At 61.3% G+C, this 922746-nt stretch carries 788 protein-coding genes, 5 tRNA genes, 1 other RNA gene, 19 pseudogenes and 2 riboswitches (2 of these 815 running past the window's edge); of the genes and pseudogenes, 385 read left to right on the forward strand and 428 right to left on the reverse strand.

Annotated features, from left to right (window positions below; translation table 11 throughout):
- Nucleotides 1–599: the 5' portion of a serine--tRNA ligase gene (gene serS, locus ACUN0E_RS37195; RefSeq protein ID WP_445569737.1), read on the reverse strand. The gene continues 697 nt to the left of window position 1, outside the view; 599 of the gene's 1296 nt are visible here — the first part of the coding sequence; the start codon lies at nucleotides 597–599; its stop codon lies beyond the left edge, outside the window.
- Between the two features lie 136 nt (nucleotides 600–735).
- Nucleotides 736–2049 (reverse strand): replication-associated recombination protein A, encoded by a 1314-nt coding sequence (locus tag ACUN0E_RS37200; protein ID WP_445569738.1) that lies wholly within the window; start codon nucleotides 2047–2049, stop codon nucleotides 736–738.
- Nucleotides 2050–2405: 356 nt separating this feature from the next.
- On the opposite strand from ACUN0E_RS37200, the gene cytX reads away from it, so the two are divergent.
- Nucleotides 2406–3722 (forward strand): putative hydroxymethylpyrimidine transporter CytX, encoded by a 1317-nt coding sequence (gene cytX, locus ACUN0E_RS37205; RefSeq protein ID WP_445569739.1) that lies wholly within the window; start codon nucleotides 2406–2408, stop codon nucleotides 3720–3722.
- 115 nt (nucleotides 3723–3837) lie between these two features.
- On the opposite strand, the gene speB is transcribed toward cytX, so the two are convergent.
- Nucleotides 3838–4827, reverse strand: coding sequence for an agmatinase (speB, locus tag ACUN0E_RS37210; protein WP_445569740.1), 990 nt, complete (start codon nucleotides 4825–4827; stop codon nucleotides 3838–3840).
- A gap of 169 nt (nucleotides 4828–4996) precedes the next feature.
- On the opposite strand from speB, the gene ACUN0E_RS37215 reads away from it, so the two are divergent.
- Nucleotides 4997–5917 (forward strand): LysR family transcriptional regulator, encoded by a 921-nt coding sequence (locus tag ACUN0E_RS37215; protein ID WP_408392879.1) that lies wholly within the window; start codon nucleotides 4997–4999, stop codon nucleotides 5915–5917.
- A 119-nt stretch (nucleotides 5918–6036) separates the two neighbouring features.
- On the opposite strand, the gene lolA is transcribed toward ACUN0E_RS37215, so the two are convergent.
- Together lolA and ACUN0E_RS37225 are read right to left on the reverse strand one after the other, a co-directional pair.
- Nucleotides 6037–6774, reverse strand: a complete 738-nt coding sequence (gene lolA, locus ACUN0E_RS37220; RefSeq protein ID WP_408332925.1) for an outer membrane lipoprotein chaperone LolA — start codon at nucleotides 6772–6774, stop codon at nucleotides 6037–6039.
- A 244-nt stretch (nucleotides 6775–7018) separates the two neighbouring features.
- The gene (locus ACUN0E_RS37225; protein WP_445569741.1) at nucleotides 7019–9334 is read right to left on the reverse strand and encodes a DNA translocase FtsK; all 2316 of its coding nucleotides are present in this window, start codon (nucleotides 9332–9334) and stop codon (nucleotides 7019–7021) included.
- A 334-nt stretch (nucleotides 9335–9668) separates the two neighbouring features.
- Here ACUN0E_RS37225 and trxB point away from each other — a divergent pair, with 334 nt between their 5' ends.
- The 3 genes from trxB to ACUN0E_RS37240 all read left to right on the forward strand — a co-directional run bounded on the left by trxB (nucleotide 9669) and on the right by ACUN0E_RS37240 (nucleotide 12349).
- Nucleotides 9669–10667, forward strand: coding sequence for a thioredoxin-disulfide reductase (gene trxB / locus ACUN0E_RS37230; RefSeq protein ID WP_408510647.1), 999 nt, complete (start codon nucleotides 9669–9671; stop codon nucleotides 10665–10667).
- Nucleotides 10668–10956: 289 nt separating this feature from the next.
- Nucleotides 10957–11715: a Smr/MutS family protein gene (locus ACUN0E_RS37235; protein ID WP_445569742.1), complete on the forward strand. Its 759-nt coding sequence runs from the start codon at nucleotides 10957–10959 to the stop codon at nucleotides 11713–11715.
- A gap of 13 nt (nucleotides 11716–11728) precedes the next feature.
- The gene (locus ACUN0E_RS37240; protein ID WP_408238503.1) at nucleotides 11729–12349 is read left to right on the forward strand and encodes a trimeric intracellular cation channel family protein; all 621 of its coding nucleotides are present in this window, start codon (nucleotides 11729–11731) and stop codon (nucleotides 12347–12349) included.
- Between the two features lie 75 nt (nucleotides 12350–12424).
- Here ACUN0E_RS37240 and fliD read toward each other — a convergent pair whose 3' ends face one another.
- Complete coding sequence (gene fliD, locus ACUN0E_RS37245) at nucleotides 12425–13933, reverse strand: flagellar filament capping protein FliD (RefSeq protein WP_445569743.1); 1509 nt, start codon at nucleotides 13931–13933, stop codon at nucleotides 12425–12427.
- A gap of 343 nt (nucleotides 13934–14276) precedes the next feature.
- Between fliD and ACUN0E_RS37250 the strand changes: the two genes are divergently transcribed.
- A complete protein-coding gene (locus ACUN0E_RS37250; RefSeq protein ID WP_408392877.1) occupies nucleotides 14277–14936 on the forward strand; it encodes a glutathione S-transferase family protein in 660 nt (219 codons plus the stop codon).
- Between the two features lie 159 nt (nucleotides 14937–15095).
- Nucleotides 15096–16013 carry a LysR family transcriptional regulator gene (locus ACUN0E_RS37255; protein ID WP_408238343.1) on the forward strand — a complete coding sequence of 306 codons (918 nt, stop codon included), beginning with the start codon at nucleotides 15096–15098 and terminating at the stop codon, nucleotides 16011–16013.
- A gap of 136 nt (nucleotides 16014–16149) precedes the next feature.
- On the opposite strand, the gene ACUN0E_RS37260 is transcribed toward ACUN0E_RS37255, so the two are convergent.
- The 4 genes from ACUN0E_RS37260 to ACUN0E_RS37275 all read right to left on the reverse strand — a co-directional run bounded on the left by ACUN0E_RS37260 (nucleotide 16150) and on the right by ACUN0E_RS37275 (nucleotide 20603).
- Nucleotides 16150–17265 (reverse strand): ABC transporter ATP-binding protein, encoded by a 1116-nt coding sequence (locus tag ACUN0E_RS37260; RefSeq protein ID WP_408238340.1) that lies wholly within the window; start codon nucleotides 17263–17265, stop codon nucleotides 16150–16152.
- Nucleotides 17266–17369: 104 nt separating this feature from the next.
- Nucleotides 17370–18227, reverse strand: a complete 858-nt coding sequence (locus ACUN0E_RS37265; RefSeq protein ID WP_408238337.1) for a carbohydrate ABC transporter permease — start codon at nucleotides 18225–18227, stop codon at nucleotides 17370–17372.
- The gene (locus ACUN0E_RS37270) at nucleotides 18217–19158 is read right to left on the reverse strand and encodes a carbohydrate ABC transporter permease (RefSeq protein ID WP_408238334.1); all 942 of its coding nucleotides are present in this window, start codon (nucleotides 19156–19158) and stop codon (nucleotides 18217–18219) included. The genes ACUN0E_RS37265 and ACUN0E_RS37270 overlap by 11 nt, the downstream gene beginning before the upstream one ends.
- A 197-nt stretch (nucleotides 19159–19355) precedes the next feature.
- Nucleotides 19356–20603, reverse strand: a complete 1248-nt coding sequence (locus ACUN0E_RS37275) for an ABC transporter substrate-binding protein (protein ID WP_408238331.1) — start codon at nucleotides 20601–20603, stop codon at nucleotides 19356–19358.
- A 531-nt stretch (nucleotides 20604–21134) separates the two neighbouring features.
- Here ACUN0E_RS37275 and zwf point away from each other — a divergent pair.
- From zwf to ACUN0E_RS37290, 3 genes are all read left to right on the forward strand, one after another.
- Entirely contained in the window at nucleotides 21135–22598 is a 1464-nt protein-coding gene (gene zwf, locus ACUN0E_RS37280; protein ID WP_445569744.1) for a glucose-6-phosphate dehydrogenase, read from the forward strand.
- A gap of 196 nt (nucleotides 22599–22794) precedes the next feature.
- Nucleotides 22795–23517, forward strand: coding sequence for a 6-phosphogluconolactonase (gene pgl / locus ACUN0E_RS37285; RefSeq protein WP_445569745.1), 723 nt, complete (start codon nucleotides 22795–22797; stop codon nucleotides 23515–23517).
- On the forward strand, nucleotides 23495–25411 hold the full coding sequence (locus ACUN0E_RS37290; RefSeq protein WP_445569746.1) for a bifunctional transcriptional regulator/glucokinase: 1917 nt from the start codon (nucleotides 23495–23497) through the stop codon (nucleotides 25409–25411). The genes pgl and ACUN0E_RS37290 overlap by 23 nt, the downstream gene beginning before the upstream one ends.
- 889 nt (nucleotides 25412–26300) lie before the next feature.
- Here the strand turns inward: ACUN0E_RS37290 and ACUN0E_RS37295 are convergent.
- Nucleotides 26301–26591: a hypothetical protein gene (locus ACUN0E_RS37295; protein ID WP_445569747.1), complete on the reverse strand. Its 291-nt coding sequence runs from the start codon at nucleotides 26589–26591 to the stop codon at nucleotides 26301–26303.
- Here ACUN0E_RS37295 and ACUN0E_RS37300 point away from each other — a divergent pair.
- Nucleotides 26574–27500: a bestrophin family protein gene (locus tag ACUN0E_RS37300; RefSeq protein WP_445569748.1), complete on the forward strand. Its 927-nt coding sequence runs from the start codon at nucleotides 26574–26576 to the stop codon at nucleotides 27498–27500. The genes ACUN0E_RS37295 and ACUN0E_RS37300 overlap by 18 nt on opposite strands.
- Nucleotides 27501–27608: 108 nt before the next feature.
- Here ACUN0E_RS37300 and ACUN0E_RS37305 read toward each other — a convergent pair whose 3' ends face one another.
- The 5 genes from ACUN0E_RS37305 to apbC form a co-directional block, all read right to left on the reverse strand.
- Complete coding sequence (locus ACUN0E_RS37305; RefSeq protein ID WP_445569749.1) at nucleotides 27609–28343, reverse strand: lysozyme inhibitor LprI family protein; 735 nt, start codon at nucleotides 28341–28343, stop codon at nucleotides 27609–27611.
- Between the two features lie 8 nt (nucleotides 28344–28351).
- Complete coding sequence (locus ACUN0E_RS37310; protein ID WP_408237539.1) at nucleotides 28352–30637, reverse strand: Orn/Lys/Arg family decarboxylase; 2286 nt, start codon at nucleotides 30635–30637, stop codon at nucleotides 28352–28354.
- An 83-nt stretch (nucleotides 30638–30720) separates the two neighbouring features.
- Entirely contained in the window at nucleotides 30721–31290 is a 570-nt protein-coding gene (gene dcd / locus ACUN0E_RS37315) for a dCTP deaminase (protein ID WP_325044312.1), read from the reverse strand.
- Nucleotides 31291–31657: 367 nt separating this feature from the next.
- Nucleotides 31658–32191, reverse strand: coding sequence for a superoxide dismutase family protein (locus ACUN0E_RS37320; RefSeq protein ID WP_408237536.1), 534 nt, complete (start codon nucleotides 32189–32191; stop codon nucleotides 31658–31660).
- Nucleotides 32192–32321: 130 nt separating this feature from the next.
- The gene (gene apbC / locus ACUN0E_RS37325; protein WP_445569750.1) at nucleotides 32322–33410 is read right to left on the reverse strand and encodes an iron-sulfur cluster carrier protein ApbC; all 1089 of its coding nucleotides are present in this window, start codon (nucleotides 33408–33410) and stop codon (nucleotides 32322–32324) included.
- Between the two features lie 331 nt (nucleotides 33411–33741).
- On the opposite strand from apbC, the gene ACUN0E_RS37330 reads away from it, so the two are divergent.
- A complete protein-coding gene (locus ACUN0E_RS37330; protein WP_408237530.1) occupies nucleotides 33742–34395 on the forward strand; it encodes an OmpA family protein in 654 nt (217 codons plus the stop codon).
- Nucleotides 34396–34782: 387 nt separating this feature from the next.
- Nucleotides 34783–36918: a methionine--tRNA ligase gene (gene metG, locus ACUN0E_RS37335; protein WP_445569751.1), complete on the forward strand. Its 2136-nt coding sequence runs from the start codon at nucleotides 34783–34785 to the stop codon at nucleotides 36916–36918.
- 111 nt (nucleotides 36919–37029) lie between these two features.
- Here the strand turns inward: metG and ACUN0E_RS37340 are convergent, their stop codons facing one another.
- The gene (locus ACUN0E_RS37340) at nucleotides 37030–41466 is read right to left on the reverse strand and encodes a translocation/assembly module TamB domain-containing protein (RefSeq protein WP_445569752.1); all 4437 of its coding nucleotides are present in this window, start codon (nucleotides 41464–41466) and stop codon (nucleotides 37030–37032) included.
- A gap of 28 nt (nucleotides 41467–41494) precedes the next feature.
- A complete protein-coding gene (locus tag ACUN0E_RS37345) occupies nucleotides 41495–43333 on the reverse strand; it encodes an autotransporter assembly complex protein TamA (protein ID WP_408237521.1) in 1839 nt (612 codons plus the stop codon).
- Nucleotides 43334–43741: 408 nt separating this feature from the next.
- Here ACUN0E_RS37345 and ACUN0E_RS37350 point away from each other — a divergent pair, with 408 nt between their 5' ends.
- The 4 genes from ACUN0E_RS37350 to panD all read left to right on the forward strand — a co-directional run bounded on the left by ACUN0E_RS37350 (nucleotide 43742) and on the right by panD (nucleotide 46262).
- Entirely contained in the window at nucleotides 43742–43927 is a 186-nt protein-coding gene (locus ACUN0E_RS37350) for a DUF3460 family protein (RefSeq protein ID WP_445569753.1), read from the forward strand.
- Between the two features lie 4 nt (nucleotides 43928–43931).
- Complete coding sequence (locus ACUN0E_RS37355) at nucleotides 43932–44804, forward strand: segregation and condensation protein A (RefSeq protein WP_408237515.1); 873 nt, start codon at nucleotides 43932–43934, stop codon at nucleotides 44802–44804.
- Nucleotides 44805–44992: 188 nt separating this feature from the next.
- Nucleotides 44993–45826, forward strand: coding sequence for a pantoate--beta-alanine ligase (panC, locus tag ACUN0E_RS37360; RefSeq protein WP_445569754.1), 834 nt, complete (start codon nucleotides 44993–44995; stop codon nucleotides 45824–45826).
- A gap of 49 nt (nucleotides 45827–45875) precedes the next feature.
- Complete coding sequence (gene panD / locus ACUN0E_RS37365) at nucleotides 45876–46262, forward strand: aspartate 1-decarboxylase (RefSeq protein ID WP_408394209.1); 387 nt, start codon at nucleotides 45876–45878, stop codon at nucleotides 46260–46262.
- A gap of 59 nt (nucleotides 46263–46321) precedes the next feature.
- On the opposite strand, the gene ACUN0E_RS37370 is transcribed toward panD, so the two are convergent.
- Nucleotides 46322–46960, reverse strand: coding sequence for a ParA family protein (locus ACUN0E_RS37370; protein WP_408237506.1), 639 nt, complete (start codon nucleotides 46958–46960; stop codon nucleotides 46322–46324).
- Nucleotides 46961–47171: 211 nt separating this feature from the next.
- Here ACUN0E_RS37370 and ACUN0E_RS37375 point away from each other — a divergent pair, with 211 nt between their 5' ends.
- Nucleotides 47172–47591 (forward strand): PaaI family thioesterase, encoded by a 420-nt coding sequence (locus ACUN0E_RS37375; RefSeq protein ID WP_445569755.1) that lies wholly within the window; start codon nucleotides 47172–47174, stop codon nucleotides 47589–47591.
- 140 nt (nucleotides 47592–47731) lie between these two features.
- Here the strand turns inward: ACUN0E_RS37375 and ACUN0E_RS37380 are convergent, their stop codons facing one another.
- Nucleotides 47732–48148 (reverse strand): DoxX family protein, encoded by a 417-nt coding sequence (locus tag ACUN0E_RS37380; RefSeq protein WP_445569756.1) that lies wholly within the window; start codon nucleotides 48146–48148, stop codon nucleotides 47732–47734.
- A 141-nt stretch (nucleotides 48149–48289) separates the two neighbouring features.
- Nucleotides 48290–49750 carry a cobyric acid synthase gene (locus ACUN0E_RS37385; RefSeq protein ID WP_445570586.1) on the reverse strand — a complete coding sequence of 487 codons (1461 nt, stop codon included), beginning with the start codon at nucleotides 49748–49750 and terminating at the stop codon, nucleotides 48290–48292.
- Between the two features lie 229 nt (nucleotides 49751–49979).
- Between ACUN0E_RS37385 and cobU the strand changes: the two genes are divergently transcribed.
- From cobU to ACUN0E_RS37405, 4 genes are read left to right on the forward strand one after another with little or no spacing between them, the layout of a single operon-like run.
- Nucleotides 49980–50534 carry a bifunctional adenosylcobinamide kinase/adenosylcobinamide-phosphate guanylyltransferase gene (cobU, locus tag ACUN0E_RS37390; RefSeq protein WP_445569757.1) on the forward strand — a complete coding sequence of 185 codons (555 nt, stop codon included), beginning with the start codon at nucleotides 49980–49982 and terminating at the stop codon, nucleotides 50532–50534.
- A complete protein-coding gene (gene cbiB, locus ACUN0E_RS37395) occupies nucleotides 50534–51469 on the forward strand; it encodes an adenosylcobinamide-phosphate synthase CbiB (RefSeq protein ID WP_408394213.1) in 936 nt (311 codons plus the stop codon). The genes cobU and cbiB overlap by 1 nt, the downstream gene beginning before the upstream one ends.
- Complete coding sequence (gene cobD, locus ACUN0E_RS37400) at nucleotides 51462–52499, forward strand: threonine-phosphate decarboxylase CobD (RefSeq protein ID WP_445569758.1); 1038 nt, start codon at nucleotides 51462–51464, stop codon at nucleotides 52497–52499. Before cbiB ends, cobD begins: the two co-directional genes overlap by 8 nt.
- Nucleotides 52496–53407: a cobalamin-binding protein gene (locus ACUN0E_RS37405; protein WP_445569759.1), complete on the forward strand. Its 912-nt coding sequence runs from the start codon at nucleotides 52496–52498 to the stop codon at nucleotides 53405–53407. Before cobD ends, ACUN0E_RS37405 begins: the two co-directional genes overlap by 4 nt.
- A 12-nt stretch (nucleotides 53408–53419) precedes the next feature.
- Here ACUN0E_RS37405 and cobC read toward each other — a convergent pair whose 3' ends face one another.
- The 6 genes from cobC to ACUN0E_RS37435 are packed head-to-tail and all read right to left on the reverse strand — an operon-like array spanning nucleotide 53420 to nucleotide 59745.
- On the reverse strand, nucleotides 53420–54010 hold the full coding sequence (gene cobC / locus ACUN0E_RS37410; RefSeq protein ID WP_408237486.1) for an alpha-ribazole phosphatase: 591 nt from the start codon (nucleotides 54008–54010) through the stop codon (nucleotides 53420–53422).
- Nucleotides 53995–54771: an adenosylcobinamide-GDP ribazoletransferase gene (locus tag ACUN0E_RS37415; RefSeq protein ID WP_445569760.1), complete on the reverse strand. Its 777-nt coding sequence runs from the start codon at nucleotides 54769–54771 to the stop codon at nucleotides 53995–53997. The genes cobC and ACUN0E_RS37415 overlap by 16 nt, the downstream gene beginning before the upstream one ends.
- Before the next feature lie 60 nt (nucleotides 54772–54831).
- The gene (gene cobT, locus ACUN0E_RS37420) at nucleotides 54832–55893 is read right to left on the reverse strand and encodes a nicotinate-nucleotide--dimethylbenzimidazole phosphoribosyltransferase (protein ID WP_445569761.1); all 1062 of its coding nucleotides are present in this window, start codon (nucleotides 55891–55893) and stop codon (nucleotides 54832–54834) included.
- Between the two features lie 37 nt (nucleotides 55894–55930).
- Complete coding sequence (locus ACUN0E_RS37425) at nucleotides 55931–56770, reverse strand: ABC transporter ATP-binding protein (RefSeq protein WP_445569762.1); 840 nt, start codon at nucleotides 56768–56770, stop codon at nucleotides 55931–55933.
- Nucleotides 56767–57822: a FecCD family ABC transporter permease gene (locus ACUN0E_RS37430; protein WP_445569763.1), complete on the reverse strand. Its 1056-nt coding sequence runs from the start codon at nucleotides 57820–57822 to the stop codon at nucleotides 56767–56769. Before ACUN0E_RS37430 ends, ACUN0E_RS37425 begins: the two co-directional genes overlap by 4 nt.
- Nucleotides 57823–57849: 27 nt before the next feature.
- Nucleotides 57850–59745: a TonB-dependent receptor domain-containing protein gene (locus tag ACUN0E_RS37435; protein WP_445569764.1), complete on the reverse strand. Its 1896-nt coding sequence runs from the start codon at nucleotides 59743–59745 to the stop codon at nucleotides 57850–57852.
- A gap of 91 nt (nucleotides 59746–59836) precedes the next feature.
- Nucleotides 59837–60093, reverse strand: a riboswitch (cobalamin riboswitch).
- 207 nt (nucleotides 60094–60300) lie between these two features.
- Here ACUN0E_RS37435 and ACUN0E_RS37440 point away from each other — a divergent pair.
- From ACUN0E_RS37440 to ACUN0E_RS37460, 5 genes are all read left to right on the forward strand, one after another.
- Nucleotides 60301–60657: an ATPase gene (locus ACUN0E_RS37440; RefSeq protein ID WP_445569765.1), complete on the forward strand. Its 357-nt coding sequence runs from the start codon at nucleotides 60301–60303 to the stop codon at nucleotides 60655–60657.
- On the forward strand, nucleotides 60654–60968 hold the full coding sequence (locus ACUN0E_RS37445; RefSeq protein WP_064269037.1) for a cell division protein ZapA: 315 nt from the start codon (nucleotides 60654–60656) through the stop codon (nucleotides 60966–60968). The genes ACUN0E_RS37440 and ACUN0E_RS37445 overlap by 4 nt, the downstream gene beginning before the upstream one ends.
- Before the next feature lie 110 nt (nucleotides 60969–61078).
- A non-coding RNA gene (ssrS, locus tag ACUN0E_RS37450) (6S RNA) lies at nucleotides 61079–61260 on the forward strand.
- Between the two features lie 96 nt (nucleotides 61261–61356).
- Nucleotides 61357–61815 carry an EVE domain-containing protein gene (locus ACUN0E_RS37455; protein WP_445569766.1) on the forward strand — a complete coding sequence of 153 codons (459 nt, stop codon included), beginning with the start codon at nucleotides 61357–61359 and terminating at the stop codon, nucleotides 61813–61815.
- Nucleotides 61816–62013: 198 nt separating this feature from the next.
- Nucleotides 62014–62745 (forward strand): SIMPL domain-containing protein, encoded by a 732-nt coding sequence (locus ACUN0E_RS37460; protein ID WP_408237462.1) that lies wholly within the window; start codon nucleotides 62014–62016, stop codon nucleotides 62743–62745.
- Nucleotides 62746–62846: 101 nt separating this feature from the next.
- On the opposite strand, the gene lgt is transcribed toward ACUN0E_RS37460, so the two are convergent.
- A complete protein-coding gene (gene lgt / locus ACUN0E_RS37465) occupies nucleotides 62847–63752 on the reverse strand; it encodes a prolipoprotein diacylglyceryl transferase (RefSeq protein WP_408237459.1) in 906 nt (301 codons plus the stop codon).
- Nucleotides 63753–63885: 133 nt separating this feature from the next.
- Entirely contained in the window at nucleotides 63886–64869 is a 984-nt protein-coding gene (locus tag ACUN0E_RS37470; RefSeq protein WP_445569767.1) for a LysR family transcriptional regulator, read from the reverse strand.
- Nucleotides 64870–65084: 215 nt separating this feature from the next.
- On the opposite strand from ACUN0E_RS37470, the gene ilvD reads away from it, so the two are divergent.
- Together ilvD and ACUN0E_RS37480 are read left to right on the forward strand one after the other, a co-directional pair.
- Nucleotides 65085–66758: a dihydroxy-acid dehydratase gene (gene ilvD, locus ACUN0E_RS37475; protein WP_445569768.1), complete on the forward strand. Its 1674-nt coding sequence runs from the start codon at nucleotides 65085–65087 to the stop codon at nucleotides 66756–66758.
- Between the two features lie 171 nt (nucleotides 66759–66929).
- A complete protein-coding gene (locus ACUN0E_RS37480) occupies nucleotides 66930–67271 on the forward strand; it encodes a c-type cytochrome (RefSeq protein WP_445569769.1) in 342 nt (113 codons plus the stop codon).
- Nucleotides 67272–67357: 86 nt separating this feature from the next.
- Here the strand turns inward: ACUN0E_RS37480 and ACUN0E_RS37485 are convergent, their stop codons facing one another.
- The 3 genes from ACUN0E_RS37485 to ACUN0E_RS37495 form a co-directional block, all read right to left on the reverse strand.
- Entirely contained in the window at nucleotides 67358–68041 is a 684-nt protein-coding gene (locus tag ACUN0E_RS37485; RefSeq protein ID WP_445569770.1) for a DUF2486 family protein, read from the reverse strand.
- A gap of 93 nt (nucleotides 68042–68134) precedes the next feature.
- Nucleotides 68135–68551, reverse strand: a complete 417-nt coding sequence (locus tag ACUN0E_RS37490; protein ID WP_408237444.1) for a DNA polymerase III subunit chi — start codon at nucleotides 68549–68551, stop codon at nucleotides 68135–68137.
- A gap of 52 nt (nucleotides 68552–68603) precedes the next feature.
- Complete coding sequence (locus ACUN0E_RS37495) at nucleotides 68604–70130, reverse strand: leucyl aminopeptidase (protein ID WP_445569771.1); 1527 nt, start codon at nucleotides 70128–70130, stop codon at nucleotides 68604–68606.
- Nucleotides 70131–70267: 137 nt separating this feature from the next.
- Here ACUN0E_RS37495 and lptF point away from each other — a divergent pair, with 137 nt between their 5' ends.
- Genes lptF through ACUN0E_RS37510 form a run of 3 tightly spaced genes read left to right on the forward strand, consistent with a single transcriptional unit; the run spans nucleotide 70268 to nucleotide 72909 of the window.
- Nucleotides 70268–71365 carry an LPS export ABC transporter permease LptF gene (lptF, locus tag ACUN0E_RS37500; protein ID WP_445569772.1) on the forward strand — a complete coding sequence of 366 codons (1098 nt, stop codon included), beginning with the start codon at nucleotides 70268–70270 and terminating at the stop codon, nucleotides 71363–71365.
- Between the two features lie 3 nt (nucleotides 71366–71368).
- Nucleotides 71369–72517, forward strand: a complete 1149-nt coding sequence (lptG, locus tag ACUN0E_RS37505; protein ID WP_408237436.1) for an LPS export ABC transporter permease LptG — start codon at nucleotides 71369–71371, stop codon at nucleotides 72515–72517.
- A gap of 11 nt (nucleotides 72518–72528) precedes the next feature.
- Complete coding sequence (locus ACUN0E_RS37510; RefSeq protein ID WP_445569773.1) at nucleotides 72529–72909, forward strand: sirohydrochlorin chelatase; 381 nt, start codon at nucleotides 72529–72531, stop codon at nucleotides 72907–72909.
- A gap of 408 nt (nucleotides 72910–73317) precedes the next feature.
- Here ACUN0E_RS37510 and ACUN0E_RS37515 read toward each other — a convergent pair whose 3' ends face one another.
- From ACUN0E_RS37515 to ACUN0E_RS37545, 7 genes are all read right to left on the reverse strand, one after another.
- The gene (locus ACUN0E_RS37515; protein WP_445568379.1) at nucleotides 73318–74265 is read right to left on the reverse strand and encodes an IS110 family transposase; all 948 of its coding nucleotides are present in this window, start codon (nucleotides 74263–74265) and stop codon (nucleotides 73318–73320) included.
- 1103 nt (nucleotides 74266–75368) lie between these two features.
- Nucleotides 75369–76121, reverse strand: coding sequence for a uroporphyrinogen-III C-methyltransferase (gene cobA / locus ACUN0E_RS37520; RefSeq protein ID WP_445570587.1), 753 nt, complete (start codon nucleotides 76119–76121; stop codon nucleotides 75369–75371).
- A 54-nt stretch (nucleotides 76122–76175) separates the two neighbouring features.
- Nucleotides 76176–77492, reverse strand: a complete 1317-nt coding sequence (locus tag ACUN0E_RS37525) for a sulfate adenylyltransferase subunit 1 (RefSeq protein WP_445570588.1) — start codon at nucleotides 77490–77492, stop codon at nucleotides 76176–76178.
- 111 nt (nucleotides 77493–77603) lie between these two features.
- Complete coding sequence (gene cysD / locus ACUN0E_RS37530) at nucleotides 77604–78566, reverse strand: sulfate adenylyltransferase subunit CysD (RefSeq protein WP_445569774.1); 963 nt, start codon at nucleotides 78564–78566, stop codon at nucleotides 77604–77606.
- A 114-nt stretch (nucleotides 78567–78680) separates the two neighbouring features.
- A complete protein-coding gene (locus ACUN0E_RS37535) occupies nucleotides 78681–79427 on the reverse strand; it encodes a phosphoadenylyl-sulfate reductase (protein WP_445569775.1) in 747 nt (248 codons plus the stop codon).
- On the reverse strand, nucleotides 79424–79963 hold the full coding sequence (locus ACUN0E_RS37540; RefSeq protein WP_445569776.1) for a DUF934 domain-containing protein: 540 nt from the start codon (nucleotides 79961–79963) through the stop codon (nucleotides 79424–79426). The genes ACUN0E_RS37535 and ACUN0E_RS37540 overlap by 4 nt, the downstream gene beginning before the upstream one ends.
- Nucleotides 79964–79985: 22 nt before the next feature.
- The gene (locus ACUN0E_RS37545; RefSeq protein ID WP_445569777.1) at nucleotides 79986–81665 is read right to left on the reverse strand and encodes a nitrite/sulfite reductase; all 1680 of its coding nucleotides are present in this window, start codon (nucleotides 81663–81665) and stop codon (nucleotides 79986–79988) included.
- A gap of 234 nt (nucleotides 81666–81899) precedes the next feature.
- Between ACUN0E_RS37545 and ACUN0E_RS37550 the strand changes: the two genes are divergently transcribed.
- From ACUN0E_RS37550 to ACUN0E_RS37575, 6 genes are all read left to right on the forward strand, one after another.
- The gene (locus tag ACUN0E_RS37550) at nucleotides 81900–82841 is read left to right on the forward strand and encodes a CysB family HTH-type transcriptional regulator (protein WP_408202288.1); all 942 of its coding nucleotides are present in this window, start codon (nucleotides 81900–81902) and stop codon (nucleotides 82839–82841) included.
- 33 nt (nucleotides 82842–82874) lie between these two features.
- On the forward strand, nucleotides 82875–84035 hold the full coding sequence (locus tag ACUN0E_RS37555) for an ABC transporter substrate-binding protein (protein ID WP_445569778.1): 1161 nt from the start codon (nucleotides 82875–82877) through the stop codon (nucleotides 84033–84035).
- A gap of 290 nt (nucleotides 84036–84325) precedes the next feature.
- Nucleotides 84326–85513 carry an efflux RND transporter periplasmic adaptor subunit gene (locus tag ACUN0E_RS37560; protein WP_445569779.1) on the forward strand — a complete coding sequence of 396 codons (1188 nt, stop codon included), beginning with the start codon at nucleotides 84326–84328 and terminating at the stop codon, nucleotides 85511–85513.
- A 15-nt stretch (nucleotides 85514–85528) separates the two neighbouring features.
- Nucleotides 85529–88720, forward strand: a complete 3192-nt coding sequence (locus ACUN0E_RS37565; RefSeq protein ID WP_445569780.1) for an efflux RND transporter permease subunit — start codon at nucleotides 85529–85531, stop codon at nucleotides 88718–88720.
- 88 nt (nucleotides 88721–88808) lie between these two features.
- Entirely contained in the window at nucleotides 88809–89069 is a 261-nt protein-coding gene (locus tag ACUN0E_RS37570; protein WP_154565923.1) for a hypothetical protein, read from the forward strand.
- Entirely contained in the window at nucleotides 89035–90201 is a 1167-nt protein-coding gene (locus tag ACUN0E_RS37575; RefSeq protein WP_445569781.1) for a J domain-containing protein, read from the forward strand. The genes ACUN0E_RS37570 and ACUN0E_RS37575 overlap by 35 nt, the downstream gene beginning before the upstream one ends.
- Before the next feature lie 49 nt (nucleotides 90202–90250).
- On the opposite strand, the gene ACUN0E_RS37580 is transcribed toward ACUN0E_RS37575, so the two are convergent.
- The 6 genes from ACUN0E_RS37580 to ACUN0E_RS37605 form a co-directional block, all read right to left on the reverse strand.
- Nucleotides 90251–91402, reverse strand: a complete 1152-nt coding sequence (locus tag ACUN0E_RS37580) for a Gfo/Idh/MocA family protein (protein ID WP_445569782.1) — start codon at nucleotides 91400–91402, stop codon at nucleotides 90251–90253.
- 62 nt (nucleotides 91403–91464) lie between these two features.
- A complete protein-coding gene (locus ACUN0E_RS37585) occupies nucleotides 91465–92514 on the reverse strand; it encodes a sugar phosphate isomerase/epimerase family protein (RefSeq protein ID WP_445569783.1) in 1050 nt (349 codons plus the stop codon).
- 79 nt (nucleotides 92515–92593) lie between these two features.
- Entirely contained in the window at nucleotides 92594–93556 is a 963-nt protein-coding gene (locus ACUN0E_RS37590; protein ID WP_408237398.1) for a substrate-binding domain-containing protein, read from the reverse strand.
- Nucleotides 93557–93638: 82 nt separating this feature from the next.
- Nucleotides 93639–94652 carry an ABC transporter permease gene (locus ACUN0E_RS37595; protein ID WP_445569784.1) on the reverse strand — a complete coding sequence of 338 codons (1014 nt, stop codon included), beginning with the start codon at nucleotides 94650–94652 and terminating at the stop codon, nucleotides 93639–93641.
- The gene (locus ACUN0E_RS37600) at nucleotides 94633–96120 is read right to left on the reverse strand and encodes a sugar ABC transporter ATP-binding protein (RefSeq protein ID WP_445569785.1); all 1488 of its coding nucleotides are present in this window, start codon (nucleotides 96118–96120) and stop codon (nucleotides 94633–94635) included. Before ACUN0E_RS37600 ends, ACUN0E_RS37595 begins: the two co-directional genes overlap by 20 nt.
- Before the next feature lie 3 nt (nucleotides 96121–96123).
- Nucleotides 96124–97197: a LacI family DNA-binding transcriptional regulator gene (locus ACUN0E_RS37605; protein ID WP_445569786.1), complete on the reverse strand. Its 1074-nt coding sequence runs from the start codon at nucleotides 97195–97197 to the stop codon at nucleotides 96124–96126.
- A 308-nt stretch (nucleotides 97198–97505) separates the two neighbouring features.
- Here ACUN0E_RS37605 and ACUN0E_RS37610 point away from each other — a divergent pair, with 308 nt between their 5' ends.
- The 7 genes from ACUN0E_RS37610 to ACUN0E_RS37640 all read left to right on the forward strand — a co-directional run bounded on the left by ACUN0E_RS37610 (nucleotide 97506) and on the right by ACUN0E_RS37640 (nucleotide 104240).
- Nucleotides 97506–98159 (forward strand): protein-L-isoaspartate O-methyltransferase family protein, encoded by a 654-nt coding sequence (locus ACUN0E_RS37610; RefSeq protein ID WP_445569787.1) that lies wholly within the window; start codon nucleotides 97506–97508, stop codon nucleotides 98157–98159.
- 60 nt (nucleotides 98160–98219) lie between these two features.
- Nucleotides 98220–98543, forward strand: a complete 324-nt coding sequence (locus ACUN0E_RS37615; protein WP_445569788.1) for a rhodanese-like domain-containing protein — start codon at nucleotides 98220–98222, stop codon at nucleotides 98541–98543.
- 13 nt (nucleotides 98544–98556) lie between these two features.
- Complete coding sequence (locus tag ACUN0E_RS37620) at nucleotides 98557–100104, forward strand: TolC family outer membrane protein (RefSeq protein WP_445569789.1); 1548 nt, start codon at nucleotides 98557–98559, stop codon at nucleotides 100102–100104.
- 264 nt (nucleotides 100105–100368) lie between these two features.
- Nucleotides 100369–100833, forward strand: a complete 465-nt coding sequence (locus ACUN0E_RS37625) for a DUF2844 domain-containing protein (RefSeq protein ID WP_408393978.1) — start codon at nucleotides 100369–100371, stop codon at nucleotides 100831–100833.
- Nucleotides 100834–100865: 32 nt separating this feature from the next.
- Nucleotides 100866–102164 carry a DUF3443 domain-containing protein gene (locus tag ACUN0E_RS37630; protein ID WP_408393975.1) on the forward strand — a complete coding sequence of 433 codons (1299 nt, stop codon included), beginning with the start codon at nucleotides 100866–100868 and terminating at the stop codon, nucleotides 102162–102164.
- Between the two features lie 136 nt (nucleotides 102165–102300).
- Nucleotides 102301–102750: a DUF2844 domain-containing protein gene (locus ACUN0E_RS37635; protein WP_445569790.1), complete on the forward strand. Its 450-nt coding sequence runs from the start codon at nucleotides 102301–102303 to the stop codon at nucleotides 102748–102750.
- A 29-nt stretch (nucleotides 102751–102779) separates the two neighbouring features.
- Nucleotides 102780–104240 carry a DUF3443 domain-containing protein gene (locus ACUN0E_RS37640; protein ID WP_445569791.1) on the forward strand — a complete coding sequence of 487 codons (1461 nt, stop codon included), beginning with the start codon at nucleotides 102780–102782 and terminating at the stop codon, nucleotides 104238–104240.
- 97 nt (nucleotides 104241–104337) lie between these two features.
- On the opposite strand, the pseudogene ACUN0E_RS37645 reads toward ACUN0E_RS37640, so the two are convergent.
- Nucleotides 104338–104824: pseudogene (locus ACUN0E_RS37645) on the reverse strand (aminotransferase class III-fold pyridoxal phosphate-dependent enzyme); the annotation flags it as partial.
- On the reverse strand, nucleotides 104805–104951 hold the full coding sequence (locus ACUN0E_RS37650) for a hypothetical protein (protein ID WP_445570620.1): 147 nt from the start codon (nucleotides 104949–104951) through the stop codon (nucleotides 104805–104807). The pseudogene ACUN0E_RS37645 and the gene ACUN0E_RS37650, both read right to left, overlap by 20 nt.
- A gap of 351 nt (nucleotides 104952–105302) precedes the next feature.
- Between ACUN0E_RS37650 and urtA the strand changes: the two genes are divergently transcribed.
- From urtA to ureG, 13 genes are all read left to right on the forward strand, one after another.
- Nucleotides 105303–106601 (forward strand): urea ABC transporter substrate-binding protein, encoded by a 1299-nt coding sequence (gene urtA / locus ACUN0E_RS37655; protein ID WP_445569792.1) that lies wholly within the window; start codon nucleotides 105303–105305, stop codon nucleotides 106599–106601.
- Between the two features lie 145 nt (nucleotides 106602–106746).
- A complete protein-coding gene (gene urtB / locus ACUN0E_RS37660) occupies nucleotides 106747–108372 on the forward strand; it encodes an urea ABC transporter permease subunit UrtB (RefSeq protein WP_445569793.1) in 1626 nt (541 codons plus the stop codon).
- 2 nt (nucleotides 108373–108374) lie between these two features.
- Nucleotides 108375–109559: an urea ABC transporter permease subunit UrtC gene (gene urtC / locus ACUN0E_RS37665; protein WP_445569794.1), complete on the forward strand. Its 1185-nt coding sequence runs from the start codon at nucleotides 108375–108377 to the stop codon at nucleotides 109557–109559.
- On the forward strand, nucleotides 109556–110419 hold the full coding sequence (gene urtD / locus ACUN0E_RS37670; protein ID WP_408216504.1) for an urea ABC transporter ATP-binding protein UrtD: 864 nt from the start codon (nucleotides 109556–109558) through the stop codon (nucleotides 110417–110419). The genes urtC and urtD overlap by 4 nt, the downstream gene beginning before the upstream one ends.
- A gap of 985 nt (nucleotides 110420–111404) precedes the next feature.
- Nucleotides 111405–112097 carry an urea ABC transporter ATP-binding subunit UrtE gene (gene urtE, locus ACUN0E_RS37675; protein WP_408394019.1) on the forward strand — a complete coding sequence of 231 codons (693 nt, stop codon included), beginning with the start codon at nucleotides 111405–111407 and terminating at the stop codon, nucleotides 112095–112097.
- 167 nt (nucleotides 112098–112264) lie between these two features.
- Nucleotides 112265–113146, forward strand: coding sequence for an urease accessory protein UreD (locus ACUN0E_RS37680; protein WP_445569795.1), 882 nt, complete (start codon nucleotides 112265–112267; stop codon nucleotides 113144–113146).
- 767 nt (nucleotides 113147–113913) lie between these two features.
- Nucleotides 113914–114717, forward strand: a complete 804-nt coding sequence (locus ACUN0E_RS37685) for a transporter substrate-binding domain-containing protein (RefSeq protein WP_445569796.1) — start codon at nucleotides 113914–113916, stop codon at nucleotides 114715–114717.
- Nucleotides 114718–114880: 163 nt separating this feature from the next.
- Nucleotides 114881–115183 carry an urease subunit gamma gene (gene ureA / locus ACUN0E_RS37690; RefSeq protein ID WP_408509499.1) on the forward strand — a complete coding sequence of 101 codons (303 nt, stop codon included), beginning with the start codon at nucleotides 114881–114883 and terminating at the stop codon, nucleotides 115181–115183.
- A gap of 8 nt (nucleotides 115184–115191) precedes the next feature.
- Nucleotides 115192–115497, forward strand: coding sequence for an urease subunit beta (locus ACUN0E_RS37695; RefSeq protein WP_093636309.1), 306 nt, complete (start codon nucleotides 115192–115194; stop codon nucleotides 115495–115497).
- Between the two features lie 52 nt (nucleotides 115498–115549).
- On the forward strand, nucleotides 115550–117256 hold the full coding sequence (ureC, locus tag ACUN0E_RS37700) for an urease subunit alpha (protein WP_445569797.1): 1707 nt from the start codon (nucleotides 115550–115552) through the stop codon (nucleotides 117254–117256).
- A 3-nt stretch (nucleotides 117257–117259) separates the two neighbouring features.
- Nucleotides 117260–117973, forward strand: coding sequence for an urease accessory protein UreE (gene ureE / locus ACUN0E_RS37705; RefSeq protein ID WP_445569798.1), 714 nt, complete (start codon nucleotides 117260–117262; stop codon nucleotides 117971–117973).
- On the forward strand, nucleotides 117960–118640 hold the full coding sequence (locus ACUN0E_RS37710; RefSeq protein ID WP_445570589.1) for an urease accessory protein UreF: 681 nt from the start codon (nucleotides 117960–117962) through the stop codon (nucleotides 118638–118640). Before ureE ends, ACUN0E_RS37710 begins: the two co-directional genes overlap by 14 nt.
- Nucleotides 118641–118650: 10 nt before the next feature.
- On the forward strand, nucleotides 118651–119304 hold the full coding sequence (gene ureG / locus ACUN0E_RS37715; protein WP_408237345.1) for an urease accessory protein UreG: 654 nt from the start codon (nucleotides 118651–118653) through the stop codon (nucleotides 119302–119304).
- A gap of 4 nt (nucleotides 119305–119308) precedes the next feature.
- Here the strand turns inward: ureG and ACUN0E_RS37720 are convergent, their stop codons facing one another.
- From ACUN0E_RS37720 to ACUN0E_RS37740, 5 genes and pseudogenes are all read right to left on the reverse strand, one after another.
- The gene (locus ACUN0E_RS37720) at nucleotides 119309–120058 is read right to left on the reverse strand and encodes a Fic family protein (protein ID WP_445569799.1); all 750 of its coding nucleotides are present in this window, start codon (nucleotides 120056–120058) and stop codon (nucleotides 119309–119311) included.
- 127 nt (nucleotides 120059–120185) lie between these two features.
- A pseudogene (gene waaA, locus ACUN0E_RS37725) lies at nucleotides 120186–121501 on the reverse strand (lipid IV(A) 3-deoxy-D-manno-octulosonic acid transferase).
- Between the two features lie 76 nt (nucleotides 121502–121577).
- Nucleotides 121578–122462 (reverse strand): Kdo hydroxylase family protein, encoded by an 885-nt coding sequence (locus ACUN0E_RS37730; protein ID WP_408237336.1) that lies wholly within the window; start codon nucleotides 122460–122462, stop codon nucleotides 121578–121580.
- Between the two features lie 53 nt (nucleotides 122463–122515).
- Nucleotides 122516–123517 carry a lipopolysaccharide heptosyltransferase I gene (waaC, locus tag ACUN0E_RS37735; protein ID WP_408237333.1) on the reverse strand — a complete coding sequence of 334 codons (1002 nt, stop codon included), beginning with the start codon at nucleotides 123515–123517 and terminating at the stop codon, nucleotides 122516–122518.
- 162 nt (nucleotides 123518–123679) lie between these two features.
- The gene (locus tag ACUN0E_RS37740; RefSeq protein ID WP_445569800.1) at nucleotides 123680–125074 is read right to left on the reverse strand and encodes a phosphomannomutase/phosphoglucomutase; all 1395 of its coding nucleotides are present in this window, start codon (nucleotides 125072–125074) and stop codon (nucleotides 123680–123682) included.
- A gap of 294 nt (nucleotides 125075–125368) precedes the next feature.
- Here ACUN0E_RS37740 and ACUN0E_RS37745 point away from each other — a divergent pair, with 294 nt between their 5' ends.
- Genes ACUN0E_RS37745 through galE form a run of 4 tightly spaced genes read left to right on the forward strand, consistent with a single transcriptional unit; the run spans nucleotide 125369 to nucleotide 129689 of the window.
- Nucleotides 125369–126631, forward strand: a complete 1263-nt coding sequence (locus ACUN0E_RS37745; protein WP_445569801.1) for an oligosaccharide flippase family protein — start codon at nucleotides 125369–125371, stop codon at nucleotides 126629–126631.
- Nucleotides 126628–127455 carry a glycosyltransferase gene (locus ACUN0E_RS37750; protein ID WP_445569802.1) on the forward strand — a complete coding sequence of 276 codons (828 nt, stop codon included), beginning with the start codon at nucleotides 126628–126630 and terminating at the stop codon, nucleotides 127453–127455. Before ACUN0E_RS37745 ends, ACUN0E_RS37750 begins: the two co-directional genes overlap by 4 nt.
- A 50-nt stretch (nucleotides 127456–127505) precedes the next feature.
- Nucleotides 127506–128654: a glycosyltransferase family 4 protein gene (locus ACUN0E_RS37755; protein ID WP_445569803.1), complete on the forward strand. Its 1149-nt coding sequence runs from the start codon at nucleotides 127506–127508 to the stop codon at nucleotides 128652–128654.
- Nucleotides 128655–128666: 12 nt separating this feature from the next.
- On the forward strand, nucleotides 128667–129689 hold the full coding sequence (galE, locus tag ACUN0E_RS37760) for a UDP-glucose 4-epimerase GalE (protein WP_445569804.1): 1023 nt from the start codon (nucleotides 128667–128669) through the stop codon (nucleotides 129687–129689).
- A gap of 190 nt (nucleotides 129690–129879) precedes the next feature.
- On the opposite strand, the gene ACUN0E_RS37765 is transcribed toward galE, so the two are convergent.
- Nucleotides 129880–130914: a hypothetical protein gene (locus ACUN0E_RS37765; protein ID WP_445569805.1), complete on the reverse strand. Its 1035-nt coding sequence runs from the start codon at nucleotides 130912–130914 to the stop codon at nucleotides 129880–129882.
- A gap of 292 nt (nucleotides 130915–131206) precedes the next feature.
- Nucleotides 131207–132856 carry a methyl-accepting chemotaxis protein gene (locus tag ACUN0E_RS37770; protein WP_445569806.1) on the reverse strand — a complete coding sequence of 550 codons (1650 nt, stop codon included), beginning with the start codon at nucleotides 132854–132856 and terminating at the stop codon, nucleotides 131207–131209.
- Between the two features lie 268 nt (nucleotides 132857–133124).
- Between ACUN0E_RS37770 and ACUN0E_RS37775 the strand changes: the two genes are divergently transcribed.
- Both ACUN0E_RS37775 and ACUN0E_RS37780 read left to right on the forward strand, forming a co-directional pair.
- Entirely contained in the window at nucleotides 133125–134225 is a 1101-nt protein-coding gene (locus ACUN0E_RS37775) for an MraY family glycosyltransferase (RefSeq protein WP_445569807.1), read from the forward strand.
- 102 nt (nucleotides 134226–134327) lie between these two features.
- The gene (locus tag ACUN0E_RS37780) at nucleotides 134328–134621 is read left to right on the forward strand and encodes a hypothetical protein (RefSeq protein WP_445569808.1); all 294 of its coding nucleotides are present in this window, start codon (nucleotides 134328–134330) and stop codon (nucleotides 134619–134621) included.
- A gap of 117 nt (nucleotides 134622–134738) precedes the next feature.
- On the opposite strand, the gene ACUN0E_RS37785 is transcribed toward ACUN0E_RS37780, so the two are convergent.
- The 3 genes from ACUN0E_RS37785 to ACUN0E_RS37795 are packed head-to-tail and all read right to left on the reverse strand — an operon-like array spanning nucleotide 134739 to nucleotide 138639.
- Entirely contained in the window at nucleotides 134739–136625 is a 1887-nt protein-coding gene (locus tag ACUN0E_RS37785) for a polysaccharide biosynthesis protein (RefSeq protein WP_445569809.1), read from the reverse strand.
- Nucleotides 136626–136636: 11 nt separating this feature from the next.
- A complete protein-coding gene (locus ACUN0E_RS37790) occupies nucleotides 136637–137659 on the reverse strand; it encodes an MraY family glycosyltransferase (protein ID WP_445569810.1) in 1023 nt (340 codons plus the stop codon).
- Nucleotides 137660–137679: 20 nt separating this feature from the next.
- A complete protein-coding gene (locus ACUN0E_RS37795) occupies nucleotides 137680–138639 on the reverse strand; it encodes a UDP-glucose 4-epimerase family protein (RefSeq protein ID WP_445569811.1) in 960 nt (319 codons plus the stop codon).
- 679 nt (nucleotides 138640–139318) lie between these two features.
- Between ACUN0E_RS37795 and ACUN0E_RS37800 the strand changes: the two genes are divergently transcribed.
- The 9 genes from ACUN0E_RS37800 to ACUN0E_RS37840 all read left to right on the forward strand — a co-directional run bounded on the left by ACUN0E_RS37800 (nucleotide 139319) and on the right by ACUN0E_RS37840 (nucleotide 150759).
- Nucleotides 139319–140287: a glycosyltransferase family 4 protein gene (locus tag ACUN0E_RS37800; RefSeq protein WP_445569812.1), complete on the forward strand. Its 969-nt coding sequence runs from the start codon at nucleotides 139319–139321 to the stop codon at nucleotides 140285–140287.
- Between the two features lie 215 nt (nucleotides 140288–140502).
- Nucleotides 140503–142659, forward strand: coding sequence for a glycosyltransferase family 2 protein (locus ACUN0E_RS37805; RefSeq protein ID WP_445569813.1), 2157 nt, complete (start codon nucleotides 140503–140505; stop codon nucleotides 142657–142659).
- Between the two features lie 4 nt (nucleotides 142660–142663).
- A complete protein-coding gene (locus ACUN0E_RS37810) occupies nucleotides 142664–145204 on the forward strand; it encodes a glycosyltransferase family 4 protein (RefSeq protein ID WP_445569814.1) in 2541 nt (846 codons plus the stop codon).
- A complete protein-coding gene (locus tag ACUN0E_RS37815) occupies nucleotides 145201–146256 on the forward strand; it encodes a glycosyltransferase (protein WP_445569815.1) in 1056 nt (351 codons plus the stop codon). Before ACUN0E_RS37810 ends, ACUN0E_RS37815 begins: the two co-directional genes overlap by 4 nt.
- Nucleotides 146253–147230: a glycosyltransferase gene (locus ACUN0E_RS37820; protein WP_445569816.1), complete on the forward strand. Its 978-nt coding sequence runs from the start codon at nucleotides 146253–146255 to the stop codon at nucleotides 147228–147230. Before ACUN0E_RS37815 ends, ACUN0E_RS37820 begins: the two co-directional genes overlap by 4 nt.
- On the forward strand, nucleotides 147227–147856 hold the full coding sequence (locus ACUN0E_RS37825; protein WP_445569817.1) for a histidine phosphatase family protein: 630 nt from the start codon (nucleotides 147227–147229) through the stop codon (nucleotides 147854–147856). The genes ACUN0E_RS37820 and ACUN0E_RS37825 overlap by 4 nt, the downstream gene beginning before the upstream one ends.
- A 5-nt stretch (nucleotides 147857–147861) precedes the next feature.
- Nucleotides 147862–148905 carry a glycosyltransferase family 1 protein gene (locus ACUN0E_RS37830; protein WP_445569818.1) on the forward strand — a complete coding sequence of 348 codons (1044 nt, stop codon included), beginning with the start codon at nucleotides 147862–147864 and terminating at the stop codon, nucleotides 148903–148905.
- Nucleotides 148906–148920: 15 nt separating this feature from the next.
- The gene (locus tag ACUN0E_RS37835; RefSeq protein ID WP_445569819.1) at nucleotides 148921–149799 is read left to right on the forward strand and encodes a hypothetical protein; all 879 of its coding nucleotides are present in this window, start codon (nucleotides 148921–148923) and stop codon (nucleotides 149797–149799) included.
- Nucleotides 149800–149859: 60 nt separating this feature from the next.
- Nucleotides 149860–150759 (forward strand): methyltransferase domain-containing protein, encoded by a 900-nt coding sequence (locus tag ACUN0E_RS37840; protein ID WP_445569820.1) that lies wholly within the window; start codon nucleotides 149860–149862, stop codon nucleotides 150757–150759.
- Nucleotides 150760–150903: 144 nt separating this feature from the next.
- On the opposite strand, the gene ACUN0E_RS37845 is transcribed toward ACUN0E_RS37840, so the two are convergent.
- The 20 genes and pseudogenes from ACUN0E_RS37845 to ACUN0E_RS37940 form a co-directional block, all read right to left on the reverse strand.
- A complete protein-coding gene (locus ACUN0E_RS37845) occupies nucleotides 150904–154089 on the reverse strand; it encodes a hypothetical protein (protein ID WP_445569821.1) in 3186 nt (1061 codons plus the stop codon).
- Between the two features lie 49 nt (nucleotides 154090–154138).
- The gene (locus ACUN0E_RS37850; protein ID WP_445569822.1) at nucleotides 154139–154936 is read right to left on the reverse strand and encodes a glycosyltransferase family 2 protein; all 798 of its coding nucleotides are present in this window, start codon (nucleotides 154934–154936) and stop codon (nucleotides 154139–154141) included.
- A gap of 33 nt (nucleotides 154937–154969) precedes the next feature.
- Nucleotides 154970–155326 carry a multidrug transporter gene (locus ACUN0E_RS37855; RefSeq protein WP_445569823.1) on the reverse strand — a complete coding sequence of 119 codons (357 nt, stop codon included), beginning with the start codon at nucleotides 155324–155326 and terminating at the stop codon, nucleotides 154970–154972.
- Nucleotides 155323–156105 (reverse strand): sugar phosphate isomerase/epimerase family protein, encoded by a 783-nt coding sequence (locus ACUN0E_RS37860; RefSeq protein WP_445569824.1) that lies wholly within the window; start codon nucleotides 156103–156105, stop codon nucleotides 155323–155325. The genes ACUN0E_RS37855 and ACUN0E_RS37860 overlap by 4 nt, the downstream gene beginning before the upstream one ends.
- A gap of 47 nt (nucleotides 156106–156152) precedes the next feature.
- Complete coding sequence (locus tag ACUN0E_RS37865; protein ID WP_445569825.1) at nucleotides 156153–156947, reverse strand: pyridine nucleotide transhydrogenase; 795 nt, start codon at nucleotides 156945–156947, stop codon at nucleotides 156153–156155.
- Nucleotides 156944–158083, reverse strand: coding sequence for an FAD-dependent oxidoreductase (locus tag ACUN0E_RS37870; protein ID WP_445569826.1), 1140 nt, complete (start codon nucleotides 158081–158083; stop codon nucleotides 156944–156946). The genes ACUN0E_RS37865 and ACUN0E_RS37870 overlap by 4 nt, the downstream gene beginning before the upstream one ends.
- Nucleotides 158084–158103: 20 nt before the next feature.
- A complete protein-coding gene (locus ACUN0E_RS37875) occupies nucleotides 158104–159129 on the reverse strand; it encodes a glycosyltransferase (RefSeq protein WP_445569827.1) in 1026 nt (341 codons plus the stop codon).
- A gap of 532 nt (nucleotides 159130–159661) precedes the next feature.
- Nucleotides 159662–160792 carry a glycosyltransferase gene (locus ACUN0E_RS37880; RefSeq protein WP_445569828.1) on the reverse strand — a complete coding sequence of 377 codons (1131 nt, stop codon included), beginning with the start codon at nucleotides 160790–160792 and terminating at the stop codon, nucleotides 159662–159664.
- 67 nt (nucleotides 160793–160859) lie between these two features.
- Nucleotides 160860–162111 (reverse strand): annotated as a pseudogene (locus ACUN0E_RS37885) (glycosyltransferase).
- Nucleotides 162104–163225 (reverse strand): non-hydrolyzing UDP-N-acetylglucosamine 2-epimerase, encoded by a 1122-nt coding sequence (gene wecB / locus ACUN0E_RS37890; protein ID WP_445569829.1) that lies wholly within the window; start codon nucleotides 163223–163225, stop codon nucleotides 162104–162106. Before wecB ends, ACUN0E_RS37885 begins: the two are co-directional and overlap by 8 nt.
- Nucleotides 163222–164799, reverse strand: a complete 1578-nt coding sequence (locus ACUN0E_RS37895; protein ID WP_445569830.1) for a polysaccharide deacetylase — start codon at nucleotides 164797–164799, stop codon at nucleotides 163222–163224. Before ACUN0E_RS37895 ends, wecB begins: the two co-directional genes overlap by 4 nt.
- On the reverse strand, nucleotides 164796–166178 hold the full coding sequence (locus tag ACUN0E_RS37900; protein ID WP_445569831.1) for a phenylacetate--CoA ligase family protein: 1383 nt from the start codon (nucleotides 166176–166178) through the stop codon (nucleotides 164796–164798). The genes ACUN0E_RS37895 and ACUN0E_RS37900 overlap by 4 nt, the downstream gene beginning before the upstream one ends.
- Nucleotides 166179–166378: 200 nt before the next feature.
- Complete coding sequence (locus ACUN0E_RS37905) at nucleotides 166379–167155, reverse strand: ABC transporter ATP-binding protein (protein WP_445569832.1); 777 nt, start codon at nucleotides 167153–167155, stop codon at nucleotides 166379–166381.
- 4 nt (nucleotides 167156–167159) lie between these two features.
- Nucleotides 167160–167978: an ABC transporter permease gene (locus ACUN0E_RS37910; protein ID WP_445569833.1), complete on the reverse strand. Its 819-nt coding sequence runs from the start codon at nucleotides 167976–167978 to the stop codon at nucleotides 167160–167162.
- Between the two features lies 1 nt (nucleotide 167979).
- Nucleotides 167980–169395 carry a mannose-1-phosphate guanylyltransferase/mannose-6-phosphate isomerase gene (locus ACUN0E_RS37915; RefSeq protein ID WP_445569834.1) on the reverse strand — a complete coding sequence of 472 codons (1416 nt, stop codon included), beginning with the start codon at nucleotides 169393–169395 and terminating at the stop codon, nucleotides 167980–167982.
- Nucleotides 169396–169641: 246 nt separating this feature from the next.
- A complete protein-coding gene (gene rfbD, locus ACUN0E_RS37920; RefSeq protein ID WP_445569835.1) occupies nucleotides 169642–170568 on the reverse strand; it encodes a dTDP-4-dehydrorhamnose reductase in 927 nt (308 codons plus the stop codon).
- Between the two features lie 11 nt (nucleotides 170569–170579).
- Complete coding sequence (gene rfbC / locus ACUN0E_RS37925) at nucleotides 170580–171131, reverse strand: dTDP-4-dehydrorhamnose 3,5-epimerase (protein WP_445569836.1); 552 nt, start codon at nucleotides 171129–171131, stop codon at nucleotides 170580–170582.
- Nucleotides 171116–172009: a glucose-1-phosphate thymidylyltransferase RfbA gene (gene rfbA / locus ACUN0E_RS37930; protein ID WP_408216390.1), complete on the reverse strand. Its 894-nt coding sequence runs from the start codon at nucleotides 172007–172009 to the stop codon at nucleotides 171116–171118. The genes rfbC and rfbA overlap by 16 nt, the downstream gene beginning before the upstream one ends.
- A gap of 9 nt (nucleotides 172010–172018) precedes the next feature.
- Nucleotides 172019–173080 (reverse strand): dTDP-glucose 4,6-dehydratase, encoded by a 1062-nt coding sequence (gene rfbB / locus ACUN0E_RS37935; protein ID WP_445569837.1) that lies wholly within the window; start codon nucleotides 173078–173080, stop codon nucleotides 172019–172021.
- Between the two features lie 446 nt (nucleotides 173081–173526).
- Nucleotides 173527–174438, reverse strand: coding sequence for a GDP-mannose 4,6-dehydratase (locus ACUN0E_RS37940; RefSeq protein ID WP_408390529.1), 912 nt, complete (start codon nucleotides 174436–174438; stop codon nucleotides 173527–173529).
- 202 nt (nucleotides 174439–174640) lie between these two features.
- On the opposite strand from ACUN0E_RS37940, the gene ACUN0E_RS37945 reads away from it, so the two are divergent.
- Nucleotides 174641–175519: a symmetrical bis(5'-nucleosyl)-tetraphosphatase gene (locus ACUN0E_RS37945; RefSeq protein WP_408390531.1), complete on the forward strand. Its 879-nt coding sequence runs from the start codon at nucleotides 174641–174643 to the stop codon at nucleotides 175517–175519.
- 9 nt (nucleotides 175520–175528) lie between these two features.
- On the opposite strand, the gene ACUN0E_RS37950 is transcribed toward ACUN0E_RS37945, so the two are convergent.
- From ACUN0E_RS37950 to ACUN0E_RS37985, 8 genes are all read right to left on the reverse strand, one after another.
- Nucleotides 175529–176380 carry a lysophospholipid acyltransferase family protein gene (locus ACUN0E_RS37950; RefSeq protein ID WP_445569838.1) on the reverse strand — a complete coding sequence of 284 codons (852 nt, stop codon included), beginning with the start codon at nucleotides 176378–176380 and terminating at the stop codon, nucleotides 175529–175531.
- A gap of 37 nt (nucleotides 176381–176417) precedes the next feature.
- A complete protein-coding gene (locus ACUN0E_RS37955; protein WP_445569839.1) occupies nucleotides 176418–177698 on the reverse strand; it encodes a dihydroorotase in 1281 nt (426 codons plus the stop codon).
- A gap of 42 nt (nucleotides 177699–177740) precedes the next feature.
- Nucleotides 177741–178766, reverse strand: coding sequence for an aspartate carbamoyltransferase catalytic subunit (locus tag ACUN0E_RS37960; RefSeq protein WP_120346234.1), 1026 nt, complete (start codon nucleotides 178764–178766; stop codon nucleotides 177741–177743).
- 126 nt (nucleotides 178767–178892) lie between these two features.
- Complete coding sequence (gene pyrR, locus ACUN0E_RS37965; protein ID WP_445569840.1) at nucleotides 178893–179435, reverse strand: bifunctional pyr operon transcriptional regulator/uracil phosphoribosyltransferase PyrR; 543 nt, start codon at nucleotides 179433–179435, stop codon at nucleotides 178893–178895.
- A complete protein-coding gene (ruvX, locus tag ACUN0E_RS37970; protein WP_408332982.1) occupies nucleotides 179422–179862 on the reverse strand; it encodes a Holliday junction resolvase RuvX in 441 nt (146 codons plus the stop codon). The genes pyrR and ruvX overlap by 14 nt, the downstream gene beginning before the upstream one ends.
- A complete protein-coding gene (locus ACUN0E_RS37975; RefSeq protein ID WP_054041678.1) occupies nucleotides 179859–180437 on the reverse strand; it encodes a YqgE/AlgH family protein in 579 nt (192 codons plus the stop codon). Before ACUN0E_RS37975 ends, ruvX begins: the two co-directional genes overlap by 4 nt.
- 260 nt (nucleotides 180438–180697) lie before the next feature.
- Entirely contained in the window at nucleotides 180698–182113 is a 1416-nt protein-coding gene (locus ACUN0E_RS37980) for a hypothetical protein (RefSeq protein ID WP_445569841.1), read from the reverse strand.
- Nucleotides 182114–182369: 256 nt separating this feature from the next.
- Entirely contained in the window at nucleotides 182370–182540 is a 171-nt protein-coding gene (locus ACUN0E_RS37985) for a rubredoxin (RefSeq protein ID WP_006047743.1), read from the reverse strand.
- A 300-nt stretch (nucleotides 182541–182840) separates the two neighbouring features.
- Between ACUN0E_RS37985 and ACUN0E_RS37990 the strand changes: the two genes are divergently transcribed.
- Together ACUN0E_RS37990 and ACUN0E_RS37995 are read left to right on the forward strand one after the other, a co-directional pair.
- Nucleotides 182841–183701 (forward strand): hydroxymethylpyrimidine/phosphomethylpyrimidine kinase, encoded by an 861-nt coding sequence (locus tag ACUN0E_RS37990; protein ID WP_408216363.1) that lies wholly within the window; start codon nucleotides 182841–182843, stop codon nucleotides 183699–183701.
- Nucleotides 183702–184088: 387 nt separating this feature from the next.
- Nucleotides 184089–185303 (forward strand): chondroitin 4-O-sulfotransferase, encoded by a 1215-nt coding sequence (locus ACUN0E_RS37995; protein WP_445569842.1) that lies wholly within the window; start codon nucleotides 184089–184091, stop codon nucleotides 185301–185303.
- A 136-nt stretch (nucleotides 185304–185439) separates the two neighbouring features.
- On the opposite strand, the gene groL is transcribed toward ACUN0E_RS37995, so the two are convergent.
- A complete protein-coding gene (groL, locus tag ACUN0E_RS38000) occupies nucleotides 185440–187080 on the reverse strand; it encodes a chaperonin GroEL (protein ID WP_408225805.1) in 1641 nt (546 codons plus the stop codon).
- Between the two features lie 52 nt (nucleotides 187081–187132).
- On the reverse strand, nucleotides 187133–187423 hold the full coding sequence (gene groES, locus ACUN0E_RS38005) for a co-chaperone GroES (protein ID WP_007178996.1): 291 nt from the start codon (nucleotides 187421–187423) through the stop codon (nucleotides 187133–187135).
- Between the two features lie 556 nt (nucleotides 187424–187979).
- Here groES and ACUN0E_RS38010 point away from each other — a divergent pair.
- Both ACUN0E_RS38010 and ACUN0E_RS38015 read left to right on the forward strand, forming a co-directional pair.
- Nucleotides 187980–188438, forward strand: a complete 459-nt coding sequence (locus ACUN0E_RS38010; RefSeq protein WP_445569843.1) for a hypothetical protein — start codon at nucleotides 187980–187982, stop codon at nucleotides 188436–188438.
- On the forward strand, nucleotides 188435–189139 hold the full coding sequence (locus ACUN0E_RS38015; protein WP_445569844.1) for a TniB family NTP-binding protein: 705 nt from the start codon (nucleotides 188435–188437) through the stop codon (nucleotides 189137–189139). The genes ACUN0E_RS38010 and ACUN0E_RS38015 overlap by 4 nt, the downstream gene beginning before the upstream one ends.
- A gap of 102 nt (nucleotides 189140–189241) precedes the next feature.
- On the opposite strand, the gene ACUN0E_RS38020 is transcribed toward ACUN0E_RS38015, so the two are convergent.
- Together ACUN0E_RS38020 and ACUN0E_RS38025 are read right to left on the reverse strand one after the other, a co-directional pair.
- Complete coding sequence (locus ACUN0E_RS38020; RefSeq protein WP_445569845.1) at nucleotides 189242–190210, reverse strand: alpha/beta hydrolase; 969 nt, start codon at nucleotides 190208–190210, stop codon at nucleotides 189242–189244.
- Nucleotides 190211–190272: 62 nt separating this feature from the next.
- Nucleotides 190273–191277 (reverse strand): alpha/beta hydrolase, encoded by a 1005-nt coding sequence (locus ACUN0E_RS38025; protein ID WP_445569846.1) that lies wholly within the window; start codon nucleotides 191275–191277, stop codon nucleotides 190273–190275.
- Nucleotides 191278–191520: 243 nt separating this feature from the next.
- Between ACUN0E_RS38025 and ACUN0E_RS38030 the strand changes: the two genes are divergently transcribed.
- The 3 genes from ACUN0E_RS38030 to ACUN0E_RS38040 all read left to right on the forward strand — a co-directional run bounded on the left by ACUN0E_RS38030 (nucleotide 191521) and on the right by ACUN0E_RS38040 (nucleotide 193805).
- Nucleotides 191521–192402, forward strand: coding sequence for an NmrA family NAD(P)-binding protein (locus ACUN0E_RS38030; RefSeq protein ID WP_445569847.1), 882 nt, complete (start codon nucleotides 191521–191523; stop codon nucleotides 192400–192402).
- Between the two features lie 44 nt (nucleotides 192403–192446).
- The gene (locus tag ACUN0E_RS38035) at nucleotides 192447–193178 is read left to right on the forward strand and encodes a GNAT family N-acetyltransferase (RefSeq protein WP_445569848.1); all 732 of its coding nucleotides are present in this window, start codon (nucleotides 192447–192449) and stop codon (nucleotides 193176–193178) included.
- A 120-nt stretch (nucleotides 193179–193298) separates the two neighbouring features.
- Entirely contained in the window at nucleotides 193299–193805 is a 507-nt protein-coding gene (locus ACUN0E_RS38040) for a TetR/AcrR family transcriptional regulator (RefSeq protein WP_445569849.1), read from the forward strand.
- Nucleotides 193806–194674: 869 nt separating this feature from the next.
- On the opposite strand, the pseudogene ACUN0E_RS38045 reads toward ACUN0E_RS38040, so the two are convergent.
- Nucleotides 194675–195397, reverse strand: a pseudogene (locus tag ACUN0E_RS38045) (MFS transporter); the annotation flags it as partial.
- A gap of 671 nt (nucleotides 195398–196068) precedes the next feature.
- On the opposite strand from ACUN0E_RS38045, the pseudogene ACUN0E_RS38050 reads away from it, so the two are divergent.
- From ACUN0E_RS38050 to ACUN0E_RS38075, 6 genes and pseudogenes are all read left to right on the forward strand, one after another.
- Nucleotides 196069–196245: pseudogene (locus ACUN0E_RS38050) on the forward strand (IS5/IS1182 family transposase); the annotation flags it as partial.
- Between the two features lie 373 nt (nucleotides 196246–196618).
- Nucleotides 196619–197386 (forward strand): DUF4336 domain-containing protein, encoded by a 768-nt coding sequence (locus ACUN0E_RS38055; protein WP_445569850.1) that lies wholly within the window; start codon nucleotides 196619–196621, stop codon nucleotides 197384–197386.
- A gap of 677 nt (nucleotides 197387–198063) precedes the next feature.
- On the forward strand, nucleotides 198064–198429 hold the full coding sequence (locus tag ACUN0E_RS38060) for a MarR family winged helix-turn-helix transcriptional regulator (RefSeq protein ID WP_445569851.1): 366 nt from the start codon (nucleotides 198064–198066) through the stop codon (nucleotides 198427–198429).
- Nucleotides 198430–198536: 107 nt separating this feature from the next.
- Nucleotides 198537–199916, forward strand: a complete 1380-nt coding sequence (locus ACUN0E_RS38065) for a chloride channel protein (RefSeq protein WP_445569852.1) — start codon at nucleotides 198537–198539, stop codon at nucleotides 199914–199916.
- Nucleotides 199917–200096: 180 nt separating this feature from the next.
- Entirely contained in the window at nucleotides 200097–202073 is a 1977-nt protein-coding gene (locus ACUN0E_RS38070) for a chloride channel protein (protein ID WP_445569853.1), read from the forward strand.
- On the forward strand, nucleotides 202057–202311 hold the full coding sequence (locus tag ACUN0E_RS38075) for a hypothetical protein (protein WP_097395137.1): 255 nt from the start codon (nucleotides 202057–202059) through the stop codon (nucleotides 202309–202311). The genes ACUN0E_RS38070 and ACUN0E_RS38075 overlap by 17 nt, the downstream gene beginning before the upstream one ends.
- A gap of 81 nt (nucleotides 202312–202392) precedes the next feature.
- Here the strand turns inward: ACUN0E_RS38075 and pal (ACUN0E_RS38080) are convergent, their stop codons facing one another.
- On the reverse strand, nucleotides 202393–202896 hold the full coding sequence (gene pal, locus ACUN0E_RS38080) for a peptidoglycan-associated lipoprotein Pal (RefSeq protein WP_121111261.1): 504 nt from the start codon (nucleotides 202894–202896) through the stop codon (nucleotides 202393–202395).
- 975 nt (nucleotides 202897–203871) lie between these two features.
- Here pal (ACUN0E_RS38080) and ACUN0E_RS38085 point away from each other — a divergent pair.
- Complete coding sequence (locus ACUN0E_RS38085) at nucleotides 203872–205068, forward strand: MFS transporter (RefSeq protein ID WP_445569854.1); 1197 nt, start codon at nucleotides 203872–203874, stop codon at nucleotides 205066–205068.
- A gap of 134 nt (nucleotides 205069–205202) precedes the next feature.
- On the opposite strand, the gene ACUN0E_RS38090 is transcribed toward ACUN0E_RS38085, so the two are convergent.
- Nucleotides 205203–205484 (reverse strand): hypothetical protein, encoded by a 282-nt coding sequence (locus ACUN0E_RS38090; RefSeq protein ID WP_445569855.1) that lies wholly within the window; start codon nucleotides 205482–205484, stop codon nucleotides 205203–205205.
- Between the two features lie 123 nt (nucleotides 205485–205607).
- Between ACUN0E_RS38090 and ACUN0E_RS38095 the strand changes: the two genes are divergently transcribed.
- Nucleotides 205608–205763: a hypothetical protein gene (locus tag ACUN0E_RS38095; RefSeq protein ID WP_445569856.1), complete on the forward strand. Its 156-nt coding sequence runs from the start codon at nucleotides 205608–205610 to the stop codon at nucleotides 205761–205763.
- 264 nt (nucleotides 205764–206027) lie between these two features.
- On the opposite strand, the gene ACUN0E_RS38100 is transcribed toward ACUN0E_RS38095, so the two are convergent.
- The 3 genes from ACUN0E_RS38100 to ACUN0E_RS38110 form a co-directional block, all read right to left on the reverse strand.
- Nucleotides 206028–206801: an ABC transporter substrate-binding protein gene (locus ACUN0E_RS38100; protein WP_445569857.1), complete on the reverse strand. Its 774-nt coding sequence runs from the start codon at nucleotides 206799–206801 to the stop codon at nucleotides 206028–206030.
- Nucleotides 206802–206888: 87 nt separating this feature from the next.
- Nucleotides 206889–207980: a DUF2817 domain-containing protein gene (locus tag ACUN0E_RS38105; RefSeq protein WP_445569858.1), complete on the reverse strand. Its 1092-nt coding sequence runs from the start codon at nucleotides 207978–207980 to the stop codon at nucleotides 206889–206891.
- A gap of 4 nt (nucleotides 207981–207984) precedes the next feature.
- Entirely contained in the window at nucleotides 207985–209064 is a 1080-nt protein-coding gene (locus ACUN0E_RS38110) for an aromatic ring-hydroxylating dioxygenase subunit alpha (RefSeq protein ID WP_445569859.1), read from the reverse strand.
- Nucleotides 209065–209215: 151 nt separating this feature from the next.
- On the opposite strand from ACUN0E_RS38110, the gene ACUN0E_RS38115 reads away from it, so the two are divergent.
- The 3 genes from ACUN0E_RS38115 (at nucleotide 209216) to ACUN0E_RS38125 (ending at nucleotide 210967) form a co-directional block, all read left to right on the forward strand.
- The gene (locus ACUN0E_RS38115) at nucleotides 209216–210181 is read left to right on the forward strand and encodes a LysR substrate-binding domain-containing protein (RefSeq protein WP_445569860.1); all 966 of its coding nucleotides are present in this window, start codon (nucleotides 209216–209218) and stop codon (nucleotides 210179–210181) included.
- Nucleotides 210182–210242: 61 nt separating this feature from the next.
- Nucleotides 210243–210524 carry a hypothetical protein gene (locus ACUN0E_RS38120; protein WP_408332991.1) on the forward strand — a complete coding sequence of 94 codons (282 nt, stop codon included), beginning with the start codon at nucleotides 210243–210245 and terminating at the stop codon, nucleotides 210522–210524.
- The gene (locus ACUN0E_RS38125; protein WP_445569861.1) at nucleotides 210524–210967 is read left to right on the forward strand and encodes a DUF2471 domain-containing protein; all 444 of its coding nucleotides are present in this window, start codon (nucleotides 210524–210526) and stop codon (nucleotides 210965–210967) included. Before ACUN0E_RS38120 ends, ACUN0E_RS38125 begins: the two co-directional genes overlap by 1 nt.
- A gap of 248 nt (nucleotides 210968–211215) precedes the next feature.
- Here ACUN0E_RS38125 and ACUN0E_RS38130 read toward each other — a convergent pair whose 3' ends face one another.
- Entirely contained in the window at nucleotides 211216–212430 is a 1215-nt protein-coding gene (locus tag ACUN0E_RS38130; protein WP_445569862.1) for a glycosyltransferase, read from the reverse strand.
- An 11-nt stretch (nucleotides 212431–212441) separates the two neighbouring features.
- Nucleotides 212442–212747, reverse strand: coding sequence for a hypothetical protein (locus ACUN0E_RS38135; RefSeq protein WP_445569863.1), 306 nt, complete (start codon nucleotides 212745–212747; stop codon nucleotides 212442–212444).
- Nucleotides 212748–212978: 231 nt separating this feature from the next.
- On the opposite strand from ACUN0E_RS38135, the gene ACUN0E_RS38140 reads away from it, so the two are divergent.
- A complete protein-coding gene (locus ACUN0E_RS38140; protein ID WP_445569864.1) occupies nucleotides 212979–213884 on the forward strand; it encodes a LysR family transcriptional regulator in 906 nt (301 codons plus the stop codon).
- 184 nt (nucleotides 213885–214068) lie between these two features.
- Here the strand turns inward: ACUN0E_RS38140 and ACUN0E_RS38145 are convergent, their stop codons facing one another.
- The 5 genes from ACUN0E_RS38145 to ACUN0E_RS38165 form a co-directional block, all read right to left on the reverse strand.
- The gene (locus tag ACUN0E_RS38145) at nucleotides 214069–214851 is read right to left on the reverse strand and encodes a hypothetical protein (RefSeq protein ID WP_445569865.1); all 783 of its coding nucleotides are present in this window, start codon (nucleotides 214849–214851) and stop codon (nucleotides 214069–214071) included.
- A 178-nt stretch (nucleotides 214852–215029) separates the two neighbouring features.
- Nucleotides 215030–215287: a hypothetical protein gene (locus ACUN0E_RS38150; protein ID WP_445569866.1), complete on the reverse strand. Its 258-nt coding sequence runs from the start codon at nucleotides 215285–215287 to the stop codon at nucleotides 215030–215032.
- Nucleotides 215284–215700 (reverse strand): VOC family protein, encoded by a 417-nt coding sequence (locus tag ACUN0E_RS38155; RefSeq protein WP_445569867.1) that lies wholly within the window; start codon nucleotides 215698–215700, stop codon nucleotides 215284–215286. The genes ACUN0E_RS38150 and ACUN0E_RS38155 overlap by 4 nt, the downstream gene beginning before the upstream one ends.
- Nucleotides 215697–216239, reverse strand: a complete 543-nt coding sequence (locus tag ACUN0E_RS38160) for a helix-turn-helix domain-containing protein (protein WP_445569868.1) — start codon at nucleotides 216237–216239, stop codon at nucleotides 215697–215699. Before ACUN0E_RS38160 ends, ACUN0E_RS38155 begins: the two co-directional genes overlap by 4 nt.
- Nucleotides 216240–216416: 177 nt before the next feature.
- Entirely contained in the window at nucleotides 216417–217148 is a 732-nt protein-coding gene (locus ACUN0E_RS38165) for a hypothetical protein (RefSeq protein ID WP_445569869.1), read from the reverse strand.
- A 420-nt stretch (nucleotides 217149–217568) separates the two neighbouring features.
- Between ACUN0E_RS38165 and ACUN0E_RS38170 the strand changes: the two genes are divergently transcribed.
- Both ACUN0E_RS38170 and ACUN0E_RS38175 read left to right on the forward strand, forming a co-directional pair.
- Complete coding sequence (locus ACUN0E_RS38170; RefSeq protein WP_445569870.1) at nucleotides 217569–218186, forward strand: hypothetical protein; 618 nt, start codon at nucleotides 217569–217571, stop codon at nucleotides 218184–218186.
- An 80-nt stretch (nucleotides 218187–218266) separates the two neighbouring features.
- Complete coding sequence (locus ACUN0E_RS38175; RefSeq protein WP_445569871.1) at nucleotides 218267–219271, forward strand: hypothetical protein; 1005 nt, start codon at nucleotides 218267–218269, stop codon at nucleotides 219269–219271.
- A 39-nt stretch (nucleotides 219272–219310) separates the two neighbouring features.
- On the opposite strand, the gene ACUN0E_RS38180 is transcribed toward ACUN0E_RS38175, so the two are convergent.
- Both ACUN0E_RS38180 and ACUN0E_RS38185 read right to left on the reverse strand, forming a co-directional pair.
- Complete coding sequence (locus tag ACUN0E_RS38180; protein ID WP_445569872.1) at nucleotides 219311–220396, reverse strand: glycosyltransferase family 4 protein; 1086 nt, start codon at nucleotides 220394–220396, stop codon at nucleotides 219311–219313.
- A complete protein-coding gene (locus tag ACUN0E_RS38185) occupies nucleotides 220393–221646 on the reverse strand; it encodes an oligosaccharide flippase family protein (protein ID WP_408390635.1) in 1254 nt (417 codons plus the stop codon). Before ACUN0E_RS38185 ends, ACUN0E_RS38180 begins: the two co-directional genes overlap by 4 nt.
- A gap of 349 nt (nucleotides 221647–221995) precedes the next feature.
- Between ACUN0E_RS38185 and ACUN0E_RS38190 the strand changes: the two genes are divergently transcribed.
- Entirely contained in the window at nucleotides 221996–223186 is a 1191-nt protein-coding gene (locus ACUN0E_RS38190) for a glycosyltransferase (protein ID WP_408225675.1), read from the forward strand.
- Nucleotides 223187–223203: 17 nt separating this feature from the next.
- On the opposite strand, the gene ACUN0E_RS38195 is transcribed toward ACUN0E_RS38190, so the two are convergent.
- Complete coding sequence (locus ACUN0E_RS38195; RefSeq protein ID WP_408225672.1) at nucleotides 223204–224397, reverse strand: acyltransferase family protein; 1194 nt, start codon at nucleotides 224395–224397, stop codon at nucleotides 223204–223206.
- A 281-nt stretch (nucleotides 224398–224678) separates the two neighbouring features.
- Between ACUN0E_RS38195 and ACUN0E_RS38200 the strand changes: the two genes are divergently transcribed.
- A complete protein-coding gene (locus ACUN0E_RS38200; protein WP_445569873.1) occupies nucleotides 224679–226172 on the forward strand; it encodes an O-antigen ligase family protein in 1494 nt (497 codons plus the stop codon).
- Nucleotides 226169–227395, forward strand: coding sequence for a glycosyltransferase (locus ACUN0E_RS38205; protein ID WP_445569874.1), 1227 nt, complete (start codon nucleotides 226169–226171; stop codon nucleotides 227393–227395). Before ACUN0E_RS38200 ends, ACUN0E_RS38205 begins: the two co-directional genes overlap by 4 nt.
- A 98-nt stretch (nucleotides 227396–227493) precedes the next feature.
- Here ACUN0E_RS38205 and ACUN0E_RS38210 read toward each other — a convergent pair whose 3' ends face one another.
- The 3 genes from ACUN0E_RS38210 to ACUN0E_RS38220 all read right to left on the reverse strand — a co-directional run bounded on the left by ACUN0E_RS38210 (nucleotide 227494) and on the right by ACUN0E_RS38220 (nucleotide 232870).
- Complete coding sequence (locus ACUN0E_RS38210) at nucleotides 227494–229908, reverse strand: glycosyl hydrolase family 95 catalytic domain-containing protein (RefSeq protein ID WP_445569875.1); 2415 nt, start codon at nucleotides 229906–229908, stop codon at nucleotides 227494–227496.
- A 370-nt stretch (nucleotides 229909–230278) separates the two neighbouring features.
- Entirely contained in the window at nucleotides 230279–232021 is a 1743-nt protein-coding gene (locus tag ACUN0E_RS38215; protein WP_445569876.1) for an FAD-dependent oxidoreductase, read from the reverse strand.
- Nucleotides 232022–232249: 228 nt separating this feature from the next.
- Nucleotides 232250–232870 carry a putative colanic acid biosynthesis acetyltransferase gene (locus ACUN0E_RS38220; protein WP_445569877.1) on the reverse strand — a complete coding sequence of 207 codons (621 nt, stop codon included), beginning with the start codon at nucleotides 232868–232870 and terminating at the stop codon, nucleotides 232250–232252.
- 176 nt (nucleotides 232871–233046) lie between these two features.
- Here ACUN0E_RS38220 and ACUN0E_RS38225 point away from each other — a divergent pair, with 176 nt between their 5' ends.
- Entirely contained in the window at nucleotides 233047–233553 is a 507-nt protein-coding gene (locus ACUN0E_RS38225; protein WP_445569878.1) for a hypothetical protein, read from the forward strand.
- Nucleotides 233554–233584: 31 nt separating this feature from the next.
- Here ACUN0E_RS38225 and ACUN0E_RS38230 read toward each other — a convergent pair whose 3' ends face one another.
- From ACUN0E_RS38230 to ACUN0E_RS38275, 10 genes are all read right to left on the reverse strand, one after another.
- Nucleotides 233585–234922 (reverse strand): glycosyltransferase WbuB, encoded by a 1338-nt coding sequence (locus ACUN0E_RS38230; RefSeq protein ID WP_445569879.1) that lies wholly within the window; start codon nucleotides 234920–234922, stop codon nucleotides 233585–233587.
- A gap of 54 nt (nucleotides 234923–234976) precedes the next feature.
- Nucleotides 234977–236119 carry a glycosyltransferase family 4 protein gene (locus tag ACUN0E_RS38235; protein ID WP_408225647.1) on the reverse strand — a complete coding sequence of 381 codons (1143 nt, stop codon included), beginning with the start codon at nucleotides 236117–236119 and terminating at the stop codon, nucleotides 234977–234979.
- A gap of 115 nt (nucleotides 236120–236234) precedes the next feature.
- The gene (locus ACUN0E_RS38240) at nucleotides 236235–237194 is read right to left on the reverse strand and encodes a GDP-L-fucose synthase family protein (protein ID WP_445569880.1); all 960 of its coding nucleotides are present in this window, start codon (nucleotides 237192–237194) and stop codon (nucleotides 236235–236237) included.
- 5 nt (nucleotides 237195–237199) lie between these two features.
- Nucleotides 237200–238318 carry a GDP-mannose 4,6-dehydratase gene (gmd, locus tag ACUN0E_RS38245; RefSeq protein ID WP_408225641.1) on the reverse strand — a complete coding sequence of 373 codons (1119 nt, stop codon included), beginning with the start codon at nucleotides 238316–238318 and terminating at the stop codon, nucleotides 237200–237202.
- Between the two features lie 79 nt (nucleotides 238319–238397).
- A complete protein-coding gene (locus ACUN0E_RS38250) occupies nucleotides 238398–240632 on the reverse strand; it encodes a polysaccharide biosynthesis tyrosine autokinase (RefSeq protein ID WP_408333042.1) in 2235 nt (744 codons plus the stop codon).
- A gap of 49 nt (nucleotides 240633–240681) precedes the next feature.
- Nucleotides 240682–241830 (reverse strand): polysaccharide biosynthesis/export family protein, encoded by a 1149-nt coding sequence (locus ACUN0E_RS38255; RefSeq protein WP_408225635.1) that lies wholly within the window; start codon nucleotides 241828–241830, stop codon nucleotides 240682–240684.
- Between the two features lie 67 nt (nucleotides 241831–241897).
- Nucleotides 241898–243283, reverse strand: a complete 1386-nt coding sequence (locus ACUN0E_RS38260) for an undecaprenyl-phosphate glucose phosphotransferase (RefSeq protein ID WP_408390649.1) — start codon at nucleotides 243281–243283, stop codon at nucleotides 241898–241900.
- 58 nt (nucleotides 243284–243341) lie between these two features.
- Nucleotides 243342–244940, reverse strand: a complete 1599-nt coding sequence (locus ACUN0E_RS38265; protein ID WP_445569881.1) for a sugar phosphate nucleotidyltransferase — start codon at nucleotides 244938–244940, stop codon at nucleotides 243342–243344.
- Nucleotides 244941–245041: 101 nt separating this feature from the next.
- Nucleotides 245042–246028: a GlxA family transcriptional regulator gene (locus ACUN0E_RS38270; protein WP_408225950.1), complete on the reverse strand. Its 987-nt coding sequence runs from the start codon at nucleotides 246026–246028 to the stop codon at nucleotides 245042–245044.
- 2 nt (nucleotides 246029–246030) lie between these two features.
- Entirely contained in the window at nucleotides 246031–246159 is a 129-nt protein-coding gene (locus ACUN0E_RS38275) for a hypothetical protein (protein ID WP_445569882.1), read from the reverse strand.
- 670 nt (nucleotides 246160–246829) lie between these two features.
- On the opposite strand from ACUN0E_RS38275, the gene ACUN0E_RS38280 reads away from it, so the two are divergent.
- The 4 genes from ACUN0E_RS38280 (at nucleotide 246830) to ACUN0E_RS38295 (ending at nucleotide 252511) form a co-directional block, all read left to right on the forward strand.
- The gene (locus ACUN0E_RS38280) at nucleotides 246830–249124 is read left to right on the forward strand and encodes a hypothetical protein (protein WP_445569883.1); all 2295 of its coding nucleotides are present in this window, start codon (nucleotides 246830–246832) and stop codon (nucleotides 249122–249124) included.
- A 176-nt stretch (nucleotides 249125–249300) separates the two neighbouring features.
- Nucleotides 249301–249450 carry a hypothetical protein gene (locus tag ACUN0E_RS38285; protein WP_408509442.1) on the forward strand — a complete coding sequence of 50 codons (150 nt, stop codon included), beginning with the start codon at nucleotides 249301–249303 and terminating at the stop codon, nucleotides 249448–249450.
- A 63-nt stretch (nucleotides 249451–249513) separates the two neighbouring features.
- Nucleotides 249514–249966 carry a GDP-mannose mannosyl hydrolase gene (locus ACUN0E_RS38290; RefSeq protein ID WP_408225620.1) on the forward strand — a complete coding sequence of 151 codons (453 nt, stop codon included), beginning with the start codon at nucleotides 249514–249516 and terminating at the stop codon, nucleotides 249964–249966.
- A 163-nt stretch (nucleotides 249967–250129) separates the two neighbouring features.
- Complete coding sequence (locus tag ACUN0E_RS38295) at nucleotides 250130–252511, forward strand: PIG-L family deacetylase (RefSeq protein ID WP_445569884.1); 2382 nt, start codon at nucleotides 250130–250132, stop codon at nucleotides 252509–252511.
- 25 nt (nucleotides 252512–252536) lie between these two features.
- On the opposite strand, the gene ACUN0E_RS38300 is transcribed toward ACUN0E_RS38295, so the two are convergent.
- Complete coding sequence (locus ACUN0E_RS38300; protein WP_445569885.1) at nucleotides 252537–253622, reverse strand: glycosyltransferase family 4 protein; 1086 nt, start codon at nucleotides 253620–253622, stop codon at nucleotides 252537–252539.
- A gap of 846 nt (nucleotides 253623–254468) precedes the next feature.
- Here ACUN0E_RS38300 and ACUN0E_RS38305 point away from each other — a divergent pair.
- Nucleotides 254469–256409, forward strand: a complete 1941-nt coding sequence (locus tag ACUN0E_RS38305; RefSeq protein WP_445569886.1) for a hypothetical protein — start codon at nucleotides 254469–254471, stop codon at nucleotides 256407–256409.
- A 109-nt stretch (nucleotides 256410–256518) separates the two neighbouring features.
- Here ACUN0E_RS38305 and ACUN0E_RS38310 read toward each other — a convergent pair whose 3' ends face one another.
- Together ACUN0E_RS38310 and ACUN0E_RS38315 are read right to left on the reverse strand one after the other, a co-directional pair.
- Nucleotides 256519–258057, reverse strand: coding sequence for an amino acid permease (locus ACUN0E_RS38310; RefSeq protein ID WP_408225608.1), 1539 nt, complete (start codon nucleotides 258055–258057; stop codon nucleotides 256519–256521).
- Nucleotides 258058–258133: 76 nt separating this feature from the next.
- Nucleotides 258134–258910, reverse strand: coding sequence for an SDR family NAD(P)-dependent oxidoreductase (locus tag ACUN0E_RS38315; protein WP_445569887.1), 777 nt, complete (start codon nucleotides 258908–258910; stop codon nucleotides 258134–258136).
- Nucleotides 258911–259232: 322 nt separating this feature from the next.
- Between ACUN0E_RS38315 and ACUN0E_RS38320 the strand changes: the two genes are divergently transcribed.
- The 6 genes from ACUN0E_RS38320 to ACUN0E_RS38345 all read left to right on the forward strand — a co-directional run bounded on the left by ACUN0E_RS38320 (nucleotide 259233) and on the right by ACUN0E_RS38345 (nucleotide 263670).
- On the forward strand, nucleotides 259233–260216 hold the full coding sequence (locus tag ACUN0E_RS38320; RefSeq protein ID WP_445569888.1) for a helix-turn-helix domain-containing protein: 984 nt from the start codon (nucleotides 259233–259235) through the stop codon (nucleotides 260214–260216).
- Nucleotides 260217–261121: 905 nt separating this feature from the next.
- Nucleotides 261122–261841: a PAAR domain-containing protein gene (locus tag ACUN0E_RS38325; protein ID WP_408225599.1), complete on the forward strand. Its 720-nt coding sequence runs from the start codon at nucleotides 261122–261124 to the stop codon at nucleotides 261839–261841.
- 2 nt (nucleotides 261842–261843) lie between these two features.
- A complete protein-coding gene (locus ACUN0E_RS38330) occupies nucleotides 261844–262422 on the forward strand; it encodes a hypothetical protein (protein WP_445569889.1) in 579 nt (192 codons plus the stop codon).
- Nucleotides 262419–262997 carry a lysozyme gene (locus ACUN0E_RS38335; RefSeq protein WP_408225593.1) on the forward strand — a complete coding sequence of 193 codons (579 nt, stop codon included), beginning with the start codon at nucleotides 262419–262421 and terminating at the stop codon, nucleotides 262995–262997. Before ACUN0E_RS38330 ends, ACUN0E_RS38335 begins: the two co-directional genes overlap by 4 nt.
- The gene (locus tag ACUN0E_RS38340) at nucleotides 262981–263391 is read left to right on the forward strand and encodes a hypothetical protein (protein WP_408225590.1); all 411 of its coding nucleotides are present in this window, start codon (nucleotides 262981–262983) and stop codon (nucleotides 263389–263391) included. Before ACUN0E_RS38335 ends, ACUN0E_RS38340 begins: the two co-directional genes overlap by 17 nt.
- A gap of 138 nt (nucleotides 263392–263529) precedes the next feature.
- Nucleotides 263530–263670: a hypothetical protein gene (locus tag ACUN0E_RS38345; RefSeq protein ID WP_166618355.1), complete on the forward strand. Its 141-nt coding sequence runs from the start codon at nucleotides 263530–263532 to the stop codon at nucleotides 263668–263670.
- Nucleotides 263671–263717: 47 nt separating this feature from the next.
- Here the strand turns inward: ACUN0E_RS38345 and ACUN0E_RS38350 are convergent, their stop codons facing one another.
- From ACUN0E_RS38350 to ACUN0E_RS38365, 4 genes are all read right to left on the reverse strand, one after another.
- Nucleotides 263718–265202 (reverse strand): MFS transporter, encoded by a 1485-nt coding sequence (locus tag ACUN0E_RS38350; RefSeq protein WP_445569890.1) that lies wholly within the window; start codon nucleotides 265200–265202, stop codon nucleotides 263718–263720.
- Between the two features lie 245 nt (nucleotides 265203–265447).
- Complete coding sequence (locus ACUN0E_RS38355; protein ID WP_445569891.1) at nucleotides 265448–266725, reverse strand: CaiB/BaiF CoA transferase family protein; 1278 nt, start codon at nucleotides 266723–266725, stop codon at nucleotides 265448–265450.
- Nucleotides 266722–267699 (reverse strand): hydroxymethylglutaryl-CoA lyase, encoded by a 978-nt coding sequence (locus tag ACUN0E_RS38360; protein WP_408390670.1) that lies wholly within the window; start codon nucleotides 267697–267699, stop codon nucleotides 266722–266724. Before ACUN0E_RS38360 ends, ACUN0E_RS38355 begins: the two co-directional genes overlap by 4 nt.
- Nucleotides 267700–268032: 333 nt before the next feature.
- Complete coding sequence (locus ACUN0E_RS38365; protein WP_445569892.1) at nucleotides 268033–268926, reverse strand: LysR substrate-binding domain-containing protein; 894 nt, start codon at nucleotides 268924–268926, stop codon at nucleotides 268033–268035.
- A 319-nt stretch (nucleotides 268927–269245) separates the two neighbouring features.
- Between ACUN0E_RS38365 and ACUN0E_RS38370 the strand changes: the two genes are divergently transcribed.
- Together ACUN0E_RS38370 and ACUN0E_RS38375 are read left to right on the forward strand one after the other, a co-directional pair.
- Complete coding sequence (locus ACUN0E_RS38370) at nucleotides 269246–269887, forward strand: LysE family translocator (protein ID WP_445569893.1); 642 nt, start codon at nucleotides 269246–269248, stop codon at nucleotides 269885–269887.
- Between the two features lie 168 nt (nucleotides 269888–270055).
- Nucleotides 270056–270844, forward strand: coding sequence for a sulfite exporter TauE/SafE family protein (locus ACUN0E_RS38375; RefSeq protein ID WP_408225572.1), 789 nt, complete (start codon nucleotides 270056–270058; stop codon nucleotides 270842–270844).
- Nucleotides 270845–270957: 113 nt separating this feature from the next.
- Here ACUN0E_RS38375 and ACUN0E_RS38380 read toward each other — a convergent pair whose 3' ends face one another.
- Nucleotides 270958–271206 (reverse strand): hypothetical protein, encoded by a 249-nt coding sequence (locus tag ACUN0E_RS38380; protein WP_408225570.1) that lies wholly within the window; start codon nucleotides 271204–271206, stop codon nucleotides 270958–270960.
- A gap of 341 nt (nucleotides 271207–271547) precedes the next feature.
- Nucleotides 271548–271901, reverse strand: coding sequence for a BON domain-containing protein (locus tag ACUN0E_RS38385; RefSeq protein ID WP_408520092.1), 354 nt, complete (start codon nucleotides 271899–271901; stop codon nucleotides 271548–271550).
- Nucleotides 271902–272572: 671 nt separating this feature from the next.
- Here ACUN0E_RS38385 and ACUN0E_RS38390 point away from each other — a divergent pair.
- The 3 genes from ACUN0E_RS38390 (at nucleotide 272573) to ACUN0E_RS38400 (ending at nucleotide 276167) form a co-directional block, all read left to right on the forward strand.
- Nucleotides 272573–274060, forward strand: a complete 1488-nt coding sequence (locus ACUN0E_RS38390) for a TAXI family TRAP transporter solute-binding subunit (protein WP_408225564.1) — start codon at nucleotides 272573–272575, stop codon at nucleotides 274058–274060.
- A 237-nt stretch (nucleotides 274061–274297) separates the two neighbouring features.
- Nucleotides 274298–274942 carry a 2-hydroxychromene-2-carboxylate isomerase gene (locus ACUN0E_RS38395; protein WP_445569894.1) on the forward strand — a complete coding sequence of 215 codons (645 nt, stop codon included), beginning with the start codon at nucleotides 274298–274300 and terminating at the stop codon, nucleotides 274940–274942.
- Between the two features lie 244 nt (nucleotides 274943–275186).
- A complete protein-coding gene (locus ACUN0E_RS38400; RefSeq protein ID WP_445569895.1) occupies nucleotides 275187–276167 on the forward strand; it encodes a LysR substrate-binding domain-containing protein in 981 nt (326 codons plus the stop codon).
- A 116-nt stretch (nucleotides 276168–276283) separates the two neighbouring features.
- Here ACUN0E_RS38400 and xdhC read toward each other — a convergent pair whose 3' ends face one another.
- The 3 genes from xdhC to xdhA all read right to left on the reverse strand — a co-directional run bounded on the left by xdhC (nucleotide 276284) and on the right by xdhA (nucleotide 280898).
- On the reverse strand, nucleotides 276284–276850 hold the full coding sequence (gene xdhC, locus ACUN0E_RS38405) for a xanthine dehydrogenase accessory protein XdhC (RefSeq protein ID WP_408390676.1): 567 nt from the start codon (nucleotides 276848–276850) through the stop codon (nucleotides 276284–276286).
- Nucleotides 276851–276890: 40 nt separating this feature from the next.
- On the reverse strand, nucleotides 276891–279257 hold the full coding sequence (gene xdhB, locus ACUN0E_RS38410; RefSeq protein WP_445569896.1) for a xanthine dehydrogenase molybdopterin binding subunit: 2367 nt from the start codon (nucleotides 279255–279257) through the stop codon (nucleotides 276891–276893).
- Nucleotides 279258–279368: 111 nt separating this feature from the next.
- Complete coding sequence (gene xdhA, locus ACUN0E_RS38415) at nucleotides 279369–280898, reverse strand: xanthine dehydrogenase small subunit (RefSeq protein ID WP_445569897.1); 1530 nt, start codon at nucleotides 280896–280898, stop codon at nucleotides 279369–279371.
- Between the two features lie 389 nt (nucleotides 280899–281287).
- Between xdhA and ACUN0E_RS38420 the strand changes: the two genes are divergently transcribed.
- Entirely contained in the window at nucleotides 281288–282499 is a 1212-nt protein-coding gene (locus ACUN0E_RS38420) for an MFS transporter (protein ID WP_408225546.1), read from the forward strand.
- Between the two features lie 825 nt (nucleotides 282500–283324).
- Entirely contained in the window at nucleotides 283325–284272 is a 948-nt protein-coding gene (locus tag ACUN0E_RS38425; protein ID WP_445569898.1) for an IS110 family transposase, read from the forward strand.
- Nucleotides 284273–284553: 281 nt separating this feature from the next.
- Here ACUN0E_RS38425 and ACUN0E_RS38430 read toward each other — a convergent pair whose 3' ends face one another.
- The 4 genes from ACUN0E_RS38430 to aspT (ACUN0E_RS38445) form a co-directional block, all read right to left on the reverse strand.
- Nucleotides 284554–285765 carry a pyridoxal-phosphate-dependent aminotransferase family protein gene (locus ACUN0E_RS38430; RefSeq protein ID WP_408333284.1) on the reverse strand — a complete coding sequence of 404 codons (1212 nt, stop codon included), beginning with the start codon at nucleotides 285763–285765 and terminating at the stop codon, nucleotides 284554–284556.
- A gap of 337 nt (nucleotides 285766–286102) precedes the next feature.
- Nucleotides 286103–287767 (reverse strand): bifunctional aspartate transaminase/aspartate 4-decarboxylase, encoded by a 1665-nt coding sequence (locus tag ACUN0E_RS38435; RefSeq protein ID WP_408390824.1) that lies wholly within the window; start codon nucleotides 287765–287767, stop codon nucleotides 286103–286105.
- A gap of 102 nt (nucleotides 287768–287869) precedes the next feature.
- Nucleotides 287870–289552, reverse strand: coding sequence for an aspartate-alanine antiporter (gene aspT / locus ACUN0E_RS38440; protein ID WP_408225537.1), 1683 nt, complete (start codon nucleotides 289550–289552; stop codon nucleotides 287870–287872).
- A gap of 118 nt (nucleotides 289553–289670) precedes the next feature.
- Complete coding sequence (aspT, locus tag ACUN0E_RS38445; RefSeq protein WP_445569899.1) at nucleotides 289671–291353, reverse strand: aspartate-alanine antiporter; 1683 nt, start codon at nucleotides 291351–291353, stop codon at nucleotides 289671–289673.
- 544 nt (nucleotides 291354–291897) lie between these two features.
- On the opposite strand from aspT (ACUN0E_RS38445), the gene ACUN0E_RS38450 reads away from it, so the two are divergent.
- Nucleotides 291898–292896 (forward strand): 2-hydroxyacid dehydrogenase, encoded by a 999-nt coding sequence (locus ACUN0E_RS38450; protein WP_408225531.1) that lies wholly within the window; start codon nucleotides 291898–291900, stop codon nucleotides 292894–292896.
- On the opposite strand, the gene ACUN0E_RS38455 is transcribed toward ACUN0E_RS38450, so the two are convergent.
- Complete coding sequence (locus tag ACUN0E_RS38455) at nucleotides 292893–293510, reverse strand: plasmid fertility inhibition factor family protein (RefSeq protein WP_408225528.1); 618 nt, start codon at nucleotides 293508–293510, stop codon at nucleotides 292893–292895. The genes ACUN0E_RS38450 and ACUN0E_RS38455 overlap by 4 nt on opposite strands.
- A 76-nt stretch (nucleotides 293511–293586) precedes the next feature.
- On the opposite strand from ACUN0E_RS38455, the gene ACUN0E_RS38460 reads away from it, so the two are divergent.
- From ACUN0E_RS38460 to ACUN0E_RS38470, 3 genes are all read left to right on the forward strand, one after another.
- The gene (locus ACUN0E_RS38460) at nucleotides 293587–294411 is read left to right on the forward strand and encodes a crotonase/enoyl-CoA hydratase family protein (protein WP_408390815.1); all 825 of its coding nucleotides are present in this window, start codon (nucleotides 293587–293589) and stop codon (nucleotides 294409–294411) included.
- Nucleotides 294412–294662: 251 nt separating this feature from the next.
- Nucleotides 294663–295829, forward strand: a complete 1167-nt coding sequence (locus ACUN0E_RS38465) for an MFS transporter (RefSeq protein WP_408225522.1) — start codon at nucleotides 294663–294665, stop codon at nucleotides 295827–295829.
- Between the two features lie 211 nt (nucleotides 295830–296040).
- The gene (locus ACUN0E_RS38470) at nucleotides 296041–297201 is read left to right on the forward strand and encodes an MFS transporter (protein WP_408225519.1); all 1161 of its coding nucleotides are present in this window, start codon (nucleotides 296041–296043) and stop codon (nucleotides 297199–297201) included.
- A gap of 124 nt (nucleotides 297202–297325) precedes the next feature.
- Here ACUN0E_RS38470 and fahA read toward each other — a convergent pair whose 3' ends face one another.
- Complete coding sequence (gene fahA / locus ACUN0E_RS38475) at nucleotides 297326–298627, reverse strand: fumarylacetoacetase (RefSeq protein ID WP_445569900.1); 1302 nt, start codon at nucleotides 298625–298627, stop codon at nucleotides 297326–297328.
- Nucleotides 298624–299970 carry a homogentisate 1,2-dioxygenase gene (gene hmgA, locus ACUN0E_RS38480; RefSeq protein ID WP_408225513.1) on the reverse strand — a complete coding sequence of 449 codons (1347 nt, stop codon included), beginning with the start codon at nucleotides 299968–299970 and terminating at the stop codon, nucleotides 298624–298626. Before hmgA ends, fahA begins: the two co-directional genes overlap by 4 nt.
- A gap of 326 nt (nucleotides 299971–300296) precedes the next feature.
- Here hmgA and ACUN0E_RS38485 point away from each other — a divergent pair, with 326 nt between their 5' ends.
- Complete coding sequence (locus tag ACUN0E_RS38485) at nucleotides 300297–301130, forward strand: diguanylate phosphodiesterase (RefSeq protein WP_408225947.1); 834 nt, start codon at nucleotides 300297–300299, stop codon at nucleotides 301128–301130.
- A gap of 22 nt (nucleotides 301131–301152) precedes the next feature.
- Here ACUN0E_RS38485 and ACUN0E_RS38490 read toward each other — a convergent pair whose 3' ends face one another.
- Nucleotides 301153–301938, reverse strand: coding sequence for an IclR family transcriptional regulator (locus tag ACUN0E_RS38490; RefSeq protein WP_408520101.1), 786 nt, complete (start codon nucleotides 301936–301938; stop codon nucleotides 301153–301155).
- Between the two features lie 104 nt (nucleotides 301939–302042).
- On the opposite strand from ACUN0E_RS38490, the gene ACUN0E_RS38495 reads away from it, so the two are divergent.
- Entirely contained in the window at nucleotides 302043–303233 is a 1191-nt protein-coding gene (locus ACUN0E_RS38495; protein WP_408390810.1) for an acyl-CoA dehydrogenase, read from the forward strand.
- Between the two features lie 144 nt (nucleotides 303234–303377).
- On the opposite strand, the gene ACUN0E_RS38500 is transcribed toward ACUN0E_RS38495, so the two are convergent.
- Nucleotides 303378–304016, reverse strand: a complete 639-nt coding sequence (locus ACUN0E_RS38500; protein ID WP_408225505.1) for a peroxiredoxin — start codon at nucleotides 304014–304016, stop codon at nucleotides 303378–303380.
- 357 nt (nucleotides 304017–304373) lie between these two features.
- On the opposite strand from ACUN0E_RS38500, the gene ACUN0E_RS38505 reads away from it, so the two are divergent.
- The 3 genes from ACUN0E_RS38505 to ACUN0E_RS38515 all read left to right on the forward strand — a co-directional run bounded on the left by ACUN0E_RS38505 (nucleotide 304374) and on the right by ACUN0E_RS38515 (nucleotide 305810).
- A complete protein-coding gene (locus tag ACUN0E_RS38505) occupies nucleotides 304374–304676 on the forward strand; it encodes a DUF883 family protein (RefSeq protein WP_028198798.1) in 303 nt (100 codons plus the stop codon).
- A 138-nt stretch (nucleotides 304677–304814) separates the two neighbouring features.
- Complete coding sequence (locus ACUN0E_RS38510) at nucleotides 304815–305201, forward strand: phage holin family protein (RefSeq protein ID WP_325047717.1); 387 nt, start codon at nucleotides 304815–304817, stop codon at nucleotides 305199–305201.
- Nucleotides 305202–305333: 132 nt separating this feature from the next.
- Nucleotides 305334–305810: a DUF3318 domain-containing protein gene (locus tag ACUN0E_RS38515; protein WP_445569901.1), complete on the forward strand. Its 477-nt coding sequence runs from the start codon at nucleotides 305334–305336 to the stop codon at nucleotides 305808–305810.
- A gap of 52 nt (nucleotides 305811–305862) precedes the next feature.
- Here the strand turns inward: ACUN0E_RS38515 and ACUN0E_RS38520 are convergent, their stop codons facing one another.
- From ACUN0E_RS38520 to glyA, 7 genes are all read right to left on the reverse strand, one after another.
- Complete coding sequence (locus ACUN0E_RS38520) at nucleotides 305863–306294, reverse strand: type IV pilin protein (RefSeq protein WP_445569902.1); 432 nt, start codon at nucleotides 306292–306294, stop codon at nucleotides 305863–305865.
- 10 nt (nucleotides 306295–306304) lie between these two features.
- Nucleotides 306305–306751 (reverse strand): pilus assembly PilX family protein, encoded by a 447-nt coding sequence (locus ACUN0E_RS38525; protein WP_445570590.1) that lies wholly within the window; start codon nucleotides 306749–306751, stop codon nucleotides 306305–306307.
- A gap of 302 nt (nucleotides 306752–307053) precedes the next feature.
- Nucleotides 307054–307863, reverse strand: a complete 810-nt coding sequence (locus ACUN0E_RS38530; protein WP_445569903.1) for a PilW family protein — start codon at nucleotides 307861–307863, stop codon at nucleotides 307054–307056.
- Entirely contained in the window at nucleotides 307860–308231 is a 372-nt protein-coding gene (locus ACUN0E_RS38535) for a hypothetical protein (RefSeq protein WP_408225493.1), read from the reverse strand. Before ACUN0E_RS38535 ends, ACUN0E_RS38530 begins: the two co-directional genes overlap by 4 nt.
- 83 nt (nucleotides 308232–308314) lie before the next feature.
- On the reverse strand, nucleotides 308315–308881 hold the full coding sequence (locus ACUN0E_RS38540; RefSeq protein WP_445569904.1) for a GspH/FimT family pseudopilin: 567 nt from the start codon (nucleotides 308879–308881) through the stop codon (nucleotides 308315–308317).
- Nucleotides 308882–309080: 199 nt separating this feature from the next.
- Nucleotides 309081–309563: a transcriptional regulator NrdR gene (nrdR, locus tag ACUN0E_RS38545; RefSeq protein ID WP_445569905.1), complete on the reverse strand. Its 483-nt coding sequence runs from the start codon at nucleotides 309561–309563 to the stop codon at nucleotides 309081–309083.
- Between the two features lie 6 nt (nucleotides 309564–309569).
- Nucleotides 309570–310817: a serine hydroxymethyltransferase gene (glyA, locus tag ACUN0E_RS38550; protein ID WP_325047710.1), complete on the reverse strand. Its 1248-nt coding sequence runs from the start codon at nucleotides 310815–310817 to the stop codon at nucleotides 309570–309572.
- A gap of 166 nt (nucleotides 310818–310983) precedes the next feature.
- A riboswitch (ZMP/ZTP riboswitch) is annotated at nucleotides 310984–311092 on the reverse strand.
- A gap of 238 nt (nucleotides 311093–311330) precedes the next feature.
- Here glyA and ydfG point away from each other — a divergent pair.
- The 9 genes from ydfG to ACUN0E_RS38595 all read left to right on the forward strand — a co-directional run bounded on the left by ydfG (nucleotide 311331) and on the right by ACUN0E_RS38595 (nucleotide 317932).
- Nucleotides 311331–312077, forward strand: coding sequence for a bifunctional NADP-dependent 3-hydroxy acid dehydrogenase/3-hydroxypropionate dehydrogenase YdfG (gene ydfG / locus ACUN0E_RS38555; RefSeq protein WP_408225481.1), 747 nt, complete (start codon nucleotides 311331–311333; stop codon nucleotides 312075–312077).
- Between the two features lie 70 nt (nucleotides 312078–312147).
- Nucleotides 312148–312627, forward strand: coding sequence for a tol-pal system-associated acyl-CoA thioesterase (gene ybgC, locus ACUN0E_RS38560; RefSeq protein ID WP_445569906.1), 480 nt, complete (start codon nucleotides 312148–312150; stop codon nucleotides 312625–312627).
- Nucleotides 312628–312782: 155 nt separating this feature from the next.
- Entirely contained in the window at nucleotides 312783–313460 is a 678-nt protein-coding gene (tolQ, locus tag ACUN0E_RS38565; protein ID WP_012431821.1) for a protein TolQ, read from the forward strand.
- Between the two features lie 10 nt (nucleotides 313461–313470).
- Nucleotides 313471–313914: a protein TolR gene (gene tolR, locus ACUN0E_RS38570; RefSeq protein ID WP_445569907.1), complete on the forward strand. Its 444-nt coding sequence runs from the start codon at nucleotides 313471–313473 to the stop codon at nucleotides 313912–313914.
- Nucleotides 313911–314918, forward strand: a complete 1008-nt coding sequence (tolA, locus tag ACUN0E_RS38575) for a cell envelope integrity protein TolA (RefSeq protein WP_445569908.1) — start codon at nucleotides 313911–313913, stop codon at nucleotides 314916–314918. Before tolR ends, tolA begins: the two co-directional genes overlap by 4 nt.
- Before the next feature lie 139 nt (nucleotides 314919–315057).
- Entirely contained in the window at nucleotides 315058–316350 is a 1293-nt protein-coding gene (gene tolB, locus ACUN0E_RS38580) for a Tol-Pal system beta propeller repeat protein TolB (protein WP_408225469.1), read from the forward strand.
- Nucleotides 316351–316382: 32 nt separating this feature from the next.
- On the forward strand, nucleotides 316383–316892 hold the full coding sequence (pal, locus tag ACUN0E_RS38585) for a peptidoglycan-associated lipoprotein Pal (protein ID WP_445569909.1): 510 nt from the start codon (nucleotides 316383–316385) through the stop codon (nucleotides 316890–316892).
- A 19-nt stretch (nucleotides 316893–316911) separates the two neighbouring features.
- A complete protein-coding gene (gene ybgF, locus ACUN0E_RS38590; protein WP_408225463.1) occupies nucleotides 316912–317661 on the forward strand; it encodes a tol-pal system protein YbgF in 750 nt (249 codons plus the stop codon).
- A 195-nt stretch (nucleotides 317662–317856) separates the two neighbouring features.
- A tRNA-Lys gene (locus tag ACUN0E_RS38595) sits at nucleotides 317857–317932 on the forward strand.
- A 100-nt stretch (nucleotides 317933–318032) separates the two neighbouring features.
- On the opposite strand, the gene ACUN0E_RS38600 is transcribed toward ACUN0E_RS38595, so the two are convergent.
- A complete protein-coding gene (locus tag ACUN0E_RS38600) occupies nucleotides 318033–319241 on the reverse strand; it encodes a tyrosine-type recombinase/integrase (RefSeq protein WP_445569910.1) in 1209 nt (402 codons plus the stop codon).
- Between the two features lie 4 nt (nucleotides 319242–319245).
- Nucleotides 319246–319626 carry a hypothetical protein gene (locus ACUN0E_RS38605; RefSeq protein ID WP_445569911.1) on the reverse strand — a complete coding sequence of 127 codons (381 nt, stop codon included), beginning with the start codon at nucleotides 319624–319626 and terminating at the stop codon, nucleotides 319246–319248.
- 202 nt (nucleotides 319627–319828) lie between these two features.
- Between ACUN0E_RS38605 and ACUN0E_RS38610 the strand changes: the two genes are divergently transcribed.
- From ACUN0E_RS38610 to ACUN0E_RS38625, 4 genes are all read left to right on the forward strand, one after another.
- Nucleotides 319829–320245, forward strand: a complete 417-nt coding sequence (locus ACUN0E_RS38610; protein WP_445569912.1) for a helix-turn-helix domain-containing protein — start codon at nucleotides 319829–319831, stop codon at nucleotides 320243–320245.
- 136 nt (nucleotides 320246–320381) lie between these two features.
- Nucleotides 320382–321227: a toprim domain-containing protein gene (locus ACUN0E_RS38615; protein ID WP_445569913.1), complete on the forward strand. Its 846-nt coding sequence runs from the start codon at nucleotides 320382–320384 to the stop codon at nucleotides 321225–321227.
- 199 nt (nucleotides 321228–321426) lie between these two features.
- On the forward strand, nucleotides 321427–322824 hold the full coding sequence (locus ACUN0E_RS38620) for a YfjI family protein (protein ID WP_445570591.1): 1398 nt from the start codon (nucleotides 321427–321429) through the stop codon (nucleotides 322822–322824).
- Nucleotides 322821–323402 carry a hypothetical protein gene (locus ACUN0E_RS38625; RefSeq protein ID WP_445569914.1) on the forward strand — a complete coding sequence of 194 codons (582 nt, stop codon included), beginning with the start codon at nucleotides 322821–322823 and terminating at the stop codon, nucleotides 323400–323402. Before ACUN0E_RS38620 ends, ACUN0E_RS38625 begins: the two co-directional genes overlap by 4 nt.
- 340 nt (nucleotides 323403–323742) lie before the next feature.
- Here the strand turns inward: ACUN0E_RS38625 and ACUN0E_RS38630 are convergent, their stop codons facing one another.
- Together ACUN0E_RS38630 and ACUN0E_RS38635 are read right to left on the reverse strand one after the other, a co-directional pair.
- Nucleotides 323743–324192: a hypothetical protein gene (locus tag ACUN0E_RS38630; protein WP_445569915.1), complete on the reverse strand. Its 450-nt coding sequence runs from the start codon at nucleotides 324190–324192 to the stop codon at nucleotides 323743–323745.
- Nucleotides 324189–324779 carry a recombinase family protein gene (locus ACUN0E_RS38635; RefSeq protein WP_445569916.1) on the reverse strand — a complete coding sequence of 197 codons (591 nt, stop codon included), beginning with the start codon at nucleotides 324777–324779 and terminating at the stop codon, nucleotides 324189–324191. Before ACUN0E_RS38635 ends, ACUN0E_RS38630 begins: the two co-directional genes overlap by 4 nt.
- Before the next feature lie 516 nt (nucleotides 324780–325295).
- On the opposite strand from ACUN0E_RS38635, the gene ACUN0E_RS38640 reads away from it, so the two are divergent.
- Complete coding sequence (locus ACUN0E_RS38640) at nucleotides 325296–325922, forward strand: hypothetical protein (RefSeq protein WP_445569917.1); 627 nt, start codon at nucleotides 325296–325298, stop codon at nucleotides 325920–325922.
- A gap of 73 nt (nucleotides 325923–325995) precedes the next feature.
- Complete coding sequence (locus ACUN0E_RS38645; RefSeq protein ID WP_445569918.1) at nucleotides 325996–326370, forward strand: hypothetical protein; 375 nt, start codon at nucleotides 325996–325998, stop codon at nucleotides 326368–326370.
- Nucleotides 326371–326398: 28 nt separating this feature from the next.
- Here the strand turns inward: ACUN0E_RS38645 and ACUN0E_RS38650 are convergent, their stop codons facing one another.
- Nucleotides 326399–328216, reverse strand: a complete 1818-nt coding sequence (locus ACUN0E_RS38650) for a reverse transcriptase domain-containing protein (RefSeq protein WP_445569919.1) — start codon at nucleotides 328214–328216, stop codon at nucleotides 326399–326401.
- A 519-nt stretch (nucleotides 328217–328735) separates the two neighbouring features.
- Nucleotides 328736–331162, reverse strand: coding sequence for an AAA family ATPase (locus ACUN0E_RS38655; RefSeq protein WP_445569920.1), 2427 nt, complete (start codon nucleotides 331160–331162; stop codon nucleotides 328736–328738).
- A 794-nt stretch (nucleotides 331163–331956) separates the two neighbouring features.
- Here ACUN0E_RS38655 and ACUN0E_RS38660 point away from each other — a divergent pair.
- Nucleotides 331957–332847 carry a hypothetical protein gene (locus tag ACUN0E_RS38660; protein WP_445569921.1) on the forward strand — a complete coding sequence of 297 codons (891 nt, stop codon included), beginning with the start codon at nucleotides 331957–331959 and terminating at the stop codon, nucleotides 332845–332847.
- Nucleotides 332848–333049: 202 nt separating this feature from the next.
- On the opposite strand, the gene ACUN0E_RS38665 is transcribed toward ACUN0E_RS38660, so the two are convergent.
- The 7 genes and pseudogenes from ACUN0E_RS38665 to ACUN0E_RS38695 form a co-directional block, all read right to left on the reverse strand.
- Nucleotides 333050–333577, reverse strand: a complete 528-nt coding sequence (locus ACUN0E_RS38665) for a hypothetical protein (protein WP_445569922.1) — start codon at nucleotides 333575–333577, stop codon at nucleotides 333050–333052.
- Nucleotides 333578–333760: 183 nt separating this feature from the next.
- On the reverse strand, nucleotides 333761–334048 hold the full coding sequence (locus ACUN0E_RS38670; protein ID WP_445569923.1) for a PAAR domain-containing protein: 288 nt from the start codon (nucleotides 334046–334048) through the stop codon (nucleotides 333761–333763).
- A 48-nt stretch (nucleotides 334049–334096) separates the two neighbouring features.
- A complete protein-coding gene (locus tag ACUN0E_RS38675) occupies nucleotides 334097–335056 on the reverse strand; it encodes an SH3 domain-containing protein (RefSeq protein ID WP_445569924.1) in 960 nt (319 codons plus the stop codon).
- 2 nt (nucleotides 335057–335058) lie between these two features.
- On the reverse strand, nucleotides 335059–335292 hold the full coding sequence (locus ACUN0E_RS38680; RefSeq protein WP_445569925.1) for a PAAR domain-containing protein: 234 nt from the start codon (nucleotides 335290–335292) through the stop codon (nucleotides 335059–335061).
- 130 nt (nucleotides 335293–335422) lie between these two features.
- The gene (locus ACUN0E_RS38685; RefSeq protein WP_445569926.1) at nucleotides 335423–336385 is read right to left on the reverse strand and encodes a hypothetical protein; all 963 of its coding nucleotides are present in this window, start codon (nucleotides 336383–336385) and stop codon (nucleotides 335423–335425) included.
- Between the two features lie 86 nt (nucleotides 336386–336471).
- Complete coding sequence (locus ACUN0E_RS38690) at nucleotides 336472–339357, reverse strand: hypothetical protein (protein WP_445569927.1); 2886 nt, start codon at nucleotides 339355–339357, stop codon at nucleotides 336472–336474.
- A 75-nt stretch (nucleotides 339358–339432) separates the two neighbouring features.
- Nucleotides 339433–341931 (reverse strand): annotated as a pseudogene (locus tag ACUN0E_RS38695) (type VI secretion system Vgr family protein); the annotation flags it as partial.
- A 306-nt stretch (nucleotides 341932–342237) separates the two neighbouring features.
- On the opposite strand from ACUN0E_RS38695, the gene ACUN0E_RS38700 reads away from it, so the two are divergent.
- Nucleotides 342238–342621, forward strand: coding sequence for a hypothetical protein (locus ACUN0E_RS38700; protein WP_445569928.1), 384 nt, complete (start codon nucleotides 342238–342240; stop codon nucleotides 342619–342621).
- Between the two features lie 28 nt (nucleotides 342622–342649).
- Here ACUN0E_RS38700 and ACUN0E_RS38705 read toward each other — a convergent pair whose 3' ends face one another.
- From ACUN0E_RS38705 to ACUN0E_RS38720, 4 genes are read right to left on the reverse strand one after another with little or no spacing between them, the layout of a single operon-like run.
- Nucleotides 342650–343225, reverse strand: a complete 576-nt coding sequence (locus ACUN0E_RS38705; protein WP_445569929.1) for a hypothetical protein — start codon at nucleotides 343223–343225, stop codon at nucleotides 342650–342652.
- Between the two features lie 9 nt (nucleotides 343226–343234).
- A complete protein-coding gene (locus ACUN0E_RS38710) occupies nucleotides 343235–343492 on the reverse strand; it encodes an HlyD family efflux transporter periplasmic adaptor subunit (protein ID WP_445569930.1) in 258 nt (85 codons plus the stop codon).
- Entirely contained in the window at nucleotides 343489–343869 is a 381-nt protein-coding gene (locus ACUN0E_RS38715) for a hypothetical protein (RefSeq protein ID WP_445569931.1), read from the reverse strand. The genes ACUN0E_RS38710 and ACUN0E_RS38715 overlap by 4 nt, the downstream gene beginning before the upstream one ends.
- Nucleotides 343866–344081: a helix-turn-helix transcriptional regulator gene (locus tag ACUN0E_RS38720; protein WP_445570592.1), complete on the reverse strand. Its 216-nt coding sequence runs from the start codon at nucleotides 344079–344081 to the stop codon at nucleotides 343866–343868. The genes ACUN0E_RS38715 and ACUN0E_RS38720 overlap by 4 nt, the downstream gene beginning before the upstream one ends.
- A 414-nt stretch (nucleotides 344082–344495) precedes the next feature.
- Between ACUN0E_RS38720 and ACUN0E_RS38725 the strand changes: the two genes are divergently transcribed.
- From ACUN0E_RS38725 to ACUN0E_RS38750, 6 genes and pseudogenes are all read left to right on the forward strand, one after another.
- Nucleotides 344496–344807, forward strand: coding sequence for a hypothetical protein (locus ACUN0E_RS38725; RefSeq protein WP_445569932.1), 312 nt, complete (start codon nucleotides 344496–344498; stop codon nucleotides 344805–344807).
- 531 nt (nucleotides 344808–345338) lie between these two features.
- Nucleotides 345339–345812, forward strand: a pseudogene (locus tag ACUN0E_RS38730) (DUF6932 family protein); the annotation flags it as partial.
- An 8-nt stretch (nucleotides 345813–345820) separates the two neighbouring features.
- A complete protein-coding gene (locus ACUN0E_RS38735; RefSeq protein WP_445569933.1) occupies nucleotides 345821–346801 on the forward strand; it encodes a hypothetical protein in 981 nt (326 codons plus the stop codon).
- A gap of 748 nt (nucleotides 346802–347549) precedes the next feature.
- Nucleotides 347550–348209 carry a hypothetical protein gene (locus ACUN0E_RS38740; RefSeq protein ID WP_408333093.1) on the forward strand — a complete coding sequence of 220 codons (660 nt, stop codon included), beginning with the start codon at nucleotides 347550–347552 and terminating at the stop codon, nucleotides 348207–348209.
- Between the two features lie 272 nt (nucleotides 348210–348481).
- Nucleotides 348482–348856: a hypothetical protein gene (locus tag ACUN0E_RS38745; protein WP_445569934.1), complete on the forward strand. Its 375-nt coding sequence runs from the start codon at nucleotides 348482–348484 to the stop codon at nucleotides 348854–348856.
- 317 nt (nucleotides 348857–349173) lie between these two features.
- Nucleotides 349174–349986, forward strand: coding sequence for a mechanosensitive ion channel family protein (locus ACUN0E_RS38750; RefSeq protein ID WP_408216126.1), 813 nt, complete (start codon nucleotides 349174–349176; stop codon nucleotides 349984–349986).
- Nucleotides 349987–350150: 164 nt separating this feature from the next.
- On the opposite strand, the gene ACUN0E_RS38755 is transcribed toward ACUN0E_RS38750, so the two are convergent.
- A complete protein-coding gene (locus ACUN0E_RS38755; protein ID WP_408333096.1) occupies nucleotides 350151–350822 on the reverse strand; it encodes a DedA family protein in 672 nt (223 codons plus the stop codon).
- 273 nt (nucleotides 350823–351095) lie between these two features.
- On the opposite strand from ACUN0E_RS38755, the gene mutL reads away from it, so the two are divergent.
- Both mutL and miaA read left to right on the forward strand, forming a co-directional pair.
- Nucleotides 351096–353138: a DNA mismatch repair endonuclease MutL gene (gene mutL / locus ACUN0E_RS38760; protein WP_445569935.1), complete on the forward strand. Its 2043-nt coding sequence runs from the start codon at nucleotides 351096–351098 to the stop codon at nucleotides 353136–353138.
- A gap of 43 nt (nucleotides 353139–353181) precedes the next feature.
- A complete protein-coding gene (miaA, locus tag ACUN0E_RS38765; RefSeq protein ID WP_445569936.1) occupies nucleotides 353182–354129 on the forward strand; it encodes a tRNA (adenosine(37)-N6)-dimethylallyltransferase MiaA in 948 nt (315 codons plus the stop codon).
- A gap of 70 nt (nucleotides 354130–354199) precedes the next feature.
- On the opposite strand, the gene purM is transcribed toward miaA, so the two are convergent.
- Nucleotides 354200–355255 (reverse strand): phosphoribosylformylglycinamidine cyclo-ligase, encoded by a 1056-nt coding sequence (gene purM, locus ACUN0E_RS38770; protein ID WP_445569937.1) that lies wholly within the window; start codon nucleotides 355253–355255, stop codon nucleotides 354200–354202.
- A gap of 159 nt (nucleotides 355256–355414) precedes the next feature.
- Here purM and ACUN0E_RS38775 point away from each other — a divergent pair, with 159 nt between their 5' ends.
- The 7 genes from ACUN0E_RS38775 (at nucleotide 355415) to panB (ending at nucleotide 361752) form a co-directional block, all read left to right on the forward strand.
- On the forward strand, nucleotides 355415–356491 hold the full coding sequence (locus ACUN0E_RS38775; RefSeq protein ID WP_408333108.1) for an AI-2E family transporter: 1077 nt from the start codon (nucleotides 355415–355417) through the stop codon (nucleotides 356489–356491).
- A 93-nt stretch (nucleotides 356492–356584) separates the two neighbouring features.
- Complete coding sequence (gene hda / locus ACUN0E_RS38780) at nucleotides 356585–357370, forward strand: DnaA regulatory inactivator Hda (RefSeq protein ID WP_445569938.1); 786 nt, start codon at nucleotides 356585–356587, stop codon at nucleotides 357368–357370.
- A complete protein-coding gene (locus ACUN0E_RS38785) occupies nucleotides 357363–358049 on the forward strand; it encodes a histidinol-phosphatase (protein ID WP_408225436.1) in 687 nt (228 codons plus the stop codon). The genes hda and ACUN0E_RS38785 overlap by 8 nt, the downstream gene beginning before the upstream one ends.
- Nucleotides 358046–359626: a polynucleotide adenylyltransferase PcnB gene (gene pcnB, locus ACUN0E_RS38790; RefSeq protein WP_445569939.1), complete on the forward strand. Its 1581-nt coding sequence runs from the start codon at nucleotides 358046–358048 to the stop codon at nucleotides 359624–359626. The genes ACUN0E_RS38785 and pcnB overlap by 4 nt, the downstream gene beginning before the upstream one ends.
- 48 nt (nucleotides 359627–359674) lie before the next feature.
- Entirely contained in the window at nucleotides 359675–360223 is a 549-nt protein-coding gene (gene folK, locus ACUN0E_RS38795) for a 2-amino-4-hydroxy-6-hydroxymethyldihydropteridine diphosphokinase (protein ID WP_408225430.1), read from the forward strand.
- Nucleotides 360220–360900: a deoxynucleoside kinase gene (locus ACUN0E_RS38800; RefSeq protein WP_408225427.1), complete on the forward strand. Its 681-nt coding sequence runs from the start codon at nucleotides 360220–360222 to the stop codon at nucleotides 360898–360900. The genes folK and ACUN0E_RS38800 overlap by 4 nt, the downstream gene beginning before the upstream one ends.
- 36 nt (nucleotides 360901–360936) lie before the next feature.
- Nucleotides 360937–361752, forward strand: coding sequence for a 3-methyl-2-oxobutanoate hydroxymethyltransferase (panB, locus tag ACUN0E_RS38805; RefSeq protein ID WP_445569940.1), 816 nt, complete (start codon nucleotides 360937–360939; stop codon nucleotides 361750–361752).
- Nucleotides 361753–361916: 164 nt separating this feature from the next.
- On the opposite strand, the gene ACUN0E_RS38810 is transcribed toward panB, so the two are convergent.
- The 5 genes from ACUN0E_RS38810 to grpE form a co-directional block, all read right to left on the reverse strand.
- On the reverse strand, nucleotides 361917–363935 hold the full coding sequence (locus ACUN0E_RS38810; protein ID WP_445569941.1) for a chorismate-binding protein: 2019 nt from the start codon (nucleotides 363933–363935) through the stop codon (nucleotides 361917–361919).
- Between the two features lie 24 nt (nucleotides 363936–363959).
- Nucleotides 363960–365105: a molecular chaperone DnaJ gene (gene dnaJ, locus ACUN0E_RS38815; protein ID WP_445569942.1), complete on the reverse strand. Its 1146-nt coding sequence runs from the start codon at nucleotides 365103–365105 to the stop codon at nucleotides 363960–363962.
- 266 nt (nucleotides 365106–365371) lie between these two features.
- Nucleotides 365372–367324: a molecular chaperone DnaK gene (gene dnaK / locus ACUN0E_RS38820; protein WP_445569943.1), complete on the reverse strand. Its 1953-nt coding sequence runs from the start codon at nucleotides 367322–367324 to the stop codon at nucleotides 365372–365374.
- Nucleotides 367325–367478: 154 nt separating this feature from the next.
- Complete coding sequence (locus tag ACUN0E_RS38825) at nucleotides 367479–367916, reverse strand: thioredoxin family protein (RefSeq protein WP_445569944.1); 438 nt, start codon at nucleotides 367914–367916, stop codon at nucleotides 367479–367481.
- 47 nt (nucleotides 367917–367963) lie between these two features.
- Entirely contained in the window at nucleotides 367964–368548 is a 585-nt protein-coding gene (grpE, locus tag ACUN0E_RS38830; protein WP_445569945.1) for a nucleotide exchange factor GrpE, read from the reverse strand.
- A gap of 383 nt (nucleotides 368549–368931) precedes the next feature.
- Here grpE and ACUN0E_RS38835 point away from each other — a divergent pair, with 383 nt between their 5' ends.
- Nucleotides 368932–369093 carry a hypothetical protein gene (locus ACUN0E_RS38835; RefSeq protein WP_012431795.1) on the forward strand — a complete coding sequence of 54 codons (162 nt, stop codon included), beginning with the start codon at nucleotides 368932–368934 and terminating at the stop codon, nucleotides 369091–369093.
- On the opposite strand, the gene ACUN0E_RS38840 is transcribed toward ACUN0E_RS38835, so the two are convergent.
- From ACUN0E_RS38840 to hrcA, 3 genes are all read right to left on the reverse strand, one after another.
- Nucleotides 369065–369472, reverse strand: coding sequence for an RNA-binding S4 domain-containing protein (locus tag ACUN0E_RS38840; protein ID WP_445569946.1), 408 nt, complete (start codon nucleotides 369470–369472; stop codon nucleotides 369065–369067). The two genes, ACUN0E_RS38835 and ACUN0E_RS38840, sit on opposite strands and share 29 nt — an antisense overlap.
- An 8-nt stretch (nucleotides 369473–369480) precedes the next feature.
- Nucleotides 369481–370551 carry a ferrochelatase gene (gene hemH, locus ACUN0E_RS38845; protein ID WP_408225400.1) on the reverse strand — a complete coding sequence of 357 codons (1071 nt, stop codon included), beginning with the start codon at nucleotides 370549–370551 and terminating at the stop codon, nucleotides 369481–369483.
- Between the two features lie 174 nt (nucleotides 370552–370725).
- Nucleotides 370726–371751: a heat-inducible transcriptional repressor HrcA gene (hrcA, locus tag ACUN0E_RS38850; RefSeq protein WP_408216074.1), complete on the reverse strand. Its 1026-nt coding sequence runs from the start codon at nucleotides 371749–371751 to the stop codon at nucleotides 370726–370728.
- Between the two features lie 354 nt (nucleotides 371752–372105).
- On the opposite strand from hrcA, the gene ACUN0E_RS38855 reads away from it, so the two are divergent.
- Both ACUN0E_RS38855 and recN read left to right on the forward strand, forming a co-directional pair.
- Complete coding sequence (locus ACUN0E_RS38855; RefSeq protein WP_408225394.1) at nucleotides 372106–373008, forward strand: NAD kinase; 903 nt, start codon at nucleotides 372106–372108, stop codon at nucleotides 373006–373008.
- A gap of 124 nt (nucleotides 373009–373132) precedes the next feature.
- Complete coding sequence (gene recN / locus ACUN0E_RS38860; RefSeq protein WP_445569947.1) at nucleotides 373133–374803, forward strand: DNA repair protein RecN; 1671 nt, start codon at nucleotides 373133–373135, stop codon at nucleotides 374801–374803.
- A 173-nt stretch (nucleotides 374804–374976) separates the two neighbouring features.
- On the opposite strand, the gene glnE is transcribed toward recN, so the two are convergent.
- Nucleotides 374977–377781 (reverse strand): bifunctional [glutamate--ammonia ligase]-adenylyl-L-tyrosine phosphorylase/[glutamate--ammonia-ligase] adenylyltransferase, encoded by a 2805-nt coding sequence (gene glnE, locus ACUN0E_RS38865; protein ID WP_445569948.1) that lies wholly within the window; start codon nucleotides 377779–377781, stop codon nucleotides 374977–374979.
- 186 nt (nucleotides 377782–377967) lie between these two features.
- Here glnE and ACUN0E_RS38870 point away from each other — a divergent pair, with 186 nt between their 5' ends.
- The 6 genes from ACUN0E_RS38870 (at nucleotide 377968) to ACUN0E_RS38895 (ending at nucleotide 387086) form a co-directional block, all read left to right on the forward strand.
- Nucleotides 377968–382170, forward strand: coding sequence for a YhdP family protein (locus ACUN0E_RS38870; RefSeq protein WP_445569949.1), 4203 nt, complete (start codon nucleotides 377968–377970; stop codon nucleotides 382168–382170).
- Nucleotides 382171–382298: 128 nt separating this feature from the next.
- On the forward strand, nucleotides 382299–383177 hold the full coding sequence (locus ACUN0E_RS38875) for a carbon-nitrogen hydrolase family protein (RefSeq protein ID WP_445569950.1): 879 nt from the start codon (nucleotides 382299–382301) through the stop codon (nucleotides 383175–383177).
- A gap of 93 nt (nucleotides 383178–383270) precedes the next feature.
- A complete protein-coding gene (gene tldD, locus ACUN0E_RS38880) occupies nucleotides 383271–384737 on the forward strand; it encodes a metalloprotease TldD (RefSeq protein WP_408225379.1) in 1467 nt (488 codons plus the stop codon).
- A 402-nt stretch (nucleotides 384738–385139) separates the two neighbouring features.
- The gene (gene aroG / locus ACUN0E_RS38885; protein ID WP_408216056.1) at nucleotides 385140–386213 is read left to right on the forward strand and encodes a 3-deoxy-7-phosphoheptulonate synthase AroG; all 1074 of its coding nucleotides are present in this window, start codon (nucleotides 385140–385142) and stop codon (nucleotides 386211–386213) included.
- A 198-nt stretch (nucleotides 386214–386411) separates the two neighbouring features.
- Nucleotides 386412–386750 carry a type II toxin-antitoxin system RelE/ParE family toxin gene (locus ACUN0E_RS38890; protein ID WP_445569951.1) on the forward strand — a complete coding sequence of 113 codons (339 nt, stop codon included), beginning with the start codon at nucleotides 386412–386414 and terminating at the stop codon, nucleotides 386748–386750.
- 3 nt (nucleotides 386751–386753) lie between these two features.
- Nucleotides 386754–387086, forward strand: coding sequence for a helix-turn-helix domain-containing protein (locus ACUN0E_RS38895; RefSeq protein ID WP_445569952.1), 333 nt, complete (start codon nucleotides 386754–386756; stop codon nucleotides 387084–387086).
- Nucleotides 387087–387128: 42 nt separating this feature from the next.
- Here the strand turns inward: ACUN0E_RS38895 and ACUN0E_RS38900 are convergent, their stop codons facing one another.
- The 3 genes from ACUN0E_RS38900 to ACUN0E_RS38910 form a co-directional block, all read right to left on the reverse strand.
- Nucleotides 387129–388379, reverse strand: coding sequence for an IS256 family transposase (locus ACUN0E_RS38900; RefSeq protein ID WP_408265345.1), 1251 nt, complete (start codon nucleotides 388377–388379; stop codon nucleotides 387129–387131).
- A 122-nt stretch (nucleotides 388380–388501) separates the two neighbouring features.
- The gene (gene hmpA / locus ACUN0E_RS38905; RefSeq protein ID WP_445569953.1) at nucleotides 388502–389707 is read right to left on the reverse strand and encodes an NO-inducible flavohemoprotein; all 1206 of its coding nucleotides are present in this window, start codon (nucleotides 389705–389707) and stop codon (nucleotides 388502–388504) included.
- A gap of 98 nt (nucleotides 389708–389805) precedes the next feature.
- On the reverse strand, nucleotides 389806–390360 hold the full coding sequence (locus ACUN0E_RS38910) for a cob(I)yrinic acid a,c-diamide adenosyltransferase (RefSeq protein WP_445570593.1): 555 nt from the start codon (nucleotides 390358–390360) through the stop codon (nucleotides 389806–389808).
- 226 nt (nucleotides 390361–390586) lie between these two features.
- Between ACUN0E_RS38910 and ACUN0E_RS38915 the strand changes: the two genes are divergently transcribed.
- From ACUN0E_RS38915 to proC, 6 genes are all read left to right on the forward strand, one after another.
- A complete protein-coding gene (locus tag ACUN0E_RS38915) occupies nucleotides 390587–392002 on the forward strand; it encodes an FAD-linked oxidase C-terminal domain-containing protein (protein WP_408333144.1) in 1416 nt (471 codons plus the stop codon).
- Nucleotides 392003–392101: 99 nt separating this feature from the next.
- Nucleotides 392102–393595 carry an FAD-linked oxidase C-terminal domain-containing protein gene (locus tag ACUN0E_RS38920; RefSeq protein WP_408225365.1) on the forward strand — a complete coding sequence of 498 codons (1494 nt, stop codon included), beginning with the start codon at nucleotides 392102–392104 and terminating at the stop codon, nucleotides 393593–393595.
- Between the two features lie 149 nt (nucleotides 393596–393744).
- Nucleotides 393745–394833: a glycolate oxidase subunit GlcE gene (glcE, locus tag ACUN0E_RS38925; RefSeq protein WP_408225362.1), complete on the forward strand. Its 1089-nt coding sequence runs from the start codon at nucleotides 393745–393747 to the stop codon at nucleotides 394831–394833.
- Nucleotides 394834–394841: 8 nt separating this feature from the next.
- On the forward strand, nucleotides 394842–396068 hold the full coding sequence (gene glcF, locus ACUN0E_RS38930) for a glycolate oxidase subunit GlcF (RefSeq protein ID WP_408484725.1): 1227 nt from the start codon (nucleotides 394842–394844) through the stop codon (nucleotides 396066–396068).
- A 208-nt stretch (nucleotides 396069–396276) separates the two neighbouring features.
- Nucleotides 396277–396975 (forward strand): YggS family pyridoxal phosphate-dependent enzyme, encoded by a 699-nt coding sequence (locus tag ACUN0E_RS38935; RefSeq protein WP_408225356.1) that lies wholly within the window; start codon nucleotides 396277–396279, stop codon nucleotides 396973–396975.
- A gap of 53 nt (nucleotides 396976–397028) precedes the next feature.
- A complete protein-coding gene (proC, locus tag ACUN0E_RS38940; protein WP_408333147.1) occupies nucleotides 397029–397844 on the forward strand; it encodes a pyrroline-5-carboxylate reductase in 816 nt (271 codons plus the stop codon).
- A gap of 239 nt (nucleotides 397845–398083) precedes the next feature.
- Here proC and ubiA read toward each other — a convergent pair whose 3' ends face one another.
- Nucleotides 398084–398947, reverse strand: a complete 864-nt coding sequence (gene ubiA, locus ACUN0E_RS38945) for a 4-hydroxybenzoate octaprenyltransferase (protein WP_445569954.1) — start codon at nucleotides 398945–398947, stop codon at nucleotides 398084–398086.
- On the opposite strand from ubiA, the gene ACUN0E_RS38950 reads away from it, so the two are divergent.
- On the forward strand, nucleotides 398946–399080 hold the full coding sequence (locus ACUN0E_RS38950) for a hypothetical protein (RefSeq protein WP_445569955.1): 135 nt from the start codon (nucleotides 398946–398948) through the stop codon (nucleotides 399078–399080). The two genes, ubiA and ACUN0E_RS38950, sit on opposite strands and share 2 nt — an antisense overlap.
- Before the next feature lie 204 nt (nucleotides 399081–399284).
- Here the strand turns inward: ACUN0E_RS38950 and ACUN0E_RS38955 are convergent, their stop codons facing one another.
- The 6 genes from ACUN0E_RS38955 to recG form a co-directional block, all read right to left on the reverse strand.
- Entirely contained in the window at nucleotides 399285–399773 is a 489-nt protein-coding gene (locus ACUN0E_RS38955) for a Dps family protein (protein ID WP_027777895.1), read from the reverse strand.
- A gap of 154 nt (nucleotides 399774–399927) precedes the next feature.
- A complete protein-coding gene (locus tag ACUN0E_RS38960; protein ID WP_408225344.1) occupies nucleotides 399928–400089 on the reverse strand; it encodes a hypothetical protein in 162 nt (53 codons plus the stop codon).
- A gap of 80 nt (nucleotides 400090–400169) precedes the next feature.
- Nucleotides 400170–401624, reverse strand: coding sequence for a catalase (locus ACUN0E_RS38965; RefSeq protein ID WP_445569956.1), 1455 nt, complete (start codon nucleotides 401622–401624; stop codon nucleotides 400170–400172).
- A 69-nt stretch (nucleotides 401625–401693) separates the two neighbouring features.
- Complete coding sequence (locus ACUN0E_RS38970; protein WP_445569957.1) at nucleotides 401694–401834, reverse strand: hypothetical protein; 141 nt, start codon at nucleotides 401832–401834, stop codon at nucleotides 401694–401696.
- A gap of 182 nt (nucleotides 401835–402016) precedes the next feature.
- A complete protein-coding gene (locus ACUN0E_RS38975; RefSeq protein ID WP_408333156.1) occupies nucleotides 402017–402976 on the reverse strand; it encodes a hydrogen peroxide-inducible genes activator in 960 nt (319 codons plus the stop codon).
- A gap of 102 nt (nucleotides 402977–403078) precedes the next feature.
- Complete coding sequence (gene recG / locus ACUN0E_RS38980; RefSeq protein WP_445569958.1) at nucleotides 403079–405373, reverse strand: ATP-dependent DNA helicase RecG; 2295 nt, start codon at nucleotides 405371–405373, stop codon at nucleotides 403079–403081.
- A 148-nt stretch (nucleotides 405374–405521) separates the two neighbouring features.
- Between recG and queA the strand changes: the two genes are divergently transcribed.
- The 5 genes from queA to secF all read left to right on the forward strand — a co-directional run bounded on the left by queA (nucleotide 405522) and on the right by secF (nucleotide 411678).
- Complete coding sequence (gene queA, locus ACUN0E_RS38985; RefSeq protein ID WP_445569959.1) at nucleotides 405522–406580, forward strand: tRNA preQ1(34) S-adenosylmethionine ribosyltransferase-isomerase QueA; 1059 nt, start codon at nucleotides 405522–405524, stop codon at nucleotides 406578–406580.
- Nucleotides 406581–406809: 229 nt separating this feature from the next.
- Entirely contained in the window at nucleotides 406810–408015 is a 1206-nt protein-coding gene (gene tgt, locus ACUN0E_RS38990; RefSeq protein ID WP_408225327.1) for a tRNA guanosine(34) transglycosylase Tgt, read from the forward strand.
- Nucleotides 408016–408221: 206 nt separating this feature from the next.
- Nucleotides 408222–408551, forward strand: a complete 330-nt coding sequence (gene yajC, locus ACUN0E_RS38995) for a preprotein translocase subunit YajC (RefSeq protein ID WP_169486259.1) — start codon at nucleotides 408222–408224, stop codon at nucleotides 408549–408551.
- Nucleotides 408552–408669: 118 nt separating this feature from the next.
- The gene (gene secD / locus ACUN0E_RS39000; protein WP_408225324.1) at nucleotides 408670–410709 is read left to right on the forward strand and encodes a protein translocase subunit SecD; all 2040 of its coding nucleotides are present in this window, start codon (nucleotides 408670–408672) and stop codon (nucleotides 410707–410709) included.
- An 18-nt stretch (nucleotides 410710–410727) separates the two neighbouring features.
- Nucleotides 410728–411678 carry a protein translocase subunit SecF gene (gene secF / locus ACUN0E_RS39005; RefSeq protein ID WP_408225321.1) on the forward strand — a complete coding sequence of 317 codons (951 nt, stop codon included), beginning with the start codon at nucleotides 410728–410730 and terminating at the stop codon, nucleotides 411676–411678.
- 158 nt (nucleotides 411679–411836) lie between these two features.
- Here secF and ACUN0E_RS39010 read toward each other — a convergent pair whose 3' ends face one another.
- The 4 genes from ACUN0E_RS39010 to ACUN0E_RS39025 form a co-directional block, all read right to left on the reverse strand.
- The gene (locus ACUN0E_RS39010; RefSeq protein WP_408390753.1) at nucleotides 411837–413114 is read right to left on the reverse strand and encodes an MFS transporter; all 1278 of its coding nucleotides are present in this window, start codon (nucleotides 413112–413114) and stop codon (nucleotides 411837–411839) included.
- Between the two features lie 288 nt (nucleotides 413115–413402).
- Complete coding sequence (locus ACUN0E_RS39015) at nucleotides 413403–413972, reverse strand: YceI family protein (RefSeq protein WP_408225938.1); 570 nt, start codon at nucleotides 413970–413972, stop codon at nucleotides 413403–413405.
- Between the two features lie 71 nt (nucleotides 413973–414043).
- Nucleotides 414044–414607, reverse strand: a complete 564-nt coding sequence (locus ACUN0E_RS39020; RefSeq protein ID WP_325043415.1) for a YceI family protein — start codon at nucleotides 414605–414607, stop codon at nucleotides 414044–414046.
- Between the two features lie 8 nt (nucleotides 414608–414615).
- The gene (locus ACUN0E_RS39025) at nucleotides 414616–415176 is read right to left on the reverse strand and encodes a cytochrome b (protein ID WP_408225315.1); all 561 of its coding nucleotides are present in this window, start codon (nucleotides 415174–415176) and stop codon (nucleotides 414616–414618) included.
- 513 nt (nucleotides 415177–415689) lie between these two features.
- Here ACUN0E_RS39025 and ACUN0E_RS39030 point away from each other — a divergent pair.
- From ACUN0E_RS39030 to ACUN0E_RS39075, 10 genes are all read left to right on the forward strand, one after another.
- Nucleotides 415690–416421 carry a paraquat-inducible protein A gene (locus ACUN0E_RS39030; RefSeq protein ID WP_445569960.1) on the forward strand — a complete coding sequence of 244 codons (732 nt, stop codon included), beginning with the start codon at nucleotides 415690–415692 and terminating at the stop codon, nucleotides 416419–416421.
- A gap of 7 nt (nucleotides 416422–416428) precedes the next feature.
- Nucleotides 416429–417079 (forward strand): paraquat-inducible protein A, encoded by a 651-nt coding sequence (locus ACUN0E_RS39035; protein ID WP_408225309.1) that lies wholly within the window; start codon nucleotides 416429–416431, stop codon nucleotides 417077–417079.
- Entirely contained in the window at nucleotides 417072–418730 is a 1659-nt protein-coding gene (locus ACUN0E_RS39040) for a PqiB family protein (RefSeq protein ID WP_445569961.1), read from the forward strand. The genes ACUN0E_RS39035 and ACUN0E_RS39040 overlap by 8 nt, the downstream gene beginning before the upstream one ends.
- Entirely contained in the window at nucleotides 418727–419467 is a 741-nt protein-coding gene (locus ACUN0E_RS39045; protein WP_408390744.1) for a PqiC family protein, read from the forward strand. Before ACUN0E_RS39040 ends, ACUN0E_RS39045 begins: the two co-directional genes overlap by 4 nt.
- A gap of 175 nt (nucleotides 419468–419642) precedes the next feature.
- The gene (gene tnpC / locus ACUN0E_RS39050) at nucleotides 419643–421061 is read left to right on the forward strand and encodes an IS66 family transposase (RefSeq protein ID WP_408341283.1); all 1419 of its coding nucleotides are present in this window, start codon (nucleotides 419643–419645) and stop codon (nucleotides 421059–421061) included.
- Between the two features lie 269 nt (nucleotides 421062–421330).
- The gene (locus tag ACUN0E_RS39055) at nucleotides 421331–421468 is read left to right on the forward strand and encodes a hypothetical protein (protein ID WP_445569962.1); all 138 of its coding nucleotides are present in this window, start codon (nucleotides 421331–421333) and stop codon (nucleotides 421466–421468) included.
- Between the two features lie 501 nt (nucleotides 421469–421969).
- Nucleotides 421970–424102, forward strand: coding sequence for a site-specific recombinase (locus ACUN0E_RS39060; RefSeq protein ID WP_445569963.1), 2133 nt, complete (start codon nucleotides 421970–421972; stop codon nucleotides 424100–424102).
- Between the two features lie 30 nt (nucleotides 424103–424132).
- Entirely contained in the window at nucleotides 424133–425428 is a 1296-nt protein-coding gene (locus tag ACUN0E_RS39065) for a THUMP domain-containing class I SAM-dependent RNA methyltransferase (protein ID WP_445569964.1), read from the forward strand.
- Nucleotides 425429–425653: 225 nt separating this feature from the next.
- Nucleotides 425654–426037 (forward strand): VOC family protein, encoded by a 384-nt coding sequence (locus ACUN0E_RS39070; RefSeq protein ID WP_445569965.1) that lies wholly within the window; start codon nucleotides 425654–425656, stop codon nucleotides 426035–426037.
- 66 nt (nucleotides 426038–426103) lie between these two features.
- Nucleotides 426104–426844 (forward strand): helix-turn-helix transcriptional regulator, encoded by a 741-nt coding sequence (locus ACUN0E_RS39075; protein ID WP_408238905.1) that lies wholly within the window; start codon nucleotides 426104–426106, stop codon nucleotides 426842–426844.
- A gap of 130 nt (nucleotides 426845–426974) precedes the next feature.
- On the opposite strand, the gene ACUN0E_RS39080 is transcribed toward ACUN0E_RS39075, so the two are convergent.
- Genes ACUN0E_RS39080 through ACUN0E_RS39090 form a run of 3 tightly spaced genes read right to left on the reverse strand, consistent with a single transcriptional unit; the run spans nucleotide 426975 to nucleotide 429916 of the window.
- The gene (locus ACUN0E_RS39080) at nucleotides 426975–428429 is read right to left on the reverse strand and encodes an NAD(P)(+) transhydrogenase (Re/Si-specific) subunit beta (RefSeq protein ID WP_408238902.1); all 1455 of its coding nucleotides are present in this window, start codon (nucleotides 428427–428429) and stop codon (nucleotides 426975–426977) included.
- On the reverse strand, nucleotides 428429–428761 hold the full coding sequence (locus ACUN0E_RS39085) for an NAD(P) transhydrogenase subunit alpha (RefSeq protein WP_408333173.1): 333 nt from the start codon (nucleotides 428759–428761) through the stop codon (nucleotides 428429–428431). The genes ACUN0E_RS39080 and ACUN0E_RS39085 overlap by 1 nt, the downstream gene beginning before the upstream one ends.
- A gap of 12 nt (nucleotides 428762–428773) precedes the next feature.
- A complete protein-coding gene (locus ACUN0E_RS39090; RefSeq protein ID WP_408238896.1) occupies nucleotides 428774–429916 on the reverse strand; it encodes a Re/Si-specific NAD(P)(+) transhydrogenase subunit alpha in 1143 nt (380 codons plus the stop codon).
- 324 nt (nucleotides 429917–430240) lie between these two features.
- Here ACUN0E_RS39090 and ACUN0E_RS39095 point away from each other — a divergent pair, with 324 nt between their 5' ends.
- The 3 genes and pseudogenes from ACUN0E_RS39095 to ACUN0E_RS39105 form a co-directional block, all read left to right on the forward strand.
- Nucleotides 430241–430723, forward strand: a complete 483-nt coding sequence (locus tag ACUN0E_RS39095; protein WP_445569966.1) for an NUDIX hydrolase — start codon at nucleotides 430241–430243, stop codon at nucleotides 430721–430723.
- A gap of 116 nt (nucleotides 430724–430839) precedes the next feature.
- Nucleotides 430840–432009 carry a tRNA 2-thiouridine(34) synthase MnmA gene (gene mnmA / locus ACUN0E_RS39100; RefSeq protein WP_445569967.1) on the forward strand — a complete coding sequence of 390 codons (1170 nt, stop codon included), beginning with the start codon at nucleotides 430840–430842 and terminating at the stop codon, nucleotides 432007–432009.
- Nucleotides 432010–432235: 226 nt separating this feature from the next.
- Nucleotides 432236–432478 (forward strand): annotated as a pseudogene (locus tag ACUN0E_RS39105) (FMN-binding glutamate synthase family protein); the annotation flags it as partial.
- Between the two features lie 423 nt (nucleotides 432479–432901).
- Here the strand turns inward: ACUN0E_RS39105 and ACUN0E_RS39110 are convergent.
- The 6 genes from ACUN0E_RS39110 to ACUN0E_RS39135 form a co-directional block, all read right to left on the reverse strand.
- Nucleotides 432902–435127, reverse strand: coding sequence for an AAA family ATPase (locus ACUN0E_RS39110; protein ID WP_445569968.1), 2226 nt, complete (start codon nucleotides 435125–435127; stop codon nucleotides 432902–432904).
- A complete protein-coding gene (locus tag ACUN0E_RS39115; protein ID WP_445569969.1) occupies nucleotides 435124–435456 on the reverse strand; it encodes a hypothetical protein in 333 nt (110 codons plus the stop codon). The genes ACUN0E_RS39110 and ACUN0E_RS39115 overlap by 4 nt, the downstream gene beginning before the upstream one ends.
- 167 nt (nucleotides 435457–435623) lie before the next feature.
- Nucleotides 435624–436121, reverse strand: a complete 498-nt coding sequence (locus ACUN0E_RS39120) for a hypothetical protein (RefSeq protein WP_445569970.1) — start codon at nucleotides 436119–436121, stop codon at nucleotides 435624–435626.
- A gap of 53 nt (nucleotides 436122–436174) precedes the next feature.
- Nucleotides 436175–438556 (reverse strand): hypothetical protein, encoded by a 2382-nt coding sequence (locus tag ACUN0E_RS39125; RefSeq protein WP_445569971.1) that lies wholly within the window; start codon nucleotides 438554–438556, stop codon nucleotides 436175–436177.
- Nucleotides 438553–440589, reverse strand: coding sequence for a hypothetical protein (locus ACUN0E_RS39130; RefSeq protein WP_445569972.1), 2037 nt, complete (start codon nucleotides 440587–440589; stop codon nucleotides 438553–438555). Before ACUN0E_RS39130 ends, ACUN0E_RS39125 begins: the two co-directional genes overlap by 4 nt.
- Nucleotides 440586–441767 (reverse strand): site-specific integrase, encoded by a 1182-nt coding sequence (locus ACUN0E_RS39135; RefSeq protein ID WP_445569973.1) that lies wholly within the window; start codon nucleotides 441765–441767, stop codon nucleotides 440586–440588. The genes ACUN0E_RS39130 and ACUN0E_RS39135 overlap by 4 nt, the downstream gene beginning before the upstream one ends.
- A 252-nt stretch (nucleotides 441768–442019) precedes the next feature.
- On the opposite strand from ACUN0E_RS39135, the pseudogene ACUN0E_RS39140 reads away from it, so the two are divergent.
- The 7 genes and pseudogenes from ACUN0E_RS39140 to ACUN0E_RS39170 all read left to right on the forward strand — a co-directional run.
- Nucleotides 442020–443408: pseudogene (locus tag ACUN0E_RS39140) on the forward strand (FMN-binding glutamate synthase family protein); the annotation flags it as partial.
- Nucleotides 443409–443569: 161 nt separating this feature from the next.
- Nucleotides 443570–444415 carry an FkbM family methyltransferase gene (locus tag ACUN0E_RS39145; protein WP_445569974.1) on the forward strand — a complete coding sequence of 282 codons (846 nt, stop codon included), beginning with the start codon at nucleotides 443570–443572 and terminating at the stop codon, nucleotides 444413–444415.
- Between the two features lie 208 nt (nucleotides 444416–444623).
- The gene (gene glyQ / locus ACUN0E_RS39150; protein WP_408333293.1) at nucleotides 444624–445631 is read left to right on the forward strand and encodes a glycine--tRNA ligase subunit alpha; all 1008 of its coding nucleotides are present in this window, start codon (nucleotides 444624–444626) and stop codon (nucleotides 445629–445631) included.
- 15 nt (nucleotides 445632–445646) lie between these two features.
- Nucleotides 445647–447746 carry a glycine--tRNA ligase subunit beta gene (gene glyS / locus ACUN0E_RS39155; RefSeq protein ID WP_445569975.1) on the forward strand — a complete coding sequence of 700 codons (2100 nt, stop codon included), beginning with the start codon at nucleotides 445647–445649 and terminating at the stop codon, nucleotides 447744–447746.
- A 10-nt stretch (nucleotides 447747–447756) separates the two neighbouring features.
- Nucleotides 447757–448311, forward strand: a complete 555-nt coding sequence (gene gmhB / locus ACUN0E_RS39160) for a D-glycero-beta-D-manno-heptose 1,7-bisphosphate 7-phosphatase (RefSeq protein WP_408390716.1) — start codon at nucleotides 447757–447759, stop codon at nucleotides 448309–448311.
- A gap of 40 nt (nucleotides 448312–448351) precedes the next feature.
- A complete protein-coding gene (locus ACUN0E_RS39165; RefSeq protein ID WP_408238848.1) occupies nucleotides 448352–449110 on the forward strand; it encodes a lysophospholipid acyltransferase family protein in 759 nt (252 codons plus the stop codon).
- Between the two features lie 44 nt (nucleotides 449111–449154).
- Nucleotides 449155–450045 carry a M48 family metallopeptidase gene (locus ACUN0E_RS39170; protein WP_408238845.1) on the forward strand — a complete coding sequence of 297 codons (891 nt, stop codon included), beginning with the start codon at nucleotides 449155–449157 and terminating at the stop codon, nucleotides 450043–450045.
- Between the two features lie 110 nt (nucleotides 450046–450155).
- On the opposite strand, the gene ACUN0E_RS39175 is transcribed toward ACUN0E_RS39170, so the two are convergent.
- The 6 genes from ACUN0E_RS39175 to ACUN0E_RS39200 all read right to left on the reverse strand — a co-directional run bounded on the left by ACUN0E_RS39175 (nucleotide 450156) and on the right by ACUN0E_RS39200 (nucleotide 456544).
- Nucleotides 450156–450554, reverse strand: coding sequence for a hypothetical protein (locus tag ACUN0E_RS39175; protein ID WP_445569976.1), 399 nt, complete (start codon nucleotides 450552–450554; stop codon nucleotides 450156–450158).
- Nucleotides 450555–450580: 26 nt separating this feature from the next.
- A complete protein-coding gene (gene gloA / locus ACUN0E_RS39180) occupies nucleotides 450581–450967 on the reverse strand; it encodes a lactoylglutathione lyase (protein WP_408238840.1) in 387 nt (128 codons plus the stop codon).
- 102 nt (nucleotides 450968–451069) lie between these two features.
- Nucleotides 451070–452722 carry a long-chain-fatty-acid--CoA ligase gene (locus ACUN0E_RS39185; RefSeq protein WP_445569977.1) on the reverse strand — a complete coding sequence of 551 codons (1653 nt, stop codon included), beginning with the start codon at nucleotides 452720–452722 and terminating at the stop codon, nucleotides 451070–451072.
- A gap of 83 nt (nucleotides 452723–452805) precedes the next feature.
- Nucleotides 452806–454626, reverse strand: a complete 1821-nt coding sequence (locus tag ACUN0E_RS39190) for an alkyl sulfatase dimerization domain-containing protein (protein ID WP_445569978.1) — start codon at nucleotides 454624–454626, stop codon at nucleotides 452806–452808.
- Between the two features lie 108 nt (nucleotides 454627–454734).
- A complete protein-coding gene (locus ACUN0E_RS39195; protein WP_445569979.1) occupies nucleotides 454735–455424 on the reverse strand; it encodes a TetR/AcrR family transcriptional regulator in 690 nt (229 codons plus the stop codon).
- Between the two features lie 163 nt (nucleotides 455425–455587).
- A complete protein-coding gene (locus ACUN0E_RS39200; protein ID WP_445569980.1) occupies nucleotides 455588–456544 on the reverse strand; it encodes a LysR family transcriptional regulator in 957 nt (318 codons plus the stop codon).
- 102 nt (nucleotides 456545–456646) lie between these two features.
- Here ACUN0E_RS39200 and ACUN0E_RS39205 point away from each other — a divergent pair, with 102 nt between their 5' ends.
- Entirely contained in the window at nucleotides 456647–457990 is a 1344-nt protein-coding gene (locus ACUN0E_RS39205) for an MFS transporter (RefSeq protein WP_445569981.1), read from the forward strand.
- 153 nt (nucleotides 457991–458143) lie between these two features.
- On the opposite strand, the gene ACUN0E_RS39210 is transcribed toward ACUN0E_RS39205, so the two are convergent.
- Nucleotides 458144–459253, reverse strand: a complete 1110-nt coding sequence (locus tag ACUN0E_RS39210) for a porin (protein WP_445569982.1) — start codon at nucleotides 459251–459253, stop codon at nucleotides 458144–458146.
- A gap of 469 nt (nucleotides 459254–459722) precedes the next feature.
- Here ACUN0E_RS39210 and ACUN0E_RS39215 point away from each other — a divergent pair, with 469 nt between their 5' ends.
- Nucleotides 459723–460658: a DMT family transporter gene (locus ACUN0E_RS39215; protein ID WP_445569983.1), complete on the forward strand. Its 936-nt coding sequence runs from the start codon at nucleotides 459723–459725 to the stop codon at nucleotides 460656–460658.
- A gap of 68 nt (nucleotides 460659–460726) precedes the next feature.
- Here the strand turns inward: ACUN0E_RS39215 and rsmA are convergent, their stop codons facing one another.
- From rsmA to ACUN0E_RS39235, 4 genes are all read right to left on the reverse strand, one after another.
- Nucleotides 460727–461599: a 16S rRNA (adenine(1518)-N(6)/adenine(1519)-N(6))-dimethyltransferase RsmA gene (gene rsmA / locus ACUN0E_RS39220; RefSeq protein ID WP_445569984.1), complete on the reverse strand. Its 873-nt coding sequence runs from the start codon at nucleotides 461597–461599 to the stop codon at nucleotides 460727–460729.
- Between the two features lie 179 nt (nucleotides 461600–461778).
- Entirely contained in the window at nucleotides 461779–462789 is a 1011-nt protein-coding gene (pdxA, locus tag ACUN0E_RS39225; protein WP_445569985.1) for a 4-hydroxythreonine-4-phosphate dehydrogenase PdxA, read from the reverse strand.
- Nucleotides 462790–462794: 5 nt separating this feature from the next.
- A complete protein-coding gene (locus ACUN0E_RS39230; RefSeq protein WP_408333220.1) occupies nucleotides 462795–464156 on the reverse strand; it encodes a peptidylprolyl isomerase in 1362 nt (453 codons plus the stop codon).
- 67 nt (nucleotides 464157–464223) lie between these two features.
- A complete protein-coding gene (locus ACUN0E_RS39235; protein ID WP_445569986.1) occupies nucleotides 464224–466581 on the reverse strand; it encodes an LPS-assembly protein LptD in 2358 nt (785 codons plus the stop codon).
- Between the two features lie 222 nt (nucleotides 466582–466803).
- On the opposite strand from ACUN0E_RS39235, the gene ACUN0E_RS39240 reads away from it, so the two are divergent.
- Nucleotides 466804–467895: an aminoglycoside phosphotransferase family protein gene (locus ACUN0E_RS39240; protein WP_445569987.1), complete on the forward strand. Its 1092-nt coding sequence runs from the start codon at nucleotides 466804–466806 to the stop codon at nucleotides 467893–467895.
- Nucleotides 467896–467898: 3 nt separating this feature from the next.
- Nucleotides 467899–468612: an N-acetylmuramate alpha-1-phosphate uridylyltransferase MurU gene (gene murU / locus ACUN0E_RS39245; RefSeq protein ID WP_445569988.1), complete on the forward strand. Its 714-nt coding sequence runs from the start codon at nucleotides 467899–467901 to the stop codon at nucleotides 468610–468612.
- Nucleotides 468613–468769: 157 nt separating this feature from the next.
- Here the strand turns inward: murU and ACUN0E_RS39250 are convergent, their stop codons facing one another.
- On the reverse strand, nucleotides 468770–470656 hold the full coding sequence (locus tag ACUN0E_RS39250; protein WP_408238798.1) for an ABCB family ABC transporter ATP-binding protein/permease: 1887 nt from the start codon (nucleotides 470654–470656) through the stop codon (nucleotides 468770–468772).
- Nucleotides 470657–470952: 296 nt separating this feature from the next.
- Between ACUN0E_RS39250 and ACUN0E_RS39255 the strand changes: the two genes are divergently transcribed.
- Complete coding sequence (locus ACUN0E_RS39255) at nucleotides 470953–471348, forward strand: acyl-CoA thioesterase (RefSeq protein WP_175052078.1); 396 nt, start codon at nucleotides 470953–470955, stop codon at nucleotides 471346–471348.
- 141 nt (nucleotides 471349–471489) lie between these two features.
- On the opposite strand, the gene ACUN0E_RS39260 is transcribed toward ACUN0E_RS39255, so the two are convergent.
- Both ACUN0E_RS39260 and ACUN0E_RS39265 read right to left on the reverse strand, forming a co-directional pair.
- Nucleotides 471490–471825, reverse strand: coding sequence for a DUF4148 domain-containing protein (locus ACUN0E_RS39260; protein ID WP_408215903.1), 336 nt, complete (start codon nucleotides 471823–471825; stop codon nucleotides 471490–471492).
- A gap of 225 nt (nucleotides 471826–472050) precedes the next feature.
- Nucleotides 472051–472956: a LysR substrate-binding domain-containing protein gene (locus tag ACUN0E_RS39265; protein ID WP_445569989.1), complete on the reverse strand. Its 906-nt coding sequence runs from the start codon at nucleotides 472954–472956 to the stop codon at nucleotides 472051–472053.
- A gap of 160 nt (nucleotides 472957–473116) precedes the next feature.
- On the opposite strand from ACUN0E_RS39265, the gene ACUN0E_RS39270 reads away from it, so the two are divergent.
- Nucleotides 473117–473731: a glutathione S-transferase gene (locus tag ACUN0E_RS39270; protein ID WP_408510150.1), complete on the forward strand. Its 615-nt coding sequence runs from the start codon at nucleotides 473117–473119 to the stop codon at nucleotides 473729–473731.
- Between the two features lie 168 nt (nucleotides 473732–473899).
- On the opposite strand, the gene ACUN0E_RS39275 is transcribed toward ACUN0E_RS39270, so the two are convergent.
- Complete coding sequence (locus tag ACUN0E_RS39275) at nucleotides 473900–475171, reverse strand: MFS transporter (protein WP_445569990.1); 1272 nt, start codon at nucleotides 475169–475171, stop codon at nucleotides 473900–473902.
- A gap of 191 nt (nucleotides 475172–475362) precedes the next feature.
- Between ACUN0E_RS39275 and ACUN0E_RS39280 the strand changes: the two genes are divergently transcribed.
- On the forward strand, nucleotides 475363–476280 hold the full coding sequence (locus tag ACUN0E_RS39280) for a LysR family transcriptional regulator (protein WP_445569991.1): 918 nt from the start codon (nucleotides 475363–475365) through the stop codon (nucleotides 476278–476280).
- Nucleotides 476281–476292: 12 nt separating this feature from the next.
- Here ACUN0E_RS39280 and ACUN0E_RS39285 read toward each other — a convergent pair whose 3' ends face one another.
- Together ACUN0E_RS39285 and ACUN0E_RS39290 are read right to left on the reverse strand one after the other, a co-directional pair.
- Nucleotides 476293–479403, reverse strand: coding sequence for a sensor domain-containing protein (locus ACUN0E_RS39285; protein WP_445569992.1), 3111 nt, complete (start codon nucleotides 479401–479403; stop codon nucleotides 476293–476295).
- Between the two features lie 234 nt (nucleotides 479404–479637).
- Nucleotides 479638–480114: a nitrate reductase associated protein gene (locus ACUN0E_RS39290; protein WP_408333243.1), complete on the reverse strand. Its 477-nt coding sequence runs from the start codon at nucleotides 480112–480114 to the stop codon at nucleotides 479638–479640.
- Nucleotides 480115–480272: 158 nt separating this feature from the next.
- On the opposite strand from ACUN0E_RS39290, the gene fdhD reads away from it, so the two are divergent.
- A complete protein-coding gene (gene fdhD, locus ACUN0E_RS39295; protein ID WP_445569993.1) occupies nucleotides 480273–481112 on the forward strand; it encodes a formate dehydrogenase accessory sulfurtransferase FdhD in 840 nt (279 codons plus the stop codon).
- Nucleotides 481113–481159: 47 nt separating this feature from the next.
- Here the strand turns inward: fdhD and ACUN0E_RS39300 are convergent, their stop codons facing one another.
- The 18 genes from ACUN0E_RS39300 to ACUN0E_RS39385 all read right to left on the reverse strand — a co-directional run bounded on the left by ACUN0E_RS39300 (nucleotide 481160) and on the right by ACUN0E_RS39385 (nucleotide 503701).
- Nucleotides 481160–481930 (reverse strand): enoyl-CoA hydratase, encoded by a 771-nt coding sequence (locus ACUN0E_RS39300; RefSeq protein WP_408333249.1) that lies wholly within the window; start codon nucleotides 481928–481930, stop codon nucleotides 481160–481162.
- A gap of 113 nt (nucleotides 481931–482043) precedes the next feature.
- Complete coding sequence (locus tag ACUN0E_RS39305; RefSeq protein ID WP_445569994.1) at nucleotides 482044–483243, reverse strand: acetyl-CoA C-acyltransferase; 1200 nt, start codon at nucleotides 483241–483243, stop codon at nucleotides 482044–482046.
- 119 nt (nucleotides 483244–483362) lie between these two features.
- On the reverse strand, nucleotides 483363–485798 hold the full coding sequence (locus ACUN0E_RS39310; protein ID WP_408333255.1) for a 3-hydroxyacyl-CoA dehydrogenase/enoyl-CoA hydratase family protein: 2436 nt from the start codon (nucleotides 485796–485798) through the stop codon (nucleotides 483363–483365).
- A 124-nt stretch (nucleotides 485799–485922) separates the two neighbouring features.
- Nucleotides 485923–487710, reverse strand: coding sequence for an acyl-CoA dehydrogenase C-terminal domain-containing protein (locus ACUN0E_RS39315; RefSeq protein ID WP_445569995.1), 1788 nt, complete (start codon nucleotides 487708–487710; stop codon nucleotides 485923–485925).
- A gap of 100 nt (nucleotides 487711–487810) precedes the next feature.
- Entirely contained in the window at nucleotides 487811–488410 is a 600-nt protein-coding gene (locus ACUN0E_RS39320; protein WP_445569996.1) for a TetR/AcrR family transcriptional regulator, read from the reverse strand.
- 227 nt (nucleotides 488411–488637) lie between these two features.
- Nucleotides 488638–489897 carry a cardiolipin synthase ClsB gene (gene clsB, locus ACUN0E_RS39325; RefSeq protein ID WP_445569997.1) on the reverse strand — a complete coding sequence of 420 codons (1260 nt, stop codon included), beginning with the start codon at nucleotides 489895–489897 and terminating at the stop codon, nucleotides 488638–488640.
- Complete coding sequence (gene nudB / locus ACUN0E_RS39330) at nucleotides 489894–490430, reverse strand: dihydroneopterin triphosphate diphosphatase (RefSeq protein WP_445569998.1); 537 nt, start codon at nucleotides 490428–490430, stop codon at nucleotides 489894–489896. Before nudB ends, clsB begins: the two co-directional genes overlap by 4 nt.
- Before the next feature lie 145 nt (nucleotides 490431–490575).
- Nucleotides 490576–492375 carry an aspartate--tRNA ligase gene (gene aspS, locus ACUN0E_RS39335; RefSeq protein WP_408238752.1) on the reverse strand — a complete coding sequence of 600 codons (1800 nt, stop codon included), beginning with the start codon at nucleotides 492373–492375 and terminating at the stop codon, nucleotides 490576–490578.
- A gap of 64 nt (nucleotides 492376–492439) precedes the next feature.
- The gene (locus ACUN0E_RS39340) at nucleotides 492440–493093 is read right to left on the reverse strand and encodes a DUF502 domain-containing protein (protein ID WP_325045030.1); all 654 of its coding nucleotides are present in this window, start codon (nucleotides 493091–493093) and stop codon (nucleotides 492440–492442) included.
- 75 nt (nucleotides 493094–493168) lie between these two features.
- Complete coding sequence (locus ACUN0E_RS39345; protein ID WP_445569999.1) at nucleotides 493169–493555, reverse strand: FmdB family zinc ribbon protein; 387 nt, start codon at nucleotides 493553–493555, stop codon at nucleotides 493169–493171.
- A gap of 178 nt (nucleotides 493556–493733) precedes the next feature.
- Nucleotides 493734–494357 carry a methyltransferase domain-containing protein gene (locus ACUN0E_RS39350; protein WP_445570000.1) on the reverse strand — a complete coding sequence of 208 codons (624 nt, stop codon included), beginning with the start codon at nucleotides 494355–494357 and terminating at the stop codon, nucleotides 493734–493736.
- A gap of 29 nt (nucleotides 494358–494386) precedes the next feature.
- The gene (gene ubiB, locus ACUN0E_RS39355) at nucleotides 494387–495964 is read right to left on the reverse strand and encodes a ubiquinone biosynthesis regulatory protein kinase UbiB (protein ID WP_445570001.1); all 1578 of its coding nucleotides are present in this window, start codon (nucleotides 495962–495964) and stop codon (nucleotides 494387–494389) included.
- Between the two features lie 15 nt (nucleotides 495965–495979).
- A complete protein-coding gene (locus ACUN0E_RS39360; RefSeq protein ID WP_445570002.1) occupies nucleotides 495980–496624 on the reverse strand; it encodes a ubiquinone biosynthesis accessory factor UbiJ in 645 nt (214 codons plus the stop codon).
- Between the two features lie 153 nt (nucleotides 496625–496777).
- Nucleotides 496778–497770, reverse strand: coding sequence for a Tim44 domain-containing protein (locus ACUN0E_RS39365; protein ID WP_445570003.1), 993 nt, complete (start codon nucleotides 497768–497770; stop codon nucleotides 496778–496780).
- Nucleotides 497771–497808: 38 nt separating this feature from the next.
- On the reverse strand, nucleotides 497809–498540 hold the full coding sequence (gene ubiE / locus ACUN0E_RS39370; protein ID WP_153137354.1) for a bifunctional demethylmenaquinone methyltransferase/2-methoxy-6-polyprenyl-1,4-benzoquinol methylase UbiE: 732 nt from the start codon (nucleotides 498538–498540) through the stop codon (nucleotides 497809–497811).
- A 67-nt stretch (nucleotides 498541–498607) separates the two neighbouring features.
- Nucleotides 498608–499021, reverse strand: a complete 414-nt coding sequence (locus tag ACUN0E_RS39375; RefSeq protein WP_408333272.1) for a gamma-butyrobetaine hydroxylase-like domain-containing protein — start codon at nucleotides 499019–499021, stop codon at nucleotides 498608–498610.
- Between the two features lie 122 nt (nucleotides 499022–499143).
- The gene (locus ACUN0E_RS39380) at nucleotides 499144–499572 is read right to left on the reverse strand and encodes an HIT family protein (RefSeq protein WP_408333275.1); all 429 of its coding nucleotides are present in this window, start codon (nucleotides 499570–499572) and stop codon (nucleotides 499144–499146) included.
- A 34-nt stretch (nucleotides 499573–499606) separates the two neighbouring features.
- Nucleotides 499607–503701, reverse strand: a complete 4095-nt coding sequence (locus tag ACUN0E_RS39385) for a DUF3683 domain-containing protein (RefSeq protein WP_445570004.1) — start codon at nucleotides 503699–503701, stop codon at nucleotides 499607–499609.
- A gap of 528 nt (nucleotides 503702–504229) precedes the next feature.
- Between ACUN0E_RS39385 and ilvA the strand changes: the two genes are divergently transcribed.
- The 3 genes from ilvA to queF are packed head-to-tail and all read left to right on the forward strand — an operon-like array spanning nucleotide 504230 to nucleotide 507500.
- Complete coding sequence (ilvA, locus tag ACUN0E_RS39390; protein WP_445570005.1) at nucleotides 504230–505753, forward strand: threonine ammonia-lyase, biosynthetic; 1524 nt, start codon at nucleotides 504230–504232, stop codon at nucleotides 505751–505753.
- A 23-nt stretch (nucleotides 505754–505776) separates the two neighbouring features.
- Entirely contained in the window at nucleotides 505777–506679 is a 903-nt protein-coding gene (locus tag ACUN0E_RS39395; protein WP_408242415.1) for a 5'-nucleotidase, read from the forward strand.
- The gene (gene queF, locus ACUN0E_RS39400) at nucleotides 506676–507500 is read left to right on the forward strand and encodes an NADPH-dependent 7-cyano-7-deazaguanine reductase QueF (RefSeq protein WP_445570006.1); all 825 of its coding nucleotides are present in this window, start codon (nucleotides 506676–506678) and stop codon (nucleotides 507498–507500) included. Before ACUN0E_RS39395 ends, queF begins: the two co-directional genes overlap by 4 nt.
- Before the next feature lie 850 nt (nucleotides 507501–508350).
- On the opposite strand, the gene ACUN0E_RS39405 is transcribed toward queF, so the two are convergent.
- From ACUN0E_RS39405 to ACUN0E_RS39415, 3 genes and pseudogenes are all read right to left on the reverse strand, one after another.
- The gene (locus tag ACUN0E_RS39405; RefSeq protein WP_028200605.1) at nucleotides 508351–508737 is read right to left on the reverse strand and encodes a RidA family protein; all 387 of its coding nucleotides are present in this window, start codon (nucleotides 508735–508737) and stop codon (nucleotides 508351–508353) included.
- A 69-nt stretch (nucleotides 508738–508806) separates the two neighbouring features.
- Nucleotides 508807–510288: an N-acyl-D-amino-acid deacylase family protein gene (locus tag ACUN0E_RS39410; protein ID WP_445570007.1), complete on the reverse strand. Its 1482-nt coding sequence runs from the start codon at nucleotides 510286–510288 to the stop codon at nucleotides 508807–508809.
- A gap of 3 nt (nucleotides 510289–510291) precedes the next feature.
- Nucleotides 510292–511183, reverse strand: a pseudogene (locus tag ACUN0E_RS39415) (MurR/RpiR family transcriptional regulator).
- A 146-nt stretch (nucleotides 511184–511329) separates the two neighbouring features.
- Here ACUN0E_RS39415 and ACUN0E_RS39420 point away from each other — a divergent pair.
- The gene (locus tag ACUN0E_RS39420; RefSeq protein ID WP_445570008.1) at nucleotides 511330–512607 is read left to right on the forward strand and encodes an amino acid deaminase; all 1278 of its coding nucleotides are present in this window, start codon (nucleotides 511330–511332) and stop codon (nucleotides 512605–512607) included.
- Between the two features lie 101 nt (nucleotides 512608–512708).
- Here ACUN0E_RS39420 and ACUN0E_RS39425 read toward each other — a convergent pair whose 3' ends face one another.
- Together ACUN0E_RS39425 and ACUN0E_RS39430 are read right to left on the reverse strand one after the other, a co-directional pair.
- Nucleotides 512709–513215, reverse strand: coding sequence for a MarR family winged helix-turn-helix transcriptional regulator (locus tag ACUN0E_RS39425; RefSeq protein ID WP_445570009.1), 507 nt, complete (start codon nucleotides 513213–513215; stop codon nucleotides 512709–512711).
- 32 nt (nucleotides 513216–513247) lie between these two features.
- Nucleotides 513248–514843, reverse strand: coding sequence for an MDR family MFS transporter (locus ACUN0E_RS39430; RefSeq protein ID WP_445570010.1), 1596 nt, complete (start codon nucleotides 514841–514843; stop codon nucleotides 513248–513250).
- A 140-nt stretch (nucleotides 514844–514983) separates the two neighbouring features.
- On the opposite strand from ACUN0E_RS39430, the gene ACUN0E_RS39435 reads away from it, so the two are divergent.
- Nucleotides 514984–515826, forward strand: coding sequence for an EcsC family protein (locus tag ACUN0E_RS39435; RefSeq protein ID WP_445570011.1), 843 nt, complete (start codon nucleotides 514984–514986; stop codon nucleotides 515824–515826).
- Here the strand turns inward: ACUN0E_RS39435 and ACUN0E_RS39440 are convergent.
- From ACUN0E_RS39440 to ACUN0E_RS39450, 3 genes are all read right to left on the reverse strand, one after another.
- A complete protein-coding gene (locus ACUN0E_RS39440) occupies nucleotides 515796–516761 on the reverse strand; it encodes an alpha/beta hydrolase (protein WP_408340707.1) in 966 nt (321 codons plus the stop codon). The genes ACUN0E_RS39435 and ACUN0E_RS39440 overlap by 31 nt on opposite strands.
- A gap of 119 nt (nucleotides 516762–516880) precedes the next feature.
- Nucleotides 516881–517315 (reverse strand): CHRD domain-containing protein, encoded by a 435-nt coding sequence (locus tag ACUN0E_RS39445; RefSeq protein WP_408239722.1) that lies wholly within the window; start codon nucleotides 517313–517315, stop codon nucleotides 516881–516883.
- A 185-nt stretch (nucleotides 517316–517500) separates the two neighbouring features.
- Entirely contained in the window at nucleotides 517501–518628 is a 1128-nt protein-coding gene (locus ACUN0E_RS39450; RefSeq protein WP_408520042.1) for a porin, read from the reverse strand.
- A gap of 504 nt (nucleotides 518629–519132) precedes the next feature.
- On the opposite strand from ACUN0E_RS39450, the gene ACUN0E_RS39455 reads away from it, so the two are divergent.
- Entirely contained in the window at nucleotides 519133–520068 is a 936-nt protein-coding gene (locus ACUN0E_RS39455) for a LysR family transcriptional regulator (protein WP_445570012.1), read from the forward strand.
- Between the two features lie 220 nt (nucleotides 520069–520288).
- On the opposite strand, the gene ACUN0E_RS39460 is transcribed toward ACUN0E_RS39455, so the two are convergent.
- From ACUN0E_RS39460 to ACUN0E_RS39485, 6 genes are all read right to left on the reverse strand, one after another.
- Entirely contained in the window at nucleotides 520289–524659 is a 4371-nt protein-coding gene (locus ACUN0E_RS39460) for an ATP-binding protein (RefSeq protein ID WP_445570013.1), read from the reverse strand.
- 113 nt (nucleotides 524660–524772) lie between these two features.
- A complete protein-coding gene (gene aqpZ / locus ACUN0E_RS39465) occupies nucleotides 524773–525519 on the reverse strand; it encodes an aquaporin Z (protein ID WP_445570014.1) in 747 nt (248 codons plus the stop codon).
- A gap of 243 nt (nucleotides 525520–525762) precedes the next feature.
- Nucleotides 525763–526407 (reverse strand): response regulator, encoded by a 645-nt coding sequence (locus ACUN0E_RS39470; RefSeq protein WP_408388220.1) that lies wholly within the window; start codon nucleotides 526405–526407, stop codon nucleotides 525763–525765.
- A gap of 110 nt (nucleotides 526408–526517) precedes the next feature.
- Nucleotides 526518–527210, reverse strand: a complete 693-nt coding sequence (locus tag ACUN0E_RS39475) for a response regulator (RefSeq protein ID WP_408239704.1) — start codon at nucleotides 527208–527210, stop codon at nucleotides 526518–526520.
- Nucleotides 527211–527361: 151 nt separating this feature from the next.
- Complete coding sequence (locus ACUN0E_RS39480) at nucleotides 527362–528015, reverse strand: response regulator (RefSeq protein ID WP_445570015.1); 654 nt, start codon at nucleotides 528013–528015, stop codon at nucleotides 527362–527364.
- A 323-nt stretch (nucleotides 528016–528338) separates the two neighbouring features.
- The gene (locus ACUN0E_RS39485) at nucleotides 528339–529649 is read right to left on the reverse strand and encodes an MFS transporter (protein ID WP_445570016.1); all 1311 of its coding nucleotides are present in this window, start codon (nucleotides 529647–529649) and stop codon (nucleotides 528339–528341) included.
- Between the two features lie 98 nt (nucleotides 529650–529747).
- Between ACUN0E_RS39485 and ACUN0E_RS39490 the strand changes: the two genes are divergently transcribed.
- The 8 genes from ACUN0E_RS39490 to tnpC (ACUN0E_RS39525) all read left to right on the forward strand — a co-directional run bounded on the left by ACUN0E_RS39490 (nucleotide 529748) and on the right by tnpC (ACUN0E_RS39525) (nucleotide 538236).
- Complete coding sequence (locus tag ACUN0E_RS39490; RefSeq protein ID WP_445570017.1) at nucleotides 529748–530635, forward strand: LysR family transcriptional regulator; 888 nt, start codon at nucleotides 529748–529750, stop codon at nucleotides 530633–530635.
- Between the two features lie 487 nt (nucleotides 530636–531122).
- Entirely contained in the window at nucleotides 531123–531839 is a 717-nt protein-coding gene (locus ACUN0E_RS39495; RefSeq protein ID WP_445570018.1) for a c-type cytochrome, read from the forward strand.
- Nucleotides 531836–533230: a c-type cytochrome gene (locus ACUN0E_RS39500; protein WP_445570019.1), complete on the forward strand. Its 1395-nt coding sequence runs from the start codon at nucleotides 531836–531838 to the stop codon at nucleotides 533228–533230. Before ACUN0E_RS39495 ends, ACUN0E_RS39500 begins: the two co-directional genes overlap by 4 nt.
- A gap of 30 nt (nucleotides 533231–533260) precedes the next feature.
- Nucleotides 533261–533437, forward strand: a complete 177-nt coding sequence (locus ACUN0E_RS39505; RefSeq protein ID WP_408239687.1) for a hypothetical protein — start codon at nucleotides 533261–533263, stop codon at nucleotides 533435–533437.
- 2 nt (nucleotides 533438–533439) lie between these two features.
- Complete coding sequence (locus ACUN0E_RS39510) at nucleotides 533440–534012, forward strand: cytochrome C oxidase subunit II (protein ID WP_408239684.1); 573 nt, start codon at nucleotides 533440–533442, stop codon at nucleotides 534010–534012.
- Nucleotides 533999–535624 carry a b(o/a)3-type cytochrome-c oxidase subunit 1 gene (locus ACUN0E_RS39515; protein WP_445570020.1) on the forward strand — a complete coding sequence of 542 codons (1626 nt, stop codon included), beginning with the start codon at nucleotides 533999–534001 and terminating at the stop codon, nucleotides 535622–535624. The genes ACUN0E_RS39510 and ACUN0E_RS39515 overlap by 14 nt, the downstream gene beginning before the upstream one ends.
- The gene (locus tag ACUN0E_RS39520; RefSeq protein ID WP_445570021.1) at nucleotides 535621–536430 is read left to right on the forward strand and encodes a c-type cytochrome; all 810 of its coding nucleotides are present in this window, start codon (nucleotides 535621–535623) and stop codon (nucleotides 536428–536430) included. Before ACUN0E_RS39515 ends, ACUN0E_RS39520 begins: the two co-directional genes overlap by 4 nt.
- A gap of 387 nt (nucleotides 536431–536817) precedes the next feature.
- The gene (gene tnpC / locus ACUN0E_RS39525; RefSeq protein ID WP_445565280.1) at nucleotides 536818–538236 is read left to right on the forward strand and encodes an IS66 family transposase; all 1419 of its coding nucleotides are present in this window, start codon (nucleotides 536818–536820) and stop codon (nucleotides 538234–538236) included.
- Nucleotides 538237–538365: 129 nt separating this feature from the next.
- Here the strand turns inward: tnpC (ACUN0E_RS39525) and ACUN0E_RS39530 are convergent, their stop codons facing one another.
- Complete coding sequence (locus ACUN0E_RS39530) at nucleotides 538366–540006, reverse strand: methyl-accepting chemotaxis protein (RefSeq protein ID WP_445570022.1); 1641 nt, start codon at nucleotides 540004–540006, stop codon at nucleotides 538366–538368.
- A gap of 304 nt (nucleotides 540007–540310) precedes the next feature.
- On the opposite strand from ACUN0E_RS39530, the gene ACUN0E_RS39535 reads away from it, so the two are divergent.
- Nucleotides 540311–541111 (forward strand): bestrophin-like domain, encoded by an 801-nt coding sequence (locus tag ACUN0E_RS39535; RefSeq protein WP_445570023.1) that lies wholly within the window; start codon nucleotides 540311–540313, stop codon nucleotides 541109–541111.
- A gap of 84 nt (nucleotides 541112–541195) precedes the next feature.
- Here the strand turns inward: ACUN0E_RS39535 and ACUN0E_RS39540 are convergent, their stop codons facing one another.
- Together ACUN0E_RS39540 and ACUN0E_RS39545 are read right to left on the reverse strand one after the other, a co-directional pair.
- A complete protein-coding gene (locus ACUN0E_RS39540; RefSeq protein WP_408239669.1) occupies nucleotides 541196–541741 on the reverse strand; it encodes a single-stranded DNA-binding protein in 546 nt (181 codons plus the stop codon).
- Between the two features lie 203 nt (nucleotides 541742–541944).
- Nucleotides 541945–543135 carry an MFS transporter gene (locus tag ACUN0E_RS39545; protein WP_445570024.1) on the reverse strand — a complete coding sequence of 397 codons (1191 nt, stop codon included), beginning with the start codon at nucleotides 543133–543135 and terminating at the stop codon, nucleotides 541945–541947.
- A 354-nt stretch (nucleotides 543136–543489) separates the two neighbouring features.
- Here ACUN0E_RS39545 and uvrA point away from each other — a divergent pair, with 354 nt between their 5' ends.
- A complete protein-coding gene (gene uvrA, locus ACUN0E_RS39550) occupies nucleotides 543490–546363 on the forward strand; it encodes an excinuclease ABC subunit UvrA (protein WP_445570025.1) in 2874 nt (957 codons plus the stop codon).
- A 34-nt stretch (nucleotides 546364–546397) separates the two neighbouring features.
- Nucleotides 546398–547483, forward strand: coding sequence for an AI-2E family transporter (locus tag ACUN0E_RS39555; RefSeq protein WP_408239660.1), 1086 nt, complete (start codon nucleotides 546398–546400; stop codon nucleotides 547481–547483).
- 77 nt (nucleotides 547484–547560) lie between these two features.
- Here ACUN0E_RS39555 and ACUN0E_RS39560 read toward each other — a convergent pair whose 3' ends face one another.
- Nucleotides 547561–549729: a TonB-dependent siderophore receptor gene (locus ACUN0E_RS39560; RefSeq protein WP_445570026.1), complete on the reverse strand. Its 2169-nt coding sequence runs from the start codon at nucleotides 549727–549729 to the stop codon at nucleotides 547561–547563.
- A 326-nt stretch (nucleotides 549730–550055) separates the two neighbouring features.
- Here ACUN0E_RS39560 and ACUN0E_RS39565 point away from each other — a divergent pair, with 326 nt between their 5' ends.
- Complete coding sequence (locus ACUN0E_RS39565) at nucleotides 550056–551291, forward strand: PepSY-associated TM helix domain-containing protein (protein WP_445570027.1); 1236 nt, start codon at nucleotides 550056–550058, stop codon at nucleotides 551289–551291.
- A 101-nt stretch (nucleotides 551292–551392) separates the two neighbouring features.
- Here ACUN0E_RS39565 and purU read toward each other — a convergent pair whose 3' ends face one another.
- The 5 genes from purU to ACUN0E_RS39590 form a co-directional block, all read right to left on the reverse strand.
- On the reverse strand, nucleotides 551393–552262 hold the full coding sequence (gene purU, locus ACUN0E_RS39570; RefSeq protein ID WP_408239651.1) for a formyltetrahydrofolate deformylase: 870 nt from the start codon (nucleotides 552260–552262) through the stop codon (nucleotides 551393–551395).
- A gap of 110 nt (nucleotides 552263–552372) precedes the next feature.
- Nucleotides 552373–553221, reverse strand: coding sequence for an NUDIX hydrolase (locus ACUN0E_RS39575; RefSeq protein WP_445570028.1), 849 nt, complete (start codon nucleotides 553219–553221; stop codon nucleotides 552373–552375).
- A gap of 67 nt (nucleotides 553222–553288) precedes the next feature.
- Nucleotides 553289–553903 (reverse strand): LysE family translocator, encoded by a 615-nt coding sequence (locus ACUN0E_RS39580; RefSeq protein WP_445570029.1) that lies wholly within the window; start codon nucleotides 553901–553903, stop codon nucleotides 553289–553291.
- Between the two features lie 45 nt (nucleotides 553904–553948).
- Nucleotides 553949–554515, reverse strand: coding sequence for an adenine phosphoribosyltransferase (locus tag ACUN0E_RS39585; RefSeq protein ID WP_408388206.1), 567 nt, complete (start codon nucleotides 554513–554515; stop codon nucleotides 553949–553951).
- Between the two features lie 125 nt (nucleotides 554516–554640).
- Nucleotides 554641–556644 (reverse strand): cation:proton antiporter domain-containing protein, encoded by a 2004-nt coding sequence (locus ACUN0E_RS39590; RefSeq protein ID WP_408239746.1) that lies wholly within the window; start codon nucleotides 556642–556644, stop codon nucleotides 554641–554643.
- Between the two features lie 149 nt (nucleotides 556645–556793).
- On the opposite strand from ACUN0E_RS39590, the gene kdsD reads away from it, so the two are divergent.
- From kdsD to ACUN0E_RS39645, 11 genes and pseudogenes are all read left to right on the forward strand, one after another.
- Nucleotides 556794–557777, forward strand: a complete 984-nt coding sequence (gene kdsD, locus ACUN0E_RS39595; RefSeq protein ID WP_408239639.1) for an arabinose 5-phosphate isomerase KdsD — start codon at nucleotides 556794–556796, stop codon at nucleotides 557775–557777.
- Complete coding sequence (locus ACUN0E_RS39600) at nucleotides 557777–558337, forward strand: KdsC family phosphatase (RefSeq protein ID WP_445570030.1); 561 nt, start codon at nucleotides 557777–557779, stop codon at nucleotides 558335–558337. The genes kdsD and ACUN0E_RS39600 overlap by 1 nt, the downstream gene beginning before the upstream one ends.
- On the forward strand, nucleotides 558334–558942 hold the full coding sequence (gene lptC, locus ACUN0E_RS39605; RefSeq protein ID WP_325047561.1) for an LPS export ABC transporter periplasmic protein LptC: 609 nt from the start codon (nucleotides 558334–558336) through the stop codon (nucleotides 558940–558942). Before ACUN0E_RS39600 ends, lptC begins: the two co-directional genes overlap by 4 nt.
- 20 nt (nucleotides 558943–558962) lie before the next feature.
- Nucleotides 558963–559631 (forward strand): annotated as a pseudogene (gene lptA / locus ACUN0E_RS39610) (lipopolysaccharide transport periplasmic protein LptA); the annotation flags it as partial.
- 53 nt (nucleotides 559632–559684) lie between these two features.
- On the forward strand, nucleotides 559685–560416 hold the full coding sequence (lptB, locus tag ACUN0E_RS39615; protein WP_206002799.1) for an LPS export ABC transporter ATP-binding protein: 732 nt from the start codon (nucleotides 559685–559687) through the stop codon (nucleotides 560414–560416).
- Nucleotides 560417–560602: 186 nt separating this feature from the next.
- Nucleotides 560603–562120, forward strand: a complete 1518-nt coding sequence (locus ACUN0E_RS39620) for an RNA polymerase factor sigma-54 (RefSeq protein WP_445570031.1) — start codon at nucleotides 560603–560605, stop codon at nucleotides 562118–562120.
- A 170-nt stretch (nucleotides 562121–562290) separates the two neighbouring features.
- A complete protein-coding gene (gene hpf, locus ACUN0E_RS39625; RefSeq protein ID WP_168792503.1) occupies nucleotides 562291–562647 on the forward strand; it encodes a ribosome hibernation-promoting factor, HPF/YfiA family in 357 nt (118 codons plus the stop codon).
- Between the two features lie 288 nt (nucleotides 562648–562935).
- Nucleotides 562936–563451, forward strand: a complete 516-nt coding sequence (locus ACUN0E_RS39630; RefSeq protein WP_408214054.1) for a PTS sugar transporter subunit IIA — start codon at nucleotides 562936–562938, stop codon at nucleotides 563449–563451.
- A 141-nt stretch (nucleotides 563452–563592) separates the two neighbouring features.
- Nucleotides 563593–564561: an HPr(Ser) kinase/phosphatase gene (gene hprK / locus ACUN0E_RS39635; RefSeq protein WP_007179412.1), complete on the forward strand. Its 969-nt coding sequence runs from the start codon at nucleotides 563593–563595 to the stop codon at nucleotides 564559–564561.
- Nucleotides 564562–564673: 112 nt separating this feature from the next.
- Complete coding sequence (gene rapZ, locus ACUN0E_RS39640) at nucleotides 564674–565567, forward strand: RNase adapter RapZ (RefSeq protein WP_445570032.1); 894 nt, start codon at nucleotides 564674–564676, stop codon at nucleotides 565565–565567.
- A 39-nt stretch (nucleotides 565568–565606) separates the two neighbouring features.
- Nucleotides 565607–566236 (forward strand): LON peptidase substrate-binding domain-containing protein, encoded by a 630-nt coding sequence (locus tag ACUN0E_RS39645; RefSeq protein ID WP_408339524.1) that lies wholly within the window; start codon nucleotides 565607–565609, stop codon nucleotides 566234–566236.
- A gap of 28 nt (nucleotides 566237–566264) precedes the next feature.
- On the opposite strand, the gene mutY is transcribed toward ACUN0E_RS39645, so the two are convergent.
- Nucleotides 566265–567380: an A/G-specific adenine glycosylase gene (gene mutY / locus ACUN0E_RS39650; protein WP_445570033.1), complete on the reverse strand. Its 1116-nt coding sequence runs from the start codon at nucleotides 567378–567380 to the stop codon at nucleotides 566265–566267.
- A 7-nt stretch (nucleotides 567381–567387) separates the two neighbouring features.
- A pseudogene (gene mutM / locus ACUN0E_RS39655) lies at nucleotides 567388–568219 on the reverse strand (bifunctional DNA-formamidopyrimidine glycosylase/DNA-(apurinic or apyrimidinic site) lyase).
- An 87-nt stretch (nucleotides 568220–568306) separates the two neighbouring features.
- On the opposite strand from mutM, the gene ACUN0E_RS39660 reads away from it, so the two are divergent.
- From ACUN0E_RS39660 to hisC, 8 genes are all read left to right on the forward strand, one after another.
- Nucleotides 568307–570148, forward strand: a complete 1842-nt coding sequence (locus tag ACUN0E_RS39660) for a tetratricopeptide repeat protein (protein WP_408239619.1) — start codon at nucleotides 568307–568309, stop codon at nucleotides 570146–570148.
- Nucleotides 570148–570780 carry a lipoprotein insertase outer membrane protein LolB gene (gene lolB, locus ACUN0E_RS39665; protein WP_445570034.1) on the forward strand — a complete coding sequence of 211 codons (633 nt, stop codon included), beginning with the start codon at nucleotides 570148–570150 and terminating at the stop codon, nucleotides 570778–570780. The genes ACUN0E_RS39660 and lolB overlap by 1 nt, the downstream gene beginning before the upstream one ends.
- Before the next feature lie 65 nt (nucleotides 570781–570845).
- The gene (gene ispE, locus ACUN0E_RS39670; protein WP_408239613.1) at nucleotides 570846–571727 is read left to right on the forward strand and encodes a 4-(cytidine 5'-diphospho)-2-C-methyl-D-erythritol kinase; all 882 of its coding nucleotides are present in this window, start codon (nucleotides 570846–570848) and stop codon (nucleotides 571725–571727) included.
- Nucleotides 571728–571777: 50 nt separating this feature from the next.
- A tRNA-Gln gene (locus tag ACUN0E_RS39675) sits at nucleotides 571778–571854 on the forward strand.
- Nucleotides 571855–571899: 45 nt separating this feature from the next.
- Entirely contained in the window at nucleotides 571900–572856 is a 957-nt protein-coding gene (locus ACUN0E_RS39680; RefSeq protein ID WP_006048037.1) for a ribose-phosphate pyrophosphokinase, read from the forward strand.
- A gap of 164 nt (nucleotides 572857–573020) precedes the next feature.
- Complete coding sequence (locus tag ACUN0E_RS39685; protein ID WP_408388198.1) at nucleotides 573021–573641, forward strand: 50S ribosomal protein L25/general stress protein Ctc; 621 nt, start codon at nucleotides 573021–573023, stop codon at nucleotides 573639–573641.
- A 142-nt stretch (nucleotides 573642–573783) separates the two neighbouring features.
- Nucleotides 573784–574386, forward strand: a complete 603-nt coding sequence (pth, locus tag ACUN0E_RS39690) for an aminoacyl-tRNA hydrolase (RefSeq protein ID WP_091796808.1) — start codon at nucleotides 573784–573786, stop codon at nucleotides 574384–574386.
- Nucleotides 574387–574508: 122 nt separating this feature from the next.
- Nucleotides 574509–575588, forward strand: a complete 1080-nt coding sequence (gene hisC, locus ACUN0E_RS39695; protein ID WP_445570035.1) for a histidinol-phosphate transaminase — start codon at nucleotides 574509–574511, stop codon at nucleotides 575586–575588.
- A gap of 98 nt (nucleotides 575589–575686) precedes the next feature.
- Here the strand turns inward: hisC and ACUN0E_RS39700 are convergent, their stop codons facing one another.
- The 3 genes from ACUN0E_RS39700 to rsmD all read right to left on the reverse strand — a co-directional run bounded on the left by ACUN0E_RS39700 (nucleotide 575687) and on the right by rsmD (nucleotide 577250).
- Nucleotides 575687–575944 (reverse strand): YfhL family 4Fe-4S dicluster ferredoxin, encoded by a 258-nt coding sequence (locus ACUN0E_RS39700; protein ID WP_445570036.1) that lies wholly within the window; start codon nucleotides 575942–575944, stop codon nucleotides 575687–575689.
- Between the two features lie 63 nt (nucleotides 575945–576007).
- The gene (gene coaD, locus ACUN0E_RS39705; RefSeq protein WP_408231932.1) at nucleotides 576008–576523 is read right to left on the reverse strand and encodes a pantetheine-phosphate adenylyltransferase; all 516 of its coding nucleotides are present in this window, start codon (nucleotides 576521–576523) and stop codon (nucleotides 576008–576010) included.
- 112 nt (nucleotides 576524–576635) lie between these two features.
- The gene (rsmD, locus tag ACUN0E_RS39710; protein WP_408339541.1) at nucleotides 576636–577250 is read right to left on the reverse strand and encodes a 16S rRNA (guanine(966)-N(2))-methyltransferase RsmD; all 615 of its coding nucleotides are present in this window, start codon (nucleotides 577248–577250) and stop codon (nucleotides 576636–576638) included.
- Between the two features lie 241 nt (nucleotides 577251–577491).
- Here rsmD and ftsY point away from each other — a divergent pair, with 241 nt between their 5' ends.
- A complete protein-coding gene (gene ftsY, locus ACUN0E_RS39715; RefSeq protein WP_408508756.1) occupies nucleotides 577492–578658 on the forward strand; it encodes a signal recognition particle-docking protein FtsY in 1167 nt (388 codons plus the stop codon).
- Between the two features lie 80 nt (nucleotides 578659–578738).
- Here ftsY and maiA read toward each other — a convergent pair whose 3' ends face one another.
- Together maiA and ACUN0E_RS39725 are read right to left on the reverse strand one after the other, a co-directional pair.
- Nucleotides 578739–579383: a maleylacetoacetate isomerase gene (gene maiA / locus ACUN0E_RS39720; protein WP_408339546.1), complete on the reverse strand. Its 645-nt coding sequence runs from the start codon at nucleotides 579381–579383 to the stop codon at nucleotides 578739–578741.
- A 25-nt stretch (nucleotides 579384–579408) separates the two neighbouring features.
- Nucleotides 579409–580107: a fumarylacetoacetate hydrolase family protein gene (locus ACUN0E_RS39725; protein WP_445570037.1), complete on the reverse strand. Its 699-nt coding sequence runs from the start codon at nucleotides 580105–580107 to the stop codon at nucleotides 579409–579411.
- A gap of 229 nt (nucleotides 580108–580336) precedes the next feature.
- On the opposite strand from ACUN0E_RS39725, the gene ybiB reads away from it, so the two are divergent.
- On the forward strand, nucleotides 580337–581308 hold the full coding sequence (gene ybiB, locus ACUN0E_RS39730; RefSeq protein ID WP_445570038.1) for a DNA-binding protein YbiB: 972 nt from the start codon (nucleotides 580337–580339) through the stop codon (nucleotides 581306–581308).
- 511 nt (nucleotides 581309–581819) lie between these two features.
- A pseudogene (locus ACUN0E_RS39735) lies at nucleotides 581820–582801 on the forward strand (2-isopropylmalate synthase); the annotation flags it as partial.
- A gap of 102 nt (nucleotides 582802–582903) precedes the next feature.
- Here the strand turns inward: ACUN0E_RS39735 and ACUN0E_RS39740 are convergent.
- Nucleotides 582904–583287 carry a nuclear transport factor 2 family protein gene (locus ACUN0E_RS39740; protein WP_445570039.1) on the reverse strand — a complete coding sequence of 128 codons (384 nt, stop codon included), beginning with the start codon at nucleotides 583285–583287 and terminating at the stop codon, nucleotides 582904–582906.
- Nucleotides 583288–583330: 43 nt separating this feature from the next.
- Nucleotides 583331–583894, reverse strand: a complete 564-nt coding sequence (locus tag ACUN0E_RS39745; RefSeq protein WP_445570040.1) for an acyloxyacyl hydrolase — start codon at nucleotides 583892–583894, stop codon at nucleotides 583331–583333.
- A 362-nt stretch (nucleotides 583895–584256) separates the two neighbouring features.
- Between ACUN0E_RS39745 and rpoH the strand changes: the two genes are divergently transcribed.
- The 5 genes from rpoH (at nucleotide 584257) to cydX (ending at nucleotide 588697) form a co-directional block, all read left to right on the forward strand.
- Nucleotides 584257–585192, forward strand: a complete 936-nt coding sequence (gene rpoH / locus ACUN0E_RS39750; RefSeq protein WP_408231908.1) for an RNA polymerase sigma factor RpoH — start codon at nucleotides 584257–584259, stop codon at nucleotides 585190–585192.
- A gap of 349 nt (nucleotides 585193–585541) precedes the next feature.
- Entirely contained in the window at nucleotides 585542–585802 is a 261-nt protein-coding gene (gene cydP, locus ACUN0E_RS39755; RefSeq protein ID WP_408231905.1) for a cytochrome oxidase putative small subunit CydP, read from the forward strand.
- Nucleotides 585792–587381 carry a cytochrome ubiquinol oxidase subunit I gene (locus tag ACUN0E_RS39760; RefSeq protein ID WP_408231902.1) on the forward strand — a complete coding sequence of 530 codons (1590 nt, stop codon included), beginning with the start codon at nucleotides 585792–585794 and terminating at the stop codon, nucleotides 587379–587381. The genes cydP and ACUN0E_RS39760 overlap by 11 nt, the downstream gene beginning before the upstream one ends.
- A gap of 34 nt (nucleotides 587382–587415) precedes the next feature.
- Nucleotides 587416–588552, forward strand: coding sequence for a cytochrome d ubiquinol oxidase subunit II (gene cydB, locus ACUN0E_RS39765; RefSeq protein WP_445570041.1), 1137 nt, complete (start codon nucleotides 587416–587418; stop codon nucleotides 588550–588552).
- Between the two features lie 28 nt (nucleotides 588553–588580).
- Nucleotides 588581–588697 carry a cytochrome bd-I oxidase subunit CydX gene (cydX, locus tag ACUN0E_RS39770; RefSeq protein ID WP_325046259.1) on the forward strand — a complete coding sequence of 39 codons (117 nt, stop codon included), beginning with the start codon at nucleotides 588581–588583 and terminating at the stop codon, nucleotides 588695–588697.
- A gap of 132 nt (nucleotides 588698–588829) precedes the next feature.
- On the opposite strand, the gene nagE is transcribed toward cydX, so the two are convergent.
- The 5 genes from nagE to ACUN0E_RS39795 all read right to left on the reverse strand — a co-directional run bounded on the left by nagE (nucleotide 588830) and on the right by ACUN0E_RS39795 (nucleotide 596249).
- Nucleotides 588830–590602, reverse strand: coding sequence for an N-acetylglucosamine-specific PTS transporter subunit IIBC (gene nagE / locus ACUN0E_RS39775; protein WP_445570042.1), 1773 nt, complete (start codon nucleotides 590600–590602; stop codon nucleotides 588830–588832).
- 95 nt (nucleotides 590603–590697) lie between these two features.
- Nucleotides 590698–593262, reverse strand: coding sequence for a phosphoenolpyruvate--protein phosphotransferase (ptsP, locus tag ACUN0E_RS39780; protein WP_445570043.1), 2565 nt, complete (start codon nucleotides 593260–593262; stop codon nucleotides 590698–590700).
- A 38-nt stretch (nucleotides 593263–593300) separates the two neighbouring features.
- Complete coding sequence (locus tag ACUN0E_RS39785) at nucleotides 593301–594308, reverse strand: SIS domain-containing protein (protein ID WP_445570594.1); 1008 nt, start codon at nucleotides 594306–594308, stop codon at nucleotides 593301–593303.
- On the reverse strand, nucleotides 594301–595404 hold the full coding sequence (gene nagA, locus ACUN0E_RS39790; protein ID WP_325046262.1) for an N-acetylglucosamine-6-phosphate deacetylase: 1104 nt from the start codon (nucleotides 595402–595404) through the stop codon (nucleotides 594301–594303). The genes ACUN0E_RS39785 and nagA overlap by 8 nt, the downstream gene beginning before the upstream one ends.
- Nucleotides 595405–595514: 110 nt before the next feature.
- Complete coding sequence (locus ACUN0E_RS39795; protein WP_408231890.1) at nucleotides 595515–596249, reverse strand: GntR family transcriptional regulator; 735 nt, start codon at nucleotides 596247–596249, stop codon at nucleotides 595515–595517.
- 370 nt (nucleotides 596250–596619) lie between these two features.
- On the opposite strand from ACUN0E_RS39795, the gene ACUN0E_RS39800 reads away from it, so the two are divergent.
- The gene (locus ACUN0E_RS39800) at nucleotides 596620–597585 is read left to right on the forward strand and encodes a bifunctional helix-turn-helix transcriptional regulator/GNAT family N-acetyltransferase (RefSeq protein WP_445570044.1); all 966 of its coding nucleotides are present in this window, start codon (nucleotides 596620–596622) and stop codon (nucleotides 597583–597585) included.
- Here ACUN0E_RS39800 and ACUN0E_RS39805 read toward each other — a convergent pair.
- Complete coding sequence (locus tag ACUN0E_RS39805; protein WP_445570045.1) at nucleotides 597557–598369, reverse strand: MetQ/NlpA family ABC transporter substrate-binding protein; 813 nt, start codon at nucleotides 598367–598369, stop codon at nucleotides 597557–597559. The genes ACUN0E_RS39800 and ACUN0E_RS39805 overlap by 29 nt on opposite strands.
- Nucleotides 598370–598635: 266 nt before the next feature.
- Here ACUN0E_RS39805 and ACUN0E_RS39810 point away from each other — a divergent pair, with 266 nt between their 5' ends.
- A complete protein-coding gene (locus ACUN0E_RS39810; protein ID WP_408231881.1) occupies nucleotides 598636–598926 on the forward strand; it encodes a YciI family protein in 291 nt (96 codons plus the stop codon).
- A 65-nt stretch (nucleotides 598927–598991) separates the two neighbouring features.
- Here ACUN0E_RS39810 and ACUN0E_RS39815 read toward each other — a convergent pair whose 3' ends face one another.
- The 5 genes from ACUN0E_RS39815 to ACUN0E_RS39835 all read right to left on the reverse strand — a co-directional run bounded on the left by ACUN0E_RS39815 (nucleotide 598992) and on the right by ACUN0E_RS39835 (nucleotide 603120).
- Complete coding sequence (locus ACUN0E_RS39815; protein WP_408339561.1) at nucleotides 598992–599621, reverse strand: SCO family protein; 630 nt, start codon at nucleotides 599619–599621, stop codon at nucleotides 598992–598994.
- 5 nt (nucleotides 599622–599626) lie between these two features.
- Complete coding sequence (cyoE, locus tag ACUN0E_RS39820) at nucleotides 599627–600532, reverse strand: heme o synthase (RefSeq protein ID WP_408231875.1); 906 nt, start codon at nucleotides 600530–600532, stop codon at nucleotides 599627–599629.
- Nucleotides 600533–600538: 6 nt separating this feature from the next.
- Entirely contained in the window at nucleotides 600539–601648 is a 1110-nt protein-coding gene (locus ACUN0E_RS39825; RefSeq protein WP_445570046.1) for a COX15/CtaA family protein, read from the reverse strand.
- Nucleotides 601649–601670: 22 nt separating this feature from the next.
- Entirely contained in the window at nucleotides 601671–602333 is a 663-nt protein-coding gene (locus ACUN0E_RS39830) for an SCO family protein (protein WP_408231869.1), read from the reverse strand.
- Nucleotides 602334–602403: 70 nt separating this feature from the next.
- Nucleotides 602404–603120 carry an SURF1 family protein gene (locus tag ACUN0E_RS39835; RefSeq protein WP_408339566.1) on the reverse strand — a complete coding sequence of 239 codons (717 nt, stop codon included), beginning with the start codon at nucleotides 603118–603120 and terminating at the stop codon, nucleotides 602404–602406.
- 114 nt (nucleotides 603121–603234) lie between these two features.
- On the opposite strand from ACUN0E_RS39835, the gene ACUN0E_RS39840 reads away from it, so the two are divergent.
- The gene (locus tag ACUN0E_RS39840; protein ID WP_007179452.1) at nucleotides 603235–603444 is read left to right on the forward strand and encodes a twin transmembrane helix small protein; all 210 of its coding nucleotides are present in this window, start codon (nucleotides 603235–603237) and stop codon (nucleotides 603442–603444) included.
- Nucleotides 603445–603620: 176 nt separating this feature from the next.
- Here the strand turns inward: ACUN0E_RS39840 and ACUN0E_RS39845 are convergent, their stop codons facing one another.
- The 8 genes and pseudogenes from ACUN0E_RS39845 to ACUN0E_RS39880 all read right to left on the reverse strand — a co-directional run bounded on the left by ACUN0E_RS39845 (nucleotide 603621) and on the right by ACUN0E_RS39880 (nucleotide 610912).
- Entirely contained in the window at nucleotides 603621–604478 is an 858-nt protein-coding gene (locus ACUN0E_RS39845) for a cytochrome c oxidase subunit 3 (RefSeq protein ID WP_408231863.1), read from the reverse strand.
- Between the two features lie 141 nt (nucleotides 604479–604619).
- Nucleotides 604620–604829, reverse strand: a complete 210-nt coding sequence (locus ACUN0E_RS39850) for a DUF2970 domain-containing protein (protein WP_408231860.1) — start codon at nucleotides 604827–604829, stop codon at nucleotides 604620–604622.
- Between the two features lie 33 nt (nucleotides 604830–604862).
- The gene (locus ACUN0E_RS39855) at nucleotides 604863–605477 is read right to left on the reverse strand and encodes a cytochrome c oxidase assembly protein (protein WP_445570047.1); all 615 of its coding nucleotides are present in this window, start codon (nucleotides 605475–605477) and stop codon (nucleotides 604863–604865) included.
- A gap of 42 nt (nucleotides 605478–605519) precedes the next feature.
- Complete coding sequence (locus ACUN0E_RS39860) at nucleotides 605520–605654, reverse strand: cytochrome oxidase small assembly protein (RefSeq protein ID WP_211607278.1); 135 nt, start codon at nucleotides 605652–605654, stop codon at nucleotides 605520–605522.
- 120 nt (nucleotides 605655–605774) lie between these two features.
- Nucleotides 605775–607386: pseudogene (gene ctaD / locus ACUN0E_RS39865) on the reverse strand (cytochrome c oxidase subunit I).
- Nucleotides 607387–607430: 44 nt separating this feature from the next.
- On the reverse strand, nucleotides 607431–609068 hold the full coding sequence (gene coxB, locus ACUN0E_RS39870) for a cytochrome c oxidase subunit II (protein WP_408231854.1): 1638 nt from the start codon (nucleotides 609066–609068) through the stop codon (nucleotides 607431–607433).
- A 79-nt stretch (nucleotides 609069–609147) separates the two neighbouring features.
- Nucleotides 609148–609621: a DUF2244 domain-containing protein gene (locus ACUN0E_RS39875; RefSeq protein WP_445570048.1), complete on the reverse strand. Its 474-nt coding sequence runs from the start codon at nucleotides 609619–609621 to the stop codon at nucleotides 609148–609150.
- 325 nt (nucleotides 609622–609946) lie between these two features.
- A complete protein-coding gene (locus ACUN0E_RS39880) occupies nucleotides 609947–610912 on the reverse strand; it encodes a methyltransferase domain-containing protein (protein WP_445570049.1) in 966 nt (321 codons plus the stop codon).
- A gap of 84 nt (nucleotides 610913–610996) precedes the next feature.
- On the opposite strand from ACUN0E_RS39880, the gene ACUN0E_RS39885 reads away from it, so the two are divergent.
- Both ACUN0E_RS39885 and trmL read left to right on the forward strand, forming a co-directional pair.
- A complete protein-coding gene (locus ACUN0E_RS39885; protein ID WP_445570050.1) occupies nucleotides 610997–611791 on the forward strand; it encodes a ComF family protein in 795 nt (264 codons plus the stop codon).
- Between the two features lie 18 nt (nucleotides 611792–611809).
- Nucleotides 611810–612280 (forward strand): tRNA (uridine(34)/cytosine(34)/5-carboxymethylaminomethyluridine(34)-2'-O)-methyltransferase TrmL, encoded by a 471-nt coding sequence (gene trmL, locus ACUN0E_RS39890; protein ID WP_201072249.1) that lies wholly within the window; start codon nucleotides 611810–611812, stop codon nucleotides 612278–612280.
- Here trmL and ACUN0E_RS39895 read toward each other — a convergent pair.
- From ACUN0E_RS39895 to ACUN0E_RS39915, 5 genes are all read right to left on the reverse strand, one after another.
- A complete protein-coding gene (locus ACUN0E_RS39895; RefSeq protein ID WP_408388177.1) occupies nucleotides 612253–612801 on the reverse strand; it encodes an O-acetyl-ADP-ribose deacetylase in 549 nt (182 codons plus the stop codon). The two genes, trmL and ACUN0E_RS39895, sit on opposite strands and share 28 nt — an antisense overlap.
- A 100-nt stretch (nucleotides 612802–612901) precedes the next feature.
- Nucleotides 612902–613900 (reverse strand): NAD(P)H-dependent glycerol-3-phosphate dehydrogenase, encoded by a 999-nt coding sequence (locus ACUN0E_RS39900; RefSeq protein WP_408231837.1) that lies wholly within the window; start codon nucleotides 613898–613900, stop codon nucleotides 612902–612904.
- Nucleotides 613901–613921: 21 nt separating this feature from the next.
- Nucleotides 613922–614392 (reverse strand): protein-export chaperone SecB, encoded by a 471-nt coding sequence (gene secB / locus ACUN0E_RS39905; RefSeq protein ID WP_445570051.1) that lies wholly within the window; start codon nucleotides 614390–614392, stop codon nucleotides 613922–613924.
- A 163-nt stretch (nucleotides 614393–614555) separates the two neighbouring features.
- The gene (gene grxC / locus ACUN0E_RS39910) at nucleotides 614556–614816 is read right to left on the reverse strand and encodes a glutaredoxin 3 (RefSeq protein WP_028199035.1); all 261 of its coding nucleotides are present in this window, start codon (nucleotides 614814–614816) and stop codon (nucleotides 614556–614558) included.
- Complete coding sequence (locus tag ACUN0E_RS39915; RefSeq protein WP_408231834.1) at nucleotides 614813–615238, reverse strand: rhodanese-like domain-containing protein; 426 nt, start codon at nucleotides 615236–615238, stop codon at nucleotides 614813–614815. The genes grxC and ACUN0E_RS39915 overlap by 4 nt, the downstream gene beginning before the upstream one ends.
- 137 nt (nucleotides 615239–615375) lie before the next feature.
- Here ACUN0E_RS39915 and gpmA point away from each other — a divergent pair, with 137 nt between their 5' ends.
- The 3 genes from gpmA to ACUN0E_RS39930 all read left to right on the forward strand — a co-directional run bounded on the left by gpmA (nucleotide 615376) and on the right by ACUN0E_RS39930 (nucleotide 618945).
- Nucleotides 615376–616122, forward strand: coding sequence for a 2,3-diphosphoglycerate-dependent phosphoglycerate mutase (gene gpmA / locus ACUN0E_RS39920; protein ID WP_445570052.1), 747 nt, complete (start codon nucleotides 615376–615378; stop codon nucleotides 616120–616122).
- Between the two features lie 301 nt (nucleotides 616123–616423).
- Nucleotides 616424–618010: a S41 family peptidase gene (locus ACUN0E_RS39925; RefSeq protein ID WP_408231828.1), complete on the forward strand. Its 1587-nt coding sequence runs from the start codon at nucleotides 616424–616426 to the stop codon at nucleotides 618008–618010.
- A gap of 176 nt (nucleotides 618011–618186) precedes the next feature.
- On the forward strand, nucleotides 618187–618945 hold the full coding sequence (locus ACUN0E_RS39930) for a HesA/MoeB/ThiF family protein (RefSeq protein ID WP_445570053.1): 759 nt from the start codon (nucleotides 618187–618189) through the stop codon (nucleotides 618943–618945).
- Between the two features lie 78 nt (nucleotides 618946–619023).
- On the opposite strand, the gene ptsP (ACUN0E_RS39935) is transcribed toward ACUN0E_RS39930, so the two are convergent.
- The 7 genes from ptsP (ACUN0E_RS39935) to ACUN0E_RS39965 form a co-directional block, all read right to left on the reverse strand.
- Nucleotides 619024–620772, reverse strand: a complete 1749-nt coding sequence (ptsP, locus tag ACUN0E_RS39935) for a phosphoenolpyruvate--protein phosphotransferase (RefSeq protein ID WP_408231822.1) — start codon at nucleotides 620770–620772, stop codon at nucleotides 619024–619026.
- A gap of 289 nt (nucleotides 620773–621061) precedes the next feature.
- Nucleotides 621062–621331, reverse strand: coding sequence for an HPr family phosphocarrier protein (locus ACUN0E_RS39940; RefSeq protein WP_133650007.1), 270 nt, complete (start codon nucleotides 621329–621331; stop codon nucleotides 621062–621064).
- 110 nt (nucleotides 621332–621441) lie between these two features.
- Nucleotides 621442–622008, reverse strand: coding sequence for a PTS sugar transporter subunit IIA (locus ACUN0E_RS39945; RefSeq protein WP_445570054.1), 567 nt, complete (start codon nucleotides 622006–622008; stop codon nucleotides 621442–621444).
- 331 nt (nucleotides 622009–622339) lie between these two features.
- Complete coding sequence (gshB, locus tag ACUN0E_RS39950; RefSeq protein ID WP_445570055.1) at nucleotides 622340–623296, reverse strand: glutathione synthase; 957 nt, start codon at nucleotides 623294–623296, stop codon at nucleotides 622340–622342.
- A gap of 100 nt (nucleotides 623297–623396) precedes the next feature.
- Nucleotides 623397–624686: a glutamate--cysteine ligase gene (gene gshA / locus ACUN0E_RS39955; protein ID WP_445570056.1), complete on the reverse strand. Its 1290-nt coding sequence runs from the start codon at nucleotides 624684–624686 to the stop codon at nucleotides 623397–623399.
- A 239-nt stretch (nucleotides 624687–624925) separates the two neighbouring features.
- Nucleotides 624926–626434 (reverse strand): ammonium transporter, encoded by a 1509-nt coding sequence (locus tag ACUN0E_RS39960; protein ID WP_408231812.1) that lies wholly within the window; start codon nucleotides 626432–626434, stop codon nucleotides 624926–624928.
- Nucleotides 626435–626477: 43 nt separating this feature from the next.
- Nucleotides 626478–626816, reverse strand: a complete 339-nt coding sequence (locus ACUN0E_RS39965; protein ID WP_144111091.1) for a P-II family nitrogen regulator — start codon at nucleotides 626814–626816, stop codon at nucleotides 626478–626480.
- 399 nt (nucleotides 626817–627215) lie between these two features.
- Here ACUN0E_RS39965 and ACUN0E_RS39970 point away from each other — a divergent pair, with 399 nt between their 5' ends.
- Together ACUN0E_RS39970 and ACUN0E_RS39975 are read left to right on the forward strand one after the other, a co-directional pair.
- A complete protein-coding gene (locus ACUN0E_RS39970) occupies nucleotides 627216–627473 on the forward strand; it encodes an accessory factor UbiK family protein (RefSeq protein ID WP_408231809.1) in 258 nt (85 codons plus the stop codon).
- A gap of 121 nt (nucleotides 627474–627594) precedes the next feature.
- On the forward strand, nucleotides 627595–629214 hold the full coding sequence (locus ACUN0E_RS39975; RefSeq protein ID WP_445570057.1) for a YifB family Mg chelatase-like AAA ATPase: 1620 nt from the start codon (nucleotides 627595–627597) through the stop codon (nucleotides 629212–629214).
- A gap of 333 nt (nucleotides 629215–629547) precedes the next feature.
- Here the strand turns inward: ACUN0E_RS39975 and ACUN0E_RS39980 are convergent, their stop codons facing one another.
- A complete protein-coding gene (locus ACUN0E_RS39980; RefSeq protein ID WP_445570595.1) occupies nucleotides 629548–630051 on the reverse strand; it encodes a hypothetical protein in 504 nt (167 codons plus the stop codon).
- Here ACUN0E_RS39980 and ACUN0E_RS39985 point away from each other — a divergent pair.
- The gene (locus ACUN0E_RS39985; protein ID WP_445570621.1) at nucleotides 629984–630151 is read left to right on the forward strand and encodes a hypothetical protein; all 168 of its coding nucleotides are present in this window, start codon (nucleotides 629984–629986) and stop codon (nucleotides 630149–630151) included. The genes ACUN0E_RS39980 and ACUN0E_RS39985 overlap by 68 nt on opposite strands.
- 237 nt (nucleotides 630152–630388) lie before the next feature.
- The gene (locus ACUN0E_RS39990) at nucleotides 630389–630919 is read left to right on the forward strand and encodes a TlpA disulfide reductase family protein (protein WP_408231800.1); all 531 of its coding nucleotides are present in this window, start codon (nucleotides 630389–630391) and stop codon (nucleotides 630917–630919) included.
- Between the two features lie 89 nt (nucleotides 630920–631008).
- Here ACUN0E_RS39990 and ACUN0E_RS39995 read toward each other — a convergent pair whose 3' ends face one another.
- The 8 genes from ACUN0E_RS39995 to ugpQ all read right to left on the reverse strand — a co-directional run bounded on the left by ACUN0E_RS39995 (nucleotide 631009) and on the right by ugpQ (nucleotide 641209).
- Entirely contained in the window at nucleotides 631009–632361 is a 1353-nt protein-coding gene (locus ACUN0E_RS39995; protein WP_408231797.1) for a sigma-54-dependent transcriptional regulator, read from the reverse strand.
- Nucleotides 632362–632377: 16 nt separating this feature from the next.
- Nucleotides 632378–634414: a sensor histidine kinase gene (locus ACUN0E_RS40000; protein ID WP_445570058.1), complete on the reverse strand. Its 2037-nt coding sequence runs from the start codon at nucleotides 634412–634414 to the stop codon at nucleotides 632378–632380.
- A gap of 46 nt (nucleotides 634415–634460) precedes the next feature.
- Nucleotides 634461–635741: a dicarboxylate/amino acid:cation symporter gene (locus ACUN0E_RS40005; RefSeq protein ID WP_408508765.1), complete on the reverse strand. Its 1281-nt coding sequence runs from the start codon at nucleotides 635739–635741 to the stop codon at nucleotides 634461–634463.
- A 483-nt stretch (nucleotides 635742–636224) separates the two neighbouring features.
- Nucleotides 636225–637295, reverse strand: coding sequence for an ABC transporter ATP-binding protein (locus ACUN0E_RS40010; RefSeq protein ID WP_408231788.1), 1071 nt, complete (start codon nucleotides 637293–637295; stop codon nucleotides 636225–636227).
- A 32-nt stretch (nucleotides 637296–637327) separates the two neighbouring features.
- Nucleotides 637328–638119, reverse strand: a complete 792-nt coding sequence (locus ACUN0E_RS40015; RefSeq protein WP_408338752.1) for an ABC transporter permease — start codon at nucleotides 638117–638119, stop codon at nucleotides 637328–637330.
- The gene (locus ACUN0E_RS40020; RefSeq protein WP_408231785.1) at nucleotides 638116–639054 is read right to left on the reverse strand and encodes an ABC transporter permease; all 939 of its coding nucleotides are present in this window, start codon (nucleotides 639052–639054) and stop codon (nucleotides 638116–638118) included. The genes ACUN0E_RS40015 and ACUN0E_RS40020 overlap by 4 nt, the downstream gene beginning before the upstream one ends.
- A gap of 158 nt (nucleotides 639055–639212) precedes the next feature.
- Entirely contained in the window at nucleotides 639213–640325 is a 1113-nt protein-coding gene (locus tag ACUN0E_RS40025; RefSeq protein ID WP_445570059.1) for an ABC transporter substrate-binding protein, read from the reverse strand.
- Nucleotides 640326–640423: 98 nt separating this feature from the next.
- A complete protein-coding gene (ugpQ, locus tag ACUN0E_RS40030) occupies nucleotides 640424–641209 on the reverse strand; it encodes a glycerophosphodiester phosphodiesterase (protein WP_445570060.1) in 786 nt (261 codons plus the stop codon).
- A gap of 564 nt (nucleotides 641210–641773) precedes the next feature.
- Between ugpQ and ACUN0E_RS40035 the strand changes: the two genes are divergently transcribed.
- Nucleotides 641774–642544, forward strand: a complete 771-nt coding sequence (locus ACUN0E_RS40035) for a DeoR/GlpR family DNA-binding transcription regulator (RefSeq protein ID WP_169485360.1) — start codon at nucleotides 641774–641776, stop codon at nucleotides 642542–642544.
- A 34-nt stretch (nucleotides 642545–642578) separates the two neighbouring features.
- Here the strand turns inward: ACUN0E_RS40035 and ACUN0E_RS40040 are convergent, their stop codons facing one another.
- Nucleotides 642579–644246, reverse strand: a complete 1668-nt coding sequence (locus ACUN0E_RS40040) for a Na/Pi cotransporter family protein (protein ID WP_408231776.1) — start codon at nucleotides 644244–644246, stop codon at nucleotides 642579–642581.
- A 241-nt stretch (nucleotides 644247–644487) separates the two neighbouring features.
- Between ACUN0E_RS40040 and ACUN0E_RS40045 the strand changes: the two genes are divergently transcribed.
- Nucleotides 644488–645171: a histidinol-phosphatase gene (locus tag ACUN0E_RS40045; RefSeq protein WP_408508766.1), complete on the forward strand. Its 684-nt coding sequence runs from the start codon at nucleotides 644488–644490 to the stop codon at nucleotides 645169–645171.
- A 109-nt stretch (nucleotides 645172–645280) separates the two neighbouring features.
- Here ACUN0E_RS40045 and ACUN0E_RS40050 read toward each other — a convergent pair whose 3' ends face one another.
- From ACUN0E_RS40050 to ACUN0E_RS40075, 6 genes are all read right to left on the reverse strand, one after another.
- Nucleotides 645281–646150 carry an ABC transporter permease subunit gene (locus ACUN0E_RS40050; RefSeq protein WP_408231770.1) on the reverse strand — a complete coding sequence of 290 codons (870 nt, stop codon included), beginning with the start codon at nucleotides 646148–646150 and terminating at the stop codon, nucleotides 645281–645283.
- Nucleotides 646147–646953, reverse strand: a complete 807-nt coding sequence (locus ACUN0E_RS40055; RefSeq protein WP_445570061.1) for a taurine ABC transporter ATP-binding protein — start codon at nucleotides 646951–646953, stop codon at nucleotides 646147–646149. Before ACUN0E_RS40055 ends, ACUN0E_RS40050 begins: the two co-directional genes overlap by 4 nt.
- Before the next feature lie 41 nt (nucleotides 646954–646994).
- Nucleotides 646995–648017, reverse strand: coding sequence for a taurine ABC transporter substrate-binding protein (gene tauA, locus ACUN0E_RS40060; protein ID WP_445570062.1), 1023 nt, complete (start codon nucleotides 648015–648017; stop codon nucleotides 646995–646997).
- Nucleotides 648018–648398: 381 nt separating this feature from the next.
- Entirely contained in the window at nucleotides 648399–649406 is a 1008-nt protein-coding gene (gene lipA, locus ACUN0E_RS40065; RefSeq protein WP_445570063.1) for a lipoyl synthase, read from the reverse strand.
- A gap of 13 nt (nucleotides 649407–649419) precedes the next feature.
- Nucleotides 649420–650145 carry a lipoyl(octanoyl) transferase LipB gene (lipB, locus tag ACUN0E_RS40070; RefSeq protein ID WP_408231758.1) on the reverse strand — a complete coding sequence of 242 codons (726 nt, stop codon included), beginning with the start codon at nucleotides 650143–650145 and terminating at the stop codon, nucleotides 649420–649422.
- Nucleotides 650146–650219: 74 nt separating this feature from the next.
- Complete coding sequence (locus ACUN0E_RS40075; RefSeq protein WP_408231755.1) at nucleotides 650220–650546, reverse strand: DUF2917 domain-containing protein; 327 nt, start codon at nucleotides 650544–650546, stop codon at nucleotides 650220–650222.
- A 98-nt stretch (nucleotides 650547–650644) separates the two neighbouring features.
- On the opposite strand from ACUN0E_RS40075, the gene ACUN0E_RS40080 reads away from it, so the two are divergent.
- Nucleotides 650645–651613, forward strand: coding sequence for a transcriptional regulator GcvA (locus ACUN0E_RS40080; RefSeq protein ID WP_445570064.1), 969 nt, complete (start codon nucleotides 650645–650647; stop codon nucleotides 651611–651613).
- 22 nt (nucleotides 651614–651635) lie between these two features.
- Here the strand turns inward: ACUN0E_RS40080 and ACUN0E_RS40085 are convergent, their stop codons facing one another.
- The 10 genes from ACUN0E_RS40085 to ACUN0E_RS40130 all read right to left on the reverse strand — a co-directional run bounded on the left by ACUN0E_RS40085 (nucleotide 651636) and on the right by ACUN0E_RS40130 (nucleotide 660397).
- Complete coding sequence (locus ACUN0E_RS40085; protein ID WP_445570065.1) at nucleotides 651636–651905, reverse strand: DUF493 family protein; 270 nt, start codon at nucleotides 651903–651905, stop codon at nucleotides 651636–651638.
- Nucleotides 651877–652833 (reverse strand): D-amino acid aminotransferase, encoded by a 957-nt coding sequence (locus ACUN0E_RS40090; RefSeq protein ID WP_445570066.1) that lies wholly within the window; start codon nucleotides 652831–652833, stop codon nucleotides 651877–651879. Before ACUN0E_RS40090 ends, ACUN0E_RS40085 begins: the two co-directional genes overlap by 29 nt.
- A 13-nt stretch (nucleotides 652834–652846) precedes the next feature.
- A complete protein-coding gene (locus tag ACUN0E_RS40095; protein ID WP_445570067.1) occupies nucleotides 652847–654076 on the reverse strand; it encodes a D-alanyl-D-alanine carboxypeptidase family protein in 1230 nt (409 codons plus the stop codon).
- Between the two features lie 356 nt (nucleotides 654077–654432).
- Nucleotides 654433–655077 (reverse strand): alpha/beta hydrolase, encoded by a 645-nt coding sequence (locus ACUN0E_RS40100; RefSeq protein WP_408508772.1) that lies wholly within the window; start codon nucleotides 655075–655077, stop codon nucleotides 654433–654435.
- 8 nt (nucleotides 655078–655085) lie between these two features.
- On the reverse strand, nucleotides 655086–655409 hold the full coding sequence (locus ACUN0E_RS40105) for a (2Fe-2S) ferredoxin domain-containing protein (protein WP_074285591.1): 324 nt from the start codon (nucleotides 655407–655409) through the stop codon (nucleotides 655086–655088).
- Nucleotides 655410–655552: 143 nt separating this feature from the next.
- Entirely contained in the window at nucleotides 655553–656710 is a 1158-nt protein-coding gene (locus ACUN0E_RS40110) for a VanZ family protein (RefSeq protein ID WP_445570068.1), read from the reverse strand.
- A gap of 31 nt (nucleotides 656711–656741) precedes the next feature.
- On the reverse strand, nucleotides 656742–657368 hold the full coding sequence (locus tag ACUN0E_RS40115; RefSeq protein WP_445570069.1) for an ABC-type transport auxiliary lipoprotein family protein: 627 nt from the start codon (nucleotides 657366–657368) through the stop codon (nucleotides 656742–656744).
- A 29-nt stretch (nucleotides 657369–657397) separates the two neighbouring features.
- Nucleotides 657398–658372 (reverse strand): MlaD family protein, encoded by a 975-nt coding sequence (locus tag ACUN0E_RS40120; protein ID WP_445570070.1) that lies wholly within the window; start codon nucleotides 658370–658372, stop codon nucleotides 657398–657400.
- 16 nt (nucleotides 658373–658388) lie between these two features.
- A complete protein-coding gene (locus ACUN0E_RS40125) occupies nucleotides 658389–659267 on the reverse strand; it encodes an ABC transporter ATP-binding protein (protein ID WP_179735751.1) in 879 nt (292 codons plus the stop codon).
- On the reverse strand, nucleotides 659264–660397 hold the full coding sequence (locus tag ACUN0E_RS40130) for an MlaE family ABC transporter permease (protein WP_408231727.1): 1134 nt from the start codon (nucleotides 660395–660397) through the stop codon (nucleotides 659264–659266). The genes ACUN0E_RS40125 and ACUN0E_RS40130 overlap by 4 nt, the downstream gene beginning before the upstream one ends.
- Nucleotides 660398–660503: 106 nt before the next feature.
- Between ACUN0E_RS40130 and ACUN0E_RS40135 the strand changes: the two genes are divergently transcribed.
- The 3 genes from ACUN0E_RS40135 to ACUN0E_RS40145 are packed head-to-tail and all read left to right on the forward strand — an operon-like array spanning nucleotide 660504 to nucleotide 662513.
- Nucleotides 660504–661409: a biotin--[acetyl-CoA-carboxylase] ligase gene (locus ACUN0E_RS40135; protein ID WP_445570071.1), complete on the forward strand. Its 906-nt coding sequence runs from the start codon at nucleotides 660504–660506 to the stop codon at nucleotides 661407–661409.
- Nucleotides 661406–662221, forward strand: a complete 816-nt coding sequence (locus tag ACUN0E_RS40140; RefSeq protein ID WP_408231721.1) for a type III pantothenate kinase — start codon at nucleotides 661406–661408, stop codon at nucleotides 662219–662221. The genes ACUN0E_RS40135 and ACUN0E_RS40140 overlap by 4 nt, the downstream gene beginning before the upstream one ends.
- 52 nt (nucleotides 662222–662273) lie before the next feature.
- Complete coding sequence (locus tag ACUN0E_RS40145; RefSeq protein WP_408194412.1) at nucleotides 662274–662513, forward strand: hypothetical protein; 240 nt, start codon at nucleotides 662274–662276, stop codon at nucleotides 662511–662513.
- 89 nt (nucleotides 662514–662602) lie between these two features.
- On the opposite strand, the gene rfaE2 is transcribed toward ACUN0E_RS40145, so the two are convergent.
- The 6 genes from rfaE2 to ACUN0E_RS40175 form a co-directional block, all read right to left on the reverse strand.
- Nucleotides 662603–663085 (reverse strand): D-glycero-beta-D-manno-heptose 1-phosphate adenylyltransferase, encoded by a 483-nt coding sequence (gene rfaE2 / locus ACUN0E_RS40150; RefSeq protein ID WP_408231719.1) that lies wholly within the window; start codon nucleotides 663083–663085, stop codon nucleotides 662603–662605.
- A gap of 200 nt (nucleotides 663086–663285) precedes the next feature.
- Nucleotides 663286–664158, reverse strand: a complete 873-nt coding sequence (locus ACUN0E_RS40155; RefSeq protein ID WP_408231716.1) for a ferritin-like domain-containing protein — start codon at nucleotides 664156–664158, stop codon at nucleotides 663286–663288.
- 585 nt (nucleotides 664159–664743) lie between these two features.
- Nucleotides 664744–665514 carry a PhaM family polyhydroxyalkanoate granule multifunctional regulatory protein gene (locus ACUN0E_RS40160; protein ID WP_445570072.1) on the reverse strand — a complete coding sequence of 257 codons (771 nt, stop codon included), beginning with the start codon at nucleotides 665512–665514 and terminating at the stop codon, nucleotides 664744–664746.
- Nucleotides 665515–665692: 178 nt separating this feature from the next.
- On the reverse strand, nucleotides 665693–666589 hold the full coding sequence (locus ACUN0E_RS40165; RefSeq protein ID WP_408338769.1) for an enoyl-CoA hydratase/isomerase family protein: 897 nt from the start codon (nucleotides 666587–666589) through the stop codon (nucleotides 665693–665695).
- Between the two features lie 86 nt (nucleotides 666590–666675).
- On the reverse strand, nucleotides 666676–667896 hold the full coding sequence (locus ACUN0E_RS40170; RefSeq protein WP_408338771.1) for an ABC transporter substrate-binding protein: 1221 nt from the start codon (nucleotides 667894–667896) through the stop codon (nucleotides 666676–666678).
- A 261-nt stretch (nucleotides 667897–668157) separates the two neighbouring features.
- Entirely contained in the window at nucleotides 668158–669141 is a 984-nt protein-coding gene (locus ACUN0E_RS40175) for a fumarylacetoacetate hydrolase family protein (protein WP_445570073.1), read from the reverse strand.
- A 169-nt stretch (nucleotides 669142–669310) separates the two neighbouring features.
- Between ACUN0E_RS40175 and ACUN0E_RS40180 the strand changes: the two genes are divergently transcribed.
- The 6 genes and pseudogenes from ACUN0E_RS40180 (at nucleotide 669311) to ACUN0E_RS40205 (ending at nucleotide 676954) form a co-directional block, all read left to right on the forward strand.
- Entirely contained in the window at nucleotides 669311–670198 is an 888-nt protein-coding gene (locus ACUN0E_RS40180) for an IclR family transcriptional regulator (RefSeq protein WP_408231701.1), read from the forward strand.
- A gap of 170 nt (nucleotides 670199–670368) precedes the next feature.
- Complete coding sequence (locus tag ACUN0E_RS40185; RefSeq protein WP_445570074.1) at nucleotides 670369–671655, forward strand: DUF3108 domain-containing protein; 1287 nt, start codon at nucleotides 670369–670371, stop codon at nucleotides 671653–671655.
- A 533-nt stretch (nucleotides 671656–672188) separates the two neighbouring features.
- Nucleotides 672189–672446: a BTH_I0359 family protein gene (locus ACUN0E_RS40190; RefSeq protein ID WP_120344435.1), complete on the forward strand. Its 258-nt coding sequence runs from the start codon at nucleotides 672189–672191 to the stop codon at nucleotides 672444–672446.
- 262 nt (nucleotides 672447–672708) lie between these two features.
- Entirely contained in the window at nucleotides 672709–673779 is a 1071-nt protein-coding gene (locus tag ACUN0E_RS40195) for a homocysteine S-methyltransferase family protein (RefSeq protein WP_445570075.1), read from the forward strand.
- A gap of 91 nt (nucleotides 673780–673870) precedes the next feature.
- Nucleotides 673871–676587, forward strand: a pseudogene (gene metH, locus ACUN0E_RS40200) (methionine synthase).
- A gap of 157 nt (nucleotides 676588–676744) precedes the next feature.
- Entirely contained in the window at nucleotides 676745–676954 is a 210-nt protein-coding gene (locus ACUN0E_RS40205) for an acid-shock protein (RefSeq protein ID WP_408214292.1), read from the forward strand.
- Nucleotides 676955–677085: 131 nt separating this feature from the next.
- On the opposite strand, the gene ACUN0E_RS40210 is transcribed toward ACUN0E_RS40205, so the two are convergent.
- Nucleotides 677086–677412 (reverse strand): DUF1840 domain-containing protein, encoded by a 327-nt coding sequence (locus ACUN0E_RS40210; RefSeq protein ID WP_408520012.1) that lies wholly within the window; start codon nucleotides 677410–677412, stop codon nucleotides 677086–677088.
- 448 nt (nucleotides 677413–677860) lie between these two features.
- Here ACUN0E_RS40210 and argS point away from each other — a divergent pair, with 448 nt between their 5' ends.
- The 6 genes from argS (at nucleotide 677861) to ACUN0E_RS40240 (ending at nucleotide 684900) form a co-directional block, all read left to right on the forward strand.
- The gene (gene argS, locus ACUN0E_RS40215; protein ID WP_445570076.1) at nucleotides 677861–679651 is read left to right on the forward strand and encodes an arginine--tRNA ligase; all 1791 of its coding nucleotides are present in this window, start codon (nucleotides 677861–677863) and stop codon (nucleotides 679649–679651) included.
- A gap of 61 nt (nucleotides 679652–679712) precedes the next feature.
- Nucleotides 679713–680525 carry an SPOR domain-containing protein gene (locus ACUN0E_RS40220; RefSeq protein ID WP_445570077.1) on the forward strand — a complete coding sequence of 271 codons (813 nt, stop codon included), beginning with the start codon at nucleotides 679713–679715 and terminating at the stop codon, nucleotides 680523–680525.
- A 161-nt stretch (nucleotides 680526–680686) separates the two neighbouring features.
- Nucleotides 680687–681325, forward strand: a complete 639-nt coding sequence (locus ACUN0E_RS40225) for a thiol:disulfide interchange protein DsbA/DsbL (RefSeq protein ID WP_408231683.1) — start codon at nucleotides 680687–680689, stop codon at nucleotides 681323–681325.
- A 15-nt stretch (nucleotides 681326–681340) separates the two neighbouring features.
- Nucleotides 681341–682114 carry an SDR family oxidoreductase gene (locus tag ACUN0E_RS40230; protein WP_445570078.1) on the forward strand — a complete coding sequence of 258 codons (774 nt, stop codon included), beginning with the start codon at nucleotides 681341–681343 and terminating at the stop codon, nucleotides 682112–682114.
- Nucleotides 682115–682117: 3 nt separating this feature from the next.
- The gene (locus ACUN0E_RS40235; protein ID WP_445570079.1) at nucleotides 682118–682966 is read left to right on the forward strand and encodes a cobalamin-binding protein; all 849 of its coding nucleotides are present in this window, start codon (nucleotides 682118–682120) and stop codon (nucleotides 682964–682966) included.
- A gap of 347 nt (nucleotides 682967–683313) precedes the next feature.
- On the forward strand, nucleotides 683314–684900 hold the full coding sequence (locus ACUN0E_RS40240) for an ABC transporter substrate-binding protein (protein ID WP_445570080.1): 1587 nt from the start codon (nucleotides 683314–683316) through the stop codon (nucleotides 684898–684900).
- 82 nt (nucleotides 684901–684982) lie between these two features.
- On the opposite strand, the gene ACUN0E_RS40245 is transcribed toward ACUN0E_RS40240, so the two are convergent.
- Complete coding sequence (locus tag ACUN0E_RS40245) at nucleotides 684983–686053, reverse strand: MBL fold metallo-hydrolase (protein WP_445570596.1); 1071 nt, start codon at nucleotides 686051–686053, stop codon at nucleotides 684983–684985.
- Between the two features lie 188 nt (nucleotides 686054–686241).
- Between ACUN0E_RS40245 and ACUN0E_RS40250 the strand changes: the two genes are divergently transcribed.
- The 13 genes from ACUN0E_RS40250 to bioB all read left to right on the forward strand — a co-directional run bounded on the left by ACUN0E_RS40250 (nucleotide 686242) and on the right by bioB (nucleotide 702430).
- Nucleotides 686242–686646 (forward strand): MerR family transcriptional regulator, encoded by a 405-nt coding sequence (locus ACUN0E_RS40250; RefSeq protein ID WP_408418176.1) that lies wholly within the window; start codon nucleotides 686242–686244, stop codon nucleotides 686644–686646.
- Nucleotides 686647–686857: 211 nt separating this feature from the next.
- The gene (gene aceK, locus ACUN0E_RS40255; protein WP_408388145.1) at nucleotides 686858–688687 is read left to right on the forward strand and encodes a bifunctional isocitrate dehydrogenase kinase/phosphatase; all 1830 of its coding nucleotides are present in this window, start codon (nucleotides 686858–686860) and stop codon (nucleotides 688685–688687) included.
- Nucleotides 688688–688790: 103 nt separating this feature from the next.
- Nucleotides 688791–689567: a carbonate dehydratase gene (gene can / locus ACUN0E_RS40260; protein WP_445570081.1), complete on the forward strand. Its 777-nt coding sequence runs from the start codon at nucleotides 688791–688793 to the stop codon at nucleotides 689565–689567.
- The gene (locus tag ACUN0E_RS40265) at nucleotides 689560–690768 is read left to right on the forward strand and encodes an acetyl-CoA C-acetyltransferase (RefSeq protein WP_445570082.1); all 1209 of its coding nucleotides are present in this window, start codon (nucleotides 689560–689562) and stop codon (nucleotides 690766–690768) included. Before can ends, ACUN0E_RS40265 begins: the two co-directional genes overlap by 8 nt.
- A 39-nt stretch (nucleotides 690769–690807) precedes the next feature.
- A complete protein-coding gene (locus ACUN0E_RS40270; RefSeq protein WP_445570083.1) occupies nucleotides 690808–691485 on the forward strand; it encodes an SDR family oxidoreductase in 678 nt (225 codons plus the stop codon).
- A 36-nt stretch (nucleotides 691486–691521) separates the two neighbouring features.
- Nucleotides 691522–692652: an acyl-CoA dehydrogenase family protein gene (locus ACUN0E_RS40275; protein WP_445570084.1), complete on the forward strand. Its 1131-nt coding sequence runs from the start codon at nucleotides 691522–691524 to the stop codon at nucleotides 692650–692652.
- A 7-nt stretch (nucleotides 692653–692659) separates the two neighbouring features.
- Nucleotides 692660–693109, forward strand: coding sequence for a YchJ family protein (locus ACUN0E_RS40280; RefSeq protein ID WP_408231650.1), 450 nt, complete (start codon nucleotides 692660–692662; stop codon nucleotides 693107–693109).
- Nucleotides 693110–693697: 588 nt separating this feature from the next.
- On the forward strand, nucleotides 693698–694972 hold the full coding sequence (locus tag ACUN0E_RS40285; RefSeq protein ID WP_445570085.1) for a dienelactone hydrolase family protein: 1275 nt from the start codon (nucleotides 693698–693700) through the stop codon (nucleotides 694970–694972).
- Nucleotides 694973–695277: 305 nt separating this feature from the next.
- A protein-coding gene (locus tag ACUN0E_RS40290; protein ID WP_445566636.1) for an IS3 family transposase occupies nucleotides 695278–696827 on the forward strand; the annotation gives its coding sequence in 2 pieces (ribosomal slippage) (nucleotides 695278–695752 and nucleotides 695752–696827; 1551 coding nt in all).
- Nucleotides 696828–698042: 1215 nt separating this feature from the next.
- Nucleotides 698043–699392, forward strand: coding sequence for an adenosylmethionine--8-amino-7-oxononanoate transaminase (gene bioA, locus ACUN0E_RS40295; RefSeq protein WP_445570086.1), 1350 nt, complete (start codon nucleotides 698043–698045; stop codon nucleotides 699390–699392).
- A complete protein-coding gene (gene bioF / locus ACUN0E_RS40300) occupies nucleotides 699392–700576 on the forward strand; it encodes an 8-amino-7-oxononanoate synthase (protein WP_445570087.1) in 1185 nt (394 codons plus the stop codon). The genes bioA and bioF overlap by 1 nt, the downstream gene beginning before the upstream one ends.
- The gene (bioD, locus tag ACUN0E_RS40305) at nucleotides 700573–701304 is read left to right on the forward strand and encodes a dethiobiotin synthase (protein WP_445570088.1); all 732 of its coding nucleotides are present in this window, start codon (nucleotides 700573–700575) and stop codon (nucleotides 701302–701304) included. Before bioF ends, bioD begins: the two co-directional genes overlap by 4 nt.
- A 34-nt stretch (nucleotides 701305–701338) precedes the next feature.
- The gene (gene bioB / locus ACUN0E_RS40310; protein ID WP_445570089.1) at nucleotides 701339–702430 is read left to right on the forward strand and encodes a biotin synthase BioB; all 1092 of its coding nucleotides are present in this window, start codon (nucleotides 701339–701341) and stop codon (nucleotides 702428–702430) included.
- A 147-nt stretch (nucleotides 702431–702577) separates the two neighbouring features.
- Here the strand turns inward: bioB and ACUN0E_RS40315 are convergent, their stop codons facing one another.
- Complete coding sequence (locus tag ACUN0E_RS40315) at nucleotides 702578–703603, reverse strand: sulfate ABC transporter substrate-binding protein (protein ID WP_445570090.1); 1026 nt, start codon at nucleotides 703601–703603, stop codon at nucleotides 702578–702580.
- Between the two features lie 181 nt (nucleotides 703604–703784).
- Nucleotides 703785–704387 carry an RBBP9/YdeN family alpha/beta hydrolase gene (locus ACUN0E_RS40320; protein ID WP_445570091.1) on the reverse strand — a complete coding sequence of 201 codons (603 nt, stop codon included), beginning with the start codon at nucleotides 704385–704387 and terminating at the stop codon, nucleotides 703785–703787.
- Between the two features lie 371 nt (nucleotides 704388–704758).
- Here ACUN0E_RS40320 and ACUN0E_RS40325 point away from each other — a divergent pair, with 371 nt between their 5' ends.
- The 6 genes from ACUN0E_RS40325 to ACUN0E_RS40350 all read left to right on the forward strand — a co-directional run bounded on the left by ACUN0E_RS40325 (nucleotide 704759) and on the right by ACUN0E_RS40350 (nucleotide 709084).
- Nucleotides 704759–705700 carry a 2-hydroxyacid dehydrogenase gene (locus tag ACUN0E_RS40325; protein ID WP_445570092.1) on the forward strand — a complete coding sequence of 314 codons (942 nt, stop codon included), beginning with the start codon at nucleotides 704759–704761 and terminating at the stop codon, nucleotides 705698–705700.
- Between the two features lie 255 nt (nucleotides 705701–705955).
- Nucleotides 705956–706882, forward strand: coding sequence for a hydroxymethylglutaryl-CoA lyase (locus tag ACUN0E_RS40330; protein ID WP_408231623.1), 927 nt, complete (start codon nucleotides 705956–705958; stop codon nucleotides 706880–706882).
- Between the two features lie 43 nt (nucleotides 706883–706925).
- Nucleotides 706926–707447 (forward strand): YbaK/EbsC family protein, encoded by a 522-nt coding sequence (locus ACUN0E_RS40335; protein WP_445570093.1) that lies wholly within the window; start codon nucleotides 706926–706928, stop codon nucleotides 707445–707447.
- A gap of 4 nt (nucleotides 707448–707451) precedes the next feature.
- Nucleotides 707452–707697 (forward strand): DUF1289 domain-containing protein, encoded by a 246-nt coding sequence (locus ACUN0E_RS40340; RefSeq protein WP_445570094.1) that lies wholly within the window; start codon nucleotides 707452–707454, stop codon nucleotides 707695–707697.
- A complete protein-coding gene (locus ACUN0E_RS40345; RefSeq protein WP_445570095.1) occupies nucleotides 707694–708167 on the forward strand; it encodes a MaoC family dehydratase in 474 nt (157 codons plus the stop codon). Before ACUN0E_RS40340 ends, ACUN0E_RS40345 begins: the two co-directional genes overlap by 4 nt.
- On the forward strand, nucleotides 708164–709084 hold the full coding sequence (locus ACUN0E_RS40350; RefSeq protein WP_445570096.1) for an MBL fold metallo-hydrolase: 921 nt from the start codon (nucleotides 708164–708166) through the stop codon (nucleotides 709082–709084). The genes ACUN0E_RS40345 and ACUN0E_RS40350 overlap by 4 nt, the downstream gene beginning before the upstream one ends.
- 337 nt (nucleotides 709085–709421) lie before the next feature.
- Here the strand turns inward: ACUN0E_RS40350 and ACUN0E_RS40355 are convergent, their stop codons facing one another.
- Nucleotides 709422–710321: a DMT family transporter gene (locus ACUN0E_RS40355; protein ID WP_445570097.1), complete on the reverse strand. Its 900-nt coding sequence runs from the start codon at nucleotides 710319–710321 to the stop codon at nucleotides 709422–709424.
- A gap of 114 nt (nucleotides 710322–710435) precedes the next feature.
- Between ACUN0E_RS40355 and ACUN0E_RS40360 the strand changes: the two genes are divergently transcribed.
- Nucleotides 710436–710906, forward strand: coding sequence for an Lrp/AsnC family transcriptional regulator (locus tag ACUN0E_RS40360; RefSeq protein WP_445570098.1), 471 nt, complete (start codon nucleotides 710436–710438; stop codon nucleotides 710904–710906).
- 130 nt (nucleotides 710907–711036) lie between these two features.
- On the opposite strand, the gene ACUN0E_RS40365 is transcribed toward ACUN0E_RS40360, so the two are convergent.
- Complete coding sequence (locus tag ACUN0E_RS40365; RefSeq protein ID WP_445570099.1) at nucleotides 711037–711927, reverse strand: alpha/beta fold hydrolase; 891 nt, start codon at nucleotides 711925–711927, stop codon at nucleotides 711037–711039.
- A 311-nt stretch (nucleotides 711928–712238) separates the two neighbouring features.
- Between ACUN0E_RS40365 and ACUN0E_RS40370 the strand changes: the two genes are divergently transcribed.
- The gene (locus ACUN0E_RS40370; RefSeq protein ID WP_408231599.1) at nucleotides 712239–713198 is read left to right on the forward strand and encodes an NAD(P)H-dependent flavin oxidoreductase; all 960 of its coding nucleotides are present in this window, start codon (nucleotides 712239–712241) and stop codon (nucleotides 713196–713198) included.
- Nucleotides 713199–713272: 74 nt separating this feature from the next.
- Here ACUN0E_RS40370 and ACUN0E_RS40375 read toward each other — a convergent pair whose 3' ends face one another.
- The 4 genes from ACUN0E_RS40375 to ACUN0E_RS40390 form a co-directional block, all read right to left on the reverse strand.
- Nucleotides 713273–716866, reverse strand: coding sequence for a methylmalonyl-CoA mutase family protein (locus ACUN0E_RS40375; protein WP_445570100.1), 3594 nt, complete (start codon nucleotides 716864–716866; stop codon nucleotides 713273–713275).
- A gap of 184 nt (nucleotides 716867–717050) precedes the next feature.
- The gene (locus ACUN0E_RS40380) at nucleotides 717051–717995 is read right to left on the reverse strand and encodes a LysR family transcriptional regulator (protein WP_408231593.1); all 945 of its coding nucleotides are present in this window, start codon (nucleotides 717993–717995) and stop codon (nucleotides 717051–717053) included.
- 202 nt (nucleotides 717996–718197) lie between these two features.
- The gene (locus ACUN0E_RS40385) at nucleotides 718198–719289 is read right to left on the reverse strand and encodes a porin (RefSeq protein WP_408231590.1); all 1092 of its coding nucleotides are present in this window, start codon (nucleotides 719287–719289) and stop codon (nucleotides 718198–718200) included.
- A gap of 510 nt (nucleotides 719290–719799) precedes the next feature.
- Nucleotides 719800–720342 (reverse strand): hypothetical protein, encoded by a 543-nt coding sequence (locus ACUN0E_RS40390; protein WP_445570597.1) that lies wholly within the window; start codon nucleotides 720340–720342, stop codon nucleotides 719800–719802.
- Between the two features lie 556 nt (nucleotides 720343–720898).
- On the opposite strand from ACUN0E_RS40390, the gene ACUN0E_RS40395 reads away from it, so the two are divergent.
- Nucleotides 720899–721927: a bile acid:sodium symporter family protein gene (locus ACUN0E_RS40395; protein ID WP_445570101.1), complete on the forward strand. Its 1029-nt coding sequence runs from the start codon at nucleotides 720899–720901 to the stop codon at nucleotides 721925–721927.
- A gap of 276 nt (nucleotides 721928–722203) precedes the next feature.
- Nucleotides 722204–724057, forward strand: a complete 1854-nt coding sequence (locus ACUN0E_RS40400; protein ID WP_445570102.1) for an EAL domain-containing protein — start codon at nucleotides 722204–722206, stop codon at nucleotides 724055–724057.
- Here ACUN0E_RS40400 and ACUN0E_RS40405 read toward each other — a convergent pair.
- Entirely contained in the window at nucleotides 724054–724263 is a 210-nt protein-coding gene (locus ACUN0E_RS40405; RefSeq protein ID WP_445570103.1) for a hypothetical protein, read from the reverse strand. The genes ACUN0E_RS40400 and ACUN0E_RS40405 overlap by 4 nt on opposite strands.
- A gap of 156 nt (nucleotides 724264–724419) precedes the next feature.
- Here ACUN0E_RS40405 and ACUN0E_RS40410 point away from each other — a divergent pair, with 156 nt between their 5' ends.
- The 7 genes from ACUN0E_RS40410 (at nucleotide 724420) to ACUN0E_RS40440 (ending at nucleotide 733363) form a co-directional block, all read left to right on the forward strand.
- Entirely contained in the window at nucleotides 724420–725406 is a 987-nt protein-coding gene (locus ACUN0E_RS40410) for a LacI family DNA-binding transcriptional regulator (RefSeq protein WP_445570104.1), read from the forward strand.
- The gene (locus ACUN0E_RS40415) at nucleotides 725403–726677 is read left to right on the forward strand and encodes an AGE family epimerase/isomerase (protein ID WP_445570105.1); all 1275 of its coding nucleotides are present in this window, start codon (nucleotides 725403–725405) and stop codon (nucleotides 726675–726677) included. Before ACUN0E_RS40410 ends, ACUN0E_RS40415 begins: the two co-directional genes overlap by 4 nt.
- Before the next feature lie 5 nt (nucleotides 726678–726682).
- Nucleotides 726683–727591, forward strand: coding sequence for a carbohydrate kinase family protein (locus tag ACUN0E_RS40420; protein ID WP_408338813.1), 909 nt, complete (start codon nucleotides 726683–726685; stop codon nucleotides 727589–727591).
- Between the two features lie 134 nt (nucleotides 727592–727725).
- Nucleotides 727726–727956: a hypothetical protein gene (locus ACUN0E_RS40425; protein ID WP_408231572.1), complete on the forward strand. Its 231-nt coding sequence runs from the start codon at nucleotides 727726–727728 to the stop codon at nucleotides 727954–727956.
- A 61-nt stretch (nucleotides 727957–728017) separates the two neighbouring features.
- Nucleotides 728018–728263 (forward strand): hypothetical protein, encoded by a 246-nt coding sequence (locus ACUN0E_RS40430; protein ID WP_408214390.1) that lies wholly within the window; start codon nucleotides 728018–728020, stop codon nucleotides 728261–728263.
- 235 nt (nucleotides 728264–728498) lie between these two features.
- On the forward strand, nucleotides 728499–729467 hold the full coding sequence (locus ACUN0E_RS40435) for an ion channel (protein WP_445570106.1): 969 nt from the start codon (nucleotides 728499–728501) through the stop codon (nucleotides 729465–729467).
- A gap of 308 nt (nucleotides 729468–729775) precedes the next feature.
- A complete protein-coding gene (locus ACUN0E_RS40440; RefSeq protein ID WP_445570107.1) occupies nucleotides 729776–733363 on the forward strand; it encodes an indolepyruvate ferredoxin oxidoreductase family protein in 3588 nt (1195 codons plus the stop codon).
- Nucleotides 733364–733479: 116 nt separating this feature from the next.
- Here the strand turns inward: ACUN0E_RS40440 and ACUN0E_RS40445 are convergent, their stop codons facing one another.
- The gene (locus tag ACUN0E_RS40445; RefSeq protein WP_445570108.1) at nucleotides 733480–734256 is read right to left on the reverse strand and encodes a copper homeostasis protein CutC; all 777 of its coding nucleotides are present in this window, start codon (nucleotides 734254–734256) and stop codon (nucleotides 733480–733482) included.
- Between the two features lie 78 nt (nucleotides 734257–734334).
- The gene (locus tag ACUN0E_RS40450; protein WP_408231558.1) at nucleotides 734335–735603 is read right to left on the reverse strand and encodes a sensor domain-containing phosphodiesterase; all 1269 of its coding nucleotides are present in this window, start codon (nucleotides 735601–735603) and stop codon (nucleotides 734335–734337) included.
- Nucleotides 735604–736008: 405 nt separating this feature from the next.
- On the opposite strand from ACUN0E_RS40450, the gene ACUN0E_RS40455 reads away from it, so the two are divergent.
- A complete protein-coding gene (locus ACUN0E_RS40455) occupies nucleotides 736009–737664 on the forward strand; it encodes a Na+/H+ antiporter (RefSeq protein ID WP_445570109.1) in 1656 nt (551 codons plus the stop codon).
- A 253-nt stretch (nucleotides 737665–737917) separates the two neighbouring features.
- On the opposite strand, the gene tnpC (ACUN0E_RS40460) is transcribed toward ACUN0E_RS40455, so the two are convergent.
- From tnpC (ACUN0E_RS40460) to ACUN0E_RS40495, 8 genes are all read right to left on the reverse strand, one after another.
- On the reverse strand, nucleotides 737918–739336 hold the full coding sequence (tnpC, locus tag ACUN0E_RS40460) for an IS66 family transposase (protein ID WP_445565280.1): 1419 nt from the start codon (nucleotides 739334–739336) through the stop codon (nucleotides 737918–737920).
- 910 nt (nucleotides 739337–740246) lie between these two features.
- On the reverse strand, nucleotides 740247–741554 hold the full coding sequence (locus ACUN0E_RS40465) for a solute carrier family 23 protein (RefSeq protein ID WP_445570110.1): 1308 nt from the start codon (nucleotides 741552–741554) through the stop codon (nucleotides 740247–740249).
- A 317-nt stretch (nucleotides 741555–741871) separates the two neighbouring features.
- On the reverse strand, nucleotides 741872–743437 hold the full coding sequence (locus ACUN0E_RS40470; RefSeq protein WP_445570111.1) for a methyl-accepting chemotaxis protein: 1566 nt from the start codon (nucleotides 743435–743437) through the stop codon (nucleotides 741872–741874).
- Between the two features lie 414 nt (nucleotides 743438–743851).
- The gene (locus ACUN0E_RS40475; protein ID WP_445570112.1) at nucleotides 743852–744466 is read right to left on the reverse strand and encodes a DUF2239 family protein; all 615 of its coding nucleotides are present in this window, start codon (nucleotides 744464–744466) and stop codon (nucleotides 743852–743854) included.
- Between the two features lie 106 nt (nucleotides 744467–744572).
- Nucleotides 744573–746084, reverse strand: a complete 1512-nt coding sequence (locus ACUN0E_RS40480; protein WP_445570113.1) for a sensor domain-containing diguanylate cyclase — start codon at nucleotides 746082–746084, stop codon at nucleotides 744573–744575.
- A 286-nt stretch (nucleotides 746085–746370) separates the two neighbouring features.
- Nucleotides 746371–747072 (reverse strand): NAD(P)H-binding protein, encoded by a 702-nt coding sequence (locus tag ACUN0E_RS40485; RefSeq protein ID WP_408338829.1) that lies wholly within the window; start codon nucleotides 747070–747072, stop codon nucleotides 746371–746373.
- A 109-nt stretch (nucleotides 747073–747181) separates the two neighbouring features.
- Entirely contained in the window at nucleotides 747182–748057 is an 876-nt protein-coding gene (locus ACUN0E_RS40490; protein WP_445570114.1) for an SDR family NAD(P)-dependent oxidoreductase, read from the reverse strand.
- 55 nt (nucleotides 748058–748112) lie between these two features.
- Complete coding sequence (locus ACUN0E_RS40495) at nucleotides 748113–748685, reverse strand: TetR/AcrR family transcriptional regulator (protein ID WP_408240326.1); 573 nt, start codon at nucleotides 748683–748685, stop codon at nucleotides 748113–748115.
- 527 nt (nucleotides 748686–749212) lie between these two features.
- On the opposite strand from ACUN0E_RS40495, the gene ACUN0E_RS40500 reads away from it, so the two are divergent.
- On the forward strand, nucleotides 749213–750892 hold the full coding sequence (locus tag ACUN0E_RS40500) for a methyl-accepting chemotaxis protein (RefSeq protein ID WP_445570598.1): 1680 nt from the start codon (nucleotides 749213–749215) through the stop codon (nucleotides 750890–750892).
- Between the two features lie 77 nt (nucleotides 750893–750969).
- Here ACUN0E_RS40500 and ACUN0E_RS40505 read toward each other — a convergent pair whose 3' ends face one another.
- Both ACUN0E_RS40505 and ACUN0E_RS40510 read right to left on the reverse strand, forming a co-directional pair.
- On the reverse strand, nucleotides 750970–753180 hold the full coding sequence (locus tag ACUN0E_RS40505; RefSeq protein WP_445570115.1) for a molybdopterin cofactor-binding domain-containing protein: 2211 nt from the start codon (nucleotides 753178–753180) through the stop codon (nucleotides 750970–750972).
- Nucleotides 753181–753182: 2 nt separating this feature from the next.
- Nucleotides 753183–753644: a (2Fe-2S)-binding protein gene (locus ACUN0E_RS40510; protein WP_445570116.1), complete on the reverse strand. Its 462-nt coding sequence runs from the start codon at nucleotides 753642–753644 to the stop codon at nucleotides 753183–753185.
- A gap of 185 nt (nucleotides 753645–753829) precedes the next feature.
- Between ACUN0E_RS40510 and ACUN0E_RS40515 the strand changes: the two genes are divergently transcribed.
- Nucleotides 753830–754774 carry an AraC family transcriptional regulator gene (locus ACUN0E_RS40515; protein WP_445570117.1) on the forward strand — a complete coding sequence of 315 codons (945 nt, stop codon included), beginning with the start codon at nucleotides 753830–753832 and terminating at the stop codon, nucleotides 754772–754774.
- 72 nt (nucleotides 754775–754846) lie between these two features.
- On the opposite strand, the gene ACUN0E_RS40520 is transcribed toward ACUN0E_RS40515, so the two are convergent.
- From ACUN0E_RS40520 to ACUN0E_RS40540, 5 genes are all read right to left on the reverse strand, one after another.
- Nucleotides 754847–754922: transfer RNA gene (locus tag ACUN0E_RS40520), tRNA-Ala, on the reverse strand.
- Nucleotides 754923–754999: 77 nt separating this feature from the next.
- On the reverse strand, nucleotides 755000–755350 hold the full coding sequence (locus ACUN0E_RS40525; RefSeq protein ID WP_445570118.1) for a c-type cytochrome: 351 nt from the start codon (nucleotides 755348–755350) through the stop codon (nucleotides 755000–755002).
- Complete coding sequence (locus ACUN0E_RS40530) at nucleotides 755347–756141, reverse strand: BON domain-containing protein (RefSeq protein ID WP_408337377.1); 795 nt, start codon at nucleotides 756139–756141, stop codon at nucleotides 755347–755349. The genes ACUN0E_RS40525 and ACUN0E_RS40530 overlap by 4 nt, the downstream gene beginning before the upstream one ends.
- A gap of 26 nt (nucleotides 756142–756167) precedes the next feature.
- Complete coding sequence (locus ACUN0E_RS40535; RefSeq protein ID WP_408220384.1) at nucleotides 756168–756755, reverse strand: phosphoheptose isomerase; 588 nt, start codon at nucleotides 756753–756755, stop codon at nucleotides 756168–756170.
- Nucleotides 756756–756986: 231 nt separating this feature from the next.
- Nucleotides 756987–757457 carry a YraN family protein gene (locus ACUN0E_RS40540; protein WP_445570599.1) on the reverse strand — a complete coding sequence of 157 codons (471 nt, stop codon included), beginning with the start codon at nucleotides 757455–757457 and terminating at the stop codon, nucleotides 756987–756989.
- A 37-nt stretch (nucleotides 757458–757494) separates the two neighbouring features.
- Between ACUN0E_RS40540 and rsmI the strand changes: the two genes are divergently transcribed.
- Nucleotides 757495–758373 carry a 16S rRNA (cytidine(1402)-2'-O)-methyltransferase gene (gene rsmI / locus ACUN0E_RS40545; RefSeq protein ID WP_408240344.1) on the forward strand — a complete coding sequence of 293 codons (879 nt, stop codon included), beginning with the start codon at nucleotides 757495–757497 and terminating at the stop codon, nucleotides 758371–758373.
- A gap of 127 nt (nucleotides 758374–758500) precedes the next feature.
- Here rsmI and ACUN0E_RS40550 read toward each other — a convergent pair whose 3' ends face one another.
- A complete protein-coding gene (locus ACUN0E_RS40550; protein ID WP_445570119.1) occupies nucleotides 758501–759112 on the reverse strand; it encodes a septal ring lytic transglycosylase RlpA family protein in 612 nt (203 codons plus the stop codon).
- A 638-nt stretch (nucleotides 759113–759750) separates the two neighbouring features.
- Here ACUN0E_RS40550 and ACUN0E_RS40555 point away from each other — a divergent pair.
- The 3 genes from ACUN0E_RS40555 (at nucleotide 759751) to ACUN0E_RS40565 (ending at nucleotide 761570) form a co-directional block, all read left to right on the forward strand.
- Entirely contained in the window at nucleotides 759751–760395 is a 645-nt protein-coding gene (locus tag ACUN0E_RS40555; RefSeq protein ID WP_408240350.1) for an MBL fold metallo-hydrolase, read from the forward strand.
- Nucleotides 760392–761021: an exonuclease gene (locus tag ACUN0E_RS40560; protein WP_445570120.1), complete on the forward strand. Its 630-nt coding sequence runs from the start codon at nucleotides 760392–760394 to the stop codon at nucleotides 761019–761021. The genes ACUN0E_RS40555 and ACUN0E_RS40560 overlap by 4 nt, the downstream gene beginning before the upstream one ends.
- A gap of 90 nt (nucleotides 761022–761111) precedes the next feature.
- The gene (locus ACUN0E_RS40565) at nucleotides 761112–761570 is read left to right on the forward strand and encodes an Lrp/AsnC family transcriptional regulator (RefSeq protein ID WP_012431468.1); all 459 of its coding nucleotides are present in this window, start codon (nucleotides 761112–761114) and stop codon (nucleotides 761568–761570) included.
- 55 nt (nucleotides 761571–761625) lie between these two features.
- On the opposite strand, the gene ACUN0E_RS40570 is transcribed toward ACUN0E_RS40565, so the two are convergent.
- The 3 genes from ACUN0E_RS40570 to ACUN0E_RS40580 all read right to left on the reverse strand — a co-directional run bounded on the left by ACUN0E_RS40570 (nucleotide 761626) and on the right by ACUN0E_RS40580 (nucleotide 764486).
- A complete protein-coding gene (locus ACUN0E_RS40570) occupies nucleotides 761626–762870 on the reverse strand; it encodes a cation diffusion facilitator family transporter (RefSeq protein ID WP_445570121.1) in 1245 nt (414 codons plus the stop codon).
- A 254-nt stretch (nucleotides 762871–763124) separates the two neighbouring features.
- Nucleotides 763125–763427, reverse strand: coding sequence for an H-NS histone family protein (locus tag ACUN0E_RS40575; RefSeq protein ID WP_054037926.1), 303 nt, complete (start codon nucleotides 763425–763427; stop codon nucleotides 763125–763127).
- 396 nt (nucleotides 763428–763823) lie between these two features.
- The gene (locus ACUN0E_RS40580; RefSeq protein WP_408240359.1) at nucleotides 763824–764486 is read right to left on the reverse strand and encodes a HugZ family pyridoxamine 5'-phosphate oxidase; all 663 of its coding nucleotides are present in this window, start codon (nucleotides 764484–764486) and stop codon (nucleotides 763824–763826) included.
- A 117-nt stretch (nucleotides 764487–764603) separates the two neighbouring features.
- Between ACUN0E_RS40580 and ACUN0E_RS40585 the strand changes: the two genes are divergently transcribed.
- Complete coding sequence (locus tag ACUN0E_RS40585) at nucleotides 764604–765815, forward strand: MFS transporter (RefSeq protein ID WP_445570122.1); 1212 nt, start codon at nucleotides 764604–764606, stop codon at nucleotides 765813–765815.
- Nucleotides 765816–766072: 257 nt separating this feature from the next.
- Nucleotides 766073–767563 (forward strand): annotated as a pseudogene (locus ACUN0E_RS40590) (collagen-like triple helix repeat-containing protein); the annotation flags it as partial.
- Between the two features lie 385 nt (nucleotides 767564–767948).
- Here the strand turns inward: ACUN0E_RS40590 and ACUN0E_RS40595 are convergent.
- From ACUN0E_RS40595 to ACUN0E_RS40605, 3 genes are all read right to left on the reverse strand, one after another.
- On the reverse strand, nucleotides 767949–768965 hold the full coding sequence (locus ACUN0E_RS40595) for a cupin-like domain-containing protein (protein WP_445570123.1): 1017 nt from the start codon (nucleotides 768963–768965) through the stop codon (nucleotides 767949–767951).
- Nucleotides 768966–769106: 141 nt separating this feature from the next.
- Complete coding sequence (locus tag ACUN0E_RS40600) at nucleotides 769107–770252, reverse strand: branched-chain amino acid ABC transporter substrate-binding protein (RefSeq protein ID WP_408240370.1); 1146 nt, start codon at nucleotides 770250–770252, stop codon at nucleotides 769107–769109.
- 434 nt (nucleotides 770253–770686) lie between these two features.
- Nucleotides 770687–771790: an NAD(P)H-dependent flavin oxidoreductase gene (locus tag ACUN0E_RS40605; RefSeq protein ID WP_445570124.1), complete on the reverse strand. Its 1104-nt coding sequence runs from the start codon at nucleotides 771788–771790 to the stop codon at nucleotides 770687–770689.
- A 274-nt stretch (nucleotides 771791–772064) separates the two neighbouring features.
- On the opposite strand from ACUN0E_RS40605, the gene ACUN0E_RS40610 reads away from it, so the two are divergent.
- Together ACUN0E_RS40610 and ACUN0E_RS40615 are read left to right on the forward strand one after the other, a co-directional pair.
- A complete protein-coding gene (locus tag ACUN0E_RS40610; RefSeq protein ID WP_445570125.1) occupies nucleotides 772065–772763 on the forward strand; it encodes a dienelactone hydrolase family protein in 699 nt (232 codons plus the stop codon).
- 270 nt (nucleotides 772764–773033) lie between these two features.
- Nucleotides 773034–774554: an amidase gene (locus ACUN0E_RS40615; RefSeq protein WP_408521302.1), complete on the forward strand. Its 1521-nt coding sequence runs from the start codon at nucleotides 773034–773036 to the stop codon at nucleotides 774552–774554.
- 4 nt (nucleotides 774555–774558) lie between these two features.
- Here the strand turns inward: ACUN0E_RS40615 and ACUN0E_RS40620 are convergent, their stop codons facing one another.
- From ACUN0E_RS40620 to ACUN0E_RS40635, 4 genes are all read right to left on the reverse strand, one after another.
- On the reverse strand, nucleotides 774559–775851 hold the full coding sequence (locus tag ACUN0E_RS40620) for an MFS transporter (protein ID WP_445570126.1): 1293 nt from the start codon (nucleotides 775849–775851) through the stop codon (nucleotides 774559–774561).
- A gap of 265 nt (nucleotides 775852–776116) precedes the next feature.
- Nucleotides 776117–776428: a high-potential iron-sulfur protein gene (locus ACUN0E_RS40625; RefSeq protein WP_408220412.1), complete on the reverse strand. Its 312-nt coding sequence runs from the start codon at nucleotides 776426–776428 to the stop codon at nucleotides 776117–776119.
- 201 nt (nucleotides 776429–776629) lie between these two features.
- Nucleotides 776630–777736 carry an NAD(P)/FAD-dependent oxidoreductase gene (locus tag ACUN0E_RS40630; RefSeq protein WP_408240385.1) on the reverse strand — a complete coding sequence of 369 codons (1107 nt, stop codon included), beginning with the start codon at nucleotides 777734–777736 and terminating at the stop codon, nucleotides 776630–776632.
- Nucleotides 777737–778165: 429 nt separating this feature from the next.
- Nucleotides 778166–779143, reverse strand: coding sequence for an AAA family ATPase (locus ACUN0E_RS40635; protein WP_408240388.1), 978 nt, complete (start codon nucleotides 779141–779143; stop codon nucleotides 778166–778168).
- Nucleotides 779144–779436: 293 nt separating this feature from the next.
- On the opposite strand from ACUN0E_RS40635, the gene ACUN0E_RS40640 reads away from it, so the two are divergent.
- A complete protein-coding gene (locus ACUN0E_RS40640) occupies nucleotides 779437–779931 on the forward strand; it encodes a hypothetical protein (RefSeq protein ID WP_408240390.1) in 495 nt (164 codons plus the stop codon).
- A gap of 81 nt (nucleotides 779932–780012) precedes the next feature.
- The gene (locus ACUN0E_RS40645) at nucleotides 780013–780810 is read left to right on the forward strand and encodes an endonuclease/exonuclease/phosphatase family protein (RefSeq protein ID WP_408240393.1); all 798 of its coding nucleotides are present in this window, start codon (nucleotides 780013–780015) and stop codon (nucleotides 780808–780810) included.
- A gap of 1 nt (nucleotide 780811) precedes the next feature.
- Here ACUN0E_RS40645 and ACUN0E_RS40650 read toward each other — a convergent pair whose 3' ends face one another.
- On the reverse strand, nucleotides 780812–781792 hold the full coding sequence (locus ACUN0E_RS40650; RefSeq protein WP_445570127.1) for an aldose 1-epimerase: 981 nt from the start codon (nucleotides 781790–781792) through the stop codon (nucleotides 780812–780814).
- A gap of 337 nt (nucleotides 781793–782129) precedes the next feature.
- On the opposite strand from ACUN0E_RS40650, the gene ACUN0E_RS40655 reads away from it, so the two are divergent.
- The 10 genes from ACUN0E_RS40655 (at nucleotide 782130) to ACUN0E_RS40700 (ending at nucleotide 794501) form a co-directional block, all read left to right on the forward strand.
- The gene (locus ACUN0E_RS40655; protein ID WP_445570600.1) at nucleotides 782130–783182 is read left to right on the forward strand and encodes a LacI family DNA-binding transcriptional regulator; all 1053 of its coding nucleotides are present in this window, start codon (nucleotides 782130–782132) and stop codon (nucleotides 783180–783182) included.
- Between the two features lie 111 nt (nucleotides 783183–783293).
- Nucleotides 783294–784313, forward strand: coding sequence for an ABC transporter substrate-binding protein (locus tag ACUN0E_RS40660; protein WP_445570128.1), 1020 nt, complete (start codon nucleotides 783294–783296; stop codon nucleotides 784311–784313).
- A gap of 390 nt (nucleotides 784314–784703) precedes the next feature.
- Nucleotides 784704–786269: a sugar ABC transporter ATP-binding protein gene (locus ACUN0E_RS40665; protein ID WP_445570601.1), complete on the forward strand. Its 1566-nt coding sequence runs from the start codon at nucleotides 784704–784706 to the stop codon at nucleotides 786267–786269.
- Nucleotides 786270–786309: 40 nt separating this feature from the next.
- Nucleotides 786310–787287, forward strand: a complete 978-nt coding sequence (locus ACUN0E_RS40670; RefSeq protein ID WP_175052177.1) for an ABC transporter permease — start codon at nucleotides 786310–786312, stop codon at nucleotides 787285–787287.
- Between the two features lie 29 nt (nucleotides 787288–787316).
- Nucleotides 787317–788276 carry an ABC transporter permease gene (locus ACUN0E_RS40675; RefSeq protein WP_445570129.1) on the forward strand — a complete coding sequence of 320 codons (960 nt, stop codon included), beginning with the start codon at nucleotides 787317–787319 and terminating at the stop codon, nucleotides 788274–788276.
- Nucleotides 788277–788860: 584 nt separating this feature from the next.
- Nucleotides 788861–789631 carry a ferredoxin--NADP reductase gene (locus tag ACUN0E_RS40680; protein WP_445570130.1) on the forward strand — a complete coding sequence of 257 codons (771 nt, stop codon included), beginning with the start codon at nucleotides 788861–788863 and terminating at the stop codon, nucleotides 789629–789631.
- A 431-nt stretch (nucleotides 789632–790062) separates the two neighbouring features.
- Nucleotides 790063–790899: a sensor histidine kinase gene (locus ACUN0E_RS40685; RefSeq protein WP_445570131.1), complete on the forward strand. Its 837-nt coding sequence runs from the start codon at nucleotides 790063–790065 to the stop codon at nucleotides 790897–790899.
- A gap of 10 nt (nucleotides 790900–790909) precedes the next feature.
- Nucleotides 790910–791566, forward strand: a complete 657-nt coding sequence (gene rqpR, locus ACUN0E_RS40690) for a response regulator transcription factor RqpR (RefSeq protein WP_325044702.1) — start codon at nucleotides 790910–790912, stop codon at nucleotides 791564–791566.
- A 144-nt stretch (nucleotides 791567–791710) separates the two neighbouring features.
- Nucleotides 791711–793102, forward strand: a complete 1392-nt coding sequence (locus tag ACUN0E_RS40695; protein WP_408240408.1) for an amino acid permease — start codon at nucleotides 791711–791713, stop codon at nucleotides 793100–793102.
- 148 nt (nucleotides 793103–793250) lie between these two features.
- Nucleotides 793251–794501 (forward strand): IS256 family transposase, encoded by a 1251-nt coding sequence (locus tag ACUN0E_RS40700; protein WP_408265345.1) that lies wholly within the window; start codon nucleotides 793251–793253, stop codon nucleotides 794499–794501.
- Nucleotides 794502–794648: 147 nt separating this feature from the next.
- Here ACUN0E_RS40700 and ACUN0E_RS40705 read toward each other — a convergent pair whose 3' ends face one another.
- The 7 genes from ACUN0E_RS40705 to ACUN0E_RS40735 all read right to left on the reverse strand — a co-directional run bounded on the left by ACUN0E_RS40705 (nucleotide 794649) and on the right by ACUN0E_RS40735 (nucleotide 802284).
- Nucleotides 794649–795671, reverse strand: a complete 1023-nt coding sequence (locus tag ACUN0E_RS40705; protein WP_408236796.1) for an XdhC family protein — start codon at nucleotides 795669–795671, stop codon at nucleotides 794649–794651.
- Nucleotides 795644–796240: a CoxG family protein gene (locus ACUN0E_RS40710; RefSeq protein ID WP_408394357.1), complete on the reverse strand. Its 597-nt coding sequence runs from the start codon at nucleotides 796238–796240 to the stop codon at nucleotides 795644–795646. The genes ACUN0E_RS40705 and ACUN0E_RS40710 overlap by 28 nt, the downstream gene beginning before the upstream one ends.
- Nucleotides 796231–797484, reverse strand: coding sequence for a vWA domain-containing protein (locus tag ACUN0E_RS40715; RefSeq protein WP_445570132.1), 1254 nt, complete (start codon nucleotides 797482–797484; stop codon nucleotides 796231–796233). Before ACUN0E_RS40715 ends, ACUN0E_RS40710 begins: the two co-directional genes overlap by 10 nt.
- Before the next feature lie 5 nt (nucleotides 797485–797489).
- Nucleotides 797490–798377: an AAA family ATPase gene (locus ACUN0E_RS40720; protein ID WP_408236787.1), complete on the reverse strand. Its 888-nt coding sequence runs from the start codon at nucleotides 798375–798377 to the stop codon at nucleotides 797490–797492.
- A 170-nt stretch (nucleotides 798378–798547) separates the two neighbouring features.
- The gene (locus ACUN0E_RS40725) at nucleotides 798548–799345 is read right to left on the reverse strand and encodes an FAD binding domain-containing protein (protein ID WP_408264139.1); all 798 of its coding nucleotides are present in this window, start codon (nucleotides 799343–799345) and stop codon (nucleotides 798548–798550) included.
- Between the two features lie 22 nt (nucleotides 799346–799367).
- Complete coding sequence (locus tag ACUN0E_RS40730; protein WP_445570133.1) at nucleotides 799368–801749, reverse strand: xanthine dehydrogenase family protein molybdopterin-binding subunit; 2382 nt, start codon at nucleotides 801747–801749, stop codon at nucleotides 799368–799370.
- Nucleotides 801750–801759: 10 nt separating this feature from the next.
- Complete coding sequence (locus tag ACUN0E_RS40735) at nucleotides 801760–802284, reverse strand: (2Fe-2S)-binding protein (RefSeq protein WP_445570134.1); 525 nt, start codon at nucleotides 802282–802284, stop codon at nucleotides 801760–801762.
- Nucleotides 802285–803271: 987 nt separating this feature from the next.
- On the opposite strand from ACUN0E_RS40735, the gene ACUN0E_RS40740 reads away from it, so the two are divergent.
- Nucleotides 803272–804821 (forward strand): IS3 family transposase gene (locus ACUN0E_RS40740; RefSeq protein ID WP_445565976.1). Its coding sequence is split into 2 segments (ribosomal slippage): nucleotides 803272–803746 and nucleotides 803746–804821, totalling 1551 coding nucleotides; the frame shifts between segments, so codons are not numbered across the junction.
- A 241-nt stretch (nucleotides 804822–805062) separates the two neighbouring features.
- Here the strand turns inward: ACUN0E_RS40740 and ACUN0E_RS40745 are convergent.
- On the reverse strand, nucleotides 805063–805803 hold the full coding sequence (locus ACUN0E_RS40745; RefSeq protein WP_445570135.1) for a PepSY-associated TM helix domain-containing protein: 741 nt from the start codon (nucleotides 805801–805803) through the stop codon (nucleotides 805063–805065).
- Between the two features lie 330 nt (nucleotides 805804–806133).
- Between ACUN0E_RS40745 and ACUN0E_RS40750 the strand changes: the two genes are divergently transcribed.
- Nucleotides 806134–808035: a DUF3857 domain-containing transglutaminase family protein gene (locus ACUN0E_RS40750; RefSeq protein WP_408236801.1), complete on the forward strand. Its 1902-nt coding sequence runs from the start codon at nucleotides 806134–806136 to the stop codon at nucleotides 808033–808035.
- A gap of 149 nt (nucleotides 808036–808184) precedes the next feature.
- Here the strand turns inward: ACUN0E_RS40750 and ACUN0E_RS40755 are convergent, their stop codons facing one another.
- Nucleotides 808185–809213 carry a serine/threonine protein kinase gene (locus ACUN0E_RS40755; protein WP_445570136.1) on the reverse strand — a complete coding sequence of 343 codons (1029 nt, stop codon included), beginning with the start codon at nucleotides 809211–809213 and terminating at the stop codon, nucleotides 808185–808187.
- Nucleotides 809214–809313: 100 nt separating this feature from the next.
- On the reverse strand, nucleotides 809314–809526 hold the full coding sequence (locus tag ACUN0E_RS40760) for a hypothetical protein (RefSeq protein WP_035554043.1): 213 nt from the start codon (nucleotides 809524–809526) through the stop codon (nucleotides 809314–809316).
- 415 nt (nucleotides 809527–809941) lie between these two features.
- Here ACUN0E_RS40760 and ACUN0E_RS40765 point away from each other — a divergent pair, with 415 nt between their 5' ends.
- The 5 genes from ACUN0E_RS40765 to ACUN0E_RS40785 all read left to right on the forward strand — a co-directional run bounded on the left by ACUN0E_RS40765 (nucleotide 809942) and on the right by ACUN0E_RS40785 (nucleotide 818007).
- Entirely contained in the window at nucleotides 809942–813124 is a 3183-nt protein-coding gene (locus ACUN0E_RS40765; RefSeq protein WP_445570137.1) for an efflux RND transporter permease subunit, read from the forward strand.
- A 76-nt stretch (nucleotides 813125–813200) separates the two neighbouring features.
- Nucleotides 813201–814499 carry an efflux RND transporter periplasmic adaptor subunit gene (locus ACUN0E_RS40770; protein ID WP_445570138.1) on the forward strand — a complete coding sequence of 433 codons (1299 nt, stop codon included), beginning with the start codon at nucleotides 813201–813203 and terminating at the stop codon, nucleotides 814497–814499.
- Nucleotides 814496–816010: an efflux transporter outer membrane subunit gene (locus ACUN0E_RS40775; RefSeq protein WP_445570139.1), complete on the forward strand. Its 1515-nt coding sequence runs from the start codon at nucleotides 814496–814498 to the stop codon at nucleotides 816008–816010. The genes ACUN0E_RS40770 and ACUN0E_RS40775 overlap by 4 nt, the downstream gene beginning before the upstream one ends.
- Nucleotides 816011–816184: 174 nt before the next feature.
- Nucleotides 816185–817474 carry an MFS transporter gene (locus ACUN0E_RS40780; protein ID WP_445570140.1) on the forward strand — a complete coding sequence of 430 codons (1290 nt, stop codon included), beginning with the start codon at nucleotides 816185–816187 and terminating at the stop codon, nucleotides 817472–817474.
- 347 nt (nucleotides 817475–817821) lie between these two features.
- Complete coding sequence (locus tag ACUN0E_RS40785; protein WP_179707336.1) at nucleotides 817822–818007, forward strand: hypothetical protein; 186 nt, start codon at nucleotides 817822–817824, stop codon at nucleotides 818005–818007.
- 218 nt (nucleotides 818008–818225) lie between these two features.
- On the opposite strand, the gene mgrA is transcribed toward ACUN0E_RS40785, so the two are convergent.
- Nucleotides 818226–819269, reverse strand: a complete 1044-nt coding sequence (gene mgrA, locus ACUN0E_RS40790; RefSeq protein WP_408236818.1) for an L-glyceraldehyde 3-phosphate reductase — start codon at nucleotides 819267–819269, stop codon at nucleotides 818226–818228.
- 221 nt (nucleotides 819270–819490) lie between these two features.
- Here mgrA and ACUN0E_RS40795 point away from each other — a divergent pair, with 221 nt between their 5' ends.
- Complete coding sequence (locus ACUN0E_RS40795) at nucleotides 819491–819697, forward strand: DUF3185 family protein (protein WP_408236821.1); 207 nt, start codon at nucleotides 819491–819493, stop codon at nucleotides 819695–819697.
- A 61-nt stretch (nucleotides 819698–819758) separates the two neighbouring features.
- Here ACUN0E_RS40795 and ACUN0E_RS40800 read toward each other — a convergent pair whose 3' ends face one another.
- The gene (locus ACUN0E_RS40800; RefSeq protein ID WP_408236824.1) at nucleotides 819759–820520 is read right to left on the reverse strand and encodes a phytanoyl-CoA dioxygenase family protein; all 762 of its coding nucleotides are present in this window, start codon (nucleotides 820518–820520) and stop codon (nucleotides 819759–819761) included.
- A 460-nt stretch (nucleotides 820521–820980) separates the two neighbouring features.
- Here ACUN0E_RS40800 and ACUN0E_RS40805 point away from each other — a divergent pair, with 460 nt between their 5' ends.
- Together ACUN0E_RS40805 and ACUN0E_RS40810 are read left to right on the forward strand one after the other, a co-directional pair.
- Nucleotides 820981–821349, forward strand: coding sequence for a hypothetical protein (locus ACUN0E_RS40805; RefSeq protein ID WP_408215345.1), 369 nt, complete (start codon nucleotides 820981–820983; stop codon nucleotides 821347–821349).
- 128 nt (nucleotides 821350–821477) lie between these two features.
- On the forward strand, nucleotides 821478–823310 hold the full coding sequence (locus ACUN0E_RS40810; protein ID WP_445570141.1) for a transposase: 1833 nt from the start codon (nucleotides 821478–821480) through the stop codon (nucleotides 823308–823310).
- 146 nt (nucleotides 823311–823456) lie between these two features.
- Here ACUN0E_RS40810 and metK read toward each other — a convergent pair whose 3' ends face one another.
- Nucleotides 823457–824647 carry a methionine adenosyltransferase gene (gene metK / locus ACUN0E_RS40815; RefSeq protein WP_408236827.1) on the reverse strand — a complete coding sequence of 397 codons (1191 nt, stop codon included), beginning with the start codon at nucleotides 824645–824647 and terminating at the stop codon, nucleotides 823457–823459.
- 277 nt (nucleotides 824648–824924) lie between these two features.
- On the opposite strand from metK, the gene ACUN0E_RS40820 reads away from it, so the two are divergent.
- The 9 genes from ACUN0E_RS40820 (at nucleotide 824925) to hslU (ending at nucleotide 834657) form a co-directional block, all read left to right on the forward strand.
- Nucleotides 824925–825809, forward strand: a complete 885-nt coding sequence (locus tag ACUN0E_RS40820) for a lipid A biosynthesis lauroyl acyltransferase (protein WP_445570142.1) — start codon at nucleotides 824925–824927, stop codon at nucleotides 825807–825809.
- Between the two features lie 81 nt (nucleotides 825810–825890).
- Nucleotides 825891–826754 carry a diaminopimelate epimerase gene (gene dapF, locus ACUN0E_RS40825; RefSeq protein ID WP_445570143.1) on the forward strand — a complete coding sequence of 288 codons (864 nt, stop codon included), beginning with the start codon at nucleotides 825891–825893 and terminating at the stop codon, nucleotides 826752–826754.
- A 207-nt stretch (nucleotides 826755–826961) separates the two neighbouring features.
- Nucleotides 826962–827681, forward strand: coding sequence for a DUF484 family protein (locus ACUN0E_RS40830; RefSeq protein WP_408236836.1), 720 nt, complete (start codon nucleotides 826962–826964; stop codon nucleotides 827679–827681).
- Nucleotides 827682–827706: 25 nt separating this feature from the next.
- The gene (gene xerC, locus ACUN0E_RS40835; RefSeq protein ID WP_408236839.1) at nucleotides 827707–828630 is read left to right on the forward strand and encodes a tyrosine recombinase XerC; all 924 of its coding nucleotides are present in this window, start codon (nucleotides 827707–827709) and stop codon (nucleotides 828628–828630) included.
- A 97-nt stretch (nucleotides 828631–828727) separates the two neighbouring features.
- Nucleotides 828728–829930 (forward strand): class I SAM-dependent rRNA methyltransferase, encoded by a 1203-nt coding sequence (locus tag ACUN0E_RS40840; protein WP_445570144.1) that lies wholly within the window; start codon nucleotides 828728–828730, stop codon nucleotides 829928–829930.
- Between the two features lie 240 nt (nucleotides 829931–830170).
- A complete protein-coding gene (locus tag ACUN0E_RS40845; RefSeq protein WP_445570145.1) occupies nucleotides 830171–831274 on the forward strand; it encodes a CobW family GTP-binding protein in 1104 nt (367 codons plus the stop codon).
- 649 nt (nucleotides 831275–831923) lie between these two features.
- Nucleotides 831924–832343 carry an RNA polymerase-binding protein DksA gene (dksA, locus tag ACUN0E_RS40850; protein WP_408198908.1) on the forward strand — a complete coding sequence of 140 codons (420 nt, stop codon included), beginning with the start codon at nucleotides 831924–831926 and terminating at the stop codon, nucleotides 832341–832343.
- A gap of 421 nt (nucleotides 832344–832764) precedes the next feature.
- A complete protein-coding gene (hslV, locus tag ACUN0E_RS40855; RefSeq protein ID WP_408236848.1) occupies nucleotides 832765–833301 on the forward strand; it encodes an ATP-dependent protease subunit HslV in 537 nt (178 codons plus the stop codon).
- Between the two features lie 9 nt (nucleotides 833302–833310).
- Entirely contained in the window at nucleotides 833311–834657 is a 1347-nt protein-coding gene (gene hslU / locus ACUN0E_RS40860) for an ATP-dependent protease ATPase subunit HslU (RefSeq protein ID WP_408236851.1), read from the forward strand.
- Between the two features lie 135 nt (nucleotides 834658–834792).
- Here hslU and ACUN0E_RS40865 read toward each other — a convergent pair whose 3' ends face one another.
- Nucleotides 834793–835335: a response regulator transcription factor gene (locus ACUN0E_RS40865; protein ID WP_325046232.1), complete on the reverse strand. Its 543-nt coding sequence runs from the start codon at nucleotides 835333–835335 to the stop codon at nucleotides 834793–834795.
- Nucleotides 835332–836642, reverse strand: a complete 1311-nt coding sequence (locus ACUN0E_RS40870; protein WP_408236854.1) for an ATP-binding protein — start codon at nucleotides 836640–836642, stop codon at nucleotides 835332–835334. Before ACUN0E_RS40870 ends, ACUN0E_RS40865 begins: the two co-directional genes overlap by 4 nt.
- 130 nt (nucleotides 836643–836772) lie before the next feature.
- Between ACUN0E_RS40870 and ACUN0E_RS40875 the strand changes: the two genes are divergently transcribed.
- A complete protein-coding gene (locus ACUN0E_RS40875) occupies nucleotides 836773–838410 on the forward strand; it encodes a tetratricopeptide repeat protein (RefSeq protein ID WP_445570146.1) in 1638 nt (545 codons plus the stop codon).
- A 33-nt stretch (nucleotides 838411–838443) separates the two neighbouring features.
- Here the strand turns inward: ACUN0E_RS40875 and ACUN0E_RS40880 are convergent, their stop codons facing one another.
- Complete coding sequence (locus ACUN0E_RS40880) at nucleotides 838444–838668, reverse strand: cysteine-rich CWC family protein (protein WP_445570147.1); 225 nt, start codon at nucleotides 838666–838668, stop codon at nucleotides 838444–838446.
- Nucleotides 838669–838933: 265 nt separating this feature from the next.
- Here ACUN0E_RS40880 and argB point away from each other — a divergent pair, with 265 nt between their 5' ends.
- From argB to ACUN0E_RS40915, 7 genes are all read left to right on the forward strand, one after another.
- Nucleotides 838934–839833, forward strand: coding sequence for an acetylglutamate kinase (gene argB, locus ACUN0E_RS40885; protein ID WP_408215308.1), 900 nt, complete (start codon nucleotides 838934–838936; stop codon nucleotides 839831–839833).
- 233 nt (nucleotides 839834–840066) lie between these two features.
- Nucleotides 840067–840870 carry a pyrimidine 5'-nucleotidase gene (locus ACUN0E_RS40890; RefSeq protein WP_445570148.1) on the forward strand — a complete coding sequence of 268 codons (804 nt, stop codon included), beginning with the start codon at nucleotides 840067–840069 and terminating at the stop codon, nucleotides 840868–840870.
- Complete coding sequence (gene slmA / locus ACUN0E_RS40895; RefSeq protein ID WP_445570149.1) at nucleotides 840837–841535, forward strand: nucleoid occlusion factor SlmA; 699 nt, start codon at nucleotides 840837–840839, stop codon at nucleotides 841533–841535. Before ACUN0E_RS40890 ends, slmA begins: the two co-directional genes overlap by 34 nt.
- A 298-nt stretch (nucleotides 841536–841833) precedes the next feature.
- Nucleotides 841834–842979, forward strand: a complete 1146-nt coding sequence (gene metX / locus ACUN0E_RS40900) for a homoserine O-succinyltransferase MetX (RefSeq protein WP_408236869.1) — start codon at nucleotides 841834–841836, stop codon at nucleotides 842977–842979.
- Nucleotides 842976–843584 carry a methionine biosynthesis protein MetW gene (gene metW / locus ACUN0E_RS40905; protein WP_325044186.1) on the forward strand — a complete coding sequence of 203 codons (609 nt, stop codon included), beginning with the start codon at nucleotides 842976–842978 and terminating at the stop codon, nucleotides 843582–843584. The genes metX and metW overlap by 4 nt, the downstream gene beginning before the upstream one ends.
- Nucleotides 843585–843598: 14 nt before the next feature.
- A complete protein-coding gene (locus tag ACUN0E_RS40910; RefSeq protein ID WP_445570150.1) occupies nucleotides 843599–844993 on the forward strand; it encodes an AmpG family muropeptide MFS transporter in 1395 nt (464 codons plus the stop codon).
- Nucleotides 844994–845067: 74 nt separating this feature from the next.
- The gene (locus ACUN0E_RS40915; RefSeq protein ID WP_445570602.1) at nucleotides 845068–846276 is read left to right on the forward strand and encodes a M48 family metallopeptidase; all 1209 of its coding nucleotides are present in this window, start codon (nucleotides 845068–845070) and stop codon (nucleotides 846274–846276) included.
- A 131-nt stretch (nucleotides 846277–846407) separates the two neighbouring features.
- Here ACUN0E_RS40915 and ACUN0E_RS40920 read toward each other — a convergent pair.
- From ACUN0E_RS40920 to gatC, 5 genes and pseudogenes are all read right to left on the reverse strand, one after another.
- Nucleotides 846408–847186 (reverse strand): annotated as a pseudogene (locus tag ACUN0E_RS40920) (exodeoxyribonuclease III).
- Between the two features lie 54 nt (nucleotides 847187–847240).
- Nucleotides 847241–848080: a PPK2 family polyphosphate kinase gene (locus ACUN0E_RS40925; RefSeq protein WP_408236878.1), complete on the reverse strand. Its 840-nt coding sequence runs from the start codon at nucleotides 848078–848080 to the stop codon at nucleotides 847241–847243.
- A 144-nt stretch (nucleotides 848081–848224) separates the two neighbouring features.
- On the reverse strand, nucleotides 848225–849700 hold the full coding sequence (gene gatB / locus ACUN0E_RS40930) for an Asp-tRNA(Asn)/Glu-tRNA(Gln) amidotransferase subunit GatB (RefSeq protein ID WP_445570151.1): 1476 nt from the start codon (nucleotides 849698–849700) through the stop codon (nucleotides 848225–848227).
- Nucleotides 849701–849705: 5 nt separating this feature from the next.
- Nucleotides 849706–851193, reverse strand: a complete 1488-nt coding sequence (gatA, locus tag ACUN0E_RS40935) for an Asp-tRNA(Asn)/Glu-tRNA(Gln) amidotransferase subunit GatA (RefSeq protein WP_445570152.1) — start codon at nucleotides 851191–851193, stop codon at nucleotides 849706–849708.
- A 31-nt stretch (nucleotides 851194–851224) separates the two neighbouring features.
- Nucleotides 851225–851524, reverse strand: a complete 300-nt coding sequence (gatC, locus tag ACUN0E_RS40940) for an Asp-tRNA(Asn)/Glu-tRNA(Gln) amidotransferase subunit GatC (RefSeq protein ID WP_095417749.1) — start codon at nucleotides 851522–851524, stop codon at nucleotides 851225–851227.
- A 380-nt stretch (nucleotides 851525–851904) separates the two neighbouring features.
- Here gatC and ACUN0E_RS40945 point away from each other — a divergent pair, with 380 nt between their 5' ends.
- From ACUN0E_RS40945 to rodA, 5 genes are all read left to right on the forward strand, one after another.
- Nucleotides 851905–852948 carry a rod shape-determining protein gene (locus ACUN0E_RS40945; RefSeq protein ID WP_004189550.1) on the forward strand — a complete coding sequence of 348 codons (1044 nt, stop codon included), beginning with the start codon at nucleotides 851905–851907 and terminating at the stop codon, nucleotides 852946–852948.
- A 153-nt stretch (nucleotides 852949–853101) separates the two neighbouring features.
- Nucleotides 853102–854193 (forward strand): rod shape-determining protein MreC, encoded by a 1092-nt coding sequence (gene mreC / locus ACUN0E_RS40950; RefSeq protein ID WP_445570153.1) that lies wholly within the window; start codon nucleotides 853102–853104, stop codon nucleotides 854191–854193.
- On the forward strand, nucleotides 854190–854702 hold the full coding sequence (mreD, locus tag ACUN0E_RS40955; protein WP_408236893.1) for a rod shape-determining protein MreD: 513 nt from the start codon (nucleotides 854190–854192) through the stop codon (nucleotides 854700–854702). Before mreC ends, mreD begins: the two co-directional genes overlap by 4 nt.
- Nucleotides 854703–854847: 145 nt before the next feature.
- Nucleotides 854848–857169 carry a penicillin-binding protein 2 gene (gene mrdA / locus ACUN0E_RS40960; RefSeq protein WP_408521033.1) on the forward strand — a complete coding sequence of 774 codons (2322 nt, stop codon included), beginning with the start codon at nucleotides 854848–854850 and terminating at the stop codon, nucleotides 857167–857169.
- A gap of 10 nt (nucleotides 857170–857179) precedes the next feature.
- Nucleotides 857180–858328 (forward strand): rod shape-determining protein RodA, encoded by a 1149-nt coding sequence (gene rodA / locus ACUN0E_RS40965; protein ID WP_408236899.1) that lies wholly within the window; start codon nucleotides 857180–857182, stop codon nucleotides 858326–858328.
- A 207-nt stretch (nucleotides 858329–858535) separates the two neighbouring features.
- Here the strand turns inward: rodA and ACUN0E_RS40970 are convergent, their stop codons facing one another.
- The 14 genes from ACUN0E_RS40970 to def form a co-directional block, all read right to left on the reverse strand.
- Nucleotides 858536–859240, reverse strand: coding sequence for a tetratricopeptide repeat protein (locus tag ACUN0E_RS40970; protein WP_445570154.1), 705 nt, complete (start codon nucleotides 859238–859240; stop codon nucleotides 858536–858538).
- Nucleotides 859237–860019, reverse strand: coding sequence for an HpcH/HpaI aldolase family protein (locus ACUN0E_RS40975; RefSeq protein WP_408337323.1), 783 nt, complete (start codon nucleotides 860017–860019; stop codon nucleotides 859237–859239). The genes ACUN0E_RS40970 and ACUN0E_RS40975 overlap by 4 nt, the downstream gene beginning before the upstream one ends.
- A 206-nt stretch (nucleotides 860020–860225) precedes the next feature.
- Entirely contained in the window at nucleotides 860226–860669 is a 444-nt protein-coding gene (gene queD / locus ACUN0E_RS40980) for a 6-carboxytetrahydropterin synthase QueD (RefSeq protein ID WP_093634683.1), read from the reverse strand.
- A gap of 9 nt (nucleotides 860670–860678) precedes the next feature.
- The gene (gene queE, locus ACUN0E_RS40985) at nucleotides 860679–861311 is read right to left on the reverse strand and encodes a 7-carboxy-7-deazaguanine synthase (protein WP_408509036.1); all 633 of its coding nucleotides are present in this window, start codon (nucleotides 861309–861311) and stop codon (nucleotides 860679–860681) included.
- 86 nt (nucleotides 861312–861397) lie between these two features.
- The gene (queC, locus tag ACUN0E_RS40990) at nucleotides 861398–862129 is read right to left on the reverse strand and encodes a 7-cyano-7-deazaguanine synthase QueC (protein WP_445570155.1); all 732 of its coding nucleotides are present in this window, start codon (nucleotides 862127–862129) and stop codon (nucleotides 861398–861400) included.
- 440 nt (nucleotides 862130–862569) lie between these two features.
- Nucleotides 862570–862645: transfer RNA gene (locus ACUN0E_RS40995), tRNA-Phe, on the reverse strand.
- Between the two features lie 94 nt (nucleotides 862646–862739).
- Nucleotides 862740–863432: a response regulator transcription factor EsaR gene (gene esaR / locus ACUN0E_RS41000; protein WP_408236913.1), complete on the reverse strand. Its 693-nt coding sequence runs from the start codon at nucleotides 863430–863432 to the stop codon at nucleotides 862740–862742.
- Nucleotides 863433–865847, reverse strand: coding sequence for a sensor histidine kinase (locus tag ACUN0E_RS41005; RefSeq protein WP_408236916.1), 2415 nt, complete (start codon nucleotides 865845–865847; stop codon nucleotides 863433–863435).
- Entirely contained in the window at nucleotides 865837–866436 is a 600-nt protein-coding gene (locus tag ACUN0E_RS41010) for a DUF4390 domain-containing protein (protein WP_445570156.1), read from the reverse strand. Before ACUN0E_RS41010 ends, ACUN0E_RS41005 begins: the two co-directional genes overlap by 11 nt.
- A complete protein-coding gene (gene rsmB, locus ACUN0E_RS41015; RefSeq protein WP_408236922.1) occupies nucleotides 866433–867872 on the reverse strand; it encodes a 16S rRNA (cytosine(967)-C(5))-methyltransferase RsmB in 1440 nt (479 codons plus the stop codon). The genes ACUN0E_RS41010 and rsmB overlap by 4 nt, the downstream gene beginning before the upstream one ends.
- Nucleotides 867873–868178: 306 nt before the next feature.
- Nucleotides 868179–869036, reverse strand: a complete 858-nt coding sequence (htpX, locus tag ACUN0E_RS41020) for a zinc metalloprotease HtpX (protein ID WP_408521160.1) — start codon at nucleotides 869034–869036, stop codon at nucleotides 868179–868181.
- Between the two features lie 103 nt (nucleotides 869037–869139).
- Nucleotides 869140–869781 carry a LysE family translocator gene (locus ACUN0E_RS41025; protein ID WP_408236927.1) on the reverse strand — a complete coding sequence of 214 codons (642 nt, stop codon included), beginning with the start codon at nucleotides 869779–869781 and terminating at the stop codon, nucleotides 869140–869142.
- Nucleotides 869782–869895: 114 nt separating this feature from the next.
- On the reverse strand, nucleotides 869896–870885 hold the full coding sequence (gene fmt / locus ACUN0E_RS41030) for a methionyl-tRNA formyltransferase (protein ID WP_408236930.1): 990 nt from the start codon (nucleotides 870883–870885) through the stop codon (nucleotides 869896–869898).
- 31 nt (nucleotides 870886–870916) lie between these two features.
- The gene (def, locus tag ACUN0E_RS41035; RefSeq protein ID WP_445570157.1) at nucleotides 870917–871420 is read right to left on the reverse strand and encodes a peptide deformylase; all 504 of its coding nucleotides are present in this window, start codon (nucleotides 871418–871420) and stop codon (nucleotides 870917–870919) included.
- A gap of 243 nt (nucleotides 871421–871663) precedes the next feature.
- On the opposite strand from def, the gene dprA reads away from it, so the two are divergent.
- The 3 genes and pseudogenes from dprA (at nucleotide 871664) to ACUN0E_RS41050 (ending at nucleotide 876303) form a co-directional block, all read left to right on the forward strand.
- Nucleotides 871664–872908 (forward strand): DNA-processing protein DprA, encoded by a 1245-nt coding sequence (gene dprA, locus ACUN0E_RS41040; protein WP_445570158.1) that lies wholly within the window; start codon nucleotides 871664–871666, stop codon nucleotides 872906–872908.
- Between the two features lie 89 nt (nucleotides 872909–872997).
- Nucleotides 872998–873375: a thioredoxin family protein gene (locus ACUN0E_RS41045; protein ID WP_408236938.1), complete on the forward strand. Its 378-nt coding sequence runs from the start codon at nucleotides 872998–873000 to the stop codon at nucleotides 873373–873375.
- 250 nt (nucleotides 873376–873625) lie between these two features.
- Nucleotides 873626–876303 (forward strand): annotated as a pseudogene (locus tag ACUN0E_RS41050) (DNA topoisomerase III).
- Nucleotides 876304–876449: 146 nt separating this feature from the next.
- On the opposite strand, the gene ACUN0E_RS41055 reads toward ACUN0E_RS41050, so the two are convergent.
- Nucleotides 876450–877550, reverse strand: a complete 1101-nt coding sequence (locus ACUN0E_RS41055; RefSeq protein ID WP_408236944.1) for a LysR family transcriptional regulator — start codon at nucleotides 877548–877550, stop codon at nucleotides 876450–876452.
- Nucleotides 877551–877892: 342 nt separating this feature from the next.
- On the reverse strand, nucleotides 877893–879761 hold the full coding sequence (locus ACUN0E_RS41060; protein ID WP_445570159.1) for a phosphoenolpyruvate carboxykinase (GTP): 1869 nt from the start codon (nucleotides 879759–879761) through the stop codon (nucleotides 877893–877895).
- Between the two features lie 376 nt (nucleotides 879762–880137).
- On the opposite strand from ACUN0E_RS41060, the gene ACUN0E_RS41065 reads away from it, so the two are divergent.
- A complete protein-coding gene (locus tag ACUN0E_RS41065; protein ID WP_408236950.1) occupies nucleotides 880138–881151 on the forward strand; it encodes a D-2-hydroxyacid dehydrogenase family protein in 1014 nt (337 codons plus the stop codon).
- 139 nt (nucleotides 881152–881290) lie between these two features.
- Here ACUN0E_RS41065 and ACUN0E_RS41070 read toward each other — a convergent pair whose 3' ends face one another.
- Together ACUN0E_RS41070 and ACUN0E_RS41075 are read right to left on the reverse strand one after the other, a co-directional pair.
- Nucleotides 881291–882166, reverse strand: a complete 876-nt coding sequence (locus ACUN0E_RS41070; protein WP_408236953.1) for a patatin-like phospholipase family protein — start codon at nucleotides 882164–882166, stop codon at nucleotides 881291–881293.
- Between the two features lie 51 nt (nucleotides 882167–882217).
- Nucleotides 882218–882622, reverse strand: a complete 405-nt coding sequence (locus ACUN0E_RS41075; protein WP_408236956.1) for a PaaI family thioesterase — start codon at nucleotides 882620–882622, stop codon at nucleotides 882218–882220.
- A gap of 203 nt (nucleotides 882623–882825) precedes the next feature.
- Here ACUN0E_RS41075 and ACUN0E_RS41080 point away from each other — a divergent pair.
- From ACUN0E_RS41080 to ACUN0E_RS41090, 3 genes are all read left to right on the forward strand, one after another.
- A tRNA-Lys gene (locus ACUN0E_RS41080) sits at nucleotides 882826–882901 on the forward strand.
- 139 nt (nucleotides 882902–883040) lie between these two features.
- Nucleotides 883041–883784, forward strand: coding sequence for a UPF0149 family protein (locus ACUN0E_RS41085; protein ID WP_445570160.1), 744 nt, complete (start codon nucleotides 883041–883043; stop codon nucleotides 883782–883784).
- An 86-nt stretch (nucleotides 883785–883870) separates the two neighbouring features.
- A complete protein-coding gene (locus ACUN0E_RS41090; RefSeq protein WP_445570161.1) occupies nucleotides 883871–884458 on the forward strand; it encodes a LysE family translocator in 588 nt (195 codons plus the stop codon).
- A 117-nt stretch (nucleotides 884459–884575) separates the two neighbouring features.
- Here the strand turns inward: ACUN0E_RS41090 and ACUN0E_RS41095 are convergent, their stop codons facing one another.
- The 6 genes from ACUN0E_RS41095 to cadR all read right to left on the reverse strand — a co-directional run bounded on the left by ACUN0E_RS41095 (nucleotide 884576) and on the right by cadR (nucleotide 890216).
- Nucleotides 884576–885421 (reverse strand): AraC family transcriptional regulator, encoded by an 846-nt coding sequence (locus ACUN0E_RS41095; RefSeq protein ID WP_445570162.1) that lies wholly within the window; start codon nucleotides 885419–885421, stop codon nucleotides 884576–884578.
- A gap of 78 nt (nucleotides 885422–885499) precedes the next feature.
- Complete coding sequence (locus ACUN0E_RS41100; protein ID WP_445570163.1) at nucleotides 885500–886294, reverse strand: ABC transporter substrate-binding protein; 795 nt, start codon at nucleotides 886292–886294, stop codon at nucleotides 885500–885502.
- A gap of 200 nt (nucleotides 886295–886494) precedes the next feature.
- A complete protein-coding gene (locus ACUN0E_RS41105) occupies nucleotides 886495–887649 on the reverse strand; it encodes a pyridoxal phosphate-dependent aminotransferase (RefSeq protein WP_445570164.1) in 1155 nt (384 codons plus the stop codon).
- Between the two features lie 366 nt (nucleotides 887650–888015).
- Nucleotides 888016–889419: an ATP-dependent RNA helicase DbpA gene (dbpA, locus tag ACUN0E_RS41110; RefSeq protein WP_408236974.1), complete on the reverse strand. Its 1404-nt coding sequence runs from the start codon at nucleotides 889417–889419 to the stop codon at nucleotides 888016–888018.
- Between the two features lie 53 nt (nucleotides 889420–889472).
- Complete coding sequence (locus ACUN0E_RS41115; protein WP_408236977.1) at nucleotides 889473–889673, reverse strand: hypothetical protein; 201 nt, start codon at nucleotides 889671–889673, stop codon at nucleotides 889473–889475.
- A 111-nt stretch (nucleotides 889674–889784) separates the two neighbouring features.
- Nucleotides 889785–890216 (reverse strand): Cd(II)/Pb(II)-responsive transcriptional regulator, encoded by a 432-nt coding sequence (gene cadR / locus ACUN0E_RS41120; protein ID WP_408236979.1) that lies wholly within the window; start codon nucleotides 890214–890216, stop codon nucleotides 889785–889787.
- Between the two features lie 80 nt (nucleotides 890217–890296).
- On the opposite strand from cadR, the gene ACUN0E_RS41125 reads away from it, so the two are divergent.
- Complete coding sequence (locus ACUN0E_RS41125) at nucleotides 890297–892756, forward strand: heavy metal translocating P-type ATPase (protein ID WP_445570165.1); 2460 nt, start codon at nucleotides 890297–890299, stop codon at nucleotides 892754–892756.
- Nucleotides 892757–892839: 83 nt separating this feature from the next.
- Here ACUN0E_RS41125 and ACUN0E_RS41130 read toward each other — a convergent pair whose 3' ends face one another.
- On the reverse strand, nucleotides 892840–893883 hold the full coding sequence (locus ACUN0E_RS41130; RefSeq protein WP_408392742.1) for a helix-turn-helix domain-containing protein: 1044 nt from the start codon (nucleotides 893881–893883) through the stop codon (nucleotides 892840–892842).
- Nucleotides 893884–894209: 326 nt separating this feature from the next.
- Between ACUN0E_RS41130 and adh the strand changes: the two genes are divergently transcribed.
- Together adh and ACUN0E_RS41140 are read left to right on the forward strand one after the other, a co-directional pair.
- On the forward strand, nucleotides 894210–895730 hold the full coding sequence (gene adh / locus ACUN0E_RS41135) for an aldehyde dehydrogenase (protein ID WP_408337305.1): 1521 nt from the start codon (nucleotides 894210–894212) through the stop codon (nucleotides 895728–895730).
- A gap of 74 nt (nucleotides 895731–895804) precedes the next feature.
- On the forward strand, nucleotides 895805–896200 hold the full coding sequence (locus tag ACUN0E_RS41140) for a DUF779 domain-containing protein (protein WP_408337303.1): 396 nt from the start codon (nucleotides 895805–895807) through the stop codon (nucleotides 896198–896200).
- A 190-nt stretch (nucleotides 896201–896390) separates the two neighbouring features.
- Here the strand turns inward: ACUN0E_RS41140 and eutC are convergent, their stop codons facing one another.
- Genes eutC through eat form a run of 3 tightly spaced genes read right to left on the reverse strand, consistent with a single transcriptional unit; the run spans nucleotide 896391 to nucleotide 900013 of the window.
- The gene (gene eutC, locus ACUN0E_RS41145; protein ID WP_445570166.1) at nucleotides 896391–897176 is read right to left on the reverse strand and encodes an ethanolamine ammonia-lyase subunit EutC; all 786 of its coding nucleotides are present in this window, start codon (nucleotides 897174–897176) and stop codon (nucleotides 896391–896393) included.
- Entirely contained in the window at nucleotides 897173–898567 is a 1395-nt protein-coding gene (locus ACUN0E_RS41150) for an ethanolamine ammonia-lyase subunit EutB (RefSeq protein WP_408236997.1), read from the reverse strand. Before ACUN0E_RS41150 ends, eutC begins: the two co-directional genes overlap by 4 nt.
- A gap of 42 nt (nucleotides 898568–898609) precedes the next feature.
- Complete coding sequence (eat, locus tag ACUN0E_RS41155; protein WP_408215191.1) at nucleotides 898610–900013, reverse strand: ethanolamine permease; 1404 nt, start codon at nucleotides 900011–900013, stop codon at nucleotides 898610–898612.
- Between the two features lie 252 nt (nucleotides 900014–900265).
- On the opposite strand from eat, the gene ACUN0E_RS41160 reads away from it, so the two are divergent.
- The 4 genes from ACUN0E_RS41160 (at nucleotide 900266) to tnpB (ACUN0E_RS41175) (ending at nucleotide 904534) form a co-directional block, all read left to right on the forward strand.
- Nucleotides 900266–901132: an AraC family transcriptional regulator gene (locus tag ACUN0E_RS41160; RefSeq protein ID WP_445570167.1), complete on the forward strand. Its 867-nt coding sequence runs from the start codon at nucleotides 900266–900268 to the stop codon at nucleotides 901130–901132.
- An 884-nt stretch (nucleotides 901133–902016) separates the two neighbouring features.
- A complete protein-coding gene (locus tag ACUN0E_RS41165; protein ID WP_445570168.1) occupies nucleotides 902017–903498 on the forward strand; it encodes a reverse transcriptase family protein in 1482 nt (493 codons plus the stop codon).
- A 350-nt stretch (nucleotides 903499–903848) separates the two neighbouring features.
- Nucleotides 903849–904283, forward strand: coding sequence for an IS66-like element accessory protein TnpA (gene tnpA, locus ACUN0E_RS41170; protein ID WP_445565196.1), 435 nt, complete (start codon nucleotides 903849–903851; stop codon nucleotides 904281–904283).
- The gene (gene tnpB / locus ACUN0E_RS41175) at nucleotides 904280–904534 is read left to right on the forward strand and encodes an IS66 family insertion sequence element accessory protein TnpB (RefSeq protein WP_445565195.1); all 255 of its coding nucleotides are present in this window, start codon (nucleotides 904280–904282) and stop codon (nucleotides 904532–904534) included. Before tnpA ends, tnpB (ACUN0E_RS41175) begins: the two co-directional genes overlap by 4 nt.
- Here tnpB (ACUN0E_RS41175) and ACUN0E_RS41180 read toward each other — a convergent pair.
- The 3 genes from ACUN0E_RS41180 to ACUN0E_RS41190 form a co-directional block, all read right to left on the reverse strand.
- A complete protein-coding gene (locus ACUN0E_RS41180) occupies nucleotides 904496–906613 on the reverse strand; it encodes a recombinase family protein (RefSeq protein ID WP_445567274.1) in 2118 nt (705 codons plus the stop codon). The genes tnpB (ACUN0E_RS41175) and ACUN0E_RS41180 overlap by 39 nt on opposite strands.
- A 286-nt stretch (nucleotides 906614–906899) precedes the next feature.
- Complete coding sequence (locus ACUN0E_RS41185) at nucleotides 906900–907367, reverse strand: helix-turn-helix domain-containing protein (RefSeq protein WP_445565193.1); 468 nt, start codon at nucleotides 907365–907367, stop codon at nucleotides 906900–906902.
- A gap of 183 nt (nucleotides 907368–907550) precedes the next feature.
- The gene (locus ACUN0E_RS41190; RefSeq protein WP_445570450.1) at nucleotides 907551–907862 is read right to left on the reverse strand and encodes a DUF5372 family protein; all 312 of its coding nucleotides are present in this window, start codon (nucleotides 907860–907862) and stop codon (nucleotides 907551–907553) included.
- On the opposite strand from ACUN0E_RS41190, the gene tnpB (ACUN0E_RS41195) reads away from it, so the two are divergent.
- Nucleotides 907847–908011 carry an IS66 family insertion sequence element accessory protein TnpB gene (gene tnpB, locus ACUN0E_RS41195; protein WP_445570338.1) on the forward strand — a complete coding sequence of 55 codons (165 nt, stop codon included), beginning with the start codon at nucleotides 907847–907849 and terminating at the stop codon, nucleotides 908009–908011. The two genes, ACUN0E_RS41190 and tnpB (ACUN0E_RS41195), sit on opposite strands and share 16 nt — an antisense overlap.
- Before the next feature lie 30 nt (nucleotides 908012–908041).
- Nucleotides 908042–909592, forward strand: coding sequence for an IS66 family transposase (gene tnpC / locus ACUN0E_RS41200; protein WP_445565192.1), 1551 nt, complete (start codon nucleotides 908042–908044; stop codon nucleotides 909590–909592).
- Nucleotides 909593–909701: 109 nt separating this feature from the next.
- On the opposite strand, the gene ACUN0E_RS41205 is transcribed toward tnpC (ACUN0E_RS41200), so the two are convergent.
- The 6 genes and pseudogenes from ACUN0E_RS41205 to ACUN0E_RS41230 all read right to left on the reverse strand — a co-directional run bounded on the left by ACUN0E_RS41205 (nucleotide 909702) and on the right by ACUN0E_RS41230 (nucleotide 917638).
- Complete coding sequence (locus ACUN0E_RS41205; protein ID WP_445565191.1) at nucleotides 909702–909872, reverse strand: hypothetical protein; 171 nt, start codon at nucleotides 909870–909872, stop codon at nucleotides 909702–909704.
- A 256-nt stretch (nucleotides 909873–910128) separates the two neighbouring features.
- Nucleotides 910129–910845, reverse strand: a complete 717-nt coding sequence (locus ACUN0E_RS41210) for a hypothetical protein (RefSeq protein WP_408393436.1) — start codon at nucleotides 910843–910845, stop codon at nucleotides 910129–910131.
- 28 nt (nucleotides 910846–910873) lie between these two features.
- Nucleotides 910874–911926: a pentapeptide repeat-containing protein gene (locus tag ACUN0E_RS41215; protein ID WP_445570169.1), complete on the reverse strand. Its 1053-nt coding sequence runs from the start codon at nucleotides 911924–911926 to the stop codon at nucleotides 910874–910876.
- A gap of 358 nt (nucleotides 911927–912284) precedes the next feature.
- Nucleotides 912285–913307, reverse strand: coding sequence for a pentapeptide repeat-containing protein (locus ACUN0E_RS41220; protein ID WP_408239298.1), 1023 nt, complete (start codon nucleotides 913305–913307; stop codon nucleotides 912285–912287).
- Nucleotides 913308–913330: 23 nt separating this feature from the next.
- The gene (locus ACUN0E_RS41225; RefSeq protein WP_445570170.1) at nucleotides 913331–914839 is read right to left on the reverse strand and encodes a hypothetical protein; all 1509 of its coding nucleotides are present in this window, start codon (nucleotides 914837–914839) and stop codon (nucleotides 913331–913333) included.
- A pseudogene (locus tag ACUN0E_RS41230) lies at nucleotides 914836–917638 on the reverse strand (type VI secretion system Vgr family protein). Before ACUN0E_RS41230 ends, ACUN0E_RS41225 begins: the two are co-directional and overlap by 4 nt.
- Nucleotides 917639–917897: 259 nt before the next feature.
- On the opposite strand from ACUN0E_RS41230, the gene ACUN0E_RS41235 reads away from it, so the two are divergent.
- Nucleotides 917898–918980, forward strand: coding sequence for an IS630 family transposase (locus ACUN0E_RS41235; protein ID WP_445565654.1), 1083 nt, complete (start codon nucleotides 917898–917900; stop codon nucleotides 918978–918980).
- Nucleotides 918981–919127: 147 nt separating this feature from the next.
- On the opposite strand, the gene ACUN0E_RS41240 is transcribed toward ACUN0E_RS41235, so the two are convergent.
- Nucleotides 919128–920228 carry an IS5 family transposase gene (locus ACUN0E_RS41240; RefSeq protein WP_445570540.1) on the reverse strand — a complete coding sequence of 367 codons (1101 nt, stop codon included), beginning with the start codon at nucleotides 920226–920228 and terminating at the stop codon, nucleotides 919128–919130.
- A gap of 167 nt (nucleotides 920229–920395) precedes the next feature.
- On the opposite strand from ACUN0E_RS41240, the gene ACUN0E_RS41245 reads away from it, so the two are divergent.
- Nucleotides 920396–921478, forward strand: a complete 1083-nt coding sequence (locus tag ACUN0E_RS41245) for an IS630 family transposase (protein WP_445565654.1) — start codon at nucleotides 920396–920398, stop codon at nucleotides 921476–921478.
- Between the two features lie 18 nt (nucleotides 921479–921496).
- Here the strand turns inward: ACUN0E_RS41245 and ACUN0E_RS41250 are convergent, their stop codons facing one another.
- Both ACUN0E_RS41250 and ACUN0E_RS41255 read right to left on the reverse strand, forming a co-directional pair.
- A complete protein-coding gene (locus ACUN0E_RS41250; protein ID WP_445570171.1) occupies nucleotides 921497–922426 on the reverse strand; it encodes a T6SS immunity protein Tli4 family protein in 930 nt (309 codons plus the stop codon).
- A gap of 104 nt (nucleotides 922427–922530) precedes the next feature.
- On the reverse strand, nucleotides 922531–922746 hold the 3' portion of the coding sequence (locus ACUN0E_RS41255; protein ID WP_445570172.1) for a phospholipase D-like domain-containing protein. It continues 2238 nt past the right edge of the window; only the last 216 of its 2454 coding nucleotides appear in the window; its start codon lies off the right edge, out of view — the gene reads right to left on this strand; it ends in the stop codon at nucleotides 922531–922533.

Below are 922746 nucleotides of genomic sequence, written 5' to 3' on the forward strand. Positions count from 1 at the left end.
GGATTCACAATGTACGGCGTGTACACCTCGGTGTAGCCGTGATGCAGCGTGTGCGTGTCGATCATGAACTGCGCCAGCGCACGGTGCAGCCGCGCAATCTGCCCGCGCAGCATCGTGAAACGCGCGCCCGACAGTTTCGCGCCAGTCTCGAAATCGAGGCCAAGCGGCGTGCCGACGTCGACGTGATCCTTCACCTCGAAATCGAACTGGCGCGGTGTGCCCCAGCGGCGCACTTCGACGTTCTGGGTTTCGTCCTTACCCATGGGTACGCTTTCGTGCGGCAGATTCGGCACGCCGAGTAGCAGGTCGGACAGACGCTTCTGGATATCCTCGAGCCCGGCCGCCGACGCCTTCATCTCGTCGCCGATACCACCCACTTCGGCCATTAGCGCCGACGTGTCCTCGCCCCGCCCCTTCATCCCGCCGATCTGCTTCGACAGGGTGTTGCGGCGCGCCTGCATCTCTTCGGTACGGGTCTGGGTGTCGCGGCGTTCCGCTTCGAGCGCGGTAAAGGCCGCCACGTCGAGGGTAAAGCCGCGGTCGGAGAGGCGCCTGGCGACGCCGTCGAGGTCTTTGCGCAGCAGCTGGATGTCGAGCATGGGATGGGGCGGGTGTTCGTTATATGAAGCTGGGATTTTAGCGCACCGGCGCGCGCGGCCGGTGCGTTAGATGGTCGAGGCGTGCGGAATGGCGACACGGCACGTGAAACGGCCGCAGAAGCACAAGCGACAAAACTCAGCCCTTTTTTGGCTTGTTCTCGCTGCGCCACTGCGCGTCAAGCTCGGCCAGACGCGCCATCTTGTCGCCGATCTTGCCTTCGAGACCGCGCGGCGTCGGCTCGTACCAGTGCGGGTCGCGCATGTTGTCCGGCAGATAGGTCTCGCCGGCTGCGTAGGCATCGGGTTCGTCGTGCGCGTAGCGATATTCGTGACCGTAGCCAAGTTCCTTCATCAGCTTGGTCGGCGCGTTACGCAGATGCACCGGCACGCCGCGCGACTGGTCCTTGCTGACGAACCGCCGTGCCTCGTTGTACGCGTTGTACCCGGCGTTCGACTTCGGCGCGACCGCCAGATAGATGATCGCTTGCGCCAGCGCCAGCTCGCCTTCGGGCGTGCCGAGGCGTTCGTAGGTTTCGGACGCGTCGAGCGCGATGCGGGCCGCGCGCGGGTCGGCGAGGCCGATGTCTTCCCACGCCATCCGCACGATACGTCGAGCGAGATAACGCGGGTCCGCGCCGCCGTCTAGCATGCGGCAGAACCAGTACAGCGCGCCATCCGGGCTGCTGCCGCGCACCGATTTATGCAACGCGCTGATCTGGTCGTAGAATGCGTCGCCGCCTTTGTCGAAGCGGCGCAGATTTTCGGCGAGCGCGCTGCCGAGCAAGGCGCCGTCGATTTCGGTGCTCTTCTGCTGTGCCGCCGCGCGCGCGACGATTTCCAGGTTGTTCAGCAGCTTGCGACCGTCGCCGTCGGCGGAACCGATCAGGGCGTCGCGGGCCTCATCAGTGAACGTAAGGCCGCCGAGTTCTTTCTGCGCGCGGTCGAGCAGTTCGCGCTGCTCTTCGTCGGTAAGGCTCTTCAGCACGTAGACAGCCGCTCGCGAGAGCAACGCGCTATTCACCTCGAACGACGGATTCTCGGTTGTCGCGCCGACAAACACGAAGAGGCCCGATTCGACGTGCGGCAAGAACGCGTCCTGCTGACTCTTGTTGAAGCGATGCACTTCGTCGACGAACACCAGCGTCTGATGGCCGTTCGCGCGATGGATCTGCGCGGTCTCCACGGCTTCGCGGATATCCTTCACGCCCGAGAGCACTGCCGACAACGCGATGAACTCGGCATGAAACGCGTCGGCCATAAGCCGGGCGAGCGTGGTTTTGCCGACGCCGGGCGGGCCCCAGAGGATCATCGAATGGGCTTCGCCGGACGCGAATGCGACCCGCAACGGCTTGTTCGGGCCGAGCAGGTGCTTCTGGCCGATCACTTCGTCGATATTGCGGGGCCGCAGGCGTTCGGCGAGCGGAACATTGGCACGGGGTTCTTCAAACATGACGTTTTGGGGATAATCTCGGCTTTTCCGGACGCGGTCCGTGTGAAGGCGGCGTGCTGCCGGTGAGCCACGCCAGCACGCAAGGGTGCGGGCAACGTCCTGCATTATGACAGTGACGGCGCTTGGGCGATGGTCGCACACCGTGACGGCGCTTTTCCGGCAGCAAGGCGCGAGCAAGATTTCAGCGATGAGCAATGCAAAAAACACGCGAATTAACAGGCTAACAAGGCAGATAACTGCGCCGATCAGCCCGTAATCTCACCGACAGCCTGACAGGCTAACATCGCGCGCGGCTTGGCCAGCAACACCGGCGTCGCACGCGAACATACAAGCAACACCAGGAGGAATACGATTAGATGGCACAAGATCCACTCGTCGGCGACGCCGGCTCCACCTACGCACCGCTCACGCCGGTGCCCGACGCGCGCCGTGCGTTCCGCACCGGCGACGCTTTCGCGCTCTGGTTTTCGCTCGGCATCGGCCTGCTGGTCGCGCAGGCTGGCGCGCTGCTGGTGCCGGGGCTGTCGCTGCCGCATGCGTTGCTGGCGATCGTGATCGGCAGCGTGATCGGTGTCGTATTGCTGGCGCTGGCCGGCGTGATCGGCACGGATACGGGCCTCGCGGCCATGTCGTCGCTGCGGCCTACGCTCGGTGTGCGTGGCGCATCGGTGCCGGCGGTACTAAACGCCGTGCAACTGGTCGGTTGGGGCTCATTCGAGGTAATCGTGATGCGCGATTCCGCCGATGCGCTCGCCAAACAGGCCTTCGGTTTCTCGATGCCGCTGATCTGGACCGTGATCTTCGGTTTGCTCGCGACGCTGCTGGCCATCAGCGGCCCGCTGTCGTTCGTGCGGCGTTTTCTGCGCACGTGGGGTATCTGGCTGCTGCTGGCGGGCGCCGCATGGCTCTCGTGGAATCTGCTTGCCAAGCACGATCTGTCCGCGCTGATGCGCCGTCCAGGTACGGGCGAGATGTCGTTCGGCGGCGCAATCGATCTGGTGGTCGCGATGCCGTTGTCGTGGCTGCCGCTGATCGCCGACTACACGCGTTTTGGCCGACGCCCCGGCGAGACCTTCCGCGGCACACTGCTCGGCTATGGCATTGCGAATATCTGGTTCTATGCGCTCGGCGCGATCTACGGTCTCGCGGCAGGCGGTGGCGATGCACTGCTGACCGGCGCACTGGCTCAAGCAGGCGGCGGCCTCGCCCTGCTGCTGATCCTGATCGACGAAGTGGACAACGCGTTCGCCGACATCCACTCGGCAGCCGTCTCGACCGGCACGTTCTGGACGCGCAGCAGCGTGCCGTTGTTGTCGGCGGCATTCGGCGCGCTGTGCACGGCGATCGCCTTGCTCGTGCCGATGGCGAAGTATCAGAACTTCCTGCTGCTGATCGGCTCCGTGTTCGCGCCATTGTTCGGCGTGGTGCTGGTGGATCACTTCATCGTGCGCAAGCGTCGCATTGAAGCCGCCGTGCTCGGCGATGTGCGCGGCCGCTACGGCTTCTCGGGTGGCTGGCATCTGAGCGCGTTCGCGTCGTGGGCAATCGGGATCGTGTCGTATCAGGCGATCAATCAATGGCTGCCGGATCTCGGCGCGACGCTGCCCGCGCTGGCGATCGGCGCGCTGTGTTATCTGGTGCTGGTGTCGGCTCGGAAGACTGCGTACGCTTGAGTCGCGTAGACATCATCGCGATGCAAAAAGGCCTGCATTTGCAGGCCTTTTCTCTTCATACATCATCAAACTGATCAGATCAACTCGCAGCTCGACCCGCAATTCAACCCGCGACTCAACGCCGGGAAGCCCGATACTCGACGCCCGGTAACACGCACAGCAATTCGAACGCGAGATTTGCGCCAAGCAACGCGGTCGTACCGAACGGATCGTACGGCGGCGCCACCTCGACCAGATCGCAGCCGACGATATTCAACCCATGCGAGCCGCGAATGATTTCCAGCGCCTGCGGCACCGTCAATCCGGCGATTTCCGGCGTACCCGTACCCGGCGCGAAGGCCGGATCGATACCGTCGATATCGAATGTGATGTACACCGGACCGTCGCCCATGCGTTCGCGCACGCGCGCCATCAACGGTGCCAGCGACTGGTTCCAGCACGCCTCCGCCTGCACGACTTCGAAGCCCTGATCGCGGCACCAGTCGAAATCTTCAGCCGCGTAACCCGTGCCACGCAAACCGATCTGCACGACGCGGTCGCAATCGAGCAAGCCCTCTTCCACCGCGCGGCGGAACGGCGTGCCGTGCGCGATCTTCTCGCCCATCATCGTGTCATTGACGTCGGCGTGTGCATCCACGTGAATCAGGCCAACCTTGCCGTGCTTGCGATGAATCGCGCGCAGGATCGGCAGCGCGATCGTGTGGTCGCCACCGAGCGTGATCGGCTTGCAGTTGTGCTGGAGGATTTCGTCGTAGGCGGATTCAATGCGCTTGATCGAATCGTGCAGGTTGTACGGATTGATCGCGACGTCGCCGAGATCGGCCACACGCAGCGAATCGAACGGCGCGGCACGTGTGGCCATGTTGTACGGGCGCAGCAGCACTGATTCGCTGCGGATCTGGCGTGGCCCAAAGCGCGCGCCGGTGCGGTTCGAGGTGCCGAGATCGAATGGCACGCCGACGAAGCAGGCGTCGAACCCTTCGGCCGAGCCGACGTTCGGCAACCGCATCATCGTCGCGATGCCGCCGCAGCGGGGCATCGCGTTGCCAGACAACGGTTGCGGCCGTTCACCGGCCTCGGGGGAAATGAAGGAGGAAGTATTCATCGTGTCTCGGCAATGAAAAGGGGGCAGTAAGCAAAATCGTGCAACCGGCCGAGGAGCCAATAAAAAAGCGCACCTTGCCGGGCGAATCTCGATTCTTGAGCACTTTCCCTCAAGTTAAAATACAAACAGAATAAACTTCACATTGATTCATAGCGATGTATCCTGACGTATGTTCTCCCAACTCACCGATCTCGACCTGCGGCTGATCCGCGTCTTCCTTGCCATCGTCGATGCCGGCGGCGTCTCGCCGGCCCAAGCCACGCTCAACGTCGGCCAGTCGACCATTAGCACGCAACTTGCCACGCTGGAAACACGCCTCGGCTACCGCTTGTGCGAGCGCGGCCGCGGCGGCTTCAGCCTGACCGCGCGCGGTGAGCAATTCATCGACGCGGCTCGTGCCCTGCTGTCCGCCGTCGACACCTTCGGCATGCAGGCGCGCAATGTCGGCCGCAAGCTGGTCGGCACGCTCGATATCGGCATGATCGGCCACACGCCGGTGTCGGCAAGCGCGCGTATCAGCGAGGCGATCGGCCGGTTTCGCGCGCGCGATCAGTCGGTGCGGTTTTCGATTCTGGTGCGCTCGCCGGGCGAGCTGGAGGAATTCTTGCTGAATGGCCGGATTCAGATCGGCATCGGCTATTTCTGGCATCGCGTGCCGTCGCTCGAATACACCGAGGTGTTCGCCGAGGATCAGTTCGCTTATTGCGCGAAGGGGCATCCGCTATTCGCGTCAGCGGGAGAGGTGTCACCCGCCGACGCCGCGGCTCACGAATGGGCGTGGCGTAGCTATCCGCTGCCCGAAGCCGAAAGTTCGACGACGCCGCAGAACGTCACCGCCGTTGCGGACAACATGGAAGCGGTCGCGATGCTGGTGCTGTCGGGACATCATCTCGGCTATTTGCCGGGGCATTTCGCAGCGCCGTTCGTCAAGCAAGGTCTGCTCGCGGCGGTGAATCCGGCACAGATGCGCTATCGCGTGGCGTTTCATATGGTCACGCGGGCGCGGCAGCATCGAACGGATATCGTTGAAGCCTTTATCGACGATATGAAGGCCGCGCATCCTGCGCAAGAACTGGAAGTGGATGAGTAGGGGTTCGGCACACCTGGCGCGCAGCGCGATCGGCGACCCATCGGCACTCGATCAGTAATTGAAAAGGCCGCGCTCGATGGCGCGGCCTTTCTGCAAATCAATCTGCAACAGCAATCAACCTACCCGTTGATCACATCCGCGCCCTTCGGCACCGTGAACTTGAACGCGTCGGCCGGCAGCGGCGGGTTCTTCTGGATGTTCGAGAACGTCAGCAGCGTCACGTTGCCGAACACATCGTGCAGTTCCATCGCTTCAAGATTGCCGTCCTTGAAGCCGATACCGACGCGCTGAAATTGCGTGTCTTTCGCCTTGGGCGTCAGTTCGAGCCAGTCGATACCGGCCTTCACGCCCGCATCACGCAGCGTGAAGTTCTTGTCCAGATCGTTGCTACCGAACAGGATCGCCGCCGGGCTCGCGCCGAGCGCGCCGCCGAGGCTGCGCACCGTCACCTGGTTCAGATCCTTGTCATACACGTAGAGCTTATCGCCATCAGCTTGCAGCAATTGTGCATAGGGCTTCTCGTATTGCCAGATGAACTTGCCGGGGCGCGCGAACGTGAACGTGCCGCTCGAGGTGCCCGTCTTACCAGCCGTGGACAGCACGCCGTTCGCGCCGCTTGCACCCTGCGCCTTGCTCGGCGCGCGCACTTCCTGCTGCACAAAGGTACCGCGCGCGGAATGAACTTGCGCGACGAACGCCTTCAATTGCTCGGTGCCGCTCGCGAATGCCTGCGACGCGACGAGCATCGACGCACCGATCGCCACACTGCCGACGCCACGTACGATCGTGCGAGCAAGTTGGCCGAAGCGGTTGGATTGAGCACTCTGTCGAGCGTGCTGCTGCGCGAAAAGCTGCATGGTGTTTTCTCCCTTGATTGAATTCGTTGAGCGGTCACGGCGGCGGGCGTTGAGAGCAGCGGCCGGGTGACCGTGGCGGCTGGCTTGAACCGCGAAGCCGCGGGACGAGCCCTCGGCCTTGGACAACAGCTTAAGCAAGAAGCCTTAAACAGGACTTATGCGCAGGACTTATGCGCAGAACTCATGCACGGGGCTTATACGCTGCGCATTGCAGCCGGTTCAGCGGAATAGCCTTAGGGACGGCCTATTCCGCTTCCCGCGCCGGTGCAAGGATCTCGCGATTACCATTCGACGACATCGACGACACCACGCCCGAGTTCTCCATCTGCTCGAGCAAACGCGCCGCCCGGTTATAGCCGATGCGCAAATGCCGCTGCACCAGCGAGATCGACGCACGGCGGTTCTTCAGCACCACATCGACCGCCTGGTCGTATAACGGGTCCGCCTCACCGTCGCCCGAGCCGGTTCCCCCGGCGCCCGCGGAGCCTTCGTCGCCCTCGCCTGTTACGCCGCCTTCGAGAATGCCCTCGATATAGTTCGGCTCGCCCTGCTCCTTGAGCTTGTCGACGACGCGATGCACTTCCTCGTCCGACACGAACGCGCCGTGCACACGCATCGGCAAACCGCTGCCCGGCGGCAGGTACAGCATGTCGCCCATGCCGAGCAGCGATTCCGCGCCCTGCTGGTCAAGAATGGTGCGCGAGTCGATCTTCGACGACACCTGGAACGCCATCCGCGTCGGCACGTTAGCCTTGATCAGGCCGGTAATCACGTCGACAGACGGACGCTGCGTCGCGAGAATCAGATGGATGCCGGCCGCGCGCGCCTTCTGCGCAATCCGCGCGATCAGCTCTTCGACCTTCTTGCCGACCACCATCATCAGGTCGGCCAATTCGTCGATCACGACGACGATGTTCGGCAGGCGCGACAACGGTTCCGGATCTTCCGGCGTCAGGCTGAACGGATTCGGCAGCTTCTCTTCGCGCTTGGTGGCTTCGTCGATCTTGTTGTTGTAACCGGCGAGATTACGCACGCCGAGCTTGCTCATCAGCTTGTAACGGCGCTCCATTTCGGCGACCGCCCAATTGAGCGCATGGCCCGCCTGACGCATATCCGTCACCACCGGACACAGCAGATGCGGAATGCCTTCGTAGACGCTCATTTCGAGCATCTTCGGATCGATCAGGATCATGCGGACCTGGTCGGCGCTCGCCTTGTAGAGCAGCGACAGGATCATCGCATTGATACCCACCGACTTGCCCGAACCGGTCGTACCGGCCACCAGCAAGTGCGGCATTTTCGCGAGGTCGGCACACACCGGCTTGCCGCCGATGTCCTTGCCGAGGCCCATGGTGAGCGGCGAAGCCGCGTCCGCATAGACTGCCGAACCGAGAATCTCCGAGAGACTCACGGTCTGGCGGCGCAGGTTCGGTAACTCCAGTGCCATGAAATTCTTGCCCGGAATCGTTTCGACCACGCGAATCGACACTAGCGACAGCGAACGCGCCAGATCTTTCGCCAGACCGACGATCTGGCTGCCCTTCACGCCGGTGGCCGGCTCGATCTCGTAACGCGTGACGACCGGCCCCGGATACGCGGCGACCACGCTCACTTCGACGCCGAAGTCCTTGAGCTTTTTCTCGATCAGACGCGAGGTAAATTCAAGCGTATCGGCGGAAATGGTTTCCTGCGCGACCGGCGCCGCGTCGAGCAGCGAGATCGGCGGCAAGGTGGAGTCGCCCGGCAAGTCCGTGAACAGCGGCACCTGCCGCTCTTTCTCGACGCGCTCCGATTTGGCGGGGGTGGCGAGCGGCGGCACGATCATGACCGGCTCGTGTTCCTCGATCCGCACACGGCCCTTTTCGACCTTGCCTTCGCGCTTCACGGCGGCGGCTTCGCCCAATTTACGGTCGCGGCCGGCCTCGCGGCGCAGCTTGGCGAACGTGACCGCCGAAATGATCGATTCGCCGACCTTTTCCGACACCGACAGCCACGAGAAACGGAAATACAGCGACAAACCAATGGCCAGCACGATCAGCAGCGCCAAAGTGCCGCCCGTGAAGCCCAGCGCGTGCGACACCCCGCGCGCGACCGCTTCGCCGATCACCCCGCCCGGCGCACGCGGCAATTGCACTTTCAGCGACCACATGCGCAGCGCTTCGATACCGTCGCAGGCGAGCAACACCAGCATGAACGCAAACGCGTCCGCGAGCCAGCCGGCGTCGCGCGGCGCATCGTCCTGCAGTTCTTCGTGACGGGTGATACGGCGGTAATTGGCGGAGATATGGCGGCCGAGCAGCACGATCCACCAGTAGGCGGAGAGGCCGAACAGCAGCAGCAGAATGTCGGAGGTCCACGCGCCGACACGGCCCGCCCAGTTGGCGATGTGGTCGACCTGCGCGGCATGCGTCCAGCTCGGATCGTGCCGGCTGTAGCTGACGAGCGCCATGAGCAGAAACACGCCGAGCGCGACCTGCAAGATCCAGCGGATTTCGGTGAAAAGGCGCGACATGCGGTGCGGCAATGCCTGCGCGCTCGCGGAATAGGGAGCTTTTGCCATTGATCCTGTTGCTTGTGTGGCCGATCTGCTGCCAGAGTCGCGGCCGAAGCGGCGCCCAAGGCGGCTCCAGACCCGGCCCCGGCTGCCGGGTCCATCGATGCGGCCTATTGTAAACGCAGTGTCGGACGCGAGGCTGTAAATGACGGTAACTTAGCCGTTCGACCTCAGAAAAGGTGCCGGGGCCCGTGGCAACGCTATCGCCGCGATCAGAAAGCTTCATGGAGCAGGCCGGCGCGCCGCCCTTTATAATGCCGCTCTGATACCCATCTATAGTTTCAGCTCAAGTCGCGCGGCCTCGCATGGGCGAGCCGGGCGCCGTAAAAGGATTTCGATCATGCCCGCAACTTCCACGAAACACGCCAAAGTTCTGATTCTCGGCTCAGGCCCCGCCGGCTACACGGCAGCGGTCTACGCGGCGCGCGCCAACCTGTCGCCGGTGCTCGTCACGGGTCTCGCCCAGGGCGGCCAGTTGATGACCACGACCGACGTCGAAAACTGGCCGGCGGACGGCAACGGCGTGCAAGGCCCGGAGTTGATGCAGCGCTTCCTGGAGCACGCCGAGCGCTTCAACACGGAGATCATTTTCGACCACATCCATACGGCCAAGCTGGATGAGAAGCCGATCCGCCTGATTGGCGACTCGGGCGAATATACCTGCGACTCGCTGATCATTTCGACCGGCGCATCGGCTCAGTACCTCGGCCTGCCATCCGAAGAAGCGTTCATGGGCAAAGGCGTGTCGGCATGCGCCACCTGCGACGGTTTCTTCTACAAGCAACAACATGTGGCCGTGATCGGCGGCGGCAATACCGCAGTCGAGGAAGCCCTCTACCTTTCCGGCATTGCCAAGAAGGTAACGGTGATTCATCGCCGCGACAAGTTCCGCGCCGAACCGATCCTGATCGACCGTCTGCTGGCGAAGGAAAAGGAAGGCCTGGTCGAGATCAAGTGGAACAGCACGCTCGACGAAGTGACCGGCGACCAATCCGGCGTGACCGGCTTGCGTATCAAGAACACGAAAAGCGGCGAAACCACAGACATCGCGCTGCAAGGCGTCTTCGTCGCGATCGGCCACAAGCCGAACACGGACATTTTCGAAGGCCAACTGGAGATGAAGAACGGCTACATCATCACCAAGGGCGGTCTGAACGGTTTCGCCACGGCGACCAGCATGCCGGGCGTGTTCGCGGCGGGCGACGTGCAGGACCACGTCTATCGTCAGGCGATCACCAGCGCGGGCACCGGCTGTATGGCCGCGCTCGACGCGCAACGCTATCTGGAAACCATCGAAGAGATTGGCGAGCATGTGATGAGCGCTGAAGCCGCGCGCTGATCTGCAACACCACGCGCAACGGTAAAATGGCGGCTGGGCATGGCCCGGCCGCCTGCTTTGGAGAAGGCCGCGGCTGAGAAGCTGGCGGCCTTTTTTGCGCCGGGCTGCGTCGTGGCTGTGCGGTGTCTGCGCCGTATTTGCGTCGTTCCGGCAGCCGGTTGGCGTCGCTCCTGCGCCCTTGTGTACGCTTGCCCAGCCCGGCGGCCAGGCGTTGCGATGCGCCGCGGTACGTTTCGGTGCAGCAACCCGCATCGCGCGATCGATCTACCTTTCTGCGTGTATTACCGATATGCCGAAGAATCAGCCCCACCCCAGCGAACCGAAGCGCGCCCGCGCCATCGCCAGGCCCGCGCCCGAGCCGGCCGCATCCGTCGTCAAGCCGAAGATCGAGCCGGCTGCGGGACTAGCCGGCCTCGGCGCACTGCGCGATGCTTTAAAGGGCGACACGCAACGGCGTGAACGCGAACGCGCGGCGGCAGTGGCAGCGCAGCGCGAAGCCTCGGCGGACGCCGATCTGTTTCGCCGCGAAATCGGCGCGGTTGCGCCACTCGCGGTCCCGCCGCGCGCCACCTTGCCGCGCAGTCCCCCGTCGCCGCTGCCGGTGCAAACCAGACTCGACGAAGAAGCCGTGCTGCACGAAGCAATCTCCGACGAGTTCGATCCCGAGATCCTGCTCGAAACCGACGAAACGCTCTCCTATTGCCGGCCTGGAGTGAGTCAAGAAGTCGTGCGAAAACTGCGGCGTGGCGATTGGATCGTGCAGGCACAAATCGATCTGCACGGCATGCGTCGCGAGGAAGCGCGCGAGGCGCTGGCCGAGTTCATTCGTGAATCGGTGAAGCGCGGCCTGCGGTGTTTGCGCGTGATTCACGGCAAGGGTCTCGGCTCGATCGGTAAAGAACCCGTATTGAAGGGCAAAGTGCGCGCGTGGCTCGTGCAGAAGTCCGAGGTAATCGCCTTCTGCCAGGCGCGTCCGCATGACGGCGGCGCCGGGGCGGTGGTCGTGCTGTTGCAGCCCGGCGCATTGCCGGCGTACCCCAAGTCCTGACGGAGTCCCGGTGATCCATCCGAGGCTGACGCTGGCGCTGACCATCATGGAGGCGCTGGCTATTTTCGCGTATGCGATTTCCGGTTTTATCGAGGCGAGAACCCGACGGCTCGATGCCGTCGGGACCTTCCTCGTGGCGATCGCGACGGCCTTCGGCGGCGGCACGTTGCGCGACGTGCTGCTCGAGCGGCGGCCTTTCTACTGGGTCGAGCATCAGCCCTATCTGATCGCGATCTTCGTGATGTCGTTGTTCGCGCCGACGCTATTGAAGATGGCGTCGCGCCTGCTCTCCGAGCGGGTCTTGCTGGTGGCCGATGCGGTGGGACTGGGCTTGTTCAGCATTTCAGGCACGTCGATCGCGCATGACGCGCAGATGCCGTGGTTCACATCGGTGATGATGGGAGTGTTGACAGGCGTATTCGGCGGCGTGATTCGCGACGTGCTGTGCAACGAGGTGCCGCTGATTTTGCGCGATTCGCGACCGTACGCAACCTGTGCTTTTGTGGGATGTTGGCTGTACGTGCTGCTGGATTACATGAACGTCGATACGGTTTATAGCGTGTTGATCGCCACCGCTTTTATCCTGCTCGCGAGGCTCGCGACGTTCAGGTTCGACGTCCGGCTGCCTCACTGAGCTTGCCTCACCAATCCCGACTCATAAATAAAAGCGCGCCGCCCGGAACCAGGCGGCGCGCGCTTTGAAACAACTTTACTTGTTGGTGGCCAAAGCCCCTGCACTCTTCGACCCGCCAAACAGCGCGGTCAGGTACTGCGAGTTGTTGTTCATTGTTGCCATCAGCGTGTTGAGCGCCGTGAACTGATTCTGGTACTGCTTCGTCAACTGCGCGCTGTAATTGGCGAGTGTGGTCTGCTGGGTCGTGATGCTCTTCAGGTCGGCATTCAGCGCCGTGCTGCGGGTGTCGATAATGCCACCCGTCTTCACGAAATCAGTAATGCTCTTGTTCAACTTCGCGCCAATGCCGTTGGTCGAGTTGAACAACGTCGCAATCTGCGCCGGGCTGCTGGTGAGCGACGCACTCAGCTTCTTGGCGTCGATCACCAACGTGCCATCCGCCGGATCGCCCTTCAGCGTAATGCCGATCGAAGCGAGACCGACTGCTGAACTTCCCGAGCCGACACCACCGCCGATGATCGACGCCAACGAATTCTTGATCGTCATCAGCGTCGAATCGCCGAGCAGCGCGCCGCCGGTCTTCGACGACTTGTCGTAGGAGGACAGCGAGTTGATGGTCGTGACGACGGTGTTGTAGAGATTGGCGAAGTTGGTGATGGCCGTGTTCTGCGCGGCCGTGTCCGACGCGATCGTCAGCGTCTGCGTGGTGCCGACCGCGGCGCTCGACAGATTCAGCGTGACGCCGGAAATCGCCGACGTGACCGCGTTCGTCGAACTGCTCGCCTCAATCCCGCCGATGGTGAATCGCGCGTCCTGAGCGCCTTCGCTTTGCCGCCAGGCCTTGTTGGTATCCGACGACACGATCGTGGACGCCGCGCCATTCGCGCCGGGCGTGGACGTCACGCCAAGGCTCGACAGGCCGTTATCGTTCTCGACATTGCTGGTGGACACGTCGATCGTGTTGGCCGCGCCAGTGGCAGCCGAGCGCAACACGAGGTGAGCACCGCCCGTGCCGGTCACGATGGTGGCCGTGACGCCCGGATTGTTACCCGCTTTGTTGATCGCGTTGGCGATACCGCTCAGCGTATTGTTGGTGCTGTCGATCGTGACATCCATCGACTTGCCGCCGACCGCAATGGTCAACTTGCCGGTGCCCAGCTTAGCGGTAGCGTCGAACGCCGACGACGACAGGCTCTGCGACGCAGCGATTTGCGCGACGTCGATCGTGTAGCTGCCGGCGACCGCGCCGGAACCGGCCTTCGGGTCCAGGCCCTTGCCGCTCGCGGTCGCCCCGAAGGTCGACAGGAACGTTCCGTCCGAGAGATTCTTGATCGCAGCCTGCAACGCATTCAACGCGGAGCTCAGGGCGCCATAGGCGGAAAGGACTGTGCTATCGCTCGTCTGTTTGGCCTTCAGCGCCGCCGTCTGGCCAGCCGTCTTCGCATTCACGAGGGCCGACACCAGCGACGCCACGTCCATCGTCGAGTTGCCGGTAGAGCCACTGATAATCGATTGCGCCGCTTGCTGCACCTGGTTCTGCGCGTTAGCGGTCGCGCTATTTACAGACGTAGTGATCGTTGACATGCAAAGGCTCCGTGCGTCGAGTTATTCGTTATTCACTGCGTGACGCCCCGGTGGTCTTTCTGATGACGGCGGCAACCCGGTTACGTCGTGGTCACGTCGGTTTTCTTACAATTTTTTCAAATGTTACACTATCTTTCTAAAAAGTTTATGGCGTTTTGTCGTAACAAATCACTGCGCATACGGTTTTGCTCCCTCCGGTTTTAGCGCAAGCGGATGAACAACCGTCTGCCACTAAAATTCTCGTGTCTGTCGATTTCGCCCACCGTCGCTCGTCGTCAGGTAAACGGCCCCTCCGGCCGTTATCGCGCCACAGCGCGCCGAGTAACCGCCACAGGTGACCACGATGACCCTGAAGCTCTATGCCCACCCCTTCTCTTCCTACTGCCAGAAGGCGCTGACCGCGCTTTACGAAAACGGCACGCCGTTCGAACTGCGCCTGTTGTCGCACGACGATCCGCAGGTCATGGCAGAGCTCACCGCGCTCTGGCCGATCAAGCGTTTTCCTGTGCTGGTCGACGGCGGCCGAGTGGTGGTGGAGGCGAGCATCATCATCGAATATCTCGGCCTGTATCACCCGGGGCCGGTGCCGCTCTTGCCGGCTGACGCCCGCGCCGCGCTGGAAGTGCGCAGCATGGATCGCTTCTTCGACAACTACATCTCGACGCCGCAGCAAAGGATCGTGTACGACAGTCTGCGCGCCGAGCCGGAGCGTGATCCGCGCGCCGTGGCCGACGCCCGCGCAATGCTTGACACCGCCTACGGCTGGCTCGACAAGGTGATGGCCGGGCGCGAATGGGCGGCCGGCGATACTTTCAGCCTCGCCGATTGCGGCGCCGCGCCGTTCCTGTTCTATGCTGACTGGACGCATCGCATCGGCCCGGCGTTTCCTCACGTGCTCGCCTACCGGAAGCGGCTGCTGGCCCGGCCATCGTTCGCACGCGCGGTCGACGAAGCACGCCCGTATCGCCCGCTGTTCCCGCTCGGCGCGCCCGACCGGGATTGAACGCGCCGACGCGGCACGACCGGGCATAACAAGGCACGACGGGGCAACCGCGCGGGCACTCCCGTCTGCGCGCCCGTGGATCTCATTGCGACAACGCTATTTCCAACCTATACACTTCACTTCGAAACCTACTTCAGCCCATCACTCACAAGGCAAAACATGGACCGTTTCGAAGCGATGGAGATATTTACGCGTGTGGTCGAGGCAAACAGCTTCACCAAAGTATCCGAATCGCTCGACCTGCCCCGCGCCAAAGTCAGCCGCACCATTCAGGCTCTGGAGGAACACGTCGGCGTGCGCCTCCTGAACCGTTCGACGCGGCAGGTCAGCGTGACCGAAGACGGCGCGCTGTTCTACGACCGTTGTGTGCGCATCCTCGCGGAAGTCGCCGATGCCGAATCGTCGCTGTCGAACAAGCGCGAACATCCGAGCGGCACGATTCGCGTTGACACGTCCGGCACGCTTGCTCGTGCGCTGCTGCTGCCCGCGCTCGACGACTTCTACCGGCAATACCCGGAGATCGACGTACGGCTCGGGCTGGCGGATCGCAATATCGATCTGATTCAGGACGGGGTGGATTGCGTGATCCGCATGGGCACGCCGGAAGAGTCGAGTCTCGTCGCGCGGCACATCGGCGATGCGCGGATCGTGACCTGTGCGTCGCCGGCCTATCTGGAGAAGTACGGCACACCCACAACGCTCGATGAGCTCGGCGAGCATCGCGCTGTTAACTACGTTTCCGCGCGCAGCGGCAAGACCTTCCCGTTCGAGTACCAGGTGGACGGCGAGATCGTCAAGGTCACGCTAAAGAGCGTGCTGGCCGTGAATGACGGTAGCGTCTACATTGGTGCAGCGGCGCTCGGCCACGGCATCATCCAGCCGTCGCGCTTCATGGTCGCCGATCTGATTGCGCAGGGCGCGCTCAAGGAAATCCTCACAAGCTACACGAGCCCTGGCGCGCCGCTGTCTATCCTGTACGCGCATCGCCGCAATCTGAGCTCACGGCTTCGCGCCTTCACCGAGTGGGTCACCGAGCTTGCACGAAACAATCCGGATCTGCGTATCACGGGCGTTTGAGGTCTTGCCGCAGCGGGGCCAGGCTCCTGGCCCCGCCTGAGCAAACAGTACCTGGCAAACGAAGAAAGCCCCATGCGTTTCACAACACATGGGGCTTTCTTCACTTCAGTTCGAATCGCTCAGCGAATAACCCGCCTCAGGCAATCCGTTCTTCATTAGCCGGATCGAACAACACCGCCTTCGATGCATCGAACAGCAGCGTCGCATTCGTCAACGGTTGCGGATTCGACGCCGGGTGCACGCGACTCACAATGCGCTTGCCATTGACCTGCGCGAACACCAGCGTGTCCGGTCCGGTCGGCTCGATCACATCGACCTTGACTTCGATCGGCTGCAGATTCGCATTGTCGCCATGTGCGCCGCGCGCATCGGTAATCCGTTCCGGGCGCAGGCCCAGGATCACTTCGCGCCCCACGTGCGACTTCACCTTCGCGGAGTCGAACGGCAGGTTCAGCACGCCGCGCGAGCCGCCCGTATCCAGTTCGATGCCGACGCCCGAACCCTGCTCCACCAGCTTGCCCTGGATGAAGTTCATCGGCGGCGCGCCGATGAAGCCGGCTACAAACAGGTTCGCCGGCGAGTCGTAAATCTCTTGCGGCGCGCCGAACTGCTGGACGATGCCGTCTTTCATCACCGCGATGCGGTCGCCGAGCGTCATCGCTTCGATCTGATCGTGCGTCACATAGACGATCGTCGTGCCGAGGCGTTGATGCAGCAGCTTGATTTCCGAACGCATCTCGATACGCAGCTTCGCGTCGAGGTTCGACAGCGGTTCGTCGAACAGGAACATCACCGGATCGCGCGCGAGTGCACGGCCCATAGCCACACGCTGACGCTGACCGCCGGAAAGCTGGCCCGGCTTGCGGTCCAGCAAATGCGTGATCTGCAGCGTGTTCGACACGCGATCGACGATCTGCGCCTGCTCCTGCTTCGGCACCTTGCGGATACCCAGGCCGAACGAGATGTTCTCGCGCACCGTCATGGATGGATACAGCGCGTACGACTGGAACACCATCGCGATGTCGCGATCTTTCGGCGACAGGTTGTTCACCGTCTTGCCGTCGATCTGAATCTCGCCCTTGGTCACGGTTTCGAGGCCGGCGATCATATTGAGCAGCGTCGACTTCCCGCAGCCCGAGCCGCCAACGAGAATCAGGAACTGGCCGTCTTCGATGTCGATATTGACACCCTTCAGAACCGGCACCCCGTTCGGGTAAGTCTTGTACACGTCACGGATGGAAAGGCTTGCCATGCTGTGAATCCTCTTGTCTCTGGTACTGCTTGAAAACTCTGGTCGGATGACGGCGGCGCACTATCGAAGAAGCGCCGCCGCGATGCGTAAGGTCTAGCCCGGGTTTAGCCCTTCACTGCGCCCGCCGTCAGGCCGCGCACGAAATAGCGTCCGGCGACGATGTAGACGAGCAAGGTCGGCAATGCGGCGATGATCGCACCGGCCATGTCCACGTTGTATTCCTTCACGCCGGTCGAGGTGTTCACGAGGTTGTTCAGCGCCACCGTGATCGGCATCGAATCGACGCCAGAGAACACAATCCCGAACAGGAAGTCATTCCAGATCTGCGTGAATTGCCAGATCAGGCACACCATGAAAATCGGCAGCGACACCGGCATCAGAATCTTCGTGAAGATCGTGAAGAAACCTGCGCCGTCGATCCGTGCGGCTTTCACGAGTTCAGCCGGAATGCTCACGTAGAAGTTGCGGAAGAACATCGTCGTGAAAGCGATACCGTAGATCACGTGCACCACCACCAGACCAGTGGTCGTATTCGACAAACCGAGCATGCCTTCGAAGCGCGCCATCGGCAACAGGATCGCCTGAAACGGAATGAAGCAGCCGACCAGGATCATCGTGAAGATCGGATCCGCGCCGCGGAAACGCCAGTGCGTGAGGACATAACCGTTGAACGCGCCGATGATCGACGAGATCAGCACGGCCGGAATCACCATCCGCACCGAGTTCATGAAGAACGGCTGCATGCCGTCACAACGCACCCCCGTACAGGCACCGCTCCATGCCTTGATCCACGGGTCGATGGTCCAGTGGGTCGGCGGCGTGAGCAGGTTGCCGGTGCGCAGCTGAGCGATGTCCTTGAACGACGTGGACAGCATCACGTACAGCGGAAACAGGAAATACAAGGCGAACAGAATCAAGGCCGCATAAATGACGGCACGGCTGATCGTCATCTTAGGCTGCATTGCGGGTGCTCCTCGATTCCAGATACATCAGCGGCACGAGCACGGCCACAACGGTAGCGAGCATCATCATCGACGATGCCGCGCCGACGCCCAACTGCCCGCGATTGAACGAAAACGTGTACATGAAAATAGCCGGCAGCGATGAAGACGTACCCGGACCGCCCGCGGTCAACGCGACGACCAGGTCGAAGGTCTTGATCGTGATGTGGCAGAGAATCAGCAGCACGGAGAAGAACACCGGGCGCATGCTCGGAATCACGATCTTGCGGTAGATGGTGGGCAAGCCTGCGCCATCCATCTGCGCGGCCTTGAAGATTTCACCGTCGACACCACGCAAGCCCGCGAGAAACAGCGCCATCACGAAGCCGGTGGATTGCCACACCGCCGCGATCACGACGCAGAAAATCGCCTTGTCGGGGTCGCCGAGCCAGCTGAACGAGAAGCTCGTCCAGCCCCAGTCGTGAAACACTTTCTCAAGGCCGACGCTCGGCGTCATGATCCATTGCCACGCCGTACCCGTCACGATGAACGAGAGCGCCATCGGGTACAGGAACACGGCGCGCAGCGCGCCTTCATTGCGAATCTGCTGATCAAGCAGGATCGCGAGGAACAGGCCGAGGCCGATACAGATACCGATAAAAGGAATGCCGAACCAGCCGAGGTTGGCAGCCGAGGTCCAGAACACATCGTTATCGAACAGTTCGCGATAACGATCAAGACCGACAAAGTCATAACGTGGCATCAGTCGCGAATTCGACAGCGACAGATAGCCGGTAATAGCAATAAAGCCATACACGAAGATCAGGCTGATCACGACGCTGGGTGCGAGCACCAGCTTCGGAATCCAGCGATCGGCAAGGGCCGCCATCGGCGACGTGCGGCGGGTCACGGAAGCCGTGGATTTCCCGTTTCCGCTGATAGAAGCAGTCACTACTCGACTCCTGCTGAAACTGTACCGCCGGGGCGCTCACGCATGAAGAACGCGAGACCGGAACGGCATAGGTATGACTCGATGAAACCAGGGGTGAAGTCTCTCGCCCTAAGTAACGCAACGGCTGAAAGCAATCTGAAGAGCGCGCCCGGCGCCCACGAGGGGAACCGCCAGGCGCGCCACTTCGCTTACTTCACTTACTTGGTCTTCGCTGCCTTCGCGAGCGCGGCAACCGCGGTCTTCGAATCTTCCTGCGAGTTCATGAACTTCGTGACCACGTCCGAGATCGCACCGGCAGCTGCATCCGGTTGCGCCATGCCGTGTGCCAGCGAAGGCACATAGCCGCCCGACTTGATCGCCACTTGTTCATCCGCGTACGACTTCTTCGCGCAGTCGTCGAACTTGGCCATCGACACGCCCAGACGAACCGGGATCGAACCCTTGTTCAGGCTGAACTGTTCCTGGAAGTCCGGCGACATGATCGTCTTCGCAAGTGCCAATTGACCCGGCGTTGCAGTCTTCTGGCCCTTCTGCTGGAAGAACACGAACGAGTCGACGTTGAACGTGTAAGCCTTCTCCGTACCCGGAACAGCAGCACAGATGTAGTCCGAGCCTGCCTTCTTGCCGGCGTTGGCGAACTCGCCCTTCGCCCAGTCGCCCATGAACTGCATGCCGGCCTTGCCGTTGATGACCATGGCCGTTGCCAGGTTCCAGTCACGGCCCGTGCGGCCCGCGTCGAAGTAACCCTGGATCTTGCGTACCGTGTCGAACACGCCGACCATCTGATCCGACGTCAGCGTCTTTTCGTCGAGGTCGACCAGCGCCTTCTTGTAGAAGCCCGCGCCTTGCGACAGCACGACGTCTTCCCACAGCGTCAGGTCTTGCCACGGCTGACCGCCCATCGCGATCGGCTGAATACCGGCGGCCTTCATCTTGTCGGCCACGGCGAAGAACTCAGGCCACGTGGTCGGCGCCTTGCCGCCTGCCTTGTCCAATGCAGCCTTATTGATGTACAGCCAGTTCACGCGGTGCACCGAGAACGGCGCTGCCACATAGTGGCCGTCTGCGTGCATGATCTTGTCGATTTCAGGCGGCAGGTTCTTCTTCCAGTCGCCGGCAGAGGCGTCGATCGGTACCAGCACGCCTTGCTGCGCCCAGTCCTGGATCAGCGGACCCTTGATCTGCGCAGCGCTCGGCGCGTTGCCCGAGATCACCTGCGTCTTGAGTGCCGTCATGGCAGCCGCACCTGCGCCGCCCGCAACCGCGAAGTCCTTCCAGGTGTAACCCTGCTTCGTCATGTCGTCCTTGAGGACACCGACGGCTTTCGATTCGCCGCCCGAAGTCCACCAGTGCAACACTTCGATCGACTCGGCGGCTTGCACAGCCGAGACGCCACACATCAGACCCGCGGCGCACAAAGCGCCCATGATCGCGCGAAATTTCATTGCTTATCTCCTCCAGACACCTGAACAAAAAACAAATGGCCCCTGATGTCGCCAGGGTGCTGTGGTTGGTTCAAACAGGCAAAACACTGGGCGATCGAACACGGTCGGGCACATGCTTAAGGCATGTGCCGGCGGACCGATATCCGGCCGCTGGAAGCTCAAGAGATGAGTGGTTCGGGATGCAACTGACTGTCTCCTCTTTTGATTTTTGCCTGCCCGCGTCGCGCGCGGCAGACTCGAGGTGCCTCACACGTTAACCCTGACACCAGATCAGCCTTCCGGCTTTCCGTAAGGACCGCCGGGGGCATGCTGGCACGTGCCCGCACGCAATGTCCGTTAACATGCAGGGAGCGCCTGCCGATTCGGGAAAACGCGCATCCAGCCTTGCAACGCACGCTTTTTTCATCGAATTAGCGCTACCTCTTGATTTGGATTGTAGTTAAACTACAATTCAGTGTCAAAAATTATTTTATCGGACTACGGTCGCCCTTTTCGGTCACCACGGCGACCCCAGGATATCGACGGAGACTCATGCAAACCGATTCAAGTTTCACCTTCGTCCTCTTCGGCGGAACCGGCGATCTTTCGATGCGCAAGATCCTGCCCGCACTGTTTGAAGCGCACCGTGCAGGTGGCATGCTGGCCGACAGCGGCAAGATCGTCGCAGTGGCGCGGCATATAGCCGATCGTGCTGCCTACATTGACTGGGTCAATGAGCATGTCAAGCCGCACGTGTCGAAGAACGGCGTGGATGAAACAGCATGGGCGAGCTTCCTCGACCGTATCGAGTTCGTGAAGATCGATCTCGGCAAACCCGAAGACTTCACGCTGCTGCGCGACGCCTTGAGCGGCAGGCCTGGCATCCGCGTGTTCTATCTGGCAACGGGTCCGTCGCTGTTCGTGCCGATCTGCCGTGCGCTGGCCTCCGTTGGGCTCAACGAAAATTCGCGCATCGTGCTGGAAAAGCCACTCGGCTACGACCTCAAGTCGTCCAATGCAATTAATGATGCAGTGGGCGAAATCTTCGCTGAAGAACAGATCTACCGGATCGATCACTACCTCGGTAAGGAGCCGGTGCAGAACCTGCTCGCGCTGCGTTTCGGCAATGTGCTGTTCGAACCGTTGTGGCGCCGTGAATGGGTGGAAAGCATTCAGATCACAATTGCGGAAGAACTCGGCGTGGAGGCGCGCGGCGACTTCTACGACAACACCGGTGCCTTGCGCGACATGGTGCAGAACCATTTGCTGCAGCTGCTTTCCATCGTGGCGATGGAACCGCCGCATTCGATGGATTCCGACTCGGTACGTGACGAAAAGCTGCGCGTGCTGCGCGCGTTGAAACCGATCGATCCGCGCGATATCGGCAAGGTCGCCGTGCGCGGCCAGTATCATGCGGGCGTGATCCGCGGCAGCGCGGTGCCGGCGTATGCAACCGAGCCTGGCGTGAAGCAGGACAGCACGACCGAAACCTTCGTTGCGGTGAAGGTGGAAATCGAAAACTGGCGCTGGGCCGGCGTGCCGTTCTTCCTGCGCACGGGCAAGCGCCTCGCGGATCGTGTCGCTGAGATCGTGGTGAATTTTCGTGCAGTGCCGCATTCGGCACTTGGCGCGTCCGCATTGCGTGGCGGTGCGAACCGTCTCGTGATCCGTTTGCAGCCGAACGAAACCATTCGCCTCTACTGTCTCGCAAAGCAGCCCGGCGAAGGGATGAACCTCGCCAGCGTCCACCTCGACCTCGCCTTCGACCGGTTCTTCCGCGAAGGGCAGATGGAGGCATATCAGCGTCTGTTGCTCGACGTCATCAACGGCCGCCTCGCGTTGTTTGTGCGGCGCGACGAGCAGGAAGCGGCATGGCGTTGGGTCGAACCGATCCTCAACGAATGGGCTGCTTCCAACAAGCCGCCCAAGCCGTACGCAGCAGGCACATGGGGACCGGCCGCGGCGAGCGCGATGTTGGCGCAACACGGCACCTGCTGGCTCGAAGAAGAGAATTGAATCAACTGAATTACGGCGTCGTACCATGCCCGATCCCGATCGAAGCACGGCAGTGCGCCTGCAAGACCCACCGACGAACTGAACGGAATGGCGCCGGTATCACGAAGGCGCCTGCAAGTCATCCCGCTTGCAGGCGTCGCGTGAGAGCAGCACGGCATGTTCCGCAGATCTAACAAGAAAGCAGCACGGAGGAGAAGTGATCGAGCTTCACGCTTTCGACGATCAACGCGCCCAATCCGACGCGTTGGCGAAAGCGGTTGGCGACGCGTTACATGCGTCGCTCGCCGCACAGGCGGCCACGGCCGCAGCGGGCACGTTAACCACTAGCGCGCGCCCGGCAATGCTTGCCGTGTCCGGCGGCACCAGTCCGCGTCCGTTCCTGCAGACGTTGTCCACACAATCGCTCGACTGGGCACGCATTGCCGTGACGCTGGTCGACGACCGTTGGGTGCCGGAAGCGGACGGCGCGAGCAATTCGCAACTCGTGCACGACACGCTGTTGCAAAACGCTGCGACGAACGCCCCTTTCTGGCCGCTGGTCGACACGACGCAAGACCTGAACGCGCACGTTGCCGCGCTGAACGCCGACCCGCGCTTTAGCGCCGTGCCGGACGTCGCGATTCTCGGCATGGGCGAAGACGGCCACACCGCGTCGATTTTCGCGGACGCGCCCGAATGGGACTACGCGATCACCACCCCCGAGCGCTTCGTTGCCGTGCATCCCGGCAGCGCGCCGCATGCGCGCGTGAGCTGGTCGCTCTCGGCCTTGAAAGAAGTGAAGCACCTGTTTTTGCTGATCGCAGGACCGCGAAAGATGGACGTGCTGAATGCCGCCGCCGCTTCGCTACAAAAAAATGCCATCTCGCAGTTGGCAAACGACAAGGGAGTGAGACTCGATGTCTACTGGTGTGCAAACTAAGTCTGTTCCGGGCGCGGGCCAGCACGCCGATGGACCGAGGCTCCTCGCCGACATCGGCGGCACCAATGCGCGCTTCGCGCTCGAAACAAGCCCTGGCGAGATCAGCTCGGTGCAGGTCTATCCGTGCGCGGACTATCCGGGCGTTGCCGAAGTCATCAAGAAGTATCTGAAGGACACCAAGATCGGCCGCGTGAATCATGCGGCGATTGCGATTGCGAACCCGGTCGACGGCGATCAGGTCAGCATGACCAATCACGACTGGAGCTTTTCGATCGAAGCCACGCGCCGCGCGCTCGGCTTCGACACGTTGCTGGTGGTGAACGACTTTACCGCGCTGGCCATGGCCCTGCCCGGCCTGACCGACGCGCAGCGCGTGCAGGTGGGTGGCGGCTCGCGTCGTCCGAACAGTGTGATCGGCCTGCTCGGCCCGGGCACCGGCATGGGCGTGTCCGGCCTGATTCCAGCCGACGACCGCTGGATCGCGCTCGGCAGCGAAGGCGGCCATGCCACCTTCGCACCGGCCGACGAACGCGAAGACATCGTGCTGCAATACGCACGCAAGAAGTGGTCGCACGTCTCGTTCGAACGCGTGGCCGCAGGCCCTGGCATCGAAGTGATTTACCGTGCGCTGGCGGGCCGCGACAAGAAGCGTGTGGCGGCGAACGTCGACACGATCGAGATCGTCAAGCGCGCGATGGAAGGCGAGCCGCTCGCGGCCGAATCCGTCGACGTGTTCTGCGGGATTCTCGGCACCTTCGCCGGCAATATCGCGGTGACGCTCGGCGCATTGGGCGGCATCTACATTGGCGGCGGCGTCGTGCCGCGGCTCGGCGAGTTCTTTGCGCGTTCGTCGTTTCGCAAACGGTTCGAGGCGAAGGGCCGCTTCGAGGCGTATTTGCAGAGCGTACCGACTTACGTGATTACCGCTGAATACCCGGCGTTTCTGGGTGTTTCGGCAATTCTCGCGGAGCAGTTGTCGAACCGCACGGGCGGCAGCTCATCGGCCGTGTTCGAGCGGATTCGCCAGATGCGCGACGCGTTGACGCCGGCCGAGCGCCGCGTGGCCGATCTCGCACTGAATCATCCGCGTTCGATCATCAACGATCCGATTGTCGACATCGCGCGCAAGGCCGACGTGAGCCAGCCGACGGTGATCCGCTTTTGCCGCTCGCTCGGCTGCCAGGGCTTGTCGGATTTCAAACTGAAGCTGGCGACGGGTTTGACCGGCACGATTCCGGTGAGTCATAGCCAGGTGCATCTGGGCGACACTGCGACGGACTTCGGCGCGAAGGTGCTCGACAACACCGTGTCCGCGATTTTGCAGTTGCGCGAGCATTTGAATTTCGACCAGGTCGAGCGGGCCATCGATCTGCTGAACAGCGCGCGGCGGATTGAGTTTTATGGACTCGGCAATTCGAACATTGTCGCGCAGGACGCGCATTACAAGTTCTTCCGGTTTGGCATTCCGACGATTGCTTATGGCGATCTGTATATGCAGGCGGCCTCGGCTGCGTTGCTCGGCAAGGGCGATGTGATTGTGGCGGTGTCCAAGTCGGGACGTGCGCCTGAGCTGCTGCGTGTGCTGGATGTCGCCATGCAGGCGGGCGCCAAGGTGATTGCTATTACGTCCAGCAATACGCCTTTGGCCAAGCGGGCTACGGTCGCTTTGGAGACTGACCACATCGAGATTCGCGAGTCGCAATTGTCGATGATTTCGCGGATCCTGCATCTCGTCATGATTGATATTCTTGCCGTTGGGGTGGCGATTCGACGCGCCGTGCCTAGCGCGGATGTGGCTGAGACGGTCGCTAAGGCGCGACAGGGCGCGGATGATGATGCTACTGCTGTGCTCGATTGGTTGAGTCATGGGGCGGCTTCTTCGGCACGGGATTAGGTTTTTTTGGGGGCCTTCGCGGCGGCCTGGTTGTTGGGTTGTTGGGTTGCCGCGGTGGGCTTTTGCTTTGGGCTTTTTTTGACTGCTCGGCGCTTGTTTGTCTGTATGCCTGCGGCGTTGGCCTTTCCTTCGTCTGGCTACTTTGGCCTTTCCTTGATTTGTTATTGGTCTATTAGCGTTCGCCCCTGTGCGGGGCAGGCACTTACTTTCTTTGCCGCCGCAAAGAAAGATAAGCAAAGAAAGCGGCTCAAACCGCTAATTCTTAAGCGGGCTCCCCGCACAGCTGCGGTAGTGGTGCATCTGGAATCTGTGTTCTCGCACATTCCGCGTGAGTGACAAGGCAGTCATACTTACGGCGGCGCTGCGCGCCGACGCGGTACTTCAGCAACCACGCGCTTTTGCCCACGCTCAGCGGCATTTCATCAAACCACACGCTTTTGCTCACGCCCAACGGCATTTCATCAAAACGCCCGCTGCGGTTGACGCTCAGCGGTGGCTCATCAATTGGCATGCCGTTGTCGACGCTCAGTGGAAACTCCGCAAACTACAAACTGCCGTCGCAGCCCACAGCCGCTTCCTACACGAAGACCGGCGTCCTGGGGGACAGGGAAGCGCTAGCGCCGCTTGATGTGCCGGCCGACGCTCCCTAACGAAAACCATCCGGCATTTTCGGCGCCTCGCCGAGGCGAAGCCGATGGCTCCCACCATGCCTAAACGAAGCCCATGTTTCCCGATGGCCCCTTCCGGCGAGCGCGTAGTGCGAAGCGGGAAGCATGACTGCCTTGTCACTAACGTGGAGTGTGCGAGAACACTGATTCCAGATGCACCACTACCGCGACTGCGCGGGGGACCCGCTTAAGAATTAGCGGGGTGAGCCGCTTTCTCTTGCTTACTTCTCTTTGCGGCGGCAAAGAGAAGTAAGTGCCCGCCCCGCACAGGGGCGAACGCTAATAGACCAATAACAAAACAAGGAAAGGCCAACGCCGCAGGCATACAGCGCCACGCAGGCAAACAAATCAAGAAAAATCCAAAGAAGCCAGATCAAGAAAAAACCCATCGCCGTAGGCAACCAAACGAACAAACCCCGAGCACGCAAACCAAAACCCAAAAAAGCGATAATAGAACCCCACCCGCCGAAGGCAAAAACCAGAAGCAACCCCTGATGATCATCCGCCCACATCTCCATTGGTTCCGCATGCTGCTGGCCTGGCGGGGTTCTGTCCTCCCGCAGCTCCTGCCGCGTTTATTCCTGATCTTCTGCATTGCGATCGTCGCCGTAGCTGCCCATGACCATCTGCTGCCGGTCTCGCTCAACATCAACACCACCGCCCCGTTCTCATTGGTCGGCATCGCCTTAGCCGTCTTTCTGGGCTTCAGGAACAACGCCAGCTACGACCGCTGGTGGGAAGCCCGCAAACTGTGGGGCCAACTGCTGAACGACGCTCGTTCGCTGACCCGTCAAGCAGTAACGCTGCCAAACAAGCCACTGCCCAAAACAGAAATCGAGGCATTCACAGCGGTTCTCTGCGCCCTCCCCCATGCGTTACGTCACCAGCTCCGCAAGAGCGATCCGAGTCAGGATCTCGCCGCACGGCTCCCGAAACCATTATTCGACCGCGTCATGGCGTCGCGCTATAAACCGGCGACGCTGGTGCTCTGGCTAGGTGAATGGGTGCAGCGCCACGCACAAGCAGGCGCAATCGATCCCATGGCAGTACTCGCCTTCGATCGAAACCTGAATGGACTGTCGGATATCATTGGCGGTTGCGAGCGCATCGCGTCGACGCCGCTGCCTTTCGCGTACTCGGTGATGATTCACCGCACGGTGTATTTCTTCTGCGCGTCGCTGCCGTTCGGACTGGTCGACAGTATCGGGATCTTTACCCCCGTGTTCGCCGTGTTCGTGGCGTACACCTTCATGGCGCACGAGGCGATCGCATCGCAAATCGAAGAGCCGTTCGGCACCGACGACAACGACCTCGCGCTCAACATGATGTCGGTTTATATTGAAGACGCCACGCGTGACCTGCTCGGCGAGCCGGCCCTGGAGATGCCCAAGCCGGAAGCTGAAGGCTACATGCTTAATTGATAGCGTCGCGGCGCAAGTGCGGCCGCGTGGTCGGAAAAATGGCAGCAGGCGCTGCGCAAACGCGCCGATAAATCCCGATGCTCGATCAAGCGGCCGGACCGGCAACGCTCAATCGTTGCCGACCGTCTCCGACAGGCGCTTGAGCGTCGCCACCCGCGCACCGATGATATCGATGCGACTGCGTTCATCGATCACCGGCGTAGTGGCGGCGAGATACGCGGTCCAGGCCCTTTGTGCGCGCACGAGCGTCGGACGCGAGCGCGTCGGCATCTTCGACTGCAAGCGGTGGTAATAGCGGTTCAGATCGAACATGGCGTGTTCGCATTGCGCGTCCGCAGTACAGGCGCGCGGACGATGCGGCGGGTCGCCCCCGGCGCTGATCCCGGCCACCGCGCTTCGCAACGAGAGTGCGCGGTCACGCACCGGCTGCAACTGCATGTCGGCTTCGGCCAACACATACATCGAGCCGCGCGTCGTCGCAAACACGGCCGCGAGCAACTGCTTCTCGACATCGCGCGAAGCCTGCCAACTCGCCTGACTCTTTTCCCACGGCTTACGCTGCGCCTGCGGCAACTTCGTTTGAAGCTGCTGCCACGCACTGTCCAACGCAGCCTTCCAGCCGATCCGCGCATTGTCCATGCATTGCACTTGCCCCGCCGTCGACGACATGTCGCTACGCGCAAGACAGGTGCGCATCGACGCGTCGATCGGATCAGCGGCGGCGACTTCGGCATGCGCCTGAAGCGGCACGACGCCGAGCACCGCCGCCGACATCGCCGACGCCAGGGTCAGCGCGCCAAACGCGCGCCGCCAGCCGTCAGCGCTCGGCAGAAACGTCACCATCCACATCGTCAGGCGCGCACGCAATCGACGAAGTATTCGATGCGCCCGTTGATGGTTTCGCCGACAAGCCCGTGGATATCCGTGTGGAAACCCGGGAAACGTTCGTTGAACTCGCGCGCGAAACGCAGATAGTTGACGATGGTCTTGTTGAAGCGCTCGCCCGGAATCAGAAGCGGAATGCCCGGCGGATACGGCGTCAACAGGATCGATGTGACGCGGCCTTCGAGTTCGTCGATCGGTACCCGGTCGATCTCGCGGTGCGCGAGCTTGGCGAACGCATCCGACGGCTTCATCGCCGGTTCCATGCTCGACAGGTACATCTCGGTCGTCAGGCGCGCAATGTCGTTCGCGCGGTAGACGCTGTGGATCTGATCGCACAGATCGCGTAGCCCGACGCGTTCGTACATCGGATGATGCGAGACGAAGTCGGGCAGCACGCGCCACAGCGGCTGGTTGTTGTCGTAGTCGTCCTTGAACTGTTGCAGTTCGGTGACCATCGAGTTCCAGCGGCCCTTGGTGATGCCGATCGTGAACATGATGAAGAACGAATACAGGCCGGTCTTTTCGACGATGATGCCGTGCTCGGCCAGATACTTCGTGACGATCGCAGCCGGAATGCCGGACTCGCCGAAGCCTCCGTCCATGTCCAGACCCGGCGTAACGATAGTCGCCTTGATCGGGTCGAGCATGTTGAAACCTTCGGCGAGCGGGCCGAAACCGTGCCACGCGTCGTTCGGGCGCAGCATCCAGTCTTCGCGCGAGCCGATGCCTTCTTCGGCAAACTGGTCCGGGCCCCACACCTTGAAGAACCAGTCGTCGCCGTATTCAGCGTCGACCTTGCTCATCGCGCGCCGGAAATCGAGTGCTTCGGCAATCGATTCCTCGACCAGAGCCGTACCGCCAGGCGCTTCCATCATTGCCGCGGCCACGTCGCACGAGGCGATGATCGCGTACTGCGGGCTCGTCGACGTATGCATCAGATACGCTTCGTTAAAACGATGCTTGTCGAAGCGGCTGTTCTTCGAATCCTGCACGACGATTTGCGAGGCCTGCGAAATGCCGGCCAGCAACTTGTGCGTGGAGTGCGTGGCGAACACCAGCGCGCCGATGCGCGGACGGCCCGCACCGATCGCGTGCATGTCCTGATAGAACTCGTGGAACTCGGCGTGCGGCAACCAGGCTTCGTCGAAATGCAGGGTGTCGAGCAGATCGCCCAGCATCTCCTTGATCATTTCGACGTTGTAGATCACGCCGTCGTACGTGCTTTGCGTAATGGTCAGAATGCGCGGTTTCAGATCCGGGTTCCTGGCCAACGCTTCGCGGGCGAACGGATTCGCCAGAATCTTCTTGCGGATGTTTTCCGGCTCGAATTCACTGCGCGGAATCGGACCGATAATGCCGAAGTTATTGCGCGTAGGCGTGAGGAACACCGGAATCGAACCGGTCATGGTGATCGCGTGCAGGATCGACTTGTGGCAATTGCGGTCCACCAGCACGATATCGCCCGGCGCAACCGTGCCATGCCAGACGATCTTGTTCGAAGTCGACGTGCCGTTGGTCACGAAGAAGACGTGGTCGGCGCTGAAAATGCGCGCAGCGTTGCGTTCGGAGGCTGCAATCGGGCCGGTGTGGTCAAGCAACTGACCGAGTTCGTCGACGGCATTACAGACGTCCGCGCGCAACATGTTCTCGCCGAAGAACTGGTGGAACATCTGGCCGAGCGGGCTCTTCAGGAACGCGACGCCGCCCGAGTGCCCCGGGCAATGCCACGAGTACGAGCCTTCGTCCGCGTACTGCACCAGTTCCTTGAAGAACGGCGGCGCGAGCGAATCCAGATACACCTTGGTCTCGCGGATGATGTGGCGCGCGACGAACTCCGGCGTGTCCTCGAACATGTGGATGAAGCCGTGCAGTTCGCGCAGGATGTCGTTCGGCAGGTGGCGCGAGGTGCGCGTTTCGCCGTACAGGAAGATCGGAATGTCCGCATTGCGGCGGCGCACTTCAGTCACGAACGCGCGCAACGCGATGATCGCCGCCGCCAGTTCCGGCGTCTCGCCTTCCACCACGACGTTATCGACGTACGGCAGCAGCTCGTCGTCGTCGATTGACAGGATGAAGCACGACGCGCGGCTCGACTGCTGCGCGAACGAAGTCAGATCGCCGTAGCTCGTCAACCCGAGCACTTCCGCGCCTTCTTTCTCGATAGCTTCGGCCAAAGCCCGGATGCCGGAACCCGAGATGTTCTCGGAGCGAAAATCTTCGTCGATGATGACGACGGGAAAACGAAACTTCATGGGCGATTCTCCAAAAAGAACGACCGCTGCATTTGACTAAGCAGCGGTCACCCGAATAGCTGGTGGGTCAGTGCCGCCGGGCGTCACGTCTTGGGTAACGTGACGCCGTGCTGACCTTGATATTTGCCGCCGCGATCCGCGTACGACGTTTCACAAATCTCGTCGCTTTCGAAAAACAGCACCTGGGCGACGCCTTCGTTCGCGTAGATTTTCGCAGGCAAAGGTGTCGTATTCGAGAATTCCAGCGTGACATGTCCTTCCCATTCCGGCTCGAACGGCGTCACGTTGACGATGATCCCGCAACGCGCATACGTGGATTTACCCAGACACACGGTCAGGACGCTGCGCGGAATACGGAAATACTCGACGGTGCGGGCCAGCGCGAACGAATTCGGCGGGATGATGCAAACATCGCCCTTGAAGTCGACAAACGACTTCTCGTCAAAGTTCTTCGGATCGACGATGGTCGAGTTGATATTCGTGAAGATCTTGAATTCGTCGGCGCAGCGAATGTCGTAGCCGTAGCTCGACGTGCCGTAGCTGACAATCTTCCGGCCGTCTTCGGTGACGCGGACCTGATCCGGTGCAAACGGCTCGATCATGTTGTGCGACGCGGCCATGCGCCGGATCCACTTGTCGGATTTGATAGTCATAGGTGAACGCTGCTCGACTTGAGTGACAGGTGTGTGACGGGTAACAACCCGGTAGGTACCGGGCAACTTATCGGCAAACTCTCGGGGAAGAGCCTGAGCGGAACGCCGTTCAACGGGCGCCGCCGGACTGTGCCCCGGCTACGCTTCCCGCAAGCTGGGTGCCTCAGCTACGTGCTCCGAGCCAGACGCCCCCAGCTACGCGCCCCGGACTAGGCGCCCCCAACGAAAGGCGCTTATTTTACGCGATCGCGAGAATGCTGCTGCGGGTATGGCCTGGGAGCGCCGCAGCGCACGTCCAGAAGCCGTTGTGAGGCTGTCAAGCCTCAAGCCGCCCCGCACGCAGATGACACACACGACGGGTGGACAGTCACTGGCGAATCAGCCCGCACGCGAGCGCGGGGCCTGCCCCAAGTTGCGGATAGGCGTAAGGGTCGGTCGCGTCGTGATGCAGCAGCACCGCGCGTTGCAACACCGAGCGGATACCGTCCAGCGACACGTCCGGTGCAACGATGAAGCCGCTGGCCACACCGTTCGCGTCCGCGTGGATGTTGCCGAGATCGCCTTCGACCCGGGCACCTGCTCTCAGACGCTCGGCTGCCGGCGAGAACACCTGGCCGGCGCTGGAGCCGTCGGCGGCATTGCAGTCGCCGCGCTCATGCACTTGCAATGCGTGGTCGCTATTGGGCGGCAAGCCCGCGAGATTGTAGGTGACCTGCACACCATCCGAACGCTCGATGAACGTTACGAGGCCGCGCGCCTGATTGCCCACGGTGGGCAGCAATTGCGCGTCAGCACGCTTTTCCTGTGGTCTCAGGAACGTGCTGCAGCCGCATAACAGCATGCTGCTGGCAGCCAGAACGATGAACGCATGCACCGCCTGCCCGTCGATTCGTTTTCCCATGCGATCCTCTTGCCGGCCTGGCGGCCGCCCCTGCGGCCGCCGAGCCGAACTTGTGAAGTCGACATGATACCGCGAGACCAGGCGAAAATTGACGCCTTGGCCCCGCTTTGGCCCTCGTCCGAACGGCTACTCAGGTGTTCTGGACGACGATGCTGGGAAACTTCGAAGTCATGTCGCGAGCCCGCTCGGCGATATGGATCGCAACTTTACGCGCGATCGACCGGTAGATCTCGGCGATACGCCCTTCCGGATCCGCCACGACAGTGGGTTTGCCCGAGTCGGCCTGCTCACGGATAGCGATATCGAGCGGCAAGCTGCCGAGCACGTCGACGCCGTATTCCTTACCCATCCGCTCGCCACCACCGGCGCCGAAGATATGCTCTTCGTGGCCACAATTCGAGCAGATATGCATCCCCATGTTCTCGACGATGCCGAGGATCGGAATGCCGACCTTTTCGAACATCTTGAGGCCCTTCTTCGCGTCGAGCAGCGCGATGTCCTGTGGCGTCGTGACGATCACGGCGCCCGTCACCGGCACCCGCTGCGACAAGGTCAGCTGAATGTCGCCGGTGCCCGGCGGCATGTCGACGATCAGGTAGTCGAGATCTTGCCAGTTGGTCTGCCGCAGCAGTTGTTCGAGCGCCGAGGTGGCCATCGGGCCACGCCATACCATCGGGTTATCCTGCTCGATCAGGAAGCCGATCGAGTTGGCCTGCAAGCCGTGGCCGGTCATCGGGTTCATCGACTTTTCGTCCGGTGATTCGGGACGGCCAACAATCCCAAGCATCATCGGCAACGAGGGGCCGTAGATATCCGCATCGAGGATGCCGACCGACGCGCCTTCGCTCACCAAGGCCAGCGCGAGGTTCACGGCGGTCGTGCTCTTGCCGACCCCGCCCTTGCCCGACGCCACCGCGACGATGTTTTTAACGTTCGGTAATAGTTTGACGCCGCGCTGCACCGTGTGCGCCGCGATGTGCTGGGACACCTCGACACCCGCGTTTGCCACGCCGGGAATGGCCTTCAGCGCGTCGGCGAATTGCGTGCGGATCGCTTCAAACTGCCGTTTGGCCGGATAGCCGAGTACCACTTCGAGGCTAACCGTGTCACCCTCCACGGCCACGTTCCTGATGTTCCTGGCAGCCGCGTAGGACTTGCCCGTGTTGGGGTCAGTGACGGCCGCGAGGGCGGCGTCGACCAATGCCCGATCGATACTCATTGACACTCCGTGGGGAACACTTGCGGCGCGGTGGAATCCAAGTTTCGGCCACACGCCGGAATTTGAAAAAAATTGTTAGACAGCATTGCTAAAACCTGATGCGCCGTGCACCCTTCGGGCAGGCGGGACGCCATGGGGTCGCATCGCTGCGTACTTCAGTCATCATTGTAGTGGTTGACGCCAAGCCTTGCCGGAAGACCCTTCTCCACTGTCGGACCGGGATCAGGGAAGGCGCAGGATTCTCGTATTGTCGAGTAGTGCGCTTTACGACCGTCACGTTTGGCGGATAGATTTATCGCTTCCACCCGCTTCACTCAAGAGGAATCAAAAAATGAATGCAAAAATCATGACTCGCCTTGCCGTTTTTGCCGTTGCCGGTTCGTTGCTGGCAGGCTGCGCAACCCAACAAGGCACTAACACGGCTGTCGGCACGGGCGTGGGCGCCGGCACCGGCGCGGCGCTTGGCGCGATCTTCGGCGGCGGCAAGGGCGCAGCGATCGGCGCGGGCGTCGGCGCTGCGGTGGGCGGCATTACCGGCTACAACTGGCAAGCCATTCACAACAAGCTGTCGGGCGCCACCAAGGGCACCGGCACGCAGATCACCGAGCAGCCGGACGGCTCGCTCAAGCTGAACATCCCGAGCTCGGTCACGTTCGACACCAACAGCTACGCAGTCAAGCCGTCGTTCGCGCCGGTGCTGGATCAACTCACGCAGACCATGCAGCAGAATCCGGAACTGATCGCCCAGGTGGTCGGCTACACGGATAGCACGGGTCAGCCGGCTTACAACCAGACGCTGTCGGTCAACCGCGCGCAAAGCGTGACGGGCTATCTGGGGCAACGCGGCGTGGCGCCGCAACGCCTGTCAGCTGAAGGCATGGGCCAGAACCAGCCGATCGCCGACAACAACACCGAAGCCGGCCGTGCTGCAAACCGTCGCGTGGAAATCTATCTGCGCGCTACGGCTCAGCACGCAACGCAATAACGGTCGAACTCGAACGGAGATGAAGAAACCGGGCGCCGGGCAACCGGGCGCCCGGTTCTTGCCACAGGCGGCCGGTACACCGTAAAAAGCGGAGGAAAGGAAAACTCGCACGAGAACGAAAAAAATTCGAACTCTGCCGAAAATCCGCGGTCTGTCTTTACGGTACGTGGCTGGCAATTGCCGTCGCGTCACCATTCTCCTCTTGTCGTTGTTGCTCCGGGGTTAATAGCCCCGGTTTTTTTTGGGCGCACGGTTTTCGCCTCGCAGGAAGTCCCTTTGGGGGACACACCTGCCCGCTCATGCAACCACTCAGCCGGCCCAGCCCGCGCCGGGCGCCTGCCCTGCTAGAATCAACGTTTCGTCCCACCGCAGGCTCCCACCATCCTTATGTCAGCACCCGCAACCGATCTCTCCGCCGGCGCGCCGTCAGGCCGTCGCCAGGTTCTCGTCACGTCAGCCCTTCCGTATGCGAACGGGCAAATCCACATCGGTCATCTGGTTGAATATATCCAGACGGACATCTGGGTCCGGACGTTGCGAATGCACGGGCACGAGGTCTACTACGTGGGCGCGGACGACACACACGGCACGCCGGTCATGTTGCGCGCGGAAAAGGAAGGTCTGACGCCGAAGCAGCTGATCGACCGCGTCTGGCAAGAACACAAGCGCGATTTCGACAGCTTCGGGATTTCGTTCGACAATTACTACACGACCGATTCCGAAGAGAACCGCGTGTTGAGCGAATCGGTCTACCTTGCGCTCAAAGACGCCGGCCTGATCGAAGCGCGCGACATCGAACAGGCATACGACCCCGTCAAGGAAATGTTCCTGCCGGATCGCTTCATCAAAGGCGAATGCCCGAAGTGCGGCGCGAAGGACCAATACGGCGACAGCTGCGAAGTATGCGGTTCGACTTACCTGCCGACTGATCTGATCAATCCGTATTCGGTCGTCTCAGGTGCCACGCCGATTCGTAAGACCTCGACGCACTACTTCTTCCGTCTATCCGACCCGCGCTGCGAGAATTTCCTACGCGCGTGGGTGGGCGGTCTGGCACAGCCGGAAGCCACCAACAAGATGCGCGAATGGCTCGGCGACGCTGGCGAAGCCAAGCTCGCCGACTGGGATATCTCGCGCGACGCGCCGTATTTCGGCTTCGAAATTCCGGGCGCGCCGGGCAAGTATTTCTACGTGTGGCTGGACGCGCCGGTCGGCTACTACGCGAGCTTCAAGAACCTGGCCGTTAAGCGCGGCCTCGATTTCGACGCGTGGGTCCGCAAAGGTTCGACCGCCGAGCAGTACCACTTCATCGGCAAAGACATTCTGTATTTCCACACGTTGTTCTGGCCGGCCATGCTCGAATTCTCGGGCCACCGCACGCCGACCAACGTGTTCGCGCACGGCTTCCTGACGGTGGATGGCGCGAAGATGTCGAAGTCGCGCGGCACGTTCATCACTGCGCAAAGCGTGATCGACACGGGCCTGAATCCGGAATGGCTGCGCTACTACTTCGCCGCCAAGCTGAACAGCACGATGGAAGACCTCGACCTGAACCTCGACGACTTCCAGGCGCGCGTGAATAGCGATCTGGTCGGCAAATATGTGAACATCGCGAGCCGCGCCGCCGGCTTCCTGATCAAGCGTTTCGAGGGCCGTGTACAGGACAGCGCGATGCAACATCCACTGCTCGCCACGCTGCGCGCCGCCGTGCCGCAAATCGCCGCGAATTATGAGGCGCGCGAGTACAACCGCGCGCTGCGCCAGACCATGGAACTGGCCGACGCGGTCAATGCCTACGTCGACACCGCCAAGCCGTGGGATCAGGCGAAAGACCCGGCTAACGCCGTCGCGTTGCACGAAACCTGCAGCGTGAGCATCGAGGCGTTCCGTCTGCTGTCGCTGGCGCTCAAGCCGGTGCTGCCGACGCTGGCGGAAGCGGTCGAAGCTTTCCTCGGCATCGAGCCGCTGGTGTGGGCCGACGCGAACGTGCCATTGAGTTCCACGCGTCCGATCAACCCGTACAAGCATCTGATGACACGCGTCGATCCGAAGCAGATCGAGGCGCTCATCGCAGCGAATCGCGATTCGCTGCAAGCCACGCCGGACGCTGCGGCCCCGGCAGATGCGAAAGCCAAGTCGAAGGCCGCGAAAGCAGTCGCCGCGGATAAGGAGGAAACGACCGGCGTCATCTCGATCGACGACTTTGCCAGGATCGATCTGCGCATCGCAAAGATCGTCGACTGCAAAGCGGTGGAAGGCTCGGACAAACTGCTGCAACTGACGCTCGACATCGGCGAAGAGAAAACGCGCAATGTGTTCTCGGGCATCAAGTCGGCCTATCAGCCAGAGCAACTGGTCGGCAAGCTGACGGTGATGGTCGCGAACCTCGCGCCGCGCAAGATGAAGTTCGGCATCTCCGAAGGGATGGTGTTGGCGGCCTCGGCCACCGACGAAAAGGCCGAAACAGGTCTCTACGTACTCGAGCCGGATAGCGGCGCGAAGCCGGGCATGCGCGTGAAATAAAGCGCGCGGCGTTGACCGCTGCAAGTACAAACAGAAACGGCACGCTTTAAAAGGCGTGCCGTTTTTTTGTGCCGGCGCGTTGCTCAGCCCACTTCAATCACCGCCCTACGATCACCACCGGATCCGGTCGAAGCGCCGCGTATAAAGCAGTTCCAAGCCGTCGAACGTGCCGCCATAAGCCGCAACCGACCAATAGCGCGTCAGATGGACTGTTGCCTTGATCGCATTGCTCGCCGACTGCAGGCCCTGCTCGTAGCCGAGCACGAGCCACTCGTTGATCGCTTTCGACACCATCACCACTTGCGGATCGGTCAGCCCGACTTCGCTTTGGCCGATCGAAAACTCGTCGAGACCGAAAGTCTGCGCAATCCGCTTGCCACTCGCGCTGCCGAGCAAGGCGAGCGCAGTCGTCATGGTGCTTTGCTGCCCGAGGTTGTTGCCCTGATCCGTGCCGTGCCCGAACAGCAGCCACGAGAGCTTTTCGTTATCCGCCACGTTCGGCTCGGAGACCAGCTTCGCGACCGGGAACTGAACCGTGCCCGTGACCTGCACACCCGCCTCGACCTGCTGATTGCGACGCATTGCCAGGATGTTGATGCCTGGATTGGCCACCGGACCGTTGAACGTGAAGAAGCCGTTCTCGATGTTGAGCTTGCGGCCGAACGCAGTGTAGGTCGAGCCCTGCGTCACGCGGACATTGCCGACCGCGCGCAACGGCAGGTTCGGCGCGCTCATCGCAGTGATCGTGCCGCTCAGGCCGAGGTCCGCACCTTGCCCGCGGAAACGGAAGCTGTTGCCGAGACTGATGTCGATATTGGCGCGCGGCGCGAACGGACCGATCGGCTTGTTGGTGCCGGCGACCGCGGGTGGCGGCCGCTCGCCCGCCACCGTGCCGTCGGGACGCACGATCACCACATCGTCACCAAGCTTTGGCGCGGACTGCTCGGGCATATCGAACAACGCGTGATCGACCACGAATTTGCCGTTGATTGCCATGCCGCCCTCTGCGCCGGCGTTCGCCACGCTCGCGCTGCCCGACAGCGACAGATTGCGGTCCGGCGCCGCGAACAACTCCAGCTTATCCGCGACGATGCTCGCGGACAGATCCGGTTCCGCGCCATCCAGACGCACGCGGCCGGTGGCGCGCAGCGTGCCGCTCGCACCGTGAAACTCGACCTGCTGGAAGTCCACCAGATTTTGCGACAGTGCGATACGTACGACACCGTCCTTCAACTGCACGCCCTGGTCGACCATCGTCGCCGACAGACCATCGCCGAGTAGCGACCCCGTCAGGTTCGGCTTGGCGACCGTGCCGCCGAGCGCGAGTTTCAACGCGAGGTGGCCATCGAGCAGATAGCTCGGGCCGAACAGGCCGCCGGTTGTTTTCAGCGACGGCACGTTCGCATTCACATTGCCGCTGACCGCCCCCTCTTCGTTGACGCTCAGGAAGCCGTCGCGTATGACGAGCGTGGTGTGCGCATCAGCGTCGATTACGCCGATGCGGCTGGCTTGCGCGTGGACGGTCGCATTCAGCCGGTTGCCGCCGCTGAATTCAGCGCGCGCACTCATATCCGTAATGCCCAGCGAGGCCAAACCACGGCCAATTTCGACCGTGACGTCGCCGCCGCGGCGCTTCAACTGAATGTGGCCGCTCGCGGTGCTGCCGAGCGCGAAGTCCCAGTCGCTATCGAACACCAGATCGGTTTTGACGGCCGGCGGCGTGCCGGTAATTTCGCGCCGCAAATCCTGCAGGCGCGCGAGCGAAATGTCGGTCAGCGTGCCGGCGGACTGGATCTTGCCGTGATCGAAGGCGAACGATTTCAGGCTTAGCACTGCGCCTTCTAGCGTGAGGCGCGTCGCGCCGAGCGTCAGGCGGCTCGGCCCGGCGCTCACGGCGAGCGGCGACTCGAGATTCAACGCAGGGGTGCCGCGATTCTGCAGGCGGGTCACCGTGCCGTCCCAGCGCGTGCCGTCGCGTGCTTCGGTCAGCTTGCCGTTGGCCGCGAGCGTCAGATCGAGCGGACGGTCCTGCAGCTTGCCGGTAGCCGCCGCCTCCAGCGTATGGCTTGCGCGCGTGCCGGACAGGCGCGCGGTAAGCGTGGTCAGATCGACGCCGCCGGCGCTGAGATTGCGCGCGTCGGTCGTGAAGACGAGCGCGCCGTTCGCACCGTCGCGCAGTTCGGCGTGACCTTCCGCATGGCCGATGCGGTTACTGCTGAACACCACACTGTCTGCCTTGTAGTTCAGCACCACATTCGGATGCGCGAACGAGCCGGTGACATCGCCATCCGCGGCGACGAGCCCGGCGAGGCCGAAACCGAGCCGCTCCAGTTCCGGCGCATCGACACGAAAACGCAGCCGGTCCCCGCGCGCGCCGAAGCTGCCTTGCAAGTCCACCTGATTGCCCGCCACCGAGAGATTCGCGCGGCTCGGCAAAATCCGCGAACCGGCTAGCTGGACCACGCCGTTGCCCGTCAACGGCAGGCCGTCGTAGACGCTCGGGCCGAGTTTGAATTCGGCCTTGGTGGTAAAGACCGGGCCAAGCATGCCGGCCGCGGTGAGCGTGCCGTTCACGCGTGCCTCGATCTTGCGGGTTGGCGGCGCTTTGGACGGCCTGGGCGGCGGTACTTTGCGCTGGACGACTTCGGTCCGCACCGCTGCCTTGGCCGTATTCTTGACCACCGCTGCGGCTTTGTCGCCGGGCGCCGCGCTTTTCGCGCCGGCCGTGCTGCCCGCGAGTGCCGCCGCTTCGTTCGTCTGAGCCGCCTTCGTGGCCCGAGACGCTTTCGTAGCCTGGGCCGCCTTCGTCGCTCTGGCGGATCCCGCCGCGGTGGTCACCGGCGTGCGCGACGGCATCTGCGAAGTCAGCGTCAACGGATCGAAATCGGTCAGTTGCGCTTTCAGGCTATAGGTGGAATTCGCGTCGTGTTTAAGCGCGCCGGACAGATCGATGCGACCTTTGCCCGACGTGACGCGAACGTCGTTGAAGCTCATTCGCGCGGGGTCGAAGGTCACCTTGCCTTGCGCGCGCAACCCTGCTTTCGGGTCGGCGAGATCGAGGGTCAGGCTTTGCACGTCGTCGTTCAGACGGATGCCGATCGGACCGGAAAGCTGGGTGGGCCGCACGGTCGCTTCGAGCGCGTTCAGATCGAGCCCGGCGACTTGCAGATCGAACTGGCCGCGCTTGCCGGTCAGCACGCCACCACCGGTGAGCATGGCGCTCTTCACGAGCCGTACCTTCAGGTTCGAGATGCGCTGCGCCTGGGCGTCGAGACGCACATCGGTTTGCGCGTCGATCAGAGGCAGCAGGTTCTGGTCGATCGCACCAGGTTTGGCGTTGACAATCGAGACGTGGCCGGCGACGGCGAAACCTGCGGCGGCCTTTTCTGACGCATCGGTGTTGACGCCGCCTTTGCCGTTTTTGACGACGGGCGGCCGGGCCATGCCGGCAGCGTTGTCCTGGCCCGCGCTATTGCGACCGGCCGCGCTGCTGGCACTGGCGGAGCTCGCGCCGCCAGAAGCGCCGGCGGGACTCGCCGTACTTGCTGCGCCCAACACCACCGCCCCCGCCGCATCCTGCCCCACGGGCGCCAGTTCCGCCCGCACCGCCAGATCCGCCAGCGGCGCGCCGGGCGCAAAGGCCTGCGGATTGACGTGATCGAAAGTCAGCGTGGCGCGTTGCAACGGCACGTCGCCGAATGGCGTCGCCTCGACCCGCGCATGGCCGGCGAGCTTCATGCCGCTGCTGGCATCGAGTTCGGCGACGAGATTCTCCAGCGAGCCGCTCAGATGGCCACCCACCTGCACCGCCTCGTTATTGACCTTGCCGGAATAGCCTACATCGCCGGTCAGCGGAAACGGCCGCGCCCCGTCGAGCTTCGCCGCCGCCGTTACCGCGCCGAACGGCGTGTCCAACCGCTCGATCGCGGCCTCATGGTGCTGGCCGTCGCTACGGCCATGAAACATGAAACGGGAAAGCTCGGTAGTCGACCCGCCCTGGCGCAACAGCAGTTTGTCGACCTGCACGTCGCGCACCTCGAGTTGCATCGGCAAGCGCAAGTCTTGCGGCAGTTTCAGCGGTCCGCTGCTACTCGACGACGAAGAACCAATGCGAGCGTCGATCGTACCGATATGCAGATAGTCGATCGTGAAGCGCCAAGGCTTGTGCGTCAGTCCCCAACGACCGGCCACGCGGTCGATCTGGATATCCGTGCCGCTGCCGTCGAGACTACGCCAGCGCACCTGCCGGAGTTGGACGCCATTCGAAATCGCGCCGCTCTCCAGGGTGCCGGTCAGTTTTCCGCCGAGCAGTTTGACGGCCGCCTGCCACGCGTAAGCCGTCCCGCGCTCAGTCGTCAGTGCGCCGTACAGCAGGCCGATTGCCACGGCGACCAGCAGCACGAGCACGGCTACCGTCCACGCAAGCGCTTTCAGCAGCACCCGGCCGCGCCGGCGCGCAGGCGGCGGCGCGTCGGGCGGAGGCTGCTGTCCTGGCGGATGAGCGCCGGGCGGCTGCGCAGGTGGTTGGGCGGAAACGTCCGTGGTCATGCGTGGATCATGTAAGAGCAGGTTTCCATCAGAAGGCAATGCCGAGCGTCAGGTACGGCCGCACGCTCCTGTTGCGGATCCCGTAGGCGACATCGACATTGACCGGGCCGACCGGGCTGCGCCAGCGCGCTCCGACGCCGACGCCGGGATAAAAAACTTTCTCGCCCCAGGTATCGGTGGCGGTGCCGACGTCGAAGAACGCGGCTGCACCCCAGTCGTGACTGAACCAGTGCTGATACTCCGCCGCCGCCGTCACGAGATACTTGGTGGGCAGCACCGAACCGTCGACGTCGTTACCGATGCTTTGATAGCCATAGCCGCGCACCGAATTCGAACCGCCCGCGCGAAACAGCAGCGAAGCCGGAATGCCGCTCGAACTGCCGCTCGTGAACACGCCGCCGAGCTCTGCACGGAACAGCACAAGGTCTTCCTTGCCGATCGGCAGGTACTGCTGGCCGCGGGCATAGCCGCGCGCGAACGTCTGGTCGGTCAGCACGCCTTTGACCGCGAAGCCGGCTTCGACGTGAATCAGATTGCCCGAGCGCGGGAACAGTGGATCGTCGGTATTGCGGCGGGTCCATGACCATGACGGGACCAACGCGCGGCTGGTGGTCGGCGCAATCGCGTTCTGGTCGAGCCGGTCCTGGTAATACAGGATCGAGTAGTTGTAGTCGATGAATTGCGACGTCCGGGCTCGCTGCAAGCCGCCGCGAATGCTGTAGATGCGCGTGTCGGACACGTCCGTGGTGGTGTAGGACGCCAACACACTATTGGTCCATCCACGCGGCCCTGGCGGCATAGCGAGCTGGATTTGCCCGTATTGCTGAATCTGATCGAGGCGCCCGTCGACCGTGAACGGCCACGCCTTGCCGAAGGTGTCGAGATACGAATACGAGCCCTGGACCAGCGGGCCGTTGTCGGTCGAATAACCGACCCCGCCGCGGATACTGTTGTACGGATATTCCGACACTTTCACGTGCACCGGCGTGTCGACCGGCTTGGCCGGATCGCTATCCACGTCGATTGCAACGCTCGCGTAGTAAGGCGTGTTCTGCAACTGCCGCTGCAATTCAGTGACGCGCTGTACGTCATAGATGTCGCCGACCGAAATCGGATTCACATTGTCGACAATCTGTTCCGGATAGCGCCGCGTACCGGACACGTCGAGCTTGCCCATCGTGAAGGTCGGGCCGCTCTCGTATGTAACCGACAATTTCGCTTCGTGCGTGCGCGGGTCGATTCGTGCCTCGGAATGGTAGACCTTTGCGCCCAGGTAACGGCGCGCCTGCAACGCCTTGAGCGATGCGTTTTTCGCGTCGTCCCAGTCGCCTTGCGAAAACGGATCGCCTTCATGCAGTGAAAACGCGAAGCGCGCGGCGTTTTCCTGTGCCGGGTCTTCGGTCAGCACCGGGCCGCGAAACGACAGTGAAATCGACGTGATAAGGGTTTGCGGGCCGGGATCGACGCTCACCGTCACGCGCTTTTTGTCGTCGACGGTTCGCACGTCAGTACGCACGACCGGCGTGAAATAGCCCTGCGTGGCGGCCAGATCGCGCACCTGCTGGGGGGTGGCGGTGATCAGAAACTCGAACTGGTCGTCGCTGATGTCGGGGCGTTTGGCGAACCGCGCAACGTCCAGGTGCGCTTCGAGCAGCTTGCGCAGCGAGCGCGGCGTGGCTTCGATATCGACCTTGTAGCTGGCGGCCGCGCGCCGTGCTGCGTGCGCGTCGGCCGCGGCAAGCATGAGCATGACGACGCCGAATGCCAGCCACGCGCGCAGCCAGCGCCGCACAGGCATGAGATGCCCGCGCTTAGTACCGGCATTGTCGCGCCGCCCACACGGCTTTTCGATCGCACATACCGCCAAACAGGACCTCCGGCCGTAGTTGATGAATTCTGTCGCTCGCGCTCGCCGCAGCGGTCGAAGCTCGCTATTTGACCACATCGGCGAGACCGCGCCATCTCTAAAAAGGGCGTTTGCAGGCTGACGCATGGCGCCCCCTCCGGCTTGTGCGCCGCACCTCATGCGGCATGCGTAGTGACGCCCGCCCGGCCGCGCAACCCGGATTCGCACACCACCCCGCCAGCCACGCGCCCGCCTTTGACGCATCGCGTTGGCGTGGGTTCCGGGTGTTTTCTGCATACCGGCCGCGCGCGCCGCCGCGCCATTTTTCGACCACGCGCGGCGCATGCGGTAAAATTATGGAATAGGAGCGATGCCGCGCGGGGATCCCCGCTGGGCAGCCGCCATTCCCCACACCACGGACGTCTAGCCATGTATCAATCGGACATCACCCAGTTCCTGAACCAGCTCAAGCAACAAAAACCGAATCTGGAAGCGGAGCAGCGCCGTGGCCGGTCGCTGCTGTGGGACAAACAGCCGATCGATCTCGAAGAAAACGCCGAGCAGAAAGCCTCGCGTGTAGAGCAGACGCCTTACTCGTACTATCAAAACTTCTAAGCGCGTGAGTCACGCCAACGAGGCAAAGGGCGCCACGCCGGCACCTGACGCCGCGCTTGCCGCGCCCACTACCGATTCGACGCCGGACACCGTAGACGGCATCGCGTTCGCACGCCTGTACGGCGAGCCGCTCTTCAAGCTGCCGACGGATCTGTACATTCCGCCGGACGCGCTCGAAGTGTTTCTCGAAACGTTCGAAGGCCCGCTGGATCTGTTGCTATACCTGATCCGCAAGCAGAACTTCAACGTGCTCGATATCCCGATGGCGGACGTCACGGTCCAATACCTCGGCTACGTCGACCAGTTGCGCCAGACCAATCTCGAACTCGCGTCCGAGTATCTGCTGATGGCCGCCATGCTGATCGAGATCAAGTCGCGCATGCTGTTACCGGTGAAGAAGGCCGACAGCGGCGACGAAGCCGAAGATCCGCGTGCCGAACTGGTGCGCCGCCTGCTCGAATACGAGCAGATGAAGCTCGCCGCACAACGCATCGACCATCTGCCGCAGCTTGGCCGCGATTTCCTGCGCGCCGAGGTGTACATCGAGCAAAGCATCACGCCGCGCTTTCCGGACGTGGATAGCGAAGACCTGCGCGCGGCCTGGGCCGACGTGATCAAGCGCGCCAAGCTCGTTCAGCATCACAAGATTTCGCGCGAGGAATTGTCGGTGCGCGAGCATATGAGCACGATCCTGCGGCGACTGCAAAACGCGCGTTTCATCGAATTCTCGGATCTGTTCGATACGAGCAAAGGCGTGCCGGTGGTCGTGGTGAATTTCATCGCCATGCTCGAGTTGTGCCGTGAGTCGCTCGTTGAAATCACGCAGGCCGAGCCGTTCGCGCCGATCTATGTGCGCCTCGCCTATCTGCCGGCCTGACGCCGCAAAACGGGGCTTGCGTGCGCCATCGCTGCAGCAGACGCCTCGTTTCGGTGCACCCCCTGAGCAAATCCACTACAATCCGGCGCTCCGAACCTGTCATTACCAGTGAGGCCACGGGCCACGCGAAAACCTGAGTTTTTGCGTCAACCGGGTCTCGCGCCGCGCGAGGAATTCCCTGTCCGATCATGAAAGTCATCAGCTCGATCCATGAATTGCGCGACCAGTTGCGCGGCCAGAATCGCACCGCCTTTGTGCCGACCATGGGAAATCTGCACGAGGGCCATCTGTCGCTGATGCGCCTGGCGCGCCAGCACGGCGATCCGGTGGTGGCGAGTATCTTCGTCAACCGCTTGCAGTTCGGCCCGAACGAAGATTTCGACAAATACCCACGCACGCTCGAAGCTGACATCGACAAGCTTCAGAAAGAAGGCGTCTATGTGCTGTTCGCGCCGACGGAACGGGATCTGTATCCGGAGCCGCAGGAGTACCGCGTGCATCCGCCGCACGATCTGGGCGACATTCTCGAAGGCGAATTCCGGCCTGGTTTCTTCCAGGGTGTGTGCACGGTGGTGATGAAGCTGATGTCGTGCGTGCAGCCGCGGGTCGCGGTGTTCGGCAAGAAGGATTATCAGCAGTTGATGATCGTACGCAGCATGTGCCACCAGTTCGCGCTACCGACCGACATCATTGCCGCGGAAACCGTGCGTGACGCCGACGGCCTCGCGCTCAGTTCACGCAACCGCTTTCTGCAGACGGCAGAGCGTGCCGAGGCGCCGATGCTGGCCGCCGAGCTCAATCGTGTGCGCGATGCGGTGCTCACCGGCGATCGCGACTTCGCAAAACTCGAACAGGCGGCAATGGGGGCACTGGCCGCGCGCGGCTGGCAACCTGATTACATCGCCGTGCGCAAGCGTTCGAATCTGCTGCCGCCGAATCCGCAAGACGCGAACGCAGAGTTAGTCGTGCTGGCCGCCGCCAAGCTCGGCACCACTCGTCTCATCGACAACCTCGAAATCTGAAGCAGTCTTAGGCTGCGCAAACACGCGTCAGAAGCACAAGGGATTGGTCATGCAACGCAACATGCTGAAGTCGAAAATCCATCGCGTCGCGGTCACGCACTGTGAACTGCACTACGAAGGCTCGTGCGCAATCGACGAGGACTTGCTCGAAGCCTCGAACATCGTCGAAAACGAACGGATCGACATCTGGAACATCAACAACGGCGAGCGTTTCTCGACGTACGCGATCAAGGGCGAACGCGGCAGCGGCATGATTTCGCTGAACGGTTCAGCCGCGCGGCGCGCGCAGTTGGGCGATCTGGTGATCATCGCGGCGTTCGCAGTGGTCGACGAAGCGGAACTGAAGGCAGGCTGGAAGCCGGATCTGGTGTTCGTCGACGACAACAACAAGATCAAGGGCAGCCGCGATCACGTGCCGACCCAGAACTGGACCTGAGCCGGCCTTTCGCCGCACGGTTCCATGCGGCGGGCGGCCACGCCGCCTGCTGATTCACATCACGCCTTCTTGCTGGCGCCGTTGGTCCATTGGATGATCGGCTGCCACTGCTCCAGATCCTTCTCCACGCGGCTTTTCGCCACGTCCCACAAGGTCAGGCCGTGCGCCGCCAGCTGCACGTAATTCTGCGTGTCGCGCAGGTAACCCAACACGGGCAGCTTCAATCCCTCGACAAAGCGGTGCAGTTGCTCCGCTGAGCGCGTGCGGGCGTCGACGCGCATACCCACGACACCGATCTCGATCGTGCCTTTCCTGACCGCCTTCTCCTTCGCCAGCCGCTCGAGGAATTCCTGGGTCGCGAGAATATCGAACATCGACGGCTGCAGCGGCACGATCACCTTGTCGGCCAGATCCAGCGCGATATTCAGGCGGTTGCCGTGCAATCCGGCCGGCGTGTCGATGACCGAGTGCTCCAGACCTCTGGGCGGTTTGACGGGATTTTCCGGATCGACCTCCCAGATCTCGATGGGCGGCAGCGCAGGGGGCCGCAGTGACAGCCACGCGTGTGAGGACTGCTGTTTGTCGAGGTCCGCCAGCGCGACCCATTCCCCGAGCGACGCGAAATAGCCGGCCAGATTGGTGGACAGCGTGCTTTTACCCACGCCGCCCTTCGGATTCGCCACCACGATCACCGTCATGAATTCTCCCGGAAAGAAGGCTGGGCGCCGCCAGCCGGTTTGCCGCGCAGTTTGCTCTGACTTGCGCCGATGTGTCCTGATCCGTGCCGGTTTCAGGTTCACCCGCCGATCCAGCCGTTGATAATATCGGCAAATGCACCGGGGTCGAAGCCCCCAAACGGCTAATTAGCTGCCCAACACCCCTGTTTTTTCCATCGAGGACCCGAATCTCATGAGCAAACTCCGCCCGGAATACACCATCGAGCGCCTGCATGAACGTCAGAAGGGCAAGTTGCCCGGCTTGCTGGGCGTGCATGTTCTGACGCTGGAGCAAGGCACCTTGACTGCGGAATTGACCGTGCGCGACGAATTGCTCGCGCCGAACGGTTTTTTGCATGCCGCCACCGTGATTGGCCTCGCCGATACGGCCTGCGGCTATGCATGCCTCGCCCACCTGCCCGAGACGGCGCGCAATTTCACAACCGTCGAGCTGAAAAGCAATTTTGTCGGCACGGCGACAGAAGGCACGATCCGCGCGGTCGCCAAGGCCGTGCATCTGGGCCGCAGCACGCAGGTGTGGGATGCCACCGTCACCGATCCGAACGGCAAGACGATGGCGTTGTTTCGCTGCACGCAGATCGTGTTGTATTGACTGAGTGACGCGGGGGCGCGGCGAAGGACTCGAAATGTCCGAAGCGCCTTGGCTCAGGCCATAAAAAAGCACGCGGCCTTACGGCGCGTGCTTTTTTGTTATCCGGTGAGATGGGATGCCGGCGTCCCGGAGTGACCTGATCAGGCCGCCACGGCACGCGGCATCTTCGCACCGCCCAGCGCCAGCGCGCCGCCGCCGAGCAGCGACTGCACGGCCAAAGTCACCGCCCAGAAAGCCGGATATTCCCAGCCGCCGTTCGGCGACGCGAACCCCCAACCGTTATGCAAATGCGCCGACATCGCGCCAAGCATGAACGGCAGCAGCGTCAGCGCGACCCAGCGGACCCGCACGCCAAGCAGCAACGCGATACCGCCGATGAGTTCGACGAACGTCGTCACATAGCCGAGCCATCCCGGCAAGCCGAGCGAGACGAAAAACTGCGCCGTTCCCGGCAGCGTAAAAACAAAAATCTTCTGCAAGCTGTGTGCGAGATACAGGACACCCAGGGCCAGACGAAGAATCAAGGCAGCCAGATCGGCTAAGCGGTTCGAGTTCATGACGAGTCCTTTACGAGAAAGACGGCCCGCGTCGGCCGACGATGTCAGGACTGTATTCGAACCATATGAGACGAAAAACCGCCGTTCAGGCTTTGATTATTTCCCAGCAAGATTTAATCACTATCGTCCGATTGATCTTCGTCAGCCAATTGCAGCAAAAAGCTTCGCGAGATCAAGATGCTCGGCGAGCGTGTCGGCAAGACGATCCAGCGACGCCTCACGCAGCGCCGGGTAGTCGATCTTCTCGGCGTCGCTTAAGCCCGCCCACGCCAGCAGTGCGGCGCATGCGGCCGGCGTGTCGAGCAGACCGTGCACATAGGTGGCGAGGATTTGGCCATCAGCCGAGATCGCGCCGTCGGGATAAGCGTCTGGCGCAACGCCCAATTCCAGCGCGGGCGCGCTCAACGCCGGACCTTGCGTCTCTCCCATGTGAATCTCGTAGCCGGCAACCTCGGGCGAACCGGGCAACGCGAGGCGCCCCGTCACATTCCTGAGCGTTTTTTTGCGCGTCAGTACTGTCGAGTAATCGAGCCAGCCAAGGCCCGCACTCGTTCCGGGCGCACCTTCCATGCCGTACGGATCGGCCACTTCGCGTCCGAGCATCTGCATGCCGCCGCAAATCCCGATAACGCGGCCGCCGTAACGTAAATGCCGTTGCAACACCTCATCCCAGCCTTGCGCACGCAGAAAAGCCAGATCGCCCGGCACGTTCTTCGACCCAGGCAGGATGATCAGATCGGCGGGCGGAGGCGGCGTGCCGCTTCGCACGTAATGAAAATCGACCTGCGGATGCGCGCGCAGCGCGTCGAAATCGGTGTGATTGCTGATGTGCGGCAACACCGGCACGATCACCCGCAACATCCGGCCCGTATCGCTGCTTTGCGCGGCGCGCAGTTCGGGGGGCAGCATGTCTTCGGCGTCGAGCGTCAGACCGTGCAGGTAAGGCACCACGCCGAGCACCGGTTTGCCGGTTTTCGCTTCGAGCCAGTCGAGCCCGGGCTTCAGCAGACTGACGTCGCCGCGAAAGCGGTTGATGATGAAGCCGCGCACACGCGCCTGCTCGCTGTCCGACAGACACGCGAGCGTACCGGTCAAATGCGCGAACACCCCGCCACGGTCGATGTCGGCCACCAGCACGACCGGACAGTCGACCGCTTCAGCAAAACCCATGTTGGCGATATCGCGGTCGCGCAGATTGATCTCGGCGGGACTGCCCGCGCCTTCGACGAAAATCGTGTCGTACGCCGCCTGCAGACGCGCATACGATTCCAGCACGGCCTCGAAGGCGACCGGCTTGTAGTCGTGATACGCGCGTGCATCGAGATTCATGCGCGCCTTGCCGTGGATGATCACTTGCGCGCCACGGTCGCTCGTCGGCTTGAGCAGCACGGGGTTCAGGTCGGTATGCGCGGCGATGCCCGCGGCCACCGCCTGCAAAGCCTGCGCGCGACCGATCTCGCCGCCGTCGATCGTCACCGCGCTATTGAGCGCCATGTTCTGCGGCTTGAACGGCGCGACCCGCACGCCGGCGCGCCGCGCCAGCCGGCACAAACCCGCGACGAGCGTGCTCTTGCCCGCATCGGACGTGGTCCCCTGAATCATCAGCGTGCCGCGCGGCACAGGTACGGCGTCATGCGGGGTCGAAGTCGTGGTCACGGAATGTCTGGCTCGGCGGTGAATGGGCAATGAAGTGGCAACTCAGCAACAACCAGGCGGCAACGACGCCGCGATACGCAACAGCACCGTACCGCAGCGAAACCTCAAAGCGGCGAATTGAACGCGGCATTATCCCATCGTGCCGGCACGCGCTGCACGCCGGTACAATCACGCGATGATTCCCCCCGACCTCACCTTCGTTCTCGGCGGCGCCCGTTCGGGCAAGAGCGTGCACGCCGAACAACTGGCGAACAGCAGCGCCCTTCCCGTCACATACATCGCCACCGCACGCGTGGCCGACGACGCCGAATTCAGCGCGCGCATCGCGCATCATCGCGAGCGGCGTCCGGCGCATTGGCAGTTGCAGGAAGCAGGTGTCGATCTCGCCGGCATCGTGACGCAAATCGACGCGCCAGACCATTGCATTCTGATCGACTGCCTGACGCTGTGGCTCGCCAACCTGCTGTGCCCGCCGGACGGCGACGGCTTGCCCGTCGATCACTATCAGGTGCACTTTGCCGCTTTCGAAGCGGCGCTCATCAACGCCAAAGGCAAGATCATCGTGGTCAGCAACGAAATTGGCCTCGGCGTAGTGCCGCTCGGCGCGGAGACGCGCCTCTATGTCGACGAACTCGGGCGGCTCAATCAGCGCATCGCCGCGTTGAGCACCCAGGTCACGATGATGGTCGCGGGCCTGCCGCTCGCCCTGAAAACAGCGGGCAGCGCGTGATGCTGTCGCTCCCGCTGATCGTTACGCTGGCAACGGCGGGCGTCGCCGTTGACCGTTGGCTCGGTGAGCCGCGCACCGCGCATCCATTAGTCGGTTTCGGCAAATGGGCGAAGCGCCTCGAAGCACGCTATAACACCGGCCGGCGCTTACGGGTCAAGGGGCTGCTCGCGTGGTCGCTGGCGGTCATGCCGCCTGTGCTGATCGCCTGGTGGCTGGTCGCCGTGCTGCCGTTTTTTGCGGCCTGCGCAGTGCATGTCGTGTTGCTCTGGTTCGCCCTCGGCGCACGCAGTCTGCACGATCACATTGCGCCGATCGCACAGGCACTGGCGAAACGCGACCTGGCGCAAGCACGCCTCTTGACCGCGCGCATCGTGTCGCGCGAAACCGCTCATGCCGACGAAGCGGCGCTGTCGCGCGCCGCCGTCGAATCGGCACTGGAAAACGGTAACGACGCGATTTTCGGCGCACTGTTCTGGTTCGCGATTGCAGGCGGTCCAGGCGCACTGGGATTTCGTCTGGCCAACACGCTCGACGCCATGTGGGGCTATCGCACGCCGCGCTATTTGCGCTACGGCTGGGCCGCCGCGCGGATCGACGATGTGCTCAACTGGATTCCCGCGCGCCTCACCGCAGTGAGCTACGCCCTGCTCGGCGACACACGCACCGCGCTACGTTGCTGGCGCGAACAGGCACCCCGTTGGGACAGTCCGAACGCCGGGCCGGTGATGGCGTCGGGCGCGGGTAGTTTGAACGTGCTGATTGGCGGGCCCGCGGTGTATCACGGTGAGCTTGAGCACAGACCGGCGCTGGGCTTCGGACACCCCGCGAACGCCACTCATGTCACGGCGGCATTGATGCTGGTCGAACGCACAGTCATTCTCTGGCTGGCGGTGCTGATCGTGCTGGCTTTGCTGAGTGTGCCCTTTCATGGTTGATCGAACGGCCGGTCATAAAGCGGATGCCGGCACCGCGTTCAACGCCATGGTTCACGGCGGCAATCTGCACGAAGCGGCCGAGCGTTACGGCATTCCGTACGCGCAATGGCTCGACCTGTCGACCGGCATCAATCCGCACGGCTATCCGGTGCCGCCGGTTCCAGCCGATGCCTGGCGCCGCCTGCCCGACGAAGGCGACGGCTTTGCCGCCTGCGCCGCGCACTATTACGGCGCGCCCGATGCCGCGCACGTGCTGCCCGTGGCGGGAAGCCAGGCGGCGATTCGCGCGCTGCCCTCACTGCTGCCTCGCGCCCAGGTGGGCATCGCGCCGCTCACGTACAGCGAATATGCGCCCGCATTCGAGCGGGCCGGACATGAGGTCGTGCCACTGCATGTGTCCTGGGACACCTTGCCCGATACGCTCACGCACGTGGTCGTCGTGAATCCGAACAATCCGACCGCGGAGCATCTGAGCGCCGGCAAGCTGCTGCACTGGCATGCGCAACTCGCCGCGCGTGGCGGCACGCTGCTGGTCGACGAAGCTTTTGCCGATACGATGCCTTCGGCTTCGCTCGCGGCAAGCACCGATCGCGATGGCCTGGTCGTGTTGCGGTCGCCGGGGAAATTCTTTGGGCTTGCCGGCGTGCGCGCCGGCTTCGTACTCGGTGCGCCGTCTTTGCTCGACGCATTGCGTCGTACGCTTGGGGCGTGGACGGTCAGCGGTCCGGCTCGTCATGCTGTCAAAGCCGCATTTGAGGATGAATTGTGGCAACAGCAGATGCGTACGCGGCTCGATACCGAAAGCGCCCGGCTGGTGAATCTGCTGCGTGCACAAGGTCTTGCCACGCGAAGCACGCCGCTCTTTGCATGGACCGACGACGCACGCGCCGCCGCCCTGCATGAGGCATTAGCACAACGCGGCGTGTGGACACGCCTCTTCGCGGCATCGGGCAGTGTGCGCTTCGGGCTGCCCGCGAGCGACGCGGAATGGGCACGCCTCGAAGCGGGTTTGCGCGAGGCTGTCCGATGATTCGACTTCTCCGCTTCGCCACCGCCGCAGCACTTTGCGCGAGCACGCTGCACGCGCACGCCACCATCACCGTCACTGACGACACCGGCGCAACAATCACCTTGCCTGCGCCCGCACAACGCGTCATCAGTCTCGCGCCGCACGTCACCGAATTGCTCTACGCCGCGGGCGGCGGCGCGAAACTGGTCGGCGCCGTGTCTTACAGCGACTATCCGCCTGAAGCGAAGCAACTGCCACGCGTCGGCGACAACAAGGCGCTCGACCTCGAACGGATTGTCGCGTTGAAGCCCGATCTGATCGTCGTGTGGCGGCATGGCAATGCGCAGCGCCAACTTGATCGCCTGCGTGAAATGCATGTGCCATTGTTTTTCAGCGAACCGCATCATCTCGATGACGTTGCCGTGTCGCTGATAAAGCTCGGGCAATTGCTCGGCACTTCGCCGACTGCCGATGCAGCGGCGGCCGCATATCGCCAGGACATCGCGCGATTGCGCACGCAGTATGCGAGCCGTGCGCCTGTCAGCGTGTTCTATCAGGTATGGGATCAACCGTTGATGACGCTCAACAGCGAACATATGGTGAGCGACGTGATTGCGCTATGCGGCGGCCGCAACGTGTTTGCGAAACTCGAACCGCTGGCGCCGACCGTCTCGACCGAAGCGGTGCTCGCAGCGAATCCGGAAGCGATCGTCACCGCCGCGCCCGGCGCCACCAAACCGGACACGACTTTGCCGCAACTTGGCACATGGCGCGCATGGCCGAGTCTGACGGCAGTGGCGAACAACAATCTATTCGCCATCGACGGCGATCTGATCAACCGGCCAGCGCCGCGTATTGCACAAGGAGCGAAGCAGATGTGTGAAGACCTGGAGCTGGCGCGCTCGCGGAGGAAGAGCGGCGCACAGTGACGCCCCTACCCCTCACGCATTCCACCTCACCAACGACCACTGCTGCGCCGCCTCATCCCTGCGCAACCACACAACCCCGGTCATTTCCAGCGACCACCGCAGACTGCGTTCCAGCGGCACGTCCAGCACCAGCGACGCGATCACCCGCATCACCCCGGCATGCGTAACCACATACGCGGGCGACAGCTCACGCGTCAACGCGAACGCGTCGAACCATGCCCGCACCCGCGCGACGAATTGCGCGACGCTCTCGCCGCCATGCGCCCGCGCGTGCTCGAAGTTAGCCGCCCAATCATCGAGCAAGCCGCGATCGATCGCATCCCAGCGCTGCTGCTCCCAATCGCCAAAGTCCATCTCCTTCAGACGATCGTCATGACTGAGCGCGCAACCAAAATCGTTCGCCATGACCGCTGCCAGCGTCGCGCAACGCGTCAGCGGGCTCGACATCAGCACACGCGGCGGCGGCACCTGCAAGGTCGCAAGTTTCAGTGCAAGGACACTCGCGGATATTTCGACGTCCTCGGCAAGCGCCACGTCGCTGTGGCCGTAGCACACACCCGAATCGAGCGCGACGGCAGGATGACGAATCAGGACGATATCCATGCGAGCCCCACGAGGTAGATGCTCAGTTCAAAGATCTGTTGCGCGAAGCCGAGGCAGTCACCGGTGTAGCCACCGATGCGCCTGACGAAATAGCGGCCCAATGCAAAGCGCAGTGCGACCAGTACGGCGAGCGTCACACAAGCGAAGCGCCAATTCGGCGAATCGAGCCAGTTCGGCCAGAACAACCATGGCAAACCGAACGCTGCCGCGCAGAGCAACGCGGGACCGCTCAAGCGCTGCGCAACCGGTTTGGCTTTGCCTTCGGCACGCACATAGTCGAGTGTGGCCAGATAGCTGATTGCAAACACGCGGCTCGCCGCATGCGCAGCAATCATCAGGCTTGCGGCGCGCACGGGCGGTAACGCGGCGAGCGTTTGCCACTTCAATGCGAGTGCGACCACGAGCGCGATGGCGCCAAAAGCACCAATGCGCGAATCATGCATGATGCGCAACACGTCGTCGCGCGTATAGGCGCCACCGAACGCATCGACGCAATCGGCGAGGCCGTCCTCGTGAAACGCGCCGGTCACGAGAAGCGACGCAGCCATTGACAGCAACACCGCCACGCCCGCTGGAAAGACATGCAACGCCGCGAGATAAACCAGCGCGCTCAACCCGCCGATCAATAGGCCGACGAGCGGAAAATAGCGCGCCGCCGCATTCAGATAGTGCGGCTCAAAGCCGACCCAACGCGGCACCGGCACGCGCGTGAAATAGCCAAGCGCCGTGAAGAAATAGCGTAGTTCAGCGAGCGGGTTCATGAGCAAGCAAGGCACATGCTTCTATAGGGCGGCACTTTGCATGACAGCGCCTTTGACAGATCACACATCACGATTCGCGACGCCGGCCGATTCGAAGCTCGCCATTTCGTTGACGAACGCCACCGCCGCGCGCAGCAGCGGCACCGCGAGCACCGCGCCGGTGCCTTCGCCGAGGCGCATATCGAGCGAGAGCAACGGCAGCGCGCCGAAATGATCGAGCATGCGCCGATGCCCCGCCTCGTTCGACGCATGCGCGAACACGCAATATTCGCGCACCTTCGGCGCGAAGGCATCGGCCACCAGCAATGCCGAGGTCCCGATGAAACCGTCGACCAGGATTGTCATACGGGCTTGCGCGGCAGCAAGATACGCGCCCGTCATCATCGCAATTTCGAAGCCGCCGAACGTGGCGAGCACGTTGAGCGGATCGTTGGAAACGGCGTGATGCGTGAGCGCGGATGCGAGTATGTTGCGTTTTTTCGCGAGCCCCGCGTTGTCGAGACCGGTCCCGCGGCCAACGCACTCATCGATCGGCACGCCGCACAGGCGACTCATCAGACACGCCGCCGACGACGTATTCGCAATGCCCATCTCGCCGAAGCCAATCACATTGGTGCCGAGCGCCGCGTGATACCGCACGCGAGCCGCGCCTGCCTGCATCGCGGCAAGCGCCTGTTCGTGCGTCATCGCGGGTTCGTGTGCGAAGTTGCGCGTACCGGCGGCAACCGGAATGTCGATAAGACCTTCAGTCGACGGCAACGGCGTCGCAATGCCTGAGTTGACCACTTCAAGCTCGACGCCGGATACGCGGCTCAAGGCATTGATCGCCGCGCCGCCCGCGAGAAAATTAGCGACCATTTGCGCGGTCACGGCTTGCGGATAAGGACTCACGCCTTCCTGCGCGATACCGTGGTCGCCGGCGAACACGATCATCGCCGGACGTTCGACCGTGGGGTGCGTCGTCCGCTGGATCAACCCCATCTGGCGCGCGAGCGTCTCGAGTCGCCCAAGACTGCCGGGCGGCTTGGTCTTGGTATCGATGATGTGTTGCAGTTCGGCACGCAGCGTTTGATCGAGCGGTTCGACTTCTGTCAATCCCGACAAACCTGGCAAAGAAGTCATAGACGTTTCTAAAAGAGAGAATGTTTTGATGAAGCGGTTAGCTTGCCGGTGTGTCATAGCCCGCAGGCGATTCGTGACGCAAGCGCGGCGCGGGAATCAGCGCCTCATGCTCACCGTCGCGAATCAGAATCAGCGGATAGCCGAACGCGCGGCTCGTCAGCGTGGGCGTCAGCACATCATGCACCGGTCCAGCATACGCGCCACCGTTGCCATCGAGCAGCAGCGCATGCGTCGCGAAGCGGCGCGCGAGGTTCAGGTCATGACACGAAAACACCACTGTACGCCGAGGCTCGTGCGTCCAGGCGCTCAGGGCTTCGAGACAGTCGATCTGGTGGTGCAAGTCCAGATGCGAGAGCGGTTCGTCGAGCAGCAACAACGGTGCCTCCTGGCACAACACCGCCGCCAGCGCGACACGTTGCCGTTCGCCGCCCGAAAGCGACAGCACGTCGCGCGCAGCGAATGTGGCGAGACCCAATACATCCAATGCGGCATGCGCGGCTGCACGATCGCCCTCGCCTTCCCAACCCCAGCCTGTCAGATGGGGAAAGCGGTTTAGCATCACGATATCGAGCACGCTCGCGCTGAACGCGTCCGCAGCATTTTGCGGCATCAGCGCGCGACGCTGCGCGAGCGGCAACGGCGGCCAGTCGGCGAGACGCACGCCGTCGAGTTCGACATGACCCGCTGCGGGTTGCGCCAGACCAGCCAGCGTGGATAGCAAGGTCGTCTTGCCCGCGCCGTTGGGCCCGGCGACACACCAGATCTCGCCTGCGTAGAACGTATGCGTGAACGCGTCGAGCAAGGTGCGCATGCCCGCACGCAAGGTCAGGCGTTGCGCGCTGAGCGCCGAATGCGGGGCGTTGTGTGCGTTCATCATCGGCGCCTGCGCAACAGCATCCACAAAAACACCGGCACGCCGACGATCGACGTGATCACGCCGACCGGCAATTGCGCCGGCGCAATCACGGTCCGCGCGATCAGATCCGCGCCCATCACCGCGACACCGCCGCCGAGCGCCGCAGCGGGCAGCAGCATGCGCTGATCGTTACCGAACGCGAGCCGCAGCATATGCGGCACCACCAGACCGACAAAACCGATCGTGCCCGCCGTGGTCACCGCCGCGGCGGCCGCCAGCGACGCCACCAGGTACACGCGCAAACGCAGCGGCATCACGGCGACGCCCAGCGCCTGCGCGGCGGCGTCGCCTCGCAGCAGCACATTCAGACGGGGCGCAGCGGGCACGATTGCCACCAGCACGACGACGAGCGCGGCGAGCGCCGTCCACGGCATCGCGCCGCCGTTCAGATCGCCGGTCAGCCAGAACAGCATGCCACGCAGACGATTGTCCGGCGCGAGATTGAGCAGCAAGGTAATGACAGCGCCCCAACCGGCCGCGATCACCGCGCCGGTCAGCAGCAAACGCGGCGACGTGTCCTGCGGCTCGCCGCGCCACAACTCGTGGCGCGCAAGGCCAAGCACCAGCAGGATCGACACGAAAGCGCCGGCGAACGCGCTGGCATCGACGATCCACCACGCGCAACCGGCGATCATCGCGACCAGCGCGAACGTCGCCGCGCCGCCCGACACGCCTAACACGTAGGGTTCGGCCAAGGGGTTGCGCAACAGCACTTGCAGCAGCGCACCCGCCAATGCAAGCAGTGCGCCGCATGCGAAGCCCGCGACCGCGCGCGGCAAGCGCAGCTTGCGCACGATCTCACTGGCGAGATCGGCGGACTCGATATGCGCCCCGTGCGACGGAACGAGCGCCGCCAGCACGCGCGCCGGCGCCAGCGACACGCTGCCGAGCGCGAGCGACGCCATCAGCACAGCCAGTGCGATTCCCGCGAGCGCGAGCCAGATCGCGGCTGCGCGCTTCGCGCTCATGACGCGCAACGTGGTGATAGGCATCGGGCTCGAGCTGCGGTTCATCAGCGCCTTCTCACGCACGTATGTTCGTCACTGCTGCTGCCAGCCGACCGTGACATACGCACCGCGCCGCGGCGAGTTATACGAATAGGCCGTTTCATAGTCCTTGTTCAACAGGTTCTGGATTTGCGCGGCGACGTACCACGCCTTTGTGAGGTTGTAGCGCGCCGACAGATTCACCACACCGTAGCCGCCCAGTGTGCCGCTGCTATCTTCACGGGCGCCGCTGACGATCCACTCGCCGCCGACGCGCCACCCCGCAATGCTGCGGTTCACCGCCAGCGAAGCGAAGCGCCGTGCACGCCGCACGAGATCGGTATCGCTATCGAGGTCGACCGGATTTTGCAGCGTCACCGACGCGCGCACATCCGTCTTGCCGACATGGCCGCTCCACGACCCTTCGAGCCCCTGCACCTTCGCACGGCCGACGTTCTCGGCCAGATAAATGCCGGGCGTCACCTGCTGGTAGTCGATCAGATTTGAATAACGCGTCTGAAACGCGCTCAGACGCATCACGCCAAGCGCATGCGACGCGTACTGCAACGCTGCTTCGATCGAATGACTGCGCTCCGGCTGGATCGACGGATTGCCGCTGATCGGATAGTACAGATCGTCGAAGCTCGGCGCGCGAAACGAATCCGAATAGCTTGCAGTCGCCTTCCAATGCTCGGTGACGTCGAAGCCGTAGCCGAGATAGTAACTGTTCGCCCCGCCGAAATCGGAATACTGATCGTGCCGCACATTGGCCTGAATCTGGTTGCGCCCGAAGCGCCCCGTATAGCCGACAAAAGCCGAATCAACATGCCGGTCGGGCGCCGCAAACGTATCCGAGTCGAGGCTCTGATCCAGATGCTCGTAGCCGACCTGCAGTTTCTGTTGCGCGGCGAGCGCGAAATCATTTTGCCACGTGTACTGGCGATTGTCGGTATCGAAGCGGCCGTTGTAGATGCCGTTAGTATTCGACACGCTGCGGTCGTCACCTTCGGAAACGACAAAGTGCGTGGTCCACCAGTCGGTCAGCTTGCCGTTTGCGAACACCGACACCTGCCGCACTTTGCTATACAGATTGTTCAGATCGGTCGGCACGCCGTACGCGTTGTCGTAGCTGTTATTGCCGTTCGACTGGAGATAGGTGACGCCCGCGTCCCATTTGTCGTTGAACTTGTGGCGCAGCGAAGCCGAGATGCTTTCGTTCAGATAGCCGTTCGCATTCGGATTCGCATTGGGCGCCTGTGCCGGATTGAGCGAGGAGAAGCCGTCGTCTTTCGAGCGCGCAAGCGAGATGCTGAAGGTCGTGTTGCCGTCTTTATCCAGCGCGCCGTTCACGCCCACCTGCTGCGTCTGCGTGTGATAGCTGCCGTAGCCCACCGAAAAATTGAAGCGCGGCGGATGATCGCCGCCGTCTTTCGTGAACACCTGTACCACGCCGCCGATCGCGCCGGAGCCGTAGAGCGCGGACACGTTGCCGTTCACGACTTCGACGTGATCGATCTGGTCGAGCGGAATCTGCGCGAGTTGCGGCGCGCCGAGACTCACCGAATCGACCCGTACGCCGTCGATCAGCAACAGCGATTGCGTCGACGATGCGCCGCGCAGAAACAGGCTCGCGGTGGAACCCGGGCCTCCAGTGCGCGAGATTTGCGCACCGGGCGCGAGTTGCAGCAGACCGGGCAAATCGGTTGCGGTCGTATCGGCGATGTCCTGCTGATCGAACAGCGTGGTCTGCGGGATCGCATCGGCGAGCGGTTGCGGTCCACGCTCCGCGGTTACGACAACGGGCGACAACACCGCGGGAGACGAACCGGCAGCCCCTGAATCGGCAGAAGAAGATGAAGACGGCGACGAAGAAGACGCAGCTTGCGCGTGCACGACGAGCGGCAGGCTCGCAAAGGCGAGCAACGCCGCGCGAGCGATAGGGGACAGCATGGGGTGGCATTCCTGTTGATAGCGTGCGCGGCCCGCTTCCCCGCGGGCCGATGCGTAACGAGGCGCCCGCGCTGTTTTACGTTTGCGTGGGGGCGATCCTCTCCCTCTGGCCGGTATCCGGGCTAGCGACACATCGATCCCGCCTTCCCACGCGTGACGCGCAGTGGCACACTCGCGTGTTCAGCTTCAAACACGCGATCAGGATCAACCTGCATGACGTATGCGGTCGCTTACCGTTGCGGGGGCAGCGCAGGTTTGCGCGTTCTGGCGAACGGCGCACCCTGCTTCCCGTTTAACTGCGCGCACTATGGAAAAGCACGCGCGGGCACCAAAGTGCGGCCAGTTTAGGAGCGGTCCTCCAGTCCGTCAAGAATGGTTAATCCGTGCGCAATCTGTTCTGTTATGTGCAGGTTATTGTCCGATGCACGAGTCGTTTTTCATCATAGGGTCGATAAAAGCCTGCACAAAGCGATGTTGTTACGTCTCGAAACGAGACAATTGTCGGAACCTGCGACATTCCGCGCTAAAATGCGATGTCTTTAGAGGACGCAGCAGATGCTCACCGAACTCGAAACACTTTCACAGAATATCGGCAAGCTGATCACGATCAGCCAACGCCACAATGAAGCGCGGCTCGCGCTCGAAGATCAGCTCGCCCAAACGCGTGCCGAAGCTGAGGCCACGCGCACTGAACTCGCGTTGATGCGCGAGGAGCGCGATACGCTGCAAGCGGAACGCGACGCGCTGTCGGCAAAGATCGACGACGCCCAGGTACGCCTGAATGCGATCCTCGAAAAGCTGCCGCGAGCTCGTGCGCAAAGCGAGCCGGACAATCAGCTCGATCTGCTCGAGGCCGCCCCGCATGAGGTCGAAGCGGAGAGCGACGCCACCCGCCATGGAGAAAATGCATGACCACCAAGCAGATCGAAGTATCGATTCTCGGCGTGCCCTATCGGCTCGCCTGCTCGCCGGAAACGGAAGGCGCGCTGCTTGAAGCGGTTGCACGCGTCGACGCCGAGATGTCGAAGATCCGCAACAACAGCAACGTGCGCGGCACGGATCGCATTGCCGTCATGGCTGCGCTGTCGCTGGCATCGGAACTGCTTAAGCTGCAAACGAGCGTGCGACACGGAGAAGCATTTCCCGCCGAAGAAATCCGGCGTACAATGCATCAAATGAACGAACAACTGGGTACGGTGATTCAGCAGTACAGCATGCAGTAAGCACCCAGCAGTCTCGAACAATTTCAAGTGGCCGGTCCTGAGATCGGCTGCGAATTCAAGCGGAATGCATGAGCAAAAACTCACGCAAACAATTGAGTTCAATCGGTTTGACCTCCCTGCCTGGTTCGCCAAGGTCATATATTCCTTGAACCAATGCCATGTGCACGGTTGTGGAAATTTGTAGCACGGGTGTGCGCGTCACTCTGTCTGATGTACCCGAAGTGCTGCTAACTGCGACCAATTCTGAACCCCCGGTTCAGGATGCCGGCCTAGCGGCTAAGGCGGGGACCTTATTCAAAAGCGGCATCGGACTTCGGTTCGATGCCGTTTTTCTTTGGGTCTCGGTTTTTCTTCTGTATTCTCAAACCTTTAACGTTCAATTCGATTCATGCGCTACTGGCTAATGAAGTCCGAACCGGACGAAGCAAGCATCGACCATCTCGCCCAGGCACCGCAACACACGTTGCCGTGGACCGGCGTGCGCAACTATCAGGCACGCAACTTCATGCGTGACATGATGCAGGTCGGCGACGCTGTGCTGTTCTATCACTCGAGTTGCCCTGAGCCGGGCATTGCGGGACTCGCGGAGGTGTCGTCTACTGCCTATCCGGATCCCACTCAATTCGATAAGAAGAGCCCCTACTACGACCCGAAGCCGTCGCAGGAAACGCCGCGCTGGCTGCTTGTCGATGTGGTGTTCAAGAAGAAAATCCCGTTGATTCCGCTTTCCGCATTGCGCGAGCATGAGGAATTGAAGGACATGCGCGTGCTCGCCAGAGGCAACCGCCTGTCGATCACGCCGGTGACCGAAGCCGAATGGCGCTTCATCACCAAGCGTCTTGTTTGACGCTGCATACGCACATGCGACCCGTCGCTGCTGCAATCATGTGCAAATCTGCAGGCGGATGAAGACAAACGTTGAAGCAAACGTCAAATTAGGGAACCAAGCCCAGGTTACAAGCGCCTAACGGACTCGCAAACGTCGTGCCATTGGCCGGCGTTCGCTCCAATCGTGCACAAACCTGTTCAAGCAAGGAGTCCAAGAATGACGAAAAACACCGCACGTGCACTCGCTCTCGCTCTCGTATGCGCCGCCCCTGCCGCGCTCGCGCTGACGCCGGCCATGGCGCGCGCGCAAGGCGTGACGCAGTATCAGCCCGCTGGCGTGCTGTCGCTGAATGCACAGGCAAGCGCGGAAGTGCCGCAAGACGTCGTCGATATCACGCTGTTCTACGAGCAGGAAGCGAGCGATCCGTCCGCGCTTACCTCCACGCTGAATCAGCGCGCCGATGCGGCGCTGCAAAAAGCCAAGGGCGTGAACGGCGTAACGGCCCGCACCGGTTCCTTCTCGATCTACCCGTCCACCGATCGTGACGGCCGCATTTCCGCATGGCGCGGCCGTACGGAAGTTGTGCTCGAATCGCACGACTTCGCCGCGGCGTCGAAACTCGCAGGCCAGATGGCATCGATCATGCAGGTCGGCAATGTGCAGTTCTCGTTGTCGCCTGAAGCGCAGCGTGCTGCTGAGCAGAAGCTCACCGGCGAAGCCATCAGGTCGTTCCGCGAGCAGGCGGCTTCGTCGGCGCAGGCGTTCGGCTACAGCAGCTATTCGATTCGTGAAGTCAACGTCGGGCACAACGGCGTCATGCCGCGTCCGATGATGATGATGAGCGCACGCGCGATGGGCGCCGATGCGAAGGCATCCGCGCCCGTGCCGCTCGAAGGCGGCACGTCGACCGTGACGGTCAACGTGTCTGGCTCGGTGCAGATGAAATAACGCGTTTTACGCTTGACGCACTGCTGTGAGGCAGTAAAGTAAAAAGCCACGGCATGCCGTGGCTTTTTTCATTGGGTGTTCACTACGATAAAACGTAGCGATCAGTTCGCGCCGACCGCTTGCGCCGGTTGACGCCGCGCACGGCGATAGGACCACACCAGTATCCCGATGCCAGCCAGGATCATTGGCAGCGAGAGCCACTGCCCCATCGAAAGCCCCATTGCGAGCAAGCCAAGGAAATCATCCGGCTCACGCGCGAATTCCACCGTGAAGCGTGCGAGACCGTAGCCGATCAGGAACACCGCGGAAATCGCGCCCAGCGGCTTCGGTTTGCGCGAGAAGAAGAACAGCACGAAGAACAGCGCCACGCCTTCGAGCGCAATCTCATACAACTCCGACGGATGGCGCGGCAGCATGTGATATTGCGCGAACACTTCGTTCAGATGCCATTGGGCGGCCAGTTGCGGATGCGTGGTGAGCCAGGTGGCGTCGTCCGGTGCGGCGCCGGGGAAGAGCATCGCCCACGGCGCCGACGGATCCGTCACACGGCCCCATAACTCGCCGTTGATGAAGTTGCCAAGGCGCCCTGCCGCGAGCCCGGTGGGCACCATCGGCGCGACGAAATCGGTGACCTGCAGCCACGAGCGTTTGCGCTGATACGCGAACAGCACCATCGCCAGCGTTACGCCGAGGAAGCCGCCGTGAAACGACATGCCGCCTTCCCACACCTTGAAGATGTCGAGCGGATGCGTGAAGTAAAAGCTCGCCTTGTAAAACAGCACGTAGCCGAGCCGGCCGCCGAAAATCGTACCGAGCACGCCGTAGAACAGCATGTCGTCGATGTCCTTGGCGGTCCAGCCTTGCGCGGCGACGTACGGCAAACGCAGCCGCAGCCGGCCGACGACGATCGCCGCGATGAACGCGACGAGGTACATCAGTCCATACCAGCGCACAGCAAGCGGCCCCAGATGAATGGCAACGGGGTCGAAATTCGGGTGAATGAGCATCGTGTTGTTATGGGCAGTTCAGGTTCAGAAGCGGATTTCTAGTCGATTTTCAAGCAGCAGCCAGCGGTTTGCGCACCATGTGGCGCATGCGTTGGACGGTTCGATTTGCAATGCGTTCGCGGCAGCGTCGAGCCTAATCACGAGGCGCCGCAACCTGCGCCTCAACGGTGGCCGCATGCGCCCGCACGATTTCGATAAAGCCGGCCAACACCGGACCCACCTCCGCCGTGCGCCAGACCAGCCCCGTCTCGATCGCCGGCACTGATTCGGCGAATGGCCGGTACACGACGCCAGTGCGGCGCAGGTTACGCAACGATTGCGGCACCAGTGCGACGCCCATGCCGGCCGACACGAGGCTCACGATCGTCTGCATCTGGATCGCCTCCTGGCCGACCCGGGGTACGAGGCCCGCCACGCCGTAGCAATCCATAATGATGTCATAAAAGCCTGGCGCCAAACGTCTGGGGAAGATCACGAGCGGTTCGTCGGCGACGTCGCGCAGGCTAATCGGTGTGTCCAGCCACTCGGCGCGCGGGTCGCCGTCAGACCCGGCGGCGCTGCCTGCGCGCGCCGCCGTTTCCGTCGACATCGCGATCACCAGCGGCTCGCGGGCGATCGGCAGCCACGAGAGCTGGGTGGCATGGCGCGACGGCAGCGGCGCGATCACGAGGCCCGCGTCGATACGCCCGGCCACGAGTTCTTCCACCTGCACGTCGCTGGTGGCTTCCGTCAATTCGAGGCGCACCCGTGGATGCCGCGCGCCGAAATCACGCAGCAGCAACGGCAGCAGGCCGTAATCGGCCGTGGAGACAAACGCCAGCGACAGCGCTCCCGCCTCGCCTCGCGCGAGGCTCTGCGCCAGCGGCCGCAGCCCCTCGGCACTCGACAGCAGGCGCTGCACTTCCGGCAGCAGGTCGGCGCCCACCGGAGTGAGCTCCACCGAACGCTTGGTCCGCGCGAACAGCGCCACACCAAGCGTCTCCTCCAGCGCGCGAATCGCTTGCGACAACGGCGGCTGCGTCATGGAAAGGCGTGCGGCCGCCCGTCCGAAGTGCTTTTCTTCGGCGACGGTCACGAAATAGCGCAACTGGCGCAGATCAGGGATAGCGGGCAGCATGATTAATACATTTTACGACCTAATCGAGCCTGAATAATATATTGGACACACGCCTGGCAAAACTGCATCCTTGCGCGACGCGTCGGAACTAAACTGGACTGAAGCGCCGTCGTACCTGCCGGCAAGCGCATTGGCGGCGTCGGCATAGCGCCTGCCGCACCAACTGGGCGGCAAACACGCAGCACGGATCAAAACAAAACAGATTGGAGTCCCCCATGGCATACAACCGTCGTTCGAAGAACATCACGCAAGGCGTGGCGCGTTCACCGAACCGCTCGATGTACTACGCACTCGGCTACGAAAAGGCCGACTTCGACAAGCCGATGATCGGCATCGCCAACGGCCACTCGACCATCACGCCGTGTAACGCCGGCCTGCAGCGTCTGGCCGACGCGGCCGTTGCCGCGGTCAAGGGCGCCGACGCGAATCCGCAGATCTTCGGCACGCCGACGATTTCGGACGGCATGTCGATGGGCACCGAAGGCATGAAGTATTCGCTGGTGTCGCGCGAAGTCATCGCCGACTGTATCGAGACCTGCGTGCAAGGTCAGTGGATGGACGGCGTGGTCGTGATCGGCGGCTGCGATAAGAACATGCCAGGCGGCATGATCGGCATGCTGCGCACCAACGTGCCGAGCATCTACGTGTACGGCGGCACGATCCGCCCGGGCAACTGGAAGGGCACCGACCTGACCATCGTGTCGTCGTTCGAAGCAGTGGGCGAATTCACGGCCGGCCGGATGTCGCAGGAAGATTTCGAAGGGGTCGAAAAGAACGCGTGCCCGTCGACGGGTTCATGCGGCGGCATGTACACCGCCAACACGATGAGCTCGTCGTTCGAAGCGCTGGGCATGTCGCTGCTGTATTCGTCGACGATGGCCAATCCGGACCAGGAAAAGGTCGACTCGGCCGCCGAATCGGCACGCGTGCTGGTCGAAGCGGTCAAGAAGGATCTGAAGCCGCGCGACATCGTCACGAAGAAGTCGATCGAAAACGCCGTAGCCGTCCTGATGGCGACGGGCGGCTCAACCAACGCGGTGCTGCACTTCCTCGCTATCGCTCACGCGGCTGAAGTGGAATGGACCATCGAAGACTTCGAGCGTATGCGCAAAAAAGTGCCGGTGATCTGTAACCTGAAGCCGTCGGGCCAGTTCGTGGCAACCGATCTGCATAAGGCCGGCGGCATTCCGCAAGTCATGAAGATTCTGCTCGACGCAGGTCTGTTGCACGGCGATTGCATCACGATCACCGGCAAGACGATCGCTGAAGAACTGAAGGACGTGCCGGGCAAGCCGCGCGCTGATCAGCAGGTGATTTTTCCGATCGAACAGGCGCTGTACAAGGAAGGCCACCTCGCGATCCTGAAGGGCAACCTGGCCGTTGACGGCGCCGTCGCCAAGATCACCGGCCTGAAGAACCCGGTCATCACCGGCCCGGCCCGCGTGTTCGATGACGAGCAAAGCGCGCTGGAAGCGATTCTGGCCGACAGGATCGTCTCCGGCGACGTGGTCGTGCTGCGTTACCTCGGCCCGAAGGGCGGCCCCGGCATGCCGGAAATGCTCGCGCCGACGTCGGCGATCATCGGCAAGGGGCTCGGCGAAAGCGTCGGCCTTATCACCGACGGCCGTTTCTCGGGCGGCACGTGGGGCATGGTGGTCGGCCACGTCGCACCGGAAGCATTCGTGGGCGGTACGATCGCGTTCGTGCAGGAAGGCGACTCGATCACGATCGATGCACACAAGCTGCTCCTGCAACTGAACATCGACGACGCCGAATTGCAACGCCGCCGCGCTGCATGGCAGCAACCGAAGCCGCGTTACACGCATGGCGTGCTGGCGAAGTACTCCGCGTTGGCGCTGCCGGCCAACAAGGGCGCAGTGACGGGCTAAGCACACATCGAGCGCGCTGATTCGCCGCGGTTCCCCGGGACGGACCGGGAGCGCGGCTCGAAGCCACATAAGCTACGTAAAAGCGCAAAGGGGCGCACGGGAAACCGTGCGCCCCTTTCCTTTTATAATGCGTGCACCACGAGTCGGGCATCTGCACCGACGGAGACCAGAATGAAATCAATGTCGTACGCAGCGCTTGCAGCGGCTGGTGTGCTGAGCGCTACATTAAGCGTCAGCAGTCCCGCAGCGCACGCGGAGGCCTCCGTTGGCCTTGCGCTAGCGCAGCAGCAGAACTGCATGAGCTGCCACTCGGTGACGCGTCCCTTCATGGGACCGGCGCTGCATGACGTCGCCGAGAAATACGCCGGCCACGAAGACGCCATTACCTATCTGAAGCACAAGATTCTGGATGGCAGCACGGGCGTGTGGGGCACGGTGCCGATGCCCGCGAACACGCAGCTCACGCCCGATCAGGCGGCTACGCTGGCGAGCTGGGTGATGACGCTCAAATGACGATACTTCTTAAATGAAGACTCAAATGAACGCGGCCTGGTGAACGTGGTGAGAGCGCCCGGATAAATGCGCGCCCTCTGCCATGATCAAGCGCTGCCCGAGCGCCGCGCGATCTCCTGATCGACCGCTTCCCTTACCCAGCCGGTCAATTCAGTCTCCAGAGCCAGCGCCACTTCGCGCGTGATCTGGTTGACGAGCCATGAAGTGTGATCCTGCAGCGCGTCGCGGCAGCGTGCTTCGATAATGCCGCGCCCCTCGCCCGTCAGAAAACCCGCAAACCGTCCACGCAGACGTTCGGCGATGACATCCGCATCGAGATTAGGCCGCGGCTGCGCGAGCGCCTCATGAGCGATATCCGGCGGCACGATCGCGCCCGCCTCGATCGGCGCATGCGGTTCAACCCGATCGAAGACGCCCGCCGACGGCGCAAAATCAGATTCATGCCCGTGCCGGTGATCGGCGGCGTGGTGTGACCTCGAGCGTTTCTTCGGATGCGCGGATTCTTCCGGATGCGCTGGCTCCGGCACATGCACAGGCTCCGGCGCGAGCGTCGGCTCCTCCCGCGCATGCGCGGGTTCTAGCGCAAGCACCGGCTCAGGCGCGTGCCCGGGTTCCGGCGCGAAGACCGGTTCTTGCGCAGTCTCGGGATCAAACACCGGCTGCGTAGCCGGCGTTGCCGCGTTGCCTGGCGCATGGCGCGCCTGAGCAGGATTGCCCGGTACGATAATCTCGTGCAGAACCGGGATCGAACTGTCGTTAGGATCGGACACGTGCACTCTCCGCGTTTGAGTCCAAGCTGAAGCAGGCCGCGTACGCGTCGAATCCATACGACAAAACACCACGCGACGCGGGCGGAATGAAACCTAGCTGCCTTGCTTGTAGTTGTTCAAAGGATAGCCGCGATCGCGATAGAAACGATAGCGTTCTCGGCCTGCCGCGAGTTCGTCGTGTGCGTTACCGACCACTTCCAGCAATCTTTCGAAGCGCGCGAATTGCGCGGGCACCGTGGCGCCGAGATTGAGCAGCACCTGATGGTGCGGCACATCATCGAGGCTCGAAGCCAGCACAATCGGTGTTTGCGAGGCGAGCTTCGTGCCCGCCATGCAGTGCGGCACGAAGTCGAGTGGCGAGAACGTCCACAACTGTTCGTCGAAAGCCCGCAGGCGCTCGGGCTCGGCCAGCACGATGGTCGGCTGGCCCGCCTGATACGCCTTGCGGATCAGGCGGCACGCATACAGCAGCGAATCGCCGACGTTCGAGTGAAAATCGATTCTCGTCATCGGCGGCTCCGCTTTGCGTCTACAACAATGCCTGCAACCTTACTGCAACGCGTCATTGTGCAGCGCGACCGTCCGCGGCCCTATCGATCAGGAACTGCGCGAGCAAGGGCACCGGACGGCCGGTAGCGCCCTTCGCCGCGCCGCTCTTCCACGCGGTGCCGGCGATGTCCAGATGCGCCCACGGGTACGCTTCGGTGAAGCGCGACAGGAAGCACGCCGCCGTCACGCTGCCCGCCGGACGCCCGCCGATGTTCGCCAGGTCCGCGAAATTCGACTTGAGCTGATCCTGATACTCGTCGTCGAGCGGCAGGCGCCAGGCCGGGTCGGAAGCTTCACGCGATGCATCGAGCAGTTCGCCCGCCAGCGCGTCGTCTTTCGAGAACAGGCCGCTGTTGTGATGACCCAGCGCGATGATGCAAGCGCCCGTCAGCGTGGCGATGTCGATCACCGCTGCCGGCTTGAAGCGCTCGGCGTAGGTGAGCGCGTCGCACAGGATCAGCCGGCCTTCGGCGTCCGTGTTCAGCACTTCGATTGTCAGGCCCTTCATGCTGGTGACGATGTCGCCCGGCTTGGTGGCGGTGGCCGACGGCATGTTCTCCACCGCCGGGATGATGCCGACCACGTTGATTTTCAAGCCCATTTCGGCGACGGCGCGCAACGTGCCCAGCACCGAACCGGCGCCGCACATGTCGTACTTCATCTCGTCCATGCCTTCGCCCGGTTTCAGCGAAATGCCGCCGGTGTCGAACGTGACGCCCTTGCCGACCAGCACCACCGGCGCGGCTTTCGCGGCCCCGCCCTGATACTGCAGCACGATGAACTGAGCCGGTTCGACCGAGCCGGCCGTGACCGACAGGAACGAGCCCATCTTCAGCGCTTCGCACTGCTTTTCGCCGAGCACTTCGACCTTCAGCTTCCAGTCTTTGGCGAGCTTCCTGGCCGTGTTGGCGAGGTAGGTCGGCGTGCAGACGTTGCTCGGCAGGTTGCCGAGGTCGCGCGTCAGGTCCATGCCGTTGGCAAGTGCGGCGCCCTGCTTCGCGGCAAGCTTGGCGGCCTTCTCGTCGCCGGTATTGACGCTGAAGACGATGCGCTTCAACGCACGCGTCGAGTTGTCCGGTTTGCTCTTCATCTGCGTGAACTTGTAGGTCAGCTCGCGCAGCGCGATGATCGCGGCGCGCACGCCCCAATCGGCCGAACGTTCGAGGATCGGCAGTTGGGCGAGCGTGAAGGTGACCTGGACGATCTTGGTGCCCAGCAATGCACGCCAGGCGGCCCGCACGGCTTCGCCGTAGGCTTTCTGGCTGAAAGCATCCTGCTTGCCGAGGCCGACCAGCAGCACGCGTGACGCGCCGATGCCCGAGACTTCGTGCAGGAACAGCGTGGCGCCGCCCTTGCCGTCCATGTCGCCGGCCTTGATGATGCGGGTCAGCAGGCCCTTGGTGGCCGCGTCGATCTCCAGCGCAGCGCCCGAGAGCGTTTGCGACTCGAACACGCCGATTACGATGCAATCCGATTTCCCGGTCAGGAAACCGTTTGACGAGCCTTTGGTCCAATCACAGGCTTTTATGCTAAAGTCCATCGCGCTTGTCCTCGGATAAAATCTGGGCTTAGGATGAAAGCCGCAATTATCCGCTATTTTTCCCGCGGCGGCTGCACCGGAGACGTGACGGGAACCAATCCGTGCGTCACTGAGAGCGCCCCCTCTCATCATCAATAATGATCTTCGAACGCTCCCTCCAGCGCGAACTCGCGTATACGGCTGGTGCCGTGTTCATGGTTCTCCTCACGCTCGTGCTGACGACGATGATGATCCGCATCGTCGGCTTCGCGGCTTCGGGCGAGATCGACCCGCGCGACGTGCTGGTCCTGATCGGCCTGACCGTGATCGGCTACCTGGCCATCATGCTCGTCGCGACCCTGTTCGTGTCGATTCTGTTCGTCCTGACCCGCTGGTACAAAGACTCCGAGATGGTCGTCTGGCTCGCCTCGGGTGTCAGTTTGACCCGCTTCATCAAGCCAATCGGTATTTTCGCCACGCCGATCATCATTCTCATCATGTTCTTCGTGTTCGTCGGCTGGCCGTGGTCGAACCAGCAGAGCAAGCTGATCCGCGCGCGCTTCCAGCAGCGCGACGAAGTCTCGCTGCTCGCCCCGGGTCAATTCCGCGAGTCGGCGACCAGCCACCGCGTGTTCTTCATCGAGAAGATGTCGCCCGACCAGGCGCGCGTCGAGAACGTGTTCGTGACCAGCACGGAAAACGGTAAGGTCAACGTGGTCGTGTCGAAAACCGGCCACACCGAAACACACAAGAACGGCGACCGCTTCGTCGTGCTGGAAAACGGCCGCCGTTATGACGGCGAACCGGGGCACCCCGATTTCCGCATCATGGAATTCGAACGCTACGGCGTGAAGATCCAGAGCCAGCCGGTCATCAACACGCCGACTACCACCGGCTTGCCTACGCTCACGTTGCTGCGCAACCCGACCAAGGACAACCTCGCCGAATTCGCGTGGCGCGCGGGCCTGCCGCTGATTGCGATCAACCTGATGCTGCTGGCGATTCCGCTCGCGCACCAGAACCCGCGGCGCAGCCGCACGATCAATCTGGTGATGGCTGTTCTGATTTATCTGACGTATTCGAATCTGTTAAACGTGATCCAGTCGTGGATCGAGCAAGGCAAGATGTCGTTCGGAGTTGGACTGGTGGGCCTGCATATCATCGTGGCGGCGGTCGTCGCATTCATCTTCTGGCTGCGCGTGCGCAACCGGCCGCTATTCACGCGGGCGATGTTCGGCCGTGCGAAGGGGGCCTGACCGATGCGGATCTATGAAAGGTACTTCGCGCGTCAGATCTACCTCACGTTCGTCTTTATTCTGTTCGCGTTTTCAGGTCTGTTCTTCTTCTTCGACCTGATCAACGAACTGAACTCCGTCGGCCACGGCAATTACAAATTCCAGTACGCGGTGCTGCGGGTCGCTTTGCAAACGCCGTCGCGCTTTTACGAAATCATTCCTGTCGCCGCGTTGATTAGCGCGATCTACGTGTTCGCGCAAATGGCGGCGAACTCCGAGTACACGATTTTCCGCGTGTCGGGCCTCGCCACCAATCAGGCGCTGCGCTCGCTCATGAAGATCGGCATTCCGCTGGTGTTCCTGACTTACATCATCGGCGAAGTGGTCGGTCCGTACACGGATCAGTTGTCGGAACGCGTGCGGCTCGAAGCACTGGGGTCGTCGGTATCGACCAACTTCGAGTCGGGTGTGTGGGTGAAGGACACGCTTACCGCGCGCGCGGACGGCGAGCAGGTCACGCGTTTCGTGAACGTCGGCGAATTGAAGCCAGACGCTACGATCAGCAACGTGCGGATTTACGAATTCGATTCGAAGTTCCGCCTCTCGAATGTGCGGATTGCGAAGAGCGGCAGGTATCAGCCGCCGGGGCATTGGCAACTGACCGACGTGACCGATACGCAATTGATCGACGTCCCCCCTCCTCCGGGCACGCCGACCGACGCCTTGAATCCGGTGTACCGCGCGACGCAGGTGGCGTTGCCCGAGTATTCGCTGCGCTCGGAATTGACGCCGCAGATCCTGTCGGTGCTGCTGGTGTCGCCGGATCGGATGTCGATGTTCAACCTGTTCCGCTACATCCAGCATTTGACCGAGAATCATCAGGACACGCAGCGGTATGAAATCGCGCTGTGGCGCAAGCTGCTGTATCCATTCGCGGTGTTCGTGATGCTGGTGTTGTCGCTGCCGTTTGCGTATCTGCATACGCGCGCCGGTGTGGTGGGTGTGAAGGTTTTCGGCGGGATTATGCTGGGGATGAGTTTCCAGCTGTTCAACACGCTGTTCTCGCATATTGGCACGTTGAATACGTGGCCCGCGCCGTTGACTGCGGCTACGCCTGGGCTCGTTTATCTCGTGCTCGGGCTGGTCGGATTGAAGTGGGTTGATCGCCATTAGGAGCCGTTGCCATGGCTACGCATGGGTTGGTGCTGTTCGGGCACGGCGCGAGAGACGTGCGATGGCGCGAGCCGTTTGAGAGGCTTGCCGATAAGTTGCGGGCTGCCCGTGGTTCTGATGCTGGCACTGGGTCGGTTTTGCTGGCTTTTCTTGAGTTGATGGAGCCGGATCTACCTACCGCTGTGGGCGCTCTTGTCTCCGACGGGTGTTCTGTTGTGACTGTTGTGCCTGTTTTTTTTGGGCAAGGCGGGCATGTTCGGAAGGATCTGCCGGATGTGATCGAGCGATGTCGTGGGTTGTATCCGGGTGTGGAGATCAAGTGCGCTACCGCAGCTGGTGAGGATGAAGCTGTGCTGGATGCAGTGGCGGAGTATTGCCTTCGGCAAGTTTGATTTTGGTGTTTGTCTTTTCTTGTTTTCTTGCTGTGCAACTGCGGTGGTGGGCTTTTCCTGATCTGGATTCTTTGGCCTTTTCTTGATTTTGTTTGTCTGCTCGGTGCGTTTTGTCTGTACGCCTGCGGCGTTGGGCCTTTCTTGACCTGGCTGCTTTGGCCTTTCCTTGAACTGGCTGCTTTGGCCTTTCCTTGAATTCTTAGTGGTTTATTAGCGTCGCCCCTGTGCGGGGCAGGCACCTACTTTTCTTTGCCTGCTGCAAAGAAAAGCAACCGTATTGGAAGTCAAGCGACAGGCTGTTTCCGGGTGCTGGATTCTCAGTGCGGTTCGCCAGTCTGGTACAGGCGAGCGTAGCCCACGCGAATGATCGCGTTCATGCACAGCATCCAGGCAAAGCTATACCGCCGGTTAATTCGTCGATGCGTTCCAGGGTGTTGAGTTATGGACCATGGCGTTAAGCGTAACGATGAGCTTGCGAATGCATGCGGTCATGGCCACCTTGAACGGTTTGCCAGCTTTGCGCAGACGGTCGTAGAAGGCTCTGATCACCGGATTGAAGCGCAACGCAGGTATGCAGGCCATGTAAAGAGCGCGACGCACGATGGCGCGACCGCCCTGAATGCGACGCTTGCCGATGTGCTTGCCGCTGTCGCAATTGAACGGCGCGACACCGGTGAGTGCGGCAATTTCGCGGCGGTTCAGCGAGCCGAGCTGGGGCATGAATGCAATCAGCGTGGCCGCGGCACCGGGGCCGATCCCGGGCACGGAGCGCAGCAGATCCTCCTTCTGACGCCAGGCGGGCGAAGAGCGCATGAACGAATCAATGTCCTTATCAGCGACGGTGAGCTGCTGTTTGAGCCATTTGATATGGTCATTCAGGCTTTCCTTAGCTGCGGCGTGGGCGCGCTCCAGGCGGGCTTTTTCCGCCACCAGCATGTCGATAAGCTGGGCACGGCGCAGCAGCAGGGCCTGCAACTGCTCGGTCTGCACATCGTTGAGCGGGCGCACGACAGGTTTGATGACGGCGCCGAAATGGGCAATGGCGAAGGCATCGATACGGTCGGTCTTGGCGCGTCGCCCCGTAGCGCGCGCGAAGTCACGCACCTGTCGGGGATTGACTGCGACAGCGGGCAGACCGGCTTCACAGAGTGCCCTGAGCACGGCGAGTTCGAGCTTGCCGGTGGCCTCCATGACGATCAGTGTGGGGCTCAGCGCAATCAGACGCTGGACCAGCTGGTCGATGGCGGCGGTTTCATTGTCGACACTGAAATGTTCGGTAGTGTCGTGGATGGCAACGTCGAGGGTGCTACCACTGACGTCGATGCCGATATAAACGGAAGAGGAAGTCTGGTTCATCACGGTACCCATACTTGCAGGAAAATACGAGCTCGAGGCTCAGTCAACTGTTCGGGTTACGAGGATAAAAAGGACAGTCGCTCAGGCTTTTCTGCGGGCTCGAGACACTGTAGGCAGACGAGCTGACTGTCCGTGTGGCGACAACTGATCGGGTCGACGCCACAGGAGGGAATATACAAGTAGGCAAAAGAAAGCAGCTCAAACCGCTAGCTCTTAAGCGGGTCCCCTGGCTTGGAGGGGATAGTGGTACATCTGGAATCTGTGCTCCCGCGCACTCCGCGTTAGTGACAAGGCCGTCATACTTCCGGCGGCGCTACGCGCGCCGTAACGGTACTTCTCAATACCGATGGTAAATATATGTGCGCGCCCGGCATCACACTTCCCGGTCCGTACTTCGTGCATCGCCACGAGTCTACCAGGGAAACCGCCGTTCGGTTGAGCAGTGAGCGCCATCAGCTTCGCCTCGACGAATGCGAACGACCCCAGACATAGCTAGCGGCTGGACGCTGAAAGCGGCAAGCGGCAAGCGGCAAGCGGCAAGCGGCAAGCGGCAAGCGGCAAGCGGCAAGCGGCAAGCGGTTTTGAAGTGTCGCATGCATTCAGTACGACAGACGGCATTGTGAATTACTGCTGCGTGCGAAAACGGCTGGTGGCAGACGAAATACGGCTGGGAGCTGAAAACGGCAAGTCGGTTTTTGAGGTGCCACGCGCATTCAACACAACAGGCGCTAATGTGAATTACCGCTGCATACGAAACGGCTAGCGGTTTAACGAAGTACCGCGTCGGCGCGCGCAGCGCCGCCGGAAGTATGACGGCCTTGTCACCGAGGCGGAGTGTGCGAGAGCACAGATTCCAGATGCTCCACTACCGCAACTGTGCGGGGGACCCGCTTAAGAACTAGCGGTTTGAGCTGCTTTCTTTTGCCTACTTTTCTTTGCAGCAGGCAAAGAAAAGTAGGTGCCTGCCCCGCACAGGGGCGACGCTAATAGACCAATAACAATTCAAGGAAAGGCCAACGCCGTAGGCAAACAACAAACACCACGAACACAAACAAAATCAAGAAAAGCCTAACGCCGCAGGCGAACAGCAAAAAACAAAAAAACTAAGCCGCGACTAAAAACCCTTCCGCGGAGCGGCCAACCTGCTGCCGAGCAGCAAACGCCTCCCCTATCATCAAGAGACTCGGTTGCGAAGCATCAACCCACCTCTGCGCCTCGCCAGCAGCGAGTTCTTCAAGCGTGAGGGTGAGCATCCGCTCACGTTCCGTACTGCACGCCTCAACAATTGCCACAGGCGTCGACACAGCACGCCCCGCGTCAATCAACTGTTGGGCAATCTCCACCCCACTATCGCGACCCATATAAAACACGAGCGAATCCGCACTCACCTGCTCGCGAATCTCGTCAGACCCCGGAGCGCGACTAAACGTAGCCAGCGCAACACTACGAGAAACGCCGCGCAGCGTAAGAGACCGCTTCAACGAAGCCGCGCTAGCCAGCGCCGCTGTAATCCCAGGTACAACCTCGTACTCGATGCCTGCGGCTTCCAGCGCCCGCATCTCCTCATCGGCACGCCCAAACAACATCGGATCGCCGCCCTTCAGGCGTACCACCACGTCATGCTCAAGCGCAGCGTCCACAATCTGCTTGTTGATGAACTGCTGCGCCGTCGACAGCTGCCCACAGCGCTTACCCACCGCAATTCGCCGCGCGTGCGCAGGCGCGTGGTCGAGCATTGCCGGCTCGACAAGCGCGTCATGCAACACAACATCAGCCGTGCCCAGCAGCCGCGCACCGCGTACCGTGATGAGGTCCGCAGCACCCGGGCCTGCGCCGATCAGATAAACCTTACCCATTTGCATCAACCTGTTCGTTAGGGCGCCTGCTGTACGCGGCCGAGTCTCAACCGCTTAAGCCGAAAACGCCCGAATCATCCCAGCCGCAACGGTGTGATGCGTCGCTTCGTCAATCAGCACGAATGCACCCGTGCCCTGATGAGAGTCGTACACGTCGCACACCAGCGGTTTTTGCAACGTCAGTGCAACGCGGCCGATGTCGTTCATCGTCAGTTCCTTGCGATCGGTCGCCTGCGACAGCGTATGCACGTCGAGCACCTCCCTGATCGAACCGATCCGCGCGAACACCGTGTTGGTAGTCTGCTTCAACAGATACTTGCGTTGCGTCGAGAGCGGCGCGTCGTCGAACCAGCAGAGGTCGGCTTCCAGCTTCTTCGCCGGTTCCGGTGCTTCTTCGCGCAGCAAGAAGGTATCGCCACGCGACACGTCGACGTCTTCCGCCAGACGGATCGTCACGGTTTGACCGGCAAACGCGCGATCCACTGCCGCCGTACCGCCCGTTACCGGAGCGATGATCTCGGCAACCGTCGCTTCGCGGTTCGCCGGCAGCACAACGATCGTGTCCCCCACTCTCACTTCACCCGCTTCAACACGGCCCATGTAGCCGCGGAAATCGTCAGCCTGGCTGCCGTCCTGACGCGCCACCCATTGCACCGGGAAGCGCAGCGCCTGACCCGTCGGAATATCGACCGGCAATGCTTCGAGCAAGTCGAGCAGCGGTTCGCCTGCGTACCACGGCATCCGCTCGCTAGCCGTCACAATGTTGTCGCCCTTCAGCGCCGACACCGGCACGAAGCGCACATCGTTCAGACCCAGTTGGCGCGCGAGTTCGACATACGCATCGCGAATCTCGTTGAAACGCGTTTCGCTGTAGTCGACGAGGTCCATCTTGTTGATCGCGACAATCGCGTGCTGCAAGCCGAGCAGCTTCACGATCGCGCTATGACGCTTGGTTTGCGGCAGCAATTGCGCCACACCGTCGACAAACGTCACACGGGTCGCGTCGACCAGAATGATCGCTGCGTGCGCGGTCGATGCGCCCGTCACCATGTTGCGCGTGTACTGCTCGTGGCCCGGCGTATCGGCGATGATGAACTTGCGCTTGGCGGTGGCGAAGTAGCGGTACGCGACGTCGATCGTGATGCCCTGCTCGCGTTCGGCTTCGAGGCCGTCGGTCAGCAGCGACAGATCGATTTCGTCGCCAACGGTACGCTTATTCTTCGCGCGCGACAGTGCAGAGAGCTGGTCGCTCAACACAGCCTTGCTGTCGTACAGCAGACGGCCGATCAACGTGCTCTTGCCGTCGTCGACGCTGCCCGCCGTGATGAATCGCAGCACGCCGAGGTCTTCTGGTTGATGAATCTTCATGATGTTCCTTGTCCCTCTGTCGAGCGGAGTTAGCGCTTTAGCGCTTACTCCGGCCCCATGCAATGTTTGCTGTCGACCGGAGTAAGTGCTTCAGCACTTACTCCAGTCCAACGCTTAGAAATAACCTTGCTTCTTACGCTGTTCCATCGCGGCTTCGGAGACCTGATCGTCCATACGCGTCGCGCCGCGTTCCGTGATTTCGGTCACGGCCGTTTCAGCGATGATCTTCTCGAGATTGTCGGCATCGCTTTCCACCGGGCACGTGCAGCTGATATCGCCCACGGTACGGAAACGCACGAGCGCGGTTTCACTGGTCTCGCCTTCACGCATCGGCGTAAGCGGCGTGACCGGTACGAGCAGGCCGTTGCGGCGCACGATCTCGCGTTCATGCGCGTAGTAGATCGACGGCAGTTCAAGCTGTTCGCGAGCGATGTATTGCCACACATCGAGTTCGGTCCAGTTCGAAATCGGGAACACGCGCAGGTGTTCGCCGTTATGCAAACGCGCGTTGTACAGGCTCCACAGTTCCGGGCGCTGCGCCTTCGGATCCCATTGGCCGAACTCGTCGCGGAACGAGAAGATCCGTTCTTTTGCACGGGCCTTTTCTTCGTCGCGGCGCGCGCCGCCGATCAGCGCGGTGTACTCATGTTCCGCGATCGTTTCGAGCAGCGTCACGGCTTGGGCGGCGTTGCGCGAATCCAATTCGCGGCGCAGACGCACCGTGCCGCGTTTGATTGAATCTTCGACGTGACCCACCACCAGTTCGGCGCCGATCTCTTTCGCACGGCGGTCACGGAAGTCGATCACTTCATCGTAGTTGTGACCGGTGTCGATATGTACGAGCGGGAACGGCAGCACGGTCTTGCGATTCGCGCCAATACCGAAGGCCTTCAGTGCGAGGTGCAGCACCACAACCGAATCCTTGCCGCCCGAAAACAGCAGCGCGGGCTTGCTGCATTCGGCAACCAGTTCGCGCAGGATGTGAATCGATTCGGCTTCGAGCCAATCGAGGTGATCCATCCGGTTTGCCGTATTGGTAAGCGGTGCATTCACAGTGGAATCGAGCGTGGTGCTCATGTTTGGGTCCTTCGTTGATTCGCCTGACAAGCGGTTGCTCGCCCAGGCGGAACTATTCAAATCGGTATGTGTGGCGTTCAGGCTAAAAACCAAGGCCTGAACCGCCTGAATGCTCTATGCCGAAGCGTTTTCGCTGCGGCTGACGGAGATCGGCGTAATCGTCGTGATATGCAGCCCGCATTCCTTCGTATCGCGCGACTCCCACCACCAGCGCCCTGCCCGGCTGTCTTCACCGGGACGGATCGCGCGGGTACAAGGCTCGCAACCGATGCTCGGGTAACCGCGCGCATGCAGCGGATTGACCGGCACGTCGAACGCTTTCAGATAGTCCCACACCTCGGCTTCGGTCCAGTCCGTCAGCGGGTTGAACTTGGCGATGTTGCGCGCGGCGTCGTGCTCTTCCGCATGCAGTTCGGCACGTGTGACCGACTGCTCGCGGCGTTGACCCGTCACCCATGCGCTGACATCCGACAGCGCGCGGTTCAGCGGTTCGACCTTACGGATTTCGCAGCAACGCTTGCGCAGATCGACACTTTCGTAAAACGCGTTCAGACCATGCGAACCGACATACTCTTCAACCGCGGCAGCTTGCGGATGAAACTGCTCGATATCATACCCGTAGCGCTCTTTCACGCGATCGAGCATGCCGAGGGTTTCCGCATGCAGGCGGCCCGTGTTCAGCGAGAAGATGCCGATCTTCACACCACGCGAGAGAATCGCGTGCGTGAGCAGCATGTCTTCCGCTGCAAGGCTGCTGGCGAGCTTCACGTTCGCGTGACGCGCGGCGATCGAGTCAAGCAGCGCATCGAGGCGCTCGACCTTCGCAGCGAGTTCCGGCGTGAGCGATTGGACGTCGCTCATGCCGATGCCTTTGCCAGTTCGCCTGCTTCGCGGCGGCGGAACAGCGGCGATGAGTTCACCGCGCCCTGATAGTTGAAGCTGAATTCGTCGAACGCCTTCAGTGCGTCGTCGAAGTCTTTGTCCGAACGCAATGCGTAAGCGTCGAAGCCGCAGCGGAACATGAACGTCAACTGGTCGCGCAGCACGTCGCCGATCGCACGCAGTTCGCCCTTGTAGCCATAACGCTCGCGCAACAGGCGGCCGATGCTATAGCCACGGCCGTCGCGGAACACCGGGAAATCCACGCCGATCAGCGCGATCGTGTCGAAGTCGGCGACGATATCCGCCGGTTCGCTATCCGGCGCGAGCCACACGCCGATTTCAGCGGCGCCGCGCGAGGCGATCAGCGCATCACGGGAAGCCTGCCACAGCGCAAGCGGCACCAGCACTTTGCCGGCCGGCAATGCATCGACTGCGGGCAGCGTGCCGTCTTCTGCGGCGCGCACCACCGTCCAGTCATCGTTGACGATCGCGCGGTTCTTGATGATAGAAGTCATCTGTTCAGTATCCTTTTCGCGGTTACGCGTGAGCCGGTTGACGCGAGGCGTACACACGTTCCTTGAACGGGGCCATGCCGATGCGGTTGTACGTTTCGATGAAGCGTTCGCCTTCGTGGCGATTCTCCACGAACGTGTCGATCACTTTGCTCATCACGTCCGGCATTTCTTCCGCCGAGAACGACGGGCCAATCACGCGGCCGAGATGCGCGCCCGTGGCGCCCGTACCCTGCTCGCCGCCGAGCGTCACCTGATACCACTCCGAGCCGTCCTTATCGACGCCCAGAATGCCGATGTTGCCAACGTGATGGTGACCACACGCATTGATACAACCCGAGATGTTCAGCGACACATCGCCGAGGTCGTACACGTAGTCGAGATCGTTGAAACGTTCCTGGATCGCCAGCGCGATCGGAATCGACTTCGCATTCGCGAGCGAGCAGAAATCGCCACCCGGGCACGCGATGATGTCGGTCAGCAAGCCGATGTTCGGTGTTGCGAAACCCTGCGCCTTGGCCTTTTCCCACAGCGCGAACAGATCGCGCTTCTTCACGTTTGCGAGAATCAGGTTCTGTTCGTGCGACACGCGGATTTCGCCGAGCGAGTATTCATCGGCCCAGTCGGCGACCGCTTCCATCTGCGCGTCGGTTGCATCGCCCGGGGCGATCGTCGTCGGTTTCAGCGACAACGTGACCGACGAATAACCTTCTACCTTGTGCGGGCGCACGTTACGTTCGACCCAGCGCGCAAATGGGCGGCTTTCCAGCAAATGCTTTTCGAACGATGCGTCCGTGTCGGCCAGCTTCTCATACACCGGCGGCTGGAAGTACTGCGACACACGATCCACTTCCGCTTGTGTCAGCGTCGCAGGACCGTCCTTCAGGTGTTGCCATTCTTCTTCGACCTGCGCCGAGAATTTCTCCGGGCTCAGCGCCTTCACGAGAATCTTGATACGCGCCTTGTAGATGTTGTCGCGGCGGCCATAGCGGTTGTACACGCGCAGCACGGCTTCGCAGTAGGTCAACAGGTGTTGCCACGGCAGATCTTTACGGATGATCGCACCGATGATCGGCGTACGGCCCATGCCGCCGCCGGCCAGAATGTCGGCCACCAGCTCGCCCTGCTCGTTCTTCTTCAGATACACGCCCATGTCGTGGATCTGCACGGCAGCGCGGTCTTCCTTCGAACCCGACACGGCGATCTTGAACTTACGCGGCAGCCACGCAAATTCCGGGTGGAACGTCGACCATTGACGCAGAATTTCTGCCCACGGACGCGGATCGACCATTTCATCCGGCGCTACGCCAGCGAACTGGTCGGCCGTGATGTTACGGATACAGTTGCCCGAGGTCTGAATGCCGTGCATCTGCACCGCAGCAAGCTTGCGCAGGATTTCCGGCGTTTCTTCAAGCTTGATCCAGTTGTACTGGATGTTCGAGCGCGTCGAAAAGTGGCCGTAGCCGCGGTCGTGCTCGCGCGCGATCTGAGCCAGCACGCGCATCTGGTCGCTGCGCAGGTTGCCGTACGGAATCGCGATGCGGTGCATGTACGCGTGGCGCTGCATGTACAGGCCGTTCTGCAGGCGCAGCGGACGGAACTCCTCTTCGCTCAATTCGCCCGACAAGCGCCGGCGAACCTGATCGGCGTATTGCGCGACCCGCTCATCGACGATGGTCTGGTCGTACTGATCGTATTGGTACATTCGGGGACCCCAATTTTTTGCGTGACACACGACGGTCCGGGGGCCGGCCACCCGGTTCCGCCACGCCCTGAATACAGGTGTTTGTCAGTCAAGGAGAGTCAGGGTTTAGACCTATCTCTCATTTGCTTATGACAAATACAGATATCCATATTGAAAAAGATGGACAGATCGTAATAAACTCGCCTTATATTTCAAACGACTAAAAAATTCTTTTGATATGCGGAGAGGTTATATATGAACCTGCATCAATTCCGCTTCGTCCGCGAGGCTGTGCGGCAGAATTTCAACCTGACCGAAGCGGCCAAAGCCCTGTTTACGAGCCAGCCGGGCGTCTCCAAGGCGATCATCGAGCTGGAAGACGAGTTGGGCGTCGAAATCTTCACCCGGCACGGCAAGCGCGTGCGGGGAATGACTGAGCCGGGGCGCATCATTCTTCAGTCAGTTGAGAAAATTCTGCAGGAAGTCGAGAGCCTCAAGCGGGTCGGTAAAGATTACGCAGCCCAGGATCAAGGCAATCTGGTAATCGCCGCCACCCACACCCAGGCACGCTACTCACTTCCGGCCGCCATCGCCGAATTCAAGAAGCGCTTCCCGAAAGTTCACCTTTCAATTCTGCAAGGCAGCCCGACCCAGGTCGCCGAGATGGTGATCCACGACCAGGCCGACCTCTGCATCGCCACCGAAGCGATCGCTAACTATAAGGAACTGGTCTCGCTGCCCTGTTTCCAGTGGCACCACGTCGCCGTAATGCAACCGGATCATCCGCTGCTCGACCGCAAACTTTTGTCGTTGGATGATCTGACCCAATACCCGCTGATTACGTACGACAACGCGTTCGCCGGCCGCACCAAGATCAACGAGGCGTTCCGCTTGCGCGGGCTGCATCCGGACATCGTGCTGGAGGCGATCGACGCCGACGTGATCAAGACCTATGTGGAACTAGGTCTGGGCGTCGGCATCATGGCGGATATTGCGTTCAACGCCGAGCGCGACCGCCATTTGCGCGCGATGCCGGTCGGCCACCTGTTCGGCAGCAATGTGACCCGGGTCGCGTTGAAACAGGGCGCCTATCTGCGCAGCTATGTGTATACGCTCGTCGAACTGCTGTCGCCAAGCATGAATCGCAAGCTGATCGAACAGGCGCTCAAAGGCGAACACGAAACCTACGAACTTTGACATCACCACGCTTCCCGCTACGGAGACCCCTCGATGAAGTCGTATAAGAAAAAGATCAGCGGCCTGGCCGCTCTCGGCGCGCTCTTGCTCGCCACTACAGCACAGGCCGACATCAAGGTCGGCATCGATCTGTCGAGCACCGGCCCCGCGGCCGTGATCGGCATCACGAGCAAGAACGCGATGCTGATGTGGCCGGCCACGATCGCCGGCCAGAAAGCCGACTACATCTTCCTCGACGACGCTTCAGATCCGGGCAACGCGGTGCGCAACATCCGCAAGCTGATCAATGAAGACCACGTCGACGTGATCGTCGGCCCGAATATCACGCCGGCCGCGATGGCCGCGCTCGATCCGGTTGCCGAAAGCCAGACGCCGATGATCACGCTGATCGGATCGGCAAGCGTGGTCGAACCGCAGGAAGGCAAGAAGGTCTGGGCCTACAAGATGGCGCAGACCGACAGCGCGATGGCCGATGTGATGACCCGCTACATGTCGAACCACAACGTGAAGACGGTGGGCTTTATCGGTTTCGCGGACGGCTACGGCGAAAGCTGGCTCAACGAATTCAGCAAATTCGCGGCTTTGCGGCATATTCAGTTGGTGGCCACCGAGCGCTATAACCGCACCGACGCCAGCGTCACCGGCCAGATCCTCAAGCTGATGGCCGCCAGGCCCGACGCGATTCTGATCGCCGGGGCCGGCACGCCGACCGTGCTGCCGCAGCGCACGCTGATCGAACGCGGCTTCAAAGGCCCGATCTATCAGACGCACGGCATCGCGACGCCCGAGTTCATCAAGCTGGGCGGCAAAGATGTGGAAGGCACACTGTTCCCGACCCAGCCGGTCGTGGTGGCGCGCACGCTACCGGCCGATCATCCGGCGAAGAAGGCGGCGCTCGCGTTCACCAACGAATACGAAGCGAAGTACGGCCCGGGCAGTGTGACGCAATTTGCGGGCGATGCGGCAGGCGTGTATCCGCGTTTGCAGGACGCGGTGGCGCGGGCATTGAAGACGGCGCAGCCGGGCACACCCGCTTTCCGCGTTGCGCTGCGCGACGAACTGGAGCACGCGCATGAACTGGTCGTGCCGAACGGCGTGGTCAATACGAGCCCGAAGGACCACGTCGGTCTGGATCAGCGCGCCAGCGTGATGGGCATCATCAGGAACGGCAAATTCGTTTACCTGAGTCAGTGAGCGGGTGGTGCGCGGCGGGTTCCATCCCGGTTCAGCGACGCGCATCTTACTGCCCACAGCCACCATCAGTCTGTCTGAATTTGTCACTTTTGAGTCAATACGCACGCCTGCTGCCCGAGCACACCGTTCGGGCGGCACGCACCCTGCAAGCTGCGTGTAACATGCTGACGGCCAGCTTGCAGTGAACGCGAGTTCTGGCTAATTTGCCGATTCCGTGCGAGCGCGGAGCGCCTTGAGACTACAAGGCCACCGCCGCCTCTCGCCAGTTCGTGAAGTCCGTCAGACCACGCATGCTAAAAACCAGAAAACGCATCATCATCGCCACCGCCGTGGTTATCGTGATCCTCGCCATCGCGATTGCCCAGGCCATCAGGAAGCGCAGCACCCCCGCTGCAGCCACCGACACCGTCTCTTCCGTTGTCGAATTCGCACCTGACGACCTCACCACCGTCAGCCGCCGCACGCTCTCCGAAACGCTGCCGCTGACCGGTTCGCTGCGCGCCGTCACGCAAGCCGCGGTCAAATCGAAAGTCGCCGGCTCGGCGCTCGATGTCATGGTGCGCGAAGGCGATCCGGTCAAGACCGGCCAGGTCCTCGCGAAGATCGACGCCCGCGACTATGTCGCCCGCGCCGAACAGACGCGCGGCCAGATGGCCGCCATGGCCGGCCAGCTCGACATCGCGAAACAGACGCTCGATAACAACCGCGTACTGGTCGAAAAGGGCTTCATTTCGAAGAACGCTTTCGACACCGCACAAAGCCAGTATCAAATCGCCCGGGCGAATCTCGATGCGGCCAGGGCAGCGCTGGCGTCGTCGAATCTGTCTTTGGACGATACCGTCGTGCGCTCGCCGCTCGATGGACAGATCGCCTCGCGCTCGGTCGAACCGGGCGAGAAAGTCGCGGTCGATACCAAACTGTTCGACGTGGTCGATCTGCGCACGCTCGAACTGGAGGCACCCGTGCCGGTCGGCGAGATCGGCCGTGTGCGGATCGGTCAGCCGATCCAGATCGCTTTCGACGGTATCGACACCCCCCTCCAGGGCGCGATCACGCGCATCAACCCGGCGGCGCAAGCCGGCTCGCGTTCGATCATGGTGTGCGTGCAGGTCGCCAACCCGTCGGGCACGCTGCGGGTCGGCATGTTCGGCACCGGCACGATCTCGGTCGGCAACCGGCAAAACGTGCTGGTCGTCCCCGCCACCGCCATACGCACGGACGGCACACGCCGCAGTGTCTATGCGCTCGCCGGCGGCAAGCTGGTTGAGCAGCCGGTGCAGACCGGCGCGACGGGCGAAGCCGATGGCGACACATGGACCGAGATCGTCGGCGGCCCGTTGGCGCCCGGCCAGCAGATCGTGAAGAACAATCTCGGCTCATTGCGGATCGGCAGCACCGTGCATGTGGTGCAGCCCGCCCAACGAGAGCAGGTTGCCCCGCAAGCGGCCAGCGTGCCGGGCGCAAGCAGCGCACGCTGACCGGAGCCCGCACTTATGTGGTTCACCCGTATCAGCATCGGCAACCCGGTGCTCGCCACGATGATGATGATGGCGTTCCTCGTCATCGGTCTGTTTTCGTATCAGCGGCTCAAGGTCGATCAGTTCCCCGACATCACCTTCCCAATCGTGGTTATACAGACTGCGTATCCCGGGGCGTCACCGGAATCGGTCGAGTCCGACGTCACGCGCAAGATCGAGGAAGCGGTCAACACGATCAGCGGTATCGACGAAATCACCTCGCGTTCCTACGACGCGCAGTCGGTTGTGATCGTGCAATTCGATCTGTCCGTGGACGCAGTGCAGGCGGCTCAAGACGTGCGCGACAAGATCGCGCTGATCCGCCCCGATCTGCGCGACGGCGTGAAAGACCCGCGCGTGCTGCGCTATGACCCGTCGGATATGCCGATCATCACGGTGGCCATCTCGAACGCGCCGGGTGCGTCGTTGTCTACGCGCGATCTGACCACCGTCGCCGATCAGATCGTGCGCAAGCGGCTTGAAACCGTGCGCGGCGTCGGCTCGGTCTCGCTGGTGGGCGGCGTGAAGCGGCAAGTGCAGATCGACGTGAATCCGGAGAAGCTGCAGGCGCTCTCGATCGGCGTCGATCAGGTGATCCGCGCGGTACAAAACGAGAATCAGGAGATTCCGGCCGGGCCGCTCACATCGAGCCATGTCGAGCAAACCGTGCAGGTCAAAGGCCGCTTCGAGAAACCGGATGACTTCAAACGCATCATCGTCGCGCGGCGCGGCGCGCAGTCGGCGATTCCGACAGCCTCTTCTGCGACACAGCCTGTCACGCTCGATCAGGTCGCCGACGTCGTGGATGGCCAGCAGGAACCGGACAGCATGGCCTTGCTCAACGGCCAGCGCGCGCTGTTCCTGTCGATCATCAAGGCGCAAGGCGAGAACACCGTGGATGTCGCGCACGGCGTGCGCGACGAAGTCACGCGTTTGCAGCCTCAACTGCCGCCGGGCGTACAACTTAGTATCACCGACGACTCGTCGATCAATATCGAAGACAGCGTCAACGAGGTGAAACGCACCCTGCTCGAAGGCGCATTGCTGACGGTGCTGATCGTGTTCCTGTTCCTCGGCTCGTGGCGCAGCACGGTGATCACCGGCCTCACACTGCCGATCGCGCTGATCGGCACCTTCGCGGTGATGTACGCGTGCGGCTTCACGATCAACGTGATCACGTTGATGGCGCTGTCCCTATGCGTCGGCTTGCTGATCGACGACGCGATCGTGGTGCGCGAGAACATCGTGCGGCACGTGCAGCTCGGCGCGGATCATCGCACCGCTGCGCTCGACGGCACCAAGGAAATCGCGCTCGCCGTGCTGGCGACCACCTTTTCGATCGTCGCCGTGTTTTTGCCGGTGGGCTTCATGGGCGGCATCATCGGCCGATTCTTCCATCAGTTCGGCATCACGGTGGCCGCTGCCGTGCTGATCTCGATGTTCGTGTCGTTCACGCTCGATCCGATGCTGTCCTCCATCTGGCCGGACCCCGATCTGCACGACGCCGATACCGGCCGCAAAGGCTATCGCTATGGACGCATGATCGAACGTTCCCTGCATCTGTTCGACAAACAGATAGAACGGCTCACCGCGTTCTATCAGCGCCTGCTCGGCTGGTCACTGAAACATCGCGCGATCACGTTGATCGTGGCCGCGGCCACGTTCTTTGGCAGCCTGTTTCTGGTGCCGTTCGTCGGCACCGAGTTCGTGCCGAATGCGGACTTCTCCGAAACGCAGATCGGTTTGAACACGCCGGTGGGCACCTCGCTCGAAGCCACCTCGGAAAAAGTAAAGCAGGTGCAGGCGATTCTCGCGACTTACCCCGAAGTGCGCTTCAGTTACGCGACAGTCAACTCGGGCAACACGCAAGGCAAAAACACCGCGCTGATCACCGTGCGCCTGAAGGACCGGCGCGACCGCACGCGCGGCATGGTCGAATTGAACCAGGTGTTTCGCGCGCGGCTCGCTTCGGTGGCGGGTGTGTCGATCACGGAAATCGGCGTACCCGACGGCGCGGGAAGCACAAAAGCAATCCAGTTGAGCTTGCAAGGAGACAACATCGACGAACTGCGCCGCCTTTCGGACACGGCTCAAGTGCGGATGGCAAAGATTCCAGGCCTCGTCGACCTCGATTCGACTCTCAAGGCGGACAAGCCGATCGTCGCGATCAATGTGAAGCGCGAACTGGCCTCCGACCTCGGCGTGGGCGTGGCCGATATCGGCACCGCATTACGGCCGCTGCTCTCCGGCGACGCCATCAGCACATGGCGCGCGCCCGACGACCAGGACTACGACGTCAGCGTGCGTTTGCCGCGCTCTCAGCGCCGGGACGTCGACGATCTCGCCAAGCTGATGATCGCGACCAACCGCACCGACGCGAACGGTGCGCCGGTGCTGGTGCCGTTGCGCCAGATCGCGGATATCGTCAAGACGACTGGTCCCGATGTGTTGAACCGGCGTGACCTGCAACGTGAGGTGATGCTGTCGGCAAACGTGAATGGCCGCTCGCCCGGCGAAGTTGCCGCAGACGTTGCGAAAACGCTCGACGCGATGCATTTGCCGGCGGGCTACCACTACCGCTTCGAAGGCTCGACCAAGAGCATGAACGAATCGTTCGTGTACGCGGTGGAGGCGTTGGCGCTCGCGGTGATCTTCATCTACATGATTCTCGCGTCGCAGTTCGCGAGCTTCGCGCAGCCGCTCGCCATCATGGCGTCGCTGCCGCTCACGTTGATCGGCGTGCTGATCGCCTTGCTGCTGTTCGGCAGCACGTTGAACATGTTTTCGATCATCGGCTTCGTGATGCTGATGGGTCTCGTGACGAAGAACGCGATTCTGCTGATCGACTTCGCGAATCAGGCGCGGCGCGGCACCCTGCTCGACGCGTCCGGCAAGGGTCGTGTCATGGAGCGGCGTGAAGCGCTGCTCGAAGCGGCGCGCGTGCGTTTACGGCCGATTCTGATGACCACGCTGGCGATGATCTTCGGCATGCTGCCGCTGGCGGCGGCGCTCGGCGAAGGCGGGGAGCAACGCGGGCCGCTTGGGCAGACGGTGATCGGTGGCGTGATTACGTCGTCGATTCTGACGCTGGTCGTGGTGCCGGTGGTCTACACGGTGCTGGAGGATTGGGGGGATTGGCTGCGCCGCAAGTTCAGGCGCAAGGCTTGAGGTGCAAAGCTGCGCAATGTAGCAACTTCGCGCGCCCCTCGCGAAGTTGCTACAGTAGAAGTCTTTCCCCGACCAGCAGTCCCACACCATGCGCACCACCCGAGCCATCCACGCTGTCGAGCGGCTAAAAACCCGCAGCGGCAACCCGCAGTTCGCCGCGATCAGCCTGTCCGGCGGCCTGTTCTATCTGGTCGACAAATCGAGCGGTACAGACAAGAAAGTCTCCGATCCACTGACGCTCGACGATTTCGTCAAATTCGTCGACGGCTTCGGACCGCCGAAACCGCGCAAGGCAAGCAAGCTCGATATTGCGTTTGAAGAGCAAATCAAGAAGAGTAAGGGCAGCTAGGAAGCTGCCGTACCCCATTTTGACGACCGAAGATACCCGCCCCATGACCAGGACAAGCGCCAGGTCCGTCAGCATTGCGCCGGACCACAATCGACCCACGCTGTCAAAGGGCCAGAAAGCCTTCAACACGCTGATCAAACAGATCGAAAAGCGGCGTGCCAGTTTGAGCGCGTGGGAGGAGTTCGCGCCGGCTTTCCAGCAAAAGTACGTGAATGAACTGCTGCCGCTGAAGCAGCAGATGCAACATTTGCGTGCGCAGATGGCGCATCTTCTCGACGAGCAGAGCAACCGGAAACGTATCACCCAGGCCGAACGGCGCACCCTTTCAGCGGTGATTGTCGATCTGGCGGCGAGGTGTCTCGGGGAAGAAGACAGCGACGAGTTGAAAGCGCTATACAACCGGCACAGCGGGTCCGACTACGACGACGAAAAAGCGTCCCAGTTAGACGAAATGAAATCGATGCTCGAGACAGTACTAGGCGTCGAACTGGACGACATCGACATGAACTCGCCCGATGAAGTTCTGGATCGCCTGCAGGCACATATCGATCAGGACGACGCTGCGCAAGCGGCGGAACATCAGGCACGCCAGGCGCGAAGTGCCCCGAAAAAGAAGACAGCGAAGCAGATAGCGGCCGAAACGCGCCGCGAGGAAGAAGAGGCGCAACTCAGCCGCTCGATACGCGAGGTGTATCGTAAGCTGGCCAGCGCGTTGCATCCCGATCGCGAAAGCGATCCAGAGGAACGCAAACGGAAAACCGCGCTGATGCAACGAGTCAACGAGGCCTACAGCAAGAACAACCTGCTGCGTCTGCTCGAATTGCAGCTGGAACTGGAACACATCGACCAGAACGCGATCGATAACCTGAGCGAAGACCGACTCAAGCATTACAACAAGATACTGAAGGAGCAGGTAGGCGAACTCGACGACGAAATTTTGTTTGCCGAAATGGCGTTCAAGGAGCGGTACGGGCTCGACCCGATGGCTTCCATCACGCCGAAGAAGGCAATGTACGGGCTGACGGAGGATTTTATTATGTTGCAGGAACAGATCCGTTCGCTCGAGTACGATCTAGTGGAGTTCCAGGACCTCGGCACGCTTAAGGCCTGGTTGAAAATCAGGCGGCGTTGAAATTGAATGGATCCCTTCGCCGCCGGGGGCGCGCGTCACGTGTCCACGATCAACCGGGTTCTATCGCGCGCCACTGACCGTCCGCCGCGCTGCTCGCTAGCACCGCATCGATAAAGCGCAGGCCCGCCACACCATCATCCACCGTGGTGAGCAACAGGCTTTCAGCGGGCAACGGCTGACCTGCATCCAACGCTTCGATCTGTAACGCCGCATCCTTATACAACTGCGCGAACGCTTCCAGATAACCCTCAGGATGCCCCTGTGGCACACGCGTCGCATGCGCCGCGATCGTACTTTTCACGCGTCCGCGCGTCAGTCGCTCAGCCGATCCGCCGAGCGGCGTGAACCACAATTCGTTCGGATTCTCCTGATCGAAGGCGAGATTCGCTTTCGTCCCGTACACCCGCAGACGCAGCGCATTCTCCGCGCCGCTCGCCACCTGGCTCGCCCATAGCATGCCGCGCGCGCCGTTCGGATAGCGCAGCATCGCCTGCACGTGGTCATCGATACGGCGTCCCGGCACGAACGTATGCAACTCCGCCGATAGCGACGACGGCGTCATCCCCGTGATAAAGGCCGCGAGATGATAGGCATGCGTGCCGATGTCGCCGAGGCAGCCGGCAGGACCCGCCAACGACGGATCCGTGCGCCAGCCTGCCTGTTTGTTCGTACCGCTCGTTTCTATCGGTTCAGCCAGCCAGTCCTGTGCGTACTCGACCTGCACCACGCGTAATTCGCCGAGCGCACCATTTTCGACGAGCTCGCGAGCATGGCGCACCAACGGATAGCCGGAATACGTATGTGTCAGCGCGAACAACTTGTTCTTCTCGCGAGCAAGCTTCGCTAGCGTCTCGCCTTCCGCCAACGAGATCGCCAGGGGCTTGTCGCACACCACATGGATGCCCGCTTCGAGAAAAGCCGTCGCCACCGGCGCATGCAGATGATTCGGCGTGACGATCGCGATTGCGTCGATACCGTCGTCGCGGGCGGCTTCGGCGCGTGCCATCTCGCGCCAGTCTGCATAGCTGCGCGCGATACCGGCTTCAGCGGCACTCGCTTGCGCGCGCTGCGGATCGGACGACAACGCGCCTGCCACCAACTCGAACCGATCGTCGAGCCGCGCCGCGATCCGGTGCACCGCGCCGATAAACGCGCCCTGCCCGCCGCCGACCATGCCGAGCCTGAGTCTTCTGTGTGCCATCGCACTCACTCCTTTGCGATCTGCTTTAACAACTTCACGATTAGCTCGCAGCCAACTCGCCTTCAAATGCCAAGCACGCGTTTTAGCTGCGCCGCATCCACGCCGCTGCCCGCGAAATCGTCGAACGCATGGTCGGCCACGCGAATGATGTGGCGGCGAATGAACTCCGCGCCTTCACGCGCGCCGTCCTGGGGATGCTTCAGCGCGCACTCCCATTCCAGTACCGCCCAGCCGGGGAAATCGTATTGCGCCATCTTCGAGAAGATCGCGCCGAAATCGATCTGCCCATCGCCAAGCGATCGGAAACGCCCCGCACGTTCGACCCAGCCGCTATAGCCGCCATACACACCTTGCTTGCCATTCGGACGAAACTCCGCGTCCTTCACGTGGAACGCCTTGATGCGCTCGTGATAGATGTCGATGAACGCGAGGTAGTCGAGTTGCTGCAAGACGAAATGGCTCGGGTCGTAGAGAATGTTCGCGCGTGGGTGTTGCTTCACTGCGTCCAGAAAGCGCTCGAAGGTCACGCCGTCGTGCAGGTCCTCGCCCGGATGCAATTCGTAGCACACGTCGACGCCGGCTTCGTCGAACGCATCGAGAATCGGAGTCCAGCGGCGCGCGAGTTCGTCGAAAGCGGTTTCGATTAAACCCGCGGGACGCTGCGGCCACGGATAGAGGTAGGGCCACGCGAGCGCGCCGGAAAACGACACGTGGGTGTCCAACCCCAGTCGCTGCGACGCCTTTGCCGCCAGCTTCATCTGTTCGATCGCCCACTGCGTGCGCGCAGCAGGATTGCCGCGCACATGCGGCGCCGCAAAGCCATCGAACAATGTGTCATAGGCCGGATGCACAGCGACGAGTTGCCCTTGCAGATGCGTCGACAGTTCGGTGATCGTCACCCCCGCATCGTCCGCGATCTCGCGCAACGCGTCGCAATAGGTTTGGCTCGCCGCAGCCTGTTCGAGATCGATCAGGCGCGTATCGCACGGCACCTGAATCCCCTTGAAGCCGAGACTCGCCGCCCAGCTCGCCAGATGCGCGAGGTTATCGAACGGCACCTCGTCACCCATGAACTGGGCCAGAAAGATCGCCGGCCCTTTAATGGTTTTCATCGTACGGTTCCTCGAACTATGGCGCACCTGTCATGCCTCTTCGACAGACACACGGCAGGCGCGCTCCGGATGCCCGGGATCAGAACGGCGAGTCAGGAAAATAGAACTGCTGCGCGTTTTCCTTCGTAATCAGCACCGACGGAATGATCGTGGTCGGCGGCAGCTTGTCGCCCTTCAGACGCGCCTCGGCGGTGAGCTTGATTGCGTCGTAGATGAACTTCGGCGAGTAGGATACATCCGCCTTGATCATCGGTGCGCCGTCCATCACGTTCTTCACCATGCCCTTCGAACCCGCGCCTCCGAATACGATCTTGATGTCGGTACGCCTGGCCTGCTCGATCGCCTTGATGACACCCACGGCCATGTCGTCGTCGGCGGCCCAGACTGCGTCGATGTGCTTGAAGCGCGTGAGATAGTCCTGCATCACCTTGAACGCGTCGTCACGATTCCAGTTCGCGTACTTGCCGTCGAGGATCTTCATCTCCGGATAGTTCTTGATCACGTTCGTGAATGCGGTCCAGCGTTCGTTGTCGAGCGTGGTCGGAATGCCGCGCAGCGCGACGATGTTGCCCTTGCCGCCCAGCTCCTTGGCCAGGTACTCGGCGGGGATTTTGCCGAACGCGGTGTTGTCACCCGCAACGTAGGCATCCTGTGCGCTGGTGTCGGTCAGACCGCGATCGACTACCGTCACGTACACGCCCTTCTTCTTTACCTGAGCAACCGGCTGCGTGAGCGAGGCCGATTCGAACGGGAAAATCACCAGTGCGTTGATCTTGTTCACCGTCACCAGATCCTGCAACTGGTTCGCCTGTTCAGGCGCGCCGGCCGCGGTCTTCACGATCACCTTCAGATCAGGATGTGCTTTCTCCAGATCGGCTTTCGCCTTGTTCGCCCACCAGACGATGCCGCCCGTAAAACCGTGGTCGGCTGTCGGAATCGCGACGCCTAGCGTGACCTTTTCATCGGCCCGCGCGACGCCCGCCGTGCCCACTATCCCCAACGCCAGCATGCCGGCGCCGATCGCTCGAATGACTTGCTTCATGGTTCTGTCTCCTATTGTGAGGCGTTCATGCGCCCCGATTCTCGAACTCGCCGTCTCTCCATTTGAAGCTCACACCCACCACCTATCGCCGTCCACGCTGCACAAACGCGACGAAGATAATCACCACGCCCTGCACCGCCGCGTTCAGATACACGCTGATGATGCTGGTCAGATTCAGAATGTTGGCGATCACCGAAAGCAGGATCGCGCCGATCACCGTGCCGACCACGCGCCCTTCGCCGCCCTTGAGCGCAGTGCCACCCACCACCACCGATGCAATCGCCTCGAGCTCCCACAGCAGGCCGGTGGTCGGCGTAGCCGAACCGAGCCGCGGCACGTACAGGACCGTCGCCACGCCGACGCAGATGCCGAGCAGTACGTACGTGACGATCTTCACTGTATCGACGCGAATCGCCGCGTAGCGTGCGACCTGTTCGTTCGAACCGATCGCCTGCACATGGCGGCCAAACGCGGTGCGATTGAGGATCAGCGCGCCACCTGCTGCAACCACAAGGAACACCCAGATCGGGACCGGTACGCCGAAGAAGCTCGCGTAGTAAACCGGCCCGTACAAGTCGGTCAACGAGTTATCCAGAGTCAGCGCGCCGCCATCCGCGAGCCACGTCAGCACCGCGCGAAAAATCCCCAATGTGCCCAGCGTGACGATGAACGGCTCGATACGTCCTTTGGTAATCAGCAGACCGTGCGCGCAGCCGAACAAACCGCCGAGCACCAGCGCGAACACAATGCCGAGCGTCAGAATCAGCAAGGGCGCGAGCGTATGGCCGCCGATACCGGCAGCGAGTCCGTTCATCAGCCAGATCATGCTGCCCGCGATCAGTGCCGCCATCGATCCGACCGACAGATCGATGCCGCCCGAGATAATCACAAAGGTCATGCCGACCGCGATGATGCCAATGAACGACGTGCGCGTGAGCACGTTCATCATGTTGTCGAGCGTCGCGAAATCGCGGTTGAGCAACGTGCCGACAATGCACAGCACGATCAGCCCAACGAGCGGCCCGAGCGCATACAGACGATGCGCAAAGCGCAGCGCGCGACCGGATTGGACGGCTTCAGTGGGTGCCGGTCGCATGGGCGATCAACTCCTCTTCGGTCAGATGTTCGAGCGTGAGTGTGGTTTGCAGGCGTCCTGCGCGCATGACGGCGACGCGGTGGCACAGGCCGATCAGCTCGATCAGTTCGGATGAAATGACGATCACCGCGCGGCCCTGCGCGGCGAGACGATGAATCAGGAAATAGATGTCGCGTTTCGCGCCGACGTCGACGCCGCGAGTCGGCTCGTCGAGCACGATCACATTCGGATCGGGCTGCAGGAACTTGGCGAGCGCGAGCTTCTGCTGATTGCCGCCGGAGAGCACGCGCGCGCGGCTCGACAGATCGCCCGTGCGAATGCCGAAGTCGCTCACGGCCTGGGTCAACGCCGCGCGCCCCGCTTTCATATCGAGCAAGGGATGTGCGTAGCGTTCGAGCGTCATCAGCGTGACGTTGTCCTGCAGGCTTAGATTCACATGCAGGCCCTTGCCTTTGCGGTCTTCGCTCAGATACGTGAGACCGTGGCGCATTGCGTCGCGCGGGCTCTTCAGATCGGCCCGGCGGCCGGCGATCTCGATGCGGCCTGCCGTGCGTTTGCGTAAACCGATGATCGCCTCGAACGCTTCGGTGCGGCCCGCGCCGACCAGTCCCGCAAAACCCAGCACTTCGCCGGCACGCACGTCGAAGCTCAGGTCTTCGACCCAGTCCGGCACGGCGAGGCCTTCTACTTTCAACGCGATCGGCGCGTCGGCCGGCACGGTGATCTTGCCGGGGAACATATCGGACACATCGCGCCCGACCATCAGGTTCGCCATCTGCTGCCGCGCGAGCCCCGCGGTTTCGCTGCGCGCAACAAAGCGGCCGTCGCGCATCACGATCACTTCGTCGGTAATGCGCTCGACTTCATCCAGCTTGTGCGAGATGTAGACAATGGTCACGCCGTCGGCTTTCAGCTTCGCCATCAGCGTGAAGAGGCGCTCGGTTTCGGACGGCGTGAGCGTGGCGGTCGGCTCGTCCATGATGAGCAAACGCGCGCGGCGCGACAGCGCCTTGGCGATCTCCACCATCTGCTTTTCCGCGACGATCAATTCGCGCACTTTCGTATCCGGCGCTTTCTCCAGGCCGACCTGCGCGAGAAAACGCGCCGCCTCGGCACGCATTGCGGCATCGTCTACGAACCAGCCACGCTTTTTTTCATGGCCGAGATACATGTTCTGCGCGATCGTCAGATGCTCGGCGAGGTTGAACTCCTGGTGAATCAGCACGATGCCCGCGGCTTCCGCATCGCGCGAACCGATGAACTGCTGCGCGTGGCCGTCGACCAGCAAGGTGCCCGAGGTCGCCGTTTCGTAGCCGGCAAGGATTTTCATCAGCGTCGACTTGCCCGCGCCGTTCTCGCCAAGCAAACCATAGATGCGTCCCGGCGCCAGCTCGAAGCTCACACCATGCAGCACGCGCACCGGCCCGAAGTCTTTGCGGATATCGTCGAAGCGGATGGCGAGGCTCATGAGTTACGCGCTCCTGCGGATCACGAGCCGATGCGGTAGAAGCACGCCCGGCACGTTCGCCAATGGATTCGCGAGCCGTTGCAGCAGGAGGCGCGCAGCGGTTTCACCGAGTTCGCGCATCGGCTGGGCGATGGTGGTCAGTGGCGGATCGATTTGCGCGGCGAGCGAAATATCATCGAAGCCGACTACCGCGACATCGTCCGGCACGCGCTTGCCGACGCTGCGCAAACCGTGGATCACACCGATCGCGAGCGTGTCGGACACGGCGAAGATCGCGCTCGGCGCGTGAGGCTGCTGCATCAGCAAGGCCGCCGCCGATGCGCCCGCCTCGTAGTCGAGACTGTTGAGGTTCATGCGCCAACGCTCGTCCGGCGTGATGCCCGCTTCGGTCAACGCGTCCAGATAGCCTTGCTGACGCTGCCGCGCGTACAGGTAGTCGACGTCCGAATTAATCAGCCCGATGCGCCGGTGGCCGCGCGCGAGCAGATGCCGCACCGCGTCGCCCGCCGCCCGGTAATTGTCGATGCCGACGTACGGCACGCCCATCGCAGGATCGAACTCGCAGCACGCGACCCAAGGCAGCGCGCTGGATGCCTCGCCGAGCGCCTGCTGGATGGTGGCGGGGTCGAGGCAGATCGCGCCATCTGCGCGACGGCGGCGCAGCAGATCGAAATAGCTGCGCTCGCGTCCCGGATCGGCGCCTGTGTCGCATAGCAGCATGAAATAGCCGTGCTGGCGCGCGACGCTGTCGATGCCGCGTACGATCTCCGCGTAGAAGGGGTTGCCGACGTCAGGCACCATCGTCAGGAGCAGGCGGCTTTCGGCGGTGCGCAGGTTGCGCGCGAGTTCGTTGACGCGATAGCCGCTGGCGTCGACGACCGCCAATACTTTGTCGCGCGTGGCCGGCCGCACGTTCTCGTGGCCGTTCAGCACGCGCGACACGGTCGCCACCGAGACGCCCGCCTGCTCCGCCACCTGGGCAATCGAAAGGCCCTCGGCCGGCCTCAGCGGCTGAACCTCAGGCTGCGCGGGCGCCTTCGACTTCGCGAGGTCCGCTTTGGACAACGACTTGGACAAGTGACTTTGCCTCGAAAATGTAATCGATTACATTTTTGCGCCATGGAAGCGGGAATCGCAAGGACAGATCGCTAGGGATTAACACGGGGTCGAGCAGGCATGGCGACAGCCCGTCCAGGGTTCGGGCCGGCGGCGCACTGCTCGCGGCGGAGTGGATTCGCGCCGCCATTTGGTACAATCCCGCAGTTACCCTGCCGTGGCCGGCTTCCTGAGATGTACCCCGGGGATGTACCCCGAAGTTGCACCCCAAGGCCGCCGGTCAGTGGCAAAGAATTGCAAACTCGCCAAACCATACTGCCGAATCCACCATGAACATCGAGCAAGCGCGTTTCAACATGATCGAACAGCAGATCCGCCCCTGGGAAGTGCTCGACCAGGACGTGCTGAATCTGCTCTCGATCGTCAAGCGTGAAAATTTCGTCCCCACCGTCTACCGCGATCTGGCCTTCGTCGACTTCGAAGTGCCGCTGCCGGCCGGCCAGCACATGCTGGCGCCGCGCGTCGAAGCGCGCGTGCTGCAGGAACTGGCGGTGAAGAAACACGAAAGCGTGCTCGAAATCGGCGCCGGCTCGGGTTACATGGCCGCCCTGCTTGCGCACCGCGCGCAGCACGTGCTGACCGTCGACATCGAACCGGAACTCGCGGAACTGGCGAAGAACAACCTGATCGCCAACGGCGTGCTGAACGCCGAAGTCGTCACCGGCGACGCCTCACGCGGCTGGGCCGGCGCTGCACCGTACGACGTGATCTGCGTGTCGGGCGGCCTGCCGGTGCTGCCGCAGGAAATCCTCGAACATCTGAAGGTCGGCGGCCGTCTGGCGGCTTTCGTCGGCACCGCGCCGGTTATGAAGGCGCAGATCATCACGCGTATCGACGAGAAGCAATACCGCATTGCCGACGTGTTCGAGACTTATATCGAGCCGCTGATCAACGCTGTGCAGCCGCCGCGCTTCAAGTTCTAATTCACACGTTTTATCTGTACGGCTGGCGCGCCGCCGTCCTCTGAACAGGATGTCCTGCTGATGCAAAATCTGACCGCTCACGCGCTCGCCGAATGGCTCGCCGATCAATCGCGCCCTGCACCCGTGCTGCTCGACGTGCGTGAACCGTGGGAAATCCAGACGGCGTCGATCGCCGGCGCCGTGTCGATTCCGATGCGCGAGATTCCCGCGCGCAGCGAAGAACTCGACGACGACGCGCAAATCGTCTGCGTGTGCCATCACGGCGCGCGCAGCGCCCAGGTCGCGATGTTCCTCGAATCGCGCGGCCATACCAACGTCTTCAATCTGCAAGGCGGGATCGACGCGTGGTCGCGTCAGGTCGATCCGTCCATTCCTACCTACTGATCGCACGGTCGCGATGATTCGTCAGCGGGTGCCGGTCCTCGCGGCCGCTCTGGCGCTTCATTGTGCCGCTCTCGCGTTTTTGCCGATCACTGCGCACGCCGTCGGCCTTTCCCAGCTTTACGACGAAGCACTCTCGAACGACGCGCAGTTGCAAAGCGCGCGCGCGGCACTCGCTGCCAATAGCGAAGAGTTGCCGCTTGCTCGCGCCAAACTGCTGCCGCAAGTCTCCGCATCGCTTACCGCGAATCGCCAGAACACCGATTTCGGCGGCGGCTTTCCCGCGTCCTACGGCAACAGCAACGGCTATACGATTTCGCTCACGCAGCCGCTGATTCACGTCGATAGCTGGTACGGCTATGCGCAGGGCAAGCTCGCGGTGGATTCGGCGCAAGCGTCGTTTGCGCAGGCCCGCCAGGATCTGATCGTGCGGCTTGGCCAGGCTTACTTCGACGCGCTCTCCTCACAGGACAGCCTCGCGATTGTGCGCTCGCAGAAAGCGTCGATCGCGCAGCAGCTCGAATCGGCGAAACGTTCATTCGAGGTCGGCAACACGACGATCACCGATACCAACGAAGCCCAGGCTAAATACGATCAGGCGATCTCGCAGGAAATTGCCGCACAGAACGATCTCGCGGTGAAGCTGGCGGCGTTGCAACAGATTGTCGGGCACGCCGTCGAGCAGGTGGATGGACTCTCTGCCGGCGCACCGCTGCCACCGCCCGTGCCCGCCGACATCAATCTGTGGGTCGATGCGGCTACCGACGGGAGCTATCAGGTCGTGCTGAAGCAGATCGCGCTGGATAGCGCGCAACGCGAGACGTCGAAAGCCAGGGCCGGCCATCTGCCAACCGTCGACCTGGTGGCGAGCCGCTCGCGCAGCAGTCTGGGTGCGGCGGGCGCGGGTAACTTTGGCGGCAATTTCGGTGGCGGCTTCGGCAGCGGTGCGAACACGCCCGCTCCCGGCACACCGGCGCTCGCCGCGGAACTGGGCAACCTGGGGTCGTCGTACACGAACAGCACGATCGGCGTGCAGCTCACGATTCCGATCTTTGCGGGCGGCGCGACGCAAAGCCGCGTACGTCAAACGCTCGCCCTCGAAGACCAGGCCGCCGCCGATCTCGATACGGCGCGGCGCAACGCGGCGCTATCGGCGCGGCAGGCGTTTCTCGGCGTGGTGAGCGGACTCGCACAGGTGCGCGCACTGCAAACCGCCGAGCGATCGGCGAACACCTCACTCGAATCGAATCTGCTTGGCTATCAGGTCGGCGTGCGGATCAATATCGATGTGCTCAATGCGCAAGATCAACTGTTTTCGGCACGTCGCGATCTGGCGAAGGCGCGTTATGACACGCTGATCAATAGCCTCAAGCTCAAGGCTTCCACTGCCAATCTCACCGATCAGGACGTGCTGCAGTTGAGCGCACTGCTGTCGCCGGTCGACGATGGTTCGCTGACCGCATTGCCGCAGGTGCCGACAGTGCCGCATCCGGGTGTCGCGGCCAAAGGGGCTGCGGGCAAGCTCGGTCGGCGGACTATGCCGAATGCGGCGGCGGCGCAGTGAGACGGTTCGTTTAGTCTTTTTCTTCCCTGATTGACCCTCTGCCCGCGCGACGTTTCATTCGTTGCGCACGTGGGCTGCCTGCTAGTCGCTGTTGTGTGCGGGCATCCATCGTCGTTCGCACCTTCTCAGCGCGGGACGGGTTGCGACATCCCTAACATCTTCCTTTCATTGCGACTTTTCCGGTTGCCACTGCAGAAATTTCATACGGTTTCCTGAGCATCGCCCGGGCACCATGCTTCGATAATTTTTTCCCGGAGCAGTGTGATGAGATTTGTGAAGATCGCGATGCTGACGGCCATGCTGTCGCCGCTTGCGTCGCATGCGACCTTAGGCGGCGCGCCAGGCGCCGGCACGCCCACTCAAACAATGCTGCGCGCCACGCCGCAATCCGCGGCAGGAGCGACGACCGTCACGACTACTGCGCCATACACCACGCGCGAATCGCGCGACACCAATGGTGTCCTCATTCGCGAATACGTACTGCCATCCAACACCGTGTTCGCCGTCACCTGGGAAGGTCCGATCCGTCCGGACATGACTGCGCTGCTCGGCAGCTATTTCCCCAACTTCGTCACTGCCGGCGAGAGTCGCGCGCGCGGTACCGGTCCACTGAACGAAGGCAACGGTGACTTCCGCATCGAGTCAGCCGGCCGCCTCGGACATTTCTTCGGCATGGCGTACCTACCGCGCCTGATGCCGGCAAACGTCCGCCCAGGCGATCTGAAGTAATACGGCACATCGATTTCGCGGAAAACAACAAGATGAAGACAATCAACAAGACACTCTGGATCGCGCTGGCAGCGCTTGGCCTGACACTGTCCGCGTGTGGCGGTGGAAGTGATGGAAGCGGCAGCAAAAACAATGGCTCCATCGCCTGGTCCGCCGATCCAGACTGGATCAAGAAACCGGATGGCTCGGGCAACTCCGGCAATTCGGGGAATACGTCCAGCGGCAGCAACACGGTGCCAATTCGCGTCGACAACTCGACGGGCAGTATCAACATGCTTTTCGCGACGATCAGCGTGTGCGTCCCCGGCGCGCAAGGCTCCAGTCAGTGCGTGACAGTCGACCGCATGCTAGTGGATACCGGCTCGGTCGGCGTACGCATCATGGCCAGCGCATTGCCGACACTCGGTTCCCAGTTGCTCACGCAAGTCGGCGCCGTCGACGACGCGAGTGGCGTCGCACCGATCGCCGAATGCATGCCGTTCGGCTCCGGTACGACGTGGGGCTCGGTGAAACGCGCCGACGTCAAAATCGGCAACCGCACGGCAAGCAACATCCCCATCCAGTTGGTCGGCGACGGCGCGTACACCATCCCGTCGGATTGCGTCGCGCACGGTGGCCCGGACCTGAGTACCGCCGAAAGACTCGGCGCCAACGGTATTCTCGGGATCGGCTACGGCACGTATGACTCGAAAGACGCGCTGACTACGGCGCTGCCGGGGAATTACTACTATTGCACGGCCGCCAACGCTTGCTTCAACACGCGCATGTCGATGACCAAAGAGGTGATGAACCCTGTCGCTGCCTTCCCGAGCGATAACAACGGCACGATCATCCGTCTGCCCAAGCTGCTTGCCGGCGGCCAGGCGAGTGTCACAGGCGAGTTGGTGTTCGGTATCGGCACGCAGTCAAACAACGCATTGCCGTCGAATGTGAACATCCTGGCGATAGACGAATACGGCGAATTTACGACGCAGTACCAAGGTCAGGTATTCAACTGGAGCGCAATTGACAGCGGCACCAACGGGTACGCGTTCCAGGACGACTCGATTCCCACGGCGTCCAACTGGTATTCGCCGTCAACTGCGCTGAACCTGGCCGCCACGATGGAAGCCACCAACGGCAAGGGAACACCCGTCAATATGCCGTTCACGATCGATAGCGCCGTCCGCGTGTCGGCGAACGGGTATGCCGCTTACGACAACGTCGGCTGGTATCTGTCCAACTCGAAAATGTTCATGTGGGGCCTGCCTTTCTTCTACGGACGCAGTGTGTACACGACGGTAGGCAGCGGCACGATCGGCAAGCAGACCGGACCGTTTGTAGCGTTCTGACGAATGCAGGCGGGCAGACGGTGTCGCGAGGTACCGTCCGCCCGAGGTCGATTCTGACTCGTAGTTAGGACTTTTCCGCACCTCTCAATAATCCCTCGCAGGCACCATGCTCCGACCTGTTTTTTGGAGCAATGTGATGAAATTTGTAAAGATCGTACTGGCCGTGTCGGCTCTTTTGCCGCTCGCGTCGTATGCGGCGTTGGGTGGGGCACCGGGTGCGGGTTCGGCTCCGAAGTCCTTGCTCCAATCGGCAGCGCCTAATTCCCTTTCTGCTGCGGCGGCTTATACCGTGCGTGAATCGTATGACACCGACGGCGTCAGGATTCGCGAATACGTGCTGCCTACCAATGTCGTGTTTGCTGTCACGTGGCAAGGGCCGGTGCGCCCGGATATGAGCGTTCTGCTTGGCAGCTATCTCCCCAACTTCGCCTCGGCGAGTCAGACCCATGCGCGCGGCACCGGTCCGTTGATCGAACATAACAGCGGCTTTCACGTTGAATCAGCCGGCCGGCCTGGATATTTTTTCGGCAAGGCGTATTTGCCACGCCTCGTCCCCGCCAACGTTCGCGTGGACGAACTGCAGTGAAGCAGCGCCTCGATTCACGGAATACAAACATGAAAACTTTCAACAAGACGCTTTGCTTCGCGCTTCTGACGGCCAGCGTGGCGCTGTCGGGTTGCGGCGGCGGCGGTGGTGACAACGCCGACCCGAACGCGACGAAGAATAACGACAACCCGGCGCCGGTTACGCCGACGCCGAGTCCCACACCGACGCCCACGCCGAGCCCGAGCCCGAGCCCGACCCCGACTCCGACTCCGACTCCGACCCCGACTCCGACTCCGACTCCGACTCCGACTCCGACTCCGACTCCGACTCCGACTCCGACTCCGACTCCGACTCCGACTCCGACTCCGACTCCGACTCCGACCCCGACCCCGACTCCCACGCCCACCCCAACTCCGGTCCCCGACGTCAATACCGTCCCGATCACCGTCGAGCGTTGGACGGGGAATTACCCCAACATGCCGTACGTGAGCGTCACGCTTTGCATCCCCGGCGTGCAGGGCAGCACGCAATGCGCAACCATCGACCACATGCAGCTGGATACAGGCTCGGTCGGCGTACGAGTACTGGCAAGCGCATTGGGCTCGGCACTCGCCGGCCACTTGCCGACACAATCGGGCGCCACCAATGATCCGACCGGCAACGCGCCGATCGCCGAATGCGCGGTGTTCGGCTCGGGGTACACGTGGGGACCGATTAAACGGGCCGACGTGACGATCGGCGGCAAAACGGCAGGCAATCTGCCCGTGCAAGTGATCGCCGACGGTACGTATGCCACGCCGTCGGATTGCGTTTCACGCGGCGTCAACAACCTTGGCTCCGTATCTGCGCTCGGCGCCAACGGCGTGCTCGGCATCGGCCCGGCGCAACGCGACTATCCGGCTGCGGCACAAACCGTCTTGCCGGCGGCCTACTATTACTGCACATCCGCGACGTCGTGCATGAACACGCGCGTGCCGCTCGACACGCAGGTCATGAATCCGGTGGCCAACTTCACCTCCGACAACAACGGCACAATCATCCGCCTGCCGGCGTTGCCCGCGGGTGGTCAGTTGAGCGCCACGGGTGAACTGGTGTTCGGCATCGGCACCCAGTCGAACAACGCTATGCCGTCGAACCCGAATATCGTGGCGCTCGATCAGAATGGCTTCTTCCAGACCACATACAAGAGCCGTTCGTATTCGAGCGCAATCGACAGCGGCTCCAATGCAAACATCTTCGCGGATTACACGGTTCCCTATTTGGGCGACTGGTATACGCCGTCAACCACGCTCAGTCTGTCCGCTATCCTGACGGGCGTCGACAAAGCCGCCATGCCGATCACCGTGCCATTCTCACTGGCCAACGGCTGGAGCTTGCGGGCGAGTCAGTATGCGGCCTACGACAGCCTTGGCTCGCCATCCGCAGGGATGTTCCTCTGGGGGTTGCCATTCTTCTTCGGTCGCAACGTCTACACGGCGCTCAACAACGTGACGATCGGCAAGCAAGCGGGACCGTTCATCGCTTTCTGATCATTGAGAGCGGCATCCATGCGATAAACAAAAAAGGTCGGCGCCGCAAGGTGCCGACCTTTTTCTTGCGCTAGAAAGGTAACGTCCTGCCGCCTCCCTATTCCGTCTCCTGCAAAACCTCTGCCACCGTCCTGAAGATCTCATCGATCTGCGTCTCTTCAATAATCAACGGCGGCGAGAACGCCAGGATGTCACCCGTATAACGCGTCAACACCCCCTTCTCGAAACACCGCACGAAAACATCACAAGCACGCCCCCCGGGCACTCGCACGCGGCGCCAATTCCACCCCACCGATAAGTCCAAGATTGCGCACGTCGATCACCTGCCTTTCGCCGCGCAGCTTATGAATCGCGTTCTCGAGGATCGGCATCATCCGGGCAGCCCGTTCGAACAACTGCTCACGCTTGTACAGATCGATCGTCGCGCAGGCCGCAGCGGCCGCGATGGGATGTCCCGAATACGTATATCCATGAAACAACTCGATCCCGGCCGGCGCCCCATTCACGATCGAGTCGTGAACCTTGCCACTCGCCGCGACCGCCCCCATCGGCGCCGCTGCATTGTTAGTGCCCTTGGCCATCGTGGGACGTGTAGTACATCCCCTTCGCGCTCGCCAGCAGCCGTGGCGCGCTCTTGAACTGGCGGTTCGCCGTAAAGGGCATCCAGAACGCGGACATATCGGGTGGAGTGGCGGCGGTGCGCTCATTCATGTTCTGTCTCCTCGCGTGAGCGGCCTTCCAGTGTAGGCAGAGCACGACGTATGCACAAAGGGGCGGCGGGCATGCACCGTCGATGCCCGCTGGCCGATCGACGCGCTTCGTTGCGGCGCGACACGCACCTGAACGAGGCGTACGCCCTGCTCCTGCACCAATTTTGAGCTGCGTCACGCATAACTTACGCGGCGCATCACCGCGTTGCAGCGCGCAATGGCGCGGACTTCAAGTCGAAATTGCCGCATGGCATGTGCCTTGCAGTACACAAGCGGCAAGTCATGCAGGATAAGCCCTGCTGGCTGAAATCGACGCCCATAAACACTCACCATCAATGGCAAGGGGATGCACATGAAACGTCGCAGTCTGTTGAAATTTGGTTCGATGTCGGGCGCGCTGGCGCTGGCCGGCAAGGTCCCATTTGCGAATGCCCAGTCGGGCAGCGGTCCCATCAAGGTAGGCGTTCTACATTCCTTGTCTGGCACGATGGCGATCTCGGAGACATCGCTCAAAGACACTGCATTGATGACCATCTCGGACATCAACAAGAACGGCGGCGTGATGGGCCGCCAGTTGCAGCCGGTGGTCGTGGACCCGGCGTCGAACTGGCCGCTGTTCGCCGAAAAAGCGCGCCAGCTGATCACCCAGGAAAAGTGCGCGGTCGTGTTCGGTTGCTGGACTTCCGTGTCGCGCAAGTCGGTGCTGCCGGTGTTCGAAGAGCTGAACGGCCTGCTGTTCTATCCGGTGCAATACGAAGGCGAAGAAATGTCGCGCAACGTGTTCTACACGGGCGCCGCGCCGAATCAACAAGCAATTCCGGCCACCGAATATCTGATGAGCGCGGAAGGCGGCGGCGCCAAGCGCTTCTTCCTGCTGGGTACCGACTATGTGTACCCCCGCACGACCAACAAGATCCTGCGCTCGTTCCTCAAGTCGAAAGGTGTGCAGGAAGCCGATATCCAGGAGGTCTACACACCGTTCGGCCACAGCGACTACCAGACCATCGTCGCGAACATCAAGACCTTCTCCCAGGGCGGCAAGACCGCGGTGATCTCGACCGTGAACGGCGACTCGAACGTGCCGTTCTACAAGGAGCTGGGCAACCAGGGGTTGAAGGCGTCCGACGTGCCGGTCGTCGCGTTCTCGGTCGGCGAAGAAGAACTGCGCGGCATCGATACGAAGCCGCTGGTCGGCAACCTCGCGGCATGGAACTACTTCATGTCGCTGCGCAATCCGACCAACGAGAAGTTCAAGAAGCAATGGGCCGCATGGGTCAAGGACAACAACCTGCCGGGCGGCACCAAGCGCGTGACCAATGACCCGATGGAAGCGACTTTCGTCGGCATCCATATGTGGAAGCAGGCTGTCGAGAAAGCGAAGAGCACGGACGTGGACAAAGTGCGCGTGGCAATGGTCGGCCAGACGTTTGCGGCACCGTCGGGCTTCACGCTCGAAATGGACGGCAATCACCATCTGCACAAACCGGTGATGATCGGCGAAGTGCGTGCCGACGGTCAGTTCAACGTGGTGTGGCGGACCAAGACCGCGATTCGCGCGCAACCGTGGAGCCCGTTCATCGCCGGCAATTCGAGCAAGCCGGACGTGGTCAGTTCGATTCCGGCATTCCTGAAGCGCTCGCGGGTTGCCTGAACCTGAACCTGAATCTGGACAGAGCCGGGGCCAAACAAGCCGCTGCTCTGCCCGACAGGACACTGCAAGACGCAAGACAACGGCGCGGCGCCGGCGCATTACGGCGATGCCGCGCCGCCTCGCCGGTTTTTCTTCAAAGGCCATCATGGCGTTTTCATTTCCGACATTCGCACGACGCAGCATCGGCGGCCTCGCGCTTGCGCTTATCGTTAGCGCGCCGCTCACCGCGTTTGCGCTCACCCCGGCCGATGTCGCGCCGCTCGCCGGCGACGACTTCGATGCCAAATCCGCGGCAATCGACAAGCTGATTGCCAACCACGACAAAGAATCGCTCGCGGTCCTCAAAGCGCTTTCCGAGGACAGAGCGCTCGCCACCGATTCCGGCGCCGTGCTGCTGCAAGACGGCGACACGGCACACGATGCCATCACCGGCAAAACCGTCGCCGCGGGCGACGCGCAACCGGTCACCCTGAACAACCTGCTGCGCTCGAAAGTGGCAGGCGCACTCTCGGGCCAGCAACTCGACTCGCCCGACGCCGCCACACGCGACGCCGCCATCACTGCGCTGCTGCAAAACCCCGATCCGTCGATCAAACCACTCGTCGACGCAGCTCGCGCCAAGGAAACCGATCCGGCGCTGAAGAAACGCCTCGACACGCTGTGGGCAATGACCGCGTTGCACGACGCCGACCCTGCCAAGCGTCTTGAAGCCGTGCAACTGGTCGCCGCGCGCCACGATCTCGACATGAACGAACTGCTGCGTCCGCTCGTCGCGAAGAAGCCGGACGGCACCTTCAACGAAGCCGATGACCGCGTGCGCGCCGCCGCGCAAAAGGGTATTGACGAACTCGATTCGATCCAGCGCCGCAGTCAGATCGCCGGCACACTGTTCGCGGGCTTGTCGCTCGGCAGCGTACTGCTGCTTGCCGCATTGGGTCTCGCGATTACGTATGGGCTGATCGGCGTCATCAACATGGCGCACGGCGAGTTCCTGATGATCGGCGCCTACGCCACCTACGTGGTGCAGAACCTGTTCCAGCGCTTTGCTCCCGGCGCGTTCGACTGGTATCCACTGCTCGCGGTACCGGCGTCATTCGCCGCAGCCGGACTGGTAGGCATCGTGCTCGAACGGCTGGTGTTGAAGCATTTGTACGGCCGTCCGCTCGAAACCCTGCTGACCACCTTTGGCGTCAGCCTGATCCTGATTCAGGCGACACGTATGGTCTTCGGCGCGCAGAACGTGCAGGTGATCAACCCTGCATGGATGAGCGGCGGCGTGACCGTGCTGCCCAATCTGATCCTGCCGTACAACCGGCTGGCGATTCTGGCGTTTTCGCTGATCGTCGTCGGGATTGCGTGGGGGGTTCTCACTAAAACACGCCTGGGTCTGTTCGTGCGAGCCGTCACGCAAAACCGGCGCATGGCGGCGTGCGTCGGCGTGAAGACCGCACGCGTCGATTCGTATGCGTTCGCATTCGGCGCGGGCATTGCGGGCCTGGGTGGCTGCGCGCTGTCGCAGATCGGCAATGTGGGCCCGGACCTCGGGCAGAGCTACATCATCGATTCATTTATGGCTGTTGTGCTCGGTGGTGTCGGCCAACTTGCCGGCACGGTGATCGGCGGCTTCGGTCTCGGGCTCGTCAGCAAGGCGATCGAGCCGTTCTGGGGCGCGGTGCTCGCAAAGATCGCCGTGCTCGTGCTGATCGTGTTGTTCATCCAGAAGCGTCCGCAGGGCATGTTCGCCCTCAAGGGCCGTAGCGCGGAGGCATGAACATGACATCTGCAACTTCATCGGCTCACGTCGGCGCAGCAAGCAGTAGCGCTGCTGCCGGACGCGAAGCGCAGTCCGGCTTCGCGCTTGGCTTGCCGCCGCGTCCCGCACTGCTGTCGCGCCGTGCCTGGCTTGCACTGATCGCCCTCATCATCGTATTCGGTCTCGGCGTGCCCTTCGGCACGCTGGTGGTCCCGGAGACGAGCGCGTTCCATCTGTCCGCTTACGCGATGACGATCACCGGCAAGTTCATGTGCTACGCGATTGCCGCGCTGGCACTCGATCTCGTGTGGGGCTATTGTGGCATTCTGAGCCTGGGACACGCGCTATTCTTTGCATTGGGTGGCTACGCGATCGGCATGTACCTCATGCGCTCGATCGGCCACGAAGGCAAATACGGCAGCGACCTGCCCGACTTCATGGTGTTTCTCGACTGGCACCAACTGCCCTGGTACTGGCAAGGCACACAGCATCTCGGTTATGCGCTGCTACTGGTGGTGCTGATACCCGCCGTTGTCGCGTGGGTCTTCGGCTTCTTCACGTTCCGTTCGCGGGTGAAGGGTGTGTATCTGTCGATCATCACGCAGGCGATGACGTTTGCCGCCATGCTGCTGTTCTACCGCAATGAAACGGGTTTCGGCGGCAATAACGGCTTCACCGACTTCAAGCGCATCGGCGGTTTTCCGATTACGCATCCGGGCACGCGCACTGTCCTTCTGCTGATCACGTTTGCCGTATTGATTCTGGCCTTCATCGGCGCGCGGGCAATCGTCACGTCGAAGCTCGGCCGCGTGGTCACGGCGGTACGCGACGGCGAAACACGCCTGATGTTCCTCGGTTACAGCCCGCTCGCGTACAAGCTGTTCGTGTGGACTGTATCCGCGATTTTGTGCGGGATTGCCGGCGCGTTGTATGTGCCGCAGGTCGGCATCATTAATCCTGGCGAGATGTCGCCGGGCAATTCGATCGAGATGGCAATCTGGGTTGCGGTGGGTGGACGCGGCACCTTGATCGGACCGATCATCGGCGCGTTCGCGGTGAACGGCGCGAAGAGCTTTTTTACGGCGAACTTCCCTGAATACTGGCTGTTCTTTCTTGGCCTGATTTTCGTGCTGGTCCCGCTGTTGCTGCCGAACGGCATCATGGGGCTGATCGAAATGGTCACGCGCAAGAGGAACCGCTCATGAACGAAAACCCGATGGTTCCTGATCTTGCACTGCCTGAAGAGCCTGCTGAACGCTCGTTGAGCGGCGTCGCAAGCATGGGGCACGTGGTGGTGCCGGGCGAGATCGACATTTCGCACGGGACGATTCTGTACCTTGAAGACGTGACCGTGAGTTTCGATGGATTTCGCGCGTTGAATGCGTTGACCTTGTCGATCAACGCGGGCGAATTGCGATGCATCATCGGGCCGAATGGCGCCGGCAAGACGACAATGATGGACGTCATCACCGGGAAGACCGAGCCGGATTCCGGCAAGGTTTTTCTCGGGCAGTCGATCGATCTGACGCGGATGAACGAGCCTTCTATTGCGCGCGCCGGGATTGGGCGCAAGTTTCAGAAGCCAACCGTTTTTGAGCAACATCCCGTGTGGGAGAACCTTGAGCTGGCGATGAAGGCTGACAAGGGATGGTGGGCTTCTTTGCGCGCACGGCTCGATCGTGAGGCGCAAGCGCGGATTGAAGAGACGCTGGCGTTGATTGGGCTTGAGAGTGAGGCTAGACGGCTTGCCGGAGAGTTGTCGCATGGACAGAAACAGCGGCTCGAGATTGGGATGTTGTTGATGCAACAACCGGCGCTGCTCTTGCTCGATGAGCCTGCGGCCGGTATGACCGATGACGAGACCATGCAGTTAGCTGAGTTGCTCAATCACCTGCGTGGGACGTGTTCGATGATGGTGGTTGAACATGATATGGAGTTTGTCGCGGCTCTTTCGGGCGAGAAGGGGAAGGTGACGGTGATGGCCGAAGGGCGGGTTCTCGCTCACGGCACGCTTGATGAGGTGAAGAGAGATGAGACGGTGATTGAGTCTTATCTTGGGCGGTGATTTGGGGTTTTTTTTTGCCTTTGGCGGTGGCGTTGGCGGGTTGCACGCGTGGTGCCTGTTGTTTGTGTACTTGCTCGGTGTTTTTTGCTCTGCGTGTGGTTTTTTTTGATCTGGATTTTTGGCGTTTCCTTGATCTGGCTTCTTTGGCCTTTCCTTGAATTGATATTGGTTTATTAGCGTTGCCCCTGTGCGGGGCGGCACTTACTTTCTTTGCCGCCGCAAAGAAAGATAAGCAAAGAAAGCGGCTCACCCCGCTAATTCTTAAGCGGGTCCCCCGCATAGTCGCGGTAGTGGTGCATCTGGAATCCGTGCCCTCGCACTTTCGGCATTGGTGACAAAGGGCTCATTAGCTCCCACTCCGCACTACGTGCGTCGCGGATGGGTCTGCATGGGAAACCAAGCACCTTGGTTGAGGGTCGTGGGGTCGTGGGGTCGTGGGGTCGTGGGGTCGTGGGGTCGTGGGGTCGTCGGCTTCGCATCAACGTGGAGTCTGATCGCTTGATGGAGTGTTTAACCACCGGATGTAGCGACGGTGAGCCAATGTGAATTGAATAGCGGAAGTACCGGTGAATCAGTCGACAGGAGGCCCCGGGTGAACCGGAGTGAATGGTGAATGAAGGGGGCGACAGCGGGCACGGGTGCCAAGGAGTGGGCGCCGAATGAACCGATGGTTGTATGAAGCAATCTTCGGCGCGCGCAGCGCCGCTGGAAGTATGACGGCCTTGTCACTAACGCTGAGTGTGCGAGAACACGGATTCCAGATGCACCACTACCGTGGCTGCGCGGGGGACCCGCTTAAGAATTAGCGGGGTGAGCCGCTTTCTTTGCTTATCTTTCTTTGCGGCGGCAAAGAAAGTAAGTGCCGCCCCGCACAGGGGCGAACGCTAATAGACCAATAACAATTCAAGGAAAGGCCAACGCCGTAGGCAACCAGACAAGACGCGCCGAGCAGGCAAAAAACCAAAGCTTCAAAGGAACATCAAAAATGCTAGAAGTTGAAAACCTGAACCAGTATTACGGCGGCAGCCACATCCTCAGAGATGTGAAACTCACCGTGCCTGACGGCAAGCTCACCGTGCTGCTGGGCCGCAACGGCGTAGGCAAAACAACGCTACTCCGATGCCTGATGGGCGTCGTCCAGACGAAAAGCGGCTCGATCGCCTGGCGCGGCGCACCGATCACCAAACTTCCGACTCACTCGCGCGTGGAGAAAGGTCTCGCCTACGTCCCGCAAGGACGCGACATCTTCCCTCGGCTGACCGTCGAAGAAAACCTCCTGGTCGGCGCGGCCAGCAAGAAAGCCCCGAAGAAGATCCCGGACCGCATCTACGAACTGTTCCCAGTCCTGAAAGATATGCGCAGCCGCCGCGGCGGCGACCTCTCCGGCGGTCAGCAACAACAGCTCGCGATCGGTCGCGCGCTGATGAGCGATCCGCAATTGCTGATCCTCGATGAACCCACCGAAGGCATCCAACCATCGATCATTCAGGACATCGGCCGCACGCTGCGTCAGTTGGTCGAAGAAATGGGCATGACCGTGCTGCTCGTCGAACAGTATTACGACTTCGCCAAAGAGATCGCCGATCGGTATTGGGTGATGAGCCGTGGCGAAATCGTCGCGGGCGGCGAAGGGGTCAATATGGATACGGATGGCGTACGGGCACTGATCGCAGTCTGACGCGTATCGAACACGCGTCAGCATAGCTAACCAGCGTGCTATTCTCGCCGCATCCGGTGGCAACGCGGCTTGTCGTTGCCCAACGCGTGCAGGCACGCTACGCACTAGCGCGTCTGTTACTGCGTCCTACCGTGCCCACCCGCTCATTCATTCGCACGTCCATTCGTATGTCGCTTCACGAAAACCACGCCGCCCTTGCCACCGCGCAACCCACCGCGCACTCGCAATGGCGTGCGCGCCTCGAACTCGGCTTCGTCAAGGAGGGCGAGCGGACCACGCTCAAGCATCGGCTGCATGACGGGCCGTTGCGCGTGCAACGGCCACTCTATCCGGAAGGCAATGCGATCTGTCATGCGGTCATCGTGCATCCACCGGGCGGGATCGCAGGCGGCGATCATCTCGACATCGACGTTGCAGTGGGCGACAGTGCGCATGCCGTGATTACTACGCCCGGGGCGACCAAGTGGTACAAGTCCAACGGCCGTGCTGCACGACAGAATATCGCGGTGCGCGTCGGCCCTCGGTCGAAGCTCGACTGGCTGCCTCAGAACAATATCGTTTTCGATCACGCCAATGCGATGCTGGATTTTTCGCTGATGCTTGGTGAAGGCGCTACCGCGATTGGCTGGGATGCGACTCAACTCGGGCGTCAAGCGGCCGGTGAACGGTGGTCGGCCGGTCATTTGCGCGCGGTGTCGCGGATCATTGGCGCAAATGGCGAGGCGCTGTGGCTCGAACGCGCGAACCTTAGCGCAGAAGATCCATTGCGGGATGCGGCGCAAGGGCTCGCCGGGTTTCCCGCTTATGGGACGCTGTGGGCTGTGGGAGCAGCCTGCGATGATGCACTCGCTGAAGCGCTTACTGCCCAGTTGCCGTTTGATGATTCGTTGCGGGCGGCAGCCTCCTGTGTCACCGAGGGCGTTTTGCTTGTGCGGGCGGTTTCGCGGTCCATGGAAACGCTGCAGCGGGCTTTGACTCAGTGCTGGCTCCAGTTGAGGCCGGTTGTGCACGGGGTCGAGGCAGTGCCTTTGAGGATATGGTCAACGTAACGCTCGCGGCGAACGGGCCTTTTGTCTAGTGCGCAAACTCGCTCCCCGGTGGCTGCAAACGGGCGCGTTCCCCGACATGTAGTGATGAATCGTAGTACGTCATGTGGGAGTGCGTCTGCAATTCGGGGTGTTCCGCCAGGAGTTCATTCAGGCTCTTTTCATTGTGCGACAGCGACACAGCGTGAGGCCAGCGGTGAAGCATTCCCCTTGGCGCTGCGCTTTCAGATGGCGGTAAATCAGCAGAGACAGGCGTTCTCGCAGACATAATTGACTCTACATTGCTCTGAGCATCCTGCGCATACGCCAGGTGAGCCATAACGCTCTCCCCAAAGAACCAAAGCATTCCGGCAAAAATCAGCGTGTTCTTATTCATTCTCACAGACAAGACTGAAGTTATTGGTACGAGACACGATGCGCAATCGCCGAACATTTAGGTATAGGACTCTTCCGATTTACGTCACGAACCATCGCTCAGTGCCAACTGGCAGTGAACCTTTGTCACGAGCCGGAAGTTCTGCGTGACGCCGGCGAGCGGCACACAGGTTCGCGTCGAGCACCCTGAAGGCATCCGCGACCTTTCACCTTCGTAAGACCGCGCTCGCACCAACCTGGATCGCGCCAACGCATCCATTTGGTGCATTCTCACCTGGCCATCCCCGCCCGCCCATGCTGCACCTGCATGGCACATACCTTGCGTCGAACTCCCCCACGATGCTGCCGCGTCCTGACGGCAGCCGACCGCTTCTCGCTACCACCGCTCACACAACATGACCCGATCGACCCTTCACCCCACGCGTCGCGCCTGGCTCGCCGCATTGCTGCTCTCGCCCGTCCTCGCAATCAATGCGCCCGCCGCCCACGCGGATATGCTCGATAACATCGCCAAAGCCGGTGTACTGAAAGTCGCCGTGCCGGAAGACTATCCGCCGTTCGGTTCGGTCGGCGCCGATATGAAGCCGCAAGGCTATGACATCGATACCGCCGCGATGCTCGCGAAGTCGATGAACGTGAAGCTCGAACTCGTGCCGGTCAATAGCGCGAACCGCATTCCGTATCTGCAAACGGGTAAGGTCGATCTGGTGATCTCGTCGCTCGGCAAAACGCCCGAGCGCGACAAGGTCATTGATTTTTCGACGGCCTATGCGCCGTACTATCAGGGCGTGTTCGGTCCCGCCGACATCAAGGTCACCGGCCCCGCCGATCTCACCGGCAAGACGGTCGGCGCCACGCGCGGCGCGCTCGAAGAAATCGGTCTCACGCAAATGGCGCCGAACGCCACCATCAAGCGCTTCGAAGATAACAACGCGACCATCGCCGCGTTTCTCTCGGGTCAGGTCCAGTTGATCGCAGCCGGCAATATCGTCGCCGCCGCGATTCTCGCCAAGAATCCCCCGCGTCGTCCGGAACCGAAGTTCGTCATCAAGAATTCGCCGTGCTTCGTCGGTATGAACAAGAACGAAGGACGCCTGCAACAGAAAGTGAATGCCGCCATTGCCCAAGCCAAACAGGACGGCACGCTCAACACGATGTCGAAAAAGTGGTTCGGCGCACCGCTGCCGGCCGATCTGTAAGCGCGTCGTTAGCTGAACTTGGTACCGTGGCTGGCTTATCCGGCATTGCACTCGTCGTGGACTCATCCCGTGCGCAGCACGCGATCGCGGCCACGACGCGCAGCGCCTATCATTGTCGCAGCCGGCCCAGCTCGGGACCGGCGCAACCCTACGCAACCATTCGATGAAGCTGACACCTCGCGAGAAGGACAAGCTGCTGATCTTCACCGCCGCGCTGCTCGCCGAACGGCGCCGCGCCCGCGGCCTCAAACTGAATTACCCGGAAGCGATCGCTTTTATCAGCGCCGCGCTGATGGAAGCGGCCCGTGACGGCAAAACCGTCGCCGAGGTCATGCACTACGGCACTACGCTCCTCACGCGCGCCGATGTGATGGAAGGCGTGCCGGAAATGATCCCCGACGTCCAGGTCGAAGCCACGTTCCCCGACGGCACCAAGCTCGTCACCGTTCACCACCCGATCCCGTAAGGCGGCCCATGATTCCCGGCGAACTCCTCGTCGACGACGGCGAACACGAACTCAATGCGGGCCGCGCCACCGTCACGGTGGTCGTGTCGAATACCGGCGACCGTCCGGTACAGATCGGCTCGCACTATCACTTCTACGAAGTAAACGAGGCACTGTCGTTCGATCGCGAAGCGGCACGCGGCTTCCGGCTCAACATTGCAGCGGGAACCGCCGTACGCTTCGAGCCCGGCCAGGAACGCACGGTCGAACTGGTCGAACTGGCGGGTGACCGCGTCGTCTACGGCTTCAACGGCAAGGTAATGGGCAAGCTCTGACGCCCCTTCGGGCACTCGCGCTGACCACCCTGCTCATTTCCGGACCCACACCATGACATTACGCATTGGCCGCCGCGCGTACGCGGAGATGTTCGGCCCCACGACCGGCGACCGCGTACGCCTCGCCGACACCGAACTGCTGATCGAAGTCGAACGCGACTTCACGACCTACGGCGAAGAAGTGAAATTCGGCGGCGGCAAAGTGATTCGCGACGGCATGGGCCAGTCGCAACGCGTACATGCGGACGTCGTCGATACGGTCGTGACGAATGCGGTGATTCTCGATCACTGGGGCATCGTCAAGGCCGACATCGGCATCAAGAACGGCCGCATTGCCGCGATCGGCAAAGCGGGCAATCCCGACATCCAGCCGAACGTGACGATCGCGATTGGCGCGTCTACCGAAGTGATCGCCGGCGAAGGCCTGATCGTGACGGCAGGTGGCATCGATACGCACATCCACTTCATCAGCCCGCAGCAGATTGAAGAAGCGCTCGCGAGTGGCGTGACGACGATGCTCGGCGGTGGCACGGGTCCGGCAACGGGCACGAATGCGACGACTTGCACGCCGGGTCCGTGGCATCTCGAACGCATGCTGCAAGCGGCCGATGGTTATCCGATGAATCTCGGCTTTCTGGGCAAAGGCAACGTGAGCCTGCCGCAACCGGCGCTCGAACAGATTGCCGCGGGTGCGATCGGCCTGAAGCTGCATGAAGACTGGGGCACGACGCCGGCTGCAATCGACAATTGCCTCTCCGTCGCTGACGACACCGACACGCAGGTCGCGATCCACACGGATACCTTGAACGAAGCCGGTTTTGTCGAAGCGACGGTAGCCGCGTTCAAGGGCCGCACAATCCACACGTATCACACGGAAGGCGCAGGCGGCGGCCACGCACCGGACATCATCAAGGTCTGCGGTGAAGCGAACGTGCTGCCCTCCTCTACGAATCCGACGCGTCCGTACACCGTCAATACACTCGAAGAACATCTCGACATGCTGATGGTGTGTCACCACCTGGACCCGTCGATTGCGGAAGATATCGCGTTTGCCGAGTCGCGTATCCGTCGCGAGACCATTGCTGCCGAAGACATCCTGCACGACCTCGGCGCGTTGTCGATGCTGTCGTCGGATTCGCAGGCGATGGGGCGCGTGGGCGAAGTGATCATCCGCACGTGGCAGACCGCGCACAAGATGAAGGTGCAACGCGGCGCGCTGCCTGAAGACAACGCCCGGCACGACAACTTCCGCGCGAAGCGTTACATCGCCAAATACACGATCAACCCAGCCATCACGCACGGCATCTCGCATGAAGTCGGCTCGATCGAGCCGGGCAAGTGGGCCGATCTGGTGTTCTGGGAACCGGCGTTTTTCGGCATCAAGCCCTCGCTGATCCTGAAGGGCGGCATGATCGCGATGGCGCAGATGGGCGACCCGAACGCCTCGATCCCGACGCCGCAACCGGTCCACTATCGCGAGATGTTCGCCACACGTGGCGGTGCGCTGGGCCGCACTTCCCTGACCTTCGTCTCACAGATGGCCGCGGATGCGGGTGTCGGTGAACGCTATGGTCTGAATAAGCGTATCGTGGCCGTGAAGAACTGCCGCAAGATCACCAAGGCAGACATGATTCACAACGCGTGGCGCCCGGTGATCAGCGTCGACCCGGAAACCTATCAGGTGATCGCCGACGGTCAGTTGCTGACCTGCGAACCAGCCACTGTGCTGCCCATGGCGCAACGCTACTTTCTGTTCTAAACCATGCGCACTATCAACAAACTGATTGCGCCGCATCTGAAGCTCGCGTCCGTGCTGGTGAAGCGCGCGCCGACCTTGACGCTTGCTTTCGACGAGCGTCGCAAGAGCCGTCTCGCGGCAACGCTCGATAACGGCGAGGAAGTCGCGCTGCTGCTGCCGCGCGGCACTGTGCTGCGCGACGGCGATGTTCTGGTCGCCGACGATGGCGGTCTGGTGCGTGTGGTCGCCGCGCCCGAAGCGGTGCTGGTTGTCCGCGCGAAAGACGCGTTGACGCTGACACGTGCCGCGTATCACCTCGGTAATCGTCACACACCGGTCGAAGTCGGCACAGATTATCTGAAGCTCGAATACGACCCGGTGCTGGCCGATATGCTGAAGCGCATCGGCGCCAGCGTGGATCAGGTGTCGATGCCGTTCCAGCCGGAATCCGGCGCGTACGGCGGCGGTCACAAGCATGGTCACGATGAGACCTTCGCGGAAGACTACGCGTTAGCGCAGCAGGTATTCGGCGAGCATCATGGGGGTGAGCATTCGCACGATCATGCCGATGGTCACTCGCACGAGCACGGACATGACCACTCGGATCATGAGCACGGTCATAGCCACGCGCAGGGTCACGCGCATGAGCATGACCACGGCAACGACCACAAAGACGACGGTCACGTCCACGACGAATCGTGCGGCCACGGGCATCACCACCACCATGCGCATCGCTGAACTCACAGCGCTGCTGCATCTTGCGTCACCGGCACTCCCGATCGGCGCGTTCAGCTACTCGCAGGGTCTCGAAGCCGCGATCGAAGCGCAACTCATCACCGACGCCGATTCCGCACGCGCCTGGATTGCCAGCGGTTTGAGCGACGTGCTTGCGCGCGGCGAACTGCCGTTTCTCGCGCATCAGATGAAACGCTGGCGTGCGCATGATGCAGACGGCTTGCGAGAGGCGAACAGCGAGTTCCTGGCAAGCCGTGAATCCGCTGAATTGAGACGCGAGACGGAACAGATGGGCTGGTCACTGCGACAGTTGTGCGTCTCGCTGGAATGGGGCGACGCAGAACGGCGCACAACGCTGGGATCGCTCAAGCCCCTGGCCCAACCCACGGCTTTCGCCTTCGCCGCATACGCACACGATGCAGCACCTGACGCCGCCCTCGCCGCCTACGCCTTTAGCTGGGTGGAAAACCAGGCCGCCGCCGCGTTGAAGGCGGTGCCGCTCGGCCAACTCGCCGGCCAGCGCATCATCGTCGCCTTGCGCGAGCCAATCGACGCCGCCGTCACGCGAGCGTTGGCCACTTCACCCGAAGACATCAACACCTTCGCGCCGCAATTGGGCATTCTGTCGGCGCGTCACGAGTCGCAGTATTCGCGGCTCTTCCGCTCATAAAAAGACCATCATGAACGCACCCCATCACCCCGCTCATCCGCCTGTCCGTACGAAGAAGCTGCCGCCGCTGCGCGTGGGCGTCGGCGGCCCGGTCGGCTCGGGCAAGACCACGCTGCTCGAAATGCTGTGCAAGGCGATGCGCGAGCAGTACGACCTCGTCGCGATCACTAACGACATCTATACAAAGGAGGATCAGCGTTTGCTGACCGTGGCGGGCGCGTTGCCGGCCGAACGGATCATGGGTGTCGAAACGGGCGGCTGCCCGCACACGGCGATTCGCGAAGACGCGTCGATCAACCTCGAAGCAGTAGACCGCATGCTAACGCGCTTTCCCGATGCGGATATCGTGTTCATCGAGTCGGGCGGCGACAACCTGGCGGCGACCTTCAGCCCGGAATTGTCGGACCTGACGATCTACGTGATCGACGTGGCAGGCGGCGAAAAGATTCCGCGCAAAGGCGGCCCAGGCATTACGAAATCGGATCTGCTGGTGATCAACAAGACCGATCTCGCGCCAATGGTCGGCGCGAATCTGGAGGTGATGGCTTCGGACGCGAAGAAGATGCGCGGCGAGCGACCCTTCGTGATGTCCAATCTGAAGGCGCTCGACGGACTGGATGTGGTGGTGAAGTTTATCGAGAAGAAGGGGTTGCTGAAGGTTTAAAGTCTTACTCGCCCGGATGGCATTCAAGCAGAAATGCCATCATCTCCGTCGCGTCTTTCGACAGATAAAATCGCACCATCTTCTCGTTGAAATCGCCAGCGCGCTGCGCCGGCACACTGATCGCGTCGATACCATTCGACATCAATACGCCGTTCATCATGAAACGTGACGTGCGTTTGTTGCCGTCGAAGAAGAACTGCTGCAACGCGCCGAACAGGAAGAAAGCGCAACCCCGTTCAAATGCACTTGAAACCTGATCGGTCAGCGCACGCGTGCCAGTGGCAAAAACCCGGTTGAGTTCAGGGGCGCCAGGCAAGGTCGGTAGCGGTGTGTGCCGCCCTGCTTCACCTAACGCAACATCAGGCGTGTATCGCGTTTCCTCTCCTTCGCCGCGGAACATACCCCACTCGAGAGCCTCGTTGCGCGCAACAAGGCGATGCAGGTCGCAAAACGTCGTTTTATCGAGCGCAAACCGGCCGTTCTGCACGATAGCAAGCAGATGTTTCGAACTTTCCGCGAGATTCAGAACCTGTGCCTGATCAGAAATCTTTCGTCCACCAACCGTTACACCGTCGAGCAGCGTCTTTACCTCAGGAAACGTAAACGGATTGCCTTCGAGCACGCTCGCATCCCACACGAATTCCGGCAGCATCCGATGAAAGCGAAAACACACCCGCTTAATCGAATGGATCGGCAAGTCTTGCGGGATCGCGGCGCGATCCCATTGAAAGCCGAGGTCGGTGAAAAGCGTCATGGCAGTTTGGAAAAAAGGCAGTTTGGATCACAGGGCCATCAACGCTTAAGCCCGGTGTTGGCAGAATATACGATTTATCAGCACGCGAAGCGATAACGCGAGCACCGCCTTGGCGGCGCTCTAACGTCTAGTCCGGCAGCAACGCCATCAACACATCGACAGTCCGTGCCGTCGCGCCGCGATGGCGCGCGGCAAACGCCGAGGCAGCACCGCTCATCGCCAGCCGCCTGGCCTTGTCGCCGAAGAGCTCGCGAAGCGCCCGCGCCAGATCAGCCGGATCCTGCACCTGCACCGCCGCACCCGCCGCGACCGCGTCCGCGGTGGCTTGCGTAAAGTTGAACACATGCGGCCCGATCAGCACCGGCACGCCGACCGCACAGGCCTCAATCAGATTCTGCCCGCCCAGCGGCAGCAAACTCCCACCGATAAACGCCAGATCCGAGGCGGCATAGTAAGCGCCCAACTCGCCCATCGAATCACCGAGCAGCACGTTCACGTCGGAAGACAGAGCGGGCGCACCGCCGCCTGCAGTTGAAGCTGCAGCCGATGCCACCGTAGCAGCAGGCGCCCACGTCGAACGCCGCTCGAGATGCAAGCCGGCCTTCTCGACCAACGCCGCCACTTCGTTAAACCGTTGTGGATGACGTGGCACCAGGATCAGCAACGCATCGTCGATGCCCAACGCCGCGAACGCCTGCAGCACCAGTTCCTCTTCGCCTTCGCGCGTACTTGCGGCGACCCACACAGGCCGCGTGCCGATCGCCGCACGCCATGCATGACCACGCGCCGCCAGTTCCGGCGGCGTGCTCATATCGAACTTCAGATTGCCGAGTACTGCGGCGTTCCGCGCGCCGAGCGCAGTAAGCCGCTCCGCATCCGACGGACTCTGCGCCAGCACCCGTGCGAATCCACCGAACACGTCCCTGGTCGCATTGCCGAACTTCGCCGCGCGCTTGTATGAACGTGCCGACATCCGCGCATTGGTCAGCACCAGCGGCACATCCGCGCGACGGCATTCGTCGATCAGCGTCGGCCACACTTCGGTTTCCATCACCAGACCGAGCGACGGCCGCCACGTCCGCAAAAACCGCCGCACCGCATGCGGCATGTCGTACGGCAGATAGCTGCGCAATACACGGTCGCCGAAAATCTGCTCGCCGGTGGCGCGGCCACTCGGCGTCATATGCGTCAAAAGAATTCGCGCGCGGGACGCGCCTTGATCAACGCTTCGATCAGCGGTTGCGCGGCACGCGTCTCGCCCACCGACACCGCATGCACCCAGATCAACGGCGCGTTGTCTTCCGGCAACCGCCCACGCGAGTAACCAAAGCGCTCGGCGATATGCTCGCGATAGCCACGCTCCTTGCGCGAACGGATCAGCAAACGCAGCACGGCAACCGGTGCGACAATCCACCAGAGCGCGTTATAAATCACCCTCAGCATCGGGACTCCGCACGCCCGCGCGCGAATCCGAATGCAAGCGCGCGTTTCACCGCGCGATCGAAACAGACAGCGGCGCTCAAACGAGAGCCCTGCCCTTCAGGCGCTCGAGAATGCCGAGCGGTGCGCAGTCCGGCTGCGCCATCGCCTTGACCGGCAGGAAGAAAGTCTGCTCCAGCATGAACTGGCCGGACATGACCGCATGCGAAGTCTGGTCGGAGAAACACACCCAGACGCTACCCGGCGGAAACGGCATGGTCTCCTGCTGGCTCGACTTCTGATACTCGAGGTCGGCCTTCATGCCGTCGTGCAGATTGAGCATCAAATGGTCATATTCGCTGCGCGGCGACTTGGTGACGTGCAGCAGGTTCAGCAGCCACGCGGAGCCCGGCATCTGCGGTTTGATGCGCGGCAAGAAGCGCTTGGCCATATCCTCGAATGGTTCGCCGACGCGCCACACACGCGGTGCGCCATGCGGATTCACATTGGTGAACACGCGCAGAATGCGCTCGCCGTAATTCGGCCGCGACGGGAAGGCATCGACATGCAGACGGCTATCGTCCTTACGCCAGGACGTCTCGCGTCCTTCCACCTGATGCAGCCGCAGGCTCGTTGGCGCGACGCGCAACTTGCTGTTGTATTCGGGAAAGAGTCCGTCAACCAGCGTGCGCGCATTGGCCTGATAACGCGCGATCAACGCGCGCACCGCCGATTGCGTGACCGCGTCGCCGGCCACGCCGTGCAAGGCACCGCCGTTCGGCTCCAGACTGATGTTCTTGCGGCTCGGATCGGCCAGTGCGGGATCGAGCAAGGCCTGTTCGCCGCCTTCGATCGCAAAGCGCAGATTCGGGAAATACAGCACTTTGCCGCGTTCGACGCCGGCCAGCAGCATCTCGCGCGGCACGGACAGATTGCTTCCGTGCCAGTCAGCGTTCGCTACTTCGATGATCTGGGTTTCGTTCATGGTCGCCCTTGAAAACGGATGGAGCGTAAGGCGAAGCACGCCGCGTCACAACACTACAGCAGGCCGAAACCGGCCAGTGCGGACTTGACTTCCTGCAACGTGGGCAGCTTGCCGGCCGTGCCGAGATTGACGACATTCGGCGACCAGTAGCCGCCGGTACGCCACGCAGTGGCGAAATTGTACAACTCGACTGTCGGCCGCTTCAGCGCCGCGGCAATGTGAACTAGACCTGTGTCAACCCCGACTGTCGCGACGGCGCCTTCGATCAGGCCGACCACCGCCGGCAACGACAGCTTGGGCGGCACGATGGCCGCAGCGCCGAACTCCTTCGCCAGGCGTTCGCTGGTGACGCGCTCTGCCTCGCTACCCCACGGCAGCACGATCGACGCGCCACGCCGCACCAGAGACTGACCGAGTTCGATCCACGCGGTATCGGGCCACTGCTTATCGGCGCGTGAGGTGGCGTGCACGAACACCACATAAGGCACCGGCAGGTTCAGATTCGCCTCCGACAAAGCCAGCGCCGCGCGCCCGGTGTCGATGCCGAAGTCGATTTCGTCGGTGGGTTGCGGCTGCGGGTCGTCCAGCGCCGCGGCCACCAGTTGGCGCGTGCGCTCGACCACATGGGTGCGCGGCTCGATCGGCACCCGCTTGTCGTAGAAGAAGCGCACCGGCCATTCGAAACCGGCGCCGTCGGTACGGTTCGCGAGGCCGACCAGCGGTCCGCGCGCCATGCTCGCGACCCACGCAGTCTTGATGAGCCCCTGGCAGTCGATCACGAGGTCGTAGTTCTCGGCGGCGAGCGCGCGGCGAAACGCGCCGATCTCGCGCCAGTTGTCGATGGACAGGATGCGCTTGCGCCAGCGCCGCAGCGACACGGGAATCGCCCGCCGCACGCCGCTGACGAGCTCCACGAGCCCCACGAAGCTTTCCTCGACGAGCCAGTCGATCTGGGCGTCGGGATGGCGGCGTCGGATGTCGGCGATCGCCGGCATGTTGTGAACGACGTCGCCTAAAGACGACACCCTCACGATCAGTATCTTTTGCACGCTCAAGTGTGGGAAAACCGGCTATCCGGCCCGAAGATGCAGTGAAAGGAGCGCAATTCTAGCGCGACACGGGTAAATGGCATGAAAAAACGCGGCGCGGTAAGTGGAACCCGCGCCGCGTTCGACAGCAGCCGCAGCTCATGAAGAACCGCGCCGCCGCTCAAGCTTTCAGAACGGCAGCTTCGCGTCAGGCTTCTCCGCCATGATCACGCGGCGGAAGTCTTCCTGGATCCGCTTGAGCGCTTCGTCGCTATCGGCTTCGAAACGCATCACCACCACCGGCGTGGTGTTCGACGAGCGCGCAAGGCCAAAGCCGTCCGGGTACTCGACACGCAAGCCATCGATCTTCACGACCTCGTCCGCACCTGTGAACTTCGCGTTTTGCTGCAAACGCGCGATCAGTTCGAAGTTTTCGCCTTCTTCGAGCTTCAGTTGCAGTTCCGGCGTGGAATTCGAGTTCGGCAGCGAGTTCAGCAGCTTGCTCGGATCAGCCACGCGTGTGAGGATTTCCAGCAGACGTGCGCCCGTGTACAGGCCGTCGTCGAAACCGTACCAGCGGTCTTTGAAGAAGACGTGGCCGCTCATTTCGCCTGCCAGCGGCGCGCCGGTTTCGCGCAGCTTCGCCTTGACCAGCGAGTGGCCAGTCTTCCACATCAGCGGTTCGCCGCCCTTGTCCTTGACCCACTTGGCCAGATTGCGCGTGCACTTCACGTCGTAAATGATCTGCGCGCCCTTGTTGCGCGACAGCACTTCTTCGGCGAACAGCATCAACTGGCGGTCCGGATAGATGATCTGGCCGTCTTTGGTGACGACGCCGAGGCGGTCGCCGTCGCCGTCGAACGCGAAGCCGATTTCTGCATCCGTTTCCTTCAGCGCGCGAATCACGTCCTGGAGGTTTTCCGGGTGAGCCGGATCCGGGTGGTGATTCGGGAAGTTGCCGTCGATCTCCGTGAACAGTTCGACCAGTTCGCAGCCGAGCTTCTTGAAGAGCTTCGGCGCGAGGCCGCCTGCCACACCGTTGCCGGTGTCGACCACGATCTTGATCGGGCGTGCGATCTTGACGTCGCTGGTAATGCGATCCAGATACGCATCGGCAATGTCGTACTCAGTGTACGTGCCACTACCTTCAGAGAAGTTTTCGTCGACGATGCGCTGATGCAGCGCGAGGATCGTCTCGCCGTAAATGGCCGCGCCGCGCAGGACCATCTTGAAGCCGTTGTAGTCAGGCGGATTGTGGCTGCCCGTCACGACGATGCACGAATCGACACGGCGTTCGCCGCCATCGAGCTTCAACGGCACGCTGGCCGCGAAGTAGCCGACCGGAGTCGGCACCATGCCGACGTTGACCACGTCGACGCCGGCCGCACGCAGACCGTCCGACAGCGCCTGAATCAGCTCGGGACCCGACAGGCGTCCGTCTCGAGCCACAACTACGGCGTCGCCGCCTTGCGCTCGCACTTCGCTGCCAAAAGCGAGGCCGATCGAACGCGCTGCGTCGGTGTCGAGCGTCTTGCCGATCACACCGCGAATGTCATACGCCTTGAAAATAGATTTGGAGATCATGTTGGCTCACTTGCGTGCAATGGAAAATTTTGACCGGCGCATTGCCGAGGGATCGGTAAAACTATCTGAAACCCGAGCGATGCGCCCTTGCCGGAAGCGATCCGGTTCCAACTTATAATTGCGCTTTTCGGACATACCCTAATAGACGCCCATTCTAATGCTTAGACGCCCTGCTTTTGCAAAGTTGCCGCGACAGCCGGCCAGGTGGGCTGTTACACATTGCGCCCTGGAGCACGTTGCGTCCCCCGCACAACACATGCAACGCGCGCAATCGGATTGGCGAGCGGCGACCGGATGCTGACGCTCAAACGCTTCGCCAATCCCGACGTCACGCGCGCCTTCACCAATATCGTCTGGCTCGGGCTGGAGCGGCTTACGCAGATCGGCGTGGCGATCGTGATCAGCGGCATGCTGGCGCGCTACTTCGGGCCGGACATCTTCGGCAAATGGCAGTACGCAAACACGCTGCTGCTGGTGCTTTCGCCGATCACCTGGGTGTGCGGCGCGGAAATTCTGGTTCCTACCATCGTTGGCCGGCCGCCAACCCAGTTGGGCACGGTGCTCGGCAGCGCCTTCGCGCTGCGCTTTTCGGTTTCCGTCGGGGCGCTGCTGCTGACCTGGCTCGGCATCGCTTTGCACTTCTTCGACCCGCTGGTGGGCGCCATGCTCGCCGGCCTCGCGGTGACGATGCTGTTCCGCGAGCCGTTCGTCGGCGTGATCAACGCGTGGCTGCAAAGCATGACGTATAGCAAGCCGCAGTTGCTCACCAGCATGAGCACCGCGGTGCTGAAGGCCGGCTTCGTCTATCTGCTGGTGCGCGCAATGGCAACACCCACGCGCTTTGGCTGGCTGTGGGCCGCCGAATCGGCATTGATCGGCGCGGTTCTGCTGATCTATTACATCCGCCGGCATGGCGGCAAGCTCGGCTGGCATGTCGACCGCTCGCTCTTCAAGCACTTCGCGACCGCGGGCACGGTGTTCTGGCTCGGCCTGATCTGTATGTATCTGTTCCTGAAACTGGACAGACTCATGCTAGAACGGGCGATTTCCTTCGCCGACCTCGGCCGCTATTCCGCCGCGCAACAGTTGAACGAAAACTGGATCACGCTCGCGTTGATGCTTGCGCAGACGATCGCGCCCGCCTTTGTCTACCGCGTGCAGGACGCCGCGCAATTGCGCCGCAACGTGTGGCGGCTCACCGCCATGACCGCCGCGCTGATGGTGAGCGGCGCGATCGTGCTGGATCTGCTCGCTGGCATCATTATCCGCCGCGTGTTCGGGCCGGATTTCGAAGGCGCGATCGAGATTTTCCGCTGGGCCGTATGGCTTTCCGTGCCGGCCGGGATCGAAGCGATCGGCAATCTGATCGTGCTGAAATATCAGGCCAAATTCGTGTTGCTCTCGAAGTGGCTGCTGGCACTGGCTGTTGCGTTCGTCGTCAATCTGCTGGCGATTCCGCGGTTTGGCGCTTACGGTGCGCTGGTCGGCCTCGCGGCCGGTTATCTCGCCGCCGCCTCGGTTAATCTTTATTACATTCGTTTCAAATTGCGCCCATGACGAATTCATCCGCCACAGCGCTTTCCCTCGACGACGTCGCGGTGCTCATGCCCGCGTACAACGGCCAGGCCGACGTCGATCTCACGCTGGCCTCGTTCAGCGAAAGCGCGCTCGTGCATGTGCTGATCGTCGACGACGGCAGCACGCCTCCGATCGTCGCGCCGGCTATCCCGAACATGAAGATCGAAGTGCTGCGCATGCCACAGAATGGCGGCATCGAGCGCGCATTGCAAACCGGCATCGACGCCCTCGCCCAGCGCGGCTTTCGTTACGCAGCACGCATCGACACGGGCGACCGCAGCGTGCCGCAGCGGCTCGCCAAACAACGCGCGTTCATGGAGTTGCATCCGCACGTGGCCGGCCTCGGCATGTGGACGCAGGTCGTCACGCGTGAAGGCAAACCGCTCTTCATGCTGACGCCGCCTGCCGAACCGAATGAGATCCGGCGTCTGCGCTTCTTCCGCTCATGCCTGGCGCACCCTTCGATGATGCTGCGTATCGACGCGGTCCGCACGGTCGGCAACTATCGCGCGGCCTATCCGTCCGCCGAAGACCTCGATCTGTTCGTGCGTCTGATGGAGCGCTACGACTGCGCGAATCTGCCGGAACTCGGGCTCTATTACGAGCTGAACGAAGGCGGCATTAGCGCGACCAAACGGCGCCGCCAGGTCAACTCGACGCTGCGGCTGCAACTTCGCTACTTCAACGCCGCCAATTTGTACGATTGGCTGGGGCTCGCTAAAAACCTGCTGCATCTGGTGACCCCCTACCGCGCATTGCAGCGGGTCAAACGCACGTTGCTCGCGCCGCGCGCGAGCCACTGATGCCGTTACCTCGTCATTCACCCGTCACTCACCGTCGAGCCCGTTCCCGCATGAAGCCTGCCTTGAAGTCGACGCCCGCGCTGCGCATTACACTCGTCTGTAACACCGCCTGGGCAATCTATACGTATCGGCAAGGACTGATCCGCATGCTGGTCGGACGCGGCGTCGACGTGACGGTGCTCGCGCCGCGCGACCGCACGTTCGAGTTGCTCACCGCGATGGGGTGCCGCTGCATCGAATTGCCGGTGGCGTCCAAAGGCACCAACCCGCGCGACGACCTGTGTACACTTTTGTCGTTGTATCGTTTGTATAGAAGCATTCGCCCGCACGTCGTGTTCCACTACACGATCAAGCCGAACATCTACGGCTCGGTCGCGGCGAAACTGGCGGGCGTGCAGTCGGTAGCGGTGACAACCGGGCTCGGCTACGTGTTCATCCAGCAGAGCCGCGCGGCGCAAGTCGCCAAAAAACTGTACCGTTTCGCCTTCCGTTTCCCGCGCGAAGTCTGGTTCCTGAATCGCGACGATCAGGCCGCGTTTGTCGAGCAGAATTTGTTGGTGCATCCTGAGCGTGCGCGGCTCCTGCATGGCGAAGGCGTCGATCTCGAACAGTTCGCCTTCACGCCGCTGCCGGAGCAGGCGGAATTCAAGTTCGTGCTGATCGGGCGGCTCTTGTGGGACAAGGGCGTCGGCGAATATGTCGAAGCGGCGCGGCGTTTGCGCGAACGTTATCCGCAGGCGCGGTTCCAATTGCTCGGCCCCGTCGGCGTCGACAACCCCAGCGCGATCACACGCGAAGAGGTGGCTGCGTGGGAGCAGGAAGGCATCATCGAGTATCTTGGCGAGGCGCACGACGTGCGGCCTCTCATCGCCGGCGCGGACTGCGTCGTACTGCCGTCATATCGCGAAGGCGTGCCTCGCACGCTGATGGAAGCGTCGGCGATGGGCCGGCCGATTGTCACGACCGATGTGCCCGGCTGCCGTGAAGTAGTGGCGGACGGCGTCAATGGATTGTTGTGCGAAGTGCGCAATGTAGAAAGTCTCACGGCGAAGCTGGCGCAAATGCTCGACATGAGCAGCGCCGAGCGCCGCGCAATGGCTGAACGCGGACGACAGAAAGTCGCGCAAGAGTTCGACGAACGTGTGGTCGTCGAAACGTATAAAGACCTGGTGCAGAAAATGACGGGCGTTTTACTTTAACGGAGCAACAGCATGACCACGAAGGGTACGATTCTGGTAACGGGCGGTGCAGGATTTATCGGCTCGCACACGTGTGTCGAACTGCTGAACGGCGGTTACGACGTCGTGGTAATCGACAATCTCGTGAACAGCAACCGCGAATCGTTGCGGCGCGTGGAGAAAATTACCGGCAAGGCCGTGAGCTTCTACGAAGCCGATGCGCGCGATGAAGCGGCGCTCAACCGTATTTTCGACGCCCACCCGATCACCGGCGCGATTCACTTTGCCGCGCTGAAGGCGGTGGGCGAATCGGTCGCCAAGCCGATCGAGTACTACAGCAATAACGTCGGCAGTTTGCTGGCGCTGCTCGGCGTGATGCGCGATCGCAACGTGAAGCAGTTCGTGTTCAGCTCATCGGCAACGGTGTATGGCGTCCCGGAGAGTTCGCCAATCGACGAATCGTTTCCGCTGTCCGCCACCAATCCTTATGGGCAGTCGAAGCTGATTGCCGAGCAGGTTTTGCGCGATCTGGAAGTGGCGGATGCTTCATGGCGGATCGCGACACTGCGATATTTCAATCCGGTTGGCGCGCATGAGAGCGGCTTGATTGGAGAGGATCCGGCTGGTATTCCGAATAACCTGATGCCGTATGTGGCGCAGGTGGCTGTCGGCAAGCTGGAGAAGCTGCGGGTGTTTGGTGGCGACTATGAAACACCGGATGGCACGGGAGTGCGGGACTATATCCACGTTGTGGACCTGGCGCGTGGGCATCTGGCCGCGCTGGACGCGCTGGTTAAGCGCGATGCCAGTTTTGTGGTGAATCTCGGGACTGGGCAGGGGTATAGCGTTATTGATGTCGTTAAGGCGTTCGAGAAGGCTTCTGGGCGGCCTGTGCCTTATGAGATCGTGGCGCGGCGGCCTGGGGATGTGGCGTCGTGTTTTGCTGACCCGGCGGCAGCTTTCAATGTCATCGGCTGGCGCGCGGAGTTTGGGATCGAGCGGATGTGCGCGGATCACTGGCGGTGGCAGTCGAACAATCCGCACGGATTTGCTTGAGTTGATTGAACGTCGGAGGCGGAATCTCGGTACAGGTCAAGGATATATGTCATTGACGAGGTCCAGGCAATTTGAAGAGGCCTCCGGCAAGCGTGTACCCTATGAGGTCGCGTCATGCTGGGCGGCCGACGTGACGTCTTGCTACGCAAATCCTGCGACCACCGAAAGCCTACGTGTCGATTGGTGAACGCTACCAGCGACGAAGTCGCGCCCACAGCCCAACCTTCATGCGCTTTTGCAACTTGATCGCGACATTGCTGCTCTTGTCAGGCGACGGCGGATCCATTTCTAGCAACCGCACAAACATCCGCAAATGTGCATCCTCGTTGTCGCGGGAAAACATCGAGCGCAGCGCCCCGATGCCATCTTGAAGTTCAAGCAGTCGGGGATCTTTGTCGCTCGCCTCCACCCGCGCGATGATCTTTGCAACAAACCCAGCAATATCGCCGACATCCACCGCGTCAAAATTCGGCGAGCACCAATATTCTTTGCCTCCCCCACCGTGATAGCCGACGACGTAGTCGCCGCACAACGCGGCTTCTATCGGAGGCAAGCCCAACCCCTCCATGCCAGAGAACGAGAGAAAAATGCGGGACCGGCGCATCACGTCCGCCACTTCGGAAACCTTCAGCCCGTCTATCGCATGAATCGCCCAGTCAACTGGCAGGTGACGTTTCAAAGCAAAGACCACAGCTTCAGCGTGGTCGCGGTTCTTGCGCGGCATGTAGGTAATTAGCTTTTCCTTGCTTTCGGTCTGCTGAAACCTGTTGAAATCCACCGTGCAAGTCATCCGCAGTATCCGCGCGGACAGGTCCGGATAGTGGAGCCTAATAAGACTCGACGTATCCTCGGAAATCGACAGGATGTGTTCCGCGTTCCGATATGCGAAATCCACGTCAGCATCGGACATGCCGCCATCGCGATGCGAAAGGTAGTAGCCGTTCTGGACAAAAATCGAGTACCGGAAATTGCTCCCGGCAAGCTTGCGCGCGAGGGCCGCAGCCTTAATTTCCGGAATTACCAGGTGGTCGCCGGCACGCAGTTGGTAGTCTGCAATCGTAGGGACCGGTTGGTCTGTCCACGGATAGCGGTAACCCCTGCGTTCATGCAGGATGAACGCCTCAACGCCCATCGCCGTCAGCGCCCGTGCATGGTCGTAGATGACTTTGACGCCCCCGGCATGCGTGCCGGGTCTAGGAGACGTGCAAAAATAAATAACCCGCATCTTTCAGTTAGGCCCATTTACGATAAATCGGTCGCGTGAGAATAGTCGACGGTTGGCTGTAAGTAGCTCACAGTGCAACTGGACACGCCCGAAATATACCCGACACGCCGTACGGTGTTATCACACCTGCATGCTAGCCTACAGATGCCGTTATGCGTCGCAACAGTCGCAGCAGATGAGGTCGGAGTAGGCTCAGCGAACTCGCGAAACATTCGGAAGCAGCTCGTGCCGAGCGGCGGCTCACCAAGCGACGACTGAGTGGCAGCCGGGCCACGATAGGACCCGGCCCAGCTCAGGTCGCTTGAAGATGCAAGGCGTTGTGCGCCGACGATGCACGGCCGCCGCTGCCGGATTCCGTCAAAGCTATCCTGCTGCCGGCCACGGCTGATGCGTTATCGTCAAGTCGAAACACCGCGACTGCGTCACGTAGCAACGTCGCTTGTTCTTCCAGCGACTTCGCTGCCGCAGCGGCCTCTTCAACAAGTGCAGCGTTGTGCTGCGTGACCTCGTCGATCTGGGTGATCGCTTTATTCACCTGCTCAATCCCTTCGCTTTGTTCCTGCGCTGCGGCCTCGATCTCGCCCATGATCCCCGTCACGCGTTCGACCGATTGCATCGCCTCATTCATCGTCCGGCTCGCCTCCGCCACCAGCGAGGCTCCCTGCTGCACCTGAGCCGCCGAATCGCCGATCAACGCCTTGATTTCCTTGGCCGCCGTGCCGGACCGCTGGGCGAGACTGCGCACTTCCGAGGCCACCACGGCAAACCCGCGCCCCTGCTCGCCGGCCCGGGCCGCTTCCACCGCGGCGTTCAACGCCAGAATGTTGGTCTGAAAAGCGATCCCCTCGATCATGCCGATGATCTCGGCCACCTTGCGCGATGACTCGGTGATTCCGTCCATCGTTTTGGTGACACTCGACACCACGGTGCCGCCGCGCGTCACCGTATCCAGCGCGCCATGCGCAAGCCGATTAGCCTGCTTCGCGTTATCCGCGTTCTGCTTCACCGTCGCCGACAGTTGCTCCATGCTTGCCGCGGTCTGCTGAAGTGCCGCCGCCTGCTGCTCGGTGCGCGCCGACAGATCGGCGTTGCCCGAGGCGATCTCGTTTGCACCTTGCGTAATCGCCGTGGTGCTGCCGCGCACCTTTGCGACCGTCTCGACGAGGCCGTCACGCATCTTCGTCAGCGCGCTCAGTAACTGACCCATCTCGTTGCGCGACCTGCTTTTGATTGCAATCGTCAGATCGCCCGCGGCAATGCGCTCAAAATGTTTGATGGTCGCATTGACCGGCTTGACCACCGCCGCCGACAAACCGATCCGCGCCATCACGCCGATCACGATGGCAATCGCGCCGATGCCCGCGAACAGCAGCGTCGCCATCTGGAATTGCTGGGCCGCCGAATCGGCCTGCTTGCGCTGGCTGTCCATCTGCAAGCGCTGGAGGGCATCGATGGCCTTCGAATAGGTCGCATAAAAGGCGTTCGCTGTTTCGCCCTGGATGTTGCGGAAGGTGTTGAAGTCGAAGTCGTTCAGTGCCTTGAACTCCGGTTCGATTGCCTTATCGACGAGCACGGTGCGTGCCTGCTCGACGCTCTGCGCGAGCTTCTTCTCAGCCTCGCTCGCGAACGGGCCGGCCATGTAACCGCTGAAGTCTTTGTTCGATTCGACCAGCACCTTATGCGCGGCCGGCAACAGGTCGTCCGTTTGCTTGCCGACGCTAAAGAGCGTCTGATAGGAGCCGAGCGCGAGCTGCACTTGCAGCAGCTTCTCCGAGCTTGCCTTCAGATGCGACAGCGCCACGGCGCTATGCTGAGTTTCGTCGAGGCTGCTATTCGCGAGCTTGAGCGCGCCGTAGCCGACGCCGATCACAATCAGCAGGAAAGCGACGAATACGCTGATCACCAGCGTCAGGCCGCCACGAATGGTGAGGTTGTTAAGCATTGGGTCTCCGGAACGTCTCATTGATCGGCGGCGAACCCCACGATGCGCAGGCGGCCGTCTTTTCGCCTGCAACTAATATTTCGCCGCATCCAGGTTAACGGCCTTCCGAAGACCTCGTTAAATAGGTGAAATCCATGACGGGCATGGGTTTGCGGACGGCCCGGGCGTCACTATCTGGGATTTTTCGTGCAATTGGCACAAACGCTGCTTTTCAGGACGGTATGCGTTTCGTTTGTATAATTCGGCGTCTTCGCTCAGGCCCACTTTCATGCTTAGTTTTGCGCTCGGCTTTCTCGTTTCACTGCTGATCACGCTGTTGATCGTGCGCTATGCCCATCTGCATGAAAAATTCTCCACCGACACCGATCTGGCCGGCGTGCAGAAATTCCATGTGCGCCCGGTGCCACGCATCGGGGGGGCGGGGATTCTGGTCGGACTGATCGTGTCCGCCGTGCAGTTGCATCATGCGTATCCCGCCGTGTCGGGCGGCATTCTGGGGCTGATTGCATGCGGTATGCCGGCGTTCGGCTCGGGATTGGCCGAGGATCTGACCAAGCGCGTGTCGCCGCTCGCGCGGCTCGTTTGCACGATGGCAGCGGCCGCCCTCGCCTATTTCCTGCTGGATATCGCCGTCACGCGTATTAGCGTGCCGCCGCTCGACTTCCTGCTCTCGTATGCGGTGATCTCCTGCGTGGTCACGGTGCTGGCTGTTGCGGCGCTCGCCAACGCGATCAATATCGTCGACGGTTTCAATGGCCTCGCCTCCATGGTCGCGTTCATGATGTTCGCTTCGCTCGCTTACGTGGCGTTCCAGGTGTCCGATCCGATCGTGCTGTCGGCGTCGTTCATGATGATGGGCGCGGTGCTCGGCTTCTTCATCTGGAATTTTCCGGCGGGGCTCATTTTCCTCGGCGACGGCGGCGCGTATTTCATCGGTTTCATGCTCGCCGAGCTGTCGATCATGCTGGTGATGCGCAACCGCGATGTGTCGGCGTGGTATCCGGTGCTGCTTTTCATGTATCCGATCTTCGAGACCTGCTTCTCGATCTACCGGAAGAAGTTTATTCGCGGGATGTCGCCGGGGATTCCCGATGGCGTGCATCTGCACATGCTGGTTTATAAGCGCTTGATGCGCTGGGCGGTCGGCGCCAGAACGGCGCGGGAATTGACGCGGCGGAACTCGCTGACCTCGCCGTACCTCTGGTTGCTGTGTCTGATCGCAGTCGTACCGGCGACGTTATTCTGGCGGCATACGCTACATCTGTTCTGTTTTGTGGTGGTGTTTGCCCTGACCTATGTCTGGCTTTATGTGAGTATTGTGCGATTCAAGTCGCCGCGATGGATGGTGGTGAGGAAAGGGAAGCGGTAAGCAACGCGCATAAAATCGGTGCATTGTTTGCCTGGAAGCGGCAAGCGGCAAGCGGCAAGCGCGAATATCATCGGCACAATCGGTCATCCTGGGGATTCCGTTATGCAGTGGAAAGCCTATGTTTTCTCGCTCGGCGCGTTGGCCGTCAGTCTGCCGGCGTTCGCCAATACCGCGTCGGACAATATTGTCTGGAGCACGAAGCCCGTGGCTGCGGTGAGTCGCCAGCCGGAATGCACGGCGTACACGCGTAGGCAAGTGGCCGATACGGGTGACGCAACGTCGGATCCGTTGACGAAAACGCTGAAGGTGGTGGGGACAATGGCGGCATTGGCGGCCGTGTCGGTGGCGACCAAGGCCACGACTACCGCGGCACCGAATCCTTGTGGGAGTTTTTGAGTTTTGCTGCTGTTTGGTTAGTGCGGTGGATGTGTGGCGGTAATAAAAAAGGCGCTTGGAGCGCCTTTTTTAATGTGTGACAGCAACAACGACGGGAAGCCGCGTCGCGAGTGAGTATTAGGAAACCCGCGTGACTGATGTGACGTTGCCGACACTACGCAGCGCCGGTGCGGTGGCCGGTTGATACTCCGGTACCCAGCGGCGTAGGTCGCGGCGAACTTCGTCGTCGCTTAATACGCGGTGCTGCATAAGCCACGGCAGCAGATTGTCTATGAAGCTGTCCGGCACCTCGCGCGCCCGCGCGATGCGCAACTTCGGATGCGGGGTACGCGTGGTTGTTTCGTCGTCTGCGAGCAATTCTTCGTACAGTTTTTCCCCAGGGCGGAGACCGGTGAACACCACACGAATCTGCTCTTCAGTAAAGCCATAAAGACGGATCAGATCATGCGCGAGGTCGGCGATCCGCACCGGCTTGCCCATGTCGAGAATGAAAATTTCGCCGCCATGCCCCATGCTCGACGCCTGCAACACCAGTTGCGACGCCTCCGGAATCGTCATGAAAAAGCGAGTAATTTCCGGGTGCGTGACCGTCACCGGACCGCCGCGCGCAATCTGCTCCTGAAACTTCGGGATCACACTGCCGGCGCTGCCGAGCACGTTGCCGAACCGAACGGTCTCGAACTGCGTGCGTCTTGCGCCCTGTTGCAACGCTGAACAAGCCATCTCCGCAAGGCGCTTGCTTGCACCCATGACGTTGGTCGGATTGACAGCCTTGTCGGTGGAGATCAAAACAAAGTGGGCGACGTCGTGACGGATCGCCGCGCGTCCCACCCGATACGTGCCGAGCACGTTGTTGCGCACCGCCTGCCAGCTATTCACCTCTTCCATCAGCGGCACGTGCTTGTAGGCCGCGGCATGAAAGACGATATGCGGACAGTAACGCCCCATCACCTGGTCGAGAAGCAACGAATCCTTCGCATCGCCGATGATCGGCACCACCGATACTTCGGGATATTTATCGCGCAACTCTTCGTTGAGACGGTAGATCGAGAACTCGGAGATATCGAACGCCACCAGTTGCACCGGGCCGAAGCGCAGGATTTGCCGGCACAGTTCCGAGCCGATCGAACCACCCGCGCCGGTCACCATCACGACGCGGTTTTTAAGCAGGGCTTCGACGTGCTGCGTGTCGATCATTACCGGATCGCGGCCTAGCAAGTCCTCAAGATCGATCTGCCGCACGCGCGACAGGAAAGCCTGCCCTTGCGTAAGTGGCGTGAGCGCCGGCAGCGTCATCGCGCGCACGCCTGCGCGCACGCACAGCGTGGCAATGCGGCGATGCGCTTCTACCGAAGCCGAAGGCACCGCAATGATGACGTGCTCAACTTTCAGCTCAGCAGTGATCTTCTGCAGATCGCTGATAGCACCCAGCACGCGATAGCCGTATATTTCGCGGCCCTGCTTGACCGGGTCGTCATCGAGCAGACCCGCGAGGCGCCATTCGCCCGAGCGTTTCAGCTCACGCACAAGGTTTGCACCCGCGTTACCCGCACCCAGCACCAGCACAGGCTTGCCCTGCCCGACCAGGCCACCGTAGCGATAGAATTCCTTCGCAGCTCGGTATAGCGCGCGCGAACCGCCCATTCCGAGGAAAAGCAGCATCGGCGAAACGATCAGGACAGAGCGAGGCACGACGGGGGCCGGCTGCAACAGTGCCGAGCCGATGACCACGATCACCGCGCCGACGCCGATCGCCTTGGCGATTCTCACAAGATCGGGCAAGCTGGCAAAGACCCACATGCCGCGATACAGCCCGTAGCTGCGGAACATCACCGCGTAGACCAGGAGCACCCAGGCCAATGCGTGCAGACCACTCGACCAGAACGGGGCTGGCACCGGTCCGTTGAAACGGATCACGTAGGCCAGCATCCAGGCCAGAGCCACCGCGCACAAGTCGAACGCAAACGCACTGAACGAAAGCCATCGGGCTTTGAATCTTTTCATTGCGTAGAACCTCAGGATTGCCCGGAACGGGACACATGGCGCCGCCAGTAGCGATCAATGAAAAGCCCGGCGAGCACAAGCACCGCAGCCCATGCGACGACAACAAGCCATTGAAAAACCACAGCAAAACTCAGTGCCCATAAAGCAAGCATTATGCCCGCGGCCATGAAGAAATACCAAATTCGTGCTGTCGACGCGTGCCCGAAACCGCCCTGCACCAGTCTTTGATAGTAGTGTTCGCGGTGCGCTTGCCAAAATTTTTCGCCACGGAGCAGTCGTTTGAGCAGGGTAACCGAGGCGTCGCCAATGAACGGGGAAAAACTGACCGCTGGGAACCAGATCGGCCAGACGCCTTCGCGCCAGCCCCAGTAGCCAAGCGCGCCGGCTAGAAAGCCCAAGGGGACCGATCCTGCGTCCCCGAGGAAGATCCGTGCGGGATGAAAATTGAACAGCAGAAAACCTGCTGCCGCCCCCGCCACCACTAGACATGCCAGCGCGAGCGCGGGGTCCGGATGGGTCGAAATGGACGCGGCGATCGCGTAGCCGCCGAAGCCGAACAGGGCCATGCCACCGGCGAGGCCGTCCGACCCGTCCATGAAATTGTATAAATTGACCAGCCAGACGAGTAAAAACGCCAGTGCCGCCAGGGCCCACCAAGACGCATCGGCCGGGTAGACGACAATCAGCGCAACCACAGCCGCTGCATGGCCGCCGAACCGGACGCGCGCCGGCAAACCACGGCGATCGTCGATTTGCGACAACGCGGCCAGCAGCGCCGCCAACAGCGCAGGCAACCATAGCGTCGGGGCAGCGAGCCAGATCAGGATCACGACCACCGGCACGATGCCCCAGCCACCGACGCGCGGCGTTGGGCGCGTATGCAGCGAACGGTCGTTCGGGATGTCGGTGGCGAGGCGCCAGGCAAGGCCACTTCGGAGCAGACACCACAGAATCGCCGCGCACACACACAGCGCTGCGACGCCCCAAAGGAGCAGGTGCAAGACGGGGGGGGCAAGGAGCGAAACGATCGGCATTGAGGATAGGTTCAGTGCTGTCAGTGCGTTGAGCGATACCAGGCGGCTGTCTCAAGCAGGCCATGTTCGACTGTGTGAGGCGGGTACCAGCCGAGGCGTTCGCAGATGTGGGAGCTGTCGAGGCGCAGTTCGCCGACTAGCCGGTCGATCAGGGCCGAGCGACCGGTCAGCCGGCCGGCAAGGCGCAGTAAACCAACGGGAACCGGTATGAGGCGCCCTGGCACGTGCAGTTGCTTCGCGAGTGCACGTGCAAGTTCCGATACGCTTAAATCGCGACCGTCAGTGACATGGAAGGTCTCGCCAGCGGCGCGCGGGTCGGTTGTGCAGTGCACGAGCGCGTCGGCCAGGTTGTCGACGAACACGAGGCTGCGACGGGCTGCGATTGAGCCGAGCGGCAGCGGAATGCCTTTTGCGATGGCGCTCATCAATTGCAGGAAGTTGGCGCGCACACCCGGGCCGTAGACCAACGGTGGGCGCACGATCACGATTTCAAGGCCTGATTCACGACCGTATTCGATCAGCGCGCGCTCGGCTTCGAGCTTGGAGATGCCATAGGGGTCGGTGGGCGCGGGTTCGTCCGCTTCGGTGATAGGGTGGGCTGCATGGCCCTCCCCTACAGCTTTGATGCTGCTGACGAAAACGAAGCGGCGCGCGCCCCTGTGGCGAGCTGCTGCGGCGACACGCAAGGTGCCGGTGACGTTCGTCAAGCGGTACGCGGCGAGTGGATCCGCCGTCGTATCCCGCATTACGTGGACGCGGGCGGCGAGGTGGATGACTGCGTCGCAGCGCGTTGCCACCGGCCAGCGTTCGTCGATGCCTTCGAAGTCGTTGGCGTCGAAGAGCCATTCGAGAACCCCGTCGGCAGCGGTCTGCGGCCGCCGTACAAGACCAATGACACTATCGCCGCGCTGCAATAACGCACGGGAAACCGCGTTGCCGACGAAGCCGTTGGCGCCGGTAATCAGCACTCTTTGAGTCATCGACGCGCCTCGCCCAACCGCGCGCCTGCCAGGCGGCGGCACATCAGCGCACCTCTCAAGCCAGACGTGTAGCCGCAGTCCCCGATGCGTACCAATCGAAGACAGGAACGCTCTGCGGTAAGGCTTCGCGCGCCGACGTACGGCGGGACAGGTTGATGAGACACGATACAATCTGGCATCGGCAACGCTTATAAGGGAATTCGTCTGGAAAGACGTATTGTATGCGGGCAGCTTCCGCTTCAGCCCGCTTCTCGCGAGCGTTAGGCGCTAAAATGCTTGAGCAGGTAACAGGCTGAAAGCACGGCGGAGGTCTCGGGTCGTGATGATAAAACGGACGAGCCATCCAGGCGTCAGTCCGAACAATTCTTAACATCTCAAACATATTCGCGCATGTGGAATTCGCGGTTTCGATCCGACGTGCTCGACAACAGCACAATCAACTTCGCCCCAGAGCGACGTGGAGCACAACGGCCCTCGCTCTGGTGAGCCAACACTTCGTTACCACTGTTACCGCTGGGCTTTGCATCGTGCCGCATCGCGCACGTCCTGCGACGTGCAGGCCGGATCGCCGCCACGCATCTTACGGATCAGCGTTTCGCGCCGCATGATCGCGAACGCGTCATTGCGCCGGCAGAAAGTGTTGATCTGAATAAACGTTTGAGCAGATAGAGTCCCATCCATGAAAGTGCTATTCGCCACTTACCCAATGGCCTTCCACACCCCGGGAGGCGGAGAAATACAGCTGCTCGCATATCGCAAGCATCTACCCGCGCATGGCGTGGACGTCACGCTGTTCGATCCGTGGAATCCTCGCTTCCTCGAACATGATGTGGTGCACTTCTTCTCGTGTGTCGGTGGGTCGGTCCATTTCTGCAACTTCGTTAAACAGTTGGGACTGCCGTTGGTCGTATCATCCAGTCTATGGATCACAGACACGACCAGGCATCTGTATCCGGTTGGCGAGATCAGGCATCAGTTTTCATTGGCCGATCGCGTGGTGGCAAATTCCGACATCGAATGCGATACGCTCGCGCAGGTGTTCGAATTGCCTCGCGAGAAGTTCGTCACGGTCTATAACGGTGTTGAAGAAACGTTTTACGAGCCTGTGTCGCCAGCACTTTTCCGCGACCACTTCAATATTCGCGAACCCTTCGTGCTGAACGTCGGGAATATCGAGCCGCGCAAAAACCAACTCGCGCTCATGCATGCGATGAAGTCGATTCCGGAACTGAAGGTGATCCTCATCGGCCATCAACGTGACCCGGAGTATGCCCGCGCCTGCCTCGAAGCAGGGGGGGGCCAGGTCATGTATCTTGGCGCGCTACCGCATGAGTCGCCACTCCTGCGATCGGCCTACGCGGCATGCGAGGCGTTCTGCTTGCCAAGCACGCTAGAAACGCCAGGCCTTGCAGCACTTGAAGCGCATGCCTCCGGTACACGTATTGCCATCACACGCGTCGGCTCGACGGAAGAATACTTCGCAGATCGAGTTTCCTATCTCGCACCAGAAGATATCTCCAGCATTGCGCAGTCGATACGGCAGGCGCTGACACTTGAACACGCCGGCACGCTGAGTGAGCGAAATCTCTGCTGGCAGGCCGTGCTTTCGCCATTGAAAGACCTCTATACATCCCTGTCGACGAAATGACTTTCGAGTTTGGCCTGCTTGGCAAAGTTGAACTTACTCAGGATTGCATGGATCCCGGATTAGCGCATGATGTTGATCCAAAGCTTGAACTGACTGGCCAGAAGGGACTGTCAGGATGCATCGTCCGCGCGTCGTTCGACATTGCCCCTAACGCGCGCTCGCTTAGCGTTCGATAATGTCGTCCATCATAGATATATCTACAGCCCGTATCCAACATGAAACTTGAACTGCAACCACTCAGCAACGTTGAAGCATTTTCAGGTGCTGCATACCAATGGACCGCAACGACAAACGATCCGCAGTTTGCCTTTGTTGGCTGGGAACACATGCGCGGACGCACTGTACACCTGTCTTTTTCGCTCACGACAGGCAAGATGCCAAAGACACCTTGCATGATCTATGTTGATAACGGTGACGGAATGTCGGAGCAAGGGGCTGTTTGGCTGCGCCCAGACGCCAACGGAAAGGTGGACCAAACCATCTCATTCCCATGGACGCTCCGTGCGGTACGCTTTGATCCCATCGCGTTTCCGGGGCCATTCTCGCTGAATGACTTCGCGCTGGTCGTCGACGAGAACTCTTTGCCATTCGGCGAGGCGAACCACGCAGCACTTGCACAGGCTGATGCAGCGGCGGCGTCCGGCACTGCGCTTGCTCCTACCTACGAGAATTGGATCGCCCTCAATGAAGTGTCGCCGGATCGCTATCCCAGTTTGGCGGAAGCCACAAGCAGCTGGGATCGTCAGCCAATCATCAGCCTGGTGATGCCGACTTATAACTCACCCGCCGAGTATCTTCGCAAGGTGATCGATTCGGTACTTAATCAGGTTTATACAAACTGGGAATTCTGCATTGCGGACGATAAGTCCACGCAACCCCACGTGAAAGCGATTCTGGACGAATATGCGGCGCGTGATGCTCGCATCAAGGTGACATACCGCCCGGCCAACGGTCATATCAGTGCGGCTAGCAATAGTGCGTTAGCCCTGGTCACAGGCGAATTCACGGGCCTGCTCGATCATGACGATGAATTGCATCCGTTGGCGCTGTACTACGTCGCAGATCTGGCTCGGCAAGACCCGCGAGCCGCAGTGATTTATAGCGACGAGGACAAGATCACAGTCGACGGCCGTCGATACGAGCCGTATTTCAAGTGTGATTTCAACTATGATCTGTTCCTCAGTCAGAACATGATCTCGCATTTCGGCGTGTACAAGACGTCCGTCCTTCAGCAGGTCGGCGGATTCCGGGAGGGCATGGAAGGCTCGCAGGACTATGATCTCGCGCTTCGCGTAATGGAAGCTGTCGGCCCACAGGCCATCCACCATATCCCGCGCGTGTTGTATCACTGGCGCGTACTGCCGGAAAGCACCGCATCCGGTGCGGATGCGAAGCCCTACGCCGTGATTGCCGCCGGCCGCGCCATTCAGGAGCACCTGACGCGCTGCAATATCGCGGCGAAAGTGCAATCCGCCGACGATGCTGTGATGTACCAGCGGGTCATCTATGCTTTGCCCGAAAAGGAGTCGCTCGTCGAAATCATTATTCCGACTCGCGACGCAGCCGGCCTAGTCAAGCAGTGTGTCGACTCCATCAGGGAACGCACCACATACCAAAACTACCTGATCACGATCATCGACAATGGCTCAGAGAAGTCCGAAACCTTTGATCTGTTCAAAAGCTATGAAGGCGACTCACGCATTCGTGTAGTTCGCGACGACGCTCCGTTCAATTACTCTGCGCTCAACAATCGCATTGCACTGGCGAGTGAAGCCGAGTTTATCTGTCTGTTGAACAACGACATTGAAGTCATCACACCGGATTGGTTGAGCGAGCTCGTTTCCATCGCGCTGCAAGACAACGTCGGTGCTGTGGGCGCGAAGCTGCTCTATCCTGACGACACAGTCCAGCATGCTGGCGTGTATCTCGGCATGGGCGGGTTGGCCGGCCACGGCCACAAGTACCTGCCACGAAATGCGCCTGGGTATTTTTGCCGGGCCGTCCTGCGCAATGCAGTCAGCGCGGTCACGGCGGCGTGTCTGGTCATTCGTACGAGTATCTATCGTGAAGTTCGGGGACTTGACGAAGACCTGGTCATTGCCTTCAACGATGTCGATTTCTGCCTGCGTGTGCGGGAGGCAGGCTATCGCAACGTATGGACCCCCTTTGCCGAGTTGTACCACCACGAATCCGCTTCGCGCGGTTACGAAGATACGCCTGAGAAGATGGCCCGCTTCGTCAATGAAATCGAGTTCGTGAAGAAGCGTTGGGGCGACGCATTGTGGAACGACCCGTTCTATTCGCCGAATCTCTCCATCGACTCCACCGATTTCGTGATGACAATGAGTCCGCGTCTTCCGAAGGCTCAATAACACTATGTCACTGACAAAAGACTGGGCAACGGAATGCAGGCATCCGTCTCCGAATGTGCTGTTTGCGCTCCCTAACGCAATCTATTTCCTGTTGAAGTTCCGATCCGACCTTGCGTCCTTTGAACATCAGACCATTGAAGGCCGGATAACGCTGTATTTCTGGTGGAAAGCCTACGGCGAGCGTGACTATCCGGATTTCGAATGGGTCCTCGGTAAGCCCGAGATCGAGTATGCAACGCAGTTGAATGCCGAGACGCTGATCGACAAGTATCCCCGTGCAATCAGTTTCTGGCTTGCCGGCGACGGAGCCGACATTCTGGACGACAAGGCTGTGCTTGAAGTATTGCGTCACAGCGATCTGGCGATCGGACCGACGCGTGCCCGGCTACCACGCTTTATGGCACTCCTCGTCAACGCGCGAGCGGATTTGCGCGCCCATATCGATCTTGAATCCTTCTCGGGACAACTGGCCGCGTTAAGCTGGTGGGAAACGCATGGTCAGTTCGAATATCCCCGGCTGTCATGGTCACCCAATTCAGTATGGGATAGCCTGAACGAATTGGACAGCGATCAGAAGACAACTCTGATCGGCGTTCCGGCATTTCTCGAGCTGCTCGTGAACAGCCGCCATGATTTACGCGCCGGCCTCGACATGACCACGTTCGCTGGACGTTTCGGCGCATTGATCTGGTGGGACGAGCACGGAAAATTCGAGTACCCAAGACTGGTCTGGCAAACCTCGCCCGCCATTCACCAGTTAAACCAGATTGTGCGCGACGAAAACGGAACACTGATCGATGTTCCGCGCTTCCTTGAGCCACTCGTTGGCAGCCGACCGGACCTGAGCCGCGAGATTGATCTCAATAGCTTTCATGGCCGATTCGCAATGCTTCTTTGGTGGGATATGCACGGCAAGCGCGAATATCGTAGGCTGGACTGGCCGACGGCGAAGATATTCGACCGGCTCAACGAGTTCGATGACGGGGACAAGGAAGGACTTTTCCGTGTACCGCATTTCCTGCTGCACCTTGTCAGGAGCCGGCCGGATTTGCGATCGCTGTTCGATTTCGATACGTTTCTGGGTCGACTGAATGCGATGCAGTGGTGGATCAAGCATGGCCAGCGGGAATATCCGAGCCTTCAATGGAAAATCCAGGAAAGTCTGAACGACTTGATGTTAATGGAACGAGCACCTGCCGCGGCGATGGCGCTCCCCAGGCTCCTGCTCTCGATCCGCGAAAGTCGGCCGGATCTAATCGCAGCCTTCGACATTGGAACTACGCCAGGTGCCTTGGCGCTGATCTCATGGTGGCACACGGCCGGCAGGGGCGAATACCCTGAGTTCCGGCACCTTCGCATCGTCCCGGCCGATATCCGCGGACAGGCTCTTGACGCAAGCCTGCATCAACAGGCGAGCATGCCAGTGCGGCCGTTCGGCGTGAACATCGTGGGCTTTCCTCAAGGCGTGCTTGGGTTAGGCGAAGACGCGCGGATGGCCGCGCAGGCAATGCAACTCGGCGGTTTCGATGTCGCTCTGATCAATGCGCCCATGAGCGGGCCGCCTCGACTCGATATGTCGGCTAACCACCTGCTGCGCGACGATCTCACCTATCAAGTAAGTCTGTTCTGCCTGCCACCGCCGGAAATGGTCCGGTTGACGCTCGAGGGCGGCCGTAGACTGATTGAGTCGAATACCTACAAGATTGGCGCGTGGCCATGGGAATTGCCTCACTGGCCGAGCGCGTTCGGGCAAGCCCACGAGTTCGTGGATGAAATCTGGGCACAGAGCCGCTTCGTGGAAGCCGTATATGCACGCCTTGGCAAAACAAAAGTGCGGCACATGCCCATGGCTGTCGTCATTCCAACGCCGCAAGCGATTGACCGCAAGCGCTTTGGGCTTCCCAACGAAGACTTCTTGTTTTATCTGATGTTCGACGGGAATTCCTGGCTGACACGAAAGAATCCCGTGGCAGGGATCATGGCGTTCAAACAGGCCTTCGCCAAAGAAACAAGCGGCGTCGGCCTTGTCATCAAGGCAATGAACGCCCGCGACGACGATCCAACCTGGCGACAGGTCCTAGACCTCGCGGCAGCGGACGATCGCATCCATATCGTCTCCGAGCGGCTGGGCCGCCAAGACACCATCGACTTCATGGCGTGCTGCGATGCGTATATTTCGCTGCATCGCAGCGAGGGTTTTGGTCGCGTCATCGCAGAAGCGATGGCGCTGGGCCAGCCTGTCGTCGCAACCAATTTCTCCGGTAACGTGGATTTTTGCGACGAGCAGACAGCCTTCCTGGTTGACGGCGAGTTGGTGCCGTTGCGCCCTGGCGACTATTTGTTCCACGAGGGTCAATACTGGTGCGATCCTGACGTAGAGATCGCCGCCAGCCAGATTGCCCGGGTATTCGGCGACACAGACATGCGCCAGCTTGTTGCCAAGGCAGGTCGCGCACGCATCGAAAGGGACTATTCGATGGCGGCGGTGGCACGTGCCTATGCGCAGCGCCTGGACGAAATTCGAAAGACGGTGAGCGGACGATGAGACTGCTGATCTATGCACCCGACATCTTCGAAGGCGACGCCGTCGGCAACCATTGCCTGGGGCTGGCTGCCATGGCGGAGCGTTCAGGGTGGGATTCACGAACGTACGCCCAGCACTTCGATGCCTCGGTATCGCAGGTACAGCCGATTGAATCGCTTTTTTCAGAGGCGACAAGCGAGGATCTGCTGTATGTCAGCTATTCGATTGCCGATCCGTTTCTCGATCGACTACTGGCCTTGCCGTGCAGAAAGATTTGTTACTTCCATGGAGTCACTGATCCGGCCCTGTTGCGTGAGTTTGAACCGGTGACAGCCGACCTTTGCGAACAGGCAATGGCGCAATTGCCAAAGCTGGCAGGGTTTGATGTCATTGTCGCCAACTCGATGCATGTGGCACACGATCTCGCTCCCTATGTCAACGTTTCGAGTGTCGTGGTCATCCCACCCGTCTTCGATAATTTGCCGACGTTGGGAAACAACGCGATTGCGCGCAGCAACCCGATTACATTCAACATGCTGGTACTCGGCCGCGTTGTGCCGCACAAGCGAGTCGAAGATGCCATCGAGGTTCTCGCTCGCGTGGTCGACGGAGGTGTCGACGCCACGATGACGATCGTCGGCAGCATGCCGAATTTCGACTACAGCAAATTCCTGCTTGAACGCGCGCGCGCGCTAGACGTACTGACCCGTATCGATTTCACAGGAATGGTCGACGATGCAGATCTGCTGTCGAGTTATGACCGCGCTTCGCTGCTACTTTCGATGAGCCGTCATGAGGGCTTCTGCATCCCTGCACTCGAGGCGATGCACTGCGGCATTCCCGCCGTGGTGCGAACCGGCCATGCAGCCGCTGAGGTGGTCAGTGATGCCGGACTTGTCATCGACCAACGCCAGACAGCGGGCCAGATCGCCGAGCAGATCATCGAGCTGCGCAACGACGCCTCCCGCTGGGACGCATTGACTCACCGCGCGCGCGAGCGTGCGAGCGTCCTGCTGGAACTCACGTCTTCGCAGCATTGGGCGAAGGTGTTCGACGAGGCTCTTCGGAAATGAAATCTCAACCCAAAATCCTCATCACCACTTATCACTCCGCCTTTCTCGTCAAAGGCGGGGGCGAGTTCGAGATCGTCAGTCTGGTTGATAGTCTGAAAAAACAAGGCTATCTAGCGGATATTTACGGTCCCTTCTCGCAGTCGATCGACAACTACGATGTCGTGCTTCATTTTTCGGTGCATGGCGGCGGCCTCGAACTGCTACGCTCCGTCGCGGCTGCTGGCAAGCCGATCGTGTTGTGGCCAAACCTCTGGATCAACACAGAACAGCCGCCACCAGCGGACATGATCGCCGAGCACGTCAAGCTGGCGAAGTACATCGTCTTCAAATCGGTGGCCGAGAAAGAGCATTTCTGCATGCACTTCCCTGCCCCCGAAGACAAGATCCGGATCGTGCCAGCCGGAGTAGACGTCGTGTTCACGAAAAACGCGCCGCCTGATCTGTTTCGCACCATGTACGGCCTCGACGAATACGCGATCTGGTTTGGCGTCATTGAGCCCAGCAAGAATCAACTGGTGGCGATCCGTGCACTGCGCGACAGTGGAACACCGCTGGTATTCGTCGGCCGGTCTCGCAATCGGGCCTACTACGAAACATGCCGTCGCGAAGCACCGGCCAATTCAGTGTTCATCGACGGTCTGCCCTACCGCTCCGAAGTCATGCGAGCGGCCTTGCAGGAAGCAAGCTACTATGTCGAAATCTCAAAGGAGCCGGCTGGATTGTCGGCGATTGCCGCGGGTCTTGCGGGTTGCCGACTGGTGTTGAGCGACTCGGCGTGGGCGCGCGAACACTTCGACGGTTTCGCACAATTCGTCGATCCCGAATCTGAAACAAGCGTGCGTAGCGGCGTAGCGGCAAGCCTTGCGGCGCACCTGAACGTTCCGGAATTGCGCCGGCATCTGCAGAAGCACTGCCTGCCGGACGCCATCATCCCGCTGCTGAGCGTCTTTGACGAGGCGGTAGAGTCATCATGATGCTCTACCTGTTTCGTCACGGGAAATCCCACGCGAATAGCGCTCGGCTCGTGACAGGTACGCGCACGGATACACTCGTCAACGAAGGCCGGCGCCAGGCTGAAGCAATGCAGCGCTGGCTCGATCAGGTGCAACTGGACGCTGATCACTACTTCACCAGTACCTGGGCGCGTGCGGAGCAAACCGCACGCCTCATGTTTCCGCAAGCCGAGTGGCAAATCGACGCGCGCCTCGGCGAGACCGACGCGGGCTCGGTGGCAGATTGGCCGTTGGCGGAGTTCATCGGGAAGCATCCTGATTTCTACAGAAACAATACCACCCCCTACCCCGACGGCGAGTCTCACGAGAACTTGAACCGACGCGTACTGGGCTGGCTCGACGACGTACTGGCCCGTCATACGTCGGACGAAAAAATCGTGGTCGTTGCGCATTCCGGGCCGATTGCGTGCCTGATCCAGCAAGCGCTCAATATCAGCATGGAGCGATTCCCCGCGCTGCTTCCGGCGCATGCGAGCCTGTCGATCATCGAGTATTCCGGTACAAGCGCGCTTAGGGCAACACTGAAGGCCTTCTCGCTGACGCCAGCTGAGACCGCAGCCCCCATGCTGACCCCCACGAGGCAATGAGATTGATGATGAAGGTGTTGGCACTCCAGCGAGTTTCCCATGTCGCGGCAGATGCATTGTCGCTGTCGGTGGAAGCACGTGTCACCGAGGCATTGGACTACCTGACCGATCAGGGTCAATTGGTTTATGCCGCGATCGCTGAAAACCATGATCGCGTTCACGCGGCACTGGGATGGGCCGACGTGCTCATTCTGAGCAAACACAGTTCACAGGCCGCAGTGGAAATCGCCACGCAAGCTAAACGGCGTGGTCTGCGCGTGATCTACGATGTGGATGACTGGATCTTCTCTTTCCCGTCGTACAGCAACGCAAAGAAAATGTCGCGGCAACTGGACGCTATTCAGGCGTTGATCGGTATCGCGGATGTCGTAACCGTCGCGAACAAAAACCTGTATGCCAGCATCAAGGAATATTGCGAGCGCCCCGTCTTGCTGCCCAACGGCATGTATGTCGAGAAGTACATCCCCGAGAAGCGCGGGTGGGAGAATGCCGAATCCGATCCGCCAAGAATCGTGTTCACGAACGCAGATCTGATCAAAGTGCATAACAGCAAGGAAGTGCTGCTCAGAGTGCTGCAGGACTTTTTTCATCTGCACCCTGAATACACGCTGGATTTTTACGGCGACCCGTTCCCGGAAATCTTCTCACTGCCGTTCCTACATTACACGAGCCGCAAGCAATACGCCGACTACGTGCAATCGCTGATCGCGGGCAACTACGCGTTTTCAATCACGCCGCTCGGCGGCGGCGAAGACCCGGAGAGCCTGTTTTTCAACAGTTGCAAAAATCCCTTCAAGTACCTCAACTACGGTACTGCACGGGTGCCAGGCATCTATTCGCGCAGCCCAATTTACGAAGACTGCATCGAGCACGAGCAAACCGGGCTGCTGGTGGACAATACCTATGAGGACTGGCTCGCGGCGATGGAGTTGATGGCGGCGGACGCGCAATTGCGCCGCAGCATCCGCGATCAGGCTTACCAGGACGTGCACGACAAGCATCACATCCGCTTCAGCGCGGATGTCCTGACTTCTGTGTTGTCAAACTGAGCGCGGAGAGGCGAGATGCGCAAATACGGAATGTACGAACCGCTCTATCTGCCCGGCCAGCAGTTGTCGAGCGATGCGTTTCTGCCGTTCGAGATTCGCGATAATCGGGCGGCGGCGTGGCGGGAGTTTCGGATTCTGGTCGATATGTACCGTGACCGCACCTATCTGAAGCATGCGGCAACTGGGTTGTTCTCACCGAAGTTCGCGCTGAAGTCGAAGATTACCGCGGGGAGATTTATCGAGTTCGTGGATACGCGGCCCGACTGCGATCTGTGGTTTATTAATCCGTTTCCACAACTTGCCTATTGGTCGTTCAATGTTTGGATGCAGGGTGAACACGCGCATCCAGGTTTGCAGCAGGCGGCCCAATCACTGCTCGATGCGTCGGGAATCAGCTGGCAACTGAGCGACGTTCCTCGCCAGGGCAATGGCATCCTGTCGTATTGCAATTTTTGGGTCGGCTCACCCCGATTCTGGGAAGCGTACGTCGGCCAGATTCTGCTGCCTATCTCAGATTTTCTCGAGAACAACCCGGATCACCCTGTTTCGCGCTCCGTGATGCGCGACACCACGCACACGGATCCAGCACCGTTCCTGCCGTTCATCATCGAACGCCTGTTCAGTACCTATCTGTCGTTGAATTCGCAGTGCGCAGTGGCGTCGTATGACATTCCGTATGGGGATATCGCCAGCTATTGCATCAACGATTTCGAACGCTTGCTGGTTCGCAAAATGCAACCTTTGGTGGACAGCGCGGAAACGTCGGGCGTCTTCGATCAGCGACTCATCGACCAGATGGACTTCATATGCGCTATCTGGCAGCAGCATTTTTTTGACCTCTACGCGCAAAAGCCACATCCGCATACCGGGCGGCTGATTGATCCGCCTGTTTAGCGCTTCGGCTATGATGAGGGTTCGGTAAGGATCCGGAAGACTTCCCAACGCAGGAGTGCCATGATTTCAGCAGACCGTTCTTCCCTCACCCGAAAGCAAAAGCTTCTCGCCGGCCTGGATCAGAAAGGCAGCCTCGGCCTGGAAATCGGCGCGCTGTGCCGGCCATTTCTTCTGAGAGACGATGGCCCTGTGATCTACGTGGACCACGCCGACACACCCGCGCTGCGTACCAAGTACAAAGACGACCCCGCCGTCGATGTGAATGCTATCGTCGAAGTGGACGCCGTATGGGGCGCCGACACACTCCAGCAAGCGCTAGGCGGAAAACGGGTCGACTATGTGGTCGCCTCACATGTGATCGAGCATGTGCCGGATCTCATCGCCTGGTTGTGCGAGTTGCGCGCCGTTCTGAATCCCGGCGGCGAAGTGCGGTTGATCGTACCGGACAAACGGTTCACGTTCGACTATTTCCGCGAAGAGACCCACATCGCGTCGGTCCTGCACAGCAACTTAATACGCGCCCGGGTTCCTCAACCTGAGATCCTGATCGACTACTGCATCAACGTCGCTAAGGTGGATTGCGCTTCGGCCTGGAGGGCGCCTCTCGACCCCTTCTCGACCGAACGGCATCACGATCTCGAAACCGCATTGAACGTGGCGCGGGATTGCTTGGAAAACGGCGCGTATCACGACGTGCATTGCTGGGTTTTTTCGCCCCGCTCGTTTGCACGTCTGTTTCGTGAAATGGCGGAGCTCGACCTCATCGACTTTGCCTGCGGCAACTTCTTCGACACCAACCGGAATGAAATTGAGTTCTTCGTTTCGCTTCAGCCATCCGACGACAAATCTGAAACCGTGAACAGTTGGCGGCGGATGGAGGCAGAGGCTGGGGACGATGTTCCCGGACGGCCGTTCTGGAAAACCAAGCGAGCGTTGCGATTCGCGGTCAAACGGGGCTGATGCTTGCACGCGGCAGCAGAAAGGCCCGAACGGACCCGTTGCTCACCCGCCTAGCGTAGCGTCGAGCCTGGCGCCTCGGTTGCCACCGGCGAAAACGCATCTGGGTTCGATCCCCCCGGCTGGGCGCTGACCTAACGCGCCACCCTACCTGAAAATATTCCGCTGATAGAGTGCCACGTGTTTGATCTCGACTGCGCCGCAGGCATTCGGGTCGGCAAGGGTCATTTGCAGGCCCTTAACCCGGCCGAGCGTGAGCCATCGAGGATAGGCGTCGATTGGGACAATCAACACCCCGTTGTCCGCCGTGAACATCAATTGGGCTGCGTCGCTCGGACCCGGCTGCTTGTCGCCCCACCACGTTATTTTGAATCTCGGCGTAGCGTGGCGATCCAGGCAGGCAAACTCAAAGCGAAGCAGGCCCGCACCATGGCCTGAGACGCCAAGCGCGGACACGTCGTAGCTCAATTGCGGATTCGCTCCAGTCACCTTGTAGGTACCTGACTCGAGGCTCAGATCGTGCGCGATCGGGGTCAAAGCGTCGAACGTCGCAACCTGAGTCATTTTCTTCGACAATGACTTGTCCGAACGTCCCCAAGCCACCGGAATTTCGGCCAAGTCAGCCGTCGAGAACGACGCATCCTGCAGTGCTGCGCGGAAATCCGCTTCCACAGCCGGCTCGAGCGTCACATCGACAACACCGGGATAACCCGCTTGTGAGGGATCCAGCGGCCCGCCATCAAGCCAGATCACATGCTGTTCCGCGGACAACCTTGTCACCTTACGCATCTCGCCGTTGCGCAAACTGAGGTCCGTACCGACAGTAAACGCGGACATCGGCGTGCCTGCGTCCAGCGACAAAGCGGCATCGCTTCGACTTACGCCCCTATCCCACTTGTCATCCGTCAGGTTTCTCGTCGCGACCGTGATATGCCGGCCCTGATCGGCTGCCATTGCCGGCGTACTGAACCCAAGAATGGTGCCGTCTGCCCATACCGGCGTGTAGTGATCCATGACGAAGCGGTACAACACCGGATCTCGCAACGCGAGGCCGCCCCCGTCATACGTGATGTTGTCTGCCGCCAGCAGAGCGACGCTGGGTAAGTCACGCGACAGCCGTTCTACCGCTCGCTGCTGTTGCCGAACCGGTGCCATGTTGTAGGGCGCCGTGACCGCCATCGTGACCGGGCGACCGAAATAGAAGGTCTGCGCGTTATGAGACGTCAAGTCGAGGTAACCCACGCCTGGTGCCAGCTTGCTATTGAGCAATGCATTGAGTTTGACGAACCGCGCCCATTGCTCGTCTTGCACCATGGCGACCCCCACATTGGGCATTCCCACATCCGCCCCGTATTTCACTGGTCCGATTCCAATCACTGGCGATGTCGCGGATACCGCCGTCGAAAAAGCCAACGTCGTGTAATTCAACGTGGCGCTCATCCCGGCGATGACGACGACCAGGGCCGTGCGGTTGAACGCATGAGTCGTGCGCCATGCAACGATAGGAATCAGGACTGACCAGCCGAAAATTGCCGCGAGGCCGGCGCGTGACATATCACCCGCATCGATTCGACCCATCGAATAAGGCGTCAGTAACAGTGCGAACAGCATCACGACGACAGCCGGCAAAAATACCGCACTTTTAGTGGTGCGATTCTTGACGGTTGAATAGACCATCATCACGCAGAATGCCGGTGCGGCGAGCCACGACATCCGTATCGCTTCGAAAACCAGACCGGACTTCGCACCACCGCGGTTCCAACTCACCTCCCACGGAATGCCATATGCGACCTGATTGATCGGACCATTCTCAAGTACGTAGCGGATCGCACCAATCAGCATGGCTGCCAATGGGGTCGCCAGAGCGAGCACCAGAAACACCGCGCAGACAGCCACGAGCGTTTTCCAACCTTCGCGCTCGCCCCCTCGCCACATGCGCGACACTGCTTCTAGCGCCAATAAGCCGGATGCGGCAGCGAGCAGCAGACCAGCCGGCGGCACGCCCAGCACGACGATCGTCGCCGTCACAAGCCATACCGCGAGCCAGCGAGCAGGCCGGGCCCGCAGGGCGCCGCTGAACCACAGGCACATAAACGGCGTGAAGAACAGAAAGGCCGTTCTGCCGCCGATGAAGAACGTTGAAACTAATGCGAGGCCGAGACTCCCGGTAAATTCGAAGAGCGAAAAGAAAGCAACGAGCGACAGCAACGTCGAACCCAGTCGATTGGCCTCAGCAACGCTGGCCGCCGTTCCGTCATAAAACACGACTGAGAGCAGCCCGGCCAGATCGTCCTCCATGAATCCATGAGGAGAGATATAGCCGACATAGGGAACAACGCCTTTGAGGTATGACCACCAGCCGAGCAAGGTCTGCCCAAACTCGTAGTCATTCGGCGAAAGCGATGGGCCGAGTGTGTTGCCAAATTTGAACGCGAGCAGCAGCCCAAACAACGCGAGCGGCGAGAAGAGCGCCTTGTAGCTCTGATTTTCATCCCTGCGATACCGGACGTACCGCCGCGCCACATCGAAGACACCGGCAAAAATCAGCGCGACGACAAGGACCCTTAATCCCCAAGTGGTCGTATATTTGGTGAGTGATCCGTCTGGCAGTGCCAACCGCGCAGGGTAGAGCGTCAGGAAGAAAAACGGCAGCCCCAACTGGCCGACGAGGATAGCTTGAGGTACGACGCGCGTAAGCAAGCGCGGTATAACGACTGCGATCAAGACTGCTAGAAAAAGAACCCCAATCAACAGAGGCGCCGCTCTGGTGTAGCGTGCAATATCCACCGCGCCGACCAGACCGATCGGCGCACGACCAATGACCAGTGCAAGCTCGAGCGGGACCAGTGCCAATAGAAACGACGCAAACAGACTCAGCCCGACAACCGATGGCGAGATCTGCTCCGATTTACCGGCTTGCAACCACGACCACACCGCGAGAATCACCAACGCTGCTGCGGAAACAAGCTGCATCGTGGTGTCGATCGATGTGCCGGTAATTAGTCCCGCGACAACCACGATCGAGGGAATTGACCACCACAGCAGTTGTTCCGAAAGATCTTGCGAGTATTTATATTGAGCGCCAAGGCTCTTTAGCTTCCCGATCTGCGCTGAGAAGAATGCCAAACCAAGGAGTAGCGTGCCAATGAAAAACAGTGGCGCGAAGAGATCCTGGAACTTCGTATTGGCTCCCCAGGTGACGCTTCCGACAATGAAATCCGAATACGTCGGTGGGAGCGTACAGCGCAGGCCAAGCGCGAGAGCGGCAGCAGCCAGGGAGGCCGATGCCACCACCACGCTCATTTTTTCTGTGTTTGTCAGTTGGTTCGGCATTGACATCTCATTCGGTGCAAATCAGGCGCGTGCAAATTGCGCGTTCACTTTACGACGGGTTATAAGCGCCGAAACACGCCTTGAACAGCACCTGCAATACCGACAGATTGCCTCTCACGCTGCTGATCTTCGTGGGCACTTCACCCTTCGGATAACGCCGCGTGGTAGCAAGTTCGAGACAGCGATACCCTAGCTTCGGTGCGCGATACGAAAGATAGGCAAGCAACTCGTACGTCGCGAATACGTCTCTGAACGGCGCGACTTTGGGGTCAAGCAGCATCCTCCTGCTATATGCCCGGAAGCCTTGGGTCGTATCCGTCCAACGAAAACCCGAAAAGAGACTGAGCATCGGCGCATGAATCAGCCGGATGGCCAGATCGCGCGACTTGGGCGTGTTTTCTGCTATCCCGCCTGACAGGTACCGGGACGCCTGGACAAAATCGACGCCGCCCTTCAACGCCTCGATAAAGCGCGGGATAGCGTCGGGGTCGTCTTTGTCGTTTCCGTCGATCGTCACGATCCCCTCATACCCCTGATCCAGAGCGAACGCATAGGCGCAACGCAATTGCGCGCTCAGCTTGCCGGACCCCGTCTTGAGCAACAGGGTCTGAATGCCCTTGCTCTTCAGGAACTCGAGATCGAGCGAGCCGTCGGTACTGCCGCCGTCCACGATAATCACATCAGCCGTGTCGGGAATGCCCAGCGCCGCAATCCGGTCGAGCAGATTGCGGATACGAGCGCCCTCGTTAATAACCGGAATCACCACGCACCACGGATTGCGCGGCTCGGCAGTGAATTGAATCTTGAAAGCGGGAACCTGCCAACCTGAACGGGCTTCTTGGGACATATCGAATTTCATTGAAGTCTGTGATCCTTTATCTCACCCTACGCGAGCAGTGATGAGCGCAACGCCTGCGATTATGAACAAAATCCCCACGCCAACGGTCCAGGGAAAAGGCTCACGAAATATCACCACTGACAATACCGCCACGCTCGCAATGGCACCGGCAGTCAGCACGGGTTGAGCAACGTTCAAAGGCAACCGGCCGAGCGCTGCCGCATACAGCAGGAAGGCCGCGCCGTAGAGCGCGAGGCCCAGCCAGAAGGGTCCGTTCTTCAGCGCGCCCATCGGGTCGCCAAGACTCGGAAACCGGCGTGGCGGCATCATGGCGATCTTGACCAAGACGCTCGCAGAAGCATTCGAAGCAATACCCAGAACCAGAATCAGCCATTTCATGCGGACGCTCCATCATCGGCGCGATAGCATCGAACGGCCTCACTCACGGCACGACGGACCGCGTCCACGGCGGAGCCGGACTTGGGCGCCAGCATTTCGATCGACACCACCTGCTCGGGCATCAACTCTGCCAGTACCTCAGCCACGGCAGCGTGATTCGTCCCGCCATCTCCGAGGGTGACAAGATTGGGCTCACTGGCATGGACATGTCCAATCAACGGCGAGTACCGCGTAACCACGTCCCGAGAGTCTTCTTCGTTGATCGTGACCGCGCCCGTGTCCAGTTGCATGCGGATGGACGGATGGGCTACCGCAGACACGATAGTCGCGGTATCACGGCTGTTGGTCATGAAATTGGCACCATAACAAGGCGGATTGGGCTCGAGGCAAACGAACACGCCATACTCAGCAGCGATGTCGCCCAAGCGGCGAAAGAATGCCACCGCAATATCGTGCGCGGCATCGTCTGCCAGACCAGTGCGGTCACGATTTCGGGGCGACCCGAAGACCAGTCGCGTCGCGCCGAGTCCAGATCCAATCTGGCAAACCGCACGCAGATGATCCAGCATGGCCTGCTGTGATTCCGTGGTGCCGAACAGGTTGAGTCCCGTGGTACCGAACAGCAACGATTGCATGCCCGTGATGTCGATACCACGATCGGACCACCATGCGCGAACCCGTGCAATATCCGTCACGTCAACTACCTTCAGATCAGGAAAATACTTACTGGGCGCAACGTCGATCGCATCTACGCGATGCGAGCGCAGAATGTCCGCCACCTGCTGATCGTCGGCAACTTCCCACGCTATATTGGAAATGGCAATCCTCATGCTTGTCCCTTCGGCTCACCGGCAACCTTCGGCGGTTCAGACTGGGCATAAGACCGGACGGCTTGAATGGTCTCGCGCTTGCTGTACTGATACGGGCCCGTTGCCCCGAACAGGCCGGCATGCTGGGTGCGGAAGTCATAGCTTGCGGGTTGCGCTACGGTCGACTGGCTGAAGGGCTTCCCAAAGCCATATTCCGAGACGTCGCCCACGCTGATCGGCTCGGCTGTCAGATGCACGAGCTTGAGATCGGCGGCAAGTGCGGTCCGAATATCGTGCCAAAGGTTGACCATCGGATAGAACTGAAACGATCCGCGACTATCGATCGCGTGAAGATTGTTGTTGTTCAAGAAGTCGAAAATAACGTTCTTACGCAGGCCGGGTCCCACAAGCCCAGGAAGACGAACGATCAGATGTCTGGGAAAGTGCATCTCGACGAACTTTTCTAACAGACGCCGATGCAAGCCGTAGGCATGGAGACCTTCCTCGTCGACCGGCGTGCTCTCGTCGACGCCGACAGGATTTCGAAACACGTCAACGGTGCTGATCAGCACGAATGTGCCCGCCTGAACCGTTGACAGATGTCCAATCAGACCATCGATCTTTTGGCGATCCGCTTCAGGTTCCGCGTTCGCAATCCACTTCTGCGCCGGTGCGCCCGCGCCGACGATGAGATCGAAGGACGATCCGCGGATCGTCTCGATGTTGGTGGAACGGAATTGCGCATCGAAATGTTTTTGCTTCAACAGGGTCGATCCCACAAACCCCGTGCATCCAATCAGTGCATCGTTCATTTGCCTGTTCCCAATACCGTTTGTGTTTGCGAAGAAGAAACGAAGGTTTCCGCGTCCAGCTTCTCAAGCACATCGTAGATGTTGTCGATCTTGCCCCCAAGGATCGAATAGAGACCATTCGATGCGGGGTGTTGCTCGAACAATATCGGACGACCGTCATCTCCTTCGTTTTTGACGAGGACCGTTTTGACCTCGAACAGCGATTCGACGTAACGTCCATCATAAACTGCGGGGAAGTAACGCCCCACGTCGCGCACCATGCGGTCCACCCGGCTGGCACGATCGTACTGATTCAACCTCGCGTACGGGTCCTCGCCCGGTGCGTCCATCCAGCTTGAATGCGGCGTATAACGCACGTGCGAGAGCGTGTGAAGGCCGCGTGCAGGAAACGGCATCATCGAGAAAAACGGGCCGTCCATCACGGTTACGCCAAGCCCACGCAACTCTGGCACGGTCTCGACAAGCGCCATCTCGGTGATCTCGTGCTTCAGTCGGGTTTGCGTTCCGCGAAAGTCGCCGTCGAATTGATTCAGGCCGCTGTACGTGCAGTTAAAGACATACCTTGCATGTACCGCCGAACGGCTGACATCGTCGCACTCCAGCACGAAGCCGTCTGTCTGCAGTCTAATGTTCTCGACTCGCGTGTTCAGCCTGACATCGACATCGAGCTCGGCCAATTCGCGCCGCGCCCAGTCCGCCAACTTCGTGGAATCGAACGCATACTCTTCCACGAGGAACACTTGCTCGATCAAGCGCGGTTCGAACAGGTCACGTATCTGCTGAGGAGCGGGCTCCAGGCTCGCTCCAATCTCACGGCAAAACCGCTCGAACTGCCTTGCCGTCACTTTGGAGTTGCGCCGCGCTATTGCGTAGACCTTCGTGAAGTCCCGCTTAACCACCTCTGGGAAATCCCGAACAAATCGGGGCAGGTTGACACGGCTGCGGAACGCGGTCGTGAAGCTACGCGGATAGTGGTAGCCATTGTGAACGCGTGCCTGGTTGTTATAGGAAGCGCGAGCCAGCAATGCTGGCTCGCGCTCGATCAACGTGACCGTTTTCAAGCCTCGCTGTTTCTTGAGGTAAATCGCGATCGCTGTTCCGTAGAAGCCACCGCCAATGACTACAGCATCTTGCATGAGCAGATCCTCCCGTTCACTCAGGAGGAATGCATCGAGTCGTTCGCATCCGCACGATGTTTCTCAGGCAATCTGACATCTTCGATATTCAACTTCTGACGACGCGTCATCACGCTGCTCGTGAATTCCTGCGCAACATGGTACAGAGGACCTTCGTTGCTCAACCGCGCCATCTGAAGGATGTACTCGCCGAGCACCAGGAGCACGAGCGAGATGAGAAAAAACATGCCGGATTGTTGCAACGACAACGTCACCCAGCCGGGTGCCACGTTCGACTTCAGAAGACCGATCGCGATCACATACACCGAATAGATCAGGTTCGAAACAGCGCCGAACAGCGAGAGCGCGGTGACGAGGCGCATCGGTGCCTTGGTAGTCGACACGAGCAGGCGGATGCCGCGATCGATACTGTGTGACAGACGCTTTGCGTGTGCGGCTTTGGGGGCCGCACTGTAAGTGAGGTTCACGCGTGCAAAGCCTCCAGTTGCCGGCAGATATCGGTAAGTCATTGCGGGCATCGGATGCTGAAGCATGAAATTGATCACACGTTTGCTCAGCAGGCGGTACTGAGGTGCATCTTTCGCCAGGTGCACACCGTTGGACCATTTGTATAAGGCGTTGAATGCGGTGAGGCAGGAACGGTAAGCCCAGCTTTGCACCGGCTTCTGCTCGTTCGCGGCAAAGACGACGTCTGCACCACTTGCCGCCTTGTCGAGCATGGTCGGCAAGAACCGGATGTCATCCACCAGCGGGTCGACCACAGCGACGAAATCACCAAGGGCATTTTCCAGACCCACCCACGAGGCGGTGTCAGAATCGACCTCCTTGGTCAAAGCGTACACCTGCAGATTCGGCAAACCTTGTTCGCCTGCGAGGCCCTTCAGTACGGCTACGCTCTCATCCTCGGACGCGTTGTCCACGACAATCAACTCGTAGTCGCTGACGAGAGTACCCATGACCGCAGCAGCATCCCTTAGGATTGCTTCGATATCCCTCGATTGATTACGAACGACAAAAACAACGGACAAAAACACCGGGAAAAACACCACCTGCCCCCTTGGCAAAAAACGTAGCCTGCGCGAAATACTTGTGCGGATATCCGACTGCGTTTCGCGCAAAACATATGAATGGCAAGGTTCAACAGGATTGCCCAGCCGTCGGCCAAGCGATGCAGGACGTTACTACCAGCCCCTGTTAAGACTGCATGACAGATCAACCGACTTGGAAATCATCCGGCACACCGGGTCCTTCCTCAGTCGTGCTGCTATCGGCGCCCGCACTTACTGGATCATGTGTGAGATCGGCTGGAACCCAGTAACAACTGCGTCTTGAACGGGAGCGATTGCCATCTCGACGGGAATCACCGGGCTGTGCGCCGCACAATACCCGTACGAGTTACTGTGAGCTCGGCAGCCCCATCAAACCGTACACTCTGACGCATGCCGATTTGAGGTGTTGCTTCTGAGACCTTGCCAGATTACAGAAAATGAGCCCAACTATGCCGTTACAAGTTATTTCTGGCAAGTTGTTTCAGTCTATAAGCATTTCTGGCAGGAATCACAAGCCGCGAATGGGGCGTTACAACCCCAATATCTCTTCGTAAAGCCCCCGGTACGCATTACCCAACGCCGGCCCAGAAAACAGTCTCTCATACCGCTCACGCGCCGCCAGGCCCATCTTTTGCGCCAGCGTCCCATCCCGAACCAGTTCATTAACCGCCGCCGCAAACTGCACCGGCGCTTCGGGCGGCACAACAAACCCGGTCACGTCATGCTTGTTCACATAGGACGTCCCCGAGCCCATCTCGCAGCAGACCATCGGCTTGCCGAACATTTCCGCTTCGACCAGCACCATGCCGAACGCTTCCGAACGCAGGTGTGACGGCATGACCAGCGCACGGCAGCCGCTCAGCAACGCGACCTTTTCTTCGTGCGACACCTGCCCCGCAAACACGACGTTCGACGCGCCAACCTGCTTGGCAAGCTCGGTCAGACGCTCCATTTCCGGGCCAGAGCCGGCAATGACGATTTTCGAGGCGATCGATGGCGCCGCCTCGATCAAGGTGTGAAGCCCCTTGTAGTACCTCAGCACGCCTAGCGCCAGAACGTACGGTTCGTTGCCGAGCTTCAGCCGGTCCAGGCATTCAGGCGCAAAGCGGCCGAGTTGGGGATCATCCCGGTAGTCGATGATGCCGAGCGGAATGGATTTCAGGCGCGGCTGCTCGACGACGCTCGTCAGCACCGCACTGCTCTGCGCATAAACAGCTGACGTGGCCACAACCGCCGACATTGATCGCAACGTCGAACGCATCAACGGCCCGTACACATATCCCAGCGCCCGCTGGCGCACCACGTCCGAGTGGTATGTCATCACGGCTGGCTTGTTGGCCCGCCCAAGCAGGTGCAGCACGTCCGCGAACGGCCACGGGAAGTGAAAGTGCAAAACATCGGCCCACTCGGCCTGCGCGCGGTAATGCCGCAGCGAGTCGAGCCCACCGAGGTCGCAAGAAGCTGGTGCCGCCCATGACCGCGAGCGCGTCACAATACCTTCCGGAAACTCAATATCCCGCGGCACTGGATTGGGCGACAACGTGAAAATCCGCGGATCGACACCGCAAGCGCGAGTGGACAGGCTGATTTGTCGGATAGCCTCCTGGAGCCCACCGGGCGGGTCTGGGAAATACGTGCGATAGATATGGAGAACTTTCATGCGGCCACCCGCACGGCCGCTGATGGAACACTGGCAAACGCCATTTTGTAAGTCATGGTCTTGATGATCACGCAACCGCACCCAGCGAGCCCGGCTTACCGGCCCCGTCCCGACCATCGCTATGAAACGTGATGCCAAGCATCTTGTCTAGCCGACGTTCCCAAGTGTTTTCGCCCACCGCCGCGCGCGCCTCATCCGCGCTCAACTTGCCGCGGGCCAGTTGCTTCTCGATCGCCGCGACGAAAGCGTCGAGATCACCGCCCACTTCGAGCCCGGCACGCGGTTCTTTCGCAAAGTCCAACGGCGTCGACACCACCGGCAAGCCAGCGGCCAGGTATTCGTAAAACTTCATCGGGAACATCGAACGGGTGTACTCGTTCAGCAAGGTCGGGAGGCACACCGACCTGCATGCCGCGCATATAGTGCGGCAAGGTCTGATAGCTGCGATAGCCGAGAAGATGCACGTTCGGCAAACGTGCCAGTTGCGCGAGCAATTCGCTGCGCTGCCCTTCACGCTCCTCGCCAATGATGAACCACTGCCATTGTGGCCGAGCCTGCGCGGTCTGCAAAAGCAGCGGGAAGTCGACCTTGAAGTCGGACAGCACACCGTGATACACCAGCCGCGGCTCCGGAATCGCGGCAAGCTCCGGCGGCAACGGCCCATCAGCATGCGCCTCGCCGAAGTGCGCATCGTCCACCACGTTGCCGAAGTAGTGCGTGTTCGGGTTATACGGCAGACAAGTCTCTTGCAGCGATTTTGCAGTCGTGAAGACTGCGTCGCAACGCGCGAGCAGTGCTTGCTGTGCATTATTGAACGCTGTCACGTCAACGCCAGGAATCGCAGCGATATCGTCGACGCAGTGATACACGAGCGGCCCGCGCGGCAGCGTCGCAATTGCGTCGAGCATGTACGGGTGATAAGTCCAGACGACCGGATCCCTGAAGCGCCGCGACTTCGCGAAACGGGTCACAGAAAACCGCAGCAACGCCTGGTTCAGCGCTCGCACGAACGGTAGATGGTGCCCAGCCGGCACCATCAGCGGCGATAGCACCCAGACGTTTTCAGCGCGCTGCGGCGGCCCGATTACGAGCGACTGCACGCCACGCCACAGACGGCGCCACAAGCGGGCCCAGTCGCGCCCGCTGCCGACTTTGGGCGAGCGGAAACCGACGCTCTCCACGTAAAGCACCCGCCAGCCGCGCGCGGCCAGAATGCTCGCCGTATGCTGTTTGTTCGTCCAATACGGCTCGTCCCAATCGGCGGTAGAAAACAACACGCAGTCTCGCGCGGCAGGCGTCGTGTCCTTGCGTTCAACCACTGAACACCTCGACCGGCCGGCCCAGCAGACTATCGAGAATGCGCTGCGAGGCCAATCCGTCGCCGTAAGGGTTCGCGCGATTACGCAGCGCCTCTCGACGTGCCGGATCGTCGAGCCAGCCCATTACCGCGCGCTCGATATTGTTCGACGACTGACCGGCCAGCGTTGCAAAGCCCGCGTCAACACCTTCGCGCCGCTCAGTGTGATTGCGCATCACGACGACCGGCACGCCGAAGGTCGGCGCTTCTTCCTGAATGCCACCGGAATCGCTGACGACGACCGCGCTGCCGCTGATCAGATAGAGACTGGTCGGATAATCAACCGGCTCGATCAAAGCAAGATTAGGGATGCCGTTCAGTTCACGCAGCACCGGTTCACGCACGGCCGGATTCAGGTGCACCGGAAAGATCCAGCGGTAATCGCTATAGCGCTGGCAAAGGTCGCGCAACACGCGACAAATGTCTTGCAACACGTCACCGAAGTTTTCGCGCCGATGACAAGTAACGAGGATGTGCTGCTGCTCGGCGCCCGTCCATAGCGGCAGCGGACTCGCCGGAGGCGTAACGTCCCAGCTCCGGCGCACTTCGGCAATCGCATCCACTACTGTATTGCCGGTGACGATGATTTTTTCCGCAGCAATACCTTCGCTCAACAGACTCTGGCGCGCGAGCTCGGTTGGCGCGAAGTGCAGTGCGGTGATGTGGCTCAGCAGGGTGCGATTCGCTTCCTCGGGGAACGGGCTCTTGAGATCACCGGTGCGCAATCCGGCTTCGACGTGGCCAACCGGAATCCCGCGATGAAAAGCGGCGAGACCAGCGCAAAATGCCGTGGTCGTATCGCCTTGCACGATCACCCAATCCGGGCGCACCTGGTCCAGCGCATGATCGAGCGCCGACAAAAGACGCGACGACAAAGCGTTTAGCGATTGCCCGGGACTCATCGTGTCGAGCGTAATGTCCGGTTCGATGCCGAAGAACTCGAGCGCTTGCGCAGCCATGTCCTTGTGCTGACCGCTCGCGCAGACGACGGTATCGACTTCGGTGCGCAACGCCCGTACGACCGGCGCAAGCTTGATAACCTCGGGCCGCGTGCCCATCACCACCATGACTTTCATTGGAATGATTTCCCTGCCTCGACTTGCACGTGAGCACCGCGAAACTCGACGCCAAGCGTCAAAGGCGACGCGCCATTCGACGGTGTCAGAATGCGGAACGTCCCGCCCTCTTCGATCACCTGGGCCAGCGACCTGAACTTGAGAAAATCGAGCGCCGCTTCCTCGTGCATGAAGATCGGTTTTTGCGCCTTGCTTCTGATGTACGCAATGAATTTCTCGTGAGCGTCGATGCGCAATGCCTCATCCGGCCAGCCATATGCATAGCGCTCAGAGAACGGATGGTCCAGATAACCAAACAGCGTGTTGGTGACGTAAGCGCCGTCAAAGGCCTGCTTGAAAATGGCAAGCTTGTCGCCCTCTTTGAGCATACATTCGCCGTGCAGCATGCACTGCTGACTATGTCCGATAAAGCCTGCCGGCAAGCCGGCCAACGCGCCGCCACGCGCCGTCAGGAACTCCGGATCATTACGGATGATCCCGCCGATGCAACCGTCATAACCGGCGTCGGCAAGGCCACGCATCGCGTAGGACGGCGACTGGTGAAACGGCGACACCGCGTAGCGCACCGGGGTGCCGGTCACCGCTTCGATCAAGGCCGCCGAATGGGCGCCCTCTGCGAGGGCCGTTTCATAGCTGCCACCCCAGTTCGGCGCATGGGTCGCCGTGTGCGACAGCACAGCACCCTGTTGCCGGTCCGCCAGCAGCTCACGAAGAATGCCGTGATGCTCCTCGCGATCCAGGTTCTGCGTGTGCACCGCCAATGTGAAAGGCACGCCCAGACGCTGATAGGCTTGCCACAACGGACGCGCCGACTCGACGTCCTCATCGCAATCGAGCCGCGATGTGATCGCCGCGTCGTAACCCCACGGCAACTCGCTCAGCACCGGCTGACACGGCAACGCGTCCGGCCGATAGCCCGACAGAAAATTCTCGACCATGCGCCATTCGAACGAGTCACACGGGCCGACCGCACGGTTGAACCACAGTACGCTCGACGTGCCTGTATCGGACAGCGCAGCATACGAGAACTGTCGCTCCCCGGCCACGAAGACAGCCGCGAGTTCCGCTTCGGCAGGCACCTGGACCGCTTGCCCAACCGACCAGATCGAACCGTCGCCGCGAATCGCGCCATAGCCGAGGTTGTTCCACTCGTCGGCGAAGTCGAAACGCTCGAATGGACGCTGCCAGGATTGGCCGTCCAGCGACTGCGCCAACGCGCCGTAGCGCACCACCGCCGCGCTCTCGCGCGCTTCGCCCGACGGCGCTGGCGCGCTGCGGCTTGCGGTCTCCAACCCGGCCGGCCAATCCGTCGTGTGATAGCGCAGATAATCCGCGAGCGCTACCGGCATGTGGCCGAACACCACGAGCTTGCGAGGCTGGGCACGCAACCACTCGATCAGGTCCGCGCTCCACCCATCGGGTGCGTCGACTGCGACGACCACATCCGGTGCAATCTCGCGCAGCCTGCTGCGCGAGATCGATTGCGCCTGGGTCGAGCTGACCGAGCGCCGTACCGCCGCCAATACATATTGGCCAGCTTCTGCCGACGCACCTGAGAACAGAATTCCAATCATGCGGTCACCACGTGACGAAATTTAGCGCGGCTACCGACACGCACCAGATCGTCGTGCCCAACATAGTCGATCGTGAAAGCATCCTGCCAGAAGTGGCGTAGCTTGTTCGTCGTTTCTTCCGCGTTTGCAGTCGGTTCAAGCACGATTCGCAAAGTGGGCGGCGTGGTTCGCAGATCGATCTGGAACTCCTGAATCCCACCGACGCGATGATCAAGCATGTCCTGAATATGGTGTGTCGGGTGCGCCACGCCGTTGATCGGCACGACGTCATGAATCCGTCCGACGACGTCCGTCAGGAAGAAGCCCTTCTCGGTCTCCTGCACGCGCGCAAGGTCGCCCGTCGCGTAGCGGATCAGCGGCATCAACCGGTTGCGGAAACCTGTGAAAACGAGCTCATGCGCGCCATCGGGATTGCCTTCCGAGACACGGCTTTCTGGCCATCCTTCGGACTCGAGAATCTGGAAGCCGCCTTCATGGCCATCAAGTTCATAGGCCATCACGCCGAGCTCCGCTAGACCGTAGCGATCGATCACCCGGCACCGCAATGCCTTCGCAATCATTTCGCGCGCATGCGGCTCAAGCAATTCACCGCTCGACTCGAACACGGCAAACGCCTTGCCGCCACCGTATTTGCGCTGCACGTAACACGCGAGCGCATACATGGTCGACGGATGCGAGTGGGCGAGATAAGGCTTACGACGCTTGAGCGTCTGCCACATTTCCTCGAGACCCTGGTCGTCGATCCGGTCGAAGAAGATGTTGCTGCGATTCATCGCGAAGCATTTGAAGTCTTCGCGCGACGGCCATTCCGGAATCGCTTGATCCGGGAAACGGCAGGCAAAGTGAAGTTCCGAACGATGGCGCAACTTACCGATCCGCTCGCGTGCGTAGAACGTGACGGCAGACGAGTAGTCCGCGCCTTGCTGATCGTAGTAGATCGTGGTCGACAATCCCGTCGAGCCACCAGTCTTGCAAATGTGATGGCGGCCTGCTTCGAGCGGTATCGACAACATGCGCGGACCCTGCTCGCGAATGATGTCCTTGGTCAAATAAGGGAGATCTTCCAGATAGCGCGAGTCTTGCTTGACCTTTGCAGGATCGAACTGCTTTGCTTGGAACAGGTCACGATAGTACGGCACCTGGGCACCGGCGAATTCGAGAATGTTGGCGAGCCGCTCGAGCGCAATGCGACGGCGATGCGGCATCGGCAACGCGTAGTGCTGCCGCAACTCTTCGATCTTCGGACGTACGCAGCGCTTTTCGCGACTCTCGGCGATCGGATAGGCAATATAGCCACCCGCGAAACCCTTTAGCGTGCGAAAGGGCTGCCGCACAAGCAGTGACTCGGAGTACCGCAGAAATGGATGATTAGCTCGCATGAATTCGAACCTTGTTGTGCCTGTGTGGCTCCCGCCGAACGCGCTGCTGGAGGTCCGCAGCCGCGTTCAGTGGCACTGTTGTATTGGGCGAGAGGCCTGTCTACCGGCCGAAGCTCGGCACCCGCATCACACATTTTCGAATGTACGCATCAAGCTGTGCCGTGATCATCCGACTGGTTCACGCATGCCCGCTTGCCGCGTCAGTGCGGTAACCGCGCAGAGTCACTGATCAACGGCCCGTCACTGACTTCCGGTGCGATCACCGGTTCGTCGGAGACCATCTTGCCGTGCTCCATGGAAATCTTGCGATTACACACCCGTGCCACCAGCTTCGGATCGTGCGATGCAACGACCAGCAGCGATGCCTTGCCCACCAGGCTCTCGAGACGTTCAGCCGCCCTGATGCTGAATTCCGCATCACCCACGCTCAGCCATTCGTCCATGATCAGAATGTCGGCTTCGACGCTGGTCGAAATGGCGAACGCAAGACGCAGCATCATCCCGCTCGAATAGGTGCGCACCGGCAGATTCAGGTAGTCGCCCAATTGGCTGAAATCGGCGATTTCGTCGATCTTGCTACGGATACGCGCCGGTTTCAGGCCGTCGAGAATGCCACGCAGATAGATGTTCTCAAAGCCGGTTGCATCGGGGTCGAGGCCCATCGACACATCCAGAAGCGAAGCAATCTTGCCCTGCACCTTGAGTTCGCCGCGTACCGGCGCGTACACGCCCGAGAGCGTGCGCAGCAGGGTTGTCTTGCCCGAACCGTTGTGGCCGATCAGACCCACGCGCTCGCCTTCGGTAAAGCTGAAAGTGAGGTCGTCGATCGCTTTAACGATCGCGTGACGACCCGCATCCTGGCCGATCCGGCCACCCGTCGTGAGATTCAGCACCGCCTTTTTCAATGAGCGATGGGAGTTCTCGTAGATCGGAAATTCGACGGAGATGTGACGAGCAACAATCGATGAGGAACTCACAATATCAAAGCCAGTAAGGAACGCGATTACGGAAACGTTTCATCAGGAATTGCGCGAAGGCAAAACCGACAATTAACAGGCCGATCGACCACGCCCACGACTGCCAATGAGTCGGGCGACCGGTCAGCGGCGCACGCACGGTCTCGATCAGGTGATAGAGCGGGTTGTATTCGGCGACCCACGCGCGGTCCTTCAGAATTTCAGGGGACCACATCACAGGCGTGAAGAAAAACACGACCTGGATCAGATTGGTGACAATCGGCGGAATGTCACGAAAGCGCGCGCACAGCACGCCGAGCGTCACGCCGAGCCAGACGCCATGCAGCAACAGAATAGCGAGTGCGAACGGAACCAGCAGGAATTCCCAGCCCGGCCAGCGCCCGAAAATGAGCAGCAACACCACGACCACCGGCAAGCTGTGCAACAGAATCACAAAATTGCGCCACGCGATGCGACATACGTGGACGGTAAGTGGCAAACGGATCTGCTTGATCAGATAGGCGGCGCCAATAAAGGCAATACAGCCCTCATTTGCTACTGCGGCCAGATACGCCCATACGACCAGACCAACCGCGAGGTACGGAAGATAGTTGGAGATTTCCTGATGCAACAAGGTGGAATACAGCGCGCCCAACACCACCACCATGATGATCGTACTCAACGTAAACCAGAAAGGCCCGAGCACCGAACGGCGATACCGTTGCCGGATATCGTGCCATCCCAGCGTGCCCCACACCCGCACCGACTTCATGCCGACGATCAAATCGTCGCTCTCAGTGTGGCGAGTGAGGTCTTCCGAATCGTTGCTAAAACTGATATCCATCTCAAGTACGTCCGTAAATGTCTTCAAAGCGGACGATGTCATCTTCGCCCAGATATTCGCCGCTCTGCACTTCAATCATCACGAGCTCGACTACACCCGGATTTTCGAGGCGATGTTTATGACCCGCGGGGATGTAGGTCGACTCATTGGTCGATACGAACAGTTCCTGCTCTCCGTTCACGACCTTGGCCATGCCACTGACCACTACCCAATGCTCGTTGCGATGATGATGCATCTGCAAGCTGAGACTCGCGCCCGGCTTGACCTCGATGCGCTTGATCTTGAAACGAGGGCCTTCTTCGAGCACCGAATAAGTCCCCCACGGCCGGTGCACCGTACGATGCACCTTGTACGTTTCGTGACCGCGCGACTTGAGTTCGGCAAAAATCTGCTTCACGTCCTGAGCCCGGTCCTTATCCGCGATAAGCAGTGCGTCCGGCGTATCGATCACGATCAGGTTCTCGACGCCCACCGCGCCGATCAGCCGGTCGCCGCCACGTAAATAGCAGTTCTTGACGTCGAGCAGCAGTGCTTCGCCTTCGACACGATTACCGCTGCCGTCCGCTGGCGAGAGATCGCTGAGTGCCGTCCACGAACCGACATCCGTCCAGCCGATGTCGCAACAAACCACCGCGGCATGCTCACACCTCTCCATCACCGCATAGTCGAACGACACCTCCGGCACCGCGCCAAAAGAGCCCGGCTCGAGACGAACCTGCGCGCCGTCCTTACCCTCGGCGGAGGGCGACTTCTCCATGCACTCGGCAGCCGCACCGAGAATCTCAGGACAATGCTGCTGCATTTCCTTCAAAATCGTGCCTGCGGTAAAGCAGAACATGCCCGAGTTCCACACGAACTTGCCCGAGGCGAGGTACTCGCGGGCCTTCTCGATCGACGGTTTCTCGACAAAGCGCACCACCTTGTCGCCATCAGCCTCGATATAGCCATAACTGGTTTCGGGCGTCTCTGGATGTACACCAAACGTCACCACCTTGCCCGCCAGCGCCAGCTTCTGCGCAGCCGCCACAGCTACGGCGAACGCCTGCTGGTCACTAATCAGGTGATCGGCTGCCAGCACCAGCATGACCGTCTTGTCCCCGTGCACTCTCGCCGTATGCAATGCCGCCATGGCAATCGCCGCAGCCGTGTTGCGGCCGAACGGTTCGAGAATGAACGAGGTTGCACATCCTTTTGTGTTCACCTCGCGGAAATCGTCCTCGGTCTTGAAGAACAGATCGCGGTTCGTTACCGTGAGCACTTCCTTCACGCCCGGCAGCGCAACCGCGCGCAAGAACGCCTTTTGCAGCAGGCTCTCGCCATCCGCGAGGCGGATGAACGGTTTCGGGTGCGACTCGCGCGAGACCGGCCACAGTCTCGAACCCGCCCCGCCACAAAGAATGATCGGTAACAAACTCACAGCGCCCCCTCAGTACCGTATTTATTGCGGAAGTGCCATGACCACGAATAATCAGCACAACCCACAAAATCAATCGGTCGTACAACCATCCGCGCACCCTGAGCATCAACGCGTTTGGCCCAGATAACGGACCAGCGCGAGTCTTCCAGACCGAACGATATTCTACCCCTGCCCCCTTTCACTATCGTCAGACAGCCGACGCACCGCGCCACGTGCCGAGCTTCGGGCAAGGGCGTGTCCTATACGTCAAGAACGGGCTGCAGGCGATCGCGGAAAAGCGTCGGTCAGGCACAGCCTCAAGGCATCGCGCCAATGCGGCGCGGCAAGCCCGAACACCTGCGCCAGTTTCTCGTTCGACATCCGTGAATTGGATGGGCGCTTTGCCGGCGTAGGATAGTCAGAAGCCGGAATCGGCAGTGCCTTCGGTTGGTTCGGCAGGTCCGCGAGTTCGAAAATGGCCGACGCGAAGCCGTGCCACGAAGTTGCATCGCCGGCGCACAGATGATAGATGCCTGAGCGCTCGCTCCACCATGTAGCACTGTCTTCCGCGGCAAAAGTCTGGGCGCTCAGATGCGCCGTCAGTGTCGCAATCGTATTGCTCCAGGTCGGCGCGCCGAACTGGTCGGCAACGACCTTCAACTCGGGCCGATCGGCACCGAGTCGCAGCATGGTGAGCAGAAAATTCTTGCCGCGGGTGCCGTAGACCCAGCTCGTTCGGAGCACCAGATGATTCACGCCGGTCGCGGCAATCGCCTGCTCACCGGCAAGCTTGGTGCGCCCGTACGCATTCTGCGGATCCGTAGGATCGTCTTCAACGTAGGCACCCTCTTTCTCGCCGTTGAACACGTAATCGGTCGAATAGTGAATCAACGCTGCACCGAGCTTTTTCGCCTCTTCGGCCAGCACGCCCGGCGCTTCGCCATTGACGCGCATGGCGAGATCGAACTCCTCTTCTGCCTTGTCGACCGCGGTGTAGGCCGCGGGGTTGACGATCAGTGCAGGCCGCACGTCTCGAACAACGGCACGGACCTGATCCAGATTGGACAGATCCAGCGTGGCGCGGTCAACCGCGACCACGTTGCCAAGCCCTTGCAACGTACGCGCGAGTTCGAAGCCAACCTGACCATTTACACCGGTGACGAGAATCGTCCGCCTGGCATCACGTGCGCTCATGCGGCAACCCCTTACTCGAAGTATTCAGCATCGACAAGCCGCTTACCCGCCGCATCCTTAGCAGCCAGCAACGGCTCGAAGTCGATCGGCCATTCAATACCAATCTCCGGATCGTTCCAGACGATACTGCGCTCGTGTTCGGGGAACCAGTAATCCGTGGTCTTGTACAGAAACTGCGCAGTCTCGGACAGCACGACGAAACCATGCGCAAAGCCTGGCGGCACCCACAACTGCCGGTGATTCTCTTCCGACAGAATCACACCCACCCACTTGCCGAAGTTCGGCGAACTCTTGCGGATGTCGACTGCAACGTCAAACACCTCGCCTTCCACGACGCGCACCAGCTTGCCTTGCGCATGCACGATCTGATAATGCAGACCGCGCAGCACACCGCGTGCGGAACGCGAATGGTTGTCCTGAACAAACTCGACGCCAGCTTCGACATGTTCGGCAAACTCACGACCGTTGAAGCTTTCGTAGAAAAACCCACGTGCATCACCGAACACTTTCGGCTCGATGATCTTGACTTCGGGCAGCGCGGTAGCGGTTACTTGGATGGCCATGCAACGTGGTCCGTAAGAAGGTTTTGCAGATACTTGCCGTACGCGTTCTTCGCGAGCGGCTTGGCTAGTGCAAGCAGTTGCTCACCGTCGATCCATTCCTGCCGGTACGCGATCTCTTCCGGACACGCAACCACCAGACCCTGGCGCTTTTGCAGCGTCGCGATGAACGTCGCCGCTTCGATCAGCGAATCGTGCGTGCCCGTGTCGAGCCACGCATAGCCACGCCCCATGATCTCGACATTGAGTGCGGCGTTGGCCAGATAACGCGAGTTGACGTCGGTGATTTCAAGCTCGCCACGCGGCGACGGTTTGATGTCCGCCGCGATATCGCAAACCTGCTTGTCGTAGAAATACAAGCCGGTAACAGCGTAGTTCGAGCGCGGCTTGACCGGCTTCTCTTCGATCGACAGAGCACGGAACTGCTTGTCGAATTCGACAACGCCGTAACGCTCCGGATCGTGCACGTGATACGCGAACACCGTAGCGCCTTCATCTTTCTCGTTGGCACGTTCGAGCTGCTTCGCGAGATCGTGGCCGTAGAAGATGTTGTCGCCGAGAATCAGCGCCGACGGATCGTTGCCCACAAAGTCGCGGCCAATGATGAACGCCTGCGCAAGACCATCCGGCGAAGGCTGAACCGCGTACTGAATATTCATGCCCCACTGGCTGCCGTCGCCGAGCATGGCTTCGAAACGCGGCGTATCTTGCGGCGTGGAAATGATCAGTACGTCACGAATACCCGCCACCATCAACGTGGACAGCGGGTAATAGATCATCGGTTTGTCGTAGACCGGCAGCAACTGCTTCGATACGACGTGCGTAATCGGATACAGGCGCGTGCCCGATCCACCCGCGAGAATAATGCCTTTGCGCGCCATGCCGTGCCCTTACGCGCGCTGCGCGTAGTTAGTCTCAACCCACTTCCGATACTCACCCGAAGCGACTTCGTCAGACCACACCTGATTGTCCAGATACCACTGAACCGTCTTGGCGAGGCCGGTCTCGAAGGTCTCCGCCGGCTTCCAGCCGAGCTCGCGCTCGAGCTTGCGGGCGTCGATCGCATAACGACGGTCATGACCCGGACGGTCCTTCACATAGGTGATCTGATCGCGGTACGAAGCGCCCGCCTTCGGACGCAATTGGTCGAGCAGATCGCACAGCGTATGCACGACGTCGAGGTTCTTCTTTTCGTTCCAGCCACCGATGTTATACGTCTCGCCCGGCGTGCCGCGCGCGAGCACTTCGCGGATCGCGCTGCAATGGTCGCCGACATACAACCAGTCGCGCACGTTCTGACCGTCGCCGTACACCGGCAGCGCCTTGCCGCCGAGCGCATTGGCGATCATCAGCGGAATCAGCTTCTCGGGGAACTGATACGGGCCGTAGTTGTTCGAGCAGTTCGTGGTGAGCACCGGCAGACCATACGTATGATGGTAAGCGCGCACCAGATGGTCGGAACCCGCCTTGGTGGCCGAATAGGGGCTATTCGGCGCATACGGCGTGGTTTCGGAAAATTGCGGATCGGTAGCGGACAGCGAGCCGAACACTTCGTCGGTCGAGACGTGCAGGAAACGGAACGCAGCCTGGTCGGCCTCGCCGAGCGCATTCCAGTACTGACGGGTGGCTTCGAGCAACGTGAAAGTGCCAACCACGTTGGTCTGCACAAAATCAGCCGGGCCATGGATCGAACGGTCCACATGGCTTTCAGCGGCAAAGTGCAGCACGGCACGCGGCTTGTGCTCGGCGAAGAGCGCGTCAAGCGCGGCACGATCGCAGATATCGGCTCGCACGAACACATGCCGGGGATTGGCCTGTTGCGACTTGAGCGTACCCAGATTGCCCGCATAGGTCAGCTTGTCCACATTCAGCACCGCTTCGTCCGACGCATCGAGCCAGTCGAGCACGAAATTGGCGCCGATAAAGCCGGCACCGCCCGTTACCAGAATCATGAAATTCCCTTCTAGATGTTGGTGGCAGATCGGAATCAGCTCGCCGATCTACCCACCTCGCGTTGTGGTATCCGATTCTTGTCAACGCCCGCCGCCGCCCCTCGCACCGCGGGCAGGCGCTCAAACGCCAATCTTATGAAGCCCTGATTATAAAGCCGCCCTGAGCAAAAACTAGAACCCTAACAACTTGAAACAGCTTGACAGGTTTGGTTTCCATTGATTTCCGAGGGGGTGGCTTGACGGCGAGTGCCGCCACCAGAGGGCGTGTGCGCAAGCGGACCGACCGGCCCGCTGCCCGGGCGGGTAACCGGGTTGCGGCGCCGCACGGTCTGCATGAGACACGACGACGCGTGGCACCGGTAGCCGCTTAGGCCTAAGCGCGCCACCATGCGACCCCGCATCGCGAGATAACGGTAGATACCCGCAGATACCGTCGGATGCGCTAGTTAAGCCGCCAACATCCAGCGCAGTGTGTCCATGAACGGAATCGACTCGACCTTCGGCACCAGCGAGCGCAGCTTGGCCGGCGATCCGGCCAGCATCTTCACGTCGCTTTGTCGTACGAAAGCGGGATTGATCTGAATCTCGAGTTCATGCCCGGTCAGTTCGCTTGCTGCCGACAGGATCTCCCGCAGCGTGTAGGGCGTACCGGTACAGACGTTGACCGTTTCAGCCGCGGCCGCCGAGTCGAGCAAAGCCTCATAGGCGCTCGCCACGTAGCGCACGTCCGAGAAATCACGCGCCACGTCGATATTGCCCAACTCGATAGTCGGCTCACGCCGCGCGAAATGCTCGACGATCTTCGGTACGAGGAAATTCGATGCCTGGCCGCGGCCGGTGTAGTTGAACGGCCGCACGATCAGAATCGGCAAGCGGTCGAACCAGGTCCGCACCATCGTTTCCATTGCCGCCTTGCTGGCGGCATAGTGGTTCACCGGCGTGACCGGGAAGGTTTCGTCGATGGCATCGCTGGTGACATTGCCGTAAACGTTCGCGCTGCTCGCAATCAACAGCTTGCGCGGCGTATGGCCAACAGCCGCGCAGGCCTCCAGCAGATTCAGCGTGCCGATCACGTTGACGCGGTAGAAGTCGAGCGGGTCGTTATGGCCGACGAAACTGATCGCCGCCAGATGCACAATGTAGTCGGGCCGCGTCATTTCGATCACGCGGCGGCAAGCGTCGGGCGAGGTGATGTCGAGCCGCAACCGCGTCGGCGTTTCCGGTTCGTCGCGGCCACCCACCGTCTCGATCACGGTATGGCCGCGGCCGAGCAGGTTCTCCACCAGATAGCGGCCGGTAAAGCCACTCGCCCCGGTAACGAGGGTGCGAATAGGTTGCGTCGCATGGGCAGACGACATGCTTTCTCCGTTCACGAGGATCTTCCTGTTGTATTGCAATAATGCACCCGCCCTTGGCGGTCGTGCTGGCTAGCGGCCTCTGACGGCGCAATGCCCGATATTAGCGCTTCAAACCGGATATTATGTCACGCTAGCATGTTGCACCGCCCAACGCGGCACGTCTCGTGCGTACCTGCGTGTATCGATTTGCACCGACTCCCCGATGACAGCACCTACCGCCTTCACTTCCCCGACCCAGCCGCATCCGCTACCGCTCGCCTTCGGCGACCTGCAAGGCTGCCGCACGCCGTTCCAGCAGTTGCTGGCCAAGGCCGCGCCGCCCGATGGCACGCCACTGTGGTTCGCGGGCGACCTGATCAACCGCGGGTCCGAATCGCTCGCCACGCTGCGCGACATCATCGCGCTGGGAGATCGCGCCGTACCGGTGCTGGGTAACCACGATCTGCATCTGCTGTCGGTGTCGGCGGGAATTCGCAAGTCGAAGAAAGGCGACACGATCGACGATATTCTCGCCGCGCCGGATGCGGCCGACCTGCTCGAATGGGTCCGCCACCGTCCGCTCGCGCATTTCGACAACGGCATGCTGATGGTGCATGCGGGTGTTTTGCCGCAATGGGACGCCGCCCTGACGATGGAGCTCGCCGACGAACTGCAGCGGGCTTTGCGCGCGCCGAACTGGAAGGAAACGCTCGCGGGACTCTACGGCAACGAGCCGAATCGCTGGACGCCCGATATCAAGGGCATCGACCGGCTGCGCCTGACGTGCAGCGCATTAACGCGCATCCGCTTCTGCAATGCCGAAGGCGCGATGGATTTCAGCAGCAGCGGCGGGCTGAATTCCGCGCCGCCGGGCAGCATGCCGTGGTTCGACGTGCCGTCGCGCAAGACCGCGAATGTCACCGTCGTGTTCGGCCATTGGGCCGCGCTTGGCTTGACCTTGCGCGATAATCTGATCGGCCTGGATTCCGGCTGCGTATGGGGCGAGAAACTTTCCGCCGTGCGTCTTGCGCAAAATCCTGCGGAACGTACGCTGACACAAGTCGACTGTGAAACTTGCCGCGTGGCAGGCGGCGGTAACTAAGCCGCCCCGTTAAGCCGACCGGCCGGACTGATCGACTGGTTCGATCAGCGTCGGGGAAACGCTGGAGGCGTCAGACGCGTTAGGCAATGAAATCGACGCAGCGATCGCAGCACCGGACCTCGTCATGCCGCCCTGCATCTCCCGCAATGCCGCTGCAATCACCCCTTCCGCCTCCGCCGCCAGCGTGCGCCTGTCCGCACCCGGCGCAAGCGGCGCGCCGACATACACGTGTGCTGTCAACGGACCGCCGCGCAGCAACATATTCAGCGAATCAGCGAGCGTCAGATCGTCGATATACGCAGGCGCGGTGGATTGCCGGCCCTGCGTATCTTCATACATGATGCAAAGCGGCTGCACCGGCGCCGAGGCCGACACGGCGGCCTGGAACATATTCGCGTGAAACGGCAGCAGCGCCAGACCACTTGACGTCGTCCCTTCAGGAAACACGCACATCAGCTCGCCAGTGCTCAGGCGATCGGACAGTTCATGCATGATCCGCTTCGCGTCGCTGCGCTTCTCGCGCTGGATGAACACCGTGTCCAGTTGCTGCGCAAGCCAGCCGACCACTGGCCACTGCCGGATCTCAGCCTTCGACACGAACGGCGTAGGCCGCCACGCATTGATCACGTAGATATCAATCCACGAGATGTGATTGGCGACCACCAGCGCGCCGCGATCGAGTCGCACGCTGTCGTTATGCACGACGAGCTGCATGCCGCACAAACGCAGCATTTTCAACGACCATTCGCGGTTGAGCGTCTGCCGCCCATCCGCGCCGGCCTTGGGAAAGCGAGTCGCGACGATCCACATGCCGTGCAGCAGATGCGCGATGAGACGGGCCTTGCGTAGCGCGAGCTTCATTGTCGGAGCTTTCCGTAACTGGGCAATGGCGCGGATATTAACGCTGTTCGAATGCAACGTGACCGGACACGATGGTCGCTCGCACGCGCGCCGGCAGTTCATAGCCGAGGAACGGCGTGTTGTGCCCCTGGCTCTTCAAGGCACGCGGCTCGACGCGCCAATACGCGTTGCGGTCGAACACGCAGAGATCGGCAACGGCGCCCACGGCGATGCGTCCGGCCGCCTCAAGCTTCAGCACGTCGGCCGGCGCTGTGGTGATGCGGTTCAGCGCCTTTGCCAACGGCACGCCCGCTTCGTCGGCCCATTTGAGCGTCAGCGACAGGAACAGCTCGAGGCCCGTCGCACCCGGCGTGGCTTCGGCGAACGGTAGCAGCTTTTCGTCGTCGTCGACCGGCGTGTGGTCGGAGCAGATCGCGTCGATCGTACCGTCGACGAGACCCGCGCGGATCGCTTCGCGATCGCGCTGCTGACGCAACGGCGGGTCGAGCCGGAATTGCGCGTCGAAGTAGCCGATGTCGACGTCGATCAGATGCACATGGTTCACGGTGACGTCGCAGGACACCGGCAAGCCCTCGGCCTTGGCCGCGCGCATCAACGCAATGCCCGCCGCCGACGACACATGCGACAGATGCACCCGCGCGCCCGTCACACGGACCAGTTCGAAGATCGTGTGCAGCGCGATCGTCTCGGCTGACGCCGGCACGCCAGACAAACCGAGCCGCGATGCCAGCGCGCCGCTCGCGGCCACGCCGCCCTTGCCGAGATACGCATCGACCGGACGCAGCCACACGGTATAGTCATAGGTCTTCGCGTACTGCAACGCGCGCATCAATATCTGCGTGTCCACTACCGGCACGTCGGCCTGCGAAAAACCGATACAGCCCGCTTCGGTCAGCTCGACCATCTCGGTGATGACCTGGCCTTTCAGGCCAACGGTCAACGCGCCGAGCGGATACACATGCGCCTGGTTCAGATTGCGCGCACGGAACTTGAGCATCTCGACGAGCCCCGGTTCATCGAGCGTCGGATCGGTATCCGGCGGACAGACCAAACTCGTCACGCCGCCCGCGAGCGCCGCGGCCATTTCGGATTCGAGTGTCGCCTTGTGTTCGTAGCCTGGTTCGCGCAGGCGCGCGGACAGGTCGACCAGGCCCGGCGCGATATGCAGGCCTTTAGCGTCGATCGTCTTCGCTGCGTTGAAATCAGCAGGTGCGTTGCCGATGGCGACGATCTTGCCCGCTGCGATAAAAATGTCCTGCTGTTGTTCGGTGCCCGCTGCCGGATCGATCAGCGTGCCGCCTTGAATATGAATCTTCATGCGCTGCCTTATTGTGTAGCCAAGCGTGTGTAGCCAAGCGGTTTAGTCGTGATTACCCGCGACGATCCCCATCACCGCCATGCGCACCGCGATACCGAACGTGACCTGGTTCAGAATCACCGATTGTGGACCGTCGGCCACCTGCGAATCGATTTCGACGCCACGATTCATCGGGCCTGGGTGCATCACGATCGCATCAGGTTTGGCGAGCGCGAGGCGCTCCGGCGTCAAACCCCAGCTCTTGAAGTACTCCTGCGCCGACGGCAGCAGCGCGCCGCTCATCCGCTCGTTTTGCAGACGCAGCATGATGATCACGTCGACGTCTTTCAGGCCTTCGTCGAGGTTATGGAATACGCGCACGCCCATTTGCTCGAGACCGCCCGGCAGCAGCGTGCGTGGACCGATCGCACGCACTTCCGGCACGCCGAGCGTGGTCAGCGCATGAATGTCCGAGCGCGCGACCCGCGAATGCAGAATGTCGCCGACGATCGCCACGCGCAGATTCGTGAAGTCCTTCTTGTAGTGGCGGATCGTGTACATGTCGAGCAGACCCTGGGTCGGGTGTGCGTGACGGCCGTCGCCGGCATTGATCACGTGCACATGCGGCGCGCAGTGCTGGGCGATCAGATACGGTGCGCCGCTCGATGCATGGCGCACAACAAACATGTCGGCATGCATCGCCGAGAGATTGTTGATCGTGTCGAGCAGCGACTCACCCTTGCTCGTCGACGAAGCATTGATGTTCAGATTCAGCACGTCCGCCGAAAGACGCGTCGCGGCGATCTCGAAGGTGGTACGAGTGCGCGTCGAGTTCTCGAAGAACAGGTTGAACACCGACTTGCCGCGCAACAGCGGCACCTTCTTCACTTCGCGATCGGTCACGCTGACGAACTGGTCGGCGGTATCGAGAATGTGATTGACGATCGCCTTCGGCAAGCCCTCGATCGACAACAGATGTTTGAGCTCGCCGTTTTTCGTGAGCTGCGGATTGCCCTTCAGGAAGCCATAACGGAAGCGCTCGGTAGCACTGTCGGCTGAATCCTGGGAGGCCTGGGTGGCGGTGTTCATGGTGTACCTGCTTCAAATACGGGCTTCAACGTGTACGACGTCGATGCTGACTGCGTGTGACGGCTCAATCTGCGCGTTCAGTGCCGCAGCGCGTGAACCCGCTTTGCTGGATATGCGGAGTCGCGTTCAATCAACGCGTGCTTCAGTGTGGAACGTGAAATGCGGGTTGCCATCGACTCCACCTTGTTCGCGGGCAAGAACAAGCGTCGCATCGGCCGGCACATCCACCACGCCGCCGACGAATCGCGCCGCCACCGGCAGCTCGCGTCCACCGCGATCGGCCAGCACCGCCAGTTCGACCGATGCCGGACGGCCGTAGTCGTACAGTTCGTTCAACGCCGCGCGAATCGTGCGGCCGGTGTACAGCACGTCGTCCACCAGCACGATGCGGCGCTTGTCCACGGAAAACGGCAGCGAGGTTGGGCTCGCCTGCGAGTGCAGGCCTTTTTTTGCGTAGTCATCGCGATGCAGCGCGACATTCACCACGCCGAAGCTCGGCACCTGCAGGTCGCGCGCGAGGCGCTCGGCAAGCCACGCACCGCCACTGTAGATACCGGCCAGCACAGCGCCTTCGGCATCGTCTTGCCCGGCGCAGAGTTTGTCACCATAAGCGGCACGAATCTGTTCGAGCAAAGCGCCGTAGAGCGCTTCGGCATCAATGGAACTCATGATCGTCGGAAAGTCCGTCTAGATATTGCTGGAGGATGATGCTGGCGGCCTGGGCGTCGAGCATGTCGGCGCGGCCGTTGCCGGCGCGGATTTCCGCCTTTGCCTCGACCGACGAGTAGCGCTCGTCGATCCATGTAACCGGCAGATTGAAGCGGCCATTCAGCTGATTACCGAAGCGCTTCGCGAGTTGGGTCATTTCGTGCGGCGTACCGTCTGGATGCATCGGCAAGCCGACAATCAGCGCGTCCGGCTTCCACTCAGCAATCAACTTGCCGACCGCCTCGAAGCGGTATTCGCGGCTGCGGTTCTGCACGATCACGAGCGGCCGTGCGCTACGGGTGAGCGAATTGCCCACCGCCACGCCGATCCGCTTTTCACCATAGTCGAACGCAAGCAGCGTCGCCTCACGTCCGGCCGGCAGGCTCATGCGTGACCTGCTTCGCCCGACAGCATCGACAGTGAAATGCCGAGCAGCGCGAGCGCCGCTTCCAGGCGCTCTTCCGCGGGCACGTCGAAAACGATTTTCGGGTCGGCTTCAACGGTGAGCCAGCCGTTCTTCGAAATCTCTTCTTCGAGCTGACCCGCGCCCCAGCCGGCATGGCCAAGCGTGAGCAGGAAGCGCTCCGGACCGGTGCCGCTCGCGACGGCTTCGAGCACGTCTTTCGACGTGGTCATCTCAAGCCCGCCTGGCACCGACATTGACGACGTATAGGCATTGCCGTCTTTCGGATCGTGCAGCACGAAGCCACGCTCGGTTTGCACCGGGCCGCCGAAATACACGGGCACATGAAGAAGGGGTTCGATCTCGAGCTTGAGATCGATGCGACTGAAGAGCGCTTCCAGGTCGATATCGGTCGGCCGGTTGATCACGAGGCCGAGCGCGCCGCGCTCACTATGATCGCAAAGGTAGACCACCGTCCCTGAAAACGTGGGATCGGCCATGCTCGGCATGGCGATCAGGAACTGGTTAGTCAGATTGATGCGATCGGTACTCTTGGACATAGTTCGGATTTTAGCAAAGACGATGCAGGATGGCGGGCTTTGAGCGCGGGACCGCGATGTGCGCGATGAAGTGCGCCGCGAGCCATCGACGGCGAATCAAGTTCCACTCTATCACGCACGCAGGCCTTGTCCACGGTGCGGGTTAGCGGTGTTTTACGACACGCATATCGCGTGCCTCCGGATTCCATCGTTGCTGCTCCTTGCTGCCGGCATGAGGATGCTTACCGGCGCATAGGACGTGATGCTGATATCGCAGCGGCTCAGGCGCCGCCCTCTTCGATCGAACGCGTCAATGCGGCCAGCGCAGCGCTGCTGCCTGTCGGCGCGACGCCCGCAGCCACTTTGTGCAGCATCGCACGCAAAGCTTCGGCCGCCTGCTCGAGCGTGCTCGCCGCCGGCGCGCCCACGATGACGTGGGAACGCACCGCCGGCGTGAATACGCCGGCGTGTGCGCGGCGGCGCCACGCAAGCCCCAGCGCATCGGCGACCAGCGCGATGTGACCGAGGCCCAGCGCGCATGCGGAGGCACCGAGCCGGTAAGCGGCGTCGCCCGCCTGCAGCGCCTCGCTCGGATCGGCTTTCTCGGGCTGATCGGCCGCGCGGGCATGCTCGGTCAGCGCCGAAATCGAGGCATCCGCCGTCTGCAGGAAATCTTCATACGCGTGCGCGTTGACGGTCAACACGCCCAGCTCGCGCGTCAGCGCGCTGCGGGTTGCACTGATCGTCTGTGCCTGCACGGCGCCAGCTTCCCAGAGCATTTCCGATGCCTGGGTGCCCGCCACGTGCCAATCGACCGTCAGGCCGTAGTCGTGCAGCACTTCGACATGATCGGCGTCTTCCGCCGCAGCGCCGAACAACGCGTAATCGCGCCACAGCAACGCCAGCGTCGTGCGCACCAGCGAACGCGGCGCGCGCTCGATACCGCGCGCGTGATCGGCCAGCGCGAGGTTGCAGCGCGCATAGAAACGCCGTGCGTCGGCTTCTCCGGTGGCGCGGCCGCCGACGCGCAGCGCCTTGGCACAGGCTTTGGCGAGACGCCAGAAATCATAGGGGTCCGGACCGGTGAGTTCCGTGAGGACCGCGTCCAGTTCGTCGAGCGCCGCGTTTGTGAAAGCGAGCGCTGCGCCGCTGCTATCGGGCTGCGAGCGCAACACGGGCAGCAGCGCGCGTTCATAGCGCGCCCGCAAATGGGCCAGTTGATCCGCCGACTGGGCGTGCAGCGATGCAGGCGGCACGGGGCGCGCGCTCAGCGCGAGATCTTCGAAAGCGACAGTCGAACCGGGCGTGTGCTCCGACAAATGGGTACAGAGCCCGCGATAGTGATTGAACAGTGTGGGCGAGCAGGACAGCTCGCGCAGATTGTGGCGCTCAAGCGCTGCGCGGAAATCGTGCAACGCGGCGCCGAACACGGCCCGTGCGCTGTCCGCATCAGCCAGATCGCCCTCGCTCTCGGCCAAAGGCGAAAGCCGCACCAGCGCGTCTGCGAAACGTTGCGCGCTCAGCCAGCCGGCTTCGCGCAATGCGTGCGACGCACACAGCAGCGCCGAGGTGCTTTCGCTGTGTTGTTCGAACGCTAGCAACGCCTCGGCCAGCGCCAACTCGGCGGAACGGACTGCGCCGCCGCGCGGATTCGGCAAGGCATCGAAGGAATCGGGTGCAGCGGATCGAAGAGTCATGGGCAGGCGACAGAAAGCTGACGGGCCGCCGCTCAGCGTCGCACGAGAGACTGATCGGCTAACGCGCGAACTGGCGACAGGACAATGACAGACTACCGCTGCGACGCGATGCAACCGGAGACATTCCGCGTCGACGCGTTGGGGCTATGTTCCGAGCGCGTGAACCGCGTTCGATCCGGCCGACGCTGCCTGCAAAACGCCGCGCCGCAGTCACGCGGCGTGGCACTCCGCCGGACACCGCCACTTGCCCCGAACCTCAGATCTGGACCATCTCGAAGTCTTCCTTGCGCGCTCCGCATTCCGGGCAGGTCCAGTTAATGGGAACGTCCTCCCAGCGGGTGCCCGGCGCAATGCCTTCGTCCGGCAAACCGGCTTCTTCGTCGTAAATCCAGCCGCAAATCAGGCACATCCAGCTTTGATATTCCATTCTTGTGTCGCGTCGTAGAGTCCGTGGAAACGGGAGCCATGATGGTACCGTGTTGCCGCCCCAATGCCTAGCAATCAGAAACGCCCAATCGCAGTGTGCGACGGCCTTTGGCTAGAGGTTTGCGTCGGTTCGCTCCGTGCTTGCGGCGTAGTGTCGCTGCGTGGCTGCAGCTTACATCGCCTCCTGCTTGCCACAACATGCCGAAGAATGCGAAAAACCGCCTTCACAACGGTTTAGGCCGCATAATTGAGTCGATTGCGCACTCTCTGCGCCTAAATACAGCTCCTTTTGTAAATTTTCATGCCCAGCGACACACCCCCGATCGTCCTCACCTTCGGCCTTTCCGATCCCACCGGTGGCTCCGGACTGCAAGCCGACCTGATGACCCTTGCCAGCATGGGCTGCCATGGTGTTTCCGTGCTCACGGGCTATACCGTACGCGACTCGGCAAGCTGCGATGAAGTCACCGGGCTCGACCCCGAAGTAGTCGCGACCCAGGCCCGGATGCTGCTCGAAGACATGCCGATTGCCGCGTTCAAGGTCGGCGCATGCACGCGCGCGGAAGTCGTAAGCGCAATTGCGGAGGTCGTAGCCGATTACGACGACATCCCGCTGATCCTCGCTCCCGACTTCACGCTTGACGACGAACATGTGCTCGCCGCCGACGAACTACGCGAAGCGATCGCCGACCTGCTGGCGCCGCAAACCACCTTGCTGGTCGCCGATTCGGCCACGCTGCTCGCCCTCGCCCAGCCGGACGGCGACGCCGAAGCGCCGAGCCTCGATGCGGCGATCTCGCATCTGCTGTCGCAGGGCTGCGAGTACATTCTGTCGACGGAAACCGGCACGCACCGGCTCGTCAACACGCTGTTCAGCGAAGACGGCCAGCTGCGTCAGGATATGTGGGACCGCGGCAGCCACCGGATCATGGGCATCACGGATACTCTCGGTGCTGCGATTGCCGCCTTGCTGGCCAACGGCCAGGAGCCGGCGGAGGCCGTGCGCGAGGCGCAGGAGTATCTGTATCAGGCGATGCGCAACGCATTCCGGCCGGGAATGGGCGCGTATCTGCCGGACCGCTTCTTCTGGGCCCGCAGCAGCGACGACGAAACGCCACCCGCGGCCGGTAAGGACGCGGCGCCGGGCGAAGCACGGCATTGATGGTTTGATCGGCTGGGGCGCGACTCCTTCACGCCCCAGCTCAGAAACTGCTCGCACAGTCTCGCTGACCGGCCTTGCCCGCAGGCGAGGCCGCGCGCTCCAACCTACTCCCTGTGTGTATCAAGCCAGCCACTTCAACTGCCGCGCGCCTTCGCGCAACTGACCGACGACGCCCTCGCATGAGCCAGTCGACGCATCGGGACATTGATATCCCGATGCGAAACACATGACGTTCTCCCTGTTAGTTGCGGCTGTCCCGGGAAGGGGCCTTACTCAACTCCAAGCCGCAAACCGTGCGCCGACACATTACCGTCGTAATTAAATGTTACTGAAGCATCGTCGTCATGGAAGTAGGATGGTCATTTCATCTTTACGTATATTAAATCCATGCGTCCGCCGATCTTCTTCATCCATCCACCTAAAAGTGGAGGATCCACGGTTATCTCTTTTTTTGATTTAAATAAAGGAAAGGATCAATTCGTCAATTTCGTGTGGGAAAAGGACAATAATTGGGACAATAGCCGAGCCAAACTCTGGGAATCAGGTGTTGGTGGCGGGCATCAGATCTATGGCATTCATCGCGGCCTGAAAGCGCCGCTGACTTACTGCACGATCTTGCGCGATCCGCTTGCCCGGCAAATGTCGCACTATTGGTATGCGGTCAATGGCAAAAACGGGGAAGTCGGCCGCGGCGCCAGTCTTTCTGCGGTCGAGGCGCTAGCGGGCTGCGGCGAGATTTCGCTAGATGAGTGGGTCAGCGAATCGTATGGCGGCCGAAATCTCTTCGTTCATATGCTCAGTGGCCACCCGACGGTAGACGCGAGCAGCCTTGAGGCTGCTCGATTCAATCTTCGCCGCCACATCAAGGTGGCAGGTGCATGCGAAGATATGAGCGGCTTCTTGCTGCGCTTATGTGGAAAGACAGACTTAAAGCTGCCCTTTTATATCGAGACAAACAAGACCGGTAATTCACCGCGAGACAGGAGCAAACTGAGTGAATGGGCGCGACAGAAATTTATAGAAGAAAACCAGCTCGATTACACATTATTCAATGAAGTCACGAAAGACATCGACCGCGAGGTCCAAGCTGCCGAGGGCCCTTTCTCCAACGCCATAGAATTAGTGCGTAGCGTACAGGCCGAGATTAACAAACTTGAGAATCCGTATCTTCATGCGTCGACAATATTCGGCTTCGATGCGGGGTACCTGGCCAAGGTACGAAACGTCATTGCCGAATTCGATCTGCGGCTAATCGAAGAATACATAGCGTTCGAGCGGGGCCGCGAGGCGGATCTGTTCGACATGCATGAGGGATTTGTCGATGCCGTTCACGACGGCGTCGTATCGGGTTGGGCGGTCAACCTACATCACCCCGAGGAAAAAGTGCTCATCGAAGTCCGCGTAGGGGACGAGGTCGTGGCCACAGGGTGGAGCGGCGCGCATCGGCCTGACGTGTCCGAAGCCGGCTACGGCACTGCCTACGCAGGATTCTCCGTTCGATTACCGGACCAGGCCCTGGATGGATTTCACGTGACCATCGCGCATTCTCACGAGCCGCTGCACAACGGCGGGACTTGGCGGCAAGGCTGGCATCCCGCTTGATCCTTAACAAGGCGCCCTGAAGAACAAGGGCATAAAAAAACCCGCATTTCTGCGGGTTTTTTCATTTGGGAAGCACGCCTCACGGCGCACTTCCCCATGTGTTTCCAACTGAGCCTCGAACGAGGCCCAACCGAAATTACATGTCCATGCCCATGCCGCCCATGCCGCCGGGCATACCGCCGCCCATCGGACCATCTTCCTTCGGCAGTTCGCAAACAGCTGCGTCGGTGGTCAACAGCAGGCCAGCGACCGAAGCTGCGTTTTGCAGCGCCGTGCGCGTAACCTTCGTCGGGTCCACGACACCTGCGTCAACCAGGTCGACGTACTCGCCGGTTGCCGCGTTGTAGCCGTAGTTGCCCGTGCCAGCTGCAACAGCTGCCACCACGACGCTGGCTTCTTCGCCACCGTTCGTGACGATCTGGCGCAGCGGCTCTTCCATCGCGCGCAGCACGATCTTGATACCGGCGTCCTGATCGGCGTTAGCGCCCTTCAGACCAACGATAGCCGAACGTGCGCGGATCAGCGCGACGCCGCCGCCAGCAACGATGCCTTCTTCCACAGCTGCGCGCGTTGCGTGCAGTGCGTCTTCGACACGTGCCTTCTTTTCCTTCATTTCGACTTCGGTCGCAGCACCAACCTTGATCACTGCAACACCGCCAGCCAGCTTGGCGACGCGTTCCTGCAGCTTTTCACGGTCGTAGTCCGACGTAGCTTCTTCGATTTGCGTGCGAACTTGCTTCACACGTGCTTCGATGGTTGCAGCTTCGCCAGCGCCGTCGATGATCGTCGTGTTTTCCTTGCCCACTTCGATACGCTTCGCTTGACCCAGTTCAGCCAGCGATGCCTTTTCGAGCGTCAGGCCGGTTTCTTCAGCGATGACTTGGCCGCCGGTCAGGACAGCGATGTCTTCCAGCATGGCCTTACGACGATCGCCAAAGCCCGGAGCCTTGACAGCAACAGTCTTCAGGATGCCGCGGATGTTGTTCACAACCAGCGTAGCCAGCGCTTCGCCTTCGACGTCTTCTGCGATGATCAGCAGCGGACGGCCAGCCTTGGCGACTTGTTCCAGTACCGGCAGCAGATCACGGATGTTCGAAACCTTCTTGTCGTGCAGCAGCACGAACGGGTTTTCGAGCACAGCAACTTGCTTGTCCGGGTTGTTGATGAAGTACGGCGACAGGTAGCCGCGGTCGAATTGCATACCTTCGACAACGTCCAGCTCGTCTTGCAGCGACTTGCCGTCTTCAACCGTGATCACGCCTTCCTTGCCGACCTTGTCCATCGCTTCAGCGATGCGGTCACCGATCGACGAATCGCTGTTTGCCGAAATCGCGCCAACTTGAGCGATTTCCTTGTTGGTCGTGCACGGCTTGCTGATCTTGCGCAGTTCTTCGATCGCGGCCGTCACAGCCTTGTCGATACCGCGCTTCAGGTCCATCGGGTTCATGCCCGATGCAACGTACTTCATGCCTTCGCGGACGATCGACTGAGCCAGAACCGTTGCGGTCGTGGTGCCGTCACCTGCGTTGTCGCTGGTCCTGGAAGCCACTTCCTTGACCATTTGCGCGCCCATGTTCTGGAGCTTGTCTTTCAGTTCGATCTCTTTCGCGACCGAAACACCGTCCTTCGTGATCGTCGGGCCGCCGAAGCTGCGTTCCAGGACAACGTTGCGACCCTTCGGGCCCAGCGTGACCTTCACAGCGTTCGCGAGGATGTTCACGCCTTCAACCATCTTGGCACGGGCGGAATCACCGAATACGACGTCTTTAGCTGCCATCTTCTAACTCCTTGAATTCTTGGGATATAGCCGGGGAAGTAGCGACCAGCGCTTACTTCTGCACCACGGCCATGATGTCTTCTTCACGCATCACGAGCAGTTCGTTGCCGTCGACCTTGACGGTCTGGCCTGCGTATTTGCCGAACAGGACGCGGTCACCAACTTTCACGTCGAGTGCGATTTGTGCACCCTTGTCGTCGCGCTTGCCCGGGCCGACTGCCAGAATTTCGCCTTGATCCGGCTTTTCTGCTGCGGCTTCGGGGATCACGATGCCCGACGCAGTCTTGGTTTCTTGATCCAGACGTTTGACGATCACGCGATCATGCAAAGGACGAAGGTTCATACATACTCCTCTCTTGATTGAGACTGAAGAACGCTGAGAAAACCCGGCTGGCTGAGCCAACCGGCGATGTTGTTAGCACTCTCGTGCAGCGAGTGCTAATTATATGGACGGGTGGTGACAAATTCAAGAAGGGATCTCGCTTTGGTTGTCGATGTCGAGATTCGCTTAACTTTGGACTTTGTTCACTTAAGTTTGAACTCGGAACATACATTCCGACACGGCGGTGACACGCATTTTTCATAACAAACAACCACTTAGCATCGAAAATTCTATTTCGTGGTAGCCCGCGTGCCATACGAGACTGAACAGCAACCGGTCACAAAACTTCACGATCAACGTTCAACTTAGGGTAAACCCTGAATCGGTCACATTCATCAGTCACGCTCTGGAAACTCGAAAACCATGATACGGCCAGCGGCCGCCATGCTACCGCCCTCTGTGTCAGAGCAGATCACCGTTCAGTTGCTCGATCAAGTCATCACCGCGGAATGGTAACGGTGAATCATGCCGGGGTAGTTCACGAATGGATCCAGTACGCCGGCGATGAACTGGTCAAATGCGCCGCGAGATCGGGACGAACTTCAGAACGACGATGACCGCCAACCCCTACGAACTCGGCAGCATCTTTGTGCAGCATCCAAAGACGGGGCACTGGGTTTGCGTCCCGGCCAAAGACGAGGAATACGCAACAGGTCTTTCTCGCACCCAGCACCGGCTGATCCGCGCGGCAGCAGGACAGAAGCTGACAATAGCAAATGCGGAAAGGAGACTCCGCCGCGCTCGCCTCGAGTTGCAGGATCACTGGGCGGCAGCGATTCGCAGCGGAAGGAAAATCAAACGAGGGGCTCGTGATCTGGCGCTGTTCCAAGGCCTGAGCTCATCAGTTTCGTCGAGGCAGGCTTCCGACCGCTCGTTGCAGACGGACATGTCTTCAAGGCTCATCTCCGAAGACGATGCGATCGAACTCGACAGGCCCATCCCGACTTTTGAAGCTTTTTCCGAGGAGGCAATATGAGCTACAGCGACAAGGCGCTCCAGGTCGGCACGCTAATTTCCCAGATCAGGGTGCACCACACATCGTTCAAGGAAACCCTTGATGGCGACGGACGGATTATCCAGCTTGGAAACCATTTGCGGCAACCAGTCGGGGCAAGCGTAATTGCGCCAGCCGGCGCTGGCAAGTCGCTCCTTATCGAATGCGTTCAAAAGAATGTGTGCTCATGGTCTTTTCTCCGCGAGAACAGTGTGCTCGTCGCATCATTAAAGGAGGCGCCCACGGTGGCGCAAATCCAGGACGATCTGCTGGAAAACTTCAGTTATGCCATTTCACCACGCTCGCGGTCGCAAACCAATGCAGTTCTCTTCAATGTGCTCGCAGAAGCGATCGACCAGCACGACATCCGTCTGATTGCCCTCGACGAATATCAACACGTTTTCCTCGCACGCAAAGTCGAGGTTCACGTGGCAATCTTTGACTGGACAAAACGCCTGATGTCCCGAACGAAGCGGCCGGTATTGCTATCAGGCACGGAGACACTGCGCGCAATCGAGACGGCCGATCCGCAATTGTCTACCCGGATCCCAACCGTTTTCAGTTGTATAACGACGCATTTTTTCGCCTCGCAATATGCCCGTTTTGCCCCAGTGCTTGGGCCCCAAAGTCGCTCGACCCAACTGGGACAACCGGTGTCCCTGTGGTCGATGTCCGTTCTTTGAGTGCAAGTGTCATTGAAGACTCGCGTGAGCCTCCGTTACGCCGCCATTTTTCTTCGCCCCACAAAACGGAGCCGGGAGTAATCCGGACAGTGTATGTCACGATCATGCGAGATCAACGGTACGCACGAACTTCAGCAGTTGGTCGCTGACCTCGGCGGCGGCCTCATGTTGTACCCAATGCCCCACGTTATCGAGTTCGAGTCCTCCGACAAGGCCCGGTAAGCCGGCGCGAAGGTCGTCGATGCTAAGCGGATATAACTCTCTCAGACCGTCCGCCTTGCCCCAGATAAAAAACGACGGCTGAACGATCTTCGCGCCCTTCCACGGAGCGGACAAGGCGAAATACGGCTCCGCCGCGCGGTAGTAATTCAATCCTCCGTGGAAACCGGTGCGCTCAAATTCCGCGATGTTATGCGCGACGTAGTCCGTGGGCGCCCACGAAGGCAACGGTCCGGGGGCTGCACGATAAAGACTCCGAGCCGGATCCATTGGACTCCACTGCTGGCCGGCTGGCGCAGTACCCGATGCCCAATACAGAATGCCGGGAATGGTCACCGCGGCGTTGGCCCAGATTTCGTCGGCGTCAGGCCGAATTTGCTCGAACATATAGAACTTGTTCTGATGCCCTGCCTTTCGCATTCTGTCGAAAACACTGACGTCTCCGCGCGGCACGAAAGGGACACTGAGGCAGAATACCGCCGCGAATCGGTCCGGGCGCATCAACGCCGCGTTCCACGCATGCGTCGCACCCCAGTCATGACCGACAAGGATGGCGCGGGGAATCTCCAGCGCATCGAGCAGACCGATCAGGTCGCCTGTTGTGTGCAACGGTGTGTACAGGTTTGCGTCGGCCGGAGCCGAGCTTCGCCCGTAACCACGCATATCCGGGGCAATGGCCCGATATCCCGCCGACGCAATAGCCTTCATCTGCCCGCGCCACGTATAGGAGGTGTCCGGAAAACCGTGGCAAAACAGCACGGCTGGCCCCTCCCCTTGCTCCGTCACGTGCAAGGTAATGCCATTGGTTTCGATGTCGTATTGCTTGATGCCATCGCTGTTCGATGCGTTCATTTCATTCAACTCCTTTAGTCGATGTGTAGGACCCGCTGCGGGTCAGGATGTGTCCGTGATGGCTACGACAGTGCCTTCGCCTCGAGCCAGGAGCGGATTGCCTGGACGAGTTCGACCTTGCGTTCGAGCGGAAGCCAGTGGCCTGCGTCCAGCGTCGCCACAGACAGATCCGAGCAGGCGTTTCGCATGGGGCCGCCGAGCGCGCTGCGGGTGATGTCGCAGATGCCATCGAATTCGCCGTTCACGAACAGAACGGGCTGGCTCAGGCGGCCGCTGTCGGGCGCGGTTCGAGCGTAGGCGATGTTGGCGTCATCGTTCAGATACCAACTGTTACCCGGACGAAAACCGGTCACACGGAACGCATCAACCAGGGCGTCGAAATCAGCGGACGGCCAGAGCGCGGCGTCCCGCGCCACCGCCGGCGCGCGATGTGCCGACCCGAACCAGCCTCCATTGCGCGAGACCAACGCAGAGCGATAAATCTGGCCCACGGACTTCGGGTCTCCAGACCGATAGATCGCCGCCAGGGACGCCGCTATGTCGGCGTTGAAGTCGGTCACGGTCTGATCGAAATGTGTGGGATAGAAGCGGTAGTAGTCCCATTGCCCGTCCGGATACTGGTCGGCGGGATAGAGCGTCCGATCGACCAGGGGCAGCAGACTGCGCAACCCGAAGCTCTCGGGCATATACGGAACGGAGACGAATACAACCGCACGGCTGCGCTTCGCGTGATGCGCAGTGAGCGCCCCGGCCACCGGGCTTCCGAGGTCGTGTCCCACCCATATTGCCGGACTCGCGCCCAGATGGTCATGAAGCTCGACCATGTCGTCAACGATCTCTTTGAGCGCATAGGCATCGGGCGCGCCCGGTGTCGACGAGCCGCCGTATCCGCGCATGTCCGGCGCAATGCAGCGCCAGCCCTCCGACGCGAAAGCCTCGATCTGCACGCGCCACATCAGACCGACGCCGGGCCAGCCGTGAAGGAAGATCATCAATGGTCCCTCGGCGGGTCCGGCCTCCCAATAGCGCGTGGAATGGCGGGGTGAGGCGAAGGTGTGGGCGATCATGGCAGGAGCATTCTCCGATGTGCGGTCGTCCGGGAAGGACGCGGTCTTCGAATCCGATTTGCAACGTGCGTTTGCGGTCGCAGCTTAACGCGCTTGCCGCCCGCGTTGAGCGCGACATTCTGCAAAAGACTAGGGCGAAACTATCATCAATCCTCGATCAGGATTACGACTATACTCCAGTTCAGATCCGGTGACCGAAGTGTTCATCACCGTCCCAGTTAATGAATTGAACGGAGCTTTCAAATGGCTTTTCGTAAATTTTTTATCGCAGGTGCGACTGGCGACACGGGCGGAGCAGCGACAACCGCCCTTTTGGCTGCAGGCGAACAGGTACGAACCCTCGTTCGACGCGAGGACGCCCGTTCAGAGCGGCTACGCGCACAGGGCGTCGAAGTGCTGGTTGGCGATCTCTCGGATATCGACGACGTCTCACGCGCTCTTCAAGGCATCTCATCGGCCTATTTCGTTTATCCGATCGAATCGGGCGGGATAGCGGCTAGCGCTTCGTTCGCACAGGCTGCCCGCGAGACCGGAATCGAATCGATTGTGAACATGTCGCAGATTTCGGCCCGTCGTGAAGCGAAAAGCCATGCCGCGCGAGACCATTGGGTCTCGGAGCAAGTGTTCGACTGGGCTGGCACGCCGGTCACGCATCTGCGCCCTACGTTCTTCGCCCAATGGCTGACCTACCCGGGTCAAGTGGCGAGCATCAAAAACGATGGGGTGTTGCGCCTGCCCTTCGGCGATGGGCGCCACGCGCCGATTGCAGCCGAGGATCAGGGGCGCGTGATTGCCGCCATCCTTCGCGATCCGGCACCGCACGCGGGCAAGGTATATCCGCTGTACGGACCGATCGAGATGAATCACCATGAGATTGCGGCAGAGATGAACCTGGCGTTGGGCCGGACGGTGACATACCAACCGGTCGATCTCGACCTGTTCAAAAACCGCCTGGACACCGACGCAAAATTTAGCGATACCTTCACGCAGCATCTGCTGTCGGTTGCCGTCGATTACCAGGAAGGCATTTTCGCCGGCACCAATTCCTTCATTGAGGAATTGACCGGCACTCCGCCAATGACGGTTCAGGCATTTATCAGGAAGCACGCGGCGCTGTTTGCCTGACCGCGGTTCCACAGCAGAGAAGACGAACAAAAAAGGAGCTTGTCATGCAGTCCTCCCACATTGATGCAGCCAGTGAGATCGCAACCGAGGAATACCTCGCCAATCCCGTATGGATCGCCCTGACCGAGTCGCCTCCGGCCTTCGTCGAGCGTCACGAAGGGGGTGCCCGGTATCGCCCGGAATTTGCGCCGTTCGGGGCCGCGCAGAATTACACCGCGCAAAACGTCTCACAAGTTGCAGCGATGCTCCAGCCGGGACAGCGCCTTTCATTCTTCACGGCGGACAAACCGGACTTGCCGCCCGGCTTTGACGTGGTGCGCGAGGCGTTTGCCAATCAGATGGTTGCCACCAGGAGGTTCACCGTATCGTCCGATAAGCGGATCGCGCGACTCGGCGTCGACGACACACCTGATATGCTCCGGCTCGCCGAGCTGACGGAGCCCGGACCATTCAATCCCCGGACCAACGAACTAGGCCACTTCTTTGGCATCAGGGAAGGCGGCCAGCTGGTGGCGATGGCGGGGGAACGAATGACTGCCTGGAAGTACGTCGAAATCAGCGCCGTGTGCACGCACCCGGGGTGGCGCGGCCGAGGGTTGGGTCGACTGTTGATGGAACATCTGTCGGCAACGATCCAGGAGCGCGACAAAGTGCCATTCCTTCACGTGTTCACCAGCAACGTTTCCGCGGTTCGTCTGTATCGGGAGCTCGGCTTTCGCATTGCCAGGACGTTGCAACTGACGGCAATCGTGAGGTCGTCGGCTGACGCAAACTAATCGCTACGGTGGAAGGGCCGCGCGAGCGGCGTTGCCGATTGACTCGCAGCACAATGCATCTTTGAGACTGAAAAAATGGGGCACTCACAAGCTGACAAACTGGCCACGCATCAGCGGATTGTGCAGCTCGCCGCACGTCGTTTGCGCGAGCGCGGCATTGACGGGATTAGTGTCGGCGACATCATGAAAGAAGCCGGCTTAACCGTCGGCGGCTTCTACAAGCATTTCGAGTCGCGCGATGCGCTTGTGACGGAGGCTTTCATCCTGGCGTTGCAGGACATCGAGCATATTCAGGACACGCTCAAGACGGCGCCTCAGCGTGCGGTGAGCACCTACGTGTCAGGAAGTCATCGGAACAACGTCGGCAGAGGTTGCCCGATTTCGGCGTTGGTCAACGATATGGCGCGCGCTCCCGATGCAACCCGTGAGGTATTCACCGAACGTGTAAGTGAAATCATCAATCTGCTTGCGCAGTCTTTTTCGGAGCCGGACGCTCAGGATAAGGCGGTGATGATCTTCAGCACCTGCGTCGGTTCAATAGCACTTGCTCGCGCAGTGAAGGACCAGAGTCTGTCGAACAGGATAATCGAAGGAGCACTGGCAGAAATGCTCAAGATGTACGATTGATGCAGTGCGTAAATATCAGGTCTTATCGCACGTTTGCTCATCCCCACTTGCTCGTTGGAGAACTCGAACTCACTGTGAGCTCGGTTCGCGATAGTCGCCCACGCTACACGTGGCATCACCGAATTCGGTGATCGCACCGATGGGGGCATCATCCCCCACCAACTGCAGTTTCAGGTCCCGTCCCGAAGAGGCGAGAGGTCGCGGGGCCTCATTTAAACCGCCGGGCCGGGAGACCATAGAAAATTTGCCTATACGGACTCCCTCATCGAGCGGCTACGGCGTCTTCCGACTGATAGGGTCGGCCGAGAAATATCGCATTTGAACGGTTGGTCGACATGACGCTAAGCTACTCAGCATCAATTTACAGGCTGGGGCTGCGCGGCAACCCATTTTTCTTTGAGAATTTCAGCATGCGGGCGATAAAGCCGAAGCGTGTAGTTCCAGCAGTTCATCGTCGGCAAGCAGTTTGGGACCTTGCCATCGCAACCGCCGAACTGGACGATAACTGAGTCGTCAGCATCTTTTTTAGAAGTGGTGTTATTCAGCGAATAAGCCTTGTACTCGTTTTTCTGAAAGTAAAGGCAGCAAGTTACAGCTATCGATCACGGGCGCCGAGGCCGGGCGTTTCGCTCCGATGCGGTACGGTCGTCCGCCCGTCCTCACCATTCAACTAGGCATAGAAGGTAGCTCCATCGATATCCCGCTCGCTTCGATTCAGTGGAGACGAGGACTGACATATCTCTAAATCTGTGACGGTCCGTTGGATCGCTGCCACTACCCAGTGGGACCGTATGGATACGGCTCGCGCCTGCCCCCTTTCAAATCGGATACAGTCCATCCACGGCTACAGCCAAGCAAAATACATGAGGTCAACAACTGAGTGGAATCGCCGCACCCCGGTCCCTTCGGAGCGTTTCCGCAAGCAGCAACAGCGCAGCAGCCGAAATAGCCGCGGACCCCACCATAAACCAGGCAACCGACGACCCCTTCCCGGTAGCCGACAATAGAACCATCGTGACGATCGGCGTCGCCGCGCTGCCCAACAGTCCGGACAGCATATAGCTCACCGACAGGCCGGAATACCGGATCTGAGCGTCGAACAGTTCCGCGAGAAAGGTGGCGATCGGCCCGTAGTTGGCGGCGAATGCCGTCATCATCAGCAGGTACCCTAAAAGTGCGAAGGCATACTCGCGGGTGTCGAGTAGCCAGAAGAGCGGGAAAGCGAGCAAGGCTTCGGCGATGATGCCGCCGACAATCACTGGCTTGCGGCCGACCCGATCGGATAGCCGCCCGAAGGCTGGGAGCATCACGATGCAAAGTGCGCAGGCGATCAGCGCGATAGACAGCATCGCGTTGCGCGAAAAGCCCAGCGTTTGCGTGCCGTAGGTCAGTCCAAACGCAACGATAAGGTTGAACGACGTACCGGTCGACATCGTCGCGATGCCCCCGAGTACCACCTGTTTCCAGCGCTTGCCCAGCAACTCGGCCAACGGCACCTTGACCTGGGCGTGCGCGCTCCTGATCTTGCGGAACGACGGTGTTTCCGACGTGTTCAGTCGAACGTACAGACCGACGCCGACCAGCAGCACACTGACGAGGAACGGGAGCTGTTCGACCGCTCCCGGCGCCCGATGGAGCTCACTTCATTGGGCAAATATTTTTATCCGCGGGCGAAAGAGTTGCTGTCCCATGCGGGACGGCTCGACGACGAGACGAGAGACATTGCAGCGGGCAAGCGCGGATGGCTGGGCATCGGCTTTGTGCGATCGACGACCTTCTCCGTACTCCCCACCGCAGTGAGGAAGTTCCGGCAAGCGCTAACAAAAAGCGGGGCGAAGTAGTTGTCCATCGTGCGAGCCCGACCCCGGAGGATGAAACGTGCGCATGGGCCCGGAGTGACGTCGCACCCTCGCGCTTGCAGCCGTAGCTCGGGAGATCAAGTTCACGATGGCTCCGTTCGGCGTTGTGTTTCTTACTAGCACTCGTCGCGAGCTTCACCGACTTCGCATCCATGTCGAGTCTCTAACCACGTGTGAATATAGGAAAGCGGACATCGCGCACATAAACGGATTTGCTTGCCAGAGATGTTCGCCAGCGAGGAGCGTATGGCGACCGCAACCGATGTGCGAAGGTCCGCTGCCAGAGGACCTCGGTCGTCCGAATGTCCGGGCGAATGTGCGGATCAACGTCCGGAGTTGGCCGAGGGTGTGTGAAAACGCACTCATCGCCTAAACCGAATCAACGCGTTGAGACCGGGTGACTCATGAAGCGATTCGTTGAAGGCGATGACCGCAAGCAGGCCGCACTGCTTCCCGAATGCGTCGATGACTACATCGGACAAGACAATCCGGTCAGGATCATAGATGTCTTCGTCGACGAACTGGACCTTGAGGAACTCGATTTCAATAGCGGCATGCCCGCAGTCACAGGTCGCCCTTCCTAGGGAGAGCTTCGATTGTCTCCAACAGGTATGAAAGTGGCGAAATCGTGATCAGACTTCTGGGAATTTTCGCGCGGATGATCGGCCTTGCCGGCTGCATCGCAATTTTGCCGCATGGATCCGACTCGGCGGTTGACGACCTGTCTTCATTCGCAGCCGGCTACAAGGCGGCGCCCGCAATCGGGATCGGACCTGAACGCAATGGGCAGCGTTGGCACCCCTGAATCAGATCCTGCGACGCCATGCCCAACTGGGTACCTCAGTTCATGTCATGCTGTGGCAAAAACTGTTATCCCGCAACAGATATGGGCTTGCACCATTCCAACCACGGCGCCGTTCCGCGTAGTGCGGCACTTTCAGGCCAACGAGGACAATGGACAGTCGCGCAACGCCGACGGTGACGTATCCGCCACTGGACACGATGAAGGAGGTTGGGCCGGACGTCTGGGTCGTGGACGGCCCAGCGATCCGGTTCGGCGTGCCGTGCTTCAGGATGGCGTTTCCGACCAGGATGACGATCGTGCGAACTGCTGGGCGGAAACTGTTCATTCATTCGCCCACCCGGCTCACGGCTTCCCTTCAAGCCGCAGTGGCGCAGGTTGGCACACCGCGCTGGCTCATCGGCCCCAACCGATTACACTCCCGATGGCTTCAGGACTGGGCAGAGGCGTATCCAGACGCACTGGTATATGCGGCCCCAGGTGGCGAGGATAATATGTCGCACCCGCGCGGCAACCATCGTCTGCCATTGAACGGCATCACCGACTACGAATGGGAGCAAGATCTGGTCACCTTGCCGGTTGCAGGTCGTCATTTTACGGAGATCGTGTTCTTTCATCGCAGCTTGCGAACCCTGATCCTTACCGACCTGATAGAGAACTTCGAAGTGGAGAGGCTTGATTCTCGTGTTGCGCGTGTTTTGACGCTCGTCAGGGGGGTGCGACATCCCGACGGGCAGATGCCGCGCGATATGCGGCTCATGTTTGCGCTTCAACCGAACAGAAACGATCTTAGACTCGCCGTGGAAAAGATGATCGGATGGGACCCGGAGCGTGTCATCCTCGCGCACGGCCGCTGGTATGGCACAGGAGGGGCTGCGGAGCTGAGACGAGCGTTCCGGTGGTTGATCCGTCAGGCATGAGGTCACGCGGAGGCGGAGGTGGGGGTTGACGCTGACTATCGCGGTTTCGCGCTCCAGCCAGTGCCGAAACCGTATCCCTGTAGTCGCTGGTGATCCTGTAACTGCTGGCGTTCGTAGCGTCGCAACGCGGGGAAATAGGTAGGACCGTTGATAACAGAGGGCGAGCGGTATCGTCCCGGACTCACGGCGATGTTTTCAATGTTGCGCCGGCTTAGGGTTGATTCAGCTGGAACGCCCCCCGGACCACTGGACTCCAGCATTGCAACCCGCACGACACCTTGCGCGCCTGCGACGGCCGCAACCGGTAGGACTGTCGCCGACGCGGCAACGAACGCGCATGCAAAGTAACGAATCATCTACTGCTCCCACACGGGTGGATGTCGAAACTGCCCGAACAGACAAATTGGACAGCACGTTGACACCAGCCTCCTCGGGTTCAGACGTTTTAAAATTCTGTAAATGCCGACAGCATATGGGCACAGCAAACGGTTGCTGATTTCCGCATTCGCTGCCGCACTGCAGTATCTCGCGCACCGTATCCGGGCACGTCAATGTCACCTTAAATTTTAGGCACAAGGTGACATATTTTCAACGGGTTATCGAATTTTATGGAGGTGGGATGAGCTTCCCGCAAAGGCGCTATCGTCAAGACACCGGGCAAGCAGGATCTGGAGGCGATGTCCGAGTTCCGTTACCAGCTACGGCAGTTTCTCCGGTTCTCGGAGGAGATCACGCACGCAGAAGGCGTCACGCCGTTGCAGTATCAGCTACTGCTCCATGTCAGAGGGTTTCCGGACCGGCAATGGGCGACGGTTGGCGAGCTTGCCGTGCGCCTGCAGGCTGCTCCGAATGGAACTGCCGCACTGGTCTCGCGCTGCGAAGCGGCCAGCCTTGTGGTTCGCAAGCCAGACCCGATAGATCGTCGTCAGGTCCAGGTGCATCTCACCGCGAAGGGCGAGCGCTGCCTGCTGAAACTGGCTGCGTTGCATAAGTCCGAGATGGAGTCGTTCGGATGGGTATTCGGCGGCGCAGGCAGGCAGTAAGCGCCCCTTTTTACACTTGCGCAGTTTGCCAGGTGGTCGCGACCACCTGATTGCATATATGTCACAGTGTGCCAGATCGCTTATACTCAAACATTTGCGGTGGCAGAATGCGCATAACGGCATTGATCGATAAACGCGCAATACAGCACGCACGGCGGCTGTGGTTGCATTACGGCGTGTTCTGGCTGGGCGCCATCGCGACCGGGCTCGTCGCGGTTTTCTACGCGAAACTGATCGACTTCGGCTATGACGCTTTCCTGCGCTATGCGACGCGGTACTGGTGGCTGCCGCTTCCTGTCACCCCGGCAATCGGCGCGCTGGGAGTGTGGCTGACCAGGCGCTACTTTCCCGGTTCCGAAGGCAGCGGCATCCCACAGGTCATCGCCACACTCCATGACAGTGGTGATCTTGCGCCACGTCTGCTGAGTATCCGGATCCTCATCGGCAAGATTGTGGTGTCATTCCTCTCGATACTCGGGGGATTCACGATCGGCCGCGAGGGGCCGACGATCCACGTGGGCGCCGCGCTCATGTTCAACCTGCGACGCTTTTACCCACAGAGATTCCGGGCCATACGGGGCATCGAACTGGAACGGCGGTTAGCCCTCGCCGGTGCCGCGGCAGGTCTGTCGGCAGCGTTCAATGCACCACTCGCCGGTGTCGTCTTCGCGATCGAAGAGTTGACCCGCAGTTTTGAGCAGCGCACGAGCGGCGTGCTGATTACTGCGATCATCTTCGCCGGTATCGTTTCACTGGGCTTGCAGGGCAACTATACGTATTTCGGAACGATCGATGTCGGCAGCGGCTTTCCAGATCTGCTGGCGGTGGCGGTGGTGTTGATCGGTGCCGTGTCCGGCGTTGCCGGCGGTGTGTTCTGCTGGCTGCTGCTGAATACCCACCGCTGGATGCCGTCGCCGGTGAGCGCCTGGCGCCGTAGCCGGCCCGTGGCATTTGGTGCAGCGTGCGGTCTGGTCATCGCCGTGATCGGTGTGGCGTCGGGCGGCCACACGTTCGGTAGCGGTTACGCCGAAGCACGCGCGATGCTGGAAGGACGCGCGCAGCTGGGCGCTGCATATCCTGTGCTCAAGATGGCCTCGATGGTGGGATCGTATCTGCCAGGTGCGCCGGGTGGCCTGTTTGCGCCATCGCTCGCGATCGGCGCCGGTATTGGCAACGCACTGCACCTGCTTTTTGGTCAGATGCAGTTGCCGATGCTGATCGCCCTTGGCATGGTGGGTTATCTGGCAGCGGTCACACAAAGCCCGATTACCGCTTTCGTGATCGTAATTGAGATGATCAATGGCCACGCGCTCGTTATCTCGCTGATGGCCACTGCACTGATCGCCAGCCAGGTGTCGAAGCTGTTTGCGCCTGCACTTTACGAGGCGTTGTCGGAGCGCTACAGCAGGCCCCACGCGGTGCCGGATGCCGTGCCGTCCGCCCCAACCGGGGAGCGTTCAGCAGGGAAGCTGCCCGGCCAGTTCTGACTAACGGGTTGGTTTCTGCAGCAGGAATAGCTTGGCAAAATAGGAGGCGGCCGGAACGTAATCGGTTCTGGCTGGGTCTTTCCAGATCGCAATAAAGCTGGGCACGATGTCCGGAACGGCCGGCCAGAGATGCATGACATAAGCAGGTCCACCATGTAGTCCTTCTGGGGACGACAAGCCATGACGGGCGAACCTCACCGGCCTGACCAGGCCGCAGATAGTGATGCACACCACGTGAAGGTCGCGCCGGTACAGCCGCGCGCGGTCGCCCATGTCGACGACGATTCCGTCATGCCGGTCGCCCTGTACTCGTTATGTTTCCTCGCATTCATCGTCGGTATCGTCACTGGCCTGGGCGCGGTCGTGTTCCGGGGACTGATTGGACTGGTGCACAACGCGTTCTTCCTCGGGCATCTTTCATTTGCATACGACGCCAGCCACTTCACGCCCGCTGCCCCGTGGGGCATGTTTGTCATTCTCGTGCCTGTCGTGGGCGGACTCGCGGTCACCTGGATCGTGAGTACGTTTGCACCAGAAGCGAAGGGACACGGCGTGCCGGAGGTGATGGACGCGATTTACTACAAACGCGGTGCAATCCGCCCGGTGGTGGCCGTTGTGAAATCAATCGCGTCGGCACTGGCGATCGGCTCCGGCGCAGCCGTGGGGCGCGAAGGGCCGATCATCCAGATCGGCTCGGCGCTCGGTTCGACGCTCTGTCAGCTGGTGACCATGACGGCCGGCCAGCGTATTACGCTGGTCGCGGCGGGAGCCGGTGCCGGCATTGCCGCGACCTTCAATACGCCAATCGGCGGCGTGCTGTTCGCCACCGAACTGATGATGCCGGAAATCAGCGTCAACACCTTTTTGCCGGTGGCGATTGCAACTGGCACGGCGACCTTTCTGGGCCGGCTGTTCTTCGGTGACGCGCCTGCGTTCTTTGTCCCCGCGCAGCTGGGTGCCATTCCGAACCAGCCGGGCAGTGCCCTGACGCTGGTTCTCTATGCGCTACTCGGCGCCGTAACGGGAGCCGCAGCCGCGCTGCTGATCCGTGCGCTGCATTGGGCTGAAGATGGATTCGACCGGATACCGGGACGTTATGGGCGTCACGCCTTCGGGATGCTGATTGTCGGCGTGACGATGTATCTGCTCTGGCGCTACGCGGGCCACTACTACGTGGAAGGTGTCGGTTACGCGACCATTCAGGCCACGCTGTACGGACAGTTGCAGGGCGGTGCCTTCCTGCTGTTGCTGGCGCTGTGCAAGACGCTGGCTACATCGGTCAGTCTGGGTTCGGGTTCGTCGGGTGGCGTTTTTTCCCCATCGCTTTTTATCGGTGCGACGCTCGGGGCGTCATTTGCGTCCGTGGTTGCCATGGTATTGCCCGGGGCACCCGTCAGCGCACCCGCCTTTGCGATGGTGGGCATGGGTGCAATGGTGGGTGGCGGCACCGGTGCCGCGATGACCGCCGTGGCAATGATCTTCGAGATGACACGGGACTACGACATCGTGCTGCCTATGATAATCGCGGTGGCCTTCAGCCTGGGCGCACGCCGGCTACTGTCGCCTGAAAGCATCTACACACTCAAGCTGGTACGGCGCGGACACCCGATTCCCAACGCCCTTCATGCCAACATGTTCCTTGTACAGAGCGCGGCGCAGGTCATGGAAACGGATGTCTTCGTGCTTGATGAGCACGTGCCATTTCACGACGTGCTTGCCCGTGCGGAAGGCGTCGCTTTCCGGCATGTGGTGGTCACCAGGGCACATGAAATTTACGGGGTTCTGCGCATCAACACCGGGCTGCGCCGGGCGGTGAGCCAGGGCGCTCCGGACATCATGCTCGGCACACTCGCGCAGCGCAACTTCATCGTCGTCCAGGCAAACGACGTCGCGTTCGGGGTCATTACCCGGCTGTGGAAGCAGCACGCGGCGATGGCGGTCGTGGTGGGGCGACAGGAAGGACGCGGCCCCGTTCGTGTGCTCGGGGTGATTGCCAAGGAGCACATTGCGGATGCTGTTGCGAGCAGCATCAGGATATTTCCGGGGCAAGCCGAAAGCCAACCCCGTCGAGGCGCAGTGCGCTCGTTTGACAGGAAAGGAAAAAAGAAAAAGGACGACGGCGACGCCAAAGGAGCTGGCAATGAAACTGACACATGACCTGGACGGCCTTCGCAGGCGTATCGGCAAGGCACTTCATCTCGACTACCTGAAACAGGTTTCAGGAGGGATGGGAGTGGGAAAGCCGGAACCGGCGCCAGAATGGGTGATCGTTTACCGCACGGCGCACGGCTTCTGCTGCATCTATCATGGCGAACCCGTCGAATTGCACGAAATGCTCGACGTCCAGATCTGGGCTGAGGAGATGGATGTCGAGACCTGGTTCATCGGTCTTTGACCGCGGGTTATGTTCCATGTCCGGCCACGCATAACCGGACTTGCCCGCAACAGCCGGCACTCACGAACGGGGCTCGCCGCACTAGCGGTAAACCAGGTCGGCACGCCGGTTCTGTGCCCACGACGCTTCATCATGGCCCATCGCCAGGGGTTTTTCCTTGCCGAGACTGACCGCTTCCAGTTGCGAGTCGGGTACACCCAGGGTCTCGAGTTCATGGAGCACGGCTTCGGAGCGTCGTTCACCGAGCGCCAGGTTGTATTCCGTCGTTCCCCGTTCGTCGGTATTACCCTGGATCAGTACGTGCCGGTTTGGGTGGCTTCTGAGATATTGGGCGTGAGCCTGCAGAAGAGACTGATAGTCGCTTTTGACGGTGTAACTGTCGAAGTCGAAGTAGACGCTGCGCTTCGCAAGCGGCCCGTTGGGGTTGTTGAGTTCGTCGATCTGAGCTGGCGAGACATTGGTCGTTTGCGCGCCTGCCGTGCTACCCATACCAGTGCCCGCTGCCTGATTCAGTTTTGGCCCGGAATGACACCCCGCGAGGCTTGCAATCAGCAGCATTGCGATGCCGAGTCTTGCTCCTGTCATGACATGCCTCCTGGATCTGGCGAATCCTCGCGTGGAGAAACTGCTCATCCTCAATGCCGGTTCACACACCAGCCGACGAGAGCATCTGGACAATGCGCGATTTCCTGCGCGTCGATGTCTTGGTCCGACACGTGATCCGGGTATGCCCTGTGCCGCGTCACCCGGCGAACATAGACCTTCTTACGAAAAACGCGTAACACACCAAGCCGTACCGTTTGGCTCGCAGGCGTCATGCGGGCTGACCGGCCACCTGTAGAACCGGTCAGCTAATCCAGCCAATTAAATTCAGGCCGTCAAAGTTGTAGCATGATATGCCATATTTATAGCATGGTGTGCCAGATTTTCGCGTGTCTACGCCATGTAGCACCGTGTGCGACAGTCGTGCGAGTGAGTGACACTGTTGCGCGAGAGAATTTAAGCTTCCTTTAAGAAAGATCGAATACGCTGGCCCGCAATCCAGACGCCTCCGGATGACGGAGCGTTTTGCTGGATGGCGGCAGCGGGTGCGAGATGAGCTACCGAACGGAATCAAAAGTTTTTTGCGGCGCCTCTACTTTCTGTGGTTGCAAGGAAGTCGAATGGTCCATGAAGTATGTCAGTAAGGGGCGTCCATTACGTCCAGTCGTTCCTGCGTTGCGCGGGGTCGACCTTCCGGGGCCCGGCTCTGTCGCCGGGCCTTCCTTTTGCGCGGTTCGTGCAGAGCGGAATAAACCTGCACCCAGACGAATCGGGCATTACCTGTGCAACCGTTTCGTGTGAGATTCTGGAACGCAAAGAGGGACGCTGGAAGGCGCGGCAGATGATATCGACTGTCATCCGATCTGTTGCGTGCATGGCAGTAAATAAAGGCCTGTGCGCGTCGGCGCTGGTGGCATCTGTGTTTTGACCAGGCGACGGTAGGAAAAGAATTGCGCCGTCTTTATCCAGTGCGCCGTGCCGGGTGCCGGCCGCCCACTCATTCGAAAATTGCACTCGATGTCCAATCCATCCGCAACATCTTCACGCATGAGCGCGCCTGAGTTGCGCGCGACCGTATCGCTCGCTGGCGTGTTCGCGCTGCGCATGCTCGGCTTGTTCATGATCATGCCGGTGTTTTCAATCTACGCGAGAACGATCCCCGGTGGCGACGATGTCCTTCTGGTCGGCATCGCGCTAGGCGCGTACGGCGTTACGCAATCGCTGCTATACATCTTCTACGGCTGGATATCCGACAAGGTCGGCCGTAAGCCAGTGATCGCCACCGGCCTTCTGATCTTTGCAATCGGCAGCTTTGTCGCGGCCGGGGCGCACGACATTACGTGGATCATCGTCGGACGGGTGATTCAGGGAATGGGCGCGGTGTCTTCAGCGGTGCTCGCCTTCATCGCTGACCTCACCTCGGAAGAGCATCGCACCAAAGCGATGGCAATGGTGGGTGGCAGTATTGGTCTTTCGTTCGCAATTGCCATTGTCGGCGCGCCGATCATGTTCCAGTGGGTCGGCATGAGCGGGCTATTTTTTCTGGTCGGCATTTTCTCGATTGTGGCGATTGGCGTGGTGCTGTGGGTCGTGCCGGATGCGCCGAAGCCTGTACACGTACGCGCCCCGTTCTTGGAAGTGCTGCACAACGTTGAACTGCTGCGACTGAACTTTGGCGTGCTGGTGTTGCATGCAACGCAGACAGCACTGTTTCTGGTCGTGCCGCGCATGCTCGAAGCAGGCGGCCTGCCGGTTGTGTCCCACTGGAAAGTGTATCTGCCGGTCATGGGCCTCGCGTTCGTGATGATGGTCCCGGCAATCATCTCGGCCGAAAAGCGCGGCAAGATGAAGGCCGTTCTGCTTGGCGCGATCGGTCTTGTCCTGATCGGACAGTTGCTGCTGGGCACAGCACCCCATACGATTACCAGCGTGGCGGCGATCCTGTTCGTCTATTTTCTCGGCTTCAATATTCTTGAAGCTTCGCAGCCTTCGCTGGTGTCGAAACTGGCGCCGGGCACGCGCAAGGGTGCGGCCACCGGGGTGTACAACACCACGCAGTCGATTGGACTGGCGATGGGCGGGATAGTGGGCGGTTGGCTTCTCAAGGTCGAGGGCCAAAGTGCAGTCTTTTTTGCGTGTTCGGGGCTGGTGTTGTGCTGGCTTGTAGTCGCCGCGAAGATGACACCACCACACAAGAAGGCGCAACAGGCCTGAGCCGGCGAGGTACAGATCCGCGCAAGCTCTGACGCAGCCCCGTCTCCATGCAGGATATCGGGATTCAGGTCGTACTACGCCAGACGTCAGCACTGGGCTGGTCGGAAATGTTTCCACAGCCGTCGACTTTTCGATTACAAACCCTTCGTATTGAGTCCCTCTGGATAGGTGCCGTCGATGATAGATCGCCCCTCCGCGAAACCGGCCTGTTCAGCCGCTTCGGCAGTAAGCAGATCGGCGAACGGATGGGCAAAGCTCACCTTCCGCGGTGCGTAGCGAACGTCGGCACCAGGGCGCGCGACGTATCCCGTATAGGCAAACGGGATGTTTGGCGGGTGAGACGAATACTCGGGGACGGCGATGACGAGAATCATGAAACCGTTGTACTCCTCAAACTGTTCCTGTCCCTCAGCCATATCAGTCTCCATTTTTATATGCATGGAAGCGCCGTACCCGATGCATCTCCAGTTCTGTCGCGCTATTCGATAAAACACACCTTTACGCAGGGAATTCTATCGGTCCCGTTGAGCAACGGCTCGATGATCGATGCGGGCGGCGGCCGTCATACTCGCGCTATCTGTGCCTGGCAGATCCGGGTTCAGTTGCTCAACCAATTCATCATCGAGCAATGCGATAACGACGGCGTAAAGATACGAGATCTTCTTTTGCACATTGAACGCGGCGTCGGACTGTGAGAATGCCTCATTTGATGCCCCTTTTCATTACTACCTTGGTCGACGGGCAACGCGCTCCCCGGTAACACATATGACCATTCTGTCGAACTGGTAGTAGTGCTTTGCGGCTTGCTCGTCCACGAGACGACAGACGTCCGTAGCGGACGTCTATTGCGCAATGGACGGATCCCCCATCAGCTAGAACACGAATCGACCAGGCGAAACGATGCCGTCAAAAACCCGATCGGACCTGTTGAAGCGGAACTTGCACTGATTGGCCTGCGATCAACTTCCGTGAATATCGATGTCGAAGTACTTCTGCTCAATGCGCTTGTACGTGCCGTCTTTCAGCATCGAATCAATTGCCTGATCGACCTTCTGGCGTAATGCAGAGTCGTTCTTGCGAAAGCCAATACCCGCCCCTTTGCCGAGTGTTTTCGGATCGCTAACACCTTGACCGGCAAAACCGTAACCGCTGCCCTGCGGTGTCTTTAGAAAGCCGTTGATGCCTGCAAGCGCATCCGTGAAGGTCGCATCGATGCGACCGGAGCGCAGATCCGGATATACCTGTTCCTGATTCGCGTACGACACCACGTTGATGCCCACCGTCGCCCAGTTCGCCTTCGCGTACGCTTCCTGTGTCGAACCTTGAGCGACGCCAACGGCCTTGCCCCGTAACGACTGAACGGTTGGTTGCAAACCGGAACCATCTTTAGCGATCAGGCGGCTCGGCGTGTTGAAAAGAGGCTGGGAGAAAGCAACCTGCTCTTCGCGCTTCGGCGTAATCGACATCGCCGACAGGATTGCGTCGAATTTTCTGCCTTGCAGAGCAGGAATGATGCCGTCGAAGCCTGTTTCAACCCATACGCAATGCATCTGCAAGCGCTTGCAGATTTCGTTGCCCAGATCGATCTCAAAGCCGACGAGTTGCCCAGAAGGCGATTTCGATTCAAACGGTGCATAGGTTGGGTCGACGCCAAAGCGTAACTCCGTCATATCCTTTGCCTGCGTGGCCAGCGCGGCAATTGCCAGCACGGCACCCAGAATGATGCGTTTCATATGCGCTCCCGTTCGTGTGTTACACCGTGGACGTTTACCGCCGGTGGGTGGGGTGAAAGAACCGTGTAGTGCGAAAGTCTTCGCGGACTACATCTTCGTCAGTGCGTCGAGTGCCCGCTGCCAGATCTGCCGCGTGCGCAGCGCGATCAAGTCGCGCCAGTCGGCGTCAGCGGGATAGAAGTGTTCGAGCAGCGCGGCCTTGATCCGGCGCCCCGTCGCATCGAAAGGATCGCCGTGCAGATGCAGCCAGTGGTCGTCGCGCAGTAAGGTGTGTCCGCGCGCGCCGTCGTATGTACCGCATTCGATCACGAGTGGCATCAGGTCCACGTCGGTAAGCTGATCGATCAGTGCCTGCGAGGTATAACCGGTCGCCGTCGCTGCGACGCCGCTGTCGGACGACGCGTCCGCCGCAGTGAGGATCGTGTACAGCCAGGGCCCATACAGCGATTGCGCGGTGTCGTGAGCAGACACCTTGCGCTCGGCAATTGTCATCAGCATCGGATGTCCGTACGCGCCCGCACCGGTGTGCAGATCGAAGGCAATGGCAGTGCGCGCACCCGCGACATGTGCCTGCATGATCTGACGCACCGTGCGGTTCGTCCACGTCTGCTGTGTGCCGCCAAAGAAGATGCCATCCGGATGCCGGTACTGTCCCGCTTCGGTGATATTGCGCACGCGCGCTTCCCCGAGATTGCGCATGTGCATGGCGAGTTGCTCATCCGCGCGCTGACGCTGCGGTCCGTCGAGATCGCGGCATAGGTAGATCTCGTGCAGCGTTTCGTATGCGGTATTCGCCGGCGGTGCGTGCGTAAAGTCGATGTAGTTGCGGTTGACGTCAGCGTTGTCTTCATTCACCCGACGCAGCCACGCCGTGCCCCACGGGTTGACGAGGTGCACGAGCACGACACAGGTGTCTTCAGGTAAGGCGCGATCCCGTAGATTTTCGAGCAACGCGATCTGACTGTCGGAGCCGTAATAACCCTCCACGCCATGAGTTCCCGACAGCAGCACGAGGCGCTTTTGCGCACCGGCGGGGCCGACGATCGCGACGTCCGTGGAGAGCGCCTCGCCGCGCGGCCCGTACATCGGGTGAGGATAGGCGACATGATTGGCCTTGACGCGCGCAGCGGCCTCGAGAAAGCGCTCGCGCTGATTGGCGAAATTCGTCGAGAGATTCATCGCATCACCTCGCCGGTTGATCTGTTGCCGGAGTCGGCAAACGCACAAGCGGCGCAGGTTCCGACGCCGCATGCTCGGCGTCGATTAGCCGCTGCACACCGCGACGGAACCTGAGTGGACCAGCGTCGATTCCAAGGTCGAGATTCGGCGTGCGCCGGTTTGCCATGCCTTCATGCACGGCTTCAAGGATGGCGCGGTCCTCGTCGAACGCGTGGCGCACGTCCTCATTGAATTGTCGCGATACCGCTTCGTCTTGCTGATCGAAATTGCGCATCTGAAACCAGAAGTAGCGCGTATGCGATTCGTCGATCGGCGTCATGAAGTTGTATGAGTTCATCAGGAACACGTGGTCGTGCTGCGAGCCGTCGTCGGTACCCGTACCCGCCGGCGTGAAGATTGCCTTGATGATCGCGTGTGAGGGAAACCGAACCTCATAGTGCTGCTTGCGGTCGCAGCGTCCGGAGAATTTGACGAACTTCGCATAAAACGGTGCGACATCGACGTCACGCATCCAGCGTGAAACGGTCACGCCGCCATCGTTTGCAACGGTTTTCAAGGGCTCGGCTTCGCACGCGGCGTTGCCGAACGAGCCCGGATGTACCCACGCGACGTGTGACGGATCAAGCAGGTTGTCCGTCACGTAGAGATAGTTGCAAGCTACCGTCATCGCGTCGCCTTCGTTCACGCCCCATGCCGGATCGCCCCATTCTGGAACATCGAAAATCTGGGCCGTATCGGCGAGTCTGGCCTCGCCCATCCAGATCCAGACGAGACCATAACGCTCCTCGATAGGATAGCTGCGTACCTGCGCCGCCCGCGGAATGCGCGACAGGGCCGGTGCGCGCACGCATGCCCCGGCGCAGTCAAAGGTCAGGCCGTGATATCCGCATTCGATTCGATCGCCAAGCAATCGACCCATCGACAACGGCAGCTTGCGATGCGGACACGCGTCTTCGAGCGCGACCACCACCCCATCCGGGGTGCGAAATAGCACGACCCGTTCGCCGAGCAATTTCAACGGCATGAGGCACTGCTGGACTTCGGCGCTGCGCGCCGCGACGTACCACGCGTTTCTGACGAACATCGCTGTTTCCTCTTTTCATTGCCACCGGCCCTGCGCGCTATCCCACACAGCCTTTGCATCGACTGTAGAAAGTCAAAATAGAAAAGAACAGCACTTGGAAAGTGCGATTTACTTTAGAATTTCTAAACTGTCTTTGTCGGCCAAACTCGATATGAACACGCTCGCACCGCTTCGCGCGATCCAGATTTTCGAAACACTTGGCCGCTGCGACGGCCTTGTCGAGACTGCGCGCAGACTCGATATTTCTCCCGGTGCGGTCAGTCAGCAAATCAAGCTGCTCGAAAATGCGCTCGGCGTGAAGCTCGTCACTAAGGAAGGCAAGCGGATGCGCTTGACTGCGACGGGCCGCCGATATCATGAGAGTTGTCTCGCGGCGTTCGAAACTTTGCGCATCGCGCAGGACGATATCGAGCGCTCAAAGAACATGCGCAGCCTCAATGTCAGCGCCTTGCCTTCGCTGCTATCGAAGTGGCTCGCGCCGCGCATCAATGCCTGGCAAAAGGCGCATCCAGACATCAGCGTCTACCTGGATGGCTCGCATGCGGAGCCGTCGCCGGATGTCTACGAGATCGACTTTCGAATCAGCTACGGCGATCGTATCGACGACGCGGGCACCTCCATCGAACTGTTCCGCGATAGCGTCGTGCCGGTATGCAGCCCGCAGATCCTGCCGCGCAAGGGCAAGGTCGCGCTTAAGCCTGCTGATCTCACCGCGTTCGAGTTGATCGCGGTTGACTGGCTGCCAAAGTTCGCTTCGCCGCCGTCCTGGCGCGACTGGTTCGCCGCGAACGGTGTCGAGACAGTCACACTGCGCGAACCGCATCAGGTGCATTCCCTGTCGAGCGTGGCGATTCAGGCTGCGATCGACGGCCATGGTTTCGTGCTCGCCCAGTGCTCGATGGTCGCAGACGATATTGCGGCGGGGCGGCTCTCGATGCCCGTTGTTTCGGCCATTCCGTTGCCGTGGCCGTATTTTCTTACCTGGCGCGAAAGTACTTTCGATCGTCCTCAGTGCCGCGCCTTCCATCGCTGGTTGCTCGCGAGGGCAAGGGAACAGCAGCGCAGTATCGATCTGTTAGCGCTTTCTTTCCGCCAAGTCCAACAGCCTGCGAATTAACTTGCATCCCGGCCGAATACTGTATAAATTTACAGTACTGTTTTTATATACAGGATCGGTCATGAACCAACTCATCCGCATCTTGAACGACGGTGATCGCGAAACGCTTGCGTGGTTGCGCAAGCATGTCGGAGACGTGCGTGTGGCTGTCGCTGCGCGGCATCTGGGCAGCAACGGCAAACCATATCTGTCCGCGGTGTGCCGCTATCTCGGCGTACGTCCGCCAACGCCTCATCAACATATCCGACCTGTTGGCGACTGTACGGTTGGCGATAACTATCTTGCCCAGATCCGCCAGTTGTTGGCACAGCGAAGCCAAACGTTGTTGAAGCATCAACTTTGATGCTGGGAATTGCCGCGAGTCTTCAGGAAGATAACCGTATGACTAACAACTCCGCTCTTGATATGGATGTCCACGATATCAATCCTGTCAACCTCGAACGCGCACTTCGCAGCGCGTCGCTCGACCTCCAGCAGATCATTGCCACGGTCGCAGGTCGTTACCTTGCCAATGGCCGTCGCCGTTACTCAAGCAGCGCACAATTGCCGACCTGGCGCACGCTGCTGACAATCGACGAACAGGTCTTTGAGAATCGGGGCTTCCTGGCGAAGCACGATGAGACAGTACGCTCGACGTTTGTCCGGTTTGAGGAAAGTCGTTTGTCCGGGATGGATCTCGACGAACCTGTCGACTGGCGACGTGACGACGACAATTTGCCAGCCGTGTATTTGCTCGTGCGCGCACTGGTACAGGCCGACGCTACCGACGTGGCCAATCGGGACTAATTCGCCGATATCGGCGGCCGTTGGCCGTTATAGTTTTGAATGCGCTCCAGAACGTTCAAAGTTAAACGAACCACACTCCCGATAGTTCAAACTTAAGTGAACCGCGGGTTCAGAGTTGGCTGAGCAGCACGCCCGAAAGCCTCATCTAGGCGTCGAGATCGTCCGCCTTGGGCAATCCTTTGATCCACTAGCAATGGAGAGTATTTCGCTCCTACCTGGACAGGACACGATGCCCGTACGGTTTGGCGTCACATGCCCAGGATGCCCTCGATCTCCGCGACAGCGGTTGCCGCTCCGGTCTCCTGCGCCATCTGTTTTCCTAATGCCGCAGCCCGCTGTCTCGTCTCAGCACGCTGCGCAAATCCGATCGCCTGTTTAAGCTTCTCGCGGTCCAGCTTGCGCGTTGACACTGCACGGTCCGCTACGCCCAGGCGGTTCAGTTGATGCGCCCAGAACGACTGGTCTCCTGCAAAAGGCAACACGACCGATGGCACGCCAGCACGGCACGCCGAATGGGCCGTGCCACTACCACCGTGATGTATAACCAGCGACGTGCGTGGAAATAGCCATTGATGTGGTGTTTCTTCGACGATGAAGAAATTTTCGGGCAGCACCATGTCAGGAATACCAGACCAGCCCGGGTACAGGAGCACCCGGAGTCCTTCCATTGCGTCTATGAAAACATTGAGCACTGCTTCCCGGTCGAATCCGACCATGCTGCCAAATCCCAGATAAACCGGTGGTTCACCCGCATCCAGAAATGCCTGAAGTGCAGCTGGCGGTGCCCAGGAATCCGCGGGAGCCAGCCATTGCCCGCACAACCTGGTGTGCGCGGACCAATCCCGCGGTTCGGGCACCAGAGAAGGCGAAACGCCGTACAGCATAGGGTGCGCCGTCCATAGCTTCTGGCGTGGTGGCAGTCCCAGCACGCTTCGTCTCGCCTGATTTGTGGCTTTGCGGAAAGCGTGCCACAGCAGCCCATTCACTGCTTGATGGCTTGCCCGGTTTAACACTGCGGGGACCCACCGAGGAGGCAGGAACGGCGAGGCAAATGCATGTGTCGGTGAGATGGGTATCAGGCCAGCGCCGATGACTCGTATGCCCAGATGCTCGGCTACCGATAAGCCCACGAAAGCGGCCAGGCCCGATACGATCAGCCCGTCGCAGCCTGCCGCAGCTTGGGCGGTCTGTTGCATCCAACTGTGCGTCTGGGCGTTTGCGATACGCGCCAAACCCGCCGCCGTAGCGCTCACGCCCTTGCCGCTGGACACCAGGACAGCCAACTCGTCTCTCATGTTTCCGCTCAACGCCGCATGGGGAACCCCCAGGGCGCGAGCGCTCCCCAGCGTTCCCCCATCGGCAAGCAGCGTCACTTCGTGTCCTGCATCCATCAAGGCGCGGCACAGTACAGCCAGAGGTCGCGTGTCGCCTTCGGTGCCGTAGGTCAATGCCAGGAGTTTCATCTGGGTCCCTCTTATTGTCGGCTCGGCATCCGCGCGCTGCCCTGCAGGAAGACATCGATCGCCAAAGCAAACTCATGGCGCAGTTCAAGATCGGGCAGTGCGAGCCAACGCATCAGCGCGCCCGGGCCGCGCGCGCTGATCGGAAGTGACCACACAGAAGGCTCCGCTGAACGAAGCTGAGATGCGCCTCTGGCGCACGCGTTCATGCCAACGAAGTCGAGCCCGCTTAGTGAGCGTGTGACCTGCGTGGGCAGAAGTTCGATATGTGCCGCGTCGGAAACGACGTCGAGTGCTAGAAGATAGTCAGGCGAGAGCATGGGATGTTTGACGACACGCGGTTGGTTAATTGGAGCTTTTTTTGACGACCGCCACGGCAAAGAAGCCGTAGATCGCAAGGTCGAACCATTCAAGCACATTGCCGACCGCCTCGCTACGTTCGACCTTCGTAGCAAAAATTAATCGCCTTTGGCAGGCATGCATTATTTTAATTCATTGCCTCACGCGCAAAGCGAGATTAAATTGCTACTTAATGAGTGCCTGGAATCAAGATGCGCAAGTTCAAGATGCCTAACATGGGCGCGTTGCTCGCGTTCGAAGCAGCCGCCCGCCACGAAAGTTTCACGCACGCGGCAAAGGAACTCTTCCTGACGGAGAGCGCAGTGTCGCGCCAGATCGCCACGCTCGAAGCGAATCTCGGCGTGCATCTGTTCGTGCGCGCGAAGCAGCGCGTCGTGCTTACCCGAGCTGGCCGCATCTACGGAACACAGGTACGCCGCTCGCTTGAACATCTGGACCGCGACACGCTGTCGATCATCGCGCACGGCGGCGGGGGCGGCTATCTGGAACTGGCCGTACTACCCACGTTCGCGTCGCAATGGCTCATCCCTCGCCTGAAAAACTTCTACGACCGTTCGTCGGATGTCCGCGTGAACATGGGCGTGCGAACCGACACCTTTTCGTTCGAGGAATCGCACTTCGAAGCCGCGATCCATTACGGCAAACCCACCTGGCCGGGCACGTCGTGGGACTATCTGTTCGGCGAGGAAGTCGTGCCGGTCTGCGCGCCATCGCTGCTCGACAAACCCATCGAGAAAGCACACGAACTGCTCGCCTATCCATTGCTGCATTCCACCACGCGCCCCGACGGCTGGGCACACTGGTTTTCGAGTCTCGGCGTCGAGGACAGCAGCACCATGCAGGGCGTGCGCTACGAATTGCACAGCATGCTGATCAGCGCTGCGGCGGCAGGGCTCGGCATTGCACTGGTGCCGAAATTCTTCGTCGGCAACCAGTTGAAGCAGCTCGGCCTCGTGATCCCGTTCGATAGCGCCACCACGGTCGATTCCGCGTACTACCTCGTCTACCCCACCGAACTGAGCCATGGCAAACCGCTGGAGCTTTTCCGGACATGGCTGCTCGAACAGGCGAGCGCGTATAGCGCGGAAACGGCCTGACCACACTGCTGAAAGCGTTGTGAGCGTAAGCGGCTACGACGCGGTGTCAAGCCGCCCTTGCCGACGTCTATACGCGCGCTGTACAAACCGTTCCAGACGGCAACCGCCGGATAACGTCGACAAGCAAAACCAAACTCGGGGCCTTCCCCCGTGACAACTATTATTCGAAACAAAACGCAAAGCCTTAACGCCCATGCTCTGCCAGACGTGCAACCCTGCGCACCTGACGCGGCAATACGACGTACATTCCCCAGACAACGAAGAGCAGCACGCGAAGCACATCGGCGACGCGATCGGGGAAAGGAACGACTACGCCGGCGATCATGAGACTACCGGGCAAAGACCACACAAACGTGGTCAAGCCGAGCAGCGTCGCGCGGCTGACATTAAACCGCTTAGGCCCGGGCAGTGCGTGCGAGGCAAGTGCACTCCGTACCGCGTATCCCACGAATGGCAGGCTCAGCAGCGTGTAGATCAAAGCGGTCAGGATGATCGGCATCGCTCCGATCGCAAGAGCCAGCATGACCGAAATCATTCCCGCGCCTGGTTTGATCAGGCCCGCCGACAGTTTCACGATAGGCGCGGCTGCCTTCCGATATAGAAACAGGAAAGCCACCAGACCGATGATGGTGAGCAGAATATTCGCAAGCCACTGCCGCCAGGCGCAGGACCACCATACATACAGACGCTGCCCGAAAGTCATTCGTACAGCGAACCTGAAGACAGCCCAGCGATCGCGGAAAGCAGCGACGCATACCAGCACCGCGAACAGAGCAACGGGAAGAACGAACGCGTAGGGATTCCACAAGAAAATTGCCAGGTGATGCCCAGCAGCGATCGAGGTGGAGGCTGGAGCCGGCGAGGACGGGGCGAAATTCTGCAAATGCTGCGCGACGTAGTCCGAAGGATTCATCGCACCCGAAGGTGCATGCGTTGCCGTATCCACTGAGTAAGGCCCTATCGCCATGAATGCTCAACAGAAACTCGCAAAAGAAGAAATGCAGTCCAGGCGATTATTTTCTGTTTCGCGAGCACGGATGGCACACTCGGGCCGAAGAGCAGATTGCCTCTCCAGTCGTGCAACAACTAACGCCGGGCATCGATGAGTACGGCGGCGGACTCGCGGTGCACAGTGTGAGAATCCTTCATGCGAGCGGCGTCTCCTGGTCGCCTATAGAACGCCCCGGGCTATGACGGGCGCGTTGGTCGCTAATGTAGGGCAGCGCAAACAGGTAGAGCCCCGTGAGCAGCAAGAGGGCCAGCGGCACCAGCGGCGCGTAGGTGATCCAGGGCGGCGGCGGGCCGCTTCTCAGGGCCATGGCGACGAAGTTGGAGATAACCGTCAGCGTGAACGCGATGGATACCCACCGGTGAAATCGGCGAATCCAGGTGCTGGTGTTCATGTCGTGCTCTTTGGCGCCTGGATCATCTTCCAGCCGTTGCCGGCAGGGTCCCGAAAACCGGCATCGACGCTGCCGAAGCGGTCTATCGGCTCCTGGGTGAATTCCACGCCGCGGGCTTTCAGTTCAGCGTAGCTGGCACGACAGTCGGTCACGGAGAGGACCAGAGGCGGCATGGCCCCCTTGGCGACCATAGCGCGCAGGGTTTGCGCGGTAGCCTCGTCGTGGATGGGCGGGCCGGGTGTGAACAGGCCGAGCTGGAACGAGGGCTGATCCGGATGCTGGACGGTGAGCCAGCGGTAGGGACCGTTGCGCACATCTGTGTGGACACGGAATCCGAGCTTGTCGACGTAGAAGCTGAGCGCCTCGTCCTGGTTATCGACGTACAAGCCCACCACATTGATACCCTGGTTCATGACACCTCCTTGGTTGATGGCCTGAATTTATCCTTGGCCACGCGGCGGCGCTTCTCCAAAACTGCGATGTTGAGATCGGGGCGCTGTGCGGCCTTCAGGACGCAGGCCGGCACGCGATCGAGTTGAGGCATGTTGGCCTGGGCCTCACGGCGCATGGCGGTGGGGCTTTGCCCGGTGATGTCGCGGAAGATGCGGCCGAAGGTGCCCAGGCTCTCCCAGCCGGTGGCGAAGGCAATTTCCGTGACGCCGAGCTCGGTGTCGCGCAGCAGAGTGGTGGCCTGCTCGATACGCCGTGTCAGCAGGTAGCGGTGCGGTGGCAGGCCGAAGGCCCGTTTGAAGGAGCGCGCGAAATGGGCTTCGGAGACGCCACTGACTTCGGCCAGGCGCTTGACCGGCCAGGCCTCGTGCGAGGCGGCGTCCATGCGGTCTTTAGCGCGTAGCAGGCGGCGCAGCAGGGCCGGGTCTTGCAATGCCTCGACGCCGACCGGCGTGGGGGACGAGGCAAGCGGCTGACCTTTATGGTCTTCGCGAGGGGGCATAAAATCCCAAGGGGCTGGCAATATGCGGGGAGTTTAGGCCCAACACCGTTACCCGCATAGCGGCGCACTGGCGCTCACCGAGGTGATAGTACGTGTTCGCTAACAGCCAGATCCGGCGTCCATCCTTCCTGATGGAGGCGTCAGGAAGGACGGGAAACTGCGGGTACTTTCGTTACCTTACGCCGTAGTCGACACCAGGCTCCCAACCGTTTGCATATGCGAGTGCCCCTTGAGATTATTCGCGAGCGTCTGCACAAACGACTGCAACGACGTGCCCGAACTGCTATCGCCGAGTGAGCTCAACAGCGCCTGGAAATCCGTCTGCAGCGTCGACGTCTGCGAAGAAGACGAAGAAGCATCGCTACTTGTTCCCGCAGTAGCGGACGCCGCACTCGAACTCGTCGTGCTGCCGGACCCGAGTTCCTGTGCGAGCGCATTCAGCGCCCCGCCAATATCTCCATAGGAAGACGTCGCGACCGAATTCGTCGAACCGCTCGTGCTAGTAGACGTGGAGGCGTCACTGTTGCCCGATTGCTGAAGCGACCCTAGCGTCTGAAACAGCGCCCCGAGAAAAGCCTGCAGCGCTCCGGATACCGAACTGGTTGACGACGAATCGCCCGTGGACGAGGTGGAAGAGACCGCGGTGCTGGACGAGCTCGAAGAAGCCGCCGTGCCCGACGTACCTGACGCAGCCGTGGTCGACGCCGTGCTGCCAATCCCAAGCGCCGACAGCGCCGCCTCAAGTGCCGACAACAGCGGGTTCGCGTCCGTCGAACTGGTCGACGAAGACGACGAGGACGAGGACGAGGAAGACGCCGCTTTTTCGCAGCCGCCGCCCGAGCGGCGAGTGGCGCCGACAGAAAGCAGGTCAGTGCCGGTTTGCGAACCGCTTACACTTTGTATGCTCATGATGCTTGATCTCCTTACGGGTTGAGCATTCAGCGTAAGCGATGAAAACATTTCCAAATGCCTGGTAAGGGGTGGATTTCCCATCCATCTCGGCTATCGGTAAGGCACGGAAAGTTTTCGTTCAAAAAGGGACTGGGCAATCCGCAGTCCGCCGCGCGGCGTTCAGGGAATCCCCCTATGCTTTCGCGCCCTTTCACACTATTTCCCGCCCTCTCACACCAAGGTGGCTTGATTCGACTGCAGGATGGCGTTTTCGCGCGCTATGCGGCGCCTTCCGTCGACAATGCCAGGTGTTACGCTGAAGAGAGCAGCCTTCGCGGCAGTGAGCCGCCGTTCAGCGGCAAAATCAGCAACCACGAGAACGTACCGCGAAGCGCGATTGCCGGCGAACGGCGAAACATCGCTGCGGGAGCGACTGCGATGGGAATCAAAACATACACGGCCTTGACGCTATGGGTGTTTAGCAGTGCTGCCTTCGCATGGCAGCCGCTCACCTATCCGATCCGAAGTCAAAGCGCCTATCAGCGCAGCATCGACACCGCGATGTGCTATGCCACGGCCAACAAGCAGACCAAGGTCAACATCGCGCACGAATCGCAGCTTCCGCCGCGCAAACCGGCGGCAACCAAGACTTCGTCGACCGGTGTGCCGTCGCGGCCACCTTTACCCCCCAGCAGTTTTTCAGCAGCGCCTCCGGGCGCAAGCATGCCCGCAGCCGCGGCCGCGCCTGCTGCAAGTGAGCCCGGTGTGAGCACAGCAACAGCTAACGCAACGACCGCTGCGGCGACGAAGACAGCCAGTTCGACCACGGCGACAACCGCAAAGGCGGCCACCGCAATGGCGGCAAGCGCGACTACCGCGGCCGCCACGCCGGCATCGGCAACCCTCGCGGATAACGGCGCCTCGGAGACAGCAGCAGTGGGCGCGGCATCCGGCGTGAAGCTGCCGCCGCTGCCGGCACCCGAACCGCCTATGACACAGTATTGGGCCGCGTATGGCGCGTGCATGCAGGCACGGGGTTACGTCGTCACACAGTAATCCCGCTTGCAAGCCTCGTTGCGGTGCCTTGTTCTTCCTGATTGTGGCGCCGGCATTCGACGCCCATTTGCGACACGGCAATGCTTAGCGACGCTACTTCCGATCAGCATGATTACTTCCAATGCGAGCACTGCGGTGCGCCGCTAGCCGGTCGCTTTACGCCGTGCACCGAGTGCAATGCGCGTCCGGTCGATTCGTTCGGCGCGCGCGCCACGCGGCCCTCTTCCCTGAACATGCCGTTCGGCGACACCAAGCCGAAGCTGGCAACCCGGCTGACGACGCCGCGAATCTGGCGCCCGTCCTCACGAGATCTAACCGATCCGTACGCCGTCATTCTTGAGCCGCAGGTCACCACTCCCGTCTCGCAGAGACTGCGCCAACCGATAGCACTCGGCGTGTCGGTGTTGGTCGTGGCATCCGCGGTGTACCTGGGCTTCCTACACAGCAACGACTCGGTCGACGGCACTCCCATCGCGGTATCCGGTAAAGTGAAGACCCAGAACGTCAGGCCGCCGGTTGCCGTCGCCCAGCGGCCAGCGCCCGTGTTCGTCGCTCAAAGGCCGGCGAGACCCGCGCTCGTGCGATCTCCCCCTACTCCGCCGCTGGCTGCTACGCCGCCAGCGTCACGGCGCATGATCGTGGCATCGACTGAGGCGAAGCCCAAGCCAGTCGGCCAGACCAGCAACCCGCCCGATAGACCGCGCGTGAATACCTCGAAGCAGATCAGAGCCGCCCGCGCCAATCTGGAGCAGAACAATCTGTCGGCGACGAAAGTGCGGTTGGCGGCGGCCATCGCGGCACAGCCGGACAACCCCGACGCACTGCGCATGCGAGCAACCGTGGCCGCACGCGAACAGCAGCGGGATGCTCTGCTGAGCGTGGCACGAGGTTGCGGCTATATGGCACGATGGGCATGCGTCTGGCACAAGGCCGACGACGCGCTGCTGGTCGATTCGAGCAGCAAGGAAGCTCAGCGCCTGCTGACAATCGCGATGCACGAATCCGAGCTGGCGAGCGCATGGCAACCGACACCCGCGCCCGAGGCGACACCCGACAAACGCGGTCTCGCCATCAGCCACCATTGAACTCGACGTGTTACGTGCAAGAGGCGCTGCCTGGGCAAGCTAGCTGATCGATACGGCCAGCCGACTAGCGCTGACTTGATGCGCGATTGCCCGATAGCGGGCCGCTGTATCCCTGAGCGTCAGGCCGGCAAGCGAGCGCTGCGCCCGCGCCTGCCCTAATGCCTCGACAACGGCATCCGCATAGCACGGCACATTGTCGGTATCGACCAACTGCACGCCGGGAAATCCGCTAGCGAATGCAAACGGCTGAATCCTGCTCGCGACGATCGGGATACCGGAGGCCAACGCTTCGAGAAACGCCACGCTATGTCCCTCGAAGCGCGAAGGCATAACGAACACATTCGACTCCGACAACACGCTCGCCACATCGGTGCGCGGACCGGCCACCACGACCTGGTCCGCCAGCCCCAATTCCCGCACAAGGTCCATGACCGCGCGCTGGTAATCCGGATCTTCGATCACGCCGTAGAGCACGAGGCGTGCGTCTCTCACTCGCTCGAGCACCGCGCCGAAAGCGCGCACCGTCAGAAGCTGATTCTTCACCGACGTATATCGCCCAATCTGCACGACCTGAGGCGCACGGCCGCTATGCGCCGCGCCGTCGGTAAACGCGAAGCGCCCGAGGTCGACACCGTTTGGCACCACGGTCATCGCAGGGTGCGGCCCGACGGCCCGCACGTAGTCGGTCACGCCTTGTTGCGATACGCCGATCACCATCCGGGCACGTCCCGACAGGATGTGCTCGACGCGCCGGAACAGCGGCCGCTCGAAATCGTTGGTCGCCGAATGCATGACGTAGACGACCGGCACGCGCAGCGGCAACGCGCGCGCATAGAACGAAGGAATCGCCGCATGCGCGAAAATCACGTCTGGGCGAAAACGCCGCACTACGAGGAACAGGTTCCACAATTTGCCGGCAAGGCGGTGACGCCGCAGCGGAAACCAGCACTGCACGCCGTGCTTCTGCAGATCGACCTGCAAAGGCATGAATTCGGCATGTACGGGCAGCAGCGAGGCCACGCACACAGCCATGCCCTCCGCGCTTTGATCGATAGCGAGGTCCCTGGCGAGGATTTCGGCGCCCGACAAACGCGGCGCCAGAACCAGATGTAAAACACGAATCATGGCGTCCTTGCGGTCAGCGTCCTGAACAGCATCCACGCCGCGGCGCAGCCAAGGCCAAGGGTCATGGACCAGGCAATGCCCGTCACGCCCCACCAGTGAACCGCCGCAGGCGCACTGACCAGCAGCACGACGACCTGAATCAGCGACGCATGCACGGTCGCCTTCGCATCACCCACCGCGCGCAGATAAGCAACCAGCACGGCGATCAATGCGCCGATCGCCATGTTGATCACCAGAATTCTGAACAGCGGCACCGCAGGCAACCAGGCTGCACCGAGAATCAGCGAGAAGAGCGGCTCGGCGACCAGTCTCAGCACCTCGACGAATCCCGCCAGCCCGATCGCGATCACGAGAAGATAAATCTTGATGAGCCGCGACGCCGATTGCGGATTGCGGCGATGGCGCGCCGCGAAGGTAGGGAAGAGATATTGCGACATGGCGATCGCGGCATCGGCGAGCAGCATCTGCGCGAGCCGCGACGACATCTGATAAGCGCCGAGTTGCGCCGGGCCAAGCAGCTTGCCGACTACAACCTTGTCGAACTGGTTGAGCAGCAGATTGATCACGCTGCTCGCCCAGATCCAGCGGCTGAAGCCCACGTAGTGACCGATGCCCGACCACACGGCGCGGATCGGCGGCCGCGGGTTCATCGTTGCCCAGGTCAGGGTACTTTTCAGACTTTCGCCGGCTACGAGGCCGATCAGCACCGAGGCCGCACCGGCGCCGAAATACGCGAGCCCCAGCCCCACCGAACAATCGACGAATGCCGCCGCAATCTCAACGCCGGCAATATGCTGGAAGCGCCGCTCGCGCTGCACGAGGTAGTACGTTGGCGATGCCAGTCCACGCAGAAGCGGCAGCAGCGCGGCAAGCTGAATCAGCACCAGCGAACCGCTCAGATGAAACTGACTGCTCAGCAATGGCGCGAGCGCGACCAGCAGCAGTGAGATGAGCACGCCGCGCGCGGTCAGCGTCGTCCATAGCGCGCCGAGTTGCGAACGTGTCGGCGGATGTTCGCCCTGAATAACCGCTTGCGCGAGACCTGTATCCGATAGCGCCTCGGCAATCGCCACTGCGAGCAAGGCCACGCTCACGCTGCCGATCGCGGCCGGCCCGAGCATCCGGCCAATCGCCAGAAACTTGACCGCTACGAGTCCACGCACGGCGAACTGCTGCAATAGCACCCAGGTCGCCGCGCTCGCGCCGAAGCTGGACGCCATGGAGAGCGCCGGAAGCCTGATCGCCCGCAAGCTGTATCTCCGTCGAATCGGAACGCCGTTGAATCGGCCACACACAGCGATTGAATGCATCGCTGCGAAACGCCGCCGGCGCATAAGTAGTTAGGTCGCACCAGCGAACTGGCGAGCTTTTTCATCGAACGCTATATACGACCTTACCGCGAGACAATCGGCAACAACCGCCATCAGCTAGGCCGGTTCAGCCGAAGCTATTGCGCACTAGTACGTTTACCCACAGAACGGGTCAAATAGACGGGTCCCCTCACGTCGCCGATGCTAACGTTGTTCAGTTAGCGCTCCAGACAACCGGCGCGAGGTTGCTTTTCCACAACGCATTCGACCACCGAGGACCATTGAATCGATGGAACAAGACTACGTTCTGATTGTGGAACCCAACCTCACCGGCCATCGCTGGCGCTATGTCGAATGGACCATGCAGGCCTGCACGGAAGCAGGCTATCCATGCATCCTCGCGACTGAATCCGCCAACGAAGACCATCGGCTCGCCAGACAGATCGTCGCCGCGAACCGTGCGGATCTGCAGATCGCGTTCGTCGATCCCGAGGAGCGGCCACGCGGGCTGCTGCGCCAGTCGAACCAATACTCGCGCTTTCACCGCTATTTCAAGCGCGTCTGCCGGATCGTCGGCCGCGCGCAACCGGTCAGGCTGGTGGTCGTGCCTTACGTCGATTACTTCTTCTACGCGTTGCCGTTTCTCGGCTCACCGTTCGGCAAGACACCGTGGATCGGCATCACGATGCGTTCGACCTTCCATCATCACAAGGTCGGCATCAAGTCGCCTGATCGACCGATCGTGAATGCGGTCAAGGCGTTGCTTTTCAAGCGCGCGATCCGGACCGCCGGACTGCGCACACTCCTGACGATCGACCCCACCTTGCCGGAGTGGGCGGCACGCAGCGCCTCGAAGACCAGCGCGGCCATCGCCTATGTGGCCGATCCATTTCCCGACGAGCGTGCGGAAAACCCGGTACAGGCCCGCGAACGACTCGGACTGGACCCCACACAGCGTTATCTGCTGGTGTACGGCGCGATCACCGAACGCAAAGGGATCTATGAACTGGTCCACGCATTGACCCGTCTGGAGCATGCGCCTACGCTGATCGTCGCGGGTGAGCAGGACGCGGGCACGCGCCATTTCATGCGCAATCATGTACGTAGCCTGACGCCCGCGCCGCTGGTACTCGATTCGTTCATTGCGAACGATGTCGAGCGCGATCTGTTCTCCGCCTGCGACGCAGTCTGGCTGGGCTACAAAGGACATTACGGAATGAGCGGCGTGCTTGTGCAAGCCTACCGTTTCGGCAAACCCGTGATTGCAACAGAAGACGGACTGATCGGCTGGTTCAGCCGGCGCTGCGAACTGGGGCCGATTCTCAGCGACCTCAGCTCCGCCTCGATCGGCAAGGCGATCAACGAGACGATGACCTCCTGGCCGCACGCGCCGCAAGCCACTCCTTCGACCCGCGAAGATCTGCTCTCACGGCACACGCTCGGGCAATTTAAGCAGACCTTGCTTCAGCAGATGGCCTGATCCGGCACATCACAAGGTCAGGATAACTGGCCGCCTGTTACGGGCACCTTAGGTACTTCCGGCGCTTCCGCTACTTCCGGCACTTCCGGCACCTCCTCGCGCACCGAACTGTTGCGCTTGGCCGGGAACAGCGCGTTGCGCATCAGCAGGAACGGATACTCGATCGCGCGCGTGGTCACATAGCCGATCGCAATCGCGAAAGCGAACTGCGCGGTAAGCGCCGCCACCCAGATTACGCTCGGTGCAAGACCCATGGCGGTCGCTTTTCGAATCAGCATGTCGCCTGGCGCGAGCGCAAGCGAATGCCAGAGATAAATACCGTACGAATAGAGACCGATCCAGGCAATCCCGCGATACACCCACGACGAACGCACCGATCCGGAATACTCCAGCACGAACACGATCAGCGCGGCGAAACCGATCGCCTGAATCGTATAACCAATGCTTTCGTCGAGCGCCAGGTTTTTCGTCGCAAAAGCGAGCCATGCGCACAGCAGCACGATGCTAACGATCAGCAGCCACTTGCGTTTCGCGATCTGCTGATAGACACCCGGTTTCATCCAGTAGATCGCAGACAGAATCACGCCGACCAGCAAACTGTCGATACGGTATTGCGTGTACGCGAAAGCGCCTTCCAGGTCGCCGCCCGCCACCGCGAAACAGCGCGCAGTGAGCACCACCGCGCAGATGGCGGTCAGCACGCCGACGATCGTCCACGCGCCAAGACGCCAGCGCGCGAATAGCAATAGCAGCGCCGGTAGAACGAGATAAAAGTGTTCTTCGACCGCGAGACTCCAGGTCTGGGTAATCGAGGTGCCCAGGTAGTTCTGCAGGTGGGTCAAATTCTGAATCAGAAACGTATTCCACGGATGGCGTCCGGCCAGCACATGAAACGCGATCAGCACGTAATACGCGGGCCAGATGCGGAAAATCCGCCGGATGATAAAGCGCTTTGCGTCGACGTTCCCTTTTTCGGCGTACTGTCGAAGCAGAAGGCCGCCAACCAGAAAACCGCTGAGTGTAAAGAACAGATTGACGCCTTCGCGCCCGAAACTCTTCAGGGGGTACTCGATGATCTGGATCAGGAAGTTGTCGGTATGAACGGCATGAAAGTGAAATCCCATCACCATGATAATGGCAATACCGCGCACGAAATCCAGTTCGATGGCCCGTCCGGCTGTTACGGATCTCGCCCCGCCGAATAATTTCATGTTGTTCTCCCCTATCGCCATTCACGGGCGCATGTCCCTTTTTGCATCTTCGGTGGGCTCACGCGTGCGTGCGCGCCAACATCAAGACATTGGCCGACAACATGAGCAAGTGTGTGCGCGTCTTGCAGGGGCCGCCCTTGCCACTATCGCCAGAACCCAGGCAATGGGCGACGAAACTGGGCGCGCGGAATTGGCAGGCGGGGATATTCCCGCACAATGACCCGATGCGAGACTGTCCGCTACAGACCGACGGCGGATCGACAGCACGGGGAGGATCAGCAATGCGCCATCAGTATGCGACGCTCTGGATATGGTTTTTTCTGTTACCGCTTGCGCTGGACTATAAGGCGACCAACGCCAACGTAGGCCATTTCGCGCAGTCTGGACTGGTGATCCCGGTAATCGCCGCGGGACTCGCCCTCGTGTTGATTGCACCACGCTTTCGCGACCACTCGCGCTTGCGCTCGATCGTCACCTTCAGCGTGCTGCTGTGCGTGCTCGGCAGCATCGTCGCCCAGTTTGTTCAGGACAACGACGCCGGCAATTATCTGCGCGTTCTGCTCCCCTTCGTACTGTTCGCGCTGGGCTATCTCGTGGCCTGCCGCCCATGGAGCGAATACAGAATTTCGCAGTTCGAGAATGCGCTGTTCTTCGCCAACGTGGTCAGTCTCGTGTTTACCTTCGTCTATGGCATGGCGACGGGGGGCGATCTCGAGGATGTCCGCTACCGCATCATCTCTGTGACGTTGCTCGGGCTGCAAGCCGTGCTGCTGCACGAATTCATCGTCGCCAAACGCTTTTCCTTTTTCACCGTCGCGGTGTTCGCCGGCAGCGTCATCATCGAGTTGCTGAGCGTCACGCGTAGTTTGCTGGTCGGCACCGTATTGCTGTTCCTGATCGCCATGGCGCTATCCGCGCCCTCGATCCAGCAGGTCTGGCGCGCGGCCGCGCGCACGCTAATCGTGAGCGCCGTACTGGCCGGCGTGGCTGGCATCGCGGCGCTGAGCTTTCCGACCGTCGCGGAGCACTGGACGCAGCGCATTTTCGCGTCGGAGGAAACCGTCACCGGCAAAGATCCGACCACCATCACCCGCCTCGCCGAAATGCGCGATCAGTACGACCAGGTGACGGCGTCGCCGGAAACGCTGCTGTTTGGCGCAGGCTACGGGCACTACTATCGCTATTCCCCTGCATATCTGCCGGACCTTGCTGGCCAGATCAGCGAGAAAGACTTCTACGCGATCAATGAATGGGCTGCAGGTCACAACTTCTGGATCTATCAACTTTTCGCAGGCGGACTGTTGTTCGGCATCGCCATGCCTTTGGCTACCCTGGCCGCGCTGGCGATCTGCTTCTTCTCGTATCGCTACTGGCGCTCGGTGGTTCCCGACGCGCCCATGCTGCCGGTGCTAGGACGCGCCATCATGCTGTTTGCCGCGTTGCCGGCCACATCGATCGGTGGCAATCCGCTCGGGCCGCGTTTCTCAGGGCTGATATTCGGCATTGCTCTCGGCTTGATGATCGCCACGCACGCGCGATTGCAGCGGGCATTGCCGGCGCGGGTGAGGCGCGCGCCCACGCCACCGCATTTGCGCCCGGCCGCCATGCCTGAATTGCCTGGCAGAATCCGGCCCGGCATGGGCCGCGCCGATCTCGCGACAACCCTCGGCATGTCACGTGCGGCAACTGCTGCGCCCGGCTCCAGTCACTTCGGCGCCCTCGTGTCGCGCACTACGTCGACGCGACGCGCCAATCGATCGAATATCGTCCGATGAAAATCCTCCATCTGCTTGCCAGCATCGATCCACGCGCCGGCGGCCCGGTTGAAGGCGTTCGCCGCAGCGGTATGGCGATGCAGGATGCCGGACACGAAATTGAAGTGGCCACGTGCGATGCCCCCGGCGACGCCTATCTCGCGGCCTTCCCGTTTCCGGTTTATACGTTCGGTCCCGTCAACAGCCGCTATAGCTACAGCGCGCAACTCGCGCCGTGGCTCGCCGCCAACGCGAACCGGTTCGACGCCGTCATCGTGCACGGTTTGTGGCAGTACCACGGCTTCGCGGCATGGAAAGCGCTGCGCCAAAGCGGCGTGCCCTACTACGTGTACGTGCACGGCATGCTCGACCCGTGGTTCAAACAGGCTTACCCGCTCAAGCATCTGAAGAAGTGGTTGTACTGGCCGTGGGCCGAATACCGCGTGCTGCGCGACGCACGCGCTGTCATCTTTACGACCGAGGAAGAGCGCATGCGCGCCCGTCAATCGTTCTGGCTATACCGGGCACATGAGCGAATCGTGCCGTACGGGACGACCGTGCCACCACTCGAGGCCGAGCCCTTACGCGAAGCGTTCCTGCAAGCCGTGCCCGGTTTGCGCGGCAAACGCATCGTGCTGTTTCTCGGCCGCGTGCATGCGAAGAAAGGTTGCGATCTGCTGATCGATGCGTTCGCGCGCGTCGCGAGCCGCGATCAGTCGCTGCATCTCATGATCGCGGGTCCCGACGAGACCGGCTGGGTGGCAAGTCTGCGCGCCCAGGCCCAGGCAGCCGGCATCGCGCATCGCATCAGCCTGCCGGGCATGCTGCAGGGCGATCTCAAGTGGGGCGCGTTTCATGCAAGCGACGTGTTCGTTCTGCCCTCGCATCAGGAGAACTTCGGCGTGGCGGTGGCCGAGGCGCTCGGCTGCGGACTGCCCGCGCTGATCTCCGATAAGGTCAATGTGTGGCGCGAGATCGAAGCCGACGGCGCGGGGATGGTTGCCGCCGACACGGTGGACGGTACGGAAAAGAATCTCGTGCGCTGGCTCGAACTCGACGATACCGCTCACGCGGCCATGCGCGCTCAGGCGGTCCGCACATTTGAAGCACGCTTCCGGATTGAAACCATGGTCAGCGCGTTGACGGCGCTGCTGGAAACGAAAGGCAACACCGGCGAAACGCGTGAAAACACGCTCACCACGCTGCGCGGGGCTACTCAACCGAGCACTCAACCGAGCCGGTGACAGCGCGCCGCCTGGCGCGCACCATCACCGGCTTCTTCACTGCTCCTTCATCACGGCGCCAAGGTCGAGGCCGCGATCGGCAAGGTTGCGGCTTGAGGCTACCAGGAAACGGGGCGCAAGTTGCCGTCGAACCTCGCGGTGCCGTTCACGGGTATCGCGACCGCTCGCGAAGCGTTACCGTAGAACAGGTTCGTCCGCGTCCCGCCCACGCTGGTGAGCTTGACGGAAGACAACGCCCCGTTGGTCCACGCGAGGTCCACCGCAAACCCGCCTTTCGCCCGCAGCCCCTTGACGCTTCCCGTGCCCCATTGCGACGGCAAAGCGGGCAGCAGCGTGATGCGATCCATCCTGCTTTGCAGCAGCATTTCCAGTATCGCCGCCGGCCCACCGAAGTTCGCATCGATCTGGAATGCAGAAGAATTGCTCGACAACGCGTAGGCATCGAACATGTTGGCAAACGTGCCGTTCACGCCGTCGTTGCCTGCCGAGTAGTTCAGCAGCTTCGGAATCATCGAATAGCAGGTGGCGGCATCGTGGAAATGCGCCCAGCAGGCAATGCGCCATGCCAGCCCCCAACCGAACGAGTTGAAGCCGCGCGCGGTCAGCAGCGCCTTCACGCCGGCTACGAGCTTCGGATCGCTGTCGAGCGTAATGCGTTCACCTTCGAACCAGCCGATCAGGGGCGACAGATGCCGGTGTCCCGTTTCGCCGACAACGCTGTCGCTCATCCATTCCTGAAGCTGCCCGGTCGTCGGACTCACCTTCGGCAGATACAGCTGCGCCTTCATAGCCGCGAGCGTCTGCGCGAACTCGGCATCCCTGCCAAGCAACTGGCTCGCCGCGACCGTGTTGGTGAACAGATCCCAGACGAGTTCCTGCGCGTAGGTAATGCCAAGCTGCTGGTGAGGCCCCTGCTCCGGCGACCAGTCCTTGTCGTCGATGAGCAGCCCCGTCGCGGGGTCTCGAATCAGGCGCGTCTGCCAGAACTCGCTGGCGGACTTCATCACGGGGTAGATGTTCGCCAGATAGCGCTTGTCCAGGGTGTACTGATAGTGATTCCACAGCGTGCGGCAATACCACGCGCTCGCGGGCGGACTCCAGTCCCAGCCGATGGAGCCATAGATGCCGGTCGAAATCGCCACCGTCCAGCCCGCCACCTTGCCGTTCGAATTGCTGTAATTCACGTTGGCGGCATCGTTAAAATGATTCCGGGTGGACTGGACCCACGACGGAAACTGCCCGGTGACGTAGTCGGCAAACGGCTGCTGGCACTCCGGCAAGCCTGCGCGGTCGGCGAGCCAGTAGTTCATCTGCACGTTGATGTCGGTGTGGTAATCGGCCATCCAAGGCGGGTTGTTCGTGGTGCTCCACAAGCCTTGCAGATTCGCGGGCATCGAACCGCGCGACGACGAGATCGTGAGGTAGCGTCCGAACTGCACGTACATCGCTTCGAGTTCGGGATCGGCCACGGCGGCGTTCGCCCCGCGCGCCTGCAAGCGGGCCGGGATCGTCATCGCCTTCTGCGCGGCGCTCGAGGTGCCGAGGTTCAGCTCCATACGCCCGAAGAGACCGCGATAATCCCGCACATGGCGCCATAACAGATCCCAATAGCCCCGAGCCGCAGCGTTCGTCACGTCGGCGATCGCAGCGCTGCGCGGATTGATGCCCGTCAGATAACTGTCGACGTAGCGACCAGTGTAGTCAGTGCGCGCTGCGAAGATGATCGTGAACGCCGGACAGTTCTGCAGCGTGATCTGCGCGTTGGCGGAGTCGAACCGCGCGACGCCCGCATCCGGAATGACCGACAGGTACGAGGCGTACAGCTCTCCGCTACCGCTGACCGAACCCGAAAACGACAGCGCGTGATTTGACTCGCCGATCGTCTGAGTGCCTTGCCCGTCGATCAGTGACACGGTGCCGTTATACGTGCCGCCATCCGAGGTGAGCCGCACGACGATCACATTGTCGGGAAAGCTGCTGAAGATCTCGCGCCGGTAGGTTCTGCCGCCGACGCTGTACTGCGTGCGCACAAGCGCATTGCTGATGTCGAGCGAACGCTGGTAGTTCGTGGCGCCGGCATGACCGGGCAGATCGACATAGAGCTTGCCGAGCGACAGATAGGTGCCCATGCCAGTCGTCGTATAGGACAGGTCGACGACGTCCTTGCTGCCCGACCACAGCGTGATCTCGTTCAGATAAAGCGCTTCCCTCTCACTCGCCCCGCCAGCCAGCGCGCCCAGACGACCGTTTCCGACTGGCAGGCCCTGAAACTGGATGTTGGATTCGACGGCGGGCTGATCGTATTGGAACAGCAGCGCCTGATCGGCGGAGGTGAGCGGTGAAGCGCCCTGTGCGGAAGCGGAGAGTGAATCGGTGGTTGGGGAGGGGCCGGTCTCGCTGGCCTGTGCGGAACGTATCGCGGCATGATTGCCCGCACCTGCCACTGGCAGGATGGCGGCTACACCGCCGAGCTTGAGGAGCCTGCGACGCTTCTGGTTTACAGACGTTTTCATCCTGTTTCCTGGTTCGCGAAGTTTCCCCGAAAATCCACCTATGAATAGTTTGTGCAAATATGCACTTCACCGGGATTCTCCAGACATTAGGTCTTTCCCTCGGTACGCGCGCAGCAAAGCGACGTCAGGATTTGACTATTTGTCTGGCACGCAGACGCATGGGATACGCCCGGCGAGCGTTTTGTGCATCTGCAAATCGGTGGGCGGGGCGCAGGAGGGGACGCAGAAATAACGCAGAGGAGTGCGGGAACGTCATGCGGTATTTCCCGCTATGTGAGCGGGACGGCAATGCGCGTGTGCTCGTGCGCGAGACACCCGGGCATCGAGCCGATAACGGCGCGCCTTCGCGCGCACCGTCACCGGCTGTTCTTCATTGCTCCTTCATCAACGGCGTCAAGGTCGCGGCTGCGATTGGCAGGGTTTCGACTTGAGGCTGCTGCGGCTGCATCGATATCAGCGAACTGTTGGCTGCGTCGCCCCGCATATGGCCGACGATATCCGCGACATCGAGTTGCCGCACCAGATGGCCGGCGAGGCGTAGCGCAAGCGCAGCAATCGTGATGGTCGGAAAGTTGGCGCCGACAGTCGGAAACACCGAACTGCCCGCCACGTAGAGATTGCTTATCCCATGCACCTTGCAATCGCGATCCACCACGCCTTCACCTGGCGAATCGTGCATGCGCGTGGTGCCCATGTGGTGCCACGTGCCCTCCAGTTTCGCCGGCCAGCGCCGGCCTTCGAGCGGCGCATCGAGTTCGACGTCCGCGATGCCGGCCATCTGCAACTCCTGCGCGAGCAACGCGAACGTTCTGTCGAAGGTGCGTTGCACCTGTTCGCCCAGACGCCACTCCACCTTCACGCGCGGCATGCCGAACCGGTCGCGTTTATCCGTCGACAACGTCACCCGGCTATCGGGATCGGGCACCGCCTCGACGATCGCCTGCAACGTTACGTCGGTGATCAGCGCCGGCCATTGCAAGAGTCGCGTTAAGCCATAGCCCACGGTATGCAGCGGGTGCGCGATCATCGTCGCGAGATCGGTTTTCAGGCTGCGCCCCGGCTGGTCTTTCTGCAACAGCGCTTCCTTGCAATGGATCAGTGCCTCGGATCCTGCGGTGCCTTCACCGTACCAGCGCGAATAGAGCCACACGCGCGAATTCAGCAACTTCTCGCGCTCCATCAACTCCTGCTTCGGTGCGAACTGTGAGGATATCTTCGTACCGTGCGCCGACACCGCGGCATTCTGATAGTGATACTTGATGTCATACAGTTTATTGCGAGCGTTGCCCGGCCGAAAACGCACTTTGCCGGACATCATCCGCGGATGATCCATGAAGTAGCGGCCCACCAGATCGTTGGCATTACCGAGGCCCGCCGCGTGCACGTTATTCGAGGCGAGCAGGAGGCGCGCATTCTCGATGCCGCCCGTGGCCAGCACGAAAATCCTGGCGGTCACCGTCATCTTGCGTCCACTGATGGTCGCCACCTGGAGCCGCGAAATGGACGTGCCCTGGGCGTCGGCGTCGATATTCCGGACATTCGCATACAGAAACACGCGCACCCGCGATGAGCGCGACAGCTCGTCGCGATAGGCCTTGCCGAAACGTACAGGGGGGCTGAACTGCGCGACGGTATCGCGCATATCGCCAGTTGCAAGTGGTATGCGGCGCACGTCGTGGCGCCCAATCTCGCGCTCCCAGTAGGCGGGGTCGAAATTCTGCGGACCGAGCTTCAGCAGTTCATGCGTGCGCGCGTAGTACGGCGCCAGTTCTTCGAGGCCGAACGGCCAGCCGCTGTGCGGAATCCAGTCGCGTTTCTCAAAGTCCCACGGATCAAGCGGACGGCACCAGCCGCCCCAGCAGTTGCTGCTGCCGCCAAAGTAGCGGCTGCGCGAGCCGTCCGCGAACGAATAGGGAAGCCCGGCGTTCTCGCCGCGATAGAGGTCGCGGGTTTCGTCATCAGGCCCGAAGCCCCCGCTTTCGAGCATGCAGGTATCGACCCCCGCCCTCGACATCTCCAGCGCAAGCGTAATGCCGGCGACACCTCCGCCGATAATGCAGACCGTCGTTTCAACGGCCGTGTTGTGTTCAACAGTGCGAGTATCGATGAACATCCCTACTCCCCATCTTCTTCATGCATCTCTGGGTGCGTCAATCCGGCTACTCATCCAACCGGGGCTGGCAAGCAAACCACGCACGCGTCGTTACCGAACACCTCATCGGCATCGCCGCGAGTGTCGATCAAAGAATCGGTCGACAATCCCATTGCGGCCGCCGACATTCTGGCTTGTCAACAACCTGGCCTCCCCAGCGTATAAACGCTGCGGTTTTCTCTCTGTGCTTCAGGTCACGGAATCGAAACGGTTCCGGATAAAACGACATGGGTTGCCGCCGTATACGCCCTCTGGATCGAGTGAACGATGCACGACGGACAATGGCGTCACCACGGCTGACCGGCCGATCGTCACACCCATCTGCACAACACATTTCGAGGTGATCCAGACACCGTCCTCGATGACGATCGGCGCGACGCGCAGATCCATCGTGGTGCTCATATCGTGGGACCCGGCGCTCAGAAACGTGCCTTGGGAAATACAGACGTTCGAGCCGATGCGGATCAACGCCTGGTTGTAGATCCAGACGTCGACACCGAACCAGCAGTTATCACCCACTTCCAGATTCCACGGCGACTTCACACGCAATGGATGCACGAAGCGGCAACCCGTGCCGATCTTCGCGCCAAACAGACGCAATAGCCCAACCCGTACTGACGAGAGAGGCAGCAGCTTGTTGTTGATCACGCAGGCTTCAATGACAAACCAGATGAGCTCGATCAGGGCGCCGCGTTTCGCGCGATAGTTTCCCTTTCCAGCCAGGCTGAGATCGATAACGCGGCTATCCCCGCGGACGCCTTCGACTTTCGGCGTGCGCCCGATCTGCGGATCGTCGGCAACATTACCCATCAGCTTTCTCCAGACCACGAACGTGAGTCACTGTCTCCACGCATCACGCTTACATTATGTTTCGACTCCTTACTGAAGCCGGCTTCATGGCCGTACGGGCTAGCGTTTTGGCGGCTACCCACGTGCTGGTTGGCGCACGATAGCTCTATTGAGACCGCATCTCCCCGGGGCATACGATGACCATCTCGTTTCGGCATACGACACGCTCGCTGCTTCTCGCCATCGCCACGTGCGCCGTACCGGCGCTCGCGCAGAACGCGCCACCCGCGGCCGCTGCACCGACTCTTGCCGCCACGGCTGCGACCGCCTACGGCACCCCCACCCCAGCGGCGCGCGCCAACCCGGGCGCCGCGCATCGCAACAGCGAAGCGCAGTTGCTCGGCGCCCCGCACGAATACGGTTCGCCAGACGCGCAGCAAGGCAATACCGCCGACGCCCAGCAGGCGGCGCTGCTCGACGAACAACGCATGACCGTGTTGGGCGGAGGGCAAGGCGGGCAGCCGGCTGTGGGCAAGGGCCAGCGCAACAAGGCGCAGGCCGCCGCCAACGGCAAGGTCCGCGTGGCCGGTCAGCCAGGCGGTCCGAATGCGGCCGACGGCTTGATGCCCGAAGGCGCAGCACGAGCCACTTACGCCGATCCGTACGATCCGGGCAAACACGCCGTCTATCGATCCCCGTGGTGATATTGCATTCATGAGATGGCCGCGTACCGGATCAATCCGGCGCGGCTTTCTCCGTTGTAGCCGGCTTGCGCTGCCGCGGGGCCGTAGCAGTCGAGGGCCTCGGGCCGCCGAAATACGGCACCTCCGCCTTCGCACGCTTGCCATGTGACTCGCGAACCAGCGCCGCGAGCCGCGCTTCAAAAGTGGCGATCGTCGACTCCGGCGACAGGGCGCGCTCTGCATAACTGCGTGCGGCCTTGCCGAGCGCCGCGCGGCGTTCCCGGTCGCTTGCCAGCACCGTGATCGCCGCCGCCAAAGCCTTGACGTTGTCCGGCGGCACCACTACGCCGCGTGGCGACACCGCCTCGTAGAGACCCGTGCCACGCCGCGCCATGGCCACCACCGCACGCCCGCTTGCGAACATGCCGGTGAGCTTCGAAGGCATCACCAGATCCGCGGCATCGCCACGTTGCGGCAGAACGTGAATGTCAGCGAGGTTGAGCAGTTCGTTCAGACGATCCGCCGGTTGCAGCGGAATAAAAACGCAGTTCGTCAATCCCGCGCAACGCTCCAGCAAACTCTCTTTCGCGGCGCCACTGCCACAAAAAACGAAAGTGACATCGGCACGTGCGACAAGCGAAGCTGCCGCATCCGCGAGCGTTTCGATGCCCTGTTTCGCGCCCATGTTGCCGGAGTACAGCACCACCTTCTGGTCAGCCGGAATGCCCAGCAGACGCCGGTAGTCGCTCGCGCGCGTCAACGGGAAGATGGTCGACACATCAACCCAGTTGGGCAGGCACACGACCCGCGAAGGCTCGACACCCTTGGCCACCAGACGTGCGCTCATCTGCTGCGTGATCGACGACACGGTATCGAAGCGCCGCAACAACGTGCTTTCGATCCAGCGTGCCACGCGGGCTGCGCGCGAGCTTTTCAGAAGACCCAGATCGAAAGCGGCATCGACTTCGAAATCCTGAATATGCACCCAGGCTCGGGCACGCGCGATACGCGCGAGCGCCAGCGCAGCAGGCGCACACATCAGGGTCGGCGCGATCAGCATTGCGGCATCGGGGCGCCATAGCACCTGCCGGGCAAGCAGCGGCAACGAGCTCACCGCGAAGCTTGCGAGATGCAACATCCGCTTCAGGCCGCTGGGACGCGCCGGCACCCATAGCGGCGCCCGCCAGATCGTCACACCGTCGCGCATCTCGCGCTGATACCACCAGGACACATAGCCCGTAGCAACACGCCACTCAGGGTAATAGGGTGGCGCACACACCACACGAACCTCGTGGCCGCGGCTGGCCAGAAGCGCGGCCATTTCCGCCGTGTACTTACCCACCCCCGTCAGTTCAGGTGCGTAATTGAGACCGTAGATCAGGATCTTCATTGTGACTGCCAGAACATGTTAGAGCTTCGCAGGCGCGGCGGGCCGTGAGGCGCGTCAGTCGCTCAGCATCAGCGCGCAGCCACGAGCGATATTGGCGGCGGCAGAAGGCGGGTCGAAACGACGGATCACATCCATACAACGGTGCGCGGTGCCGCCGGCGTCGGCGAAAGCCTCCATCGCCTTGAGCATCGTGCGCTGCAATCCGGCGACATCTCCCGCCGTGAATGCGTAGCCGCTCACGCCGTCGATCACCAGCTCAGGCACACAGCCGCAGCTTTCGCTGACCACCGCGGGGCAGCCGTGCGCGAGCGCCTCGTTGACGACGAGTCCCCACGGCTCGCTATAGCTCGGCAGCACCATGCAGGTCGCGCCGTAGTATTCCTGCGTGAGCGGCTCATCCTGCAAACTGCCGGCAAAGGTCACCGCCTCGCCCAGTTCGAGTTCAGCCACCTTCGCGTGCAGCATCTCCGACATCGGCCCTGTGCCGACAATGCGCAGCTTCGCGGCTGGAATACGCCGCCGCAAACCGGCGAACGCCTCGATCAGGGTGCCGATGCCCTTCTCTTCCGAGAGACGTCCCACGTAGAGAAACACCGGCGGATTGCCGGCGCGTGCGGCGATCCTCTCGACCAATGCGCGCTCCGGCGAAAACGATCCAGGCATTGCCGCGGCCTGGCACGGCACGAAAATCTTGTCGCGCTTCGCGCCGAGTGAAAGCAGGTACTCCCGGCTGCGCTCGCCGAAACCGAAATAGCCGTCGCAGAGCGAGAAGAACACGCGCTTCGGAATCGATGTCAGCAGCTTCTTGGGCCTGTCGCGCGCGGTCGAATCGCAGAACACCGCGCGCCGCTTGCCGGTCACGATGCACGCCGCCAGCATCGCCCAATATTCCGGACGGTGGTAGCCCGGCAGAACGATCAGATCCGACTTGGTGCGCAACACTTCCCAGGTGAGCCGCGCGATCATCTTCATGGTCGGCACATCTTCGTAGCAGCCGTCGAACAGTTTCTGCATCGGATAACGATGGTACGAATAGTCGACATCCGAAAAGCCGACACGGTCGTGCTCGGTATCCGCAATCTGCACCATCGAGTAGCGAATCGCGCCGGACGACGAAATGTTATGCAAAGCGGAGAACACGACACCCTTGTGACGCGACCATACGACGTTGTGGAAGATCGTGACTGACGCGGTCATTTTTATGCCACTCCTCGAAAAATCGTCCCTGTGTGCGTTGCACGTCACTCGCGCGCAAACGCCCCACGCATCCCCTCAATTCCAGAACCGCGCTCAACGGCCCTTCAGTGCACGCCTACGCATGCAGGGCGGCGACCGAGGTCGAGCCGGCGTGTAATTCAACGAATTCCCGATACGTGGACGCGATGCCCTCCTCGAGGCCAGTAGTCGCGTGCCAACCCATTTGCGCGAGCCGCGATACGTCGAGCAACTTACGCGGCGTGCCGTCGGGTTTGGACGCGTCGAATACGAGCTCACCCTCGAAACCGGCCACCTTGCAGATGCATTCGGCCAGCTCGCGAATCGACAGGTCCTCACCGATCCCGACGTTGAACAGACCTTCGGTCACGTTGTGCTCGAGCACGAACAGCGTTGCCGCGGCGAGATCGTCGACATGCAGAAACTCGCGGCGCGGCGTGCCCGATCCCCACACCGTCAAGGTTGCGGAGCCGTTCACCTTCGCTTCGTGTGCCTTGCGCAGCAGAGCCGGCAAAACATGGCTGCTGTTCAGGTCGTAGTTGTCGTTAGGGCCATACAGATTGGTCGGCATCAACGAGACGTACTGTGTGTTGTACTCGCGGTTGTACGCCTCGCACAGCTTGAGACCGGCGATCTTCGCAATCGCATAGGCGTCGTTGGTCGACTCGAGCGGCGAGGTCAGCAGATACTCCTCACGGATCGGCTGCGGGCACTGCTTCGGATAAATGCATGACGAACCGAAGAACACCAGCCGCTCGACTTGCGCGCGATACGCGGCATGAATCACGTTGGTTTCGATCACCAGGTTTTCATAGATGAACTCACCCGGCTGCGACGCATTGGCGAGAATGCCGCCCACGCGTGCGGCCGCGAGCAGCACCACGTCGATCTTTTCCCGCTCGAAGAAACCGTTCACCGCGGCCTGATCCGTCAGGTCGACCTCCGCCCTCGAACGCGTGACGACATTGTGGTAACCCTCGGCATTCAGCCGCCGGACCAGCGCGGAGCCCACCATGCCACGGTGGCCCGCAACAAAGATGCGTGCTTGTTTGTTCATCGCCGTTACTCGTGATGTTCCAACGCCGTGAAACCAGCCAGCGTGACAAGTGCGTCACGTCGTGCAATCTGATAATCCGCCCGCACCATTTCCTTGACGAGCGCGCTGAACGGCGTGGTCGGCTGCCAGCCGAGCCTGGCATGAGCTTTCGACGGGTCGCCCAGCAACGTCTCGACTTCGGCCGGCCGGAAATAGCGCGGGTCGACGCGCACGATCACATCGCCGGGCGACATCTTGACCTCGCGCCCTTCCACCTTCTCGACGACGCCGATTTCATCCACACCGGTGCCTTCGAAACGCACGGTGACACCCAGTTCGGCCGCGGCATGCCGGACAAAGTCACGCACGCTGTACTGCACGCCGGTGGCGATGACGTAATCCTCCGGTTGCTCCTGTTGCAGCATGCGCCATTGCATCTCCACGTAGTCGCGCGCATGGCCCCAATCGCGCAGCGCCGACAGATTGCCGAGATACAGTATTTTCTGCATGCCCACCGCAATGCGCGCCACCGCGCGCGTGATCTTGCGCGTTACAAAGGTCTCGCCGCGCACCGGCGATTCGTGATTGAACAGAATCCCGTTGCAGGCATAGAGCCCGTAGGCTTCGCGATAATTAACCGTGGTCCAGTACGCAAACAGCTTGGCGACCGCATACGGGCTGCGCGGATAGAACGGTGTGGTTTCCGACTGCGGAATCTGTTGCACAAGGCCGTACAGCTCCGAGGTCGATGCCTGATAGAAACGCGTCTTGTGCTGAAGCCCCAGAATCCGGATCGCTTCGAGAATCCGCAGGGCGCCGAGCCCGTCCGCATTAGCCGTGTATTCCGGTTCCTCGAACGAAACCGCCACGTGGCTCTGTGCCGCGAGGTTGTAGATCTCGTCCGGCTCCACACGCTGTATCACGCGCAGAATGCTGGTCGAGTCGGTCAGGTCGGCATGATGCAGAAAGAGTCGCTGATCCGGGTCGTGTGGATCGCGATAGAGATGATCGATCCGGTCTGTATTGAACAGCGATGACCTGCGTTTGATGCCATGTACGTCGTAATCCTTGCCGAGCAGCAGCTCGGCGAGATACGACCCGTCCTGTCCAGTGATGCCGGTGATCAGCGCGACCTTGCGTTTCATGGAACTTTCCCCCTCGTTAATCTTCAATGCCAGCGCACCAGCACGATCAGGTGACCGGCCCCGTCATGGAGCCGCCACCTCAACCGGCGATGCTGTCGTATCCGTAATAACCGCCTTGATAGCCCGAACCGAGGAAGGCACCTTCCTGCGGCACATCGGTGAGCAAGACACCTCTGAGCGATACGCCGCCGTTGAGCAGCCGCTTGGCCGTCTCGGCGATCTCGTTCAGCGGATGGCGGCCGTGGCGCACCACCAGCAGCGTCGTGGCGGCGTACTTGCCGATCACCGTCGAATCGGTGACGGCGAGCACCGGCGGCGTGTCGACGATCACGATGTCGTAGTGCGATTTCAATTCGTCGAGCATCGTTTCGAAACGTTTGCTCATCAGCAATTCAGACGGATGCGAGGGCAGCGTGCCCTTGGCGAGCACGTCGAGTCCAGGCAGCACATCGCGCTGGATCATCGCCGCGAGATCGCCGCCGCTCAGCACGTCCGAGAGCCCCGGCTGATGACCGATGCCGAAATGCGAATGAACATCGCCGCGCCGCATATCGCCGTCGATAATCAGCACCCGCTTGTTCGCCGACGCCACCAGCGCCGCCAGATTCACCGACAGGAACGACTTGCCGGTGTCGGGCCGCGAACCCGTGATCATCACGATGTTGTTCTCGGCGTGATCGAGCGATAGTTGCAGCGAGGTCCGCAGATTGCGCACGCCTTCCACGGCGATATCTTCCGGCGCCTGCTGTGCGAGCACGTGAAGCCCGCGACGGCGCAGCATGACGTTTTCCTGCAAACGCAACTGCGTCTGGCTGCGCGGCACGATCGCGAACACCGGTACGCCGAGCACCGCTTCGAGTTCGTCCGGACGTTCCACGCCACCGTACATCGCGCGCTTGAAGAAGGTCAGCATGATGCCGATCAGCAAGCCGCCGCCGAGCGCGATCAGGATCGCCAGCACGCGCTTCGGACGCACCGGTTCGTCAGGCGTTTCGGCGAAGTCCACCACCCGCACGTTGCCCACCTGGCCGGCTTTCGCCACCCGGAGTTGCTGCGCGCTATTCAGCAGATTGGTATAGAGCTCCGTATCGACGTGCACGTCGCGCAGCAGACGCAATGCGGTCTGCTCGGTATCCGGCATCACGGCGACGCTGCGGTTCATGCTGGCCGCCGCACCTTGCAACGCAGCGATCTGTGCATCGAGAGCAGCTACCGCCGGGTGATTCGCCGTGAAACGCTGCGACATCTCCGCGCGTTGCTGCTGCAGATCGAGCAGCTTGGTCTTGTTGTCGACGACCTGCTGGAGCAGCAGGCGGCTTTCTTCACCGAGATCGACCGTACCGTGCGCATTGCGGAATTTGTTATAGCGTTGCTCGGCGTCGTCGAGTTCCTTGCGCAAGCCGGGCAGTTGCTGATCGAGGAAGGCCAGCATGTGCTCCGCTTCGGTCGAGCGGCTTTCCACATCCTGGCGCACGAACTCGCGCGCCATGCTATTGACGATCGCTGCGGTCAGCGCAGGGTCGCCGCCTTCGAGACTCGTGCGAATCACGCCGGACTGCAGCGTGGTCTCCGCAACCACGAGCGCCTTTTGCAAGCGGTCCACGGTGCCCAGCGTCGAGGCCCGCTGCAGCTCGAAACGCGAGCCGGGTGCACCGACCAGCTTATCGACGTGCAACGCGATCGGGCCGTCGGCAGTGTCGGTTTCCACGGTCTCGCCAACATGTCCGGAGAGAATCGCGATACCGTTCTTGTCGCGCAGCACGTACGAACCTGCGTCACCCGCAATCAGCGTGAAGCTCGTGTCGTAGAAATCCTTCGACGTATCGAAGCGCGACACGGCAATGCTCTCGTCACCCCATGCGTAGCCCGACAGATTGATGAACGACGGCAACTTGAAACCCCATTGCCCATTCACCAGGCCGGCGATCATCCCACCGATCAGCGGTATGGTGCGCGGCGACGCTGAAATGTCGAGATGCAGGTTCTTGACCGTTTCCTCGGTGACGAGACGCGACTTCAGCAACTCGATCTCGGCCGCCGTCGATGGCTTGGTGTCGAACATGCCGGTGAGCGGCGGCAAGGAATCCTTGCCGTTCCCGTTGGCGTTCGCCGTCTTGTCCTCAACGTGGAACAGCACGTCCGCGCGATACGTCGGCGGGGCGAGGAAGGCATACGCGCACCCCAGCGCAAGTGCGATCAACGTCACCATCGCGATCGTGCGCCAGCCCCTCACGATCGTGCGCAGATAGTCCGACAGATGCAGCTCGTCCGGTCCGGACACATCGGTATAGCGGTTTTCGAAGTTAATTGCCATTTTCTTCACCCAACAAAGCCCGGCGGTTCAAGGTCACGTTGCACGGTTGTTATTTCGCAAGAACGGCACCCGTCACAGCCGCATTGATCGCCGGCAGCAGCAGGTTCAGCACACGGTTGAAGCGAACCAGACCGCCTTGCCCGACATACACGACGTCTTTCGGCTGAAGCTCGAACTGATTGGCAAGGATCATGGACACCGGCGAGGTCGCATCGAGGTGGTAGACCTGCGGTGAGGCACTTGTCGAATTGCGGATCACGAACAACTGTCTGGCCGCCGCCGTGTTCGAGTCGAAGCTGCCGCTGTCGGAAATCGCCTGTGAAAGCGTCAGCGAGCCGTTACGCATCGGCATGATGGTCGCGGGCTTGTTGACCTCGCCCATCACATACACGCCGCTGTCTTCACGCGACGCCACACGCACCATGTCGCCCGGTTGCAGGTAAATATCCGAAGGATTGCGGCCGCGCTTGATCAGATCGTCCACGTTGAGCGGATAGGTGACGCCGTTGCGGATCAGGTCCACACGGCTGCGGTCCGCGTTCGCGCTGAAGCCGCCGCCCTGGTTGATCGCACTCGTCAACGTCATTGGAATGTCGTTGAGCGACTGGGCGCCTGGCGTGCGCACTTCGCCGTCGATATAGATCTGTGCCGCCCGGAACGAAGCCACCCGCACCGTCACTTCAGGCTTCTGGTACACGTTGCTTAGACGCCTGTGCAGTTCCTTCTGGATCGACGCAACATCTTTGCCAGCCACATGCACCGTGCCCGCGTACGGGAATTGCACGTCGCCGTTTTCGTCGATCAGAAAACCGGGCGCGGCGTCCGACGTCTTCGCGTTCTGCGCGGGCTGGCCGAGCGCGGCGGCGAGTTCAGGGTGGTCCCACACGACGATCTGCAGCACGTCGCCAGGACCGACCTTGTAAGCCGCCGGTTTGCCGAACAACGCGGTCGTCTCCGGCGGCAGCGTCATCGACGTCTGCGCCGCGTTCATCTTGCGCAGCAGCGCGAGGTTGATATCGGTAATCGGTATCTGCTGTTGCTGCGATGCTTCAGTGCTGTAATCCCCACCCGTGTCCTGAATCGCGGCTGGCGTAATCATCTGCTGGCCCGGTACGATCCCGCAGCCGGATAGCAGTGTTGTCAGTGCTGTAACAGTGAAAATCACGAGACTTCCCGTGCGTATACCAAGCGAGCTCATGGTGTTTCCTCCTTGTGCCAGGAAACTGTCCTCGGGGGAGGGAGCGCCTAGCGTGCTTGTTAACTACTTAGTAAGCGTTTCGATGCACCAGTCCGGCAACGATCGTCGCGCCGATAATCCGCATATCGAGCGCGAACGACCAATGCCCCAGGTAGTACAGGTCATGTTCGACGCGACGCTCCATCTTCTCGATGCGGTCGGTTTCGCCACGAAAGCCGTTGATCTGCGCCCAGCCCGTAATGCCCGGCTTGATCCGATAGCGATTGATGTAGCCGGCGACCACTTTCTGATAGAGGTCGTCATGCTCGAGTGCATGGGGACGCGGTCCGACGACCGACATGTCGCCACGCAACACGTTGAAGAACTGAGGCAGTTCGTCGAGGCTCGTGCGGCGCAGAAATGCGCCGACTCGCGTGACGCGCGCATCGTTGCGCGTCGCTTGCCTGAGCGTGCCTTTTTGCTCGATATGCAATCGCATCGAGCGGAACTTGTAGATCGTGAAGACGCGGCCATCCGCGCCTTTACGCTTCTGCTTGAAGAGAACCGGGCCGCGCGACGAGAGCTTCACCGCGACGGCAATGCCGAGCAGAATCGGTGCAAGACCGATCAACGCCGTAGCGGCGAACAGGCGGTCGAAGATTTCCTTCTTCAGCATCGAACTGGCCGACAGGGGTGACGCGACGAGGTTGATCGCCGGCACGCCGAGCAGATCGATCACACCGCTGCCATCGAACAATGCAATGCTGCGCACGTCCGGCATGAAGCGAATATTCACCAGATCGTCGCGAAACTCGCTGATCAGCTTGCAGATCAGGGGCTCTTCGGCAAGCGACAACATGAGCCAAAGCTCGTGCACATCGTTGCTTCGAATGTAGTCCGCAAGCGCATCCACCGTATCGCACACGGGCACCCGCGCGCTGGTCACAGCAGACACGTCCGGGCGCGTGTTGTAGACGGCCGTGGCGCGAAAGCCTGTGCCGGGCGCCGAATCGATCCGGCGGATGATGGCGTCGCATTGCGAGCCGCTGCCGACGATCGCGACCTGATGCAGATTCAGGCCGGCACTACGCGCACGCGCGAGCACCGCATGCGTGATCAGCCGGTAAGCGATCAGCAGGCCGCCCGTCACGGCAGTCCAGTACGAGAACCACAGCCGCGACACGAAGTCGATACGGTGCAGCGAATACATCAGCACAAGCGCACTGCCCTGCACCATCAGCCACGCGAGCGACACCTGCCCGGCCAGCGAGAGCTTGGAGCGGCCGCGCCATGATTCGTAAACGCCGAACGCGGGAAAGATAGCCAGCGCAAAGGCGGCGGAAAACATCACGAGCGCCCAATAGAACCCGGATTGAGCGAGGTAATCGAAGCGGATCTGCGACGCCACCGCCGCCCCCGCGAGCACCAACGCGACGTCGAAAACTCGCGCGAGCAAATCCTGAAACTTGCGCATTTTGCTTACCTCGTTCTTGCCGTTCGTTCTTTTTCCGCAAATGATTCCGGGCACGCGGTTAGGAGCAGCGCCCGTAGTTGTCGTTGAACCTCACAATGTCGTCTTCACCGAGATAGGTGCCTGACTGGATTTCAATGATTTCGAGCGGCACTTTCCCAGGGTTCTCGAGCCGGTGACGTGTGCCGAGCGGGATGTAGGTCGATTCGTTTTCGCTTAGCAGGAACTGTTCTTCACCGCGCGTGACGAGTGCCGTGCCGCGCACGACAACCCAGTGTTCGGCACGGTGGTGATGGAGTTGCAGCGAGAGCTTCGCGCCCGGCGTGACGACGATGCGCTTCACCTGGAAGCGTTCGCCGCGATCGATGGAATCGTAGAAACCCCATGGGCGGCGCACCTTGCGATGCGCATCGGCCTCGGGAGCGTGCTGCGCCTTGATGCGGGACACCAGGCCCTTGACGTCCTGCACATGCGAACGGTCGACCACCAGCACGGCGTCTGCCGTTTCGACCACCACCACATTAGTCGTGCCGACACAGGCGACGAGCCGGCCTTCGGAATGCGCGTAGCTCGACACCGCGCCTTCGAACGTCACGCGGCCGCGCCCGGCGTTACCGTTGGCGTCCTTCTCCATCGCAGCCCAGACGGCGTCCCAGGAACCGAGATCCGACCAGCCCGCGTCGAGCCGCACGACAACGCCGGACGGATTCGCGCCGATCACTTGCGGGTCCGCGCCGGGGGTCGCGGGCGTCTCGCCCGTGGCGCTCGGGTCGCCCGCGTCACCCACGTTGTCCGCGTCAGTAAGACGCTCCATCACCGCATAGTCGATCGAGTCCGCAGGCGAACTCAGGAAAGCGTCCACCAGCGGACGGAAATACGTGCCTTCGGAGCAGCCGTTCGCGAAAGCGTGTTCGCAGGCCGCGTGCATCTCGGGCTGCAGACGTTTCAGCGTATCGAGCCACACACGCGCCCGCACGACAAAGATCCCGGCGTTCCACCAGTACGTGCCCGCCGCGACGTACTGCGCGGCGATTTCCTCGGCCGGCTTCTCGACAAAACCGTCGATCTCATGGCCGCCATCAGGCAATTGCCCGCCGATGCGGATATAACCGAAGCCCGTATCCGGGCGCGTGGGCGGCACGCCCAGCGTGGCGATCGAGCCTCGTTCCGCGTATCTCGCGGCACGTTCCAGCGCGCCTTGCAGCGCGGGCACATCCGCAATCGAATGGTCCGCCGGCATCACAACGAGAATCGGGTCGTCGCCGTTCGCGCATGCGAGCGACGCCGCGAGCGTCAAAGCCGGCGCCGTATCGCGCCGCGCAGGCTCAACGATCAGACGCGCGTCCACGCCGTTTTCAAGAAGCTGCTCGGCAATCACAAACCGGTGTTCTTCGCCGCACACGATGATCGGCGACACGTCCACGTTCCAGCCGGCGGGAAAACCGTCCATCCGTCGCGCGGTTGCCTGCAGCAGCGAGTCGGAGCCGACGACGTCGATCAGTTGCTTGGGATAGTTTTCACGCGACACCGGCCACAGCCGCGTGCCCGAGCCACCGGCAAGAATGACCGGAACGATGCGCGCGCAATGCGCACCGGCTGTCCCGGCGCTCGCGCTGTCCGGGTTCACCGATGCGGCGCTCACAGTTCCCTTGGTCAACATATTCGCATTCCTTACAGTTTTCTGAAGTCGACGAAATACTTACCGAAGTACTGCACGAAAATATTGCGTAGCGAGCGCGCTCAGCCGGCTCGCGGCGTACGCTATCCGCCGACCATACGGCGGCTTTGAATCCGGAACTCTGTCGGGGAAATTCTCATCCGTTTGCGAAAGACCTTTGCGAGACGGTCACCGTTACCCATGCCGGTGCGCCGGGCAATCTTGTCCACCGGCAATTCGGATTCGGTCAGCAGGCTGCAGGTCACCGCAAGGCGCTCATGCAACAGGAAACTCGAGGGCGTGATACCCATTTCCATCTTGAAGCGGCGCAGGAAGTTGCGCTCGCTCATCGCGGCAAACTGAGCCGCGTCGGCGATCGAAATCGACTGCTGACAATTCTCTTGCAGCCAGCGAGCCGCCGCGCGCACTTTGTCGCCAGGGCTCAAACCGCCGTCTTCGCCAAGCAGCGGTGCGAGGTTCGAGCATGAATCGGCGAGCAGGCGCTCGGCCACTGTGCGAGCGGCCGCACCGCCGAGATCGCGCTTGATCATGGCGAGCGCGCTTCTCATCGATTCGAGCCGGTCACCCGCATCGCCGTTCTGCTCAGTCTGGCGCGATGACATCGGCTGCTGCTGGTGGAAATCGCTGCCATCCCTGCCATCCGGCACATAGGCCGCCTCGAGCAGCGCGCGCCCTTCCGCGATCGGCCGGATCATGCCGGTATTGCGGCGAACGCGCCGTAACCAGGCGATCAGCCGCTCGTCGCCGGATGCGGCGAATGCGCCTTTGCCACCGGCGACATACAACGCGTCGAAGCCGCCGTAATGCCGCGCGTCGAGTCCGTCTGTCCAGACCCGCAGCGCCGATGACGAGGTCACCATGCCGCCGTCGGCGGACAGGAAGGAAACGTCATACAACCAGCCGCCCGAACCGGACGATGCCAGTTCGTTCGCAGCCTGGAATACTTCGGCAACCACGCCCGCGCCCTGCAGCGAGCAGTCGTTGAACATCAGTATTGCGATGCGCCGCATTCCCTTATTCGGTGCGTGCACCCAGCGCAACATTGCAGACTCGAGACTCGCGCAGGTCATAGTCATCCTCTCTCACCAGAAAACGGATCTACTTTTAAACCTTGAACGCCCACACAGAGGAATGCTCTGTGCAGTGCATCATAGCCATCCGCAATCAAGCGTTTAGCCGCCATGACCGAAAGTGCAGACATGTTGGCGTTTCGATATGGTGGCCGGCCAGTTATTCCCGGAACAATTGTTCCACTACCATTTCTTCAAAGAATTAAATACCGATTCTGCATATGAATGAATTTACGTTTCGCGAATTTCAATACAGATTAATACGATTTTTTGTGGGTTGGCGCACATACAATCGCCACTCGAAATGCTTGAGTTTCAATTTGATCCGGCCGCCGTTCCGTGGATTTGAAGTGACTTCTTCCTGTCACGTTGTCAGAATGAGGGCAGCCGCCTTACTTGCACCAGCCATTGTTCTAATGGATTCCAGCAGGACTTTCTTCTGACGATATATCCGGCGAGCCAGGATATGAAAAGCAGTTACCAATATAATCAATTTCGCACGTAGCAAAATTATTTAATTCGTTGTTATTGGATCGCGAGAATATAAACAGAACGATTAATGTTTCAAACGTGAAACACAGCAATAAGACACTTTTAGTTCGCCCGGCAATAGACGGGCCAATGGCGGATTCTGTCGGATGAGAGCCGGTGCGATTCCGCCATCGAATTGCGGAAATGGCCTATGCGGTTTCCGCAACAGATTGCGATACGAGGTAGCCTGAGGCGGGTCTGGCCTGGTCAACTAGCAATTCAGCGACGCGTTGTCGCCGGAACATGTACGTCGAACGACACGGGAACCGCATGTCGAATGTACGGGAATATCGCGCACGGCGAACACCAGCCAGCACCTTTGCCGCTCACAGATTAGTGCTGCGCGCCGCTGCCTCGACGGCGGCATTTATCCTGCTGGGCTTCGCGACCTCGCCGTGCAGCGCGGCGGGGGCTTCAGCCGGCTCTGATAGCGCGAGCAGTGCCGATCTGACAGTCGACGGCAGAAAGTGGACACCGTGCGCAGCGGAATACGGCACTTGCCGCTTCAGCGGCACGCGTGACGTGCTGTACGGCACAGCAGAACAGCATGTCGTAAAGACGTTCTCGAACAGTGCCGATTGCAACAACGGTGTGTTTGGCGATCCGGCACCCGGAGTGGAGAAGCGCTGTGCGGTTGCGGCCACCGCGATCTCCGTAGCCGATGCAGGCACAGCAGCGAAGGCTGCCTCGGATAACAAAGACACCGCGCCGGAATCGGCAGCCGCCGTACCCACTGCATTGAAGGCGCCGCCCGGGCAGGGGCTGCGTTGCGCTGCGCCCTCTTCACAGGTGCGCGCGGCCGCGAACGGCGACCTGCTGGAAGCCGACACGCCGAGCGACGGCACGCGCCTGTTCGCAGTAGAGAAGCCGTTCGCGCTCGTCTTCACAACACGTCCGACGCAAAACGACACGCTCAACTGGCAGATCCGCGACGGCTGGAATGCCGTGCGCGCCAGCGGACGTTTCCCCGTTGCGGCGGGCGCCACGCTATCGACGCTCAGTTGCGCGTCGAGCGTTGCCGGCTACTTCGCCGTCTCCGCTTCGCTGGAACGCGCGCACGGTCAACTAGAATCGCGCGGTACACGTCCTGCGGGCATCGCCACCTTTGGCATACTGCCCGACACGTCCACTGCTTTACCAGCCGTACGCTTTCCCTACGAAGACCTGCATCGATTCGGCGGACAGGGCACGGCCTATCTTGCGCCCGGACAGCATTGCTGCGACGGCGACGGCTACCGGCCGGTCTATACGGCGCTTGGCCTTTCGTGGGCCAACGACAACCGCAACTGGTACATGGAAGAGCCAAAAAACTCGGGCACGTTCGATCCCGCGAGCAAACAGTTGCTCCCTTATTTCCGGCGCGGCGACATCATGCGTTTGATCCAGCTCGACGGCATTCCTCAGTGGGCCAGCCCGACCGGCAAAGAGACGCACAGCTATGCACCAACTTCGCTCGCGCAAATGAAAGACTACATGGCCAAGGTTGGCGCCGAGTCCAACCGTACGCGGACGACCTACTTCCCCAAACAGCGCGACAACTACTATCAGGTGACATGGGAACCGGACGCCGATGGCGGCCTGCCCTGGCGCGACTCCGACGCGAATTTCATCGCGATGTATAAGGCCGTGTGGGAGGGCATTCATCAGACGGACCCGCATGCCGTGGTGATGGGTCTGACGTACGCGTCGGTGCAGGCCAACGTCACGTGGATGCGCCGGCTCGGTCCGCTCGGCATCGGCCGCTATATGGACGGCATGACCATTCACGGTTATTACGACATCGGCACGACACCGTCGCATCCCCCCGAGCGCGTCGCCGACCCAGGAAATCCTGGCACGGTGCCAGGCGCGCTGCCTGCCGCGATGCGCGCGCTGCGCCATGAGATGCGTCAGTACCTGAAACCCGGCGCGCCGCTGTTCGTCACCGAAACCGGTATCAGCTACGACATCGGGCAGGCGTACGGCAAGAACTATCCGGGCGCGAACGTGCTGTACGCACAGGCCGCGGTCGTCGCGCGCACGCATCTCATCCTGCTCGGGGAAGGCGCGGACATGACCTACGTGTTCTACCTTGCGGACATGCCGGACGCCGCGCCCGGCTACGGCCTCTTCTTTGAACTCGATCATCCGGACGGCGCCTACGGCGCCGTCCGCATCAGCCCCAAGCCTGCCGCGCTCGCCGTGGCGGCGATGACGCGGATCATCGACGGAACGGATACGCTCGGGCCACTCAAGGGTTTGCCCAAAGGCGTCTACGCGTATGCATTCCGCCGGCTCGGCGGCGGCAAGATCGTCACCGCACTGTGGACGCATGATAACGACGCATGGAATGCCAAAACCGGCTTCAGCGCGAGCCAGAGTGCGGACTATCGTCTGCGGGTCGATGCACCCGGCGCGTCAGGCGACGTCACGGTGTTCGACATGATGGGCAACGCATCGAGCCAGCCGTATCGCGACGGCGTGGCGAGCCTCAAACTGTCTCCGGCGCCGATCTATGTCGTCTCCTCTAACGCCGGCGTGTTCAAGGATGCGGTCACGACCCCGGAGGCTTATATTCCCCGTTAGATTTGCCGTGGATGATGCGCGTAATGATGGCTGCAGGCGCTTCCTTCGATAGACACCGCTCGCTGTCGCGATGTGCCGATACTTCGGCGTGATGTGACAGGGCAGCCCGTGGTTTGCCCACGTAGAATCCAGGCGGGTGCTGGTTCGCGTTCATATCAACGCGCTGGAGCCGGGAAATGAACGGCCTCGCATGGACGATGCTGGTGCTAGCCGCGATGGTCGGCGCGTTTCTCTTCGCCACGCTCGGCGCGATTCTGGTCGCGCTGCTGCTAGCTTCTGTCTCCGAGCGCCTCACCCGGGACGATGAGCACGATCACGACTATTAGCGCCCTAAGGAACATCTCACGATCACCCCGCGCTCACCCGGCGCACGCCCCGCAGGAGATGACATGCTGACCGAGATCGATTTCCTGGACGTGGTGCGCCTGACGCCGCTGGTCGCGATCGATCTGATCGTCAGCGACGCCGAAGGCCGCGTCTTGATCGGCCATCGGCGCAATCGCCCCGCTCGCGGCACATGGTTCGTTCCTGGCGGGCGCATTCATAAAGACGAAACACTCGACGCCGCGTTCGCACGCATTGCCGACGCCGAATTGGGCATTGCGAGGCTAACGCGCTCGGCCGCACGCTTCGAAGGCATATTCGAGCATCACTACACAGACAACTTCGCCGCCGAGCCTGACGTGTCGACGCACTACATCGTGCTCGCCTATGCGCTGCAGTTCACCAGCACCGTCTCAGTCGGCCGGCTCGACCAGCACAGTGAATATCTCTGGCTCGCACCTTCGGCACTGCTCGCGCGCGCCGATGTTCACGAGAACACCAAGGCTTATTTCCGCTAGGGCTCGCGCAAGCGTTAGTGCGAAGGCTGCCGTTAGCGCCAACGGCGCCGGCGCCTGCATGACTCGTTGCCGGCACGCAAAGTGACGCCTACTGTGAGTTCGCCAACGTGGCGGCCCACGCCCGTACAGTATGATCGAGCTCACCGTCAGGGTTCGAATCAACATGCGATCATCGGCAGCCAGGCTCGTTCGCGATTCATCCATTGCTTTTCTAGCGCTACTTTTCTTCGCTCTCCTGCCCGGTTCGGCGCGAGCGGCGAATTGCGGCGCAGGTACACTGGTCACGGTCGTCGCTCACCTCGATGACGATCTGCTCTTCGTGGACCCTGCCATCAGCGAGCGGCTCGACGCCGGCTGGTGCATCACCACCGTGCATCTGATCGGTGGCGCCAACGGTGCGGATTTCGCTTACGTGCAGACTCGCGAGCGGGCTTCGCGGCTCGCCTATGCGCGCATGGCGGGAGTGCCTGACGAATGGATCGAAACGAATATTCCGATCGCTGGCAAGCTCGTACATCAGATGGTGTTGAAGGCGAAGCCGCAGGTCCGTCTGCTCGAACTCCGGCTGCCCGGCGGCGCCGTGCGCGGCGGCCGCGTGCCGCTCGGCCTCCTGTGGGAACAACACGCCACGCTCTCCACCTATCCGATGAACGCCGACGGCTCAGTGCGCGTGCAATACGATCGGGCCGCATTGTCGGCCACGCTGAAAGCGATACTCACCGAGGCCTCGCAGATCTACACGCTCAATCCGGACACGGTGCCGTTTCTCGAGCATCCCGATCACATCTACGCCGCGCGCATCACGCGCCACGTCGCCCAGACGCTGAACAAAAGCGTGCCGATCGAATACCACATCACCTATCCGACCGGCGACTGGCCCGCCAACGTGCCGGCTGCTGAAGTTCAGCGCAAGCGCGATATCGTCGCCAGCTATTTTTCTGTCGACGGCAATGAGTTTACGCATGTATTCGGCGAGTTTCAGTGGGATGGCAATTGGGTCGCGCGCCGCTATGCATTCGCCGATCGCAGCGATCATCGCGTCGCGGATTTCCAGTCGCGTCCCATTCAGCTATTCAATGCAGCGACGAGCCGCTGCCTGACTGCCGCGGGTAGCGACCGGGCACCGACACTCGCCGCGTGCACGGGCTCCTCCGCGCAACAATGGCGCTGGGACCCGCTGACCGTCTATCCGGGCAACACGCGCAACGCCGCGCTTGTCAGCGTCGCGACTTCGCAATGCATCGCCGAACGTGACGGCTATCTGACCTCCGAGACCTGCGATCAATGGGACATGGCGCAACGCTGGACACCATGGGACTTCGGCCTCATCTATACGCCGCAGCGGCACTGTCTCGGCGAAAACGACGGCAAGCTCACCATGCGCGGCTGCACGCAGCTCACCACGCGCTACCGTTGGGCGACTATGCAACACACTCAGGCAACCGATCTTAGGCTCGCTACTGCAATGATTGGCGACATCGACGGCACGGGTGAGCAAGCCGCAGTCTATGTGCAACGACAACACGATGGGCCTGGGTTCAATGTGTATGCGGCGTCGCTTGCGAAAGCGTCGCGTGCTGCGCTTTGGTACGCGAGCACTGTGCCATTCGATCCCCGCGCCACGGCGCCGAGTTGCGCGAATGACAAGCTGTGCTTCGACAGCGCACGCTTCCTGCTCGGCGACTTCGACGGCGACGGCAAAGCGGACTTGATGGTAATCACCGCACGCCGCGGCGGCACGGCGTTCTGGTTGCTTCGGAGTACAGGCGATCACTTCGAAGCGCCACGTCTCTGGCTCCAGACCAGCAGTGCGTTCAAGCCTGAGTTGACACAGCAATACGTGGCAGCGGATTTTAGCGGAACGAGACGTGCCGCCGTGCTGATCGCGCAGAAGCGAACCGACAGCGGGCTCGACCTCTGGATAGCGTCTTCCGCAGGCTCATCGGGCTCAGCGCCGACGCTCATGGCACAGGCGAAAACCCTACGGCAAAACGCAAATCTTCTACCGGTCCAGATGCCAGGGTCACGTGCGTCACTGGTCGCGGTGGATAGCGCGGACGGTCGGCTCGCGCTCACGCAAATCGCCAACGACGACACGCGCATGAGCATCGGCGAACGCAAACTATTGCCGGCGAGTTTCCCACCTGATTTCGTCAAAGTGACAGTGGGAGCCGTGCGCGGCAACGCAAGCAATACGCTGATTCTTTTGACACCGCATCTCGAAGAAACGAATGAGGACGCGGCCATCGACATTGCCACACTCGACACGACGGACGCGACGAGCGTACCAGTCCACGCGGCGACATTGCACGGCATATCATGGTCGGATGTTTTCCCTGCGTTCGTGCGTGACAAGCGCAATGCGGGGCTCGTGCTTTATCGAAGAACCGACGCGACGCTCAGCGATTTCTATTTCACTGGCGGCGCCCCGGCACTGACACGCTATCCGGTAGGCGACGGTTTCGCCTTGGGCGCAGCTCAGGACCTCGGTGAGTTGCCGGGCCTGTTCTCGGAGACGGTGCGAATCGACCGATTGGCGCAGTAGCACGAGTCGGCCGATCCGCTGTAGTTCATGCCGAAACCTGCATCGGCCGGACGAATTGACGCGCGATCGTCATATAACGATCTGCCGTGTCATGCAACGTGTATCCCGCCAGTTGCCGGTTCGCACGCGGCATATCGAGCGCCCCGAGCAACGCACGGCCATAAGCCTCAGGATCGGCCGTATCGACGAGATTGACGCCGGCAAATCCACTGGCAAAACCGAACGACGGAATCCGGCTCGCCACGACCGGAATGCCCGAGGCGAGCGCCTCCAGAAAACCGATGCTCTGCGCTTCGAATCGCGAAGGCATGGCAAAGACGCGCGAGGAGCGAAGGATCGCGGCGACATCCGAGCGCGGCCCGCACACCGTCACGCGGCTGTCCAACCCAAGCTGATGAACGAGCGACAACACGGCCTGGTGATACGGAATGTCTTCGACGACACCACACAGCAGCAAACTCGCCTCGGGCTCGCTCTGCACGACACGCTCGAACGCGCGGACCGTGTCCAACTGGCTTTTCCCTTCTATATAGCGGCCCAGTTGAACAATCTGCCTGGCAGGCACTGCGATATCCGCGGCCGACGTGCCGTTATCTCCCGCGAACAGCGACGCGTCCACGCCATTCGGGATCACGACCATCGCCGGATGCTTGCCGATCTCTCGCAGGTAGTCGTCGATATTTTGCTGCGACACACCGATGATCGCTCTCGCCCGCCTGGACAGCAGGCGCTCAGCCTGCTTGAGCGCACCGTTCTCGAAGTCGTTGACGCCGGAGTGCATCACCCAGGCAATTGGCGTATGCACAGGCAGAAGACGCACATAGAGTGCGGCGAGTGTGGCATGAGCCACGATGAAGTCGGGACGGAACTGACGCACCACCCGATACAGGTGCAGCAGTTTGCCCACCCTGCCGTAGTGGATGCTCGGGAACAGGCAGGTGACACCCGCCGCCTGAAGCTCAGCGCGAATGTCGAGAAAATCGTCCTGCTGTGGAAGCAGCGATGTAATACAGACCTCATGGCCGCCGCGCTGATGATGAATCGCGAGCCCCTTTACAAGTACCTCGGCCCCGGACAGTCGCGGCGCGTGAACCAACTGAAGAATTCTCACGATTTATCTCTCTGGACAACCGCCTTTTTTGCGCAGCGGATAAACGTTCCTACAGCAAGTACCGGCCCCAAAAACCTCGGCCCCTCATCATCGTTTATCTGGCGCGCCCCTTTCGCGGGGCACCGCCTCATCTCCGTAAAACAGCGACAGTTCCGCCGCGAAGTCACTATCGCGAGGAAACCTTACACCGAAGGCCCAGCACTTTTCCGCCATCTCCAAGTTTCCATCGGCTATGGAATGAGCGCTATCGCCCATTACGCTGCGGTTTACACCAATTCGTATAGTTAGGCATCCATTGCAAATCTTTTCGACCCCACTTCTGCTTGGCGGATAAGGACTGGTCTCGCCTTACGTATAGATTGGTGTGATCAATGAAATTAGTACTGCGTTATTGTTCATACGTAACGACTCGTTACTTCTTTTAAACATACTAATGCGTATTGTTGCGGTCGATTCTTCCCATTTGATCCTGCTTTACTTACAGAACAGCAAATAGTTCATTGGCTTGCGCCATGAATTCACGTACTGCGATGTGAACCGCGCTGTTCCCGAAGCTTTTGTTTTTTTCGTCGTACGTTCCCCGGTCGTTCGATTCCGCCAACCTGCCAATACGAGCGGCACGGATTCGCATGACATGTATTTCTCTGCAGAGAAATGCGTTTGGGGCCGACAACCCGGGAAGGCATCACCCTCGCGCAACGAACCCGTTGCGCACACAGGATGGCCAGTGCCGAGGCCTCACTCATCGGCTGGCTTGCAATTGAACCCGGATGTTCGTTCCGCCTCCGGACGCGCTTTGCGCGAAGAGGTGGACGAATGTTCAGCTAACGCATTGGTTACAGATTGATGAAATCGCAACTACTCGTACTCTCAACACTTTCTCTGGCACTAGCAGGTTGCGGCGGCGGCGGTGGCAGCTCCAGCAGCACCGCAGCAACCCAGGCCAACGGAACCGCCAGTTCGTCCAGCTCGACTGCGGCGGGAAACAGCAGCACCGGTGGCACCGCCACGGTGAACGGCGCAGGCAATGCCGTCGCGGCACTCAGCTGTACATCGCCGGCCATCTCGGCAGGCTCCGGCAGCGCCACCATTTCCGCCGATACGCCCAGCTCGGACGGCACACGCATCTTTGCCGCCGGCAGCGCTTTTCAGCTTGCCTTCACCACCAACGTGCCGAACGCCGACACGCTGAACTGGGCCGTCACGGACACCTTCGGCAGAGTAGCGGCGAGCGGCAGCACGGCCGTACCGAGCGGTTCAAAGACCATCACGCTCAACTGCACGTCGACCCTCGCCGGCTATTTCGCCGCGACCGGCACGCTCGCGCAGAACGGTGGCCAGTTGCCGCAAGCGGGCACGCGCCCGGTCGGCATCGCGACCTTCGGCGTGACGCCGAACCTGGCAGCCGTCATTCCCGCTGTCACCTATGCGCATCAGGAACAGCACCGCTTCGGCATGCAGGGCGCGAACGACAACGGTCCGTTGCTTGCGGATCTGGGCATCTCGTCGACGATCGACGACCGCCAGCTCTCGACGATGGAGCCGAGCGGAGCGAACACGTTCAACCCCTCGGCAAACAATCTCGATCCGTTCTACAAGAGCGGCAACGTGATGCGCCTGATCCGTCTCGATGGCATCCCTGCCTGGGCGAGCAGTACCGGTGCGTTCCAGGACGACACGAGCGTGCCGACGAGCCTTTCGTATTACCAGAACTACATGAGCCGCGTCGGCACGGAATCGAATGCGATTCGCGCGGCCTACTTCCCGACCCAGTCGGCGAACTACTATCAGGTGACGTGGGAGCCCAACGAGTTCTGGACCGACACCGACGCCAACTTCATCGCGCTGTATCAGTCCGTCTATCAAGGCATCCACTCGACTGATCCGAACGCGGTGGTGATGGGTCCGACCGACGCGTTCCCGAGCCTGACCACCACGCGTCTGAAGCGCCTCGCGCCGCTCGGTTTCGGGCAGTACATCGACGCCGTCTCCACGCATGGTTACTACGACGCGGGCACGTCGCCGTCGCATCCGCCGGAGCGCTACGACAGCGACCCGTCGACCGCCGACGGTTCGTTGCGCGGCCAGATGCGCGATCTGCGCGCGGAAATGGCCACCGATTACCGTCCGGGCATGAAGCTGTTCTCGACCGAAGCCGGCATCAGCTACGATCTCGGCACCTCGTACGGTCCGAACTACCCGACCGCGAACGTGCTATATGCGCAAGCTGCGGTCGCGGCGCGCATGCACATCATCACGCTCGGCGAAGGCGCGGATCAGACCTACGTGTTCTACGGTGCGGACTATCCGGGTGAAGTCGGCTACGGCACGTTCTTCGACCTGAGCGACGCGCAAGGCGCATTCGGTGCGACGAACATCAGCCCGAAGCCGGTTGCCATGGCGATCAGCGCGATGACGCACACGCTCGACGGCACCCATACGCTCGGACCGGTGAACGGCACGCCAACGGGCGTCTACGCCTACGCCTTCCAGCAGGTTGGCAATGGCGCCGTGATCACCGCCTTGTGGGCGCACAACAACAGCGTGTGGGACGCGAGCGTCGGCTTCAGCTCGACTTATAGCGTGCCGTATAGCCTCGCGGTGGATGCACCCGGCACGAGCGGCACGGTGAAGGTCATCGACATGATGGGCAATGCGTCGAGCGCGAACTACAGCAACGGTACATTGACGCTCAACCTGACCGAATCGCCGGTGTATGTGGTGTCGAACAACGCCTCGGTCGCCAAGGGCAACGCGACAGTTCCGGTGGGATACACCGGTATCTAACTGACGAATGCCACGTCACGCGGCAGATGTAAAAACGTCAGCCGGCTCCAGGGCCGGCTGACGTCATTTTTTTGTGAGTGGCGGCAACTGCCCGCACACCCGCAGAGACTCAGCTTTCCCCCAGTTGCCCCTCCATTCCGCTCAGTTCCTGTTCGCGCTCCTTCGACACCTTGCCGATCGGCGGGCCCGCAAAGCTCTTGCGTACGCCTGCGCCGTACCAGATCGCCAGCAACACCGCGAGCAGACCGACAATCACGTACACCACTTTCTGATTCGGCGGCTGCATGCCGACATAGGCGAGCACGAGTGCGCCGAACACCGCCGCCACCGCGAACGGCTTCGACAGCATGCCTAACTGGAACGGGCCCTTTTCTTTCCACGTACGACCCTCGGCAAAAATGCCGGCCGCAATCGGCATGGCGTACGAAATGAACAGGAACACTGCGCTGCCTGCGCTCAGCACCGTGAACGCATCGCCGTACAACGTCACCACGATCGCCAGCACCGCCGAGGTCCAGATCGCAGCGCCCGGCGTGCGGTGTGCCGCATTCACTTTGCGCAGCCACTTCGAGCCGGGCAAGCCGCCATCGCGGGCAAAGGCGAACATCATGCGCGAGGTCGACGTGACGGCCGCGAGACCGCATACGTAGTTAATAAAGAACATCAGCAATTCGATCAGGATACGCAGCGGTCCCGGAATCGGCGCAAGAATCGCTTCGAAGAACCCGGTGCCCTGCTTCACCCCCGCCGTGATATCCGGCATCACCAGCACGAACGCGCACACCATCACGTAGCCGAAGGTCGTCGACCAGAACACGGAGCCAACAATGCCGCGCGGCACATTGCGCGCCGCCTGATGCGTCTCCTCCGAGGTATGCGCGGAAGCGTCGAAGCCCGTGATCGTATAAGCGGTCAGCAGCAGGCCGGACAGAAACGCCATGGCGATGGTTTGCTTCGGCCACGCGCCGCCGTCGACACCCGTGAAGTTGGTGAAGGTATAGAGCCGCGACAGGTCGATCTTGACCGGCGAATACACCAGCAGGGAAACCACCAACATGACCGTCACCACAAAGATCAGATAGCCTGACAGGTCCGTGATCTTGCTGGTAATGCGAATGCCGCGATGATTCAGGAATGCTTGCGAAGCGGTGATGACGGTCAGAAAGAGCGTCTGCTGCCACCAGCCGAGCGAATCGGGATTCACACCGAACATCGGTGCGATCAGCGTGCGAAAGAACGGATCATAGGTACCGTAATTAATCGCGGCGACCACGAACACGAGACCGAGCAGATTCATCCACGCGGTGAGCCAGCCCCACAATTTGCCGCCGAGAATCGAACTCCAGTGATAGAGGCCACCGGCCGTCGGATACGACGACGCGATCTGCGCCATCGCCGCCGCCACGACTAGCGCGAACAGCGAACCGAGCGGCCAGCCGAGTCCGATCGACGCCCCGCCCGCGGCCGACAAGCCCATCTGGAACGACGTGATGCCGCCCGACAGAATGCAGATCAGCGAGAACGACACCGCGAAGTTCGAGAACGCCCCCATACGCCGGGACAGTTCTTGCGCATAGCCCATCTTGTGCAACAGCTTGACGTCGTTGTCGGCTGGGTCTGCCGACGGCACGGCCGTGTTGATGTCCATGACACGATCCTTTGAACAGGGTTATGACGAAGCGGCTAAGCGATGCAGAGGCGTGACCGCGCGACGAAGGACCGGCTCACGCAGCCGTAAAGCAGTTGTCGACGTACAGGTGTGCGCCGTTGACGAAACTGGCGTCGTCGCTGGCGAGAAAGAGCGCGGCGCGCGCGACTTCTTCCGGCGCGCAAAGACGGCCCTGCTGCACCGAGAGTGCCGCTTCGCTCGCATCGAAGCCATACTTCGCCAGCGCACTGATTTCGCGGCGCCCATGCGGCGTATCGATGAAACCGGGGCATACGGCATTGCAGCGAATACCACGATCGCGATACTCGACGGCAATTGAGCGTGCGAACATGGCGCACGCACCTTTGGTCGTGCAGTACAGCACTTCGAGCGGCGTGGCCGCCACCGACGAAATCGACGCCGTGCATACGATCGAACCGCTGCCCACGGCAAGCATGTGCGGCAGGACCGCGCGTGTCATCATGAACATGCTTTTCACGTTGACGTTCATGAGCCAGTCGTAGTCGTCGTCGGTGGTATCGACGAACGGCTTCACGACGATGCTGCCGGCGTGGTTGAAGAGCACGTCGATGCGCCCGAAGCGCGCCATGATGTTCGCCACGGCGGCGTCCACGGCTGCACGCTTCGACACATCGGCGGCAAACAGTTCGGCTGTTCCGCCTGCCGCGCGAATGCGCGTCACGACTTCTTCGCCCGCATCGGTATTAATATCGACCACGGCGACCTGTGCGCCTTCCTGCGCGAACAGCAGCGACGCCGCGCCGCCCGCGCCGGTTGCGCCACCTGACACGATTGCGATCTTGCCTTCCAGCCTGCCTGCCGATCTGCTCATGCGCGACTCCCGTTCCAGTGTCTGATGCATTGCGTTGCGCTACGTTATGCACAAAGTAGGGGCGGCAAAAAGCGGCGACTATCCAAAATTGGCAAAAAGTAAAAATCCCGTAAAAATCCGGCTTACTGACAAATGCATTACATCTTGAGCTGAATGCTTGCTGTATCTGGCCGCCACCGTGTTCGCGATCTGTGCGGACTCGGCGCAGGAAGCCGCATGCGTGCCCCGGATGGGTCGCTCCAACGCTGCGACGTAAATTTTTTTTCGCATACACTGATCGGCACGAGGCTTTCGGGGAGCGCCAACAGAATCGGGAGAAGCTATGCAGGCGGTCAATCAGACACGCAGCGCCGTCGAGATTCGCTGTTGCCGGAACATCGACGAGCAGGCGATGTTGCTCGATGCGTGGAACCAGAGCTATTGCCAGATTTCGCGCGGCGCCTTCGACGGCTCGGTGAGTTCGTTCGCCGCGGGCGGCGTGCGGGTGTTGGTGGAACGTCTGAACCGCACGGTCTATCAACGCGGCCAGGTGGCGCGATCCAAGCTGGCCGTCGGCATTCCATTTCAACTCGAAGGACATGCGCTGCTGTGCGGGCAGACGAGTCATCGCGACGGCTTGCATGTGTTTTCCGGCGATGGCGGGTTCGAGTTTTTATCGCCTGACAAGCACGTGGTGGTGAATCTGGAGATCGAGCCTGGTGCGATTGGCGATGAACTGGTGCGCTCGCAGCTCGATGGAATTACGCCGATGCTAGGCGCGAGGCCTGGCGTATTGAATGTCGATCCTGCGAGATTGCAGGGTTTTCGCGAAGTACTCAAACAATTGCTCGACGCAGTGGCTGCAACGCCGACTTTGCTCGATGACGTTGGCGTGGCGGCGTCGTTCGAGAAGTCGGTGATATTCGGTCTTGCCGAGGCATTGCAGGGGATGCGAAGTGCCGATCCGCACGGGAATGTCGAGGCACGTACGGCGCGGAACTGGCAACTCGTGCGCGGGGTTCGCGAGCTGGTTGAAGAGTCGCCCGATTGCCCGCTGTCCGTGGCGGAATTGTGTGCCCGGTTTCGCGCGAGCCGGCGCACATTGCAATATGCATTTGAGGATACGCTTGGGGTGAATCCTTCGGCGTATATGCGAGCTGTTCGGCTCGATCATGTGCGGCGGGAATTGCGGGGTTCCGGGTCTGTTACCGAAGTCGCTACGCGGTGGGGGTTCTGGCATTTTGGGAATTTCTCCAATGAGTATCGGGGGCAGTTTGGGGAGTTGCCATCGGAAACTTGGCGGCGTAGCAGAAGCCGCGCAGGTTGAAGTTTGGTTTGTGCCTGCGCGGCGCTTGTTCACCTGTGCGCTTACGGCTTTGGCCGTTCCTTGAATTGTTAGTTTAGTGGTCTATTAGCGTCGCCCCTGTGCAGGGCAATGCTCTCAACTGATATGACTTTCCGTGTCAATCGGGATCGGTTTTCGTTTTCCATCCATAGGCGCGTAAATTTCCTGAGGGCGACGTAGCAGTAAGTCTCGACGGTGAATCACACTGATATCCGCGGGTTAGTCACCGCATTACAGAGGTCCGTCTCATGAGCCTGCCGCTTTCTTAAGTCGCAAATCGGGCGGCGCCCGTTGCGAAGTTGAGCCTCGGGTTACTCGGGTACCGGGCTACGCCGCCTTCAGGAAACTCCTCCAGATGTTCTTCAGCCGTTCAATGATCGCGCGCTTACGCTGCCTGTGGGGTCCGCGGTATGGCGAGCGACATGGCCAGCCTGTTGATGTCCCACATGAAACCGGCCAGTTCCCGGGTAGCGCGGTGCATCACGACGGGCCGTCAAACCCGCGCCGTTTTGTGTAACGGCAGGAACAATGTAAATCACCTGTTTTTGGGGACGATCAACCAAACAGGCTAGACACGCGAACTATAACCAATCTTTACATTTTCCCCGCGGACGGTGTGCGCCTGCGCGGGTCGAGCAAATCGCCAAACGCATCTTCGATACTGAGTATGTGTTCCTGCGTCCCTTTTTCCCGGCCACAAAAACCAGAGCAAACGCACCTTTAATCGGGTTTACAACAATCCCGCCACCATCTGTAACGTTTCATGCAATTGCTCATGCGCCCTGAATCGCATTGTTATCTTTTCGGATCTGTCTTATGGCAGTCGCGTTCAAACGCAGCGAGTCTCGGCAAATTGGTCTTGTTCAACCACTAGCAGGAGACAGCACATGAAAGATAAGCAGAGCAAAGAAATCAAATATCTGTTTGCGACGATTGGTTCGTTAACCGCCCGCGGAGGACGTGTGACCACAGCGACAGGCGGGGCGTCTTACTGCGGCCTTGGCCTGGCTTGTGTCGGCGATATTGTGACATACGCCGACGGCAGCGAGGCGGTGATTGTGGACGGCGCGGGTTTTATGTGTGTGATGGATGGTCGCCCCGCTGCATTGGTCGGAAGTAGTCTGAGCAATGGTGACCGCATCATTGAGACGCTATGGGAAAACGCCTATTTCACAGTACCCGAAGGCGAAACCATCGCAGGTCTGTTCGATAGCGACTATGTTCCGTCACCTGATACCGCACCACTCTGGCGCTTTGCAGTCACAGGAGCAACAACGCGTCGAGGCGGTGTGCTGCGCGAGGTAACTAGCACGTTTGAAGTCCGCGATACCAGCCGCAAGGCGGCATGTACGGGTGACTTCATCGAATACTCCGATGGCACTCGCGCGCAGATTATCACGGGTGTCGGCTTACCGGACACGCCTCACTTTCGACCGCTCGCAGTAGTGGGAAGCATGCTGGACAACGGCGACGTGATTACTGACAGCCCGCACCGCGACGGGCACGCGACCAGCTTCGTGCCGATGTACGCAGACGTCGTCGCCGCCACTCACTACCCGGTCACCGGAGAGACCGGCTTGTTCGTAGGCTACAGAGCGGAGGTTTAACAATGCCCATCTATTACGCGGTAGTCGAAGGCGATCCACTTGATAACGGCGGCAGCAGTTATGTGGTTACGGGCAAAGACAATTGCACGATCACGGACGACAACGGACGATCCAGGCGCGTGACCTACATTGGACATGAGGCCTGGTGCGACAAATGTAAAAGTGCGGGGAGGATCGTTTCGGGCGTGTTCCCTGTTTCAGTCAGGCGTCCATACAGCAGCGAACTAGGGCAAGACATGGCCCTTGGTGGCGACCATGTGCTGTGCAAATGCATGCCGCATCCCCGTATCGTTTCCGTTTACGGACGGCGCTCCCGACTCATCGACGAAGGAAGGCCCGATCTTACAGGCGTTGCGCGCTCAGAAGAAAACGGCAGCGCATGCACCGGCCACCATGACGAACAGTTCGTGCTGAAGGATACGCACGGCCAGCCTTTGCCAGAGACCTACTACTCGATCCGTCTTCCGTCTGGCGAGTTCCAGCATGGAGTAACCGACTCGCAAGGGCGAACGGCGCGCTATCGGACAGACCACGCAAGGAATATCTCTATCCATCTCGGCCATTTGCAAGGTGCTCAATGACTCAACCACTTGCAACTGTAGTGACGAACACAAACCCAAGCTCGTCTGTCACGGTCTACACCCAGCGACTGGGCAAGCCATGGGTAGTGTCCGATGACGGGCTTTCCTTTATGGCAGTGTGGGAGTCCGGCATACTGAATGGTACAAATTTTCAGGGGCACCACGTTACAGATGGATTTATTCTAAAGGCGTACCGCGACAACGTTGGAATTCCAACGGTCGCCTGCGGGCATCGCATCGTGCCATCGGACCATATCGAGGTCGGGCAGACAATTTCGCTTGAGCGCGCGCGAGACTTCAAGAAACACGATGTAGCGCGAATGGAGCGTCGTTTGAACGACGACGTGCGTGTACCCCTCTTTCAATTCGAGTATGACGCTCTGGTAAGCATCGTTTATAACTGCGGGCCAAATTCTGGAGCCGATGAGATAATTAGGAAGATCAACACAGGAAATTACAGTGGAATGTTCGATTTCATTCTAACGTATCGCATCGGCAGCAATCCGGGGCTTCCTCCGCGCCGTTATTCGGAAGCGCGCCTTTTCGCATCGGGGATCTATGATGCATCTCACTAGGCAACTCTCCGCAGTTATTGTCCTCGCCATATCTTCTCACTGGGCATTGGCGAAGACAGACCCAGAATGTTTGAAGCACTTGGGCGGTGGCTTTTCCGATGCGCAATGCTTCGCCGGTTTGCAAGCGGATATGGTTGAGGAAAACAAACTGTTGTACAAAAAAATACGTTCAAAAATCCCGGCCGGCAACGGGCACGCAGAAGTGCTTGACGCCTATATGGCGGCGCAGGATGACGGGGTGAAATTCTGCGAGTTGCAGCGCGACGCGGGCGCAGGATGGGAGACTAACCCAGACGGTTCCATGTATCCCGCGTTATACCAACAGTGCGTATTCGACCTGCGCAAAGTTCAAAACAAGTTCCTCACGGATCTGCTAACAATGGCAAATTGGTAGCAGAATTTACCCCGCTTCGACCAGACGAAAGCGCCGCACAGGCAAAAAAACCAAAATCCCTCCCATAAACACAAAATTCAGCGCACACTATCCTACTGCTCCCTCTCGGAGCGATAAAAGCCTATTGGGGAGCCCATCATGGCAAAAGGTCAAATGCGCAGTAACCGCGAAGTAAAGAAACCGAAGCAGGCCAAGAAACCCACACCGGCCACGACGCCGTCGGGTGCGCCGCCGATCCGCGTGGCGCCGACCGTTTCGGCAACCCCAAAGAAGCACTAAACGAGCAAGCCCGCCCCGCCAAGCGGGCATCGCCCAACAGCAAAGCACTACCTCGAAATATCCTCCAGCGCGACATCCCGTGTCTTCGGCCCAAGGGTTCCGATGGCCACCATCACCACCACCATCGCTCCTGAAATAAACACGAACACCCCGTTCACGCCAAAGCGGCTCAAGCATCCCGCAATCACAAATGCGGAGAACATCGCCGAAATCCGGCTCCACGAATAAACAAATCCTACTGCCCTCGCCCGAATGCTGGTCGGAAACAGTTCCGCCTGATACGCGTGATAGCTGTATGAAATAATATTGCCCGCCAGCACAAGACACACCCCAAGACTCACAAGCAGCACCGTCTCCCTCGCCTGGCTGAACAGCAACCCGCACACCACGTTCACCGCCGCCATGCAGATAATCACCGTCTTACGCTCGAAGCGGTCGGCAATCAGCATCCCCAGCAACGGTCCAAGCGGCGCCGCGATCGCAATGATGCTCGCGTACATCAAACTCGTCGTGACGGTAATACCCTGCTTGATCAGCAACGTCGGAATCCAGTTCGCGAAGCCGTAATAGCCCATCGTCTGGAACACGTGGAAAATGATCAACATCAGCGTGCGTTTTCGATACGGCGGCACCAGCAAGTCGCGAAACGCCGCGCGCGCACGCACCGGTTCGGGCAACGCCGGCTCCGGCAAAGGCCGTCCATATTCGCGTTCCACACGCGCTTCGAGTCGCTTCATCACGGCGTCGGCTTCTTCGATGCGGCCTTTCTGTGCGAGCCAGCGTGGACTCTCCGGCAAACGCAAACGAATCCACCACACCACGATCGCGCCCGTCACGCCGGTCAGCACGACCAGACGCCAGCCATCGAGGCCGAAATAACGGTGCGGCACCAGCAAATAGGACAGAAACGCGACGATCGGCACCGCGCAGAAACCGACTGCTTGCGAAAAGGCCGACGCGCGGCCGCGCACGTGCTTCGGTACGAGTTCGGAGATGTACGTACCGATCGTCACGATCTCCACGCCGATACCGATCCCCGCGATGAACCGCCAGAGATTGAGCCCAAGCGCCGTGTCCTGGAACGCCATGATGATGTTGGCCGCGGTGTACCACAGCAGCGACCATGTGAAGATTGCGCGCCGGCCGAAGCGGTCGGCGAGAAAACCGCATGCCGCCGTGCCGATAAAGAGGCCCGCGAATAACGCCGCGATGAAACTCGCCACGCCGCTGGTGCCGAACAGACCATGCGTCGTCGCGGTGAGAATGCCGCTGCGCACGAGGCCCGGCGCGATGTAGCCGGAGAACATCAGGTCGTACAGTTCGAAGAACAGGCCGAGGCTCAACAGCATCACCAGTTGCCAGATGGAACGCGTGGCGGGCAAGCGGTCGAGCCGCGCGGAAATGCGCGCACCCTCCAGCACGATTTCATCAGCGCGGGCGCCTGCCGGTACATCGACGCCCGAGGGTACATCCCCCAGCGTGCCTGCATCGCCGACCGCTGTCGCATATACCGCATGATTCGACGATTTCATCGTCAGTCTCCGTTGTCGATCGGAGTTAGCGCTTTAGCGCTTACTCCGATCCCATGCAAAATGGTTGCTGAATTCCGGTCTGACGCCGGATGAGATTTGATTAACTACGTTCGACACATCGGGCCCCTGCGACGCAATGGCGCTACGCCCAATCATTCGCGCGGGCGCTTTATGGGCCGCTGCTTCACGTCTCTTCGGCCGCTACAGACATGCAGCTTTGGGTGCCGCCCCAAGAATTGCTACCCTCACGCCGCTTCCCGCGGCGTTTGCGCCACGCCGCCGCCCAACGCCGCGATCCGCGCTTCGTCGTAGCCCAGACCACGCAGCACGTCGGCGGTGTGCTCGCCGATCTTTGCGATCGGCTGGCGCGGTTGCAGGCGAGCGCCATCCATCGAAATCGGCAGCAAGGGCATCGCGGTTTCGCTTCCGTCGTCCAGGGTCAATCGCGCAAGGCCACCGCTCTCGTTCAGATGCGGATCGTCGAACAGGTCTTCGGGTTTCGTGATCGACGCGAACGGAATGTGGTCGCGTTCGAACAGCGGCACGAGCGCCGCACCTTCGCGGCGGCTCAAGGTTTCGCCAAGCGTCTTCAGCAACCATTCGCGCGCCAGCACGCGCTCGTTGTTGGTCGCGAGGCGCGGGTCGGCCAGCAGATCGGCGCGGCCAAGAATCGCGCACAGCGCGCGCCACTGGCCGTCGCCGGTCGCGGCGATAAACATCTGCTCGTCGTTGGCAAGCTGGAACACGTCGTAGACAGCCCATGCGCTGATGCGCTCAGGCATCGGCGCAGCGGGCACGCCGGTCGCGGCGAACTGCTGCATGTGTTGCGCGGAGAGCAGCACGCAGTTTTCGAACAGGGCGCTCTGCACTTCCTTGCCGCGTCCGCTCGTATGCCGTTCGTGCAACGCGGCAAGCACACCGATCGCGCCGAACATGCCGCCCATGATGTCGTTGACCGAACTGCCCGCGCGCAACGGACGGCCTACCGGTCCCGTCATGTAGGCGAGGCCCGCCATCATCTGCACGACTTCGTCGAGCGCGAGACGATGTTCGTATGGACCGTTCAGAAAGCCTTTGTGCGAGACATAGATCAGCGTGGGATTGCGTTCGTGCAGCGACGCGTAATCGAGACCCAGGCTCGCCATGCGTCCCGGCTTGAAGTTCTCGACGAATACATCCGCGGTGTCGACCAGCTTGTGCAGCGCTGCCAGCCCGGCTTCGCTATCGAGATCGAGCGCGACACTCTTCTTGTTGCGGTTGAAGGTGCGAAAGAACCCCGCCCCTGTGCCGAGCAAACGGCGCGTACCGTCGCCGCGCGGCGGCTCGACCTTGATCACTTCGGCGCCGAGGTCGCCAAGAATCATCCCGCACGTCGGCCCCATCACCATATGCGACAGCTCGACCACGCGAATGCCAGCGAGCGGCAACGCGCCCTGCTGTTCCGCCGACGAAGCAGGTGCGGACGAGGTTGACGTAGAAGAAGCAGGTGTCGAAGGAGCAGACGTAGAAGAAACCGGATTCATTGCAGCACCTGTGATTCGGAAGATTCAAAACGTTGAGCAGCGGCACTGAACTGCTTCGGCAAACCGGCACGCGCCAGATAGCCGTACAGCGGTTCGCCAGGCAATCCATCGGCGAGGACGTCGCGCGACGCGATGAGTCTGGTGAGGTCGATGCCGGTGTCGTAGCCCATGCTGTCGAGCATGAACACGAGGTCTTCGGTGTTCACGTTGCCGGTCGCGCCCGGCGCATGCGGACAGCCACCGAGGCCGGCCAGCGATGCGTCGAATTCGCGGATGCCGTGCTGCAGCGCCATCAGCGTATTCGCGAGACCGAGGCCGCGCGTGTCGTGGAAATGCAGCGAGCGCAGCTTGCTGCCCGCGACCTCCCGCACCAGTTCGATGATTTCGCCGACCTGGCGCGGCGTTGCTTCGCCGGTGGTGTCGCCGAGGGCGATGACATCGGCGCCCGCCTGCAACGCGGCACGCGCAATCGCGGCGATGTCGGCATAAGGCACCCCGCCTTGCAGCGTGCAGCCGAACACCGTCGATAGACCGGCGATCAATTCGACGCGCCGCGTGTTCGCGCTAGCAGCGCAATCGATCAGTTCGCGCATCGCGGCAAATGCCTCGATCATCTCTGCGGGCGTCTTACGAACATTGGCAAGGCTATGCGCCGTGCTCACCGAAATCGGCGCGACGATCCGATGCACGCCGGAGTCGAGCGCACGTTGTGCGCCCTTCAGGTTCGGCACCAGGGCCGTCACGATCAGATCGTCGTAGGTGAGCGCGTGGGCGATCACATCGTCGGCGTCGGCCATTTGCGGCAGCAGCTTCGCCGGCACGAACGACGCGACCTCCATATGCCGCACGCCGGCAGCATATGCGGCGTCGATCCAGCGCCGTTTGAACTCGGTGGGCATCGTGCGAGCGATGCTTTGCAGGCCATCGCGCATGCCGACTTCGGTCACGACGACGCGTTCCTGGGTGTCACTCATGGTCTTGAATCCCGGTCTCGAATCTTGCGTGGAATGCGGAAAATGAAGCAGCTGAGTGACAGCGTGCCCGCGTGCGGCCGCGCAGCAAAGTCTGCGTTGACGACGCACTCCATCGCCACGCGCGATGGCGGCAGAGGCAAGCGGGACGGGCGTGCGCCGTAGCAAAGGGGAAACCCTTAAGGGCTTCTCAGAGGGTGCCGGGAGGACGTTGTGAGAGCCTGCAGAGAACGGCGGGGAACGTCAGGGCGTGCTTGGGAGGGATGCTGGAAGAGCGCTCAGCAGGCGTTCAGAGGACGTCCCGGCTGCGCCCAGAAAACAAACCGTAGCCGGCGTTCAGACCGAGCGCAGCAAGTGATCGAGTAAATGCGACACCGTCAACGTCAGCGCATTGCGATCGCGCATGCAGATCACGAAGCGGCGCTCTGCCCATGCTTCCTGCAAGGGCACGGCGACGATGCCGTATTCGTCGGCGGCATGCCTGGGCAACGCTTCGCTCGGCAGGATCGCAACGGCAAGGCCTGCCTGGATAAACCGATAGGCGGCATCGAAGGTCGATACATAGGTTCGATAGTTGAGCTCGCTGCCTTTTTCCACCGCAATGCGCTGCATGAGCGCGTTCACCGACGCGTTCGATGCGAGCCCGAGATGATCGAATGCCAGGGTTTGATCGAAACCGATTGCTGCCTCACCGGCCAATGGATGATCGCGCGGCACAATCAGCGCGAGATGATCGGAGCGGTACTGCAGCACATCGAGACTGCCCATCGGCACCACATCGCGGCAGATGCCGAGATCGGCCACGCCCTCTTCCAGACCGCGTACGATCTCGGCGCTGACGCGCTCCTCGACATCGACGCGAATCTGCGGATTGGCCTTCAGAAATGCCGACAATGCCTCGGGCAAAAACTCGACCATCGACGACACATTCGCCAGCACCCGTACATGACCGCGTGCGCCGGCCGCGTATTCGCTGAGCTCCGCCTGCAAACGCTCGTGGCCGCGCATGATGAGCCGCGCGTGCCTGAGCAGCGCCTCGCCGGCCGCGGTCGCGCGCACGCCGCGCTGGCTGCGCGAGAGCAGCGCAACGTCGACCAGCGCTTCGAGATCCGCCAGGCGCTTGCTGACCGCGGAGGGTGCGATGAACTCGCGTTCAGCCGCGCGCGCGATCGTGCCTTCTTCGCAGACAGCGATAAAGAGGCGCAACGTCATCTGATCGATTTGCCACATGAACGGACGTGCCCCGGGTGTTTGAAGTGGGAAAATTATGCCCGAGGAAGGCGGCTGCCGAGTCCGCCCCAGGGTATCCACGGCCCGCACGCTGGTTTGTCCCGTCGATCGCGTGCTGAGTTGCGAAGGTCGATCATGTGCCGAACGGCATAGTTCGCAGTTGTGCCAGGGTGTGCTGCCTGATCCTCGCAGCCTTGCCCAGGATTTTCGGTCTGGCTATGCTTGAGGGCGCGTCAGCGTGACGCCCGCCGGCAAGCATGCGAAAGCGCAGCACGCGCGACTATACCCACGAAGCAGAACAACCGATAAAGGCTGTCCCATGTCCACCACCAGTCTCTTCGTCACCTCAGCGGGTGTCGGCCTCGCGATTGCCGCGCCGGTCGGGCCGATGGGCATGCTTTGCATCCGCCGCACGCTGACCGGCGGTCCGCGTGCGGGGCTGGCGATCGGCTTCGGCATCGCGAGCGGCGATGCATTCTATGGTCTGATCGCGGCACTCGGTCTGGTCGGCATTTCGCAGTTCATGCTCGCCTACGACCGACCCTTGCATCTGATCGCCGGCCTGTTTCTGCTTTATCTCGGCGTGCGTACGCTGCTGCAGAAACCGCCCGCCGACGCAGCAAACGACAACGGCGACGGCAAGCTCGCACAGGTGGGCCGCGCCGGCGCACTGCGCGCGTATGCCAGTTCGTTGCTGCTCACGTTGACCAACCCACAAACCGTCATCATGTTCGCCGCGCTGTTCACGACGCTCGCGCCGCGGGGCGCGTTTTCGTCGAGCATCGCGTTGACCACCGTAGGCGGCGTGTTTTGCGGTTCGATCGCGTGGTGGTGTTTTCTCGTGACCGTGGTGTCGCTCGCGCGTCATGCGATCGGCAGCAAGCTGCGCGTTGCGATCGACCGGATCGTCGGGATCACGCTGGCGGCCTTCGGCATCGTCGAGATTCGACGCGCGCTTTGAGTGGGATTCAGACGCTTGCATACGCAAGCTCGGCAGTTTTGCGACAATAGCGGCTTTCGCCGCGCCGCCACGGGCCTGTCGTCGACATTCGCCGACACCCGCAGGCAAGCGCGCGCCGGCCTTGCCGCCTAACCTGTCCAACCCACCCGACCGTCAACGGTCTGCTCAATGGCTCTTCCCCACATCGATCTGCTGTACTCCGTCTCCGGCCTGTTCGTCGGCTTTCTGGTCGGACTGACGGGCGTTGGCGGCGGCTCGCTGATGACGCCGATCCTGGTCCTGTTGTTCAACGTGCATCCGGCCACCGCGGTCGGCACCGATCTGCTGTACGCAGCCGCCACCAAGGCGACCGGCACCCTCGTGCACGGCCTGAAAGGCTCCGTCGACTGGCAGATCACCCTGCGCCTCGCGGCCGGCAGCGTACCTGCGGCGACGATCACCTTGATCCTGCTGCATCGTTACGGAATGGACACCCCGGGCACGAGCCGGCTGATCCAGATCGTGCTCGGCGCGGCTCTGCTGGTGACAGCCGTGGCACTTATATTTCGTCCGCAACTCGCGGCGCTCGGCACGCGCCGTCAACGCGCTCCCAGTCAAGGGCGCACGCTCGCACTCACCATGCTGACCGGCGCGGTGCTGGGCGTACTGGTGTCGCTGACGTCGGTGGGTGCGGGCGCCATCGGCGTGACGGTGTTGTTGCTGCTGTATCCGCTGCTGCCGACCACGCGCATCGTCGGCTCCGATATCGCACATGCGGTGCCGCTCACGCTGCTGGCGGGCGCGGGGCACTGGCTGCTGGGCTCGGTCGACTGGTCGATGCTTCTGTCGCTGCTGGTGGGGTCATTGCCGGGCATCGCGATCGGCAGTTATCTGTCGTCGCGCGCGCCGGACGCGCTGCTGCGCAATGTGCTCGCCGCCACGCTCACGCTGGTCGGCGTGCGCCTCGTGCTGGCGTGAAGCGGGAGTCCTGACCGTCGGTCCTGACAGGCGCCCTTGGCAGGTAGTTTGCGTAGGCGGCTTGAAGTACCAGCCTGAGGCGCTGACAAAACGCCAGCACACCCAGACCACGTCTATTTGAAAAACCTGCAGGTCAGATCGGTCTCGAACTGCCTGACCCATTGGCCGTGATGGTCGTGATAGCACTGCGCCCAGCCGCCGCGTCGAATCGTGACAAGGCGCTCGTGCGCGGCGTCGCCCGGGTCCGGACAGGCGCTGATGTCGAAATGCGCCGGCGCGAAACCGTGCCGCGCGCACACCAGTTCGAAAGCCGCCCGATCGCCGATCGGCAGATCGGTATACCGCAAAAGCGTGGTTTCCATGGCGTTGACTCCGGTTCCACTTGCATCACAGTACGCTTCGCGACGCGTCAATTGTGTGTCACAGCGTACAGACGGACCGTTGCGGTGCAGGGGTTCAGCACGGAACGGGTCTGAACCATCATCATCGCTTCAAAAATCACCGCCACGAAAAATAAAGCGAAAAAAAAGGGCTCTGGCTATTCGCCGGAACCCTCGCGCTGGCATGCATCACGATGGCGCATAGCGATATGCGTGATGCATGCACCTTCCGATACAGCCCTGAGCGCCTGCAGGCGCCTCACGCGCTCTGGCAAGCGGCTTAATGGCAGACCGCTTATCGCGGCCTGCTCACTGCTGCCGTTTTATTGCTGAACAACGGTCAGCTTGTTCGTCACCGACGTCACGCCGGCAACGCCCTTGGCCGCTTCACCGGCAGCGTCGATCTGACCTTGGTCAGGCACCGAGCCCGTCAGCGTCACCGCACCGCCACGCGCACGCACGGCGATGTTCGAGACGTCGATGCCTTGCGCCTTGGCAAGCGCGCTGCGCACCTTGCGACCCAGTTGGCTATTGGCCTTCTTGCCGGCCTTGGCGCTTGCAGCCGGCGTTGCGGTCGTGCCCGTCGCCGTTGCATCGCTTGCCTGAGCGTACACATTGCACGCCACCACCATCGCCACGACCGAGCCCAGCGTTTTCAGAAAACCGACCGATTTCATAGTTTCTCCTTGGCTACACATTGGACCGCATGTACAAGCGGTTTCGTTACGACTACGGGCGACCAGGCTGCGGACGCGGCAAAACGCGGCCCAGCGACGGCCAACTATGGCTGCAACACGGTGTGCGAGAGGCGAGAGAGGCCGGCCGCCGTTAGTCGCACGATGCCACGCATGCGATGCGGTACGAGAGCCGGCAAGCCGCGAAGTCTGCCAGCGCGCCCGGTTCTTGTCTGTCTTGCCGGGTCACGCCGCGCAAACGTCTGATCGCGGCAGCGATCCACAATTTAATCTAGCCGCGCCAGAAGCGCAAAGGGTTTAGTCATACTGCGGTGTTGACTGCTGCTTGCCGTGGGGGCCCGGATCGGGTTTTTCATGCGCCGTTCATATTTGGGTCCGTGGCGGGTTCATCCGCCGTTCATGGGCCGTTCACGCGTCGTTCACGCGTCGTTCACGAATTGTTACGGGTTTGACGGCGCCCGCCCAGGCCGGACACTGCGCCGCCGCGCGATTCTCAGGTACCATCGGCGCGACATGCCCTGCCGCGCGGCTTGTGCGTCTTATGCGTATTTTGCCGCGACCTGCCCGGCACGGCGCAGAGGCCTTGCCCCGGTTCGCGCGCCGCAGAGCGCCGCCACCCTGTTCACTTTCGACCGTAGCCGTCACGTCACCCGATGAAGCCAGCCACCGGCCGCAAACGCCCTCCCCGTCTCGTCGCCCGTTTCGTGGCGATCTCCTGGCGCGATCTGGCGGTCTCATTCGGACCGATCCTGCTGATCGCCGTCGCGGCGATCTGGGTCGCCGTGCGTCTGATCCAGCCCGCCCCGCCCAGTACGCTGACGATCAGCGCCGGCCCCGAAGGCAGCACCTTCTGGAATGCGGCGCAGAAGTACAAGACGATTCTGGCGCGCAACCGTATCACGCTGAACGTGTTGTCCTCGGAAGGCTCGCTGCAGAATCTCAAACGGCTCTCAGACCCGAACTCGAACGTTGACGTCGGCTTCGTGCAGGATGGCGTCGCGCCCGGCCCGGTGAACGAGGGCTTGATGTCGCTCGGCAGCGTGGCCTATGTACCGCTGGCGATCTTCTATCACGGGCCGACGGTCGCGCGCCTCTCCGAATTCAAGGGCTTGCGGCTTGCCGTCGGCGCCGAGGGCAGCGGCACACGTGAGCTGGCGCTCGCGCTGCTCAAGGCAAACGGCATCGTGCCGGGCGGCCCGACCAAACTGTTGCCGCTCTCGGGCGACGACGCCGCCCAGGCACTCGTCGCCGGCAAAATCGACGCGGCTTTTCTGGCCGGCGATTCGGCGCAACCAGCGGTGATGGGCAAGCTGTATCGAACGCCGAATGTGCAGTTCTACGACTTCACCCAAGCCGATGCCTACACGCGTCGTTTTCCGTATCTGACGCAGCTCGAGATGCCGATGGGCGCGTTCGACCTCGGCAAGAATCTGCCGTCCGCACCGATTCATATGGTGGCGCCGACCGCCGAACTGGTGGCGCGCGACTCGCTGCATCCCGCGCTTTCCGATCTGCTGATCGAAGCGGCGCGCGAGGTCCACGGCAAGGCGAACGTCATGCAGCGTGCCGGCGAATTCCCCGCGCCGCTCGCGCACGATTTCCCGATCAGCGACGACGCTGCCCGTTACTACAAGTCAGGCAAGAGCTTCCTCTACCGGGTCCTGCCGTTCTGGCTGGCAAGTCTCGCGGACCGGTTGCTGGTGGTCGTGGTGCCATTGATCGTGCTGCTGATCCCGGCGCTGCGTCTCGTGCCGGCGCTATATGCCTGGCGGGTGAAATCGCGTATCTACCGCTGGTACGGCGCGCTGATCGCGATCGAACGAAGCGCGCTCAGCGAGCACTCGGCCGCCGAACGCGCGTCGCTGATCGAGCGGCTCGATACGATTGAAGAGTCGGTGAACGGTCTGAAAATGCCGCTTGCCTATGCGGATCAGTTCTACGTGCTGCGCGAGCATATCGGTTTCGTGCGCGAGCGGCTCACGCATAACCGCGAGGCCCAGCGCGAGGCAGCAGCCGAACCCGGCGACGGACCGCAGCCGCCCGAGGCCGGGCGCGCATCAGAAGACGATGACGCCGCTGAATCACCTGAGGCGCGCGGAGCCGCCGAGGCAGACGAGCCTCCGGCCGGCCGCCCCGCCTAGGGACTCAATCGACGACCCCGCACAGTCGGATTCCACGTCTAGCTGGAATGGCTGCGCCGAGCCTGATTTGACATCGGCCGCGACGATGGCGCCGCAACCGGGCGCGACGTCCGCCGTACCGGCCGTCGCCGGCCAGAAACCAAACGGTGCAAGCGGCGGCCGCACCGCGTAAGATCATTACAATTCCGACGGTCCAGCAGACGGCACCGGTCGGAACGGGCAATTCGGGAGACATTTATGACCGTTGGCATCGACGCCAGGCAACCGCAGTGGTTTTACGACTTTGTCTCGCCGTTCACCTACCTGTTGCTCGAGCAACACGACAAATGGCCGGGCTTCGACTTCGCGTTTACGCCGGTCGTGCTGAACGACCTCTATCACCACTGGGGCCAGCGGCCCGCTTACAGCGTGCCCGCCAAACGCACCTTTCTGTATCGCCACGCGCTGTTTCGCGCGGAGCAACTCGGCATTCCGTTCAAGATGCCGCCGGCCCATCCGTTCGAATCGATGAAGCCGCTCCTGCTCGCCACCGCGGAGAAGGGCGACATCAGCTTTGTACGCGAGATTTTCCGTTTCATCTGGCGCGAAGGCCGCGATCCGTCGAGCGATGCAGCGTTCGCCGAGCTGTGCGAGCGCGTCGGTATGCCGGATGGCCCGGAACTCATCAAGAATGAAGAAGTGAAGGCGCAATTGCAGCGCAACACTGCGGATGCAATCGATCTGGGCGTCTACGGCGTGCCGACCTTCCGTCTGAACGACCAGTTGTTCTGGGGCGAAGACGCGTTGCCGATGGTGCTGTATTGCGCACGCACGCCGAACTGGCTCGACTCGAAGGAAGTGAAGCGGATCAGTTCGCTGCCGTCGGGTCTCACGGATAATTAACGAAGGCAAACCGTAAGATTCGTGCAAGCACGCATGCCTCGCTTGCGTCTTCGCATGTCTTTTCAGACGTGATTGCGTCAAAAAGGGCGTCCTGATGCCGGCCATACCGTGCCCGCTATGCCGCCACACTGCAAACGGGCCTAAGGTTATAACCTTTGCGCCCCACACTCGCGATCTGACTCGCGGGCGGCTCCGACCGACGCTTCATCCGGGCCCGACCTGCTTGCATCGCCTCGCCTAAACCATGGACGATTCCGCCGCCTCCCTCGATATCTGGCTCGTGCGCGTGCTGCGCACGCTGATCGTCGAGCGCAGCGTCACGCAAACCGCACTGCGTCTGAATCAGACCCAGCCCGCCATCAGCACCGCGCTGCGCAAACTGCGCGAGACGCTGAACGACCCGATCCTCGTGCGCGGCAAATCGGGCATGGTGCCGACCGAATACGGCGAATCGTTGCTAGCCTCGGCGCAACGTGTGCTGCGCGAAGTCGATTTCGTTGCGACGCCGCACGGCGACTTCGATCCCGGCCGCTCGCGCCGCACCTTCCGCGTGGCCGCGCCGGATTATCTGAACGACTTCTTCATGCCCACCGTAATCGCGCAGTTTCGCGAAGCGGCGCCGCATGCGCGTCTGGAGATCGATTCGCTAAGCCCGATGCTCGACCATTCGGCCGCGCTCGATGCGGGCGAACTCGATCTGGTGATCGGCAACTGGCCGAAGCCGGATCTGCGTTTCGAGCGCAGCGACCTGTTCTCCGACACGGTGGTGTGCCTGATGCGCGCCGACCATCCGCTCGCACGCACGCCGATGACGCGCGAAGCGTATCTCGCCGCGCCACATCTCGCGCCCACGCCTTATAGCGGCGCGAGCGGCGGCGCCGTCGACATCGGATTCGCACGGGCCCGCGCCGAGCGGCGCATCGTCGCCACGCTGCCCTACTTCGGCCTCGTACCACAAACGCTGCTGCAGTCGGATCTGATCTTCACGACCACACGCCGTTTCGCGATGCACTATGCGAGCATCCTGCCGCTTGCGGTCGTCGAAGTGCCGATTCCCTTTCCCCGCATCAAGTGTTATCAGCTATGGCATCCGCAGCCGGACCGGCCAAGCGATGTTGGCTGGCTGCGCACGTTGATGTCTCAAGTGTCGGACGGATTGGTCGCGCAGAAGGTGCGGCGCGCGAAACGGCCGGCGAAAAAGGAAACGTCAGCCGCGACGGGCTGACGTTATGGTTCGAAGTCTGGCAGGGCGAGCGCTCTACATGGCGCGCCTTTATCTTGAGCAATTCAAGTTACCGGCCCGACGTCGAACTCCTTACGCCAGGCACTCGCTCTATCTACTCACACGCTCGCGTAAAGCTTCTGCGTCACTGCCTGCGCCGCGGCCTGCCGCGTACGAATCTGCAGTAATTCAGCGCACACCGCAACCGCGATTGCCGCTGGCGCTTTATCGACAATGCCGGTCACGCCGATCGGACACGTCATCTCCACCAGCCGATCCAGATCCACGCCGCGATCCAGCAAACGACGCTCGAATTTCACGCGTTTGGTCTTCGAGCCGATCATGCCGAAGTAGGTGAAATCGCGCCGCCGCATGATGCGTGCGGCGAGCGAAAAATCGAGCGCGTGGTTATGCGTCATCACGAGGAAATACGCGCCGGGCGGCGCCGTGTCGACGATTGCATCGGGCGTGTCGGTTGCTTCGACCTGCACGTTGGCCGGCGTTTCGTCGGGGAACAGTTCGTCGCGCTCATCGACCCACTGAACCACGCACGGCAAGCTGCCGAGCAGCGTGACGAGCGCATGGCCGACATGCCCCGCGCCGAACAGCACGATATGCATCGGCGCTGGTCGCGGTGCTTCCACGGCGCTGCGCCGGCCGATCTGAACGGAAGAGAAGTCGTTCATGGCGATCATTCCAGTTGGTTTCAATATTTGCACGCAACGCCTACTGCCGCGCCGCCGCGACGGCCGCCCGTACTGCGCCGACTGCCTTCAAGATTTCCTCGCTGGTCGCGGGCGCATTCAGCGGCGGATTGACCTTGTGGTCACCCACGGCCGACACGGCATCGCGCACAGCAAAGAACACCGAGAACGGCAGCAGCAGCGGGGGCTCGCCGGTCGCCTTCGAACGGTGGATGCTGTCCTCGGCATTGCGGTTCTTGAACAGGCGCACACGGAAATCGGGCGGCGTATCGTTGACGGTCGGAATCTTGTAGGTGGACGGGGCGTGCGTCATCAACTTGCCGCCGGTGTTCCACCACAGTTCTTCGGTCGTGAGCCAACCCATGCCCTGAATGAACGCGCCTTCCACCTGACCGACGTCGAGCGCCGGATTCAGCGATGCGCCCACGTCATGCAATGCGTCCGCGCGCAGCACGCGCATTTCGCCAGTCAGCGTATCGATCACCACTTCCGATACGGCCGCGCCGTACGAGTAGTAGTAGAACGGCCTGCCTTGCAGCTTCGATTGATCCCAGTAGAGCTTCGGCGTCGCGTAGAAGCCGTCCGACCACAACTGGACGCGCGCAACGTAGGCCTTCGCGATCACTTCTTCGAACGGCACAATCATCTCGCCGACCACCACACGGTCGTGAACGAAACGCACTTCCGAGGCGCTCACCTGCCCCGCGCCGAAACGCTCGGCGGCAAAGGCCGACAGACGTTCGCGCAACTGGCGCGCAGCATCTTGCGCCGCCTTGCCGTTCAGGTCCGAACCGGTCGATGCAGCGGTCGCCGACGTATTGGCGATCTTGCTCGTGTCCGTTGCCGTGACGCGGATGCGGTTAAAGCCGATGCCCAGTTCATGCGCAACAACCTGCGCGACCTTCGTGTTCAAGCCCTGGCCCATTTCGGTGCCGCCGTGGTTCACCAGCACCGAACCGTCGGTGTAGATGTGCACCAGCGCGCCGGCCTGGTTGAAGTGGGTCACGTTGAACGCGATGCCGAACTTGACCGGCGTCAGTGCCAGTCCCTTCTTCAGTACTTCGTTGTTCGCATTGAACTCGTTGATCGCCGCACGGCGCGCGCGATATTCGCTGGTGGCTTCGAGCTCGTCGATCAGTTCGTGAATCACGTTGTCTTCGACCACCTGACCGTACGGCGTCTGGTTGCGCTCGGTCTTGCCGTACAGATTGCGACGGCGCACGTCGAGCGAATCTTCGCCCACCGAACGCGCGACGTTGTCCATGATGTACTCGATCGCGAACGCGCCTTGCGGGCCACCGAAGCCGCGGAACGCGGTGTTCGACTGCGTGTTGGTCTTGCCGCAGAAGCCGTCGATCGTCACGTCGGACAACCAGTACGCGTTGTCGAAGTGGCACAGCGCGCGCGTCATCACCGGACCGGAGAGGTCGGCGGAAAAGCCGCAACGTGAAGTCATGTCGACCGTCACGCCGTCGATCACGCCCGTGTCGTCGTAGCCCACTTCATACGTGTAGTGGAAGTCGTGACGCTTGCCGGTGACCATCATGTCGTCATCGCGGTCCGGGCGCAGCTTGACCGGGCACAACAGCTTCCATGCGGCCAGCGCCGCGCAGCACGCGAACAGACCCGATTGCGATTCCTTGCCGCCAAAGCCGCCGCCCATGCGGCGGCATTCGATCAGCACGTTGTGCGACGCCACGCCCAATGCATGCGCAACCATGTGCTGCATTTCGGTCGGGTGCTGCGTCGAACAGTAGACGTGCATGCCGTCGTCGTCCTTCGGCACCGCGTACGAAATCTGGCCTTCCAGATAGAACTGTTCCTGGCCGCCGAGCAGCATCTCGCCAGCTTCGCGACGCGCCGCACGCGCGATCTTCGTGCCGGCTTCGCCACGCGCGAGTTTCATCGGCGGCAAGACGTGCTGATTCGCGGCGCGGGCCTGTTGTGCGGTGAGAATCGCAGGCAACTCTTCGTAGACAACTTCAGCGCGGCGCGCAGCCAGACGCGCGGTTTCATGCGAAATGGCGACCACGATGAACATCGGCTGGCCGACGTATTGCACGAGGCCGTCCGCGAGAATCGGATCGTCGCCGTGGATGATCGGGCCGACGTCGTTGACGCCGGGGAAATCCTCGGCGGTGAAGATCGCGACCACGCCAGGCGTGGCGCGCACTTTGTCGAGCGACATCGAGACGATCTTCGCGTGCGCTTTCGGCGACAGGCCGAGCGCGGCGTGCAGCGTGCCGGCGAGCGTCGGGATGTCGTCGGTGTAAGTGGCGCGGCCGCTCACGTGCAAATGTGCGGACTCGTGCGGACGCGAGACGTGGACCTGGGTAAAGTCGTCGAGATCCTGAAGGTCTTTCAGGAACGGTTCGGCTTGCTGATTCATTCTGGTGTTCTCCGTATTCTTTTAAGAAAACGCTGGGCCGCCCCAAGTTTTCTTATTCCCCCTCGGGGGGCCTGGCGCATAGCGCCAGGGTTGGGGGCGCTCCGCCCCTTCTCAGGCGCTCGCGCCAGCCGGGGCGCAGGCAGCGGCAACTGCACGAACATCCAGCGCGCTCCTGGGCAGCGGATTGTTCGGACGCGTCTCGAGCCAGAAGCGGTACAACGTGTTCTTTGCCGCTTCAAGGCGGTAGTGGCTGGTCGCGCGCATATCGCTAAGCGGCGCGTAGTCGTTGCCGAGCGCGAGCATCGCGGCCTGCGCCGTAGCTTCGTGCCATTCGGCGTCGCGCAGCACGGCTTCGGCATGCGTCGCACGCTTCGATGTGGCGGCCATGCCGCCGAACGCGATGCGCGGCTCGCGGACCACGTTGCCGTCGGCGATAAAGGAGAACGCGGCGCACACCGCCGAGATATCCGAATCGAAACGCTTCGACAGCTTGTAGGTGCGGAACTGCAGGTTCTTACGCACACCGGTGCGGGTCGGCACCTTGAGGCCGACAACGAACTCATGCTCCGCCATGTCCCTCTTCTGATACGCGAGGTACAGGTCCTCGAGCGGCATTTCGCGTTCGATCTCGCCGCCGCGCACGATCACATGCGCGCCGATCGCGATCAGGCCAGGCATCGAATCTCCGATCGGCGAGCCATTCGCGATGTTGCCGCCGAGCGTGCCGGCATTGCGGATCGGCAGCGACGCGAAGCGTTGCCACATTTCGTTGAGTTCTGGATATTGCTTCGCGATTTCCGCGTACGCCTTTTCCACGCTGACGCCCGCACCGATCTCGATCCAGTCGTCATTGGTTTCGAGCTTTTGCAGCTCGGCGATCTGGCCGACGTAGACGATGTTGCCCAGCTCACGCATCAGCTTGGTGACCCACAGGCCGATGTCCGTGCTGCCAGCAAGAATACGGGTGGCCGGTGCGGCTTCCTTGATCTTCGCGAGTGCGTCGACGGTGCGCGGCGCGGCGAACTGCTGGCCTGCGTGCTGGTAGTTGAACGTGTCCTTGCGTTCGAGCGTGGCGAGCGTTTTCGACAGGGCTTCGACATTGACCGGCGCTTTCGGCGCGGGAGCTTCGAACATGCGAACGGCGGCGTCGACGATCGGACGATAACCGGTGCAGCGGCACAGATTGCCGGTCAGCGCATTGCTGATGTCCTCACGCGACGGCACAGTCTTGTTCGCGCAGCTATGTTCATGACCGTGCTTTTCGTACAGCGACCACATCGACATCACGAAACCGGGCGTGCAGAAGCCGCACTGCGAGCCGTGGCACTCCACCATCGCTTCCTGCACCGGATGCAGCGAGCCGTCAGGCTGACGCAGGTCTTCGACTGTGAAGAGTGCTTTGCCGTCCAACGTCGGCACGAACTGAATGCAGGCGTTAACCGCCTTGAAGTCGACGCCGCCCGCCTCGTTGCGCTCGCCGATCACGACCGTGCACGCGCCGCAGTCGCCTTCGGCACACCCTTCCTTGGTGCCGGTGCAATGCACGTCCTCGCGCAGATACTGCAAGACGGTGCGGGTGACGGGCGCATCCTTGATCTCACGGATCGCGTTGCGGTGGTAGAAGCGAATCGGCTCAGTCATGTCTCGTTACTCTCAATGTTCTGTGTCCGTGGGGACGTGCTGCGATGATGGTTCGAAAACTATCACCGTCAATAAATACAACCCATAGCAGGGATCGCATGCGGGACATATCCGCGAAACGATATAGAGATAGTTTTGAGGACCGGTTGGCTTATGTTGACGTGGCCGTTTTGCCATATTTTTATATGAATTATAGATTTATAGCCATTAACGACTGTGGTCACTTCACCCGAAGCGCATCAAACGATCGCTCGCAAAGGGTAAAAACCGACCACTATAGAGATCCGGCACCTTTATTTGGGCGCCAAAACTATTAAGCAACTCCTGCAAGAGAATCGGTTCCATGGGAAAATCACGCCTTTCCGCCGTTTTCAAGTCTCGTTTTCCCCATGTCCACCGACTCAGCGACACCTCGCAGCGAATTTTCGACGACCATGCAGATCATTCCGGTCGTTTTTTTCACGTTTCTTTGCTATCTGACGATCGGGATTCCGCTTGCCGTGTTGCCTGGCTACGTGCATGACGATCTGGGTTATAGCGCGGTGCTGGCCGGCGCGGCGATCAGCGTGCAGTACCTGGCGACGCTGGCATCGCGGCCGCTGGCCGGCCGTTCGGCCGACACGTTGGGGCCGAAGCGAACGGTATCGATCGGCCTGCTGGGTTGCGGCGCAAGTGGGATTTTGTTGCTGCTGGCCGTATTGTGCGAGCGCTGGCCGGTGTTGAGCTTGGGATTGCTGGTGTGCAGCCGTCTCGTGCTCGGCTTCGGTGAAAGCTTGTGCGGCACCGGCGCAATTTTGTGGGGTATTGGCCGGGTGGGCACGAGCAACAATGCCCGGGTGATTTCGTGGAACGGTATCGCGACCTATGGCGCGCTCGCGGTCGGCGCGCCGCTCGGCGTCGCGATCGCGCACACGATCGGGTTCGCCGCACTGGGCATTCTGGTGATTCTGCTGGCGGCACTCGGTTTTTATCTGGCGCGACCAATCGCCCCTGTGCCGATCGTGCATGGCGAGCGGATGTCGTACCGGAGCGTGTTCACACGGGTGCTGCCGCATGGCATCGGGCTGGCGCTAGGCTCGGCCGGTTTTGGGTCGATTGCAACGTTCATTACGCTGTTTTATGCCGCGCGTCATTGGCCCAATGCAGCTTTGTCGTTGACTGTTTTCGGCACGCTGTTCATCGGCGCGCGCCTGTTGTTCGCCAACACGATCAAGGCTTACGGTGGGTTCCGGGTCGCGATTGCTTCGTTTTCGTTTGAATGCGCCGGGCTGTTGTTGTTGTGGCTGGCGCCTGAGCCGCATATCGCCCTCGCGGGGGCGGCTTTGACCGGGTTTGGGTTTGCTCTGGTGTTCCCTGCCCTGGGCGTTGAAGCCGTGGGGCTCGTGCCGCCCGCCAGCCGTGGCGCAGCCTTGTCGGCCTATTCGGTGTTTCTCGATCTGTCGCTGGGGATTACCGGGCCGTTGGCCGGGTATATCGCTGGGGAGTTTGGCTATGCGCAGGTGTTTCTTTTTGCAGCGGTAGCTTCCGCGCTGGCAGTCGTGCTGTCGACGATGATGTATCTGCGCAATTCGCGAGCGCCGACTGCACCTGCTGCGCTGTGACTTTTTTTTGCCCGCCAGGCGGGTTGTTTGTCTGTTTGCCTACGGCGGTGGCCTTTCCTGGATCTGACTTTTGGCCTTTCCTTGAATTCATAGTGGTCTATTAGTGTTCGCCCCTGTGCGGGGCGGCACTTACTTCTCTTTGCCGCCGCAAAGAGAAGTAAGCAAGAGAAAGCGGCTCACCCCGCTAATTCTTAAGCGGGTCCCCCGCACAGCCACGGTAGTGGTGCATCTGGAATCTGTGTTCCCGCACATTTTGCCTTGGTGACAAGGCAGTCATACTTCCGGCGGCGCTGCGCGCGCCGAAGCGCACCTCTCAAAACCGATTGCTGTGTTTTCGCACTCGTGCCTCATCGGCATTTTGCCGAGACGAAGCCGATGACTTCCTCCGTGCTGAAACGAAGCCCAGGTTTCTCACACAACTCCGTCGTCGCCGAGGCGAAGCCGATGGCCACCACCACGCCCAACCGAAGTGCCTGGTTTCCCATGCATACCCATCCGCGACGCACGCAGTGCGGAGTGGGAGCTGATGACGGCTTGGTCACTGACGCGAAGTGTGCGAGGGCACGGATTCCAGATGCACCACTACCGCAACTGTGCGGGGAACCCGCTTAAAAATTAGCGGTTTGAGCTGCTTTCTTTTGCCTACTTGTATATTCCCTCCTGTGGCGTCGACCCGATCAGTTGTCGCCACACGGACAGTCAGCTCGTCTGCCTACAGTGCCTCGAGCCCGCAGAAAAGCCTGAGCGACTGTCCTTTTTATCCTCGTAACCCGAACAGTTGACTGAGCCTCGAGCTCGTATTTTCCTGCAAGTATGGGTACCGTGATGAACCAGACTTCCTCTTCCGTTTATATCGGCATCGACGTCAGTGGTAGCACCCTCGACGTTGCCATCCACGACACTACCGAACATTTCAGTGTCGACAATGAAACCGCCGCCATCGACCAGCTGGTCCAGCGTCTGATGGCGCTGAGCCCCACACTGATCGTCATGGAGGCCACCGGCAAGCTCGAACTCGCCGTGCTCAGGGCACTCTGTGAAGCCGGTCTGCCCGCTGTCGCAGTCAATCCCCGACAGGTGCGTGACTTCGCGCGCGCTACGGGGCGACGCGCCAAGACCGACCGTATCGATGCCTTCGCCATTGCCCATTTCGGCGCCGTCATCAAACCTGTCGTGCGCCCGCTCAACGATGTGCAGACCGAGCAGTTGCAGGCCCTGCTGCTGCGCCGTGCCCAGCTTATCGACATGCTGGTGGCGGAAAAAGCCCGCCTGGAGCGCGCCCACGCCGCAGCTAAGGAAAGCCTGAATGACCATATCAAATGGCTCAAACAGCAGCTCACCGTCGCTGATAAGGACATTGATTCGTTCATGCGCTCTTCGCCCGCCTGGCGCCAGAAGGAGGATCTGCTGCGCTCCGTGCCCGGGATCGGCCCCGGTGCCGCGGCCACACTGATCGCCTTCATGCCACAGCTCGGTTCACTGAACCGCCGCGAGATCGCCGCACTCACCGGTGTCGCGCCGTTCAATTGCGACAGCGGCAAGCACATCGGCAAGCGTCGCATTCAGGGCGGTCGCGCCATCGTGCGTCGCGCGCTTTACATGGCCTGCATACCTGCGCTGCGCTTCAATCCGGTGATCAGAGCCTTCTATGACCGTCTGCGCAAGGCCGGCAAACCATTCAAGGTGGCCATGACCGCGTGCATTCGCAAGCTCATCGTGACGCTCAACGCCATGGTCCACAACGCCACACACTGGAACGCATCGATGAATTGACCGGCGGTATAGCTTTGCCCGGATGCTGTGCCTGAACGCGATCACTCGCGTGGTCTGCGCTCGCCTGTACGGACTGGCGAACCACCCTGAGAATCCAGCACCCGGGAACAGCCTGTTGCTTGACTTCCAATACGGTTGCTTTTCTTTGCAGCAGGCAAAGAAAAGTAGGTGCCTGCCCCGCACAGGGGCGACGCTAATAGACCAATAAGTAATCAAGGAAAGGCCACCACCACAGCCAAACAAACGAACAGACGAACAAAGCGCCGAGCAGGCAAAAAACCTCACTTCCCTCCCGACAACCCACGTTCAAGCGCTGCGACACCAGCCGGCAATTCAACCTTAACTCCAAGGTCCACCATCGTTCGCCCGAGCGCATGCAATGTTCTGAACAGGTTGTGCTCGCGGCACTGCTCGCCCATCTGTCCAATACGCACGATCGGCAAACCAAACGAACCCGAGATTTCCACCTGGTGATGCCGCGAGATGTGACCGCAGATGTCGGCAGGACTCAACCGCTCCGGCACAACGATACCGACAACTGAATTCAGGCGGCAAGGCGCGGGGGCATAGAGCTGCAAGCCCAGCGCAGTGATCCCTGCCTGAAGCGCGACTGAACACTTCAAGTGCCGCGCAAAGCGCTTTTCAAGTGTCTCCGCACACACGAGACGCAGCGCCTCATGCAACGCGAGCACACCTGATACCGGCGCCGTGTAGTGATAGCCCGCGTTGTGCCAAAAATTCTCTGCAAGCGAGGCATCCAGGCACCAATGCGCATTCGGCGCCGTGCGGCCCTTCACTCGCGCCCACGCCTCATCCGAAAACGCGATCAGCGAGACGCCCGGGATCGAAGACAAGCCCTTCTGCCCGCCCGTAATGACCGCATCGATACCCCACGCGTCCATCTCCAACGGCATCGTGCTTAGCGTACAAACTGCGTCGACAATGACCAGCGCACCGGCTGCTTTCGCGAGCGCCGCGATGTCCTTCAAATGATGGTTCCATACTGTATTGGACGTCTCACCCTGCACGATCGTTACGATCTCGGGACGTTCGCGGCGGATCGCCTCAGTCACGCTTTCGAGACTCGCCACCGCGCCGTCCTCGACGTCGAGCGTGCTCACGTGCGCGCCGACGCGCCGTCCCATCTCCGCCATCCGCTCGCTGAAAAAGCCGTTCCTGATGCTCAGCACTCTCGTGCCTTCCCACGCGAGATTGGAGATCGCCATTTCCATCGCGGCAGAACCCGGCCCCGCGACACCGAGCACCCACTTCGAATTCGTCTGGAATACGTAGCGTGCCATGGTCTTCACCTGGCCGATGACCTTCACCATCGTGGCGCCCAGGTGATTGATCACCACGGTGTTGGCCTTCGCGACGGCGGCAGGAATCGGCACGGGGCCGGCGCCCATCATCAGCAACGGTTCTTCGGGAAGGATGGCGTCGAGTGATTCGACAACCGGACAGGGCACTGCGAGAGGAGTAATGGTCGCCATGATCGATAGGATGAATTCAAGGTGCAACGGCCTCGCCAACAATGACGCTGGCAAGGCCGGGTTTTCGATCATTCACCGATCAGGGAAATTACGCAAGTTTTTTAACAGCGCAGGCTACAAGCTGTTGCAGTCGTTTCGTACGGCGTGTCCATCCGCAGAAATGACAGCGGGATAACGCTTCATCCGATATGAGATCGCGCTGTCACCGGCAGCGTTTCAATACCCGTCAGTTCAACTGAACTCGGGGTGTCATATCGGCACTACATGCCCAACGAACTGCCAACGCCAACGAACGGAGCGGGGTGAGCTTCGCAGCCCACCCGTCAGTTGCCGCGCGTTACTTCACCTTGGTCTTATCGAGCTTCTTGCCGGTCGCCGCGTTGAAACGCTCGACGTACTCTTCGATCAGCTTGCGCATCGCACGTCCAATCTGCCGATAGTCCGACTCATTCAGATTGGCCAGCGACACCCGTCCCGATGGATGCTGCGTACCGAAACCACGTCCCGGCAACAGCACCACCCGCGCTTCACGCGCGAGGCGGAAGAGCAATTCGGACGGCTCGGTGTTCTTCAGCAGCCACTCGACGAACTCACGCCCGAACATCCGTTCGCCCAGAAACTCGATATCGAGAATCGTGTAGTAGTCGACCTGGTTCGGATCGTCGTCCTCGAATGAAATACCGACCTCTTCGTACAGCGCCTGCTTGCGCTTGCGAATCAGGCGCTTCAACGCATTCTTGTACGCGTCGGGCGTGTCCATCAGCGAAAACAGCGAGAACAGCACCATCTGCACTTGCTGCGGCGTCGACAAACCCGCCGTGTGATTCAGCGCGACCGTGCGGCTGTCGGCCACGAGGCGATCGATGAACTTGAGATTTTCCGGCTCGGTCGTGATCGACTCATAACGCTCGTGCAGTTGCTTCTTCGCGTCTTTCGGCAGTTCGGCGATCAGCCTGTCGAGCACGTTGTCGCGATGCGTCGCGATCGTGCCAAGGCGCCAGCCGGTCGCGCCGAAGTACTTCGAATACGAGTACACGAGGATCGTATTCTTCGGCGCGAGCGCGAACAGCGAGACGAAGTCGTCGGCGAAGGTGCCGTACACGTCGTCGGTCAACAGAATCAGATCGGGGCGTTCCTTCACGATGTCAGCGATGTATTGAAGGCTCTCGTCGCTGATCTTCACCGAAGGCGGATTGCTCGGGTTCACGAGGAAGAACGCCTTCACCTTCGGATCGCGCAGCTTGTCGAGTTCCTTCTTCGAATACTGCCAGCCGCTTTCCACCGTGGCTTCGAGATTCACCACGTTCAATTGATAATCATTGAGGCGCGGAATTTCGATGTACGGCGTGAAGATCGGCATGCCGAGCGCGATCGTGTCACCCGGCTTGATCAGGTGATTCTCGCGCATCGTGTTAAAGATATACGTCATTGCCGCCGTGCCGCCTTCCACCGCGAACACGTCGAACTCGCCGACGAACGGATGATTGCCGATCATCTCCTTGCGCAGATACTGACCGACGATCTGTTCGGACAACTTGAGCATCCGGTCCGGCACGGGATAGTTCGACGCGAGAATCCCTTCGCACATTTCATAGAGAAAGTCGCCCGCGGAGAGTCCCAACTGATCGCGCACATACGACACCGCGCCGCGCAGAAAATCGATACCGGGCACGCCCTTGTTTTCACGCAGGAACAGATCGAAGCGCTCCGTGAGCCCTTCGCGGCGCGGGAAACCGCCGACACCTTCGGGCATGAATGCAAAAGAACGCTCTGACTCGCGCATCGCAAACAGGCCGAGCTGCCAGAAACCGTGGCGCGGAATCGTCGCGAGGAAGTTCGGGTTGCCGCGCCCGGCGTTGAGCATCGATGCATTAGCGGGGCGATCCACCGCGCCGCCGCCCGCCGCCTTGATCAGTTCGTCCTTGAGTTCGAACGGGCTGAGCGCCGCAAAGCCGGCTTGAGCCATGTCACCTTGTTTCTTGCCGCTTTTCTCTTTTGCCATGATGCGTTCTCCAATGTGCAAGTGAATGACGCCGGCGGCGTGAGTAATCGTTCAGTTGCCGCCGACGTAAGAGAGATTGATAAATACGTGCGCTAAACCAGGCTAAACCAGTCCGACCACAAGCGGTCCGAGCAACGTCAACGCGACGTTTGCAATCGCATAGGTGATCGCGAACGGCACGGTCGGCACGGCGCTTTCCGCCTTGTCGAGCACGCCGCCGAACGCCGGGTTGGCACTCCGCGATCCGGACAGCGCGCCGGCCAGAATTGCCGCGTTTTTGTAGCCCAGCACGTAGCGGCCGAACAGCATGGTCAGCAGCAGCGGGAACAACGTAACGAACACGCCGAGCAGGAAGATCGTCATGCCGCTTGCTTTGACCGTCACGACCGCCTGCAAACCGGAATTCAAACCGACCACCGCAACGAACGCCGCGAGACCGAAGTCTTTCAACAACTGCGAAGCCGCCGTCGGCATCACGCCGTACATCGGATGCTTGCCGCGCATCCAGCCAAACAGCAAGCCGGCCAGCAGACAGCCGCCACCCGAACCGAGCGTGAGTGGAATGCCGCCCACGTTGATGACGATCAGCCCGATCAGCAGACCTAGCACAAGGCCCACGCCCATATAGATGAAGTCGGTCTTGTTGCTGTACGGCAGCTCGTAGCCGGCTGCATCGACGGCGCGCTTGGTGTCTTTAGGCGAACCGTAGAAGGTGATGACGTCGCCGTGCTCGAGCCTGGTTTCGGGCAGAATCGGCAGCGGCTGGCCAGCACGCGAAGCGCTCTGGATATAGACGCCGTGGCGCATGTCGCGATCCACAACTTCGCGTGCAGCGGCGATTGTCGTGTGGTTCATGCCTTTGCGCGCGAACACGCCTTCGCGTGTCTGCATCACGACGCCAATATCGTCGACGTTGGCAATCTCGTTGCCGTTCGCGCCGAATGCGACCACTGCCTCGCGGCGGCCCACCACCAGCACTTCGTCGTTGAGTTGCAACGTCAGATCGGGTGTCGGCTCGAGGTTCTTACCGTCACGCTTGATCCGCTCGATCGTCAACATGTCCTGATGCTGGGTCTCGATTGCCTTGACCGTTTTCCCGGCGCTGACATCGATCTTGTACGCACGCCCCACCAGTTCGGGTAAAGCACGAATTTGCCCCGCTCCGAGTGAGGACGGACCTGAAGACAGTTCCTTTTCCGCTTCGATCGACGCCTCTCTCAAACCTTGCCCCATGAACTTCGGCAGGATGTTCACGCAGACGATGATCGCGCCGAGCGAGCCGAACACGTAGGTCACGGCATACGCGATTGCCACATCGGATTGCAGCGACTTGACCTGATCGGCTGGCAGACCGAGACGCGCGATGGCGTCGCCGGCCGTGCCGATGATCGCCGACTGCGTCAGTGCGCCGCCCGCAAGCCCTGCGGCGAGGCCCTTGTTCAGATGGAACAGCTTCGCGCAGATCACCACGGTGACCAGTGCGGAGACGGCGAGAAAAATCGCCATTGCGATCTCACGCAGCGTTTTGCGGTTCAGCGAATTGAAGAAACCCGGCCCGGAGTCGTAGCCGACGGCGTAAATGAACACGGCGAACATCACCGATTTCACGCCATTGTCGATCGTCACACCCGCCTGACTGATCACGACCGCGGCCAGCAATGAACCGCCTACGCCGCCTAACTGGAATTTGCCGAAGTTGATCTGCCCGATGAAGTAGCCGACTGCAAGCGACAGAAACAGCGCAATCTCGGGTGATTTCTGAAAAATGTGATGTAGCCAGTCCATCGTGCCCTCGCTAGATAGTTTGCGATACTGAGTACTGGGTGCTGCACGTGCATGCGGACCTCATCGCATCCGCATGCGGTCGGTTGCGCGCCACGTCGCGCGCAGCCCATCTGCCCGTCTAGCCAAATTTCCCGGCGAGACCGACCACGACCGGCCCCATCAACGGCAACAGAATGTTCGAGAGTGCATAGGTGATCGTGTAGCCGATCACGGGCGTCGAATTGCCCGTCACGCCGACCAGCGCGCTGATCGCCGGCGTGCTGCATTGCTGCCCGGCAATGGCGCCGAGCAGCATGGGTGCTTCGAGTTTGAGAAACACACGGCCGATCCAGAGCGACAGCAAGCCGGGCACGAGCACCATCAGAATGCCGGCGACAGGCAGCGCCAGACCGTATTCGCGCACCAGCTTGATGGCATCGGGTCCCGCTGACAGACCGACCGCCGCGATGAAAGTGGCAAGACCGAAGTCCTTGAGAATTTGCGCGGCAGCTGAAGGCAGCGAGCCGACTAACGGATAGCGCGAACGGATCCAGCCGAACAGCAGCCCCGACAGCAGGCAGCCGCCACCCGTTCCGAGCGCAATCGACACGCCGCCAATGCGTCCGCCGAGATGGCCGATCGCCATCCCGACCAGCACGCCCAGACCGAGATAGACGAAGTCGGTTTTCTGGGTCGCTGCGAGCACGTAGCCGAGGTGCCGCGCGCCGCGCTCGACGTCGGACTTCGCGCCCACCAGGGTCAGCACGTCGCCGCGATTGAGCTCGGTGCCGGGCAGCGCGGGCACGGTGGTTTCGAGCCGCGTGACGGCCGCGATATAGACGCCCCGGCCCTCTTCCGGCTTTGCCCGTTCGCGCATCTGCGCGACCGTTAGCCCGTGCGCCTCGCGGCGCGTCAGCACGACGTCGAGCTTCTCGGCAACGAGCTGGCCGAACCCAGCGCCGTCCACTTCTTCGCCGAGGCTGACAGCCGCTGCGACGATCGCTTCGCGCCGCCCTACCACGAAGATGAGATCGTCGATAGCCAGCGTCAGTTGCGGCTCGACCGGCACGGCCGCCCCGTTGCGCTGGAGCTGCTCGATCGTCAGATTGAAGCCATGCTGCTGTTCGAACGCCAGGATCGTCGAGCCGGCCGCCGCGCCGACCCGAAAGGCGCGGCCGACGAGCGCCGGCGCGGCGGAACGCTGTCCATCGCCGAACGCGCTGTCGCCACCGAGCTTGTGCCACACGCGCTCAGCTTCTTCGCGCAAATTGACGCGCAACAGAAGCGGGGCGAACTGGCTGGTGAACAGGACGATGGTGATCAGGCCGAACAGGTAGCTCACGCTGTACGCGGTCACGATGTTGGCCTGCAGACGCAGCGTCTGAGCGTCGCTGAAACCGAGCTTGGCAATCGCCTCTGAAGCCGTGCCGATCACGGCCGACTCCGTCGCGGCACCAGCGAGCAGGCCGGCCGCCGTGCCGGCGTCGAGCCGCATCGCGAAGACCGCGATCATGATCAGCACCAGCACCGACACGATCTCGACCACCGACAGCAAGCCGTAGCGCCAACCCCGGCCGATGTTGGCAAAGAACTGCGGGCCGCCGGTGAAGCCCAACGCGAAGATGAACAGCGCAAATGCGATGTTCTTCAAATCGGGGGCCAGCCGCGCGCCCGTCTGGCCCAATAACAAGGCCACAATCAACGTGCCGCAGACGCCCCCGAGCTGAATCGGCCCAATGCGAAACGAGCCGATGAAATATCCGATTGCAAGGCTTGCGAACAGCGCGATCTCCGGTTGAGACCTCAGCAATTCACCGATCATGTTGGCTCGCCGATTTACGGTTTATTGGCAGAAAGCTGAAAAATCTCTCTGGCATTTGAAAAGCATTCGATCCGATTCGCCATCACACAGCAATTACGCATCCGGCATAACTGGATGCCATTGAATGGAAAGTTTATGGCAATGACATGACGCTCCAGGCGCCAAAGAAGATATGCCGCGGTGCAGCGACGATAGATAGTGAAATGTTTTTCAGCAGCTCGACAGTCACGCATTCCTCGCGAAGTTGACCCAACACCTTGAAAAGGCTGCTCTGGTGGTGGCCGGTCTTTTTGGCACGATATGTACATGCATTTTTGGTACTGCTTTTTTTATAATTATTGTAGTTTGGCATCGCTGTCAATATGATTTTCGAGTGCGGCCCTTTCCACTTCGCAAAAAATGATCTTTAGTAAAGGCTGAAATGATTTTCGGACAGTGCATCGCAAGCGGCGGTCATTACGATAAAGAGCCGATATACTGACCTGCCCCTATGCCACGCGTGAGTCGGCATTCACCACGCGGCACGCCTCTTTCGGAGCCCTCCATGCGCATGATCCTGTTCAGCAGCCGCCAATACGACAGCGATACGTTCGGCGAAGCCAACGGCACGCATCGCTATGAATTGCACTTCCAGGAATCGCATCTCGATGTCGAAACGGCGATCCTCGCGCAGGGCTATGAAGTGGTCTGCCCGTTCGTCAACGACAACGTCGACGCCGCCGTTCTGGAACGTCTCCATGCCGGCGGCACGCGCATGATTGCGCTGCGCTCGGCGGGCTTCAATCACGTCGACCTGGCCGCGGCCGAACGCCTCGGCATGACAGTTGCGCGGGTGCCAGCCTACTCGCCGCATGCGGTTGCAGAACATGCGGTCGGTCTGATTCTGGCGCTGAACCGGCGCTTGCCGCGCGCGGTCGCGCGCACACGCGAAGGCGATTTCTCGCTGCATGGCTTGCTCGGCTTCGACCTGCACGGCAAGACCGTGGGCGTGATCGGCACCGGCATGATCGGCCGCGTGTTCGGCCGCATCATGGCGGGCTTCGGCATGCAGGTGCTCGCCCATGATCCCGGCACACCGGCGGAGGATCTGCTCGCGCTTGGCGCGCGCTACGTGCCGCTCGACACGCTGCTGGCGGAAAGCGACGTCGTCAGCCTGCATTGCCCGTTGGTGCCCGGCACGTACCATTTGATCGACGGACCCGCACTCGCGAAGATGAAGCATGGCGCGATGCTGATCAATACCGGGCGCGGCGGCCTTGTCGAAAGTAATGCGCTGATCGGCGCGTTGAAGGACGGCCAACTCGGCCATCTCGGCCTCGACGTGTACGAGGAAGAAGGCGGCCTTTTTTTCGAGGACCACTCGAATCTGCCGTTGCAGGACGACGTGCTGGCACGTCTGTTGATGTTCCCGAACGTGATCGTCACCGCGCACCAGGCATTCTTCACACGTGAGGCGATGAACGAGATCGCGCAGACCACGCTCGAAAACGTCGCAGCATGGCAAGCAGGCACGCCGCGCAATGTCGTGCGGGCGCGAAGTTAGGCGTTGCTGCCACCGTCCACCGTGGTTGGGCGGATTGCCGTACGGGCGTCATCCGCTGCACCGCAGAGTTCGCGCAGCAAGCCTGCCTCGCGCTCGTGCACTTCCACCGGAACCCAGCGCGCGCCCGCGTCGGCCAGATAGCGCGCGCGATGCTGCCCGTTGCGAAACGCCACCACGCCCTCGCGCTCGAGACCGAACCAGCCCAGCAGACCCGGCGCGCGACGCGTCGAGATCGTCACGTACGGCATCGGCGGAATGCGCGGATTGTCCGGATCGAGAAACTCGCGAATGCCACGCACCTTGCCCGAATGCCATTCGGCGACCGGTTTCAGCACGTAATCGGTGTTGTCGCGATCCGCGCAGGCAAGCAGCTTGCGCACGTCGACAAGAACCACTTGATGCCGCGTGCCGTCCGTCACGAAGACACGTTTCAGGCGCACATGGTCGTACCATGAATGCTCATGCAAAGGGACGATCCAGACTGTCTCGGCGCAGGCCGGCGCGGCTGCAGGCGATGAATTGGACAAAGGCAAAGGCAGGCTCGATAAGCTGGCTAAACAACGCCAGCGCGTTAAAAGAGCGCTAACGCTACGAGCAGATTGTGAAAGATGCATGACAACCAACGGTATTAATCGCAGCGCATGAATACCCGGCATGTGCGCCCGGACGCGAACCTTTACGGACACAACGATGATAACCACGCAAAGCCTGAATGAACATGTGCGCATCGAAGCCAACGAGGACACCGGCGTCGCCACCATCGTGCTCGAACGGCCCTTGCGGCGTAATGCCGTCGACCGTCCTACCGCGGAAGCGCTCAACGCCGCCTTCCGCCGCTTCGAAGCGGAGCCGGCATGGCGCGCGGCGGTGCTGTTCGGCGCGGGTGGCACCTTCTGCGCCGGCGCGGATCTCACCGCGCTCGCCGACGAGACCCGCCGTAATGAACTGCACGCCGACGGCAGCGGTCCCGGCCCCATGGGACCGACGCGTATGAGCTTCAGCAAACCGGTGATCGCGGCAATTGCCGGATATGCGGTCGCGGGCGGACTCGAACTGGCCGCGATGTGCGATCTGCGGGTCGTCGAAGAAGATGCCGTACTCGGCGTGTTCTGCCGGCGCGTGGGGATTCCGCTGATCGACGGCGGCACGATCCGCTTGCCGCGTCTGATCGGGCTGTCGCGGGCGCTCGATCTGATCCTGACCGGCCGCGCGGTTGACGCACAGGAAGCACTCAGCTTCGGTCTTGCCAACCGCGTCGTGCGCAAGGGCGAAGCCCGTGCGGCGGCTGAACAATTGGCCGCTGAACTGGCTGCCTTTCCGCAGGCGGCGCTGCTGGCTGACCGTCGCTCCACATTGGAAAACAGCACGCTCGATGATCTCGCCTTCGCGCTGCGGCGCGAAGGCGCGGGCGGCTATCAAGCGGTATTCGACGAGGGTGTCGCAGGCGCCTCACGGTTCACCGAAGGCGCCAGCCGTCACGGCAATATCTTCAGGTCAGACGAAAGCACGCCATAGAACAGTGCCATTCCGATAGGTGATGCGCGGCAAAGCGGCACTCCGAAGTGCGCGCCAGGGTGGCGCTCAAAACCGCACCCCAAGCGCGGCTTTCAGCAAAAAACAACAACCCGCTTGACGCTCAGCAAGGCGGTTTTGACTTAGGTAGAATCCCCTACTGTTTTCCCCTCGCATGGCGCATGCGTTCTCGCCCCGAAAACGCGCGCCTGCCGCACGACGCTTCCCGTCGCGCCGATTCACGCTCTGTCACCATGCCTTTACCCCTGCTCGCCCTTGCCATTGCCGCCTTTGGAATCGGTACCACCGAATTCGTGATCATGGGGCTGCTGCCCGATGTCGCACGCGATCTGTCCGTGTCGATCCCTGCGGCCGGCATGCTGGTGTCGGCTTATGCGCTCGGCGTCACGATCGGCGCACCGATCGTTGCGATCGCCGTGGCCAACATGCCGCGCAAGAAGGCGTTGATGAGCCTGATTGGCGTCTTCATCGTCGGCAATCTGCTGTGCGCGATTGCCCCGGGTTATGCGGTGTTGATGGCTGCGCGCATCGTCACGGCGTTTTGCCATGGCGCGTTCTTCGGTATCGGTTCGGTGGTCGCTGCAGGTCTCGTCGCGCCGAACCGCCGCGCGCAGGCCATCGCACTGATGTTCACCGGCTTGACGCTCGCCAACGTGCTCGGCGTGCCGCTCGGCACAGCGCTGGGTCAGGCGGTGGGCTGGCGCGCCACCTTCTGGGCGGTCACCGGCATTGGCATTCTCGCTGCTGGCGCACTCGCTGTCTGCCTGCCGGCGAAGATAGAAATGCAGAAGGCGAGCCTCGTCCATGAATTCAGCGTCCTGAAGAACCCGCAAGTAATGATGGTGCTCGGCATCAGCGTGCTCGCATCGGCCAGCCTGTTTTCCACCTTCACCTACATCACGCCGATTCTCGAAGACGTAACCGGTTTCACGCCGCACGCGGTCACGTTCGTGCTGTTGCTGTTCGGCCTCGGCTTGACGGTAGGCAGCACGCTCGGCGGCAAACTTGCAGACTGGCGGCTGATGCCCTCGCTGGTCGCGTTTCTGCTGGCGATCGTTGTCATCCTGACCATTTTCGCCGGCACGATGCACGCTGAGATTCCCGCGATGATCACGATCTTCGTATGGGGCATTCTGGCCTTCGCGATCGTGCCGCCACTGCAAATGCTGATCGTCGACCGCGCGAGCCATGCGCCGAATCTGGCATCGACCCTGAATCAAGGTGCATTCAACCTCGGCAATGCGACAGGCGCATGGCTTGGCGGCATGGCGATCGGCGCGGGCGCGCCACTCACTACGCTGCCGTGGGTCGGCGTGGCGACATCCATCGGCGCGCTGGTATTGACGCTGTGGTCGGTGTCGATCGACCGGCGCGCGCAGCGGATGGCGGTGGCGGGGTAAGGTCAGGTGTGAGCACCACAGCGACCCGTTGACGAACGGCGGTAGCGCAAAAGTTGAGCGGTACCACGGCTGGCTGAGAGAGAGTGCGCTCGCCGCAAGCCACTCCAACCTGGCGTTCGCGTTGCCTTCCTCAGAAACGCGGCGCGCGTCCGCGTTTATCCAATCCGCACAAAGATGCGAATGACTCGATGCCGTAGTAGCATCTCGGCCGATGAAAGTCATCTTCACACGAGATTTCCTCGCACTCATTCTCAGCGTCGCTGTCGTCGGACTCGGCAGTGGCGCCACGCTTCCCCTCACTGCCCTCGCGCTGACGCAAGCCGGCTATGGCACCGACGTGGTCGGCCTGCTGACCGCCGCGCAGGCAGGTGGTGGTCTGATCGTCGTGCCATTGGCCGGCTGGGTCGCGGCGCGCTTCGGCAGCCGCCAGGTGATCGTCGGCGCGGTGCTGACGGTTGCGCTCGCCACCGCGCTGATGCAACTCACCTCGAACCTGTGGCTATGGGCGATGTTGCGCGTACTGTGCGGTGCGGCGCTGATGCTGCTCTTCACGATTAGCGAAGCATGGGTCAACCAGCTCGCCGACAGCGCCACCCGCGGCCGGGTCATCGCGATCTACGCGACCAACTTCACGCTGTTCCAGATGTCGGGCCCGGTGCTGGTGAGCCAGATCGCCGATTTCACGCATTGGCGCTTCCTGATTTGCGGCGCGATCTTCCTGCTGGCTTTGCCGGCACTCGCTAGCATCCGCAAAACGCCGCAAGCGTCGGAAGACGAACACGCGGCGCACGGCAGCTGGCGCCATGTGCTTCCGCAGATGCCGGCGCTCGTGATCGGTACGGGCTTTTTCGCGTTGTTCGACACGATCGCGCTGTCGCTGCTGCCGCTCTTCGCAATGGCGCATGGCATTACGAGCGAGGTGGCAGTGCTGTTCGCGTCGGCCCTGCTGCTCGGCGACACGACGATGCAGTTTCCGATCGGCTGGCTTGCCGACCGGCTCGGCCGCGAACGCGTGCATATCGGCTGCGGCGTGATCGTCGTGGTGCTGCTGCCGTTTCTGCCTTGGGCGATTAATTCGCCGTGGCTGTGCTGGCCTCTGCTCTACGTGCTCGGCGCGGCGGCCGGGGCGATTTATACGCTGTCGCTGGTCGCTTGCGGCGAGCGTTTTCGCGGCGTCGCGCTGGTGTCGGCGAGTTCGCTGGTGGGGGCGTCGTGGAGCGCGGCCAGTTTTGGTGGGCCGCTGGTGGCTGGCGCGTTGATGAAGGGAGTTGGCAACGATGCGATGGTCGGCGTGCTGCTCGCTGCGGCGCTCGCGTTTCTGGTTGCTGCCTGGTGGGAAAGGCGGCGCGCGCTAGCGCGGGTTGTTGGTTGACGGTCGCGCTGGGACACGATAAGGCGCGAATGCGTTGCAACATGTTCGGGTGACGATACTCAAACGGGGAAGCCGCGATAGCTTTCCCGTTTTTCGTTGTGTGCCCTTCCGCGTTACTTCTACCTTACTTCCGCGCCGGCAATATCTCCCCAACACACGTCCCAAAGCCCACGCGGTACCCATCGCCCTGGCACCAGCCAGCCAGCGTCAGTTCGTCGCCGTCTTCGATAAACCCGCGTGTGCCGCCTTCCTTCAATTCCAACGGATTCTTGCCGTTCCATGTGGACTCGAGCAGGCTGCCGCATGAGTCGGCTGTCGGGCCGCTGATCGTGCCCGAACCCATCAGATCGCCGACCCGCGTATTGCAGCCCGATACCGTGTGATGCGCGAGTTGTTGCGCCATCGTCCAGTACATGTGCCTGAAGTTGGTCCGCGAGATCGTGGTTGCCTGCCTTGCCGTTTTCGGCCGCAGCGTCACTTCCAGCGAAATGTCGAACGCGTGCTTGCCGTCGTGGCGCAAGTACGCCAGCGGTTGCGGCTCCTGCGCCGGCTGCTCCACGCGGAACGGTTCAAGCGCGTCGAGCGTCACGATCCAGGGCGAGATCGTTGTCGCGAATGTCTTCGCGTTGAACGGGCCGAGCGGCACGTATTCCCATTGCTGAATATCCCTCGCGCTCCAGTCGTTCAATAGCACCATGCCGAAGATGTGCGCTTCGGCATCCGCACAGGCAATCGGCTCGCTCAGCGTATTGCCGCTGCCGATCACGAAACCCGTCTCCAGTTCAATATCCAGCTTGCGGCATGCGCCGAACACCGGACGCTCCTGATCCGGCAGTTTCAGCTGTCCATTAGGACGCCGCACCGGCGTACCGCTCACCACCACCGACGATGCGCGTCCGTTGTAGCCAATCGGCATCTCCGACCAGTTCGGCAACAGCGCATTCTTCGGATCGCGGAACATCGAACCGACATTCGTCGCGTGCTCCTTCGACGAATAGAAATCGGTGTAACCCGGGATTTGCACGGGCAGATGCAGTTGCGCATCGGACTGGCGCACCAGTGCTTTCAAACGTAAGGCAGCATCGTCGCGCAAGGTCGCGGTCTCGCGCGCCAGCAGATTGCTCAGTTGGATGCGCACGCTGCGCCATGCATCGCGGCCGAGCGAGATGAAATCGTTGAGAGTATCGCGTGCAAAGACATCAGCCTTCGATTGCACCTTCAGCAAACCTGCTGCTTGCAGCGCCGCCAGATCGACGATCTCATCGCCGATCGCCACACCCACGCGGTGCGCGTCATTGTCCCTGTCGCTGAAAATACCGAACGGCAGGTTCTGGATCGAAAAATCGTTGGTCGAGTCGTTGGCCGACTCGACCCAGCTCTTGCGCGACGGATCGAGCGTCGCCTGAAGATCGCTCAATGCGTTCATCGTTGCTCCGGGTTGAAGTGTTTTTTAAGACCTTGCCAGCACTCGTAGTAATGCGCCTGCAATTGCGCCGTTTCGAGCGCGAAACGGGTCGGCTTGATCAGCGTGCGCGTTTCGAACATGAAGGCCATCGTGTCGCCGACTTTCTTCGGCGTGGACGTATCGCTATGCGACGCTTTCTCGAAGGTGTCCGCGTCCGGCCCATGACCCGACATGCAGTTGTGCAGACTCGCGCCGCCCGGCACGAAGCCCTCAGCCTTGGCGTCGTACACGCCGTGCACGAGGCCCATGAATTCGCTCGCGACGTTGCGATGGAACCACGGCGGGCGGAACGTATCTTCTGCCGCGAGCCAGCGTGGCGGGAAGATCACGAAGTCGATCGTATCGACGCCCGGCGTATCGCTTTGCGATTGCAACACCAGGAAAATCGACGGGTCCGGGTGGTCGAAGCTGATCGAGCCAATCGTGTTGAAGCGGCGCAGATCGTATTTGTACGGCGCATAGTTGCCGTGCCATGCCACCACGTCGAGCGGCGAATGACCGATGTCCGCTCGCCAAAGATTGCCGTTCATCTTGGCAACGAGTTCGAAGTCGCCCTCACGGTCTTCGTAAGCGGCATGCGGTGTAAGGAAGTCGCGCGGATTGGCGAGGCCGTTCGAGCCGATCGGGCCGAGATCCGGCAGTCGCAGCAGCGCGCCGAAGTTCTCGCAGATATAGCCACGCGCGATGCCGTCCGGCAAGCTCACCGCAAAGCGCACACCACGCGGGATCACAGCGATCTCGAACGGCTCGACGTCGAGTTGACCCATTTCGGTCGCGATATGCAGGCGGCCTTCCTGCGGCACGATCAGCAATTCACCGTCGGCGCTGTAGAAGAAGCGATCCTTCATCGAGCGGTTCGCTGCGTACAGGTGGATCGCGCAGCCGTTCATCGCTTCGGCTGAGCCGTTGCCCGCCATCGTCACCCAGCCGTCGACGAAATCGGTCGGCTCGGTGGGCATCGGCAAGGCATCCCAGCGCAGCTGGTTCGGCGGTGTCGGGGGCACCTCGGCGAAGTTGGCGACGAGCCGGTCCGAGGCCAATTGCGTGAACGGCTTATGGACTGCTGCCGGACGAATCCGGTACAGCCACGAACGGCGGTTATGGCCGCGCGGCGCAGTGAACGCGGTGCCCGACAGTTGCTCGGCGTACAAGCCATAGGCCGCGCGTTGCGGTGAATTGCGACCTTCGGGCAACGCGCCCGGCAAGGCCTCCGTCGCGAATTCGTTCGCGAAGCCCGACAGATAGCCCGGCTCGATTTCGAGCCGCGAACTGACGGTATTCGGCGTGCGTGTCTGGGTATCCATGCAAGGTTCTCCGTTAATACTTGATCTGTCGACGTGCACTGACTGTCTCCGGCCGTATGCGGCTCGGATGGGCGGCAACGCGACCGCCATCGCAGCTTTTCCACAATTTACGTATGGTAAAACTAATTACGTATAGTGAAATTAACGTATACCCTGGAAGCTAGCCGGGAAAACCGCGGCAGCCCGCAGTGACAAGCATTCGGCCGATAACGTTATGAGCATTTTGTTCAAGTGGGCGCGGTGGGGACTGCTACCATCAATGGATGCGGCAACTGAGTCGCGTTGCCGAGCGCTGAGTGCGCGCCTATTGCCATCCATTTGCCTACATGATTCCGCCGACCATCCCCAACCTGATTAAACGCGCCGCCGATCACCCATTTCTCGGCGAACATCTGGCGATGGGAACAGGCGTGCATAGCGAGATCGCACTGGCGCAATTCGACGGCGTCGAACTCGCCAGTGCCTATGAGCCGATCTTCGATATCAGCGTGCATGCGCTGGCGCAGTCGTTGTCATCGGGTGCAGAAGGCGTGGATCGTTTCGGCGATGAACTCGGGTTTCAGGCGATCACGCAGCGCCTCGACGGCGCGCCCTTTGATGTCTTCGATCCATTCGACCGTGTCGCCGACGATCAGGAACTGGTCGCACTCGACCGCATGTCACGCGCGCTGCACGCGATCAATTTCTTCGGTGCACAACGCCACGGGCTGCTGTTTCTGCGTGTGCACGAGCGGCTGCTCAAGAGCGTCAAGTACGACCACGGGCGGCATTTTTCGACCGTATTGGTGTCGTTCGGACTGAACCCGTCGCGAGTGGTGATCGAGTTGCCGGCGGCCGCCGTCGCGCATAAGACATTCCTTGGCTACCTGACCAAGAGCTATCAGCGCTACGGCTTCAAGGTGGCGGGCAATCTGTCGAACGCCGGGCAGATTCTGTCGGTGTCGGAAACGGCGCGGCTCGACTTCATCAAGATGGATGCGGCGATCGCGTTGCGCGATGCGATGGTGAAGCCGCTAGTCGGCTATGCGAGCCGGCTGCGGATTCCGCTGATCTTCAATCGGGTGGTGGATGAGCCACAGTTCCTCGCGCTGCAGCAGTACGACGTGCGCTTCGTGCAAGGGCCGTTGTTCACCGCGCATTATCATGACCGGGCGGTGTGATTGGGTTAGGTGCTACTCCGCCTCAGCCGGTATCCCCCAGGCGGCGCGCTAACGCTTTCAGGCGCGGCGCCACCGTTTCCCTAAACACCGCCTCTCCCATCGACGACGCCGGCCCGCTGCAACTCAGCACCAGCCAGCGGCCTTCGCGCGGCTCGCGAAACGGCACTGCAACCGCATTCACGTCGTCATGCCATGCGCGAAACGAATAACAGCAGCGTTCCTGCGCGAAGGCTTCGATCTCCTTTTCGGCATCGGCCAACAGCGCCGCGCCCTCTTTGCCGGCAGCCTTCTTAAGCTCGACCAGCAATGCGGCGCGCACGTCCAATGGCTGCACGGCCAGGTACGCACGCCCCATTGAACTGGTCAGCATCGACAGTTTCGAACCGGAAGCGAGCCCGAGCGTCAGCGCGGTCTCGCTGCGGATCGTCTCCAGATAAATCATGTCGAGCCCGTCGCGGCAACCGAGCGACACAGCCGCGCCCACTTCGCGCGCGAAAGTGCGCATATGCGGACGCGCGAGTTCCAGCGTATCCGTACCCGAGAGCAACGCGAAACCGAGCGACAGCACGCCGGCATCCAGCGCATATTTGCCCAGGGTTTCGTCGAGCCGCAGATAGCCGAGCACGGTCAGCGTGTAGGCCAGACGGTTGACGGTCGCCTTCGGCAAACCCGTGCGCTCGACGAAATCCCGATTGCCGAGCATCGTTTCGCCCGGCTTGAACGCGCGCAGCAAGTCCAGCCCGCGTGCCAGGGCGACGACGAATTTGCGCTCATCGAGCGGGTCGGAGAGAGTAGATATGGGCGTCATGGGGTGGTACACTCGGGCATGGTTTGCAAAACATTGTTTCGCATAGCGGAACTTAAGTCAAGCTCGAGTAAGTTCTAGTCAAGCAAGGAATCAGGAGATACGTCATGGCAGAGGCCGCGCAGTTTCACTGGGAAGACCCGTTGCTGCTGGATCAGCAGCTCACGGAAGACGAACGCATGGTGCGCGATGCCGCCGCCGCTTATTCGCAGGACAAGCTGCAACCGCGCGTGCTCGAAGCGTTCCGTCATGAGAAGACCGACATTGAGATCTTCCGCGAGATGGGCGAACTCGGCCTGCTCGGCCCGACGATTCCCGAGCAATACGGCGGCCCCGGCCTGAACTACGTGGCGTACGGTCTGATCGCGCGTGAAGTGGAGCGCGTCGATTCCGGCTACCGGTCGATGATGTCGGTGCAGTCGTCGCTCGTCATGGTGCCGATCTATGAATTCGGCTCGGAAGCGCAAAAGCAGAAGTACCTGCCAAAGCTCGCTACTGGCGAATGGATCGGCTGCTTCGGCCTGACCGAACCGAACCACGGCTCCGATCCGGGCAGCATGATCACGCGGGCGAAAAAGGTCGACGGCGGCTATTCGCTGTCAGGCGCGAAGATGTGGATTACCAATTCGCCGATTGCCGACGTGTTCGTCGTCTGGGCGAAGCTCGAAGAAGACGGCAAGGATTCGATTCGTGGCTTCATTCTCGAGAAGGGGTGGAAGGGGCTGTCGGCGCCGACCATCCATAGCAAGGTGGGCTTGCGCGCCTCGATCACCGGCGAGATCGTGCTCGACGAAGTGTTCGTGCCGGAAGAAAACCGCTTCCCCGAAGTCAGCGGCTTGCGCGGTCCGTTCACGTGCCTGAATTCGGCGCGCTACGGTATTGCCTGGGGGGCGCTCGGCGCGGCTGAAGCGTGCTGGCACACCGCGCGTCAATACGTGCTGGATCGCAAACAGTTCGGCCGGCCGCTCGCCGCGAACCAGTTGATCCAGAAAAAGCTTGCCGACATGCAAACTGAAATCACGCTCGGCCTGCAAGGCGTTTTGCGTCTCGGCCGCATGAAAGACGAAGGCACGGCCGCTGTCGAAATTACGTCGATCATGAAGCGCAACTCGTGCGGCAAGGCGCTGGACATTGCACGGCTCGCGCGTGACATGCTCGGCGGCAACGGTATTTCGGACGAGTTTGGCATCGCGCGGCATCTGGTCAACCTGGAAGTCGTGAATACGTACGAAGGTACGCACGACATTCACGCGCTGATTCTTGGGCGCGCGCAGACGGGGATTCAGGCGTTTTTCTGATGCGCTGATTGCTTCGATGGCGGCGCCTGGTCCTGGCTGCTGAATCGAAAGGTAAAAAAGGAAAAGGCCGGTTCTTTTGAACCGGCCTTTTTTATTGCGGCGCCGCGATGAAGCTAGCGGCGCGCTTTGTGACGCATCAACCGCTTACTTGTTCGGCTGCGGTGTCATACGCAGGTACGGACGCAGCGCCTTGTAGCCCTTCGGGAATTTCTGCTTGATGATTTCTTCGTCCTTCAACGACGGCACGATCACCACGTCATCGCCCTGCTTCCAGTTGCCGGGCGTGGCGACCGAGTGGTTGTCAGTGAGTTGAAGCGAATCGATCACGCGCAGCACTTCATCGAAGTTGCGCCCGGTGCTGGCCGGATACGTAATGATCAAACGCACTTTCTTCTTCGGATCGATCACGAACAGCGAGCGGACCGTGAGCGTTTCGTTGGCGTTCGGGTGGATCATGTCGTACAACTCAGCGACCTTGCGATCACCGTCGGCGAGAATCGGAAAGCCGACATTGGCCGCTTGCGTCTCGTTGATGTCCTTGATCCATTCCTTGTGCGACTCTGCGCTGTCGACCGACAACGCAATCGTCTTTACATTGCGCTTCTCGAATTCGCCCGCCAGCTTCGCCGTCAAACCCAGCTCGGTCGTGCAGACTGGCGTGAAATCAGCAGGGTGCGAAAACAGCACGCCCCAACTATCACCCAGCCATTCGTGGAACTTGATGCGGCCGACACTCGACTCCTGTTCGAAATCGGGTGCGATGTCGCCAAGACGTAGACTCATGATGCAGCTCCTTGATTGTATTCGGACATTCTGCGCGAGCATTCGCGCGCGACGCTCTACGAAAGCGCGCCTCACCACAGTACAGCATACGGGAGTGACGGCCCATAACGAACGAACATCGCGTCACTACTTTATGCGTTTTTGTAATTTTCACCGATTTAGTGGAAACTTTGCGGGACAGATCAACTCCATCTTAGGCAAACTTTGCTGCAGGCTGCAGCAGATATGGGGTTTCTAAGGCTTGCTCCAACCAGGAACGGTTCATGCGTTCATTTTCATGAATCGAGCACTGCGCTCGCCAGCGGCCGTTTCTTTGGTTACGATTCACGCGTGGCGTGAGACGAAGGGGAGCTGTCAATGTCGGAAGTCAACAAGGAGAGATTGATGTCGGATATTAAAACCGTCCTCGCGGACGCTGAAGATTTGCTGAAACAGGCCGCGAGCGCCACCGGCGAGCGCGCTTCGGAACTGCGTGAAACGGCGCTTACGCGCCTGAAGCAGGCCAAAGAGAAGGCGGCTGACGTCCAGGTCGTCGTGGTCGAGAAAGGCAAGAAGGCCGCACGCGCCACTGACGACTACGTGCATGAGCATCCGTGGGCGTCCATCGGCATCGCCGCAGGCGCCGGCGTACTGCTGGGGCTGTTGATCAACCGCAAGTAACACGGATGATGGAGCCGGGCGTATCACGTCCGGCGCATCAGCGAATCGAGTTGACCGGCGCGCGTATGGCCGGTCCGCTTCTCTTGGCGCGCTCGTTTTCACGCGCCAGTTAGGTCTTCACGCGCAACGCCCAAAGCCATGACGATAGAAACACAATCGCAGCACGGCGAACATAGTCCGTTGCGCCGTATCATCGGATCCGTGTTTGCCATTCTGCAAACGCGGCTTGAACTGGTCGGCATCGAACTCGCCGAAGAAAAAGACCGTCTGATCGGCGTGCTGTTCCTCGGCCTCGCGGCCATGATGCTCGCAACGATGGCCTTGATCGCATTAACGGCGCTGATCGCCATCGCGTTCTGGGACACCTACCGATGGCAAGCACTCGCCAGCATCACGGCGGTTTATGCCATTGCAGGAATAGCCTGCGCACTGAAAGCGCGCAGCGGTTTGCGCAATGCCCCAATAGTGTTCGAAGCCACCCTTGCTGAGTTCGAAAAAGACCGCGACCTGTTCCGCAAACCGTGACACCGCAGGCACAACAGGGTCATGTGCGCACCGAAAACGCCCTGCGCCTTCACGAACACTTAGCATTAGCAAACACCTTGAGCGATTTGCAGCACTGATGTACAGCCCCACTTCCACTGCCGCCGACACGCCATGAGCCAAACCCATTCCGATACCGCATTTCGCAACAAGCGCCACCAGGCCAAAGATCTGAGTGCGCCGCACCTTCGAGCGCTGCGCAAGGAATTGCTGCTGGTGCGCGCGGATGTCGAGCGCATGGAACTTGCCCAAGCGACTATCGAATTGCGGCAGGCAGTCACGCACTTCAGCTGGCTCAAATTCATCGTGCCAGGCTTCGGTGGCATGCGTATGGGCAGCGGATCGAAGGCACACTTCCTCAACGCGGGGAGTATCGGCGCACTCCTCAAACAGTATCCGCTCATCAGTTCGATCGCTTCGCTGGTGTTGGCCAAGCCGCTGCGCGCAACCATTGCCGCGGGTGCAAAACCTGCGCTCAAATGGGGCGGCCTTGCGCTTGCCGGCTGGGAAGCGTATCGAATCTGGCAGCAGATGAAGAACGAATCCGCAGCCTCTACCAACAAGGAACAGGCTGTCGATAGCGGTTACTGAAACTGAGCCGCCAACACGCTTCAACTCGCCGACGCCGCGTTCTCCAGGAGCGCTAGCTCGTATTCCAGCATTCGCCGCTAGCCGGTGCCGTACCGTTCGTGTCACGTCTATTGCCTCGCAGCCCTGTTGCATCCAGGGTGAAGGTACCGCAGGCATCGTCGCGCATAGGGCCGATTTCGATCGGCGCTGCCTCCACCGAATAGCCACCGTTCGTGTCGTCCGGCGGCAGCACGTGCAAGCGATAGATTGGTGTGCCGAACTGCGGCGCCTGATCCAGACCCGGCGGCAATGTCACGGTGCCATCGCTTGCCGATCCTTCGACGAATTGCGCTGCCCGATAAAGGGCGGATGCCGCGTCGATCCGGTGTGTCCGCGCGACATGGCTCCGGTACGAGGGCACGGCAAACACGACCAGCGTCGCAGCTATCGCCAGCACGATCATCAGCTCCAGTAGCGTAAAGGCGGATGTGTGCAACCTTGTCATGTCCCCCCCGTCAAAATGGGCGTGCGGCGACGCGACGCCAATGGCGTTCGATCTGCTCGCCAGTGATCACGAGTTCCATCTGCAACCACACCTGCGACTCCTTGGTCCGGCCGAAGCCACGCGAAGTCAGTAAATAGGCTCGCGCATCAGCGCGAGCCCCCAGGCGCCACGCTTCGATCAGACATTGTGGCGCTCGCAGCGATCCGGGCCATCGCGCGACAGCCGCAACGGCGCCGGCTTCGAACGCGGCTTCGTACTTCCACTGCGTAGGCTCGCCGGGCGGGAGCGACGCCACTGGCTGCGACTCGAAAGCTGCCGCAGCGACCACATTCCGGGCGCATAAGGTCAGTGCCGAATCCGCGGCATGAAATGCCTGCAAATAGTCACGCACGTTGCCGGCACCGCGCGCCGCCGCAAGCGATGTTTCGAACCACGCCGCGGAGGTGGTCAACATCATCGCGGAAATCAGCAGGACGATCGGCAGGACGGTACCGCCATTGCGAGCGCGTGATCCGCGACTGGCGCGGATAAGACGTGCCAAATGTCTGGGTTGCTCCCGGCGCGGCGAGCGCTCCCTGCATACGAAGCGTCCCCGGCATACTCCGCGGGTCAGCCGCACGAGACGGCGCTGCATATTTGACACGCCTGAGCACTCCAGTTGCGTGATGCCCCCTCCGCTTTCGCTTACTTTCACGGGATGAACATCTGGATTTCGCTGAGCCGAGGCCGCCCGGTGCATTGCATTGCAAGCTCCTCCGGTCACAGGGAATCCTCCGCGTGATTGCGTATCGCGACCCGCCGCCAGAAAGCCTGACGCGCCCGCATATCGGTGCCGAGCGCGCTCACACCGTCGCAATCGACATAGCGCACGCGCCGCCCTCCCGGAGCCCCGCGCACGAGCACGCAGAGATCGACGGCGACAATCCTTGCCCATTGATCGGCCGTCACTGCCGCCGCATCTATTGCGGTCTGCCCGCCGGCCAGCCAATACTTGAGTCGCACACGCTCGACGCCTTCGACCAGCGGCTGCGCGGACCCCGCCTTGCCATTGCCTTCGCAGTAAAGTTCCGGCTCGCCCGTCGACCCGCTGACCCTGGCGAAGTATCGGTTGACCACCAGCACGCCCTGTCCGCCGAGGGCCGCATTGTTGTTCGTTACAGCCTGGCCGAGGCAATCGGTCGATTGGCCGGTGGTTGACGGCCACGTCGAAACGTTGTCCCCGACATAACGAACCGCGATACCGTCCGAGCGGCTCGGCAAGGCCTCGCAGGCAACGCTATCGTCCGCACCGATCGGGCGGCCACCCGAACAACCGAATAGCGGCGGCGGACTATTGAACCTTACGACGTCTGCTGGCACGAAGCCGGCCATTTGAAGTTGCTGGCCCATCAGCGTAAGCGCGGTCAGGCCCGCTTCGCGGATCCGCATCGCATCGGCCGAGCGCTCGAACACGTTACGCTGCGTTGTATAAAGCGAGACCGCGCCAACGGTCACCACCAACCCTAGCGCAATTGCGATCACGAACTCAACGAGCGTATGGCCACACGCGATATACATGCGTTGCGTCATTTTGCGAACGCCAGTGCAACGCAAGAGGAGCCTGTAGGAATATCCGCAGCGCCGCATGACTCGGGCTTGTCGATGACATCGCCGGCACGCGGCATGTCACGCAGCGCCGTCCACGTGACACGTGCTACCGACACACCGCTGCTTTCCTCTACCGACGCTTCACCGTGTGGCAACAGGGCCGTGGCACGCGCGCTCCATGGCCTGATTGCAGAGTCACCCGCCGAAGGCTCGCGCATCGCTTCGGCAACGGAATCGGCTATCCATGCTGCGTGCTCGCGCATTGCCATCGCACGGGCCTCGCGCGCAGTCCACAATTGACCGGCGATCAACCCGAGCGCCGTCACTGCCATCAGGGCAACGGCTAGCATCACTTCAATCAGCGAACTGCCTCTATGCGTTGCCAGGCGCCTTGCCGGGTAACTATGCGCCCGTGCATTCGACGGATATCGGCTCACAATCCTGCTCCACATGCGCCTTCGACAATCCGTGCACGCCCGCCCGCCGCGATGCGGATGCAGCGCCGCCATCTGTCGCCCTGAGTCGCTTTCGACGGCACGCGCGGCGCAATATCAAAGCTGCGAAGTGTGCCGATCAACTGTCCCGCCGGCGGCGTAAACGTGAGATTCGTCTGCGTCCCCGTGATACTGACCGCTGCGAGCAAAGGATGCGCGCGCAGTAGCGAGAGCGTGCCATCTCGGTCAGTCAATACGGCCCAGCCGCACGACCAGTCGGTGACACCTTTGCCGCATGCTTGCCCTGCGGCAAGACAATGCCGCGCTGCGTCGATTCGGCACACCGTGACGCGAGCACCGCGGCGCAACGCTTCGCTGCGCGCATAGGCGAGCGTCGAAACGAGCGCTTTTGCACGCGCGTCGACCTGGTCCCGCAGGTGCCAGGCAACGAACGACGGCGTTGCCATCACCGCAATAATCGCCAGCAGTGTGACAACAGCCAGCGTTTCGACAAGCGTAAAGCCGCGGCATGGCCGCAAACAGACTGCATCCCATTTCATCTGCATCCCTGATCGTTTCAAAGAATGCAGTCAATCTAGCGATTCGCAAACGGGCCAACAATCGGCCGAATGGCCAGGTGGCATTCAGGCGTTATCCCGCGCAAAAATGCACGCGTGACGAACCATAACGGGAACGGAGATGCAGATGCGCGAATCAACGCGGCGGGAAACAGAAGCTGGGGTGCAACTTCCGGCGCGACGACAGTCAGCGCTTGCGGGTCGGCTTGGGAGGAGAAGAGGCGCGGCGAAATTCTTCGATCACGTCCTCGAATTCGGAGACGTCTTCGAAGCGCCGGTAGACAGAGGCGAAACGAACATAGGCAATCGTATCGAGTGCACGCAACTCGTCCATCACGAGTTCGCCGAGGCGCTCGCTGCGCACCTCACGCTCACCGCTACCGAGCAGTTGATACTCGATGCGGGCAACTGCCGCGTCGATCGCGTCCGCTGCCACCGGGCGCTTGCGCAGCGCCAGTTGCATGCTTGCGATGATCTTGCGACGATCGAATTCCGTGCGGCTGCCGTCCTTCTTGACGACCGACGGCAACGCCAGCTCGACCCGCTCATACGTCGTGAAACGTTTGTCGCAGGCCGGGCAGCGGCGGCGCCGGCGAATCGTCGCGCCGTCTTCGGATACGCGGGAATCCACAACTTGCGTATCGGCGTGACGGCAGAAGGGGCAGTGCATGGTGGCTTAGCGGTAAACCGGGAAGCGCTGGGTCAACTCGGCGACTTGCGCACGCACACGTTCGATCGTGGCTGCGTCTTCCGGGTTGTCCAGCACGTCGGCGATCAGGTTACCCACCTGCTCCGCTTCCTTGACGCCAAAGCCACGCGTAGTCATGGCCGGCGAGCCGAGACGCACGCCGCTCGTGACAAACGGCTTTTCCGGGTCGTTCGGAATCGCGTTCTTGTTGACCGTGATGTGCGCCGCGCCGAGCGCAGCTTCCGCTGCCTTGCCGGTGATCTTCTTCGCGCGCAGGTCGACCAGCATCACGTGGCTCTCGGTGCGGCCCGACACGATGCGCAGACCGCGCTTGACCAGCGTTTCAGCCAGCACGCGCGCGTTCTCGACGACTTGCTGCTGATACGTCTTGAATTCGGGCGACAGCGCTTCCTTGAACGCGACGGCCTTGCCGGCGATCACGTGCATCAGCGGACCACCTTGAATGCCCGGGAAAATTGCCGAGTTGATCTGCTTTTCGAATTCAGCCTTCATCAGGATCACGCCGCCGCGCGGGCCGCGCAAGCTCTTGTGCGTGGTGGTGGTGACGAAGTCCGCGTGCGGCACCGGGTTCGGGTAGACACCCGCAGCGATCAGGCCGGCATAGTGCGCCATGTCGACCATGAAATACGCGCCGACCGACTTGGCGATCTTCGACATCCGTTCGAAGTCGATGCGCAGCGAAAACGCCGACGCGCCGGCCACGATCAGCTTCGGCTTATGTTCTTGTGCAAGTTTTTCAGCCGCGTCGTAGTCGATGTCTTCGGCTTCGTTCAGGCCATAGCTCACCACGTTGAACCACTTGCCCGACATGTTGACCGGCGAACCGTGCGTCAAGTGACCGCCATGCGCGAGGCTCATGCCCATGATCGTGTCGCCCGGCTTGAGCATGGCGAAGAACACGCCCTGGTTCGCCTGCGAGCCGGAGTTCGGCTGCACGTTGGCGGCTTCAGCGCCGAACAGTTGTTTGACACGGTCGATCGCCAGCTGCTCGGCGATGTCGACATATTCACAGCCGCCGTAGTAGCGCTTGCCCGGATACCCTTCGGCGTACTTGTTCGTGAGTTGCGAGCCTTGCGCAGCCATCACGGCCGGGCTCGTGTAGTTTTCCGACGCGATCAGTTCGATGTGCTCTTCCTGACGGCGGTTTTCCTGCTCGATGACCTTCCAGAGTTCAGGATCGACGTTGGCGATGGTGCTTTGGGCTCTATCAAACATACGGATTCCGTTGAGTGTGTTCAGGTTGACCGGATCGTGCGCCGAATCTTGCGTAGAGGGTACGCAGCGCTGCTGGCGGCTGGGCCAGCCCTGACGTGGCGGATAGAGAGTCGCCGCACACGCGAGGCAGGACAGCCACCGTCAGCGCAGATAAATGCGCGCGGATCACGGCTGCCCAGGCGAACGGCAAAACGGCACCCTGCGCTTCACGGTGGGTTGTTCCACCTTGAACCCGATTGCTTGAATCGGTTCTATCGCCAGTCACGCAGGGATGAGCGCGTTAGTTTATTGGAAGAGGATCGAATAGGCAACCGGCTTCCTGCCGGGCCGGTGGGCGCTCGGAAAGCCGGTTATGGCGTCGCCGCGAGCGGCGCGCAAACATCTGACGAAAGCACACCCGGAACCCGTTTCGCGTCCCTGCCGCAGGCGCTCGTACGGCTGGTTCATCCTTGCCGCAGCGCCGCATTGGAAGTAGGCTTGGGGCCTTTCTCTCCTACCAACCAGGAAACTGCAATGATCGTGTTCGTCACCGGAGCGTCCGCTGGATTCGGCGCCGCTATCGCGCGCGCTTTCGTCAAGGGCGGCCATCGTGTCGTCGCCACCGCGCGCCGCAAGGACCGCCTGCAGGCGCTCGCCGACGAACTCGGCGACGCCCTCCTGCCGTATGAGCTCGACGTGCGGGACCGTGCCGCCGTTGAAGCCGTGCCGGCCTCGCTGCCCGCCGATTTCGCCGCGCTCGACGTGCTCGTCAACAACGCCGGCCTCGCGCTCGGCGTCGAGCCGGCGCAAAAGGCGAGTCTGGACGAATGGAACACCATGATCGACACCAACTGCACGGGCCTCGTGCAGATCACCCATGCACTCCTGCCCGGCATGGTGGAGCGCAACCGCGGCCACATTTTCAATCTGGGTTCGGCGGCCGGCCGCTGGCCGTACGCTGGCGGCAACGTCTATGGCGCCACCAAGGCATTCGTGCGCCAGTTCAGTCTGAATCTGCGTGCCGATCTGGCCGGCACGGCGCTACGCGTGACTGACATCGAACCGGGCCTGTGCGGCGGCACCGAGTTCTCGAACGTGCGTTTCCGCGGGAATGACGAAAAAGCGGCCAAAATGTACGAGAACGTACAAGCGCTGACACCCGAAGATATCGCCGACTCGATCTACTGGATCGCCACCCGGCCTGCCCATGTCAACATCAACACGATCGAGCTGATGCCGGTGGCCCAATCGTTCTCCGCTTTGTCGGTTCATCGCGGTTGAAATTCCAGCTAAGACCCGCCAGGCGGGGCGCACATCTTGAAACAGACCTCGGGGTGTGGGTTCCGGTAAAATGCGCCGCATGAATATGTCGACCAGCCAGCCCGGCACGGAAATCGGTTTCACATGGCCAATCCGCGTGTACTACGAAGATACCGACGCCGGCGGCATCGTGTTTTACGCGAATTACCTGAAATTTTTTGAGCGGGCGCGCACTGAATGGCTGCGCGCGTGCGGCGTCGACCAGAACCGGCTCGTCGACGAAGTGGGCGCAATCTTCATTGTGCGCAGCACCGCAGTCGACTATCGGGCGCCGGCCCGGCTCGACGACGTCGTCAATGTGGTGAGCCGAATCGAGCGTCTTGGCCGCGCATCCGTCGATTTCGCGCAGGAAGCGTGGCGTGACGGCACGCTGCTTGCTTCCGGTTCCATCCGGGTCGGCTGCGTCGACCGCATTGCGCTGCGGCCGGCCGCGATTCCTCCGCCGGTTCTCGCTGCTCTGCGGCGCGGACCGAGTGCGAACGATGGCGGCATGTCAACGGACAACGACTGAACCCCGTTGTTACGGGGCCAGTGAACTCATATCGATCAAGCAACACAAAGCATGGTTCGGCTTGCAATATCGCCGATGCTTCCGTTTTGCTTACGGCAAGCTTCGAGTGACCTTGCAGCCGGACGCCCCCTTCCGGGACGTTAAAACGAACCTTTATGAACACTACACAAGATCTGTCGATCGTTTCACTCGTACTCAACGCGAGCCTGCTGGCGCAGGCCGTCATGGCGCTGCTGCTTCTGCTGTCGCTATTGTCGTGGACTTTTATCTTCCGCAAGTGGTTTGCGATCCGCCGGGCCCGCGCGCAAACTGAACGTTTCGAACGCGATTTCTGGTCGGGTGGCGACCTGCAGGCGCTCTATCAGAGCGCCGCGAACAACCGCCACACAATCGGCGCACTGGAACGGATTTTCGAGTCCGGCATGCGCGAATTCCTGAAGGGCAAGGAAAAACGCCTGAACGATTCAGGCGCGATTCTCGACGGTGCTCGCCGTGCCATGCGCGCTGCATTCCAGCGTGAAATGGACGTGCTCGAGGCAAACCTGGCGTTTCTCGCGTCGGTCGGCTCGGTCAGCCCGTATATCGGTCTGTTCGGCACGGTGTGGGGGATCATGAATGCGTTCCGCGGCCTCGCCAACGTGCAGCAGGCTACGCTTGCGAACGTCGCGCCGGGTATCGCCGAAGCGCTGACCGCCACCGCGATCGGCCTGTTCGCCGCGATTCCGGCCGTGGTCGCCTACAACCGCTACGCGCACGACATTGATCGTCTCGCGATCCGCTTCGAGACCTTCATCGAAGAGTTCTCGAACATTCTGCAGCGTCAGGCACAGTAAGGAGTCCACGATGGCAGGCTCTTCCTCCAGCATGCGCGGCTCCCGTCAGCGCCGCGCAATGGCCGACATCAATGTCGTGCCATACATCGACGTGATGCTCGTGCTGCTCGTGATCTTCATGGTGACCGCGCCGCTCGTCGCCCCGTCGATCGTCAATCTGCCGACTGTCGGCGGTGCTGCGCCGCAGCAACAAACCCCGCCGGTGATCGTCAATATTCGTGCGGACGGCAATATGAGCGTCAAATACAAGGACGACGCGGGGGCGCAGCAACAGGAAAACATGACGAAGGCCGACCTGCGCGGCTTCATCTCCGACCGCGCGCAATCGCATCCCGACCAGCCGGTCGTGATCGCCGCCGACAAGACCGTGAAGTACGAAGTCGTGATGAATGTGATGTCCGAGCTGAAAGCTCAGGGCGTCAAGCGCGTTGGACTGCTCGTCAAATCGCAATGATCCGCCAGAATTCCGAATATCCGCTCCAGCCACCGCGTGAACGCGGCACCGGGCGAGCCTTTGCGTTCGCGCTGGTAATGCATGCGCTGCTCGGATTCTTCCTGTACCACGGCATTCAATGGCAGAACAGTACGCCGGCCGGCGCGGAAGCCGAGCTGTGGACCGAGGTGCCCGATACGGCCATCCCACGCCAGCCGCCTCCGCCGCCCGTGCCGGTAGCGCCTGCCCCGCCGCTGCCGGACGAACAGGCCGACATCGCACTGCAGGAAAAGAAACGCCAGCAACAGGAAGCGGCGCGCGAGGCACAACTCGCTGAGCAGCAGCGTCAGCAGAAGCTGCAAGCCCAGCAGGAAGCCGACGCGAAGCGTCAGCAGCAACTGGCCGCCGATCAGGCAGCGCAACTCGCCGCGCAAAAAGCAGCGGCGATCAAGCAGAAACAGTTGCAGCAACAGCAAGCCGATAAACAGAAGCAGCAACAATTGGCCGATCAGCAAAAGCAGCAGCAGTTGAAAGAACAACAGCAGCAGCAGGAGCAAGCCCAAGCCGACGCGCAAAAGAAGGCTGATGCGCAGAAAGCGGCGAAGGCCAAGGCCCAGGCCGATGCTGCGGCGCAAGCAAAGAAGCTGGATGCGGAACGCCGGGCGCGGCTTGCCCAGATGCAAGGTTCGGCGGGCGAAAGCTCCAGTGGCAATGGGCTTGCGAAGAGCGGCACGGGCAGCGGCTCGGGTGGCACGGCGACATCGCCGGGTTACGCGGACAAGGTGCGTCGTGTGGTGCGCCCGAACATCTCGTGGGGTGGAGAAACGGAAGGTCTTGAGACCGTCATCTCCGTACGCTGCGCGCCGACGGGCACGCTGCTGGATGCGCAGATCTCGCGCAGCAGTGGCAACCAGGCGTGGGACGATGCGGCACTGCGGGCGGTCCAGCGTTCCAATCCGATGCCTCAGGATATCGATGGGAAGACGCCGACCAGTTTCAAGATTACGTTGCGCCCGGCAAGTTGATTGCAACAGTTTGACAGTCAGTTGACAGCAGACGCGGTGCCCCGCCCAGCGCGGCGCGCCCGGGAACGAATTAGATATTTGCGGGTCTCTCTGCTGTCATGAAGTGTTAGTAAAACCGTTTTTGGGGAAACCATTCAGCATGAGTTTGATGACCAAGCTAGGCCTGCGGACACTTGTAGCGTCGTGCCTGATCGCCGTCGGTGGCGCCGCCAACGCACAACTCAACGTCCTCGTCACGGGCGTGGGGTCCACACAGTTTCCGATCGCAACGGCGAATTTCGCCAATGAAGCGAACTCGCCGCAGCAGGTCAGCACGATCGTGCGTCAAGATCTGCAACGCAGCGGCAAATTCACGAATATCGACGCGGGCAGCACGCCGGTTTCCGAAACCGACTCGGTCGACCTCGGCAGTTGGAAAGCCAAGGGCGCAAATGCATTCGTCTCGGGCAGCGTGAACCGCCTGCCGAACGGCCAGTACGAAGTGCGCTTCAAGCTGTATGACACGGTCAAGGGCGAAAGCCTCGGCGGTCTCGTACTGGTGAGCCCGGAAAGTGGCTTGCGCATGAGCGCACACAAGGTCGCGGACTATATCTACGCCAAGCTGATGGGCGGCCGCGGTGTGTTCGCCACACGCCTCTCGTACGTCATCAAGACGGGCGGCCGTTATCAATTGCAGATTTCCGATTCGGACGGCCAGGACGCGCACATCGCGCTGTCGAGCCCCGAGCCGATCATCTCGCCGGCATGGTCACCTGACGGCACCAAGGTCGCTTACGTTTCGTTTGAAAAGAAGAAGCCGATCGTCTACATCCACGATCTGCCTACGGGCCGTCGCGTGGTCGTATCGGACCAGAAGGGTAACAACAGCGCACCAGCATGGTCGCCGGATGGCCGCACGTTGGCCGTCGCGCTCTCGCGCACCGGCAACACGCAGATTTTCGCCGTCAATGCGGACGGCAGCGGCCTGCGTCGCCTGACGCAAGGCAGCTCGATCGACACTGAACCGTGCTTCTCTCCTGACGGCCAGTCGATCTATTTCACCAGCGACCGTGGCGGCCAGCCGCAGATCTACAAGATGTCGGCCCAGGGCGAGAACGCCGGCGCCGCGCAACGCGTGACCTTCACGGGCAACTACAACACCAGCCCGCGCATCAGCCCGGACGGCAAGCAGCTCGCTTACATCTCGCGTGTCGGCGGCGCGTTCAAGCTCTATATCCAGGACCTGCAAGGCAACACGGCCACGGGTCTGACGGACACCACACATGACGAATCGCCGAGCTTCGCGGCGAACGGTCAGTACATTCTTTACGCCACACAGGTGAACGGCCGTGGCGTGTTGGCCGCAGTATCGACCGACGGTCGCACTCGGCAGGTCCTGTCCGTTCAGGGCGGCAGCGTACGCGAGCCATCCTGGGGCCCGTTTATGCAGTAACGTTGATGCAATAACACAAGGAGAGTAACAAAATGACGTCAAAACTTCGTTTCGCATTTGCCGTATTGATGGTCGGTGCGCTGGCAGCATGTCACTCGGGCGTCAAGCTCGACGAAAACGCTAACAAGGGTGGTGCAGTTTCGACGCAACCGAATCCGACTGATGTCGCCCAGGTCAACGTCGATCCGCTGAACGATCCGAACAGCCCGCTCGCCAAGCGCAGCATCTACTTCGACTTCGACAGCTACTCGGTCAAGGACGACTACCAATCGCTGCTGCAACAACACGCGCAATACCTGAAGAGCCATCCGCAACGTCACGTCCTGATCCAGGGCAATACCGACGAACGCGGCACCAGCGAATACAACCTGGCACTCGGCCAGAAGCGTGCTGAAGCTGTCCGCCGTTCGCTGTCGCTGATGGGCGTGACGGACCCGCAAATGGAAGCCGTGAGCCTCGGCAAGGAAAAGCCGCAAGCGACCGGTCATGACGAATCGTCGTGGGCACAAAACCGCCGCGCCGACCTCGTGTACCAACAGTAAGTAACGGGTGATTAGCCGAATGACGCATCGTTTCTCCTGGCTGCGGTTTGCCGCAGCGGCCTGCGTCGCGGGCACGGCCTTCGTGGCTGTGCCCGCGCATGCGGGCATGTTCGACGACGATCAGGCCCGTCAGGCCATTCTCGATCTGCGTTCGAAGACCGATAGCCTGTCGAGCCAGCTGTCGGCCGCACAGCGCACGATCCTCGATCAGTCCAACCGCCTCGATCAGCTGAATCAGCAGGTCGCGACGTTGCGTGGGCAGAACGAAGATATGGGCAACCAACTCACCACGCTGCAAAAACAGCAGAAGGACTACTACACCGATCTGGACACACGGCTGAAGAAATTCGAGCCGCAGCAACAGACGGTAGACGGCGTCCAGGGCGAGGTGCAGCCGGGTGAAACCGATTCGTTCAATGCGGCTTCCCAGCAGTTCCGCAACGGCGACTTCAAGAATGCGGCGGCGTCTTTCCGCAGCTTCATCTCCAAGTTTCCGAACAGCCCTTACCAGCCGACCGCGCAATACTGGCTCGGCAATGCGCTGTATGCGCTGCGTGACTACAAGGGCTCGACTGCGACCTGGCAAGGTGTGGTGAAAAACTACCCGCAGCATCCGCGTGCACCAGACGCGTTGCTCGCAATTGCGAACAATCAGCTCGAGCAAGGTCAGAAGGCTGCGGCCAAAAAGACGCTGGAGCAGATCGTCGCGCAGTACAGCGGCTCGGACGTCGCGCAGTCGGCTCAGAGCAAGCTGTCGCAGATCAAGTAGTCGTACAAGGTTTAGCAGTTGACGTAACGCGCAGTGGCCGTGCAGCTTCCAAATCAACAGTCACGCGCGCCTCTCGCTGGGAAGCCCGGGGTGGCAATACCCCGGGCTTTTCACTATCTGAAGTGCTGATAGCTCGACTAACCACCATGGGTTGACAGCCCGTAGGTGCTATCGCTATAATCTCGCTTCTCTTTTGGGTCGTTAGCTCAGCTGGTAGAGCAGCGGACTTTTAATCCGTTGGTCACAGGTTCGAATCCCGTACGGCCTACCAAAGATATCAAAGGGTTACGCGCTGCGAGGCGACGTAACCCTTTTTCATTTGTGTAATTCCTGTGTAGTCGCGTCAGTGATTCTTCGCCCTGTGTAATTCGCTAGGCGAGATTCAACCGCTTTTGCAGCGTGTCCATCGCGTCGGCAATGTGCGCCCCGTTCGCGTGTGCGTAGCGCTCGACCATCGCCAAAGTCTTGTGTCCGCTGATGCGCTTGACGGTCACAAGATCGACGCCGCTTTGTACAAGATGCGTGATCGCGCTGTGCCGCAACGTGTGCCGGATGATCTGATCGGGATCGAGTCCCGCCGCCTTCACGACCCGGCGATATGGCTTGCGAATCTCCACCATGTGACCGGACTTCGATGAAGGCGACGGAAAGAGCCACGGCGAACCCGGCGCGTAGTTCTTCATATGTTCGCGCAGGAAAACAGCAAGGTCTTCAGTGATCGGCTGTTCGCGTGCACCCGCCTTGGCTTTCGGGATGAAGATCACGCGCCGCTCAAGATCGACGTTGTTGCGCTGGATCGACAGAATTTCGCTGGCGCGCATTCCCGTCGAAAGGCCAACAATGATGAACGGGTAGACGGACGGGTTGTCGTCAGCCTTCGCATACTCGACAAGCCGCCCCATCTGCGGGACAGTCAAGTACACGATGCGCCCGCCATCTTCCTGTAGGCGTTTGATCTTCGCCGGACGTGCGCTTATCCATCCCCATTCCACGGCCTTGTTCAATAGGTGCGACAGGCACGCGAGTTCGCGGTTGACGCTTCCCGGCGATGCCTTCCTGTCGTCGCTCGCCGCCTTGCGCGCCCCGGTCTTCGCCTTTTCGCTTACCCGGTCGCCGCCGCGCAATGTCGGTTCCGACAGGCGTTGCTTCTTGTATCGCTCGACGCCGAAGCTGTCGATCTTTGACAGTGGTGTATCGCCAAAGAACGGGACAAGGTGCAGCGTAAGCCGCTGGCGTTTCGCAACCAAATCCTTTCCGCCCTCCTGTTCGAGCTTTGTCAGATACTTGCCCGCGGCGTCACGAAACGACAACGCGACCTTGCGCCCTTTCGGGAGCGCAAGCCGGTCGTGCTTCGCATCGCTCTTAACCTTCGCAACGAATTCCTCGGCCTGCGTGCGCGTCGTCCCATCCGATTCGCGACCGACGACCCGGTGAATTCGCTGGCCGTCCGCCATCACGTTCACGGTGAAAACGCCGTCGCCAGTAGGCAGGCGTTCAAAGGTGATCCCGTGCTCAGTGAGCTTGCCGCCTACCGCAAGTTTGCGCATGGTCGGTCGCGTCAACTTCGAAAACTGCTTCACTTCATCACTCCTCCGTCGCGTCGCTCGCGCCGTCAACATACGTTGCCCATCGCGAGCGCATCAACGGAAAATCGAGCTTATCGCCCTTCTTCCATACGTCCGCGTCTTCACGAATTCGTTTCCAGACAACCTGTTCGTCAAAAGTCAGTAGCGACGGAAGTTGAAGCGCCAATTTCACGAGTCGGTCTGCTTCATCAACATCCCAAAACACATCCGCTGCCTCACCAAGAGTCAGATCGAGGTACGTTTTGTTTCCGTGGCTGTCGATGCTCGCCTGACGCCTTTCGATCACGCACGCATTGACCGCCTGCTCAGCTGCCCACTCGAGAAACGATGAAACGGTGCGCCGCTGTGTGCGTGCCGCCAGTTCGATCAGATATCGCAACTTCGGATCGAATCGAACCGTGGTGACTTCGCTGCGCTGCAGCTTCGATGTCTTCTGCCGTGCCATGTGTGTCCCTTGCTTCGCAATTTCTGGAAAGTTCTATCGAATTCTAGGCCAAATCGTATTCTATTGCAATTCATAGATTGCTTTCGTATTCTTGGAATGCAATCCAATCATTGTCACCTGATCGGGAGTTCCATGCATGGCCGCCTTAAACATCACAATTCTGCCCGATGGCCGCATGAACTCGAAGGACGCAGCAACCTACACGGGCTACGCCGATAAGACGCTCGCGATCTGGCGTTCGCAGGGAATCGGCCCACGCTTCACGAAACGTGGGCGCATCTGGTATTACCTCGATGATCTGGACGCGTGGCTGCGAGGAGGATCGGCACGCAGTACAGCCGAAGCGCGCCAGAACTCGACTACTACTGGCAGCACGCTGAGTCTGACGTCGAAAAGCGCTTCAGCCGGCAAAGCGTCCGGTACGAGACCGCGCGAGTCGAATCGGAGCAGAAAAAGGCACCCTACGAAACGCACATCGGCCACGTCGTCTGATGCCAACGACGAAAGCGTCGACGCGGGAGCCACCACTGTCGACAAGGAGTTGTTGCCATGAACCTGCAATTCCTTGCGGTCTGGTCGGTACCCAACCGAGCGAGGTTCAAGCGCAGCCTCATCACACTGTTCTGCCATCGCGTGCTCAGCGCGCGAATCGTTGCTTGGTACTTTAGGCAATTCGGTTTGGAGGCCCTATGACCGTACTGACTATCGATTCACTGGCCATTGGCGCTCACCGCATCGAATGTCCGGGTTGCGGGCGCGGGCCGAAGGACCGGACGATGGGTCTGAAGATCTGGGCGGACGGAAGCGCGATGTTTCATTGCTTCCGATGCGAAGCGAGCGGTGGTCTTAGTCCGGACAATCGACTCGATCAGCAGCGCGTTCGCAGGCCGTTAGCGCCCTTGCGCGCTGACCGTCAGAGCGCCGCACTTGAATCGAATTGGCGCTCCTATTGGGGCCGTCTGAAGCCGCCATACGGAACCGGGCTCGCGTACCTCACGGCGAGGCGGTGCGCGATTCCGCCTGGCGATGGCGATCTTCGCTATTGCGACGCCTTACGGCATCCGAGCGGTTACACCGGCCCGGCGCTGATCGCACAGGTGACTGACGTCCTTACACGCGAACCCATCTCGCTGCATCACACGTGGGTTTGCAGCGATGGCAGCAAGCCGAACATCACCCCACCCCGCCTTCTACTGAGTGGTCATCGCAAAAAAAACGGCGTAATCAGGCTTTCCCCAGATGAGGCTGTGACCAACGGGCTGGCGGTTGCCGAGGGCATCGAGACGGCGTTGAGCGTCGCGCACGTTTTCACACCCGTATGGTCGTGCATTGACAAAGGCAACCTCTCTGATTTTCCCGTGCTCGACGGCATCGAGGTGCTGCTGATCATCTCGGACCATGACGATGTCGGCTTACGTGCTGCGCACGTGTGCGCACAACGCTGGATTGATGCGGGGCGCGAGGTTCGTATCGCGTGCTCGCCAGTTTCCGGTGAAGACTTAAACGACGTCGTGCGGAGACTGCGCCATGCCTGACTGTTCGGATACTTTGCGGGACATGATCGATAACGCACCGGCCTGCAAGCATCGCGATGATCCGGCAGATCGCGTCGTCAAGCCTGCGTGGCCGCTGCTGCGGCCATTGCCCGAGCGGGCACTCGCCAAGGTTCAACCGTTCGATATGGCGCTCCTTCCTACTGCCCTCCGGCCGTGGGCTGAAGACATTGCCAATCGCATGCAGTGTCCACCTGACTTTGTGGGTGCCACAATCATGGCCGCGCTTGGGGTTGTGATTGGCCGGCGTGTCGGCGTTCGACCGAAGGCAAAAGACGACTGGACCGAGTACGCCAATCAGTGGATCTGCATTATCGGTCGGCCTAGTGTCATGAAATCGCCCGCGATGGCGGCGGCACTCGCGCCGCTCAAGCGTCTGGAGGCCGAGGCGATCAGGGAGTACGACTTCCAGATGGAGAGTTATGATGAGATGAAAGATCTTCACGAAATGCGCGTCGAGGCAGCGCAGAAGAAGATCAGAGACGCGCTCAGGAAAAATCCGCAGGCAGCGGTGGAGAGGACCGAGATCGAGGCGCCGGACCTGCCGTTGCTGCGTCGATACCTCGTCAACGATGCGACCGCCGAGGCGCTGCTCGATATCTGCGTGGAAAACCCGCAGGGTGTGGGCGTCTTTCGCGACGAACTTGTAAGCCTGCTCAAGAGCATGGATCGCGAAGGACGCGAGGAGTCGCGCGGGTTCTACCTGACGGGCTGGAACGGCAATGAGCCGTACACGGTAGATCGCATCGGACGGGGCAGGAACATTCGCGCCGAGGCCGTCTGTATCTCGCTGATTGGCAGTACGCAACCTGGCCGCATCTCCGAATATCTGCGCGAGGCTATCGCGGACGGAGCCGCTAACGACGGCTTGATGCAACGCTTTGGTTTGCTGATCTGGCCGGATATCTCACCGGGCTGGACCGACGTGGACCAGTGGCCAGATGGGGACAAGAAGCGAGTCGCGTTCGAGGTTTTCGAGAGACTCAATGCAGCTGACCCCGTCGACAATTGGGGTGCGGAGATCGTCACGGACTGCGGCAAACCGGATGCGAGCATGCCGCCGTACCTGCGGCTGGACGATCACGCACTGACGATGTTCCGGGAGTGGCGTACTGAGTGGGAAACGAACCTGCGATCAGGCGACCTTCACCCAGCGCTCGAATCTCATTTCGCGAAATATCGAAAGCTGGTTCCGAGCCTGGCTCTCATTTGTCACCTCGCGGACGGCGGCAAGGGTGCGGTGAGTGTGGAGGCGATGACGCGTGCGCTGGCATGGGCCGAGTACCTCAAATCTCATGCAGAACGCGCGTACGGAACAGGCCTGACAACGCCGATGGACCGTGCGCGCGCACTCCTGAAAAAGATTCAGGACGGCAAGCTGCCGCCCGAGCCTTTCGCACTCAAACACGTCTACCGCCCCGGATGGTCGATGCTGACGACCCGGGATGAAGCGGACGAGGCTGTAACCGTCCTGATTGAGCATGGCTATCTGGTGGCACTCGATCTCATCGGGAAGAACGACACCGGCGGACGCCCGAACGAGTCGCGCTACGTCATCAATCCGGAGGTCGCGAAATGAACAAGTATCTGGAGATGCTGAAATCTGGAAAACACTCCTGTGACGAACTGCCAAAACTGCCCAAACCCCATTTGAGCACTTTTGGCAGTTTTGGCAGTACCCCGGGTGGGCACTTTCCGAAAATTCATGCGGTCGAAGTCGCCCCTAAAACCGTACCCGATGATTGCGCCGGCGCGCTCCTCGACCGGGACGGCGGTTTGTTTCTGCCATGGGGGCCGCGCCTAACTGCCGAAGATGTGCGGCGGCTGCGCGACGCGCTGATCGACCTGATCAGAGAAATCGCGAGGGTCGAAGGCTGGTCCTGCGACTTGCTAAATGATGTGCTGGAGCGCGCCACGTGCGGGCCATTGAGTGACCTGTTGCCGAACCTGAACCACTTCATGGCGCGGCTGGCCGAAATCGATGCGGCGCGCGAAGCACAGGAACTGCTCGGGCGGCACACCTGGCTCTGCGAAGGGCTCGACAATCGGCGCTGGTGCGCAGGCTGCGACGGTTCGTGCATCGGTACGTCGAAGCGCTGCGCGCCTCACCAGACTCAGCACCTTCCGAGGCATGGAGAGAGCCCGGAAGAGATGTGACTCAATCCACGGTTTATCGTGCTTGCATGTTGAAGCGCACGCGGCGCACCCAGAGGCGCTACTAGGCAAGAACGGGGTAGTTGACGGCAGCAGCCCGAAAAGGCCCGTAAACGCAGGGGAAATCTAGAAACGGTTGTCGGCGCGCGATTGGCGGGGCAAACGCGGCGTTCGGGTGAAACCGTTGTCGGTGTGCGCCGAGTGGCGGAATCACCGGCCAGCGCGAGGAATTGCCGGTCAGCGCCGTGTGGCGGGGGAATGCGGTCTGCCCAGAGTTGAGCACACCCCTGCGGCGAGGGCCGTCTGCGGGGGGCTAGTTGTCACCGGCGCGGAGAATCAGAATTTACATACTGCTTGCCGGCGGCAGTCCGAGCAGCGCATCGCGGACGCCAACGATCAACGGCTCGAGGACGGCCCCGTCGAATTCGTTATCCGGATCGGCGACGTCCAAAAGCTCAGCCACGAACACCATGAGGAAATCGCGTGCCGCGTGGTGCGTCTCGCCGCTAATGTGCCTCGACTTGAGCAAGAATTCGCCGAGGCAACTGGGCGAATTCCACTCGCTGCGCTCGTACTTGTCGGTCGGTGTGATGCCGAGGAAAAGATTATTCAACGCTCGGCATCTGAAATCGAGCTGGGCCATGAAATCGTCGCGCCCCAACAGCGCGAAAATCTCGTTTGTGAACCTACGAACGATCCCATCTACTACGTTCGCCGAAGTAAGCGCGGGGCGAGGGTCAGTGCCTGACTGCCGGCTGTCCTGCGGATCCGGCTCCCGCGGCTCGTGCGTCATGTCACGTTCCTATTTGCCGCACGCTGGCGGGCGCGGAGGATGCTCTGCCTGGTCGTGCCGTAGTCGCGTGCGAGCTGCGCAATCGTGTCGCCTGCCGCGAGTTGCTTGAGCGCTTCGGTCTGCTCGGCTAGCGTCAGCGCGGGGCGTCGGCCCAGCTTCTTCCCTTCGGACCGCGCGCGGGCGAGACCGGCCTGGGTGCGCTCGATTAGCAAGTCGCGCTCGAACTCGGCGACCGCCGTAATCACACCCATCGTCATCTTGCCAGCGGGCGAGGTCAAATCCGCACCACCCAACGCCAGGCAATGCACCTTGATCCCCGATTCTGCGAGCCGCTCGACAGTCTGACGCACGTCCATCGCGTTGCGCCCGAGCCGGTCGAGTTTCGTCACAAGCAGCACATCGCTATCCTCCATCCGGTCGAGCAGCTTGGCGAACTGTGGGCGCTCGCTAGCTGCGACCGATCCCGAAATGGTTTCGGCAACAATCCGCTTTTTGTCGACCGTGTAGCCAGCGGCCTCGACCTCTTTGACCTGGTTCCCGGTGGTCTGGTCCGCAGTGCTGACGCGGGCGTAAAGAAAAACTCGCATGTTGGTTGGCCCCCTCTGGATCGTATGGGTGTTTATGGACCGTGCGTACGGAATGGGTGCAGGCAGCATAAACATCGTACGAAATTAGTAAAGCCTATTTTTCGTACATGTCTGTCGAGGGGGTACTTAATCGTTCGGTTTCGTACGGGGGCCGCAACCAAACATCGTTCAGGGCGTCACTACGGCGACATGTGCGCTAGAGCCCACGGCGGCGGGACAAACAAACGCGACCACTGTCCCATCAGCTTAAGGCTGCTCATGGTCAAGGGCGCGTCACCGGTTCGTCCCGGTACTGGGCATCTCAGGAAAAGGGGGGCGACGGACGTCAAGCATCTGCAATGTACGGGTTCCCATGTCGCCGATCGAACCTGAACGGACTTTCAATCCGCCAATGAACGGACTATCAACGGTGCGTGCGCGGGCGCCGACTCGTGTTGAAGCGGCTGTTTGTGCGTCTCCCAAGGCCGCACCAGCGTATTATGGCAATAGCCTCGAATCGACACCAATTTAAGAAAAATGTCCAATGACCAGATGAAATCGGAGGTTACCGTGGTTTTCCGGAAAGATCTTCCGGGGAGTTTGCCGCAGGTGATGTCTGCGCACTTTCGCCGGGCCAGCGCGCCTGTGACGACATGTGCTGTGGGAACAGCTCTCGATGGGCTGGCCATGCTCAACCGCGTAGCCTTCGCGGAGGATACCGGTACTACCGCGTCCTTTTACATAGAGGAGGACGTCCGCTCATTCAAGCTTCATATTGAGAGACGGAACAGTACGCAGTTCAGTTCATTCGAAAACGAGCTGAAAGAAATGAAAGAAATCGTCGACAATGCGATTACCGGAATGTCACGGTTTGCAAAAGCGCGCAAGAACGGCATCGCAGATGTCAAAGTGATTATTTCGTGCGGCGACGTACAGATGATCAGCGCGCGTCGTAAAAAATATAGGGAGCGGCTAAAGGAGAGCGTTAAGGCCAATCTTGCCGCGAAAGTAGCTACGCCGTTTGGGACGGCGGTGGTAGGCTTGGTGTTTACGCAGGATGCGACAGGGGCGCTCAAGGCGTTCTTCACTGGTTGTGCGGCCGTCATTGTGGCCTCACTTCTCGAAGCGCTAATGGCGGATGCTTTTAAGTACGAGCGGAGTTGATATGGAAAGGGAAGACACACTAGTCCACCTCTTGGGGGAGGAGCTTCGGCGTCGGCTCGGAAGCGAGTATGTGGTGAACCCCAACTTCCTGTCCGGTCCGATGGAAGAGAGCTTTACGGCGCGTCCCGACCTAGTCATTCGATCGCGATACGAGTCTCGCAGAGTCTATATCGTCGAGGTGAAGCTGGCATCGCGAAGCAGCTTTGACTTGCCTCTGGCGACGGCGGGGCAGACAAAGCGCATCCTACAGGCCAATACGCCTCAATTTGACCCTGTTCTGATCCTCGCGACGAATGCGCATGTCGGCAACGTTCTGGCGTCCGAACTCGAGGCCCAAAACGTTGAGGTCGTCCAGACGGGCGAAATGACGAACATGGCAAGTGACATTGCCGACAAAATAAGAGCTAAAGAACGACAGGTTGCGGATGCACGTGTGAGCCAGCACTGAGCGTTTCTTGCTATGACTGATATGAGACTCAGGGCGCAGCAGGCGGAGCAACGGGCGCTGCCGACGGTGGGACCAGCGACGCTTTGTATTTGGCGATCAGGTCGTCGATGATCTCGAAGCACAGGCTCTCGTCGTGTCCCGTGCCCATGTAAGCGCCGCGTTGCGCCATCCCGGCGACGCGGAAACGATCGTCCGTGAACGGTCCGCCGCTATTGCCGGGGCGGATGCTGCCGGCACCGGTGATCGTGAAGCTGTTCATGCTCGCGTGTGGGGACGTCCGGTTCAGCACCTTCTGGTCGTTGAAGTCCGGCAGCGTCCATTGTTTCCAGGCCGGATACCCGATCAGCACGCCCTGCGCACCGGGCTCGATCGGGGCATCCATCGCTGAAAAGTACCGATGCTGAGGGGGCTCCTCGGCAAACGCCAGAATGGCGAAATCCATCGGTTTGTCACGGAAGAGAACCTTCGCCGGCCACGACTTTTTCGTTCCCGGCTGAATTAGTTGCAGGATCTTGTTCGTCAGGTACTGGCTTTCGTAGTCGATCACCGTGTCCAGCTTGCTGACTTGCCCTTCCCACTCGAAGACGTGGTTGCACGTGATGATCAGACCGAGCTCTCGGTAGACGAAGGCGGTCCCTTGAGCCATCAGCGTCTCTTCGCCGAGGGTGGGATCCTTGTAGTCGCCGTACCAGTCAACAACGAAGCACGCGTCCAGCGCAGTTTCCTTGTCCCGCACAACTGGCTCGACCGGCAACGTCGGCGCGGAGAACGGCCCGGCCGCGGTGGTGGTGGCGACCACCGCGTTGTAGCGCTCCGCGAGGCGGGTGTAGATCAGATCGTCCTTCCCGCGCACCATGCGCAGGTAGAGCAACTTTCCCCATAGCACGTTCTTCAACGCAGGCGCCTGTCCGGTCCGGGTTCGACGCTTCCACGGTTTTTTCTCGTAAGCGCCAGTGGCGGCTGCGGTGACGCGAGCCTGCCATGCCTTGTCTGCCTGGTCGTAACCGTGCTTCTCCCAAGCGTTAAGAGCCCCACGGATGCGGTCGATGAAGACCCGCGGCACGTTTGGAAACCGGTTGATCGTCAACCCGGTGACCTCCATCCGACGCGTCCGGTCGCTCAGACGCGTCTTCGCCGAATTGATCTTGAAGTGGTGCTTGTTGACGATGACATCGTGCAGTTCCGTCCCGATCACCAGATCGCCATCGGCATCGACGGAGCATACGGCGGCCGGAAGCTTTGACGTCTTGCTCACGCGGAACGAGAACGTGATGTCGTCGGCGTACCGGGAATAGCGCGCCAGGCTGCGGCGAGCAAGGTCTGTCAGGTCCCGGTCCATCGTTCGGCACACAAGGTTCGACAGGAACGGCGACGTCGGTGCGCCTTGCGGCAGCACATTGTCCAGCGTGCAGATGTGCGCGATGACCGTCGCCACCTGATGGGAGAAGTGGAACGGGTGGTGCAATAGCACCCCGCGCACACGGTAGAACGTGATGCTGGGGAAAAAGTCTTCGAGGTCGATGTTGAAGACGTGTTGGGTCTTCGGTGAGCAATGTACCAGCGCGTTGGTGAGGATGCTGCGCTTGGCAACGAACCCGTGCACCGCAGGCTTCAGTGGCGACGAGCGCTCTTTGAGGAAGGCCAGCACCTTCGCCTGAATGATTTTCAGGGGCTTGCGCGGCTCGTGAATCGTCCGGTCGGTACCGTCCCGCTTCTTGATGGTGAAGCTCTGGTACGACGGGCGGGGGTAGACGATCGCCTTCAGGCGGTCGTACGACATACCGAGCACCCTACGGGAGAAAAACGACGGGTTACTCCGGACCAGAGCCTCGATGATCTGATCCATGTTCGGAAGGATTGCCATGTGAACCCGTGCGTAGAAATCGGATGTCGCCCCCGTCCGTCTTTCTCCTGTATCCAGGGATCGTCGCGGAAAATCTGCAAATCGGCGATCCGCAGCGCGCGGGGTTACCTCGTGAGAAGCCTGCGTTAACGCGGGCCCGGTTAAGCTCCGTCGGGGGGCGACGAACGATTGTAAGTGGCCGCCCCGCAGATGTGCAACGTCACCCAACAGCGTTTTGCTTGCGGAGCGGCGAGGCGCGATGGCGGGCGTTGTCGAGCACCAGGTCCCGTTGCTCGGACGTGAGGTCTACCAGCTTAGTCTGTGATGCACTGCGCTCCGGTCTTTGCTGATCCCTTCGATCATATAGCGGTCATTCGTCGAAGATAAGCTGAACGACCGCTTTGACCGATGACGCGACGCGGGCTCTCGGCGATCGAGTGACCGCCCCCCGTCACGGCCACTCAGCATCGATCGATTCATGTGACGGCTTCCGTCCAACAATCGGACATTCGGAGCGATCCTTTAGCCTACTCGCTCAGGCTCTCCAATGCTCTTCAACAGAGCGTTATATTGCACTTTGTCGGCCGCGTAAATCTTGTCCAAGACGTAGTTAGCTACCTTGGCGATCTCAGGAATTTCCACGGGCTTAAAGCCTCTGTCTGGGACGGCTTCCAGGTGCGAAAACTCGTTGTTAAGGCGGTTGACCAGTGCAACTGCCGTATCTTCCTCTTCCCCGAAGAATTTCTTGATCCGTTCAAAGGCGTCGCTCCTATCATCATGATAGGGGTACTTGAAGAACAAGAAGGCTTCTAGGAATTTTCGCAGGTTGTTGCCAAAGCCGAAAAATGGTTCATGGCTATCTGCTGCGGCAGCTTGATCTTTGCACTTGTAAATCTGATGAAAGAGGTAGTGAAACTCAGTTATGTAGTCTTTAAGATAAGACGGCATGAGCAAGATGTTGCTTGATGCGCCGTTGCGCTCAATCATGAAATGCTCGTGATCATCGGCACTTTTCGTCTTGCCTTCACCAGCAGGGATTTTCTTCTTCGGAATGGAGAGGCGCTTGAGGTACTTCAGGAAGTCCAGATTATGGGTGGAGATAAAAAGCTGCTTGTAGCGGTAGGCGTTTGAACCGTCAGCATTCTTGATCGGCTTGGCGATCAAGCTCTCAATCAAGCTGAACATGAAGAAGATATGGTTTCCGTCCAGGCTAGAAATTGGATCATCAATGTAGATGATCAGTTCTTTGTCTTTGCTCTCAGGGTCGTCTAGCTTGGCAATGAAATAGCAGAAGGCAATCAGGCTGCACTCGCCTTCGCTGAGGTTGTACGCGGCGTTGCCGTTTCGTGTGATTTCAAACTTGACTGTGGCTTTGTCTACGCCGTCACGGGCCTCAAGCTTGATACCGTCGTGGCCGAAGAAGTTGTTGAGCAGAGAATTGACTCGCTCGGCCCCCTTCCGCTCATCCTTTTGCTTGGCTCTCAAAGTTTGGACTTCTGCCTCGGCGTCACGGATCTCTTTTTCCGCGTCCGTATGGGCCGTGCCAGCCGTGTCGGCGTCGGTCTTGAGGTTAGCTATGCGGGCAACCTCCTTGTCATAGGTGATCGCATTAGCAAACGCGAACACGTCAGCCAGGCGAAGTGCATCCCTGGCAGCGGTCTTGTCTTTTTCTAGGGTCTCCGTCTTGCCGTTGCTCGTGACGATCAGCGCATTGATGTCCTGAACATGCTTCTCGATCTCCTCGGCGTCATGCGAAGGGGCCTTCACAAGCACGGGCTGGAACAGGTTGTTCTTGCGAGTCTCAAGCGACTTCTTAAGGGCTTCCAAGTCTTTTTTGTAGACACCAAGTGCTTCCGATAGCGCCTTGCTGCTCGCTTCAAACGCGGTGCGCTCATCCGCATAAAACTGAGCAGCTGTGAAGGTATTGAGTCCAGTAATGGACTTGATCTCGTCCGTGACTGACGCTATAGCCGAATCCAAGGCCGTTTCGAGGTCGCCCGACTCTTTGCTGAAGTGTTCGTCCAGCACCTGCCAAATGTCGTGCGGCAAGTCCTGTCGGCAGAAAGCACAGGTGTCCCGTTTGTCCCGGTGGTGCTGGATACCTTGCTTGACCCAAAGCTGCAAAGCGCTGTCCTTGAGCAGTTCTTCAATCGCTTTGGTAGGCGTTATCGCCTTGGACAGAAGAGGTTCAGCAGTGGCCTTCAGCGACTCCAGCTTGAGGGTGATGGCCAGAGTGCCTGTGATGTCCGGTAGGGCTTCCTGCTTGAGCAAGGCGAGCTTGCCTGCTTGTTCCTCGGTGGTCAGTGCGATGAAGCCGGGGTTACTGGTGGAAGCAATGTCGCGTCTGATGTGCTCGATGGTGTAGACGGGCGCGCGGTACTGGGGATTTTTCTTGATCTTCTCAGCAGCATGCGAGCGCAGCTTGTCTTCCAAGCCGTTCAATGCCGTGCTGTGGGCAGCCTTGGCGCGACTGCGCTCTTTCTTCGTGGCCTCCAGGTCAAAGCGCAGTCCAGCTTTGCCCTCCACACTGCCAAGCTTGGCCTCGATGGCAGCAATGGCGTCGTCAATCTCCTTGTTCTGCTCACCGACGATGGCGAAGGTCTTGATAACGCCGCCGATCTCCTGATTGACTAGGAAGCTCAGGTTGTCGGTCACGAAGTCGCGGTTATAGACCCGCACGTCATAGTTGTGGGTCAGCAGGCCAGCATCGGTGACTGCACCTTTTTCACCAGTCACGGTGAAGGACGAGCCCACATAGTTCAGGGGGAGCTTGCGCGTCTCCAGCGCACGAAAAACACGAGAGAGAGTCGTCTTGCCAGAGTAGTTGCGTCCGTAGATGATGTTCAGACGCTGGAAGAACTTGACGTTTTTGCCGTTGTCCCGAACGGTCTTCTTCCACTCCAGACCTTGGAAGCTACCAAAGCTTGCTATGTCTATCTGATTGATCACCGGCTGAGTCCCCTATAGTGGCCCTCACAGTCTACAAGGCTCAAGGGCTGCCTGCTCTGAATATGCGTACCAGAAGCGTTAGAAGTAATCTGAGTCGAGATAATTTTTTTGCATCCAATTCGTCTCCCAGTGGCGGAAGCGACGTACACCGTTCTCTACATACCGCTCATCCGCCACATAGCAGAGCCTGCTCTGTGACAGTCATCGAATTGAACTGTGAGGAGGCGTGCTTCGCGACGACGAAGCTGCAGGCGAAACAGACTTATCGTTTTCTGCCGTATCGGCATCGGATCTATCGGCCAGGTGACCCTGCAGCGTCGGTCTAGTCCAACGGGCATCTACCAATACAATGCAGAACTTGTTTTGTTGCGATCGCCCGTTGCGGGGACTTGGAGGAAACTATGAAGCGCAGCGAGTTATACGAAGAGGTCTGGTCGGCGCCGATGACCAGGCTAGCCAAGCAGTTGGGAATATCGGACGTGGGTCTAGCCAAAGCTTGCCGTCGTCATGACGTGCCTGCCCCGCCTCGGGGTTACTGGGCCAAACTCACAGCTGGGCACAAGCCTCCGCGAACTCCACTGCCAAACCCGAAACATGATGTCGAGGTGCATTTCACAACCCTTGATCCCAACCAACTGGCGCGCAGAAGAGCCACTGAGAGTCGGCGCGCGGAGTTGCCACCAACATCGGATGCATCGGCGAAACAACGAGCACCGATTGTATTCGCGGCTGACCTCGAAAGCGCACATCCGTTAGTTAGGGCTACACGCCGGTACTGCGATCGCCTTCCGCGCTTGATCGAGCGCGTCACGCGCAACCGGGGCAAGGGCTGGATGGATACAAAGCAGGGGGATCGCCCACCTCCTGAGCAGCATGGCCGGTACCATTTAATCCACGAAGGATGCCTCGACATCAACGCATCGCTTGCATCCATGGACTGGATCCTGCGGTTCCACGCCACGCTTTTACGCGGCCTGTCAGACGGCGGTATGAAGATCGTGAGGCTGGAGAATACCGAAGCAACGTACGCTCGGCGCCGCAGTGAAGCGGTAGTTGAAATGAGACTGGGAGATGAGACTTTCTTGCTCAAGTTTTCCGAGGGCTACCGCCGTATTCGGCTCTCCCCGGCAGAGGTAGCGGAGAAAAGGAAGGAATTGTCATGGGCGAGCGAGTATGAAACGAAACCGTCCGGAAATTTCACCTTCAGCATTCAGGGAACAGAGTATCAGGCCAGCAAAACCTGGCAGGGCACGCAAGAAAAACTGCAAGGGCTTCTCGACGAGATCGTGCGAACGGCATTGCTGTTGCCCGCGCTGCAGATGCGGTTGAGAAGAGAGCGAAAAGCTAGCGAGGCCGATCAACAGCGCGCAGCGGAGGCGCGAGCACGAGAGCAGCGACGAAACGAAGCCCAAGCGGAACAGCTGAAGCAGGCTTTCCTCATGATGGAGGCGGACGCACGTGTTCAGCAGCTAAAGAGCTTTCTGGATCGGCTAGAACAGAGAGTCGACGATTTTCAGCCTCCCTATGACGACCGGGTGAAAATATGGCTAAAAGTTGTCAGGAATGAACTCACCGCTCGAAATCCGGCAGACGAGATTTTGTCTCGATGCGTTGCTGTTCCGTCGTGGACGACCTGGCCACCGGCGTGGTGGCCGACCGATACCAAGCTCGATATCGTCGATTGACTTGGCGCAAGCGGACACTCGATATGAGTTCGGGAATGGCTCTTCCTGGCCGAACCCGAAAATACGAGGTCGGCTCGAACACCACAAACCGTGGTTGAGAACCGAATTCCCGTAGACGACGCGAATCCGGCATAGATCACTCCCCCATCCGGTCAGCGACGGCTTGCGGCTGAACCCGGCACGGGTAGTGAAGGAGGTAGCGCTACCGGTGGGCGTCGAGTTCGAAAGCAACCACGATGAGCAATACAAACAGTGCCAAAGGGATCTGCAGGACAAACGCGAGAGAGCCTCGACCGGGGCGCCATGGCTGCTGGATGATGACGTAGAGCACCAGAAGCACCAAGCCTCCTGCGGCCGCCGGTCCTGCGATCAGGAATAGATCGAAAAGTTGGGTGATCGCGGCATCGCCCTTGCCGCCGAAGAGTAGCGCGCCCGCCCCGATGGCTGCGGAACCCCAAAGTCCGATCCCTGAAAGAAATAGCAATGTCGTTGTGAGTCGATTGCGGTATGGGGAGGGCGAGCCTACGAGCTCAGGTTGTTCGACCTGCAATTCTGTCGGCACTGCGTTGCCGGTGTTCTTGTCGTTGTCTTGCACTTCAAGATCTCGCAGATAGTTGGCCTGTTCAAAAAAGGTGGCGATTTGACGGCTTCGAATACCGGAACGGGGAGGAGCTACGTTGTGAAGATCCCTCAGTTGCGTCGAAGCCGTCCTCTGCACCGGCGAACTCAACTTATGTTGTTGGCGCTTACGCAGTCGGGACGTACGCCAGAGACTACGCCAAATTCACATGTTTCGTCGATCTGGACCGTAGGCGGCAGCGCGTTCGGCTGTCCTTGGCAGATCGACAAGTCGGTCACTGCTTGTTCATGTCGGGCACGTTGGAATTTGGTCATCAATGTGGAATCCTCGGTACTACGCTTCGGTAGACATCATGTTCTGCGATGCAATCAACCTGGGCGGCGGATGGCAACCGCAGATACACAGATCATTGCTTAGGGCTGCATGTCTTCCATCAGGTGCAATCATCATCTGACGGGGACCATCGCATTGGATTTTCCCGGTCGTATTGCAGGCCGGACACGCCACGCTGTCCCCTTCGTGTGCAACGTCCCGCCCGCTCAGTTGAATCGTGGCTGGCGTAGCGTGGACTGTGCCGTTAGCTGTGGTCCTGTCGCCATTCAGGATCAGATATCGTTGCATAGTTTGAGCCGTCGGTTTTACCAATGACTGCGCGGTGCATCGTGCTGGTTATCGAGCAATGTCCTGTTTTTGCATCCACGCTTCGGTTGGTGATTTGCCCACACGCGCGTAGCGAATCCGCATCCATCCGGTACCCTGCTCGCCGATCACAGTAACGCGATCGCCCCGGATCAGATAGCCGTGCCTGATGCTTCCCACCGACGGCCGCTCATAGAGCCAGGCACGCTCACTCTGCACTGTCCATTGTGGCAGATTGCTAGCGTCGGGCGACGGGGAGGGCTGCACATCAACCAGTGGCAAGGCACTAGCCTTCGGTGACGCTTTCTCGTTGCCGAGCACATCCTTAATTTGCGCATAATAGCTGGCGTTTTCCGCGTCCGGCGGATCGCACGCGTTGATATTGCTGAGTCCCAGTGCGGCGCGCAGGAAGGGTCTGATGTCTGAGCTCTTTGCGCGGCTGTATTGAGTCCATATCGCTTTTGCAGTTGGCTTTGCCAGCGTATTCATCGACTGCGAGTCAGGGCGGCCCGAATCTAACTGACTGTGCCAGATCTCGCTTTTGCTATCCCACGCTCCACCGCAGATGCCACCCGCATAGTCGCGCGAAACGCACCCAGTCACGGTATCAAGTATCGGGCAGAACTCGCGGCTTGCCGCCACGGACTGGCCTGCCTCGTTTTCCGTGATACCGGTGCGCGTTAGATCGAGAACCAGGTATCGTCCACCGGGCGACAATGCGCGGCTCCCGACGGTGGAAAAAATGACGCCGCCGTTATCGGTCAGCAGCTCATCGGGGATTAGAGATAACTGCGTGCCATCGGGACGCACGAACGTGAGCCGCGACCATCTGGGGCCAAATTCCTGGCTTAGCGCCGACGGCACGGGAGTCGAGAAAACCAACCGCGCGTGATTGGGAAACACCATAATCGATTGTTGGTCGGAGCACCATACCTCTCGGGAAACCAGCAATGCAGAAATAACGAAACCGAGTCGTGCCGCTCTGCGCATGTTCAACCGTAGATACACAGATCTTCACGGAGGGCAGCATGTCTTCCGTCCGGTGCGGTCATCATCTGTCGCGGTCCATCGCACTGGACTCTCTCCGTCGTGTTGCAGGACGGACACGCCGCGCTGTCGCCTTCATGTGCAACGTCCTGTCCGTTCAGTTGAACCGTGGTCGAGGTGGTTTGCACCGTTCCGTTAGCAGTCGTCTTGTCGCCGTTTAGAATCAGATATCGTTTCATGGATGATTTTCTCGCTGGCGCTGCCTGAAGGTTTTGACAGCAAGCAGCGCAACGGACAGTGACCAACACAACAAGCTCGCGGAAAAATTAATGAGCCACGTTACCGGTCACGTTCCAAGAGCGGATCACATTACCGCTTGATCGCCAGTTGATCGGCCTTGATCCATCGAAGCAGATGCTTGCCCGAACTGTTGACGTAATCAACATATGCCCAGTCGGGCGGCGACTGCTTCAATATCGTCACCGCATCGTTCTGAACAAGGTAGGCTGGGCTCAGGTGGGCATCATCGGGCGCCGTATAAAGCGACGCTTTTTTCGCCGATACGGTCGCGCGATGCTCGGTTTCCACGGCTGTCCGCGTTGGCGTACCCACGGTCCCGCCGTCCGCCTTCGACAGCGCGGCGTCGATCAATCGCGCATCGTTGTCCGCACCTGCCGCATGCAAAGCGGTCGCAATCTTCAGATACGCCGCACGATTGGCCGACGACGGTGGATCGCAACGCAAGAGATTGTCGGCACCCGAATCGTTGTCGACTAATGCCCGTGACGGTTGACCCGCGCTGATAAAGTGCAGCAACCGGTTTGCCGACGGACGGTCGCCCGTCAGCATCAAGTTCGTCTGATCGTTCGTTCCCCACTGTGCGCGCTGCCCAGCCTGCCAGCCAGCACCGCATATCTCACCCGTTTGATCAGCAGTGATACATCCCGTGCGAATCTCAATGGCGGAACAATATTCGCGGCTCGCGTCGGCCTCCGCCTGTCCTGGCCCCGACGATACCGATCCCGACTCGATTCGCCCGATGACAACGTATCCACCGGATGGCGAGATATTGCTGTCGCTCGGCGGCTCCATTTGTGTACCGCCCGCTCCCTGCTCGCCAGCTCGTGGCAATAGGCTGAACGTCGCGCCGTTCGGGAATTGGAATATGGCTTGTTGCCATGCACGTTGAGACAATGGCGCTTGAGGGTTTGAAGCCTTGCCATAAAGAATTGCCGCCCCGCCCGGTAAAGTGAACCGAAACGTGGACGACGGCGCGGCAGAAAGTGCGGGCGCAACAGCACCGCAAGTCAGCAGCAACGCCGTCGCGATCACCGCGCCGATACGAGCAGCTTGCGTGCGAGGCGAGCCAATTCGAACCGGCGCAACTCTTGCCGTCGTAAATTTGGAGGTTACATTTTTCAAGATGGCATTCCCAGGATTTGAGCCAGATGAGCGTAACGCTGCGGCGCGACCGACACGCCATTCACTTGTGCCATATAACGCGATGGGCCGTAGTCTTGCAGAATGCTGGTTTCGTACGCTGCCCTGTTCGCCCCCCATTCAGCGGGATTGCGAGAAACATGCGGATTATGTTGAAAAAAATGATCTAGCGAAGCTTTCATACTGTTGGCCGTCGCACCCGGCGCATTGACGTCCTGATCCAGGACGGTCGCGCGGCCGAGCGGCGACTGCAAATAGTCCTTGATCTCGTAATCATAGCCACTGGGAGTCTTGCCAATAGCATGATTGAGACGATCGACGAAATCTTTGACCTGCAACTCTTGATATAGCGGCGACGATACGGCATGAGCCATCGATGCGACTGGTGGACATTTGACCGGCTTGCCAAAGGTGTCGATCGAACAGTCGCGCCGAAGCGCAGTGAAAAGCTCGTCGCCGATGATCCGAACGCCATTCGTAAATGTCGAATCCGCATACCCCAGAGCCGCATCGCCGCCGGAACCGGTGACGGTCCATCCACAATTGGAAAAATACCGTTGGTAATCAGCTGGATGCGCGTCTCGAAAAGAGGCGATCTGAGTGGCTAACTCGCCCCGGCTTTCCGCGCCCCGAATGGTCTTCTGCATTGCACCGGCGCTGATAATTGCCTTGTCGATCGCCTGGACCGTATCGACCTTGCCTTCATTCTGAGACATGGCGCGCAGAATCTTTTCTTCGATCTCGCTTAATGTCCCGTTGGCCCGCATCGTCGCCAAAGCCGGACAGGTACCCAACTGAATCGAACCCGAATGCTGCGGCCCGTACCAGAACGTATTTGCATCCTTCTTGAAGCGTGTTCCCGTGACTTCCACGCAGCAGCCGCAAGCACAAGCGTCGGGATCAAAGAAATTGCCCACGATGCCCAGAGGATGCACATGGTAGACGTTCGCGCTCGATGGCCATCCTGTCACTCCGCTGATGCCTGACCAATATCGAAGCGCATCGATCCGCGTCTTCTCCGCCTGCCATACAGGTAACCCAGCATGCATATGCGAGTCCAGCGCATCCCACTTGCTCATCTCGCCGCCCCACTCGCTCTCGTACCGAACGATCAGGTGATCGATGCGATCTGCGAGCCACGGCTTACCAAGCGCCAGTTGCAGTTCCCGCGAGGTGATCTTGCCATCGTGCTGTCCCTGCCCGTCGATCGCGTCTTCGAGTTTCCGGATGGTTTCGTCCGAGCGGGCGGTGTTGAACGAATCCTCAAAACTCGCGATTTCATCCGGTGTTCCGGTATCGGCGACAAACAGTGCGCGCTGGAACATGTCCGACACCGACGTGCCAAGATTTACCATGTCAAACCCTGGCCAGTCCCACGGAGTTTTCAGTTCGACTAGCGGATGCCCGTGATCGCAGACCCAGCCGTTGACTTGCGCGTTATTTTCATCTGCGATGCTCACTGTGTACCACGTCTTGCCTTCTGCTTCGGAACAGTGCTGGCCTGATCCCGTTGCCACCACACGCGTCCAGGCTGCGGCCGGGCCACTTGCCGAATTTACACTGAGCGGAAAGTGACTCCATGCCTGACGATCCCCCGAGCCTTGCAGGTCGGTCCGCGCGATCCAGAGCGCAGCCTGACCACTGAGAGGATGCCCTGCCGCATCGACCTTTTGAACCTTGCACCATGGCCCGCTGTCCGGTGAATCAGCTGTCGCCTTGACCGCGACACCAGCGCCGAGAGAACTGTCCGCTGTAATGGGCTGCACCAACTTTGCGCCCTTTGAAATCAGCAGCAACGTGCGCGATTTCGCGTCGAGTTGTTGCGCTCGGGTTCGGCTACGTACGATGAACGCATTCAGATCGTCTCCCGTGAACACCTCCACATGGAGCAGTGGACGTTCGCCGAGTTTGGGAGGCAACGTGTGGTGTGCGCGCGCCTCCACAAGCCGCTGATATTCGCCGATCCAGGCAACAGTCTCCCCCGCCGCGATTTTGTGGGGCTTGGGCAAGATATAAATCTGGTCGACTGCCGATGGCTTGCTTTCCTTGTCCATCTCGCCGACATAAACCCAACCTTGGGCCGCACCAGCATTCAGCGTTTCGCCCTGTTTGTGGGGCTGCGCTGTGCCAGCCACGAAGCCGGAAATTTTGCCCCAAAGGCCGTGCTTTTGCCCGATCTGGATTTTCGTGTCTCGCCGCAGCCATCCGATCACGGCGGCGTGCCCCGAATGCGAGGCGCGCACGCGCAAACCTGCAGTCGTGCTGTCGGGCTGGCCCGTCGCCTTCAATTGCGGGTCTTGCGCTTTCGTCCCCACGACATACGTTTCTGTCGCGCCGTAATAGGCGGGCAGCGTCTTTGCCGGACCGTAGCCTTCCAGCGGCAGCGTGTGCATGTAGAGGCTGAAGAACGTAAGCACATCCTGGGCGGGCGGCGTGGTGTTCTGCGCAGCGGGTGGTGTCGTTGCCGGTGCGTTCTGCGGTTGGGCGTTGCCGTTCGTCGGCTGCGGAGGCGCCGGAGGGAGAACGAGCCGATGGCGCACCAGCGTGAATCCCTTCGAATAGCCCGCCTTGACCGCGTCCGGATAAGCGACTTCCTGGAGCTTTCCATCCAGGCGGAACGCGACGACCTCGCCGTCCGCGATGCACTTCACGCCGCCATCCTGCTCGAACTTGCCTGCGGTCTGCGCGCCGAAATGAATGCCGCCGTGCCAGAGACCATTGGCGCCGAGCGGATAAAAACCGTCCTCGGCCACCGCGAGCGCTCGGGGATAATCCTCCGGCGCGAACGTGATGTTCGCGGTCTTCAGAGGAAAGGGGTAGGCCCAGCGTTCGACTTTTGACGGTTGTTCTGATTGTTGTGCCACACACAATCCTTGTTTTTGTTGGCTGTTGTCAGACAGGTTCGGTCGTTCGCGCGATCAGCCGGAAAAATCGACTGACCGGCTCGGCGTGCTGTCATTCCATGACGGAAACTTTTCATCGATCCGGGTCGGGCCGTTGAAGCTGTGCTGCGCGCCCTTCACGTCGATGTTACCTGGAGCGTGAATCTCGATGTTGCCGTCCTTGAGGCGGATATACGCGCCCCCTGAGGTCAACAGAATTTCGCCCTTGGCGATAGCCTGAATCTGATCGGTCGCTGAAACAAGCTTGACGCTTTTTTGTGCGGTGAGCTCGATGTTGTCGTTGTGCGCCTGGATCTCCACCTTGCCTTTCGCTGCGAACAGTTTCATCCCGGCGTTCTGGACGAAGAAGCTCAGCTTCTGCGCGACGCTCGCGATCAACGATTTGCCAGTTGCGATGTGCGTGCTCTGTCCGCTCACGAGGTTGGTCTGTGCATCGCTGGCGATATGCACGGACTGCTGCGTGGACAAAGCAATGCCGGAAGGGCTGCCGAACAGCATGAGCGGTTCTCTGAACGCATTTGCGCTTCCTGTTCCACCGCCCGCGGTGTTTCCGCCTGTCGATGAACCCGACACGTTGTTCTGTGTTGCGTCGGTGAAAGACTTCAGCGAGTCGTAGCCGTCCTTGAGACTTTCCGCCTGGTGCGTGGTGCTGGCGTCGGACATCGATTCCAGCACGCTTTCGGAATTCACCAGTTGCGAGGTTGTTTGCCGCGCATCCAGCGGCTGGCTGGTTGCCGGATAGGTAGTGACATACAGACCTTGGCCCGCTCGCACTGCACCGTAGGCGTCAGACTTCAGATCGAAGCCGCTGCCCAGGTATGATCCCCGCGTGTTGCCGCTCTGGGCGATGAGATAACCCAGGTGCAAATGCGCATTCGTGCTCGTGGAGTACAAATGAACGCGGCTCTGGCCTGTCGAGTCATCCATCACCATCTGGTTGTAGCCGCTGCCCTGATATTCCTTGGACTTGTAGCCAGAGAGCAACCCGTTGGAATGCCAGTGCGGTTGTGTCGCGCCGTTATAGACGCGCCCCGTTACGAGCGGCCTGTCGCAATCGCCGTCAACCCAGTTAATCAGGACCTCTTCGCCGACCCTTGGGACATGCACACCGCCGTATCCGCCACCCGCATCGGACATGGCAACCCGCACCCAGCATGATGCTTTTTCGTCGCCGTCATTGAGTCGGTCCCAATGAAAGCGGACCTTGATGCGATTGAGTTGGTCGGTATAGACCTCTTCGTTTGCCGGTCCGACAACAATCACTGACTGCAGATGCATTACCGGCTTGTGATGTTCAAACGGGCTACGATACGGCACAACTTTGCGCTGCGCTTCTACTTCAACGAGGAAAAAGCCTTCGCTGCCATCAGCGTGTCTGACCTTCAATCCCTCTTCAGAGGCGTGACTCGATCTGACCGTCGTCAGTTCGCCTTTCAGGCTGTGCGGAAAATCGGCGTCCTGACTGGACACCGGCAGGTTGTTTGCAATGAACCATGTCACCTCGATAATGGCGAATTGCCGGTTCTGCCCACTATCCGTGGCGTGGTCAGGGTGGTCATCCAGTTCAAACCAGCGACCGGCATCCATCCGCCGCACACCGCCGGAACCGTAAAAACGCTTCGCCCGTGATTCCCATTCTTCCATCCGGATTTTTGAGAGGGCATCACCCCGGTCCTGGCTACCGTAGGTGTAGGCACCGGTGTATTCATATACCTCGGCTTGCTGGGGCAGGTTTCCCTGCGTGGGAAGCGTCGGGATGTTTGTGCCTTTTGGATTAGCAGCGGAAGCCGGTGCCTTGTAATCGAAGGTACGGGTCGTGAGTGTTGTGCTTTGAAGTGTTCGTGTGCCCGACCACTGCACCAGGGCATCAGTTTCGCTATTCGTGCCCGCGCGATAGAACTCGACGGTCTGGGGCGAAAGCGGCTGGAATGTATCGAGGCTGTCTGTGACGACAAGGGTATGCGACTTGCCGTCGCTGGCCTGCTCGAAGTAGCCGAACAGCCCTTCGCTTTCCATCAGCCGGTGGACGAAATGCCAGTCGTCCTCGTATTGCATGCAGAATGAGCGCGACGGCAGCGGCTTGCTCAACGCAAACCGAAATGCCCCTTGGGCCTGCGGGTGCATGTTGAATACATCAGTCAGGATTTCGTCGGCCGGCTTGTCCTGCCAGATTCGCGCATCCTTGCGAAAGCGCAGAAAGTGCATCCACGATGCATAGCCGATCTGATAACTCGTGAGCCCGCTGTCCGACCCGAGACGGCGGGCGGTGTGAACATAGCCGTGCTGAGGCAGATAGGACCTGCCAGTCTGCTGCATCCAAAGCGTGACAGGCTGGGCGATCAGCGTTTTGAGTTCAACGGTGTCGGAGGTGGAAACAACATCAACGGTGAATTCGAAATGGCGGCCGATTCGCGAATGACCGACAACCCGCTGGGGCACAAGGACATTATTTCCCAGTGCAGTATCCAGCTTCAGCAGGCGATCACTCTGGACGAGTCCGCCAGTTATTGCCCCGATTATGTCCTGCGCACCCATACTGCCTCTTCTTTCTTGTTAGCTGACTGAGCGACCGCGCTCTGCGCGATTTTACGAAAGTTCAGATGAATCGGCCAGCTATTCAATGTCAGTAAGTGTGAGGCGACATGTAGTTTCGAACCTGAATATGCGAGTGGCATATCTCCAAATTCTGTCAAATAACTTCCCGGATATTCTTTCAGTTTGACAAATGGATTACGATGCCCGGTTTTAAACGGCGGCAATCAGATTGCCCAATCCATGTCACAAAATCGCAAGAGGCGATCCGCAGGGAGTCAGTCGGGCAGAAAGCCGCTTGGCAAGACCATGCTATTGCCGCACACGGCTACTTTTGTGCGCGAACAGTCGCTGCACTGGCACCTCGCCCTGGCAGCATTTCAGGCTGGCAAGGGCAACGGCGATCTGCTGGCAGAGCTGGTAAAGGCGCTCTATCTTGCCTGGTATCTTCAGGAGGCTGGGTTCGGTGCGGCGGAGCGTGAACTGTATCTTGATGCGGAACGCATTCTGGATGCGGCGGCCAGAAACGCGAGCAAAAACATCTGGCTCATCGAAGCAGCCGACTGCTTGCCGATTACCGGGATTCTCGATTTACACGAACGGCAGTTGCAGCGCGCCTCCGTTTATGCAGTCGGTGAAGCCCGGCAGCGTGTGCTGCATTTCGGAAAGAGCGACAAGCGGTCACCGTGGTGACCTTTCAGCTTTTCTTGAGATGTGCGCTTCATTGGGCGCCGAGTGTCTGGGAGACAGCCGGTGCACTGGTCCGGTTCGAGGCCGGCACCGCCTCCTCAACAACGGCGCGGCGCAGCTGTTCTGTCGGGCGCCAGTGCCGCGCCAGGGTGTGGCCATACGGACTGTTCTCATGCTCGCAACCGAGCCGAAAACGCTCGGCGACCGCCGCGCATAACTTTTCCTCGATTTCCACAATGCGTTTGTCGAGCGCATGCATGGCGTCCTCCTGCTCCCCACGCGCGAGGGCTCGTTCGGTATCCTGTACTGCCTGGGCGGCGTGCTCACAGGCCCGCCCTGCTTCCTCGACCCTCGGCTGAATCGCGGCAATCAACCCCCGAAGGTCTGTGGCGTCGGCGTTCGCGGTGGCCAGGCGTGCGCCCGCCACGTGCTCATCGAGTTTGCCGGCGCGCAGGTCGGCCAGCGCATCTGCGTGTTTGGCCTGAGCGTCCGCCAGTCGCGCCTCGAGCGCATCAGCTTCGGCCCGGACTTTTGCCGCTGATGCCGCTGCGGTCTCGAGGGCTGCGCGGGCACCCGCGAGGCGGTGTGCATGCTTTTTGATCGTCATCAGATATCCTCAAATGTTCTCAATGTCGAATCGGGCGAGCAAGGTTCGCTGGCGTTCGTCGGCGTCGCCAACGATGCGCTCGGCCTCGGCCCTGATCCGCGCGGCGGTGATATCGGCGGCGGCCTGAGCCGCACGCTTGTCGTCCACTACGATGCGTGCGGCCTCGGCCTCGAACAGGCGCAGTTCGGCGCGCAGCGTGGTCGTATCGGCACCGCTCGCCAGCGCCCGATGCAGTTGCTGCCGTGCCTTTTCCAGTCGGGTTCTCAACGGTCCCTCCGCGATAGGATTGCCAGCTCTCGCACCAGCCGGTCAAACGCCCCTTGATGTTTCCGGCTGCCGAAGTCGCCCGACGCCCTGACCGGTGCCGGATGGCTCACGCGCGCGCCGACGGCGCGTTGCCACTGGCCACCCAGCGACTTCGAGAGCGGCTCGCCGCCGAAAATGCGCTGAAGAAGCTCCTTTTGTGGCGCAAGGCCCATGCTCAATGCCGCCTCGACCCTCGTGGCCTCCGTGCCTGTGATGCGCCCGGCCGACAGTGCCGTCAGCGCCTTGGCAAGCACTTCCTTCTTCAAATGCGCTGGCGTGTACGCCGAGATCGGCGCCCCGGACTTCACGTATAGCGACGCTTTTGTGGGCTGGTTCATTGGGATATCTCCCTCGCGCGAGGGCGCGTTGCGATCCAGTGATCGACTTCTGGATCCAGAAATCCGATGCAATGCTGGGAGAGGCGAACGGGTGACGGAAACGCGCCAATTTTGATCAGCCGGTTGAAGCTGTTTTTCGACAGGCCTGTGCGTCGAATCACGGCCCGCATCCGGCTGATGCCGTCCCGGTTCGGTGGCGACTGGCTTGACATAGGCACGGGTGATCCTGCATGAATCCGCGTGGCCGCAGACTGGTTTCCAGCATGCTGTCACGACCAGAGCCGTGCGAGAGGTCGTGACGGCACCCTCGCGTCATGGACGTCAAATACTTCGAATCGCCGGTTTTTCAGGGGATTTTGCTATTCCGGTGTGAGCGATTGCGCGCGGATATCACGGCGCAATGCTGCGGGCGAAACTTCATGGCTGCGACTGCGCTGGCGTGCGTGGGTTGTCCTGTCGGTCTACGTCACGCTGAGGCGCTTTCATCTGGCGCGAAGGAAGAGAAAGGCGCCTCTCGCTGGAATGCCGGTGCTCCGCTCGCCTGTGTTCGATGCCGGCGCGACGGCACGACCGCCGGTGCACGTCTGGTCGGGCGTTTCCGATTGGTGCGTAGTCGCACACTATGCATGACCTGTTACAACCGCGAGCGGGAATTCCTGCACGGTAAAAACGCGAAAGGTGGAGCGCCGATCAAGTGGAGCGGCCTGCGCCAGGCGCACGTGGAAATCCAGTTGCATGGCAAGCAGCGATGTCTCGACATTGGTTTGCGTTCGGGCAGAGCGGAAGCTGAGCGTCTTGTCGCACGCTGCTGGCCTGAGGCCACCGTTACCCGGATCTGGCTGGGCGCCGAACCGTCACCTGTCATGCCCACGCACCACCCGGTCGCCGCGACGGGCGCGAGCGCATGGCACGCAGCAACACCAGAGATGGCACGCTAAGGTGGCTTCCAATTCGTGAATGAGGGCGCGTAAGCTGACGACTTTCGATATGAGATGCTGGATTTCCCGATCTGATTCGAACTTGATCACGTGCTTGAGCCGCATAGCCCCCCAGTTCATTGGTCGATGGCGACCAAAACTCGGGCAGTCGGGGGCGCGGCATGTCTGCTCTCAAGTGCTGTATGGATATACAGTACAATTGAGTTGTTAGGGCGATAACCTCGCTGTTGCGAAAACTGGGACGCTTAAGCACGACTGGTATGTTCGGCTTGATATCTCTCGTTGGCGGATCGTTGACCCCGGCAATTGCTTCCGACTTCCGCGTTTTTGCGCCTAAGTTACAATCCGCACGGTCGGCTAAAGCCGCATCTTGCTGGTACCGCTTCGCAAAACGGGCACGCGTGCTGAGAGACCGCGTGCAACAGAAGATAGATCGGGGTAAATTTCCAGTGATACCTGCCTTCAATGCATCGATGGTGCTGCCGCCGTTTATAGGAGACTCTCCGACGGCGCGCGCGGCCGGTTTCTCCATACACTGCGTCGTTCTTTGAATTTGCGGTGAGATTCGGTCAGTCAGAGGCCCGTTGCGCAATATTGCGCGGCCTTCATACGTATAGATCCGAGTTGCGAGCCAATGGTTTTGTGGACGGGTTCCAATGGCTCGATGGCAGTTTCTCCGAGGACGTGGAAGTGTCGAGGGGACGACCTCCCGGCGACGTGGATGTGGTGACGTACGCGTATAGACCTGCGCACTTGCAGGACCAGGGTCAGTTTGATGAGTGGTTCTTTCTAAATCGCTCCTGGTTCAATCCTGCAGGGTTGAAGAAAAGACTGCACTGCGAAGCGTTTTTTATTGATATGCAGAAACCTCCTCACATGCTCGTGGACGATGTTCGCTATTGGGCAGGTTTGTTTTCGCACCAACGGGACACGTTCTTGTGGAAAGGCATGGTCCGGGTTCCTCTGGTCTCGGACGATGATGATGCTGTGGTTTTGCTAGGTTAGGAGGAACAATGCTAAAGAAGCTCGAACGAGATGCGTTGGCTGCCGACCTCGCTGCCGTACAGAACATCCTTGACGCGCGATCATCGGACGACGATCCGATTGGGGTTTATCAGTACGAGATGCGTAAGGCCGATCTCGAGGAGAAGCTCAGCCATATTGAAACGAAACATGACCCACACGCCTCGCTAGCGGTTTTCTTTGGAGGTGGACCGGTTCAGGGATCGCGCGGCATTAATGCGGATTTTGCAGGCGGTGCGCTCGAAGACGTACAGGAATTGATTAAGAGATGCCTTGCGACACGGGAAATCGGACCCCTTGCTGAGCGCGGTCGTGTTCCACTTCGTGGAAATGCGCAAATGCTGGTTACTGACGTGGCTCGCGGCTCTTTCGGTTTTCTGCTGGAAGAAGCTGACGGCGATATTCCTCTCATCGATACAGTGTTGAAAGACGTTGTCGATGAGGTTGCCGAGTTGGTCAGTCGCATAGCGTCGGCGGATGAACCAGCTTTTGTTCAAGCGACAGAGTCACTGGACGGTCGGATTTTGCTGTCGTTGCGCCAATTTTTTCGTCGGTTGGATGAAGGTGAGGCAACGGTTAGATTCGTCGAGGACGATCGAGATTTCCTCTTGGATCGATCGGCAGTGAGTCGTGCGCGGAATCGGACTGAAGCTATCGATATCGATGAGAGAGGGCAGGAATTTGAAGGGACACTTTTTTTGCTCCCCGACTCGAAGAGATTCGAGCTGCACACGATGGTTGAGGGGCAACACGTTACGCTGAGCGGCCCGGTGAGCCGCGATGTGCTACGCCAGTTGGCCGGCGAACCAGAACTCGACGCTGCTCCAATCGATCCTCGAGACATTCCACGCGTGAAGTGGAAAGTGATGGTCAAGGTCCGTCAGATCAGGGAACGCGGTCGCGCGACGCGAACAGCGTATACGCTCGTGAAACTGATAGAGCCGCAGGCACAGTCGACGTTCAATGCATGATTGAATCCGTTGTCATATTGCCCTTTGCGATCGCAACAACTGAACGGTGTCTTTGTGCTGTCGGCCAGTGGCGTGGGTTGAAAGAAAGCATCGTCTCTCGTTCGAATCTTCTGGATAACTGCGAATATCTGCTCGATGTGTATAAGTGACTACTGGGGCGCGGCAAATCTTTGGACGGTCTACGGGCACAGTCAATTCGACAGTGTCGCCATCGTTAGCGTTGGCCGTCGGGATTGGCCACTCTGCTGCAGGGACGCCGGAATCACGGCGCAAGCGCACGGCGAATAACTATCCCCGCGGATCATCCTGTGTAGTGACCGACCAGATGCTAGTGTAATTCCTGTGTAACCGTGCCCAGAAAATTACACAAAAACGCGGAATTACGTAGAATGTTGCATCGCAATATAAATTGCCAAAATCCTTATTGGATGTGGCTTTCCGGAACAAATCGGAACTCTCCAGAATACCCACCACGATTCCTTTTAATCCGTTGGTCACAGGTTCGAATCCCGTACGGCCTACCAAAAGATTCAAGGGCTTGCACGCGTCAGCGTCGCAAGCCCTTTTCTTTTTGCGGCCCGCGCGCCGCCCTCCCCGCTCGATCCCCCGAATAGTTCGACACCCCACAGACCGCCCGCGTCTTCGGCAAGCATGATCGTTTCACGGTGCCGGACGAGCACCCCAAAAAGACCATAAGACAGGGCTGCCAGGCCAACGACCCCGCTGCCCATCCGCCCAGGGGGCGCCCATGAACACGGCAAAAGTAATCTGGGTAGTAGGTTTGGCGATCTCGATCGAAACATCGCATGCTCAGGAAATATTCCTGGAGGGCGGGACGCTCGGTGTCGGCATCGGCGCGGCGCTGAACGTCACATCCTGGTTCGGCATGCACGCCGACTTCAACGCAATCAACTTCTCGCATGACTTTACGGTGGGCGGAAATCGCTATGCCGATGGCGTGCGTCTTCGCCAGGGCGGCCTCTATGGTGATCTGTTCCCGTGGTCGAACAGCGGGTTTCGGGTCACCGCCGGTCTTCGCTTCACGGACGATGAGGTCAGCGGCAATTCCATTCCCACAAACGGCACCTACACATTCAAAGGCAAGACCACACCCGCCTTTCCGGGCGAATATGCGACCGCCACCGTCAAGTACCCGACCGTGATGCCTTATCTGGGGGTGGGCTATGGCTTGCAACCCACGGCCAAAGGATTTGGCCTGGTGGTCGATCTTGGCGTCGCTTATGGCCTGCCGCACTCGTCCTATACGTTGTCACCGGCCCTTGCGCAGGTCGCGGGTCCTGCAATGAGCCAGGAGATTATCGCGACCGGCTTGCAACAACTGAGGGACAAGGCCTCGCCCTACCGATGGTATCCGACGCTGCAAGTTGGTCTTTCGTACCACTTTTGATCGTGCAGGCAGACGCACTTGCCGTCGCGGCGGCTTTTCGTACGGTGCGTAACATTCTCACAGCGCAAATCACAATGACCCACGCGACCACCAGCCCCCTCTTACATAGCGCCTCTTAGATACGGAACAGATACAACGGACTCCGAACATTGATATTTATTGAGACATAAAGACGTGCAATGATCGCCGCCGGTTCTGCGAATCACGCCGCAACCCTGCGTGCGCAGACGCCCTGGCAACGCCACAGATCCCTGCACCTTCATTCCGTCATCATGTCCAATTTTCTGTTCGACCTCGTCTCGAACCTTGCTTTGCTGACTATCGTGCTGATCGCGTGTCATCTGTGCAACCGGCTCGTGCCCGGCGCCGCGGTCAATGGCGCGCATATTTTCGTCGCACTGGTTTTGGCCGCCTTGCTGCTCGATGCCGCGCTGACCTTTCTCGTGTTCGCCGATGCGCAGAGCCGCTATGGCAAGTTCAGCACGTCGAGTGCATTCTTCGAACGCGCCAGCGCGTACGTCCTGGCAGCCATTGCCGCATTGGCGTGGCAGTACGCAGCACGTCGCACGCGCCCCGCCAAAGCTAACAACGAGAACGCCCTGATCATTCGCACGTCCCCGTATTCCGAATCCCAACTGCCGATGTAATCCCACGCGATCCGGACACGGGATTTCGTCAGCGACAAACCCACGACACGAGCGCGTGCCGAAGAGCGCCGAGGGCGTTCCAATATCCCTGGGAAGGGCACGTCTCACCCTTCCAGAACGCCGCAATATGCGGTCCGTTTTCTCTCTTCACGCAATCCGCATCATCATCAGGAACGGACCTTGCGTATGGACGCGCCGTCGCCTATAACTTCCGAAGACCGAGAGTTACCGTTTGCGCCCGCCACCGGGGCATTTGCCGCTGTATTGCGCTACCGCCGTTCAATCAGTCGAAGGCAACTTAACCAACGAGGAACATCTTGGATCTCGAAACCGTACGCGTGTTCATCATGACCCGAGGCATCGACCTCGGCACCAAGGTACTCGGCGCGATCGTGTTGTGGATCGTCGGCCGCTGGGTCATTGGCCTGATCACCGGCTTGCTTCGCAAACTGCTATCGAAAAACGGCCGCGTCGATCCAACGCTCGCTCATTACCTCGGTTCGATTCTCGGCGCACTGCTGAACCTGATGCTGATCCTTGCGATCCTGCAAGTGTTCGGCGTCCAGACTACCTCGTTCGCCGCCTTGCTCGCCGGTCTCGGTCTCGCAATCGGCACTGCGTGGGGTGGCTTGCTCGCCCACTTCGCGGCAGGCATCTTCATGCAGGTACTGCGGCCGTTCAAGGTGGGCGATTTTGTCACGGCAGGCGGCGTTACCGGCACGGTCTCCGAGTTGGGTCTGTTCGGCACGACCATCGTGACGCCGGACAACGTGACGACCATCGTCGGCAACAACAAGATATTCTCCGACACGATCTCGAATTACAGCGTACTGCCAGTGCGGCGTGTCGAGTTGACAGCGAAGATCGCCAACGGCGTCGACCCTACGGATGCGATGAGTCGGCTGAAGGCGGCCATCACGAAGATTCCGAACGTGGTCGAAAGCCCGGCGCCGGATATCGAAGTGCTGAGCTTCACACCGGAAGGACCGTTGTTGTGCGTGCGGCCCTATACCAGCAATGAGCACTACTGGCAGGTCTACTTCGACACCAATCGTGCGATCGTTCAGACGTTCAAGGAAGCCGGCTATCCGACACCGGAAACGCCACTTGCGCCGCGTGCGGTGACGTGAGCACGACCGGGATTCAGGTCAGCAGCCGGTCGTGACTTGCCGGGACGACAAGCTTGCTCACAACTTTCAGGGTCCGGCTCAACGGAATCAGGACCGTAAAATGAAAACGGCGTCGCGAGATTTGCGACGCCGTTTGTTCATCTTGCTTCGCACTACCTGATGCCTCAGCGGCTACCGGCCTTGGACGCGTTCTTACGCGTCATTTTCCATACAGCACCAAGCACAACCGGCACCACGGCCGCGCCGATACCGACCAGCACAATCAGATTCAGATACTGTCGGATGAACGGAATGTTGCCGAAGAAGTAACCAAGCAACACCAGCAGCAACACCCAAAACAACGCACCGAGGATGTTGAACAACTGGAACCGGCTAACCGTCATCTCCGAGGCGCCAGCAACGAACGGGGCAAAAGTCCGCACCACCGGAATGAAACGCGCCAGCACGATGGTTTTGCCGCCATGCTTTTCATAGAAGTTATGAGTCTTCTGCAGCGCGGTACGGTCGAGGAAGCGCTCGAGAAAGGGGATGTGTGAATTGAACACCCGCGGCCCGATGGACCGCCCGATCATGTAGTTCACCGTGTTGCCGGTGACCGCCGCGACGAGCAGCAGCACGATCAGCAGACCAAGGTTCATTTCACCGGTCGCGCAAAAAGCGCCGCCAATGAACAGCAGCGAATCGCCAGGCAGGAACGGCAGAACGACCAGCCCCGTTTCGCAGAACACAATCAGAAACAGCACCGCATAGACCCAGGCGCCGTACTCGTGAATGAAGACGCCCAGAAACTTGTCGATGTGCAAGACAAGGTTGGCGAACTGTAGCAGCGTGTCCAAAAAGCGTCCTTTATTAAGCGAATGTGGGTGTGGCGGGAACGGCCGCGTGAGCAGCCTTGCGGACGACGAGCAGCGAACGCATGCTCGCTGCCGGAAATTGACCGCGTCATGATACCGAAAGTGCCCGGGTGCGATTAAAAATCTGCCACGCGTGGGCGATTTCGACGTCTTGTGTTCGTCCGGCAATTCGGCTGCCGGCGGCCGCAAGACCGCGGCGATCCGTGCTATCGGGCCACATCCAGCCTGCTCGCGCCGAATCGCTATAATTTCGGCATGTCAGAATTCTCCGAAACGCCTGCCAGCACCGCCGACACGGCCGCAGTTTCCGCCGCCGCGCCCGCCCCACGCCCGTTGCGGGCGATCCTGCCCCTTCCGGATCAGCTGATCAGCCAGATTGCCGCTGGCGAAGTGGTCGAGCGGCCGGCCTCAGTGGTCAAGGAACTGCTGGAAAATGCGCTCGACGCCGGCGCGCAGACGCTGCGCATCCTGCTCGACGAAGGCGGCGTCAAACGCATTTCAATCACCGACGACGGTTGTGGCATCCCCGAAAACGAACTCGCGCTCGCGCTGATGCGTCACGCGACCAGCAAGATCCGCTCACTCGCCGAACTGGAAGCGGTCGCCACGCTGGGGTTTCGCGGCGAAGCGCTGGCGTCGATTGCGTCGGTCGCGCAGATGGCGATCACGAGCCGCACCGCCGAGGCACCACACGCCGTGCGCGTCGACGCGCAAACCGGCGTGCTAAGTCCCGCCGCCGGCACGCAGGGCACTACGATCGAAGTCCGCGAGCTGTACTTCAATACGCCCGCACGCCGCAAATTCCTGAAGAGCGAGCAGACCGAACTCGGCCATTGCCTCGAACAGATTCGTCGCGCTGCGTTGGCGCGGCCGGACGTGGCGATTTCGGTCCTGCATAACGGTAAAGCGGTCGAACACTGGAACGCCAGCGAGCCGCCCGCGCGGGTCGCAAAGATTCTTGGCGAAACCTTCGCGACGGCTCATTTACCGCTCGACGAATCCGCCGGACCGCTTGCTGTCTACGGCTGCGCCGGCCTGCCGACCGCGAGCCGCGGACGCGCCGATCAACAGTATTTCTTCGTCAATGGCCGGTTCGTGCGCGACAAGCTGCTCACGCACGCCGTGCGCGCCGCCTACGAAGACGTACTGCACGGCGACCGCTATCCGTCCTACGTGCTGTTTCTCGACCTGCCGCCAGAAGCGGTCGATGTGAACGTGCATCCGTCGAAAATCGAAGTGCGGTTTCGCGATTCCCGTTCGATTCACCAGTTCGTGTTTCACGCTGTGCAGCGCGCGTTGGCGCGGCATGCGGGTGCGTCGCCGGAAACGACTGCGGGTGGGCATGCTGCGCATCTGGCAGCATCGGCGGGACCTGCTTCGTTTGGAGCGACGCCACTGGGTGGCGCGGGGGCGGGAAGCGGCGCGGGCTTCGGTGCAGCGATCGGCGCAGGCGGCCCTGGCGGCGGCGTCAATAGCGGATTCGGCTCCTCGCAACCGGGCAATACCTGGATGCGTCAGGCGCGCATGACGCAGGGCACGCTGCCGGTTGCGCAACCGCTGGCGTTCTACGACGCCCTCTTCGGTCGTCGGGACACGAACATCGGCACAGCGGAAGGTGCAACGCTGTTCGAAGCGCGCGACTCAGCAGCGGAAGCGCCGTCCCCGTACAACACCTCAGGACCATACGCATCGCCTGCGTTCAATGCCTCAGACGAGCAGCCGCTCGGCTTCGCCCTCGGGCAAATTCACGGCATCTATGTGCTCGCGCAGAACGCGCATGGACTCGTGATTGTCGATATGCACGCCGCGCACGAGCGCATCCTGTACGAGCAGTTCAAGAACGCCCTGGCCGATCGCACGATAGCCGTGCAGCCGCTGCTGATTCCGCAGACGATGCAGGCCGATCCGATCGAAATCGGCACAGTCGAAGAAGAGCACGACACGCTGGACGCACTGGGTTTCGACCTCGCGGTGCTGTCGCCAACTACGCTCGCGATCCGCGCCGTGCCTGCCTTGCTGAAAGACGCCGATCTGCAGGCGCTGGCACGCGCGGTTCTCTCCGACCTGCATGCGTTCGGCGGTTCACGCGTGTTGACCGAGCGCCAGCACGAACTGCTCGGCACGCTCGCGTGCCATCACGCGGTGCGCGCAAACCGGCGTCTGACGCTCGATGAAATGAACGCGCTACTGCGCCAGATGGAGGCGACCGAGCGCGCCGACCAATGCAACCACGGGCGTCCGACGTGGTATCAGTTGACGCTATCCGATCTCGATCGGCTGTTCATGCGTGGGCAATGACGGTGCGCCTGGTTACGTTTCTCCGGCGTGCGCCGTCTTCTCCATGACTTCACGCACGCCCCCGCCGATCCCCTGCCTGTTGGGCCCGACCGCATCCGGCAAAACCGCTGCCGCGCTGACGCTGGCCACACGGCGCCCAGTGGAAATCATCAGCGTCGATTCGGCATTGGTCTATCGCGAGATGGATATCGGCACGGCCAAGCCGACGGCTGAAGAACGCGCGGTGGCGCCGCATCATCTGATCGATATCGTCGATCCGGCGGACGCGTATTCGGCGGCGGAATTTCGCAGCGACGCGTTGCGCCTGATCGGCGAGATCAGCGCGCGCGGGCGGCTGCCGTTATTGGTCGGCGGAACGATGCTGTACTACAAAGCGCTCACACAGGGGCTGAATGACCTGCCGGCCGCCGATGCCGACGTGCGTGCGACGCTCGATACCGACGCCGCACGTGATGGCTGGCCTGCTATGCACGCGCGGCTTGCCGCTGTCGATCCGATTACGGCTGCACGCCTCGCACCGAACGATTCGCAGCGGATTCAGCGGGCGCTCGAAGTTTTCATGCTGACTGGGCAAGCGATGTCCGCTTTGCTGGCCGCCCCCGCTCGAACGGATGACGCCGCTTCAGCGTGGCGCTTCGTGCCTATTGCGTTGGAGCCTTCCGACCGGAGCGTGCTGCACGCGCGCATCGAAAAGCGCTTCGATGCAATGCTGGCCGATGGTTTTATCGACGAAGTGGTGAGATTGCGCGAACGCGGGGATTTGTCGCCCGAGATGCCGTCCATGCGCTGCGTGGGATATCGGCAGGTCTGGGAATATCTCGACGGAGCGGTCGATTATTCGACCATGCGGGATAAGGGGGTCTTTGCTACCCGGCAATTGTGCAAGCGGCAACTCACGTGGTTGCGCAGCATGACAGAGCGGGTTGTTGTTGATTGCTGCGATCCCAACGCGACTGCGCAGGTCGTCAGCTTGATTGAAACGTTGATTTGAGGTTTTTTACCCGCGCGGCGTTTTTTCTATACACCGCGCAGGCAAACCAGCCCTTGGTCAGGCTGGCTGGTTAGACCACTACCGTCTGAGCTTCGCCGGCCGCGCTTTCGCGAATCACGCCGATCTTCCAGACCTGTTCACCGGCAGCCGACAACAGGCCGATCGCTGCGTCAGCATCAGCAGCAGACACAACCACCGCCATCCCGATCCCGCAGTTGAACACGCGGTGCATTTCCGCATCCGCCACGCCGCCGTGCTTCTGCAGCCACGAGAACAGCGGCGGCATCGGCCAGCCACGGTGATCCAGCTCAGCCGTCAGACCTTCGCGCAAAACGCGGGGAATATTTTCGACCAGCCCCCCCCCGGTGATGTGCGCCATACCCTTCACAGCGATCTGCTGCATCAAGGCCAGCAAAGGCTTCACATAAATATGCGTCGGCGCCATCAGCGCATCGGCCAGCGAGCGGCCATCAAAATCCGCATTCAGATCAGGCTGCGCGCGCTCGATGATCTTGCGCACCAGCGAAAAACCATTCGAATGGATACCGCTGGAAGCCAGACCCAGCACCACGTCGCCCGGGGCGATCGTGCTGCCGTCGATAATCTTGCTCTTTTCTACCGCACCGACCGCAAAACCGGCCAGATCGTATTCACCGTCCGGATACATGCCCGGCATTTCAGCCGTCTCGCCACCGATCAGCGCGCAGCCGGACAATTCGCAGCCATACGCGATACCCTTCACGACCGTTGCCGCCGTAGCGACGTCCAGCTTGCCGCAAGCGAAATAATCGAGGAAGAACAGCGGCTCTGCGCCTTGCACCAGAATGTCGTTCACGCTCATCGCCACCAGATCCTGGCCGACGGTGTCGTGTTTGTTCAGTTGAAACGCGAGGCGCAGCTTGGTGCCGACACCGTCCGTGCCCGACACCAGCACCGGTTCCTTGTACTTCTTCGGCACTTCAAACAGCGCGCCAAACCCGCCGATGCCGCCCAGCACGCCGTCGCGCATCGTCTTTTTGGCAAAGGGCTTGATCGCGTCAACAAGGGCGTCGCCCGCGTCGATGTCCACGCCGGCGTCGCGATACGACAACCCTTGGGCGTCAGGGGCGGATTTCGGTTGATTCATGGGGAAGGGCAAGAAGGTCGGTAAAATGCGATTTTACCCGATGCCGACCAGAGTTGGCGCTTCAGCGCTTACTCTGGTCCCATACAGAGTTGCCGGCCGTCTGGCTGGAATTTGAATCATCCTGAATCTTCCGGTCGGGACGACACCTGGGAAACAACTTTGCAACAGAACCCCTCGATCCTGACGCCTGTGCAGCGCCGCGCCTTCATCTGGCTGGCGATCGCGCTGGGCGTCGGCATTCTGCTCTGGCTACTGAGTCCGGTCCTCACGCCGTTCCTGCTCGGTGCCATTCTCGCGTACATTCTGCAACCGGGCGTCGCGTGGATGGTGCGCCGGCGTGTGCCGCGCGGACTCGCCGCCTTGCTGATGATGCTGCTCTTCTCGTTGGTAATGACGCTGCTCGTGCTGCTGGTGCTGGCCGTCATCCAGAAAGAAGGTCCGCAGTTGCGGCAACAGGTGCCGGTTTTCTTCGCGCATGTCAGCGCCTGGCTGCAACCCAAGCTCGCCATGCTGGGCCTCGCCGACTCGCTCGATTTCGCCAGTATCCGCGATCTCGTGATGGGGCAGCTGGAAGGCAGCGCGCAAACCGTCGCGCTGTATGCATGGACCTACATCCGCACCAGCGGCAACGTGATGATGACGGTGGTCGGCAACGCCGTGCTGGTGCCGCTCGTGCTGTTTTATCTGCTATACGACTGGAACCGCATGCTCGCCCGCATGCAGATCGTGGTGCCGCGCCGCTGGCTCGACAAGACGCTGCAACTCGCGCGCGACATGGACCAGATGCTGTCGCAATACCTGCGCGGCCAGTTGCTCGTGATGGGGGTGCTCGCAGTCTATTATGCGATTGCGCTGACCATCGCCGGCTTCGAAATCGCGCTGCCGGTGGGTATTTTCACGGGCCTCGCGGTGTTCATTCCGTATATCGGTTTTGCAACCGGTCTCGCGCTGGCGCTGCTCGCGGCACTGCTGCAGTTCGGCGACTGGTACGGCTTCGGCGCGGTCGCGTTGATTTACGGCGTCGGCCAGATCGTGGAGAGCTTTTATCTCACGCCGCGCCTCGTCGGCGAACGGATTGGCCTGCACCCGCTCGCGGTAATCTTCGCGTTGCTCGCGTTCGGTCAACTGTTCGGCTTTTTCGGCGTGTTGCTGGCGCTGCCGGTCAGCGCCATTCTGTCGGTAGCGATGCGCGAGTTGCGTCAAAGCTACCTGGAAAGCACGCTTTACAACAACTGAGTCACTGACTGCTCACTGACTGTCCATTCACGTTTTAGGGCCCGAAGTCTGGGCCATTTGCGGCCTAAGCCTCATTTTCGGCATTAACTTACTGTGCTTCGTCAACTGACGCTCGATCTCGGCACCCCGCCGCCATCGACATTCGACAATTTCTTCTCTGGCGCCAACGCCGAGCTGGTCACGCGGCTGCGCGAGCTCGATACCGCGCTCGCGGCCGGGCCGGTGGCCGATCGCACCTTCTACATCTGGGGCGAAGCCGGCAGCGGCCGCACACATCTGCTGCAGGCGCTGGTCCACGAAGCGCCGCCGGGTCATGCACGCTTTGCCGGTCCACAAAGCAGCCTCGCCGCCTTCACGTTCGACCCGCGCGTCGCGCTGTATGCGATCGACGATTGCGACAGCCTGTCCGCGGCGCAGCAGATTGCCGTGTTCAACCTGTTCAACGAAGTGCGCGCGCACCCCACCAGCGCGCTCGTCGCCGCGGGCAACGCGCCGCCGATCGGCATGACAGTGCGCGAAGATCTGCGCACGCGCCTCGGCTGGGGGCTCGTGTTTCACCTCGCGCCGCTGCCGGACGAAGGCAAAGCCGCGGTGCTGAAACACGCGGCGCGTGAGCGCGGCATCATGCTTGCCGACGACGTCCCGGCCTACCTGCTGACACATTTTCGCCGCGATATGCCGAGCCTGATGGCGTTGCTCGACGCGCTCGACCGCTTCTCGCTCGAACAGAAACGCGCGGTCACGCTGCCGCTCCTGCGCACCATGCTGGCCTCGCCCGACGCCGATGAACGGCGAACCGCGCCCGCCTCATCCGTGTCGGCAGCCGCTTCATCTGCGTCCCCCGACGCCGCTTCAAGTAAAATAGGCCCCCATGGCTAATCTCGCACTCTTCGACCTCGATCACACGCTCATTCCCACCGACAGCGACCACGAATGGGGCCGCTTCATGGTGAAACAAGGCATGGTCGACGCCGAAAATTTCGCCCGTGAAAACGACCGCTTTTTCGCCGACTACAAAGCCGGCAAGCTCGACATTCATGCTTATCTGATCGCCATGCTCACGCCGCTCGCCAAGTACACGCGTGCGCAACTCGCCGATCTTCACGCCCAATACATGCATGAAGTGATCAAACCGGCGATCTTTCCGGTCGCGCTGGAACTGGTCAGGGAGCACCGTGAAGCCGGCGATCTCTGCTGCGTGGTCACGGCGACCAACGAATTCATCACCCGCCCGATCGCTCAGGCGTTCGGTGTCGATGCGCTGATCGCCTGCGAGGCGGAAACCGTCGACGGCCAGCCGCATTCGCCGTACACCGGCCGCCCCACCGGCACGCCCAGCTACAAAGAAGGCAAGATCATCCGTACCGAGGCGTGGCTGGCATCGCTTGGCAAGACCTGGAGCGACTTCGAGCACAGCTATTTCTATAGCGACTCGCACAACGACATCCCGCTGCTCGAAAAGGTCACAGATCCGATCGCGACCAATCCCGACGACACATTGCGCGCCCATGCGCAGGCCAAAGGCTGGCGCATCCTCGAACTCTTTCAACCCTCGTGATCAAAAAACTTATACGCAAGCTATTCGGCCAGGACTCGGCGCCCGCTGACAACACCACGCCCGCCGAAGCCGAATCAGACGAAGCCGGCGAGGCACCGGCACGCAACGCGTCTGGCGCCAGCAAAGCGCGCCGCAAACCGGCCCGGCCGGCCGTCAAAGCCGTGCGGGACCCCGACGTGCCGATCATCATTCCGCACGACGTGCACGGTATCGATCAATCGCTGATCTCGAGAAACGCGATTCGCGTCACCGAAGGTCTGCAGGAAGCCGGGCATCGCGCGTTTATCGTCGGCGGTGCGGTGCGCGATCTGCTGCTCGGCATCAAGCCGAAAGACTTCGACGTTGCGACCGACGCCACCCCGGAACAGGTGCAGAAGCTGTTCCGCCGCGCGCGCATCATCGGCCGCCGGTTTCAGATCGTGCACGTGCAGTTCGGCCAGGAAATCATCGAAACCTCGACATTCCGCGCGCTGGTCGATCCACCCGCAGCCGACGCCGCGCCGCCGCGCCGTCTCAAGCGTGACGAGCTCGACCGCCGCACGCATGCGGTGGATGCAAGCGGCCGCGTACTGCGCGACAACGTCTGGGGCGAGCAGCACGAAGACGCCACCCGCCGCGACTTCACGATTAACGCGATGTACTACGATCCGGCCACGCAAACCGTGCTGGACTATCACAACGGCATGGCCGACATGCGCGCGCGTCTGTTGCGCATGATCGGCGACCCGGCCACGCGCTATCGCGAAGACCCGGTGCGCATGCTGCGCGTAGTGCGTTTTGCCGCCAAGCTCGACTTCGAGATCGAAGACACGACCCGCGCACCGATCGCCAACATGGCCGATCTGATCAACAACGTGCCGGCCGCGCGTCTGTTCGACGAGATGCTCAAGCTGATGCTGTCGGGTCACGCGCTTGCCTGTTTGAAACGTCTGCGCCGGGAAGGCCTGCATCATGGCCTGCTACCGCTGCTGGACGTGGTGCTGGAGCAGCCGATCGGCGAGAAATTCATCACGCTCGCGCTGACCAATACGGACTCCCGCGTGCGCGCCGGCAAGCCGGTTTCGCCGGGCTTCCTGTTCGCCACCCTGCTGTGGCACGACGTACAGACGCGCTGGCAACAATTTGAAGCGAACGGCGAATATCCGGTTCCGGCCCTGCATCGCGCAATGGACGAAGTCCTCGACATGCAAACCGAGAAGCTCGCGATCCACAAGCGCTTTTCGTCGGATATGCGCGAGATCTGGGGCCTGCAGTTGCGCCTCGAAAAACGCTCGGGAAGAAGCGCGCTAAAGCTGCTGGAACACCAAAGATTTAGAGCGGGGTATGATTTCCTCCTGTTGCGCTGCGAATCGGGCGAACTCGATGAGTCGGTCGGTGCGTGGTGGACGGAGTTCATAGAAGGAGACGTCGCTGCGCGTGAGACATTGCTCACGCAAGGCGGGAGGGACCGAAGCCCCAGAAAACGACGGCGGCGCAGCAGTGGCGCCAGGACCCGCAAACCGGGCGACGGAATGGAGGGCGGTTCGCCAGAACGCACAGCCAACGACGCGGGCCATGACGGCTCGCACGAAGACTGACGCGGTGTTGGCTGAAGCCGTCGAACGATAGTCGCAGGAAGTTATGCCATGACGGTTGCTTATCTCGGCCTCGGCGCGAATCTCGGGGACGCGCGCCAGACCCTGAAAGACGCGGTGGTGTGTCTGGCACAACAGCACACCATCAACGTGCTCGCCAAGTCGAGCCTGTATCGCACCGCCCCGATCAACGCGGGCGGCGACGATTATTTCAACTGCGTCGTGAAGGTCGAGACGACGCTCCCCGTGCGGCATCTGCTCGCGCTGTGCCACAAGATCGAGCATCAGTTCGGCCGTGAGCGGCCGTTTCGCAACGCACCGCGCACGCTCGATCTGGACATTCTGCTATTCGGCGATCAATCGATCGACGAAGCCGATCTGATCGTGCCGCATCCGCGTTTGATCGAACGCGCCTTTGCACTCGTGCCGCTGGTCGAGATCGACGCCGCACTGATCATCCCGCAACACGGCCGTGCCGAGGCCCTGCTTGACGGCGTGAGCGATCAACGCATCGAAAAGGTGAAGGGCCCCTGCCAGTGTCCAATGCTCAATGCATTGACCGCCGGCGCCCCTGCCGGGGACAAGGGCCATTGCGAATGAATTCGCCGCCACTCACCGTCACCGCGCCGCAATTACGGCCGCCCTTCGGCTATCTCGCGATCGAAGGGCCGATCGGCGTCGGCAAGACCTCACTCGCACGGCGGCTCGCCCAGCGCTGGTCGATGCAGGAACTGTTCGAGCGGCCACAGGACAATCCCTTTCTCGAACGCTTTTATCGCGACACCGCGCGTTATGCGTTGCCCGCGCAATTGCATTTCGCCTTGCAGCGCGCGCAGCAGGCCCAGGAAGTGGTGGCCGCGCATGTGGCGGGCACATCGCTTATCGCCGATTTCATGACGCAGAAGAACGACATCTTCGCGCGTCTGACGCTGCAGGAAGACGAGTGGCAGTTGTATCGCGCCCTCGCCGCACGACTCGACGTGAGCGCACCGGCGCCGGATTTCGTGGTCTATCTGCAAGCCAGTCCTGAAGTGCTGTTCGCACGCATCCAGAAGCGCGCCGTGCCAATGGAATTGCAGATCTCCGATGCCTATCTGCATGCGCTCTGCGACGCCTACAACGAGTTTTTCTATCACTACGACCGTGCGCCCGTGCTGACGGTCAACGCTGAACATCTAAATCCGCTCGACTCGGACGCGGACCTTGCGCTACTTACTGAACGCATCGAAACGATGCGCGGCCGCAAGGAATTCTTTGTCAAAGGCACGTCGCTTTAAGCGGCGCGGCCTCTCTTTTTTCCAACGGATTTCCCCATGACCTATTTGCAGGAAGCGAGCCGGAACGCCATCACCGTGCCGAAACTGCAGGCAATGCGCGATGCCGGCGAAAAGATCGCCATGCTGACCTGCTACGACGCGAGCTTCGCTGCGCTGCTGGATCGCGCGGGCGTCGACGTGCTGCTGATCGGTGACTCGCTCGGCAATGTGCTGCAAGGCCAGACGACGACGCTGCCGGTATCGCTTACCGACATCGCGTATCACACGGCGAGCGTCGCACGGGTCAAGCCCTCGGCGCTGGTGGTAGCTGACCTGCCGTTCGGCACATACGGCACGCCGCAGGACGCCTTCAGGAGCTCGGTGGAACTCATGCGCGCCGGCGCCCAGATGGTGAAGCTCGAGGGCGGTGAGTGGCTCGCGGACACGGTGCGCTTTCTGGTCGAACGGTCGATTCCGGTGTGCGCGCACGTCGGTCTGACGCCGCAATCGGTGCACGCGTTCGGCGGCTTCAAGGTGCAGGGCAAAACCGACGCCGGCGCGAGCCAGGTACTGCGCGACGCGCTTGCCGTGCAGAATGCGGGTGCCCAATTGATCGTGATCGAAGCGATTCCGACGCTGCTCGGGAGCGAAGTCACGAAGCAATTGCGGATTCCGACGATCGGCATCGGCGCGGGCCTGGACTGCTCGGGTCAGGTGCTGGTGCTGCACGACATGCTGGGGATTTTCCCCGGCAAACGGCCGCGCTTTGTGAAGGATTTCATGCAGGGACAGCCGAACATCCAGGCTGCAGTGGAAACGTATGTCCGCGCCGTGAAGGACGGCTCGTTCCCCGGTCCGGAGCACACGTTCTGAACACGTGATCTGATAGCGGACTCCATCGAGCGGGCGCAGTTGCGCCTGTTTGGGACCCGTCTGATATCGCCTGAGAACCTGGCACCGTTGAGCGGCTACGGCGGCACGCAACGCTCTCAAGACCGGTAGCGCGGCGCGCCTTCAGCTTTAGCCTTGGCCCTTTCTTAGTCCAGCACGTGCGCCGGTACTGCACCTCGCAGGGCGTTGCATACCAGCAGCGCTTCCGCATTCAGCACATCAACTCGTGTCAGCACGCGTTCAGCCGCGTGAAGACCGGTATCCTCCAGCAGCACACCCCGCATGATCCCAGGCAGCACACCTGACTTTAACGGCGGCGTCCACCACTGCCCCGCCAGCTTCACAAATACGTTCGACCGGCCCCCTTCGGTCAACTCGCCGCGCTCGTTAAAAAACAATGTGTCGAAAGCACCCTTCGCTTCAGCTTCGCGCCAGCCGCAATCGTATTCAGCGCGGCGGGTGGTTTTATGGCGCAGCAGCGGATCGTTGGCGTCCATCGCGGGGAACGCGTGGTCCGGCCCAAGCAGCACGCCGACGGTCGAACCGGCCAGTGGCGTCAGAACCGCTGTGGTTATTTGTACCGTGCCGCTTTTGCTCAACGCGAGGCGCATGCGGTGTGGGGTTTGCGCCGCCAACGCCGTACATTTCTCCGCGATTTGTGCTTGAATTTCGTTTTCGCCGTCGAGTTTGAAACCCAGCGTCGCGGCACTCGCTGAGAGTCGCGCGAGATGGCGCGATAGATGCCGCACGCCCTCTTCTCGCGTCGCATACATCGTTTCGAAGAGTTCGAAACCCGGTTCGGCACCGGTCAGAAAGCTGGCCTTCAATTGGCACTCCGCATATTCGTCCGCGGCAACGCTGTCGAGCACGATGCCCGCGCCGACGCCCATCTTGCCTTGCAGTTCACCCGACTGCGGGGTCGGGCTTAAGGTCAATGTGCGGATTGCGACGGATAGGCAGAAGTCACCGCAGGTGTTTTCGCTTGCAGTCGCTGAGCGCGTATTGGCAGCGATGGCCGTAGGGGCGGTGGCGGCAACTGGGACTACAGCAGCATCGATGGCAGCGGTGGCATCGTCTGAGACGCCAGGGGCGTCAGAAGCAGCAACGACATCGACGGTAGTCGCAGGAGCGTCCAGCCAACCGATCGCGCCCGTGTAAAGGCCCCGCGGCGTGCTTTCCAGCTCCTCGATCAACTGCATCGTGCGATGCTTCGGCGCACCGGTGATCGAGCCGCATGGAAATAGTGCGCGCATGATCCCGGCGAAAGATGTGCCGGCGCGCAGCGTCGCATGCACCGTCGACGTCATCTGCCAAACCGACGTATACGGCTCGACCGAAAACAGCGCCGGCACATTGACCGAGCCCGTTTGCGCCACGCGCGACAGATCGTTGCGCAGCAAGTCGACGATCATCACGTTTTCAGCGCGATTCTTCGGGTCGTTTGCAAGGAACTCGGCGGCATGCCGATCGGTCACGGGATCGGATGATCGCGGCGCCGTGCCTTTCATCGGCCGGGCGCGCAACATGACGCCTTCCTTCTCGATGAACAGCTCCGGCGAGCACGACAACACCCAACTGCCGCCCGATAACGCGATCAGCGCACCGTACGGAACCGGCTGACGGGCACGCAGACGTCGATAAAGTGCGGTCGGTGAGCCGAATACATCGAAACCAAGCCGGTACGTGTAGTTGACCTGATAAGAATCGCCCGCGCGCAGGGAGGCATGGATTGCGTCGATCGCTTCATTGAATTGCTTAGGATCGACGCTTGCGCGCACGTTCGCCGTGCCCGCCACCGACGCCTCGGCCGCGCCGCCGTCGCGTTCCATGAGCCACACGTCCACCTCGTCGCGTGACAGTTTCTCGCAACGTTCAAACAATAAAAAACGCAGCGTGGCATCGCCAAGCTGCGTTTCTTGTAATGCCCGGTGAGCAAGGCCGCCGTCGAGAAGATGCCGGCCAAACTCATAATCGGCGAGCACAACGGCATGCAAACCACGCTGTGTATCCGCGGCTACGGTCTCGCACACGGCTTCGAGTTGCGCGGCATCCGCGCAAGCCCGTTCGTGCACAAAACCCGTGTACAGACGACTCGAACGACGCGCCGCCGTCGCGTCGCAATCGTCGAGCAACGCGAAAACTGCGTCGCGCTCATCTGCCGTCATGCTGACCACCAAATCAAACCGCTATTAATCGAAGAAGCTCTTCACCCGATCAAACCAGCTCTTGCTCTGCGGGCTATGTCGCGCACCGCCTTCCACGAGCGCCTTCTCGAATTGCTGAAGCAACTCGCGCTGCGGCTCGGTGAGCTTGACCGGCGTTTCGACTTGCACGTGCACGTACAGATCGCCGGCAATGCTGGAACGCAGCCCCTTGATACCCTTGCCACGCAGACGGAACGTTTTGCCCGACTGCGTGCCTTCCGGCACCGTGAAGCTCGCGCGGCCCGCGAGGGTCGGCACTTCGATTTCGCCGCCGAGTGCCGCCGTGGTGAACGGAATCGGCATCTGGCAATGCAGGTCGTCGCCGTCGCGTTCGAACACCGAGTGTTGCTTGATGTGAATCTCGACGTACAGATCGCCCGACGGACCGCCGTTGATGCCCGGCTCACCGTTGCCGGCCGAGCGGATGCGCATGCCGTCGTCGATACCTGCCGGGATCTTCACTTCCAGTGTCTTGGTTTCCTTCACCTTGCCCGCGCCGTGGCAATGGCCGCACGGTTCAGGGATATAGGTGCCGGTGCCATGGCACTTCGGGCAGGTCTGCTGGATGCTGAAAAAGCCTTGCGACATCCGCACCGAACCCGAACCGCTACAGGTCGGGCAGGTTTCCGGCTTGGTGCCGGGCTTCGCGCCCGAACCGTGACAGATTTCACACGACACCCAGCTCGGCACGCGAATCTGCGTGTCGTAGCCGTGCGCGGCCTGTTCCAGCGTGATTTCCATGCTGTAGCGCAGATCGGCACCGCGATACACCTGCGGGCCGGCACGGCCGCCACCGCCGCCGCGTGCGGCACCGCCGGCCGCCTGGCCGAAGATGTCGCCGAAAATATCGCCGAACGCATCGGCAAAACCGCCGAAGCCTTGCGCACCGGCTCCGCCCATGTTCGGATCGACACCCGCGTGGCCGTACTGATCGTACGCAGCACGCTTTTGCGAGTCCGACAGCATTTCATAGGCTTCCTTCACCTCTTTGAAATGCTCTTCCGCATCCTTGTTGCCCGGATTACGGTCGGGGTGGTGCTTCATCGCAAGCTTGCGATAAGCCTTCTTGATTTCGTCGTCGCTCGCGTTCTTTGCGACGCCCAGAACCTCGTAGTAATCCCGTTTCGCCATATCGGTTCAACGCCACTCGCGCAATGGGGCGCGGTGGCTCCTCTTGAATGCTGGAGTCTTGCGACTCGTCCGGCCGCTGTTCACACCGTTTTGACGCGGTTCAAACAACGCCCTCCATAAAACAAATGTGCCCGGAGAGCCCAAAAAGGCTCACCAGGCGCGATAACCGCTTTGCAGGTTCATGCACCCGGATGGGAGCAAACCGTTTTGCAGCCAGGCCGCGCACATCGCTGTGCGCGGCTTTACGGTCAAGTTGCGACCCGGCTTTAGTCTTTCTTCACTTCCTTGAAATCAGCGTCGACCACGTCGTCCTGCTGCTGGCTCGCGCCACCCGCCGATGCACCCGCACCTGCCGCGCCCGCTGCCGCAGCTTCGGCACCTTGCGCAGCCTGCATGTCGGCGTACATCTTCTCGCCCATCTTCTGCGAGGCCGTGGCCACCACTTCGATCTTGGCTTCGATCGCTGCCTTGTCGCTCGAACCGCTCTTCAGCGTTTCTTCGAGGTCCTTCAGCGCGGTTTCGATCGTTTCCTTCTCGGCGGCGTCCAGCTTGTCGCCGTATTCGGTGAGCGCCTTCTTCGTGCTGTGGACCAGCGCGTCGCCCTGGTTGCGGGCATCGGCCAACTCACGCAGCTTGTGATCTTCTTCCGCGTTGGCTTCGGCGTCCTTCACCATCTTTTCGATTTCGGCTTCGGACAGACCCGAATTCGCCTTGATCGTGATGCGGTTTTCCTTGCCGGTCGCCTTGTCTTTCGCGCCGACGTGCAGGATACCGTTCGCGTCGATGTCGAAGCTCACTTCGATCTGCGGCGTGCCGCGCGGTGCCGGCGGAATGCCTTCAAGGTTGAACTCGCCCAGCAGCTTGTTGCCCGCTGCCATTTCGCGTTCGCCCTGGAACACCTTGATCGTCACGGCGCCCTGATTGTCATCAGCCGTCGAGTAGACCTGTGCATGCTTGGTCGGGATCGTGGTGTTCTTGTTGATCATCTTCGTCATCACGCCGCCGAGCGTTTCGATACCGAGCGACAGCGGGGTCACGTCGAGTAGCAGAACGTCCGTACGGTCACCCGACAGAACCTGGCCTTGAATCGCGGCGCCAACAGCCACGGCTTCGTCAGGGTTCACGTCACGGCGCGGATCCTTGCCGAAGAATTCCTTAACCTTTTCCTGCACCTTCGGCATGCGGGTCATCCCGCCGACCAGAATCACGTCGTCGATTTCGCCGACCTTCACGCCTGCGTCCTTGATCGCCGTACGGCACGGTTCGATCGTGCGGTCGATCAGTTCTTCGACCAGCGCTTCCAGCTTGGCGCGCGTGATCTTCAGGTTCAAGTGCTTCGGACCCGATGCGTCGGCCGTGATGTACGGCAGGTTGATTTCGGTTTGCTGGCTCGACGACAGTTCGATCTTCGCCTTTTCAGCCGATTCCTTCAGGCGTTGCAGCGCGAGCACGTCTTTCGACAGGTCGACACCTTGTTCCTTCTTGAACTCGCCGATGATGTAATCGATGATGCGTTGGTCGAAGTCTTCACCGCCGAGGAACGTGTCGCCGTTCGTGGACAGCACTTCGAACTGCATTTCACCGTCAACGTCAGCGATTTCGATGATCGACACGTCGAACGTACCGCCGCCGAGGTCATACACCGCGATCTTGCGGTCGCCCTTTTCGGCCTTGTCCAGACCGAATGCCAGAGCGGCTGCGGTCGGTTCGTTGATGATCCGCTTTACTTCCAGACCGGCGATGCGGCCTGCGTCTTTGGTGGCCTGGCGCTGGCTGTCGTTGAAGTACGCGGGAACCGTAATCACCGCTTCCGTGACCGGCTCGCCGAGGTAGTCTTCAGCGGTCTTCTTCATCTTGCGCAGCACTTCTGCCGAGATTTGCGGCGGAGCCAGCTTGTCGTCGCGCACCTGGACCCATGCGTCGCCGTTGTCGGCCTTCATGATCTTGTACGGCATCAGACCGATGTCTTTCTGCACTTCTTTTTCTTCGAAGCGGCGGCCGATCAGGCGCTTGACGGCGTACAGCGTGTTACGCGGGTTCGTGACTGACTGACGCTTAGCCGGCGCGCCGACGAGAATCTCGCCGTCTTCCATGTAAGCGATGATCGACGGCGTGGTGCGCGCACCTTCCGAGTTCTCGATCACTTTGACCGAATTACCTTCCATGATCGCCACGCACGAATTGGTCGTGCCGAGGTCGATACCGATGATTTTGCCCATTTTTACTAATCTCCTGACTTTGATCGCTGCGGGAATCGCCGTTTTTTGCCCATCTGGCGGTACGGCGATCCGCTCTGAATTCCTACCTGCACTCAACATAAGTGCGTCCGCATCGTTTTCAAGACCTCTTTTACGATGCGGTCTTTAATTTTTTTCAATCGGCCACGCTTTTGCCGCTTTTTTCACCATTTGTCGCGCTACCGACCGCATTGGCCACCCGGATCTTGTCCCGCGCGGCCGCAACCGCCGCCTCGAACTGCCCAAGACCGTGCCAGCCGGTTGCCCGGCCGAGCCGTTTGCCTCGGTAAAAGAAGAACCAGGTGGGCACGCCGTGAAGCATGAAACGCCTGCCCAGTTCGCGATGCTCGTAGACGTTGCTGTGAAACCATCTGAGACCGAGCGCACGAATCGCGTCCGGCTGAGCCAGCATCGCCTTTTTGGCGATCTCGCAGTTGAAGCAGTCGAGACCCCAGAAAAACACCACGGCCAGCTCATCACCGGCTTCGGCGAGCCCCGCGTCGAATGACTCGGGGCTGAGCTCCTGCATGCCAAAGACGGTGAACGCCGTGGCGTCGACGGGAATGTTGGCCATGACGGTACCTGTCAGGCGAAACGGCTGATAAGCGCAGCTTGTTATGCTTACTTCGGCGCCGCGACGGTCACGAGGGCCGGACGCAGCACGCGGTCGGCGATCACGAAACCTTTTTGCAGCACAGCAACGACCGTGTTCGGCTCCTGATCGGCCGGCACCATCGAAATGGCCTGGTGACGGTGCGGGTCGAACTTCTCGCCAACCGGATTCAGGGCGACGACACGGCCCTTCTCCAGCGCACCGCTGAGCTGGCGCAGCGTGAGTTCGACGCCTTCGCGCACTTTTTGCAGGTCGTCGGACGAATGGGCGACCGCTGCTTCGAGGCTGTCGACCACCGGCAGCAAATGCTCAGCGAAGCTTTCGATCGCGAACTTGTGGGCCTTGGTGACATCTTCCTGGGCGCGGCGGCGCACGTTCTCAGTCTCAGCCTTTGCCCGCAGGAAGCTTTCCTGCAGCTCGACGATCTTTGCTTCTGCTTCGGCCAATGCGGCTTCCGCACCGGTTGCCGGCGCTTCAGGAGCAGCGTTTGCAGCCACATCATGCTGGGATGCTGCGGCCTCGGCGGCCTGGCGCGCGGTTTCGTCGGCGGGCGTGGGATTCTGGCTCGTCGGGTTCTCTTGCGTGTTTTCCATGTCGCTGAAAGTCGTTAAAAAGTTAAAGCTAACGGTGGCGGGAACGCTTCAAAAACTGTCGCAATTGGTGCGTTGCAAAATAGCGACAGACAACTTGATGCGTTAACGCATATCGAAACGGCAGATGGGGCCGGAAAGGCCCAATTCAAGCGCCTCTCCCGGAATTTTTCGCACCACGAGCGTGCGGCAGAAATGCCCGGTTACAACCATTATTGCGCCGCAATCAGATTGAGATTGAGTGCGCCCGGCAAGTGGCCTATGCTCCATTAAAGCATCGGAAAAGACACGTTAACCCTAACCTGACGTAAGCCTTACCGAGATTCTGCAATTCCACCTGATCTGATTAGCCTGTTTCCATCCTGAATCTTCCCAAGGGGAGTACCGTGAAACTGACCTTTGCAATATCGGTGGTCGCATTGGTACTGATCGCGGGCACCACGACCATCTGCATGTCCGGGGCCGTCAACGATCACACCACCGAGTACGGCGGTGTGCACGCGACGATGGAACAACTGTTCAATCCCCACCTGAAAGTTTGTCGATAGTGCGCCGGTCGCGCTTGGTCGGTCTGCCGTGTAAAGCGGCAGCCGGTTCGCGGTACGTCTTGCGCCGCTCCTGCTCGACCTGCCGCTTCACCTTGCTCTCTTCGGTCTCCGCATAAAGCGTCTGCGCGATGCTGGCTGGGCCACGCACGTCACAAACGCCCAGCACTTCCACCTGCCACACAATCCGCTCAATCTCGATCTCGACGAGGTCGCCGACACGCACATCTTTGGCCGGCTTGACGCTCGCACCGCCGATGCGTACGTGTCCTTTGTCGACGGCGTCCGCCGCCAGCGAGCGGGTCTTGAAGAAGCGCGCCGCCCACAGCCATTTGTCGATGCGCAACTTCGCGCCCGATTCAGTTGAAATCCTGTAATTCATGAGCCTGCTCAAGCCCCGGTCGTGTGCGGCACCGGCACCGCTTGCACGGGCCAGCCCTGCAGATTCTGCGCGACGATTTCGCCTAGCGCGGCGATCCACGCGTGTGAAGCGTTCACGCAGGGAATCCGATGAAATTCCTTGCCGCCCGCCCGCAGGAACTCGTCACGTACTTCCATCCCGATTTCTTCAATCGTTTCAAGGCAATCGGCGGTAAAACCCGGACAGAACACGTCAGCACGCCGCACGCCCGCCGCGCCCAACTCCTTCAGCGTGGGTGCGGTGTACGGCTGCAGCCATTCGGCCTTGCCGAATCGCGACTGAAACGTGATACGGCATTCCACCTGCGTCAATCCCAGCGCCTGTGTCAACAACGCGCCGGTCTGCTGGCATTGCTCGTGGTATGGATCGCCGAGATCCATCGTGCGCTTGGGCACCCCGTGAAAACTCAGCACCAGCTTGTCGCCCGCGGCGAAGTCCGGCCTGCCGTACTGATGCCAGTACTGATGCACCTGCGCGGCGAGCGCGGCGATGTACGCCGGATGATCGGCATACTGGCGCACCGTGCGGATTTCCGGCTGATTGCGCATGCGCTTGAGGGCCGAAAAGGCGTCGTCGAAAGCCGTGGCCGTGGTCGACGACGAGTACTGCGGATACATGGGCACCAGCAGCACGCGCTCGGCGCCCGCCAGCTTCAGCTGGTTCAGCATGGCCGGAATACCGGGCGTGCCGTAGCGCATGGCGTAGTCGACCAGCACCGTGTAGTCGTTCAATTGCAGAAGATGGCGCAAACCCTCCACCTGCTTCTCGGTGAAGACACGCAGCGGCGAACCCTCCGGCATCCACACGGCCGCATATTTCTTCGCTGACGAACGGCTCCGGGACGGCAAAATCAACAGCCGCAGAATCACCTGCCAGAGGAGTGCCGGAATTTCGACCACGCGCGGATCGGACAGGAACTGCGCAAGATAGCGACGGACCGCACGCGGCGTCGGCGCGTCAGGCGTGCCGAGATTGATCAGCAACACGGCGACACGGTGTGACGTGGCGTTCTGTGATGGCCGCTCGAGGTCGAAGCGCATAGGGAGCAGGTATAACCGCTTTAGGCGGAAAGTCGGTTCAGGTGGGATTCATTATAGCGGCGCGGTCCATTGCAAGGTCCGCCAGGGACCCCTGGCCATTCGGCCAATTGGCAAGCCGCGCGCCGTCGCGCATCATTTGCAGCACGCGGTGTCGCAGCCTGCAGATACCGCCGGTTATTGCTGGTTACTGCTGAGCGTCAGGGAAAGCAGCCGCGCGGTGATATCCACGATTGGAATCACGCGGTTGTAGGCCATGCGAGTCGGCCCGATCACACCGAGCGTGCCGACAATCTTGCCGTTCACCTCATAAGGCGCGGTTACCACGCTCATTTCCTCGATCGGCACGAGATTCGACTCGCCGCCGATGAAAATCTGCACGCCCGCGGCGTGACTCGATACGTCGAGCAACTGAAGGAGACTGGTCTTTTGGTCGAATACATCGAACAGTTTGCGCAAGCGCGCCATGTCCGACGAAAGGTCGGCGACTTCGAGCAGGTTGCGCTCGCCGGAAATCAGCACGGTCTCGCCGGTGTCGGATTCATCCGTGCTGGCCGTGACCGCGGCGTGCATCAGCGTGGTCATATCGCCGCGCAGCTCGTCGATTTCTTCCCGCAGGCGGCGGCGCACGTCGTCGAAAGAGAGGCCCGCGAAGTGCGCGTTGATGTAATTGGAGGCTTCCACCAGCTGCGACGGCGAAAAGTCGCGCTGGGTCGCCATGATGCGGTTCTGTACGTCGCCCTCGGGCGTCACGATGATCAGCAGGATGCGCTTGTCCGACAGGCGCATGAACTCGATCTGCTTGAACACGTGGCTGCGGCGCGGCGTGAGCACCACACCGGCGAACTGCGACAGATTGGACAGCACGCTGGCCGCCGCGGCGACGACTTTCTGCGGGTCGCCCGCCTGCAGCGTGGTCTTGACGATGCGCATCACCGCTTCTTCGTCTGCGGCGGATTCCACCGTCAGCATGGTATCGACGAACAAGCGGTAGCCGCGCGGCGTCGGAATCCGGCCCGCTGAAGTATGCGGACTAATCACGAGCCCCAGGTCCTCGAGATCGGACATCACGTTGCGGATCGTTGCCGGACTCAGTTCGAGACCGGAATAGCGCGACAACGTGCGCGAGCCGACCGGCTGACCTTCGGCGATGTAGCGCTCGATCAGCGTTTTGAGGAGGGTTTGTGCGCGAGGATCTAGCATGACGGAAAATTTTAGCTTAATGACGCGACTACAGCGAGCGCTAACGTCGCCGACCCCTGACTATCGTGCCACCGGTCGGCGGGGCGGCGCCTGGTATTCTGTGCGGCGCCTTGACCGGCGCTGTGTCCAGCATTCTTGCCGGCACCTCGTCCAGACCCAGGCCCGCCGCCTCGCCAGCCGCCCGTTCCACGAGTCCGCTGGCCGCACGCCGCCGGACTACAACCGGCGTGCATGTCATCAAAGCTTCACCATTCTAACGATAATCGCCCAACGCGCTGACAGCCCGTCTGCACAGGCCCGCCACCGGGTCTGTCTGCGGTTCTTTTCAGGCCCTACCTATGGTGTAATGCCGGCATGCAAGTGACTAGCCAGTTCAAGACCGTCGCGCTCGTCGGGCGCAACAATACGCCGGGCATCGGGGAGCCGCTAACCGCGCTCGCCTCGTGCATCGCGAAGCGCGGCTTCGAGGTCGTGTTCGAAGCCGACACCGCCGCCGAAATTGGCGTCACCGACTATCCGGCGCTGCGTCCCGCCGAGATCGGCGCGCGTGCCGACGTTGCCGTGGTGCTCGGCGGCGACGGCACGATGCTAGGCATCGGCCGCCAGCTTGCGCCCTACCGCACGCCGCTGATCGGCATCAACCACGGGCGGCTCGGCTTCATTACCGACATTCCGATCTCCGACATGCGCGAGATCGTGCCGCAAATGCTCGCCGGCAACTTCGAGCGCGAAGAGCGCATGTTGCTCGAAGCCCGCATCATGCGCGGCGGCGCCCCGATCTATCACGCGCTTGCTTTCAACGACGTGGTGGTCAACCGCAGCGGCTTCTCGGGCATGGCGGAACTGCATGTCTCGGTGGACGGGCGCTTCATGTACAACCAGCGCTCGGATGGCCTGATCGTCGCCACGCCTACGGGTTCGACCGCCTACGCGCTGTCCTCGCAGGGGCCGATCCTGCATCCGCAACTGCAAGGCATCGTACTGGTGCCGATCGCGCCGCATGCGCTATCGAACCGCCCAATCGTGCTGCCGGACAACTCGAAGGTGAGCATCCAGATCGTCTCGGGCCGCGAAGTGAACGTCAATTTCGACATGCAGTCGTTCACTTCGCTGGAATTGAGCGACACGATCGAAGTACGCCGCTCGCGTCATACGGTGCCGATGCTGCACCCCGTCGGCTACAGCCACTACGCCACGCTGCGCAAGAAGCTGCACTGGAATGAATATCCGTCGCACGAAGAAGACCCCAAGCCCTAAGCGGCCGGACCGCCGGAACACCGGAGTGCCGGCCACCGGAGTGCCGGCCACCGGAATGCCGGCCACCGGAATGCGAACGCCGCCGCTGCCGAACCCTGAATCTCAAGCCCAACTGACGACCTCCATGCTTCGCCACCTCTCGATACGCGACTTCGTCATCGTCGCCGCGCTCGATCTCGAATTCGACAGCGGCTTTACCGTTTTCTCCGGCGAAACAGGCGCTGGCAAGTCGATCCTGATCGACGCGCTGGCCCTCGCGCTCGGCGCCCGTGCCGATGCGAGCGTGGTTCGCACCGGCGAGAGCCGCGCCGACATCACCGCGGAGTTCGAGACGCATGCGCAAGTCGAGCAATGGCTCGACGAGCAGGCGCTCGGCACGACCGCCGACGAGGGCCATCACGGCAGCACCGTCATGCTGCGTCGCGTAGTGGATGCGAACGGCCGCTCGCGTGCCTTCATCAACGGCACGGCGGCAACGCTTGCGCAGTTGCGCGAAGTCGGCGAGATGCTGGTGGATATTCACGGGCAGCATGCGCACCAGTTGCTGATGCGCCCGGACGCGCAACGCGAATTGTTCGACACCCATGCCGGCCTCACGGAAACCGCAGCGACCGTCGCGCGCGCATGGCGAACGTGGCGCGACAAGGTTCAGGCCGTCGAGCATGCGCAAACACGCGACCGCGAACTACAACTGGAGCGTGAGCGCCTCGCCTGGCAACTCACCGAACTGGACAAACTTTCGCCGCAACCCGGCGAATGGGAAGAGGTCAACAGCGAACACCGCCGCCTGTCGCATTCAGCCAATCTGATCGACGGCGTTCAAGGTGCACTCGGCGCGCTATCCGAATCCGACGAGGCGATGATCACGCATCTCGCCTCGATCGTGTCGAAGGTGCGCGACCTGGCCGAGATCGATCCGGCGCTGAACGATGTGCTGGCAGCGCTGGAGCCGGCCGAGATCCAGTTGCAGGAAGCGGCCTATTCGCTCAGCCACTACGCGCAGAAACTCGAACTGGATCCCGACCGGCTCGCCCAGGTCGAAAAGCGTCTCGACGCACTGCACTCGGCCGCGCGCAAATTCCGCCTGAAACCCGAGACGCTGCCTGAAGAACACGAAGCGCGTCGCGCGCAACTTGCCGCGCTCGACGCCGCAGCCGATCTCGACAGCCTGCACGCGGCCGAAGCCAAAGCTAAAGAAGTCTTTCTCACTGAAGCGAAAAAACTGTCGAAGGCGCGCGCCAAGGCCGGTAAGGCTTTGGGTGTCGCAGTGACCACCGGTATGCAGGAACTGTCGATGAAAGGCGGCAGCTTCGAGGTGGCGCTGGTACCGTTGCCGGACGGTGGTGCGCACGGACTCGAGCAGGTCGAATTCCGCGTCGCCGGCCATGCTGGAGTGCCGTTGCGGCCGCTCGCGAAGGTTGCCTCAGGTGGCGAACTGGCGCGGATCAGTCTCGCCTTGGCTGTCATTGCGAGCGCCGCGAGTCCGACACCGACACTGATCTTCGACGAAGTGGATACGGGGATCGGCGGTGGCGTCGCCGAAGTGGTTGGACGGCTGCTGCATCAACTGGGACAAGCGCGTCAGGTGCTGTGCGTCACGCACTTGCCGCAAGTCGCCGCGCGCGGCGACCATCATTTCCAGGTGGCGAAGGCGGGCAATGGCAAGGGCGGCACGGTTAGCAGCGTGACCTCGCTCGACCGCGCAAGCCGCGTCGAAGAAGTTGCGCGGATGTTGGGCGGACTGGAAATCACCGCGACCACCCGCAAGCACGCGAAGGAAATGCTGGCGGCCTAGGAACCCGGGCAGGGAATCGTCGCGGCCATCTGCGAACGCAAGGCAAGGGCGGCGCATGCTGCTCCGTGGTGCGCGCCGCCGCTACGGGCAACAGTGCCGACCGAATTCAGCGAACTGCGGCGACCCAGGCAGCGCGACTGGCGCGACACCTGCCACACCTCGCCCCTTCAACCTCAGCCAAACACCCGCTTCCAAAGCCCCAGCACCGCCTCTCGCTCGGTCACCACCAGCGCCGGGTCGACGCGCGCCTTCTCCATCCCGTCCAGCCGCAGCTTGTGCTGCAACTTCCGGTAGGTCCGATAAGCCGCGCCGACGATCTCCGCTTCTCCCTCGCTCATCAAGCCGAAGCGCGACACTTCACGCAGCAACGCGATGTTGCCGGTATTGCGGATCAGTTCGGAATCGCTTGCCGCATGCAGCAGCACCCAGTACTGCACGGTGAATTCGATATCGACCATGCCGCCACGATCGTGCTTCAGGTCGAACAGCGCCGTATGGTTCGGATGCCCCGCCTCGACGCGCTCGCGCATCTCGACGATTTCCTTGGCGAGCGGCGCAGCCTCGCGCGGCGTGGTCAGCACCTGCTCGCGAATCTGCTCGAATTTCGCGCCGATTTCGGCATCGCCCGCGCAGTAGCGCGCGCGGCTCAATGCCTGATGCTCCCACACCCACGCTGTATTGGCGGCATCGCCTTCGCGCAGTTGATAACGGCGGAATGCGTCCAGATCGGTGACGAGCAGACCCGACTCGCCGTTCGGCCGCAACCGCAAGTCGACATCGAACAGGGTGCCCGCGCCGGTCGCTGTCGTCAGCCAGCTAATGAGCCGGCGAGTGTAGGTGGCGTAGACGTCGGCGGCAGCATCGTCCGGATCGTCGTAGAGGAAGATGATGTCGAGGTCGGACGCGTAACCGAGTTCCTTGCCGCCCAGCTTGCCGTATGCAATCACCGCAAACTTCGGCACCTCACGGTGGCGTTTAGCCAGTTGCTTCCAGACGGCTTCGAGCGTCACGTCGAGCACGGCGTCGGCGAGCTCGGACAGGCGGTCGCTCACATGCTCGACACTCAGCTTGCCGGCCAGATCGATCAGCAGGATGCGGAACACCTCGGCCTGGTGCGCGTGGCGCAGCAGATCCATCTGTTGTTCGACGCCATCCGCCGCGGCCAGACGCAAGCGCAGCGTGCGCTTGAATTCAGGCCAGTCGAACGGACTGTCCATCGCCTCGTCGTCGAGAAGTTCGTCAAGCAATTGCGGGTGGCGAATCAGATAGCCGGCGGCCCAGCGCGAACCGCCCAGCACCGACAGCACCCGATGCAGCGCCTGCGGATATTCGGTCAGCAGAGCAAGGTACGCGCCGCGCCGGCTCACGGCTTCGAGCAGGTCGAAGAAGCGCGCCACCGTATCGCCGCGCCGCTCGGGCGGCTCCAGCGTACGCGCGGCTTCCAGCGCACGCTGCGCGACGATGTCGAACCGTTGCCGGCTACGCTCGGCGAGCCCCGCGTAACGCGACGACTGCCACACCGCACGCAACCGTGCCAGCAGTTCGCCCGGCTCGGGCACGCCCAACTCGATGAGGCGCGCGCTGAGGCGCGCGCGCAGCGCCTCGTCAGCACTGTCGTCGGCGAGCGCACTGCTCCATACCCACGCCGCCGCGCCGTCTTCCGGCGCGCCGCAACCGTCGCGGCCACTCACCTTGTCGGCGAAAATCTGGTCGAATTGCTGTTCGACGAACTCGCGGTGCGTGTCGAGTTTGAGCATCAGCTCCGCATAGTCATCGCAACCCATTGCGCGCGCGAGCGCCACACGCTCCTCAGGATCGACCGGCATCGCGTGGGTTTGCGCATCGTTGCGGTATTGCAGGCGGTGCTCGAGTTCGCGCAGAAAACGGTATGCCTGAGAGAGCTTCACGCAGACCGAGGTGTCGAGCAGCCCGTGCGTGGCCGCGTGCCGCAAAACGGCGAGCGTCGGACGCACCCGGAAGCCGGCATCCTGCCCACCGCGGATCAGCTGAAATACCTGCGCACTGAATTCGATTTCGCGGATGCCGCCGCGGCCCAGCTTGATGTCGTCGGCCTTGTCGGGCCGCATCGAGGCGCGCCGCTGCGCTTCCTGGCGAATCTGCAGATGCAGCGCGCGAATCGCGCTGATCACGCCGAAGTCCAGATAGCGCCGATAGACGAACGGCGTAACGATCGCGTCGAGCTGCTTCTGCAGCCGCTCCGCCGCCTCGCTCGCGCCTTCGGACACAAGCCGGCCCTTGATCCACGCATAGCGCTCCCACTCGCGGCCCTGCACGTAGAAATACTCTTCGAGCATGCCGAGGCTGCAGACAAGCGGCCCTGAATCGCCGTTCGGCCGCAAGCGCATATCGACCCGGAACACGTAGCCGTCGGCGGTCACCTCGGCCAATGCGCCGATCAGGCGCTTACCCAGACGCGTAAAAAAGTCCTGCGTCGCGATCGGCGAACGCTGACCGCCCGCCGTCTCACCGTCCTCTTCGTAGATGAAGATCAGGTCGATATCCGACGACACATTCAGCTCGCGGCCACCCAGCTTGCCCATTCCGACCACGCCGAGCGCGAGCCGTTCGCCCTGCGGTCCGCGCGGCTCGCCGTAGAGCGTTTCGAGCTCGGCGGACAGGACCGCCAGCGCACGCTGGATTGTCGTCTCCGCCAGATCGGTCATCGCGCCGGTGACTTCGGCGACATCCGCCTCGCCCGCCAGGTCACGCTCCATCACGGCGCAAAATACCTCAGTGCGCAACTGACGCAAGGCCCGTTTGAGTGCATCCTCGCTCAATGGGCCATCGCCCCCGCCGGCCGCCTCGGCGCACAGCGCGTCAAAGCGCGCGTCGATCCGTTCACGTGTCAGGGGGGCGGACGCGAGCGCCGCCACATGCGCCACGATTTGCGGACGAGCCGCCGCGGCGCGCGCCGCGTAATGTGAATAGTTGGAACTCAGTAGAGTGGCGTCGGTCATCAAGGCTCTGGCTCGCTCGTTGCTTTATCAGCGTTGTTCAGTTCGCCGCAACACACGGGTCCGGTGGCCTCGCGCAGGTCGCGAGACGGCATGTAGAAAGGGTTTGCCGGAAGTTCGCCGACCCTTTCCCGTGTGTTACATTTCGTCGTTAATTCGCAAAACTACCATACGCCCACCCGCCGCAGCATGTCCGAGCGAAACGAATCCGCCGATCCGCACGAAACCAGGCAGGTCCGGCCCGCGAGCGGAAGCGCCCACGTGCTGCTGCATCGGACGTCCCACGTGGTGTTGGCGCTCGCGCTCGCCTTCTACTTCATCGCGGCAGGTCTCTTTCTCGGCTTGCGCTACGTGCTGCTGCCGCGCATCGATTCGTTCCGGCCGCGCATTGAAGCCACCGTCTCCGGGAAGCTGCGCACGCAGTTCACCATCGGCAAGCTGGCGCCGCATTGGAGCGGCTTTCAGCCAGGACTCGACGTCACCGATATCGTCATCCGCGACCCTGAAGGCAAAGCGGCGCTGACCATTCCGCACGCCACCGCCACACTCTCGTGGAAGTCGCTTTGGCAATTCCACCCTGCGCTTTCCAGCCTGATCGTCGATCAGCCCGACGTGCTGGTGTCGCGCGGCAGCGACGGCGTGATTTCGGTAGCGGGCGTGCCGGTACCGACCCGGCACAGCGGCAACGACACCCTCTCCACGTGGCTATTGCGGCAACAGGCGATCGTGGTGCGCGGCGGCGTGCTGCGCTGGCGCGATGCGCAGCATGACGCACCAGAACTCGCCCTGCGCGACATCCGGATCGCGATTCTCAATGACGGCTACGATCACCGGCTCGCGTTGCAGGCGCCCGCCGACGGCCACGTCTTACACGGCCCGATCGATTTCCGCACGCATTTCAAACACGCCCGGCTCTCCGCGATCGGCAAACCCGTCAACTGGGCCGGCCAGGTCTATATGTCGACCGGTCCCGTCGATCTGCCGACCCTCGCGCGCTACATCAATTTCCCGATCGAGATGTTCGCCGGCCGCATCGACAATGCGATCTGGGCCGACTTCGCCGATGGCCACATGAAGTCCGCGAGCGGACAACTGGCCGGCATGGATGTCTCAATGCGGGTGCGCCCCACCCAACCCAAGCTGATCGTGCCGGTGGCCAATTTCGCGTGGCGCCTCGAAGCAGACCAGGGCGACTACAAGCTGCAACTGAACGACTTGCACGCAGAACTGGGCCAGCCGCCGCTCGAAGACGGCACGCCGCTCACTCGCACCCTTGCGCTATCCACGCTGAACGGCCGCTACCGGACGGCTTCGCTGCAACATGGCCAGCTCGTCAGCGTCAGCGGCGACCGTGTCGACCTCGGCATCCTCGCCGAATTCAGCCGCGCGCTGCCTCTGCCATCGCGTTTGCTGAACAATCTCGTGCGCTTCAATCCACGCGGGCTGGTGGCGAACTATGTGATCGAGGTCGAGCGCGGCAAACCGGAGTCGGGCGAAGCGGGCGTCGAGCATCCGCCAAGCGGCGCCGAGCCGATCGAGCGCTATCGTTTCAAGGGCGACCTGCAGGGCATCAGCGTCGCCGCGCAGGAACCGCCACCGGGGCTCACCCCGCTGAATCACCCGCGCGCGGGCATTCCCGGCATCGAAAATCTGTGGGGCAGCGTCGACGCCGACGAAAATCACGGCACGGCCATACTCGACACCTCCAACGTCGCGATTACGCTGCCGGGCGTGTTCGACGACCCTCGCCTGAAACTCGATCGTCTGCATGGCCGCGCAGACTGGACCATCACGCCGAAAGCGCCGGGAGAAAATCACCCTGCCTTCACCGTCAAGCTGGCCGATTTCGGTGTCTCGAACGCGGACGCCGATGCCACCGCGACCGCCGATTACCGCAACCCGGGCCACGGGCGCGGCTCGCTCGACCTGAAAGCCGACTTCCAGCGCGCGCAGGTCACGCGCATCGTCCGCTATCTGCCGACCAGCATCAGCGAAAAGCTGCGCATCTATCTGGGCCACGGGCTGCAAGCCGGCGTATCGCGCGGCGCATCGATCGAAATACACGGCGATCTGACCAAATTCCCCTACTCGCGCGCGCCTGAGGCCGGTATCTTCCATATCGTCGCGCCGTTCAAGGGTGGCAAGTTCGACCCATCGCCGTACCCGCCGCGCAAGATGAAGAACGGCACGCCGAACGTATGGCCGCCGCTGGATGGCATCGACGGCGTGTTCGAACTCAAGGAGAACCTGCTGCGCTTCGATATCGACCGCGCCCGTTACAAGCAGGTTGCTTTAAACAAGGTGAGCGGCAGGATCGACGATCTCGGCACCAAGGCGTCCAACCTCGTCATCGATGGCAACGGCCGTGGGCCGCTTGCCGACATGCTCGACTACGTCAACGAAAGCTCGCTCGGCATCATGGCCAAGCACGAGACCGAGAAAGTGCGGGCCGAAGGGTCCGCCTCACTGGCGCTCAAACTGACCGTGCCGCGCACGCCGCAGCCGCATATCGGCGTGGAAGGCGCGGTCGGCTTCCAGAACAATCGTTTGACTGTCGATAACGTGCCGCCGCTGTCGCAACTGAACGGCAAGGTGCGCTTTACCGAACATACGGCACAGGTCGACCGGCTCTCGGGCCGGTTCCTCGGCGGCGACGTGCACGCGAACGGCGGCCTGAAGCAGGACGGCACGTATGCGCTCGACCTCGGCGGCCACATTGCCGTCGATGCCGCGCGCGGCCTGAATCTGCATGGTCCGGCCGCGCAGGTGCTGACGCGCATGAGCGGCAGCGCGCCCTACGCGTTCAACGTGCGCGGCGCGAAGGGGCGGTTGCCCGAGGTCACGGCGAACTCCGATCTGACCGGCCTCGCGCTCGACTTCCCCGCGCCGTTCGACAAACCGGTCGGCACGCCAATGCCGCTGCACTTCGCGGTCAGCCCGTCCACCGACGCGAGCGAAGCCGGTCTGGAACGCGCCGACCTCACCTTCGGCCCTATCGCCGCCAGCTATCTGCTGCGTTACCAGCCGAAAACCCCGCCCACGGTCGTGCGCGGCGCGATCGGCGTCAACAGGCCCGCTGACTTGCCGTCCGATGGCGTAATCGCCGCCGTCGATGTCGAAGCGTTCGACGCCGATGCCTGGCGCGCGCTCGTCACGCAGATGCGCAACAAGGACGCGCCAACGCCTGCGCCCGCTGCAGCCGCAGCCGCGCCGGCTGTGCCGAATCCGACCCTCGCGCAATTCCTGCCGAGCCGCTTCGCGCTGCACATCGGCACGCTGACGTTGCTCAAGCGGCACTGGGACAACGTGATCGTCGGCGCGTCGCATGCGGACAATAAATGGCAGGCCAATATCGCGTCGAACCAGGTATCGGGGCACGTTTCCTGGCTGCCGGGCGCCACCAGGGAATCTCCCGGCACGCTGCAGGCGCGTTTTGCCCGCGTGGTGATTCCGTCGGCCACCGACAAGGACCTGCTCGGCCAGGCCATGTCGGCGCCGGCGCAGAACATGCCGTCAATCGATCTGGTGGTCAACGAGTTGATCGTGCGCGATCGCAACATAGGCCGGCTCGAAGTGGACGCGCACAACTTCGAAGAAGACGGCGTGCCGGTCTGGCAACTCGACAAGCTCGACATCACCAATCCCGCCGCCACGCTGACCGCCACCGCAAACTGGCGTACTTCGACGGGCCTCGGCAACAGCGCCGACGAAACGACACCGCGCCGTACCGTGTTCGATTTCAAACTCGATATCAAGGACGCTGGCGGGCTGCTGGAGCGTTTCGGCCAACCACACACGCTGAAGGCCGGCAACGGCACACTGTCAGGCAAGGTGGTGTGGCGCGGCGGCCCGACCACCATCGACTATCCGACGCTCAATGGCAATCTGGCCGTCGATCTGCGCCATGGGCAGATTCTCAAGGTCGACCCGGGCGTCGCGAAACTGCTGGGCGTGCTCAGCCTGCAGAGCCTCGAGCGCTTTGCCACACTCAATTTCCGCGACGTGGTCGGCGAAGGGCTGCCGTTCGAACACGTCACCGGCACGGGTCAGATCCACAACGGCATTGGCCGCACCGAGAACTTCGAAATGGTAACGGCGCCGGCCCGCGCTGAAATGAAGGGCTCGGTGGATCTGGCGCAGGAAACCCAGGATCTGCACGTGCAGATCGTGCCGACCGTCAGCGCCGGCGCCGCCGTGATCGCCGCGACCGTGATCAATCCGCTGCTCGGGCTCGGCGCGCTGGTGGCCGATCTGGCGTTCAGCAAATCGGTCTCCACCGCGTTTGCGCGCGAGTACGCGATTACCGGTCCGTGGTCGAAACCGCACATCGAGCGGGTGAAGAGCGATCGCGGTAAGATGGACGCTCCAGCTTCGACCGTGGAAGCGCACTGAGCTCGATCCGATCCTGTGTTTGATCAGAAGAGCGCCGTGGCGCGCCGCAGGTCCAAGCCAGCCTTGAACGACGTATGCGGTACCAGCGGTTTGCGCCGCCGCCTTGCCGGGAGTTTTTCGAAACGCTCATGAGCGAAACACACGTCTTTTCATCCTCGTCCACCGCCTCGCCCAATGCGGCATCCAGCGGGTCTTCCGAAAGCGCGTTCCGGGTTGCCGCGCTGCAAATGGTGAGTACGCCGGATCGCGAACGCAATCTGGCCGAAGCAGAACGCCTGATTGCCGAAGCCGCCGCCCGCGGAGCGCAACTCGTCCTGCTGCCCGAGTACTTCTGCTTCATGGGCTTCAAGGACACGGACAAGCTCGCCGTGCGCGAGCCCTACCAGGACGGCCCGATCCAGCGCTTTCTCGCCGACGCCGCGCGCCGCCAGAAGGTGTGGGTGATCGGCGGCACCTTGCCGTTGATGTCGCCGGAGCCGTCGCGCGTGCTGAACACTACGCTGGTGTTCGACCCGCAAGGCAACGAGGCCGCGCGCTACGACAAGATCCACCTGTTCAACTTCGAAAAGGGCGAGGAATCGTTCGACGAGGCGCGCACCATCTGCCCCGGCGGCGAAGTCCGCACCTTCGAGGCGCCGTTCGGCCGGGTCGGCCTGTCGGTCTGCTACGATCTGCGCTTTCCTGAGCTGTACCGGCGCATGGGCGACTGCGCGCTGATCGTGGTGCCGTCGGCGTTCACCTACACCACCGGCCGCGCGCATTGGGAAATGTTGCTGCGGGCCCGGGCGGTCGAAAACCAGTGTTACGTGCTGGCCGCCGCGCAAGGCGGAAAACATGAAAACGGCCGCCGGACATGGGGCCACAGCATGCTCATCGACCCGTGGGGCGAAATCGTCGCGGTGCGCGACGAAGGCGCCGGTGTGGTGGCCGGCAATCTCGAGCGTGCGCGCATCGACGAAGTGCGGCAGAGCCTGCCCGCCTGGCGTCACCGCGTGCTGAGTTGCTGATGTGTTACCTGACATTGAAAGTGCGGCGCCTGTCACCCATATAGTGATCGTGGCGCTAACCGAATCCTTCGTATCGAGCAGAACATACTTCGCATGAACATCATCGAACCCGGTATCCGTAATCTCGCCACCGCCAAGGACATCCTCCTGACGCCCTACGGTCTCGACGAATCCCTGCTGACTCGCACGCTCGCCGAAATCTTCACGCACAAGATCGATTACGCCGACCTGTACTTCCAGTACACGCGCAGCGAAGCATGGAGTCTCGAGGAAGGCATCGTGAAGTCGGGCAGCTTCAGCATCGACCAGGGCGTCGGCGTGCGCGCCGTGTCGGGCGACCGCACGGCCTTCGCCTATTCGGACGACCTGTCGCCCGAAGCGATCCGTCAGGCCGCGATCGCCACGCGGGCGATCGCCAAGGTCGGCGGCGGCAAGCAGAGGATCAAGGCGGCCTCGTCGCTGACCGGCATTGCCGGGCGCGATCTGTACCTGCCGTCCGATCCGCTGCATTCGCTCGACGCAACCGCCAAGGTCAAGCTGCTCGAGCGCATCGAAAAGATGGCGCGCGGTCGTGACCCGCGTATCCAGCAAGTCATGGCAGGCCTCGCCGGCGAATACGACGTGGTGCTGGTGGCGCGCAGCGACGGCGGTTTTGCAGCCGATATCCGTCCGCTGGTGCGTGTGTCGGTCACGGTAATCGCCGAACAGAACGGCCGCCGCGAAATCGGCAGCGGCGGTGGCGGCGGCCGCTTCGACTACGGGTACTTCACCGACGAAGTGCTGTCGAGCTATGTCGACGACGCGGTGCATGCGGCGCTGGTGAACCTCGATGCCCGCCCGGCTCCGGCCGGCGCGATGACCGTCGTACTCGGACCGGGCTGGCCCGGCGTGCTGCTGCACGAAGCGATCGGCCACGGCCTCGAAGGCGACTTCAACCGCAAGGGATCGTCGGCGTTCGCGGGTCGAATCGGTGAGCAGGTTGCCGCCAAAGGCGTCACGGTCGTCGACGACGGCACGCTGCCGAACCGCCGCGGCTCGCTGAACATCGACGACGAAGGCAATCCGACCCAATGCACGACACTGATTGAAGACGGCATCCTGAAGGGCTACATCCAGGACACGCTGAACGCGCGCCTGATGAAAATGCCGGTCACCGGTAATGCGCGTCGCGAGTCGTACGCCGCCCTGCCGATGCCGCGCATGACGAACACGTACATGCTCAACGGCGACAAAGACCCGCAGGAAATCATCGCGTCCGTGAAGAACGGCTTGTACGCGGTGAACTTCGGCGGCGGCCAGGTCGACATCACGAACGGCAAGTTCGTGTTCTCGGCGTCCGAGGCGTACATGATCGAAAACGGCAAGGTCACTTACCCGGTCAAGGGCGCGACGCTGGTCGGCAGCGGCCCGGAATCGCTCAAGTACGTCAGCATGATCGGCAACGACATGAAGCTCGATTCGGGCGTCGGCGTGTGCGGCAAGGAAGGCCAGAGCGTGCCGGTGGGCGTCGGTCAGCCGACGCTGCGCATCGACCGGATGACGGTCGGCGGCACGGCCTGATTTGGATGTAGACGCATACTTCGTGCACATAATGCACGAAGTATGCGGTTTTACCGCATTTTTGCACCCTGCAGCTTGCCAGCCAAGCTTGCACGGGTTATAAAGTCACTCACCCTTTTTGACCAGCGACCTATTTCGCCATGTCCGCCAAGTTTTACTTTTACTTTTTTTGGCATCTCAGACCGCTGGCGGATCGAGAGGGGTGTTAGTGCACGCAAGACACCCAGAATTCACGAAAACCGCCAGCTAGCCTGGCGGTTTTTTTTCGCCTCATGCCTTTGAAACTTTGCCGTTGAAACCTTTTTGATTGTTGTCCGCCCTGGCATCGCTGCCTGATTGTTGTCTGATCGCAGCCTTCGTTGCCCGCGCGAACACGCTACGACCCGATTCAGGAGAACAAGCATGCCCCCGCACAACACCGACGATGTCCGTATCCGCGAATTGAAAGAACTCACGCCGCCCGCTCACCTGATCCGCGAATTCGCTTGCGATGAAACGGTGTCCGACGTGATCTACAACTCGCGCAACGCGATGCATCGCATCCTGCACGGCATGGAAGACCGGCTGATCGTCATCATCGGACCGTGCTCGATTCACGATACGAAGGCGGCGATGGAATACGCCGGGCGCCTCGTCGAGCAGCGCAAGCGCTTCGCCGGCGAACTCGAAATCGTGATGCGCGTGTACTTCGAAAAGCCGCGTACGACGGTGGGCTGGAAGGGTCTCATCAACGACCCGCATATGGACAACAGCTTCAAGATTAACGACGGCCTGCGCACCGCACGTGAATTGCTGCTGCGTATCAACGAACTCGGCCTGCCGGCCGGCACCGAATATCTCGACATGATCAGCCCGCAGTACATTGCCGACCTGATCTCGTGGGGTGCAATCGGCGCGCGCACGACCGAATCTCAAGTGCATCGTGAACTGGCTTCGGGACTGTCGTGCCCGGTCGGCTTCAAGAACGGCACCGACGGCAACGTCAAGATCGCCGTCGACGCAATCAAGGCCGCGTCGCAGCCGCACCATTTCCTGTCGGTCACCAAGGGTGGCCACTCGGCGATCGTCTCGACCGCCGGCAATGAGGACTGCCACATCATTCTGCGCGGCGGCAAGACGCCGAACTACGATGCGGACAGCGTCAATACGGCCTGCGCCGATATCGGCAAGGCGGGTCTCGCGGCGCGTCTGATGATCGACGCGAGCCACGCGAACAGCTCGAAGAAGCACGAGAACCAGATTCCGGTGTGTGCGGACATCGGCCGCCAGATTGCTTCGGGTGACGAACGGATTGTCGGCGTGATGGTGGAATCGCACCTGATCGCGGGCCGTCAGGATCTGCAGGAAGGCTGCGCGCTGACGTACGGCCAGAGCATCACTGATGCGTGCATCGGTTGGGACGAAAGCATCGCTGTGCTGGAAGGTCTCGCCGAAGCGGTCAAGCAACGGCGTGTGGCACGCGGCAGCGGCAACTAAAACCTTGCTACGCGCCTCTGCGCGATTGCTGAAGTTGGCTCAACGAAAACCCGGCTCAAGCAGCCGGGTTTTTTGTTAGCCGAACGGACGAATGGTGCGCCATGAACCGCCTCTGTACCGTAACAACTCGTTGCCGGGTCGGATACGACTTGACCAGGCTGGGTGTTACGTATAATATTTTGTACATGAAAGGCGGCTATGGAGCAGGAAAAAGAAATGCGCTGGATGGGTTCCGGCTATCACGACTTACTCGCCTTTCCCGAAGAGCCGCGTCGTCGAGCCGGATTTCAGCTTGGCAAGATTCAGGCAGGACTGGACCCCGACGATTGGAAGCCGTTTGATTCGATCGGTGCCGGAACGCGCGAGATTCGCATCAAGGAAGCTGACAGCATTTACCGCGTGATGTATGTCACCAAGTTTGTAGAAGCGCTGTACATGCTGCATTGCTTTCAGAAGAAAACGCAGAAGCTAACGCCGCAGGATAGAAGGATTGCCGAGACCCGGTACCGCGCCATCATCAATGACAGGAAAACTTAGCAAATGACGACCGACACAAAAATCCGTCACGTAACAAAACCCGGCGCAAACCTGTTTCTCGAACTCGGTTTCCCCGCCGCAGAGGCGAAACGCTTGCACGCCGCGTCGCAAAAGCAGATCAACGATACGCGGCTGCTCAAGGAGCAGTTGATGACCGAGCTGTCCAGCTGGATCGAACAGCATCATCTGAAGCAGGCCGAGGCAGCCGAGATTCTGATGGTGTCGCGTCCGCGTGTGTCAGACGTGGTCAACAAGAAGACCATCAAGTTTACTATCGACACCCTGGTCGAGATGTTGAGCCGGATTGGCAAGCCGGTTACGCTGGTAGTCGGGTAGAGCGCAGAGGGTGTCCGGAATTTTGTGTAAACGGGTATTGATTTAACCCGGTAACAGGCGGTCTTCGAACTGGATAGTGAAGCGGTTCAGGGCTGCCTTCCAGTCCCGGATCGGCATCGACCACTTCTTGCTGATGTTGTTAAGTGCCAGGTAAAACAGCTTGGTCACGGCCTCGTCGGTCGGGAACGAACTGCGGGTTTTGATCACCTTGCGCAGGCTCATGTTGATCGATTCGATGGCATTGGTGGTGTAGATCACCTTCCGGATCTCCGGCGGATAGTCGAAGAACGGAATGACGCGTGCCCAGTTGCGCCGCCAGCTCTGCCCGATGGACGGATAGTCCTTGTCCCACGTGGCTTCGAAGGCACTCAGCTTCTGCTCGGCCAGCTCGACCGTCGATGAAGTGTAGATCGTCTTCAGGTCGGCGGCGACCTCGCGCTGCACCTTCCAGGACACGAAGTTCAGACTGTTGCGCACCATATGCACGATGCACAGTTGAACTGCTGCCTTCGGATAGACTGCTTCGATGGCTTCGGGGAAGCCCTTGAGCCCATCGACACAGGCAATAAAAATGTCCTGCACGCCGCGCGTTTTCAGCTCGGTCACCACCTGCAGCCAGAACTTCGCGCCCTCGGTCTGGGCGATCCACAGCCCCAGGACTTCCTTGTGGCCGTCCATGTTCACGCCGATGGCGAGATAGACCGCCTTGGTCCGTACAGCACCGCTGTCGCGCACCTTGACGTGGATGCAGTCGAGATAAACGATGGGGTAAAGCGCGTCGAGCGGGCGGGCTTGCCAGGCCTTCACATCCTCGCTCACCGCGTCTGTTACGGCCGAGATGAGCGTGGGCGACACCTCGGTACCGTACATTTCTTCCAGATGCCCCTGAATCTCCCGCACGCTCAGGCCGCGGGCATATAGCGAGATGATCTTGTCGTCAAAGCCCGACCAGCGCGTCTGATGACGACTCACCAGCTTCGGCTCGAACGCACCCTGACGGTCACGCGGGATATCGAGCGGCAACTCGCCAAACTCCCCCTGCAACGTCTTGGCGCTATGGCCGTTGCGGGTGTTGCCCGTGGCATTGGTGACCGCTTCGCTCTTGCCGTGGCCCAGGTGTTCGGACATCTCCGTCTCTAGCGCCCGTTCAACCAGCATCTTCGTGAGCTGCTTGAGCAGGCCGTTCTCGCCAATCAGGTCCTCTGGTTTCTGGTAGTTCGCCAGCAGGCTGTCGGCCAGCTTGACGAGCTCAGGGTCGGGTTTCACGCGTTTGTTGCGTTTCGCTACGGTCATCGTCGCTCCTGATTACTGGCAGTCTCCTGCCAAATGACCGTTTACACAAAACTAATTACACCCTCAGAGCGCACCACCCGCCCCTGCCTGCTTTCACACTCGGCTTGCCATGCGCCCTCGCTTCACTGCACCACGCCTGAACCAAACACTTCGGTATGAATCCGCGCCGCATCCACACCGAACGCGGCCAACGCCTCGCATTGCGCACGCATGAACGGCACGGGCCCACAGATGTAGTAGTCCGCATCGGATACGATCACTTTATCGGCGATTTTCGCGAGATCGAGGCGGCCTTCGAAGTCGTAGTCGGTACCAACGCGATCCCCTGCTTCAATGGCTTCGTAGAACACCACACGCGTGACGTTGGGATGCGCCGCAACCGTATCGTTCAGCCACGGTCGGAACGCATGCACGCGGCCGTTGCGGCAGGCATGCACGAAGGTCACATGGCGCTCGCTCCGATCGGCGAGTAACGTAGACAGCATCGAGGTCATCGGGGTCACGCCTACGCCGCCGCTCATCAGCACTACGGGCGTCGTCTTTTTGCGGTCCAACGTGAAATCGCCCATCGGCGCGCTGACGTGTACCACCGCACCCACTTCCACATCATCGTGTAAGAGATTCGATACAAAGCCGGGCGCCGTGTCGTCGTGACCGGCCTCGCGCTTCACCGAGATACGCAGCCAGTTACCGTTCGGCGCATCCGACAAGCTGTACTGCCGCGGCTGATCGACGCCGAGTTCATCCACGAAACGCTTCACGCTCAGATATTGGCCGGGCTCGAAGCCGCCCGCCGGCGAGCCATCGGCGGGCGTCAGATAGAACGACGTGATTTCATCGCTCTCCACTTCCTTGCGCGCAATCTTGAACGGCCTAAAACCGCTCCACCCCGCACCTTCGTAGAGCTTTGCCTCCGCGCCGATGAAGATATTCGCGAGCTGCCCATATGCGGCTTCCCATGCGCCGAGCGTCTCCTGATCGACTGCGTCGCCAAGCACATCAACGATTGCGCCCAACAGGTGGCGTCCCACGATCGGATACTGTTCCGGCCGGATATTCAGACTCGCGTGCTTGTGAGCGATTCGCGAGACGGTCGGCCCCAGCGCGCCGAGGTTATCGATATTGGCGGCATACGCATACACCGCCTTCGCCAGTGTTTCCGGCTGATTGCCGCTCTGCTGGTGAGTCTGGTTGAACACGTTCTTCAACTCAGGATGGTGCGCGAACATGCGCGTGTAGAAGTGTTTGGTGATGGTCGTGCCGTGTACGGCGAGTACGGGAACGGTGGCTTTGACGCGGGCAATCTGGTCGGCGGTGAGAGCGGGCATAACAACTTCTCCTTAAAGATGTATTTACAATACATCTTTAAGGAGAAGTCTTGCACCGGACAGATTGTCACAGCGCTTAAGGGGACTAAAGCGCCGCGTTAGCCGACGCTACGATCGTGCCGCCATAACACGTCGCTGCCGCCGTCCGCGCGATTGAGTACGCGCGCGAGCACGAACAGCAGATCGGACAGCCGGTTCACATATTGGCGAGGCGCCTCATTGATCGCCTCGCCTTCTCCGAGGGCGACGATCGACCGTTCGGCCCGCCGGCACACCGTACGGCACACGTGCGCAAGCGCGGCCGCGCGCGCGCCGGCCGGCAGAATGAATTCCTTCAGTGGCGGCAGGGTCGCGTTGTAGTCGGCCAGCCAGTCGTCGAGTTGACCAAGATGCTTATCCGTAATCATCGTATGGCCGGGGATGCAGAGTTCGCCGCCAAGATCGAACAGGTCGTGCTGAATCGCAATCAGCGCTGCCCGCACGTTGTCGGGCAGCATTTCGCACAGCAGCACGCCGAGATTCGAATTGAGTTCATCGACATCGCCGATGGCGGCAATGCGCGCGCTGTCTTTGCGCACGCGGCGGCCGTCGCCGAGTCCTGTGGTGCCGTCGTCGCCCGTACGGGTAGCGATCTTGCTCAAGCGGTTGCCCATGATGTCTCCGATCCATTCATTCATTGACGATGCGCCAGCGCGGCGCCCGTGAATCCATCCAGCGAATCCGGCAAGTCAGCCGCCGCGTTTATCCATATTGCGCGCAACGCGGGCGCGCCGCCATTATAAAAGCGGGCAGCCGCCTCCAACGCCGGTCCGCGGGCGATCGGCGTAAAATGAAGCACAAGCTGTAGAACAGCTCCGCCTCAATTATCAGGAGACATGCGTGAATCATCCCGTGCCGCCGGCCCCGTTGCGCCGGCCGTTTCCCGCCGAGTTGCTGACTGCACTCAAAGCCGCTTTCGGCGAACGTGTGTCCACGGCAGAAGCCGTGCGTGCCCATCATGGCCGCGACGAATCGCCGTTCGATCCCCAACTGCCCGACGCCGTCGTATTCGCACGCAATACGGAAGACGTGCAAACCATCGTCAAACTGTGCGGCCAGTACAACGTGCCGATCATCCCCTACGGTAACGGTTCGTCGCTCGAAGGACATCTGCTGGCGGTGCAAGGCGGCGTGTCTATCGATCTGTCGGAAATGAACCGCGTGTTGTCGATCAACGCCGAAGACCTGACTGTCACAGTCGAACCCGGCATCTCGCGCAAGCAGCTGAACGAAGCGCTGCGCGACACCGGCCTGTTTTTCCCGATTGACCCGGGCGCTGACGCGAGTATCGGCGGCATGTCGGCTACGCGTGCCTCAGGTACCAATGCCGTACGCTACGGCACGATGCGCGAAAACGTACTCGGGCTGACGGTGGTTCTCGCCGACGGCCGCGTGATCAAAACCGGCACGCGCGCGCGCAAGTCGTCGGCGGGTTATGACCTCACACGTCTGTTCGTTGGCTCTGAAGGCACGCTCGGCGTGATTACCGAAATCACCGTCCGGCTGTATCCGCAGCCCGAGGCGGTCTCTGCCGCGGTCTGCACGTTCCCGTCGATGGGGGATGCGGTGCGCGCGGTCATCGAAACGATTCAGATGGGCGTGCCGGTTGCGCGCGTCGAGTTCGTCGACTCGCTCGCGATCCGCTCGATCAACCGCCATTCGAATCTGACCTTACGTGAGGCGCCCACGCTCTTCTTCGAATTCCACGGGACCGAAGCCGGCGTGAAAGAGCAAGCCGAACTGGTGCAGGAGCTCACTGCGCAGAATGCCGGCGAAGGCTTCGAATGGGCGACCCGCCCGGAGGACCGCAGCCGCCTGTGGAATGCGCGTCACAACGCCTATTTCGCGATGCTGCAACTGAAGCCCGGCTGCCGCGCCGTCACGACCGATGTCTGCGTGCCGATCTCGCGTCTCGCGGAATGCGTGGTGGAAACCGAGCAGGATCTGAAAGCGTCGCCGCTGCCCTGCCCGATCGTCGGCCATGTCGGCGACGGCAACTTCCACGTCGCAATCCTGATCGATCCGAACAAGCCGGAAGAACTCGCTGAAGCTGAGCGCCTGAACCACCGCATCGTGCAGCGCGCGCTGCGCATGGACGGCACCTGCACGGGAGAACACGGTGTCGGTCTGCACAAGATGAATTTCCTGCTCGAAGAACACGGTGAGGTCGCCGTCGACACGATGCGCTCCATCAAGCATGCGCTCGATCCGCGCAATCTGATGAACCCGGGCAAGATCTTTTCCTGGGCAGCTTGAGACGTCATCAAGACCGGGTTACGGCAGCGGTAACGCCTGCTGCTGTATAACCAGGCTTGACCGGGCACGCACGGTGAAAGACACGAGGAGACAAGTCATATGAACGCACCCGTCGAACTGACGGCCGAAGTTCTTGCCCAGCGCCAGCGCGAAGTCGTGCAGGCGCTGATGGCCGTGCTGCCGACCCACTGTCTGTTGTATCGCGAAGAAGACACTGTCGCCTACGAGTGCGACGGCCTCGCCGCCTATCGGCGTCTGCCGCTCGCGGTCGCATTGCCCGAGACGGAATCGCAGGTGCAGCGCATCGTACAGATCTGTCACCGGCTCGACGTGCCGATCGTGCCGCGCGGCGCGGGCACCGGTTTGTCCGGCGGGGCGATGCCGATTCGGCACGGCGTGGTGGTGTCGCTCGCGCGCTTTCGCAAGATCGTCGAAGTCGATTCGTACGCCCGGACCGCCACGGTGCAACCGGGCGTGCGCAATCTGTCGATTTCCGAAGCCGCCGCACCGTACGGCCTTTACTACGCGCCCGATCCGTCGTCGCAGATTGCCTGCACGATCGGCGGCAATGTCTCCGAGAATTCGGGCGGCGTGCACTGTCTCAAGTACGGCCTCACCGTACACAACGTGCTGCGTGTACGCGCCGTGACGATGGAAGGCGAAATCGTCGAATTCGGTTCGCTCGCGCCCGACGCGCCAGGGCTCGACCTGCTCGCGGTGCTGATCGGCAGCGAAGGCATGTTCGCAATCGTCACCGAAGTCACCGTCAAGCTGATTCCGAAGCCGCAAACGGCGCAGGTCATCATGGCCAGTTTCGACGACGTCGTGAAAGGCGGCAACGCGGTTGCCGGCATCATTGCAGCGGGCATCATTCCGGCTGGATTGGAGATGATGGACAAACCGGCTACGCGCGCCGTCGAAGAGTTCGTCAAAGCCGGCTACGACCTCGACGCGGCGGCAATCCTGCTGTGCGAATCGGACGGCACGCCGGAAGAAGTGGCCGACGAAATCGTGCGCATGACCGCGGTGCTGCGCGAACAGGGCGCAACGCGCATCCAGATTTCGCGTTCGGAAAACGAACGGCTGCGTTTCTGGTCCGGGCGCAAGAATGCGTTTCCGGCGGCAGGCCGGATTTCGCCTGACTACTACTGCATGGACGGCACCGTGCCGCGCCGCAGTATCGGACCGCTGCTGGCGCGCATCGAAGTGATGGAGAAGAAATACGGCCTGCGTTGCATCAACGTATTCCACGCCGGCGACGGCAATATGCACCCGCTGATCCTGTTCAACGGCAACGATAAGGATGAGTGGCACCGGGCCGAAGCCTTTGGTTGCGACATTCTCGAAACGTGCGTCGAACTGGGCGGTACGGTGACCGGCGAGCACGGCGTGGGCATCGAGAAAATCAATTCGATGTGCGTGCAGTTTTCACCGGAGGAGCGCGACGCGTTTCACGCGGTCAAACGCGCCTTCGACGCGCCGGGCCTGCTCAATCCCGATAAGGGCATTCCCACCCGCGCCCGCTGCGCCGAATACGGCAAGATGCATGTGCGTGGCGGCTTGCTGCCGCATCCGGACCTACCCCGGTTCTAAGGCGTCTACGGGCTATGCACGCACCGCGCATAGCCCGCCCCGGACCCTTTTCCCAGCACCCACCCTGATTACCCGATGCGGGTCCGCTCCGGGTTGCCAGCGCGCCGCCGCCCGGTACAATCAATCGAAACACAACGAAGCAGGACACCATGGAAGAGGACGACATCGTCGCCGTTTGGGCTGAACGCGTGCGTTCAGCCAGCGCCGAAGGGCGCACATTGCGCATCCGTGGCGGCGGCACCAAAGACTGGTACGGTCAGACGCTGGAAGGTGACATCCTCGACACGCGCGCCTATCGCGGCATCATCGCCTACGATCCGGCCGAACTGGTCATTACGGCGCGCGCCGGCACGCCCCTGCTGGAAATCGAGGCCGCGCTGGCCGAACACGACCAGATGCTCGCCTTCGAGCCTCCGCACTTCGGGCCGCAGGCTACCTTCGGCGGCTGCATCGCGGCGGGCATCGCCGGTCCGCGCCGCCCGTCCGCCGGTGCGGCGCGCGACTTCGTGCTCGGCGCGGTCATCCTGAACGGCCAGGGTCAGAAGCTGCATTTCGGCGGCCAGGTGGTGAAGAACGTCGCCGGTTATGACGTCTCCCGTTTGATGGCGGGTTCGCTAGGCACCCTCGGGCTGATCCTCGAACTGTCGGTCAAAGTACTGCCGCTGCCGCAGGCCGAAGCCACGCTCAAATTCGATATGAACGGTACCGACGCGGTCCGCAAGCTCAATGAATGGGGCGGCCGCCCGCTGCCGATCACGGCGAGCGCATGGCGTCACGGCACGCTGGCCGTGCGCATGGCCGGCGCGGAAGCCGCGGTCAAAACGGCGCGCACCGCGCTTGGCGGTGAAGTCGTCGATGCCGTGGAGGCTGAGCGCTTCTGGGCCGGCCTGCGCGAACAGACCGACTCGTTCTTTTCGGCCATCCCGCCGAAAGCCGCGCTGTGGCGCCTCGCTTTGCCGTCGATCACCGAACCGCTGCAATTGCCCGGTGCGCAACTGATGGAATGGGGCGGCGGCCAGCGCTGGTGGATTACCGACACCGACGCGCAAACCGTGCGTATCAGCGCCAAACAGGCCGGCGGCCATGCCACCATCTTCCGTACCGGCCACGGCTACGACCGCAGCGCCGGGGTATTCACACCGCTGCCCGCACCGCTGATGAAAATCCATCGCGGCCTGAAAACCGCCTTCGACCCGGCCCGCATTTTCAATCGCGGCCGCCTCTACCCCGACTTCTGAGCGACGCGATGCAAACCAACCTCGCGGACTTCATTCGCAACACGCCCGATGGCGACGAAGCCGACGCCATCCTGCGTAATTGCGTGCATTGCGGTTTCTGTACGGCGACCTGTCCGACGTATCAGATACTGGGTGACGAACTCGACGGCCCGCGCGGCCGCATCTATCTGATCAAGCAGATGGTGGAAGGCGCCGAGGTCACGCGCAGCACTCAGGTTCACCTCGACCGCTGCCTCACCTGCCGCAGCTGCGAGACCACCTGTCCATCCGGCGTGCAATACGGCAGGCTGGTCGAGATCGGCCGCAAGATCACCGAGGAAAAAGTCACGCGGCCGTTCGGTCAGCGGATGATGCGCCGGCTGCTCGCGAGCTTCGTGCCGAACAGCGCGCTGTTCACGCCAACCATGCGCATCGGCCAGCACATCCGCCCGCTCCTGCCCAAGAAACTGCGCGACAAGGTGCCCGCGCGGCAACGTCCGCTCGAATGGCCGACCGCGAAACATCCGCGCAAGATGCTGATGCTCGCGGGCTGCGTGCAACCGTCGATGATGCCGAACGTCAACGTCGCGACGGCGCGGGTGCTCGACGCACTCGGCGTGGAAACGTTGATCGCACCCGAAGCAGGCTGTTGCGGTGCGATCCGCCTGCATTTGGGCTACAACGACGAAGCGCTTGACGACCTGCGCGCCAACATCGACGCGTGGTGGCCGTATATCGAGCAAGGTGTGGAAGCGATCGTGATGAACGCGTCCGGCTGCGGCGCGACGGTCAAGGAGTATGCGCATCTACTGCGCAACGATCCCGCGTATGCGGAGAAAGCACGCCGCGTGACCGAGCTGACACGCGACGTCGCGGAGATCCTGCCGGAGTTCGAAGAGGCGCTCGTGGCTGTGACGCGCCGCCGCGCAATCCATACGGTGGCGTTCCACCCGCCGTGCACGTTGCAGCATGGTCAGCAGATACACGGCAAGGTCGAACATCTGCTGGCGGCACTCGGCATTGAAGTGCGCCTGCCCGCCGACAATCATCTCTGCTGCGGCTCGGCCGGCACGTATTCGCTGACGCAGCCCAAGCTCTCGTACGCGCTGCGCGATCAGAAGCTCGAGCGGCTGCAGGCGCAGGAGCCGCAAGTGATCGTATCGGCGAACGTCGGCTGCATTGCGCATCTGCAAAGCGGCACGTCGACGCCGGTCGCGCATTGGATCGAACTGGTGGAGCATATGCTGTCCGCCTGAGGCGATCCATTCTTGACGCAAGCGCGACACGTGGCTTGCTGCCCGCCACGGTGTCCGCTTTCGCCACCCCTGCCGCAGGCCGTAACCCAGTTGCGCAACTGCGTTCATGAAGTGGTTGGCCACATTGCCGATCAGGCCGCAACGGCATAGGACGGCGGCGTCCGTATAATTCATACATTGTCTCTCGCTGGACTTCCGGTTCCGCCCCATGCCCGATCTGATCCACAACCTCGAAGCGGTGCAGCAGCGCATCGCCCTCGCCGCGCAGGTGGCCGGACGCGATGCGCGTTCGATCGCCCTGCTCGCGGTCTCGAAGACGTTTCCCGCCGAAGACGTGCGCGCCGCCTACGCGGCCGGCCAACGCGCGTTCGGTGAGAACTACGTGCAGGAAGCTGTCACCAAAATCGAAGCGTTGGCGGATCTGCGTGCGTCGATCGAATGGCATTTCATTGGGCCATTGCAATCGAACAAGACGCGGCCGGTCGCCGAAAGCTTCGACTGGGTGCATTCGGTCGACCGCCTGAAGATCGCGCAGCGGCTGTCGGAGCAGCGCCCGGACAACCTGCCGCCGTTGAACGTCTGCCTGCAGGTCAACGTTAGCGGCGAAGCGTCGAAAAGCGGCGTGAGCATTCCCGAGGCCGTCGAGGTCGCGCAGGAAATCGCCGCGCTGCCGAAGCTGAATCTGCGCGGCCTGATGGCGATTCCGGAACCTGCCGGCAACATCGAGGAGCAACGTGTGCCGCATCGGCAATTACGCGAGCTGTTCGAGCGGCTGCGTAACGACGGCCTTGAGCTCGACACGCTCTCGATGGGTATGTCGAGCGACCTCGAAGCCGCTGTGCTGGAAGGCGCAACGATCGTGCGCGTCGGCACTGCGATCTTCGGCGCGCGAGATTACTCTAACTAAGCGTTTCGGGCCTTTCCTTTCCTGACACCTCACGGGACATCTTTCGGAACATCATGAAAATTGCTTTTATTGGCGGCGGCAACATGGCCGCCGCGTTGATCGGCGGCCTTATCAAGCGCGGCGTCGCGCCCGCTGACCTGTACGCGATCGATCCCAACGAAGACGCGCGCAAGCGCAATGAGCAGCAATTCGGCATCAAGACCGGCGCGGCCGCGGACGCTGCGCTCGCGTCGTACGACGCCGTCGTGCTGGCGGTGAAGCCACAGATACTGAAGAGCGTCGCCGAGGCGCTGGCGCCGCATCTGCAGGCGTCGCAGCTGGCAATCAGCATCGTCGCGGGCATTCGCATGGATGACATGTCGCGCTGGCTGAACGGCCACGCGCGCATCGTGCGCGTGATGCCGAATACGCCGGCGCTGATCGGCATGGGCGTGACGGGCCTCGTCGCGACCGGCAGCGTCGACGAAACAGGCCGCGCGCTCGCGTCGCAAGTGTTGGGCGCAGTCGGCCAAACCGTCTGGTTCGACGACGAAGCGAAGATCGACGCTGTCACAGCGATCTCGGGCAGCGGTCCCGCTTACGTGTTTTATTTCATCGAGGCGTTGCAGGAAGCCGCGCGTCAACTGGGCATGGATGAAGCACAAGGCCGCGCGCTGGCAGTCGCAACCTTCACCGGAGCGGCGCAATTGGCTGCGAACTCGGACGAGCCGCCGGGCTTGTTGCGCGAACGTGTGACGTCGAAGGGCGGCACCACGGCGGCCGCGCTGGCGTCGTTCGATGCAAGCGGAATCAAGGACGCGATCGTGCGCGGCGTGCTCGCCGCCGATGCGCGCGCCAAGGAAATGGGCGACGAGTTCGGCAAGCTGTAAGCACGATTAGCGGTTAGCGGTTAGCGGTTAGCGGTTAGCGGTTAGCGGTTAGCGGCCGGGAAGAGACGACATGGAACGACGCTGCGCCCTGGATCAACCGGGGGCGGCGTCCGCAGTGCAAGAGAGACGGCTGGGCGCGCTTCAAACCGAAGCGGTTTATATGGCCGAGGTGCAAAGAAGCACGGAAGAATAAAACCAGCCAGCTTCTGTACTACGGGCCATGAAGAAACGCGGAAGCATTAAAACGAAGCCGCTGCGTAATGCGCTGCAATGCCGGCAAACAACGCGCCGCCCAACCAGTTGTTATGACGGAACGCCGCGAAGCACGCCATCCGCTCGCGGTTTCGGATCAGCATGTAGTGATAGATCGCGCAGCCTGCCGCTGCCGCCCATCCGAGCCAATACAGCAGGCCGAAACCAAGCATCACGCCGATGCCGGCGTAAATCCCCAGCGTCGCCGCATAGCACAGCATGATCGCCGCCACGTCGAAGCGGCCGAAGGTCAGTGCCGAGGTGCGGATGCCGATCTTGATATCGTCGTCGCGATCGACCATTGCGTATTCGGTGTCGTACGCCACCGACCAGAACACGTTGGCCAGCAACATGACCCAGGCAAGCATCGGCACGTGATCCTGAATCGCGGCAAACGCCATCGGAATGCCGAAGCCGAACGCAATACCAAGATAGGCCTGCGGAATCGCAAAAAAACGCTTCGTGAACGGATACGAACCGGCGACGAACAGCGCCGCCACCGATAGCTCCTTGGTCAGCGTGTTCAGCGGCAGAATCAGCAGAAAGGCCAGCAGCGACAAACCAGCCGCCAGCGCCACCGCTTCCCATGCCTTGATTTTGCCCGAAGTGATCGGCCGGTTTTCCGTGCGCTTCACGTAGCGATCGAAGTCGCGATCCGCGTAGTCGTTGATCGCGCAGCCCGCCGATCGCATCAGCACCGTGCCTACCGTGAAAATCACCAGCAGCAGCCACGAAGGATGACCGTCGGACGCAATCCACAGCGCGTTGAGCGTCGGCCACAGCAGCAGCAGGCTGCCGATCGGCTTGTCCATGCGAACGAGGCGCAGATACAGAGGAAGTCGGGCGAACATGGGCGAATTCGGTGAAGTGCAGACGGTGCCGCTATTTTACGGGATGCGGGCGGCAAGCGACCTCCGGGCGGGCGGGGCTGATGGGCTGAGCGCCGAAACTGAGGCCGCTGCGGGAACCACGATCAAGGCCTGAGCGGGGTCCGAAACCAGCTCCGGGACCGAAGCCGAGATCAAGACCACCGCAAAGTCCGGGTTCAACTCCGAAGCTCGCCTCCGAAAACCGCGCCGCAAAAAACAAAGCCTCCCGCAGAGGGAGGCTTTGTTCATACTGCCATTCAGCGCGACGCTCAGGCGTCGCACTGAAATCCCGGGCACTACGCCCGGAACATCAAGGCATTTAAGCGAGCATCGAGCGCAGCATCCACGCGGTCTTTTCGTGCGTTTGCATGCGTTGCGTCAGCAGGTCGGCGGTCGGCTCGTCGTTGGCGGCTTCCGTCGACGGGAAGATCGCGCGCGCGGTACGCACCACGGCTTCCTGACCCTCCACCAATTGGCGGATCATTTCTTCTGCAGCCGGCACGCCGTCCGCTTCCGGAATCGACGACAGCTTCGCAAATTCCTTATAGCTGCCCGGCGCATGCACGCCCAGCGCACGAATACGTTCAGCGATCGAATCGACCGCGAGCGCCAGCTCGTTGTACTGCGTTTCGAACATCAGATGCAGTGTGTTGAACATCGGACCCGTCACGTTCCAGTGGAAATTGTGGGTCTTCAGGTACAGCGTGTAGGTGTCGGCGAGCAGACGCGACAGGCCTTCTGCAATCTTCTTGCGATCCTTGTCGCTGATCCCGATATTGACGTGCTGTACGGCTTCTTTCTTGGCCATGATGACTCCTTTGAAGAGTGATACGAACCGGTCGGCAAAGTGACGGTGTGCGGCTGGCAAACCCGACACAACGAACGTCCGCCAGTTTATCTTAGAAAGCTGCTGCGTTCGTGTGACGCGTGGTCGCTTGCCGCACCCAAAGCCTTCTGCCCGATCACGCGCCAAGCGCGTGTTGCAGGGCCTGCGTAACAATCACCACCAGCCCGCTCGAGACGATCGCGAAACCCACTGCCTTGCGCAGCATCAATGCTTGCTGCTGTTGCGCGCGGCGTGCGGCAGACGAGCCGCCAATGGTGGACATCATCATCTGGATCATGATCGTGTTCTCCCGATTCGTATCAATACCGGCGGGGCGCCGAGGCGCCCCGTCCTGTTGCATCAATTCACTTCAACTGCTTACTTCTTGCCGCCTTCAGCGAGGTCGGCGATCGCGGCAATCACGCCTTCCGCATAGGCCGGATCGGCGCGCCGGAAATGCTCGATCTGACGCGCAACGATGTCTTGCGGCACACCGTTGATATGGCGAGCGATATTGCCAAACAGCCGCTGACGTTGTGCTGCATCGAAAAGTGCGAACAACATACCCGGTTGCGTGTAGTAGTCCTCGTCCACGCGATGATCGTAACGATCGACCGTACCCGCTGCGAGCGGCGGCTCCGACGCGTTGGTGTCCTGCGCGAAGTCACCCAGGCGGTTTGGCTCGTAGTTCAGGTTGCCGCAAAGGTTGCCGTCGGTGCGCATCGCACCGTCGCGATGGAACGAATACGGGCTCGCCACACGCGACGCATTCACCGGAATCTGATGGTGATTGATACCGAGCCGGTAACGCTGCGTATCGCCATACGAGAACAAACGGCCTTGCAAGAGACGGTCCGGCGAGAAGCCGATACCCGGCACCACGTTAGCCGGCGTGAACGCTGCCTGCTCTACGTCCGCGAAGTAGTTCGCCGCGTTGCGGTTCAACTCGATCGTGCCGACGTCGATCAACGGGTAGTCCTTCTGCGACCACACCTTCGTGATGTCGAACGCATTGAAGCGATAGCTCGCCGCTTCCGCTTCCGGCATCACCTGGATAGCAAAACGCCATTTCGGGAAATTGCCTGCATCGATGTTGCCAACCAGATCGCGTTGCGCGCTTTCGCGGTCCTGCGCCACAACCTGCGCCGCTTCGGCATCGGTAAAGTTCTCAATGCCTTGCATCGATTTGAAGTGGAACTTCACCCAGAAACGCTCGTTGTTCGCGTTGATGAACGAGTACGTGTGCGAACCGAAGCCGTGCATCTGGAGGTAGTTCTGCGGAATGCCGCGATCGCTCATCAGGATGGTGACCTGGTGCAACGACTCCGGATGACGCGACCAGAAATCCCACGCTGCGACATTGCTGCGCATGTTGGTGTACGGATCGCGCTTTTGCGTGTGAATGAAGTCCGGAAACTTCAGCGGATCGCGGATGAAGAACACGGGCGTGTTGTTGCCGACCACATCCCAGTTGCCTTCTTCCGTGTAGAACTTGATCGAGAAACCGCGCACGTCGCGTTCAGCGTCGGCGGCGCCGCGTTCGCCCGCTACCGTCGAAAAACGCATGAAAAGCGGCGTGTCCTTGCCGACCTGGGCGAACACCTTCGCCTTCGTGTAACGCGAGATGTCGTGCGTGACCGTCAGCGTGCCGAATGCGCCCGAGCCTTTGGCGTGAACGCGACGCTCCGGAATCACTTCGCGGTCGAAATGAGCGAGTTTTTCCAGCAGCCAGACGTCTTGCAGAACGACCGGACCGCGCGCGCCGGCGGTCATCGAATTCTGGTTGTCGGCGATGGGCGCGCCGGCTGCATTGGTGAGCTTACGTTCGGACATGCGTGACTCCTGAGTGGCTTTATCGGAAACAGAATATGGGGAGAGGCGCGGCGTGCTGATGCCTATGGCTTAAGCGGACAGAGCCCGATCGACCAGCAAGGACAATGCAACCGTGCGCATGCTGCTCAGCGAGGCGGCAAAGGTGCCGGTCGTTACGCGAGGAGATTGAGTGGCAACGGTTTGGACTTGCTGCGAGTTCGATTGCGTCATGATTTCCTCCGGGTCTTATGGGATCGGGCGATCCATGGAGGAAACTATAACAATCCTATTGAATTTACGTGGTTGATTAATTTTATCTATTCGATAGGGATTGCCACTATCGGCGCCTTGGCGGTCGCCGGGCCGGCCGCCGACGGTACACGGCGGGCCGGCGTAGAGCATGGGAAACGCTCTTAATTGACGGCGACGGGCAGATCGAGCTTTTTGACGCCCGTCAGATCGCAAGCGTTGATGGCATCGCAGATGGCTTCGATAGCGGGCATCCGCGTGAAACTCTTGCGCCAAGCGAGCACAACACGGCGATCCGGCACCGGCTCGCCAAAAGCGACGTAGCTGAGCAGACCCGCGTCGATGCCGCCCGCATGGGGCTTGACCTCATGCACCGACATGCGCGGCAGCACGGTGATCCCGACGCCGCTCGCCACCATATGACGAATGGTTTCCAGCGACGACCCTTCGAACGTCTTCTGGATGCCGTCCGCGTTCTGCGAGAAGCGCATCAGTTCAGGGCAAACGCCCAGCACGTGGTCGCGGAAGCAGTGACCGCTGCCGAGCAACAACATGGTTTCCTGCTTGAGATCCTCGGCGTCGATCTTCGCGCGGTTTTCCCACGCGTGACCGGATGGCAGTGCGACGACAAACGGCTCGTCATAGAGCGCGCGTTGCATCAGGCCCGTTTCCGGAAACGGCAACGCCATGATGGCGACGTCGATTTCGCCCTGCTTGAGCAGTTCGATCAGTTTGATCGTGTAATTTTCCTGCAGCATCAGCGGCATCTGCGGGACACGCTTGATCATCTGCTTGACGAGCGTAGGCAACAGATACGGCCCGATCGTATAGATGACGCCGAGGCGCAACGGCCCGACCAGCGGATCTTTGCCCTGTTTCGCGATCTCTTTGATGGCGAGCGTTTGTTCGAGGACGCGCTGCGCTTGCGTGACGATCTGTTCGCCGATCGGCGTGACACTGACTTCGCTGGTGCCGCGCTCGAAAATCTGCACGTTGAGCTCGTCTTCGAGCTTTTTGATTGCCACCGACAGGGTCGGCTGGCTGACGAAACACGCTTCGGCGGCCCGGCCGAAGTGCCGCTCGCGGGCAACCGCGACGATGTATTTCAATTCGGTGAGCGTCATTGGGGGACCAATCAGTACGATGAGTTCGATAGGTTCTAGTTATACACCTATAGGGTCGGTTCGCCAACCTTTTGGTCTTTTGCCGCCACCAAAGGCACGACCCTAGGCCTTCAGATATTGCTCTCGAGTCCCGAGCCAACGGGCCAGATGCTGCATCACCACCTCGGGATACTGCTCGAGCAAAGCCGCGGCGGCCTCTCGGGCCGGCTCGATTAGCCACTGATCATTCTCAAGATCGGCGAACCTCAACATGGCCGCGCCCGACTGCCTCGCACCCAGAAACTCCCCCGGGCCGCGAATCTCAAGGTCGCGCCGTGCGATTTCGAAACCGTCCGTTGTTTCCCGCATGGTCTGCAAGCGCGCCCGGGCCGTCATCGACAGTGGCCCGGTGTAGAGCAGCACGCAAACCGAAGCCGCACTGCCGCGCCCCACCCGCCCGCGCAACTGGTGCAACTGCGCGAGGCCAAACCGCTCGGCGTGCTCGATCACCATCAGCGACGCATTCGGCACATCCACACCCACTTCGATCACCGTCGTCGCCACCAGCAACTGGACTTCGTTGCGCGTGAACGCATCCATGACCGCAGCCTTCTCCGCCGGCGCGAGACGTCCGTGCACCAGGCCGACATTCAATTCGGGCAGCGCGGCCACCAGCGTCTCGTAGGTCTCCACCGCGGTCTGCAACTGCAAGGTCTCGCTTTCCTCGATCAGCGGACACACCCAGTACACTTGCCGCCCCGTCAGCGCGGCCTCGCGCACACGGCCGATCACCTCCTCGCGCCGTGCATCGGAGACGAGCTTGGTCAGAATCGGCGTGCGCCCCGGCGGCAGTTCGTCGATGGTCGAGACGTCGAGGTCGGCGTAATAGGTCATCGCCAGCGTGCGCGGAATCGGCGTGGCGGACATCATCAATTGATGCGGCTGGAAATCGCGCGCACCGTCGGCGGCGTTCTGCGCCTTCGCGCGCAAGGCGAGACGCTGCGCCACGCCGAAGCGATGCTGTTCGTCGACGATCACCAACCCCAGCCGCGCGAACTCAACCGCATCCTGAATGATCGCGTGCGTGCCGATCACAAGTTGCGCCGTGCCGAGCGCCGCCGCTTCAATCGCGGCACGCTTTTCCTTCGTCTTCAGGCTGCCGGCGAGCCACGCGACGCTCACACCCAGCGGCTCCAGCCAGCCGCGCAATTTGCGCGCGTGCTGCTCGGCAAGGATTTCGGTCGGCGCCATCAACGCGGCCTGGTAGCCAGCGTCGATCGCTTGCGCGGCGGCCAGCGCGGCCACGATCGTCTTGCCGCTGCCGACATCGCCCTGCAGCAGCCGCTGCATCGGATGAGGCTGCGTCAGATCGAGCGCAATCTCGCCACCCACGCGCTCCTGCGCCGCCGTCAGCGAAAACGGCAACGCCTTCAGCAAACGCGCCACCAGCGCCGATTCATCGCCCAGCTTCCGGCGCGGCATGGTCGGCGCCGCACGCGTGCGTCGTTCTTCATGAGCGCGCTTCAACGACATCTGCTGTGCCAGCAATTCCTCGAACTTGATCCGCACCCACGCCGGATGCGTGCCGTCGATCAACGCGGTTTCATCGGATTGGACGCCCGGATGATGCAGCGTGCGCACCGCCTCCATCAGCGCGGGCACGCCGAGCGGCCGCAAAAAAGCTTGCGCGATCGGCTCGGGCAGCAGCTCCGGCAACGACGTGCGCGACAACGCGTTGTCGATCGATTTGCGCAGGTACGCCTGGGTCACGCCCGCGGTGCTCGGATAGACCGGCGTCAATGCCTGCGGCAGCGGCGTGTCTTCGTCGACCACACGTACCGCCGGATGCACCATCTCCATTCCGAAGAAGCCGCCACGCATGTCGCCGCGCACTCGCAACCGCGCGCCGATCGCCATCTGCTTGACCTGCGAACCGTAGAAATTCAGAAAGCGGAGGACGAGCTCGTCGCCGGCGTCGTCGCGCAGTTTCACCAGCAACTGGCGGCGCGGACGATAGGCGATCTCGTTGTCGAACACCACGCCCTCGGTCTGCGCGATGCCGCCCGGCAGCAGATGCCCGATCGGCGTCAGCGAGGTCTCGTCTTCGTAGCGCATCGGCAGATGCAGCACCAGATCGATGTCGCGCGTGAGGCCGAGTTTGGCGAGCTTGTCGACGGGTTTGGCCGCGGCCTTGGCAACAGGCTTTCCGGTGGCTTTGCCCGCGGGTTTGCCAGCGGGCTTGTCGCCGAATGGGTCAACAACTTCACCTTCACGCGCGGCCTTGCCGCTCTCTGGCGGGACACCCGCGCCGAGGTCGTTTAAGTCCGCCGCCGCTGCTTTGCCCCGCGAGACGCGGCGCTTCGGCTCGGCGCTCACTTCATCGGTGGCGGAGGGCAATCGGCGTTCGGACAAAGGCATGGGTTGCTTCGCAAGTACAATATCGGCTGTCAAAGGTGTCGCCGCCAATCAGCGCGCGGGCTCGCGGGCCGCTCTGGCGTCCCGCAATCATAGCCGCCCGGCTCCGGCTTCGGCTCAATTCAGTCCCAATTCGCTTCCAGTCGTCCGCATGTTTACGCTTTCTGATTTCGATTTCGATCTGCCACCTGAGTTGATCGCGCAAGTGGCGCTGCCCGAGCGCAGCGCCAGCCGTCTGCTCGACGTGGCCAACCCGGCCGATGCCACCGGCGCAGCGCGCCTGATCGACCGCCGCTTTGCCGAGCTGCCCGAGTGCATCGCGGCCGGCGACCTGCTGGTCTTCAACGATACCAAAGTCCTGAAGGCGCGCTTCCTCGGCCAGAAGGCCAGTGGCGGCAAGATCGAAGTGCTGGTAGAGCGTCTGACCGGCGAACGCACCGCGCTCGCGCAGATCCGCGCTAGCAAGAGCCCGCAGCCGGGCACGACGATCCGCCTCGCGGATGCATTCGACGTGACGATCGGCGAACGCGTCGAGCCGTTCTACACGCTGCATTTTCCCGACGACTGTCTGACGCTGATCGAGCAATTCGGCCGCCTGCCGTTGCCGCCGTACATCGAGCACGATCCCGACGCGACCGACGAAACCCGCTACCAGACAGTGTTCGCGCAAAACCCCGGGGCGGTGGCCGCGCCCACCGCGGGCCTGCATTTCGACAACGCGCTACTCGCACGGCTCGACGCCCGCGGCGTGGAGCGCGCGACGCTGACGCTGCACGTCGGCGCGGGCACCTTCCAGCCGGTACGGGTCGAGAATCTGTCCGAACACAAAATGCACAGCGAGTGGTATCACCTGCCGCAATCGCTCGCCGACAAAATCGCGGCCACGCGGGCGCGCGGCAATCGCGTGATCGCGGTGGGCACGACGTCGATGCGCGCGCTCGAAGCCGCCGCGCGCGATGCGGATGCGGCCGGCCGGCCGCTCGGCGCGGCCAGCACGGAAACCGACATCTTCATCACGCCCGGTTATAAATTCCGCGTAGTCGACCGGCTCGTAACCAATTTCCATTTGCCGAAGTCGACGTTGCTGATGCTGGTATCGGCGTTCGCCGGTGTCGGGACGATTCGCGAGGCTTACCGCCACGCGATCGAACAGCGTTACCGCTTCTTCAGCTATGGCGACGCGATGCTGCTCACGCGCCGCGACGTTTGAACCGTTTCGTGTCGCACGGCGATATCCCGTGCGATAGCGTTGCGCGACGGCAGCGCGCGCGGTAGTCTGCCGCTCCTTGCCACGTTGATGCAGAGGCAGTCGTTGCTGCACCCACGTGCAGCGGCAGATCGGCGCCGCATCTCAAGTTTTCTTTACCCAGCCGCCGTGGCCTACCCGGCGGCGTTCATCGTTTGCGCCGGACTGTTCTCCGGTAGCACAGGAGTCCCCCATGACCGACGGTCATAGCCACGATACAAGCAGTACCTGCAATACCTGCGCGCACACTCCTGAGCGCCCTGACAACGGCCTCAAATTCGAACTGCTCGGCACCGACGGCCAGGCGCGGCGCGGTCGCGTCACACTGAATCACGGCGTGGTCGAAACCCCGATCTTCATGCCGGTCGGCACCTACGGCACGGTGAAGGCGGTCCAGCCGCGCGAGCTCGAAGAAATGCACGCGCAGATCATCCTCGGCAATACGTTCCACCTGTGGCTGCGCCCGGGCCTGGAAACGATCGAGGCGCACGGCGGCCTGCATGGCTTCATGGGCTGGAAGAAGCCGATTCTGACGGACTCGGGCGGGTTTCAGGTGTTTTCGCTCGGCGATCTGCGCAAGATCACCGAAGATGGCGTCACGTTCGCGTCGCCAATCAACGGCGACAAGCTCTTCCTGTCGCCGGAAGTGTCGATGCAGATCCAGAAGGTGCTGAACTCGGACATCGTCATGCAGTTCGACGAGTGCACGCCGTACGCGACCAACAACGTGCCGACTTCGCATCAGGAAGCCGCCGATTCGATGCGCATGTCGATGCGCTGGGCCAAGCGCTCAATCGACGAATTCAACCGCCTCGGCAATCCGAACGCATTGTTCGGCATTGTCCAGGGCGGCATGTTCGAGGACCTGCGCGACGAGTCGCTGGCGGGTCTCGCGGCGATGGATTTCCACGGTCTCGCGATCGGCGGCCTGTCTGTTGGCGAGCCGAAAGAAGACATGATGCGCGTGCTGAATCACATCGGCCCGAAGCTGCCGGCCGACAAGCCGCACTATCTGATGGGCGTCGGCACACCGGAAGATCTGGTGGCGGGCGTAGCCGCCGGCGTCGACATGTTCGACTGCGTGATGCCGACCCGCAACGCGCGCAACGGCTGGCTCTTCACGCGTTTTGGCGACATCAAGATCCGCAACGCCGCGCACAAGAACTCGCTGCGCCCGCTCGACGAGCAATGCGGTTGCTACACCTGCCGAAATTTCACCCGCGGCTACCTGCACCATCTGCATCGTGTAGGGGAAATCCTCGGTGCGCAGTTGAACACGATCCACAACCTGCACTACTACCTGGAACTGATGCAGGAAATGCGCGACGCGATCGACGCAAAACTGTTCGAGCCTTTCCGCAAGCGCTTCCACGAGAACCGCGCGCGCGGCATCGACTAGCCGGCAATCGGCAATCAACTGACGAATTTGCTGGAGGAATCCGTCGGCTCGGCGCAGAAAACCTTACAATTAACTTTCGTTGACGGTGAAAAAGGCTTTAAACGTTTGATCCCAAAGCCGATTCGCCGCGCCGACGCGCGCAAGGCCGGTGGTAGAATAACCGGCTGATTTTTTTGATTGTTTTGATTTATAACGGAGAGACCAACGTGTCGTTCATTACCGATGCCTTTGCCCAAGGCACAGCAACAGGTGGCATTGAATCGAACCTGATGAGCTTCCTGCCGCTGATCCTTATGTTCGGCGTGCTGTACTTCATCATGATTCGCCCGCAAATGAAGCGCCAGAAGGAACATCGCAACATGCTCTCCGCGATGGCGAAGGGCGACGAAGTGGTCACGAACGGCGGCATCGTCGGCAAGGTGACCAAGGTGGGTGAGGCTTACGTCGGCGTCGAAATCTCGGAAGGCACGGAAATCACCGTGCAAAAAGCGTCGGTTACGACGATTCTCCCGAAGGGCACGATCAAGTCGCTGTAAGGCCTGCTCTCTCGCGTCCGGCGCGGCCTCGCCGGCGGTTTTCGCAGAACAACGCTGAACTGCCCGCGCTCATCGCCGGACGCATCGCTTCCAAGCCAACCTTCCCGTTGGACCACTCATGAATCGTTACCCCCTCTGGAAATATGCCGTGATGCTGGTGGCTCTGGTCATCGGCCTCGTGTACACGCTGCCCAACCTGTTCGGCGAAGCGCCGGCGGTGCAGGTGTCGAGCGGCAAGGCAACAGTCAAGCTCGACTCGACCACGCTGTCGGCAGTCGAAGCGGCGCTCGCTGCCAATCAGATCAAGCCTGACGAAGTCACGTTCGACAATTCGTCGACCAACGCGAACATCCGCGTGCGCGTTCCCGACACCGACACGCAATTGCGCGTGAAGGACCTGCTGCAAAAGTCGCTGAACAGCGACCCGACCGATCCGCAGTTTGTCGTTGCCCTGAACCTGCAAAGCGCGTCGCCGCGCTGGCTGACCGCAATGCACGCGCTGCCGATGTACCTCGGTCTCGATCTGCGCGGCGGTGTGCACTTCCTGCTGCAGGTCGACATGGCAGGCGCGCTGAACAAGAAGCTCGATTCCGACGCTTCCGATGCGCGCACCATGCTGCGTGACAACAACATCCGCGACGGCGGCGTGAACCGCGTCAACCAGACGGTGGTGATCAATTTCGCCGACCAGGCCACGGCGGACGCAGCGATCAAGCAACTGGGCCGCGGCATCGGCGAACTCCAGTGGGCCTCGCAGGCGAACCCTGACGGCGGTGTGCAACTGGTCGGCACGTTCACGCCGGCGGTGCAGAAAGCCGTGCAGGACGCCGCGCTCAAGCAGAACATCACCACGCTGCATAACCGCGTCAACGAACTCGGCGTGGCCGAGCCGGTGATCCAGCAGCAAGGCTCGGACCGTATCGTCGTCGAACTGCCAGGTGTGCAGGACACGGCGAAGGCCAAAGACATCATCGGCCGCACAGCAACGCTCGAAGCGCGCCTTGCCGATCCGGTGAACACGCATCCGAATCCGTCCGATCCGGTGCCGCCGGGCGACGAGCTGTTTACGCAAGGCAACCAGACGCCGGTGCTGTTGCGCAAGCAGATCATCTTCACGGGTGACCGCATCATCGACGCGTCGGCGGGCTTCGACGAACATCAGCGTCCGTCGGTCAATATCCGCCTCGACTCGGCGGGTGGCCGCGCGGTGCGCAGCGTCTCACGCGACAACATCGGCAAGCCGATGGCCATGGTGCTGTTCGAGAAGGGCAAGGGCGAAGTGCTGACGGTGGCGACCATCCAGTCGGAACTCGGCGACCGCTTCCAGATCACGGGCCAGGCCACGCCGCAAGGCGCCGCCGACCTCGCGCTACTGCTGCGCGCCGGTTCGCTCGCCGCGCCGATGGACATTATCGAAGAACGCACGATCGGCCCGAGCCTCGGCGCGGACAACATCAAGAAGGGCTTCCACTCGGTGGTATGGGGCTTCGCGGCTATCGCCGTCTTCATGATTGCGTACTACATGCTGTTCGGCGTGATTTCGATGATCGGCCTGTCGGTCAATCTGCTGCTTCTGATCGCCGTGCTGTCCATGTTGCAGGCCACGCTCACCTTGCCGGGTATCGCGGCTATCGCGCTCGCGCTCGGTATGGCGATCGACGCGAATGTGTTGATCAATGAGCGCGTGCGTGAAGAATTGCGCCACGGCGCGCCGCCGCAACTGGCTATCCAGAACGGCTACGCGCATGCATGGGCGACGATTCTCGACTCGAACGTCACCACGCTGATCGCCGGTCTCGCGCTGCTCGCCTTCGGCTCCGGCCCGGTGCGCGGCTTTGCGATGGTCCACTGTATCGGTATCCTGACCTCGATGTTCTCGGCCGTGTTCTTCTCGCGTGGCCTCGTGAACCTCTGGTACGGCGGCAAGAAGAAGCTCAAGTCGCTGGCCATCGGTCAGGTGTGGCGCCCGCAGCCGGAAGGCATCGACGGCGCTGCCGCCTACCTCGGCAACGAAGATGCCGCGACCGACACAGCGCGAGCCGTCGCCGCGGCCAGCGCCAAGCCGAAGGCCAAAGCTGCGGCCCAGGCGCGTAGCAAGCCGACCGTGCGCCGCCGTGACGCGTCCAATACGCCGCAGAAACCGGGTTCATCCCGCTGAGTCCCGGAGAACAAGACCATGGAATTTTTCCGTTTTCGCAAAGACATTCCGTTCATGCAGCGTGCGTTGCTGTTCAACGCAATCTCGCTGCTGACGTTCGTCGCTGCTGTGTTTTTCCTGCTGCATCGCGGGCTGCATCTGTCGGTGGAATTCACCGGCGGTACCGTCATCGAAGTGCAGTATCCAGGCGCCGCACCGCTCGAACCGGTGCGCGGTACGCTCAACAAGCTCGGCTATCCCGACGCGCAGGTGCAGAACTTCGGCACCTCGCGCGACGTGCTGATCCGTCTGCCGCTCAAGCAGGGCTACACGTCGGCGCAACAGAGCGACCAGGTGATGGGCGCGCTGAAGGGCCAGGATCCGCAGGTGCAGTTGCAGCGCGTCGAGTTCGTCGGGCCCCAGGTCGGCAAGGAACTCGCTACCGACGGCCTGATGGCGCTGGCTTGTGTGGTGGTCGGCATCGTGATCTATCTGTCGTTCCGCTTTGAGTGGAAATACGCGGTGGCCGGCGTGATCGCGAACTTGCACGACGTGATCATCATTCTCGGCTTCTTCGCGTTCTTCCAGTGGGAGTTCTCGCTGTCGGTGCTGGCGGCAGTGCTCGCGGTGCTCGGCTACTCGGTGAACGAATCCGTCGTTATCTTCGACCGGATTCGTGAAACCTTCCGCCGCGAACGCAAGCTGACCGTGATCGAGGTGATCAACCACGCGATCACCAGCACCATGTCGCGCACGATCATCACGCACGGCTGTACGCAGATGATGGTGCTGTCGATGTTCCTGTTCGGCGGCCCGACGCTGCACTACTTCGCTCTGGCACTGACGGTCGGTATTCTGTTCGGTATCTACTCGTCAGTGTTCGTCGCCGCGGCGCTCGCCATGTGGCTCGGCGTGAAGCGCGAAGATCTGGTGAAGGACAAGAAGGAACGCACCGATCCGGACGATCCAAACGCAGGCGCGCAAGTCTGATTTTGCTGTCGATCGCGTCGCAATGAAAAAAGGCCGGTTCTCTCGAACCGGCCTTTTACGTTTACCGCTTTTACCGCACGACTCTGCTCTAACTTGCTGCTCTCGCGCCCTATACGCTCGCCGAGCCCTGTCGCGCAGCAGGATAACGTGGCAACGTGTTAGCGGAACCCAAGCTTGCGCCGCGCCGCCATTAGCGCGACCAGGCTAACCACCGCGGCAAAAATCATGTAGTAGCTCGGCGCGGCCTTCGAACCTGTAAAACTGATCAGCCACGCGATGATGAACGGCCCAAAGCCGCCGAAGATCGTCACGGCAATGTTATAGGCCAACGACATGCCGGTGGTACGCGTCTGCACCGGGAACATCTCGGAGAGCAAACCCGGCAGTGCCGCGAAGTAACCTGTCATCAGAAAGCCGAACACGATCTGCAGCACCATCAGCGTGCCGAAGGTCGGATGCGCGACCAGATACACGAACGCCGGATTGATCAGCACGAGCAGCAGGAGTGCCGATATCAGCATGATCGTGGTGCGCCCGTGACGGTCAGACAGATGGCCGACCAACGGCGAAAATACCATCTGGATCAAACCGGTTAGCGCAATCGCCGCGAACGCGACCGAAGGCGCCAACCCCAACTGCTTCACGCCGTAGGTCGGCATGAACAGCACCAGATAGGTCGACACCGTACCGAGCACCACCACGCCGATCGCAATCACGAGGCTCAGCTTCTGGCTGGCGAAGGTATCGCGCAGCGGCGTCGTGGTGGTTTCCGCTGCGAGAAACTCCGGCGTTTCGTCGAGCTTGGTGCGGATGTACCATGCCACTGGTCCGATCAGAAGACCAAAGAAGAACGGCACGCGCCACCCCCACGAGCCCATCTGCTCAGGCGAAAGCTTGCCGGTCAGCAGCACGCCGAAGCCGGCCGCGAGCAGCGTGGTGAGTCCCTGGCTCGCGACCTGCCAGCTCGCGAAGAAACCACGCCGCCCCGGTACGTGTTCCGCGAGAAAAGCCGTGGCGCTGCCGAACTCGCCGCCCGCCGAAAAGCCTTGCATCAGACGCGCCGCCACGAGAATCACGGGCGCCGCAATGCCGATGCTTTGATACGTCGGCAGCACCGCGATGATGAGCGTGCCGCACATCATCAGCAGGATCGACAGCGTGAGCGCCGCCTTGCGTCCGGCGCGGTCGGCGTAAGCACCGATCACGATCGCGCCGAGCGGTCGCATGAAGAACGACACGCCGAAGGTGCCGAGCGTCAGCAGCAGCGAGACCGTGTCGTTACCCGCCGGGAAAAACAGCTTCGCGATGATGACCGCAAAAAAGCCGTACACCACCAGATCAAACCATTCCAGCGCGTTGCCGATCGAGGCGGCGACCACCGCGCGCCACGAATTTTGCCGGCTCCCCGCCAGGCTTGCCGCTGTCGTTGCATTCATGCAGATCTCCAATGCGCGCTAAATATTATTAACGTAGGCTTGACGCGCCCACTTTGCCGAACCGGATGCGCGCACAGCCAATACGGCGTCAGCGCTCTATGTACCTGAAAAATTAAAACGAGGCGAGCGACAAATGGGCGATGACGGCGGCATAGGGCTTCCAGCGCGCCGAGCAGGCAATAAAAAACCGCTTCATCGCAAAAGCGAATGAAACGGTTTTTGTTGCGACGCAACGGCAGCGCCGTGAGCGGCCTTAAATACAAATACGTAAAAGGCTCACTAAAGCGCTTATTGCTTGATGCCCTCAGATTGAATATGCAGCTTGGTATCCATACTGAAACCGTACTTCGCGCCGAAATCCATACCGTAGTCGGCCCGGCTGAAATGGGCGCTCGCTTCCACGCCGCACACTTCGCGCTTGAGCACCGGGTGCTGCATGCACTTGAACGATTCGATCTTCAGATTCAGCGGCTTGGTCACGCCACGAATCGTCAGGCTGCCGACCACTTCGACCGGCTTGTCGCCGTCGAACCTGATATCGGTACCTTTATAAGTCACCGACGGATACTTGGCGACGTCGAAGAATGCGTCCGTCTTCAGATGCTCGTCGAGCTTGCTGTTACCGGTATCGACCGAAGCCGGGTCAACCGTGACGTCCACCGTGCCGGTTTTCGCCGCGCGGTCGAGCGTGACCGTGCCGGAGCTCTTGGTGAACTTGCCGCGCCACACCGAGAGGCCGCCGAAGTGATCTGCTTCGAAGCTCGGATAGGTGTGGGTCGGATCGAGCTGATAGGTATCGGCAGCAGCAAACGCGCCGAGCGAGAAAGAAGAAGCCAGTGCGCCGACGGCGATCAACAGGGAAGTTTTCAATTCATGCTCCTTTGTTCTGGAAGGAAAGCTGCTGCGCCCGAACGGCGGCACAGCGTACGTCACTTGCGTGCTGCAACGATATGAAACTTGATCACCACGTCATCGGCGACCACCGAGGTGTCTTTCCATTCGCCAGTGCCGATGTCGAATTGCGAACGCTTGATCGACAGCGAGCCGTCGAAGGTTTGCGTCGCGCCCTGCTGGGTGACCGTGACCGGCACCACCACAGTTTGCGATTTACCCTTGATGGTCAGCTTGCCGGTGACCTTGAACTGGTTGCCGCCGGCCGGCGCAATCGCGCTCGACACGAAAGTTGCAGTCGGATAGGTCTTCGCGTCGAACCAGTCCTTGCCGCGCACCTGGTCGTTGTAACTTTCGTCGCCGAGATCGTAACTGCCGACGTCAATGCTCAGTTGGGCACTGCCGTCGGCCGGCTTTGCCGGATCGAACTTCACTTGTGCGGTGAATTTACCGAATTTACCTTCCACCGGCACGTTCATCTGCTTCGACGTTGCCGTCACCGAGCTCTTCGAGACGTCGACCTGCGCGAGCGCACTGCCGGCGGCTGTCAGCGAGGCCGCCGCAAACGCGGCGAGCATGTAGCGATAAAACGAGACTTTCATGGTTATCCTTATTTGATGAAAGGGAGCATGCGCGACAGCAAGCCGTCGCGGTCCAGCCATTGATGCTTGAGCGCCGCCGCGACGTGCAGCGCGACCAGCACGAGCAACGTGTAATTCAGCGTGATATGGACGTTCTTCAGCAACTCCTTGAGATGCGGGTCCGGCGCGATCAGGCGCGGCAGCGGGATCAGTCCGAGGTACACCACCGGCACATTGGCCGCCGAGCTATACAGATAGCCAGATACGGGAATCGCGATCATCAGCACGTAGAGCAGCAGATGCATGAGATGCGCGGCGGCGCGCTGCCAGGACGGCATGCGGCGCGGCAACGGCGGGGCCGCGTGGGTGGCGCGCCACAGAATGCGCAGCACGGCGAGCGCGAACACTGTCACACCGATCCATTTGTGCCAGGAGAAGTAGCGCAGCTTGGTGGGCGTGATGCCGGGAATGTCGGTCATCACCCAACCGAGCGCGAAGCCGCACACGATCAGCAGCGCGATCAGCCAATGAAAGGCGATGGCCGTCCGCGTGTACGACTCCCGGCCACCGAAAGAAGGATTGAGTGCCATGACAGGTCAGCGCAAGTTAAGAGAGGTTAACGGCGCAGCCGGCCCTGCTATTCCACGCTGCCAATGCATGTTGCATCGTGCAACTCGATAGAAAGCATGGCGGCCGCGGCACACGCCAAGGCCGCCATGCTACCCCAAGCGGAAAAAGCTGGCTGTGTCGACCAGAGTTAGCGCTTCAGCGCTTACTCTGGTCCCATGCAAAGCACTTACTCCGATCCCATGCAAAGCGCTTACTCTAGTCCCACGCAAAGCCGCAGGCCCGAAACGCGGCTAGACAGAAAGTTTTCCCGCGTGCAGTACAGTATTGAACAATTGGGGACGGAATCTGTCAGAGCCCATTGATTGTGTGTAAGACTAGTCCTGATGCCCGCGCCGCCTGCCCCACGGCGGCGCCAGGCGCAATGGCCTGCCCAGCGGCGAAGCGCGTTTGGTACTATTGCTCCACGCTTTCTGCAGCGCGGCCCTAAAACCGGCATCGCACGCCTCCCCTCATGTCGTTAGCTCTTCTGCCGTATGGAACATGACAACCTGATCGCGTGCCATGAATGCGATACGCTGTTCCGCAAGCCCCGGCTTGTCGGGCGAGCGGTCGCACGCTGTCCGCGCTGCGGCGCAACGCTCTATCGCGGCGTCTCCCGCAAGCTCGACAGTATCTGTTCGATGACGTTGGCCGCGCTGATCACCTTCCTGATCGCTCAGGGCTTCCCGATCGTCGAACTCGAAACCAACGGCATCACCTCGCAGACCACGCTGTTCGGCGCGCTCGTCGCGCTGTGGGGCGAGGACATGCAGATCGTCGCGGTCATGGTGTTCTGCTCGACCATCCTGTTCCCGCTAACCGAGCTGGTCGCGCTGCTCTACGTACTGATCCCGCTGCGCGCCGGCTACGTGCCGCCCGCCTTCAACCGCGTGTTGCGCGCCGTTCAATTCGTGCGGCCGTGGGGCATGATCGAAGTGTTCATGCTCGGCGTGCTGATCACCATCGTGAAGATGGTGAGCCTCGCGCGGGTGATTCCCGAAGCAGCGCTGTTCGCCTTCGGCGTGCTGACGCTGATGTTCGCCGTGGTTGTCACATTCGACCCGCGCATTCTGTGGGACCTCGCCGACGAACTGGGCGCGCGCAGCCAGAGACCGCTGCCGCGCACCTCAGCGGACAGCGCGGCGGTCGCCGTCAGTTCGCTTGACGACCCCGCGGTGCAATCCCCATTGCCGCCAGACGCGCCGCCGGCGCCGCATCAGGGATGAGCGCACGATGAAATACGTCACCGCAAAGCGCGCGGGTCTCGTCTCCTGTCACGCGTGCGGACGCGTCGAGCCGCGAATCCGCTCCGTCACACCGCAGCACTGCAGCCGCTGCGGCGCCGCCCTTCACGTGCGCAACCCCGATAGCCTGATGCGCACCTGGGCGCTGCTCATCGCGGCGGCGTTGCTGTATATTCCCGCGAATCTTCTACCGGTCATGCACACGTCGTCACTGCTCGGTTCGGAAGACGACACCATCATGAGCGGTGTCGTGTACTTCTGGACCTCGGGCGACTGGCCGCTGGCCGTGATCGTGTTCATCGCCAGCATCATGGTGCCAATGCTCAAACTGAGCGTGCTGGTGCTGCTCACCGCCACCGCGCAGCGCCGTTCGCGCTGGCGGCCCGAGCAACGCACCACGCTCTACCGGATGGTCGAGCGGATCGGACGCTGGTCGATGCTCGACGTATTCGTCGTCACGCTGACCGTTGCGCTGGTACGTTTCAAGTCGCTTGCTGTGATCACGGCCGGACCCGGCGCGATTGCCTTCGGTTCGGTGGTGATTCTCACGATGATGGCATCCATGCAATTCGATCCACGGCTCATCTGGGACAACGTGGAAGGCCGCACTCAAAAACCTCAGGACCTCAACCATGACTAGCCCGCAAGGACCGACGCCCGCCTCCGATGCGCCGCGCAACGATTCGAACGGACCCAGGCTGCCGCCCCAACTGCCGGATCCCGACATCGAGCCGCGCAGCCGCTGGCTGCCCTCGCTGGTCTGGGTGATTCCGCTGATCGCCGCGCTGATCGGCCTCGCGCTTGTGATCAAGTCGGTGACCGAAAAAGGCCCGACCATTACGATCACGTTCGTCAGCGCCGAAGGCCTCGAGCCCGGCAAGACCAAGGTCAAGTACAAGGACGTCGACGTCGGCTCGGTGAAGACCATCACGCTGTCGAAGGATCTCTCGCACGTGCTGGTTCAGGTGCAGCTCACCAAGGAAGGCGAAGACTTCGCGGTGAAGGATTCGCGCTTCTGGGTGGTACGCCCTCGCGTCGGCGCGAGCGGCGTGTCGGGACTGACCACACTGCTCTCGGGTGCGTACATCGGCGCGGACGCCGGCCATTCACCAGACACCGAGAAAAACTTCGTCGGCCTCGAAACACCGCCGCCGATTACGGGCGACCAGAAGGGCCACCAGTTCATTCTGCACGGCGAGTCGCTCGGCTCGATCGATATCGGCTCGCCGATTTTCTACCGGCGCGTGCAGGTCGGTCAGGTGGTCGGCTTCTCACTCGACAAGGACGGCACCGGTGTGACGATGCAGGTATTCGTGTCGGCGCCGTTCGACCAGTACGTCGGCACCAATTCGCGCTGGTGGCATGCAAGCGGCGTCGATTTGCGGCTCGACTCGAGCGGCTTCAAGCTGAATACGCAATCGCTTGCGACGGTGATCGTCGGCGGCTTGTCATTCCAGTCGCCGCCTGGCCAGAGCGTGGGCGCGCAGGCGCCGAACAACATGACGTTCCGCCTCGCCCCGGATGAATCGGACGCGATGCGCGAACCGGACGGCGTGCCATTGCGCGTAGTCATGAACTTCAATCAGTCGCTGCGTGGCTTGTCGGTCGGCGCGACGGTCGATTTCCGCGGCATCGTACTGGGCCAGGTGACCAATATCGGCATCGACTACGATCCGAAGACGCGCAGCTTCACGATGCCGGTAACGATGAACCTGTATCCGGACCGCCTCGGCAAGCGCTTCCGCGAAACCGCGCCGACGCCGGGCACCCTGGCGGGTCAAAGCCTGCTGCAACAGCTCGTCAAGCATGGTTTGCGGGGCCAGTTGCGCACCGGCAACCTGATTACGAGCCAGTTGTACGTGGCGCTCGATATCTTCCCGAAAGCGCCGCCGGCTACGGTTGACGTAACGGGCGATCCACTCGAGTTGCCGACCATTCCGAACTCGCTCGACGAACTGCAGGTGCAGGTTGCCGACATTGCGAAGAAGCTCGACAAGGTGCCGTTCGATCAGATCGGGACGAACCTGAACAGCGCATTGAAGAATGCCGACCAGTTGTTCACCCGACTCGACAAGGAAGTCGTTCCGGAGGCGCGCGACACCCTCGCTGCGGCGAAGCAGACCTTCGGTTCGGCCGAGGCAACGTTGCAACAGGACTCGCCGTTGCAGTCGGATGTTCATCAGGCGTTGCAGGAACTGACACGCACGCTGCAGTCGCTGAATGCGCTGTCGGATTATCTGGAGCGTCATCCGGAATCGCTGTTGCGCGGTAAAACAGGAGATAAACCATGATGTTTGCCCGGCTCCCCCGCCCGCCGCGCGGGCTTGTGCGCGGCGCTGTTTATGTCGGCGCTCTGGCCGGACTGGTGGCGATGGTGGCGTGTTCGTCGCCGAGCAGCCGCTTTTATACGCTCGGCGCGGATGGCGCACCTGCCGGCTCGGCAGCGCCGGTAAGCGCCCGGACGACGGCCGCGCCGGCGTGGCTGATCGAAGTCGCGCCGATCGACGTACCGCCGCAAGTGGCGAAGAATCAGCTTGTCGTGCAGACGGGCCCTACGCAGGTCCAGGTGCTCGAACAGGAGCGTTGGGCTTCGTTGCCGGGCGATGAGATCCGGCGGGCTTTGTCGACCAGTCTCACGCAGCAACTCGGCACGATCGATGTGTACGGCACGGCTTATCCGGATGCGACACCTGTGTATCGGGTCAGCCTGAATGTGCAGCGGTTCGAGTCATGGCCGGGGTCGCATGCATTGATCGATGCGGTCTGGAGTGTGAGGGCTGTACGTAGTACTGCTGTGATGACCTGTCGGAGCGTGGTGAGTGAGCCGGTTAGCGGCGGGTATGACGCTCTTGTTAATGGGCATCGGGTGGCGTTGCAGCAGATTGCTTTGCAGATTGCTGCTGCTGTGCAGGGGATGGCATCTGTTGCTCCGCAAGGGAAGGTTGGGGGGAGCGGGAAAGGGGCTGTTTTTGCCGTGCCGGCGTGTCCTTCTGCTGTTGTGGTTGGGGCTGCCTCTGCCGGTAGTTAATGGCTTTTTTTTGCCTTTGCGGCGCTTTGTCTGTTTGCTTATGGTGTTGGCCTTTCCTTGAATTGTTATTGGTCTATTAGCGTTCGCCCCTGTGCGGGGCGGCACTTACTTTCTTTGCCGCCGCGTAACTATTCAGCGCTTGTAAACTGCTACCAGGCTGTGCATAGTGAAGGACATGACGAAGATGCCTGACATCAAGGACCTGACACCGGAGCAGAAGGACGCACTCATCGTTGATCTGGTGAGGCGTCTGAACGAGCTTGAGGCAAAGCTTGAGAAGGACAGCCATAACTCCAGCAAGCCGCCGTCAGGCGATGGGCCGCGGCGCAAACCGAAGTCATTGCGTGGCACGAGCGGCGCCAGGCCCGGCGCGCAACCCGGGCACAAGGGCAAGACGCTCAAACGCGTGGCTCAGCCTGATCACATCAAGATTCATCCGGTGGCGCCGGTGTGCGATGCATGCGGCCAGCAGATCGAATCCGCCCGCATCACCGTCTTACCCGAAGGCCGTCAGGTGATCGATCTGCCGCCCACGCGTTTCGAGGTGACCGAGCATCGCGTCCAGGTCGCGCAGTGCGCCTGCGGCAAGCGCCATTCGGGGATGTTTCCCGAGGGCGTGAGCCAGGCGGTGCAGTACGGTCCCCAGATCCGGGCGGCGGCCGTCTATCTGACGCAGTACCAGCAGTTGCCGGTGGCGCGTACGGTTCAGGCACTGGGAGATCTGTTCGGTCTGCGCGTGAGTACGGGCACGGTGCAGCAGAGCATCGATGAGGCTGCCCGCCTGCTGGCGCCGGCAGTCAGGCAGATCAACGAGGCGTTACGCGAGCAGCCCGTGGTGCATTTCGATGAGAGCTGCATGCGCGTCAGTCGTATGCCCTACTGGCTGCATCTTGCCTCGACCCGTACGTTGAGTTGGTATGGCGCCCATCGCAAGCGCGGTCGCGAGGCGCTCGACAGCTTCGGCATCCTTCCCGGTTTTAAGGGCGTCGCGGTACACGACGGCTGGAGGCCATACGCTGCCTATGAGTGCGAACATGCGCTGTGCAACGCTCATCATCTGCGCGAACTGGTGTTCGTCGCGGAGTCGACGCAACAACCCTGGGCCCAGCAGATGATCAATCTGCTTTGCCAGGCCAAACGCGAGGTCGACCGCAGCGCGGCCTGCGGCAACACGGCGCTGGATCCATCGCGGCAACGCTATTACAGGCGACGCGCTCGGGCCCTGATCGCCCAGGCGCGCAAGCTTAATCCGACACAGGCTCGCGCGCCTGAACGCGTGGAGTTGCGCGGCAGGATCAGACAAAGCTTTACCTGCAATCTGGTCCGGCGGCTGCATCTGCAGGCGACCGAGGTGTGGCGCTTCATTGCCGATCACCGGGTGCCGTTCGACAATAACCAGGCCGAACGCGATATCCGCATGCCCAAGCTCAAACAGAAAATCTCCGGCTGTTTCCGCTCGGAATCGGGCATGCAGGCGTTCTGTACGATCCGCTCCTACCTGGCCACTCTGCGCAAACAGAACCGTTCGCTGATCAATGCGCTGGCGTTGAGCTTTGCCGGATTCGTCGTTTCGCCTCTGACTGCCGCTGAATAGTTACGCCGCCGCAAAGAAAGATAAGCAAAGAAAGCGGCTCACCCCGCTAATTCTTAAGCGGGCCCCCCGCACAGTCGCGGTAGTGGTACATCTGGAATCCGTGCCCTCGCACATTCGGCCTTAGTGACAAGGCAGTCATACTTCCGGCGACGCTGCGCACGCCGAAGCGCACTTCTCAAAACCGCCCTCTACGTCTGGGCTCTCACGTTCTACCCAGTATCGTCACTCGTCATTGCTTCGCCACTGCGGTTCCAACTCCAGTCGTAGCCGTGTGGCTGTGGCTGTGGCTGTGGCTGTGGCTGTGGCTGTGGCTGTGGCTGTGGCTGTGGCTGTGGCTGTGGCTGTGGCTGTGGCTGTGGCTGTGGCTGTGGCTGTGGCTGTGGCTGTGGCTGTGGCTGTGGCTGTGAGTGCGACATTTCATTTGAAGTGAGGGTTCGCGCATGACTGCGGATGCGCTTCGCCGAGGCGAAGCCGATGGCCCCCAACGCACCCAAACGAAGCCACTGGTTTCCCAGGCATACCCATCCGCGACGCACGCAGTGCGGAGTGGGAGCTGATGAGCGCTTTGTCACTACGGCTGAAGGTGCGGGAGCGCGGATTCCAGATGCACCACTACCGCAACTGTGCGGGGGACCCGCTTAAGAATTAGCGGTGTAAGCCGCTTTCTTTGCTTATCTTTCTTTGCGGCGGCAAAGAAAGTAAGTGCCGCCCCGCACAGGGGCGAACGCTAATAGACCACTAACAATTCAAGGAAAGGCCAACACCATAAGCAAACAGACAAAGCGCCGCAAAGGCAAAAAAAGCAAAATAATGCAAAACATTAACCAGCACAAAAACCACATGCCATATCCTTCCACCTAACCAAACCCCAAGCGCCGCAGGCAGCCCCCCGTAGGGTAAAAAACCAAATGCTCACCTCAATCAAAAGATTCATAAAAAAATGGCGCGCTTCCCGCGACAGCGGCCACCAACTAGACGCGCTGCTGGCAATCGCCGATAAAACCGCCCCCTATCCAGACCGCAGTGAGTGGCTGATCGAACTCACCCACTGGATCCGCCGCGGCCGCGCAGTCCAACCCGGACAGCTCGAAAACACCGTCGAAGACAACCCATCACGCTCAACTCCAGCGCACACAAGAATTCGCTATCTCCTCCACGTGCTGGACCGTAACCCTACCTGGAAGGCCAACGTCGCCGGCATTCTCCGCGCGCTGCTCCGCGAAAGCGACGGCCTCTCACTTCTCTGCGATGCGGGCATGCCCGTGCACTCAGGCTTCTTCGGCGCACTCTTCGAGCGGCTCGAAGCCTCGCTGATTCCGCCCGCGCCGAACCGGCGCGATCTACGAGCGATCACCACACTGATGTTCAGCCAGGATCGCGATGCCGAATGGATCGCCAATCTGCCAACCGATCTGCTCACCCGCATCCGGGCCCTCTTCGACTACGAACAGGACGAGAACGAACAACGCGACGCCACCCCGTTCTCGCTCGACCTGCTGGCCGCTCTGCACAACCTCACCTGCCAGATCAGTTCAACCGGTCTGTCGCAAACCGTCCGCAGCCGTCTCGGCGAAGTCGACATCCGTGATGCCAGCGATGTACGCGTCGCCATGGAAAAGCAGCCGTTCTACCGCCTCACGCGCGCCATGCTCGCCGTCGAAGCGGCCCACCAGGCAGTCAGTGCAGGTGCCCCGCAAGACAAGCTGCTGCATGAGGTCAACTATCTGCGCGCGCTGCTCGACGAATGTCGCAGCGCCACCGACAACGTCTTCGCCCATCTCTACCGCAACGGCGTCAGTGTCGATATCGTGTTCCAGGTCGAACGGATGCGGATGCGCATCGTGCGCGCTGAGCACCTGCTGAACGCCTGGATGGCGCAGGACGATCCGCACGCCGGCGCGCGTCTCACCGCCGAACTGGTAAACGCCAATCACGCGAGCCAAAGCGTCGCGCACCTCGTGCGCAGCAATTTCTCGTTGCTGGCGCGCAAAGTCGTCGAATACAGCGCGGACACCGGCGAGCACTACATCGCGCGCGATCGCGCCGAATACCTGAAGATGATGCGCATGGCGGCCGGCGGCGGGCTCGTTACCGTCGTCACGGTATGCGTGAAATTCGCCATCACCGGCGTGCATCTGCAGTCGATGTTCGAAGGCGTGCTCGCCGGCATCAACTACGCAGCCAGCTTCCTGCTCATACATTTCCTGCACTTTTCTCTCGCCACCAAACAACCGGCAATGACGGCGCCCACGCTCGCCCGCGAATTGGACGGCGTCGGCACGCCGGCGGGCGTCGACAGCTTCGTGAGTTCGGTGACCGCATTAATGCGCACGCAGGCAGCCGCCGTGCTCGGCAACGTTCTGCTGGTGTTTCCCGTGTGTTTCGGCGTGCAATTGTTGTGGCATGCGCTGTTCAACGCCAACATCATTTCGCCGGAGAAGGCGCACGCCACACTGCACTCGTTCTCGTTGATGGGACCGACGCCGTTCTATGCCGCGCTGACCGGCGTGCTGCTGTGGTCGTCGAGTTTGTTGTCAGGTTGGGCGGACAACTGGTTCGTCCTGCATCGTGTGGCGGACGCGCTCGCCTATAACCGGCGCCTGCGCATGACGCTCGGCGCGGCCGGTGCCGCCCGGCTCGCCGCGTTTTGCCGCTCGAATGTGGCAGGCGTCGTGGGCAATATCACGCTCGGCCTGATGCTCGGGCTCGTGCCGGCGATCCTCACCGCCTTCGCCTTCACGTTCGAGGTGCGTCACGTGACGCTCAGCGCCGGCTCGATCGGCGTGGCGATCGGCGTGCTCGGCATGGACGCGTTGAAATTGCCGGAGCTGTGGTGGGCGGTCGCGGGCGTCGGCAGCATGGCGATCCTCAACGTGGCCGTGAGTTTCGCGCTCGCCTTCTACATGGCGGTGAAATCGCGCGATTTGCGGCGCAATGCAGTGCGCTCGCTGCGTGGCGCGATCTGGCAACGGGTATTCCGGCATCCGCTGGAGCTGGTATGGCCGGCCAAAGCGGCCCCGCACCCCGACCGCGTACAATAGCGCCTTATCTAACGCCTTCCGGCAACCTCAATGTCCTTCGATTTCTTCCTTCCCTGTCCGCGCGGTCTTGAAGCCTCGCTCGCCACCGAGCTCGCCGAAATTGCCGCGAAGCACCTGAACGGCGCGCCGTTCACGGCCGGCGCGCAAGTGCCCGGCGGCGTACATTTCCGTGGAGGCTGGGCCGCCGGCATGGCCGCCAATCTGCACTCGCGCCTCGCGAGCCGCGTGCTGCTGAAAATCGCGCATCGGCCGTATCGCAGCGAACAGGACGTCTATGCGCTCGCGGTCGAACAACGTTGGGAGCAGTGGTTCTCGGCGAACGAAACGCTGCGCGTGGATGTCACCGCGATCAAATCGCCGCTGCGCAGCCTCGAATTCACGACGCTGCGGGTCAAGGACGCGATCTGCGACCGTCTGCGTGAAGTCAGCGGCGCGCGTCCGAACATCGACACCGCCATGCCCGACGTGCGCGTGTTCGCGTTCCTCACCGCCACCGAGTGCACGCTCTATCTGGACACCTCCGGCGATCCGCTCTTCAAGCGCGGCTGGCGCATGGACAAGGGCGCGGCACCGCTGCGCGAGAATCTCGCGGCGGGCATCCTGCGTTTGACCGGCTGGACCGCCGGCATGCCGCTATACGACCCGATGTGCGGCAGCGGCACCTTCCTCGCGGAAGCTGCACAAGTGGCGTTGAATATCGCGCCAGGCGCGGAGCGCCGCTTCGGCTTCGAGAATCTCAAGCAATACGACGCCAAGACCTGGCAAACACTAAAGGCCGCCGCGCTCGACGCGAAACACGCCGCGCGCAATTCGCGCGCCGATCTGCAGATATTCGGCAGCGATATTTCCGGCGACATGCTCGACAAGGCGCGTGCGAACTTCCAGCGGGCCGGCCTGCCATCGATTCCGCTCAAGCAGGTCGATGCACGCGGAATGACAGCGCCATCGTCGGATGCGGGCATCCTCGTCGCCAACCCGCCGTATGGCGAGCGGATCGAAGTGCGCGGCCGCAATGCGCGGGGTGAAATCCGCGAAGGCCGGGCCACGCGTGAAGGCCGCGACGACGAAAGCTTCCACCGGGCTCAGGAAGAGGCACCGGACAGCGAATTTTTCCAGTCGCTCGGCGATGCGCTGAAGCAGCGCTTTACCGGCTGGCACGCGTTCATCCTGACATCGGATCGCAAGCTGCCGGGCCAGCTGCGTCTGCGCGAATCGACCAAGACGCCGCTCTTCAACGGCGCGCTCGAATGCCGGCTGTTCCGCTTCGACCTGATCGCGGGCAGCGTTCGTCAGCGGCCGCAGAACAACGACACGCCAGCAGCTTAAGCCGGCGCAAAGCAGCATCGAAAAAGCCGCGGATCCAGGTCCGCGGCTTTTTTTCGCCGGTACCTCGGTAGTCGGCCGGCGCCCGAGCGCACTGATCCTCCGCCACATCCTTTTTCCACCTCCGGCAACCCCTACTGACACTACGCTGTCAGCAGCCCCCACGCACACTCCTTCTCACGCCATCCGGCGCTTTGCACGGCTTACCGCCATCCACAGGAGAGTGTCATGTCCGCATCATCCAAAGTTGTCGCATGGTTCGAGATACCGTCCGTCGATTTCGAGCGCGCTGTCCATTTTTACGAAACCGCCCTCGACGTCAAACTGAATCGCCAGGAAGTCGGCGGCCAGCCGATCGCTATCTTCGGCTACGAAGAACCGGCCACCGGCGGCGCAATCGTCCATAGCCCGTCGACGAAGCTGACCAACGACGGCGTGCTCGTCTATCTGAACGCGCAACCCAACGTGGACGCCGTGCTCGCCCGCGTCGAGCAGGCCGGCGGCAAGACCGATGGTCCGGTGATCAAGCTGCCGCAGGACATCGGCTATATCGCGTTCTTCACCGACACGGAAGGCAACCGCCTCGGCCTGCATTCGCGGACCAACGGCTAACTCGCGACACGGCACACAAGCGCGGCGGCCGGCCGGCATCGCGCGGAACACCGACCGGAGCGCGGCATGCGGCGCTATCATCGCGGGACTGTCCCCGTCCTTTTTTACAAGACGCCCACGATGACGCGCCGCGCCGACCGCCTGTTCCAGATCGCCGAACTGTTACGCGGACGGCGTCTGACCACCGCGCAACAACTCGCCGACTGGCTGAATATCTCGCTGCGCACCGTCTATCGCGACGTGCGCGATCTCCAACTATCAGGCGTGCCAATCGAAGGCGAAGCGGGCATCGGCTATCGGTTGAGTCGCTCGGCGAGCCTGCCGCCGCTTACCTTCACCGCCGATGAACTGGCCGCGCTCGCAGCGGGCGCGCGGATGCTCGAATCGTGGGGCGGCGCCGGCTTCGCGAGCGGCGCGCGCGGGGCGCTGGCGAAGATCGCCTCGGCAATGCCCGCCGACAAACGCGCAACGCTCGAACGTCTGGCAATCTTCGCGCCGTCGTTTCACATCAAGGCAGATTTTTCGGCGAAGGTGGACGCGCTGCATCGGGCGATCGATGCACGTCAGGTGGTGAGCTTTGCCTATACCGATGCGAACGGCGCGGCGACCGAGCGGCGCGTGTGGCCGCTGGCACTGGCTTATTGGGGCGCGCGCTGGACGCTCGGCGCGTGGTGCGAATTGCGAGGCGATTTCCGCAATTTCGGGCTGGAAAAAATCCAGAATCTTCACGCGCTCGAACCGTATCCGGATCAGGAAGGCAAACGGCTGGCGGACTTGCTGCGGCACGTGAATGCGAAGTCGCGGTAAAGATGCGGATGCGGCTGTGAGACGCGTCCGCACGTCCAGGATTTGACACTCGACCTCACGTGCCGGTGGCGGGATCGTGACCGACGGTTCACCGCCCGCCGCAAGGCAAGCCGCGAACCGCCGAGGTACGTTACTCCACTGCCTTCACCATGTCCTCGATCACCTTCTTCGCATCGCCGAACACCATCATCGTCTTGTCCATGTAGAACAGATCGTTGTCGAGACCGGCATAACCCGCGGCCATCGAACGTTTATTCACGATGACCGTACGTGCCTTATACGCCTCGATGATCGGCATGCCCGCGATCGGCGACTTCGGATCGTTCTTCGCCGCCGGATTCACCACGTCGTTCGCACCGAGCACCAGCACCACGTCGACCTGACCGAACTCGCCGTTGATGTCGTCCATTTCGTAGACCATGTCGTAGGGCACTTCGGCTTCGGCGAGCAGCACGTTCATGTGCCCCGGCATCCGCCCGGCCACTGGGTGAATCGCGTACTTTACCTCGATGCCCTTCTCGACCAGCTTGTCGGTCAGCTCTTTCAAAGCATGTTGCGCACGCGCGACGGCCAGACCGTATCCCGGCACGATCACCACGGTTTCGGCATTGCCGAGCATGAACGCCGCATCGTCGGCGGAACCGGATTTCACTGGACGTTGCTCCGCCGACCCACCCGCTGCCGCCGCGCCCGCCTCATTACCAAAGCCGCCGAGAATCACGTTGAAGAACGACCGGTTCATCGCGCGGCACATGATGTACGACAGGATCGCACCGGACGAACCCACCAGCGAGCCCGCGATGATCAGCATCGGATTGTTCAGCGAGAAGCCGATCCCCGCCGCCGCCCAGCCCGAATACGAGTTGAGCATCGACACGACCACCGGCATATCCGCGCCACCGATCGGAATGATGATCAGCACACCGAGCACGAACGCGATCAGCGTCATGATGATGAACGGCAGCCACGATTGCGTGAGAAAGAAGATCACGCCGAAGCCGAGCATCCCGAGCGCGAGGAACAGGTTGATCAGGTGCTGTCCTGCATAAACGACCGGTGCGCCCTGGAAGAGCCGGAACTTGTACTTGCCCGACAGCTTGCCGAACGCAATCACTGAACCGGAGAACGTAATCGCACCGACGAACGTGCCGATGAACAACTCGACGCGATTACCGTACGGCAGGAAGCCCGGAATCGCATTCTCCGGGTCGACCAGGCCGAACGCGGACGGCTCCGACACCACCGCATACGCAATGCACACGGCGGCAAGACCGATCAGCGAGTGCATCGCCGCGACCAGTTCAGGCATCTTGGTCATCTCGACGCGCGCCGCGACGAACGCGCCGATCGCGCCGCCGATCACCAGCGCGACCAGCAGCAGGCCGAGCCCCAACCCAAGATTCGAGCCGAGCGCATTAGCCTGTTTGACGATCAACGCGATGGTGGTGAGGATCGCGATCGCCATCCCGGCCATGCCGAAGGTGTTGCCGATGCGCGCCGTCTTCGGATTCGACAGCCCTTTGAGCGCCTGAATGAAGCAGACCGACGCGACCAGATAAAGCAGCGTGACAACATTCAGACTCATTACGCGTTCTCCCTGGTCGTCTTATCAGCGATAAGCTTCTTCGGCTCTTTCTTCCTGAACATCTCCAGCATTCGCCTTGTCACAAGGAATCCGCCGAACACGTTCACCGCCGCGAGCGCGACGGCCAGCGTGCCGAAGAACTTGCCGGTGTCGCCCACGGTGAGACCCGCGGCCAGCATCGCGCCGACGATCACGATCGCCGAAATCGCGTTGGTCACGGCCATCAGCGGCGTGTGCAGCGCGGGCGTGACGTTCCAGACGACGTGGTAGCCGACATAGATCGCCAGCACGAAGATGATCAGATTGATGACGGTGTGGTTGATGACTTCCATCGCCGTTCTCCTCTATGCCTTGCGGGCGACTTCGCCGTCACGGGCCAGCAGCGTGGCCGCGACGATGTCGTCCGCGAGATCGATGTTCAGGGCGCCTTCCTTGGTGATGATCAGCTTGAGGAAGTCGAGCAGGTTGCGTGCGTACAAGGACGACGCGTCGGCGGGCACCATCGAGGCCAGATTCGTATAGCCGACGATCTGCACGCCGTTTCGGGTAACGACCTGGTCCGCTTCGGTCAACGGGCAGTTGCCACCGCGCCGGCCTTCGTATTCGGCGCCGCGTCCTGCGGCGAGGTCCACCAGCACGGAGCCGGGTTTCATCGCCTGCACGGTTTCGACCGAGATCAGCGTCGGCGCGGCGCGGCCGGGAATCAACGCGGTGGAGATGACGATATCCGCCTGTTTCGCCCGCTCGTGGACCAGTGCCGACTGACGTGTCAGCCACGAAGGCGGCATCGGCCGCGCATAGCCGCCGACGCCCTGCGCGGCTTCGCGCTCCTCGTCGGTTTCGTACGGGACATCGAGAAACTTGGCGCCGAGCGATTCGATCTGCTCCTTGACCGCCGGACGCACGTCGGACGCTTCGATCACGGCGCCCAGGCGCTTGGCGGTCGCGATGGCCTGCAAACCAGCCACGCCCGCGCCGAGAATCAGCACACGGGCCGCTTTCACGGTGCCGGCCGCCGTCATCAGCATCGGCATGAAACGCGGATAAAGCGTCGCCGCCAGCAGCACCGCCTTGTAGCCGGCGATGTTCGCCTGCGAGCTCAAGACGTCGAGGCTCTGCGCACGCGTGGTGCGCGGCGCGGCCTCTAAAGCGAACGCGGTAACGCCGGCTGCCGCGAGCTTTGATGAGTTTTCGGTATTAAAAGGATCGAGCATGCCGACCAGCGTCGCGCCGCGCTTGAGCAGCGGGAGTTCGGCATCGGTCGGGGACTGGACTTTAAGGACGAGATCGGCGCCAAAAGCAGTGGCCGCGTCGACGATTTCCGCGCCGGCCGCTGTAAAGGCATCGTCAGGGAAGCTCGCGCCGGTGCCGGCGCCGCTCTGGATCGTGACCCGGTGGCCCTGGGTCACGTACTTCCTGACCGTTTCGGGCGTCGCGGCGACGCGGGTTTCGTGCGCGCGCGTCTCGGCTGGCACTCCGATGTGCATCGTTGTTCCTCCTCGACTTCCTGTTTTACGACAGATGCGCCGACGAGGCACGCCGGCTTGCAAGTGCAACGGCTAACCGCGTCACTTTAACCGAAACCTGGGGGTGCGCCGAAATCGGGGACAATCCGGGGGTCGTGGCCCAGCAAGGGCGCCTTGCAGGATGCAGACCGTGGGCGCCGCGCGTGCGTTGCCTGCTTATCGGGCCGGTCAGTGCCCGCCGCAGCCTCGGTAGCCGCCCGTCAAGGCCGGGCGGCCCTGCCAGTCCATACCCGCTGCCGCCCGCTTCCCGGCAGCCCAGGCCCATAAACGGTAAAATGCGCACCCATGAAACCGGAATCCTGGCTGCCGCACGTCACCGTTGCGGCCATCATAGAGCGCGACGGGCGTTTTCTCGTAGTCGAGGAACATACCGCCGAAGGCCTGCGCCTGAATCAGCCCGCCGGCCATCTGGAGGCGGGAGAAACGCTTCTGGAAGCGGTCATCCGCGAAACGCTCGAGGAAACCGCGCATCCGTTCACGCCCGAGGCGCTGGTCGGCATGTATATGACGCATTTCGAGCGGCCCGGCAGTGAGGGCGTGACGTATTTGCGCTTCACCTATTGCGGCACGAACGGCGAAGCGGACGCTAAGCGCGCGCTCGACCCCGACATCGTCCGTGCGCTGTGGATGAGCGCCGACGAGTTGCGCGCCTGCCCCGAACGGCATCGCACGCCGCTCGTCATGCAATGTCTCGACGATTACCTCGCGGGACGGCGTTTCCCGCTCGACTTCGTGCACACGCATTCGGTCGGACGCAAGCAGACGTAAGCTGGCCTGGCCAGACCTGACCAGTCATAAGCGGGCCTGATCCGTCACGAGCGGCCAACCAGGCAACACGGTCAACCCACGATCAATGAAGTCACGCAGTACCCAGTGAGCACCTTATGAGCAAGCAGAAAGTCGTAGTAGGCATGTCGGGCGGCGTCGATTCGTCGGTTACCGCGTGGCTGCTGAAGGAACAGGGCTACGACGTGGTCGGCCTGTTCATGAAAAACTGGGAAGACGATGACGACAGCGAGTACTGCTCGACGCGGCAGGACTGGATCGACGTCGTCTCGGTCGCGGACCTGATCGGCATCGACGTCGAAGCGGTCAACTTCGCCGCCGAATACAAAGACCGCGTGTTCGCCGAGTTCCTGCGCGAATACTCGGCCGGCCGCACGCCGAATCCCGACGTGCTGTGCAACGCCGAAATCAAGTTCAAGGCCTTCCTCGATCACGCGATGTCGCTGGGCGCGGAAACCATCGCGACCGGCCACTATGCCCGCGTGCGCGAGAACAACGGACGCTTCGAACTGCTGAAGGCCTTCGATCATACGAAGGACCAGTCGTACTTTCTGCATCGGCTGAACCAGGCGCAGTTGTCGAAGACGCTATTTCCTTTGGGCGAGATTCCGAAAACCAAAGTCCGCGAGATCGCCGAACAGATCGCGCTGCCGAATGCGAAGAAGAAAGATTCGACCGGCATCTGCTTCATCGGCGAACGGCCGTTCCGCGACTTCCTGAACCGCTATCTGCCGACCCAACCCGGTCCGATGAAAACCACCGAGGGCAAAGTAGTCGGCGAACACATCGGCCTCGCGTTCTATACGTTTGGACAACGAAAGGGCATCGGCCTTGGCGGCAGCAAGGACGGCAGCGGCGAGCCGTGGTTTGTTGCCGGCAAGGATATTGCGTCGAACACACTGTACGTCGCGCAAGGCCACGAACATCCGTGGCTGCTGAGCCATACGTTGAGCGCGGGCAATACGAGCTGGGTGGCGGGTGAAGCGCCAGCCGACGGTTTTGCCTGCGGCGCGAAAACCCGTTACCGGCAAGCGGATGCACCGTGCACGTTCCGTGCGGCTGCAAGTGCGGCTGCCAGTGAGACAGGTGTCGACGAAGGCCTTTTCGAACTGAACTTCGACGCCGCCCAATGGGCTGTCACACCAGGGCAATCTGCGGTGCTCTACGATGGCGACGTGTGTCTCGGCGGCGGCATCATCGAACACGCGGTAACCGGACAACCAACGGTGCGCCAGCCGCAAAAGGCAGCGCTGCTAACCGCCCGTTGAGCGATGAGTTTATCGTGCGGCAACGCCTTGGCGGCGCCGCACGCGCTTCACTTTCATGCCCCATCTTCAAGCTTCAGACTTCACGCTTCACCCACGCGTTTCATCTTCGAGGCGCAGCTAGCTTCACCATAACAAGCAGGTGTTCGTTCCCCTTCGCGGCGGATTCCGTCTGCGCCGACAGCGTCGACGATCCCTCCGCGACGATCCCCACTGCACTGGAGTCCCCATGTTTTCTCGACGTTATCTGGCGATGTGGTGCACAGTCGCTCTGCTCGCCGTCTGTGCGGCGCTCGCCGCGGCGCATCACATTTCGTGGTTCTGGATCATCGTGCCGGTGGCGCTCGTCGCGCTTGGCCTGTTCGACCTGACACAGGAACGCCACGCGATTCTGCGCAACTACCCGCTGTGGGGCCACTTCCGCTTCCTGTTCGAATTCATCCGCCCGGAAATCCGCCAGTATTTCGTTGATTATAGCCGGCGCGACATTAGACGAGTATCCCAAAACCCCACAGCATAAGCGTTTCCATTCCATCTAATATTACTAGCAATAGATGGAATACGTTTGACGGTGCGGTGGCCACCTATTCCATCTAATACACGTCGTGCTTCAGTCAACCAGTCGACGGCCAAGTTAGGACAACAGCAGCCACTCCCCCCCGCCCCTCGCCCGAGGCGAGGGGAGCGCTCCCGCCGGGCCGCTGAGCCCTCGAGGCAGCCGGGTAAGGGCCTAGCGGCCCTGACTCCGGCCACCCCGAGGGGGAGCCTATCTTCCCTCAGACGCCTCAATGGCAAGCCCCGTACTCGCCCGTTCGGTGCTCGGCCTCCGGCCTGTGCTCCGCTGCGGCCTCCGTGCGGGGTCAGGGCGTTGCCCTGACCATTGACCCGTCTAAAATCATCCGATGCCTTCGATGCATGCGGGTCCTCGAACAGTTGCTGTTCGCGGCGGTGGCAACAAGAAGCCGGTGGTGCGCAAAGTTCGTCTGCGAATGGCCTGTCCAACAGCTTCATCGTCGCCAACCAGCAAGACGAGCTCACGCCCTCGCGTAATCGCGGTATAAAGCCACTCGCGTGTAACGAGCGCAGAACGTTCAACCACGACCAGCACTGTTTGGGCTGAACTGCCCTGTGCTTTATGGCACGTGATGGCATAGGCCAGTTCGATGTCACCCTCAGCCTCTCGAGGCAGAGCTCGGGCGTCCGTCTCACCATCCCACAGGACAGTGACTGTCGGGCCATCGATAGATGTGACGACACCAAGCAGTCCGTTGAAGAGACCGTCCTGGTAACGATTTGCGGTTGTTACAACGGGGTCCCCGACGGCAACGGACGCGAGCGGGCCCAGTCGACGCGTCGGCGTGGTCAACTGACGAACTCGCAATGACTGGGTTTCGTTGATATCTGAGACGGTGGCTCGGGTAGCCGCCACCAACATCATTTCAGATTTTCCTCGCAGCCGAAGCTGGACTGAATCAAGGTCAGCTGGTGGCACGAGATAGACGCCCCGGGCCTCGCCGTGCCAGTTGGAAAGTTCCGGAACTCTGCCATCTCTCACAAGCGCCGATATGGTGGGAATTGCGCTGTCCTCCGCCTGCCGAAGCACCTTGGTCAACCGAGCAACACGGCTCCCCTCCGCTACGAGGTCATGGAAGACCTTGCCGATACCAACTGGCGGTAACTGTCCTTGGTCGCCGGCAAAGAGAATTCGCGCTCCGGCTGGCAACAAGCTAAGCACTCTGCGCAAACTCGGCGTGTCCATCATCCCTGCTTCATCAATCACTAGCAACGTCCTCGCCGTGAACGCGATGTCTGTGGCGGGACGCTTCGCTTCCCGATTAGAGTCTTGTTCACGCTGCCGCTCGAGCATGCCTATGAGCCGGGCAATGGTGTACGCCAACCGAGGCTGGTTGTGCGACGATGCACCACGGGAGAGAGTCAGCGCAGCCTTGCCGGCCAACGCGCCCATCACTACTTCGCCTCCAATGTGTTCCCATGCGGTCGCCAGGACTTTCATAACAGTCGTCTTACCGACGCCTGCACCACCTTGCAAGGCGGCCACAGGCATCGTTAGCAAGCTCACGACAGCGCGATGCTGTTCATCCGTCAACGCCAATCCGACCGTGGCTTCCGCCCCGAGCACAAGCAAATCAAGCTCCTCCGGGGAAGGAAGAAACACGGCAGGCTCACGCTGCTCCATGGCCCCAAGAGCACTCGTTACCTGGTCTTCCAGCCATGCCGCACCAGGCACTCTCAGCAAGGAGCCTGAGCGCCGTAAAAGGCTGTTGTCTTCCGCGTAACGCAGAGCCGCATGTGCATTGACAGCTCGCGATTCAAGGAGGCTAAACACGCGCTCGGGTGTCGCGGCTGTGTCCCCATCGTTAAGAAGTTCTCGCCAGACGCTGCTGAGCGCACCGGCCAAACGAGCAGGGTGCTCATGGAGGTCCGCGCGAGTGTCGCTGGACCGCAAGAGTCGTTGACCGACGCGGTCGGCCACCTTCCAATCGATGAGGCTTGCTGCGACGTACGGATTTCGATGCAATCGGTCTACCGCATCCGTTCCCGCCATCAGACGCCACAGTTGGCTCGCAATGCGAGACTCGCGAATACCCAACCGCTCAAGGAACGTAAGGAATTCGACTTCGGCGAGTTTGACGCTACCTGCTCCGGTGTCTATAGCCATGGCGGCGTAAAGCTGTGCCGCGATTCGAGACGCAAGAGCTGGCTTGTCAGTATCAATAGCAGCCGAAACGTCAGCCATGCGACTTGCGTCCCGAAGTACATCGACCAACTCGTGGCCGAACTTATCGAGGAGCCGTTGGGCACGGCCCGGGCCGATATTCGGCAACCGTTGTAGCCATGGTCCGAGAAGTTGCCCCCGACTGACTGTTCGCCTCATCCGCTTGCTGTCTACCTGCGGAACGTTCTTCCCGAACCGGTCTCGGTACGTGGAGAGTAGCCCTCGCACGACGAATGCATCACCCACCAAGGGTTGTGTGTCTCGTCCACTGAACTTCACACGGACGATATCTCCGTTTTCACGGCGACCGGTAAAGATGCACCCGCTCTCCATCTGCGAGAGCACGCGTTCCACGACCACGGTGCATTCAATGTTTTCGTTCACTCCTCGACCCTCACGAAGAGGCCAGCATGCATGGCATCCACCTGCGCTCGCATACGTAGATTTTCCGCGCGAAGCGATTCGATTTCTGCTGCGGCCTCCTTCAGTCTCTCAAGCAATTCAGCCTGAACGGCCTGGGCTTCAACGGCCGCTTGCTCCGATGCCTTGGCAGCCTTCGCCTGCCGCACCATGCGTTCCCTGAGAGCCTTGTCGCCCGCTTCCTGCGTAAGTCGCGAGCCGATTGGTAACAACCCCTGCCCCTCGGCCATAAGATTGATGAGCTGGCTTAACTCCTCGCGTTCGTAAAGGTACTTCTCCTGCGTTTGCTTCAATTCGATAGCCTGAGCGATAGCGCGTACATTGACTTTGCCATCAGGCGTCGCAGGAAGAGTGGGGAGCCTGCTCATCTCAGGCAACGCGAGATATTCGGCTTCCCGCTCGTTGAGATATGTCTCAAGTCGAAGCCGAACCTGAGGTATTACACTAGGTCGTGCCACGTTCAGTCCTTTTTCTTCGGGAGGGGCACAATCTTCTTGTGACCGGATTGCGCAAGTGACTGTCGCAACCCTGCGTTTTCGTCGCGCATACGCTCAACCTCTTTCCTGGCCTCCGCGAGTTCAGCTTCCGTTTGCTGTAGCTCAAGTTCTGTATCGCGATGCGACTGTTTGAGGCCTTGGTACAGAGTCTCCCAGTCCTCCAGCCGTTCCGACAGAGCTCGTCGGACACGGCCTTTCCCAACGATGTGGGAAGCTTGAATCTTTTCTACCCATTCCTTGACATCCTTGCCCAATTTCTCTTTTTGCGCTGGGCTGTAAAAGGTCGTTTCGTGAACCCCAGCTCGGCGCGCAAGCTCCGCTGCCGATAATGCCCCGCCGTTGTTCGGGTAGATTCCCTTGTTAGCTGCAATTTCTCCGTCTATCGTCGCCATCACTTCACGCACGTGCTTGTCCAACGCGGCGGAGCGCTCCTTTCCTCGCTCCGATGCGCTCTGTTGCATAAGTGCTCGCGTAGCCGGAGAGCGTGTTGTGCCTGTTGACTTCGTAGTTTTGCTCACGCGCTGACTCCTTCAGATTCCTCCTCTGCGAGGATACGTTGCACGACTGGGTCACTCAGCCATTTATGCTTGATGTCCTCGAACCGGACGAGATGTGCGCGGATTTGCCCCGCCCACAAGGCCTGAACCAGTAGCTCACCGGCCTCGCCAGCGTCGATATACGCTGTTACGGAATCTCGAATTGCGCCGTCAACGTCCTCGCGCAAGAATTTCTCTTCGAGGCGATGTCGACAGTGAGTTTGGCAGCGGGCGGGCTCGGGGTGCCCCTTGCTCTTGTTGCAGGGACCCGACTCTGTCCCGGGGAATTTCGTACAGATGACGCCGGGTCGAACGAACTGCCACGCCTTTCCCTGGAGCGTCAATATTTCTGCCAGTTCCACCGCGTTAGCTGCACCCCATTCCTCCCCCGACCGATGCAAGCCTTCTTTCTGCATGTCGATAGCTCGCTGCATCGCAAGAGCCGCAGGTCCGCCGTACCCCCCTGTTGGAACGGCACCTGATACAGCATCTTCGTTGGCGACCATCTCCTCGATGATTTCCGTTGCCCGAATGATTCGAAGCTCTCGGGTTACGCGCTCGATTTCCGCCCGTAGCTCCTTATCGGTGAGGATGTAATACAAGGTCATCTCGAGTGACTTGTGACCGAAGACATCCATGAGAACCTTCGGGGCCTGCATGAGAGCCAGCGCAACCAGTCGTGCAATGGTTTTACGAAGCCTATGAGGCCGTATATTCTGGCCTCCGGGCTGCGGGTCCATGCCTAGAGTCTTCGCGAATTGGATAAGTGCCTTACCGAGAGTCACCAAGCGTTTTGTTCTGTCTGCGCCGCCATGTCCAGACTGCGCCCAAAGATGACGCCCTGGCAGTTGAGGCGACTGGGCGATTTTCGACTCCGAACGGTCGGGCTGCATGCTGCCAAGAGTCTCGAGCAACCCAATGAGACGAACTTGCTGTTCAATGGCATTTACGGAGACATCAGGCAAGACCCAATCCCGTATGGCCCCGTCATGGCGCTCAACAAGTTTGAAAGTTCTGCCGTCTGCGTATGGGAAGCCGTCCGCCGCGTACTGCACGCAGGAGCGCTCCAAGGTAACAATCTCTGACCGCCTTGCAGCCATCGGCAGCGCGACGACAAACAGGTGCGCGAGCTGTACCGCGTGCGCAAGCCCAAAAATCTCGTGCGCCGTATGAGGTGGCCAATTTATGTCTTCGAGGCCCTCGCCCTGCTCATCGAGGCTACTGTTCAGCAACTCGTCGTCTGACCGTGTTTTGCCTGGCCCGCCTATTCGACGTACGTATAGCGGGAACGGTGGTACGTCAATTAGTTTACCCGCGCGGTCGCGCCAACCGCACTTCTCAAGGTAGGCCTCCACCTTAGTCCTGCGACGACTTTCCACCTGGGTTGGTTCCAACGATGGGATGTCCGTCTCCCGCCATATCCTCTGGAATTCCTTCAAAATCGGAAACAGATTAGGCGCGATGGACTCGATTAGCCAAAGACTACGGGAACCCATGTCGGACACATAGTCGTCCGGCAGCGGCAGGTGCGGCTTTGTCTTGCTCTCGCCTTCCTTCGGCACCGGGTCCCCCGCGACGGCCGTGACAGCGTCGAGCTGTTCTGACAGGATGGGTACGTCATTCCAATATCCCTTCAAACCCAGAACAAACATTCGCTGGAATTCGAAAGTCGTCTTCTTCCGCCCCGTCTTACTGAGACTGTCAAGATGGTCGCGTGGCACGTAGCTCATGTATCCGGCAGCCGGAACGGAGTCAGTAGCCTCGGCCACGTTGCCGGACACGGAAGCGTCGCCGAACATCTTCGAGACGCACGCCGCGAACAACCTCGGGAGGTTGTCATACGCCAGAGTACGTACTGTTGTCGGGTCTAGAGAACCTCCCTTGCGTTTTCCCACGAACGCAGCGGGCCCCATTCGAAGCAAGATTAGATACCGCGTGAGGGAAAGAACGGCGCCCTCAATCAGCCAGTTAATCCGCGCCACATCCGATAGTGTCCGGTCACCGTCAACGGACGAGCTAGTGCCTTGTTGAAGCGGACCTTCATTGGCCTCCTTCCACAGCGGCAGAAGCGCGGGTTCGAGAAAGTCCGCGATGCGCTTCCGCAGGTCAATGTTGATGCTCGCAGTTCCATGCTGTGCCGGCGCCCATTCTTCCGGCGTCTTCCAGAAGCCGTATCGGTCACCGTGCCCGAGAATCGTCTGGACCGTTATCAGGCTGCGCGAGTCGAGATGCTGAACATTTTCGGCAGCCGTGTGAAGTAGCGCCGTATTGCGTGTCTTACCAATATCCTTTTCTGCAACGGGAACGGTCGGGCCGGTAGTACTCGGCGCGTTGACGACGATACTGGCTTTTTTCTTCATGCTTTCGCCCTTTGGACACCATCAAGGTCCACCACCCGGTGCGTTCCCGAGCGAATTTTTTGCTCCCACTCAGCTATAAGAGAGGCTACCTCTTGCTGGTCGTAGTGCTTGAGTGCGAATTCGGTGTTACGCATTTCCTCGCCGAACGATGACTCAAGGAATGCTACGGCCGACATGTTCGCCTCTATGTGCCGCAGTTCCGCCATCCGCTTGGCGAGGCCCGGAAGGCTATCCGGGAAGATGACTGCACCTTCGAGGCAAAGGGTACATCGGTGAACTGAGCACATTGATTTGCCGTCGACGACGAAATCAGGGGCAATGTGCTTTGGCGGGGAAGTCGGGGTCTTGCAACCTACTCCGATACGGCTTCGACGGAGAGTGCGATATTCTTGGAGACGGCGGCGCTCGTCATCCGTGACGCTCCCAGCTTGCGACCGTTGCGCCAGGATAGTCGGGTCAACACGACCGTGTACCCTAATCTCATCCCAAAAAGACTCGCTAAACATCCTATACAGCTTCACACTTTCTTCGTTGATAAAAGTATTGTCTAGGTAGGCCAAGGTTGTTTTTAGATGTTTGTGCCGCAACACCTTCATCACGTACAACACCATGCCGCCACTTACGCGATATGCGTAACCCGCGAACGCGTCGCGGAAGTCACCCGCTTTGAGCATCGAAATCTGTTTGTCGGACGGCTGCCGTGCATTCAGATTCGTGATGAGTTCCGCAAGAAATCCGCCGCGAACCTCGCGAGTGAGTCCACGGCTGTAGTCGTCAGTGCTGGCCAACCACTCAACCGACGTTGTCCCGGGGGTCACATATAACCATGGAGACCGCACGCCTTGCTCAAGACTGGCTATTCGCTTCCAACAAGCTGCTCGAAGAGCTTCGGACGCCCCGTCAGCATGCAGCCGCCCATATTCGAGCTTGAGAGCATTCAACTCTTTCATTAGGTGTTCGCGTAGTGGCTGCGTCCGGGCAATGAGAGTTTGCAGAATCACACCCGCTGAACCTTGCGACTTAAATAGACCTTCGGAGACATGTTCGGAGTGACCGCGATTTTTATTGCCGCGAAGAAGATAACGGCTAGGGTCTTTCGGATGCGGTTCGACGATATCCTGATTCACATCGAGGTCGAGCAAGACCGCCGCATTCCACCCCGTATTGGCGAGACACAAGTGGAATGCAACCCGGATGTCATATGAATCCGGATAGAAACCTCGAAGCATGTCGGAGACACTGTAACCCCGGTCGGTGAATGTGGTGCGCGGCACGTTCCCGTAAATGGGCTCTGCGGATGGCCTGGGCAACTTCGCAGCCTTGGCGACCATGCGAAACCGTCGATAATTTTTTCTGAGCCTCCGCTCCTCGCTGTTCAACGGCTCGTCGCCACGTAGGAGTTCGTTTGCTTTCTGCCATCGATGCAGAGCACGGAACCAAGCATGCTTCAATTCGAAACGTATTTCATCGACCTGCCAAGGCGGAGGCAAATGCCGTTTGCCTCCATCAGTGCCCGGTGTTGTCCAATAGAGCGGAGGCCGCTTGTGGACCTTCAGCGCCAAGTCCACAATACGAAGAAAGAAACGGAAGTTAAGGGCCGACAGCCCTTCGTCGAATGCGCGCTGTCGATGCAATTCCGTTAGGTCCGATATATCCGCGACGGGGCGAAGCGGGGAATCAACGGCTACCGCCTCCATTCGGTGAAATAGGCGCCACCAGGCCCTCAGCGCGGAGGTGTAATTCTGAACACTGTCCGGTGCGAGATACTCCACTAACGACCGTATCGACGGCGCCAATTGGGCTATTAGTTCGGGACGTCCTGAGAACGGACCCAACCAACTTCCGCCCGGCCTAGATGGCTGAAGTTCGCCATCGGCGAATACTGTAAGGTCGACGAATGTCGGTTTTTCGTGAATGGTCCAGAATCTCAACGGGTCATCCGATTCCGGGCTTCTTGTCGCCGATTCTGATACCAGCTCCGGCGACGTGGCAAGCTGCTTCAGATGGTCTTTGTTGTGTTTTCGGATGCTCATTCAGTACTCATCTCACCGTCGATGGCCGGAAGCTCAGCTTCGTAATCGATGGACAGGTTGCTCGCAATCATGTCCGTAAACCACTGAAGGTAAATCATCGTGGTGTCGTCGCTCGTATGCCCCAACTGCGGTCGGATTATGAAACGTATAACGGTCTGCGCTGCCGATTCGAGGTACGGCTCGAGCCTGCCGTCTTTAAGTGGTCGCAACTTTTCCCTTTCTTGCACTTCTTTCCAAAGCGTGGAGCATGCCCACCAATCGCGGCCGAGGTGAGGCGACCATCCCTTATAAGGAAGTTCGACGCCTGTCCAAGCGTGATATAGCTGTTTAGATGAGATTCGTTCGCCTGTTGCTTCATCCAGGAACAGATGGACTGCGCCAGCTATTCGGCGGTGTTGCTCTGCGAGCGTGGATGCACCCTTTACCAATCGCTTTAAAGCAGCATTCCGACCATTCTTCTTTTTTCGATAGTCATCCAGCCGCTCTGCGAACGCGAAAGGTACCCAGAGCGACCGCTCGGGACCAATCTTGTCGCCGTGGTCAGTCCCATAGTCCGAACCCTTGGTCCCGAAGCGAATTGTCAGCAAAACTCGTTGCTCAGACTTTGGCGCCTCCGGATTATTGACGTGCCAGTCTTTTTTGTCCTCAGGCAGAGTATCTACGCGCCAACATGCAATCTCCTCGCGCCGCATGGCCGTCAGCAGCACCGCTTCACACATGAGACCCTTCGCGAGACCAAACCGCTCGTACACTCTGTTAAGCCACGCCCAGAGCTGTTCATCGCTCGGCATGCGCAGCCGTCTTTTGTTTTGCCGGACCTTCCCTTGTCGAACTTCCTTTGCGGTACCCTCGTGTCCGACAGAGCTGGTCGCTCGCCTCGATTTGACAAAAATGGTCTCGGTGGCAATGTCAAACGGCTTCCTGAGGCCCTTATCTGCCATCCACGTAAGAAAATCACACGCTTGTTGAACACGCAGATTGACTGTCGTCGGGCTCAGGCCGACACCGTCGCGTGACCAAATTCCCGAAAGCATTTCCTTCTGATAGCGTTGCTGAACGTGTGCGGCATATTCGCAAGTGAGAAGGTCGACCTTTCGTATCTCCGCCCACTCCAGGAAATTTATGAGCCAGTCCGCGTAATTCTTGATGGTGACGTCGCTCGGGGCGGTTCCCTTCATGCCGTCTCCCCGGGATACCGGGTCCCATATACCAAGTCCACGGTCGATTAGGTAGCGGCTGGAAGGCCTGTGATACCCAGGGCGAGAATCGAGTATGAAGGGCAAGTGAGCAACCTTGCCGAAGCCAGCACGTGTTGTGACTGCCGGGTCGCTGTACTCAACCTTCCATGCCATCGAATGTTTTTCCTTTTATCTATATTCCGCTTAAGGTAAAAGGCTTTGCGTGTACGCGCAACTTCGTCTGTTGTTTTTTTGCGTCGCTATAACGTCGAAGGCGACACCGACGAGAAACCGTTCTCGCGCGCGCAACGCAGCATCGTCTATCAGCGCGCGAAGAACGACGTGGACAGCCGCCCGTACGGCACCGAACTCGACGTCAAAGCCGTTGCGCACGAATGGATCAGCCATTCGCTCGCGCCGACCACGCTCGATAACCACGACTTCCGTATCGCCGTCGGGCCGGACCGCGCGCAGCCTTATTCGATGTCGATCTTCAACGTCTCCGCGATGAGCTTCGGCTCGTTGTCGGCGAACGCGATCATGGCGCTGAACCTCGGCGCGAAGAAAGGCAACTTCGCACACGACACGGGCGAAGGCTCGATGTCGAAATACCACCGCGAACATGGCGGCGACATCATTTGGGAAATCGCCTCGGGCTACTTCGGCTGCCGTAACGACGACGGCACCTTCAGCGCGGAGAAGTTCGCGAAGCAGGCCGCCGAGCCGCAAGTGAAGATGATCGAAGTGAAGCTCTCGCAAGGCGCGAAGCCCGGTCATGGCGGCGTGCTGCCGGCCGCGAAGATCACGCCCGAGATTGCGGAAACGCGCGGCGTGCCGATGGGTCGCGATTGCATCTCGCCCGCCACGCACTCCGAATTCTCGTCGCCGCGCGGTCTGCTCGAATTCGTCGACCGTTTGCGCACGCTGTCCGGCGGCAAGCCAACCGGGTTCAAGCTCTGCATCGGGCATCCGTGGGAATTTTTCGGCATTGCGAAGGCGATGCTGGAGACCGGAATTCTGCCGGACTTTATCGTGGTCGACGGTGCGGAAGGCGGCACAGGCGCAGCACCGCTGGAGTTCACCGATCACGTCGGCGTACCGCTGCAGGAAGGCCTGCTGCTGGTGCACAACACGCTGGTCGGCATCGGCTTGCGTCAGCGCATTCGCATCGGCGCGAGCGGCAAGATGATTACTGCGTTCGACATCACGAAGACACTTGCGATCGGCGCGGATTGGGTCAACGCGGCGCGCGGTTTCATGTTCGCGGTCGGTTGCATCCAGGCGCAAACCTGCCACACCGGCCGCTGCCCCACGGGCGTTGCGACGCAAGATCCGGTGCGTCAGCGTGCTTTGGTGGTGCCGGACAAGGCCGACCGTGTATTCAACTTCCATCACAACACGCTGCATGCGCTGAAGGAAATCATTCAGGCCGCGGGACTCAAGCATCCGGCGGAACTGCGCGCGCATCACATCGTGCGGCGCGTGTCGTCGCATGAGGTGCGGTTGATGTCGGAACTGTTGAAGTATCTTGATCCGAACGATCTGCTGAACGGCAACTATCGCTACTCGTTGTACGAGAAATATTGGCCTATGGCGCAAAGCGATTCGTTTGCACCGAAAATCGAACTGGCCGCGACGTAATCCGGCTACCGCGATGATCGGCTTATGAGTCGATCATCGCGGAGTCTTAGGTTTTGACCGCGAATTCTTGAAGAAAAATAAGAATCCTTGAGAGCTCGTCTCATATACAAGGACAGCGGCGAACCGTACATTTGCGTGATCTCTTTTCCCGCTCAATGTCCATGGTTACACCCTCCTTTGTTCCACTGCCGCTCGGCGAACACACGCAACTCGTCCAGACTCGCCATGGCTGGATGCTCGCCAATCCGAACGACTTCTATCTCGGCCGCGCACTCATCGAATACGGTGAATGCAGCGAACTCGAATCTGCCGTGTTGCGGCAGTTGCTGGTGCAGCCCGGCATCGTCGTGGAAGTGGGTGCGAATATCGGCGTACATACGATCGTATTAGCCAAGGAAGCGCAGGCACGCCGCCAGGTGCTGGTTGCTTTCGAGCCGCAGCCGGTGATCTTTCAGAACCTGTGTGCGAATCTCGCGGCCAATGGTCTGCGTAATGTGCTGGCTTGGCCGTACGCGTGCGGGGCGACGGCAGGGACGCTGCATTTTGCGCAGCCGGACTACGATGCGCCGGGCAACTTCGGTGGAATTTCGATGCAGACGGAGGCCGCGGCAGACACGCTCCCGGTTCCGTGCGTGCGACTGGACGATGTGCTGCGCTCGCATATGGTGGGGCTGCTGAAACTCGACGTGGAAGGGTTCGAGTTGAACGCGCTGCTAGGTGCGGAGGAAACGATTGCCCGCTCTCGGCCCGTGATTTACGTGGAGAACGACCGGCTCGATCGGTCGCAGGCTTTGATCGAGTGGTTGTGGTCGAAGGAATACCGGATGTGGTGGCATTTGCCGCCGTTATTCAACTCCGGAAATTTCTTTGGGCGGACGGAGAATATTTACGGTCGCGTGGTGTCATGCAATATGCTCGCGCTGCCCCGGGAGTTGGAGATGGAGATTGACGGGTTTGTCGAGGTGACGGATTCGGGGGCGCATGCATTGATGGGGTTGAGCTGTTAGCCGATGAACGCATCCTGAGGCGCAAACGACAACGGGCCGCGTTAAGCGGCCCTTTGTCGTTTAAAGAGCGCTCCAGGTTCGTCCGCCCCCCCATCAAAACGGACGCCCCCCTCCCTTTCCGTTAAAATCTACGGTTTAGCACTTCGCTCCACGGCCAGCTCGCGCGCTTCGGCGTTTGCGGCGCGGCCCTATGCCCGAAAGGCACTTCATGCTCACGTTTCAGCAAATCATCCTGACACTGCAGTCCTACTGGGATAAGCAGGGTTGCGCGTTGCTCCAGCCGATCGACATGGAAGTCGGCGCGGGCACGTCCCACGTCCATACGTTCCTGCGCGCGATCGGTCCGGAACCGTGGCGCGCCGCGTATGTGCAGCCGTCGCGCCGCCCGAAAGACGGCCGCTACGGCGAGAACCCGAACCGTCTGCAGCATTACTACCAGTACCAGGTCGTGCTGAAACCGGCGCCGGAAAACATCCTCGATCTGTACCTCGGCTCGCTGGAGGCCCTCGGCTTCGATCTGAAGCAGAACGACGTGCGTTTCGTCGAAGACGACTGGGAAAATCCGACGCTCGGCGCCTGGGGCCTCGGCTGGGAAGTGTGGCTGAACGGCATGGAAGTGACCCAGTTCACCTACTTCCAAGAAGTCGGCGGTCTGGATTGCAAGCCGGTGCTGGGTGAAATCACTTACGGTCTCGAACGTCTCGCGATGTATCTGCAGAAGGTCGAGAACGTCTACGATCTGGTCTGGACCGAGTGGGAAGAGCAAGGCCCGAACGGCCCGGAACTCCGCCGGCTGACTTACGGCGACGTGTATCACCAGAATGAAGTCGAACAGTCGACCTACAACTTCGAGCATGCGAACGTCGATCTGCTGTTCACGTTCTTCAACAGCTACGAAGCGGAAGCCAAACGCATGATCGAAGCACAGATCGCGCTGCCCGCTTACGAGCTGGTGCTGAAGGCCGGCCACACGTTCAACCTGCTGGACGCCCGCGGGGCGATCTCCGTCACGGAACGCGCGGCCTACATCGGCCGGATTCGCGCGCTGTCGCGTCTGGTTGCGCAGGCTTACTACGACTCGCGTGAGAAGCTCGGTTTCCCGATGCTCGGTAATCCGGTGCACGGCGTGCCCGGCCTGACGACCGACGCACAAGATGCTGCAATGCCCGCGTGGGCGCCGCCGCTGAAAATCGAACGCAAGATCGATCCAGACTGACGAGAACACCTAGAAATGACTCAACCCCATCAAGCTACCCTGCTCGTCGAACTGCTGACCGAAGAACTACCGCCGAAAGCGCTCGCGCGTCTCGGCGACGCCTTCGCTGAAGGCATTGCGCAGCGCCTCGCGGCGCGCGACCTGGTCGAAGGCGAACTGTCGTTCGAACGTTATGCGACGCCGCGCCGCCTCGCCGTCACGATCAGGAATGTGCGTTCGGTCGCGCCGGAAAAACACGTGCGCGAAAAAGTGCTGCCGGTTTCCGTCGCGCTCGATAAGGACGGCCAGCCCACCGCGCCGCTCGCCAAGAAACTGGCCGCGCTCGGTTTCCCCGATTTTTCGGTGAACGACCTCGAACGCGCGCAGGACGGTAAGGCCGAAGCCTTCTTCCTGCGCTACGCCGCGCCGGGCGCCACGCTCGCTGAAGGCCTGCAAACCGCGCTCGACGAAACACTCGCCAAGTTGCCGATTCCAAAGCCGATGACGTATCAGCGCCCGGACGGCACCAGTGTGCGGTTCGTGCGCCCGGCGCACCGTCTGACCACCTTGCACGGCGAACAGGTCGTGCCGGTCACGGCACTGGGCGTCGATGCCGACGACACCACGCTCGGCCACCGCTTCCTGTCCGAAGGCTTCGTGCAGATCCAGCACGCGGATTCGTACGCCGACACCCTGCTGCACAAAGGGCATGTGGTCGCGAGTTTCGCCGACCGCAAGGAAACCATCCGCACGCATCTGCTCGCGCAAGCCGACGGCGACCAGGTCGTGATGCCTGAATCGCTGCTGGACGAAGTGAATTCGCTGGTCGAATGGCCGGTGGTCTACGCCTGCCGCTTCGAGGACGAATTCCTGCAAGTGCCACAGGAATGTCTGATCCTGACCATGCAGACGAACCAGAAATACTTCGCGTTGACGGATGCGAACGGCAAGCTGCGCTCGCGCTTCCTGATCGTGTCGAATATCGAAACGGCGACGCCGGGCGATATCGTCGAAGGTAACGAGCGCGTGGTGCGTCCGCGTCTGGCCGATGCAAAGTTCTTCTTCGAGCAGGACAAGAAGAAGCCACTCGCCGATCGCGTGCCGCTGCTCGCCAACGTCGTGTATCACAACAAGCTGGGTTCAGCGCTGCAACGCGTCGAGCGCGTCGAAACGCTGGCAGGCGCGATTGCCGGACTGATCGGTGCAGATGCGGCGCTCGCGAAGCGCGCAGCGCGTCTCTCCAAGGCCGATCTGATCACCGACATGGTCGGCGAATTCCCCGAGTTGCAAGGCACGATGGGCACGTACTACGCGCGCCACGACGGCGAGCCGGAAGAAGTCGCGCTGGCATGCTCGGAACACTATCAGCCGCGTTTCTCCGGCGATGCGTTGCCGACCACGGCAACCGGCACCGTCGTCGCGCTCGCCGACAAGCTCGAAACGCTGGTTGGGATCTGGGGCATCGGCCTTCAACCGACCGGCGAGAAAGACCCGTTCGCGCTGCGCCGTCATGCGCTGGGCGTGCTGCGGATCCTGGTCGAGAAGCAACTGCCGGTGGATCTGGTCGAACTGCTGCGCACCGCTTACGCGCAATTCGCCGCCGTGCCGGGCGTCGCCGATTCGACGCAAGCGATCTACGAATTCAGCATGGACCGTCTGCGCGGCCTGCTGCGCGAACGCGGCTACGCGCCGGGTGAAATCGACGCAGTACTGGCACTGAACCCCACGCGCCTCGACGACATCGTCGCGCGTCTGGATGCAGTGCGTGAATTCGCGGCGCTGCCGGAAGCGGCATCGCTCGCGGCAGCCAACAAGCGCATTTCGAACATCCTGAAGAAGTCGGAAAGCGCCACGAACGGTGGCGTGCAGGTCACGCTGCTGACCGAAGCGGCGGAAAAAGCCTTGCATGCACAGCTCGAACAGGTCGCGCCGCGCGTGCAATCGCAACTCGCCGCACGCGACTACACAGGCGCGCTCACCGCGCTCGCCGCGTTGCGCGAACCGGTCGACACGTTCTTCAACGACGTGATGGTCAACGCCGAAGATCCGGCGTTGCGCGCCAACCGTCTGGCCTTGCTCGGCGCGCTGCATCAGCAGATGAATTGCGTCGCCGACATTTCCCGACTCGCCGCCTGAGCCCCGCGCCATGCCGACCAAAAAAGTGGTGATCCTCGACCGCGACGGCGTGATCAACGTCGATTCCGACGCGTTCATCAAGTCGCCGGACGAATGGGTTGCCCTGCCCGGTTCGCTCGAAGCGATCGCGCGGCTGAACCAGGCGGGTTATCGCGTTGCTGTCGCGACTAACCAGTCTGGCATCGGCCGCGGCCTCTTCGACATGAACGCGCTCAATGCAATGCATCTGAAAATGCATCGCATGGCGGCAGCGGTCGGCGGTCGCATCGACGCGGTGTTCTTCTGCCCGCATACGGCGGAAGATCACTGCGAATGTCGCAAGCCGAAGCCCGGTATGCTGAAGATGATCGCTGAACGTTTCGAAGTCGATCCGCAGAATACGCCAGTGGTCGGCGACGCGATGCGCGACCTGCAAGCGGGCGCGTCGCTCGGACATCCAACTCATCTGGTGCTGACCGGCAAGGGCCGCAAGACGCTCCAGGCCGGCGACTTGCCAGAAGGCACGCGCGTGCACAACGACCTGCGCGCGTTCGCCCTCGACTTTCTTTCCGACGCTCAAGAGTGATGCGCACCACGCGCGTCCCCAACCCTCACTGACCACGCCGATGCGCTTCATTCGTTCTTTGCTGCTGCTGATCTACTTCGTGCTCTTCACGGTGCCGTACGCGACCGCCTGCTTCATCGCGTTTCCGTTCATGCGCGCCGACAATCGCTACTGGATGGCGGCCGGCTGGTGCCGCGCCACCCTCCACACCGTGCGCTGGCTGAATGGCATCCGCTATAGGATCGAAGGCTATGAGAACCTGCCCGATGGTCCGGCCGTGCTGCTATCCAAGCATCAATCGGCTTGGGAAACGCTGGCGTTTCCGGCGCTGATGCCGCGGCCACTGTGCTACGTGTTCAAGCGCGAACTGCTGTTTGTGCCGTTCTTCGGCTGGGCGCTCGGCATGCTGAAGATGGTTCACATCGACCGCAAGGAAGGCAAGTACGCGTTCGATTCAGTCATCAAGCAAGGCAAGCAGCGCATGGCAGAAGGTGCCTGGGTGATCATGTTTCCGGAAGGCACACGTACGCCGACCGGCAAGCAAGGCAAGTACAAAACCGGCGGTGCGCGTTTCGCGATTGCAACCGGCGCGCCGGTCGTGCCGATCGCGCACAACGCCGGACGTGTGTGGCCGCGCAACTCGTTTCTCAAATATGCGGGTATAGTCACAGTGTCGATCGGCAAGCCGATCGACACGACGGGGCTCACGCCCGACGAAGTGAACACGCGCGTCGAAAAGTGGATCGAAGCTGAAATGCGTCGCATCGATCCTACCGCGTACCGCGCGGCGGAAAGTACTTCCGCCGCCGCACCAATCTGACGCGCCCGCGCCCTCGAAGGCGCATTTGCGCGAAGCCGAATCCGATGCAGAAGTCTCCTACGTCGCAGCCCGCTGCGGCGCTCGATAACCGGCAGCTCGATCTCCCGCTCTTCGCCGAGCCGGGGTCGACGTCGTCGTCCCCTTCACCCTCCGCACCCTCAACGGGTTCGCAAGGAGGGCAGCAGCCGGCCGTGCCACTCGCACCGGACGGCAGCAAACTGCGCAGCCTCACCATCGGTTCGCGCACGCTGCACTATGTGCTGAAGCGTTCGGCACGCCGTTCGATCGGCTTTGCGATCGACAGCACCGGCCTGATGATTACCGCACCACGCTGGGTCACGCTCGCCGATATCGAAACCGCGATCACCGAAAAGCAGCGCTGGATTTTTACGAAGCTGATCGAATGGCAAACGCGTGTCGAACAGCGCGCGTTGCCTAAGGTCGACTGGAAAGATGGTGCGGAAGTGCCGTATCTTGGCCAGCCGGTGCGCGTCAAGCTCGGTTCGCCGCAAGGCACGCTCGCGTTCAGTGCGGATGAAGCCGCACTGCAAGTGCCGCTGCCGTTGCAAGCGGACCCGCAGCAAATCAAGGACCGTGTGCAAGGCTGGCTGCAAGGCGAAGCAAAACGCCTGTTCGGCGAACGCCTCGATATCTACTCGGAGAAGCTGGGCGTTAACTATCGCGCGTATGCACTCTCTTCGGCGGCCACGCGGTGGGGCAGTTGTTCGAGCGATGGCAAAATTCGTCTCAACTGGCGGCTGATCCATTTCCCGCTGTCGATCATCGATTATGTTGTCGCGCACGAGCTCGCGCATCTGCGCGAGATGAATCACAGTCCGCGCTTCTGGCAGACGGTCGAATCGATTTTTCCGGAATTCCGCGAAGCGCGGCAGACGTTGAAGTCACATCCGCCGGAATTGCTACCGACGCTTTAAAGCCTTCGGGCTTGCTTCGGCCGTTCAAGACTTCAGTCTCCGGCCTTCCGCTATGAAACCGTGAAACCCGGCGCCTCAACTCGAAGCGCCGGCCTTCTGAAACCCACCGCTCATTCCGCGCAGAAAGTTTCCTGCAGGTGACGCCACGTTACCTTGCCGTGCGCGTCCAGATCCATCACCGCAGTGGAGCGCCGCACGTTCGCATTGCCCGCTTTGTCGCGCTGATACTCACGATATTTGACCACCGCGCCCGATGGATATTCGGACACGATCTCCATATCGCGGATCGAGATTTGCGAGCCGGGACGCGCGCCGTTCAGCTTCGCAAAAGTCTCGCGCAAGCTCGTGTGATCCAGTGCGAGACCGGACGGCATGACCAGCGTGAACTGCGGAGCGAAGCGCGCCATGATGCGCTCCAGCGCGCCGCGATCCGCAGAACCGTCGAACAACGCCTGAATTTCGACGTGGATGTCGTCAAGTTCTTTGAAGTAGGGATTGCGGTTATTCATTGCTTGTCCTCGCCCAGCCGCCTGCGTCATTTTTTCTTCTGGATGAATTCGATCTTGTAGCCGTCCGGGTCCGTCACGAAAGCGATCACGGTGGTGCCGTGTTTCATCGGGCCGGCTTCGCGCACAACCGTGCCGCCTTGTGCCTTGATCTTGTCGCAAGCGGCATAGGCATCGTCGACCTCGACGGCGAGGTGACCGAAGCCGGTGCCAAGGTCATACGACGGCGTATCCCAGTTGTGCGTGAGTTCAAGAACGGTGCCGTCGCGTTCGTCTTCATAGCCGACGAAGGCGAGCGTAAACTTGCCGTCCGGATAGTCATCCCTGCGCAGCAATTTCATACCGAGCATTTCGGTGTAGAAGGCAATCGAGCGGTCCAGGTCGCCGACCCGGAGCATGGTGTGAAGCAGGCGCATCGTGTACTCCCTAGTGCGTGATGTCGAGAACGACAATGTACCCGGAATCACGCCACGCTGCAGAGCGCGCCACACGCGGCGAGACGCGTGGCACGCCCGTTTTCAACCCGTCCTCTTCGCCTCGTCGCGCAATGCGCGCCGCAAAATCTTGCCGACATTCGTCTTTGGGAGTTCGCTGCGGAACTCGATGATTCTGGGCCGCTTGTAACCCGTCAGTTGTTCCTTACAGAATGCAAAAATGTCCGCATCGGTAAGCGCCGGGTCTTTCTTCACCACGTAAAGCTTCACCGCTTCGCCCGCTTCAGCGTCCGGTACGCCGACCGCCACCACTTCGAACACGCCCGGGTGTTTCGCCACCACGTCCTCGATTTCGTTCGGATAGACGTTGAAACCCGACACCAGAATCATGTCTTTCTTGCGATCGACGATCTTCACGAAGCCCTCGTCCGTCATCACACCGATGTCGCCGGATTTGAAGAAGCCGTCCGGCGTCATCACCTTCGCGGTTTCATCGGGACGATTCCAGTAGCCGGCCATCACCTGCGGCCCGCGAATACAGATTTCGCCGCGCTCGCCGAGCGGCACTTCGTTACCGTCGTCGTCGCGAATTGAAATATCCGTGGACGGCAACGGCAAACCAACCGTCCCGGTGAAGGCGGTGGACGTCGGCAGATTGGTGGTCGCGCACGGCGAAGTTTCCGAGAGTCCATAACCTTCGACAATCGGCACGCCGGTCAGCGCCTGCCAACGTTGCGCGACGGCTTGCTGCACAGCCATGCCACCGCCGTTCGATTGCAGCAGCTTCGAGAAGTCGAGCGTTTTGAAGTCAGGTTCGTTTAGCAGCGCGTTGAACATCGTGTTCACGCCGGGAAACGAGTTGATTGCGTAGCCTTGCAAGACTTTGATCAGCCCCGGCAGATCGCGCGGATTCGGAATCAGAATGCCCATGCCGCCACAACGCATTGTCAGCAAGCCGCAGATCGTCAGCCCGAAGATGTGATACAGCGGCAGTGCGACTACCGTGATGTACTGCTTGATGTCGGTGCGCCCGCGATAAACCGGCTCGCGCCACAACTCCGATTGCAAAACATTGGCGATCAGATTGCCGTGTAGCAAGGTGGCGCCCTTCGAGACGCCGGTGGTGCCACCGGTGTATTGCAGCACTGCCACATCGCTTTGCGCCAGCGTGACGGGTGTGAAGCCCGCGTCCGAACCACGCGTGATCGCATCGTTCAACGCAATGCGCGACGTTGGCGGCACATTGTCCGCAACCTCAGGACTTCCCGCACCGAGCATTTCGCCGATCGAGGTCAGTACGACATGCCTGATCGACGTATGGGCCTGCACGGCCTCGAGCGTCTTCGCGAACGGTTCGAGCAGCACGATCGCTTCCGCGCCGCTGTCGTTCAACTGATGCTCCAGTTCTCGCGGCGTGTACATCGGATTGACGTTCACCAGCACGTAACCGGCACGCAGGATCGCCGCCATGACCACCGGATACTGCAACACGTTCGGCAGCATCACGGCGATGCGCGCGCCGCGCGCGAGGCCCAGCCATTGAAACCACGCGGCAAGATCGCGTGACTTCGCATCGAGTTCGCCGTAGGTCAGTTCGCGACCCATGCAGACGAATGCGCGGTCTGCCGCGTGCGTTTGGAAGCTTTGCTCCAGCAAGTCGCCAACGGAGCTGAACTGCGTAGTGTCCACCTCCGCCGGGACGCCCGGCGGATAGGACTTCAACCAGATTTTTTCCATGTCTCTTCCCTTGATTTCGCATCGCGATGCGCCAATGCACGATGTGCCGCTGCGCCGACGCGCCAATGCGAGCCGCGCTGCGTCTATCGCGTAGTAAGCGCGGGCATACGCCGGGTGGGCCGGTCAAAGCAATCGAAGAAGCTACGCAACTGATCGACCGTGCCACGCTCCAGCATTACTGTGCCGCTCTCGAGACACTTCGGCAACTGCGTCGCCATGTTGTTCAGTATGCTGTACAAGGTGCCGGTTTCAAGCGCGAGTTGAACGTCGATCGTCGAGGGTGTGCGTTCGTGAATCTGCAGCACGCCGCGCCGTAGTTCGAGCGCGTGCGTTTCATTGCGATCCGTCACGCGGAATGCGAGTGTCATCCGCACATCGGCGCAGCGTTCCGGATCGATATTCACGCTGAAGCGCTGGAACACATTGCGCAACGGTTGGGCGCGCAACACATCTACCGAGGCGAGACTCGAGCTGCCGCCAAACGGCAGTTCGTCGTAGGCATGTTCGAGTTCGCGCGCCGCGCTCAGATACCAGTTGCGCCAGTTGGTGTTCACCGTGCGGTAGCCCAACTCGCGCAGCGCACTCGCCTTGATGCTGCGAGCGTCGGCGTCAGTTGTATCGAGGCGCACCAGCAGCGTGGCGAGTTCCGCGGCCCAGCGCCAGTCGCCGTCACCCAAAGCGATACGGGCAGCGGCGCGCACCGCTTCCACGCCGCCCATCATCTTCACCATGCGCTGCGAACGTTCAGCACGCGGCAACGGATCGAGCGAAGCCGGATCGCCATCGAACCAGCCGAGCTGACCGCTATACACCTGGCGTACCGAATGCTTGACCGTGCCGTAGTACTCGCCCAGCCACGCATGCTCCGCGAGGTGCGGCGGCAGCGCGGGAATGGCCTCAGCAAGTTCGTCCGGGCTCAAGCCGAAGTTCATGTGGCGGATGGTCTGATCGTGGATGAACTGGATCGCATCGCGATACACGCACAGCACCTCGGCGACATACTCCGCGCCCGATACCGGCCGGCCATGCGCCGGCACCATATGCGCCGCGCTGAAGCCGCGCATCATGTCGATGGTCTGATACCAGCGCACCGGATCGCGGTAACGTGTACCGCGCAGCGTATGCACGTTCGCGAGACACTCGCCCTGAATCACTTCCGCCGACAGCAGCACGCCGAGTTCGGGTAGCCACATGACGATTTCGTCGTCGGCTTCCGAAGGCGCGTAGCGGAACTCGAAGCGCACGCCCGCCAGCACGATGTCGAGCTTGTCGTCGAACACGCGGGTCGGTGCGAAGAAACTCGCCGGCTCGGCGATCAGCACCGGTCCGATGCCCGCGTTGACCTTGCCGGTCGCGCCGGGCGGCAGCAGCGTGCCGAAGCTGTAGGCCGAACGCGTGGCGAGAATCGGCGCCACAAGGTTCGCGTTGTTGATCACGGTGTCCATCAACGAACGGTGCGCGATGATCTCGACGCTGCCAGCTTCGAGCGCGGCCTCGTCGACGAAGGCGCGCACGCCGCCTGTGTGGTCCGTATGGTTGTGCGTGTAGACCACGGCCTTGACCGGCAGCCCGGCGTGCCGGGGATCGATGGCGCAGAAGTCCTCATAAATGCGTTTTGCCGCGGACACCGCCTCGGTCGCATCGATCACCACGATACCGTCGTCGCCCACCACGAAGATAATGTTCGCGATCGCGTAGCCAACCGCGCAGTACACGCGCTCGGCTACGCGATAGATGCGCTGCGCCATGCGCTGCGAGTGTTCAGTAAGACGCAGCGGCACGGTCGGCGCGGCAATGGCGAAGGCGAGATTCACGCCGGCGTCGAACGCGACATCGAGCGGTTCGCCGATATGCGGCGCGTCGAAGGCGGGATTACGGACCAGTTCGGGGCAACATGAGTTCATGCGGTGTCTCCTTGAATATTCGGCTGCGCGCAGTGGGAATCGCGCTGCACCTGGATCGATCTTCGATTGATAAACCGGAATCTTGATTCCGTTTTTCAGGTAAAAAAATCAGCGGTCCGGCAAACCGAGACAGCGCCGCTGCCGGATTTGCAGCCACGTCCGCAGTTGCCGGCTGGAGAGCGATAAAGGACCGGGGTCGTTCAGCACGCTGTTGACCAGCATGCCGAGAATCATTTGCAGGGTGGCGCGCACTTCGAATTCGAGCGACTGGGCAGCGTTGCCGGCAGCCTTGATGCCGCGCGACTGCGCCAATGCGCTGACGAGACGCGGCACGATCAGCGCCAGAACCTCGTGGTTGGTCGACTTCACGGCGTCCCAGCTGGCTTTGCGCTGCGACGCCCGCAGCAACGACGCGTGATACAGCCCGCGATTGCGCCGGAACGTCGCTACGTAAAACGAAATGACCGCATCGGCAAGCGTGCCCGCGTCGTTCGACCGCCAGGCCGGATCACGCTCGACGGTCTCCCGCACGTGCCCGAGCCCCTCTTCCATTGCCGCGTTCTGGACGACTTCGAAGAAGCTGTCCTTGCTGTCGAAGCGCCGATAGAACGCGCCAATCGACGTACCCGCACGTTCGACGATATCGTTGATCGACAGATCGTCGAGATTGCCGCTCGCTTCGATCAGCTCGCGCCCGGCGAGCAGCATGCGAACGAGCCCCTGCTGGCTGCGCGTCTGACGCGGCGCCGCGATGGCGCTGGGCTGCGCTTCGCGCCCGCGTGGTGAAGTCGTCGTCATGCGGTGTTCAGCTTCGGTTCGCTGCTCTGAGGAAATGAAGATTCACGACAAACCGGAATCTGGATTCCGGATCGTCCGCGATCAGGATTGCCTTGTCAACCGCACTCAGGGTAAACAAGGGGGCCGGTCACGCGATTAATCAGCCGGCCGCACAGCGGTCCCTTCATGGGGCCCGCGAGTCGGGAGGCAACAAGCTCTGCGCGGCGCGGTTGGCGCTCTCCATCACCTGTTCAGCGAGTCCCAACGCAGAATATGCAGCGGGCGAAGGCGTGCGCTCGGCCAGATACACCAGCGCGAACTCGAGCGCGAGACGCGGCGGATTGGCGAGCGGGATGCGCGCCAGTCGCCGCGTCTCCAGATCGCGCCGCACCGCGGACGCTGTGGCGAACAGCACGGCATCGGTCTGCGCAACGAAGTCCTTCAGTACTGTCACGTCGTTGCATTCGATCTGAAACGGAATCTGCTCGTGCGCGCGATACTTGAGCAGGCGATGCAGGGCGTCCTTCATGAACGCGGGCAAGCTCACCGACACCAGTGGGAACTCGCGCAACGCCGTAAGCTGCACCGTGTCGCGCCCAAACAAGGGATGGTCCGGCCGCGCAAACCAGCCACCCTCGTGACGCGGCAGACGTTGCAACGTGACATCGGGCGTTACGGGCGGCACACGGCGGTCGGCGACCATGAAGTCGATCTGTTCGGCGTGCAGCTTGGCAAGCATCGCATCGCCTTCGCCGAGTTCGATCGACACCTTGATCTTCGGAAAGCGCCGCGCGAACTCCACCAGCAGGTCCGGCAGCAGCACGACGGCCGCATAGGGCCCGAGGCCGATGCGGACCTCGCCGAGTTCGTGCGCCTTGAGCAGTTCGACGTCGCGGAACAGACAGCGCGTTTCGAACAGCACGCGCCGGGCGCGCTCGACCAGCAGCCGCCCGGCCGCCGTCATCGCGACGCCGCGCGCCGCGCGGTCGAACAGTTTCATGCCGACTTCTTCTTCGAGCGCCTGAATGCTGCGGCTCAATGCCGGCTGGCTCAAATGAACCCGCTCCGCCGCGCGCGCAAAGCTACCTTCCTCCGCGAGCGCGATCAGATGGGTAAGGCGGCGGGAATTGACCTCATGCATAGTTTGCAAGCTCCCGATAACGAGAATGCACTTGAACAATTCACTTATACCACCTCAAATGGGCGAAAACCCAGCGCGCCGCGCAAGAAATGGAGACACGCTTTGCCCACTTTCCTCAGCAGCACGAAACGCTGCACGGCGCTTGCCGAAACGGCGCCGACTCATCCCTCCCAGGCACGTGAGCGTGCGCAAGGTCACCGCTGGGTAATCGTCGCCTCGCTGTTCCTGTTCATGCTGATCAACTTCGCCGACAAGGCCGTGCTCGGTCTGGTCGCGATTCCTCTGATGCACGACATGCAGCTGACGCACGGTCAATTTGGCCTCGTCGGCAGCGCATTTTTTGTGTTGTTCTCGATCTCGGGCATCGTCGTCGGCCTGTTCGCCGACCGCGTCAACATGAAATGGCTGCTCGCCGCGCTCGCACTGATCTGGGCGGTGGCGCAATTGCCACTCGCATGGCCAACCAGCTTTGCGGTGTTGCTGCTGTGCCGCGTCCTGCTGGGGGCCGGCGAAGGACCGGCTTCGCCGCTCGCGCTGCATGTGGTCTACACCTGGTTCGACGACGGCGAACGCAATCTCCCTACTGCGATCGTTCAGCAGGGGGCGACTGCGGGCGTCATCATCGCCGGACCGTTGCTCACCTACATCTCGCAGCGGTGGCACTGGCACGCAACGTTTCTTACACTCGGCGCCGTCGGCATCGGCTGGACTGTCTTGTGGCTGTGCCTGGGCAAGACGGGCAATCGTCAGCACAACCCATCACCCACGCTTGCAGTCGAATTGGCAGGCCCTCGTGCTGTGTCATTGCGCTTCCGGCGCATGCTGACCGACCGCACCGTCATTGGTGTGATGCTGCAATGCTTTGTCGGCTATGCGGTAATCGCGATCGGCTTCACCTGGGTGCCTGCATATTTCCGGCTTGGCCTGGGTTTTGCCGCGACCCAGGCCGGTTGGCTGTTCGCGCTGCAAGTCGCGGCGCAGATCCCGCTCGGCATCGCGCTCGCAGTGGCATCGCATCGAATGCTCAAGCGCGGTGTGCCGTCGAAGGTGGCGCGCGGCAAAGTGATCAGCGCGGCATGCGTCGTGAGCGGGTTTGCGTACTGCTCACTGTTGTTCGGCGCGCCGCCGTTCGTCAAAGTCGCCTTGATGGGACTCGCCAGCGCGTTGGCGATCCAGACTTTCACCTTCGGTCCGATGCTGGTCGCCGAAGTCGCGCCGGCGGCACGGCGCGGGGCGCTGCTTGCGGTCACGAACTCGATCGTCACCACCGCCGGACTGATCGGACCCGTCGCGATGGGCAAGCTGCTCGGCGTGGCAGGCGACGCGCGTGGCTATGAGATCGGCTTCGCGGTGACCGGCGTGTTACTGCTGGTTGTGGGTATAGCGGGGTTCGCATTGATCGATCCACAACGGTCGAAGCAGCGCATGGAAGCCACGCCCGGGTGAGATTCGCGGGTGCCCTTTTTGCCTGACTTTTGCGCGGCTTTCGGGCCCGCTCGCGGCAGCGTGTTCGCCACGCGAGTTACGCCATGAATGTGAACGGCGAGCGTCGCCGCACGGCGGCGGGTAATCTGGGCGCGCGCTGGCGTTGATAAGGGCTCAGAACTGGTGCCGTATACCGGCCATCAGGCCGATCTGACTACCCTTCTGCGCAAGACCGACACCATTGACGCCCTGCAACTGCGCCCCGATCAGGTCGCCCCGGTATAGCGAGTAATCGCCTTCCAGATAGATATCGGTGCGCCTCGACAGGTTGTAGTCGGCGACCAGTTGGTACTGCCATGCCGAACCGTCCTGCGCGGCGGTCTTGCCGTCCTGCAAAGTACGCCAGACATTCGCGGCGAAGTGCCACGTGGTGCCGACCTGCTGCGTGATGCCGCCCATGATCATGCGACGCCGCGAAAAGTCCGTGTACTTGAGTGCAGCCAACGCGGGCGCGGTGAACGGCCCGTTGGCGAAATTCGAAAAACCGGCGTCATTCTGATCGACGATATAGCCGACGGAGAACCGGGTCATGTTCCACGTGTACGAACCGCCGAAGGTCCACGCTTTCGCGGCTGCGCCGTTGACCGAATCTTTCGACTCCTGATACGCGCCGCCGAAGGTGAACGGGCCACCCGGCGCGTAAGCAAGCGCCAGGCCGACCTGGCTGCCGTACGAATTGCCTGCGTTACCGCCGAATGCGTAGCCGGCGGCAAGATGGAAGCCGGCATATTTCGCCTGATACTGCACCTGGTTGCTGGTCCAGATACCACCGGTCATGGTCACTTCCGGCTGAAAACTGAAATCGTACGGAATCCAGAGATTACTGCCGTAGCCGCCGATGGTAATGCCCTCGATCATCACGTTGTACTGACGGCCGAGGATCACTTGACCATAGGAGTCCGAGCGCACGCCCACTTGCGCCTCATTGAAGAACGGCAAGGTGGGATCGCTTTGGCCGCCGTTCATGTAGAAACGGTTCTCGAGCTTGAAGAACGTAGACCAGCCGCCGCCCAGATCCTCGACGCCCCTTATGCCCCAACGGCTCTCGGTCATGCCGCCGTTGCCGAGCCCGATCGACGAATCGCCGGCTGTGTTGGCGTGGGTCAGATATCGCACACTTTCGTCGATCACTCCGTAGAGCGTCACGCTCGATTGAGCATGCGCCATATGGCACGCCAACGCTGCGGGCACAGCTGCCATTGCCCACCTGGATACGTTCTTCATATTGTCTCCTCGTACAGGTTTCCGCTTTTCGCGGATATTTCGACACCGTCACGCCTGATGCAAAGTACCGGCACGCTGCTCATTGAGGCCGCGCAGATCGACGGTCAAGGTGAAGGGCCCACATAGAACCCCTGCACGACGGCCAATGCAGGCCGTTTGAATGACCTGATGAAATGCACGTGGGTGAACCTTAGCGCGAAACCGGGACCGTAAGAAAATAGACTGAAGTAAGTGTTGTTATGTCATCGAAGTGCTTGCAGCTTGCAGGAAGCACGCGTAGACGGTGGGGTCATCGCATCCCGGCGCGGACGATTTTGATATCGTATGAACTATCGCTGCTCTTCTGCTCCTGTTGAGCCGGTTTAAAAGTCAGACTAGCCATTCGGCCGACTACCGCGATCCGTGCCGCGACCGCATACTGACCGCCGACCCTTCACACCGCCCGCTCTTTTCGTCACGCCACAAACCCATGAGCACCACCGCCCTGCCCGCGCGCCGCACTCCAGATAGCTTCGCCATCCTGTTGATGGTCGGCTTGTGTGCGATCTGGGGACTCCAGCAAGTCGCGATCAAGAGCACCAACGCAGCACTGCCGCCGGTATTCCAGGCGGGCCTGCGCTCGGCGATCGCGGCCTTGCTGGTATGGGGCTGGGCACGCTCACGCGGCACGCCGCTCTTTCGCGATGACGGCACATTGGGCGCGGGCTTGCTCGCGGGCGTGCTGTTCGCGGGGGAATTTGTATGCATTTTTCTCGGCCTGACGCTGACCAGCGCGTCGCGCATGGCGGTCTTTCTGTACACCGCACCGTGCTTCACGGCGCTCGGGCTGCACTGGTTCGTCGACGGCGAGCGGATGCGGCGCATTCAGTGGCTCGGCATCCTGGTGGCGTTTGCGGGTATGGCGCTGGCGTTCGCGGACGGCTTCCTGCATGGGCATGCGGCGCAGGGGGCGACGCTGACGGGCGTCGCCGGTGACGCGCTCGGCGTGCTGGCCGGCATCGCATGGGCCGCGACCACCGTGGTGGTGCGCGCCACACGCCTCGCCCAATCGAGCGCCAGCAAAACGCTGTTCTATCAATTGACGGTGTCGGCGGTCGTCCTGCTCGCACTTGCGCTCGGGCTCGGCCAGGCGCACGTGGCAACCGTCACCCCGCTGGCGGTGGTGAGCCTCGCGTATCAGGCGGTGGTCGTGGCGTTCGTCAGCTATCTGGTGTGGTTCTGGCTGTTGACGCGCTACATCGCGTCGCGCCTGTCGGTGTTCTCGTTCCTGACACCATTGTTCGGCGTGACCTTCGGCGTGCTGTTGCTCGGCGAGTCGTTCAGCCTGCGCTTTCTGATGGCGGCAGTGCTGGTGCTGACCGGCATCGCGCTGGTCAATGCACCGGTGAAGCGGCCAGCGGTTTAGAAGAGTGGGTGGGATTTCAAGCGCGCTGCAGGGCGCAGCGCGCTTGCTTCAAGACCGCGCAACGCAACTCAGGCGTCGTCAGTCCCAGTTTCCGCGGCCGCTGCGCCGCGCGTCGGCGAAGCCGCCACGATCTGCGCCACACGCACGTACTCAGCCACCGGCACGTCTTCGGCGCGGCGTTGCAGATCGAAGCCTAGCGCCTCGAAATCCACCGAGTCACGAAACGCGGCCAGGGTGTTGCGCAGCATCTTGCGCCGCTGCGAGAAGGCCGCCGTCACCACTTCGCCAAGTACACGCTGGTCCACGGGCGGCAGTTCATGCAGTTCGTACGGGATCATCCGCACAATCGCCGAATCAACCTTCGGCGGCGGGTTAAATGCTTCGGGCGGCACGTCGAGCTGCTTGTCGATCACGTAGCGGTATTGCAGCATCACCGAAAGGCGGCTGAACGCCTTGGTGCCCGGCTCCGCCACCATGCGCTCGACGACTTCGTTTTGCAGCATGAAATGCTGATCGATCACGCGATGCGCGAACGCGGTCAGATGAAACAGCAACGGGCTCGAAATGTTGTACGGCAGATTGCCGACAATGCGCAGCGACGCCTTCTCGCCTGGTGCAGCCAGCGTTCCGAAGTCGAACGCGAGCGCATCGCCCGCATGCAGTTCGAGCAGGTCGCCGAATTTTTTCTTGAGGCGGCCGATCAGATCCCGATCCAGTTCCACCGCGTGCAACGGCGCCTCGGGCGTCGCCAGACGCTCGATCAGCGGCTCGGTGAGCGCGCCGAGCCCCGGCCCGATCTCGACCATGCGCTCGCCGCGCTGCGGCCGGATCACGTCGACGATCGAATCGATCACGCCCGTATCGACCAGAAAATTCTGTCCGAAACGCTTGCGCGCGATATGGCCTTGGTGCCGGCCCTGCTGCTGTCTGCTGGTGGACATCGAAGAAACGCTAAGAAAGAGAACTGCTTAAAAGAGAGCAAGCGGAACAACCCGCAATCGCGGCAAACGCTGATAAAACCGTGCGATCTCGCCGCTGAAACGGCCTGCCCGGCAATGCTACGCCATCGACGCCGCTGGATCAGACCGCTCGGCGGGAGGACGCGATCGACACGGCAGTATCAGCCCGCGCGGCGGTGCTGCGCCATCGAAATCGCCGTATCGATCGCGGCGATCAGACTGCCTGCGTCGGCACGGCCGGTGCCGGCCAAGTCGAGCGCTGTGCCGTGATCGACCGAGGTGCGGATGATCGGCAAGCCGAGCGTGACGTTGATGCCTTCGCCGAACGTTGCGTATTTCAACACCGGCAGGCCCTGATCGTGGAACATCGCCAGCACGCAGTCGGCCTGTTCCAGATAACGCGGCTGGAACAATGTATCCGCCGGATAGGGGCCGGGCGCGTCGATACCTTGTTCGTTCGCGAGCTTCAGTGCGGGAGAAATCACCTCGATTTCCTCACGGCCCAGATAACCGTTTTCGCCCGCATGCGGGTTCAAACCCGTCACGAGAATACGCGGCGCGGGCAAACCAAAATGGTGACGCAGATCGTGATCGACGATACGCAGCGTCTCAACGATGCCTTCGATCGTCAGCGCGGCGGAGACGTCTTTGAGCGGCAGATGCGTGGTAGCAAGCGCAACGCGCAACGGGCGCCTGCCGGTGCCGGCCAGCATCATCACCACGCGCGGCGTGTGTGTGCGCTCGGCCAGATATTCCGTGTGGCCGGTGAACGGCACGCCGGCATCGTTGATGGTGCTTTTTTGCAGCGGCGCGGTGACGATCGCGTCGAACGTGCCGGCCACGGCGCCGTCGATCGCGCAGTCGAGCACATCGAGCACGTAGCGGCCGTTGGCGGCGTCCAGCTTGCCGGCCAGCGAGGGTGCGCCGAGCGGCCGATGCTGCACCCGTACGCGCTTGCCGTCCGCCACCAGCGCAGCCCAATCGACGCCAACCGCGCGCGCGCGTTCAGCCAGCAAATCCGCATCGCCCAGCACGGTGAACTGTGCTCCCGGCCAGTGCGCCGCCGCGCCCGCCAGCGCCTGCGCGGTCAGTTCGGGGCCTACGCCGGCTGGCTCGCCGGTCGTGATCGCGATCTGCAACGGAAGGCTGGTGGACTGCGCGGCGGTTGTCATGATGCTTATTGCGAGCTGGTCAGAGTGGGCTTCACTTCCACGTAGGCGGTGTCGCGCAGTTCGCGCAGCCAGTCAGCGTAAGCCTGTTCCGCCTTGCGCTGACCGATCGCCTGACGGGCCAGATCCATCTGCTGTGAAACCGAACCTTCCGATTCGCGACGGCCCAGCACCTGAATCAGGTGATAGCCGTATTCGCTGCGCACCGGGTCGCTGATCTGACCGTCCTGCAAGCTGTTCATGGCACGCTCGAATTCCGGCACCGTCTCGCCCGGGCTGATCCAGCCGAGGTCGCCACCTTGCGACGACGAACCGTCTTGCGAGTAGGTGTGCGCGAACTTCGCGAAGTCGCCACCTGCGGCGATCTGGTTCTTGATTTCGAGCAGTTTCTGACGTGCCTGCGGTTCGGACATGCCGTCGCCGACGCGCAGCAGGATGTGGCGAACGTGCGTCTGCACGAGCTTCGGCGCATCGGAGCTGGTGCCCTGGCCCGCGCGACGATCGACGAGGCGCACAACTTCGAAGCCGTCGTTGGTGCGGATCACATCCGGAGCGACCTCGCCCGGGCGCAGAGCCGAGGCGGCCTTGACGAACTCAGGCGGCAGCTTGGACGGCGGCAGGAAACCCGTATCGCCACCTTTCGACGCATCCGGCGCTTGCGAATTCGACTTCGCCAGTTTTTCGAAGTTGGCGCCGCCCTTGGCTTCAGTCAGCAGGGCCTGAGCCTTTTTCTGCGCGGTTTCGATGTCGGTTTCCGAGGCGTTCAGCGGCGCTTTCACGAAGATGTGCTGAAAGTGCAGATCGCTCGTCAGGCCGGAGTTCGGGCCGCGCTGGCTGGCAATGTAGTTCGCGACTTCGGCGTCCGACACCGTGACCTTGCTGTCCACTTCCTTCTCACGCAGACGCGAGAGCGTGAGCTCGGTGCGCGCGTCGTTCGTGAAGGTGGTCCAGGGCACGCCTTGCGCCTCGATACGCGAGCGATACATGTCGAGCGACATGTTGTTCGCCTGCGCGAGCCGCTCGAGCGTTTTTTGCACGGCGGCGTCGTCGATGTTGATGCCGTCTTCTTTCGCCTTCTGCAACTGGATGCGTTCCAGCACCATCTGGTTGAGCACCTGCTGGCGCAACTGGTCCATCGGCGGGACCGGTGCGTTCTGCTGGTTCAGCCGGTGGGTGATCAGGCCGATGCGCTCGTCGAGCTCGCGCCGCGTGATGACACCGTTGTTGACCACTGCGGCAATAGTGTCGACCGTCTGGCCGCTATTGCTGGAGAGCGCCTGCGCCTGAACCGGCGCAACCGACAGGAAAGACGCCACAGCGGCAAAACCGGCCGCAAGCGTTGCCAAGCGAAGCTTTTTCATGATTGCCACAGATACTCCAATGATGTCGGGCGCGCCTGGCCCGTCTTTTCGCATTCTATAAATGATCGGGCGAGCGTCATTCGTAATTGGTGAAACGCGCTTCCGGCGGCGGCGGCGGCGGCAACGGCGTGTACCCCGCCACGCTGGCGCGGAACGCGGAAATCAGCCCGTTGTCGACGCTCGACAAGCCCTTGAACGTCAACTGCGCGAGAAACCGCGTGCCTGTCTGTTGCTGGGAAGAAGTGTTCACCCCGTTCGCATAACGCTGAATCCCAGCGCCGAGCGTCCAGCAGTCGGCGTCGTATTGCAGGCCGATCAGACCGTCGACGATCCGATGGCCGCCCAGGTCGTAATTGAAGCGGCCTACCCCGTACACACGGTGCGTCAGCGGCCACTGCCCCGAGATCAGCACCTGATTGATCGGCTGGTTGTCCAGCGTGGTGTTCGCGCGGGTGTAGCGATACGCGACATTGATCACCTTGCTGGTAGCCGGACTGAACCCGAAGCCGATGCTCGTCTTCGTCAACTGGTTGTTGTCGGCATTATATTGGAACGCCGTTTCCGACGCGAAACCGGCGCCGAGCTTGAGCGACGCACCCACGATCAGGTCCGAATGCGTGGCCTGCGTGCTGGTCTGCGTAGGCAGCAGCGTGACGCGCTGATCCTGAAAGTAATACTGCTGCGCGATCACGAAGCGCGCGCGTTCGTCGCCCGTGGCCGGGTTGATGAAGCGCGTGGTAATCGCCGCGGTCAGGCGGTTCGCGTCGGCGATCCGGTCGTTACCGACGAATGTGTTCGGCGTGAAGATTTCCGCCAGCCCGAAGTCGGAGTCGGCCGTATCGAACAGCGGCGCGTTTTCCTGGTTGCGGTACGGCGTGTAGACGTAGTAGAGCCGCGGCTCCAGCGTCTGGATGTAATCCTCGCCGAAGATCCGCACCGAACGGTCGAAAATCAGCCCGGTGTCGAAGGAGAGCGTCGGAATCGACTCGGTGAAATTCTTCGGCGTACCGGGTGTAGCGATATTGTTCAGGTTGTACGACGCAAAGTGCCACTGCACCTTCGGCGTCACAAAGTAACCCGGCCCGACCACCGAATACGACAGGTACGGGTTGAACATCACCCGCTGACCCTGGGTCGTGTCCGCGGTAGTGATGCGGAAATTCGAGTAGTCAGCTTCCGCGCCGTAGTCGAAGCCGCCGACGTTGTACTTCGCGTACTTCACGTTCAACTGCGGCTCGCGGCCGTATGGCGCCACCGAAGGCGTCAGCGTCTGCCAGTGCTGTTCGCGGGCGAGCACCGACCACGGGCCGTTGTTGTACGTCAACCCTGCTTCCTGTTGATACAGGAGCTGGGTGCCGTTCATGAACTGGCTGACCGACGACGACAGATCTTCCGGATACGTGTTGTCCGAGACCTTGTTGTAGTAGATATAACCGCCGAACCCGTTGCCGAAGTTCTGGTTGTGCTGGATATACAGCGCGTAGCGGTTGGTGTGGGTCAGGTGGTCGTCCGGCAGATACTCGCCGGTGATCGAACCGGAATACGTGGGCGACAGGTAGCGGAACGTGGTCTGCAACTGCACACCGCGCTTCGAAATCAGGCGCGGCGTGACCATCAGATCGCGATTCGGCGCGATGTTGAAGTAATACGGTACCGACAGTTCGAAGCCGTTCGACGAACTGAGCGAGAACGTGGGTGGCAGCACCCCGCTGCGCCGTTCGCCCGACAGCGGGAACGACAGCCACGGCGACGCGAATACCGGCACGCCCTGGAAGAACAGCACGCTGTTATACGCGACGCCTTCGTCCGCGCCGGTGTCGAAATCGAACTCGCTGCCCTTGATGTACCAGGCCGGATTCTCCGTGCACGAGCACGCTGTGTACGTACCCTTCGTGAACACCGAGCGCTCGTTGTCGAGCAGGTCGACGCGCTCCGCGCTGCCCGAGCCACCCGTTACGTTGAAGTGGTACTTCGGCGCGGACATGAAACCTTCGCTCGAGTCCACCCGCATATGCGCTTCCGGGCCGGCGAACGTGGCGCCGTTGTTGTTCAGGTGAACCCGGCCATATGCGTCGGCCATGTCCGTGTCCTGATCGTAGTGCAGCGCGTCGGCCTTGATCACGAAAGTGTTACGCCGCACCTCGGCCGAGCCTTTCGCGGCCATGTCCTGGTCGGTGGTGCCGCTCGTCGTGTCGCCGAGCACGAAGGTGGCCGGCTTCTGGCCTGATTGCAATAGATGTTCTTCGAGCTGTGGGGCAAGCTGCATGCCCCAGGGCGCGTCGATAGGTTGCGGCTGCGCGGCTTCCCCCACTAGCTGGGCGTGGGCAAGCGCGGGCATCAGGCCCGGAACGGCGATCAACGCCGCTACGAGCCGCCTTTTGCGCGGCACTACGGCACAAGAGGGAGTCGTTTGGGAAAGCTGTCTAGGCGGCATGTATCGTTTGGCGAATCGACCCGTCCATCAGCTCCTGCAGTCACGATCCACCGCCTGCACATCCCGACCGTGACAGTCGGCTGTACATCAATGTTTACAATCTGTCGAACGATGAGGCGGGCGGTAAAGCAGAATGCGCGAAAACTGGCGTGAGTCGCGTCAAAAAAGTCGTGGGGTATTATATGGCAAGACGTTGCCCCTCTGAATTTGCTGCCGGTTTTCATGACGCTCCCCCCTTCCAAAGACACTACCCAAGATTTCACCGACAGCCGCCTCGAACTGCTCAAGGCCTGGCTGAACGCCCATGCAGCGCGCTATGCGCTTGATCTCGACACGCTTCTCCCGGCTTCGTCCGACGCCAGTTTTCGCCGTTATTTCCGGCTTGCCGGTAAGGCGGCGGAAGGTGAAGGCATCGGCACCCTGATCGCCGTCGATGCCCCGCCGCCCGAAAAGTGCCGCGAATTTGTGCAGATCGCGCAATTGCTCGACGCTGCCGACGTGCATGTGCCGCGCGTGCTGGAGGTCGATTTCGACGCCGGGTTCATGCTCGTCACCGATCTGGGCACCGATTCGTACCTCGGCGCGCTGACGCAAGCGCAAAGCGCGGATGAACCCCGCCGTGCCCGCTCGCTGATGCATGACGCGCTCGATGCGCTGATCCGCTGGCAGCTCACGTCGCGCGAAGACGTGCTGCCGCCATTCGATGAAGCCTTCCTGCGCCGCGAGATGGAGTTGCTGCCGGAGTGGTTCATCGGCCGCCATCTGGGCCGCGAGGTCGACGAGAAGACCCGCGGGCTGCTCGATCGCACCTTCGCGCTGCTGATCGCGAGCGCCCGGGCGCAACCGCAGGTATTCATGCTGCGCGATTTCATGCCGCGCAATCTGATGATCGCCGCCGCGCCCAAGCCCGTGAATCCCGGCGTGCTGGACTTCCAGGACGCGGCATATGGCCCGATCACGTACGACGTCGCTTCACTGCTGCGCGATGCGTTCCTCAGCTGGGACGAAGAGTTCGAGCTGGATTGCTTCGTGTACTACTGGGAGCGCGCGAAAAAAACGGGCCTGCCGGTCGATCCGGACTTCGGTGAGTTCTACCGCCAGCTCGAGTGGATGGGGCTGCAACGGCACATCAAGGTGCTGGGCCTGTTCTGCCGGATCAACTACCGCGACGGCAAACCGCATTACATGAAGGATCTGCCGCGTTTCATCGGCTATGCCCGCAAGGTCGCGGAACGCTATGCGCCGCTGCGTCCGTTCGCAAAGCTGCTCGACGAACTCGAAGGCCGCGCGAATGAAGTCGGCTACACGTTCTGACCGATGACGATGTCTCTGAAGAAAGCGATGATTTTCGCCGCCGGGCGCGGCGAGCGCATGCGTCCATTGACCGACACGCGCCCGAAGCCTTTGCTCGAAGTGGGCGGCAAGCCGTTGATCGTGTGGCAGATCGAACGCCTCGCGAAGGCAGGGTTTCAAACCATCGTGATCAATCACGCATGGCTCGGTGAACAGATCGAGGCCGCGCTCGGCGACGGTTCGCGTTGGGGTGTACAACTGCGCTACTCGGCCGAGCATGAAGCCCTGGAAACGGCGGGGGGCATCGCGCAAGCGTTGCCGTTGCTCGAAGATGACGGCACGAGTGAAGTGTTCGTCGCGGTCAGCGGTGACGTGTGTGCGGATTTCGATTACGCAACGCTGAATACTCGCGCGGTAGAACTCGCGGCAATGCCCGAGCCCGGCATGCACCTCGTGATGGTGCCGAACCCGCCATTCCATCCGAACGGCGACTTTGGATTGGTGGACGGAACGCTATCGCTCGACGCCCAGCCGCGCTTCACGTTCGGCAATATCGGTCTATACGACACCCGCATGTTCCGCGATCTGCCGCGCGGCACACGGCGCGCGCTGACACCCTACTACCGCGAGACGATTGCACGCGGTCTCGCGAGCGGCGAATTGTATGAAGGTTTGTGGGAGAACGTCGGCACACCCGCGCAACTACAGGTTTTGGATCAGCGTCTGAACGAACGCTGATCGCGGCAAGACGTTGAGCGGCACCATGCGATAACGCGCCGCTCAACATACAACGACCAAGGCCAGGAGGTCGGCGCTGAAGGCCAGGCGCTCCGCGCCGGGCACGCTACACGTGCCATCCAACAAGCACACGCGGCACACCCTGCCGCAGCAAAACTCACCGCCCGCCGTCCCCCGCCCCCACCGTTTCAGCCGACTCCGGCGCCTCTGCGGCACGCTGCTGCAGTGCCCACATCTGCGCGAACAAGCCGTTCGCACGCAGCAATTCGGCGTGCGTCCCACGCTCGACGATGCGCCCCTTGTCCATCACGATGATCTGCTGCGCATGCACCACCGTCGAAAGACGGTGCGCGATGATCAGCGTCGTGCGCTCGCGGGCGATCTGATCGAGCTCATGCTGGATCGCGCGCTCCGAACGCGAATCGAGCGCCGACGTGGCCTCATCGAACAGCAGGATCGGCGGATTCTTGAGGATGGTCCGCGCAATCGCAACACGCTGCTTTTCTCCGCCTGACAACTTCAGGCCACGCTCGCCGACCGGCGTTTCGTAACCCTTCGGCAGCCCTTCGATGAAGTCGTGAATATGCGCCGCGCGCGCCGCCGCAATCACTTCTTCACGCGTGGCCGACGGACGACCGTAAGCGATGTTGTAGTAAATGGAATCGTTGAACAGCACCGTATCCTGCGGCACGATGCCGATCGAAGCGCGCAGCGAATCCTGCGTGACGTCGCGAATATCCTGACCGTCGATGGTGATCGCGCCGCCCGTCGCGCGGTCCAGATCATAGAAGCGGAACATGAGCCGCGCGAGCGTCGATTTGCCTGAGCCGCTATGGCCGACCACCGCCGTGGTACTGCCCGCCGGAATCGTGAAGCTCACGTCGTGCAGAATCTTCCGCGCCGGCTCATACGAAAAGTTCACATGCTCGAAGCGCACCTGCGCACCGCTCACCCGCAACTCTGGCGCGTCCGGCACATCGGGCACCTCCTGGGCCGCGCCAAGCAGCGTGAACATGCGGTCCATATCGGTGAGGCTTTGCTTCAGTTCCCGATACACGACGCCGAGAAAATTCAGCGGAATGTAGAGCTGCAACATGAAGGTGTTGATCAATACCAGATCGCCGAGCGTGAGGCGCCCAGCCATCACGCCTTCGGTCGCGCGCCACAAAATGAACACGAGACCCGTGCCGATAATCGCCTGCTGCCCGAAGTTCAGCGCCGACAGCGAACGCTGCGATTTGATCGCCGCCGTGCGATAGCGTTTGAGATTTTCGTCGTAACGTTGCGCTTCCCACTCTTCGTTGCCGAAGTACTTCACTGTCTCGTAGTTGAGCAATGAATCGATCGCGCGCGAATTCGCCTTTGAATCGAGATCGTTCATCGTGCGGCGAAAATGCGTACGCCATTCGGTGACTTTCACGGTGAATATGATGTACGCGGCGAGCGCAATGAACGTGACAATCGCGTAATACGCCTCATATTTGATGACGAAAAACCCGAGCACGAGACCGACTTCGACCAGTGTCGGCAGAATGCTGTAGAGCGAATACGAAATCAGTTGCGTGATGCCGCGCGTGCCGCGCTCGATATCGCGCGACATGCCGCCCGTCTGCCGATCGAGATGAAACCGCAACGACAGTGCATGCAGATGGCGGAACACTTTCAGCGCGAGCTGCCGCACCGCGCTTTCGGTCACCTTCGCAAACAGAATTTCGCGCAGTTCCGTGAAAAGCGAGGTGGACAGCCGCACCACGGCATAGGCGACCACCATCAAACCAACCCCGCCAAGCAGCACGATGCCAGGCGAATCGTGCGCACGGCCGAGCGCAGTGAGATGCTTCACCGAGGCGAGGCCGTCGATGATCCGCTTCATCACGATCGGCACGCCGAGATTGGCGACCTTCGCGCCAATCAGGCAGCTCAACGCAAAGCCGACGCGCCATTTATAGGTGGCGAGATATGGGAGCAGCGACAGGATCGTTTGCCAGTCGTTGCGCGGCTGGGTCGAGATCGGAGAAGGTTCGGACGAGGGCGTACGGCGCATGGGATCGGCTGGGGAGAGTGTGGAAGCGACGGAGTTCGCAGCGGCGCGCCGACCGGCAGCGTGCAAACCCTGCACTCTGCTTTATGTCTCGCGACCCGGCTGGGCGCTTTCCCGTACAATTCCTGATCTTTCTATTGTCGCAGAAGCTGGCTGGCGCCGCTTTTCATGGGTTGTCCGGCCGTCGGTTGCGCGTGGGTCGTGCGGCTGTGTGGTGCCGCTGTGTCGTGCAGTCGTCGTGAAATCCCCCGCCAGCCTGTCGAGCCGACCGAGCCATTACGAATCTCAAGGGTGCCCCGATGACCGATATTCTTCAACTTCCGCAAAAGCATTGCGCGCTGCGCGTCGTGCCGCAACCGTCGGACGCGAACGTCCACGGCGATGTATTCGGCGGCTGGATCATGGCGCAAGTGGACATTGCCGGTTCGATTCCGGCAAGCCGCCGTGCCAACGGGCGGGTGGCGACCATCGCGGTCAACTCGTTCGTCTTCAAGCAGCCGGTGTTCGTCGGCGATCTGCTGAGCTTTTACGCGGATATCGTCAAGACGGGCAACACGTCGGTGACGGTGTCGGTCGAAGTCTACGCGCAGCGCATGAGCCTGACCGAAGACCTCGTGAAGGTCACCGAAGCGACCCTGACCTACGTCGCGACCGATAGCGACCGGCGCCCGCGTGCGCTGCCGGTGCTGGATTGAGCGGCGCGCACTAAACGAAAACGAGGCGCCTGAGCGCCTCGTTTAGCTTCGTAGGTTGCGTTTGCCGGATTGCGGTTACCGACTCAGCGCAAGCACCGCGGAGCCGGTAACCGCTGCCCGGCCTGCAGCCGGTTTGCTGGCTTATTGGCTCGCCGCCGCGCCCGCCGCCGCCTTCTTCTGCGCGTTCTGGAGATCCGTCGGATAGTTCGGATCGTTGCGCGACGGGTTATACCCGTTGCTCTCCAATTGCTTCAGCTCGGCGTTCTTCTTCGCCCGCGCCTGCTTGCGCGCGGCCTTGCGCTGGGCCTTGGTGGTGGTTGCCTTGGAAGCGGCCACCGGCTTGGCGGCATCGGAGTCACTGCCCGCCGAACCACCGCCAGCGCCGCCGCTTTGCGCGAACGCAGGTGCAACAGAAGCCACGCTCAGTACAACCGATGCCAGCAGCACAGCCCATTTCTTTGCAGGTGAAGAAGTCATTGTTCTCTCCAGTCGTATTAGAAGATATTTGACGGCGAAACGCCCTTGACGGAGTGCGAGCAGCGAAAGGCGGGCGCAACGCCACGTGAATCGATGCTTCATGGTTCCCGGCGAAGTCTGAGACGGGAAACCTGAATATATACGACTGCCACTCGCCCGGAAACCGCTTTGCACGGTGAAACGCCGCCTAAGTGCCGCCTGAACGGCGCGAGGCGATACTGGCGCTCAGTCGTCGCCATGCAAATAGGCGTCAACCTGGGCTTCGATCCACTGCGCAAAATGTGCCTGTTTCGCGTTCAGAATTTCGCGTTGCTGCCACACCAGCCAGTACGGATACCGGTACGGCACGCGAATATCGGTGATCTGCACCAGATCGCCCTTTGCCAGCGCATGCGCAACCAGACTGCGCCGTTCGAGCGCGATACCCTGCCCCAGCAAAACCGCGCCCAGCACGATGTTCGAATCGTTCGCCGACAGCACGACTGCCTCGGCGGCCGGCTCCGCCACTTGCGCCGCCTGACACCATTCGGTCCACGGCGTGTTGGGGCTGGAGATCAACGGACACGCGATCACGTCCTCTGCGGTGACGGGAAGGCGGCCGCCCGGCGCGAGCGTGAAGTGCGGCGCCGCGACTACCAGCACTTCGTCGTCGAACAGTTTCTGCTGTGCAACATCGGGCCAATGCCCTTGCCCCATGCGAATGCCGATGTCACTCACGCCTTGGCGCAAATCCTCGACCTGCAGACTCGTCAGCAGACGGATTCGATAGTACGGATGCGTCTCGCGGAAACTCGCGAGACGCGGCACGAGCCAATGCTGTGCAAACGACGGCACGGTCGCGATGACCAGCTCGCTTTCGTGTGGGCGGGCCTGCGCGCGGCGGGTTGCATGCGTGATGTCGCGCAACGCCGAACGTATTTCGAGCGAGTAGAGCCGGCCTTCATCGGTGAGCCGCAGGCCGCGCGCTTCCCGCACGAACAGCGCGATGCCCATTGACTCTTCCAGCACCTTGATCTGCTGACTCACCGCCGAATGCGTGACATGCAACTCCCGCGCGGCCGGCGTGACGCCGCCGAGCCGGGCAACGGCTTCGAAGCAGCGCAGAGCAGTAAGCGGCGGAATGGGCTTCATGTAAGAAATTCTGACGTAAACCGTCGATTAATGTCGCTTTTTTTGCCTCGGCGAGACGGTTAATCTATGGTTTCATCGCTCTGCAAGTATTGCCTGACAGGCGAACGACCGCATACTTGCCTGCTCAGGCGACTCATATAGATCTTCTAACGGAAATGAGATGAAACTGATCGGAATGCTGGATTCGCCCTACGTGCGTCGCGTCGCTATCTGTATGAAGTTGCTGAAGCTCGACTTCGAACACCAGTCGATTTCAGTGTTCAGCACGTATGAGGCGTTCGCGAAGATCAACCCGGTCGTGAAAGCGCCGACCCTGATCCTCGACAACGGTCAGCGCGTGATGGACTCGACGGTGATCCTGCAGTACCTCGCCACGCTCGCCGCGCCGGATCAACAGATCTTCCCTTCGCAACCGGAGCATTGCCTGCGCGCCGCGCGCCTCACGGGCCTTGCGCTGGCCGCTTCTGAAAAGAGCGTGCAGATCGTCTACGAACGCAATCTGCGTCCGGCGGACAAACAGCATGAGCCGTGGGTCAATCGCGTGACCGAGCAATTGCACGCCGCTTACCGCGAACTCGAAGAGGAACTCGCATCGGCCCCGCTGCCGGTCGAGCCGAATCATTTCGGCGCGGCCGACGTGGCGGTGGCCGTCGCATGGAATTTCACGCAGATGTTCTTGCCGGAGATCGTCACCAAGGCGGACCATCCACACTTGCAGGCGTTTTCCGAGGCGGCGGAGCAGTTGCCGGTGTTCGTCGCAACGCCAGCGGTATAAACGGCGCGCGAGCGTCGTACTGGCGAAGCGGCATGCTTCGCTGACTGATTTGATGACGCCGCGCATCGCATTCTGTTCGGACAGGAACGCTAAAGCAGCGAACGCGGTGGATATCGGCGCAGCGCAGCGAGCCATCGAACGGTAAGCGCGGCCAGCAACTGGCTTCGCTCATGGCCCATTGCAGACACCGAGACGCCCTGCCGTGGTTTTGCCGCCGGCTCGCGCACGGCCCAGGCGTACCGCATTGATGCCGATGCACAGCAGTGTGCCAACCAACAGCGCAGCAGCCGCCCACGGCAGCGCGACCGCGCCGCACCGGTCGATTGCAATGCCGCCGAACGCCCCGCCGCCCGCGATCGCGAGGTTCCAGACCGTGACGATCATCGATTGCGCGACGTCGGCGCTCTCGCCCGCAGCGCGCGCCGACGCGGTTTGAAAGAGCGTGGCGGCGCCGCCGAACGCGAGCCCCCACACACCCACGCCGACATAGACAACAGCTGGCAGATCGCTCGCCAGACCGAGCATCACGGCTGCTACGCCGAACAGCACGACACTGATCAGCGTCAGCCGGCGCAGGTGCCGGTCGACCAGCACACCGACGATCGCGATGCTCGCAAGGGCCATCACGCCGAACAGGAGCAATACGGCATCCACGCGCTCCTGCAAATGCGCGAGCGCGAGGAACGGCGAGACGTAGGTGTAAAGGATGGTGTGCGCGAGCACGTAAGCGAACATCACGGCGAGTACGGCCTTGAGGCCCGGCGAGGCGAGCACGCCAAGCAACGTCGTTCGCCGCCCGGCCGGCTGACCAGCGAAGTCGGGCACCTGCCAGCGCACCCAGCCGAGCAACACGACCGTCAGCACACTCATCGCGCCGAACGTGTAACGCCATCCAATCGAAGCGCCCATCAGCGTCCCGAACGGAATGCCCAGCGACAACGCCACCGGCACGCCCGTCATCGCCACGGCGATTGCACGGCCTTGCAGATGCGCGGGCGCCATACGCGCCGCGTAGCCGGAGAGTAGAGCCCACACCAGGCCGGCCGACACGCCTGCAAAGAACCGCGCGACCAGCGTGAGCGTGTAGTTGGTCGACAACGTCGTTACCGTATTGACGACGACGAAACCCGCGATCGCCATCAGCAGCAGCGGACGACGGCGCCAGCCGCGCGTCGCGATCGCGAGTGGAATCGCCGCCAGCAACGACCCCACCGCGTACACGGTGACGAGCTGCCCGATCAGTGCCGCCGATACTCCGAAGTCACCGCTCATTTCACGCAGCAAGCCGGCGGGCAATGCCTCGGTCAGGATGGTAATAAAACCGGCCGTGGCGAGCGCGAGCAAACCAGACAGCGGCAAGCGATCGGACGATTGTGTCGATTGTGTCGATTGCGCCGGGCGCACCGCGGCGCCGGCCCGATCCAGGTCGAATTCGCTCATGGCCAGCTCGCCTCCTGAACTCCGGACGAGAGCAGGGCAGCATGGCGAGAAGCGTTTGACGGCTCGGACAATTCGGACATGGCAGCTCCAATAAAAGGGGATGCGGCCATCATACGAACCCGGCAATCGAAGAAAAACTGGGATAGAGTTCCTCAGTCTGCGGACATATATGTCCGGAATCGGAGGCGACGGTGGAAAGTTTGAGCGGGTTTCTGGTATTCGTGCAGGTGGCCGAGACACGCAGTTTCGTCATGGCTGGGCGGCTGCTCGGCGTGTCTGCGTCGGCGGTCGGCAAGCGCATCGCGCGCCTCGAAGAACGGCTCGGCGTGCGGCTGTTTCACCGCAGCACACGCAGCATCACGCTCACCACCGACGGCATGCAATTTCTCGAACGCAGCCGGCGCATCCTCGCCGAAATCGAAGCAGCGCAACTGGAGATGTCGCAAAGCGCCGGCTTGCCGCGCGGGCGCTTGCGCGTGAGTCTGCCGCTGGTCGGTTCGCTGGTGCTGCCGGTACTCGCCGATTTCATGCTGGCGTATCCGGAGATCGAACTGGATCTGGACTTCAGCGACCGCGTGGTCGACGTGATCGACGAAGGTTTCGACGTCGTCGTGCGCACCGGCTCGCTGGCGGATTCACGGCTTGCCGCGCGGCAAATCGGTTCGTTCGGCGTGGTGCTGGTCGGCGCGCCGGCCTACTTCGCCCGGCACGGCACGCCGCAAAAGCCCACCGATCTCGCGGACCATGTCTGTCTGCACTTCCGCTATCCGACGAGCGGCAAGCTGGAGATCTGGCCATTGCGGCGCGAAGCGGATGAGCGCGAGGTGACCTTGCCGATTTCAATGGTTTGCAACAACGTTGAAACGCGCGTGTGCTTCGCGATGCGCGGCTTGGGAATCGCCTGCATGCCGGATTTTTCAGTGCGGCAGGCGTTGAAGGACGGCTCGCTTTGCACGGTGCTCGACGATTACGTGGAGCGGGCGATCGATCTGAGCATTGTCTGGCCGGCCGGACGCAGCGTGCCGCCCCGGTTGCGGGTGTTCATCGATTTCATGGCGGCGCGGATTCTGGCGGATGGCGAGCCCCAACGCTCCGCGAATCTCGCATAGCGCGCCGGTGAGTTACACCGCTGCGGGCTCGCGTGCAGCACCACTCAGGAACAACGCCGAAATCGCATCCGTCGACAACGGCTTCGCAAAGTAGAAGCCCTGCATTTCGTCGCACGCACGCTCTTTCAGAAAGTCGAGTTGCGCCGACGTCTCAACGCCTTCGGCAATCACCTGCAATTTCAGCGAATGCGCGAGCGCGATAATCGCCGAGGTAATCGTTTCATCGTCGCCCGACACGCCGATATCCGACACGAACGAGCGGTCGATCTTCAAACGGTCCACCGGGAAGCGCTTCAGATAGCTGAGGCTCGAATAGCCGGTACCGAAGTCGTCGATGGCGAGACCGATGCCGAGTGCGTGCAGCTCGTTGAGCATCGACACCGCCTCCTCGGCATTACGCATGATGGTGCTTTCGGTGAGTTCGAGTTCGAGATACTGCGGCTCAAGACCTGTCTCGGCGAGCACCTGCATGACAAGCTTCGCGATATCGCGCTGCTGAAAAACGCGTGCCGACAGATTCACCGACACCCGTGTCGGCGGCAAACCTTCGTCCTGCCATGCCTTGTTCTGGCGACACGCCTCACGTAACACCCATTCCGACAGCGGCCCGATCAAGCCGCTTTCTTCGGCGACCGGAATGAACAGCGACGGCATCACCAGCCCGACTTCCGGATCGTGCCAGCGCACCAGCGCCTCGGTGCCGACAATCTGTCCGCTCTCGATATCCACCTGCGGCTGGTAGTGCAGCAGAAATTCGTTGTCGCGCAAGGCGCGGCGTAAACGCCGTTCGAGATTCAGGCGCGCACCCGCGCTCGCATTCATCTCCGGCTGGTAGAACTGGAACGTGTTGCGGCCCATGTCCTTCGCGCGATACATCGCGAGGTCGGCCTTTTTCATCAGCGTTTCCGCGTCTTCGCCGTCCTGCGGGAAGAGGCTCGCGCCCATGCTGCAGCCGACATACAACTCGGTGCCGTCGAGCCACACCGGTTCGGAAATCGACGCGCGCACCCGCTCCATCCACGCGATCAGCGACTGCTCGTCCACGGTATCGGTCATCACAATGACGAACTCGTCGCCGCCGTGCCGCGCCACCGTGTCGGTGGTTCGCGAGCAGCGCGCGAGCCGCTCGGCTACCACGCTCAGCAAGCGGTCGCCCACGCTATGGCCGAGGCTGTCGTTGACGTTCTTGAAGCCATCCAGATCGATGAACACGACCGCAACGCCCTTGTGATGCCGCTGCGCCACGATCAACGCATGCTGCAGACGATCGCGCAGCAGGTTGCGATTCGGCAGCCGCGTAAGACTGTCGTAGTTGGCCTGATATTCGAGCTGCTCCTGATAGCGAATCAGGTCGGTCACGTCGTTGATTACGCCGATGTGATGCGTGATCACGCCCTCCGCGTTCGGCACCGGTGCAATGAACAGCTGATTCCAGAACAGCGCGCCGTCCTTGCGATAGTTGCGCATCACTGCGCTGACTTCACGGTTCGCCTCGAGCGCTTGACGAATTAACGCGACGCCTTCCTGGGCGCGGTCGTCGCGCTGCAACACACGGCAATCCTGGCCGATCACTTCGGCGGGATCGTAACCGGTGATACGCATGAATGCGGGGTTCACGTATTCAATCAGATTGCCCGTCGGCGACGGCGCGGTAATCAGAATTGCATTGACGCTGGCATCGAGCGCGCGGCTTTGCAGACGCAAAGCCAGATCGGCGCGCTTGCGCTCGGTGATGTCCGTGTAGGAACCGAGCACGCCGATCACGCGGCCGTCGTTATCGGTGAACGGCAGCTTGCTCGTGACCGTGGTGCGGTGCACGCCGTCGATCACCACGTCGACCTCGAAGTTCATCTTCGGCACGCCAGTGGTCACCACCTCTTTATCGTGCCCGTTCAGCAGATCGGCGAAGGCGCGCCAGGGCATATCGCTGTCACTCTTGCCCACCACCTGCTCAGGGTAAGAGAGCCCCGCATCGCGCGCGAACGCCATGTTGCAGCCGAGATAGCGCGACGCCTGGTCCTTCCAGAAAATCCGCTGCGGAATATTGTCGATCACCGTCTCAAGCATCTGGTTCGAGCGCTGCGCTTCAGCTTCGGCGTTGATCTGTTCAGTGACGTCATCGGCCAGCACGAAGAAGGAGGCGTGGCCCATGAAGTTGATCGCGTGATACGAAATGTCGGCGCTGATCATTGAACCGTCCTTGCGCCGGTGATGCCAGACGCCCGCCATTGTGCGGCCCTGTTGCAGGACGTCGCTGCGCTGCAGATGCGATTCGAGGCGCGAGACTTCGGCATTCGGCCGGATCGCGCGAATCGTCATGCCGAGAAATTCGCTTTCCGTGTAGCCGTATTGCTGGATCGCAGCCGCGTTCACGGCGAGAAAGCGCAGCGTCTCGCGATCGAAAATGTACATCGGTACCGGATGATCATCGAACAGGCCGCGAAATCGTTCGTCGTTGCGGCTGAGTGCGCGGACGCTGCGCAGTTTCTCGCGCGCGCGGCTTTCGCGGGCGCCGAACGTGAAGATCAGGAGTGCGCTGCCGGCCAGCATCGTCACGATCAGCAGGAACATGGCGCGTTGGGTCTCGCTCGTGGATGCCGCGAGCGACGCCTGCAACGCCTGATCCTCCTGCTTGCGCAACGTCGCCAGACCGGCTTCCACACGGTCGAGACCCAGCCCGAGATGCGTATAGGTCGACGCCGCCCACGCGCGCGGTTCGGTCGGCGTGGCGCTGCTGCTCTTCAACAGCGCGTCGTCGATGTCGCGTTGCAGCGCGTGACTGTCCGCACTCAGTCTGGCGAGCGTGTCGAGCATGGCCGGTTCGCCGGCGAGTTCTGTGCGTAATTCGCGCTCCAGACCGGCCAGCGAGGCCGCCGCGGCAGTGGCCTCATTGACAGGCGCAGCCTCACCCGAGGCTTCGAAACGACCGAGCGCGGCCAGCCCGCCGTCGAGCGCCGTATGGTAGGCGTCGAGATGCTGACGCACGCTCGTCGAACGCAGCATGCGTGCGTCGGCGTCGCGCTGCCCGCAAATCTGCGTATAGGCGACGAACGCGTTCGCGCCGACTGCCGCGGCGACGACTGCCAGATTGATCAGCAGCCGCTTCGATAAAAAAGGAGTCATGGGTTCCGAACGTCAATCGTTCTGAGGGCGGGAGCGCGGGGTCGCTTTCGACGCGTCGGGTCGCATCGAGTCGAGTCTTTTTACGCGCCAACCCATGGATAACGGCAGGGTTCGGACCAGGTTGAGGGGGTATCGCGAAATAATTCGCGGGTTTGGCGGGGGCGGCTGGCCGGGGGCGCCTGGCCGGGATGCCTGGCCAGTCGCACGTAGCCAGCCGCGCCTAGCCGGCCGCGCCTAGCCGGCCGCGCCAAATTCCTTCATCGCGGGAATGAAGTCGTGGTTGGCTTCCGCCTTGCGCGACAATTTGGCGAGTACGTAGCGCTTGAACGGCGCGAGTTCGGCCCACTGAGCGACCCCAGGCGCGGGCAGGCCGGCTAGTCCTGCCTGGCGCGCGACACCATCCGGGACGGCATCGGCACGACGCCAGGCGGGCGCCTCCTCCGGCGTGAACCACTCCGGTTCCACGTTGGCGTGCGTGCGCAGCATTTCGAACAATGCATGATCGAAATTCGGCTCGATTTCCGCGTCTTCTTCGACCGGGAAACGCGCCAGCAGCTTGCGATCCTCGATCGGCAGCAATTGCCACTGCTCGAGCGTAATGCGCAGCCCGAAGCGATCGAGATTGAAGCGCACCGACATCGGGATGTAGGTGAAATTCTCCGAAGACGCGACTTCGAAGTTGAACAGAAGCGGTGCTTCGTTGAGTCCCATGACAGTATTCCTCTTGAGTGACGGGCAACGCGCAAGCCCAGCTTGAGGTATTTTAGAACCTTATTCGCGCGATAGCGGCGTGGTCTGGCACTGCTTCGCGCCGCCGGACAAGCCTGCAAGCCGCTCAAACGCGCGCAGCATGAAAGGAGTGAAGTAACTTGAACGAACTGGAAACAGCCGGGCAGCCGGGCGCGGTGGAGCGACAAGTGCACCGGCATCGCGGCGCAGCGGTCGAAACCGTCACGGATCACGTCGGTCAGGAGTGGCCGGTTGCGCTCGTCTTCAACGGCATCTCGCACGCGGTGATGATGTGCACGCCGCGCGACCTGGAAGCGTTCGCGGTCGGTTTTGCGATTTCGGAAGGGATCGTGGAACGCGGCAGCGACATTCAGGACATCGAGGTCGAGCTACACGACGATGAAGAATTGCCGCATGCCGAAGTGCAATTGAAAGTGGTGCAGCAGGCGTTCGTCGCACTGAAGGAAAAGCGCCGCGCGCTTGCCGGGCGCACCGGCTGCGGCGTATGTGGGATCGAAAGCATCGATCTGCTGGATCTGGAACCGGAACGCGTACCGGACACCGGTTTTCTGCAACGCCTCGCGCCGGATGCGATTGCTCGTGCCGCTCGCGAGTTGCCGGAACACCAGGCATTGACGCGGCTGACCGGCGGGCTGCACGCTGCCGCATGGTGCGATGCGGCGGGCGCGATCCGCTACGCGTTCGAAGACGTCGGCCGTCACAATGCGCTCGACAAGCTGATCGGCCAACTGGTGCTCGACCGCGCGGATACCAGGGAAGGTTTTGTGTTTCTGTCGAGCCGCGCCAGCTACGAGCTGGTGCGCAAGGCGGCGCGTGTCGACGTGCCGATGGTCGCCACGATTTCGGCGCCGTCGTCGCTGGCGATTGCGATTGCCCGCAAGGCAGGCGTGCGGCTTGTCAGCTTCTGCCGGGAAACCAGCTACGTCGACTACGACACATTGCAGCCGACGCAACCTTGAGCGCGCCAGGCCTCTGAAGTATTTTCAGATGCCTGAACGCAGCCCGCTCAATCGAACTGCCGGAAGTCCGGCTTGCGCTTCTCGAAGAACGCCTTGAACGCCTCCCGCGCTTCCGGCGCGAGCAGCATCTTGCCAAAATGCACCGCTTCTTCGGTCATCTGCGTTTGCAGTTCCTGGCGGCTCGCACGCTTCATCAGACTTTTCGTCACCCGCAGCGACGACGCCGGCAGCGCCGCCAGCTTCGCCGCTTGCGCAGCTGCGAATGCATCGACTTCAGCCACGGGCAGCACGCGATTCACGAAGCCCATGCGTTGCGCCTCGGCGGCGTTAAATGCTTCGCCGAGCAGCAGCTTTTCCGCTGCTGCCTGATAACCGGCCACGCGCTGCAACAGCAAACTCGACGCCGCTTCCGGACATAACCCGAGTTGCGTGAACGGCAGCGAAAAGCTCGCTGTATCCGCTGCATAGACCAGATCGCAATGCAGCAACAGTGTCGTGCCGATGCCGACCGCCGGGCCTGCCACCGATGCCACGACCGGCTTCTCCGCCGAACTGATCGCGCGCAGGAACTGGAACACCGGAGCATTTTCGCCACCTGGCGGCGTCTTCATGAAATCTTCGAGATCGTTGCCGGCGCTGAAAATACCCACGCTGCCGCGAATCAGAATCGCTCGAATCGACGCATCGCCGTGCGCTTCGACCAGGGCATCGGCCATCGTCTGATACATCGCGGCCGTGATCGCGTTTTTCTTGTCGGGCCGGTTGAAGGCAATCGTCAGTACGCCATCGGCGCGCTCGACCAGAATATCCATTGTCATCTCCTCGTACTCCTGGTTGCTGCTGAATGGAAAAAACGGTTCGCAAGCCACGCGGCCTGCGAACCGTTTCTGCGGTCCTTGGGGGATCACCGCAAGGACCATGGCAAACACGATTACAGACGTTCGATGATGCCCGCTGCGCCCATGCCGGTGCCAACGCACATCGTCACCATGCCGTACTTGAAGTTGCGGCGGCGCAGGCCGTGCACAACCGTCGAGGCACGAATCGCACCGGTCGCACCCAGCGGGTGGCCGAGTGCGATCGCGCCGCCGAGCGGATTGATTTTCGACGGATCGAGACCGAGGTCCTGAATCACTGCCAGCGATTGCGCGGCGAATGCTTCGTTCAGTTCGATCCAGTCCATGTCCTCGATCTTCAGGCCGGCGGCCTTCAGTGCGGCCGGAATCGCTTCCTTCGGACCGATGCCCATGATTTCCGGCGGCACGCCGCGCACGGCGAAGCTCACGAAACGGGCGAGCGGCGTCAGGTTGAATTCCTTCAGCATCTTTTCCGACACGACGATCAACGCGCCCGCGCCGTCCGACGTCTGCGAGCTGTTGCCTGCCGTCACCGAACCCTTGTTCGCGAACACCGTGCGCAGTTTCGCCAGACCTTCCATCGACGTGTCTGCACGAGGACCTTCGTCGAGCGCCACGTCACGCGTCTTGATCCGTACTTCGCCAGTGGCGAGATCCGGGAAGCGCTCGGCGATCGTGTAGGCGGCAATTTCGTCGTTGAACTCACCGGCTTGCTGCGCGGCGATCGCGCGACGGTGCGATTCGACGGAGAACTGGTCTTGTGCTTCGCGGCTGATCTTCCAGCGCTCGGCGACCTTCTCGGCGGTCAGGCCCATGCCGTAGGCGATGCCGATGTCTTCGTTGCGATCGAAGATATGCGGCGACATCGACGGCTTGTTGCCCATCATCGGCACCATGCTCATCGATTCGCAGCCGCCCGCGATCATTGCGTCGGATTCGCCGACACGGATACGGTCAGCCGCCATAGCCAGCGCGGTCAGGCCCGATGCGCAGAAGCGGTTCACCGTGACGCCGCCGACCGTGTTCGGCAGGCCCGCCAGCAGCGCGCCCATCCGCGCGACATTCAGTCCCTGTTCCGCCTCCGGAATCGCGCAGCCAATGATGGCGTCTTCGATCACCTTCGTATCGAGACCGGGCACTTGCGCCACGGCCGACCTGATGGCGTGCACCAGCAGTTCGTCCGGGCGCGTGTTTTTGAACATGCCGCGCGGCGCCTTGCCGATCGGCGTACGGCTCGCGGCGACGATGTATGCGTCTTGCAATTGCTTTGTCATTTAAAGCTCCTATGTCGACGGGCGTTAGCGCTTTAGCGCTTACTCCCGTCCCATGCAGTCTTATCGCGGTCGATCGGAGTTGGTGCTTCAGCGCCTTACTCCGATCCCATGCTCGTCGCTTAGTTGCGTACCGGCTTGCCGGTTTGCAGCATGCCCATGATCCGTTCCTGCGTCTTTTGCGTGCCGAGCAGATCGACGAACGCTTGACGCTCGAGTTTGAGCAGCCATTCTTCGTCGACGAGACTGCCTGCTTCCACGTCGCCGCCGCACACGGCTTCCGCGATGCGGCTGGCGATCAGGTAATCGTGCTCGCTGATGAAACGGCCGTCGCGCATGTTGACGAGCGATGCCTTGATGGTCGCAATCGCCGAGCGGCCCGCAACCGGCACTTGCGTGACACGCAGCGGCGGACGATAACCCGCGGCGGACAGCGCACGCGCTTCTTTCTTCGCGATATCGAGCAGTTCGAACACGTTGAAGACGATCGTGTCGGACGGCTTCAGGTAGCCCATTGCGCGGGCGTCGAGTGCGGAGGCCGAGACCTTCGCCATTGCCGCGTTTTCGAACGATTTCTGCACGAACTTCAGCAGGTCGTTGGTCGCGCCGGCTGCGCTCGCGGCTTCCGCTGCGCGCAGTGCCGCTTCCTTCAGACCACCGCCTGCCGGCACGAGACCCACGCCGACTTCGACCAGACCGATATAACTTTCGATGTGCGCGACCCGCTTCGCGCTATGCAGCGCCAGCTCGCACCCGCCGCCGAGCGCGATGCCCGACACAGCCGAGATGACCGGCACGCTCGCGTACTTCACGCGCAGCATGCCTTGCTGGAACTTCTTCACGAACGGCTCGATACCCTTCGCGCCGCCCATCATGAACGCAGGCATGGCTTCTTCGAGGTTGGCCCCTGCGGAGAACGGGCCGCCCGGCGTGCCGAGTTTCAGCGACGTCGGCTGCCACACGACCAGACCCTTGTAGTCCTTCTCGGCCAGTTCGATGGCTTGCGTCAAACCGTCGATCACCGACGGTCCGATTGTGTTCATCTTGCTCTTGAACGACACGATCAGGACGTCGTTTTCGCCTGCACGATCGTCGACCCAGGCGCGCACGGCGTCGGTTTCGAACAGCGTCTTGCCGTAGGTCTTCGGATCAGCCGAGGTTTCGCCGACCAGCGGTGCACGGAACACCTGCTTGTCGTAGACGGACAGCGACGAACGCGGCACGAACGTCTTCGAAGCCGGCGACCACGAACCTTCGTTCGTATGCACACCGCCCTTCTCTGCAACCGGACCTTCCAGCACCCACGACGGCAGCGGCACATTCGACAACGCCTTGCCTGCCGCGATGTCTTCCTGCACCCATTCGGCGACCTGCTTCCAGCCGGCCGTTTGCCAGCCTTCGAACGGACCTTCGTTCCAGCCGAAGCCCCAACGGATTGCGAGGTCGACGTCACGTGCGTTGTCAGCGATCGATTCCAGATGCACGCCGATGTAGTGATACACGTCGCGGAAAATCGACCACAGGAATTGCGCTTGCGGGTGCTCCGATTCACGCAGCAACTTCAGACGCTCTGCCGGCGGACGCTTCAGAATACGGCCCACCAGATCGTCGGCTTTCGCTCCGCCGTCGACATACTCACCCGTCTTCGGGTCGAGCACCTTGATGGCCTTGCCTTCCTTCTTGTAGAAGCCGCCACCGGTCTTCTGACCCAGTGCGCCCTTCTTCACCAGTTCAGCCAGCACAGGCGGCGTTTCGTAGACCGGGAAGAACGGATCGTCCTTCAGCGTGTCCTGCATCGTCTTGATGACGTGCGCCATCGTGTCGAGACCGACCACGTCGGCCGTGCGGAACGTTGCCGACTTCGCGCGGCCCAGACGTGAGCCCGTCAGGTCGTCCACTTCGTCGAAACGCAGACCGAACTTTGCGGCTTCGGTAATCACGGCGAGGATCGAGAAAATACCGACGCGGTTAGCGATGAAGTTCGGCGTATCTTTCGCCCGCACGACACCCTTGCCGACCACGCTCGTCAGGAACGATTCGAGTTGATCGAGGATTTCCGGACGCGTCGCTGAGGTCGGGATCAGTTCGACCAGGTGCATGTAGCGCGGCGGATTAAAGAAGTGCACGCCGCAGAAGCGTGCTTTCAACTCATCCGAGAAACCGTTCGACAGTTCCGTGATCGACAGACCCGAGGTGTTGGTCGCGAAGATCGCATTCGGTGCGAGGTGCGGCGAGACCTTCTTGTACAGGTCGTGCTTCCAGTCCATGCGTTCGGCGATCGCTTCGATCACGAGGTCGCACTCGGCGAGCTTCTCGATGTCGTCGTCGTAATTCGCGGGCTGGATGTACTGCGCGTCGTCCTTCACGCCGAACGGCGCGGGCGACAGCTTCTTCAGATTCTCGATCGCCTTCAGGGCAATCGCGTTCTTCGGGCCTTCCTTGGCGGGCAGGTCGAACAGCAGCACGGGCACCTTGGCGTTGATCAGGTGCGCAGCGATCTGCGCGCCCATCACGCCGGCGCCGAGCACGGCTACCTTGCGAATGATCAGATTGCTCACGTCGTTCCTCCGGGGAGTTATGCGGTGTCGCGAAGGTGTCTCTTATGTTTCGCGATGTGTGGCTTGTGGCGGTGGAAGGCGCCACGCCGCTTGAGGGCGTGGCGCTTGCCGGAAGGGTTGTGCCTTAGAACAGCGACTCTTCGACGTCCATCATCGACTTCGAGCCGGCGCGTGCCTGACGAATCGTCATTGCCGTTTCTGGCAGCAGCTTCGCGAAGTAGAAGCGTGCGGTAGCGAGCTTCGCCTTGTAGAACGGATCGCCCGATGCTTCGTTGTCCAGCGCGATACGTGCCATGCGCGCCCAGAAGTACGAGAACACCAGATGGCCGACGGTGCGCAGATACGGCACGGCGGCGGCGCCCACTTCGTCCGGGTTCTGCATGGCCTTCATGCCGATTTCCATCGTCAGCTTCTGCACCTTTTCACCAATGTCGGCGAGCGGGTTGATGAACTCCTGCATTTCCGGCTTCACGCCTTCGGCTTCGACGAAATCCGACACCAGCTTGCCGAATTTCTTCATCTTCGCGCCCATGTCGCCGAGGATCTTGCGGCCCAGCAGGTCGAGCGCCTGAATCGCGTTGGTGCCTTCGTAGATCATGTTGATACGCGCGTCGCGCACGTACTGCTCCATGCCCCACTCGGTGATGAAACCGTGGCCGCCGTAGATCTGCATGGCGTGGTTGGTGCTCTCGAACGCGTTGTCCGACAGGAACGCCTTCAGGATCGGCGTGAGCAGCGCGACCAGATCCGCAGCTTCTTTACGCACCGATTCGTCGGCGTGCGACAGTTCCTTGTCGATGTGCAGCGCGGACCAGTACGAGAATGCGCGCGCGCCTTCGGCGTACGCCTTCTGCGTGAGCAGCATGCGGCGCACGTCCGGGTGCACGATGATCGGGTCAGCGGCTTTTTCCGGCGCCTTCGGGCCGGTCAGCGAACGCATCTGCAGACGCTCTTTCGCATACACCAGCGAGTTCTGGTAACCGATTTCGGTCAGGCCCAGACTCTGCATGCCGACGCCCAGACGCGCTGCGTTCATCATCACGAACATCGCGTTCAAGCCCTTGTTCGGCTCACCGACCAACCAGCCCTTCGCGTTGTCGAGGTTGATCACGGCGGTCGCGTTGCCGTGAATGCCCATCTTGTGTTCGATGGAGCCGCACTTCACGCCGTTGCGCTCGCCCGGTTCGCCGGCCTCGTTCGGAATGAACTTCGGCACGATGAAGAGCGAAATACCCTTGGTGCCATTCGGTGCGCCCGGCAGACGCGCGAGCACCAGGTGAACGATGTTCTCCGCGAGATCGTGTTCGCCGCTGGAGATGAAAATCTTCGTGCCGCTGATTGCGTACGAGCCGTCGCTGTTCGGTTCGGCCTTGGCGCGCAGAATGCCGAGGTCGGTGCCGCAGTGCGGCTCGGTCAGACACATCGTGCCGGTCCAGACGCCCGCGACCAGCTTCGGCAGATAACGTTGCTGCAGTTCCGGCGTGCCGTGCGCATGCAGACATTCGTACGCGCCGTGCGACAGGCCCGGGTACATCGTCCACGCCTGGTTCGCCGAGTTCAGCATTTCATACAGCGCGTTGTTGACGAACGCGGGCAGACCCTGGCCGCCGTAGTCCGGATCGCACCCGAGTGCCGGCCAGCCGGCTTCCACATATTGCCTGTAGGCTTCCTTGAAGCCCTTCGGCGTGGTCACGACGCCGTCGCCGACGTACGTGCAGCCTTCCTGATCGCCGCTGTGATTGAGCGGGAACAGCACTTCGGAGCAGAACTTGCCGGCCTCTTCGAGCACGGCGTTGATCGTGTCCGCATCGAGATCCGCGTGCTTCGGCATCTGCTTGATCTCGGCTTCGACGTTAAGCAGCTCGTGCAACACGAATTGCATGTCGCGCAGCGGCGCGGCGTACTGTCCCATGACTCTCTCTCCCAAGTTTGACAAGGAGCCAGGCCGTTAGCTGAGTCCGTGGATCGGATCTTTCAGCGCCGCTGAATCTGCTTGAAGTTCGGCGGTTCTGCTAACGGCTTTCGCTCTGATACGAAACAATCAATTTTTCCAGCGCGGCCCAGGTGAGACGCACTGAATCCGGCAAATGCAGGAAGCGCGCGTCGTGATGCAGGCCGAGCGTGACGCTGTAAAGTTCGAACAGCATCAGCTGCGGATCGGTATCAGCGCGCAGATGCCCTTCTTCCATTGCCTGCGAAATTGCACGTGTGAGCGCCGCACGCCAGATCGTCACGCTCGACACCAGTTGCTCACGCACCGGGTTGTCCCCGCGGTCGTCGTACTCGACGGCGCCGCTGATGTAGATGCAACCAGTCGTGACTTCCTGAATGCGTTTCTCGATCCAGCGGGAAATCATCGCGCGCAAGCGCGGCAATCCACGAGGCTCGCGCAAGCTCGGGAAAAACACCTCGTCTTCAAAACGACGGTGGTATTCGCGCACGACTTCGACCTGCAAATCCTCGCGCGACCCGAAATGCGCGAACACACCGCTTTTGCTCATCTGCATGCGCTCGGCCAGTAATCCAATCGTCAGACCTTCCAGTCCGTCGCGGCTTGCCAGATCAAGTGCTGCTTCGAGAATCGCGACTCGTGTTTGTTCGCCTTTTCGCATAGCTTTTTACCGTTCTAATGTGACCGAAAGAAAATCGAACGGCCGTACTATTATTGAGTGCCGCCGTCCGCGAAACAAGGACTTTATTAGAAACCGGTTTCTAACCCGGTTTCAATTCTGCGGCATCCGTCAATCGGAGGAAGGAGATTTTTTAGAGGCGTTTGCCTTCTTTTGTTTCCTTTCATTGACGCCGCGCCCTTGCGCCTTACGTGAGAAAGAAAGAAGCGCTAGTCATAACCGCCCACCGTCAACAGCTTCATCACAGCCCTGTAGCTGGTATAAGCGAGCCAGTTGAGGAGGCGCTCGCCAGCCGGACGGGCCTCGTAGCGCGCCTCGTCGATCCGGCGTGAATCCTTGAACGCGACGAGAATCGCTTCGCGCAGCGCACCGATCGACGGGTCGTTCACCAGCACCACGTTGGCCTCGTTGTTGAGCATCAGGCTCAATGCGTCGAGGTTCGACGAACCGACTGTCCCCCAGTTCGAATCCACCACCGCGACCTTGCCGTGCAGCAGGGTTTTCTCGTACTCGGCGATCTGCACGCCAGCTTTGAGCAGCGCACGATACAGGAACGGCACGGCGTAATCGAGCGCCTTGAACTCCTTGCGCCCGATGATGAGCTTCACGTCGACGCCGCGCCGCGCCGCGAACACCAGCGCGCGCCGCAGCTTGCGGCCCGGCATGAAGTACGGGTTAGCCAGCAGCACTTCGCTGCGCGCTTGGCCGATCGCGGTCAGATAAGCCTTTTCGATGGCGCGGCGGTTGATCAGGTTGTCGCGTGCGACAAAAGCCACGCACGGCTGACCGCCGGCCCATAGCGCCTCGTTGCGGTTACGGCGCCGGCGGCGCAAGGTGCCGAACGACGCCATGGTTTTCGGCCCGAGATCGGGTTCAAGTGACTCCAGAGGCCGATGGCCGAGGCGAATGCGCCGCCATTGCAGATCGAACGCCTGGCGGATATCGGCGACCACCGGCCCATACAGTTCCACCGCGAAATCCCAGCGCCGGTAGGGCAGCCTCTCGCCATTGTTCTCGTAATCGTCGACGATGTTGATGCCGCCGCAGTAGCCGAATTGGTCATCCACCACCGCGATCTTGCGGTGCGTACGCGAGAAGCCGAAGCGGCCGAACAGATGCGGGTTGTAGATGCGATGGTCGATGCCGGCGAGCGGCCATTCGTTGAACATCTCGAGGCGCGCGGTGCCGATCCCGTCGGTAATCACGCGCACCTTTACGCCGCGTGAGGCTGCGCGCTGCAAAGCCGCGCTGACGGCCTGCCCTGCGCTGTCGTTACAGAAGATATAGGTTTCGAGAACGACGTCGCGCTGGGCCGCGTCAATGCGTTCGATCAGTGCGGCAAAGAATTCGTCGCCGGAACGCAGTAGCTTGACGTCGTTACCGCTGGTGAAACGGTAGCGCTGCCAGTAGCGGCGGCCGAGCAGCGATTGCCGGAGTCGCGCGAAACGGCGCGCGCCGCCGACGCTCACGGGGCACGCCCCTCGGGCTGGCCATTCAGGCGCCCAGCGAGCCGCTTCGGCAATTGCAGGATCGCATCCGCATTCGACGACGAAAAACAGCGCGAGGCGGCCTCTTCGTAAGGCAGCCACAGGAACGCGGTGTGCTCGCGCGGCGCGAGTGTCACCTCGAGTTGCTCGGGCACTTCCAGGCTGAACCAGTGCTCGGTGTTGTGGATCACACCCTCGGCATAGCGATGCCGGAATTGCGGATAGATCTCATATTCGATCGAGTACTGCCAGTCGAACAGCGCGCTTTGCGGCACGAGCGTCGTGCCGACCACGATGCCGGTTTCCTCGGCAACTTCGCGCGCCGCGGTCTCAACGAAGGGTTCGTCGAACTGGTCTTTCGAACCGGTCACTGATTGCCAGAAATCCGCGTGATCGGCACGCCGGATCAACAGCACGTCGAGCGCGGGCGTATGGATGACGACGAGTACGGATTGCGGGATCTTCGGCGGTTTCGGCATGGCGTAAAAACTGGGCGCAACGCTTGCGCGGTACATGTCGGCGAATGATCCACTGATCGGTCGGGATCGGTTGCTTCGACTGTAACGCAAAAAACGAAAAAGGCGCATCACGCGCCTTTTTCGTTTGCTTCTTCGTTCCACTGTGGCTGCCGGTCTTCAGGCAGCCAGCATTCGGCTCAGCTTAGACCTTCGGTTCCGGCTGACGCAGACGGATGTGCAACTCGCGCAACTGGCGCTCGTCCACTTCGCTCGGCGCCTGCGTGAGCAGACACTGCGCGCGTTGCGTCTTCGGGAACGCGATCACGTCGCGGATCGAATCGGCGCCGGCCATCATCGTGATGATGCGGTCCAGACCGAATGCGATGCCACCGTGCGGCGGCGCGCCGTATTGCAGCGCGTCGAGCAGGAAGCCGAACTTGGCTTGCGCTTCTTCCGCGTTGATCTTCAACGCGCGGAACACCTTGCTCTGCACTTCTTCACGGTGGATACGCACCGAACCGCCGCCGATTTCCCAGCCGTTCAGCACCATGTCGTAGGCCTTGGCGAGGCAGCGTGCCGGATCCGTTTCCAGATACTCGAGGTGCTCGTCCTTCGGGCTCGTGAACGGGTGATGCGCGGCGACGTAGCGGTTGTCTTCCTCGTCATACTCGAACATCGGGAAGTCGACCACCCACAGCGGCTTCCAGCCGGATTCAACCAGGCCGTTGGCTTTGCCGAATTCGGAATGACCGATCTTCAGACGCAGTGCGCCCAGGCTGTCGTTCACCACCTTCGCGCGATCCGCCGCGAAGAAAATGATATCGCCGTCTTGCGCGCCAGTGCGCTCGATGATCGCCTTGACCGCTTCGTCGTGCAGGTTCTTGACGATCGGGCTTTGCAGACCGTCACGGCCCTTGGCCACTTCGTTGACCTTGATCCACGCCAGACCCTTCGCGCCGTAAATGCGCACGAATTCCGTGTAGCTGTCGATGTCGCCACGCGAGAGCTCGCCACCCTTCGGCACGCGAATCGCCGCGACGCGGCCATCTTTCGTGTTGGCCGGCGTGCTGAATACCTTGAAGTCGACGTCCTTGACGGCATCCGTCAGGTCCGTGAACTCGAGCTTGACGCGCAAGTCCGGCTTATCCGAACCGAAGCGGCGCATGGCTTCCGAATACAGCATGACCGGGAATTTCTCGTCGAGCGAAACGCCGATCGTTTCCTTGAAGACGTGACGGATCATCGCTTCGAACAGATCGCGAATTTCCTGTTCCGACAGGAACGAGGTTTCGCAGTCGATCTGCGTGAATTCCGGCTGACGGTCGGCGCGCAGGTCTTCGTCGCGGAAGCACTTGACGATCTGGTAGTAGCGATCGAAGTTAGCGACCATCAGCAACTGCTTGAACAGCTGCGGCGATTGCGGCAGCGCGAAGAACTGGCCCGGGTTGGTACGCGACGGCACGAGGTAGTCGCGTGCGCCTTCCGGCGTGCTCTTGGTGAGCATCGGCGTTTCGATGTCGATAAAGCCCAGCGAATCCAGGTACTTGCGCACTTCGATCGCGACGCGGTAACGCAGACGCAGGTTGTGCTGCATCTGCGGACGGCGCAGGTCGAGCACGCGGTGCGTGAGACGCGTGGTTTCCGACAGGTTGTCGTCGTCGAGCTGGAACGGCGGGGTGATCGACGGGTTCAGCACAATCAGCTCGTGGCACAGCACTTCGATCTTGCCGCTCTTCAGCGACGCGTTCGTCGTGCCTTCCGGGCGAGCGCGAACCACGCCCTTGATCTGCAGACAGAACTCGTTCCGGACGCCTTCAGCCGTCTTGAACATTTCCGCGCGATCCGGATCGCAGACGACCTGAACGAGGCCTTCACGGTCGCGCAGGTCGATGAAGATGACGCCGCCATGGTCGCGGCGGCGGCTTACCCAGCCACACAGCGAGACGGATTGGCCCAGCAGTTCTTCGGTCACCAGACCGCAGTATTCAGATCTCATCGACATGATGTTTGTCTTTCGTTTTGCATTGGTTGAGCGGCGCGCTGCAGTGAAACACTGCGCACCGGCATTACAGCGGAGGCTCGACTGTCGTGCGGCGCACCGGCGCCGGAGGCGCGGACGGCGCCACGACGCCCATCGAGACGATGTACTTGAGCGCGGCGTCGACGGTCATGTCGAGTTCGATCACTTCGCTCCTGGGCACCATCAGGAAGAAGCCGGACGTTGGGTTCGGCGTAGTCGGCACATACACGCTGACGTGATCTTCTTTCAGGTGGTTGACCACGTCACCACCCGGAATGCCGGTCAGAAACGCAATCGTATAGGAACCGCGGCGCGGGTACTCGATCAGCAGCGCCTTGCGAAACGCATTGCCGCTGCTCGACAACAAGGTGTCCGACACCTGCTTCACGCTGGTGTAGATCGGGCCGACCACCGGAATGTGAGCAACCACGACTTCCCACCACTTCACGAGCTTCTGGCCGATGAAGTTTTGCGTCAACAGCCCGACGACAAAGATGAACGCCAATGTCAGCACCGCGCCGAGGCCCGGCAAACGGAAGCCGAGCGCGCGCTCCGGCTGCCATGAGGTAGGCAGCAGCAACAGCGTCTGGTCCATCGTTCCGATGATCAGGCCGAGCACCCACAGGGTGATAGCCAGAGGCACCAGCACCAGCAGGCCAGTCAGGAACACCGATTTGAGCGTCGTTTTTTTCGTCGTCATGTGTACCGCCAGAAAGCCGCGCGAGCCGATATCCGCCGCGCGGCGTGTGCGCCGCCCCTGAGGGCGGCAGTCCCACTAGGTGCTGCCGGGACCGCTCGAACTCGCCGGTGCGGCAGCAGGCGTTGCGGCCGCGCCCGATGAAGCGGCGGCGGCCGTACCGTTGGCCGAAGCCGTGTCGGATTTCGCTGCGCCGTCATTCCCGGCTGCGGCGGTTTCGCCCGAATTCGCATTCGAGCCGCCGTTCGCGTCGGGCTTGGCCGGCGCGCCCGCGCCAGCGTTACCGCTGCGAAAATCGGTGACATACCAGCCGGATCCCTTCAACTGGAAACCGGCTGCAGTCACCTGCTTGCGAAATGTGTCTTTCCCGCACTCGGGACATTGCGTCAACTGGGGGTCGCTCATCTTCTGAAGCACGTCCTTCCCGAAACCGCATGACTCGCAACGATAAGCGTAGATCGGCATGATCTTTTCCCTACTGAAATCTTGTAAACGCTTGCAAAGCCTTGAATTATAGCCGCAAACGACACCCCTTCCCCGGATTTCGGGGACAAGCGCCGGGCGCAGCCGCCGTCCACCTAAATGGGGGCGGTTGCACTCGAATCAAGTATGGCTCGCACCACCGCCGGGTGCGGTGCCGTCTTCAATCACGACGGCGCCAGGTCAGCCAGCGCTCACGTCCAACAAAGACGGTAATGGAATCGCCTACCGCTTCGTCTTCGATCAGATCGAAATACGGCGTAAGCAACGCATCGAGTTCGGCACGCTCGATACCGAACGGCGGCCCTTTCGGCGTCGCGCCGATGAAATAGAAACCCGCCAGCAACGCGCCAGCCGGCAACAACCCGGCCATCCGTTGCGCGTAGTCTGCACGGCGCGCCAGCGGCAGCGCGCAAAGGAACGCGCGCTCGTAGATCCATGCCGGCGTGAACGGCGGTCCGTAAGTGAAGAAGTCAGCCTGCTCGACCAGCCGCGCATGCTGCGCGCCCAATTGCGCGCGCGCCGCCGCTACGGCGGCCGGCGAGAAATCGATTGCCCGGACTGGATTGCCTTGCTGCGCTAGCCATAGCGCTTCGTAGGCACTGCCGCAGCCCGGAATCAGTACCGCAGCGTCGCGATGCCGCGCGGCGAACGACTGGAACGCCGACGGCACGCCCGCCTGATCCCACGGCGTGAAATGGCGCTCGAAGCGCTCGTCCCAGAATGCCGGCGAGTCGGGGTCGCGGGTCGCGAAATCGGGCGCAGAAGGCAGGTTCGGGTCGCTCATGGAATGCCTCGTGTGGATCAGGATCGGAATCAGCCGCCGTAGGCGAACGCCAGAAACGCCCGCGCCAGCACCGCGCCGACGCCGACCGCCACACCGAACAGCAGCAAGCCCTGCAACAAACGGTTGGTACGCTTTTGCTCGAGCAGAATCTGGCGAATCATGTCGTCATTCGCGCCGCGCGTATTGTCGTGGCGTCCGGCCAGTACATGGTGGATCAGGCGCGGCAACTGCGGCAGCGTCTTGCTCCACTGCGGCGCCTCGATCTTGAGCCGCTCGTACCAGCCGCGCAGACCGATCTGTTCGTTCATCCAGCGTTCGAGGTAGGGCTTGGCCGTCTTCCACAAGTCCAGCTCAGGATCCAGTGAGCGGCCGAGCCCTTCCACGTTCAGCATGGTTTTTTGCAGCAATACCAGTTGCGGCTGGATTTCCACGTTGAAGCGGCGCGAGGTCGAAAAGAGGCGCATCAACACCTGACCGAGCGAAATATCCTTCAACGCGCGGTCGAAGTAAGGCTCGCAAACGGCGCGGATCGCACTTTCCAGTTCTTCGACCCGCGTAGTAGGCGGTACCCAGCCCGACTCCAGATGCAGCGTGGCGACGCGATGGTAGTCACGCTTGAAGAAAGCGAGGAAGTTCTGGGCAAGGTAGTTCTTATCGAAGTCCGACAGTGCGCCGATGATGCCGAAATCGAGCGCGATATAGCGGCCGAAGTGCGCCGGGTCGAGGCTCACCTGAATGTTGCCCGGGTGCATGTCGGCGTGGAAAAAACCATCGCGGAACACCTGGGTGAAGAAAATCTCGACGCCTTCGCGCGCCAGCTTCGGAATATCGACGCCGGCCGCGCGCAGTGTCTCCACCTGGCTGATCGGCACGCCAACCATGCGCTCCATGACCAGCACCGTGGGCGTGCAGAACTCCCAGTACATTTCCGGCACCAGCAACAGATCGAGCCCGGCGAAGTTGCGGCGCAACTGGCTGCCGTTGGCCGCCTCGCGCATCAGATCGAGTTCGTCGTGCAGGTATTTGTCGAATTCGGCAACCACTTCGCGCGGCTTGAGGCGCTTGCCGTCGGCCCACAGGCGCTCGGCCCATACGGCGATGTCGCGCAGCAAGGCCAGGTCGGAGTCGATCACCGGCAACATGTTCGGTCGCAACACCTTGACGGCGACAGCCTTGCCCGCGTGCTGCCCTGCTTTCACCTTCGCAAAGTGCACCTGTGCGATCGATGCACTCGCCACCGGCACCCGCTCGAAATCGTCGAACAGCACGTCGACCGGCGCGCCGAGCGACTTCTCGACCAGCCCGATCGCCACCGCCGAATCGAACGGCGGGACCTGATCCTGCAACTTGGCCAGTTCGTTTGCGATATCCACCGGCAGCAGATCGCGCCGCGTGGACAACACCTGGCCGAACTTGACGAAGATCGGCCCAAGGCTTTCGAGCGCGAGCCGCAAGCGCACGCCCGGAGGCGCGTCGAACTTGCGGCCGATCGTAGTGATACGCAGCAGCAGACGCACGCGCCGATCGTTGACGCGGCTGAGCATCATCTCATCGAGACCGAAGCGGATGACCGTGAAGAAAATCTTGAGGAAACGCAGAAGACGCATAGTTGTGCCCGATGACTAGCGCGTGCCGCGCGACGTGGCGGCGCCGCCCGGCGCATCGGCGCCGCGGGCTTCGACCTTCTGTTCAAGACGCTCGATGCGCTTTTCCACGCGCGCCAAAGCATCGCGGGCGCGCGCCAGTTCGACGTTGAAGTCCTCCAGCGCGGCACGCCGCACCAGTTGCGGATTTTCATCGAGCAGGTATTCGGCGGCTGTGTCGAGCAGATTGCGCCCGGTACGCCGCGCATGTTCGCCGACCGTGCGCACGACCGACGCCACCCGCCACGCCGGACCGTCGCCGATCAGCTTCGCCAGATCCTCTTCCGGCTCCCAGCGCAGATGCTCGGCGAGCTTGGCGATCACAGTCGCAAATTCGGCGTCGCCTTCGATCTTCACGTGTTTCATCACGGCGGCCTGGCCGCCTTGCACGAAGGCCGGCAGCGCGTCGGACGGCACCGAGATGGCCACATCGAACTGCTGCGCATCGGTTTCTTCGACCGCGCCCAGGTAGCCGTCCGGTTGCACCAGCAACATCAGCACGACAGGCGGACAGGACAGTCTGGCGGTCTTGCCCGCGTAGGGGGCGAGGCGCTCACGAGCCCACGATTCGCGGGCGAGCAGATGATTGACAGCAGCAGCGAAGGGCTTGGCGGCAAGGGTCATTGAAAGTGGCAAGAAAAAACCCGCGCAGGCGAGGTGCCCGCGCGGGTTCCTATTGTAACGTCCGTTCGCTTCGCGGCCTGCTATGCCGAACGGCCAACGTTCTGCGCGAAATCAGGGCGAGCCATGCTACCTCCGCGCTGTCCCGCTACTGCCTCAGTGCTGCGCCACCTGCTGAATACCGGCCAGCAGCCAGCCTTCGCCAGGCCGGTTCGACTTCGACAGGTTCCAGACCTCGACGAACGGCTCCGCCGCTGCACCCGCCGATTCGCGGATCAATCCCGAGAACCGCACGCTGGCGAAGTATTCGGTCGCACGTTCTTCAACGCCCAGCAATTCCGCGTTCAACTGCACCACGTCGGTCTGATTCGACTCGGCACCGCGCGACGAGAGATCGACCTTCACTTCGGCGAACATTTCCGGCGTAGTGAATTCACGGATGTCTTCCGTGTTGCCGACGTCCCATGCGGCTTGCAGACGCACGAAGTACACCTTGGCGTTACGCAGGAACGCTTCCGAATCAAAGCCGGCCGGCACTGCCGGGGCGGTGTTGATGGACGGCGTGGTGAGCGGGTTGCCTTGCGGTTCGAGGTATGAGCCAGTGGGCGGAGCGGTGTAACGCGGTTCCTGCGTGTAGCCGGTACCGCCTGCATTCAGCGACGGCGAGCCACCTGCGTACGCCGGGTGCGCCGCGTCACGCTTGCGGCCCATGAAGCGCCGGATCAGCCAGATGCCGATCATTGCAATGACCGCGATCACGATGATATTGGCCATAGCGCCGGCAAACGCGCCGCCCAGACCGAAATGCGACAGCAATGCGGCGATACCGAGACCGGCCGCCAGACCGGCGATCGGCCCAAGCCAGCGCGAGCGGTTAGGCGCGGCGGCCGGAGTCGGCGTAGGCGCCGGAGCAGGCTGCGCACGCTGCTGCATCGCCTGATTGCTTTGGGAAGGTTGCGACGGGGTCGACTGCTGCTGAACCGTGTTCGACTGACGGCCAAGACTACGGCCACCGCCCATGCGACGGGCTTCCGCATCGAGCGAGGCGAGAGAGCCGGCCATGATCAGACCGACCATCGCGATCAGTCCGATTCTTCTCACCAACGACCGCTTAACCTTACGGGGAGATAACGCACCTGAATCGGACATTTTCGTACTTTCCTTTAAAAAACGATGGGTTAGGAACCCTAGTATTTGGTCCCCACATGTAAAGCTACCACGCCAGCTGACAAATTGTAATATTTGACGCCGTCCAGGCCCGCTTGTTCCATCATTGTTTTTAAAGTTTCCTGATCCGGATGCATCCGGATCGATTCCGCCAGGTAGCGGTAGCTCTCCGCGTCCTTCGCAAACCGGTCGCCGAGCCACGGCAGCACCTTGAACGAATAGACGTCGTAGACCTTTTTAAGCGGATCCCACACCTTCGAGAACTCCAGCACCAGCAGACGGCCGGCCGGTTTCAACACGCGACGCATTTCGGCCAGCGCCACATCCTTGTGTGTCATGTTGCGCAAACCGAATGCCACGGTGACCACGTCGAAGTAATTGTCCGGGAAGGGGATCTTTTCGGCGTCGCAGAGCAGCGCCGGTGTGATCACGCCCTTGTCCAGCAGGCGGTCACGGCCCACGCGCAGCATCGATTCGTTGATGTCGGTGTGCCAGACTTCGCCGGTTTCGCCCGCCTGTTTGGCGAACGCTTTCGACAGATCGCCCGTGCCCCCCGCAATATCGAGCACCTTGAAGCCCGGCCGGACGTTGGCCTGGGCGATCGTGAACATCTTCCATGCCCGGTGCAGCCCGCCCGACATCAGGTCGTTCATCAGGTCGTAGTTGGAGGCGACCGAGTGGAATACACCGGCCACCTTTTGTGCTTTTTCCTGTTCGTCGACCGATTGAAAGCCGAAGTGGGTTTTGCTCATCGCGCTCGTCCTTTCGCGTATTCTGAAATGTTGCGCCGCATCAGTGCGGCGATCAGGGCGAATCGTATCAGTGACAGTGCCCGTGCGCAGCGCCGGCTGGCGCCATTGCCGCATCGCGGTCGACGCCGGCCGCTGCCAGTTTGGCGAGATAGTCGCGCCAGAGTTCATCCTGACGGGTGGCCATGTCGTGCAGCAGGTCCCAGGAATAGATGCCGGTGGCGTGCCCGTCGGAGAAAGTTGGCTGCACCGCGTAGTTGCCAACGCCTTCGATCATCGTGATCGTGACGTCGCGTTTACCGGTTTGCAGCGTCTCCTGGCCGGGCCCGTGGCCCATCACTTCGGCTGACGGCGAATACACGCGCAGCAGTTCGAACGGCAAGCGATACGTTTCGCCGTTTGCGTATTGCAATTCGAGTACGCGCGATTTGGAATGCACGACCATGCCGGTCGGCACCGGAGTATCGGGAGTCAGTCCAGCCATGATGACCTCATAAGAAAACACCGGGCCGCGCCAGGTTGTCCGCCCCGCAAGACGTCCCCTTGGGGGATTGGGGGACTGGCCCACTCGGGGAGCCCGGCGCAAAGCGGCAGGTTCGGGGATGCTCAGCCAAGAGCCTGTTCGATTTCCTGTCGCACTGCCTCGCGCAGCAAAGTGGCTTGCGCGCGGCGCGACGACAGCAATGCTTCGGACACCGTGCGTTGGCGCGGTGCCCAGACTGGCAGCGGAAAATGAGCGTCGTTCGAAAACCGCGGAATCACATGCCAGTGCACGTGCGGCACCTGGTTGCCGAGGCTCGCCAGGTTGACCTTCACCGGCTGAAGAATGCGCCGGATCGCACGCTCGACCGCGTACACGGCCTGCATCACGCGATCGCGCTCGGTTCCGGCGAGATCGGAAAACTCGGCGACATGCTTGTTCCAGATCACCCGGCAAAAGCCCGGGTAATCGTGTTCGTCGGCGAGGACGACACGCAGGGTGTCGTCCTGCCACAGCACGTCGCCGCCATCTTCAAGGCAAAAAACGCAGTCCATCGTCGTCCTCAGGCAAAAATCGTCAGTCGTGCCATTAAACCAGCACGCGCTCGATTCCGCCATTGTTCGCCCGCTGGACGTAGTCCGCCATCCAGTCCTCACCCAGCACATGACGTGCCATTTCGACGACGATGTAGTCCGCCTCGGTGCCCGAGTCTTCGTTGTAGCGCGACAGACCTTGCAGGCAGGACGGGCAGCTCGTCAGAATCTTCACCTCGGTCACGCCGTTCGGTTGCGGCCCGTTGCCCGCCTTGAGCACGGAGCCGTCCGGCGCACCCGCCGCGCCGGCCGATGCATTGGCCTCGTTGATCCCATTTGCGCCCGCCTCAGCCACCAAAGGAATGCCGCGGAGCTTTGCGGCGCCCTTGCGCATTTCCTCTTCCTTGCGGAAGCGAACCTGCGTCGAGATGTCGGGACGCGTCACCGCGAGTGTGCCGGATTCGCCACAGCAGCGATCGTTCTTCTCGATCTTGTAGCCGTCGTTCTCCGACCCCATCAACTGATTGACGAGTTTGACCGGATCCATCGTCTTGATCGGGGAGTGACACGGGTCGTGGTACATGTAGCGCACGCCGTTCACGCCTTCGAGCTTGATGCCTTTCTCGAGCAGAAATTCGTGAATGTCGATAATCCGGCAACCTGGGAAGATCTTCTCGAATTCATAGCCGGCAAGCTGGTCATAACACGTGCCGCACGACACCACCACCGTCTTGATGTCGAGATAATTCAGCGTATTCGCGACGCGGTGGAACAGCACGCGGTTATCCGTGACGATCTGCTCAGCCTTGTCGAACTGGCCCGAACCGCGTTGCGGGTAGCCGCAACACAGGTAACCCGGCGGCAGCACGGTTTGTACGCCGGCTTCCCACAGCATGGCTTGCGTAGCCAGACCCACCTGCGAGAACAGCCGCTCCGAGCCGCAGCCCGGGAAGTAGAACACCGCTTCCGTATCGGCGGTGGTCGTCTTCGGGTTGCGGATGATCGGGACAATCTTGTTGTCCTCGATGTCCAGCAACGCGCGCGCCGTTTTCTTCGGCAGATTGCCCGGCATCTTCTTGTTCATGAAGTGGATCACCTGCTGCGTGACCTTCGGCTTGCCGACGGTTGCCGGCGGGTGCGCCGTCTGCTTCTTCGCGAACTTCTTCAGCACGTCGTTGCCGAAGCGCTGCGCCTTGTAGCCGATGCCCATCATCGCAGTGCGCGCGAGGTTGATGGTCTGCGGATTGGTGGCATTGAGGAAGAACATGCCGGCCGCGTTGCCCGGATTGAACTTCTTCTTGCCCATCTTGCGCAGCAGGTTGCGCATGTTCATCGTCACGTCGCCGAAGTCGATCTTCACCGGACACGGCGTCACGCATTTGTGACAGACCGTGCAGTGATCGGCGACGTCGTTAAACTCGTCCCAGTGCTTGATCGACACGCCGCGGCGAGTCTGCTCTTCGTACAGGAACGCCTCGACCAGCAAAGAGGTAGCGAGAATCTTGTTGCGCGGGCTGTACAGCAGGTTCGCGCGCGGCACGTGGGTCGCGCACACCGGCTTGCACTTGCCGCAACGCAAGCAGTCCTTGATCGACTCGGAAATTGCGCCAATGTCGGACTGCTGCATGATCAGCGATTCGTAACCCATCAGGCCGAAGCTCGGCGTGTACGCGTTACGCAGATCGGCGCCGGCGAGCAGCTTGCCCGCATTGAAGCGGCCATGCGGATCGACGCGCTGCTTGTACGCGCGGAATTCGCCGATTTCGTCTTCCGTCAGGAATTCGAGCTTGGTGATACCGATGCCGTGCTCGCCGGAGATCACGCCGTCGAGCGAACGCGCCAGTTTCATGATGCGCGCGACCGCTGTGTGGGCGTCCTGCAGCATCTCGTAGTTATCGGAGTTGACCGGCAGGTTCGTGTGGACGTTGCCGTCGCCCGCGTGCATGTGCAGCGCGACGAACACGCGGCCACGCAGCACCTTCTTGTGGATCGCCTGGGCTTCTTCGAGGATCGGCTTGAATTCGCCGCCATTGAAGATCTGACGCAACTCAGCCCGGATCTCCGCCTTCCACGACACGCGCACCGTACGGTCCTGCGTGATATGGAACACGGTCGCATCCGGCTGTGCGTCGACGCGATCGGCGAACTTCTCCGCCAGCCCTTCGTAGCCAAGGCCGACCAGATAGTGCTGCGCCTCGCGCAAGGACAGATCGAGCTTGTCGCGCAGGAATTCCCAGCGCGTACGCACTCTCTTCAGCAGATCGAGCGCCTGTTGCACGCGATCTTCGAGCAACTCTGCGCTCGGGATTTCATTGGCGTCGTCGCTCTTGCCGAGCGGCAGCTTGCCGCCCTTGAAGAACGCTTCGAGCGCGTCGACCAGCTGCAGCTTGTTCTTGATCGACAGTTCGATATTGATGCGTTCGATACCGTCGGTGTACTCGCCCATCCGGTCGAGCGGGATCACCACGTCTTCGTTGATCTTGAACGCGTTGGTGTGCTTAGCAATCGCCGCGGTACGGCTGCGGTCGAGCCAGAAACGCTTGCGCGCTTCGGCGTTGACCGCGACGAAGCCTTCGCCGCTCTTGCCGTTGGCCATGCGCACGACTTCCGAGGTGGCTTGTGCCACCGCATCCGCATCGTCGCCGACGATGTCGCCGATCAGCACCATCTTCGGAAACACGTTGCGCTTGCTCTTGGTCGCATAACCGACCGCGCGCAGATAGCGCTCGTCCAGATGCTCGAGCCCGGCGAGAATCGCGCCGCCCTGCTTCGACGTTTCGAACAGGTAATCCTTGATCTCGACAATGCTCGGAATCGCTTCGCGCGCCTGGCCGAAGAACTCGAGGCAGACCGTGCGCGTATGCGCCGGCATCTTGTGCAGCACCCAGCGCGCCGACGTGATCAGGCCGTCGCAGCCTTCCTTCTGCACGCCCGGCAAGCCGGCCAGGAATTTGTCCGTGACGTCCTTGCCCAGCCCTTCCTTGCGGAACACGCGACCCTTGATGTCGAGCGCTTCCGTGCGCAACAGCTTTTCGCCCGGAGCATATCTGCCGTCGAACCACTTCAGTTCGAAACGCGCGAGTTCGATGTCGTGAATCTTGCCGAGGTTGTGGTCCAGACGCGTGACTTCGAGCCAGTTCCCTTCCGGGTCGACCATGCGCCACCAGGCGAGGTTGTCGAGCGCCGTGCCCCACAGCACCGCCTTCTTGCCGCCCGCGTTCATCGCGACATTGCCGCCAACGCAGGACGCATCCAGCGAAGTCGGATCGACGGCGAACACGAAGCCGGCCTGCTCGGCCGCTTCGGTCACGCGGCGTGTGACCACGCCCGCGCCGGAGAAAATCGTCGCCACCTTGCGCTCGACGCCCGGCAGTTCGGTCATCTCGACCGCGCCCAGCTGTTCGAGCTTCTCAGTATTGATGACGGCCGAGAACGGCGTGAGCGGCACCGCGCCGCCCGTGTAGCCCGTGCCGCCTCCGCGCGGAATCACGGTCAGACCGAGCTCGAAGCACGCCTTGATCATGCCGGCGATCTCGGCTTCGGTATCCGGCGTCAGCACGACGAACGGGTACTCGACGCGCCAGTCGGTCGCGTCGGTCACATGCGAGACGCGGGACAAGCCGTCGAACTTGATGTTGTCTTTTTCCGTGACGCGGCCCAGCACCTTGTTCGCGCGGCGGCGCAGATCGAAGGTCTTCTGGAATTCGCTTTCGAAATCGTCGACAGCCCGGCGTGCAGCCGCAACCAGCGTTTCGACGCGGGCAGCCCGATCGACACCTGCTTCATCGCCGTGCTCGACCAGATCGGCGCGGCGGCGCTTTTCGATCTCGGTCAGACGGTGGTGCAGCGCCTCGATCAGCAGCGCGCGGCGCTTCGGATTGTCGAGCAGGTCGTCTTGCAGGTAAGGATTGCGGCGCACGACCCAGATGTCGCCGAGCACTTCATATAGCATCCGCGCCGAGCGGCCGGTGCGGCGTTCCGCCCGCAGTTCGGCCAAAGCCGCCCAGGCTTCGTCGCCAAGCAGACGGATAACGATTTCGCGGTCGGAAAACGACGTGTAGTTATAGGGAATTTCGCGCAGACGCGCTTCGGGATCGGCGGCCACCGCAATGGCGGCCCCATGCGGATCGAAAACTTGAGGTGCGTTCATGTTCGGACGACTCTGTGGGTCAACCGGGCGCGCTCATGGGTGAGGCGTCGGCGGACGGTGCGCGTGGAGCGCAATGCTGGAAATCTTCTAGGGGAGCGAAGCGCAACTGACGGCCTACCCACATCAGTCGCTTCACGGCGCTCAGAGACAGCTACACGATCGCGCGTGGCGGAGGTGCCGCTGGCGGACGTGACGCTCCGCCGCGGGGCAAGACTCACGCGGGACGGGCATCAAATGGGCGATCTGAGGCTGCCAGTGCATCTTCCGATCCTTATTCCAAAATGGAATTCTACCCCATGATCCAGTCGCGCGTTGACGCGTGAAATCGGGGCTGCTGCGGGACTTTGAGCGTTTTTGGGTTGAACACCGCCCGCAAGCCCATGCGAAGAATTCTCCGACCGAACGGTCGGGCAGCACGTTGCCGAGGGCGTTGGGGCGGTCGCCGAGGGTTCGCTGAAGGCCAGAGTGCGCACCGTTGGCGCTATCATTGACCCTTTCCCGTCTCACAAAGCGCACCGCGCCACCCGCATGGCTTCCCACGACTACCTGAAGAAAATCCTGACCGCGCGCGTCTACGACGTGGCCCGCGAGACCGAACTCGAACGCGCGCCGAATCTGTCGGCACGGCTACGCAATCCGGTTTATCTGAAGCGCGAGGATAACCAGCCGGTGTTCTCGTTCAAGGTGCGCGGCGCGTACAACAAGATGGCGCATATTCCGGCGGACGCGCTGGAGCGGGGGGTGATTACCGCGTCGGCGGGCAATCACGCGCAGGGCGTGGCGCTGTCGGCGGCGCGCATGGGCGTGAAGGCGATTATCGTCGTGCCAGTGACCACGCCGCAGTTGAAGGTCGATGCGGTACGCGCGCATGGCGGCGCGACGGTCGAAGTGGTGCAGTTCGGCGAGTCCTATAGCGACGCGTACGGACATGCGGTGAAGCTGCAGGAAGAACGCGGTCTTACGTTTGTTCACCCGTTCGACGATCCGTACGTGATCGCGGGCCAGGGCACCGTTGCGATGGAGATTCTCAGCCAGCATCAGGGCCCGATCCACGCGATCTTCGTGCCGATCGGCGGCGGAGGCCTGGCCGCGGGGGTCGCCGCGTACGTGAAATCGGTGCGCCCGGAGATCAAGGTGATCGGCGTGCAGACCGATGATTCGTGCGCGATGGCGGCCTCCCTGAAGGCCGGCGAACGGGTGACGTTAAATGAAGTGGGCCTGTTCTCGGACGGCACCGCAGTCAAGCTGGTCGGCGAAGAAACCTTCCGCCTGTGCCGCGAATATCTCGACGACGTGCTGATCGTGAACACGGATGCACTATGTGCCGCGATCAAGGACGTGTTCCAGGACACCCGCAGCGTGCTGGAGCCGGCCGGCTCGCTCGCCGTCGCAGGCGCGAAGCAGTATGCCGAGCGCGAAGGCATCGAGAACCAGACGCTGATCGCGATCACGTCCGGCGCGAACATGAACTTCGACCGCATGCGTTTCGTGGCCGAGCGCGCGGAAGTCGGTGAAGCACGTGAGGCGGTGTTCGCCGTGACGATCCCTGAAGAGCGCGGCAGCTTCCGCCGATTCTGCGAACTGGTGGGCACGCGCAGCGTCACCGAGTTCAACTACCGGATTGCGGACGCGAATTCAGCACATATCTTTGTCGGCGTGCAGATCAGGAATCGCAGCGAATCGGCGCAGATCGCGGATGCATTCGAGGCGCACGGCTTCGCCACCGTCGATCTGACCTTCGACGAACTCTCGAAGCAGCACATCCGCTACATGGTCGGCGGCCGCTCGCCTTTGGCCCACGACGAACGTCTGTTCCGTTTCGAGTTTCCGGAGCGGCCGGGCGCGCTGATGAAGTTTTTGTCGTCGATGGCGCCGAACTGGAATATCAGCCTGTTCCATTACCGCAACCAGGGCGCGGACTACAGTTCGATTCTGGTCGGCATTCAGGTGCCGGAGAGTGAGAACAGCGGGTTCGAGCGCTTTCTCACGACGCTGGGTTATCCGTACTGGGAAGAAACGCAGAATCCTGTTTATCGCCTGTTCCTTGCTTGATCTTTTTGGACTGAAACGCGCAGATGGCTCTTTCGCTTGTCGACAAACTGGTAGTGGCAATCTCGTCGCGCGCGCTGTTCGACTTCGAGGAAGAGAACTGCGTGTACGAGGAAGGCAACCTGCGGGCGTATGAAGCGTTACAGCGCGAGCGGCTGGCCGTGCCCGCCAAACCGGGCGTGGCGTTTCCGCTGATTCGCAAGCTGCTGGCGTTGAACGCCGGCGGTCATCGAGTCGAAGTGGTGATCCTGTCGCGCAGCGATCCGATCAGCGGCTTGCGTGCGTTTCACTCGTGCAGGGAGTATGGGCTGGCGATCGAGCGTGGTGTGTTTACACGTGGGCGCCCGCCATTCGGCTATCTGAAGCCGTTGAACGCCTCGCTGTTTTTGTCCGCGAATCAGGATGACGTGCGCGACGCATTGGCCGCCGGATTTCCGGCCGCGCGCGTCTTGCCCGAATCGGCGAAAATGGCGAGCAAGTATCCAGACGAAATCCGGATCGCGTTCGACGGCGACGCCGTGCTGTTTTCCGACGAAGCCGAGCGCGTGTTCCAGAAAGATGGCTTGCGTGCGTTCGTCGGCCATGAGATTCACAACAAGGATTTGCCGCTCGCGGATGGGCCTTTGAAGCCGTTGCTCGAAGCGCTGCACCGGCTGCAGAAACTCGCGGACGAAGCCGCACCAATGCATATTCGTACGGCCTTGGTGACGGCGCGCTCCGCCCCGGCGCATGAGCGCGCGATCCGCACATTAATGGCGTGGAACATCGAAATCGACGAAGCGATGTTCCTCGGCGGCCTCGACAAGAGCGCGTTTTTGCGCGAGTTCGAGCCGGACTTTTTCTTCGACGACCAAATTGGCCATTGCGAATCGGCCCGCGTCGTGACGGCGACGGGGCACGTGCTGAGTGGCATCGTGAACGCATCATGACACCCGAACAATCACCGCTGGGCAAGCCTTCCGCTTACACCGAACAATATGACGCTTCGCTGCTCTTTCCGATTGCCCGGAAGAATGCGCGCGAGGCGATTGGGATTAGCGCGCAGTTGCCGTTTTTCGGCACGGACATCTGGAATGCTTACGAGCTTTCCTGGTTGAATGCGCGCGGCAAGCCGCAGATTGCAGTGGCGACATTCTTTGTGCCGGCTGATTCGCCGAATATTGTCGAATCGAAGTCGTTCAAGCTTTATCTTGGGTCATTTGCGCAGACGGCGTTCGAGTCGATGGAAATTGTGGGTGACACGATCAAGCGCGATGTTTCCGCTTCTTGCGGCGCGGCTGTTGCTGTTCATCTGACCGCACCGTATGAGTTCGGCAAGCTGCAGATGGAAGAGTTTGAAGGCTTGTCGCTGGATCGGCTTGATCTGGATACGGATGTTTATCAGCCTGACGCCTCATTGCTGAAGGCCGCGCTTGATGAAGCACCTGTTGAAGAGACTTTGTTCTCTAACTTGTTGAAGTCGAATTGTCCGGTGACCGGACAGCCGGACTGGGGCACCGTGCAAATTCATTACGTTGGGCCGCAGATCGATCATGCGGGCTTGCTGAGGTACATCATCTCCTACCGGAACCACACCGGGTTTCATGAGCAGTGTGTGGAGAAGATTTTTATTGATGTTCTTAAGGCCTGCCGGCCGGTGAAGCTTGCTGTTTATGCGCGGTATACCCGGCGCGGCGGGCTGGATATTAATCCGTTCCGGACGAATTACAATTTGCCGATGCCGGATAATTTGCGGTTGGCGCGGCAATAAAGTTGAGGTTTTTTTGCCTGCCGGTGGGGGTTTTCTGTTTGCCTGCGGTGTTGGGTTTTGCTTGATGTGTTTGCCTGCGCGGCGCTTGTTTGTCTGTGGTTTTATGGGGTTGGCCTTTCGTTGATCTGGCTGCGTTGGCCTTTCCTTGAATTCTTATTGGTGTATTAGCGTCGCCCCTGTGCGGGGCAGGCACCTACTTGTCTTTGCCTGCTGCAAAGACAAGTAGGCAAAAGAAAGCAGCTCAAACCGCTAGCGCATAAGCGGGTCCCCTAGCTTGGAGGGCATAGTGGTACATCTGGAATCGGTGCCCTCGCACATTCGACGTTAGTGACAAGGGCGTCATACTTCCGGCGGCGCTGCGCGCGCCGACGCGTACTTTCTCAAAACCGATTGCTCTGTTTTCGCACTCGCGCTTCATTCAGCGCCTCACCGGGGCGAAGCCGATGGCCCCCACTACACCCAAACGAAGCCCCTGGCTTCCCATGCATGCCCATCCGCGACGCACGCAGTGCGGAGTGGGAGCTGATGAGCGCTTTGTCACCACGGCCGAATGTGCGAGAGCACCGATTCCAGATGCGCCACTACCGCAACTGCGCGGGGGACCCGCTTAAGAATTAGCTGTGTGAGCCGCTTTCTTTGCTTATCTTTCTTTGCGGCGGCAAAGAAAGTAAGTGCCTGCCCCGCACAGGGGCGAACACTAATAAACCACTAACAATTCAAGGAAAGGCCAAAACCATAAGCGCACCAACAAAGCACGCCGCACAGGCAAAGCTCAACACCGCAGGCAAACAGACAAATAGCGCCGCAGAAGGCAAAAAATCGTCCACCGCCTACGGCGAACCAAAAAACATTAAGCCGAAGGCTTCTTATACGCCACGCAATCAACCTCAACCCGGCAATCAATCACCATAGAAGAAACCACACAAGCCCGAGCCGGCGGATTCTCGCCAAAGTACTCACGAAACACCTTGTTGAAAGAAGCGAAGTCACGCGGATCATCCAGCCACACACCGCAGCGGACAACATGCTCCGCCCCATATCCTGCTTCCTTCAAAATAGCGAACACGTTCTGAATCGCCTTGTGCGATTGCTCAACAATCCCACCATTGATCACTTCACCGTTTTCCATCGGCGTCTGCCCGGAAACGAACAACCAGCCATCCGCTTCGACTGCTCGCGCAAACGGCATATGTTGACCACCCGTACCCTTGCCGCCTTCAACACCATATCGCTTCATCGTCAAACTCCTTAAAAAGTCCGGCACGCGCCAACGAATACACATGCCACATTGATCAGAAAACCAGAATCAAAACGCGCCGTGCGCATCGCCTTTCGACGCAGCGCCGCGCGCCACAAAATGCCCTGCCCGCTCGCCGGTCACGGCTCCATCGCGATAAGACAACACGCCATTCACCCACACCGCGTCGATGCCGTCCGCAGGCTGCTGCGGCTTCTCGAACGTCGCCGCATCGCGCACCTTGGCCGGGTCGAACAACACCAGATCCGCGTGATAACCGATATGCACCTCGCCCCGCTGCACCAACCCAAACCGGCGCGCCGACAAGCTGGTCATCTTGCGCACGGCCTCTTCGAGCGGCAACAACTTCGTATCGCGCGCGTAGTGGCCAAGCACGCGCGGGAACGCGCCCCACAACCGCGGATGCGGCAGCGGATCGTTCGGCAAACCATCTGAGCCGACCATCGTCGCGGGATGCGACAGAATGCGCCGTACGTCGTCCTCGGACATGTTGTGATACACCGCGCCCGCAGGCTGCAAACGCTTGCCCGCCTCCTGCTGCGTGACGCCCCACTCAGCGGCAATTTCCCTGATCAGCTTGCCCGCCATCTCGGGATGCGGCTCGGACCACGTGATCGTGATGTCGATGTCGCCCGTTACCTGCTTCACATCGAGCGTCGACGAACTGCGGTTGTACGGATAGCAGTCGCAACCGATCGGCTGCAAACGACGCGCGCCTTCCAGCGACTTCAGCACCTCTTCACTGCGCCCCCAGTTCGAAGGCCCCGCGCACTTCAGATGCGAAATCACCACCGGCACATGCGCGTGACGGCCCACCCGATACGCTTCGTCCATCGCGTCGAGAATCGCGTCGAACTCGGTACGCATGTGCGTCGTGTAAAGCGCGCCCGCGGCGGCGAGCGGCTCGGCCAGCGCCATCACTTCTTCAGTCGGTGCGGAAAAGGCGGAGCCGTACGCGAGTCCCGAACTCAAACCCAATGCACCGTTCGACAACGCCTCTTCGAGTTGCGCGCGCATTCCGTCAATTTCCTTCGCGCTCGCCGCGCGATCAAGCCGGTCCATCTGATTGCTGCGCAACGCCGTATGCCCAATCAGCGCGCCGACATTCACCGCGGGCCGCGCCGCATTCACCGCTTCGACGTACGCAGCAAAAGTCGGGTACTGAAACGCGTCGCGTTCGCCGAGCAGGTTCATCGGATCAGGCGGATCGCCCTTCAACGAAACGGGCGACGCGCTGATCCCGCAGTTGCCGACAATCACCGTCGTCACGCCCTGAGTTATCTTCGGCAGCATTTGCGGCGAACGGATCACGTGCGTGTCGTCATGCGTATGAACGTCGATGAAACCCGGCGCCAGTGCGCGACCGTTGGCTTCGATCACCTCTTCGGCAAGCCAGTTCGACAGATTGCCGATCGCGGCGATGCGGCCCTCGCGAATCGCGACGTCGCGTTCGACCGGCGGTGCGCCCGTGCCGTCGTACAGTTGCGCGCCGACGATCAGCGTATCGGCGGCTTCGGGATGCGAATGCATGGATCAGTCTCCTAACGGTTGTCGATCGCCGCCGCCACGATGCGCGTCGAGCGCGTGCTTCATGCGGCGCAGCAATTCCCGGCTCTCGTCGCCCTGACTGACGGCAAGTTCGGTGACGAGGCACATCGAGCGCCATCATCATCGCGTAGCGTGACGACGACGGCTTGTAAATGAAATCGGTTTCAAAGGCGACGATCGGAATCACCCAATCGGCCAGTTTGGCTAAAGGCGAAGCGGGCGCGGTCAGGGCAATCACAGTCGCCCCGTAGCTGCGCGCGATCTTGCAGTTCTCAACCATCTCGGGCACGCGCCCAGTAGTGGACAGCGCGATCACCACGCACTCGCGCGATACGGTGCTCGCCACCATGCGCTGTAGCAGGCCGTCCTGATAGGTCGCAACCGGCCGGCCGAGTCGCACGAGCCGAAAGCGCATTTCGTCTGCCAATGCGGTCGAGCCGCCGCCCATGCCGAATACATAGATCATTCGCGCGGCGCGCAACGCGGCCGCCGCTTCGCCTAAAGGCGCCTGGCGCAGCAGCTGGTGGTTATGGGCAAGCGCGGTCTGCAGTTCGTCGAACACGCGGGTGGCGATGGGCTCGGGTGCGTCGGTGGGTCCGCCTGCTTGCAGGAAGCGCTGACCGACGGCAGCCGCCTGCGCGAGCCGCAACTTGAGCTCCCGCACGTCGCGGCAACCGACCGCCTTGGCGAAGCGCGTCACGGTCGCAACGCTCACCTCTGCCTGCTGGGCGAGCGCGCCGATGCTGGCCCGCGATGCGCCGGTCAGATCGTCGAGAATCAGTGCCGCGACCTTACGTTCGGCCGAACGCAGTTCCGGCGCACACTCAGCAATGCGCGCGACAATATCGAAAGCCAGCGGTTCGGCGGTTGAGTTCATTGCAGACTGTGGGGTGTCCCGCGAAGGCTTACAAAAAGCCTCCGGCAAGCTGTGGTACTAAATAACATTTCTTCAACCATCGTACTTTCGGTAACATAGTAAAGTCAACTTTGATTCGATTTAACTGGACGATGGAGCAGGGAGACATGAAAGTTACAAACTATCAGGGCGCAACGATTGATCCTTATAGCAAGGGCTTGGGCATGGTTCCGGGCACCAGCATCCAACTCACGGATGCCGCGCGCCTCGAGTGGAACCTGCTGAACGAAGACGTGAGTCTGCCCGCCGCCGTGCTGTACGCCGATCGTGTGGAACACAACTTGAAGTGGATGCAGGCGTTCGTCGCGGAATACGGCGTCAAGCTCGCGCCGCACGGCAAAACCACCATGGCGCCGCAGCTGTTTCGCCGTCAGCTCGAAACCGGCGCATGGGGCATCACGCTCGCCACTGCGCATCAGGTGCGCGCGGCATATCACGGCGGTGTTTCGCGGATTCTGATGGCCAACCAACTGGTTGGCCGCCACAACATGATGATGGTCGCCGAGCTGCTGAGCGATCCCGATTTCGAATTCTTCTGCCTCGTCGATTCTGTCGAAGGCGTCGAACAGTTGGGCGAGTTTTTCACGTCGGTACGCAAGCCGCTGCAAGTATTGCTCGAGCTCGGCGTGCCGGGCGGCCGCGCCGGCGTGCGCGACGAAGCGCAGCGCAACGCGGTGCTCGAGGCGATCGCGCGCTATCCGGATGTGTTGAAGCTGGCGGGCGTCGAGTTGTATGAAGGCGTGCTGAAAGAAGAACACGAGGTGCGCGAGTTCCTCCAGAGCGCTGTCGCCGTGACGCGCGCGCTGGTCGATGAAGGACGTTTTGCCCGCACACCGGCCGTTCTGTCAGGCGCTGGCTCGGCCTGGTACGACGTGGTCGCGGAAGAATTCGTGAAGGCCTCGGAGACCGGCAAGGTCGAAGTCGTACTGCGGCCCGGCTGCTATCTGACGCATGACGTCGGCGTCTACCGCAAGGCTCAAACAGACATCTTCGCGCGCAATCCGGTCGCGAAGAAAATGGGCGAAGGCCTGTTGCCGGCGCTGCAACTGTGGGCGTATGTGCAGTCGATTCCGGAGCCAGATCGCGCGATCATCGGCCTGGGTAAACGCGATTCCGCTTTCGACGCAGGCATGCCGGAACCGGCGCGCCACTATCGTCCGGGCACCGAAGCACCGCGCGACATCGCCGCGAGCGAAGGCTGGGAGATTTTTGGCTTGATGGATCAGCACGCGTATCTACGAATCCCCGCGGGCGCCGACCTGAAAGTGGGTGACATGATCGCGTTCGACATTTCGCATCCCTGCCTGACATTCGACAAGTGGCGCCAGGTGTTGGTGGTCGACCCGTCGTATCGCGTCACTGAAGTGATCGAAACGTTCTTCTGAGTTTGATGCGAACGGCGCACCTCCCTAATGGGTGGCGCACCGTTTGATGACTCTCAGAATATCGGCGCCGGCCGCAGCGCCGAATCCTTCTTTTGTCAGCCCTAATGCGCCGGTTCACTGCCCGCCGCGTCGGGCACTTGCGGAAGAGCATCAGAGTCCGCGCCCGCTGCGTTAGCCGTCGCAGCCACTTCGCCGATCCGCACTTCCAGCATCTTCAAAGCCCGCGATAGTGCGCCCAGCGCATCGTTCGGCAATGCCGCCATGGTGTCGTTCAAAAATGCGTTGCGACGCGGCAGGCTGGCTTCGGTGGCCGACTGCCCCGCTTCGGTCAAACGTACATTGGTCACGCGGTTATCGCGCGTATCCATGCTGCGTGCAATCCAGCCTAAACTCTCGAGCGTTTTCAACTGCCGGGTGAGCGCACCCGGATCGACGCGCAAGCGCTCGACCAACCGCTTCTGCGACGACTCGCCGGCCTGCTCATGCAGCGCGAGCAGAATGCGCCAGCGCGGCAACGGGTGCCCAACCTGGGCCTCGAATGCCGACATGAACGCCCGATAAGTGCGGCCGAATTGCTGCATGACGGCGACGCGGTCCTGTTCTTCCATGATCTGTCAGTAAAACTGATAAGACTAAAAAATCAATCCGCGTGAATCACCGGCTCGAGCTTGCGCTGGAGCTTGATCGGCGGCACACGGCGGCTTTGCCACACGGACACCACGGCAATGATCGCCGCCATCGCGAGCCCCAGATGAATCGCCGCAACGAGCGCCTCGCGCGCGCTCTCGAGCAGCATCGCGCCGTTGTGGCCCGCATGCGTCAACTGGCCGAGCAAGGTGTTTTGCGCGTCGCGATTGATCAGAATTTGCGGGTCGCCGAGATCGGGGAACCATTGCGACGCGTGATCGTTTTCCAGCGCGCTACGCACGCCGCTCGCATACATATGACTGATCAGCGTGCCGGTAAGCGCTGTGCCGATCATCCCGCCAATCATCCGCAGCGACTGCAGCAGTGCGGTGGCAATACCGAGGTGTTCGCGGCCTGCTGTCTGCTGCGCGAAGATCGTCAGATTCGGCATCACGAAGCCGAGACCGAGGCCGCCAAGCACCATGAACGACATCAGCATCCATTGCGGCATGGAGCGCGTTGCGACGACCACGCCAAGGCACGCCAGCGCTACCAGCGCGAAGCCGATATACAGCATCAGATTCGGATTGCGCACGCGCGAGACGATGCGGCCATTGGCGATACTGCCGATCGTGATGAACACGACGAGCGGTGTAATGACGAGCCCCGCTTCTTTCGGCGACATTCCGAAGCCGCCCTGGAACAGCAACGGGGCGTAGAACAGCAGCGAGAACATCGTGAAGCCGCCCAGCACGGCGAGCGTGAAGAGTGCCGCCAGGCTGCGATTACGAAACATATCCACCGGCAGGATCGCCGTCGGGCAACGCTTTTCCCATTGCCACAACCCGTATGCCGAGGCGACGCTAAGTGCAAGCAGCGCGAAGGCGCTCAAGGTGACGCCGTGCTTCGGCAACAACTCGACGAACAGTTGCAGCGAGCCGAGCGCCACCGCGATCAGCAGCGCACCCGGCCAGTCGAGCCGCATCTTCCCTTCGTGCTCGACATGCCGCAGATGCGGCAGAAAGCGCCAAACGAAAAACAGCGACAGCAAGCCGACCGGCAAATTCACATAGAACACCGAGCGCCAGCCGTAGTACTGCGTGAGAAAACCACCGAGCGACGGCCCCACGGCATTCGCAATCCCGAATGCCGAACTCATCAGCACCTGCCAGCGCAGCCGCACGACCGAGTCGGGGAAGAGATCAGGAATGCAAGCGAAGGCCGTGCCGACCAGCATGCCGCCACCGATACCCTGCAAGCCGCGCGCGAGCACGAGGAACAGCATATTGTTGGCGGCGCCGCACAGCACCGAAGCCGCCGTGAACACGACGATCGATGCGATCACGAACGGCTTGCGCCCGTAGTAATCACCGAGCCGGCCGAAGACCGGTACGGTGATTACCGAGGTCAGCAAATACGACGTGGCGACCCACGCGTAAAGCTCGAAACCCTTCAGCTCGGAGACGATAGTGGGCAACGCGGTGCCGACCACCGTCTGGTCGAGGGCGACCAGCATCGTGACGAAGGAAATGCCGAGCATCGCCAAGAGCGATTCACGGAAAGGTAAAACTTGCCCACTCGAGTGGTGGGCCGCGGTATGGACAGCCATTTTTGATAGAGCAACAGTTGACTCGTCAAACAATAGTGAATCATACCACGAGGCGATGCTCTAAGCTGGAGCCCGCCAGTGCGGTTCACCGCGCCGGCAATCGACTGAAGAATGGACAACACATGACGCCAGGGAGGCACATGGAGCCGAGTTCGCTCGCAGCACAATCGCTATCCGACGAAGACCTGAGCGCGCTCAGACGCGCGAAACACGAACTGGAGAGCCCCGCGCTGGCGATGAAACTGGCCAGCATTGTCGGCTCGCCGCTCGAAAAGCTGCTCTCGCGCATGCCTGCTTTTGCTAACGAAAAGGTCACGGATGCGACGGAACTGGCGTTGCGCAAGTGCCTGTCGATCGCGCTGCGCACGCTGGGGCGACAGGCTGGCGCCACGCCCCTGGTGGTGCCCGACAAACCGAGCAACCTGCTGCACAAGTTTGCCGTGGCCACCACCGGCGCGGCCGGCGGCGCATTCGGTCTATTCGCGCTGCCCGTCGAGTTGCCGGTCACGACCACGCTGATGTTTCGCTCGATCTGCGACATTGCACGCAGCGAGGGCGAGGATCTGACGTCGATCGACACGCAACTGCAATGCCTGACGGTGCTCGGCATGGGCGGCAGCTCGAAAGCCGACGACGACGCCGACTTCGGCTACTTCATCATGCGCGGCGCGCTGGCGCAGGCGGTGTCGAAGGCTTCATCCGAAATCGCGACGAAGGGCTTCACCGCGCACGGCTCCGCGGCATTGTTGCGCCTGCTCAACACAATTGCCGCGCGCTTTTCGGTGCAGGTGAGCGAGCAGATCGCCGCCAAGTCGATCCCGGCGATCGGCGCGGTGCTCGGCGCGATGGTCAATACGGTGTTCATCGACCACTTCCAGCAAGTCGCGCACGGCCACTTCACCGTGCGACGCCTGGAGCGGCAATACGGCCAGGAAACAGTCGAGGCGGCCTATCAGGCGATAGATATGACGCTGGACGGCTGAACGTCTCTCGCTGCCCCGCTCGTCACACGCCGCACGAAAGCGGCAGCGCAGTCGAGCGCGCGATTCGCTTCGGGAATGAACGGAGAGAACAGCGGCCAGACGTGTGGCATCTTCTTCCACACTTCGAGTTCGCAGTCGACGCCCGCTGCGCGCGCCTTATCGGCGACGCGCTGTGAGTCGTCGAGCAATACCTCCGTACTGCCCGCCATGATGAAGAGCGGCGGCAAGCCGTGCAGGTCGGCATAAACCGGCGAAGCGTAGGGATGAGTGGCCGACGTGTCGCCGAGGTAGACCTTGGCTGCGAGCGCGATGGCAGGGCCGCTGAACATCGGATCGAAACCGTCGTTGGTGCGGATGGTCGCGCCGGCAGCGGCCAGATCGGTCCATGGCGAGAACAGCAGACAGCCCGCCGGCAAGGGATCGCCGGCGTCGCGCAGAGCAACCAGCGTGGCCAGTGCAAGGCCGCCGCCCGCTGAATCACCCGCAATTACGATCGACTCGGGCGGCGTGCCGTCCGCGACCAAACGGCGGTAGGCGGCAGTCGCATCGTCGAGCGCGGCCGGAAAGCGATGCTCGGGTGCGAGACGGTAGTCGAGTGAAAAAATCGGTGCATTGGCGCGCGTCGCCAGACCGTACACCAGCGAGCGATGGGTACGCGGCGAACAGAAGTAGTAGCCGCCGCCGTGGCAATAGAGAACAGTCGGGCTGGCGTCGACGGCCTGCGTGCTGTCGACCCGCTCTATCCACTCTCCGTGTAGCGGCTGATCGTCCGGTCCAACCATTTCGCGCAACTGCCAGCCACCAGGCACACGGGGCGACCACGCACGTTTGGCCGTCAGCGCACGCGCTTTCTCAACATTGATGCCTGGTTTTAAGGTTTGCGGCCGAAACTGCCTACGCAGATACCAGCACGCGAGTGCACTTTGCCAGCTCATCAGGACACGCTCCTTCGATAGTGTCCCGTCATGGTACGTGCGTTCGCCGCCGCGTCGATGGACGAGAACTTCTAATCCTGAAAAAGCGCTCAAGCCTCCGGGCGGGGCTTTTCTCCTGCTTAGTTGGCCGGCAAAACCTGCCCGCGAATCTCACCCATCGGGTTCTGCGCGGTATGGACGTTGAAGTACCACTGCCCCGCCATCAAGTCCGTCACCTGCTGTTCGGTGAGTGCCGCCGATCCTTTGATCGGGCTCGCGAGCGCGTCCTTTCCGATCGGCACCTGGACTTTGGCATTCTGGCCGACCGGCGCGGGACCGTGGAAGTGCGCCGCAGTTGCCGGGCCGCTCAGCCCTTCATAGGTGACAGTCCATTGGAGGGACTTGGTCGACGTATCGAACGTGGCGTTCAACATGCCGTGCCCGTGGCTCACGCGTGGCGGCACTTCACTCGACGGCTCAAGATCAGCCTTCAACGCGACCGTATCGGCAAAGGCGACACCCGACGCCAACGCCCACACCACCACGGCAAAATTCAGTTTTCGAAGCGCAATCATGGTCTTCTCCGGACTTTGATGCACCGCCGCACCGAAATTTCGGCCACGTGCGGAGCAACCACATACTAGTGCAAATCCGTCGAGCCTGTTTGCGTCAGGGGTCATATGACACGCCCGCCTCAATCGCGTGCGCACCAACAAAAAAAGCACCGCAAGCGGTGCTTTTTCCTTCCCACAGTAACGCGTTAGAAGCGGTGGCGGATACCCGTCGTCACGACCACCTGGTTCTTGCTCGACGACGGTGCGTCGGTGCCGAACACTTGCGCGCCGACCGCGTTGCCGTCCGCGCCGATATGCGCGACGCCTTCGGCGTACAGATCAGTGCGCTTGGACAGCGCGTAATCAGCCTGCAGACCGAACTGGTTCCAGTGGCTCGATCCGTTCGACGTGCCAGGCGTGTGCTGCAACGCTTGCGTATACGTGTAGGCTGCGCCGAATGCGAGCGCCGGCGTCAGGTTATAGCGCGCGTTGACTTCGTAGTTGTTGTAACGCACCGAGGCGGTGTTGTACACGAAGTCGAAACGGCTTTGCGTGTAGACCAGGCCGACGGTTGCCGGGCCAAATGCATAGCTGCCGCCGGCACCCCACGTGCGTTGCCGTTGACGTTCACCCGGCACGCCGATATTCGGCGCGCCGTCCTGGATCGCACCGTTCGCATTGCCGCCAACACCCTGAGCCTGCAAGTAGCCGGCCGCCAGATTCAGGCCACCGTTCGAATAGCCCATGCCTGCGCTGTAGGCGCGATCGTTCGCGAAGGCGCCTGCCTGATTCGAGAAGCCGTACAGGCCGCTGAACGAGAAACCGCCGTAATTCACACTCTGGTATTTCACCGAGTTGTTGATGCGCATAGACGCATTGGCGTTGTCGTTATCACCTCGATGGGCGAAGTACGTGCCACCCCAGCTGCCGGTTGCCGTCAGCGGACCGAGATAGTCGACCACGGAGTCGTACTGACGACCCAGCGTGACCGTGCCGTAGTCGCTCGAGATACCCGCGAACGCCTGACGGCCGAAGCTGCGTCCACCCTGTGCAGCGGCGCCATTGGCCACGCTAAAGCCGTTCTCCAACGTGAAGATTGCCGCGTAACCACCGCCGAGATCTTCGCGGCCACGCAGGCCCCAACGGCTGCCAGACAGATTGCCACTCGTCAGGCCATATGCGGCAGCGTGCTTCGACGCATCGCTAGCCGACACTTCATTGTTCACATACGTGAAACCGGCATCGACGACGCCATACAGCGTCACGCTACTTTGCGCATTGGCGGCGCTAGCGAACGTCGCGGAAATCGCCGCGAGAATGAGAATCTTTTTCATGTTGTTCCAAATAACGTGTAGTTACTGAGCCTTCGACTCGATTTATTTGTACAGCGCGATTGCAGGCTGGGGACGGGCTGCATCCAGAGCGTTCTCCGCACACCGGCTTGATCTGCAGAGCGGAGTTTAGGTGCCCAACTTTCTGGGACACCACATGCATCCGCACAAAAGATCTTTTGAATTATTCGAAAAATAGACGTAGGAGTATCGGCAAGCCTTGAGCCGCAAGGCAGTCCATTTATCTCTTTTTATATTTAGCGATACTTATCTAATTAAAATGTTGCAGCTTCGCCACATCACGTATTCGGAAATCTCTTAATACCTATTCGGCCGGTTCTTGTCCCCGGCATTTTTCGCGGCGATTACCATGCTCACGTCTTGCGTGCGGCGTTAGCGTTTTCGCGTCAAGGGCCCCACCGCATTCGGTGCGGCTTCACCCCGCGCTCAACCGAACACAGGTAGCTCTATACGCCCCGGCGTTCCCCGCTCGAGTCCACTATTACGATGAACCAGTTGCAGGCCATGCGCGTCTTTCTGAAAGTCGCCGAAACCGGTTCTTTCGGGCGTGCGGCTGCGAGTCTGGATCTCTCCAATGCAGTGGTGACACGCTATGTCGCCCTACTCGAAACGCACCTGGATACGCGACTCGTCAACCGAACCACCCGCAGCCTTTCGCTGACCGAAGCAGGGCAGGCATACGCCGAGGGTTGCCGGCGGGTTCTCGAACAGATTGAGGTGATGGAGTCGGGCGTGGCGCGAAGCGCAACCGATCCGTCCGGTACGCTGAAACTCGTCGCCGCCGCATCGTTTTCATTATTTGGACTGACACCGCTGTTGCAACAGTATCGAACACATCATCCAAAGGTGAAGCTATCCGTCACGCTGCTTCATCGGCCGGTGGATCTCATCGAAGAAGGTTTCGATGTCGGCATCGTGGCGCGTGGACAGGTCAGCACCGGCACGTTGATCAAGCGCCCGCTGTACCGAGTGCGGCCGGTCGCCGTGGCATCGCCGGGCTATATCAAAGCAAATGGAGCGCCGGGGGCACCCGCGGAACTCAACGCCCACACCTTCCTTGCCCCGTCCGCCGATATTCACAACTCCGCCTGGACCTTCGTCGCCGCAAGCGGACACGAGCAAACCGTGAGCCTTAATTCTACTTATGCGGTCAATAATGCCGTTATGCTGCGTCAGGCAGCGCTCGCCGACATGGGCATTACCGTTCTCCCGGAGAATCACGTTGCTGCAGACCTGATGAACGGCGCGCTCGTGCAGGTGCTGCCGACCTATCGAATCAAAGGCGCGGATAAGGAGGTGTCACTGGTGTACCCCGGGCGTCGACACGTACCAGCCAAAACACGATCGTTTGTAGAATTCACTGTCGACTACTTCCGAAACAACGCCCTGTCGGCGCTTTCATCGAAATTTTCAAACAGTTAATTGCGCATTTTGCAATGAATCTTTGGCGCGGGGTCGGTTATGCTTTGTCCTGCGAGAAGTGACTCCTTCATCGAGGGATGTCTCCAAATCTTTAACGCGGCTTCGGCCGCGTTTTTTTTCGCCCTCTCGATTCGTCCCTTGAATTCACTTTCGAGGACGCGCCAATGCGATCGCCCAAGCAAGGCGCTACTGTCCGGCCTCGCTGCTGTACGAAGCAGCGTCATGCAAGCAATGCAGCCTGCTCCTCGATTCCATCCAGCATCGCATTGCACTTGCGCGCCAACGCCAGCCCATCACTACGCAAACGCTCCGGCGTCTTGAGGGTGATGTCCCGGCGATAGTCTTCCAACGCGTTGAGCAGAGGCGGATACTGCAGCACGCTCGCAGCCCCTGCCACGCGATGATGCCACTCGCGCAGACGCCCGACCTCGACGTGTTCAAGTAGTGGCGACAACGCCTGCACATCTTCGCGCACCGAAGATACAAACGAATCGAGCAATGCCTTAACGGTCGATTCGCTCCCCCACAACTGCGTCATGTGACTCAGATCGACCGGGACGAATGGGTCGGGGCCGCTGTAGGCATCCGGCCCGGAAGCCGACGGCACACTGACAGTTTCAGCGGGTGCGGCTTGCCATGCGCTGTCAGTGCCGAACCAACGACTCAGGTAGTCGCGCAGCGTAGCGAGCCGCGTCGGCTTGACGAGACAGTCATCCATGCCCGCCTCACGGCATAGCTTCAGGTCTTCTGGCGCGGTGTTTGCAGTAATGCCCAGGATCGGCAGATGCTGCGCGCCGTTCACTTCCTGCTCCCGGATGCGCCGTGCCAACTCATAGCCGGATAAGTTCGGCATATGGCAGTCCGTGATCAGACATCCATAGCTGGTTTGTTCGAGCGCGGCCAGTGCTTCGACGCCGTCGTTCGTCACGTCGCAGGCAAAACCAAGCAAGGCCAGTTGATGACGGATCAGTTCCTGATTTACCGGATGATCTTCCGCAACCAGGATCAGCCGTCCGCTAGCAATTGCCCGTTCACGATCCGGCGGCACGTTGGCGCCTTCAGCTATGCGCTGCATGCCAGTGGAACGCGGCGCCACCGAAGGCAGCCCCGTCATCGCCGCGGCGCATGCCGCGCCGAGGCCGCGCCACGAGATCGGGTTGATACTGACACGCACATTGTTGTCGAGGATGCGGTAGCCGGTCGGCTTCGGCTTCTCTGTCAGGCAGATGATCCGCGAGCCGGACCCGACGCTTGCAGGCAGTACCACATCTTCACTCACGAAAATCAAATCCACGCCCGCCAGTGTGCCCGGATCGCCAAATTCGGCCGCATCAGGCGACAGGCGGTGCAAATCGAGTCCGAGAGCCTCGCCGAAATGCATCAGCGCCTGCGCGACCCGCGTGTCCCCCGTCGTCACGATGCCGCGCTTGCCGCGCAAGCCGCTCACGGAGTAGCGCTGCGATTCCACCGGCATGGTGAGACGCACAGTCATGCGCGTACCGATCTCAGATTCGCTATGCAATTCGAGCGCGCCGCCCATCAGGTCGATCAGCCTGCGGCAGATCGTCAGGCCCAGACCGGTGCCGCCGAAGCGGCGGGTAGTAGACGATTCCGCCTGCACGAACGGCTCGAACAGTCGCGCCTGCGCTTCCGGCGCGATGCCGATGCCGGTGTCCTTGACGGTCATCTCGAGCGTCTGAGCGTCGCCAGTCTGGTCGACGACCGCAACCTGCACGTCGACCTCGCCTTCCGGCGTGAACTTGATGGCGTTGCCGAGCAGATTAAACAGAATTTGCCGCAATCGCACGCTGTCGCCACGTAGCATAGCCGCAACTTCAGGCGCGATATCCACACGTACCTTCAGGCCCTTCTCATGGGCGCGGCCCGCGAGCAAGCCGACGGCGTTGTCGACCAATTCGCGCATGTCGATGGGTTCGGCTTCGATAGTCAGCCGCCCGGCTTCAATCTTCGAATAATCGAGGAGATCGTCCAGAATCTGCAGCAGCGCACCCGCCGACTCGTGGATCATGCTCATCATTTCCCCCTGATCCGCATTGAGCGGCGTGCGTTCCATCACTTCGACGAGGCCCAGCACGCCGTTCATCGGCGTACGGATTTCGTGACTCATCATCGCGACAAAGTCATCTTTTGCACGCGAGGCGGCTTCGGCCACGTCGCGCGCTCGCGCAAGTTCCGCGGACCGCGCATGCTCAGCACTTGCGTCCACCCAATAACCGCTCCACACAACGCTGCCATTCTTCTCGCGGCGCGGCACCACCTCCGCGCGCACCCACCTAAGTTCACGCTCGACTTCGAAGCGAAATTCCATATTCACTGCTGTCTCGCAACGCGCCGATCGCTCCAGCTCGGCCAGCACGAAAGACCGGTCCTCTTCGCACACGCGTCTGAAGTCGATCGTTCCGCGGCTCATCAACGAGGCGTGGTCACCACCCAGCAGATGTCGTGTGTCGCCGCCGATATACGGAAACGAGTACGCGCCGTCAGCGGTGCGACGCAGTTGAAACACCACGGCCGGCAATGAACGCGTGACGTCGAACAGACGCCGCTCGGTTTCGCGCGCGAGCATTTCAGCACGCCGGATATCGGTAATATCGACCATCGTTCCGAGCACACAACTCGGCTTGCCGTCGGCACTGTGAACGATGCGGGTCCAGAACAGCCCATGACGCAGGTCGCCTGTGCCGCGTTCAAACTGGAGTTCCGCCTGTGCGGGCTCACCGCCAATCAGCATCTCACGTGTAAGTTCATCCAGAACGTGGCCGTTGGCTTCGCCCCATGCCTGAACGTCAGCGGCCGTGCGTCCGATCACTGCTTCACGGCGCAAACCGCACGCTTCTTCGTACGCCCGGTTGATCGCGATATAGCGCCCGTCCAGATCTTTAGCGACGAGCGGATAGGGCACCATCTCCATCATGGTTTCCTGAAAATTCAGTTGCAAAGCCAGTTCGCGTTCGGTCCGTTTGCGCCGCCTGACTTCACGCTGCAGCAGCAGATATGCGCGCAACGTGACCAGCAATACGAGACCGATGCCGATCAGCAACGGCAGAAGACGCACCGCGGTAACGCTCCATGTTCCCTGCTCTCCCGTGCTACCGGTCACCCACTTTTGCCGGATGCGCTGCTTCTCTGCCGGCGGCATAGCCAGCAACGCACGGTCGATCAGGCCCGCGAGCGGGCTCAGATCAGGACGCACCGCGAAGCCGAGTGCGTCGGTTCCGCCTATCGCGCCGAGGATCTTGAGCACACCAGTGTAACGTTGCTTGAGCAGGATATCGACGGCGGCGACATTGCCGACCAGTACGTCTGCCTGGCCGTTCTCGACCATCTTGAGAGCGTCATCCAGACTGGGCGCGACAACGATGTTGGCGGCCGGAATTTTGTCGATCGCGAGCGAAATCGAACCTGCGATATGCGACGAGACGACGATGCGCCGCGAGGCGAAATCGTTCAGCGCGCGTGCGGCTGGTTCGTTTTCACGTCCGACGATCACGAGCGGATAGCTTTCGTAAGCACGGGTGTGCAACGCGTTCTTCAGACGTGGGTCGTTGATCGAGGAGGTGGCCAGAATCGCCAGATCGCCGTGCTGGAAAGCGTCAATCGTTGCGGGCCAGTCGGCCGTGTGAGCGCGGTTGAACACGACACCCAGCGCACGGCTCAAGTAATCCAGATATTCGGCGGCAATGCCGGCAGGATGGCCGGACTCGTCGACATAACTGAAAGGCGGCCAACCATTATCGAAACCCACCTGCAAGGGAGGCAGCGAACGAAGCCAGGCTTGCTCTTCCGGTGTCAGCATGAGGCGCCGCGCAGCGGACGCAGCTTGCGCGTCGAAGCTGCCGGATAGCCAGCGCACGCGGATCGCCGTATCGTCGGCCGGATTCATTGAAGCGAGCGCGCGGTCGAGTTGGTCACGCAGCGCCACCCGGTTGCGCGCCAGGGCAAAGCGCAAGTCGGCGGTTCTGCCGCGCTCCTCGAAAGCGACTCGCAATCCTCGGAATTCCTCGGTGCCCAGTGCGTATTGAACGGCCGGCGTAAAGCCGAGATAGGCGTCGGCATCGCCTTGCGCGACTGCCTGCAGCGCCGCGTGTGTACTTGCGAAGGTTTCGAGCTGGGCGCGTGGAAAGCGCTCGCGCAAGGAGCGTTCCAGCGCAAACCCGTTCTCTATCGCGAGGCGTGCGCCGGCAAGCTGAGCCGCGCTCGCGTACACGTCGCCGTCGCGGCGGACCGCCACAGATGCGGACGCGCGAAAATACGGCGCGGTGAAGCTGAAGCAGCGTTCCCGCTCGGGAGTGCGTGCAACGCTCATCACCAGATCGACGTTGCCAGCGCAGGCCGCGGCCAGTAGTTGCGGCATGTCAGGAAATGCTTGGGGCTCGATCACGACGTTCGGTCCAACGAGCGCGCGCAGATAATCTGCGCTCAAACCGGTTAGCTGACCGTCCTGAAGCCCGTCGAAAGGCATCCATCCATTAGCCAGAACGCCGACGGTCAATGTGGCGGGAAAGCCGTCCTCGACTGACGGATGCGATCCACCGGCTAACGGTTGAGCTGCCGCTGGCTGTATCTGCATGATCACGAATGCGAACACTACAAGCACGCACTGCAATACGCGTCGCGTCCGCCTTACGGCGATACCGCGTTGGCGTCTCATAGCGGGCACCATGAATTGACACCGGGAGGCGCTCACGCCGCTTTGCCCTGCTCGTGAGAGAGCGACGCAACCTGCCGGCCACACTTGCCCCGGAGAAATGAAAACAGCGTACCGGCGGCGACGCCGCCCAGCAACGGTGCCGCCCAGAACAGCCAGAGCTGGTCGAGTGCCCAGTCGCCGACGAACAACGCCTGACCGGTAGAGCGGGCGGGATTGATCGAGCCGTTGGTAACCGGAATCGATACCATGTACACGATCATCAGACACGCGCCGGCAACCATCGGTGCGATCGGCCTCAACCTTCGCCTGCAGGCCACCATCAGACTCGCCATGACGAAAGCGAACGACAATGCAAGCTCGACGACCAGCGCAGAATGAAGTTGATAATCGGCCGGAGAATGGTCGCCGAAACCGTTCGCGGCGAATTCGCTCGCGGTCAGTTCAAAGCCGGGGCGACCGCTCGCCACGTAAGCGAGCATCGCGGCCGCCGCAATGGCCCCGAGCATCTGAGCGGCAATGTAGGGCAGCAGATCCCGAACCGGGAAACGTTGCGCGACTGTGAAGCCGATTGTGACAGCAGGGTTGAAGTGTGCGCCGGAGATGGCGCCGAGAGCGTAGCTCGCCGTGACGAGCGCGAGGCCGAACGCGAGTGATACCTCGAGCACGCCGTAGCCTTGCTGGACCCCGCCGGTGTTCAATACAATGCTGCCGCAGCCGATGAACACCACCCAGGCAGTACCGACCCCCTCGACCAATAACCGCTTGCCTAACGCTATCATTGCGCCCCCCAGTTTTTGTGTGAATGGCAGATGGCGCAGCACCCCAGCTGTTAAACATCTGCCTGAATTTTCCAGGCTCGTCACCACCCCGCTAATGAAATGACTGCTTTCACCAGGCTGGCATTGGAAATCGAACCCCAGCTAATCCAGCACTATGAAACGGCAACGTCGCTCAACCAATCAGAAGACTCCTAAAGTCTTAAGAATCATTGAAGGTCAAGAGTCCGTTCTCTCACACGACTGTCAGGCCAACCCGATTTGTCTCGCGTAGTCAATGAGGTCGTTTTCTGTCTCGAGACCGAGCTTGCGCATCGCACTACGCTTCTGTGTACTGATGGTCTTGCCGCTGCGCTGCAGGCGCGCCGCGATTTCGTGGACTGCCAGACCTTGCACATAGAGCTGGAAGACCTCCCATTCGCGCGCGCTCAGCACGCCCGCGCGCGGTTGCGGCGGCGCGTCGGATGCATCTATTGCGACGCGTGCCTGATCCGATAGATAAACACGGCCGCTAACTGCTGCCTCGATCGCTTCGATCAACGCCGCGGCGGTATCGCGCTTGTCGACGATTCCGGTCACGCCGAGGTGCAACAACCCAGAAAGCATGTGCGCATGGCAGATCATCGTCAGCACGACGACGCAGGGGTGCGGCCGCGCCCGGAACAGCCGGCGCAGGAAAGACACGACGTTGCTGGCACCGTCAATGCCCGGCATGCCGATATCCGACACGACAACATCGCATGCATGGCTGTCGAGCAATTCGGCCAGCGTTTGGGTATCGCGCGCTTCACCGACTATCTCGATGCGGGGCGCGGTTTGTAGCAGGCGCATCACACCAACACGAACGCAATCGTGATCGTCGGCCACGATGACGCGGATTTTTTGTGTCATTTTTTGTTGTCTTATCGACTGGCACTCCCTGCACGCGACATGCATCCCCGGGAGTGCCAAGTACATCTTCTGTTCGCCACGCCACCGTACCGGCGTGACGCCTTGTCGGCTCAACGCCGGTTGTGCAGGCAATCCTCAGAGATCACGCCGTGCTCGACGGCGAAGCGGAACAGCTCCGCGTCGCTGTGCAGGGCGAGCTTGCGCATCGCGGTACATTTCTGAGCGCTAATTGTCTTGACGCTGCGCTCGAGGCGTGCGGCGATCTCCGTTACACCAAGCCCGGAAGCGTATTGCGTGAACACCTCCAGTTCGCGGCGCGACAACATCTGCCGGACAAAATCGAGCCGCTGCGCCGCCGTTGCGTCGGCAATCAGCGATCTCACCGCCGGTCCGAGATAGCACTCGCGAGCCAGCGCCGTGACAACGGCCACGTGAATCAGATCGATCCGGTCCCGTTTGCTAATCAGCCCGTCGACCCCGAGCGCGATGACCTTTCTCAGCTCGGCAGCTTCGGTTTCCATAGTGAGTACGACAAGTGCAACATCGGGATAGCGCACCTTGAACTGCCTGACGGCTTCCAGTCCATCGCCGCAGAAGCCTCCTGGCATGTAGAGATCCATGAGAACGAGGTCGCACGGAACACGATCGACTTCCTTGAAAAGTTCTGTGGCGTCGGCAGCGCGGCCGACGATCTGCATATTCGGATAGCTCACCATCAGATTTTCGATCGCCAACAGAACCAGTGGATGATCGTCCGCGATGATGGTTCGAACAGGTGTGCTTGAGTCTGCGTTGTCGTTCATCGTCTACTTCTCCCCCGCACCTAGATTCCCTGTCGCTCTCTTCGGAGCAACTGGCCGTCCCGCGATAATTGGACATATTTCGGAAAATAAAAATAAGATCGCTCTGAAATGACTCAATGAACGTGTCCGGATAATTGATTAGCGATGCGATTTAACTTTCATAAACTCCATGTGCACGGATATAAGCGAAGAGACCAGGATCGTTGGTGACGCCGAGTTTAGCCATTGCCTCGCGTTTTTGACGGCTGACGGTTCGGCGATGACATCCGAGCGCTACCGCGATCTCGGAGATCGAATGGCCACGCACGGACATTGCTATCACTTCCGCCTGTCTGCGGGACAAACATGAACCCGGCGACAGATCGCATGCTTCGTCCGGGGAATGGGTAAGCGCTTCGATGATGGAACGGCCGACGTACACCTCTCCCTTACCACCCGCCTCGACCGCTTGCCAGAGTTCATCCATTGTTTCAATTTTGCTGAGCAGGCTGACTACGCCGTCTGACACCATGACCCGCAGAATCGCGGTGTTTGTCAGAGCGGTCATCACGACGATACGCAACAATGGCCAGCCAGATCGGATTCGCCTGACAAGATCCAGCCCGTCTTCAACCGTGTCGGATTCCTCCGGCATCGTCAGATCGGTGACGAGCACGTCGCATGGTGTGCTCTGTAACAGTTTGATCAATGAAGTAGGCGTCGCCGCTTCGCCAACAATGGCGATGCCGGCATGCATTTCCAGTGCGGCTCGAACGCCAAGCAGAACGAAAGGATGATCGTCAGCCAGAATGACGCGAAGATTCACTATGATTTCTCTCGGTTGTTGTAGGTGAATTCGGCGAACACGCAAGGGAAATCCCACTCGCTTCGCACTTGCTTTGACGACCTCCTGGCGAGAGGCCACGCGCCAAGGGCAGCATAAAACCACCACGACAACCAGGCGAAAATCGGAGCGTTCCGAAACCCGCCGATAATTTGATAGCCCATCGTTTAACTATCAAAATATCAATACATAGTTATGCGAATTGAATACGCGAAAATTCGTCTCTCAATGTTTATTTCTGACTGGGAAGCAATGAAACGACGAATGGGACCGGTGGCATCGCGCCGTCGGTCACCATCAATTCATCACGTGGCATCGCAAGTGCGCACCGCCACCCGCTTGCTAGCGCGCACCGTCCGCGGAAACACCGGTAGTGCGATCAATGCGCACACACTGGCCACCGCCCACACCATCGGCCACGAACCCACCGACAACAACGGCGGAATAGCGAGCGGCGTCAGGAACAGCGAGAGAAAGACGCAGGTGTTGCCGATCGCCAGCGCGGTACCTGCGCGGCTCGTCCCTGCGAGCGTCGCGAGTTCCGTGAAGGCAACACCGTGCCATGCGGACGCGCTGATGCCGCCCAGCACGATCATCAGCGCGAACACAGCCGTCATCGCCGCATGGTGCGTGCCGGCCAGGCCAGTCACCAGGGCGAGCAATACGAACAGCACCGCGGTCAGCACACTGCAGGCCCGCATGTAAGCGCGTCGATTGCCACGCCGGTCGGTCCACGCGCCGCTCCAGACCCGCGCAATCGCAGCACCCGTTTGCACCGCTGCCATCGTCACACTGATTGTGAGTACACCCGCGTGGCTGAAATCATGGAGGAAGACGGTCCCGAACGTCACGACAGCAAGCTGCGGCACGCACAATGCGCCCGCGCCGAGGGCCACACGCCATATGCCGATATCGCGCAACGGCGAAACCTTCGCCGGCATGGCAGCCGCAGCGCTGCGAACTGTACCTTCGCCATTCCCTTCGGTATGCGAAGGTTCATGCAGCCAGCACCACGCGAACACCGCCGTAGTCGCGCACGCAAGGGCCAGAACGGTGTACGTGCTGGCAAAGCCGAATCTTGAGGCAAGCACCGGCAAGATCAGCGCCCCCAGCCCACCGCCGGCGGGCACCGCGGTCTGCCGAATGCTCATCGCGAGGCCACGCTCACCTTCGCGAAACCAGGCCATCACCGCACGGCCACTCGAGCCGTTGACGCTGCCACCGAGCAGGCCGACCAGCAACAAGCCGAGCGCGAGCGTCGCCACGCCCGGCACATGCGCGCCGGACGGCACCACGAACAATGCCAACCCGGCTAGCGCCGCGGCAGTCGAAAGAAGTCCGAGCAGCAGCACGCGACGGTCGCCCCAACGGTCGGTCAGAAGTCCCCATGGCAACTCGCTCACCGCAATGCCCAAACCGAGCATGCCAAGCACCAGTCCCAACCCGTCGTTGCCGAGGTGATAACCCGAGCGCAAAAAAACGGCCGTGGTCGGAATCCCCGAGAAAGCGGCCGAAAAACTCGCATTCGCCGCAAAACCGACTCCCAGCACCTTCCACCGATGGCTTGACGCCCGCGCACCCGGTACCCGCACGGCAGCAACCGATTCGTTTCTCATGACAGCCTCTGCAATGAATGAATTGGAGGTATCCTACGGCTGGGCTAACCATCGGAAAAGCCGGAAATTTAGATGATATCCATCGGATATACCGAATCATGAGTCAACGCGGATTTGACCTGACGCAGCTGCGCACCTTCCTCGCCGTCGCCGAATCAGGCAGCGTCTCAGCCGGCGCGGAGCGCGTGTTCCTGTCGCAGTCGTCGGTGAGTGAGCAGTTGAAAAAGCTCGAGGAGCGCGCGGGCCAGCCGCTCTTCGTGCGCAGCAAGCAGGGTGTGGCCGCCACGCCGGCCGGCAGCCGCCTCCTCGATCACGCGCGCCGCATCATCGCAATGAGCGAGGCGGCGTTCGAGGACCTGCAAGGCCGCTCGCTCGACGGAGAACTGCGCATCGCCATCACGGACTATTACCGTCCGCTCGACATCGCGCGCATTCTCAAGATGTTCTCGGAACAGCACCCGCGCCTGAAGCTGCACGTCACCGTGTTGCCGAGCGCCGTGATCGACAGCAGCGCCGGCGACGATGCGTCGTACGACATCGGTCTCTCGTTGCGACTTGTGACCAGGAACACGCGCACCACCAGCCGGCGCGCCGGCGCGCAAAGCACGGTGGTGCGGCGCGAGAAACTGCTGTGGGTCTGCGCGGCAGATGCCAGTCCGCGGCCAGCCACGCCTTATCCTCTGGTACTGCTGCCGTCGAGTTGCCAGTTGCAGCGTTTCGTCGTGAAGCTCCTCGACGAACACAAGGTGCCTTATCTGGTGTCGCATTCGGCCTCCGGGGTGGCCGGACTGCAACTGGCGTTGAGGGCCGGGCTGGGCATTTCCTGCCTGAACGAATCGTCGATTGGCGGGGGCGTGGTGGCCTATCCACCGAGCGTCGGGTTGCCCGCACTGCCCGCCGTCGAGTTTCATCTGCTCCCGGGGCGAATCGGCGAGAGCGAACGCGTGAGTAATGCACGCACGGCGTTGATGCATCTCTTCAATTGACGCGCTACGTCGATGCACGCGCTGCGCCGCATACACATACATCTCGACAGAAATATAGCGCAGCGCATCATTCGCATTTGGCGATGCAGTCCGCATTGAAACCATATGCAGAATAAATATTGAATACGCTCTAATCGACATCTATGCTGATCAAGTGCGCCGCCAATTGGTCGATCAATTTTTATTGACGTATCCGATGAATTCCTGCAACCTGCTATACGTCTACCCGACGCATCAAGCGTTATTACAGCAGCCCGAAAGCCGCCGCCCATCGGCGTATTCAGGCAGATCTTTGTTTTATGAAGCAATTGCATCGCTGTATCGATAGATACACTGCACATCCTTAATAAGTCTGTTTCGATTTGCTGCCCATGCAGTCGTTATAAAAGAAGAATTAGCAGGCTTTTCATGCATCGCTCATCGAATTCATAAGCGAATGCATGAGAAATAAAACGCGAAGATAACCGTTCCCCCGACGAGGCCTGGCGTGCATCGTAGAACTATCGGATTTTCGATCCTGTTGGCGTTTTACGTCATCTGGCGTGGCATGGCGTTCGCAGCCACTGATGCGTCAGGCGCGATGCCCTCGGCCATGGACGAGCGCGTGCGCGCCTGCACGTCGTGCCACGGCGTGCAAGGTCAAGGCCTGAACAACGACTACTTCCCGCGTATCGCCGGCAAACCAGCCGACTACCTGTTCAATCAGTTGATCGCGTTTCGTGACGGCGGCCGCACCTATCCGCCGATGGGCTATCTGCTCGCCTTTCTGCCCGACGACTATCTGCGCAAGATCAGCCAGTACTTCGCCGACCTGCAGCCGCCCTACCCCAATGCCGACCACACCGAAATCTCACCCGCAGTGCTCGCAGCCGGACAACGGCTCGTCACGCAAGGTGACCCGGCACGCAAGATCCCGGCGTGCATCGCATGTCATGGTGCTCGCATGACAGGTACGCAACCTGGCATTCCGGGCCTGCTCGGCCTGCATGCGAGCTACATCGCCGGACAGATGGGCACGTGGCGTTCAGGCACACGTCACGCGCTCGCACCGGACTGCATGCATTCGATCGCCGTCAAGCTAACCGACAAGGACATTACCGCGGTATCGAGCTGGCTCGCGCGCCAGCCGCGCCCTGCCGATCCGCGGCCGGCGCCGGTGTCCGTCAGGCAGCTGCCTCTCGCATGCGGGAGTCAACCGCAATGAAGCCGACCCTTCGCTCGATCCGCCCTGTTTTGTATGCCGTGGCGAAGCGCCGTTGCGCCGCTGTGTCGCTCGTATCCGGCTTGCTGACGGCCGGCCTGATCGTCGCCGGCAGCGCCGCGTATTCCAGCTCACCGCAAGCGTTGTTGATCGCTGAAGCAGGTGCTGCTGAAGCCGCGCCTGCGGCAACGACAACGACGCCAGCAACGACGGCAACTGGCGATAAAGCCGACACCCGCCCCTACATCGTCAAACGCGGCGAATATCTGGCGCGTGCCGGCGACTGCGTCGCCTGCCATACCGCGCCGCGCGGCAAGCTGTTTGCCGGCGGCCTCGCAATGGATACGCCGTTCGGCACACTGTATTCGCCGAACATCACGCCGGACGCGCAATACGGCATCGGCACATGGAGCGAGGAAGCGTTCTTCAAGATGATGCGCACCGGCCGCACGCCGGACGGCACCATGCTCTACCCCGCGATGCCGATCGCCCAATACACCAAGGTCACACGTGAAGATTCGAACGCGATCTTCGCTTATCTGAAGTCAGTAGCACCGGTACGCGAGCCCAACCACAAGCACACGCTGCGCTTCCCGTTCAACCAGCGCAAGCTGCTGTACGGCTGGCGCACACTGTATTTCCGTGAAGGCGAGTTCCAGCCGGATCCGACCAAATCGGTTGAATGGAATCGCGGCGCGTATCTGGTCGATGGGCTCGGGCACTGCACGATGTGCCACACCAAGATCAACATGCTCGGTGGCTCATCACAAAGCGAGCAGTTCGCCGGCGGTCTGATTCCAGTGCAAAACTGGTATGCGCCGTCGCTGACTTCCGATAAGGACGGTGGCCTCGGCGACTGGAGCATCAAGGACATCGTCGACCTGCTACAAGCGGGCATTTCCGATCGCGGCGCCGTGTACGGGCCGATGGCCGAAGTCACCTATCACAGCCTTCAGTACATGACGGACGACGACGTCAAGGCGATGGCCGTCTATCTCAAGACGCTGCCGGATAACCGCGGCCGCAAATCGGGACCGTCCGCACCGACCAATACAAACGTGTTCGCGCTCGGCGAAAAAATCTACGCCGACAAATGTGCGCTGTGCCACGGCGCCAAGGGCGAAGGCCAATTGCAACATTACCCGCCGCTCGCACGTAACCAGTCGATCGAAATGGACTCCGCGGTCAACCCGATCCGCATCGTGCTCAATGGAGGCTTCCCGCCCGGCACCATGCGCAATCCCGAGCCGTACGGCATGCCACCGTTCGGTCAGGAATTGAACGACACCGATGCCGCCGCCGTCGTCACGTATATCCGCACTGCGTGGGGCAACCACGGCAAACCAGTAACGGCCCGCGAGGTCAACGAATTGCGCAAGGCGCCGCTGCACTGAACCTGAACCGCTGCACCGGAGAATCTCCAGATGGAAGCGAATGATACCCACAGCGCGACTCCACCAACGGATGAAGAAGTGGAACGCGTCGTCGCGGCCGGTCCGCATGGCGCGATCGCCGTGGCCGGTGTCGCCACGCTGATCGTCATGGCGATCTGGTTCGGCTTCTACTTCCTTGTCTTTCTGCCGCGCGGCGTCATCCATTGACTATGTCGACTGATTCCAATCACCAACCGGGCAGCGGCCACGAAGTCGCCTTACGTGCCGAGCGCCGCTGGGCGATCTTCGCCACGGCGCTGATCGTGCTGATGCTCGCCGTCATCGTGTTCTCGGGGCTGCACTGGGCGATGATGCCGCCGTCGCGGGTCGAGACGATCGATCCTTCGCGGCTGCAACTGTCCGGCGAATTCGTCGAAGACAACCTCGGCAGCGCCGTCGAGCCGGATGGCTCGGTGGTCGTGCGTTTCATTGCGCAGCAGTATTCGTTCACGCCGCAATGTCTGCTGGTGCCTGCCGACACGCCGATCACGATCCGCACAACCAGTGCCGATGTCGTGCACGGCCTGCTCGTGACCGACACCAACATCAACACGATGGTCGTGCCCGGCTATGTCTCCACACTGAACACGCGCTTCGACCAAGCCGGCGATCACACCATGCCGTGTCACGAGTTCTGCGGCTTCGGCCACCAGACCATGTGGGCGCACGTCAAGGTCATCGATAAAGCCACGTTCTTCGAGCAAGCCCGACAATCACGGAGGCTCAGCTGTGTTTCACGCTAAGCGACTCGTTCTCGCGCATTTCTGGCTGGCCTTCATCGCGTTTCTGATCGCGCTGCTGCTCGGCGCGTGGCAGATGCTCGTACGCAGCCCACTGGTACCGTGGGTCGGCGACCCCGAGCTCTACTATCGATCGGTGACCGCGCATGGCTCGGTGATGGCTTACGTGCTGCCCACCCTGGTGTCGATGGGTTTCGGTTACGCGATCGTCGAACTCGCGCTCGCGCAACGGCTCGTCGGCCTCAAATGGGCATGGGCCGCATTCGTCATGCTGGCGGTCGGCGCGGTAATGGCAATGGTCCCGGTCGCGCTCGGCAAGGCCTCGGTGCTCTACACCTTTTATCCACCGATGATCGGCAGTCCGTTCTATTACCTCGGTGTGGTGCTGGTGGTGGTCGGCTCGTGGATCTGGGTCGCGCTGATGCACGTTAATCTGCGCGTCTGGCGGCGCGCCAATCCCGGCAGACCCATACCGCTCGCGATGTTCGCCAACGTGGCGGGCGCGTATCTGTGGGCGTGGACCGCGATCGGCGCGGCGCTCGAAATCCTGTTCCAGATATTGCCCGTTGCCCTCGGTCTAACCAACACGATCGATGCCGGTCTTTCACGCATCCTGTTCTCGTGGACGCTGCATGCGATCGTCTACTTCTGGCTGATTCCGGCTTACATCGCGTACTACACGCTGGTGCCGCGCGCGATCGGCGGACGGCTTTATAGCGATTCGATGGCGCGTGTGTCGTTCATTCTGTTCCTCGTGTTTGCCATGCCGATCGGCATTCACCACCTGTTCGCCGATCCGCAAGTCGGCTCGGGCTTCAAGTTCCTGCATGCGGTGTTCACCGGCATGGTGTCGGTGCCGACCTTACTGACGGTGTTCACCATCTGCGCATCGGTGGAAATCACTGGCAGGCTGCGCGGCGGCAAGGGTGCGTTCGGCTGGCTGACCGCCTTGCCGTGGCAAAACCCGATGATGCTGGTGATTGCGTTTTCGTTCCTGATGCTGGGTCTCGGCGGTGCGGGCGGCCTGATCAACATGAGCTACCAGTTGAACTCGACCGTGCACAACACGCAGTGGGTGACCGGGCACTTCCATCTGATTTTCGGCGGTGCGATCGTCATCATGTACTTCGCGATCGCGTACGAGCTGTGGCCGCAACTGACCGGCCGCGCGATTGCGTCGATGAAGTTGGTGCGGATGCAACTGTGGCTGTGGTTCATCGGCATGATGGTGACGACGCTGCCGTGGCACTACGTCGGCTTGCTCGGCGCGCCGCGCCGTATGGCGTATTACGACTACACCATGCCGGGGATGGAATCGCAGGCGTTCTGGGTGGGCATGTCGGCGGTGGGTGGATTGATCCTGGTGGTGTCCGGCGTACTGTTCATTTACATCCTCGCGAAGTCGCAATTCGGGCCGCTGGTACAGCAACAGACTTTCCGCTTCGCGAGCGCGGTGCAACCGGTGGAGCACGTGCCTGCCGCGCTCAACAGTTTCGGCTTGTGGGTGGCGTTGATGATCGGGCTGACGGTTGTCAACTACAGTGTGCCGATCGTTCAGTTGCTCAGATTGCCGCAGACGTCGGTGCCGGCAGTTGTCGTCGGAGCGCAGCGATGAGTCAGGAACGCGTCTTCAGCTTGCGCAACCCGTGGTTCACGGCGAGCCTTGGCGGCACGATTGCGATTGCCGTCGTGTCGATACTGATCGGCTTTATCTGGTTGCCATCGGCCAATAGCGGATTCAGCGAGCGTGGTTTATGGGCGACGATTTGCAGCGCTGCGGGCGCGCCGTCGAGTTGGTATGGTGGCGCCAATATTGCCGGTCCGGCGCCGAGCGAGGTCGTGGTCTTGCCGCCTTTGCGGCGAGTACGAGCCGACGCGAATTCGATCGGCCGCGGCGCGACGATCGCGACGCAGAATTGCTCGATGTGTCATGGCGTGATGGGCACGGTGCAAGTGACGGCACCTGCTTTGGCCGGGCAGTATGCCGACGTGGTCTACAAGGAGTTGCGTGACTATCAGAACGGTGTGCGGCAGAACGCGGTGATGCAGCCGATTATTGCGGCTCGCAGCGATCAGGATTTGCATGATCTGGCGGCTTATTATGCTTCGCTGCCTCGTGCGCCAGCGGCTGAGGTTTTGCCCTCTGGCGTGGGACCGGATGCGAATGCTGTGAGGCTTGCGATGCAGGGTGATCCGCAGCGGAATATTGCGCCTTGTGCTGCCTGTCATGGGCAACTGGATCGCAAAGGGGCTGCGCCCTGGCTTGGTGGGCAGTCTTCTATTTATCTGGCTGCGCAGATGCGGGCGTTTGCTTCCGGTGCCCGGCATAACGATATTAATGAGCAGATGCGGAATGTGGCCCGGCAGATGACTTCGGTGGAGATTGATAGCGTGGCTAAGTATTACGCTGCGCAGCAGTAGGGCTTAGTGACAAAGCCGTCATACTTCCGGCAGCGCTGCGTGCGCCGATGCGCACTTTCTCAAAACCGATTGCTGTGTTTTCGCACCCGTGCTCCCTTCGGCATTTCGCCGAGGCAAAGCCGATGGCTCCCACCGTACCCAAGCGGAGCCCATGTTTCCTGATGAACCCTTCCGGCGAGCGCGTAGTGCGAGGCGGGAAGTATGACTGCCTTGTCACAGGGCTGAATGTGCGGGAGCACGGATTCCAGATGCACCACTACCGCAACTGCGCGGGGGACCCGCTTAAGAATTAGCGGGGTGAGCCGCTTTCTCTTGCTTACTTCTCTTTGCGGCGGCGTAACTATTCAGCGGTTGTAAACTGGAACCAGGCCATGCATAGTGAAGGACATGACGAAGATGCCCGACATCAAGGATCTGACGCCTGAACAGAAGGACGCACTGATCGTCGATCTTGTGAGGCGTCTGAACGAGCTTGAGGCGAAGCTTGAGAAGGACAGTCATAACTCCAGCAAGCCACCATCAAGCGACGGCCCGAAGCGCAAACCGAAGTCGTTGCGCGGCGTAAGCGGTGCACGCCCGGGAGCGCAGCCCGGTCATAAAGGCAAGACGCTAAAACGCGTGGCGCAACCCGATCACATTGAGATTCACCCGGTGGCGCGGGTGTGCGATGCATGCGGGGCACGGCTTGATTCCACACGGATCACCGTGGTGACTGAAGGACGTCAGGTGATCGATTTGCCGCCCACGCGTTTTGAGGTGACCGAACATCGCGTGCAGATCGCACAGTGTCGCTGCGGCAAACGTCATTCGGGCGTGTTTCCCGAAGGCGTAAGCCAGGCGGTGCAGTACGGTGCCCAGGTGCGCGCCGCGGCAGTCTATCTGACGCAGTACCAGCAACTGCCAGTGGGACGCACCGCTCAGGCGCTGACGGATCTGTTCGGTCTGCGTGTGAGTACCGGCACCGTGCAGCACAGCATTGATCAGGCAGCACATCTGCTGGCGCCCGCAGTTGAACAGATCAGCCAGGCACTGCATAAGCAGCCGGTCGTGCATTTCGATGAGAGCAGCATGCGCGTGGGACGTACGCCCCACTGGCTGCATACCGCGTCAACGCGCACGCTGAGCTGGTACGGTGCGCACCACAAGCGCGGTCGCGAGGCACTCGACAGTTTCGGCATTCTGCCTGGCTTCACGGGCATCGCGGTACATGACGGCTGGCGACCGTATGCCTACTATGACTGCGACCATGCGCTATGCAATGCCCACCATCTGCGCGAGTTGGTGTTTGTGCTGGAGTCCACCGGGCAGGCGTGGGCCCAGCAGATGATTGATCTGCTGTGTCAGGCCAAACGCGAGAGTGAGCTCAGTCTGGCCTGCGGCAACACGGCACTGAGTCGATCGCGCCAGCGCTATTACGCCAGGCGAAGTCGGGCGCTGATTGCTCTGGGAGACAGGCTTAATCCCCAGCAGGCGCGCGAGTCCAGGCGCAAGGAGCGGCGCGGCAAGATCAGGCAGAGCTTTGCCTACAATCTGCTGCGCCGCCTGCACACACAGACGCGCCAGGTATGGCGTTTTATTGCAGATCACCGTGTGCCGTTCGACAACAATCTGGCCGAGCGCGATATCCGCATGCCCAAACTCAAGCAGAAAATATCAGGGTGTTTCCGCTCTGTCTGCGGCATGGAGGCGTTCTGCACAATCCGCTCCTATCTCGCCACTTTGCGTAAGCAGAACCGCTCGCTGATCGATGCGCTGGCCTTGAGCTTTGCCGGTTTGGTCGTTTCGCCCCTGCCGGCCGCTGAATAGTTACGCGGCGGCAAAGAGAAGTAAGTGCCTGCCCCGCACAGGGGCGAACGCTAATAGACCAATAAGAATTCAAGGAAAGGCCAACGCCGTAGGCAAACAGACAAAACCCGCCGCGCAAGCAGAAAAACATCAAACCGTGACAGGCCCACCCAAGTCACCCATCGCAGGCACAGCCGCAAATCCACCCCGCCGAACGGCAGAAGAAGAAACCCCATTCCCCGTCTGAAACACAGCCACCGCCGAAGTCAACCTGCGAGCCTGCTCCTCCAGCGAACTAGCCGCAGCAGCAGCCTGCTCAACCAGCGCAGCATTCTGTTGAGTCACCTCGTCCATCTGCGCAACAGCCAGGTTCACCTGATCAATCCCGGTACTCTGCTCGATCGCCGCCGCCGCAATCTCACCCATAATCGAACTCACGCGAGAAATCGCCTCGACAATCTCAGTCATCGTCGAGCCCGAGCGTTCAACCAGTTGCGAGCCTGCCTGCACCCGCGCCGTCGAAGCATCGATCAACCCTTTGATCTCCTTGGCCGCCGCCGCGCTTCGCTGTGCCAACGACCGCACTTCACTCGCCACCACCGCAAAACCACGACCCTGCTCGCCCGCGCGCGCCGCTTCGACCGCAGCATTGAGCGCCAGAATATTGGTCTGGAAAGCAATGCCCTCGATCACGCCGACAATGTCAGCAATCCGCCGTGAGTCGTCGACGATGCCATGCATCGTGCCCACCACCTGCTCGGTCAAATCACCGCCCTGCGCAGCAAGACTCGATGCACCCTGCGCCAGCGAGCTCGCCTGCTTCGCGTTGTCTGCCGTCTGCTTGACCGTCGAGGTCAGTTCTTCGATGCTGGCCGCCGTTTCTTCAAGCGATGCGGCCTGCTCTTCGGTACGTTGCGACAGATCGGTATTGCCTGCCGCGATCTCGCTCACACCGGTATCGATGGATTCGGTGCCGTGACGCACTGCATTCACCGTCTCGATCAACGAGTTCTGCATCTTGCGCAATGCGTCAGCCAGGCGGCCCATTTCGTTATTGCTCGTCACGTCGATCTGGCTAGTCAGATCGCCATTGGCTATCCGCTGAAACTGCGCAATGGTCGCGTCGACCGGGTTGACAATTGCCCGCACCATGACAGCCCGCCCGATCAAGGAGCCCAGCAGCGACAGCGCCATGCCGATCGCCACCGCAACGCAAATCGCGTAGAACAGATCCTGCGCATCCTGATAGCGCTGGGCACCGTGATCGAGTTGCAATTGCTCAAGCGTGAGCATCGCCTTTTCGTACGCGCTGTAGAGCGAAGGCAGTTTGTGCGCCTGCAACTGTTCGAATGCGGTCTTGTCTCCGGACTTGAGCGCAGCCAGTGCCGGATCAATGCCCTCGTGCAGGAAGGTGTCGCGCTTGTCCTGCATGTCCTTGATCAGGCGCTGTTCGTCAGCATCCGTGCTCGCACGGCTCACATAGTGGGCAAGACGGTCGTTCGATGATTTCTGATACTGATCAAAGCGCTTGAGTACCGCGTTCGCGCCGTCCTGATCGTTCAGATCGACCAACGATGCGTAGGTCGCCAAAGCCAGACGCAGACGCAGCAGTTGTCCGGCACTCCCTTCGAGGTCGGCGACTGCGGGCGTATCCACGGTGTACATCTGCTGGAGCGACGCGTTGCTCGAACGCAACGACAAGAGTCCGGCGGCGGCGCCGAACAGCAGCACGGCACCGAAGAACATGATCATCAGGGTAAGGCTGGTTCGAATCGACAGATTTTTCAGCATCGGACTTGTCTCCATTGGGCTGCCTGACCGACTGTTCAAAAAATTAGCCTCGGCCACGCGTGCTGCGCCCAAGCCCATCGGCCAAGTCCGCAACCCTTGTTTAAAAATTAAGCGAACGCCACACAGATGGTCTACGGCGGGATTACAGAAAACTTTATGGTTGATGGCGCATACGTTTGCGATACATCAACATACGAGCGGAAGTCAGCGACCACTCGCGCAAGTACATGTGCTGGACTACCCGGGTGGCCGGCGAGCGGTGGTTGGTAGAAAGTGACGAAGCACGCGTCTCCGGAGCATTTCTATGTCAGAAATAGGCTCGGCTCTGCTAGTTTTCGCTTTATTGCTTGTTGGAACGGGCTTGGGCGTGTGGGTGCGGCCGTTGCTGCCTGAGGAGCACAAGGCGCATGAAACCGTGCAACTCATCCAACTGGTTATGGGCATGCTTGTGACGTTTGCCGCTTTGGTGCTCGGGTTGATGACGGCATCCGCGAAATCCAGTTTCGATACCGAGTCGAACGATTTACGTACCTTTGCGGCTGACCTGATCGAGTTCGACACGACCTTGCGGGAATACGGCGGCGATACCAATGAGGCCCGGCACCTGCTGCGTGTGTACACGGCGGCGGCGATTGCGTCGACTTGGCCTGGCGAATCCGCTCCAGCCGGTGATTATCCGAGGGACATCGGGTCGCAGGACAACTCGCAGAAGCTGGAGAACGTGCGACTCGGCGATATGCTGACTGCGGTGGGCAGGCAGTTGCGGCAATTGCAGGCGCACGATCCGTTACAACAGCGCGCGCTCGATGACGCGTTGACGCAATATCGGCGGACTGTGGATGCTCGATGGAAAATCATCGAGGAAGCGCACAGTTCAATTTCCCAGCCGTTCTTCATGACACTGACGTTCTGGTTGTGCGTGATTTTTCTCAGCTTTGGATTGATCGCGCCGCGCAACGCGTTGGCGTTGGTCACCATTTCGCTTGGGGCAGTGTCGATTGCTTCTGCGATCTATGTGATCGTCGACCTGGATACGCCGTTTACCGGGCCGATTGTCATTTCCAGTGTGCCGATGAGAGATGCGCTGGAGCACCTCAGCCGGTGATGGTTTTTTGCCTTTGGGTGCTGAAGGCAAAAAAAACCCCGCTCGAAAGCGGGGTTCTGGGTACTAACTCGGCGATAGCCGGGGTTAGAACGGAATATCGTCGTCCATCTCATCGAAGCCACCGCCGGCCGGCGCGCTCGGGCGGCTCGAACCACCACCAGCGCCACCACCGCTGCCGCCACGCGAGGCGCCGCCGCCCGAAACCGCACGACCGCCGCCACCACCGCCGCCGCTACGCTCCGACGGTTCGCCGCGGCTGTAACCACCTTCGTCGCCGCCGCCGCCCATCGCGCCGCCACGGCCACCCAGCATTTGCATCTGCTCGGCGACGATTTCGGTCGAGTAACGGTCGGTGCCGTCCTGAGCCTGCCACTTGCGGGTGCGGATGCGCCCTTCCAGGTACACGGACGAGCCCTTCTTCAGATATTCCGACACGATTTCCGCAAGTCGGCCGAAGAACGACACGCGGTGCCATTCGGTTGCTTCCTTCATTTCGCCGGACGTTTTGTCCTTGTACCGATCCGTCGTCGCAAGGCGGATGTTCGCCACTGCGTCGCCGCTCGGAAGATAACGGACTTCCGGATCGGCTCCGAGATTGCCGACGAGAATGACCTTGTTCACGGATGCCATGAGTTTCTCCTGTTAATTCCGTTGCGGGCGGCGCAGCAATGCGCGATTCACGTCTCAAGCCAGCGGGCCGGAGACCGGAACTGCGCCTCAGCCCGCCGCCGGGTGAGTTCTGTCAAGAAAGCGCCTGGCCGCCCCAGGTTTTCCGCACCGAAGGAAGTCCCCCTCGGGGGACCTGGCGCGAAGTGCCAGGGTTGGGGGCGCTGTTACGCCTTCCTGCGCGGCGGCTGTTTCATATTTGCCGCGATTATAAGCCAGCAAAACACCAGCCCCGAGCAAGTGAAAAAGACCGCGCTCTGGCCGTCCACCTTGAGCAGCCAGCCGCCAACCACGCCGCCCAGCGCAAGACCGATCGACTGGGTGGTGTTGTACACGCCGGCCGCCGCGCCCTTGCGGGTACCCGGCGCCAGTTTCGACACCAGCGAAGGCTGCGACGCTTCAAGGATATTGAAGCCCAGAAAGTAGACAAAGAGGATCGCCGCCACACTCAGAATCGTATGCGGTGCGACGCCCAACAACAACTGTCCGATCAGGATAAGACCGATCGCCGACAGCAGCACGATTTTCATTTTTCCGCGCTTTTCCGCGGCGATGATCGCCGGGACCATCATCACGAACGAGAGGCCCATCACCGGCAAATACACCTTCCAGTGCGACGCGACCGGCAGGCCGCCGGCTTCGAGAATGCGCGGCACGACAAGGAACAATGCGGTCTGCGTGGCGTGCAGCACGAGCACGCCGAAGTTCAGGCGCAGCAGTTCGACGTTATGCAGCACCTCGGCGAACGGCGCGCGCACGTGCACAGGCTTGGGTGCATCGGGTACGACCCACAGCACCAGGCCGACCGCCAGAATCGAGAAGATACCGACCAGTGTGAACAGGCCGCTCATGCCGACCCACTGGAACACGATCGGCGCACCGACAATCGCCACTGCGAACGAAATGCCGATACTGCCGCCGACCATCGCCATCGCCTTGGTGCGATGCTCTTCAGAGGTAAGGTCGGCAATAAACGCGATCACCGCGGACGACACCGCGCCCATGCCCTGAATCACCCGGCCCACAATGATCCACGTCATGTCGTGCGCGCCTGCCGCGACGAAACTGCCTAGCGCGAAGATCAGAAGGCCGGTCGCAATGACCGGTTTGCGGCCGATCTTGTCGGAGACCCAGCCATAGAAGATGTACAGCATCGACTGCGTCACGCCGTACGCACCGAGCGCGATCCCCACCAGCAGCACGTTGTCGCCGCCAGGGATGGTCTTCGCGTAGATCGAGAACACCGGCATGATCATGAAGAGACCGAGCATGCGCAACGCGAAGATAGCGGCAAGCGACACGGTCGCGCGCATTTCAGGCGCGCTCATGCGTGGGGATGTAGCGGACGGATTGGACATCGGGAGCGTTCTTTGAATGATCGGGGCGGCACACCGCGGGCGGACCTTCCCCGCAGGACGGCCACACCCAGGCGGCTTACCACGGGACGGCAGGACGGCGGCAAGCATGCGACGCGGCATTCGGGCCAGCGGCCTTGCTGCACACGGCCCGCACGCCTCGCGGCGCCTTGTACTCGCGGAAAACGGCCCCAGTTAGACCTCTTCCCCACGGCGCTGGACTGCTGCCTTACAGCTTGCCTTGATGCCCGTTCAGGCTGTCAGGAAGCCGTAACGGCGGTCTTGAAAAGTCGTTATAGTAGCAGGTTTAGCCTCCTCCTCTTTCCGCCAGCTAATGGCCAGGTGATGGAATAACGCGTGGAACAAATCCGTATCCGTGGGGCTCGCACCCACAACCTGAAGAACGTCAATCTCGACCTCCCGCGTCACAAGCTCGTCGTGATTACGGGCCTGTCCGGCTCGGGTAAATCGTCGCTGGCGTTCGACACGCTCTATGCGGAAGGACAGCGGCGCTACGTCGAAAGTCTCTCCGCTTACGCCCGCCAGTTCCTGCAATTGATGGAGAAGCCGGACGTCGATCTGATTGAAGGCCTGTCGCCTGCGATCTCGATCGAACAGAAAGCGACCTCGCACAATCCGCGTTCCACGGTCGGCACTGTCACCGAAATTCACGATTATCTGCGGCTGCTGTTCGCACGGGTCGGCACGCCGTACTGTCCGGACCACGAAATTCCGCTGGAAGCGCAAAGCGTCTCGCAGATGGTCGACGCGGCGCTCGCTTTGCCGGAAGAAACCAGGCTAATGATCCTCGCGCCAGTGGTGGCGAACCGCAAAGGCGAGCACGTCGAACTGTTCGAGGAAATGCAGGCACAGGGCTTCATCCGTTTCCGGGTGCGCTCAGGTGGCGGCACGGCCAACGAAGGCGTCGCGAAGATCTACGACGTCGACTCGCTGCCGAAGCTCAAGAAAAACGACAAGCACACGATCGATGTCGTCGTCGACCGGCTGAAAGTGCGCCCCGATATGAAGCAGCGCCTCGCCGAATCGTTCGAAACGGCACTGCGTCTCGCCGACGGCCGCGCGATTGCGCTGGAAATGGATACCGACAAGGAGAAGCTGTTCAGCTCGAAGTTCGCCTGCCCGATCTGCTCATATTCGCTGCAGGAGCTCGAGCCGCGCCTCTTCTCGTTCAACAACCCGATGGGCGCCTGCCCGGAATGCGACGGCCTCGGCCAGATCACCTTCTTCGACCCGAAGCGGGTGGTGGCGCATCCGTCGTTGTCGCTGGCGGCAGGCGCGGTGAAGGGCTGGGACCGGCGTAACCAGTTCTACTTCCAGATGCTGCAAAGTCTCGCGGCATTCTACGAGTTCGACATCGACACAGCCGTCGAAGATCTGCCGGAGAAAGTCCGCAAGATTCTGCTGTTCGGTTCGGGCAAGCAGGAAATTCCGTTCTCGTACATCAATGAACGCGGCCGCACTTCCGTGCGCGAGCATGTGTTCGAAGGGATCATCCCGAATCTGGAGCGGCGTTACCGCGAGACCGATTCAGTCGCGGTGCGCGAAGAGCTCGCCAAGTATCAGAACAACCAGTCTTGCCCCGCTTGCGCCGGCACGCGGCTGCGCCGGGAAGCGCGCTTCGTGCGGATCGGCTCGGACAGCGACGCGCGCGGCATCTTCGAAATCAGCGGCTGGCCGTTGCGCGATGCGCTTGGCTATTTCCAGACGCTGCGGCTCGAAGGATCGAAGCGCGAGATCGCCGACAAGGTCGTCAAGGAAATCGTCGCGCGCCTGATGTTCCTGAATAACGTCGGGCTCGACTACCTGTCGCTCGAACGGAGCGCGGAAACGCTGTCGGGCGGCGAGGCGCAGCGGATTCGCCTCGCATCGCAGATCGGTTCCGGTTTGACCGGCGTGATGTACGTGCTGGACGAACCATCGATCGGTCTGCATCAGCGCGACAACGACCGGCTGATCGCCACGCTCAAGCATCTGCGCGACCTGGGCAACTCGGTGATCGTCGTCGAGCACGACGAAGACATGATCCGCATGGCCGACTACGTGGTCGACATGGGTCCTGGCGCGGGCGAGCACGGCGGCATGGTGATCGCCGAAGGCACGCCCAAGCAGGTGGAGGCCAACGCGGCGTCGATGACCGGGCAGTACATGTCCGGCGCCCGCAACATCGAATTCCCGGACGAGCGCAAGGCGCCGGACGAACGCCGTCTGCGCATCGTCGAGGCGTACGGCAATAATCTGCAGCACGTCTCGCTCGATCTGCCGGTCGGCCTGCTGACCTGCGTGACCGGCGTATCCGGTTCGGGCAAGTCCACGCTCATCAATGACACGCTGTACCACGCGGTCGCGCATCACCTGTATGGCTCGTCCGCTGAGCCGGCGCCGTATGAATCGATCGAAGGTCTGGAGCACTTCGACAAGGTCATCAACGTCGACCAGTCGCCGATCGGCCGCACACCGCGCTCGAATCCGGCCACCTACACGGGCCTGTTCACGCCGATCCGCGAACTGTTCGCGGGCGTGCCTGCGTCGAAAGAACGCGGCTACGAAGCCGGCCGCTTCTCGTTCAACGTGAAGGGCGGCCGCTGTGAATCCTGCCAGGGCGACGGCGTGCTCAAGGTGGAGATGCACTTTTTGCCGGACGTCTACGTGCCCTGCGACCTCTGCCATGGCAAGCGCTACAACCGCGAAACGCTGGACGTCCAATACAAAGGCAAGAACATCAGCGAAGTGCTCGACATGACGGTGGAGAACGCCTACGAGTTCTTCAAGCCGGTGCCGGTCGTCGCTCGCAAGCTTAAAACCTTGCTGGACGTGGGTCTGGGCTATATCCGGCTGGGCCAGTCGGCCACTACGCTGTCGGGCGGCGAGGCGCAGCGCGTCAAACTATCTTTGGAACTGAGCAAGCGCGACACCGGTCGCACTCTATACATCCTGGACGAGCCGACCACCGGTCTGCACTTTCACGACATCGCATTGCTGCTGGAAGTCATTCATCGTTTGCGAGACCAGGGTAATACCGTCGTGATCATCGAGCATAATCTCGATGTAATAAAGACCGCCGACTGGGTGATCGATCTCGGCCCCGAAGGCGGAGCCGGCGGCGGTCAGATCATCGCGCAAGGCACGCCGGAGCAGGTTGCCAAGTCGAAGGCAAGTTTTACCGGTAAATATCTGGCGCCTCTGCTGAAACGCATTGCCAGCAAAAAGTAACGCTGCACAACACGGGTTGGAGACGGAATAAGCCATGGCCAAGCGGAATCAGGCGCGCGACGACGGGCAAGTGCAGGACCTACGCCCACGCCCGGTCAGGCTGACTAGCGACATGAGCCTGCCGAGACTGTCGGCGGTCGAAATCGGCAGTTACGTGCTGATGCTGTTCGGAATGTGGGCGGTCATCGAACTGAAGCTGCTCGGCGCCTTGCTGGCCGGGCTGCTCGTGTTTCAACTCGTGCACACCATCGCGCCGCGCATCGAACGGCATATGTCAAGTCAGCGCGCGCGCTGGCTCGCGGTGGTGATCCTGTCGGTGGTGATAGTCGGCGCGCTGACAGGGCTGACACTCGGCATCATCGAACATTTCGAGAACGACGTGCCGAGCGTGCAGAAGCTGCTCGACCAGGCAATGCAGCTGATCGACCAGGCGCGCGGCCGGATTCCGCAATTCGTCGCGAACTATCTGCCGGTCGATACCGAGCAGATGAAGGCGAAGGCGGCCGAACTGATGCAGACGCACGCGAACATGCTGCAGCAAAGCGGCAAGACCGCGGCGCGCGGCTTCACGCACATCCTGATCGGCATGATCATCGGCGCGATCATCGCGGTCGGGGCGCAGAAGCATATGCAACGGCTGCCGCTGTCCACAGCGTTCGTCACGCGTGTGACCCGTTTCGCCGATGCATTCCGCCGCATCGTATTCGCGCAGGTCAAGATCTCGGCGATCAATGCGGTCTTTACCGGCATCTTCCTGCTGGTGATCCTGCCGATCTTTCACGACACGCTGCCGCTCTCCAAAACGCTGGTGCTGGTGACGTTTATCGTCGGCTTGCTGCCGGTGATCGGCAATTTGATCTCGAACACGATCATCGTCGCGGTGGCACTCTCGGTGAGCTTTCCGGCGGCGATCATGTCGCTGGTATTCCTGATCCTGATTCACAAGCTGGAGTACTTCCTGAACGCGCGCATCGTCGGTGGTCAGATCGAGGCGCGCGCCTGGGAATTACTTATCGCGATGCTCGTGATGGAAGCCGCGTTCGGCATCCCCGGCGTGGTCGCGGCACCGATCTTCTATGCGTACATCAAGCGGGAATTGATTTATCTGCGGCTGGTGTAGAAGAAACGACCCGCGCCCCGAAAAACGTGGGATTAGTCAGCAGTCTGAAGCGGCACCTGGTGCCGCTTTTTTCATGCTCAGAAGTCGATGCGCGCGTTCAGTGACAGCGTGCGTGGATCGCCCGGCGTCACGTAGTCCGCGTACTGATACTCCCAGTAACGGCGATTGAGCAGGTTGTCGATCGCCGCGCGGAACGTCACGTCGTAACCGCCTATGCGCGTGGCGTAACTCGCACCGAGGTTGACCAGCATGTAGCCCGGCGCGTTGAGATTGGCCGTGGGGCGCACGTTGGTATTGCCCGTGAACTTCGCGTCGGCACCGATACGCAAGCCCGGCACATACGGCACCGAGTAGGTCGCATGACCCGCCACGACGAACTGCGGCGCGCCGGCCACGCGATTGCCGTTGTTGGCCGCGCCTTTCTCGTATTGGGTGTTGATCCACATGACGTCGCCGCCGACATTCCAGCTCGCGCCTAGACGTACGTCGCCGCCAAGTTCCACACCCTGAAAGATCGACTCGCCGTCCTGCGTGAAAACGTTCGCGCTGTTCGCATACGCCGCGCCGCGTTCGATCCGGAACAGCGCGGCCGTCGCGCTCCAGCGCGCATGCTCGCTCTTGATCCCCACTTCGTACTGCTTGCTGCGCAACGGCTTGAGCAATTCGCCCCGGTTCGCGTACGTGTCGCCCACCACGGTGCCCGCTTCCAGCGATTCGACGTAACTGGTGTACAGCGTGGTGGTCGGCGCCAGCTTGAACATCAGCGCAAAGGTCGGCGTCACGACACCGTTCTGGCTGTATGTCGACGTGGTCGCACCGGTGGTCGAGTAGCCGTGTTGTTCGTAGTTCGTGTAACGCACCCCACCGAGTGCCGACCAGCGCTGCGTCAGCTGGATCGTATCGCTCGCGAACAAGGCCTTTTGCGTGATGTCGCTGTCGCGATAGGTGGTGTAGTTGGACGCACCGTCGAAGGTATTGGTGTTCGGCAGGTAGAGGTTGCCGGTGCCGATCTGACCGAAGAAACTGTTCGCGCCGTAGTCGTTGGTTTGCCGTTGATAAGCCGCGCCGAACACGAGCTGATGCTCGAACGGGCCGGTTTTGACGTTGCCTTGCGCCGACACCTGCCACAAGCTCAGCTGGTGCCCCTCCTTGCCGGCGAAACGGCTATCCGTGTAATCACCGGCGCCGTTTTGCAGGTAGTACGTACTCTCGTTGCGATCGCGCGAGCTTTTGCTGTAGCTGTAGTTTGCGTTGACTGTCCAGTCCTGGCCGAGGTTGTATTGCACGCCTGCGGTGTAGAGCTGAACGTTCGTGTTCAGATGCTGGTCGGGACCGGAGAGGTCGCCCGTCCCACCGCTGAAGGTGCGCGGAAGGCTCGTGCCGGTGTATTGCGCCGTCGAGATCGCCCCGGTGATGCCACTCGAATGACGCTCCTGATACAGCGCGCCAAAAGTGGCCTTGAGGTCGCGGGTGATGCGGGCGTCGAGCGCCAGCGACACTGCATCGCGCCGCACATTACCTTCGTTATAGGTCTTGCCTTCTTCGTGCGTCGCATTCAGGCGGTAGCCGAACATGCCGTTCGGGCCGACACGTCCACCGAGATCCGCGTGCTCGGTCCACACACCATCGGTCTGATAGCCGATGTCGACGCTGCGCACCGGCGTGGCCGACACCGGCGGTTTTTTCGTCACGTAGTTGACCACGCCGCCCGGCGCGCCGAAGCCGTACATAAAGCCGGTCAGTCCCTTCAGCAGTTCTACTTTTTCGAGCTGCTCGTACGGCATCGTGATGCCATAGCTGTTGAAGGGCATGCCGTCGATCTTGAAGCCCGACTGCCAGTCGAGTTGCATGCCGCGCACTGTCACGTAGGTGGCCCATGCGTTGTAGGCGTTGCCGTTGTCGGATACGGAGGCGTCCGTGGCGAACACGGCGCCGAGTTTGGACGGCTGACGATCCTGCAATTCTTCGCTGGTGACCACGGTGGTGGAAAACGGCGTGTCGAGTTGCGAGCGCGCGCCGAGGGCCCCGCTGCTGACGTCTTCCCTCAGATGCTGCTCCGTGTCGTGCGCCGCCGTGACCTTGACTGTCGGCAGTGCTTTTTCGCTTGCGTCCGACGCCGCCTGTGTCGTGGACACCTGTTGCGCCCAAGCCCCGTGACTTGCTGCAAATGCCAGACACGCCGCCATGTGGAATGGCCGCACCGACAGCCGTTTCTTCGGCTGTTTTACCCCGTTCTTTACGCTCATCGCTAATCTCGACTTTTTCTAAGACCCATTAAATGAGAATAATTCCCATTCACGCAGGATGCGATGATGCCGAATAAATTATGCTAACTGTAAGCTTTGGCCTGCGACATTTTGCCGCATGCATCACATTTACCATGGCTCAAAGCCATACCAGATAGGAATCCGCTGGGTACGCGCAGACGGATTGCCTTAGCGGCACCGCGTCGCACTTACGAGAAACTTGCAGCCGGTGGCACGATTCCATAAGATGAGAACAATTCCCATTTGCACTACGTCTTTGCCGTGACATCACGCCAGAATTCCTGCCGCCTTTCGCCGGCCTGCCGATGAGGCAGCAACTCGTTCGCCTGCACCGCTGGTTCGGTGTCGCCATTGCGTTGTTTCTGTTCGTCGCCGGCCTGACCGGCGCGATCATCGCGTGGGATCACGAACTCGATGCAGCGCTAAATCCGTCATTCTTCAAAGCGCGCACCGCCGGCCCCGCACTGTCGGGGCTCGAGTTGGCACGCCGCGTCGAAGCGGCTGATCCGCGCCTGCAAGTGACATATCTGCCGCTCTCGGCTGAACCCGGCCACACGTTGCAGATGATGGTGCTGCCGCGCATCAACCCCGCGACGCAGCAGCCCTACCCGCTCGACTTCAACCAGATCGCCGTCGATCCCGCCACCGGCGATGTCCAAGGGCGGCGCGAATGGGGCGCCGTTTCGCTCACGCGGCTCAATCTGATTCCGTTCATCTACAAGCTGCACTACACGCTGCAATTGCCATTCACCGGCGGTGTCGATATCGGCACCTGGCTGATGGGCATCGTCGGGATCGTGTGGCTGTTCGATAGCATGATCGCGCTGTGGCTGTCGTTTCCGAGCTTCAAGGCATGGCGCAAGTCGTTTGCGTTTCGCCTGGGGCGCGGCGGCTATACGCTCACCTTCGATCTGCACCGCTCGGGCGGCGTGTGGATCTGGGGCTTGCTGGTGATCGTCGCGCTGACGTCGGTATCGATGAATCTCTCAGCGCCGGTCGTTCGGCCAATCGTGTCGCTGTTCTCGACGCTCACGCCCAATCCAGTCAACAACCCCGAAATCCTGCGCGCGCCGCAGCCCGGCGACCAGGTACTGAGTCGCGAGCGCATCGTGCAATTAGCAGAGCAAACCGGTAAAGCGCAGAACCTGAAGGTGCCGCCGGGCGGCCTCTACTACGCGGAGTACCTGCACGCCTACGGCGTCGGCTTCTACGCAACCGGCAACGATCATGGCGATATCGGCCTCGGCAATCCCTGGATGTATTGGGACGCGGCTACCGGCAAGCTGCTCGGCGCGCAGATTCCCGGCAAGGGCACGGCGGGCGACATCTTCATGCAGGTGCAATTCCCGCTGCACTCGGGACGCATCCTCGGTCTCGGTGGGCGGATTCTGATTAGTGCGATGGGAGTTGCGGTCGCCGTGCTGAGCGCAACGGGACTGCTGATCTGGCTGAAGAAACTGAATGCGCGCCGCCGTTCGGCGCAAAACGCGCGGCTCGCACAGAACGCACGGGATGCGGGCGGGTCCGCCATGCGGTTCTGATCTGACGAGAGCACGCCAGACAGGCAGAGCCGAAGCAGGCTTGCAGCGGGGTCATGCGGCGGCGATTTGCCCGCCCCCACTGCAAAGCGCATCAACTACCCTTAACGAAACACCACCGTCTTGCTGCCGTTCAACACGACACGATGCTCAACGTGCCACTTCACCGCGCGCGCGAGCGTTACGCATTCGACGTCACGGCCGATCGCCGTCAGTTGCTCCGGCGTCATGCTGTGATCGACACGCTCCACTTCCTGCTCGATGATCGGACCTTCGTCGAGGTCCGTCGTCACGTAGTGCGCGGTTGCGCCGATCAGTTTCACGCCGCGGTCGAACGCCTGGTAATAAGGCTTTGCGCCCTTGAAGCTCGGCAGGAACGAGTGGTGGATATTGATTGCGCGGCCGGCCAGGGATTCGCACAACTGCGGCGACAGAATCTGCATGTAGCGCGCGAGCACCACCAGATCGGCTTGATGCTCTTCGATTACTTCGAGCACACGTGCTTCCTGCGCAGCCTTCGCTTCCGGCGTGGCGCCCATCAGCGGGAAGTGATGGAACGGAATGTCGTAGCTGGCTGCGAGCTGATAGAACTCCTTGTGGTTCGAGATGATCGCCGGAATCTCAATACCCAATTGACCGGTGCGATAGCGGAACAGCAGGTCGTTCAGGCAATGGCCGATCTTCGACACCATTATGACGACGCGCGGCTTCACCGACGCATCGTGCAATTCCCAGCGCATCCCGAACTGCTCAGCGAGCGTTGTGAACGAGGTACGCAATGCGTCCAGGCCCGGATCGCCGCCTACCTGCTGGAAATGCACGCGCATGAAGAACTCGCCGGTGCGGCTGTCGCCGAACTGCGCGGAGTCGAGAATATTGCTGCCACGCTCGAACAGAAAGCCCGAAACCGCGTGGACGATGCCGGGCCGGTCGGCGCACGACAGTTTGAGGATAAAGCTGTGATCGGTCGACATGACCTGGATGACTCCCTTCTTCAGTGCGTAGTTTGTTCGGTGTGTCCTGCCCGATGCAGCGTGCTACGGCATGACCCGGTTCGCTCGTCGCACCCGCGCCTCACTAGCGCTTATGCAAGCACCGGCGGCGCGAACAGCGTCTCGATGCCCGGACACGCGTCTTCGTCGATCCAGCGCCGGCGCAGCAGGCAATCCAGCGTAGCGAGACTCGCATCTACGGTCATCGCGCCTTCTTCAATCCAGCGCGCCACTTCGTCGATGCGCGCAAGCCGATGTTCACCCACTTCGCCGTCCTGATTGCGCGGCACGAAATCGGCCGGCAGCGCGAGATCGTAGATAAAAATCTGTTCGGCCTGCGTGCCTTCCGGCAACGATTGCAGCACGTGCGCGGTGCGGCCGGCCGTGGCGCGCGCGGCGATCTCCTCGGGAATGCCGGCTTCTTCCCAGCACTCCTTGATGATCGTCGCCTCGATGCCGAAGCCCCAGCCGATCCCGCCTGCCACGACATTGTCGAGCATGCCCGGGTCGGTCGCCTTGGTGTCGCTGCGGCGCGCAATCCACAATTGCGGGGCGCCATCCGCATATTCTACGACGCCGTTCAGATGCACCGCGTAGGTCATCGTCCCGAAGAAGCGCGACGCCGCGCGTTCGATGTACGCGAGCGGAGGTGCATCGAACGCATTGCGGATCGCGTAGGTCTCGTTGCGCCAACCGGGAATACGGCCCTCGGCGGCAAGCGCACCGATCACGGAACCGAGCGCCGCACTGCGCAGCTCGACGGTGTTGAACACGGTCGTGAGCGATACGCGCGTGCCATCGATTTCAAACACATCGGGCCAGCGCGCGAGCAACGGCACATCGGCTGAGCGAATCCAGCCGACCTGCCCGGCGTCGATCCAGAACGGCCGATGCGCGTGAACGTCGAAACGGCGCGCAGCGGTGATGCAAGGCAAAGTCATTTAAAGCTCCAAACTGGTCTTCAACCGCGCGCGGTTGTTGTCCGTCGGGTCAATCAGGTCAACCGCCTCAATCCCGCAAGGCGACGCGAATCCCAATCGCGATGAACGTCGCGCCGGCGAGTCGATCGAGCCACACGCCCACGCGCGGCCGGCGCTTCAGCCAGCCGCCGATCAGCCCCGCGCACACGCCGAACAGCGAAAACACCACCACGGTCTGCAGCATGAACAACACGCCAAGTTCGAGCATCTGCGCCGTGACGCTTTGTGTGCCGTGCGGCTGCACGAATTGCGGCAGGAACACGACGAAGAACAGCGTCACCTTCGGATTCAGCAGATTGCCGAGGACGCTCTGACGAAACACCGCCATCAACGGTTGCGGCGCGCGTTCGTGCGCGGTGGCGAGGCCCTGGCTGCGCAGCGCCTTGATGCCGATCCAGATCAGATACGCGGCGCCGGCCAGCTTGATCACTTCAAACGCAACCGGCGACGAACGCAGCAATGCAGCCACGCCAAGCGCGGCCAACGTGGTGTGGAACGTGATGCCGGCCGCAAAGCCAAGCGCCGCGACGAGGCCCGCCGCGCGGCCTTGCGAGATGCCGCGCGCGAGTACTTGCAGATTGTCGGGGCCGGGCGCCATCGTGATGGCGATCGAAGTCGCGAGAAACAACAGGAAGTTGGGCATCTTTCTTACCTTCGTTGTGTGCGGGAAGAAGTTCGCATCCGGCGCTCAATGGCCGCCGAATTCAGTCACCGTATAGAGCGGCAGACCTGCCTTGCGCAGCAAGGCCGAGCCGCCGAGTTCAGGCAGGTCGATAATTGCCGCGCCTTCGACTACCACCGCGCCCAGGCGCTCCAGCAGAATCTTGCCGGCCATCATCGTGCCGCCGGTGGCGATCAGATCGTCGATGATCACGACGCGATCCCCCGGCTTGCAGGCATCCTCGTGGATCTCGACGGTCGCGGTGCCATATTCGAGCTCGTAGGATTGCGCGACACGCTTGTACGGCAGCTTGCCCTGTTTACGGATCGGGATAAAACCGAGGTTCAGCTCATAAGCCAGAATCGGCCCGATGATAAAACCACGCGCATCCAGCCCGGCGACGTAGTCGAGCTTCGCATCGATATAGCGCTGGACGAACAGGTCGATCAGTACGCGCAGCGACTTCGGTTCCTGCAGGAGCGGCGTGATGTCGCGAAACTGCACGCCCGGTTGCGGCCAGTCGGGCACCGTACGGATGTGGCTTTTGATGTAGTCGGCCGCATCGAGCGGCGCGCTCGCGAGCGCGTTGGACATGATGTCTCCGGATGGACCTCGACAGGTCCGATGAAAGGCTAAATCAGGCGCGGCCACACCGAATGCACGGGGCCGGCGCCGCGCCGCCCGGCCTGCCACACCGGCCGGCAGCGCCACGGCACGCATCACGCCGCAGCGGCTCCCGCACGGCGATGCTTTGAAAGCCGCTCTTCGGCTTCGGCCAACTGTTCGGGCAAACCGCGCAACACCACGATGTCGCTCGCGCGCAGCTTGGTAGACGGGTCCGGCTCGACGCCGCGAATCCCGTGGCGTCGAATGGCCGTCACCTCGACGCCCAGATCGAACAGGCCCAGATCCGCCAGCGTTCGGCCCACCGCGTCCGAGTTTTCGTCGACCGGCACCGATTGTAGCCGCACCTGTTCGTGGCCGTCGTCGTCTTCCATGTCATCCGCGCCGTGGAAATAGCCGCGCAGCAGTGCGTAGCGCTCGTCGCGCATTTCCTCGACTCGCCGCACCACACGCCGCATCGGCACGCCCATCAGCACCAGCGTATGTGAAGCCAGCATCAGGCTGCCCTCGACGATTTCAGGAATCACCTCGGTCGCGCCGGCGGCCAGCAGCTTTTCCAGATCGGCGTCGTCGACGGTACGAACGATCACCGGCAGCGTGGGCTCCAGTTCGTGAATATTGTGTAGCACGCGTAAAGCCGACGGCGTATTCGCGTAGGTAATCGCAATCGCCGCTGCGCGATGGATACCGGCGGCAAGCAGCGATTCGCGCCGCCCCGCATCGCCGAACACGACCGACTCACCCGCCGCCGCCGCGGCCTGCACGCGATCGGGGTCCAGGTCCAATGCGACGTACGACAAACCTTCATGCTCCAGCATGCGCGCCAGATTCTGACCGGCACGGCCATAACCGCAAATGATCACGTGGCCGCTCTGCTTCAGGCTCTGCGTCGCAATGCGCGTCATCTGCAAGGACTGCATCATCCATTCAGTCGACGACAGCCGCAGCACGATTCGATCCGCGTTCTGGATCATGAACGGCGCGGCCAGCATCGACAGCAGCATCGCCGCGAGAATCGCCTGCAACAGGGTGGCGTCGACGAGATGCTTGTCGAGAATCAGGTTCAGCAACACAAAGCCGAACTCGCCGGCTTGCGCGAGGCCGATACCGGTGCGCATCGCGACGCCCGGCGACGCACCGAACAGACGCGAGAGCCCCGTCACCATCACCGCCTTCAGCAGGATCGGGCCGACCAGGAAGCCGAGCACGATAAACGGGTGTTCCCAGATCACGCGCGGATTCAGCAGCATGCCAGTCGTGACGAAGAAGAGACCCAGCAGCACGTCGCGAAACGGCTTGATGTCCTCTTCCACCTGATGCCGGTAAGGCGTTTCAGCGATCAGCATGCCGGCGATGAACGCACCGAGCGCGAGCGACAGGCCGAATTTGTCCGTGATGAACGCCGCGCCGAGCGTCACCAGCAGCAGATTGAGAATGAACAGTTCCTGCGAGCGGCGCCGCGCCACCACGTTGAACCAGCGCGTCATGAAGCGCTGACCCACTATTAACAATAAGGCCAACGCCACAACGATCTTGATCGCGGCCACGCCGAGCGAGCTGACGAGATCTTTCGAATCACCGCCCAGCGCGGCGATGACGATCAACAACGGCACCACCGCCAGATCCTGGAACAGCAGCACGCCAAAAATGTTGCGGCCGTGCTCGGTTTCGATCTCGAGCCGCTCGGCCAGCATCTTGCTGACAATCGCCGTCGACGACATGGCGAGCGCGCCGCCCAGCGCCACGCTGGCTTGCCACGTGATGTGCACCCAGCGCTCAAGCACAAAACCGAGCGTGACCGCGACGACAATCGTACCGATCACCTGTAACAGCCCGAGGCCGAACACGAGCCGGCGCATGGAGCGCAATTTGGAGAGCGAAAACTCCAGCCCGATGGAAAACATCAGGAACACGACGCCAAACTCGGCGAGGTTCTGCGCGCCCGCCGAGTCGGGAATCAAACCGAACGCGTGCGGCCCGACGACGATGCCGACCGTCAGATAGCCGAGCATCGGTGGAAGATTCAGAAAGCGAAAGAGCACCACGCCTGCCACTGAAGCCAGTAGCAGGAATAGCGTCATTTCCAGCGGGGAAATCATCGGCAAAAACGCATCGGTAAAGCGTCCTCGTTCGTCAGCGGAACCGCGCACGCAAAAGGCCGTGCGACAAGGTTAAGGGGCCGGTTAAGGCAGCGGCTTGGCACAGCAGGCCCGGCGCGGCGAACAAGCGCCTTTGCTATACTCCGCGAATGATAGCGAAAATCAATGGCGACCGGGCACTCGCGCTCGCTCGTGACGTGCTCGACATCGAAGCGGACGCTGTACGCGCGCTTCGCGACCAACTCGACGATGGCTTCGTCGGGGCGATCGACTTCATCCTGGGCTGCCGTGGGCGCGTCGTCGTTTCCGGCATCGGCAAATCCGGCCACGTGGCCCGCAAGCTCGCGGCCACGCTCGCCAGCACCGGCACACCAGCGTTCTTCGTTCACCCGGCGGAAGCCAGTCATGGCGACCTCGGCATGGTCACGGCAGACGACGTGTTCCTCGCCCTGTCCAATTCCGGTGAAACTGAAGAACTCGTGGCGATCCTGCCGCTCATCAAGCGGATCGGCGCGAAGCTGATTGCAATGACGGGGCGTCCGTCGTCGAGTCTCGCACAACTGGCCGACGTGCATCTGAATTCCGGCGTGTCGAAAGAAGCCTGTCCGATGAATCTTGCGCCGACCGCCAGCACCACAGCCGCGCTCGCGCTCGGCGATGCGCTCGCGGTCGCGGTGCTGGACGCGCGCGGTTTTGGGCGGGACGACTTCGCCCGCTCGCATCCGGGTGGCGCGCTGGGCCGCCGCCTGCTCACTTATGTTCGCGACGTGATGCGCACCGGCGACCAGGTGCCGAAGGTAACGCCTGACGCGACCGTGCGCGACGCGCTGTTCCAGTTGACCGCCAAGCGCATGGGCATGACGGCGATCGTCGATCACAACGATCACGTGGCCGGCATTTTCACCGACGGCGACTTGCGCCGCGTGCTCGAACGCGACGGCGATTTCCGCGAACTCTCGATTGCCTCGGTCATGACCGCCGGCCCGCGTACCATCGGTCCGGATCACCTTGCTGTTGAAGCCGTGGAACTGATGGAGCGCCACCGCATCAATCAGATGCTGGTCGTCGACGAAGCAGGCAAGCTGATCGGCGCACTCAACATGCACGACCTGTTCTCGAAGAAGGTGATCTGATGGCCGTCGCCCCCGTTACCGCCACTGAACGCGCAAGCCGCGTCAAGCTGATGATTTTCGACGTCGACGGCGTGCTGACCGACGGCGGCCTGCTGTTCACGGCGGAAGGCGACACAATGAAGGCGTTCAATTCGATGGACGGCCACGGCATGAAGTTGCTGCGCCAGGCCGGCATCGAAACGGCGATCATCACCGGGCGCAAGTCGGGCATCGTCGCGGCGCGGGTCAAGGAAATGAACATCGCCCACGTCTACCAGGGCGTGCAAGACAAACCCCAGGCGTTCGCCGACCTGCTGAAGCAAACCGGCTTGACGGCCGAGGAATGCGGCTATATGGGCGACGACTGGGTTGATCTCGGCGTGATGCTGAAGGTTGGCTTCGCGGCGGCACCGGCCAATTCGCACCCTGAAGTGATCGCGCGCGCCCATTGGGTCAGCGAGGCGCGCGGCGGCCACGGCGCGGCGCGTGAAGTCTGCGACACCCTGCTGCGCGCGCAGCACAAATATGAAGCGCTGCTCGCGGCAGCCTGTAGCGGCGAACAGCGGGGCCTCGTCGGATGAATCAGTTTCGCTGGACCTCGCTGATTCCGCTCGTCGCGATGGCGGCGCTCGCCGGCATTACGTGGTGGCTGCTGCAAGCCACGTTGCCGCGGCAGAACGAAGGCGTGGTGCGCCCCAAGGAGCACACGCCCGACTACTTCGCGGACAACTTCTCGGTCTCCGAACTCGATCAGTCGGGCTCGACACAATACCGCCTGACCGCCCAGTCCCTGATCCATTACGAGGACGACGAACTGAGCGACCTGGTCAAGCCGGCCATGCGCGCGTTCCAGCCCGGCAAGCCGATCGTCACCGCGACTGGCGACACCGGCAAGGTGAACGGCGACGCCTCGATCGTCGATCTGTACGACAATGCGCGCATCCTGCGGGCCGCCGGCAACGGCGATCCGCCGATGCAAGCGGATTCGCAGCATTTTAGGGTGCTGGTCAACGACGATGTGATCGAGACTGAAAAGCCGGTTAAACTTCAGCGCGGCATGTCTGTAATGACTGCCAGCGGCATGAACTACAACAACGTCACCCGGGTAATGCAGCTGTTCGGCAATGTGAAGGGCGCGATTGCCGCGTCCGAAGGCTCCGCCAGCTCGCCCAAGCAACCCGGGTAATCCATTCCAGGCGTGACTGCATGAACGAATCGTTCCCCCGTTTTGATACCGGCCGCTCGCGCACCCTGTCCGCGTGCCGCGCCGGACTCGCTGCGCTAATCGTCGCGCTGCCGCTCGCCGGCTTCGCGCCGCTTGCGCACGCCGACCGCGCCGACAAGGACAAGCCGCTGAACATCGAAGCGGACAACATGACTTACGACGACCTGAAACAGGTCAACATCTTCACCGGCCACGTGGTCGCCACCAAAGGCACGATCGTGATCAAGGCCGATCGGGTCGAAGTGACGCAAGACCCGCAAGGCTATCAATACGCCACCGGGACGTCGAGCGGCGGCAATCTGTCGTATTTCCGCCAGAAACGCGAAGGCCTCGACGAATACATCGAAGGCACGGCAATTCGTATCGACTACGACGGCAAGCAGGATCTGACCACGCTCACCACCAACGCCACCGTAAAGCGCCTGCAAGGCCTCTCGACAGTAATGGACCAGGTGCACGGCAGTGTTATCACGTATGACGGCGAGAACGACTTCTACACCGCGAAGGCAGGCAAGGACGTCGCCGGCCCGGGCAACCCGACCGGCCGCGTGCGCGCGATGCTGGCGCCGCGCAACGGCGGCGCTGCGCCGCTGAACGGCGCGTCGGCTACGCTGGCGCCGTCCACCACGATCAAGGGAGCACCGAACCAGTCAGCTCCTCCGCGTCCCTTCCCAATCGCAAACCCGCCGGCACCAGCAGTTCGCTGGTGGTCCGCAACCTGAAGAAGCGTTACGGCTCGCGCACGGTCGTCAAAGACGTCTCTCTCGACGTGAAAAGCGGCGAAGTGGTCGGCCTGCTCGGCCCGAACGGCGCCGGCAAGACCACGTCGTTCTATATGATCGTCGGCCTCGTGCCCCTCGATGCGGGTGAAATCGATCTGGACGGCAAATCGATCAGCTTGCTGCCGATTCACAAGCGCGCGTCGCTGGGCTTGTCGTATCTGCCGCAGGAAGCGTCCGTGTTCCGCAAGCTCAGCGTCGAGGAAAATATTCGCGCGGTGCTGGAATTACAGCATGAGGACAACGGCAAGCGGCTCAGCAAAGACACCATCACGAGCCGCACCGAGGCGTTGCTCGACGAACTGCAGATCGCTCACCTGCGTGAAAATCCGGCGCTGTCGCTGTCAGGCGGCGAGCGGCGACGGGTTGAAATTGCACGTGCGCTGGCCACCAATCCGAGCTTCATTCTGCTCGACGAACCGTTCGCGGGCGTCGATCCGATCGCGGTGCTGGAAATCCAGAAGATCGTCAAATTTCTGAAGCAGCGCAATATCGGCGTGCTAATCACCGACCACAACGTGCGCGAAACCCTCGGCATCTGTGACCACGCCTACATCATCAGCGACGGCAGCGTGCTGGCCGCCGGTGCGCCGAGCGACATCATCGAAAACGAAAGCGTGCGGCGCGTCTATCTGGGCGAGCACTTCCGCATGTAAGTGCACAAGGGATTGCCGGCGGTGCGAGCGCGCACCCGCCGGACCCTTTGCGGCGTCCGCACATCAGCATTTTTGACCTGGGCCGTCCCGCGCCCAGCGCCGCCGGAAAACGGGCGCACGCGTAATTGCGAATGTCGCAAGGTATCGCGGTCGTGGCAAACTCTCTACAATGAATCTCAACTTGCCATGAAAGCCAGCCTCCAACTCCGCCTATCGCAGCATCTTGCGCTGACCCCACAACTGCAACAGTCCATCCGGCTGCTTCAGCTGTCTACGCTCGAACTGCAGCAGGAAGTCTCCATGGCGATCTCGCAGAATCCGCTCCTCGAGAATGAGGACGACTGGATCGCGAGTCCCCTGCGAGTGGCGGCCGACGGTTCGCTGATCGCCCAGTCGCCCAATTCCTCCCCACCGCCCGACCAGATGGGCGGCAATACCTCGTCTTCGTCCACGAACAGCAGCGAGCGCGCCGAGAACGGCGAGCCTCAGGGTGTCGACGAATACAACGGCCTCTCGAACGACAGCAACGGCGACGCGTCGCAATGGGATCTCGGCGACTACGGCCGCTCCGGCAATGCTTCCGACGACGACGATCTGCCGCCGCTGCAAATTCACGAATCGAGCACCTCGCTGCGCGATCATCTGATGGCGCAACTTCGCGTCACTCAGGCGAGCCAGCGCGACCGTGCACTGATCACCTTTCTGATCGAATCACTCGACGACGACGGCTATCTCGCCGCCACGCTCGACGAAGTGCTGACCGACCTGCCTGAAGAGCTCGAAGTCGATCTCGACGAAATGAACGCCGCGCTTGCGCTCCTGCATAGCTTCGACCCTGCGGGGGTCGGCGCGCGCTCCGCGTCGGAATGTCTCAAGCTGCAATTGCTGCGGCTCGAACGGACGCCCACGCGCACGCTGGCGCTCGACATTGTTGCCCATCATCTGGAACTGCTCGCGGCACGCGACTTCACGCGCCTGCGCAAGCATCTGAAAGCAAATGACGACGATTTGCGCGATGCGCACATCCTGATCCGCTCGCTCGAGCCGTTTCCCGGCGCCGCTTACGGCAAGGCGGAAGCGGACTACGTTGTGCCGGACATCATGGTACGCAAAACGGCACAGGGCTGGCAGGCGGAGCTGAACCCGGAAGTGGTGCCGAAACTGCGCATCAACCATTTGTACGCGAATATTCTGCGCAATAACCGGGGCGATCCGGGCAGCGGATCGTTGCGCCAGCAACTGCAGGAAGCACGCTGGTTGATCAAAAATATCCAGCAACGCTTCGAGACGATCCTCAGAGTTGCGCAAGCCATTGTCGAGCGTCAAAAGAGCTTTTTTGTGCACGGCGAAATTGCCATGCGCCCCTTGGTTTTGCGAGAAATTGCTGATACGCTGGGCCTACACGAGTCAACTGTCTCGCGTGTGACAACCGGTAAATACATGCTGACCCCATTCGGGACGCTTGAATTTAAGTACTTCTTCGGATCACACGTTTCGACTGACACGGGCGGCGCGGCCTCTTCCACGGCCATTCGCGCGCTCATCAAGCAATTGATAGGAGCGGAAAACCCGAAATCTCCTCTTTCAGACAGCCGCATAGCCGAACTGCTGGCGGAACAGGGCTTCGTGGTCGCACGGCGTACCGTTGCGAAGTATCGCGAAGCGCTCAAGATTCCGGCAGTCAACCTGCGCAAGTCTCTGTAGCCCGCCGCCTCCCGCGACGGGCATTTACCGGCCGCTCCGCAGTTGGCGGACAGGCCGGCCGATGCGACCTGCCAGAAGTCAGTCACCGGGGGGCGACTCAGGCAAGCCGACAGATCGACCGGACCTTCGTCATCGTGCGGACCAAGCGGCCTTTAGCTTGGAGAAGCACTATGAATCTGCAGATCAGTGGACACCACCTCGAAGTAACGCCTGCGTTGCGCGAATACGTGATCACCAAACTGGATAGGGTGCTAAGACATTTTGATCAGGTAATTGACGGCAGTGTGGTCCTCTCGGTCGACAACCACAAGGAAAAGGAAAAGCGTCAAAAGGTTGAAATCAACCTGCATCTCAAGGGCAAAGATATCTTTGTCGAGAGCTGTGACAGCGATCTCTACGCTGCGATCGATCTGATGATCGACAAGCTCGACCGGCAAGTGATACGCCACAAGGATCGCCTGCAAGGCCATGCGCACGATGCGATCAAGTACCAGCCGGCGCCGCAACTGGACGTGCCGCCGCAATAAGGGAAATTAGAAGGTTTTCTTTTATTTTCCTGCAGTTTCCCTTATCCAGCCAAACCGCCCGAGACCGGGCGGTTTTTTGTTTCCCGGCACCCTTCCCGCGCGCCAGCGCCGCATGGCTCATGATTCAAATAAACCCATAATGCATCGATGGCGCGCCGCACCATCGGCGGCTACCCTGTTCTATAATGTTCCGGTTACCATCGGGGTCAAGTTAGCTCAAACGGAGATCGGTTGGCCGGGGTCCTGCGCTTTCGGACTCCAACGCACGTCGCCGTGAGCATCAAACGAATGGAATCCCAATCAAACGCCCCAGCGAGGAGAATCCAGGCCACGTTTTCGCCTGTCAACATGAATCGTTTAGCCAAATTTCTTCCCCTCGAGAACGTCGTCGTCGGACTATCGGTCACCAGCAAGAAGCGCGTATTCGAGCAAGCGGGTCTGATCTTCGAGAACCAGAACGGCATCGCCCGTAGCACGGTCACTGACAATCTGTTCGCGCGTGAGCGCCTCGGATCGACGGGGCTCGGCGAAGGTGTCGCGATTCCGCATGGCCGGATCAAAGGCTTGAAGCAGCCGCTCGCCGCGTTCGTCCGCCTCGCCGAACCTATCCCCTTCGAATCGCCTGACGGCCAGCCGGTCTCCCTGCTGATCTTCCTGCTCGTGCCCGAGCAGGCCACCCAGCAGCACCTTGAAATCCTTTCGGAAATCGCCCAGTTGCTGTCCGATCGCGAGGCCCGCGAGCGGCTGCACACGGAAGAAGACCGCGAATCGTTGCATCGCCTGCTCACTCAGTGGCAACCTTGATGCATCGGCGGTTATCCGCACGCCGCTTATCCGCATGCCCGGTACCCGTCCGCATGCGGATACAGCCTGGCAAAATAAACGGCCCACATTAGCGCGCCCCCCCTTTGCCCGGCAAGCGGCCCACACTGGAGTCACTGACTCATGGATACGTCCAGCATCAACGCCCAGAGCATTTTCGACGACAACGCCGCCACGCTGAAATTAAGCTGGCTGACGGGGCATGAAGGCTGGGAGCGCGGCTTTTCTTCGGAATCGGTCGCCAATGCCACGTCGAGCGCCGATCTCGTCGGCCACTTGAACCTGATCCACCCGAACCGGATTCAGGTGCTCGGCGACGCCGAAATCGACTACTACAAGCGCCAAACCGACGAAGACCGCTCACGCCACATGGCTGAGCTGATCGCATTGGAACCGCCGTTTCTGGTGGTGGCGGGCGGTGTCGCCGCGCCGCCGGAACTGGTGCTCCGCTGCACGCGCTCGTCCACGCCGCTCTTCACCACGCCCATGTCCGCCGCCGCGGTGATCGACAGCCTGCGCCTCTACATGTCGCGCATTCTCGCGCCGCGCGCCACGCTGCACGGCGTATTTCTCGACATTCTCGGCATGGGCGTGCTGCTCACCGGCGATTCCGGCCTCGGCAAGAGCGAACTTGGGCTGGAACTGATCAGCCGCGGCCACGGCCTCGTCGCCGATGACGCAGTGGATTTCGTACGCCTGGGCCCGGATTTCGTTGAAGGGCGCTGCCCGCCGCTGCTGCAAAACCTGCTCGAAGTGCGTGGTCTCGGCCTGCTCGACATCAAGACGATCTTCGGTGAAACCGCGGTGCGCCGCAAAATGAAGCTGAAGCTGATCGTGCAACTGGTGCGTCGCCCCGACGGTGAGTTCCAACGCTTGCCGCTGGAAAGCCAAACCGTCGACGTGCTCGGCTTGCCAATCAGCAAGGTCACGATTCAGGTGGCGGCTGGCCGCAACCTCGCGGTTCTGGTCGAAGCGGCTGTTCGCAACACGATCCTGCAACTGCGCGGCATCGATACGCTGCGCGACTTCATGGATCGCCAGCGTCTGGCAATGCAGGATCCGGACAGCCAGTTTCCCGGCAAATTGATCTGAGTCCGCGACACCCCGCGGCACAGTGTCACGCCCGCAGCCAACGGCAGGCTGCGGCGGTGGCACACGTACGGGGACCAGATGCTATGATGAACTGTACGGATTTCACGACTCCATGCGCATAATTCTGATCACCGGTATTTCCGGCTCCGGCAAGTCAGTTGCCCTGAACGCGCTTGAAGACGCAGGCTATTACTGCGTCGACAATCTGCCGCCGCGTTTTTTGCCGCAACTGGCCAACTATCTCGCCGACGACGGCCAGGAACGCCTTGCGGTCGCGATCGACGCGCGCTCGAGCGCTTCGCTCGACGAAATGCCCGCGATGATCCGCGACCTGTCACGCGCCCACGACGTGCGCGTGCTTTTCCTGAACGCAAGTACGCAGTCGCTGATTCAACGCTTCTCCGAAACGCGCCGGCGCCATCCCTTGTCCGGTTCCACCGCGCATGACGCCGACGTCGGCTTGTTGACGTCGCTCGCCGAAGCGATCGAACGCGAACGCGAACTCGTGGCGGGCCTCGCCGAATTCGGCCATCAAATCGACACCAGCAATCTGCGCGCGAACGTACTGCGTGCGTGGGTCAAACGGTTTATCGAACAGAAAGATGCTGGGCTCGTGCTGATGTTCGAGTCCTTCGGCTTTAAACGCGGCGTACCGCTCGACGCCGATTTTGTTTTCGACGTACGCACGCTGCCGAACCCGTACTACGATCATGAATTGCGACCGCTCACGGGCCTCGACAAACCGGTAATGGATTTTCTCGATGCGCTGCCGGTCGTGCATGAAATGATCAGCGACATCGAAAAATTTCTCGTCAAATGGCTGCCGCATTTCCGTGACGACAACCGCAGTTATCTGACGGTCGCGATCGGTTGCACGGGCGGCCAGCACCGCTCGGTGTTCATTGCGGAGACGCTTGCCGCGCGTCTCGCAACTTCGGCAAATGTCATTGTGCGGCACCGCGATGCGCCAGTTCATGCCGGCGAATCATCGAAGTTAGTGGCTTAACCGGCCGCTCCCCGCGGCCTCAACTCGAAGCGTTGCGCCATGCCTTCTACTGTGCTTGCCGATGTGCCGCTGTTTCCGCTGCATACGGTGCTGTTTCCCGGCGGACTGCTGCCGCTGAAAATCTTCGAAGCGCGCTACCTTGATATGGCGCGCGACTGTCTGCGTGAAAAAACGCCGTTCGGTGTGTGTCTGCTGAAAAGCGGCGCAGAAGTGGCGCGCGAAGAAGAGCCTTCGGTGCCCGAAGCAATTGGTTGTCTCGCCGAAATCGAAGAGTGCGACGTCGAAGCCTTCGGCATGCTGCTGATTCGAGCGCGCGGCACGCGGCGGTTTCGCCTGCTGTCGCATCGCGTGGAAAGCAGCGGCTTGCTGGTCGGCATGGCCGAACCCCTCGGAGAAGACATACCGCTTGAGGGCAATGAACAACTGGCCAAATTCGGCGCGTGCGCGGAAGTACTTGAGCGGATCATCGCGACGATCCGTGAACGCGACCCGGACAGCTTGCCGTTCGCGGAGCCGTTCAGGCTGGAAGATCCGTCATGGGTGTCGAACCGGCTCGCGGAAGTACTGCCGATCGCCCTTCGTGCAAGGCAAAAACTGATGGAATTGCAGGACGCCGGCGCGCGAATCGACGTGGTTCATCACTATATGCAGCAGCATCAGCTGCTCTGATTTCGACGTGCTTTTTGCCCGGGATCTGCTACAACAGCGAACCGTGCAGACTATTCAACAGTTTGCGCACCGGTGCGGGCACACCGAACGAATCGAGATCGCTTAACGCGACCCACGCCGTGTCCGCATCGCCTGGCGCGGCCAATGCGCCGACACCGCGATCCAGTTCAGCGAGGCGCGGCTCGATATCCAGCTTGAAATGCGTGAAGACGTGCGTAAGCGGCGCGAGCGGCGAGACCGCTCCGTCGCCACCAAACGCGCGCGCACGCTCGGCGAGCGTGGCTTCGTCGGTGGCTTCGGGCAGGCTCCACAAGCCGCCCCAGATACCCGAAGGCGGACGCTTTTCCAGCATCACGGCGTTACCATCGCGCAGCACCAGCATCCATGTGCGGCGCGTCGGCACAGCTTTCTTCGGCCGTGCGGCGGGCAGTTCACGCTGACGCCCCGAGACGTTCGCCACGCAGTCGACGGCGAACGGGCAGCGCAGGCAGTCCGGCTTGCCGCGCACACACAACGTTGCACCGAGGTCCATCAGGCCTTGCGTGTACGCGCTGACACCGTCGTCCGATACGTTCGACGGCAGCAGCGATTCCGCCAGCGTCCACATCGCGTTCTCGACTTTCTTTTCACCCGGAAAGCCTTCGACGCCGAATACACGCGCCAACACGCGCTTCACGTTGCCATCGAGAATCGTGGCGCGCGCGCCGAACGCGAATGAGGCGATCGCCGCCGCCGTCGAGCGGCCGATGCCAGGCAATTCGGCGAGTTCGTCGGCCGAGGCGGGAAATGCGCCGCCATGCTGCTCGACCACCACCTGCGCGCAGCGGTGCAGATTGCGTGCGCGCGAGTAATAGCCGAGGCCTGCCCACAACGCCATCACATCGTCTGCCGGCGCGGCGGCGAGCGAGGCAACATCCGGACAACGTGCAAGAAACTTTGCGTAGTACGGCATCACCGTCGATACCTGAGTCTGCTGCAGCATGATTTCCGACAGCCAGATGCGATATGGATCACGCGTGTTCTGCCATGGCAGGTCGTGACGGCCATGCTGGCGCTGCCACGCAATCAGCCGCGTGGAAAAATCGGACATGACCGGGAAAGCAGGCACAGCGGACGGGACAGATGGGCTTAAACGAGAAGGCATTGAAAAGTTAGCGCTGGCAGGTGGGACAGAAATACGTAGAACGCTGCCCCTGCACGATCTGTTTGATCGGCGTTCCACACACGCGGCATGGCAGCCCCGCGCGATCATAGACGAAATAGTCGAGCTGGAAGTAACCACTTTCGCCATCGCTGCCGACGAAATCGCGCAGCGTGCTGCCGCCCTTCTCGATCGCGGCGGCGAGCGTGACGCGCACTGCGTCCGCCAGCAGACCGTAGCGCACGAGCGAGACGCGGCCCGCTGCGGTGGTGGGCCGGATACCGGCGCGAAAGAGGCTTTCGGACGCGTAGATATTACCCACGCCGACCACGATCTCGCCCGCCAGCAACGCCTGCTTCACTGACACCTTGCGCCCGCGCGTGAGCCTGTGCATCAACGCGCCGGAGAATGCCGGCGAAAACGGCTCAACACCGAGGCCCGCGAGCAGCGGGTGCTCGAGCCACGTCGCCGGCTTCACGCGCGTGCCACAGCACAGCACCAAAGCGCCGCGGATCGCGATAGCGCAAAATGAATTCGTCGAAAATCCAGTCGACGTGATCGTGTTTCGCCGCGGCCGGCGGCTGCGGCAGATGGCGCAGCACACGCAGCGTGCCGGTCATGCCCAGATGCACAATGAACCAGCCGGCGTCGACTTCGAACAGCAGATACTTGCCGCGCCGCTCAACCTTGCGCACCACGCTGCCGCGCAAGGTTTTCGCAAGGTCCGCCGGAATCGGCCAACGCAGCGCGGGCGTACGCACATCGACGCGTTCAACCTTGCGGCCGGACACATACGGTTCGATTCCCCTTCGGGTAACCTCAACTTCTGGCAACTCTGGCATGTCTAACTGGTCTGCAACTTGCGTGAGTGGTTGTGCGCTTATTGTAGCGAGCGCGTTACAATCGTCCGAAACATTGAACGGATTTCCATGAACTTGTCCTTCGTGAAGCTGTTTTCGAAGCGCCCGGCTAGCGCATCCCGCGTGCCGCACGCCGTATCCGCTCGACGCATGCTCGGTGCCGCCGCACTCGCCGTCTGGGCGATGGCCGCCGTGCCCGCGCACGCGCAGGATCCATCGCCGGACTCGGATGACACCTCCGTCACCCTGCCGGACCCGCTCGGCCCGGCGACGGCAGAAGACCAGAAGTCTCTGCCGGGCGTGCCGCTGTCCAGCCAGATCGTATTCCAGGTGCTCGCCGCTGAAGTCGCCCTGCAACGCGACCAGCCGGCGCCCGCCTACCAGACCTATCTCGCGCTAGCGCGCGACACGCACGATCCACGCATGGCGCAACGCGCCACGGAGATCGCGCTGGCCGCGCAAAGCCCGTCGGACGCTCTAGCCGCTGCGCAATTGTGGCAGCAGTATGCGCCGGATTCGGAACGCGCGGCGCAACTCGACGCGTCGCTGCTGGTGCTGTCCGGCAAGCCTGACGACGCCGAGCCGATCCTTGCTCGTGAACTCTCAAAAGTGCCCGCGGACAATCGCGGCAGCGCGATTCTGGCCCTGCAGTTGCTGCTCTCACGTGGTCCGAACCGGATCGGCGGCTTGCATGTGTTGCAAGACCTGCTGAAAGACGACCTGAACCGGCCGGAAGCGCAACTGGCCATCGCGCGCCAGCAGCTCGTTTCCGACGACGCGCCGGGCGCGCGGAAGTCGCTCGAGCAGGCGCTCACGCTCAAGCCGGATTATTTGCCGGCCGCGCTGATGCTGTCGCAAATGGGCCCGGAGGAGCGCAAGGAAGGCATTGCGTCGCTCGAAAAGTACGTGCAACAGAATCCGAAATCGCATGACGCGCGTCTCGCGCTCGCGCAGATGTACCTCGCGAGCGACCGTCTGGACGACGCGCAGAAGCAGTTCGAGATCATGCACAAGAACAACGCGGCCGACCTCACGCCGCTGATGGCGCTCGCGCTAATCAAGATCCAGCAGAAGAATTTCAACGAGGCGCAAACTTACCTCACCCAGTATGCGCAGCAAGCCGAAAAAACGCCGGGCGCCGATCCGGGCCAGGCGTATATCTATCTTGCGCAACTCTCGCTCGAGCAGAAGAACGAAGCGGCGGCGGGCGACTGGTTGAACAAGGTTTCGCCGTCGAGCCAGCAATACGTGCCGGCGCAGATCACGCGTGCGCAATTGCTCGCCAAGCAAGGCAAGTCTGAAGACGCGCGCAAGCTGCTGGCCGGCTTGCAGGCACCCGATCCGCGCGACCAGGCGCTGATTGCACGCACCGACGCGGCCATTCTGTTCGACGCGAAACGCTACCCGGAGGCGGAAACACGCTTGCAACAAGCAACCGCGAATTTCCCGGACGATCCCGATCTGACCTACGACTACGCCATGGCAGCCGAAAAGACCGGCCATTACGATGTCATGGAAGCGCAACTGCGCAAGCTGATTCAGACGCAGCCCGACAACCCGCAGGCATACAACGCGCTCGGCTATTCGCTGGCCGATCGTAATCAGCGCCTGCCGGAAGCGGACAAGCTGGTCGAGAAGGCCTCGTCGCTGGCGCCGAACGACGCCTTCATCATGGACAGCGTGGGCTGGGTCAAGTACCGGATGGGCGATACGTCGGACGCAATCAAGCTGCTGCGCAAAGCTTACGATCTCCAGCCGAACGCCGAAATCGGCGCGCACCTCGGGGAAGTGTTGTGGAAAACCGGAGCGCAGGATCAGGCTCGCGCCGCCTTCCGCGACGCGCGCAAGCTCGAACCGGACAACGACACGCTGGTTAAAACGCTGCAACGACTTCAGGTGAACGATCTTTGATGCGTCTTTCCCGCTTGATCTCCTATCCCCGAGTGCCGCGTGGCGCGGCGCTCGGATTCGTAGCGGCAGCGGTTGTCGCGTTGGCCGGTTGTGCATCGGTGAAGCCGCAAGGGCCGTCCACGTCGAACGCGGCGACGTCCGTCACTGCGCAGACCACACGCGCTTATCAGGGCCGTTTCGCGATCCAGTACAACGATCAGAACGGCCAGCAGCGCAATGCCTACGGCAACTTCACCTGGCAGGAAACGGGTGACACGGTCACCCTGCAATTGCGCAATCCGCTCGGCCAGACGCTGGCGGTCGTGACTTCGTCGCCGGCTTCGGCCACGCTCGAACTGCCGAACCGCCAACCGCTCACCGCCGACAATGTCTCCACGCTGATGCAGAACGCGCTCGGCTTCTCGCTGCCGGTTGAAGGGCTGCGCTACTGGTTGCAGCCTTCGCCGGCGCCGACTTCACGCGCCAGGACCGAGAAAGATCCGGAACAGCCCTCGCGTCTGAAGCAGATCACGCAGGACGGCTGGACGATCGATTACCTGGCCTATGCCGACGCGCCGGCCACTGGCGTGAAGCGCTTGAATCTGATCCGCTCGGAACCGCCGCTCGACATCAAGCTCGTACTGGATCAGTAGTCGCGTCTGTTCGCGCAACCCTTGCCGCTTCTTCGGCGCCGCTATGGCGCATGTAGCCCTGACTCATGATTGAAACCACCGATTCGCTGCGCGATTGCCTCGCGCCAGCGAAACTCAACCTCTTCCTGCACATCACCGGCCGCCGGCCAGATGGCTATCACACGCTGCAAACCGTCTTCCAGTTACTCGACTGGGGCGACACCCTGCACTTCAAGCGGCGCGACGACGGCCTCATTACGCGCAGCACCGAAATCGCCGACGTGCCGCCGGAACACGATCTGACCGTGCGCGCAGCAACGCTCCTGAAGGCGCACACAGGTTCGCCCGAGGGCGTCGATATCGAAATCGACAAACGCCTGCCAATGGGTGCGGGCCTCGGCGGGGGCAGCTCCGACGCGGCCACCACGCTGCTCGCGCTGAATCGCCTCTGGAAGCTCGACTTGCCGCGCCTGGAGTTGCAGGCGCTGGCGTTGAAACTCGGCGCGGACGTGCCATTTTTTATTTTTGGGAAAAATGCATTCGCCCAGGGTGTTGGAGAAGCATTAGACGTTGTACAATTGCCGCCGCGTCATTTCCTGGTAGTGACGCCGAGGGTTCACGTTCCGACTGCAGCGATTTTCTCCGAAAAAACGTTGACAAGAGACTCGAAACCCCTCATAATTACGGACTTTCCTGCAGAACTTAGCTGCAACACTGAATGGCCAGAAAGTTTTGGCCGGAATGACATGCAGCAGGTTGTCGTGGGAAAATACGCGGAAGTAGCGCAAGTGCTGCGATGGTTTGAGAACATTGCACCAGCGCGGATGTCTGGATCAGGTGCAAGTGTATTTGCAGCGTTCCGTAGCAAAGCTGAAGCAGAAGCGGCGCAAGCCAAACTGCCCGGCGAATGGAGCAGCGCAGTAACTGCAAGTCTCGATCAGCATCCACTCTTTACTTTCGCGTCATAAGTTTTGCATCGTCGAACGGTCCCTCGTCCGGTGAAGCTCAAAGTTAGTGTAGGGGAGTCGCCAAGTTGGTTAAGGCACCGGATTTTGATTCCGGCATTCGAAGGTTCGACTCCTTCCTCCCCTGCCAAAAATTCTCGCATTTCCCTCGCCCCCAGCCTGAAGTAGGTGCACGATGAGCAGCCATGACGGCCTGATGGTTTTTACTGGCAACGCAAATCCCGCGCTTGCACAGGAAGTCGTCAAAATCCTCGGTATTCCCCTCGGCAAAGCAATGGTTAGCCGTTTCTCAGACGGCGAAATCCAGGTCGAGATTCAGGAAAACGTGCGTGGCAAGGATGTCTTCGTCCTTCAGTCCACCTGCGCGCCGGCGAATGACAATCTGATGGAACTGATGATCATGGTCGATGCGCTCAAGCGTGCATCCGCTGGCCGGATCACCGCAGCCATCCCCTACTTCGGTTATGCCCGTCAAGATCGACGCCCGCGTTCGGCGCGCGTCGCCATCTCGGCGAAGATCGTGGCGAACATGCTGGAAATCGCCGGCGTCGAGCGGATCATTACGATGGATCTGCACGCCGACCAGATTCAAGGCTTCTTCGACATTCCGGTCGACAATATCTACGCTACGCCCGTGCTGCTCGGCGATCTGCGCAAGCAGAACTACGAGAACCTGCTGGTCGTTTCGCCGGATGTCGGCGGCGTGGTGCGTGCCCGTGCATTGGCCAAGCAACTGAATTGCGATCTCGCGATCATCGACAAACGCCGCCCGAAGGCGAACGTTGCCGAAGTGATGAACATCATCGGTGAAGTTGAAGGCCGCACCTGCGTGATCATGGACGACATGGTCGACACCGCTGGCACGCTTTGCAAGGCGGCTCAGGTTTTGAAGGAACGCGGTGCGAAGCAGGTATTCGCTTACGCCACCCACCCGGTTCTGTCGGGCGGTGCAGGCGAGCGTATTGCAGCTTCGGCACTCGACGAACTCGTTGTTACCGATACGATCCCGCTCGGCGAAGAAGCCCGCTCGTGCGCCAAGATCCGTTCGTTGACCAGTGCCGGCCTGCTTGCCGAAACGTTCTCGCGGATTCGCCGCGGTGATTCGGTGATGTCGCTGTTCGCTGAAAGTTAAGTATTTGCGAAGGCGCAACGTGCATTGCAGTACCGCACGCTGCGCTTTTGCACAATTGGCATGAACGAACGAAGGTTCGTGCCATCGCTCTGGGGCCTCAGCCATAACGGCTTGGAGGCCCCGTTTTTACTGCCTGGTCGCGGGCAGTGCATTGGAGATTCAACATGAAAGTAGTCGCTTTCGAGCGTTCCCTGCAAGGTACGGGTGCGAGCCGCCGCCTGCGTATCTCGGGCAAGACCCCGGGCATCGTATATGGCGCTGGTGCTGACACGCAATTGGTCGAACTGGACCACAACGCACTGTGGCACGCGCTGAAGAAAGAAGTTTTCCATTCGTCGATCCTCGAACTGGAAGTGGCCGGCAAGTCGCAACAGGTTCTGCTGCGCGACGTGCAATACCACCCGTTCCGTCAGCTCGTGCTGCACGTGGACTTCCAACGTGTCGACGCGAAGAAGAAGCTGCACACCAAGGTGCCGCTGCACTTCATGAATCAGGAAACCAACCCGGCAGTGAAGCTGTCGAGCGCGGTGATCTCGCACGTCCTCAACGAAATCGAAATCGAGTGCCTGCCGTCGGCACTGCCGGAATTCCTCGAAGTCGACCTCGCGACGATCGAAGCTGGTCACTCGCTGCATGCCAAGGACATCGTCCTGCCGGCAGGCGTCGCACTGGTTGCTCACGTTGAAGCAGAAAACCCGGTCATCGCAGCTGCAACGATCCCGGCTGGCGCAATCGCTGAAGGCGACGCTGCTGCTGCAAGCGAAGGCGAAACGCCGGCTGCTTAAGCTGCACTGAGCGAGCAATCCTCTCGATCCGTTTCAGTGAAACGGTCGATGTGACCCGCCGAGGTTCGCCCCGGCGGGTTTTTTTTCGGTTTTTTTCGACTCGGCTGCATTCCGCTCCCGGGCCAGATGGACCTACGCAATCATGATCAAGCTGATCGTCGGACTCGGCAATCCGGGCGCCGAATATACCGCGACGCGCCACAATGCTGGCTTCTGGCTAGTCGATCAATTGGCGCGCGAAGCAGGTACGACGCTGCGCGATGAACGGCGCTTCCACGGTTTCTACGCGAAGGCACGGCTTCACGGCGAAGAAGTGCATCTGCTGGAACCACAAACGTATATGAACCGCTCGGGACAATCGGTCGTAGCGGTGGCGCAGTTCTTCAAGATTCTTCCGGACGAAATTCTGGTCGCACACGACGAACTCGACATGCCGCCCGGCAGCGTCAAGCTGAAGCTAGGCGGAGGCAGCGGCGGCCATAATGGGCTGAAAGACATCACCGCGCATCTTTCATCGCAACAGTATTGGCGGCTGCGAATCGGCATCGGCCATCCGCGCGACCTGATTCCCGAAAGCGCGCGCGCCGGCGCCAAGCCGGATGTCGCCAATTACGTGCTGAAGCCGCCGCGGCGAGAAGAACAGGATGTGATCGACGCGTCGATCGAGCGTGCGCTGGCTGTGATGCCACAGATCATCAAAGGCGAGCTCGAGCGGGCGATGATGCAGTTGCATCGCAATCCCTGAGCGCCCCGCGTTCACATCCACGCACCCGGGTCCGTTTCGCCGTTTCGCCGTTTCGCCGTTTCGCCGTTTCGCCGTTTCGCCGTTTCGCCGTTTCGCCGTTTCGCCATCGACAGGAGAATCGCTTGAGCCGCTACTGGAGTGACATCGTTCACCGTCTGACGCCGTATGTGCCGGGCGAGCAGCCCGTTGCTGCGCATCCGGTAAAGCTGAACACCAACGAGAATCCGTATCCCCCCTCGCCGCGCGTGCTTGAGGCGATCCGGCGAGAACTGGGCGACGCGGGCGAGTCGCTGCGGCGCTATCCTGACCCGACGGCGCGCAAGTTGCGCGAAACGGTTGCCGCGTACCACGGCATTCGCCCGGAACAGGTGTTCGCAGGCAACGGCTCGGACGAAGTGCTCGCGCTCACATTTCAGGCCTTGCTGAAACACGATAAACCGCTGCTGTTCCCGGATATCACGTACAGCTTCTACCCAACCTACGCGCGGCTCTTTGAAGTCGACTATCGGACCATCGCGCTCGACGACAGCTTCGCCATCCATGTCGACGACTACACAGCACCTAACGGCGGTGTACTGCTCCCCAACCCGAACGCGCCGACAGGACGACCGCTGCCGCTCGCCGATATCGGACGTCTGGTGGCGAGAAACACCGAATCGGTCGTGGTGATCGATGAGGCCTATGTCGATTTCGGCGCCGAATCGGCCATCACGCTGATCGACCGCTATCCCAACCTGCTGGTCATTCAAACGGTATCGAAGTCGCGCTCGCTGGCCGGTATGCGCATCGGCCTTGCGTTCGGCCATCCGGAGTTGATCGGCGCCCTGAACCGCGTGAAGGACAGCTTCAACTCGTATCCGCTCGACCGGCTGGCGCAAGTCGCGGCCGTCGCGGCATACGAGGACGATGCCTGGTTCCGCGACAACTGCGCCAAAGTGATTGCTAGCCGTGAGCGGCTGGCGGCAGGCTTGACGGCACTGGGCTTCGAGGTGGTGCCGTCGGCGGCGAATCTGCTGTTCGCGCGCCACGAAGGCTACGATGCAGCGACGCTCGTGGCACGGCTAAGGGAAAAGGCAATCTTCGTGCGCCACTTCAAGGCGGCGCGAATCGAGCAGCATCTGCGAATCTCGGTCGGCACCGACGCCGAATGCGACATTCTGCTGGATGCACTGCGCGACATCTTCAGCGCTTACGTCGGATGACAATCGGATAACGATCGGGATAACTTCGCGCAATACAAAACGGCGCGGCAAAAGAAAACGGCGAGGCAAGCGCCTCGCCGTTTTCTATCATTCAACGCTCACGCGCCCTTCGCAACCTGCAATGCGTGGTACTTCGCCATCAAACCTTCCGCCGTCTCCAGGTGTTCAGGGTCGCGTGGAATGCACTCGACCGGGCAGACCTGAATACACTGAGGTTCATCAAAATGGCCGACACACTCGGTGCATTTCTTCGGGTCGATCACGTAGATTTCCGAGCCCATCGAAATCGCGTCGTTCGGGCACTCGGGCTCGCACACGTCGCAATTGATGCACTCGTCGGTAATCATCAAGGCCATACTTCTCTCACTTCGCGCCGGCCAAAGCCAGCTTTGATCCGTCAATCTGACAGTTTACGCCGGTTACGGTTGCCCCGCCGAGACACCGTCATCCGGATCCAGCGCAGCAACCTTCTCCTTCAGCCATTGTTCGACCGACGGGAATACGAACTTGCTGACGTCGCCGCCCAGTTGCGCGATTTCACGCACGATGGTGCCGGAGATGAACTGATATTGATCGGACGGCGTCATGAACATGGTTTCGACGTCCGGCAGCAGATAGCGGTTCATGCCGGCCATCTGGAACTCATATTCGAAGTCCGAGACGGCGCGCAGGCCACGCACGATCACCCGCGCGTTATTGCTGCGGACAAAGTCCTTCAATAGCCCTTTGAAGCTCATCACCTGAACGTTCGGGTAGTGCCCGAGCACTTCATGAGCGATATCGAGACGCTCTTTCAGTGTGAAGAACGGCTTCTTGTTGCGGCTGTCGGCAACACCCACCACCAGCGTGTCAAAAATGCTCGACGCGCGTCGAACGAGGTCTTCGTGACCGCGCGTCAGCGGGTCGAACGTGCCCGGGTACACGGCGACTACCATGAGACTTCTCCTCTCTTCAGACAAAGGGGCACGTCAAAGCGTCCACGCGACGCATTTGGCACCGACCGCACGCGTGACGGTAACCCGCCCGCTGCTTGTTTTGGAACGCGCATTATTCCTTATTTTCGCGCTGCAGCAAATGAAAGTGGACAGCGCCCGCTTTGCCTTGCCGCACGATTTCCCAGCCGGCGAGCGTCTCGTTCCCATCTAGCTCGAGTGCGTCACCTGCTTCTACATACAGAAAGCCTTCAGGGCTCAGCAACGGAACGGCCAGCGCAAGCGCCTTGTCGAGCAGATCGCCACCGAACGGCGGATCGAGGAAAACCACGTCAAACGACCCAGGTGCGAGACTCGCCGCGAGGCGCAAGCCGTCGGCTTCCGCGATTTCGATCGTACGCGCCGACAGGCGTTCCTGGTTCGCACGCAACTGTTTGGCGGCCCGTGCATTGCGCTCGACCATCAACACTCGCGCTGCGCCGCGCGAGGCGGCCTCGAAGCCGAGCGCCCCGCTGCCGGCGAACAGATCGAGGCAGCGCTGGCCCTCCAGCCGTTGGCCGAGCCAGTTGAACAGAGTTTCGCGGACGCGGTCGGGCGTGGGGCGCAAGCCGTCGAGGTCGAGCACGGGCAATGGCGTGCGCTTCCAGTCGCCGCCGATGATCCGAATGGCGTGCGGCTTGCCGCCTTTGGACGAAGCGCCATGGGCGCGTGAAGGAGCAGAACGGGGCATGCAGTTTCGATTACGTTATAGGAACGCCCGCGACGCCGATGCGTGCGGGTTGGAGCGCCAACGTTACCACAGGGGCGCACGGCGTCCAGCCTGGCCGTTCAGCCGATACGACGGGCGGCGGCGCGCCTGATAAAATGTGCGGCTTCCAGCGCCTTGCATCCCGCATCGCAACGCTGCCTGCCGCTCCCACCGGGCCCGTCCCGGCTACGCGCATCGGCGCGCGCTCTCACCATGCCAGATCATGTTCAGCTTTTTCAAACGATTCAAGGGTTCGAAAGAGTCCGATAACGCGCCAGAAGAATCGCAGACGGCGCCAGAAGCCTTGGCGCCCGAACCCGCAGTTGAGGTGCCGGCAGAGCCCGTCGCGCCGTCGGCGCCACGGCCGGCTGCTCCGGTTAGTGCCAATACGCAACCGGCTACCGCCCAGCCCGCCAATGAGCCGGAACCCGAAGCGCCCGCGCCCGAAACGGTTGAAATCGTCCCCCCGCCCATGCAGGACGCGAGCGCGAAGCGCTCATGGCTGACTCGCCTGAAAACCGGTCTGTCGAAAACGAGCTCGAGCCTGACGGGCATTTTCGTCGGCGCGAAGATTGACGAGGATCTGTACGAAGAACTCGAAACCGCGCTGCTGATGTCGGATGCAGGCGTCGAAGCCACCGAGTTTCTGCTCGAATCGCTGCGCGAGAAAGTGCGCAGCGAGCGCCTCACCGATCCCCAGCAGGTGAAAGCGGCGCTGCGCACGCTGCTGATCGACCTGCTCAAACCACTGGAAAAATCGCTCATGCTCGGCCGCGCGCAACCGCTGGTCATGATGATCGCAGGCGTCAACGGGGCGGGCAAAACCACCAGCATCGGCAAGCTCGCCAAGCATCTGCAAAGCTTTGATCAGTCGGTGCTGCTGGCTGCGGGCGACACCTTCCGCGCCGCCGCGCGCGAGCAACTGGCGATCTGGGGCCAGCGCAACAACGTGACGGTGGTGTCGCAGGAAAGCGGCGACCCGGCGGCCGTAATTTTCGACGCGGTCGGCGCCGCGCGTGCACGCAAGATCGACGTCATGATGGCGGACACGGCCGGCCGCCTGCCGACCCAGCTGCATCTTATGGAAGAGCTGCGCAAGGTGAAGCGCGTGATCGGCAAGGCGCAAGATGGCGCGCCGCATGAGGTGCTGCTGGTGATCGATGCGAACACCGGCCAGAATGCCCTCACGCAAGTAAAAGCCTTCGACGACGCGCTCGGCCTCACCGGCCTGATCGTCACCAAGCTCGACGGCACAGCGAAGGGCGGCATTCTCGCGGCGATTGCGCGTCAGCGCCCGGTCCCGGTGTACTTCATCGGCGTCGGCGAAAAGGTCGAGGACCTCCAGCCGTTCAGCGCAGAAGAGTTTTCGGACGCGTTGCTGGGCGGTTGAACACCGCAGCGGTTGTCGCGGGACAAGCAAAAAGGGCGCTCTTCACTTCCGAGCGCCCTTTTTTCATTCAAATCACAGCATCATTCCGCGTCGGGCTGCGCACCAGGTGCCGCATGAGCAAACGCATCGAGTTGCATCGCGTGATCATAGATGCGCTGAATCGTCGGAAACTTCGCTGTGTCGACCTTGAAGCGCTGCGCGTTGAACACCTGAGGAATCAGACATGCGTCGGCCAACGTGGGGGTGTCGCCGAAGCACAGCTTGCCGGTGCGCGGATCGCCCGCCAGATGCGCCTCGAGCGTCGCAAAGCCTGCTTCGATCCAATGCCTGTACCACGCGTCTTTCGCATCGTCGTCGACACGCAGCGTATGTTTCAGGTATTTCAGCACGCGCAAATTGTTGATCGGGTGAATCTCGCACGCCACTTGCAACGCTACCGAGCGCACATACGCGCGGTCGGCCGGCGTGCCGGGCAATAGCGGCGGCTCGGGATGCGTTTCCTCCAGATACTCGATGATCGCGAGCGACTGCGGCATCACTTCGTTGCCGTCGACAAACGTGGGCACGATACCGTCCACATTCACCTTGCGGTACTCGGACTTCAACTGCTCACCGCCATCGCGCACGAGGTGCACCGGCACGTACTCGTACGGCAGATTTTTCACGTTCAGCGCGATGCGCACGCGATAGGACGCCGAGCTACGGAAATAGCTGTAAAGCTTCATGTTGTGTGTCTCCTCCAACCGCGCTTCAGACGACGCGTACGCTGAGCTCGCCGAGCCCGTCTACGCCGCCTTTCATGAGGTCGCCCTGCACCACCGCGCCGACACCTTCCGGCGTGCCGGTGAAAATCAGATCGCCCGGTTGCAGTTCGAACAGCGTCGACAGATAGGCGATCGTCTCCGCCACCGACCAGATCAGTTGCGACACGTCAGAATTCTGCTTTTCCTCACCGTTCACCAACAACCAGATCGTACCCTTCCCGACATGGCCGACCGTCGTTGCCGGATGAATCGGGCCGAGCGGCGCAGAGTGATCGAAACCCTTCGCGGTATCCCACGGACGGCCCAGCTTCTTCGCTTCGGCCTGCAGATCGCGGCGCGTCATGTCGAGACCGAGCGCATAGCCGTACACGTGGTCGAGCGCGCTTTCCGCAGGAATGTTCTTGCCGCCTTTTCCGATCGCCGCCACCAGCTCCATCTCGAAGTGAACGTTCTTCGATTGCGTCGGATAGGGAAATTCGCCGGTCGCGCCAGGCGCGACGTACAGCACGGCATCGGCGGGCTTGGCGAAGAAGAACGGCGGTTCGCGGTCGGGATCGTGCCCCATCTCGCGCGCGTGCGCCTCGTAATTGCGACCCACGCAGTAGATGCGACGCACCGCGAACTGCTCGCTGGACCCCACGACCGGCACCGCGACCACCGGTGCGGGTGCAAATACGTAACTCATCCCGTTCTCCGTTTCCTGAATTGTGCCGCGCCCGCGCGGCGATAAAACGTTGAGTGTAACGCGCAGCAAAGCGCGGTGCAGCCAATCGGCACCGGCCCGCGCGGCCTGGCGGTTCCGGCACGTCATCTCGCGGGATTGCTATAGATGCGATACTCACACCCAATAGTGCCCTTTGAATACCGTGGCCAATCGCCCAAAGGCGGCACGCCACCCCGTCCCACTGCGCCCGATGACTGACTCTGCCGACACCGCCAACCCTTTCCCCTGCGCCCGCTATATCAAGGAAATCGGCCGCGGCCCGAACGGCGCCCGCGCCCTGACCGCTGAAGATACGCGCGCGCTCTACACCGCGATGCTCGACGGCCGCGTGGCCGATCTCGAACTCGGCGCCGTGCTGCTCGCGTATCGCGTGAAGGGCGAAACCGCCGACGAACTCGCCGCCATGCTGGCCGGCGCGCATGCGTCGTTCGAACCGATTCATTTGCCACACGCGGCGTTCCGGCCCGTGTCGATACCCACGTACAACGGCGCGCGCAAACAGCCCAACCTGGTGCCGCTGCTCGCGCTACTGCTGGCACGCGAGGGTGTACCGGTGCTGGTGCATGGCGTCACCGAAGATCCGGGTCGCGTGACGAGCGCTGAAATCTTCATGCATCTGCAGATTCCGCACGCACAGTTGCACGCTGATATCGAAGACGGTCTCGCCGAGCGGCGCCTTGCGTTCGCGCCAATCGACGTGCTCGCGCCAAAGCTCGCGCGCCTTCTCTCGCTACGTCGGCGGATGGGCGTGCGTAATTCAACGCATACGCTCGTGAAAATCCTGCAGCCGTTCGCGCCCGCGGGGCTGCGGCTCGTGAACTACACGCATCCTCCGTATCGTGACAGTCTCACGCAGTTGTTCAACACGCACCGGGACGCCGCAGACGGCGGCGCCCTGCTCGCGCGCGGCACCGAAGGCGAAGCGGTGGCCGACACGCGGCGCCAGGTGCAGGTCGACTGGCTGCACGACGGCATCTGCGAAACGCGCGTGCCGCATGAACGCTCGTCGCCCGACGCACCTGAAGTCGACTTGCCTGAAGCTCGCGACGCCGCCACCACGGCCGCGTGGATCAGCGCCGTATTGCGCGGCGAAGCGCCGGTCCCGAGCGCGATCGAACGGCAGGTGGAGTTGATCGCGGATGTCGCGAAAACGCCCATGTAACGTGCGCAGCGGGAGTGCGGTACGGCGCTTACGGTGCCGCATGCCCGCGCCGAATATGGGGCCGCAGGTTGACACGCTACTGCGAGCCGTCATACATTAGACCCATGCGTTCCCTTCCGAACACCCTCCGAATTACCTTCGGCCGCCTGGCGCGGCCTCTATCGCTACGTCTAGCGTAAGTCAGACGTAGCGCCGCGCGCTGTCAACTTGCGTTGACCAAAGCGCGGTCCTCAAAAGCAGTTCCGCAGTTCCCGTTTCACCCCCGACCATAATTCTTCACAACCTGTAGTCGTTTGCATTCGTCCGTTTACCGTTCGGACGAAGCGCGAGGGTCAAATGCACGTTGCATGGGCATCATCCACGTTCGTTTTCGCCGTCACCATGACATTGTTCGTTCGCGCCCGTTCGTTGTTACCGCTAGCCACCGGCTGGCGGGCCGTGCATCCGTGGCAGCCCGCCTGCCGCTCGAGGCCACACCCTTTCGCATACGACACAACGAACGAGGTTCATCATGTTGCGCAATCCCGCTGAAAAATACCGCCCCTTCCCCGCTGTGCGCCTCACCGGCCGCAAATGGCCAAGCCGCACGATCAACCAGGCGCCCATCTGGATGAGCACCGATCTGCGTGACGGCAATCAGGCGCTGATCGAACCGATGAATGCCGCGCAAAAGCTCGAATTCTTCGAAATGCTGGTGGCGATCGGCTTCAAGGAGATCGAAGTCGGTTTCCCGTCGGCCTCGCAAACCGATTTCGATTTCGTCCGCAAACTGATCGAAGAAAAGCGCATTCCCGATGACGTGACGATCGAAGTGTTCGTGCCGTCGCGCGCTGAACTGATTGCGCGCACGTTCGACTCGCTGGAGGGCGCGCCGCGCGCCATCGTGCACCTGTACAACGCGATCTGCCCGTCGTTTCGCAAGATCGTCTTCAACCAGTCGAAGGACGAAATCAAGGCGCTGGCGGTAGAAGGCACGCGCCTCATCAAGGAACACGCCCAAGCGCGGCCCGATACGCGCTGGACCTTCCAGTATTCGCCCGAAACCTTCAATACGACCGAGCTTCCCGTACGCGCGCGAAGTATGCGATGCGGTCGCGCAGACGTGGCAGCCCACACGCGATCACAAGATGATCGTCAACCTGCCCGCGAGCGTGGAGGCCGCGACACCGAACGTGTTCGCCGACCAGATCGAATGGATGGATCGCAATCTCGGCTATCGCGACAGCATCGTGCTGTCGGTGCATCCGCATAACGATCGCGGCACCGCCGTGGCCGCCACGGAACTGGCGCTGCTGGCGGGCGCGGATCGCGTCGAAGGATGTCTGTTCAGCAGCGGCGAGCGCACGGGCAACGTGGACCTCGTGACGGTCGCGATGAACCTTCACGCGCAGGGCATCGACCCGGGTCTCGACTTCTCCGATATCGACGCAGTGCGACGCGTGGTGGAACGCTGCAATCAGATTCCGGTGCATCCGCGGCATCCGTATGCGGGTGTTGCGGCGCAGCGGCCAGTGCGGAGCGATGAGGATCTGCAGCGCGTAGCAGCTTGAGCGTTCACCAAACGCAAGCCGCGAAACGGAGTGAGCTCAAAAGGCTCACTCGATCGCGCAACGCGTCGCCTGCCAAGCGATCAGACGCCATTGCCCGTCTTCCTGCACATGAATCGCCGTATACGCAATTGGAAACAGCAGCGCCCCGTTATTCGCTTCCATTTCGATCAACGCGCGCCCGGTGACGACGCAGGTCTCACGCCCCACCGGCAACACATCTTGCGACTGCACCTCGATCTGCCGATAGCGGCGGCGCCCGGCCGTAATACCGTCGATGAACTGCCGCTTCGTTTCGCGCTTGCCATTCGTGTGGACATAGCTCACGTTGTCCGCGAGCAAGGTATCGAGCGACGGCCCGTCGCCGTCGACCATCGCACGAAAGCGCTCCCGCTCGAGCCCGCGAATCGCTTCGATTATCTTTGCCGCCATTGCTCAGCCCCTCGCACCGGTGAGCCGAACGTGGCCACGGTCGTCAGAAGTTATATTGCAAATATAGCTGGTGGAAATTTATACCAGGATTCGGCTCTTTGATACCGCCGTTGGAAATATGCTGGAAGCGGTAGCCCGCTTCGTACTGCTGGCGGCTGCCAAATTGCAGGCCGACGCCCGCCATGGGGGCGAATTGGAACGCTGTGGCGAGTGTGAGGTCAGAAGATATCCTCGGACTCGAAAGAAGCCTGATTCCGGCGCCCGCTTCGATATACGGACGAATCGCACCCGCTCCGTCAATGAAGCGAATGATCGGCGTCACACCGATTTCGCCGATATTTTCGTGCACAGTCCCTTCGTTGGTATGCCACCAGGCCACGTGTGCTTCGCCGATCAGCGAGAAATGCCAATCGCCGATCTGCCACCACGTCAAATTCGGATCCCAAACCAGGCCGAGATCGAGCTTTTTAATGTGGTGATCCCCAACGCCGCCGGCAATCTGCACGCCAAACTGGTCGGCTGCGGCCAGTCCTGAAGCGCTAAACAGAATAGCCGCCGAAGCACCCTTTAGAGCCAGACCACACAACGCGCTTTTTTTGTTCTTCATCGAGCACCCGAGCTAGCCGAACGTTGATCAGCGGACACTGTCCCGTTTATTTTAAAGATAATCTACATCCGGCGGATCGTATGAAGAAACCTAAATTCTCGCAATTAGTCACTTCAATTTTAGAAAAAATCGGTCACTTATAAGAACGGAGGCGCTTTGCCAGGTAAATCCTACGGCCTACACGCGACCGTTTGCAGAGGCACCACATGGCTATCAAAACCGAAATTTCAATAGGAATATGCGGAACTTGGATGCCCCTACAGCCTCTAAGTATTAGCACTCGGCAAATCAGAGTGCTAACATCCAACGCTGGAGTCGTTTAACTGAATACGCTTTTGTCTGATTCCAAAGGAGTTTCCTACGTGAGCCATGCAATGACCCTTCCGAGTACTCTGAGCCCGTCGTCGGCTAAGGCCGCTTCGGCAGGTGCACTGGCGCTCTCGCATTCCTCGCTGCTGCCCGGCCAGCTGGGCAATATCGACGCCTACATCCAGGCCGTAAATCGGATTCCGATGCTGACGCCGGCGGAAGAACGCCAGTTCGCCACTGAATTTCGCGAGCAGGACAACCTCGAGTCCGCGCGCCGTCTCGTCCTGTCGCACCTGCGGCTGGTCGTCTCGATCGCGCGCAATTACCTTGGTTATGGACTGCCGCATGCCGACCTGATCCAGGAAGGCAATATCGGCCTGATGAAGGCTGTGAAGCGCTTCGACCCGGAGCAGAACGTACGGCTCGTGTCATACGCCATGCACTGGATCAAGGCTGAGATCCACGAATACATCCTGCGCAATTGGCGGATGGTGAAGGTTGCCACCACCAAAGCGCAGCGCAAGCTGTTCTTCAACCTGCGCAGCCACAAGCAGGGCCTGGGCGCGTTCACGCCTGACGAGATCGAAGGTCTTGCCAAAGAGCTGAACGTGAAGCGCGAAGAAGTGGCCGAGATGGAAACGCGCTTGTCCGGCGGCGATATTGCGCTGGAAGGCCAGGTCGAAGACGGTGAAGAGTCGTACGCGCCGATCGCCTACCTCGCCGACTCGCATAGCGAGCCGACTGCCGTGCTGGCTTCGCGTCAGCGCGACAAGCTGCAAAGCGACGGTATCGCGAGCGCGCTGGAAGCGCTGGACGCCCGCAGCCGCCGCATCATCGAAGCCCGCTGGCTGAAGGTGGAAGACGACGGCTCTGGTGGTTCGACGCTGCACGAACTAGCCGACGAATTCGGCGTCTCGGCCGAACGTATTCGTCAGATCGAGGCGAGCGCAATGAAGAAAATGCGCGGCGCTTTGGCCGAATATGCGTAAGGCTTAAAACCTTTAGTTGTGCCGGCTCGTCCGGCGTGCGCTGTTTAGTCGCAGAGCCCTGCCCTCGCAAGAAGGCAGGGCTTTTTTGTGCCCACTCGACGATGCATGCGCTCAATCGCAGACGCATGCGCACTCACTCAAGAACATACCCGCCCTGCACGCGTTTCTTGACGTATCACAAACCTCATAGCAATACTGTTCGCACAGGACAATGTTCGCGACCCAATGTCGCAGTGCCGAACTTACGCGTGCGAGGTCCTTGCTTCTAGAATCGGGATGCACTTGCCAGACCGCTCAGGCGACCTGGATCCAGCCGGAATCACCGGTATGAAGTCGCCTTCGACCGATCATGACCATAGCCTTGAATCCCGATAACAACCCTCGCTCGAGCCTACGCAAACGGTTCGGCGCCTGGGTGCGCGGTCCGACGCTGGCGCGGGATATCGCCATCGTGCTCGTCATCAAGTTCGCACTGCTGATGGCGCTCAAATACACATTCTTCAACCATCCGCAGGCGGAGCATATGTCGCTGCCGCCTGAACAAGTTGCGCAGGCGCTGCTGTCCGTGCCTGCCTCGCATCCGTCCCAAGGTGATCAACATGCCCGTTAGCGAAGTCGTAGAACTGTCGCGCCTCCAGTTCGCCATCACGGCGCTTTATCACTTTCTATTCGTGCCGCTTACGCTTGGTCTGTCGTGGTTGCTCGTCATCATGGAGTCCGTTTATGTGATGACCGGCAAGCAGATCTACAAGGACATGACCCAGTTCTGGGGCAAGCTGTTCGGCATCAATTTTGCGATGGGCGTCACCACCGGTCTCACGCTGGAGTTCCAGTTCGGCACCAACTGGTCGTACTACTCGCACTATGTCGGCGACATTTTCGGCGTGCCGCTGGCCGTTGAAGGTTTGATGGCGTTCTTCCTCGAGTCGACCTTCGTCGGTTTGTTCTTCTTCGGATGGAACCGGCTCTCGAAAGTGCAGCACGTGACCGTCACGTTCCTCGTCGCGCTCGGCTCGAACCTGTCAGCCCTGTGGATTCTGGTGGCCAACGGCTGGATGAACAATCCGGTCGGCGCCACCTTCAACTACCAGACCATGCGCATGGAACTCGACAGCATCTTCTCGGTGCTGTTCAATCCGGTCGCGCAAGTGAAGTTCGTGCACACCGTATCGGCCGGTTACGTGACCGCTTCGATGTTCGTGCTAGGTGTGTCATCGTGGTATCTGTTGAAGCGCCGCGACACCGAGTTTGCCTTGCGCTCCTTCGCCATCGCCGCCGGCTTCGGTCTGGCGTCGACATTGTGCGTGATCGTGCTCGGCGACGAATCCGGTTACCGCACCGGCGAAGTTCAGCAGGTCAAACTGGCCGCCATCGAATCCGAATGGGAAACGGCGCCTGCGCCCGCACCATTTACGATCATCGGCATCCCGAACCAGAAGGAAGAACGCACCGACTATGCGATTCGCATTCCGTATGCGCTCGGCCTGATCGCCACGCGCTCGATCGACGAGCCGGTAGTCGGCCTGAAAGACCTGATGGCGCAAAACGAAGTGCGCATCAAGAACGGCATGCTCGCCTACGCCGCGCTGCAAAAGCTGAAGCTAGGGGATGCCACGGACGAAGCCAAAGCGGCCTTCGACGCACACAAGCAAGACCTCGGCTACGGCCTGTTGCTCAAGCAGTTCACTCCGAACGTCACCGACGCCACGCCGGATCAGATCGTGCAGGCCGCCAAGAAGACGATTCCACCGGTGGCGCCCGTGTTCTTCTCGTTCCGCCTGATGGTCGGCCTCGGCATCCTGTTCCTCGCGACCTTTGTACTGGCGTTCTGGTTCTGCGCACAACGCTCCTTGCTGCTGGAGAAGCGCCGCTGGTTCCTGCGCTGGGCCGTATGGGCGATTCCGCTGCCGTGGCTTGCTGCTGAATTCGGCTGGATCGTCGCTGAGGTGGGCCGTCAACCGTGGACCATCGCCGGTATTCTGCCGACCGCGTTGTCCGCTTCGAGTCTGACGCCTGGGGATCTCTACTTGAGCATTGGCGGCTTCGTTGTGTTCTACACGGTGCTGTTCATCATCGAAATCATGCTGATGTTCAAGTACGCGCGACTCGGACCTTCGTCGCTGCACACCGGGCGCTATCACCACGAACAGCCGCTGAATCAGCCGCTGCCGACCAACACGGCCGCATGATTCGCCGCCACTCTGTTCCAAGGGAAAGATCATCATGGATTACGCAACCCTCAAACTGATCTGGTGGGTATTGATCGGCGTACTGCTGATCGGCTTCGCCCTCACCGACGGCTTCGACATGGGCGCGGCGATTCTGCTGCCGTTCATCGCCAGGACCGACGCGGAGCGGCGCATCGTCGTGAACACGGTCGGCGCAACGTGGGAAGGCAATCAGGTGTGGCTCATCACAGCGGGCGGTGCGATGTTCGCCGCGTGGCCGCTGGTGTATGCCGCGTCGTTCTCCGGCTTCTACTTCGCGATGCTGCTGGTACTGTTTTCGCTATTCTTCCGGCCGGTCGGTTTCGACTACCGCAGCAAGCGTGAAGACCCGCGCTGGCGCAGTGCGTGGGACTGGGCTTTGTTTGTCGGCGGCTTCGTACCCGCGCTGGTGTTCGGCGTGGCGTTCGGCAACCTGCTGCAAGGCGTGCCATTCTCGTTCGACACCGATCTGCGCGTCACGTATCACGGCAGTTTCTTCGCGCTGCTCAACCCGTTTGCCGTGCTGTGTGGGCTCGTGAGCGTGTCGATGCTGGCCGCGCACGGCGCAGCCTTTGTGAAGATGAAGGCAGACGACATCGTCGCCGAGCGTGCTTCGTTGGCGCTGCGGATCGCGTCGCTCGCCACCGTGGTGCTGTTCCTGCTTGCCGGCGCGCTGATCGGCACGATGATCGGCGGCTATCAGATCGTCGATGCCGCGCCGCTCGATACGGTTGCCAATCCGCTGCTGAAGAACGTGATCGGTGCGCCCGGCCTGTGGCTCACCAACTACGCAAACTATCCGTGGATGGTGATCGCGCCGGTGGCGGGTCTGGTCGGCGGCGTACTTGCCTTGTTGCTGGCGCGCTCGCGCTTTGAAAAGAGCGCCTTTCTGTCGACCTCGCTGATGATCATCGGCGTGATTCTGACGGCGGGCTTCTCGATGTTCCCGTTCATCATGCCCTCCTCACTCGACGGCCGCAGCAGCCTGACCGTGTGGGATTCGACCTCGAGCCGCCTCACGTTGCAGATCATGCTGATCGCCGTGATCATTTTCCTGCCGATCGTCCTGATCTACACGAGCTGGGTGTATCGCGTGATGCGAGGCAAGGTAACCGCCGCGGCGCTCAAAGAAAATCACCATTCGATGTATTGATCAGGAATACGATTAACAGGAGTTTGTGATGTGGTATTTCAGTTGGCTTCTCGGCATTGGCGTAGCGTTGGCGTTCGGCATTATCAACGTGATGTGGCTGGAATCGCGCCGGCCTTTGGAAGCAGGCAAGCATAAGACGCATTGATGTAACCGTTGCCGGCCACGCGCTGGTAAACGCAAAAGCGGCACCTTGAATCAAGGTGCCGCTTTTTTATTGCCGTGCCGTCAGACGAGAAGCGCGGCAATGGAGCGGCGCAGGCCGCTCCTTAACCTTACATCACGCGGGCAGAGGCGTTGCGCCGCCGCCCGTTGACGACAGACGCGTCGCCATTTGTGCAGCGTAGCGTTGGGCTGCGTCGCCAACTACGATGTGGAACGTGTCCGCCGAAACCCACGCCGTATCGAGCGTAGCCATACGTTGACGGTCGACCGCCGACGGATCGCGAACCACAATACGCAGACGCGTTGCCGCCACTGCATCCAGCGACACGACGTTGCCCGCGCCGCCGAATACGGCGAGCCAACGCAGCGGATCCGGGTCGAGTGGACCGCCTTCAGCACCGCTTGCAGCCGCCACAGGCGCTGCGGCGACAGCGGGTGCAGCAGCAGCCGGCTTCATCGCATCGCCACCGCCTTGCGCGATCACCGTGCGAATTTCATCGGCAATGATGTCCGCTTCCGGTCCGATGATCACCTGCACATTGGTCGAGCCGCGCTTAAGCACGCCGCGCGCGCCGATAGTCTTCAGCTCGCTTTCGGAGACCTTGTTGGAGTCGGCCACCGACAGACGCAGACGCGTCGTGCAGGCATCCACCAGCGTCAGGTTCGACGCACCACCCAGCGCAGCAATATAACGCTGCGCGCGCGGCACGGCTGCACCGGCAACCGGCGAAACGAAACCGCCTTCCGTGAACGACTCGATCTGTTCGTCTTCGGCTGCGGGTTCGCGGCCTGGCGTCGCCATGTTGAACTTGCGGATGAAGAAGCGGAACAGTCCGTAATACACCACCGAATACACGAGACCGATCGGAATCGCCCACCAGCCCTTGGTCGACAGGCCGTAGTTCAGCACGTAGTCGATTGCGCCGGCGGAGAACGTGAAGCCGAGGTGAATGCCTAGCGCCGAGCAGATCGCGAGCGACAGACCGGTCAGCAACGCGTGGATCACATACAGCACCGGTGCGAGGAACATGAAACTGAACTCGATCGGCTCGGTCACGCCCGTCAGGAACGATGTGAGGGCCATCGAGAACAGCAGGCCGCCAACAAGGGCGCGGCGCTCCTTCGGCGCTTCATGGAACATCGCCAGACACGCGGCCGGCAGGCCGAACATCATGACCGGGAAGAAGCCCGTCATGAACGTGCCCGCGGTGGGGTCGCCCGCGAAGAAACGGTGCAGGTCGCCCGTCACCGCGACGCCGCCCGGCGGCGTGAAGGTACCGAACACGAACCACGTCAGCGAATTGAGAATGTGATGCAGACCCGTGACGAGCAGCAAACGGTTCAACACGCCGAACACGAACGCGCCGAGCGCACCCGCGGTGGTCAGCCAATGACCGGCCGTATCGATCACGCCTTGTACCGGCTGCCACACGTAGCCGAACACAATGCCTATCACCAGACAAACCACGCCGGTGACAATCGGCACGAAGCGTTTCCCTCCGAAGAATGCGAGGTAGTCGGGCAGCTTGATATCTTTGTACTTGTTGTACAGCAAGCCCGCGACGATACCCGCCACGATCCCGGACAACACGCCCATGTTGAGCTTGTCGTTGATGTCCTTCATCACCGCGATTTCGATCAGGTAACCGATCGCACCCGCGAGACCTGCCACGCCGTTGTTATCTTTCGCGAAACCGACCGCCACGCCGATTGCGAACAGCAACGGCAGGTTGTCGAAGATCGCGCCGCCGGCGTCGGCGATCATCTTGATGTTGAACACATCGGGCTGGCCCAGTCGCAGCAGCAGGCCGGCAACCGGCAGCACTGCAATCGGCAGCATCAGCGCGCGTCCCAGGCGCTGAATCTTCAGAAACGGATTCCCATCCATTGATACCTCCAATTCTTGTCTCGTTGTCGACAGTCGTCGTTGAGTTCTAGCTTTACGTGGTTACTGAGCGAAGCTGGTTGCGAACTGTGTGGGGTTCAGTCCAAAGGCCAGGTTTCGCGGCTCACTGCTCTTACCGCCTGCGCCGACTCCAGCGCCAGGGCATCCTGGGCGCGTTGGCGGCACAGTTGATAATCGAGGTTGCGCACTCGCGCCTTGATGCCCGGCACCGACACCGGGTCCACCGAGAGCTCGGTCACCCCGAGGCCGACGAGCAACGGCATCGCGACCGGATCACCGGCCAGTGCGCCGCATACGCCGACCCATTTGCCGTGTTTGTTCGCGCCCTGCACGGTCGCCGCGATCAGGCGCAGCACGGCCGGGTGCAAGCCGTCCGCCTGGGCCGCGAGATCGGCCTGGCAACGGTCCATGGCAAGTGTGTATTGCGTCAGATCGTTGGTGCCGATCGACAGAAAATCCGCGTGTTGCGACAGCTGATCGGCGAGCAACGCAGCCGATGGCACTTCGATCATCACACCGACTTCGATCGGTTCGGTCCGGCCCGATTCAAGGGCGAATTCGTCGATGCGTTTGCGGATGCGGATCAATTCACCGACATCCGTGACCATCGGCAGCAGGATCCGTACGGCGCCGAGCGGTTGCACAGCCAGCAGACCGCGCAATTGATCGTCGAGCAGATCCGGGCGCACCTGTGCGAGGCGGATGCCACGCAGGCCGAGCGCAGGATTCGGTTCGGGCGGCAATGTCAGGTAATCGACTTCCTTGTCTGCGCCGACGTCGAGCGTACGAATGATCGCCGTGCGGCCATTCAGTGCGTCGACGATGGCCTGATAGCTCTGACGGTGTTCGTCGGTGGTCGGCGCCGCAGCGCGGTGAATGAACAGCAGTTCGGTGCGCAGCAAGCCGACGGAATCGGCGCCGTTGTCGACGGCGGTTTTCGCGTCGTCGAGCGTGGCGATGTTCGCGGCGACTTCGATCGCACGGCCATCGGAAGTCACCGCCGCCTGTTGCGACGTGCGACGGTTCGCTTCGCGCACGCCTGCAAGGCGGCTACGCTCAAGACGCGCACGTTCGACGTCGAGCTCGGTCGGGGCGAATTCGAGACGCCCGGTGGTAGCGTTCACCACGATCTGCGTGCCTTCCGGAATCGCGAGCAAGGTATCGCCGACTGCCACCAGCGCCGGAATGCCCGCTTGCCGCGCGAGAATCGCCGCATGCGAAGTGGCACCGCCACGCGCCATCACGAGTGCAGTGACGCGCGTGCGATCCAGCGACGAGAGATCCGACGGCGTGAACTCTTCGGCCGCCAGCACCGCTTCTTCCGGCAGCGTGCGGGCCGCGGCATTCGTATAACCGAGCGCGCGCAATACGCGCTTTTCGATGTCACGCAGATCGGCGGCACGTTCAGCGAGCAACGCATCTTCGATATTCATCAGGATGGCGATCTGTGCGCGGATCGCTTCGCGCCATGCAAAGCCGGCGCTCTTGCCAAGGCTGATCAGATCGCGCGCGGCGTCGACCAGGGTCGGATCTTCGAGCAGTACACGGTGCACCGCGAAGATGCCTGCCTCACCCACCGCACCGCGTTGCGACGCATCGCGCACAGTAGTACCGAGGTCGGCGTCGACAGTAGCAATCGCCTTGTCGAGCAAACGGCTTTCAGCCGCCGATGTGCCGTTCGCCTTTTCCGGCGGATCGATATCCGCATCGTCCCAACGCACCAGCTTTCCGACCGCGACGCCAGGCGACGCGCACACTCCCGCAAGCGTATTCGGCGCGAGCGCTTCGCCCGCAGCGTGGGCGACTGCTTGCGGCGCCGGCGAGCTCTGCCGGGCCGGTTTTTCTTCGACTTCACCGTGCGCTTCACGCGTCAATTCGTTGGCGATCGCCTCAATCGCGGCTTTAGCTTGCGGACCGACGCCGAGCAACTCGACAGTCGCACCTTCACCGGCGCCGAGACCGAGCAAACCAACCACACTCTCGATCGCCGCTTTACGCCCTTCGTACCGTACTTCGACTCGCGCATCGAAACCGCGCGCAGCTTCACGAGCGCGCGCGGCTGGCCGCGCATGCAAACCGCCGGCGTGAACCAGCGTGACTTGCTGACGGGCTTCTTCAGTGATGTTGGTAGCACTCGCCTGCCGCGATGCATGCGCCGCATCGCCATCGCGAGCACGAAGCACCAGCAATGGCGTTTCGCCTGCCTTCAGCATGCCGCCCGGCGCACGCTCGACAATCTCGAACGCGTCCGAATTGGCAATCGCAATCACCGAGACGAGACTCGGCGCATTCAGCGCGACCTGATCCTGATCGAACTCGATCAGGACGTCGCCAGTGCGCACCTGTGCGCCTTGCGCGACCATCGGCGCAAAGCCCTTGCCATTCAACTCGACCGTATCGATGCCGATGTGCAGCAGAATCTCCACGCCCTCGGCCGTCGCGAGTGTGACCGCGTGACCGGTACGCGCGAGATGGGTGATGATGCCATCGCACGGCGCGACGAGTCGCCCCTCGATCGGATCGATGCCGATTCCGTCGCCGAACATGCCGCCCGAAAACACAGGGTCGGGCACATTCGCCAGCGGCACGACCGGACCGGTCATCGGCGCGAGCAAAACAATATGGCCTTCAGAATGGCTCATCAAGCGGGACTCCTCGACACGTCGCATCTGATTTCTCGTCAGTGAGTTTCGGTGACTTTGTTGAGATGGCGTGGCGCGTCAGGATTGCGCCCGCGTGCGGCGGCAAGGCCGGCGGCCATCACGTAAAAGGACAGGATAGCGGCGATCGGATCGAGCGCCGCATGAGCGGTAGTGGCGAGCGGCAGGGTCGCTTCGGGCACGTCGTCGGGCGCAGCGAGCAGCACGCGGGCGCCGCGGGCCTGCATGTCGCTCGCGAGTTGCAGCAAGCCGGCCTGCTCCGGACCGCGCGGTGCAAAAACCAGCAGCGGGTAGTCGCGATCGATCAGTTCCATCGGACCGTGCCGCACTTCCGCGCTCGAAAACGCTTCGGCCTGGATGCCGGAGGTTTCCTTCAATTTCAGCGCGGCTTCCTGCGCGATCGCGAGGCCCAGACCGCGGCCGATCACGATCATGCGTTCGATGCCACGCAATTCGTCGACCGCTTTCGACCAGTCCAGCTTGCCCGCGACGTGCAGCGCCTCGGGCAGCGTGTTCAACGCGCCGAGCAGCGCATTGTCTTTCTGCCAGTGCGCGACCAGTTGCGCGGAAATCGACAGCATCGCGATGTAGCTCTTGGTGGCCGCGACACTCAGTTCCGGACCCGCGACGAGCGGCAGGTGAAATTCGCATGCGTCCGCCAGCGGCGAGCTCGGCGCATTCACTGCGGCCACCGTCAACGCGCCGGCATTGCGCAGCGCTTCTATCGTGCCGACCAGATCGGGGCTCTTGCCCGATTGCGAGAACGCCAGTGCGAGTTGATCGCGCACCTGTAGCGGCGCTTGCTGCAATGTCGCGACCGACATCGGCAGCGACGCGACCGGCACGCCGAGGCGGCTCATCGTCAGGCTTGCGAAGTAACTCGCCGCGTGGTCCGAGCTGCCGCGTGCGACCGTCAGCGCGACATGGCGCGGCTGCTGGGCGAGCTTCGCCGCCAACGCCTCGACGCGCGAGGTGTCCGTGAGTTGCGCGGCGACCGTTTCAGCGGACGCCAGCGCCTCTTTAAGCATATTCGACAATTGCTTCTCCTTCGACGTAAGTCGCAGTCAACGCCAGTTCACGATCGAACACGACCACATCGGCCCACGCACCGCGCGCAATACGGCCGCGGTCTTCGATGCCGAGGTAGTCGGCGGCGTAGCGCGACAAACGGTTTGAAACATCGGCGATCGGCAAACCGATCGATACGAGATTGCGCAGCGCCTGATCCATGGTCAGGGTGCTGCCGGCGAGCGTGCCGTCGGCAAGACGCACGCCGCCGAGGCACTTCGTCACATGCTGGCTGCCGAGGCGATACTCACCGTCGGGCATGCCGGTAGCCGAGGTGCTGTCCGTCACCACATAGAGGCGCGGAATCGCGCGCAACGCGGCGCGGATCGCGCCCGGATGGACGTGCAGCAAGTCGGGAATGATTTCGGCGAATTCGGCGTGCGCGAGCGCGGCGCCGACGAGACCGGGATTGCGGTGATGCAGCGGCGACATCGCGTTGAAAAGATGCGTGAAGCCGCAAGCACCGTGCTTGAGTGCGGCGACGGCGTCGTCGTAAGTGCCGAGCGAATGGCCGAGTTGCACGCGCACGCCACGCGCCGCCATCTCGGAGATGATCTCCATGTGGCCGGCGATTTCCGGCGCCAGCGTGACCACGCGGATCGGTGCGATCGACAGATACTTCAGTACTTCGTCCATAACCGCCGATACGGCGGCGTCCGGCTGCGCGCCGAGCTTGCCAGGGTTGATATACGGACCTTCCAGATGGACGCCGAGCACGCGCGAACCACCTGGTGTGCGAATGCGGGCGTTGTTGCCCAGACCCGCGACGACGCTCATCAGTTCGTCGCGCGGTGCGGTCATCGTAGTGGCGAGCAGACTGGTCGTGCCGTAACGCGCATGCGTGCGGGTGATGGTTTCGATCGCATCATCGCCTTCCATCACGTCGGAGCCACCGCCCCCATGCACGTGCAGATCGATGAAGCCGGGCAGGATGTACGGCGCGTCGTTCTTCGACGGATCGGCGCGTTCGCCGGTCAGTGCCGTGATGCGGCCGTTTTCATATTCGAGCGTGCCGTGAATCCACCCATCGGTGGTGAGTATGTTTCCGGTCAGCATGATTCTCTCTGGTGAGGCGTAATGCGGGGTGTGACTGAATTGCGTGCGGTGGCGCCGCACGTGACGGCGGGCCGCGCGGCCTGCTCAGGTGTGCCAATCAGGCGCGCTATTCAGGTGCGCAATTCAGCGACAAAGTCGTAGTAATCGTCGCGGCAATAGGTGTCGGTCAGTTCGATCGCACGCTGGTCCGCGCTATACCCGATACGGGTAATGACCAGCAACGCCGAGCGGGGTTCGATATCCATCAACGAAGCGATCTCGCTCGAAGCGTTGACCGCGCGAAAGTGCTGCAAGGCGCGCACGACGGCGGCGCCACGTTGTTCGAGATAGCTGTAAAGCGAGACGCCGATGGCCTGCGGATCGGGCACGATCGCCGCCGGCAGCGCCGAATGCTCGACCGCCATCACGATGCCGTCCGCGCGCCGCAGTCGCCGCAGACTCGTCACCGCCGCGCCGGGCGACAGGCCAAGGTGCACCAGTTCGTCACGGTTGGCGGCGCGGATATCGCGCTCGAGCCATACCGAATCCGCTCGGAAACCGCGTTGCTGCATCTTTTTCGTGAAGCCGGTAAGCCGGGACAGCGGATCTTCTACGCGCGGCGTGATGAAGCTGCCCGCGCCTCGCGCCCGCCGGATCAGACCCTGCTCGACCAGCAGCTCGATCGCTTTGCGCGCGGTAATGCGCGACACGCCGATCGCATCAGAGAGCGTGCGCTCCGAAGGTAGCGCCTCACCCGCCGACCACACGCCGCAGTGGATTGCCGTCGCCAGATTGCGCGCAAGCTGCAGGTAGAGCGGCGTGACGTTGCGAGCGTCAGGCATCAGTGCGGACCAGCGAGTTTCCATGGGGCTCCGGCGGTCGTCTCGAAGAATGCGGCCTACGAAAATGAGAGCCCATTATATAACCAAAATAATACCAGTCAATTGATTGGTATTATGTTGGTATGATCTCGTGAAAAGCCTTGCTGGGTAAGCCTCAGAAGGTGGTTTACGGGCGTCGGAGGGCTGATTTCAGGGATCGGGATTTACCCCTATCCGGCATACTGGCGGGCATCCATACGGTCCGCACTGGTCCTCATTGCTCGAATGGGCTTGCGAGAATCAATACCTTTCTGATACCAGTCGAATGTGTCTCGTCGTCGTACGGCTTTTTTAATGAGATACGTTCCAATATAGTGCTGGCTAGGAAGCCATAAAATTCCCCGGGGAGCAGCATTTGACCGATTCCGAGGCGCTGCGGCGCGCTCAGGCCGTCCGCCATTTCAACCGCTTCTATACCCAGCACATTGGCGCGCTACATGAGCATTTGGCAAAGAGCGCCTTCTCGCTGACGGAAGTGCGTGTTCTGCATGAACTGTCTCGCGGACGCGCGCAGACGGCCTCGGTGCTCGGACGCAACCTCGGCCTCGACAGCGGCTACCTCAGCCGCCTTCTGACCAGCTTCGAACGACGCAATCTGATTACGCGGCGCCCGTCAGACACAGACGCGCGCCAGTCGCTGATCGCCCTCACCGACAACGGCCACGCCGCCTACGCCCCGCTCGACAAGGCTGCGATCGAAGAAGTGTCGGCGTTGCTGAACAGCCTCACGACACTCTCTCAGGAACAGTTGATCGCCGCGATGAAGGTGATCGAGCGGCTGCTCGACAGCAAGCCGCAGCACGAACTCGTGATCCTTCGGCAACCGCGCGCCGGCGAGTGCGGCTGGCTCGTGCATCGGCAGGCGCAGTGGTTTGCCGCGCAATACGGCTGGGATCAATCGTTCGAAGGTGTGCTTGCGCGCGTCGTCGCCGATTACGCGCAACGCAGGGACCCGGTGCGCGAGATGTGCTGGGTCGCCGATCAGGAGGGTATGGTGGTCGGCTCGGTGTGCATTGTCGGGGTGTCGACGACGGTAGCCGGCGTGCGGCTGTTGTGGGTCGAACCGGACGTCCAGCGTCTTGGCATCGGCACGCAGTTGATGAGCGAATGCGTGCGGTTCGCCAGACGCACGGGATACACCAAACTCACGCTGACCACTGCCAGCACGCTCGAAGAGCCGCGGCGGCTATGCGAACGCGCCGGCTTCCAGCTCGCCTGCACGACAGCGGAGCAGCGCTTCGGCAAGGATCTGACGATCGAGCGATGGGAGCTGGAGTTGGAGGATCGATCGCCTAGAACGACGGCACTACCGAACCCTTGAACTGCATCTTGATGAACTGGCGCACGTCTTCCGACTGGTAAGCCGCAACCAGCTTCTTGACCCACGGCTTGTCCTTATCTTGCGCGCGCACGGCGATCAGGTTCGCGTACGGGCTGCGGATATCTTCGAGCGCGATCGCATCTTTGGTCGGCTGCAGACCGGCGGCCAGCGCGAAGTTCGTGTTAATCGCGGCAGCATCGACATCCGACAGCGAGCGCGGCAGTTGTGCTGCATCGAGTTCGAGCAGCTTGATCTTCTTCGGATTCTCGGCGACGTCGAGCGGCGTTGCGTTATTGCCGTTCGTGCCCGCTCCAGCCTTCAGCTTGATCACGCCCTGCGCCTGCAATAGCAACAGCGCGCGGTTCTCGTTCGACGGGTCGTTCGGCACCGCGATCTTCGCGCCTTGTGCCAGATCCTTCAGCGACCTCAGCTTCTTCGAATAGATGCCGAGCGGCGAAATGTACGTCAGACCGGCATTGACGATCTTGTAGCCACGCTGCTTGACCTGGCTATCAAGGTACGGCTGATGCTGGAAGCTATTGGCGTCCAGGTCACCCGCGTCCAGTGCTGCGTTTGGCTGCACATAGTCGTTGAATTCGATGACCTTCACGTTCAAGCCTTCGCGTTTCGCCACTTTCGTGACGACTTCCCAGATTTGCGCATCCGGGCCGCCGATGGTGCCGACTTTGATGACCTTGTCGTCGGCATGTGCGCCGAAGCTGGTGACGATCGCCGCGCTGGCGACTACGGCCGAGAGGGCTTTAAGGATGTTTCTGCGCTGCATGTGATTCTCTCTTTTTCTGATCGATGTCAGATTCGGGTGGAAGCCGGTAGCAAACGTCTTGTGAACGCGCCGCCAACTGGACCGTAAATGGTCTCATATGCCCGGCGAGATGTGAAATATCACGATCGCATATGGTTATACCTCTGCAACCGCGCGCAGAGAGATTTACCGACGTAGACCGTGCGCAACGAATCGTCTGGTGACCGATAATTGAAGGCCAATGCCGCGAACCCTGGTGGCCCATTCATTCGCTTACGAGAACGCCCATGTACGTCATCAATCTCACCTACACCGCATCGCTCGAACGCGTCGACGATACGCTGGAAGCACACCGCGCGTTTCTGACCAAACAGTTCGAAGCAGGCGTATTCGTCGCGGCCGGCCCGAAAGTGCCGCGCGACGGCGGCATCATTCTGGCGGTGCGCATCGAGCGCGATAAGCTGGATGAGATTCTCGCCAGCGACCCGTTCGCCGAACAGAAGCTCGCGCGTTACGAGGTAACGGAGTTCAAGGCAACGCGGCTAGCGCCGGGAATGAATTTGCCGATGCCGGCTTGAGGATTGCAGCGAGGGAAATTGAATACGGGCGCGCGGCAAACGCACACGCCCGTTGCATCGCTACATCAATCGAGCAGCAGCTTGATATCGTGCACCCACGGCGTGGCGCCCTGGCCGTCGCGCGCGAACAGCCGCAACTTGCCGTCCGGGTCGAACACATAGCTCGCGGCCGTGTGGTCCATCGTGTAGCTATCAGGCGTCTTGCCCGGCACTTTCGCGTAGTAGACCCGGAAGTCTTTCGTGATCTTGGTGAGCTGCGCCTGGTCCGCCGGACGCAAGCCGACGAACGTCGGGTTGAACGCCGGCACGTATTGCGCGAGCAGGGCTGGCGTGTCGCGGTCGGGATCGACGGTGACGAACAGCACCTGAACGCGTTTCGCGTCTTCCGGACCGAGTTGCTGGAGCGCTTGCGAGAGCTCGGCCATGGTGGTCGGGCAGACATCCGGGCAGTGTGTGTAGCCGAAGAACAGCACCACTACCTTGCCCTTGTAGTCCGCCATCGTGCGGACTTTGCCGGACGTATCGGGCAGCGAGAAGTTGCTCCCGAATTGCGTGTTGCCGGTAATGTCGAGGTTCTGGAACGCCGGCGGCTGCTTGCCGCAGCCCGCCACCAGCAACGCGCCGCCGAGTGCGCAAGCGATCAGGGTGACACGCGCGGCGGCACGCGCCGCGCGCACAAAGCGTTGTGTAAGCATGGGTGTTACGCGCCGATCACGACGCGCGCATAGTGGTCGATCAACAGCGCGGCGAACAGCAGCGACAGATAAACGATCGAGTAACGGAAGGTCTTGCGTGCCAGGTCGTCGGAATATTCCCGATAGATCCTCCACGCATACGCGAGGAACACGGCGCCAAGCAACACAGCCGCCGCGAGGTACACCACGCCGCTCATGCCGGAGATGAACGGCATCATCGTGACCGCGAACAGGATCACGGTGTACAGCAGAATATGCAGGCGCGTGTACTTTTCGCCGTGCGTATTCGGCAACATTGGCAGACCAGCGTTCTCGTAGTCTTTGCGGCGATACAGTGCGAGCGCCCAGAAATGCGGCGGCGTCCACACGAAAATAATCAGCACGAGAATCCACGCGTCGCCCGGCAAGTGACCGGTGACGGCGGCCCAACCGAGTGCCGGCGGCATTGCACCCGACGCCCCGCCGATTACGATGTTCTGCGGCGTGGCGGGCTTCAACAGCAGCGTATAGATAACTGCATAGCCGACGAAGGTGGCGAGCGTGAGCCACATGGTCAGCGGATTGGCGAACGTGTAAAGCGTCCACATGCCGAGTCCGCCGAGCACGGCCGAAAACAGCAGGATTTGGGGAGTAGTGATTTCGCCGCGCGCGGACGGCCGCCACGAGGTACGACGCATCTTCGCGTCGATCTTCTGTTCCATCAGGCAATTGATGGCGAACGCCGCACCGGCCAACAGCCAGATGCCAACCGTGCCGCCGATCAGGACGGTCCACGGCACCATGCCAGGCGTCGACAGAAACATGCCGATGACTGCGCAAAACACAGCGAGCTGCGTGACGCGCGGCTTCGTCAGGGCGATGTACTGGGAGACCCGGCTACCGGGCGTTTGGGAGAGAGTTGTGCTGTCCATGTGGGGTCACGCTGGCGCGGCATCGCGCGCAGGCAACACGGCGCGGCCGGGACGGCTATAAGCGATCCGAAAGTTTAACATAACGAGCAGAAGCAGCAGGATCGCGGCTCCCCCGTTATGCGCGACCGCAATGGGCAACGGCCATTGCAGGACGATGTTCGACAGGCCGGTAATGAACTGGATCAGCACCACTAGCAACACGCCGTTCGCCGGCCGCCGCAATGACTCGAATCGGCGCAGTTTCAGCGCAAACCAGACCAGATAGGCGACCACGACGATCGCGAACGTGCGGTGCGTCCAGTGAATCGCGACCAGCGCATCTTGCGTAATCATGTCGCCGTCGCCGGTCATGCCGAGGGCGCGCCACAGGTGAAAGCCGTGCGCGAAGTCCATCGGCGGGACCCATTGGCCGTTGCAGGTCGGGAAGTCCGTGCAGGCGAGCACCGCGTAGTTGGTGCTGACCCAACCGCCCAATGCGATTTGCACGACAAGCAGCACGAGACCGGCGATCGCCGCCGCGCGCCAACGCGCGGCTTCGGGCTCATACGCCGGCAGCGGCGTCTGGCGTGCGGCCAGCCAGCCGAGCATGCCAAGCAACGCGAGGCCGAGCAACAAATGGGTCGTCACGATGATCGGTTGCAACTTCATGGTCACGGTCCACGCGCCGAATGCGCCCTGCACGAGAATCAGCAGCAGCAGCGAAGTCGGCCACCATGGCGACACATGCAGCGGACGGCGCTTGATACGTGCAGCCCACGCAATCACCGTCTGCGCAATGATCAGCACGCCGATCGCCATCGCGAAGTAACGGTGAATCATCTCGATCCAGGCCTTGGTCATGCTGACCGGACCGGTCGGCATCAACTGATGCGCCGCGGTGATCGCGGCGTGCGCGATGAACGGCGACGACGTGCCATAGCAACCAGGCCAGTCCGGGCAACCGAGACCGGAATCGGTGAGACGCGTGAAGCCGCCGAACATCACCAGGTCCAGCGTCAGGAAAGTGGTGAGCCACACCAGCTTGCGGAATTTGTTGTCGTCGGCCTTGACCCATACATAGGAGAGCGGCAACAACGCGATACACAAGCCGATCAAGGCCAGTTGCAATACGAACATCTTTCTTACCCTTGTTGCGGCATCAGCCGATGCTCGACCATTTGAGCAGCTTGGTCACGTCGCCCTTGATCTTGCTGGGGTTCGGATCTTTCGGGAAACGCATCATCAGATTGCCGTTCGGATCGACCATATAGATGTGGTCGGTGAGTTGGGTGCCGGTGTCGGTCGGCAGCCATGCGGACACCTGCGCCGGATTGGCGATCAGCATGTTGGTGTCGGGGTAGGCCTTTTGTATCACGTCGGACACGTTGCCTGCATCGGTGCGCAGCCACACTTCGACGACGCGTTCGCGTTCCGGGCCTTGAGCTGCGCGGATTTGTCGCATGAAGTACAGCTTGGTGGCGCAGGCTTTGTCGCATGCGCTGTTGTCGACGGAGATCAGCAGCCAGCGGCCGCGTAGCGACGCGAGCTTGATCGGCTTGCCATCTTCACCCGTGACGACGAGCGAATCGGGAATCGGCCGCTGCGGTTCAACCAGCGTGCCGTAGCTCGTGCTGCCGCCGGTCGGCTTGACCACGTAGTAAACGAAATACGATACGACGATCGGCGCGGCGCAGATGACCGCCAGCAACAGGAGCATCCAGCGGCCACGCTTCCACGATCCCTCGCCATTGGGTTGACCAGGCATCACTTTCGAAGCTGCGGGTTTGCCGGCTTGCGGCGAACGGGGAGATTGCGTCGACACTACAGGACCTCTTTCAATGATTGCGCGGCTTCGAGCCCCTTACTCAGGGCACGAAACCGCAGGCGATGCGTTACACGCCCGGGGCGTGCTCTTTCTTCGCGGCGCGGCGCGCGGCGTACAGGCCGAAGATCAGCGCCGCGGCCGCCATGCCCCACCACTGGAACATGTAGCCGTAGTTGGTTTCGACGCCGGTGGTTGGCGCCGGCCAGTCGCGCACCAGTTTGTCGCCATCGTCGCTCAATTGCTGGATCACGAACGATTGCAACGGCAGCCCGGTTTCCGCAGCGTAGGCCGCCCTATCCAGATTCTGACGGATCTTCTGATGTGCGGCCGATCCGCCCTGTCCCAATTCGAAAGCACGCGAGGCATCGGCACGCGCAATGCCTTCGATTTCGATCTCGCCTTGCGGCGTGGCGTACGGCGCGATGGTTTCGCGATTGTTCACGTTGCGCGGCAGCCAGCCGCGATTGACCAGCACATAACCGCCGTCGGTCAGTTTAAAAGGCATCACGACATAAAAGCCCGGCTGATCGTTATACGGGCGATTATCCAGATAGACAACTTTATCCGCGACGAAACTGCCGCGTGCCTTCACGCGATGGAATTCGATGTCCTTCAGTGCGACCGGCGTAGCGCTTATGGGCAGCGCGGGCGCGTTTTCGAACTGCGTGATGTGCGCTTCGAGCGCTTCCTTCTGATGTGCGCGGTCGCGCTGCCAGAAACCGAGCCGTACCGTCACCACGATCACCAGCAGAATGAGCAGCGCGGGAATGAGGCGGAACTTCATCGAACGCACTCCGGCATCACCGCTTGCGCCCACGTCTGGAACCTACGGCAGACGCCGACGCGCGGTGCGATAATAAACGTCTTGCCTCTGCGCTTTCTGGTTTCAGTTGGTTCCATGCACATTCTCGTTCCCATCGCCTTCGTCCTGATCATCGCCAGTATGGTGTCGGCGCTGTATTTCATGATGCATGACAAGGGCAAAACCAAGCGGATGGTCTGGTCGCTCGCCACGCGGGTGGGTCTGTCGATCTCACTGTTCCTGTTCATCCTGTTCGCTCACTGGATGGGCTGGATTCAGTCGACCGGTATTCCTTACGGGCGTTGAGCTCGGCGGAAAAACTTTTCACGCCGCCAAACAAAACGCCGCCCTGACAGGGTCGAGGGCGGCGCTGCATAACTTGCGTACTGCTCGTGCGCCGCGCCTTGAATGGCGATGCGCGAACGGCCTGCACGCATTCCGGAAACCGGCCGGCCTCCAGTACGTACGCAGGCCAGACTGCGTTACAGCCAGTACACGACGATGTACAGCCCAAGCCATACGACGTCCACAAAGTGCCAGTACCAGGCGGCGCCTTCGAACGCGAAGTGGTGTTCCGCCGTGAAGTGACCGCGGATCATCCGCACCAGCACCACGGCCAGCATCGTGCCGCCGAGGAACACGTGGAAACCGTGGAAGCCCGTCAGCAGGAAGAACGTCGAACCGTACACACCCGAGGACAGCGTCAGGTTGAGTTCGTTGTACGCGTGGAAATACTCGAAGGCTTGCAGGAACAGGAAGCAGACACCGAGCACCAGCGTAGCCGCCAGCCAGATGATCGCCTTCTTGCGATGATCTTCACGCAGTGCGTGGTGCGAAACCGTCAAAGTAGCGCCCGACGAAAGCAGCAGTGCCGTGTTGATGGTCGGCACAGGCCACGGCTGCATCGACTTGAAGGTCGAGACCAGCGCTGCCGGACCGTTGTTCGGCCATACCGCCGAGAAATCCGGCCAGATCAGCTTGTAGTCGAGGCTGCCGAGTTGATGCAGTGCGATTTCACGCGCATAGAACAACGCGCCGAAGAAAGCACCGAAGAACATCACTTCGGAGAAGATGAACCAGCTCATGCTCCAGCGGTACGACTTGTCGACATTCTTGCCGTACATACCGCCTTCCGACTCGGCGATCGCGTCGCCGAACCAGTGCCACAAGGTATAGAGCAGCCACAGCAGACCCACGGCGACGCCGAGCGGCGCCCAGTCATGGTCGTTGATCCAGGCCGCAAGCGATCCGAGCATGACCAGCAACCCAGCGGCGGCGCTGATCGGATGCCGCGACGGATGCGGCACGAAATAGTACGGGCTCTCGTTTTGACCGCTCATTCTTGATTCTCCACTTCAGTCCAGTTGTTCCGGAATCTCCGGCTGTATCTTCGGCGGCGCGTCGATACCGCACCGCTTCACTCTAATTCGTGGGCTCTGCTTCGCCCCGTACTACGCGTGCGCCTGCCGGCCCAACCTGCCTCAACCGACTACGGCGCGCACGATCAGGATCAGCACACCGATGAAAATGGCCGCGCTGATTAACGCTGCTGCAACCACATGCAGCGGGTTCAACTGCGTTGCGTCCGCTTCCAGATCCCGGCGCTTGCGCACCCCGAAAAACGACCAGAACACGGCTTTCATCGACTGGCCGAAACTGCTCTTGCGTGGGCTGCCGCTGTTATCGCTCATTACGTCTTCTTCCTTCGCCTGCGGCAAAAACCATCAGGCGGGATTGGCGGCGGTTGCCACCGTCCTGGCCGTGGGTGCTTCGCTCCCGGCCGTCGCCGCTACCGGCGTATTCAATTCAAAGAACGTGTACGACAACGTGATCGTTTTCACATCCTTCGGCAACTTCGGATCGACCACGAACACCACCGGCAGCCGCTTCGTTTGATTCGCAGTCAAAGTCTGCTGCGTAAAGCAAAAACACTCGATCTTCTTGAAGTACTCGGTTGCCTGCTTCGGCGCGTAGCTCGGAATGGCTTGCGCCTGAATCGTGCGCGCCTGCTCGTTGCTGACCTCGTACATCACTGTCGTCACTTCGCCCGGATGCACGTCGAGACTACGCTGCTCCGGTTTGAAACCCAGCGGGCCGCGCGCGTTCGCATCGAATTCGATCGAAATCGTGCGGCTCATGTCGACCTGCGTATTCTTCGCCTCACGCGCCGTGGCATCACGCTGCACGAGGTTGTTGATGCCGGTGATCTGGCAGATCGCGCGGTACATCGGCACCAGCGCAAAACCGAAACCGAACATCATCAACGCGACGACGAACAGCTTGATCAGCATCGAACGGTTAAAAGAGCGATCGGCCTGAGCCGGCGATTGCGTCGACATCTCAATCCTCAACAATCCTGCACACCGACTCGAACCACAGCGTCAGGTGAACCACTTCTGATGGATGATGACGCTCGCAAAAAAAGCCGCGGCGATGACAAACATCACAATACCGATCCGCCGGTTGCCCGCGCGAACCTGCTCGGGCGTACGTCTTTCTTGAGGATTGCGCGTCATGCTCGACTTTCTGAATACTTTCGTGACTATATGTGCCGCCACTGCTCGTGTGGCTGCCCGGTTCCGGCGGCGACTTGCTACAACCTCGCCGCCGGAACCGGCAACCTCACCGAACGCCGATTACTCGACAGTCGGCGGGTTTTCGAACGTGTGGAACGGTGCCGGGCTCGGCACAGTCCATTCGAGGCCCGTTGCGCCGTCCCACGGCTTATCGCCAGCTTTTTCGAGTTCGCCGCCGCCACGGTAGGCTGGCAGTGCAACCGCGAACAGGAAGTAGACCTGTGCCAGACCGAAGCCGAATGCGCCGATCGAGATGACCTGGTTCCAGTCCGTGAACTGTGCCGGGTAGTCAGCGTAACGACGCGGCATACCTGCGAGACCGACGAAGTGCATCGGCAGGAACGCGAGGTTGAAGAAGAACATCGACGCCCAGAAGTGGATCTTGCCGCGCGTTTCGTTGTACATCCAGCCTGTCCACTTCGGCGCCCAGTAGTACCACCCGGAGAAAAGCGCGAATAGAGAACCCGCAACAAGCACGTAGTGGAAATGCGCCACCACGAAATAAGTACCGTGATACTGGATATCGAGCGGTGCCATAGCGAGCATCAGGCCCGACAGACCACCGAACGTGAACACCAGCAGGAAGCCGACCGCGAACAGCATAGGCGTTTCGAAGGACAGCGAACCGCGCCACATCGTCGCGACCCAGTTGAACACCTTCACACCCGTCGGCACGGCGATCAACATCGTCGCGTACATGAAGAACAGCTGGCCCGTCACCGGCATGCCGGTTGCGAACATGTGGTGCGCCCAGACCATGAACGACAGAATCGCGATCGACGAGGTTGCGTACACCATCGAGCTATAACCGAACAGCGGCTTACGCGAGAACGCCGGGATCACCTGCGACACGATCCCGAACGCCGGCAAAATCATGATGTACACCTCGGGGTGCCCGAAGAACCAGAAGATATGCTGATACATCACCGGGTCGCCGCCACCTGCCGCATTGAAGAACGACGTACCAAAGTGGCGATCGAACAGCACCATGGTGATCGCGCCTGCCAGAACCGGCATCACCGCAATCAGCAGGTACGCGGTGATCAGCCATGTCCAGACGAACATCGGCATCTTCATCAGCGTGAGGCCAGGCGCGCGCATGTTCAGGATCGTCACAACGATGTTGATCCCGCCCATGATCGACGAAGCACCCATCAAGTGGATCGCGAAAATCGCGAAGTCCATGCCCGGGCCCATCTGCGTCGACAGCGGCGCGTACAAAGTCCAGCCCGCGGCGGTCGCGCCGCCCGGTGCGAAGAACGAACCGACCAGCAACACCGCAGCCACCGGCAGCAGCCAGAAGCTGAAGTTGTTCATCCGCGCAAAAGCCATGTCAGATGCGCCGATCTGCAGCGGCACCATCCAGTTCGCGAAGCCGACGAAGGCCGGCATGATCGCGCCGAACACCATGATCAGGCCGTGCATGGTGGTCAACTGGTTGAAGAACTCGGGACGCATGATCTGCAGACCCGGCTCGAACAGTTCGGCACGGATCATCAGCGCCATCACGCCCCCGGAGAGGAACATGGTGAACGAGAAGATCAGGTACAGCGTACCGATGTCCTTGTGATTGGTTGCGAACAGCCAACGACGCCAGCCATGCGGCGTTTCGTGGGCATGGTCGCCGTGCACGCTCGTGGCCCGCGGTTACATCGTGTCCGATGCTAGACATGACAATCTCCTAATGCGAATACTGCGGTGCTGACCATGAACACGTCAGGCAGCCGGGCTGATCTGGACACGCCGGGCTTCTTTCGCGTCGCCGCCGCCCGTGATCGTTTCCGGCTTCTTCAAAATGATGTGATCTTCGGCAATGCCGGCTGCTTTCAGCGCGTCGCGCACGGCTTCGGCACGGGTCTTCGCGAGCTTCGCGTTGACTTCGGCAGAACCGGTGGCGTCAGTGAAACCCGACAGCGTGAACTTTGCGTCCGGGTGCGCTTTCGCGTAGGCCGCGGCCGCGTCGACCGCCGCTTTCGCGTCAGCCGGCAGCACGCTCTTGCCGGTATCGAAGTAGACGTTTGCCGGGAGAGCTGCCTGCGATGCCGCCGCGCTATCCGAACCGGCCGCAGCCGCTTCCGCGCCTGAGGCACCCGAGGCTGCCGCTGCGCCCGAAGCCGCTGTTGCGCCGCTAGCTGCCGCACCTGCGTCCGCCAGATGATTGCCGCCTTCCGGCAGCTTGCCGTTGCGGGCGTCCAGCACTTGCTTCGGCTGGAGAATGTCGCCGGTGTGGTTGCCCCACGAGTTACGTTCGTATGTGATGACCGAAGCGATTTCAACGTCGTTCAGCGTCGGCGCCCAGGAAGGCATCGCGTTCTTGCCCTTCAGCACCAGGCTTACGTGTTCGGCGATCGGACCGTTGGCGATCTTGCTGCCGTCCAGCGCCGGGAATGCGCCTGCGCCCTTACCCGTCGGCTGGTGGCAGACCGCGCAGTTCGACGCGTACACCTTGCCGCCGCGTTCCATCAGCTCGGCCATCGTGTAGGTCTTGTTCGGATCATCCTGGCCAGCGGCCATTTTCTTCTTCTGCGCATCGACCCACTTCGCGTAGTCGTCCGCCGACAGCACTTCGACCACTACCGGCATGAACGCGTGCTCCTTGCCGCACAGTTCGGTACAGAAGCCGCGGAACGTACCGATCTTATCGGCCTTGAACCACGTGTCGCGCACGAAACCCGGAATCGCGTCCTGCTTCACGCCGAAAGCCGGCACGTACCAGGAGTGGACCACGTCGTTCGCGGTGGTGATGATGCGGATTTTCTTGTCGACCGGCACGACGAGCGGATTGTCGACTTCCTGCAGATACGTAGTGGAAATCGGCTCACGGCCATCGGTTTCCGCACGCGGCGTGGCCAGCGTGGACAGGAAGTTGATGCCCTCGCCCGGCCCCTTCACGTAGTCGTAGCCCCATTTCCACTGGTAGCCGGTGACCTTGACGGTGAGGTCGGCGTTCGTGGTGTCCTTCATTGCCACCACCGTCTTGGTGGCGGGGAGCGCCATCAGCACGACGATGATGAACGGCACGATCGTCCAGATGATTTCGACGGTGGTGCTTTCGTGGAAATTCGAAGCCTTGTGGCCTTTCGATTTGCGGTGAGCAAAGATCGAATAGAACATCACACCGAACACGCCGACGAAGATCACCAGGCAGAGAACCAGCATGAACATGTGGAGGCTGAAAAGCTCCTCAGCGATTTTTGTCGCAGGCGGCTGGAGATTGATCTCGTTGACGGCAGGGCCGCCCGGAACATCGCCCACTGCCAGGGCGGCACCGGCGAAAAGCAGTCCGCTCATCGCCAGCACACCCATGAGGGCTCGCTTGATTGTTTTCATAGCTTCCTTACCCAAAATTTCCATTCAAACCCTCGACCCCGCTGGCAGGCTGTCTCGCGCGCCCCCGTGAACGCCGCGCGTCCCAACACGTCAGCTGCGCCCGCTAACAACGCGTGAGCCACATACGCAATTCGCCTGCGAACTGCGCGCGCCGATACTGCGCGAGATGTTGCCCGATCATGATCGTCTGGCCGCGCGAGACCAGTTTGATCTGGTCACGCGGCGTTGCACCCGGTTCGATCCGCACCCAGCGCGGATTGAATTCGAACTGCGTGAGCCGCTCGGCGCTGACCTGCTCGATCACGAGCCGGCTCTGAAACAGCCGGACACGCTCGTAATCGACAGCATGACGCGCATATATGGCAAACGCGATGCCCACCGCCAGCAATTCGATACCGGTGAACGGCAACACCAGCCAGGCGCCGACCAGAACCAGCATGAAAGCAATTGCCAACGAGAACAACGCAAGCGACACGTAGAAACCTACAAACTGCCGCGGCGATATCGAACAGTTGCGTTTCATCGTCCAGTCTTTGAGAACTGGTTCTGAATCCGCCAGCAGATCTGATGCTTCCATCGCTGCCCCCCTGCAGACCGCCACCAATCGCCGCCTGCGGCCATTGCTCGCGACCACTGAACGGCCACTCAATCACCGCCGCGTCACTTCAGTCACTTCATGATATTGCAGCCCTGCGCCTCGGGCCTGCCGCCCCAAATGTGGGAACTCCGGGCGACAAACTGACGCATTATAGGCGCGATCCATAGCATCCACAAGCAAGCCTCAATCGGCTCACAAGCCAGGTGCGACAAGCCTCCGCGCCGTTTCGACGCAGCTTTCGCGCGTCTTCTGAAGCGGTAATTTCAGACATAACAGATGCCCTCTTTACCACTTCATTGATTCCTCATCGACTCCTCGACGAACCTCGCCCGATATCCTCGATCCGCACGATCCCATGACCTTCAGCGGTGGTGCGCGGCACGGCTTTCCACGCGTGACCATAGATCACTTCGAAGGTCAGTGCGATCGTGCCGTCGGCGCGCCGACGGGCTTCGAGCGCCGCCAGCAAAGCCTTGTGCAGCCTACGTGCGACCGCATTCGAAGTGGCCTCGCGCTCGAACGGATACGCGCCCCAGCGGCGCACGTCCGCGAGCAGCGACTCGGGCGACTTATACGTAATAGTGAGTGTTTCCTGATCCATCACAGGAATCTCGAAACCGCTCTCGACCAGCATATCCCCAAGGTCATGCATGTCGACAAAGTCGATCACATGCTTGCGCGAAGCAACGCCGTGCGCGGCCTCGACCTCGGCGTAAGCGCCGCGCAATTCCTTCAGCGAATCGGGACCGAGCGTGCTGAACATCAGCAGACCGTTCACTTTCAGCACCCGCTGCCACTCAGGGAAAACGAGATCGGGCCGCGAGTGCCAGTGCAGGGCGAGATTGGACCAGATGAATTCGAAGGCGCCGGCCGCGAACGGGAGTGCCGAGAAGTCGGCCTGCGCGAACCGCGGACCGCGGGCGCCGAGCGCTTTGCCGAGCGTTGCCGGCAGAAAGCGCCGCCAGCTCGTGTCGCCGGAATCGTGACGTAGCGCGCGACCGAGCATCCCATGCGACAGATCGGTGCCGAACACCGGCGCCTCGGGAAAGCGTTCGCGCAAGGCGGGGACGTCTTCGCCCGCGCCGCAACCGGCGTCGAGCACGCTTGCGGGCGTGACCTTGATGTAGTCGAGACGCTCGCGCATACGCTGCGCGATTTCGCGCGGCAGGAACGCGACGGTGTCGAAGGTCGCCGCACGGCGGTCGAAAATCTGCCGGAGGCGCCGGGAATCATAGGCCGGACGGCCAGATTGAGACGAAGTTGGGGGCATGAGTGTCGTACTGGCGTAGAGCACGAAGTATACTCGTTCGCTCCCGTCCATTCAGTCTGAAAGGCCTTCGCGGGCGGTCCAATCATGCGATTCCGAAAAAATCCCTCGTCTCCCGGCGGCTCGAACGCACGTTTTGCACGCTTCACGCGCGGCGTGTATTCGGCATGGCCACATGTGCTGCACGCGGCGCTGCCGAACCTGTGCGCACTGTGCGGCAATTTGTCGCATAAAACACTGTGTGCCGGTTGCGACGAGACATATTGGAACGAAGGCATGTTGCGTTGCACGGCGTGCGCGGTTCCTTTGTCCGGAACGCGCTGGGTGGGTCGTGCGCAATATCGCTGCGCGGATTGCATCGGCGAGCCGCCGCCCTTCGAGGCGACCTTTGCTTTGGCCGATTACCGCCAGCCGCTCGACGCCCTGGCGCTCGGCCTGAAATTCCGCGCGCGGCTGATGCTGGCGCGCGAGTTTGCGCAGCGCCTTGCGCGTCTTGCTGAAGACACCTGGCAAGAACCGTCTGAGCGGCCCGATGTGCTCGCGCCGGTGCCGCTGGCCAACAAACGTCTTACCGAGCGCGGCTACAACCAGGCCTGGCAGATTGCCAGGCCGTTGGCCCGCACGCTGAATGTGCGCAGCGACGCCACCTTGCTGCGTCGCGTGATCCACACCGCGCCGCAATCACGGCTCGACCTGGACGCGCGCCGGCTGAACGTGGGCCGCGCATTCGAAGTCGTCAAACCGGTGCAAAGTCTGCATGTCGGCATCGTCGACGATGTGATGACGACCGGCGCGACGCTCGAAGCGCTGGCGCGCACGCTCAAAGCTGCCGGTGCGCGGCGCGTCACCAACTTCGTCGCGCTGCGTACGCCGAAAAACTAGTCTCTACCTGAAGCCATCATGTTCAATGTCGTTCTCGTCGAACCGGAAATCCCACCGAATACCGGCAACGTCATCCGCCTGTGCGCCAACACCGGCGCACGGCTGCATCTGATCGAACCGCTCGGTTTTCCGCTCGACGACGCCAAGTTGCGCCGCGCCGGTCTCGACTATCACGAGTATGCGCAGATGAACGTGCATGCCGATTGGGCAGCGTTCGTCGCCAAGGAAGCGCCCGATCCGGCGCGGATGTTCGCCTTCACCACCCGTGGCTCGGGCCGGTTTCACGAGCATGCGTTTCAATCCGGCGACTGGTTCGTGTTCGGCGCCGAAACGCGCGGCCTGCCTGACGCAGTGCTCGATCAATTCGCCAATGAACAACGCGTGCGCCTGCCGATGCGACCGGGCAACCGCAGCTTGAATCTGTCGAATACGGTCGCCGTGGTCGTCTTCGAAGCGTGGCGTCAGACCGGCTTCGACGGCGGCGCCTGACGGCGTTCCAATTCGGCTTCGTAGCGCGCGAGCATGGCGTCGTCGAAACAGGCGAACACCACACGCTCGATGTTCGGCGTACGCGGCAGGGTTTCGAGCACGGTGCCGACGGCAATCTGCACGGCCTCGTCAGCGGGGAAATGGTAGATCCCGCAACTAATCGCGGGAAATGCAACGCTCGTGCAATGCGCCTGATGCGCCACCTCGAGTGAACGCTGATAGCAAGATGCGAGAAGGTCGGCTTCGCCATGCGCGCCACCCCGCCACACCGGGCCGACCGAGTGAATCACATGTTTGGCCGGCAGGTGGTAGCCGCCGGTGACCTTTGCGTCGCCGGTCGCGCAGCCGCCGAGCGCCTCGCATTCACGCACCAGCTCCTTGCCGGCCGCGCGGTGAATCGCGCCATCCACGCCGCCCCCGCCCAACAACGAAGTATTCGCGGCGTTGACGATCGCGTCTACAGCGAGCGTCGTGATGTCGACCACGCGCGCTTCTAACGTGCAATTGTTGAAACTGAGCATGGGAGGAACCTCGCTGTGGTCCGAAGCGTCGATAAAACGTGGACAGCGATGGTGGGCAGCCGTTCAGCGCTTTTCGCGCTAAACGGCTGAAAGACAAGACTTATTCTGCTTTCGAATCGCGCCGCAGCAGCGCGCTGACGGCGTCGCGGGGCGCCACACCGTCGAACAGCACAGCACAGACCGCCTGCGTGATCGGCATCTCGATCGCATGGGCGCGAGCGATCGCCAGCACGGCCTGGGCACAACGCACGCCTTCGGCCACGTGACCGAGGCCACCGAGAATATCGTCGAGCGTCCGGCCCGCGGCGAGCTGCACGCCGACCGTGCGATTGCGCGACAGATCGCCCGTGGCGGTCAGGATCAGATCGCCGAGCCCGGTCAAACCGGTGAACGTCTCGGCCCGTCCGCCAAGCGTCACGCCGAGGCGCGACATTTCAGCGAGGCCACGCGTAATCAACGCAGCGCGCGCATTCAAACCGAGGCCAAGGCCATCGGCAATACCCGTGGCAATCGCCAGCACGTTCTTCACCGCGCCACCCACTTCCACGCCGACGATGTCGTCGCCGGTATAGATGCGCATGGCGCCATGATGGAACGCGGCAACCGTACGCTCCCGGCATGTCTGTGAAGTGCTGGCGATCGTCAACGCGACCGGCAAGCCCTGCCCGACTTCACGAGCGAAACTCGGACCCGACAGCACGCCGTTACTGCCATGCCCCGGCAATTCAGCCGCGACCACCTGATGCGGCAACAACTGCGAGTCCGCTTCGAAACCTTTGCACAACCACACCACATGCGCCGGCACCTTGCCCGCGTCGCGCATCGCCCGGAACAGACCGCGCAGACCGGCGACGGGCGTCGCCACGACGCATAACGCGTTGTCGGCGAGCGCATGGTCGAGCGCTGCGTTCAGATCGGCTTCGTAGCGAAGGGACGGCGGCAAAGCAACGCCCGCCAGATAGCGGGCGTTTTCGTGCGATCCGGAGAGATCGGCAATGAGCGCGGGTTCGCGCGCCCACAGCACCGCGTCGTGCCGCGCGGCCAGATGGCCGGCGAGGGCTGTGCCCCATGCACCAGCACCGAGGACAGCAACCTTCATAGCCGGCACCGAACGGACGCGTTAATGCGTGACGCCGTTTTGCGCCGCGCCTTCCTGGCCGCCCATTTGCGCGAGACGTTGCTCGTACAGCGCCTGGAAGTCGATCTCGGCGAGGTGGATCGGCGGGAAGCCTGCGCGGGTGATCGCATCGGCGATGTTCGAGCGCAGGTACGGGAACAGGATCGTCGGGCAGGCAATGCCGACCAGCGGATCGATCTGTTCAGCCGGAATGTTGCGGATGTCGAAAATGCCGGCTTGCTTGGCTTCGATCAGGAACGCAACTTTGTCCGACACCTTGGCCGTGACCGTGCCCGTGACCAGGATTTCGAACACGGTGTCGGCGAGGCGCTCGGCCTTCACGTCGACCTCGACTTCGACCGACGGCATTTCCTGCTCGAGGAAGATGCCCGGCGAATTCGGTTGCTCGAGCGACATGTCCTTCAGGTAGATGCGCTGGATGTTGAAGAACGGCTGGTTATTCTCGTCGGACATGATTGAATGATTCCCTGATAGGTATGCATGGCGGCGGCCCATGGTTTCACGGGCCGCCAGATCGTTGCGGCGCATCGCCCCGTCCTGAAAGAGACGAAACGCCGGCTTGTATTTCACCTGCCTCACTCACGCGCCGGCCGGCGCATAAGTCAGGCAACTTCGTTCAGGCAGCTTCGAGCAGAGGCATCAAACCGCCCGCGCGATCGAGCGCGGACAGGTCATCGTACCCACCGACATGCGTCTCGCCGATGAACACCTGCGGCACCGTGCGGCGACCGGTCCGGGTCATCATTTCTTCACGACGGGCCGGGTCTTTGTCGATCAGTACCTTTTCAACGTGCTCGACGCCGCGCGACTTTAAAAGACGTTCGGCCATCTGGCAATACGGGCACACCTGGGTGCTGTACATGATGACTTTGTTCACTTGGCTGCTCCTTGTTTCACAACCGGCATACCGGCTTTCTGCCAGGCGTCGACACCGCCTTCGAGAACATGGACTTCCGCGTATCCGGCATCTTGCACGATACGCGCAGCCTTGTTCGACTGCAGGCCGGTCTGGCATACCAGCAGCACCGGGTTGTTCTTGTTCTTCACGAGTTGCGCGACTTTCGCCTGCAATTCAGCAAATTCAAGGTTCCGCGCCGCGGGCAGATGGCCCTTGGCAAAATCGGCGGACGAACGCAGATCGATGACCGCCGCATTGCGCCGGTTGATCAGTTGGGTCGCCTCGGCGGCCGACAGGCCCCCGCGGCCACGCCGGCTGATCGTTGGCCACAGCAGCAACCCACCGGAGATGAGGACGACTGCGATCAGTACAAGGTTTGTGTAATCAGTGAAAAACTTCACGGAAAATCCGCCGAAAAAGAGAGAAATCGAAAAGGGCAATCCACCCATTATAAAATAACCGTCTGACGCGATGGCGACGCTCCTCTAGAGGACCCTCGCAACGCTTTACCGCTTCCTTACTACCGACCGGCAATCTCATGTACAAACTCGTTCTCATCCGCCACGGCGAATCGACGTGGAACAAGGAAAACCGCTTCACGGGCTGGGTCGACGTCGACCTGACCGAGCAGGGCAATCGTGAAGCGCAGCAAGCGGGCGTGCTGCTGAAGGAATCGGGCTACACGTTCGACATCGCCTACACGTCGGTGCTCAAGCGCGCGATCCGCACCTTGTGGCACGTGCAGGATCAGATGGATCTGATGTATCTGCCGGTGGTGCATTCCTGGCGTCTGAACGAACGCCATTACGGCGCCCTGTCGGGTCTGAACAAGGCAGAAACCGCCGCCAAGTTCGGTGACGAACAGGTGCTGGTCTGGCGCCGCAGCTACGACACGCCGCCGCCGGCGCTCGATCCGTCGGACGAACGCGCGCCCTATAACGATCCGCGCTACGCCAAGGTGCCGCGCGAACAATTGCCGCTCACCGAGTGCCTGAAGGATACCGTTGCGCGCGTTCTGCCGTTGTGGAACGAGTCGATTGCGCCGGCCATCAAGTCGGGCCGCAAGGTCGTGATCGCCGCGCACGGCAACTCGATCCGCGCCATGGTGAAGTACCTCGACAATATTTCGGACGACGACATCGTCGGCCTGAATATCCCGAACGGCGTGCCGCTCGTCTATGAACTCGACGAAAACCTGAAGCCGATCAAGCACGACTATCTGGGCGACCAGGACGCGATTGCAAAGGCGCAAGCCGCTGTGGCCAAGCAAGGCAAGGCGGGCTAAACCCCTCCTGCACCCGCGCCCTGCGGCAAAAATGCAGCAGGGTCGCGGCAAACGAGCCACGCTGACCGGCAAGACATACCGGCCGGCGCGGCCCGCATCCCCGGGCGCGCCTTCTGGCCGCCATCCTACTGTTACCGCACATTACTTCACCACCCCAACGCCGATCTCACGAACCAGGCCCGGCCCGTGCTGTCGAATCACGATTGCCTGTGCTGCGCCCTGACAGGGCGGGTGTGCAGTTATACTTGTCCGTCCCCATCTCTATCGACGCTGCCACGCGCTTCCGACCGCAACAGACTCTATGCGAAAGAACCTGAAAAATATCGGCCTGATTGCCGCGGGCCTTGCTACTGGCGTATTCGCCACCCTGCAACTCTCCGCCTCGGCCCAGCAACCCGCCAGCGCCGCCTCGAGCGCCGTTGCGCCGCTGCCGCTGGACCAGCTCCGGCTCTTTGCCGAAGTTTTCGGGCAAATCAAGCATGAGTACGTCGAACCGGTCGACGACAAGAAACTCCTCACCGCGGCGATCAAGGGCATGGTGTCGAGCCTCGACCCGCACTCGTCGTATCTCGACAAAACCGATTACGAAGAACTGCAGGAGCAGACCAAGGGTCGCTTCGCGGGTCTCGGCATCGAAATTTCGTCTGAAGACGGCTTGATCAAGGTGATCTCGCCGATTGAAGATACACCTGCATTCCGCGCCGGCATCCGTCCGGGCGACCTGATCACCCGCATCAACGACAAACCGGTGCGCGGCATGACGCTCGACCAGGCCGTCAAGCAGATGCGCGGCGATCCGGGCACCAAGGTCACGCTGACCATCTTCCGCAAGACCGACGACCGTACGTTCCCGCTCACGGTGACGCGCGCGATCATCAAGGTCCAGTCGGTCAAGATGAAGATCCTTGCTCCGGGCTACGCGTATATCCGCGTCACCAGCTTCCAGGAACGCACCACGCCTGATCTGGCCGCCAAGCTGCAAGACATCGCACGTCAGCAGCCGAATCTGAAGGGTCTCGTGCTCGACCTGCGCAATAACGGCGGCGGTCTGCTGCAAAGCGCGGTCGGCGTTGCCGGCGCGTTCCTGCCGGCGAACTCGGTGGTGGTGTCGACCAACGGCCAGATTCCAGATTCGAAGCAGGTCTATCGCGATACGTACGACAACTACCGCCTGCAATCCTTCGACAGCGATCCGCTGAAGGACGAAGCACCGATCTTCAAGACCGTGCCGATGGTCGTGCTGACCAACGCCTACTCGGCGTCGGCTTCGGAAATCGTCGCGGGCGCGCTGCAGGATCAGCATCGTGCGCTGATCGTCGGCAAGACCACTTTCGGCAAGGGCTCCGTGCAAACCGTCCGGCCGATGACCGCGGACACAGCGCTGCGCCTGACCACGGCTTACTACTACACGCCGAGCGGCCGTTCGATCCAGAACAAGGGCATTCGTCCTGACATCGCGGTCGATCAATACGCGGAAGGCGATCCGGACGACGCACTGGTTACCCGCGAAGTCGACTACTCGAACCACCTTGCGAACACGCAAGACCCGAACGAGAAGAAGGAAGCGGACCAGCGCGAACAGGAGCGCATGGACCAACTGCGCCAGCTTGAAGAGCAGAACGACAAGAAGACGCCGGAACAGCGTCAGAAGGATCGTGAGCGCAAGCCGGTCGAGTTCGGTTCGGCCGACGATTACATGCTGCAACAGGCGCTGAACAAGCTGGAAGGCAAGCCGGTTCAGGAATCGAAGTCGCTGACCGAGCGGCGTCTGGCGCAGAACAAACCGGCAACGTCGGCATCCGCGCCGGTCGCGGTAAAGCCGACGCAACCGGTGCCGGGCGCATCGGGCCCGGTTCCGGCCTCGGCGCCGGCTACGCAAAGCAACTAGGCAGCAAACCTGACGTGTCTTCGCAGCCGAACATGCTGCGAAGACACGTAGCAGCACTCGCTGTAATACCCAGCACCAGCACGAACATCCACTCCCCGCGCGATTAAAATAACGAAACCGCGCTCGGCAGGCCACCGGTCCTGCATCTCATTGCGCGACACTCCATGCGCCCCGCCATGAATGACGATCAACTCCTCCGCTATTCCCGCCACATCCTCGTCGACGAAATCGGCATCGAGGCGCAGCAGCGCTTTATCGACGCGCACGCGATCATCGTCGGCGCCGGTGGACTAGGTTCGCCTGCAGCGATGTATCTGGCGGCGGCAGGCGTCGGCCGCTTGACGCTGGTCGATGCCGACACGGTCGACCTGACCAATCTGCAGCGGCAGATTCTGCACGTGAGCGCGTCGGTCGGGCGCAAGAAGGTGGAGTCCGGGCGCGACGCAATCGCCCAGATCAATCCCGAGGTGGTGGTGGACGCGGTTGCTGAACGCGTCGACGATGCATGGCTCGATCGCGAGGTGCCGCGCGCCACCGTCGTGCTCGATTGCACGGATAACTTTGCCACGCGCCACGCGATCAATCGGGCGTGCGTGAAACATGGCGTGCCGCTGGTGTCGGGCGCGGCACTGCGCTTTGACGGCCAGATCAGCACCTTTGATTTTCGCGACGCAGTGTCGCCCTGTTACGCGTGCGTGTTCCCGGAAGATCAACCGTTCGAGGAAGTCGCGTGCTCGACCATGGGCGTGTTCGCACCCACGGTTGGCATCATCGGTTCGATGCAAGCGGCTGAAGCGCTGAAAGTAATCGGCGAAATCGGCACGCCACTGGTGGGCCGCCTCACGATGCTCGATTCGCTGCGAATGGAATGGAACACGATGCGCATTGCACGCCAGCCGGATTGCCCCGTATGCGGGCAACGGCATCAGGCCTGATCCCATGCAAGACGCTGAATAGAAAACGCCGCACATGTGCGGCGTTTTCTATTTGAACCCCGATCCTGACTTTCAGTTTCAGGCCAGCACCACGCGCTTGAGCGCCGCCTGCACTTCTTCCGGTTCGAACGAAGCGAGCACGTCGGCCACCGGCTTCTCCAGTGTCTTCAGATGCGAGCGCAGGACTTCCTGCTTGACCACCAGCAACTGGCTCGGATGCATTGAAAACTCGGTGAGGCCCATGCCGAGCAACAGTCGCGTCAACGCCGGATCGCCCGCCATCTCGCCGCACACCGACACCGGCACACCCGCCCGCTTCGCCTCGCGCAGCGTGAAGGCGATCAGATGCAGCACTGCAGGATGCAGCGGGTCGTACAGATGCGCGACCGCGTTATCCGCGCGATCGATCGCCAGCGTGTACTGGATCAGATCATTGGTGCCGATCGACAGGAAATCCAGCCGCTTGAGAAACAGCGGCAACGCAATCGCGGCGGCCGGAATCTCGATCATTGCGCCGACCTGCACGTTCGTGTCGTAGGCGATGCCGGCATCGTCCAGCTGACGCTTGGCTTCGCGAATCAGATCGAGCGTCTGATCGATTTCCTGCGCGTGCGCGAGCATCGGAATCAGAATCTTCACCGTACCGAACGCCGACGCACGAAGAATAGCGCGCAGTTGCGTCAGGAACATTTGCGGCTCCGAGAGGCTCCAGCGAATCGCTCTCAGCCCCAAGGCCGGGTTCGCGGCGGTTTCGTAGCCGTCGCCCCCACCCATCGAATCGAGCGGCTTGTCGGCGCCGACGTCGATCGTACGGATCGTCACCGGCAAGCCGTTCATCAACTCGACCGCGCGGCGATAGGCGGCAAACTGCTCCTCCTCTTCCGGCAAATGGTGTTTGTGATTCATGAACAGGAACTCGGTGCGGAACAGGCCCACGCCGGTTGCGCCCGAATCGACCGCGGCGCGTGCATCTTCCGGCAGTTCGATGTTCGCGCAGAGTTCGATGCGCGTGCCGCAGAGTGTTTGCGTCGGCGAAAATTTCAGCCGCTGCAGCTTGCGCTGCTCCAACGCCTTTTCGCTTTGGCGGTATGAATACTCCTCCAGCACGATCGGTGCGGGATCGACAATCACAATGCCATGATCACCGTCGACAATGATCAGGTCGTCCTGACGGATCAGCTGGCTCGCATGCTGCACGCCGACCGCAGCCGGAATGCCGAGGCTGCGCGCGACGATCGCCGTATGCGAAGTACGCCCGCCGAGATCGGTGACGAAACCCTGAAACGTTTGCGTTTTGAACTGCATCATGTCGGCCGGCGCGATGTCGTGCGCGACCACGATCATCTCCTCGCAGGTACCGTGCACACCGTCCACCAGCGCCACCGATGCACCGGCGAGCGCCTTCAGCACGCGCTCCACCACCTGCTCGATGTCGGCTTTGCGTTCGCGCAGGTATTCGTCTTCGATATCGTCGAAATGGCGCGACAGGCGCTCAAGTTGTTCGGTCAGCGCCCACTCGACGTTGTAGCGGCGCGTGCGGATCAGGTCGATGGTTTCCTGCACGAGCATTGCATCATTCAGGATCATTGAATGAACGTTGATGAACGCGCCCATTTCGCTGGGCGCGTCTGCCGCGAGATCGGCGCGCAACGCGTCGAGTTCCTGATGCACCAGTTGCTGGGCCGTGCGAAAACGCTCGACCTCGCCCTCGATCTGGGCGGGTTCGATCAGATAGTGGTCTACGTCCAGTGCAGCCGGGGCGATCAGATAAGCCCGCCCGATGGCAATACCGCGTGACACGGGAATTCCATGCAGCGTGAAGGACACGCGCACCTCCTCTAGTTGTGTGATGCCGCGGCAAACCGCTGCAATGCTCTCAGACTCTCTTCGTCATTATAAATTCCGCGCCCTTTTCAAGTACGCCAGGCCTGTGTGCACCGCAGCACGAAATATCGTAAGCGACCACAACAATGCGCCTTCGTCGAGCTTGCATTCCGGCAACGCGAATCCTTCACGCGTCGCGTGAACTACCGGCTTGTGCGCCGATTGTCATGCGCTAAAAAAAATGCCGCGGACGGCCGCGGCATTTTGCTCCAGGCAAGGGGGATGCGCGACTTCACTGACCTTCGCCGAATTTATCGGCTATCAGTTTCAACAATGCGTCCATCGCGTCTTTTTCGTCGGTGCCTTCCGTTTCGATCAGCACCGTGCTGCCTATACCCGCGGCCAGCATCATCACACCCATGATGCTTTTGGCATTGATACGGCGGCCATTGCGGCTCATCCAGATTTCCGCCTGGTAGTTGCCCGCGAGTTGCGTCAACTTGGCCGACGCGCGCGCGTGCAGCCCCAGCTTGTTCACAATAGTCGTTTCCTGTTGCAGCATGTGATGGTCCGAAGCGCGGGTAAGTGTTGTGGTGAAAGGTGAAACTGCAAACCAGTGGCAAACGGATTGCATGCAACCCGATCGCAACCGTTTAAAGCTGTGCGATCTGCTTACAATCCGCTCGAACCGGCCTTCTGAGTCAGGTCGGCCTCGGGCGGCAAGGCAGGCAAACAGTCTGCGGAAGCTGCAGCGGGCGGCAAAGCCGGCAAACAGTCTGCGGAAGCTGCAGCGGGCGGCAAAGCCGGCAAACAGTCGCCGGACCCAGCGGGAGGCGCAACCGGCGCCGGCGTGGCAGGCCCGATTGCATGCACGCCCTTAGTGGCCCCGGCAAGCGCCTTGTCGACCAGGGTGTCGAGCGGTGTCGCTCGATAACAGACCGCGCGCACCAGCATCGGCAAATTGACGCCGCACAGCACGCGGACGTTCGGCAACGAAGCGAGCCGACCGGCGATATTCGCCGGCGTGGCGCCGAACATGTCGGTGAGCACGAGTGCGCCGTTTTCTTCCTTGAGCCGCTCGATTTCCGAATGCGCGAACGCGACCTGTTGTGCGGGATCGCAATCCGGCGATACGTCGATCACGCCGATACGAGCCGGCAAGCCACCGTAGATGTGCGAAATACAATCGCGCAACGCGGTGGCGAACGGAGCGTGCGCAATGATCAGAATGCCTGCCATGTCAGCCTTACTGCAAAAGAACGGCCCCGAACCGTGGACCGGGACAAAACCCGGTTCGTAAGCGCCCTCGACCGGCCGTGGATCGTGAGGACCGGAACGCATCATTTGACGAGCGGCCCGCAGTGCCCGATATCGCAGCGGCACCAGCGGAAAACGGCTCGCTTACAGTCCGCAATCCATGCCTGTGGCGTCCGGCAGACGTCATCGATTCGGCTTGGCGCGGGAGAGCGGGCATTGTATCAGGCCCATTTTCGCGCCAAAGCCGGTGTTTCGCTTGATGCGGATTTACTACACAGTTTGGGGGTCATGGCGCCCATTCAAGGGCTGCGCCTCACGCTGCCGCGCGCTCCAGCGCGTCGATAAACATCGCTGCGACGTCGAAACCGGTCTGATCCATGATCTCGCGAAAACACGTCGGGCTCGTCACGTTCACCTCGGTGAGCCAGTCGCCGATTGCATCCAGCCCGACCAGCAGCAGGCCGCGCGCAGCAAGCACCGGCGCGAGTGTGTCGGCGATCTTGCGGTCATGCTCGGTGAGCGGGCGCGCCACGCCGAGGCCGCCGGCAGCCAGATTGCCGCGCACTTCATTGCCCTGAGGAATCCGCGCGAGCGAAAACGGCACCGGTTCGCCGCCGATCAGCAGGATGCGCTTGTCGCCGTCCTTGATCTCGGGGATGAATTTTTGCGCCATGACGGAGCGCGCGCCGTCGTGGCTCAGCATCTCGATGATCGAGCCGAGATTCATGCCATCGGCCTTCACGCGGAACACGCCCATGCCGCCCATGCCGTCGAGCGGCTTCAGAATCACGTCGCCGTGTTCTTCGTGGAAGGCGCGCAAACGGGTGGCGTCGCGCGTCACCAGAGTCGGCGTGACAAACTGCGCGAACTCGCCGATCGCCAGCTTTTCCGAATGATCGCGAATGGCCTGCGGCTTGTTGAAAATGCGCGCGCCACCGCGCTCGGCCATTTCCAGCAGCCACGTCGACGTCACGTATTCCATGTCGAACGGCGGGTCTTTGCGCATCACCACCGCGCTGAAGTGCTTCAGCGATTTCGGCGCGGCCGCTTCAGCGGCGTACCAGGTGTCGCGATGCAGGTCCGTCACGTCGCCGACGATCGCAAAGCGCTGTACGTTCGCCTCGACATCGCCACCCGTCCACGCCAGATGTTTCGGCTCGCACGTGTAAAGCTTGTGACCGCGGCGCGCGGCTTCGGCCATCATCGCGTAGGTCGAATCTTTGTAGATCTTGAACTGCGTAAGCGGATCGGCGATGAAAAGAATGTCCATGGGGATTCCGGTGCGCCCTTCGGGCTTGGCATTGATCGTAAATATAGTCGCTGAAAACGGCGATGGCGGCACGCATGCCGCCATCGACCACCTCGCGAGGTTAAACCTGAATCGCTTCCGGATCGGTCTTTTCCAGTTCGACCGATGCGGCCAGCAAGCCAAGCCGAGCCACCACGCCGTACATATAGAAGCGGTTCGGCACCGCCGCGCCGGGCTTGGCGTGCGCATCCGGCAGCGCCGTATGCTCGAAACCGAGCGGCACGAAGTGCATGCCGGGCGCATTCAGATTCTGATCGCGCTCGCGGCTGCCGTGCACGCGGTAGAAACCGCCCACCACGTAACGGTCGATCATGTACACCACCGGTTCGGCGACTTCCTCGCCAATCCGCTCGAAGGTGTACACGCCTTCCTGCACGATTACGTCATGCACTTCGAGGCCGTCTTTGGTGGCGGCCATCTTGGCGCGCTCGCGCTTGGTCAGCGCGGCCACCTCCGACGCGTCGTGCACGGTCATCACGCCCATGCCATACGTGCGCGCATCCGACTTGATGACAACATACGGTTTCTCGGAGATGCCGTACTCGCGATACTTCTTGGCGATCTTCTTCAGCACGCCGTCGATCGCATCCGTCAGCGCTTCTTCGCCGGTGCGCTCCTGGAAATCGACCCCTTCGACATGCGCGAAGTACGGATTGATCATCCACGGATCGATCTCGACCATCTTCGCGAACTTCTTGGCGACGTCGTCATAGCACGAGAAGTGCGTCGATTTGCGGCGAACGGCCCAGCCGGCATGCAGTGGCGGCAACAGATACTGCTCGTGCAGATTTTCCAGTATGGGCGGAATGCCGCCAGACAGATCATTGTTCAGCAGAATGGAGCACGGGTCGAAATTCTTCAGGCCGAGGCGCCGCGGCGAACGTTCGAGCGGTTCGAGCACCAGCTTCTGCCCGTCGGACAGCGCGATCGTGACCGGCCCGACGATGCTTTCGTCGAGCGTGCCGAAACGCACGTTCAAGCCCGCCTGACGCATGATCGCGGCCAAACGCGCGACATTCTCGAGATAAAACGCATTGCGCGTATGGCGCTCCGGAATCACCAGCAGATTCTTCGCGTCCGGGCAGATCTTCTCGATCGACGCCATCGCAGCCTGCACGGCGAGCGGCAACACTTCTTGCGGCAGGTTGTTGAATGCGCCGGGAAACAGATTGGTATCGACCGGCGCGAGCTTGAAACCCGCGTTACGCAGATCGACAGAACAGTAGAACGGCGGTGTGTGCTCCTGCCATTCGAGCCGGAACCAGCGTTCGATGGCGGGCGTAGCGTCGAGGATCTTCCGCTCGAGATCGAGCAGCGGGCCGTTTAACGCCGTAACTAGGTGCGGAACCATTGATCACTCGCAGACTGGAGAAAAAAGATTGTAGTGCAAATGCTTTGTCCATTTGGGGACGGTTTCTCCATTCGCAAGCCGATGCGAATGCATTCTCGCTATCGCCATGATAGGCAGGAAAAACGACTGTTAACAAGATAGCCAGCAAGAAAAAAGCCCGCCATAAAGGCGGGCCAAAATCGCTGCGCTTGATTCAGATCCGTCAAGCCTTGGAGCTCGACTTTGCCTACAAAGAGTCCTTATTCGACGTGTTCGCCGTGCAGGCTCACGTCCAGGCCTTCGCGTTCCTGTTCTTCCGTCACGCGGATGCCCATCACCATATCGATGCCCTTCAGCAGGATGTAGCTCACCACGCCGCTGTAGACCAGCGTCGTCAGCACGCCCTTGGCTTGCAGAATGACGCTGCCGTCCGCGCCGCCGATGTCCTTGACCGCGAACACGCCGGTCAGGATCGCACCCACGATACCGCCGATGCAGTGCACGCCGAACGCGTCGAGCGAATCGTCGTAACCGAGCTTGTGCTTGAGCCACGTTGCCGACCAGAAGCAGATCACGCCTGCCGCGATGCCGATCACGAGCGAGCCCGTCATACCGACGAAGCCCGAAGCCGGCGTAATCGCCACCAGACCTGCCACGGCACCCGACACGATACCGAGTACCGACGGCTTACCCTTGGTTGCCCATTCGGCGAACATCCATGCGAGTGCTGCTGCTGCGGTTGCCACTTGCGTTGCGAACATCGCGAAACCGGCACGGCCGTCTGCCGCCACTGCCGAACCCGCATTGAAGCCGAACCAGCCTACCCACAGCATGGCGCCACCGATCAGCGTGAGCGTCAGGTTGTGCGGCGCCATCGCTTCCTTGCCGTAGCCGACACGCTTGCCCAGCACCAGAGCGCAGACCAGCGCCGCAATACCGGCGTTGATGTGCACCACCGTGCCGCCCGCGAAGTCGAGGATGCCCGCGCTAGCCAGCCAGCCAGTCGGTTCCCAGACCATGTGTGCGATCGGCGAGTAGACGATGATCGACCACAGCGTCATGAACACCAGCATCGCCGAGAACTTCATACGGTCGGCAAACGCGCCCGTGATCAGTGCCGGGGTGATGATCGCGAAGGTCATCTGATAGACGACGTAGACCGTTTCCGGGATCGTCGGTGCGAGGTGGCTGACGGTCAGCGTCGTAGCCTTGTCGCCCTTGATGTAGTTCATGCCCGACATGAAGAAGCGCGAGAAGCCGCCGATGAACGAGTTGCCCGGCGTGAAGGCGAGGCTGTAGCCCACCACGACCCAGACGATCGACACAAGGCAGGTGATCGCGAAGCTTTGCATCAGGATCGCGAGCACGCTCTTCTTGCGGACCATGCCGCCGTAGAACAGTGCCAGACCCGGGATCGTCATGAACAGCACGAGCGCGGTGGAGGTCAGCATCCAGGCGGTGTCGCCCGAATTAATCTTCGACGAATCGACCGAGAACGGCGCGGTCGGAGCTGCCGGTGCGGCGTCCGATGCTGCCGGCGCGGCTGCGGCAGCGCTGGCAGCCGGTGCGGCGGACGCGTCAGCGGCCGGTGCCGAAGCCGCGGCGGCAGCAGGGGCCGCCGAAGCGTCCGGCGCCGGCGCACTCGCCGTCGTATCGGAAGCCGCTGCCGAGGCGGCTGCGGGGGCGGAAGCGTCGTCCGCGAGGGCGGCGCCGATACCGCCCGCGAGCAGCGAACCGGCCATCAGCAAGGACATCAATAATTTGCGCATCTTCATTTCCTCTTGTCGCTATCTGTGTCGCTATCTTTTGGTATTACAGAGCGTCCGCGCCGGTCTCCCCGGTGCGAATCCGAATCACTTGCTCGATCGCGGTGACAAAAATCTTGCCGTCGCCGATCTTGCCGGTGCGTGCCGCGCGCTCGAGCGCCTCAATCGCCTGGTCGACGATGTCGTCCGAGACAGCGGCCTCGATCTTCACCTTCGGCAGGAAATCGACGACGTACTCAGCGCCCCGATACAGTTCCGTGTGGCCCTTCTGGCGGCCGAAACCCTTGACTTCCGTCACCGTGATGCCTGAGACGCCGATGGCCGACAAGGCTTCGCGCGCCTCATCGAGCTTGAACGGCTTGATGATTGCGGTAATGAGTTTCATGAAATCCCTCGCTAAGTTGCGTAACCCGTTGCGTAACCCTGTTTGCGTACCTGTAACCCGTTCGCGTGGTCTCGTTCCGCTGCCGGTAAAAAGCACCTGGCAGTGCGCGCGGGGCAGTAACAGCAACTCGCGTGCCATGTTGTGTCAGACTTCGCCCCCCGGCATGCTGCAAAAGGGGCGCAAGCGGCCCTGGCCGGATGGCCAACGTTGGCGGGGCATGCTGGCGCGGCGCATGGATCATTGCTAGAGTGTTCGAAGGCTTTTAACGTTTGAGCGCGCACCAAACGGGCTCATGTTGCAGCGGCACTCAATCGGTCATGCACCAAGACGGCCCATTCAACGTAACAAAGCACAGACGCAACGAAACATGCACATTTTTTGTGCACCAAAGGAAACGCAATGAAACAACCGAACGATGTCTTTAACGATTTTCAGGCCCGGATGAGCGAGCTGTTCAAGAACTCGCCGGCCAAAGATGTTGAACGCAACGTGAAAGCCATGCTGTCGCAAGGCTTTTCCAAGCTCGACCTGGTCACGCGTGAGGAATTCGATACGCAGACCCAGGTGCTGGTGCGCACTCGCGCGCGCCTCGAAGAGCTGGAGCGCCGCGTCGCCGAGCTCGAACAGAAGCTGCCGGTCACGACGCAATCGTCCTGAGGCTTTGCTCGCAGCGCCTTAGCTGCGTAGTGCTGCACATCACTGGCAAGCGAGCCGTGACGTCATCAGCGTTTTAGGGGACTCGAGCGCGCCCTCGGCGCGCCGTCCGACGGGAGAAAACATGTCGCTTGCCGTGGTTCGCAGTCGCGCGCCGGCCTCTGGCCGCGCGCCCGAAGTAACCGTCGAGGTTCACCTCGCGAACGGACTACCCTCTTTTTCGATCGTCGGCCTTCCAGATCTGGAAGTGCGCGAAAGCCGCGAGCGCGTGCGCGCGGCGCTGCAAAACTGCAGCTTCGATTTCCCTGTGCGGCGCATCACTGTCAACCTCGCGCCCGCCGATTTGCCAAAGGAATCCGGCCGCTTCGATCTGCCGATCGCCTTAGGCATTCTGGCGGCGAGCGGGCAGATTCCGGCCGAGTCGCTCCTGCATCGTGAGTTCGCCGGCGAACTGTCACTGACCGGGGCGCTACGACCAATGCGCGGGGCCTTCGCGATGGCCTGCGGGACGGCTCGCAGCGGCGCGTCTCACGGCAGCCTGGGCGGCGTTTCTGCTCCTGCCAGTGCGTCTACTCGTATTACTTCGGGTGAACCCACGATGTCCGAGACGTCCGCTCAATCCACCCCGCAGCTCTACCTGCCTGCGGCAAGTGCGGCCGAGGCGGCGCTCGTGCCCGGTGTCGATGTCTACGGCGCCACCGACTTGCCATCGCTGTGCGCGCATCTGGCCGGCGCGCCCGACGCCCGGCTCTACCCAGTCGCGGCACCCGACCTCAGCGAGACCACGGCGGCCGCGACTCCCGACATGAGCGACGTGATCGGCCAGCGCGGCGCACGCCGCGCACTTGAAGTGGCCGCGGCCGGCGGACACCATGTCTTGCTGGTCGGGCCACCTGGCGCGGGCAAATCGATGCTCGCTGCTCGCCTGCCAGGCCTGCTCCCGCCCATGACCGACGACGAAGCACTCAGTTCGGCAGCATTGCTGTCCGCCAGCCGGACCGGCTTTACGCCCTCGCAATGGCGGCAACGGCCGTTTCGCGCGCCACATCATTCGTCGAGCGCACCCGCGCTGGTCGGCGGGCGCAATCCGCCGCAACCCGGCGAAATCACCCTGGCGCATCTGGGCGTGCTGTTTCTGGATGAACTGCCGGAATTCGACCGCCATGTGCTGGAAACCCTGCGCGAACCCCTCGAGGCCGGTCGCATCACAATCTCGCGCGCGGCCTTGCAAGCCGATTTTCCAGCAGCCTGCCAGTTGATCGCCGCGATGAACCCTTGCCCATGCGGATGGCGCGGCGACCCCAACGGCCGCTGCCGCTGCACACCGGAGATCGCGGCGCGCTATCTGCGCAAGCTGTCCGGGCCGCTGCTCGACCGGATCGATATCCAGATCGAGATTCCGGCGCTCACGCCGGCGGAGTTGTCGGCACGCTCCACCGCAATCGGTGAAGCCAGCGCGACGATCGCACAGCGGGTGAATGCCGCTCGTGAGCGGCAACTGGCAAGGCAGGGCAAAACCAACCGGGAACTGGGCGGACGAGAAGTAGACGAGGTCTGCCGTCCCGACGCAGCCGGTGAAGCATTACTGCGCCAGGCTGGCGAACGCTTCGGCTGGTCGGCGCGTGCTTATTACAGGGTTCTGAAGGTGGCGCGGACCATCGCTGACCTCGCCGGCACCGCCATGCCGAGCGCCGCGCAGATCGGTGAAGCCGTTCAATATCGCCGGGCTTTTGGGTCGGTATAAGGCGAAAAATCTACTGTCAAGACTTGACTTATGCACATATGCGCGTTCCAGATAAATTTTGAAACATCTGAAAGGCGCACGGAAGCGCAGGTCAAAAAAGCATTGATTTGATTGATTTTTTTCGACGACCCTAAGTTGGCTCAATCTGACAGAATGCCCACGGGATGGGCATCTGAGGCAAAAAATGCGAAGTTCTCAACAGAGTTATCCACAGGCTTTGTGAGTAACCGAAAAACTTCAACGTAAACCGGGAATTAGCGCGCGATCCTGCGAAGGAACTTTCACTGTGCACCGTGATCTCGCAGTGCATTGAATCGCCCTAAACTACCGCTCTCAATACAGTTGGAACGACGTAAAAAACTGGTCGATCTGCTCCTGTTGCAGCGGCTTGGAAGCGATGATCGCCGCCTGATACACATGCCGGCCGCGCGCAACCAGCCGCGCATAGACGGTTCGCGTTTCGTGCTGCGAACCGGCCTCGCCGGTCAGCTTCATTTCCAGACCCAGCACCTGACCGCCGGCGGCGAGCGGGATTTGCACCGCGTGCGCGTCCGGCGGGGCGCCGACATTGCGGGCGAGGCCCGTGCGCAAGAATTCGAGGGCGGCGCGCTGCGTCGCTTCGTTGTCGTTCGGCAGCATGACTGTGCCGACCGCGAACACGGCGTCGCCGGCTTCGGCTGTCTGCATCGCCATCTGCATCGGCGTGCCGTCGATCTGGACCGAGCGCTGATCGTTGCCTGGCTTGGCCGGCAGGTCGACGGTGTAGCCGTTGTCGTTGTTCATGATGGTGCGCCAGTCAAAGGTCGGCGAACACGCAGCCAATGCGCCGCCCAACACCAGCGCGCAAGCCACCGTGCCGAGTACGGCACGCGCACGCTGCAAGCCGGAAGCGGCGCAGGCCGAACGGCCGCCGGTCAAGGAGAAACTTGAGAATTGACTAACGGGGCAGTCAAACGGGATTGTCGAGATGCGGGCGAGGAAACGAAAAGCGGTTCGGAGCATGGGTACAGAAGATCGGGCTGACAGGAACATAAAGCGCCATTATCCCCTCCTGGGCCGCCCTCTGCCGCGCGACCGGAATGGGGCTACAATAGCGACGCCAAGCAGTACTGGGTTTAAAGCCCAAGCCGAAGCACTGTCCCGCGCCTTCTGCGCGACTCTCGAGGTTCCGTTCATGAGTTCCACCCCGTCCACCGCCGCACGGCGCGCGAATCCGATTCGCACCATCATCATCGCCGTGGTGGCCATCGCGATTGCGATTGCCGGCTATTTCGCGTTCGCCGGTCAGCAGCGCGTGCCCGATGCGACCTTTACGTTGCTGTCGGGCCAGAAAGTCTCGACCGCCGACCTGAAAGGCAAGGTCTACTTGGTCAATTTCTGGGCGACAAGTTGCGACACCTGCATGAAAGAAATGCCGCAGATGGTCCAGACCTATAACCGCTTCAAGGGCAAAGGGCTCGAGTTCGTCGCCGTTGCGATGAACTACGACGCGCCAATGTACGTGGCCAACTACACGCAAACGCGCCAGTTACCGTTCAAGGTTGCGATGGACGACGGCTCGGCCGCCAAGCAGTTCGGCAATGTCCAGCTCACGCCGACCACCTTTCTGGTCGACAAGGACGGCAGGATTCTGAAGCGCTACGTCGGCGAGCCCCAATTCGCGGAACTCGACCAGTTGCTGGAAAAAGCGCTGAACGCGGCCTGATTGCCGCCCGATTGCTACGTAACGCCTGAAGTAAAGCGCTCTGACTCGAACACGCCGGCGTCGCATCTCGCCGCCGGCGCTTCAAATTCTCACCGTTCCCCCTCTCCTTTGGCCGCAAGGCCATATCGCTTGATCTTCTCGTAGAGCGTCGCCTTTCCAAGCTGCAGCTTGTCTGCCGCGACCGCGACTACACCGCCGGCCTGCGCCAACGCCTCCGCGATCACCGCCCGCTCGAACTGCTCGACACGTTCCTTCAACGGCTGGGTCGCTGCGCCATCATCGGAGAAAGACATGACCGGATCGTCGGCCACGCCGAGCACGAAGCGGTCGGCGGCATTGCGCAGTTCGCGCACATTCCCCGGCCATTCGCGCTGCATCAGGCTCGCGCGCTGCCGGTCCGTGAGAATCGGCGCGGGGCGTTGGTAACGCACCGCTGCATCCAGCAGGAAGTGTTCGAACAACGGCACGATGTCCTCGCGACGCTCGCTCAACGGCGGCAACGCGATCGTCACCACGTTCAGCCGGTACAGCAAATCGCGACGGAACGAGCCGTCCGCGACATGCTCCACCATGTCGCCCTTCGCGGCAGCCACCACGCGGCAATTCACGCGAATCGGCTGATTCGAGCCGAGCCGTTCCAGCACGCCGTCCTGCAACACGCGCAGCAGCTTGACCTGCAACGCGAGCGGCATGCTCTCGATTTCGTCGAGGAACAGTGTGCCGCCCGAGGCATACTCGAGCTTGCCGATCCGCCGTTTTGCCGCACCCGTGAATGCACCGGGTTCGTAGCCGAACATTTCCGATTCGAACATCGGCTCCGGTAACGCGCCGCAATTCACCGCGATAAACGGTTTGTCACGCCGCGGCGACAGTTCATGCAGACTGCGCGCGATCAACTCCTTGCCCGCGCCGGTGTCGCCGTTGATCAGCACCGACGCGTCGGTCGGCGCGATATTCGCGATCAGACGGCGCACCTGCTCGATCGCCGGACTATGGCCGATGATGCGCGGCGCCACCGTGTTCTGCCCGGCCAGCTCGCGGCGCAGCGCGAGGTTCTCCAGCACCAGCTTGCGCCGCTCCAGTGCGCGTCGCACGGTTTCGATCAGACGCTCGGATGCGAACGGCTTTTCGATGAAATCGTACGCACCGTCACGCATTGCCTGCACGGCCATCGAAATATCGCCGTGACCGGTGACCAGGATCACCGGCACGTCCGGCGCGCGCTCGTGGCACTGCGCAAGCAGCTCGAGTCCGCTCGCGCCAGGCAAGCGAATATCGCTGACGATCACTCCGGAGAAATCCGCGCTGATCATCTTCGCCGCGGATTCCGCCGAGGCATGGCCGATCACGTCGAAGCCCGCCAGTTGCAAACTCTGCACGCTAGCGCGCCGCACCAGTTCATCGTCTTCGATATACAGCACTTGCAAGCCGTGATTCAGCATGGGGTTCTCGTCTGATTCAGGAGCCCGTGGTGAGCGGGTCCGATGTGTGGCTCGTCTGCACGCGCGCGCGGCGCAGCGTCAACACGAATAATGCACCGCCGCCCGGTGCGTTGCGCGCCACCAGTGTGCCGCCGCAGTCGCGCGCAATCGACGATGAAATCGCAAGGCCAAGCCCTAACCCGTGACCCATTTCCTTCGTCGTGAAGAACGGTTCGAACAGGCGTGGCAGCACGTCGTCGGGAATGCCTGGGCCGTTGTCGCGCACGGCGAACGACAAGCTCGACTCAGTGGCTTCGATGTCGATCGAAATGCGCGGCGGTGTCATCTCCTCCGTTGCGTCGAGCGCATTGCCGAGCAGATTGATCAGCACCTGTTCGAGGCGCAGATCGTCGCAATGGGCAATCAGATCGGGATGATCGTCGGCCAGATTCAGATGCGTGCGCGCGCCGACATCGGCATCGGCATCGACATCGACATCGACATCGACATCGACATCGAGCAAAGCGAACTCGACCTCAACGCCTTGCAGGCGCTTTTGCAGCAGCGCGATGACGTTGCGCAACGCTCGCATGATCGGCGCACGCGCGCTGCGCGGCCGCGCGCGCCCGACGAACAGCTTCAACTGATTGGTGATCTTGCCCATGCGCTCGGTGAGTGCCGCAATCGCTTCAAGATTTTCGCGCGCTGAAGCCTGGTCGCCGCGATCGAGCAGCACGCGCGTGTTGTCGGAGAAACCGCGCAGCGCAGCGAGCGGCTGATTCAATTCATGCGTGATGCCAGCCGCCATCTGACCCAGCGCAGCGAGCTTGCTGGCCTGGATCAGTTCATCGTGCGCTGCGCGCAGTTCCTGTTCGGCGCGCGTACGCTCGGCGACTTCCTTCTGCAATTGTTCATTCGCCTGGGACAGATCGGCCGTGCGCTCCGCCACCCGCTGATTCAGCTCCGCGTAGGCTTTTTGCAGCAACGCCCGACTGCGCATCACTTCGCGCACCCGGGCGCGGCGCATTCTCCAGTAGAACGCGAACAACACGAGCGACACGTATCCGAGACCGGTAACGATGGTTGTATTGCGCGCGTCGGCGTCGACCGGATCGACAGGCGACATGGTGATCAGATGCCAGTCCGGCTCGCCCATGCCGCGCCGCGACGCCAGATAGCGCGGTGCATAACGGCCACCGCCGATACGCACGATCTGCGCATTGCCCTCGAGCGTGCGCTCGATCGTCACCGGCAGCGGCGCGATCGGCTGCTGCGCGTACTGGCGCGCCTGATAGATCGAATCGGCGACCGGTCCCGACAACGGCCGGATCGTGTGATATTTCCACGCCGGCACCGACGACAGAAAGATCACGCCGTGATCGTCGGTGACAACCAGGGGCTCGGACGCATCCGCGCCCTGAAACCATTCGAGATCGAGTTTAACGACCGCTACGCCGACGATCTTGCCGTCACGCCGCACGGGCTGCGAGATGTAGTAACCCGGCGCCTGCGAAATCGTGCCGATGCCGAAGAAGCGGCCCACGCCACCCTTCACCGCATCGAGAAAATACGGCCGGAATTGATAACCCGCGCCAATGAAACTGCCCGGCCCGTGCCAATTGCTCGCGGCGACGCAATAGCCGTCGAGGGGAATGATGTAGGTGACCGTTGCCCGCGCATGGCGGTTGAGGTCCTCGAGATAAAGATTGGCGCGCTCGACGTTGCCCGGGCTGGGATTGACCAGCACGTCTTGCACAATGGGATGTTCGGCCAGCAGATAAGGCAGCGATTCATAACGCTCGAGCGTGCTTTTCAGCGCGCTGGCGGTGCGATCGACCCGCACCGCGGCGTTGTGCCGCAAATTGTCGATGCCGCGCTGCCACGCGATGCTGTACGTGAGTCCGCACGCCGCCACGAGCCCGGCGACGAGCGCGAAGAGGATCAGCAGGCGGCGCGTCACGTTGGCAATTCCCGATCGGAGAGGATCGGACATTGTGGCATAAGGCGACGCGCCGTCGGCGCGAGCTTCGTCGGCCGACGGCGCGGGATCACGGCGCGCGGCCGCCGTTTTCATACGTAGACCTCCGCGGCCGTAATCGGAGTCGTGTGGCAGGTCCGGCTTAAACCCCAGCCGGCTCTTTGACCGCCACGTCTCCCCGCAACGCGGCGTTCAGCTTGTTGCGGTCCAGTTCCTTTTCCCATGCCGACACCACGACCGTCGCCACGCCGTTGCCGACGATGTTCGTCAGCGCGCGGCATTCACTCATGAAACGGTCGATACCGAGAATCAGCACCATGCCCGACAACGGAATGGTCGGCACCACGGCGAGCGTTGCGGCCAGCGTGATGAAGCCCGCACCCGTCACACCGCTCGCGCCCTTCGACGTCAGCATCGTGACCGCCAGCAGCGTGAGCTGCTGCATCCATGTGAGGTCGGTGTTCGTCGCCTGAGCGATGAACAGCACGGCCATCGTCATGTAGATGTTGGTGCCGTCGAGGTTGAACGAGTAACCGGTCGGCACCACGAGGCCCACCACCGAGCGCGAGCAGCCGAGCTTTTCGAGCTTCAGCATCAGTTGCGGCAGCGCGGCTTCCGACGAACTCGTGCCCAGCACGATCAGCATCTCTTCCTTGATGTACGCGACAAAACGCAGAATGTTGAAGCCCACCGCACGCGCGATGATGCCGAGCACGACTACCACGAACACGATCGAAGTCAGATAGAACGTGCCGATCAGCTTGAGCATCGGCAGCAGCGAGCCGATGCCGTACTTGCCGATCGTGAACGCCATCGCGCCGAACGCGCCGATCGGCGCCAGCTTCGTGATGATGCGCACAATGCCGAACAACACATGCGAGAGTCCGTCGATGAAGTTCGTGACGACCTTGCCCTTCTCACCGGCCGTGGCCAGCACTGCACCGAACAGCAGCGCAATCAGCAGGATCTGCAGGATTTCACCCTGTGCGAAGGCCGACACGAGCGTGTCGGGAATGATGTGCATCAGGAAGTCGACCGTGGTCTGGCCGTGTGCCTTCGCGGCATACGAAGCGACAGCCTTGCCGTCGAGCGTGGCCGGATCGATATTGAAGCCGACACCCGGCTTCAGCACATGCGTCGCGATCAGGCCAAGCACCAGTGCGAACGTCGAGACGATTTCGAAGTACAGCAACGCCTTGCCGCCGACGCGCCCGACCTTCTTCATGTCTTCCATGCCGGCGATACCCGTCACCACCGTACAGAAGATAATCGGCCCGATCACCATCTTGATCAGCTTGATGAAGCCGTCGCCGAGCGGCTTCATGTCGACGGCGAAGTCCGGCGAATAATGGCCGAGCGCGATGCCGATGATGATCGCCACGATCACCTGGACGTACAGCACTTTGTGGATAGGTTTCTTCACGATGTTTCCTGCGATATGGGTGAGCTCAAGGCCTGCCACGCTGCGCATCATGCGAACGAATACTCGTCACACCTGTGCACGGCATTAGGCCGCGACAAGACGACGAATTCAGAAATACCGGGAAGGGAAATCAGCCATCGTTGTCTCCTTGCTTTAGTTGTCGGACCGTTGCGGCCGCGTGATCTAAATTGCAAGGTCGATGCCAGCTTGATACTGGGCTGAGCGCTTTGATTTTTATAGGTTTTTTGGCGTGTTACGACGCGCGTCGTCCGGGATTCCGGAAATCCGGACAAGAGGTGTCGGGGAATCCGGAATCCCTCGAGGCGCTGAGTTCGGGAAAACCCGGAGAGCCTTTGGGGCTGCGGCTTTCGCCTGGTTCAGCCGAAACTGCTCAGCCTGCGTGCAGGGCTTTCGCACGCGTCAGCAGAAACCACCCAGCCGTACGCGCGGCTTTCGCCCACGCCTGGCACTGCTGTTCGGTTTCTATGCCCCGCCCTCTTCGAGTACCAACAAGTTCTCGTGTGAGAAACCGAGCGACACCGGCTGTCCCCGTTCGGGCAAGCCGCGATTCGGGTCGTTGAACACATCGAGTGAAATGACCGCATCTTTCACGCGCGTTCTGATGCGCACCACCGCGCCGAGGAAATTCACTTCTTCAACAGTTGCGTTCAACGTGTTGCGGCCCGGTGCGGCCGGCTCCAGCACAATGGCTTCAGGCCGCAGTGCGAGCATGCGTTTCTTGCCCGCGTCGTCTGCCGGAAGTTCCTGCGTGGTGGTCAACTCCTGACCGTCGACGGCCATCTTGCCGGTTTTCGGGTCGATCACATGCCCCGCCAGGATGTTCAACGTGCCGACAAACGATGCGACAAAACGCGTGCGCGGATAGTTGTAGATCTCCGAAGGCGTGCCGACCTGTTCGACACGCCCCTCGTTCATCACCACGATGCGGTCGGAGATCGACAGCGCCTCTTCCTGATCGTGCGTCACGAAAATCGACGTGATACCCAGTTCACGCTGCAACGCGCGAATATCCTGGCGCAGCGAAATGCGGATCTTCGCGTCGAGCGCCGAAAGCGGCTCGTCAAGCAACAGCACCTGCGGCTTGCCGGCCAATGCGCGCGCCAACGCCACGCGTTGCTGCTGACCACCCGACAATTGCCACGGGTAACGCTCACCCAGATGCGGCAGCTTGATCAGTTGCAACATCTCTTCGACGCGCTTGCTGATCTCCGCCTGCGGACGATGCGTGATCTTCAGCCCGAAGCCGATGTTGTCGGCCACCGTCATGTTCGGAAACAGCGCATACGACTGAAACACCATGCCGACCTTGCGTTGCCGGGTCCGAAGGTGCGTCACGTCCTTGTTGTCCAGCCGGATGATGCCGCGCGTCGGCGTTTCGAAGCCGGCGATCATTCGCAGCACCGTGGTCTTGCCACAACCCGACGGCCCAAGGAACGTGATGAATTCTCCACGTTCGATCTTCATGTCGAAGTGATGCAACGCCGTGTTCGCCCCGAAGGACTTGTGCAGATTTTCGATCTCAAGGAATGCCATGATTCGCTACCTTAGTCGGTCAAATGAGTCCGTCAAATTTTCTGGCCGCTAAGCGCGCGGGCCGAACCGAATACCTGAATCAAACCCATCGACGCCCACGTAATCACGAACGCGATGATCGCAAGCGCCGACGGTTCGTACGCGCGGTTCGCACCGATCAATTGCAGATACGGGCCGAATGCGGGCCGGTCGAGCAGACTCGCCAGCGTGAACTCGCCGATCACCACCGCAAAGGTGAGAAACGCGCCAGACAGAATGCCCGAGCGGATATTCGGAAAGATCACCTTGAACAGAATCGTCGGCCAGTTCGCCCCGAGACATTCCGCGGCTTCGGTCAGCGAGCGCACGTCGACCGCGCGCAAACCGGCGTCGACCGCGCGATACATGTACGGCAGCGAGAGCGTCACGTAGCCGAACACCAGTAACAGGTCGGTTGCGCGTTCGTTGCCGGTGAGCGGCAGAATCGAGCTGCTGTTATAGATACGCAGATAGCCGAACACGATCACGATCGCCGGCACCACCAGCGGCAACAGCGTGATGAATTCGACGACCGGCCGCAGCTTCGGCAAGCGCAACTGCACGTAGTACGCGGTCGGCACCACGAGCAGCACACCGACGATAATCGTCAGCACCGCCATCAGGATCGAATAACCAAATGAAGCCTGAAAACGCGGATCGCTCAGCACGACGCTATACGCTTCGAAGCTGTAGACCCCGCGCTTCATGCGCAGGCTGAATTCGAAGGTGGCGAGCAACGGAATCAGAAAGTACAGCGCCCCGACAATCATCGCGGTCCACGCGCCCACACGCGACTGGCTTTTCATCGACGGCCCCTTTCAGCGCGTGAACGCAACCAGATGTAGCCGCCGTTCGACAGCCCGGTTACAAGCACCATGCCGAGCGCGAGTGCGTAGCCGAGATTCTGGTTGTGCATCACGTCGCCGCGAATCTGCGCGTACAGCAGGATCGTGACGATGTTCAGCGAACTGCCGGTCAGCGCATAAGCCGTGGCGACCGCGCCGAAAGAGTTGGCAAACAGCAGCAGCGTCGCGCCAAGCACGCTCGGCCACAACACCGGCAACGCAACGTGGCGCCAGTATTGGAAGGCGGTGCCGCCGAGGCAGTCGCAAGCCTCACGCCATTCGCGCTTCAGGCCGTCGAGCGCGGGCGTGACGATCAGCACCATCAAAGGAATCTGGAAATACAGGTAAGTCAGCGTCAAGCCGGAGAAGCTCAGAACGCTGAAGCCCGTCGAGTATAGATTGAGGCCGAGGTACTTCTTCAGCAATACGGTCACCAGACCGACGCGTCCCAGCGTACAGATGAAGGCGAACGCGAGCGGCACGCCGGCAAAATTGGAAGCGACCCCGGAGAACGTCATCAAGGTAGGACGAATCCAGCCGGGCAATTTGCCTTGCACCGCTGCCCATGCGAGCAGCGAGCCGATCAATGCGCCGCCGATCGCGGAAGCGGCGCTTACCTTGAAGCTGATCCAGTAGGCGTCCATCACCGTGGGCTGGAGCAGGTCGCGAAAGTTGCCGAGCGTAAAGTGACCTTGCGAATCCTGAAATGCGCCGACCATCAGAAAGCCGGTTGGCAAAATCAGAAACAATAGCGCGAAGGTAAAAAACGGCACCACACCGATCCAGGCGAGGAACTGCGACGCGCGGCGCGGACCGTCGACGCGAGGCGTTGGCGTGGGCACAGGCGGAACCAGCAATTCCGGCGGCACCGCTCCAGCATCCGATGAAGCGCTCATAGCTCACCCTTGGGGCTTTCTGGCTAACGCCTGACGCGCCGCTCTCGTCAAGCGGCGCGTCAGCTTTGAATCTGCATATTGCGGTTAGCAACGGCAGCGTGTGCAGCATGCGATTGATCGCTGCTCCGCAACCGCCGCAACCGCTTGCGTCGAGACGATTACTTGACGTTCGCGCCGACCGCTTCGTCCCAGTGCTTCGTGATGGCGTCCTTGTAGGCGTCCTGTTGGGACAGCGTCGGGAACACCACATTCTTGTATGACGACGGCGGCGGCAGCTTGTCGAGAAGAGCCTGTGGCACCTTTTTCGCCGCCACCAGTTCGGTGTAGCGCATCGGATGGCAATAGCCGGTCAGCCAGCCGATCTGGCCTTCATCCGAGTACAGGTATTCCATCCACAGCTTGGCGGCATTCGGATGGGGTGCGTAGGCGCTGATCGCCTGAACGTACACACCGGCGACAACGCCCGTCTTCGGAATCACCACCTGCACCTTCGGATTACCCTTCAGCGTGTCACGGTCAGCCAGCGCGTTGTAGTCCCAACGCACGACGATCGGCGTGGTGCCTTGCGCGAGCGATGCGGCCTTGCCGATCACCGGTACGAAGTTGCCGTTCTTGTTCAGGTCGGCGAAATACTTAAGTCCGGCCTTGTCGGCCTTGCTCACGTCGCCCTTGCTTTGCGACAGGCCCGCGGCGAACACAGCCTGGATTGCCTGATTGGCCGTGCGCGGGTCGCCTGCCAGCGAAACGGCATTCTTATAGTCTGGCTTGAGCAGATCGCTCCAGTCGGACGGCGCCTTGTCGATCATGTCGGCGTTCACTTCAAACGACAGCACGCCGTAGTAATCGCCATACCAATAGCCGTCGGCATCTTTCGACTCTTTCGGAATCGAGTTCCACGAAGCGACCTTGTACGGCTGCAGCAAACCTTCGGCTTTCGCGGTCGGACCGAACGACAGACCCACATCGATCACGTCAGGCGCTTGCGGACCCTTGTTGCCTTTGTTCGCCTTGATGGCTTCGACTTCGTCGCCCGAACCCGCATCCGGATTCAGCTCGTTGATCTTGATGCCGTATTTCTTCTGAAAGCCGGCCACCAGTTGACCGTAGTTGCACCAATCGTGCGGCAACGCGATCACGGTGAGTTGACCTTCCTGCTTGGCGGCGGCAACCAGTGCGTCGAGCGGCGCGGCCGAAGCGCTGCTCACGCCGGCTGCGGCAACACCCGCAGCGGCCGACATCGAAAGTAAACGAGCTAACGCGGTGCGCTTCATAGTCTTCCCCATCCTCTGCCGAAATTGCTACGTTTGGAAAATTTCTAATTTCTAGCTCTATGGGCGCACGCCTGTGCAAGCTCGCACCCGCGTCATGCTCAGTCTGGGTTCGCCCGCGCTGAAAACATGTCGTGCTCCAGTCTATCGATGCGATCTGTACAAATCATGTCGACGCCCCATTGCGCAAGCAACTGCGCACGCGCCGGGTCATTCACCGTGTAGGCCAGCACGCGCAGCCCGGCTGCCTTGATTTCGGCGACCAGCGGCTCGGTCAGATGCCGGTGGCTCGCGTGCAACGACACGCAATCCAGTTCCCGCACGATGCGCAACCAGTCAGCCGGGACATCTTCGAACAGCATGCCGCGCGACAGGGAGGGCGCCGCGTCGCGCGCTGCGGCGAGCGCCTCGAACGAAAACGATGATAGGAGCGGCGGCGTTTGCCCTTGCCACAAAGTCAGTGCGCCGCTTGCGACCAGGCGCCCGGTGATCTCGTCGCGACCCGGGCACGGTTTGATTTCGACGTTGGCGGCAATGCCATCCCGCGCGCAACGCCCAGCGGCCTCGGCGAGCGTCGGCAGGTGCGTGCCGGCGAACTGCGGCCCAAACCACGCGCCGGCGTCGAGCGCGGCCAGTTGTTCCCACGTGTGTTCAGCAGCGGCGCCATGGCCGTTGGTCGTGCGTTCCAGCGTGTCGTCGTGCAACAGAAAGAGCTGGTTGTCGGCGGAGAGCTTGGCGTCGAACTCAACCATGCGGTAGCCGTAGCGCACGCAAGCGTCGAAACCGGCCAGCGTGTTTTCCGGCGCCAGCGTGCCGCCACAGCGATGCGCAATCAGCCTCGGATACGGCCAGTCTGCGGATAAGGTGCGATCAATCCCGTTTCCCACGTCTCGTTACCTTCCAGATAGAGCGGACTAGTATGCTCTCGACACGTTCCCGGCTGCCACTGCCTCCATGCCACAACTGCGCCTTGCAGCCTTTACGCGTGAGCCCCGCGCGTAGTATCGCGCCAATGGGCAGCGCTGCGGTAGCTGGCCACACGGCCAATGCCGTGCGCCATCCGGGTCGCAACGGCCCTGCAATCCTATTGTCAGGATGCCGAACCGTGTGACTTCCAGGCAGCGGCGCATACAGCAGCAAATTGATCAGGCGGCAAATCCCCGGATCCATTATGGCAACGATATGGGTCAATCAAATTGCCAAAAAACGCCGCGAAATGCTCGAAATGAGACATTTCAATTCCTTTTCGAACATTTGATGTTCGAAATAGGCGCCACGCTTTGATCTGCGAAGGCTAAGATGAAATACACAAACTTGCAAGCTGCCAAAAAAATACAACACAATTCGGCTAAGGTAGTACGCTTGACATCGTCCGGACACACATCCGTGCCCACGATGGCATCATTAAAAACAAGCCCTGTGAACGCGCGTTCGCATCCAAGGAAAAATGCATGTGGCAGGAAGACCGTCATCAGAGAATTCGCGCGTTGCTGTCGACGCTTCAACGCGTGTCGACCGAACGGATCATGGCGGACCTCGGGGTGTCGCGCGAAACCGTGCGGCGCGATCTGCTCGACCTGGAAGCGCTCGGTGAATTGCGGCGCGTGCATGGCGGCGCGATCAAACCCGCCGACGAGGCACCCATCGCCGAACGCGCCCACATGCGCGTCAAATCCAAAACGGCGATTGCCAAGGCGGCCATTGGTTTGATTGCGAGCGGTCAGACACTTTTCATCGACGCGGGCACTACCACGGCGGCACTCGCTGAAGAGCTGGCGAAACTGGCGAACCTGACGATCGTCACCAACTCCATCGACGTCGCGCTGAAAATGCGCGGCGCCGTTGACCAAACGGAGGCGGCCAACGAAGTGATCCTGCTGGGCGGCTCGATCAGCGACCGCGCAATGGCGACTACCGGCGCCACCACCGTGCTCGACATCCAGCGTTATCGTGCGGACATGGCCTTGCTCTCGCCTGTCGGCATCGACCACCGGCATGGCGCGACCAATTACGATCACGCTGAAACCGAAGTGGCGCGCGCCATGGTCGCTAACGCAGACCGCGTGGTGATCCTCGCCGACTACAGCAAGATCGGTCAGCGCAGCCGGATCTCGTACTGTCCGGTCGATCGGATCGATGTGCTCGTCACCAACAAAAAGGCGGCCGAAGCCGCCGACTTTGCATCGCTCAAAAAGAAGCTGGAAGAGATCGTTCTGGCTTAGGGCGCCGGCATGTTCGGGGCCGTGCGCGAACGCCTCATTCCTTCACATGTATCGTGTCGAGCACGCGCTTGCGCAAACGCGTGTCGTGCAGCGCGCCGGCTGCGTCGAGTACCGGATAGGCCGTCGAACAGAACAGCGAATTGAGCCGCTTCATGTCGCTGATCAGATCCAGATGCAACGCGCTGGTCTCGATGCTGCGCAAGGTTTGCCCGGCGAGCCGGTCCAGGTGTTTGTATGAATACGCCCGCTCGAGATCACGAAAGCGCTCTTTTTCCGCCAGCAGTTGCTCGGCGCAACGCAGATCGTTATTCAGAAACACCGACAGGCCGAGCTGCAGGTTGCTGACGAGCCGTGCCTGCAGATCGTCCAGTTCACCGAGCCCCTCCTCCGAAAACGACAGCCGGTGCGCGATCTTCTTTTCCTCGATATCGCGGACGATTCGTTCGATGATGTCGCCCGCGTGCTCCAGGTTGATCGTCAACGAGATGATGTCGGTCCAGCGGCGGCTATCGGCCTCGTCGAGCTGCTCGCGCGAGATCAGCGTCAGATAGGTTTTGACCGCCGCATACAGTTCGTCCACGTCGTCGTCCATACGGACCGTTTCGCGCGCCTTCTCGAGGCTGTTGTCATGAATCAGGTCCGCGACGTTATCGAGCATGGTGCGCACGATGTCGCCAATGCGCAGCACCTCGCGGGCGGCGTGCGCGAGTGCGAGCGTAGGCGTGGAAAGCGCGGCGGCATCCAGATGCAACGGCCGCAATTCGCCGTTGGGCAGCGGCCGGTCCGGCAACACCCGTGTGCAGATGCGCGCCACCGGGTCGATCAGCGAAAGGCATGCGCAGCAACGCAGCGTGTTGTAGATCACATGAAAGCCGACCACCGCTTCGCGAGGATTCGCGATCAGCACCGGCAGCCCGCGTGCAAGCAGCGGCGCGAACGGCAGGATCAGCAACGCGCCAGCCAGCTTGAATGCCAGGCTGCCCATGGCGAGACGCCGCGCCGCCGTGTTCTGCGCAAGCGTGCCCATCAGCGCCAGCAAGCCGCTGCCGAGGTTCGCGCCGATCACGAGACACAGCGCCACCTTCAGCGAAATCACGCCGGACGAGGCGAGCGTCGCCGTCAGCAGGACCGCCGCGAGGCTCGAATAGGACAGCACCGCAAATGCCGCGCCGACCAGCGCGTCGAGCATCGTATCGCCGGTCAGCGCGCCGAACATCACACGCACGCCGGCGCCTTGCGTCATTGGCTGAGCGGCTTCGACGATCAGGTGCAGCGCCAGCAGGATCAAGCCCAGTCCGATCAGCGTGCGGCCAAGCTGACCGAGGCGCGTTTGCTTGCGCGACAGAAAGAGCGGCACGCCGAACAGAATCAGGATCGGCGACAGCCATGACAAATCGAGCGTGAGCAACCGTGCCATCAGCGCGGTGCCGACATCGGCGCCAAGCATGATCGCGAGGCCGCTGGTGAGCGGCAGGAGACCCTGCGCAGCGAACGACGTGACGATCACCGCCGTTGCATTGCTGCTCTGCACGAGGCTCGTAACGCCAACGCCTGCGAAGAAGGCCCGCCAGCGACTACTGGTGCTGCGCCCAAGGACGCTGCGCAGGTCGGCGCCGAGCACACGCAGGATGCCGGTACGTACGATGTGCGATCCCCACACGAGGAGCGCCACACCAGCCAGAAGGTTAAGGAGAATCAACATAAGGCACTGCGCATCCGTTCCTGCTGCCATGACCCGAACCGCATGCCGCACGAACCGGCACCCGGGCTGTTTATGACAGTAGTGTTGCACATTTTTGCCTTATTGTAATTTTGTGCTTTTAAATATACGCTCGTGCCAAACTGTGAATGGCTATGTTGCTATGTGCCGGATCATCGCCCGCGACGCGACTCGCTCGATCACCTGGTTTGCCCATTTCATCACGACATCACGAGGACTCTGGATGAGCCGCAACCTTGCGCTGTTCGACCTGGACCATACGCTGCTGCCGCTCGACAGCGATCAGGCGTGGGCTCACTTCATTGCCGGGTTGGGTATAGAAGGCGCCGCGCAGCATGCGGAAGAAATCGACGATTACTACCGGCAGTATGTGGCCGGCACGCTCGACATGGCCGCCTATCTGAACTACACATTGGCGCCGCTGGCTCGCCATTCGCGCGAGCAGCTCGACGCGTGGCATGCGCAATTCATGGAGGATGTGATTGCGCCGGCAATCCTGCCGGCCGCGCGCGAACTCGTGCAACGTCATATCGAAGCAGGCGACCTGTGCTGCATTGTCACTGCCACCAATGTGTTCATCACGAAGCCGATCGGCAAGGCGCTTGGCTTCGAACATCTGCTGGGCATCGACCTCGGCACCGAAGGCGGCGATCCTTTGGCGCGCTTTACTGGAAACGCCGTCGGCGTGCCGACTTTCCGCGAAGGCAAGATCACACGCACCGAGGACTGGCTGGCTTCGCTCGGTCATCGTCTGCAGGATTTTCCGCAGAGCTGGTTCTATAGCGATTCGATCAACGACGTGCCTTTGCTTGAGCGTGTTACGCATCCGGTCGCGACCAATCCCGACCCGCGTCTGCGCGCCATCGCCACGGAACGCGGCTGGCCGGTGATTGAATTATTTCGCTGAAAGCTGGCTGTGCCTTGCCTGAGCGTCGGGCGGAAGGCGGCTTCCACTTGCCGCTGGTATCAGAGGCGCTTCCTGTCACTTACGACTGGTGCCGCCTGGACCGCACCAACTACACACGCCCCTTCCACGGCACCAGCCGCCGCTCCAGCGCACGCATGCCGAGATCGAACAACCACGCGATCAGTCCGATCAGCACGATGCCCATCACCACCACATCGGTACGCAGAAAGCTCGACGCATTGAGCACCATCTGACCGAGACCGGCGGTGGCTGCGACCATCTCGGCGGCCACCAAGGTGGTCCAGCCAAAGCCGATCGCAATCCGCAAGCCGGTCAGGATCTCTGGCAACGCCGCCGGCAGGACCACAAAGCGCACGATCTGTGTGAAACGGCCGCCCAGCGAATACGCCGCATGAATCTGCTCGATGGTTGCACTGCGCACGCCGGCACGTGCCGCCATTGCAATCGGCGCGAAACAGGCGAGGTAGATCACGACAATCTTCGCCGTCTCGTCGATACCGAACCAGATCACCACCAGCGGCAAATACGCAAGCGGTGGCAACGGCCTGTAGAACTCCAGCGGCGGATCGAGCAAGCCGCGTACAACCCGGCTCACACCCATCAAGATTCCGACCGGCACCGCCGTGACCGCGGCCAGCGCAAACGCGCCGAACACGCGCAGCGCACTCCAAGCGAGATGCTCGGAGAGCGGCAGGCCGCCTTGAATGCGTCCGTGCCATGCGTCCAGAAACGCGGCCCAAACGGCCTCGGGCGTTGGCAGAAATAGCGGCGGCAGCCAGTGCAGATGCGTAGCGAACCACCACAGCGCCGCAAGCGTCGTTACCGAGACCGCGCTCAGCGCCGCAGTCGGACCTTCGCCCGGTAAGCGCCAGCCGCGCACCGGGCGCGCGTTACGTCGCGGCGGCTCGCTTGCCTGGGTCAGAGGCACATTGCCCAAAGATTCGCGCGAAGCTGTCACGACAGCACCTCTTCCTGATTTTGTTCAGTCCGTTCGTGCAGACGGCGCACCAGCCGCTCACGCCATTCGATGAACTCTGGCGACGACTTGACCTCGCGTGCATCGCGAGTCTCGAGAAAGCGCCGCGCGAAGGGCAGCTCATAGCTCTCGGCGATACGGCCCGGGCCTGGCGTCATCACGACGAGGCGGGTCGCCAGAAACAGTGCTTCCTCCACGCTGTGCGTAATGAAGAACACCGTCTTGCGTGTACGGCCCCAGACGTCCAGCACGAGTTCCTGCATCGACTCGCGCGTCATCGCGTCAAGCGCGCCCATCGGCTCGTCCATCAGCAACACTTGCGGATCGCTTGCCAACGCGCGCGCAATGCCCACGCGCTGCTGCATGCCGCCCGATAGCGCATAGACCCGCGAACGCGCATGCGTCTCAAGCCCAACCAGCGCCAGCATCTTCAGTGCGATGCGCTCGCGCTCCGCCTTCGGCACACGTTGAAACCGCAAGCCGAGCGCGACGTTACCGAGCACATCGAGCCACGGCATCAGCGCGTACTTCTGGAACACGACGCCACGGTCCGCACCGGGCCCAAGCACGGGCTCACCGTTCAGACGCACTTCGCCTTCGGTCGGTTGAATGAAGCCAGCGATGCAGTTCAGCAAGGTTGTCTTGCCACAGCCCGATGCACCCAGCGCGACGACGAACTCACCCGGTTCGATGCGCAGATCGACGTCAGCGAGCGCGATATGCGGCGCCGCACCGCATGCGCCTTCGTAGGCGACGTGCAGCCGCCGGATCTCAAGACCGCTCATCGCCGTGCCTCATGGTGCTGATGGATAACCATGCTCAAAAGTTAATGTGCCGCACGCTGCACGAACTGCGGATCGACGCCGGTCGAGTAATCGGCCAGCACGTTCTGAATCGTGCCTTGCGTCTTCAGAAACACAGCGGTCGCGGCCAACGACTTAGCCGCGCCCGATTGCGCGCCGCCGCCAAGCCATGCATTCGAGGCCTGCTGGGCCGGCGTCGGGAATGCATACAGCGCGAGGCTCGCCGGCACTTCCTGTGCGGTGGCGCCGGATTCCTTCGCAACCGCCTCAACCTGCGGCGACGTCGCGGTCCATGCCGACGTGTGATCGCGGTAGCTTGCGTCAGTCGCGGCCAGCACCTTCACGAAGCGCGCCACAAACTCCGCGTTCTGGCTAGCAAACTTGCGGTCGACGACAAAGCCGTCGAACGTCGCCTTCCCGGTTTGCTGTGCAACCTGACCCGACGTGATCAGCACCTTGCCGTTTTTCTTCACCTTCGCCAGAACAGGGTCCCAGATGTAAGTCGCGTCGATGTCGCCGCGCGCCCACGCTGCCGCGACTTCAGGCGGACGAAGATTCACGATCTTCACATCGGACGGATTCACGCCGGCGTTCTGCAGTGCGACCAGTGTGTGAAAGTGTGAAGTGGACACGAACGGCACGCCAATTTTCTTGCCCTTCAGACCGGCGACACTGGTGACATTCGAACCGTCTCGCGCGACCAGCGCTTCGGCGTCGTTGATATTGTCCAGAATCCAGAACAGCGAAATATCGACGCCCTGCGACAGCCCCGCTGCGATCGGGCTCGACCCTGCTTCGCCGAGTTGCACCGAGCCGGAAGCCAGCGCGCGAATCACGTCAGCGCCGCTGCCGAGCTTGCGATAGGTGACCTTGTACCCGGTGGCTTTTTCCACTTCGCCGGTTGCCTGCGCATAGCGCCACGGCACGACCATGTCCTGATACGCGATCACGACCTCTTTGGTGTCGGCGTGTGCAGCGGAAGAAAATGGCGCGGACAGCGCGAGCAGCGTAGCAAACGCGGCGAGCGGACGAAGCAAGCGGTTCATCGGGAAGCCCCTTTAGTGTGTGTTGTCTGGGAGGCTTTCGACTATAGGGAGTTTGTCCGGGGACGGTTCTAATTAATCCGCGATTGCTAATTACGCTGTTCGAGCATTGCTTTTCACGTTGAGCTGGATCGGTGTGACTGTTGCGGCGGGCAGTGGGCGGGTTCTAGCGAATGATGACGGCGAGGGATGCCTTAGCGCAAGCTGGCCGTTCGGCGGCGTGATGTCCATGACTTGCAGCTGCTCGCGCGTTGTTACCGCCCGGCAACGCAGGCAGATTGCCGGGCAGCGCTGCTGAACCGCTCACTCCCCCCGCAAAAAAACAAAGCCCGCAACACGTGCGGGCTTTGCATTTTCAAACTGACAACAAACACACTGAACCGTTCAGACCACCCCCGCTCCATGCGCCTGCAAATCGGCGTGGTAGCTCGAGCGAACCATCGCGCCTACCGCTGCGTGCGTGAAGCCCATCTTGTACGCTTCTTCCTCGTACATCTTGAACGTGTCCGGATGCACATACGCGCGCACCGGCAGATGGTGTTCCGACGGTTGCAGATACTGGCCAATCGTCAGCATGTCAACGTCGTGCTCGCGCAGATCGCGCATCACTTGCAGGATCTCTTCTTCGGTTTCGCCAAGGCCGACCATCAGGCCTGACTTGGTCGCAACATTCGGATGCAGCGCCTTGAAGTCCTTCAGCAGCTTCAGCGAATGCGCATAGTCCGAACCGGGGCGCGCTTCCTTGTACAGACGCGGCACTGTTTCGAGGTTGTGGTTCATCACATCAGGCGGTGCGGCGTTCAGAATGCCGAGCGCGCGATCCAGACGGCCACGGAAGTCCGGCGTCAGAATTTCAATGCGTGTTTCCGGCGACAGCTCGCGCGTCTGACGGATACATTCCACGAAGTGAGCCGCGCCACCGTCGCGCAAATCGTCACGGTCGACGCTCGTGATCACCACATACTTCAGCTTCAGCGCGGCGATGGTGCGAGCCAGGTTTCCCGGTTCATCCACATCGAGCGGATCGGGGCGGCCGTGGCCGACGTCGCAGAACGGACAGCGGCGCGTGCACTTGTCGCCCATGATCATGAACGTCGCGGTGCCCTTGCCGAAGCATTCGCCAATGTTCGGGCAACTCGCTTCTTCACACACCGTGTGCAGGTTGTGCTCACGCAGGATCTGCTTGATTTCGTAGAAGCGCGAATTGCCGGTGGCCGCCTTGACGCGAATCCAGTCTGGCTTCTTCAGCTTTTCGATCGGGATGATCTTGATGGGAATACGAGCGGTTTTGGCTTGCGCTTTCTGCTTCGCGGTGGCGTCATAGGCTGCAACGGTAGCCGGCACGGCATCAGGAACAGGAGAAGCTGCGAGGTTCGCGGTAACGTCAGTCATTCGTTCGGTCCAGTCAGGCGGTGAGAGCACCGGCCTGCGGTTGGGCGACGGCCGCGGGACTGCCGTCGAGGTTTGCGGTGAGGCGTGCTGCAAAGGTACGGGCCACGTCGTCCCAGCCAGCGGCAACGCCCAGCGTTGCCATATCGACTGTTTCGAGCCCCGCGTAGCCGCATGGGTTGATGGCCAGAAACGGCTGCAAGTCCATGTTCACATTCAGGCTCACGCCGTGATAGCTGCAGCCATTGCGGATTTTCAGACCCAGCGCGGCAATCTTGGCACCGGCATGCAGCCCGGCGTCCGGCCCGGGCGTCACGTAGATACCAGGGGCGCCCGCCTTGCGTTCTCCGCCGAGATTATACGCCGCGAGGGTATCGATCACGGCCTGCTCGATCCGCGTGACCATCTCGCGCACCATCAGCTTGCGTCGGCGTAGGTCCAGCAGCAGGTAGGCAACCACCTGTCCGGGTCCGTGATACGTGATCTGTCCGCCCCGGTCGACCTTGACAAGCGGAATACCGCTGTCGGCGGCCAATAGATGCGCCGGGTCGCCGGCCTGGCCGAGCGTGAATACGGGGGGGTGTTCGACCAGCCAGATTTCGTCGGGTGTATCTGCGGTGCGCTCGTCGGTGAACGCGCGCATCGCCTCGAAACTGGCTTCGTAAGGTTCGTTGCCGAGCCAGCGCAGCGTAAGCGGCGCCGTGGCGGGCAAGGGAGACGGAGAAACCGGGGTGGCGCACATGATCCCGACAGTTTACCGAAATCTGGGAATTCCCGCCGGAACTGCCAGCTTTAGGGAACAGCGCCCTCCCGCGCTCAAACCGTGCGCCAACCGCCACGCATGCGGGCCGCCAGCCGTTCGCTGACCCGCACGAACCAGTTCAGCGCACGTTCATCGCAGCGCGTTGGCACCGAAAACGCCACCTTCGCCTGCGTGCTGCCTTCGGCGCTCAACCACAACCGTTCGCCACGCCGCAACCGCAGCGTATGACCGGGTTGCAGCCAGTAGTCTTCCGTATCGTCGCTGCGCGTGACCCACACCGCGCCGCCGTGCACGACCAGCTTGGTGCTGCGTGCTACCTTCATAGGAATGGTTTCGCCGTTGCGGATTTCAAAAGCGATACTAGAGGAAATTTCTCGCATGATGCCCTCGCCAAAATTCGTTTCGCGACTACAATCCTAGGCGTAGCAAGGGTTTACGCAAAACGATCTATTTTCACCTCTATGTGAGAAATATTGCGATGGACCTCCGGCAATTACCTCCGCTGAACGCCGTCAAGGCGTTCGAAGCCGCTGCCCGCCACGAGAGCTTCTCGCGTGCGGCGGACGAACTATTCGTCACACACGGCGCCGTCAGTCATCAGATTCGCGCGCTGGAGGCCGAACTGGGCGTCACGCTATTTGCCCGCGACGGCAAGCGCGTACGGCTCACGGACACGGGCCGCCGCTATGCCACGCGCGTGCGCACCGCGCTGATGGCGCTTGCCGACGCCACCCTCGAAATCCGCGCCGGCGACCGCGAGCGGCGCCTTGTCGTTTCCATGCTGTCCTCGTTTGCAGCGCGCTGGGTAACGCCGCGCATCGGCAGCTTTATCGAGGCGCATCCACAGTGGGACCTCGAACTGCTGTCCACCAACGCGCTCACGGACTTCGCGCGCGACGACGTCGACGTGGCGATCCGCTTCGGCTACGGAAAATATTCGGGGCTGCATGCGGAGTTACTGCTGGAGGAGATATTCTTTCCGGCCTGCGCGCCGAATTTCAACGGCGGCAAGCTGCCTCAAACGCCGGCCGATCTGGCCAAGGTCCCGCTGCTGCGTTCGGATGACGAGCTCTGGCGCCCGTGGTTCGACGCCGCCGGCCTCACCGATTGGCAAGAACCGAAGCGCGGCGTGCTGTATCAGGATTCGTCAAATCTGCTGCAGGCGGCCATCGACGGCCAGGGGATTGCGCTTACGCGCCGTTCGCTGGCGATGCACGAGATCGCAGCAGGCCGCCTTGTGCGGCTATTCGATGTGGATGGACCGAGCCCATGGCAGTACTACTTCATCTGTCCGCCGCAGATGCTCGAAACCGCACGAGTCAAGGCGTTTCGCGATTGGGTATTCGAAGAAGTGGGGCGTTTCAAGCAGCTTTTCGAGCGGGCTTGCGAGGCGGGGCCTGCGGCAAGCGCCGATCTGGCGGCGGACGCATTGCGCGTCACGCCGTAAACCAGAGACACGAAGCCAGGCTTTAAAGGACCACTTTCACCATTGGATGGCCGGTGAGCGCGCGGTAGATATCGTCGAGCTGCACCTGGCTCGTGGCACGCACCGTAACCGTCAAACCGGTGTAATTGCCGCCGCTGGACGGCCGCGTTTCCACACGAGCGGGATCGACTTCGTTATCGAACTGCCGAACCACCGTGACGATCGTCTCGGCGAATTCGGGGTGCGACTTACCCATGATCTTGATCGGGAAATCGCATGGAAACTCAAGCAATGATTCTTTCGCGGGATCCACTTTCCACTCCTTGCTGCGCGTCTTGCGCTTCCTTGGCCTTGGCACGCTGATAGGCCGTGTACAACGCCGCAAACACCGCGCCCGGCTTGCCGTTGCCCACCGGGTGGCCGTCGAGTTGCGTGACCGGCAGCACTTCCTTGGTGGCGGAACTGACCAGAATCTCGTCCGCCTCACGCAATTCTGCTTCGGCGATCTCGCGCGCTTCGAAGCGAATGCCGCACTCGCTCGTCAACTCCTCGATCAGACCGTAGCGAATTCCTTCGAGAATCTTGTGACTGCGCGGCGGCGCATACAACACGTTGTCTTTCGCCATCCAGATATTCGACGACGAACCTTCGGTCAGCATGCCGTCGCGAAACTGGATCGTCTCGAACGCATCGTTTTCGGCTGCGTACTGGGCCATCAGAACATTGCCGAGCAACGACACCGATTTGATGTCGCAATTGAGCCAGCGACGGTCTTCAGCAGTGACGCAGCGCACGCCCTGCGCGCGCTGCGCGGCGTCCGGCAGGTTCAGCGGCGTGACCATCACGAACACGGTCGGCTGGATGCCGGCCGGGAACGCGTGACCGCGCTTCGCGACGCCCCGTGTGATCTGAACGTAGGCAATCGCGTCCTGATCGGCGCGCAGGCCGGCGTCCGCTTCATTGGCCTCAACCACGCGCTCGATCAGTTCGCGCCAGCCTGCAGCGTCGAACGGATTGACGATGCCGATCTTGTCCAGCGAACGCCCGAGGCGCGCCAGATGATGCCCGAAGCGAAACGCGCTACGGCCGCCCGCGTGGGCGTACAACGGCGCGACTTCGTAAATCCCGTCGCCGAAAATAAAGCCGCGGTCGAGAACCGGCACGCGCGCTTCGGACAAGGCCACCAGCTCGCCGTTCAGATAAACAATCGGGTCGAGCGAAACATCGGAAGCAGTAGTCATCGCAATCGGACTCTTATTTCTTCTTGTTGAACATCAGCATCAGCGAATCCCACACGCGGCCGACCACGCCGGCTTGCGGCACGGCTTGCAACGCGACGATCGGGAATTGCGCCAGCACCTTGCCGTCGGCCACGAGCTTCGCCGTGCCGACCTGCTGACCGTTCGCGATCGGCGCAATCAGCGGATCGATCTGTTCGATCTGCGGCTTCGCCTTGTCGCCCATGCCCTTCGGCACGGTGATGTACTGATCGGTCTTCACACCGATCTGCACGGTGTCCTGCGCACCCTTGTAGACGCGCGGCGTGCCCACCACCTGATTCGCCTTGTACAGGCGCACCGTGTCATACGCGGTGTAGCCGTAGTTCAGCATCTTCAGGCTGTCCTGCACGCGGTCGTGTTCCTTGGTCTCGCCCATCATCACTGAAACGAGGCGGCGCGACCCGTCGGTCGTGTCCGGCAGCGAACGCTTTGCGCTCGCGATCAGGCAATAACCCGCGGCTTGCGTGTGACCGGTCTTCAGGCCATCCACGGTCGGATCGATCCACAGCAGACGATTGCGGTTCGGCTGCTTGATCTTGTTGTATGTGAATTCCTTGACCGAGAAGATGTTGTAGTAGTCGGGGAAGTCACGAATCAGACGGGCCGACAGCACCGCGAGGTCGCCCGCCGTGGTGTAGTGCTGCGGATCGGGCATGCCGTTCACGTCGGCGAAATGCGTGTGCTTCATGCCGAGGCGCTGCGCTTCGGTGTTCATCATGTTGACGAACTGCGCTTCGCTGCCGCCCACCAGTTCGGCCAGCGCGATCGCCGCGTCGTTGCCCGACTGGACGATCATGCCGTACACCAGATCGTGCACGGTCACCGGCTTGTTCGCTTCGATAAACATGCGCGATTCGTCGGTTTTCACGCGACGCACCGCTTCGCTCGGCATCACCGTCTGGTCCATCGTGATCTTCTTCGTCTGCAGTGCTTCGAAGACGAGGTATGCGGTCATCAGCTTGGTCAGCGACGCCGGCTCGACGCGTTCGTCGGCATTGCCCGACGCGAGCACCTGATTGCTGGTTGCATCGACGAGCACCCACGAGCGCGCATTCACCGCGGGTGGCGGCACTTGCGCGAACGCCGTGCTGGCAACGAGCGTTGCCGGTAACACGATGCCGAGGGTCACGGCGCGGCTAAGCGTATGGGGAACGAAAGAAGAAACTGACGGGAATGACGTGCGGCCGGAGGTGGAGAAACGCATAGGGTCGATTCGTGCGGAAAAATACATCGCGCGCAGGGCGCATAGTTTGGAGGAGCCGGTCGGCGAGCGTCAGGCCGTAAAAAACGGCGCGGCGCCCATTGGACTTCCGGCCACGCGATCGGTTCGCGCAGCACGCCTCTCATCCAGCACCGCTGCGCGCGCAGAGAAGCTACGCGTCGCGCGAACTGCCGGGTGGGCGATGTGCTGCGCCCAAAAAAGAGCGCTCATTATACGCGCGCTATCCCGGTATCTCTGACCAAAGGGCGGCGATTAATTTGCGTTTGCACGTACCTGTACCCCGGAAAACACGCGCGGGGCGTCCCGCATGTGCCCCGCATGTCCCCCGCGTGTGCCCACTAACGCCACGCGTCGACGATGATCCGCTTCAGAATGTGCAGTTTGCGATGCAGAAAATGTTCTGCCCCCGGAATCACGACAACCGGTAATTCCTGCGGCCGTGCCCAGTCGAAAACCGACTGAATAGGCACGGTATCGTCGGTTTCGCCGTGAATCACGAGCGTGTTTTCCGGGACGGGTGCAACTTCCCAACGGCTCGCCGCAGTGCCGACGAATACGATTCGCTCGATCGCCTGGCCTTCTTCGCGTAGCTTTGCGGCCACATGCGACAACACAAAAGTGCCGAACGAAAAACCCGCGAGCACGAGAGGCAGATCGCCCTGTCCTGCTTGCGCGCGCATGTGATCGAGCACAGCGCGCAGATCATCGCGCTCGCCGATGCCACCGTCATGCTCGCCTTGCGTTTCGCCGACACCCCGGAAATTCGAGCGGTAGGTCACGTAGTTCAACTGCACAAGCGTACGCGCGAGCGTCTGCGCGACCTTGTTATCCATCGTGCCGCCGAACAGCGGATGCGGGTGCGCGACCAGCGCGATGCCACGCGGCGCGGCGCCGTTCTCGCGCATTTCGTCCGGCAGATCCAGCGCGACTTCGATCTTGCCGACCGGGCCGTCGATCAGATATTTCTTTGTATGTACATTCATGGCGAGGCTTATTGATCGATTTTCAGACGCTCGACGATCTTGCCGTTCACGAGGTGCGAATCAACAATTTCATCGATGTCGCTCTCGTCGACGTACGTGTACCAGACACCTTCCGGATACACGACCAGCGTCGGGCCGAGTTCGCAACGATCCAGACAACCCGCCTTGTTGATACGCACCTGGCCGGGGCCGGCGAGGCCGAGTTGCTTCACGCGTTTCTTCGCGTGTTCCTGCATCGCCTGCGCGTTGCAATTCGCGCAGCTCGGGCGCTCCGCGCCGGGATCGCGTTGATTGAGACAGAAGAAGACGTGGTGCTTGTAGAAGGAGTCCATGATGTCCGGAGACGAAGCTGTAAGAGTGGGGAATGGCGCTGGAAGCTGCGGCGCGCCTGTTGTGCGGACGATTATAACGAGCAGGGCTGGCGGTCGCTGAGCGGCGGATAAACGGCGGCTTGCAGGCCGGCGTCGCCCTCGCGTCATACGTGCTTCACACGCCGTTTGAGCCACACCTGTTCGACGAGATAGGCGAGCCACACCAGCGCCGCATACGGCCAGATCCACGCGATCCAGTGGGCGAGACCGTTGAAGTGCAGATACCTGCCCTGGCGCCAGTCGGCCAGCACGGCATCGAAATACGGATTCACCGGCAGCAGATTGACGAATACCAGCGCGACCGTGAGCGCACAGGCCGCAAGCGCCGCGCGCGACCTGCGCCGCAACCGCAGCGCCAGCAGTGCCGCGACGGTGCCGCACACGAGGCCCGCCAGCGCGCCGGGCGTCGCCCAGTCGAACGCAAGTCCGGATTGCGATTGCAGAAACGTCGCGCCCGCCTTGACACACAAGGTCGTGACGATAAACACGATCAACAGGCGCACGAGCGGCGCATGGCGGCGCACCGGCAGCGAAGCCAGCGCGAGTGCGGCGAACAGATTGAGCGTGGTGATGACGGCTTCCCAGGCATCATCCGGCAGCCAGGCGGCAACCAGGGCCGGCCAGGCGCCGACGTGCCAGCCAGACGGCGCCCATGCGAGCAAAGCGTCTTGCGTCGTCGAATCGAACCGTAGCCACAGCTCACGTGGCCAGTTGCCGAGACCGAACAGGCGTGGCGCCGGGTACATCGTTGCGAACGGCCACAAGGCGACAAGACACACGAGCGCCGCCGTGTCGCGCTCGAACCAGAGAAGCCGCAAACGCCGCAGCAAACCGCGATCAAGCAACGCGCCGGTGGCGGGCGACATGATCGCCGCGCCGAGCAGCGCGCCGAGCGCATTGGCAGCGAGGTCGAGGTTCGAGGCAACGCGCGTCGGCAGATAGGTTTGCACCGCTTCCATCACGCCTGACAGCAAGCCGCCAAGCACGAACGCCAACGCGACAGCCAGCGTGCCCCGCCAGCGCGGATACACAGCGAGCACCACCAGCGCGCCGAACGGCATATAGCCGAGCACATTAGTGACGACGTCGAACGCCGTCAGGTACTGCGGCATGGGATCGGACAGGTAGGCAAACGGAGCGAGGCCGAGCGAACGCCAGCCGGAAAACGGATACCACGAACCGTAGACGATCAGCGCCGCATACAGCGCCAGCGCCTGCCGGGCGAGCGCCGAGGGACGGCGCTGCCAGGGTTTAACGCTCATGCAGCGCTCCGTTGCGTGCGCTGCAGCCCGCTCATTGCGCGGCGACCAGCGCCTGCACGCCGAGCCACGCGCTGATCTGCGAGACGAGGTCGTCGCTGGCGGCGGCGAGCGCCTGCGCACCGCCGGCGGCGTCCGCGGAACTGGAGGGCGCGCGTGCGACGAACGTGCGCTGGCCGATCACCTTGCCGTTTTGCGTCAGCGTGGCGCGCGCCGTGACCGCAGCGTGGCTTTCCGACTGGCTGTCGAAAACCTGTTCGAACTCGCTCAAATCGACTTTCAGCACCGGAGCGCGTACGCCGTCAGCGCCTGTCAGCACAGTGCCGCGCGAACTGAGCGCGCTGCGCAGCCGCTGAGTCAGCAACTGCGACGGCGCCATGGTCCAGTGGCTATTCGCATACGACGCCGTCTGCTGCGCGTCGGCGTAGCTAAGCCGGTAAATCAGTTTGTCTGACTCGAGCGTGTCGGGCGCGCTGACATCGAGCACCTTCACCGCCGGCAGCGTGCCGGCCGAGGCCGCCGGATTCGGCGGCCCGAGGTCGTAGCGGATGTCCGAAATCGCCGCGGGGTTTCCTGCGCATCCCGCAGCCAGCACGCCGAACGCGAGCAGCATCGCAAGCGCGGCGCTCGAGGACAGCAATCGATGAGTCAAGCGTGACATGACAATCTTCCTTTCTTCAAACCTTCAATTCATTTAGCAGCGGGCGCAGCAGCACGGCCGGCAGGCCACGAGAAACCCGCCTCGCCAGGGCCCGGCGCCGCGCTCGGCGCACCGAACAGCACGCTGCGCGGATTGGTACTGAACGTGTCGGCAGCGCGGTCCACCGAACGGGCCGCGGAGCGCACGTCTTCGGCGAGCGAATTGACACGCGGCAGCGTGTCGTACCCGACGCGTGCAGACAACTCCTGGATCGAGCTATCCATTGACACCAGCGCGTCACCCGCTTGCTGCGCCGCCGTCCCGACTTTGTTCAGGTTGGTCTCGAACGGCCCGTCCGGGCGGTTCAGACTGGTGATCAACTGATTGGTCGACGCAAGCGTGCGATCCAGTTCGTTGATCGTAGCGGGCAGCTTGCCGGCTGCCGGTGCCATCTGCTGGGTCAGCGTGGAGACGCCGTCGGCGGCCTTCTGAATGCTCGCCGCTGTGCCTTGCAACTGGTTGACAATTGCCGGCGACAACAGATTGTCGACGTCGTCGGTGACTCTTTCGAGTTTGCGCAGCAAAATGTCGCCGCGCTGCTGCAACTGATCGAGCAAGCCGGGACGCATCGGCAATTGCGCCACCGCTTTCGGCGACGAGGCGAGCGGCGTCGGATCGCGCCCATTGTCATCCAGCTGGATGAACGCGATACCCGTCACGCCCTGGAAACCCAGGCTGCCGAACGTGGAGTGCGTAATCGGCGCGTGCGTGTCGACGAGGATGCGGATCAGAATTTGACCCGGATGATCCCGATCGAATTTGATCGACTGCACCTTGCCGACGTCGAGCCCGCGATAGCGCACCGCCGCGTCGGTATAAAGCCCCGTCACGTTGGTGCGCGCAATCAGATCGTACGGCACCCGCACGGAACGGTCGACGTTGAACAAAAAAGCCGCCACTGCGATTGCAGCCAGCAGGGCCACCGTGAAGAGCCCTGCCCAGAAGGCATGTGATTTGTTTTCCATTGTCAGGTTCCCTGGTTCACAGCGGCAATTCGGACGATGCCGATTCGAGCGCCGCGCGCGGCAGTTTCGCGCGGCGTTCCGGCGGCAGCGCCTGCAGCGCGCGACGCCCGCGCAGGCCGAGGAAATATTCGCGGATAAAAGGATGATCGACGCCCGCCGCCTCTTCGACCGGCGCGGCGACCAGCACCTTGCGATCCGCCAGCACGGCGACGCGGGTGGACAGCGCGATCATCGTGTCGAGATCGTGCGTGACCATCACCACCGTCAGCCCAAGCGCGCGATGCAGCGCGGAGATCAGCTCGACGAATTCGTCGGACGCCTGCGGATCGAGGCCGGCGGTCGGTTCGTCGAGAAATAGCAACTCGGGCTCGAGTGCGATGGCGCGCGCAATACCCACGCGCTTGATCATCCCGCCCGAGAGCGCCGACGGCATCTTCGACGCGTGCTTGCACGGCAGACCGACCATCTCGAGCTTAAGCATCACGATGTCGCGCAGCAGGTCTTCCGGCACCTTGCCGAGTTCGCGCAACGGCTGCGCGATGTTGTCGAATACCGAGAGCGACGAGAACAGCGCGCCGCGCTGAAACAGCATTCCAGAGCGGCTGCGCATGAGCAGCGCGGTTTCAGGCGAAATGGTGGCAATGTCCTCACCAAACAGCTTGATGGTTCCCGACGACGGCCGCTCCAACCCGAGAATTTGCCGCACCAGCGTGGTCTTGCCCGAGCCCGACCCGCCGACGATCGAGACGATCTCGCCACGTCGCACGTCGAAATTCAGATGCTGATGCACGATGTTGCGACCGTAGCGCTTGGTGATGTCGATGACCTCGATCACCGGCTCGGCAATCTCGGGCACAGGTTGGCCGCGTACGGCCTGAGTGAGTGGCGCGATCATCCGAGCCCCACGTTCTGAAAGAGGATCGCGAACACCGCGTCCGCGAGAATCACGATGGTGATCGAAGTCACCACCGAGGTCGTCGTGCCTTCGCCGAGGCTTTGCGAATTGGCCTTGATACGGAAACCGAAGTGACAGCCGACGATCGCGATCAGCATGCCAAACGCGACGCCCTTGCCGAGGCCGATCCACAGATTCGCGACCGGCACGACGCCAGGCAATGCGCGCGCGAAATAACTCATGTCGATGCCGAGCACGATCTTCGCGGCGAGTGCGCCGCCGGTCAACGCAATGATATTGGTCCACATTACGAGGAGCGGCATGGCCACGCCCAGCGCGATCACGCGCGGCAGGATCAACCGCAGCCCGTGCGGGATGCCCATCACGCGCATGGCGTCGAGTTCTTCAGTGACGCGCATCACGCCGATCTGTGCAGTAATCGCCGAGCCCGAGCGGCCCGCCACCAGAATCGCCGACAGCACGGGCCCCAGTTCGCGAATCACCGATAACCCAAGAATATTGACGATGTACTGATTCGCGCCAAAAAGCCGCAGTTGCTGTGCCGACAGATAGCTCAGCACGATACCGATCAGGAAAGCGACCAGCGCAGTGATCGGCAACGCCTTGGTGCCGGCGTTATAAATGTTTGCTGAGATTTCGGTCCACGGCGTGATTTTCGGTTTGCGCAGGATCGCGAGGAGATCGAGCACGACCTGCCCAAGCATGCCGAATCCGCCGTACATGTGTTCGAAGAACGAGAAGATTGCGAGGCCCAGCCGTGTGAACGGGTCAAACCGGGTCACAGGCTCAGCCTTTTCACGCACCGTGTCGAGCAACGCGATGCGCTCGAAAATGTCGCGTTGCGTATCGGTGAGCGTGGTGTCGGGGGGCATCTTGTGGCCCCACACGCGCCACAATGCCTGACCGCCAACGTGGTCCATCCGGTCGATACGCGACAGATCCCACTGGCGGATGCCTTCAGCACCGACCAGCGAGCGCAACAGCGGGATCACGTGGCCAGTGGCCTTGTCGCGCGCGAGCGCGAGCGCCGTCCACTGGCCCGAAAGCCGGACGATCTTGCCTTGGCTGCCTGCCGCGACTTCAAGGCCGGGCGGAGTGTCGTAGTTCAAGGATCGCTGCAATCTGGTTATCGGATTAGGGGCCATTGTAGCGAACACGCGCCGGATGAACCGTGCTTGCGGGCTCGCAGCGTTCGCTGTCGCTACAATATGAGACATGAACGCTTCCAAGACCCCACCCCAAGCCGCTGCGGCTTCCGACTGGCGCATCGACCGCGAGCGCGCCGTCGCGCTGTTCGGTCAGCACGCGCATGACTGGCCGATCGAGATTGTCGAGGAAACCGGCTCGACCAACGCCGACCTGATGACACGCGTAAAAGCATTGCCGCGTAAAGCCAATGCGCTGCCGCGGCCGATCGTGCGGGTCGCGTATCTGCAAACCGCGGGCCGCGGCCGCCGTGGCCGTCCGTGGTATGCGGAGCCGGGCAATGCGCTGCTGTTTTCGGTGGCATGCGTATTGCCGCGTCCCCTCGAAGGGCTGGCGGGTTTGAGTCTCGCGGTGGGTGTAGCGCTGGTCGACGGGCTGCGCTCGTTGCCGGTCATAGGGCCTGGACAGATCGCGCTGAAGTGGCCCAACGACGTTCTGCTCGAAGGCGACAAACTGGCCGGCATCCTGATCGAAACCGCGTGGAGCACGGATGACGCGAGCGCCGTGGTGATCGGCATCGGCACCAATGTGAAGGGTGCGGACGAGCTCGCCGCCAAGGTCGGCGCGCTGAACGCGGACGTGCCGGCGCAAGCGCGCGGCACCGTGCCGACCGCGCTGCAACGCGCGCTGCCGAATGCGAACCTCACCGACACACTGGCGGCGGAACTGAACGCGCTCGAACCCGCTTTGCAGCGCTTTGGCGCTGAAGGCTTCGCGCCGTTCCAGGCGCGCTGGAACGCCGTGCATGCCTACGCAGGCCGTGAAGTCGTGCTGCTGGAGCAAGGCAAAGAGCTCGCGCGCGGCCTGGCGGCGGGTGTCGACGAACGCGGGCAACTGCTGCTCAATACGGCGGCGGGCCGTCTGACCGTCGCGACCGGTGACGTCTCTCTGCGTCTGGCCGACGGTGCTGCATGACGAGCGGCGCGCCTTATCTGCTGATCGACGCGGGCAATAGCCGCATCAAATGGGCGCTGGTGCAGCCCGACGGTACGCAAATTGCGGCCGGTGCGCTCGCGCATGGCGGCGCTGACCAACCCGACTGGTCGAATTTGCCGGCGCCGGGCGGCGCATGGTTATCGAACGTCGCCGGTGAACGGGTCGCGGCACGGATTGCCGCACTACTCGACGCTCACTGGCCGCAACTGCCGCTCACGACGATCCGCGCCTGCGCGCAGCAATGCGGCGTGACCAATAGCTACACGACACCGCATGCGCTCGGCAGCGATCGTTGGGCTGGCCTGGTGGGGGCGCACGCGGCGTTTCCCGGCGAGAATCTGCTCATTGCGACGTTCGGCACGGCGACCACGCTTGAAGCGCTGCGTGCGGACGGCTGCTTTGTCGGCGGCCTGATTGCGCCGGGCTGGACCTTGATGATGCGCTCGCTAGGCGAGCACACCGCGCAACTGCCGACGCTCGACGCCAACGCGGCGCGCGGCTTGCTCGACGCAGGCGCCATGTCTGATCGGGAACGGTCAGGTCCGTTCTTCGCGACCGATACGCCGCACTCGTTGTCGGCCGGGTGCACGTTGGCGCAAGCCGGTCTGATCGAGCGCATGTGGCGTGACTTGCAGGACGAATGGCAGGTGCCAGTGCGTCTGGTGGTGAGCGGCGGCGCAGTGGACGAAGTGACAAGTGCGTTAAAAGTGCCGCATACTCGCCACGATTCGCTGGTGCTGTCCGGGCTTGCGCTGATTGCTGCCGAACACGCCATGGAACGCGACGCCTGAGTCGTGCCATACGGATAACGGCGGTTGAACTTATGGACGGGGAATACTAACGATGCTGCGCTGGCTGATCGCCATATTATTTCTTGCCAACATGCTGGCATTCGTTGCGATGCGTGGCGTATTCGGCCCGACGCCCACAGCCGGCGGCCGCGAGCCGAATCATCTGAACCGCCAGTTCCATGCGGAGTGGTTGAAGGTGCAACCCGTCACAGCCGCCGAAGCCGCTGATCAGGCGGTCGTAGGCGGCCCGGCGCCAGCGGCGCCGATAGCGGCATCGGCGCTGCCGCAGTAAAAGCGGCGGAGGGTGCTAGAGGTACCGCCAGGCGCCAGCATCCCGCTTGGCGTAGATGAATAGAAGAAAGCGCCGCGCACGCAAAAACATTACCCTTGCGCTCGAACCTTCTTCAGCAGTGCGGTGGTCGAACGGTCGTGCTCGAAGGGAATCGCCAAAGCCTTGCCGCCCCAGGCCCGCACAATGGCCGATTCAGGCAAAGCATCCATGTCGTAGTCACCACCTTTGACGAGTACATCCGGCCGCAACGCCGAGATCAGCTCCACGGGCGTTTTCTCGCCAAAGCAAACCACATAATCCACGCTCTCCAGAGCCGCCAGCAAAGCCATCCGATCAGATTCGTTATTGATCGGCCGGTCATCCCCTTTGCCTAGCATGCGCACTGAAGCATCGCTATTGACGCCGACAATCAGGCAAGCGCCGAGCGCTTTGGCATCGGCAAGATAAGTCACATGCCCGCGATGCAGGATGTCGAACACCCCGTTGGTAAATACAACCGGCGCGGACATCGAAGCACGAAGCTTCACCAGCGCATCGCGCGTCAACATCTTGCGTTCAAAAGTGGCAGCCATAACGGAGTCGCAAAGAAAAAAGAAGTGCCGCCACGATACACGGCGAACGGCATGAAGCAAAACGGCCCAGCAAGCTCACGCCTGCCGGGCCGTTCTTAAAAACCTTACACCGGTTCGCGATGCTAACGCCTGATCGGACTCAACCTCGCGAACCTGGATCCACGAATTTAAGCCAGTGACTCAACGCGAACCAGAACCCATCATGCCGGCTGTTCAGCCGACTTCTGAGCGGCCTGCAAGCGCGCGACGACTTCCTTGCGATAGCGGTTCAATTCCTGCGCCGTATTGAACGTGCGTTCGAACAGTATCGACAGGTTGTGCAGAATCCGCTCGACCACTTTCTTTTCCCAGCCGTCGTCGAAACGAATCTGCTCGTCGAGCCAGCGTTCGAGCCATTCCGGATCCGGCAGACGCGATTGAATCGTGTCACGCGGGAACAGCGCCTGATTCACGTGCAGGTTGGTCGGATGCAGCGGCTTTTCCGTACGGCGTGCCGATGCCATCAGGACACCGATCTTGGCGAACGCAGCACGCGCGATGTCGCCGGTTTGCACCATCGCTTTCTTCATGTAGCGCAGATACGCGCCGCCATGACGCGCTTCGTCGCGCGAAATGGTTTCGTAGATGGCCTTGATGACCGGCTCGGTGTGCCACTCGGCAGCACGGCGATACCAGTGATTCAGGCGGATTTCGCCGCAGAAGTGCAGCATCAGCGTTTCGAGCGGCGGCGCCGGGTCGAATTCGAAGCGCACGGCGTGCAGTTCTTCTTCGGTCGGACACATTTCCGGCTTGAACCGGCGCAGATATTCCATCAGCACCAGCGAATGCTTCTGTTCTTCGAAGAACCACACGCTCATGAATGCGGAGAAATCGCTGTCGTGATGGTTGTCACGCAGGAACATTTCCGTGGCGGGCAACGCCGACCATTCGGTGATCGCATTCATCTTGATCGTCGCGGCCTGCTCGTCGGTCAATAGCGATGCATCGAACTTGTCCCAGGGAATGTCTTTCTCCATGTCCCATCGAACGGATTCGAGCGATTTATAAAGTTCCGGATAAAGCATGGTGTTCATAGTCCCACCCCTGTTCTGCGCATACTGTCTGTGTCTGTAACTACTACGTGTAGCACTTTTGCTTATGACGAACGAAACGCACCGTTTGGTGCCTCGTTTATCGGCCAAGCATTCAATTTTACGCGGTAATCCGCCGCCTAGATGCACCGGGCAGCAAAGAAGTCCAGGCGATTGCGCGGCGCTGCTAACCAGAAGTTACGCGCTACGCGGCCAACCGTGGGTGAGGGATACCCTATGCCTGAGGTCGAGCCAGTCTGCGATGAATCCGCACCGTCCAGCCCTGCGCCGGTGGTACCGGCGGCGAATGGAGCAAGGGCGGCCGGATTGGTTGTTTTCAGCGCACGCCCAAAAGCCAAATGAAGCTTACACAATGATAGCACGCTGAATTTACGGTTCCCGTGCCATGGCAGACGCAAATCCGGTGCCTGATTGACCGCTCTCAATAAATCAGCAGATTCGCGGAGTGTGGCCGACGATCGGGGTCAAAACCATGACAGGTGGCAAATTCATCTGGTTTGCCTCGCCCGCCCGTCTGGCTCTGCGCCCTCGTCGCATGGATCGCGCCGCCCGGTGTCGTTCTTGCCGCTAAAGAGACTTTTTCGGCGCTCGCGGCGCGGCGCTCGAACTACCGGCGCGTTTCGCGGACGTTGAAGTTGACGTCGCTGCCCGTTTCGCTGCTGGCCGTTTGGTCGCGGCCCCTGCGTCCGCTGCGCTCGCGTCCGGCGCGTCAGCCGTTTTCCCCGCCGACGCCGAGGCGCTTGTCGCACCCTCCGGCGAACCCGTCGCCGAACCTGGCTGCGTCGTCGCAAACTGGGCGATCTGGTTGAACTGTGATTGCAGCAGATTCCACCAGGCAGAGGCGTCGAACGGCGGCGTCGCGGCGGCCCCGCCTTCGCCGGTTGCCGGCTCGGCTGTAGCCGATGAGCTCGCATTGCTCGAAGCCGACGAAGTCTCCGGATGCGGCCAGCCGGTCGGCGCGGGGCTCGGCGCAGCAGCGCCGGAAGCCGGTTGCGCCATCGACGACTGCGCGAACGCGCCAAACGCACGCAGCGTCGCGAGCGTTGCGCGCTGCACTTCGAGCGCCTGAATGGCGGACTGCAGCATATTCAGATTCAGCTTGAGCCACTGCTCGACCGCTCGCATGTCAGTGATGCGTTTGTCGAGTTCTTCGACGTTGGTCAGCGGCGCCATCATGTCGGACATCATCGACAGCGACGGCCCGAGGCTGCTGCCAGACTGTGCGCCGGAAAACGCCGAGTTGAACGGCGAGAGGCGCATCATGCCCCAGATGCGTTCGAGCATTTCAGCGGGCGGAAAGCCGGGAAAGGGCGGCGTGGTGCCAGGTGTATCGGTCATGCTTGTCGCCTCGCTGCATAAGGGGAAGGAAATAGCGCCATCCCGCGCGCGTCTGATTCGATCATACCGCGCGTGGCGCTGCGAACCGCGCTTAGTTTGGGCTGCTGCCTACCCCACCCACGCAGCACCTCAAGGGCCGGCCGGCGGGGCTTTGCCCAATACGCGCCCGCCTCCGGTTTCAGGAGCGCTCACCGCCCGCAGCGCCGCCGCCCGGCGTCTGCTGCGGCTGCCCGCTCCACGGGTCCGCGCCGCCAAAATCCGGCGCGCGGCGCTCGCGCAGCGAGTTCACGCCTTCGCGCACATCCGGACCAGCGAAACCCATGAACTCCAGTGCCAGCGACGTATCGAACGCCGGCCCGGCCGAGCGCAGCCAGTTGTTCAGCGCGTACTTGGTCCAACGAATCGCCGTTTGCGAGCCGTTGGCCAGTTTTTGCGCGACTTCGAATGCTTTGGGCAGCAGATCGTTTTCGTCGACGGCAAGCGACACGAGGCCGATCCGCTCGGCCTCTTCGCCGCTCACCGGCTCGCACAGCAGCAGGTAATACTTGGCCTTCGCCATCCCGCACAGGAGCGGCCAGACGATAGCCGCGTGATCGCCGGCGGCGACGCCCAGACGCGTATGACCGTCGATAATCCGTGCCGACTTCGTCGCGATCGAGATATCGGCGAGCAGTCCGGCCACGAGCCCCGCGCCAACGGCCGGGCCATGCATCGCCGAAACAATCGGTTTGCTGCAATTGATCACGTTGTAGACCAGATCCCGCGCCTCGCGCCACACGCGTGCGCGGACGTCGAAATCAGTCGCCATGTCTTCCACCAGTTGCAGGTCGCCGCCGGCCGAAAAGCCCTTGCCCTCGCCGCGAATGATCGCGACACGCGTTTCGGGGTCCCGATCGATATCGCGCCAGATTTCGGCGAGTTCGAAGTGCATCCGCGCATTAGCGGTGGCAAGCCCGCTTTTGTTCGCGCCCTCGCCGCTCATCACGACTTCGAGCACACCGTGCGGGTGGCGGTGCAATTGCAGCGACTGGTAGTGCGCATAAAATGCGTCGTTACTATGGGGTGCCTGAGACATGGTGAGCAATCCGTCTATCGGTGTATCTGTTGAAACCGTCGCCTTAAGGGCACGTTCGGCACCTTCGGCGCTACGTCAGCGCAAACTCAATGCGGCTGATAAACCCACTTCGCATTCTTGATTTCGACCATCACACGCGCCCGTTGATCGAGTCCGAGGTGATCTGTCGCGCTCATGTTGACCACGCCGTTGGTGTCCGCGAGACCACGCGTCGCTTCCAGCGCATCGCGCAACGCACGGCGAAATTCCGGCGTGCCGGGCGCGGCCGCTTTAAGCGCGATCGGTATCGCGTTGCTCAGCAGCATGCCGGCGTCCCACGTGTACGAACCGAACGCCGACACGCTGCCCGGTCCGCGCAATGCCTCGAAGCGCGCGATGTAGTCGAGCGCGAGACGTTTGGCCGGATGGTCCGCCGGCAATTGCGCGGCGACCAGCACCGGGCTCGCGGGCAGGAACGTGCCGTTGCAGTCGGCGCCGCACACGCGCAGGAAGTCGTTATTGCCGACCCCGTGATTGTGATAGATCAGCCCTTTGTAGCCACGTTCCCTGAGCGTCTTCGGCGGCAGCGCGGCAGGCGTGCCGGCCGCGCCGACCACCACCGCATCCGGGTGGGTCGCGAGAATCTTCAGGACCTGCCCGGTCACGCTCGGATCGGTGCGATTGAAGCGCTCGCTCGCCACCATGTTGATGTGATGCAGTTGCGCGAACTTCGCGACTTCGGTGTAGAAGGTTTCGCCGAGCGCGTCGGCCTGGCCGATGAACGCGATCGTTTTGACGCCGTGCGCACTGGCGTGCTCGGCAATCGCCGAGGCCATCATCGCGTCGGTCTGCGGGGTCTTGAAGACCCAGTGGCGTTTCGCATCCACAGGTTCGATGATTTTCGCCGACGAGGCCAGCGAGATCATCGGTGTTTCGCCGTCGGCAACCACGTCGATCATCGAGAGCGAATTCGGCGTGATCGACGAGCCGATGATCGCGTCGACGTGATTTTCGGAGATCAGCTTCTTGGTGTCCTGCACGGCCTGCGTGGTGTCGGACGCGTCGTCGAGCACGATGTATTCGACGCTCTGCCCGCCGATCTGCCTGGGCAGCAGCGTGGCGGTGTCGCGTGCCGGAATGCCGAGCGACGCGGCCGGCCCGGTTAGCGACAGCACGAGACCAATCTTCACCTGTGCGAGGGCGACCGCCGGTAGCGCGGCACACAGCGCGGCGGCAAGACGGGCGAGCCCACGCCGCGCTGGTGCTGCGCGTACGCTCGATGCGCGAGCGCGCTGGGTGACTCGTTCAAAAGATTCAAATCGCGGCATGCTGTCTCCTCACGTCGTTTTTTCGTTTTGATGTACCGCCGATGTGCTGCTTGTGCTCTGCTCACGTGCCGGTGCGCGTTCGGGTTTGCGTTGATTTCGCGTTGGCTTCACGATCAGCGGACAGCCGCTACCCCGAGGCCGGCGCCGCGCCAGTCAGTGTAGCGGCGCGTCGTGGTGCCGGTATCGGGCGAAACCCTTTCGCAGACGACGAAACGCGTACGGACTCAGCCTTGGTGCCGCGTCCCGCACAAAACCGGTGCCTCAATCCAGCGGCGCGATGCCCTGATCGATCGCGCCGAAAATCGACTTGCCTGCTTCGTCGAACATCTCGATCTTCACGGTATCGCCGAACTTCATAAACTCGGTTTGCGGCACACCGTGCTCGATAGTCTCGAGGCAGCGCTTTTCAGCGATACAGCAATAGCCGCGCTTCGCATCCTTGTTCGATACCGTGCCCGAGCCGACAATCGCGCCGGCGCGCAGGTTACGCGTTTTAGCCGCGTGCGAGATCAATTGGCCGAAGTGGAACACCATGTCGGTGCCGGCATCCGGCTGGCCGACCTTCTTGTTATTCCAGTGAACGATCATCGGCCGGTGCACACGCCCTTCGCGCCAGCTCTCGCCGAGTTCGTCGGGCGTCACCGCCACCGGCGCGAACGAGGTGGCCGGCTTGCTCTGGAAAAAGCCAAAGCCCTTCGCAAGTTCGGCGGGGATCAGATTGCGCAGCGAGACATCATTGACGAGCGTCACCAGACGCACGCTTCTCAGCGCCTGGTCGGGGCTGGCGCCCATTGGTACGTCGGTGGTGATCACAGCGACTTCCGCTTCGAAGTCGATGCCGAATTCCTCGGATGCGCACAGCACATCGTCTTTCGGGCCGATGAAGTCGTCGCTGCCGCCCTGGTACATCAGCGGATCGGTCCAGAATTCCGGCGGCATTTCCGCGCCACGCGCGCGGCGCACCAGCTCCACATGATTCACATACGACGAACCGTCGGCCCATTGGAATGCGCGCGGCAGCGGCGCCATGCACTCCCTGGCGTCGAACGGGAAGGTATTGCGCGCGCGGCCCTGGTTGAGCGAGTCATACAGATCCTGCAGTTGCGGCGCATAGAAGGCCCAGTCGTCGAGCACGCGCTGCATGGTGGGCGCGATCGCATCGGCGACGGCCGCGGTGTGCAGGTCGCGGGACACAACGATCAGCTGACCGTCGCGCGTGCCGTCCTTCAGCGTGGCAAGTTTCATAGAGGAGTGAACCGTTAGTGACGATAGAAGGAATCTATTCTACGATGGTGAATCGGCTCGGCCCAAGCGCCGTTGCCCGGCGGCGGTTTGCGCAACGTGGCGGCACGGCTGTGGGGCCCAACCCGCCTCCTTTATCGCTTTCTTTAAACGCGCTCCATGCGCCTCGCTCATGCCTCCAATTGCCCGCTCCGGCGCGATCCGTACCGACTCCGACTCAGCTGAGCCGCTCGAATCGCCCGAGTCAGACGACGAAAACGTCGAGACCGGCGAGGAAAAGCTACGCTCAGGCATCCAGTCGATCGAAGTCGGGTTCAGACTGCTTGAGGTGCTGACTCACGAACCGCGCGCGATGATGCTGCGCGATCTGGCGCAGCGTGCGGGCATGAGTCCGGCGAAAGCGCACCGCTATCTGGTGAGTTTCCTGCGCCTCGGCGTCGTGGCACAGGATCCGCTGTCGGGCCGTTACGAACTGGGCGGCTTCGCGTTGCAATTGGGTCTCGCGCGGCTTGCCCGCGTCGACGGCGTGAAGCTCGCGCGCATTGCGCTTGCCGAACTGCGCGACCGGCTCGATCTAACGGTGGGCATCGCGGTATGGGGTAATCAGGGTCCGACGATGGTTCACTGGATGGAGTCGAGCCATCCGGCCAAGGCGTCGCTCAAGCTCGGTGATGTGATGCCGCTGCTCAGTTCCGCCACCGGCCTGCTGTTTGCCGCCTATCTGCCGTCGAGCAGGACCGCCGCGATGCTGGAGCGCGAACTGGCCGATTCGCGCCGCTCGTCGCACATGGGCGGCCCGCGCACGCGGGATGAGGTCGAGCGGGTGCTAGCGGAGGTACGGCAGCACGAAGCGGCGCGTGTGGAAGGCATGTTGCTGCCAACCATCCACGCGTTCTGCATGCCGGTGTTCGACTCGACCGGCGATCTGGCGCTGGGCCTGATCGCGCTCGGTCATGAAGGCGCATTCGATATCCGCTGGGGCGGCGAGATCGATACGGCGCTGCGTGAATGTGCGCAAAAGCTCTCGTACGAGCTCGGGTATAGTGCGGCGCCACGCTGATGCGCCAATGAGTTGAGTCCAGGAACATCGTCCACCGGTGTGTAGTCGAACCCGTTCGCTGTCCATTCAGCTCCAGGCTTGGCGCCTTTCACCGTTGCCGCCAAGCCGGGACTTTGGGCGTGCTGCCCCACCTATTCCCTTACCGTCCGCCCGTTCGAATTCATTCGCCAATGTCCTCACCTTCCGCCGCAAGCCGCACTGATCGCACGCCGCCCGTCAGGCCGCGCGCCGGTTTGCGGGTATGGCGATGGATTGCGGTTCTGCTGGTAGTGGCCATCCTGCACTGGATTGCGGCGCAATGGGTCGAGCGCAACCGCGCGACGCTGAATCCATCTGACAATGAGCATGTCCCCGTACAGGTTGCACTGCTGACACCCGAACGTGTCGAGCGCAAACCCGCGGCCGACACACCGCAAGCAGCAGCGCCGGCGCACAAGATAGCCGCGAGCAAGCCGCGCGAACACGTGCTGACTGCGACGCAACCGGCAAAGCATGCACCCGCGGTCACGGCCGCATCGGATGCAGCAGCGAGTGCACCGAGCGCCGCGAACACCCCCAATGTCAATGCCAATGCGAGTGCATCCGCCACCGGCATGGCCAGTGCGCCCGCCACCGCCAGCGCGCCTCAAGCTTCAGCAGGCGTGAAATTCTCCGCTCCACCTTCCGGGGAACTTCAGTACGACACGTTCTACAACGGCGTGCGTAACCAGCCCGGCACAATTCACTGGGCCAGTAACGCACAGAGCTACGAGATGGTCGTCTCCGTACCACTGCCGTTCGTCGGCACGTTCGTGTATTCGAGCCATGGCCGCATCGACGCATTCGGCCTCGCACCGGATCAATACATCGAAAAGCGCGGCCGCCGTCCAGACGACGTGGCAATCTTCAATCGCACCGACAAAAAGATCGCCTTCACGCGCACCCCGACCACGCTGCCGCTGCCCGATGGCGCGCAAGACCGTTTCAGCATGGTGATGCAACTCGCCGCCCTCGTGCGCGGCGACCCTGCCGCTTATAAGCCAGGCGTGACGCGGCAATTCTTCGTGGTCGATAACGACAGTGGCGAGAACTGGCCAGTCGAGACGATCGGCGACGAGACCATTCGCACCGCGCAGGGTTACCTCGAGACGCGCCACTTCAAGCGCTTGCCTCGGCACGATGGCGATCTGCGCCGCATCGACGTATGGCTCGCGCCGTCGCTCGGCTGGTTGCCCGCGCGAATCATGCAGACCGAGCCGAACGGCACGCAATTCGAACTGGTGTGGCGCGGCAAGCTCAATCCGGAGAATGCAGGCAGTTCGCTCAACAGCACCGGGGACGCCGGCAGTAACGGCAATACTTCGCCTGACAATTCGACAAGCCAGCCACCTTCCAGCGCACCGGCAGTGATGCCCGAAGCCGTCCCCTCTTCACCAGTCGATTCAACCGCCCCCGACAACCTGCCCGAAAAGCCCTGAACCTGAATAGGGACTCGACCAGATCCGCGAAACTTCCACGACACGGCGGACCCGCGGGATGGCAACACAGGTGCGGCATTGAGCCGCTGGCCGACGCTCGCTTTTCAGGCAACGCACCCCGAAGCGCTCGAGCAGATCCGGGAGGTGCCAATCCATACGTTGCCAGAAGGCTACGCCATGGCGTGCGAAGCCCTGCGCGTTTTCGATCTACGCGGTAAGCTGGCAACAATACGTCGCCCGACGTTGGCCATGGGGGCCGCCACGACACGGGCACGCCACCTGCTGCTACGCAGGCAATAACAGACGCCATCGAAGGCGCACAGTCCGAAATGCGCGATGCCGCTCGTCTTGCGACCATCGGGCAATCTCACCGTTTTGCTGCACTGCTTGAAACGTTTCTTGGAAAGCCGGTCTAACCGGTAGGTTCGGAACATTACAAGCGTCAATCCGGACCCACCCCTTGAATTCCACACCACTAGCTCCACCTATGGCGCAGGAATGGCCAGGAGCCAACGGAAATAAGGAGTGTCGCCATGCAAATGATCTACAACAGCCCCAATTATTGTGTCGTCGAATTTCCGCCGCAAGAAGGTCCGCTGGCCATGAAGTCGGGTGGCTACGAGATCGTCGACAAAAACATGCAGCGCGAAATTTACATAGACGGTGCAATGGCGGCGAGTTTCCGCGAGCACGTGCAAAAGCTGATCGAAGAGGAACCGTCGTTGGATGAAGTAGACGAATTCCTTGGGCAGTTTGACAGCCTGATGCATCAACCGGTGATTCTTCACTAAGCGAAGGGTTTAGCGTCACGGTTTGGCGACATACATCGACCGCGCCGACCGGCTCAGCCGGCGGCCCTGACAAGACGGTCAGCATCGATATAACGGCCCAGCAGGCTTTTGCCTCACTGGGCCGTTTTCTTTGCGGCGCGCCCATAGCGGCTGTTCCCTAGGCATACACACCCCGTCCGCTCGGTCCACGCCCGGCGGAACCGCTCCACAGCGGCTACAATGACAGGTTTCCCGAAAAAGCCGGCGCAAGCCCACGTCCGCCATGAACCAGCCTGCTCAAACCGCCACGCCAGTCCGTCCCGACGCCGCCTACACGCGCGGCGCGGCGCTGCCCGCGCTGCTCAAGTCGCGCATCCTGATTCTGGACGGCGCAATGGGCACGATGATCCAGCGCTACAAGCTCGACGAAGCCCGCTATCGTGGCGAGCGCTTCAAAGACTACGGGCGCGACATCAAGGGCAACAACGAGTTGCTGTCGATCACGCAACCGCAGATCATCGGCGAGATTCACGAGCAGTATCTTGCGGCGGGCGCGGATATCATCGAAACCAATACGTTCGGCGCCACCACGGTTGCGCAGTCCGACTACGGGATGGAAGACCTCGCGATCGAGATGAATCTCGAATCGGCGAAGCTGGCGCGCGCCGCCTGCGACAAGTACTCGACGCCCGACAAGCCGCGCTTCGTCGCCGGCGCGATCGGACCGACGCCGAAGACGGCCAGTATTTCCCCTGACGTGAACGATCCGGGCGCACGCAACGTAACGTTCGACGAACTGCGTACCGCGTACTACGAGCAGGCGAAGGCGTTGCTCGACGGCGGCTGCGATCTGTTTCTCGTCGAAACGATCTTCGACACGCTCAACGCAAAGGCTGCGCTATTCGCGCTAGACGAGCTGTTCGAAAACACCGGCGAGCGTCTGCCGATCATGATCTCGGGCACCGTCACGGATGCATCGGGCCGGATTCTCTCCGGACAAACCGTCGAGGCATTCTGGAACTCGCTGCGCCACGCCAAACCGCTCACGTTCGGTTTGAACTGCGCGCTGGGCGCGGCGCTGATGCGCCCGTACATCGCCGAACTGGCGAAGCTGTGCGACACCTATGTGTCGTGCTATCCGAATGCCGGTTTGCCGAATCCGATGAGCGATACAGGCTTTGACGAATTGCCGGCGGATACGTCGGGATTGCTGAAGGAGTTCGCGCAGGCTGGCCTCGTGAATATCGCCGGCGGGTGCTGTGGCACCACGCCGGAACATATTGCGGCGATTGCCAAGGCGCTGGCTGAAGTGAAGCCGCGCCAATGGCCGACTCAATACCGCGACGCAGCCTGAGTCCGGCGGCCTGGTCTTACTCCACCGCAGCCGCCCTCTCGCCATCGAACCCGACGCACGTAACCGCACGCAACCGAACCGCACCTACGCCATGACCGATCACACCATGCGCCTTTCCGGCCTCGAGCCGTTCAACGTCACGTCCGGGACGCTCTTCATCAACGTAGGTGAACGCACCAACGTGACCGGCTCGAAGGCGTTCGCGCGAATGATCCTGAACGACCAGTTCGACGACGCGATCGCGGTCGCGCGGCAGCAGGTCGAAAACGGCGCCCAGATCATCGACGTCAACATGGACGAGGCCATGCTCGATTCGAAAGCGGCGATGGTCCGCTTCATGAATCTGATCGCCTCGGAGCCTGACATCGCGCGCGTGCCAATCATGATCGACTCGTCGAAGTGGGACGTGATCGAAGCGGGCCTGAAGTGCGTGCAAGGCAAGGCGATCGTCAATTCAATCTCGCTGAAGGAAGGCGAAGAAGCGTTCCGCCATCACGCGAACCTGATCCGCCGTTACGGCGCAGCTGCGGTCGTGATGGCCTTCGACGAGAAAGGCCAGGCCGATACGTTCGAACGCAAGACGCAGATCTGCAAGCGCTCCTACGATTTCCTCGTGAACGAAGTCGGCTTCCCTCCGGAGGACATCATCTTCGACCCGAACATCTTCGCGATTGCGACCGGGATCGAAGAGCACAACAACTACGCGGTCGACTTCATCAACGCGACGCGCTGGATCAAGGAACACCTGCCATACGCGAAGATCAGCGGCGGCGTGTCGAACGTATCGTTCTCGTTCCGCGGTAACGACCCGGTGCGCGAAGCAATCCACACCGTGTTCCTCTATCACGCGATTCAGGCGGGGATGGACATGGGCATCGTCAACGCGGGTCAGCTCGGCGTGTATGCCGATCTTGATCCGGAGTTGCGCGAGCGTGTCGAAGATGTCGTGTTGAACCGTCGTGAAGACGGCACCGATCGCCGCTCGAAATCGCCGACAAGTTCAAGACCGGCGCCGCGAAGAAGGAAGAAAACCTCGAATGGCGTAACCAGCCCGTCGAGAAGCGTCTCGCGCACGCGCTGGTGCTGGGCATCACCAACTTCATCGTCGAAGATACTGAAGAAGTGCGCGCGAAGATCACCGCGGCCGGCGGCCGTCCGATCAACGTGATCGAAGGCCCGCTGATGGACGGCATGAATATCGTCGGCGACCTGTTCGGTCAGGGCAAGATGTTCCTGCCGCAAGTCGTCAAATCGGCACGGGTGATGAAGCAGGCGGTCGCGCATCTGATCCCGTACATCGAAGAAGAAAAGAAGCTGATGGCCGAAGCCGGCGCCGATGTGCGCGCCAAGGGCAAGATCGTCATCGCCACGGTCAAGGGCGACGTGCACGACATCGGCAAGAACATCGTCTCGGTGGTGCTTCAGTGCAATAACTTCGAAGTGGTCAACATGGGCGTGATGGTGTCGTGCAACGACATTCTCGCCAGGGCAAAAGTCGAGGGCGCGGACATCATCGGTTTGTCCGGACTGATTACGCCGAGCCTCGAAGAGATGGCCTATGTCGCGTCGGAAATGCAGCGCGACGACTACTTCCGCGTAAAGAAGATCCCGCTGCTGATCGGTGGCGCGACCACCTCGCGCGTGCACACTGCCGTGAAGATCGCGCCGCATTACGAAGGCCCGGTGGTGTACGTGCCGGACGCATCGCGCTCGGTCTCGGTGGCCTCGAGCCTGCTGTCCGATGAAGGCGCGACCAGATATGTCGACGAACTGAAGGCTGACTACGACCGCATCCGCGATCAGCACGCCAATAAGAAAGCCCTGCCGATGGTCACGCTCGCCGAAGCCCGCGCGAACAAGACGAAGGTCGATTGGGCGGGCTACCAGCCGGTCAAGCCGAAGTTTATCGGCCGCCGCGTATTCAAGAACTTCGATCTGAACGAGCTGGCAAGCTACATCGATTGGGCTCCGTTCTTCCAGACGTGGGACCTGGCGGGCCCGTACCCGGCGATCCTGAACGACGAGATCGTCGGCGAATCGGCCCGCCGCGTGTTCTCGGACGGCAAGTCGATGCTCGCGCGCCTGATTCAGGGCCGCTGGCTGCAGGCCAACGGCGTGATCGCGCTGCTGCCGGCCAACACGGTAAACGACGACGACATCGAAATCTACACCGACGAATCGCGTAGCGAAGTCGCGCTGACGTGGCGCAACCTGCGCCAGCAAAGCGTGCGGCCGGTGGTGAACGGCGTGATGCGGCCGAACCGCTCGCTCGCCGACTTCATTGCGCCAAAGGATTCGGGCGTCGCCGACTATATCGGCATGTTCGCGGTCACGGCGGGTCTGGGTGTGGACGTGAAGGAAAAGCAGTTCGAAAAGGATCTCGACGACTACAGCGCGATCATGCTGAAGGCGCTCGCCGACCGCTTCGCCGAAGCATTCGCCGAAGCGATGCATGCCCGCGTGCGCCGCGATCTCTGGGGTTACGCGAATGCCGAAACCCTCTCGAACGAAGACCTGATCGCCGAAAAATACCACGGCATCCGCCCGGCGCCGGGTTACCCGGCCTGCCCGGATCACCTCGTGAAGCGCGACATGTTCGACGTGCTGCAAGCCCCTGAAATCGGCATGAGCGTGACCGAATCGCTGGCCATGCTCCCGGCGGCAAGCGTCTCCGGTTTCTATCTGGCGCACCCGGACAGCACCTATTTTTCGGTCGGCAAGATCGGCCAGGACCAGCTGGAAGACTACGCAAAACGCATGTCGTTGTCGAAAACAGACGCTGAACGGGCTCTCGCGCCTTTGCTGTAAGCATTTCGGGGCGGGAAAGCCACTATATCGGGCACGATAGGCTGAATATTTGCGGCAGTGCAATTTTCGGCTTTGTAAACTGAACTGGCATCAACCCGCCAGACGCGGCCAAAACGCGTCGGCTTATCTAATTGCAATCGTCAACGGAGAGAATCGTATGAAGAAGCTGACGCTGTTATTGGCTGCTGTTTCGCTCGCCGCCAGCACCTCGGTGGCGCTGGCTCAGCCTGCGGCCCCCGGCGCCGCGAGTTCGGTGAGTTCGTATTCGCCGCCTACGCAAAAGCACGTCAAGAAGCCCAAGAAGCAAAAAATGAAGAAGGGTGCGTCGGCACCGATGGCCGCCCCGGCGGACGCCGCCAGCCAGTAAGCAGGTTCGGCAGACGGGCTGTTAAGGCCGTGAAAGACAAAGAGCCCGCTGATGCGGGCTCTTTTCATTGGCGCGTCGCAGTCTTCGCCGCCAGGCGCAGCGAACGCTACAGCCGCTGGACCGCTCCGGAATCAGAGACCCCAGACGATATCCGCGTTTTCCTTCTGCGCGGCGCGCAGCATGTCGAGGAACGGATACGCGCGCTGGGCGAGTCCCAGCGGAATCTCGTGATGCTCGTGGCCGTCTTCGCCTTCGTGGAAATGGCCGTCGTGCTCGGCACGCTCCTGCTTGTCGGTACCGATGGCCGATTCGAGTTTCGCGATCGCAGGGCCCGTTTCGTCGTGGGTGATAACACCACGCTCACCAAGGCGCTTCCCGACGATGCCGACGAGGTACTGGGCAAGATTCTCCAGCATCATCACGTCCGGGCTGGCGCGACATTTGAAAGTAATCAGCATGACTGTTCCCTTTTTCGTTATGTTGGATTGACGCGCAAGCAGCTCGAAACCGGCCCTCGGCGCGCGTTACGTTGACACGCCGATCAGGCACGGCGGCCACGGCCCTTGGTGGGCATCTCATTGAACATATTAGCACCTGCTAAAATCCGTCTGGACGGAAAAGCGCGCCGCAATGCGCCGCGCGCGGCATAACGCAGGTGGCGTGGCTGGGCCGATTGGCCGTAACCCGCTTGCTGCCGCGCCAGGCCGCAGCAGCAGGCGTCCCGGCATGTCGCCGCGCACCGCACTAACCGCGTTGCAGACAACGTGCCTGATGGCGCCCCGATGTGCCCGGCGCATCTGGCGGGTGCATCGCCGCTTTCCACGCTTCTGACGAATCGGCTGCGCCTGCCGCGCAGCCGGCGCCTCTTCCGCATCACCGGATTGCCTCACTGGACTCGCAACAAGCATGCTGCCTGCACATAAACAAACCCTCGAAACACTGCTCGCCGACACGGTGAAGCAAGTTGCGCAAACGTCCCAGGGCGCGAGCGAAGCCACTTTCGTTTCGCCAACGATCACGCTGGAACGCCCCAAAGTCGCCGCACACGGCGACGTCGCGTGCAATGTGGCGATGCAACTCGCCAAGCCCTTGCGCGCCAACCCGCGCCAGCTGGCGCAACAGATCGTCGACGCGCTGCTCGCGCAGCCGCGAGCCAAGGGCCTCGTAGATGCCGCCGAAGTGGCCGGCCCCGGCTTCATCAACCTGCGCCTTGCTGCCGCCGCCAAGCAGGCGGTAATCGCCGCCGTATTCGCTGAAAAGGACGCCTTCGGCCGTTCGCAGCGCGACGCCGGCAAGCATGTGCTGATCGAATTCGTCTCGGCCAACCCGACCGGCCCGCTGCATGTCGGCCATGGCCGCCAGGCTGCGCTCGGCGACGCGCTATCGAACGTGCTGGCCTCGCAAGGCTATGACGTGCACCGCGAGTTCTATTACAACGACGCCGGCGTGCAGATCCACACGCTCGCCGTATCGACGCAGGCGCGCGCCCGCGGTCTCGCTCCCGGCGACGAAGGCTGGCCGGCCTCGGCGTACAACGGCGAGTACATTGCCGACATCGCGAAAGACTATCTGAACGGCGCCACCGTGGCCGCGAGCGACGGCGAACCCGTCACGGGCGCGGGCGACGTCGAAGACCTCGACGCGATCCGCCGTTTCGCGGTCGCCTATCTGCGCCGCGAGCAGGACATGGACTTGCAGGCTTTCGGCGTGAAGTTCGACCAGTACTACCTCGAGTCGTCGCTGTACAAGGAAGGCCGGGTCGAGAAGACCGTCGCGGCGCTGATCGCCGCCGGCAAGACCTATGAACAGGAGGGCGCGCTGTGGCTGCGCACCACCGACGACGGCGACGACAAAGACCGCGTGATGCGCAAGACCGACGGCACCTACACCTACTTCGTGCCCGACGTCGCCTATCACGTCGCCAAGTGGGAACGCGGCTTCACCAAGGTCATCAACGTCCAGGGTTCGGACCACCACGGCACGATCGCGCGGGTTCGCGCCGGCCTGCAGGGTCTCGGCATCGGCATTCCGAAGGGCTATCCCGACTACATCCTTCACAAGATGGTCACGGTGATGCGCAACGGCGAAGAGGTGAAGATCTCCAAGCGCGCGGGCAGCTATGTGACGGTGCGCGACCTGATCGAATGGTCGGGCGGCGCGACGCCGGGCTCAGAAGCCGCCGTCGATCTGATCGACGAAGAGACGATTCGCCGCGGCCGCGACGCCGTGCGCTTCTTCCTGATTTCGCGCAAGGCGGATACGGAATTCGTGTTCGACATCGATCTCGCGTTGAAGCAGAACGACGAAAACCCGGTGCATTACGTGCAGTATGCGCATGCGCGGATCTGCTCGGTCATCACCGAATGCAAGGCCCGCTACAGCACGGACGAGAGCACGCTGGCGCAAATGGACGTGTCGCCGCTCACCAGCGAACGCGCCATGGCCTTGCTGAACAAGCTCGCCGAGTTCCCGGACATGCTGGAGCACGCCGCCGACGAACTCGCGCCGCACGCGGTCGCGTTCTATCTGCGCGACCTCGCCGGGGAATTCCACTCGTTCTACAATGACAGAGCCGAACGCGTGCTGGTCGACGACGCAGTCGAGCGCAATGCGCGCGTCGCGCTGCTTGCGGCCACGCGTCAAGTGTTGGCCAACGGTCTCGCGACGATCGGCGTCTCCGCTCCCGTCAAGATGTAAGTCCTCCGGCGCAACATGCACGCGGCCGTCGTTATAATCGACGGCTGTTCCAGGATTCTTTTTGCAGGTGATTCATACGATGGTAAAACCACGCCGCACAACAAAGCAATCGCAATCGAAACAAACCGGGGGGACTTTTCTCGGCATCGTGCTGGGCCTGATCGTCGGTCTCGCGATCGCGGTAGTGGTGGCGCTGTATATCACCCGTGCGCCCACACCGTTCGTCTCGAAGGTCGCACCGCCCGCGGCGCCTGACACCGGCGCGAGCCAGGCGCAGCAGTACGACCCGAACCGTCCGCTGCAAGGCAAGACGCCGGGCCAGCCCGTGCCGCAAGCCGCGCAACCGGCGCCGCCGAACACCGCACCGGGCCAGACCAACTCGCAGACCCAGTCGGGCATGCTGGAAGAACCGCAGATCGTCGAAGTGCCACCGTCGAACGGCAATCCGAACGGTACGGCAGTCGCACCGAAGCCCGCGCAGGATAACGGCAGCGGCACGGCCACCGCACCGGCGAAGAAGCCGCAAGGCGCCAGTGCACCGGCCACCACCGCGGCAGGCTCGGCGCCGAAGAGCACGTCGTCCAGCACGGCTGCCAACGCCAAGCCCGGTTCGGGCGTGGCGCAGGGTGACGCGAACACGGGCTATTTCCTGCAAGTGGGCGCCTACAAGACCTCGGCCGACGCCGAGCAGCAGCGTGCGCGTCTCGCCTTCCAGGGCTTCGAATCGAAGGTCACGCAGCGCGATGCGGGCGGTGTGACCTACTACCGTGTGCGTATCGGACCGTTCTCGAAGTTCGAGGACATGAATTCGAGCCGTCAGCGTCTGTCCGACGCGGGCGTGGATACAGCCGTAATCCGCTTTACGAAACAATAAACAAACGGTGATTTGCCGGAGCGCGCCGCCGCCGAACTATCGGCGTGCGGCGCGTGTCACAAGCACAACGGACGACTAGAGCGTCTAACGCCGACATTGAAAACGGTGACGGGCATTTGCGTGGCGCCACCGCTTTACCGCCTACCTTGGGTCAACAAAACATGAAAAAACTGCTGAGCATTCTGTTCCTCTCGCTGGGCCTGGTTGCCGCCACGGCGCATGCATCGCCGGCTGCGCCGGTGTCCGGCAAGGACTACACCGTGCTACCCACGCCGCAACCTACGGACGTGCCGGCCGGCAAGATCGAAGTCACCGAATTCTTCTGGTACGGCTGCCCGCACTGCAATGAATTCAACCCGTACCTCGAGGCATGGGTGAAGAAGCAAGGTCCGGACGTGGTGTTCAAGCGCGTGCCGGTCGCGTTCCGCGACGACTTCATTCCGCATTCGAAGATGTATCACGCGCTCGACGCACTCGGCCTCGCTACGCAACTTACGCCGAAGGTTTTCAATGAAATCCACGTCAACAAGGACTACCTGCTGACGCCGGAAGACCAGACCAAATTCCTCGCGAAGAACGGCGTCGATCCGAAGAAGTACATGGACGCGTACAACTCGTTCTCAACGCAAAGCGCGTTGCAAAAAGACAAGAAACTGCTCGACGACTACAAGATCGACGGTGTGCCGACGCTGGCCGTGCAGGGCAAGTATGAAACCGGTCCGGCTGCGACCAACAGCCTGCCTGGCACGATCCAGGTGCTGGACTACCTGGTCGCCCAGGTCCGCGCCAAAAAGATGTAAAACCGAGGCGCCGGAATGAGTTCAACCCTGAAGGTTTTCATTACCGGCGCCTCGAGTGGCATCGGCCTCGCGCTCGCCGCCGAATATGCGCGGCGCGGCGCGGTTCTCGGCCTCGTTGCCCGCCGCGGCGACGCCCTCGCCGCCTTCCAGCAGTCCCATCCGCAGAATTCCATCTCCGTCTATTCCGTCGACGTCCGCGACGCCGAGGCGCTCGCCGAAGCGGCCGCGCAGTTCATCGCGCAGCACGGTTTGCCGGACGTCGTGATCGCCAATGCCGGCATCAGCCGCGGCGCGGTCACCGGGCACGGCGATCTGCGCACGTTCCGCGAAGTGATGGACATCAACTACTTCGGCATGGTCGCCACCTTTGAGCCGTTCGCCGCCGCGATGGTCGCCGCGAAGAAAGGCACGCTGGTCGGGATCGCCAGCGTTGCCGGCGTGCGTGGCTTGCCGGGGTCGGGCGCATACAGCGCGTCGAAGTCAGCCGCGCTCAAGTATCTCGAAGCGTTGCGCGTCGAGATGCGGCCGCTGGGCGTCGGCGTGGTCACCATCGCGCCCGGTTATATCCGCACGCCGATGACCGAGCACAACCCGTACAGCATGCCGTTCCTGATGGACGCCGGCCGCTTCGCGGTGAAAGTCGCCGGGGCGGTCGAGCGGCAGACGGCCTTCGCCGTGTTCCCGTGGCAGATGCGTATCGCGGCGATGCTGCTCCATGTGCTGCCGCGCTGGCTCTATGACCGCGCCTTCGAACGCGCGCCGCGCAAGCCCCGCGCCGTCGTCGAATAAATCATGCAGCCACGCGCGGTCGATGCAGCCGGCGTCGCGCACGAAATGGCGGGCGCCCGTGCGTCGGGCGTCGCTACGCTGGGCACCCATACCCGCATCGTCTCGCTGGTGCCGAGCATCACCGAATTGCTGTTCGCTCTGGGGCTCGACAGGCAGATCGTCGGGCGCACCGGTTTTTGCGTGCATCCACACGACAAGGTGCGGCACGTACGCAAGGTCGGCGGCACCAAGGCCGTCAATGTCGACGCAATTCGTGCGTTGCGGCCCACCCATCTGATCGTCAATATCGACGAAAACGAACGCGATACCGTCGAACAATTGCGCGCGTTCGTGCCGCATATCATCGTCACCCATCCGCAGACGCCGCAGGACAATCTCTCGCTGTACTCGCTGCTGGGTGCGATATTCGACCGCGCACAGGAAGCGCAGCGTCTAAGCGAGGCGCTCGAAGCGCGTCTGCACGAGGCCGCCACACGCGTGTTTCCTACGCAAAACGTGCTGTATCTGATCTGGCGCGAACCATGGATGACGGTCGCACGCGATACCTATATCGCCGAGATGCTGAGGCTCGTGAACTGGCAGACGCTGCCTGACGTAGAAGGTGGAGCGGCAGGCGCGGCACGCTACCCCACGCTCGACTTCGACCACTCACCGTGGCTTGCCGGCGTCGATCGCATATTGCTCTCAAGCGAGCCGTATCGCTTCACGCAGGTCCACTGCGACGCACTGAAACGCGATCCACGTCTCGCGGGCAAAAGCGTTGAGTTGGTCGACGGAGAGTTGGTGTCGTGGTACGGCGTGCGCGCCATCGAAGGCATCGGATATCTGCTGCAGCGCGCGGCTGCGTCGTGAGCGCAGGCACCTGGCGCCCGCACTGAGTTGAGCCGTTGCTCCACACCGCTCAGCGCTGCCATCAAACCGAGCCGCTGCTTTCCAACGAATGGGCTCCATATGGATATGCGGATTAAATTGTTGTCGCCGCAACCACCCTTCGATAAGCTTTCGCGAAGGCGAGGACGCGCAAGGACGTGCGTATAACGCAACATCCAGACCATGCGCCAGTGCCGGAAACGTATCACAATAAAGACGACGGTCACGCTGCCCCCGGATATCGGACGGCCAGTTCCCCGTCCCTCGTCAACGGAATACAACCACACAACCAGACGCACTGCCTGACTGCGCTTGTTATGGGAGATCCTATGCGCTTCAAACTGCTCGCAGCCGCCGTACTGTTCACGGCGCCCGCGCTCGTGCTCGCCAAACCGCTGACCGTCTGTACCGAGTCGAGCCCCGACGGCTTCGATGTCGTGCAGTTCAATTCGCTCGTCACGACCAATGCGTCGGCCGACGTGATCTTCAATTCGCTGGTCTCGTACGACGAGGCCGCGAAGAAAGTCGTGCCCTCGCTGGCCGACAAGTGGGACGTGAGCGCCGACGGCCTCACCTACACGTTCCATCTGCGTCCGAACGTGCAGTTCCAGACCACCGACTACTTCAAGCCCACCCGTGCGCTGAATGCCGACGACGTCGTCTTCACGTTCGACCGCATGCTCAACGACAGCAATCCGTGGCACAAGGTGGCGGGCGCGAGCGGCTTCCCGCACGCGCAATCGATGGGCTTGCCGAAGCTCATCAAGTCGATCAGCAAAGTCGACGACAACACCGTCAAGTTCGAACTGAACGCACCGGACTCGACCTTCGTGTCGATCCTGACCATGGGTTTCGCCTCGATCTATTCGGCTGAATACGCCGACCAGTTGCTCAAGGCCGGCAAACAGGTCGACCTGAATTCGAAGCCGATCGGCACCGGTCCGTTCGAATTGAAGAGCTACACCAAAGACGCGGTGATCCGCTACGACGTGAACCCGACCTACTGGGGCGCGAAGCCGAAGGTCGACCGCCTGATCTACGCGATCACGCCGGACGCCACGGTGCGCGCGCAAAAGGTGAAGGCCGGCGAATGCCAGATCGCGCTATCGCCGAAACCGCAGGACCTCGCCGAAGCGAAGGGCGACAAGTCGCTCGCCATCGTGCAGACGCCCGCGTTCATGACCGCGTTCGTCGCACTGAACACGCAGAAGAAGCCGCTCGATAACCAGAAGGTGCGCGCCGCACTGAACATGGCGTTCGACCGCACCACGTATTTGAAGGCGATCTTCGACAACACCGCGACGCCGGCCGTCAATCCGTATCCGCCGAACACGTGGAGCTACGACAAGGCCGTGAAGCCGTGGCCGTACGATCCCGTGAAGGCAAAGAAGCTGCTCGCGGAAGCGGGCTATCCGAACGGCTTCGAAACAACGATCTGGGTGCGTCCGAACGGCAGTGTGCTGAATCCGAACCCGAAGGCCGGCGCCGAACTGCTGCAAGCCGACTTCGCCAAGATCGGCGTGAAGGCGGAGGTGAAGGTGATCGAATGGGGCGAGCTGATCAAGCAGGCCAAACAAGGCCAGCATGACACGCTGTTCATGGGCTGGGCCGGCGACAATGGCGATCCGGACAACTATCTGTCGCCGCTCTTCAGTTGCAATGCCGTGAAGTCGGGGATCAATTTCGCGCGCTTCTGCGATCAGGATCTGGACAAGCTGATCGCCGACGGCAAAGCGACGCCCGATCAGGCCAAACGCGCGAAGGCGTATGAGCAGGCGCAACAGATCATTCACGATCAGGCGCTGTGGATTCCTCTGGGTTACCCGACCGCAGCGGCCATCACGCGTACGAACGTGAGCGGCTATCACGTGAGTCCGTTCGGACGGCAGAACTTTGGAACGGTGGCGGTGCAGTAAGCTTTTGCCACGCCGCTCAAAAAAAGCCCGGTTGCGAAAAGCAATCGGGCTTTTTTATCGACGTATCAACCTATCGACCCGTTCAGGCCGAAAACCGGATCACCCCATCCGCATCCTGCGTGCGCTTCAACTCGCCGGCCAGCCACAGCAGATGCAAGTGCGCCAATGCCTCACCCATCGCGAACGTCATCTGATGGATGTCGAGTTGGCGCTTGAACATGAGCGGCACGATATCCGCGGCGCTTTGCGGCTTCTCCGCACAGGCCTCGCGCACTTCCGCCAGACGCGCATCATGATGCTCACGCAATTGCTTGATGCGCGTACGCACGCCGCGAAACGGCTTGCCGTGCGACGGCAGGACGAGCGTGTCTTCGGGCATCGTCTCGTAGCGGCCGAGCGATTCCAGATACAGCGCGAGCGGCGTGCCTTCCGGCTCCATGTCGAACACCGAGACGTTGGTCGAAATACGCGGCAGCACCATGTCGCCGGAGATCAGCGTGCCCGTCTCTTCACAATGCAACGCGCAGTGTTCCGGCGAATGGCCGAAACCGGTCACCACCCGCCACGTCCTGCCGCCGATCTTCACGCCATCGGCTTCGCGCAGGCGGCGATACTGACCGGGAATCGCCGGCACAAGACTCGCGTAGTAGCTCGTGCGATTGCGCAGCTTTTCGAGCGACACCTGATCGTTCAGGCCATGACGCGCGAAGTGCCGCGCCGCGCCCTCGCCGCCCGCATTGGAGCCGTCGCCCGCCGCCATCACCCGTGCCTGCATATATTCGCCGAGCGTCATCCACAAGCGCACGTCCCAGCGCTTCTTGTCGCCGCCGGTGCAAATCCAGTGCGCGAGGCCGATGTGATCCGGATGGCAATGCGTGACGATCACGCGCAGCACCGGCAGGCCGTCGAGCACGGAGTCGAACACTTTCTCCCAGTTCTCCTTGATCTTGTCCGACGTAATACCGCAGTCGACTACCGTCCACCCCTGCTGACCGTCGATTTCATCGCGTAGCAACCATAGATTGATGTGGTCGAGTGCGAACGGCAGCGGCATGCGCAGCCAGAACACACCGGGCGCCACTTCCATCGCGTGGCCCGCTTCGGGCAGGGTGTCGTTGAAGGGATAGTCGAGTTGATGTTCGAGTGCATTCATTGTGGGTGTCTTCCTCCGTCGGCCGTCCGGCATGGCGAGGTATGCGATGCCGCACGGCGTGGTTGCGGCCCGGTCGTGACATACCGGTGCCGTATTGCGCCGTAGTTGCGTTTCGATCAAGTTGACGATAACGTAAACGTCGATTCTATCGTTCAATCCGATTTTCTGCCCGGCCACGGGATGCCCCGATGAACACGCAATACACGATCACCGAGCTCGCGCGGGAATTCGACGTCACGCCGCGGGCGATCCGCTTCTACGAAGATCAGGGTTTACTCTCACCCAGCCGCGAAGGTTCAAGTGGCTTACGGCGCGTCTATTCGGGCCGCGATCGAACCCGCCTGAAACTCACGCTGCGCGGCAAGCGGCTTGGCTTCACGCTGTCGGAAATCCGTGATCTGCTCGACGTCTACGAGTCGCCGACCGACACCGTGCCGCAATTGCACGCTTTCCTTGCCACGGTGGCGCGCCATCGGGAAGTGCTCGAACGTCAACTGGAAGACCTGAACGCGACACTCGAAGACCTCGCGCAATACGAAACCCAGGCGCGCGCGCTGCTGGAGAGCGGCGCACGCGAGACCAAGTCCGCCTAAGCGGCGATCGCGCAAATATTTTTGCAGAAAGTTGTGCCGATTAAGACATGCCAAACTGAGGCATTGAGCGGAGATAGTCTGAAAGTCGGCTAACGCCTGGCAACTTCCAGGAGACGCCAAGGCACGAGTCGAGCGGCGCGATGCGTCGCGGGCCCACCCGGACGATACAATCGCGGGTGTCTTCACGACATGGGACGAATGCACGGTCGACATGAATCACTTCCCCAAACTGTTGTCGTCGCAGATCGGCTTTGACGTCGCCCAGACGATGCTCGAAGGATTCGATCGGCACTACCGGATCTTTCGCGACGCCGCGATCCATGCCAAAACGCTCTTCGAAGCTGCCGACTGGCACGGCCTGCAAACGCTGGCGCGCGAGCGCATTACTTCATATGACGATCGCGTCGAGGAATGCGTCGAACTGCTCGAAGACGAATACGACGCCGAGAATATCGACGACGAAGTGTGGCAGCAGATCAAGCTGCACTACATCGGCCTCCTGACCACGCACCGCCAGCCCGAGTGCGCGGAGACATTCTTCAACTCCGTGTGCTGCAAGATCCTGCACCGTTCGTATTTCAACAACGACTTCATTTTTGTGCGCCCGGCGATCTCGACCGAATACATTGAGAACGACGAACCCGCCGCGAAGCCGACCTATCGTGCGTATTACCCCGGCAAGGATGGTCTTGCCGCGACGCTCGAGCGCATCGTCACCAACTTCCAGCTGGAGCCGCCGTTTGATGATCTGAAGCGCGACGTCGCGTGTGTCATGCAGACGATCCACGATGCGTTCGGCGTGTTCGACGAAGCGCCCAACTTCCAGATTCACGTGCTGTCTTCGCTGTTTTATCGGAACAAGTCGGCGTATATCATCGGACGAATCATCAACGGCGACTTGCTATTGCCGTTCGCAGTACCGCTGCGCCATGTGAAACCGGGCGTGCTGGCGCTCGATACGGTGCTGCTCAAACGCGATCAGTTGCAGATCATCTTCAGCTTTTCGCATTCGTATTTCCTGGTGGACATGGAAGTGCCGTCCGCTTACGTCGAATTTCTCGGCACGATCATGCAGGGCAAACCGAAGGCGGAAATCTATACCTCAGTGGGCTTGCAGAAGCAGGGCAAGAATCTGTTCTATCGCGATCTGCTGCACCATCTGAAGCATTCCAGCGATCACTTCATTATCGCGCCCGGCATCAAGGGACTCGTGATGCTGGTGTTCACGTTGCCGTCGTTTCCGTATGTATTCAAGCTGATCAAAGATTATTTTCCACCGCCGAAGGAAACCACCCGCGAGCAGATCAAGGGAAAGTATCAGCTCGTCAAACGGCATGACCGTTTGGGCCGCATGGCCGACACGCTCGAATATTCGAGCGTCGCGCTGCCGGTTTCGCGGCTCGACGAAGCGTTGGTGCGCGAACTCGAAAAGGAAGTGCCGTCGTTGATCGAATACGACGGCGACAACCTGGTGATTCGCCACATGTATATCGAACGCCGGATGGTGCCGCTCAATCTGTTCCTGCAAAACGGCAGCGACGACGACGTCGATCACGGCATCAAGGAATACGGCAACGCGATCAAGGAATTGATGCAGGCGAACATCTTCCCCGGCGACATGCTGTACAAGAACTTCGGCGTGACGCGTCACGGCCGCGTCGTGTTCTACGACTACGATGAAATCGAATATCTGACGGAATGCAACGTGCGCGCCGTGCCGGCGCCTCGTAACGAGGAAGACGAAATGTCGGGGGAGCCGTGGTACTCGGTCGGCCCGCACGACATTTTCCCGGAGACATACGGCACATTTTTGCTCGGCGACCCACGCGTGCGCCGGTCCTTCATGCAGCATCACGCGGACTTCTTCGATCCAGCGCTGTGGCAACGGCACAAGGATCATCTATTGAAAGGCGAACTGCCCGACTTTTTCCCGTACGACAGCAGCGTGCGCTTCTGCATCCGCTATCCGGAACGATTCGCCGATGCGGCGTCCGGCATCCCGGAAAACCAGGCAGACGAGCGCACCGTGCGCGCGGCTTAAACCTCATGCGCATCATGTGCCGCCCGCATCGTTGAATGCATCGTCCGAACCTTATGTAACGACATCGACCGGTCAATCGGTCGAGCAACCGCCCAGACTCACCATGACCATGAACGCTTCTCCCGCTGCCAATCCGCTGGCCCATCTGTTCGATAACAACGACGCGTGGGTGGCCCGCAAGCTGTCCGAAGATCCGGAGTACTTCTCGCGTCTCGCGCACCAGCAGACACCCGAGTATCTGTGGATCGGCTGTTCCGATTCGCGCGTGCCGGCCAACCAGATCATCGGCCTGCCGCCGGGCGAAGTGTTCGTGCACAGAAATATCGCCAACGTGGTGGTACATACGGATCTGAATTGCCTGTCGGTGATCCAGTTCGCCGTCGATCTGCTCAAGGTCAAGCACATCATGGTGGTAGGTCACTATGGTTGCTCGGGCGTCGGTGCGGCACTGCACGGCCGGCGCGTGGGTCTGGCGGATAACTGGCTGCATCACGTGCAGGACGTGCGCACCAAGCACGCCGCGTTGATTGAAGAGTGGCCGCTTGGCGAGGCGCGCCATCGGCGTCTGGTCGAACTGAATGCGATCGAACAGGTCATGAACGTATGCCGGACCACCATCATCAACGACGCGTGGGCACGCGGTCAGGAACTCACGGTTCATGGCTGGGTGTATGGCGTGCATGACGGCAAGGTGCGCAACCTCGGCATGACAATCAACGACCCCGCGTCACTCGATGCAACCTACAGGAGCTGCGTAGCGGCAGTATCAGCCGGCCGCGCGCACGAAGCGGACAACGACATGGTCGCCGCCGATGCGGCCCAACTCGGCGACGTGCCGGCCGTCGTCGAAGGTGTGATCAAGGAGCTTAAACATGAATGAGACAAACATGAGCGAGACAAAGTCTGATCCGATCGTGATCGTAGGTGTAGCCCGCACGCCGATGGCGGCATTTCAGGGCGATTTCGCAACGCTAACCGCGCCGCAGTTGGGCTCGGTCGCAATCGAAGCCGCCGTGCAACGCGCCGGCCTGAAGCCTGAGCAGATCGACGAAGTGGTGATGGGCTGCGTGCTGCCCGCCGGCCTCGGCCAGGCGCCGGCGCGTCAGGCCGCGCTCGGCGCCGGCTTGCCGTTGAGCACCGGCAGCACAACCGTCAACAAGATGTGCGGCTCCGGCATGCGCGCAGCGATGTTTGCGCACGACATGCTGGCCGCGGGTTCGGTCGATGTGATCGTCGCTGGCGGCATGGAGAGCATGACCAACGCGCCGTACCTTTTGCCGAAAGCGCGTAACGGCATGCGTATGGGCCACGGCCAGGTAATCGACCACATGTTCTACGACGGTCTCGAAGACGCCTACGAAAAAGGCCGTCTGATGGGCACCTTCGCCGAGGAATGCGCGGCGTCGTTCGACTTCACGCGCGAAGCGCAGGATGCGTTCGCCGTCGAGTCCCTGAATCGTGCAAAGCGCGCGAATGAAGACGGCTCGTTTGCATGGGAAATCGCACCGGTGAAGGTGGAAAGCCGCAAGGGCGACGTGACCATCGACCACGACGAGCAGCCGTTCAAAGCGAACCTCGACAAGATTCCGACGCTCAAGCCCGCGTTCAGTAAAACCGGCACGGTAACGGCGGCGAACTCGTCATCGATTTCCGACGGCGCCGCGGCGCTCGTGATGATGCGCGAATCGACCGCAAAGCGTCTCGGTGTCGAGCCGCTTGCTCGCGTGGTCGGCCACTCCACCTTCGCACAGGAACCGGCGAAGTTCACCACCGCGCCGGTCGGTGCGATCCGCAAGTTGTTCGAGAAGAATGGCTGGCGCGCCGACGAAGTGGATCTGTATGAGGTCAACGAAGCGTTCGCGGTGGTCACGATGGCCGCGATGAAGGAGCATCATCTGCCGCATGACAAGGTCAACGTGAACGGCGGCGCCTGTGCGCTCGGTCATCCGATCGGTGCGTCGGGCGCACGGATTCTCGTGACGCTGATCGGCGCGTTGAAAAAACGCGGTCTGAAGCGCGGCGTTGCGACGTTGTGCATCGGCGGCGGTGAAGCGACCGCGATGGGCATCGAACTGGTTTAACACGCCGCTTCCAGGCGTTTGAGGGCTTGAGGTGATTCGATGAAGACAGTATTGATCGTCGGTGCATCGCGCGGCATCGGCCAGGAATTTGTGCGGCAGTACAGGAAGAGCGGCTGGCGCGTGCTCGCCACTGCGCGCGACGGCGCCGCACTCGACGCGTTGAAGGCGCTCGGCGCGGAGACCTTTTCACTCGACGTCACCGCGCCCGAGGAAATCGCTGCGCTCGGCTGGAAGCTCGACGGCGAACGGCTCGACGCGGCGGTGCTGGTGTCGGGCGTGTACGGCCCGCGCACCGAAGGCCTCGAGACGATCACCGCCGATGATTTCGACCAGGTCATGCATACCAACGTGCGCGGCCCGATGCAGCTGATCCCGATCCTGCTGCCGCTCGTCGAAGAGGCCGGCGGTGTGTTTGCGGTGATTTCAAGCAAGATGGGCAGCATCGGCGACGCAAGCGGCACGACCGGCTGGCTGTATCGGGCGAGTAAAGCGGCGCTGAACGACGCGCTGAAGATCGCCTCGCTCGAAACAACCCGCGCAACGTGTATCTCGCTGCACCCCGGCTGGGTGCGCACCGACATGGGTGGCGCGCAGGCGGCGATTGATCCGGCGCGTAGCGTCACCGGTATGCGTGACGTGCTCGCGCAGGCAGCGGCGTCGCCCGAAGCGTTCAACGGACGCTTCTATCAATACGATGGCACGGCGCTCGACTGGTGAGGAGACACATGAGGAGACTAACGAGGAGACCGAGCCATGATGCTTGATCAGGATCACCAGATGATCCGTGATGCGGTGCGCACGTTCGTTCGCGAAGCGGTCACCCCGCATGCTGCGCAATGGGACCGTGAGCGCATCTTTCCGCAGGACGTGCATCGCCAGCTCGCCGAACTCGGCGCGTATGGCGTGCTGGTGCCCGAAGCCTATGGCGGCGCCGGCATGGACGCGCTGGCGCTCGCATTGATCCTCGAAGAAATCGCCGCGGGCGACGGCGGCACCTCGACCGCAATTTCCGTCAACAACTGCCCGGTGTGCAGCATTCTGCTGACCTATGGCAACGACTCGCAGAAACGCGACTGGCTCACGCCGCTCGCGCGCGGCGAGATGCTCGGCGCGTTTTGTCTGACCGAACCGCAAGCGGGCTCGGACGCATCCGCGCTGCTCACCACCGCAACACGCGATGGCGACACGTACGTGTTGAACGGTGTCAAACAGTTCATCACGAGTGGCAAGAACGGCAACGTCGCAATCGTCATGGCCGTGACCGACAAGGCGGCGGGTAAGCGTGGCATCAGCGCGTTTATCGTGCCGACCGATACGAAAGGCTATGTCGTTGCGCGAGTCGAAGAAAAGCTTGGCCAGCACTCGTCGGACACGGCACAGATTATTTTCGAAGATTGCCGCGTGCCGGCTGCGAATCTGATCGGCGCGGAAGGCGAAGGCTATCGGATTGCGCTATCGGGGCTCGAAGGTGGGCGCATCGGTATCGCGGCGCAAAGCGTCGGCATGGCGCGCGCCGCGTTCGAGGCGGCATTGGGGTATGCGAAGGAGCGCGAGAGCTTCGGCCAACCGCTGTTTTCGCACCAGGCCGTGCAATTCCGCCTCGCCGATATGGCGACCCAGCTCGAAGCCGCGCGCCAGTTGATCTGGCACGCCGCGTCGCTAAAAGATGCCGGGCAACCGTGCCTGACCGAAGCCGCGATGGCCAAGCTGTTCGCTTCCGAAGCCGCGGAGCGCATCTGCTCGGCAGCCTTGCAGATTCATGGCGGCTACGGCTATCTGAGCGACTTCCCCGTCGAACGCATCTACCGCGATGTGCGCGTGTGCCAGATCTATGAAGGCACCAGCGACATCCAGAAAATTTTGATCGCGCGCGGTCTTGTCTGAAAATCTGATGAATAGACCATTGTTGTCAACGCAACGACCGTCCGACTGCCCCTGCGGCGGCGCTGCACCCGATCAGCGCGGCGGCGCCAAACCACCGCGCTTCGCGCAGTGCTGTGGCCGCTATATCGATGGCGGAGAAACCGCGCCGCGCGCGCTCGAACTGATGCGTTCGCGTTACAGCGCATATGTTGTGGGCGCAACGGATTATTTGCGCGCGACCTGGGCACCCCACACCTGCCCCACGGATCTCGACGCCGACCCTGCTGCTCCCGACGCGCCGCGTTGGCTCGGACTGCAGATCAAGGCCTTCGCTGAAACCAACGCCGACCATGCGACAGTCGAATTCGTCGCACGATACAAGGTAGGCGGCCGCGCTCACCGGCTGCACGAACTGAGCCGCTTCGTACGTGGTGAAGACGGGTGCTGGCGCTATGTCGACGGCGACGTGAGCGAATAAGCCGCACCTTCCAAAGCCTTACACAACTCAGCTACGCAGCGCCCAGCGTGATCACATATGGCCCTCAAACGAGGGCTTTTTTTTCGTGTTGGCTCGGCACCACAGCGCGCGTGATGCGACGAATTGCTTCGTGCAGCCAAGCACCGCGAGCTGGGCGCTTTGCGGGCCTCCCGGCAGGCGAACGTGCCCTGATCCACATGCGGCAATTTTTTCGTCGCGGGTTCTCCTTGATTGCACAAAACAAAATTGTCGTGCCAGGATGAGGCCGTAGGTTTGTGACGTCACGTTGCGAGAGCAGGTCCATACCGATTCCGCAAAATGCGCAGACGCCCAGCCGGGAGCCCGTCAACAAGGGTTCGACGGCGGTTCTGGGCAGCGTGCGTGGCGCTCATCATCGGCGCGTGGGGTCGCGTCGGCCGTTTGGGTTTATCCCGTGCGATCTCGATTAGCGTGCGTGCGCTTGGCGCACTACGTACGCGAGTGTGTTTTTGTTTGTCGAAAACGCCGATGAAAGGCAATTGTTAGTGATGGCATTCGACCGACAAAGCGTCACGGTGTTCAGGGCAGGTTTTTGAGGCAGGTGCGTCAATGGTGTTCAGCAAGGTTCTGACGAAGTGTGCGGTGATGTGTGCAACGGCGATCTGCGCTGTCGCACTCGCGCATGCCGACCCCCTCGCCGACACCCAGACGGGGCCGCTCACCCGCGCACACGTGCCGCGCATCGCGCTCGACGACGATGTTTATCTGCCCACCGCCGGCCTCAACGAACAGATCATCCGCGTGCCGGTCAACGCTGACGGCACGGTCACGCTCGAAACGACGATCTACAAACCGGACGGCGCAGGCCCGTTTCCGATGATCGTTTTCAACCACGGCAAGATCCCCGGCGATCCGCGCACGCAGGAACGCAGCGACCCGTTGCCGTTCGCGCGCGAATTCGTGCGCCGCGGCTACGTGGTGGTGGCGCCGAACCGTCAGGGCTTCGGCCGTTCGGACGGCACTTATCAGCAGGATGGTTGCGACGTCAAACGCAACGGTATCGGCCAGGCCGGCGACGTCGCCGCGACGATCGATTTCATGTCGAAGCAGCCGTACGTGGACGCGACGCACATTGTGGTGGCCGGCACCTCGCACGGCGGCCTTGCGACGATAGCTTATGGTCCCGAGGCTGCGCCGGGCGTGCGGGCCTTGATCAATTTCTCTGGCGGTTTGCGCCAGGACGCGTGTGCCGACTGGCAGGGCAACCTGACGCGCGCATTCGGCGCGTACGGCGAGAAAACGAAGGTGCCGTCGCTGTGGTTGTATGGCGATAACGACTCAGTGTGGACGGCGCCGCTGGTGGCCGGCATGTATGCCGCGTATGCCGCACACGGTGCGAGCGCCAAGATGGTGGATTTCGGCAACTACAAGAATGACGCGCATCGGCTTGTGGGCGATCGCGATGGCGTGCATGTGTGGTGGCCGGCGGTCGAGGCGTTTCTTGCTCGGGCGGGGATGCCTACCGGCGTGCAATATCGGGTCGAAGATCCTTCAGCGCCGAAGGCGAGTGGGTTTGCTGCGGTCGATGCAGTCGACTCTGTGCCGTTTGTCGATGAAGCGGGCCGTAATGGATATCGTAATTTCCTGCATCAGTATCCTAGCCGGGCTTTTGCTGTATCGGATTCGGGGGCCTGGTCGTGGGCGGAAGGCGGCGACAATCCGATGTCGGTCGCTATTGCGAATTGCCAGAAGCAGAGTTCGGCGCCTTGCCGGTTGTATGCGGTGGATAACTCCGTTGTATGGGGGGCTCAGTCTTCGCAGACGGCGGGGACTTCTTCATCTGGGTCTGATAGTGGGCGGCGGGCTATTGCCAGTCGTAATTAAGGTTTAGGTTTTTGCCTGCGCGGCGCTTGTTTGTCTGTTGGCCTTTCCTTGATCTGTTTGCCTGCTCGGCGCGTCTTTGTCTGACTGCCCGTGGCGTTGGCCCTTCCTTGATTTGTTTGCCTGCGCGGCGCTTGTTCGTCTGAACGCCTGTGGCGTTGGCCTTTCCTTGAATTCTTATTGGTTTATTAGTGTCGCCCCTGTGCGGGGCAGGCACTTACTTCTCTTTGCCGCCCTCCATGTCAGGCTAGTTGTCGCCTCACCCGAACCGATTGGTGTAAAGATGGGGGGCGGACAGCGAATGGAAGATGAAACGCTATTCAGCGGAAACCCGGGAATGGGTAATCCAGCAGATGATGCCGCCGTTCAATCGTGCGGTCATCGAGCTGGCGGGGGCGACGGGCATCACCACGGTGACGCTGCGGACCTGGCGGCAGCATGCAAGAGATACAGGGAAATTCATGCCGGGCAATGGCAAAACGGGCGATCAGTGGTCAAGCGCCGGGAAGTTCAGGGCGGTGCTGGAGACGGCGTCGCTCAACGAGATCGAGACCTCACAATACTGCCGCAGTAAAGGCATTTATCCGGAGCAGATCCGGCAGTGGCGCGAGGCGTGCGAGCAGGCCAACGCGGTGCCTGAAACGAAGCCCACGGCGGCCCAGCGCAACGAGGCGAAGGCTGCGCAAAAGCGCATCCGTGAACTCGAGCGCCAGCTCAAACGCGCTGACGCGGCCCGCGCGGAGGCGGCGGCCTTGCTGAATCTGCGAAAAAAAGCCGAAGCGATCTGGGGCAAGGAAGAGGAAGACTGATCAGCCGCCCGGATCGCGATGAAGCCATGCAGTTGATCGATGAAGCTGTACAGCAGGGAGCGCGCCGCTCGCGTGCGTGCGAGCAGTTGGGGCTCAGCGTGCGCAGTGTCCAGCGCTGGCGCCTGTCGCCGCAGGACGGGCGCGCTCAGGTGAAGCGTGCAGCGCCGCCCAACAGGCTGAGTGAGGCAGAACGTCAGGCCGTGCTCGATGCGGCCAACCGTCCGGGCTACGCGAGCCTGACGCCGCACCAGATCGTGCCGAAGCTGGCGGATGAAGGGATTTATCTGGCTTGCGAATCGACGTTCTACCGGATACTGAAAGCAGCAGGACAGGGCCAGCGCCGGGGCCGCGCGCGAGCCCCGCAACGACGCACGCTCACGACGCACTGTGCCGATGGTCCGAACCAGGTGTGGTGCTGGGATATCACGTGGATGCCGGGCACGGTCAGGGGCCGGTACTTCTACTGGTACATGATGAAAGACATCTACAGCCGCAAACTGGTGATGAACGAGGTGTGGGAGCAGGAGTCGGCTGAGCACGCGAGCGAGTTGCTGAACAAGGGATGTTTGCGTGAAGGTATCGCCGGGCGTCCGCTGGTGCTGCACTCGGATAACGGCAGTGCAATGAAAGGCGCCACGATGCGCGCGGCCATGATCGATCTGGGTGTGCAGCCTTCGTTCAGCCGGCCGCGCGTGAGCAACGACAATGCCTTTGCCGAGTCGCTGTTCCGCACGGCGAAGTACTGTCCGTTATGGCCCGAGCAGCCGTTCGACACGCTGGAGGCGGCCCGGGAATGGGTGCAGCGCTTCGTGCAGTGGTACAACGAAGAGCACTGTCACAGCGGCCTGAAGTATGTCAGTCCGGGGCAACGGCATCGCGGCGAAGCCAACGATCTGCTGGCCCGCCGGTGTGCGCTGTACGAAGACGCGCGCAGGCAGAACCCCGCACGCTGGTCAGGTGCCATCCGCAACTGGCACCTGGCAGACTCGGTCTATCTGAACCCGGAGCGAACTCACGCGTCGGCCAAAATGTATAAGCACGCAGCGTAACGGTTCATGCGACAACTACCTTGACACACACCGGCCGCCGCAAAGAGAAGTAAGCAAGAGAAAGCGGCTCAAACCGCTAATTCTTAAGCGGGTCCCCCGCGCAGCCACGGTAGTGGTGCATCTGGAATCTGCGCCCTCGCACATTCGACGCCAGTGACAAGGGCGTCATACTTCCGGCGGCGCTGCGCGCGCCGACGCGCACTTCATAAAACCGATGGCTGCGTTTCCCGCTCGCGCTCCATTCGGCGCTACGCCGAGGCGGCGTCGATGGTTCCCACCGCCCCTCCACGAAGCCCCTTGGCTTCCCACGCAATTCCGTCGTCGCCAAGGCAAAGCCGACGGCCCCCACCGCCCTCAACGAAGCCCTTGGCTTCCCATGCAATTCCGTCGTCGCCGAGGCGAAGCCGATGGCCCCCACCGCCCCTCAACGAAGCCCTTCTCCGCCCGCGCCGAGGCGAAGCCGATGGCCCCACCACGCGCAACCGAAGCCCCAGGTTTCCCTGGCAGCCCCATCCGCGACGCGCGCAGTGCGGAGTGGGAGCTGATGAGCCCTTTGTCACTCACGCCGAATGTGCGAGGACACGGATTCCAGATGCACCACTACCGCAACTGCGCGGCGGACCCGCTTAAGAATTAGCGGTGTGAGCCGCTTTCTCTTGCTTACTTCTCTTTGCGGCGGCAAAGAGAAGTAAGTGCCCGCCCCGCACAGGGGCGACGCTAATCAACCAATAACAATTCAAGGAAAGGCCAAAGACCAAACAATCCAGATCAAGGCAAGACCAACGCCAAAAGCGCACAGAAAACCGCGCCGAGCAGGGAGCAGGGAGCAGGCAAACAAATCAAAGAAATCCCACCGCCGTAGGCAACCAGACAAAACCCACAGCGAAACCAAAAACCCCACCGCCGGAGGCAAATCCCCACCTTAGCCTCAAATTCCCGCCCACAACGTCCAACTACTTTGCCGTCGTTAACTCCGTCGATTAGCGACCTTCAGAACGAATCTGAAACCACCTGCAGCGAACAGCCCCAAACCCCAGCACCGCAGGCAAAAACCCATCTCCCGCCCCAGGTGCGCAGCCTGAAATAAACCGCTAATCTCGACCCCGCACGCCTTCCCAAGGCCGCGCGCAGCGCAAAGAAAAACAGCAGCGCGACTGAAACGGCCCTAAAAAAGCCAGCCGAGCAGCAGGCAAAAAAGCACTCTGGAGTACCTTTTTGGAAAACTCAGCATCCCCTGAAGACTGGATCACCCGCAGCCTGCGTGCCGTCTGGCACCCCTGCACCCAGATGAAGCACCACGAGCGCCTACCGCTAATCCCCATCGCGCGAGGCCAGGGCGCGTGGCTCTACGACCGCGCGAACAACCGTTATCTGGACGCGATCAGCTCCTGGTGGGTCAACCTGTTCGGCCACGCCAACCCAAGCATCAATGCAGCACTGAAAGACCAGCTCGACACGCTCGAACACGCCATGCTCGCCGGCTGCACGCATGAACCGGCCATCGAACTGGCGGAGCGCCTCAGCGCGCTCACCGGCAACACACTCGGTCACGCGTTCTTCGCGTCCGATGGCGCGTCGGCGGTCGAAATCGCGCTGAAGATGAGCTTCCACTCGTGGCGCAATCGCGGCTTCGCCGACAAGCAGGAATTCGTTTGCATCGCCAACAGCTATCACGGCGAAACCATCGGCGCGCTCGGCGTCACCGATGTCGCGCTCTTTAAAGACGCCTACGATCCGCTGATTCGCCACGCGCACGTGGTTGCATCGCCCGATGCTCGGCTCGCGCAAGCCGGCGAAACCGCAGCCGACGTTGCGCGCCGCGCGCTCGATCAGGTTCGCTCGCTGTTCGAAGCACGCGCCACGAAAATCTCCGCGTTGATCGTCGAGCCGCTCGTGCAATGCGCAGCCGGTATGGCGATGCACGATGCGTCGTATATCGCCGGCTTGCGCACGCTCTGCGATCAGTACGGCGTGCATCTGATCGCCGATGAAATCGCCGTGGGTTGTGGACGCACGGGTACCTTCTTCGCATGCGAACAAGCCGGCATCTGGCCAGACTTCCTGTGTCTGTCGAAAGGCATCAGCGGTGGGTATCTGCCGCTGTCGATCGTGCTGTCGCGCGATGAAATTTTCGAAGCCTTCTATCACGACGATACCGCGCGCGGCTTCCTGCACTCGCATTCGTACACGGGCAATCCACTCGCGTGCCGCGCGGCGCTCGCCACGCTCGATCTCTTTGCAAGCGACAACGTGCTTGCCGTCAACGCGCAGAAATCCGCGAAGCTGAAGTCGGCGCTCGCGCCGCTGGCCGAACACAAGCACGTGCGCAATCTGCGCCAGTGCGGCACGATCTTCGCGTTCGACGCAATCATCGACGACGCTCAGCAAGCCAAAACATTTTCGCGCCGCTTCTTCGAAAACGCGTTGCAGCGTGAACTGCTGCTGCGCCCGATTTCGACCACGGTGTATCTGATGCCACCCTACATCCTCGACGACGAAGAAATCGCGCTGCTCGCCTCGCGCACACGCGAGACCTTTGAAGCGACGCTTGCGGAGACCCGCTAATGCAATTGCTCGACACGCTCACACAAGGCCTGAAGGAAATCGATGAACGCGGCCTGCGCCGCCGTCGCCGCATCGCCGACACGCCGTGCGCCGCGCACATGACGGTCGACGGCCGGGAAATCATCGGCTTCGCCAGTAACGACTATCTCGGCCTCGCCGCGCATCCGCAACTGATTGCGGCGATCGCGGAAGGCGCGCAGCGTTATGGCGTCGGCAGTGGCGGCTCGCATCTGCTCGGCGGCCATTCGCGCGCGCATGCGCAACTGGAAGACGATCTCGCCGAATTCGTCGGTGGATTCGTGGATACGCCGCGCGCGCTCTATTTCAGCACCGGCTATATGGCGAATCTCGCGACGCTCACCGCGCTCGCGGGCCGTGGCACGACACTCTTCTCCGATGCGCTGAATCACGCATCCCTGATCGATGGTGCGCGCCTGTCTCGTGCGGATGTGCAGATCTATCCGCACTGCGATATGGAAGCGTTGAGCGCGATGCTCGACGCGTCGGACGCCGAAGTCAAAGTGATCGTCTCCGATACGGTATTCAGCATGGATGGCGATATCGCGCCCTTGCCACGCCTGCTCGAACTCGCGGAACAGCACGGCGCGTGGTTGATCGTCGACGATGCACACGGCTTCGGCGTGCTCGGTCCGCAAGGCCGCGGCGCAATCGCCCAGGCCGCATTGCGCTCGCCGAATCTGATTTCGATCGGCACACTTGGCAAGGCCGCGGGTGTTTCAGGCGCTTTTGTGACCGCTCACGAGACCGTGATCGAATGGCTCGTGCAGCGCGCGCGTCCGTACATCTTCACGACCGCTTCGGTTCCCGCTGCGGCGCATGCGGTGTCGGCAAGCCTGCGTATCATCGGTGGCGAAGAAGGTGACGCGCGGCGCGCCCATCTCCAGCGACTGATCGAACGCACGCGCGCGATGCTAAAAGCCACGCCGTGGCTGCCGGTGGATTCGCACACTGCCGTGCAACCGCTGATCATCGGCGCGAACGATGCCACGCTCGATATCGCGGCTACGCTCGATCGCGCCGGTCTGTGGGTGCCGGCGATCCGTCCGCCGACCGTGCCAGCAGGGACGTCGCGACTGCGCATTTCGCTTTCCGCCGCGCATTCGCAAGCGGATCTCGACCGGCTCGAAGCGGGCTTGCAACAACTCGGGGCGAAGGCAGCATGATTGGCTCGAGTCAAAGCGCGCTGTCCCTATTCGTCACCGGCACCGATACGGAAATCGGCAAGACATTCGTCTCCGCAGCGCTTCTGCGCGGCTTCGTTCGCGAAGGCCTGCAAGCCGCCGCGATGAAGCCGATCGCCGCGGGCGCTTTCGAAGCGAACGGTGTGTTGCATAACGAAGACGCGGATCAACTCGATGCCGCGTCGAGCGTCCTGCTGCCGCCTGCGATTCGCACGCCGTATATGTTGAGGGAACCCGCCGCGCCCCATATTGCCGCCGCGCTGGAAAACGTCACGTTCGATCTCGACCACATCGTCGATTGCCATGCGCAAGCGCTGGCGAAAGCGGATGTGGTCGTAGTCGAAGGCGTCGGTGGTTTTCGCGTGCCGCTGACCGCAACGCAAGACACCGCCGACCTCGCCGTCGCGCTGAACCTGCCGGTCGTTCTGGTGGTCGGCATGCGCCTTGGCTGCATCAGCCATGCGTTGCTTACCGCTGAAGCGATCGCCGTGCGTGGGCTGAGGCTTGCCGGCTGGGTGGCAAATCGCATCGATCCCGACATGACGTTCCCCGATGAAAACATCGCCTCGATTCGCGAGCATCTTGCGCGCGAACACGACGCGCCTCTGCTCGGCATCGTGCCGCATTTGTGCCCGGCTTCGCCCGAACTCGCGGCGGATCAACTCGACATCAACCGGCTTCTGCAGACGCTGCGTCACGCGCAGCGCTGAAAAACCATCACATCCATCCATGAGGATTGACGACATGACGCAATTGAACATCGCTCCGGCGCAAGCCGACACGGCCGCCGCCAACAACAACGCCGCAATAGGCGCCAAGCCGGTTGCCAAGTGGCGCGTCGCCGACATCGTCGCGTTGTACGAATTGCCGTTCAACGACCTGATGTTCCGCGCGCAGCAAACCCACCGCGAACATTTCGACGCCAACACGGTACAACTGTCGACGCTGCTGTCGATCAAGACGGGCGGTTGCGAAGAAGATTGCGCGTACTGTCCGCAGTCGGTGCATCACGACACGGGCCTGCAAGCCGACAAGCTGATGCCGGTCGATGAAGTCCTGGCCGCCGCCAAGGTCGCCAAGGAAAACGGCGCGACGCGCTTCTGCATGGGCGCGGCGTGGCGCAATCCGAAGGACCGCCACCTCGAGCCGATCAAGGACATGATCCGCGGTGTGAAAGCGATGGGACTCGAAACCTGCGTGACGCTCGGCATGCTCGAAACGCATCAGGCGCAAGGTCTGCGCGATGCGGGTCTCGACTACTACAACCACAACCTCGACACGTCGCCGGAGTTTTACGGCCAGATCATTTTGACGCGCACGTATCAGGACCGTCTCGACACGCTGGAGCGCGTGCGCGATGCGGGCATCAACGTGTGCTGCGGCGGAATTGTCGGTTTGGGCGAATCGCGCCGTGAGCGCGCCGGCCTGATCGCGCAACTGGCGAACATGGAGCCGTATCCGGAATCGGTGCCCATCAACAACCTGGTGCAAGTAGAAGGCACGCCGCTGAGCGGCACCGAAGCAATCGATCCGTTCGAATTTGTACGTACCATTGCGATTGCACGCATCACAATGCCGCGCGCGATGGTGCGTCTGTCAGCAGGCCGCGAGCAGATGGACGAAGCGTTGCAGGCCTTGTGTTTTCTGGCTGGCGCGAACTCGATTTTCTACGGCGACCAGTTGCTGACCACCAGTAACCCGCAAGCCGAAGCGGACCGCAAGCTGCTCGAACGCCTCGGCATTCGCGCGGAAGCGGCGCAGCAGATGCCGCTGGATCAGAACGGCTGCGAGCATAGCTGCGCGCATGATCAGAACGCGCACGCTGCGCCGAACTGAAGAACCACATGCACCCGGCGCATGATAAGCATGCGCAATAAAAAAGGCCGCCTCGCAAAGAACTGCCCCCTCGAAGTTGGACATTCGTCCAACGATCTGGAGGGCCGTTCGGAAACGAGGCGGCCTTTCTACTTCTGAGGCAGAGATTTACTTCTTATCCACAATGATCTGATCGAACGTCCCGCCATCAGAGAAATGCGCTTGCTGCGCTTTCTGCCAGTTGCCGAACATCTCTTCAACGGTGAATGTCCTGATCGGTTTGAACTCCGCCGCATGCTTCGCGAGTACGTTCTTGTCACGCGGACGCAGATGATGCTCAGCAATGATTTCCTGCGCAGCCGGTGACCAGAGATAGTCGAGATACGCCTGCGCTTCCTTGCGCGTGCCACGCTTGTCGACCACCTTGTCGACGATCGACACCGGCGGCGCAGCCAGCAGGCTCACCGACGGATACACCGCTTCGAAATTGCCCGCGCCCACACCCGTGTCGATCAATGACACTTCGTTTTCGAACGTCACCAGCACGTCGCCAATCCCGCGCTGCGTAAACGTGGTCGTCGCGCCGCGGCCGCCCGTATCGAGCACCGGCACATTTTTGAAAATCGCCTTTTCGAAGTCGAGCGCCTGTGCATCGGTGCCGCCGTGTTGCTTGCGATAACCCCATGCCGCCAGATACGCGTAGCGGCCGTTACCCGACGTCTTCGGATTCGCGATCACCACTTGCACGCCAGGTTTGGCAAGGTCGTCCCAGTCCTTGATGTGCTTCGGATTACCCTTGCGCACGAGGAACACCATCGTCGTGGTGTACGGGGCGCTGTCGTCCGGCAAACGCGTGCGCCAGTTGGCGGGCACCAGTTGGCCCTTTTCGGCAAGCAGGTCGATGTCGTTCGGCTGGTTCATCGTCACGACGTCGGCCTGCAGTCCTTGCAATACCGACAGCGCCTGAGCGCTCGACGCACCATGCGACTGGCGAATCGACACAGTCTCGCCGCTCTTCTGCTTGTATGCCGTGATGAAGCCGGCGTTGATGTCCTTGTACAACTCGCGCGTCACGTCGTACGACACGTTGAGCAGCGACGTGTCCGCGTGCGCCGTCGAGATGCCGCCGAGCGCGAGCGTCATTGCCGTCACGCCGGCTGCGAACCAGCGCGATGTCCCCGTCTTGCCTGCCATCTTGTCCCCGCCTTTCGATGATAAAAATCTGTGGCCGCACAAACGTGCAGCGTGAAGCGGGATTCTAACGGATCGCTTACTTGTTCACTCGCGCTCAATTGGGCACTAGTTATGCATCTGATGACGCAATCACCTCATCCGCAATCGACACCCAAACGCCGGACGCAGCACTCACGCCCACTCAAACAAACGCGTGCTGTGCGACTTCGAACGTCTCCTCGCGAAAGCGCAGCGGCGCCGCGCAATGCACCAGCGTATCGACAAAATACTTGGCACGCGGCCACGGTCCGAATCCCGCCGCGGTATTGATGTGTCCCGCGTCGCCGAGATTGACGAATGCGCTGCCGAAACGCTGTGCGAGATCGCGCGAACCGGTGATCGGCATCCACGGGTCGGTTTCGCTGCCGATCAGAATCGACGGCACGCCGAGACGCCGTGCGTCGAATGGTCCGGCGAAGGCGAATTTCTCCGGGCTCGCAGGCGCGACGAACAGCACGCCGACCACATCGTTCGCATACGAGGCCTGCTGCAGCGCATACGCGGTCGCAAGGCAACCGAAGCTGTGAGCGGCCAGCACGAACGGCCCCCGTTCGCGTGCAATCAGATCGCGCAGCGACTTCGCCCAGAGGGCGACGTCCGGGGCGTCCCAGTCAGCCTGTTCGACGCGCAGCGAGCGCGCGAATTGCCGCTCGAGCCATGTTTGCCAGTGCGCGCCCTCGCTGCCGTGCAGGCCGGGAACGGTGACGAGCCGCGGCGGCCATGTCGATTTGGTGCATGAAAGCATGTCTGTCCCTCGCTGCCGGAATCCGGAAAATGATTGTCCCGCCGGGCGCCGCAAGGGTGAACCAAGTTTTTGTGCTTTGGTTATGGGGCGAATGCGCGGCCAGATCGCTTCGCCCCGCCGTGGTCGTAGCCGTGGCCCGCGGCTCGGTGCGAGCCAGGCCAGGGAACGTGGGCGGGCCAGAGGCTCAGGCCAAAACAGCACGCTCGTGCGCAAACGCACGCGATTCGCGTCGAAAAAGTAGAATGAAGCCTATCCATAAAAGGAGGAGGCCCCATGCCGCAAGCGTCGTCTGAAGCGCCACGGGCATTGCCGCCGTACTTTCGGGCCTTTCCCGCCATCAGACTCGACAACGCACGCGCCTTCCGGACCGTATGAAAATCCTCTTCTACATGCCGCATGCCGACGCCGCCGCGTGGCTTCACGATTTCGCCCGTGCGCTACCGGAAGCCGATCTGCGCGAATGGCAGACGGGCGACACCGAACCGGCCGACTTCGCGGTCGTTTGGCGGCCGCCACGTGAGATGCTGGCCGGCCGCGACGATCTGCGCGCGATCTTCAATCTCGGCGCAGGCGTCGATGCGATCCTCGCGCTCGAACACAAGCAACCCGGCACGCTGCCGCGCAACGCCCAGTTGATCAGGCTCGAAGACACCGGCATGGCGCCGCAAATGGCCGAATATGTGACGCATGCGGTGCTGCGCTACCTGCGCCGTTTCGACGAATACCAGACGCTGCAAGGCGAGCGCCGCTGGGAAGTGCTCGATCCGCATCCGCGCGAGACCTTCACTATCGGCGTGCTCGGTCTCGGCGTGCTCGGTGCGCATGTCGCACAAGCGGTGGCGGCGTTCGGCATGCCAGTGCGCGGGTATAGCCGCAGCGCGCGGCAAATCGACGGCATCACGACTTTCGCAGGCGTTGCGCAGCTCGATGCGTTCCTCGACGGCGTGAAAGTGCTGGTGAATTTGCTGCCGCATACGCCTGATACGGGCGACGTGCTGAACAAACACACCTTTTCGAAGCTCGCGAAGGGTGCGTATCTGATCAACGTCGCACGCGGCGGCCATCTGGTCGAACAGGATCTGCTCGAAGCGCTCGCAAGCGGCCAGCTCGCCGCCGCGACGCTGGACGTGTTCCGCGAAGAACCGTTGCCAGCCGATCATCTGTTCTGGCAGGAGCCGCGCATCACGATTACGCCACACGTGTCTGCGCTCACGTTGCGTGAAGAAAGCGTCGCGCAGGTCGCACGGAAAATGGCGGCGCTGATGCACGGCGAAACGGTGAGTGGCGTGGTCGATATTGAGCGTGGATACTGAGCGCGGAGACTGGACACATCTATCGAGCACGGATTTTGAACACTACCGCCGAAGTCAACTGAGCAACTGAAGGAGCGCCGCCACCCGCGGGCTCATTGCATGGGACCGGAGTAACGCGCTAAAGCGCAAACCCCGGTCGACAGCTTTGCATGGGACCGGAGTAACGCGCTAAAGCGCAAACTCCGGTCGACAGCTTTGCATGGGACCGGAGTAACGCGCTAAAGCGCAAACTCCGGTCGACACAGGAGACACATCATGGCATTGCCCCAACACGTCAAAATCGTCGAAGTCGGTCCGCGTGACGGACTGCAGAACGAGAAAGAATTTGTCCCCACCGCGATCAAGATCGAGTTGATCAACCGCTTGTCCGCAGCGGGTATCCGCAACGTCGAAGCCGCGTCGTTCGTATCGCCGAAATGGGTGCCGCAGATGGCCGACGGCGCCGACGTCATGGCCGGCATCGAGCGTCGCCCCGGCACGATCTACTCGGTGCTGACGCCGAATCTGCGCGGTTTCGAAGGCGCACTCGCCGCGCGCGCGGACGAGATCGTGATCTTCGGCGCCGCCAGCGAAGCGTTCTCGCAGAAGAACATCAATTGCAGCATCGCGGAAAGCATCGATCGATTCGCGCCGGTCGCGCAAGCGGCCAAGGAACACGGCCTGCGGATTCGCGGCAGCGTGTCGTGTGCGCTCGGGTGTCCGTATCAAGGCGAAGTGCCGGTGGCGTCGGTGGTCGATGTGGTCGAACGTTTCGCGGCCCTCGGCTGCGATGAGATCGATATCGCGGATACGATCGGCGTCGGCACGCCGAAACGCACACGTGAAGTGTTCGAAGCGGTCACCAAGGTATTCCCGCGTGAACGACTGTCGGGTCACTTCCACGACACCTACGGTCAGGCGCTAGCGAACATCTACGCCGCGTTGCAGGAGGGGATCGAGATTTATCACGCTTCAGTCGCGGGACTCGGCGGCTGCCCGTATGCGAAGGGCGCGACCGGCAACGTCGCGACCGAAGACGTGCTGTACCTGATGAACGGCCTCGGCATCGAAACCGGTATCGACCTCGCGCAAGTTGTCGCGATCGGCGATTTCATTTCGACGTCGATCGGCCGGCCGAACGTCTCGCGCGCCGGCAAGGCGTTGCTTGCCAAAGCACGCAGCGAACAGGCTAATTGCGTTTGATTGCCGCTACTCATTCCGCCAATCTTTGAGGACCTGAAAAACAATGACGGACCACGCCTCTCCCGATTCCGGCGATCTCGCCGCGTTGCCCGACTCCGCACGCCGCGTCGCACTGTTGTTGCGCGAACGCGGCCACGCGGGACGGATCGTGATGCTGCCGGAAACCGGTAAGACCTCCGCGGAAGCCGCGGCCGGTCTCGGCTGCTCGGTCGCGCAGATCGCCAAGTCGATCCTGTTTCGCCGCCGCGAAGACGACGCACCGGTACTGGTGATCGCAAGCGGTGCGAATCGCGTCGACGAAAAAAAGGTCGCGGCGCAAGTCGGCGAGATCGGCCGTGCGGATGCGAAGTTCGTCCGCGAGAAAACCGGTTATGCGATCGGCGGTGTGTGCCCGATCGGACACGCCACGGAACCGGTCACGCTGATCGATGCCGATCTGCTGGAACTCGACAGCCTGTGGGCCGCAGCAGGTCATCCGCATGCGGTGTTCAATCTGACGGCGCAGGAATTGATCGCGTTGACGGGTGCGCCGGTGATCGACGTGGCGTTGCGCGAGACGGTGTGAAGCCATGACAGCGGGCATCGATAACGAAGACGACGAGGCTGCCGTGCCATCACCCTGCATCAGCGTGTGCAAGATGGACGCTTCGACCGGTTGGTGCGAAGGCTGCTTGCGCACGATCGACGAAATCGCCGGCTGGTCTTCGTTCGACGACGACGCGAAGCGCGCGATCTGGGACGCGATCGAGGAACGCCACGCAGAGTTCATGGCAAAGCAGGCCAATCCGGCAAACCCGCCTGGGGCGCAACGATGAACGCAGCGCCGCGTATCGTGACGATCGGCGAGACGTTCAGTTCAACGCTGGAACTTTCGGCCGAATCGGTGAAATCGTTCGCCACGCTCGTCAACGACTTCAACCCGTTGCATCACGACGATGCATACGCCGCGCAAAGCCGCTTCGGCGGTTTGATCGCGTCGGGCACGCAACCCACCGCGTATTTCATGGCGCTCCTGGCAACGCATTTTTCGACCTACGCGCAACCGCTTGGCCTCGAGTTCGATATCAAGCTGAAGAAAGCCGTCCACGCGAACGATACGCTGACGATCACCTGGCGAGTGCGCGACGCTTACTGGAAGCCGAGTCTCAATGGCGATCTGACGCATCTCGAAGGGACCGTGGTGAATCAGCGCGGCGACACCATGTTAATCGGCACGTCGACGATCCTGGTGATGCCGAAACCGGAAACGTCGGCACATTCAAGCGCGGACACAAGCACACCATGATCACGCTACCTGAATCGATCCGGGTTTTCGAACGCGGCTGGCTGTCGTCGAACAACGTGCTGCTGGTCGACGACACGTGTGCCGCACTCGTCGATACCGGTTACGCGACGCACGCGCCGCAAACCCTCGCGCTGGTCAAGCAAACGCTCGGCGCGCGGCCACTCGATCTGATCGTCAACACACATCTGCATTCGGATCACTGCGGTGGCAACGCGCTATTGCAGTCGACCTGGCCATGCCGTACCGCAATTCCCGCCTCCGAAGCCGACGCGGTGCGCGAGTGGGACGAAGCCCGTCTGACGTTTCGCGCCACCGGCCAGCACTGCGAGCGCTTCACCTTCACCGGGACGATCGCGCCCGGCGCGCAACTGCGGCTCGGCGCGCTCGATTGGCAAGTGCTCGGCGCACCGGGCCACGATCCGCATTCGTTGATGCTGTATTGTCCGGACGAGCGCATTCTGATCAGCGCGGACGCGCTGTGGGAAAACGGCTTTGGCGTGATTTTTCCTGAACTGGAAGGTGAAAGCGGTTTCGCCGAAGAACAGGCGGTGCTCGAAGCCATTGTGAAGCTCGACGTGCGGCTCGTGATCCCCGGCCATGGCGCGCCCTTCACGAACGTCGAGCAGGCGCTTGAACGGGCGTTTTCGCGCGTCGCGTGGCTGCGCACCGATCCGGCGCGTAATGCGAAGAATGCGTTGAAGGTGTTGATCGTGTTCAAGCTGCTCGAAGTCCGCGAGATGCGCTTCGACACTTTGCTGCAGATGCTCGAGGATGCCGCCGTGATGCGCGCCGCCGCCGCAATGCTCAAGCCGCGTGCTGAATGGCCCACCTTGGTGCACACGATCGTCGAGGAGCTGGCGGCGAGAAACGGGCCATTGGAAATCGATGGCGAGCGCGTCGTAGCGCGCCCGGCGTGACATGCACGGGGCGGTGGCAAGCGGCGTACGACACACGAAAACACTAAAACCGTCGCCACAAAAAGAAAGCCGCTCGACTATCAAGGCGAGCGGCGGAAATTCTGTCGGACGTGATCAGCGTCGATGTGAATCATACGCGCGCCGGTTTTTTGACCGCATCAGTGATTTCCCTACAGAAGCTTGACGCCGCCTTGTAAACCCGCATACAGACCACGTTACGAAGCCCCGTAGTTGCGCAAGTTCGGCGTCATTGGTCCGTCTATATGAACAAAGCAGCGCTGCGGTTGCTCCGGAATCCATATTATCGGCGGCCGATCCATCGGCACCGCCCCTTGCATCAGGTCGAAGATAAACGTTTCTGGGGCACAATCCGCCAGCCGAGATTGACGCCGGCGGCCGCGACCAGAATCAGCACCGCACCGAGCACCTGAATCCACGCGAGCTTCTGCCCGAACGCAACCCGGTCAACAATGATCGCCACCACCGGGTAGATGAACGACAACGCGCCGGTCATCGAGGTCGGCAGCTTCTGGATCGCACCGTAGAGCAGCACGTACATGAGCCCGGTGTTGACGATCCCGAGCACGATCAGCTCGAGCCACTGCGCGCCGCTAGTCGGCAGCGCATCGAAGCGCGCGAACGGCGCCAGCATCACGACGCCGAGCGACACCTGGATCAGCGCAATCAGATGCGGCGGCGTGCCCTTCAGGCGCTTTGTGATGATCGATGAGACCGCATACATGGCCGCCGCGCCCACGGCATAGGCGACGCCGGCCAGATACTGCCCCGGCACCGCCAATACCGCGGGCTCGACCTTCACCACGAACACGAGACCAATAAACGCGACCACCAGCCAGGCCACCGTCGACGCGCTGATACGCTCGCGAAACACCAATGCGCCGAGCGCGACCAGCATGAACGGCTGCGTGTTGTAGACGGCAGTTGCCATTGAAATCGAAGCACGTGAATAGGCTGCGAACAGCAACACCCAGTTGATGACGATAGCCGCACCGCCGAGCAGGGCGAGGCCGAGCATCTTCCAGGAAAAGAGCTTGCGCCTGAACAGGCCGAGCACGGCGCATACGAGCGCCAGCGTCGCCCCGCCGAAAATGCAGCGAAAGAACACCACGTTGAACGGGCTCTGCTGCGACGACACCACCAGCCAGCCGATGGTGCCGGACATCAGCATGGCCATGGTCATTTCCGCCGCGCCGCGGCGAATTTCGTTTGACGCCATGATTCGATCCTCGAATTGATTCCTGCATGAGAAGCAGTGTAATTAATCCGATCGCCCGAATACATGGCTAAACTTAAGACTTCCTGCAAAGGAACCTAATAATCGAAGGCCATCATGACCAAACGCCTTGCCCCTGCCACACCTGCGACACTCGATGAAACCGACCGCGCGCTACTCGCCGCGCTCGCGGTCGACGCCCGTCAGCCGGTCAGCGAACTGGCCCGTCTGGTTGGCCTTTCGGCACCGAGTACGGCGGAACGCGTCCGAAGGCTCGAAGCGCAAGGTGTGATCGAGGGCTTCACCGTGCAGATCGATCCGCGCGCGCTCGGCTTCACGTTACAGGCAATCGTGCGCGTGAAGCCCTTGCCCGGGCAGTTGCATCTGGTGGAAGACGTGATCCGGCGAATTCCGGAGTTTGTCGAATGCGACAAGGTGACCGGCGACGATTGCTTCATCTGCCGCCTGGTTCTGCATTCGATCGAGCAACTCGACGAGATTCTGTCGAAGGTCACCGAGCGCGCGGAGACCAGCACCGCAATCGTCAAGTCGACGCCGGTCGCGCGCCGCTTGCCGCCGCTAGGCTGAGCGATACACGCGGCCGCGTCGCCTTCGCCTCACGCTCGAGCAAAACTGTGGCCGCATCGCGCGGTGAATGAAACGGCGGCCGAGTCGCGCATGGGCGAGCCGGCGGCCGCATTGCGTATGACCGAAGCCGCTACTGTTCGACCGCTTCGAAAAACGACAGCATTTCCGCGACCAGTTCGTCCGACGCCTCTTCGGGGATGTAGTGCCCGCACGGCAATGACCGCCCGCTCACGTCCCGCGCCACGTGACGCCATTCCGCCAGCGCGTCGAAGCACTTCTCGATCACACCCTTGTCGCCCCACAGCACGCGCAGCGGACAGCCGATCTTGTGGCCGCGCTCGATGTCGGCACGGTCGTGTTCGAGGTCGATGCTCGCCGACGCCCGGTAGTCCTCGCACATCGCATGCACCGCGCCGGGTTGCGCCAGCGCGCGGCGATAGGCGTCAAGCGCTTCGGGCGCGAACGGCGCCAGGCCCGCGTGACGGCTGCCCATTACCGCATCGACATACGCGGCCGGATTCGCGCCGATCAGCGTCTCCGGCAGCGGTTCGGGCTGGATCAGGAAGAACCAGTGGAAGTAATACGTCGCGAAGGCGCGGTCGGTGGCTTCGTACATCGCGAGCGTCGGCGCAATGTCGAGCAGCATCAGACGCTCGACGGCGTCGGCATGATCGAGCGCCATCCGGTGGGCGACCCGGGCGCCGCGATCATGTGCGCACACCAGGAAACGTTCGAAGCCGAAGTGGCGCATCACAGCGACCTGATCGGCCGCCATCGCGCGTTTGGAATACGGCGTGTGGTCAACGTCGCTCGGCGGTTTGCCCGAGGCGCCGTAGCCGCGCAAGTCGGTCGCGATGACGGTGAAGTGTTCGGCCAGTTGCGCCGCGCACCGTTGCCAGATCAGATGCGACTGCGGATGGCCGTGCAGCAACAGAAGGGGCGGCCCTGCCCCGCCCTTCACTCCGAAAATATCGACGTCGCCCACGGCGACACGAAAGGGCGTGAAATCCTCGAAGGCCATAGCGGGTCTCTTGTCGTTTGGGAGTCAAAGCATTGTAGAAGCGCAATGTGTCGACGCGGGGTGGGATAGCCCACGCAAGCGTAGAACCTGAACACTCCTTCCAACTGTTCTAAACGGACATGACGTGGCAGCTTCGCCTATAATCGAACGATCGTTCTTAAATTTTCGGACGACCTTGGCAGATGCGTGGTGGGATCGCGGCGGCAGCGCGATGCCGGTCAGCCTCGACGCACCACCGGCCATGTGCCGCTAAACTCACAATCGCCGGGCGCACTACATCGCACCGGTCCGTTCATCAGGAGACTCGCACCATGGCATTGCCCGCCGTCCTGCAAAAACTCGCACTGCCCGTCGTCGCTTCGCCGATGTTCATCGTCAGCTATCCCGAACTCGTGTTGGCTCAATGTAAGGCTGGCATCGTCGGCTCGTTCCCCGCGCTGAATGCTCGCCCGGCCGAACTGCTCGACGAATGGCTCACGCAGATTCAGGCACAGCTCGCCGAGCACAAGGCGGCCAACCCCGACGCGATCATCGGACCAATCGCCGTCAACCAGATCGTCCATCAGTCGAATACGCGGCTCGAGCACGACGTGCGGGTGTGCGTCGAACACAAGGTGCCGATTTTCATTACCAGCCTGCGCGCACCGGCGCGTGAAATCGTCGACGCGGTGCATAGCTACGGCGGCATCGTGCTGCACGACGTGATTAACCTTCGGCATGCGCAGAAGGCGCTGGAAGCGGGCGTCGATGGGCTGATCCTGGTGGCGTCGGGCGCCGGCGGCCATGCGGGCACGATTTCGCCGTTCGCGCTGGTTGGCGAAGTGCGGCGCATGTTCGACGGCCCGATCGTGCTGTCCGGCTCGATCGCCAACGGCGGTTCGATCCTCGCCGCGCAGGCGATGGGCGCGGACCTCGCCTACATGGGTACGCGTTTCATCGCGACCAAAGAAGCGCATGCGGTCGACAGCTACAAGCAGGCGATCGTCAATTCCACGGCGTCAGACATCATCTACACGAACCTGTTCACCGGCGTGCACGGCAACTACATCCGCGAAAGCATCCTGAACGCGGGGCTGGACCCCGAAGCGCTGCCGGAATCGGACAAGACGGCGATGAACTTCGGCAGCGACAAAGCAAAGGCGTGGAAAGACATCTGGGGCGCAGGCCAGGGCGTCGGCTTGATGGATGATGTGCCGAGTGTTGGCGAGCTGGTCGAGCGCCTGTCAAAGGAATATAACGACGCGAAAGCGCGTCTGGGGATCACGCGGTAAGGCCTTGCCCATGATCGGGTAACGGCATGCTGCGGCTCCGCCTGAAGCAACGCCGCAGCGCAGCAAGCAACGGCCTACATATTGCGGCGGTACTGTCCGCCTACTTCAAACAACGCGTGCGTGATTTGCCCAAGCGAGCAGACACGCACGACGTCCATCAGCACCGCGAACACGTTGTCATCGTCGATCACTGCGCGCTTCAAGCGCTCAAGCGCCGCGGGGGTGTCATCCCGGTGCCGCGCCTGAAAATCGCGTAGACGCTTCAACTGGCTTTGCTTTTCTTCGTCGGTGGAACGGGCCAGCGCGATCGGCTGCGGCGCTTCGTGCGGATGCGTGCTCAAAAACGTGTTCACGCCGACGATCGGATACGAGCCGTCATGCTTGCGATGCTCATACAGCATCGACTCGTCCTGAATGCGCCCGCGCTGGTAGCCGGTTTCCATCGCGCCGAGCACGCCGCCGCGCTCAGTGAGTCGATCGAATTCCGTCAGCACCGCTTCTTCCACCAGATCGGTCAGTTCCTCGATCACGAAGCTGCCCTGATTCGGATTCTGATTCTTCGCGAGGCCCCATTCGCGATTGATGATCAACTGGATCGCCACCGCTCGGCGCACAGAATCTTCAGTGGGCGTGGTGATCGCTTCGTCGAATGCGTTGGTGTGCAACGAATTGCAGTTGTCGTAGATCGCGATCAGCGCCTGCAGCGTGGTACGGATATCGTTGAAGTCGATTTCCTGCGCATGCAGGCTGCGGCCCGACGTTTGCACGTGGTACTTGAGTTTCTGGCTGCGCTCGTTCGCGTCATAGCGTTCGCGCATTGCAATCGCCCAGATGCGTCGCGCGACACGGCCGAGCACCGTGTACTCCGGGTCCATGCCGTTCGAAAAGAAGAACGACAGATTCGGTGCGAAATCGTCGATCGACATGCCGCGCGCGAGATAGGCCTCGACATACGTGAAGCCGTTCGCGAGCGTGTAGGCCAGTTGCGAGATCGGATTCGCGCCGGCCTCGGCGATGTGATAGCCGGAGATCGACACCGAATAGAAATTGCGCACGCCGTGATCGACAAAATACGCCTGAATATCGCCCATGACTTTCAGGCTGAACTCGGTCGAAAAGATGCACGTGTTCTGACCCTGGTCTTCCTTCAGGATGTCGGCTTGTACCGTGCCGCGCACATTTTCCAGCGCGGTACGGCGAGCGGCGGCGAGTTCGTCTTCTGTGAGCGGACGGCCTTGCTGCTGCGTCATGCGCGCGATCTGCTGATCGATCGCGACGTTGAAGAACATTGCGAGAATCGTCGGCGCCGGGCCGTTGATCGTCATCGATACCGACGTTTCAGGCGCGCATAGATCGAAGCCGTCGTAGAGCGTTTTCATGTCGTCGAGCGTTGCGACGGAGACGCCCGAGTTCCCCACCTTGCCGTAGATGTCCGGCCGCTCGTGCGGCTCTTCACCGTAGAGGGTGACCGAGTCGAACGCCGTCGAAAGACGTTTGGCCGGCATGCCTTCAGAGAGCAATTTGAAACGGCGGTTGCTGCGGAACGGATCGCCTTCGCCGGCAAACATCCGTGTCGGGTCTTCGTTTTCGCGGCGGAATGGGAACACACCGGCAGTGAACGGAAAGTAGCCGGGAAGATTGTCGAGCATCAGCCAGCGCAGGATTTCGCCGTGGTCGACGAATTTCGGTAGCGCGACTTTGCGGACCTCGGAACCGGATAGTGTCGTGACGGTGAGTGCCGTGCGGATTTCGCGGTCACGAATGCGGACGATATGTTCGTCGCCGGAATAGGCGGCCACGGTTTGCGGCCACGCTTCGAGCAGCTTGCGCTCGCGCTCGCCGAGGGCGGCGGTGCGTTGGGCGATGAGGGTGTCGAGTTGGGTTGGTGCGTGTTTCGCTGACTCTGTATCGGCTGCAGCAACAACGCCTGCAGCACCTTGACCTGCTGCCTTTGCAACCGCGCTTGCGTCTCCGTCGCCTGTTTTTAGGCCTGCGCTCGCACCTGCGTTCGCTTCGCCGAGCATCCGCCGCGTTTCGGTGAGTTGCCAGCGCTCACGGGCCACGCGTGCTTGCGCGTCGGCACGCTCGCGGTACGCGTGAACGGTCTGCGCAACGTCCGCCAGATAGCGCACGCGCGCCGGCGGCACGATGGCGTTGCGACCGCTCGAAAAGCGCAGATCGTTGAGCACCGGTAGACAGCCCCCGCCTGAACGCAGACCGTGCGTGCGCAGCGCCTCGACAACGCGCTGATAAAGCGCGGTCACGCCGTCGTCATTAAAGCGTGAGGCGATCGTGCCGAACACCGGCATCGCATCGGGCGCCTTCGCGAAGTCGCCTCGATTGCGCTGCACCTGCTTGGCCACGTCGCGCAACGCGTCCGGCGCACCTTTACGGTCGAACTTGTTGATCGCGACGAAGCTGGCAAAGTCGAGCATATCGATCTTTTCCAACTGGCTCGCGGCGCCGAATTCGGGCGTCATCACATACAGCGATTCGTCGACGAACGGCACGATCGCCGCATCGCCCTGCCCGATCCCGGACGTCTCGACAACGATCAGATCGAAGCCCGCGGCCTTGCACAGCGTGAGCACGTCAGACAATGAGTCGGTGATTTCACTCGATGCGTCGCGTGTTGCCATCGAACGCATGTAGACGCGCGCGCCGCCGCCCCAATTACCGATTGCGTTCATGCGAATGCGGTCGCCGAGCAACGCGCCACCGGATTTGCGGCGCGACGGGTCGATAGCCAGCACGGCGATGGTGAGGGCGTCGCCATAGTCGAGGCGAAAGCGGCGGATCAGCTCGTCGGTGAGTGAGGATTTACCCGCGCCGCCGGTGCCGGTGATGCCGAGGACCGGAACCTCGATCGCTTCTGCGAGGGTCGATAGTATTTCCTGCTCGGCCGATTTGACGCGGCCCGCTTCGTACGCGCTGATCAGTTGCGCAAGGCGGCGGAAAGTGAAGGCGGCAGGGTCTGGCTGTTCGGTGGTACTGGCGGTGTCGGCGGTGTCGGTGGTCTGATTGACATAGCCTGCCCCGGCCGCTTGCCTCGCCTTACCGGAAAGATCGCGCGCGTTAGCATGATCGTCGACACATGGCTCGACGTGCGACTCTGCGCGCGCCTCAAAACGCGGCAACCCATTCGCCGACAAATCGGCCACCCACTCGCCGACCGGACTCTCCCGTACGGCGGCAGCAGCACGCGCAACTTCAGCGCAGCGCGCAATCATGTCGTCGATCATGCCTTGCAGGCCGAGTCGCTGGCCGTCATGCGGCGAATAGATCTTCTCGACGCCGTAACGTTCGAGCTCGGCAATTTCTTCAGGAACGATCACACCGCCGCCGCCGCCAAACACCTTGATGCGCCCACCGCCACGCGCACGCAGCAGATCGACGAGATAGCGGAAGTATTCGTTGTGGCCGCCCTGGTAGCTCGACACGGCAACGCCATCGGCGTCTTCTTGCAGTGCAGCGGTGGCAACTTCATCGACCGAGCGGTTGTGGCCGAGGTGGATCACCTCTACGCCGCTCGCTTGCAGAATGCGCCGCATGATGTTGATCGACGCGTCATGGCCGTCGAACAACGCGGCGGCGGTGACAAAGCGCAGGCGCCGGCCTGCAGGCAGCTTGTGGCCGCCAGCGCGCTGCGGCGTGGACAGATCGGTCATGTCTCCCCCAGATCGTTACGCGTATGGGTGCTGGCAACCAGTATAGCTAAACGGGTGGGAGCGCTTCGACCGGCCTGGCTGTGCAACTTGGCGCGTCGGTACCCGGAGCGCATCGCTTGCTGCGTTAAGTGACTGAGCCGGCCGCACCGCTTGCCCCCTTGCCCGGCTGCGCTCCTCAGCTCGCCTACCGCACCGCCAGCGCCTTGATCTGTTCGAGCGAAGGCCAGAGCGATTCGTTCGCAAACCGGTCGGCCAGGAAGTCGACAAACGAGCGCACCTTGGCAGACAGATGCCGGCGGCTCGCGTAGACCACATGGATCGGTAACTCGCGCGGCGGCACGTCGTCCACTAGTAGCGGCACAAGGCGCCCCGCGGCCAGATCGTCGCCGATCACTTCGGTGCCGAGCATCGCGATGCCCGCGCCTTGCAGCACGATCACACGCTGCGCCTCCAGGTGATTGACGATCAGATTGCCGGACAGACGCACGCGCGGCGCGGCATCGCCGGTCGCGGATGCGGACGCGATTTCGAGCGCGGACACACCCGCGTACTGCAGATAGTTGTGGCGCGCCAGATCGGCAACGGTCTTCGGCGTGCCATGCCGGCGCAGATAGGCCGGCGACGCGCACAGCACCAGATGGGCGGTCGCAATCTGCCGCGCGATCAGCGAAGACGACTTCAGCCCGCTCGGCGAGGCCCGGATTGCGACGTCGAAACCTTCGTCGATCAGTTCGACCACGCGGTCCGACAGGGTCATGTCGACGGTGACCTGCGGATACTGCGCGGCGTAATCGGCCACCGCGGCCATCACGTGGCTCAAGCCGAATGCCGACAGCGACGACACCCGCAAGCGCCCTTGCGGCACGACGCTCGCCGCGCCGACCACCTGCTCGGCTTCTTCGAGTTCGGTGAGCACCTGGCTCAGGCGTTCGTAGTATTCGCGCCCCGCCTCGGTCGGCGCGACACGCCGCGTGGTGCGGTTCAGCAAACGCGCGCCGAGCTGTTGTTCGAGGTGCATCACGTGCTTGCTCGCCATGGCTGCGGACATCTCCATCCGTTCCGCCGCGCCGACAAAACTGCCGACTTCGACCACATGGCGGAATACTTTCATGCTGACGAGGGTATCCATGTCAATCACTCGCTTCAGGAATCAATCGACGTCATTTTGCCGGGTTTATCAAAAACTGGTCAGCAAATCGGGGAGAAGGGGGCGCCAGAAGCGACAAAGCCCACCTTCCGAAGAAGGTGGGCTTTGCAGGAGTTGCCGGTTTCGACAGAGTTGGCGTCACGCGGCCCTGCTCGCGGGCGCCGCTCGCCTCAAACCCAAACGCCTAGAACTTCGCGCGCAGGCCTACGCCGTACGTGTCGCCGCTCGACTGGCTGCTGATTTTGTCGTACATGTAAGCCGCATAGATATCCGTGCGCTTGGACAGCGGATAGTCGTAGCCGACCGAAGCCGTTTGACGGGTCTGGTTGAGGCCGCCGCCGTCGCGCGAATAGGCGTACGACGCCATCACCGAGCCCGGGCCGGCCGGAATCGTCACGCCGCCCTGCCCCGTATTCACGTGCCAGCTCGAAATGGTCTGCTGGTTATACGTGTACATGTACTGGCCATAGAACTTCACGAATTTCATGTCGTACGACACGCCGGCTTGCGCCACGCTCTGGCTCTTCAGCCCCGGAACGCCCGAGGTATCGAAGCTGCCCAGGTCGCCCGGCACGCTGTTGAAGTTCACGTACTGGTACACCGCGGTCGCCGCAAACGGGCCGTGGAAATACAGCACCTGGCCGCTCCACTTCTTCGAGCCGTTCTCACCCGCCGTGTTGCCGAGCGCGTACATCGCCGTCGCGGACAGGCCGTTGAAGTTCGGCGATGCGTACGACACTGCGTTGCTCCAGCCCGAATCGCCGGTCACACCCTGATCGGTCGAGTAGGTCGGGAACGTGCCGAGACCGAGATACGTATGAGCGATCATCGGCGAGAACACGTACGAGTCAACGAACGGGTTGAACAGAATCGTCGACACGAACAGCGGCGTGGTCAGACGGCCTGCCGTCACCGTGCCGTACGGCGATTCGATACCGACGTACGCGTTACGCGAGAACATCGTGTCGCCCGTGAAGCGGCCGTACTGGCCGTTCTGCGCGAGGAAGAAGCCTTCCAGCGCGAAGATCGCCTTGTAGCCGTTGCCCAGATCCTCTGCCCCCTTCAAACCCCAGTACGACGTCGACATGCCGCCGCCGGACACCTGGACGGCCGTCTTTCCGCCCGGGAATTTCTGCGCGCCGACCCATTCGTCGACCTGACCGTAGAGTTGCACGCTCGATTGCGCAAAAGCAGACGATGCACTGGCGGCCAGCAGGGCGGCACACGCGGTTGCCTTGAGGGTGGTCTTCAGCACACTGCTGATGCTTGTTTTCATGGGTTCTCCTGTCTTTGTCAAAAAGGTGTGGCTGTGCGAAAGGGGGAGCTCGCGCGAATTGTTGTTGTCCGTTCGATCATCGAGCCAATCTGGGCGGGACCATCTTTACGGACCATTTTTATGGACAAAAATATCGTGGGTTATTGCGGGTATAGCGGTCTGATTAGTTTTGTCACTTATCGGCCTGATAAAGCACCGGCCGCGTCAGTACTCACCGCATTGCCGTAGACCTTGCAGTCAGGCGCAAAGCGTTACTGACATTGCGCCCGACCGGGTGATAACGCTTCAGATGACATGCGGATGACGTGTCGCGGCAAATACGACCAAATTTGACGACGGGAGACAGTTTGTTGCCGAATGTTTTCAAAAAAGTGTGGCGTCGAAACGTCACATTGACAGAGGCTTTGGGATGGCAACGACGTGAGACGCCGCAGCAAGCCGGCTTGAATGCCGGAAAAGCGGATGCGGCGAAACGTGGGCGGGGGTTTCGGTGAGACGAGGACGGGGTGTTTAGTTACGGTACGGCAAACCTTCCGGCTGACGCGGATCATCCGTCTGGCGCTGCATGGCACGCGAGGAGCCGCGCTCTTCGTTGTAGCGGGCGACATCGGCGCGAATCGAGCCGGCGCGAACCGGTGCGTTGGGCGGCGGCCGCGGCACTGCGCGCGCTTCGGCGCTGACAGGGGTGATAGCGCCGGCGTACTGCATCCCGCCGCGGCCCTCGTCAGGATATCCGCCTGCGCCGGCAACCCGGCGCATACCTGGGTTGTAGCCAACAAAGCCGTTGCCGTAGGCGAAGTTCGCGCCGCCGTGCGGCAAACGCGCGTTGCTGCCGGCCAGGTTGTTGCGAGCCGGCCTTACATTGGCGGCGCCATAGTAATTGCCGCCGTTGCGCGCATCACCGCGCATTGCGTGGCCCCCAGCGGCATGGGAGTAACCGCCCCCACCACCGCCGCCGTGCGGCATGCCCGGCACTTTCGCGTAGGCGAACGAACACAGCGCAGCGATAACCGCGCCCAACGCCCAGTGCTTCGTTCTCGACAACCCGTCCACCAAGTGACTCACATGCCCGAAGACCTGCCTGAAGCCCACCGTTCGAGCTGCGATGGACTTGTTCTGGGACCGGCACGAGCGCTGCGTATCTATCGCGGCGCGGGGCATCCCGATGGCCTTTGAGCAGTAATTTATGGGTGTGGGCAAAGGGTGTCGAGCCAAAAAGTGTTAGGCCTCGACCGCTGTTGTAACACCTTGTTACTGCGACGTTTTTACGCGACAGGGCCCTTGCGCGAAAGCCTTGAAACAGCTTGGTTCCGCGGCTATATCGAGCCCCGCTAAACGTGCTTGCGTATGACGAATTTCTGGCGAATTTTTCGCCAGATTGTCAAAACGGCAGTGGACCAAACAGAGGCGGTCGCCAATACTGGAACTGGCCTGGGCGTCAGTGGAAGGCAGTCGATGCAGCAAGTTAATGCGTGAAGCTCATTAATCGATTCGGCAAATGAATTTGCATATTCAATCGGTTTTCAACAACAATAGTCGTTTCCCATAGCCTAGGGCGGCCCCATTTGCGCACGCCCTGCTTTCCGCATCACCGAATCGAGATTCCGCCATGGCTCGCCCGAAACTGCTTCCCGACAATTTCACCTTGTGCCTCGTGAGCACCGTGGTCCTTGCCAGCCTCCTGCCGGTTCACGGGCAAGCCGCCGTCGGATTCAACTGGGTGACGAACGTAGCGGTCGGCCTGCTGTTTTTCCTGCACGGCGCCAAACTCTCACGCGAAGCGATTGTTGCGGGCGCGACGCACTGGCGTCTGCATCTGGTAGTGCTGCTCAGCACGTTCGCGCTGTTTCCGCTGCTCGGCCTCGCGCTTAAGCCGCTCCTTTCGCCACTTGTCACGCCGGCGCTCTACGCGGGGGTCCTCTTCCTCTGCACGCTGCCGTCGACGGTTCAATCGTCGATCGCGTTCACGTCCATTGCTAAAGGCAACGTGCCCGCCGCGGTGTGCAGCGCGTCGGCTTCGAGCCTGCTGGGTATCTTCATCACCCCCGCACTCGTCAGCCTCGTCGTCACCAATCAGGCTGCGAGCGGCGGCGCCTCGCCGTGGCATACGGTGGGCAACATCGTTTTGCAACTGCTGGTGCCATTCGTGGCCGGGCAATTGCTGCGGCCGCTGATCGGCAAGTGGATCGAGCGTAATCGCGGCGTGCTGAAGTTCGTCGACCAGGGCTCGATCCTGCTGGTGGTGTACGGCGCGTTCAGCGAGGCCGTCAATGAGGGCCTGTGGCACCAGATCCCGCTGTCCGCCCTCGCCGGCCTGCTGTTGATCTGCGTTGTGCTGCTCGCACTCGCGCTGGCCGTGACGATCTTCGTCAGCAAACGGCTCGGCTTTAGCCGCGCCGATCAGATCACGATCATCTTCTGCGGTTCGAAGAAAAGCCTCGCCGCCGGCGTGCCGATGGCCAAGGTGATTTTCGCCACGCACGCGGTGGGCGCCGTGGTCTTGCCGCTGATGCTGTTCCATCAGATCCAGTTGATGGTGTGCGCCGCACTCGCCCAACGCTGGGGTGCTCGCGACACCAGTGGCGAAACCCACGCCGCCTCGCGCGAGCGGCCCGCCGCCGCTGTCGCGCGTCATTGAATACGCTCGCAATGCAAACAGGACATTCATAAGCGCCCTCCCTGAGCGTCATTTGAAAAAAGCCGCCTTGTGCGGCTTTTTGTTATTTCACGCTCAAACGCCGCCGCTGTCGCCTCGGCCAGATGGCATAGGCAAAGTCCTGGACGTGGCCAAGCCAGCCGGCGGCGAACCCAAGACCACGACGCACCACCCCGGTGCGTCGCTTCACCAAAAATTCACTTAATCCCAGGCAGGATGGGTCGATAAGACGGAGGTCGATCGCTACGCCTAACTGCCATGCAACCTCGTTCGCCCTCCCGGTCCGCTACGCCGCGTATCGATGAGTTGATCGCCCGGCGTGACTTGTCCGCCGTATTCCAGCCAATCATCGATTTCGACGACGGCGCGGTCCTCGGTTACGAAGGGTTGATCCGTGGGCCGGCCGGCACACCGCTCGAAGCGCCGTTCGCCCTGTTTTCGCAGGCACTCGCCGAGGGCTGCGCGCTCGAGCTCGAACAGGCCGCCGCGCGCACCTGCATCGAGGCATTCGCGAGACTCGATTTCGACGGCAAGCTATTTCTCAATTTCAGCGCGGGCGCGATCCGCCAGTTGGCCGGCGCGCTCGACGACACGCTCGCGCTACTGCGTCATCGCGGCGTCGATCCGCAACGAATCGTGATCGAGCTGACCGAGCAAAGCACGATTCTAGATGTCGCCAGCTTCCTGCCGGTAATTTCGTCGCTGCGCATGGCGGGCGCGCAATTCGCGCTCGACGACTACGGCACCGCGAACGCGAGCATGAATCTTTGGGTGCGCCTGCAACCGGATGTCGTGAAGATCGACCGCTTCTTTATTCACGGCATCTCCAGCGATTCGCTCAAGTTCGAAGCCGTGCGCGCCATGCAGCACTTCGCCAGCGCAAGCGGCGCAAGGCTGGTGGCCGAAGGCATCGAAGACGAAGCGGATCTGATCGTGGTGCGCGACATGGGGATCGGCTGCGGGCAGGGCTATTTCTTCGGCCGCCCCCACGCTCAGCCGGCCCGCAACGTCACCGACGACGCCCGCGACGCACTACGCGCCGGCCACATCGCCGTGTTCCCGGAGAACACGCGCACGGTGAGCAGCGCGTCGCCGTCGGGCGGCATGGCGTCGGCGAAAATGATGGTGCATGCGCCGGCGCTGCCGCGCCACGCGACCAACAACGACGTCTTCGAACTGTTCAACCGCCTGCCCGATCTGCACGCGGTGGCGGTGGTCGAGCACGACGAACCGGTCGCGCTGATCAATCGCCGCAGTTTCATGGACCGCTACGCGCTGCCTTACCATCGCGAGCTATTCGGCAAGCGGCCATGCCTGCTGTTTGCGAACGCATCGCCGGTGATCATCGAGCAATCGATGACCGTCGAACAGATGGCCAAGCTGCTCGCGAGCGACGACCAGCGTTATCTCGCCGACGGCTTTGTCATCACCGACAACGCCGGCAAATACGCCGGTCTCGGCACCGGCGAGAAGCTGGTGCGCGCGGTCACCGAGGTGCGCATTGAAGCGGCGCGCTACGCGAACCCGCTGACCTTCCTGCCCGGCAACATTCCGATCAGTTCGCACATCGGCCGCCTGTTGGGGAACGACGCGGGTTTCTGCGCCTGCTATGTCGATCTGAACCACTTCAAGCCCTTCAACGATCAGTACGGCTATTGGCAAGGCGATGAAGTCCTGAAATTCGCCGCCGCCGTGCTCGCCGACGTCTGCGACCCGACCCGCGATTTTTTGGGTCACGTCGGCGGCGACGACTTCCTGATCCTGTTCCAGAGCGATGACTGGCAGGACCGCGTACTGCGCGCGATCTACCTGTTCAACGAAGGCGCGCAGCGCTTCTACGCACCGGCAGACCGGCTGGCCGGCGGCATCCACGGTGAAGACCGGCGCGGCAATCCGACCTTCTTCGGCTTCGTGACGATGGCGATCGGCTGCGTGCGCGTCGAGTCGGACGGCGGCCCGTCGCTTTACAGCAGCGAGGAAATTGCGTCCGTCGCGGCGCTGGCGAAGCGGCGCGCAAAACACGAGACGAGCGGATTCGTGCTGATCGATGCGGATGAGAGCGTGGCGTTGCTGCGGGGACAGGCGGACGTGGCGGCGATGCCCTTCGACTAAGCGCGTGGGCGCGCCAACGCCAACGCCAACGTCAACGTCAACGTCAACGTCAACGTCAACGTCAACGTCAACGTCAACGTCAACGTCAACGTCAACGTCAACGTCAACGTCAACGTCAACGTCAACGTCAACGTCAACGTCAACGTCAACGTCAACGTCAACGTCAACGTCAACGTCAACGTCAACGTCAACGCTTTGTTTAGCATATTTTACTAAACAAAATAAAACACACCAATGTCAATGTCTACGGGTATTTCCGGGTGTTGATCGCGTGCTCTCAAGGCTGAATCAACTGCGTTTTACTATACAATCGCCCGAATCCAAACACCGCGCGGCCGTCCCTCTTGCGGCCGCTTCATTCGATGGCCACCACCATCCGCGACGTTGCCCGTGCAGCCAGCGTGTCGATCGGCACCGTCTCACGCGCATTGAAGAATCAACCTGGCCTTTCTGAAGCCACCCGCGAACGCGTCGTCGAAGCGGCGCGGCAGCTGGGCTATGACGCCGCCCAATTGCGTCCGCGTATCCGCCGTCTCACCTTTCTGTTGCACCGTCAGCACAACAACTTCGCCGTCAGTCCGTTCTTTTCACACGTGCTGCACGGTGTGGAAGACGCGTGCCGCGAACGCGGCATCGTCCCTTCCGTGCTGACCGCCGGTCCGACCGAAGACGTGATCCAGCAGATGCGCCTGCATGCACCGGATGCGGTGGCGATCGCCGGTTTCGTCGAGCCTGAAACGCTGACTACGCTGGTGGCGATGCAACGCCCGCTCGTGCTGATCGACCTGTGGGCGCCCGGCCTGCGCTCGGTGAATCTCGACAACATCGCGGGCGCCACGCTCGCCATGCGGCACCTGTTCGAACAGCAGCGCAAGCGCATCGCGTTCATCGGCGGCTCGCTCGCGCACTTCAGCATCGCCCAGCGCGCGCTCGGTTACCGGCGCGCGTTTTTCGAAGCGGGGTTGCTGTTCGACCCATCGCTTGAAGTCCCCATCGACGCCGGCCTCGATCCCGCCAGCGGCGCCGCGCGCGCGATGCACCAGTTGCTCGACGCGCCCGGCCCGCGGCCCGACGCCGTATTTGCCTACAACGACGCCGCCGCGCTTGCCGCGCTGCGCGCGTGTCTCGCGCGCGGCATCCGCGTACCCGAGGACATCGCGATCATCGGCTTCGACGACATTCCCGCCGCCGCTCATGCCACGCCGCCGCTGTCGACCATTTCGGTCGACAAGGAAGCGCTCGGCCGGCGCGGCGTCGAATTGCTGCTTGAAGACGCACCCGCAGAACTCGAAGTCCGCTTGCCCGTCCATCTCATTGCCCGTGCCAGTACTTTGGTAAAAACGCCATGACGCAATCCGATCTGCTTCACTCCGCCAACAACGTCGCCACGGCACCGCCCGTCGAGAGCTTTCGCACCCGCGACTTTCTGCTCTCTCACGTACGGGACACGCTGAACTTTTACGCGCCGAACGTGCTCGATCCGAGCGGCGGCTTCTTCCATTTCTTTCGCGACGACGGTTCGGTCTACGACAAGACCACGCGGCATCTGGTAAGCACGTGCCGCTACGTCTTCAACTACGCGATGGCGTACCGCCAGTTCGGCGACCCGCAGCATCTCGAGTACGCACGCCACGGCTTGCGCTTCCTGCGCGAAGCGCATTGGGACGCTGAACACGAAGGCTACGACTGGGAGCTCGAGTGGCGCGACGGCCGCAAACGCACGCTCGACGCGACGCGCCACTGCTACGGCCTCGCGTTCGTGCTGCTCGCGTATTCGCATGCGGCGATGGCCGGCATCGAAGAAGCCAAACCGATGATCGGCGCGACCTTCGAGTTAATGGAACATCGCTTCTGGGACGCCGCTGCCGGCCTCTACGCCGACGAAGCGACACCCGACTGGCGCGTCAGTTCGTACCGTGGCCAGAACGCGAACATGCACACCACCGAGGCGTTGCTGACCGCCCACGAGGCAACCGGTCACCTGGTTTATCTCGATCGCGCGGAACGGGTAGCGTCGAACATCACGCTGCGCCAGGCGAAGCTGTCGCAAGGCCTCGTGTGGGAGCACTTTCATGCGGACTGGTCGGTCGACTGGCATTACAACGAGGAAGACAGCTCGAACATCTTCCGTCCGTGGGGCTTCCAGCCTGGGCACCAGACCGAATGGGCCAAGCTGTTGCTGATTCTCGAACGCTATCGTCCGTTGCCGTGGCTGCTGCCGCGCGCCATCGAACTATTCGACGCCGCAATGACCCACGCCTGGGACGAAGACCACGGCGGCCTCTACTACGGCTTCGGCCCAGACGGCACCGTGTGCGACCACGACAAGTATTTCTGGGTCCAGGCGGAGACGTTCGCGACCGCGGCGCTGCTCGGCAAGCGCACCGGCAACGAACGCTTCTGGGATTGGTACGACGAGATCTGGCGCTATAGCTGGACGCATTTCGTCGATCACAAGTACGGCGCGTGGTACCGCATTCTCACGTGCGACAACCGTAAGTACAGCGACGAAAAGAGTCCCGCCGGCAAGACCGACTATCACACGATGGGCGCGTGCTATGAGGTACTGGCGCACGCACTGCCTGACGGCGCGGCCGCTGCGTCCGAATCCGCGGAGTAAGCAAAATGAGCGCGAATAACGAATTCCCCTTCTTCGTTTCAGCCGGCGACATCCTCACCGATCTCGTCCGGACCGGCACCTCGCAATGGCTCTCGCGCCCAGGCGGCGCCGGCTGGAACGTTGCGCGCTGCGTCGCGCAGCTCGGCTTGCCGACGGCGTGTGCCGGATCGCTGGGCGTCGACAATTTCTCCGATGAACTGTGGAGTGCGAGCGTCGCCGCAGGCCTCGACATGCGCTTCATGCAGCGTGTGGAACGTCCGCCCTTGCTGGCGATCGTTCATCAAACGCATCCGCCTGCGTACTTTTTCATGGGTGAGAACGGCGCCGATCTGGCGTTCGATCCGGCGCGCTTGCCGGCGGGCTGGATCGGGCAGGTGAAGTGGGCGCATTTCGGTTGCATCAGCCTGGTGCGTCAGCCGCTTGGCGATACGCTTGCTGCATTGGCCGCCGAGTTACGCTCGCGTGGTGTGAAGATCAGTTTCGATCCGAATTACCGGAACCTGATGGAACACGGGTACGAACCCACGTTGCGAAAGATGGCTGCGCTGGCGGATCTGATCAAGGTGTCGGATGAGGATTTGCGGATGCTCTTCAAAACAGACGACGAGGCCGCCGCACTGGCTCAGTTGCGGGCCATGAATCCTGCTGCCACCGTGCTGGTGACGCGCGGGCCGGAAACGTCCATGTTGATCGACGGCGCCATGGTTGTGGAGGCTCAGCCGCCCAGAGTTGAGGTTGTCGATACCGTTGGTGCCGGAGATGCGTCTATTGGCGGTCTGCTGTTCAGCTTGATGACCGCGCCGCAACGAGCGTGGCCGGAGCATCTTGCCTTTTCTTTGGCTGCCGGCGCGGCGGCTTGCCGCCACGCCGGAGCGCATGCGCCTTCGCTGGATGAGGTTGTAGCGTTGCTGTAGTTTTTTTGCCTTGTGCGGCGCGTATTGTTGTAGACGTCGGTTGCAGACTTCTAGCGCCGCGCAGGCAGAAAACCGAACCTCGATCATCGTGCTAGGATGAAAAATTCCAACCCTTTGGAAGAAGGAGCGTCGCCATGGATGACATCACCTACACCAAGGGCATCTACACGGCCACCGCCTCGGTAAGAGAAGTACGAAGCGACACGTGGCAGGGCATCGTTACCCTTTCCCGCGACGAAGGCGGCGCAAGCGCCGACCAGGAAACCACGGTCTACGAAGTTGAAGCCACCTCGTCTACACCCGAGGAAGCGCTCGAGGAAGCCAAGGCCCTCGCGCACCGCATCCTCGGGGAAATCGAACTTTAGGCAACCCGGCGCGCGCGCCATCGCACTGCGCCATTCCTGAATCAACCGGCTGGAGGCGATCATGGCTGAACAGCTCTTCCTCTACGGCGTGTACTCGATTCACGTCCGCCCTCTCGAACTCAACGGCGCACGCTGGGACGCGGAATACGAGATCCGGCATCGTGAGAAAGCCGTCAAGTCGTGGACCACGGTTGGCGGCGACAACGGCTACGCGGACGAAGCTGAAGCAGTCGTCGCAGCACACCTGCAAGCCGTCGACGACATTGAACACGGTGCTGGCATTCCGAAACCGCGGGCCTTTCCGTAGCCTCTCGGCGAGCCCATTGATGGGGGCGGGTGCATCGTCGAGCGGACGGAATCGCTGTATCCCCCGCGCGCTCGTTCGACGCGCCGCAAGCCACACCTTGAAAGCGTCACTTTTACGCCCCGGCAGCACGCCTTAGCGGCGCCACTTCCAACGCCACTGCAGCGCGCCGGAAATCACGTTCCGCGCGCTAGCCGGCGTGCTACGCTTTGCGCGTTTTCATCTCCACGAGCACGCGATGGCTACTGAACCATCAGACCGCTTTTCCAGCATCGCCGACGACGAGGCGCGTGCGCAGAAACGTCGTGCGCGCGGCAGCCGGGAATTGCGCCTGGACGATCGCGTAGTCATTGCACACGGCATGCCGACGCCGCTCTGGCAGGATCTCTATCACCGCGCGCTCGTCGTCCGCTGGCCGACGTTCTTTGTCTCACTCGGGGTTTTGTTCCTGCTGCTCAACACCGTATTTGCATCGCTCTACATGCTTGGCCGGGCACCGATCGCCAATCAGTTTCCATCGGGTTTCGGCGGCGCGTTCTTCTTCAGCGTCGAAACACTCGCGACGGTCGGCTATGGCGATATGCATCCGCAAACGGTCTACGCCCACTGGATCGCGACGCTGGAGATCTTTGTCGGCATGTCCAGTATCGCGTTGGCGACGGGGCTGATCTTCGCGCGCTTTTCACGGCCTCACGCAAAGATCATGTTTGCCCGCTACGCAGTCGTGCGGCCGCTCGAGGGCCGCATGACGCTGATGGTGCGCGCCGCCAACGCACGTCAGAATGTGATCGCCGAAGCGCGTGCGAAGCTGCGCATCATGCGGCTGGAGACCACCGACGGTTATACGCTGCGCAAGCTCTACGATCTGACGCTGGTGCGCGACCAGCATCCCGTGTTTAAACTGGGCTGGGTGATGATGCACGTCATCGACGAAAATAGCCCGCTGTTCGGCGAAACCGCCGAAACGCTCATAGGTCGTGATGCGTCGCTGTGGCTCACGCTAGAAGGGGTCGACGAATCGACTTCGCAGACCATGCAAGCGCGCCATATGTGGGCTTGTGAGCAGATCCGCTGGCAACACCGCTTCGTTGACGTCATGCGCGAGGAAGACGGTGTGAGTCACATCGATTACTCGCATTTCGACGAGGTCGTACCGCTCGACTCAACGCCGGTCGCCACACCGATGGCAAAAGCGCCCGCGCCGTAGCGCACTCAACGGTAGGCCACCCGCGTTGAATGGTATTCGCCCGCCGGTCGCCAAAAGGCCAGGCCCGCGCCAAGGCTGATTTCACCCTCGCGCCACGCACCAGGGCATACCCGAACCCGCCAGTCGCGTGGCAGATCCACCTCAAAACTTCATTAAAACGCGCGACCCGTCGCGCTGTTTCGTTGAACGCCTCGCCAAGTAGAAAAAATTCACTCCAATTGGCGCTAAAAAATAGAGTCTCTTTCGCCGCGTCACCTCTTGTGGTCCCCACCCACGGCGCGCGGATGCAAAACAATGGAGACTCACTCATGACCGCTCGCCTGCCCATCGACGGCACGCCCGCTCTCGCTGACTACAAGCTTTCAGACAACCTCGCCGCCACGCGGGGCCGGATCTTCCTGACTGGCACCCAGGCGCTGGTGCGCCTCGTGCTGATGCAGCGCGCGCTGGATAAGGCGCACGGCATGAACACAGCCGGCTTCGTCAGCGGTTACCGCGGCTCGCCGCTCGGGATGGTCGACCAGCAGTTGTGGAAAGCCAAGAAACTGCTCACGGCGAGTGATATTCGCTTTTTGCCGGCAATCAACGAAGAACTCGGCGGCACCGCCGTGCTCGGTACGCAGCGGGTGGAATCGGACCCGGAGCGCACCGTCGAAGGCGTATTCGCGATGTGGTACGGCAAGGGCCCCGGCGTGGATCGCGCGGGCGACGCGCTGAAGCACGGCAACGCGTACGGCTCGTCGCCGCACGGTGGGGTGCTGGTGGTGGCGGGCGACGATCACGGCTGCGTGTCGTCGTCGATGCCGCATCAGAGCGATTTCGCGTTGATGGCATGGCATATGCCGGTGGTGAATCCGTCGAACATTGCCGACATGCTTGAGTTCGGCCTGTATGGCTGGGCGCTGTCGCGTTTCTCGGGCGCGTGGGTCGGCTACAAGGCGATTTCGGAAACGGTCGAATCCGGCTCGACGGTCGACCTCGATGCGCTGCAAACCGAATGGACGATTCCACAGGGTTTCGAAACGCCCACCGGCGGCCTCCATAACCGCTGGCCCGATCTGCCGAGCCTGACGATCGAATCGCGGATGCACGCGAAGCTCGATGCGGTGCGTCACTTCGCACGCAGCAACAGCATCGATAAATGGATTGCGCCGAGTCCGCATGCGAATGTGGGTATCGTCACGTGCGGCAAGGCCCATCTGGACTTGATGGAAACGCTGCGGCGGCTCGATCTGACCGTCGCGGATCTGGAAGCGGCCGGTGTGCGGATCTACAAGGTCGGCCTGTCTTTCCCGCTGGAAATGACGCGCATCGACGCGTTCGTCTCCGGCCTGTCTGAAGTACTGGTGATCGAAGAGAAAGGCCCGGTCATCGAACAGCAGATCAAAGACTATCTGTACAACCGCACCCAAGGCACGCGTCCGATCGTGGTCGGCAAAAATGCTGAAGACGGCACGATGCTGCTGTCGTCACTCGGTGAATTGCGCCCGTCGCGTATTCTGCCGGTGTTTGCGAACTGGCTCGCGAAGCACAAGCCGGCGCTCGATCGCCGTGAGCGTGTGGTCGATCTGGTCGCTCCGCAGATCCTCTCGAATGCCGCGGATAGCGTGAAGCGCACGCCGTATTTCTGCTCGGGTTGCCCGCACAACACGTCGACCAAGGTGCCTGAAGGTTCGATCGCGCATGCAGGGATCGGCTGCCACTTCATGGCGTCGTGGATGGAGCGCGACACCACCGGCCTGATTCAGATGGGCGGTGAAGGCGTCGACTGGGCCTCGCATTCGATGTTCACGAAAACGCGCCACGTATTCCAGAATCTCGGCGACGGTACCTACTTTCACTCCGGCATTCTCGCGATCCGTCAGGCGGTGGCCGCGAAAACCACCATCACGTACAAGATTCTCTACAACGATGCAGTCGCGATGACGGGCGGCCAACCGGTCGACGGCAGCATCTCGGTGCCGCAGATCGCACGTCAGGTGGAAGCTGAAGGCGTGTCGCGCTTTGTCGTGGTCAGCGATGAGCCAGAGAAATACGACGGTCACCACGACCTCTTCCCGAAGGGCACGACGTTCCACCATCGCAGCGAAATGGACACCGTGCAGCGCGAGTTGCGCGATACCGATGGCGTGACCGTGCTGATCTACGACCAGACCTGTGCAGCGGAAAAACGGCGTCGCAGGAAAAAAGGCGAGTTTCCCGACCCGGACAAGCGTCTCTTCATCAACGAGGAAGTTTGCGAAGGCTGCGGCGATTGTGGTGTGCAATCGAACTGTCTATCGGTCGAACCGGTTGAGACCGCGTTGGGGCGCAAGCGCCGCATCGATCAATCGTCGTGCAATAAAGACTATTCCTGCGTGAACGGCTTCTGCCCGAGCTTCGTCACGGTGGAAGGCGGCAAGCTGAAGAAAGCCGCAGGCGCCGCGTTCGATCCGGTGGCGCTCGCCGCACGCGTCGAAGCGTTGCCGATTCCCGCGACGCATCTCGATGCCGCGCCGTACGACATTCTGGTGACGGGCGTTGGCGGCACGGGCGTCGTGACGGTCGGCGCATTGATCAGCATGGCGGCGCACCTGGAAGGTAAGAGCGCGTCGGTGCTCGACTTCATGGGCTTCGCGCAAAAGGGCGGCTCGGTGTTGTCGTTCGTGCGCTTCGCCGCGCGCGACGAGTGGCTCAATCAGGTGCGTATCGACACGCAACAGGCCGACGTGCTGCTCGCCTGCGATATGGTAGTAGGCGCGAGCGCCGATGCCTTGCAAACGGTGCGTTATGGCCGCACGCGCATCGTCGTCAACACGCATGCCATTCCAAACGCGACCTTCGTGCAGAACCCGGACGCGACGCTGCATGCCGATGCGTTGATCGACAAGATGCGTCATGCCGCAGGTGAAGACCGCATGTCGACGTGCGATGCCCAGGCGCTCGCCACGCGTTTTCTTGGCGATACCATCGGCGCGAACATTCTGATGCTCGGCTATGCCTGGCAACTCGGTCTCGTGCCGGTATCGTTCGGCGCGATGATGCGCGCGATCGAGTTGAACAACGTCGCGGTACAGATGAATCAACTGGCATTTTCGATTGGGCGTGTTGCTGCGGAAGACCCTGCCGCCCTGGAATCGCTGTGGCAAGCACGGCATCTGGCGAAGCCGGCGGTGCGCGTCGATACGCTCGACGAACTGATCGCACATCGCGAGGGTCGTCTGCAAACCTACGGTGGTTCGAGCTACGTGAAGCGTTATCGCGCGCTGGTCGACGCCGCGCGTCGTGCCGAAACCGTGATCGATGCAAAGAGCGAGCGCATCACACGTGCAGTGGCGACGACGTTCTATCGTCTGCTCGCAGTGAAGGATGAATACGAAGTGGCGCGCCTGCATACGGATAGCGCATTCCGTGAAGCACTGGAGGCGCAATTCGAAGGTGTCGCAGGCAAGGACTTCGGCATCAAGTTCAACCTCGCGCCGCCGACGCTCACGCGTGGGCAACCGGGCGTGAATCCGACCAAGAAGACCTTCGGTCAATGGATGTGGCCGGTGCTCGGCGTGATGGCGAAATTCAGCCGTCTGCGTGGCACGATGCTCGATCCGTTCGGCCGCACGCTTGAACGCAAAATGGAGCGCGAACTCGCCGACGACTACGAAACCACGCTGCAACGCGCGTTCCCGAAGCTCAACGCGGACACTCTGGAAGACGTCGCGAAGCTCGCCGATCTGCACGCTCGGGTACGCGGCTATGGTCACGTGAAGCTGGCGAATCTGGCGGGTGTGAAGCGAGGTGAGCGCGATCTCGCTGCACGCTTGCAGATCGAAGCGGCGACGAGCGCTTCGGTGAAGAAGTCGTTGGAAGAGGTGAAGGGTGCCGGGCAGTTGCGCGGGATTCCGGTGGTCGTCGCGAAGTAGTTCGTTTGCCGGTGGGTGAAGAATGCCGCTTCGGGTTGAACCTCGAAGCGGCATTTTTTCGCCTGATGGCTTGGCTACGCGTTGCGATCAGTAGCGTTGATTTTTCGCCTGGTGAGTCAGCTATGGTTTGCGTCCAGTAGCGCCCTCACTTGCGCGACTTTCGCCGCATCGACGGGTGCGAGACCGTTGCCGCCAACGCGCACGCCCGACCCGAAGTGAACCGCTTGAACTTGCGTCGCGCTCACGAAGCCGGCAACCGCATCGATGGTCAAACCCGCGCCCGCCAGCACCGTGCAATGTGAGCCGGACGCTTGCCGCACCAGAGCATGCATGATCGACTCTGCCTGCAACACCGACGGCTTACCGCCCGAGGTCAGCACGTTCGTCACCGCATCGAAACCGAGCAGCACATCGAGCGCCTTTTGCAGATCACGTGTTTCGTCGAACGCACGATGGAAGGTGATCGCCAGACCATCGGCCGCATCGATTGCGCGCGCGAGGCCTTCGCGATCGATCTCACCGTCCGCCGTCAGCATGCCGATCACCACGCCGTTCGCGCCGGCCGCTTTGACTGCACGCACGTCGCGCAGCATCACGGCATAGTCGTCGGCGTCGTACACGAATGAGCGGCTATGCGGCCGCACGATCACGTTGACCGGGACGCCGGCGGCCGGTACGCCGGCCGCGGGGACGTTTGACGCGGGGACGGCAGTCGCTGGTAAGCTCGCAGCGGGATTTTCCACCGCCGCAACCACCGCTTCGATCAACCCAAGGCTCGGCGTCAGACCGCCCTCGCCCATCGCGGTGACGAGTTCGAGCCGGTTCGCACCGGCCTGCGCGGCAAGCCGGGCGTCGGCAACGGTCGTGGCGATGACTTCAAGTAGGACTGACATAAGCGCGGCTGAGTATCGTTGAAAACGACATGATCTCAGAACCGCCGGTCCGCCTCTCAATCCGAACCATCGGAACCGCTACTCCTCGACCCAATCAATATCGCCGCACAGCACGCACGTCTGCTCACCGACACGCGTCGCCACCGACAGCGTCACGCACGGCAACGCCTCGTTGATCGACAGATACGGACGCGTCACATGCACACGTTCCGGCGCATTGATCGCCGCGCGGAAATACGGACGACGCAACCAGTTCGCCCCTTGCGCATCGGCAAGCGGCAAAAAGCGCGTTTCATGCGCCGCGCGATCGGCGCGCAACACGACGTTGCGGCCCGCCTGCTTGCCCTTCGCATCAAGCAGGAAACAACGCGCGGCATGGTCGAGCGCGAGGAAATTCCAGCACACTTCCTCAAGCGGTTCGCCGGCGGCGAGCCGTTCCGCGGCACGCTCGAACGCCCGCAGGTACGGTATGAGACGGCTCGCATTGCGGCGCTCGCGCGCTTCGGCCTGATCGCGATAGCGGTCAGTCACTTCGCTGATGCAAGTCGCGGCGTGTGCGGCGTCGGCCGCGCCAGGATTCGGTCGGCCGAAGAAAAACCCCTGTACGAAGTCCGCGTCGCAGGCTAGAGCCATCTGCGCTTCATGCTCCGTTTCGACGCCCTCAATCAGCACCAGCTTGCCCGCTTCATGCAGCAGCGCGACCAATCCCGGCAGGATCGTCGCCATATCCGCACGATGCGCAGCGTGCGACAGCATGATGCGGTCGAGCTTCACGATATCGGGATTCAATTGCCAGATTCGTTCGACATTCGAGTGGCCCGCGCCGAAGTCGTCGAGTGCGATCAGGAAACCGCGCTCACGGAACTGGCGCACCGCGTCGGCGAGACGTTCGAGATCTTCCGCGCGCTGTTCGAGCACCTCGAGCACGATGCGCCGCGGTGGCAGATCGAGGCGCTTCAGCGTGGCCAGCAAGGCGGCGGCGAGATACGGATCGGTCAGCGCGCCGGGATGGACGTTCAGGAACAGCCATTCGCGCTCGGCGCCGAGCACCTTGAAATTCTCCAGATGCAGCGTCTGGGCGAGCCGGTCGACTTGCAACACGTCACCCAGACGCGCCGCCTCGCCGAAGACGTCGAGCGGCGACACGGGCCGGTCGAGCGCATCGTGGGCGCGCAGCAGCCCCTCGTAGCCGACCGCCCGCATATGCGACAGGCTGAAAATCGGTTGAAATACGCTGGTCAGCGTCAGCTCGCCATGCTGCGCAGAAAAACGTTCGAGCCCCGACGTCACCTCGACGTCGAAGCCATGCGGCGCGCTGGCCGTCCTTTCCTGTTGCGCAATCGTCATGCAATCCTCTCACGCGAGAGCCGGGCCGGTCCGAACGCGGAAGCGAACAACCTCGGCACCGTTTCTCAAAATGTGCGTCATCGATATTCCTTAAGCAAGCTCCATGCGCACGCTGGCGCACATTCGAATGAAATTTGCATGAAAGATTGCACCGGCGAAAGAGAAGATGCGCCGCCCACGGGCGTGGCACGCACCGTTAAGGTGCACACCCTTACCGAGACGCTTGCCTGCCGCGTCTGCGAAACGTTGCCGTGCACACGCTGGAGTCTTGCCGGATTGACCATGACGTGAGGCATCGTCGGGCTAAACTTCGGCCTTGTGCCTCATGCGCGCTTCGTGACCGATATGCGGCGGCATCGCCGGCTGTCGTAGAGGACGCGCCGTTATATCTTCAGAAATAGACCGATGGATATTGTCTTTACCGTACTGATTCTTTTGCTCGCTGTCGCCGCTTCCGGCGTCGTTACCCGGATGCTGCCGATCGCCTTGCCACTGCCGCTCGTCCAGATTGCGATCGGCGCGTTGCTCGCATGGCCCAGGCTCGGGTTGCACGTCACCTTCGATCCGGAAATTTTCATGATGCTGTTCATTCCGCCGCTGCTGTTCGCGGATGGATGGCGCATTCCCAAGCGCGAATTGTTCATGGCGCGCCGCTCCGTTCTGATGCTTGCGCTCGGCCTGGTTTTCATGACGGTGCTGGCGGTCGGCTACTTCGTGCATGCACTGGTGCCGTCGATCTCGCTGCCGGTCGCATTCGCGCTAGCTGCGGTGTTGTCACCGACGGATGCGGTAGCGCTGTCCGGTATCGCTGGCAAGGGCAAGATTCCTGGACGGCTGATGCACATCCTTGAAGGCGAGGCATTGATGAATGACGCCTCCGGCCTTGTCGCGTTGAAGTTCGCGATTGCCGCGGCGCTGACGGGTGTGTTCTCGCTGCGCGATGCGTCGATCAGCTTCGTGATCATCGCGGTGGGCGGTCTCGCGACGGGGGCAGCGGTGAGCTGGGTGTTCAGTTTTGTGTCGGCGCGCTTTCTGAGTCTTAACGAAGAAGGCGATCCGGCACCCGGTGTGGTGATGACCCTGCTGATTCCGTTCGCCGCTTATCTGATCGCCGAGCGCTTCGAGTTGTCGGGCATTCTGGCTGCGGTCTCGGCCGGCATGATGATGAATTACGCGAGCATTGTGAATGTCGGACCGGTTTCGTCGCGAGTGCGCGCGAACAGCACGTGGACGATGATCGAGTTCGTCTTCAACGGCATGGTGTTCATTCTCCTGGGATTGCAGTTTCCGCACATTCTTGGCCGGGCGTTGCTCGACGCGCACGAAACCAGCAACGCACAGGTGTGGCTGCTGATCGGCTACATCGCCGCTGTAGCGGCAGCGCTTTACGCGCTGCGCTTCGTGTGGGTCTGGCTGTTGCGCTGGTTCGCGAGCCGCGGCGCGGCGAAGCATGGTGTGGTGAACGCCGTGCCGGGGTTGCGCACAGTCACGGTGACGACGGTGGCCGGCGTGCGTGGCGCGGTAACGCTGGCGGGGGTGTTGTCGCTGCCTGAGGTATTACCGGGAGGGACGCCACTGCCGGGGCGGGACCTGGCGATTTTCATTGCCTCGGGGGTGATTCTGCTATCGCTGCTGGTGGCGGTGGTGGCGTTGCCGTTGTTGTTGCGGGGCTGGCGGCGTAGCAAGGATCCGCATGCCGCGGAGGAAGCGCTGGCGCGCACGACAGCGGCACAAGCGGCGATTCGTGCCGTCGATGAGTTGCACGATGTCGAGTGTGCGGATCTCGATGAGTCGGCATCGGCTTATGCCGTGGATGTCACCGCGAGGGTGATGGATGTTTATCGGCGCCGGCTTGCCACGCTTGGAGACGAACAGGAACCGCGGGAGTTGGCGCGCCGTGCCGATGCGCTGGAATTCCGGATGAAGTTGGCGGCGATGAGGGCCGAGCGGAAGGCGCTGCTTGCGCTGCGCAATAGTCAGGCGATCAATGATGAGACTTTGAATAAGCTCATGCGGGAGGTGGATTTGTCGGAGACGGCGCTTACTGTTCGGAAGAAGTGAAGGTTTGGGTTATGGATTTGCCTTTGGCGGGTTTTGTTTGTTTGCCTGCGGCGGTGGGATTTTCTTGAATTGTTTGCCTGCTCGGCGCTTGTTTGGCTGTTGGCCTATGGCGTTGGCCTTTCCTTGATCTGTTTGTTTGCTCGGCGCGTCTTGTCTGGTTGCCTATGGCGTTGGCCTTTCCTTGAATTCTTATTGGTTTATTAGCGTCGCCCCTGTGCGGGGCAGGCACTTACTTCTCTTTGCCGCCGCGTAACTATTCAGCGGCCGGCAGGGGCGAAACGACCAAACCGGCAAAGCTCAAGGCCAGCGCATCGATCAGCGAGCGGTTCTGCTTACGCAAAGTGGCGAGATAGGAGCGGATTGTGCAGAACGCCTCCATGCCGCAGACAGAGCGGAAACACCCTGATATTTTCTGCTTGAGTTTGGGCATGCGGATATCGCGCTCGGCCAGATTGTTGTCGAACGGCACACGGTGATCTGCAATAAAACGCCATACCTGGCGCGTCTGTGTGTGCAGGCGGCGCAGCAGATTGTAGGCAAAGCTCTGCCTGATCTTGCCGCGCCGCTCCTTGCGCCTGGACTCGCGCGCCTGCTGGGGATTAAGCCTGTCTCCCAGAGCAATCAGCGCCCGACTTCGCCTGGCGTAATAGCGCTGGCGCGATCGACTCAGTGCCGTGTTGCCGCAGGCCAGACTGAGCTCACTCTCGCGTTTGGCCTGACACAGCAGATCAATCATCTGCTGGGCCCACGCCTGCCCGGTGGACTCCAGCACAAACACCAACTCGCGCAGATGGTGGGCATTGCATAGCGCATGGTCGCAGTCATAGTAGGCATACGGTCGCCAGCCGTCATGTACCGCGATGCCCGTGAAGCCAGGCAGAATGCCGAAACTGTCGAGTGCCTCGCGACCGCGCTTGTGGTGCGCACCGTACCAGCTCAGCGTGCGCGTTGACGCGGTATGCAGCCAGTGGGGCGTACGTCCCACGCGCATGCTGCTCTCATCGAAATGCACGACCGGCTGCTTATGCAGTGCCTGGCTGATCTGTTCAACTGCGGGCGCCAGCAGATGTGCTGCCTGATCAATGCTGTGCTGCACGGTGCCGGTACTCACACGCAGACCGAACAGATCCGTCAGCGCCTGAGCGGTGCGTCCCACTGGCAGTTGCTGGTACTGCGTCAGATAGACTGCCGCGGCGCGCACCTGGGCACCGTACTGCACCGCCTGGCTTACGCCTTCGGGAAACACGCCCGAATGACGTTTGCCGCAGCGACACTGTGCGATCTGCACGCGATGTTCGGTCACCTCAAAACGCGTGGGCGGCAAATCGATCACCTGACGTCCTTCAGTCACCACGGTGATCCGTGTGGAATCAAGCCGTGCCCCGCATGCATCGCACACCCGCGCCACCGGGTGAATCTCAATGTGATCGGGTTGCGCCACGCGTTTTAGCGTCTTGCCTTTATGACCGGGCTGCGCTCCCGGGCGTGCACCGCTTACGCCGCGCAACGACTTCGGTTTGCGCTTCGGGCCGTCGCTTGATGGTGGCTTGCTGGAGTTATGACTGTCCTTCTCAAGCTTCGCCTCAAGCTCGTTCAGACGCCTCACAAGATCGACGATCAGTGCGTCCTTCTGTTCAGGCGTCAGATCCTTGATGTCGGGCATCTTCGTCATGTCCTTCACTATGCATGGCCTGGTTCCAGTTTACAACCGCTGAATAGTTACGCCGCCGCAAAGAGAAGTAAGCAAGAGAAAGCGGCTCACACCGCTAATTCTTAAGCGGGTCTCTCGTGCAGTTGCGGTAGTGGTGCATCTGGAATCTGTACTTTTGCGCATTCGGCTTTAGTGACAAGGCAGTCATGCTTCCCGCCTCGCACTACGTGCTCGCCGGAAGGGGCCATCAGAAATCCGGGCTTCGTTTGGAGGCGGTGGAGGTCATCGGCTTCGCCTCGGCGACGCGCCAAGAATTTGTCTATTTCGGCTGTGCCACTCGGTGCCCCGCGCGGTCGAAAGGTTGCGAATGGATGCAGGCAACAATTCGCATTCCGAATGGAGTGAAGAGGTCGCACTTAACTCGACAGACAGCAACTGACGAATCGAATGCCGGCGAATTCAAGCGAAGCGCTTGCGCATTGCAAAAACGTTGAGGATGCAGGGGTGGGCCGCGGCGTCGAGTAAAGCTCGCGCGCGAAAACGAACCGATGGTTCTATGAAGTACGCGTCGGCGCGCGCAGCGCCGCCGGAAGCATGACTGCCTTGTCACTTACTCCGGATGTGCGAGAACACAGATTCCAGATGCACCACTACCGTGGCTGTGCGGGGGACCCACTTAAGAATTAGCGGTGTGAGCCGCTTTCTTTGCTTATCTTTCTTTGCGGCGGCAAAGAAAGTAAGTGCCTGCCCCGCACAGGGGCGAACGCTAATAGACCAATATCAATTCAAGGAAAGGCCAACGCCACAGGCATACAACCAAAAAGCGCCGCGCAGGCAGCCAACTCAATCAAATCCCACCGCCATAGGCATTCCGACGAACAAGCGCGCGCAGGCAAACAAACAAAACCCGCCAACGGCAAAAAACCACCCCTTAAGCCACCGGCCCCTGCGCCGGCTTCCTCCTCAGGAGAGCATAAAGAATAATCGCTCCGAAGGTAGCAGTACCGATCCCGCCAAGCCCAAATCCACCGAGCTTCAACGAAAAGTCCCCAGCGCCCAGCACGAGCGTCACCGCCGCAACGATCAGATTCCGGTTGTCGGAGAAATCGACCTTATTCACGACCCAGATGCGCGCGCCGGTCACGGCGATCAGGCCGAACACCACGATCGACACGCCACCCAGCACCGGTCCCGGAATGGTCTGAATCACGGCACCGAACTTCGGCGAGAAACCAAGCACAAGAGCAATAAGCGCGGCAATCACAAACACCAGGGTCGAATAAATCTTGGTCACCGCCATCACGCCAATGTTCTCGGCGTAAGTTGTCACCCCAGTGCCGCCGGCAAAGCCAGACAGAATCGTCGCGAGTCCATCGCCGAGAAATGCGCGGCCGACATAGCGGTCGAGATTCTGACCGGTCATCGCGCTCACGGCCTTGATGTGCCCAAGATTCTCAGCAACAAGAATCACCGCGATCGGGGCAAGCAAGGTCATCGCCTGCAGGTTGAAAACCGGCGCGGTGAAGTGCGGCATACCGAACCACGCAGCGTTCGCCACAATCGCGAAATCGATCGGCTTACCCATGCCGAGACCATTCGTGACGATCGCGTAAATCACGTACGCCATCAGCAAACCGACCAGAATCAGCAGACGCTGCAGCATGCCGCGCGCAAACACCGCGACCGCGCCGACGCACAGCACCGTCACGAGTGCCATCCACGAATCAAAGTTGCTGCCGCTCACGCCATGCACCGCAATCGGCGCAAGATTCAGCCCGATCACGCAGACGATCGCACCCGTCACCACGGGTGGCATCAGCGTTTCAATCCATCGGGTGCCAACCGCCGACACGATCAAACCAATGATCGCGTACGCCACCCCGCACGCGATGATCCCGCCCAACGCAACCGGAATGTTCATGTTCGGACCGTGGCCGCCATACCCCGTCACCGCGATCACCAGACCGATGAATGCAAAACTCGAGCCGAGATAGCTCGGCACACGTCCGCCCACCAGCACGAAGAACAACAGCGTGCCGATCCCCGACATGAAGATGCACAGGTTCGGATCGAAGCCCATCAGCAACGGCGCAAGCACGGTCGAACCGAACATCGCAACGACGTGCTGAATGCCCATCGCAAACATCTGCGGCCACGCGAGGCGCTCGTCGGTGCCGACAATGCGGCCCTCGGCAGCGTCCGGCTGGGCGCGCCAGCGTGGGAAATAGGAATCGGCCATGGCGGGGGTTCTCCTCTGTCGGCGTTTTAGTGGACGGCGCAGCGAATCGGCGCCGTCTGGGAATTACGCGCGAGTGTACGGAGAGCCATCAGGCCTGGCAAGGGCGGCAAAAACCGCGCAAGGAGCGCTACGCACGCCTCGCCCTCGAATGCCACGGAGTAACCCGGCACCGCCCTGATCTATCACAGGCGCAAGCAGCCATGCCCTCGACAATCAGCGACGCGGGCAGTACGTCCCTGATCCATCACCGGCGCAAGTAGTCACGCCCAGACGATGCCCCGCGCTGTCGGCCACGCCCCTCATCAACGCCCACTCCATCAGCCCTGCCGCGCGTCCAGCGAGAACACGGTCACCGCCGCTTGCAACTGCCTTGCCTGGTCCGCCATCGACGCCGCCGCAGCCGCCGCTTGCTCGACCAGCGCCGCGTTCTGCTGGGTCACGTCGTCCATCTGTGCGACGGCACGGTTCACTTCCTCGATGCCGGTGCTCTGCTCCTGCGATGCCGACGAAATCTCACCCATGATGTCGGTCACACGTTTCACCGCATGCGTAACTTCCGCCATCGTCTGACCGGCCCGCTCGGCCAGTTCTGCACCGCTGCCCACGCGCGCCGTCGAGCTCTCGATCAGCTCCTTGATCTCCTTGGCCGAGACCGCGCTGCGTTGGGCCAGTGAACGCACTTCCCCCGCCACCACCGCGAAGCCGCGACCCTGTTCACCGGCACGCGCCGCTTCCACCGCCGCGTTCAGCGCGAGAATATTGGTCTGGAACGCGATCCCTTCGATCACCGCGATGATGTCGGTCATGCGCTTCGAGCCGGCCGCCAGTTCGCGCATCGTTTCGACCACGTCGCCAACCAGGCTGCTGCCACGCACGGCCACTTCCGACGCGCCATGCGCGACACCGCCCGCCTGCTGCGCATTTTCGGCATTCATCTTCACCGTCGACGTCAATTCCTGCATGCTCGACGCGGTTTGCTGCAACGCGGCGGCCTGCTCTTCAGTGCGTTGCGACAGGTCGGTGTTGCCCTGCGCGATCTCGCCCGAGGCCATCAGGATCGATTCGCTCGACTCGCTAATGCCCGACACGATACCCGCCAGCCGCTCACGCATGTTGTGCAGTGCGAACAGCATGCTGTCGGTGTCGCCCGCACGGGTGTCGACGCGCACGCTCAGGTCGCCATCGGCGATACGGTTGGCGATGTGCATCGCGTAATCCGGTTCGCCGCCGAGCTGGCGGGCGAGGCGTCGCGCAATCATCGTCGCGAGCAGCGTGCCCGCCGCGATCGCGCCCAACACCAACGCAAGCATCACGACGCGCATGTGCCGATACTGAGCGCTTGCCTCCTGCTGGGCTTCGTTGGCTTGCTGACGGCGATAGTCGATCAGCGCCGTGATGCGATCGCGCAGCGCCTCGCTCGACGCAATCGCGCGTCGCACGAGTTCGTTGTTGTCGACGCCAGCCGGAATCGGTTCGAGTCCGATCTGCTGATGCACGATGCCCTCCCACACGGCCGACTTGCGAAGCACTTCGTCGAACATCTCCTGACCCTTGCTGGTCGCGATGGTCGCGCGATACTGGTCGTAGGCGCCATGCATCTCCTTGAGCGAGGCGACAATGCTGTCCTTCAATTTTTGACGGCCGGCGTCGTCGGCGGCATAGCCGAGGTTCGCGGCGGCAAGATCGGAATCGATCTTGTGGCGGTTCGCCTCTTCCATCCAGTAGAGGCCGTTCATGTGCTGGTCGCAGATGGCGTCGGTAATGTCATGCATCGACGACAACGTCTTCAGCGAAGTCCCGCCGATCACGACGCAGAACCCGATCACAACGGCAAACGCCAACAGCAACTTCCTGAATACGGTCATGCGGTCGAACCACTTCATCTCACCATCCTTCATAAGTACTGAGGGGACGCTCGCGCCGCTGGGCCATGGCGAAACATTTCGCGTTTTTTAGGATACGTGGCGACGCTGCCCCCTCTTTTACGGCGGCGATATCAGAGACTGAAGCAAAAAATGGCGGGAATAACCGGGACAGGATGATGTAAGCAATGCCTGGCAAATGGCGCCGGATCGCTCAGTCAACCTGCTTTGCGCGTCAGCGCGGTGATTGGGATTTGTCTGATATATAGGGGCGAGTCGAACTCTTAAACTTTGTTTGCTGCGTTCATCTCCATGAGTAAGCGCACGCGCTGTTGTTGTAACTCTCCGACTTTCCGCTCACGCTCCCCCGGTGTGAGCGGCTTTTTTTTGTCCATACGTTTCGTTGGGCTGCGCACTCGCCGGTGCGCAGTCGAATTACAGATGCGTGCCGAATGCGCCTTCGGCAAGACACAGCGTGTGATTGCGTACGTCCTCTGGCCATGCCGCGACGATATCCTCAAACCGTTCCCGATCGTCGGCGTAGAGCGCGCGCGTTGCGTCTTCATAGTCAGGCAGATTGCCGGCGAGCGCGGTCATGAAGCGATACACCGCTTCTTGCGCTGCGCGCTTGCGGCCCTTGTCCTCGCCCGCAAGCCGCGCCGCCTCGACCAGTTTGCGCAGCGCAACCGAAGCGCCACCCGATTGCCCGTTGAGCCAATCCCAATGACGCGGCAGCAACGTGACCTCTCTTGCCACCACACCGAGCCGGGGACGGCCGCGGCCACGCGGCGCATCGTCTTCTTCGGCGCTCGCGGTTGATTCGGGTTGCTCGCCGGGTGCCTGGCTTGCCAGCCGCGCGAGAATCTCTTCAGGTGAGCCGCGCAAATCAAACTCGACCGGGCGGCTCGTGATGTCGTCGAAAATTAGCACAGGCGCCTGTTCTCCGCGCGCCAGCACCTCTCGTACAGCGAGCGCCACCTCGGACAAAGCGCCCGAGGCAATGCGGCGGTATCCCTCGAAGGCGGTGCAGGTAGCAGGATGGGGGGTCATGACAAACTCCAGAAAGGTGAATTTGTCGAATTATACCCGGGTGTAAATTGGATACAACATATTACCCGGGTTAAATTTCAGGAAGGACTCAACGCCTTCGCACCTCTCATCGCGCCGGCGAGACCACGACGCCCTGCCGATGCGTCCGCGCCGCCACCGGATAACACAGCACGCGATTGCGGCCGGCGTCCTTGGCCTCGTAGAGCGCCTCGTCCGCTGCATTGACAAGTGCCCGGCTCGTTGCGAATACCTGGGTCTTCGTGCACGCAATGCCGATGCTGACCGTCAGCACATGGTGCGAGCTCGCGACATGGCGAAGCTCGAGCGCCTGAACCTCGGTGCGGATTTTCTCGGCGATGTTCAGCGCCCCGGCTTCATCGGTATCCGGCAGCAGCACGGCGAACTCTTCGCCGCCGTAGCGCGCTGCGGTATCGCCTGGGCGCCGCACGCTCTGCCCGATGCAGCGCGCCACGGCGATGAGCGCATCGTCGCCGGCCGAATGACCGTAGAGATCGTTGAAGCCCTTGAACGTGTCGACGTCGATCAGCAGCATCGACAGCGGCCACCCGTTGCGTTGCGCGCGGCGCCACTCCTCCTCCGCATGCTCCTCGAAAGTACGGCGATTGTTCAGGCCGGTCAGCCCGTCAGTGCACGCCAGCACGCGCAATTCTTCTTCGGCCGCGCGGCGCTGTCGCAGTTGCTGCGAGAAGAGGACCGCGAGCGCGATGATGGCCAGGTCGAGCGCCGCGATCAGCGTGCCGATGATCCACGCGCGACGCCGCCATTCGATATAGATATCGTGCGTCGAGAGCGCGACATCTAGAATCAGCGGATACATGTCGATATGGCGGAACGCGTACCAGCGCTCGACACCATCGATCGCCGCCGTGCCGAAGAAATCCCCGCTCGGCTGGTCAGTAAAGCGCGAATAGTTCGACGTGCCGGTCAGATTGAGACCGATGATCTTTGCATCGTAGGGACGCCGCATCAGCATCGTGCCGTCGCTCAGCATCAGCGCCATCGAACCACCCGCGCCGAGATTCATACCGGCGAACAGATGCCTGAAGTAAGTGAGTCGCATCGTGCCGACCACCACGCCGCCGAAGCTGCCGTCCGGACGCGAGATACGGCGGCTCAACGCAATACTCACGTCCTTGCCGGTTATCTTGGGCGTGAACGGATGGCTGACGTACAGGCCGACATTGGGAGAGTCGCGCTGAGCCTTGAAGTAATCGCGATCGGCGAGATTGACTGGGCGTGGAGGCGTTGATTGCGAATCGAACAGGACGTTGCCGGCTACATCGACGACGAGAAGCGAACCCAGGTCTTTTGCACTGGCCGAGCCGTCGAACAGCACCATCTGACGAATCGCCGGTGGCAATTCCAGCACACCGGGTTGTTTCAGGCCGTCGATTACCGCCCGTAGCGACAGGTCGTAGATCTCGAGATTGCGCGACACGTCGCGTTCGACCAGCAACGAGACGTTGAAAACGGAGTCCTGTGCGCGCCGTAGCGCGTCATCACGCATCTGCGCCAATACCCACACCGCAATCGCGAGGATCGCGCTGGCCAGCACGATACTGATGGCAATCACGATGTTCGGTCGGCGCGTCACCATGAGCTTTTCATTCGAGCATGCGCTGACCCACGCGCGTGAAGAAAGTGGCCGCGTCTGGAAGGCGCGTCCCGTGAACCGGTAGCCTACCAGACGCTGAGGTGCGTCAAACGAGGGAAAAGACCCGTTTTTGGGCGGCCTGCGCGAAAGTTTCGACGATGGCATGCCTCATATCGTGGCCACTAGCACTGGCGCGGCGTCGGCGGCCTGTTTCAAGGGCGGCACGGAGCACCGAGGACGTGCCCACAAGCGTGCCCGAGAGTGCGGCCCTCACGCCTTGCCCAGGCGCTCAGTTGGGGTGCAGATCGAGCGCCGGCTGGGAAGCGGCTCGGCTGAGCCCGCGGATATCGGCGATCTCGAGCACTGCTTTGGCGGCGCCATGGCGCGCGACCTCCAACATCGCCAGCCCGATGTCTTCGGTGCTCAGAATGTAGTTGGGGAAAAGCGCGCGCAGCGTCGACAGGAGAGGTTTGGCCGCTGTGTAGAACAAGCGGTACGAGCGGGTCTTCGAACGGGCACCATTCAGCGGTTCGATCACGCCGGGACGAAACAGGTAAACCGCCTTGAACGGCAGCCGCTGCAGCGCGTTCTCGGTCTTGCCCTTGACCCGCGCCCACATGCTGCGGCCGCGTTCGGTACTGTCGGTACTCGCACCGGACACGTAGACGAAGGTCATTTGCGGATTGAGGCGGGCAAGCGTCTGCGCCGCCGCCAGCGTCAGGTCATAAGTGAGGCGCGCATAGTCGGCCTCCTGCATGCCTGCGGATGAGACGCCCAAACAGAAAAAGCACGCGTCGAAACCCTTCAGCGACGCTTCCACTGCCCGGTAGTCCATCAGATCCGGCTGAACCAGTTCGACGAGGCGCGGATCGAGCTGGCCAGTGCGAGTGCGGCCCACGGTCTGAACCGCCTCGACATCGGGCGCGCGCAGGCATTCACGCAATACGCCCTGGCCGACCATGCCAGTCGCTCCAAATATCAAAACTTTCATGATGCATGCTCCATGATCGTGGCCGGCCTAACGCGGAATGTCCGCAACGCCCCAATTTGCCATATCGCTCGTCCTTCGGTTGCCTTTAGCCGCGTTGCCTGATCAGTACTCAGGCTTTCGCCGGTGCGGCAGGAAACGCCGGCAACGGCGTGGGCGCGGAAAAATCGGTCGCTGTACTGATCGCTCGCCACGCTTCGGCGCTTGCAGCACGCGTCTTGTCGCCTTCACCGGCGTAATGCAATGCGTCGCTACCCAGCAGGAGATGGGCCGGCAATGAATCGTGATACGCAAGTTTCAGGACGACTTGGGCAACCTTCGCCGGATCGCCGGTTTCATGGCCGATGTGTTGGGACAGCATATCCACTATCACGCCCACAGAGGGCACATAATCCGGCAGCAACTCCGGTATCGCGCCGCTCGCCTCAGTGCCCCAGTCTGTTTTCATGCCACCTGGCTCGAGCGCAGTCACGTGAACGCCGAACGGCGCGAGCTCCTGGCTGATCACCTCCGTGAAACCGCCGACCGCCCACTTCGCCGCCTGATAGGCGCTCAATCCCGCAATCCCGACACGACCGCCCACCGACGAAATCTGGATCACGTGGCCGGATCGCTGCTTCCGCAGCACCGGGAGCGCCGCACGCGTGACGTTAACCACACCATAGAAGTTGGTGTCGATCTGCGCGCGGAAATCGTCCTCGGTGGCTTGCTCGAACGGCGCCAGGTGACCAAAACCCGCATTGTTCACAACCACATCGAGCCGACCGAATGCATCGACCGCAGCCTGTACCGCATTGCGTGCCGCCGCCGGATCCGTGACATCCAGCGCAACCGCCCGAACCTGCTCGCCATAGCGTGACAGCAGATCTTCCAACTGACGCGGATCGCGCGCTGTCGCCACGACGCGCTCACCGGCGCGCAATGCTGCTTCGACAATTTCACGCCCAAGCCCGCGGGCACTTCCCGTAACCAACCAGACCTTTGACATCGTGTGCTCCTTAATTTAAATGAGCAAGTAGGCGCTCATTAATTGGACAAAAAATTTAGTTCTGGGCAATCGCGTGCCAGAACGCTTCAAAGCCGGCCTTGCGATAACGGTCGGCGTCGCCCGGTTCGCGAGCGATGAAATCCATGGTGGTTTCCGCCAGCGCCGCCATGATCGCCGACAGGAAAGCCGGCGGATGATCACGTAACGCGCCGCTCGCCACGCTTTCCTGAATCATCGTGTTGATGTCTGCGAAAGACTCCATGCCGGTCGCGCGCGTGCAGTCGGTCAGACGCTCCGACACGGACAGCTGCGCCATCGCCCGGCGTTTTTGCGGCTGCGCCACGCCCCAGTCGACGAACTTGTCCCACACGTATTGGGCGCGATCACGCACGCTGGCTTGCTTCGGGTACGTCGTCATCATTACTTCGCGCAGCTCCGCCTTGATGTCCAGGTAGAGCTGGTTCAGCAACTCGTCCTTATTGTCGAAGTAGGTGAACAGCGTTCCTTCAGCCACACCCGCGAGTTTTGCGATGCGTGCGGTCGGCGCGCCCAAGCCCTGCTCGGCAACGACCTCGGTGGCAGCTGCAAGGATGGCGTTGCGTTTGTCTTCACTTTTCGGACGGGCCATACACGGTTCGCTTCGACAACACATAATAAATGAGTGATTGCTCAATCATATCCAGGAATGCCCACTTGTTCAAGCCATTTTATTTGTGCTGCTCGGGGCACACCAAAAGGCCATTTGTTCAGGCGGCAGGCACCGGAAGATGAAATGAAACTGTAATTAAATGTTTTCATACTGCGCCCAAATATATTCGAATTCCTGGGAAGTGACGTTTTCTTCGCGCATCGTGTGCAAGCTTGGTAGAGAAATACCCGCGATTCCTTAAGTACAGGGGGACCCGATCCGATAACTGGTAAATGGGATACCCATTTGTTGCCCGACATTCGACGCGTTTTTAGCCATGCGTTTGATGGAAGGGCTCGAAGGGTAAACCGCGCGGGGCTGCCGGGATGATCGGCAGCCAGATAGACGCTCCCATACCCGGACCTGAGAGTCCATTGCGAACGCTTTAACGTTTCGTTATTGGAGAAGAAAAAATCGTGGCACTCAAAAACCTCACCATCAAGACCAAACTCATCGGCGGCTTCGGCATGCTGTCTCTCATTGTCGTCGCGGTTTCCGGCCTTTCCCTGAAGGCGCTGAGCGATTCGACCGATGGGTTTTCCAACTTCGTACGCGGAATCAACGCACGCGCCGACATGGCAGTGCAGGTTCGAACCGCTGTCGACCGCAGGGCGATCGCGGCGCGCAACCTTGTGCTCGTGATCAAGCCTCAGGACCTCGAAATAGAAAAAGCCGATGTGACGCGCGCGCACGAAGACGTGCAAGCCGACCTGAAAAAGCTCAACGACATGGTCGCTAACGCGACCGATACGACCGAGAAAGCACGCAGCCTTGTGACCGAGATCAATCGGGTCGAATCGGCTTATGGTCCGGTCGCCACCAACATCGTCAATCTCGCGCTTACCAACAAGCGCGACGAGGCGATCGTCGAAATGGACGATCATTGCCGGCCGCTGCTCGCCGCGCTGATTCGTGCGACCGACGCGTATGCCGACTACACGCACACTCGTCAGGAACAACTTATCAACGAATACGCGGCGCATTACGAGAACCAGCGCAATCTGCTGATCACGATCTGCCTCATCGCGTTGGCGCTCGCCGTCAGCGCGTGCGTGGTGATCACGCGCGCGGTGACCGGGCCGCTGCGTTTTGCGATCGACGTCGCGCGTACCGTATCGGAAGGCGATCTGCGCACGCGCATCACCGTCGACGGCCGCGACGAAACCAGCAAGTTGCTGACCGCCCTGCGCGAAATGAACGAGCGATTGACGGCGATCGTTGGACGGGTGCGCGACAGCAGCACCAGTATCGCCGGCGCAGCGCGTCAGATCGCAGCGGGCAATATGGACCTGAGCCAGCGCACTGAACAGCAGGCTGCTTCGCTGCAGGAAACCGCTTCCAGCATGGAGGAACTCACCTCCACCGTTAAGCAGAACGCCGACAACGCGCAGCAAGGCAGCACGCTGGCTGCGAATGCATCGTCGGTGGCGCAAAAGGGCAGCGAGGTCGTGGGTCAGGTGGTGAACACGATGCATGACATCAGCGACAGTTCGGCCAAGATCGCGGACATCACGGGCATCATCGAAGGCATTGCGTTCCAGACGAACATCCTGGCGTTGAACGCGGCAGTTGAAGCCGCGCGGGCGGGCGAACAAGGACGGGGTTTCGCGGTGGTTGCGAGCGAAGTCAGAAGCCTGGCTCAACGGTCTTCGAGCGCGGCAAAGGAGATCAAGGATCTGATCGCCAACTCCGTGGACAGGATCCGCGACGGCTCGGCGCTTGCCGGCGAGGCGGGCAAGACGATGGCCGAAGTGACTCAGGCTGTAGCTCGAGTGACCGACATCATGTCGGAGATCGCGGCGGCATCGACTGAACAGAGCCGCGGGATCGAACAGGTCAATCTTGCGATTACCCAGATGGACAACGTCACGCAACAGAATGCTGCTTTGGTGGAGGAGGCCGCGGCTGCTTCGAGGTCGATGGAAGATCAGGGGCAACAGTTGAATGAAGCCGTGGCGTTTTTTCAGTTGAAGGATGCTGCACCTGCGGTAGCGGCTGTTCCTGTCCGGCGGGAAGCTCCGCGGCGCGAGGTGTCGGCTGCTGTTGCAGTTGCCCCGAAGCGCGTTGCACGGGCCACGGTCGTTGCGCCGGTTGCTGCGCTTGCAACTGCGGCTGCGGGCGCGGATGACGGGTGGGATAAGTTCTGATCGGAGTTTTCCGATGACGCGTCGCTCACCTCACGGGCGACGCGTGAGCAAAGTCAGCGTCGCCTTCGGTCAGTCCGTCAGGCGGTCTTTTCCGAAGCGGCAGGAAACGGCAGCGATTGAACCCGCCTGCCGGTGGCCGCGAAGATCGCGTTCGCTACGGCCGGCCCGACCGGTGCGACACCCGGCTCGCCGACACCCGTCGGCGCTTCGCCCGACTGCACGATATGCACCTCGACCTTGGGCATCTCGGCGAACCGCAGCACCTGGTAGCCGTCGAAGTTGTTCTGCTCGACCTTGCCGTCCTTCAGCGTGATCGCGCTGTGCAACGCCGCGCCTAGACCGAAGCCAATGCCGCCTTCCATCTGTGCGGCGATGACGTCGGGATTGATCGGTGTGCCGCAATCCACCGCACAGACGACGCGTTCCACTTTCACGTTCCCGTCCTTATCGACGGAGACTTCCGCGACCTGCGCGACGAACGTCTTGAACGCCTCGGCCACCGCGATGCCACGCCCGCGACCTTTCGGCAAGGGTTTGGCCGGGTCCCAGCCCGCTTTCTCCGCAGCGAGTTCGAGCACGCCCCGCATGCGCGGTTCGTGCGCGAGCAGATCGCGACGGAAGACGAACGGGTCCTTGCCCGCGGCGTGGGCGGCTTCGTCGATGAACGCCTCGACCGCGAATGCCGTGTGCGAGCTGCCGACCACCCGCCACCACAACACGGGCACGCCGGTCTGCGTGGTCGTCAGTTCGACCGAGATGTTCGGAATCGCGTAGGCCACGTTGGCGGCCCCCTCGACGGACGTCCCGTCGATTCCGTTCTTGACCATCACGCTCGCGAACGGCGTGCCGGCAAGAATCGACTGACCAACGATGCGATGCCGCCAGCCGACGAGCTTGCCGTCGGCAGTCAGGCCCGCGTCGAGCTTGTGGAAATACATCGGCCGGTAGAGGCCGCCGTGGATGTCGTCCTCGCGGGTCCACTGCAGCTTGACCGGCGTGCCGTTCGCACCCAGCGCCTTCGCGATCGACACGGCCTCGACGATATAGTCCGACTGGGTGTTCGCGCGACGCCCAAAGCTGCCGCCCGCATACAGCGTGTGAATCTTCACCTGCTGCGGATCGAGCCCGGCCGTGCGCGCGGCGTTGCCCTGGTCGACCGTCTGGAACTGATCGCCAGCCCAGATCTCGCAGCTGTCAGCAGTGAGCTTGACGACGGCGTCGAGCGGCTCCATCGGCGCATGAGCGAGATATGGAAACGAGTAGGTAGCGGAAATCTTCTTCGCCGCGCCCGCGAGCGCCTGTGTCGCATCGCCGTCCTTACGGGCAGACGCGCCGGGCTGCTCGGCGAGTTGCCGGTACTCGGCCATGATCGCGTCCGAGCTGCGCTTTTCGGCCGTCGAATCGTCCCATTCGATCTTCAGCGCGTCGCGGCCCTGCTTCGCCGCCCAGAAACCCTTCGCGACCACCGCAACGCCGCCCGGCACCTGCACGATCGAGACAACGCCCGGCACCGCTTTCGCGGCGGACGCATCGAACGACCTGACCGTCGCGCCGAAAAGCGGTGGACGCTGCAGCAGCGCGACCAGCATGCCGGGAAACGTCACGTCGAGCGTGAACTGGGCGGTGCCATTGGTTTTCGACGGCACGTCGACGCGCGGCAGTTGATGGCCGATCAAACGAAAATCCTTCGGCGACTTGAGCGTGACCTTGTCCGGCACTGGCAAGCGGGCTGCAGCCGACGCGAGCGAGCCGTAGGTCGCGGTGCGGTTCGTGGCCGCGTGATGAACGCTGCCGTCACGCGTCGTCAGCTCGGACGCGGGCACCTGCCACTGCGCAGCGGCGGCGGAGACCAGCATTGCGCGCGCTTTCGCGCCGGCGTCGCGCAATTGCATCCACGAGTTGGCCATCGCCGAACTGCCGCCCGTGCCCTGGATCGTACCGAACGCGAGATTCGCGTAGCGCTTCGCATCGGCGGGCGCGCTTTCAACTCGCACGTCCTGCCAGTTCGCATCCAGCTCTTCCGCGACGATCGTCGCGATGCCGGTGTACGCGCCCTGGCCCATCTCGACGTGCTTCGCGATGACCGTGACGCTGTTGTCCGGCGCGACACGCAGGAACGCATTGGGGGCGAACGTGGCGTCGGGCATGGTGGCGGCGAGTGCGCGGCGGCCCGTGCCCGCCCATTCGAAGCCGATGGTAAGACCGACTGCCGCGACGGCGCCGGCTGCTTTCAGGAAGGTCCGGCGCGACGGGCGTACCGCATCCGTGAGATCGAGATCGGTCGTCATAGTCAGGCCTTAAGGGTCGCAGCGGCTTCGTGGATGGCCGCGCGGATGCGGGTGTAGGTCGCACAGCGGCAGAGATTACCGTCCATCGCGGCGTCGATGTCGGCGTCGGTAGGCATGGCGTTATGTTCGAGCAAGGCTGTCGCGGACATGATCTGTCCGGACTGACAGTACCCGCACTGCGGCACCTGCAGCCTGACCCATGCGGCCTGGATGGCTTTCGCGGGCCGGCTTTCAATGCCTTCGATGGTCGTGATGCGCTTGCCCGCGACGGCCGCGAGCGGCAGCACGCATGAGCGGGTGGCTTCGCCTTCCAGATGAACCGTGCAGGCGCCGCATTGCGCCATGCCGCAGCCGAACTTCGTGCCGTGCAGGCCTGCGTTCTCGCGGATCGCCCAAAGCAGCGGCGTGGTGGGATCGGCATCGAGCGTAACGTTCTTGCCGTTGAGAACAAGCGATGTAGACATGAAACCTCTCCGAGGGGAAAGCCCGGACTTGGCGCCGGGTGTACGCGGCAGTTTGACCGACCGGCTGCCATTACGCTTTACACAATCCTGCAAGAATATTGAACAATGCTGCAAATCGGGCAGGCTAGCTGCGATTGCCAGGCAGCTGTTGGTATGCTCGATTCCGTCAACGGATTTCAATGCACATGAAACAGCATTCCTCCTGGCTCGACCCTTCGGCGGCGCGCGAAACCGCGCGCCGTGAACTCGCCGCGCTTATCAGCCGCTTCGCGCCGGCGGACGGTGCATATCAGACCGTAATCCCCTCGCTGACGTTCTACCGGCACTCACAGCCCGCCGATCTCGGCTGCGGCGTGACGCACTCCGCATTCGTGTTCGCGGCGCAGGGCGCCAAGCGGGTCATGGTCGCCGGGCAGGCGTACGACTACGATCATCTGCATTGCCTCGTGACGTCCGTCGATCTGCCGATGATGTCGCAGGTGACGCGGGCGTCCCCCGACGCGCCTTATCTGTGTGTGAAGCTCACGCTCGATCCACAGCGCATCGTCGAACTGGCGACGCAACTGCGCCTGCCAGAACCGGATGCCGTGTCGGCAGGCGAAGGCATCGCCGTGGGCTCATTGTCGACACCGGTTTTCGACGCGGCGCTGCGACTCGTACGATTGCTCGATACTCCAGGTGACATACCCGTGCTCGCGCCGCTCATCGAGAAAGAACTGCTCTACCGGCTGATGACGAGCGAGCAGGGGAAACGGCTGCGGCACGTCGCGGTGAACGGGAGCCAGACGTACCGGATCGCACGGGCGATCGAGTGGATCCAGAATCACTACACCGAGCTTCTGCGGGTGGAGACGCTGGCACAGGCGGTGAACATGAGCGTGTCGTCGCTCCATCATCACTTCAAGAACGTCACGACGCTGACTCCGCTGCAGTATCAGAAACAATTGCGGCTGCACGAAGCGCGGAGATTGCTGCTCCGGCACAGCGGAGATGTCGGGTCGGTGGCGACCCGGGTCGGCTATGACAGCCCTTCGCAGTTCAGCCGCGAATATAGCCGGCTCTTCGGCGCGCCGCCGCTGCGCGACGTCGCGCAGTTGAGGCGCTGGGATGCAGTGGAGTTTCGGGAGTAGGAAACAAAAACCCCGCGAGCCGTTTCAGCTGCGGGGTTTTCGGACTTTCTTGGACAACCTTGGATGTGATCCTGGTGGAGAGGAGGAGGATCGAACTCCCGACCTTCGCATTGCGAACGCGACGCTCTCCCAGCTGAGCTACCCCCCCAACGTGCAAATAATTCTAGCACAGGCATTTTCCGTTTTGCCAAGCCCCTTAGGGCGGCTAAACCCGGAGGCGAAACATCACTTCGACGGTGCGCCAGCCAGCACCCAATCCACCACCGTGCGAATGTCAGCATCACTCATCGATTGATGCGCCGGCATCGGAATCATGCCCCACACGCCGGAGCCGCCCTCCTTCACCTTGTGTGCCAATTTCGCCGGCGCTTGCGCATCGCCCTTGTACTTTGCAGCGATCTGCTGGAACGACGGGCCGACCAGTTTACGGTCCACAGCGTGACATCCCATGCAGGCATTCGAGTTGGCAACGAGCTGACCACGCGGCGCGTCGGCCGCACGCGCTGAAGAGGCAAAAGCACCCGTCAGCGCGCTAACCGTCAACGTCGCGACAACGAACGCGACGCCCTGCTTCATGGCGTCGTCGCGGCCGGATTACCCGGATGCACCGCATTCGAATTGCTGACCGGCGCCGGCGCCTGCTGATCGAGCGGACGCGAACTCACCGATGAATCGGGAATCGCACCGACGGTCGGCGCGCTCGCGTCCGGCTGCGAAGCGGCTGTCGGTGCGGTCGCCGCTGCAGCGGCAGCCGCCGCCGCTTCCTGCGGCTGGATGTACTGGAACACCTTCACGACCTGGGTCACACCCGGCACGCGGCTCGCGACGTCGGCGCCGCGATTGCCTTCGTCCATCGTGACAAGGCCCATCAGATACACCGAGCCGCGCTCGGCCACGACCTTGAAATTGTTCGCCGAAATGTTCTTCTCGGCAATCAGCGCGGTCTTCACACGCGTTTCCAGGTACGTATCATTGGTGCGCGACGAGAACGAGCTCGCCGGCATGATCGCCAGTTCGTTGACAATCGTGTTCACGTTGTTCAAACCACGCACGATGGACTCGGCCCGTTGCTTCGACGCGTCCCCCGCCACTTCGCCGGTCAGCAGCACGCGGCGGTTGAACACCGCCACGTTGACGTGCGCGCTGTCGGGCAAATTCTGGCTGATCTGCGACAGCGCCTTCACCTGCAACTCGCGATCCTCGGTCTGCGCGCCGAGCGTGCGCCGGTCGGTCGCCATCAGCGCGCCGCCGCCCGCCGCGCCGGCAACGGCCAGAAAACAACCCTGCAATGTCGCGGACAGTCCCGCCGCGAACCCGACCACCAGCACGGTTCTCACCAGTGTCTTCTTGACGCGGAATACGCTCATCAACTAGCTCTCCTTCAGAATCAATCTCAGTCTTCGCCCAGCAACATGGCATCAATGCCGTCGCACAGACAATGGATGGTCAGCAAATGCACTTCCTGAATACGCGCGGTGCGATCGGACGGCACACAAATGTGGATATCGGTATCGCCCAGTACTTCCTGCATACGGCCGCCGCCCTTACCGGTCAGCGCGACCACGATCATCTCGCGTTCGTGTGCGGCCTCGATCGCGGCCAGCACATTGGCGGAATTACCGGACGTGGTGATAGCCAGCAACACATCGCCCGGCTGGCCGAGGGCCCACACCTGCTTCGAAAAAATCTGCTCGAATGAGTAGTCGTTGGCGATGGCGGTGAGCACCGACGTGTCGGTGGACAGCGCGATCGCCGGCAATCCTGGGCGCTCACGCTCAAAGCGGCCGATCAGTTCGGCGGCGAAATGCTGCGAGTCGGCCGCCGAGCCGCCATTGCCGCACGCAAGAATGCGGCTGCCGTTGGCAAGCGCGGCGAACATCGTGTCGATCGCAGCGGCGATCGGCATCGACAGTGTTTCGAGGGCTTCGAGTTTGACTGCCGCGCTGTCGCGGAAGTGTTGTTGAATGCGTTCGACTGACATCGAGTCTCTTTTTTCTACCGCGAATGGACCGCAATGCGCGGCCGTGTTGTGAAGTCGTATTGCGAAGTCGTACCGCTCGGATGAACCATACTGGCAACACAACAGTGGGTATGCGCAAAATCATCGCGAAATGCGCTACTTCCTCGCTGCTTTCTGTATGCCCGCGTCGCCCATGAGGCCCGTACGCGAGCGCAAGTTTATCGCACTCATGCCTGTTCTCCGCGCACTACGTCAGACTTCGTCGGCGCGAAACGCGTCGCGCAGCCACACGAGCCGGCCCGCTTCGAACGCAACCACGTCGAAACGGCACGCGGGCTCATCATGCGAACGCCTGCTGCGGGTTGCCAGGTAATGCCGCGCGGCACGCACGATCCGCTGCTTCTTTTGCCAGCCAATGCTCGCTGCCGCGCCGCCGTAATGCTGCTGCGCGCGTGCCCGCACTTCGACGAACACCAGCGCGCCGTCACGGTCGCGCATCACCAGATCGATCTCACCGCCCCGGCACAGCACATTGCGTGCGACGAAACGCAAACGCTGGCGCTGCAAAAACTCCATCGCACGCGCCTCGAAAGCCGCACCGACGAGTTTGGACCCGGTTGGTCTCGAAAAGTTGTGGGCGTTAACCGGCGCACTGCCCGGTGCCGAGTTCGCCACGAGCCGCGCCTGCTCCCCGCCCGGTTCGCGTGCCGCTGCGTGGCACAATGGCGGCCTTGTTCTGTCTGTCTGCGTCTTCTGCCTCATGACTCCTCTCTCCGAACTCGCGCAAGGGCAGCAGTACCCTGCTGCCGCGCTGTATGTGGTGGCCACGCCGATCGGCAACATCGCCGACGTCACGCTGCGCGCGTTGCATGTGCTCGGACTGGTGGATCGCATCGCCGCCGAAGACACCCGCAACACGGGCCAATTGCTCGCGCGCTACGGCATCTCAAAACCGCTCGTCGCGGTTCATCAGCACAACGAGCGGGCCGCGGCGCTGCGCCTGATCGAACATCTGCAAGCGGGCGAACGCGTGGCCTACGTGTCCGATGCGGGCACGCCCGGCATTTCGGATCCCGGCGCGAAACTCGTCGATGCCGTGCGCGAAGCCGGTTTCCCGGTCATCCCGCTGCCCGGCGCAAGCGCGCTCGCCACCGCATTGAGCGCAGCCGGCGACTGGGTCGCGACGTTCTCGTTCCTCGGCTTTCTGCCGCCGAAGGCAAAAGCACGCTCTGCGGCCCTGCAGTTGCTGGCGAGCCACCCGCACGCGATGGTGTTCTACGAAGCCCCGCACCGGATCATCGAAACAGTGCAGGCGTTGGCCGACGCATTCGGCGGCGAGCGCAAGCTGCTGATCGCACGGGAATTGACGAAGTTACATGAAGCGCTGCACCGCGGCACCCTGGCCGAAGGGCCAACGTGGCTCGCCGCCGATCCGAACCGGCAACGCGGTGAGTTCGTACTCGTGGTGGAAGGCGCGCAACCGGAAGCCGCAGGCGAACACGATCACGACGCGTTGCTGGGCATCCTGCTGGAAGAGTTGACGGTGAGCAGCGCGGCCAAAGTCGCGGCGACCATCACAGGCGCATCGCGCAATGCACTCTACACGCGCGCTTTGGCGCTAAAGAAAGACGGGGAATAAAGCGGACGGGCAAAAGAAAAGGACCGCGCGATGCGGCCCTTTGTCTTTTGGCAAACACGGCATGAGATGCCGCTACGCTGCCCAGCGTCACGAACGCGCTTGCGGCGCGCCCGCGGCCACTACTACATTACTTCTCTGCGTTCTCTGCGCTCGAACCGGAATTCGACGCCAGCATTTCATTACGCGCAGCGCGTGCTTCCTGCTGCGTCAAACCTTCGATCTGTACTCGCGCAGTACCGGCATGACGCATGTCGAGCGCGGCGGCCGCCGCCATCGACAGGTCGATGATCCGGCCGCGTGCATACGGGCCGCGATCGTTGATGCGTACGACGACCGAGCGCGAAGTGGCCGGATTGGTCACGCGCACATACGAGCCGAGCGGCAATGTACGGTGTGCCGCGGTCAACGCGTGCATGTCGAAACGTTCGCCATTGGCCGTACGGCGGCCATGGAAACCGCGGCCGTACCACGAAGCGCGGCCGGTCTGATGAAAGTCCGAAATACCCGAACCATCGTCCGTCAGCGGCCTGGCATCGGCCAGCGATGAGCCCTTGGCGGCTGCGTCCGAGGCCGGCGCGCCACCGAAGGATTGCGGGCCGAACGAGCCTGCCTGAGCGCTCTTCGTGCTCAGCGGCACGCCGCTTTCGGACGTGCTGCTCGCGCCCGGAGGCGTGGCACAGCCGGCCAGCACAAAAAAGGCAAAAAGAGTCCCCAGACTACGGGATAACCGAGTTTTCATAAGACGTGCAATCAAATTGTCGAGCCGCATCACGCGAAAAGTTGAGCGTGTTGCCTGCGACTCCGGCGGCAATGGACGACAACGCGCCGCGCAGAAAAGCGCAGTACGTCAAAGCCCGGATGCGGCTACCCAGCCGCTACCGCACGGTTAATTTTCACGTCTGGCGCAACCTGTCCCCGGCAGCCTGACCAGACCCCACATGCCGCCATCGAACGTGGCAAACACGTTCTTGCGCGCGGAACTCAGCGCGCAGGAACAGCGGCGTAGGCCCCACCCAGCGTCACGGCATTTAAGTCCGTTGCAGGCGCGCGGCGCCTGGCTGGGTAAGACGTGTGCATCGAATGCATCGATACCTGATGGCCGCCCACAACTGCGACAGCCCATACTTGAGTGGCGATCCGCGTGCCCATTTTTGATGGGGACGCATCGCCTTGTGGCATACACAATTCCTTGTGCATGGAAGTCATTATACCCAAAAGAAAATTTTGGGATGGCAACTGACTGAAAACCTTGATGAATCTTCACTCCTGCTGCAAAAATGAGCAGCCGAAAGCCCACTGCAGCGGGGCCTCAGCGCCCTCGACGAGCGTCGGCGAGACGCCGGTACAATCAACGTTTTTCCTGCGGCGTCGTCATCCATGAAAGTCACCTTGATCCCCGTCACGCCGTTCCAGCAGAATAGCTCGCTGCTCGTTTGCGAGGCAACCGGGCACGCGGCCGTTGTCGATCCGGGCGGCGACCTGGATGTCATCCAGGGTGAAATCGCGCGCCAGAACGTGACAGTCGAAAAAGTATTCCTCACGCATGGTCACATCGATCACTGTGCCGGCGCGAAGACGCTCGCCACGCATTACGGCGTACCAATCGAAGGCCCGCATCCCGACGAAAGCTTCTGGCTCGACAAGCTGCCGGATCAAAGCACGCGCTTCGGCTTTCCTGCTGCTGAGGCGTTTGAGCCGGACCGTTGGCTGCAAGACGGCGAAACCGTGCAATTCGGCAACGAAATCCTCGAGGTCTATCACTGCCCCGGCCATACACCGGGCCACGTGGTGTTCTTCAGCCGCGCGCATCGTCTCGCGCTGGTCGGCGACGTGCTCTTCGCGGGCTCAATCGGCCGCACGGATTTTCCGCGCGGCAATCACGCCGACCTGGTACGTGCGATCCGCGAAAAACTCTGGCCGCTCGGCGACGACGTCACCTTCGTTCCGGGTCACGGTCCCACCTCCACATTCGGCGCCGAGCGCCGCACCAATCCGTATGTAGCCGACGGAGTCCAGGCATGAGCAGCGAAATCTACGTGAGCACCGATGTCGAAGCGGACGGCCCGATTCCCGGTCCGCATTCGATGCTCAGTTTCGCTTCCGCCGCGTACACGGAAGACAAGCAATTGATCGCCACCTTCTCGGCGAATCTCGACTTGCTCGACGGCGCCAGGCCGCATCCGGTGCAGGAGGCATGGTGGAAAACGCAGCCGGAAGCATGGGAAGCCTGCCGCAAGGATTTGCAGGATCCGCAGGCCGCGCTGACGGCCTACGTTGAATGGGTCGAAGCGTTGCCGGGCAAGCCAGTGTTCGTGGCAATGCCGGCCGGTTTCGACTTCACCTATATGTTCTGGTACATGATGCGGTTTGTCGGGCGCTGCCCGTTTTCGTGGTCGGCGCTCGACATCAAGACACTGGCCTTCGCACTGACCGGCCTGCCATACCGCAAGAACATCAAACCACGCTTTCCCAGGCACTGGCTCGACGATCATCCGCACACGCACGTCGCGCTAGACGACGCAATCGAACAGGGCGCGCTTTTCTGCAACATGCTCAAGGATCTGCGCGCCGTTCAGGCGGCCACGCTGGCGGCCAATAAAGATGGGGACGACTCAGGGCAAAACGCCGCTGAGAAACCGGCAAATTAGGTAATCTCCCTCGCCGAGGCCGTTTTACGTTGCGTTTCGTTTTCGCGCCCTCTACTATGCGTTGATACGGCGACGCCAACGGAGGCGCAGTTGACACTCGATACCTTCTCTCAAAAAATCCTGCGCCTGCTACAGCTCGACGCACGCCGATCCGTGCAAGAGATTTCCGACCAGGTCGGCCTGTCGAGCACCCCATGCTGGCGCCGTATCAAGGATATGGAGCAATCGGGAGTGATCCAGCGCTACACGGCATTGCTGGATCGCGAAAAGCTGGGCCTGCACGTCTGCGCCCTCGCGCATATCCATCTCACGCGCCACACCGAGGGCGGGGTCGAACAGTTTGAGCGGGAAATCGCCACCTGCCCGGAGGTCACCGAGTGCTACAGCACGACCGGCGAATCCGACTACATCCTCAAGATCGTCGCGCCTGACATCAAGGCGTACGACAGCTTTCTGCACGAACGCATCTTCAAGATTCCCGCCGTCGCACAGGTGCGCACGAGCGTTGTGCTGCGCGAAATCAAATTCGATACGCAATTGCCGCTGTGAGACTGTGAAGCCGCGGCTCGCGCGTTCCGGGCGGGCTCGGCTCGATTGACGTCAGTCAGCTGGCGCTGTGCGGTTCCGCAGCTTTGGCGCGGGCGATGGCCTCCCCGGACCCCGCCTCTGTCGGGACGCCGCTTTCGGCCGGTGGCGCATCCACCCCTTGCAGCACGTCGAGCTTGCGGACACCCAGGCTGCGCTTGAGCGCGTCCAGATCGACACGGGCAAGATAGGGCTCATCGCTTTCGGCAGTGCGTGGACCCGCCGCCGGCACCACCACTTCAACATCGAGCCCCGTGCTCAAGTAGTGAATATTGACCGCTGCGGCCTTCACGCCGCCCGCGGCGAACGCGGCGTTGACTTCGGCGACGACCCGATCCCGGTTCGGCAGATTGACGGGCGGACGCGCAACCGCGTCATTCTCCGGGTCGACATGAATCAGCGCGTCGAGCACGCGGTTGTCTGCCAGTACGCGCAGGCGCGCCGATTCGGCGATGTAGTGCCCTTCCGATACCGAGATCAGCGGGTCGACCAGAATGTGCGCATCGACCAGAGCGAAGTCACCCATCTTGCGGGTGCGCATTTCGTGCACATCGCGCACACCGGGTGTGGCGAGCAACAGCGCGCGCATGTCAGCGGAGGCGGTTTGGTCGAGCGCGCGGTCAGAAAGATCTTGCAGCGCGTCCCAGCCAAACATCCACCCCATGCGCGCGACCATAAAACCGACAATTGCTGCGGCGATGGGATCGAGCAGGCGCACGCCTGCCAGGCTGCCGACAATGCCGAGCGCGACCACCAACGACGAAGCAGCGTCCGAGCGTGCGTGCCATGCATTCGCAATCAACATCGCTGAACGCACGCGCTGCGCTTCGCGCAACATGTAGCGAAACAGGCTCTCTTTGGAAATCAGCACCAGCACCGCGACCGCGAGCGCGCTCATATGCACGGCGGGGATGCTTTGCAAATCGGCGAGGCGTGTCCCGGCGCGCCACAACATACCCACGCCGACCACAATCAGCAGTGCACCCAGAAACAATGACGCAACCGTTTCATAGCGACTGTGTCCGTAATTGTGATCCGCGTCGGGCTTGGCGCCACTATGCCGATTCGCGATTAGCACGACAAAATCGGAAATCAGATCGGCCAGCGAATGGATACCGTCGGCGACCAACGCCTGTGAATGCGCAAACACCCCGATGACGATTTGCAGCGTCATCAGCACCGTATTGAGCGCAATACTGACAAAGGTACTTTTGCGCGCGACGCGATGTTTCTCAGCGGACTGGACGGCGGCGGTGGAAGGCATATCTGAAACGAAGCAAAAAGTTCAATGCCTGTATTCTACCCGGCGTATCTCGATATGCGCTGAAGATACCTTAAAAAATCCTTTTAAATCAGCTGCTTATCTAAACGAAAAGCATTCGCGTTCCAGTTTCATGGAGTACGTGTAACAAAGAGTCACAACAATTTTCAGAAAAATTAAAAACCGCGTCCTTAACGGTACGCGGTTCTTTCTGGCAACAACGGGCGCTATAAGCGCCACTGATTGGCCGATGAGTATTACTTCTGGATCAGAAACTTCTCGCGATCCAGACCTGCGATCCAGCGCGGCGGCTTGCCACGGCCCGACCACGTGCTACCGCTATCCGGGTCACGATACTTCGGCGCAACGCCTGCGCGCGGACGGCCAGCTTTAGCAGCCTTGGCACCACGGCCACCGCCAAGTTCGGTCAGCGAAATGCCGTAATCGGCCATTTTTTGCTTGATCTCATTCAACACTTCTGCGTATTCGCGCGACTTTGCTTCTTCGATCTGCTTTTCAAGCTTCTCGCGCTGCGCGAGTAGTTCTTTGTAGGACGACATAGGTTCCCTTGTGGTTTGGATAAAATGACTGCCGGTCTTAAGCCAGCTTGCCCTTTGAAGGTGTTCATGCCTCGGAATTTGATGGCGAGATTAACACAAAATAGAAAGGCTACAAAACCGCCTTCGTAAAATTAATCCAAATTCGTTTCAAAAAATTTCATTCGGCCGTGATGTTACGCAGATCCTTTCAAATAGATAATTTCGTACTTTGCTGAAAAACAGGCCCGCACATCAGTAATTATTGGATTAATTATCAAAAAATGAAATTTAAGATGAGAAATTTGCATCAACATTTCATGGCATGAAAGCTTTAACATGAAACGTCAGAACATATTGGGACGCACGCTTCGCACTGTTATTGCGGAATGAGTGTTTTCCCGAAATCGCAATCAGAGCTTAATTAACGTGGCGCTGGATGCAATCCTCGAGCGCCGCATGCAAGGTTTCGGTATTGAGTTTGACGTCGGCAAAGGCAAAACGGGTACGCGTACCGTCAAGCTTCAGATCGGCGCCATATCGATCGACGCCGAGCAGTTGAAATCCTCCGGCAACCGCGGAATGACCGGCGAAGTGCCTGATCAGCGCATCTTCTTCATCAAAGCCGAGGGGCGGCAGTGGATCGAGTTCGGTGCCGTCGAGCCAGCCCATCGCGCCGAAGCCGCCGATATAGCGCAGCCGCTCGAGTCTCATCGCCCAGAACGTGAAATCACCGAGAGCCAGGTACCGTTCAGCATCCGCGTGATAGCGGAGATAGCGCTGCACGACTTCGGGGGTCGCGTCGACCGGTTCGAACCTGCCGAGCAAGGTGACGCGCTGCCCGCTCAGCACGTCTCCCTCTGGTGCGTCGACGACCAGAAAACCGGCGCGCGGGTCCGCATGCAGGTTGTGCGTATGCTCGGCGAGCCGGCTCACAAGGATCGTCGGACGATGCTGCGGGTCCGGGGCGAACGGCAACACCGACGGATAAGGAAAGCCTTCCGGCTGACGCGCGTGGGTAGCTAGCGTACCGATGGCGGCCAGATGCAGCAGATGGAGCGGAGCGTGAGCGGGAATGTTCAAGTGCGCGTTCCTCATGTGTTGGATCAATCTGCTCCAAGCATAAGACAACGTGCTTCGTTAGAATCGGAAATTCGCTTTCAACGCGCTTTCTTACGCGTCCTCCTTCACGAGATTTCAGTGTCCGACCGCTCCTCCGAATTCGCTACCCTCCCCGCGGCTCATCGCGATCTCTCCGATAGCGCACGGCAGCGCGCGCGGATCGCCACGATGGCGGTGTTCTTCATCGCCGGCATGATGTACGCGTCGTGGGGGGTGCATGTGCCGACCGTGCGCGACCGCTTCCACCTGAACGCGGCGATGCTCTCGTTCGCGCTGCTTGCCGTGGCTGGTGGCTCGATCGGCGCAATGGCGGCGACTGCATCGTGGATCGCGCGGGTTGGCACGCGCCGCGCCTGCCTGACCGGCGGCCTGGTGATGACCGCGTGTGCAGCCCTGATCCTGATCGTGCCGGCTTACTGGATGTTGCTGATCGTGCTGGCCGTCTTCGGCGCCGGCATGGCCACACTCGACGTCGCGATGAACGCGGAAGCCAGCGCTGTCGAGAAAGCGCTCGGCAGGCCGATCATGTCGTCGCTGCACGGCATGTTCAGCGTCGGCGGCATGTTCGGCGCGGCAGCAGGCGGCGCCTTGTTATCGCGCGGCATGGCGCCGGCGGTGCATCTCGCGCTGGCCGCGGCGGTCAGCGCGCTGGTGCTGCTCGCGGCCTGCCCTTCGGTGCTGCCGCACGTGCCGCACGCCGACCATCCCGACGCCGCCACGCCGCGCGCCAATCGCTGGCGCTCACCCGCCTTGTGGGCGCTCGGCGCAATGGCGCTGGTTGCACTGATCGCCGAAGGCGCAATGTACGACTGGGCCACTGTTTACATGCGCGACGTCGTGCTGTCGACGCCGGCCCTCGCGAGCGCGGCCTACGCGGCGTTTTCGGGCGGCATGGCAGCGGCGCGTTTCGCCGGTGACACCGTGCGAGCCCGCTTCGGTGCACCCCAACTGGTGATGGCGAGCGCGTCGCTCGCCTGCGCGGGGATGGTCGGCGCGCTGCTGCTGCCGAACCCGGTCGCAGCCCTCATCGGCTTCACGCTGATGGGTCTCGGACTCGCGAACATGATGCCCGTGCTGTTCGCAGCCGCGGCGAGCGTCAAAGGCATTCACGCCGCCGAAGGACTCGCGCACGTCGCCGGGCTGGCTTACTTCGGGCTGCTGCTCGGGCCGGTGATCATTGGCGCGGTGACGCAGGTGACCAGTTTGCCGATCGGCTTGTCCGTGGTGGCGGTGTGTTCTGCGCTGATCGCAATCGCAGGCCCGAAGGTACTGCGGCGTTTGAAGATTTGACGTAAACGCGCGCTGTTGCTGCATCGGCGGATGTTGCTCAATATGAAAAACCCCAACCTTACGTTACGTTACGCGATGCCTGCACGCTGATGTGTTCCCCACCACATCGGCGGCATCAACACGCTCACTATTTTATAAATTCGCATCCAAACTATTGATTAATATGAATTTATTTTCCTCTCCGGCGCTGCGAACATAAATGGCATAGGCCTTGCAGTTAGCTCCCCAGCAATTTCCAAATTACGGGGGAGCAGACCATGAATCGCAATTTCAAACTATCGGCGATCGCCATGTGCGTGTCGTCGATGATCTTACTGACGGGATGTGGAAGCACGTTGGTCAGGCCGGGCGCTGGGAGCGGTTCGGGTTCCGGCTCGGGTTCTGGTTCTGGTTCGGGCAACGGAACGCCTACACCGACTCCTACACCGACTCCCACACCGACGCCGACGCCGACGCCGACGCCGACTCCCACACCGACTCCGACTCCCACACCGACTCCGACGCCAACACCCACGCCGACTCCGACACCCACGCCGACGCCGACTCCCACACCGACACCGACACCGACACCGACGCCGACTCCCACACCGACGCCTACGCCCACCAGCGCCAATCCGATCGGCGTCGTCGTCCAGAACACCGGCAATGTGATCACCGCGACCGGCCAAACCGTCTCCGCAGTCGGCAGCCAGATCGGCCTTACGCCGATTCCCGGCGCGAACCCGGCCACCACCACCGCGCTCGGCAACGTCGTTTCGAATCTCGGTGCCGGCGTCACCGCGATCGGCACAGGTACGGCGAATGGCCTCGGCCAGCTCGGCAATTCCAAGGATCCACTCGGCACGACACTGGCGAGCAGCGGCGGTTTGGTTTACGACGCAGGCCAGGCCGTCAACAGCGCCGGCCAACTCGTGACGAGTCTCGGCAGTGGCCCCACCGCACCGCTCAGTCCGCTGACCACGCCGCTCGGCAGCGTGGTCTCGACGGTCGGCGTTGCGGTCAGCGGCCTTGGCACGCAACTGACCTCGCAACTGACGAACGGCCCGATCCAGCAAGTCACGCAAACCGTCAGCACCGTGATCACGCCGATCACCAGCACGCTCGCGCAAACGACTCAGACCGTCGGCGATACGACCGGTCTCGGCTCACCGCTGAATGGCTTGCTGTCGACCATCGGTCATGGCCTCGACAGCGCGGGTAGCCAGGTCAGCAGCGCGACCAACAACCCGATCGGCCAGAACCTCGGCAATGTCGTGACCAAGCTCGGCGACACCGTCACCTCGGCAGGCGGCCTGCTGACCGCGGGCGGTTCGAGCAGCAGCAACCCGCTTGGCGGCCTCACCGGCATCCTGAATCCGGGCGGCAGCAGCGGCAGTACAGGCAATCCGCTGGCGCCGTTGACCAGCATTCTTACCGCTTTGCCGGGCACCTTGAGCGGCGGTCTGACTGGCGGCAGCGGCTCGAGCAGTCCGCTGGCACCCCTGACCAGCATCCTCAGCACGGTGACCGGCAGTCTCGGTGGCATCTCCGGCGGCTCGGGCAGCCCGCTGGCACCGCTGACTAGCGTCCTAAGCACCGTGACCGGAAGCCTCGGCGGCCTCGGCGGCACCTCCGGCGGCACGGCCAGCCCGCTTGCACCGTTGACAAGCATTGTGACCTCGGTCACCGGCGCATTGAGCGGCGCGACCGGCAGCAGCAATCCGCTGGCACCGGTGACGGCTGCGGTGTCGTCGCTGACAGGCGCCCTCGGGTCGGCTGCGGGTTCGGGCAGTAGCGGCGGGACCACTAACCCGCTTGCGCCGATCACCGGTCTACTGAGCACCGTCACCGGTGCATTGACCGGCACGGCGGGCACTGCCGGCGGCACCACGGGCGGCGGCTTGCTCGGCGGTCTGGGCGGTCTGACGACGAAGAAGTGACGAATACGAATAACGACAGCAAATAACGGCGTGACAAAAAACCAGCGCCAAAAGGGGGGCGGCGAACCGGGTCAACCGGTTCGCCGTTTTTTTATCGCTGCAACGGGTGGGGATATGAGATGCGCAATCCAGCGACTGCCGCAAGGACCCGGAAGGCACGCGTGAAAGCGGCCGCGGCAAAGATATTCAAAACGCTGGCACATTCACCAGCACATCACAGTTCGTGATACGTAACGTAATTACTCGAGAAGTCGTTACGCTGCAGAAAATTGGTGAACGTCATCGTCACCGATGCGTCGAGTCCTTCCACGTAATGCCACCAGCCGATCGGCAGAAACAGCAATTCGCCGGGTTCAAGTGTGCATTCCACCAGATGTGCATTGCGCATCGACGGAAAACGCTCGTGGTCGATCGCGCTGCCGTCCACCTGCGAATAGCAATGGAGATGGTTCACCATATGCGGTGTATCGGACAACGGCACCAGCTTGATCTGTTTGCGTCCGATCACCTGCGCCATGAAGTTATTGGTCAGATCATGGTGAAACGGCGTCTTCGTTCCCGCCGGTCCCATCCAGAAAAAACCGGTATCGGGCGATCCGGCATCGAGATATTCGCCGATAGCCGGCACATCGGACCATAACGCCGCGAGTGCTGCGCGATTGTGCGAGGTGTTATTGGCGGTCATGTAGAAATCGTTAGTCGAGTCGCTGCGCTCGACGAGATCGACATAATCGGCAAAGCGCATCATGCGCTTGAGCTTCGGCTGATTGATTTCATAATTCGTATCCGACTCGCGGCCGAACTGCACTTCGACTTCGCAATCGCCACAACGCTCGCGAAAGTAGTCGAAACTCCACTGCGTGCGCGCCGGCCAGAAATCGAAAGCGCCGGTGATAATGACCGGCCGGTTCTGAAAGTAGTACTGCTCAAAGAACTCGTCGCGCGATAAACGCTCGCGCCTTTCGATCACATCGCTTCCCGCACGCATCCGATTGAGCGTGCCGTACACGGACAATATCCATTCGCGCTTGTGCAAACGATTGTGCAGACGCGTTGCACCCTCAAAGTAAGGACTCGCGAGCGCTGCCTCGATTTCACGCGCAGCTTCGGCCGGGTCGAAACCATGTCCGACCAGCGCACCCTGCACTGCGGGGGGCGGTACGTCGAGCAGCAGATTCTCGGCAATCCAGCGGCGCCAGCCGTTATCGATCGAACGGATCACAGTGGTCACCGCATTCTCCCAAACGATGTTCGCAAACCCACCAGCGTCACACACAGATGTCCAAAAGAAAAGGCACGCGAGCCATACGGCGCACGTGCCTTTTAACTACCTGACCGAAGACAAACAAAGCTGTCTTCGATCATGCGGCCTTTACATCTTCACTACGTCGAGCAGCGTCTTCTTGCCACCCTTGTAGTCATACAGCGAGATCACGCCGTGTTGAAGGTCACCCTTCGAGTCGAACGTGGTTTCACCGATCACACCCTTGTAGTCGGTGCTCGGCATTGCTGCCAGGATCTTCGCCGGATCGGTCGAGTTCGCACGCTTCATTGCGTCGACGATGATGTACACAGCGTCATACGTGAACGGAGCGTAGATCTGGATCGGCTGACCGAAACGCTTCTGATACTTGGCAAGGAACGCTGCGCCGCCAGCCATCTTCTCGAGCGCCATACCGGCTTCCGAGCAGACGATGTTGTCGGTTGCGTCGCCAGCCAGGTCCGACAGCTTGTCGGTACACACGCCGTCGCCTGCCAGCACCTTCGCGCGCAGGCCGAGCTGCTTGGCTTGCTTGGCGAACGGGCCGCCGGTGGCGTCCATGCCGCCGTACATGATCGCGTCCGGGTTTTCGCCCTTGATCTTCGTCAGAATTGCGCGGAAGTCGACAGCCTTGTCGTTCGTCGCGTCATGCGACATCACGTTCATGCCGAGCGACTTGGCGGTCTTCTCGAATTCGTTGGCAAGACCCTGGCCATAAGCGGTCGAGTCGTCGACGATCGCGACGCTCTTCATCTTCATGGTCTTGGATGCGTAGTTAGCCAGCGCCGGACCTTGTTGCGCATCGGTCGCCACGACGCGGTACGTCGTCTTGAAACCTTGTTGCGTGTAAGCCGGGTTCGTTGCCGACGGCGAGATCTGCACGATGCCAGCATCGCTATAGATCTTCGAAGCCGGAATCGAGGTGCCCGAGTTCAAGTGGCCAACCACTGCGACGACCTTATCGTCGACCAGCTTCTGCGCGACTTGCGTAGCCGTACGCGGGTCAGCTGCGTCGTCTTGTGCGTCGAGTTGCAGCGTGATCTTCTGGCCACCGATCGTCAGGCCCTTGGCATTGATTTCTTCAACTGCCAGGCGCGCGCCGTTTTCGTTGTCTTTACCCAGGTGAGCAATACCGCCAGTCAGCGGCGCAACGTGACCGATCTTGACGACCGTATCGGCCACAGCCGAAGTTGCCAGCGTAGCGAACAGCATCGCCGCGGCGCTGATCGGCAACAGCTTTTGAATCTTGATGTTCATGTAAGTCTCCAGTTTCGGTCCCAAAAACAACGTAATCGCCCTGTGCCCCCCGCGTCCCTACACGTGTCGCTCAGTCCCGTGGACGACTACGCCGGTTGCATCGTTTATGCACTTGGCCAGTACGTTCACCAACCTGTTTGTGGCAGGCGGCAACCCGTACTTGCGCGCAAGTGTAGGCCATCAAATTAAATTGTGGGACTTTTTTGAGGAAGTGGGATGAACACTAATAGCGTTTATCCAACAGAGACCTATTACAGCCGGACAGACAGGCTGGAAAGCACCAACCCATGCGGGTTTCCGCTAGGTGAGCGTTTCGTCTAACGGCAAAGCCTAAAGCTTTTAGTGCGTTAAACCGTTAATGGTTCGAATAGGCTTTGCGTTTAAAAACAAGGCGCGTCGCAGATCGCTGCAAGGCGCGCCTGAGTCGGGCTGAATCAACGTTTGAGCGCGGCGATCCGTGCTAATGCCGCGTGCCATTCCTGCTCGAGTTGCCCGACCAGTTCGGCAGCACCAAGGCCTTCCCGGCGCTTGCGGCCAAGCGGCGCGCCCTGGCCAGACCAGAGCGACAGGTAGTCGCCGTTACCCGCGCGGCTCGCGGTTTGCCGTAGTTCCTGTGTCAAGGCGTTTTGCACTGGATACGGCGCGACCTTATCCGCCGACTCGCTCAAGCGCTGCATCAACGGATTGCGTATGCCGCGCGCATGGCGGCCGGTGATTGCGCGCGTCACGGAGGTCGACGTGTCGGACATCGAACGTACGCGGGTTTTCCATGCCTGCGGTATCGCACTCTCCAGACAGGTGAGAAACGCGGTGCCCATCACCGCGGCTTGCGCGCCGAGCGCGAGCGCGGCGACGATGCCGCGTCCGTCCATGATGCCGCCGGCGGCCAGGACCGGCAGACCGGTCGCATCGACGAGTTGCGGCACGAGCGCCATGGTGCCGACCAGGGCCTCCTCGAATGCGCCGATGAAGGTGCCGCGATGCGCGCCAGCCTCCGCGCCTTGCGCGGCGATTGCATCGGCGCCCGCGTCACGCCAGGCGACACCCTCGGCAACATGCGTCGCGGTGCCAATTACATATAGGCCGTTTGCATGCAGACGAGCGACGTCCCCGGCGGAAAGCAGCCCGAACGTGAAGCTCGCCACCGGCACGCGCAATTCGATCAGCATGTCCAGTTGCGCGCGAAAATCCGGCGCGTAGCGTTCGAGCGGCTGGCCCGACGGCAAACCGAGGTCCGCGCGCAGCGGATCGATTGCTTCGAGCGCGTGGCGCACAGTGGCTTCGTCCGGTGCGGCCGGGTCCAGTACAAACAGATTCACGCCGAACGGACGATCCGTCAGCGCGCGAATCGCCGCGACTTCGCTCGCGATCTTCTCGGGCGACAGCGCTGCTGCCGCCAGAAAACCCAGGCAGCCGGCATTCGATACCGCGGCGACCATCGCGGGCGTGGTCGCGCCGCCGGCCATCGGCGCCTGCACAACCGGCACGCGCAACTCGAAACGCGCCGCAAACGGCGTCACAAAATTGCCTTCGTTCATGTTCGTTTCCTTTTCCAACAACGCGCTCGCGGCACGGGCAAGCAGATACGCCTGACTCTACCGAGCCACACCACGACGGGGAAATGAATTATCGAGAATGTTTCAATCGTCTTACGAGATGGTCGCTGTGTTACGGGCGTCGTCAGGCCACGCGTGGCCTCGCTGCACGGCGTTTCTTTTGATGGCAAACTGATCGGCCGCTTCAGGTATTCAAGCCTCCGGCATTCATTCAGACCGACCCCGCGCATCAACGCACGGGTAAATGGAGAGCAACATGAGCACGACTTCCCGCTGGATCGACATTCCCGCCGGCAACGACAGTTTCGGCGGCTATCTGGCGCTGCCCAAAGGCGGCAAGGGACCGGCCGTCATCATCATTCAGGAAATCTTCGGCGTGAACAGCCATATCCGTTCAGTCGCGGATCAGTACGCGCAAGACGGCTACGTCGCGCTTGCACCAGACGTGTTCTGGCGCGTGCAGCCGCGCGTCGAATTGACATATGACGGTGCGGATCGCGAGAAAGGTATCGAGTTGATGCAAAAGACCAATGTCGACCAGGCGGTGGCCGATATCGGCGCAGCCGCGGCAGCGCTGCGCGCCATGCCGGAAGTGACCGGCAAGGTTGCGGCGATCGGCTTCTGCTTCGGCGGTCAACTCGCGTATCTGGCAGCCGCCCAAGGTACGCTCGACGGCGCGGTCGCTTATTATGGCGGTGGCATCCAGAACAAGCTCGATCAGGCCGCCAGGATCAAAGTGCCGATGCAATTCCATTACGGCGAACTCGACGCGCATATTCCGCTGTCGGCAGTCGGCCAGATTCAGGAGCGCTTCGCGGGTCGCACCGATGCGGAATTCAACATCTATCCGAACGCCGATCACGGCTTCAACTGCTCGGACCGCGCATCGTATAACCAGCCGGCTTCGGCGCTCGCGCATGGCCGCACGCTGACCTTCCTCGGTGAACGGCTGTAACTCGCGGCTGTAACTCGCGGCTGTAACCCGCGGCTGTAACCCGTACCTGTACCCGGTGCTTGCGGCTTGCGTCAGCAACTCGCAACTTTAATCGACGCCTGCAACGCGCGCCTGTACTGGGTTACTCTCTCAAAGATGACGTGCCATCGGCGCGTCGTCTTCTTCCATGCGTATCGACGAACTGGGGACGACGGGACGTCCGGCACAGCCGTTCATCATGCGCATAGGCAACCGGCAGATCCAACACTCGATAGTGAGGGCCCCTCCGTCGTGCAATCAGACTATCTCGCTCATGACGCCATCGGCCTTGCCGAACTGGTTCGAAGCCGCAAAGCAAGCGCGCGCGAGTTGCTGGACATCGCGATCTCTCGCACCGAGGCCGTCAATCCCGCGATCAATGCGATCGTCCTGAAGGACTACGACGCAGCGCGTCAGCGCGCCTCGCGCGATGATGCGAACAGAGCGAATGGCGCAAGCAATACGGATGATGGAAGCGCGCAGGCAGCACTCGCAGGTGTGCCCTATCTGATCAAGGATCTGGGCGCAGCGGTCGCCGGGCTACGCATGGCGATGGGCAGCCGTCACTATCGTCACTTCATTCCTACCGAGGATGCACCGGTCGTCGCGCTCGCAAAAGCGGCCGGCCTCAATATCTTCGCCAAGACCAGCACCTCGGAACTCGGTCAGATGCCTTATACGGAGCCCGAACTGTTCGGCGCGTGCCGCAATCCGTGGAATCTCGACCATACGCCAGGCGGCTCCAGCGGCGGTGCAGCGGCGGCGGTCGCCGCCGGCATCGTGCCGCTCGCGCATGCATCGGATGGCGGCGGCTCGATCCGCATTCCCGCTTCATGTTGCGGACTATTCGGCCTCAAACCGTCCCGCGGACGTGTGCCGCGCGCCACGCCAACCGCAGCGGTTGGTGAACTCGGCATCGATCACGCGGTATCGCGCAGCGTGCGCGACAGCGCGTTGCTGCTCGATCTGCTGGCCGGCAACGCGGACAGACCACTCGGCGCACCGGGCACTTTCCTTGGCGCAAGCCGCGAGCCATGCAAGCCGTTGAATATTGCCTACGTCACCGATTCGATGCTGGCGCCCTCGCTCTCCGCCGACTCGCGCGCCGCGCTCGAAGACGCCGCGCAACTCGCGAGTTCGCTCGGCCACAACATCGAACCGGTGTCGCTGGACATCGATTTCGCGGCGGTCCGCCATGCGTTCCTGATGCTCTGGTCGGTGACCGCGGAAGAAATGGTGCTAAACGCCGATCGCATCACCGGCCGCAAACCACTGCGCGACGAATTCGAAATCTCGACGTGGGCCATGGCGCATGTCGGCCGCAAACTCGGCGAGCGCGGCTTGCCCAGCGCACTGGAAGAACAGCGCCGCATCACCGAACGCCTCGCCGATTTGCTGAACCGCTACGACGTGCTTCTGTGCGCGACGCTCGCCGGCTCACCGATCAAGATCGGCGAAATGCAGCCGACGTCCGCCGAGCGCATGCAGATGCGCGCCGTCACGGCGATGCCGCTCGAAGCCCTGATGAAGAAGCTGCTGGCCGAAGCGTCGAACAAGGCATTCGCATGGGCGGGATGCACGGAATTGTTCAATCTGAGCGGACAGCCGGCGATGTCGGTGCCGCTCTACTGGAACGCACGTGGACTGCCTATCGGTGTGCAGTTCGCCACGCGCGAAGGTGGTGAAGCAACGTTGTTGCGACTGGCCGCGCAACTCGAAGCGGCGCGGCCCTGGTTCGACAAACGGCCGCCGTTGATACAGGCACGCAGCTAGGCGCTCAAGCCGGCTTGCGCTGTGCATCGAGATCCGCATGGCGCTTGCCGGGGATACACGCCACGGCAACGATCGATAACGCCAGTCCGCCCATCACGTAGTAAGTCGGCGCGAGCGGCGAACCCGTGGTGTTAATGAGCCATGTCACGACGAAAGGCCCGAAGCCACCGAACAGCATCACCGCGACGTTGTATGCGAGCGATAACCCAATCGAGCGCACGTTCGCCGGGAACAGTTCGGCGATCAGCGCACCGAACGGTCCGTAATAGCCGGACAGCGTTATCGACAGAAGCGCCTGCACGAGAATCAGTTTCGATACGCTCGGCTCCGCCGCGAGCCACGCGAACAACGGGTAGATGATCACGAGCGTCAGTACCAGCGACCACAGCGAAAGCCCCTTGCGTCCGATCCTGTCAGACCATGCACCCGTCAGCGGTGAAAGCACCGTCAACAGCAGATTGCCGACAATCACCGCGTAAAAGGATTGCGCATAGGGTAGCTTCAGTTGCTTGACCGCGAAGGTCGGCAAATAGCTGATCAGCACGTAGATCGTCACGGTAAGCGCGACCACCGCGCCGAGTCCGCACAGCACTTCACGGCCATGGCTCGTGAACACTTCGCCGAGCGTCGCGCGCCGCGCCGTTTTTTGCGCAAGCAGAAAGGCTTCGGAATCGGAGAGATGCCGGCGAATGTAAAAGCCGATCGGCCCGATGATCAAGCCCAAAATGAACGGTACGCGCCAGCCCCACGACTTCAACGCCTCGGGCGAGAGGCCTCGCGTGATCAGCCCGCCAACCACTGCGCCGAGCAGAAGCGCCGCCGCCTGGCTCGCCATCTGCCAACTGCCGTAGAAACCGCGCTTCGAGAATGGCGCCGCTTCGATCAGCAAAGCCGTAGAACTGCCGAATTCACCGCCGGCGGAAAAACCTTGCAGCAAACGCCCGAGCACGATCATCAAAGGCGCGCCAATGCCGATCGCCGAATACGGCGGGGCAATCGCCAGCAGCAGAATACCGAGCGTCATCAGCCCAATGACGAGCAACAGCGCCGCCTTGCGTCCCGCGCGATCCGCGTAAAGCCCAAGTACGATGCCGCCGATCGGCCGCATAACGAACGCGACACCGAAGGTTGCGGTGGTCAGCAGCATCGACGAATAGTCGTTGCCTGCCGGAAAGAACAATTGTGCGATCACCACCGTGAGAAAACCGAACACGGTGAAGTCGTACCATTCGAGTGCATTGCCAATCACAGCCGCCACGACGGCGCGTGTATTGAGGCTCCTTGACGCTGGTGCCATTCGAATCTCCAGCCTGCGAAAAGTATCGCGTGGTAAGGCGTCTCAGCGTAGATATGCTTCGGCGTGCTTTAGCGCGAGCGAGAAAAAACCGCACCAGCCGAGGCAATCGGATTGGAGTGTAAAGAGCGCGCAAGCTGTTTTCAAGCAACAAAAAGGCGTCTGTTGCGCAGGGCAGCAGACGCCTCGATGATCGGACCGCAGTCCGGCGCCGCGATGTTGCGGCGCATTTGCCGCGACACTGAATGTGTGCACGGCTGGAGCGTAATCAGGCCTTCTTGTTATATGCGCTGCACCAACCCTTGCTCGCGACCTGCTTGCCCGCGAACATCGGGCAACCCGCGTAAGCGTCAGTCGGCTTGCCTTGGTAGAAGCTGCAGTTGCCGCAGTCCTGGCCCGCTGCGTACTTTGCGTACTTGGCCTTGTCGACTTTGCTTGCGTCAGCCTTGTAGCCGAGCGCTTGCGCGGTCGGGTCGGTCTCGGCGACCTTGGGTGCGTCGGCGAAAGCCTGGCGCGACAGGGCGAAGGTCGATGCGACACCAATGCTGGTGATCAAAAACGTACGACGGGAAGATTTCATGGGGGACTCACTCCATTTATATTGAACTGATCGCCGTTCTGATGACAGCGGTCCCCAAGGATAGCAATGAAGCCGTCGCGCGTGACGGCCCAAATGATAGAGATAACCGAATTGCTACGACCTCGCACGCGCGTTTCGAGTGTGAAATGCCACGTCATCGCATGCTGTGAGCAGTTGGCTGAGAGTTCGAGGGTGCGACAATTAAGCGCGCCCACTCAGTTCGCAGACACGCTGAGCGATCGCGAGCGAGGCCGTGAGTCCCGGCGACTCGATACCGAACAGATTGACGAGCCCGCGCACGCCATGCGCGGCCGGCCCCTGGATCACGAAGTCGGCGGCGGGCTCGCCCGGGCCGGAAAGCTTCGGACGAATCCCGGCATAAGCGGGTTGCAAGGCATCGTCGGGAAGCGCGGGCCAGTACGCGCGAATCGCCGAATAGAAGGAATCCGCACGACGCGGATCGACGTCATAGTTGATCGCATCAACCCATTCGACGTCGGGACCGAATCGCGCCTGGCCACCGAGATCGATCGTCAGATGCACGCCGAGACCGGCTTCGTTCGGCATCGGATAGATCAGCCGGCTGAACGGCGCGCGCCCCGAGATGCTGAAGTAGTTGCCGCGTGCGAGATAAAGCGGCGGCACATGGCGCGCGTCGAGCCCGCGAATCGTGCGCGCCAGCGCGTTCGCATGCAAACCGGCGCTGTTGATCACGCAGGCCGCGCTGATCGTGGTCGGCGCGCTGCCGCCCACCTTGATGATGAAGCGGGCATTGCTCGCCTCGATTGCCTCGACCGGCGCATGGAACGCACACACCGCGCCGTCGCGCTCGGCGTCGCCCTGGATCGCCAGCATCAACTGGTGACTATCGACAATGCCGGTCTGCGGCGAAAACACGGCCTCGACACATTCGAGCGCGGGTTCGAGCGCTTGCGCCTGGTCGCCGTTGATCCGCATCAGGTCGAGCACACCGTTTTCACGGCCCTTCGCCATGATGCTTTCGAGCTGGGGAACCTGGTTGCGCGAGGTGGCGACCAGCAGTTTGCCGCAGCGTGAATGCGGCACGTTGTGCTCGACGCAGTAGTCGTAGAGCATTTCGCGGCCGCGCACACAAAGCGCCGCTTTCAGCGAGCCGCGTGGATAGTAGATCCCCGCGTGAATCACTTCGCTATTGCGCGAACTGGTGCCCACGCCAATCGCTTCGGCCGCTTCCAGCACGATCACTTCGCGCCCGCGCGCCGCCAGTGCGCGTGCCACTGCGAGACCGACCACGCCCGCGCCGATCACTACACATTCGATTTGATCCATGTCCCTTGACGCGGCTGACTTCGCCGCGCGCTGCCTCATTCACCCGATATAGATGAAGACCGGATGCGGCTATCGAGGACCGCACACCGCTCGCTGTCGAACGCGCCGGGCCTTACGCAACCGCTTTGCAAAATTGCACGACACTGCACAGACAGAAATGCCCGCGGTCGAACGACTGCGGGCATTCGGTCTTGATCAGGTCTTAAACGTATGGGCCGGACGAGTTCAGTGTACGCCGTCGAAGGTCGCCGCGCTCGACTCTTCATGCCGGCGAGACGCCGCGCGGTGCCGTGTCGTAACAGGCAATCGCATCTCATAATTAGCAATAATTGCCGAGGCATTCATTGCATTCCCGGTATAGATACCCGATTTCGAGCCATAAAAAAGCCGCTCGAAGGCGGCTTTTTGGCAAAAACAGGGCAAAAAACCTCAAAACCCGATCGGTTTCCGGCGATTTCCGTAATCCAGGCGAATATCGCCGGCTTCGATCCGATCGCGCCCGTCGATCCGCGCAGCGCCGAAGCCATTCAGAATCGCGCGCCGCATTTCACGCGGCGACGCCAGCTTAAGCGCGTCGAGCGCGGCGTCGCCAAGCGTTTCAGGAAAGCGCAGACCCCAGTTATGCGCCGAGCGAATCGCGTCGTAGATCGATTGGGCGATACGGCGTGCGCCGTTATGGTCCGGCGGCGGAATCTCGTACACGTTCATCCGGTTCAGAATCGGCTCCGGGATCGAGCGCTCGTCGTTCGCTGTCGCGATCCAGATCACGTGGCCCGCATTGATCGGAATTTCGGCGAATTCGTCGATGAAAGTCTGCGCCGTGTCGTGCTCGAGAAGCGCGTAAAGCGCGCCGAGCGGATCGTATTGCGAATCGCCGGTGGCCTTGTCGATTTCATCGACAGCGATCACGGGGTTCGCGTAGCTGCCGTTCACGAGCGCATCGAACACCTTGCCGGGCTTCGCGTTCTTCCATTGCGAAGAGGCACCCGACAGAATCCATCCCGCTGTCAGCGAACTCATCGCCACGTATTGATAGGCGGTGCCGAGCAGGCGCGCCAGCTGCTTGGCAAAGTGTGTCTTGCCGATGCCAGGATCGCCCAGCAGCAGGATCGGCATCAGTTCGAGCCGGTCTTCGGTCTCGATACACAAAGCGACCTGCTTGCGGATGTCGTCGAGCGGCGCTGAAAAATTGGGCAGGGCGTCGATCAGATCGTCGATCGACGGCATGCGGTTCGGCTTCACGCAGAAGCGCAGATTGCCGGTTTTCAGCATCTTTTCGTACGTGGCGCGCAGCGCCTCGTTCGCGCCTTCGCCGAGATCGTTCAGCGCGGTTTCGACCTGATCGAGGTCGTATACCCGGCTGAAAGATGCCACGGCTATTTCCTGTTTGACCATTGCTGTTGTCATCGCTCACCCCGTCTGGCTGGTCTTGCTGCTGCGGCACCTGGTGGGCGCCGTTTCAGGTCCAGTGTAACGAGGACATATTCGCGTGCAAGCCAGCAGTCATGCGGCTCTGCTGCTAACAACGGCTTGTTTCCGGCGACGCCCCGGAGGAAGCCCCCTCGAGGATTCCCCCGGCCCGCGAAATGGTGTGTTGCTGAACCCGGCCCCGTTTCAAGTGTCAGAAAAGCGTTCAGCCCATCAGGCGTAAGATGGCCTTCTGATTACTCTGCCGGACGCAGTGACCGGAGACTCCTTCCATGTGGAAAACCAGTATCGTCGCCGTACTGTTCGGCACTTCGCTGCTAGCGAACGCGCAACAACAGCCGGCGCAGCAGGTCGTGCAATGGCAGTTGCAGGTCATGCGCGACGGCCAGCAGATCGACGCGTTCGACGGCACCACCACCGTCGGCCAGGCCCGCACGGACACGCACCACAAGGTGGTGCAGCACAACGTCGGCTGTAAAGACCAGCCCGGCGGCAGCATCGATCTGGCGCGCACGCTGACGGTCTCGCCGCTGCAGGCGGATGCGAATGCGGTCACGCTGTCGATCGAAGCCCAGGAAACGTTCGAGGACGACACCCCGCAACAAACCGACACCGGCTGCAAGCTGCCGCCGCAACCGCGTCAGGTGAGCGCGAGCCATCCGGGCCTGAGAGTGCCGGCGGGACAGTGGGCTAGCTGGACGATCGTCGACAAGAATCCGAACCTCGTCTACCGCGTGCGTGCGAGCCTTGCGAACAGCCCGAATTAGCGCAAACGCGCAAACCCGCGCGAATCAAAGTCAATTGAAGCGAATAACCGAAGCCTCAACAGAACACGTGGACAACGCGGCATGCGAAACCCAGAAGAATTGATCCGCGAGAGCATAGCGCCCAAGGATTTCATTGCGGTGAGCTGGAATCTGCATAAGGGCCGCACACCGCTCGGCTTCCAGGCCTGGCAGGCGATGCAGCGTTGGGTTCAGTCGACCCATGCGGACGCGTATTTTTTGCAGGAAGCCATGGCGCGGCGCATGCCTGCGCCGATATTGGCGAGTAGTTTCGGCGCGCCACTCGTCGATCCGCTGAGCGATGTCTGGCATTGTCAGGCTACCGAAATTGCACGCGCGGCCGAACTCGAAATCGCGCTTGGGCCGAACGTGTTCAAGCCGTCGTGGCGGCATGGCAATGCGATCTTGTCGCCGCATCCGCTCGATCTCGGCGGGCGCTGGGATATCTCCGCGCATCGCTTCGAAAAGCGCGGACTGCTGGTGGCGCGGGCAACCTTCGGCGGTCATTCGGTCACGCTGCTGTGCGCGCATCTCGCGCTCACGCGCTCGGCGCGCTTGCGGCAGATGAACTGGATCGCGCACTGGATCGCCAAGGAAGCGCCGGAAGGGCCGCTGGTGCTAGCCGGCGATTTCAACGACTGGCGCAACGACTCGGTGCCGCTCTTCGCCGAACACGGCTTGCAGGAAGTGGCCACACTGCTCGGCGAATCGGGCCGCACGTTTCCGGCCTTCTCGCCGGCGCTCGCGCTCGACAAGATGTTCGTGCGCGGCATGAAACCGGTCGAATGGATCCAGCCGACGCAGGAAACCGCGTGGCTCTCGGATCACTTGCCATATATGGCGCGGTTGCGGGTCGAGTGAATTAGCCTTTTCGCGGCGTCCAGTTCAGGCTCGCTGCGATCTCCTCGCCCGGCTGCAACACACAGCCGCCCACCTGTTCCTGCATGCCAACCACGTTGAAGCAATCGGTGGTGTTGGTCACCGGTTCCACGCACAGCTGCGCATCGTTGGCCGGCGCGAATACCACCATGTGATCGAAGGGCGCATCGGCGCTCATCGTCAGCTGACGGTGTTCGTCGGGCCACGCAATCGTCGCCTCACGCGACCAGTTGGCGAAGTTGTTGTCGAGCTCGAACGCGTCCGGCGACATGCCGTGGCGCAGCGCCTCGACTGCGGGATGCGGGCCAAGATGCGTGGGCAGCACGTCGGCGTCGGCATGCCACATGCCCTGCACGTCGGCGTAAATGCGAGTCTGCGCAGTGCGCGGATAGTACGGGTGATGCCCCATGCCAAAGGGCATCGGCCGGTCACCCAGATTCTGTGCGGACAACGTGATGCGCAGCGCGCCGCCGATCAACTCGATGCGCTGCAGCGCGCGATAACGGAACGGCCAGTCGCCGGGCTGCCTCGCATCCGGTTCGTGGTCAAAGTGCAATTCCACCGAGCTTTCCGTGTGCGCCCCCACCTGCCACGGATGCCGCCACGCGTTGCCATGCAGCGCGTGCGCAAAACGCAGGTCATTGCCGCTCAGATCGACCGTGCCGCCGTCGAACGGGAAGCGCGCGTCGCGAATCCGGTTGCAGTAGGGAAAGAGCGGAAAGCTCGCCATGCGCAACGGATCGCGTTCATCGAACGCCGCCTGCGTGGCCGGACGCAGCCAGTGCAGCGGGCCTTCAGGGGTCGACTCGTAATAAGCCGCCAGCGCGCCGCCGACTTCAGGCGCGATCACGACGCGCATGGCACCAGCCGTCAGCGTGACAAGCGTGGGGGCGATCGCGGGGTCGTCGAGCCACGTGAGCCCGGTTGCGAACGGCCGGATCGAATTCAAGGAAACGTCGCGCATGGTCAGAAAAGGCGGGGCCTCAGGCGGATGGCGGCACGAACGCGCATCAATGTCTCCTATGACATGCCGCGCATCGCGCGCGGCCGGCGAACCGTCATGGTCCGCGCGACCGAGAATCGCACGCCAAAGCATATCGGTCAATATTATTAGTAATAAATTTGTCAAAACGAGCCAGCTACTGCCTTACCAAAACTCCCAAATGGCGGGTTAGCGCGCGTTGCCGCGCGCATATTATTAGTGGTACCGTCGCACCACAAATGCCACCAGCATGTTCCTGCTCTCGCGCCGCTGCAGCGCGGCTCGCACAATGAAAAAATCGACTCAACGCCGTCCGACCATGACCGACATCGCCAAGCTCACCGGCGTGTCGCAATCCACTGTCTCGCTCGTCCTGAACAACGCGACCGGCGCGAAATTCTCCGAGACCACCCGCAACAAGGTGCTAAAGGCCGCGCACGACCTCGGCTACCGGCTTTCGCTGCGCGAGCCGGTATCGGCTTCGAACGACGAACGCAACCTGATCGTCTATCTGGCCGACGAGATTTCCACCAGTCCGCACCCCGTCGTCAACGTCGACGGCGCGCGCGATGCGGCCTATGCGAGCGGCAAGATGCTCGCCGTCTACTCGACGCACGGCAACGCCGATATCGAAAAGCAGGTACTCGACGCGACGCTGTCGAACCCGCACGTATTCGGCGTGATCTACGCGACCGTGTACACCCGCAAGGTCACCCTGCCGGCGGCGCTCTCGCAGGTGCCCACTGTGCTACTGAACTGCTACACGAGCGACGGCGGGTTTTCGTCCGTGGTGCCCGCCGAGGTCGCGGGCGGCCACCTGGCGACCGACTATCTGCTGCAGTCGGGGCATCGGCGGATCGGCTATATCAACGGCGAGCCCTGGCAGGACGCCTCGAAAGACCGCCTCAAAGGCTATCGCACCGCGCTCGCCACCGCCGACCTGCCGTACGCGCCGGAGCTTGTGCGCGACGGCGACTGGAGCTCCGGGGTCGGCTTCGAAATGACGCTCTCCCTGATGCGCGAGGCGCATCCGCCGACCGCCATTTTCTGCGCCAACGACCTGACCGCGCTCGGCGCAATCGAGGCGCTGAAGCAACTCGGCCTGCGCGTGCCCGAAGACGTGTCCGTGCTCGGCTACGACGACCAGGAAATTGCCCGCCACACGCATCCGCCACTGTCGACGGTGGTGCTGCCGAACTACGAACTCGGGCGCTGGGCGATCGAAACCTTGCTGCAGGATGAACACAACCGTGCAGCCGGCGCGCCGGTGCGGCATCGGCTGGTGAAACTCGACGGGCCGCTCGTGGAACGCAGCTCGGTCAGGGTAATTACCGAGGCAGAAAAACCAATAATTAATATTATTAGTGATTGACCGATAATAATTCTCGATGGAATAATCGGCACGTCCGGACAGAGTGAACAACTCGGCCGGCAGGAGAAACACTAAAAGCAAATACACCTCACCCGGTACTGGAGGAAGACAATGGCGTCGCTCAACACGCAGTCGCGCAAGCACGTGCGCAAGCAGCAGATTCGTCCGCTGGCAGGTTCGCTGCTGGCTCTGGCCATCGGTTTCGGCGTCGCCACGGCGCACGCCGACGACGCGCTGCCGAAGTTGCCCCACAAGACCCCGCTGAAGGTCGGCTTCGCGCAGACCGAAAGCAACAATCCGTGGCGTCTCGCGGAAACCAAGAGCTTCAAGGACATCGCCGCGAAGTGCGGCTGGCAGTTGGTCATGACCGACGCCAACAGTTCGAACTCCAAGCAGGTGTCGGACATCCAGAACATGATCGCGCAACACGTCGATCTGCTGGTGTTCCCGCCGCGCGAAGAAAAACCGCTTGCGCCGATCGTGCTGCAGGCTAAAAAGGCCGGCATTCCCGTGATCCTGGTCGACCGCGACGTCGATCAGTCGGTGGCCAAGGCGGGCCGCGACTACATCACCTTCATCGGCTCGGATTTCATCGATCAGGGTCATCGTGCTGCTGACTGGCTCGTCAAGGCGACCGGCGGCAAGGCGAAGATCATCGAACTCGAGGGCACCACCGGTGCATCCGCGGCGAACGATCGCAAGAAGGGCTTCGACGAGGTCATCGCGAAAAATCCGGGTATGTCGATCATCGCCTCGCAAAGCGGTGACTTCGCGCGCGACAAGGGCCGCCAGGTGATGGAGACGCTGTTGCAGGCGCATCCGGATGTAACCGCCGTCTACGCGCATAACGACGAAATGGCGCTCGGCGCGATCGCCGCCATCAAGGCGGCCGGCAAGCAACCGGGCAAGGACATCCAGATCGTCACGATCGACGGCACCAAGGGTGGCATGGACGCGATCGCCGCCGGCGAACTTGGCGCGAGCGTGCAGTCGAGTCCGTTCTTCGGCCCGCTCGCCTGCGACGTCGCCCAGCGTTATGCGAAGGGCGAAAAGATCCCGACGTGGGTCAAGGTGTCCGACCGCTTCTACGACAAGAGCAACGTACAGCAGAACATGCAGTACGGCTATTGATCGACCGCCGCCGTCGTACAGGCGGTTGTGTAGCTTGAGGGCAGTGCTTTAGCGGAGTGTCCAGGCGCTCCGTACTTCGAAGAAAGCTTCTTCGAAAGCAGTGCCCGCAGGACGTCCCCGCCCCGAATCCGTCTCCTCGGGGGGCGGGCGACGGGAAGGGTTCGGAGCGACGCGTTCGTGGCAGCACGGACCGTCGCTTCGCTTTTATGCGGCGTACCATGGTTCGACGCGCGCCTGCATCAAGCCCGAACGAATGGCCACAGTGGCTCGCACGTGCAAAGCATGCAGCGCACGCAGCACATGAAGCAGCACAGCATCAGGAGGACACCCGTGACGGAATCCGGCAAAGAGACGCCACACTCCCCCCTTACCCGTTCGCCGCTGCTTGAGATGCAGGACATCGGCATCAGTTTCGGCGGCGTACCCGCTTTACGCAGCGCCAATCTGAGCGTGGCAGCCGGCGAAGTGCATGCGCTGATCGGCCAGAACGGCGCCGGCAAATCGACCATGATCAAGATCCTGACCGGCGCCTATCGGCGCGGCTCGGGCACTGTGCGCTTCGAAGGCCGCGAAGTCGATTTCCGCACGCCGAAGCAGGCGCGCGAAGCCGGCATCAGCACGATCTATCAGGAAATCAACCTGGTGCCGTTCCGCTCGGTGGCGGAGAACATTTTCCTCGGCCGCGAGCCACGCCGCTTCGGCCTGATCGACTGGCGCGCGGTGCAGCAACGGGCCGCCGCCCTGCTCGAATCGTTCGGTTTGCAGATCGATGTGAAGAAACCTGTCAGCCGCTATTCGACCGCGATCCAGCAGATGGTGGCGCTGGCCCGCGCCGTCTCGTCGGACGCAAAGATGGTCATCATGGACGAATCCACCTCGTCGCTCGATGAACGCGAAGTGGAACTGCTCTTCACCGTCGTGCGCAAACTGCGCGACGACGGCCGTGCGGTCATCTTCGTCTCGCACCGGCTCGACGAACTGTATGCGCTATGCGACCGCGTCACCGTGATGCGCGACGGCCAGACAGTCGCGCAAAGCACGATGGCGGAGATGGACAAACTGCAACTCGTCACGACGATGCTCGGCCGCACGCTTGCTGCTGTCGTGCAGGACGACGCCACGGCGCGCGAAGCGAATCTCGCGCGTCGCGGCAAGGTGGCGATTGCCGCGTCACACCTGAGCGCGCATCCGAAAGTCAGCGACGTGTCGCTCGAAGTGCATGCGGGCGAAGCGGTCGGTCTCGCGGGCCTGCTCGGCTCGGGCCGCACCGAAACCATGCGCCTGATGTTCGGCGCCGATCCTGTCGAACAAGGCTCGTTGTCGATTGACGGAGAGACGGTAGCGTTGAAGTCGCCCCAGGACGCCATCGCGCGTGGCCTCGCCTACCTCACCGAGGACCGCAAGGCCGAAGGCATCGTCCCCGAACTCTCGGTGCGCGACAACCTCACACTCGTCTGCCTGCGCACGCTGGCGAAAAACGGCGTGGTCGACGTGAAGAAACAGCAGGCGATCGTCGACCGTTTCATTGCCTCGCTCGGCATCAAGCTGCGTTCGGCCGATCAGCCGATTCGCGAGTTGTCCGGCGGCAATCAGCAGAAGGTCCTGCTCGCCCGCTGGCTCGCCGCGGAGCCTTCGTTAATACTGCTCGACGAACCGACGCGTGGCATCGACGTCGGCGCCAAAGCCGACGTGGCGAAAATCGTGCGCGAACTGCGCGATGCGGGCCTCGCTGTGCTGATGTCCGCATCCGAACTCGAGGAGCTGACCGCCGTAGCCGACCGCGCGGTGGTGATCCGCGACGGCCGCACCGTCGCCGAACTGAACGGCGCCGACATGAGCGAGACCGCAATCATGGACGCCATCGCCTACGGCAGCGAAGGCCAGTCGCAACTGGTCGAAGCCGCCCAGACCGCACATATCGAAGACGCGTTGGAGGGCGACCGTCATGGCGCTTAAGTTGCACACAGAGTCGTTGCGTAACGAAACCGCACCGTCGATGCCGGCCACAGCCGCGCCACGCGCCACGGCCGCATCGACGGTGAAGAAATGGCGTCATCTCGCCATGCAACGCGAAGTCATCGTGTTGCTCGCGATGGTGCTCTTCAACCTGATCTTCACCCCGCACTTCTGGTCGCTGCAAACCTTCAACGTCAACATGACGCAGGTGGTGACGATCGTGATCGTCGGCATCGGCATGACGCTGGTGGTGGCAACGGGCGGCATCGATCTTTCAGTGGGCGCGTCGATGGCAATCTCGGGCGCGCTCGCACCGATGCTGTTCCTGAACATTCCGGGGCCGGGCGGCATTGCGCTCGCGTTCGTGTTGCCGGTGCTGGCGGCCGCCGCGTGCGGCGTCTTCAACGGCTTGCTGGTGACGAGGCTATCCGTCCAGCCGATTGTCGCGACGCTGGTGCTGTTTATCGCCGGGCGCGGCATCGCCCAGGTCGTCACCGATGGCAGCCTGCAGGCGTTCAACACACCCGCCTTCCAGTGGATCGCTTTGGGCAAGGTCGCCGGCGTGCCGTTCCAGGTGCTGCTGATGCTCGCACTGGTCGTGCTGTTCGCGTGGATCGTACGCAAGACACTATTCGGCCAGTATCTGCTGATCACCGGCGGCAACGAGAAGGCCGCCTATCTGTGCGGCGTGCCGACCGCCACGGTGAAGCTGATCGCCTACACTTTGTGCGCCGCCCTCGCGGGGCTGGCGGGGCTGATCTCGATCTCGGTGAATTCTTCGTCGGATGCGAATGTGGTGGGGCTCGGCGTCGAACTCGATGCGATCGCCGCGGTGGCGGTGGGCGGCACGGCGCTGACCGGCGGCAAGGCGTATATCGGCGGCACGCTGATCGGCGCGCTGATCATCCAGTTGCTGCGCTATACGCTGCTCGCGCACGGCATTCCCGACGCGGCGGCGCTGGTGGTGAAGGCCGGCATCATCGTCGCGGCGGTTTATGTGCAGCGGCGCTCACGGTAGCGCCTCCAGGACATTTCGGACTCGATGCGATGAAAAAGAACCTTCCTATTCTCCTTGCTCTCGCCGCGCTCATCGTGCTGGGCCTCGTGCGCTACGACCATTTCGGCTCGGCCTACAACATCACCTCGTTCTGGCGCTACAACTCGATGTTCGCGCTGATTTCGATCGGCATGGCCTTCGTGATCATCACCGGCGGCATCGACTTGTCGGTCGGCACGGTGGCTGCCCTGGCAAGCGTCGCCGCCGCGTTGACCAGCGTGTATGGCGGCTGGGTCGCCGTCGTCGCCGGCTGCGCGGCGGGCACGGCAGTCGGCGTGCTCAACGGTCTGATCATCACGCGGCTGAAAATCCTGCCCTTCATCGTGACGCTCGCCACCAGTCTCGGTGCACACGGCGTCGCCCTGCTGCTCGGCAAGAACGACGCGGTATCGATTGCCGCCGACTCGAACTTCGGCAACTTCGGTCAAGGCGATCTGTTCGGCCTGCCGATCCCCGGGATCGTGGCAGTGGTCGCCGCTGTGGCCGGCTGGCTCGCGCTGCGCAGCACGCGCTTCGGGCGGCATTCGCTGGCAATCGGCGGCAGCGAGGAAGCAGCGCGGCTGATGGGCCTGAATGTCGACCGCACCCTGGTGATGGCTTACGCAGTGAGCGGCCTGCTCGCTGGCATGGCGGGCGTGATCCTCGCGGCGCAGTTCGGCGCCGGTCAGCCGAACGAAGGCGTCGGCTGGGAACTGTTCGCGATTTCGGCAGTGGTGCTTGGCGGTACCTTGCTCACTGGCGGCGAAGGCTCGATCGCGATGACGATTGCCGGCGTGCTGCTGCTCGGGCTGGTGTTCAACCTGCTGAACTTTGAAAACGGCCTGGGGTTCATCAGCCTCTCGGCATACTGGCAGTCGGTGATTCGCGGGGTGTTCCTGCTGCTGGTGATCGTGTTGCAGGCGAGAGTGTTGAAGCAGCGCGGCAAGAAGCGTGTGGTGGCGCCGGCGTAATCAAAGCTGAAAACACTGCGAGCCTTATTTTGTGGCAGATTCCGACCTTTGGATCGAGCATTAATCAAGCTTTGTGTACCAACCTGACAAGATGAGGGAGCGCACGCAAAGTGCGCGCACCCGCCCTGCAGATCTAGCCTTCGCGGCCTGCCCCCCATCTTTCGTGCTCATTTTTTGAGCTTTTGCCAGTTTTATCAGCAGGGTCAATGCTGCGGCGCACGGCGGGTTTCGGTATCATCCTGAGAATGTTGCCCGCGCGGCGCGCCTATCCGGCGCATGCCGGACAGCCGATGGCAGCCGCCCTGCGCGGTTTTCGTCCATCGCCGTACCCTTGCTGAAGCGCGGCTGCAGCCATGCCAACGTACTTCGCGGTGCCGATCGTAACAACCGTCGGCGCCGGCGCTTCCAGGTCCGGTAACCCGCTTCGCCACGCTCAACCGCCGCGCCGCAGCCCTCAGGCAGCGGGCGCGGTAAAATAGCGGATTGCGCGTGATTCCCGACCTCGGGTTAGCGCAGCATCGCCCTTGCCGTGCCGGCCGGCTAAAACGACTGGCCGCCTTTGTTTTCGCACTATCCAAGAAGCCATGAGCAACCTGAATTCACAAACAGTCCTGAGCGTCCATCACTGGACCGATACGCTTTTCAGCTTCACCTGCACGCGCGATCCGTCGTTCCGTTTCGAAAACGGTCAGTTCACGATGGTGGGCCTCGAGGTCGAAGGCAAGCCGCTGATCCGCGCCTACAGCCTGGCAAGCGCGAACTACGAAGAGCACCTCGAATTCCTGAGCATCAAGGTGCAGGACGGCCCGCTCACGTCGCGCTTGCAGCACCTGAAGGTCGGCGACGAAGTCCTGATCGGCAAGAAGCCGGTCGGCACGCTGATGGCCGACAACCTGCTGCCGGGCAAGACGCTGTGGCTGCTGTCCACCGGCACGGGCCTCGCGCCGTTCATGTCGATCATCAAAGATCCGGACATTTACGACCGCTACGAGCGCGTGGTCTTGACGCACACCTGCCGTTTCGTCGACGAGCTGGCGTACAAGGAATACATCACCGATCACCTCCCGGCGCACGAACATCTGGGCGAGCTGGTGCAGGAAAAGTTGCTGTACTACCCGACGGTGACGCGCGAAGCGTTCCAGAACCGCGGCCGCATCACCGAACTGATCGAAACCGAAAAGCTGTTCGCCGACCTCGGCGTGCCGGGCTTCTCGCTTGCAGACGACCGCGTGATGCTGTGCGGCAGCCCGCACATGCTGCGCGACACGCGCAAGCTGCTCGACGACCTGGGCTTCCAGGAAGGCAGCAACAACGCGCCGGGTCACTACGTGGTCGAAAAGGCCTTCGTGGGCTAAGCGCACTCAGGTTTAACGGCTAGCACCGTGTACCTGGCAAAAAGGAGCCTTCGGGCTCCTTTTTTTGTTTCTCAGTTACAAATCGGCGCCATCGGCTTAACATTTGATGTCGGCATTCCTCCTACAGCACCGCCGTTAAAAAACATCAACCATTGCGTGAAATGTAGGCGCTAACCCTTGGTGCGCCTGCATTTTTTCTTTTTTTGAGATATCATCGCGGCGCAAGATCGATCAGTTTACATGTCAGCCGCGGTACGACCTGAATGTTACTGAATGTAAATTTCGTTACGCCGCGCCGTAGCAATTTGTCCGTCGCGTACAGCGCGTAACAGATATCACTGGGGGCCAGAGACTCGCATGCGTTCTTTTGTCTTCGCGCCGCCGATGCGCATCCGCTTCGCCGTCCACACTGCTTCCTGAGAGGGAAAGTCATGGATACGTCGACTGTCGTCCCGTTTAGCACCCACATTCCGCTTTCGCTTGCACACGCCGCACCGCAATCCGCCGCAGAGCGCGAACTCGCACAGCTGCGCGCCCGCGTGCGCGAACTCTCTGCCGAGCTCGTTCAGGCGCAGGAAGCGGCGTGCCGCCATGTGGCGCGCGAGTTGCACGACGGCGTGGGCGCCGAGCTGACCGCGACGCGCTTCGCCCTTGCCGGCGTCGAAACCTGGCTACCCGCCGATGCGCCGCGGCAGTGTGCCGCCGCGCTCGCCGTTGCGAATCGTTCGCTCGACGCCGTGTGCGCCGCCAGCCGCCAGGCCGTCGCGGAACTGCATGCGCCATCGCTCGAGGCGGGCATTGTCGGGGCGCTGGCGCAATGGACCGGCGACTTCGCCGCACGCACGAACCTGCGTACAAGTTTCATCTGCGCCGCCGATATGCGGCTCACGCGCCTGCCCACCGACGCGGCGCTGGCCGTGTTCCGGGTCGCCCAGGAAGCACTGAACAATATTGCCAAGCACGCGCGCGCCGAATCCGCCGACGTGCGGATCGAAACCGGCCGCCGTCACCTGACGCTGATCATCAGCGACGACGGCATCGGCGTGACGCGCAACGCCCGCAACCGTCGTGGCCACTTCGGCCTGAGTGGCATGCAGGCGCGCTGCGCCGCCTTCGACGGCACACTGCGGGTCAGCGCCCGGCGGATCGCCTCACAGGGCGGCGGCAGTGGCAACGCACCGCGCGGCACGCTCGTGTGTGCACGCTTCGCATGGGACGCAATGCTGGCGAGCGCGCCGGGCGCCGAGCGGCGCGCGCTGCAATCGTGAACACGCCATCATGAGTCTGCGCATCCTGCTCACCGACGACCACGCGGTGGTTCGCCAAGGCGTCCGTCAGTTGCTGCTCGATCGCGGCGTGGCGCGCGAAGTCACCGAGGCGCAAAGCGGCGCCGAGGCGCTCGAGGCCGTCGCCCAACACAGCTACGACGTGGTGCTGCTCGACATTTCGCTGCCTGACATGAATGGCGTCGAAGTGCTCAAGCGCCTGAAGCGCAAAGCGCCGCGCGTGGCCGTGCTGATGTTCTCGATGTACCGCGAGGACCAGTACGCCGTGCGCGCGCTGAAGGCCGGCGCCGCCGGCTACCTGTCGAAGACGGTCGACGCCGCGCAGATGATCGGTGCGATCCAGCAGGTCGCGGCGGGCCGCAAATACGTCAGCCCGGCCATGGCCGAAGCGCTGGCGGACTATGTCTCCTTCGACGGCGAACAATTGCCGCACGAAAAGCTCTCGGACCGCGAATACCAGACGCTATGCATGCTCGCGTCCGGCAAGCGGCTGACGGATATCGCCATGACGCTATCCTTATCGGTGAAAACGGTCAGCGTGTACCGCACGCGACTGCTCGAGAAAATGAAGCTGCGCAATAACGCCGAGCTGACCTTCTATGTGATGAGCAACCGCCTCGTCGATCTGAATCCGGCGATGGCCGGCTGAGATTCTCTTCCTGCGATCGCTGAATAGCGGGCGATTGTCTGTAACACCTTCCCAAAATAGTGCAGAGGCACGCATCCGTTAAAATCGCGGGTTTCCCCGACATTCGGCGCGCAAGATGCGTGCACAACTGGAGACCCACCGCCAATGTCCCTGTTTCGCAAGAAGAGCGTTGAGCATATGATCGCCGCGAGCGCTCAGAACGCCGGCCTGAAGAAAGCGCTCGGCGCGCTCGATCTGACTTTCCTCGGTGTCGGCGCCATTATCGGCACCGGCATTTTCGTGCTGACCGGCACGGGCGCCGTTCAGGCCGGCCCTGCGCTGATGGTCTCCTTCCTGATCGCGGCGATTGCCTGCGGATTCGCTGCGCTCGCCTATGCCGAGTTCGCATCGACGATTCCGGTCGCGGGATCCATCTACACGTATTCGTACGCAACGCTTGGCGAACTGGCCGCGTGGATCATCGGCTGGGACTTGATGCTCGAATATGGGCTGGCAACGTCAGCGGTGTCGGTCGGCTGGTCGGGCTATCTGCAATCGCTGCTGTCGGGTTTCGGCGTGAGCCTGCCCGTTGTGCTCACGGCCGCGCCAGGCGCCTTGCCGGGACACGAGACATGGTTCAACCTGCCCGCCTTCCTTGTGATGATGGCGATCACAGCACTGTTGTCGCTCGGCGTGCGTGAATCCGCGCGAATCAACAACGTCATGGTGGCGATCAAGGTGACCGTGGTGCTGCTGGTGATCGGCGTGGGCGTTTTCCACGTGACGCCGGCGAACTGGCATCCGTTCATGCCGAACGGCTGGAACGGCGTATTTGGCGCGGCGGCGGTGATGTTCTTTGCGTTCATTGGTTTCGATTCGGTGTCGTCCGCTGCGGAAGAAGTGAAGGATCCGAAGCGCGATCTGCCGATTGGGATCATTGCGTCGCTGGGCGTGTGTGCGGTGCTGTACGTTGCTGTGGCCGCCGTGGTCACCGGTATCGTGCCGTCGGCGCAGTTCGCGAATATCTCGCACCCGGTGTCCTACGCGTTGCAGGTAGCCGGTCAAAAGTGGGTTGCGGGCTTTATCGACCTCGGCGCCGTGCTGGGCATGCTGACGGTGATTCTGGTGATGGCTTATGGCCAGACGCGCGTGATTTTCGCGATGTCACGGGATGGCTTGTTGCCTGCCCGGCTTTCTCGTGTGCATCCGAAGTTTGCTACGCCGTTCTTTACGACGTGGTTGGTGGGGATTTTCTTCGGGTTGATTGGCGCGCTGGTGCCGTTGAATGTGCTGGCTGAACTGATCAATATCGGCACATTGGCTGCGTTTTCGATGGTGTCGATTGCGGTTCTTGTTTTGCGGAAGACGCATCCTGATCTGCCGCGGGCGTTTCGGTGTCCTGGTGTGCCGGTGGTGCCGGTATTGGCTGTCGCGTCCTGTCTGTTTTTGATGATCAATCTTAAGGCTGTGACCTGGGTGGCGTTTGTGGTCTGGTTGCTTATTGGGATGGTTATTTATTTTGGGTATTCGCGGCGGCATTCCAAGCTGGCGAAGTGAAGATTTAGGTTTGGGTTTTTCTTGATCAGGGTTTTTGGCCTTTCCTTGATTTCTTATTGGTTTATTAGCGTCGCCCCTGTGCGGAGGGTGTAATTAGTTTTGTGTAAACGGTCATTTGGCAGGAGACTGCCAGTAATCAGGAGCGACGATGACCGTAGCGAAACGCAACAAACGCGTGAAACCCGACCCTGAGCTCGTCAAGCTGGCCGACAGCCTGCTGGCGAACTACCAGAAACCAGAGGACCTGATTGGCGAGAACGGCCTGCTCAAGCAGCTCACGAAGATGCTGGTTGAACGGGCGCTAGAGACGGAGATGTCCGAACACCTGGGCCACGGCAAGAGCGAAGCGGTCACCAATGCCACGGGCAACACCCGCAACGGCCATAGCGCCAAGACGTTGCAGGGGGAGTTTGGCGAGTTGCCGCTCGATATCCCGCGTGACCGTCAGGGTGCGTTCGAGCCGAAGCTGGTGAGTCGTCATCAGACGCGCTGGTCGGGCTTTGACGACAAGATCATCTCGCTATATGCCCGCGGCCTGAGCGTGCGGGAGATTCAGGGGCATCTGGAAGAAATGTACGGTACCGAGGTGTCGCCCACGCTCATCTCGGCCGTAACAGACGCGGTGAGCGAGGATGTGAAGGCCTGGCAAGCCCGCCCGCTCGACGCGCTTTACCCCATCGTTTATCTCGACTGCATCCACGTCAAGGTGCGCGACAGCGGTGCTGTACGGACCAAGGCGGTCTATCTCGCCATCGGCGTGAACATGGACGGCCACAAGGAAGTCCTGGGGCTGTGGATCGCCCAGACCGAGGGCGCGAAGTTCTGGCTGCAGGTGGTGACCGAGCTGAAAACGCGCGGCGTGCAGGACATTTTTATTGCCTGTGTCGATGGGCTCAAGGGCTTCCCCGAAGCCATCGAAGCAGTCTATCCGAAGGCAGCAGTTCAACTGTGCATCGTGCATATGGTGCGCAACAGTCTGAACTTCGTGTCCTGGAAGGTGCAGCGCGAGGTCGCCGCCGACCTGAAGACGATCTACACTTCATCGACGGTCGAGCTGGCCGAGCAGAAGCTGAGTGCCTTCGAAGCCACGTGGGACAAGGACTATCCGTCCATCGGGCAGAGCTGGCGGCGCAACTGGGCACGCGTCATTCCGTTCTTCGACTATCCGCCGGAGATCCGGAAGGTGATCTACACCACCAATGCCATCGAATCGATCAACATGAGCCTGCGCAAGGTGATCAAAACCCGCAGTTCGTTCCCGACCGACGAGGCCGTGACCAAGCTGTTTTACCTGGCACTTAACAACATCAGCAAGAAGTGGTCGATGCCGATCCGGGACTGGAAGGCAGCCCTGAACCGCTTCACTATCCAGTTCGAAGACCGCCTGTTACCGGGTTAAATCAATACCCGTTTACACAAAATTCCGGACACCCTCCCTGTGCGGGGCAGGCACCTACTTTTCTTTGCCTGCTGCAAAGAAAAGCAACGGCAAAGACCAACGCCGCAGGCAACCAAACACCAAGCGCCGCACAGGCAAAAACCCCAACTAAACACTACAAGCAGAGCCCCCCAAAGCCGCAATCTCCCGCGCGGCCTTAGCCCCCTCAACCTGAAGCAAAGTCGGCAAAGAAACACCATTCTTGGCCGCCGTCACCTCGGCAAGAATGGAAACAGCGATCTCCGGCGGCGTCCGGCTGCCAATATAAATTCCAACCGGCCCATGCAGCCGGGCCAACTCGGTATCGTTCAGATCGAACTCCTTCAAGCGCTCACGCCGGGCCTGATTATTCCTTCTGGAGCCCAAAGCGCCAACATAAAACGCCGGCGTCTTTAACGCCTCCATCAGCGCGAGATCGTCGAGCTTCGGATCGTGCGTTAGCGCAATCACCGCGCACCGTTCGTCGAGCTTCATTTCGATCACCGTATCGTCCGGCATCGTCCGCACGATCTTCGTGCCGGGAATGTTCCACTCTTCGGTGTACTCCTCGCGCGGATCGCACACGGTGACCTGATAATCGAGCCCGACGGCGATGTTGCACAGATAGCGCGACAACTGCCCCGCGCCGATCACCAGCATCCGGTAACGCGGGCCGTGAATCGTCAGCAGACGCTCACCGTCGAAATGCACGCCGTCCGTTGCCAGCGCCGCATCGAGCCGTACCGTGCCCGTCACCATGTCAAGCTCGCGTGCCACCAGACGGCCATCCTCCACCGCATTGCACAGATCGGCAATGCCGCTTTGCGGCGTCAAAGGCTCCAGCACCAACTGAATCGTGCCGCCGCACGGCAGGCCGAAGCGATGCGCTTCTTCCGCCGTGATGCCGTACTTCACCGCCTCCGGGCGTGTCTGTTCGATACCCTTTTGCCGCACCCGGTCAATCAGATCGTCCTCGATGCAGCCACCCGATACCGAGCCCACCACGAGTCCATCGTCACGCACCGCGAGCATTGCGCCCTCGGGACGCGGCGACGAGCCCCACGTCTTCACCACCGTCACCAGTAGCGCGCGATGTCCCTCTTCCAGCCAACGTGCGCTGGACTTCAGGACTTCGAGATCCACGCTGTCCATGATTTCTTCCTTTTCGTTCCGTCACCGCCAGACTCCGTGTCCGCGGCATCATTCGATTCTGTATTTTGCGCCGCCGTTCCGGCGGCTGCAGTGCCCCCGTTATCCGGGGCCGTTGCGCCGTCAGTGGCGCCGCCGACCTGCGCGCCGAAGCGCTTGAAAAATTCGCCCGCGATTTTACGCGCTGCGCCGTCCACCAGCCGCGAACCGATCTGCGCGAGCTTGCCGCCGACCTGTGCAGTTGCCGTGTATGTGAGCTTCGTCGCGGCGTCGCCTTCGGGTTCGAGCGTGACGTGTGTATTGCCCTTGCCGAAGCCTGCCGCGCCGCCCTGGCCTTCGAAAACGATGGTGTACGTGTTCGGCGCCTCGATGTCGGTCAGCAGCATACGCCCTTTGAAGCGTGCCTTCACCGGACCGACCGATGCGCTCAGCACCACTGCGTACGCGTTTTCGCCATCCGGGTCGATGCTCTCGCAGCCGGGAATGCACGCGCGCAGGATTTCAGTATCGTTCAGCGCATCCCACGCACGCTGCTGCGAAACCGGCAGCGTATGGGTTTCACTCAGTTCCATGGCGTTCCTCCTGCGGTTGTCGTGGCGGATACGGTGCGACAAGGCGCGCGCGTGAGTTGCGCGAGATCGCGGCCGAACGCTGTCAGACTGTCCAGATTATGAACCGGGCGATGCGCGTCGACATACGGCAGGATCGCCTGCACGCCGCGCGCTTTCGGTGAAAAACCGCTGAAGCGCAGCAACGGATTGAGCCACACGATACGGTGTGCGAAGCGGCGCAGGCGAGCCATCTCAGTGTCGAGTACGTCGATCGCTTCGTGATCGAGGCCGTCGGTGACGAGCAACACTGTGGCCCTGCCGGTCAGCACGCGGCGTGCCCAGCGTCGGTTGAATTCGGCAAGCGCTGCGCCGATCCGTGTGCCGCCTGACCAGTCAACCACCTGATCGGTGAGCGCCGCGATCGCCACGTCGGGATCGCGCTCGCGCAGCGCACGCGTCGCGTTGGTCAGGCGTGTGCCGAACAGGAATACCTGCAGTCGCTCACGCGATTGCAGAAGCGCGTGGCAGAAGTACAGCACCGCGCGTGAATAACTGCTCATCGAGCCTGATATGTCGAGCAGCAATACCAGCGGCGGTTTGCGCTCCACCGCCGCGCGAAATTTCCACACCGTCCAGTCGCCGCCCGCCCGCACCGCTTGCCGCGCGCTCGCGCGCAAGTCTGCATGCGTGCCATGTGAGGCAGCCTTCAGGCGGCGCGTCGGTTCCGTGGCGAGCGGCAAACGCTGGCCGCGGATCAGATGCCGCAACGTGCGCCATTCATCAGCGGAAAGCGTTTCGAAATCGCGATGACGCAGCCGCTCTTCCGCGCTGAAGGTGACGTGCGCATGCAGTTCGTGCTGGTCGGTTTCCTGAGCCGCTTTGTTGTGCGGCGTGGGGGGCGTCCGCACGGCAAGCGCGTCGGCGAGACGGTTGTTGCGTTTGGGTGGCGGCAGTCCATCGCGGACCTTCGGCAGCAGTAGCGCGCGCAGCTTGCCTTCCCAATCCGGGTCGCGCCAGAACAGATCGAAGGCGGCGTTGAAGAGCTCGCGTTCGTCCGGCGCGGAGACCAATAGCGTAGCGAGCGCCGCGCGTACATCGTTACGCCGGCCGAGATCGATCCAGTGCAGCGCGGCGAGCGCGTCGACGGCTTGCGCCGGTGACATCGGCAAGCCGGCGCCGCGCAGCACGCGCACAAAGTGCACGACGTTGCGAGCCAATGTGGGCGTAATGATCGGCGCGGCCGACGTGTCGACGGAGGCTGTCATCGCCGCTATCCCGGTGTCGCAAGACATTGCGCGATCTGCACGGCATCGACGCGCGCGAGATCGTCCTGATACTTGAGCAGCACACCCAGCGTGTTGTGCACCGATTGCGGATCGAGTTCCGTCACCGACAGCGCTTCCAAAGCGCGGCACCAGTCGATCGTTTCGGCGATGCCGGGCGCCTTGAACAGATCCATGCCACGCAGCCGATGCACGAAATCAACCGCGCGCCGTTGCAATTCCGCCGACGTCTGCGGCGCCCGCGCGGCGACGATCTCCAGTTCACGATCGCGGTCGGGATAGCCGATCCATTGATACAGGCAACGGCGTTTCAATGCGTCGTGTACTTCGCGCGTCCGGTTCGACGTCATCACGACGAGCGGCGGCTGCGCCGCGCGCACCGTGCCGTACTCGGGAATCGAAACCTGGAAGTCCGAAAGCAGCTCCAGCAGGAAAGCTTCGAACGGTTCGTCGGCGCGATCGATTTCGTCGATCAACAGCACGCGCCGCACACCCGGATGATTTTCGTCGGGCATCAGCGCTTGCAGTAGCGGACGCTTCAGCAGGAATTCGCTGCGATACAGCGTGTCGTTGCCGGGCCGCTCGCCGGCGGCCTCGGCCAGACGCAGCGCCATGATCTGGCGCGGGTAGTCCCATTCGTAGAGCGCGCTGGCGGTGTCGAGTCCTTCGTAGCATTGCAGCCGCAGCATCGAGGTGCCGAGCATGCCCGCCGCGGCTTTGGCGAGTTCGGTCTTGCCGACGCCCGGCTCGCCCTCGACGAACAACGGCCGCTCCATGCGCAGTGCGAGATACAACGCGGTCGCGAGTTCGCGGCTGGCGAAGTAGCTTTGGGTGGCGAGCTGCGCGAGTGTGTCGTCGATTGAAGCAGGCTGCATGGTGTTCCTGACTCTGCATGGTGAAGAGGAAAACGGCGCGCTCGGCCGTGTCACTCATACCGTCGGCGGAACGGAGCTGATGAGAGCGAACGTCGCGCCACACCGTGTGCGTGATCGAATACGGCTGACGCGCTCCGCCGAGGCACGTCAGCCGCAAACTGCTAGGATCGCTAACCGTTTGCCTTCGTCACCGCTCGCCCGGCTAGCACCGGGATCAGATGTGCGCGATATTCGGCGCTCGCGTGCATGTCGGTGTTCAGGTCGGCGTCGGAGACGGTTACCGCTCGCGCGGCCTCGGGCGTGAAATTCGCCGTCAGCGCGCTTTCCAGTTCCGGCACGCGAAATACGGCAGATGCCGCTCCTGTCACCGCAACACGCACGCCGCTCGCGAACTTCGCGACGAACACGCCGACCAGCGCAAAATGCGAAGCCGGGTTGCGGAATTTCTCGTAGGCCGCGCGTTCGGGCACTGGAAACTCGACGGCCACGATCAGCTCGTCGGGCGACAGCGCGGTCTCATACATGCCGACGAAGAAATCGCTCGACGAAATCCGTCGCCGATCGGTGACGATGGTCGCGTCGAGAGCCATCGCAGCAGCCGGATAGCAGGCGGCCGGATCGTTGTTCGCGAGCGAACCGCCGATGGTGCCGAGTGCGCGCACCTGGCGATCGCCGATGTGCCCGGCCAGATCCGCGAGCGCCGGCAGCACCCGTCGCAGCTCCGCATGATCCGCGACGTCCACATGGCATACGGCTGCGCCAATCGTCACCTTGCCGGCGTCGACGGTGATCGATTTAAGCGCAGGAATCCGCGTCACGTCGATCAGTTGCGACGGCTGCGCGAGCCGCAGACGCATGGTGGGCAATAGGCTTTGTCCGCCGGCAATGAACTTTGCGTCACTGTCGGCGGCGATGGCTGCGGCGGCCGCTTTCGGATCCGTCGCGCGTTGATACTCGAATGAATACATGTCGAATGCTCCGCTCAGGATCTTAGTGGGGTTGCGTGGCAGCATGGATTGCAGACCATACGCGATGCGGTGTCGCCGGCATCTGCAGGTCGGTCACGCCGAGCGGCGCGAGCGCGTCGAGGATTGCATTGATGACTGCCGGTGGCGAACCGATCGCGCCCGCCTCGCCACAGCCTTTCACGCCGAGCGGATTATGCGTGCACGGCGTGCCCTTCGCGGTTTCGACGGTGAAGTTCGGCAGATCGGACGCATGCGGCATCGCATAGTCCATATAGGAACCGGACAGCAACTGGCCGCTTTCGTTGTCGTACACGCAGCGCTCCAGCATCGCCTGCCCGATGCCCTGTGCGAGCCCGCCATGCACCTGGCCTTCGACAATCATTGGATTGATCACGTTGCCGAAATCGTCGACCGCGGTGAACTGCTGGATGCGGCAGACGCCCGTTTCCGGATCGACCTCGATTTCGCAGATGTACGAGCCCGCCGGATACGTGAAGTTGGTCGGATCGTAGAACGCGCTTTCTTCGAGGCCCGGTTCGAGCACGTCGAGCGGATAGTTGTGCGGCACGTAGGCGGCGAGCGATATGTCGGCGAATGCTTTGGTGCGATCGGTGCCCGCGACGCGAAACACGCCGTCCTTGAACTCGATGTCTTCGGCCGCGGCTTCCAGCAGATGTGCGGCGATTTTCTTTGCCTTGGTTTCAATCTTGTCGAGCGCCTTCATGATCGCCGAGCCGCCGACCGCGATCGAGCGCGAGCCGTATGTGCCCATGCCGAACGGAATGCGACCGGTGTCGCCGTGAACGATCTCCACGCTTTCCAGCGCAATGCCGAGCCGGTCCGCGACCACTTGCGCAAAGGTTGTCTCATGCCCCTGGCCGTGACTGTGGGAGCCGGTGAACACGGTGACCGAACCTGTCGGATGCACGCGAATCTGGCCGACTTCGAAGAGCCCGGCGCGTGCGCCCAATGCGCCGGCGATGTTCGACGGCGCCAAACCGCAGGCTTCGATGTAGCACGAGTAGCCGAGGCCGCGCAGCTTGCCGTTCTTTTCGGATTCCTGCTTGCGCGCGGCGAAGCCTTTCACGTCAGCGAGTTCGAGCGCACGGCTGAGCGTGGCTTCGTAGTCGCCGGTATCGTAGGTGAGACCGACCGGCGTGGCATACGGAAACGTGCGGATGAAGTTGCGCCGCCGGATTTCCGCTGGATCGAGTTTCATCTCGCGCGCGGCGGTTTCGACCAGACGCTCGACCACGTACGTCGCTTCCGGACGGCCTGCGCCGCGGTAGGCATCGACCGGGACGGTGTTGGTGAAGACCGCTTTCACCTCCGCGTAAATGGCGGGCGTTGCGTACTGGCCGGCGAGCAGCGTCGCGTACAGGATGGTTGGCACGCTCGAGGCGAAGGTCGACAGATACGCGCCCATGTTGGCGATCGTATGAATGCGCATCGCGAGGAACTTGCCGTCGGCGTCCATCGCCAGTTCGGCCTTGGTCACGTGATCGCGGCCGTGCGCGTCTGACACGAAGGCTTCCGAGCGCTCGGCGGTCCATTTGATCGGACGGCGAATCTTCTTCGATGCCCACGTCAGCGCGACATCTTCGGCATACAGGAAAATCTTCGACCCGAAGCCGCCGCCGACGTCCGGCGCGATCACGCGCAACTTCGATTCCGGCAGCGACAGCACGAAGGCTGCCATCAACAGGCGTTCCACGTGCGGATTCTGATTCGCGACGTAGACCGTATAGCTGTCGTCCTGCACTGAGTAGCTTGCGTTGACCGCGCGCGGTTCGATCGCGTTCGGGATCAGGCGGTTGTTGACGATGTCGAGCGTGGTGACGTGCGCGGCTTTGGCGAAGGCGGCGTCGGTCGCGGCTTTGTCGCCGTGGCCCCAGTTGTAGCAGACGTTGTCCGGCACTTCGTCGTGAACCGAGGCTTGCCCCGGATCGGCCGCGTGCGCGGTGTCGACCACGGCCGGTAGTACGTCGTAATCGACTTCGATCAGTTCGGCGGCGTCTTTCGCGGCCTTGATCGAGTCGGCGATGACGAGCGCGACCTGATCGCCGACGTGGCGCACCTTCGTGTGCGCGATGATTGGATGCGGCGGCTCGTTCATCGGCTTGCCGTCGGTGCTGTGGATCAGCCAGCCGCACGGCAGTCCGCCGACGTTGTCAGCGGCCATGTCCGCACCGGTGAAGATCGCGACGACGCCGGGCGATTGTTTGGCGGCGGTGGTGTCGATGCTGTTGATTTTTGCGTGTGCGTGCGGTGAGCGCAGGAATACCGCGTAGGTTTGCTGCGGCAGGACGATGTCGTCGGTGTACTGACCGTTGCCGGTGAGGAACCGATAGTCTTCCTTACGTTCGACGGAGGCGCCGATAAGGTGGGTGTCGGGTGCGTTCATCGTCGTCTCCTCAGGCGGTGGCTTGGGCGGTGGCCGGCGCGTTGGCGTTGGCCTGGGCCGTGCCGGAAGACTTCATGCCTTCGGCGCCTTCTAGCACTGCTTTGACGATGTTGTGATATCCCGTACAGCGGCACAGATTGCCGTCGAGCTGGGCGCGCACGTCGTCACCGGTGAGATTGGGCTGGCGCTCGACGAGCGAAATCGCGCTCATCACCATACCGGGTGTACAGAAACCGCACTGCAGACCGTGGCAGTGTTTGAAGGCCGCTTGCATAGGATGCAGGGCGCCGTCTTTGGCAAGCCCTTCGATGGTGGTGATGTGCGCGCCTTCGGCCTGGACCGCGAGAATGTTGCAGGATTTGATTGCGCGGCCGTTCAGATGGACCGTGCACGCGCCGCACTGAGCGGTATCGCAGCCGATGTGCGTTCCCGTTAGGCGAAGTTGATCGCGAAGGAACTGGACAAGCAGGGTGCCAGGGTCGATTGAGGCGCTGATGGGCGCGCCGTTCACCGTCAGACTGATGCTGATCGCCATGAAGTTGTCTCCTTATGGGGTGAGACCGGACCTTTGTTTTTTCCTGCCTTCAGCTGCCTATTCGTGGGGTCCGATGAGGGTGCTGCGGTTTTGCGGATTTTTATGGGTCTGCCGAAAAGTAAAGCACAAATTGCTTGGTCGCGCTATTGGGTTGTGTGCCCTTCGGGGGGGTTGCCTGCGCGGCGCTTGGTGTTTGGTTGCCTGTGGCGTTGGTCTTTGCCTGGTCTGGTTGCCTGCGGCGTTGGCCTTTCCTTGAATTCTTATTGGTTTATTAGTGTCGCCCCTGTGCGGGCCAGGCAAAAGAAAGTGGCTCACACCGCTAATTCTTAAGCGGGTTCCCTGGTCTGGAAGGGGCAGTGGTACAACTGGAATCCGTGCCCTCGCACCTTCAACCGTAGTGACAACGCACTCATCAGCTCCCACTCCGCACTGCGTGCGTCGCGGATGGGGTCGCCAGGGAAACCTGGGGCTTCGTTGAGGCGCGGTGGGAGCCATCGGCTTCGCCTCGGCGCGGACGGAGTTGCCTGGAAAACCAGAGGCTTCGTTTGGGCGTGGCGCAGCCCATCGGCTTTGCCTCTGCGAGGTGCGAAAAATATATCTCGTTCGGAAATGCCGGTCGGTGCCCCGCGCGGCCGACAAGTCGCGGTAGCGCATGCAGGTGTGAATGCGCTACCGCATTACAGGAATGCCGGGATGCAACGGCAAGCTGCGGCGTCGAATGAGGCGCGCGCAAAAACGATCAGATAGTTCCAGGAAGTACGCGTCGGCGCGCGCAGCGCCGCCGGAAGCATGACGGCCTTGTCACTCACGCCGAATGTGCGGGAACACAGATTCCAGATGTACCACTGCCCCTTCCAGACCGGGGGACCCGCTTAAGAATTAGCGGTGTGAGCTGCTTTCTTTTCTTTGCAGCCCTCCATGTCAGGCTAGTTGTCGCCTCACCCGAACCGATTGATGTAAAGATGGGGGGCGGACAGCGAATGGAAGATGAAACGCTATTCAGCGGAAACCCGGGAGTGGGTAATCCAGCAGATGATGCCGCCGTTCAATCGTGCGGTCATCGAGCTGGCGGGGGCGACGGGCATCACCACGGTGACGCTGCGGACCTGGCGGCAGCATGCAAGAGATACAGGGAAATTCATGCCGGGCAATGGCAAAACGGGCGATCAGTGGTCAAGCGCCGGGAAGTTCAGGGCGGTGCTGGAGACGGCGTCGCTCAACGAGATCGAGACCTCACAATACTGCCGCAGTAAAGGCATTTATCCGGAGCAGATCCGGCAGTGGCGCGAGGCGTGCGAGCAGGCCAACGCGGTGCCTGAAACGAAGCCCACGGCGGCCCGGCGCAACGAGGCGAAGGCTGCGCAAAAGCGCATCCGTGAACTGGAGCGCCAGCTCAAACGCGCTGACGCGGCCCGTGCGGAGGCGGCGGCATTGCTGAACCTGCGAAAAAAAGCCGAAGCGATCTGGGGCAAGGAAGAGGACGACTGATCAGCCGCCCGGATCGTGAGGAAGCCATGCAGCTGATCGATGAAGCCGTACAGCAGGGGGCACGCCGTGCGCGTGCATGCGAGCAGTTGGGACTCAGCGTGCGCAGCGTCCAGCGCTGGCGCCTGTCGCCGCAGGACGGGCGCGCTCAGGTGAAGCGTGCAGCGCCGCCCAACAGGCTGAGTGAGGCAGAACGTCAGGCCGTGCTTGATGCGGCCAACCGTCCGGGCTACGCGAGTCTGACGCCGCACCAGATCGTGCCGAAGCTGGCGGATGAAGGGATTTATCTGGCTTGCGAATCGACGTTCTACCGGATCCTGAAAGCAGCAGGACAGGGCCAGCGCCGAGGTCGGGCCCGGGCGCCGCAACGACGCACGCTTACGACGCATTGTGCCGATGGTCCGAACCAGGTGTGGTGCTGGGATATCACGTGGATGCCGGGCACGGTCAGGGGCCGGTACTTTTACTGGTACATGATGAAGGACATCTACAGCCGCAAACTGGTGATGAACGAGGTGTGGGAGCAGGAGTCGGCTGAGCACGCGAGCGAGTTGCTGAACAAGGGATGTTTGCGTGAAGGTATCGCCGGGCGTCCGCTGGTGCTGCACTCGGATAACGGCAGTGCAATGAAAGGCGCCACGATGCGCGCGGCCATGATCGATCTGGGCGTGCAGCCTTCGTTCAGCCGGCCGCGTGTGAGCAACGACAACGCCTTTGCCGAGTCACTGTTCCGTACGGCCAAGTACTGCCCGTTATGGCCTGAGCAGCCGTTCGACACGCTGGAGGCGGCCCGCGCATGGGTGCAGCGCTTCGTCCAGTGGTACAACGAAGAGCACTGTCACAGCGGCCTGAAGTATGTCAGTCCGGGGCAACGGCATCGCGGCGAAGCCAACGATCTGCTGGCCCGCCGGTGTGCGCTGTACGAAGACGCGCGCAGGCAGAACCCCGCACGCTGGTCAGGTGCCATCCGCAACTGGCACCTGGCAGACTCGGTCTATCTGAACCCGGAGCGAACTCACGCGTCGGCCAAAATGTATAAGCACGCAGCGTAACGGTTCATGCGACAACTACCTTGACACACACCGGCAGCAGGCAAAGAAAAGTAGGTGCCTGCCCCGCACAGGGGCGAACGCTAATAGACCAAGAACAATTCAAGGAAAGGCCAACGCCGTAGGCAATCAGACAATAAGCGCCGCGAAGGCAAACAAATCAAGAAAATCCCACCGCCACAGGCAACCAAACACCAAGCGCCGCAGGCATACATACGCGCCGAAAAGGCAAAAAAAACCCAAATCACATTAACCCACAAACCACGGCGGCAACCACCGAGCCGCCAACCAGCACCACACCCACAACACGCCGCTTATTCAACTCAGTCCACAGCAGGACACCCGTCAACGACAACAAAATCATTCCGCCAGCAATCGTATCAATCAACAAAACCCACCCAACACTCAACCCCACACCACGATGCAAATTATTCATCGTCGTGAGAAACGAATTCTGCGTGCGTTTCACCGCAACAAACCCATTCCCAACCCAGTACTCGGCCTGCACATTCTGAGTCGGCCCAAAAATCCCGACTTGCCAGAATTCCGGCTGCATCGTGCTGCGATCGCCCCACGCCACCGGATGCGCCGGCTCGCGCTTCACCCGCCCCGGCTTGCCGTCGATCTTTAACTCGTCCTTGATCCATTTCGCCATATCCATCGGCGACTTCAACTTCCCTTGCGGCACGGAAATCTGCATCTGCTCGACCTGCGGCTCACCCGACGAGACCTTTAACGGTCCGCCCCGATGGTTCAGCAAAAAACCCGTCGCGCCAAACATCAGCCCAAGCACCGCGCCCCACAGGCCAACCCATCCGTGCACCTTGCGCAACCACTTGATGAAATTCGCCCGCCGTGAACGCCGACGCCGCGCCGCCTGTTCGGCGCCATCCATCAGATGATGACCACGCTCCGCCGTATGAGCGGCGTATTGCGTTCCACCACCTGCAGCAGGTTTCATATCGATCGAATCAGGCGCGTTCACATCCAGGCTCCAGGCGCAGCAAGTTAAACCCTCGCCGACGGGCGATGACGTGGCACTCGCTCATACCGGCAGTAAAGGAAAGTTCGAAAGGAAGGGCCGGACAAACCCGGCTTGCGGTCCAGGCCGTCCGGCTGAGAGGCTGGCTGGCAGTCACAGAGGAGGAGAAATGTGACAGAAAGCTGGCGATGCCTTTCAATTGAGAATGGCTATCATTACACAATTAGGGCATTTGCTCAATCGCAATGCGTGACATCTGCTTGACATCCAGGCGGCGCAAACCGACTCTAGCTGGCGATCCCGTCAACGTTGCCGTTCGGATACCTGCCTGCCATGCGCCTCGCCTCTTTGGTCTGTCTTGCCTCTCTCGGCTGGCTTGCCGGCATCCACGCAGCGGACGCGAGCATCGCGGCCAAACTGGACGATCCCTATACCAACGAAGGCGAAACCCAGACCTTCACCGTCAACGCCGACGGCTCCTTCTCCAAGCTCGATTCAATGACGCTGCGGGTGAACAACGAAGCAGGCGTCGCACGGGTGGCGCAGCAATATGTCTGGTTCAACCGCAATATGGCGGACGTGCAGATCATCGAGGCGTATACGACCACCGCCGACGGCGTCCGTCACGACGTACAGCCCGAGCAGATCCGCGACGTTCAGGAAGCCCGCTCGTTCGACGCACCGATGTTTCAGGACATCCAGGAAAAGGTGATCGTGTTCCCCGCCGTCGAACCTGGCGCGCGCGTGCACCTCACCTATCGCAAGACGCAAAAGCAACCAATCGTGCCGGGTGAGTTCAGTGACTTCACGCCGCCCGATCTCGCACCGACTCACAACTTCCACCTCATCTACGACCTGCCCGCCGACAAACCGCTCTATGCCGATGCGCGCGGGTTCACGACGCTGCAACCGGTGACGCACAACGGCCGCACACGCTACGAATATCGTTACGACAAGGCGCATTTCAGCCGGCTGGAGCGCGGCTCGATTGCCTACGTGTCATATGGCGACCGGTTGATGGTCTCGACCTTTCCGGACTACGCCGCTTTCGCCGCCAGCTACAAGGCATCCGCCGCCGACCCGAACGCGCACGACGCCGCCGTCACACGTCTCGCGCAAAACCTCACGGCACATGACCGGACGCCGCGTGACAAAGCCAAGACGCTGTACGACTGGGTGCGCCGCAACGTCCGCTATGTGGCGATCTATGTCGGGCGCGGCTCGGTGGTACCGCACAGCGCAAGCGAGATCCTCGCGAACCGCTACGGCGACTGCAAGGATCACGTGGCGCTATATGGTGCGCTACTCGACGCGGTCGGTGTCCGCAACGAGCCAGTCCTGATCAGCAGCGGCTCGATCTATACGCTGCCCAGCGTGCCGGGCTACGGCGTCATCAATCACGCCATCACGTGGCTGCCGGATTTGCAGCAATACGCTGACTCGACGGCATCGAATGTCGAATTCGGCTTTCTGCCGTCGTCCGATATGAACCGGCCCACGGTGCTCGTCAATCAGGGCGTGGTCGCGCAAACGCCGGCCACCGAGTTGATGACGCGCAGCACCGACCTGTCGATCAAGGTCGAGCCGGATGGCTCGGCGAGCTTCACCTATCGGCTGGAAGCGTCGGGCGCCTCGGCCGAACAGGCGCGCGCGATGTTGCGCACGCAGACGCCCGCACAACGCGAGGACTCGATCCAGGCGGAATTGCGCAGCGCCAACCTGCGCGGCACCGCTACGCTGACCACCAGCGACCTCACCGTTGCCGACGGTCCGCTGACGATCACGATGAAGGGCACACTCGAAAGTCTCGTGGTGCCGGGCTCAGCAGCATCGATTCCGGCGCTGACGAGTCTGGCCGGCGGCTTCGCGGCGGACATCCGCTATTGGCTCGGCGAACGGCAGCGCACGCAACCATTCGTCTGCCATAACCTGACGTTGCATGAACGGGCGCGCATTGAGTTGCCCGCGAATTTCCGCGTGCTCGACATGCCGGAAGCGAAACGAACCCAGGACCGCTTCGTCGATTTTCAGTCGCAGTACACGTTTGATCCGCTCAGCAACGTCGTGACGATGACGCGCGACGGCGCAACCCACTTCGACAGCGAAGTCTGCACGCCCGACGATTTCGCGCAGATGCGTCCCGCGATCGAAACGATCGGGCGCGACGTGCGCGCCGAAGTAATCGTCAAATCGACACTGGTGGAATCGTCGAGCGTGGCATCGCAGGCACCGTAGGACGTCAAGGACGCCTGGGGCAACGGGTGCGCCACCCCGCGCGCACCGACGCAATGCGCCAGGACTGCCCCGTCCGCGGTCTGCGGCAATGACTTGCCGCCGCATGTCCGCCACCGCATCATCTCCTGCTCCATCGGAGCAGCTACCGCTCAAACCGGCCAGAGCGGTCCTTCCTGCATGGCGCCGAGCTGCTCGCGCAATTCGAGGATGCGGTCTTCCCAATAGCGCTGCGTGTTGAACCACGGGAAAGCCGCTGGAAACGCCGGGTCGTCCCAGCGGCGCGCGAGCCACGCCTGGTAGTGAATCAGCCGCAGCGTGCGCAACGCTTCGACGAGGTACAGTTCGCGCGGCTCGAAGTCGCAAAAGTCTTCGTAGCCGGCGAGCAGATCCGCCAGCGCACGCGAAGCCTCAGCGCGGTCGCCCGGCAGCAGCAGCCATAAGTCCTGCACCGCCGGACCCATGCGGCTATCGTCGAAGTCGACGAAATGCGGGCCGGCGTCGGTCCACAACACATTGCTCGGATGACAATCGCCGTGCATTCGCAGCATGCGAATTTCGCCGGCGCGCTCGAACGCGCGTTCAACACCTTCGAGCGCGAGATTCACAACGGTTTCCCACGCGGTACGCACGTCGTCAGGCAAGAAGCGTTGCGACAGCAGGAAATCGCGCGGCTCGTAGCCAAACGTGTTGATGTCGAGCGTGGGACGCTCAGTGTAGTTTTGCGTTTGCCCAACCGCATGGATGCGGCCGATAAAACGCCCCAGCCATTCAAGCGTATCGCGCCGGTCCAGATCGGGTGCGCGGCCGCCTCGGCGCTCAAAGATCGAGAAACGGAAACCGTCGAAGGTATGCAGCGTGCGGCCTTCGAAAACACGTGCGGGTACCGCCGGAATCTCGCGCGCGGCGAGGTCGGCGACAAAGGCGTGTTCTTCGAGAATGGCGGCGTCGCTCCAGCGCTCGGGACGGTAGAACTTGGCGACCACGGGCGGGCCGTCTTCCACGCCCACCTGGTACACGCGGTTCTCGTAGCTGTTGAGCGGCAGCATGCGACCGTCGGTGTACACACCGACACTGCTGAGCACGCTGTCGAGCGCGTCGAGCACGATTTCCGGCTTGAGCCGGGCGAAAGGTACGGCGCTATCGGCGCCGTCCTGTGGGTCGAGATTGTCGTCGTTCATGCCCGCATTGTGCGCCGCGCCGCCGTCAAAGACGAGGGCGCCGGCTCACCTTGCGGCTTACTGCCACCTGCAACCGCCATGAAACGGACTCAAACCAGCGTCAATGCACCTGCGCGCTCGACGGGCGCACCTGCTCGCCCGTATCGATCAGATCTTCAAGGAAAAAGGGTTCAGTATTCAGATGTTCCGACGTGCCGGGCTCGCCGGCATACCAGGCCACCATAGCCATGTCGCCGAGAATGCGCATGACGATCCCGCGTGCGCCCTGCGGCACCGCGATATGCACCGATCGGACAATGGAACCGATTTGCATGATGTTTCCCCGTTTCTCCCATAGCCGGCTTTATGGTTTCCGCGCCGGTCAAGGTGATGATAAAAGCGCCGCTTCGCCGATAACGTTGCGTACGCACCCAATCTGCTGCGCGTAAGACGCGTGAGAGGTTCGAGTCATTGTTCCCGTTTTGCGGGGCCATGGAAAGCGCGAACTCAAGGCTGTTTACCCGTCGTTTCGCCCTATTCCCATTACAGCGCGCCGGACCGATGATCTGGGCGTACAGCGTCGTAACGAGACCATCATAAACCCAGCTGGGGCGATATATCAAAATCATGCACCGCCAGAACAACCCGCTCAATCCGCCTATTGTGCCCGCCGTCCGCCGGCGCGGCACGCGTCATAACCGCTGTGCGTGCCGCGCCGGCGGCCCCGGCTTTCATCAACCTCACTAACCATGTGGATCGTTCGCCTGGCGCTGCGGCGCCCCTATACCTTCATCGTGCTGGCCCTGCTTTTGCTGATCGTCGGTCCGTTGACGATCCTGCGCACGCCGACCGACATTTTCCCCAATATCGACATTCCGGTGCTGTCGGTGATCTGGTCGTACAACGGCCTGCCCGCCGATGAAATGGAAAAGCGCATCGTGCTCAACTACGAGCGGGGGCTGTCAACCGCGGTCAATGATATCGAGCACACGGAGTCGACTTCGCTGAACGGGATCGCCGTCGTGAAGATCTTTTTTCAGCCGCACGCGAACATTGATGAAGCGCTCGCCGAAGTCACCGCGCTGTCACAGACGCAATTGCGCTCGCTGCCGCCTGGCATCACGCCGCCGAATATCCTGCGCTACAACGCGTCGACGGTGCCGATCCTGCGCCTCGCGCTGTCGTCCGCTTCGCTCACCGAGCAGGAGCTGTTCGACTTCGGCAACAACTTCCTGAAGACGCAACTGGCCACCGTGCCGGGCGCCTCCGCGCCTTTGCCGTATGGCGGCAAGCAGCGGCAAATCATGGTCGATATCGATTCGCGCAAGCTGCAGGAGCGCAACCTGTCGCCGATGGACGTGGTCAACGCGGTCACCGCGCAGAATCTGATCTTGCCCTCGGGCACCGCTAAAATCGGTTCGACCGAATATTCGGTGGAGATGAACGGCAGTCCGGATTCGCTCGCCGGCCTCAATAACATTCCGATCAAGTCCACCGCCAACGGCACGGTTTATATCCGCGACGTCGCCCATGTGCGCGACGGTTTCCAGCCGCAAACCAATATCGTTCGCGTGAACGGACAGCGCGCCGCCTTGCTGACTATCAACAAAAGTGGCAACACGTCCACGCTCGAAATCGTGGACCGTATCAAGAAGATGATGCCCACGTTGCGCAATCTCGTGCCCGCTTCGCTGAATATCGATCCGGTCGCCGATCAGTCGCTGTTCGTGCGCGCTTCCGTGCAAGGTGTGCTGCGTGAAGCGCTGATTGCCGCATGCCTCACCGGGCTGATGATTCTGCTGTTCCTCGGCAACTGGCGCGCCACGTTGATCATCGCCGTGTCCATTCCGCTGTCGATGCTCACCTCGATCATTGCCCTGTCGATGCTCGGTGAAACCATCAACATCATGACGCTCGGTGGCCTCGCGCTCGCGGTCGGTATTCTGGTCGACGACGCGACCGTGGCGATCGAAAACATCAGTCATCAACTCGAGCAAGGCAAGACGCTCGAACAGGCGATTCTCGACGGCGCACATCAGATCGCGATCCCGACGCTGGTCTCGACGCTATCCATTTGCATCGTGTTCGTGCCGATGTTTCTGCTGACAGGCGTCGCGCACTATCTCTTCATTCCACTCGCCGAAGCGGTGGTGTTCGCGATGCTGGCCTCATATTTCTTCTCGCGTACGCTCGTGCCCACGCTCGCGAAGTATCTGCTGCGCCATCACCATAAACCGGCGGACCTGCATCACGCAGCCGGGCAAACGCGTAATCCGTTCATGCGCGTGCACTATTCCTTCGAGCGTGGCTTCTCGCGTTTTCGCGAGCACTATCGTGTGTTTCTCGAAGCGCGGGTTGCGCGGCCGGGCCTGTTCGTGACGCTGTTTCTCGTTTGCTGTGGCGCGTCGATGCTGTTGATGCCGTTTCTCGGCCGCGACTTTTTCCCGCAAGTCGATGCAGGCACCATCGCGTTGCATCTGCGCGCCAAAACCGGCATGCGGGTCGAGGAAACCGCAGTGGTGACCGATCGCGTCGACACGCGGATTCGTCAGTTGATACCGGCCACAGAGTTGCACTCGCTCATCGACAATATCGGCCTGCCGGTCTCCGGTATCAACCTCTCGTATAGCAACACCGGCACGATCGGCACCTCGGATTCAGACATACTCATCACGCTGAATCCCGATCATCATCCGAGTGCGGACTACGTACGCACCCTGCGCCGGACGCTCACCGATGAATTCCCCGGTGTGCAATTCGCCTTCCTGCCTGCGGATATCGTCAGCCAGACGCTCAACTTCGGCATGCCCTCGCCGATCGACATTCAGATCGTCGGGCGCGACGTAGCCGGTAATCGCGCCTTCGCCGCGCAGTTGCTGAACCGGCTGCGCACGGTGCCCGGTCTTGCCGATGCGCGCATCCAGCAGCCCGCCGATTTGCCGCGCATCTTTATCGACGTGGACCGCACGCGCGCACAACAGGCAGGATTCTCGCAACGCGACATCGCGAGCAATCTGCTGATTACGCTGTCCGGCAGCCAGCAGACCACGCCGACGTTCTGGCTCAATCCGCGCAACGGCGTCAGCTACAACGTGATCACGGAAGCGCCGCAATACACGATCGATTCGCTGCAATCGCTCGCGAACATTCCGCTCAATGCGAATGGCCGCAGCAATATTCTCGGCTCGCTTGCCACGATGAAACGCGAAGCGGGCAACGCCGTGCTCACACACTACAACGCGCAAACCACCATCGACATCTTCGGCACCGCCGACGGCCGCGATCTTGGCGGCGTGTCGGACGACATCAGCAAGATCATCGACGACGCCAAGGCCGATCTCCCCAAAAGCTCGACCATCGAGGTGCGCGGCCAGGTGCAGACAATGAACGATTCGTTCTCGGGTCTGTTCGCCGGTCTCGTGTTCGCAATCCTGCTGGTGTATCTGCTGATCGTGGTGAATTTCCAGTCGTGGCTCGATCCGTTCATTATCATCACGGCGCTGCCAGGCGCGTTGGCGGGCATCGTATGGATGCTGTTTCTCACGCACACCACACTGTCGATTCCAGCGCTAACGGGTGCGATCATGTGTATCGGTATCGCCACCGCGAACTCGATCCTCGTGATCAGCTTTGCACGCGAACAACTGCTCGAACACGGCGATGCGACGCGCGCGGCGATCGAAGCGGGCTTCACGCGCTTCCGTCCAGTGCTGATGACGGCGCTCGCGATGGTGATCGGCATGGTGCCGATGGCAATCGGCCTCGGCGAAGGCGGCGAGCAGAATGCGCCGCTTGGGCGCGCGGTGATCGGCGGGCTGACTGTCGGCACCCTGGCTACGCTGATCTTCGTGCCGGTAGTGTTTTCGATGATCTACCGACGGCTCGCGGCGCGGCGCCAGCGGGCAGCTGAGCATGTGGTGCAAAAGCCATGATGTACAGCGCACAACAAACAACACGAAGCACAAGAGGCAGCCTCGACTGCCCAGCCAATCTGACAGGGGAAGGTTGATGGAAGGAAAACGTCCAGACGGGTCCAGCACTGCACTCAATCCGTCGAAGGGAACGCGCACGCGCTGGGTCATCGTGGTGGTGGTTGTGGTCGTCGTTCTGCTCGCGGCGCAAGGCATCTGGTCGCGCCATGACGCGCATGCGGCACTCGAGCGCGACGCCGGGCACGCAAGCCAGACGAGCGTCGAAGTCGTGCATCCGCAGAAGTCGACGGCGGGACTTGACCTCGTGCTGCCCGGCAACGTGCAGGCGTTTCTCGACACACCGATTTACGCTCGCACCAACGGCTACCTGAAGAAGTGGTACGCGGACATCGGCGCGCACGTAAAGAACGGCCAGTTGCTCGCGGAAATCGACACCCCCGAAGTGGACGATCAACTGCGCGCCGCCCGCGCCGATCTGGCGAATGCCGACGCCAACTATGGGCTCGCGAAAAGCACGGCCGACCGCTGGACCGAGATGCTGAAAAGCAAATCCGTCTCGAAGCAGGAAACCGACGAGAAGGTCGGCGACATGCTCGCAAAGAAAGGCACGCTGGATGCCGCACGCTTCAACGTGGCGCGCCTCGAGAAAACACAATCGTTCCAGAAGGTCTACGCACCGTTCGACGGCATCGTGACGGCACGCAATGTCGACGTGGGTGCGTTGATCGATGCGGGCAGTTCCGGCGGCCCGGCGAAGGAACTGTTTCACGTTGCGCAGGCGGACAGATTGCGCGTGTATGTGAACGTGCCGCAGGCCTACGCTCAACAAGTTCACGCGCAGCAGACGGCGTTTCTGACGCTGACCGAGACGCCGTCCAAACATTACCCAGGGACCGTGGCACGCACCGCGGGCGCCGTCGATCCACAACAACGAACCATGCTCGTGGAAGTCGATGTCGACAATCGCAATGGCGATCTGCTGCCGGGCGCGTACGCGCAGGTACATTTCGCGTTGGGCGCGGGCGCCGCATCGTTTACGCTGCCCGGCAACGCGTTGTTGTTTCGCCCCGACGGCGTAAAAGTGGCGACGGTGGATCCCCAGCACAAAGTGAAGCTGCTGCCGGTTTCGCTCGGAACGGACTTTGGCACGCGCGTGGCAATCGCATCCGGTTTGCAAGGCGATGAACAGGTGATTCTGAATCCGCAGGATTCAATCGTGGATGGTGCGCCGGTGCGGATCGTGCCGGGCAAAGCAACGGGCGCTTCGGGTGCCGCGGCGGGTGGCGACGGTGCGGCAGGCGCTTCCGGCGCAGCCGCGGCTAGCGCGCCTGCTGCGCACGTCACCAGTCTGCAAGCGGTGAGGGACGCACTGTGAACACACCGGTATTCCGTCGCCGTTTCGCGCAGCGGGTCACGCGTGCCTCGTTGCTTGCCGCAACGCTGGCGTACACGCTCACTGCCTGCACCGTGGGCCCCGACTACGTCAAGCCACCGGCCACCACCGCCGCGACCTATAAGGAACTCGAGGGCACCGGATGGAAGCCCGCGCAACCCGCCGACACCCTCTCGCGCGGCGCGTGGTGGAACGTCTACGTAGACCCGTCGCTCGATGCACTCGAGTTGCAGGTCGCCAGCGCGAATCAGAACGTGCAGGCCGCCGAGGCACGCTTTCACGCCGCCCGCGCGACAGTCGCGCAGTATCGCTCGAACTTTTTTCCTGTGGTCACTGCGAATGGCGATTATTCACGCGCGCGGACATCGGAGAATGTTCTGCACAAATCGACCGCCGGTCTCACGCTGAACGATTACCTCGTGCAAGCCGACGCATCGTGGGAACCGGACTTGTGGGGGCGCGTATCGCGTAGCGTCGAAGGGGCGAAAGCCGAGGCACAGGCCAGCGCCGCCGACGTGCAGGCCGCGCTCCTCTCGATGCAGGCCGAACTGGCAACCGACTACTTCGAACTCCGCGGTCTCGATCAGGAGCGCCAACTTCTCGACGACACGATCAGGGCCTACGAGGAAGCGCTCGATCTGACGCAACACCGCTACGCCGGCGGCATCGCTACGGACGCCGATGTCGCGCAGGCGCAGACGCAGTTGAAAACCACGCAGGCGCAAGCGCTCGACCTCGGCGTGCAGCGCGCGCAACTCGAACACGCGATCGCGATCCTGGTCGGCCAGACACCTTCGACATTTTCGCTGCCGGTTGCGCCGCTCGCCGCAGTACCGGTGGTCGCGGCTGCGGGCGTGCCATCCGCATTGCTCGAACGAAGGCCCGATATCGCGTCAGCAGAGCGGCACGTTGCCGATATGAACGCGCAGATTGGCGTGGCGACGGCAGCGTTCTTTCCGAGCCTGATTTTGTCGGTGACGGGTGGGCTCGAAGCGACCAACTACAGCCAATGGCTGCTGGCGCCGAGCCGTCTGTGGTCGCTCGGGCCGGCACTGGCCGGCACGCTGCTCGACTTTGGCGGACGTGCGTCGGTGAAAGAGCAGGCCCGCGCGCACTATGACGAAAGCGTCGCGCAGTACCGCCAAACAGTGCTGACCGCGTTCGGCCAGGTCGAAGACAATCTCGCCGCATTGCGCGTGCTGGAACAGGAAGCCGCCGCCCAGGACGACGCCGTGGCCGCTGCGCAGCGTTCGCTGTCTGTCGTGTCGAACCGCTATAAGAACGGCGCGATCACGTATCTCGATGTCGTGGTCGCGCAAACCACCGCGCTTACCAACGAACGGAATGCTGTGTCGATCGCGCGCCGCCGGATGGCTGCGAGCGTCGCATTGATCAAGGCATTGGGCGGTGGTTGGGACGTGTCTTCACTGCCGACTGACGAACAGATCGTGCATCCCGCAACACCGGCGAGCGAGGCTGCGGCGCATGGTTAGCGGTGAGCGTTCGGCGCGTGAAGGTCATCCGCAAATGGATCCGAAAACCGCGACGAGCATGCCGTCTGTGCACGTCGTGACAGCACCTCGCTGCGCATCGCAGCCACCCGCCAAGCCTTTTCAGCGTATCCTTAACTCCTTTGAGTACTTTGCGCTCCCCAAGGAGATTTTTTCGTGACCGCATCGCCGGAATCCCACCGGACTGCTGCTTCAGCTGTTCCTGCGTCATCCGCTTCTTTCACCTCCGCTGCTATGCCTCCCGTCGGCGACATTCCCTATCTCGAACGCGGCACGCGTGCCTATTGGCGCGCCAGCATTGCGCTGCTGTTCGCGGGGTACGCCACCTTCTCACTGCTGTATTGCGTCCAGCCATTGCTGCCCGCGTTCTCTACGGCGTTCAACGTGACGCCGGCACAGAGCAGCTTGTCACTCTCGCTGACTACCGCTGCGCTCGCGCTCGCCATCTTCATGGCCGGCTTCGTCTCGGAAGGCTGGAGCCGGCACAAACTGATGACTGCGTCGCTCACGCTGTCGGCGCTGTTGACGATCGGCGTGTCGATCGCGCCGCACTGGCATCAACTGCTCGTGTTGCGCACGCTCGAAGGACTCGCGCTCGGTGGCGTGCCCGCCGTCGCGATGGCGTACCTAGCGGAAGAAGTGCACCCCGACGGACTGGGTCTGGCGATGGGGCTGTATGTCGGCGGCACGGCGATCGGCGGGATGGCCGGGCGCGTGATTACCGGCGTCGTCGCGGATCTGTTTTCGTGGCGCGTGGCAATCGGCACGATCGGCGTGCTCGGCATTCTCTCGATGCTCGCGTTTCGCGCGTTGCTGCCGCCGTCGCGCCATTTCGTCCCGCGTCGCGGGCTCGGCTTTACACATCACCGCAGTGCACTGCTGAAGCAGTTCACGCGACCCGGTCTGCCTCTGCTGTTTCTGCTCGGCTTCGTGCTGATGGGCAGCTTCGTCACGCTGTACAACTACATCGGTTACCGGCTGCTCGCACCGCCTTACCTGTTGAATCAGACGGAGATCGGCGCGATTTTCGTCGTCTATCTGACGGGCGTGGTCGCTTCGCCGTGGTCGGGCCGCATGGCCGACACCTTCGGCCGGGCGCGCGTGCTGACCGCCAGCCTGCTACTGATGATGCTCGGGCTCGCTCTCACGATGCTGCATCCGATCGCGGCAATAGCAACCGGGATCGCGTGCGTGACGTTCGGTTTCTTCGCCGGACACTCGGTGGCAAGCGGCTGGGTCGGGCGCCTCGCGAAAGAAGCCAAGGGGCAGGCGGCGGCGCTGTATCTGCTCGCGTACTACGTCGGCTCGAGCGTGGTCGGCTCTTACGGCGGGCAAGTGTGGGCCGGTTATGGCTGGAATGGTGTCGCCGGACTGGTCGGCATGCTACTCGTCATCGGTATCGTTGCGGCCATGCGCTTGCGTCAGCGCGAACAGACCGCCGTATGAGGGCGCGTTGCTGATCGGCTTCGGGGAAACTGAAGTTGGACGCAGCACGGAACCCATGCTGATATCCGCGTGCCTTGCGTTAGGAGAACAATCCGCGATGCATCGATCAGACTTAAAAGTAAGGCCTGTGTAAGCAAATACTTCATTTTCAAGGGCATTTTTGCTGCGATGCGCCAATCTCCACCGCCCTTGCAGCATTGGGTTCAGCGGTCTGCAAAGACGCGCTGCAGCGCCCCAAAGCGTTGTTATGTTGATCTAAGCGTCGCCTATACTCGAATCGAGCGCGGCAGTGTATGACTCCAGAAATCGAGCCACTGTCCTCGCCTGTACTACATAAGGAGACGGGTATGACGACCTATTTCACGATCGGCGATTTCATTCTGGTCATTCCGATGGCGCTGGCCGGCGCTCTGTTTGTCGGCGCGCTCCCCTGCAAGACGGAATTTCGGCACAACGTGCTACGCGTGCTTGGCGCGCTTATCGGCGTAGTGTTCGCGGTCGTGCTGGTCGAAGGCTTGCCGGCGCTGGTGTAGCGGGGTCCGGCGGAGACGGCCTGGTCGCTTCGCCGATGGTTTGTTGACTGAAAGCAGTCGCTTCGGCCACTGGGTGGGAAGTGCGTGCGCTTGAATTGTGTCAATAAAAAAGCCGCTGCGGGTGTAATAGCGTTCAATTTTTTAACTGAGCGGTATTAGCCTCACAAGCGGCTTTTCTGTTTCTACGGCGAGCCTCTACGACCTGAAACTCAGCGCGATCAGATCGCCTGATCCGTCGACGGTTTTTCCCACAGGTTAATGCCACCTTCCGTCGCGTAGCGGTCGATCTCCGCCAGCTCTTCCTTCGAGAACGCGAGATTCTTCAACGCACCGACGTTTTCGCGCACCTGCTCCGCGCGGCTAGCGCCGATCAGCACGGACGTGACACGCGGATCGCGCAGCGCCCAGGCCAGCGCCATCTGCGCGAGGCTTTGTCCGCGACGCTGCGCGATGTCGTTGAGCTTGCGCACATGATCGATGTTTTGCGGGCTCAGATGCTCCTGCTTCAACGAACCGCCGCCCGGCTTGTTGACGCGCGCGTCTTCCGGCACGCCGTTCAGATACTTGCCGGTGAGCAAGCCCTGCGCGAGCGGCGTGAACGCGATGGCGCCCGCGCCGACTTTCTCGAGCGTGTCCAGCAGTTCATGTTCGATCCAGCGGTTGAGCATGTTGTACGCCGGCTGATGAATCAGCAGCGGTACCTTGTATTCGGCAAGCAGCTTGGCCATTTCGAGCGTCTTGGTGGCCGAGTAAGACGAAATACCGATGTACAGCGCTTTACCTTGCTGCACGGCGCTCGCCAATGCACCGGCGGTTTCTTCGAGCGGCGTGTCGGCATCAAAGCGATGCGAATAGAAGATGTCGACGTAGTCGAGACCCATGCGCTGCAGGCTCTGATCGAGACTCGCGAGTACATATTTGCGCGAGCCGCCGCCCTGCCCGTATGGACCCGGCCACATGTCCCAACCCGCTTTCGACGAGATCAGCAGTTCGTCGCGATACGGCTTGAAGTCGTCTTTGAAGAGACGGCCGAAGTTGGTTTCCGCGCTGCCGTACGGGGGGCCGTAGTTGTTGGCAAGGTCGAAGTGAGTGATGCCCAGATCGAAGGCCGTGCGCAGGATATCGCGCTGCGTGGAAATCGGCGTGGTGTCGCCGAAGTTGTGCCACAGGCCCAGCGACAGCGCCGGCAGTTTGAGACCCGACTTGCCGCAGACGCGGTATTGCATGTCCGAATAGCGTTCTGAAGCTGCTTCGTAAGCCATTGCTAGTGTCCTTGATGTTGAAGTCACCCGGCGATCACGGGCGTGAGGAGATCACGTGCTGCGGGAGGTGTGCAGGTTTTTTTGTTTAGGTATGGGTGAGACCAGACCGCTATGGTAGCCAATCGGCGTGATGCCTGCAGACGCCCAGTATGCGGGATGGACGATTGCTTGCGGCTCCCCTACACTTTGGCCGATCAAAGCTTATTGGAGGGGGCAGTTTCATGACGAAGGCGATTTCAATCGCGCTGATTGTCGGCGGTATTGTGTTGTTGTATTTCGGCGGGCAGGCGTTCAACTCGGTCAGCAGCGAGGTGTCTCGCGTGTTTACCGGATCGCCGACCAATAAGGCGATCATACTGATCGTGGCCGGCGCTATCGCCACTATTGCCGGCCTGACCGGCGTGGCTGTTTCCGGACGCAGGCGGTAGAGCGCTGGTTGCCTACGCGGCGCGAGACTGACGAACGTCAGCGCCGCGCAAGGCAAAGCGCCTAAAAAGCAATTTCAGGCTTAGCCGCCGAGCGGGATCCCGGCAGGGGCACATTGCTCGCCCCGTGATAGGTAAACACCAAAGAAAATTTCACCTGATCGCTGATGTTCTTGCCCGCCGAATGCAGCGTGTTGCAATGAAAGAACACCACGTCCCCGGCTTTGAGCTCAGGCGAGACCGCGGTGCGAATCAATGCCTGATTCTCTTCCAGATCGGAACGAAAAAATTTGGCCTCGTCGAACCGGTCGGAAGTGAAGGCAATGCTGTGCGACTTCGGCACCAACCACAACGCACCGTTATCGACCGTCTCCGAACCGACTGCGAGCCATACCGACACCAGATCGTCGCGCTCGAACGACCAATACCTCACGTCACGATGCCAGCCGGTCAAGCTGCCATAAGCGGGGTGCTTGGTCATCATGCAATTGTGATGCGCCCGCGATAAACGCGGCTCCTCGCCGAAGTACAACTCCATCCAGCCGCGAATTTCCGGCGCGATCGCCCACTGCGCAAAATGCGAATCGCGCCCATACGCATCCAGCAGCCGGCGAACCGTATGGCCGCCCGGCGCATACTTTGACTCCGGCGCGCCCGGATAGCGAAGGTCCGCTTCGAACTCGATCGGCGCCGCCGCTTCCTGCAACTGCCGCTCCGCAATCCGCTTCAGCTCGCCGCAACGCTCGGGCGACACCAATCCAGGCACAACGACAAATCCTTGCTCCCGCAACGTTTGAATCTGCTCTTTCTTCGAGTGAAGTGACATGGTGTTCCGTTACTTTCGACTGACTGATGCTCGATTGTAAAACGGGCGCGATCGGACTGCGCGCTGTTTCACCTTTCACGAAGCCAAGCCTTACGCACTACTTTCACGCGATTTGGTGGTTTGCAAGGCACCCTGTCAGGGCAAGCACGCACGGTAATCGCCCGCAAAGGGCGCGACCCCGTCTGCGTACACGCCGCTCTACCCCGCAAAAACCCGTATTCGCAGGGTAAAAACCGACTTTCTGACGTCACGAATCGCGTGTAGCCTGCACACATGTTGATCGCTACTCCCGCACTTGTGCGGCGCGCATGCGCCGCTGTGACCGGCTCCGCCGTCCTCCGTGCCCTTTCCCATCGAATTCCGGGCTTTCGCGCCGTCCATCGCGACACCGCCGTTGGCACATTTGGTGCTCTTTCTGGCGCACACCCCGTCGCGCGACACGTTGCCTACTTGTGAAGCCATGCATACTCTTCTGAGCACCCGTCTTACCCGCGCCGCATTGAAAGCGGCGCGTCCGGCACGCCGCCATGTCGTGCGTGCACTGCGTCACCATGCCACCCGCACTCGCGCATTAGGCGAACAGTGGCGCGAAGCCAAAGCGGTCGACGGCATTCGCACGTGGTTCCACACCTTTTTCTCCGCGTTGCGCCTGCAAGGGAGTTCGCGCCGTTTTTCGCTGCGCACGCTGCTGCGCAAACCGACGCCGCTGCGCCTCACCGCTACGCGCAACGCGCCGGTCGCCGCACCCCAGAGCACGAGCCGCCGCCCGCGCCGTATGTCGACGAACGGCAGCACCGGCTGGTTTGCGTTCGCGTTTGCGAGCCGGTGAGACAGCGCTTTCGAAGGCGATAAAAAAACCCCGCCCGGCTTACGCCCCTGCCCCTTACTTAGCGTGTTGATGGAAGGGGCCTGATTCACTATGATGCCCCACAGGTCAAGGACTTGTGGGGCATTGCTATGTCTGAAAAAATTTCTGGCGAGGAGCCTGCTGAAACTGGCTCACAGCCTCCATCACCGCCCCGTATCCCCGAAGAGGTGGCCGGGATTCAGGTGAACCATTGCAAGTCTCCTCAATGCCCGAATTTTGGACACTCTGCGTTGCCAATACGGCCATATCGGCGAAAAGGCACACCTGCAACGCCCGGGGATTACACAATGAATGCCGCGATGGGCGGCTTACCGCAAATCAAATGCGCATTTTGCGGTGAAAAATCACCCCTCAGGAGTAATCTCGCAATATCAGAGGAATATAACCGCCTGAGTTCCCATCTGGTCAAGCCTGTGATTGAGGGTTCGTGCAAGAACGAAAACTGTTCGATGTTCGGAATTCCAGTATCGAAGGCTGGAGGCCAATATGTTTCGTTTGGAAAGACATCAGCTGGGACTCCTCGATACCGTTGTCAGTCTTGCAAAAAAACTTTTATAGGAAAACAGAAGGCGATTATTCGGCAGCGACGCTCCGAGAAAAATAGGGACGTGTTCACGCTCATTACCAATCGAGTTCCGATTTCTCGCATAGTCGAGGCGACGACCTTGTCGGTGAAGGCTGTCTACGACAAACTCGAATTTATTCATAAACAATGCCGTTTGTTTGTGGGAAGTCGCGAATCTCAAATGCTGGAGCCCGCATTTGTCTTGCCGAAAATGTATGTTTCGGTGGACCGCCAGTACTACGCAGTTAATTGGTATGACCATGAGGACCGACGCGAGATACAGCTTAATGCAATCGCGACCGCTGATTTAAAAAGCGGCTATGTATTCGGCATGCATTTGAACTTCGATGGCTCCGTAATTTCGGACGTTATTGAGAAAGAGGCAGCTGCGGCAGGCGACTCCAGTCTCTCCCCGCCATTTCGTCGTTTTGCTCGGCTATGGGTGAAACGAGACTACGATGAGGCGCTGACGGACGCCCAGAAGCGCGTGGTGGCGTCGATTATGGCGCCACCAGTCAATCTCAATAATGCCCTCCGACATGAGATTGCAGCAGAATACGTCGACGCGGATGCACGAGCCGATATCGAAGAATCTGATTTTAAGGATAATAAGGTCCAGTTACCGAAGCAGGGAATGCAAGTGCGGGAAACCTACACAATGTACGCGCATTTTCGTTTTGTGGCACGGCTTCTGCAAAACGCCCCCAAGGTTCGCGTTTTTATGGACCAAGATTCAGGGTTTCGTGCTGCCTTTATGGCTGCCTATGCCGGAAGAATTAAGGCGCGTACTGCTGATGGCTTTTTTGTGAAAATGAAAAAAGATGCCTCGGCTTGGGAGAAGAAGAATGCTTCGGCCAATGCGAAACGGGATTTGATTGAATTTATGGCCAAACATCGAATCACCGACGAATATTCGGCGAAGGTCGAAATGATGAAGTTAAACGTAAAGGCTGCTGTTAAGCTTGGCCGGTGGAGCGATAGCTGGGTAACCCATCCCTTACCGTCCGCTGCTGAACCGGGAAAGGAGATTAGCTGGCAAACTAACCTGGGTGATTACGATGAAAATCATGAGGCACGTTTGCTGTTGAAGGCGTCACTTCATGCTGTCGACCGATTTTTCATGATTACGCGTCGTCGGCTCACGAAGGCGGAAAGGCCGGTTATGAGTGTGCGCCGTAAGCGCGCCATGTGGTACGGATATGCCGCATATAATCCCGCCATGCTGGCTAAGGAGCTTGAGGTTTGTCGGGTGTATTACAACTTCTGCGTGAAAGGGAAAGACAAGAAAACGCCGGCGATGCGGTTGGGTTTGGCGACGCGACCGGTGGACCCGCAGGAAATTCTCTACTTTTCTTAAACAAAAGCGCCGTTTTGTATAAAAAAGACAGGGGATTTCGGCCCCTGTCTTCGAATCAGCCCCGCCAGGCAAGGCCCCTATCAACACGCCAAGTAAGGGGCAGGGGCTTACGCCGGCGGGGTTTTTTGCTAAAGCGGACTGCGCGCTTATTCTGCGAGCGCGGCGACCGGTTCGGTACCTGCTGCTTCGGCGAGCAGCAGCGCCTTGTCCGTGGCTTCCCACGTGAATTCCGGCTCTTCGCGGCCGAAGTGACCGTAGGCCGCGCTCTTCTCGTAGATCGGGCGCAGCAGGTCGAGCATCTGGATGATGCCCTTCGGACGGAGGTCGAAATGCTCCAGCACCAACTTCGTGATGACTGCATCCGACACGCGGCCCGTGCCGAACGTGTTGACCATGACTGAAGTCGGCTGGGCAACGCCGATCGCGTACGACACCTGAATCAGGCAACGCGACGCCAAACCAGCAGCCACGATGTTCTTCGCGACATAACGGCCGGCATACGCTGCCGAACGGTCGACCTTCGACGGATCCTTGCCCGAGAACGCGCCGCCGCCGTGCGGAGCCGCGCCGCCGTACGTATCGACGATGATCTTGCGGCCCGTCAGACCGCAATCGCCTTGCGGGCCACCGATCACGAACCGGCCGGTCGGGTTCACCAGGAACTTGATGTCGCCCTTGATCAGGTCAGCCGGCAGCGTCGGCTTGATGACTTCTTCGATCACGGCTTCGCGCAGCACGGCCAGATCGATGTCTGGCGAATGCTGCGTGGATAGCACGACCGTGTCGATCGAATGCGGCTTGCCGTCGACATAACGCACGGTGACCTGCGATTTCGCATCCGGACGCAGCCAGGACAGACGGCCGTCGCGGCGCAGATTCGCCTGACGCTCCACCAGACGGTGCGACAGGTGGATCGGCAGCGGCATCAATTCCGGCGTTTCTTCGCACGCGTAACCGAACATCAGGCCCTGGTCGCCAGCGCCTTGATCGAGGTTGTTGTCGTGCGCACGGTCCACGCCCTGGGCGATATCCGGCGATTGCTTGTCGTACGCCACCAGCACCGCGCAGCCGCGGTAGTCGATACCGTAATCGGTGTTGTCGTAGCCGATGCGCTTGATCGTATTGCGCGCGACCTGGATGTAATCGACATTCGCGGTGGTGGTGATTTCACCGGCCAGCACGACGAGACCCGTGTTGCACAGCGTTTCGGCTGCGACACGCGAATACTTGTCCTGAGTCAGAATGGCGTCGAGGATTGCGTCCGAGATCTGATCCGCGACTTTGTCGGGATGGCCTTCGGACACGGATTCGGAAGTGAAGAGATAATCGTTTGCCACGTTGCAGACTCCTGTTGTGTGGTTACGGTTGAGTTTCACGTAGCCAGCTTCGGGAGCCTTGAAGCGGCGACGCTTTAGCGGATTACCTTACCGGCAGGGGCATATCCCATGGATCGCACCCGCCAGCTTCGCCCCGCAAGTTGTCTATTAACTCGGCGAAGCCCTTATTATAGCGACTTCCTTTGATTGTCACAGAGTGTTCACCCGTGCTGTATTTCGACCCGTTTCCAGGTTCCTTGAGCAAAGCGTCGCTCGACGCCCTACACGGAGGGGCGGCATGCTGAGTCGTCTTGGTGCCCATCTGGCCATTGGGCTGCTGAAGTTTTTGGCCTTGTTGCCGTACGGTTTCGTTGCCCGACTGGGCGATGGGCTGGGCTGGCTGCTCTATCAGGTCCCCAGCAGCCGCAAGCGCATCGTCCACATCAATCTGAGCTTGTGTTTCCCGGAGTGGAGCGCCGAGCATCGCGAAGAGATCGCGCAGAAACACTTCCGCCACGCGATCCGCAGTTATGTCGAGCGCAGCGTCCAGTGGTTCTGGTCTGCAGAGAAGCTGGAGAAGATCGTGCAGGTGGATAGCGAGATCGATCTGCTGGCCCCCGACATGCCGCCCACCCTGTTGCTTGGCGCGCATTTCGTCGGTATCGAGGCAGGCTCCGTGTTCATCAATCACGCGCTGCGCCGGCAGTGCGGCGCGCTCTATCAGCCAATGTCCAACAAGGTGCTCGACGACGTGGCGATAGCCGCGCGCGGCCGCTTCGGCGCGGACATGGCAAGCCGCGCCGATAGTGCGCGCATCGTGCTGCGCTGGTTGCGCGACCGCAAGCCGGTCATGCTCGGCGCCGACATGGACTACGGCATGCGCAACTCGACGTTCGTGCCGTTCTTCGGCGTACCGGCATGCACGCTGACGGCCGTCGGGCGGCTCGCCGGGGTCGGCCATGCGCAGGTGGTGCCGTTCATCGGCGAGGTGTTGCCGCACTACAAAGGTTACCGGCTAAAGGTCTTCAAGCCGTGGGACAACTACCCCACTGGTAATGACGAGGCCGACGCGCGCCGCATGAACGCCTTCCTCGAAGAGCAGATTCCGCTGATCCCCGAGCAATACTACTGGGTGCACAAGCGCTTCAAGACCCGTCCGCCGGGCGAGCCGAGCGTGTATTGAGCGAACTTCGAAAAAAGCGCCGGAACGCGGAAATAATGGTGCGTTCGGCCCACCTGCGGGCGCGTCACTTACAATAGCGTGATGAAACTGAAATTCACCAAAATGCACGGCGCGGGTAACGACTTCGTCGTGCTCGACGGCTACACCCAACCGGTCCACCTGACGCCGGGGCAGGTGCGCGCGCTCGCGGACCGGCATTTCGGGGTCGGCGCCGACCAGTTGCTGCTGGTCGAGAAGCCCACCGTGGACGGCGTTGATTTCAGATATCGCATCTTCAATTGCGACGGCGGCGAGGTCGAACACTGCGGCAACGGCGCGCGCTGCTTCGTCAAGTTTGTGCGCGATAACGGCCTGACCGACAAGCGCAGCGTGCGCGTGCAAGTGCAGAACGGCACCATTTTGCTGACCATGCAGGAAAACGGCGAAGTGCTGGTTGATATGGGCTCACCCGTGTTCGAACCGGAGCGCGTACCGTTCGCCAACAAAGGCCTCGAAGGCCGCCGCGAGAGCGCGGACACGCTCTGGCCGCTCGACGTGAACGGTGTGACGCGCTGGATTTCGGTGGTGTCGATGGGCAATCCGCACGCGGTGCAGGTGGTCGACGACGTCGAAGCGTTTCCCGTGCTCGTCGAAGGCCCGGTGATCGAGCGGCACGCGCGCTTCCCGCAGCGAGTGAACGCAGGCTTCATGCAGATCGTCGGCCGTAGCGAGGTCAAGCTGCGCGTCTACGAACGCGGCGCCGGCGAAACGCTGGCGTGCGGCACGGGCGCGTGTGCGGCAGTCGCTGCCGGTATTCGCCGCGGACTGCTGGATGCGCCGGTGCTGGTGCACACGCACGGCGGCAAGCTGACCATCACGTGGGACAGCACGCAAAACGGCGCGCCGCTACTGATGGCAGGCCCTGCGGCAACCGTCTTCGAAGGCGAGATCGAACTGGCCGACTGACCCGCGCCAGCGTAATACCCGATTCAGCGGCCGAGAGATCGGCCCAGGAAGTACCCGACACGTGGCCTCGAACAGGCCGATGAAGATGCCGGTGAAGGCCAATAGCCCGGTGAAAAAGCCGGACCAGGCGGCTCTTTCACCGGCCGACCGAACTCATGACCGATGCGCCGCCCGAAGGCGTCGTCCCGTAGTCCTTTAGCCGAAACCATGAACGATCGCGAAGTCGCCGAATACCTGCTCGCCAACCCCGAATTCTTCGCCGAACACGCGGAAATGCTCGCGACGATCCGGCTTGCGAACCCGCACGGCAAAGCCGCGGTGTCGCTGCAGGAACGGCAAATGGAAATGCTGCGCGACAAGAACAAGCATCTCGAACGGCGTCTGGCCGAGTTGCTGCGCTACGGTCACGAAAACGACAGCATCGCCTCGAAATTCAATCGCTGGACTATCCGCGTGATGGCCGAGCGCGATCCGTACGCGCTGCCGCGCACGATCTCCAACGGCTTGCGCGATATTTTCGATGTGCCGCAAGCCGCGCTGCGCGTATGGGACGTCTCCGAGCCCTATTCACAGGCTGAGTTCGCGCGCCATGTCGGCGAGGAAGTGCGAATCTTCGCGAATAGCCTCACCACGCCGTACTGTGGCGCGAACACTGGCTTTGAAGCGGCGCAGTGGCTGACGCCGGCGGTGTCGGCCGTGAGCGACGACGAATCCGCGGGCAGCACAAGCGAGTCCGCGCACGTCACCGAATCGATTGCGTTGCTCGCGCTGCGCGACCCCGAAGGCAAGGAAGAAGCGCCCACTTTCGGCCTGCTGGTGATGGGTTCGGCCGACGCACGCCGCTTCCATGACGGCATGGCGACCGATTTCCTGACGCAGATCGGCGCGTTGGCAAGCGCGGCGCTGAGCCGTCTGCTGCCGCGCTGAGCCGCACTGATCCACGAAAACCATCGTGACCGAAGCCGACCCGATCGCCGCCTATCTGTCGAATCTCGAACATGAGCGGCGGCTGTCGGCGCATACACTGCGCGGCTACACCCACGAACTCGATGAGCTCAAGCTGCTGGCCAAAGGCCGGCCGCTCGAAAGCCTCACCGCTGTCGATATTCGCGGCGCGGTTTCGCGGGCGCACGCCGGCGGCCTGACGGCGCGCTCGATCAGCCATCGGCTGTCGTCCTGGCGCGCGTTCTACCGCTGGTTCGCGGGCCGCGTCGATCTGCCGGCCAACCCGGTCGCCACCGTGCGGGCGCCGAAGCAGCCGAAAGCACTGCCGAAAGCACTTTCCGTCGACGACGCCGCGCGCCTGATGGAGAGCCCGCCCGCCGCGACCACCGAAGGTTTGCGCGACCATGCAATCCTCGAACTGTTCTACTCGTCGGGCCTGCGTCTGTCCGAACTGGTCGGCCTCGACGCCCGTTTTGCCGACGCCGGCGGCTACCGTTCCGCGGGCTGGCTCAAGCTCGACTCCGCCGAAGTCGAAGTGCTCGGCAAGGGCAACCGGCGCCGCATCGTGCCGGTGGGCAGCAAGGCGCTCGACGCCTTGACCGCGTGGCTCGCGGTGCGCGACCAGATGGTCAAACACGATCCGCATCCGCTGTTTCTGTCGGCGCGTGGCAATCGCCTGTCGCCGAATGTCGTACGCGAGCGTGTGAAGCGCGCGGCGCTGGTCGCGGGCATTCCCGCCAATGTGCATCCGCACGTGCTGCGGCATTCGTTCGCCACGCACGTGCTGCAGTCAAGCGGCGATCTGCGGGCCGTGCAGGAACTGCTTGGCCACGCCAGTATCACTGCCACGCAGGTCTACACCGCGCTCGATTTCCAGCATCTCGCGCACGTCTACGATCAGGCGCATCCGCGCGCCAAAAAACGCGACTGATTCCGCTCTTTGCTTTTTGCGGCTTGCGGTCTCCACCTTCGCTTCACCTGCCGCGCGACTCTTTTCCGCGCGGCCTATTGCTCTTGCTGACACCCTGATGAATACCGTTACGCTCAAACCGTCGAAAGAAAAATCGCTGCTGCGGCGCCATCCGTGGGTCTATGCCAACGCGATCGATCGCGTCGACGGCAATCCCGCGCCCGGCGCGACCGTGCTGGTGCGCGCGCACGACGGCCGCTTCCTCGCGCGTGCGGCCTACAGCCCGCATTCGCAGATTCGCGCCCGCGTGTGGAGCTTCGACGAAATGGAGCCGATCGATCACGCGTTCTTCAAGCGCCGCGTGCAGCGCGCGCTCGCGCATCGTCAGACAATGGTGCACAACACCGGCGCCGTGCGGCTGATTTTCGGCGAAGCGGACGGCCTGCCAGGTCTGATCGTCGATCATTACGTGGCGGAGGACGAAGGCCAGCGTAGTCAGCTGGTGTGCCAGTTCATGGCGACGGGCGTCGAAGCATGGAAGGAAGCGATCGTCGCCGCGCTGACCGACGCGACCGGCTGCCCGAACGTCTACGAGCGTTCGGACGTGTCGATCCGCCAGAAGGAAGGGCTCGAGCAGATCACCGGCGTGCTGGCAGGCGTTGCGCCGTCGGAAGCGCTGATCGCGAGCGAAAACGGTGTCAGATATCACGTCGACGTGCGCAATGGCCACAAAACCGGCTTCTACGTCGACCAGCGCGACAACCGCCTGCTGGTGCAGCAGCTCGCGCAGGATCGCGACGTGCTGAACTGCTTCTGCTACACCGGCGGCTTTTCGCTGGCTGCTTTGAGGGGTGGCGCCAAACGCGTGGTATCGATCGATTCGTCGGGCGAAGCCTTGGCGCTCGCGCAGCAGAACGTGACCGCCAACGGTTTCGACGCCGAACGCGCCACCTGGCTCGACGCCGACGCATTCAAAACCCTGCGCCGCCTGTACGACGAGGGCGAACGCTTCGACCTGATCGTGCTCGATCCGCCGAAATTCGCGCCGTCGCGTGAACACGTGGACCGCGCCTCGCGCGCCTACAAGGACATCAACCTGACCGGCCTGAAGTTGCTGCGCCCGGGCGGCCTGCTGTTCACCTATTCATGTTCGGGCGCGATCGACTCCGAACTGTTCCAGAAGATCGTGTCCGGCGCGGCGGCCGACGCGCGCGTCGATGCGCGGATTCTCAAGCGCCTCGGCGCCGGGATTGACCACCCCTTGCTCACCGCATTCCCGGAAGGCGAATACCTGAAAGGCCTGCTGTTGCAAATTGCCTGATCGCCCATAGCTTCGGGGTTATATCCCGTGCGCCGCGGAGGGGTTCGCCCCCGCCGCCAGCGCCGGATTCACAGATATGTTTCAATATCCGGCTAGTTCGGGCCGCGCGCCGTCAGGCTGCCGCGCCCGGCAAACCGGATACGCAGATGCATTCGCTGCAGAGAATGGGCTGCACATTTCGCGCTGTAAATTCGCGCTTTTGAATTCGATTACGCACAGACTTACGTAAAGGCGACCAACATGATCCCAGTCACCATCCTGACCGGCTTTCTCGGCAGCGGCAAAACCACCCTGCTCAAGCGCATCCTGAACGAAAAGCACGGCATGAAGATCGCCGTGATCGAGAACGAGTTCGGCGAAGAGAACATCGACAACGAAATCCTCGTGCAGGACACGAGCGAGCAGATCATCCAGATGAGCAACGGCTGCATCTGCTGCACGATCCGCGGTGACCTGTCGCGCGTGCTGGGCGATCTGGCGGCGAAGAAGCAGTCCGGCGAAGTGGATTTCGACCGTGTCGTGATCGAAACCACCGGTCTCGCCAATCCGGGCCCGGTCGCGCAGACGTTCTTCATGGACGACCAGATCGCCAACGAATTCCTGCTCGACGCGATCATCACGCTGGTCGACGCGAAGCACGCGAACCATCAGCTGGACGAGCATGAAGTGGTGCAGCGCCAGGTCGGCTTTGCTGATCGCCTGTTCATCACGAAGTCCGATACGGTCGATGAAAAGCACGTGGACGATCTGCGCCACCGCCTGCTGCACATGAATCCGCGGGCGGCGATCAAGATCGTCAATTTCGGCGAAGCGGACATTAAGGAAATCTTCGACCTGCGTGGCTTCAACCTGAATTCGAAGCTCGAAATCGACCCGGACTTCCTCGCCGAGGACGAACATGCGCACAGCCACGCTCACGCGCATGACGAGCACGGCCACACCCACGACGACCATGCCGGCCACGATCACGAAAACTGTGATCACGACCATGGCAAGTGCGACCACGAAGGCCACGACCACGCGCATCACCATCACGCGCACCATGACGACAAGATTAAATCGTTCGTCTACCGCAGCGACCGCCCGTTCGATCCGAACAAGCTCGAGGACTTCCTCGGCGGCATTCTGCAGATCTATGGTGAGCGCCTGCTGCGCTACAAAGGCGTGCTGTATATGAAGGGCGTCGACCGGAAGGTGGTGTTCCAGGGCGTACATCAGATGATGGGCAGCGATCTGGCCGCGAAATGGCAGCCGATCGAGAAGAAGACCAACAAGATGGTGTTTATCGGCATCGAACTGCCGCAAGACCTGATCACCGACGGCCTGGACGCCTGTCTGGCGTAAGCGCTACGCCTGCCGTGCCGTGCGAGTAGTGCGGCACGCGGCGTGCTGCAGCGCCCTTGCCGCGAGCGTGCGTCCGCGGGCACCGAGACAATCATCTGCGGAATACGCAGCAGACCGGCCGAAAGCCCGCTGAAATGTCGGGCGTATGAAAAGCACGTGAAAACCCTGCTGTATTAAACCGTGCACGACCATCGCTTTTTGGTCGTGCGCGCGTTATATTTTCGGGATATCAATGCGCCGCCAGGCGATTTTCACCAGTTGCGGTGCTGGATTGTGATTCAGTTACAATACGTGCCCACTGGAGAATGACAACGAATTGCCCGGTCAGCGCGTATTCCGCGTCGGGCCTGAAACGGCGCCGGAAAATCTTATCCGGAAATCACGCCGACAATGCCGGCTGGCGCAGCAGACAAGGCATGCTGCCGGCAAGCAATGCCTCAGGAGCATTTGAGAAACGGTTTCCAGAGGAGTTCGGCCCCGCATTGGCGTAGCGACGCCCGGCGCGTGGGCGCAAGGCGCTTTTCGGCGTCACCGACAGCCCATCGTCCGTGCCCACCCAGCGCTCCGCGTCCTCGTGGCGCCTTTGCGGGCAATACGAAAGTGCGGGCACTATGTAAGAGTTTTGCCTCACATTGAAGAAGCAAGCCAGATGACGACGAAACGACTCTTGACTGAAGCCGAAATCCTGAAGATGAGCGACAAGGATTACATGAATGCGGATCAGCTCGCCTTCTTCAAGAACAAGCTCGAACAGCTGCAGGCGGACATTCTCCGCAATGCCGGCCAGACGACCGAGAACCTGCGCGAAACAGTAATCGTGCCGGACCCGGCCGACCGTGCAACGATCGAGGAAGAGCATGCGCTGGAACTGCGCACGCGCGACCGCGAGCGCAAGCTGCTGAAGAAGGTGCAGCAATCGATCGCGCGCATCGACTCGGGCGATTACGGCTGGTGCGAAGAAACCGGCGAGCCGATTGGTGTTCCGCGTTTGCTCGCACGGCCCACGGCAACCCTGTCGCTCGAAGCGCAGGAACGCCGCGAACTGCGCCAGAAGCTGTTCGGCGACTGAACACCTACGGCGCGGCTTCGGCTCCGCGCCCTTTTTAAGCTGCTTCGTCGAGAGGCGCACGGTGATCTGTGCGCCTTTTTTCTTTTGTGCGACGCTTTTCGGGCTTTGCTGAGCAGGCCGCTCTGAGCGTCCGTTGCGCGGCTGTTCGAGGGCGCGCCCAGTTCCGCCGCCCCTCTCTGCGCGGCTCGTATCTCTACGCCCGCCCACCTCAGTGCGGCTCCCGCTCCTCCGTTCTGAACCCTGTGTTTTTGTCTTATGCCATTTGCCGGCTCTTGATATGACCGCGCACGCCCTAAAATAAGCCGAACATGCGTTGCACGAGCGCGCGCCGACCGGTTCATCGTTGCGCGCCGTCCGCGTCCAGGATTCATGCGGTGGTCTACGCCATCGCGTCCTACCCGTTTTGCAAAGAGGAACGCATATGGAGCAATTTCACGGCACAACGATCGTTTCCGTGCGCCGCGGCGACAAGGTCGCGCTTGGCGGCGACGGCCAGGTGACGCTGGGCAACATCGTCATGAAAGGCGGTGCAAAGAAAGTCCGGCGCATCTACAACGGCAAGGTGATGGTCGGCTTCGCCGGCGGCACGGCCGACGCCTTCTCGTTGCTCGACCGCTTCGAAGCGAAGCTGGAAAAACATCAGGGCAATCTGACCCGCGCAGCCGTCGAACTCGCCAAAGACTGGCGCACCGACCGTATGCTGCGCCGCCTCGAAGCGATGCTGATCGCCGCGGATGCCACCACTACCCTCGTCATTACCGGTAACGGCGACGTGCTCGATCCGGAAGGCGGCATCTGCGCGATCGGTTCGGGCGGCGCTTACGCGCAAGCCGCCGCCAAGGCGCTCGTTGACAACACCGATATGTCGCCCCGCGAGATCGTGGAGAAGTCGCTGGAGATTGCCGGCGACATGTGCATCTATACGAACCATAACCGCGTCATCGAGACGATCGAGTAAGGACCCACGATGAGCACCATGACCCCTGCCGAGATCGTCTCGGAACTCGACAAACACATCATCGGCCAAGGCCGCGCGAAAAAAGCAGTTGCCGTGGCGCTGCGCAACCGGTGGCGCCGTCAGCAGGTTGAAGACCCGCTGCGTCAGGAAATCACGCCAAAGAACATTTTGATGATCGGACCGACCGGCGTCGGCAAAACCGAAATCGCGCGGCGTCTGGCGAAGCTGGCCGACGCGCCGTTCATCAAGATCGAAGCCACCAAATTCACCGAGGTCGGCTATGTCGGCCGTGACGTCGACAGCATCGTGCGCGACCTGATCGAAATTTCGGTCAAGCAGACGCGCGAAACAGAAATGCGCAAAGTGCGAACCAAGGCTGAAGATCAGGCCGAAGACCGCATTCTCGACATCCTGCTGCCGAGCGCCCGCCCGGTCGGTTTCGGCGCGAGTTCGAGCGCGGCGGATACCGTCGACGAAGGCAGCACCACACGTCAAACGTTCCGCAAGCGTCTGCGCGAAGGTCTGCTCGACGACAAGGAAATCGAACTCGACGTCGAACAGCCGCAAGTCGGCATGGACATCATGGGGCCGCCGGGCATGGAAGACATGACCGAGCAGATCCGTTCGATGTTCGCGAACATCGGCGGCGGCAAGAAAACGCGCCGCAAGCTGAAGGTGAAGGAAGCGCTCAAGGTCCTCACCGACGAAGAAGCCGGCAAGATGCTCAACGACGAAGAGGTGAAAGCCAAAGCAGTGCAAAACGTCGAGCAGAACGGTATCGTGTTTTTGGATGAAATCGACAAGATCGCGTCGCGCAGTGAAGCAGGCGGTGGTGAAGTATCACGTCAGGGCGTGCAGCGCGATCTGCTGCCGCTCGTCGAAGGCACCACGATCAACACCAAGTACGGCATGGTGAAGACCGACCACATTCTGTTCATCGCGAGCGGCGCGTTTCATCTGGCCAAGCCGAGCGATCTGATTCCGGAACTGCAAGGCCGCTTCCCGATTCGGGTCGAACTGGATTCGCTGTCGGTGGGCGATTTCGAATCGATCCTGGTGTCGACCGACGCAAGTCTCGTCAAGCAATACCAGGCACTGCTGGCCACCGAAGACGTGCACCTGGAATTCGCCGACGACGGTATTCGCCGTATGGCCGAAATCGCGTACTCGGTCAACGAGAAGACCGAAAACATCGGCGCACGCCGCCTATACACAGTGATCGAAAAACTGCTCGAAGACGTCTCGTTCGCAGCGGGTAATCACTCGGGCAAGACCGTGCAGATCGACGCGGCGTACGTCGATCGCGCGTTGAACGAAGTGGCGGAAGACGAGGATCTGTCGCGCTACGTGCTGTGATGTCGATGTCGATACCGCGTTAAATTCGCGGGTTCAGCATGATGCAGATCATGTGTAAAGCGTAAAAAAACGGGCTGTCTTGTGAAAGATAGCCCGTTTTGCTTTACGGCCCGCAGTGCGAGCAGGTCCCAGTGCTCACTGCTTGACCGGCCGTTTCGCCAGCTTGCGTTGCAGCGTTCGGCGATGCATGTTCAACGCGCGTGCCGTAGCCGAAATATTGCCGCCGTGCTCCGCGAGCACGCGTTGGATATGCTCCCACTCCAGGCGCGCAACCGACAACGGCATGGGATGCTCAATCGCCTCTTCAGCTTGTAGCGAACTCGCTTCGCTTTGCAACGCCGACAAGATCGTCTCCACGTTGGCGGGCTTCGCCAGGTAGTTATCGGCGCCGTCTTTTACCGCCTGCACCGCCGTGGCGATGCTGGCATAACCGGTCAACACCAGCATGCGCGCGTCAGGCTGCAAATCACGCAAGGGGGCAACGAGCGTAAGACCGGAGTCGTTGCCGAGATGCAGGTCCACCGTGATCTGGCTGAACTTCTGCTGGTTCGCCAACTTGATGGCCTCGTCCGCGTTGTGCGCTTCGGCCACCGTATAGCCGCGCCGCGTCAAACCGCGGGCGAGGATGCCGGAGAACACCTCATCGTCGTCGATCACCAGAAAATTCATATCGCTCATGCCTGTTTCTCCGTGTTGGATGGCGTAGTGCCTTGACGGCCCGCACCTGATAATTTGCGCGCCGCAAGCGGCAGCCTCAACACTGCGCGCGTGCCACGCGGCTTGATCTCGCTGACATCGGTCAGTTCGATCGATCCCTTCAGACGTGCTGCCGCCGAAAATGCCAGATAGAGGCCCACGCCGTGTCCGCCCTGTGTGCTGTCGACCGGCATCGTACCGAGCGACCCGCGCAACGCGGCCGGAATACCGGGGCCCGCGTCGCATACTTCGAATACGACCTGATCGGCGCGCGCCGCAAGCGTGCACGACAGCGTTACGTGATCGCGGCTCGCCCGCGCGGCGTTGTCGAGCAGAATCGTGAGAATCTGACTGACGGCAACCGTATCGTCAAGACTGACTCCCACAGGCGGCGCACCGATCCGCTCGAACTTCACATGCGGATGACGCAAGCGCCATTGCTCGCCAAATGATTCGAGCCATTCGTTGACCGTTTGCCGGTTGGTCGTTGTCGATGCACGACTGCGCAGTCGCGCCAGCGCCGAAGTACACAGCGTCATTTGCTGTTCGAGCAACTCCAGATCGGCGCTGTACGGCGCGAGCCCTTTATCGGTTCGCGCGGCATCGCGCAATTCTTCGGACAACATTGCAATTGTAGACAGCGGCGTGCCGATTTCGTGCGCGACAGTGGCGGCCTGCACGCCGAGCGCGACGGCGCGTTCGTCATGAAGCAAGCGCTGCTGCGCGTCTCCGAGCGCTGCGTCACGTAGTCGCAGAGCGCGTGACATGCGCGCGACGAACCACGCGATCAGGCCGACGCTGACCATGAAGTTCACCCACATGCCGGCACGATAGTAGTCGAACAGGTTCGCCGGGTTGTCGAGATTCAGCGGCACGGAATCGAAACCGAGCACGGCATAGCAGGCCACGGCGAACGCGGCGAGCCACGCCATCAGATGCCACGGCAACACGGCTGCGGCAATCGCGAGCGATGGCAGGTACAGCGAAACGAATGGGTTGGTGGTGCCGCCGGAGAGGAACAGCAGCGCTGACAATGCGCCAAGATCGACCCAGATCTGGCCGAACAGTTCGAGATTGGACTCGGGCCGCTGCTGCGAGACACGCCACCATGTGAGTCCATTGAAGATAACTTCGAGGGCGATCACAAGCAACATGGCGGGCAGCGGCAGATGCACGCCGATGAAGATCTGCACGAACGCGATCGTCATCAGTTGGCCAATGATGGCGAGGCTACGTAGCCAGAACAGATGACCGAGGTTGACCCGGCCGGTGTTGGTTATACGATGCATGACATTAAGTTTACCTGTTCGGACTAGTCCGACTTACCACACGGCCTCATGCCGGTAACATGGAATTTTTGCGACAGCGTCGCACAGGCCGATCATGCATCACCGGTTTTTGTGCCGCCCAAAACCATCCATGCCGCCTACTTCCGATCGTGAGACGCCCGCCTCGTCAGCTTTCCTGACTTTTCTGCGGCATGCTGCCGCAGCCCAACTAAACGGTACCGCAGAAGCAGAGGCCCAGTGGCTCGATGCCGCTGCGCAACGCCATCCACTCGACGACGAGTCGATTGAATCGCTGATTGCTACGTTGTTCGAGCAACATCGTCACAACGACGCGATCGAACTCGCCGCCATTATTGCCCAACTCGATCCACGTCGCGCTCTTGCACACTTCCGTTTCGGCTACGCACTGCAGATGGCAAACCGGCATAGCGAGGCAATCACGCCATATCGTCGAGCACTCGCCATCGATCCAAAACTGCCGCAGTTACGCAACAATCTCGCTGGCGCCCTCATGCTCACAGGCGGCGACCTCAGCGAACAACTCGCACTCCTTGAAAGTGCAGTTCATGACGAACCCGGCCACGGCGACGCATGGACCAATCTCACTCAGGCAAGCCGCGTCAATCTGAATCTGCCGCGCGCGCTCGAAGCCGGCGCGAGAGCCGTGCAATGCGCGCCGCATAGCCCATTGGCACATAACAACTATGCGCTGGCACTGCGGGAAGCGCAACGCTGGGACGAAGCGGAGCGCGCCGAAAAAACCGCCTGTGCGCTAGCGCCAAACAACCCAACCATGCGCGCCAATCTCAGCATGCTGCATCTCATGCGCGGCGACTACGCGCACGGTTGGCAAACTCATGAAGCGCGCTGGGACGGCTCACTTGAATTGGGCGGCAACCGCCCGGCAATGCCGGCGCCAACCTGGCGAAGCGAACCGCTCGCCGGTAAAACGCTGCTGGTATGGGGTGAACAAGGTATGGGCGATGTCCTGCAGTTCAGCCGCTATATCCCCCTGCTGGGCGAACGTGTTCATCGCGAGGGGGGCCGTCTCGTCTGGAATTCATTTCCGCAGATGGGTGCGCTGCTCACTCGCAGCCTCAGTGATCATGTGGACGACTATTCGGCAGGCGGCGGCGTCGAATCCTTGCCGCCTTTCGACTGCGAAATTCCGTTACTCAGCCTGCCTTTAATATTCGACACGCGCGAAGAGACCATTCCCAATGCGACTCCGTATTTGCGTGCAGACGCTGCAGCCAGTGCGTTATGGCGGCAGAGGCTTGCTGGCGAAACGAGGCTCAAAGTCGGACTGACATGGACCGGCAGTCTTGGCCATCAGCGCAATCCATTCCGGCGGGTAGGTTGGGAACGCTACGCAGAACATTTCGGCGGCATTCAAGACGTGGCGTTCTATTCGCTGCAACCGGGTGCCGGGACAGACGTCGCGGCTGCCCGGGCGGCGGGTCTGCCAATGTCGGACTACACCGCCGAATTCGCCACCTTCGACGACACGGCCTCGTTTGTCAGCGCGCTCGATCTCGTCATTACTATTTGCACGTCCGCAGCGCATCTGAGTGGCGCGCTCGGCCAACGCACATGGGTGCTGCTCGACGTCAATCCGCATTGGGTCTGGCTGCTCGACCGGCCTGACAGCCCGTGGTATCCGAGCGCGACGCTCTACCGGCAGCCACAGTTCGGCCAATGGGGGCCGGCGCTTGAGGCTGTTGCCCGTGACCTGCGCGCGCTTGCGGCCCAGCACCACGCGGCGTAGGTCGGCAACGCAGCCGCCAAAGCCGCGCCGCGTTCAAGGTGAGCTGGCTCCCGGCGACGGTTGCACGGCTCGTGCGATCTCGGCTGCGAGACATTCCGGGCACAGGCAGCGGCCGGACGGATCGAGCCTGTCTGCCGGCAGGGCCGGCATCTCGCGGCACCAGCAGTCGAACGGCACCCCATGCATGCCGCAATCGAATGCCTGACCGCAGCGCGGACAACGTGCGCTGCTTTCGGAGCGGGAAGCTGACAATTTCATAAGGGGCCGGATGGTCTCGCTTCAGCCTGAACCAGGAAATGATGCCACGGCTGACGGGCCGCCGCGAGTCGGCCGTTCGGCCAATTCACAGACATAGTTGAACGACGGTAAGCTTGATTGTCGGCCGCTGCTTGCGCCCCTCCATTGCGCAGTGCGCAAAGCCTGCGTCACCCGTCACCGGCGCCGGTATCGAAAACCCTGTTGCAGCGCGCCAGTCCTGTACAATTCGCCCTGTTTTAACTGTTCCGTGCCTGAGCCTGCCGCCATGTCCGAGCTTCCTGACCTTTCGCAGATCGCGCCCACCCTGAAGGCTGAAATCCTGGCCGAGGCGCTGCCTTACATTCGCCAGTATCACGGTAAGACCGTGGTCATCAAATACGGCGGCAACGCCATGACGGAAGAGCGGCTGAAGCAAGGCTTCGCGCGCGACGTAATTCTGCTGAAGCTGGTCGGTATCAATCCGGTTATCGTGCACGGCGGCGGTCCGCAAATCGACCAGGCGCTGAAGAAAATCGGCAAGCAGGGCACGTTCATTCAGGGCATGCGCGTCACCGACGAAGAGACAATGGAAGTCGTCGAATGGGTGCTCGGCGGCGAAGTGCAGCAGGACATCGTCACGCTGATCAATCATTTCGGCGGCCACGCGGTCGGCCTGACCGGCAAAGACGGCGGCCTGATCCACGCGCGCAAGATGCAGATGCCGGATCGCGACAATCCGGGCCAATACTTGGATATCGGTCAGGTGGGCGAAGTCGAGGCGATCAATCCGGCGGTCGTAAAAGCGCTGCAGGACGACGCGTTCATTCCGGTGATCTCGCCGATCGGCTTTGGCGAAGACGGCCTGTCGTACAACATCAATGCGGATCTGGTCGCGGGAAAACTGGCAGTCGTACTGAACGCCGAAAAGCTCGTGATCATGACCAACATCCCGGGCGTGATGGACAAGGAAGGCAATCTGCTGACCGACCTGTCGGCGCGCGAAATCGACGGCCTGTTCGCAGACGGCACGATCTCCGGCGGCATGCTGCCGAAAATTTCGTCGGCGCTGGATGCAGCGAAGAGCGGCGTGCGTTCGGTACACATCATCGACGGTCGCATCGAGCACTCGGTGCTGCTGGAAATTCTCACCGAACAACCGTTCGGCACGATGATCCGCTCACATTGATTCCTGCCTCAAACCCGGCACACACGGCACGCTTACCCGGCATGCCATGTGTGCCGTGCAGTTGCGCTGTCGTCACCGCTGGTTCCTGCATGACCAACGTGTCCGGCGGCCCACAACGCACCGCCTTCTCGCGCCGACACGCTCTCCCCTCTTTCACCGCCTTCCGCATTGCGAACCGTCGTCCGCATTCGCTGCGTGAAGCGACTGCTCGCGCCTGAACGGCGTCCTCCATCATGCGCACCCCCGCTTCCCGACGCCGTCGTCCGCACATCGCAGGCGGCAGTCCGGTCTGGCTGTTCGATCTCGACAACACGCTGCACCACGCTTCGCATGCGATCTTCCCGGCGATCAATCAGGGGATGACGCAATACATCATCGATGCGCTGGGCGTCGATATCGACGAAGCCAACCGTCTGCGCACCGGCTACACGCAACGCTACGGCGCGACACTGCTCGGTCTGGCACGCCATCACCCGCTCGACCCAAACGACTTCCTGAAAGTCGTGCATACGTTCCCCGATCTCGGTTCGATGATCCGTCACGAACGCGGCGTCGCGCGCCTCGTCGCGTCGCTGCCCGGTCGCAAGATCGTGCTGACCAATGCACCTGAGGCGTATGCGCGCGCGGTGCTCACGGAATTGCGCATCGAGCGTCTGTTCGAACAGGTGATTGCCATCGAACATATGCGCGATCGCCGCAACTGGCGCGCCAAACCTGACCATGCGATGCTGCGCCGGGCAATGCGCGACGCGCACGTCTCGCTCAAAGATGTGATCCTCGTCGAAGACACGCGCTCGCATCTGAAGAACTACCGGCGGCTCGGCATCCGCACCGTGTGGATCACCGGCCATTTGCCGCGCAAACCGCACGCGGACGGCATACCAACGCGTCTGCCGGGCACCGGTCGGCCGCATTATGTCGATCGCAGCATTCGTTCGTTAAAATCGCTACGACTGGGCACCCGCTCGGTTCGATTGAAGGGACAGCAGACGGGACGACAGCCATGCAGCCGATCGACAAGCCTGACGAAGCCGTAGCCGAAGACGAACCCTCCCCGTCGGCCGCCCCGCGTGCGCCGCGCCTGAAGCCGGGCGAGCGTCGCGTGCACATCCTGCAGACGCTTGCCGCGATGCTGGAGGCGCCGAAGAGCGAAAAGATCACCACGGCGGCGCTCGCCGCCCGGCTCGGCGTCTCCGAAGCCGCGCTATATCGCCATTTCGCCAGCAAGGCGCAAATGTTCGAAGGGCTGATCGAGTTCATCGAGCAGACGATCTTCGGTCTGATCAACCAGATCGCCGACAAAGAAAACAACGGCGTGCTGCAAGCCCGTGCAATCGCATTGATGCTGCTCAACTTCCCGGCAAAAAATCCCGGCATGACGCGCGTGCTGACCTGCGAGGCGCTGGTCGGCGAGCACGAACGGCTGACCGAGCGCGTCAATCAGATGATGGAACGGATCGAAGCGTCGTTGAAGCAGTGTCTGCGGCTGGCCCAGATGGAGGCAAACGCAAGCGCGGGTGAAAACGCAAGCCCGAGCGCAAATGGGCATGCTGCCCACCTGCCCGCCGGCTACGATCCCGCGATTCGTGCGAGCCTGCTGCTGAGCTACATCATCGGCCGCTGGCATCGGTATGTTCGCAGCGGCTTTGCACGGCCGCCCGCCGAACACGCCGATGCACAACTGCTGCTGATTCTTCAGTAGTCCGCGCGGCAGGCGGGCTCACGAGGAGCCCTCGCCGCTGTCGCATGAAATTTTCCGCTATACTTTGCGCCTGACTTCGGCAACTCACTACGCCTGAAGCCGCTGTCCAGAACACCCTGAACACCTATCACGCGCCGATTTGCTGACTCGATTGCGGGCGCGCGAACTACCGGGAACATACGATCCCGCGGTTCACTATAAATGCGGCTAAAGAGGTCGTCAGCCGCGCACACCGTTTCTCCTTCGTGCCTCGCCGACGCCAATCTAGCCGCCCTGTATTTGTTAAATGGCGGAATGAATGGAATCGATCGGTATCGTCGCTCCCCAAAAAATGCATTTCACCGAGCCGCTGCTCATGCAGAACGGCAGCTCGCTGGCCGGTTACGACCTGATGGTCGAGACCTACGGCACGCTCAATGCCGCGCGCAGCAATGCCGTGCTGGTGTGCCACGCGCTCAACGCATCGCACCATGTGGCCGGCGTGTACGCCGACAATCCGAAGGACATCGGCTGGTGGGACAACATGGTCGGCCCTGGCAAGCCGCTCGACACCAACAAGTTCTTCGTGATCGGCGTGAACAACCTGGGCTCGTGCTTCGGCTCGACTGGACCGATGAGCATCGATCCGGCGACGGGCAACCCGTACGGCGCGACCTTTCCGGTGGTCACGGTTGAAGATTGGGTGAACGCGCAGGTGCGCGTCGCCGATGAGTTCGGTATTGCGCGCTTCGCCGCGGTGATGGGCGGCAGCCTCGGCGGTATGCAGGCGCTTGCGTGGAGCATGATGTATCCGGAGCGCGTGGGCCATTGCATCGTGGTTGCGTCCACGCCGAAGCTTTCCGCGCAGAACATCGCGTTCAACGAGGTGGCGCGCTCGGCGATCCTGTCGGACCCGGACTTCCACGGCGGCAACTACTACGCGCACAACGTGAAGCCGAAGCGCGGCTTACGCGTCGCGCGCATGATCGGCCACATCACGTATCTGTCGGACGACGACATGGCCGAGAAATTCGGCCGTTCGTTGCGCCGCGCGGAAGGCGCGGTGGACGCGTACAACTTCAATTTCGACGTCGAATTCGAAGTGGAGTCGTATCTGCGCTACCAGGGCGACAAATTCGCCGACTACTTCGACGCGAACACGTACCTGCTGATCACCCGCGCGCTCGACTACTTCGATCCGGCCAAAGCCTTTGACGGCGATCTGACCGCCGCCGTCGCGCACACCACGGCGAAATACCTGATCGCCAGTTTCTCGACCGACTGGCGTTTCGCGCCGGCCCGCTCGCGCGAACTGGTGAAGGCGCTGCTCGATCACAAGCGCACCGTGACCTACGCGGAAATCGACGCGCCGCATGGTCACGACGCTTTTCTGCTCGACGACGCGCGCTATCACAACCTGATGCGCGCCTATTACGAACGTATTGCGAACGAGGTGAACGCATGAACCAGCGAGCACTCGATTATCTGGCGCTGCGCCCGGACTTTCGCGCGATCGCCCGCTGGGTCGAACCGCGCGCCACCGTGCTCGATCTGGGCTGCGGCGACGGCTCCTTGCTGTCGCTGTTGACCGAAGAACTGGACGTGCAGGGCTACGGCATTGAAATCAACGACGCCGGGGTATTGGCGTCAACGCAGAACGGCGTCAACGTGATCCAGCAGAATCTGGAAGACGGCCTGCGTCTGTTCGAAGACGGCAGCTTCGATTTCGCCGTTCTGTCCCAGACGCTGCAAACCATCCATCAGACGGCCGCGATCCTGCGCGAGACAGTCCGGGTGGGCAAGGAATGCATCGTCTCATTTCCGAATTTCGGTTACTGGGCGCACCGGCTGTCTGTGCTGCAGGGCCGCATGCCGGTGTCGAAGTCGCTGCCTTACCAATGGCACAACACGCCGAACGTGCGGGTGCTGACGATCAAGGATTTCGAGGCGCTGGCGCCGGAAGTCGGCATTGAGATTCTCGATCGCGTGGTGCTTCACGATGGCCAGGTGGTGCGATGGGGGGTGAACTGGCGTGGTAGTCTTGCGGTCTATCGCGTCAAGAAAAGCTAACACCACTTATCCACATGTCGAACCCGCCGCACGAGGCGCCTGCACTTACCGCTCACGAAGAACATCCCGGCTGGCGCGCGTTTCTGAATACGCGCATGCTGATCTGCGTCTTTCTCGGCTTTACGTCGGGACTGCCGCTGTTCACGCTCGTCTATCTGGTACAGGCGTGGCTACGCTCCGAAGGCGTCAATCTGAAGGAAATCGGCCTTTTTGCGCTGATTCAGTTCCCGTACACCTGGAAATTCATCTGGGCGCCGTTGATGGACCGCTATGTGCCGCGTTTTCCGGGCTGGCGTCCGGGAAGACGGCGCGGCTGGATGCTGGTCACACAGATTCTGGTTGCGGGCGCGATTGGGACGTTAGGTTTCGTGTCGCCGCGCGACTCGATCTGGACCGTGGCGGCTTTGACGGCACTGGTCGCGTTCTTCGGCGCAAGCCAGGACATCGTGATCGACGCCTACCGGCGTGAATTGCTGAGCGACACGCAGCAGGGTCTCGGCAACGCGGTGCATGTGAACGCATACAAGATCGCCGCGCTGGTGCCGGGTTCGCTGGCGCTGATTCTGTCCGACCATTTGCCGTGGACCACCGTTTTCATCGTCACCGCTGCATTCATGCTGCCCGGCATGGTCATGACGCTGGTGGTGCGCGAGCCCCAGATGCATGGCACGCCGCCTAAGAATCTGCGCGAAGCGATCGTGCAGCCATTCAGTGAATTCATCCAGCGCGATGGTTGGCGCGGCGCGCTCTTCGTGCTTGGTTTCATCTTCCTTTACAAGCTCGGCGACACGATGGCGACCACGCTGTCCACCTCGTTCTTTCTCGACATCGGCTTTTCGCGCACGCAGATCGGTGTGATCGCCAAGACGACCGCGTTCGGCGCAAGTCTGGCGGGCGGGCTCGTCGGCGGGATCTGGTTGATGAAGGTCGGCATCGGCCGCGGGCTCTGGATCTTCGGCGTCCTGCAGATGGTGTCGACGCTCGGCTTTGCATGGCTCGCGCATCTTGGTCCGGCATCGCCCGGTCTTGCCGTGATTTATGACATCGCAGTCTGGCTGAGCCAGGGCACCTCAAAGCTGCTCTCGCTGGTCGGCATCGACTGGACCGTGCAGCTCGATCCGCGCTCAGTCGCACTAGCGTTGGTCTACGGCCTGGAAACCTTCGCGACCGGTCTGACGATGGCGGCCTTCACCGCCTACATCGCGAGCACCACCGATCCGCGCTACACCGCTACGCAGTTCGCGCTTTTCACGAGCCTCGCCTCCGTGCCGCGCACGTTGGCATCGGCGGCAAGCGGCTATGTGGTCGCGCAGATCGGCTGGTTCGACTATTTCATCGTATGTACTGCGCTGGGGCTGCCCGGCATGTTGCTTCTGCTGCGCATCGCGCCCTGGAGAACCCGGTCGTGACGATGCGTCAGTCAAAGCGCGTGGCGCGCCCGGAATCGGATGCCTTCGGGGTTTCCTCGTTCAAGGTCGACCGCATGCTGCTGCGTGCGGCGTTGGCGCTCGGTTGCGCGAGCCTGACGTTGGCGACGCCGCTAAGTGCCTACGCGGCGGCGATGCCTGCGGTCGGCACCAGTGCAGCAGCACCGGCCACCGCCGCCACGCCAACTCCGGCGACAGCGGCAAAATCGGCGCCGAACACAGCGAGCCCTGAAAACGCGACATCGGCGGCGGCCAGCGCGACCAGCGCCACGAACACCGGCAGCGCACCTGCGGCCGCCACGCCGCCCTCCTCAACACAGCCGCCACCGCCGCCGGTAACGGCCAGAACGCCTGCCGCTACGTCGGTTCCGGCTGTGGCCACCAAAGCGCCTGCCGCGACTTCAACACCCGCAGCAGCAGCCAGCGCGCCCGCTTCCCCGTCTTACAGTCGTCCGAATACACAGTTGCGCTACGGCGGCTACCTCGTATTTCGCAACCTGATCCCGTCGCCAATGCTCGAGGCGCAAGCCGCCGAAGAGTTCAGCCAGATCGTGTACGGCGCAGAGCACGCGAACCGCCTGTACGGCGATACCGATGCCCACGTCACTCGCGTTCGTTCGATCGTCGACAAGCTGATTCCCTATTCGTTGAAGTGGAACGAGCGCGCGAAGGGCTGGAAGTGGAATGTAGCGGTGGTGCGCTCACCCGATATCCGTATGTACTGCCTGCCGGGGGGCAAAATCGTCGTGTATAGCGGCCTGCTCGATCGCGCGCGATTGAACGACAACGAACTCGGCATGCTGATCGGTCACGAGATTGCGCATGCATTGCGCGAGCATGCGCGTGAGCGGCTCGGCGAACTCCAGTCAAGCCAGCTCGACTCATCCGGCACGATCCCGCAGCTATTCGGACTCGCCGATCTGGGCGAGGCGCCGCTCGGCATCGGTTCGCGGTTGCTGGAGATGAAGTACGAAAGCACCGACGAAACCGAGGCTGACGTGATTGGCAGCGATATCGCTTCGCGCGCCGGCTTCGATCCGCGCGCGGCGGTCACGCTATGGGACAAGCTGGCCAAAGCGACGCGCAGCAATCGTGACCAGGGCTATATCTACGTGCACCCGTACACGCCAACGCGCCGCCAGGACATCATCAAGCGTTTGCCGGATATGCTGCCGCTCTATGCGAAGGCCATCGGCAAGAGCGTCGATGCGTTGCCGGACTATGCCGGCATGGGGCGCCCGCGCCGCAAACCGATCAGCGAGTGAGTTGCGCAGGCCGCAGCGCTTGCGGCTTGCGGCTTGCGGCTTGCGGCTTGCGGCTTGCGGCTTGCGGCTTGCGGCTTGCGGCTTCAGGCCCGCCTGCGGCTCACGCGGTTCCGCTGCGGCTCGGGCCGTGCTTACTTCTTGAGCTTGTGGTCGTAATCGATCGTCAGCGGTGCATGGTCGCTGAACTTGATATCGCGGAACACATCGGTGCGTTTCGCCTTGCTGGCGATACCCTGCGTCGCGATCTGATAGTCGATCCGCCACCCCACGTTCTTCGCATACGCCTGACCGCGATTGCTCCACCACGTGTACTGTTCCGGCCGCTGATCGAGCTTGCGGAAGACGTCGACGTAACCGACTTCGTCAAACAGCTTGGTGAGCCACTCGCGCTCTTCCGGCAGGCAGCCTGAATTTTTCTGGTTGCTCTTCCAGTTCTTGATGTCGATCTCTTTGTGGACGATGTTCACGTCGCCGCACACGATCACTTCCCTCTCCTGGGCAGCTCCGCGAGATGCGGCATGAACTCGTCCATGAACCGGAACTTGGCCTGCTGGCGTTCTTCACCACTCGATCCCGACGGCACGTACACCGAGATCACCGACAGTTTGCCGAAGCGCAATTCGACATAGCGCCCTTCCGGATCGAATTCCTCACTGCCGAAACCGATAATAACTTCGTCCGGTTCATGACGTGTGTACACGCCCGCGCCGCTATAACCCTTCTTCACCGCATGCTGGAAATACCCGGTGAAATCGTGCGGCGACATGAATTCCGGCGTCAAATCGTCCTGTGAGCATTTGATTTCCTGCACGCACAGCACGTCGGCTTTCTGTTCTCCGAACCATTCGAAAAAACCCTTCTTCGCCGCTGAGCGGATGCCGTTCAGGTTGGCGGTAATCACACGCAACATGTCGTTTCCTTTACGTTCAATTCGTTTCTGGAGCAAAAAGCCGAAGGCACAGGGTCATTCGACCTTGATGCCCTTCAGCGATTCTTTGGCAGGCGGATATTCGAGCTTTAACGCTTCGAACGTGCGTAGCAATAACTCGGCGACCATCACATTGCGTTGGGTCTTCGAATCGGCCGGGATGACGTACCACGGCGCATAGTCTGTCGAAGTCGCAGCCAGTGCATCGCGATACGCCGCCTGATATTTGTCCCACTGCTTGCGCGCCTCGAGATCGGCGACGTCGAATTTCCAGTGCTTGCTCGGATCGTCGATGCGCGCCTGCAGACGCGCACGCTGCTCGTCTTTCGAAATGTACAGCATGCACTTGACGATAGCCGTACCGCTGAAGGCCAACAGCTCTTCGAACTGGCGAATGTGGCAGCAGCGTCGCTCGAATGCGTCGGTATCGAGGTTGCCGAGCACCGTCGGCACCAGCAAATCTTCATAGTGACTGCGGTTGAAAATAGTCAGCTCACCGGCAGCGGGCGCCTGCGCATGCACACGCCAAAGAAAATCATGCGCCAGTTCGACGGGCGTCGGCGCCTTGAACGGCACGATGCGCAAACCGAGCGGGTCGACTTCATGAAACACCGCGCGGATCGTGCCGTCTTTGCCGCTCGTGTCCATGCCTTGCAGGACTAGCAACACCCGACGTCTCTGCTGCGCGTGCAGGCACTCCTGCAGTGTATCGAGCTTCGCGCCGATCTCCGACAACCGCGCCCGGTCGGACTCTTTCGAGCCAGTCGAAAAAGGCTTCGCGGCCGGATCGAAAGCGTCGAGCGAGAATTTGCTGTTCTTCTTGCCGTCGTCGAAATACGGTACGCGGAAATCGTCGAGGTCGGGTTGCTTCGCCATTCACACTCCGTGTTCTGCGTTTAAACGGGCCCGCAAAATGAAACGGGCCGCTGCCCCCACTTTCGTTTCCGGCAACAGCCCGCAATGGCAGAAGCTCTCGCTTCGGCCGTGGCTTTTTCAACTGAGCTTTAACTCAGCGTCAACTCAAGACAGCTTCTTCTTCAGCAGTTCGTTCACCTGCGCCGGATTGGCCTTGCCCTTGGTCGCTTTCATCGCCTGGCCGATCAGTGCGTTGAACGCCTTTTCCTTGCCGGCGCGGAATTCCTCAACCGACTTCTGGTTCGCGGCGAGCACTTCGTCGATGATCGCTTCCAGCGCGCCGGTGTCCGAAATCTGCTTCAAACCCTTCGCTTCGATGATGCGATCAGCGGCGGCTTCGTCGGTGGCCTTCTCTTCCCAGATCGCGAGGAAAATTTCCTTGGCGATCTTGTTCGAGATCGTGCCGTCGGCGATACGTTGCAGCAGTAGCGCGAGTTGCGCCGACGAAACCGGGCAATCGGTAAAATCCACGCCTTCGCGATTCAGTTGCGACGACACTTCACCCATCAGCCAGTTAGCCGCGACCTTGGCCTGAGCCGGGCCGACCTTGAGCACAACGGCTTCGTAGTAAGCGGCCATGGCCTTGCTCGACGTCAACCCATTGGCGTCGTACGGCGTCAGGCCGTATTGCGTGACGAAGCGCTGTTGAATCGCTTCCGGCAGTTCCGGCATCTCGCTCTTCACGCGCTCGACCCATGCCGCGTCGATCACCAGCGGCATCAGATCGGGATCGGGGAAATAGCGGTAATCGTGCGCGTCTTCCTTGCTGCGCATCGAACGCGTTTCGCGCTTGTCCGGATCGTACAGACGCGTTTCCTGCACCACCGTGCCGCCGTCTTCGATCAATTCGATCTGACGGCGCACTTCGTACTGGATCGCTTCTTCGAGGAAGCGGAACGAGTTCAGGTTCTTGATCTCGGCACGCGTGCCGAATTCCGCCTGACCGACCGGGCGCACCGATACGTTCGCGTCGCAACGGAACGAGCCTTCCTGCATGTTGCCGTCGCAGATGCCCAGCCACGTGACCAGCGTGTGCAGCGTCTTGGCATACGCAACCGCTTCCGCCGCGCTGCGCATTTCCGGCTCAGTGACGATTTCGAGCAGCGGTGTGCCGGCGCGATTCAGGTCGATGCCGGTCATGCCTGCAAAGTCTTCGTGCAGCGACTTGCCCGCGTCTTCTTCGAGGTGAGCGCGCGTCAGGTTGACGACCTTCTCGTACGCTTCCTTGCCCGCCTTTTCATTAGCCGGGACCTGAATCGTCACCTGGCCGCCCTGCACGACGGGTATTTCGTACTGGCTGATCTGATAGCCCTTCGGCAGATCGGGGTAAAAGTAGTTCTTGCGCGCGAAAATGCTGCGCGACGCAATGGTCGAGCCGATTGCGAGGCCGAATTGAATCGCGCGCTCGACAGCGCCACGGTTCATCACCGGCAGCGTACCCGGCAATGCCAGATCGACGGGGCATGCTTGCGTGTTGGGTGCCGCGCCGAATTGCGTGGGGGCACCCGAAAAAATCTTCGAAACGGTCGACAGTTGCGCGTGGGTCTCCAGACCGATCACGACTTCCCATTGCTTGGCCATGGTGCTCACACTCCTGCCGGTGCTTGACGATGCCAGTCGGTCGCGCGCTGGAACGCGTCGGCCACTTGCAGCATCCGGGCTTCATTGAAATAGTTGCCGATGATCTGCAGACCCACCGGACGCTGCGCATTCGCGCCCGCGCCGAAGCCGCACGGCACGCTCATGCCCGGCAAGCCGGCAAGGCTCACCGACAGCGTGTAGATGTCGGCCAGATACATCTGCACCGGGTCGTCGCCCTTTGCGCCGAGGTCCCATGCCACCGACGGCGCGACCGGTCCCATGATCACGTCGCACTGCTTGAACGCTTCCTGGAAATCCTGCGCGATGATGCGGCGAATCTTTTGCGCCTGCAGGTAGTACGCGTCGTAATAGCCGTGCGACAACACATACGCGCCCACCAGAATGCGGCGCTTCACTTCCGGGCCGAAACCTTCTGCACGCGACTTCTTGTACATGTCGAGCAGATCGCGGTATTCCGACGCGCGATGGCCGAAACGAACGCCGTCGAAACGCGACAGGTTCGACGAAGCTTCCGCCGGCGCGATCACGTAGTACACCGGGATCGACAGTTCGGTTTTCGGCAGTGAGACTTCCACCAGCGTCGCGCCCAACGCTTCGTATTGCTTCAACGCGGCGTCGATCGAGGCGCGCACGTCGTCGGCGAGGCCTTCACCGAAGTACTCTTTCGGCAGGCCGATACGCAAGCCGGCGAGCGGTTTGTCAGCGCCGCCGTCTTTCCACGGCTTGCCGATGTGGCGCGTGAAGTCTTCGTCTTCACGCGTCAGGCTGGTCGAATCGCGTTCGTCGAAACCGGCCATGGCGTTGAGCAGCGTCGCGCAATCCGCGGCGTTTTGGGCCATCGGCCCGCCTTGATCCAGCGACGACGCGAACGCGATCATCCCGTAACGCGAGACGCGGCCGTATGTCGGCTTGATGCCGGTGATGCCGGAGAACGACGCCGGCTGACGGATCGAGCCGCCGGTATCCGTGCCGGTTGCAGCGGGCGCGAGGCGCGCAGCAACCGCAGCCGCCGAGCCGCCCGATGAACCGCCCGGCACAGCCTTACGATCCCACGGATTCTGCACGGGACCAAAGTACGAATTCTCGTTGGATGAGCCCATCGCGAACTCGTCCATATTGGTCTTGCCCACGCATACCATGCCGGCGCTCTGCAGGCGCGCGACAACCGTCGCGTCGAACGGACTCTCGTAGTTCGACAGCATCTTCGAGCCGGCGGTGGAGCGCCAGCCCTTGGTGACGAACACGTCTTTGTGCGCGATCGGCAGGCCGACCAGCGGGCCGGCGTGGCCGGTATGCAGCAGCGCGTCCGCGGCTTTCGCCTGCGCGAACGTGAGCTCCGGGTCGACCTGAATGAACGCGTTCAGGCTGTTGGCCGCTTCGATCCGCTTCAGATACAGCTGCGCCAGTTCGACTGCGGAGCATTCCTTGGCCGCCAGTGCGGCGCGCAGTTCGGTCAAGCTTTTTTCATGCATTGCGTTTTATCCTGAGCTTTATTCGCGGGTCTTACTCGATCACCTTCGGCACCAGGTACAGGCCGTCCTGAACGGCCGGCGCCGGGCGCTGGAAAGCTTCGCGTTCGACCGTTTCGGTCACCGCGTCGTCACGCAGGCGCAGCGCGACGTCTTCGATCTGCTCGATCGGATGGGCAAGCGGGGCAATGCCGGTGGTATCGACCGCCTGCATTTGCTCGACAAGGCCGAAAAAATCGTTGAGCTGGACAAGCGTGTGCTCAGCGTCGGCATCGGCCAGTTCGAGTCGCGCAAGGTGCGCGATGCGTTTAACATCGGTCAGGGTCAGAGCCATGCAGTCACCGGAAAATGTGGTGGACCGCCGCAGCGGGGGAAAACAACGCTGCGACAGCGGGTTACGACACTGGAGGAAGGCCTCGAAAAAAGGGGCCAGCGGTGGCAAAAAGTGCCTTCCGTTTCCTTCAAAACATCCAAAATTATAAGGTATCATTACGCGTTCGACCCAAACCCGGACCGACTTAACAAGGCCTTTCTGAACAATTCCCAAAGATAGTTCGGATTTTTCTGACCAGGCCTTGCTCCGGCCTCCGGTAGACTCCCTCGCAGCTTCAAGTTCCTGTGGCGCCGCTTCCGCCCGGTTGAAGCTGTTATTTTTTCCGCTGCCGCCCTGCGCATACTTTGCGAGGCCCGGCCCCAAGCGAGACAGGATTTTGAATGTTCGGCTTTTTGCGCAGCTACTTCTCCAACGATCTGGCGATTGACCTCGGCACTGCCAACACGCTTATCTATATGCGTGGCAAGGGTATCGTCCTTGATGAACCGTCGGTGGTCTCGATCCGCCAGGAAGGCGGTCCCAACGGTAAGAAAACCATTCAGGCAGTCGGCAAGGAAGCCAAGCAGATGCTTGGCAAGGTGCCGGGCAACATTGAGGCGATCCGCCCGATGAAAGACGGCGTGATCGCCGACTTCACCGTCACCGAACAGATGATCAAGCAGTTCATCAAAACTGCTCACGAATCGCGCATGTTCTCGCCGTCACCGCGCATCATCATTTGCGTGCCGTGCGGTTCGACCCAGGTCGAGCGTCGCGCGATCAAAGAAGCGGCGCACGGTGCCGGTGCTTCGCAGGTTTACCTCATTGAAGAACCCATGGCCGCTGCAATCGGCGCCGGTCTGCCGGTTTCGGAAGCAACGGGATCGATGGTCGTCGACATCGGCGGCGGCACGACTGAAGTCGGCGTGATCTCGCTCGGCGGCATCGTGTACAAGGGTTCGGTGCGCGTAGGCGGCGACAAGTTCGACGAAGCCATCGTCAACTACATCCGCCGCAACTACGGCATGCTGATCGGCGAGCAAACCGCCGAAGCCATCAAGAAAGAAATCGGCTCCGCGTTCCCGGGTTCCGAAGTCAAGGAAATGGAAGTGAAGGGCCGTAACCTGTCGGAAGGCATTCCGCGCAGCTTCACGATTTCCAGCAACGAAATTCTCGAAGCCCTCACCGATCCGCTGAACCAGATCGTGTCGTCGGTGAAGATCGCGCTCGAACAAACGCCGCCGGAACTGGGTGCGGATATCGCCGAGCGCGGCATGATGCTTACGGGTGGTGGCGCACTGCTGCGCGATCTGGACCGTCTGCTCGCCGAAGAAACCGGCCTGCCGGTGCTCGTCGCCGAAGACCCGCTGACCTGCGTTGTGCGCGGCTCGGGCATGGCGCTCGAACGCATGGACAAGCTGGGCAGCATCTTCTCGTACGAGTAAGCGAGCCCGTCTCCATGTCAGTAGCGCGGATCAGGCAAACGGCCCCTCGTGGGCCGGTTTGCCGTTGGCTGGGCCTGCCAGCCTCCGCGCGCTGAACGCGCGTCCCTCGCGCGCCGCCGTCTCACCCAACCGCTCACGCCCCCGGCGCCGACCATGGAATACAGTCCGCCGCCCCTGTTCAAGCAAGGCCCGTCCGCTCTCGCACGGCTGGTGTTTTTCGTCGTGCTGGCGCTCGCCCTGCTGATCTCCGATGCACGCTTCAAGACGCTCGAAATCGTTCGCGGCGTGCTCGGCGCGGGTCTTTATCCGTTGCAACGCGCAGCCCTCGTGCCGCGCGACATCTTCATGGGCGCTGCCGACCTGGCCGTGACCAGCGCCACATTGCGCCACGAGAATGACACGCTGCGCACCAAAGATCTTCAGCTCTCGCAGCAAGCCAATACGGCCGCCGAACTAGCCGCCGAAAACACCCATTTGCGCGCGCTGCTGCAACTCTCGCAACGCTCGACCACGCAATCACTGCCCGCTGAAATCCAGTACGACACGCGCGATCCGTTCACGCAGAAGGTCGTGATCGGCCGCGGTGCGCAGCAAGGCGTCCAGGACGGTTCACCAGTCGTCAATGAAGACGGCGTGATCGGTCAGGTTACGCGCGTGTTCCCGCTGCAAGCCGAAGTCACGCTGCTCACCGACAAAGACCAGGCAGTGCCCGTACAGATCGTGCGCACCGGGTTGCGCAGCGTAATTTACGGCACGCCGAAGGGCGATACGCTCGATCTGCGCTTCGTGCCGATCAGCGCCGACGTACAAACCGGCGACGAACTGGTCACGAGCGGGCTCGACGGCGTTTACCCGCCGGGGTTGCCGGTCGCCAAGGTCGTGCGGGTCGACAAACAGGCCGATACGGCGTTCGCGCGCGTGATCTGCTTGCCGGTTGCACCCGTGCGCGGCGCGCGTCAGTTACTGGTGCTGCACTATGTGAATAATGTGCCGCCGCGTCCAGCGGAAGAGCCCGATGCGGCCACGGCCGCGAAAGACGCCAAAGCGAAAAAGGGTGGCAAACCCGCGGACAGCAAGGCCGCGGCGGATAAATCCGCTGCGAAGCCTGCTGAAAAGCCGGCCGCCAAATCCGCCGAGAAAACGCCCGCCAAGCCCGCCGCTGCGGAGAAGAAGGCCACCGCCGAGAAGAAACCGGCCGCAGACAAGAGCGCGAAGCCGCACGCCACGCCGGGGACCCAGCCATGAACCGTCCGCAATACATCCTGCAGCCGGTCAATCCGTACTTCATCGCGTTCAGCCTCGCCGCGGCGTTCCTGCTGAACCTGATGCCGTGGGGGCGCCTCGCCGGTGTGCCGGACTTCGTGGCGCTCGTGCTGCTGTTCTGGAACGTGCACCAGCCGCGCAAAGTCGGCATGGGCATCGCGTTCTTTCTTGGCATGCTGATGGACGTGCACAACGCCAGCCTGCTCGGCGAACACGCGCTGGCGTATACGTTGTTGTCGTACGGCGCGATTACGATCCATCGCCGCGTGCTGTGGATGTCGCTCGGCGTGCAGACCTTCGCGGTGATGCCGCTGCTGGTCATCGCGCAGCTGGTGCCGTTCGTGATCCGTCTGCTGACGGGCGCGGCGTTTCCGGGCTGGAGTTACCTGATCGACGGCTTTGTCGAAGCCGCGCTCTGGCCGGTCGCCAGCATGCTGCTGTTGATGCCGCAGCGCCGTCCTGCCGATCCGGACGATACGCGGCCGATTTAATCACCTATCGAGCGCGCCGGCCGTTCGTTCCGATGGAACCCAGGTACCCGGCCCGCTCGACGCGCAGCGCTGTTCATGCCTCCTGGCTCCGGCCGGATTGGGCGCACACTCATGATGGCCGTCAGACGGCTTTTTGCAGAATCGCATGACCGAATTCAAGGACACTCAGCAACAGCTCTCGAAGTTCCGCCTGCGGGTCGCGGCGGCGGGCGTGTTCGTGTTCGTCTGCTTCGGGTTGATCGGCTTCCGCTTCCTGGTCCTGCAAGTCTGGCATTACAGCAAGTACTCGCTGCAAGCCGACGAAAACCGCATCTCGGTCGCCCCGATCGTGCCGAACCGGGGCATCATCACCGACCGTAACGGGGTGGTGCTGGCCAAGAACTACTCGGCGTATACGCTCGAAATCACACCGTCGAAGCTGAACGACACGCTCGAAAACGTGATCGACAACCTGGCCACCGTGGTCTCGATCGATGCTCGCGACCGCCGCCGCTTCAAGAAACTGCAGGAAGACTCGAAGAATTTCGAGAGCCTGCCGATCCGCACCCGTCTCACCGACGACGAAGTCGCGCGCTTCACCGCGCAACGCTTCCGCTTTCCGGGCGTGGAAGTGCGCGCGCGCCTGTTCCGCCAATACCCGCTCGGACCGACCGCGGCGCACGTGATCGGCTATATCGGCCGGATTTCACAGCGCGATCAGGACCGTATCGACGACGCCAGCGATCAGAACGACAGCGATCCGGACCACTACGATCCGCGCCTCGACGCGAACAACTACAAGGGTACGGACTACATCGGCAAAATCGGCGTCGAGCAGAGCTATGAAACGGAACTGCACGGCCAGACCGGTTTTGAGGAAGTCGAAGTAACTGCGGGCGGCCGGCCCGTGCGCACGCTGTCGCGCACCCAGGCAACGCCGGGCAATAACCTTGAACTATCGATCGACATCGGCCTGCAGCAGGTCGCCGAACAGGCGTTTGCGGGTCGCCGCGGGGCGCTGGTCGCGATCGAACCGGCAACCGGCGACGTGCTCGCGTTCGTGTCGGCGCCGAGCTTCGATCCGAATTCGTTTGTCGATGGCATCGATCAGCAGACCTGGGACGAACTCAACAACTCGCCCGACCATCCGCTCCTGAACCGCCCGCTGCACGGCACCTATCCACCCGGCTCGACCTACAAGCCGTTCATGGCGCTCGCCGCCCTGACGCTGCATAAGCGCACGCCGGGCTGGGGTTTCCAGGATCCGGGCTCGTACACGTTCGGCGGCCATACGTTCCGCAACGACGTGCGCTCCGGCCAGGGCTGGGTCGACATGAACCGCGCGATCGTGGTGTCGAACGACACGTATTTCTACATGCTCGCGCACGATCTCGGCGTCAACGCGATCGCCGGCTTCATGAAGCCGTGGGGCTTCGGCCAGATCACCGGCATCGATATTTCGGGCGAAGCGCGCGGCATCCTGCCGTCGACGGACTGGAAGCGCAAGGCGTACCGCAAGCCCGAGCAGCAGCGCTGGTATGAAGGCGAAACGATCAGTCTGGGCATCGGCCAAGGCTACAACTCGTTCACCATTCTCCAACTCGCCCATGCCACCGCCACGCTCGCGAACAACGGCGTCGTGATGAAGCCGCACCTCGTGCGCGACATCGAGAATCCGATTACGAAAGATACGCGCCCGGTCGTACGCGATCCGAGCGACAAGATTGCCGTGAAGCAATCGGACATCGACATCATCAAGCGCGCGATGGAAGGCGTCGTGACCAACGGTACGGCGTCGAAGGTATTCATTGGGGCACCGTATCTGGCCGCCGCCAAGACCGGCACGGCACAGGTGTATTCGTTGCAAGGCGCAAACTACAAAGGCCACGCGATCGCCGAACATCTGCGCGACCACGCGTTGTTCATTGCGTTCGCGCCGGCCGAACAGCCAAAGATCGCGATTGCGCTGATCGTCGAAAACGGTGGCTGGGGTGCGGAAGCGGCCGGTCCGATCGCACGTCGTGTGCTCGATTACTACCTGGTCGGCAAGAACAAGCCCGGCGCTGAGGCGGCAGCTGTCGCAGCAGCGGCCTCGGCGACGCAGGATGCGTCAGCGCCTGAAGTGGGTGGCGCACCGACGCCACAGGACGCGGCGCAACCGGTTAAGGTCGCAGCGGGCTTCACGGCACTGCCGATGCCGGGCGCCGCCTCGGCCGCAGCGGCGGTTTCTGTTGCCGCGGCCGCATCGGCTCCGTCCGCTGCATCGACACCTACGGCTGCGGCGGGTGCATCCGGCGCGTCGGCCGCTGTCGCCACACCCGCGTCTGCCTCTGCCGCTGCAAAGAACCCAACGCCGCGTAAATCCGGCGTCCCGCACAAACCCCGCCCGAGCAGCGAGCCGGTGCCTACCGCCGCCGCCCCGTCGCGGGATGACGGCATTCAACCTACGTCGCCACGCCAGCCGGTTTCCGGCGGCATCGACGAGTAAGGAGAAAGGCATGCAATTCGACAAGCGCGCCTGGCTCGACCGCATCAAGCGGATGTTCGTGGGCTTCGACCGGCCGCTCGCCCTGATCGTGTTTCTGCTGCTGTGCGTCGGCATCGTCACGCTATACAGCGCGACGCTGGACATGCCCGGCCGGGTGGAAGACCAACTGCGCAACATCATGCTGACGTTCGTGCTGATGTGGGCGCTGGCCAACGTGCCGCCCACCACGCTGATGCGCTTCGCGGTCCCGCTCTATACGTTCGGGATCGCGTTACTGGTTGCGGTGGCGCTGTTCGGCCTCACGCGCAAGGGTGCCAAGCGCTGGATCAACGTCGGCGTGGTGATCCAGCCGTCGGAGATTCTGAAGATCGCCACACCACTGATGCTCGCCTGGTACTACCAGCGCCGCGAAGGCGTAATGCGCTGGTACGACTTCCTGGTCGGCTTCGTCATCCTGATTGTGCCGGTCGCTTTGATCGCCAAGCAGCCTGACCTTGGCACCGCCGTGCTGGTGTTCGCGGCGGGCTTCTTCGTGATTTACTTCGCGGGGCTGAGTTTCAGGCTGATCGTGCCGGTACTGATTGCCGGCGTGATCGCGGTTGGCTCGATCGCGGCGTTCCAGGACAAGATCTGCCAGCCGGAAGTGCAGTGGCCGCTGATGCACGATTATCAGAAGCACCGTATCTGTACGCTGCTCGATCCAACGTCCGATCCGCTCGGCAAGGGTTTCCACACGATCCAGGCGGTGATTGCAATCGGCTCGGGTGGCCCGCTCGGCAAGGGCTGGCTCAAGGGTACCCAGGCGCATCTGGAGTTCATCCCCGAGAAGCACACCGACTTCATTTTCGCGGTGTTTTCCGAGGAATTCGGGCTGGCGGGCGGGATCGTGCTGCTCACGCTTTATATGCTGCTGATCGCGCGCGGTTTGTATATCGCGGCCAACGGGGCAACGCTGTTTGGGCGGCTACTGGCCGGATCGTTGACGATGGCGTTCTTCACCTACGCGTTCGTCAACATCGGCATGGTGAGCGGGATCTTGCCGGTGGTGGGCGTGCCGTTGCCATTCATGAGTTACGGCGGCACCGCGCTGACTACGCTGGGGGTTGCGATTGGCCTCATCATGAGCATCGCGCGGCAGAAGCGGTTGATGCAGAGTTAGAGCGAGCAGGACTTAGACTGCGGAGATGAACGCAGCAGGGCGCAAAATCAAAAACCCTTCCGCTAAAAGAAGTCCCATCGGTCGTCCACAACGAAACGACGATCCGGCTTCCTCGAAACGGCCGTAGCCGATCCGCGAAAGCGGACCACGGAACGAAGGCCGAATAAACAAAAGGGGCGTACCGTCAGTGAGCGCCCCTTTTTTCATCTACTGCGGCTTCACTTCCTTCTGATCCCGCAGTTGCGCGCTCAGTTGCTGATACTTGAGTTTCGCCGCCGGGTCACCCTGTGCGGCGGCTGCCGCGTAATACGCGCGCGCCACGTTCAGGTTCTTGTCCACGCCGTCGCCACCGCGTTCGTAGAACGAGCCGGCGACGTACTGCGCGGTCATATCGCCGCCTTGCGCGGCCTTCTTGTACCAGACGAACGCTTGCTGGTTATCGCGCGGCGTGCCGCGGCCATCGAGGAACTGGTTGGCCAGCGCGAGTTCCGCCTGTATGTGCCCCTGCCGCGCGGCCTTCAGGAACCACCGATGCGCCTCGACCGGATCACGCCCGACGAACTCGCCGTCGTCGTACATCTTCCCGTAGACGTACTGCGCGTGCGACATGTTGGCATCGGCGGCTTTGCGCAACCACTTCTTGCCTTCATCGACATTGGCTGGGGTGCCCTCTCCGTTGAGCAGCATCATCGCGTAGTTGAACTCGGCAAGCCGGCTGCCGCGCTCCGCCGCTTTACGGAACTCGGCAAGCGCTGCGCCCAGATTGCCGGCGTTGTAATCGGCGACCGCGGTTTGCGTCTCCGGATCGTTCGACTTCGCGACGCGGCTATCCTGCGCATACGCCGTCACATTCGCCATCAAGGCCGCTGTGACCGCCAGGCGCACCACGACGCACTGCACCATCCCCTTCATGTCCTCACCTCCTGCAACGCCTGGCGGGTCGCGCGCAACATCCACATGACGTCGGCGGCCAGGGCGATAAAACGAAAACCGGCGTCACGATGCTGCTTTGCGCTCGCGACATCCATAGCAAAAATTCCCGTGGCGATACCGGCCTTGTCGGCGGCGCTAACGATGCGCGCCATCGCGGCCTGCACCTCGGCATGTTTCGAATCGCCAAGATGACCGAGACTCGCCGCGAGATCGGCCGGTCCGACAAACAGGCAATCGACGCCCGGCGTCGCCGCAATCTTCTCCACTTCCTGCAAGCCGCGCGCCGACTCGATCTGCACGATGCTTGCGATCTGTGCGTTGGCGCTCTGCACGTAGTCGCGCCGCATGCCGTACGCAGCCGCCCGCACCGCGCCGGCGACGCCACGCTGACCGTCAAGCGCATCGGCGGTCGGATACTGCGTCAGACGCACGGCGTGTGCCGCCTCCTCGGCGGATTCGATATTCGGGAACATCAGCGTGCGCGCGCCGGCGTCCAGCACACGCTTGACGAGCCACGCTTCGCTGGCGGGCACGCGCACGACCGGCTCGCTAGGCAGATGCGCTGCGGCGATCGCGCGCAATTGCGACGTGACATCGCCGCTATCGTTAGGCGCATGCTCCATGTCGATCAGCAGCCAGTCGAAACCGGCGTGCGCGAGCGCCTCGGCCGAGGAATCGCTGCCGAGCGAAAGCCATAAGCCGAACAGCGGATCGGCCTCTTTCAGACGTTGCTTGAGGGGATTCGTGAAGGTGCTCATTGCCGCGCTCCCTGGCGTTGAGATACAGCGCCTGAAACACGGTTGAGGGTGCTGACGTGGCGGAACAGCTCAACGCCTGGGCCATGACGGCCTGAATGCCTGCTGCGACGCAATGCGGTGACCGGCATGTCTCGCTCCGTGTGGTTATCGGAGCGATCATACCGTGACAATAACGTGGGGGTTAGGCCACGAGGTTGACCCGGCGTTTAGTCGCGAACGACGTCGGCCCAGCAGTTCGGTGTCTCGAACAGACGCACCTTATGCAGACGCAGATTCACGCCGTAATGCGCGTCGTAAACGTTCGCGAGGATGTCGAACGCGACGGCGGCGAGATTTTCGACGGTGGGGATGCGATCGAGCACGACCGTCTTGTGCCCCGCCATCGTTTCCAGAAAGCCGCGCACCTGCGTGTCGCCTTCGTAGACGAGAAACGCGTGGTCCCACTTATCGACCAGATGCTCGACGGCGAGCGACTTCACGTCGGCGAAGTCCATCACCATGCCGCGATCCGGCGCGCCTTCGGTGTCGACCAGGTCGCCTTGCAGCGTAATTTCGAGCACATAGCGATGGCCGTGCAGATTACGGCACTGGCTGCGGTGATCGGGGATGCGGTGGCCCGCGTCGAATTCGAGTTTTCGTGTAATCGTCAGCACGGCAAATCAGGGAATGTTCAGATACTTGTGGGTCTGCATCGACAGGCGCCATTGCGGATGGCGTTTGCACCAGTCGATCGCGAGCTTCGTGTTGAGCTCGCGCGACGGGCCGTCCATCGGCTGGACGAGGAAATACTCGAAGTCGAGCTTCGCATACTCGGACAACCGCTGGTTGTCCTGCGGAATCACGACCTTCAATTCGTTGCCTTTGGTGACGACGAGCGGCGCGTCGGCCTTCGGGCTCACGCAGATCCAGTCGATCGTCTCGAGCACCGGCAGCGAGCCGTTAGTCTCGATGGCGATTTCAAAGCCGGCGGCATGCAGCGCGTCGACGAACGGCTGGTCGATCTGCAGCATCGGTTCACCGCCAGTGCAGACCACGAAACGCTCGCCTTCGCCTTCCGGCCATTGCGACGCGATCATCTGCACCAGTTCTTCGGCGGTGCGGTACTTGCCGCCGTTCTCGCCGTCAGTACCGACGAAGTCCGTATCGCAGAAGCGGCATACCGCCTCCGCACGATCTTCTTCGCGGCCCGACCACAGATTGCAGCCGGCGAACCGGCAGAACACGGCCGGACGACCGGCATTCGCGCCCTCGCCCTGCAATGTGTAGAAGATTTCCTTGACCGCGTACGTCATGCTGCTTTCTGCCTTGTATTCCTGAAAATGATTGCCCGCTGGCGCACCGTTTGCGCGATGCGCCAGCGTCAGTGCGTGTCAAACCGTCAGACTGGTTCGGTGACCTTTTCGCCGGCCAAATAGGCTTCATAGCCCCGCTTGCGCAAGCGGCACGCCGGGCATTCGCCGCAGCCAAAGCCCCATGCATGCAGTTCGGCGCGCTCGCCAACATAGCAGGTATGCGTTTCGACGCGCACCAGCTCGACGAGTTCGTCACCGCCAAGCTCATGTGCGAGACGCCACGTGTCGGCCTTGTCGAGCCACATCAACGGCGTTTCGAGCAGGAAGCGCGTGTCCATGCCGAGGTTCAGCGCGACCTGCAACGCTTTCATCGTGTCGTCGCGGCAATCGGGGTAGCCCGAAAAGTCCGTCTCGCACATCCCGCCGACCAGCACTTGCAAACCACGCCGATACGCGATGGCCGCCGCGATCGTCATGAACATCAGATTGCGGCCAGGCACGAACGTATTCGGCAAACCGTTGGCGGTGGCGTGAATCTCGATTTCACGCGTCATCGCGGTATCGCTGATCGAACCGAGTACTGACAGATCGATCATGTGATCTTCGCCGAGCCGTTCGGCCCATGCCGGAAATGCCTGTACGACGGCGTTGCGAAACCCTTCGCGACATTCGAGCTCGACGCGGTGCCGTTGACCGTAATCGAAGCCTAGCGTTTCGACCGTTTCATAACGTTCGAGGGCCCAGGCGAGGCACGTGGCGGAATCCTGGCCGCCGGAAAACAGCACCAGAGCGCTACGTTTAGCGTCTTTGCGGATCACCGTGAAACTCCGTGAATGATGAGTGCCACGTCGCGCTGCGCGAGGTGCGCCATGCAAGCAACGCGGCGCGACGCGTGCCGGCACTGCTGCCGGCCCAAAGCAGTATAGGCCGCGCCTTCCATATGCAGAGTCGCTGGGCGCTTATACCGTTAATCGTCGGGCGAAGGGTTCGGCGCCTGTTGCGGCCTTGCTGTCTTGCAGCAAAGTGCGCAGAAGGTCCCGCTTCAGGATGCGAAAAGACGTGTTTAGCGCGGTGGCATACCAGCCGAACCTCGACCGCGCGCTTGCATGCAAGTCCTTGAACTGGCGCGATTTTATCACGCGATGCCAAACGCCGCCGAGCACGCCCTACCGCCACGGCAAGCAAGCCCCACCGCCGCGAATGCCTGTCAGAAAAAGGAAAAGCCCCAGGAATCTTGCGATTTCCTGGGGCTGAATCCTGGTGGCCTGGGACGGAATCGAACCATCGACACGCGGATTTTCAATCCGCTGCTCTACCAACTGAGCTACCGGGCCAACGAAGAACGAAATGATATCAAAGGGTCAGCAGTGCGGCAAGCCCCTTCTCGAAAAAATCTGGCCACCCGGACCTGCACGCACGGCACGCCGTTCACTCCCCTTTGTTCTTGCCAAGATCGACGCCGAGCTGTTTGAGCTTGCGATACAAGTGCGTACGCTCCAGCCCCGTCTTCTCCGCAACGCGCGTCATGCTGCCATTCTCGCGCGCGAGGTGATATTCGAAGTAAGCGCGCTCGAACGCATCGCGCGCGTCGCGCAACGGAATGTCGAATGAAATCGACGCCGTTTGCGCAGCCAACGCGCCGCTGCCCATGCCATCCGACGACAGCATCGGCAACGCAGCCGCCGAGGCCACTGCGGAAGCGCTGACCGGCAACGCCGGCTTCGCCGCCGCGCCGCCCGGCGCACCGGCCGCCGCGTTGCCGCGAGCGAGGCCCTGCTCGACCGCCTTCAGCAGTTTCTGCAACGCGATCGGCTTCTCGAGAAAATTGAGGGCGCCGATTTTGGTCGCTTCGACCGCCGTATCGATGGTTGCATGACCGGACATCATGATCACCGGCATGGTCAGTTGCCCTTGCGCGGCCCACTCCTTGAGCAGGGTCACGCCGTCGGTATCGGGCATCCAGATGTCGAGCAGCACCAGGTCCGGCGCCTGGCGCAAGCGGAATTCGCGCGCTTCCTGCGCATTTTCCGCAGCTTCCACGACATGCCCCTCGTCGCTCAGGATCTCCGAGAGCAATTCCCGGATGCCCATTTCATCATCTACCACCAGGATGGTTGCCATTTACGCTGCCCTTGTCTGCACTGTTGCTTTTGTCATTCCCTGCGCCGCATTGCCATGCGCCGCCCGCGGCCCTGCTCCAGGTGCCGCGGCATCGTCTGCCAGTTGAAGGAAGAGGATCGAGATCTGCGCGCCTTCAATCACATCGCCCGCTTTCATGCGGTTGCGAATGTCGATCCGCGCGCCGTGTTCGTCGACGATCTTCTTGACCATCGCGAGACCGAGACCTGTACCTTTGGCCTTGGTCGTCACGTAAGGTTCGAATGCACGTGTGAGGATACGCGCGGGAAAGCCCGGTCCGTTATCCGACACTGTCAGACGCACCGCGACGCGTACTTTGCCTTCAGCGTCGGGGTCTCCGTATTCTACTGTCCTCGTCTCGAGCAACACACGTGGTTGTTCGACGTCGGCCACGGCATCCTGCGCATTCTGCAGCAAGTTGTGAATCACCTGACGCAATTGCGTGGCGTCGCCGCGAATCGCTGGCAAGTCCGCGAGTTCCACCTGAATCGCGCCCTTGCCTTCCTCGATACCGTACAACGTCAGCACTTCGCTGACCAGTTCGTTCAGTTGCAGATGCGCCAGCACCGCCGGTGGCGTGCGCGCATAGTCGCGGAAATTGTCGACCATCTGCTTCATCGCCGCGACCTGGTTGACGATGGTGGTCGCGCCGCGCTTCAACACATCGGCATCCGATGGCGACAGCTTGTCGGCGAGCTTCATCTGCAAACGCTCGGCGGAAAGCTGGATCGGCGTGAGCGGGTTCTTGATTTCGTGCGCGAGACGCCGCGCCACTTCGCCCCAGGCGATCGACCGCTGCGCGGAGATCACGTCCGAAATATCGTCGAACACGACGACGTAGCCGGAGGTCTGCATATCTTCCGCATCGCGATCAGTGGCGGACACAAGACGCGCGCCGCGCACAAGCAAGGTGAGCGGCTCGGTTTCGCCCGGCACCTGCACCGAGAACTGCTGCTGCCAGTGGCCGCGGTCGTCGTGACCGTCACCGCTCGCGGCTTCGCGATCGGCAAATGCCTTGCGCACCATCCCGCCGAATTCGATCAATACGCCAATCTGCTCTAGCGCCGAACCCAGCACTTCCTGGAACTGCTGACGGAAGATGCGCTCGGCGCCGCGGTTCGCGGTGGTGAGACGGAACTGCCGGTCGAATACGAACACACCCGCGGTCAGGTTCGCGAGAATGCTTTCCAGATAGGCCTTCGAATGCTCGAGCGCGATGCGGTTGTTCTCGACCGCCGCGCGCGCTTCGGACAACTGCCGCGTCATCGCGTTGAACGACTGCGTAAGGAAGCCCAGTTCGTCACGCGACTTGATTTCGCGCTTTGGCGTGTAGTCGCCCTCCGTCACCTCCTTGGTGCCTTGCGCGAGCAGGAACAACGGCCGCGCGAGCTGATTGCCCAGCGCGAGCGCCAGCATCATCGCAATAAAGGTGGCAAGGAACAGCGCAAGCGTCAGCGTGCCGATGTACATCTTGCGCAAGCCGGTGCGGCCCAGCGCCTTTTCCTGATACTCGCGATAGGCTCGCTGCACCGCGTCGGCATTACGCGCGAGCGACGGCGACACCGGCTGCGTGAGTTGCAGAAAGCGTTCAGTGGGCTGCAACAGCGACGCATTCGAATCGGGAATGCGCTGCACGATGCGCAGCCGCAACACGCCCTTGCTGCCATGCGCATGCGGATCGCCGTCGACTTCTCCTTCGATCGCCGCATACCCGCGGCCGCGCGCCTGATCGATCATCAGCGGCGTGGGCAGGTCGTTCGGCACAAGCGTGGCGTAATTGCCGGATGCCTGCGCGACCACATGCATATCCGGCGTCGCGCCCGACATGCTGCGCGTGGGTTCGACGATCGTCGCATCCTGCACGCCGAACTGATCGCGCAAACGCAGGAGCGTGAGCGTCGTACCGGCGGCATCCGCGCTCGCCAGTTGCTCGGACATCAAGCGGCCCTTGGTCTGCAGATCGGACAGCGACGCGTCGAGCATGCCGCGGCCCAAATTCAGGCCCGAGGTCAATGCGGTTTCGACATTCACGTCGAACCACGATTCGATACTGCGCGACACGAACTGGTACGAGACGACGTAAATGATGCCGCCCGGCACCACACCAACCAGCGCCATAAAAAACGCGAGTTTCGCTAACAGCCGCGTGCCGAACTTACCTTTTCGAAGCCGGGCAATGATGATGATGACGAGCGTCGCCACCACCAGCAAAAAGATCATCGCGACCGCGAGGTTGGCCGCATACAGCCACTGGTAATAGCGGTCGAAGAATTCGGTGTTCGCACTCGCCGCTGCAAGCAGCACGAGCAGCAGCACGGCCGTCACGGCGACCGTGGACACCAGCACGCGCACGACGATGCTGCTGACGCTGGTGGCTCGGCGCACTCTATTTAGCACGTTCGGTCACCGTGAAGGTAAAGCGCTTCCACTCGGACGAGAGGTTCCAGTCGCGGTTGTTCACCGCGTCGATCTGGAACGGCTTGGGCATCAGCGCGATGTCGAGTTGCGTGCGCACCGACGCCGTGTACGTCTCTCCGGCATGCACCTGATTGCGGTCGATGACATGCCACGACGTGATGTGCTTGATCACCGCGAGCGCGTCTTTCAGCGTGCTGAAGCCGAGTTGCAACCCACCCGACGATACGCTCGAGACACGATACTCACGTGTGAGCGGCTGGAATGAGAGGCGAATGCTCTGCGACACGCTCACCGGCTGCTCGTCGAACCAGTACCAGCGCGGCCGGCTCAGTTCGAAGTCCGTTGTGAAGTACAGCGGAATGCCTTTGTTGACGGCGTCTTCGAGATTGCTGTTCAGGTCGAAGTCGAAACGTGCGTCAAGGCTCCAGCCGGTGTTGTCCGATTGCAGCGACGCGCGCTGCACCGCGATCGAATCGGCATATGCCGCGCCCGGTGCGGCGAGCCACATGGCCAGCACGATCCAGAACACGGCAGCGAGCCGAAGCGGGAAGAAGCGTTTGATTGTCACCGTTTCTGGAAGCGCGCGTAGAAAAATCCGTCGTGGTCTGAGTTCGAGCCGGCGCTATCTTCAGCGGCGTGTCCGGCATGGGAACCGGCCGATGTGTCGGCGGGCGCGCGGGCAGCTGAGGGTAAAAGTTGCCCCGGCGCGTCCAATCGTACCGCATCCTGATACTTGTTTCCAAACCACTGCGCCTGCAACTCGCCTTCTTCGGGAAAGATCGAACACGTAACGTAGAGCAACTCGCCGCCTGGCTTCACGAGCGGCCATAGCGCGTCGAGAATGCGGCGCTGCTCGGCGACCAGCGCGGGAATATCCGACGCGCGGCGCAGCCAGCGAATATCCGGATGGCGCCGCACGATGCCCGAGGCCGAGCACGGCACGTCGGCCAGAATGCGATCGAACGGCTGGTCGATGTCGTCGTGCCATTTTGCCGGCGCACCCGCGTCGCCGATACGCACTTCCGCTTCGAGCTTGAGCCGCCGCAGATTTTCACCGATGCGGCGCGCGCGCGACACGTCGCTTTCAAGCGCCACGAGCTGCAGGTTGGCGAGTTCGAGCAGGTGGCCGGTTTTGCCGCCAGGCGCCGCGCACGCGTCAAGCACGCGCATGCCGTCACGCACGTCGAGCAGTTGCGCGGCAAGCTGCGCGCCGGCGTCCTGCACGGACACAACACCGTCGTTGAAGCCGGGGATGCGGTCGACCGGCATCGGCGTAGCAAGCATGACGGCATACTCGCCGGCTTTGCTCGCAGGGATGTGATGGTCCTGCAGCACTTGCAGATAGGCGTCGACCGTCGAGCGGCGTGCGTTCACGCGCAGCGTCAGCGGACCTTGCGTATTTCCGGACGCGAGCACCGCTTGCCATGCCTCGGGCCATGCGTTTTTGACCGCATCGATCCACCACATCGGGTAGTTCCAACGCGCGACTTCGTCGGCTTGCGCTGCGTCCAGCAGCGCCTCGCGCTCGCGCAGGAAATTGCGCAGCACGGCGTTGACGAGGCCCTTTGCGAACGCAAACTCACGACGCGCGGCGATGGCGCCCACCGCCTGATCGACGACCGTGAACGGCGCATAGGCGGCGTTCGCTTCATCGTCGACGAGCAAGGCGAACGCGCAGGCAAGCACATGCCCGACATGCGGCGGCGGCGCCTTTTTCACCAGCTTCGCGATCAGCCACTCGGTGGTCGCCAGACGCCGCATGGTGCGATACGCGATGTCCTGCACTGCGCCGCGCGCAACGGCGGCACTGCCCTCAGCCGAGCAGACGAACACGGATTGCAGCGCCGCCGGCAAGGCCGCGCCAAGGCGCACGGCCCCGACCGCCTGGCCCGCGCAGTCGAGCGCGAAACCGAGCGACTCGGGCGCGAGATGCAGCATCGACAACCGGGATTCGCGCGGATGCGCCGATGGGGAAGCAGAACGCGAAGAAGGCTTTGGAGTCATGAAAAAGGCAAAAGCAGGCCACGCGGTGCGCGCGACGCAAACAGCACACATTGTAGCGTGGCGCGGGACAGGGGCCGCCGAGGGCGAATGACAGCCCACAGCCTTAGTCGCAGCAACGGGTGCTGCAAGCAATAGGGCAAGGACCTGCAGAGGAGGGCAAGCGACGCAACGCGAACTGCACCTGAGGCGAAAGGGCCTCGCATTGGCCGTAGCCGGGCGCGCCGCTACTAGCCTAAATCCCCCGCGCTCAAACAAGAAAGGCGAGGCCGCAGACTCGCCTTTCTTCACGCCACGTAGCGCTGTTTTTTACTCGAAGCGCCCCGTGCGCGCCATTTCCATCAAACGCGCGACGCGTTCCTCGGTGGCCGGGTGCGTCGAGAACAGCTTCGCGACGCCCCCGCCAGACAGCGGGTTCATGATCATCATCTGCGCGGTGGCCGGATGCTGCTCGGCCGTCGGGAAGGGAATCCCGCTCGCGTAACGATGGATCTTGTCGAGCGCCGAGGCGAGCGCCTGCGGGTCGCCGGAAATCTGCGCGCCGCCACGGTCCGCTTCGAATTCACGCGCGCGCGAAATCGCCATCTGAATCAGCGCACCGGCGATCGGCGCGAGCAACGCCACAGCGATGCCGGCGATCGGGTTGGTCGAACGGCCGTTTTCGTCGCGGCTGCCGAAAAACATCGCGAAATTCGCCAGTGCGGAAATAGCGCCGGCCATTGTCGCCGAAACCGTAGAGATCAGGATGTCGCGGTGCTTCACGTGCGCCAGTTCGTGCGCCATCACGCCGCGCATTTCGCGCTCGGACAGCACGCGCAAGATGCCGGTGGTGGCGGCGACGGCCGCATGCTCCGGATTACGGCCAGTGGCGAACGCGTTCGGCGCGTCTTCGTTGATCAGATAGACGCGCGGCATCGGCAGATTAGCGCGCGTGGAGAGTTCGCGCACCATGCGGTAGAACTGCGGCGCACTGTTTTCGTCGACTTCCTGCGCGTTGTACATGCGCAGGACCATCTTGTCCGAGAACCAGTACGAAAAGAAATTCATCCCAAGGGCGATCACGAGCGCGATCATCATGCCGCGCGACCCGCCGATCATCCCGCCGATCACGATGAAAAGGGCCGTGATCGCGGCCATCAACATCGCGGTTTTGACCCAATTGAACATGTCTGCAACTCCTTGCCCTAACGCGGGTTCATATCTGCGCCGCATGATCGCGGCGACTGATTGTAAGCTAAACGTTAGATATGGGCGCGCGAGGAAAATTCAATCATCTTGATGCGGTGGCGAGCTTGATGCCCAAGCTGACGAATGCACTGCCAACGCCGCGATCCAGCCACTTCTTCATCGATGGCTTGCCGGAGAAGCGCCGGGTCACACTGCCGGCAATCCACGCGACAAAACTGTTCCAGATCATGCTCATCACGACAAACACCCCGCCGAGCGTGAGGAACGCCAGCGCCTTATGATCGCTGCCCGTCGTGACGAATTGCGGAAAGAACGACACGAAGAACAGCACGACCTTGGGATTCAGCACATTGGTCCAGAAGCCTTGCAGGAAAAGCTGCCGCAGCGATTTCGGCGCGCCGGCCGCACGCGCTTCGCCACCCGCCTGGTCTGCCGCCGGCTTCGCGAAAATCAGGCGCACGCCGAGATACATCAGATAAATAGCGCCGACGAACTTGATGACGGTGAACGCGGTGGCCGAAGCGGCCAGCAGCGCCGTCAAGCCGAACGCACAAGCAAGCGAATGAACGCAGCAACCGGCGGAGATGCCGAGCGCGGACATCAGACCTGCGCCACGGCCCTGAGCGACGCTGCGCCCGACGATGTAAGCCGTATCGGGACCGGGCGTCACATTCAGTAGAAAGACCGCGACGACGAAAAATTCGAAATGGGTGATGCCAAACATGGGGATCCTCGAAACACAAGCTGTTGCATAGAGGATTCTAACGCGCCGCGAGCCCTGGGCGGGGCGCCTTGAACATCGGCCGAACGGGGGATGTTCAAGACATGCGCAATGCGGTTATTTTGCTTCGGGAAGCTGGAAACGCTGATCTGCGGCCAGCGTTGCGCCGGCCAGGAATTCGCGTACCGGCAAGCGCTTACCGCCCGGCTTTTGCAATTGCGTGAGACGCAGCGCGCCTTGACCGCAGGCGACCACGACGCCCTCGGGAGAGACCTCGGTGATGACGCCGGGGGCGGTTGCGTTGCTTTGCGCTTCAACTGGAACCGCTGCCCAGATCTTGATCGACGTGCCGTCTTCCAGCGTCCCCAAACCGCCGGGGAACGGATCGAACGCGCGCACCTGACGCGCGAGGGCTGCGGCCGGCTTACGCCAGTCGAGCGCAGCCTCGTGCTTGCCGATCTTTTCCGCGTAAGTCACGCCATCCGCCGGTTGCGGTGTTGCCGTCAGTTTGCCGCTGCGCTCGAGTTCGATCAGCGCTTCGACGATCAGCCTCGCGCCGTCTTGTGCGAGACGGTCGTGAAGGGTGGCCGTGGTGTCGACGTCGGAAATCGGCGTGCGCGCTTCGGAGATCATCGCGCCGGTGTCGAGTCCGGCGTCCATTTGCATCAGCGTGATGCCGGTTTCCGCGTCGCCCGCCTCGATCGCGCGATGGATCGGCGCGGCGCCGCGCCAGCGCGGTAACAACGAAGCGTGAATGTTGATGCAGCCCAGCGGCGGAATATCGAGCACTTCCTGCGGCAGGATCAGACCGTACGCGGCCACGACCATCACGTCGTGCGGCGTGGCGCGCAGTTGATCGATCGCGGCTGCCGCTTCAGCCGGATACTTGCCCGTGCGCCGCAACGAGGGCGGTTGCGCGACCGCAATTCCATGCTCCTGCGCGTAACGCTTAACCGCGCTCGCCTGCAATTTCATTCCGCGTCCAGCAGGCTGATCTTGCCGGGTCAGCACGAGCGGCACCGGAAAACCGGCGCTATGGATCGCGGCCAGCGCGGCCGCGGCGAACTCCGGCGTACCGGCAAAGATGACGCGCAACGAATGACTCATGAACGGGGGCAGTAGGCGAGGTGGGCGCGCATTACATCGCGTGGGCGAGCTTCTTCATCTTGCTCTTGATGCGCGTCTGCTTCAGTGACGACAGGTACTCGACGAACACGCGGCCCATCAGGTGATCCATTTCGTGCTGGACGCAAACCGCCAGCAGCCCTTCGCAGTCCATCTCGAAGGTTTCGCCCTTCGCGTTTAACGCCCGAACCCGCACCTGCTCGGCGCGCTCGACGTTGTCGTAAATGCCCGGCACCGAGAGGCAGCCCTCTTCCGACAGCTTCTTCTCGTCGCTCGACCAGACAATTTCAGGGTTGATGAACGCGAGCAGTTCGTCGTGCGTTTCCGACACGTCGATCACGATCACGCGTTCATGCACGTCCACCTGGGTCGCCGCGAGGCCGACGCCGGGCGCCGCGTACATCGTTTCAGCCATGTCGGCGACGAGCCGGCGGATGCGGTCGTTGACCACTTCGACCGGCTTCGCAACCTTGTGCAGCCGTTTGTCCGGGTAATTGATGATGTTCAGTAAAGCCATGATCTTGAGTGTGTTTTTAGGCGCCGCTGACCGGTGTAAGACTCGCGTTAGCCGTTTGGCCAGGTTGTGGGCACATCGCGTTACGCAGAGGATAGATGGTGTCGAACCGGTTCGATTCAACGCGCCACATGCGCTAAACGACGAGCCCGCGCGGGTGGGCGCGGCGCTGCAGTTATTTCGGATGATGAAAATTTTAGCATGGCGCCCGCCTGCCCGCTGGCCCTGTAAGAGGATCGACTTTCAATGCGCACCTTGCCAGCAACCGATATTGAACTTGCCGCCTGGCTGCGGCTTTCGCTCGCGCCGGGGTTGAAACCCGCCGCCCTGCGCTTATTGCTAAGCGCTTTTGGACTGCCGGAAGCGATTTTCAATCAATCGCTCGAGGCACTTGCCGGGATCGCGGGCGAGACTGCGGCGCGCGCTGTGCTGGCACCACCCAGCCCAGACTTCGAGGCGCAACTCGACGCGGCGATCGCATGGTGGGCGCTGCCCGGCAACCACGTGGTGACACTCGACGATCCTGCTTATCCTCCCGTGCTACTCACCATGCCCGATCCGCCGCCGCTACTATATATAAAGGGCCGGCTGGATTTGTTGCACACACGGGCGATCGCGCTGGTGGGCAGCCGCAGCGCAACGCCGCAAGGCATCGAAGACGCGGAGCGCTTCGCACGTGAGCTTTCGCAAGCCGGCGTCACTATCGTGTCGGGGCTGGCGCTGGGTATCGACGGTGCAGCGCATCGGGGCGGGCTGGAAGGCGTCGGCGGCACGGTCGCCGTGATCGGCACCGGCGCGGACCTCGTGTACCCGGCCGCGCATCATGCACTAGCGCGGCAGATTGCGGCGCAAGGGGCGATCCTTTCGGAATGGCCACTCGGCACGCCGGCGCGCGCCGCAAACTTTCCGCAGCGTAACCGCCTGATCGCAGGCCTTGTCAGCGGAGTTGTGATCGTCGAAGCCGCAATGCGCTCAGGCTCGCTGATCACGGCTCGGCTCGCCAACGAAATGGGACGCGATATCTTCGCATTGCCCGGCTCGATCCATGCGCCCTTATCGCGCGGTTGTCATCGAATCATCAAGCAGGGCGCCAAGCTGGTGGAAACGCCCGATGAGGTGCTCGAGGAACTAGGCTTTGCCACGCCCGTGGCTGCGAAAGCCGCCAGCAAACAGGCGGTGCGTCGGAAAAGCGCGGGCTCAGAGCATGCATCGGCAGCGATCCAGTCCGAATGGCTGGCGGTCCATGCCCCGACATCAATTCAGCCCGAATTGGCGGCGGGGCCTGCATCATCTTCAGCCCCGCCGGCCATGAGCGCGGAAGCGCTGCAACTCCTCGACGCACTGGGCCACGCCCCCGCCACGCTTGAAATTCTTGCCATCCGCACCGAGATGGGAGACGCGGCGTTGCAAAACACGCTGTTGCAACTCGAACTCGCCGGCCAGGTGACCGCGCTGCCCGGCGGCCGCTTCACGCGAGCGACCCATGGCTGACCCCGCATTGACCAGGGTTGACCACGATCCAGGATCGGCCATGCTACATTCGCGCCAAAGCACCTGACAAAAGTACGCAAGGAACCACCATGCCCGCGCTGAATCTCGACACCGACCAAGACCGGATTGCCGAGCGCGTCAACGAACCCGATACGCTGTTCGTTGCCTGCCTGTGCGCGGAGTGGTGTGGGACTTGCCGTGAGTATCGGGATGCCTTCGACCGGCTGGCGGAAAGGCATCCGCATATCTGTTTCGCATGGATCGACATCGAAACCCATGCGGACCGCTTCGACGATCTGGATGTCGAAAATTTCCCGACCATCCTGATCGAAGACTCGGTAACGACACGTTTTTTTGGCACGGTTTTGCCACAGGCGGCGATTGTGGAGCGGATGTTGTCTGACCTGACGGCCGTGCCCGGCATCAGCGGCGCGCCCAAACTACGGCCCGCGCTGACCGCCGCGTGAATGTAGCCGTCAGCCGCTGAAGCTTGCGGCACGGGCGTTGCGAGCGATACACGACGCGTTTTCCGCAGCTTGCCCAGTGACTCAGCGCGCAATTATCATGGCGCGCTTTTTATGGCACTTGACACGCCGCTCTCGCGCCGTGTGCTATAAAGCGGTCGTTATTGGGTCGCAAAGGTCGCAAACGAGGGTCGCGCTAGTTAAAAGCGCACTCAAGGCCATCAACCCGGATCTACCAACCTCACATCGAGTCATGTCCAAAGCACTGATCATCGCCGAAAAGCCTTCCGTCGCGAACGACATCGCGAAGGCTTTGGGCGGCTTTACCAAGCATGACGAATACTACGAAAGCGACGACTACGTCCTTTCCTCGGCAGTCGGCCACTTGCTGGAAATCGCCGCGCCCGAAGACTATGAAGTCAAGCGCGGCAAGTGGAGTTTCGCCAACTTGCCCGTCATTCCGCCGCATTTCGATCTGAATCCGATCGCCAAGAGCGAGTCGCGCCTGAAGGTGCTGACCAAGCTGCTCAAGCGCAAAGACGTAGATCGTCTGATCAACGCATGTGACGCGGGGCGCGAGGGCGAGCTGATTTTCCGCCTGATCGCGCAGCACGCAAAAGCCAAGCAACCGGTTCAGCGCCTGTGGCTTCAGTCAATGACGGCCGGCTCGATCCGCGACGGCTTTGCCCGTCTGCGCAGCGACGAAGAAATGCAGCCGCTCGCCGATGCGGCGCGTTGCCGTTCGGAAGCGGACTGGCTGGTCGGCATCAACGGCACGCGAGCCATGACCGCGTTCAACAGCAAGGGCGGCGGCTTTTTCCTGACCACGGTCGGGAGGGTGCAGACGCCGACGCTGTCGATCGTCGTCGAACGCGAAGAGAAGATTGCCGCTTCGTGCCGCGCGATTACTGGGAAGTGAAGGCGGAGTTCGTCTGCGCGGCCGGTTTCTACGAAGGCCGCTGGTTCGATCCGCAATTCAAGCGCGACGAGTTCGATCCCGAAAAACGCGATTCGCGTCTGTGGGCACTGCCCGCGGCCGAAACGATCGTCGCCGCCTGCCGCGGCCAGATCGGCAAGGTAACCGAAGAATCAAAGCCGACCACGCAACTGTCGCCAGCGCTGTTCGACCTGACCAGCTTGCAGCGTGAAGCCAACGGCCGCTTTGGCTTTTCGGCGAAGAACACGCTCGGCCTCGCTCAGGCGCTGTACGAAAAGCACAAGGTGCTGACCTATCCCCGGACCGACGCGCGCGCGTTGCCGGAAGACTATATGGATACAGTCAAGGAAACGCTCGGCATGCTCAAGGAGAGCAACAACTATCTCCCGTATGCCAAGCAGGTGCTCGACAAGGGCTGGGTGAAGCCGAACAAGCGCATCTTCGACAATTCGAAGATCAGCGACCACTTCGCAATCATCCCGACGGCGCAAGCGCCGAAGAATCTGTCCGAGCCGGAACAGAAGCTTTACGACCTCGTCGTGAAACGCTTCCTGTCGGTGTTCTTCCCAGCCGCCGAATACCGGGTGACGACGCGGATCACGGAAGTGGTCGGCCATCACTTCAAGACTGAAGGCAAGGTGCTGGTCGAACCGGGCTGGCTGCAGGTCTATGGCCGCGAAATCAGCGGCGAAGACGCAAACCTCGTGCCGGTGCAGAAGGACGAGAAGGTCAAGACGGACAAGATCGCCGCCCAGCAACTGGTAACGAAACCGCCCGCACGCTACAACGAAGCGACCTTGCTGTCGGCAATGGAAGGCGCAGGCAAACTGGTCGAAGACGACGAGTTGCGCGAAGCCATGGCCGCCAAGGGGCTCGGCACGCCAGCCACGCGCGCCGCCATTATCGAAGGGCTGCTCGGCGAAAAGTATCTGATCCGCGAGGGCCGCGATCTGATTCCAACCGCCAAGGCATTCCAGCTGATGACGCTGCTACGCGGCCTCGGCGTAAAGGAATTGACTGCACCGGAATTGACCGGCGAATGGGAGTACAAACTCTCGCAGATGGAGCGTGGCAACCTGCCGCGCGACGCGTTCATGCAGGAAATCGCCCGCATGACGCAGACCATCGTCAAGCGCGCGAAAGAGTACGATTCCGACACGATCCCGGGCGATTACGCGACGTTGCAAACGCCGTGTCCGAATTGCGGCGGCCAGGTGAAGGAAAACTACCGGCGCTTTGCCTGCTCGAAGTGTGAGTTTTCGATCTCGAAAATTCCGGGCGGACGCCAGTTCGAAATTCCGGAAGTTGAAGAGCTGTTGCAGAACAAGACGATCGGACCGCTGTCGGGTTTCCGCAGCAAGATGGGCCGCCCGTTCTCCGCGATCCTGAAGCTCTCGCTCGACGACGAGATCAAGAACTACAAGCTCGAGTTCGACTTCGGTCAGGACTCTGGCGGTGAAGATGGTGAACCGCCTGACTTCTCCGACCAACAATCGGTCGGCGCGTGTCCGAAGTGCAAGGCTCGCGTGTTCGAACACGGTATGAGCTATGTCTGCGAGAACTCGGTTGCAAATCCGAAGACTTGCGACTTCCGCTCGGGCAAGGTGATTCTGCAGCAGGAGATCGCGCGTGAGCAGATGGCGAAATTGCTCGAAGAAGGACGCACCGACCTGCTGACGAACTTCAAGTCGTCGCGCACCGGTCGTAACTTCAAGGCGTTCCTCGTCAAGCAGAACGACGGCAAGATCGGCTTCGAGTTCGAGAAGAAAGAGCCGTCAGCCAAGACAGCAGCGAAGACCGCCGCGGCAAAGGCGGCAGCCAAGGCAGCGCCGGAGTCGGACGACGAAGATGCACCGGTCGCATTGAAGGCGGCGCCGGCCGCCAAAAAGGTAGCGGCGAAGAAAGCGCCCGCTACGAAAACTGCGGCTGCGAAGACTGCTGCTGCCAAGAAGACGCCGGCCAAAAAAGCGGTAGCGCGCAAGACGGGCTCGTAAATCGGGCGGGCGGCCGGAGGTATTCAGTTTCCGGCCTGCCTCGCACCTGCCCAGAAAAAAGGCGCAGTCACTTCATGTGACTGCGCCTTTTTGTTTTGGACCTGGCTGCGCTTAGCTCAGCGCCGCCGGTGCCATCGCTCGCACGCTCAAAGCGGCGACAGAGCGGTGGGCCGTGGACGGTTCGTCGTCTTTGCCAAAGTCTTCGGCATCGGCGATAGCTCGCTATCCAGGAGCCGTGAGAGCGGCTCAGCGCCATCAAACGCTTCCGGCGGCATGTGATCCTCCGAATCGAGCGCCGCGGACGTGGCGGGCCTGCCAAGGCCGTCCTTGATCCACTGCTCGCCCAGCAGACTGTTCGGCGTCTGGCTGAAATGCTCGACCAGGTGATCGATGAACGTGCGCACCTTCGCCGGCAAGTGACGACGGCTTGGATACGCGATGTTGATCTCGACCTGCGGCAAACGGTAATCTCCGAGCAGACGCACAAGCCTGCCGCGCGTCATGTCGCGGCCGATCAGATAACTCGGCAAAATCGCGATGCCCATGCCGAGCAGCGCGAACTGCCGCAGCATTTCCGTGTTGTTCGCCACGATCACATTGGACGGACGCACGCGCACTTCCCCTTCCGGGCCCGTGAACACGCGCTCGTCGCCCCAATACTCGGACGGCAAGCTCAGGCACGGATGCTCCAGCAGATGCTCAGGACGCGTTGGCGTGCCGTGCTTCTCCAGATAGGCCGGCGTTGCGCACACCGTCATGCAGCCGGTAGTCAAACGGCGCGTGACGATGCTCGCGCTGCGCATTTGCCGCGCGATCACCACGCCTACGTCGAAGCCTTCTTCGACCAGATCGACTTGACGGTCGACCAGCGTGACATCGGGAATGACTTTCGGATAGCGCTCCGCGTACGTCTGCAGCACGGGCGCAAGGTTATGCAACCCAAACACCACCGGTGCGACTATTCGCAACGTGCCGACGGGTTCGTGATTGCGCGCGACCACCATCTGCTCGACGTCTTCCAGTTCGTCGAGAATCTGGCGCGCGCGCTCGAGATAAACCTGACCGGATTCGGTCAGGGACAAGCTGCGGGTTGTGCGATTGAGCAGCCGCGTACCAAGCCGGCCTTCGAGATCGGCAACGTGACGGGTAGCAACTGCGTTGGAAATATCCATCGCGCTCGCAGCGCGGGCAAAACTACCGAGATCCGCCACTTTGACGAAAACTCGCATCGACTGCAAATGATCCATGGGACAACTCCTGCCGTGTTACAGCTTCCTGACAATTAGTGAAAACCAGTGAAGCGAACTTGGAATTCTCCTACGACTCGCGAAATCGTGCAGAAGTTGCCCGCCAAAGCGGAAATATTGTCGATATTTGTGTCACTGTGCTCCCCAGTGTGGGGCACGGACCTCGATTGTTCCGACTAAAGCAACAATCTGCTGCACCGCAGCTTGCACTGTCTTTTTTGTTCGAACAGATGCAAAGGTCTCCCCGCCATTGTGAAATCAGAGAAAATCGCCGTGCAGGTCGGAGCGGGAAAGAAAAAACCGCCCGAAGGCGGCTTTTATGCGAAGTGAACACTCACCTCGTCAGGCAGCGAGTTTTCCTTCGAGCGCGAGTTTGGTCTGTTTCAAAGCCGGCGGCAGACCTTGCTGCAATGTGTCAAACAACTCGGCATGCAGCGCGAGTTCGTCGCGCCATGCCGCGTCGTCGACAGAAATCACCTGCTGGAATTGCTCGCGGCTGAAATTCAGGCCACTCCAGTCGATGTCTTCGTAGTGCGGCGACACGCCGAACGCATGTTCTTCACCTTCCGCGTGGCCTTCGATGCGCCTGACCATCCAGCTCAACACGCGCATATTCTCGCCGAAGCCCGGCCAGACGAACTTGCCGTCCGCACCCTTACGGAACCAGTTGACGCAAAAGATTTTCGGCAGCCTGGCGTTCAGTTTCTCGAGGCGCTCACCGGTTTTCAGCCAGTGCCCGAAATAGTCGCTCATGTTGTAGCCGCAGAACGGCAGCATCGCGAACGGGTCACGGCGCACCACGCCCTGCTGCCCTGCGGCGGCCGCGGTCGTTTCCGAGCCCATGGTCGCGGCCATGTACACGCCTTCGACCCAGTTGCGCGCTTCGGTGACGAGCGGCACGGTGGTTGAACGGCGGCCGCCGAAAATGAACGCGTCAATCGCGACGCCCGCCGGGTTTTCCCAGTCGGCATCGATCGACGGACATTGCGAAGCCGGCGCCGTGAAGCGCGCGTTCGGGTGCGCGGCCTTGCGCCCACTCTCTTTCGCGATCGCCGGCGTCCAGTCCTTGCCCTGCCAGTCGATCAGATGCGCGGGCGGTGCGTCGGTCATGCCCTCCCACCAGACGTCGCCGTCATCCGTCAGCGCGACGTTCGTGAAGATGACGTTTTCATTCAGCGTAGCCATCGCGTTGAAGTTGGTCTTTTCGCTCGTGCCTGGCGCGACGCCGAAATAACCCGCTTCCGGATTGATCGCGTACAGGCGGCCGTCCTTACCCGGCTTGATCCACGCAATATCGTCGCCGATCGTGGAAATTTTCCAGCCGTTCAGGCCTTCCGGCGGAATCAGCATCGCGAAATTGGTCTTGCCGCAAGCCGACGGAAACGCCGCCGCGACGTGATGCTTGTGTCCTTGCGGCGACGTCACGCCGAGAACCAGCATGTGTTCGGCGAGCCAGCCTTCGTCGCGACCCATGGTGGATGCGATACGTAGCGCGAAGCACTTCTTGCCGAGCAACGCATTGCCGCCATAGCCCGAGCCGTAGCTCCAGATTTCGCGCGATTCGGGGAAGTGGACAATGTATTTGGTGTCGTTGCACGGCCACGGTACGTCTTTCGCGCCCGCCGCGAGCGGCGCGCCGACCGAATGTACGCACGGCACGAATTCGCCGTCTTCGCCCAGTACCTCGTACACCTTGCGGCCCATGCGCGTCATGATGCGCATGTTGGTCACCACGTATGGGCTGTCGCTCAACTCGACGCCGATGTGCGCGATCGGCGAACCGAGCGGCCCCATCGAGAACGGCACCACGTACATGGTGCGGCCACGCATCGCGCCATCGAACAAGCCGTCGAGCTTCGAGCGCATCTCAGCCGGTTCGATCCAGTTGTTGGTCGGCCCGGCATCTTCACGGCGCTTTGAGCAGATGAATGTGCGGTCTTCCACACGCGCCACGTCCGACGGATCAGACCATGCCAGATAAGAATTCGGACGTTTGGCGGGGTTCAGTTTCTTAAGGGTGCCGGCTTCGACCATCTGGGCGCACAGCCGGTCGTACTCTTCCGGTGAACCGTCGCACCAGACGATCTGGTCGGGCTTGGTCATGGCGGCAACGCGCTGGACCCAGTCGACCAGTTTCCGGTTTTTGACCCACGCGGGCGCTCCTGCAGACGCCTCGACGGTGGGCTGTCCTTCGAATGAGGGATGATTCATCGACCTGTCTCCGTTTTGAAAGCAATAGAAAAACGGTACAAGCCCAGTGACGCTGCATGCGAGAGGCGTTAGGTTCTTCGCGACGACATTCCTACAAGCCGACGCACAATTGTGCAGGTCATCACGGGCCACACAGCGTGTTGCATGGAGGCATCCGCGGACAGTTGTCTGCAACCGTCTGTAAAGCGGCTTGCCTCAACACGCAACAAACTGTTAAAAACGATGTCAATCTGCCTTGCAGTGGCGCTGCCGTTCTATGCGGCAGCTTCTACATTAAGGCATTCAGTCATACCATCATGTGACCTGGGTCACATGATGGGACAGTCAGCATAACACTCCGTTCCGCACCGCTATGGTGCGTCGCAAGACACATACCATGAAGATTGCCATCCTCGACGATTACCAGGACGCTGTCCGCAAGCTCGATTGCTTTCAACTGCTTGCCGACCATGAGGTCAAGGTTTTCAACAACACCGTCCGCGGTCTCGGGCAACTGGCGAGCCGTCTTTCCGAAGTCGACGCTCTCGTCCTGATTCGCGAACGCACCCGTATCAGCTCGCAACTGCTCGACAAGTTGCCGCATTTGCGCATGATCAGTCAGACCGGCAAAGTTTCCAGCCATATCGATCTGGCCGCCTGTACCGAGCGCGGCATTGCCGTGCTGGAAGGCAGCGGCTCGCCGACCGCACCGGCCGAACTGACCTGGGCCCTCATCATGGCGGCTCAACGGCGGATTCCGCAATACGTAGCAAACCTTAAGCAAGGGGCCTGGCAGCAATCCGGTTTGAAGACGTCGGCACTGCCGCCGAACTTCGGTCTGGGTCAGGTGTTGCGCGGTCAGACGCTGGGAATTTGGGGTTACGGCAAGATCGGACGGCTGCTTGCGGGATACGGCAAGGCGTTTGGCATGAACGTGCTGATCTGGGGCCGCGAGCATTCGCGCGAAGCCGCGCGCGCGGAGGGATATAGCGTGGCCGAGAGCCGCGAGGCGCTGTTCGAGCAGAGCGACGTGTTGTCGTTGCACCTGCGTCTGCATGACGACACGCGCGGCATCGTCAAGGAGGAAGACCTGATGCGGATGAAGCCGACCGCATTACTCGTGAACACGAGCCGGGCCGAACTGCTCGACGAAAACGCCCTGGTGAACGCGCTGTCGCACAACCGTCCGGGGATGGTCGCGATCGATGTCTATGAGAGCGAGCCGATTCTGCAGGGCTACAGCCTGCTGCGCATGGAGAACGTGATCTGCACGCCGCACATCGGCTACGTGGAGCGCGAGAGCTACGAGTTGTATTTCACCGCGGCATTCCAGAACATTCTGGCTTTCGACGCCGGCGATACCTCCAGTACAGCGAATCCGGAAGCGTTGCAGGGCGGGCGTCGGCGGTAATCTGTGGCGTTGGTTAAGCGACCGCGTTAATCCCTCGCGGTTGTTTCGGCTTCAATCTGCGCGCCGATCTGGTTGGCGCGTGGCCTGCGCGCCGCGCAATGCTTTTAGAAGCCGCGCCGCACCGTTAGTCACATTCACCTCAGCGCGCTTCGTGCGCGCCGGCTTCCAGCAGATCAGGCATGCGTTCCAGAAAGACCTCACCATCGGCACGGCCGAGGTTGTACGCGTGCACCATCTGCGATGGGCTCGTGTAATCCCAACTCGAAATCGGCACCTTGCGCGACGGCTGCACGTAGAGCCGTTGCTGCACGCCATGCGGCACGACGAACATCTGCGGCCGCGGATAAAGACGCGTGACCATCACCAGCACGTTGCCGGGTGCATCGGCGTCGAGCGCGCCGACCGGCACGTTGTCGACCATTCCGCCATCCAGCACCGGCCGCCCATTGCGCCGCAAAACCGGCGTGAACGGCGGCGTACTCGACGATTGCAGAATCAGATCGGCGAGATCCTCGACCGTCGCACAATCCTGCGCGCGAACGAATTCCGGATGAAAACCGAGCGTCTGACCGAGCGTCGGATGCAGCGTCTTGCGCACGTATTTCTCGATGTTGTACGCAATCAGGCCCGCAGCGACGGCGCTTCGCGCGCCAAGCCAGCGCGGCAGGTGCGATACGCCGATGCGGATTTCTGGCGCGTCGGCGAGCGTCGAGAACTTGTCGCCGTAGATGTCGAGCAGCGCCTGCCGGTAGATCCGGTAATGTGGAAACACCGATTCGCCACGCAGCAGATTGCCCCAGTACGCGTTGCGGGTGTTGTGACGCAGTGCTTCTTCGTAATAGCGCATGACCCAGTCGGAATCGCGCGTGTAGAGCATGCACGCGGTGGCAGCACCGGCCGAAATGCTGGTGATGACACGCGGCCGGATATCCAGCGCCGGCTGCGCCACGTCCCAGAACCCCGCCTGCCACCAGCAGCGATTGCCACCGCCGGCGAATACGACCTGATCGAACATCTTGGCTTTTTCCTCTATTGCGGCTTGCGAGCCAACTTCAAGTCTCGGGTTTCAGTCGAGCAGCGCGTAGGTGGTGGTGGCGTGCACCGCCATGTTGCCGGCTTCGTCGAATAATTCGACTTCGCCAAACACGAGATTGCGGCCCATGCGCAGCACGCGCGCGGTGATCAGCACGTCGCCGTTACGGACCGCACGCATGAAACTGATGTTGAGCGACACCGTGCTCATCGGCTTGAAACCGCCGAGCGCAGCCGAAATCGCGACGATCATTGCCGTGTCGGCGGCCGCCATAAAGACCTGCCCGCAGATCACGCCGCCCGAGTGGCGCAGCCCGCCGGAGAACGGCAGGCGCAAAGTCGCACTCTCTTCGTCGACCTTGACCGGGGTCAGCGTGAGCGAGCGGACCCAAGGCGCGAGGATGCGGTCGAGCAGCTCGATAATTTCTTTGTCATCCATGGCGGTCCCCGGTCGAAAGCCGCGCGACGCTTCGCGCGGCAGATGTCCGCGACATGATACCGGGACGGTGAGCCGCGCGCCTTTCCGGTGTCTGACGGCAGGCAGATCGGGCTTTGGGTCGCCTCCCTGCCCAGATTTTTTAAGAAATCTGCTAAAGGGGGTTGGCAATCCTGGAAAGTTTCGGCATAATTTCGCTTCTGTTTGGGGCGTTAGCTCAGCTGGTAGAGCAGCGGACTCTTAATCCGTAGGTCGACAGTTCGAATCTGTCACGCCCCACCAAAGATTCAACAAAAAGCCCGGTCCTTGCGACTGGGCTTTTTGCTTTGCGCCTTTGCGGCACGGGTGCCATGTGGGCACGCCGACTCCGTATCTCCCGCATGCCATCGGGATCCACGATTCGAAGCGCCGGAGCCTCACCATGTCCAAATCAAAACTCGCCCCCGCCGATCTGGCCAACCCGCTCTCCGAAGAAGAGTTCGACGAACTCGATGAGTTTCTGATTTCCGATCTGACCTCAGACGAGACGCTGACGATCGAGGGGCTCGACGGTTATCTGACCGCGATGGCCATCGGGCCGACTACCGTGCCGCCCAGTTACTGGCTGCCGGGCGTCTGGGGGCCCAGCGAGAGTGACGCGCCTGCGTTCGAAACGATGGATCAGGCGCAGCACATCCTCGGGCTGATCTTGCGGAACATGAACGGCATCATTACCTGCCTGGAAGATGACCCCGATGAGTTCGAGCCGGTGTTTGGCTTCAGCCAAGTTGACGATAGTGAACGCGAATACATCGACGGCGAAGCGTGGGCTTTCGGCTTCATGCAGGGCCTCGCTGTAGTTCGGGCAGATTGGCAAGCGCTGTTCGATAGCGAGCAGGGTCGGGCATGGCTGGATCCGCTACACCTGATGGGCTCCGAGGAGCTGACGCCGGAAGAGGCGCAGTTGGTCGACACGCCAGAACAGCGTGAAGCCCTCACCAAGCAGATTCCCGCCAGCATCGCCGCGATCTATCGCTTCTGGCTCCCCCACCGTCAGGCCGTCCACGAGCAGAAGCTCGCCGCGATGCAGCGCACCGAGCCGAAGGTGGGACGCAACGACCCGTGTCCTTGCGGCAGCGGCAAGAAATTCAAGAAGTGCTGCGGCGACGCGGCGACGCTTCACTGAAAGTCATTTCCTTCAATACACCCCACCCTACTGCCCGATACCGTTGAGCGTCGCAAATCCTGCGCACTCACGTATCGAGGCATCAGATGACCATTTTACTCTCCATGGCCGCCTTCGCATTGGCCTCGTCGATTTCTCCCGGGCCGGTCAATGTCGTCGCGCTGAGTGCCGGCGCACAACATGGATTCACTGCGAGCATGCGGCATGTGACCGGCGCAACCGTCGGATTCACGTTGTTGCTGTTGCTCATCGGTCTGGGTCTGCATGAGTTGCTCGCGCACTTCCCCAATCTGATCAACATCGTCAAATGGGCCGGCGTCGGGTTTCTGCTTTACATGGCCTGCAAACTCGCCATCGATGACGGCAAGCTCGGCGCGGACAAACCCACTCGCGGGCCATCGTTCGCATACGGCGCGGCGATGCAGTGGCTTAATCCGAAAGCATGGCTCGCGTCATTAGCCGGCATGGGCGCCTACGCGGCCGATGGCGGCGGCCGGCTCGTCTGGCAATTCACCGTCGTGTACTTTGTGGTTTGCTATCTGTCGATTGCCTGCTGGGCGTATGCCGGCACGTTCCTGCGTCGATACCTGCAGGAGCCCAAGCGCGTGAGGTTTTTCAATCGTGCGATGGCGGCTTTGCTCGCGGCCAGCGCGCTGTATCTGCTGATCGCGTGACGCGCGCAGCAGGACGCGCTCACGAGGCGCAACCGCTACTTCAGCTACATTGCCCGACGCCATCGTCAGCAGTTGTTTGACGGTCGAGTGAAATGCGCCTGGTCGGCAGAGCCAGGCTCAACTCCGATACTGCCCCGGCGTCGCCGCGACCAGCCGCTTGAAGGTCCGCTGCAAATGCGCCTGATCGGCAAAGCCCGCATCGAGCGCGACGTCTGCTATCGGGTAGCCGCGCCGCAGTTGTGCGCGGCTGTACTGAATGCGTCGGTTGATCAGATACGCGTGCGGCGTCATGCCATGACGCTGCTTGAACGCGCGGATCAGGTGCGAGGCGGAAAGCCCAGCCGCCTCGCAGACATCCTCCAGCTTCAGCGGACGCGTGCAGTTTTCAGCGATGAATTCCGCGGCTCGCGCGAGTTGGCCGCTTGCGTCATCATCCGGCAAGGGCGCCGGATTCAGCTTCTGTTGCACTTCCGAGAAGAAAGTTAGCGCGGCGCTTTCCTTGCGCATGAGCTCGCTGTCGTCGTCGACGAGGACCGCGTAAAGACGGTTCAAACCGTCGAACAACGCCGGGTCCGCCGTCATGGTCTGCGAGAAAGCGCGAAACGCGTGGTTGTCGCTAAAACCCAGGTCGTGTTGCAGACCCGTGAGCCAATCAACCTCCACATGCAGCATCCGATACGACCAGCGCGCGTCGGCGACCGGGTTACACGCGTGCACGTCGTCCGGATTCATCATCACGACTGCCCCGGCGCCGATCCATTCACTCGCGTGACGATTCACGTACACGCTATGCCCGCCGGTAACGGCGCCGATCGAAAACGTCTCGTGCGAGTGTTTGGCATAGCAGACTTCGCGGCCGTCTTGGATAGAACGCGCCTCGATGAACGGCAACGCTTCATCGCGCCAGAACTTCGGCGCTGCAGCGGTCACCGCTGAATCACTGCAGTCATTCGTCCCGCTCATCGTGTGCTCCTCGGTCATGCGCCTTATCCTACCGCAACGCTGGACCCGCCGAACACAGCCCGTAACACGATCAATAAGTTACTTCGCCGTCACATCGATATTGCCGAGATACTTCGTCGCCAGCGTCTTCACCGTGCCGTCGGCCTGAACCTTCGCAATCGCCGCGTTCAGCTGGTCACGCAGTGCGGTGTCGCCCTTGCGAATCCCGTACGCAATGCCACTGCCGAGGATCTTGTCATCGCGCACCGGCTGACCGACGAACGCGTAGTCCTTGCCGCTAGGCTTCGACAGAAAACCCGTCTGTCCAGCCGGCGCCAGAACGAGCGTTGCGTCGAGTCGACCTGCGACCAGATCCGTATAAACCTGGTTCTGGTCCTGATATGGCACGACGGTGACGCCCGCCGGTTCCCAATGCGCCTTTGCAAAGGTTTCCTGAATCGACGCCTGCAACACGCCGACGCGTTTGCCCTTCAACGAAGCCGGCGTGGGCAGCAAACCGCTGTCGCGTTTCGCAATCAACTGCGTCGGCACGCGATACACGACGGTCGTGAAATCGATCGCCTGACGGCGCTGTTCGGTGGCATTCATCGCCGAATTGATTGCGTCGAACTTGCGACCCTGTAGCGCCGGAATCAGGCCGTCGAATGAGGTTTCAACCCATTTGCACGTCATATGCGCAGCAACGCAGACGGCATTGCCGACGTCGATGTCGAGACCCTGCAGTTCACCGTTCGGCCCTTTCGATTCGAACGGCGGATACTGCGCCTCGAGTCCAAAACGCAGCGTTGCGGGTTCGGCAGCGATCGCGACAGACGATGCGGCAATCGACGCGACTGCGCAGGCCAGCGCCAATAGAGGCTTGAGCAACTTCATAACAGGTCCCTTTTTCTTCGATATTGTTGTAACGCAGCATGCAGCGCACCGATGCATAAGGACGTACGACGTAACGACGCGACGATCATACTGCGATCAAAAATGCTGCCGGTTCACGCCGCCGTTGATCTGATCGCGTCCCTCTGCGATCAGGTCAGGTCTTCATGCGTTCGCCGGGAAAAACTCGCACAACCGGCGAATCAGATTTCGCACAAACGCCGCGCACCTTCGATCAAGGTCGCGTCGTCCTTCGAAAAGCTCAGGCGGATCAAGCCGGAATCCGTGCCGTCGGTATAGAACGCCGACAGCGGAATCGTCGCGACGCGCGCATCGCGAATCAGGCGCAGCACGAAATCGCTATCGCTTTCCTCCGAGAAACCGCGAAAACGCGCAAGCATGAAGAAGCTGCCTTCGCTCGGCAACAACTCGAAGCGCGACTCGCGCAGCGCATGCGCGAGCAGATCGCGCTTCTTCTGATAGAACGCGGACAGGCCGAGATAGCTCTCGCGATTGGCCAATGCATCGACAAACGCGTACTGCATCGGCGTATCGGCGGAAAACACCATGAACTGATGGACTTTGCGAATCTCGTCCATCAGCGCGGCGGGCGCGAGGCAATAGCCGATGCGCCAACCGGTTACGTGATACGACTTACCAAACGACGACACGATCACGCTGCGCTCCGCAAGTTCGGAATCGCACGCCATGCTCTGATGTTTGGCGCCGTCGAACACAACGTGTTCGTAGACTTCGTCGGCGAGAACCACGATGTCGGTGTTTCGCGTCACGGCCTTCAGACGCGCGATATCGGCCTCGCTGAACACCGTCGCGGTCGGGTTGTGCGGTGTGTTGATGATGATCATGCGCGTCTTCGGCGTGATCGCGGCAGCGACCTCGTCCCAGTCCACGCGGAAATCGCTCAATGAAAGTTTGATCGGGATCGGCGTTGCGCCTTGCAGGCGAACGATCGGGCCGTAGCTGTCGAATGACGGTTCGAAGTAGATGACTTCGTCGCCCGGGTGTACCAAGGCGCTGATCGTCGAATACAGGCCTTCGCTGGCGCTGGCGATCACGGTGACTTCGCTCGACGGGTCGTAGCGCACGCCGTACAGCGTCTCGACCTTGTCGGCGAGCGCTTCGCGCAGGGCGGCGATGCCGGCCATCGGCGCGTACTGGTTATGACCGGCGCGCATGGCTTGCGCGACACCGTCGATCAGTTTCGCGTCCGGCGCGAAATTCGGCGCACCTTGCGACAGGTTCAGCGCATCGTGTTGCGCGGCCAGTTGACCGATCACGGTAAAAATCGTCGTGCCTACGTCAGGCAGTTTCGAGCGGGCTTGCATGGCGCTCTGCATAAGGCTTTCTCCCTTTCTCCATCCGGCAGCGGATTCGCGGACTGCCCACTGCGCGGCGGTCCCATCCGGTTCGATGATTAGGCATCAGCCAAAGAACCGTCACAATCGAAACTTTGTCATGCGCGGCATGCGTTTACGTCATGGCTCGCGCAATACCGTGCTGGAGCAGGCTAAGGCAATGAAATCGGGGGTTTAGCGGGAGAAAGGCAGCCGAGCGGTGAGCGCGGAAAACAGCCGAGGTATGACGTAATGTGATGCGCGACGGCGATGCGGAGTTGTGATTCGCTGCGACGATACTCAGCGGTGATGCAGACCAACCCGGCTGCGACCAGGCGGTCGCAGCCGTCAAAGCAAACTAGTCAGCGATCACGCGTCGTCCATCATGCGGACTTTGACCTTCTTGCCCTTCACCTTGCCGCCACTGAGCTTGCGCAATGCGTCGCGCGCGACGCTGCGCTCCACGGCCACATAGGTCGACATTTCGGTCACGTTGATCTTGCCGATCTGCGAACCGGCGAAACCTGCTTCGCCGGTCAGCGCGCCGAGCACATCGCCCGGACGGATCTTTTCCTTGCGGCCACCGAGAATCTGCAGCGTTTCCATCGGCGGCAGCAGCCGCTCGTTGCTCGCGGGCTTGAGATCGGCCAGCTTGTGCCACTCGACTTCACGCTTCTGCGCCTGTTCGAGACTGCCCACGCGGCCCATCTCGTTCATGCTGGCGAGACTGAGCGCCCAGCCTTCCTGATCGGCGCGGCCCGTGCGGCCAATGCGGTGCACGTGCACTTCCGGATCCGGCGTCACGTCGACGTTGATCACCGCTTCGAGCTCCGCGATGTCCAGACCGCGCGAGGCGACATCGGTGGCAACCAGCACCGAGCAACTGCGGTTCGCGAACTGGATCAGCACCTGATCGCGTTCACGCTGATCGAGTTCGCCATGCAGCGCGAGCGCATGAAAACCCTGCGCGCGCAGCACGTCGAGCAGATCGCGGCATTGCTGCTTGGTATTGCAGAACGCCAGTGTGCTCACCGGACGATAGTGATTCAGCAACAGACCGACGGCATGCAGACGCTGGTCTTCGGTCACTTCATAGAAGCGCTGACGAATCTTGGTGTTGTCGTGCCGCTCGGCGAGCTTCACTTCCTTCGGATTACGCAGGAATTGCTGGCTGAGTTTGACGATGCCTTCAGGGTACGTCGCCGAGAACAGCAACGTTTGACGCTCTTTCGGGCATTGCTTCACGACCGTCGCGATATCGTCGAAGAAACCCATGTCGAGCATGCGATCGGCTTCATCGAGTACCAGCGTGTTGAGCCCCTGCAAGGGCAGACTGCCGCGCTCGAGGTGATCCATGATCCGGCCCGGCGTGCCGACCACGATGTGCGCACCGTGTTCGAGGCTGGCGGTTTGCGGACGCATCGGCGTGCCGCCGCACAACGTCAGCACCTTGATGTTTTCTTCGGCACGCGCCAGACGGCGGATTTCCTGCGTGACCTGGTCGGCGAGTTCGCGCGTCGGGCACAGCACCATCGCCTGCACGGCGAAGTTGCGCACGTCGAGGCGGTTGAGCAGCGCCAGCGAAAACGCCGCAGTCTTGCCGCTGCCGGTTTTCGCCTGGGCGATCAGATCGTTGCCGGCCAGCGCGATCGGCAAACTCGCTGCCTGAATCGGCGTCATCTCGACATAGCCGAGCTGCGTCAGATTGGCGAGCGTCGCGGGGGGGAGCGGTAGCTGGCTAAACGGCGCGCCGGCTGGTGTGGGACTGTTCATAGAGTGGTGGCTCGCTATCGACTGAAGGGGCTGAAGAGACTGAAGACCAGGAACTAATCGGCCATGGGGCCGGTTGCGGGACGGCCTTCGATCTGCTCGTACAGCACTGATCCATCTTCCGCGTCGAAGCGTTCGACGTAATTGCGCGCGCCGCACATCGGGCAACGGAACAGAAGCCCCTGCCCTTCATTCTTGATGACGACGTCCGACATCTCCCACTGCTCGCCGCAGGGCTGATTTCTACAGGTAAACACGTTGAGTCTCCAACTGGATTCGATTGTTTATTGAGTGGGCTGGATAAATGGCCCAGCCTTGAATGCTGTCACTGCCGTGGTCAGCGCCGCCGCCAATACGGGCGCAGCGCTTCAACCCAGATGCGTATGCCGCACACGCGCTGCGCCGACGTCCATTTCGGTGAGGCCCTGGACGATGCCGCAGTCTTCAACGGCCTGTTCACCGTGGCATTGCTCGCGCAGCGTGGTGAGTTGCACTTTCAGCTGCTTCAATTCGTCGATACGCGTATCGACGTGCGCAATGTGCTCGTCGATCAGGGCATTGATGCCGCCGCAGCCGTCCGCCGGCGCGTCCGTCAGACGCAGCAACGCACGGATTTCGTCGTGGGTCATATCGAGCGCACGGCAATTGCGGATGAAGCGCAGGCGCTCGACGTGCCTCACCGAATAGCTGCGGTAATTCGCCTCGGTGCGCTCCGCTTCGGGCAACAGGCCCTCTTTTTCGTAGAAACGGATGGTTTCGGTCGTGCAATGGGCAATTTTCGCCAGTTCGCCGATTTTCATGGACCCTCCGGATTGCGGCCTTGACCTTGTAGTGGCTTCAAGGTGTTTACTAGACCACAAATCGAACCAGGAAGCCACCCATGCCTCACGCGAACCAAGCCGAAGCAGACCGTCCGGAACGGGCCAAAGCGTGTGCCCACGGGCACGAAGGGCATGCCCACGAGCGTGCCGATGAAAACGCCGATGGTCATGGCCATAGCGAATCCTGCAGTCACGACCACGAAGCGCGCGGTCAGGACCCGGACCACGAGCACGCTGAAAGCTGCAACCCTGGCCCTAAAGCGCACGCTCAAGCACACCGCGAAAGCTGCGGTCACGAGCATCAAGCGCGCGACCACCGCCGTGAACACGCCCACGGTCACGCCGAAGCAGGCTGCTGCGGAACGGCGCACGCGGCAGCCGCGCCGGTCAAGCTCCCGCAATCCGAAGCTGTCGGCAGCGACCGGCGCACCGCGATCCGCATCATGCAGATGGACTGTCCGACCGAAGAAGCGCTGATCCGCAAGAAATTCAGCCGCATGCCCAGCGTGCGCAGCATGGACTTCAACCTGATGCAGCGCGTGCTGATCGTCGTCCACACGCCGGACGCCCTCGACTCGATCCTCGCCGCGATCCGTTCGCTCGGCTTCACGCCTGAACTGGCAGACGCGAACCCGGACACCGCAGCCGCCGTCCCCCATGCACCGCCCAAGCCGTGGTGGCCGCTGGCGCTCGCCGGCCTTGCTGCGGTGGGCTCAGAGGCCGCCGGCTGGCTTGGCGCCCCCGTATGGCTGGCAGCGGGTCTGGCGATCCTGGCGATCGTCTCCTGCGGCCTCACGACGTACAGAAAGGGCTGGGTTGCGATCCGGAACGGCAATCTGAACATCAACGCCCTGATGAGCATTGCGGTGACCGGCGCGCTGATCCTGCAGCAGTGGCCGGAAGCCGCGATGGTGATGGTGCTCTTCACGATCGCTGAACTGATCGAAGCGAAGTCGCTCGACCGCGCCCGCAATGCCATCCAGGGGCTGATGCAGCTCACGCCCGAACAGGCCTGCGTGCAGCAAGCCGACGGCAGCTGGCGGCCCACGGACCTCAAGGCAATCTCGCTCGGCGCGGTAGTACGCGTGAAGCCGGGTGAACGGATTGCGCTCGACGGCGAAATCGTCGCGGGCCGCTCGAGCGTCGACCAGGCGCCGATCACTGGCGAAAGCCTGCCGGTCGACAAGGCCGTGGGCGACGCGGTGTTTGCCGGCACGATCAACCAGGCCGGCTCGTTCGACTATCGCGTCACCGCTGCGGCCAGCAATACGACGCTCGCGCGCATCATTCACGCGGTCGAAGAAGCACAAGGCACCAAAGCGCCGACGCAGCGTTTCGTCGATCAGTTCGCGCGCATCTATACGCCGATCGTGTTCGCTGCCGCACTCGCCGTGGCGGTGTTGCCGCCGCTGCTCTTTGGCGGACAGTGGCACGAATGGGTCTACAAGGCGCTCGTGATGCTGGTGATCGCCTGTCCTTGCGCACTGGTGATCTCGACGCCGGTGACGATTGTCAGCGGCCTAGCCGCTGCCGCCCGCAAAGGCATCCTGATCAAAGGCGGCGCCTACCTCGAGCAGGGTCGCAAGCTAAGCTGGCTCGCGCTCGACAAGACCGGCACGATCACGCACGGCAAGCCGGTGCAAACCGAGTTCGAAATACTGGCCGAGGTCGACGTCGTTCATTGCAGGACACTCGCGGCGGGCCTTGCGGGTCGCTCGGACCATCCCGTGTCGATGGCGATTGCGGCCGCGGCGAAAAACGAAAGCGTCGCGAGTGCCACGGTCGAGGCGTTCGAGGCACTGGCGGGCCGCGGCGTGCGCGGCGAAATCGACGGCTCGCCGTATTGGCTCGGCAATCATCGGCTGGTCGAAGAACTCGGCCGCTGCTCGACGTCGCTCGAGGCGCGACTGGATGCGCTCGAGCGGCAAGGCAAAACCGTCGTGATGCTGGTGGATGCCGAACGCGTGCTCGCGCTGTTCGCTGTCGCCGATACGGTGAAGGACACGAGCCGCGCCGCCATCGCCGATTTACAGCGCCTCGGCGTGCGTGCCGCCATGCTCACCGGCGACAACCCGCACACGGCTGCTGCGATCGCGCAGCAGGTCGGCATCGACGAAGCACGCGGCAATCAGTTGCCCGAAGACAAGCTGAACGCGGTGGCGCAGTGGTCGCAGGAAGGTGCGACGGTGGGCATGGTTGGCGACGGCATCAACGACGCCCCCGCGCTGGCGCGTGCCGACATCGGCTTCGCGATGGGCGCGATGGGCACCGACACCGCGATCGAAACCGCCGACGTCGCGTTGATGGATGACGATCTGCGCAAGATTCCACAGTTCATCCGTCTGTCGAAGGCGACGCATTCGGTGCTGGTACAGAACATCACGCTGGCGCTGGGCATCAAGAGCGTCTTCCTCGTGCTGACGATGATGGGCTTGGGCACGATGTGGATGGCCGTGTTCGCCGACGTGGGCGCGAGCCTGCTGGTGGTGGCAAATGGCTTGCGGCTGTTGCGCAAATAAGTGCGTGCGGGGCCGCCGCCTGCAAACAGCAGGCCGCCGGCCAGCGTACTTTGTACCAGCAATGCGCAACGCGCCGCACGATCCTAGTGAGCGAACGAACGATTCCCCGTCACCTGATGAGCGCCGATCGCGGCCTTCAACGTATCGGAAGGCCGCATGCCGAACAGCTTCCGGTAATCGGTCGCAAACTGGCTCAAATGCCAGAAGCCCCACGCCGCCGCAACATCCTGCACCGAGCGTGTTTCGTGCGACGCATTGCACAGATCGCGTCGCGCGCCATTCAGGCGAATCGTGCGCAGATACGTGGCAGGCGCCATCCCGAGCACGTCCTGAAAGCAGTATTGCAACGTGCGCCGGCTCACATGCAGGCGCTCGCACAACTCCGGCACGTTGATCGCGCGGTCGCGATTGGCCAGCACATACTCGCGCGCTTCCGACACGATCGACTGACGACGCCCACGCGCAGGCATCGCCACCTGCTCCGCGGCAGGCAACGCGCCCACATCGAATAGTGAAGCCAGCACCGACGCCTGCAAATTGTTGCGTGCGAACGAGGACAGCGGGGTGCTGCTCGCAGCGCCGTCGTTGAGAAGTTGCCGCAACGATGCGCACAAGCGATCTTTGCGCGCCGTGCCGATCGACACGACTTCCGTGTTCGGCAGATGATCGGCCAGACCGACGCGCTCCACTTCAGCGGCGTAACGGCGCAGCACTTCACCCTTCACCACCACGCCAAAAATCTCGTAGCCCGCTGAGGTCAGCAATTCGAATTCGATCCCGCCCGGACGAAATGCGAGCGCATCCCCAGCGATCACCTGCGCGTCGATACGTCCCGAACCTTCACGGCAAATCGGAATGCCGAACCAGTAGGCATCCTTCTGCACTTCGCAGGTCTGCCGCAGCGTGTGGCTGGTGGTTTCGACGAACACCTGCATGTGATCGAGGCACAACTCCGTCAAGCCGCCGACAAACCGGCCTGCGGTCAGCTGGTCGTAGGTCTGGTGCCAGCCGTGGAGGTTGCGCGCCTGCTCGTCCGCGTCGTAGGCGACGCAGGTCTGCACGCAAAAGTTCGGCTGTTGCGCGTGCGTCGGTGCTGTCAGGCTCTGATTCTGGAATTCAATCGTCATACCGGATCTACGAAAACGGAATATCGAAGCGGGAAAGGAAGGCAATTCCCATGCCGAACGGATTCTTCGCTTACTTTGCTTTGATCTCACCAGCAGGTGCGCACGCCCTGTTCAATTCCTGAACAGCGCTGCGCACGCTGGTCAGAAACGAAACGCTCATCCACCGGCAACGTGAACAGTGCCACGCGCCATGCCGCGCAAAGTGCCCGCTGCGCGTGCGCGGCTCACCAGCGCGGTGCATTGGCACGGTTCTGGCTCTAGCCTCTCGCGGCCAAGCGAAATATCGCGCCGAATATAGCCCATTCAAACATGTGAGGAGCACACAGATGAATCACGCAGAGATGCAGTTTCTGACCACCGAATTCCCGTACAAAAAGCAGTATGCGAATTTCATCGGCGGCGAATGGGTAAAACCAGTGGGTGGCGAGTACTTCGACAACGTGTCGCCAATCACCGGTGAGGCGTTCACGTCGATCCCGCGTTCGCGCGAAGCCGATATCGAACTCGCGCTCGACGCCGCGCATCGTGCGAAGGCAGCGTGGGGCAAGACCTCCGCCGCCGATCGCGCGAACGTCCTGAACCGTATCGCCGACCGGATGGAAGCGAATCTGCAGCGCATCGCCGTGGCTGAAACGATCGACAACGGCAAACCGCTGCGTGAAACGATGGCGGCCGATATCCCGCTAGCCATCGATCATTTCCGTTATTTCGCCGGTGCCGTGCGTGCGCAGGAAGGTGGGATCTCCGAGATCGACCACGACACCGTCGCGTATCACTTTCACGAACCGCTCGGCGTGGTCGGCCAGATCATTCCGTGGAATTTCCCGATCCTGATGGCGGTATGGAAGCTCGCACCTGCATTGGCTGCCGGCAATTGCGTCGTGCTGAAGCCGGCCGAGCAAACTCCCGCTTCGATTCTCGTGCTGCTCGAACTGATCCACGATTTGCTGCCGCCGGGCGTGCTGAACGTGGTGAACGGTTTCGGCCTCGAAGCCGGCAAACCGCTCGCATCGAGCAAGCGCATCGCGAAGATCGCTTTCACCGGCGAGACGACGACGGGCCGCCTGATCATGCAGTACGCGAGCCAGAACATCATTCCCGTGACGCTCGAACTCGGCGGCAAGAGCCCGAACATTTTCTTTGCCGACGTGATGAACGAGGACGACAGCTATTTCGACAAGGCGCTCGAAGGCTTCACGATGTTCGCGCTGAATCAGGGCGAGGTGTGCACGTGTCCGTCGCGTGTGCTGATCGACGAAAAAATTTACGACCGCTTCATGGAACGCGCATTGAAGCGTGTGGCTGCTATCACACAAGGCCACCCGCTCGATACGAAGACGATGATCGGCGCACAAGCCTCGCAGGAACAGTTGGAAAAAATCCTCTCGTACGTCGACCTCGGCAAGCAGGAAGGTGCCGAATGTCTGATCGGCGGTGAACGCAATGCGCTCGGCGGCGAACTGAGCAAGGGCTACTATGTGAAGCCGACCGTGTTCCGTGGCCACAACAAGATGCGCATTTTCCAGGAAGAAATCTTCGGACCGGTTGTTTCCGTAACGACCTTCAAGAACGAAGAGGAAGCGCTCGAGATCGCCAACGATACGCTCTACGGTCTGGGCGCCGGTGTATGGACACGCGACGGTACGCGCGCCTATCGCTTCGGCCGGCAAATCCAGGCGGGCCGTGTGTGGACCAACTGCTATCACGCGTATCCGGCACACGCTGCGTTCGGTGGCTATAAGCAATCGGGCATCGGCCGCGAAAATCACAAGATGATGCTCGATCACTATCAGCAGACCAAGAACCTGCTCGTCAGCTATAGCGATAAGCCGCTCGGTTTCTTCTGAGCGTAACGAGGAGCTGGCGATTCTGTTCGAGCGGGCCGCTTTGCGCGGCTCGCTTTTTTCAGCGAGGGCATGTGATGGCTGATGAGAAGGAAGTGGCCCGTGTGATTGCCACGCCGGCTGCGGTCGATTTGATCGATAAGCTATGCGCCGAGCACGGGGCCGTGTTATTTCACCAATCCGGTGGATGCTGCGACGGCAGCGCGCCGATGATGTTTCCTCAGAGTGAGTTCATGGTCGGCTCGTCCGACGTGAAACTCGGCACGATTGCGGGCGTGCCGTTCTACATGAGCGAATCGCAGTTTGAATACTGGCAGCACACGCAGTTGATTATCGACGTGGTACCGGGCAATGGCGGGATGTTTTCTTTGGAACGGCCGAGCGGCTTGCGTTTTCTCACACGCTCGCGACTGTTCGCGGACGATGAAAACGCGTGGCTGGAAACGCATCCGGTGGAACGGGCGGATGCTTAAGTGGCGTTTTTATGTCGCGCGTGAGGTCGAATTGTTGCTGACTGCGAGCGTGATCGTTAGCATCACTTCTCTAGTTTGAATCGCGGCCGACTGCTGGCGTTCCCGGCGCGCTCTCTTGTCAGCCGTGCGTGTCTAATTCTAATCGCCGCCGACGGCAAGTTTTGCCGGCGCATTCACCAGCGGCGCGCGTCTAATTCGAATCGTCATTGACTGCGGGTGGTGTCGGCGGACTTACCAGCAGCGTGTCACTGTCGTCCTTCAGGCCGACACCGGTGAGACCCAAGCGCTTCGCATGCGTCAGCAGATAGTGCAACTTGTGCGCGGCTGACTCGTAGTTAAGACCTTCAGGACGCACGTTGGAAATGCAGTTACGTTGCGCATCGCTGCAGCCCACTTTGGGCGCATAAGTCAGGTAGATACCGAGACTATCGGGCGAACTCAAACCTGGCCGCTCGCCGATCAGCATCACCACCAGTTTGGCGTTGAGCAACTCGCCGATCTCGTCACCGAGCGCAACACGAGCCTGACGTGCAACCACCACGGGGCCGATTTTCCAATCGGCCAGGCGTGGAATGACTGCTTGCAGCAGCGGGATCGATTGCTTCGACGCAGCGAATGCAGACAGACCATCGGCGATGACGAAAACCACTTCAGGCGAATCGTTCTTGAGTTGACCAAGCGCAGCGCGGCTCTCATCGCTTAAGCGCCTGCCGAGATCAGGCCGCCGCAAATAATGTTCGCGATCAGGCGCGGCACTATGCACATCCAGTGTGCTGAAACTTTGCGCGCGTAGCTGTTCGTGCAACACCTCCGTATCGAGCGGATGATGCACCGCGTCGCGCGCCTGCGCATGCGACAGGTTGAACGCCAGCAACGGCGCCGTCGGCAAACTATTGCCTGCGCGGCCCAACGCGATGCGCGCGTTAGTGAACTGTCGCAGCGCGTTCCATGGATTCTTTTCGAGGAAGTCGCTCATGCGATCCCCATCCAGTCGCGCGCACCTTCCAGCAGCGGTTGTTGTGTCGACGCACTCAGCAATGCGCCACGCGCGTCGGTGATCTGCATCGACTCCAGCCACTCTTCGAATTCCGGTGCACGGCGCAGGCCGAGCACGTCGCGCACGTAAAGCGCGTCATGGAAGGAGGTACTTTGATAGTTGAGCATCACGTCGTCCGCGCCCGGAATGCCCATGATGAAATTGATGCCTGCCACACCGAGTAGCGTAAGCAGGTTGTCCATGTCGTCCTGATCGGCTTCGGCGTGATTCGTGTAGCAGATGTCGCAGCCCATCGGCACGCCGAGCAGTTTGCCGCAGAAGTGGTCTTCGAGACCCGCACGGGTGATCTGCTTGCCGTCGTACAGATACTCGGGGCCGATGAAACCGACCACCGTGTTGACCAGGAACGGATTGAATTTACGCGCGACGGCATAGGCGCGCACTTCGCATGTCTGTTGATCGACGCCGAAATGCGCATCGGCCGACAACGCGCTGCCCTGCCCGGTTTCGAAATACATCAGGTTATTGCCGACGGTGCCGCGTTTCAGCGACAGCCCCGCTTCATACGCTTCCTGCAGCAGCGCGAGCGAAATACCGAAACCCGCGTTCGCCTTCTCCGTACCTGCAATCGACTGAAACACCAGGTCGACCGGCGCACCTTTTTCGATGGCGGCAATCGTATTCGTGACATGGGTCAGCACACACGATTGTGTCGGCACCTGATAGCGCAGGCGGAAATCGTCGATCATCAGCAACAGCTTGGTGATCGCGGCGAGATTGTCGCTGGCGGGGTTGATGCCGATCATCGCGTCGCCGCAGCCGTACATCAGGCCGTCGAGCATTGACGCGGCGATACCTTTGACGTCGTCGGTTGGATGATTCGGTTGCAGACGCACCGACATGCGGCCAGGCAAACCGACCGTATTACGAAACCGCGTGATCACCGGACGTTTGCGCGCCGCCGTGATCAGATCCTGATTGCGCATCAGCTTCGAGACCGCAGCAACCATCTCCGGTGTGAGCCCGGCGGTAATACGCGTGAGCGCATCCGCATCGGTCGTGCTGCTCAGCAGCCAGTTGCGAAAATCGCCGACGGTGAGATGCGAGATCTCGGCGAACGCTTGCGGCGAATGATCGTCGATCACGAGGCGCGTGACCTCGTCGGTTTCGTACGGGATCAGAGCTTCGTTGAGAAACGTGCGCAAAGGGACCTGCGCGAGCGCCATCTTGGCCGCAACGCGCTCCTCTTCGCTCGCCGCCGCGACGCCCGCGAGCTGGTCGCCCGAACGCTGCGGGCTGGCTTTCGCCATTAACGTTTTCAGATCGGCGAAACGATACGTGCGGCTGCCGATTGTCTCGGTGTAGCTCATTTTACGACTCCATCGCCGCTGCTTGCGCAGCGGCTCGTTCCGTCACTCTTCGAGCAAAGCGTCTGCCGGTGCTGCTTCGCGTTGATGGCGCGTCAACAGGAAGTAGACGTAGCCGAGCGCGAGAAAGATCGCGAACACGACGGCCACCACAAAATTGAAGTAGACCATCGTTGCCAGACAAATCACCGCAGCCACCAGCGCGAACGCCGGAAAGAACGGAAACAGCGGTGCGCGGAACGGGCGCTCCATGTTCGGATCCGAGCGGCGCAGTTTGAACAGCGACAACATGCTGATGATATACATCACGATAGCGCCAAATACGGACATCGTCACGATGTTCGCCGTCAGCGTCTGCCCGCCGAACTGGATCAGCTCGTCGCTATAGATCGCGGCGATGCCCACCACGCCACCCGCGATGATCGCGCGATGCGGTGTTTTGAAGCGCGGATGCACCTTGGAGAGCCACTCCGGCAGATAACCCGCGCGGGCCAGCGCGAAGATCTGACGCGAGTATCCGAGGATGATGCCGTGAAACGACGCGACGAGCCCGAACAGGCCGAGCCACACCAGCATATGCATCCAGCCGCTATGCTCGCCGACGATGAATTTCATGGCCTGCGGCAACGGATCGTTGATGTTCGCCAATTTGGTCCAGTCGCCGGCGGCGCCTGCGAACACCATCACGCCGACGGCGAGCACCACCAGCGTGAGAATACCGGTGATGTAGGCAATCGGAATCGAACGCTTCGGATTCTTGGCTTCTTCGGCGGCCATCGCCACGCCTTCAATCGCAAGGAAAAACCAGATGGCGAAAGGAATCGCCGCGAACATGCCGTGGAACGAGCCCATGCTGAAGGTGTCCGCGCCGGACCAGCCGCCTTTCGTGAAGTTCGACCACTGAAAACCGGGTGACACCACGCCCATGAACACCAGCAATTCGAAGATCGCAAGCAGCGTTACGCACAACTCGAAGGCCGCGGCAATCTGCACGCCGACGATATTCAACGCCATAAAGACGAGATACGCGCCCATCGCCGCGTGTTTGGGTTCGAGACCTGGAAACTGCACGTGCAGATACGCGCCGATCGCGAGTGCAATCGCGGGCGGTGCGAAGACAAATTCGACTAACGTCGCCGCGCCCGCCAGATAACCGCCGGTTGGGCCAAAAGCGTGGCGCGCATAGGCGAACGGGCCGCCGGCATGCGGAATCGACGTGGTGAGTTCGGTGAAACTAAAAATGAAGGTGGTGTACATCGCGGCAATAAAAACCGCCGTGATGACAAAGCCAAGCGTGCCGGCGCTCGCCCAGCCGTAGCTCCAGCCGAAATACTCACCGGAGATGACCAGACCGACCGCGATCCCCCACAGTTGCCACGTACCGAGCGTCTGCTTCAACTCATGATGCGTGACCTTACCGACGTGCTGACTTTTGGACTCTGATTTCATCGGACGCTCCTGATGTTGCCGCTTGCTCGACGCCGCAAGGTTTTGCGGTGCATGAGCGGACAGGCTTCAGCCGATGGTAGTGAGCCATTATTCGAGGTGTTATCGAAATTCGGCAAAGTTCGAGCGCGATTGTGTCAGTGGACGCTTAACTCCGTTTGCGTGCGGCGTGTGAAGTTCGCAGGATTTGGTAAATGGGGACGTGGTACTTTGGTTCGCATTTTTACGCAAGCTTCTCCTGGTTAGCCACTTAATATGAACCCAGCAGACAACCGCGCGCGCTACGAAATTCGGCTGGGCCGCGTGCTGGACCATATTTACGATCATCTCGACGAACCGCTGAATATCGATCGTTTAGCGGAAATTGCCTGCATGTCGCCGTATCACTGGCATCGCATCTATCAGGCGATGTATGGCGAGACAGTGGCGACGACCGTACGCCGCCTGAGGCTGCATCGCGCGGCGGGATACCTGGCGAATGGTTCGACGCCGATCGCGGAGATTGCCGTGCGCTCGGGTTACAGCAGTTTGCAGTCTTTCTCTCGCACCTTTCGCGCGGCGTTCGGCGTTCCGCCGGCGCTGTATCGCAAGCAAGGCACACATAGCCGGTTTCGTCCGGCGCTTTCTGGAGACGATCAAATGACGATGCGTGAAGTGGTGATTCGTCACGTGGAGCCGATGGATGTTTTGTCGGTGGATCACGTGGGACCGTATATGCAGATCGGCAAGGCGTTCGATGGGTTGTTCGGCTGGTTGGCGAAACACAATCTGCTGGCGGGGCAGATGCGCATGATCGGGATTTACTACGACGATCCGGGTGTCGTGGAGGAGAATGAGTTGAGGTCGAAGGCAGGGGTGTTGTTGCCGCATCCGGTTCAGGCTTCGGTGACCGTGAGTCCGCCGGTTTCGGTGGCGCACGTGAAAGGCGGTGAGTACGCGGTGTTGCGCCACAAGGGGCCGTATAGCGATATGCGTGCGGCTTATGAATGGCTGTATGGGACGTGGCTAGTGCAGTCAGGGCGCGAGGCTGCGGATGCGCCGGTGTTCGAGGAGTATCTGAATAGCCCTAAGGAGACTGCACCTGCTGATCTGTTGACCGAGATTTGTTTGCCGTTGGTTTGATGGCTTTGGCCTGGTTCTGTTTGTTTTGCCTGCTTTGTGCGTGTTTATGCAGCGGGCTTTCCGGATGCCTCTCTGGTTTTTATAGTCTTTGTATATGTATACGTAGTAATAGTTAACAAGCACCGCGCCTGGTTGTGGATAACCTGAATCTTCGTTTACGGATCAAGGGACTGCGGAATCGATAACCCTGCGGAGCACGGGCGAACAGGGGCAAGGAGCCAGGGACAACTTTTGACTGACCTGGCGAGATCGCCGATTTATCAAAGTTTCGCCCACAAGGTGTCAGGTGGCTTGTACAAAAGTTGTCCAGAGGGGGCTGTGGATAAGTGGCGTGACTTATCCAGTGCTCAATCTGCGAGTTCGTACGACGTGCTGCGGCCCGGCTGCCGCTGATTTTTTCGACACCCCGAGTGCGACGCTGATCCCACTCATTCTCCCCTGCAGGCACCAATCATCCGCCGCAGAAAACGCGGAGAATAGTGCGCTATTCGCCGCTTGAGACAGTGCGCTCCTCACGAACGACTGATTTCTCGAACGGATCGGGTTGAGTAAGGCAAAAGCGGTTGGGGCCGCGCTGCAAGACACGTAATAGCTGCGGCAAAGTCAAATCAGAATAGGTTGTCGCACTTATCGGATACCGCCTGTGCAATGGTGAGACCGTATCCTCGCCTATTGCCGATTTTGCTGCTGCCCGTCGCTGACTGTGAGTTATCGTGCCTTCTGGATCAATCAGGTGCCTCGGCAACACTTTATTGCAGAATTGATTCGTACTGCAGATGCGTTGACAACACTTAGCCGCGTCGCTTATCTTCGACCCGCGGGTCGGCTGGTCAAGCTTGCCAAGGTACGGGCAGTATTCGTTCCAGGCACTACGGGGCTACCCCGTGGATCAGAAAGACCTCCGCAGTTCGTCGCATGAGCGTCAGTTGCGCGTTGCGCAAAGGAGCTCACGCAGCACAAGACGCGTTGACTGGCCGCCCCGCTCCTCTCTTTGCTCTATGCCCTTATCTTCTCTGCAATTCGTCACCTACGCGATCGCCGATGCCATGTTGGCCGGACCGCCCGACGCCGTCGCGATAATCGAGCGGATGACGCTCGTATTGGGTGAACGCTCGGATTGGATGAATGGATTGTCGCGTGGGGTCGAGAAGCGATTTGGCGCGCGTTGGGACAGCGTCGACAGTAAAGAATTGTCGAAGGTCGTGGCTGAGAACACGGGTTTTGTTTCGGCATGGAGGAGTGAAAGCCGGCCGAGGGTTGTTCGTATGTTGCCTCGCCCTCCTGTTCAGCGGCCGCCTCCACCCTGGTTGCATGACGTGGCGCTACCGCAGTTGCCGACGCTCGGCGATCTGGCCGCGTGGTTGGAAATCGAGTCAAACGAACTGGACTGGTTTGCCGATCGCTGGCGTGTGCAAGCGCAGAGTGCGGCGACACCGCTTCATCACTATTCGTACAAGGCGATCGAGAAACGCGACGGTCGGTGTCGGATCATCGAAGTGCCCAAATCGCGCTTGCGGGCTTTGCAGAGAAAAGTGCTGCATGGCTTACTCGATCGAATTCCTGCTCACGATGCGGTGCATGGTTTTCGACGTGGACGGAATACGGTTACGTTCGCGGCGCCTCATGCTGGGAAGGCGCTTGTGATTCGCTTCGATCTGACGGATTTCTTTGCGTCGGTGCATGAGGGACGTGTTTACTCCACGATACGTGCTTTGGGTTATCCCTTGGAGGTTTCCCGAGCGCTGACTGCGCTGTGTACCAATCGTGTGCCGAGTGGCAGGTTGCTGGCGCCGGATGTGCGCGACAAGATCGATTGGTTGGAGCGGCAGCGGTATCGGAGCCGGCATTTGCCGCAAGGGGCGCCTACTTCCCCGGCGTTGGCGAATTTGTGTGCGTTTCGGTTGGATCTGAGGTTGGCTGGGTTGGCGCGTTCGTTAGGTGCGACGTACACGCGGTATGCCGATGACCTGGCGTTTTCCGGTGGTGACGCTCTCGCGCGGATGGCTCAGCGGGTTGAAATTCGCGTGGCGGCGATTGCTATTGAAGAAGGGTTTGCGGTTAATTTAAGGAAGACGCGGGTGATGCGGCGGGGGGCGAGGCAGCATCTGGCTGGGGTGGTGGTGAACAGTCATCCGAATCTTGCGCGGACTGAGTTTGATGCTTTGAAGGCGGTGCTGACGAATTGCGTTCGACTTGGAGCGGCTTCACAGAATCGCGACAATTATTCCGACTATCGAGCTCATCTCATGGGTCGCGTCGCGCACGCTGCGATGCTGAATGCGACGAGAGGCACCAAGCTGAAAGCGATTTTCGAGCGGATCGTGTGGGATGAAGATAGCGATGCCGGAGCAGAACCACGCATGTGAGGTCCGATCGCCGCGATCCTTGCGATGTTGAACGCTTCGACCGCTACCCGTGGAGTCTGTCTGTTCCTGCTCCCGCTCGTCGCGACGATCGCAACTGCCGTCGGGCTATTCGCTAGCGGCGTTCACGGCCACGCGCTACCAATCGTTCCCATCGGCGCCGTGCTCAGCAACTGGTTGTGTTTCAGGGTGATGGCGTGGTTGCGCCTTCGTCCTTAACGGCGTGGCCGCTTCGACTGATTCCCTCCGCGTCGCCCACGCGCTCGCTCGTAAGCGGCTCGTCTGGGCCGTTATGGACAGCGGATTGAGGGTTTGGGTAATTTGGTGTCCACCAAATTATTGCGGACACCAAAGTGGACAATACATTGAAGGCGCGCGCAGCCGGTGGCGCATATAAGCGACCGAATTTCCCTACGGAGTTCAAACGGCGCCTGGTAGAGCAGTCACTTGAGCCAGGTGCCTCGGTAGCGTTGATTGCGCGTGCCAACGAGGTTAATGCGAATTTGCTGTTCAAATGGCGACGGCAGTATCTGCAAGGTGCCTACGGCATCCCGTCGCTTCCCAACCCCACGATATCCGATCCTGCCCGGGAGAGTGCGCCGCTGTTGCCGGTGAGCATTGTCGCCGACACCGCCGAATCGACCCCGGTGACGGTGCGCGACGCGGGGGGCGTGAACACCGTGGTTGAGAGCGTGTGCGAGGTGGTGTTCAGCAATGCGTGTCTGCGGATCCGCGGCGAGGTCTCGCCCGCCACGCTACGTCTGTTGATCCGTGAGCTGTCGCGATGATCGGCCTGCCGGCGGGCACACGTATCTGGATCGCAGCAGGGGTGACCGACATGCGCTGCGGCTTCCAGGGCCTGGCCGCCAAGGTACAGACGGCGCTTGAGGAGAATCCGCTGGGCGGTCACGTGTTCATCTTCCGCGGCCGTCGCGGCGACCTGGTAAAAATTCTTTGGGCTACCAGCGACGGGCTATGGCTGCTTGCAAACTATCTGGCTTCATACTACAACTCCTTTGGTTGGATGAGAGGGTTTTGATTCTTTCGTCGCCTGCACCGCAGCTACGCGGTCAGCGAGCCGGTCCCATCGACTACTATGCTTCACCGGTGGGTTCGAATCGGGGACTTCGTAGAGATGCGCATAATCGTTATAGGCGTGTTTGGTGACGATGCCGTGTTCCACCCATCTGACGAGCGTGGCTTCATGGATTCCAAGCCGCGCGGCGGCCTCAAGTCTCGTCAACATGCCACGATCCCGCAGTCTGTCGCGACGGGAGCGGAGCCCGTTTCGCTGAGCCTGATATGCGACGCGCAGCGCGGTAAATCGGATGTCGGCCTTACCTGGCCGGACACAACCACCAGGGCGGATACCCTGATTGTTGAGGATGTCAGCAATCTCGGAGCATATGTGGCTGTCGAGAAGCGTGTCGATGAGTTCCAGGACCTCTGGCCGGGTCTTAACCTGTTGTGCAGAGGTTTGGGGATTCTGCGCCGTCAGGGTTTCAGTCCTGCCAGCCTTGAAGCGGACGTGAATCCTGGTTGTTCCCTCTTCTGGCAGTTTGACCAGCGTGACATCCTCGATAATGTAAGCGAGTAGCCGCTTGCGTTCACGGTTCGGTAGTGATTGGTCACGCCAGAGCGTTTTGAAGTCGGTCGTCATGGCGATGAGTCGGTCGCGGATTGCATCGTCGACCACGAGACGTTCCTCCTGCTGGCTACGCTCCCTTTCCTCCCTGGCGTTGGCCAACGTGCGTAACTTGTCGTTCCATTCATGCTCGAGCGTGTCGGCGACCAGACGATTATCTGGGGCAACCAGCATGAATCGTCGCTGTGCAAGATCAGCCTCGTACTGCGCGCGTTCGACGGCCCGAAGGCGCAACCGGTCTGCTTCGTCGTGGCGGGCTTCGATCTCTCTGCGAATCTCCAGCGCCAATTCAACGGCGGCCGGAGTCATCATGGCGGCGACCAGTGCACCAACCGCTTCATCTATAGGCGCTCCGGCAATCGACTGGCAGCAGGGTTCGCCACGAGTGCCTTGTGCGCGATCGCAGATATACCACGCTTCCTGTCGTCCGCGTCGTGTTGCGTACCGGAGCCGGAAGTGCCGGCCGCAAAGCCCGCAAACCGCGCGCCCCTGTAGCAGGGCTGCGCCTTCCCTGGGCGGCGACGCTCGCGCAACCTCGTACCCTTGACCATTGGTCTTGAGAATCTCGAGATTCTGCTGAAACTGTTCCCGTGTGATGTACCCGGGATGGGCATCCGGGATGCAGGCTAGCCAGTCGTCACGTTCGCGCTTCCGAGTCAGACTCTTACCATCAGCAGTCCGCCGGTAATACCGCCGGCCATAGAAGTAAGTGCCTGCGTAACGCGGGTTGTTCAGTGTCCGGAGCGCGGTCGACGCGGTGAGGGGCTGGAAGGTTATCAGCTTCTCGTTGCGCATGCGGGATGGAAACAGAAGCCCCTCATTCTTGAAGACCTTGACTGTCTGACAGGCAGAGCCTACCCGTGAAAACGTCTCGAAGAAGTACGCGATTGTCTCCCTGACCTGCGAGTCTGGGTCAAGCACCACGTTGCCGAGTTCGTCGTACACGAAGCCTGTCGGAAGTCGACAGCGAAACTCGCCACGGCGCGCCTTGTTCAGGATTCCGCCACGCAATCGGGCCTTGATAACATGGAGTTCGGCCTCGCTCATTGTTCCCTTGAGCCCGAGCAGGAGCCGATCATTGAAGCTGGCCGGATCGTATACTCCGTCTTCGTCCAGAATCAGCGTATCAGCGAGGGCGCAGATCTCCAGCAGGCGATGCCAGTCGGCATTGTTTCTCGCCAGGCGTGACACCTCCAGGCCCATGACGATGCCGGCCCGGCCCATGCCGACATCAGTAACCAGCCGTTGAAACCCCTCCCGCCAGGACGCCGACGCTCCAGATTCACCTTGATCGCTATCGATCGTGATGATCTGGTCATCGCGCCAACCAAGCGCGGTCGCACGACCACGCAGGGCGTACTGCCGTTTCGTGCTCTCGACGTTCTCGACGACCTGTCGCATCGACGACTGCCGAATGTAAAGGTACGCACCCCGCTCGAGGTGATGAGGTTGAACTTTATGCGATGCGTTCATAGTGTTCCCCACTTATTGAATGTCATGGCCATGCCTGCGAGTGCGTAAACCACGGTGTTGCGCTCGAAGGATCGTGCATGTGGTGCGGATTGGGTCGGAATCGGTTCCGGGCGCGTGCCGGTAGTGACCGACATGCATGCCCATGCCCACATGCCTCGATTTAGAAAGACGTTGAGCCCACGCCGGGCGTCTGCAGGCAAAACCTCCCCCAGCATGGCCGAACGCATCACCTCGTACTGCGCGACGACGGCGGGCGAAAGCGTCGGTGGTCTGGCGTCGGCTCTGGTTATTCCGCCGTTTTTTTTACACCGAAGGCACGTTCGATCGTTCTTGGATGCACATCGAGACCAAATTCCTTGCGAACCAGCCTTGCCAGTTCGCGTGCCCGAATCGGCTCTCCAGGGGCAAGCCGTGTCTTGAGAAACGCCAACACATCACCCTGGATCTTGTGTGGACCATGCGGCCCCCGCTTCCTCGGCATCAGTCCAGCGATCCCGCCTTCCTCGAAGTCCATCCGGGCCTGATAAAAGGTCGGTCGTGAGACGCCGTATTCGTCGGAAACCGACGTCACCGATGCCTTCTCGACGGAGACGCGGCGCAACATCTCGTACTTCACCTGCACGGCATCGTGCGGGTCAAAAAAACTCCCTTCCTGAAACTTGGGGTCCAGGACGTTCTCCGGCATCGGATTCAACGCGCCGTCCTCTGTGAGAACGTCGATCTTCGAGCGCTTGCGTTCGATGGTTGTGGGCACATTCAACTCCAGATGACTCAAAGAGTATATGTAATTAAAATATGCCGCAATGCAAGCCTTGTCAAGGTCAATAAAGATGGACTTTAGTCGTAATTTTACGGAATAGTATTGCGACTATGGCTGCGTTAATGAAAGAACGTGCGGCATAATTACATTACATAAGCGGCAAAATTAGGCTTACAGCTAATTGGCGCTATCAGCTCGCCTTTGCGAGGAGAGGCGTGTCACGAGGCAAGCAAGTTCCATCAAGTCCGCTACCGTGAACAGCGCACGTTCTTGCCCCATGGTGACCTCAGGATCAGGCTCGCTCATATCGGTCCACTTCGGGGGAACAGAGCAGAAGCTCTTGTCGTCGATGCGCAGCAAGAGACGCTTGCCGGAGCGGTTATAGCGCTCGCCAACGCAGACGAGCTGCCGGCCACTGAAGGGATGGAAGGGATGAGTTATGCGGACAAGCTGCGCCGAGGTAGCAACAAGGCCTGCATTCCGAGCTATGTTACAAGCGGCTCGAGCGTGGCCGCTTCGTTTGGCCGCAGGCCGATAGCGGCAAGATCCATCTGACCCACGCCCAGCTGTCGATGCTGCTCGAAGGCATCGACTGGCGGCAGCCACGCCGCACCGCTGAGCCACTGTCGATGTTGTAAACCGCGCGGCACCTGCGTAAACTGCGTGGCATGTCTGATGCCAGCGACCTTCCTGATGACATCGATGCACTCAAGGCCTTGCTGCTCGAGGCGCGGGCGTCCCTGGCCGAGCGGGATCTGGAAATCGAACGGCTCAAGGCGCAAATCGACAAACTCAAGCGCATGCAGTTCGGCCGCAAGTCCGAGAAACTGGACCGGGAAATTGCGGAACTTGAGACCCGACTGGAGGACCTGACCGGCAGCCGGGGCGTGGCCGAGACGCGCGAAGCGCAGGCCGGCAGCAGCAAGGCGAGCGCGAACCGTGCTTCGCGCGAGGCGCTGCCGGAACACCTGCCGCGCGAGGAGCATGTGCTGGAGCCGGATCCGGTTTGCCCCGAGTGCGGCGGCCAGATGCAACCGCTGGGCGAGGACGTCTCCGAACAGCTTGGCCGCATCGCGGCAGCGTTCACGGTCATCCGTACCATCCGGCGCAAGAAGGTCTGCGCGTGCTGCCGCCGCATCGTGCAGCCGCCTGCGCCGAGCCTGCCGATCGAGCGCGGTATCGCACACCCGAGCCTGCTTGCCGACATTCTCGTGGCCAAATACGCGGATCACCAGCCGCTGTACCGGCAGTCGGTGATTGCGGCACGCGACAAGGTCACGCTGGACCCGGCGAGCATGGGCCGATGGGTCGGCATGTGCGAGTCCCTGGTCGATCCGCTGGTGGAGGCGTTGCGCCGCTATGTGATGGCCGGCACGAAGCTGCATGCGGATGACACGCCGATTCCCGTGCTCGCGCCAGGCAACAAAAAGACCCGAACCGGACGGCTGTGGGTCTATGTGCGCGATGATAGTCGGGCTGGCTCGAAGGAATCCCCCGCGGCATGGTTTGCCTACTCGCCCAACCGGCGCGGGGAGCATCCCCAGCGCCATCTGGCCGACTTCAGCGGCATCCTGCAAGCGGACGCTTACGCCGGCTTCGACGAGCTGTTCAAGGATGGCTCGATTCGCGAAGCGGCGTGTCATGCGCACGCGCGACGCAAACTCTACGACATTCACGTACGCACGCCATCAGAGACGACCACCGAGGCGCTCAGATGCATTGGCGAGCTCTATGGTATCGAGGCCGGCATCCGCGGTAAGCTGCCAGCGGAGCGACTGCGTGTGCGGCAGGCGCAGGCCAGACCCTTGCTCGAAAACTATGGCATGTGGCTCAGGGCAAAGCTCAAGACGTTGTCGGCCAAGTCGGACACAGCCAAAGCGATCAACTACTCGCTCAACCAGTGGGATGCGTTGACGCTGTATTGCGACGACGGCACGGTGGAGATAGACAACAACATCGCCGAAAATGCGCTGCGTTGTGTGGCCCTGGGTCGAAAGAACTTCCTCTTTGCCGGCTCCGACAGCGGCGGCGAGCGGGCGGCGGCGATGTACTCGTTGATCGCGTCGTGCAAACTCAATGGCATCGACCCGCGCGCTTACCTGTGCCACGTGCTGACCTGTATTGCCGATCATCCAATCAACCGCGTCGACGAATTGCTGCCCTGGCGCGTTGCCGCAGACCTGCAAAATCCACCCCAACCTGCGGTTCCGACCGGTTGAACAACAGCGGTGGACAGCACGCCCCGATCGCCCGGAGCGGCTCACACGCGCTGAGCCGGTAGCCGACTGCACCTGGGACACCGGTCCGTTACCCGGTAACGCTGAAGGGCTACCGTGGCACCTGGAAGTAGGTATCCCATTCTGCGGAGTCCGGATCGAGCCTGCGCACGATCGCCGCGTCCGCCCGCACTGCCAGCCGCTCCAGCATCTCACGTTTCGTTACCGAGTAACGGCGTGCCAGCCGTGCGAGCGCGAGATCGGCTTCAGTGGTCACCCACATATCAAGCCGCCGCTCCCCGTTGCCATCGTTTCCAGCTGTCGCCCGCCTTGCCCGGAAGGCGGCCTGCCGCTCCGCTGTTGTTTGCGCCATCGGTTTCCCCTCGTCGTTGTTACCCGGTAACGATATGTCTGAACTCGTTACCGGGTAACGCAAAATACCCAAAGGAGATAGCATGTCCCGCTTCACATCGCGTTGTCCAGGAAAAACCGAACGGTCCAGGCGAGGCGCTTACGCTCGCTCGGCGGTATTCGCGAGATCAAACGTCCATAAACTGACTCGCCGTCAACGTCGTTCCCAGAAAATTCGCCACGTTGGTCATAACACTGAGCAATTCGAAGGCGACCTCGGCAGTCCATCGCTCGCCGAAATAAAATGTGGCTTCTTCGACGTTGCGGCGCCAGGCATGAATTCCCGGCTCTGCTCGTAGTACGCAAACGGCCGACACCTGGAAATATCCCGACGAGCGTGCCGGGATCGCTGATTCGACTACGAAGCCCAAGAGGGACGCGCGTCGAAAGCGGAAACTTTCGTGATGCCACCGGAAGCCAGCCCACTCGGCATCGCGCGAGCGGAACGCGAAAAAATGCGCAGGGTCGTCAATTGGCGGAACCCATCGCCGGCTAGCGAATGTGGCAAATTCGGCTTCGGTCGTCATCGACGCGGGTGAGAGGGTGTGTCCGACTTCGATATCGGTTATTTCGCCAAACACGTTCTTTAAGCCTGAGAATATTTCGTCGTTGAGACGTCCGCCGAAAGCCCTTACTTCGTCTGAAGTCGTCGCCTTGATGCGAGGGCGAAGCCCGATGTGCTCGAACACCGCCTGGTCTCCCAGCAGCCCATAAAGGCGGTTGTCGTCGGGCGGATCGTCAACACGGCGCAGGCCTAGTGGATAAGGCAGATCCTCGGTCGGCATGCGCCTGTCGGTCGTACGGGTAGGCGGCTGATCTTGCGGCGCGGTCGGGTCAGAGCTCATCGGTATGTCTTCATACGTGCCCCAGAAGTTACACCTGGTCGTTAGGGTTGTAACTCCAGATCACGCGCCCCCAATCCGTCATTTCCGTGTCGGGGAATTTTTGCCCAGCTTCGAAATAACGTCGGCCCTGTTCGGCCCCTAAGGCCGGGCTCACCCACCAGCCGCTTTGCGGCACGATTTCCCCCGGATTACCCTTCAACCTGGACGAAAAGGATGCAAGCACGGGCGCATTCGTGTCCGGAACCAGGGAGCACCATTCAATACAATCTTGCTTCTCCGCACTACTCAAAGCAATCGCCCGGCGCGCCTCCGGCGTGTCATCGAATTTGGTTTGGGCCATCACCGAGCCTTGAGGCACATTTCCAAAGGTCCCGCCATCAAAGCGCACCCTCTCCAGCATCGCCCCTCGGAAATCCACACCACTCAAGTCACAATTCTGAAACTCGGCCCCGACCAAACGCCCTTCATTAAGCTGCGACCCAGTAAGATCGCAGTCAATAAATCGAGCGGCTGAAAAATTGCAATTCCGTGCGTCGTTCCATCTAATTTTTCCCTTCTCAACCAGCACGGCCGAAAAGTCGCTATTCGTTACATTTGAATTGGTCAGATTCCCACCCTGCATCGCGACATGCGAGAAATTCGATCTCTTCAGCTGGGCATGGTCAATATGAGATTTTTCGAACTCGGCGTGGCTAAAATCAATCTCTTCGCCGGAAATTATGATCAGCTGCGCCGAACGGAATTTACACACCCTAAAGGACGCCCCGCTCATGAGGGACCCTTGGAATTGCGCCCCATCAAAACTGCTGCGATCGAAAACTGCGAAATCAAGAAAGCTGCTGCTTATATCCAGATTTTTTAGATCTTTCTCGCACAAACTTATCCCGCGCAAATCATTGGCCAATTTCTTGTCGGCTGGATGAACGATGGTATCGCACATGTCCATCCATTCATCTTGCGGCAACACATTCTCAAGCGCCTCAAGCACGGCTTTATACTTCCCATCACTCCATCGATCGCTCAATTGCCGTAACTCTGAACCATTAGACAACATACTCTCCCTCAATTCCTTCAAAATCACCTGTCCATTGGCACTGGCATCAAGCGGCCGCGGCTATTCGTAACCACCTCATAGGCCCGCTGAACCTGTTCCGGTTTAAATTAATGTCTGTTTTGCAAAGCGGAGACTGTCTCCAACTGGTCGTCCTATGCCAATTGCATCCGGCTGCGTGCGGCCAGTTTCAGTCGTTCGCGCATGTCTGCGCCAGCGTCCACAGTATGGTGCTGAGGCGGAGGCTGGCATTTCTCGCAGTTACACGGATACCGGCTACGCCTCCCCAAAACGGCCCCCGGCGTGTTCAACCGATTACTTGCCACCCAGCATTGGGATATCTTTACTCATGTCATGCATTGGCGCGGATTTCATAGCGCTCCAGAAGTTATAGTTGGTCGTTAGGGCTGTAACTCCAGATCACGCGCCCCCAATCAGTCATTTCTGTGTCGGGGAATTTTTGCCCAGCTTCGAAATAACGTCGGCCTTGTTCGCTCCCTAAGGCAGGGCTCATCCACCAGCCGCTTTGAGGCACGAGTTCCCCCGGATTACCTTTCAGTCTGGACGAAGAGGATGGAAGCACGGGAGCATTCGTGTCCGGAACCAGGGAGCACCATTCAATGCAATCCTGCTTCCCTGTGTTGCTCATGGCAACCACTCGCCGCGCCTCCGGGGTATCGTCAAACTTCGTTCGTATCACAGAGCCTTGATGCACATCCCCAAAGGTGCCGCCACGAAAGCGCGCCCCGTTGAGCTTCACCCTTCGGAAATCCATACCACGCAAGTCGCAATTGTCGAAGGAGGCATCGGTCAGATTCCCTTCGCTCACCTGCGACGCTCTTAAATCGCAATCAACGAATCTGACACCTGAGAAGTTGCAACGTTGCGCAACGTTCCAGCTGAAGTCCCCTTTTTCGATCAGCGCATCAGAAAAATCGCTACCCGCTATCTTCGACTGATTCAAATTGCCACCTCGCATCACGATATGCGAGAAATTGCAATTTTCTATCTGTGCATGATCAATATGGGACCTATTGAACTCCGAACGGGAGAAATCGATTTGCTCGCCAAAGATCGGTATCATCTGCACCGAATGAAATTTACAGCCTCTAAACGATGCACTCGTCAAAATCGACCACTGAAAATGGGCTTCATTGAATTCGCAGTGGTCAAAATTTGCGAAATCAAGGAGACTGCTTCCTAGGTCCAGATTCTTTAGATCTTTCCCGGATATTCTGATCCCTCGCAAGTCATTTGCTAGCTTCTTGTCAAATGGATGGATGATGGCGTCGCACGTATCCATCCACTGTTCCTGCGGCAAAACACTCTCGAGTGCCTCAAGGACTGCCTTATATTTCCCGTCACTCCATCGCGTGTGCAATTTTTGCAACTCAATATCATCAGGCGACATACTGACCCCTTAACAAACCTTAGTTACCTGTCCAGTTCAACGGCTTTCAGGCGGCCACGACTATCTGTGATGACCTCAAACACTTTATTCACCTGTTCGGGCTTGATTCTGCCCGGCACCGCAATCTCTATTTCCCCATGAACCGCGTTGCCACCAAAGCTGCCATCAGGTTTCAGAACGCGGCCTTCAAGCGCAGCATTGACGTCATAGCCTTTCACATTTTGCAGCTGAATCACAAAGCCGCCTTCGTCTGCCCACAACATTGCGCCGGCCTCCCTATCTTGCGTCAGCATCACCTCCGTTGTCCCGCGAAAAGCTCGATCAGGCGCGTTCGCAGCATGCTGAATCAAATCAATATTGTCGCCTCTTCCGGGCAAACCTTCGGCATAAATCTTCGCCGCGACTTCCTTGGCCGGCGTCTCCGCACCGACCCCCAACGTGGCCCTGTCCGCGCCATGGAATAGTCTCTCGTAAAGAACCGGTTTGACTTTTAACCCATTCACCAACGCATAGTCTTCGCCTAGGCTATGCACTTCCTCGATTTTCACATTCGGCCGTCCGTCCGGCGCCGGCGGCACATCTGGTTTGTCTTTTCGCGCCGAAGCACCACCGCTCGTCGCGTGTCCATCAGCGCCAGCGTTGCCTGCCCCTTCATGCTTGCGAATGGCCGCGCCGGGCGTGTCATTGATTTCCTGCCTGAGCGGCGCGACAGGCGGAGGCTTATTCGCCGTCACCCCTGCGGAAACCATGTGGCTCTCCTTCGGTGCCTCCTGCATCAGCAATTTGTCGAGCCGCTGCTGCAATTCCGCCACCGCCCTCGGGATCTGTTTGACCCCTTCCTGCTGCACCGCGTAAAACCGCTGCTCCCACATCGACAGTTTGTTGATCAAGTTTTGAACCGACTCCAGATGATCCGCAATCCTGACGCTGAGTATCCGGGCGTTCATCAGCTTACCTCGGACTTGCTGCACGATGCCGATCAGCTTGCCCGTAGTCTGCTCAAGGATTTCCAGCAGTGACTTTTCGTATTTGGCAAACTTCACGTCCTCCAGAAACTGAAGGATGTTGCCTTTGACGAATTTATTGAGGAAGCGAACCATCTCGGCCAGCTTCCCCGATTCCTCGATCAGCATCAGCATCGAAGCGCGCAACGTGGCGGCTAGTTCGTCCCCCATGATGCCGGTGACAATCGCTCCGACACCCGCTGCTGCCGCGCCGGCAGCGGCCATTACCAGCGGCAATGCCAGTGCGATCAGGCATGCGCACAGCAAAATCCATTCGGAAACCTGTTCGCGCCGTTCAGGATGCGTGGCAAGGCGAATGATGATGGCAACCGCGTCGCGCGCACTGGTGAAGATGATGACGCCCGGCACGAAGTTCGCCAGCATCTCTGCCACGATCACTGAGAATGGACGGTCGGGAACGAACTCACCAAACAGGAGATCCTTCAGCCAATTGAGGCTGGCGGCCGCATCGCCGACAACTTCTTCCCAGATCCTATCCAATAGGCCGTTGCTCGATGAATCGCTCATGCTGTTGTATTCGGATCGCTATCGTTAGAGTTGGAATCGTTGACCACAGGCTTGGGCGTGACATTGATCCCCATGAACTGATTCCAGTCGGAGTCCGCTTTGATACCCACTTCAGACGTGGGCGGATTCTTGTCCGTCAGATATTGGACTTTCGCGCTGGCGCCTGTCGGCACGCCACTGATCTTCGCGTAGCCGTCGGCATCCAGTGCACCTGTTTTCACGCTGCCATCGCTCAAGGTCGTTTTATATTCGACGCCGGGACTAGCGCGCCCGTATGGATCGACCAAACGAAATTCCAGGTCCGTTGGAGCCGGCTCGCCTTGCGGTAAATGTGGCATGACGACGTTCGTGCTAGCCGGCCCGGCGAAGGCATGCTCTGCGCCCTTGACATCGATCTTTCCCGGCGCATGAATTTCGATGTTGCCGCCCTTCAAACGGATATACGCGCCTCCCGACGTGAGGAGGATTTCGTCTTTTGCCATCGCTTCAATGTTTTCTGTTGCGGCGACGAGTTTGATGCTCTTTTGGCTCGTCACTTCGATAGCGTCCGATTGCGCCTGAACCTCGACTTTGCCTTTCGCTGCAAACAACTTCATACCGGCGTTCTGGACAAACAGGCTGATCTTTTCGGTAACGCTCGCAATCAGCGACTTACCGGTCGCGATATAGGTGCTCTGACCGCTTACGAGGTTCGTCTGTGCATCGCTAGCAAGGTGAACGGATTTCTGCGTGGACAATGCGATACCGGAAGGGCTGCCCATTAGGATGATGGGCTCCTTGAACGCATTTGCGTTTCCAGTTCCGCCACCGGCCGTGTTTCCGCCCGAGGCGTTTCCGGAAATACTATTCTGTGTCGCGTCGGTGAATGCCATCAGCGAATCGTAGCCATCTTTGAGACTTTCGGCCTGATGCGTGGTGCTGGCACCGGACATCGCTTCAAGCACGCTTTCTGAATTGACCAGTTGCGATCTCGCCTCGCGCGCATCTAGCGGCTGGCTGGCCGCAGGATAGGTTGTGACATACAGACCGCGACCTGCACGGAGGGCACCAAATGCGTCAGACTTCAGATCGAAGCCGCTGCCCAGATAGCTTCCTCTGGCGTTCCCAGATTGGTCGATCAGGTAGCCTAAATGCAATTGCGCGTTGGTACTGGTTGAATTGAGTTGAACGCGATTCTGACCCGTCGCGTCATCCATCACCATCTGGTTGTAGCCGCTGCCTTGATATTCCTTCGACTTGTATCCCGAAAGCAGGCCAGTGGAATGCCAGTGAGGTTGCGTTTGGCTGTTGTAGACACGGCCCGTTACAAGCGGCCTGTCGCAATCGCCGTCAGCCCAGCTAATCAGGTCCTCTTCTCCGACTCTCGGTACGTGTACGCCGCCGTAGCCGCCACCCGTATCGGACATGGCGACCCGCACCCAGCACGACGCTTTTTCATCGCCCTCATTGACTCGGTCCCAATGAAAACGCACCTTGATACGATTGAGCTGGTCGGTATAGACCTCTTCGTTTGCCGGTCCGACAACAATTGCCGACTGCAAATGCATTTCCGGCTTGTGATGTTCAAACGGGCTGCGAAAAGGCACGATCTTGCGCTGTGCTTCGATTTCAACAAGGAAGAAGCCTTCGCTGCCATCTGCGGACGCAACGTTCACCGCGCTTGTTGTACTTGCGTGATTCGCTTTGATCGTTGCCAGTCTGTCTTTCAGACTGTGCGGGAAATCTGTCGACAGGCTCGACACCGGCAGATTGTTTTCTATGGACCACGAGGTTTCAATAACAGCGAACTGTCGGTTCTGGTCACTATCCGTGGGGTGATCAACCAGTTCAAACCATTGCCCGGCATCCGCCTGCCTCACGCCGCCTGCGCCGAAGAAGCGCTTTGCGCGCGATTCCCACTCTTCCATCCGGATTCCCGACAGCGCAACACCACGGTCTTGATCGCCGTAGGTGTAGGCGCCGGTGTATTCGTACACTTCGGCTTGTTGCGGCAGGTTTCCTTGAGTGGCAAGCGTGGGGATGTTGGTGCCCTTCGGATTCGCTGGATCAGTGGGGGCCTTGTAATCGAAAGTACGGGTAGTCAGCGTCGTGCTTTGCACGGGTTCGCGTACCCGACCACTGAACCAGGGCATCGGTTTCGCTGTTTGTGCCAGCTCGATAGAACTGCACTGTCTGCGGCGAAAGCGGCGGGAAGGTATCCAGACTATCTGTCACGACAAACGTGTGAGATTTACCGTCGCTAGCCTGCTCGACGTATCCGAACAACCCTTCGCTTTCCATCAGCCGATGAACGAAATTCCAGTCGTCCTCATACTGCATGCAGAACGAACGTGAGGGCAGAGGTTTACTTAAAGCAAAACGAAATGCGCCTTGGGCCTGGGGATGCATGTTGAAAACATCCGTCAGAATTTCGTCAGCTGGTCTGTCTTGCCAGATTCGCGCATCCTTGCGAAACCGCAGGAAATGCATCCACGACGCAAAGCCGATCTGGTAGCTTGTGAGCGCGCTATCCGACCCGAGCCGGCGAGCCGTGTGCACGTAGCCGTGATGGGGCAGGTAGGATTGGTCCGTCTGCTGGATCCACAACGTGACTGACTGGGCAATCAGTGTCTTGAGTTCTATTGTGCCGGACGTAGAAACAACATCAGCGATGAACTCGTAATGACGGCCAATTCGTGAACAGCCGACAATCCGCTGGGGGAGCAAAACATTATTCCCCAACGGACTATCCAGTTTCAGAAGGCGATCAGTCTGGGCGAGTCCACCCGCAATTACGCCGATTATGTCCTGCGCTTCCATACGGCCTCATCTTGTTAGCTGATCGAGCTACCACCGTTCGCGCGGTTCTACAAAAATTCATGTCAATCAGTCAGCCAATACTAATACGCATCGCACTTGTCGGAATTTAAAATATATATGTGACACGCATATAAATAGTGTTGCAGGCGAATTTCCAAGTCATCTTTTCACCCAATCTGGACTAGTATTCTGTCCCAGAAATAACTTGTCGTAAATTTCGATTGTTCTATGATCAAATCCGGGAGAACAGGAGGCGACCATGGGACGCAAGGGAATCGAGGTTGTGGTGTCGGAACTGGAACGAGAGCAATTGCTGTCAATGAGCCGCTCACGTTCGCTGCCTCATTCTCTGGTCCGTCGTGCAAAGATTGTTTTGATGGCGGCTGATGGCCATACGAGCCAGGAAATTGCGATGCAGTGCGAAGTGACGCCACCGGCGATCACACACTGGAAGAAGCGGTTTGTCGCGCACGGGCTTGCCGGCCTGCATGATGAAGCCCGCCCGGGCCGCCCGCGCACACATGACGATGAGGTGGTAGCGGAACTGCTCGCCAGGGTACTGCATGAGAAGCCGAACGGGGCGACGCACTGGAGCGTGCGTTCCGCTGCTGCGCAGACAGGGATTTCAAAGAGTTCGGTGGCCCGATATCTATCGCTGTTCGGTGTGCAGCCCCATCGTTCAAAGAGCTTCAAACTGTCTACCGATCCGTACTTCGTCGAGAAGGTGCGCGATATTGTCGGGCTGTACCTGAGCCCACCGATCAATGCCCTGGTGCTGTGCGTGGACGAGAAGAGCCAGTGCCAGGCGCTGGAGCGTACGCAGCCGATGTTGCCGATGGGGTTAGGCTATCTCGAAGGGGTGACGCATGATTACGTCCGGCATGGCACCACGACCCTGTTCGCTGCGCTCAACACTGCAACAGGGGAAGTCATTGCGCAATGCAAGCCGCGCCACCGGCATCAGGAATTTCTGGCGTTTCTCAGGCATATTGACCTGGCGGTGCCGGCCAATCTCGATGTGCATCTGATTGTCGATAACTATGCGACACACAAGCATCCGAAGGTCAAGGCATGGCTGGCCAGGCACACGCGCTACCACATGCATTTCACGCCGACCTACTCGAGCTGGCTCAATCAGGTTGAACGCTGGTTTGGCCTGATTACGCAGCAGGCGATCCGTCGAGGGTCGTTCAGGAACGTGCGCCAACTCATTGCCGACATCGAGCGTTACATCGAGCAATACAACGAGCACAAGCGGGCTTTCGTCTGGACCGCGACAGCCGATTCCATTCTCCGGAAAGTGGCTCGGTTATGCAAAGTTATTTCTGGGACAGAATACTAGCAGGCCGTTGAAATATCCGTCGTTGATGCGCTCAGGTGCATTACGACGGATGCTCGGTTCGCATTTTTGAAACGCGGAACACGTTTGCGGGCATTCGACGTTGCTCGCGGGTTCATCATATCGGTGTTATCCATTACTTCCTGCTCCTCAACCGGAAAGTGTGCGCATACGCGTCAGGTTGTAGCCGACCTGCGTCAACACGAAGAGCTGGTCTACGCGTTCAAGTCCTCGATACATCGCTTGTCGAATTCGTCCGACTGTCTTGCCCCATCCGAACACCTGCTCAATGCGCTTACGTTTTTGCTGGCTGACCGCGTAGCCCGGCCAGCGCGTAGTTCGCTCGTCAATTGCTGAACCGCCTGGACGCCCATCGTTTTGTGCCACATGCGGCGTTACACGGTTCGCTCGACAACTGGCCACGAAGCCGGCGGTGTCGTAGTTCTTGTCCGCCCCGACCGTGATGGCGCCCGGTGCAACACTTGCGGCATCAGCAAGCATCCGCCCGGCCGCGTCGCGCTCGGCGGTGCCCGTCGCCAGCGTCACCTGTGCGTTGACCACCAGGCCATGCCGGTTGTCGGTCAGCACGTGGCCCATGTAACAGAGCATCGCTCCGGTTCCTTTGCTCTTGCGAAACAGGCGCGCCTGCTCGTCCGTCGTGGATTGGTGCGTCTCGTTACTGCGCTTCTGTCCGTGCCAGTTGTCATTCGGCGCGGGCGGTTCGTCAGGAGGCGTGTCGTCTTTGTCCGGACTTGCCTTGGGCACAAAGCTCTTGTGCCCGGCCCATGCCTGAATCAACGTGCCGTCAACGCTAAAGTGCTCTCCAGAAAGATATCCGCGCTCGCGCGCGGTCTCGACTGTCTCGTTGAAGAGCAACACCAGCACATCGTGTTCGAGCAACCGGTCGCGGTTCTTGCTGAACGTCGAGTGGTCCCACACGGTCCCGTCCATCGGCAGGCCGACGAACCAGCGGAACAACATGTTGTAGGAAATCTGTTCCACCAGCATGCGCTCGCTACGAACTGAGTACAGCACCTGCAGCAAAAGAGCTCGCACCAGCTTCTCCGGCGCGATGCTCGGCCGGCCACCTTTCGCGTCAGCTTCGTACATCCGCGCGAAAACGTCGTCCATGCGCTTGAGCGCGTCATTGAGCCAACTGCGAATCGGACGCAACGGATGGTCCTTCGGCACGAAATCATCCAGCTTCAACACGGTGAACATTGACTCGGTAAAACCATCTGGCCCACGCATCCGTTCCATCTCGCTCTCATTGATGACATCAGTTCAACGTTTACACCTGCGTCCCGGATGACCGTTCCGCGAGGTATTTCACCGGCCTGCTAGTATTCTGTCCCAGAAATAACTTGTCGTAAATTTCGATTGTTCTATGATCAAATCCGGGAGAACAGGAGGCGACCATGGGACGCAAGGGAATCGAGGTTGTGGTGTCGGAACTGGAACGAGAGCAATTGCTGTCAATGAGCCGCTCACGTTCGCTGCCTCATTCTCTGGTCCGTCGTGCAAAGATTGTTTTGATGGCGGCTGATGGCCATACGAGCCAGGAAATTGCGATGCAGTGCGAAGTGACGCCACCGGCGATCACACACTGGAAGAAGCGGTTTGTCGCGCACGGGCTTGCCGGCCTGCATGATGAAGCCCGCCCGGGCCGCCCGCGCACACATGACGATGAGGTGGTAGCGGAACTGCTCGCCAGGGTACTGCATGAGAAGCCGAACGGGGCGACGCACTGGAGCGTGCGTTCCGCTGCTGCGCAGACAGGGATTTCAAAGAGTTCGGTGGCCCGATATCTATCGCTGTTCGGTGTGCAGCCCCATCGTTCAAAGAGCTTCAAACTGTCTACCGATCCGTACTTCGTCGAGAAGGTGCGCGATATTGTCGGGCTGTACCTGAGCCCACCGATCAATGCCCTGGTGCTGTGCGTGGACGAGAAGAGCCAGTGCCAGGCGCTGGAGCGTACGCAGCCGATGTTGCCGATGGGGTTAGGCTATCTCGAAGGGGTGACGCATGATTACGTCCGGCATGGCACCACGACCCTGTTCGCTGCGCTCAACACTGCAACAGGGGAAGTCATTGCGCAATGCAAGCCGCGCCACCGGCATCAGGAATTTCTGGCGTTTCTCAGGCATATTGACCTGGCGGTGCCGGCCAATCTCGATGTGCATCTGATTGTCGATAACTATGCGACACACAAGCATCCGAAGGTCAAGGCATGGCTGGCCAGGCACACGCGCTACCACATGCATTTCACGCCGACCTACTCGAGCTGGCTCAATCAGGTTGAACGCTGGTTTGGCCTGATTACGCAGCAGGCGATCCGTCGAGGGTCGTTCAGGAACGTGCGCCAACTCATTGCCGACATCGAGCGTTACATCGAGCAATACAACGAGCACAAGCGGGCTTTCGTCTGGACCGCGACAGCCGATTCCATTCTCCGGAAAGTGGCTCGGTTATGCAAAGTTATTTCTGGGACAGAATACTAGGGAAGAACGCCGCATCGTCTAATGACCTGACGGACGGCGCTTGATCGACGCAGAAATTGCTTTCCCGATCTCATCGATTTCCTCGGCTGATACAGGAGGCTTGCCCTTGGCATTCGTTGCCGTGCGTTCGACCAGAAGAAGCAGATCGGGGGTGTCGACAGACGCATTCGGATCACCTTGGACGGTCGCCAAATAACCGAAATCTGTCGCCCCGTCGTCGCGCGTGATGGTCGCGGATGTCGCGACGCCTTCCCGCCCGTCCAACGTCACAGAATGATAAGGCACCACCCCGTGCAGCTTGATCTGCTTACCTATGCCGTAATCGTAGCCCCAAACGAATTCGTTCTTTTGCCGCGAGGTCAGCTTTGGGTCCGTTGATTGTGCTTTGGCATCAAGCAGGAAAACCGTGACGTCAGGGTGATCGATCAGGCGGAATGTGACGCCAACCTGCCTGTTCGAATCCTTGTCGTTGTCTGCGACGAAAGCGTACGGCAAGCAAACACCGGCGCCAGTTGGAATTTCATACAGTGCACGACTTGAGAAATTCCCGCTGATTTTGCCGAAATTCCGCTTGGCGTCGGTGAGGTCAGGGTATCCCGTATCGGTATAGGAATAAATGCGCCCGGCTTTGTAGACCACGAACCCAAGTGACTTCTTACCAATCCATGCCGTCGCCCCGGCAAGCCCGATCGGATACGAACCGAAACCGTTCGCATCCTGGGAATCCGTATCTGCCGTCAATTTTTTAAACGGCGCAACATACCCCTCGTAAAAATCACGCGTTACGTCGTTGGTGATGACGAAACCACCGTCGTAAATAAAACGCGAATGTGGAGCACGTTGGCCATCGCTGAATCGAATGGGGTCCTTGACGCCCCCGTGCAAACTCTCGCGTGTAGACAGTGCAACGTCAACCGCGCCAGGGAGCGCCAGATCGTATCGGCCCACGCATTCAGTCCTGGTAAGAGAGATCGGACTTTGAGCGACGGCACCCGACGACAAGCACAACAGGCACGCCAAAAAAGCGCCGCGCTCACACCAATTACGTAAATTCACGAAACCTCACCTTTCGAATTGTCTGCGTCATTGTTGAGCGCGATCGGTTTCTGCGAAATGCCGTCTGCCTTTTGCGGGACGGTATTTTCTGCCACGAGCGACGTCGGGAATCCCACGTTGTTGTTTTCTCCCTTTGTCCATTCGATTGGCAACGTCACGATGTAACCCTGGACATCCGACAACTTCTCGGCGGCTCCCTTGGTGTGCTGCGG

It is taken from the genome of Paraburkholderia sp. D1E (assembly GCF_052682275.1).

Excerpts from the sequence above, each read along its gene's own strand:
- wecB (WP_445569829.1), bottom strand. The coding sequence starts at position 163,225 with ATGAAAGTCATGGTGGTGATGGGCACGCGGCCCGAGGTTATCAAGCTT.
- ACUN0E_RS40025 (WP_445570059.1), bottom strand. The coding sequence starts at position 640,325 with ATGAAGCGCACCGCGTTAGCTCGTTTACTTTCGATGTCGGCCGCTGCG.
- ACUN0E_RS39285 (WP_445569992.1), bottom strand. The coding sequence starts at position 479,403 with ATGACTCCTTTTTTATCGAAGCGGCTGCTGATCAATCTGGCAGTCGTC.
- tnpC (WP_445565192.1), top strand. The coding sequence starts at position 908,042 with ATGTCTGATGCCAGCGACCTTCCTGATGACATCGATGCACTCAAGGCC.
- ACUN0E_RS40515 (WP_445570117.1), top strand. The coding sequence starts at position 753,830 with ATGAAACAGCATTCCTCCTGGCTCGACCCTTCGGCGGCGCGCGAAACC.
- ACUN0E_RS37535 (WP_445569775.1), bottom strand. The coding sequence starts at position 79,427 with ATGAGCGACGTCCAATCGCTCACGCCGGAACTCGCTGCGAAGGTCGAG.
- ACUN0E_RS40425 (WP_408231572.1), top strand. The coding sequence starts at position 727,726 with ATGGATGACATCACCTACACCAAGGGCATCTACACGGCCACCGCCTCG.
- ACUN0E_RS37415 (WP_445569760.1), bottom strand. The coding sequence starts at position 54,771 with ATGAACCCGCTCGCTGAACTACGCTATTTCTTCACGGCGCTTGGCTAT.
- ACUN0E_RS37740 (WP_445569800.1), bottom strand. The coding sequence starts at position 125,074 with ATGATCTCCAAATCTATTTTCAAGGCGTATGACATTCGCGGTGTGATC.
- argB (WP_408215308.1), top strand. The coding sequence starts at position 838,934 with ATGTCCGAGCTTCCTGACCTTTCGCAGATCGCGCCCACCCTGAAGGCT.
- ACUN0E_RS39300 (WP_408333249.1), bottom strand. The coding sequence starts at position 481,930 with ATGACAATGGATATTCTGGTCGAGCGCGCCGATGGCGTACTGACGATT.
- ACUN0E_RS38095 (WP_445569856.1), top strand. The coding sequence starts at position 205,608 with ATGATCGATGCGGGCGGCGGCCGTCATACTCGCGCTATCTGTGCCTGG.
- ACUN0E_RS38175 (WP_445569871.1), top strand. The coding sequence starts at position 218,267 with ATGCTTAGCGACGCTACTTCCGATCAGCATGATTACTTCCAATGCGAG.
- gloA (WP_408238840.1), bottom strand. The coding sequence starts at position 450,967 with ATGCGCCTGCTTCACACCATGCTCCGGGTCGGCGACCTGGACCGCTCG.
- ruvX (WP_408332982.1), bottom strand. The coding sequence starts at position 179,862 with ATGAGCCTGCCGGCCGGACGTGAGGCGACGCTGCTTGCGTTCGACTAT.
- ACUN0E_RS38400 (WP_445569895.1), top strand. The coding sequence starts at position 275,187 with ATGGACGATTCCGCCGCCTCCCTCGATATCTGGCTCGTGCGCGTGCTG.
- ACUN0E_RS40845 (WP_445570145.1), top strand. The coding sequence starts at position 830,171 with ATGATCCCAGTCACCATCCTGACCGGCTTTCTCGGCAGCGGCAAAACC.
- ACUN0E_RS38115 (WP_445569860.1), top strand. The coding sequence starts at position 209,216 with ATGAACACGCTCGCACCGCTTCGCGCGATCCAGATTTTCGAAACACTT.
- folK (WP_408225430.1), top strand. The coding sequence starts at position 359,675 with ATGACGGTTGCTTATCTCGGCCTCGGCGCGAATCTCGGGGACGCGCGC.
- ACUN0E_RS37835 (WP_445569819.1), top strand. The coding sequence starts at position 148,921 with ATGCGCAAATACGGAATGTACGAACCGCTCTATCTGCCCGGCCAGCAG.
- ACUN0E_RS39095 (WP_445569966.1), top strand. The coding sequence starts at position 430,241 with ATGAAACCGGAATCCTGGCTGCCGCACGTCACCGTTGCGGCCATCATA.
- ACUN0E_RS38630 (WP_445569915.1), bottom strand. The coding sequence starts at position 324,192 with ATGACGCACGAGCCGCGGGAGCCGGATCCGCAGGACAGCCGGCAGTCA.
- ACUN0E_RS38085 (WP_445569854.1), top strand. The coding sequence starts at position 203,872 with ATGTCCAATCCATCCGCAACATCTTCACGCATGAGCGCGCCTGAGTTG.
- ACUN0E_RS40805 (WP_408215345.1), top strand. The coding sequence starts at position 820,981 with ATGCATACTCTTCTGAGCACCCGTCTTACCCGCGCCGCATTGAAAGCG.
- ACUN0E_RS39270 (WP_408510150.1), top strand. The coding sequence starts at position 473,117 with ATGAAACTGATCGGAATGCTGGATTCGCCCTACGTGCGTCGCGTCGCT.
- ACUN0E_RS39925 (WP_408231828.1), top strand. The coding sequence starts at position 616,424 with ATGCGAAAGAACCTGAAAAATATCGGCCTGATTGCCGCGGGCCTTGCT.
- ACUN0E_RS37300 (WP_445569748.1), top strand. The coding sequence starts at position 26,574 with ATGATCATCCGCCCACATCTCCATTGGTTCCGCATGCTGCTGGCCTGG.
- ACUN0E_RS38230 (WP_445569879.1), bottom strand. The coding sequence starts at position 234,922 with ATGAAGATCCTGATCTACGGTCTCAATTACGCACCTGAACTGACGGGG.
- ACUN0E_RS37815 (WP_445569815.1), top strand. The coding sequence starts at position 145,201 with ATGAGACTGCTGATCTATGCACCCGACATCTTCGAAGGCGACGCCGTC.
- ACUN0E_RS37980 (WP_445569841.1), bottom strand. The coding sequence starts at position 182,113 with ATGACTCTTCGATCCGCTGCACCCGATTCCTTCGATGCCTTGCCGAAT.
- ACUN0E_RS41100 (WP_445570163.1), bottom strand. The coding sequence starts at position 886,294 with ATGAAGTTGCTCAAGCCTCTATTGGCGCTGGCCTGCGCAGTCGCGTCG.
- ACUN0E_RS39040 (WP_445569961.1), top strand. The coding sequence starts at position 417,072 with ATGACTAGCCCGCAAGGACCGACGCCCGCCTCCGATGCGCCGCGCAAC.
- ilvD (WP_445569768.1), top strand. The coding sequence starts at position 65,085 with ATGGCATACAACCGTCGTTCGAAGAACATCACGCAAGGCGTGGCGCGT.
- ACUN0E_RS38145 (WP_445569865.1), bottom strand. The coding sequence starts at position 214,851 with ATGGCGATAGGGCCTTACTCAGTGGATACGGCAACGCATGCACCTTCG.
- ACUN0E_RS38870 (WP_445569949.1), top strand. The coding sequence starts at position 377,968 with ATGTCCGAGCGAAACGAATCCGCCGATCCGCACGAAACCAGGCAGGTC.
- bioB (WP_445570089.1), top strand. The coding sequence starts at position 701,339 with ATGACGCAATTGAACATCGCTCCGGCGCAAGCCGACACGGCCGCCGCC.
- ACUN0E_RS39560 (WP_445570026.1), bottom strand. The coding sequence starts at position 549,729 with ATGAGCGTAAAGAACGGGGTAAAACAGCCGAAGAAACGGCTGTCGGTG.
- ACUN0E_RS40470 (WP_445570111.1), bottom strand. The coding sequence starts at position 743,437 with ATGAAGTGGTTCGACCGCATGACCGTATTCAGGAAGTTGCTGTTGGCG.
- ACUN0E_RS37640 (WP_445569791.1), top strand. The coding sequence starts at position 102,780 with ATGAAAACTTTCAACAAGACGCTTTGCTTCGCGCTTCTGACGGCCAGC.
- ACUN0E_RS39185 (WP_445569977.1), bottom strand. The coding sequence starts at position 452,722 with ATGGAAAAAATCTGGTTGAAGTCCTATCCGCCGGGCGTCCCGGCGGAG.
- urtD (WP_408216504.1), top strand. The coding sequence starts at position 109,556 with ATGAACGAAAACCCGATGGTTCCTGATCTTGCACTGCCTGAAGAGCCT.
- ACUN0E_RS38030 (WP_445569847.1), top strand. The coding sequence starts at position 191,521 with ATGGCTTTTCGTAAATTTTTTATCGCAGGTGCGACTGGCGACACGGGC.
- glyA (WP_325047710.1), bottom strand. The coding sequence starts at position 310,817 with ATGTTTGATAGAGCCCAAAGCACCATCGCCAACGTCGATCCTGAACTC.
- ACUN0E_RS40505 (WP_445570115.1), bottom strand. The coding sequence starts at position 753,180 with ATGACGACCGATCTCGATCTCACGGATGCGGTACGCCCGTCGCGCCGG.
- ACUN0E_RS40440 (WP_445570107.1), top strand. The coding sequence starts at position 729,776 with ATGACCGCTCGCCTGCCCATCGACGGCACGCCCGCTCTCGCTGACTAC.
- ACUN0E_RS37540 (WP_445569776.1), bottom strand. The coding sequence starts at position 79,963 with ATGACTTCTATCATCAAGAACCGCGCGATCGTCAACGATGACTGGACG.
- proC (WP_408333147.1), top strand. The coding sequence starts at position 397,029 with ATGAAAATTGCTTTTATTGGCGGCGGCAACATGGCCGCCGCGTTGATC.
- ACUN0E_RS38365 (WP_445569892.1), bottom strand. The coding sequence starts at position 268,926 with ATGTGGCAAATCGATCAGATGACGTTGCGCCTCTTTATCGCTGTCTGC.
- ACUN0E_RS38025 (WP_445569846.1), bottom strand. The coding sequence starts at position 191,277 with ATGATCGCCCACACCTTCGCCTCACCCCGCCATTCCACGCGCTATTGG.
- ACUN0E_RS38065 (WP_445569852.1), top strand. The coding sequence starts at position 198,537 with ATGCGCATAACGGCATTGATCGATAAACGCGCAATACAGCACGCACGG.
- ACUN0E_RS39360 (WP_445570002.1), bottom strand. The coding sequence starts at position 496,624 with ATGACCCTTGCCGCCAAGCCCTTCGCTGCTGCTGTCAATCATCTGCTC.
- ACUN0E_RS40245 (WP_445570596.1), bottom strand. The coding sequence starts at position 686,053 with ATGAATGCACTCGAACATCAACTCGACTATCCCTTCAACGACACCCTG.
- ureC (WP_445569797.1), top strand. The coding sequence starts at position 115,550 with ATGACATTACGCATTGGCCGCCGCGCGTACGCGGAGATGTTCGGCCCC.
- ACUN0E_RS41140 (WP_408337303.1), top strand. The coding sequence starts at position 895,805 with ATGGCTGATGAGAAGGAAGTGGCCCGTGTGATTGCCACGCCGGCTGCG.
- ACUN0E_RS40145 (WP_408194412.1), top strand. The coding sequence starts at position 662,274 with ATGCTGCGCTGGCTGATCGCCATATTATTTCTTGCCAACATGCTGGCA.
- nagA (WP_325046262.1), bottom strand. The coding sequence starts at position 595,404 with ATGCTGACCGGAAACATACTCACCACCGATGGGTGGATTCACGGCACG.
- ACUN0E_RS39075 (WP_408238905.1), top strand. The coding sequence starts at position 426,104 with ATGCGGCGCTATCATCGCGGGACTGTCCCCGTCCTTTTTTACAAGACG.
- ACUN0E_RS37895 (WP_445569830.1), bottom strand. The coding sequence starts at position 164,799 with ATGATTGGAATTCTGTTCTCAGGTGCGTCGGCAGAAGCTGGCCAATAT.
- ACUN0E_RS38670 (WP_445569923.1), bottom strand. The coding sequence starts at position 334,048 with ATGCAACGATATCTGATCCTGAATGGCGACAGGACCACAGCTAACGGC.
- fliD (WP_445569743.1), bottom strand. The coding sequence starts at position 13,933 with ATGTCAACGATCACTACGTCTGTAAATAGCGCGACCGCTAACGCGCAG.
- ACUN0E_RS38090 (WP_445569855.1), bottom strand. The coding sequence starts at position 205,484 with ATGGCTGAGGGACAGGAACAGTTTGAGGAGTACAACGGTTTCATGATT.
- ACUN0E_RS40975 (WP_408337323.1), bottom strand. The coding sequence starts at position 860,019 with ATGAGCACCTTCACGAATCCCCTCAAGCAACGTCTGAAAGAGGCCGAT.
- ACUN0E_RS38180 (WP_445569872.1), bottom strand. The coding sequence starts at position 220,396 with ATGATTCGTGTTTTACATCTGGTTCTGGCGCCGCGTTTGTCGGGCGCC.
- ACUN0E_RS39470 (WP_408388220.1), bottom strand. The coding sequence starts at position 526,407 with ATGACACAAAAAATCCGCGTCATCGTGGCCGACGATCACGATTGCGTT.
- ACUN0E_RS40480 (WP_445570113.1), bottom strand. The coding sequence starts at position 746,084 with ATGGTGACGCGCCGACCGAACATCGTGATTGCCATCAGTATCGTGCTG.
- ACUN0E_RS37900 (WP_445569831.1), bottom strand. The coding sequence starts at position 166,178 with ATGCGAGCTAATCATCCATTTCTGCGGTACTCCGAGTCACTGCTTGTG.
- ACUN0E_RS37490 (WP_408237444.1), bottom strand. The coding sequence starts at position 68,551 with ATGACGAGAATCGATTTTCACTCGAACGTCGGCGATTCGCTGCTGTAT.
- fahA (WP_445569900.1), bottom strand. The coding sequence starts at position 298,627 with ATGAACGCATTGAGCGATCTTCAGGCGACGCTCGATCCGTCGCGCAAG.
- ACUN0E_RS38155 (WP_445569867.1), bottom strand. The coding sequence starts at position 215,700 with ATGAACCAGGGTATCAATGTGGTGGGCTTGTACGTCGATAACCAGGAC.
- ACUN0E_RS37870 (WP_445569826.1), bottom strand. The coding sequence starts at position 158,083 with ATGCAAGATGCTGTAGTCATTGGCGGTGGCTTCTACGGAACAGCGATC.
- ACUN0E_RS39685 (WP_408388198.1), top strand. The coding sequence starts at position 573,021 with ATGAAAGTAGTCGCTTTCGAGCGTTCCCTGCAAGGTACGGGTGCGAGC.
- trxB (WP_408510647.1), top strand. The coding sequence starts at position 9,669 with ATGCCCGCAACTTCCACGAAACACGCCAAAGTTCTGATTCTCGGCTCA.
- ACUN0E_RS38055 (WP_445569850.1), top strand. The coding sequence starts at position 196,619 with ATGGACAGTCGCGCAACGCCGACGGTGACGTATCCGCCACTGGACACG.
- ACUN0E_RS40830 (WP_408236836.1), top strand. The coding sequence starts at position 826,962 with ATGAACGATCGCGAAGTCGCCGAATACCTGCTCGCCAACCCCGAATTC.
- xdhC (WP_408390676.1), bottom strand. The coding sequence starts at position 276,850 with ATGAACGACTTCTCTTCCGTTCAGATCGGCCGGCGCAGCGCCGTGGAA.
- ACUN0E_RS37755 (WP_445569803.1), top strand. The coding sequence starts at position 127,506 with ATGAAGCCTGCCTTGAAGTCGACGCCCGCGCTGCGCATTACACTCGTC.
- ACUN0E_RS39025 (WP_408225315.1), bottom strand. The coding sequence starts at position 415,176 with ATGGCACTCAATCCTTCTTTCGGTGGCCGGGAGTCGTACACGCGGACG.
- ACUN0E_RS37495 (WP_445569771.1), bottom strand. The coding sequence starts at position 70,130 with ATGGACTTTAGCATAAAAGCCTGTGATTGGACCAAAGGCTCGTCAAAC.
- ACUN0E_RS38900 (WP_408265345.1), bottom strand. The coding sequence starts at position 388,379 with ATGACCGTAGCGAAACGCAACAAACGCGTGAAACCCGACCCTGAGCTC.
- ACUN0E_RS40610 (WP_445570125.1), top strand. The coding sequence starts at position 772,065 with ATGAGCACGACTTCCCGCTGGATCGACATTCCCGCCGGCAACGACAGT.
- ACUN0E_RS40165 (WP_408338769.1), bottom strand. The coding sequence starts at position 666,589 with ATGTCTCAGGCACCCCATAGTAACGACGCATTTTATGCGCACTACCAG.
- ACUN0E_RS39530 (WP_445570022.1), bottom strand. The coding sequence starts at position 540,006 with ATGCTGAAAAATCTGTCGATTCGAACCAGCCTTACCCTGATGATCATG.
- ACUN0E_RS40075 (WP_408231755.1), bottom strand. The coding sequence starts at position 650,546 with ATGCGAGAAATTTCCTCTAGTATCGCTTTTGAAATCCGCAACGGCGAA.
- ACUN0E_RS39700 (WP_445570036.1), bottom strand. The coding sequence starts at position 575,944 with ATGGCCTTGATGATTACCGACGAGTGCATCAATTGCGACGTGTGCGAG.
- ACUN0E_RS37615 (WP_445569788.1), top strand. The coding sequence starts at position 98,220 with ATGCAAAATCTGACCGCTCACGCGCTCGCCGAATGGCTCGCCGATCAA.
- ispE (WP_408239613.1), top strand. The coding sequence starts at position 570,846 with ATGATTGAAACCACCGATTCGCTGCGCGATTGCCTCGCGCCAGCGAAA.
- ACUN0E_RS37685 (WP_445569796.1), top strand. The coding sequence starts at position 113,914 with ATGACCCGATCGACCCTTCACCCCACGCGTCGCGCCTGGCTCGCCGCA.
- panD (WP_408394209.1), top strand. The coding sequence starts at position 45,876 with ATGCAACGCAACATGCTGAAGTCGAAAATCCATCGCGTCGCGGTCACG.
- ACUN0E_RS40210 (WP_408520012.1), bottom strand. The coding sequence starts at position 677,412 with ATGCTGATTACTTTCAAATGTCGCGCCAGCCCGGACGTGATGATGCTG.
- ubiA (WP_445569954.1), bottom strand. The coding sequence starts at position 398,947 with ATGTTCGCCCGACTTCCTCTGTATCTGCGCCTCGTTCGCATGGACAAG.
- ACUN0E_RS38450 (WP_408225531.1), top strand. The coding sequence starts at position 291,898 with ATGCGCATGATCCTGTTCAGCAGCCGCCAATACGACAGCGATACGTTC.
- ACUN0E_RS38160 (WP_445569868.1), bottom strand. The coding sequence starts at position 216,239 with ATGCCCCCTCGCGAAGACCATAAAGGTCAGCCGCTTGCCTCGTCCCCC.
- ACUN0E_RS40350 (WP_445570096.1), top strand. The coding sequence starts at position 708,164 with ATGATCACGCTACCTGAATCGATCCGGGTTTTCGAACGCGGCTGGCTG.
- metX (WP_408236869.1), top strand. The coding sequence starts at position 841,834 with ATGGAATCGATCGGTATCGTCGCTCCCCAAAAAATGCATTTCACCGAG.
- ACUN0E_RS37225 (WP_445569741.1), bottom strand. The coding sequence starts at position 9,334 with ATGGCAAAAGCTCCCTATTCCGCGAGCGCGCAGGCATTGCCGCACCGC.
- ACUN0E_RS39215 (WP_445569983.1), top strand. The coding sequence starts at position 459,723 with ATGAGCACCACCGCCCTGCCCGCGCGCCGCACTCCAGATAGCTTCGCC.
- mutY (WP_445570033.1), bottom strand. The coding sequence starts at position 567,380 with ATGCCTTCTCGTTTAAGCCCATCTGTCCCGTCCGCTGTGCCTGCTTTC.
- dksA (WP_408198908.1), top strand. The coding sequence starts at position 831,924 with ATGACGACGAAACGACTCTTGACTGAAGCCGAAATCCTGAAGATGAGC.
- ACUN0E_RS37825 (WP_445569817.1), top strand. The coding sequence starts at position 147,227 with ATGATGCTCTACCTGTTTCGTCACGGGAAATCCCACGCGAATAGCGCT.
- ACUN0E_RS37620 (WP_445569789.1), top strand. The coding sequence starts at position 98,557 with ATGATTCGTCAGCGGGTGCCGGTCCTCGCGGCCGCTCTGGCGCTTCAT.
- pal (WP_121111261.1), bottom strand. The coding sequence starts at position 202,896 with ATGACAGGAGCAAGACTCGGCATCGCAATGCTGCTGATTGCAAGCCTC.
- ACUN0E_RS40530 (WP_408337377.1), bottom strand. The coding sequence starts at position 756,141 with ATGAGCGTATTCCGCGTCAAGAAGACACTGGTGAGAACCGTGCTGGTG.
- ACUN0E_RS37260 (WP_408238340.1), bottom strand. The coding sequence starts at position 17,265 with ATGGCAAGCCTTTCCATCCGTGACGTGTACAAGACTTACCCGAACGGG.
- ACUN0E_RS39035 (WP_408225309.1), top strand. The coding sequence starts at position 416,429 with ATGAAATACGTCACCGCAAAGCGCGCGGGTCTCGTCTCCTGTCACGCG.
- ACUN0E_RS37820 (WP_445569816.1), top strand. The coding sequence starts at position 146,253 with ATGAAATCTCAACCCAAAATCCTCATCACCACTTATCACTCCGCCTTT.
- ACUN0E_RS40795 (WP_408236821.1), top strand. The coding sequence starts at position 819,491 with ATGACGAAGGCGATTTCAATCGCGCTGATTGTCGGCGGTATTGTGTTG.
- ACUN0E_RS38525 (WP_445570590.1), bottom strand. The coding sequence starts at position 306,751 with ATGATGTTGACCACCTCCGCGGCGTGGTTCGAAACATCGCTTGCGGCG.
- ACUN0E_RS38195 (WP_408225672.1), bottom strand. The coding sequence starts at position 224,397 with ATGAAATTATTCGGCGGGGCGAGATCCGTAACAGCCGGACGGGCCATC.
- ACUN0E_RS38505 (WP_028198798.1), top strand. The coding sequence starts at position 304,374 with ATGTCGGAAGTCAACAAGGAGAGATTGATGTCGGATATTAAAACCGTC.
- ACUN0E_RS38650 (WP_445569919.1), bottom strand. The coding sequence starts at position 328,216 with ATGGATCAGATCATCGAGGCTCTGGTCCGGAGTAACCCGTCGTTTTTC.
- ACUN0E_RS38275 (WP_445569882.1), bottom strand. The coding sequence starts at position 246,159 with ATGTCTGCACTTTCGGTCATGGCGGCTAAACGCTTGATTGCGGATGGC.
- pdxA (WP_445569985.1), bottom strand. The coding sequence starts at position 462,789 with ATGACAACCGCCGCGCAGTCCACCAGCCTTCCGTTGCAGATCGCGATC.
- ACUN0E_RS37600 (WP_445569785.1), bottom strand. The coding sequence starts at position 96,120 with ATGAGCCTCGCCATCCGCTTCGACGATATCCGCAAAGACTTCGGGCCG.
- ACUN0E_RS37385 (WP_445570586.1), bottom strand. The coding sequence starts at position 49,750 with ATGATTCAGGGGACCACGTCCGATGCGGGCAAGAGCACGCTCGTCGCG.
- ACUN0E_RS40345 (WP_445570095.1), top strand. The coding sequence starts at position 707,694 with ATGAACGCAGCGCCGCGTATCGTGACGATCGGCGAGACGTTCAGTTCA.
- ACUN0E_RS40055 (WP_445570061.1), bottom strand. The coding sequence starts at position 646,953 with ATGAGCGGTCTTGAGATCCGGCGGCTGCACGTCGCCTACGAAGGCGCA.
- gatA (WP_445570152.1), bottom strand. The coding sequence starts at position 851,193 with ATGCATGAAAAAAGCTTGACCGAACTGCGCGCCGCACTGGCGGCCAAG.
- ACUN0E_RS39760 (WP_408231902.1), top strand. The coding sequence starts at position 585,792 with ATGCCCGTTAGCGAAGTCGTAGAACTGTCGCGCCTCCAGTTCGCCATC.
- ACUN0E_RS39120 (WP_445569970.1), bottom strand. The coding sequence starts at position 436,121 with ATGCAACAGAGCGCATCGGAGCGAGGAAAGGAGCGCTCCGCCGCGTTG.
- ACUN0E_RS39045 (WP_408390744.1), top strand. The coding sequence starts at position 418,727 with ATGATGTTTGCCCGGCTCCCCCGCCCGCCGCGCGGGCTTGTGCGCGGC.
- ydfG (WP_408225481.1), top strand. The coding sequence starts at position 311,331 with ATGATCGTGTTCGTCACCGGAGCGTCCGCTGGATTCGGCGCCGCTATC.
- ACUN0E_RS39175 (WP_445569976.1), bottom strand. The coding sequence starts at position 450,554 with ATGAATAACCGCAATCCCTACTTCAAAGAACTTGACGACATCCACGTC.
- ACUN0E_RS40370 (WP_408231599.1), top strand. The coding sequence starts at position 712,239 with ATGGCATTGCCCGCCGTCCTGCAAAAACTCGCACTGCCCGTCGTCGCT.
- ACUN0E_RS37275 (WP_408238331.1), bottom strand. The coding sequence starts at position 20,603 with ATGAAATTTCGCGCGATCATGGGCGCTTTGTGCGCCGCGGGTCTGATG.
- ACUN0E_RS38920 (WP_408225365.1), top strand. The coding sequence starts at position 392,102 with ATGAACGCACCCGTCGAACTGACGGCCGAAGTTCTTGCCCAGCGCCAG.
- ACUN0E_RS40640 (WP_408240390.1), top strand. The coding sequence starts at position 779,437 with ATGTGGAAAACCAGTATCGTCGCCGTACTGTTCGGCACTTCGCTGCTA.
- aspS (WP_408238752.1), bottom strand. The coding sequence starts at position 492,375 with ATGTCGATGAGATCTGAATACTGCGGTCTGGTGACCGAAGAACTGCTG.
- ACUN0E_RS40320 (WP_445570091.1), bottom strand. The coding sequence starts at position 704,387 with ATGCTTTCATGCACCAAATCGACATGGCCGCCGCGGCTCGTCACCGTT.
- rfbA (WP_408216390.1), bottom strand. The coding sequence starts at position 172,009 with ATGGCGCGCAAAGGCATTATTCTCGCGGGTGGATCGGGCACGCGCCTG.
- ACUN0E_RS40675 (WP_445570129.1), top strand. The coding sequence starts at position 787,317 with ATGAAAAAGAACCTTCCTATTCTCCTTGCTCTCGCCGCGCTCATCGTG.
- ACUN0E_RS37215 (WP_408392879.1), top strand. The coding sequence starts at position 4,997 with ATGTTCTCCCAACTCACCGATCTCGACCTGCGGCTGATCCGCGTCTTC.
- ACUN0E_RS41075 (WP_408236956.1), bottom strand. The coding sequence starts at position 882,622 with ATGGATGACAAAGAAATTATCGAGCTGCTCGACCGCATCCTCGCGCCT.
- eutC (WP_445570166.1), bottom strand. The coding sequence starts at position 897,176 with ATGAGCGACTTCCTCGAAAAGAATCCATGGAACGCGCTGCGACAGTTC.
- rfaE2 (WP_408231719.1), bottom strand. The coding sequence starts at position 663,085 with ATGGCTGCCACTTTTGAACGCAAGATGTTGACGCGCGATGCGCTGGTG.
- ACUN0E_RS39740 (WP_445570039.1), bottom strand. The coding sequence starts at position 583,287 with ATGGCGGCAAAGATAATCGAAGCGATTCGCGGGCTCGAGCGGGAGCGC.
- ACUN0E_RS40880 (WP_445570147.1), bottom strand. The coding sequence starts at position 838,668 with ATGAAATTGTCAGCTTCCCGCTCCGAAAGCAGCGCACGTTGTCCGCGC.
- aceK (WP_408388145.1), top strand. The coding sequence starts at position 686,858 with ATGAATCACTTCCCCAAACTGTTGTCGTCGCAGATCGGCTTTGACGTC.
- ACUN0E_RS40385 (WP_408231590.1), bottom strand. The coding sequence starts at position 719,289 with ATGAAAACAAGCATCAGCAGTGTGCTGAAGACCACCCTCAAGGCAACC.
- ACUN0E_RS40010 (WP_408231788.1), bottom strand. The coding sequence starts at position 637,295 with ATGGCATTCCTTGAGATCGAAAATCTGCACAAGTCCTTCGGGGCGAAC.
- ACUN0E_RS40190 (WP_120344435.1), top strand. The coding sequence starts at position 672,189 with ATGCAAATGATCTACAACAGCCCCAATTATTGTGTCGTCGAATTTCCG.
- ACUN0E_RS40660 (WP_445570128.1), top strand. The coding sequence starts at position 783,294 with ATGGCGTCGCTCAACACGCAGTCGCGCAAGCACGTGCGCAAGCAGCAG.
- ACUN0E_RS38540 (WP_445569904.1), bottom strand. The coding sequence starts at position 308,881 with ATGCAGATGAAATGGGATGCAGTCTGTTTGCGGCCATGCCGCGGCTTT.
- ACUN0E_RS40710 (WP_408394357.1), bottom strand. The coding sequence starts at position 796,240 with ATGGAACTGAGTGAAACCCATACGCTGCCGGTTTCGCAGCAGCGTGCG.
- ACUN0E_RS38315 (WP_445569887.1), bottom strand. The coding sequence starts at position 258,910 with ATGAGCAGATCGGCAGGCAGGCTGGAAGGCAAGATCGCAATCGTGTCA.
- tnpB (WP_445565195.1), top strand. The coding sequence starts at position 904,280 with ATGATCGGCCTGCCGGCGGGCACACGTATCTGGATCGCAGCAGGGGTG.
- ACUN0E_RS39810 (WP_408231881.1), top strand. The coding sequence starts at position 598,636 with ATGTACGTCATCAATCTCACCTACACCGCATCGCTCGAACGCGTCGAC.
- ACUN0E_RS37250 (WP_408392877.1), top strand. The coding sequence starts at position 14,277 with ATGACCCTGAAGCTCTATGCCCACCCCTTCTCTTCCTACTGCCAGAAG.
- rapZ (WP_445570032.1), top strand. The coding sequence starts at position 564,674 with ATGCGCATAATTCTGATCACCGGTATTTCCGGCTCCGGCAAGTCAGTT.
- ACUN0E_RS40535 (WP_408220384.1), bottom strand. The coding sequence starts at position 756,755 with ATGTCAGTCGAACGCATTCAACAACACTTCCGCGACAGCGCGGCAGTC.
- ACUN0E_RS39930 (WP_445570053.1), top strand. The coding sequence starts at position 618,187 with ATGAATGACGATCAACTCCTCCGCTATTCCCGCCACATCCTCGTCGAC.
- ACUN0E_RS38610 (WP_445569912.1), top strand. The coding sequence starts at position 319,829 with ATGGCCGCCTTAAACATCACAATTCTGCCCGATGGCCGCATGAACTCG.
- ACUN0E_RS37995 (WP_445569842.1), top strand. The coding sequence starts at position 184,089 with ATGCGTCCGCCGATCTTCTTCATCCATCCACCTAAAAGTGGAGGATCC.
- ACUN0E_RS38735 (WP_445569933.1), top strand. The coding sequence starts at position 345,821 with ATGCTAAAGAAGCTCGAACGAGATGCGTTGGCTGCCGACCTCGCTGCC.
- ACUN0E_RS38435 (WP_408390824.1), bottom strand. The coding sequence starts at position 287,767 with ATGGCAAAAGAGAAAAGCGGCAAGAAACAAGGTGACATGGCTCAAGCC.
- ACUN0E_RS39235 (WP_445569986.1), bottom strand. The coding sequence starts at position 466,581 with ATGCCGCCTAGACAGCTTTCCCAAACGACTCCCTCTTGTGCCGTAGTG.
- glnE (WP_445569948.1), bottom strand. The coding sequence starts at position 377,781 with ATGACCGACGCCACTCTACTGAGTTCCAACTATTCACATTACGCGGCG.
- ACUN0E_RS38530 (WP_445569903.1), bottom strand. The coding sequence starts at position 307,863 with ATGACGCAACGCATGTATATCGCGTGTGGCCATACGCTCGTTGAGTTC.
- ACUN0E_RS41220 (WP_408239298.1), bottom strand. The coding sequence starts at position 913,307 with ATGTCGCCTGATGATATTGAGTTGCAAAAATTGCACACGCGATGGAGT.
- ACUN0E_RS40395 (WP_445570101.1), top strand. The coding sequence starts at position 720,899 with ATGGCTCGCCCGAAACTGCTTCCCGACAATTTCACCTTGTGCCTCGTG.
- ACUN0E_RS40110 (WP_445570068.1), bottom strand. The coding sequence starts at position 656,710 with ATGAGCGTTAAACCCTGGCAGCGCCGTCCCTCGGCGCTCGCCCGGCAG.
- ACUN0E_RS40705 (WP_408236796.1), bottom strand. The coding sequence starts at position 795,671 with ATGGACAGCGTGGATCTCGAAGTCCTGAAGTCCAGCGCACGTTGGCTG.
- ACUN0E_RS39060 (WP_445569963.1), top strand. The coding sequence starts at position 421,970 with ATGCTCACCTCAATCAAAAGATTCATAAAAAAATGGCGCGCTTCCCGC.
- ACUN0E_RS37630 (WP_408393975.1), top strand. The coding sequence starts at position 100,866 with ATGAAGACAATCAACAAGACACTCTGGATCGCGCTGGCAGCGCTTGGC.
- argS (WP_445570076.1), top strand. The coding sequence starts at position 677,861 with ATGCTGCCTGCACATAAACAAACCCTCGAAACACTGCTCGCCGACACG.
- cyoE (WP_408231875.1), bottom strand. The coding sequence starts at position 600,532 with ATGGACAGCACAACTCTCTCCCAAACGCCCGGTAGCCGGGTCTCCCAG.
- ftsY (WP_408508756.1), top strand. The coding sequence starts at position 577,492 with ATGTTCAGCTTTTTCAAACGATTCAAGGGTTCGAAAGAGTCCGATAAC.
- ACUN0E_RS39885 (WP_445570050.1), top strand. The coding sequence starts at position 610,997 with ATGCGATTCCGAAAAAATCCCTCGTCTCCCGGCGGCTCGAACGCACGT.
- nudB (WP_445569998.1), bottom strand. The coding sequence starts at position 490,430 with ATGTACCGCGCAAGCGTTGCGCCCAGTTTTTACGCCATGCCGAAACCG.
- ACUN0E_RS38130 (WP_445569862.1), bottom strand. The coding sequence starts at position 212,430 with ATGAAACTCCTGGCATTGACCTACGGCACCGAAGGCGACACGCGACCT.
- ACUN0E_RS37610 (WP_445569787.1), top strand. The coding sequence starts at position 97,506 with ATGAACATCGAGCAAGCGCGTTTCAACATGATCGAACAGCAGATCCGC.
- ptsP (WP_445570043.1), bottom strand. The coding sequence starts at position 593,262 with ATGAGCCATTCTGAAGGCCATATTGTTTTGCTCGCGCCGATGACCGGT.
- ACUN0E_RS40655 (WP_445570600.1), top strand. The coding sequence starts at position 782,130 with ATGACCGACATCGCCAAGCTCACCGGCGTGTCGCAATCCACTGTCTCG.
- murU (WP_445569988.1), top strand. The coding sequence starts at position 467,899 with ATGACGATGTCTCTGAAGAAAGCGATGATTTTCGCCGCCGGGCGCGGC.
- ACUN0E_RS37515 (WP_445568379.1), bottom strand. The coding sequence starts at position 74,265 with ATGAACCAGACTTCCTCTTCCGTTTATATCGGCATCGACGTCAGTGGT.
- queF (WP_445570006.1), top strand. The coding sequence starts at position 506,676 with ATGACACCCGAACAATCACCGCTGGGCAAGCCTTCCGCTTACACCGAA.
- ACUN0E_RS40230 (WP_445570078.1), top strand. The coding sequence starts at position 681,341 with ATGAGTTCAACCCTGAAGGTTTTCATTACCGGCGCCTCGAGTGGCATC.
- ACUN0E_RS39070 (WP_445569965.1), top strand. The coding sequence starts at position 425,654 with ATGTCCGCATCATCCAAAGTTGTCGCATGGTTCGAGATACCGTCCGTC.
- secF (WP_408225321.1), top strand. The coding sequence starts at position 410,728 with ATGGAATTTTTCCGTTTTCGCAAAGACATTCCGTTCATGCAGCGTGCG.
- ACUN0E_RS38320 (WP_445569888.1), top strand. The coding sequence starts at position 259,233 with ATGCAGGCGGTCAATCAGACACGCAGCGCCGTCGAGATTCGCTGTTGC.
- ACUN0E_RS40650 (WP_445570127.1), bottom strand. The coding sequence starts at position 781,792 with ATGCGCGACGTTTCCTTGAATTCGATCCGGCCGTTCGCAACCGGGCTC.
- rodA (WP_408236899.1), top strand. The coding sequence starts at position 857,180 with ATGCAATTCGACAAGCGCGCCTGGCTCGACCGCATCAAGCGGATGTTC.
- ACUN0E_RS37790 (WP_445569810.1), bottom strand. The coding sequence starts at position 137,659 with ATGCCGATCGTTTCGCTCCTTGCCCCCCCCGTCTTGCACCTGCTCCTT.
- ACUN0E_RS40120 (WP_445570070.1), bottom strand. The coding sequence starts at position 658,372 with ATGGAAAACAAATCACATGCCTTCTGGGCAGGGCTCTTCACGGTGGCC.
- ACUN0E_RS39850 (WP_408231860.1), bottom strand. The coding sequence starts at position 604,829 with ATGAGCGATAACAGCGGCAGCCCACGCAAGAGCAGTTTCGGCCAGTCG.
- coxB (WP_408231854.1), bottom strand. The coding sequence starts at position 609,068 with ATGGAAATTTTGGGTAAGGAAGCTATGAAAACAATCAAGCGAGCCCTC.
- ACUN0E_RS37545 (WP_445569777.1), bottom strand. The coding sequence starts at position 81,665 with ATGTACCAATACGATCAGTACGACCAGACCATCGTCGATGAGCGGGTC.
- ACUN0E_RS38895 (WP_445569952.1), top strand. The coding sequence starts at position 386,754 with ATGACGACCGACACAAAAATCCGTCACGTAACAAAACCCGGCGCAAAC.
- ACUN0E_RS39645 (WP_408339524.1), top strand. The coding sequence starts at position 565,607 with ATGCCTTCTACTGTGCTTGCCGATGTGCCGCTGTTTCCGCTGCATACG.
- ACUN0E_RS38965 (WP_445569956.1), bottom strand. The coding sequence starts at position 401,624 with ATGTCCGAACGTAAGCTCACCAATGCAGCCGGCGCGCCCATCGCCGAC.
- ACUN0E_RS38975 (WP_408333156.1), bottom strand. The coding sequence starts at position 402,976 with ATGACGCTCACCGAATTGAAATACATCGTCGCGGTTGCCCGCGAGCGG.
- cydP (WP_408231905.1), top strand. The coding sequence starts at position 585,542 with ATGACCATAGCCTTGAATCCCGATAACAACCCTCGCTCGAGCCTACGC.
- ACUN0E_RS40785 (WP_179707336.1), top strand. The coding sequence starts at position 817,822 with ATGACGACCTATTTCACGATCGGCGATTTCATTCTGGTCATTCCGATG.
- ACUN0E_RS39065 (WP_445569964.1), top strand. The coding sequence starts at position 424,133 with ATGTCCTTCGATTTCTTCCTTCCCTGTCCGCGCGGTCTTGAAGCCTCG.
- ACUN0E_RS38380 (WP_408225570.1), bottom strand. The coding sequence starts at position 271,206 with ATGGAAACCACGCTTTTGCGGTATACCGATCTGCCGATCGGCGATCGG.
- ACUN0E_RS37480 (WP_445569769.1), top strand. The coding sequence starts at position 66,930 with ATGAAATCAATGTCGTACGCAGCGCTTGCAGCGGCTGGTGTGCTGAGC.
- ACUN0E_RS38355 (WP_445569891.1), bottom strand. The coding sequence starts at position 266,725 with ATGAATCCGGTTTCTTCTACGTCTGCTCCTTCGACACCTGCTTCTTCT.
- ACUN0E_RS40410 (WP_445570104.1), top strand. The coding sequence starts at position 724,420 with ATGGCCACCACCATCCGCGACGTTGCCCGTGCAGCCAGCGTGTCGATC.
- dnaJ (WP_445569942.1), bottom strand. The coding sequence starts at position 365,105 with ATGGCGAAACGGGATTACTACGAGGTTCTGGGCGTCGCAAAGAACGCG.
- ACUN0E_RS38890 (WP_445569951.1), top strand. The coding sequence starts at position 386,412 with ATGGAGCAGGAAAAAGAAATGCGCTGGATGGGTTCCGGCTATCACGAC.
- ACUN0E_RS39945 (WP_445570054.1), bottom strand. The coding sequence starts at position 622,008 with ATGGCAGGCATTCTGATCATTGCGCACGCTCCGTTCGCCACCGCGTTG.
- ACUN0E_RS37805 (WP_445569813.1), top strand. The coding sequence starts at position 140,503 with ATGAAACTTGAACTGCAACCACTCAGCAACGTTGAAGCATTTTCAGGT.
- ACUN0E_RS40665 (WP_445570601.1), top strand. The coding sequence starts at position 784,704 with ATGCAGGACATCGGCATCAGTTTCGGCGGCGTACCCGCTTTACGCAGC.
- hmgA (WP_408225513.1), bottom strand. The coding sequence starts at position 299,970 with ATGGATACCCAGACACGCACGCCGAATACCGTCAGTTCGCGGCTCGAA.
- def (WP_445570157.1), bottom strand. The coding sequence starts at position 871,420 with ATGGCTTTACTGAACATCATCAATTACCCGGACAAACGGCTGCACAAG.
- ACUN0E_RS40270 (WP_445570083.1), top strand. The coding sequence starts at position 690,808 with ATGAAGACAGTATTGATCGTCGGTGCATCGCGCGGCATCGGCCAGGAA.
- ACUN0E_RS38635 (WP_445569916.1), bottom strand. The coding sequence starts at position 324,779 with ATGCGAGTTTTTCTTTACGCCCGCGTCAGCACTGCGGACCAGACCACC.
- ACUN0E_RS40465 (WP_445570110.1), bottom strand. The coding sequence starts at position 741,554 with ATGGCCGATTCCTATTTCCCACGCTGGCGCGCCCAGCCGGACGCTGCC.
- ACUN0E_RS40400 (WP_445570102.1), top strand. The coding sequence starts at position 722,204 with ATGCAACCTCGTTCGCCCTCCCGGTCCGCTACGCCGCGTATCGATGAG.
- glyS (WP_445569975.1), top strand. The coding sequence starts at position 445,647 with ATGACTCAACCCCATCAAGCTACCCTGCTCGTCGAACTGCTGACCGAA.
- ACUN0E_RS38500 (WP_408225505.1), bottom strand. The coding sequence starts at position 304,016 with ATGAGTCTACGTCTTGGCGACATCGCACCCGATTTCGAACAGGAGTCG.
- ACUN0E_RS38625 (WP_445569914.1), top strand. The coding sequence starts at position 322,821 with ATGAACAAGTATCTGGAGATGCTGAAATCTGGAAAACACTCCTGTGAC.
- ACUN0E_RS41225 (WP_445570170.1), bottom strand. The coding sequence starts at position 914,839 with ATGAGCGATTCATCGAGCAACGGCCTATTGGATAGGATCTGGGAAGAA.
- hslV (WP_408236848.1), top strand. The coding sequence starts at position 832,765 with ATGGAGCAATTTCACGGCACAACGATCGTTTCCGTGCGCCGCGGCGAC.
- ACUN0E_RS41060 (WP_445570159.1), bottom strand. The coding sequence starts at position 879,761 with ATGAATCATCCCTCATTCGAAGGACAGCCCACCGTCGAGGCGTCTGCA.
- ACUN0E_RS39585 (WP_408388206.1), bottom strand. The coding sequence starts at position 554,515 with ATGTCCAACGCGCTCGCGAGCGCGCCGCTCGATGCGGCCGACTACATC.
- ACUN0E_RS40275 (WP_445570084.1), top strand. The coding sequence starts at position 691,522 with ATGATGCTTGATCAGGATCACCAGATGATCCGTGATGCGGTGCGCACG.
- ACUN0E_RS39485 (WP_445570016.1), bottom strand. The coding sequence starts at position 529,649 with ATGAGAAACGAATCGGTTGCTGCCGTGCGGGTACCGGGTGCGCGGGCG.
- pal (WP_445569909.1), top strand. The coding sequence starts at position 316,383 with ATGACGTCAAAACTTCGTTTCGCATTTGCCGTATTGATGGTCGGTGCG.
- ACUN0E_RS40080 (WP_445570064.1), top strand. The coding sequence starts at position 650,645 with ATGGACCTCCGGCAATTACCTCCGCTGAACGCCGTCAAGGCGTTCGAA.
- aroG (WP_408216056.1), top strand. The coding sequence starts at position 385,140 with ATGCCCCCGCACAACACCGACGATGTCCGTATCCGCGAATTGAAAGAA.
- metG (WP_445569751.1), top strand. The coding sequence starts at position 34,783 with ATGTCAGCACCCGCAACCGATCTCTCCGCCGGCGCGCCGTCAGGCCGT.
- ACUN0E_RS37840 (WP_445569820.1), top strand. The coding sequence starts at position 149,860 with ATGATTTCAGCAGACCGTTCTTCCCTCACCCGAAAGCAAAAGCTTCTC.
- ACUN0E_RS39275 (WP_445569990.1), bottom strand. The coding sequence starts at position 475,171 with ATGAGCGAATTCGACCTGGATCGGGCCGGCGCCGCGGTGCGCCCGGCG.
- ACUN0E_RS39620 (WP_445570031.1), top strand. The coding sequence starts at position 560,603 with ATGAAAGCCAGCCTCCAACTCCGCCTATCGCAGCATCTTGCGCTGACC.
- ACUN0E_RS37595 (WP_445569784.1), bottom strand. The coding sequence starts at position 94,652 with ATGCGACCGGCACCCACTGAAGCCGTCCAATCCGGTCGCGCGCTGCGC.
- can (WP_445570081.1), top strand. The coding sequence starts at position 688,791 with ATGACCATGAACGCTTCTCCCGCTGCCAATCCGCTGGCCCATCTGTTC.
- purU (WP_408239651.1), bottom strand. The coding sequence starts at position 552,262 with ATGTCGACCGATCACAGCTTTATCCTCAAACTGTCGTGCGCCGACCGG.
- ACUN0E_RS40430 (WP_408214390.1), top strand. The coding sequence starts at position 728,018 with ATGGCTGAACAGCTCTTCCTCTACGGCGTGTACTCGATTCACGTCCGC.
- ACUN0E_RS38330 (WP_445569889.1), top strand. The coding sequence starts at position 261,844 with ATGCCCATCTATTACGCGGTAGTCGAAGGCGATCCACTTGATAACGGC.
- ACUN0E_RS40755 (WP_445570136.1), bottom strand. The coding sequence starts at position 809,213 with ATGAACGACGACAATCTCGACCCACAGGACGGCGCCGATAGCGCCGTA.
- ACUN0E_RS38455 (WP_408225528.1), bottom strand. The coding sequence starts at position 293,510 with ATGCATCTTTCACAATCTGCTCGTAGCGTTAGCGCTCTTTTAACGCGC.
- ACUN0E_RS38465 (WP_408225522.1), top strand. The coding sequence starts at position 294,663 with ATGCCTTTACCCCTGCTCGCCCTTGCCATTGCCGCCTTTGGAATCGGT.
- secB (WP_445570051.1), bottom strand. The coding sequence starts at position 614,392 with ATGTCCGACGAGAATAACCAGCCGTTCTTCAACATCCAGCGCATCTAC.
- ACUN0E_RS40635 (WP_408240388.1), bottom strand. The coding sequence starts at position 779,143 with ATGACAACAGCAATGGTCAAACAGGAAATAGCCGTGGCATCTTTCAGC.
- ACUN0E_RS38360 (WP_408390670.1), bottom strand. The coding sequence starts at position 267,699 with ATGAGTGACACCCAGGAACGCGTCGTCGTGACCGAAGTCGGCATGCGC.
- pth (WP_091796808.1), top strand. The coding sequence starts at position 573,784 with ATGATCAAGCTGATCGTCGGACTCGGCAATCCGGGCGCCGAATATACC.
- gmhB (WP_408390716.1), top strand. The coding sequence starts at position 447,757 with ATGCCGACCAAAAAAGTGGTGATCCTCGACCGCGACGGCGTGATCAAC.
- ACUN0E_RS40125 (WP_179735751.1), bottom strand. The coding sequence starts at position 659,267 with ATGATCGCGCCACTCACTCAGGCCGTACGCGGCCAACCTGTGCCCGAG.
- ACUN0E_RS38535 (WP_408225493.1), bottom strand. The coding sequence starts at position 308,231 with ATGCTAGCCGTTGCCCTGATGGCAGTGACGGCGCTCGGGTTGATCGCC.
- ACUN0E_RS40325 (WP_445570092.1), top strand. The coding sequence starts at position 704,759 with ATGAAAATCCTCTTCTACATGCCGCATGCCGACGCCGCCGCGTGGCTT.
- ACUN0E_RS40335 (WP_445570093.1), top strand. The coding sequence starts at position 706,926 with ATGACGGACCACGCCTCTCCCGATTCCGGCGATCTCGCCGCGTTGCCC.
- ACUN0E_RS40330 (WP_408231623.1), top strand. The coding sequence starts at position 705,956 with ATGGCATTGCCCCAACACGTCAAAATCGTCGAAGTCGGTCCGCGTGAC.
- lipA (WP_445570063.1), bottom strand. The coding sequence starts at position 649,406 with ATGACTGACGTTACCGCGAACCTCGCAGCTTCTCCTGTTCCTGATGCC.
- ACUN0E_RS39785 (WP_445570594.1), bottom strand. The coding sequence starts at position 594,308 with ATGCTTAAAGAGGCGCTGGCGTCCGCTGAAACGGTCGCCGCGCAACTC.
- ACUN0E_RS37985 (WP_006047743.1), bottom strand. The coding sequence starts at position 182,540 with ATGGAATATCAAAGCTGGATGTGCCTGATTTGCGGCTGGATTTACGAC.
- ACUN0E_RS40375 (WP_445570100.1), bottom strand. The coding sequence starts at position 716,866 with ATGACCGATCTGTCCACGCCGCAGCGCGCTGGCGGCCACAAGCTGCCT.
- ACUN0E_RS40280 (WP_408231650.1), top strand. The coding sequence starts at position 692,660 with ATGAATAGACCATTGTTGTCAACGCAACGACCGTCCGACTGCCCCTGC.
- ACUN0E_RS39130 (WP_445569972.1), bottom strand. The coding sequence starts at position 440,589 with ATGAGCATCCGAAAACACAACAAAGACCATCTGAAGCAGCTTGCCACG.
- glcE (WP_408225362.1), top strand. The coding sequence starts at position 393,745 with ATGGAAGAGGACGACATCGTCGCCGTTTGGGCTGAACGCGTGCGTTCA.
- cysD (WP_445569774.1), bottom strand. The coding sequence starts at position 78,566 with ATGAGCACCACGCTCGATTCCACTGTGAATGCACCGCTTACCAATACG.
- ACUN0E_RS38235 (WP_408225647.1), bottom strand. The coding sequence starts at position 236,119 with ATGACCGCGTCAGTCACGATCTTCCACAACGTCGTATGGTCGCGTCAC.
- ACUN0E_RS39380 (WP_408333275.1), bottom strand. The coding sequence starts at position 499,572 with ATGGACTGCGTTTTTTGCCTTGAAGATGGCGGCGACGTGCTGTGGCAG.
- bioD (WP_445570088.1), top strand. The coding sequence starts at position 700,573 with ATGATTGGCTCGAGTCAAAGCGCGCTGTCCCTATTCGTCACCGGCACC.
- ACUN0E_RS40865 (WP_325046232.1), bottom strand. The coding sequence starts at position 835,335 with ATGAGCGATATGAATTTTCTGGTGATCGACGACGATGAGGTGTTCTCC.
- ACUN0E_RS39795 (WP_408231890.1), bottom strand. The coding sequence starts at position 596,249 with ATGGAAACTCGCTGGTCCGCACTGATGCCTGACGCTCGCAACGTCACG.
- ACUN0E_RS38135 (WP_445569863.1), bottom strand. The coding sequence starts at position 212,747 with ATGCTCTCGCCTGACTATCTTCTAGCACTCGACGTCGTTTCCGACGCG.
- xdhA (WP_445569897.1), bottom strand. The coding sequence starts at position 280,898 with ATGACTGAGCCGATTCGCTTCTACCACCGCAACGCGATCCGTGAGATC.
- urtB (WP_445569793.1), top strand. The coding sequence starts at position 106,747 with ATGGCGTTTTCATTTCCGACATTCGCACGACGCAGCATCGGCGGCCTC.
- ACUN0E_RS39990 (WP_408231800.1), top strand. The coding sequence starts at position 630,389 with ATGAGTTCCACCCCGTCCACCGCCGCACGGCGCGCGAATCCGATTCGC.
- ACUN0E_RS40040 (WP_408231776.1), bottom strand. The coding sequence starts at position 644,246 with ATGTTGATTCTCCTTAACCTTCTGGCTGGTGTGGCGCTCCTCGTGTGG.
- panC (WP_445569754.1), top strand. The coding sequence starts at position 44,993 with ATGAAAGTCATCAGCTCGATCCATGAATTGCGCGACCAGTTGCGCGGC.
- ACUN0E_RS38740 (WP_408333093.1), top strand. The coding sequence starts at position 347,550 with ATGAACACGGCAAAAGTAATCTGGGTAGTAGGTTTGGCGATCTCGATC.
- ACUN0E_RS37845 (WP_445569821.1), bottom strand. The coding sequence starts at position 154,089 with ATGCCGAACCAACTGACAAACACAGAAAAAATGAGCGTGGTGGTGGCA.
- ACUN0E_RS39340 (WP_325045030.1), bottom strand. The coding sequence starts at position 493,093 with ATGACGACGAAAAAAACGACGCTCAAATCGGTGTTCCTGACTGGCCTG.
- ACUN0E_RS40140 (WP_408231721.1), top strand. The coding sequence starts at position 661,406 with ATGACGAGCGGCGCGCCTTATCTGCTGATCGACGCGGGCAATAGCCGC.
- ACUN0E_RS39405 (WP_028200605.1), bottom strand. The coding sequence starts at position 508,737 with ATGAAGCGATATGGTGTTGAAGGCGGCAAGGGTACGGGTGGTCAACAT.
- xdhB (WP_445569896.1), bottom strand. The coding sequence starts at position 279,257 with ATGAATCAGCAAGCCGAACCGTTCCTGAAAGACCTTCAGGATCTCGAC.
- cydB (WP_445570041.1), top strand. The coding sequence starts at position 587,416 with ATGGATTACGCAACCCTCAAACTGATCTGGTGGGTATTGATCGGCGTA.
- ACUN0E_RS38725 (WP_445569932.1), top strand. The coding sequence starts at position 344,496 with ATGACCTGTTACAACCGCGAGCGGGAATTCCTGCACGGTAAAAACGCG.
- rsmI (WP_408240344.1), top strand. The coding sequence starts at position 757,495 with ATGACTCCTCTCTCCGAACTCGCGCAAGGGCAGCAGTACCCTGCTGCC.
- ACUN0E_RS40730 (WP_445570133.1), bottom strand. The coding sequence starts at position 801,749 with ATGAACGCACCCGACACCCACCTTATCGGCGCCTCCGTCGAACGTAAG.
- ACUN0E_RS40095 (WP_445570067.1), bottom strand. The coding sequence starts at position 654,076 with ATGCGTTTCTCCACCTCCGGCCGCACGTCATTCCCGTCAGTTTCTTCT.
- ACUN0E_RS40365 (WP_445570099.1), bottom strand. The coding sequence starts at position 711,927 with ATGGCCTTCGAGGATTTCACGCCCTTTCGTGTCGCCGTGGGCGACGTC.
- ACUN0E_RS39630 (WP_408214054.1), top strand. The coding sequence starts at position 562,936 with ATGGAATCCCAATCAAACGCCCCAGCGAGGAGAATCCAGGCCACGTTT.
- ACUN0E_RS37635 (WP_445569790.1), top strand. The coding sequence starts at position 102,301 with ATGAAATTTGTAAAGATCGTACTGGCCGTGTCGGCTCTTTTGCCGCTC.
- ACUN0E_RS41235 (WP_445565654.1), top strand. The coding sequence starts at position 917,898 with ATGGGACGCAAGGGAATCGAGGTTGTGGTGTCGGAACTGGAACGAGAG.
- hslU (WP_408236851.1), top strand. The coding sequence starts at position 833,311 with ATGAGCACCATGACCCCTGCCGAGATCGTCTCGGAACTCGACAAACAC.
- ACUN0E_RS40820 (WP_445570142.1), top strand. The coding sequence starts at position 824,925 with ATGCTGAGTCGTCTTGGTGCCCATCTGGCCATTGGGCTGCTGAAGTTT.
- cobT (WP_445569761.1), bottom strand. The coding sequence starts at position 55,893 with ATGACTTCTTTGCCAGGTTTGTCGGGATTGACAGAAGTCGAACCGCTC.
- purM (WP_445569937.1), bottom strand. The coding sequence starts at position 355,255 with ATGAATCAACCGAAATCCGCCCCTGACGCCCAAGGGTTGTCGTATCGC.
- ACUN0E_RS39845 (WP_408231863.1), bottom strand. The coding sequence starts at position 604,478 with ATGAGCGGTCAAAACGAGAGCCCGTACTATTTCGTGCCGCATCCGTCG.
- ACUN0E_RS38485 (WP_408225947.1), top strand. The coding sequence starts at position 300,297 with ATGATTCCGCCGACCATCCCCAACCTGATTAAACGCGCCGCCGATCAC.
- ACUN0E_RS38700 (WP_445569928.1), top strand. The coding sequence starts at position 342,238 with ATGCTATTGCCGCACACGGCTACTTTTGTGCGCGAACAGTCGCTGCAC.
- ACUN0E_RS38840 (WP_445569946.1), bottom strand. The coding sequence starts at position 369,472 with ATGAATTACAGGATTTCAACTGAATCGGGCGCGAAGTTGCGCATCGAC.
- ACUN0E_RS37430 (WP_445569763.1), bottom strand. The coding sequence starts at position 57,822 with ATGAACCGCAGCTCGAGCCCGATGCCTATCACCACGTTGCGCGTCATG.
- ACUN0E_RS38375 (WP_408225572.1), top strand. The coding sequence starts at position 270,056 with ATGGCTCTTCCCCACATCGATCTGCTGTACTCCGTCTCCGGCCTGTTC.
- ybiB (WP_445570038.1), top strand. The coding sequence starts at position 580,337 with ATGACTGACTCTGCCGACACCGCCAACCCTTTCCCCTGCGCCCGCTAT.
- ACUN0E_RS40800 (WP_408236824.1), bottom strand. The coding sequence starts at position 820,520 with ATGTCACTTCACTCGAAGAAAGAGCAGATTCAAACGTTGCGGGAGCAA.
- ACUN0E_RS40725 (WP_408264139.1), bottom strand. The coding sequence starts at position 799,345 with ATGTATTCATTCGAGTATCAACGCGCGACGGATCCGAAAGCGGCCGCC.
- ACUN0E_RS38785 (WP_408225436.1), top strand. The coding sequence starts at position 357,363 with ATGGCTAATCTCGCACTCTTCGACCTCGATCACACGCTCATTCCCACC.
- ACUN0E_RS38150 (WP_445569866.1), bottom strand. The coding sequence starts at position 215,287 with ATGAACACCAGCACCTGGATTCGCCGATTTCACCGGTGGGTATCCATC.
- gatC (WP_095417749.1), bottom strand. The coding sequence starts at position 851,524 with ATGGCTCTGACCCTGACCGATGTTAAACGCATCGCGCACCTTGCGCGA.
- ACUN0E_RS38070 (WP_445569853.1), top strand. The coding sequence starts at position 200,097 with ATGACGGGCGAACCTCACCGGCCTGACCAGGCCGCAGATAGTGATGCA.
- ACUN0E_RS38520 (WP_445569902.1), bottom strand. The coding sequence starts at position 306,294 with ATGACAAGGTTGCACACATCCGCCTTTACGCTACTGGAGCTGATGATC.
- ACUN0E_RS40925 (WP_408236878.1), bottom strand. The coding sequence starts at position 848,080 with ATGGCGAAGCAACCCGACCTCGACGATTTCCGCGTACCGTATTTCGAC.
- ACUN0E_RS39190 (WP_445569978.1), bottom strand. The coding sequence starts at position 454,626 with ATGAACTCATGTTGCCCCGAACTGGTCCGTAATCCCGCCTTCGACGCG.
- ACUN0E_RS40380 (WP_408231593.1), bottom strand. The coding sequence starts at position 717,995 with ATGGATACCCTCGTCAGCATGAAAGTATTCCGCCATGTGGTCGAAGTC.
- ACUN0E_RS38200 (WP_445569873.1), top strand. The coding sequence starts at position 224,679 with ATGCGCCATCAGTATGCGACGCTCTGGATATGGTTTTTTCTGTTACCG.
- ACUN0E_RS40405 (WP_445570103.1), bottom strand. The coding sequence starts at position 724,263 with ATGCTAAACAAAGCGTTGACGTTGACGTTGACGTTGACGTTGACGTTG.
- ACUN0E_RS40630 (WP_408240385.1), bottom strand. The coding sequence starts at position 777,736 with ATGGATCAAATCGAATGTGTAGTGATCGGCGCGGGCGTGGTCGGTCTC.
- cobA (WP_445570587.1), bottom strand. The coding sequence starts at position 76,121 with ATGGGTAAGGTTTATCTGATCGGCGCAGGCCCGGGTGCTGCGGACCTC.
- ACUN0E_RS40810 (WP_445570141.1), top strand. The coding sequence starts at position 821,478 with ATGTCTGAAAAAATTTCTGGCGAGGAGCCTGCTGAAACTGGCTCACAG.
- ACUN0E_RS39840 (WP_007179452.1), top strand. The coding sequence starts at position 603,235 with ATGCACATTCTCGTTCCCATCGCCTTCGTCCTGATCATCGCCAGTATG.
- recG (WP_445569958.1), bottom strand. The coding sequence starts at position 405,373 with ATGCCTTTGTCCGAACGCCGATTGCCCTCCGCCACCGATGAAGTGAGC.
- ACUN0E_RS39555 (WP_408239660.1), top strand. The coding sequence starts at position 546,398 with ATGGCCAAGCGGAATCAGGCGCGCGACGACGGGCAAGTGCAGGACCTA.
- ACUN0E_RS40750 (WP_408236801.1), top strand. The coding sequence starts at position 806,134 with ATGCGCCTCGCCTCTTTGGTCTGTCTTGCCTCTCTCGGCTGGCTTGCC.
- ACUN0E_RS38250 (WP_408333042.1), bottom strand. The coding sequence starts at position 240,632 with ATGGCAATTAACTTCGAAAACCGCTATACCGATGTGTCCGGACCGGAC.
- lipB (WP_408231758.1), bottom strand. The coding sequence starts at position 650,145 with ATGTGCGCCACCCCGGTTTCTCCGTCTCCCTTGCCCGCCACGGCGCCG.
- ACUN0E_RS39250 (WP_408238798.1), bottom strand. The coding sequence starts at position 470,656 with ATGCGCCGTACGCCCTCGTCCGAACCTTCTCCGATCTCGACCCAGCCG.
- ACUN0E_RS38295 (WP_445569884.1), top strand. The coding sequence starts at position 250,130 with ATGCGATCATCGGCAGCCAGGCTCGTTCGCGATTCATCCATTGCTTTT.
- aspT (WP_445569899.1), bottom strand. The coding sequence starts at position 291,353 with ATGATCGGTGAATTGCTGAGGTCTCAACCGGAGATCGCGCTGTTCGCA.
- ACUN0E_RS41090 (WP_445570161.1), top strand. The coding sequence starts at position 883,871 with ATGACCATTTTACTCTCCATGGCCGCCTTCGCATTGGCCTCGTCGATT.
- cobC (WP_408237486.1), bottom strand. The coding sequence starts at position 54,010 with ATGGATATCGTCCTGATTCGTCATCCTGCCGTCGCGCTCGATTCGGGT.
- ACUN0E_RS39745 (WP_445570040.1), bottom strand. The coding sequence starts at position 583,894 with ATGAAGAACAAAAAAAGCGCGTTGTGTGGTCTGGCTCTAAAGGGTGCT.
- queA (WP_445569959.1), top strand. The coding sequence starts at position 405,522 with ATGTTTACGCTTTCTGATTTCGATTTCGATCTGCCACCTGAGTTGATC.
- glyQ (WP_408333293.1), top strand. The coding sequence starts at position 444,624 with ATGCTCACGTTTCAGCAAATCATCCTGACACTGCAGTCCTACTGGGAT.
- ACUN0E_RS38745 (WP_445569934.1), top strand. The coding sequence starts at position 348,482 with ATGTCCAATTTTCTGTTCGACCTCGTCTCGAACCTTGCTTTGCTGACT.
- ACUN0E_RS37910 (WP_445569833.1), bottom strand. The coding sequence starts at position 167,978 with ATGGATATCAGTTTTAGCAACGATTCGGAAGACCTCACTCGCCACACT.
- ACUN0E_RS39725 (WP_445570037.1), bottom strand. The coding sequence starts at position 580,107 with ATGAGTTACGTATTTGCACCCGCACCGGTGGTCGCGGTGCCGGTCGTG.
- hrcA (WP_408216074.1), bottom strand. The coding sequence starts at position 371,751 with ATGCTAGATCCTCGCGCACAAACCCTCCTCAAAACGCTGATCGAGCGC.
- lolB (WP_445570034.1), top strand. The coding sequence starts at position 570,148 with ATGCGTCTTTCCCGCTTGATCTCCTATCCCCGAGTGCCGCGTGGCGCG.
- ACUN0E_RS39445 (WP_408239722.1), bottom strand. The coding sequence starts at position 517,315 with ATGATTGCGCTTCGAAAACTGAATTTTGCCGTGGTGGTGTGGGCGTTG.
- ACUN0E_RS39960 (WP_408231812.1), bottom strand. The coding sequence starts at position 626,434 with ATGCGCAAATTATTGATGTCCTTGCTGATGGCCGGTTCGCTGCTCGCG.
- rsmA (WP_445569984.1), bottom strand. The coding sequence starts at position 461,599 with ATGTCCACCAGCAGACAGCAGCAGGGCCGGCACCAAGGCCATATCGCG.
- ACUN0E_RS41180 (WP_445567274.1), bottom strand. The coding sequence starts at position 906,613 with ATGAACGCATCGCATAAAGTTCAACCTCATCACCTCGAGCGGGGTGCG.
- ACUN0E_RS39410 (WP_445570007.1), bottom strand. The coding sequence starts at position 510,288 with ATGCATTCGCATCCCGAAGCCGCCGATACGCTGATCGTCGGCGCGCAA.
- ACUN0E_RS40735 (WP_445570134.1), bottom strand. The coding sequence starts at position 802,284 with ATGGCGATCAGCATCAGTCTGACGGTGAACGGCGCGCCCATCAGCGCC.
- cobD (WP_445569758.1), top strand. The coding sequence starts at position 51,462 with ATGGTTGATCGAACGGCCGGTCATAAAGCGGATGCCGGCACCGCGTTC.
- ACUN0E_RS39145 (WP_445569974.1), top strand. The coding sequence starts at position 443,570 with ATGGTTACACCCTCCTTTGTTCCACTGCCGCTCGGCGAACACACGCAA.
- ACUN0E_RS39680 (WP_006048037.1), top strand. The coding sequence starts at position 571,900 with ATGAGCAGCCATGACGGCCTGATGGTTTTTACTGGCAACGCAAATCCC.
- queE (WP_408509036.1), bottom strand. The coding sequence starts at position 861,311 with ATGACGTACGCGGTCAAGGAAATCTTCTACACATTGCAGGGCGAGGGC.
- ACUN0E_RS39565 (WP_445570027.1), top strand. The coding sequence starts at position 550,056 with ATGAGGCAGCAACTCGTTCGCCTGCACCGCTGGTTCGGTGTCGCCATT.
- ACUN0E_RS39535 (WP_445570023.1), top strand. The coding sequence starts at position 540,311 with ATGTCAGAAATAGGCTCGGCTCTGCTAGTTTTCGCTTTATTGCTTGTT.
- tolR (WP_445569907.1), top strand. The coding sequence starts at position 313,471 with ATGGCAGGCTCTTCCTCCAGCATGCGCGGCTCCCGTCAGCGCCGCGCA.
- ACUN0E_RS37950 (WP_445569838.1), bottom strand. The coding sequence starts at position 176,380 with ATGAAGCTCGCGCTACGCAAGGCCCGTCTCATCGCGCATCTGCTGCAC.
- ACUN0E_RS37255 (WP_408238343.1), top strand. The coding sequence starts at position 15,096 with ATGGACCGTTTCGAAGCGATGGAGATATTTACGCGTGTGGTCGAGGCA.
- ACUN0E_RS39170 (WP_408238845.1), top strand. The coding sequence starts at position 449,155 with ATGCAGAAGTCTCCTACGTCGCAGCCCGCTGCGGCGCTCGATAACCGG.
- ACUN0E_RS37590 (WP_408237398.1), bottom strand. The coding sequence starts at position 93,556 with ATGAAGCAAGTCATTCGAGCGATCGGCGCCGGCATGCTGGCGTTGGGG.
- ACUN0E_RS37680 (WP_445569795.1), top strand. The coding sequence starts at position 112,265 with ATGTCGCTTCACGAAAACCACGCCGCCCTTGCCACCGCGCAACCCACC.
- ACUN0E_RS40435 (WP_445570106.1), top strand. The coding sequence starts at position 728,499 with ATGGCTACTGAACCATCAGACCGCTTTTCCAGCATCGCCGACGACGAG.
- rfbB (WP_445569837.1), bottom strand. The coding sequence starts at position 173,080 with ATGATTCTGGTAACGGGCGGTGCCGGCTTTATCGGCGCCAATTTCGTG.
- hpf (WP_168792503.1), top strand. The coding sequence starts at position 562,291 with ATGAATCTGCAGATCAGTGGACACCACCTCGAAGTAACGCCTGCGTTG.
- ACUN0E_RS39125 (WP_445569971.1), bottom strand. The coding sequence starts at position 438,556 with ATGAAGAAAAAAGCCAGTATCGTCGTCAACGCGCCGAGTACTACCGGC.
- ACUN0E_RS38225 (WP_445569878.1), top strand. The coding sequence starts at position 233,047 with ATGACCATCTCGTTTCGGCATACGACACGCTCGCTGCTTCTCGCCATC.
- ACUN0E_RS40105 (WP_074285591.1), bottom strand. The coding sequence starts at position 655,409 with ATGGACTCCTTCTACAAGCACCACGTCTTCTTCTGTCTCAATCAACGC.
- ACUN0E_RS40490 (WP_445570114.1), bottom strand. The coding sequence starts at position 748,057 with ATGTCAAAGGTCTGGTTGGTTACGGGAAGTGCCCGCGGGCTTGGGCGT.
- ACUN0E_RS41240 (WP_445570540.1), bottom strand. The coding sequence starts at position 920,228 with ATGCGTGGGCCAGATGGTTTTACCGAGTCAATGTTCACCGTGTTGAAG.
- ACUN0E_RS37330 (WP_408237530.1), top strand. The coding sequence starts at position 33,742 with ATGAATGCAAAAATCATGACTCGCCTTGCCGTTTTTGCCGTTGCCGGT.
- ACUN0E_RS37470 (WP_445569767.1), bottom strand. The coding sequence starts at position 64,869 with ATGCTGCCCGCTATCCCTGATCTGCGCCAGTTGCGCTATTTCGTGACC.
- ACUN0E_RS38385 (WP_408520092.1), bottom strand. The coding sequence starts at position 271,901 with ATGAAATCGGTCGGTTTTCTGAAAACGCTGGGCTCGGTCGTGGCGATG.
- fmt (WP_408236930.1), bottom strand. The coding sequence starts at position 870,885 with ATGAGTCATTCGTTGCGCGTCATCTTTGCCGGTACGCCGGAGTTCGCC.
- ACUN0E_RS38100 (WP_445569857.1), bottom strand. The coding sequence starts at position 206,801 with ATGAAACGCATCATTCTGGGTGCCGTGCTGGCAATTGCCGCGCTGGCC.
- ACUN0E_RS40160 (WP_445570072.1), bottom strand. The coding sequence starts at position 665,514 with ATGACCGATACACCTGGCACCACGCCGCCCTTTCCCGGCTTTCCGCCC.
- ACUN0E_RS39195 (WP_445569979.1), bottom strand. The coding sequence starts at position 455,424 with ATGACGACGACTTCACCACGCGGGCGCGAAGCGCAGCCCAGCGCCATC.
- ACUN0E_RS38395 (WP_445569894.1), top strand. The coding sequence starts at position 274,298 with ATGACCGTTGGCATCGACGCCAGGCAACCGCAGTGGTTTTACGACTTT.
- tolQ (WP_012431821.1), top strand. The coding sequence starts at position 312,783 with ATGAACACTACACAAGATCTGTCGATCGTTTCACTCGTACTCAACGCG.
- ACUN0E_RS38255 (WP_408225635.1), bottom strand. The coding sequence starts at position 241,830 with ATGAGCTCGCTTGGTATACGCACGGGAAGTCTCGTGATTTTCACTGTT.
- ACUN0E_RS39860 (WP_211607278.1), bottom strand. The coding sequence starts at position 605,654 with ATGACGCGCAATCCTCAAGAAAGACGTACGCCCGAGCAGGTTCGCGCG.
- ACUN0E_RS40180 (WP_408231701.1), top strand. The coding sequence starts at position 669,311 with ATGCCTCCAATTGCCCGCTCCGGCGCGATCCGTACCGACTCCGACTCA.
- tolA (WP_445569908.1), top strand. The coding sequence starts at position 313,911 with ATGATCCGCCAGAATTCCGAATATCCGCTCCAGCCACCGCGTGAACGC.
- ACUN0E_RS38265 (WP_445569881.1), bottom strand. The coding sequence starts at position 244,940 with ATGTTGACCAAGGGAACTGTGAGCGCCGCATCGGTGAACCCGGACAGC.
- ACUN0E_RS39520 (WP_445570021.1), top strand. The coding sequence starts at position 535,621 with ATGAGTCAGGAACGCGTCTTCAGCTTGCGCAACCCGTGGTTCACGGCG.
- ACUN0E_RS39440 (WP_408340707.1), bottom strand. The coding sequence starts at position 516,761 with ATGAGCTGGCAAAGTGCACTCGCGTGCTGGTATCTGCGTAGGCAGTTT.
- ACUN0E_RS40100 (WP_408508772.1), bottom strand. The coding sequence starts at position 655,077 with ATGAATGTACATACAAAGAAATATCTGATCGACGGCCCGGTCGGCAAG.
- gatB (WP_445570151.1), bottom strand. The coding sequence starts at position 849,700 with ATGGCCAAGCAATGGGAAGTCGTGATCGGTCTGGAGACCCACGCGCAA.
- ACUN0E_RS38800 (WP_408225427.1), top strand. The coding sequence starts at position 360,220 with ATGAATTCGCCGCCACTCACCGTCACCGCGCCGCAATTACGGCCGCCC.
- ACUN0E_RS40680 (WP_445570130.1), top strand. The coding sequence starts at position 788,861 with ATGAGCAACCTGAATTCACAAACAGTCCTGAGCGTCCATCACTGGACC.
- ACUN0E_RS38390 (WP_408225564.1), top strand. The coding sequence starts at position 272,573 with ATGAAGCCAGCCACCGGCCGCAAACGCCCTCCCCGTCTCGTCGCCCGT.
- ACUN0E_RS40360 (WP_445570098.1), top strand. The coding sequence starts at position 710,436 with ATGACCAAACGCCTTGCCCCTGCCACACCTGCGACACTCGATGAAACC.
- ACUN0E_RS40485 (WP_408338829.1), bottom strand. The coding sequence starts at position 747,072 with ATGAAAGTTTTGATATTTGGAGCGACTGGCATGGTCGGCCAGGGCGTA.
- ACUN0E_RS39385 (WP_445570004.1), bottom strand. The coding sequence starts at position 503,701 with ATGAACGCACCTCAAGTTTTCGATCCGCATGGGGCCGCCATTGCGGTG.
- ACUN0E_RS38705 (WP_445569929.1), bottom strand. The coding sequence starts at position 343,225 with ATGACGATCAAAAAGCATGCACACCGCCTCGCGGGTGCCCGCGCAGCC.
- slmA (WP_445570149.1), top strand. The coding sequence starts at position 840,837 with ATGCAGCCGATCGACAAGCCTGACGAAGCCGTAGCCGAAGACGAACCC.
- ACUN0E_RS37775 (WP_445569807.1), top strand. The coding sequence starts at position 133,125 with ATGCTTAGTTTTGCGCTCGGCTTTCTCGTTTCACTGCTGATCACGCTG.
- ACUN0E_RS38960 (WP_408225344.1), bottom strand. The coding sequence starts at position 400,089 with ATGATCCAGATGATGATGTCCACCATTGGCGGCTCGTCTGCCGCACGC.
- ACUN0E_RS38370 (WP_445569893.1), top strand. The coding sequence starts at position 269,246 with ATGTCCACCACCAGTCTCTTCGTCACCTCAGCGGGTGTCGGCCTCGCG.
- ACUN0E_RS38110 (WP_445569859.1), bottom strand. The coding sequence starts at position 209,064 with ATGTTCGTCAGAAACGCGTGGTACGTCGCGGCGCGCAGCGCCGAAGTC.
- ACUN0E_RS37370 (WP_408237506.1), bottom strand. The coding sequence starts at position 46,960 with ATGACGGTGATCGTGGTGGCGAATCCGAAGGGCGGCGTGGGTAAAAGC.
- hprK (WP_007179412.1), top strand. The coding sequence starts at position 563,593 with ATGGATACGTCCAGCATCAACGCCCAGAGCATTTTCGACGACAACGCC.
- ACUN0E_RS37960 (WP_120346234.1), bottom strand. The coding sequence starts at position 178,766 with ATGAACACCGCCACCCAGGCCTCCCAGGATTCAGCCGACAGTGCTACC.
- ACUN0E_RS40475 (WP_445570112.1), bottom strand. The coding sequence starts at position 744,466 with ATGACCCCCCATCCTGCTACCTGCACCGCCTTCGAGGGATACCGCCGC.
- ACUN0E_RS37565 (WP_445569780.1), top strand. The coding sequence starts at position 85,529 with ATGTGGTTCACCCGTATCAGCATCGGCAACCCGGTGCTCGCCACGATG.
- ACUN0E_RS39540 (WP_408239669.1), bottom strand. The coding sequence starts at position 541,741 with ATGGCATCCGTGAACAAGGTCATTCTCGTCGGCAATCTCGGAGCCGAT.
- ACUN0E_RS39505 (WP_408239687.1), top strand. The coding sequence starts at position 533,261 with ATGGAAGCGAATGATACCCACAGCGCGACTCCACCAACGGATGAAGAA.
- ACUN0E_RS37305 (WP_445569749.1), bottom strand. The coding sequence starts at position 28,343 with ATGGTGACGTTTCTGCCGAGCGCTGACGGCTGGCGGCGCGCGTTTGGC.
- ACUN0E_RS37945 (WP_408390531.1), top strand. The coding sequence starts at position 174,641 with ATGACAGCACCTACCGCCTTCACTTCCCCGACCCAGCCGCATCCGCTA.
- ACUN0E_RS38640 (WP_445569917.1), top strand. The coding sequence starts at position 325,296 with ATGTCCAATGACCAGATGAAATCGGAGGTTACCGTGGTTTTCCGGAAA.
- ACUN0E_RS37745 (WP_445569801.1), top strand. The coding sequence starts at position 125,369 with ATGCTGACGCTCAAACGCTTCGCCAATCCCGACGTCACGCGCGCCTTC.
- ACUN0E_RS38270 (WP_408225950.1), bottom strand. The coding sequence starts at position 246,028 with ATGACCTGCGCGAGTCTCGAGTCTGCAATGTTGCGCTGGGTGCACGCA.
- mreD (WP_408236893.1), top strand. The coding sequence starts at position 854,190 with ATGAACCGTCCGCAATACATCCTGCAGCCGGTCAATCCGTACTTCATC.
- ACUN0E_RS37550 (WP_408202288.1), top strand. The coding sequence starts at position 81,900 with ATGAACCTGCATCAATTCCGCTTCGTCCGCGAGGCTGTGCGGCAGAAT.
- mgrA (WP_408236818.1), bottom strand. The coding sequence starts at position 819,269 with ATGGCTTACGAAGCAGCTTCAGAACGCTATTCGGACATGCAATACCGC.
- ACUN0E_RS39590 (WP_408239746.1), bottom strand. The coding sequence starts at position 556,644 with ATGATTTCCCCGCTGGAAATGACGCTATTCCTGCTACTGGCTTCAGTG.
- ACUN0E_RS39880 (WP_445570049.1), bottom strand. The coding sequence starts at position 610,912 with ATGCCCCCAACTTCGTCTCAATCTGGCCGTCCGGCCTATGATTCCCGG.
- urtE (WP_408394019.1), top strand. The coding sequence starts at position 111,405 with ATGCTAGAAGTTGAAAACCTGAACCAGTATTACGGCGGCAGCCACATC.
- ACUN0E_RS37350 (WP_445569753.1), top strand. The coding sequence starts at position 43,742 with ATGTATCAATCGGACATCACCCAGTTCCTGAACCAGCTCAAGCAACAA.
- ACUN0E_RS38010 (WP_445569843.1), top strand. The coding sequence starts at position 187,980 with ATGCGCCGCGAGATCGGGACGAACTTCAGAACGACGATGACCGCCAAC.
- ACUN0E_RS38060 (WP_445569851.1), top strand. The coding sequence starts at position 198,064 with ATGTCCGAGTTCCGTTACCAGCTACGGCAGTTTCTCCGGTTCTCGGAG.
- ACUN0E_RS39835 (WP_408339566.1), bottom strand. The coding sequence starts at position 603,120 with ATGAAGTTCCGCCTCATTCCCGCGCTGCTCATTCTGCTGGTGATCGTG.
- ACUN0E_RS40560 (WP_445570120.1), top strand. The coding sequence starts at position 760,392 with ATGAGCAGCGAAATCTACGTGAGCACCGATGTCGAAGCGGACGGCCCG.
- ACUN0E_RS37830 (WP_445569818.1), top strand. The coding sequence starts at position 147,862 with ATGATGAAGGTGTTGGCACTCCAGCGAGTTTCCCATGTCGCGGCAGAT.
- ACUN0E_RS40420 (WP_408338813.1), top strand. The coding sequence starts at position 726,683 with ATGAGCGCGAATAACGAATTCCCCTTCTTCGTTTCAGCCGGCGACATC.
- ACUN0E_RS39085 (WP_408333173.1), bottom strand. The coding sequence starts at position 428,761 with ATGGAAGTCATCAACCACACCGTCATCAATCTGATCATCTTCGTGCTG.
- htpX (WP_408521160.1), bottom strand. The coding sequence starts at position 869,036 with ATGTTCAATTGGGTCAAAACCGCGATGTTGATGGCCGCGATCACGGCC.
- ACUN0E_RS39600 (WP_445570030.1), top strand. The coding sequence starts at position 557,777 with ATGGCCGTCGCCCCCGTTACCGCCACTGAACGCGCAAGCCGCGTCAAG.
- ACUN0E_RS38325 (WP_408225599.1), top strand. The coding sequence starts at position 261,122 with ATGAAAGATAAGCAGAGCAAAGAAATCAAATATCTGTTTGCGACGATT.
- ACUN0E_RS37560 (WP_445569779.1), top strand. The coding sequence starts at position 84,326 with ATGCTAAAAACCAGAAAACGCATCATCATCGCCACCGCCGTGGTTATC.
- ACUN0E_RS41130 (WP_408392742.1), bottom strand. The coding sequence starts at position 893,883 with ATGACGATTGAATTCCAGAATCAGAGCCTGACAGCACCGACGCACGCG.
- ACUN0E_RS38510 (WP_325047717.1), top strand. The coding sequence starts at position 304,815 with ATGACGATAGAAACACAATCGCAGCACGGCGAACATAGTCCGTTGCGC.
- ACUN0E_RS40770 (WP_445570138.1), top strand. The coding sequence starts at position 813,201 with ATGGAAGGAAAACGTCCAGACGGGTCCAGCACTGCACTCAATCCGTCG.
- lptC (WP_325047561.1), top strand. The coding sequence starts at position 558,334 with ATGAATCAGTTTCGCTGGACCTCGCTGATTCCGCTCGTCGCGATGGCG.
- lolA (WP_408332925.1), bottom strand. The coding sequence starts at position 6,774 with ATGCAGCTTTTCGCGCAGCAGCACGCTCGACAGAGTGCTCAATCCAAC.
- ACUN0E_RS38190 (WP_408225675.1), top strand. The coding sequence starts at position 221,996 with ATGGAACAAGACTACGTTCTGATTGTGGAACCCAACCTCACCGGCCAT.
- ACUN0E_RS40695 (WP_408240408.1), top strand. The coding sequence starts at position 791,711 with ATGTCCCTGTTTCGCAAGAAGAGCGTTGAGCATATGATCGCCGCGAGC.
- ACUN0E_RS40570 (WP_445570121.1), bottom strand. The coding sequence starts at position 762,870 with ATGCCTTCCACCGCCGCCGTCCAGTCCGCTGAGAAACATCGCGTCGCG.
- ACUN0E_RS40455 (WP_445570109.1), top strand. The coding sequence starts at position 736,009 with ATGGATATTGTCTTTACCGTACTGATTCTTTTGCTCGCTGTCGCCGCT.
- ACUN0E_RS38430 (WP_408333284.1), bottom strand. The coding sequence starts at position 285,765 with ATGGCGACCATTACTCCTCTCGCAGTGCCCTGTCCGGTTGTCGAATCA.
- ACUN0E_RS37810 (WP_445569814.1), top strand. The coding sequence starts at position 142,664 with ATGTCACTGACAAAAGACTGGGCAACGGAATGCAGGCATCCGTCTCCG.
- ACUN0E_RS39030 (WP_445569960.1), top strand. The coding sequence starts at position 415,690 with ATGGAACATGACAACCTGATCGCGTGCCATGAATGCGATACGCTGTTC.
- ACUN0E_RS39805 (WP_445570045.1), bottom strand. The coding sequence starts at position 598,369 with ATGCAGCGCAGAAACATCCTTAAAGCCCTCTCGGCCGTAGTCGCCAGC.
- ACUN0E_RS38680 (WP_445569925.1), bottom strand. The coding sequence starts at position 335,292 with ATGAAACGATATCTGATTCTAAACGGCGACAAGACGACTGCTAACGGA.
- ACUN0E_RS40135 (WP_445570071.1), top strand. The coding sequence starts at position 660,504 with ATGAACGCTTCCAAGACCCCACCCCAAGCCGCTGCGGCTTCCGACTGG.
- ACUN0E_RS37445 (WP_064269037.1), top strand. The coding sequence starts at position 60,654 with ATGACCACCAAGCAGATCGAAGTATCGATTCTCGGCGTGCCCTATCGG.
- ACUN0E_RS40700 (WP_408265345.1), top strand. The coding sequence starts at position 793,251 with ATGACCGTAGCGAAACGCAACAAACGCGTGAAACCCGACCCTGAGCTC.
- ilvA (WP_445570005.1), top strand. The coding sequence starts at position 504,230 with ATGGCTTCCCACGACTACCTGAAGAAAATCCTGACCGCGCGCGTCTAC.
- hmpA (WP_445569953.1), bottom strand. The coding sequence starts at position 389,707 with ATGCCCGCTCTCACCGCCGACCAGATTGCCCGCGTCAAAGCCACCGTT.
- ACUN0E_RS38305 (WP_445569886.1), top strand. The coding sequence starts at position 254,469 with ATGAAATCGCAACTACTCGTACTCTCAACACTTTCTCTGGCACTAGCA.
- ACUN0E_RS40720 (WP_408236787.1), bottom strand. The coding sequence starts at position 798,377 with ATGCAGCCTGCTTCAATCGACGACACACTCGCGCAGCTCGCCACCCAA.
- ACUN0E_RS37855 (WP_445569823.1), bottom strand. The coding sequence starts at position 155,326 with ATGAAATGGCTGATTCTGGTTCTGGGTATTGCTTCGAATGCTTCTGCG.
- ACUN0E_RS37940 (WP_408390529.1), bottom strand. The coding sequence starts at position 174,438 with ATGTCGTCTGCCCATGCGACGCAACCTATTCGCACCCTCGTTACCGGG.
- ACUN0E_RS38260 (WP_408390649.1), bottom strand. The coding sequence starts at position 243,283 with ATGCGCAAGTTTCAGGATTTGCTCGCGCGAGTTTTCGACGTCGCGTTG.
- ACUN0E_RS38290 (WP_408225620.1), top strand. The coding sequence starts at position 249,514 with ATGCTGACCGAGATCGATTTCCTGGACGTGGTGCGCCTGACGCCGCTG.
- coaD (WP_408231932.1), bottom strand. The coding sequence starts at position 576,523 with ATGGTAGTCGCCGTGTACCCGGGCACGTTCGACCCGCTGACGCGCGGT.
- mnmA (WP_445569967.1), top strand. The coding sequence starts at position 430,840 with ATGAGCAAGCAGAAAGTCGTAGTAGGCATGTCGGGCGGCGTCGATTCG.
- ACUN0E_RS38285 (WP_408509442.1), top strand. The coding sequence starts at position 249,301 with ATGAACGGCCTCGCATGGACGATGCTGGTGCTAGCCGCGATGGTCGGC.
- ACUN0E_RS39965 (WP_144111091.1), bottom strand. The coding sequence starts at position 626,816 with ATGAAACTCATTACCGCAATCATCAAGCCGTTCAAGCTCGATGAGGCG.
- ACUN0E_RS40235 (WP_445570079.1), top strand. The coding sequence starts at position 682,118 with ATGCAGCCACGCGCGGTCGATGCAGCCGGCGTCGCGCACGAAATGGCG.
- esaR (WP_408236913.1), bottom strand. The coding sequence starts at position 863,432 with ATGGCAACCATCCTGGTGGTAGATGATGAAATGGGCATCCGGGAATTG.
- ACUN0E_RS37375 (WP_445569755.1), top strand. The coding sequence starts at position 47,172 with ATGAGCAAACTCCGCCCGGAATACACCATCGAGCGCCTGCATGAACGT.
- ACUN0E_RS38335 (WP_408225593.1), top strand. The coding sequence starts at position 262,419 with ATGACTCAACCACTTGCAACTGTAGTGACGAACACAAACCCAAGCTCG.
- ACUN0E_RS40670 (WP_175052177.1), top strand. The coding sequence starts at position 786,310 with ATGCCGGCCACAGCCGCGCCACGCGCCACGGCCGCATCGACGGTGAAG.
- ACUN0E_RS39875 (WP_445570048.1), bottom strand. The coding sequence starts at position 609,621 with ATGGAAGCATCAGATCTGCTGGCGGATTCAGAACCAGTTCTCAAAGAC.
- ACUN0E_RS38970 (WP_445569957.1), bottom strand. The coding sequence starts at position 401,834 with ATGACGCAATCGAACTCGCAGCAAGTCCAAACCGTTGCCACTCAATCT.
- speB (WP_445569740.1), bottom strand. The coding sequence starts at position 4,827 with ATGAATACTTCCTCCTTCATTTCCCCCGAGGCCGGTGAACGGCCGCAA.
- ACUN0E_RS39580 (WP_445570029.1), bottom strand. The coding sequence starts at position 553,903 with ATGCCCAACTTCCTGTTGTTTCTCGCGACTTCGATCGCCATCACGATG.
- ACUN0E_RS39255 (WP_175052078.1), top strand. The coding sequence starts at position 470,953 with ATGACCGATATTCTTCAACTTCCGCAAAAGCATTGCGCGCTGCGCGTC.
- lgt (WP_408237459.1), bottom strand. The coding sequence starts at position 63,752 with ATGCTCATTCACCCGAATTTCGACCCCGTTGCCATTCATCTGGGGCCG.
- dnaK (WP_445569943.1), bottom strand. The coding sequence starts at position 367,324 with ATGGGCAAAATCATCGGTATCGACCTCGGCACGACCAATTCGTGCGTG.
- ACUN0E_RS39900 (WP_408231837.1), bottom strand. The coding sequence starts at position 613,900 with ATGAAGGTTGCTGTCCTCGGTGCTGGTGCATGGGGCACAGCCCTCGCC.
- ACUN0E_RS38810 (WP_445569941.1), bottom strand. The coding sequence starts at position 363,935 with ATGACGGCAGATGAGCGCGACGCAGTTTTCGCGTTGCTCGACGATTGC.
- ACUN0E_RS39020 (WP_325043415.1), bottom strand. The coding sequence starts at position 414,607 with ATGAAAGTCTCGTTTTATCGCTACATGCTCGCCGCGTTTGCGGCGGCC.
- ACUN0E_RS38470 (WP_408225519.1), top strand. The coding sequence starts at position 296,041 with ATGAAAGTCATCTTCACACGAGATTTCCTCGCACTCATTCTCAGCGTC.
- ACUN0E_RS39450 (WP_408520042.1), bottom strand. The coding sequence starts at position 518,628 with ATGAAAAAGATTCTCATTCTCGCGGCGATTTCCGCGACGTTCGCTAGC.
- tgt (WP_408225327.1), top strand. The coding sequence starts at position 406,810 with ATGACCGACGGTCATAGCCACGATACAAGCAGTACCTGCAATACCTGC.
- ACUN0E_RS38125 (WP_445569861.1), top strand. The coding sequence starts at position 210,524 with ATGCTGGGAATTGCCGCGAGTCTTCAGGAAGATAACCGTATGACTAAC.
- ACUN0E_RS37435 (WP_445569764.1), bottom strand. The coding sequence starts at position 59,745 with ATGCTGTCCCCTATCGCTCGCGCGGCGTTGCTCGCCTTTGCGAGCCTG.
- ACUN0E_RS39490 (WP_445570017.1), top strand. The coding sequence starts at position 529,748 with ATGAGTCAACGCGGATTTGACCTGACGCAGCTGCGCACCTTCCTCGCC.
- ACUN0E_RS39825 (WP_445570046.1), bottom strand. The coding sequence starts at position 601,648 with ATGTTCGTATTGCAACTGGCCTTGATCGGCTTGTGTATCGCGTTGTTG.
- ACUN0E_RS39200 (WP_445569980.1), bottom strand. The coding sequence starts at position 456,544 with ATGCATGAGGTCAATTCCCGCCGCCTTACCCATCTGATCGCGCTCGCG.
- ACUN0E_RS38515 (WP_445569901.1), top strand. The coding sequence starts at position 305,334 with ATGAGCCAAACCCATTCCGATACCGCATTTCGCAACAAGCGCCACCAG.
- ACUN0E_RS37570 (WP_154565923.1), top strand. The coding sequence starts at position 88,809 with ATGCGCACCACCCGAGCCATCCACGCTGTCGAGCGGCTAAAAACCCGC.
- rfbD (WP_445569835.1), bottom strand. The coding sequence starts at position 170,568 with ATGAGCGCACGTGATGCCAGGCGGACGATTCTCGTCACCGGTGTAAAT.
- pyrR (WP_445569840.1), bottom strand. The coding sequence starts at position 179,435 with ATGAGTTCCATTGATGCCGAAGCGCTCTACGGCGCTTTGCTCGAACAG.
- ACUN0E_RS38615 (WP_445569913.1), top strand. The coding sequence starts at position 320,382 with ATGACCGTACTGACTATCGATTCACTGGCCATTGGCGCTCACCGCATC.
- ACUN0E_RS40500 (WP_445570598.1), top strand. The coding sequence starts at position 749,213 with ATGCTGTCTCTCATTGTCGTCGCGGTTTCCGGCCTTTCCCTGAAGGCG.
- nrdR (WP_445569905.1), bottom strand. The coding sequence starts at position 309,563 with ATGCACTGCCCCTTCTGCCGTCACGCCGATACGCAAGTTGTGGATTCC.
- tnpC (WP_445565280.1), bottom strand. The coding sequence starts at position 739,336 with ATGACGAAGATGCCCGACATCAAGGATCTGACGCCTGAACAGAAGGAC.
- ACUN0E_RS39510 (WP_408239684.1), top strand. The coding sequence starts at position 533,440 with ATGTCGACTGATTCCAATCACCAACCGGGCAGCGGCCACGAAGTCGCC.
- bioF (WP_445570087.1), top strand. The coding sequence starts at position 699,392 with ATGCAATTGCTCGACACGCTCACACAAGGCCTGAAGGAAATCGATGAA.
- lptG (WP_408237436.1), top strand. The coding sequence starts at position 71,369 with ATGCGGATCTATGAAAGGTACTTCGCGCGTCAGATCTACCTCACGTTC.
- apbC (WP_445569750.1), bottom strand. The coding sequence starts at position 33,410 with ATGAGTATCGATCGGGCATTGGTCGACGCCGCCCTCGCGGCCGTCACT.
- ACUN0E_RS40870 (WP_408236854.1), bottom strand. The coding sequence starts at position 836,642 with ATGCATCGTATAACCAACACCGGCCGGGTCAACCTCGGTCATCTGTTC.
- ACUN0E_RS39260 (WP_408215903.1), bottom strand. The coding sequence starts at position 471,825 with ATGACTTCTTCACCTGCAAAGAAATGGGCTGTGCTGCTGGCATCGGTT.
- eat (WP_408215191.1), bottom strand. The coding sequence starts at position 900,013 with ATGAAATCAGAGTCCAAAAGTCAGCACGTCGGTAAGGTCACGCATCAT.
- ACUN0E_RS37235 (WP_445569742.1), top strand. The coding sequence starts at position 10,957 with ATGCCGAAGAATCAGCCCCACCCCAGCGAACCGAAGCGCGCCCGCGCC.
- ACUN0E_RS40170 (WP_408338771.1), bottom strand. The coding sequence starts at position 667,896 with ATGCCGCGATTTGAATCTTTTGAACGAGTCACCCAGCGCGCTCGCGCA.
- dapF (WP_445570143.1), top strand. The coding sequence starts at position 825,891 with ATGAAACTGAAATTCACCAAAATGCACGGCGCGGGTAACGACTTCGTC.
- nagE (WP_445570042.1), bottom strand. The coding sequence starts at position 590,602 with ATGGATGGGAATCCGTTTCTGAAGATTCAGCGCCTGGGACGCGCGCTG.
- ACUN0E_RS40015 (WP_408338752.1), bottom strand. The coding sequence starts at position 638,119 with ATGAAAAGCCAGTCGCGTGTGGGCGCGTGGACCGCGATGATTGTCGGG.
- ACUN0E_RS41245 (WP_445565654.1), top strand. The coding sequence starts at position 920,396 with ATGGGACGCAAGGGAATCGAGGTTGTGGTGTCGGAACTGGAACGAGAG.
- gpmA (WP_445570052.1), top strand. The coding sequence starts at position 615,376 with ATGTACAAACTCGTTCTCATCCGCCACGGCGAATCGACGTGGAACAAG.
- ACUN0E_RS37320 (WP_408237536.1), bottom strand. The coding sequence starts at position 32,191 with ATGGGAAAACGAATCGACGGGCAGGCGGTGCATGCGTTCATCGTTCTG.
- recN (WP_445569947.1), top strand. The coding sequence starts at position 373,133 with ATGCTTCGCCACCTCTCGATACGCGACTTCGTCATCGTCGCCGCGCTC.
- ACUN0E_RS38205 (WP_445569874.1), top strand. The coding sequence starts at position 226,169 with ATGAAAATCCTCCATCTGCTTGCCAGCATCGATCCACGCGCCGGCGGC.
- ubiB (WP_445570001.1), bottom strand. The coding sequence starts at position 495,964 with ATGCGTCTTCTGCGTTTCCTCAAGATTTTCTTCACGGTCATCCGCTTC.
- ACUN0E_RS37290 (WP_445569746.1), top strand. The coding sequence starts at position 23,495 with ATGTCTACTGGTGTGCAAACTAAGTCTGTTCCGGGCGCGGGCCAGCAC.
- ACUN0E_RS39210 (WP_445569982.1), bottom strand. The coding sequence starts at position 459,253 with ATGAAGAACGTATCCAGGTGGGCAATGGCAGCTGTGCCCGCAGCGTTG.
- zwf (WP_445569744.1), top strand. The coding sequence starts at position 21,135 with ATGCAAACCGATTCAAGTTTCACCTTCGTCCTCTTCGGCGGAACCGGC.
- ureE (WP_445569798.1), top strand. The coding sequence starts at position 117,260 with ATGCGCACTATCAACAAACTGATTGCGCCGCATCTGAAGCTCGCGTCC.
- ACUN0E_RS40045 (WP_408508766.1), top strand. The coding sequence starts at position 644,488 with ATGAGCCGCAACCTTGCGCTGTTCGACCTGGACCATACGCTGCTGCCG.
- ACUN0E_RS38310 (WP_408225608.1), bottom strand. The coding sequence starts at position 258,057 with ATGGACATCAACACGGCCGTGCCGTCGGCAGACCCAGCCGACAACGAC.
- ACUN0E_RS40285 (WP_445570085.1), top strand. The coding sequence starts at position 693,698 with ATGGTGTTCAGCAAGGTTCTGACGAAGTGTGCGGTGATGTGTGCAACG.
- ACUN0E_RS39455 (WP_445570012.1), top strand. The coding sequence starts at position 519,133 with ATGAACCAGTTGCAGGCCATGCGCGTCTTTCTGAAAGTCGCCGAAACC.
- ACUN0E_RS39815 (WP_408339561.1), bottom strand. The coding sequence starts at position 599,621 with ATGCTTACACAACGCTTTGTGCGCGCGGCGCGTGCCGCCGCGCGTGTC.
- ACUN0E_RS38420 (WP_408225546.1), top strand. The coding sequence starts at position 281,288 with ATGTCCACCGACTCAGCGACACCTCGCAGCGAATTTTCGACGACCATG.
- ACUN0E_RS40495 (WP_408240326.1), bottom strand. The coding sequence starts at position 748,685 with ATGGCCCGTCCGAAAAGTGAAGACAAACGCAACGCCATCCTTGCAGCT.
- miaA (WP_445569936.1), top strand. The coding sequence starts at position 353,182 with ATGACTTCACGCACGCCCCCGCCGATCCCCTGCCTGTTGGGCCCGACC.
- ACUN0E_RS39010 (WP_408390753.1), bottom strand. The coding sequence starts at position 413,114 with ATGAATGCAACGACAGCGGCAAGCCTGGCGGGGAGCCGGCAAAATTCG.
- ACUN0E_RS37200 (WP_445569738.1), bottom strand. The coding sequence starts at position 2,049 with ATGTTTGAAGAACCCCGTGCCAATGTTCCGCTCGCCGAACGCCTGCGG.
- ACUN0E_RS40620 (WP_445570126.1), bottom strand. The coding sequence starts at position 775,851 with ATGGCACCAGCGTCAAGGAGCCTCAATACACGCGCCGTCGTGGCGGCT.
- ACUN0E_RS37785 (WP_445569809.1), bottom strand. The coding sequence starts at position 136,625 with ATGAAAAGATTCAAAGCCCGATGGCTTTCGTTCAGTGCGTTTGCGTTC.
- ACUN0E_RS40765 (WP_445570137.1), top strand. The coding sequence starts at position 809,942 with ATGTGGATCGTTCGCCTGGCGCTGCGGCGCCCCTATACCTTCATCGTG.
- dbpA (WP_408236974.1), bottom strand. The coding sequence starts at position 889,419 with ATGAACAGTCCCACACCAGCCGGCGCGCCGTTTAGCCAGCTACCGCTC.
- ACUN0E_RS38950 (WP_445569955.1), top strand. The coding sequence starts at position 398,946 with ATGGGCGAATTCGGTGAAGTGCAGACGGTGCCGCTATTTTACGGGATG.
- glcF (WP_408484725.1), top strand. The coding sequence starts at position 394,842 with ATGCAAACCAACCTCGCGGACTTCATTCGCAACACGCCCGATGGCGAC.
- ACUN0E_RS40315 (WP_445570090.1), bottom strand. The coding sequence starts at position 703,603 with ATGGCAGGCAAGACGGGGACATCGCGCTGGTTCGCAGCCGGCGTGACG.
- metW (WP_325044186.1), top strand. The coding sequence starts at position 842,976 with ATGAACCAGCGAGCACTCGATTATCTGGCGCTGCGCCCGGACTTTCGC.
- ureA (WP_408509499.1), top strand. The coding sequence starts at position 114,881 with ATGAAGCTGACACCTCGCGAGAAGGACAAGCTGCTGATCTTCACCGCC.
- mreC (WP_445570153.1), top strand. The coding sequence starts at position 853,102 with ATGGAATACAGTCCGCCGCCCCTGTTCAAGCAAGGCCCGTCCGCTCTC.
- ACUN0E_RS37580 (WP_445569782.1), bottom strand. The coding sequence starts at position 91,402 with ATGGCACACAGAAGACTCAGGCTCGGCATGGTCGGCGGCGGGCAGGGC.
- ACUN0E_RS37710 (WP_445570589.1), top strand. The coding sequence starts at position 117,960 with ATGCGCATCGCTGAACTCACAGCGCTGCTGCATCTTGCGTCACCGGCA.
- ACUN0E_RS40250 (WP_408418176.1), top strand. The coding sequence starts at position 686,242 with ATGAACACGCAATACACGATCACCGAGCTCGCGCGGGAATTCGACGTC.
- ACUN0E_RS40355 (WP_445570097.1), bottom strand. The coding sequence starts at position 710,321 with ATGGCGTCAAACGAAATTCGCCGCGGCGCGGCGGAAATGACCATGGCC.
- ACUN0E_RS38020 (WP_445569845.1), bottom strand. The coding sequence starts at position 190,210 with ATGAACGCATCGAACAGCGATGGCATCAAGCAATACGACATCGAAACC.
- ACUN0E_RS39240 (WP_445569987.1), top strand. The coding sequence starts at position 466,804 with ATGACGCTCCCCCCTTCCAAAGACACTACCCAAGATTTCACCGACAGC.
- ACUN0E_RS40155 (WP_408231716.1), bottom strand. The coding sequence starts at position 664,158 with ATGAACACCATGCTTTATCCGGAACTTTATAAATCGCTCGAATCCGTT.
- trmL (WP_201072249.1), top strand. The coding sequence starts at position 611,810 with ATGTTCAATGTCGTTCTCGTCGAACCGGAAATCCCACCGAATACCGGC.
- ACUN0E_RS38215 (WP_445569876.1), bottom strand. The coding sequence starts at position 232,021 with ATGTTCATCGATACTCGCACTGTTGAACACAACACGGCCGTTGAAACG.
- ACUN0E_RS41055 (WP_408236944.1), bottom strand. The coding sequence starts at position 877,550 with ATGGATCATTTGCAGTCGATGCGAGTTTTCGTCAAAGTGGCGGATCTC.
- ACUN0E_RS38240 (WP_445569880.1), bottom strand. The coding sequence starts at position 237,194 with ATGAACAAACAAGCACGCATCTTTGTTGCGGGCCACCGTGGCATGGTG.
- ACUN0E_RS39425 (WP_445570009.1), bottom strand. The coding sequence starts at position 513,215 with ATGGAAGAACAGGACCGCGTCGCCGTCATGCAGCAATTCGGCCGCACT.
- mutL (WP_445569935.1), top strand. The coding sequence starts at position 351,096 with ATGTCAGAATTCTCCGAAACGCCTGCCAGCACCGCCGACACGGCCGCA.
- ACUN0E_RS38345 (WP_166618355.1), top strand. The coding sequence starts at position 263,530 with ATGGCAAAAGGTCAAATGCGCAGTAACCGCGAAGTAAAGAAACCGAAG.
- ACUN0E_RS39500 (WP_445570019.1), top strand. The coding sequence starts at position 531,836 with ATGAAGCCGACCCTTCGCTCGATCCGCCCTGTTTTGTATGCCGTGGCG.
- panB (WP_445569940.1), top strand. The coding sequence starts at position 360,937 with ATGACCTATTTGCAGGAAGCGAGCCGGAACGCCATCACCGTGCCGAAA.
- ACUN0E_RS38720 (WP_445570592.1), bottom strand. The coding sequence starts at position 344,081 with ATGTCAAGCCAGTCGCCACCGAACCGGGACGGCATCAGCCGGATGCGG.
- ACUN0E_RS38015 (WP_445569844.1), top strand. The coding sequence starts at position 188,435 with ATGAGCTACAGCGACAAGGCGCTCCAGGTCGGCACGCTAATTTCCCAG.
- urtC (WP_445569794.1), top strand. The coding sequence starts at position 108,375 with ATGACATCTGCAACTTCATCGGCTCACGTCGGCGCAGCAAGCAGTAGC.
- ACUN0E_RS40555 (WP_408240350.1), top strand. The coding sequence starts at position 759,751 with ATGAAAGTCACCTTGATCCCCGTCACGCCGTTCCAGCAGAATAGCTCG.
- ACUN0E_RS37730 (WP_408237336.1), bottom strand. The coding sequence starts at position 122,462 with ATGAACGAAACCCAGATCATCGAAGTAGCGAACGCTGACTGGCACGGA.
- ACUN0E_RS38220 (WP_445569877.1), bottom strand. The coding sequence starts at position 232,870 with ATGGGTAATGTTGCCGACGATCCGCAGATCGGGCGCACGCCGAAAGTC.
- ACUN0E_RS40205 (WP_408214292.1), top strand. The coding sequence starts at position 676,745 with ATGAAGAAGCTGACGCTGTTATTGGCTGCTGTTTCGCTCGCCGCCAGC.
- ACUN0E_RS41150 (WP_408236997.1), bottom strand. The coding sequence starts at position 898,567 with ATGAGCTACACCGAGACAATCGGCAGCCGCACGTATCGTTTCGCCGAT.
- ACUN0E_RS40945 (WP_004189550.1), top strand. The coding sequence starts at position 851,905 with ATGTTCGGCTTTTTGCGCAGCTACTTCTCCAACGATCTGGCGATTGAC.
- ACUN0E_RS38425 (WP_445569898.1), top strand. The coding sequence starts at position 283,325 with ATGAACCAGACTTCCTCTTCCGTTTATATCGGCATCGACGTCAGTGGT.
- ACUN0E_RS40970 (WP_445570154.1), bottom strand. The coding sequence starts at position 859,240 with ATGAAGGGGATGGTGCAGTGCGTCGTGGTGCGCCTGGCGGTCACAGCG.
- ACUN0E_RS39315 (WP_445569995.1), bottom strand. The coding sequence starts at position 487,710 with ATGGGACAGTACGCCGCGCCGCTGCGCGACATGCAATTCGTGTTGCAC.
- cbiB (WP_408394213.1), top strand. The coding sequence starts at position 50,534 with ATGCTGTCGCTCCCGCTGATCGTTACGCTGGCAACGGCGGGCGTCGCC.
- ACUN0E_RS40910 (WP_445570150.1), top strand. The coding sequence starts at position 843,599 with ATGTCGAACCCGCCGCACGAGGCGCCTGCACTTACCGCTCACGAAGAA.
- ACUN0E_RS41210 (WP_408393436.1), bottom strand. The coding sequence starts at position 910,845 with ATGAGCTCTGACCCGACCGCGCCGCAAGATCAGCCGCCTACCCGTACG.
- ACUN0E_RS40225 (WP_408231683.1), top strand. The coding sequence starts at position 680,687 with ATGAAAAAACTGCTGAGCATTCTGTTCCTCTCGCTGGGCCTGGTTGCC.
- ureG (WP_408237345.1), top strand. The coding sequence starts at position 118,651 with ATGAACGCACCCCATCACCCCGCTCATCCGCCTGTCCGTACGAAGAAG.
- cydX (WP_325046259.1), top strand. The coding sequence starts at position 588,581 with ATGTGGTATTTCAGTTGGCTTCTCGGCATTGGCGTAGCGTTGGCGTTC.
- ACUN0E_RS37380 (WP_445569756.1), bottom strand. The coding sequence starts at position 48,148 with ATGAACTCGAACCGCTTAGCCGATCTGGCTGCCTTGATTCTTCGTCTG.
- ACUN0E_RS39345 (WP_445569999.1), bottom strand. The coding sequence starts at position 493,555 with ATGCCGATCTACGCTTATCGTTGCGAGTCATGCGGTTTCGGGAAGGAC.
- ACUN0E_RS40605 (WP_445570124.1), bottom strand. The coding sequence starts at position 771,790 with ATGAACGAAGGCAATTTTGTGACGCCGTTTGCGGCGCGTTTCGAGTTG.
- ACUN0E_RS40550 (WP_445570119.1), bottom strand. The coding sequence starts at position 759,112 with ATGAAAACTCGGTTATCCCGTAGTCTGGGGACTCTTTTTGCCTTTTTT.
- hemH (WP_408225400.1), bottom strand. The coding sequence starts at position 370,551 with ATGCGCTTCGACCTCGAGCGGCCATCACAGAACGCCACGTCACACCGT.
- rqpR (WP_325044702.1), top strand. The coding sequence starts at position 790,910 with ATGAGTCTGCGCATCCTGCTCACCGACGACCACGCGGTGGTTCGCCAA.
- ACUN0E_RS39940 (WP_133650007.1), bottom strand. The coding sequence starts at position 621,331 with ATGCTGCAACAGGAAACGACTATTGTGAACAAGCTGGGGCTGCACGCG.
- ACUN0E_RS38035 (WP_445569848.1), top strand. The coding sequence starts at position 192,447 with ATGCAGTCCTCCCACATTGATGCAGCCAGTGAGATCGCAACCGAGGAA.
- ACUN0E_RS39855 (WP_445570047.1), bottom strand. The coding sequence starts at position 605,477 with ATGTCGACGCAATCGCCGGCTCAGGCCGATCGCTCTTTTAACCGTTCG.
- ybgC (WP_445569906.1), top strand. The coding sequence starts at position 312,148 with ATGCGCCGCATGAATATGTCGACCAGCCAGCCCGGCACGGAAATCGGT.
- cobU (WP_445569757.1), top strand. The coding sequence starts at position 49,980 with ATGATTCCCCCCGACCTCACCTTCGTTCTCGGCGGCGCCCGTTCGGGC.
- grpE (WP_445569945.1), bottom strand. The coding sequence starts at position 368,548 with ATGGAAAACACGCAAGAGAACCCGACGAGCCAGAATCCCACGCCCGCC.
- ACUN0E_RS38170 (WP_445569870.1), top strand. The coding sequence starts at position 217,569 with ATGGGAATCAAAACATACACGGCCTTGACGCTATGGGTGTTTAGCAGT.
- ACUN0E_RS37955 (WP_445569839.1), bottom strand. The coding sequence starts at position 177,698 with ATGAAGATTCATATTCAAGGCGGCACGCTGATCGATCCGGCAGCGGGC.
- ACUN0E_RS41095 (WP_445570162.1), bottom strand. The coding sequence starts at position 885,421 with ATGAGCGGGACGAATGACTGCAGTGATTCAGCGGTGACCGCTGCAGCG.
- ACUN0E_RS39135 (WP_445569973.1), bottom strand. The coding sequence starts at position 441,767 with ATGAAGGGAACCGCCCCGAGCGACGTCACCATCAAGAATTACGCGGAC.
- ACUN0E_RS40090 (WP_445570066.1), bottom strand. The coding sequence starts at position 652,833 with ATGACTACTGCTTCCGATGTTTCGCTCGACCCGATTGTTTATCTGAAC.
- ACUN0E_RS39975 (WP_445570057.1), top strand. The coding sequence starts at position 627,595 with ATGTCGCTTGCCGTGGTTCGCAGTCGCGCGCCGGCCTCTGGCCGCGCG.
- ACUN0E_RS37405 (WP_445569759.1), top strand. The coding sequence starts at position 52,496 with ATGATTCGACTTCTCCGCTTCGCCACCGCCGCAGCACTTTGCGCGAGC.
- ACUN0E_RS38955 (WP_027777895.1), bottom strand. The coding sequence starts at position 399,773 with ATGGCCAAGAAAGAAGCCGTACAGCACGTCAATATCGGGATCAGCGAC.
- ACUN0E_RS40115 (WP_445570069.1), bottom strand. The coding sequence starts at position 657,368 with ATGTCACGCTTGACTCATCGATTGCTGTCCTCGAGCGCCGCGCTTGCG.
- ACUN0E_RS38495 (WP_408390810.1), top strand. The coding sequence starts at position 302,043 with ATGGCAGAGGCCGCGCAGTTTCACTGGGAAGACCCGTTGCTGCTGGAT.
- ACUN0E_RS39660 (WP_408239619.1), top strand. The coding sequence starts at position 568,307 with ATGAACTTGTCCTTCGTGAAGCTGTTTTCGAAGCGCCCGGCTAGCGCA.
- rfbC (WP_445569836.1), bottom strand. The coding sequence starts at position 171,131 with ATGGCCATCCAAGTAACCGCTACCGCGCTGCCCGAAGTCAAGATCATC.
- ACUN0E_RS39290 (WP_408333243.1), bottom strand. The coding sequence starts at position 480,114 with ATGGGACTCAACGAAGCACCGCTTCTGTTCAACTTCGAAGTCGCGTCT.
- ACUN0E_RS39395 (WP_408242415.1), top strand. The coding sequence starts at position 505,777 with ATGGCTCTTTCGCTTGTCGACAAACTGGTAGTGGCAATCTCGTCGCGC.
- ACUN0E_RS37340 (WP_445569752.1), bottom strand. The coding sequence starts at position 41,466 with ATGACCACGGACGTTTCCGCCCAACCACCTGCGCAGCCGCCCGGCGCT.
- ACUN0E_RS40715 (WP_445570132.1), bottom strand. The coding sequence starts at position 797,484 with ATGACAGCCTCCGTCGACACGTCGGCCGCGCCGATCATTACGCCCACA.
- ACUN0E_RS38875 (WP_445569950.1), top strand. The coding sequence starts at position 382,299 with ATGAGCGAAACACACGTCTTTTCATCCTCGTCCACCGCCTCGCCCAAT.
- ACUN0E_RS40195 (WP_445570075.1), top strand. The coding sequence starts at position 672,709 with ATGAACCAGCCTGCTCAAACCGCCACGCCAGTCCGTCCCGACGCCGCC.
- ACUN0E_RS41160 (WP_445570167.1), top strand. The coding sequence starts at position 900,266 with ATGAACCCAGCAGACAACCGCGCGCGCTACGAAATTCGGCTGGGCCGC.
- ACUN0E_RS39320 (WP_445569996.1), bottom strand. The coding sequence starts at position 488,410 with ATGCGAAAAGGCGAACAAACACGAGTCGCGATTCTCGAAGCAGCACTT.
- dprA (WP_445570158.1), top strand. The coding sequence starts at position 871,664 with ATGCGCACCTTGCCAGCAACCGATATTGAACTTGCCGCCTGGCTGCGG.
- gshA (WP_445570056.1), bottom strand. The coding sequence starts at position 624,686 with ATGGTTCCGCACCTAGTTACGGCGTTAAACGGCCCGCTGCTCGATCTC.
- ACUN0E_RS39305 (WP_445569994.1), bottom strand. The coding sequence starts at position 483,243 with ATGACAAAGCAATTGCAAGACGCATACATCGTCGCCGCGAGCCGTACG.
- ACUN0E_RS39265 (WP_445569989.1), bottom strand. The coding sequence starts at position 472,956 with ATGAAGCCCATTCCGCCGCTTACTGCTCTGCGCTGCTTCGAAGCCGTT.
- ACUN0E_RS37310 (WP_408237539.1), bottom strand. The coding sequence starts at position 30,637 with ATGAAGTTTCGTTTTCCCGTCGTCATCATCGACGAAGATTTTCGCTCC.
- ACUN0E_RS38075 (WP_097395137.1), top strand. The coding sequence starts at position 202,057 with ATGAAACTGACACATGACCTGGACGGCCTTCGCAGGCGTATCGGCAAG.
- ACUN0E_RS37990 (WP_408216363.1), top strand. The coding sequence starts at position 182,841 with ATGCCCAGCGACACACCCCCGATCGTCCTCACCTTCGGCCTTTCCGAT.
- ACUN0E_RS38165 (WP_445569869.1), bottom strand. The coding sequence starts at position 217,148 with ATGAGCATACAAAGTGTAAGCGGTTCGCAAACCGGCACTGACCTGCTT.
- ACUN0E_RS40035 (WP_169485360.1), top strand. The coding sequence starts at position 641,774 with ATGTGGCAGGAAGACCGTCATCAGAGAATTCGCGCGTTGCTGTCGACG.
- tldD (WP_408225379.1), top strand. The coding sequence starts at position 383,271 with ATGAACATCATCGAACCCGGTATCCGTAATCTCGCCACCGCCAAGGAC.
- ACUN0E_RS39080 (WP_408238902.1), bottom strand. The coding sequence starts at position 428,429 with ATGAGTCTGAATGTTGTCACGCTGCTTTATCTGGTCGCGTCGGTCTGC.
- rsmD (WP_408339541.1), bottom strand. The coding sequence starts at position 577,250 with ATGCCCCGTTCTGCTCCTTCACGCGCCCATGGCGCTTCGTCCAAAGGC.
- cadR (WP_408236979.1), bottom strand. The coding sequence starts at position 890,216 with ATGAAAATCGGCGAACTGGCGAAAATTGCCCATTGCACGACCGAAACC.
- ACUN0E_RS37295 (WP_445569747.1), bottom strand. The coding sequence starts at position 26,591 with ATGTGGGCGGATGATCATCAGGGGTTGCTTCTGGTTTTTGCCTTCGGC.
- ACUN0E_RS38460 (WP_408390815.1), top strand. The coding sequence starts at position 293,587 with ATGATAACCACGCAAAGCCTGAATGAACATGTGCGCATCGAAGCCAAC.
- ACUN0E_RS39435 (WP_445570011.1), top strand. The coding sequence starts at position 514,984 with ATGGAGCCGAGTTCGCTCGCAGCACAATCGCTATCCGACGAAGACCTG.
- ACUN0E_RS37425 (WP_445569762.1), bottom strand. The coding sequence starts at position 56,770 with ATGATGAACGCACACAACGCCCCGCATTCGGCGCTCAGCGCGCAACGC.
- ACUN0E_RS39365 (WP_445570003.1), bottom strand. The coding sequence starts at position 497,770 with ATGTCCGATTCAGGTGCGTTATCTCCCCGTAAGGTTAAGCGGTCGTTG.
- ACUN0E_RS41045 (WP_408236938.1), top strand. The coding sequence starts at position 872,998 with ATGCCCGCGCTGAATCTCGACACCGACCAAGACCGGATTGCCGAGCGC.
- ubiE (WP_153137354.1), bottom strand. The coding sequence starts at position 498,540 with ATGAGCAAAACCCACTTCGGCTTTCAATCGGTCGACGAACAGGAAAAA.
- ACUN0E_RS40265 (WP_445570082.1), top strand. The coding sequence starts at position 689,560 with ATGAATGAGACAAACATGAGCGAGACAAAGTCTGATCCGATCGTGATC.
- ACUN0E_RS41125 (WP_445570165.1), top strand. The coding sequence starts at position 890,297 with ATGCCTCACGCGAACCAAGCCGAAGCAGACCGTCCGGAACGGGCCAAA.
- groES (WP_007178996.1), bottom strand. The coding sequence starts at position 187,423 with ATGAACCTTCGTCCTTTGCATGATCGCGTGATCGTCAAACGTCTGGAT.
- ybgF (WP_408225463.1), top strand. The coding sequence starts at position 316,912 with ATGACGCATCGTTTCTCCTGGCTGCGGTTTGCCGCAGCGGCCTGCGTC.
- ACUN0E_RS37750 (WP_445569802.1), top strand. The coding sequence starts at position 126,628 with ATGACGAATTCATCCGCCACAGCGCTTTCCCTCGACGACGTCGCGGTG.
- maiA (WP_408339546.1), bottom strand. The coding sequence starts at position 579,383 with ATGAAGCTTTACAGCTATTTCCGTAGCTCGGCGTCCTATCGCGTGCGC.
- ACUN0E_RS40175 (WP_445570073.1), bottom strand. The coding sequence starts at position 669,141 with ATGAAACTTGCCACGCTGAAGGACGGCACGCGCGACGGTCAGCTGATC.
- secD (WP_408225324.1), top strand. The coding sequence starts at position 408,670 with ATGAATCGTTACCCCCTCTGGAAATATGCCGTGATGCTGGTGGCTCTG.
- ACUN0E_RS38855 (WP_408225394.1), top strand. The coding sequence starts at position 372,106 with ATGCAAGTGACTAGCCAGTTCAAGACCGTCGCGCTCGTCGGGCGCAAC.
- ACUN0E_RS40840 (WP_445570144.1), top strand. The coding sequence starts at position 828,728 with ATGAATACCGTTACGCTCAAACCGTCGAAAGAAAAATCGCTGCTGCGG.
- ACUN0E_RS40445 (WP_445570108.1), bottom strand. The coding sequence starts at position 734,256 with ATGTCAGTCCTACTTGAAGTCATCGCCACGACCGTTGCCGACGCCCGG.
- dcd (WP_325044312.1), bottom strand. The coding sequence starts at position 31,290 with ATGACTATCAAATCCGACAAGTGGATCCGGCGCATGGCCGCGTCGCAC.
- ACUN0E_RS37510 (WP_445569773.1), top strand. The coding sequence starts at position 72,529 with ATGGCTACGCATGGGTTGGTGCTGTTCGGGCACGGCGCGAGAGACGTG.
- ACUN0E_RS39090 (WP_408238896.1), bottom strand. The coding sequence starts at position 429,916 with ATGCACATCGGAGTGCCAGCCGAGACGCGCGCGCACGAAACCCGCGTC.
- ACUN0E_RS38350 (WP_445569890.1), bottom strand. The coding sequence starts at position 265,202 with ATGAAATCGTCGAATCATGCGGTATATGCGACAGCGGTCGGCGATGCA.
- ACUN0E_RS40415 (WP_445570105.1), top strand. The coding sequence starts at position 725,403 with ATGACGCAATCCGATCTGCTTCACTCCGCCAACAACGTCGCCACGGCA.
- ACUN0E_RS39165 (WP_408238848.1), top strand. The coding sequence starts at position 448,352 with ATGCGCTTCATTCGTTCTTTGCTGCTGCTGATCTACTTCGTGCTCTTC.
- ACUN0E_RS40510 (WP_445570116.1), bottom strand. The coding sequence starts at position 753,644 with ATGTCTACATCGCTTGTTCTCAACGGCAAGAACGTTACGCTCGATGCC.
- ACUN0E_RS40185 (WP_445570074.1), top strand. The coding sequence starts at position 670,369 with ATGTCCTCACCTTCCGCCGCAAGCCGCACTGATCGCACGCCGCCCGTC.
- ACUN0E_RS37780 (WP_445569808.1), top strand. The coding sequence starts at position 134,328 with ATGCAGTGGAAAGCCTATGTTTTCTCGCTCGGCGCGTTGGCCGTCAGT.
- ACUN0E_RS38910 (WP_445570593.1), bottom strand. The coding sequence starts at position 390,360 with ATGGGCAACCGCTTGAGCAAGATCGCTACCCGTACGGGCGACGACGGC.
- ACUN0E_RS40600 (WP_408240370.1), bottom strand. The coding sequence starts at position 770,252 with ATGAACATCAAGATTCAAAAGCTGTTGCCGATCAGCGCCGCGGCGATG.
- ACUN0E_RS39995 (WP_408231797.1), bottom strand. The coding sequence starts at position 632,361 with ATGCTGAATCACGGCTTGCAAGTGCTGTATATCGAAGACGATGAACTG.
- ACUN0E_RS39475 (WP_408239704.1), bottom strand. The coding sequence starts at position 527,210 with ATGAACGACAACGCAGACTCAAGCACACCTGTTCGAACCATCATCGCG.
- ACUN0E_RS37265 (WP_408238337.1), bottom strand. The coding sequence starts at position 18,227 with ATGCAGCCTAAGATGACGATCAGCCGTGCCGTCATTTATGCGGCCTTG.
- ACUN0E_RS37455 (WP_445569766.1), top strand. The coding sequence starts at position 61,357 with ATGCGCTACTGGCTAATGAAGTCCGAACCGGACGAAGCAAGCATCGAC.
- ACUN0E_RS39575 (WP_445570028.1), bottom strand. The coding sequence starts at position 553,221 with ATGACTTTGCCTTGCATCACCGCTGCGCGCCGTTTCGACGTTCACGCG.
- lptF (WP_445569772.1), top strand. The coding sequence starts at position 70,268 with ATGATCTTCGAACGCTCCCTCCAGCGCGAACTCGCGTATACGGCTGGT.
- ACUN0E_RS38210 (WP_445569875.1), bottom strand. The coding sequence starts at position 229,908 with ATGAAAACGTCTGTAAACCAGAAGCGTCGCAGGCTCCTCAAGCTCGGC.
- cytX (WP_445569739.1), top strand. The coding sequence starts at position 2,406 with ATGGCACAAGATCCACTCGTCGGCGACGCCGGCTCCACCTACGCACCG.
- ACUN0E_RS40575 (WP_054037926.1), bottom strand. The coding sequence starts at position 763,427 with ATGTCGTCCTACAAAGAACTACTCGCGCAGCGCGAGAAGCTTGAAAAG.
- ACUN0E_RS38935 (WP_408225356.1), top strand. The coding sequence starts at position 396,277 with ATGCCCGATCTGATCCACAACCTCGAAGCGGTGCAGCAGCGCATCGCC.
- ACUN0E_RS37850 (WP_445569822.1), bottom strand. The coding sequence starts at position 154,936 with ATGTCCCAAGAAGCCCGTTCAGGTTGGCAGGTTCCCGCTTTCAAGATT.
- ACUN0E_RS40915 (WP_445570602.1), top strand. The coding sequence starts at position 845,068 with ATGCTGCTGCGTGCGGCGTTGGCGCTCGGTTGCGCGAGCCTGACGTTG.
- ACUN0E_RS38140 (WP_445569864.1), top strand. The coding sequence starts at position 212,979 with ATGCGCAAGTTCAAGATGCCTAACATGGGCGCGTTGCTCGCGTTCGAA.
- ACUN0E_RS39895 (WP_408388177.1), bottom strand. The coding sequence starts at position 612,801 with ATGCTCAGTTTCAACAATTGCACGTTAGAAGCGCGCGTGGTCGACATC.
- ACUN0E_RS39350 (WP_445570000.1), bottom strand. The coding sequence starts at position 494,357 with ATGAGCGACCCGAACCTGCCTTCTGCGCCCGATTTCGCGACCCGCGAC.
- galE (WP_445569804.1), top strand. The coding sequence starts at position 128,667 with ATGACCACGAAGGGTACGATTCTGGTAACGGGCGGTGCAGGATTTATC.
- ACUN0E_RS41065 (WP_408236950.1), top strand. The coding sequence starts at position 880,138 with ATGAAGATTGCCATCCTCGACGATTACCAGGACGCTGTCCGCAAGCTC.
- ACUN0E_RS37460 (WP_408237462.1), top strand. The coding sequence starts at position 62,014 with ATGACGAAAAACACCGCACGTGCACTCGCTCTCGCTCTCGTATGCGCC.
- ACUN0E_RS39430 (WP_445570010.1), bottom strand. The coding sequence starts at position 514,843 with ATGGCTGTCCATACCGCGGCCCACCACTCGAGTGGGCAAGTTTTACCT.
- ACUN0E_RS39420 (WP_445570008.1), top strand. The coding sequence starts at position 511,330 with ATGAAAGTTACAAACTATCAGGGCGCAACGATTGATCCTTATAGCAAG.
- ACUN0E_RS40645 (WP_408240393.1), top strand. The coding sequence starts at position 780,013 with ATGCGAAACCCAGAAGAATTGATCCGCGAGAGCATAGCGCCCAAGGAT.
- ACUN0E_RS38715 (WP_445569931.1), bottom strand. The coding sequence starts at position 343,869 with ATGAACCAGCCCACAAAAGCGTCGCTATACGTGAAGTCCGGGGCGCCG.
- ACUN0E_RS37720 (WP_445569799.1), bottom strand. The coding sequence starts at position 120,058 with ATGACGCTTTTCACCGACCTCGGCTTTCAATGGGATCGCGCCGCGATC.
- urtA (WP_445569792.1), top strand. The coding sequence starts at position 105,303 with ATGAAACGTCGCAGTCTGTTGAAATTTGGTTCGATGTCGGGCGCGCTG.
- tolB (WP_408225469.1), top strand. The coding sequence starts at position 315,058 with ATGAGTTTGATGACCAAGCTAGGCCTGCGGACACTTGTAGCGTCGTGC.
- ACUN0E_RS40340 (WP_445570094.1), top strand. The coding sequence starts at position 707,452 with ATGACAGCGGGCATCGATAACGAAGACGACGAGGCTGCCGTGCCATCA.
- ACUN0E_RS41025 (WP_408236927.1), bottom strand. The coding sequence starts at position 869,781 with ATGTTTGGCATCACCCATTTCGAATTTTTCGTCGTCGCGGTCTTTCTA.
- ACUN0E_RS41105 (WP_445570164.1), bottom strand. The coding sequence starts at position 887,649 with ATGCAGAGCGCCATGCAAGCCCGCTCGAAACTGCCTGACGTAGGCACG.
- ACUN0E_RS38490 (WP_408520101.1), bottom strand. The coding sequence starts at position 301,938 with ATGACGCCCATATCTACTCTCTCCGACCCGCTCGATGAGCGCAAATTC.
- ACUN0E_RS39970 (WP_408231809.1), top strand. The coding sequence starts at position 627,216 with ATGAAACAACCGAACGATGTCTTTAACGATTTTCAGGCCCGGATGAGC.
- ACUN0E_RS40450 (WP_408231558.1), bottom strand. The coding sequence starts at position 735,603 with ATGACGATTGCGCAACAGGAAAGGACGGCCAGCGCGCCGCATGGCTTC.
- ACUN0E_RS40525 (WP_445570118.1), bottom strand. The coding sequence starts at position 755,350 with ATGAAGCAGGGCGTCGCGTTCGTTGTCGCGACGTTGACGGTTAGCGCG.
- ACUN0E_RS38120 (WP_408332991.1), top strand. The coding sequence starts at position 210,243 with ATGAACCAACTCATCCGCATCTTGAACGACGGTGATCGCGAAACGCTT.
- ACUN0E_RS39545 (WP_445570024.1), bottom strand. The coding sequence starts at position 543,135 with ATGTCCAATCCGTCCGCTACATCCCCACGCATGAGCGCGCCTGAAATG.
- kdsD (WP_408239639.1), top strand. The coding sequence starts at position 556,794 with ATGATAGCGAAAATCAATGGCGACCGGGCACTCGCGCTCGCTCGTGAC.
- ACUN0E_RS41205 (WP_445565191.1), bottom strand. The coding sequence starts at position 909,872 with ATGTGGGTGACCACTGAAGCCGATCTCGCGCTCGCACGGCTGGCACGC.
- ACUN0E_RS37800 (WP_445569812.1), top strand. The coding sequence starts at position 139,319 with ATGAAAGTGCTATTCGCCACTTACCCAATGGCCTTCCACACCCCGGGA.
- ACUN0E_RS37695 (WP_093636309.1), top strand. The coding sequence starts at position 115,192 with ATGATTCCCGGCGAACTCCTCGTCGACGACGGCGAACACGAACTCAAT.
- ACUN0E_RS37880 (WP_445569828.1), bottom strand. The coding sequence starts at position 160,792 with ATGAAAGTTCTCCATATCTATCGCACGTATTTCCCAGACCCGCCCGGT.
- adh (WP_408337305.1), top strand. The coding sequence starts at position 894,210 with ATGAATCACGCAGAGATGCAGTTTCTGACCACCGAATTCCCGTACAAA.
- aspT (WP_408225537.1), bottom strand. The coding sequence starts at position 289,552 with ATGGACTGGCTACATCACATTTTTCAGAAATCACCCGAGATTGCGCTG.
- ACUN0E_RS37555 (WP_445569778.1), top strand. The coding sequence starts at position 82,875 with ATGAAGTCGTATAAGAAAAAGATCAGCGGCCTGGCCGCTCTCGGCGCG.
- ACUN0E_RS40685 (WP_445570131.1), top strand. The coding sequence starts at position 790,063 with ATGGATACGTCGACTGTCGTCCCGTTTAGCACCCACATTCCGCTTTCG.
- tauA (WP_445570062.1), bottom strand. The coding sequence starts at position 648,017 with ATGAACCGCTTGCTTCGTCCGCTCGCCGCGTTTGCTACGCTGCTCGCG.
- ACUN0E_RS40890 (WP_445570148.1), top strand. The coding sequence starts at position 840,067 with ATGCGCACCCCCGCTTCCCGACGCCGTCGTCCGCACATCGCAGGCGGC.
- ACUN0E_RS40760 (WP_035554043.1), bottom strand. The coding sequence starts at position 809,526 with ATGCAAATCGGTTCCATTGTCCGATCGGTGCATATCGCGGTGCCGCAG.
- ACUN0E_RS37975 (WP_054041678.1), bottom strand. The coding sequence starts at position 180,437 with ATGTCCAAGAGTACCGATCGCATCAATCTGACTAACCAGTTCCTGATC.
- ACUN0E_RS38105 (WP_445569858.1), bottom strand. The coding sequence starts at position 207,980 with ATGAATCTCTCGACGAATTTCGCCAATCAGCGCGAGCGCTTTCTCGAG.
- ACUN0E_RS40240 (WP_445570080.1), top strand. The coding sequence starts at position 683,314 with ATGCGCTTCAAACTGCTCGCAGCCGCCGTACTGTTCACGGCGCCCGCG.
- ACUN0E_RS40625 (WP_408220412.1), bottom strand. The coding sequence starts at position 776,428 with ATGAAATCTTCCCGTCGTACGTTTTTGATCACCAGCATTGGTGTCGCA.
- rsmB (WP_408236922.1), bottom strand. The coding sequence starts at position 867,872 with ATGACTCCAAAGCCTTCTTCGCGTTCTGCTTCCCCATCGGCGCATCCG.
- tnpC (WP_408341283.1), top strand. The coding sequence starts at position 419,643 with ATGACGAAGATGCCTGACATCAAGGACCTGACACCGGAGCAGAAGGAC.
- ACUN0E_RS38280 (WP_445569883.1), top strand. The coding sequence starts at position 246,830 with ATGTCGAATGTACGGGAATATCGCGCACGGCGAACACCAGCCAGCACC.
- ACUN0E_RS39460 (WP_445570013.1), bottom strand. The coding sequence starts at position 524,659 with ATGCAGATACAGCCAGCGGCAGCTCAACCGTTAGCCGGTGGATCGCAT.
- aqpZ (WP_445570014.1), bottom strand. The coding sequence starts at position 525,519 with ATGATAGCGTTAGGCAAGCGGTTATTGGTCGAGGGGGTCGGTACTGCC.
- ACUN0E_RS37765 (WP_445569805.1), bottom strand. The coding sequence starts at position 130,914 with ATGCGGGTTATTTATTTTTGCACGTCTCCTAGACCCGGCACGCATGCC.
- groL (WP_408225805.1), bottom strand. The coding sequence starts at position 187,080 with ATGGCAGCTAAAGACGTCGTATTCGGTGATTCCGCCCGTGCCAAGATG.
- ACUN0E_RS38675 (WP_445569924.1), bottom strand. The coding sequence starts at position 335,056 with ATGCGCAGAGCGGCACGACTCGGTTTCGTTATTTCTGCATTGCTGGTT.
- gmd (WP_408225641.1), bottom strand. The coding sequence starts at position 238,318 with ATGAAACGCAAGGTCGCGCTGATCACCGGCATCACTGGACAGGACGGG.
- mrdA (WP_408521033.1), top strand. The coding sequence starts at position 854,848 with ATGACCGAATTCAAGGACACTCAGCAACAGCTCTCGAAGTTCCGCCTG.
- ACUN0E_RS38340 (WP_408225590.1), top strand. The coding sequence starts at position 262,981 with ATGATGCATCTCACTAGGCAACTCTCCGCAGTTATTGTCCTCGCCATA.
- ACUN0E_RS40020 (WP_408231785.1), bottom strand. The coding sequence starts at position 639,054 with ATGAGCGCTTCATCGGATGCTGGAGCGGTGCCGCCGGAATTGCTGGTT.
- ACUN0E_RS41085 (WP_445570160.1), top strand. The coding sequence starts at position 883,041 with ATGTCCAAATCAAAACTCGCCCCCGCCGATCTGGCCAACCCGCTCTCC.
- ACUN0E_RS38825 (WP_445569944.1), bottom strand. The coding sequence starts at position 367,916 with ATGGCCAACATTCCCGTCGACGCCACGGCGTTCACCGTCTTTGGCATG.
- ACUN0E_RS40000 (WP_445570058.1), bottom strand. The coding sequence starts at position 634,414 with ATGAAAACGGCGGCCGCGCGCCGTGATCCCGCGCCGTCGGCCGACGAA.
- ACUN0E_RS37650 (WP_445570620.1), bottom strand. The coding sequence starts at position 104,951 with ATGAATGAGCGCACCGCCGCCACTCCACCCGATATGTCCGCGTTCTGG.
- ACUN0E_RS37585 (WP_445569783.1), bottom strand. The coding sequence starts at position 92,514 with ATGAAAACCATTAAAGGGCCGGCGATCTTTCTGGCCCAGTTCATGGGT.
- ACUN0E_RS37865 (WP_445569825.1), bottom strand. The coding sequence starts at position 156,947 with ATGAACGATGCACTGATTGGATGCACGGGGTTTGTGGGATCGACCCTG.
- ACUN0E_RS37625 (WP_408393978.1), top strand. The coding sequence starts at position 100,369 with ATGAGATTTGTGAAGATCGCGATGCTGACGGCCATGCTGTCGCCGCTT.
- ACUN0E_RS37795 (WP_445569811.1), bottom strand. The coding sequence starts at position 138,639 with ATGACTCAAAGAGTGCTGATTACCGGCGCCAACGGCTTCGTCGGCAAC.
- ACUN0E_RS39375 (WP_408333272.1), bottom strand. The coding sequence starts at position 499,021 with ATGGCTGGACTGACTCCCGATACTCCGGTGCCGACCGGCATGGTCGTG.
- ACUN0E_RS40875 (WP_445570146.1), top strand. The coding sequence starts at position 836,773 with ATGCCGCCTACTTCCGATCGTGAGACGCCCGCCTCGTCAGCTTTCCTG.
- ACUN0E_RS38620 (WP_445570591.1), top strand. The coding sequence starts at position 321,427 with ATGCAGTGTCCACCTGACTTTGTGGGTGCCACAATCATGGCCGCGCTT.
- tnpC (WP_445565280.1), top strand. The coding sequence starts at position 536,818 with ATGACGAAGATGCCCGACATCAAGGATCTGACGCCTGAACAGAAGGAC.
- ACUN0E_RS41070 (WP_408236953.1), bottom strand. The coding sequence starts at position 882,166 with ATGTTCGATCAGGTCGTATTCGCCGGCGGTGGCAATCGCTGCTGGTGG.
- ACUN0E_RS37440 (WP_445569765.1), top strand. The coding sequence starts at position 60,301 with ATGCTCACCGAACTCGAAACACTTTCACAGAATATCGGCAAGCTGATC.
- ACUN0E_RS37770 (WP_445569806.1), bottom strand. The coding sequence starts at position 132,856 with ATGCTTAACAACCTCACCATTCGTGGCGGCCTGACGCTGGTGATCAGC.
- gshB (WP_445570055.1), bottom strand. The coding sequence starts at position 623,296 with ATGGACATTCTTTTCATCGCCGATCCGCTTACGCAGTTCAAGATCTAC.